General features: G+C 40.2%; 784 protein-coding genes, 16 tRNA genes and 3 rRNA genes (2 of these 803 running past the window's edge). 501 read left to right on the forward strand and 302 right to left on the reverse strand.

Features of this window, described 5'->3' with window-relative positions; translation table 11 throughout:
- On the forward strand, positions 1 to 775 hold the 3' portion of the coding sequence (locus WG954_RS07115) for a UDP-3-O-(3-hydroxymyristoyl)glucosamine N-acyltransferase (RefSeq protein ID WP_340434966.1). 182 nt of this gene lie to the left of the window's left edge; the window shows 775 of its 957 coding nt (coding positions 183–957); its start codon lies off the left edge, out of view; the stop codon is at positions 773 to 775.
- A 35-nt stretch (positions 776 to 810) separates the two neighbouring features.
- On the opposite strand, the gene WG954_RS07120 is transcribed toward WG954_RS07115, so the two are convergent.
- The 6 genes from WG954_RS07120 to radA form a co-directional block, all read right to left on the reverse strand.
- Positions 811 to 1,899: a carboxypeptidase-like regulatory domain-containing protein gene (locus WG954_RS07120; RefSeq protein WP_340434968.1), complete on the reverse strand. Its 1,089-nt coding sequence runs from the start codon at positions 1,897 to 1,899 to the stop codon at positions 811 to 813.
- 86 nt (positions 1,900 to 1,985) lie between these two features.
- The gene (locus tag WG954_RS07125) at positions 1,986 to 3,161 is read right to left on the reverse strand and encodes a DNA polymerase III subunit (protein ID WP_340434970.1); all 1,176 of its coding nucleotides are present in this window, start codon (positions 3,159 to 3,161) and stop codon (positions 1,986 to 1,988) included.
- Positions 3,162 to 3,239: 78 nt separating this feature from the next.
- Positions 3,240 to 3,788, reverse strand: a complete 549-nt coding sequence (locus WG954_RS07130) for a glutathione peroxidase (protein ID WP_340434972.1) — start codon at positions 3,786 to 3,788, stop codon at positions 3,240 to 3,242.
- Positions 3,789 to 3,890: 102 nt separating this feature from the next.
- Entirely contained in the window at positions 3,891 to 5,282 is a 1,392-nt protein-coding gene (locus tag WG954_RS07135; protein ID WP_340434974.1) for a beta-helix domain-containing protein, read from the reverse strand.
- Between the two features lie 66 nt (positions 5,283 to 5,348).
- Positions 5,349 to 6,053, reverse strand: coding sequence for a ComF family protein (locus WG954_RS07140; protein ID WP_340434976.1), 705 nt, complete (start codon positions 6,051 to 6,053; stop codon positions 5,349 to 5,351).
- A 70-nt stretch (positions 6,054 to 6,123) separates the two neighbouring features.
- Positions 6,124 to 7,518, reverse strand: coding sequence for a DNA repair protein RadA (gene radA, locus WG954_RS07145; protein ID WP_340434978.1), 1,395 nt, complete (start codon positions 7,516 to 7,518; stop codon positions 6,124 to 6,126).
- A gap of 509 nt (positions 7,519 to 8,027) precedes the next feature.
- Between radA and WG954_RS07150 the strand changes: the two genes are divergently transcribed.
- From WG954_RS07150 to WG954_RS07165, 4 genes are all read left to right on the forward strand, one after another.
- Entirely contained in the window at positions 8,028 to 8,720 is a 693-nt protein-coding gene (locus tag WG954_RS07150) for a zinc metallopeptidase (protein ID WP_340434980.1), read from the forward strand.
- Positions 8,721 to 8,902: 182 nt separating this feature from the next.
- A complete protein-coding gene (locus WG954_RS07155) occupies positions 8,903 to 11,872 on the forward strand; it encodes a SusC/RagA family TonB-linked outer membrane protein (RefSeq protein ID WP_340434982.1) in 2,970 nt (989 codons plus the stop codon).
- Between the two features lie 21 nt (positions 11,873 to 11,893).
- Positions 11,894 to 13,390 carry a RagB/SusD family nutrient uptake outer membrane protein gene (locus WG954_RS07160; RefSeq protein ID WP_340434983.1) on the forward strand — a complete coding sequence of 499 codons (1,497 nt, stop codon included), beginning with the start codon at positions 11,894 to 11,896 and terminating at the stop codon, positions 13,388 to 13,390.
- A gap of 126 nt (positions 13,391 to 13,516) precedes the next feature.
- Positions 13,517 to 16,876 (forward strand): methylmalonyl-CoA mutase family protein, encoded by a 3,360-nt coding sequence (locus WG954_RS07165; protein ID WP_340434986.1) that lies wholly within the window; start codon positions 13,517 to 13,519, stop codon positions 16,874 to 16,876.
- Positions 16,877 to 16,919: 43 nt separating this feature from the next.
- Here the strand turns inward: WG954_RS07165 and WG954_RS07170 are convergent, their stop codons facing one another.
- Positions 16,920 to 17,507 (reverse strand): WG repeat-containing protein, encoded by a 588-nt coding sequence (locus WG954_RS07170; protein WP_340434987.1) that lies wholly within the window; start codon positions 17,505 to 17,507, stop codon positions 16,920 to 16,922.
- Positions 17,508 to 17,643: 136 nt separating this feature from the next.
- On the opposite strand from WG954_RS07170, the gene WG954_RS07175 reads away from it, so the two are divergent.
- Together WG954_RS07175 and WG954_RS07180 are read left to right on the forward strand one after the other, a co-directional pair.
- A complete protein-coding gene (locus WG954_RS07175; protein ID WP_340434990.1) occupies positions 17,644 to 18,450 on the forward strand; it encodes an N-acetylmuramoyl-L-alanine amidase in 807 nt (268 codons plus the stop codon).
- Between the two features lie 177 nt (positions 18,451 to 18,627).
- The gene (locus WG954_RS07180; RefSeq protein WP_340434992.1) at positions 18,628 to 21,237 is read left to right on the forward strand and encodes an MGH1-like glycoside hydrolase domain-containing protein; all 2,610 of its coding nucleotides are present in this window, start codon (positions 18,628 to 18,630) and stop codon (positions 21,235 to 21,237) included.
- A 15-nt stretch (positions 21,238 to 21,252) separates the two neighbouring features.
- Here the strand turns inward: WG954_RS07180 and WG954_RS07185 are convergent, their stop codons facing one another.
- From WG954_RS07185 to WG954_RS07200, 4 genes are all read right to left on the reverse strand, one after another.
- Positions 21,253 to 22,794, reverse strand: a complete 1,542-nt coding sequence (locus WG954_RS07185; protein ID WP_340434994.1) for a sulfatase family protein — start codon at positions 22,792 to 22,794, stop codon at positions 21,253 to 21,255.
- A 121-nt stretch (positions 22,795 to 22,915) separates the two neighbouring features.
- Entirely contained in the window at positions 22,916 to 24,208 is a 1,293-nt protein-coding gene (locus WG954_RS07190) for a metal-dependent hydrolase family protein (protein ID WP_340434997.1), read from the reverse strand.
- A gap of 72 nt (positions 24,209 to 24,280) precedes the next feature.
- Positions 24,281 to 25,636, reverse strand: coding sequence for a Y-family DNA polymerase (locus tag WG954_RS07195; RefSeq protein ID WP_340434999.1), 1,356 nt, complete (start codon positions 25,634 to 25,636; stop codon positions 24,281 to 24,283).
- A 36-nt stretch (positions 25,637 to 25,672) separates the two neighbouring features.
- Positions 25,673 to 26,116 (reverse strand): LexA family protein, encoded by a 444-nt coding sequence (locus WG954_RS07200; RefSeq protein WP_340435001.1) that lies wholly within the window; start codon positions 26,114 to 26,116, stop codon positions 25,673 to 25,675.
- Between the two features lie 215 nt (positions 26,117 to 26,331).
- Between WG954_RS07200 and WG954_RS07205 the strand changes: the two genes are divergently transcribed.
- The 18 genes from WG954_RS07205 to WG954_RS07290 all read left to right on the forward strand — a co-directional run bounded on the left by WG954_RS07205 (position 26,332) and on the right by WG954_RS07290 (position 36,209).
- Complete coding sequence (locus tag WG954_RS07205) at positions 26,332 to 26,955, forward strand: 2'-5' RNA ligase family protein (protein ID WP_340435002.1); 624 nt, start codon at positions 26,332 to 26,334, stop codon at positions 26,953 to 26,955.
- Positions 26,956 to 27,115: 160 nt separating this feature from the next.
- Positions 27,116 to 28,225 (forward strand): PA0069 family radical SAM protein, encoded by a 1,110-nt coding sequence (locus WG954_RS07210; RefSeq protein WP_340435004.1) that lies wholly within the window; start codon positions 27,116 to 27,118, stop codon positions 28,223 to 28,225.
- A 35-nt stretch (positions 28,226 to 28,260) separates the two neighbouring features.
- Positions 28,261 to 28,671, forward strand: a complete 411-nt coding sequence (locus WG954_RS07215; protein ID WP_340435006.1) for a Dabb family protein — start codon at positions 28,261 to 28,263, stop codon at positions 28,669 to 28,671.
- A gap of 357 nt (positions 28,672 to 29,028) precedes the next feature.
- Entirely contained in the window at positions 29,029 to 29,184 is a 156-nt protein-coding gene (locus WG954_RS07220; protein WP_340435008.1) for a hypothetical protein, read from the forward strand.
- Between the two features lie 79 nt (positions 29,185 to 29,263).
- Positions 29,264 to 29,401 carry a hypothetical protein gene (locus WG954_RS07225; protein ID WP_340435009.1) on the forward strand — a complete coding sequence of 46 codons (138 nt, stop codon included), beginning with the start codon at positions 29,264 to 29,266 and terminating at the stop codon, positions 29,399 to 29,401.
- Between the two features lie 83 nt (positions 29,402 to 29,484).
- A tRNA-Pro gene (locus tag WG954_RS07230) sits at positions 29,485 to 29,556 on the forward strand.
- Positions 29,557 to 29,563: 7 nt separating this feature from the next.
- A tRNA-Asp gene (locus WG954_RS07235) sits at positions 29,564 to 29,635 on the forward strand.
- 6 nt (positions 29,636 to 29,641) lie between these two features.
- A tRNA-Gln gene (locus tag WG954_RS07240) sits at positions 29,642 to 29,713 on the forward strand.
- 13 nt (positions 29,714 to 29,726) lie between these two features.
- Positions 29,727 to 29,799 (forward strand) — tRNA-His (locus tag WG954_RS07245).
- A gap of 197 nt (positions 29,800 to 29,996) precedes the next feature.
- A tRNA-Lys gene (locus tag WG954_RS07250) sits at positions 29,997 to 30,071 on the forward strand.
- 7 nt (positions 30,072 to 30,078) lie between these two features.
- Positions 30,079 to 30,151, forward strand: a tRNA-Arg gene (locus tag WG954_RS07255).
- A 4-nt stretch (positions 30,152 to 30,155) separates the two neighbouring features.
- Positions 30,156 to 30,227 (forward strand) — tRNA-Asn (locus WG954_RS07260).
- Between the two features lie 7 nt (positions 30,228 to 30,234).
- A tRNA-Ser gene (locus tag WG954_RS07265) sits at positions 30,235 to 30,321 on the forward strand.
- Between the two features lie 209 nt (positions 30,322 to 30,530).
- A complete protein-coding gene (locus tag WG954_RS07270) occupies positions 30,531 to 31,013 on the forward strand; it encodes a ribonuclease H-like YkuK family protein (RefSeq protein WP_340435011.1) in 483 nt (160 codons plus the stop codon).
- Positions 31,014 to 31,057: 44 nt separating this feature from the next.
- A complete protein-coding gene (locus WG954_RS07275) occupies positions 31,058 to 32,134 on the forward strand; it encodes an AAA family ATPase (RefSeq protein ID WP_340435013.1) in 1,077 nt (358 codons plus the stop codon).
- Positions 32,135 to 32,899: 765 nt separating this feature from the next.
- Entirely contained in the window at positions 32,900 to 33,997 is a 1,098-nt protein-coding gene (locus WG954_RS07280; protein WP_340435015.1) for a slipin family protein, read from the forward strand.
- Positions 33,998 to 34,200: 203 nt separating this feature from the next.
- The gene (locus tag WG954_RS07285) at positions 34,201 to 34,758 is read left to right on the forward strand and encodes a DinB family protein (protein ID WP_340435018.1); all 558 of its coding nucleotides are present in this window, start codon (positions 34,201 to 34,203) and stop codon (positions 34,756 to 34,758) included.
- 5 nt (positions 34,759 to 34,763) lie between these two features.
- Positions 34,764 to 36,209 (forward strand): RtcB family protein, encoded by a 1,446-nt coding sequence (locus tag WG954_RS07290; RefSeq protein ID WP_340435020.1) that lies wholly within the window; start codon positions 34,764 to 34,766, stop codon positions 36,207 to 36,209.
- A 108-nt stretch (positions 36,210 to 36,317) separates the two neighbouring features.
- Here the strand turns inward: WG954_RS07290 and WG954_RS07295 are convergent, their stop codons facing one another.
- Genes WG954_RS07295 through WG954_RS07305 form a run of 3 tightly spaced genes read right to left on the reverse strand, consistent with a single transcriptional unit; the run spans position 36,318 to position 38,292 of the window.
- Entirely contained in the window at positions 36,318 to 36,929 is a 612-nt protein-coding gene (locus WG954_RS07295; protein WP_340435023.1) for a hypothetical protein, read from the reverse strand.
- Complete coding sequence (locus WG954_RS07300) at positions 36,916 to 37,443, reverse strand: RNA polymerase sigma factor (RefSeq protein WP_340435025.1); 528 nt, start codon at positions 37,441 to 37,443, stop codon at positions 36,916 to 36,918. Before WG954_RS07300 ends, WG954_RS07295 begins: the two co-directional genes overlap by 14 nt.
- 3 nt (positions 37,444 to 37,446) lie before the next feature.
- A complete protein-coding gene (locus WG954_RS07305) occupies positions 37,447 to 38,292 on the reverse strand; it encodes an alpha/beta fold hydrolase (protein WP_340435027.1) in 846 nt (281 codons plus the stop codon).
- Positions 38,293 to 38,517: 225 nt separating this feature from the next.
- On the opposite strand from WG954_RS07305, the gene WG954_RS07310 reads away from it, so the two are divergent.
- Positions 38,518 to 40,458, forward strand: a complete 1,941-nt coding sequence (locus WG954_RS07310; RefSeq protein WP_340435029.1) for a M1 family metallopeptidase — start codon at positions 38,518 to 38,520, stop codon at positions 40,456 to 40,458.
- A 61-nt stretch (positions 40,459 to 40,519) separates the two neighbouring features.
- Here WG954_RS07310 and WG954_RS07315 read toward each other — a convergent pair whose 3' ends face one another.
- The 3 genes from WG954_RS07315 to WG954_RS07325 all read right to left on the reverse strand — a co-directional run bounded on the left by WG954_RS07315 (position 40,520) and on the right by WG954_RS07325 (position 45,277).
- Positions 40,520 to 41,290, reverse strand: coding sequence for a DUF2490 domain-containing protein (locus WG954_RS07315; protein ID WP_340435031.1), 771 nt, complete (start codon positions 41,288 to 41,290; stop codon positions 40,520 to 40,522).
- A gap of 25 nt (positions 41,291 to 41,315) precedes the next feature.
- A complete protein-coding gene (locus WG954_RS07320; RefSeq protein WP_340435033.1) occupies positions 41,316 to 42,404 on the reverse strand; it encodes a metallophosphoesterase in 1,089 nt (362 codons plus the stop codon).
- An 83-nt stretch (positions 42,405 to 42,487) separates the two neighbouring features.
- On the reverse strand, positions 42,488 to 45,277 hold the full coding sequence (locus WG954_RS07325; RefSeq protein WP_340435035.1) for a TonB-dependent receptor: 2,790 nt from the start codon (positions 45,275 to 45,277) through the stop codon (positions 42,488 to 42,490).
- A gap of 161 nt (positions 45,278 to 45,438) precedes the next feature.
- Here WG954_RS07325 and WG954_RS07330 point away from each other — a divergent pair, with 161 nt between their 5' ends.
- From WG954_RS07330 to WG954_RS07340, 3 genes are read left to right on the forward strand one after another with little or no spacing between them, the layout of a single operon-like run.
- Positions 45,439 to 46,893 (forward strand): RapZ C-terminal domain-containing protein, encoded by a 1,455-nt coding sequence (locus tag WG954_RS07330; protein WP_340435037.1) that lies wholly within the window; start codon positions 45,439 to 45,441, stop codon positions 46,891 to 46,893.
- 17 nt (positions 46,894 to 46,910) lie between these two features.
- Positions 46,911 to 47,360: a hypothetical protein gene (locus WG954_RS07335; RefSeq protein WP_340435039.1), complete on the forward strand. Its 450-nt coding sequence runs from the start codon at positions 46,911 to 46,913 to the stop codon at positions 47,358 to 47,360.
- Positions 47,361 to 47,374: 14 nt separating this feature from the next.
- Positions 47,375 to 48,109 (forward strand): sugar phosphate nucleotidyltransferase, encoded by a 735-nt coding sequence (locus tag WG954_RS07340; protein ID WP_340435041.1) that lies wholly within the window; start codon positions 47,375 to 47,377, stop codon positions 48,107 to 48,109.
- Positions 48,110 to 48,303: 194 nt separating this feature from the next.
- Here the strand turns inward: WG954_RS07340 and WG954_RS07345 are convergent, their stop codons facing one another.
- Positions 48,304 to 49,455 (reverse strand): acyltransferase family protein, encoded by a 1,152-nt coding sequence (locus WG954_RS07345; protein ID WP_340435043.1) that lies wholly within the window; start codon positions 49,453 to 49,455, stop codon positions 48,304 to 48,306.
- A gap of 486 nt (positions 49,456 to 49,941) precedes the next feature.
- Between WG954_RS07345 and WG954_RS07350 the strand changes: the two genes are divergently transcribed.
- The 59 genes from WG954_RS07350 to WG954_RS07640 all read left to right on the forward strand — a co-directional run bounded on the left by WG954_RS07350 (position 49,942) and on the right by WG954_RS07640 (position 110,782).
- Positions 49,942 to 50,067 (forward strand): hypothetical protein, encoded by a 126-nt coding sequence (locus tag WG954_RS07350; RefSeq protein WP_340435045.1) that lies wholly within the window; start codon positions 49,942 to 49,944, stop codon positions 50,065 to 50,067.
- 820 nt (positions 50,068 to 50,887) lie between these two features.
- Entirely contained in the window at positions 50,888 to 51,403 is a 516-nt protein-coding gene (gene nusG, locus WG954_RS07355) for a transcription termination/antitermination protein NusG (protein WP_340435046.1), read from the forward strand.
- Between the two features lie 141 nt (positions 51,404 to 51,544).
- Positions 51,545 to 52,369, forward strand: coding sequence for a polysaccharide biosynthesis/export family protein (locus WG954_RS07360; protein ID WP_340435047.1), 825 nt, complete (start codon positions 51,545 to 51,547; stop codon positions 52,367 to 52,369).
- A 12-nt stretch (positions 52,370 to 52,381) separates the two neighbouring features.
- Complete coding sequence (locus WG954_RS07365) at positions 52,382 to 54,769, forward strand: GumC family protein (RefSeq protein ID WP_340435049.1); 2,388 nt, start codon at positions 52,382 to 52,384, stop codon at positions 54,767 to 54,769.
- Positions 54,770 to 54,828: 59 nt separating this feature from the next.
- Positions 54,829 to 56,604 carry an asparagine synthase (glutamine-hydrolyzing) gene (gene asnB, locus WG954_RS07370; RefSeq protein WP_340435050.1) on the forward strand — a complete coding sequence of 592 codons (1,776 nt, stop codon included), beginning with the start codon at positions 54,829 to 54,831 and terminating at the stop codon, positions 56,602 to 56,604.
- Positions 56,605 to 56,878: 274 nt separating this feature from the next.
- Complete coding sequence (locus WG954_RS07375) at positions 56,879 to 57,985, forward strand: glycosyltransferase family 4 protein (protein WP_340435053.1); 1,107 nt, start codon at positions 56,879 to 56,881, stop codon at positions 57,983 to 57,985.
- Positions 57,986 to 58,181: 196 nt separating this feature from the next.
- Positions 58,182 to 59,186: a Gfo/Idh/MocA family protein gene (locus WG954_RS07380; protein ID WP_340435054.1), complete on the forward strand. Its 1,005-nt coding sequence runs from the start codon at positions 58,182 to 58,184 to the stop codon at positions 59,184 to 59,186.
- 88 nt (positions 59,187 to 59,274) lie between these two features.
- On the forward strand, positions 59,275 to 59,574 hold the full coding sequence (locus WG954_RS07385) for a GIY-YIG nuclease family protein (protein ID WP_340435056.1): 300 nt from the start codon (positions 59,275 to 59,277) through the stop codon (positions 59,572 to 59,574).
- A 155-nt stretch (positions 59,575 to 59,729) separates the two neighbouring features.
- Positions 59,730 to 60,197, forward strand: coding sequence for an acyltransferase (locus WG954_RS07390; RefSeq protein WP_340435059.1), 468 nt, complete (start codon positions 59,730 to 59,732; stop codon positions 60,195 to 60,197).
- 51 nt (positions 60,198 to 60,248) lie between these two features.
- On the forward strand, positions 60,249 to 61,115 hold the full coding sequence (locus tag WG954_RS07395) for an ABC transporter permease (protein ID WP_340435061.1): 867 nt from the start codon (positions 60,249 to 60,251) through the stop codon (positions 61,113 to 61,115).
- A gap of 58 nt (positions 61,116 to 61,173) precedes the next feature.
- Positions 61,174 to 62,469 carry an ABC transporter ATP-binding protein gene (locus tag WG954_RS07400; RefSeq protein ID WP_340435063.1) on the forward strand — a complete coding sequence of 432 codons (1,296 nt, stop codon included), beginning with the start codon at positions 61,174 to 61,176 and terminating at the stop codon, positions 62,467 to 62,469.
- Positions 62,469 to 63,401 carry an FkbM family methyltransferase gene (locus tag WG954_RS07405; protein WP_340435065.1) on the forward strand — a complete coding sequence of 311 codons (933 nt, stop codon included), beginning with the start codon at positions 62,469 to 62,471 and terminating at the stop codon, positions 63,399 to 63,401. The genes WG954_RS07400 and WG954_RS07405 overlap by 1 nt, the downstream gene beginning before the upstream one ends.
- The gene (locus WG954_RS07410; RefSeq protein ID WP_340435067.1) at positions 63,367 to 64,506 is read left to right on the forward strand and encodes a glycosyltransferase family 2 protein; all 1,140 of its coding nucleotides are present in this window, start codon (positions 63,367 to 63,369) and stop codon (positions 64,504 to 64,506) included. The genes WG954_RS07405 and WG954_RS07410 overlap by 35 nt, the downstream gene beginning before the upstream one ends.
- Positions 64,507 to 64,540: 34 nt before the next feature.
- Positions 64,541 to 65,518 carry a hypothetical protein gene (locus WG954_RS07415; RefSeq protein ID WP_340435069.1) on the forward strand — a complete coding sequence of 326 codons (978 nt, stop codon included), beginning with the start codon at positions 64,541 to 64,543 and terminating at the stop codon, positions 65,516 to 65,518.
- Between the two features lie 144 nt (positions 65,519 to 65,662).
- Entirely contained in the window at positions 65,663 to 66,748 is a 1,086-nt protein-coding gene (locus WG954_RS07420) for an acyltransferase family protein (RefSeq protein WP_340435071.1), read from the forward strand.
- Between the two features lie 691 nt (positions 66,749 to 67,439).
- On the forward strand, positions 67,440 to 68,267 hold the full coding sequence (locus WG954_RS07425) for a sialate O-acetylesterase (protein WP_340435073.1): 828 nt from the start codon (positions 67,440 to 67,442) through the stop codon (positions 68,265 to 68,267).
- 242 nt (positions 68,268 to 68,509) lie between these two features.
- Entirely contained in the window at positions 68,510 to 69,379 is an 870-nt protein-coding gene (locus tag WG954_RS07430; protein WP_340435075.1) for an FkbM family methyltransferase, read from the forward strand.
- Positions 69,380 to 69,475: 96 nt separating this feature from the next.
- Positions 69,476 to 70,303, forward strand: coding sequence for a sialate O-acetylesterase (locus WG954_RS07435; RefSeq protein WP_340435077.1), 828 nt, complete (start codon positions 69,476 to 69,478; stop codon positions 70,301 to 70,303).
- Between the two features lie 42 nt (positions 70,304 to 70,345).
- Positions 70,346 to 71,335, forward strand: coding sequence for a glycosyltransferase family 2 protein (locus WG954_RS07440; protein ID WP_340435080.1), 990 nt, complete (start codon positions 70,346 to 70,348; stop codon positions 71,333 to 71,335).
- On the forward strand, positions 71,328 to 72,284 hold the full coding sequence (locus WG954_RS07445; RefSeq protein ID WP_340435082.1) for a hypothetical protein: 957 nt from the start codon (positions 71,328 to 71,330) through the stop codon (positions 72,282 to 72,284). The genes WG954_RS07440 and WG954_RS07445 overlap by 8 nt, the downstream gene beginning before the upstream one ends.
- Positions 72,277 to 73,182 (forward strand): hypothetical protein, encoded by a 906-nt coding sequence (locus tag WG954_RS07450; protein WP_340435084.1) that lies wholly within the window; start codon positions 72,277 to 72,279, stop codon positions 73,180 to 73,182. The genes WG954_RS07445 and WG954_RS07450 overlap by 8 nt, the downstream gene beginning before the upstream one ends.
- Positions 73,175 to 74,074: a glycosyltransferase family 2 protein gene (locus WG954_RS07455; RefSeq protein WP_340435086.1), complete on the forward strand. Its 900-nt coding sequence runs from the start codon at positions 73,175 to 73,177 to the stop codon at positions 74,072 to 74,074. The genes WG954_RS07450 and WG954_RS07455 overlap by 8 nt, the downstream gene beginning before the upstream one ends.
- A gap of 3 nt (positions 74,075 to 74,077) precedes the next feature.
- A complete protein-coding gene (locus tag WG954_RS07460) occupies positions 74,078 to 75,178 on the forward strand; it encodes a glycosyltransferase family 4 protein (RefSeq protein WP_340435088.1) in 1,101 nt (366 codons plus the stop codon).
- Entirely contained in the window at positions 75,175 to 76,116 is a 942-nt protein-coding gene (locus tag WG954_RS07465; protein WP_340435090.1) for a glycosyltransferase family 2 protein, read from the forward strand. Before WG954_RS07460 ends, WG954_RS07465 begins: the two co-directional genes overlap by 4 nt.
- Before the next feature lie 6 nt (positions 76,117 to 76,122).
- The gene (locus WG954_RS07470; protein ID WP_340435092.1) at positions 76,123 to 76,695 is read left to right on the forward strand and encodes an acyltransferase; all 573 of its coding nucleotides are present in this window, start codon (positions 76,123 to 76,125) and stop codon (positions 76,693 to 76,695) included.
- A 10-nt stretch (positions 76,696 to 76,705) separates the two neighbouring features.
- Positions 76,706 to 77,446 (forward strand): class I SAM-dependent methyltransferase, encoded by a 741-nt coding sequence (locus tag WG954_RS07475; RefSeq protein WP_340435093.1) that lies wholly within the window; start codon positions 76,706 to 76,708, stop codon positions 77,444 to 77,446.
- Between the two features lie 64 nt (positions 77,447 to 77,510).
- Positions 77,511 to 78,446: a glycosyltransferase family 2 protein gene (locus WG954_RS07480; RefSeq protein ID WP_340435094.1), complete on the forward strand. Its 936-nt coding sequence runs from the start codon at positions 77,511 to 77,513 to the stop codon at positions 78,444 to 78,446.
- The gene (locus tag WG954_RS07485) at positions 78,446 to 79,777 is read left to right on the forward strand and encodes a glycosyltransferase (protein ID WP_340435096.1); all 1,332 of its coding nucleotides are present in this window, start codon (positions 78,446 to 78,448) and stop codon (positions 79,775 to 79,777) included. Before WG954_RS07480 ends, WG954_RS07485 begins: the two co-directional genes overlap by 1 nt.
- Before the next feature lie 116 nt (positions 79,778 to 79,893).
- Positions 79,894 to 80,916 (forward strand): glycosyltransferase, encoded by a 1,023-nt coding sequence (locus WG954_RS07490; protein WP_340435097.1) that lies wholly within the window; start codon positions 79,894 to 79,896, stop codon positions 80,914 to 80,916.
- A gap of 25 nt (positions 80,917 to 80,941) precedes the next feature.
- Positions 80,942 to 81,631: an FkbM family methyltransferase gene (locus WG954_RS07495; protein ID WP_340435099.1), complete on the forward strand. Its 690-nt coding sequence runs from the start codon at positions 80,942 to 80,944 to the stop codon at positions 81,629 to 81,631.
- Complete coding sequence (locus WG954_RS07500) at positions 81,622 to 82,596, forward strand: hypothetical protein (RefSeq protein ID WP_340435100.1); 975 nt, start codon at positions 81,622 to 81,624, stop codon at positions 82,594 to 82,596. The genes WG954_RS07495 and WG954_RS07500 overlap by 10 nt, the downstream gene beginning before the upstream one ends.
- A gap of 65 nt (positions 82,597 to 82,661) precedes the next feature.
- The gene (locus WG954_RS07505; RefSeq protein ID WP_340435101.1) at positions 82,662 to 83,789 is read left to right on the forward strand and encodes a glycosyltransferase; all 1,128 of its coding nucleotides are present in this window, start codon (positions 82,662 to 82,664) and stop codon (positions 83,787 to 83,789) included.
- 6 nt (positions 83,790 to 83,795) lie between these two features.
- The gene (locus WG954_RS07510) at positions 83,796 to 84,575 is read left to right on the forward strand and encodes an FkbM family methyltransferase (RefSeq protein WP_340435103.1); all 780 of its coding nucleotides are present in this window, start codon (positions 83,796 to 83,798) and stop codon (positions 84,573 to 84,575) included.
- A 250-nt stretch (positions 84,576 to 84,825) separates the two neighbouring features.
- Positions 84,826 to 86,079, forward strand: coding sequence for a glycosyltransferase family protein (locus tag WG954_RS07515; protein ID WP_340435104.1), 1,254 nt, complete (start codon positions 84,826 to 84,828; stop codon positions 86,077 to 86,079).
- A 51-nt stretch (positions 86,080 to 86,130) separates the two neighbouring features.
- Entirely contained in the window at positions 86,131 to 86,910 is a 780-nt protein-coding gene (locus tag WG954_RS07520; protein ID WP_340435106.1) for a glycosyltransferase family 25 protein, read from the forward strand.
- Between the two features lie 57 nt (positions 86,911 to 86,967).
- Entirely contained in the window at positions 86,968 to 88,239 is a 1,272-nt protein-coding gene (locus WG954_RS07525) for a glycosyltransferase family protein (protein WP_340435108.1), read from the forward strand.
- Between the two features lie 5 nt (positions 88,240 to 88,244).
- Positions 88,245 to 89,141: an FkbM family methyltransferase gene (locus tag WG954_RS07530; RefSeq protein WP_340435110.1), complete on the forward strand. Its 897-nt coding sequence runs from the start codon at positions 88,245 to 88,247 to the stop codon at positions 89,139 to 89,141.
- 225 nt (positions 89,142 to 89,366) lie between these two features.
- Positions 89,367 to 90,191: a glycosyltransferase family protein gene (locus tag WG954_RS07535; RefSeq protein ID WP_340435112.1), complete on the forward strand. Its 825-nt coding sequence runs from the start codon at positions 89,367 to 89,369 to the stop codon at positions 90,189 to 90,191.
- 9 nt (positions 90,192 to 90,200) lie between these two features.
- Positions 90,201 to 91,358, forward strand: coding sequence for a glycosyltransferase family 4 protein (locus tag WG954_RS07540; RefSeq protein ID WP_340435114.1), 1,158 nt, complete (start codon positions 90,201 to 90,203; stop codon positions 91,356 to 91,358).
- 219 nt (positions 91,359 to 91,577) lie between these two features.
- A complete protein-coding gene (locus WG954_RS07545; protein WP_340435116.1) occupies positions 91,578 to 92,588 on the forward strand; it encodes a glycosyltransferase family 4 protein in 1,011 nt (336 codons plus the stop codon).
- Positions 92,569 to 93,405 carry an FkbM family methyltransferase gene (locus tag WG954_RS07550; protein WP_340435118.1) on the forward strand — a complete coding sequence of 279 codons (837 nt, stop codon included), beginning with the start codon at positions 92,569 to 92,571 and terminating at the stop codon, positions 93,403 to 93,405. The genes WG954_RS07545 and WG954_RS07550 overlap by 20 nt, the downstream gene beginning before the upstream one ends.
- A 16-nt stretch (positions 93,406 to 93,421) precedes the next feature.
- Positions 93,422 to 94,789: a hypothetical protein gene (locus tag WG954_RS07555; protein WP_340435120.1), complete on the forward strand. Its 1,368-nt coding sequence runs from the start codon at positions 93,422 to 93,424 to the stop codon at positions 94,787 to 94,789.
- A gap of 97 nt (positions 94,790 to 94,886) precedes the next feature.
- On the forward strand, positions 94,887 to 96,050 hold the full coding sequence (locus WG954_RS07560; RefSeq protein ID WP_340435122.1) for a glycosyltransferase family 4 protein: 1,164 nt from the start codon (positions 94,887 to 94,889) through the stop codon (positions 96,048 to 96,050).
- Positions 96,050 to 96,604 (forward strand): WcaF family extracellular polysaccharide biosynthesis acetyltransferase, encoded by a 555-nt coding sequence (locus WG954_RS07565; protein WP_340435125.1) that lies wholly within the window; start codon positions 96,050 to 96,052, stop codon positions 96,602 to 96,604. The genes WG954_RS07560 and WG954_RS07565 overlap by 1 nt, the downstream gene beginning before the upstream one ends.
- Positions 96,601 to 97,368: a glycosyltransferase family 2 protein gene (locus WG954_RS07570; protein ID WP_340435127.1), complete on the forward strand. Its 768-nt coding sequence runs from the start codon at positions 96,601 to 96,603 to the stop codon at positions 97,366 to 97,368. The genes WG954_RS07565 and WG954_RS07570 overlap by 4 nt, the downstream gene beginning before the upstream one ends.
- A 172-nt stretch (positions 97,369 to 97,540) precedes the next feature.
- Positions 97,541 to 98,653, forward strand: a complete 1,113-nt coding sequence (gmd, locus tag WG954_RS07575; protein WP_340435129.1) for a GDP-mannose 4,6-dehydratase — start codon at positions 97,541 to 97,543, stop codon at positions 98,651 to 98,653.
- Positions 98,653 to 99,582 (forward strand): GDP-L-fucose synthase, encoded by a 930-nt coding sequence (fcl, locus tag WG954_RS07580; protein ID WP_340435132.1) that lies wholly within the window; start codon positions 98,653 to 98,655, stop codon positions 99,580 to 99,582. The genes gmd and fcl overlap by 1 nt, the downstream gene beginning before the upstream one ends.
- A gap of 83 nt (positions 99,583 to 99,665) precedes the next feature.
- Positions 99,666 to 100,418 carry a tyrosine-protein phosphatase gene (locus WG954_RS07585; protein WP_340435133.1) on the forward strand — a complete coding sequence of 251 codons (753 nt, stop codon included), beginning with the start codon at positions 99,666 to 99,668 and terminating at the stop codon, positions 100,416 to 100,418.
- A 5-nt stretch (positions 100,419 to 100,423) separates the two neighbouring features.
- A complete protein-coding gene (locus tag WG954_RS07590; RefSeq protein ID WP_340435135.1) occupies positions 100,424 to 101,623 on the forward strand; it encodes a glycosyltransferase in 1,200 nt (399 codons plus the stop codon).
- 81 nt (positions 101,624 to 101,704) lie between these two features.
- Complete coding sequence (locus WG954_RS07595; protein ID WP_340435137.1) at positions 101,705 to 102,589, forward strand: MerR family transcriptional regulator; 885 nt, start codon at positions 101,705 to 101,707, stop codon at positions 102,587 to 102,589.
- Positions 102,590 to 102,755: 166 nt separating this feature from the next.
- On the forward strand, positions 102,756 to 103,256 hold the full coding sequence (locus tag WG954_RS07600) for an RNA polymerase sigma factor (protein ID WP_340435139.1): 501 nt from the start codon (positions 102,756 to 102,758) through the stop codon (positions 103,254 to 103,256).
- An 11-nt stretch (positions 103,257 to 103,267) separates the two neighbouring features.
- On the forward strand, positions 103,268 to 104,758 hold the full coding sequence (crtID, locus tag WG954_RS07605; protein WP_340435141.1) for a bifunctional phytoene desaturase/3,4-desaturase: 1,491 nt from the start codon (positions 103,268 to 103,270) through the stop codon (positions 104,756 to 104,758).
- A gap of 4 nt (positions 104,759 to 104,762) precedes the next feature.
- Complete coding sequence (locus WG954_RS07610) at positions 104,763 to 105,599, forward strand: phytoene/squalene synthase family protein (RefSeq protein ID WP_340435143.1); 837 nt, start codon at positions 104,763 to 104,765, stop codon at positions 105,597 to 105,599.
- A gap of 24 nt (positions 105,600 to 105,623) precedes the next feature.
- On the forward strand, positions 105,624 to 106,160 hold the full coding sequence (gene idi, locus WG954_RS07615) for an isopentenyl-diphosphate Delta-isomerase (RefSeq protein ID WP_340435145.1): 537 nt from the start codon (positions 105,624 to 105,626) through the stop codon (positions 106,158 to 106,160).
- On the forward strand, positions 106,147 to 107,640 hold the full coding sequence (gene crtD / locus WG954_RS07620; protein ID WP_340435147.1) for a 1-hydroxycarotenoid 3,4-desaturase CrtD: 1,494 nt from the start codon (positions 106,147 to 106,149) through the stop codon (positions 107,638 to 107,640). Before idi ends, crtD begins: the two co-directional genes overlap by 14 nt.
- Positions 107,640 to 108,329, forward strand: coding sequence for a carotenoid biosynthesis protein (locus tag WG954_RS07625; RefSeq protein WP_340435148.1), 690 nt, complete (start codon positions 107,640 to 107,642; stop codon positions 108,327 to 108,329). Before crtD ends, WG954_RS07625 begins: the two co-directional genes overlap by 1 nt.
- Positions 108,326 to 108,808, forward strand: a complete 483-nt coding sequence (locus WG954_RS07630; RefSeq protein ID WP_340435150.1) for a sterol desaturase family protein — start codon at positions 108,326 to 108,328, stop codon at positions 108,806 to 108,808. Before WG954_RS07625 ends, WG954_RS07630 begins: the two co-directional genes overlap by 4 nt.
- Before the next feature lie 5 nt (positions 108,809 to 108,813).
- Positions 108,814 to 109,527: a lycopene cyclase domain-containing protein gene (locus tag WG954_RS07635; RefSeq protein ID WP_340435152.1), complete on the forward strand. Its 714-nt coding sequence runs from the start codon at positions 108,814 to 108,816 to the stop codon at positions 109,525 to 109,527.
- A 310-nt stretch (positions 109,528 to 109,837) separates the two neighbouring features.
- A complete protein-coding gene (locus WG954_RS07640) occupies positions 109,838 to 110,782 on the forward strand; it encodes an SPFH domain-containing protein (protein ID WP_340435154.1) in 945 nt (314 codons plus the stop codon).
- A 114-nt stretch (positions 110,783 to 110,896) separates the two neighbouring features.
- Here the strand turns inward: WG954_RS07640 and WG954_RS07645 are convergent, their stop codons facing one another.
- Both WG954_RS07645 and WG954_RS07650 read right to left on the reverse strand, forming a co-directional pair.
- Positions 110,897 to 111,748 carry a DUF6089 family protein gene (locus tag WG954_RS07645; RefSeq protein ID WP_340435157.1) on the reverse strand — a complete coding sequence of 284 codons (852 nt, stop codon included), beginning with the start codon at positions 111,746 to 111,748 and terminating at the stop codon, positions 110,897 to 110,899.
- A 101-nt stretch (positions 111,749 to 111,849) separates the two neighbouring features.
- On the reverse strand, positions 111,850 to 112,143 hold the full coding sequence (locus WG954_RS07650; RefSeq protein WP_340435159.1) for an RNA polymerase alpha subunit C-terminal domain-containing protein: 294 nt from the start codon (positions 112,141 to 112,143) through the stop codon (positions 111,850 to 111,852).
- Positions 112,144 to 112,233: 90 nt separating this feature from the next.
- On the opposite strand from WG954_RS07650, the gene serC reads away from it, so the two are divergent.
- The 8 genes from serC (at position 112,234) to pdxH (ending at position 120,690) form a co-directional block, all read left to right on the forward strand.
- Positions 112,234 to 113,307: a 3-phosphoserine/phosphohydroxythreonine transaminase gene (gene serC, locus WG954_RS07655; protein ID WP_340435161.1), complete on the forward strand. Its 1,074-nt coding sequence runs from the start codon at positions 112,234 to 112,236 to the stop codon at positions 113,305 to 113,307.
- A gap of 76 nt (positions 113,308 to 113,383) precedes the next feature.
- Positions 113,384 to 114,625, forward strand: a complete 1,242-nt coding sequence (locus tag WG954_RS07660) for a DUF1015 domain-containing protein (protein WP_340435163.1) — start codon at positions 113,384 to 113,386, stop codon at positions 114,623 to 114,625.
- Positions 114,626 to 114,727: 102 nt separating this feature from the next.
- Entirely contained in the window at positions 114,728 to 115,750 is a 1,023-nt protein-coding gene (locus tag WG954_RS07665) for a tetratricopeptide repeat protein (protein ID WP_340435165.1), read from the forward strand.
- Between the two features lie 123 nt (positions 115,751 to 115,873).
- A complete protein-coding gene (locus tag WG954_RS07670; protein WP_340435169.1) occupies positions 115,874 to 117,664 on the forward strand; it encodes an AMP-dependent synthetase/ligase in 1,791 nt (596 codons plus the stop codon).
- Positions 117,665 to 117,688: 24 nt separating this feature from the next.
- Positions 117,689 to 118,054, forward strand: a complete 366-nt coding sequence (locus WG954_RS07675; protein WP_340435171.1) for a hypothetical protein — start codon at positions 117,689 to 117,691, stop codon at positions 118,052 to 118,054.
- 86 nt (positions 118,055 to 118,140) lie between these two features.
- Complete coding sequence (gene pyrH, locus WG954_RS07680; RefSeq protein WP_340435173.1) at positions 118,141 to 118,857, forward strand: UMP kinase; 717 nt, start codon at positions 118,141 to 118,143, stop codon at positions 118,855 to 118,857.
- A gap of 121 nt (positions 118,858 to 118,978) precedes the next feature.
- Positions 118,979 to 119,989 (forward strand): hypothetical protein, encoded by a 1,011-nt coding sequence (locus WG954_RS07685; protein WP_340435175.1) that lies wholly within the window; start codon positions 118,979 to 118,981, stop codon positions 119,987 to 119,989.
- 59 nt (positions 119,990 to 120,048) lie between these two features.
- Positions 120,049 to 120,690: a pyridoxamine 5'-phosphate oxidase gene (gene pdxH / locus WG954_RS07690; protein WP_340435177.1), complete on the forward strand. Its 642-nt coding sequence runs from the start codon at positions 120,049 to 120,051 to the stop codon at positions 120,688 to 120,690.
- Between the two features lie 157 nt (positions 120,691 to 120,847).
- Here pdxH and WG954_RS07695 read toward each other — a convergent pair whose 3' ends face one another.
- The 5 genes from WG954_RS07695 to WG954_RS07715 form a co-directional block, all read right to left on the reverse strand.
- Positions 120,848 to 120,967: a 30S ribosomal protein THX gene (locus WG954_RS07695; protein WP_129131719.1), complete on the reverse strand. Its 120-nt coding sequence runs from the start codon at positions 120,965 to 120,967 to the stop codon at positions 120,848 to 120,850.
- Positions 120,968 to 121,075: 108 nt separating this feature from the next.
- Positions 121,076 to 121,345, reverse strand: a complete 270-nt coding sequence (locus WG954_RS07700) for an HU family DNA-binding protein (protein ID WP_340435179.1) — start codon at positions 121,343 to 121,345, stop codon at positions 121,076 to 121,078.
- 270 nt (positions 121,346 to 121,615) lie between these two features.
- Positions 121,616 to 121,921 (reverse strand): DUF4286 family protein, encoded by a 306-nt coding sequence (locus WG954_RS07705; RefSeq protein WP_340435181.1) that lies wholly within the window; start codon positions 121,919 to 121,921, stop codon positions 121,616 to 121,618.
- A 1-nt stretch (position 121,922) separates the two neighbouring features.
- The gene (locus WG954_RS07710) at positions 121,923 to 122,693 is read right to left on the reverse strand and encodes an exodeoxyribonuclease III (protein ID WP_340435183.1); all 771 of its coding nucleotides are present in this window, start codon (positions 122,691 to 122,693) and stop codon (positions 121,923 to 121,925) included.
- A 107-nt stretch (positions 122,694 to 122,800) separates the two neighbouring features.
- Positions 122,801 to 123,772 (reverse strand): c-type cytochrome, encoded by a 972-nt coding sequence (locus WG954_RS07715; RefSeq protein ID WP_340435185.1) that lies wholly within the window; start codon positions 123,770 to 123,772, stop codon positions 122,801 to 122,803.
- A gap of 145 nt (positions 123,773 to 123,917) precedes the next feature.
- On the opposite strand from WG954_RS07715, the gene WG954_RS07720 reads away from it, so the two are divergent.
- Positions 123,918 to 124,421 carry an RDD family protein gene (locus WG954_RS07720; protein WP_340435187.1) on the forward strand — a complete coding sequence of 168 codons (504 nt, stop codon included), beginning with the start codon at positions 123,918 to 123,920 and terminating at the stop codon, positions 124,419 to 124,421.
- A gap of 13 nt (positions 124,422 to 124,434) precedes the next feature.
- Here WG954_RS07720 and WG954_RS07725 read toward each other — a convergent pair whose 3' ends face one another.
- The 6 genes from WG954_RS07725 to WG954_RS07750 all read right to left on the reverse strand — a co-directional run bounded on the left by WG954_RS07725 (position 124,435) and on the right by WG954_RS07750 (position 131,725).
- Positions 124,435 to 126,648 carry a TonB-dependent receptor gene (locus WG954_RS07725; protein WP_340435189.1) on the reverse strand — a complete coding sequence of 738 codons (2,214 nt, stop codon included), beginning with the start codon at positions 126,646 to 126,648 and terminating at the stop codon, positions 124,435 to 124,437.
- A 16-nt stretch (positions 126,649 to 126,664) separates the two neighbouring features.
- Positions 126,665 to 127,966, reverse strand: a complete 1,302-nt coding sequence (locus WG954_RS07730; protein ID WP_340435192.1) for a tetratricopeptide repeat protein — start codon at positions 127,964 to 127,966, stop codon at positions 126,665 to 126,667.
- Between the two features lie 89 nt (positions 127,967 to 128,055).
- On the reverse strand, positions 128,056 to 128,577 hold the full coding sequence (locus tag WG954_RS07735; RefSeq protein ID WP_340435194.1) for a DUF4331 family protein: 522 nt from the start codon (positions 128,575 to 128,577) through the stop codon (positions 128,056 to 128,058).
- A gap of 34 nt (positions 128,578 to 128,611) precedes the next feature.
- Positions 128,612 to 129,271 carry a DUF4331 family protein gene (locus WG954_RS07740; RefSeq protein WP_340435196.1) on the reverse strand — a complete coding sequence of 220 codons (660 nt, stop codon included), beginning with the start codon at positions 129,269 to 129,271 and terminating at the stop codon, positions 128,612 to 128,614.
- A gap of 249 nt (positions 129,272 to 129,520) precedes the next feature.
- The gene (locus WG954_RS07745) at positions 129,521 to 130,102 is read right to left on the reverse strand and encodes a fasciclin domain-containing protein (RefSeq protein ID WP_340435198.1); all 582 of its coding nucleotides are present in this window, start codon (positions 130,100 to 130,102) and stop codon (positions 129,521 to 129,523) included.
- A 255-nt stretch (positions 130,103 to 130,357) separates the two neighbouring features.
- Positions 130,358 to 131,725 carry a vanadium-dependent haloperoxidase gene (locus WG954_RS07750; RefSeq protein WP_340435200.1) on the reverse strand — a complete coding sequence of 456 codons (1,368 nt, stop codon included), beginning with the start codon at positions 131,723 to 131,725 and terminating at the stop codon, positions 130,358 to 130,360.
- Between the two features lie 317 nt (positions 131,726 to 132,042).
- Between WG954_RS07750 and WG954_RS07755 the strand changes: the two genes are divergently transcribed.
- Positions 132,043 to 132,810, forward strand: coding sequence for a LuxR C-terminal-related transcriptional regulator (locus tag WG954_RS07755; protein WP_340435202.1), 768 nt, complete (start codon positions 132,043 to 132,045; stop codon positions 132,808 to 132,810).
- Between the two features lie 45 nt (positions 132,811 to 132,855).
- Here the strand turns inward: WG954_RS07755 and metH are convergent, their stop codons facing one another.
- From metH to WG954_RS07790, 7 genes are all read right to left on the reverse strand, one after another.
- Positions 132,856 to 135,579: a methionine synthase gene (gene metH, locus WG954_RS07760; RefSeq protein ID WP_340435204.1), complete on the reverse strand. Its 2,724-nt coding sequence runs from the start codon at positions 135,577 to 135,579 to the stop codon at positions 132,856 to 132,858.
- A gap of 22 nt (positions 135,580 to 135,601) precedes the next feature.
- On the reverse strand, positions 135,602 to 136,597 hold the full coding sequence (locus WG954_RS07765) for a homocysteine S-methyltransferase family protein (protein WP_340435205.1): 996 nt from the start codon (positions 136,595 to 136,597) through the stop codon (positions 135,602 to 135,604).
- Positions 136,598 to 136,869: 272 nt separating this feature from the next.
- Complete coding sequence (locus WG954_RS07770; RefSeq protein ID WP_340435207.1) at positions 136,870 to 137,253, reverse strand: hypothetical protein; 384 nt, start codon at positions 137,251 to 137,253, stop codon at positions 136,870 to 136,872.
- Positions 137,254 to 137,295: 42 nt separating this feature from the next.
- A complete protein-coding gene (locus WG954_RS07775) occupies positions 137,296 to 138,204 on the reverse strand; it encodes a DUF5777 family beta-barrel protein (RefSeq protein ID WP_340435209.1) in 909 nt (302 codons plus the stop codon).
- Positions 138,205 to 138,207: 3 nt separating this feature from the next.
- On the reverse strand, positions 138,208 to 138,774 hold the full coding sequence (locus WG954_RS07780) for a YceI family protein (RefSeq protein WP_340435211.1): 567 nt from the start codon (positions 138,772 to 138,774) through the stop codon (positions 138,208 to 138,210).
- A 10-nt stretch (positions 138,775 to 138,784) separates the two neighbouring features.
- Complete coding sequence (locus WG954_RS07785) at positions 138,785 to 139,141, reverse strand: c-type cytochrome (RefSeq protein WP_340435213.1); 357 nt, start codon at positions 139,139 to 139,141, stop codon at positions 138,785 to 138,787.
- Positions 139,142 to 139,143: 2 nt separating this feature from the next.
- The gene (locus WG954_RS07790) at positions 139,144 to 139,554 is read right to left on the reverse strand and encodes an OB-fold protein (protein ID WP_340435215.1); all 411 of its coding nucleotides are present in this window, start codon (positions 139,552 to 139,554) and stop codon (positions 139,144 to 139,146) included.
- Between the two features lie 367 nt (positions 139,555 to 139,921).
- On the opposite strand from WG954_RS07790, the gene WG954_RS07795 reads away from it, so the two are divergent.
- Together WG954_RS07795 and WG954_RS07800 are read left to right on the forward strand one after the other, a co-directional pair.
- Complete coding sequence (locus WG954_RS07795; protein WP_340435217.1) at positions 139,922 to 140,509, forward strand: RNA polymerase sigma factor; 588 nt, start codon at positions 139,922 to 139,924, stop codon at positions 140,507 to 140,509.
- Positions 140,496 to 141,710 (forward strand): hypothetical protein, encoded by a 1,215-nt coding sequence (locus tag WG954_RS07800; RefSeq protein WP_340435219.1) that lies wholly within the window; start codon positions 140,496 to 140,498, stop codon positions 141,708 to 141,710. Before WG954_RS07795 ends, WG954_RS07800 begins: the two co-directional genes overlap by 14 nt.
- Positions 141,711 to 141,767: 57 nt before the next feature.
- On the opposite strand, the gene recR is transcribed toward WG954_RS07800, so the two are convergent.
- The 4 genes from recR to WG954_RS07820 form a co-directional block, all read right to left on the reverse strand.
- Entirely contained in the window at positions 141,768 to 142,388 is a 621-nt protein-coding gene (recR, locus tag WG954_RS07805) for a recombination mediator RecR (RefSeq protein ID WP_340435221.1), read from the reverse strand.
- 44 nt (positions 142,389 to 142,432) lie between these two features.
- A complete protein-coding gene (locus WG954_RS07810) occupies positions 142,433 to 143,851 on the reverse strand; it encodes an Ig-like domain-containing domain (RefSeq protein WP_340435223.1) in 1,419 nt (472 codons plus the stop codon).
- A gap of 85 nt (positions 143,852 to 143,936) precedes the next feature.
- On the reverse strand, positions 143,937 to 147,095 hold the full coding sequence (locus WG954_RS07815; RefSeq protein ID WP_340435225.1) for an ATP-dependent helicase: 3,159 nt from the start codon (positions 147,093 to 147,095) through the stop codon (positions 143,937 to 143,939).
- 425 nt (positions 147,096 to 147,520) lie between these two features.
- Complete coding sequence (locus WG954_RS07820; RefSeq protein ID WP_340435227.1) at positions 147,521 to 148,180, reverse strand: tetratricopeptide repeat protein; 660 nt, start codon at positions 148,178 to 148,180, stop codon at positions 147,521 to 147,523.
- Positions 148,181 to 148,293: 113 nt separating this feature from the next.
- On the opposite strand from WG954_RS07820, the gene WG954_RS07825 reads away from it, so the two are divergent.
- Positions 148,294 to 148,365 (forward strand) — tRNA-Arg (locus WG954_RS07825).
- Between the two features lie 86 nt (positions 148,366 to 148,451).
- On the opposite strand, the gene WG954_RS07830 is transcribed toward WG954_RS07825, so the two are convergent.
- Positions 148,452 to 148,886: a hypothetical protein gene (locus WG954_RS07830; RefSeq protein ID WP_340435229.1), complete on the reverse strand. Its 435-nt coding sequence runs from the start codon at positions 148,884 to 148,886 to the stop codon at positions 148,452 to 148,454.
- Positions 148,887 to 149,365: 479 nt separating this feature from the next.
- On the opposite strand from WG954_RS07830, the gene WG954_RS07835 reads away from it, so the two are divergent.
- The 4 genes from WG954_RS07835 (at position 149,366) to WG954_RS07850 (ending at position 153,943) form a co-directional block, all read left to right on the forward strand.
- A complete protein-coding gene (locus tag WG954_RS07835) occupies positions 149,366 to 149,944 on the forward strand; it encodes a carbohydrate-binding family 9-like protein (RefSeq protein ID WP_340435232.1) in 579 nt (192 codons plus the stop codon).
- 12 nt (positions 149,945 to 149,956) lie between these two features.
- Positions 149,957 to 150,994, forward strand: a complete 1,038-nt coding sequence (locus WG954_RS07840; RefSeq protein WP_340435234.1) for a LacI family DNA-binding transcriptional regulator — start codon at positions 149,957 to 149,959, stop codon at positions 150,992 to 150,994.
- Positions 150,995 to 151,414: 420 nt separating this feature from the next.
- Positions 151,415 to 152,767, forward strand: a complete 1,353-nt coding sequence (locus WG954_RS07845) for a Gfo/Idh/MocA family protein (RefSeq protein WP_340435236.1) — start codon at positions 151,415 to 151,417, stop codon at positions 152,765 to 152,767.
- A 75-nt stretch (positions 152,768 to 152,842) separates the two neighbouring features.
- The gene (locus WG954_RS07850; protein WP_340435238.1) at positions 152,843 to 153,943 is read left to right on the forward strand and encodes a phosphotransferase enzyme family protein; all 1,101 of its coding nucleotides are present in this window, start codon (positions 152,843 to 152,845) and stop codon (positions 153,941 to 153,943) included.
- A gap of 35 nt (positions 153,944 to 153,978) precedes the next feature.
- Here the strand turns inward: WG954_RS07850 and WG954_RS07855 are convergent, their stop codons facing one another.
- Positions 153,979 to 154,392 carry a DUF4345 domain-containing protein gene (locus WG954_RS07855; protein ID WP_340435239.1) on the reverse strand — a complete coding sequence of 138 codons (414 nt, stop codon included), beginning with the start codon at positions 154,390 to 154,392 and terminating at the stop codon, positions 153,979 to 153,981.
- An 85-nt stretch (positions 154,393 to 154,477) separates the two neighbouring features.
- Entirely contained in the window at positions 154,478 to 154,693 is a 216-nt protein-coding gene (locus WG954_RS07860) for a hypothetical protein (protein ID WP_340435242.1), read from the reverse strand.
- 251 nt (positions 154,694 to 154,944) lie between these two features.
- On the opposite strand from WG954_RS07860, the gene WG954_RS07865 reads away from it, so the two are divergent.
- From WG954_RS07865 to WG954_RS07905, 9 genes are all read left to right on the forward strand, one after another.
- The gene (locus WG954_RS07865; protein ID WP_340435245.1) at positions 154,945 to 155,889 is read left to right on the forward strand and encodes a cytochrome c; all 945 of its coding nucleotides are present in this window, start codon (positions 154,945 to 154,947) and stop codon (positions 155,887 to 155,889) included.
- A gap of 11 nt (positions 155,890 to 155,900) precedes the next feature.
- Entirely contained in the window at positions 155,901 to 157,175 is a 1,275-nt protein-coding gene (locus WG954_RS07870) for an OmpA family protein (protein ID WP_340435247.1), read from the forward strand.
- Between the two features lie 11 nt (positions 157,176 to 157,186).
- Positions 157,187 to 157,651 carry a hypothetical protein gene (locus tag WG954_RS07875; RefSeq protein ID WP_340435249.1) on the forward strand — a complete coding sequence of 155 codons (465 nt, stop codon included), beginning with the start codon at positions 157,187 to 157,189 and terminating at the stop codon, positions 157,649 to 157,651.
- 95 nt (positions 157,652 to 157,746) lie between these two features.
- On the forward strand, positions 157,747 to 158,340 hold the full coding sequence (locus WG954_RS07880; RefSeq protein WP_340435251.1) for a c-type cytochrome: 594 nt from the start codon (positions 157,747 to 157,749) through the stop codon (positions 158,338 to 158,340).
- 221 nt (positions 158,341 to 158,561) lie between these two features.
- The gene (locus WG954_RS07885) at positions 158,562 to 159,980 is read left to right on the forward strand and encodes a S41 family peptidase (RefSeq protein ID WP_340435253.1); all 1,419 of its coding nucleotides are present in this window, start codon (positions 158,562 to 158,564) and stop codon (positions 159,978 to 159,980) included.
- Positions 159,981 to 160,092: 112 nt separating this feature from the next.
- Positions 160,093 to 161,448: a glycosyltransferase gene (locus WG954_RS07890; RefSeq protein ID WP_340435255.1), complete on the forward strand. Its 1,356-nt coding sequence runs from the start codon at positions 160,093 to 160,095 to the stop codon at positions 161,446 to 161,448.
- A 127-nt stretch (positions 161,449 to 161,575) separates the two neighbouring features.
- A complete protein-coding gene (locus WG954_RS07895) occupies positions 161,576 to 162,658 on the forward strand; it encodes a sensor histidine kinase (protein WP_340435257.1) in 1,083 nt (360 codons plus the stop codon).
- A gap of 68 nt (positions 162,659 to 162,726) precedes the next feature.
- Positions 162,727 to 163,746 (forward strand): sensor histidine kinase, encoded by a 1,020-nt coding sequence (locus WG954_RS07900; protein WP_340435259.1) that lies wholly within the window; start codon positions 162,727 to 162,729, stop codon positions 163,744 to 163,746.
- Between the two features lie 70 nt (positions 163,747 to 163,816).
- Positions 163,817 to 164,596 (forward strand): LytR/AlgR family response regulator transcription factor, encoded by a 780-nt coding sequence (locus tag WG954_RS07905; RefSeq protein ID WP_340435261.1) that lies wholly within the window; start codon positions 163,817 to 163,819, stop codon positions 164,594 to 164,596.
- A gap of 73 nt (positions 164,597 to 164,669) precedes the next feature.
- Here the strand turns inward: WG954_RS07905 and WG954_RS07910 are convergent, their stop codons facing one another.
- Entirely contained in the window at positions 164,670 to 165,182 is a 513-nt protein-coding gene (locus WG954_RS07910; RefSeq protein ID WP_340435263.1) for a GIN domain-containing protein, read from the reverse strand.
- A gap of 122 nt (positions 165,183 to 165,304) precedes the next feature.
- On the reverse strand, positions 165,305 to 168,367 hold the full coding sequence (locus WG954_RS07915; RefSeq protein WP_340435266.1) for a ligand-binding sensor domain-containing protein: 3,063 nt from the start codon (positions 168,365 to 168,367) through the stop codon (positions 165,305 to 165,307).
- 260 nt (positions 168,368 to 168,627) lie between these two features.
- Between WG954_RS07915 and WG954_RS07920 the strand changes: the two genes are divergently transcribed.
- The 3 genes from WG954_RS07920 (at position 168,628) to WG954_RS07930 (ending at position 171,182) form a co-directional block, all read left to right on the forward strand.
- Complete coding sequence (locus WG954_RS07920) at positions 168,628 to 169,395, forward strand: hypothetical protein (RefSeq protein WP_340435269.1); 768 nt, start codon at positions 168,628 to 168,630, stop codon at positions 169,393 to 169,395.
- 238 nt (positions 169,396 to 169,633) lie between these two features.
- Positions 169,634 to 170,314, forward strand: a complete 681-nt coding sequence (locus WG954_RS07925) for a hemerythrin domain-containing protein (protein ID WP_340435271.1) — start codon at positions 169,634 to 169,636, stop codon at positions 170,312 to 170,314.
- A 28-nt stretch (positions 170,315 to 170,342) separates the two neighbouring features.
- A complete protein-coding gene (locus tag WG954_RS07930) occupies positions 170,343 to 171,182 on the forward strand; it encodes a hypothetical protein (RefSeq protein WP_340435273.1) in 840 nt (279 codons plus the stop codon).
- A gap of 52 nt (positions 171,183 to 171,234) precedes the next feature.
- Here the strand turns inward: WG954_RS07930 and WG954_RS07935 are convergent, their stop codons facing one another.
- On the reverse strand, positions 171,235 to 172,632 hold the full coding sequence (locus tag WG954_RS07935; protein ID WP_340435274.1) for an MATE family efflux transporter: 1,398 nt from the start codon (positions 172,630 to 172,632) through the stop codon (positions 171,235 to 171,237).
- Between the two features lie 383 nt (positions 172,633 to 173,015).
- On the opposite strand from WG954_RS07935, the gene WG954_RS07940 reads away from it, so the two are divergent.
- Positions 173,016 to 173,630, forward strand: coding sequence for a PsbP-related protein (locus WG954_RS07940; RefSeq protein WP_340435276.1), 615 nt, complete (start codon positions 173,016 to 173,018; stop codon positions 173,628 to 173,630).
- A gap of 61 nt (positions 173,631 to 173,691) precedes the next feature.
- On the opposite strand, the gene WG954_RS07945 is transcribed toward WG954_RS07940, so the two are convergent.
- On the reverse strand, positions 173,692 to 175,203 hold the full coding sequence (locus tag WG954_RS07945; RefSeq protein ID WP_340435278.1) for a peptide MFS transporter: 1,512 nt from the start codon (positions 175,201 to 175,203) through the stop codon (positions 173,692 to 173,694).
- Positions 175,204 to 175,353: 150 nt separating this feature from the next.
- Between WG954_RS07945 and purD the strand changes: the two genes are divergently transcribed.
- The 8 genes from purD (at position 175,354) to WG954_RS07985 (ending at position 183,935) form a co-directional block, all read left to right on the forward strand.
- Positions 175,354 to 176,658: a phosphoribosylamine--glycine ligase gene (gene purD / locus WG954_RS07950; protein ID WP_340435279.1), complete on the forward strand. Its 1,305-nt coding sequence runs from the start codon at positions 175,354 to 175,356 to the stop codon at positions 176,656 to 176,658.
- 192 nt (positions 176,659 to 176,850) lie between these two features.
- Positions 176,851 to 177,879, forward strand: a complete 1,029-nt coding sequence (locus WG954_RS07955; RefSeq protein WP_182803849.1) for a rod shape-determining protein — start codon at positions 176,851 to 176,853, stop codon at positions 177,877 to 177,879.
- Between the two features lie 44 nt (positions 177,880 to 177,923).
- Positions 177,924 to 178,772 (forward strand): rod shape-determining protein MreC, encoded by an 849-nt coding sequence (gene mreC / locus WG954_RS07960; RefSeq protein ID WP_340435281.1) that lies wholly within the window; start codon positions 177,924 to 177,926, stop codon positions 178,770 to 178,772.
- The gene (locus WG954_RS07965) at positions 178,769 to 179,299 is read left to right on the forward strand and encodes a rod shape-determining protein MreD (RefSeq protein ID WP_340435283.1); all 531 of its coding nucleotides are present in this window, start codon (positions 178,769 to 178,771) and stop codon (positions 179,297 to 179,299) included. The genes mreC and WG954_RS07965 overlap by 4 nt, the downstream gene beginning before the upstream one ends.
- A 32-nt stretch (positions 179,300 to 179,331) precedes the next feature.
- Entirely contained in the window at positions 179,332 to 181,422 is a 2,091-nt protein-coding gene (gene mrdA, locus WG954_RS07970; protein ID WP_340435285.1) for a penicillin-binding protein 2, read from the forward strand.
- Entirely contained in the window at positions 181,422 to 182,765 is a 1,344-nt protein-coding gene (rodA, locus tag WG954_RS07975; protein ID WP_340435287.1) for a rod shape-determining protein RodA, read from the forward strand. Before mrdA ends, rodA begins: the two co-directional genes overlap by 1 nt.
- A gap of 55 nt (positions 182,766 to 182,820) precedes the next feature.
- Positions 182,821 to 183,114: a hypothetical protein gene (locus WG954_RS07980; protein ID WP_340435289.1), complete on the forward strand. Its 294-nt coding sequence runs from the start codon at positions 182,821 to 182,823 to the stop codon at positions 183,112 to 183,114.
- A gap of 77 nt (positions 183,115 to 183,191) precedes the next feature.
- Positions 183,192 to 183,935 carry an MBL fold metallo-hydrolase gene (locus WG954_RS07985; RefSeq protein ID WP_182803860.1) on the forward strand — a complete coding sequence of 248 codons (744 nt, stop codon included), beginning with the start codon at positions 183,192 to 183,194 and terminating at the stop codon, positions 183,933 to 183,935.
- Positions 183,936 to 184,205: 270 nt separating this feature from the next.
- Here WG954_RS07985 and WG954_RS07990 read toward each other — a convergent pair whose 3' ends face one another.
- Genes WG954_RS07990 through WG954_RS08000 form a run of 3 tightly spaced genes read right to left on the reverse strand, consistent with a single transcriptional unit; the run spans position 184,206 to position 186,007 of the window.
- The gene (locus tag WG954_RS07990; protein ID WP_340435292.1) at positions 184,206 to 184,631 is read right to left on the reverse strand and encodes a hypothetical protein; all 426 of its coding nucleotides are present in this window, start codon (positions 184,629 to 184,631) and stop codon (positions 184,206 to 184,208) included.
- 20 nt (positions 184,632 to 184,651) lie between these two features.
- Positions 184,652 to 185,422: a hypothetical protein gene (locus WG954_RS07995; protein ID WP_340435295.1), complete on the reverse strand. Its 771-nt coding sequence runs from the start codon at positions 185,420 to 185,422 to the stop codon at positions 184,652 to 184,654.
- A 36-nt stretch (positions 185,423 to 185,458) separates the two neighbouring features.
- Positions 185,459 to 186,007: an RNA polymerase sigma factor gene (locus WG954_RS08000; protein WP_340435297.1), complete on the reverse strand. Its 549-nt coding sequence runs from the start codon at positions 186,005 to 186,007 to the stop codon at positions 185,459 to 185,461.
- A gap of 208 nt (positions 186,008 to 186,215) precedes the next feature.
- On the opposite strand from WG954_RS08000, the gene WG954_RS08005 reads away from it, so the two are divergent.
- Positions 186,216 to 188,129 (forward strand): S9 family peptidase, encoded by a 1,914-nt coding sequence (locus tag WG954_RS08005; RefSeq protein WP_340435298.1) that lies wholly within the window; start codon positions 186,216 to 186,218, stop codon positions 188,127 to 188,129.
- A gap of 14 nt (positions 188,130 to 188,143) precedes the next feature.
- On the opposite strand, the gene WG954_RS08010 is transcribed toward WG954_RS08005, so the two are convergent.
- A complete protein-coding gene (locus WG954_RS08010) occupies positions 188,144 to 189,121 on the reverse strand; it encodes a helix-turn-helix domain-containing protein (RefSeq protein WP_340435299.1) in 978 nt (325 codons plus the stop codon).
- 81 nt (positions 189,122 to 189,202) lie between these two features.
- Here WG954_RS08010 and WG954_RS08015 point away from each other — a divergent pair, with 81 nt between their 5' ends.
- Entirely contained in the window at positions 189,203 to 189,997 is a 795-nt protein-coding gene (locus tag WG954_RS08015) for a cupin domain-containing protein (RefSeq protein ID WP_340435300.1), read from the forward strand.
- Between the two features lie 65 nt (positions 189,998 to 190,062).
- Here the strand turns inward: WG954_RS08015 and WG954_RS08020 are convergent, their stop codons facing one another.
- From WG954_RS08020 to WG954_RS08045, 6 genes are all read right to left on the reverse strand, one after another.
- Positions 190,063 to 191,022 (reverse strand): transketolase family protein, encoded by a 960-nt coding sequence (locus WG954_RS08020; RefSeq protein WP_340435302.1) that lies wholly within the window; start codon positions 191,020 to 191,022, stop codon positions 190,063 to 190,065.
- A gap of 179 nt (positions 191,023 to 191,201) precedes the next feature.
- Entirely contained in the window at positions 191,202 to 192,257 is a 1,056-nt protein-coding gene (gene galE, locus WG954_RS08025) for a UDP-glucose 4-epimerase GalE (protein ID WP_340435303.1), read from the reverse strand.
- A gap of 22 nt (positions 192,258 to 192,279) precedes the next feature.
- Positions 192,280 to 193,143 carry a glucose-1-phosphate thymidylyltransferase RfbA gene (gene rfbA / locus WG954_RS08030; protein WP_340435305.1) on the reverse strand — a complete coding sequence of 288 codons (864 nt, stop codon included), beginning with the start codon at positions 193,141 to 193,143 and terminating at the stop codon, positions 192,280 to 192,282.
- 180 nt (positions 193,144 to 193,323) lie between these two features.
- Entirely contained in the window at positions 193,324 to 194,463 is a 1,140-nt protein-coding gene (locus WG954_RS08035) for an inorganic phosphate transporter (RefSeq protein ID WP_340435308.1), read from the reverse strand.
- 102 nt (positions 194,464 to 194,565) lie between these two features.
- Entirely contained in the window at positions 194,566 to 195,216 is a 651-nt protein-coding gene (locus tag WG954_RS08040; RefSeq protein ID WP_340435310.1) for a DUF47 domain-containing protein, read from the reverse strand.
- 23 nt (positions 195,217 to 195,239) lie between these two features.
- Entirely contained in the window at positions 195,240 to 196,460 is a 1,221-nt protein-coding gene (locus WG954_RS08045; protein ID WP_340435312.1) for a porin, read from the reverse strand.
- A 406-nt stretch (positions 196,461 to 196,866) separates the two neighbouring features.
- Between WG954_RS08045 and WG954_RS08050 the strand changes: the two genes are divergently transcribed.
- Both WG954_RS08050 and WG954_RS08055 read left to right on the forward strand, forming a co-directional pair.
- Complete coding sequence (locus tag WG954_RS08050; RefSeq protein ID WP_340435314.1) at positions 196,867 to 199,650, forward strand: outer membrane beta-barrel protein; 2,784 nt, start codon at positions 196,867 to 196,869, stop codon at positions 199,648 to 199,650.
- A 29-nt stretch (positions 199,651 to 199,679) separates the two neighbouring features.
- Entirely contained in the window at positions 199,680 to 201,053 is a 1,374-nt protein-coding gene (locus WG954_RS08055; RefSeq protein WP_340435315.1) for a beta-helix domain-containing protein, read from the forward strand.
- A gap of 448 nt (positions 201,054 to 201,501) precedes the next feature.
- Here the strand turns inward: WG954_RS08055 and WG954_RS08060 are convergent, their stop codons facing one another.
- Both WG954_RS08060 and WG954_RS08065 read right to left on the reverse strand, forming a co-directional pair.
- Entirely contained in the window at positions 201,502 to 202,563 is a 1,062-nt protein-coding gene (locus WG954_RS08060) for a sensor histidine kinase (RefSeq protein WP_340435317.1), read from the reverse strand.
- A gap of 40 nt (positions 202,564 to 202,603) precedes the next feature.
- Positions 202,604 to 203,290, reverse strand: a complete 687-nt coding sequence (locus tag WG954_RS08065) for a response regulator (protein ID WP_340435319.1) — start codon at positions 203,288 to 203,290, stop codon at positions 202,604 to 202,606.
- A gap of 156 nt (positions 203,291 to 203,446) precedes the next feature.
- Between WG954_RS08065 and WG954_RS08070 the strand changes: the two genes are divergently transcribed.
- From WG954_RS08070 to atpA, 10 genes are all read left to right on the forward strand, one after another.
- A complete protein-coding gene (locus WG954_RS08070; protein ID WP_340435321.1) occupies positions 203,447 to 205,630 on the forward strand; it encodes a hypothetical protein in 2,184 nt (727 codons plus the stop codon).
- A gap of 46 nt (positions 205,631 to 205,676) precedes the next feature.
- Positions 205,677 to 206,948 carry a DUF5690 family protein gene (locus WG954_RS08075; protein ID WP_340435323.1) on the forward strand — a complete coding sequence of 424 codons (1,272 nt, stop codon included), beginning with the start codon at positions 205,677 to 205,679 and terminating at the stop codon, positions 206,946 to 206,948.
- 95 nt (positions 206,949 to 207,043) lie between these two features.
- Positions 207,044 to 208,831 (forward strand): ABC transporter ATP-binding protein, encoded by a 1,788-nt coding sequence (locus WG954_RS08080; RefSeq protein WP_340435325.1) that lies wholly within the window; start codon positions 207,044 to 207,046, stop codon positions 208,829 to 208,831.
- A gap of 46 nt (positions 208,832 to 208,877) precedes the next feature.
- The gene (locus tag WG954_RS08085) at positions 208,878 to 209,090 is read left to right on the forward strand and encodes a hypothetical protein (RefSeq protein ID WP_340435327.1); all 213 of its coding nucleotides are present in this window, start codon (positions 208,878 to 208,880) and stop codon (positions 209,088 to 209,090) included.
- An 11-nt stretch (positions 209,091 to 209,101) separates the two neighbouring features.
- Positions 209,102 to 209,590, forward strand: a complete 489-nt coding sequence (locus WG954_RS08090; protein WP_340435329.1) for a hypothetical protein — start codon at positions 209,102 to 209,104, stop codon at positions 209,588 to 209,590.
- A gap of 87 nt (positions 209,591 to 209,677) precedes the next feature.
- Positions 209,678 to 210,799, forward strand: coding sequence for a F0F1 ATP synthase subunit A (gene atpB / locus WG954_RS08095; protein WP_340435331.1), 1,122 nt, complete (start codon positions 209,678 to 209,680; stop codon positions 210,797 to 210,799).
- Positions 210,800 to 210,833: 34 nt separating this feature from the next.
- Positions 210,834 to 211,070, forward strand: coding sequence for an ATP synthase F0 subunit C (gene atpE, locus WG954_RS08100; protein ID WP_182803889.1), 237 nt, complete (start codon positions 210,834 to 210,836; stop codon positions 211,068 to 211,070).
- A 93-nt stretch (positions 211,071 to 211,163) separates the two neighbouring features.
- Positions 211,164 to 211,658 carry a F0F1 ATP synthase subunit B gene (atpF, locus tag WG954_RS08105; RefSeq protein ID WP_340435334.1) on the forward strand — a complete coding sequence of 165 codons (495 nt, stop codon included), beginning with the start codon at positions 211,164 to 211,166 and terminating at the stop codon, positions 211,656 to 211,658.
- 64 nt (positions 211,659 to 211,722) lie between these two features.
- Complete coding sequence (atpH, locus tag WG954_RS08110; RefSeq protein ID WP_340435336.1) at positions 211,723 to 212,286, forward strand: ATP synthase F1 subunit delta; 564 nt, start codon at positions 211,723 to 211,725, stop codon at positions 212,284 to 212,286.
- A gap of 58 nt (positions 212,287 to 212,344) precedes the next feature.
- On the forward strand, positions 212,345 to 213,925 hold the full coding sequence (atpA, locus tag WG954_RS08115; protein WP_340435338.1) for a F0F1 ATP synthase subunit alpha: 1,581 nt from the start codon (positions 212,345 to 212,347) through the stop codon (positions 213,923 to 213,925).
- Between the two features lie 108 nt (positions 213,926 to 214,033).
- Here the strand turns inward: atpA and WG954_RS08120 are convergent, their stop codons facing one another.
- Positions 214,034 to 215,404: a vanadium-dependent haloperoxidase gene (locus WG954_RS08120; RefSeq protein ID WP_340435340.1), complete on the reverse strand. Its 1,371-nt coding sequence runs from the start codon at positions 215,402 to 215,404 to the stop codon at positions 214,034 to 214,036.
- 407 nt (positions 215,405 to 215,811) lie between these two features.
- On the opposite strand from WG954_RS08120, the gene WG954_RS08125 reads away from it, so the two are divergent.
- Both WG954_RS08125 and WG954_RS08130 read left to right on the forward strand, forming a co-directional pair.
- On the forward strand, positions 215,812 to 216,951 hold the full coding sequence (locus tag WG954_RS08125) for a sensor histidine kinase (RefSeq protein ID WP_340435343.1): 1,140 nt from the start codon (positions 215,812 to 215,814) through the stop codon (positions 216,949 to 216,951).
- A complete protein-coding gene (locus tag WG954_RS08130) occupies positions 216,923 to 217,636 on the forward strand; it encodes a LytR/AlgR family response regulator transcription factor (RefSeq protein ID WP_340435345.1) in 714 nt (237 codons plus the stop codon). The genes WG954_RS08125 and WG954_RS08130 overlap by 29 nt, the downstream gene beginning before the upstream one ends.
- Before the next feature lie 38 nt (positions 217,637 to 217,674).
- Here WG954_RS08130 and WG954_RS08135 read toward each other — a convergent pair whose 3' ends face one another.
- Complete coding sequence (locus WG954_RS08135; protein ID WP_340435347.1) at positions 217,675 to 218,106, reverse strand: GNAT family N-acetyltransferase; 432 nt, start codon at positions 218,104 to 218,106, stop codon at positions 217,675 to 217,677.
- Between the two features lie 229 nt (positions 218,107 to 218,335).
- Here WG954_RS08135 and WG954_RS08140 point away from each other — a divergent pair, with 229 nt between their 5' ends.
- The 4 genes from WG954_RS08140 (at position 218,336) to WG954_RS08155 (ending at position 221,144) form a co-directional block, all read left to right on the forward strand.
- Positions 218,336 to 218,572: an acyl carrier protein gene (locus WG954_RS08140; protein ID WP_129131635.1), complete on the forward strand. Its 237-nt coding sequence runs from the start codon at positions 218,336 to 218,338 to the stop codon at positions 218,570 to 218,572.
- Positions 218,573 to 218,618: 46 nt separating this feature from the next.
- Positions 218,619 to 219,869, forward strand: a complete 1,251-nt coding sequence (gene fabF, locus WG954_RS08145) for a beta-ketoacyl-ACP synthase II (protein WP_340435350.1) — start codon at positions 218,619 to 218,621, stop codon at positions 219,867 to 219,869.
- Between the two features lie 75 nt (positions 219,870 to 219,944).
- Positions 219,945 to 220,655, forward strand: a complete 711-nt coding sequence (gene rnc, locus WG954_RS08150; RefSeq protein WP_182803906.1) for a ribonuclease III — start codon at positions 219,945 to 219,947, stop codon at positions 220,653 to 220,655.
- Between the two features lie 24 nt (positions 220,656 to 220,679).
- Positions 220,680 to 221,144, forward strand: a complete 465-nt coding sequence (locus WG954_RS08155) for a hypothetical protein (protein WP_340435354.1) — start codon at positions 220,680 to 220,682, stop codon at positions 221,142 to 221,144.
- A 53-nt stretch (positions 221,145 to 221,197) separates the two neighbouring features.
- On the opposite strand, the gene WG954_RS08160 is transcribed toward WG954_RS08155, so the two are convergent.
- Positions 221,198 to 221,284 (reverse strand) — tRNA-Ser (locus WG954_RS08160).
- 73 nt (positions 221,285 to 221,357) lie between these two features.
- Positions 221,358 to 222,122 (reverse strand): TatD family hydrolase, encoded by a 765-nt coding sequence (locus WG954_RS08165; RefSeq protein ID WP_340435356.1) that lies wholly within the window; start codon positions 222,120 to 222,122, stop codon positions 221,358 to 221,360.
- A 163-nt stretch (positions 222,123 to 222,285) separates the two neighbouring features.
- Here WG954_RS08165 and WG954_RS08170 point away from each other — a divergent pair, with 163 nt between their 5' ends.
- Entirely contained in the window at positions 222,286 to 223,179 is an 894-nt protein-coding gene (locus tag WG954_RS08170) for a hypothetical protein (protein WP_340435358.1), read from the forward strand.
- 114 nt (positions 223,180 to 223,293) lie between these two features.
- Here WG954_RS08170 and WG954_RS08175 read toward each other — a convergent pair whose 3' ends face one another.
- A complete protein-coding gene (locus tag WG954_RS08175; protein ID WP_340435360.1) occupies positions 223,294 to 223,920 on the reverse strand; it encodes a polysaccharide deacetylase family protein in 627 nt (208 codons plus the stop codon).
- A gap of 8 nt (positions 223,921 to 223,928) precedes the next feature.
- Complete coding sequence (locus WG954_RS08180; RefSeq protein WP_340435362.1) at positions 223,929 to 224,870, reverse strand: ARPP-1 family domain-containing protein; 942 nt, start codon at positions 224,868 to 224,870, stop codon at positions 223,929 to 223,931.
- Between the two features lie 76 nt (positions 224,871 to 224,946).
- On the opposite strand from WG954_RS08180, the gene gltX reads away from it, so the two are divergent.
- Positions 224,947 to 226,461: a glutamate--tRNA ligase gene (gene gltX, locus WG954_RS08185; RefSeq protein ID WP_340435364.1), complete on the forward strand. Its 1,515-nt coding sequence runs from the start codon at positions 224,947 to 224,949 to the stop codon at positions 226,459 to 226,461.
- Between the two features lie 59 nt (positions 226,462 to 226,520).
- Here the strand turns inward: gltX and WG954_RS08190 are convergent, their stop codons facing one another.
- Complete coding sequence (locus WG954_RS08190; RefSeq protein ID WP_340435366.1) at positions 226,521 to 227,510, reverse strand: aldo/keto reductase; 990 nt, start codon at positions 227,508 to 227,510, stop codon at positions 226,521 to 226,523.
- Positions 227,511 to 227,545: 35 nt separating this feature from the next.
- Between WG954_RS08190 and WG954_RS08195 the strand changes: the two genes are divergently transcribed.
- The 4 genes from WG954_RS08195 to WG954_RS08210 all read left to right on the forward strand — a co-directional run bounded on the left by WG954_RS08195 (position 227,546) and on the right by WG954_RS08210 (position 231,118).
- Positions 227,546 to 229,102 carry an ArnT family glycosyltransferase gene (locus tag WG954_RS08195; RefSeq protein ID WP_340435368.1) on the forward strand — a complete coding sequence of 519 codons (1,557 nt, stop codon included), beginning with the start codon at positions 227,546 to 227,548 and terminating at the stop codon, positions 229,100 to 229,102.
- A gap of 71 nt (positions 229,103 to 229,173) precedes the next feature.
- Positions 229,174 to 229,581: a cobalamin B12-binding domain-containing protein gene (locus WG954_RS08200; RefSeq protein WP_340435370.1), complete on the forward strand. Its 408-nt coding sequence runs from the start codon at positions 229,174 to 229,176 to the stop codon at positions 229,579 to 229,581.
- 25 nt (positions 229,582 to 229,606) lie between these two features.
- Positions 229,607 to 230,386, forward strand: a complete 780-nt coding sequence (locus WG954_RS08205) for an enoyl-CoA hydratase/isomerase family protein (RefSeq protein WP_340435372.1) — start codon at positions 229,607 to 229,609, stop codon at positions 230,384 to 230,386.
- Between the two features lie 36 nt (positions 230,387 to 230,422).
- Positions 230,423 to 231,118, forward strand: a complete 696-nt coding sequence (locus WG954_RS08210; RefSeq protein WP_340435374.1) for a hypothetical protein — start codon at positions 230,423 to 230,425, stop codon at positions 231,116 to 231,118.
- On the opposite strand, the gene WG954_RS08215 is transcribed toward WG954_RS08210, so the two are convergent.
- Entirely contained in the window at positions 231,115 to 232,506 is a 1,392-nt protein-coding gene (locus WG954_RS08215) for an alpha-L-fucosidase (protein ID WP_340435376.1), read from the reverse strand. The genes WG954_RS08210 and WG954_RS08215 overlap by 4 nt on opposite strands.
- An 85-nt stretch (positions 232,507 to 232,591) precedes the next feature.
- On the opposite strand from WG954_RS08215, the gene fumC reads away from it, so the two are divergent.
- On the forward strand, positions 232,592 to 233,989 hold the full coding sequence (gene fumC / locus WG954_RS08220; RefSeq protein ID WP_340435378.1) for a class II fumarate hydratase: 1,398 nt from the start codon (positions 232,592 to 232,594) through the stop codon (positions 233,987 to 233,989).
- A gap of 51 nt (positions 233,990 to 234,040) precedes the next feature.
- Here the strand turns inward: fumC and WG954_RS08225 are convergent, their stop codons facing one another.
- Positions 234,041 to 234,262, reverse strand: coding sequence for a hypothetical protein (locus WG954_RS08225; protein WP_340435380.1), 222 nt, complete (start codon positions 234,260 to 234,262; stop codon positions 234,041 to 234,043).
- 69 nt (positions 234,263 to 234,331) lie between these two features.
- On the reverse strand, positions 234,332 to 238,720 hold the full coding sequence (locus tag WG954_RS08230; RefSeq protein WP_340435382.1) for a PQQ-dependent sugar dehydrogenase: 4,389 nt from the start codon (positions 238,718 to 238,720) through the stop codon (positions 234,332 to 234,334).
- A 468-nt stretch (positions 238,721 to 239,188) separates the two neighbouring features.
- Between WG954_RS08230 and WG954_RS08235 the strand changes: the two genes are divergently transcribed.
- The 4 genes from WG954_RS08235 to WG954_RS08250 all read left to right on the forward strand — a co-directional run bounded on the left by WG954_RS08235 (position 239,189) and on the right by WG954_RS08250 (position 249,804).
- Positions 239,189 to 242,782, forward strand: a complete 3,594-nt coding sequence (locus tag WG954_RS08235; protein ID WP_340435384.1) for a T9SS type A sorting domain-containing protein — start codon at positions 239,189 to 239,191, stop codon at positions 242,780 to 242,782.
- A gap of 258 nt (positions 242,783 to 243,040) precedes the next feature.
- Positions 243,041 to 247,075, forward strand: a complete 4,035-nt coding sequence (locus tag WG954_RS08240) for a hypothetical protein (protein ID WP_340435386.1) — start codon at positions 243,041 to 243,043, stop codon at positions 247,073 to 247,075.
- A gap of 654 nt (positions 247,076 to 247,729) precedes the next feature.
- Entirely contained in the window at positions 247,730 to 248,587 is an 858-nt protein-coding gene (locus WG954_RS08245; RefSeq protein ID WP_340435388.1) for a chromate resistance protein ChrB domain-containing protein, read from the forward strand.
- 41 nt (positions 248,588 to 248,628) lie between these two features.
- The gene (locus WG954_RS08250; protein WP_340435390.1) at positions 248,629 to 249,804 is read left to right on the forward strand and encodes a chromate transporter; all 1,176 of its coding nucleotides are present in this window, start codon (positions 248,629 to 248,631) and stop codon (positions 249,802 to 249,804) included.
- A gap of 104 nt (positions 249,805 to 249,908) precedes the next feature.
- Here WG954_RS08250 and WG954_RS08255 read toward each other — a convergent pair whose 3' ends face one another.
- Positions 249,909 to 250,136: a helix-turn-helix domain-containing protein gene (locus tag WG954_RS08255; RefSeq protein ID WP_340435392.1), complete on the reverse strand. Its 228-nt coding sequence runs from the start codon at positions 250,134 to 250,136 to the stop codon at positions 249,909 to 249,911.
- Between the two features lie 123 nt (positions 250,137 to 250,259).
- Positions 250,260 to 250,469, reverse strand: a complete 210-nt coding sequence (locus tag WG954_RS08260; protein ID WP_340435394.1) for a helix-turn-helix transcriptional regulator — start codon at positions 250,467 to 250,469, stop codon at positions 250,260 to 250,262.
- Between the two features lie 147 nt (positions 250,470 to 250,616).
- On the opposite strand from WG954_RS08260, the gene WG954_RS08265 reads away from it, so the two are divergent.
- Both WG954_RS08265 and WG954_RS08270 read left to right on the forward strand, forming a co-directional pair.
- The gene (locus WG954_RS08265) at positions 250,617 to 250,820 is read left to right on the forward strand and encodes a SymE family type I addiction module toxin (RefSeq protein WP_340435396.1); all 204 of its coding nucleotides are present in this window, start codon (positions 250,617 to 250,619) and stop codon (positions 250,818 to 250,820) included.
- Positions 250,821 to 250,853: 33 nt separating this feature from the next.
- Complete coding sequence (locus WG954_RS08270; protein WP_340435398.1) at positions 250,854 to 251,354, forward strand: hypothetical protein; 501 nt, start codon at positions 250,854 to 250,856, stop codon at positions 251,352 to 251,354.
- 320 nt (positions 251,355 to 251,674) lie between these two features.
- Here the strand turns inward: WG954_RS08270 and WG954_RS08275 are convergent, their stop codons facing one another.
- The 5 genes from WG954_RS08275 to gldF are packed head-to-tail and all read right to left on the reverse strand — an operon-like array spanning position 251,675 to position 258,558.
- Positions 251,675 to 252,379 (reverse strand): lipoprotein signal peptidase, encoded by a 705-nt coding sequence (locus tag WG954_RS08275; protein ID WP_340435400.1) that lies wholly within the window; start codon positions 252,377 to 252,379, stop codon positions 251,675 to 251,677.
- A gap of 60 nt (positions 252,380 to 252,439) precedes the next feature.
- On the reverse strand, positions 252,440 to 254,899 hold the full coding sequence (locus WG954_RS08280; RefSeq protein ID WP_340435402.1) for a bifunctional UDP-N-acetylmuramoyl-tripeptide:D-alanyl-D-alanine ligase/alanine racemase: 2,460 nt from the start codon (positions 254,897 to 254,899) through the stop codon (positions 252,440 to 252,442).
- Between the two features lie 17 nt (positions 254,900 to 254,916).
- On the reverse strand, positions 254,917 to 255,888 hold the full coding sequence (locus tag WG954_RS08285; RefSeq protein ID WP_340435404.1) for a TerC/Alx family metal homeostasis membrane protein: 972 nt from the start codon (positions 255,886 to 255,888) through the stop codon (positions 254,917 to 254,919).
- A gap of 27 nt (positions 255,889 to 255,915) precedes the next feature.
- Positions 255,916 to 257,748 (reverse strand): gliding motility-associated ABC transporter substrate-binding protein GldG, encoded by a 1,833-nt coding sequence (gene gldG, locus WG954_RS08290; RefSeq protein WP_340435406.1) that lies wholly within the window; start codon positions 257,746 to 257,748, stop codon positions 255,916 to 255,918.
- Between the two features lie 6 nt (positions 257,749 to 257,754).
- Positions 257,755 to 258,558: a gliding motility-associated ABC transporter permease subunit GldF gene (gene gldF / locus WG954_RS08295; protein ID WP_340435408.1), complete on the reverse strand. Its 804-nt coding sequence runs from the start codon at positions 258,556 to 258,558 to the stop codon at positions 257,755 to 257,757.
- 129 nt (positions 258,559 to 258,687) lie between these two features.
- Here gldF and WG954_RS08300 point away from each other — a divergent pair, with 129 nt between their 5' ends.
- The gene (locus WG954_RS08300; RefSeq protein ID WP_340435410.1) at positions 258,688 to 261,462 is read left to right on the forward strand and encodes a T9SS type A sorting domain-containing protein; all 2,775 of its coding nucleotides are present in this window, start codon (positions 258,688 to 258,690) and stop codon (positions 261,460 to 261,462) included.
- 84 nt (positions 261,463 to 261,546) lie between these two features.
- On the opposite strand, the gene WG954_RS08305 is transcribed toward WG954_RS08300, so the two are convergent.
- Positions 261,547 to 261,879 carry a HesB/IscA family protein gene (locus WG954_RS08305; protein WP_182803953.1) on the reverse strand — a complete coding sequence of 111 codons (333 nt, stop codon included), beginning with the start codon at positions 261,877 to 261,879 and terminating at the stop codon, positions 261,547 to 261,549.
- Between the two features lie 155 nt (positions 261,880 to 262,034).
- Here WG954_RS08305 and mce point away from each other — a divergent pair, with 155 nt between their 5' ends.
- Complete coding sequence (gene mce, locus WG954_RS08310; protein WP_340435414.1) at positions 262,035 to 262,436, forward strand: methylmalonyl-CoA epimerase; 402 nt, start codon at positions 262,035 to 262,037, stop codon at positions 262,434 to 262,436.
- Between the two features lie 40 nt (positions 262,437 to 262,476).
- On the opposite strand, the gene WG954_RS08315 is transcribed toward mce, so the two are convergent.
- From WG954_RS08315 to WG954_RS08325, 3 genes are all read right to left on the reverse strand, one after another.
- Positions 262,477 to 263,454, reverse strand: coding sequence for a T9SS type A sorting domain-containing protein (locus WG954_RS08315; protein ID WP_340435416.1), 978 nt, complete (start codon positions 263,452 to 263,454; stop codon positions 262,477 to 262,479).
- 270 nt (positions 263,455 to 263,724) lie between these two features.
- Positions 263,725 to 265,002: a UDP-N-acetylmuramoyl-tripeptide--D-alanyl-D-alanine ligase gene (locus WG954_RS08320; RefSeq protein ID WP_340435419.1), complete on the reverse strand. Its 1,278-nt coding sequence runs from the start codon at positions 265,000 to 265,002 to the stop codon at positions 263,725 to 263,727.
- Positions 265,003 to 265,118: 116 nt separating this feature from the next.
- Positions 265,119 to 266,666: an SUMF1/EgtB/PvdO family nonheme iron enzyme gene (locus WG954_RS08325; RefSeq protein WP_340435421.1), complete on the reverse strand. Its 1,548-nt coding sequence runs from the start codon at positions 266,664 to 266,666 to the stop codon at positions 265,119 to 265,121.
- A 263-nt stretch (positions 266,667 to 266,929) separates the two neighbouring features.
- On the opposite strand from WG954_RS08325, the gene porU reads away from it, so the two are divergent.
- The 6 genes from porU (at position 266,930) to WG954_RS08355 (ending at position 274,789) form a co-directional block, all read left to right on the forward strand.
- Positions 266,930 to 270,337 (forward strand): type IX secretion system sortase PorU, encoded by a 3,408-nt coding sequence (porU, locus tag WG954_RS08330; protein ID WP_340435423.1) that lies wholly within the window; start codon positions 266,930 to 266,932, stop codon positions 270,335 to 270,337.
- A gap of 69 nt (positions 270,338 to 270,406) precedes the next feature.
- A complete protein-coding gene (porV, locus tag WG954_RS08335) occupies positions 270,407 to 271,564 on the forward strand; it encodes a type IX secretion system outer membrane channel protein PorV (protein ID WP_340435425.1) in 1,158 nt (385 codons plus the stop codon).
- A 64-nt stretch (positions 271,565 to 271,628) separates the two neighbouring features.
- On the forward strand, positions 271,629 to 272,105 hold the full coding sequence (gene ispF, locus WG954_RS08340; protein ID WP_340435428.1) for a 2-C-methyl-D-erythritol 2,4-cyclodiphosphate synthase: 477 nt from the start codon (positions 271,629 to 271,631) through the stop codon (positions 272,103 to 272,105).
- Between the two features lie 9 nt (positions 272,106 to 272,114).
- On the forward strand, positions 272,115 to 272,549 hold the full coding sequence (dut, locus tag WG954_RS08345) for a dUTP diphosphatase (RefSeq protein ID WP_340435430.1): 435 nt from the start codon (positions 272,115 to 272,117) through the stop codon (positions 272,547 to 272,549).
- A 45-nt stretch (positions 272,550 to 272,594) separates the two neighbouring features.
- Positions 272,595 to 273,386, forward strand: a complete 792-nt coding sequence (gene lolB1, locus WG954_RS08350; RefSeq protein ID WP_340435432.1) for a lipoprotein insertase outer membrane protein LolB1 — start codon at positions 272,595 to 272,597, stop codon at positions 273,384 to 273,386.
- A gap of 83 nt (positions 273,387 to 273,469) precedes the next feature.
- The gene (locus tag WG954_RS08355; protein WP_340435434.1) at positions 273,470 to 274,789 is read left to right on the forward strand and encodes a murein hydrolase activator EnvC family protein; all 1,320 of its coding nucleotides are present in this window, start codon (positions 273,470 to 273,472) and stop codon (positions 274,787 to 274,789) included.
- Here WG954_RS08355 and bshA read toward each other — a convergent pair.
- Positions 274,775 to 275,911 carry an N-acetyl-alpha-D-glucosaminyl L-malate synthase BshA gene (gene bshA, locus WG954_RS08360; protein WP_340435436.1) on the reverse strand — a complete coding sequence of 379 codons (1,137 nt, stop codon included), beginning with the start codon at positions 275,909 to 275,911 and terminating at the stop codon, positions 274,775 to 274,777. The two genes, WG954_RS08355 and bshA, sit on opposite strands and share 15 nt — an antisense overlap.
- Positions 275,912 to 276,161: 250 nt before the next feature.
- Here bshA and WG954_RS08365 point away from each other — a divergent pair, with 250 nt between their 5' ends.
- Positions 276,162 to 277,535, forward strand: coding sequence for a M20/M25/M40 family metallo-hydrolase (locus WG954_RS08365; protein WP_340435438.1), 1,374 nt, complete (start codon positions 276,162 to 276,164; stop codon positions 277,533 to 277,535).
- Positions 277,536 to 277,563: 28 nt separating this feature from the next.
- On the opposite strand, the gene WG954_RS08370 is transcribed toward WG954_RS08365, so the two are convergent.
- Positions 277,564 to 279,129 carry a peptide ligase PGM1-related protein gene (locus WG954_RS08370; protein ID WP_340435440.1) on the reverse strand — a complete coding sequence of 522 codons (1,566 nt, stop codon included), beginning with the start codon at positions 279,127 to 279,129 and terminating at the stop codon, positions 277,564 to 277,566.
- A gap of 178 nt (positions 279,130 to 279,307) precedes the next feature.
- On the opposite strand from WG954_RS08370, the gene WG954_RS08375 reads away from it, so the two are divergent.
- The 4 genes from WG954_RS08375 to WG954_RS08390 all read left to right on the forward strand — a co-directional run bounded on the left by WG954_RS08375 (position 279,308) and on the right by WG954_RS08390 (position 282,303).
- On the forward strand, positions 279,308 to 280,063 hold the full coding sequence (locus WG954_RS08375; RefSeq protein ID WP_340435442.1) for a LiaF transmembrane domain-containing protein: 756 nt from the start codon (positions 279,308 to 279,310) through the stop codon (positions 280,061 to 280,063).
- A 51-nt stretch (positions 280,064 to 280,114) separates the two neighbouring features.
- Complete coding sequence (locus WG954_RS08380; protein WP_340435443.1) at positions 280,115 to 280,468, forward strand: DUF4288 domain-containing protein; 354 nt, start codon at positions 280,115 to 280,117, stop codon at positions 280,466 to 280,468.
- 82 nt (positions 280,469 to 280,550) lie between these two features.
- Positions 280,551 to 281,543, forward strand: coding sequence for a sensor histidine kinase (locus WG954_RS08385; RefSeq protein WP_340435445.1), 993 nt, complete (start codon positions 280,551 to 280,553; stop codon positions 281,541 to 281,543).
- 16 nt (positions 281,544 to 281,559) lie between these two features.
- Entirely contained in the window at positions 281,560 to 282,303 is a 744-nt protein-coding gene (locus WG954_RS08390) for a LytR/AlgR family response regulator transcription factor (RefSeq protein ID WP_340435447.1), read from the forward strand.
- A 109-nt stretch (positions 282,304 to 282,412) separates the two neighbouring features.
- On the opposite strand, the gene WG954_RS08395 is transcribed toward WG954_RS08390, so the two are convergent.
- Positions 282,413 to 283,018, reverse strand: a complete 606-nt coding sequence (locus WG954_RS08395) for an anhydro-N-acetylmuramic acid kinase (RefSeq protein WP_340435449.1) — start codon at positions 283,016 to 283,018, stop codon at positions 282,413 to 282,415.
- A gap of 179 nt (positions 283,019 to 283,197) precedes the next feature.
- On the opposite strand from WG954_RS08395, the gene upp reads away from it, so the two are divergent.
- Positions 283,198 to 283,848: a uracil phosphoribosyltransferase gene (gene upp / locus WG954_RS08400; RefSeq protein WP_340435452.1), complete on the forward strand. Its 651-nt coding sequence runs from the start codon at positions 283,198 to 283,200 to the stop codon at positions 283,846 to 283,848.
- 139 nt (positions 283,849 to 283,987) lie between these two features.
- Positions 283,988 to 284,998, forward strand: a complete 1,011-nt coding sequence (locus WG954_RS08405) for a PorP/SprF family type IX secretion system membrane protein (protein WP_340435454.1) — start codon at positions 283,988 to 283,990, stop codon at positions 284,996 to 284,998.
- Positions 284,999 to 285,073: 75 nt separating this feature from the next.
- On the opposite strand, the gene WG954_RS08410 is transcribed toward WG954_RS08405, so the two are convergent.
- The 3 genes from WG954_RS08410 to WG954_RS08420 all read right to left on the reverse strand — a co-directional run bounded on the left by WG954_RS08410 (position 285,074) and on the right by WG954_RS08420 (position 290,514).
- Positions 285,074 to 288,949 carry a zinc-dependent metalloprotease gene (locus WG954_RS08410; RefSeq protein ID WP_340435456.1) on the reverse strand — a complete coding sequence of 1,292 codons (3,876 nt, stop codon included), beginning with the start codon at positions 288,947 to 288,949 and terminating at the stop codon, positions 285,074 to 285,076.
- 417 nt (positions 288,950 to 289,366) lie between these two features.
- Entirely contained in the window at positions 289,367 to 290,218 is an 852-nt protein-coding gene (locus WG954_RS08415) for an SDR family oxidoreductase (protein WP_340435458.1), read from the reverse strand.
- Positions 290,219 to 290,235: 17 nt separating this feature from the next.
- Positions 290,236 to 290,514, reverse strand: coding sequence for a hypothetical protein (locus WG954_RS08420; protein ID WP_340435460.1), 279 nt, complete (start codon positions 290,512 to 290,514; stop codon positions 290,236 to 290,238).
- A 150-nt stretch (positions 290,515 to 290,664) separates the two neighbouring features.
- On the opposite strand from WG954_RS08420, the gene WG954_RS08425 reads away from it, so the two are divergent.
- The 4 genes from WG954_RS08425 (at position 290,665) to WG954_RS08440 (ending at position 293,913) form a co-directional block, all read left to right on the forward strand.
- Positions 290,665 to 291,234: an RNA polymerase sigma factor gene (locus WG954_RS08425; protein ID WP_340435462.1), complete on the forward strand. Its 570-nt coding sequence runs from the start codon at positions 290,665 to 290,667 to the stop codon at positions 291,232 to 291,234.
- The gene (locus WG954_RS08430) at positions 291,231 to 291,947 is read left to right on the forward strand and encodes a hypothetical protein (RefSeq protein WP_340435464.1); all 717 of its coding nucleotides are present in this window, start codon (positions 291,231 to 291,233) and stop codon (positions 291,945 to 291,947) included. Before WG954_RS08425 ends, WG954_RS08430 begins: the two co-directional genes overlap by 4 nt.
- Before the next feature lie 233 nt (positions 291,948 to 292,180).
- Entirely contained in the window at positions 292,181 to 292,720 is a 540-nt protein-coding gene (locus WG954_RS08435) for a hypothetical protein (protein WP_340435466.1), read from the forward strand.
- Between the two features lie 167 nt (positions 292,721 to 292,887).
- Positions 292,888 to 293,913 (forward strand): fasciclin domain-containing protein, encoded by a 1,026-nt coding sequence (locus WG954_RS08440; RefSeq protein WP_340435468.1) that lies wholly within the window; start codon positions 292,888 to 292,890, stop codon positions 293,911 to 293,913.
- Positions 293,914 to 293,984: 71 nt separating this feature from the next.
- Here WG954_RS08440 and WG954_RS08445 read toward each other — a convergent pair whose 3' ends face one another.
- The 4 genes from WG954_RS08445 to ffh form a co-directional block, all read right to left on the reverse strand.
- Complete coding sequence (locus tag WG954_RS08445) at positions 293,985 to 294,815, reverse strand: alpha/beta hydrolase (protein ID WP_340435470.1); 831 nt, start codon at positions 294,813 to 294,815, stop codon at positions 293,985 to 293,987.
- A gap of 66 nt (positions 294,816 to 294,881) precedes the next feature.
- A complete protein-coding gene (rimM, locus tag WG954_RS08450) occupies positions 294,882 to 295,397 on the reverse strand; it encodes a ribosome maturation factor RimM (RefSeq protein WP_340435473.1) in 516 nt (171 codons plus the stop codon).
- A 220-nt stretch (positions 295,398 to 295,617) separates the two neighbouring features.
- Complete coding sequence (gene rpsP, locus WG954_RS08455; RefSeq protein ID WP_324231385.1) at positions 295,618 to 296,079, reverse strand: 30S ribosomal protein S16; 462 nt, start codon at positions 296,077 to 296,079, stop codon at positions 295,618 to 295,620.
- A 98-nt stretch (positions 296,080 to 296,177) separates the two neighbouring features.
- Positions 296,178 to 297,503, reverse strand: coding sequence for a signal recognition particle protein (ffh, locus tag WG954_RS08460; protein ID WP_340435475.1), 1,326 nt, complete (start codon positions 297,501 to 297,503; stop codon positions 296,178 to 296,180).
- 174 nt (positions 297,504 to 297,677) lie between these two features.
- Between ffh and WG954_RS08465 the strand changes: the two genes are divergently transcribed.
- The 3 genes from WG954_RS08465 to WG954_RS08475 all read left to right on the forward strand — a co-directional run bounded on the left by WG954_RS08465 (position 297,678) and on the right by WG954_RS08475 (position 299,455).
- Entirely contained in the window at positions 297,678 to 298,415 is a 738-nt protein-coding gene (locus tag WG954_RS08465; RefSeq protein ID WP_324231383.1) for a glycosyltransferase family 2 protein, read from the forward strand.
- A 58-nt stretch (positions 298,416 to 298,473) separates the two neighbouring features.
- Positions 298,474 to 298,791, forward strand: coding sequence for a hypothetical protein (locus WG954_RS08470; protein ID WP_340435477.1), 318 nt, complete (start codon positions 298,474 to 298,476; stop codon positions 298,789 to 298,791).
- Between the two features lie 112 nt (positions 298,792 to 298,903).
- A complete protein-coding gene (locus tag WG954_RS08475) occupies positions 298,904 to 299,455 on the forward strand; it encodes a TlpA family protein disulfide reductase (protein WP_340435479.1) in 552 nt (183 codons plus the stop codon).
- A 33-nt stretch (positions 299,456 to 299,488) separates the two neighbouring features.
- On the opposite strand, the gene WG954_RS08480 is transcribed toward WG954_RS08475, so the two are convergent.
- The 3 genes from WG954_RS08480 to ade form a co-directional block, all read right to left on the reverse strand.
- Complete coding sequence (locus WG954_RS08480; RefSeq protein WP_340435481.1) at positions 299,489 to 299,860, reverse strand: hypothetical protein; 372 nt, start codon at positions 299,858 to 299,860, stop codon at positions 299,489 to 299,491.
- A 67-nt stretch (positions 299,861 to 299,927) separates the two neighbouring features.
- Positions 299,928 to 300,146, reverse strand: a complete 219-nt coding sequence (locus WG954_RS08485) for a hypothetical protein (RefSeq protein ID WP_340435483.1) — start codon at positions 300,144 to 300,146, stop codon at positions 299,928 to 299,930.
- 122 nt (positions 300,147 to 300,268) lie between these two features.
- Positions 300,269 to 301,930, reverse strand: coding sequence for an adenine deaminase (ade, locus tag WG954_RS08490; RefSeq protein WP_340435485.1), 1,662 nt, complete (start codon positions 301,928 to 301,930; stop codon positions 300,269 to 300,271).
- Positions 301,931 to 302,081: 151 nt separating this feature from the next.
- Here ade and WG954_RS08495 point away from each other — a divergent pair, with 151 nt between their 5' ends.
- Together WG954_RS08495 and WG954_RS08500 are read left to right on the forward strand one after the other, a co-directional pair.
- Positions 302,082 to 302,807, forward strand: coding sequence for a LolA-like protein (locus WG954_RS08495; RefSeq protein ID WP_340435488.1), 726 nt, complete (start codon positions 302,082 to 302,084; stop codon positions 302,805 to 302,807).
- 61 nt (positions 302,808 to 302,868) lie between these two features.
- On the forward strand, positions 302,869 to 305,934 hold the full coding sequence (locus tag WG954_RS08500; protein WP_340435490.1) for a VPS10 domain-containing protein: 3,066 nt from the start codon (positions 302,869 to 302,871) through the stop codon (positions 305,932 to 305,934).
- Positions 305,935 to 305,989: 55 nt separating this feature from the next.
- Here the strand turns inward: WG954_RS08500 and WG954_RS08505 are convergent, their stop codons facing one another.
- On the reverse strand, positions 305,990 to 308,500 hold the full coding sequence (locus WG954_RS08505; RefSeq protein ID WP_340435491.1) for a DUF5916 domain-containing protein: 2,511 nt from the start codon (positions 308,498 to 308,500) through the stop codon (positions 305,990 to 305,992).
- 318 nt (positions 308,501 to 308,818) lie between these two features.
- Here WG954_RS08505 and WG954_RS08510 point away from each other — a divergent pair, with 318 nt between their 5' ends.
- The 3 genes from WG954_RS08510 (at position 308,819) to WG954_RS08520 (ending at position 315,562) form a co-directional block, all read left to right on the forward strand.
- A complete protein-coding gene (locus WG954_RS08510) occupies positions 308,819 to 310,447 on the forward strand; it encodes a glycosyltransferase family protein (RefSeq protein ID WP_340435493.1) in 1,629 nt (542 codons plus the stop codon).
- 84 nt (positions 310,448 to 310,531) lie between these two features.
- A complete protein-coding gene (locus tag WG954_RS08515) occupies positions 310,532 to 313,648 on the forward strand; it encodes a WD40/YVTN/BNR-like repeat-containing protein (RefSeq protein WP_340435495.1) in 3,117 nt (1,038 codons plus the stop codon).
- 129 nt (positions 313,649 to 313,777) lie between these two features.
- Entirely contained in the window at positions 313,778 to 315,562 is a 1,785-nt protein-coding gene (locus tag WG954_RS08520) for a hypothetical protein (protein WP_340435497.1), read from the forward strand.
- Here the strand turns inward: WG954_RS08520 and WG954_RS08525 are convergent.
- Together WG954_RS08525 and trmD are read right to left on the reverse strand one after the other, a co-directional pair.
- The gene (locus WG954_RS08525) at positions 315,556 to 317,067 is read right to left on the reverse strand and encodes an ArnT family glycosyltransferase (RefSeq protein ID WP_340435499.1); all 1,512 of its coding nucleotides are present in this window, start codon (positions 317,065 to 317,067) and stop codon (positions 315,556 to 315,558) included. The genes WG954_RS08520 and WG954_RS08525 overlap by 7 nt on opposite strands.
- Positions 317,068 to 317,091: 24 nt before the next feature.
- Positions 317,092 to 317,772, reverse strand: a complete 681-nt coding sequence (gene trmD / locus WG954_RS08530) for a tRNA (guanosine(37)-N1)-methyltransferase TrmD (protein ID WP_340435501.1) — start codon at positions 317,770 to 317,772, stop codon at positions 317,092 to 317,094.
- A 63-nt stretch (positions 317,773 to 317,835) separates the two neighbouring features.
- On the opposite strand from trmD, the gene WG954_RS08535 reads away from it, so the two are divergent.
- The gene (locus WG954_RS08535) at positions 317,836 to 318,795 is read left to right on the forward strand and encodes a hypothetical protein (protein ID WP_340435503.1); all 960 of its coding nucleotides are present in this window, start codon (positions 317,836 to 317,838) and stop codon (positions 318,793 to 318,795) included.
- Here the strand turns inward: WG954_RS08535 and WG954_RS08540 are convergent.
- Positions 318,792 to 319,178, reverse strand: coding sequence for an Hsp15 family ribosome-associated heat shock protein (locus WG954_RS08540; RefSeq protein ID WP_340435505.1), 387 nt, complete (start codon positions 319,176 to 319,178; stop codon positions 318,792 to 318,794). The two genes, WG954_RS08535 and WG954_RS08540, sit on opposite strands and share 4 nt — an antisense overlap.
- A 57-nt stretch (positions 319,179 to 319,235) precedes the next feature.
- On the opposite strand from WG954_RS08540, the gene WG954_RS08545 reads away from it, so the two are divergent.
- The 3 genes from WG954_RS08545 to WG954_RS08555 all read left to right on the forward strand — a co-directional run bounded on the left by WG954_RS08545 (position 319,236) and on the right by WG954_RS08555 (position 323,777).
- Positions 319,236 to 321,401, forward strand: coding sequence for a S9 family peptidase (locus WG954_RS08545; protein ID WP_340435507.1), 2,166 nt, complete (start codon positions 319,236 to 319,238; stop codon positions 321,399 to 321,401).
- Positions 321,402 to 321,555: 154 nt separating this feature from the next.
- Positions 321,556 to 322,854, forward strand: a complete 1,299-nt coding sequence (locus WG954_RS08550) for a metal-dependent hydrolase family protein (RefSeq protein WP_340435508.1) — start codon at positions 321,556 to 321,558, stop codon at positions 322,852 to 322,854.
- 152 nt (positions 322,855 to 323,006) lie between these two features.
- Positions 323,007 to 323,777 carry a hypothetical protein gene (locus tag WG954_RS08555; protein ID WP_340435511.1) on the forward strand — a complete coding sequence of 257 codons (771 nt, stop codon included), beginning with the start codon at positions 323,007 to 323,009 and terminating at the stop codon, positions 323,775 to 323,777.
- Between the two features lie 11 nt (positions 323,778 to 323,788).
- Here the strand turns inward: WG954_RS08555 and WG954_RS08560 are convergent, their stop codons facing one another.
- Positions 323,789 to 324,277: a hypothetical protein gene (locus WG954_RS08560; RefSeq protein ID WP_340435513.1), complete on the reverse strand. Its 489-nt coding sequence runs from the start codon at positions 324,275 to 324,277 to the stop codon at positions 323,789 to 323,791.
- Positions 324,278 to 324,324: 47 nt separating this feature from the next.
- On the opposite strand from WG954_RS08560, the gene WG954_RS08565 reads away from it, so the two are divergent.
- The gene (locus tag WG954_RS08565) at positions 324,325 to 328,098 is read left to right on the forward strand and encodes a S8 family serine peptidase (RefSeq protein WP_340435515.1); all 3,774 of its coding nucleotides are present in this window, start codon (positions 324,325 to 324,327) and stop codon (positions 328,096 to 328,098) included.
- A gap of 80 nt (positions 328,099 to 328,178) precedes the next feature.
- Here the strand turns inward: WG954_RS08565 and WG954_RS08570 are convergent, their stop codons facing one another.
- From WG954_RS08570 to WG954_RS08585, 4 genes are all read right to left on the reverse strand, one after another.
- A complete protein-coding gene (locus WG954_RS08570; RefSeq protein ID WP_340435518.1) occupies positions 328,179 to 329,543 on the reverse strand; it encodes a dipeptidase in 1,365 nt (454 codons plus the stop codon).
- A gap of 342 nt (positions 329,544 to 329,885) precedes the next feature.
- Positions 329,886 to 330,839 (reverse strand): endonuclease/exonuclease/phosphatase family protein, encoded by a 954-nt coding sequence (locus WG954_RS08575; protein WP_340435520.1) that lies wholly within the window; start codon positions 330,837 to 330,839, stop codon positions 329,886 to 329,888.
- Positions 330,840 to 330,940: 101 nt separating this feature from the next.
- Entirely contained in the window at positions 330,941 to 331,690 is a 750-nt protein-coding gene (locus tag WG954_RS08580; protein ID WP_340435522.1) for a superoxide dismutase, read from the reverse strand.
- A gap of 48 nt (positions 331,691 to 331,738) precedes the next feature.
- Positions 331,739 to 333,166 carry an LptF/LptG family permease gene (locus tag WG954_RS08585; RefSeq protein ID WP_340435524.1) on the reverse strand — a complete coding sequence of 476 codons (1,428 nt, stop codon included), beginning with the start codon at positions 333,164 to 333,166 and terminating at the stop codon, positions 331,739 to 331,741.
- 14 nt (positions 333,167 to 333,180) lie between these two features.
- Between WG954_RS08585 and WG954_RS08590 the strand changes: the two genes are divergently transcribed.
- Positions 333,181 to 333,777, forward strand: coding sequence for a hypothetical protein (locus WG954_RS08590; protein WP_340435526.1), 597 nt, complete (start codon positions 333,181 to 333,183; stop codon positions 333,775 to 333,777).
- Here WG954_RS08590 and WG954_RS08595 read toward each other — a convergent pair.
- A complete protein-coding gene (locus tag WG954_RS08595) occupies positions 333,774 to 334,154 on the reverse strand; it encodes an START-like domain-containing protein (protein ID WP_340435528.1) in 381 nt (126 codons plus the stop codon). The two genes, WG954_RS08590 and WG954_RS08595, sit on opposite strands and share 4 nt — an antisense overlap.
- A 311-nt stretch (positions 334,155 to 334,465) precedes the next feature.
- Between WG954_RS08595 and WG954_RS08600 the strand changes: the two genes are divergently transcribed.
- Both WG954_RS08600 and WG954_RS08605 read left to right on the forward strand, forming a co-directional pair.
- Positions 334,466 to 335,332: a sigma-70 family RNA polymerase sigma factor gene (locus WG954_RS08600; RefSeq protein WP_340435529.1), complete on the forward strand. Its 867-nt coding sequence runs from the start codon at positions 334,466 to 334,468 to the stop codon at positions 335,330 to 335,332.
- 97 nt (positions 335,333 to 335,429) lie between these two features.
- Positions 335,430 to 337,064, forward strand: coding sequence for an ArnT family glycosyltransferase (locus tag WG954_RS08605; RefSeq protein WP_340435532.1), 1,635 nt, complete (start codon positions 335,430 to 335,432; stop codon positions 337,062 to 337,064).
- A gap of 45 nt (positions 337,065 to 337,109) precedes the next feature.
- On the opposite strand, the gene WG954_RS08610 is transcribed toward WG954_RS08605, so the two are convergent.
- A complete protein-coding gene (locus WG954_RS08610; RefSeq protein WP_340435534.1) occupies positions 337,110 to 337,805 on the reverse strand; it encodes an SAM-dependent methyltransferase in 696 nt (231 codons plus the stop codon).
- 39 nt (positions 337,806 to 337,844) lie between these two features.
- Entirely contained in the window at positions 337,845 to 338,606 is a 762-nt protein-coding gene (locus tag WG954_RS08615) for an EI24 domain-containing protein (RefSeq protein ID WP_340435536.1), read from the reverse strand.
- 65 nt (positions 338,607 to 338,671) lie between these two features.
- Here WG954_RS08615 and WG954_RS08620 point away from each other — a divergent pair, with 65 nt between their 5' ends.
- The 11 genes from WG954_RS08620 to WG954_RS08670 all read left to right on the forward strand — a co-directional run bounded on the left by WG954_RS08620 (position 338,672) and on the right by WG954_RS08670 (position 356,915).
- Positions 338,672 to 339,298, forward strand: a complete 627-nt coding sequence (locus WG954_RS08620; protein WP_340435537.1) for a DNA-3-methyladenine glycosylase — start codon at positions 338,672 to 338,674, stop codon at positions 339,296 to 339,298.
- Positions 339,299 to 339,343: 45 nt separating this feature from the next.
- Positions 339,344 to 340,807: an SLC13 family permease gene (locus WG954_RS08625; protein ID WP_340435540.1), complete on the forward strand. Its 1,464-nt coding sequence runs from the start codon at positions 339,344 to 339,346 to the stop codon at positions 340,805 to 340,807.
- A gap of 89 nt (positions 340,808 to 340,896) precedes the next feature.
- Positions 340,897 to 342,519, forward strand: a complete 1,623-nt coding sequence (locus tag WG954_RS08630; protein ID WP_340435542.1) for an amidase — start codon at positions 340,897 to 340,899, stop codon at positions 342,517 to 342,519.
- A 69-nt stretch (positions 342,520 to 342,588) separates the two neighbouring features.
- Complete coding sequence (locus tag WG954_RS08635; RefSeq protein WP_340435544.1) at positions 342,589 to 345,000, forward strand: TonB-dependent receptor; 2,412 nt, start codon at positions 342,589 to 342,591, stop codon at positions 344,998 to 345,000.
- 167 nt (positions 345,001 to 345,167) lie between these two features.
- A complete protein-coding gene (locus WG954_RS08640) occupies positions 345,168 to 345,638 on the forward strand; it encodes an RNA polymerase sigma factor (RefSeq protein WP_340435546.1) in 471 nt (156 codons plus the stop codon).
- A gap of 3 nt (positions 345,639 to 345,641) precedes the next feature.
- Positions 345,642 to 346,193, forward strand: coding sequence for a hypothetical protein (locus WG954_RS08645; protein WP_340435548.1), 552 nt, complete (start codon positions 345,642 to 345,644; stop codon positions 346,191 to 346,193).
- Positions 346,194 to 346,814: 621 nt separating this feature from the next.
- Complete coding sequence (locus WG954_RS08650; protein ID WP_340435550.1) at positions 346,815 to 349,196, forward strand: PQQ-dependent sugar dehydrogenase; 2,382 nt, start codon at positions 346,815 to 346,817, stop codon at positions 349,194 to 349,196.
- 121 nt (positions 349,197 to 349,317) lie between these two features.
- Positions 349,318 to 350,844, forward strand: coding sequence for a DUF4394 domain-containing protein (locus WG954_RS08655; RefSeq protein WP_340435552.1), 1,527 nt, complete (start codon positions 349,318 to 349,320; stop codon positions 350,842 to 350,844).
- 183 nt (positions 350,845 to 351,027) lie between these two features.
- Positions 351,028 to 352,962, forward strand: a complete 1,935-nt coding sequence (locus WG954_RS08660; RefSeq protein ID WP_340435554.1) for a DUF7849 domain-containing protein — start codon at positions 351,028 to 351,030, stop codon at positions 352,960 to 352,962.
- 89 nt (positions 352,963 to 353,051) lie between these two features.
- A complete protein-coding gene (locus WG954_RS08665; RefSeq protein WP_340435555.1) occupies positions 353,052 to 355,556 on the forward strand; it encodes a CHAT domain-containing protein in 2,505 nt (834 codons plus the stop codon).
- Positions 355,557 to 355,847: 291 nt separating this feature from the next.
- Complete coding sequence (locus tag WG954_RS08670) at positions 355,848 to 356,915, forward strand: hypothetical protein (RefSeq protein ID WP_340435557.1); 1,068 nt, start codon at positions 355,848 to 355,850, stop codon at positions 356,913 to 356,915.
- 69 nt (positions 356,916 to 356,984) lie between these two features.
- Here WG954_RS08670 and WG954_RS08675 read toward each other — a convergent pair whose 3' ends face one another.
- The gene (locus tag WG954_RS08675; RefSeq protein WP_340435558.1) at positions 356,985 to 357,461 is read right to left on the reverse strand and encodes a hypothetical protein; all 477 of its coding nucleotides are present in this window, start codon (positions 357,459 to 357,461) and stop codon (positions 356,985 to 356,987) included.
- A gap of 98 nt (positions 357,462 to 357,559) precedes the next feature.
- Complete coding sequence (locus WG954_RS08680; RefSeq protein ID WP_340435560.1) at positions 357,560 to 358,141, reverse strand: hypothetical protein; 582 nt, start codon at positions 358,139 to 358,141, stop codon at positions 357,560 to 357,562.
- Positions 358,142 to 358,209: 68 nt separating this feature from the next.
- On the opposite strand from WG954_RS08680, the gene dinB reads away from it, so the two are divergent.
- Both dinB and WG954_RS08690 read left to right on the forward strand, forming a co-directional pair.
- A complete protein-coding gene (gene dinB, locus WG954_RS08685) occupies positions 358,210 to 359,394 on the forward strand; it encodes a DNA polymerase IV (RefSeq protein ID WP_340435562.1) in 1,185 nt (394 codons plus the stop codon).
- A 106-nt stretch (positions 359,395 to 359,500) separates the two neighbouring features.
- Positions 359,501 to 360,136: a peroxiredoxin gene (locus WG954_RS08690; RefSeq protein ID WP_340435564.1), complete on the forward strand. Its 636-nt coding sequence runs from the start codon at positions 359,501 to 359,503 to the stop codon at positions 360,134 to 360,136.
- A 59-nt stretch (positions 360,137 to 360,195) separates the two neighbouring features.
- On the opposite strand, the gene WG954_RS08695 is transcribed toward WG954_RS08690, so the two are convergent.
- Both WG954_RS08695 and WG954_RS08700 read right to left on the reverse strand, forming a co-directional pair.
- Positions 360,196 to 360,918: an RluA family pseudouridine synthase gene (locus WG954_RS08695; protein WP_340435565.1), complete on the reverse strand. Its 723-nt coding sequence runs from the start codon at positions 360,916 to 360,918 to the stop codon at positions 360,196 to 360,198.
- The gene (locus WG954_RS08700) at positions 360,908 to 361,915 is read right to left on the reverse strand and encodes a pseudouridine synthase (RefSeq protein ID WP_324229250.1); all 1,008 of its coding nucleotides are present in this window, start codon (positions 361,913 to 361,915) and stop codon (positions 360,908 to 360,910) included. The genes WG954_RS08695 and WG954_RS08700 overlap by 11 nt, the downstream gene beginning before the upstream one ends.
- Positions 361,916 to 362,136: 221 nt before the next feature.
- Here WG954_RS08700 and WG954_RS08705 point away from each other — a divergent pair, with 221 nt between their 5' ends.
- Both WG954_RS08705 and WG954_RS08710 read left to right on the forward strand, forming a co-directional pair.
- On the forward strand, positions 362,137 to 363,378 hold the full coding sequence (locus tag WG954_RS08705; protein WP_340435568.1) for a DUF4934 domain-containing protein: 1,242 nt from the start codon (positions 362,137 to 362,139) through the stop codon (positions 363,376 to 363,378).
- Between the two features lie 94 nt (positions 363,379 to 363,472).
- Positions 363,473 to 366,358 carry an outer membrane beta-barrel protein gene (locus tag WG954_RS08710; protein WP_340435570.1) on the forward strand — a complete coding sequence of 962 codons (2,886 nt, stop codon included), beginning with the start codon at positions 363,473 to 363,475 and terminating at the stop codon, positions 366,356 to 366,358.
- Between the two features lie 107 nt (positions 366,359 to 366,465).
- On the opposite strand, the gene rlmN is transcribed toward WG954_RS08710, so the two are convergent.
- Positions 366,466 to 367,521, reverse strand: a complete 1,056-nt coding sequence (gene rlmN, locus WG954_RS08715) for a dual-specificity RNA methyltransferase RlmN (protein ID WP_340435573.1) — start codon at positions 367,519 to 367,521, stop codon at positions 366,466 to 366,468.
- 67 nt (positions 367,522 to 367,588) lie between these two features.
- Between rlmN and WG954_RS08720 the strand changes: the two genes are divergently transcribed.
- On the forward strand, positions 367,589 to 368,782 hold the full coding sequence (locus WG954_RS08720; protein ID WP_340435574.1) for an acetyl-CoA C-acyltransferase: 1,194 nt from the start codon (positions 367,589 to 367,591) through the stop codon (positions 368,780 to 368,782).
- Positions 368,783 to 368,823: 41 nt separating this feature from the next.
- Here the strand turns inward: WG954_RS08720 and WG954_RS08725 are convergent, their stop codons facing one another.
- The 5 genes from WG954_RS08725 to WG954_RS08745 all read right to left on the reverse strand — a co-directional run bounded on the left by WG954_RS08725 (position 368,824) and on the right by WG954_RS08745 (position 375,517).
- Positions 368,824 to 369,345 carry a hypothetical protein gene (locus WG954_RS08725; RefSeq protein WP_340435576.1) on the reverse strand — a complete coding sequence of 174 codons (522 nt, stop codon included), beginning with the start codon at positions 369,343 to 369,345 and terminating at the stop codon, positions 368,824 to 368,826.
- An 88-nt stretch (positions 369,346 to 369,433) separates the two neighbouring features.
- Positions 369,434 to 369,928, reverse strand: a complete 495-nt coding sequence (locus WG954_RS08730) for a hypothetical protein (RefSeq protein WP_340435578.1) — start codon at positions 369,926 to 369,928, stop codon at positions 369,434 to 369,436.
- A gap of 49 nt (positions 369,929 to 369,977) precedes the next feature.
- Positions 369,978 to 372,839, reverse strand: coding sequence for a T9SS type A sorting domain-containing protein (locus WG954_RS08735; RefSeq protein ID WP_340435580.1), 2,862 nt, complete (start codon positions 372,837 to 372,839; stop codon positions 369,978 to 369,980).
- A 118-nt stretch (positions 372,840 to 372,957) separates the two neighbouring features.
- Entirely contained in the window at positions 372,958 to 373,584 is a 627-nt protein-coding gene (locus tag WG954_RS08740) for a response regulator (protein ID WP_340435582.1), read from the reverse strand.
- Between the two features lie 4 nt (positions 373,585 to 373,588).
- On the reverse strand, positions 373,589 to 375,517 hold the full coding sequence (locus WG954_RS08745) for a tetratricopeptide repeat-containing sensor histidine kinase (protein WP_340435584.1): 1,929 nt from the start codon (positions 375,515 to 375,517) through the stop codon (positions 373,589 to 373,591).
- A gap of 161 nt (positions 375,518 to 375,678) precedes the next feature.
- Here WG954_RS08745 and WG954_RS08750 point away from each other — a divergent pair, with 161 nt between their 5' ends.
- The 4 genes from WG954_RS08750 to WG954_RS08765 are packed head-to-tail and all read left to right on the forward strand — an operon-like array spanning position 375,679 to position 382,574.
- The gene (locus WG954_RS08750) at positions 375,679 to 376,194 is read left to right on the forward strand and encodes a hypothetical protein (RefSeq protein ID WP_340435586.1); all 516 of its coding nucleotides are present in this window, start codon (positions 375,679 to 375,681) and stop codon (positions 376,192 to 376,194) included.
- Between the two features lie 50 nt (positions 376,195 to 376,244).
- Positions 376,245 to 378,380 carry a tetratricopeptide repeat protein gene (locus WG954_RS08755; protein WP_340435588.1) on the forward strand — a complete coding sequence of 712 codons (2,136 nt, stop codon included), beginning with the start codon at positions 376,245 to 376,247 and terminating at the stop codon, positions 378,378 to 378,380.
- 14 nt (positions 378,381 to 378,394) lie between these two features.
- A complete protein-coding gene (locus WG954_RS08760) occupies positions 378,395 to 379,759 on the forward strand; it encodes a hypothetical protein (protein WP_340435590.1) in 1,365 nt (454 codons plus the stop codon).
- A 19-nt stretch (positions 379,760 to 379,778) separates the two neighbouring features.
- Positions 379,779 to 382,574 carry a TolB family protein gene (locus WG954_RS08765; protein ID WP_340435592.1) on the forward strand — a complete coding sequence of 932 codons (2,796 nt, stop codon included), beginning with the start codon at positions 379,779 to 379,781 and terminating at the stop codon, positions 382,572 to 382,574.
- 85 nt (positions 382,575 to 382,659) lie between these two features.
- Here the strand turns inward: WG954_RS08765 and WG954_RS08770 are convergent.
- From WG954_RS08770 to WG954_RS08780, 3 genes are all read right to left on the reverse strand, one after another.
- Positions 382,660 to 382,748, reverse strand: a tRNA-Ser gene (locus WG954_RS08770).
- Positions 382,749 to 382,840: 92 nt separating this feature from the next.
- Positions 382,841 to 384,205: a histidine--tRNA ligase gene (gene hisS, locus WG954_RS08775; protein ID WP_340435595.1), complete on the reverse strand. Its 1,365-nt coding sequence runs from the start codon at positions 384,203 to 384,205 to the stop codon at positions 382,841 to 382,843.
- A 57-nt stretch (positions 384,206 to 384,262) separates the two neighbouring features.
- Positions 384,263 to 384,745, reverse strand: a complete 483-nt coding sequence (locus tag WG954_RS08780; protein ID WP_340435597.1) for a low molecular weight protein-tyrosine-phosphatase — start codon at positions 384,743 to 384,745, stop codon at positions 384,263 to 384,265.
- A gap of 336 nt (positions 384,746 to 385,081) precedes the next feature.
- Here WG954_RS08780 and WG954_RS08785 point away from each other — a divergent pair, with 336 nt between their 5' ends.
- The 20 genes from WG954_RS08785 to WG954_RS08880 all read left to right on the forward strand — a co-directional run bounded on the left by WG954_RS08785 (position 385,082) and on the right by WG954_RS08880 (position 404,384).
- A complete protein-coding gene (locus WG954_RS08785; RefSeq protein WP_340435598.1) occupies positions 385,082 to 385,903 on the forward strand; it encodes an energy transducer TonB in 822 nt (273 codons plus the stop codon).
- Positions 385,904 to 385,939: 36 nt separating this feature from the next.
- On the forward strand, positions 385,940 to 386,179 hold the full coding sequence (locus tag WG954_RS08790; protein ID WP_340435599.1) for a hypothetical protein: 240 nt from the start codon (positions 385,940 to 385,942) through the stop codon (positions 386,177 to 386,179).
- Between the two features lie 2 nt (positions 386,180 to 386,181).
- Positions 386,182 to 387,117, forward strand: coding sequence for a PstS family phosphate ABC transporter substrate-binding protein (locus WG954_RS08795; RefSeq protein ID WP_340435600.1), 936 nt, complete (start codon positions 386,182 to 386,184; stop codon positions 387,115 to 387,117).
- A gap of 56 nt (positions 387,118 to 387,173) precedes the next feature.
- The gene (locus WG954_RS08800) at positions 387,174 to 388,940 is read left to right on the forward strand and encodes a tetratricopeptide repeat protein (RefSeq protein ID WP_340435602.1); all 1,767 of its coding nucleotides are present in this window, start codon (positions 387,174 to 387,176) and stop codon (positions 388,938 to 388,940) included.
- Between the two features lie 118 nt (positions 388,941 to 389,058).
- On the forward strand, positions 389,059 to 389,478 hold the full coding sequence (locus WG954_RS08805) for an NADH-quinone oxidoreductase subunit A (RefSeq protein ID WP_340435604.1): 420 nt from the start codon (positions 389,059 to 389,061) through the stop codon (positions 389,476 to 389,478).
- Between the two features lie 117 nt (positions 389,479 to 389,595).
- On the forward strand, positions 389,596 to 390,186 hold the full coding sequence (locus WG954_RS08810; RefSeq protein ID WP_340435606.1) for an NADH-quinone oxidoreductase subunit B: 591 nt from the start codon (positions 389,596 to 389,598) through the stop codon (positions 390,184 to 390,186).
- A gap of 90 nt (positions 390,187 to 390,276) precedes the next feature.
- Positions 390,277 to 390,795: an NADH-quinone oxidoreductase subunit C gene (locus tag WG954_RS08815; protein ID WP_340435608.1), complete on the forward strand. Its 519-nt coding sequence runs from the start codon at positions 390,277 to 390,279 to the stop codon at positions 390,793 to 390,795.
- A gap of 78 nt (positions 390,796 to 390,873) precedes the next feature.
- Positions 390,874 to 392,100 carry an NADH-quinone oxidoreductase subunit D gene (locus tag WG954_RS08820; protein ID WP_340435610.1) on the forward strand — a complete coding sequence of 409 codons (1,227 nt, stop codon included), beginning with the start codon at positions 390,874 to 390,876 and terminating at the stop codon, positions 392,098 to 392,100.
- 44 nt (positions 392,101 to 392,144) lie between these two features.
- On the forward strand, positions 392,145 to 392,633 hold the full coding sequence (gene nuoE / locus WG954_RS08825; protein ID WP_182804118.1) for an NADH-quinone oxidoreductase subunit NuoE: 489 nt from the start codon (positions 392,145 to 392,147) through the stop codon (positions 392,631 to 392,633).
- A complete protein-coding gene (locus WG954_RS08830) occupies positions 392,633 to 392,839 on the forward strand; it encodes a hypothetical protein (RefSeq protein ID WP_340435614.1) in 207 nt (68 codons plus the stop codon). The genes nuoE and WG954_RS08830 overlap by 1 nt, the downstream gene beginning before the upstream one ends.
- A 100-nt stretch (positions 392,840 to 392,939) precedes the next feature.
- Positions 392,940 to 394,301 (forward strand): NADH-quinone oxidoreductase subunit NuoF, encoded by a 1,362-nt coding sequence (nuoF, locus tag WG954_RS08835; protein ID WP_340435615.1) that lies wholly within the window; start codon positions 392,940 to 392,942, stop codon positions 394,299 to 394,301.
- A 27-nt stretch (positions 394,302 to 394,328) separates the two neighbouring features.
- Entirely contained in the window at positions 394,329 to 395,441 is a 1,113-nt protein-coding gene (locus tag WG954_RS08840) for an NADH-quinone oxidoreductase subunit G (RefSeq protein ID WP_340435617.1), read from the forward strand.
- A gap of 5 nt (positions 395,442 to 395,446) precedes the next feature.
- A complete protein-coding gene (nuoH, locus tag WG954_RS08845; RefSeq protein WP_340435620.1) occupies positions 395,447 to 396,499 on the forward strand; it encodes an NADH-quinone oxidoreductase subunit NuoH in 1,053 nt (350 codons plus the stop codon).
- A gap of 104 nt (positions 396,500 to 396,603) precedes the next feature.
- Positions 396,604 to 397,170, forward strand: coding sequence for an NADH-quinone oxidoreductase subunit NuoI (nuoI, locus tag WG954_RS08850; protein ID WP_340435623.1), 567 nt, complete (start codon positions 396,604 to 396,606; stop codon positions 397,168 to 397,170).
- Between the two features lies 1 nt (position 397,171).
- Complete coding sequence (locus tag WG954_RS08855; protein ID WP_340435625.1) at positions 397,172 to 397,675, forward strand: NADH-quinone oxidoreductase subunit J family protein; 504 nt, start codon at positions 397,172 to 397,174, stop codon at positions 397,673 to 397,675.
- Between the two features lie 84 nt (positions 397,676 to 397,759).
- Positions 397,760 to 398,095, forward strand: a complete 336-nt coding sequence (nuoK, locus tag WG954_RS08860) for an NADH-quinone oxidoreductase subunit NuoK (RefSeq protein ID WP_340435627.1) — start codon at positions 397,760 to 397,762, stop codon at positions 398,093 to 398,095.
- A 65-nt stretch (positions 398,096 to 398,160) separates the two neighbouring features.
- The gene (nuoL, locus tag WG954_RS08865) at positions 398,161 to 400,074 is read left to right on the forward strand and encodes an NADH-quinone oxidoreductase subunit L (protein ID WP_340435628.1); all 1,914 of its coding nucleotides are present in this window, start codon (positions 398,161 to 398,163) and stop codon (positions 400,072 to 400,074) included.
- A gap of 17 nt (positions 400,075 to 400,091) precedes the next feature.
- Positions 400,092 to 401,528 carry a complex I subunit 4 family protein gene (locus tag WG954_RS08870; RefSeq protein ID WP_340435630.1) on the forward strand — a complete coding sequence of 479 codons (1,437 nt, stop codon included), beginning with the start codon at positions 400,092 to 400,094 and terminating at the stop codon, positions 401,526 to 401,528.
- A gap of 18 nt (positions 401,529 to 401,546) precedes the next feature.
- Positions 401,547 to 402,950, forward strand: a complete 1,404-nt coding sequence (locus WG954_RS08875) for an NADH-quinone oxidoreductase subunit N (protein WP_340435633.1) — start codon at positions 401,547 to 401,549, stop codon at positions 402,948 to 402,950.
- Between the two features lie 156 nt (positions 402,951 to 403,106).
- Positions 403,107 to 404,384: an ABC transporter permease gene (locus WG954_RS08880; protein ID WP_340435635.1), complete on the forward strand. Its 1,278-nt coding sequence runs from the start codon at positions 403,107 to 403,109 to the stop codon at positions 404,382 to 404,384.
- 76 nt (positions 404,385 to 404,460) lie between these two features.
- On the opposite strand, the gene WG954_RS08885 is transcribed toward WG954_RS08880, so the two are convergent.
- Positions 404,461 to 407,025 carry a zinc-dependent metalloprotease gene (locus tag WG954_RS08885; protein WP_340435636.1) on the reverse strand — a complete coding sequence of 855 codons (2,565 nt, stop codon included), beginning with the start codon at positions 407,023 to 407,025 and terminating at the stop codon, positions 404,461 to 404,463.
- A 300-nt stretch (positions 407,026 to 407,325) separates the two neighbouring features.
- Here WG954_RS08885 and WG954_RS08890 point away from each other — a divergent pair, with 300 nt between their 5' ends.
- From WG954_RS08890 to mnmE, 6 genes are all read left to right on the forward strand, one after another.
- Positions 407,326 to 408,183, forward strand: a complete 858-nt coding sequence (locus tag WG954_RS08890) for a MotA/TolQ/ExbB proton channel family protein (protein WP_340435638.1) — start codon at positions 407,326 to 407,328, stop codon at positions 408,181 to 408,183.
- 62 nt (positions 408,184 to 408,245) lie between these two features.
- Positions 408,246 to 408,914: an ExbD/TolR family protein gene (locus tag WG954_RS08895; protein WP_340435639.1), complete on the forward strand. Its 669-nt coding sequence runs from the start codon at positions 408,246 to 408,248 to the stop codon at positions 408,912 to 408,914.
- 30 nt (positions 408,915 to 408,944) lie between these two features.
- The gene (locus WG954_RS08900) at positions 408,945 to 409,508 is read left to right on the forward strand and encodes an ExbD/TolR family protein (protein ID WP_340435641.1); all 564 of its coding nucleotides are present in this window, start codon (positions 408,945 to 408,947) and stop codon (positions 409,506 to 409,508) included.
- Positions 409,509 to 409,559: 51 nt separating this feature from the next.
- On the forward strand, positions 409,560 to 410,387 hold the full coding sequence (locus WG954_RS08905; protein WP_340435644.1) for an energy transducer TonB: 828 nt from the start codon (positions 409,560 to 409,562) through the stop codon (positions 410,385 to 410,387).
- Between the two features lie 140 nt (positions 410,388 to 410,527).
- Positions 410,528 to 410,998 (forward strand): ExbD/TolR family protein, encoded by a 471-nt coding sequence (locus tag WG954_RS08910; RefSeq protein ID WP_340435647.1) that lies wholly within the window; start codon positions 410,528 to 410,530, stop codon positions 410,996 to 410,998.
- 38 nt (positions 410,999 to 411,036) lie between these two features.
- Positions 411,037 to 412,416: a tRNA uridine-5-carboxymethylaminomethyl(34) synthesis GTPase MnmE gene (mnmE, locus tag WG954_RS08915; protein ID WP_340435649.1), complete on the forward strand. Its 1,380-nt coding sequence runs from the start codon at positions 411,037 to 411,039 to the stop codon at positions 412,414 to 412,416.
- Between the two features lie 55 nt (positions 412,417 to 412,471).
- Here mnmE and WG954_RS08920 read toward each other — a convergent pair whose 3' ends face one another.
- The 4 genes from WG954_RS08920 to WG954_RS08935 form a co-directional block, all read right to left on the reverse strand.
- Positions 412,472 to 412,978: a hypothetical protein gene (locus WG954_RS08920; protein WP_340435651.1), complete on the reverse strand. Its 507-nt coding sequence runs from the start codon at positions 412,976 to 412,978 to the stop codon at positions 412,472 to 412,474.
- A gap of 103 nt (positions 412,979 to 413,081) precedes the next feature.
- A complete protein-coding gene (locus WG954_RS08925) occupies positions 413,082 to 413,591 on the reverse strand; it encodes a response regulator (RefSeq protein ID WP_340435653.1) in 510 nt (169 codons plus the stop codon).
- Positions 413,588 to 414,880 carry a sensor histidine kinase gene (locus WG954_RS08930; protein ID WP_340435655.1) on the reverse strand — a complete coding sequence of 431 codons (1,293 nt, stop codon included), beginning with the start codon at positions 414,878 to 414,880 and terminating at the stop codon, positions 413,588 to 413,590. The genes WG954_RS08925 and WG954_RS08930 overlap by 4 nt, the downstream gene beginning before the upstream one ends.
- Positions 414,864 to 415,733: an ABC transporter substrate-binding protein gene (locus tag WG954_RS08935; protein WP_340435657.1), complete on the reverse strand. Its 870-nt coding sequence runs from the start codon at positions 415,731 to 415,733 to the stop codon at positions 414,864 to 414,866. Before WG954_RS08935 ends, WG954_RS08930 begins: the two co-directional genes overlap by 17 nt.
- Before the next feature lie 434 nt (positions 415,734 to 416,167).
- Between WG954_RS08935 and WG954_RS08940 the strand changes: the two genes are divergently transcribed.
- Complete coding sequence (locus tag WG954_RS08940; RefSeq protein ID WP_340435659.1) at positions 416,168 to 416,920, forward strand: hypothetical protein; 753 nt, start codon at positions 416,168 to 416,170, stop codon at positions 416,918 to 416,920.
- Positions 416,921 to 417,708: 788 nt separating this feature from the next.
- Positions 417,709 to 417,930 (forward strand): LytTR family DNA-binding domain-containing protein, encoded by a 222-nt coding sequence (locus WG954_RS08945; protein ID WP_340435661.1) that lies wholly within the window; start codon positions 417,709 to 417,711, stop codon positions 417,928 to 417,930.
- A gap of 71 nt (positions 417,931 to 418,001) precedes the next feature.
- Here WG954_RS08945 and WG954_RS08950 read toward each other — a convergent pair whose 3' ends face one another.
- Positions 418,002 to 419,408, reverse strand: a complete 1,407-nt coding sequence (locus WG954_RS08950) for a T9SS type A sorting domain-containing protein (RefSeq protein ID WP_340435662.1) — start codon at positions 419,406 to 419,408, stop codon at positions 418,002 to 418,004.
- Positions 419,409 to 419,430: 22 nt separating this feature from the next.
- Positions 419,431 to 421,005 (reverse strand): phage tail-like protein, encoded by a 1,575-nt coding sequence (locus WG954_RS08955; protein WP_340435664.1) that lies wholly within the window; start codon positions 421,003 to 421,005, stop codon positions 419,431 to 419,433.
- 327 nt (positions 421,006 to 421,332) lie between these two features.
- Here WG954_RS08955 and WG954_RS08960 point away from each other — a divergent pair, with 327 nt between their 5' ends.
- The 13 genes from WG954_RS08960 (at position 421,333) to WG954_RS09020 (ending at position 442,376) form a co-directional block, all read left to right on the forward strand.
- Positions 421,333 to 424,353, forward strand: coding sequence for a sensor histidine kinase (locus tag WG954_RS08960; protein WP_340435665.1), 3,021 nt, complete (start codon positions 421,333 to 421,335; stop codon positions 424,351 to 424,353).
- 11 nt (positions 424,354 to 424,364) lie between these two features.
- A complete protein-coding gene (locus WG954_RS08965) occupies positions 424,365 to 425,135 on the forward strand; it encodes a LytR/AlgR family response regulator transcription factor (RefSeq protein WP_340435667.1) in 771 nt (256 codons plus the stop codon).
- A gap of 118 nt (positions 425,136 to 425,253) precedes the next feature.
- Entirely contained in the window at positions 425,254 to 425,565 is a 312-nt protein-coding gene (locus tag WG954_RS08970; RefSeq protein ID WP_340435668.1) for a hypothetical protein, read from the forward strand.
- A gap of 23 nt (positions 425,566 to 425,588) precedes the next feature.
- Positions 425,589 to 426,014, forward strand: a complete 426-nt coding sequence (locus WG954_RS08975) for a globin domain-containing protein (protein WP_340435669.1) — start codon at positions 425,589 to 425,591, stop codon at positions 426,012 to 426,014.
- Positions 426,015 to 426,162: 148 nt separating this feature from the next.
- Positions 426,163 to 426,573 carry a globin domain-containing protein gene (locus tag WG954_RS08980; RefSeq protein ID WP_340435672.1) on the forward strand — a complete coding sequence of 137 codons (411 nt, stop codon included), beginning with the start codon at positions 426,163 to 426,165 and terminating at the stop codon, positions 426,571 to 426,573.
- 512 nt (positions 426,574 to 427,085) lie between these two features.
- A complete protein-coding gene (locus WG954_RS08985) occupies positions 427,086 to 431,609 on the forward strand; it encodes a PAS domain S-box protein (RefSeq protein WP_340435674.1) in 4,524 nt (1,507 codons plus the stop codon).
- Positions 431,610 to 431,619: 10 nt separating this feature from the next.
- Positions 431,620 to 432,054 carry a response regulator gene (locus WG954_RS08990; protein ID WP_340435675.1) on the forward strand — a complete coding sequence of 145 codons (435 nt, stop codon included), beginning with the start codon at positions 431,620 to 431,622 and terminating at the stop codon, positions 432,052 to 432,054.
- Entirely contained in the window at positions 432,044 to 433,870 is a 1,827-nt protein-coding gene (locus WG954_RS08995) for a hybrid sensor histidine kinase/response regulator (protein WP_340435676.1), read from the forward strand. The genes WG954_RS08990 and WG954_RS08995 overlap by 11 nt, the downstream gene beginning before the upstream one ends.
- 659 nt (positions 433,871 to 434,529) lie before the next feature.
- Positions 434,530 to 437,514 (forward strand): PAS domain S-box protein, encoded by a 2,985-nt coding sequence (locus WG954_RS09000; protein ID WP_340435677.1) that lies wholly within the window; start codon positions 434,530 to 434,532, stop codon positions 437,512 to 437,514.
- Positions 437,515 to 437,569: 55 nt separating this feature from the next.
- Positions 437,570 to 440,251 (forward strand): PAS domain-containing sensor histidine kinase, encoded by a 2,682-nt coding sequence (locus WG954_RS09005; protein ID WP_340435678.1) that lies wholly within the window; start codon positions 437,570 to 437,572, stop codon positions 440,249 to 440,251.
- Between the two features lie 29 nt (positions 440,252 to 440,280).
- Positions 440,281 to 440,910 (forward strand): response regulator, encoded by a 630-nt coding sequence (locus tag WG954_RS09010; protein WP_182804201.1) that lies wholly within the window; start codon positions 440,281 to 440,283, stop codon positions 440,908 to 440,910.
- Between the two features lie 115 nt (positions 440,911 to 441,025).
- Positions 441,026 to 441,400 carry a response regulator transcription factor gene (locus tag WG954_RS09015; protein ID WP_340435680.1) on the forward strand — a complete coding sequence of 125 codons (375 nt, stop codon included), beginning with the start codon at positions 441,026 to 441,028 and terminating at the stop codon, positions 441,398 to 441,400.
- Positions 441,401 to 441,455: 55 nt separating this feature from the next.
- Positions 441,456 to 442,376 carry an alpha/beta hydrolase gene (locus tag WG954_RS09020; protein ID WP_340435682.1) on the forward strand — a complete coding sequence of 307 codons (921 nt, stop codon included), beginning with the start codon at positions 441,456 to 441,458 and terminating at the stop codon, positions 442,374 to 442,376.
- Positions 442,377 to 442,382: 6 nt separating this feature from the next.
- Here the strand turns inward: WG954_RS09020 and WG954_RS09025 are convergent, their stop codons facing one another.
- From WG954_RS09025 to WG954_RS09040, 4 genes are all read right to left on the reverse strand, one after another.
- Positions 442,383 to 443,174 carry a hypothetical protein gene (locus WG954_RS09025; protein WP_340435685.1) on the reverse strand — a complete coding sequence of 264 codons (792 nt, stop codon included), beginning with the start codon at positions 443,172 to 443,174 and terminating at the stop codon, positions 442,383 to 442,385.
- A complete protein-coding gene (locus tag WG954_RS09030) occupies positions 443,167 to 444,354 on the reverse strand; it encodes a CHASE2 domain-containing protein (protein ID WP_340435687.1) in 1,188 nt (395 codons plus the stop codon). The genes WG954_RS09025 and WG954_RS09030 overlap by 8 nt, the downstream gene beginning before the upstream one ends.
- Before the next feature lie 76 nt (positions 444,355 to 444,430).
- Positions 444,431 to 444,835, reverse strand: a complete 405-nt coding sequence (locus tag WG954_RS09035) for a hypothetical protein (protein ID WP_340435689.1) — start codon at positions 444,833 to 444,835, stop codon at positions 444,431 to 444,433.
- A 44-nt stretch (positions 444,836 to 444,879) separates the two neighbouring features.
- The gene (locus tag WG954_RS09040; RefSeq protein WP_340435692.1) at positions 444,880 to 446,883 is read right to left on the reverse strand and encodes a caspase family protein; all 2,004 of its coding nucleotides are present in this window, start codon (positions 446,881 to 446,883) and stop codon (positions 444,880 to 444,882) included.
- A gap of 145 nt (positions 446,884 to 447,028) precedes the next feature.
- Between WG954_RS09040 and WG954_RS09045 the strand changes: the two genes are divergently transcribed.
- The 6 genes from WG954_RS09045 to WG954_RS09070 all read left to right on the forward strand — a co-directional run bounded on the left by WG954_RS09045 (position 447,029) and on the right by WG954_RS09070 (position 457,250).
- The gene (locus WG954_RS09045) at positions 447,029 to 448,177 is read left to right on the forward strand and encodes a glycosyltransferase family 2 protein (protein WP_340435694.1); all 1,149 of its coding nucleotides are present in this window, start codon (positions 447,029 to 447,031) and stop codon (positions 448,175 to 448,177) included.
- 67 nt (positions 448,178 to 448,244) lie between these two features.
- Positions 448,245 to 450,335, forward strand: a complete 2,091-nt coding sequence (gene recG, locus WG954_RS09050; protein WP_340438909.1) for an ATP-dependent DNA helicase RecG — start codon at positions 448,245 to 448,247, stop codon at positions 450,333 to 450,335.
- A gap of 73 nt (positions 450,336 to 450,408) precedes the next feature.
- The gene (locus tag WG954_RS09055; RefSeq protein WP_340435696.1) at positions 450,409 to 454,020 is read left to right on the forward strand and encodes a DUF7948 domain-containing protein; all 3,612 of its coding nucleotides are present in this window, start codon (positions 450,409 to 450,411) and stop codon (positions 454,018 to 454,020) included.
- Between the two features lie 86 nt (positions 454,021 to 454,106).
- Positions 454,107 to 455,135, forward strand: a complete 1,029-nt coding sequence (locus WG954_RS09060) for a PorP/SprF family type IX secretion system membrane protein (protein WP_340435698.1) — start codon at positions 454,107 to 454,109, stop codon at positions 455,133 to 455,135.
- 90 nt (positions 455,136 to 455,225) lie between these two features.
- Positions 455,226 to 456,647, forward strand: coding sequence for an FAD-binding oxidoreductase (locus WG954_RS09065; RefSeq protein ID WP_340435700.1), 1,422 nt, complete (start codon positions 455,226 to 455,228; stop codon positions 456,645 to 456,647).
- Between the two features lie 12 nt (positions 456,648 to 456,659).
- Entirely contained in the window at positions 456,660 to 457,250 is a 591-nt protein-coding gene (locus tag WG954_RS09070) for a hypothetical protein (protein WP_340435701.1), read from the forward strand.
- Here the strand turns inward: WG954_RS09070 and WG954_RS09075 are convergent.
- Entirely contained in the window at positions 457,234 to 457,776 is a 543-nt protein-coding gene (locus WG954_RS09075) for an LOG family protein (RefSeq protein WP_340435703.1), read from the reverse strand. The two genes, WG954_RS09070 and WG954_RS09075, sit on opposite strands and share 17 nt — an antisense overlap.
- Positions 457,777 to 457,856: 80 nt before the next feature.
- On the opposite strand from WG954_RS09075, the gene WG954_RS09080 reads away from it, so the two are divergent.
- From WG954_RS09080 to WG954_RS09100, 5 genes are all read left to right on the forward strand, one after another.
- On the forward strand, positions 457,857 to 459,401 hold the full coding sequence (locus tag WG954_RS09080; protein ID WP_340435704.1) for a sodium:solute symporter: 1,545 nt from the start codon (positions 457,857 to 457,859) through the stop codon (positions 459,399 to 459,401).
- 100 nt (positions 459,402 to 459,501) lie between these two features.
- A complete protein-coding gene (locus WG954_RS09085; protein ID WP_340435705.1) occupies positions 459,502 to 460,140 on the forward strand; it encodes an O-methyltransferase in 639 nt (212 codons plus the stop codon).
- Between the two features lie 8 nt (positions 460,141 to 460,148).
- The gene (locus tag WG954_RS09090; RefSeq protein WP_340435706.1) at positions 460,149 to 461,219 is read left to right on the forward strand and encodes a glucosaminidase domain-containing protein; all 1,071 of its coding nucleotides are present in this window, start codon (positions 460,149 to 460,151) and stop codon (positions 461,217 to 461,219) included.
- Between the two features lie 5 nt (positions 461,220 to 461,224).
- On the forward strand, positions 461,225 to 461,770 hold the full coding sequence (hpt, locus tag WG954_RS09095; RefSeq protein WP_340435707.1) for a hypoxanthine phosphoribosyltransferase: 546 nt from the start codon (positions 461,225 to 461,227) through the stop codon (positions 461,768 to 461,770).
- Between the two features lie 38 nt (positions 461,771 to 461,808).
- Positions 461,809 to 463,593 (forward strand): vWA domain-containing protein, encoded by a 1,785-nt coding sequence (locus WG954_RS09100; protein WP_340435708.1) that lies wholly within the window; start codon positions 461,809 to 461,811, stop codon positions 463,591 to 463,593.
- Positions 463,594 to 463,660: 67 nt separating this feature from the next.
- On the opposite strand, the gene WG954_RS09105 is transcribed toward WG954_RS09100, so the two are convergent.
- Both WG954_RS09105 and WG954_RS09110 read right to left on the reverse strand, forming a co-directional pair.
- Positions 463,661 to 466,396: a M14 family metallopeptidase gene (locus WG954_RS09105; RefSeq protein ID WP_340435710.1), complete on the reverse strand. Its 2,736-nt coding sequence runs from the start codon at positions 466,394 to 466,396 to the stop codon at positions 463,661 to 463,663.
- A 272-nt stretch (positions 466,397 to 466,668) separates the two neighbouring features.
- The gene (locus WG954_RS09110) at positions 466,669 to 472,752 is read right to left on the reverse strand and encodes an alpha-2-macroglobulin family protein (RefSeq protein WP_340435711.1); all 6,084 of its coding nucleotides are present in this window, start codon (positions 472,750 to 472,752) and stop codon (positions 466,669 to 466,671) included.
- 294 nt (positions 472,753 to 473,046) lie between these two features.
- Here WG954_RS09110 and WG954_RS09115 point away from each other — a divergent pair, with 294 nt between their 5' ends.
- The gene (locus WG954_RS09115) at positions 473,047 to 473,829 is read left to right on the forward strand and encodes a proline and serine-rich protein 1 family protein (protein ID WP_340435712.1); all 783 of its coding nucleotides are present in this window, start codon (positions 473,047 to 473,049) and stop codon (positions 473,827 to 473,829) included.
- Between the two features lie 70 nt (positions 473,830 to 473,899).
- Here WG954_RS09115 and WG954_RS09120 read toward each other — a convergent pair whose 3' ends face one another.
- The 15 genes from WG954_RS09120 to atpG all read right to left on the reverse strand — a co-directional run bounded on the left by WG954_RS09120 (position 473,900) and on the right by atpG (position 487,687).
- Entirely contained in the window at positions 473,900 to 474,421 is a 522-nt protein-coding gene (locus tag WG954_RS09120) for a hypothetical protein (RefSeq protein ID WP_340435713.1), read from the reverse strand.
- Positions 474,422 to 474,476: 55 nt separating this feature from the next.
- Entirely contained in the window at positions 474,477 to 475,109 is a 633-nt protein-coding gene (locus tag WG954_RS09125) for a class I SAM-dependent DNA methyltransferase (RefSeq protein WP_340435714.1), read from the reverse strand.
- Positions 475,110 to 475,127: 18 nt separating this feature from the next.
- Entirely contained in the window at positions 475,128 to 475,814 is a 687-nt protein-coding gene (locus WG954_RS09130; RefSeq protein ID WP_340435715.1) for a hypothetical protein, read from the reverse strand.
- Positions 475,815 to 475,890: 76 nt separating this feature from the next.
- A complete protein-coding gene (locus tag WG954_RS09135; protein WP_340435716.1) occupies positions 475,891 to 476,463 on the reverse strand; it encodes a pentapeptide repeat-containing protein in 573 nt (190 codons plus the stop codon).
- Between the two features lie 89 nt (positions 476,464 to 476,552).
- Positions 476,553 to 477,056 (reverse strand): DUF2207 domain-containing protein, encoded by a 504-nt coding sequence (locus WG954_RS09140; protein WP_340435717.1) that lies wholly within the window; start codon positions 477,054 to 477,056, stop codon positions 476,553 to 476,555.
- A gap of 29 nt (positions 477,057 to 477,085) precedes the next feature.
- Entirely contained in the window at positions 477,086 to 477,595 is a 510-nt protein-coding gene (locus WG954_RS09145; protein ID WP_340435718.1) for a DUF4190 domain-containing protein, read from the reverse strand.
- A gap of 102 nt (positions 477,596 to 477,697) precedes the next feature.
- Positions 477,698 to 478,570, reverse strand: a complete 873-nt coding sequence (sucD, locus tag WG954_RS09150; protein ID WP_340435719.1) for a succinate--CoA ligase subunit alpha — start codon at positions 478,568 to 478,570, stop codon at positions 477,698 to 477,700.
- Between the two features lie 236 nt (positions 478,571 to 478,806).
- Positions 478,807 to 479,217, reverse strand: a complete 411-nt coding sequence (locus WG954_RS09155) for a hypothetical protein (RefSeq protein ID WP_340435721.1) — start codon at positions 479,215 to 479,217, stop codon at positions 478,807 to 478,809.
- Positions 479,218 to 479,351: 134 nt separating this feature from the next.
- On the reverse strand, positions 479,352 to 480,185 hold the full coding sequence (locus WG954_RS09160) for a DUF4198 domain-containing protein (RefSeq protein WP_340435724.1): 834 nt from the start codon (positions 480,183 to 480,185) through the stop codon (positions 479,352 to 479,354).
- 52 nt (positions 480,186 to 480,237) lie between these two features.
- Positions 480,238 to 481,047, reverse strand: a complete 810-nt coding sequence (locus tag WG954_RS09165) for an ABC transporter ATP-binding protein (protein ID WP_340435726.1) — start codon at positions 481,045 to 481,047, stop codon at positions 480,238 to 480,240.
- Positions 481,048 to 481,050: 3 nt separating this feature from the next.
- Positions 481,051 to 481,788 (reverse strand): MlaE family ABC transporter permease, encoded by a 738-nt coding sequence (locus WG954_RS09170; protein WP_340435729.1) that lies wholly within the window; start codon positions 481,786 to 481,788, stop codon positions 481,051 to 481,053.
- Between the two features lie 170 nt (positions 481,789 to 481,958).
- Positions 481,959 to 484,304, reverse strand: a complete 2,346-nt coding sequence (locus tag WG954_RS09175) for an NADP-dependent malic enzyme (RefSeq protein WP_340435731.1) — start codon at positions 484,302 to 484,304, stop codon at positions 481,959 to 481,961.
- A gap of 130 nt (positions 484,305 to 484,434) precedes the next feature.
- On the reverse strand, positions 484,435 to 485,643 hold the full coding sequence (lysA, locus tag WG954_RS09180) for a diaminopimelate decarboxylase (protein WP_340435732.1): 1,209 nt from the start codon (positions 485,641 to 485,643) through the stop codon (positions 484,435 to 484,437).
- 144 nt (positions 485,644 to 485,787) lie between these two features.
- On the reverse strand, positions 485,788 to 486,705 hold the full coding sequence (scpB, locus tag WG954_RS09185) for an SMC-Scp complex subunit ScpB (RefSeq protein ID WP_340435734.1): 918 nt from the start codon (positions 486,703 to 486,705) through the stop codon (positions 485,788 to 485,790).
- 94 nt (positions 486,706 to 486,799) lie between these two features.
- Positions 486,800 to 487,687, reverse strand: coding sequence for an ATP synthase F1 subunit gamma (atpG, locus tag WG954_RS09190; protein ID WP_340435736.1), 888 nt, complete (start codon positions 487,685 to 487,687; stop codon positions 486,800 to 486,802).
- Between the two features lie 250 nt (positions 487,688 to 487,937).
- Here atpG and WG954_RS09195 point away from each other — a divergent pair, with 250 nt between their 5' ends.
- Positions 487,938 to 488,678 carry a DUF3667 domain-containing protein gene (locus WG954_RS09195; RefSeq protein ID WP_340435738.1) on the forward strand — a complete coding sequence of 247 codons (741 nt, stop codon included), beginning with the start codon at positions 487,938 to 487,940 and terminating at the stop codon, positions 488,676 to 488,678.
- Positions 488,679 to 488,723: 45 nt separating this feature from the next.
- Here WG954_RS09195 and WG954_RS09200 read toward each other — a convergent pair whose 3' ends face one another.
- Complete coding sequence (locus tag WG954_RS09200; RefSeq protein ID WP_340435739.1) at positions 488,724 to 491,564, reverse strand: outer membrane beta-barrel protein; 2,841 nt, start codon at positions 491,562 to 491,564, stop codon at positions 488,724 to 488,726.
- 407 nt (positions 491,565 to 491,971) lie between these two features.
- Between WG954_RS09200 and secA the strand changes: the two genes are divergently transcribed.
- From secA to WG954_RS09220, 4 genes are all read left to right on the forward strand, one after another.
- The gene (gene secA / locus WG954_RS09205; RefSeq protein WP_340435741.1) at positions 491,972 to 495,301 is read left to right on the forward strand and encodes a preprotein translocase subunit SecA; all 3,330 of its coding nucleotides are present in this window, start codon (positions 491,972 to 491,974) and stop codon (positions 495,299 to 495,301) included.
- 78 nt (positions 495,302 to 495,379) lie between these two features.
- Complete coding sequence (deoC, locus tag WG954_RS09210) at positions 495,380 to 496,039, forward strand: deoxyribose-phosphate aldolase (protein ID WP_340435743.1); 660 nt, start codon at positions 495,380 to 495,382, stop codon at positions 496,037 to 496,039.
- Between the two features lies 1 nt (position 496,040).
- Positions 496,041 to 496,487, forward strand: a complete 447-nt coding sequence (locus WG954_RS09215) for an SPOR domain-containing protein (protein ID WP_340435744.1) — start codon at positions 496,041 to 496,043, stop codon at positions 496,485 to 496,487.
- Positions 496,488 to 496,583: 96 nt separating this feature from the next.
- Entirely contained in the window at positions 496,584 to 497,765 is a 1,182-nt protein-coding gene (locus WG954_RS09220) for a M20 metallopeptidase family protein (protein WP_340435746.1), read from the forward strand.
- 17 nt (positions 497,766 to 497,782) lie between these two features.
- Here WG954_RS09220 and WG954_RS09225 read toward each other — a convergent pair whose 3' ends face one another.
- Together WG954_RS09225 and WG954_RS09230 are read right to left on the reverse strand one after the other, a co-directional pair.
- Positions 497,783 to 498,247: a hypothetical protein gene (locus WG954_RS09225; RefSeq protein WP_340435748.1), complete on the reverse strand. Its 465-nt coding sequence runs from the start codon at positions 498,245 to 498,247 to the stop codon at positions 497,783 to 497,785.
- 19 nt (positions 498,248 to 498,266) lie between these two features.
- Positions 498,267 to 498,803: a hypothetical protein gene (locus tag WG954_RS09230; protein ID WP_340435749.1), complete on the reverse strand. Its 537-nt coding sequence runs from the start codon at positions 498,801 to 498,803 to the stop codon at positions 498,267 to 498,269.
- A 96-nt stretch (positions 498,804 to 498,899) separates the two neighbouring features.
- Between WG954_RS09230 and WG954_RS09235 the strand changes: the two genes are divergently transcribed.
- The 3 genes from WG954_RS09235 (at position 498,900) to WG954_RS09245 (ending at position 502,529) form a co-directional block, all read left to right on the forward strand.
- Positions 498,900 to 500,525, forward strand: a complete 1,626-nt coding sequence (locus tag WG954_RS09235) for a C1 family peptidase (RefSeq protein ID WP_340435751.1) — start codon at positions 498,900 to 498,902, stop codon at positions 500,523 to 500,525.
- A 16-nt stretch (positions 500,526 to 500,541) separates the two neighbouring features.
- Positions 500,542 to 501,060, forward strand: a complete 519-nt coding sequence (locus WG954_RS09240; protein WP_340438910.1) for a DUF4442 domain-containing protein — start codon at positions 500,542 to 500,544, stop codon at positions 501,058 to 501,060.
- A 71-nt stretch (positions 501,061 to 501,131) separates the two neighbouring features.
- Complete coding sequence (locus tag WG954_RS09245; protein ID WP_340435753.1) at positions 501,132 to 502,529, forward strand: MBL fold metallo-hydrolase RNA specificity domain-containing protein; 1,398 nt, start codon at positions 501,132 to 501,134, stop codon at positions 502,527 to 502,529.
- A 121-nt stretch (positions 502,530 to 502,650) separates the two neighbouring features.
- On the opposite strand, the gene WG954_RS09250 is transcribed toward WG954_RS09245, so the two are convergent.
- From WG954_RS09250 to WG954_RS09260, 3 genes are all read right to left on the reverse strand, one after another.
- Positions 502,651 to 502,773 carry a hypothetical protein gene (locus WG954_RS09250; RefSeq protein ID WP_340435755.1) on the reverse strand — a complete coding sequence of 41 codons (123 nt, stop codon included), beginning with the start codon at positions 502,771 to 502,773 and terminating at the stop codon, positions 502,651 to 502,653.
- A 174-nt stretch (positions 502,774 to 502,947) separates the two neighbouring features.
- Complete coding sequence (locus tag WG954_RS09255; protein WP_340435757.1) at positions 502,948 to 504,180, reverse strand: T9SS type A sorting domain-containing protein; 1,233 nt, start codon at positions 504,178 to 504,180, stop codon at positions 502,948 to 502,950.
- Positions 504,181 to 504,667: 487 nt separating this feature from the next.
- Positions 504,668 to 504,739: transfer RNA gene (locus WG954_RS09260), tRNA-Glu, on the reverse strand.
- Positions 504,740 to 504,967: 228 nt separating this feature from the next.
- Between WG954_RS09260 and gap the strand changes: the two genes are divergently transcribed.
- From gap to WG954_RS09305, 9 genes are all read left to right on the forward strand, one after another.
- Positions 504,968 to 505,978 (forward strand): type I glyceraldehyde-3-phosphate dehydrogenase, encoded by a 1,011-nt coding sequence (gene gap, locus WG954_RS09265; RefSeq protein WP_340435759.1) that lies wholly within the window; start codon positions 504,968 to 504,970, stop codon positions 505,976 to 505,978.
- Between the two features lie 7 nt (positions 505,979 to 505,985).
- On the forward strand, positions 505,986 to 506,798 hold the full coding sequence (locus WG954_RS09270; RefSeq protein WP_340435762.1) for a hypothetical protein: 813 nt from the start codon (positions 505,986 to 505,988) through the stop codon (positions 506,796 to 506,798).
- Positions 506,799 to 506,876: 78 nt separating this feature from the next.
- A complete protein-coding gene (locus WG954_RS09275; protein WP_340435766.1) occupies positions 506,877 to 508,079 on the forward strand; it encodes a phosphoglycerate kinase in 1,203 nt (400 codons plus the stop codon).
- 212 nt (positions 508,080 to 508,291) lie between these two features.
- Positions 508,292 to 508,882, forward strand: a complete 591-nt coding sequence (locus tag WG954_RS09280) for a LemA family protein (protein WP_340435768.1) — start codon at positions 508,292 to 508,294, stop codon at positions 508,880 to 508,882.
- Positions 508,883 to 508,898: 16 nt separating this feature from the next.
- Positions 508,899 to 509,474 carry a LemA family protein gene (locus WG954_RS09285; RefSeq protein WP_340435770.1) on the forward strand — a complete coding sequence of 192 codons (576 nt, stop codon included), beginning with the start codon at positions 508,899 to 508,901 and terminating at the stop codon, positions 509,472 to 509,474.
- Between the two features lie 10 nt (positions 509,475 to 509,484).
- Positions 509,485 to 509,946, forward strand: coding sequence for a TPM domain-containing protein (locus WG954_RS09290; RefSeq protein ID WP_340435772.1), 462 nt, complete (start codon positions 509,485 to 509,487; stop codon positions 509,944 to 509,946).
- A gap of 8 nt (positions 509,947 to 509,954) precedes the next feature.
- Positions 509,955 to 510,767: a TPM domain-containing protein gene (locus tag WG954_RS09295; protein ID WP_340435774.1), complete on the forward strand. Its 813-nt coding sequence runs from the start codon at positions 509,955 to 509,957 to the stop codon at positions 510,765 to 510,767.
- Between the two features lie 79 nt (positions 510,768 to 510,846).
- Positions 510,847 to 511,059, forward strand: a complete 213-nt coding sequence (locus WG954_RS09300) for a hypothetical protein (RefSeq protein WP_340435776.1) — start codon at positions 510,847 to 510,849, stop codon at positions 511,057 to 511,059.
- A gap of 397 nt (positions 511,060 to 511,456) precedes the next feature.
- Positions 511,457 to 511,936, forward strand: a complete 480-nt coding sequence (locus tag WG954_RS09305) for a CinA family protein (protein WP_340435778.1) — start codon at positions 511,457 to 511,459, stop codon at positions 511,934 to 511,936.
- Between the two features lie 75 nt (positions 511,937 to 512,011).
- On the opposite strand, the gene WG954_RS09310 is transcribed toward WG954_RS09305, so the two are convergent.
- Positions 512,012 to 514,495 (reverse strand): M1 family aminopeptidase, encoded by a 2,484-nt coding sequence (locus WG954_RS09310; protein WP_340435780.1) that lies wholly within the window; start codon positions 514,493 to 514,495, stop codon positions 512,012 to 512,014.
- Positions 514,496 to 514,681: 186 nt separating this feature from the next.
- On the opposite strand from WG954_RS09310, the gene WG954_RS09315 reads away from it, so the two are divergent.
- From WG954_RS09315 to WG954_RS09390, 16 genes are all read left to right on the forward strand, one after another.
- Entirely contained in the window at positions 514,682 to 515,944 is a 1,263-nt protein-coding gene (locus WG954_RS09315; protein WP_340435782.1) for a DUF4476 domain-containing protein, read from the forward strand.
- Between the two features lie 3 nt (positions 515,945 to 515,947).
- Positions 515,948 to 516,697 carry a tRNA pseudouridine(38-40) synthase TruA gene (gene truA, locus WG954_RS09320; RefSeq protein WP_340435784.1) on the forward strand — a complete coding sequence of 250 codons (750 nt, stop codon included), beginning with the start codon at positions 515,948 to 515,950 and terminating at the stop codon, positions 516,695 to 516,697.
- A 711-nt stretch (positions 516,698 to 517,408) separates the two neighbouring features.
- Positions 517,409 to 518,939: ribosomal RNA gene (locus tag WG954_RS09325) — 16S ribosomal RNA — on the forward strand.
- Between the two features lie 116 nt (positions 518,940 to 519,055).
- Positions 519,056 to 519,130, forward strand: a tRNA-Ile gene (locus WG954_RS09330).
- A gap of 11 nt (positions 519,131 to 519,141) precedes the next feature.
- Positions 519,142 to 519,215, forward strand: a tRNA-Ala gene (locus tag WG954_RS09335).
- Positions 519,216 to 519,375: 160 nt separating this feature from the next.
- Positions 519,376 to 522,251: ribosomal RNA gene (locus tag WG954_RS09340) — 23S ribosomal RNA — on the forward strand.
- Positions 522,252 to 522,308: 57 nt separating this feature from the next.
- Positions 522,309 to 522,420: ribosomal RNA gene (gene rrf, locus WG954_RS09345) — 5S ribosomal RNA — on the forward strand.
- Together the 16S, 23S and 5S rRNA genes with 2 tRNA genes alongside form the textbook arrangement of a ribosomal RNA operon.
- A gap of 178 nt (positions 522,421 to 522,598) precedes the next feature.
- Complete coding sequence (locus WG954_RS09350; RefSeq protein WP_340435786.1) at positions 522,599 to 523,264, forward strand: DUF2306 domain-containing protein; 666 nt, start codon at positions 522,599 to 522,601, stop codon at positions 523,262 to 523,264.
- A 69-nt stretch (positions 523,265 to 523,333) separates the two neighbouring features.
- On the forward strand, positions 523,334 to 524,425 hold the full coding sequence (locus WG954_RS09355) for an alpha/beta hydrolase (protein ID WP_340435787.1): 1,092 nt from the start codon (positions 523,334 to 523,336) through the stop codon (positions 524,423 to 524,425).
- A gap of 6 nt (positions 524,426 to 524,431) precedes the next feature.
- Entirely contained in the window at positions 524,432 to 524,695 is a 264-nt protein-coding gene (locus WG954_RS09360) for a hypothetical protein (RefSeq protein WP_340435789.1), read from the forward strand.
- Positions 524,696 to 524,748: 53 nt separating this feature from the next.
- Positions 524,749 to 526,662: an alpha/beta fold hydrolase gene (locus tag WG954_RS09365; protein ID WP_340435792.1), complete on the forward strand. Its 1,914-nt coding sequence runs from the start codon at positions 524,749 to 524,751 to the stop codon at positions 526,660 to 526,662.
- 120 nt (positions 526,663 to 526,782) lie between these two features.
- The gene (locus tag WG954_RS09370) at positions 526,783 to 527,784 is read left to right on the forward strand and encodes an alpha/beta fold hydrolase (protein WP_340435795.1); all 1,002 of its coding nucleotides are present in this window, start codon (positions 526,783 to 526,785) and stop codon (positions 527,782 to 527,784) included.
- Positions 527,785 to 528,020: 236 nt separating this feature from the next.
- Positions 528,021 to 529,028: an FAD:protein FMN transferase gene (locus WG954_RS09375; RefSeq protein ID WP_340435797.1), complete on the forward strand. Its 1,008-nt coding sequence runs from the start codon at positions 528,021 to 528,023 to the stop codon at positions 529,026 to 529,028.
- Positions 529,029 to 529,329: 301 nt separating this feature from the next.
- Positions 529,330 to 530,397 carry an SGBP N-terminal domain-containing protein gene (locus tag WG954_RS09380; protein ID WP_340435800.1) on the forward strand — a complete coding sequence of 356 codons (1,068 nt, stop codon included), beginning with the start codon at positions 529,330 to 529,332 and terminating at the stop codon, positions 530,395 to 530,397.
- Positions 530,398 to 530,637: 240 nt separating this feature from the next.
- Positions 530,638 to 531,846 (forward strand): Gfo/Idh/MocA family protein, encoded by a 1,209-nt coding sequence (locus tag WG954_RS09385; protein WP_340435802.1) that lies wholly within the window; start codon positions 530,638 to 530,640, stop codon positions 531,844 to 531,846.
- Between the two features lie 10 nt (positions 531,847 to 531,856).
- Positions 531,857 to 533,224: a 3-keto-disaccharide hydrolase gene (locus WG954_RS09390; protein ID WP_340435805.1), complete on the forward strand. Its 1,368-nt coding sequence runs from the start codon at positions 531,857 to 531,859 to the stop codon at positions 533,222 to 533,224.
- A 109-nt stretch (positions 533,225 to 533,333) separates the two neighbouring features.
- On the opposite strand, the gene WG954_RS09395 is transcribed toward WG954_RS09390, so the two are convergent.
- Positions 533,334 to 534,746, reverse strand: a complete 1,413-nt coding sequence (locus WG954_RS09395) for a Gfo/Idh/MocA family oxidoreductase (protein WP_340435807.1) — start codon at positions 534,744 to 534,746, stop codon at positions 533,334 to 533,336.
- A 238-nt stretch (positions 534,747 to 534,984) separates the two neighbouring features.
- Between WG954_RS09395 and WG954_RS09400 the strand changes: the two genes are divergently transcribed.
- Positions 534,985 to 536,214, forward strand: a complete 1,230-nt coding sequence (locus WG954_RS09400; protein ID WP_340435809.1) for an MFS transporter — start codon at positions 534,985 to 534,987, stop codon at positions 536,212 to 536,214.
- A gap of 63 nt (positions 536,215 to 536,277) precedes the next feature.
- Positions 536,278 to 537,000: a glycosyltransferase family 2 protein gene (locus WG954_RS09405; protein WP_340435811.1), complete on the forward strand. Its 723-nt coding sequence runs from the start codon at positions 536,278 to 536,280 to the stop codon at positions 536,998 to 537,000.
- 3 nt (positions 537,001 to 537,003) lie between these two features.
- Here WG954_RS09405 and WG954_RS09410 read toward each other — a convergent pair whose 3' ends face one another.
- From WG954_RS09410 to WG954_RS09460, 11 genes are all read right to left on the reverse strand, one after another.
- Positions 537,004 to 538,659: a glycosyltransferase family 39 protein gene (locus WG954_RS09410; RefSeq protein ID WP_340435813.1), complete on the reverse strand. Its 1,656-nt coding sequence runs from the start codon at positions 538,657 to 538,659 to the stop codon at positions 537,004 to 537,006.
- 62 nt (positions 538,660 to 538,721) lie between these two features.
- Positions 538,722 to 539,255, reverse strand: coding sequence for a hypothetical protein (locus tag WG954_RS09415; RefSeq protein WP_340435815.1), 534 nt, complete (start codon positions 539,253 to 539,255; stop codon positions 538,722 to 538,724).
- A gap of 56 nt (positions 539,256 to 539,311) precedes the next feature.
- Positions 539,312 to 540,190 carry an aldo/keto reductase gene (locus WG954_RS09420; RefSeq protein WP_340435817.1) on the reverse strand — a complete coding sequence of 293 codons (879 nt, stop codon included), beginning with the start codon at positions 540,188 to 540,190 and terminating at the stop codon, positions 539,312 to 539,314.
- Entirely contained in the window at positions 540,187 to 541,821 is a 1,635-nt protein-coding gene (locus WG954_RS09425) for a L,D-transpeptidase family protein (RefSeq protein ID WP_340435819.1), read from the reverse strand. The genes WG954_RS09420 and WG954_RS09425 overlap by 4 nt, the downstream gene beginning before the upstream one ends.
- A gap of 75 nt (positions 541,822 to 541,896) precedes the next feature.
- Positions 541,897 to 542,346, reverse strand: coding sequence for a 50S ribosomal protein L9 (rplI, locus tag WG954_RS09430; RefSeq protein ID WP_340435820.1), 450 nt, complete (start codon positions 542,344 to 542,346; stop codon positions 541,897 to 541,899).
- Between the two features lie 86 nt (positions 542,347 to 542,432).
- A complete protein-coding gene (rpsR, locus tag WG954_RS09435) occupies positions 542,433 to 542,696 on the reverse strand; it encodes a 30S ribosomal protein S18 (protein ID WP_182804347.1) in 264 nt (87 codons plus the stop codon).
- Between the two features lie 3 nt (positions 542,697 to 542,699).
- The gene (rpsF, locus tag WG954_RS09440) at positions 542,700 to 543,053 is read right to left on the reverse strand and encodes a 30S ribosomal protein S6 (RefSeq protein ID WP_340435823.1); all 354 of its coding nucleotides are present in this window, start codon (positions 543,051 to 543,053) and stop codon (positions 542,700 to 542,702) included.
- Positions 543,054 to 543,319: 266 nt separating this feature from the next.
- Entirely contained in the window at positions 543,320 to 547,927 is a 4,608-nt protein-coding gene (locus tag WG954_RS09445) for an Ig-like domain-containing protein (RefSeq protein WP_340435825.1), read from the reverse strand.
- A gap of 147 nt (positions 547,928 to 548,074) precedes the next feature.
- Positions 548,075 to 548,758 carry a class I SAM-dependent methyltransferase gene (locus tag WG954_RS09450; protein ID WP_340435827.1) on the reverse strand — a complete coding sequence of 228 codons (684 nt, stop codon included), beginning with the start codon at positions 548,756 to 548,758 and terminating at the stop codon, positions 548,075 to 548,077.
- Positions 548,755 to 550,458 (reverse strand): single-stranded-DNA-specific exonuclease RecJ, encoded by a 1,704-nt coding sequence (recJ, locus tag WG954_RS09455; protein WP_340435829.1) that lies wholly within the window; start codon positions 550,456 to 550,458, stop codon positions 548,755 to 548,757. Before recJ ends, WG954_RS09450 begins: the two co-directional genes overlap by 4 nt.
- 2 nt (positions 550,459 to 550,460) lie before the next feature.
- Entirely contained in the window at positions 550,461 to 551,432 is a 972-nt protein-coding gene (locus WG954_RS09460) for a polyprenyl synthetase family protein (protein WP_340435831.1), read from the reverse strand.
- A 186-nt stretch (positions 551,433 to 551,618) separates the two neighbouring features.
- On the opposite strand from WG954_RS09460, the gene WG954_RS09465 reads away from it, so the two are divergent.
- The 7 genes from WG954_RS09465 to WG954_RS09495 all read left to right on the forward strand — a co-directional run bounded on the left by WG954_RS09465 (position 551,619) and on the right by WG954_RS09495 (position 557,900).
- The gene (locus tag WG954_RS09465) at positions 551,619 to 553,304 is read left to right on the forward strand and encodes an OmpA family protein (RefSeq protein WP_340435833.1); all 1,686 of its coding nucleotides are present in this window, start codon (positions 551,619 to 551,621) and stop codon (positions 553,302 to 553,304) included.
- Between the two features lie 137 nt (positions 553,305 to 553,441).
- Complete coding sequence (locus WG954_RS09470) at positions 553,442 to 554,272, forward strand: outer membrane protein assembly factor BamD (RefSeq protein ID WP_340435835.1); 831 nt, start codon at positions 553,442 to 553,444, stop codon at positions 554,270 to 554,272.
- A complete protein-coding gene (locus tag WG954_RS09475) occupies positions 554,247 to 554,588 on the forward strand; it encodes a DNA-directed RNA polymerase subunit omega (protein ID WP_129130186.1) in 342 nt (113 codons plus the stop codon). Before WG954_RS09470 ends, WG954_RS09475 begins: the two co-directional genes overlap by 26 nt.
- A 38-nt stretch (positions 554,589 to 554,626) precedes the next feature.
- Complete coding sequence (gene coaBC, locus WG954_RS09480) at positions 554,627 to 555,880, forward strand: bifunctional phosphopantothenoylcysteine decarboxylase/phosphopantothenate--cysteine ligase CoaBC (protein WP_340435837.1); 1,254 nt, start codon at positions 554,627 to 554,629, stop codon at positions 555,878 to 555,880.
- Positions 555,873 to 556,793 carry a type IX secretion system protein PorD gene (gene porD, locus WG954_RS09485; RefSeq protein WP_340435840.1) on the forward strand — a complete coding sequence of 307 codons (921 nt, stop codon included), beginning with the start codon at positions 555,873 to 555,875 and terminating at the stop codon, positions 556,791 to 556,793. Before coaBC ends, porD begins: the two co-directional genes overlap by 8 nt.
- Complete coding sequence (locus WG954_RS09490; RefSeq protein WP_340435842.1) at positions 556,790 to 557,200, forward strand: DUF4296 domain-containing protein; 411 nt, start codon at positions 556,790 to 556,792, stop codon at positions 557,198 to 557,200. Before porD ends, WG954_RS09490 begins: the two co-directional genes overlap by 4 nt.
- On the forward strand, positions 557,187 to 557,900 hold the full coding sequence (locus WG954_RS09495; RefSeq protein ID WP_340435843.1) for a hypothetical protein: 714 nt from the start codon (positions 557,187 to 557,189) through the stop codon (positions 557,898 to 557,900). Before WG954_RS09490 ends, WG954_RS09495 begins: the two co-directional genes overlap by 14 nt.
- Here WG954_RS09495 and WG954_RS09500 read toward each other — a convergent pair.
- The 4 genes from WG954_RS09500 to WG954_RS09515 are packed head-to-tail and all read right to left on the reverse strand — an operon-like array spanning position 557,897 to position 560,513.
- Positions 557,897 to 558,547 (reverse strand): response regulator transcription factor, encoded by a 651-nt coding sequence (locus WG954_RS09500; RefSeq protein ID WP_340435845.1) that lies wholly within the window; start codon positions 558,545 to 558,547, stop codon positions 557,897 to 557,899. The two genes, WG954_RS09495 and WG954_RS09500, sit on opposite strands and share 4 nt — an antisense overlap.
- Positions 558,548 to 558,582: 35 nt before the next feature.
- Positions 558,583 to 559,407 (reverse strand): sensor histidine kinase, encoded by an 825-nt coding sequence (locus tag WG954_RS09505; protein ID WP_182804373.1) that lies wholly within the window; start codon positions 559,405 to 559,407, stop codon positions 558,583 to 558,585.
- 33 nt (positions 559,408 to 559,440) lie between these two features.
- Positions 559,441 to 560,106 carry a hypothetical protein gene (locus WG954_RS09510; protein ID WP_340435849.1) on the reverse strand — a complete coding sequence of 222 codons (666 nt, stop codon included), beginning with the start codon at positions 560,104 to 560,106 and terminating at the stop codon, positions 559,441 to 559,443.
- Positions 560,107 to 560,165: 59 nt separating this feature from the next.
- The gene (locus tag WG954_RS09515) at positions 560,166 to 560,513 is read right to left on the reverse strand and encodes a hypothetical protein (protein WP_340435851.1); all 348 of its coding nucleotides are present in this window, start codon (positions 560,511 to 560,513) and stop codon (positions 560,166 to 560,168) included.
- A gap of 595 nt (positions 560,514 to 561,108) precedes the next feature.
- Here WG954_RS09515 and WG954_RS09520 point away from each other — a divergent pair.
- The 4 genes from WG954_RS09520 to WG954_RS09535 all read left to right on the forward strand — a co-directional run bounded on the left by WG954_RS09520 (position 561,109) and on the right by WG954_RS09535 (position 564,834).
- Complete coding sequence (locus tag WG954_RS09520) at positions 561,109 to 561,768, forward strand: response regulator transcription factor (protein WP_182804379.1); 660 nt, start codon at positions 561,109 to 561,111, stop codon at positions 561,766 to 561,768.
- Between the two features lie 109 nt (positions 561,769 to 561,877).
- Positions 561,878 to 562,570 (forward strand): response regulator, encoded by a 693-nt coding sequence (locus tag WG954_RS09525; RefSeq protein WP_340435853.1) that lies wholly within the window; start codon positions 561,878 to 561,880, stop codon positions 562,568 to 562,570.
- 77 nt (positions 562,571 to 562,647) lie between these two features.
- Positions 562,648 to 563,493 (forward strand): aminotransferase class IV, encoded by an 846-nt coding sequence (locus tag WG954_RS09530; protein ID WP_340435855.1) that lies wholly within the window; start codon positions 562,648 to 562,650, stop codon positions 563,491 to 563,493.
- A 30-nt stretch (positions 563,494 to 563,523) separates the two neighbouring features.
- Entirely contained in the window at positions 563,524 to 564,834 is a 1,311-nt protein-coding gene (locus WG954_RS09535) for a cryptochrome/photolyase family protein (protein ID WP_340435856.1), read from the forward strand.
- A gap of 1 nt (position 564,835) precedes the next feature.
- On the opposite strand, the gene WG954_RS09540 is transcribed toward WG954_RS09535, so the two are convergent.
- Positions 564,836 to 565,654, reverse strand: coding sequence for a 1,4-dihydroxy-6-naphtoate synthase (locus WG954_RS09540; protein WP_340435858.1), 819 nt, complete (start codon positions 565,652 to 565,654; stop codon positions 564,836 to 564,838).
- Positions 565,655 to 565,664: 10 nt separating this feature from the next.
- Positions 565,665 to 566,321: a futalosine hydrolase gene (gene mqnB / locus WG954_RS09545; RefSeq protein WP_340435859.1), complete on the reverse strand. Its 657-nt coding sequence runs from the start codon at positions 566,319 to 566,321 to the stop codon at positions 565,665 to 565,667.
- Between the two features lie 97 nt (positions 566,322 to 566,418).
- Between mqnB and WG954_RS09550 the strand changes: the two genes are divergently transcribed.
- From WG954_RS09550 to fabD, 4 genes are all read left to right on the forward strand, one after another.
- Positions 566,419 to 566,829 carry a 6-pyruvoyl trahydropterin synthase family protein gene (locus tag WG954_RS09550; protein ID WP_340435861.1) on the forward strand — a complete coding sequence of 137 codons (411 nt, stop codon included), beginning with the start codon at positions 566,419 to 566,421 and terminating at the stop codon, positions 566,827 to 566,829.
- A gap of 95 nt (positions 566,830 to 566,924) precedes the next feature.
- The gene (locus tag WG954_RS09555) at positions 566,925 to 567,338 is read left to right on the forward strand and encodes a 6-pyruvoyl trahydropterin synthase family protein (protein WP_340435862.1); all 414 of its coding nucleotides are present in this window, start codon (positions 566,925 to 566,927) and stop codon (positions 567,336 to 567,338) included.
- 84 nt (positions 567,339 to 567,422) lie between these two features.
- On the forward strand, positions 567,423 to 568,019 hold the full coding sequence (gene folE, locus WG954_RS09560; protein ID WP_340435864.1) for a GTP cyclohydrolase I FolE: 597 nt from the start codon (positions 567,423 to 567,425) through the stop codon (positions 568,017 to 568,019).
- Positions 568,020 to 568,096: 77 nt separating this feature from the next.
- On the forward strand, positions 568,097 to 568,987 hold the full coding sequence (gene fabD / locus WG954_RS09565; protein ID WP_340429012.1) for an ACP S-malonyltransferase: 891 nt from the start codon (positions 568,097 to 568,099) through the stop codon (positions 568,985 to 568,987).
- Positions 568,988 to 569,062: 75 nt separating this feature from the next.
- On the opposite strand, the gene WG954_RS09570 is transcribed toward fabD, so the two are convergent.
- From WG954_RS09570 to WG954_RS09585, 4 genes are all read right to left on the reverse strand, one after another.
- Complete coding sequence (locus tag WG954_RS09570) at positions 569,063 to 569,512, reverse strand: GNAT family N-acetyltransferase (RefSeq protein WP_340435867.1); 450 nt, start codon at positions 569,510 to 569,512, stop codon at positions 569,063 to 569,065.
- A 58-nt stretch (positions 569,513 to 569,570) separates the two neighbouring features.
- Complete coding sequence (locus tag WG954_RS09575) at positions 569,571 to 570,542, reverse strand: YitT family protein (protein WP_340435869.1); 972 nt, start codon at positions 570,540 to 570,542, stop codon at positions 569,571 to 569,573.
- Positions 570,543 to 570,692: 150 nt separating this feature from the next.
- Positions 570,693 to 572,492, reverse strand: coding sequence for a serine hydrolase (locus WG954_RS09580; RefSeq protein ID WP_340435871.1), 1,800 nt, complete (start codon positions 572,490 to 572,492; stop codon positions 570,693 to 570,695).
- Between the two features lie 53 nt (positions 572,493 to 572,545).
- Positions 572,546 to 573,676 carry a trans-sulfuration enzyme family protein gene (locus WG954_RS09585; RefSeq protein WP_340435873.1) on the reverse strand — a complete coding sequence of 377 codons (1,131 nt, stop codon included), beginning with the start codon at positions 573,674 to 573,676 and terminating at the stop codon, positions 572,546 to 572,548.
- Between the two features lie 106 nt (positions 573,677 to 573,782).
- Here WG954_RS09585 and WG954_RS09590 point away from each other — a divergent pair, with 106 nt between their 5' ends.
- Positions 573,783 to 574,277 (forward strand): DinB family protein, encoded by a 495-nt coding sequence (locus WG954_RS09590; protein ID WP_340435875.1) that lies wholly within the window; start codon positions 573,783 to 573,785, stop codon positions 574,275 to 574,277.
- A gap of 56 nt (positions 574,278 to 574,333) precedes the next feature.
- On the opposite strand, the gene WG954_RS09595 is transcribed toward WG954_RS09590, so the two are convergent.
- Positions 574,334 to 574,843, reverse strand: coding sequence for a GrpB family protein (locus WG954_RS09595; protein WP_340435876.1), 510 nt, complete (start codon positions 574,841 to 574,843; stop codon positions 574,334 to 574,336).
- Positions 574,844 to 575,220: 377 nt separating this feature from the next.
- On the opposite strand from WG954_RS09595, the gene WG954_RS09600 reads away from it, so the two are divergent.
- Positions 575,221 to 577,161, forward strand: coding sequence for a Kelch repeat-containing protein (locus WG954_RS09600; RefSeq protein ID WP_340435877.1), 1,941 nt, complete (start codon positions 575,221 to 575,223; stop codon positions 577,159 to 577,161).
- Between the two features lie 75 nt (positions 577,162 to 577,236).
- Here the strand turns inward: WG954_RS09600 and WG954_RS09605 are convergent, their stop codons facing one another.
- On the reverse strand, positions 577,237 to 578,238 hold the full coding sequence (locus WG954_RS09605; protein ID WP_340435879.1) for a beta-ketoacyl-ACP synthase III: 1,002 nt from the start codon (positions 578,236 to 578,238) through the stop codon (positions 577,237 to 577,239).
- A 189-nt stretch (positions 578,239 to 578,427) separates the two neighbouring features.
- Here WG954_RS09605 and ruvA point away from each other — a divergent pair, with 189 nt between their 5' ends.
- Together ruvA and sov are read left to right on the forward strand one after the other, a co-directional pair.
- Positions 578,428 to 579,012 carry a Holliday junction branch migration protein RuvA gene (gene ruvA / locus WG954_RS09610; RefSeq protein WP_340435881.1) on the forward strand — a complete coding sequence of 195 codons (585 nt, stop codon included), beginning with the start codon at positions 578,428 to 578,430 and terminating at the stop codon, positions 579,010 to 579,012.
- A 38-nt stretch (positions 579,013 to 579,050) separates the two neighbouring features.
- Positions 579,051 to 586,331: a T9SS outer membrane translocon Sov/SprA gene (gene sov / locus WG954_RS09615; RefSeq protein ID WP_340435883.1), complete on the forward strand. Its 7,281-nt coding sequence runs from the start codon at positions 579,051 to 579,053 to the stop codon at positions 586,329 to 586,331.
- Positions 586,332 to 586,425: 94 nt separating this feature from the next.
- Here sov and WG954_RS09620 read toward each other — a convergent pair whose 3' ends face one another.
- Positions 586,426 to 586,704, reverse strand: a complete 279-nt coding sequence (locus WG954_RS09620; protein WP_340435885.1) for a GNAT family N-acetyltransferase — start codon at positions 586,702 to 586,704, stop codon at positions 586,426 to 586,428.
- Between the two features lie 181 nt (positions 586,705 to 586,885).
- Here WG954_RS09620 and WG954_RS09625 point away from each other — a divergent pair, with 181 nt between their 5' ends.
- From WG954_RS09625 to WG954_RS09635, 3 genes are all read left to right on the forward strand, one after another.
- Positions 586,886 to 587,701 carry an enoyl-ACP reductase FabI gene (locus WG954_RS09625; RefSeq protein WP_340435888.1) on the forward strand — a complete coding sequence of 272 codons (816 nt, stop codon included), beginning with the start codon at positions 586,886 to 586,888 and terminating at the stop codon, positions 587,699 to 587,701.
- A 111-nt stretch (positions 587,702 to 587,812) separates the two neighbouring features.
- Positions 587,813 to 588,082, forward strand: coding sequence for an SWEET family sugar transporter (locus WG954_RS09630; RefSeq protein WP_340435890.1), 270 nt, complete (start codon positions 587,813 to 587,815; stop codon positions 588,080 to 588,082).
- Between the two features lie 2 nt (positions 588,083 to 588,084).
- A complete protein-coding gene (locus WG954_RS09635; RefSeq protein ID WP_340435893.1) occupies positions 588,085 to 588,474 on the forward strand; it encodes a VOC family protein in 390 nt (129 codons plus the stop codon).
- A gap of 175 nt (positions 588,475 to 588,649) precedes the next feature.
- Here the strand turns inward: WG954_RS09635 and WG954_RS09640 are convergent, their stop codons facing one another.
- Positions 588,650 to 588,871: a DUF2795 domain-containing protein gene (locus tag WG954_RS09640; protein WP_129130154.1), complete on the reverse strand. Its 222-nt coding sequence runs from the start codon at positions 588,869 to 588,871 to the stop codon at positions 588,650 to 588,652.
- Positions 588,872 to 589,027: 156 nt separating this feature from the next.
- Between WG954_RS09640 and WG954_RS09645 the strand changes: the two genes are divergently transcribed.
- Positions 589,028 to 589,690: an ABC transporter ATP-binding protein gene (locus WG954_RS09645; protein ID WP_340435895.1), complete on the forward strand. Its 663-nt coding sequence runs from the start codon at positions 589,028 to 589,030 to the stop codon at positions 589,688 to 589,690.
- A gap of 66 nt (positions 589,691 to 589,756) precedes the next feature.
- Here WG954_RS09645 and WG954_RS09650 read toward each other — a convergent pair whose 3' ends face one another.
- The 4 genes from WG954_RS09650 to mgtE all read right to left on the reverse strand — a co-directional run bounded on the left by WG954_RS09650 (position 589,757) and on the right by mgtE (position 592,879).
- Positions 589,757 to 590,317: a cob(I)yrinic acid a,c-diamide adenosyltransferase gene (locus WG954_RS09650; protein WP_324228245.1), complete on the reverse strand. Its 561-nt coding sequence runs from the start codon at positions 590,315 to 590,317 to the stop codon at positions 589,757 to 589,759.
- 100 nt (positions 590,318 to 590,417) lie between these two features.
- Positions 590,418 to 591,119, reverse strand: a complete 702-nt coding sequence (locus WG954_RS09655) for an ABC transporter ATP-binding protein (protein WP_340435897.1) — start codon at positions 591,117 to 591,119, stop codon at positions 590,418 to 590,420.
- A 15-nt stretch (positions 591,120 to 591,134) separates the two neighbouring features.
- The gene (gene gatC / locus WG954_RS09660; RefSeq protein WP_340435899.1) at positions 591,135 to 591,425 is read right to left on the reverse strand and encodes an Asp-tRNA(Asn)/Glu-tRNA(Gln) amidotransferase subunit GatC; all 291 of its coding nucleotides are present in this window, start codon (positions 591,423 to 591,425) and stop codon (positions 591,135 to 591,137) included.
- 62 nt (positions 591,426 to 591,487) lie between these two features.
- Positions 591,488 to 592,879 carry a magnesium transporter gene (gene mgtE, locus WG954_RS09665; RefSeq protein ID WP_340435901.1) on the reverse strand — a complete coding sequence of 464 codons (1,392 nt, stop codon included), beginning with the start codon at positions 592,877 to 592,879 and terminating at the stop codon, positions 591,488 to 591,490.
- Positions 592,880 to 592,979: 100 nt separating this feature from the next.
- Here mgtE and WG954_RS09670 point away from each other — a divergent pair, with 100 nt between their 5' ends.
- Positions 592,980 to 593,366, forward strand: a complete 387-nt coding sequence (locus WG954_RS09670; RefSeq protein WP_340435904.1) for an SET domain-containing protein — start codon at positions 592,980 to 592,982, stop codon at positions 593,364 to 593,366.
- 408 nt (positions 593,367 to 593,774) lie between these two features.
- Positions 593,775 to 594,839 carry a T9SS type A sorting domain-containing protein gene (locus WG954_RS09675; RefSeq protein WP_340435906.1) on the forward strand — a complete coding sequence of 355 codons (1,065 nt, stop codon included), beginning with the start codon at positions 593,775 to 593,777 and terminating at the stop codon, positions 594,837 to 594,839.
- 9 nt (positions 594,840 to 594,848) lie between these two features.
- On the opposite strand, the gene WG954_RS09680 is transcribed toward WG954_RS09675, so the two are convergent.
- The 4 genes from WG954_RS09680 to WG954_RS09695 form a co-directional block, all read right to left on the reverse strand.
- Complete coding sequence (locus WG954_RS09680; protein ID WP_340435908.1) at positions 594,849 to 595,517, reverse strand: DNA alkylation repair protein; 669 nt, start codon at positions 595,515 to 595,517, stop codon at positions 594,849 to 594,851.
- Between the two features lie 9 nt (positions 595,518 to 595,526).
- Entirely contained in the window at positions 595,527 to 597,425 is a 1,899-nt protein-coding gene (locus WG954_RS09685; RefSeq protein WP_340435910.1) for a gamma-glutamyltransferase family protein, read from the reverse strand.
- A 90-nt stretch (positions 597,426 to 597,515) separates the two neighbouring features.
- Positions 597,516 to 597,998 (reverse strand): nucleoside deaminase, encoded by a 483-nt coding sequence (locus tag WG954_RS09690; protein ID WP_340435912.1) that lies wholly within the window; start codon positions 597,996 to 597,998, stop codon positions 597,516 to 597,518.
- 102 nt (positions 597,999 to 598,100) lie between these two features.
- A complete protein-coding gene (locus WG954_RS09695) occupies positions 598,101 to 600,371 on the reverse strand; it encodes an aconitate hydratase (RefSeq protein ID WP_340435914.1) in 2,271 nt (756 codons plus the stop codon).
- Between the two features lie 236 nt (positions 600,372 to 600,607).
- Here WG954_RS09695 and WG954_RS09700 point away from each other — a divergent pair, with 236 nt between their 5' ends.
- From WG954_RS09700 to WG954_RS09710, 3 genes are read left to right on the forward strand one after another with little or no spacing between them, the layout of a single operon-like run.
- Positions 600,608 to 600,826 carry a PspC family transcriptional regulator gene (locus tag WG954_RS09700; RefSeq protein ID WP_340435916.1) on the forward strand — a complete coding sequence of 73 codons (219 nt, stop codon included), beginning with the start codon at positions 600,608 to 600,610 and terminating at the stop codon, positions 600,824 to 600,826.
- 59 nt (positions 600,827 to 600,885) lie between these two features.
- Complete coding sequence (locus WG954_RS09705) at positions 600,886 to 601,875, forward strand: helix-turn-helix domain-containing protein (protein ID WP_340435918.1); 990 nt, start codon at positions 600,886 to 600,888, stop codon at positions 601,873 to 601,875.
- 28 nt (positions 601,876 to 601,903) lie between these two features.
- Positions 601,904 to 602,890 carry a helix-turn-helix transcriptional regulator gene (locus tag WG954_RS09710; RefSeq protein ID WP_340435920.1) on the forward strand — a complete coding sequence of 329 codons (987 nt, stop codon included), beginning with the start codon at positions 601,904 to 601,906 and terminating at the stop codon, positions 602,888 to 602,890.
- A gap of 299 nt (positions 602,891 to 603,189) precedes the next feature.
- Here the strand turns inward: WG954_RS09710 and WG954_RS09715 are convergent, their stop codons facing one another.
- Positions 603,190 to 603,978, reverse strand: coding sequence for a hypothetical protein (locus tag WG954_RS09715; protein ID WP_340435922.1), 789 nt, complete (start codon positions 603,976 to 603,978; stop codon positions 603,190 to 603,192).
- Positions 603,979 to 604,057: 79 nt separating this feature from the next.
- Complete coding sequence (gene kdsA, locus WG954_RS09720) at positions 604,058 to 604,876, reverse strand: 3-deoxy-8-phosphooctulonate synthase (protein WP_340435923.1); 819 nt, start codon at positions 604,874 to 604,876, stop codon at positions 604,058 to 604,060.
- Between the two features lie 181 nt (positions 604,877 to 605,057).
- On the opposite strand from kdsA, the gene WG954_RS09725 reads away from it, so the two are divergent.
- The 4 genes from WG954_RS09725 to WG954_RS09740 all read left to right on the forward strand — a co-directional run bounded on the left by WG954_RS09725 (position 605,058) and on the right by WG954_RS09740 (position 609,574).
- Positions 605,058 to 605,996: an L-threonine 3-dehydrogenase gene (locus tag WG954_RS09725; RefSeq protein WP_340435925.1), complete on the forward strand. Its 939-nt coding sequence runs from the start codon at positions 605,058 to 605,060 to the stop codon at positions 605,994 to 605,996.
- Between the two features lie 118 nt (positions 605,997 to 606,114).
- On the forward strand, positions 606,115 to 607,350 hold the full coding sequence (locus tag WG954_RS09730) for a peroxiredoxin family protein (protein ID WP_340435927.1): 1,236 nt from the start codon (positions 606,115 to 606,117) through the stop codon (positions 607,348 to 607,350).
- Between the two features lie 130 nt (positions 607,351 to 607,480).
- A complete protein-coding gene (locus tag WG954_RS09735) occupies positions 607,481 to 608,713 on the forward strand; it encodes an isocitrate dehydrogenase (NADP(+)) (RefSeq protein ID WP_340435928.1) in 1,233 nt (410 codons plus the stop codon).
- Between the two features lie 138 nt (positions 608,714 to 608,851).
- The gene (locus WG954_RS09740; RefSeq protein ID WP_340435930.1) at positions 608,852 to 609,574 is read left to right on the forward strand and encodes a TMEM175 family protein; all 723 of its coding nucleotides are present in this window, start codon (positions 608,852 to 608,854) and stop codon (positions 609,572 to 609,574) included.
- Between the two features lie 14 nt (positions 609,575 to 609,588).
- Here the strand turns inward: WG954_RS09740 and WG954_RS09745 are convergent, their stop codons facing one another.
- The 3 genes from WG954_RS09745 to WG954_RS09755 all read right to left on the reverse strand — a co-directional run bounded on the left by WG954_RS09745 (position 609,589) and on the right by WG954_RS09755 (position 612,471).
- Positions 609,589 to 610,968, reverse strand: a complete 1,380-nt coding sequence (locus tag WG954_RS09745; protein WP_340435932.1) for a serine hydrolase domain-containing protein — start codon at positions 610,966 to 610,968, stop codon at positions 609,589 to 609,591.
- A 97-nt stretch (positions 610,969 to 611,065) separates the two neighbouring features.
- Positions 611,066 to 611,548 (reverse strand): YdeI/OmpD-associated family protein, encoded by a 483-nt coding sequence (locus tag WG954_RS09750; protein WP_340435934.1) that lies wholly within the window; start codon positions 611,546 to 611,548, stop codon positions 611,066 to 611,068.
- Between the two features lie 149 nt (positions 611,549 to 611,697).
- The gene (locus tag WG954_RS09755) at positions 611,698 to 612,471 is read right to left on the reverse strand and encodes a hypothetical protein (RefSeq protein WP_340435936.1); all 774 of its coding nucleotides are present in this window, start codon (positions 612,469 to 612,471) and stop codon (positions 611,698 to 611,700) included.
- Positions 612,472 to 612,871: 400 nt separating this feature from the next.
- Between WG954_RS09755 and WG954_RS09760 the strand changes: the two genes are divergently transcribed.
- Positions 612,872 to 613,330, forward strand: a complete 459-nt coding sequence (locus WG954_RS09760; protein ID WP_340435938.1) for a lipocalin-like domain-containing protein — start codon at positions 612,872 to 612,874, stop codon at positions 613,328 to 613,330.
- 63 nt (positions 613,331 to 613,393) lie between these two features.
- Here the strand turns inward: WG954_RS09760 and WG954_RS09765 are convergent, their stop codons facing one another.
- From WG954_RS09765 to WG954_RS09775, 3 genes are all read right to left on the reverse strand, one after another.
- Positions 613,394 to 613,870 carry a DUF695 domain-containing protein gene (locus WG954_RS09765; protein WP_340435940.1) on the reverse strand — a complete coding sequence of 159 codons (477 nt, stop codon included), beginning with the start codon at positions 613,868 to 613,870 and terminating at the stop codon, positions 613,394 to 613,396.
- A 224-nt stretch (positions 613,871 to 614,094) separates the two neighbouring features.
- Positions 614,095 to 614,367, reverse strand: coding sequence for an acylphosphatase (locus WG954_RS09770; protein WP_340435941.1), 273 nt, complete (start codon positions 614,365 to 614,367; stop codon positions 614,095 to 614,097).
- On the reverse strand, positions 614,367 to 614,771 hold the full coding sequence (locus WG954_RS09775; RefSeq protein ID WP_340435942.1) for an RrF2 family transcriptional regulator: 405 nt from the start codon (positions 614,769 to 614,771) through the stop codon (positions 614,367 to 614,369). Before WG954_RS09775 ends, WG954_RS09770 begins: the two co-directional genes overlap by 1 nt.
- Before the next feature lie 85 nt (positions 614,772 to 614,856).
- On the opposite strand from WG954_RS09775, the gene WG954_RS09780 reads away from it, so the two are divergent.
- Positions 614,857 to 615,363, forward strand: a complete 507-nt coding sequence (locus WG954_RS09780) for a hypothetical protein (protein ID WP_340435943.1) — start codon at positions 614,857 to 614,859, stop codon at positions 615,361 to 615,363.
- Between the two features lie 100 nt (positions 615,364 to 615,463).
- Positions 615,464 to 615,970 (forward strand): hypothetical protein, encoded by a 507-nt coding sequence (locus tag WG954_RS09785; RefSeq protein ID WP_340435945.1) that lies wholly within the window; start codon positions 615,464 to 615,466, stop codon positions 615,968 to 615,970.
- Here WG954_RS09785 and WG954_RS09790 read toward each other — a convergent pair.
- The 10 genes from WG954_RS09790 to WG954_RS09835 form a co-directional block, all read right to left on the reverse strand.
- Positions 615,967 to 616,608 (reverse strand): response regulator, encoded by a 642-nt coding sequence (locus WG954_RS09790; protein ID WP_340435947.1) that lies wholly within the window; start codon positions 616,606 to 616,608, stop codon positions 615,967 to 615,969. The genes WG954_RS09785 and WG954_RS09790 overlap by 4 nt on opposite strands.
- 33 nt (positions 616,609 to 616,641) lie before the next feature.
- The gene (locus WG954_RS09795; protein WP_340435949.1) at positions 616,642 to 618,591 is read right to left on the reverse strand and encodes a tetratricopeptide repeat-containing sensor histidine kinase; all 1,950 of its coding nucleotides are present in this window, start codon (positions 618,589 to 618,591) and stop codon (positions 616,642 to 616,644) included.
- 9 nt (positions 618,592 to 618,600) lie between these two features.
- Complete coding sequence (locus WG954_RS09800) at positions 618,601 to 620,424, reverse strand: tetratricopeptide repeat-containing sensor histidine kinase (RefSeq protein WP_340435952.1); 1,824 nt, start codon at positions 620,422 to 620,424, stop codon at positions 618,601 to 618,603.
- Positions 620,425 to 620,429: 5 nt separating this feature from the next.
- On the reverse strand, positions 620,430 to 621,146 hold the full coding sequence (dapB, locus tag WG954_RS09805) for a 4-hydroxy-tetrahydrodipicolinate reductase (RefSeq protein ID WP_340435954.1): 717 nt from the start codon (positions 621,144 to 621,146) through the stop codon (positions 620,430 to 620,432).
- Positions 621,147 to 621,194: 48 nt separating this feature from the next.
- A complete protein-coding gene (locus tag WG954_RS09810; RefSeq protein WP_340435955.1) occupies positions 621,195 to 621,815 on the reverse strand; it encodes a DUF5683 domain-containing protein in 621 nt (206 codons plus the stop codon).
- Between the two features lie 3 nt (positions 621,816 to 621,818).
- Positions 621,819 to 622,730, reverse strand: coding sequence for a ParB/RepB/Spo0J family partition protein (locus tag WG954_RS09815; RefSeq protein ID WP_340435957.1), 912 nt, complete (start codon positions 622,728 to 622,730; stop codon positions 621,819 to 621,821).
- A gap of 81 nt (positions 622,731 to 622,811) precedes the next feature.
- Positions 622,812 to 623,543: a glycine-rich domain-containing protein gene (locus tag WG954_RS09820; RefSeq protein ID WP_340435959.1), complete on the reverse strand. Its 732-nt coding sequence runs from the start codon at positions 623,541 to 623,543 to the stop codon at positions 622,812 to 622,814.
- Between the two features lie 24 nt (positions 623,544 to 623,567).
- Positions 623,568 to 623,930, reverse strand: a complete 363-nt coding sequence (gene crcB, locus WG954_RS09825; RefSeq protein WP_340435961.1) for a fluoride efflux transporter CrcB — start codon at positions 623,928 to 623,930, stop codon at positions 623,568 to 623,570.
- A gap of 98 nt (positions 623,931 to 624,028) precedes the next feature.
- Positions 624,029 to 624,430, reverse strand: a complete 402-nt coding sequence (locus WG954_RS09830) for a hypothetical protein (protein ID WP_324228210.1) — start codon at positions 624,428 to 624,430, stop codon at positions 624,029 to 624,031.
- A gap of 216 nt (positions 624,431 to 624,646) precedes the next feature.
- Positions 624,647 to 625,636: a PhoH family protein gene (locus tag WG954_RS09835; protein ID WP_182804526.1), complete on the reverse strand. Its 990-nt coding sequence runs from the start codon at positions 625,634 to 625,636 to the stop codon at positions 624,647 to 624,649.
- Between the two features lie 438 nt (positions 625,637 to 626,074).
- On the opposite strand from WG954_RS09835, the gene WG954_RS09840 reads away from it, so the two are divergent.
- The 5 genes from WG954_RS09840 (at position 626,075) to WG954_RS09860 (ending at position 631,237) form a co-directional block, all read left to right on the forward strand.
- Complete coding sequence (locus tag WG954_RS09840) at positions 626,075 to 627,526, forward strand: DUF4403 family protein (protein WP_340435964.1); 1,452 nt, start codon at positions 626,075 to 626,077, stop codon at positions 627,524 to 627,526.
- A 64-nt stretch (positions 627,527 to 627,590) separates the two neighbouring features.
- Positions 627,591 to 628,439 (forward strand): MBL fold metallo-hydrolase, encoded by an 849-nt coding sequence (locus WG954_RS09845; protein WP_340435966.1) that lies wholly within the window; start codon positions 627,591 to 627,593, stop codon positions 628,437 to 628,439.
- A 78-nt stretch (positions 628,440 to 628,517) separates the two neighbouring features.
- Positions 628,518 to 629,834, forward strand: a complete 1,317-nt coding sequence (locus tag WG954_RS09850; protein ID WP_340435968.1) for a hypothetical protein — start codon at positions 628,518 to 628,520, stop codon at positions 629,832 to 629,834.
- 12 nt (positions 629,835 to 629,846) lie between these two features.
- Positions 629,847 to 630,506, forward strand: coding sequence for a TatD family hydrolase (locus tag WG954_RS09855; protein WP_340435970.1), 660 nt, complete (start codon positions 629,847 to 629,849; stop codon positions 630,504 to 630,506).
- A complete protein-coding gene (locus tag WG954_RS09860; protein WP_340435972.1) occupies positions 630,503 to 631,237 on the forward strand; it encodes a tRNA threonylcarbamoyladenosine dehydratase in 735 nt (244 codons plus the stop codon). The genes WG954_RS09855 and WG954_RS09860 overlap by 4 nt, the downstream gene beginning before the upstream one ends.
- A 15-nt stretch (positions 631,238 to 631,252) precedes the next feature.
- On the opposite strand, the gene WG954_RS09865 is transcribed toward WG954_RS09860, so the two are convergent.
- From WG954_RS09865 to WG954_RS09875, 3 genes are read right to left on the reverse strand one after another with little or no spacing between them, the layout of a single operon-like run.
- Positions 631,253 to 631,633, reverse strand: a complete 381-nt coding sequence (locus tag WG954_RS09865) for a hypothetical protein (RefSeq protein WP_340435974.1) — start codon at positions 631,631 to 631,633, stop codon at positions 631,253 to 631,255.
- Positions 631,634 to 631,643: 10 nt separating this feature from the next.
- On the reverse strand, positions 631,644 to 632,360 hold the full coding sequence (locus tag WG954_RS09870; protein ID WP_340435975.1) for a hypothetical protein: 717 nt from the start codon (positions 632,358 to 632,360) through the stop codon (positions 631,644 to 631,646).
- Positions 632,357 to 633,316, reverse strand: coding sequence for a polymorphic toxin type 23 domain-containing protein (locus tag WG954_RS09875; protein ID WP_340435976.1), 960 nt, complete (start codon positions 633,314 to 633,316; stop codon positions 632,357 to 632,359). The genes WG954_RS09870 and WG954_RS09875 overlap by 4 nt, the downstream gene beginning before the upstream one ends.
- Positions 633,317 to 633,537: 221 nt before the next feature.
- On the opposite strand from WG954_RS09875, the gene WG954_RS09880 reads away from it, so the two are divergent.
- Positions 633,538 to 633,966 carry a hypothetical protein gene (locus tag WG954_RS09880; RefSeq protein ID WP_340435978.1) on the forward strand — a complete coding sequence of 143 codons (429 nt, stop codon included), beginning with the start codon at positions 633,538 to 633,540 and terminating at the stop codon, positions 633,964 to 633,966.
- Between the two features lie 3 nt (positions 633,967 to 633,969).
- On the opposite strand, the gene WG954_RS09885 is transcribed toward WG954_RS09880, so the two are convergent.
- From WG954_RS09885 to WG954_RS09915, 7 genes are all read right to left on the reverse strand, one after another.
- The gene (locus WG954_RS09885) at positions 633,970 to 634,605 is read right to left on the reverse strand and encodes a class I SAM-dependent methyltransferase (RefSeq protein WP_340435980.1); all 636 of its coding nucleotides are present in this window, start codon (positions 634,603 to 634,605) and stop codon (positions 633,970 to 633,972) included.
- Between the two features lie 22 nt (positions 634,606 to 634,627).
- Positions 634,628 to 636,271 (reverse strand): AMP-binding protein, encoded by a 1,644-nt coding sequence (locus tag WG954_RS09890; protein WP_340435982.1) that lies wholly within the window; start codon positions 636,269 to 636,271, stop codon positions 634,628 to 634,630.
- A gap of 136 nt (positions 636,272 to 636,407) precedes the next feature.
- Positions 636,408 to 637,040: a T9SS type A sorting domain-containing protein gene (locus WG954_RS09895; RefSeq protein ID WP_340435984.1), complete on the reverse strand. Its 633-nt coding sequence runs from the start codon at positions 637,038 to 637,040 to the stop codon at positions 636,408 to 636,410.
- Positions 637,041 to 637,257: 217 nt separating this feature from the next.
- Complete coding sequence (locus WG954_RS09900; RefSeq protein WP_340435987.1) at positions 637,258 to 639,741, reverse strand: TonB-dependent receptor; 2,484 nt, start codon at positions 639,739 to 639,741, stop codon at positions 637,258 to 637,260.
- Between the two features lie 46 nt (positions 639,742 to 639,787).
- Entirely contained in the window at positions 639,788 to 640,240 is a 453-nt protein-coding gene (locus WG954_RS09905; RefSeq protein WP_340435990.1) for a hypothetical protein, read from the reverse strand.
- Between the two features lie 108 nt (positions 640,241 to 640,348).
- A complete protein-coding gene (gene rpe / locus WG954_RS09910) occupies positions 640,349 to 640,996 on the reverse strand; it encodes a ribulose-phosphate 3-epimerase (RefSeq protein WP_340435992.1) in 648 nt (215 codons plus the stop codon).
- 58 nt (positions 640,997 to 641,054) lie between these two features.
- Positions 641,055 to 641,879 carry a tetratricopeptide repeat protein gene (locus WG954_RS09915; protein WP_340435995.1) on the reverse strand — a complete coding sequence of 275 codons (825 nt, stop codon included), beginning with the start codon at positions 641,877 to 641,879 and terminating at the stop codon, positions 641,055 to 641,057.
- A gap of 92 nt (positions 641,880 to 641,971) precedes the next feature.
- On the opposite strand from WG954_RS09915, the gene WG954_RS09920 reads away from it, so the two are divergent.
- The gene (locus WG954_RS09920; RefSeq protein WP_340435997.1) at positions 641,972 to 643,081 is read left to right on the forward strand and encodes a TolB family protein; all 1,110 of its coding nucleotides are present in this window, start codon (positions 641,972 to 641,974) and stop codon (positions 643,079 to 643,081) included.
- Between the two features lie 103 nt (positions 643,082 to 643,184).
- Here WG954_RS09920 and WG954_RS09925 read toward each other — a convergent pair whose 3' ends face one another.
- Entirely contained in the window at positions 643,185 to 643,550 is a 366-nt protein-coding gene (locus WG954_RS09925) for a hypothetical protein (RefSeq protein ID WP_340435999.1), read from the reverse strand.
- A 123-nt stretch (positions 643,551 to 643,673) separates the two neighbouring features.
- Here WG954_RS09925 and WG954_RS09930 point away from each other — a divergent pair, with 123 nt between their 5' ends.
- Positions 643,674 to 644,114 (forward strand): LTA synthase family protein, encoded by a 441-nt coding sequence (locus WG954_RS09930; protein WP_340436002.1) that lies wholly within the window; start codon positions 643,674 to 643,676, stop codon positions 644,112 to 644,114.
- 39 nt (positions 644,115 to 644,153) lie between these two features.
- Here WG954_RS09930 and WG954_RS09935 read toward each other — a convergent pair whose 3' ends face one another.
- The 5 genes from WG954_RS09935 to WG954_RS09955 all read right to left on the reverse strand — a co-directional run bounded on the left by WG954_RS09935 (position 644,154) and on the right by WG954_RS09955 (position 648,131).
- The gene (locus WG954_RS09935; protein WP_340436005.1) at positions 644,154 to 644,579 is read right to left on the reverse strand and encodes a nuclear transport factor 2 family protein; all 426 of its coding nucleotides are present in this window, start codon (positions 644,577 to 644,579) and stop codon (positions 644,154 to 644,156) included.
- A 166-nt stretch (positions 644,580 to 644,745) separates the two neighbouring features.
- Complete coding sequence (locus WG954_RS09940; protein ID WP_340436007.1) at positions 644,746 to 645,843, reverse strand: pyridoxal phosphate-dependent aminotransferase; 1,098 nt, start codon at positions 645,841 to 645,843, stop codon at positions 644,746 to 644,748.
- 62 nt (positions 645,844 to 645,905) lie between these two features.
- The gene (locus WG954_RS09945) at positions 645,906 to 646,400 is read right to left on the reverse strand and encodes a metallophosphoesterase family protein (RefSeq protein ID WP_340436010.1); all 495 of its coding nucleotides are present in this window, start codon (positions 646,398 to 646,400) and stop codon (positions 645,906 to 645,908) included.
- A gap of 10 nt (positions 646,401 to 646,410) precedes the next feature.
- Positions 646,411 to 647,142, reverse strand: a complete 732-nt coding sequence (locus tag WG954_RS09950; protein WP_340436014.1) for an LCIB family protein — start codon at positions 647,140 to 647,142, stop codon at positions 646,411 to 646,413.
- Positions 647,143 to 647,147: 5 nt separating this feature from the next.
- Positions 647,148 to 648,131 carry a bestrophin family protein gene (locus WG954_RS09955; RefSeq protein ID WP_340436016.1) on the reverse strand — a complete coding sequence of 328 codons (984 nt, stop codon included), beginning with the start codon at positions 648,129 to 648,131 and terminating at the stop codon, positions 647,148 to 647,150.
- 332 nt (positions 648,132 to 648,463) lie between these two features.
- Between WG954_RS09955 and WG954_RS09960 the strand changes: the two genes are divergently transcribed.
- Positions 648,464 to 649,621, forward strand: coding sequence for a homogentisate 1,2-dioxygenase (locus WG954_RS09960; protein ID WP_340436017.1), 1,158 nt, complete (start codon positions 648,464 to 648,466; stop codon positions 649,619 to 649,621).
- Positions 649,622 to 649,685: 64 nt separating this feature from the next.
- On the opposite strand, the gene WG954_RS09965 is transcribed toward WG954_RS09960, so the two are convergent.
- Positions 649,686 to 650,054: an SPOR domain-containing protein gene (locus WG954_RS09965; RefSeq protein WP_340436019.1), complete on the reverse strand. Its 369-nt coding sequence runs from the start codon at positions 650,052 to 650,054 to the stop codon at positions 649,686 to 649,688.
- 145 nt (positions 650,055 to 650,199) lie between these two features.
- Here WG954_RS09965 and WG954_RS09970 point away from each other — a divergent pair, with 145 nt between their 5' ends.
- The 7 genes from WG954_RS09970 to WG954_RS10000 are packed head-to-tail and all read left to right on the forward strand — an operon-like array spanning position 650,200 to position 656,977.
- On the forward strand, positions 650,200 to 650,817 hold the full coding sequence (locus WG954_RS09970; RefSeq protein WP_340436021.1) for a TetR/AcrR family transcriptional regulator: 618 nt from the start codon (positions 650,200 to 650,202) through the stop codon (positions 650,815 to 650,817).
- A 47-nt stretch (positions 650,818 to 650,864) separates the two neighbouring features.
- The gene (locus tag WG954_RS09975) at positions 650,865 to 652,115 is read left to right on the forward strand and encodes a TolC family protein (protein ID WP_340436024.1); all 1,251 of its coding nucleotides are present in this window, start codon (positions 650,865 to 650,867) and stop codon (positions 652,113 to 652,115) included.
- A gap of 5 nt (positions 652,116 to 652,120) precedes the next feature.
- Positions 652,121 to 653,056 (forward strand): HlyD family secretion protein, encoded by a 936-nt coding sequence (locus tag WG954_RS09980; RefSeq protein ID WP_340436027.1) that lies wholly within the window; start codon positions 652,121 to 652,123, stop codon positions 653,054 to 653,056.
- 5 nt (positions 653,057 to 653,061) lie between these two features.
- On the forward strand, positions 653,062 to 653,979 hold the full coding sequence (locus tag WG954_RS09985; RefSeq protein WP_340436029.1) for an ABC transporter ATP-binding protein: 918 nt from the start codon (positions 653,062 to 653,064) through the stop codon (positions 653,977 to 653,979).
- Position 653,980: 1 nt separating this feature from the next.
- The gene (locus tag WG954_RS09990) at positions 653,981 to 654,727 is read left to right on the forward strand and encodes an ABC transporter ATP-binding protein (RefSeq protein ID WP_340436030.1); all 747 of its coding nucleotides are present in this window, start codon (positions 653,981 to 653,983) and stop codon (positions 654,725 to 654,727) included.
- Positions 654,728 to 654,755: 28 nt separating this feature from the next.
- On the forward strand, positions 654,756 to 655,862 hold the full coding sequence (locus WG954_RS09995; protein ID WP_340436032.1) for an ABC transporter permease: 1,107 nt from the start codon (positions 654,756 to 654,758) through the stop codon (positions 655,860 to 655,862).
- On the forward strand, positions 655,859 to 656,977 hold the full coding sequence (locus WG954_RS10000; protein WP_340436033.1) for an ABC transporter permease: 1,119 nt from the start codon (positions 655,859 to 655,861) through the stop codon (positions 656,975 to 656,977). The genes WG954_RS09995 and WG954_RS10000 overlap by 4 nt, the downstream gene beginning before the upstream one ends.
- Before the next feature lie 2 nt (positions 656,978 to 656,979).
- Here WG954_RS10000 and WG954_RS10005 read toward each other — a convergent pair whose 3' ends face one another.
- Positions 656,980 to 657,591 (reverse strand): putative outer membrane beta-barrel protein, encoded by a 612-nt coding sequence (locus tag WG954_RS10005; RefSeq protein ID WP_340436036.1) that lies wholly within the window; start codon positions 657,589 to 657,591, stop codon positions 656,980 to 656,982.
- 23 nt (positions 657,592 to 657,614) lie between these two features.
- Entirely contained in the window at positions 657,615 to 658,244 is a 630-nt protein-coding gene (locus WG954_RS10010) for a DUF4136 domain-containing protein (RefSeq protein ID WP_340436038.1), read from the reverse strand.
- Positions 658,245 to 658,391: 147 nt separating this feature from the next.
- Here WG954_RS10010 and WG954_RS10015 point away from each other — a divergent pair, with 147 nt between their 5' ends.
- From WG954_RS10015 to WG954_RS10065, 11 genes are all read left to right on the forward strand, one after another.
- Positions 658,392 to 658,799 (forward strand): hypothetical protein, encoded by a 408-nt coding sequence (locus tag WG954_RS10015; RefSeq protein WP_340436040.1) that lies wholly within the window; start codon positions 658,392 to 658,394, stop codon positions 658,797 to 658,799.
- Positions 658,800 to 658,918: 119 nt separating this feature from the next.
- The gene (gene infA, locus WG954_RS10020; protein ID WP_129130093.1) at positions 658,919 to 659,137 is read left to right on the forward strand and encodes a translation initiation factor IF-1; all 219 of its coding nucleotides are present in this window, start codon (positions 658,919 to 658,921) and stop codon (positions 659,135 to 659,137) included.
- 73 nt (positions 659,138 to 659,210) lie between these two features.
- Positions 659,211 to 659,327 (forward strand): type B 50S ribosomal protein L36, encoded by a 117-nt coding sequence (ykgO, locus tag WG954_RS10025; protein WP_038084689.1) that lies wholly within the window; start codon positions 659,211 to 659,213, stop codon positions 659,325 to 659,327.
- A 47-nt stretch (positions 659,328 to 659,374) separates the two neighbouring features.
- Entirely contained in the window at positions 659,375 to 659,755 is a 381-nt protein-coding gene (gene rpsM, locus WG954_RS10030) for a 30S ribosomal protein S13 (protein WP_340429155.1), read from the forward strand.
- Between the two features lie 166 nt (positions 659,756 to 659,921).
- Positions 659,922 to 660,326: a 30S ribosomal protein S11 gene (rpsK, locus tag WG954_RS10035; protein WP_182804593.1), complete on the forward strand. Its 405-nt coding sequence runs from the start codon at positions 659,922 to 659,924 to the stop codon at positions 660,324 to 660,326.
- Between the two features lie 143 nt (positions 660,327 to 660,469).
- The gene (rpsD, locus tag WG954_RS10040; protein ID WP_324228173.1) at positions 660,470 to 661,075 is read left to right on the forward strand and encodes a 30S ribosomal protein S4; all 606 of its coding nucleotides are present in this window, start codon (positions 660,470 to 660,472) and stop codon (positions 661,073 to 661,075) included.
- 113 nt (positions 661,076 to 661,188) lie between these two features.
- Positions 661,189 to 662,187 (forward strand): DNA-directed RNA polymerase subunit alpha, encoded by a 999-nt coding sequence (locus WG954_RS10045; RefSeq protein ID WP_324228172.1) that lies wholly within the window; start codon positions 661,189 to 661,191, stop codon positions 662,185 to 662,187.
- Between the two features lie 94 nt (positions 662,188 to 662,281).
- Entirely contained in the window at positions 662,282 to 662,785 is a 504-nt protein-coding gene (gene rplQ / locus WG954_RS10050; protein WP_445298453.1) for a 50S ribosomal protein L17, read from the forward strand.
- Positions 662,786 to 662,856: 71 nt separating this feature from the next.
- The gene (gene carA / locus WG954_RS10055) at positions 662,857 to 663,978 is read left to right on the forward strand and encodes a glutamine-hydrolyzing carbamoyl-phosphate synthase small subunit (RefSeq protein WP_340436056.1); all 1,122 of its coding nucleotides are present in this window, start codon (positions 662,857 to 662,859) and stop codon (positions 663,976 to 663,978) included.
- A gap of 48 nt (positions 663,979 to 664,026) precedes the next feature.
- Positions 664,027 to 664,458 (forward strand): type II 3-dehydroquinate dehydratase, encoded by a 432-nt coding sequence (gene aroQ, locus WG954_RS10060; protein WP_340436059.1) that lies wholly within the window; start codon positions 664,027 to 664,029, stop codon positions 664,456 to 664,458.
- 16 nt (positions 664,459 to 664,474) lie between these two features.
- Positions 664,475 to 665,791, forward strand: coding sequence for an SGNH/GDSL hydrolase family protein (locus WG954_RS10065; protein ID WP_340436060.1), 1,317 nt, complete (start codon positions 664,475 to 664,477; stop codon positions 665,789 to 665,791).
- Positions 665,792 to 665,793: 2 nt separating this feature from the next.
- Here WG954_RS10065 and WG954_RS10070 read toward each other — a convergent pair whose 3' ends face one another.
- The 7 genes from WG954_RS10070 to WG954_RS10100 all read right to left on the reverse strand — a co-directional run bounded on the left by WG954_RS10070 (position 665,794) and on the right by WG954_RS10100 (position 672,985).
- On the reverse strand, positions 665,794 to 666,921 hold the full coding sequence (locus WG954_RS10070; RefSeq protein WP_340436064.1) for a sulfatase-like hydrolase/transferase: 1,128 nt from the start codon (positions 666,919 to 666,921) through the stop codon (positions 665,794 to 665,796).
- Between the two features lie 455 nt (positions 666,922 to 667,376).
- A complete protein-coding gene (locus WG954_RS10075) occupies positions 667,377 to 668,663 on the reverse strand; it encodes a sulfatase-like hydrolase/transferase (RefSeq protein ID WP_340436067.1) in 1,287 nt (428 codons plus the stop codon).
- Between the two features lie 281 nt (positions 668,664 to 668,944).
- Positions 668,945 to 670,318 (reverse strand): hypothetical protein, encoded by a 1,374-nt coding sequence (locus WG954_RS10080; protein WP_340436068.1) that lies wholly within the window; start codon positions 670,316 to 670,318, stop codon positions 668,945 to 668,947.
- Positions 670,302 to 670,475: a hypothetical protein gene (locus WG954_RS10085; RefSeq protein WP_182804612.1), complete on the reverse strand. Its 174-nt coding sequence runs from the start codon at positions 670,473 to 670,475 to the stop codon at positions 670,302 to 670,304. The genes WG954_RS10080 and WG954_RS10085 overlap by 17 nt, the downstream gene beginning before the upstream one ends.
- Entirely contained in the window at positions 670,472 to 671,578 is a 1,107-nt protein-coding gene (locus WG954_RS10090) for a M20/M25/M40 family metallo-hydrolase (RefSeq protein ID WP_182804614.1), read from the reverse strand. Before WG954_RS10090 ends, WG954_RS10085 begins: the two co-directional genes overlap by 4 nt.
- An 87-nt stretch (positions 671,579 to 671,665) precedes the next feature.
- Positions 671,666 to 672,499, reverse strand: a complete 834-nt coding sequence (locus WG954_RS10095; RefSeq protein WP_340436072.1) for a UbiA prenyltransferase family protein — start codon at positions 672,497 to 672,499, stop codon at positions 671,666 to 671,668.
- A 12-nt stretch (positions 672,500 to 672,511) separates the two neighbouring features.
- Positions 672,512 to 672,985: a hypothetical protein gene (locus tag WG954_RS10100; RefSeq protein ID WP_340436074.1), complete on the reverse strand. Its 474-nt coding sequence runs from the start codon at positions 672,983 to 672,985 to the stop codon at positions 672,512 to 672,514.
- Positions 672,986 to 673,034: 49 nt separating this feature from the next.
- On the opposite strand from WG954_RS10100, the gene WG954_RS10105 reads away from it, so the two are divergent.
- The 5 genes from WG954_RS10105 to WG954_RS10125 all read left to right on the forward strand — a co-directional run bounded on the left by WG954_RS10105 (position 673,035) and on the right by WG954_RS10125 (position 678,871).
- Positions 673,035 to 674,015 (forward strand): LuxE/PaaK family acyltransferase, encoded by a 981-nt coding sequence (locus WG954_RS10105; RefSeq protein WP_340436076.1) that lies wholly within the window; start codon positions 673,035 to 673,037, stop codon positions 674,013 to 674,015.
- 56 nt (positions 674,016 to 674,071) lie between these two features.
- Positions 674,072 to 675,019 (forward strand): class I SAM-dependent methyltransferase, encoded by a 948-nt coding sequence (locus WG954_RS10110; RefSeq protein WP_340436078.1) that lies wholly within the window; start codon positions 674,072 to 674,074, stop codon positions 675,017 to 675,019.
- 119 nt (positions 675,020 to 675,138) lie between these two features.
- The gene (locus WG954_RS10115) at positions 675,139 to 677,358 is read left to right on the forward strand and encodes an ATP-binding protein (RefSeq protein WP_340436079.1); all 2,220 of its coding nucleotides are present in this window, start codon (positions 675,139 to 675,141) and stop codon (positions 677,356 to 677,358) included.
- A 53-nt stretch (positions 677,359 to 677,411) separates the two neighbouring features.
- Positions 677,412 to 678,110, forward strand: coding sequence for a CoA transferase subunit A (locus tag WG954_RS10120; protein ID WP_340436081.1), 699 nt, complete (start codon positions 677,412 to 677,414; stop codon positions 678,108 to 678,110).
- A gap of 104 nt (positions 678,111 to 678,214) precedes the next feature.
- The gene (locus WG954_RS10125) at positions 678,215 to 678,871 is read left to right on the forward strand and encodes a CoA transferase subunit B (protein WP_340436082.1); all 657 of its coding nucleotides are present in this window, start codon (positions 678,215 to 678,217) and stop codon (positions 678,869 to 678,871) included.
- A gap of 70 nt (positions 678,872 to 678,941) precedes the next feature.
- On the opposite strand, the gene WG954_RS10130 is transcribed toward WG954_RS10125, so the two are convergent.
- A complete protein-coding gene (locus WG954_RS10130) occupies positions 678,942 to 679,664 on the reverse strand; it encodes a peroxiredoxin (RefSeq protein ID WP_340436084.1) in 723 nt (240 codons plus the stop codon).
- Between the two features lie 339 nt (positions 679,665 to 680,003).
- On the opposite strand from WG954_RS10130, the gene WG954_RS10135 reads away from it, so the two are divergent.
- Complete coding sequence (locus tag WG954_RS10135; protein WP_340436087.1) at positions 680,004 to 680,873, forward strand: OmpA family protein; 870 nt, start codon at positions 680,004 to 680,006, stop codon at positions 680,871 to 680,873.
- Positions 680,874 to 680,943: 70 nt separating this feature from the next.
- On the opposite strand, the gene WG954_RS10140 is transcribed toward WG954_RS10135, so the two are convergent.
- Complete coding sequence (locus tag WG954_RS10140; RefSeq protein WP_340436089.1) at positions 680,944 to 682,485, reverse strand: choice-of-anchor I family protein; 1,542 nt, start codon at positions 682,483 to 682,485, stop codon at positions 680,944 to 680,946.
- Between the two features lie 363 nt (positions 682,486 to 682,848).
- On the opposite strand from WG954_RS10140, the gene sufB reads away from it, so the two are divergent.
- From sufB to WG954_RS10190, 10 genes are all read left to right on the forward strand, one after another.
- The gene (gene sufB, locus WG954_RS10145; RefSeq protein ID WP_340436091.1) at positions 682,849 to 684,294 is read left to right on the forward strand and encodes a Fe-S cluster assembly protein SufB; all 1,446 of its coding nucleotides are present in this window, start codon (positions 682,849 to 682,851) and stop codon (positions 684,292 to 684,294) included.
- A 134-nt stretch (positions 684,295 to 684,428) separates the two neighbouring features.
- Positions 684,429 to 685,193, forward strand: a complete 765-nt coding sequence (gene sufC / locus WG954_RS10150; RefSeq protein ID WP_340436094.1) for a Fe-S cluster assembly ATPase SufC — start codon at positions 684,429 to 684,431, stop codon at positions 685,191 to 685,193.
- Between the two features lie 78 nt (positions 685,194 to 685,271).
- Positions 685,272 to 686,579 (forward strand): Fe-S cluster assembly protein SufD, encoded by a 1,308-nt coding sequence (gene sufD, locus WG954_RS10155; protein ID WP_340436096.1) that lies wholly within the window; start codon positions 685,272 to 685,274, stop codon positions 686,577 to 686,579.
- Positions 686,580 to 686,631: 52 nt separating this feature from the next.
- Positions 686,632 to 686,997 (forward strand): GxxExxY protein, encoded by a 366-nt coding sequence (locus WG954_RS10160; protein WP_340436098.1) that lies wholly within the window; start codon positions 686,632 to 686,634, stop codon positions 686,995 to 686,997.
- 32 nt (positions 686,998 to 687,029) lie between these two features.
- Complete coding sequence (locus WG954_RS10165) at positions 687,030 to 688,271, forward strand: SufS family cysteine desulfurase (protein WP_340436100.1); 1,242 nt, start codon at positions 687,030 to 687,032, stop codon at positions 688,269 to 688,271.
- The gene (locus WG954_RS10170; protein ID WP_340436102.1) at positions 688,268 to 688,711 is read left to right on the forward strand and encodes a SufE family protein; all 444 of its coding nucleotides are present in this window, start codon (positions 688,268 to 688,270) and stop codon (positions 688,709 to 688,711) included. Before WG954_RS10165 ends, WG954_RS10170 begins: the two co-directional genes overlap by 4 nt.
- The gene (locus WG954_RS10175; RefSeq protein ID WP_340436103.1) at positions 688,711 to 689,028 is read left to right on the forward strand and encodes a DUF59 domain-containing protein; all 318 of its coding nucleotides are present in this window, start codon (positions 688,711 to 688,713) and stop codon (positions 689,026 to 689,028) included. The genes WG954_RS10170 and WG954_RS10175 overlap by 1 nt, the downstream gene beginning before the upstream one ends.
- Before the next feature lie 44 nt (positions 689,029 to 689,072).
- Complete coding sequence (locus tag WG954_RS10180) at positions 689,073 to 689,624, forward strand: BrxA/BrxB family bacilliredoxin (protein WP_340436104.1); 552 nt, start codon at positions 689,073 to 689,075, stop codon at positions 689,622 to 689,624.
- A gap of 149 nt (positions 689,625 to 689,773) precedes the next feature.
- Positions 689,774 to 690,250 (forward strand): RrF2 family transcriptional regulator, encoded by a 477-nt coding sequence (locus WG954_RS10185; protein WP_340436106.1) that lies wholly within the window; start codon positions 689,774 to 689,776, stop codon positions 690,248 to 690,250.
- A 50-nt stretch (positions 690,251 to 690,300) separates the two neighbouring features.
- Positions 690,301 to 690,786: a hypothetical protein gene (locus WG954_RS10190; protein WP_340436109.1), complete on the forward strand. Its 486-nt coding sequence runs from the start codon at positions 690,301 to 690,303 to the stop codon at positions 690,784 to 690,786.
- Between the two features lie 22 nt (positions 690,787 to 690,808).
- Here WG954_RS10190 and mtaB read toward each other — a convergent pair whose 3' ends face one another.
- Entirely contained in the window at positions 690,809 to 692,194 is a 1,386-nt protein-coding gene (gene mtaB / locus WG954_RS10195; protein ID WP_340436111.1) for a tRNA (N(6)-L-threonylcarbamoyladenosine(37)-C(2))-methylthiotransferase MtaB, read from the reverse strand.
- Between the two features lie 34 nt (positions 692,195 to 692,228).
- Between mtaB and WG954_RS10200 the strand changes: the two genes are divergently transcribed.
- From WG954_RS10200 to priA, 4 genes are all read left to right on the forward strand, one after another.
- Positions 692,229 to 695,075 (forward strand): DEAD/DEAH box helicase, encoded by a 2,847-nt coding sequence (locus WG954_RS10200; RefSeq protein ID WP_340436113.1) that lies wholly within the window; start codon positions 692,229 to 692,231, stop codon positions 695,073 to 695,075.
- 68 nt (positions 695,076 to 695,143) lie between these two features.
- A complete protein-coding gene (locus tag WG954_RS10205; RefSeq protein WP_340436115.1) occupies positions 695,144 to 695,602 on the forward strand; it encodes a DUF4258 domain-containing protein in 459 nt (152 codons plus the stop codon).
- A 156-nt stretch (positions 695,603 to 695,758) separates the two neighbouring features.
- Positions 695,759 to 696,538: a lysophospholipid acyltransferase family protein gene (locus WG954_RS10210; RefSeq protein WP_340436117.1), complete on the forward strand. Its 780-nt coding sequence runs from the start codon at positions 695,759 to 695,761 to the stop codon at positions 696,536 to 696,538.
- Positions 696,539 to 696,583: 45 nt separating this feature from the next.
- On the forward strand, positions 696,584 to 699,094 hold the full coding sequence (gene priA / locus WG954_RS10215) for a replication restart helicase PriA (protein WP_340436120.1): 2,511 nt from the start codon (positions 696,584 to 696,586) through the stop codon (positions 699,092 to 699,094).
- A 7-nt stretch (positions 699,095 to 699,101) separates the two neighbouring features.
- On the opposite strand, the gene WG954_RS10220 is transcribed toward priA, so the two are convergent.
- The 5 genes from WG954_RS10220 to WG954_RS10240 form a co-directional block, all read right to left on the reverse strand.
- Entirely contained in the window at positions 699,102 to 699,623 is a 522-nt protein-coding gene (locus WG954_RS10220; protein ID WP_340436122.1) for a M23 family metallopeptidase, read from the reverse strand.
- 474 nt (positions 699,624 to 700,097) lie between these two features.
- Positions 700,098 to 700,523, reverse strand: a complete 426-nt coding sequence (locus WG954_RS10225; protein WP_340436124.1) for an RNA recognition motif domain-containing protein — start codon at positions 700,521 to 700,523, stop codon at positions 700,098 to 700,100.
- A gap of 283 nt (positions 700,524 to 700,806) precedes the next feature.
- Entirely contained in the window at positions 700,807 to 701,253 is a 447-nt protein-coding gene (locus tag WG954_RS10230; RefSeq protein WP_340436126.1) for a tail fiber domain-containing protein, read from the reverse strand.
- A gap of 90 nt (positions 701,254 to 701,343) precedes the next feature.
- On the reverse strand, positions 701,344 to 701,640 hold the full coding sequence (locus WG954_RS10235) for a hypothetical protein (RefSeq protein WP_340436128.1): 297 nt from the start codon (positions 701,638 to 701,640) through the stop codon (positions 701,344 to 701,346).
- 117 nt (positions 701,641 to 701,757) lie between these two features.
- A complete protein-coding gene (locus WG954_RS10240; RefSeq protein WP_340436129.1) occupies positions 701,758 to 702,408 on the reverse strand; it encodes an NAD(P)H-binding protein in 651 nt (216 codons plus the stop codon).
- Between the two features lie 22 nt (positions 702,409 to 702,430).
- Between WG954_RS10240 and murB the strand changes: the two genes are divergently transcribed.
- Positions 702,431 to 703,453, forward strand: a complete 1,023-nt coding sequence (gene murB, locus WG954_RS10245) for a UDP-N-acetylmuramate dehydrogenase (protein WP_340436131.1) — start codon at positions 702,431 to 702,433, stop codon at positions 703,451 to 703,453.
- A gap of 96 nt (positions 703,454 to 703,549) precedes the next feature.
- Here the strand turns inward: murB and WG954_RS10250 are convergent, their stop codons facing one another.
- Positions 703,550 to 704,179, reverse strand: a complete 630-nt coding sequence (locus WG954_RS10250; RefSeq protein WP_340436134.1) for a 4'-phosphopantetheinyl transferase family protein — start codon at positions 704,177 to 704,179, stop codon at positions 703,550 to 703,552.
- A 68-nt stretch (positions 704,180 to 704,247) separates the two neighbouring features.
- Between WG954_RS10250 and dcd the strand changes: the two genes are divergently transcribed.
- Positions 704,248 to 704,784, forward strand: a complete 537-nt coding sequence (gene dcd / locus WG954_RS10255; protein ID WP_324228133.1) for a dCTP deaminase — start codon at positions 704,248 to 704,250, stop codon at positions 704,782 to 704,784.
- 53 nt (positions 704,785 to 704,837) lie between these two features.
- On the opposite strand, the gene WG954_RS10260 is transcribed toward dcd, so the two are convergent.
- Positions 704,838 to 705,920 carry a DUF3810 domain-containing protein gene (locus tag WG954_RS10260; protein ID WP_340436137.1) on the reverse strand — a complete coding sequence of 361 codons (1,083 nt, stop codon included), beginning with the start codon at positions 705,918 to 705,920 and terminating at the stop codon, positions 704,838 to 704,840.
- A gap of 383 nt (positions 705,921 to 706,303) precedes the next feature.
- Here WG954_RS10260 and WG954_RS10265 point away from each other — a divergent pair, with 383 nt between their 5' ends.
- The 7 genes from WG954_RS10265 to WG954_RS10295 all read left to right on the forward strand — a co-directional run bounded on the left by WG954_RS10265 (position 706,304) and on the right by WG954_RS10295 (position 713,203).
- Positions 706,304 to 706,840 carry a YceD family protein gene (locus WG954_RS10265; protein ID WP_340436139.1) on the forward strand — a complete coding sequence of 179 codons (537 nt, stop codon included), beginning with the start codon at positions 706,304 to 706,306 and terminating at the stop codon, positions 706,838 to 706,840.
- Between the two features lie 11 nt (positions 706,841 to 706,851).
- Complete coding sequence (gene rpmF, locus WG954_RS10270; protein ID WP_340436141.1) at positions 706,852 to 707,046, forward strand: 50S ribosomal protein L32; 195 nt, start codon at positions 706,852 to 706,854, stop codon at positions 707,044 to 707,046.
- A gap of 24 nt (positions 707,047 to 707,070) precedes the next feature.
- Positions 707,071 to 708,021, forward strand: coding sequence for a phosphate acyltransferase PlsX (gene plsX / locus WG954_RS10275; protein ID WP_340436143.1), 951 nt, complete (start codon positions 707,071 to 707,073; stop codon positions 708,019 to 708,021).
- Between the two features lie 135 nt (positions 708,022 to 708,156).
- Positions 708,157 to 708,229, forward strand: a tRNA-Lys gene (locus tag WG954_RS10280).
- 66 nt (positions 708,230 to 708,295) lie between these two features.
- Positions 708,296 to 709,099, forward strand: a complete 804-nt coding sequence (locus tag WG954_RS10285) for an SDR family oxidoreductase (RefSeq protein WP_340436145.1) — start codon at positions 708,296 to 708,298, stop codon at positions 709,097 to 709,099.
- A gap of 76 nt (positions 709,100 to 709,175) precedes the next feature.
- Positions 709,176 to 709,997, forward strand: coding sequence for an SAM hydrolase/SAM-dependent halogenase family protein (locus WG954_RS10290; protein WP_340436147.1), 822 nt, complete (start codon positions 709,176 to 709,178; stop codon positions 709,995 to 709,997).
- 116 nt (positions 709,998 to 710,113) lie between these two features.
- The gene (locus tag WG954_RS10295; RefSeq protein WP_340436149.1) at positions 710,114 to 713,203 is read left to right on the forward strand and encodes a protein O-mannosyl-transferase family; all 3,090 of its coding nucleotides are present in this window, start codon (positions 710,114 to 710,116) and stop codon (positions 713,201 to 713,203) included.
- Positions 713,204 to 713,241: 38 nt separating this feature from the next.
- Here the strand turns inward: WG954_RS10295 and WG954_RS10300 are convergent, their stop codons facing one another.
- Complete coding sequence (locus WG954_RS10300; protein WP_340436151.1) at positions 713,242 to 713,862, reverse strand: hypothetical protein; 621 nt, start codon at positions 713,860 to 713,862, stop codon at positions 713,242 to 713,244.
- Between the two features lie 141 nt (positions 713,863 to 714,003).
- Between WG954_RS10300 and WG954_RS10305 the strand changes: the two genes are divergently transcribed.
- From WG954_RS10305 to WG954_RS10315, 3 genes are all read left to right on the forward strand, one after another.
- A complete protein-coding gene (locus WG954_RS10305; RefSeq protein ID WP_340436153.1) occupies positions 714,004 to 715,101 on the forward strand; it encodes a vWA domain-containing protein in 1,098 nt (365 codons plus the stop codon).
- Positions 715,102 to 715,193: 92 nt separating this feature from the next.
- The gene (locus tag WG954_RS10310) at positions 715,194 to 715,607 is read left to right on the forward strand and encodes a GxxExxY protein (protein ID WP_340436155.1); all 414 of its coding nucleotides are present in this window, start codon (positions 715,194 to 715,196) and stop codon (positions 715,605 to 715,607) included.
- Between the two features lie 13 nt (positions 715,608 to 715,620).
- Positions 715,621 to 717,132, forward strand: a complete 1,512-nt coding sequence (locus WG954_RS10315; RefSeq protein ID WP_340436156.1) for a magnesium chelatase ATPase subunit I — start codon at positions 715,621 to 715,623, stop codon at positions 717,130 to 717,132.
- A 48-nt stretch (positions 717,133 to 717,180) separates the two neighbouring features.
- Here the strand turns inward: WG954_RS10315 and WG954_RS10320 are convergent, their stop codons facing one another.
- From WG954_RS10320 to WG954_RS10330, 3 genes are all read right to left on the reverse strand, one after another.
- The gene (locus WG954_RS10320) at positions 717,181 to 717,657 is read right to left on the reverse strand and encodes a hypothetical protein (RefSeq protein WP_340436158.1); all 477 of its coding nucleotides are present in this window, start codon (positions 717,655 to 717,657) and stop codon (positions 717,181 to 717,183) included.
- A gap of 232 nt (positions 717,658 to 717,889) precedes the next feature.
- Positions 717,890 to 718,942, reverse strand: coding sequence for a zinc-dependent peptidase (locus WG954_RS10325; RefSeq protein WP_340436159.1), 1,053 nt, complete (start codon positions 718,940 to 718,942; stop codon positions 717,890 to 717,892).
- Between the two features lie 2 nt (positions 718,943 to 718,944).
- Positions 718,945 to 720,141, reverse strand: a complete 1,197-nt coding sequence (locus tag WG954_RS10330) for a DUF2130 domain-containing protein (protein WP_340436161.1) — start codon at positions 720,139 to 720,141, stop codon at positions 718,945 to 718,947.
- Between the two features lie 274 nt (positions 720,142 to 720,415).
- Here WG954_RS10330 and WG954_RS10335 point away from each other — a divergent pair, with 274 nt between their 5' ends.
- Both WG954_RS10335 and WG954_RS10340 read left to right on the forward strand, forming a co-directional pair.
- The gene (locus WG954_RS10335) at positions 720,416 to 721,636 is read left to right on the forward strand and encodes a PAS domain-containing sensor histidine kinase (protein ID WP_340436162.1); all 1,221 of its coding nucleotides are present in this window, start codon (positions 720,416 to 720,418) and stop codon (positions 721,634 to 721,636) included.
- Between the two features lie 45 nt (positions 721,637 to 721,681).
- On the forward strand, positions 721,682 to 722,737 hold the full coding sequence (locus tag WG954_RS10340; RefSeq protein WP_340436164.1) for a response regulator: 1,056 nt from the start codon (positions 721,682 to 721,684) through the stop codon (positions 722,735 to 722,737).
- A gap of 76 nt (positions 722,738 to 722,813) precedes the next feature.
- Here the strand turns inward: WG954_RS10340 and WG954_RS10345 are convergent, their stop codons facing one another.
- The 16 genes from WG954_RS10345 to trxA form a co-directional block, all read right to left on the reverse strand.
- Positions 722,814 to 723,209: a hypothetical protein gene (locus tag WG954_RS10345; protein WP_340436165.1), complete on the reverse strand. Its 396-nt coding sequence runs from the start codon at positions 723,207 to 723,209 to the stop codon at positions 722,814 to 722,816.
- A gap of 114 nt (positions 723,210 to 723,323) precedes the next feature.
- A complete protein-coding gene (locus tag WG954_RS10350; protein ID WP_340436166.1) occupies positions 723,324 to 724,031 on the reverse strand; it encodes a sulfite exporter TauE/SafE family protein in 708 nt (235 codons plus the stop codon).
- The gene (locus WG954_RS10355) at positions 724,028 to 724,471 is read right to left on the reverse strand and encodes a FixH family protein (protein ID WP_340436167.1); all 444 of its coding nucleotides are present in this window, start codon (positions 724,469 to 724,471) and stop codon (positions 724,028 to 724,030) included. Before WG954_RS10355 ends, WG954_RS10350 begins: the two co-directional genes overlap by 4 nt.
- A 10-nt stretch (positions 724,472 to 724,481) precedes the next feature.
- Entirely contained in the window at positions 724,482 to 725,900 is a 1,419-nt protein-coding gene (ccoG, locus tag WG954_RS10360) for a cytochrome c oxidase accessory protein CcoG (protein ID WP_340436169.1), read from the reverse strand.
- Positions 725,901 to 725,912: 12 nt separating this feature from the next.
- On the reverse strand, positions 725,913 to 727,088 hold the full coding sequence (locus WG954_RS10365) for a cbb3-type cytochrome c oxidase N-terminal domain-containing protein (protein WP_340436171.1): 1,176 nt from the start codon (positions 727,086 to 727,088) through the stop codon (positions 725,913 to 725,915).
- 18 nt (positions 727,089 to 727,106) lie between these two features.
- Complete coding sequence (locus WG954_RS10370; protein ID WP_182804710.1) at positions 727,107 to 727,265, reverse strand: CcoQ/FixQ family Cbb3-type cytochrome c oxidase assembly chaperone; 159 nt, start codon at positions 727,263 to 727,265, stop codon at positions 727,107 to 727,109.
- Positions 727,266 to 727,288: 23 nt separating this feature from the next.
- Entirely contained in the window at positions 727,289 to 729,421 is a 2,133-nt protein-coding gene (gene ccoN / locus WG954_RS10375; protein WP_340436176.1) for a cytochrome-c oxidase, cbb3-type subunit I, read from the reverse strand.
- Positions 729,422 to 729,434: 13 nt separating this feature from the next.
- Entirely contained in the window at positions 729,435 to 729,629 is a 195-nt protein-coding gene (gene ccoS / locus WG954_RS10380; RefSeq protein ID WP_340436177.1) for a cbb3-type cytochrome oxidase assembly protein CcoS, read from the reverse strand.
- Positions 729,630 to 729,738: 109 nt separating this feature from the next.
- Entirely contained in the window at positions 729,739 to 732,126 is a 2,388-nt protein-coding gene (locus tag WG954_RS10385; RefSeq protein WP_340436178.1) for a heavy metal translocating P-type ATPase, read from the reverse strand.
- A gap of 141 nt (positions 732,127 to 732,267) precedes the next feature.
- The gene (locus WG954_RS10390) at positions 732,268 to 732,714 is read right to left on the reverse strand and encodes an Hsp20/alpha crystallin family protein (protein ID WP_340436181.1); all 447 of its coding nucleotides are present in this window, start codon (positions 732,712 to 732,714) and stop codon (positions 732,268 to 732,270) included.
- Positions 732,715 to 733,031: 317 nt separating this feature from the next.
- On the reverse strand, positions 733,032 to 733,340 hold the full coding sequence (locus WG954_RS10395) for a hypothetical protein (protein ID WP_340436183.1): 309 nt from the start codon (positions 733,338 to 733,340) through the stop codon (positions 733,032 to 733,034).
- Complete coding sequence (locus WG954_RS10400) at positions 733,315 to 733,680, reverse strand: phage holin family protein (protein ID WP_340436185.1); 366 nt, start codon at positions 733,678 to 733,680, stop codon at positions 733,315 to 733,317. Before WG954_RS10400 ends, WG954_RS10395 begins: the two co-directional genes overlap by 26 nt.
- A gap of 17 nt (positions 733,681 to 733,697) precedes the next feature.
- Positions 733,698 to 733,922 carry a YtxH domain-containing protein gene (locus tag WG954_RS10405; RefSeq protein WP_340436186.1) on the reverse strand — a complete coding sequence of 75 codons (225 nt, stop codon included), beginning with the start codon at positions 733,920 to 733,922 and terminating at the stop codon, positions 733,698 to 733,700.
- Positions 733,923 to 734,025: 103 nt separating this feature from the next.
- On the reverse strand, positions 734,026 to 734,478 hold the full coding sequence (locus WG954_RS10410) for a pyridoxamine 5'-phosphate oxidase family protein (RefSeq protein ID WP_340436187.1): 453 nt from the start codon (positions 734,476 to 734,478) through the stop codon (positions 734,026 to 734,028).
- A gap of 90 nt (positions 734,479 to 734,568) precedes the next feature.
- On the reverse strand, positions 734,569 to 736,227 hold the full coding sequence (locus WG954_RS10415) for a Na/Pi cotransporter family protein (protein ID WP_340436189.1): 1,659 nt from the start codon (positions 736,225 to 736,227) through the stop codon (positions 734,569 to 734,571).
- An 80-nt stretch (positions 736,228 to 736,307) separates the two neighbouring features.
- Positions 736,308 to 736,607 carry a thioredoxin gene (gene trxA / locus WG954_RS10420; RefSeq protein ID WP_340436191.1) on the reverse strand — a complete coding sequence of 100 codons (300 nt, stop codon included), beginning with the start codon at positions 736,605 to 736,607 and terminating at the stop codon, positions 736,308 to 736,310.
- Positions 736,608 to 736,739: 132 nt separating this feature from the next.
- Between trxA and WG954_RS10425 the strand changes: the two genes are divergently transcribed.
- Together WG954_RS10425 and WG954_RS10430 are read left to right on the forward strand one after the other, a co-directional pair.
- Positions 736,740 to 737,189, forward strand: a complete 450-nt coding sequence (locus WG954_RS10425; RefSeq protein WP_340436193.1) for a pyridoxamine 5'-phosphate oxidase family protein — start codon at positions 736,740 to 736,742, stop codon at positions 737,187 to 737,189.
- A gap of 16 nt (positions 737,190 to 737,205) precedes the next feature.
- Positions 737,206 to 738,387, forward strand: a complete 1,182-nt coding sequence (locus WG954_RS10430) for a phospholipase D-like domain-containing protein (RefSeq protein ID WP_340436194.1) — start codon at positions 737,206 to 737,208, stop codon at positions 738,385 to 738,387.
- Here the strand turns inward: WG954_RS10430 and WG954_RS10435 are convergent.
- From WG954_RS10435 to WG954_RS10460, 6 genes are all read right to left on the reverse strand, one after another.
- Positions 738,384 to 739,394, reverse strand: a complete 1,011-nt coding sequence (locus WG954_RS10435; protein WP_340436196.1) for a metal-dependent hydrolase — start codon at positions 739,392 to 739,394, stop codon at positions 738,384 to 738,386. The genes WG954_RS10430 and WG954_RS10435 overlap by 4 nt on opposite strands.
- Positions 739,395 to 739,402: 8 nt before the next feature.
- A complete protein-coding gene (locus tag WG954_RS10440) occupies positions 739,403 to 740,494 on the reverse strand; it encodes a DUF6544 family protein (protein WP_340436197.1) in 1,092 nt (363 codons plus the stop codon).
- Positions 740,491 to 740,661, reverse strand: coding sequence for a hypothetical protein (locus WG954_RS10445; RefSeq protein ID WP_340436199.1), 171 nt, complete (start codon positions 740,659 to 740,661; stop codon positions 740,491 to 740,493). Before WG954_RS10445 ends, WG954_RS10440 begins: the two co-directional genes overlap by 4 nt.
- Before the next feature lie 74 nt (positions 740,662 to 740,735).
- Positions 740,736 to 740,951: a YgaP family membrane protein gene (locus WG954_RS10450; RefSeq protein ID WP_340429264.1), complete on the reverse strand. Its 216-nt coding sequence runs from the start codon at positions 740,949 to 740,951 to the stop codon at positions 740,736 to 740,738.
- Positions 740,952 to 741,207: 256 nt separating this feature from the next.
- Positions 741,208 to 742,029, reverse strand: coding sequence for a universal stress protein (locus WG954_RS10455; RefSeq protein ID WP_340436200.1), 822 nt, complete (start codon positions 742,027 to 742,029; stop codon positions 741,208 to 741,210).
- Between the two features lie 81 nt (positions 742,030 to 742,110).
- The gene (locus WG954_RS10460; RefSeq protein ID WP_340436202.1) at positions 742,111 to 743,145 is read right to left on the reverse strand and encodes a helix-hairpin-helix domain-containing protein; all 1,035 of its coding nucleotides are present in this window, start codon (positions 743,143 to 743,145) and stop codon (positions 742,111 to 742,113) included.
- Between the two features lie 123 nt (positions 743,146 to 743,268).
- Between WG954_RS10460 and WG954_RS10465 the strand changes: the two genes are divergently transcribed.
- The 9 genes from WG954_RS10465 (at position 743,269) to WG954_RS10505 (ending at position 752,475) form a co-directional block, all read left to right on the forward strand.
- Entirely contained in the window at positions 743,269 to 744,366 is a 1,098-nt protein-coding gene (locus tag WG954_RS10465; protein WP_340436204.1) for a baeRF3 domain-containing protein, read from the forward strand.
- Positions 744,366 to 745,136, forward strand: coding sequence for an outer membrane lipoprotein-sorting protein (locus tag WG954_RS10470; protein WP_340436206.1), 771 nt, complete (start codon positions 744,366 to 744,368; stop codon positions 745,134 to 745,136). The genes WG954_RS10465 and WG954_RS10470 overlap by 1 nt, the downstream gene beginning before the upstream one ends.
- A 151-nt stretch (positions 745,137 to 745,287) precedes the next feature.
- Positions 745,288 to 746,502, forward strand: a complete 1,215-nt coding sequence (locus tag WG954_RS10475; RefSeq protein WP_340436208.1) for an ABC transporter permease — start codon at positions 745,288 to 745,290, stop codon at positions 746,500 to 746,502.
- An 85-nt stretch (positions 746,503 to 746,587) separates the two neighbouring features.
- A complete protein-coding gene (locus tag WG954_RS10480) occupies positions 746,588 to 747,115 on the forward strand; it encodes a GyrI-like domain-containing protein (RefSeq protein ID WP_340436210.1) in 528 nt (175 codons plus the stop codon).
- 208 nt (positions 747,116 to 747,323) lie between these two features.
- Entirely contained in the window at positions 747,324 to 747,587 is a 264-nt protein-coding gene (locus tag WG954_RS10485; protein ID WP_340436213.1) for a 2TM domain-containing protein, read from the forward strand.
- A gap of 408 nt (positions 747,588 to 747,995) precedes the next feature.
- Positions 747,996 to 749,174: a hypothetical protein gene (locus WG954_RS10490; protein WP_340436215.1), complete on the forward strand. Its 1,179-nt coding sequence runs from the start codon at positions 747,996 to 747,998 to the stop codon at positions 749,172 to 749,174.
- 19 nt (positions 749,175 to 749,193) lie between these two features.
- Positions 749,194 to 750,414 carry an ABC transporter permease gene (locus WG954_RS10495; RefSeq protein ID WP_340436218.1) on the forward strand — a complete coding sequence of 407 codons (1,221 nt, stop codon included), beginning with the start codon at positions 749,194 to 749,196 and terminating at the stop codon, positions 750,412 to 750,414.
- 129 nt (positions 750,415 to 750,543) lie between these two features.
- Entirely contained in the window at positions 750,544 to 751,323 is a 780-nt protein-coding gene (locus WG954_RS10500) for an ABC transporter ATP-binding protein (protein WP_340436219.1), read from the forward strand.
- A complete protein-coding gene (locus WG954_RS10505) occupies positions 751,324 to 752,475 on the forward strand; it encodes a hypothetical protein (protein ID WP_340436221.1) in 1,152 nt (383 codons plus the stop codon). It begins immediately after the preceding gene.
- A 116-nt stretch (positions 752,476 to 752,591) separates the two neighbouring features.
- Here WG954_RS10505 and WG954_RS10510 read toward each other — a convergent pair whose 3' ends face one another.
- The 5 genes from WG954_RS10510 to WG954_RS10530 all read right to left on the reverse strand — a co-directional run bounded on the left by WG954_RS10510 (position 752,592) and on the right by WG954_RS10530 (position 755,686).
- Entirely contained in the window at positions 752,592 to 753,224 is a 633-nt protein-coding gene (locus tag WG954_RS10510) for a hypothetical protein (RefSeq protein ID WP_340436223.1), read from the reverse strand.
- 53 nt (positions 753,225 to 753,277) lie between these two features.
- Positions 753,278 to 753,724, reverse strand: coding sequence for an Hsp20/alpha crystallin family protein (locus WG954_RS10515; protein ID WP_340436225.1), 447 nt, complete (start codon positions 753,722 to 753,724; stop codon positions 753,278 to 753,280).
- A 116-nt stretch (positions 753,725 to 753,840) separates the two neighbouring features.
- Positions 753,841 to 754,476 carry a phosphoribosyltransferase gene (locus WG954_RS10520; protein WP_340436226.1) on the reverse strand — a complete coding sequence of 212 codons (636 nt, stop codon included), beginning with the start codon at positions 754,474 to 754,476 and terminating at the stop codon, positions 753,841 to 753,843.
- A 19-nt stretch (positions 754,477 to 754,495) separates the two neighbouring features.
- A complete protein-coding gene (locus WG954_RS10525) occupies positions 754,496 to 755,149 on the reverse strand; it encodes a dienelactone hydrolase family protein (protein WP_340436228.1) in 654 nt (217 codons plus the stop codon).
- 15 nt (positions 755,150 to 755,164) lie between these two features.
- Positions 755,165 to 755,686, reverse strand: coding sequence for a YciE/YciF ferroxidase family protein (locus WG954_RS10530; protein WP_340436230.1), 522 nt, complete (start codon positions 755,684 to 755,686; stop codon positions 755,165 to 755,167).
- 191 nt (positions 755,687 to 755,877) lie between these two features.
- On the opposite strand from WG954_RS10530, the gene WG954_RS10535 reads away from it, so the two are divergent.
- Positions 755,878 to 756,264, forward strand: coding sequence for a hypothetical protein (locus WG954_RS10535; RefSeq protein WP_340436232.1), 387 nt, complete (start codon positions 755,878 to 755,880; stop codon positions 756,262 to 756,264).
- 12 nt (positions 756,265 to 756,276) lie between these two features.
- On the opposite strand, the gene WG954_RS10540 is transcribed toward WG954_RS10535, so the two are convergent.
- The 4 genes from WG954_RS10540 to WG954_RS10555 all read right to left on the reverse strand — a co-directional run bounded on the left by WG954_RS10540 (position 756,277) and on the right by WG954_RS10555 (position 761,905).
- Positions 756,277 to 757,269 carry an MlaD family protein gene (locus WG954_RS10540; protein WP_340436234.1) on the reverse strand — a complete coding sequence of 331 codons (993 nt, stop codon included), beginning with the start codon at positions 757,267 to 757,269 and terminating at the stop codon, positions 756,277 to 756,279.
- Complete coding sequence (locus tag WG954_RS10545) at positions 757,251 to 758,045, reverse strand: ABC transporter ATP-binding protein (RefSeq protein WP_340436235.1); 795 nt, start codon at positions 758,043 to 758,045, stop codon at positions 757,251 to 757,253. The genes WG954_RS10540 and WG954_RS10545 overlap by 19 nt, the downstream gene beginning before the upstream one ends.
- A 6-nt stretch (positions 758,046 to 758,051) precedes the next feature.
- The gene (locus tag WG954_RS10550; protein ID WP_340436237.1) at positions 758,052 to 758,804 is read right to left on the reverse strand and encodes an MlaE family ABC transporter permease; all 753 of its coding nucleotides are present in this window, start codon (positions 758,802 to 758,804) and stop codon (positions 758,052 to 758,054) included.
- Between the two features lie 206 nt (positions 758,805 to 759,010).
- The gene (locus WG954_RS10555) at positions 759,011 to 761,905 is read right to left on the reverse strand and encodes a ligand-binding sensor domain-containing protein (RefSeq protein ID WP_340436239.1); all 2,895 of its coding nucleotides are present in this window, start codon (positions 761,903 to 761,905) and stop codon (positions 759,011 to 759,013) included.
- Positions 761,906 to 762,107: 202 nt separating this feature from the next.
- On the opposite strand from WG954_RS10555, the gene WG954_RS10560 reads away from it, so the two are divergent.
- The 7 genes from WG954_RS10560 to WG954_RS10590 all read left to right on the forward strand — a co-directional run bounded on the left by WG954_RS10560 (position 762,108) and on the right by WG954_RS10590 (position 774,006).
- The gene (locus tag WG954_RS10560; protein WP_340436240.1) at positions 762,108 to 765,233 is read left to right on the forward strand and encodes a SusC/RagA family TonB-linked outer membrane protein; all 3,126 of its coding nucleotides are present in this window, start codon (positions 762,108 to 762,110) and stop codon (positions 765,231 to 765,233) included.
- 22 nt (positions 765,234 to 765,255) lie between these two features.
- A complete protein-coding gene (locus WG954_RS10565) occupies positions 765,256 to 766,767 on the forward strand; it encodes a RagB/SusD family nutrient uptake outer membrane protein (protein ID WP_340436242.1) in 1,512 nt (503 codons plus the stop codon).
- 26 nt (positions 766,768 to 766,793) lie between these two features.
- A complete protein-coding gene (locus tag WG954_RS10570; protein ID WP_340436244.1) occupies positions 766,794 to 768,857 on the forward strand; it encodes a PKD domain-containing protein in 2,064 nt (687 codons plus the stop codon).
- Between the two features lie 18 nt (positions 768,858 to 768,875).
- Complete coding sequence (locus WG954_RS10575; RefSeq protein WP_340436246.1) at positions 768,876 to 769,772, forward strand: PKD domain-containing protein; 897 nt, start codon at positions 768,876 to 768,878, stop codon at positions 769,770 to 769,772.
- A gap of 3 nt (positions 769,773 to 769,775) precedes the next feature.
- Entirely contained in the window at positions 769,776 to 770,804 is a 1,029-nt protein-coding gene (locus WG954_RS10580; RefSeq protein WP_340436247.1) for a family 16 glycosylhydrolase, read from the forward strand.
- A 130-nt stretch (positions 770,805 to 770,934) separates the two neighbouring features.
- Positions 770,935 to 771,735 (forward strand): glycoside hydrolase family 16 protein, encoded by an 801-nt coding sequence (locus tag WG954_RS10585; RefSeq protein ID WP_340436249.1) that lies wholly within the window; start codon positions 770,935 to 770,937, stop codon positions 771,733 to 771,735.
- Positions 771,736 to 771,774: 39 nt separating this feature from the next.
- Complete coding sequence (locus WG954_RS10590) at positions 771,775 to 774,006, forward strand: glycoside hydrolase family 3 N-terminal domain-containing protein (protein WP_340436252.1); 2,232 nt, start codon at positions 771,775 to 771,777, stop codon at positions 774,004 to 774,006.
- 63 nt (positions 774,007 to 774,069) lie between these two features.
- On the opposite strand, the gene WG954_RS10595 is transcribed toward WG954_RS10590, so the two are convergent.
- Positions 774,070 to 774,657, reverse strand: a complete 588-nt coding sequence (locus WG954_RS10595; protein WP_340436253.1) for a DUF4136 domain-containing protein — start codon at positions 774,655 to 774,657, stop codon at positions 774,070 to 774,072.
- A gap of 175 nt (positions 774,658 to 774,832) precedes the next feature.
- Positions 774,833 to 775,360, reverse strand: a complete 528-nt coding sequence (locus tag WG954_RS10600) for a GAF domain-containing protein (RefSeq protein WP_340436255.1) — start codon at positions 775,358 to 775,360, stop codon at positions 774,833 to 774,835.
- 306 nt (positions 775,361 to 775,666) lie between these two features.
- On the opposite strand from WG954_RS10600, the gene WG954_RS10605 reads away from it, so the two are divergent.
- Complete coding sequence (locus WG954_RS10605; protein ID WP_340436257.1) at positions 775,667 to 776,749, forward strand: DNA topoisomerase IB; 1,083 nt, start codon at positions 775,667 to 775,669, stop codon at positions 776,747 to 776,749.
- Positions 776,750 to 776,825: 76 nt separating this feature from the next.
- Here the strand turns inward: WG954_RS10605 and WG954_RS10610 are convergent, their stop codons facing one another.
- A complete protein-coding gene (locus tag WG954_RS10610; protein WP_340436260.1) occupies positions 776,826 to 777,239 on the reverse strand; it encodes a winged helix-turn-helix transcriptional regulator in 414 nt (137 codons plus the stop codon).
- A gap of 217 nt (positions 777,240 to 777,456) precedes the next feature.
- On the opposite strand from WG954_RS10610, the gene WG954_RS10615 reads away from it, so the two are divergent.
- On the forward strand, positions 777,457 to 778,332 hold the full coding sequence (locus tag WG954_RS10615; RefSeq protein ID WP_340436262.1) for an alpha/beta fold hydrolase: 876 nt from the start codon (positions 777,457 to 777,459) through the stop codon (positions 778,330 to 778,332).
- Between the two features lie 10 nt (positions 778,333 to 778,342).
- The gene (locus WG954_RS10620) at positions 778,343 to 779,344 is read left to right on the forward strand and encodes an NADP-dependent oxidoreductase (RefSeq protein ID WP_340436265.1); all 1,002 of its coding nucleotides are present in this window, start codon (positions 778,343 to 778,345) and stop codon (positions 779,342 to 779,344) included.
- Between the two features lie 482 nt (positions 779,345 to 779,826).
- Here the strand turns inward: WG954_RS10620 and WG954_RS10625 are convergent, their stop codons facing one another.
- The 4 genes from WG954_RS10625 to WG954_RS10640 form a co-directional block, all read right to left on the reverse strand.
- A complete protein-coding gene (locus WG954_RS10625) occupies positions 779,827 to 780,195 on the reverse strand; it encodes a hypothetical protein (protein WP_340436267.1) in 369 nt (122 codons plus the stop codon).
- Positions 780,196 to 780,487: 292 nt separating this feature from the next.
- Complete coding sequence (locus tag WG954_RS10630; protein WP_340436268.1) at positions 780,488 to 781,519, reverse strand: LLM class flavin-dependent oxidoreductase; 1,032 nt, start codon at positions 781,517 to 781,519, stop codon at positions 780,488 to 780,490.
- 60 nt (positions 781,520 to 781,579) lie between these two features.
- Positions 781,580 to 782,080: a hypothetical protein gene (locus WG954_RS10635; protein ID WP_340436270.1), complete on the reverse strand. Its 501-nt coding sequence runs from the start codon at positions 782,078 to 782,080 to the stop codon at positions 781,580 to 781,582.
- 97 nt (positions 782,081 to 782,177) lie between these two features.
- Positions 782,178 to 784,103 carry a PAS domain-containing protein gene (locus WG954_RS10640; protein WP_340436272.1) on the reverse strand — a complete coding sequence of 642 codons (1,926 nt, stop codon included), beginning with the start codon at positions 784,101 to 784,103 and terminating at the stop codon, positions 782,178 to 782,180.
- 101 nt (positions 784,104 to 784,204) lie between these two features.
- On the opposite strand from WG954_RS10640, the gene WG954_RS10645 reads away from it, so the two are divergent.
- The 4 genes from WG954_RS10645 (at position 784,205) to WG954_RS10660 (ending at position 789,483) form a co-directional block, all read left to right on the forward strand.
- A complete protein-coding gene (locus tag WG954_RS10645) occupies positions 784,205 to 785,542 on the forward strand; it encodes an S-adenosylmethionine:tRNA ribosyltransferase-isomerase (RefSeq protein ID WP_340436273.1) in 1,338 nt (445 codons plus the stop codon).
- A 209-nt stretch (positions 785,543 to 785,751) separates the two neighbouring features.
- Positions 785,752 to 787,740: a KUP/HAK/KT family potassium transporter gene (locus tag WG954_RS10650; protein ID WP_340436276.1), complete on the forward strand. Its 1,989-nt coding sequence runs from the start codon at positions 785,752 to 785,754 to the stop codon at positions 787,738 to 787,740.
- A gap of 133 nt (positions 787,741 to 787,873) precedes the next feature.
- Entirely contained in the window at positions 787,874 to 788,662 is a 789-nt protein-coding gene (locus tag WG954_RS10655) for an alpha/beta hydrolase (protein ID WP_340436277.1), read from the forward strand.
- A gap of 2 nt (positions 788,663 to 788,664) precedes the next feature.
- On the forward strand, positions 788,665 to 789,483 hold the full coding sequence (locus WG954_RS10660; RefSeq protein ID WP_340436278.1) for an alpha/beta hydrolase: 819 nt from the start codon (positions 788,665 to 788,667) through the stop codon (positions 789,481 to 789,483).
- 55 nt (positions 789,484 to 789,538) lie between these two features.
- Here the strand turns inward: WG954_RS10660 and WG954_RS10665 are convergent, their stop codons facing one another.
- The 5 genes from WG954_RS10665 to WG954_RS10685 form a co-directional block, all read right to left on the reverse strand.
- Positions 789,539 to 790,141, reverse strand: coding sequence for a YceI family protein (locus tag WG954_RS10665; protein ID WP_340436279.1), 603 nt, complete (start codon positions 790,139 to 790,141; stop codon positions 789,539 to 789,541).
- A 59-nt stretch (positions 790,142 to 790,200) separates the two neighbouring features.
- Complete coding sequence (locus tag WG954_RS10670; RefSeq protein WP_340436281.1) at positions 790,201 to 791,520, reverse strand: hypothetical protein; 1,320 nt, start codon at positions 791,518 to 791,520, stop codon at positions 790,201 to 790,203.
- A 39-nt stretch (positions 791,521 to 791,559) separates the two neighbouring features.
- A complete protein-coding gene (locus tag WG954_RS10675) occupies positions 791,560 to 792,141 on the reverse strand; it encodes a YceI family protein (RefSeq protein ID WP_340436283.1) in 582 nt (193 codons plus the stop codon).
- 253 nt (positions 792,142 to 792,394) lie between these two features.
- Positions 792,395 to 793,303, reverse strand: a complete 909-nt coding sequence (locus WG954_RS10680; protein WP_340436284.1) for a S66 peptidase family protein — start codon at positions 793,301 to 793,303, stop codon at positions 792,395 to 792,397.
- Entirely contained in the window at positions 793,300 to 794,325 is a 1,026-nt protein-coding gene (locus WG954_RS10685) for a S66 peptidase family protein (protein WP_340436286.1), read from the reverse strand. The genes WG954_RS10680 and WG954_RS10685 overlap by 4 nt, the downstream gene beginning before the upstream one ends.
- 185 nt (positions 794,326 to 794,510) lie before the next feature.
- On the opposite strand from WG954_RS10685, the gene WG954_RS10690 reads away from it, so the two are divergent.
- The 11 genes from WG954_RS10690 (at position 794,511) to WG954_RS10740 (ending at position 807,126) form a co-directional block, all read left to right on the forward strand.
- Complete coding sequence (locus WG954_RS10690; RefSeq protein ID WP_340436288.1) at positions 794,511 to 796,277, forward strand: LTA synthase family protein; 1,767 nt, start codon at positions 794,511 to 794,513, stop codon at positions 796,275 to 796,277.
- Between the two features lie 88 nt (positions 796,278 to 796,365).
- The gene (locus WG954_RS10695; protein WP_340436290.1) at positions 796,366 to 797,148 is read left to right on the forward strand and encodes a carboxylesterase family protein; all 783 of its coding nucleotides are present in this window, start codon (positions 796,366 to 796,368) and stop codon (positions 797,146 to 797,148) included.
- Positions 797,149 to 797,300: 152 nt separating this feature from the next.
- On the forward strand, positions 797,301 to 799,436 hold the full coding sequence (gene metG / locus WG954_RS10700; protein ID WP_340436292.1) for a methionine--tRNA ligase: 2,136 nt from the start codon (positions 797,301 to 797,303) through the stop codon (positions 799,434 to 799,436).
- Between the two features lie 143 nt (positions 799,437 to 799,579).
- Entirely contained in the window at positions 799,580 to 800,131 is a 552-nt protein-coding gene (locus WG954_RS10705) for an RNA polymerase sigma factor (RefSeq protein ID WP_324231110.1), read from the forward strand.
- Between the two features lies 1 nt (position 800,132).
- Complete coding sequence (locus WG954_RS10710) at positions 800,133 to 800,969, forward strand: anti-sigma factor (RefSeq protein WP_340436295.1); 837 nt, start codon at positions 800,133 to 800,135, stop codon at positions 800,967 to 800,969.
- A 119-nt stretch (positions 800,970 to 801,088) separates the two neighbouring features.
- Positions 801,089 to 803,467: a 3-hydroxyacyl-CoA dehydrogenase/enoyl-CoA hydratase family protein gene (locus tag WG954_RS10715; protein ID WP_340436298.1), complete on the forward strand. Its 2,379-nt coding sequence runs from the start codon at positions 801,089 to 801,091 to the stop codon at positions 803,465 to 803,467.
- Positions 803,468 to 803,522: 55 nt separating this feature from the next.
- Entirely contained in the window at positions 803,523 to 804,134 is a 612-nt protein-coding gene (locus tag WG954_RS10720; protein ID WP_340436300.1) for a DJ-1/PfpI family protein, read from the forward strand.
- A gap of 20 nt (positions 804,135 to 804,154) precedes the next feature.
- Entirely contained in the window at positions 804,155 to 804,814 is a 660-nt protein-coding gene (locus tag WG954_RS10725) for a peptidase M10 (RefSeq protein WP_340436302.1), read from the forward strand.
- Positions 804,815 to 804,855: 41 nt separating this feature from the next.
- Entirely contained in the window at positions 804,856 to 805,749 is an 894-nt protein-coding gene (locus WG954_RS10730; RefSeq protein WP_340436304.1) for an ABC transporter ATP-binding protein, read from the forward strand.
- A gap of 22 nt (positions 805,750 to 805,771) precedes the next feature.
- The gene (locus tag WG954_RS10735; protein ID WP_340436306.1) at positions 805,772 to 806,590 is read left to right on the forward strand and encodes a DUF2705 family protein; all 819 of its coding nucleotides are present in this window, start codon (positions 805,772 to 805,774) and stop codon (positions 806,588 to 806,590) included.
- On the forward strand, positions 806,590 to 807,126 hold the full coding sequence (locus tag WG954_RS10740) for a hypothetical protein (RefSeq protein ID WP_340436309.1): 537 nt from the start codon (positions 806,590 to 806,592) through the stop codon (positions 807,124 to 807,126). The genes WG954_RS10735 and WG954_RS10740 overlap by 1 nt, the downstream gene beginning before the upstream one ends.
- On the opposite strand, the gene WG954_RS10745 is transcribed toward WG954_RS10740, so the two are convergent.
- Positions 807,123 to 808,034, reverse strand: a complete 912-nt coding sequence (locus tag WG954_RS10745; protein WP_340436311.1) for a TIGR01777 family oxidoreductase — start codon at positions 808,032 to 808,034, stop codon at positions 807,123 to 807,125. The genes WG954_RS10740 and WG954_RS10745 overlap by 4 nt on opposite strands.
- A gap of 108 nt (positions 808,035 to 808,142) precedes the next feature.
- On the opposite strand from WG954_RS10745, the gene WG954_RS10750 reads away from it, so the two are divergent.
- From WG954_RS10750 to WG954_RS10770, 5 genes are all read left to right on the forward strand, one after another.
- Positions 808,143 to 809,687 (forward strand): hypothetical protein, encoded by a 1,545-nt coding sequence (locus WG954_RS10750; protein ID WP_340436312.1) that lies wholly within the window; start codon positions 808,143 to 808,145, stop codon positions 809,685 to 809,687.
- A gap of 103 nt (positions 809,688 to 809,790) precedes the next feature.
- On the forward strand, positions 809,791 to 810,780 hold the full coding sequence (locus tag WG954_RS10755; protein ID WP_340436314.1) for a hypothetical protein: 990 nt from the start codon (positions 809,791 to 809,793) through the stop codon (positions 810,778 to 810,780).
- Between the two features lie 39 nt (positions 810,781 to 810,819).
- Positions 810,820 to 811,494: a phosphoribosylformylglycinamidine synthase subunit PurQ gene (gene purQ / locus WG954_RS10760; protein ID WP_340436316.1), complete on the forward strand. Its 675-nt coding sequence runs from the start codon at positions 810,820 to 810,822 to the stop codon at positions 811,492 to 811,494.
- A gap of 111 nt (positions 811,495 to 811,605) precedes the next feature.
- Entirely contained in the window at positions 811,606 to 812,064 is a 459-nt protein-coding gene (locus tag WG954_RS10765) for a protein-disulfide reductase DsbD domain-containing protein (RefSeq protein ID WP_340436318.1), read from the forward strand.
- A 48-nt stretch (positions 812,065 to 812,112) separates the two neighbouring features.
- Entirely contained in the window at positions 812,113 to 814,068 is a 1,956-nt protein-coding gene (locus tag WG954_RS10770; RefSeq protein WP_340436320.1) for a protein-disulfide reductase DsbD family protein, read from the forward strand.
- 92 nt (positions 814,069 to 814,160) lie between these two features.
- Here WG954_RS10770 and WG954_RS10775 read toward each other — a convergent pair whose 3' ends face one another.
- On the reverse strand, positions 814,161 to 814,742 hold the full coding sequence (locus tag WG954_RS10775) for an RNA polymerase sigma factor (protein WP_340436322.1): 582 nt from the start codon (positions 814,740 to 814,742) through the stop codon (positions 814,161 to 814,163).
- A gap of 323 nt (positions 814,743 to 815,065) precedes the next feature.
- On the opposite strand from WG954_RS10775, the gene uvrA reads away from it, so the two are divergent.
- Positions 815,066 to 817,924: an excinuclease ABC subunit UvrA gene (uvrA, locus tag WG954_RS10780; protein ID WP_340436324.1), complete on the forward strand. Its 2,859-nt coding sequence runs from the start codon at positions 815,066 to 815,068 to the stop codon at positions 817,922 to 817,924.
- On the opposite strand, the gene WG954_RS10785 is transcribed toward uvrA, so the two are convergent.
- Entirely contained in the window at positions 817,921 to 818,919 is a 999-nt protein-coding gene (locus WG954_RS10785; protein ID WP_340436326.1) for a T9SS type A sorting domain-containing protein, read from the reverse strand. The two genes, uvrA and WG954_RS10785, sit on opposite strands and share 4 nt — an antisense overlap.
- 25 nt (positions 818,920 to 818,944) lie before the next feature.
- Between WG954_RS10785 and WG954_RS21635 the strand changes: the two genes are divergently transcribed.
- Entirely contained in the window at positions 818,945 to 819,016 is a 72-nt protein-coding gene (locus tag WG954_RS21635) for a hypothetical protein (protein ID WP_445298466.1), read from the forward strand.
- Positions 819,017 to 819,110: 94 nt separating this feature from the next.
- Here WG954_RS21635 and WG954_RS10790 read toward each other — a convergent pair whose 3' ends face one another.
- Positions 819,111 to 819,518: a DUF4293 domain-containing protein gene (locus tag WG954_RS10790; RefSeq protein ID WP_340436328.1), complete on the reverse strand. Its 408-nt coding sequence runs from the start codon at positions 819,516 to 819,518 to the stop codon at positions 819,111 to 819,113.
- 23 nt (positions 819,519 to 819,541) lie between these two features.
- On the reverse strand, positions 819,542 to 820,822 hold the full coding sequence (gene glyA / locus WG954_RS10795) for a serine hydroxymethyltransferase (RefSeq protein ID WP_340436330.1): 1,281 nt from the start codon (positions 820,820 to 820,822) through the stop codon (positions 819,542 to 819,544).
- 328 nt (positions 820,823 to 821,150) lie between these two features.
- On the opposite strand from glyA, the gene WG954_RS10800 reads away from it, so the two are divergent.
- Together WG954_RS10800 and WG954_RS10805 are read left to right on the forward strand one after the other, a co-directional pair.
- Complete coding sequence (locus tag WG954_RS10800; RefSeq protein WP_340436332.1) at positions 821,151 to 822,143, forward strand: sugar phosphate nucleotidyltransferase; 993 nt, start codon at positions 821,151 to 821,153, stop codon at positions 822,141 to 822,143.
- Positions 822,144 to 822,183: 40 nt separating this feature from the next.
- Positions 822,184 to 823,131: an NAD(P)H-dependent flavin oxidoreductase gene (locus tag WG954_RS10805; RefSeq protein ID WP_340436334.1), complete on the forward strand. Its 948-nt coding sequence runs from the start codon at positions 822,184 to 822,186 to the stop codon at positions 823,129 to 823,131.
- Here WG954_RS10805 and WG954_RS10810 read toward each other — a convergent pair.
- The gene (locus WG954_RS10810; RefSeq protein WP_340436336.1) at positions 823,128 to 823,430 is read right to left on the reverse strand and encodes a hypothetical protein; all 303 of its coding nucleotides are present in this window, start codon (positions 823,428 to 823,430) and stop codon (positions 823,128 to 823,130) included. The two genes, WG954_RS10805 and WG954_RS10810, sit on opposite strands and share 4 nt — an antisense overlap.
- Positions 823,431 to 823,586: 156 nt before the next feature.
- Here WG954_RS10810 and WG954_RS10815 point away from each other — a divergent pair, with 156 nt between their 5' ends.
- On the forward strand, positions 823,587 to 823,982 hold the full coding sequence (locus WG954_RS10815) for a carboxypeptidase-like regulatory domain-containing protein (protein WP_340436338.1): 396 nt from the start codon (positions 823,587 to 823,589) through the stop codon (positions 823,980 to 823,982).
- A gap of 65 nt (positions 823,983 to 824,047) precedes the next feature.
- Here the strand turns inward: WG954_RS10815 and WG954_RS10820 are convergent, their stop codons facing one another.
- The 3 genes from WG954_RS10820 to WG954_RS10830 form a co-directional block, all read right to left on the reverse strand.
- Positions 824,048 to 825,364 (reverse strand): ABC transporter permease, encoded by a 1,317-nt coding sequence (locus tag WG954_RS10820; protein ID WP_340436340.1) that lies wholly within the window; start codon positions 825,362 to 825,364, stop codon positions 824,048 to 824,050.
- Positions 825,365 to 825,375: 11 nt separating this feature from the next.
- Positions 825,376 to 826,311 carry an ABC transporter ATP-binding protein gene (locus WG954_RS10825; RefSeq protein WP_340436342.1) on the reverse strand — a complete coding sequence of 312 codons (936 nt, stop codon included), beginning with the start codon at positions 826,309 to 826,311 and terminating at the stop codon, positions 825,376 to 825,378.
- Between the two features lie 67 nt (positions 826,312 to 826,378).
- Positions 826,379 to 827,986, reverse strand: coding sequence for an NAD(P)/FAD-dependent oxidoreductase (locus tag WG954_RS10830; protein WP_340436344.1), 1,608 nt, complete (start codon positions 827,984 to 827,986; stop codon positions 826,379 to 826,381).
- Between the two features lie 144 nt (positions 827,987 to 828,130).
- On the opposite strand from WG954_RS10830, the gene WG954_RS10835 reads away from it, so the two are divergent.
- The 4 genes from WG954_RS10835 to WG954_RS10850 all read left to right on the forward strand — a co-directional run bounded on the left by WG954_RS10835 (position 828,131) and on the right by WG954_RS10850 (position 831,577).
- Positions 828,131 to 828,877, forward strand: coding sequence for a 5'-nucleotidase C-terminal domain-containing protein (locus tag WG954_RS10835; RefSeq protein ID WP_340436345.1), 747 nt, complete (start codon positions 828,131 to 828,133; stop codon positions 828,875 to 828,877).
- Positions 828,867 to 829,799: a bifunctional metallophosphatase/5'-nucleotidase gene (locus WG954_RS10840; protein ID WP_340436347.1), complete on the forward strand. Its 933-nt coding sequence runs from the start codon at positions 828,867 to 828,869 to the stop codon at positions 829,797 to 829,799. The genes WG954_RS10835 and WG954_RS10840 overlap by 11 nt, the downstream gene beginning before the upstream one ends.
- 138 nt (positions 829,800 to 829,937) lie before the next feature.
- Complete coding sequence (gene dnaA / locus WG954_RS10845) at positions 829,938 to 831,371, forward strand: chromosomal replication initiator protein DnaA (protein ID WP_324231080.1); 1,434 nt, start codon at positions 829,938 to 829,940, stop codon at positions 831,369 to 831,371.
- A gap of 132 nt (positions 831,372 to 831,503) precedes the next feature.
- A tRNA-Pro gene (locus WG954_RS10850) sits at positions 831,504 to 831,577 on the forward strand.
- Positions 831,578 to 831,625: 48 nt separating this feature from the next.
- On the opposite strand, the gene WG954_RS10855 is transcribed toward WG954_RS10850, so the two are convergent.
- Positions 831,626 to 832,417 carry a response regulator transcription factor gene (locus tag WG954_RS10855; RefSeq protein ID WP_340436350.1) on the reverse strand — a complete coding sequence of 264 codons (792 nt, stop codon included), beginning with the start codon at positions 832,415 to 832,417 and terminating at the stop codon, positions 831,626 to 831,628.
- A gap of 33 nt (positions 832,418 to 832,450) precedes the next feature.
- Positions 832,451 to 835,612, reverse strand: a complete 3,162-nt coding sequence (locus tag WG954_RS10860) for a ligand-binding sensor domain-containing protein (RefSeq protein ID WP_340436351.1) — start codon at positions 835,610 to 835,612, stop codon at positions 832,451 to 832,453.
- A gap of 489 nt (positions 835,613 to 836,101) precedes the next feature.
- Between WG954_RS10860 and WG954_RS10865 the strand changes: the two genes are divergently transcribed.
- The 52 genes from WG954_RS10865 to WG954_RS11120 form a co-directional block, all read left to right on the forward strand.
- Positions 836,102 to 839,290, forward strand: a complete 3,189-nt coding sequence (locus tag WG954_RS10865) for a SusC/RagA family TonB-linked outer membrane protein (RefSeq protein ID WP_340436354.1) — start codon at positions 836,102 to 836,104, stop codon at positions 839,288 to 839,290.
- Positions 839,291 to 839,316: 26 nt separating this feature from the next.
- Entirely contained in the window at positions 839,317 to 841,293 is a 1,977-nt protein-coding gene (locus WG954_RS10870) for a RagB/SusD family nutrient uptake outer membrane protein (RefSeq protein ID WP_340436356.1), read from the forward strand.
- Between the two features lie 31 nt (positions 841,294 to 841,324).
- A complete protein-coding gene (locus tag WG954_RS10875) occupies positions 841,325 to 842,527 on the forward strand; it encodes a DUF4959 domain-containing protein (protein ID WP_340436358.1) in 1,203 nt (400 codons plus the stop codon).
- Positions 842,528 to 842,600: 73 nt separating this feature from the next.
- A complete protein-coding gene (locus WG954_RS10880) occupies positions 842,601 to 843,797 on the forward strand; it encodes a DUF4998 domain-containing protein (RefSeq protein ID WP_340436360.1) in 1,197 nt (398 codons plus the stop codon).
- Between the two features lie 159 nt (positions 843,798 to 843,956).
- Positions 843,957 to 844,946, forward strand: a complete 990-nt coding sequence (locus tag WG954_RS10885) for a glycoside hydrolase family 43 protein (RefSeq protein WP_340436362.1) — start codon at positions 843,957 to 843,959, stop codon at positions 844,944 to 844,946.
- A gap of 114 nt (positions 844,947 to 845,060) precedes the next feature.
- Positions 845,061 to 846,587: a glycoside hydrolase gene (locus WG954_RS10890; protein ID WP_340436365.1), complete on the forward strand. Its 1,527-nt coding sequence runs from the start codon at positions 845,061 to 845,063 to the stop codon at positions 846,585 to 846,587.
- Between the two features lie 172 nt (positions 846,588 to 846,759).
- On the forward strand, positions 846,760 to 847,203 hold the full coding sequence (locus tag WG954_RS10895; RefSeq protein ID WP_340436367.1) for a MaoC family dehydratase: 444 nt from the start codon (positions 846,760 to 846,762) through the stop codon (positions 847,201 to 847,203).
- Between the two features lie 2 nt (positions 847,204 to 847,205).
- Complete coding sequence (locus WG954_RS10900) at positions 847,206 to 848,357, forward strand: extracellular solute-binding protein (protein WP_340436369.1); 1,152 nt, start codon at positions 847,206 to 847,208, stop codon at positions 848,355 to 848,357.
- Positions 848,354 to 849,499, forward strand: coding sequence for a CaiB/BaiF CoA transferase family protein (locus WG954_RS10905; RefSeq protein ID WP_340436371.1), 1,146 nt, complete (start codon positions 848,354 to 848,356; stop codon positions 849,497 to 849,499). Before WG954_RS10900 ends, WG954_RS10905 begins: the two co-directional genes overlap by 4 nt.
- 64 nt (positions 849,500 to 849,563) lie before the next feature.
- Positions 849,564 to 850,733, forward strand: a complete 1,170-nt coding sequence (locus tag WG954_RS10910; protein ID WP_340436373.1) for a CaiB/BaiF CoA transferase family protein — start codon at positions 849,564 to 849,566, stop codon at positions 850,731 to 850,733.
- Between the two features lie 13 nt (positions 850,734 to 850,746).
- The gene (locus WG954_RS10915) at positions 850,747 to 851,595 is read left to right on the forward strand and encodes an amidohydrolase family protein (protein ID WP_340438911.1); all 849 of its coding nucleotides are present in this window, start codon (positions 850,747 to 850,749) and stop codon (positions 851,593 to 851,595) included.
- Positions 851,596 to 851,612: 17 nt separating this feature from the next.
- Positions 851,613 to 852,650, forward strand: coding sequence for an L-rhamnose/proton symporter RhaT (locus WG954_RS10920; protein WP_340436375.1), 1,038 nt, complete (start codon positions 851,613 to 851,615; stop codon positions 852,648 to 852,650).
- A gap of 16 nt (positions 852,651 to 852,666) precedes the next feature.
- Positions 852,667 to 853,737, forward strand: coding sequence for a Gfo/Idh/MocA family protein (locus WG954_RS10925; RefSeq protein ID WP_340436378.1), 1,071 nt, complete (start codon positions 852,667 to 852,669; stop codon positions 853,735 to 853,737).
- Between the two features lie 20 nt (positions 853,738 to 853,757).
- Positions 853,758 to 855,149 carry a pectate lyase gene (locus WG954_RS10930; protein ID WP_340436380.1) on the forward strand — a complete coding sequence of 464 codons (1,392 nt, stop codon included), beginning with the start codon at positions 853,758 to 853,760 and terminating at the stop codon, positions 855,147 to 855,149.
- A 1-nt stretch (position 855,150) separates the two neighbouring features.
- Positions 855,151 to 857,799 (forward strand): alpha-d-galacturonidase, encoded by a 2,649-nt coding sequence (locus WG954_RS10935; protein WP_340436382.1) that lies wholly within the window; start codon positions 855,151 to 855,153, stop codon positions 857,797 to 857,799.
- A gap of 75 nt (positions 857,800 to 857,874) precedes the next feature.
- The gene (locus tag WG954_RS10940; RefSeq protein ID WP_340436384.1) at positions 857,875 to 859,422 is read left to right on the forward strand and encodes a glycoside hydrolase family 28 protein; all 1,548 of its coding nucleotides are present in this window, start codon (positions 857,875 to 857,877) and stop codon (positions 859,420 to 859,422) included.
- A gap of 137 nt (positions 859,423 to 859,559) precedes the next feature.
- A complete protein-coding gene (locus tag WG954_RS10945; RefSeq protein WP_340436387.1) occupies positions 859,560 to 862,355 on the forward strand; it encodes a glycoside hydrolase family 95 protein in 2,796 nt (931 codons plus the stop codon).
- 31 nt (positions 862,356 to 862,386) lie between these two features.
- Complete coding sequence (locus WG954_RS10950; protein ID WP_340436388.1) at positions 862,387 to 865,809, forward strand: malectin domain-containing carbohydrate-binding protein; 3,423 nt, start codon at positions 862,387 to 862,389, stop codon at positions 865,807 to 865,809.
- A gap of 4 nt (positions 865,810 to 865,813) precedes the next feature.
- Complete coding sequence (locus tag WG954_RS10955) at positions 865,814 to 868,558, forward strand: family 78 glycoside hydrolase catalytic domain (RefSeq protein WP_340436390.1); 2,745 nt, start codon at positions 865,814 to 865,816, stop codon at positions 868,556 to 868,558.
- An 11-nt stretch (positions 868,559 to 868,569) separates the two neighbouring features.
- Positions 868,570 to 869,583, forward strand: a complete 1,014-nt coding sequence (locus WG954_RS10960; protein ID WP_340436391.1) for a zinc-binding alcohol dehydrogenase family protein — start codon at positions 868,570 to 868,572, stop codon at positions 869,581 to 869,583.
- A 37-nt stretch (positions 869,584 to 869,620) separates the two neighbouring features.
- Positions 869,621 to 870,607, forward strand: a complete 987-nt coding sequence (locus WG954_RS10965; protein ID WP_340436392.1) for an aldo/keto reductase — start codon at positions 869,621 to 869,623, stop codon at positions 870,605 to 870,607.
- Positions 870,608 to 870,668: 61 nt separating this feature from the next.
- Positions 870,669 to 873,086, forward strand: a complete 2,418-nt coding sequence (locus WG954_RS10970; protein ID WP_340436394.1) for a glycoside hydrolase family 2 TIM barrel-domain containing protein — start codon at positions 870,669 to 870,671, stop codon at positions 873,084 to 873,086.
- A gap of 180 nt (positions 873,087 to 873,266) precedes the next feature.
- Positions 873,267 to 874,007: a DUF3826 domain-containing protein gene (locus WG954_RS10975; RefSeq protein WP_340436395.1), complete on the forward strand. Its 741-nt coding sequence runs from the start codon at positions 873,267 to 873,269 to the stop codon at positions 874,005 to 874,007.
- A 50-nt stretch (positions 874,008 to 874,057) separates the two neighbouring features.
- Positions 874,058 to 877,273 (forward strand): SusC/RagA family TonB-linked outer membrane protein, encoded by a 3,216-nt coding sequence (locus WG954_RS10980; protein ID WP_340436396.1) that lies wholly within the window; start codon positions 874,058 to 874,060, stop codon positions 877,271 to 877,273.
- A 24-nt stretch (positions 877,274 to 877,297) separates the two neighbouring features.
- A complete protein-coding gene (locus tag WG954_RS10985; protein ID WP_340436397.1) occupies positions 877,298 to 879,124 on the forward strand; it encodes a RagB/SusD family nutrient uptake outer membrane protein in 1,827 nt (608 codons plus the stop codon).
- Positions 879,125 to 879,151: 27 nt separating this feature from the next.
- The gene (locus WG954_RS10990) at positions 879,152 to 880,081 is read left to right on the forward strand and encodes a hypothetical protein (RefSeq protein WP_340436398.1); all 930 of its coding nucleotides are present in this window, start codon (positions 879,152 to 879,154) and stop codon (positions 880,079 to 880,081) included.
- Positions 880,082 to 880,188: 107 nt separating this feature from the next.
- A complete protein-coding gene (locus WG954_RS10995) occupies positions 880,189 to 881,838 on the forward strand; it encodes a polysaccharide lyase (protein ID WP_340436400.1) in 1,650 nt (549 codons plus the stop codon).
- A gap of 51 nt (positions 881,839 to 881,889) precedes the next feature.
- The gene (locus WG954_RS11000) at positions 881,890 to 884,865 is read left to right on the forward strand and encodes a DUF6298 domain-containing protein (protein WP_340436401.1); all 2,976 of its coding nucleotides are present in this window, start codon (positions 881,890 to 881,892) and stop codon (positions 884,863 to 884,865) included.
- Between the two features lie 255 nt (positions 884,866 to 885,120).
- Complete coding sequence (locus WG954_RS11005) at positions 885,121 to 886,527, forward strand: glycoside hydrolase family 140 protein (RefSeq protein ID WP_340436402.1); 1,407 nt, start codon at positions 885,121 to 885,123, stop codon at positions 886,525 to 886,527.
- A 4-nt stretch (positions 886,528 to 886,531) separates the two neighbouring features.
- Positions 886,532 to 887,449, forward strand: coding sequence for a glycoside hydrolase family 43 protein (locus WG954_RS11010; protein WP_340436404.1), 918 nt, complete (start codon positions 886,532 to 886,534; stop codon positions 887,447 to 887,449).
- A gap of 2 nt (positions 887,450 to 887,451) precedes the next feature.
- Positions 887,452 to 889,296, forward strand: coding sequence for an exo-alpha-sialidase (locus tag WG954_RS11015; protein WP_340436406.1), 1,845 nt, complete (start codon positions 887,452 to 887,454; stop codon positions 889,294 to 889,296).
- A gap of 5 nt (positions 889,297 to 889,301) precedes the next feature.
- The gene (locus WG954_RS11020) at positions 889,302 to 890,714 is read left to right on the forward strand and encodes an L-fucose/L-arabinose isomerase family protein (protein WP_340436408.1); all 1,413 of its coding nucleotides are present in this window, start codon (positions 889,302 to 889,304) and stop codon (positions 890,712 to 890,714) included.
- 4 nt (positions 890,715 to 890,718) lie between these two features.
- Positions 890,719 to 891,561: a transketolase gene (locus tag WG954_RS11025; RefSeq protein ID WP_340436410.1), complete on the forward strand. Its 843-nt coding sequence runs from the start codon at positions 890,719 to 890,721 to the stop codon at positions 891,559 to 891,561.
- A 24-nt stretch (positions 891,562 to 891,585) separates the two neighbouring features.
- Entirely contained in the window at positions 891,586 to 892,551 is a 966-nt protein-coding gene (locus tag WG954_RS11030) for a transketolase family protein (RefSeq protein ID WP_340436412.1), read from the forward strand.
- 87 nt (positions 892,552 to 892,638) lie between these two features.
- Positions 892,639 to 894,126 carry an FGGY family carbohydrate kinase gene (locus WG954_RS11035; RefSeq protein WP_340436414.1) on the forward strand — a complete coding sequence of 496 codons (1,488 nt, stop codon included), beginning with the start codon at positions 892,639 to 892,641 and terminating at the stop codon, positions 894,124 to 894,126.
- Positions 894,126 to 895,673 carry an MGH1-like glycoside hydrolase domain-containing protein gene (locus WG954_RS11040; RefSeq protein WP_340436417.1) on the forward strand — a complete coding sequence of 516 codons (1,548 nt, stop codon included), beginning with the start codon at positions 894,126 to 894,128 and terminating at the stop codon, positions 895,671 to 895,673. The genes WG954_RS11035 and WG954_RS11040 overlap by 1 nt, the downstream gene beginning before the upstream one ends.
- Positions 895,670 to 898,510, forward strand: coding sequence for a glycoside hydrolase family 2 protein (locus tag WG954_RS11045; RefSeq protein ID WP_340436419.1), 2,841 nt, complete (start codon positions 895,670 to 895,672; stop codon positions 898,508 to 898,510). Before WG954_RS11040 ends, WG954_RS11045 begins: the two co-directional genes overlap by 4 nt.
- 2 nt (positions 898,511 to 898,512) lie before the next feature.
- Complete coding sequence (locus tag WG954_RS11050; RefSeq protein WP_340436420.1) at positions 898,513 to 902,304, forward strand: family 78 glycoside hydrolase catalytic domain; 3,792 nt, start codon at positions 898,513 to 898,515, stop codon at positions 902,302 to 902,304.
- 84 nt (positions 902,305 to 902,388) lie between these two features.
- A complete protein-coding gene (locus tag WG954_RS11055) occupies positions 902,389 to 903,945 on the forward strand; it encodes a sodium:solute symporter family protein (RefSeq protein WP_340436421.1) in 1,557 nt (518 codons plus the stop codon).
- Positions 903,946 to 904,027: 82 nt separating this feature from the next.
- Positions 904,028 to 905,005 carry a dihydrodipicolinate synthase family protein gene (locus tag WG954_RS11060; RefSeq protein WP_340436423.1) on the forward strand — a complete coding sequence of 326 codons (978 nt, stop codon included), beginning with the start codon at positions 904,028 to 904,030 and terminating at the stop codon, positions 905,003 to 905,005.
- A gap of 12 nt (positions 905,006 to 905,017) precedes the next feature.
- Positions 905,018 to 906,169 carry an iron-containing alcohol dehydrogenase gene (locus tag WG954_RS11065; RefSeq protein ID WP_340436424.1) on the forward strand — a complete coding sequence of 384 codons (1,152 nt, stop codon included), beginning with the start codon at positions 905,018 to 905,020 and terminating at the stop codon, positions 906,167 to 906,169.
- Entirely contained in the window at positions 906,169 to 907,071 is a 903-nt protein-coding gene (locus WG954_RS11070; RefSeq protein ID WP_340436425.1) for a dihydrodipicolinate synthase family protein, read from the forward strand. The genes WG954_RS11065 and WG954_RS11070 overlap by 1 nt, the downstream gene beginning before the upstream one ends.
- 6 nt (positions 907,072 to 907,077) lie before the next feature.
- The gene (gene pdxA / locus WG954_RS11075) at positions 907,078 to 908,106 is read left to right on the forward strand and encodes a 4-hydroxythreonine-4-phosphate dehydrogenase PdxA (RefSeq protein WP_340436427.1); all 1,029 of its coding nucleotides are present in this window, start codon (positions 907,078 to 907,080) and stop codon (positions 908,104 to 908,106) included.
- Positions 908,107 to 908,112: 6 nt separating this feature from the next.
- Entirely contained in the window at positions 908,113 to 909,282 is a 1,170-nt protein-coding gene (locus WG954_RS11080; protein ID WP_340436429.1) for a four-carbon acid sugar kinase family protein, read from the forward strand.
- A gap of 62 nt (positions 909,283 to 909,344) precedes the next feature.
- Positions 909,345 to 910,886 carry a sodium:solute symporter family protein gene (locus tag WG954_RS11085; protein ID WP_340436431.1) on the forward strand — a complete coding sequence of 514 codons (1,542 nt, stop codon included), beginning with the start codon at positions 909,345 to 909,347 and terminating at the stop codon, positions 910,884 to 910,886.
- Between the two features lie 10 nt (positions 910,887 to 910,896).
- On the forward strand, positions 910,897 to 913,230 hold the full coding sequence (locus tag WG954_RS11090) for a sugar phosphate isomerase/epimerase family protein (protein ID WP_340436432.1): 2,334 nt from the start codon (positions 910,897 to 910,899) through the stop codon (positions 913,228 to 913,230).
- Between the two features lie 193 nt (positions 913,231 to 913,423).
- Positions 913,424 to 915,928 carry an L-rhamnose mutarotase gene (locus WG954_RS11095; protein ID WP_340436434.1) on the forward strand — a complete coding sequence of 835 codons (2,505 nt, stop codon included), beginning with the start codon at positions 913,424 to 913,426 and terminating at the stop codon, positions 915,926 to 915,928.
- 31 nt (positions 915,929 to 915,959) lie between these two features.
- A complete protein-coding gene (locus WG954_RS11100; RefSeq protein ID WP_340436436.1) occupies positions 915,960 to 917,039 on the forward strand; it encodes a Gfo/Idh/MocA family protein in 1,080 nt (359 codons plus the stop codon).
- A 133-nt stretch (positions 917,040 to 917,172) separates the two neighbouring features.
- A complete protein-coding gene (locus WG954_RS11105; protein ID WP_340436438.1) occupies positions 917,173 to 918,762 on the forward strand; it encodes a sodium:solute symporter family transporter in 1,590 nt (529 codons plus the stop codon).
- Between the two features lies 1 nt (position 918,763).
- Positions 918,764 to 920,131: an MFS transporter gene (locus WG954_RS11110; protein WP_340436441.1), complete on the forward strand. Its 1,368-nt coding sequence runs from the start codon at positions 918,764 to 918,766 to the stop codon at positions 920,129 to 920,131.
- Positions 920,132 to 920,203: 72 nt separating this feature from the next.
- Positions 920,204 to 922,336, forward strand: a complete 2,133-nt coding sequence (locus WG954_RS11115) for an alpha-L-rhamnosidase-related protein (protein ID WP_340436443.1) — start codon at positions 920,204 to 920,206, stop codon at positions 922,334 to 922,336.
- A gap of 1 nt (position 922,337) precedes the next feature.
- A protein-coding gene (locus WG954_RS11120) for an aceric acid hydrolase (RefSeq protein ID WP_340436445.1) crosses the window boundary here: on the forward strand, positions 922,338 to 922,746 show its 5' end (the start). It continues 1,607 nt past the right edge of the window; the window shows 409 of its 2,016 coding nt (coding positions 1–409); it begins with the start codon at positions 922,338 to 922,340; the stop codon falls past the right edge of the window.

Consider the following 922,746-nt stretch of genomic DNA (forward strand, 5'->3'; position numbering starts at 1 on the left):
TATTATCATCAATAAAGAGACTGCAGTGCCTGATGGAAAGGCATTGTTGGTTTGCGAACAGCCGTTTGAAGCTTATTTAAAAATTGTTCGTCATTTTCGTCCTTTTACTCCTTCTAATAAATTGATCAGCGATACAGCTGTTATTGGCGAAGGAACAGTTATTATGCCCGGTGCGTTTGTTGGTAATCATGTAACGATCGGTACGAACTGCGTAATTCATCCCAATGTTTCTATTTATGATCATACAGTAATTGGTAACAACGTAATTCTGCATGCAGGAACAGTGATTGGCAGCGATGCATTTTATTTCAACACCAAAAAGAACCGTGATGTGTGGTATAAAAAAATGGAAAGCTGTGGCAGAGTGATCATTGAAGATGATGTGGAAATGGGGTCGTGCTGCACCATTGATAAAGGCGTAACACATGATACAGTGATTGGCCGTGGTACCAAGTTCGATAACCAGGTGCATATTGGACACGATACTGTGATTGGTAAAAATTGTTTGTTTGCCGCACAAGTAGGTGTGGCCGGTGCGGTTGAAATAAAAGATGGTGTGGTGTTATGGGGACAGGCAGGTGTAAGTAAGACGTTAACCATTGGCGAGAATGCTGTTGTGTTTGCACAAAGTGGTGTGCCTTCTTCTATTGAAGGAAACAAATCATATTTCGGTACACCGGTAGATGATGCCTTGCAAAAAAGAAAGGAACTGGTTTGGGTAAAACGTATTCCTGAATTATGGGAAAAAGTAAAACGCCTTGAAGAGAAGGAATAACTTTTCTAAAGATCTTAAAAAATCAGAACTGGCTGTTACTCCTCCGGCCAATAATCATACGGCAATTGATCAGCTAAATTTTTCCATGCCCAGTAACCACTGTTGATCACTTCGTGTTGTTCGTAAAAGAAACCATTTTCCGTAATCACAAATCCATTGAGCAGTTCAAGTGTTGAGAGTTGTTCTTTCGCACTTAACGGATATTTGTTGGCAACCAGGTATTCTTTTTCCATTGGTTGTAAAGTGTAAACGATCCGGTATTTTCCAAACAGGTTGATTTCTTTGTCTACACTGTCCACTAAAACATATACAGCAGAATCGTATGGATTTTCAACCGAACGGATCTTTGGTTTGGCGTTTATGGTGTCGTTATAAATATGTTCGATCACAAAACCATTGTCAGCTAATGTGCTGTCGTAATAACAACGCATAAAATGTAAGCGTGAACCTAAGTATGCTTTCTCTCTGTTCTTTAGCCAAACGGTTTTTTGATCAGCTGTTGAATCGAGCTCAGTATAAAATGCAACCCCTGCATAAGCACTGAACTTTGTATTGTAATCATAAATAAACGAATCGAGCTGATAGCTTATGCGGTAACCCAATGCATAATTCATTACCACAACAGGTTCTTCAGCTTTTACTTTTAGTACATTCCTTTTGCGGGAGAAATAGAATTTAAGTACATCCGGATTTTCGATAGTACATTGTTTGGCAAAAGGTGTGCTGCCAATAAAATAATCGGAAAGTTGTTTTCCGTATTTCGTCCAGCCATCTTTTACTTCAGTGCTGGCCTGTATCACTACTTCTTCCAATTTCTTTTCTTTCTTCTTTAAGATGATATTAAGTTCGCTGCTGTTGTCTTGTGATGAACTGATACGCACACTCTCACTTTCATAACCGGTGTATGTAATAACAAGGTTATGTCCACCCGCTGGTAACTCCATTCTAAATTCGCCTTCTTTATTGGTGATCGTTCCTTTGGTGGTGTTTTGACAAAGTACGGATGCGCCTTCAAGCGGAAGCCTCGTGCTATCATCCACAACTTTTCCTTTGATATAGAAATAGGATTGTGCTGAAACGTTAAATGAAATAAGGGCAAGGATAATGGAAAGGATTGTTTTCATAAATGATCTTTCATTGAGATGGATAAAAATAAACAATTTTCAGGCCGTAAAGAAGTTTTGGAGAAACGGGCCGCATTAAACAAACATCATCCAACTTCAATCACTGTTTTATTGGCGATTATATGGTAAAGCTTGATCGTAAGTGCCATGAACAACATTTTGGCATTGGCATTACGCTCAATATGATAGGCAGCTTCATCGAGTTGTTTCGTAATGGCTTGTTGCTGACTGATGTCGCAAAGCTTGTTTAAACGGATGGCAAAATCTTTTTCAGCACCGGTGAGTGGCAAATGGTCTTCACCCATTGTACGAAGACGAATGCTTTGCTCAAGTAGGTGAGTAAAATAGCGTAGGAATTGTTTTTGTTTTTCACGACCAACTGCACTGATCACATCAACCCATTTTACCTGTGCAATCGGGCCACTCTTTAACACAGCGTTCAGCCATTCTCTCAACAACGATTGCCAGTCTTCTTCTGCATGTTGAATCAATTGCAATGCTTCCCTATAATTGCCTTCGCTTACACCGGCAATTTGCATGGCTTGCTCTTCGCTGAGTTTACTACGTTGAACCAATGCCGTTGCAGTATCTCTTAGATCAATTGGCGGAATACGAACAGTCTGGCAACGACTGATGATCGTTGGCAACACGAGGCTTTCATTTTCTGCAACTAAGATAAATAAGGTATTAGCAGGAGGCTCTTCAATCAGTTTTAATAATTTATTGCCTTCGTTGCCGAGATATTCAGGCATCCACAACAAGAGTATTTTGTATTCACTTTCAAAACTTTTAAGGTTGAGTTTGCGGATGATATCAGCACATTCAGCAGCAGTGATATTTCCCTGTTTGTTTTCTGCTCCTATGAATTGCAGCCAATCATATACATTGCCGTAAGGATATAGTTTAATGAACTCACGCCATTCCGAAATATAATCGGTACTCACAGGCTTATCGCCACTCTTTCTTGGAATAACGGGGTAACTATAATGTATATCTGGATGAATGTATTGTTCTGCCAACTCTGCGCCATGCGATGAAGCTGAAGCAACTGGCTCATCGCCAAATAAACCGGCAGTTACAGCAACGGGTTTGTTTTTTTCACTTTGTGTTACCACATAAGAACTGAAGGCGAGTGCCAGCGGCAAAGCGCCACTTCCTTCTTTACCAATGAACAGCAATGCATGGCTGAGGCGGTTGTTATCCACCATTTCCTGCAGTTGCTGGATCACATGTTGCTGTCCAATGATGTGGGAGAATTGCATGGGGCGAAGATAGGATTTGCAGAAAATAAAAAAGCAGAAGTAATTACTCCTGCTTTTTTATACTGAAAATTTATTCTTTTACAATTTACTTGTTATCTCTTCGCTCAATGGTAAAACTTTACTTGGGAAATAGGCAATCAGTTCGCCTTTCTCATTCAAAAGAAATTTGTTGAAATTCCATTTTACTTCAGCATCCAGCACGCCATTTTTGTCTTTGCTGGTAAGCCATTGGTAAAGGGGATGAATATCATCGCCTTTCACACTGATCTTTGCTGCCATTGGGAAAGTAACCTTGTATGTACTGCTGCAGAATTCTTTGATCTCGGCATTAGTGCCGGGTTCCTGCCCGCCAAAATTATTTGCAGGGAAACCAATGATCACAAGTTTGCTTTTATACTGTTGGTAAAGTTTCTCCAACGCCTCATACTGGGGGGTGTTACCACACTTCGATGCAGTATTTACAATAAGGATCTTTTTCCCTTTGTACTTGGAAAAATCAATAACACCACCTTCCAAAGCTTCTACTTTAAAACTGTAAACTGTCGGAGGGGCACTAACTGCTTTTTTCTCATTAATCGTAAAAGCAAACGAAACAAATACCACAAGGGCAAGAAGTAAACGTATCATATAATTCAATTGTTTTAATGAATAACAGTAAACCGGTAATTCTGTTCAAAGATCATGCGAATTGGGGGATTTTGATCTTCCTCTCATCAAATTTGTGAAAGGTTATTGTTTTTCGTAACAACCCAGATCGGGCAAACCAACTCTTGCCAACCCGTTAAAGTCAGTAGCAAGCGGGGTAATTATTCCTTTATTAATAGCAGGGGAGCCATTTTTCAGCCTGAAATCGTAAATACGGCGCACCACATCCACGCTGTCGAACTGTGGGTTCATATTCCGCAACACATTATTGAAAGTGGTATTTGATGGATCTGCTTTTGCTCTGAACAGGACATTATTCAACGTAACGTTCGCTGCAGCCGTGCCTTCTTTCTGCACCACAATTTCATTATCAACAAATCCTTCATCGCCCCAAACAATACTATTTGTAAATACTGCAGTAAGTGCTGATGTGTAAATTGTATTGTTCTGTTTTACAAAATTGGTTGCTGTGAGTGCCGGGTTTTTGTGTTGCACAAATGAATTGGATGCAGATACAACCGTGCAATGATTGAACTGGTAACTACCACCATAGATCAATGCAACGTTCGTTCCGCAATTGCTGATAAGACAGTTGTTGGCTACCACACTACTGTTCACAGCAAACAGACCAATGTCATAAATATTATCAAGCACACAATTGTTCAACCTGAGTTTAGGATTTGCATTTGAAGAAGGTTGCTCTACCACAATTCCCTGGTAGGCATTTTTAATATAAGTATAGGTCAATTGATTATCGATGCTGCTTCCACGGAAATAAATGCCGGGCCATGCTCCGGGATAATCACGGTAAGGGTCATCTAAACGGTTACTGCGAAAAACAACACTGTCGGTTTTTGTACCATTAATGATGAGTGTACCATCTACAATAAAAGGTGCATCTGCATTTAAATGAATTCTTGTTCCTTGCTGAATTGTGAGTACTGCATTTGTATCAACAATTATTCCGCCGAGTATCACGTAGGGCTTATCTTTTGTCCAGTTGATATTCCCTTGCAGAATGGTACTACGGATATAATTTGCATTTTGCCCCCACGCTTCCAGTTGTTTAAATGTTGTGTTACCGTTCCATTGCAGTTTAATACTGTCACGCATAACAAAGGGTTGATTATCGGCATTAGGGTTCACATTCACACGCACAAACACATACATACTATCGTTTCCGGCAATTTCAATATTGGTAAACTGTGTTCCCTGGCTTCCGTCAACATTCATTTTAAAGGCTGACGCATTGCCGCCCATGAGCTGCACATTACTGATGTTGATCTTTTGCTTGTTTTCATTTTTGATGAGGAAATATTGTGTAACAGATCCTGCAGTTGTAAACACGGTATCAAAACGCAAACTGTCGTTACCAATGCTCAGTTTTGCTTCGGTACTGTTGGTAAATGATTCCTTTTTGCAGCCAATGGCCATGGCAAGTGAAAGGATAAGCAGTATGGGTAAGTAGTTTCTCACAGTTGTAAAAATAAGCATCCGTATTGGAAAGATGGTATTGTGCAGTTGTTAAACTTGTTTTTTGTTTTAATCGTCACTCGACCAGCCGAGTGTGGCAATGCTGAGTTTCACATTATCTGTTTCTTTTATTACAAGACCACAAGCTTCAAGCGTTGCGCCTGTAGTAACAACATCATCAACCAACAATACATGTTTTTGTTGCAGAGCAGTGGCATCGCTTACTTCAAAGCTGCCATCAACATTTAGCAATCGTTCAGTACGTCCTTTTTTTGTTTGAGTATCGGTGTATCGCTTGCGAAGCACTACATTGTTTAGAACAGGAACATTCAGTATTTCGGCAATACCATTACATAAGATCGTTGCCTGATTATAACCACGCTTTTTTTCTTTTGATGGATAAAGTGGCAGAGGAATCATTGCATCAACAGTGTTAAAGCGATTGCTTTTTTGCAGCTGTAAGCCCAGCCATTGACCAAGTTGATGACCAACGTCGATGTTGCCATTGTATTTAAGTTGATGGATCAATCGCTGCAACACAGAATTTTTGCTGAAATAATAACCGGCAGTCGCCTGCTCAACATCTAATCGGCCATAAAATATCTTTTCAATTGGGTTGCCGGGTAATGCTGCGTAGTTTGTTTCAGGAAGATTGGTGTAACAATGGATGCAGATCGATTGATCGTTTTCCAGCAAATCACTTCCACAACCGGCGCAGTTATGTGGATAGAGCAGATGAATAAAATCGTTGAATAATTTACGGGTGTTTATCATGAAAGTAAGATAAAGCGCTGCCGCAAAATATGCAAGTGATGACGCAGAGTTTTGTATTTACCTACAGCTTTTATTGAAACAAATACTGATACAGTTCTTCCACCTTGCTCATAGTGATCACTTCAATGTTGTACTTCTGCAACAACTTTTTTTCATTCTCCTTCCGCTGACCAAGATTGTATTTGCTGATGATGATCTTTTCGAAACCTAGTTTCTCAGCTTCTGCAATCCGTTGATCGATGCGGTTAACAGCCCTGATCTCTCCACTTAAACCAACTTCACCTGCAAAACAAATGTGCGGGTTCAGCGGCACATCTTCATAACTCGACAGTAGTGAACATAAAACTGCAAGATCGATTGAAGGATCTTCAACTTTCAAACCACCAGCAATATTTAAAAACACATCCTTCATGCCGAAATGAAAGCCGCCACGCTTTTCTAGTACTGCCAATAGTAATTGCAAACGCCTTAAATCAAAACCACTTACTGTTCGTTGCGGAGTACCATATACACTTTGTGTTACTAATGCCTGCACTTCAATTAGCAAAGGCCGCATTCCTTCCATTGTTGCAGCAATAGCAATACCGCTTAGCTGATCTTCTTTTTGCGTGATGAGAATTTCACTGGGGTTAATAACGGGCCGCATACCTGTTTCAGTCATTTCATAAATGCCAAGTTCGGATGTTGAACCAAAACGGTTTTTCATAGTACGGAGAATACGATATGCATAATGACGATCACCTTCAAACTGCAAGACCGTATCAACCATGTGTTCCAAGATTTTTGGTCCGGCAATATTTCCGTCTTTTGTAATATGCCCAATGAGAAATACAGGTGTGTTGGTTTCTTTTGCAAAGCGTTGCAACTCCGCCGCAGTTTCACGAATTTGTGAAATACTGCCGGGTCCGCTTTCTATATAAGGTGTTTGTAACGTTTGAATGGAGTCAATAATAACAACCTGCGGTTTCAGTTTTTTTATTTCCTGGAAGATGGTGTTGGTTGATGTTTCGGTAAGCAAATAAAAATCTTCGTTGCTCATGTGCAAACGATCTGCACGCATTTTAATTTGTTGTTCGCTTTCTTCACCACTTACATATAGCGTTACAATATTTTTTAAATGCAAACCTATTTGTAAGAATAACGTTGATTTTCCAATACCCGGTTCACCAGCAATTAAAACAATACTTCCCGGTACAATGCCACCACCGAGCACACGATTTAATTCTGCATCTTCTGTAACAATTCTTTTTTCTTCACTGCTTTTTACGTTGCTCAAGGAAATTGTTTTCATTTCACCGTTACCGGCACTTTCTTTCCAGCTTTGTTTTTGCGGATTGTTTTTATCTTTTGTAATTAATTCTTCAACAAACGTATTCCATTCATTACACGATGGACATTTACCTATCCACTTTGCTGATTCGTATCCACAATTCTGACAAAAAAAAGATGTTTTGATTTTACTCATGTGTTCAAATATCGATCGTATAAAAGTGCATTAAAAAAAATGATCAGTAAGAAATTATTTTTTTGAATATGCGTGATCAAAAAAGAATGATGAAAAAGAAAAATTCAGCAGAAATGAAATGTAGAAAAGCGAGAAGTTGCTACAAAGTAAAAGGGCTGGAATTTCTTCCAACCCTTTGTACTTACTAACCCATTAAATTCTGTTGCTAAATTACAAATTGCCGCCACATTACAAAATTATTTTTGGCCGATGTGCATAAATTCTAAGCAACTGTGTTACCAAAATAATTCGCCTGACAATGTGCATAAATCCTATTTAATACACTAATAATCAATTTCTTATAGTAATCTGTTTTCAGATAACGTGCTTCTCTTTTGCTTACGGCAACATGTAAACGTAACTCCCTCTGTCAAAACGACTTAGCCCGAACTTTTCTACGTAAAAATTTGGCAAAAAAATATTTTGGAAACTAATTTGAGGGGTACTTGTTATTAAATTTTAAATGGATTATGACACCAGGAATTTTATTGATCTCTCTTCTTTTTATGGGGATAGGTTTTTTAGTGCAAATGAGGTTAAAATCCAAGTTTAAGCACTACAGCCAGCAACCCCTCATGAGCGGTTTAAGTGGTAAAGAAGTAGCCGAAAAAATGTTGAAAGAAAATGGCATTTATGATGTGCAGGTGGTTTCTGTTGATGGCTTCCTCAGCGACCACTATAACCCCATGAATAAAACAGTAAACCTCAGCCCGGACGTATATAATGGACGGTCGATTGCCTCAGCCGCAGTTTCGGCCCACGAAGTAGGCCATGCAGTACAGCACGCCACTGCCTATCAATGGCTTATGCTGCGTTCAAGGTTGGTGCCCATTGTGCAGGTAAGCACCACGCTTTCCCAATGGATATTGGCTATTGGTGTCGGCATCCTGGGCTTTGGAGGTGGTAACCCAACTGTATTATTAATTGGTATTCTGCTATTTGCAGCTACCACAGTGTTCTCACTCATCACCCTTCCTGTAGAGTTTGATGCCAGTAACCGAGCGCTTGCCTGGCTGGAGCGAACCAATGCCACAACTGCCCAAGAACACCCCGGTGCCAAAGATGCGTTGAAGTGGGCAGCCACTACCTATGTTGTTGCAGCCATCGCATCAATTGTAACACTGGTGCAGTACATTTTAATATATATGAGCAGACGGGATTAAGTATCTCCTAAAACAAAATTAAGAGCCGACATTTTGATCATTACGGGCTCTTTTTGTCTTTTTGGAAGAGAATCACTAAATATTGAAATATATGCAGCAGGCCAGGTTTTTTTGATGTCTGTTAAACAGGAAAATTTTTGTTAATTTTTTTCCCATATTTTCGAAACCAAAATAACTATCACATGAGAAAAATGCTAGGATTGGCAATAGTCTTTCTATTGTCTTTGTGTCAGCTTTGGGCACAAACTAAGGAAGTAACAGGTAAAGTGGTTGATAGCAAAGATGGCAATCCTATTGCCGGAGCTACGATCAGTGTAAATGGAAGATCAGTCGGAGTAACATCTGCTACCGGAGAATTTTCAGTAAAAGTTCCCGCAGGTACTCGTAAACTCGAGATTTCTTCAATTGGGTTTAGTGATATCGAAGTAACCATTGGGGATGGCCCAGTTACTGTTTCAATGTCTCAAGGAGAATCAAAAAGTATTTCCGAAGTAGTTGTAACAGGTTATACAACCTTGCAGCGTAAGAAGTTTTCAGGAGCAACTGTAAACATATCTCCTACAGAAGTAAGAAAACAGCCATTCGGTTCTTTTGATCAGGCATTTCAAGGGCAAGCAGCAGGTGTTTCTGTGGCTGCCAATAGCGGTCAGCCAGGTGCAAACGCCGTTGTTCGAATTCGGGGTAATGGTTCAATCACAGGCGGTAACGTCCCACTTTATATTATGGATGGTATCGAGATCAATGCTGCCGATTTTGCATCGTTGAACCAAGGTGATTTTGATCGTGTGGAAATCTTGAAAGATGCGGTGGCAACGGCACAATACGGTTCACGTGGGGCCAATGGCGTTATTGTTATCACAACTCGAAGAGGTCGAGCAGGTCAAATTCAGCTAAATTATGATGCACAGGTCGGATTTAGTGATTTACCTAAAGACAGATTGGTTTTGATGAACAGCAAAGAGAAAATTGATTATGAATTGCAGCGTGGCAATCCTTATGGTTGGACTCCAGCCGAAGCTGACAGCCTTCGTAATGTGAATTTTAGCTGGAGGGATGCATTGTTTCAAACCGGTATTACACACCAGCATCAGCTAAGTGCTTCTGGTGGTTCAGCTGCTTCACGTTTTTTTGCTTCTTTATCATATATGGATCAGGAAGGGATCGTTAAAACAACTGGGTTAAAACGTTATACAGCACGAATTAACGTTGACAATACGATCAAAAACTTCCGTTTCGGAATGAATTTACAGGCTGGTTTTTCAAGGATAACCGGTACATCTGAAGCAAATACATTTCTTAGTACTCCGTTGAATGCAATTCGGTGGTCTAATCCTTATGAAAGAGCGTATGATCCAACAACGGGCGATTTTCAACAATTCGGTGGCCCAGGTTATTTGATCTCGGGGCAACCAAACGGCGCTATGGAATTGTTCCTTGACTATAATTATTCAAATCAAATCAAAGGTGTTGCATCCTCTTATTTGGAGTATCATTTTCCCTTCCTTAAAGGTCTTTCTGCAAGAACCAATTGGGGTGTTGACTATACAAATAATGAGTCAGCAGCTTTTAATGATCCCCGCACTGCAGGAGCTCAGGCGAGAAATGGTTCTCTTGGAAGAGCCTCTGGATACAATTTTCGATATACCGGAACTACATCAGTTAATTATAAACAGACTTTCGGTAAGCACGAAGTAGAGGGAGGGTTATTTACGGAAGTTGTAAAAAACCAATCTCGTAGCTTTGGTTTTACTGCCTACGGATTTACTAACGGCTTCAGAAACGAAGCGGGTATTACGCAAGGTAGTGCAGCGAATCCTCTTTATATTCCTGCAGTTTCGGGCGGTGGTTCTCGGAATGGCCTCTTATCATATTTCGGAATTTTTAACTATGGGTACGATGACAAATACTATGTGACACTCGTTGGCCGTCGTGATGGGTCATCACGTTTTGGTGTAAACAATCGGTTTGCCAATTTTGGGTCTGCAGGTATTACCTGGTCTGTTACAAACGAAGATTTCATGGAAAACGTGAACTTCTTCAATGATTTACGCTTAAGAGCTAGCATTGGTACAAATGGTAATAATCAAACCGCAGCAGGCGATTTTGTTACACCACAATTTGGTGCCATTTCTTATGCAGGTATAGGTGGATGGGCTCCTTCATCTCCAGGCAACCTTGATTATAAATGGGAGACCAACCGCACTATTAATGTAGGGGTCGATTTCGCAATATTGAAGCGTAGGCTTAGTGGGACTGTTGAATTATATGATCGCAAAACAACGGATTTGTTTGCAAACAATTTTATCGACCCACAAAATTCCGGATTTGCTAGTATTCCTAGTAATTTTGGTAGCCTTCGCAACCGTGGTATTGAGGTTACACTCCGTGGTGAAATATTTAATTCCAAAGATTTCAACTGGACAATTACAGGCAACATTACCTATAATCAAAACAGAATTCTTGATTTGATTCAAGACTCAGTAGTTTCAGGTATAACAATTTTGAAAGAGGGTAAACCTTTGAATACTTTATTCCTGGTAGAGTATGCAGGTGTAAATCCTGCCAATGGCAACGCACAATACATCAACAAGTTTGACAAGAGCGTTTCAATGGGTTATAGCACTAGCTGGAAGAATTATTTTGGAACATCAGATGCTCCATGGTTTGGTGGTATTACCAGCAGTTGGTCTTACAAAGGCTTCGATCTGAGTGCTCAAATCAACTTCTTCCTTGATCGTGTTCAATATAATAACGATCAAAATAACCTCACTAACCCACAATATTATTGGGATAATATGCACGTAGAGGTGTTAAAAGAATGGCGTCAACCAGGCGATATAACAGATGTTCCAAGACCATCAGCAGGTGCTACTGCACTCGGTCCTGCAAACCCGTATCGTTCTGAAACGACCCGTTTCTTGGAAGATGCAAGTTTCTGGCGTCTTCGTAACGTAACACTTGGCTACACATTCGATTCTAAACTATTAGCGAAAGCAAAAATGCGTTCTGCAAGAATTTTTATTCAAGGACAGAACTGGTGGACAGCAACTAAATTCCAAAGCTTTGATCCTGAAACAACTGGCGCGTCATTGACAGGTGCTCAATACCCTGCTTTGATACAAACTACAGTTGGCTTGAACATTGGATTTTAATAAACCTGAAAAAGAATAATTATGATTTACAAGAATATAAGAAAAGCATTGATCGTTTTTGCGGCTGTAGCTACGTTGCAGGCTTGCACAAAAAAAGAGGTTATTGACCTGACGCCCGAATTTTCGTTGGATGCTCTGTCAAATCCTTCCAGTATTAAACAGGTAGAAGAAGTGTTAACCGGGGCCTATGCAGGGTTTAGAAATGCGAACTATTATGGTTCAGGAAGTGGAACTGGTGCAGGTTGGTCTTTGATGCCAGATGTATTGAGCGATAATCTTTATGAGACAGCCAATGAAAGTTTGGCGAATTCGAGAGTAATGGCCGACTGGATTTATGATCCTTCAACTGGCCAAACCTTAAGTTTCTATTCTGCACCATATGGTGTTATTGCTGCTGCAAACATTGTGTTGAGAGATATAGATAAGTTTACAACTTCAGCCAATCAACTACAAGCAAACAGGATTAAAGGACAAGCCTACGCTATAAGGGCTCTGGCTCACTTTGATTTAATGCGCTATTTTGCCAACAGTTTTGACCGTAATAGTACAACAGAGTTGGCTTTAGGCTATACAACAGAGTTTACTGTTTCAGCTGAATTAAAACCATCTCGTCTATCGAACAAAGAGTATTACGATAAACTTTTTTCGGATATCAACACAGCTATCACATTGCTTGGAAATATCGATCAGCCTATTAATGCAGCAAGTGGTTTAACAAGACCTTTGATCGATCGTAATGCTGCGTATGCAATTTCTGCCAGAATTAACTTGTATGCTGGTAATTGGGCAGACGCAGCTACTGCAGCTACGAATGCTTTGAGCAACCGACCGTTGGCAACTACACAAGGCGCTTTTTCTGGCATGTATAATCAAACGAGCCGTGGAGAAATTATCTGGAACGTTCAGTTTGAAGCAGGGCAAGGTGGCCCTACTTTTCTTGTTTACTTTGTAACGAGTTCACGTAGTTATTTCAGACCATCTTTTGACATAGCGGTTACTGCTGGTAATAGCGGTTTGCTTCAGAGTAACGATATTAGGTATAATGCTTTCTTCAGTATTGTAAACGGGGGTCTTGCTCTCACTAAGTATCAAGGTAAAGGCACTGCAGCTGATGGATCAGCAAATTTCCCCGCAATTCGTAGTGGCGAAATGTATTTGATCCGTGCAGAAGCAAACGCACGCCTAGGTGGTGCAAATGAAATAGCTGCACTTGCTGACTTAAATGCTTTGCGGGCAGCCCGTATTTCTGGATATGTTCCGGTGGTACTTGCAGGTCAGGCTTTAATAAGTGCTATAGCTGATGAAAGAAGAAGAGAATTAGTTGGTGAAGGTCATCGCTTTTTTGATTTGAAGCGCACAACCAGAACAGTTCAACGTGGGGCTCCTTGCGGTAACACAACTCTTACTCCCGCTGGTGATTGTTCTTTGGCGCCTACAGACAGAGAATGGAACTTGCCAATTCATGATCAGATCCGCAATGCAAATCCTAATCTGAAGCAAAATCCTGGATACAATTAAAAAGTACGGATTCGGTAAATAAAAAAAATGCTCCCTTTCAAAGGAGCATTTTTTTTACCCATTACCTTGCAGGAGAATTAACTATTTTTGCCAACATCTGTTAGTTAAGCGTCGCCAATAAAATTTATGAGTTATTCCCCTTTCAATAAAGTCCGGATCGTTACCGCTGCCAGTTTATTCGACGGTCATGATGCAGCAATCAACATCATGCGCCGCATCATGCAAAGCAAAGGCGCTGAAATTATTCATCTTGGTCACAACCGGAGTGTACATGAAATTGTAGAAGCAGCGATTGAAGAAGATGCACAGGGTATTGCTATTACCTCTTACCAGGGTGGGCATGTGGAGTTTTTCAAATACATGAAAGATCTATTGGTGGAAAACGGTTGCGGTCATATCAAAATTTTTGGTGGTGGTGGAGGAACAATTCTTCCAACAGAAATTGAAGAACTGCACCAATACGGCATCACAAGAATTTATTCGCCTGATGATGGAAGACATATGGGTCTTGAAGGAATGATTGAAGATGTGATCAAACAATGTGATATTTCATTGAATGGAAGTGGTGATTATAAAAATCCGATGACGCTTGGCGAATTGAAAGATGTAAGAACGGTTGCAAGAAAGATCACCAATGCGGAAAACGGTAATGGAAATTCCAAATTCCAAATTCCAAATTCCAATGTTCCCGTTCTCGGAATTACCGGAACAGGTGGTGCAGGAAAATCATCTGTAACAGATGAAATTGTTAGGCGTTATCTCAATGCATTTTCAGATAAAACAATTGCTGTTATCTCTGTTGACCCATCAAAGAAAAAAACCGGCGGAGCATTGCTGGGCGATCGTATTCGGATGAATTCCATCTCCAGTCCACGAGCTTATATGCGTAGCCTGGCAACACGTGAAAGTGATAAAGCATTAAGTGCACATGTGCAGGAAGCGATCGACATTTGTAAAGAAGCAGGCTTTGATTTTATCATTCTCGAAAGCGCAGGTGTTGGACAAAGCGATGCATCGATACTTGATTACTGTAATGTGAGTTTATATGTGATGACACCGGAATATGGTGCAGCATCACAACTTGAAAAGATCAATATGCTTGATTATGCCGATGTAATTGCCATCAACAAATTTGATAAAGCAGGAGCGTTGGATGCATTGGCAGATGTACGTAAACAATACAAACGCAATCATCAACTGTTTATGGCGAAGGATGAAACGTTGCCGATTGTCGGCACTATCGCTTCGCAGTTTAATGATGCAGGAGTTAATGAACTATTTGAAAAAATTATTCATGCAGTTGAAACAAAAGCGAATGTAAAGTTTGGGGGAGTAGAGCATGTAGCACACCGAGATACAGTTAGCAAATCATTGATCATCCCACCTGCTCGTGTGCGTTACCTCAGCGAAATTGCAGATGCTATTAAAGATTATAATCAATTGGTAGAAGAGCAGGCAACAATTGCTTCAAAGATTTACCAACTGCAGGGAGCAAAGCAAACGCTCACGGCAGTTAATGCTTCTTCAACAGTTATTGAAGAAATAGAAAAGCAAATTCATCAACTCGCCGAACAACAAACACCAGTGGCAAAAAAACTTATTGCACACTGGCCCGAGAAAGTAAAAGCTTATCAGCAGGATTTTTACGAGTACAAAGTACGTGATAAAGTCATCAAGCAACCTTTGTTCAGCACCAGTTTAAGTGGTACAAGAATTCCGAAAGTGGTGTTGCCGAAGTATAAAGATTGGGGCGATTTATTAAAATGGCAGGCGCAGGAAAATGTGCCCGGCAGTTTCCCCTTTACATCAGGTGTGTTTCCATTGAAGCGTGAGGGCGAAGATCCAACGAGAATGTTTGCTGGCGAAGGTGGTCCCGAACGTACTAATAAACGTTTTCACTACGTTTCACTTGATCAACCGGCCAAGCGTTTATCAACCGCATTCGACAGTGTTACATTATATGGTGAAGATCCTGCTCATCGTCCCGACATTTATGGTAAAGTAGGAAACAGCGGTGTAAGTATTGCAACGGTGGATGATGCAAAAAAACTCTACAGCGGTTTCGATCTCTGTGATCCAAAGACATCGGTAAGTATGACCATAAACGGTCCGGCTCCGATGTTGCTGGCGTTTTTTATGAACACTGCTATTGATCAACAATGTGAGAAATGGATTGAGGCGAATGGGCAGCAGCACTTAGTTGATGCAGCGTTTGAAAAGAAATTCGGCAATGGAACAAAACCTGTTTATAATAATACCTCTTCACCTAATGAACTGCCTTCAGGTAACAATGGGCTTGGGTTGCGTTTACTCGGCTTAAGTGGCGATGAAGTATTGCCAGCCGATGCATATGAACAATGCAGGCAAACTGCATTACAACAAGTGCGTGGCACAGTACAGGCAGATATTTTAAAAGAAGACCAGGCGCAAAACACCTGTATCTTCTCAACAGAGTTTGCATTGAAGCTGATGGGTGATGTGCAGGAATATTTTATTCAACAGAATGTTCGAAATTTTTATAGCGTAAGCATCAGTGGTTATCACATTGCTGAAGCAGGTGCAAATCCCATCACACAATTAGCATTCACACTAGCTAATGGATTCACGTATGTTGAATACTATTTAAGCCGTGGAATGAACATTGATGATTTTGCACCGAATCTTTCTTTCTTCTTCAGTAATGGAATGGATCCTGAGTATAGTGTGATTGGAAGAGTCTCAAGAAAGATTTGGGCAAAGGCGATGAAGTATAAATACAAAGCTAATAAACGCAGCCAGATGTTGAAGTATCATATTCAAACAAGTGGCCGCAGTTTGCATGCACAGGAAATTGACTTCAACGATATACGTACCACGCTGCAGGCATTATATGCTATTTACGATAACTGTAATTCACTGCACACAAATGCATACGATGAAGCAATTACCACACCGACGGAAGAAAGTGTGCGCAGAGCAATGGCTATTCAGTTGATCATTAATCGGGAACTTGGTACAGCAAAAAATGAAAACCCAAACCAAGGTGCATTCTTAATTGAAGAGTTAACCGATTTAGTTGAAGATGCAGTAATGACAGAGTTCAACCGCATTACTGAACGTGGGGGTGTATTGGGGTCAATGGAGCGGATGTATCAACGTAATAAGATACAGGAAGAAAGTTTGTTTTACGAACATCAGAAACATACGGGCGAATTACCAATTGTGGGCGTAAATACATTCCTCAACAAAAAAGGAAGTCCAACCATTGTTCCCGGTGAAGTAATCCGCAGCACAACAGAAGAAAAAGAACAACAGATCAATAATCTGCATTCTTTCTGGAAGCGGAATGAACAACGCAGCAACGATGAACTGAAAAAGTTAAAACAGGTGGCTGTAAGTAACGGTAATATTTTCGCCCAGCTCATGGAAACGGCGAAATATTGTTCATTGGGACAGATCACTCATGCATTGTATGAAGTAGGAGGTCAATACCGTAGAAATATGTAAAAAGATGCCGCTCATGTGAGCGGCATCTTTTTAAACATCTTCATCATTCGTTCTCTTTTATTTCTTTTCCTTTCTTATCAATCATGATGAGGCTGCCATTTTTCATCACACGTGCTTGTCCATCAACAAAAAAATCAGCAAAGTTGTATTGGTATTCGAAAACCAATTTCCCGCTTTTATTAATGTAACCCCATAAGCCCTTACTGTTTGAAACCGGAGCAAGGCTTTCTGCAAAACCCCTTGCATTTTCAAACTGATACGGAATTATCACTGCGAAATTATGGTCAACAAAACCATATTTTCCATGCATGCGTACTACCGCCAATCCTTCACGGAAACAGCCGGCATCTTCATATTTAAATTCTATCAATTCTTTACCGGTTGAATCAATATAACCCCATTTGTTCTCTTTACGTACAGTTGCTTTGCCTTCACGAAGCGTCATTGCCTCATCATAGATCAGTGGCACTACCAATTCTCCTTTCATATTAACATAGCCATACTTGTTTTCTTTTGAAACTTTTGCAAGACCAAACGCAAACTCATCTACATAATCGTAAAGTTTCACCCAGCTTTGTGCACTTGAATCTAAAGCAATGAACAGCATGATCAGAATGAGATACTTTTTCATTGTTCATATTTTTAGTGTGTTAAAAATCATATGTTAAGTTAGAACCTGATCTTATCTAATTCAATGATGACAGGCATTTGCGGGGATGACGATGAGCAGAAAACGGGCTTTTCTTGTAAATACGTAACTTGCTGCCATGGGAAAACTGTGTTTACTACTAGCTGTTTTGGCGTTGTTGATCAACAGTTGTTCAAACAATCCATACAGGGTTACCAACAAATCGTATAAAAAACAGACTAAGACGTTTGCAAAATTATTAAGTCAGTATCCATTGCAGGATTCAGTAGCCAACGCTCCTTATTTTGCCGGAACGACAAACCTCTCGATGCGCAGGCCAAATTTTGTCATCATTCATCATACAGCACAAAACAGTTGCGAGCAAACATTAAAAACGTTTACGTTACCACGTACCCAGGTAAGTGCGCATTATGTGATCTGTAAAGATGGAACAGTGTATCATATGTTGAATGATTATTTGCGTGCTCATCATGCAGGTGTGAGCAAGTGGGGCAATTCGACTGACATTAATTCAAACAGTATTGGTATTGAGTTAGACAATAATGGATTTGAACCGTTTGATGAAGCACAACTCAATAGTTTGAATTTATTATTAGAGCGGTTAAAAAAATCATTCAACATTCCAACAGCAAACTTCATTGGTCATGGCGATATTGCACCAACACGTAAAAATGATCCTAACTGGCGTTTCCCCTGGCAAAAATTGAGTGAAAAAGGATTTGGCTTATGGTGGAGCGATACCAGCAATGTGCAGGTGCCTGAAAATTTTGATTATCTTACAGCTATCCGCATTGTTGGATACGATGTAAAAGACACATCGGCAGCAATTGTTGGATTTAAACGGCATTTCCTGATGGATACAACAAAAGGAATGACTCCCGAAGCAACGAAAGTGCTGTTTCAGCTGCATAAAAAATACCTGTAACTTTATTCAACGTCTGATTGTTCTAAACAGAATCATCTTTCTGTGATTGCTCCATATTAAAAGATTGCAACAGGAAACGTTTGCGATGTTGCGTCGCAAGGTTAAAACTGTATAAAAACGATATATTGCCTGTTAAAGAATCCGCTACCTTTTGAAGAATCGGTTAAATAAAAAAGTATGACAGCAGAGCAACAACGATTATCAGAAAATGCAAATAAAACTGTTCCGCTCGAACGTTGGGGACCTTACCTCAGCGAGCGGCAATGGGGAACGGTACGTGAAGATTATGGAGAACATGGAGATGCATGGGGTTATTTCCCTTTTGAACATTCTCACTTTCGTTCTTATTTATGGGGTGAAGATGGGTTGGCAGGCATCTCTGATTATTTCCAGAATCTTTGTTTTAGTGTGGCGTTATGGAATGGGAAGGATCCGATCTTAAAAGAACGCTTATTTGGCCTTGGCAACTACAGTGGTAACCATGGCGAAGATGTAAAAGAATTGTACTACTATCTCGACAATGTTCCATCACACTATTACATGGAATATTTATACAAGTATCCGCAGAGTGCATTTCCTTATAAAAAACTGTACGAAGAAAATAAGAAACGTAACAGGCTTGAACCGGAGTATGAAATTTTAGATACGCCTGTATTTCGTAATAATCATTACTTCGATGTAAAGGTGACCTATGCCAAGCAAAGTGGTAACGATGTGTTTATTAAAATTGATATCACCAATCTTTATCATCGTGCAGCCGATCTTACGGTATTACCTACACTTTGGTTTTCGAATAAGTGGAGTACTGACGAGAAGCAGATGAAGCCGTTACTTGAATATGTAAACAAGAACAGTGTGCATGCATGGCATAACCGACTTGGTGATTATTATTTCTATTTTTCTGAAGCAGATGATCTTTGGTTTACAGAGAATGAAACCAACAAGGAGAAATTCAATGGCACTCCAAACAAATCGATTTTTGTAAAGGATGCGTTTCATGATGCGGTAATCAATAAACAAAACAAGAAGAAGCTTCGTGACAAAAAAGCAGGGACCAAGTGTTCACCTGTATATGATCTGCGGCTGAAGGCGCACGAAACAAAAACAATTTATTGCAGGTTGGTAGATGGTTATATGAATCAGCCTTTTTATGAAGGCTTTGAATATTTGTTTCATCAACGTAAACAAGAGGCTGATGATTTTTATGCGTCGGTTATTTCGCCTGCATTAACAGAAGATCAGAAACGTATTTCACGCCAGGCTTATGCCGGCTTATTGTGGAGTAAGCAATTTTATTCCTTTGACGTTGAACAATGGATCAACGATGGAGATGGTATTACTTCTCCAAACAATGGGAAGAAATTTGGTCGTAATAGTGACTGGACGCATCTCAAAAACGCAGATGTTATTTCCATGCCCGATAAATGGGAATACCCCTGGTATGCAGCATGGGATCTGGCTTTTCAATGTATTGCAATGGCGGCAGTTGATCCGGTGTTCGCAAAACATCAGCTGTTGCTTATTATGCGTGAGTGGTATATGAAACCAGATGGGCAATTGCCGGCATACGAATGGAACTTTGGCGATGTAAACCCACCGGTGCATGCAACCGCTGCATGGTATGTATACAATATTGAAAAGCGCCGCACAGGAAAAGGCGATGTTCAGTTTCTTAAACGCATCTTTCAAAAACTCATTATCAACTTTACCTGGTGGATCAACCGTAAAGATGAAAATGGAAATAATTTATTTCAGGGAGGTTTCTTAGGTCTTGATAATATTGGTGTGTTCAATCGATCTCATCATATTCCCGGCAATCATCAATTGGAGCAGGCCGATGGTACTGCATGGATGGGTATGTATGCATTGAACATGATGGATATTGCGTTAGAGATTGCCATGTATGATGATGCATTTGAAGATACAGCTACACGCTTCTTTGAACATTTTGTATTGATCGCCGAAGCATTGAATGAACAACACACCTGGAATGAAGAAGATAAATTCTATTACGATGTATTGGTACTGCACGATGGAAGTCATCTGCCTTTGCGAATAAAATCGGCTGTGGGGTTAACCAGTCTGTTTGCAGTATCAACTATTCATAAAGGTAGTTTGGCAAGGCTGCGTGATTTCAGAAAACGTATTTCATGGTTTGAGAATTACCGAAAATCAAAAGGACGCTTTTGGCCGAACGAAGAAAAGAGTGATAGCGAAGAGATTCTTATTTCTCTTGTGCCGAGAGAACGTTTACTTGCAATTCTTACCCGTCTGTTGGATGAAGCAGAGTTTTTATCAGTTGGTGGCATCAGGGCTTTGTCAAAAGATCATGAAAAAAATCCTTACTCGGTTGAGATCGATGGGCAGGTTTATTCTATTCAATACGATCCGGGTGATAGTACCAGTGATATGTTTGGCGGCAACAGTAACTGGCGTGGACCAGTATGGTTGCCGTTGAATTTTCTTACCATTCAATCGATTAAAAGCTTTGGTGATTTTTATGGCGACAGTGTGAAGGTTGAATACCCGACTGATTCAGGCAACTACCTCAACCTGCGTGATGTGGCAAAACAATTATCGACACGTATTGTAAACATGTTCAGCATAAACGAAAAAGGTGAGCGACGTTGTTATGAAGATTACAATTGGTTTTATAAGCAACCGGGTAATGAACATTTGATTCTCTTCTACGAATATTTTAATGGTGACAGTGGGAAAGGATTAGGCGCAAACCATCAAACAGGATGGACGGCGCTGGTAGCAGAGTTGTTGCATGAATTTGCGTAAGGATAAATAAGCAATCTAATTCAATTCACCCGCAGGTTCATGATCATCATATTGATCTCTCAACTTCAACAATTCAATTTTCAATTGTTTAATGACGGATTGATGTGCGGCAGAATGAATAAGATTTTTTTGTTCTGCCGCATCTTTTTTCAGATCATACAACTGCCATTCATTGGCGGTATAAAAATAAATAAGCTTGTACTGCTCACCACGAACAGCAAGATGCGGAATGACCGTATGATCTTTTACAAACTCGTAGTAATGATAGTACAGATATTTCCGGCTGATCGTTTTTTGTTTACCTGTAAGCAAAGGCTTGAGGCTAACGCCATGCATTGAAGACGGAATCTTTGCGTTGGCAAAATCTAAGATCGTTGGTGCAAAATCAATATTCTGCACCATTGTATTGCTCACGGTATTTGCTTTAATGCGACCGGGCCAGCGAATAAGTAAAGGTGTTTGCATACTCACATCGTATGCAAAACGTTTATCGAACCAACCGTTTTCACCTAAATAAAATCCCTGGTCGCTGGTATAAATAACTGCGGTATTGTTGCTGAGTTTGTTTTCATCGAGATAGTTTAATATTTTTCCCACACTTTCATCAACAGAAGCGATACAGGCAAGATAATCCTGCATGTACCATTGGTATTTATATTTCAACAATTGCTTTCCACGTAATTTTTTTTCCTGTATCAGTTTGCCACGCTCTGCATAAATTTCTTTGTAGCGGTTACGTTGCGCTTCGGGCATGCGCTTGATGGTAGCATTATACACCGCAATATCATCGGCAGTTGGTTTTAATTCAGGAATATCAAGCAGGTAAGCAGGATCAACTTTCAGATCGGGACTCAAACGCATATCCAGCAAAATGCTCATCGTTTGTTTGTACCAGGCCGCTCCTCTTCCTGTAGTATCAGCATACAAAGTTGATGGTTCAGGGTATGTGCGTTTAATAAATTGCTCTAAGTGTTTCAGATCAGGAACAAAATTTCGGTGCGGTGCTTTATGATGAAAGAACAAGGCAAAAGGCTTGTTCTTATCACGATTATTTAACCAGCTCAATGCATCATCCGTAATTACATCAGCAGAATAACCTCTGGTTGTGATGGTGTCGCCGCTCATTAAGATCATTCTTGTATCGTGGTACTGACCCATGCCCGGCAATATTTTCCAGTGATCAAAACCTTGCGGACGGGAAATTAAATGCCATTTGCCGATCAATGCAGTTTGGTAACCAGCATTATTTAAATGATGCGCAATAGTAATTTTTGTTGTATCGAATGCTGTGCTGTTATTCTTAACACCATTTTTATGCGAATGCTGTCCTGTCAGTAATGTAGCACGTGCAGGTGCACAAATAGAGTTTCCTACAAACGCCCTGTTGAAACGAACACCTTCTTTTGCAAGACGATCAATATTGGGCGTTTGAATAAATTGTTTGTTGTATGCACTGATGGCATCGTTATCATGATCATCGCTCATGATATAAATGATGTTTGGCTGTTGTGCAAAAACAGATTGGCAACAAAGCAGGAAAAAGAAGAAAAATCGCATAGCCGAAAGTTACAATAGTTGCAGGATATGTAGATTTGAAAATGGATAGAAGCAAAATGTGTCAACTTTAAACGAACAGGGAGGCTACTAGCCTCCCTGTTCGTTCGAAAATTTTCATTTCTTATTTGCTATGCTTATATACTTTTCCATCTTTCATTACCCACTTTATATCACCTAACACTTTAATATTGGTGATTGGGTTTTCTTTCACCGCAATAATATCGGCAAATGCTCCGGGAATAATTTCACCGATCAAGCCTGTTTGTTCCAGTAACTCTGCTGCATTGATGGTTGCAGTTTGAATAGCCTGCAATGGATGCATCCCATATTGAATGAAGTATTCAAAATCTTTGCTTTGCGGTTCGTTCCAATCGTAACCGCCAATATCAGTGCCATAAGCGATCTTCACACCAAAGCTCATTGCTTTTTTAAAAACTTCAGGTTCCGATTCTGCGAAATATTTATTGATGAGGCTTCCTGCTTTTGCTCTTCCTTCTGCCACAAAATCGTTCACATAAATAGTTGGGCACCAGAATACATTTTTCTTTGCCATCAGTTGCATACATTCTTCATTCATGCCAAAGCCATGTTCAATACTGCTTGCACCTGCATTGATGGAATAAATAATGCCATCAGGAGTAACAGCGTGCGCCGCTAATTTTTTCCTGCTTTTGAGTGTTTCATCAGCAATCGCTTCAATTTCTTCTTTTGTAAAATTGGGAATGCTTTTGTAACCACCATTGGGCAAACGCACATAGCCACGATCGGCATAAATTTTTATCCAATCGGCACCATAGGCAATTTGTGTACGCACCGCTTTGCGTCCTTCATCAGCACCGGTAATTTCCTGTAAACCTTTGGGTAATTTCAATTCCCATGCATAATCTTTCTCCGCAATTAAATAATGCCCCGTTGTGTTGATCGCTAAGGTTGATACAAACATTCTGGGCCCGGGAATTATATTTTTATTGATCGCTTTCTTAATATCAACATCCGCATAACCTGCACCTTCGGTTCCAAGATCACGGATAGTCGTGAAGCCATTCAGTAAAGATTGATAGGCACTTTTCGATGCACGAAGCGTACGGTAAGGAATGGATTCTTTTAACACCTGTACATCATAATCTTCGGTTGTAATATCGCCTTGCAGCAATACATGTGTATGACAGTCGATCAGTCCGGGTAAAATAAAATAGTCTTTCAGATCAATTACCGAATCTGTTTTTTGTTTGAAGTTGGAGGCATCAGTAATTGATTCGATCTTGTTTCCTTTTACGAGAATCACCTGGTTCGCTAAAATTTTACCGCTACGCACATCCAGTATCTTACCACATTGAATGGCGATGGACTTCTGTTGTGCAAACGAAAAGAGGGCAACAGCCTGCAGCAGAAGCAGGAAAATAATTTTTCTCATGTGTTTGGTTTAGGAAAATGAATGTACCGAATTACTGTTATCCATAACAGTAAAAAGGATCAATGGTTCATCTTACCGTACTTCATACAATTCTTCCCATCTTGTCGTATAACGTGGGCTGCGCAGTTCTTGCCGCATCTTCCAGTCTCTGGTAGTGCCACTTGCTGCAAACTTCAACACATCATCCCGTTGACTGAAGTTGATATTGTCGATCATATCCATCAGCAACCGGCCATTGTTTTTTGTTTCAGGAAGAAATAAGTTTCCTTGAATAGAAGCATCGGGAACAAGTCCGCTCAACATCACACCTGCTTTTTTGTACAACGTTCCTTCTTTGAATAAACAATCAACCATTGCAACAGCTGGCTTAATTAATTCATTGGTAAACGAAGTAGCAGTGGGCAAAGTGGTATATGTGCTGTGTGTAATGCCACGGTTGAATGTGGCATTGTGATTTTCTTCTTTCGACACGACGAATATGCTGATGATGTTGGCAGCACTGTGTTGTCGTCTTAATTTTTCGGCAGCCCTTGATGTATAGGTAGCAACGGCCTCTTTGATATCATTGATATCGCCAACCGGGCTGCCGAACATACGAGTGGTAGCGATCATTTTTTTATTCACCAGTTCGTCCTGCATATCTTTTGATGCAATGCCATTCAGTTCACGGATCAAACGTACACCCACCACGCCACCTAAATGCAGCCTGCCAAACTCTTCACTCATTTTACTCAGCTGCAATGCATCATCAATAAACCATTGTTCTTTTAATCTCTTTGCATACTGGCCACCCACTCCCCAGATATCACCAATATGTGTTATTGCTAATGATTTTTTTATTTTCTCCATTGTGTCCAGCACAATTACGCCACCTGATTTTTCTTTATTCTTTTTTGATAAGCGATTCGCCAGCTTGGATAATACTTTGGTTGGCGCAACGCCGATGGATACTTTGATGCCTGTCCATTGTTCAACAGTTGCTTTCATATCACGTGCAATACGATCCAGCTCTTCTGTGGGGAACATACTCAGGTCCACAAACGCTTCATCTACTGAATACACTTCCACATTCTGCTCACCAATAATGGAACGCAATGTATCCATTACCCGCATACTCAAATCGCCGTACAAGTTGTAGTTACTGCTAAACACAGCCACATCATGTTTTTTAATCAATGGCTTCGCCATGAAATAAGGTCCGGCCATATCTACGCCCAACAACTTCGCTTCATCGCTGCGGCTGATAATACAGCCATCGTTATTACTAAGCACCACAACAGGCTTATTATCCAAATGTGGTTTGAATAAGCGTTCGCAGGAGCAATAAAAATTATTGCAATCAACAATGGCATACATGCTATGGTAGTTTCCATTCACAGTGTGTTGTGTGAACAGATCGGGTTGTATGGATTGTAATGTTGCTGGCATACTTTTTTAGTGCGTTGTTCAACGACCCTCTCAGGTTTATATCAATTTTTCAAACGAATGAATACTATGAATCACCACTCCCCAAATCTTAAAATCACTAAACTCCGCAAGGTTCACGGGTTTATATCTTGTATTCTCCGGTATTAAAAACGCTGATGAAAAATTTTTATGAAATCGTCGCACCAGCAATTCACCATTCAGCACCGCAACAATAATTTTTCCATTTACTAACTTCAAAGACCGGTCAACAATTAAAATATCGCCATCAAAAATGCCGGCCTGCTGCATGGCATCACCTTTCATTTTAAAAAAGAACGTAGCCGGTTTGTTTTTAATGAGCTGCTCATTTAAATCAATACCACGTTCAGCATAATCATCGGCGGCTGCACCAAAGCCGGTGGCATTGGCTGTTTTTACCTGCTGTTGCGTAAACTGTTTGCTGCCTTTGTAAGCGGCGCCAAAAAAATCTTCCCCATCCATAAAAAAAAATTTAACTCCCGCAGTGCAAAGAGTGGTGATAAAAAAATATGTCTGGGTTCGTAAGAAAGTTTGGTAAAGCTAAATCTTTTAGTAATTTAGTAATGCGGTTTCAGGAAATATTTTTTTGAAACAGCTACTTCAGCAAACCCCATCACAACAGTTCAATGATGCAACTGTTGCGCAGCATTTTATTAATCACAACTAAATGGTGGGTCATGCAATTACAATCAATCACAACAACAACCATTCCCGGCTACCGTATTTACGAGTACCTGCTTGTATTAAACCCGCATGAAGAATTAAGGAACAGGATCAAGAAAGTGAAACAGGAGTTTTATGATGTGTACAAAGCATCGTCTGCTATTGGAGGTAAGCCACACATTACCCTCGCCAATTTTCTGCAATACGGATTAATGGAAGAACGATTGGTGAATCGTCTTAACATGATTGCCATGGGCTTTCATCCTGTGAAAGTAGAGCTGCGTGATTATGGAAGTTTTCCAAGCCATACCATTTACATCAACGTAGTGAGTAAGTTGCCCATACAATCATTGGTAAAAACAATTCGTACCGAAGCGCAACGACTCATGAAACCTAACGATGAAAACAAGCCACATTTTATGTTGGAACCAACGATTGCTATTGCACGAAAGCTGCAACCCTGGCAATATGAAAAAGGTTGGCTTGAATATTCGCACAAACATTTCACCGGTCGCTTCATTGCCGATGGAATGTTGTTATTGAAACGTCCGTTGGGTGATTTGAGTTATCAAATTGTACGGCGTTTCGAATTTCAAAATCTTGCGATTACAACTAAGCAGGGAGAGTTATTTGGGTAGTCATCAATTGTGCTACTATTAAACTTTTGTTGCGTCGCACTCTTGTGCTGTAACAATGCTATTCATCTTTTTATTAACCACAGAGGCGCAGTGCACACAGAGCATTGTGCTTTCAGAATCTCCGTGTCTTTGTGTCTCCGTGGTTCAAAACAAAAATATCATGTCAGAGAAATTACAACAGGATCATTATAAAGTAAAACCAAAAGATGCCGATGAAACCCAACCGTACCATGCGGGCCGTGGCGCACAGTTCAACACCAAAAACCGCTTTTTAAAAAATGAAGTAACCAAAGAACACATCGAAGGCATTGACGATTGGGAAGAAACCAATCTCAAAACACAATACATTGAAGTGCATCCAAAAACAATTGTCAACAAAGTTGAAAGCCCCGATGTAGGTATGAGCTACAGTATGAATCCATATGCAGGTTGCGAACACGGTTGCATTTACTGTTATGCACGTAATGTGCATGAGTACTGGGGTTACAGTGCAGGAATGGATTTTGAACAAAAGATCCTCATTAAAAAAAATGCACCGGAGTTGCTGCGTAAATTTTTAATGCACCCCAAGTGGGATGCCACACCCATCATGCTCAGTGGTAATACCGATTGTTATCAACCGGCGGAACAAACCTATCGTTTAACCAGAGGATTGCTGGAAGTATGCAACGAATTTAACCAACCTGTTGGCATCCTCACAAAAAATGCATGGATACTGAAAGACAAAGATGTGTTGCAGGAAATGGGAAAGAAGAATATTGTATCGGCCATGGTTTCTATCACATCCTTCAACGAAGATCTGAGAAGAGTAATGGAACCACGTACTGTTACCGCCAAAGCAAAACTGAAAGTGATCAACGAACTCAGTAGTGCAGGTGTACGCATGGGTATTATGATGGGGCCAATGATACCCGGATTGAACGAACACGAAATGCAACGCATCATGAAGGCAGCCAGAGATAACGGTGCAACGTTCACCGCTTACACATTCATTCGTTTGAATGGTGCCATCAAATTTTTATTTCACGACTGGCTCTATAAAAACTTCCCCGACCGTGCCGATAAAGTATGGCACCACATTGAACACAGTCATGACGGGAAAGTAAATGACACACGCTTTGGTGTGCGCATGCGTGGCGAAGGAGCTATTGCACAACTTGTGGCACAGCAGTATAAAAAGTATGGCAAGCTGTATGGCATGAATGCAGAAGAATGGAGTTTGGACAGGACAAAATTCAGAAGACCAGGGATGCAGACGAGTTTGTTTTAGAATTGTGTATTAACTTGAGGCATCAAACAATCGTTATGCAACAAACCCGCAAATCATTCATCGCTAAACTTTCTGCAGCCACGGCTGCCATTGCCGGCTTATCTTCGTTCAAACAAAAACCAATGGACAAAGAATTAAAGAACATCTTCATTCACCATGTGTATTTCTGGTTAAAGAATGCAGACAGTAAAGCCGACAGGGATAAACTCGTGGAAGGTTTAACCAAACTGTCGAAAGTAAAAACGATTCAGAACTTTCACATCGGCAAACCGGCCGACACCAACCGTGAAGTAATTGAGCGTGGCTATGCCGTTTCATGGTTTGTTCAGTTTGCTAACGGTGCCGATCAGGCCAGCTATCAAACCGATCCCATCCATTTGAAATTTGTAGAAGAATGTTCACATGTATGGAGCAAAGTGATCGTGTATGATTCTGTTGATGTTTGATGTTCAAAAAAATATTTTAAAATTTCTTTTAAAAAAGTTGGCAACATCAAAAAAATAAATTCATCTTTGCACTCACAAAAATTAGAAACAAAAAAAATGCTACGCATACAATCACATATCGAACAAGTGAATCAGTTTAGTCCAAAAGGAGACTGTACTGTTTGCGGGGCACATGCTGCTGTTGAATAAAGTTGAAGAAACGAATTCGCTATAACACAGGCCCCGCAAGAGATTGCGGGGTTTTTTGTTTTAACCTCTAACGCTTTGCAGAAGGAGAATTGAAACAAATTGTTACAACTTTTTTTTTGTAAGGCCGTTGCTATGAAATGAAAAACACTATTTAAAAACAATGAATAAATGATCAGAGCAAAACGAGAAGACATACGATTGAGTTTAACACATGCAATGAAATCATCAATGCATAGTTGGTTACTGCAACCAAACAGGAATGGTATGCCCAATAGTTATGTGATTGATTTTATTCATAAGCGACCGGATTGTATCCATACATAAATACTTATGTAGAGGAAGAGCAAAGCCCGGTCGTAAAAAACGACCGGGCTTTTTTGTTCGATGAAAAAAGGAGGATGAAATGCAACTGATTTTAATTGTGTTGATCGTTCGTTTGGTTTTACAAATGATCAGCAACAAAAATGATGAAGAAAATAGCAACAACGAAGTGAGCGTGCAGGAGAATGTATTACACCCTGCAGCACATCAGTTGAGATAATATTATAGTGCAGAGGAGGGAAATAAGCGTACCCCGTGAGATGCAACGGGGCGCTTTTCCAAAACTATTCTTGCATGAAGTATATAGCAGCATTCCAATGGCTGGATACTCCGCCTGGAACGGAGAGGCTACAGGTTCGAGTCCTGTCTGCTATACAAAATTGGTTCGTTGGTGTAACGGCTAACATCACAGATTATCGATCTGTTGCAACGGGTTCGATTCCCGTACGAACCGCTTTATTGCCGGGTAGTGTAATGGTTAACATATCACACTTTGACTGTGATGTTCTCAGTTCGACTCTGAGTCCGGTGACGTAAACTAAAATGTTGGCTTTCGCTTATCTGGTAAAGCATCACACTGTGAATGTGAAGAACAGGGTTCGAGTCCCGGAGTCAACCAATACGGTTTGGTGTAATGGTAACATGATTGTCTCCCTCGCTTTCTGAGAGGTAAGTAGCAGATGATTGTATTCGGTTCAAATCCGGAAGCCGTACAAAAAAAGTCTGAACCATGATTTGGGGAGATTGAACAGATTAGTAGGATTGGTTTCTTCTTAATCATTTAATCCACCCAAATCATGGTTCAGACAACAAATTGGCTCGTAGCTCAACTGGATAGATGTTCCCGGCTTTTAACCGGGAGGTTGTGAGTTCGAATCTCACCGGGCCAACAGAAAATGGTTTATAGTTCAATGGATAAGAATGCTTCACTACGAATGAAGAGATACAGGTTCGAATCCTGTTAAACCAACAATGGATGAATAGCTCAACGGCAGAGCGGCGGTTTGTTAGACCGTTGGTTGAAAGTTCGAATCTTTCTTCATCCGCATAATCGGAGAGTTGACAGAGTGGTAATGTGCCAGCCTGCTAAGCTTGGGCTGTCGTTCATTCGATACAAAGGTTCGATTCCTTTACTCTCCGCAATTGTTTGGAACAGTTTAGTTCGATGATGAGGAAATAAGATATCAGTCAGTAACTGTAACAAACAAATGGTGCTTTGGCAGAATGGATGTATGCACCGGAGTGAAATCCCGGACATCGTGGTTCCCTGCCCGTCCGGTCAGGCGGGAATTCCACGGGGCACCACTTAAAATGAGAATTGAAGAATGAAAAATTAAAAATGTAAAACAATGGAACAGCGGCAATGGAGAAAATTAAACGGAGAAAAAATTCGGCGGCCTATTGAGGACGAAGTAAGAGCTGTATTGGTACGTGAAAAAGAAATGGGACACGAATTGAAAGTGTGCATTGGTACCGATAGCCAGGTGAAAGGAAAGGAAACTGAATTTGGAACCGTGATTGTTTTCATCCGGAAAGGGAAAGGAGGTTTCATGTACATACACAATGAATCAACAAAACAGAAGATGAGCATTAAGCAGCGGATGTTAACTGAAGTTGCCATGAGTATTGATGTGGCGTATGGATTGTGCAGGTTGTTTACGTTGTATGATGTGGACATGGAAGTACATGCTGATATTAACACAAATCCTTCTTTTAAAAGCAATGATGCATTGAAAGAAGCAATGGGTTATATCATGGGGATGGGTTTCGCTTTCAAAGCAAAACCGGAAGCCTTCGCCAGTTCCAGTTGCGCAAATAAAGTGGTGCAGTAAGAGATGAGTGGTAGGAGAGTATAAAAAATTATAAACAAAAGAAAATGGAAAATAATAATGAACAGAAAGTGATAAATGCAAATGGCATTTTTGACAATGGCTTTTTGTGCGGCAAATCACTCTATCTATACCAGTTTAAAAGCATACCAAGTGCAAACTATATTGGTGGTATAGATGGTGAAAAAGCCTTCAATGCAGTTAAGGATAAGTTTGGGCATTTGATCTTATCGACACACACGTACAGACATTACGATGCTAAATTGAAGCGTTACGGGTTTAACGACACATTTATGATCATGAAGAATGGATGCATCATGGAGTTTGATAATAACTATTGCGAGATTTATCATAACGGGTCGCAAGATGATTTTATAAACGAATGCACCCTGTTAATGAAAGTCTTTAAAGAGAAGCAACGCAGAAAGCCTTTAGAAATTAATCTTATAAGTCGTGGACGAAACGGATTTGAGTTTAGTCAGATCGAGGTAAAACGAACCAAGCTGGATCTGGACCTTTTTTATGAAGATGATTTTAAAGAAGTGAATGATGTTATTTGTAAGCGGCTTAGAAATGCTAAGGACAAAGGCATTGTGTTGCTGCATGGTTTGCCAGGTACTGGAAAGACAACTTATCTGCGTTACCTGATCGGGAAGATCAAGAAAAGGGTACTGTTTATTTCTCCCGGGGTAGCAAGCGAAATAATGAACCCGGATTTTGTTCAGTTGCTGATAAATAACCCCAATACCGTGTTGGTTATTGAAGATGCAGAAAATATTATCATGGATCGGAGACACAGCAACAGTTCATCTGTATCGAACCTGTTGAATATTTCAGATGGGTTACTGGCTGATTTTCTGAATGTGCAGTTGATCTGCACTTTCAACAGTTCGCTTACGATGGTTGATAGTGCGTTGATGCGTAAAGGAAGATTGATCGCAAAGTATGAGTTTGGAAAATTGGGTGTGGAGAAAGCCAATCGTTTATCAAATCATTTTGGTTTCGATAAGCAGATCGATCAACCAATGACGATCGCAGAGATTGCCAACCCGCATGAAAAAACACAGCCAGTTGAAAAAGTTGAAGTGATTGGTTTTCGCAGACAGGTGGAATTAATGAATTAAATGTCTGAACGGGGATGAGTATGATTGATGGGATGAATGGGAAATAAGTAAATGATCTTATAAATCCTATACGTCCCAAAAATCACAGTTCAGACAATAAAGAGCTTGCTTAACGGCAAGACAGGTATATGCAGATTGACAGCAAACCGGATCTGTGTTTCAAAGAAGCACGATAGTGCAACGGTAGTAACCTTTTGTATGCTGTTGTTGCAGTTGTGCTATGCCTGCCAATACGCTGAAGGACGAAGGTTCGAATCCTTCTCCCGTAAAAACGGGGTAACTCAAGTGGCTAGAGTGTCAGCTCCCAAGTACAGGTTCGAATCCTGTTTCATCTCAAGGGTGAATAGTTCAATGGTAGAACACTACACGGTTAATGTAGCAGACGAAGTACAGCGCTTCTCAAATGCTGACCAGACAAATAAAGCCGGGTGATTGAGAGCCTCCCCTAAATCCCCTCCCAAAGAGGGGACTTATAAACACTCCGATAATTGGAAACTTCTTTTTAGTCGGAGTGTTACAAAGCCTCCCCTTCGGGGAGGTTTGGAGGGGCTGCTTGTAATTACCCGCAGGTGAAAAAGAAGTTGTGCAAAAGCATTCGCTCCATCACTCAGAATTGATGATACCAATCATCAACAGGCGTTTGATGAACCGCTTGAACTAACGCAATTGAACATTCATCTCCGTAACAACAGGATGATCAACCAACCGGCTTTATTATTTTTTAAAAGTAGTGAGTGTAAGAGTTCGCTAACAAAACAATAAACAATGAAACGTGTAAAAGTAAATGCCTATCAAGTGGCGTTGGTATTTAAAGATGGCGTGTATGAATACATGCTGAAAGAAGGTAAGTATTGGTTGTGGAACAAAGAAGTATATGTGTACGATGTGACCAAACCATTTGTGGCACCAATTGAATTGAATATTCTGTTACAGGATGCTGCCCTGGCAGCTGCGCTGCATGTAGTAGAAGTAAAAGACAATGAAATTGTGTTGATGTACGAAAATGGTTTGTTCAAACAGGTGTTAACTGCAGGCCGTTATACTTACTGGAAAGGAGTGATCAATTATACTTTCGTTCGTGCCGATATTGGCAGCATCGAAATTGAAAAGGAAATTGATCGTGTGGTATTGCAAAATCGTTTGCTGGCAAGCTATGTGCGTAGCTACTCTGTTGAGAGCTATGAAAAAGCGGTACTGTTTGTAGATGGTAAATATGTAGAAACTCTGAACAGCGGTGTGTACTATTGGTGGAAGAATAACATTGCAGTGCATGTAGGTAAAGTAGATATGCGTAAGCAGCAACTGGAGATCAACGGCCAGGAAATTCTTACCAAAGACAAAGCGGCTTTGCGTTTGAATGCATGGGCACAATACCAGATGGCCGATATTGAAAAAGCATTGTTGCAAAACAAAGCCTACGATCAACAATTGTATGTGGCTTTTCAACTGGCCTTGCGTGAGTACATTGCCGGTTATGGTTTCGATGAATTGCTGGAGAAAAAAGAAGCGGTAGCTCCTTTTGTGCTGGCACAGGTAAAAGAGAAAGCGGAAGCGTTGGGTATTGAAGTGATGGGCTTCGGCATCCGTGATATCATTTTGCCGGGCGATGTAAAAGAGATCATGAACCAGGTGTTGATCGCCGAAAAGAAAGCGCAGGCCAACAGCATCATGCGTCGTGAAGAAACTGCCAGCACCCGTAGCTTGCTGAACACTGCCAAGCTGATGGAAGAAAATGCGATGCTGTGGAAACTGAAGGAAATGGAATACGTGGAAAAGATCGCAGACAAGATCAGCAACATCAGTGTAAGTGGTAACGGTGTGTTGATCGAGCAATTGAAGCAGATTTTCGTACCGCAGAAATAAAATGTCTGAATCAGGATTTAGAGGATGAGTGGGATTTATGAGATGGTTTATGTACATCTCTTCCCATTCATCCAACAATCCCATAAATCACAGTTCAGACAATTTTGTTGTCGCCGCCACTGCTGCTATTGAACTTTGGTTGCGTCGCACACTTGTACAGTTGGAAATTCTATTGAATAAACCTATTTAGCTTTAATCAAATTATGATACAAAATGTAATTACTAGGATTAGGGAAGATCTATCAAAAGCATTTGCTGATTTGTTTTTGTGTTTTGAAGCGAATGATGAACTATTAGATTATCGACCTGCTAAAGGTGGATGGACAATCAGAGAAGTATTGGAACATGTTTCTATCACCGATCATTTCTTACTAATTCTTATCAGAAAAGGAACAGCAAAAGCTGTTGAAATAGCAAAAGATAAAAACTATGATGATTTGCTTCTTAACTATGATTTGGATTGGGATAAATTGAAAATGATTGGCGAACACAATTCTTTTAAATGGAACAGGCCTGAGCATATGGAACCAAAAGGGACATTGTCATTAAACGAAATCAAGTCAACTTTGAAAGAACAAATGCTGGAATGTCTGTCATTTCTTGATCAAATGCCTAAGGGAGAAGGAGTGCTTTACAAAACAATGATGAGTGTTAATGATCTCGGAAAGATTGATGTGTATCACTATATCTATTTTTTGGTGCAGCACATAAACAGGCACTTAACCCAAATGGAAAAAGTGCGTGAGGAATTTAAAAAGTAAAAACAATGAGCAAGTTAAAAATATCAGGAAAAGAATTAAGAGCGATTGGCTACCCGGAAGGACCGGTGATCAGCGTCGCCATGAATGTGATGCAAAAAAATTACAAGCATCACACAAAGGAGGAAGTTATGGAACTGTTGAAAGCAGTGTTGGCATCACCTGCAAATTATTTAGATGATGCCGTGCTGGCATTGATCGCAAAACAATTGATGCCGGAAGAAAAAGAAAGTGAGGGAGAGTTGTCGTTGAACCAAAACGGAATTCAATTTAATGTTTTCGGAAGTGAGCATATTGAACAAAGCGCCATGCACCAGATGTACACCGCTGCAAAATTACCTGTGGCAGTTGCAGGAGCATTAATGCCCGATGCACATCATGGGTATGGCTTGCCGATCGGTGGCGTGTTGGCAACTGAGAATGCTGTGATACCTTATGGTGTTGGTGTGGATATTGGTTGCAGAATGTGTTTGAGCATTTTTGATATCGATCCGAAAGAGTTGGTGCAACGTGAAGCATTCTTTGCAAGAGAAATTGGCGAAGCAACCTTATTCGGAAGCGGTGCACAATTCAAGCAAAGCGAAGATCATGAAGTGATGGATAACGAATTGTTCTTTGAATTGCCGTTGCTGAAAAATCTGCACGGACGTGCATGGAAACAATTAGGAAGCAGCGGAAGCGGAAATCACTTTGTTGAATTTGGTGTGGTGGAAATTACCGAGAAAGATGAAGTGCTGGGTGTGGAAGCAGGTAAGTATGTTGGACTGTTGAGTCACTCTGGTTCAAGAGCATTGGGTGCAAATATTGCGAACTATTATACCAAGATCGCTATCAGCAAAAGACGGTTACCACAGGATGCAAAAAATCTTGCCTGGTTAAATCTTGATGAAGAAGAAGGAATAGAATATTGGTTAGCCATGAACTTAGCCGGTGATTATGCAAGCGCCTGTCATCATGTGATTCATCAAAAGATCGCTAAGCAACTTGGGCGAAGACCCTTGAAGATGGTGGAGAATCATCACAACTTTGCGTGGAAAGAAAAGTGGGAAGGAAGAGATGTGATCGTTCACAGGAAAGGTGCAACACCTGCCGGTAAAAATGTACTGGGCATTATTCCGGGTAGCATGACAGCCGCTGGCTTTATTGTAAAAGGTAAAGGAGAAATGGCATCGGTGAATTCTGCTTCACATGGAGCCGGACGTTTAATGAGTCGTTCAAGAGCGATGCAAAGTATTACGCACAATGCATTGAAAGATGAATTGAAAAAGCATGGTGTGAAACTAATGGGCGGCGGATTAGATGAAGCACCGTTTGCTTACAAGGATATTGAACTGGTGATGCAGAGTCAGCAATCGTTGGTTGATGTTGTTGGAAAGTTTACACCGAAGATCGTAAAGATGGACGGGCCGAGTATTAAGCCTTGGCAGAAGACGAGAGAGGTGGAAGGTGAGTGAGGGCGATGCACAATTGGCAATGGTCAATAGGCAAATAGCAAATGTCAAATAGTTCATAAACTCCTGCTACAGTAATGTGGCAGGAGCTTTTTATGTCGCATACCTATTCTACTCCGCTGCCTTTAATTGCTCTTCAATCAACTTCAACTCATCCATAATTCCTTTCAATCGCTTTTCTTCTTTTTCCAAAATGCGTTTGCCGAGAATGAAATACGCATACAGCATCCATCCGCAATACACAACGATCACCAGAATAATATAACCGATCGGTCGGCCATGCACCACTTCAAGAAAATACAAACCCATTCCTAAATTCAAAAAGAAAAAGTACAGTGGTTTATTCCATTGAATTTGTTTTTTACGGAATGCATAATATTCTTCCCATTGCTGCAGGTGTTGTGAAGGCGGTAAGGTATCATCTACCAAACTTACTTTGTAGGCGGTGAAAAGTGTAAGGGCAGATTGTAACAGCACGGTTGTGTTGATGATCCATATGGCAATATGTGTTACGAACCAGGTGAGTTTCATTGTACTGAAATACATCATCCAGGTGATAAACACAACGGTAAGGAATAAGGTGATACCTCCAAACAGCAACTGGCGGAATAATTTCGTCCTGGTATCTTTTGATTGACGGGTGATGGCCTGCATGTCCACTGCTTTTTGTTCAGCCGGTTTCGACTGCTGCCACAAATCTTTTATTGCATCAAAGTCTTTCATAACTGTTGTAAATTTCGCTGAGCTGTTTTTTAATACGGTGAATTTTTACACGCAGGTTATTTTCTGTAATGCCGGTGATCTCGGCAATTTCTTCATAAGGTTTGTCTTCGAGTACCAGTGTAATGATCAGTCTGTCTGTTTCTGCCAGTTTGCTGATGCATTTGTACAACAACTGCACTTCCTGTTCTTTGTTGCGTTCATCATCCGGTATCATCGCCAAGCGTTCTTCATCAGCATCTACAAACTGTTCGTTCTTTTTTCGGAGGTGTGTTAAACAGGTGTTGGCGGCAATACGATAGATCCAGGTACTCCATGCTGCATCGCCTCTGAACTTTTCCATATTCTTCCACACTTTCACAAAGCTCTCCTGCAACAGGTCTTCAGCCAGCATGGCATCGCCGGTATAACCAAGACACAGCTTGCGGATGCCTGAAGCATACTGGTTGTATAACTCTGTAAACTGTTCTTCCTGTCTCATTGCAGCGGTAAGATAATGTTGAATTTGGTTTTGCAAAATTTATTGTAAGAAGGCATCCACTTTTGCATAAAACCATTCAGGCACATCGTACATAATAAAATGTTTGCTGTTAGCTACTTCAATTGTTTTGTTCGGCACTTTTCTAAACTGGTGATTCAACATTACATGACTGTTTGCTTCTGTACCATAAATACTACCGAGTACCAATACCGGTTGTTTGATCTTTGCAATTTCTTCACGCAGATCAGTAGTTGATATTTCAACGATGGTATAACCCAATGTGCGACGATCGCACTGCGAACTCCAGGTGGCAATTTGTATAGCACGTGCTGTATCCTTCACCTGGTACAACATCGCACCCGTCATATTCTTTACATAATTTTCACTGGGGAGCATTTCAAAATTCTTTGCTACAGCTTCCGGATTAAACTGTGGATTCTTTTTCAACACATCTGCATTAGCAGTGGTATCTGAAACAGCCGATACAAACGGTAACCCATCAACACAAATAATTTTCCCAAACAGATCGGGTTCAACGCTGCTCACCCACAAACTCATAAAAGCACCAAGGCTATGACCGATCAACATCGGCTTGTTCAGTTTTTTTGTCTTTACGTAGTTGATGAGTTCGTTGCGAACCGTTTTAAGAATAGGTGTATCCAGCTTAGGCACACCTGCATAGCCCGCAATGGTGATCACATGACATTCGTAACGGTCTTTCAAATGTGTAACGGTTTCTTGCCAAACTTCGCCGCTGCAGCTGTAGCCGGGAATAAGGATGATGGGCTGACCTTTGCCACTTACTTCCACTTTAAACGCATTGGTTTGTGCATTTGCTTGAAAGATGATAAGGCAGATGATCAGGAGGTTGATGATTTTTTTCATGATCTTATAATTTATATATGCTTGTTTTTTGTGGTTTACAGTTATTTGATGCAAGGCCGGAAGGATTATTACAGAAAAAGGAAAATATTTTTTTGGGGAGGGTGATCGATCTGCCAACCACGGCGTTTGAAATGCATAAAGTCTTACTGGGCTTACCTTTTAACAAAATATTCTTTCCCATATAGGCAAAGCTTCGTTTCTTTAGCGCTACTATTAATCACAACTATGAAGAGATTTTTTTCCCTGGCAGTCAGTGTTTGTTTTGCCACAGTATTGCTTGCACAGAGTAAGTACGACCATCGTGAAGCATTTCATCCGTTCTTCTATCCAAATTTTGGTAATGAATACAGGAGTGCCAGCGGTCAGCCCGGGCCAAAGTATTGGCAGAACCAGGCCAATTATAATATACAGGCAACCATCGATCCTGATAAACATACAGTAGGTGGAACCGTTGCGTTGCAATATGTAAACAATAGCCCCGATGCGTTAAGTTTTCTCTGGTTACAACTCGATCAGAATATTTATCGTAAAGATTCACGTGGTTCTGCAACTACTACAACCTTGGGCGGACGTTGGGCCAACGGTGAGTTTACTGATGGTCACATGATTCAATCCGTAAAAATTGAACAGAATGGAAAACTGATTGATGCAAAATACCAGGTAACAGATACACGCATGCAGGTGTGGTTGCCCGAGCTGTTAAAGAATGCAGGTTCATCAGCAAAAGTTGTGATTGAATATAAGTTTACAGTTCCTGAATATGGAACTGATCGTATGGGAAGGTTAAAACAAAAAGATGGTTGGGTGTATGAAGTGGCACAGTGGTTTCCACGTGCATGTGTATATGATGATATCAATGGATGGAATGTAAATCCTTATCTCGGTGCAGGAGAGTTTTATTTGGAATATGGAACGATTGAATACAGCATTACAGCGCCATCGAACATGATTGTAGTTGGTAGTGGTGGTTTGATGAATGCGGAAGAATGTTTTACAGCAGAGCAGATAAAACGTTGGGGCGATGCAATGAAGAGTGATAAAACAGTGGTGATCCGTTCGGCTGATGAAGTAAACAAAGCTTCATCACGTCCTGGTAATGCATTTACAACCTGGAAATTCAAATGCGAAAACACAAGAGATGTGGCATGGGCCGCAAGTACTGCCTTCATCATGGATGCAGCACGCATGAATTTGCCGAGTGGAAAAACAGCAATGGCAGTGAGTGTGTATCCGAAAGAAAGCGCATCAAAAAAAGATGGTAACGATTGGCGTCGTTCAACTGAATACACAAAAGCAAGCATTGAGTTTTACAGTAAATATTTATATGAATTTCCTTACCCGGTTGCAACAAACGTTGCAGGCATTGTGGGTGGAATGGAATATCCCGGTATCGTTTTCTGCAGTGCAGCTTCAACAGATGCAGGCTTGTTTGGTGTAACAGATCATGAATTTGGGCATACCTGGTTTCCGATGATCGTTGGTAGCAATGAACGCAAATTTGCGTGGATGGATGAGGGCTTCAATACATTCATCAACATCCTTTCAGGTGAGGCATTCAACAATGGTGAATACAAAGAAGTACCAAGCGTTAGTGGCATGGCGAATTATATGTTTGGTGAGAAAATGGATGGCATGCTCAATGGAGCAGATGTACTGCAACAACAAAACCTTGGTGTAGCTGCTTATTTTAAACCGGGAATGATGTTGTATGTATTACGGAATGAAGTATTGGGTGCAGAACGTTTCGACAGAGCATTGAAAGAGTATGTTCGTCGTTGGGCATTTAAACATCCAACGCCTTGGGATTTCTTTCATACCATTGAGAATGTTGCCGGAGAAGATCTCAATTGGTTCTGGCGCAGCTGGGTATTAAACACATGGAAGTTTGATGTGGCAGTGAATGAAGTAAAGCCTTTGAATGAAGGCGGCATCAGCGGTGTTACTATTAAATTGCAACTACTTGAAAAAATGCCCATGCCTGTAACAGTAAAAGTGGTTGACGTAAATGGAGTTGAACAACTCATTAAACTGCCGGTTGAAGTTTGGCAGCGTGGTGATACATGGACTTTCCCCGTTGCAACAAAAGCTGCAGTGAAAGAAGTGATCGTTGATCCTGAAATGCGATTACCCGATATGAATCCTGCGAATAATAAATGGCAGAAATAAACTACTCTATAAAAAGAATCCCCGGTCATTGATCGGGGATTCTTTTTATAAACGACAGTCATTAAAGGTTGATATTGAAAAAACTGTTGAGGATAAAACCATTGTTGTGTTGAAATACATTTCTTCCGCTGATTTCTCTTCCTAATTGTAAGATCTGACTAATGTATCCTGCTTCCAGTCTGAACTTTGGTGAGAAACGGTAGCCCAACAGTAAGCCGAAGCGATTCTGATCGAAGATGTTTTCATTTACATTTTTACCAAAGCCAACAAGTATTTCATCGTACGCTGCAACATACGGTTCCTTATCTTCCAATGTTTTTCCTTTTAATGATTGTTGCAAACGCAACATGTAACGGGCCCGGTTCATAAACAACCAGTCATCTGGCTTTATGGACGTTGCGGAATTGTATCGTGGTAGCCAACGTTGCTCCAGCATAATACGATGACTAAGATCCAAGGTGCCGGTTCGTTGTGTAAGTGTTGCCACTTCATAGATACGATGCTCTGTAAAAGTTTTGCCAAATGCGTTGATAGAGTAATCACCATAAGCGTATGTTTCAGCCCATGCATAACCCATTCGTAAAGTGGTGTTGCTGTTTGCGTGAAAGTTAACACCAGTGCGTAATAAACTTTGTTGCCAATTCGTAATATAATTCTCTCGCCGCCATTGATACTCCAAATGCCCACTCCATTTTTTGTTGAAAGCAAAAGTGCCGGTGGCGGAATACCAGCCAATACTGTTGTTGTCTCTTAATCTTGTGTTTTGTGCTGTGCCGGTTATTGCTATAAACAAAAGCAATACTGCTGCAAAAAGATGGATCAATTGTTTCATGGCCCGCAAAGGTAAAGGCAAATGATTAAATGAGCAGATCGCTCAGTTTCATTTCTTCCAACACTTCACGAATAGAACTGTTCTCTTTCTTTTTCCATTTGATAAGGCGGATCATGCCATCAGCTATTTCAATACCTGTAATATCGCCATCACTGTAACAACAACATCCTGTATTAAAATAAAAAGGTTTCATTTTAATATAATTCTTGTTTACATAATCGTATTCTTCCTGGCGGAAGCGGATCTCTTTATTGAGTTTCTCCGTTGTAGGTTCATCAGCTTTTTCTCTTGCATGAATAAGTTGTTTGTACAAACGTTCAAGATGTGTGAGTGATGCAAATACAGGTTGATGTGTGTGCCCTGTTATAAGAACGGGATTTTTTTCCTGTTTGCTCCAATCATACATAAAGCGGTTGTGTACACTTTTTAATGCGTTGTTTGTGGCAGGTGTGTTAGGGTTTAAGTTGAGATAACTCTGCAGTGGTCCCCATATTCTTGAAACAAACCATGCACTGAATGCATTGCCATCACTTTGCCCATCGCCTTGGTGACCGTGTGTGAGAAGGAAATCAAGTTTTGTATTGCTGATGGTTGTTTGCAACACAACTCCTTCATAGATCTTAACGGGTTCTTTATACATACTCAACAGGTGCAGCGGCGCAAACGGATCATTGTTCCAGAATACATCATGGTTGCCGTATACTTTTGTAAAACGTTTTTCACTAAGAAATTTTTTCTCCGCAGATGTTGTGAGTTTGTTCTTTGCTTTCACAGGCCAAACTGTATTCTCCCAAAGCTCTTCGCTGTCGCCCAATGAAATAAAATGAAAACCTGCCAGATAATAATTATCTAAGGCAGCAAGATAGTTGGGCTCAGCCATCATAAAATCATCGCTGCCATTTTTTGCGCCTTTGTGTTGATCGCTGAAAATGATGAACCGGTCTGTATCTGCATTCATAGGTAATAACAAACCTTTCTTCCCCGGATGTTCAAGTGTATGTGCATACAGTTTTGTTAATGCTTCATGCACCCGTTTAAGATTGGGCTTGCTCGAAAAGCGATCAGCAAGCCTTGCAACAGGTTTCGTTAAAACAGATTGTATGAAACGACGCATGATTAAAATTAACGATTCGAGGTATACCAATAAAAAAAGCTGATGCAATACCGCACCAGCTTTTTCTTACTTTAAATAATTTATCAGAGTTGCAAACCGAGACGCAAGAAGAAACGCAAACCGTTGCCACCCATTTGCACTGCATCCCATGGGCCGCCGGTTTCATTATTGAAAGCCCAACCTTTTGCACCAGGTGCAACACCAAGATCAGGATGCACATTCAATAAATTATCAATACCGCCAAACAATGAAATCTTACTGTTGATCTTATAACCAAGATAAAGATCGGTCACCAGTTTTCCATTGTAGATATAGCGATCATCTACATAGATGGAAGAATTTGCATCAGTTGGTACTTGCGGCTTAATGCCTAAGCCATCTTCACCATATCCAAGCAAATCGATTTTTCCGAAGTAAGTTAATCTTGTTCCAACAGTTAAACTTTTGCAACCATATTCAAAATTGAAACCAAATTTTGTTTTTGGTGCTGATGCAAGAATGAATTTTTGTTCACGGTCATTTAAGAATGTTGATTTCAGAAAATCAGAGCCACTCAGTTTAGCAGGAACATTTATTTTGTCGATGGTCATTTCCTGGAAATTACCCGTAAACAAAGCACGGAAACTTTGTGAGCCCCAGCGTTTGTTATAGTCCATTACCACATCTATTCCTTTGTTGGTTGTATTTACAGCATTAGCAAAGAACTGTGCATAGCTAACATTCAATGACTGTAAACGTGCAGCCAATGCCGGATCAAGATTCGAATCAAATGCATCAAACTGCCCGCTTAGTACCACACGGTCTTTTACTTTTACCATGTAACCATCAATGGTAATACTGAAATCACTCACTGGCTTCCAGGTAAAACCTAAACTTACATTGGTACTTTTTTCCTGTGTAAGATCAGGGATGCCGGCGAGCTTTGCCAGTTCACTATAGTTGGGTGCAATTTTTACTTCTGCAATATTACCACCTTGTACGGTTGTGAATGTTGAACTGAAATTGATCTGTTGCAAAGAAGGCGCACGGAAACCCGTGCTGAATGATCCACGCAAATTAAACGTAGGAGCCAGTTTTAAACGTGTTGCTACTTTATAGTTATGCGTAAAACCAAAGTCGCTGTAGTTTTCGAAACGTGCCGCAATGGTTACTAAAAAGTTCCTGGTGATATCAAATTCCATATCACCATATGCCCCAATTACAGAGCGGTTAGCTGTTACTTCATCTGCAGCTTGGTAGCCCGGGAAACCTTGTGCACCACCTGCTACATAAATATCATCACCATTAGAGTCGGTAAAAAATTTATTGGGGCTGAAATTTTTGTATGATGCCTCTTCACCTGCATATAAACTGTAACGCTCATAACGATACTCAGCACCAAAGGCAAGATTTGTTTTTGCATTCAGCTCTTTACTGAAATTAGCATTCACCGTATTTTGTAAGAAGTTAAAACCACCATCATCAAAATGTGTTTGATTAGAACCCAATGAAGCATTGAATGTTTTATCGCCATAGAAATGAAAATTGTTACGGCCTATTGTATTGCTGATATCCCAGTTCAATCCACCATTTGAAATTCCCCTTACACCGGCTGCCATTGAGAAATCGTTTACGTTGGTTTGAATGTGTGGACTGAAAGTTGTGTCATCGGCTGTTACTTTCATCACTGATGGAACAAAGATCAGTTTCCAGTTATTATCAGTGGGGAAACGTTCCGGTCTTGCACTCCAGTTACGTGTAAATGCATAAGCATCTGATTTCTTTCCGTTATATCCACCAAACGCATAAAAACTTGTTTTGCCTGCAATCGGAATTTCTGCATTCAGAAATGCACCACCTGCAGTAAGCGAACCGTCGCCATGTCCACGACGGTAAATGTTGGTGTACATGAAATCAGGACTATTCTGATCGGTCTCCAAAGCCTGGCGATAGGTCTTTCCCTGGCTTAAGAAGTTACCGGTAAGATTGATGAAGCCACGTTCCCCAACTTTAAATCCATAATTCGCATTTACAGAAAACGTATTTCCATCAACGGCACCATCATGAACATAAAGATTTTGTTCTTTCTTAAAATGCGGGTTATATTTTTTATCGTAGTAGCCGCTATAGCCAATATTTGCATTGAACTTATTAACTGTTTCTTTCAATACAATATTGATTACACCTGCAATGGCATCAGAACCATATTGTGCAGAAGCACCATCACGCAACACTTCCACACGATCAATGGCGCCAACAGGAATTGCACTAAGGTCGGTTCCTGAATTACCACGACCTCTGGTACCAAACACAGCAATGAATGCTGTTTGATGACGACGTTTGCCATTGATGAGCACCAGTGTTTGATCTGGACCCAGTCCACGTAATGTTGCAAGATCAATATGATCGGCACCATCGCTACCGCTTTGTTTATTATAGTTGAAAGAGGGAGCTGCATAATTCAGGATAGATGTTACATCCATTCTTGCTGTTGGCAATGCAGCCTGCCCGATGTTCACCACATCAACAGGAACGGGTGTTTCCGTTTTTACTCTTCCTAAACGACGGGTACCTACCAGTACCACTTCGCCAAGATCAGTTGAACCTGATTCAAGACTGATGTTCATAGAAGTGTTTGTTCCAACACGTTCTTCAAGTGTTTTATAACCAACGATACTGAACACCAGTACATCGGTTGCTGCTGCTTCAATACTGAAATTGCCATCTTTATCGGTGGCAGTTCCTGTTCTTGTCGATTTGATGAGTACCGATACATCTTCAAGCGGGTTGCCGCTTTTATCGGTTACTTTACCACGAACTGTTTGTTTTTGTGCAAATACGGGGACGAACAGCAAGAAGAGGGCTGCTGTTAAGAAATGTTTCAGGTTGACCATCTGTAGTTAGTTTGATTGTGTAAGTTGAAATTAAAAAATATACAGCAAGGCCGAAAACTTATTCTGCGAAATGTAGAAAACAGCAATTAAAGCAATGTGTATTTTAATTGAGACGATTGCTGTCTTTTCATTTTCATTTACTTTTACCGCAATCAATTTATATGCAAGAAACAATGGAACAGGTTGCTGCTTTATATACTGCAACGTTTGGGGCTCCGCCCGAAAGCATCGATAAAGTGCCGCAGAGCGGAAGTGATCGTGTTTACTATCGTGTTACAGGATCTGTTGTGTGTATTGCAACAACGAGTAAAAACATAAAGGAGAGTCAAACCTTCCTTCAGTTCAGTAAACATTTTCAACAGAGAGGATGCCCCGTGCCTTCTATTTATGCAGTAAATGAAGATGAAACTATTTACCTGCAGGAAGATTTCGGCGACGTGTCGTTGTTGAACCAACTGGAACAACATGGTTATAATGAGCATGTCTATAATTTGTTTAAACAAAGTCTGCAGCAACTTGCACACATGCAGATCAAGGGGCATAAAGATTTTAACTATGATTGGTGTATTACCTCAAGAGAGTTCGGACGGCAGGCCATTGTTTCAGATCTTCTTTATTTCAGGTATTACTTTTTTGACACGTTAAAAATTCCTTACGATAAAGAAAAACTTATTGAAGATTTTGAAGATCTGAGTATTTATCTTACACGTGTGGATCATAAATATTTTATGTTCCGTGATTTTCAAAGCAGAAATGTAATGGTGAAAGAAGGGAAAGTGCATTTCATCGATTACCAGGGTGGTATGAAAGGAGCTGTGCAGTATGATGTGGCTTCCTTGCTTTGGCAGGCAAAAGCAGAGTTACCTGATGAATGGAAGAACAGTCTGCTGGAATATTATATGGATTGCCTGGAGAATGTGTTGCAAAAAGAAATTGACCGCACAAGGTTTGTAAGTCAGTATAATGGTTATGTATTGATCCGTTTATTGCAGGTTCTGGGCGCTTATGGTTTCCGTGGATTATTTGAACGCAAGGCGCATTTCTTAACGAGCATACCCTTGGCATTAAAAAATCTCAAATGGTTTTTAAGTAATCGTAATGTTGGGATTAAGTTACCCGAATTTGAACGCATACTTGGGTTGATGGTGGAAGATGATGTTATACATCGTTTTGAGCCACCGAAAGCAACGGAAGAAACGCCACTTGTTGTGCGAATCAACAGCTTCTCTTATAAATCAACCGGTATTCCTGTGGATGAAACAGATAATGGCGGTGGATTTGTATTTGATTGCAGAGGCATTTTAAACCCCGGACGAATCGAAGAATTTAAAACACAAACAGGAAGGGATAAAGGCGTGAAAGATTTCCTGGAACAACAAACCAAAATGCCGCAGTTCTTAAACAGCGTTTATAATATCATTGATATTGCTGTGGAAGATTATATGCAACGCAATTTCGCCAACCTGCAGATCAGTTTTGGATGTACTGGCGGACAGCATCGTAGTGTTTATGCTGCTGATGCACTGGCCCGTCATTTAAAAAATAAATACGGAGTGAAGATCGAATTGAAACATGTGGTGCAGGATGCAAAGAACTGGATCAATAAAACGTATTGATGATTAATCGGAATACTATGATAAAGACCTTTTTATTATCTCTCTTTTTATTTTCTGCTGCTAACTCTTTGGTTGCTCAGCAGTTTGACAGCCTTAAATTATCTCAAACTGAAATTCCGGAAGGCTACCTGGAAAGCTCAAAGCGTGAATATAAAACTCCACATGCTGTATCATTTTACGAGCAAGTGGAATTATATGAGTCGTTTGTTGGAAAACTGAAAAAGAAGGATATACAGTCGTTTAATAAGAAGGGCGATAAGGGAACAATTTTTTATTTTGAATTTGAAAGCGATTTTGAAGGTGCTGCTTTTCTCGACGGACTATTGTGGGGACAAGAAGGTAAAGCCACGACAAAAAAACCAGAAGAGTATTTTGCCAAGGGTAAATTCTTAGTTATCTGGAGCTTTGATTTGAAAAGTGAGCTGAAAGAAATCTCCAGAAGAAAAGTCACTTCTGTACTTAAATAAAATGCACAAAGAGTATGAAGGCAATGATTTTTGCAGCAGGCTTAGGTTCACGATTTAAACCTTGGACAGATCATCATCCAAAAGCATTGGCAATAGTAAACGGAAAGAGCTTGTTGCAACGCAATATTGAATACCTGCAACAATATGGCATTACGGATGTAGTGGTGAATGTGCATCACTTCGCTGATCAGATCATTGAAGCAGTAGAAAAAAATAAAGGCTGGGGAAGTCATGTGATCATCAGTGATGAACGTGACGAAGTGTTGGAAACAGGTGGCGGGTTATTGAAGGCGAAACATTTGTTAGAAGGCGAAGAGCCTTTTGTAACCATCAATGTAGATATACTCACAAATTTGAATCTTACTGATCTCCTTGCATTTCATCAACAACATAAACCATTAGTTTCTTTTGCTGTTACTAACCGCAAAACTGCCCGTAATTTTTTGTTTGATGATGCAGATAAATTATGCGGATGGCGTAATGTAACAACCGGAGAAGAGAGAGGTCCGGTGCTGAATTATTCTGAAGAAGAAAAAAAGAAGCTGATTGAGAAAGCATACAGTTGTGTGGTTGTGTTTGAGCAACGTTTTTTTGCATTGGTGAAACAAAGAGGTAAGTTCTCTTTGACAGAACCCTATCTTGATCTAGCAGCGGAGCATACGATTCTTGGTTATGATCATAGTGGTGACAAGCTGGTGGATGTGGGGAGGTTGGAGAGTGTGGTAGTGGCGGAAGCAAATTTCAAATAGCTTATTTGCAGAGTTTATTTCTTGTTACTTTTTGCTTGTCCAAAAAGTAACCAAAAAGGACCCCGAAAACCAATATACAGCCAGGTTTTCGGCAATCGCCTTGATTTAACATTTGTACTACTGTAATGAAATACATGTGTAGTTACATCGTCTTCTTATGTGCATCAACTTGAGCAAACTCTTACATTTTTTGGTTATACTTTAATATAAATCTTCTTCTTATCTAACCAATAACAAATAGCCCAATACATGATGATCATGGAGATGGCATAAACAAGTGAGCCGTTTTCGGGAATGCCAGGGATTTGTTTGCAAATCTTTTCATAGAACCATCCGAATGGAGCAAGGTATTTGGGTAAGCCTTCATCGTTGATGCCATTGGGAATTCTGATCAACCCTAATGCTCTTGGCAAGAAGCCACTTAATACAAAAATGAACAACGGGTTTTTGCCAAACACATCAAAGAATTTTGTCAGCCAGCCCTTTGCTTGCTTCATTTCAATAAAGTAGATCATTGTGGCGATGGTATAAATCGCAAGCCCCGTTGTATAAACAGTATAAGAACTGGTCCATATTTTTTTGTTAATGGGGAATGCCATACCCCAGGCTAAACCTGTTACGGTAAGAATGGTAGCTATCACAAAGAGTGATGCAATCATTTCAAAGTTTTTGCCTTTCTTCTGAATATAATCACCAATTAAGTAACCAAAGATCACTTGTACAACAGCAGCGAAACTGCTCATCAATCCTTCTGGGTCAAATGGTATTCCTTCTCCTTTATATAAATGTGCTTCACCAAGTATGGATTTGTCAATACTGTTGCCAAACCATCCGTTCAGACTAAACGGATCACCAGTAGTTCCCAGGAATAAACAAAGCATCCAATAAAGCAATAGTAAAACAGCAGCCGTTACAAAGGTTCCACGCTGTTTGAAATAATAAACGATCACCGATGCAAAAAAGTAACAGAGCGCAATGCGTTGCAATACGCCCATGATACGTAGATTATCAAGCGGTCTCATTTCTAACAGATCCCCATTCCATTTTACAAACGGGCTCCAGTTCAATAGCAAACCTATCAGAAAAATGAGCAGTGTTCGTTTGATCACTTTTTTCCAGAAAATACCATTACCCGCCTGTTCCAGTTTGGGCATTACAAAAGACATGGCATTCCCAACTGCAAAAAGGAAAAAGGGGAACACCAGATCAGTGGGTGTAACACCGTGCCAGGGTGCATGTTTCAACGGGGCATAGATGTGTGTCCATGAACCGGGGTTGTTCACAAGGATCATGATGGCCACTGTGGCGCCACGAAATACGTCAAGGGAGTGGAAGCGTTGGTTCAAAGCAGAAAGTTTTGTGTACTGAAAATAGGAAGGAATTATGAGCCAGATGCCTGATTTGTGATGTGTGATTTTTGATGGAAGGCGTGGGGTACGATTGTTGTCGATTTTTTAGGTCTGATACGCTTTAAGTACGCTTTATCTACGGAGTATAGTGGGAGTATCCTGCATTAGGAAGCGAAGGATGAGCGAGGGATGAGGCAATAGGCAATGGGATTAGGAATAAGCAATTAGGAATAGGGAATCAGGGATTGTGAATTTGGAATTGGCGTGCGGATTGAGAAAGTGGGGCCCGGAAGATGGGGAGAGGGTGTTGCTCACAGATTACACAGATTGACACTGATGAATACAGGGCTGCAACCTATTTATGGCAGGCCGGGAAGGCGGTGATGCTGACGCTTTGGGTGAGAAGTGGAACCAGAAAAAGGTTTCATTGCTTGAGCAAAGGCATTGAGTAATGTTAATAACACTTTTAATGATCAGGCGGTCATGAATGGCATACTTTACAATCCAACCTTCAACCCATTGAACAACGTTGTAGAGCTTTACGAAAGAATGATTAAAGAGAAGGATGAAAAGATTGCATCACTTGAAAAATTAGCAGAAAAGAAATAAGAATCTATAGTGAATTAATTGGCCATTGCATTACTGCAGTGGCTTTTTTTCGAGGAAGTTTCACTTGCAGGTTTTGCCTTAGTGTGGGATTTGTGTAGAACCAATTACACAGATCTTCGGGAGATAGAGGGGATAAACACAGATTGTTTGTACACTTCAGATACAATAAAGAGCCACAAACTGCATGAATGCTGACGAAAGATTGGTCATAAACGGTTAGTAATAAACGTAAAAAAGTGAAACCTGTATTATTTTTAATTTTTTGGTAAAGGACAGCTGGCATGAAATTTTCAAGCATGGTTTGCCCGGAATTCGCCAGGGATGAACACAGATGAAGCGGATTGCGAAGGCTATTGTATTTATAATAATTTTTTTATGATTGGCCTTCATCCGTTAACTTGCAGCTCTATCAACGGTGAGTAAATAATCAGGAGAAAACAGGAAGCGTGGTGTGCCGTAACTGTCTACAAGACATATATTTGCAACTATGAAAGCGGTGCAAGGGCACTGGGGAAAGTATTGTGAAACCTAACAACCAACATAAGTCTGCTAATTCGAGCAGTATATATAAATAATTGATGGAGGGTAAATGAGCCTGCTTGGCTTGTTTGCCCTTTTATCGTTATACATTTTTAATTTTTTGGAACACTCAGTCTTTTTTTAGTTGGATGTGACTGAGGTGGCGAAGCTTTGTAGTAAATTAGCTGAAAGCGGGTAGTTTATGGTCATAGGCGGATCGTTGAAAGACGGCGGTTGGGAGCGAATAGTTCTAAAGTTTTGACGTTATGGAGTTGTCGTTCTCTGTATTTGTAGTTGAGATATGAGAGAAATTAAAAACTGGTATGCGGTATATACAAAGCCAAGGTGGGAGAAGAAGATCTGTGCCCAACTGGATCGGAAGGGACTTGTGTACTACTGCCCAATGAATAAGGTGCGCAAGAAATGGAGCGACCGGTATAAAGTGATCGAAGAACCGTTGTTTAAGTCGTATGTATTTGTATTTGTGAGCGATGAAGAAAAAACAAGGGTGCGTTTAACAGACGGTGTGGTGAATTTTCTTTACTGGAACGGCAAGCCTGCAATTATCAGGGAACAGGAAATTGACGTTATCCGGAAATTTCTGAACGAATATAGTGAGGTGCAGGCAAGACCCGTGCAATTGGAGAGCGGCCAAAAAGTGCGGGTGAAGACCGGACTTATGATGGATACAGAAGGGATCGTGATCAAGGTAGTGAACAACCGGGCATATGTGCTTTTGGAGAGTCTTGGTTATGAGCTGACGGCGCAGTTTGAGAAGAGTAATTTAGAGCCGGTTATCGGAGCAGGTAATCTTTAGCGGGTAATGGGTAGCCGATAGTTTAAGTTCTATAGTACTGAGTTCTGATAGATCCGGGGCTGCCGGAGTTTACCAATCATTCAATAAATCAATTGTTGCGGCGTTAGTGCCGCAACCGGATTAACTGACCAAATAAATTACATGATACGTTTATTCTCACTTTCAACAGCTGTGTGTTTGCTGTTTCTTTCTTCCTGTGTGTCGCCTGCAAAATTGCGAAAGGAAATGGTTTATTTTAATGAAGGGCTTGATACTGCTAAGCTGAATCAATACCAGTTGGTGGAACCCATTATACAAAAGGGTGATCTGTTGCAGGTGAATATTTCTTCGAGAAGTTCGGCTGCCAACCAGCTGTTCAGCCAGAATTATTCGCAGGGAACAGTGGGTGCCGGGAGTGGCGGGGGAGCGTTAGCTGTTAGTGGAGGTACAGGCGGCGCTTCAAACAGTTACCTGGTTGATATTGTAAGCGGAGAAATTAAATTGCCTTTGCTAGGTGTTATCCACGCTGATGGCATGACCAAACTGGAATTAGAAAAAGAAATCATTAAACGAGCCAGTGAGTATTTAAAAGAAGACCCGATCGTGAACATCCGTTACCAGAATTTCCGTGTAACTTTTCATGGATTGGTTGGTGAACCAGGTGAAGTAAGTTCTACTTCAGAACGTTTAACCTTTCTTGATGCGCTGGCATTAGCCGGAGGTGTTGCACCCGGCGGCAATCTGAAAAATATCCTCATCATCCGAGAGCAAAATGGCAAGCGTACGATGCACACTGTTGATTTGACAAATGGTGATTTTTTTCAATCGCCCAATTATTACCTGAAACAAAATGATATTGTTTACGTTGCGCCGACGGACCGTCAATTAAAAGCGACGGATCAAACTACCCAAAGGACTTTTCAATATGTAAGTTTTGGGTTCAGTATATTAAATATTATTCTCATTATTGCAAATCTGTTCCGTTAATCAGAATACCCAATGGCCAACGAATTTGATCATCTACCACAGGCAGAAACTACGAACAGGCTTTTAACGTTCAAAGAGATCCTGTTCAAGTATATTTCGAACCTACCTTTATTTTTCTTTTCACTAGGTATTGCACTTATTGTGTCGTGGGCCTACCTACGCTGGTCAACACCATTGTATACGGTGAACAGCAGTATGATCGTAAAAATTGAAAATGCCACCAATATAAAGGGAAATGATAAGTTCAGCAGTATTTTCAATCCTGTTGATAAGATCAATACGGAAGATGAAATTGACCTTATGCGTTCAAAGGAATTTCTTAGAAGGGTGGTCGATACGCTAGGATTGAACGGCGTATATATCGAACATGGCAAGGTAAGGAGCAGTGAGATCTATAAGCTTACCCCATTTCTTGTGGAGCCCATTAAACTAGACAGCACAAGAGGGTATTATTTTGATATTCAGCTGGCTGGTGAAAACAGTTTTTTCTTTAATAAAGAAACAAAGCCCCGGCAATTTTACAGTAACCTGGAGATCAAAGGGGCGATTTTCAGAATTATCCCCAATCGTGCATTTGTAGGGTCAGCAGGACGTAAGTTTACCTATACGTGGATGCCTTCAAAATCAATGGCTGGGCAAATTTCAGGCAGACTAGGGATAGCCCCCAAAAGCCGCAGCTCGAGTGTATTAAACTTAAGTTACACCACAGAGAATGTGGACAAGGGTATTGATATTCTCAACCAGGTTATGCGTGAATATGGCCGGTATAATGTGGAAGACAAAAGCCGTATTTCCGAAAATTCACTCCGGTTTATTTCTGACCGACTTGGAGAACTTGAGAATGACCTAGGGACCGTTGAAACGAACCTGCAGGATTTTAAAAAGCGCAACCAGTTCCTTGACCTGGAGAATCAATCGCAAATGTATCTTGATAATATCAATGAATCTGAGAGTGAACTGCGTACCCAGGAGATGCACATCATGGTACTTGACCTGCTGGACAATTATATCAAGGATAAAAAAAATGCCTATAATTTAACGCCAACTACGTTGGGCATTTCAGACCCCACTTTGTCTACACTTGTGACTGAGTACAACCAGCTAATTTTGAAAAGGGAGAATGAACTAAGGTTTAGCCGGGAGGGCAGTCTTGTTATTAATGAAATCGAACAAAGTATAGAGCAGACACGAATCTCAATGATTGAGAATCTCAAAAATATCAGGCAGGCCTATGTTCTATCGAAAAACGAATTAGAACGGAGAGCAAGAACGGTTCGTACAGAAATGTTTGCGCTTCCTGAGAAGGAGAGCCAGATCAGGGAGATCAAACGTCAGCAGTTGATCAAGAATGAGCTTTATACATTTCTTCTTCAAAAGCGTGAAGAAACAGGTATTCAGTTAGCCTCAACGGTTTCGAATGCAAAAATATTTTCTGAGGCAGAAGGCGGCGGGCAGCCTATTTTCCCTAAGCGAAGGGACGCCTATATGCTGGCTGTGTTCTTTGGTTTACTGATACCAGTCCTCATCATTTTGGTACGTGATCTTATGAATGACAGGGTAACCACCAAAGCTGATATTGTGAAGGGGACAAAGATGCCGGTAATTGGTGAATTGGGACATAATGATAAGGGCCAGACTCTCGTTGTTCTTAAAAACAGCCGGACCATTCTTGCTGAGCAATTCCGGATCATCAGGTCGAATCTTCAACCTGTGTTGAAAAAAGACCGGACACCGGTTATTCTTGTTACATCGTCGTTTAGTGGCGAGGGTAAATCATTTGCTGCCACTAACCTTGCAGCTTCTATTGCGTTAACCGGTAAGCGAACCGTATTACTTGAGTTTGATTTACGTAAACCAAAAGTGGTAAGCGGACTCGGTTTGCAACGAGCTTTTGGTATAACGCACTATGTTATTGGCAAGATTGGTCTTGAAGAGTTACCTATTAAGGTTCCTGATATTGATAACTTTTTTGTGATTGCATGCGGACCCACACCACCTAATCCATCCGAAATGCTGCTTGAGCCCAAGGTGAAAGAATTGTTTGAATTCTGCCGGGATAATTTTGATGCGGTGATTATCGATACAGCACCTGTGGGACTTGTGAGTGATGCGATGACGTTGTCTCAGTTTGCAGACGCTACGTTGTTTGTTATCCGCCAACGCTACACGTTCAAGAAACAATTGCAGATGCTGGAAGATCTTTACCAGCAAAAGAAATTCCCTACAGTAAGTATACTGGTGAATGATATTAAAGTAGAAGGTTATAACAGTTACTATGGTTATGGTGGTTATGGTTATGGCTATGGTTATGGTTATGGTTATGGCTACGGTTATTATGATAATGACCCGGCAAAGAACAAGTGGTATAATAAGGTGTTGCAGTTTATTGGGATTAAGTAGACGTAATGTAGGATATAGGATTTGTGATGTTGGATTTATGAGTATACTAAAACTATCATATGTGTCGCATCGCAGGAATTTTTGATCCTTCGATCAAGAACCTGCAGGAGCAGGTTATTAATATGCGTGATGCGATGCATCGGGGCGGTCCCGATGATACGGGTTTGTTTGTGCATTCTTCATTGCCGCTTGCACTTGGTCATCGTCGTTTATCACTTATTGATTTGAGTGAGGCTGGTCATCAACCGATGATCGATGCCGAGTTAACTATAGTGTTCAACGGTGAGATCTACAATTATTTAGAGCTACGTTCTACTCTTCAGCATTACGGTCACCAGTTCAAAACAGAAAGTGATACTGAAGTTATCCTTAAAGCATACCGACAATGGGGTGTGGATGCGTTTGAATATTTCAACGGCATGTTTGCGTTGGCGTTGCTTGATGAAAAAAAGCAGCAGCTGGTATTAGCAAGAGATCATGCGGGCATCAAGCCGTTGTATTATTATCTTGATGAACATTGTCTTTATTTTGCTTCAGAAATCAGGGCGTTTGCAAAGGCAGAAAAAGTATTTGAAGAAAATACCAAATGGCGATCAGCTTTTTTAACTTTCGGTCATTTACCTGAACCTATTACTACACTTAAAAATGTAGTACCACTTGCAAAAGGAACAGCACTGGTGATCGAACTTCCATCGCTTAAAAAGAAAGTACAGCGCTTTTTTAAGTGGAGTTTTACAGGAAAGCTTAAACAGGAAGATGAAGCATTGCAATTAATGCGTGAAACCCTGGAGCAGGCAGTGGAACGTCATCTTATTGCTGATGCGCCTATTGGCTTATTCCTGAGTGGGGGTATTGATTCGAGCCTGCTTACATTAATTGCCAGTCATACCAGAAAAGATAGTCTGCACACTCTTTCCATTGTTTTTAATGAAAAAGCATATTCGGAAGAAAAATACCAACAGCTTATCATTGATAAAACAGGCGCTAAACATCAATCGTTCCTGGTAACTAAAGATATTTTCAACACCCAACTTGAAGATGCTATGCAGGCTATGGATCAACCAACGCTTGATGGTATTAACACATACTTTATTTCAATGTATGCAAAAGCATACGGTTTAAAGGCTGTGCTGTCGGGCCTTGGTGCAGATGAATTATTCGGGGGTTATCCTTCTTTCAGACAGCAGAAAAAAATGAAGATTGTGCAGAGAGCACCAAGCCGGTTTTTAAGAAGCCTGCAAGGATTTCCCGACCATCGCCTCCGGAAACTCAGTTATGCAGGTATGCAAAACACGGCGGCAGAGTACCTGAGTTACCGTGGCATTTTTACACCCGTATCTGTTGCGTCGTTACTTGATACTACAGAAAAAGAAATTGAAGACGACCTGATTGCTTTGAGTGAATTTTATCCTGTGAGCACGCTCAGTAATGGTAACAGGATCAGCTGGCTGGAGACAAATTTCTATATGCAGAACCAGTTATTGAAAGATTCTGATTTTATGAGTATGTGGCATGGTCTTGAAATAAGGGTTCCTTTTCTTGATAAAGAGGTGATGCTGATGGCAGGAGCCATTGACGAAGCCATTAAGTTTAAAAAAGTACCCCCCAAATATTTGTTGGTGAAGGCGTTTGAAGATGAATTACCCGAAGCTATCTGGAAACGAAAGAAACAGGGATTTACGTTCCCGTTTGAAGGGTGGTTAAAAGAGAATGAATTCATTAAGCCTTCAAATACTGATGAGGAACAATTGTATAAGAAATTTCAGCAGAAAAAATTGTCGTGGGGAAGGTATTGGTGTGCGTTGCTGATGAACAGGTTTGTGCGGAATGGATAGAAAGACCCACCCCTCGAACTACGTTCCTTCCCTACGGGAACCTCCCAGGAGGGGATACATTCTAAGAAGCTTTCGAAAAACGAGGAAGATCAATTGTTTAAACACATTGAGCAGGGAAATTATCGTGGGAAGGTATTGGTGTGCGTTGTTGATGAACAGGTTTGAGCGGAATGGATAGGAAGACCCACCCCTCGAACTACGTTCCTTCCCTACGGGAACCTCCCAGGAGGGGATACATTCTACGTGGCTTTTCGATTGAACGACTAAATTCAAGATGCAGGAGAAAAAAATTGGTTTTTTTGTGTTAACAGCCTTCTCGCACATGGGTGGTATTGAAAAGTTTAACCGGGCTTTTATGAAAGCACTGGCCGATCTTTCAGCAACACTTCAATTGAAGACCACACTCGGGGGCATGCATGACCAGCGGTTTGATCAAGATTATACAGCACAACAAACCTATCATACATTCAAGGGAAAGAAACTTTCGTTTGTGTTATGGGCAGTGAAAAAATCGTTACGGCAGGATGTAATTATCCTTGGGCATTTGAATCTTGCACCCATTGCTGTTTTATTAAAACTGATTGCTCCGAAGAAAAAACTGATCATTATCTGTCATGGTATTGAAGTGTTTGAACCTGTGAGCGGACTGAAGAAAAAAGCATTGCAACAGGCCGATCAAGTTCTAACGGTGAGCAGCTTCACCCAACAGCAATTAATTTCGAGGCAGGGCTTGCCTGCTGAAAAGATCACGGTGTTTCCTAATACGATCGATCCCTTTTTTCAATTTCCGGTTGACTTTACAAAACCGGTTTATTTACAGGAACGTTACGGTATTGCTCCGCAGGAAAAAGTGATCTTCACGCTGACAAGGTTGAACAGCAACGAAGGTTACAAAGGTTATGATACATTGGTGAGCATCTTACCAGCGCTATTGAAAAAAAATATTCCATTCAAGTATATTCTTGCAGGGAAAGCTGATGCAACAGAACTGCTGAGGATGAACACCCTGATCAAATCTCTTGGCCTGGAACAGCAAGTGATGATGCCGGGGTTTGTTTCCGATGAAGAAATCACTGATCATTATTTATTAGCTGATGTATTTGTGATGCCGAGCAAAGGCGAAGGGTTTGGTATTGTGTATACGGAAGCTATGGCTTGCGGGTTGCCTGTGATTGCAGGAAATAAAGACGGGAGTACGGAAGCGTTGCAGTTTGGTGAGTTGGGAACTTTGGTTGATCCGGACAATGCCGATGAATTGAAGGAAGCATTGATGAATGTGCTGAATGAGCAACATGATCCGGTGCAGGTGCAGCAAAAAATGCTGAAGTATTTTTCGTTTGAGAAGTTTAAAGAACGCTTGAAGCTTGTGTTGGAATCATGATGTGCTTCGCACACCCATCTTTCTTTTGTCTTGACACAAAAGAAACAAAAAGTCAAGTCGAAACATATTACCCCCATGTTTCGGCAAACGCCCTGATGGTGCCAAAGTACTACTGTGATGAAAAGCTATTGTACTTGCACACTCATCCTTTTTGTAGCATAGTGAAATATAGGAGTCAGTATTAGTGGTTACGGTTATGAAAAAACTTCGTTTTTTATTAGCAGGATGTGGAACAATTGGTGAGCGGCATGCGAGGCTTGCTGCAGAAAATGGCGTGCTGGTTGCGGTGTGTGATATTGATGAAAAAAAGGTGAAGGCCTTTTCTGCGAAGTATGATTGTTATGGTTACACCTCGCTGAAGGATATGCTAAACAATGAAGAAGCGGATGCGTTGGTTGTTTGCACGCCAAACGGGTTACATGCAACACATAGCATCAGCGGATTGAAAGCCAACCTTCATGTGTTGTGTGAAAAACCCATGGCTATTTTATCGGTTGATTGTAAGCGGATGATCAATGCTGCTGCTACAACAAAAAAACATTTGCTGATCGTAAAGCAGAATCGCCTGAACCCGCCTGTGGCCGCCGTAAAAAATCTGCTTGCTAAAAACAAACTCGGAAAAATTTACAGTGTGCAGGTGAATTGCTTTTGGAACCGAGGAGCAAAGTATTACCAGCTATCGAACTGGCGGGGAACAAAAAAACTTGATGGGGGCGTGTTGTTTACACAGTTCAGTCATTTCATTGATCTGCTGTATTGGTTTTTTGGTGAAGTGAAAACTGTAAAAGGGTTTACCGCTAATTTGGCGCACCAGGAATTGATTGAAGTGGAAGACACCGGTGTGTTTTCGTTTGTTACAACAGGTGGTATACCGGGTACACTGCATTACAGCACGAATACAAAGAATAAAAACTACGAAGGTTCTATTAATATTCTTGCAGAAAAAGCAACGATCAAGATTGGCGGACCTTATTTAAATACAATTGAATACCAGGAGCCTGTGTTGATTGATGTGGCTACACTTACTGCCGGTAATGATGCCAATCAATACAAAGGATACCAGGGATCGATGAATAATCATGCGAGGGTGTATGATGAGTTTATTCAGGTAATTGCAGGGAAGCAGAAGAAGTATGTGTCGGGGGAAGAAGGAATTCATAGCGTGAAGATGATTGAGCAGTTTTATAAAGCAGCAAAGTGATTTATGAAAGATTTCGGGGAAACGACATTTCGACAGCAAGGGGCTGCGAAGCAGCGGTTCCTGGAAGGAGAAATCTGATCGTTAAGAAATGGAAAAAGGTGGTGCAGTTTATATTGTCACAAACAAATCGCACTCAGTTTTATATATAGGGGTTGCGTCTGATCTGTTTACCCGCATACAACAGCACCGGGAGCATTTTTATAAAAAGAGTTTTTCTGATCGATACAATACAGAGAAGTTAATTTATTATGAGTTGTCTGGATCAATTGAGGAGGCAATTGTAAGGGAAAAGGAAATAAAAAAATGGAGAAGGGCAAAGAAAGAGGCGTTGATTAATAAAATGAATCCTGAGTGGAAGGATTTGTGGGAGAAAGTAAAAGAGTGGTGATGTTTCGTTTGATAAGGGTCAGATTTCTCACCCTTGGGTCCGCTGCTACGCAGCCCCAAGAGTTCGAAATGACGGGTGGTGAGCAGCAGATTTCTCACTGTTTGATCCGCCACTACGTGGCCCCCAACAGTTCGAAAGACGTTTAATAAATAACGTTGAATAAAAAATTTACTTTAAAAAGAATCTCACTCCGGAATGTAAAAGCGGGAAAGAACGTTGTGATCATGCAGCCATCGAATTTGTATGAATGCAGGTTGGGTGATGATTGTTTTGTGGGGCCTTTTACAGAAATCCAGAAGGGTGTTGTGATTGGCAATAAATGCCGTATCCAAAGCCATAGTTTTATTTGTGAACTGGTGACGATAGGTGATGATTGTTTTATTGGTCATGGCGTGATGTTCATCAACGATACATTCAGCGAAGGGAAACCTGCAGGTGGCGATCATAGTAAATGGAAGAAAACAGACATCGGTAACCATGTATCCATCGGGAGTAATGCAACCATTCTTCCTGTAAGTATATGCGATGATGTGGTAATTGGCGCAGGGGCAGTAGTAACAAAAGATATTAAGAAGAGCGGAACATATGCGGGTAATCCGGCGAAGAGATTGAGGAAGAAGTAAAGCCAGCAGCCGTTGGAAGTTGCAGAGTCGAAAGACAAAAAATAAAAAAGTATGAATCAATTGAACGATACAGTTGAAAATTGGGACCTTGAAATCAAGCCGCAGTCATCTGTCTTTGATCTTAATCTCAAAGAAGTATGGAGGTATAAAGATCTGATGTTGCTGTTTGTAAAACGGGATTTTACAGCACAATTTAAACAAACAGTGTTAGGCCCAGTATGGCACCTTGTGCAACCGGTTTTAACTACCATCATGTTTCTACTGGTATTCGGAAAAATCGCAAACATCCCAACTGATGGGATCAATGCAGTTTTATTCTATATGAGTGGTATTACTATCTGGAATTATTTTGCAAGCTGCCTCACTAATACGTCCAACACATTCGTAGCAAATGCATCCATCTTTGGTAAAGTATATTTTCCACGTTTGATCCTTCCGTTGTCTGTTGTGGTTTCAAACATAGCAAAATTAGGTATCCAGTTTTTGTTATTACTGGGCTGTATGGTTTTTTATGCACTGTTTAAAGACACTCCTATGCATTTTGGTATGAGCTGGTTATTAATTCCAGTGTTGGTATTGATCATGGCGGGCATTGGTTTGGGGTTAGGTATCATCATTTCATCACTCACCACCAAGTACAGAGATTTTACGGTGCTAGTAACGTTTGGTGTACAACTATTAATGTATGCCACCCCTGTTGCCTATCCGGTTTCGTTTTTAAAAAGTAAAAGTTATGCCTCTTTTATTGAGTGGAATCCATTGAGTCCGTTGGTAGAAGGTTTCCGGTATGCACTCTTTCAAACAGGAAGCTTTGATTTCAACACATTAACCTACAGTTTTATATTCATGCTGGTAGTGTTGGTAACTGGTGTCATGATCTTTAGTAAAGTGGAAAAAACATTTATGGATACGGTCTAGGTAATAAGGTGAGCGGTGAGTGGAAAAGCAAAAATAAAAAAAGCGATAACATTGAAAGATGAGTAATACTATCATAAAAGTGGAGGATCTCAGCAAGCAATACCGCCTGGGGCAGGTGAGTACGGGCACAATTAGTCATGATGTGAATCGCTGGTGGCACAAAGTGCGTGGTAAGGAAGATCCATATTTAAAGATTGGTGAAACCAATGATCGCACATCCACCGGAAGTACGGATTATGTATGGGCGTTAAAAGATATCAACTTTGATGTAAAACAGGGCGAAGTGCTCGGCATCATTGGTCGTAACGGCGCCGGCAAAAGTACATTGCTCAAAATCTTAAGCCGCACCACCGCACCAACCACAGGCAGTATAAAAATAAAGGGGAGGGTAGCCAGCCTACTTGAAGTAGGCACTGGCTTTCATCCTGAACTGAGCGGAAGGGATAATATTTTTCTTAACGGCGCCATTCTGGGTATGACCAAAAAAGAGATCACCCGCAAGTTTGATGAGATTGTTGCCTTTGCAGGGGTAGAACGATATATTGATACACCTGTTAAACGTTACAGCAGCGGTATGTATGTGCGGCTGGCATTTGCTGTAGCAGCACATCTCGAGCCCGAGATCTTAATTGTAGATGAAGTGCTGGCCGTAGGTGATGCAGAGTTCCAGAAAAAATGTTTGGGTAAAATGAAAGATGTGAGTGAGAAGGACGGAAGAACAGTGTTGTTTGTGAGTCATAATATGGCAGCAATTAATAACCTGTGTAAGAATGTAACGGTTCTGGCCAATGGAATGGTTCAATTCACCGGTAATGTACATGATGGCATCTCAAACTATATGAATCAGGTTGGAGAAAATAAGGAATGGGAAGAACAAAAAATGATTGTTGATGAGTTAAATGATAATGATACTTTAGAATTAATTGATCTTAAGATATTCCAAAATAGAGACCAGACAAATTTTGAATTTGTTACTGATAAGTCGGTTCAAGTAATGTTTAAGTATAAAGTAAAGAAACGTTCTTATGGGTTAAGAATTGGATTTGATCTGTTTTTGAAAGATCTTGATATAATGATGTTCAGATCATTTCATGATGAAAATGAGGCTTCTTTAGAAGAAATACAAGAAGGTACATACGAAACAACCTTTTTAATACCTGCTCATTTACTTAAAAGCGGTACATATATTTTGAAACCGGCAATCGGAGTACATAATGTTAAATGGATTTTTTATGATTCGGTAAGTGTTCAGTTTAATTTGAATCATGTTGGAGGCATAAACCAAAACTATGCTGATGACAGACCGGGGATAATAATGCCTTATATAGAATCACAAACTTTAAAAGTCGACTAATGGATATAAAAAAAATATTTTCCAAAGAAGCAGGAGTTTATTTATCTGATGTAATTATAAATTCGTTATCTGCCTACAAACAAAATTATTTGAAAAGGAAAGAGGAACAAGCGAGTCTTAAATGGCTTGAAAAATTTTCCAGCAATCAGCTTTCTTTTATACATAAATTGGATGACGAAGTTCAAATTAAACTTTATAAAGACAGTTCATATTCGAGATTTCTATATGAGGGTCTTGAAAAGGAGGAAGTTTTATTTGTCAAACGTTTCCTTATGAAGGGGGATGTTTTTTTTGATGTGGGATCTAATATTGGCGTTTACAGTAATGTAGCTGCTTCTGTTGTAGGACCCGAAGGTGAAGTTTATGCTTTCGAACCAACACCAATTACTTATAAAAGACTTGTTGAAAATATCACTTTAAATAAGTATGGGAATATTGTTAAAGCTGTAAATGCCGGCCTATCGGATAAAAGCGGTAATCTGAAACTGAAGATGTCCAGTAACGGCATGGACGCTTGGAATTCATTTGTTGCAAATCCAAAACTTGAAAACAGCCTTGAAGTTGATGTGGTTGTTTATGCACTGGATGAATTTCTTGAAAGCAATAAGTTTAGTAAACAAATAGCACTCATAAAGATTGATGTTGAAGGATGGGAATTACAAGTGTTTAAGGGTGGTGAACGATTGCTTTCTGCACCTGATGCCCCAACACTTTTAGTAGAATTTACTGACGAAAATACATTTTCGGCGGGCTATTCCTGTAACCAGTTATATGACTTTATTGTGAGTTTAGGATATCGATGGTACAGATATAATGCTGATACGAACAGTTTGATTGAACAACCCAAAAAGATGTATTATCCATATGAAAACCTTATTGCTATAAAAAACCTATCTATTGTCAGCGACAGAATTAAATCAACTATTTATTGATATGACAGGACTGCTTCATTCGTTACCTTCTCATACTTCTGAAAAAACCGGCTGGCCTTGGACAATTGAAACTGATAAATCAATTTTTGACACTAATATAGATTGGCCTGTAATTACTATTGTTATACCTTCTTTTAACCAAGGCCGGTTTATTGAGGAAACAATACGTTCAATTTTACTTCAGAATTATCCAAAGCTTGAATTGATTGTAATGGATGGCGGTAGTACAGACGACACGAAAAAAATTCTGGAACAATATACCTCTTGGATCAAATTCTGGGTAAGTGAAAAGGACGAAGGGCAGAGCGATGCAATTAATAAAGGACTTGACCTTGCAAAGGGAGATATTTTCAATTGGATCAACAGCGACGATTTTCTGACACCTAATGCACTCTTTGAGGTTGGGAAGGCATTTTCGGAGCATTCAATTGATGTGTTTTGCGGCAGGTTGACAATAATTTCTGAAGACAATCAGGTTATCACAACAACTCCCCGATTTAATAGTCTTGAAGCGGCTGAAGCCATTTGTTGTGCTCAAATTTCTCAACCTGCCATGTTTTACAAAACGGAAGTATTAAGAAGAATAGGCAAGATTAATAAGTCAATCCGGTTCAGTATGGATTTCGAATTATGGATTCGCTACCTTCTTTCGGTAGAACAGCGAAACACCCTGGAAACTGATAAAATCCTAGCTAACTTCCGGCATCACTCATCTTCCAAATCGATCAGTGAAGGGTATCATTCTGGATTTACAAAAGATAATGTGTCTATTTTTTATTCACTTGCCGAAATTTATGATCTGCCTGTCGAAAAGAAAGGGTTTGAATTATTTCTTGATGAACAAACTGTTTGGTTAAAAAGAGAGTCTTATAATATGACGCAAAGGCAAGTTTTGAAAAGGACATGTAACCAGGTACTTTTTGGATACTTTCTTAATTTATATGTTCATAATGATAAAAGAATGCTTCAACTGGCTAGGTTGATTGATTTCAGCTTAATAAATCAGAACCAGAAAAAGCAATTAAAAAATATGCCCGCATTGTTTTTATTGCCATTTGTGTATAAGGCAAAGCGAGTTTTAAAACCATCGATATCCCCAAATTAAATATCTGTGAATTTGGGCAGCAAATCAATTATTCATGTATCCGTTATTTATTAAAATACTGCGTTCATTATATTTTCGGCTGATTGCTGATTATACAAAGGAAGTGGGAGAAAAGCAATTTCCTGCAGGAGTGGTTGCCGATATGCCTACAGGTAATAACCTCTTATCATCTTTAATACAAAATGGAAAACCTTTTATGGTTAGCAGGTTTGGTGTCGTTGAACTGGCCACTGTTTATAATTATCTTGAATTGCAGAAATACAGGATGGGAGGGTTGCATGGTTTGGTGGCCGATATCAAAGGCTATAAAAAGGTCTGGAGTGCAGATATTAAAAATATAGCACGGAATCAAGCGGGTGTTTTCCCTGAAACTGATGCAGCATGCGAAGAATTTGCTCGGGTTTTCATAAAGGGAATATCGAATATTGATGTATTGGGAGTATGGTATTTCATTCCCAAGGAATACAAAACGATCCGACAGTACAGCCCTGAAGCCAAGCTTGTTGAAGCTCTTTCCCTGGAACCCTTCAGGTTTCAAACACCTTGGAGCAGTCTGCTTAAAGGAAAAAGGATACTGGTTATTCATCCTTTTTCTGATACAATCCTGAAACAATACAAACAACGTGAAAGGCTTTTTTTGGATAAAACCGTTTTACCTGACTTTGAATTGAAAGTCTTGAAAGCTCCGCAAACTGCAGCGAAAAGTACCGGTGGATATAAATCATGGTTTGATGCTTACGAACATATGTGCAGGGAAATTGAGAAGCAGGATTTTGACCTTGCAATAATTGGTGCTGGTGCTTATGGTTTGCCGCTTGCATCACATGTAAAGAGTATGGGTAAACAGGCTATTCATATGGGTGGAGCCACACAGTTGCTTTTTGGTATTAAAGGTAAACGTTGGGATGAAAATGGGTTTGGTGATGAATTTTATAATGAAGCATGGGTACGGCCATCAGAATCAGAACGGCCTAACGAAGCTGAACTGGTTGAGGGAGCATGTTACTGGTAGAGGAGAACTCTAATTATACATTTAGGGCTTTGTTTGATTGTTGATCTTACATATAAACTGAGAACAACTATAAAAACAGCATTCAATTTTGTTTTACTTCTTCTTTGTATTTGCACCAAAGAATTGAGAATACCCAAGTTTAGTATGATTGAAACTCAGACAGGAGGTCAAAAACAGCTTTATATGTCCCAATTGGATTCTCTTAGGGCTATCGCTGTAATTCTAGTAATTATTTCACATTGGTTTTCCGGTGAACATTTTTTTAATCGTTATACCGCCAATGGTACATTAGGGGTAACATTATTTTTTGTATTAAGTGGATTTTTAATTACGGGAATATTGTTAAAAAGTAAATCCCATATTGAAAAAAGCGGGAACGTTGCAAAAGCATTCATGACGTTTTATATCCGTCGTTCATTACGCATTTTTCCTGTTTATTATCTTTTGTTAATTGTGCTTGTTTTTCTCAATAGTTCAGCAATTCGTGAGAGTTTCTGGTGGCATTTTTTTTATGGGTCTAATTTTTTCTTTTGGTTAAAGGGCGAGTTTGGCGGGCATCTGTCACATTTCTGGAGTTTAGCTGTCGAAGAACAATTTTACCTTGTTTGGCCAGCAGTTATCATTTTTGTAAACCGAAAATATCTACCACTAGCATTGGTGCTTGGAATAGTGGGTGCAATTCTGTTCCGCTATTTTATTACAACGCCACAAAATGAACTTGGCCGTATACTTATGCCCGGTAGCCTAGATTCGTTTTGTTTGGGCGGGTTGCTTGTTTATGGTAAACAATCCGGTGCGTTTTTGTACCAGCGCTATCTAAAAAAAAGAAAGTTATTTCTTACCGGCTCATTTTTATTATTATTTCTAGTTCATACTGTGTATTTCAAATCGCTATCACTGCAATTGCATACAGCTTTATTTTATTTTTTTATTTCAGTTTCATTTGCTGGTATTATCGATAGGGTTGCGGACACTATATATACGCCGGTTATTGCGTGGATTTTAAACAACAGGGCTTTACTTTACATTGGGAAAATCAGCTACGGAATTTACCTGTTTCATAATTTTATCCCGTACTTCTATGGTATGGACTTGCCTGGGATTCCAGCTTCTTTAAGCTTATACACTGTGCAAGTGCTACGTTTTTTATTATTAGTAGGCATATCGTCATTATCTTGGTTCTTATTTGAAAAACCAGTGTTACAGTTAAAAAAGCGCTTTGAATATTGATGACACAGAGAATCAATACTCAACGTTATGCTATTCCCTGTTACTGGACAATCAAAATCATCATGAGTCTGGGTTTGACTTATCTAAGCATTAAACTGTCAGGCAGATTTGGTGGAATTATATGCAGTTAATACCAGCTCTACCATTTGGACTACATTACAAAGGGGTAGAACGCAATGGCTTTTGCTATGACATTTTCTAAACAGCACTTTCAAAAACGTATGAAGGAGCAAGAAGATGTGATTGATATGAGGGTAGTATTGACAAAAATTGGAGTAGTAATCTAGGTGCAATAAAGTAGTTCATGCGAACTGAGTGATGATCTGCGGCAATGAATTGATTGCAGGAAACTATCTTATTATTTCTGTGAATCATGTTTTTAAGGGAGTAGAATTCAAAGGCATTATTAAATTATTGTAAGAGATGAAGTTTGGATTGCTACGAGGTGCCAAAAATAAATTTGTTGAACCACCTACAATTAGTGGTGGTGTCTATTCTAAATTGATCAGGAAACGGACTTGATGAAACACTATTTATGAAAAGAAATAGTATTTTTTAGTTTTTCCGATAAGTAAGAGCATATTTGCGATCTAACAATGTGAAATAATCAGAGGTATAATTTGGTATTTCTTTTGCAAGCTAGAATTTGACATGTCTGTGAATTTTATTCTTGTAAGAAAAACACCTACTTATGCTTTATCGGATATCTTTTATAATCTTAATTGCTTTTTCCTGCATATCGTGTCAAAAGGAGAAGAGTGCTATTGTAGAAAGCGGATTTACGAAGTATGATATTTTCCCAATAATAGGTCAATCGAATGCTTATTTTGGTAGGGAGACCGGTTCGCAGCCTGCCAACACCGACAGTAGGATAAAGCAGCTGGGTCGTTTTGGCGATAATAGTTATAAAATCATTCCGGCTAAAGATCCGCTTGAGCATTTTACAATTGTTCAGGGCCGTATCAGTTTTGCAATGACTTTTGCCCATTATTATCTTCGTGAGTATTTGCAGCCAGAACGAGGAGTTCTTCTGATTCCAGGAGCCCTTGAAGGCAGTTCGTTCACTGGCTCTCAGTGGCGAAAGGGCGATAGCTTATACAACGATATAGTGCGAAGAGTAAAATATGTACTTGAAAAATATCCTGGAAGTGAAGTAAAAGCCTTTTTGTGGCACCAAGGAGAAAGTGATATCATGTGGGGCAGATATTATGCAGAGTTGCTTGATAAAATGATTACTGATATGCGTATGGAAATTGCCGGAACTAAGGGTGATTCCATCCCCTTTATTTTAGGCGGGTTGGTTCCCTATTGGGTAGATCAACAATCAAATCGCAAAACAACCGATTCGGTAATTGCAGAGACTTCCAAACGATTACCTTTTATCGGTTATGCAAACGCAAGAGAACCGTTTATTATCAAGAAAACAGACGATACAGTTGATGAAATTCATTTTAATGCTTCAGGACAAAGAGAATTGGGAAAACGCTATTTTAAAGCGTATAAAGAAACAAGAAAATAGTTCCTTGGGCACGTGAAGCTAACACGTAAAATTGGTCAAATGTTGTCGAGGTTATTGAGGAAATGAAACCAGAAATAAAAAGCGAAAAGAATGTTTCACTGCAAAAGGGGAATAAATTTCCCATTTACTAAATTACTGGTGAACGGCAAACAGTGTTCAAGCCATCTGCCCCTAATAGATAAATCTATTAAACCTTCGACGCTTTTGATGGGTAAGCTCTAAGTTGATCGAAAACCTTTTTAATGAAACAAAGTTTACGTAAAGCAGTAGCTCTATTTAATTTTTCTGATCAGTTGTACATCTATATTGCAGTATTCTGTTTTAAGATAAAACGACAGGCACCTGCGAAGGCAGCTGCACTTTTTCAAAACTGTAACGAATACGTTAGGTTGATTGAACATGGGGTTTCATTTGTCAATTGTAGTAATGATTTAGTAAAGGCGTCATTAACTATCAATCAGCAACATACAACCGTTTTTTTAAGAAAACATTCAAGTGATCTCCAGGTTTTTGAATCTGTGATTCAACATGGAGAATATAAAATCGTGACAGAAAAAGTAAAGAATTGTAATATAATTGTTGATGCGGGTGGAAATATTGGGCTTACTACTGTGTATCTACACGCATATTATCCTAATGCGAGATTTGTCATCATTGAGCCCGATAAAAATAATTTCTCACTGTTGCAAAAGAATTTAGAGCATAACAATATCGGCAATGTCAAGCTGTTTAATAAAGCTTTATGGGTGAGTAATGAAAAGCTGATGATCAGTCATTCATTTCGTGACGGGAAAGAGTGGAGTTTAACTGTTGAAAAAGCAAACGGAGCTCCTCAAAACGGAAATGATTTTTTAGAAGGTATCAGCTTGAAAGAGATATGTGCAACATCTTCAATTGAAATGATTGATTTGCTCAAAATTGATATTGAAGGGGCAGAGCGCTTTCTCTACCAGAGTGATGATTTTCTACAAGCAATTGAGCACTGTTCTAGAAACCTTGTGATAGAAATTCACGATGAATTCAATATTAGAGAAATGATCAATCATACAATGAGGAACATAGGCTTTTCTGCTACTGAAGCAGGTGATATTACTTTATTTGTAAGGAAATAAAGTGGGAATTTGAACGTTTAACAAATATGTTGTCATTTAGCTTTTTGCTCAAAACTGACAACAAAACCTATTCTTTCCCTGTTAAAAACGCTGTTTATGTTTCTTCGATTAGTCATTATTATTCTTGCAGCCTTTTGCTGCTTTTCGTGCCGCCAAGAAAAAAGTTATGTCGAACAAAACAGGGTTATAAAGTACGATATATTTCCCGTAATTGGTCAATCGAACGCTTACTTCGGCATGGGGCTTGACCCGCTTCTTGATAAAACTGATAGCCGTATTAAACAGTTGGGTCGCCATGGAAATCATAACTACCAGATTATACCCGCAAAAGATCCGCTTGAGCACTTTAGTGTTGCTCCGGATCGTAACGGATTTGCAATGACTTTTGCATTTAACTATATTAGAAATTATTGGCGTGCCGACCGAGAGGTGCTTTTAATACCAGCCGCTCTTGATGGCAGCTCATTCAGTGGTTATCAGTGGCGAAAAGGCGATACACTTTATAATGATGTGGTGAGACGGATCAAATATGTACTTGAAAAATTCCCGGGAAGTGAAGTAAAGGCTTTTCTTTGGCATCAGGGGGAAACAGACATCTCTTGGGGTCGATACTATGCCTTTTTACTTGATAAAATGATTACAGATATGCGCAGGGACGTTGCTGGTAATAATGGCGATTCTATTCCCTTTATTTTAGGAGGTTTTGTTCCCTATTGGGCCGATCAACGTGCTGACCGTAAAAAAACAGATTCTGTGATTGCTGAAACGCCCACCCGATTACCATTTATTGGACATGCAAGTGCAAGGGATCCTTTCATAATCGAAAAGCCGGTTAATACAATTGATGATATTCATTTTGATGCAGAAGGGCAACGTGAGTTGGGAGTCCGCTATTTTCGGGAGTTTCAAAAAATTAAAAACTAGGATTATAAGTTAAGTCCGTTGATCTATTGAACAGCACAGTTTATGCCATCTTTTTCCATAGTTATTTGTACCTATAACCCTGATCTAATTATTCTTGCCCGACTATTAAATGCCATTGCAGGATTTAACAGAGAATCACCTGAACATGAAGTGATTATTGTTGATAATAATTCGACTATACAACTGGAACTCGAAGTAGAAATTAAGGACTTTCTAAGTCGCAAATTAAATTCAAAACTCATTCACGAGAACACTCCAGGTTTAACGGCAGCCCGAATAGCTGGTATCAATCAAGCTAAACACGATTGGATTGTTTTTTTTGATGATGATAATGAACCGGTTGCTGATTACCTTGTCGCTGCATCAAGCGCAATAGAAAAATACGCACAGGTAGGAGCATGGGGGCCCGGGAATATAGACGTTGTTTATACTGATAAGGTGAAATCCTGGCTTGAAACAAAAAAGGAACTATTTCAACAAAGAAACGAGGACAAAATAAGATATGCAAATGAAGTGTCATGGCAACCTTTTTATCCTTTTGGAACAGGGCTGATCATTAAAAAAGAGATCGCTCTAGAATATACAAGAAGGGTGCAATCGGGAAGATATACTTTAAGCGATAGAAAAGGCAAAAGTCTAGCAAGCGGTGGAGATGTGCAAATGGTTTTAACCGGCATAGATATGGGTTTTTTTGCAGGGTCAATAGCCGGTTTATATTTAAATCACCTTATAAATTCCTCAAAAACCACACTTGCCTATTTGCAGAAGCAACAATATGGAACAGCATCTGCTTACATTAAAGCATTTAACCAAGTGTTTATCAATCATCAGATCAAAACGGGCGAGGTTTCAAATATTAAGTTATTGAGAACGATTTATAGCTTGTATCGTATTCAAGGTGCCAAGCTTAATCGAAATGACTTTAAATTATTGTTGGCATCTAAACTTGGTGAAGTGAATGCGGCTGTGTGTGCCAATGACAAACCTCAACCTTTTATTTTGAAATTGTACGAAAAACTTATTGATGCCTGACACTCCTGTTCTATTTATCATTTTTAACAGGCCAAACACAACAAAAAAAGTGTTTGAGTGCATCAGAATGGCGCAGCCATCAAAATTATTTATTGCAGCTGACGCTGCAAGAGAGAGTCACCCAACAGATAAAGAAAGATGCGATGCTGCAAGAGCCATTGTTCAAAAAATTGACTGGCCATGTGAGGTGCGTACGCTTTTCAGGGAAAAAAATCTCGGTTGCGGTGAGGCGGTAAGTGAAGCAATTAATTGGTTTTTTTCAGAAAACGAGGAAGGGATTATCCTGGAAGATGATTGTTTGCCGCATCCTGATTTTTTTGTTTTTGCGAATCAGATGCTGCAACACTACCGTAACGATAAACGAATTATTTCCATCAACGGATCAAATCTTGGATACAAACTAGCAGATGGAAATAGTTACACCTATAGCCGGTTTATGAATATGTGGGGGTGGGCCACATGGAAAGACAGGGCGTTGTCAATTGATTACTCAATGAGGAGATGGAAAAAGCAAAAAAAACAAGGCTGGTGGTTGTTCAGAAAACTACGACAATACTTCTTTGATACTGATATTAATTGGTATAGGTTATGGCAAAATAAATTTAACAAAGTTGCAGAGGATAAAGGTTTTACGTGGGACTGGCAATGGATGTTTCATCAAATGGATAAAAATCAATTATCTATTGTTCCTGCAGTAAATCTTGTGAGCAACATTGGTTTTGATGCAGACGGGACACACACGCATGAAGCGGAGAATCCAGCAGCCAATATTCCAACGTATGCACTTGAGCAACCTTTGAAACATCCGTCTTCTATTAAACCCGATTTTATTTACGAGGAAGAATACGTAAAAGGGGTATGGTGTTATCACAAGCGCCTGCCAGCAATCTTTTACCTAAAACAATTTATATCCACCTACCTGTTGCGTAGAAAACCAGCCAATGCCTGAGTCAGTGTCGAAAGTTGTTATTGCCAGTTATAAGTATGATTTCTGGCTGGCAGAGATCTGTATGGCGAGTGTGCGTTATTGGTACCCTGAAATGCCACTGGCGATTGTGTACGATCATTCAAAAGGCGCAGTTGATTTTACGAAAGTAAAAAAGCGATATGGCGCCGAGATCATTGAATTGCCGATCAAACAATTTGGCTGGGGACTATCAAAGATCGAATACCTTTTTCAGCCGGGAAATGAACATGTGCTTGTGCTCGATGCTGATACGGTTTTGCTGGGCCCGGTACTGGAGTATCTTGGTGAATTTGAAGGAGATTTTGTTGTGTCGGCTTCTAAACACGATGAACCTTATGCTTTGTGGATGAAACAATATTATTTTGATTATGAAGCGCTGCAAAAAATGGATCCCTCTTTTGTTTTTCCCGGGTATTCGTTTAATACAGGTCAGTTTATTGCAACAACAGGAATACTTCAACGTAGCGATTTTGAGCAACTCGTAACCTGGAAGGAGTTTCCACAGATAAAACATAAGCATATTTTTTCCTGTGTTGATCAAGGCCTGCTTAACTATCTACTTCCGTTAAAAGAACAACAACGGCAATTGAAAATTGGCAAGGCTGATTTTATGATGGGGATCCGTTATAAAGAAGCAGAAGAAATAACAGTAGCTGGGTTGCGACAAAAAAAAGGAATTCCTTATATATTACATTGGGCAGGAGGTGGCAACACAAAGACATTACAATTGATGAAGCGCAATGATCTGTTGCGGTTTTACAGAAATCAGCAGGAATCTGTTTTGGGTATTTTTATACTAGAACTGGAAGATTGGTGTCGGTATGCGGGTTTTCAATGGCAAAGAGTAATTCGTAAGTACAAACAAAAAATGCATGGCTGAAAAATATCCTAAGATATCTATTGTAACTGCTTCATATAACCAGGGGCAGTTCATTGAGGAAACAATTACCAGTATTCTTGATCAACAGTATCCTAATCTTGAATATATTATTATTGATGGCGGCAGTACAGACAATTCTGTTGAGATCATAAAAAAATACCAACAGCATCTCAAGTTCTGGGTAAGTGAAAAAGATAAAGGACAAGCCAATGCTATTAATAAAGGATTGCAATACTGCACGGGTACAATTTTTAACTGGTTAAACAGTGATGATTATTTAGAGCCACACTCTTTGCAGAAGATAGCGGTGGCATTTGCTGATGATGAGGTGCAGTTGGTGGCAGGAAAAGTGCGGAATTTTTCATCAACCGGTGAAGAAGTGATACAAAATCAAAAGCTGTCGGCAAGGGGATTGATGTGTTGGGAGCAGGGTGTGAAATTTGTACAGCCAGGTGTGTGGATGCGCAGGGAACTGATTGATGTATGCGGAGGTATTGATGAGCAGTTTCATTATGCATTTGATTGGGATCTGTATATACGTTATCTCTACCATTTTCCGGTTGTAAAAGAAATTCCCGAATTGCTGGTGCATTTCCGTTTGCATGACCAATCGAAGACACAATCGTTGAGCGAAAGGTTCTCAATAGAGGAACAAAAGATCATTGAAAAATTATATAGCCTGCCGGGTTACGAAGGGATCAAGGACAGCTGCCTGTACAAAATACAGAAGGCAAAATGGACGGCTTTTTTATCGGATCAATCAAGAGCACGCCGGTCGTTCCTGTTGAAGTGTGTAGCCGTGCTGCAACAATTGCCTTCACACTCAAAAGTTAGCTATTCACGCCAAACCGCAGGAGCAATAAAGGCCTTTTGGCAAAACAGGGAAATTTGAGTGATGAATGTCAATAAACCTTTGATTGTATGGCAGGCCCATGAAGGTAACAGTAGTGGCGCCAATATTGCGCTATTAGAATATATCGATGTGCTTTCTGCTGAGTATCGTTTTCATGTATTGTTGCCACATAATGGCAGCATGGAGGATGCATTGGCAAAACGTTCAATTGCCTGCAGCATTGTTCCTCAATATGGGTGGGCTGGTGAAACCAAAGGATCGTTATTATTGCAATTAAAACGATTTGTACGTACAGCTGTGGCAGTGCAACAGGTTAAAGAACTGTTGAAACATCTTCGGCCGGCCTTTGTTTTTACTAATACATTAATTCCCTTTGCGTCGGCGAAAGCAGCTTATAAAATGAATGTACCCCATGTTTGGTGGATACATGAATTTGGCAAAGAGGATTTTGGGTTCAGAATTGGCTGGGGTAACGATGATGAAGCATATAAGAAAATGACAAATTGGAGTAAACTTGTGATCTGTAATTCAAATGCGGTTATGGACAAATTCAAACCGTTGTTACCAGCTGTACAGGTTGAACGCATTTATCAACCGGTTAGTTGGAAACAAGATGTTTCAATTGTTACAAAAAAAAAGATTGCGACCTACCTTATGTTTGGACAGATCACAGAATCAAAAGGTCACGAAGAAGTACTAGGAGCTATACTTGAAGCAAAGAAAAGGATGGTGCATGTGAGTTTACATATTAAAGGCCCATGTGAGAGCAAAGCATATCTTTTGCGATTACAAAATTTTATTGAAGCAAACAGCTTAGGAAGACAAGTGCAAATAGAAACGGGCTATTTTGTAAAAGAAGAAGTGATGCCTCTGTATGAAGTGCTTATTGTTGCATCGAGGTCAGAAGCTTTTGGACGGGTGATAGTTGAAGCAAATAAAGCAGGGTTAAGTGTACTTGTGAAGAACAGTGGCGGTGCGCCTGAATTGGTTAATAACAGTAATGGCCTTCTTTATAATTCAAAGGAAGAATTGTGCAGCATCTTTATGTCAAAACAGTGGGTTGCCAGGTACCCTATTCAAATAAATTATGCAGAAAGGGAAGAAACAGAAAGACTTAAACAACTTTTAGCTGCTATTGTATGAGCCATCAACCGTTGTTTACTATTGCAACAATTACGTATAACTCAGCGAAGTGGGTTCAGCAAAGTATCGAAAGCATTCTTTCTTCGTCCTACAGCGATTTTGAATTAGTGATCTCTGATGATTGTTCGGTCGATGATACCTGGCAAATAGTTCAACATTACAATGACCCCCGTATAAGAGCCTGGCGTAACGAGCAGAACCTTGGAGAATATCCTAACCGTAACAAAGTATTAAAAGAGGCAAGAGGAAAGTTTATACTCTTTATTGATGGCGATGATATCCTGTATAAGGATTCATTAGCATTTTATGCAAATTACTTAAATGCTTTTCCCGAAGCCAAAGCAGTGTGGGGAGTTTACCCGGTGTATTTTGACTTTGTAGTGTTTCCTTATTTATTTACACCTGAACAATTAACCTCTCTTAACTTCTTAAGCACTTATCCTGTAACTGTAGTAGGTTTTGCAGAGTCGCTTTTTTCAGTAGAAGCATTGCTGAACCTTGGTGGTTTTGATGAACGATATGCCATTGGTGATACTTATATTAAGCGGAAATTCAGTTGCTATTATCCTGTTGTACTGGTGCCTGCCGGCCATGCTTTTTGGCGACAATACCCGGAGCAGGCAAGCAACAGGGTGCGTAGTTTTTACAAGCAATTGATAGAAACATACCAGATAGACAAAGAGATCCTGTCGGATAACTATATTCCTCTGAAAAATGGAGCACTGGATGTTGCAAAAAGAAATTTCAGGATACGCAGTATCAAGTTAATTGTTCATAACACGATACGAAAAGCTAAGTTTATAGATTTTTTCCGGCTGATGCATCTATTACAAATACCCTATTCCGATCTGCTGTTGTTGAAAGAGAAAGGTGACTACAGGTATAAGGCCGGGGCAACTTCTGCCACACCATTAATGAATAATTATCATTTCAACTAAGAATATATGTTGCGTTTGTTTTTTAAGGTAAAACGAAAGCTCAATAAATGGGGGCATGCAGCTGTTATTTCAATTAAACGAACAGAATGGGAAGCATTGCATAGCACCAGGTTCAGGGTGGGTAAAAACCTTTTTTTTGGAAAAAAGTTTTCCTTGTATTTTGACGCATCTTCTTCAAGGGTGCAGTTTGGAAATGATATACAGTTTCGGGATTTCTGCCAGGTACGATCAGGAGCGGATGGAACATTGTCGGTCGGCAACAGGGTTTTCTTTAATAATTTTTGCAGTATTACGTGTTTCCATAATATCAGTATAGGAGACGATTGTCAATTTGGAGAAGGTGTTCGCTTTTATGATCATAATCATCAGCATCGCCTAGCAGATAAACCAATTAATGAGCAAGGATATATTACGGGTGCCATATCTATCGGCAATAATTGTTGGTTTGGCTCGCAAGTGATTATTTTAAAGGATGTGACAATTGGCGATAATGTAATTATTGGTGCAGGTTGCATTATTCATAAATCGATTCCTTCCGGCTCGGTTATCGTAAATAAACAAGAGCTTGTTACATTATAAATGATTAGGCATGACAAATGTTAAACTGACTACCCAGGAATACTGGGAATCAAACAGGCAGGCAATCGAATTTAAACGACAAGAGGCTGGCCACGGCATTGACCAATTTATAAAAACTTATATACCTGCAACAGTAACAGGTTCAGCAATAGAAATCGGGAGTTTCCCCGGTCCCCATCTTGCGACTTTAGGAGACCTTGGATATGAACTAAATGGAATAGATTTTTGTTCCGACAACGCTACCGGATTACCTAAGTGGCTGCAAAATGAAGGGTTTAAAACAGGCGATTTTTGGGTTGCCGATTTTTTTGAGTTTGCAACCCAGAGGCAATTTGATGTAGTGAGTTCATTTGGTTTTATCGAACACTTTACAAATTATAACGAAGTAATTGCCAGACATGCTGCACTAGTAAAAAAGGGAGGCTACCTTGTTATTACAACTCCCAACTTCAGAGGAAGTATACAGTTGTTTTTACATCGGAATTTTGACAAGGACAATCTTGCATTGCATAATATTAAAAGTATGCGGCCAGATCTCTGGGCAAGGCAATTAAAAGAGTTGGGTTTTGAAATAGTTTATAAAGGTTATTTCGGAGGGTTTTGGTTTTGGCGAGGGGATGAGAAACTACCTTTCATAAAAGAAAAACTGCTTTGGCTTGTTGTGCGAATTATTCCACGTTTACGCAGGGTAATAAAATTTGAATCTGCGGCACTTTCGGCTTACTGTGGAGTGGTTGCAAAAAAGTTATAAACTGATGAAGCAAACGGCACATGCAGGAGCAGGAAATTTGACATGAATTATGCAACCAGGATCCATGCCCTTTTTTACAGTTGTTACCATTACTTATAATTCTTCATTATGGGTGAGGGAGGCAATTGAAAGCGTATTAGCTTCATCGTTTGTTGATTTTGAATACCTGATTGCTGATGACTGCTCAACCGATGAAAGCTGGGAAATTATTTCCACGTATACTGACCCACGGATTGTTGCCTGGAAAAACGAAGTAAATCTTGGGGAATATCCAAACCGTAATTCGGTTTTGGAGAGAGCAAGTGGGAAATATATTCTATTTGTAGATGGTGATGATGCTATGTATCATCACACTTTGCGAAATGTATGGGAATATCTTCGTTATTACCCAACGGCCGTGTCCGTATGGGGAGCGTACGTTAAAGAATTGTCTTTTGTTTCATTACCACAACTGTTACCCAGACCTGAAATTATTAACTGGACTTATTTAGCGAATGTGACGCCTGCGCTTAATGGTTTAGCGGAAACTGTTTTCCAAACTGAAGCACTAAAAAAGATCGGGGGATTCCCTTCAAGGTTCATTAGTGGCGATGTATATGCCAAAAAACGGATAGCGTTGGAAGGCGATATTTTGTTGATCCCGATGGGACTTGTGTACTGGCGAAAATCAGCTACCCAGGCCTCGTCGAAACTAAGAAATTCACTTGCCGGATTTGAGAATAATGTTTTGATCGACAATGCCATCATTGAAATGTTGAAGAAAAAATCAACAACAGTAGATATTGTGCAAATAGAAAAGAATGTAAGAATCAGAAATATTAAACTTTTAGTGAAGCATACTATCCTTCAGTTCCGGATTGGTTCTTTTTTCCGGTTATTCAGAGAACTTGAATTTCAACTAGTGGATCTGCTCTATTTATTTCAACAAGGCGACTATTCATACAAACAAACGATACAGGACAGGTTCCCGTTATCAACGTTTCATTTAAAGAACCAGTAATGCGAATTGTTTTTTGTATCAATTATTTTTTGCCTTACCAAGTAGCAGGTACGGAAGTGTATACATTTCAACTGGCGAAATATTTTCAATCAAAGGGCTACATAACAGTTGTGGTATTTCCTAACAGAAATGGCAGCGTGCCGTCTTATTACGAGGTAGAAGGATTGCCAGTTTATACTTATGAAGAAACTGATGTGAACGATAAAGCCCTGATGCGGGGGGAACGACCGCCTGCCGGGCTTCCAAATTTCAGTAAGCTGATCCAACAACTGCAGCCTGATATTGTGCATTTCCAGGAACTTGAAGCCAGCACCAGTATTGGTCTTTATCACGTGAAAGAGGTGGCCCGTTTAGGCTACCGTTCGGTTTTTACTCTTCACCTTTCACACTATACGTGCTTTACCGGTACTTTAATGGAATCGCTTGAAAGAAGTTGTGATGGAGTAATTGATGAGTCGAAATGTACCCACTGTTCATTTCGGACAAAAGGTTTGTCCCCCACTTTTTCCCGTTTGCTCGGAACGGGTGCACGAGTATTAAAATCTTTCCGGATCAATACGGGTAGCGTTAGTCATTCTATGGCAACCGCACTGAGTATGCCCTTTCTTATTGAACAGAAAAAAGTAAACCTGATTACGTTAAGTAAACTCGTTTCGAAACTAGTAGTCATCACGGACTGGTATAAGCGTGTTATGGTGCTCAACCATGTTCCGGAAGAAAGTATAAAGGTTATTAAACAAGGCTTGCCTCATAAAATTGAGGTAGGTATTCCTGAATTGGAGATGCCTGCAAGTCCGTTACGATTGGTTTTTATTGGCAGGATAAGTCAGTTCAAAGGAGTTCATCTTTTACTTGATGCATTGAGCGGACTACCAGCAGACAAAATTATCCTTGACATTTACGGTTCTTCCAATGACGACGATTATACTGAAGCTTGTAAGAAAAAAACTCTTTCAATGAAACATGTGAAATGGAAAGGGACGCTTCAAAAAGAAGAGGTATTGCGTGAGTTGCGAAATTACCATGCGTTGTGTTTGCCATCAACCTTTTCGGAGATGTCGCCGCTTGTTATCCAGGAAGCTTTTGCTGCCGGTATACCAGTAATTGCCAGCAATGTATATGGCAATGCTGAACAGGTCACACATGGGGTAAACGGTCTTTTGTTTCGGTTTAATGACTCTGCATCGTTGCGGGAGCAATTACTTCATTGTATTAACAATCCTGAACTAGTAATGAGATTAAAAAAAGCTGTTCCCTTGCCCAGATCATTTGATGAGGTGGGTGCTGCTTATTATGCTTTATATAAAGAACTGCTTGCATTGAATGCGTGATATGACATTGCTCATTTATTTTCTGCGCTAAACTCAATCGAAAGAGATCCTTACAACAATTTTACCCATTAACCCACATCTGACGGCTACCCGTCGCTAATCGAAAAAGTTATACTATGCGAATCTTACTAGTAATGGACCCCGGTATACTGGTTCCACCCAAAGGCTATGGTGGACATGAACGACTGGTATATATGTTTGCCAAAGAATACGCAAGACTTGGTCATGAAGTGCATCTGCTAGTAACAGAAGGATCGGAAGTGGAAGGATGCACCGTTCATTCATTTGGCAAAGAAGGGTTCCCTCCCACAAAATGGGATGCCCGGATAGCCATTCCAACAGCATGGAAATTTTTATGGAAACACCGGAATCAATATGATTTGCTTCACAACTTTGGACGTTTGGCCTATTTACTACCCATTCTCAATCATCCCATCAAAAAAATCATGACCTATGGAAGGGAGATCAGCAGCCGGAATATTCGACTGATGAATAAACTGCCAAACAAAAATATTGTTTACACCGGATGCAGCAAGGACCTCATCAGTCGTGTTGCTGCAGGAGGAAGATGGGAAACTGTATATAATGCTATTGAGTTTGAAAAATATACGGTACGGGAGAAGGTTGCTCCCGATGCTCCGTTGATGTTTCTTGGACGACTGGAAAAAATCAAAGGTGCACATACGGCTATTAAAGTTGCAAAAGCGACAGGACACAACCTGATTCTGGCTGGCAATGTTTCACCATTAGCTGATGAGCGAGCTTATTTTGAACAAGAGATCAAACCGTTGATTGATGATGTGCAGATCAAGTATGTTGGGGCAGTGAATGATGAACAGAAAAATTTTTATCTCGGTCAGGCAAAAGCATTGCTGTTTCCAATTGAATGGAACGAACCATTTGGAATGGTGATGACAGAGGCGATGGCTTGCGGTACGCCGGTGATCGGTTTCAGCAAAGGTTCGGTACCTGAAGTTGTTGACAGCAATACAGGTAAGGTGGTTACAAACGAGGCCGAGATGATTGCAGCCATCGCAGAGATTTCTTCTATCAACCGCAATGAATGCAGACGCATTGCACAGAGCAAGTTTGACGTGCCTGTTGTGGCTAATCATTATTTATCACTTTTTAATAAGTAACCCTTTCATGCAATTCATTAAAAAAATGATTCCGTCCGGATACAAACGGAATATTAAGGAACAACTTGGTGTTCCTTCTTTGCACTGGAGTTTAAAGAATTTAAAACTTCTTGGGTTTACCCCTTCGTTTGTTGTAGATATTGGTGCGTATGAGGGTTACTGGACAAGAGATTTCCTGGAAGTATATCCTGATGCAAAGATCTTAATGCTGGAAGCACAATCAGCAAAGCTGGAAAAACTAAAGCGGGTTTGCAATGATTTCAGCAATGCACAATATCATATAGCGTTACTTTCGCCGGAAGACGGGAAGGAATTTTCGTTTATTGAAAGTGAAACAGCAAGTCATGTTACCGATGAAATAGTTGAAGGCGCAAAAAAACTCAGAGGAGAAGCATTGGATCAGATACTCGAACGTAAACAATTGCCTTTTCCTGATTTTTTAAAATTGGATGTTCAGGGCTTTGAACTGGAAGTATTAAAAGGTGCAGCTAAGAGTCTTGCACATACACAGTTTTGTATACTCGAAGTTTCTTTGCTGGATCTTGATGGCACTCCAATGATGCTGGAAGTGATGAACTATATGGACAGCAAAGGTTTCCAGGCATATGATATTTGTCAGTTCATGCGCCGTCCGTTAGATAAAGCACTGTACCAGATCGATCTGTTGTTTATTAAAAAGGATTCAAACCTGATCGCCTCAAAAAGATGGATGTAATCAGGGAAACTTTACTGGAAACCATCCGCAAAACGGTCTTTAAATTCCAGGATGGAAAGAAAGGACGATGGTATGCCCAAACCAACGAATACGAATCGAAGGAAGTTGATTGTAATGATTTTCTTTTTTCAGAGATTATGAAAGGAGATCCCTTGATGATCTCGAGGTTGGGAACATCAGAACTGCATACAATATTAAATTCCCTTGCAAGAGAGCAAAGCTTAGTACTTAAGTATAAGCATTATTTCAGAGGCTCTTATCCTGAATTTTGGGTAGGGAATTATGTAAAAGAAGACATTGCTCAGAACAGTGGGTTCTTTCCTACTGATGATCAAAGTTTAGAAAAATTTGTTAGACTCTATTTAAAAGCATTGCCCAACATTGATATTCTGTTGTCATGGCTTACCGGCGAAAAGATACTGGAAGAAAAAGGTTATCTGAAACAAAGCAGAAAGAATCTGTTTATCTATGGATGCGAGCCTTACTTCAGTGAAAAACCATGGACAAAAGCATTGACAGGGAAAAAAGTACTAGTCATCCATCCTTTTGAAGACAGCATCAGGGATCAGTATCAGAAAAGAGAATTGCTTTTTGGAAAAGAAATAATGCCTGCATTTGAACTCATAACATTGAAAGCAGTACAAAGTATAAAAGGGAATCATTCTGGCTATCAGTCATGGTTTGAAGCATTGGAAAAAATGCAGGAACAAATTAATGCAGTTGATTTTGACATAGCGTTAATCGCTGCAGGATCTTATGGTCTGCCATTAGCAGCACATGTTAAAAGTTTAGATAAACAGGGAATTCATCTCGGTGGTTTTCTGCAATTGTTTTTTGGAATAAGAGGAAAACGATGGGAGCTGAGCCCGCATCATAGTCTATTGGTGAATGAGCATTGGAAATTCCCCTATGAACATGAATATCCTTCCAATTATCAAAAACTTGATCACGGTTCTTATTGGTGATAACGTAGGGTACAGGATAGAAAATTGTATAAGATTTAAAAACGAATATGTACTCCTGATATAATATGAAACAGATAGCTCTTTTTTTATCGAATGAAATTTATTTTGATGAAACCAAAAAAGAAGGTGGCGTAAGACTTTGTACACAAGAGTACAGATCCTTGATACAGGAATTATTTGAGGTCGTTGATTTTCCTGTTCGTTATCACCTCAATTTATGGTACCGGATAAAAGTGAAACTGGCAGCAAATGCATACAATGATTATTTACCGGAGACTTATCGTACTGCATTAAAAGAAGTAATCAGTAAACATAAGATCAAATATGTGTTTATCAATTTGTCGAATGCTGCTGTTTTTGCGCCTGTTATCAAACAGCTTTTTGGAAAAGAAGTAAAAGTAATTATATGCTCACATGGAAATGAATCGGGAGATTTTTTGCATGAGGTGACCCGTCACCGTCATGGAGTTCCTTTTCACCAGGAATTACTCTCATCTGTTACGCTTGGTAAAATGTTGAAGAAAGAAGCGATTCTGAGACAGGAATATATTGATGCAGTATTAACCGTTTCGCCTGTTGAAGAAGAAATTGAAAACTGGATCGGAGCAAAAAAAGTGATGATGGTGCCAAGAACAATCAAAAAAGAATTTCTTGACCTGCATCCCGTACCGGCAAGGTTTGGATTTATGGGTGATCTGAGTCACCGCCCTAATTTTTTTGGTATTGATGAGGTATGTAAAGCAATTGCAGGATTGTCTCATGATACAATCGACATACGATTGGTGGGAGCACCTCAATCTGCAGGTGAGCAATTAGCAGCCAATTATCCTTTCGTTACTTACCTCGGTTACCTAGACCGGGAAGAATTATTACATGAGGTCGCCGGATGGTCTTATTTTTTGAACCCTGTTTTTTATTATTCACGAGGAGTAAGTACCAAGTTAGCAAAAGCATGGAGCTGGGGTTTGCCTGTTATTACTACAACAATAGGTTGCAGAGGTTATCAATGGTTGAATGGTAACCCGGTTTTTGCAAATACAGCAATTGAAATGGCCAAAGCCATGATAAACTATTCAACAACAACGGCGCAAATAAACGAGTCAGCAAAGCAAACTCAACTAATTGTTGAATCAGCGCCATCAATAAAAAAAATCAGCGGAGATCTTGGTCATTTACTTCAATCACTGTCCTGATCAATCATGACTATCAACAAGCGCATCAAATACATCACTAAGCATATCAATAAAATTGGTTTGTTTTCGACACTGAGTTATTTCATTCAGCGATTAGCGAAAACAAAAGGGTCCGTCATTGCAGTAAAGATCAAAGGACTGAGATATCCTGTTTACCTGAGAAGTAAAACATACGACAGCAATATATTTTACCAGATTTTTATTGATGAGGAATTAGAGATCAGTTACAATGGCACAATCAAAACCATACTTGATCTTGGCGGTAATATCGGCCTGTCAACTTTATTTTTTCTCCGCAAATTTCCGCAGGCAGAAATTATTACAGTTGAACCTGCATCCAATAACTTTAATTTACTTACGAAGAATACAGAACGTTATTCAAATGTAAAACGCCTGCATGCAGGAGTTTACAGCAAAGATTGTACATTATATCTTGTTGATATTGGAAAAGGCGAAGCGTCTTATAGAGTCGTAGAGGATGCTGGAACCTGTCTTGTTATGGATACAATTAACTGTATGAGCATTGACAGCATCCGTAAAAAATTTCAACTACAACATATTGATCTGTTGAAAATGGATATTGAGGGATCAGAAGAAGCCTGTGTTATAAATGCGCCGATCGACTGGCTGTTTGATACTACTTATTTTATGGTTGAAATTCATGATTCATTGAAAGCAGGGCTTACATCTGCAATCAAAGCAACTATTCCTCCTGCGTTTCAATTTTCACAGCATGGGGAGTACAGCATTTTTCATGCTGCAAACAGCCAGATGAAGGCTGTATAAATTAATTATACAGTGAAAGGCATCCTTATTATTTCGCCCGATTACCCCTTTTAATTTAGCGGGTGTAGATCGTAACAGCATTGATCTTGACGAGATTTAGACGTCTATTTACTTATTTGCATAAGTTTTGACAATAAAAAAAGATTTTTAAATCAATCAAAAAAGAGTAAACTTTTTTTGTTTTCCAAGCCAATTCGATCGGCTTTTTAAATGTTCGGCTAGTTTTTTAAATGTGTATTAAGTTGACATAATGGATAAGAGAATCGTACTTGTTTCATCAGTACAACCAACTGCTAACCCAAGGCTAGTAAAAGAGGCAGTGTTACTTAGAGCTTCAGGTTATGCTGTTACAGTTGTCTATTGTCCTATGTCGCCATGGGCAGATAAATTTGATACTGAATTGTTTGCCAAACATCCTGGAATCAAATGGGTGCGTGCCGGGTATCATCCGATTAAACAAAAGGGCTTATATCAGTGGGCAAGGTTAAGACGCAAACTATACCATTTGATATTTTTCGTTGCTGGAAATAGATTTGATGCAGCCGTCCGTTCGTTTGCGTTTTATAGTCAGGAGCTAACTCACGCAACCGTTTCGCAAAAAGCTGATTTATATATTGGTCATAATCTCGGAGCTTTGCCATCGGTTGTAAAAGCTGCTCATGCAAATGCAGCAAAAGCAGCATTTGATTTCGAAGACTTTCATCGGGGAGAAGGACTAACTAATTCAATGCATTGGAAAAAAGTTAAGGCTACGGAAGATAAGTATATCCCAAGTTTAATTCATGCTACTACAGCTTCGCCTTTGATCACCGAAACTTACAGGAAAATTTATACCACGATCCACTTTTCAACTATTAATAATTGCTTTCCCAGATCATATGGAAAAGAACAGGTTCCAGATTTGCCTGTAAAGCCTTTAAAATTATTTTGGTTTTCACAATTTGTAGGTCCTAACAGGGGACTTGAAACCGTTATTGCTGCAATTGGCAGAACCAATAATCCCTATATTATCTTAAGCTTACTTGGGAACTGTAATGAGGAGCGAAAGCAATATTTGCTCAGGCACGCAAAAGAAAGCGGGCTTGCAATAGAGCAAATACAATTTTTAACAGCTGTTCGTGAAGATGAAATTGTTAAGATTGCAGCACAACATCATATTGGGCTAGCGGCTGAGGTTCCACATATATTGAACCGGGAAATCTGTTTAACCAATAAATTATTCATGTATTTGCTGGCAGGCAATGCGGTGATTTTTTCAAATACACAAGCTCAATCCAGTTTACTCGCTACTTATCCTGAAATTGGCAGCATATACGAGCAAGGTGACATAGATGGTTTGGCAAGTGTTTTAGAGAATTATGTTTCAGACGAAGCTTTGCTGCAAAAACAACGTTTGGCATCTCTACAACTTGGAAAAGAAAAATTGAATTGGGATATTGAGAGTAAATTTTTGATACAGCACGTGCGTAATTGTTTAGCAGATAATACAAGCCAGCCTTCATGATCTTTTACAGTTACAAACAAAGTACAATTTATAAAACAACTAGCTTGAGAGATGCCTGATCACGAAAATTTCAACCAGTTATTTGAACACATATTCGTGATTACGATTGAGCGAAACCGTGCACGCAGGCCATTGATCGATGAGCAACTTAAACAATTCCGATTTACTTATTTTGAAGGTGTAGACGCCGGTAAAGATACTTCGGATTTAACTGATCTTAGGGATCGGTTTTCATGTCTAGTACGGATAAACAGAAATCTCACCAGTAAATGGAGTAGTGGACAAACGGGCTGCTGGCTGTCGCATCTTACGCTGCTTAAGAAAATTGTGGATGAAAAATTAGATCGTGTAGTTGTATTAGAAGATGATATTGTTCTTAAAGAGGATAGATATAATGAAAGCTTCAGATCGTTACGGTCAGTTGACTGGAATAGTATTGATATTCTATACTTAGGTTATACAGGAGTGTGTGCAGTAAATCAAAAAATTAAAAATCACGTACTACGTAATTTGTACCGAATATATTATTGTGTCCGGTATCATCGACGAACGCCTAAATTTTTCTTAGTACGAAAAACATTCAGACATACTTTAAAATGTTTTTCTAAAGCAATTAACCGGGATTTTGATTCGGCAGGGTATTTTTATGGCACTCATGCATATGTTGTTACTTATCAAGGAGCAAAGAAAATTTTAGAATTGTACAAAGAAATTAAAATTCCTGTTGATATGTCATATGCTGAAGCTGTTGTTTCCGGGAGATTACGAGGCATTGCGCTCAACAGGCAACTTTTTTTTCAAAATAAGGAACTCCCAAGTTCTATCATTTAACAGGTACACGAGTTATTTTCTAGACATAAGAAGCAATTAACTGACAAACGAACAAAAGTGAAAAAAATTCTCATAATATCACCTCATTACCCGCCTTCAAATCTGGCAGCTGTGCATCGAAGCCGTTTATTTGCGCAACATTTGCCAACGTTTGGCTGGGAGCCAGTGATCCTTACCGTAGATGAAGAATATTACGAAGAAGCATTGGATTGGAACCTTCATAAACTTTTGCCCCGAGATCAACGGGTTGAAAAAGTAAAAGCATTTCGTATTACAAAGCCAAGATTGATTGGTGATATTGGTTTGCGGGCTTTCATTCAACTCCGGAGAAAAGCATTGCACCTTGTGCAAAACGAGCAGATTGATTTTGTATACATCCCTATTCCTTCGTTTTATATTTCATTGATTGGCCCTTATCTGAACCGGAAAACCGGAGTGCAGTACGGGATCGATTATATTGATCCGTGGGTTCATCAATTTCCGGGATCAGATAAAACGTTTTCACGGCATTGGTGGAGTACCCGCCTTGCAAAATGGCTGGAACCAAAAGCGGTGAAGCATGCAGTATTGATCACTGGTGTGGCCGAAGGTTACTACACGGCTGTACTGGAACGCAACCCTCAATTAAGAGAAAGCTGTGTAGTTGGAGCCATGCCTTATGGCGGTGAAGCATCAGATCATGAAGGATTAAAAGCGTTACTACTGCAGCCTTACCTGTTTCAAAAAAATCGGAAATTTCAATTGGTATATGCGGGTGCAATGCTTCCAAAAGCCTATGCGCCACTTGAAGCTATTTTTCAATCGATTGCAAGCAATAACGAACAGTTTCGTGAAGTGGAGTTTCATTTTATTGGAACAGGAAAAACAACACATGATGAGTCAGGTCACAATATTAAACCATTGGCAGAAAAATATGGGCTGTGGCAGACGGTTGTGTTTGAATACCCCAAAAGGATTCCGTATCTCGATGTATTGATTCACCTCGATGCGACCGATGCTGTATTTATATTGGGGAGCACAGAGCCGCATTACACACCTTCCAAAACCTATCAGGGAGTTTTAAGCAAAAAGCCCATTCTTGCCATATTACATCAACAAAGTACGGCTGTTGATATTGTACGATCAGCTAATGCAGGGAAAGTATTAGCGTTTAATGGTGAACAAGGAGTGGCTGAGATCAACAATCAATTCAATCAGTTATTCAAAGATTTCCTGGCTTTCAGTAGGAGCTATCTGCCAGAACAGGTTAATACGACCGTATTTAATCAGTATTCAGCAAAAGAAGTAACCAGAAAACTTGCTGCGCTTTTAGAAGAGGCAGTAAAATGATTTATATGAAAAACTTAAAGCAAATCATTCGATTTATTGCCAACCATCCGTTGGCGGGCAAGCATAAATTAAAAGCATTTTACCGTTTTATCTCCTGGCAGCTTTCCCAGTTTCTTTTTCGACATGAGAGAATTGTTCCATTTGTAGGGGATACAAAATTGCTGGCAAAAAAAGGATTAACGGGAGCTACCGGAAATATTTATACCGGGCTTGAAGAATTTTCAGATATGGGATTTCTCTTGCATTTTCTGCGAAAGGAGGATTTGTTCGCTGACATTGGTGCCAATGTTGGGAGTTACAGTATTTTGGCAAGCGGTTATGCAGGGGCAAGATCAATTTCTTATGAGCCGGTTCCTTCTACATTTTCCTGGTTAAAAAAGAATATTCAACTGAATGACCTCAATGATTTAATTACAGAAGAGAACATCGCAATCGGGAGTAAAAAAACGGAAGTTTATTTTAGCACTACTCAAGGCACCGTTAATCATGTGCTATCCGAAAGTGAAATAAATCAACAACTTGACCGGGTAGCTGTTCAAGTTTATTCTTTTGATGAAATAATTTCCGGAGGGAAGGCTCCGCAATTAATCAAAATTGATGTTGAAGGATTTGAAACGGAAGTGATAAAAGGGATGAAACAGACATTGCAGCTCGCTGATGTGAAAGCTATTATTATTGAACTAAATGGATCGGGAGGGAGATATGGCTTTGACGAATCCTTGATTCATCAAAATTTAGTTGATTTCCGGTTTCTTCCATATCATTATGATCCCTATACAAGACAATTAAAAAGGTTGGAAAATTATGGCTCTACCAACACAATTTATATAAGAGACCTGGAATTTGTAACGCAACGTGTACAGTCTGCAAAAAAAGTAAACGTTTTTTCAGAAGAATTTTAAAACAAACAGATTGAGGTTAACTGTAAATTTTTTCAAAAAGTGGTTTTGTATGAGCGTGTATATTTTAATTTGCGGTAATGCTGACTGACCCGGTCATGGGTTCACTTCCTGAATTTTCCGATCGAGCAAAACTAAAGTAAGCGACTTTTATCTGTTATTACATTTATCCATGCATTGGTAGTTAACACTACAAACTGTTCATTAGCCATAGAGAAAACAGTATTAATGACTCAATTTGCAATTGTAATTCCTTTTCGTCCAAAAATCGAATCAGCCGATTGGAAAGGAGATATTGTATTGCTCCACAGGACTATTGAATCTGTGTTGCAGCAAACTTATCCGCATTTCAGCATATATGTTATTTACACCGATGCGCCAGAAAACAGACTATATGATCCACGTGTAAAGTATGTTGAATTTCCATATGGATACCAGCCATTGAAAGAGATGAAGAACAGACAAGAATTGGTAGAAAAATTCAAATCTGAAAAGAAAACGGTACGGCGTTGGGACAAAGCCCGGAAGCTTTGTTATGGTTCCAAGCTAGCTAAACAAGACCGATGCAATTATATAATGGCTTTGGATTCTGATGATCTTCTTTCAAAACATTTTCTCGCTTATCTGAATGAAACTTCCAATAACAATAAGTGTAAGGGCTGGTATTTAGATAAAGGTTATCTATATAAACAAGGATCGAACTTTTTAATAAGAGTACCCAAGCATATGTGTGGTTTAAACGGCTCTACTCATATGCTTCACGCAGATTTAGTGGAGATACCAGATTTTCATTCTCTAGAATGGAACGACTATAACTTGTTTACGGACCATGGATGGATAAGAGGTCGGGTAAAAAAATATTATCAGGCGGAGTTACAGCCGGTTCCCGATCCAATGCTGGTATACGTGGTACATAGATCGAATATGTCCAAAGTAAACCATAAAGAATTTGGCTTTCATTTTAAGGCCATCGTAAAGCGGATTATCAGAGGGATTCCACTGACCGAAAAATTGCGAGAAGAATTTAACCTTTCAATTTTTCGGGAAGTGTAAAATTACTTTATGAAAAAACTGGCTATTATCACTACACATCCCATTCAATACAATTCTCCATTGTTCCGATTGCTCTCTGAACGAAAGAGAATAGAGATAAAAGTTTTTTATACATGGGGGCAATCAAAGGGAGAGGTGTTTGATGTAAGGTTTGGTTTGAAAAGAAGTTGGGATGTGCCATTACTTGAGGGATATACTTCTGAATTTGTACGAAATACATCTTGCCGCCCTGATTCAAATCACTTTTGGGGAGTTTTAAATCCTGGCTTGTATAAACAAATCATTAGAGAGGGTTACGATGCGGTGTTAATTTATCGTTGGAGTTTGTTTAGTCATTTTTATCTCATGCAACGACTAGGTAAGAACCCTGCATTATTTTTCCGGGGAGATTCGCATCTTTTACAAACATCCAACGGAGTTAAGCAATATCTTAAATGTTTGTTTTTAAAGTTTGTATACAGAAACGTAGATGGAGCTTTTGTGGTAGGTGCTCTCAATAAAGCATATATGCAGGCAAATGGATTAGAGGAAAAAAAGTTATTCTATGCTCCACATGCGGTAGATAACGAAAGGTTTACAAATGAAGCCATTGCGATGGAAGAACGGGCAATGAAAGAGCGTGATCATGCGGGGATTCCAAGCGATGCTGTTGTGTTTCTTTACGCAGGTAAATTTTATGCGTTAAAACAGTTAGAATTCTTAGTACGTACTTTCCAACAATTGGTGGGTGAGCAGTATCGATTGTTACTAGTTGGTAATGGTGACGAGGAAACGATGTTGAAAAACTTAGCAGGAACTGATAAACGAATCCTTTTTCAATCATTTCGTAATCAGTCTGAGATGCCCTGGGTGTATAGAATTGGAGATATATTTGTTTTGCCCAGTAAGAGCGAAACATGGGGTCTTGGTGTGAATGAGGCAATGGCTTGTGCACGTGCTGCCATTGTGAGCGATCAATGCGGGTGTGCTCCAGACCTGATAAAAGAAAACGAAAATGGGTTTGTTTTCCAATCAGGGAATAAAACAGACCTGCTGCGCTGTCTCAAGGCTGTTCCAGATAAAACAGTGGCACACAAAATGGGGAAAAAGGCCTTCGAAACTATTAAAGATTTTTCGTTGGATAGAATAGCTCAGACAATTGAAGACAAAATACTATCAAATAAGTGAGAAATGATTTTTTGAAACATGCAAAAGCTAGCAATAATTACTTCCCATCCAATTCAATATAATGCACCTTTGTTCAGGCTATTGACAACGAGGAAGCGGATTGGTGTAAAAGTTTTTTATACCTGGGGGCAAACTGAACATGGGGATGTATATGATCCTGATTTTAAAAAGGCATTTAAATGGGATATTCCCTTACTTGATGGATATGATAAAGAATTTGTGGAGAATATTTCCGATAATCCTGGTGCGGGGCACTATAAAGGGATTCAGAACAGCGATCTTATTGAGAGGATAGATTTTTATAAACCTGATGCGTTATTGGTTTTTGGCTGGAGTTTTCAAAGCCATTTGCAGATACTACGTCATTATAAAGGGAAAACCCAAATCCTTTTTCGTGGTGACTCAACTTTGCTTGACGAAAAGCCCGGGTTTTCGATCAAAAAAGTAATGCGTCGTTTGTTTCTCCGTTGGGTATATAAGCATGTCGATATTGCTTTGTTTACGGGGACAGCAAACAAAGCCTATTATCTGCAACATGGATTGAAGGAACATCAATTGCGCTATGCCCCCCACGCTGTGGATAATGATCGATTCTATGATGTTAACGGCTTGTACGAAGAACAGGGAAACAAATGGAGACAAGAGCTTGGTATTTCATGTGATGAGGTTGTTTTTTTATTTGCAGGAAAGTTTGAACCTAAAAAAGATCCTGTTACATTACTGGAAGCCTTTCTGTCGGTCAATGCAAAGAATACCCGCCTTGTTTTAGTAGGCAACGGGGTATTAGAGCCGGTATTGAAAACACTGGCCGCAAGTAGTGAGCGTGTTATTTTTCTTGATTTTCAAAATCAACAACTGATGCCTGTGGTTTACCGTTTAGCAAATGTGTTTGTTCTGCCCTCAAAAGGTCCTGGTGAAACGTGGGGGTTAAGTGTAAATGAGGCAATGGCTTGTGGTCTCCCTGTAATGGTAAGTAACAGATGCGGTTGCGCAGATGATCTTGTTTACGAAAACGGATTTATAATCAAGGCGGGCAAAAAGGAAGAAATCGCACAAATCATCCGGGAGTTATCAGTGAATTCACAGATTCTTGAACAAATGAGTTCAGAAAGTTTAAAGCGTATAATAAAATTTACATTTGTTTCAATTGCTGAGGCAATCGAAATCGCAGTCAGTTTGAAAAAATCACAGGTCTTTAAATATAATAATAATGAATCTATTGAAGCGTGACCGTCCCTTTTTCCAACTTTTACCATTATTCAGGGGTAAGTTAAGGGCAAGTCGTTTTTTTTACCATGGGAAGGAAAGCCTTAGCAAACCATGTTCATTCAAGATTAAAAATGATTTAGAAATTGCAGTGCCAAGCCTTATTGACAGTATTGGGTATGAGCTTTTTATTAATGGTATTTATGAGCATAAAACGATCGATTTCCTTCACAAACATATCCCTAAGGGTGGTGTTTTTGTTGATGTGGGTGCAAATATTGGTGCCATTTCAGTTTTAATTGCAAAGAGGCGACCGGATATAACGATTTATGCTTTTGAAGCATCTCCCTTTATCTTTTCATTTTTAGACGAGAATATTCAAAATAATCGGCTGAAAAATGTTTTTGCATTCAATCATGCTGTTCATGATGAAGATGGCAAAGAGATGAATTTTTATGCACCTGAAGATGAATTTGGGAAAGGGTCATTTTCTCAAACATATAGTAATAAGGCTGAGCTAGTGAGTACTGTGCGACTTGATACTTTTTTTGACAGTCATGCCATTCTGCCGGATATTATCAAGGTTGATGTGCAAGGTTATGAATTTTTTGTATTTAACGGCATGTCAGGATATATTGAACAAAAAAAGAAAAAACCAATTATTCTTTTTGAATTCGAGGGGTGGGCTGAGTCAATTGCCATGGGGAAAGAAAATATCGGCAAGGCGAAAGATTGTCTTCAGTCATATGGGTATCGGTTTGTGCCAGTTGGTTCATCTCTTAAACATGTTCCAGATGGAATTGATTTTAACAACAGTGAGTTAGTAGCTTTGCCTGTTTAGTTTTATTATTAGGAAGATGATTTCAAGAGTATTTATATTTTTAATTTCTTTAGCAGCTGCAATAGTGACTTTTACATGGGAGCTTACTATGTATGAAGTAGCGAGTGTGTTCCTGTTTTTTTATTTTCTCCTGAGTTTAATAGATTCAATTGGCAAATCGTATGACCTATTAACAGTACCAATTCTTCTTTTGATATTCGAGTGTCTAATTATGCCATCTGTTGTTTATAATGTATATAACGACGACTCACTTATCGCTGCATTGCGCTATAATATGGCTGTGCCTAAAGAAGATTATTTTTCTTTTGTTTTTCCCGGAACAGTTGCAATGATACTAGGCATGCGAATTCCACTTTTAACAAGAGAATCACAGACTGCAAAAATTCGTAAAGCTGTCAACGCATGTCGAGAATATCTAAGGGGGAAAGGTAATCTAGGGATTTTGCTAATTATTATTGGAAGCGTCTCGGGTATACTTGAAGTTTTTACTCCCAGTGAGTTGAAGTATGTTTTGTACCTTTTTGGTAGACTCATCATAGTTGGGGTTTTTTATATTTTCTACTCCGATTTTAAGGATCGTAAATTATATGTGATCGGCGCAATTCTTTTCATTTTTGCGCAATCACTGGCGGCCGGGATGTTTGGTGATCTTGTTTATACTTTTTTGCTTGGCGGTATGCTGATTGCGTTAGGTATCAAAATAAAGGGTTACCAAAAATATCTTTTTGCAACAGTCGGATTTGTTTTAATTCTTCTGATACAAAGTGTGAAGTCGGACTACAGGGCGGTTACATGGACCGGAGAGGAAGATCAACAAAATACAAAAGCATTTTTAACACTTATTGCTGATCGATTGGCTACGCCAAGTCGATTCTTTGACTTAGATATGATGTTTCCAATAGTTAACAGATTTAACCAAGGGATGATTGTTGCAAAAGTTATTGATTACGTTCCAAGGTTTGCACCTTTTGCCGATGGGGAAACTATTTATGGTTCAATTGCTTCAACTTTTGTTCCCAGGATATTATGGCCAAATAAGCCTATGGCCGGAGGCCATTATAATATGCGTCGTTTTACAGGATTTGAAATAGTGGGTTATAGTATGAATACTGGGGTTATTGGTGAAGCGTACGGAAATTTTGGCCGAAATGGCGGCATTTTTTTTATGTTTCTTTACGGACTTTTCTTTAATGTTATCTTTTATATTATCGTAACTAAAAGCAACCAAACACCTACCTTAATTCTTTGGATACCTTTTATATATTTAAATGCAATCCAGGCTGAGTCCGATACCCTCATGACTATTAATTCAACCATTAAGAATATTCTTTTTCTTTGGTTCTGTTACTGGGCGGCAGATCGATTCTTACGATTGAAATTGTGATTGAATGAGATTCAAGCAGAAGGTTTATGGGCAAACGAGCGAGACCGATAAACAGCGATTAAAGTAGTAACCGAGCAGTCTTAAAAGAAATTGTCTTTTGAAGCAACGCATCCTCATTTTTTACGACCATTTTTATCCATCTTACAAAGCTGGCGGCCCCACACAATCACTGGTTAATCTTGTAAGGGAGCTGTATGAAGTATATGATTTTTACGTGGTATGCAAACCTCATGAAATGGGTGATGTTGGTTTGCTGAATGGTATTACAGCTGATCATTGGAATGAATGGGAAGGAAGAGCAAAAGTGTTTTACTGGCATTACAGTTGGTCAACAAAAAATACACTGCAAAAACTGATAAAGGATATATCGCCAGATGCAGTTTATGTGAATGGATTGTATTCGCTTTATTTTAATTTCTTGCCCCTTTATTATGCAAAACAATTAAAAAGTGAACTTGGGCAACTTACTATTGTTCTTTCAGCAAGAGGTATGTTGCATCCGGGGGCTCTGTCGCAAAAAGCCATCAAGAAAAAAATTTACCTCCTGTTATTTCGATTGTTAGGTATCCCGGAAATGGTGACATGGCATGCAACAGATGATAATGAGCGAAATTTTATAAAACTGACAATGGGTGATAAGATGCGTATAACTGTTGCTGCAAATTTTCCAAATCTTCAGCCAATCAGTGCACGGCCGCATAAACAACCCGGTAAGTTGTTGTTGGGTACTATTGCTTTGATCAGTCCAATGAAGAATCATCTCGAAGTTTTGCGGTCATTGACAAAGGCGAAAGGATCTATTGAATGGCATATTTTCGGTCCTGTGAAAGATGATACATATTGGAAAAATTGTGAAGCAATGATTCAACAATTACCTTCTAATATTAAAGTGATTTATCATGGCGAACTTCCACCTCATTTACTTACAAAGGCAATGGAGCAATTTCAGGTATTCATCATGCCGAGCAAGAGTGAGAATTTCGGACATGCCATCGTTGAAGCATTGAGTGCAGGTAAGCCCGTAATAACAACCACTACCACACCTTTTGCTGATCTTGAAGTGTTTGGTTGTGGCTTTGCTATAACGCCAGAAAAATTGTCTGAAGGTTTGCAGGAAGCAATTGGTAAGTTTGCCGCCATGGATGAAAGCGAATTCAACAATGTTGCAGCGTCAACTCAAAAATATATAGATCAGAAGATCGAGAAATCAAGTTTGAAAAAAGCGTATTATTCTCTTTTCAATAACAGGGCACATCTGTAATGAATACTCGTCTGGATAAATATGATAACAGCTGGTATAATCCAGGTCGATCGGGAGTCGTTCGATCTATTTGGTTTTTTATGAGTGTGTTATTTGTTCAATGCAGTTGGAATCCTTTGTCATCAATACGGATATTTTTATTGCGTTTGTTTGGTGCAAAAATTGGAAATGGTGTTACCATTAAACCAGGTGTATATATCAAATATCCATGGTTATTATCAGTCGGCAATTCAGTTTGGATCGGTGAGAATGTTTGGATAGATAATCTTGCACAAGTTACAATAGCAGATCATGTTTGTATTTCGCAAGGAGCCTACCTCTTGACCGGCAATCATGATTATACCAAATCGACTTTTGATTTGATGGTGAAACCGATTGATCTGAAAGAGGGAGTTTGGATCGGGGCGAAATCAATTGTATGCCCCGGTGTTACATGTCAATCTCATTCTGTTTTATCAGTTGGTTCAGTTGCACGTTCTGAATTGGCACCCTATAAAATTTACAGCGGTAATCCTGCAGTAGAAGTAAAAGACAGGATCATACACACTTCATGAAAGTCTCCATCATCACAGTAGTTTACAACCGGGCTTCAACAATTGAACGGGCCATCCGTTCGGTGCTCAATCAATCATACAAGAACATTGAGTATGTGATTGTGGATGGAAAATCGAGTGATGGAACAATGGCTGTGGTTGATCAATATAGAGACCGGATTGCAACTGTTATTTGTGAGAAGGATCATGGTATGTATGATGCGCTGAATAAAGGGATCAAAGCAGCAACAGGTGATATTGTTGGCATTCTTCATGCAGATGATGAGTTTACCAATGAAACGATTATTCAGCAGATCGTTGAAAAATTTCAGAGTAACTCAGTGATCGATGCGATCTATGGTGATGTCGGATTTGTGCAACCGGGACAGGAACATAAAATTGTCCGCTATTATTCTTCAGCTATTTTCAAAACCAACCTGTTCAAATTTGGTTTTATGCCGGCGCATCCAACGTTCTTCTGTTACCGCCGCTTTTTTGAACAATTTGGTTACTACCGTACTGATTTGGAAATTGCAGCCGATTTTGATCTGCTCTTACGCTTTTTAAGAAAGCACCAATTATTTACAGTTTATATTCCTGAAATGCTGGTGCGGATGAATATGGGAGGCAAGAGTACAAACGGCATCAGCAGTACCATCAAGATCAATAAAGAATTGAAGCAGATTCTTTCGGAACATAAATTGCCATCGAGTTACATAAGGCTGTACTCCAGGTATTTTATCAAGGTGAGTGAGTTTTTGAGAACGAAGAAAGCTAAGAGTTAAAAGATGGAAGGGAGGAAAAGAGGGTGATTAGGTGTTGGGAATTGGGGATTTGGAATTGGTAGTTAGGAATGGGGGGATCTGGAAGTACAAAAAGAAGATTGTGAGATAAGTATATGGGTATAAAAGTAGATAAGTAAAACATTACGACTAACATAAATCACGAAAAACAATAATGAAAAAAGCATTAATTACAGGTATTACAGGACAGGATGGTGCTTACCTTTCTGATCTTTTGTTGAAGAAAGGATATGAAGTGCATGGTATCAAACGCAGAACATCTTTGTTCAATACTGATCGTATCGATCACCTGTATGAAGATCCGCATATCGACAACCGTCATTTTGTGTTGCATTATGGTGATCTTACCGACAGCACCAATCTCATTCGCATTATACAGGAAGTACAGCCCGATGAAATTTACAACCTCGGTGCGATGAGTCATGTAAAAGTGAGTTTTGATATCCCAGAATACACAGCTAACACCGATGCAGTTGGTACACTACGTATATTAGAAGCAGTACGTTTGCTTGGTCTTACCGAGAAGACAAGAATTTACCAGGCCTCTACTTCTGAGTTATATGGATTGGTACAGGAAGTTCCTCAAACGGAACGAACGCCCTTCTATCCACGTTCTCCCTATGCTGTAGCAAAAATGTATGGCTTCTGGATCACGGTGAACTATCGTGAAGCGTATAACATGTATGCATGTAATGGTATTTTGTTCAATCATGAATCACCATTGCGTGGTGAAACATTTGTCACAAGAAAAATCACCCGTGCAGTTGCAAAAATTGCTTTGGGGATGCAGGATAAGTTATGGTTGGGTAATCTTAATGCTCAGCGTGACTGGGGTCATGCAAAAGATTATGTGGAAGCTATGTGGCTGATGCTTCAGCAGGATGGTCCTGAAGATTTTGTGATTGCAACCGGTGTTACCACTCCTGTTCGTGAGTTTGTACGTCTGGCATTTGCCGAAGTAGGTATCGAAATTGAATTTAAAGGCGAGGGTGTTGATGAAAAGGGAATTGTAAAAAGTTGTTCGAATGCTGCTTATCAACTGAGCATCGGTACAGAAGTAGTAGCTGTTGATCCACGGTATTTCCGTCCAACTGAAGTGGAGTTATTGATTGGCGATCCTACAAAAGCAAATACGAAGTTAGGTTGGAAACCAAAATACGATCTTAACGGTTTGGTGCAGGAAATGGTAGCGGCAGATCTTGATATTTTCAAGCGTGAAAAATTATTGCACGAAAGTGGTTACAAGATCAAAAACCAATTTGAATAATGGAGAAGAAAGATAAAATATATGTGGCGGGTCACCGAGGTATGGTTGGTTCTGCGATTGTGCGTAAGCTGCAGCAGGAAGGGTTTGATAATTTAGTAGTACGCACTTCTGCTGAGCTTGATCTGCGTAACCAGGAATCGGTTGATGTGTTCTTCAAAGAATACAAACCCGATTATGTGTTTATGGCTGCAGCAAAAGTGGGTGGTATTGTGGCGAATAATACTTACCGTGCTGAGTTTTTATATGATAACCTGATGATCCAGAATAATGTGATTCATTCATCTTACAAACACAGCGTATCAAAATTGTTATTCCTTGGTTCATCCTGCATCTATCCAAAATTTGCAGAGCAACCTATCAAAGAAGAATACCTGCTCACGGGAACGTTAGAGCAAACCAACGAGCCTTACGCCATTGCAAAAATTGCAGGCTTAAAATTATGTGAAGCGTACCGCAGCCAGTATGGAAGCAATTTTATTTCGGCCATGCCAACAAATCTGTATGGTCCGAATGATAATTACGATCTGCAGAATTCTCATGTACTGCCGGCATTGCTTCGCAAAATGATCGTAGCGAAACGTACACAGCAAACTGCGGTTGAAATTTGGGGGTCGGGTACACCACGCCGTGAGTTTCTGCATGTGGATGATCTTGCTGATGCCTGTTTCTTTTTAATGCAGGAGTATGACGGAACAGAGTGGATGAATATTGGTGTGGGTGAAGATGTATCCATCAAAGAACTGGCAGAACTTATTAAAGATATTGTTGGTTACGAAGGTGAATTACAATTCAATACTTCAAAACCCGACGGCACACCACGTAAGTTACTCGATGTTTCTAAACTGCAGAACCGTGGCTGGAAAGCGAAGATTGGTTTGAGAGAAGGAATTCAGAATGTATATGAAGAGGTAAAGTCGTTGCCGTTTTAGGGAAGGAAAAGGTGCAAGGCACAAGGCACAAGGAACAAGAGAGAAGGCACAAGGCACAAGGTGCAAGAAGTAAGTATAAAACAATGTTTGGATTATTTAAAAAGAAGAAAGAAGAACAGCCTGCTAACCTGGTGATCGATTACAGCGGGTTAGGTATTGATATGCATTCGCATCTCTTGCCGGGTATTGATGATGGTTCTCCTGATGCTGTAACTTCTGTGCGCTATATTAAAAAAATGATGGGGCTGGGCTATCGTAAATTCATCACTACGCCACATATTTATCCCGACCTGTATCCAAACACCAGGGAAACAATTACAGCAGCACTGCAGGTATTAAAAACAAAACTGCAGGAAGAACAGGTTGATGTAGAAGTGCATGCGGCCGCAGAATATTTTATTGATGATCTGTTTGCAGATCGTTTGAATAATGATGAGCAGCTGTTGACAATCCACAAGAACTTTGTACTGGTTGAAATATCGTTCATGCAGGCACCTTCCGATCTGAAGAATGTATTATTCGACTTAATTGTAAAAGGCTATCAACCTGTGCTTGCACATCCTGAGCGATATAATTATTATCATTCAAGAAAAGAGGCGTATCACCGGTTTAAAGACCAGGGCTGTTTGTTGCAGGTAAATCTACTTTCGTTAAGTGGTTATTATGGTAAGAGTGTGCAGGAAGCAGCCCATTACCTGGTAGATCACAAACTGGTTGATCTTATTGGCACCGATCTTCATCACGAGCGTCATCTTGAAGCTATGCAGCATCCCCAATTAATGGCAGATGTGCAAAGAGCTTTAAACACAAATCATCTTCTCAACGCTACCCTTTAACCTGTTTGAACAAACCACGCTTATTAATTATTCTGAACCGTTTGGCTGTTGGTGGGCCGGCTTTTAATGTAATTAGCGGAGCGGCTGCATTAAGTAATGAGTTTGAAATATTGTTGCTAGCGGGCGAACCTGATGTTGATGAACAACCAGCTGATTATTTACTCGATCAATACAAAGGTTTTCAGTTTCAGAAGATCAACTCTCTAAAACGTTCCGTACTACCAGGTACAGATTTGCGTGCTTACAAAGAAGTAAAACAGGCTATCAGGAAATTTCAACCGCAGATTGTGCATACACACGGTGCAAAGCCAGGTGTACTTGGCAGGCTGGCGGCTTATCGTTCAAACGTGCCCGTTATTGTTCATACGTTTCATGGGCACGTGTTTCATTCCTATTTTTCAGGGTTCGTTTCTAAAAGTATTGTTCGTATAGAGCAATGGCTCGCTGGTTTTTCTTCGGCAATAGTAGCCATCAGCGAAACACTGAAAGAGGAGCTGACGAACAAATACAAGATTGCGTCGGCAAGTAAAATAAAACTCATCAGGCTTGGTATTGATACAACACAGTTTTATGATGAAGACGGAAGCAAGAGAAGTCATTTCCGTAACGAGTTCAATTTGTCAAGTGATACAATCGCCATCGGCATTGTTGGTCGGTTGGTTCCGGTAAAAAATCATCGACTGTTTATTGAAACTGCAGCACAGATATTAAGGAAGAACGGGAATAATAAAAATCTTCAATTTTTTATTGTGGGTGATGGAACAGGCCGTACATCGCTGCAACAACTCATCCATTCAAAGCAATTGACATTTGCAAATGCTGGTTCACCTGATAACAGCAGTGCAAACTTCATCTTCACTTCATGGCGGAAAGATATGGATGCTGTGTATGCCGGTTTAGACATTGTTATGCTGACATCTCTCAATGAAGGGACACCTGTTTCTATCATGGAAGCAATGGCAGCAGGTCGTTCTGTACTATCAACAAATGTTGGCGGTATTTCTGAACTGATCACAACCGGGCAAACAGGATTGCTGGCTTCCAACGAAACTGAATTAGCTGCAGGCTTATCTTCTCTCATTGAAAATGCAAAGCTTCGTGAGCAATTTTCAATTGCAGCAGCAAAGGATGCAGCCCGATTTTCTAAGTCGGCCGAGCTGGAAGCATTGTCCTCACTTTACCATTCCCTGCTTCGTTCTGCCTGATTTTGGGCAGTTTTCAGAACAATATTGTTCTCTCCTGAACTTTTTTGATTTGGATTTGTAATTTCCACGGAGACAGACAAGATGAACAAGTTTACCATTAAAGACCTCGAAAATCTGAGTGGCATTAAGGCCCACACGATCCGCATTTGGGAGCAACGTTATTCGTTCCTGAAGCCGCAACGTACGGCTACGAATATCCGTTATTACAGCAACCATGAGTTAAAAATGTTACTCAACATTTCGCTGCTCAATAAATACGGGTATAAGATCTCACACATCAACCGCATGAGCAATGATGAATTGCGGGACAAAACGCTCACACTCACAAGTGCAGAGGCTCAACAGGAGCGTATTGTAAATGAGCTTATTCAATACATGATTGATGTTGAACTGGATGGCTTCGAAAAGGTTCTTGACCAATACATTCAGTTAAGAGGAGTTGAAAAAGCCATTACATATATCATCTTTCCTTTTTTGGAAAGGATCGGTATACTCTGGTTAACGGATCATATTAACCCGGCACAGGAACATCTTATCACAAATATCATCAGGCAAAAGCTGATCGTTGGTATCGATAACGCTGTTACTCCGTTGTCGCTCAAAACAAAAATGCTTCTTTTTCTCCCCGAGAACGAGCATCATGAAATTGGATTACTGTTTCTGCAATACATGCTGAAGAACCGTGGGGTAAAAGTGATTTACCTGGGGGCGAATGTTCCGGTTAAAGACCTGGAGTATGTGGTGGAGCTGAAAAAACCGGATTATATCTATACTCATCTTACAACCGTTATCAAGGAGTTTAATTTTGATAAGTTCATCAATAATCTGAAACTGAGGTTTCCTCATCAGCAGATTGTCATCTCTGGTTTGATGGCCCAAACCTTTGAGAAAAAGCAAATGCCCTCCAATTTCCGTTTTCTTAAATCATTTGCAGAAGTAAATGAATTCATGGCAAGCCTAACTTAATCTACAAAGCATAATTTATACGTATATCCCTCCGCACAACGGAGGGATTTTTTGTAACTGGCTGAACACAAACTGTTTAATGTTTCGTAAAAAATATTAAACAAAAATTTGGTAAACTCATGGTTGTTTGTTTAACTTTACAGTGTAATCAATTAAACAAAATGTTATGTCAACGGTAGAATTCAATCAAATGCTTTTGAACAACACTGATTTTCTGAAGCCCTTTGCTTTCACGCTCACACGGGATAATGAAACAGCTAAGGATTTGTTGCAGGAAACCATGTACCGGGCTTTATCGAACCGGGAAAAATATAATGTTGGTACAAACATTAAAGCATGGTTGTACACCATTATGCGTAACATTTTCATCAACAACTATCGCAGAAAGGTGAAACAAAACACCATTTTTGATTCTACCCCAAACGATTTTTTTATCGATTACCAGCAGGCAACAGTTTCGAATGATGCGGAGTCTGCTTTAAAGATGAAAGAAATACAGGCCGCTGTTCACCAGCTTCCAGATATTTTCAAGAGTCCTTTCATGCTTTATTTCGAAGGGTTTAAATACCACGAAATAGCACATGTTCTCAATGAGCCCTTAGGTACAATCAAGAGTCGTATTCATTTTGCTCGTAAATTGTTGAAGGAACAGATCAGCAGAAATTAAATCTTCACAACTTGGCTCAACAAGCACTCGTTATTGGCAGCGGCTTTGCCGGCATGTCCGTGGCTACCTTTCTTGCTCATGAAGGATGGGACGTTACGGTTTTAGAAAAACATGATCAACCTGGCGGCAGGGCAAGGCAGCTGAAAGCCGATGGATTTACATTTGATATGGGCCCAAGCTGGTACTGGATGCCTGATGTGTTCGAACACTATTTCAACCAGTTTGGGAAAAAGGTGAGTGATTATTACGAGCTGAAAAGACTCGATCCTTCCTACCGCATTTATTATTCCAACGACGTAGTTGATATTCCCGCTGATTACAATGCCATGAAAACCCTGTTCGAAACAATTGAACCGGGTGCAGGTAAACGGCTCGATCAGTTTATGGATGAAGCGGCATATAAATATGAAGTGGGTATTCAAAAGCTTGTGTACAAACCCGGCTTATCGGTAACGGAGTTTGCAGACATGGATCTCATGAAAGGCATTTTTAAATTAGATGTCTTTGCTTCCATGAAAACACATGTTCGAAAATATTTTTCTGATCCACGCTTGAGGGAACTTATGGAATTTCCTGTTCTTTTTTTAGGAGCATTGCCTGAAAAGATTCCTGCTCTTTATAGTTTGATGAATTATGCCGATGTAAAGCTGGGTACTTGGTATCCCATGGGTGGTATGTACGAGATCGTAAAAGCAATGCACCGATTGGCCGAAGAAAAAGGCGTGAAATTTTTATTCAACCACAATGTTGAAAGCATAACAACATCCGATGAAGTAGCAACAGGAGTTGTAGCAAACGAAACCTACTTTGAAGCTGATGTAGTGATCAGCGGAGCAGATTATCACTTCACCGATACCCATTTATTAAAACATCATTACCAGGGTTATTCAGAAGCATATTGGAACAACCGTGTAATGGCACCTTCCTGTCTGCTCTATTATGTAGGCATCAACAAACGGTTAACCAATTTGCCTCATCACAGTTTATTCTTCGATACCAATTTTGAAAAACATGGCCAGGAAATTTATGATGATCCGAAGTGGCCAACTGAACCGTTGTTTTATGTAAGTGCAACAACTGTTACCGATTCTTCAGGTGCTCCTGAAGGTTGCGAAAATCTTTTCTTCCTTATTCCGGTTGCTTCAGGTTTAAAAGGCGATACGGAAGAAATAAGGGATCAATATTTCCAGCAAATAATTCAGCGTTTTGAGCAACGTATCGGTGAACCAATTCTTGATTCTATTGTTTATAAAAGATCGTATTCAGTTAGCGATTTCGTTTCTGATTACAACGCATTCCGTGGAAATGCGTACGGACTGGCAAATACACTGATGCAGACGGCTATTTTAAAACCATCCTGCCGAAGTAAAAAAGTAACCAACCTGTTTTATACGGGTCAGTTAACAGTTCCTGGTCCGGGAGTGCCGCCAAGTTTGATCAGTGGAGAAGTAGTAGCAAAGCTGGTAAATAAACAATTCGCTAAGAAAAAGCAACACAGTTGAGCTTATGATGAATGTTTTTCATGAAGTATGTCAGTTATGCAGTCGCAACACAACGGAGCGATACAGCACTTCGTTTTCATCAGCCATCCGTTTGCTGCACCAGGATCTGAGGCAGCCCATCTATAATATTTATGGATTGGTACGTTTTGCTGATGAGATCGTTGATACATTTCATGAGTTTGATAAAGCCACGCTCATCAAGGATTTTCGCAAGCAAACCTTCGAGGCAATTGAACGTGGTATCAGCATCAATCCAATTTTGCATAGTTTCCAGATAACAGTCAATCAATACAATATTGATCATCAGTTGATCCATGCATTCTTTAACAGCATGGAAATGGATCTTGAAAGAACACAATACAATCACGAAACATACAATGACTATATCTACGGCAGCGCTGAAGTAGTAGGACTGATGTGCCTGTATGTTTTTCTTGAAGGCGATAGAGCACAGTATGAAAAACTGAAACCATCAGCACGTTCTTTAGGTGCTGCTTTTCAGAAAGTGAATTTCCTGCGTGATGTAAAGGCAGATTACAATCAACTCGACCGCACTTATTTTCCCGGGCTTGATTTTTCCAGTTTTACCGAACGTCAAAAGCGTGAAATTGAAGAAGACATCCAGAAAGATTTTGACGATGCTTACGAAGGCATTATGCAACTGCCTGCCAAAGCCCGCTTCGGTGTGTATGTGGCCTATAAATATTATCTCTCGCTTTTCCGTAAGATCAAACGCCTGCAACCCGCTACCATTATGCATGAGCGGGTTCGTATCCCCGATTATCATAAGGTGATGATCCTGTTAAGAGCCGGTGTTCGCAACCAGCTTAACATTATGTAATTTCTAATCGCTTATTTTTGAACTATGCAGGAAGTAATTCTCGTGAACGAGTTTGATGAAGCTATTGGTTCCATGGAAAAAATGGAAGCACATGAAAAAGCATTACTTCACCGTGCTTTCAGTGTATTCCTGTTCAATAAGCAAGGTGAGATGTTGTTGCAGAAAAGAGCAGCATCAAAATATCACAGTCCTTCATTATGGACTAATGCCTGCTGCAGTCATCCCATGCCTGGAGAAGAAACAAAAGCGGGGGCACTTCGACGACTGGAAGAAGAATTAGGATTCACTACCGCCATCAACAATGCATTTCATTTTACTTATAAAGCTGTTTTTGATAATGGCTTAACAGAACATGAATTTGATCATGTATTTGTTGGAGAATACGAGGGAGTAATGATCCTGAATACGGAAGAAGTGAGTGAAGTGTGTTATAAGCAGATGGCTGATATAAAAGCAGAGATTGAACACAACGCCGGAGATTATACCGAATGGTTCAAGATAGCCTTCCCTTTATTAGAAGAATGGTTACAACAAAACAAAACTATCCATGCAACGGCGTAAAGCAGTTGTGATCGGCAGCGGTGTTGCAGGTTTAGCCGGAGCTATTCGTCTTGCAGTGATGGGTTACGAAGTAGACGTGTTTGAACGCAATGCTTACGCAGGAGGTAAACTTTCTTTTTTTGAAAAAAATGGTTTTTCGTTTGATGCCGGCCCATCTTTATTTACGCAGCCGCAAAATATTGAAGAACTTTTTGCTTTCGCAGGCGAACCGATCGGAGATTATTTTCAATATCGTAAAGTGGATCTTTCCTGCAATTATTTTTTTGAGAATGGAAGGAAAGTAAAAGCGTGGACGGATGCAGAAAGATTAGCTGATGAATTGCATACACAGCTGGGCGAAGACAAAACGTCTGTGTTGAACTATCTCCACAAAAGCGAAACGCTTTACAATAATATCGGCAGTGTTTTTTTAAATCATTCATTGCATAAACGAAGCACCTGGTTTCAAAAATCAATATTGAAAGCATTGCAAACGGTGCGCCCCACTCATTTAATGGGAACCTTGCATGGTTTCAATCAGTCAGCATTTAAAAAACCGGAAACTATTCAGCTGTTCGATCGCTTTGCTACATACAACGGAAGTAATCCGTATCAAACGCCGGGCATGATGAGCTTAATCCCCCATCTCGAATTGAATGAAGGAACATTCTATCCGGAAGGTGGAATGATCAGCATTACAAATGCTTTAATGAAACTCGCAAAAAAGAAAGGCGTTCGTTTTCATTTCAATTCACCTGTGCAACGCATCATTCAAGTGGAGGGCGAAGCAAAAGGTGTGGTGGTGAATGATGAAAATGTTTTTGCGGATGTGGTGTTAAGCAATGCTGATATTTATTTTACGTATCACCATTTGCTCGGCGATCCTGTGCAAACCAAACAGGTATTAAAACAGGAACGCAGTTGCAGTGGTATGATCTTTTACTGGGGTATGAACAGGGAGTTTCCTGAACTTCATTTGCACAATATCTTCTTCAGTAAAAATTATGCAGCTGAATTTCAAGCGATCTTTCAACAGAAACGATTGTACAACGATCCAACAGTGTATGTGAACATCACTTCTAAAATGGAAGAAGGACTTGCGCCCAACGGAAAAGAGAATTGGTTTCTGCTCATCAATGCACCATCAAATATTGGACAGAACTGGGAGCAGATGCGTGTGCAAGTGCGGCAACAGGTGATCGATAAACTCAGTCGTTTGCTGCAAACAGATATTTCTTCGGCAATTGAAGTGGAAGAATATCTAGATCCTATCCGTATTGAGGAACGAACAGGTTCTTATATGGGGTCGTTATATGGCACGAGTAGTAATAGTAAGATGTCTGCGTTTCTGCGTCATCCAAACTTTACCAATAAAATTGAAGGATTGTATTTCTGTGGTGGCAGTGTACATCCCGGTGGTGGTATTCCGCTTTGTTTCAAGAGTGCGAAAATTGCAACTGAACTTATTCAACAGGATCAAACAAAACATGTTCATCATTAATGCTGCAACAATTCAGTAAACAACAGATCGCCACCGCTATTGCTGTGTTATTTCATTGCATTGGATTGGCCGGTATTTTGTTTTACGATGCGGCTTTATTTGCATCACTCACTCCAATGAATTTGTTGCTATCTGCCGGCTTACTCATCTACACACAAAAGGAAAAAAACAGTCACTTCTTTTTATTTGCTGCAGTATGTTATGTGGTTGGTTATACTGTTGAATATCTTGGCGTAAATCATCAATTGTTGTTTGGAGAATATCGTTACCTGTCTGCCATGGGGTGGCAATGGAAAAATATTCCACTGGTGATTGGTGTTAACTGGTTTATCATGATGTACTGCTGCGGAGTATCCATTCAACACTTCCTCAACTTTATGTGGAATAAACTGAAAGATGAAGATGAGCCACGCCGCACTAATGTTGGCTTCTTTGCAATCATCATCGATGGTGCTTTACTCGCTACGTTCTTCGATTGGATCATGGAGCCGATAGCTGTGAAGCTGGGTTACTGGCAATGGCTTGGAGATGGTTCGATTCCTGTATTTAACTACGCCTGCTGGTTCGGTATCAGTGCGTTATTGATGCTTTTGTTCCGGCTTTTATCTTTCCCGAAACAAAACCAATTCGCCGTAAATTTGTTATTGATCCAGTTCATGTTCTTCTTAATCTTACGCACCGTATTATGAGTTTGTTTTTATACATATTGCTGGCATTTGCTGTGTTTTTTACAATGGAAGGAATTACCTGGCTCACTCACCGGTTTGTGATGCATGGCTTCTTGTGGTATCTGCATGAAGATCATCACCAGCCTCGTGGCCGTTTCTTTGAAAAGAACGATGCCTTCTTTCTCATTTTTGCAATACCAAGTTGGTTGTGTATTATGCTGGGGTTAATGTACCAGGTTTATTGGGTGGTGAGTATTGGCGCAGGTATTGCCATGTATGGACTTGCTTACTTTATTGTACACGATATCATTATTCACCAACGCTTTAAAATTTTCAGCAGGTGGAACAATACCTATGTGCGTGCTATTCGCTGGGCTCATAAAATGCATCACAAACATTTAGATAAAGAAGATGGTGAAAGTTTTGGAATGTTGTTCGTGCATAAAAAATATTGGGAGAAGGTGAGGAAAGAAAAGCAACTCAATCCTAATATTAAATAGCACAATTGAACGCTCACTACACTTACTTTTTGATTCTTGGCGCTTCACTGGCAGGACCACTGTTGCTAAGCTTCGATAAAAAAGTAGCTTACTATAAAAAATGGAAATATCTTTTTCCGGCAATGTTGTTGCCGGCTTTATTTTTTTTAGTGTGGGATGAATTGAAGACAAGAGCAGGCGTATGGAGTTTCAGCGAAGAACATATCACCGGCGCTAAATTACTTTCTCTGCCAGTAGAAGAAGTGTTATTCTTTTTTGTTGTTCCTTATTGCTGTGTGTTTATTTATGAATGTATTGTCTGTTATTTCCCTTCAGTAAAACAAAAAAAATGGGGAAGAGCAGTGTTACTAGTGATGGGAGTTTTCTTTTTGATTGCCGCAGTATTCAGTTACGGTAAAGCATACACGTTTTACACTTCTCTTTTTAATGCATCGTTTATTGCATTGCTGTTTCTTTTTCAGAAATGGTTCAGAGGATTCAACGCTTCTGCATTTCTTATTTCATATTTAGTAGTAGTGATCCCGTTCCTGATCGTGAATGGTTTGCTCACCGGTATTCCGGTGGTGTTGTATAACGATGCCGAGAATCTCGGCTTCCGCATTTTTTCGTTTCTTCCCTGGCCAATGAACAATATTCCGTTCGAAGATATTTTTTACGGCATGTTGCTAATCTTAATGAACGTGTCGTTGTTTGAACGGCTGCGTAGTAAAGCTGTATAACTGGATTTGCAGTATTGTTGCTAAAATATTTTCACGTTCAACTCTTCTGCATTTCATAGAACATTGTAATTTTGATGTATAAAATTACTGTGTATACACAGTCAACATGAACAACTCCGCATTTCGGGTTTTAGCTTTACTCTTACACATCTTAGCTTCTCTTCTCATTTTGTTTTATGTGCTCGACTTTGATCTGTCGGGAGGCTGGATCAGGTTTTTCCTGTTCATTGCACTTTGCATGACTATGCTTGTGTTTCTTATTGCCCATATGGTCTCACTCTACCGTTTTCTTAAAACCAAATAGTAATATATGATCTCCTTAATTGTGTTTATCACCGCTGTCTTAGTTGCAGGGTTGTTTTTCGGCATCCTCAAAAAATCTACTTATGTAAATGACGAGGGTCGTTTCAAAGCAGCATCGGTTGTTCGTTTGGCCGCTGTACTGCTGATTGCATTTGTTACTGTTGCTATCAATCCTATTAATGTTGAACGTATTGATGCAGGACATGTAGGTATTAAAGTAAGTAACGTGGGCGATAACCGTGGTGTTGGTCGTACCGAGTATGTAACAGGTTGGGTGTTTTACAATTCATGGATCTCCCGTATCTATGAATTCCCGATTCATCAGCAACACATCGATTACGAAGCAGCCGACATTGTAACCAAAGGTGGTTTCCGTGCTACCATCAAACCGTCCTTCAACTATTCCATCAACGCAGGTAACGTTGCTGATATGTTTCAGAACCTGCGTGTGGGAGTAAATGAAATGGAGCAAGGTTGGTTGAAGAATGCAATTGTTGGTTCGGTGAATGATGTGGCGAACCGTTACACAGTTGATTCTATTTTCAATCATCGTGAAGAATTCGAATCGGATATTGTAAAGGAATGTAATAAACGTGTGGCAAAGTGGTTCAATGTATCACAGCTGCGTACCAACATTGTTCCGCCTGCAGAAATATCTGAATCGATCGTTGCAAAAACAAGAGCTATCCAGGAAGTACAAGTTGCAGAAAACAGAAGACAGGTTGCTGTAGCAGAAGCAGAAAGAAAAATTGCAGAGGCAAGAGGTGATTCAGCACAAGCAGTTATCCAGGCTGCCGGTCGTGCAGAAGCCATTAAGAGAGAACAGTTATCGTTAACATCACTCTACATTGATTATATCAAAGTACAAAAGTGGAGCGGACAAGTGCCAACAACAGTAGCAGGTGGCAACAGCGGATTTTTAATTCAGTTACCAAAAGATGGGAAAGAGTAAAAAGTAAACAAGCAGAAAAGCAAATAGGTATAAAAAATGCGGAGTGATTAGCTCCGCATTTTTGTTTCATGTTCTGATTAATATCATCAATTGAATTCATTTCATCAGCTGTTGTCATCCTTTCTGCCTTACTCCCGGGCAACCTACTTTTTTATCTTTCTTAAACGATGCAATACCTGAAGTGCGTTTGTACCAATCAACAAACGGTCGCCATGTAACAGTAAGTTGCACAAAGTAATAAGCATCTTTATTTTTTTCGCTGCCACGTAAACTACCACCTGCAGGATAAGTGCCATTGCCACGATAAGCCAGATCAACTGCTGTTTGTCCCCTTGCAGCTAATAAAGTTGCTTGATCAACATAACTTGTACTTACATCATCAATATAATCGGTAAATGTTTTGCGATAGCCAAGTTCTAAACCAACACGTAAATCTTCAGTCAACAAATATTCAGCACCGATACCAAATGGAATAGAGAACTGAGTTGATTTATATGCTTTCTTTCCCGGAAGAAAACCTTGCCCTTCTGTACTCAAGGGTTGCAGGAAAACTTTTGTTCCGTTATTATCAGCAGTAAATGGTTTAATGCGATACAACGCACCACCTGCAAACACATAAGGTGTCCACCATTTATAATTCAGATTGAAAATATTGTATTGAGCACCCAATTCCCATTCAAACAAGTTGGTTTGAAAACTAAGGTTACGGCTTTGATGTCCTGCGCTTTTACTTTTTGCATCAGCTGCACGCAGCATACCAAAACTGAGATGTGTACGTGCAAGCAAATGTTCTGTAAGATCATAACGGGCACCAATACTTCCTACAAACTTTGATTGACTGAACGTAAACCGTTTCTGTTGCAGATCGCCCTGGTAATTGGCTAAACCGCCCCGGAAGGATAAGTGAAAATCTTGTGCACACAATACGAATGGAGAAAAGCAAAACAGAAAGATGAGTTTTTTCATAAATCGATCATTGGATTGAGGCCTAAAGATAACATCCTGAACAAAAACGCAAAAAAGAGACGGAAAGTATAAGAGTTAAACGATGAAAGCTGTGGCTAAGGCTAATCTTTAAAAGAAAGACCATTCTTCTCTAATTCAGCAAGCAGCTTTGGAATAGCAGATGGACCAAAACCATGCAGTTTCAACAGGTCTTTCTTGCTCCACTTTGCCAATTGTTTAATGGTATTGATGCCCTGACCTTGCAAGGCTCTTCTTGCAGGCGCACCAATTACTGAAAGAAATCCTTCTGTAGGTTTTTCTTCAGCAGCACAAATAGGGCAAACGGGACAATCACTGCTTTTGTAATACTGATGACCTTTTTTACAGGTGCGAAGCGTTCCTTTTGCTGGGGGCATGACATGATGTGTTTCATTATAAAGATAAAAAAGGAACAAAGGTTCTCAACCCTAACAGCTGTTCCTTTCAAATCAATTAATTTCGCAGCCATGATGATGCATAATTTCAACGCAGGTCCTTCTGTGTTACCAAAAGAAGTTTTTCAGCAAGCAAGTGAAGCCATCCTGAATTTTAATAACAGTGGCTTATCCATTCTTGAAATTGGTCACCGCACCGCTTTGTTTGAAGATGTGATGAATGAAGCCCGTTCGCTGGTAAAAGAATTAATGCAACTGGATGATGATCATGAAGTGCTCTTCCTGCATGGCGGAGCTACCACCCAGTTTATGCAGGTGCCTATGAATTTGCTTAATGAACAGGATGTGGCTGCTTACACTGAAACAGGAACCTGGGCAGGCAAAGCCATTAAAGAAGCAAGATTATTTGGTCATGTTGAAATTGTTGGTTCATCAAAAGACACGAACTACACAACCATGCCGCATGATCTGGCAGTACCTGCTACTGCGGCATACCTTCATATCACTACTAACGAAACCATTGCCGGAACACAATGGCACCAGATGCCTTACGATTGTGGAGTTCCTATTGTGGCTGATATGAGTAGTGACATTTTGAGCCGTGCACTCGATTTCAATAAATTCGATCTTATTTATGCCGGCGCACAAAAGAATATGGGTGCGGCAGGTGTAAATCTTGTGATCGTCAATAAAAACATTCTTGGTAAGGTTAACCGAACCATACCAACCATTCTCGATTACCGCAATCATATCAAGGAAGGCAGTATGCTCAATACACCGCCTGTATTTGCTGTGTATGTAGCCATGCTCACACTCCGTTGGTTAAAAGCACAGGGTGGAGTAACTGGAATTGAATCGCTGAATAACAAAAAGGCAGAGGTGTTGTACAATGCATTGGAAGCAATTCCTTTTATTAAGTTGCCGATTGCAAAAGAAGACAGAAGCAAGATGAATGTGGTGTTTACGATGGATGATCCACAAAAAGAAGCAGTTTTCATGCAATTATGTAAAGAAAACGGCATGTATGGAGTGAAAGGACATCGCAGTGTGGGAGGTTTCCGCATTAGTCTGTACAATGCACTTACCATGAGCAGTGTTGAAGCAATGTTGAGTTTGTTAAATGAGTTTGCGAAGAAGAACGGGTAAGTACAGGTGGCGGATTTATCCGTTAACCACCTAAAAAATCCGTTTCTTTGCAGCCGGTTAGTAAGTATAAAAATCTATGGCAATAATAGTTCCGTTCAAGGCGCTGCGTCCGCAGGCCCAGTTCGCTAAACAGGTGGCAGCACGTCCTTACGATGTGCTCAACAGTAAAGAGGCAAAGGAAGAAGCGCAAGGCAATCCTTATTCATTTTTACATATCACCAAACCGGAGATCGATCTTCCTGAAGAAACAGATCATTATGCTCCGGAAGTATATCTCAAAGCAAAAGATAATCTCGCTGCTTTTATGCAACGTGATGTGTTGTTTCGTGAAAGCAAACCCTGCTATTACATTTATCGTTTGATCATGAATGGTCGCAGCCAAACTGGTTTGGTGTGTGGCAGTGCAGTGGTGGATTATGAAAATAATGTGATCAAGAAACACGAGTTCACCCGTCCTGAAAAAGAGAACGATCGTATCAATCATATCAAGATCAGCGGTGCACAAACAGGTAATGTTTTCTTAGCATATCGTGATGTGCAGGAGTTGAATGATCTTATTGCCAAATGGCAGGAAGATAAAAGTCCTATTTACGATTTCACTGCTGATGATGATATTCAACATACTATTTGGGTAGTGAATGATGATGCCGCTATAAAAACCATCAGCGGAATTTTTGAGCAACAAGTGCCGCAAACTTATATTGCCGATGGTCATCACCGTGCAGCATCAGCAGCAAAAGTGCGTGCAGCATTGTGGGATGCAGCAACAGTAGAAAGCGATTACTTCTTAACCACATTGTTTCCTGCAAGTGAATTACAGATCCTCGATTATAACCGTGTGGTGAAAGATCTCAATGGTTTATCTGCTGAAGAGCTCATTGAAAAAATCAAAGCAGATTTTGAGGTAAAGCTTGTAGGTGCAGAAGCAGTGAAGCCTTCACAACTGCATACATTCGGAATGTATATTGATGGGAAGTGGTATCAGCTCACAGCCAAAGAAGGAACGTATAAAACGGATCCTATTGGAGTGCTTGATGTAACTATTCTTTCAGACAATATTTTAGATAAACATCTTGGCATTAAAGACCAACGCACCGACAAACGTATCGATTTTGTTGGCGGTATCCGAGGTGTAGGTGAATTACAGAAACGTGTTGACAGTGGTGAAATGAAAGTTGCTTTCAGTCTTTACCCCGTTACCATGGATCAGTTATTCGATATTGCCGATAGCGGCAATGTGATGCCCCCAAAGAGCACCTGGTTTGAACCAAAGTTGAGGGACGGACTGCTCACACACCTTATTTACAACGAATCATAATAAAAACCGAATATCAGGGAGGCGATTCAAACAATCGCCTCTTTTGATTTATTTTTGAAGCTGGTACGCTATTTGGCAACCAGATATAGGTAAAAAGAACACATGAAAAAACTTCTGAACTCACTTTTATTTGTATTGATTGGTCTTGCATCTTTCGCCCAGGATCCTGATGCTTCTCAACTCCATGAAACGGCCAAACAATTCATGCGTGGTGGCGATTGGAACAATGCTGTACTTGTTTTGAACAAGGCATTAGCAAAAGAACCACAAAATATTTCGATTCAAAAGGATCTTGCGCTTACTTACTACTATCAACGTGATTTTGCTAAAGCAAGAGAAACTGTAAAACCTTTGGTGGAGCGTGAAGATGCTGATGTGCCCACTTACCAGATAGCCGGTAATATTTACAAAGCATTGGCTGAACGGAAAGATGCTGAGAAGATGTACAAGAAGGCCTTGAAGAAATATCCGAATAGCGGCCCGTTGTATGCAGAGTATGGTGAGTTATTATGGATGATGAATGAAAACTTTACCAGCATTGAGCAATGGGAGCTTGGCATTAAGAACGATCCCGCTTATGCAGGCAACTATTATTTTGCAGCACGTTATTATTATTTCACAACCGATAAAGTGTGGGCATTGGTATACGGTGAAATATTCGTGAACATGGAAAGTTATACGAGCCGCACAGCCGAAGTGAAAAATCTTTTGCTTGATAGTTACAAGAAGTTTTTTGTGGTTGATCCAAAAACAAAATCAACCAAGCCGGAGAAGGAAAGTGAATTTACAAAAGCTTTTACTGCTGTCATGAATCAGAACAGCAGCGTGATCAACAGTGGCATTACTACTGAAACGCTAACCATGCTGCGTACACGTTTTTTGCTCGATTGGAATAAAGATCATGCAGCAAAATTTCCTTTCCGTTTGTTTGAACACCAGAAGCAATTGTTGCAGGAAGGTATGTTTGAAGCATACAACCAATGGATATTTGAAGCAGCAGGCGACTTAGCCAGATACGAAAGCTGGACAAAACTCAACACCGAACAATACAACGAGTTTACCCGTTTCCAGAAATCAAAACTCTTTAAAGTGCCGGCAGGGCAATATTATAAAAGCATAAATTAATTAATAAAAATCCTCCACACAACGGAGGATTTTTTATATGTGTATTGCTTAAATCTGCTTAACTTACTTCAACCAAAAACAGGTGTTGCCTGTTTATATTTCGTACACTTAATTGCATGCTATATGAATCCCACAAGATTATTTGATTGTATTGATGTACAGTTAGCCAGATTTCCACAGGAAGCTATGTTTGCTGCCAAAGAAGAAGGCGGCATCTGGCGTAAATACAGTACAGCAGAAGTAAAAGAATTGGTCGACAGACTGGCAGCCGGTTTACTCCATCTTGGTATTTCCGGGAATGATATGAGTGTAGAGAAACGGGATAAGATCGCAATCATCAGTAACAACCGGCCCGAGTGGATGTTGCTCGACCTGGCTGTGCAGAAAACCGGTGCGGTACTGGTACCCATCTATCCAACATTGGCTGCAAATGAACTGGAATTTGTATTGAATGATGCCGAAGTGAAACTGGTATTTGTGAGTGATGCGGAGCTTTATCATAAAGTACAGAGCGTTCGTGATAAAGTGCCGAGTATTAAAGCTGTTTTCACCTTCGATTATATTCAACCTTCACTGCATTGGAAAGAGATCATGAGTAAAGCAGGCGAAGAGGATTTGAAAAAACTGGCGATCGCTGCAGGCAGTATCCGTTATGAAGACTTGGCGACCATCATTTACACATCGGGCACTACCGGCACACCAAAAGGTGTAATGCTGAGTCATAAAAACATATTGAGTAATGTTATTTCAAGCACAGAAGTGTTTGCTGAGTTTTGTAATGCGGGTGATAAGGCATTGAGTTTTCTTCCGCTCAATCATATTTTCGAACGCATGGTTACTTATATCTATCTCTTCAATGGAGTTTCGGTGTGGTATGCAGAAAGTTTAGAAAAGATCGGTGATAACCTGAAAGAAGTACAGCCGGCCTTGTTTACAACTGTTCCGAGATTGCTTGAGAAAGTGTACGAACGCATTATGGGGCGTGGACAGGAATTAACCGGTCTCAAGAAAAAATTATTTTTCTGGGCGGTTGATGTAGGCAGCAGGTATGAAGTGGGAACAAACCACGGATTCCTGTACAACCTGCAATTGGCGATTGCCAATAAACTCATCTTTAAAAAATGGCGGGAAGGATTGGGAGGAAAAGTAAAAGCTATTGTAACAGGTGCTGCGGCCTGCCAGGTTCGTTTGCTGCGTGTGTTCACTTCCGGTAAAATGGTGATCATGGAAGGTTATGGTTTAACTGAAACATCACCTGTAATTGCAGTAAACCGTTTCAATGAATCCGGAAGACGGTTTGGAACTGTGGGCCCGGTGATTAAAGGAGTGGAAGTGAAACTGGAAGAAGATGGTGAGATCTGTTGCAAAGGTGATAATGTAATGATGGGTTATTACAAACGCCCCGATCTTACAGCTGAAGTAATTGATAAAGATGGTTATTTCCATACCGGTGATATTGGCGTATTGCAGGAAGGTAAATTCTTAAAGATCACCGATCGCAAGAAAGAGATCTTTAAAACAAGCGGTGGTAAATACGTGGCACCTCAGCCTATTGAAAACAAAATGAAGGAAAGCAAGTTTATTGAGCAGATGATCGTTGTTGGTCCTGAGCGGAAATTTGCAGGTGCATTAATCGTCCCTTCGTTTGAAAATTTGAAAGTATGGGCAGCACAAAACAACATCAGCTATGGAACGGTGCATGATCTTATCCGCAACCCGGCTGTGCTGGAATTGTTCAAGAACATTGTAGAAGAATTCAATAAAGATTTCAACCATGTAGAACAGATCAAAAAATTTGAACTCTGTGCCAATGAATGGACGGTTGATGGTGGCGAACTTACTCCAACACTGAAGTTGAAACGCAAAGTGATCATGGAGAAGTATAGAGATGCGATTGAGAGGATTTATTTGTAGGGATTAGTTTCAATGAACTGAAATATGCAATGCCGCTTAATCATTCCCGCCATTATGTTTTCCTTGTTAAGTATCGGATGTGGAAATTCTACAGCGAGGACCGAGCAAAACACTGCCGCTGACAGTGCAAGTTTTGTAATTCGGTTTGATAAAACAATGGGAGATAAAGATGGCTTTTATTTAAATGGATATATCGTTCCAGTTCCTTTTAACATGATTGATAGTCTACATGGGAAGTTAATAGAGGTTTCCGGAGTAATAACAGTGCATAAGGGGGCTGAAGAGTATATGAAAGAGCAAGGAGAAGAAGTTCAAGCGAGAAGCGGTCCTTCTAAACATATCATGAATCCTGTTATTAAGATTGTATCAACTGAATCTAAAGCGAAATAGTTTTTTAGAGTTTATCGCATACCCAGTTTTGTCACCAAAATTGCATTCATTTTTTCCCGTCGCTGCAAATCTTTTATCTTCGCAGCATGCTTCCAAAATACAAACGCATTCTCCTCAAACTTTCCGGCGAGTCATTAATGGGCGATAAAAATTTCGGGATGGATTCAACGGTGATCTCCCAATATGCCCAAAGTATCAAAAGCATTACCGCACTGGGTGTGCAGGTAGCCATCGTGATTGGCGGCGGAAATATTTACAGGGGAATGAACGAAGCTGAAACAGGTATTGAACGTGCCCATGGCGATTATATGGGTATGCTGGCAACAGTGATCAACGGCATGGCGCTTCAGGCTGGTTTGGAAAAAGCAGGTGTGTACACACGATTGCAAAGTGCCATCAAGATGGAACAGATCGCTGAACCATATATCCGTCGTCGTGCTATTCGTCATTTGGAGAAAGGACGTGTGGTGATCTTTGGTGCAGGTACAGGTAATCCCTATTTCACAACCGATACTGCAGGTTCACTCCGTGCGATTGAAATTAATGCCGACGTAATTCTGAAAGGCACAAGGGTAGATGGCATTTACACAGCCGATCCGGAAAAAGATCCTACTGCTACAAAATATGAAACCATCACATTCCAGGAATGTCTCAGTAAAAACCTGCGGGTGATGGATATGACAGCTTTCACACTCTGCATGGAAAATAATCTTCCCATCATTGTATTTGATATGAACAAGCCAAACAACCTGAAGCGTGTTGTTACAGGCGAAAATGTTGGAACTATTGTAAGTAAAGCTTAGCGGTTTTCACAAAAGGAAAGGTTTTGGGGATAAAATTATGCAACGGGCAGTAGCTCCCTTCTCTTAATGCTGTTAACTTTCCTGTGTAATAATTTCCCTGCTGTACCTAAAACAACCACTCATGTTACTTGCTATCCAGATCTCTGTTTTTGAAATTGTGATGTTCCAGATCGGTGCATTAGTGCTTGGCTTTGTGATCCATTACTTCTGGAACATACGCAATGGCAGCCAGTTCGACCAGGATATTGATGTAGAAAAATTTGAAAAAGAGGCACACGACTGGCGCATGAAATATTACAATGTGCTGGAGCAACAGAAAGAATCAGGCGAACATCTCAGCAAAGATCTCTTGCAGGCAAGAGAGAATGAACAACTATTGATTGATGAAATTGAAGAACTGAAAGAACTGATAAAAGAATTAAAGCAACGTCCGCCACAACAGGTGATCGTTGAATCTTCCACTTCTGTTATTGCAACTGAGGTAAGCCCGGCTGAATATCTTGCTCAACTTAAATCGGCACAGGATCATTTATTGCAACACAACCAGAATATTTCCAAACTGTTGAACCAGGTTGATCTGCTGGAGAAAGTAGAACAGAAGCACCAGGATACGCTACAACAGAATCAATACCTCACCGAACAATTACAATTATTACGTCGCTCACTCACAGAGAAGGAAAGCGAACTGAATAACATCCGCCAGCAAACGGTGCTTACACAGGAAATGAAGAACCGTTTAGAAACAGCTTACGATGAGTTCAATGAAATTCAGTCGAAGTTGTTGAAAGTGGAGCAGCAATTAACATCGCCCCAAACACATTCACTGCACAACGATGAATTGGAAGAAGCCAATCACATGTTATCGGTTGAGTTAAATGATATGCGCATCAAACAGCGTGAGCTGGTGGAAGAAAATTCACGTCTATCCCAGCATGTGATTGAAATGGAAAGCAAGTTAAAAGAATCAAATCTGCAGCGCCAGCAATTAAGTAAACGCAACGATTTCCTTGAAGAGTTGAACAAAGATCTGCAGCAGGTATCGGATCATAATAAGAAACTGGAATCGCAACTCTCCCGTCTTTCAGAAATTGAAGCAATGCTGGCAAGAATTTCTGCCGGACAAAATCAGTAAATCAGCGGTTGGTATTTTTTCCTTCATTAGATTTGGCACTTCACTAAAACAATTGTTTTATGTCGTCCATTGCAGACATCCGTCGTGATTATTCCTTAAAAACATTGAGCGAAACTGAAGTAACTGAAAATCCTTTCCAGCAATTTGCTGATTGGTGGCAACAGGCCATAGAATCCGAAATTGATGAAGTAAATGCGATGACGCTTGCAACTGCATCGCTGGAAGGAGTTCCATCGGCACGAATTGTTTTACTGAAAGGATATGATGAAAAAGGGTTTGTGTTTTACACCAACTATGAAAGTGCCAAGGGCCAGGAGTTGGCCGAAAACCCAAGAGCAAGTTTACTGTTCTTCTGGAAAGAGCTGGAGCGCCAGGTACGCATAACAGGGTTGGTTGAAAAAGTGAGTACACAAGAAAATGATGAATATTTTTTATCACGCCCAACTGGTTCACAAATTGGTGCATGGGCATCGCCACAAAGTCATGTTATTGAAAACAGGAGCTGGCTGGAGAATAAAGTGAAAGAGCTGGAAGTAAAATTCAGCACAGAAAAATTAACACGTCCATCTCATTGGGGAGGTTATAGGGTAAAACCTGTGATCATTGAATTCTGGCAAGGAAGAAGCAGCCGATTGCACGATCGTATTCAATATACGTTGCAGGAGAACAATAACTGGAAGATCGAACGGTTAGCGCCTTAAGCAAGATGGGATTTATGATTTACGATGGCTGATGTAGGATGTGAAAAAATCCTCACTCATTAATATTTGCTGTAATTAAATTAAGAACGAACATAAAAAAAGCAGGCGATCACTTACGTAACAACCTGCTTCAGGAATTTTCGCTTATAGCGGAAGCTTATTTTGTTTCAGCCTTCTTCGCAGCTTTTTTTACAACAGCTACTTTAGCCGGACGGCTCTTGCCAAATGAACCTTTAAAGCGTTTCCCTTTTGCTGTTTTTTTATCACCTCTGCCCATAGTAATTTATTTGAATTGTAAAAGTAATGATGATGGAGCAATAGTTGCCCGTTAAAATGAAAAAAGCAAGAAACGATCAGTTTCTTGCTTTTCCAGTAAGGTCAAGCATTAGAGTTTTGCAGCTAATTCTTTACCAGCTTTAAACTTAGCTACTTTTTTCGCTTTGATTTTGATGGTTGCACCAGTTTGTGGGTTACGGCCAGTACGTGCTGCACGCTTTGTAACAGAGAAAGTACCGAAACCAACCAATGTTACTTTACCGCCACCTTTCAATGTTTTGGTAACAGCTTCTACGAAAGAATCCAATACAGCATTTGCCTGTGTCTTTGAAATTTCTGCATCTTCGGAAAGTTTTGCAACTAATTCAGCTTTGTTCATAGTGAGAATTTTTTAAGTGGAGCAAATATAGAGGGTTTTGCTTTCCAACAAAATTTTTTTACGTGTTTCGAAAGGTGTAAGAAATCGCTCAAATCCGCACGGGGAAAGGATTCCGCAGTAGTTAAAAAATCTAACAGATGTATGCAAATAATCACATTGCCCTGAAACTATTGACAGACAAGGGTTTCAGAGATGTTGTTCTGAAAGCCTTGTCAGTTAAGGCTTTCAGCGTGTGGATAAAGAAAAATCAGGAGTTGAGTTTTTGCACAATTACTGCACAACTTCCATAATACTACGGAATGCAATGATACGATTGCCCCATTTATCAAATACTTTTTGACGAAGTGCTCCTGCATGGTGCTGCACATATTCTTCCTGCTGTTGTTTTGTTTCAGCAAAATATTGAGCAGTATAAGTTGGTCCGTCTTCTTCATCAATGTCAAGCAGTTTCAATAATTGCCCGCTTTTGAAATAACCTGTGGCTATCACTTCAGGAATATGTTCTTCGAGCATCCATTTCACCCATGCATCATGAATGCTCCAATCAAGTTTTGAGGTAACATTATATACGATCATGTTATTTTATTTTCAATTCAAGATAAACAGGACAATGATCGCTGTGTTTTACATCAGGATAAATTTCTGCATCCTTTAAATTAGCTTTTAATGGTTCTGTTACACTAATGTAATCAATACGCCATCCTTTGTTCTGCAAACGTACACTGGGGAAACGTTGGCTCCACCAACTATAGCGGTGAGGTTCTGGATGAAATTCACGAAACGTATCAACCCATCCATTCTCATAAAACTTTGTCATCCATTCACGTTCGGCTGGTAAAAATCCACTTGAATTTTTGTTGCCTTTGGGATCATGAATATCTATTTCCTTGTGTGCAATGTTATAATCGCCGCAAAGAATAAGTTTAGGATGTTTCTTCTTTAGCTCGTTCAACCATGTATAATATTCATCGAGCCACTGATATTTAAATTCCTGGCGAACATCACCACTTGTGCCGCTGGGGAAATAAGTATTGATGAGACGAATATCTCCAAACTGTAATTGTATCACACGGCCTTCGTCATCACTAGGCCCATGTCCATTGCCAGTTTCAACAGCATCGGGTTTTATTTTAGTGAACACCGCCACACCACTGTAACCTTTCTTTTGTGCACTGAACCAATAATCGTGGTAGCCAAGGTCATTGAATAAGGTATAGTCAACATCTTCTTTCTGCGCTTTTGTTTCCTGTACACAAATAATGTCAGCTGGATCTGTTTTCAGCCAATCGATAAAACCTTTTTTAATGGCAGCACGAATACCGTTTACGTTATAAGAAATAATACGCATGATAATTTATTCTTTGGCGAAAGTAAGAAAGGCAAGTAATACTCGATATAAAAAGAAAGGCATTCCTTTTTTTGAAATGCCTTTTTATCAAGAAATAAGAATAATAACTATGCTTTTCGCTTATAAAAAGTCTGTTCTATTTTTTTGTCAACCGGTTTTACCGTTTGCAGGAATTTATAGATGGCTTTGATCTCCATATCACTCATGCGACTGAAAGGTCCCCATGCCATGGGACTGTGTTTGTTGAGTTTTCCCTGACGTATACGGGTGCGGAACATCTCCTCACTCCAGCCATAAATACGTCCTGTTCCTTTATGTGGTGTAAGATTTGGACTTTGGCATTCGTAGTTTTTAGGATCAATAACAGATTCCATTTTAAAACCGCCTGCAAAAGGTTCGCCAATAAAAGCACCCGTCATCAGATCCCGATCAGTATGACAACCGTTACAATTTGCAACACTAACAGCAAGGTATCTTCCATATTCAACAGTTGTATCTGCTTTTACTTCTTTAGGAGGAGTAGCAGTTGGGCCAACAGGTTTTAAAACAAACGCTTTAATGACCATGCCTAACAGATTCATTTTATTTTCAGGTACTTTGTTGTTCACTGGTTTTATTGTACGGATATATGAAATAACAGCAGCAAGATCAGCATCACTCATATCATGAAAAGGCATAAAGTCGAATAAAGCTCTTCCATCATGACCTACACCATAACGGAGAGAACGTGCAATTGCCTCATCAGAAATATTGCCAATACCGGTTTCTTTATCAGGAGTGATATTTCTGGAATAGATATGACCTATTGGTAAAGCAAAATCATAACCGCCCGGTAAGTCAACTTCTTCGCCTTTATTCACCAGTTCTTCTGTGCCCTTTTTAGCGTGGCAATCGGCGCAATGTGCAGGTCCGTACACAAGATATTTACCTCTTGCAAGAACAGCGCTGTCGGTTGTTGCTTTAATGTTGGGATAAGGAGCGTCGTACTTTTTGTTTTGGTTGAGTAGTACGATAACTGTAACTCCTGCAATGATGAATAAAAGGATAAGCCCTGTCCATTTAAGGATTTTTTTAAACATGATGGTTGGTTTTGGGTGATGATTGAACAATCTAAGAAAGCACAAAAGATAAAAACAATTTTAAAATAATGCAAGGGGCAGACAAAAAGGTGGTGGCCACTACCGGCACTTTTAAAAAACAGGTATTATTGTATAAACGATCAACATGGAGAATGATCTGAAATATGCCTCTGAGGAAAACACAGCCCAATCATCTGTGTTATCAGATATTGCAACATTGAACTATAATTATGCAAGCGCAGTTCAACGTTTTTTTAATTGGTTGATCGATAATTTAGTTATGCGTTTTGCTGTAAGCTATCTTACTGGCGCTGCAGTGGGCCTTCTTCTGCAGATAGTCTCTCCCGAAATATTATTTGAACTGGCATCGGGAGAACGTGGTTTTGTTTTCTGGGTCGTGAGTTATTTTATCGGCATTTGTAACTATCTCTTTTATTATACGCTATGCGAAAAACTTTTCAGGGGTTACACACTCGGTAAATTAATAACAGGCACAAGAGCCATACGAGACGATGATGCCGAACTAAAATTTAAAGATGCGTTGATGCGTTCACTTTGCCGTATTGTTCCCTTTGAAGTATTGAGTGCCTTAGCCGGTTTTCCCTGGCATGATACATGGACAAAAACAAAAGTGGTGAAAACAAGATAAAAGTTGAATGGTATTAAAAATGAAATGCCAGCTTCAGTTTTATAAAGAACGGATTGCCCGGTGTGTAATGTAACTCTGTAACGGGATCGGTTTCATTTCTTAATCTTGATTCAGTTGCAAACTGCGCTTCATTCCATTGGGTGTTGAATAAATTCTCAACAACTGTTGCCAGCTCAAACTTACTGAACGCATAACTGAGCGAAGCATCAGTTACAAAATATCCTTTTGCTGTAATACTGTAGTCTTCATTAGCAGCACGGTTCGCAAGGTAACGATAGCGTAAACTTGCATTCCAGCTGTTGTACTGGTAATTGATTCCACCGGTACTTGTAACAGTTGGTGCAAGCGGAATATAGTTTTCACCTTTTGCATCTTCAACACTTCTTGCATGCGCAAGATTAATATTGGCATCGGCTGTTAAAGCTTTCAACGGTTGCCAGCGAACAGAAACATCTGCACCATATCTTCTTGTTTTACCGCCCGGCTCAACAATACCTTCATCGCCCACATACACAAACTCCTGTTCAAGAAACAAATGCCAGGCTGCGGCATTAATGAGTAAGCTCTTGAATGGTTTCCAGATAAAACCAAGATCAGAACCGTAAGATGCCGGTAAAACACGTTTACCTGTTTGCGGCAACACCACACGTGTATCATTGCTATGGAAGCCTTTGCCGTTCTTCAGGTATAGCTGCAATGATTTGTTTACTGTGTAGAAAATATTCAGCTTAGGACTTACAATTGCTTTTTGTTGTGATGCTAAAGACGGGTTTAACTTATCGCTGTAATCAAAGTGAAAATAATCAAGTCTTGCCCCAAGGTTTAACAGCCAGTTGCCTTGTTCAATTTTTTCATCGGCATACAGCCATGCATTTGCTTCTCTTACATTTCCCAATGCAACAGCATCGAGAATTTCTGTTTTATTTTTTGTGCGTGAAAGTTCAGAATTGTCTGTAGCATCAACTCTTACTCCGCTGCCGATACTGCTGGTGAAAGTAGTTTTGCCTTTGTATTTTTTCGATTGCCAGTTTGATTGCCATCCATAAATGTCTCTTGCTTCCTGTTGCCTGATCTGATCTCCATTTACAGGATCGTTCAGGAAAAAAGTAAAGTTTGAAATAAGATTGAAATGGTAACGGGAATAAAACAACTGATGCTCCAGCAGATCATCGTTGCGTAAACGTTGCTGCAGTTTTGTGCTGATGTTGATACGGCCGGTGTAACCACCTTCGGTATTATCGATAGCACCGAAACGTGAGATAGTTCCATCTTTCACTGCACGTTCAGGAATTTGTCCGGATGCATCCCAGCGACTGTTGAATACATTGGCTTGCACAAATAATTTGTTGCGTTCATTCAACTGTGCATTATACTTTCCCCAGATATTAAAACGGTTAAAGTTCTGCGGACTTTCAAATGCCCCATCAGAATAAATATATTCAGAAGCGATGTAAGCACTTTGTTTTTGATTGGATGCAGGCAACAGGTTTACCATTGCTAAAGCTCTGTAACTGTTAAATGACCCAACTTCTGTTTGCACAGTGTTTTGCGAAAGACGATTAGCTGTTTGCAGTTCAACATAACCGGCAGTATTGAAGTTGCCTTGCTCTGCATAATAACTTCCTTTACCATAGTCGATCGTTTTTACGAGTTCAGGAATTACAAAATGCAGATCGGCATAGCCTTGCCCGTGTGCATGCGAAGGCATATTCACGGGCATGCCATCAACAGTGATTCTTACATCTGTTCCATGATCAACATCAAAGCCACGTAAAAATATTTGCTCCGCTTTACCACCACCCTGGTGTTGTGCAATAAACAATCCGGGCACATAGCGTAAAAATTCCTGTGCTGAGTTTACAGGCCGTTGATTCAGATCAATCTTGCTGATGGTTGAATACACTTTATTGGCATTGCCCGCAGCGATCACTACCTCTTTCAGGTTGAAAGCAGCACGTGCTAATAATACAGTACTGTTGTTTGATGTATTGATCTCTTGTGTGGCATAGCCAATTGCAGAAACGATAACGATTGTTTCACCATTTTCCAATGCAATGCTGAAGCGACCATCTCTTGCTGCAGTTGTTAGCTTGGTTTTGCTTTGTACCACTGCACCTTCAACAGGTTCGTTTGTAACAGCATCAATAATTCGGCTGCTGTAATTAGTTTGTGCGGCAAGTACAAATACATGAAATGTAAAAATGGAAAGAAATAGAATTGCTTTCATAACAGTTAGTTGATGGTTAAAGCGTTTTTAATTCCGCTTTTATTTCATTAGCAGTTACAGGACCTAACTCAAAGCTGCTTTCCAATGCTTCTGCCAGGTATTGTTTTGCCAGTTTTGGCTTGCCGCTTTTTTTCAGCAGTAATCCTATATGATAAAGGGCATCGGGTTCAAATGTTTTGTTGATGATACGGCTCTCTGCAATTTTCACAGCTTCATCGAGTTGTCCGTTCTTATACAACGACCATGCAAACAATTCATACGATTGTGGAGTAGGTCGGTTACTGATCTCTTTTTGTGCAATAGACATAGCTGATGATTGATTATTCAATTCATCGCTCATAATTGTAAAAAGATATTTGTTGTACATGTCGCCGTAGGCTGGGTTACTCACTTTGTCAACAAATGAAGCGAGGTATTGATTCTTTGCCTGGTTGTTTTGTTCAAATGCAGCGATCTCACTCAGCATCAGATCGTAATCAGGAACAGGATGCTGCTCCTGCAACCAAAGCAATATTTTTTTGGCAAACTCTGTATTCTTATCATGTGAATATGCGATCCATGCAATGCCTTTCCATGCATGATAATAATCGGGATGATCTTTCACCACCTCAGTATACAGTTGATATGATTCACTGATACGGTTGTTATGGCCATACATATCGGCCAGGTTTGTTTTAACCCAAGGCAGCAATTGATCTTTCTTCGATTCCTTTATATCGGCATATGCTTTTTCCATAAAGCTGATACTTGCTTCGCTGTTGCCTTTATGATCTTCGAGTTTTGAAGCTCGGGTGTAATAGTCAAAATTATTTTTGTGGCGGAAGGCGTTGAGAATTGCTTCTGCCCGGTTGTAATTGCCCAGTTCAAGTTTTACATCAAACTGTTGCAAACGGGTCAAATACATATCATCACCCATTGTTGCAGCGGTATCAAGATAGCGTTCGGCTTGTATAAACTGATGCTGGGTAACACAGTTAGATGCCAATGAACGATAAATGCCTGATGAAAAACGCTTTTGCAATCGGTTAGCTACATGATATAAACTATCACTTTTATGTATGTCACTTATCTGGCCGCTGTATTGAAAACGTTGATTGTACAATGATGCCAGTTTGATCTGGCTGCTCATATCATCAGCTGTTATTGCAAGACGATCATTCCAGAACTTCATATCAGCTGCAATTGTTTCCAACGCTTTTGCAGATGTTGTTTGTTCGAGCAATGCCATGATCTTTTCTTCCTGCACAACAGGCTTGCCGTTTTTTGAACAGGCTGCCATCAGAACGGTGCAACAAAGAATGATAAAAGACTTATACATAAAAGATGGTTTGTAGTTTACGGTAGTGGTTTAAAAAAGGCGAAGGCTTTCACCTTCGCCTTTACTTGTTTCTCTTGGTTCGCCTATAATTAATGAGGTGTAGCCAAATAGGGGAATGAAGTGAGGAATGCTTTATCGTTTGCATTTACCTTATCACTTGTAAGACCAGGATTTGCACTGCCATCAGGACCACCGAATAACAGTAACAGTTCCACATCAATTACATCATCACCCAATGCACGGCCTGTTAAAACATTTGTGCCATCAAAGAATGTTGTCTTTTTATTTGTAGCAACATTCAATACATCCGTTACCAGCAGGCCAATCAACTGATCAACATTTTGACCTAATGCATTTGTTGTGTAACCCGGATTTAATGCCAGGAAATTTGCTTTGAACTTTGCGAAGAAAGCGGCATTCATTGCTGATGGAGCTGTTATATTAAAAGCATCTTTATCAGCAGGCGCATTGAATACGGTGTTAATTGCAGGGCGGGCCATTTGATCCTGAATTTCGTAAACCTGTTGTGTAGCAGGAGCATTTTCTTTCTTACAGGCAACAAAGAACATTGTGCCGGCAAGAACTGTGTATAAACCTATTTTGAGTTTCATCTGATTATAATTTTGTTTTTAAAATTTGGTTTGCTTAGTTGATCGCTTTTTTTGATTCAGCCCAAACGTTGATGGTGCCGCTTCCTCCTAATTTTGATTTAGGAACTTCAACAACAATACTCAATACGTTCGTGCCTTTGAAAGCATCGGTACCGGGATTGTTAAAGCCAGCAGCCATACCACCAACTACTTTTTTGAATTGATTCAGATCAAAGAAGAATGGATCATCACGTGGGCCGGCAAAAACTTTAATGCCATTTTCTTCGCCAATGATAGCTGTCTGTCCATACGGAGTAACACTTGCCTGCACACTAAATGCACTTGGACTGATAATGCTTTTTGAACCAGTAGAAGCTGGCTTGTAAGGGCCATAAATTCTCATCTTGTTGTTCATCACAACAGCTTGAATAACGAGATCTTCAACATTATCACCAGTGTTATCAATATTAAATTCTATGAGAGTTTTCTCATCAAATTTTGCAGCGCCGGTGGCTGAAGGTGATAGTAAACCTTGTGTGTTTGCAACAAATACAAGATTGTTTGTGTTTTCACCCTGGAAAACATACACATCAGTGATGTCAGTTGTCTGGTTAGATACAGCAGGTGCATCGAGGTGATCCGCAGCATAAATAATGCCCCCGGTTACAGCTACTGCTGCTGCAAGAACAGTCAGTAAAACTTTTCTCTTTTTCATTGTTTGATTTTTTTTGATTAAAAATTTTTTGATTGATGATTTGTATTCACATTACTCAGGGAGATGAGTTGGTACAGATATGATAGACTTACGTTAAACTGATGTGAATTGGATTTTAAAACAGAGAAAATATTTTAATGCTTTGTTTGCATATATAGAACCGGGCGAAAAAATTATTTAGTGTTTATATAAAAAAGAAAGCGGATGGTGGAAACCATCCGCTTATAAACCAAAACCAGGACTACATATTTAGCCTTTCGGCAAAACAACGGCGTCGATAACATGGATAACGCCATTACTTTGATAAACATCTTTGATTGTTACGGAAGCCATTCCACCTTTCTCATCTTTGATCCAGAGTGTTTTGTCTTTCATCCATAACCATAACTTACCACCTTGCACGGTTGTTAACTCAGCTTTGCCATTACCTTCTTTAATAAGGCGTGCAATTTCTTTTGCATCTAAACGGCCGGCTACAACATGATACGTAAGCACTGCTGTAAGTGTTGCTTTGTTTTCAGGCTTCACCAATGTTTCAACTGTACCTGCAGGTAATTTTTCAAAGGCTGCATTTGTAGGAGCGAATACGGTAAACGGGCCAGCACTCATTAATGTTTCAACAAGACCTCCTGCTTTTACAGCCGCAACCAGTGTTGTATGATCTTTTGAATTAACTGCATTTTCAACAATGTTTTTTGATGGATACATTGGTGCACCACCTACTTCTACTGTTTTTTCATTCATCTTTTTAGATGTTGAGGTTTGTGCGTTTAGTGTACCAACAGCAATAACTGCTGCAATTGACAAGGCTAACAATTTTACTTTTTTCATTTTTCTTAAGTTTATAAATTGATGATTGATATACGGGGTTGCCTGATGTGTAGTTGTTGGTTAATACTGCTTTGTTTCTTCAGGTTCAAGTACAGATACGGAGATGCAGTAATTATGGATTTTAGAACAAAACATTTTTTACAGAAAAAGCCCCCGACAGATCGGAGGCTTGTTTAATTGTACATTTATTCAGGGCTTTTCCTTGCTGCTGTTTAAACAAAGTGGACATGAGCAGAAAAGATGCAAAACATTTCTTTACTCTTTCAAAAATTTTATTGTGCTCAAAATATTCTGCGACACTTTGGTGCCCTGTACGATGCTTCTTTCGCAGGTAAGTCGATAGTGTAAACCGCCATATATCCTGCTGTTGGCAATATCTAAACCCATTTGGGTAAATGAGCTGTAACTGCGTGGTGGATAATTAAGATAATCGTAGGTGTGCAGTGTAATGGGAAATTTTTCTCCAAACACATTACTCATCATGGTTAATGCGCCACCTGTTATTGTAGCATGACCCGAAGGAAACTCGGGATGATTAGGAGTTGGAATATATGTATTCCACACAGGATTGATGTATGACCTTATATATGTTATCGGGCGCATAACATTGAAGATATATTTATTCACAAACAGTACAATCGTAGCATCATGCTGACCTAAACCAACCTTGGCATAGGCAAGAGCTGCCATATCCAGTTTAAATTGTGCAATGTTAAGTGCCTGAACAAATGCAGCCACATAAGTTCCGCCGGCGCCATAGCCGGGATTATCTTTAAAATAATCTGCCGATGCTTTTTGCTCATTTGTTAATGTAAGAGAAATATCATACACCTCCTTCACCATTGCGTAGTAAGCAGAAGTGGGGTCTGTTGAAAAGGTCGGCAACGGCGTAAGAGCAGTGCCGTTTGCTGAACCCGGCACAAGCAGCCTGCGTTGATATGCATAAGGATTTACGGCGGGTGTTGGTGATGTAGGCACCCAAAGTCCAACACCAACAGGTGGTACATATGGCGGGTTTACATTTGCTGAACCATCAGTTGCTGCCCATGCAAAAATTCTTGTTGCCACTTCTTTTCCAAATGCAATGGAACGTTGAAGTGTTGCATCATTTACTTCTGCAGCGTAACTGGCCTGCAAACTGCTTTCAAGATTATTCATCGCAGTTTTGTTGGCTGCTGCTGTAGTGGGGAAAAGCCTGCGGCTCATTTCAGCCAATGCAGCATTGGCACTTGCTGCCCAATGATAAGCTTTGCCGGGTTCTGTTTTTGGCATTGCCGGAAAATCAGTGAGTTGATGTTCGAGCGATTGATAAGCGGGCATGCCATTTACGACTGCTTCATACGCTGCAATACCGCTGTAAGCCATGGCCCGATCAGTAGACTGTGTGCCTGTACCTGCCGGCAGTGGAAGTCGAAACATATCCAGTTGCATGTTTAGCCAACGGATAATTACATCAGAAGAGAATGTTTTGGCTTGCTGCAGATGTCCGTTCACGCCGGCCTTGTTTGCTATTGCAGCATTGTTTTCTTGTGTGAGATCTTCACTTACTTCTTTCTGGCAGGAGAAATTTGCGAAGGAAAGAAACAAGAACAGAAAAAAGGCCCCTTGAAGTTTTTTGCTCATAGATTTAAGTTTAATGGTGATGACGAATGAGTTTCTTCAGGATTACGGGTATAAAATCCAGTTAAGCAGTTTTAGAAAGCAGCTCGTGAAAGTTACTTCAGCATAAAGGAAAGGGATTGCAGATTGGCAGGGAAGTAAGTAAAGTTTTATCGTTAACAGCACATAAATGTAGTGTTGATAAAAGCTATAAAAAATACCGATTTATAGGTAGTTTTGTCTTTTACACCTGTTTACTCCATTCCCCCTGATCACCTCCAATACGCTGTGAAAGAAAAGGATAACCCGACTCGTTTCAATCATACTTCAAAAAGTTACTTATGAAACAGGAGCCTTTTGATCAAGAGTTTAACAGGATATTCAAGTGGCTTGGTAATGATTCATCACCCAGTCAGTTGAAATTTGAACTCGATCTGTATAAAAAGCTTTGGAATTTTTTTCTGATAGGCGATTCGTATTATTTTATTATCAATCATCACACGTTGCAGTTTGAGTTTGTAAGTAACGAAGTAGAAACGGTGATGGGTTATCTGCCTTCTGAATTTGATATTCCATTTATGAACGACAAACTTCATCCCGATGATCGCTCGTGGTTTTTAGCGATTGGAGCATGTATTGTTGATTTCTTTTCACAACTCCCGGTAGATAAAATCACAAAATATAAAGTGAGATATGATATACGCTTCAAAAAAAGGAATGGTGAGTTTGCAAGAATACTTTACCAGGGCATTTTGCTCGAGCATGATGCTTCCGGAAAGTTCTTGAGAACTCTTAGTGTACATAGTGATATCACCTATCTGAAACTGGAAGGACACCCTGTCTTATCATTTATTGGTATAGATGGCGAGCCGTCTTATTTAGATGTTATTTCAAATAATAAATTTGTTGAAAGTAAAGAAGAGTTTACGAAGCGTGAAAAACAGGTGTTAAAATTATTGATCGAAGGGAGACCAAGTAAGGAGATCAGCGGGTTACTGAAGATCAGTAAGCAAACAGTGGATACACATCGGAAAAATATGCTTCACAAAAAGCATTTGAATAATACAGGTGAGTTGATCGGAAAGGCAATCAGAAGTGGTTGGATATGAAAAACCCTCACTTGAAAAGTGAGGGTTGGTACAATTATTTTTTCATCATTCTAAAATCGGTCGTAACCATCTGTTCATTTCTTCCAGACTCATGCCTTTACGTTTTGTATAATCATTCAGCTGATCTTTTTCAATTTTACCTACACCAAAGTATTTCGATTCCGGATGTGCAAAATACCAACCACAAACAGATGAAGCGGGATACATCGCCAATGATTCAGTTAAATGAATACCGGTTGCTTCTTCGCCACCAAGCAGTGAAAATAATTTATACTTCTCTGTATGATCGGGACAGGCCGGATAACCCGGTGCAGGACGAATACCGAGGTATTGTTCTTTGATGAGATCTTCATTGCTCAAAGTTTCATCTTTTGCATAACCCCAGAATTCTTTCCGTGTACGTTGATGCAACACTTCAGCAAATGCTTCAGCCAAACGATCAGCCAATGCCTGCAGCATGATCTTGTTATAATCATCATGTGCTGCTTCAAAACGTTTGATGTGTTCTTCAATACCGTGAATGGTAACTGAAAATGCTCCGATGTGATCCTGAGCTTTTGTTTCAGCAGGCGCAATAAAATCAGCTAAGGAGATATTCGGTTGGCCCTCTGTTTTCTTGATCTGCTGACGAAGGAATTGAAGATGCAGTACTTCATCCGGTCCTGCCTGTTCATGTAATACAGCAACAGAATCTTTTCCATCACTATTTGCCGGCCAGAAACCAATGGTTCCTTTTGCAGTTAACCATTTTTCTGCAACGATCTTATCCAGTAACGCATTTGCATCATTGTAAAGTTTGGTTGCCTCAACACCTACAATGCTGTCGCTTAAGATAGCCGGGAATTTGCCATGCAGTTCCCAGGCAATAAAGAATGGTTGCCAGTCGATATAATTCCTGATCTCTTCAAGATCATATGCATCGAATTGTTTTGCTCCGGTGAATGTTGGTGCAACCGGAGTGAAGCCAGCCCAATCAATTTTTACTTTGTTGTTCTGCGCTTCTTCAAAACGTAAGAATTGTTTTACTACTTTCTTATTATTGAAATCATCACGGAGTTTTTCATACTCAGCTTGTATGCCTTGCAGGAAAGCTGGCTTCTGTTCAGGACTTAATAAGTTGCCTGCAACAGTCACACTACGACTTGCATCCAACACATGAATCACACCTTCTTCGTACTGCGGATTAATTTTTACTGCTGTGTGCATGCGTGAAGTAGTTGCACCACCAATCAACAGTGGTTGCTTCATGCCTCTGCGTTTCATTTCATGTGCCACATGCACCATTTCATCAAGCGAAGGAGTGATCAATCCACTCAAGCCAATAATATCTACATTTTCTTTTTGTGCTGTATCTAAAATTTTATCGGTTGCCACCATTACACCCAGGTCAATTACATCATAACCATTACAACCTAAGACCACACCCACAATGTTCTTTCCAATATCATGTACGTCACCTTTTACGGTAGCCAATAAAATTTTTGCAGCACCTGCACTTTCTTCATTCACTGTACCTGCTGCAAGATGTGCCTGTTTACGATCTTCTTTTTCCTGTTCAATATATGGCGTAAGAATGGCCACGCTCTTCTTCATCACCCTTGCACTCTTTACCACCTGTGGCAAAAACATTTTACCTGCACCAAACAAATCGCCCACTACATCCATACCTGCCATGAGTGGTCCTTCAATCACTTCAAGCGGCGCACTGTATTTCTGTCTTGCTTCTTCCGTATCAATATCAATATAATCGGTGATGCCATTTACCAACGAATGTTTCAAACGTTCTTCAACTGAACTGTTGCGCCATGCTTCATCTTTTACAATTTCTTTTCCTTTTGCTTTTACAGTTTCTGCAAAGTTGATGAGCTTTTCGGTGGCTTCGTTGTTATCGTTGTTGCGGTTGAGAATTACATCTTCACACAGGTTTCGAAGGTTTGGCTCAATTTCATCATACACCACCAACTGACCTGCATTCACAATACCCATATCCATACCTGCTTTGATGGCATAGTAGAGAAACACACTGTGCATGGCTTCACGTACATGTTCATTACCACGGAAGGAGAACGAAAGATTACTTACACCGCCACTTACTTTCGTGAGCGGCATCAGTTCTTTTATTTCTTTTGTTGCTTCAATAAAATCAACACCATAGTTGTTATGTTCTTCCAAACCTGTTGCAATGGCAAAAATGTTTGGATCGAAGATGATATCCTGTGGTGCAAAGCCAACCTGCTCCGTTAATATTTTATAAGCACGATGACAGATCTCTACTTTGCGTTGTTTAGTATCGGCTTGTCCTTTTTCATCAAAGGCCATCACAATAACTGATGCACCATACATGCGACAGATGCGTGCCTGCTCAATAAATTTCTCTTCTCCTTCTTTCATGGAGATAGAGTTCACAATACTTTTTCCCTGCACGCATTTCAAACCTGCTTCAATGATCTCAAATTTTGAGGAGTCGATCATCACCGGAATCTTAGCAATGTCCGGTTCGCTTTGCATGAGGTTGATAAACGTAGTCATGGCTTGTACACCATCCAGCAATGCATCATCCATGTTCACATCAATGATCTGTGCACCGTTCTCTACCTGTTGGCGTGCAATGCTCAATGCTTCTTCGTATTTGTTTTCACGGATCAGGCGTGCAAACTTTTTACTACCGGTTACATTGGTACGTTCACCAACGTTCAAAAAGTTGGTTTCTGGCCGAACGACCAATGGTTCTAATCCTGAAAAACGACTATATGGTTTAATAACGCTCATAATTTCTTTGTTGTTAACTCAATCAAAACGTTTCTTCCACAACCGGCAATTCTCTCGGTTGTAATTTCTTCACATGATCTGCAATATGTTTGATATGATCAGGCGTGGTACCGCAGCATCCGCCAACAATATTCACCCAGCCTTCTTTAGCCCATTCTTCTAAGTAATGACCGGTATCTGAAGGTTCTTCGTCATACTCACCCATAGCATTTGGCAAACCGGCATTAGGATAAGCAGATACATAGCAGGAAGCGATCTGAGAAAGCTCTTCAATATGCGGACGCATTTCATGCGCACCTAATGCACAGTTCAACCCAACACTTAATGGATTTGCATGCATAACTGAAATGTAAAAAGCCTCAAGTGTTTGTCCGCTCAAGGTTCTTCCACTGGCATCAGTGATAGTACCACTGATCATGATCGGCAACTCTGGCTTGTTGGTATCATGAAAATATTTTTTGATAGCGAAGATGGCTGCTTTGGCATTGAGGGTATCGAAAATAGTTTCGATCAACAATACATCTACACCACCATCCACCAAACCTTTGATCTGTTCGTAATAGGCAGCCACCACTTCATCAAATGTAACAGCACGGTAACCCGGGTTGTTTACGTCGGGTGATAGAGATAATGTTTTATTTAAAGGACCGATTGCACCGGCAACAAACGCTGTCTTGCCCGATTGCTGAATTGCTTCTCTTGCACATTTTGCAGAAGCAACATTTAACTCATAAGCCAACGATTGCATATCGTAATCGGCTTGTGCGATACTTGTGCTGCTGAATGTATTGGTTTCAATAATATCGGCACCTGCATCTAAATATTGTTTGTGAATACCGGTAATGATCTGCGGTTGTGTAATGCTCAACAGATCGTTATTGCCTTTTACATCGCAATGCCAATCTTTGAAACGCTCGCCTCTATAATCAGCTTCTTCAAGTTTATGCCGCTGGATCATGGTGCCCATTGCGCCATCAATAACGAGGATTCTTTTTTCGAGTTCTTTTCTGATGTCCATAGTTTATCATTTTAACTGCCCGAACTGAGTGTTCAATAAGGCAGATGAATAATAGCACCAGGCGTACAAGAGTGCGACGCAACAGAAGATGATAGCAGCATAAAAGCTGGCTACATAATTTAAACTATAAACGTTTCGGAAAACCGGGTGAGAGTTTTATTGACGTTTATTAGTTCCGTTTGGCCGAACAATAAACAAATCCGCCTGAATGAAGTGCAAATGTAAATGAAAAACACGCACCAACAAGGGGTTTGGGCTTTTGGGCGAAGAGGTTAGTTTTTTACAAAATAGAGCTGATCGTCTTGTGAAGGGCTGTCGTCTTTGAGTTTGATGCCGGAATTCGTGAATTCGGTTTTGAGCCAGTCGCCATTGAGGTCGCTCATGGCGGGGTTGCTGAAGTTGATATTGATTCTTGTACCTGTTTGACTCCAGGTACCCGTGATGGTGGTTGAACTGCCATGCGCCATCAACGTGCCGCCATCGAGAAACATAAAATAGTAATTGGTATAATTAGATGTTTTATCCTGCTGATCCCAAAAATAACTGATCCGCCAGGTGCCGTCTTTAATGTCAACAGAGGGTTGGTCGGTTGTGCCTGATTTCTTGCAAGAAGTAATGCTGATGAACAGTAAAATGTATAGAAAAGTGTTTCGCATGCGACAATGAAGTTCAGCAATGAGCAGCTACCTGCCAAATGCTTATGCTGTTTTAACCTTTTTTTTCTTTTGTAAGTTGAACATCCTTGAAATGTTGAAACCAAAGAGGATGTTGCCTTTACCCCAACTGCCAGCGGTTTCGCTGATGAATGTTCGCTCCGTCATGCCACGTGAATTGGTGAAATGGAGTTGAAACACATGGCCGGCAGTTTCAATATCGAAACCAATGGAAAAAGAGTTGGTAGTGCCATCGAAACGGGAACCCGGCAACAGGTAATAATATTCAGCATTCACCGATACCATTTTGCTGATACGCTGACGACCGCCAATGCCCAACGCCAGAATATCATTTGGATCGCTGGCCTTGGGTACAAGATTGTAATGCACCATGGTTGGCATCAGTTGAATGGCCGTTCCTTCAGAAAACTTACGGGCAATGATGAGTTGATGGGCATATTGCAGACGTGATGAAAACAGATTCTCTCTTGTTGGGTCCTGCCATTTCAACGTCGTAAGCATAATGGATGATGCGATAGCTGCACTGATCGGCATATTCCGTTCGCCTTTACTTTGCCGGAGAAAGCGATACTTGCCGAATGCATCGTATTGTTTTTGATAGGTGCTTCTTCCAACCCCGAGCATAAGATTGGGTGTTAAACCAAAATCAAAACTCATACGCATGCTGGCGTTATCTAGTCCAAACAATTCATAAAAGCCACCATTGAGTGTACCGAAGCGGTGAGCAATACGAAAATCCATATAACCCTTTGGTGTAATTTCAATGGTATGACTGTTGATGATACGAGTTGATTGAAAGGTATTGGTTATGTATTGCGTTTTAGGTTTTTCTTTTTCTTCTTCGAGTTCTTTGTTGAGATCGATCTCTTGCGCTGTAAGAAAATAACTACTGATAAGCATTATCAACAACAACGTATATTTTTTATCAAGCATGGGTTATTTTTTTTTTGGTTGATAGAGTTGGTAATTGCAATTCACCGTCACTTCCACTTTCTCTGCTATTTTTTTTGAGACAATTGTTGGAACAGAAATTTTATAATCGACAAGCTTAATTTTGAAGACAGCAGTAGCGGTTACAGTACTACCTTTCACAATGATATTTCCTGCGCTTTTGATCTTATTGCTGACACCATGCATGGTGAGTGTGCCTTCAACAGTTACCGGGTAGGTTCCATCTTTTGTAAAATCAACCGTGCTGATGTTGGTGATTATTCCCTTCAGCTCAGCTTTGGGATAGCGATCTGAATCCATGTAATCTTTTCCATTGAAATGATCCTGCATAGCCGCTTTCCTGAATTGGAAACTTTTAATCAGAACAATGAATTGAACGCTGCCGGTCTTACGGTTTAAGACAGATGCCACTTCGTTATTGATCGCTTTAATATCTTCCAATGGCGTGGAGGAGAAAAAACTGATCTGCCCATTGCGGGTCATATAGTTTTCCTGCGCCTGCAATTTCAGAATTAAGAAACAGAGAATAAGTATAAAAGAAATTGTGCGCATGTTTTCAGGTTTAATTATTCAACATGCCATTTCTGATCCATGTTCTGATTTCAGCAATACGGCACTCCGGAAGTTTGGGAGCAAAATCGGGCATGGCACGGTAACCGGGCGAATGGGTGATTGCGCCGAGTAGCCGACCATTCATGGCAACTGTACGCACATCTGTATATGTATCAAGCATGATGCCTCCGGGAGCACTTGCACCGGTGTGACAGCCCAGGCAATTTGCAGCAATTGTGTTTACTATTTGTACACTGTATTTCACATTGCTGGTATCGCAGGTGTTATTGTACAGCAACTCTTCTTTGTTATAGGTACAGGAAACAAGGAGTAATAATGAAAGTGCAACAATAAGAATCGGCTTCATGTTTATTTTTTTATGAGGTAACAGCGAATAAGAATAACATCAGTTGTAAAGCCACTGCAAACGCCTTTTATTGTAACGGTTTCGCCATCATTTATCGTCGTCTCATTTTCCATGGTACAGTTAATGCCAAATAGCGGATCATTGGTTTGCAACTGTACAATTGTTTTTCCTTGCTGGTTTATTGCTGTTGAGCTTACGATGCCTGTTATTTCAAGCACTTTGCCATTGTAGGTTTGTGTTGCCTGGTTCTCATTTTCTGCAAACTCACGGAAAAGATCAGCTGCGTTTATTCGAACCGCCTCAGCATTTTCAATGCTTTCAGGAGCTTTATTCCATTTTGTATAGATAAAGAATATTGCTGCGCCAATCAATACTGCAAACAGAATAAAAACTATGAGCGATCGTTTCTTCATACCAAAAGCCGGTTGAGTTACATATATAAAATGGTTAACGGATAGTTTTTGAAGCAAGCATTTCACCTAAGCAACAGTCGTCTCCATTGCTATGCTTCACAGGCGAAAGTTCATGAGGTTGCAACCACCAGGCAATATAAAAATAACGAAAGGGGTAACTCAACCAGCTTTTAATATCTATCAACCAATTACCAAACTGCTGTATACTAACTATCGTAGCCAGAAGGAATAAGGTTGCCTTTCTACGAATAATTTTGTAACTTTTATAAAGACTTAAGTCAGGAATTTGGTTTCAGCTAAAATCTTAGACTTAAGGCAACTGTTTATTCTGTCTTTTCGTTATTTAGAACAATATCAACCACAGGCTGTGCTGACAAAAGAGGAATTAGTTAATTGCATAGAAGGGTGCAGGCATAATAAGCGTATATATCAAAACAAGATATATGTAGCTTTTTATGATTATGCTATGTCTATATGCTTCAAGTACAGCAACGATAAAGAAGACGCAGTTGAAATCATTAACGATGGGTTCTTAAAGATCTTCAGGGAAATATACAATTACAAACCTCTTTCAGAAGATATTGCTTTTGGCTTCACATCGTGGTTGAGGCGTATCATGATCAATACCGCAATAGACCATTACCGGAAGAACAAGAACAACGCCATTTTCAAAGACCTGAATGAGGAACATACGAATGTAACTGTTGGCGAAGAGAAAGATATGCTGGCAAATATCTCCTACAATGAATTGATCAAAATTGTCCAGGAACTGAGTCCTGCTTACCGCATCGTTTTTAACCTGTATGCCATTGAGGGAATGACCCATAAAGAGGTGGGTAAGCAGTTGAACATAACTGAAGGAACATCTAAATCAAATTTTGCAAAGGCAAGGGCTTTTTTACAGAATAAGCTCCTGCAAAAATCCACTAAAAAAGAAATAAATGCCTATCGATGATCTATATAAAAAATTAAATGATCCTGCTCCTGACGCATTCCCAAAATTTGAAGAGGAATCGTGGAAGAAGATGGAGATATTGCTGGATAAACATTTACCTGAGAACAATGGTAAACCATTCCCGTATATCTTATTGCTGAGTTGTATTATTTTGGCATCGTTAACTACATTCCTTCCTGCAAGGAGGGCTTCGCAAACCGGAGAAGATAGAATAAACAGCACAAACAGCTTAACTGCGAAACCCATTCCTGCAATTGTAAAAACTGACGTACAAAAAACTCCTGTTGTAGTTGAGGAACATATTGATCGCTCAACTGATCTTGACATACAACCAAAGAAAACAAGTACGATTGAAATTGTAAAAACCAAACCGAATCAAAATAAGTTGACTCATTTCCAAACTGGAAAAGAAGAACTTAAGCAAAAAGATTTTACAGACAACAATATACCCGATGCTCCTGCAGAAGTATTGTTAATTACTCCAACTGGCAGGGCTACTTCGATTACGCATAAAAACAATTTCCTGTTGTTGAAAAATGTACAGGAGAGAAGTAATAGTTCATTGGTTGTAACCAAAGAAAAAAATGCAGCGATCAGGAAACCTGCTAAGAACAGTTTTTCCCTGACCTTTAGCACAGGACTTGAAGCGCCAGCCACTTCTTTAAATACATGGGGCAGACTAACCCCGGTAGTTGGGATAGGAGTTATGTATACCATTGGTAAAAAAATAATTCTACGTACCGGTGTTGCCTCAGCTTCTAAAATCTATGCAGCAAATGATAAGGATTACAATCCTGCTAATAATTACTGGGCAAGTTATACTTACTTTAAAAAGATTGATGCTGATTGTAAGGTCATTGAAATTCCTTTGGGTATTGCGTACAGGGTAGTGAACGTTAGAAAAACCAACGTGTATGTTTCTGCAGGATCCTCTTCTATTATTATGCGCAAAGAAGCTTACGAATATTATTATAAAAACCAGGCAGGGAGAGATACCGTAACACACCGTGCCTGGAACAACAACAGCTTCCATTTATTTTCAAGCGTAAATTTTTCTGCGATCGCTGAACGAAAAATATCAGACCGCTTTTCACTGATGGCTGAGCCGGGCATTAAAATACCATCAGGTGGAATTGGTGTTGGTAAGATCCGTTTGTATAATGCAGGATTAACTGTAACAGCAAAGTTTAAACTGAGATAATGAGGGATGAGTAATGAATGATGAGTCGTGAATCAGACTCTAACCATTCACCATCAACTATTTCATGCTCACATAATTCGCTACAGGCTGGCGGTTCTGCAAACTGCGGGCAAGAGTTAATTCATCTGCATACTCCAGTTCGCCACCAAACGCAATGCCACGTGCGATGGTGGTGATCTTAACTGGCAGGTCTTTTATTTTTTTGCTGATATAAAACAAAGTGGTGTCGCCTTGTATGTTAGGGCTGAGTGCAAAGATGAGTTCTTCCACTTCGTCTTCTTTTAATCGGTTAATCAATGGCTCGATCGTTAACTGATCCGGTCCTACACCATCCAATGGTGAAATAACGCCACCAAGCACATGATACAACCCGTTGAACTGTTGTGTGCTTTCAATAGCAATAACATCACGGATATTTTCCACCACACAAATGATCTGTTTTTTTCGGGAGATATTGCTGCAGATATTACAAATTTCTGTATCGGATACATTGCAACATTTGCTGCAGAATTTAATTTCTCTCCGCATACGTGCAATGGTATCAGCAAACAACTGTGTTTCTTCCTGCGGTTGTTTGATGAGATGAAGCACTAAACGCAACGCTGTTTTTTTACCAATGCCGGGTAGTTTGGCAAATTCATTCACGGCCTGTTCCAATAAAGACGAAGAGAAAGACATGCAGCGAAAGTACGAAGGATGCTGAATTAAAAACAGAAAGAGGTTTACTGAAGATCCGGCGTTTTGCTTTGTGCTTTACCCGGTTCTATCACCAGTTCATTATCCCAGTTTTCTTTTACAGTAACTGAATAATTGAGCGGTTGAACTAGTTCCGGCTGACGTTTCGGTTTTGCAAAATAATCGCCTGGATCCCAAACACCGTTCTTATTGGTATCGAACAACAAACCAAGTTTGTAGGAGCCGGGTTTAAATTGAGCACGATAAAATTCTTTGCCGGTTAATGGATAGCGGCCAACAATTTGATCATTGCTGTAAAAAATCAATACCGGGTGAGTGGCGGTATCAATTTCTTTAAAACGAATACGAAGCGTACCATATTCTTTTTCTGTTTTTACACGGAAAGAAAGCGTATCGTTCTTCAATGATTTTAACCCGGAAGTGTCAGCTGCATAATCTTTATCAAGGTAAAGTTTGTAAGTGCCACCGGATTTCCACGCATAATTGAAAAGTAATTGTTTGCGAACACTGTCATTAACTATGGTGAAATCGGTGATGAACTTTGTTGAATCCTGCTGCAAACGGATCTTTGACAAATCGTAACTGCGGATGGGTTTCGTATAGATCAGCCTGAATGTGTCAAGAATATCCAAAGCGTTGCTCTCAAGGTTTGAAGAAACAACAAGTCCACGTTTAGTATCCTGTGTGGCAGTTGATTTTTGTCGTTCCTTCTCAGTTGCAAATGCATACAGCTGAACAGCAGGAGTAGTAGTGGTTACATTAATTGTTGAATCAAGAAATGCAAACTGCTCAATACCTTGTGTATATTTTTTGTTGCCATCTTCATCACGCAAGGCATACACGTAAAACTTACCTGCCGGTAAATTATTGAAACGGAAATTACCTTGCCCATCAACCCTTGCTACATACATGGGCTTTTCTTTGTACACGGTTGAATCTTCTTCTTTGCGATACAACAAAGCAAACATGGTGCTGTCTGTCTTTCCTGTTTCTGCAAGAATAACTTTTCCCGAAAGTTCATTTGAATCAATAGAAGTGCCGGTTGAAAAACTGTATTGAAAATCTTTAAGAATATTTCCTTCGTTCAAGTCAACAATAGCATCACCAAAGTTGATGTTGTAGGTTGTATTGGGTAAGAGTGAATCTTTTAAACGTACAGTAACGGTGCGTAATTTGAATTCGATCACTGGGTCTTTGACAGGATAGGGTGAAATGATCACTTTTTGATTTGGCTCTTTTAATTCAACAAATTCATCAAACGTGATGGTGATCTTTTGCTCCTTCACCATTGTGGCTGAATCTTTTGGTGAAGCTGAAACCGGAACAGGAGGCAAACTGTCTCTTGGTCCACCACTTGGTGGTACGATGTTGGCACAGCCCGTCGTTTGAACCATCATGGCGGGGATGCAAAGGAGTATTAAAATGAATGGAAAAAATCTTTTCATGTAGTAACGCCGCTTCAATTACAAAGTGCAAACATACTTGCTTTCAAATGAATTCTTTTCCTGCAAATCCTAATAATCCGATAAATCATGGTTCAGCCTCGTCTTCTTCCAGCTCATGCAATACCACCGCCATTTCATTGGTCTTTACAAAATTGCACCAGTGGCAATCTTCTTTGCCGCAGCCGATGTAAAACTCACGGTTCTGAATTTTTTCCCAAACCGTAACGATCTGTTGTGTTACCGTTTCAATATCGGCCGGAGTAATAACGATCTTTTCTTTGCGATATTCTTTCTTCTTGTCCGGTTCAATAAAATCAAATTCGGTGCTAACAACTTTCCAGTCTTTTGCTTCGTAATTGTCGACAAGAATTTTATAGAACACCGCTTGTCGCCAGTAATCACCGCCATCCGTTTGTTTATCACTGGGGCCTTGCAGTTTTTCTTTCGCATTATCAACATTGCCGGTTTTATAATCCACCACATTCACCGCTTTGCCGTCGAACTCAAGTTTATCAAGCTTTCCTTTCAACGGAACGCCTTTGATCATCACATTGCGGATGTTGCGTTCAATGGCTACAATAGTGGAGAAGCTGTTGATGTATTTATCATAGTAATTACTCAATACTTCCTGTCCATATTCCATCCTTCGTGCAAACTGTTCTTTGGTAAAACTTTCACGGTGGCGATGCATATACCATTCAAAGTCGGCAATGAACTGTTGCTTTGAATGAAAAGTATCTGTTTTCGTCTCCTGCATCTTGCGAAACAATTGCTCCAATGCATAGTGAACAGATGAACCGAATTCAGTTGCTTCATTTTTAGGTGATGGAATACGAATGAGATTTTTGAAATAAAATTCCAGCGGACATTTTAAATAGTTGTTCAACGCCGTAACATTCATCACAAATTTTTCCAGTATCGGCTGAATAAAACTTTCTTCGATCTTTTCAATTTCCGGTGCCTGTGCTTCACCAAACAACAATGCAGTGAATTCACTCAATGCTTCCGGACTCAGCATTACCGGCACAATATCGATCGGCTGTTCTTCTCTTATTTCTTCGAGGAACATCGATGGTTCCAGTTCTTTCCCATCGTTTTTAAATTGACTAAATGAAAGATTGAGATGTGTTTCTGCTCTTGTGATCGCTACATAAAACAATCGACGTAATTCTTCCGTAGATGTTTCTTTTGTTACAGATGAAGTCGTGAAAATGGTATCCGGTAATTTATACCCATTAGAAGGATTACGTTTCTTTTCCCAATAACCGGAATTGCAACCGGCTACAAACACATGTTCAAATTCCAAACCTTTGGATCCATGTGCAGTTAAAAGATTTACACCGTTGTCGCTGCCGCTTACCTGTACCAATGGTAATTTCAACTCTTCTTTTTCCATCAGTTCAATAATGGATACCAAACCTTGTAATGAGAGTGAAGGATCACGCCTTGTTTCTTCTTTTACAAAATCGAATAAACCTGTGAGTACTTTTAATTGCCAATGTTTATCCGGGCTTTGCATGATGTGTTTGAGAATGCCTGTTTCACGAATGATGTTGTCGAACAAATGCTGCAACGTCACATTCGGCACATCCCCAACCAGTTTTTCAAAAATACCGCTGGCTGCTTTTAAGCCATGATGAATGCCTTGCGAAAAAAGATCTTTGGCTGGTGCATGTGCTTTTTCATACAATAATCTTCTGAGCGATGTTTTGTTATCGCTGAATTGAGTTGAAGAAACTTCAACAGTAAGCTTTGCAATTTCAATGGGTGGAATATGAAACCAACTAAAGTGTAATAATTCAAACAGCATTTCATCGCCACCATATGGAACATCATGCTCGGCAGCTAAATATTTCAGTATAAGAATTATCTTTTGTGCCAATGGCAACTCCAGTATATTCAAATGTCGTTTGCTGTAAAAGGGAATACCAAGGTGATTGAAGTAATGCGTTAACTCTTCGCCATATTTATTTTCTTTATAGATCACCGCAATGCGACCGGGAAGAATGCCTTCTTTCAACAGCTGTTGCACCTGTAAAGTAATGTCGATCATTTCCTCCCGTTGCGTTTGGTAACTTCTGATCGAAGGATTGTGCAGCAGATGATTGATCTTGCTGTTGCTAGCCAAAAGATCCTTTGTTAAGCCCCGTATTTTTTTAATTAACCGTTCTTCATTTCTGCTGATGAGTGATTTTGAAATGTCAAGTATTGGTTGTGTTGAACGATAGTTGTTTGATAGCACAACTGTTACGAGGTCGTTTGCATACAAGCCGGCAAAGCCTTCCATATTCTCCACGTTGGCACCTTGGAAACGGAAGATGCTTTGATCATCATCACCCACCACAAATACATTCGGTTGATCCCAATAGCTGATGAGTAATTCAACGATTTTATTTTGTGTACCGCTTGAATCCTGGAACTCATCCACTAAAATATATTGGAACTGTTCCTGGTAATTGGCCAGCATATTTTTATTTTCTTCAAATGCCTTGATGACCCACGTGATCATATCATCAAAATCGTAGCGGTTGCGTTTGCGCATGAGTTGCTGAAAACGATCGAACTCTTTTACGGCCGCACGGAGTTTTTCCATGCGTTCGGTTTCTTCATCCAGCTTTTCTTTTTTAAGATCACCAGCGTTGAATTGTTTGTACTTGCGTTTGTAAACATAGTCATCACGTGTAGGAAGATCAGCAAGGTATTCATTGATCTTTTGCTCAATGAAAGTAGGTGTCCAGCCTTCTTTCTTCATCGTACTGAACAAGCGATCAAGATTGGTGATCTCAAAATACACATCACCTCTGTATCGTTTCAGCGGATGGTTTTTTGGAAATGAATCAATGAGCTCTTTAAACAACTCGATCTTTTCCAGATCGGATAAAGGATCGAGTGCTGTTTTTTCAAACTGCGAAAGATTCTCCTGTATTACATCATTACAAAAAGCATGATAAGTGTAGATATTTACTTTGTATGCATCGGGGCCAATGAATTTTAATAGACGTTTGCGCATGGCCACTACACCGGCATCAGTATAGGTAAGACATAAAATGTTTTGAGGAAGCGCATCAGTCTCAAGCAAAATTTTTCCAATGCGGCTGGCAAGTATCTGTGTTTTACCTGTACCGGGTCCGGCAATAACCATTACTGGTCCTTCAATATGATCAACCGCCAGCTTCTGTTTTTCATTGAGCCTTTCGTATTCTTCAAGGAAACGTTGTTCCAGGCGTTCTTTGTTAATGGACATGCTTCAAAGTTAATTCTCTGCCCTTGTGCCCGTAAAGATTTTTGAATAGTCAGGAAAATGGCTTCTCACCCGTTTGTGGATAAAGCTTGCAAAAGATAAAGCAGCAAAAAGTTAAACAGAAATGGTTTTAGCCTAATTTTCAAGTACTAACTACGAAGCCCGTTTTTAAAATCCAGCCAGCCGTACAGTATTGACCGTCTTTTTTAGTAAAAAAGGCGGTTTTTTATTTGAGTGAGATGTAGAATATACCCTAAAAGTGGTATTTTTTGGATGAGGTGGTAGGGGTACTTTTACAATGTTGAAGGTTTTAGCCGTTGTTGTCCTACCACACCCGCTGATTATTTATCAGCTTACCTGTAAAAAGATTTAAGAGGCAGAAAAATAGCTATCCATTCATAAAATACCGTTTCTGCCTCTTACTTTGCCTAGCCCGGCATCCGGGAAATATATTTCTCCATTTGTTTTATCTGATCGGCCAATTGTTGAGTAGAAGGTTTCAGCGCCTTTGCCTTGCGGAAAAACTCTTTTGCTGCCCTGAATTCCCTCTTATTCATCATAATACTGCACATCTGAAGATTTGCAGCTGCCTGGTTTTCTTTGTCGGGTAACCCTTTGCGTAAAGCCTGGCGGATATAACTTTCAGCTTGTTTGAAATTGTTCTTTTGCATGGCCAGCATCCCCATTTGCAATAAGCTTGCTCCTTCCGTACCCTGCATGAGTGAAGAGCCTGAGCCGAGATCCATTCCTTTTTTCATCATTTTCTCTGCACCATCAAAATCCTGCTTCATCATAGCGATGTTACCCTTGAGGGTGTAAAACACGGAGCGAATTGGCTTGAAAAGTAAACCAGGAAATGTAACGGAATTCAGGATCTTTTCTGCACCATCCATATCACCGGCTTCCATATACTCCTGAATAAGACGGAGAGGGCCAAAGAAGAAATGACCGACAATGCTCACAATAGCAATAAGGTAAATGATAAACGATGGCCAAAAGCTTGTGTAGTAATGCACCACACCTGCAACCACCAGTAATACAATACCAATAATCAGCCTGTACCGGATATAAACGTTCAATAATTTCATACGAAAAAGAATTGGGCTGCAAAGGTAGGGTTTGAGGTCAGATTTCCCGTTGCAGATTCCTGAATTCTGCTATTTTTGCCGCCCGAAGGAGCCAGTTTTACTGCTGTACTTCCGGTCCCGTAGTTCAATGGATAGAATAGAAGTTTCCTAAACTTTAGATACAGGTTCGATTCCTGTCGGGACTACAAGATGAAAGCGCTTTGCAATTAATTGCAAAGCGCTTTCATCTTTTGCTTGGTCCTGGCAATTTAATTTAAATCAATTTGATTCATTATTCCCGTTTCAGACTAATGCAATGTTCTGTGTACGATCCGGACCCAAGGTCTACACGGGTAATAAGAATAACAGACATAGCCGTTAAATCCCTGATTTCATAAATTCTTCCATCAAATTCTACTATGGAATCGTTTTGAATTGTGTACGGCAATGTTCTAGCGCCCAATTGGTTTATAATTACCAGGTTGCCGTTATCCTGGAAATCCATCAGGGTTCTTTCAAATGGTTCCTTATACGTGTGAATTAAAATGGAGTTGTCATACTCATTGTAAACGGTATTTTCGGCAATCCATTTACCTTTCAATGTCTTGATGCCTTCATCGAAAGACATACCACCTTGTCTGATTGATGTGAAATTGTCTTCATTGTTTTTTTTGCAAGCCGATAATATTAATACTACTACCAGGCTAAGAATTAATGTTCTTTTCATGATGTTTTGTTTTGATTGTGAATGTTGATTTGTTTACTACTAAACCCTGCACAAAGATGATTAGCTCAATTCCCGATTACTAATCGATTGCTGGCTTGAAAGAAGATTTGTTTTGCAGCTTTTCACGAAAAAAACAACAGCTTAGAAAGCGTTAGTAAGAATTAATAACGAACGGAAGCGGACTTGCATTTATCTCAAAAAATCAAAAAATGATCTTTCATTCTATAAATTGAAGGAGGTATTTGTGTGTGTGCAATGTGCTTCAGCAAAAAACATCTTCAGACTTTTTATGCGGTTAGTTTCTTATCTGCGCATACGTTTGTGCACACGCAACCCTTTTATATTTCTTACATTTATCAACTTGAGTATTATTGTGTTTAAACAGGTTTAATAGAGAAGCGATGGTAAACAACATGCGGATACTTCATATTCCATATATCGAGATTACACACGAATTGTCTTTAATAAAACAGCCCATTGTGCTAAAGCAATCTGTTCCTTTACAACAAATAGCAGAACAGCCCTGGCCATCTTATTCCTATAAACCTGATGTAAAATTTTCCATAGCACATACAGGTGAGCATATTGTACTCACGTTTGATGTGGAGGAAGTGGAGGTTCGTCATGAAAATACGGCCATCAACTCATCGGTTTGGGAAGACAGTTGTGTGGAATTCTTCATCAGTTTTGACGACAAAGGCTATTACAATTTTGAATTTAACTGCATCGGCACTGCATTGGTTGGTTTTGGTAAAAATCGAAAGGAAAGAAAACTCTTGCCGGTTACGTTGGTAAAATGCATTCAGTGTTTTGCACAAATGGAAAAAAAAACAAAAACCTTTCAATGGCAAATGCAGGCCATTATTCCGTTGAGTGTGTTTATGTACCATAATGTTTTTAACCTGGAAGGAAAGAAATGCAGGGCAAATTTTTATAAGTGTGGCGATAAGTTGTCACAACCTCATTTTCTCTCATGGAAACGTATAGAAACAGTTGAACCGGATTTTCACCAACCGGCCTTTTTTGGTGATATTGAATTTGAAGCGAAAGTTTCATAATCTTGTATGGGTATGGAGAAATTGCCAACGATAAAAGAAATTGCTAAGCAACTGAAGGTATCAGTATCAACTGTATCGAGAGCATTGAGCGATCATCCTCGTATTGGTCTTGGCACAAAGCTGAAAGTTCAGCAATTGGCAAAAGAGATGGGTTATGAGCCAAATGCACAAGCTATTTTTTTTAAGCAAAAGAAAACATATGTTATTGGCGTGGTGATACCGTATATACGGGAGGAGTTTTTTTCGCAGGCCATCAGTGGTATTGAATCGGCTGCTATGGAACATCAATACACCATCTTATTTGGGCAGAGTTATGATGACCCCGAAAGAGAGAAAGCTGTAGTGGATGCAATGAAAAAACAACGGGTTGATGGTTTGATCATTTCTTTATCGAAGCAAACAAATAAGTACGATCATCTGGAGGCGTTGAATAAGTTTGAAATACCGGTTGTGTATTTTGATCGGGTACCTCCTTTCAAAGAAGCGCACAAAGTATTTTGTAACCTGTACAAAGGAACTGTTGATATGGTTGGATGGCTTTTCAACAAAGGTTACAGACGCATTGCATTTATTAACGGACCCGATAAGTTGAATGCAAGCAAAGAACGCATGAACGGATACATTGAGGGCATCTCCAGACAAAAACTGAAAGTGGATATGCAGATGGTGGAGAAAACAGACCTGTCGAAAGAAAGCACACATCATGCAATGAAGAAACTACTTGCATTAAAGCATCCGCCAACAGCAATTATTACATTTAACGACTATGTGCATATGGATGCTGTGCAATATGCTCAGAAGCATAATATAATGGTGAATAAGGATATTGTGTTTGTGAGTTATGCCAACCTTCCAATTACAAGTTATACAGCTTTTCCTCCTCTTGTTTCAGTTGAGCAGTATCCATATGGTCAAGGTGAACGTGCTATGGAACTGATGATAAAAATCCTGAGCGAAAAAACTGATAATAAGATCACCTCATCATCTTTTTATGTGGAAGAATTGCCTGCAACATTAGTTGCATATCAACAGGCAACAACAGGTGCCTGATAAATTTCTGTTACTTCGGTAGTTTTTTTAATACTTACTGAACAGCCTGCATTAAGTCTGCTGCTTTTCCAGCTTGTGCTCGATTTTGCGCATCCGTTTGCATTAAAAAAAGTCTTCCCGGCACAATAACTTGCTTTCTGTTTATTGAATAAGCATGTAAGCAGTTTTCTCATAATCAATAGTTATAGTTTACAACCGAACCGGCTTTTCAGTCGGTTTTTTTTATAAGGGTTGCACAATGGCAGCTTCAATTTTGCGCACCCGTTTGCATGCTAAAACTGAAAATTTATGTATTATTTTCATTCTTCCAAGGAAGAGTACAAACTTTCGGATACTCCGGTTTACTTCAATGGCCGGCACTAACGGTGTTTTACAACTGCTTGTTATAACAAAGTCATCTCTAATTTTTCAATCAATTGTATGCATAGAAAAGATTTTATAAAGAATACCGGTTTAACCGCCGCCTCATTGGCCATCTTGCCAACGGGTTCGTTATTTGCAAAAGATGCAGATGCTAAAGTGAAAATGGTAATGATCGGCGTGGGTTTACGTGGGCAGAGTCATCTTGATCTTGTGTTGCGTCGCAATGATGTAGACCTTATTGCCATTTGCGATATTGATGATCGTATGCTTACACGCTCAAAAGAGATGATCACAAAGAGTGGAAAGAAAATGCCGCAGATCTTTACCGGCGATCCTTATGCATGGAAGAAGATGCTTGAACTGAAAGGCATTGATGGTATTATTATTTCTACACCGTGGGAGTGGCACAAAGAAATGATCATTGGTTCATTACAGGCAGGTATTAAATACGTGGGTAGTGAAGTAATGATCGGTATTACGTTGCAGGATCATTGGGATGTGGTAAAAGCTGCAGAGCAATACAATGCGCATGTAATGATGCTGGAAAATGTTTGCTACCGCAGAGATGTGATGGCTGCATTGAACATGGTGCGCCAGGGATTGTTTGGTGAACTGGTACACCTGCAAGGCGGTTACCAACACGACCTGCGTGAAGTGAAATTCAACAATGGTGTTGATGCATATGGTAAGGGGTGTGAATTTGGTGATAAGGGATGGAGCGAAGCAAGATGGAGAACACATCACTCCGTATATCGTAATGGCGATTTGTATCCAACACATGGTATCGGACCTGTTGCACACTACATCAACATCAACCGTGGCAACAGGTTTGTCAATATATCTTCCTTCTCATCAAAGGCGAGAGGCCTTCATGAACATATTGTAAAGAAATGCGGACCTGAACATCCCAATGCGAAAATTAATTTCAAATTAGGTGATGTTGTTACTACTTCTATAGGTTGTGCAAATGGAGAAACCATCTTGTTGCAACATGATACCAACTTACCACGACCTTATTCATTAGGTTTCCGTGTGCAAGGCACCAACGGTATCTGGATGGATGTAAATAAAGGGGTACACATCGAGGGCAAATCAAAACCGCATCAATGGGATGCTTCAAAAGATTGGTTCGACAAATATGATCATCCATTGTGGGCACGCTGGAGTAAAGAAACTGAAGGGGCAGGGCACGGTGGTATGGACTTCTTCGTGATCCATTCGTTTGTTGAAAGCATTAAACGTAAAACCGCTACACCGATGGATGTGTATGATGCAGCGGCATGGAGTGCCATTACTCCATTGAGTGAACTCTCTGTTGAAAAAGGAAATGAAACAATTGAGTTCCCTGATTTTACCGGTGGAAAATGGATGTATCGCAAACCTGTGTTTGCATTGAATGATGATTATTAATAAAGAAGTGGCCGTTGCTGAACGAATTATCGATGATGATTGTATAAAAGGAATGGAACTGCCATAAGCGAGAATATGACATATAATATTTTGGAATATCAGCAAATAATGTCGCAATCCGTATTGCCTGTTTTTGGCCTCACGGAAAAGAGAGTGAAACTGGAAGCTTTTGGAAGCGGCCTGATCAACAGTACCTGGAAAGTAACCACCACATCAGATGAATATATTCTGCAACGGTTAAATCATTTGGTGTTTAATGAGCCGGAAGATATTGCATATAACATCAGTTTAATTGCAAACTATCTCAAACAACATTATCCCGGTTACTCATTTGCGGCACCCATTACTTCAGAAGATGGTGCTTCACTTGTTTACTTAGAGAATGAAGGCTTTTTTCGATTATTCCCTTTTGTAAAAGGCTCGTATGCAAAAGAAGTGGTGGAAACTGCAAATGAAGCTTATGAAGCAGCAGTGCAGTTTGGACGATTTACGCATTTGTTAAGCGGACTAGATACAACGCAACTTAAAATTACGATCCCGTCTTTTCATGATCTGTCGTTGCGTTATCGTCAGTTCATGATGGCTTTGGAAAATGGTAATACAGAACGGATTATTGAAGCCGATGCGTTGATAAAGAAAGTGATGGATAACAGATCCATTGCAGAACAATACCAGCAGATCAAAACAAATCCGGATTGCAAGCTGAGGGTTACACATCACGATACAAAGATCAGCAATGTGTTGTTTAATAAAGATGGCAATGGATTGTGTGTAATAGATCTTGATACGGTGATGCCCGGCTATTTCATCAGTGATGTGGGCGATATGATGCGCACTTATTTGTCGCCGGTGAGCGAAGAGGAAAGTGATTTCAGTAAAATTGAAATACGTGCATCAATTTTTGAAGCCATCGTTCAAGGTTATTATAGCGAAATGAAAACCGATCTTACAGAAACAGAGAAGCAGCTGTTCTTTTATGCCGGCAAGTTCATGATCTATATGCAAGCCATTCGCTTCTTAACTGATTACCTGAATGATGATGTGTACTACGGTGCACGTTACGAAAAACATAATTTCATCAGGGCATCAAACCAATTGGTGCTGCTTGAGAAACTCATCGCAAAAGAAAACGAATTAGTTCCTTTGATCAACCGGATTCTTTCAACCAGTGAATAAAATATCCCCCGATACAACGGGGGATATTTTATTACTTAAGCTTTTGCTTCCTGCAATTTTACCCGAATGATCAATAATGTAACTGCAACAATACAAAGTATACTTTCTATCATGAGCCATTGCTGACCAAATGAACCCAGCGGTCCCTCAAGCGAAATGGTCATCAATCTTGACAATGCATAGCTTCCCCAGAGAATGGATGCAAATGCCAATCCTTTGGTATGATCTTTAAATGCCAGATACACTAAGCTGATGAAAATAGTTAGCCCAACGCCACCGTATACTCCACGAATGGAACTAAAGGCATCGTTGTTGGTGAGCTTTACCTGCACCAGGTCCATCACGGCTTGCGGGTTTTGAAAAGCCATGAGGCTTACCATTAAAATAGAAAAAGCTGAAAAGCCGATGAGTGTGGCAGAAGAGATGCGTAAAAGTTTGTGCTGTTTCATATATGTGTTTTTTGTTAACACAAAAATCGAAACAGCACAGAACTTGGTTCTTGGTGTTTGCCAAGATTTTCAGACGATCATGCGATCAGGCTGCAAAAGATTGGTTGTTGCTGTTAAAAATCCTTGCTTTCAATTCTTCACTTGGCTGCAATTGAAACGCAGCTGCATCGCACAATGCCTGCCAGAATGAATAGGGCTGATGCATACAGCCACGGTACGTGTAGCAATTGCTGCAGGTGTTTGTGCTGCACTGATCTTCCGCAACGGCTTCCCCGTTTTTTAAAGGTTGTTTTTCGGCCATGATAAATAAGGTTAGATGATAAGGTTTAAATAACAATACAAACATAAGTTCACTCATCTCCAATACAAACAACTGCTAACATGAACTGGAAAAACAAGCGGATGAATTGGTTTATTCCGCACATGCATAAGAAAGCAGAAGCTGTCAGTTACCGCTTTAGCAGTTCATCAATCAAAAAATACAATTCATGCAAAGCCTTCTTTTGAATGCAGTTGCGCCCAAACATCTTTGCCATTCAAAACCTTATTATCATGAAGCGATTCAAAAAAATTGCGAAGTGGACAGGCTTTATTCTGCTGTTCATTATCGTTGCACTTACAGCCTTAACCGCTACCCGCCAGGATCTTCGTTTTGAAGCACCTTATCCTGCCATTAAAGCATCAACCGACAGTACAGTTATTGCACAGGGAAAACATCTTGTTTACAGTATGGCGCATTGTGCCGATTGTCACAGTAATCAAAACACTGATTCGTTGGCTCAGCTTGGTATTGAACCTACATTAAGTGGGGGCCGCAAATTTGCGTTTGAACTCGGAAATTTTTACAGCAGAAATATTACTTCCGATGAAGAAACAGGTATTGGTAAATTAACTGATGGCGAGATTGCCCGCACGTTATACTATGGCGTTAACTCTAAAGGGCAGGCAATGATCGACTTTATGCCTTTTCATAACGTTAGTGAAGAAGATATGACAGCCATCATTTCTTACCTGCGTACACTTAAACCGGTAAAAAATGTTGTACCTGAAAATGAATACAGCACGCTGGGAAAAGTGTTGAAAGCATTTTTAGTAAAACCTGTTGGACCCAAAGGCACAATTCCAAAAACAGTAACACCAGATACAACGGCTGCATATGGTGACTACATTGTAAATAATGTGGCCAACTGCTCCGGATGTCATACACTGCGTGGTCCAACAGGTGATTATATAGGTGAGCCTCTTGCCGGTGGTAATGCATTTGTTGAACCGGGGTTAGATACATTAACACCTCCTAATCTTACGCCACATCCTGAAAGCCGCATCTACGGTTGGAGTAAACAGAACTTCATTGAGCGTGTTCGTATGGGAAAACTTATTAAGCACAGTCATATGCCGTGGAACTCGTATAAGAAAATGACTGATGATGAATTGACTGCGATCTATAATTACCTGCAATCGGTAAAACCAGCTAAAACATCAGTTGAAGAAAAATAAAATAACTAATCATGAACAAACATCTTCTTATTGCAGCTTTGTTTTTATTGCCGTTGATGACGCAGGCACAGATCGGCAATGTATTGAACCGGGCAAAAGCAAAAGTAAACCAGCGTGTCAATAACAAAATTGATAAAGGCATTGATGAAGCATTAGATGAAGTGGAAGGAAAAGGCAAACCAAAGCCTGCGGTCAACAACACAAATGATGCAGCTGCTCCGTCAACCAAAAAGAATGTTGGGTATGCAAGCACATTCGATTTTATTCCGGGTGAAAAATTATTGTACACCGAAGATTTTTCGCAGGATGCTATTGGTGAATTACCACTTAACTGGAATACAACCGGCAAAGGTGAAGTAGTAACAGTAGATGGGTTGAGCGGTAAGTGGACAAAGATGTATCAGAATTCTTTTTACCTCACCGGTAATAAAACAGAATTTCCAAAAAACTTCACAGTTGAATTTGATCTGTTGCTGGCATTTAACTACAAAAGTTATACGCTTCCATTAGTTACGTTTGGTTTATTGTCAAGTAGTGACTTGGCTACTACAGAGAATGAGCTAATGACCAATCACAGTAAATACCAATCAACAGAAGTAATGCTTCGCCCGGGTTATAAGAGTACACCCAGTTATGCCGGCGTAAAAAGTTTTATTGAGCGAAGAGATTTTTACAAAAGTGCCGACCAGGAGTTGAACAGCTTCGATGATAATTATAATAAGGTAATACACATCGCCATGCAGATGCAGGAAAGCCGCTTACGCATCTGGATAAACAGTGAAAAAGTGTTTGATATACCAAAAGCATTAGCAACGCAATACATGTTTAATCAACTGTTCTTTAAGATCCATAACTCGGGATATAAAGAAAATGAAATTGGTTTTTATCTGGGCAACATCAAAGTGGCCACAGGTATTCCTGATACAAGACATAAGTTGATGGAAGAGGGTAAATTTTCTACCACAGGTATTCTCTTCAATGTAAACGAAGCAACATTGCAACCTGCATCTTATGGCGTGATCCGTGAAATTGCAGCAGTGTTAAAAGCAAACCCATCAGTTCGTATCAGCATTACAGGGCATACAGACAGCGATGGTGCTGATGCAGCCAATCTCACACTCTCACAAAAGCGGGCAGCAACAGTAAAAGATGTATTGGTAAATGAGTTTGCAATTGATGCAGCCAGGATGGAAACCGATGGCAAAGGAGAAAGTAAACCTGTTGCTGATAATAAAACCAAAGAGGGAAAAGCGGCTAACCGAAGAGTAGAATTTACAAAACTGTAAAGCAATTAATTATGGAACTGAAAATTTTAATCTTATTGAATCTTTTTATCTATAGCGTGATTGTAAGCCAATCATTCATGTATATGATTGCTATGCGTAATGTGCAGGAAAGTATGGGCGCAGCATCTTACATTGAATTACGAAAATTATTAGACAGGAATTTCCTGAAAAAATTTAAGCCCGTTGTTTATTCGGCACTGGTACTCGGTCTTGTGTTGGTAGTGGCGGCTGTTTTCCAGTCATCTATAATATTACTTGCCGGCAGCAGTATAGCTTTTGCAGGTTTGCTGACAGATGTTGTACTGATCTTAAAAGGTGATATGCCCATTAACCGTATCATCAACAGCTGGACACTGGAAACATTTCCTGCTAATTGGGTTGAATACCGGAGTAAATGGCTCTACTGGTTTTCGTGGAGGCAGGTTGCAAACATCAGCGGATTTATTGCATTACTGATAGCGGCAGTTTTCGGTTAAACAATTCATCCTTTATTTTTTGCAATTCAGTCATGCTCCACTTGAAATGGCTTTTGTTGTGATCTACATTGCAGTTGAATTAAACCTTATCAGAAATGAAGAATACATTTATTCTTGTTACGATTGTAGCAGCTGGTATCGTAACATTTGTTGCAGCTTGTACCGGCACATCAGCAAACAATGATGCAGTAAAAAAACCTCTCACGAATGCGGAGCTCATAAAACGAGGCGAATACCTCGTGAGTTCTGTTGGTTGTGATGATTGTCATTCGCCAAAAATTATGGGCCCCGGTGAACCACAAATTATTCCCGAGTTGCGATTCTCAGGTTATCCATCAACAAGACCTTTGCAAAAAGCAGATAGTAATGTAGTGAAAAGCGGGTGGGGTTTGTTTGGGAGTGATCTTACTGCATGGGTTGGCCCTTGGGGAATGTCGTTTGCAGCAAACATCAGCAGCGATGCGACCGGTATCGGCAACTGGACCGAAGCACAATTCTTTAAAGCAATACGTGAAGGAAAATATAAAGGGCTTGATAACAGCCGGCCGTTGCTGCCACCTATGCCTTGGTTTGTATATAAGAACTTCAGTGACGAAGACATCAAAGCAATTTTTGCTTTTCTGAAATCAACCAAGCCTGTTGAAAATGTAGTACCGGCACCTGTGCCATTTACAGCTTTAAAAAATTAATACGCATTAGGATTGTTTAGTGTTTAGGTATAATTACCTGCCCGACGGGCTCTCCCGTTGGGCATTACTATTTCAAAAAAAAATTGCCGATTACTTCTTTCAGCAACATCAAATTCTAACTTATGCCATCACCGGTTACATTTCAGAAATACAGATCATGGAGAAGCCACCCGTTTATGTGGTTGTTTCGCTATGCACTGCTTTTATCTTTACCATCGTTTATGAAAAAAATAATACCTGTTGTCTTCTTACTATTTTCATTTGGCACTGTGTATGCACAAGCACAGGGAGCGGACAGCTCGGCTTTATTCAATGCAGAACAATTACGTGCAGATCTTGATACACTTCACCACTGGGTACTTTCTTCTCACCCAAAACTCTACGGCAATGCCGACAGTGTGGAAACAGAAAAAAAATGGCAGCAGGTAAGGAGTGAATTAAACGGAAGTTTGTCCCGGCCGGCATTTATGAAAATACTTGCTCCTTTGCTGGCTCAGTATAACGATGGGCATACGTTTGTTGAAACTGATTTTGAAAGCCAGGAACTAAAAGCGTTTAAAGCCGGTGGTGGGCGTTTTCTTTCGTATGAAATCACCATACAGGAAAACGAAGTGTGGGTTAAACAAGATCATGATACATTAATGCAGGTAAAGCCGGGCAGTCGCATTTTATCCATCAACAATAAACCGATAAACGAAATTATAACAGAGTTGTACAACGCAATGTCTGGTGATCACAAAGCCAATCGGCTCGCAACTGCTTCACGTTTGTTTGGATTTTTATTGTGGAATCAATACGGTTGGTCTGCACCATTCTCCCTGCAAGTGCAGGAACCTGGTGGAACGATACGGAATGTAAAATCGGTTGCAGTTTCGGTTGATGATTACCTGAAGAATTTATTTCCTTCTCCTTTATGGACGATGGATATTTATCCCGAGGAAAATTTAGCTGTAATTGAATGCAGAAGTTATTCGGGGAATATGGAGCGTATCCGAGAAAAACTCGATTCTTTTTTCACCATCATCAAACAAAGAAATATTCAGCATGTGGCGCTTGATCTGCGGAGGAATGGAGGCGGCAACTCAATGATCGGCACGTTGTTTTTATCTTATCTCACGCAAAAGCCGTTGCTGTCGGTCAATTCAAAATCATTTCGTGAATCAAAACGCTTACATGCGTTGCCTGCAGATTTTTGGTTGAAGAAGCAATTTGATAATGCGTTAAAAACCTGGAAAAGAGACGGCGAATTTCTTACCACTTATTTTGAATCAGACAATCCATTGCAACTAACAAAGCCGGAGTTGTTTTTTAAGGGCAATTTTTATTTGCTTACCAGTGCCCGCACTTATTCATCGGCACACATGACGGCCATGCAGGTGAAGTGTTCGAAACTGGGAGTTATCATCGGTCAACCAACCGGAGAGCAAATTGATCTTACAGGTGAAATACTCAACAGTAAATTACCACACTCAAATATTTTCGTGTATATCCCCACAGCTATGTTTACTGCTTCCTGTAAATGGAAAGAGAAGATGGGAGTGCAGCCAGATCATATTACTGCATTTGATCCAAATCATTTAGCGAATGCTGTTGATACTGAGTTGGCTTTCCTGAAACAACTTATCAATGCAAAGAAATGATTTGGCTAGACAGATCATGCAATGAAATAACCAGTTCATGCATGTGTAATTAGTGGAAGCTGTTTGTGTGCGTTAAGTTTGTTCATTATAAACCTTATCAATTTATTCTACCATGAACAAACAACTTGCTGCAGGTAACGGAAAGAAAATTCTGTTTGCCTCAGTTCCTGCTGATGGACATTTCAATCCGCTTACAGGGTTGGCTAAACATCTCCAATCACTCGGTTATGAAGTACGTTGGTACACATCAACTTACTATGCAGCGAAATTGGAGAAACTTGCAATTCCTCATTATCCGTTTGTAAAAGCGCTGGATATTACGGCAACTGAGATCGACGAGATGTTTCCTGAGCGCACAAAGATCAAAAGCAAGGTCCAAAAACTCAATTACGATCTAAAGAACTATTTCATTCTCCGTGCGCCGGAGTATTACAATGATATCAAAGACATTTACAAGGAGTTTAAGTTTGATCTGTTTGTGGCAGATGTTCTGTTTACGGCCATCCCGTTTGTTGCTGACCTTATGGAGATACCTGTTTTTTCAATGGGCATTGTGCCATTGATGCAAACATCAAAAGATCTCCCACCTGCAGGTTTGGGATTAACACCTGGTACTACATGGCTTAGTAAAGTGAGAGACAGTATGCTTCGCTTTATGGCTGAGAATATTTTATTCAGCAAGTCAGATAAGTTGATGAAAAAAATATTGGAAGGTTATTATATTGATCATGATAATAAATTTCTTTTCGACCTTGGTATCAGCAAGGCAACTTATTACCTGCAAAGTGGTACACCCGGTTTTGAGTATAAGCGTAGCGACATGATGGAGAATGTTCGGTTTATCGGCTCAATGCTTCCTTACAGCAGTAATCAAAACAAAGAACAGTGGTTCGATGAACGATTGAATCAATACAAACGAGTGGTGCTTGTAACACAAGGAACTGTAGAAAAAGATGTCAATAAACTACTGGTGCCAACTTTTGAGGCATTTAAACATTCAGATACGCTTGTTGTAGTTACAACCGGCGGTTCGCAAACAAGTGAGTTGCGTGCAAGCTATCCGCAGAACAATATCATAATAGAAGATTTTATTGCCTTTGATGATATTATGCCTTATGCTGATGTATATGTAACCAATGGTGGTTATGGAGGCGTAATGCTTGCAATTGAAAACCGTGTGCCAATGGTAACAGCAGGTGTTCATGAAGGGAAGAATGAAATTTGTGCAAGGGTTGGATATTTCAAAATAGGTGTTGATCTGAAAACCGAATTACCCAAAGTTGAACAGATCAGGAAGGCGGTTGACGAAGTAACCGGAACCGATGAATACAAAATCAATATTCAAAACCTGGCGAATGAATTTCAGCAGTACGATGCTAACAGTCTGTTTGCAAACCTTGTTGCTGAAGTATTGCAACCGGCAAATGATCTTATCATTTCAAACAGATACAGCGAAAAAATATTCTAGGGTTGACGGGTCTGGCCGGATGGTTTTTTAACCCTCCCGCCAGGCCTACAATTCATCCCCGTTTTTACTCAATTCATACAGGATGATCCGTTTTTCCTTTCCGTCATATCAACAAAACCAGCAAAAGATGGTAATTTGTAAAATAGATATGCAGATCAAATTACCATCTTATACCACAAGGGATTATGCGGTTCTTGCGATCATTCTGTTACCCATCAGCATCATCATAAATTCAATTTTGCTGGGGGCTGGCTATTATTCAAGCCTGGGCGTTTTTTTGCTGGCTACGGTTTTAGGTTGCATAGGTTTCGCTATCAATTTCATTTTTTGTGGCGGATGGGCGGTTCTCATGAAAAAACGTTTTCCAGATGAAAACCAGGTAAGTACCCGGCTTACATTTATGATTCTTACGTTTATCGTAATTACCGGTTTGTTTTTATACCTCATGTTCCGGGGTTACGAGCAAATAGCGTTTTTCAATTACAGGTTTAATGAAAATATGTTTCTGTTGGCCTATATCGGCATGAGCATCGTTAATGTATTTATTACGTTAATGATGGAAGGTGTGGACCGTTATGAAAAATGGAAGGACAGTTTAAAAGAAACAGAAGAGTTACAAAAAGTATTCAGGCAAAGTCAGCTGCAGGGTTTAAAAAGTCAACTGAATCCGCATTTTCTTTTTAATAGCTTAAACTCTTTGTCAAGTCTTATTAGTGAAGATGAAGATCAGGCTGAACGTTTTTTGAATGAGATGAGTAAAGTATACCGTTACATGCTGCGGAACGATGAAGACCAGATGGTGTCCTTAGAAACGGAATTGCAGTTTGTAGAATCTTATCTCTATTTGTTGAAAGCAAGATATGGTGATGGGTTGCAGCTGTCGGTAAACGTATCTGAGGCTGCAGCGCAAACGATGTTGCCGCCTTTATCGTTACAGGTACTGATCGAAAATGCGTTTACGCAGAACAGCTTGAGTAAATCAAGCCCGTTGAAAATTCAGATCGATTCAGAAGACGATAAATGGATTGTTGTACGTAACAATCTGCAACCAAAAGTGGTTGCAGAAACCGTTGATGTGGAAGCGGGACTCGATAACCTCATCAATCGCTACCAGTTGATCAATCGCTCAGAAGTAATCATTACCGATCAGCCAGGTGAACGCATCATCCGTTTACCATTGATCTGCAAAACAGCGGAGGTAATGCTATGAGTGTGTGGAATAAACCAACGAAGCTTCAGCTGTATTCTTTTGTAGCATCAATGCCAATCATTGACATAATGCTCAACTTTATTTTGTACGATGAAAAGTTTTTTCATGATATCAATATCTGGCTTGTTTCGTTTCCATTGATCTTTATAATCGGAATAGGTTCATGGCGGGGGCACGTATTTATTGGCAACTACATCAAACATAGGTTTCATGGATTAAAGCAAACAAAGAAGAGAATATTATTGCAGGCATTCTGTCTTATTCCTTTCATGTCGTTCTCTGTTACATTGATCTTCCTGCTGTATGATGCATTGCATATTCTTGGGTACAATTTTTCATGGGAAGATTTTAAACAGGGCCTTATCGTGGGCTTTTGTGTAAACCTCATCTTTGAAACACTGTATGAAGCGGATTATGTGCTGGAGCGTTATAAAGAAAGTGTGGAAGAGAAACAACACATGCAACAGCTTTCTATGTTTCATGAGTTTGATAGTTTAAAGAACCAGGTAAATCCACATTTCCTGTTTAATTGCTTCAACACCCTTTCATCACTTATCAGTGAAGACAAAAAGAAAGCAGAAAAGTTCTTGAATGAGTTGAGTAAAGTATATCGATACTTGTTACGTAATAACGAAGATGGATTGAGCACAGTGGATAATGAAATACGGTTTATCCGTTCGTATTATCAATTATTACAAACAAGGCATGGCGAAGCGGTGCAGTTGAATATTGAAATTGACAAGCGTTACGATTCATACATGTTGCCATCACTTACGTTACAGTTGTTGGTAGAGAATGTTGTGAAGCATAATGTGCTTTCAAAGAATAAACCATTGGTGATCGATATTTTTACTACTGCAGGGAATAAACTGGTGGTGAATAACAACCTGCAACGTCGTACTGTGAAAGCGCCGAGTAATAAGGTGGGGTTAGAGAACATTCGTGCAAAGTATGATCTGTTGAAGCAACCGGGTTTCCAGGTAATGGAAGATGAAAAGAATTATACAGTGGTGCTTCCGCTTATCTGGAATAATAATGGAGAGATGAAACGAGCAATATTAACTGAGGCGAAGAACAGCTTACTGTAATGAGAATAAAAATTTTAAAAGATATAACCCCGAGTTATCGGGAAGGCAATAATCAACAAAAAACAGGCAAATGAGAATACTTATTGTAGAAGATGAAGAACTTGCAGTGAAGAAACTGCAAAAAACATTGGCAGCTGTTGATGCAACAGCATCGGTGATTGGTGTAACAGATAGTATCAAAGCAACCGTCGATTGGTTACAAAGCAATCAACAACCCGATCTTATCCTGATGGATATTGAGCTTGCCGATGGGCAGAGCTTTGAAGTATTTAATTTAGCAGAAGTGAAGAGCCCGGTAATCTTTACTACTTCGTATGACGAATATGCATTGAAAGCTTTTAAAGTGAACAGTGTTGACTATTTGCTGAAACCTATTCAAAAGGAGGAGCTGCAGGCAGCTTTGCAGAAATACCGTCACCTGCATGCAACAGCAAAAGCACCCGATGGAAAATCGGATATGAATCTTGAAAGTCTTGTACGTGAATTGCAACAGAAACTGCAACCTAAGGAATTCAGAAAGCGTTTCCTGGTGAAGCATGCGCAGAAACTGGTATCGGTTGAAATTGACGAGATCGCTTATTTCTACAGCGATGGACGACTCAACTTTTTCAAAACAAGCGATAACAAAAAATATGTAGTTGATTATACAATGGATGAGCTGGAGGATATGCTTGATCCTGAAAAGTATTTCCGCATCAGCCGTTCGTTTTATGTTTCAGTAAGCAGTATCGATAAAATCGACGATTACTTTGGTAACCGTCTGATACTCCAATTAAAGCCAGCGGTTGATAAAGAAGCATTGGTAAGCAGAGAGAAGGTAACCGAGTTTAAAAAGTGGATGGGTAAATAATATTCAACCATTTAAAAAATAAAAAAAGAACAGCAATTGCTGTTCTTTTTTTTATGTTGATAACGGTGTTTCTTTATTGTCCTAAACCACTCCTGTATTCTCTAGGTAGTTTTTTCAGGAAGTTATAACCTATCTCAGCACTGCTTCTGATCTCAATAGTACCTGTTGATTTCAGATTTACCATGCATTCGTCGTACAGGGTGATCACAAGATCTTTCGATTGTAAGGTGTTCATGCCTGTAACAAAAGATTTTGCATAAATATCAACTGCAGCAAGATTTTTAACCGGTAGACCGATGTAAATTTTATTCTTATAACTTCTGTCTTTGCTTGCTTCAATAGTCAATACGCCGTTTTCCTGTTTTACAGAAATTTCATTGAAGTATTGTTTATCGCCTTCAATGTAAAGAATGCCGGGTTCGTTGTCTTCGATCAACAACACATCAATTGAAGCATTGATCACCAGTTTGTGAAAAGGTTGAACAGTTACTTTACTAATGGCTGATTTCTTTTTTTCTGTTGTTTGTGCTGAGGCTGCAGTAGTAACCAGCAAAAGAACTACAGTGAGCAGGTGTTTTACATTCATGATGAAAAGGTTTAATGATGATAAAGTTTAACCATGCAAAGATGCTCAGCTATGAACATAGCGGAAAAACACATCTGTATGAAACGTTACAGCTGCTGTATGAAATGAATATGTAATGAAGGTTATGCTACCGGAACCAGCAACACAAAAATGGAGCTGCTTTTGTGTACCTGCACATCAAGCTGTGCTTTTATGGTTTTGAGCCTGTTTTCCATATCCTGCCGCTGCAGCAGATTGTTGAGCTGTTGCATATCGCAACAATCATTTTTAAACTGCATGGTAAACTGCAGTCGTGGTTTTTCGTAACTGATATGGATATTGCATTTTTGAGCACCTGCATAGATCAGGCTTTTAACTGCTTCTTTAAACAAAAGAAATGATTCGTGGCGAAGCTTCATGTTGAGCGAAAGAGCTTCTACATTCTTATCAACAAGAATGTCGATCTCGGCGCCATTACGATTGTTGAGTGCATCAAGGTATTCCTTCATGCGTTCAACCGTTTTGGTCATATTATCATTATCAGGATCAATGCTCCATAACATATCGTCCATAGCAATCATCATATTATGGCTTTTAGTATGGATCTGCTCAATATATTCTTTCGATTTCTCTGGATCCTTATCTGCTTTCAGTTTTGCCATTTCACTCAGGATATTAATATTGCTGAGAGCAGTATTCACTTCTTTATGCAGATTGTCGGCAATGCCTGAACGCATTTCCTGCATTGCTTCTTTACGTTTCATACGTTCACGGTCGAGCCAAAAAATGATTGCCCCTCCTGCCAATATCAATAAACTGTAGAACCACCATGATTTCCAGAAAGGTGGATTCATTTTTATAACAAGTTTTGTATCCTGCTCTGTAAAGCGTCCTTCTTCGTCCATTACCCGAAGCCTGAATGTATGCGTGCCGATTGGTAAAAATGAATAAACAGCCTGGTTGTTATTGTCGGCCGATTGCCAGTCTTTGTCAATCTTATCCATTTTGTATTGAATAACACTCGATGTATTGTATTGCAGATTCGAAAATTCAATGATTACCGAGTTGTTGCCGGGGGACAGATTTATGAGTTCGAGCTTTAATAATGAATCAACCGGAATTGATTTGTTTCTTACTTTAAAATCTGTAATCGTTACTTTGGGTTTTGCATTATTTAAAACAATTGAAACCGGATCAAATACAACAAAATGATTACTGCTTCCAAAAATTAAACGACCGTCACGAAATCGCCTCGAAGAGGAGAGTGCAAAATCTTCGTTGTCAATTCCGTCTGTCTTACCAAAACGAATAAAGAGATTTTTTTGAATACTGATGCGGTATAAACCACTTGTACTGCTAAGCCATATGTATCCATTACGGTCTTTCTCAAGTGATGCGATGTAGCCGGAAATAGTTTCAGCATTCCCAAGTAGTCTTGTTTTGTTGCTTATCCGGTTAAATAGTAAAATTTGAGAACCTGTTGTAATGATCATGGTGCTGTCGTTATACTCAAGTAATGCCGAAACGCCTTCTTGTGGTAATTTATATGCACCTGATTTGGTATTACTGAAATGGTAGATCACTTTATCTGTTGATGGGTCAATGGCATAAATTCCATCTGTTGCAAAGGCAATCCATACTAAGCCTTTAGAATCAACTATAATCTTATTTACCTGGTTGGTGGGTAACGAAGAGACATGTTTGATGCCTTCAGCATAATCTTTTTTACCTGTGGATGCATTCCATTTAAATAATCCGATTGATTGCATACCAAACCAAAGGTTGCCCAACTTATCTTCTGCAATTTGTCTTACAGTTCTGTTTTGTAATACAGGCGGGTTGTAATATGCGGAAGTGCGGGTTTGTTGATTTATTTTCACAAAACCCGGTTGTGCAGAGAGCCAGATAGTATTACTGTCTTGTGAAGCATACATGCTCCAGATTGAATATGTGAGCCTTTCGTCAAGTCCTTTGATGTTTATTGGGATAGGCTTTAAGTTTTTATCATAATGATAAAGCCCATCACCCCATGCCGATACCAGTATTGTGCCGTCTTTCATCTCGATGGAAGAGAGTACACCTCCCCGTCCTTGCAGTCCGGTTACACGGTTGATATGAGTTACATTCTGAAAAACATGCTCTGCCGGATTAAAACGATATAAGCCATTATTATTTGTAGCAACCCAGAGGTTGTTTTCACGATCTTCTGTTAATCCACGTACATGCTCATACGCTATACTTCGTTCTGACGTATAGCCATTGTTTACAAAATCAAATGTTTTGGTTGTTTCATTGAAGCGTGCAAATATCTGAAGTCCCCTTATCCAAATGCTGCCATCTTTCTGTTCAAGAAATCCATGCACTTCATAATAAGATTTGATATAGCTATGCAACTCTGCCTTTGGAAAATAGAGATCATTCTTCTTCAGGTCATAACAATAGATATATGGAAACCCGTTTCCCCAACTTAAGAACCAAACCCTGTTCTTTGAATCGAAGAAATAGCCGTAAGGGCCGATTACACCTTTATATTGATCGATTATTTTTTCTTTTTCAATATTATTATAAGCAGTGCTTAAGTTCTTTGTTGCGTTATTATAAATGGCAATAGTTCCGTCTTTAGTAGTGAACCAGTATTTGCCGGCATTTGGCTGCTCAGCAAAATCTCCAATATGCCAGCCATCCGGAATTTTGAATCTTTTATGTGCTGAAACAAATGCGTGTTTATTTGCATCGTACACCAATAACTCATGGCCGCCTAATATCATGAATACATCGCCTTTACTGTCGAGTACTACTTTTTTGATCGATGTTTTTAATGCGTCTTTATCCAGCATATGCAAGGGTGTTTCGCTGAATCTGAAATTTTTTGTATTAAAAATTCCGATACGGCCATCTGACATAAGGATCCAGAGATTCTTACTGCTATCGATCAGTAGTTGCGAAATAGGATTGGAGGAAATAGTTGTACTGTCATTTTTACGATGACGAAAGGTTTTGTAACGGATTCCATCGAATCGTTGCAGCCCGTCAACTGAGCCGGTCCAGATATATCCCTGCTCATCCTGTACTACTGTATTTACCTGGTTAGATAAAAGACCAGAGCTTGTATTGTAATGTGTAAATGTATAGTTGAGGGTTTCTTGTGCAGCAGCGCTGTTCAGGAAACAGAAAAATATACAAATGAAGGATAGTTTGTGGGGCATAGTGTTCAGGTACTTCAAATTTAACGATTGCCTGCATAAACTGGGGAAATGACTGTATGAACTGTTGATATCGTTATTGAATTGTGCGATTGTACGGATGAGTTGTAAACGCCAAATGGATGATTAGTTGTTGCTGTAGACATGCAACTACAATTCACTGCTTTAATACTACAATTCATGCACAACAGTATTTCTTTCTGCTGCTGTCCATAACATCTTTGTGTCGTTAATCATTCAATCATTAAACCTCAAACAAAACAATGAAACGGTTTTTTATTTTAACTCTGTTGGCAGGCACCATCTTAACTTCCTGTAAGAAAGAAGACAAACAAAAAGTATTTAACGGTCCGGTAGTTCCATTTCAACACGGAAAAGCCTGGACATGGTACGAAGTAGATGAAAGTGATAAACCACTTCGTTTAGCTGTTGCTATTGATGAAGCTGCAATGAGCAGCCTCGATCGTGGTGGCGATAATACCGGTGGGCACAATCACAGCAACAATGTTACATTGCAGTTGCACCCCAAAGCGAAATCAGTATTCAATCATGTTGGTCTTGGTTGGAATCCACATGGTCATGAACCGGAATTCATTTACGGATTGCCACACTTCGATTTTCATTTCTACACTATTTCACCAGAAGCAGTGGATGCAATTCCTCCTTACGAAGTTGACAGCAGCAAACACAAGAACACGCCTGCACCTGAGTATTTCCCTGCTACTTATTTTAACCCGGGTGGTGGTGTTCCAAAGATGGGTGTTCATTGGCTCGACTTTACTTCTCCTGAATTAAGTGGTGCGCCATTTACACAAACATTTATCTATGGTTCTTATGATGGTAAAGTGACATTTTACGAACCAATGATCACTGAGGCATTTATTTTAGCCAACTCTGGATTCGTGCGTGACATTCCACAGCCCGCAAAGGTTCAGGTAACCGGTTACTATCCAACGAAGATGCGCATTCAAAAAATCGCTGGTATCACCAATATTATACTGGAAGGATTTGTATTAAGACAGGCATCGTAAAAGCGGTTTCACTCCGTAAAGTGACCACTGCTAACACAAGCAAGAAAGATAAGCCGGAAGTGCCGTAACACTTCCGGCTTATGTATTTTATTGCAAGGAATAGTGACCTGTACATTTCTTTTATAGCATCAACATTTCATGCAGTAAAAAAAACAACTCATCACATTATGAGTTTTCAATGGGGCAATTGTGCATCAACTTTACATCATTATCATTATTTCACCATTAAACCTTATTTATGAAACGTTACAATATTTTCAACCAGGTACACAAGGGGCTCCGTGCATTACTTTATGAAACCATCATAAAACTGCAGCAAACAGATTTTACCGACGCAGAAGATGCTGATGAAGCTGTTCAGCAGGTGAAGATCGTTCTTGATCTGTTTGATGAACATGCACACACAGAAGATACGTTTATCCTCCCCGCCATTGTAGAGTATGAACCATCAGTTGTTGATGTGTTTGCTCAGGAGCACGTACAAGATCTTGCACTCAGCAATAAACTCAATGGTTTGTTGCAGGCTTTTTCACTAACAATTTCTCCCGATTCAAAACGTGATATTGGCGCTGCTGTTAGCACTGCTGTGTTTGAATTCATGTTGTTTAACCTTGCGCACATGAAGAAAGAAGAAGATGTGCTGAATAAATTACTATGGCGCTATTATGATGATGAAGTATTGCACGGAATTACCATGAATATTATTGCAAACGTTCCTGCTGATAAAATGCCTTTGTACAATAAATGGATGATGCGTGGACTTTCTAACACCGAGATCATTGGTTGGCTGAAGCAGGTAAAAAACAACGCACCTGAATTTGTCTTTAACGCATATGTTGACCTGGCAGAAAATGAACTGGCAGAATGTCGTTGGCAAAAAATACAGGAACAACTTACAGAAGGCGCAATGCTCGCTTAATCATTTCTAAACAATAATAACCATCACAATGAAAAAAACTAATTATATAGCCAAAGGCATTAAAGTGTTAAGTATTGCTGCTATAATTACAGCAGCAAGTTGTTCACTCATTTCGTTCACCGTTCGTTCGCTGGGCGATGATTTCTTAAAACAACTGGGATTAACAAAGCCCGGTGCTGAAGAAAAGATCAGGCAGGGAATTCTCGGCGGTTCACTTGATATATATGGCATTAAGGGCCTAAAAAGTATCGCAACAGGAAATCGTGCTGCCGTAGCAGGAGATATTCTTTCTTATACAAAAAAGTATGTAGGCACTACCGATTTTATTAAAAACTACAATGAGATGCGGGATTATTATAAACCCAAATTTCAAAAATTACAAACACCGGAAGAAATGCGTTCTGAGATGATCGCTAATCAGAAAAAGGGTATTGCTCAAATTGAAGAAACTATTAAAAAATCAGATGCTGCTAACAAACCCATATTTGAAAAAGTGCTCATCAGCGCAAAAGAAGACTTAAAAAAAGTAGAAGATCCGAACAACAAACATGTAGTTGCCTACGCAAAAAATTACGAGCAGGGTGTTAAACAAAATCAACAGAATTACGATAGGCAGATTGCCGATTGGGAAGCTAAGTATCCATCAAATCATTTACTGTATGTAAAGAAAAGACTCCAGGAGTTTTTAAATGAAACAGCAGATATTGATTTTGAAGCAGAACTTATTGTCAAGAATGGTAAAAAGTATTTTGTAAACCGGGCTTACGAAAGCAAAGGCAATCGTTGGAAAATGGCCTTCCGTGCAGGAAAAGATGTTATTACAACAGCAAGAACATTTGCCGAAAAATGGATGAGCGAGATCAAATAATATTAACAGGCGGTTTTTTGGTTAAAGCCCCCGTTGTAACGGGGGCTTTTTTTTATACCTGTACTGATTTCCATTTGCCTTTCTTGAAATAATACCAGGCCATTAATGCAATTAACGTTTCTGCTACGGGTATGGCAATGAATGCACCGGTTGATTTCAGATCAAGTCCTTTAGCTAATAAATAAGCAAGCGGTATCTGGAACAACCAGAAGCAAATAAAATTGATCACTGTTGGTGTTTTGGTATCACCGGCACCGTTGAGCGCCTGCACCATCACCATGCCAATGCCATAAAAAATATAACCTGCACCAATGATCTGCAATGCTCTTGCACCATAAGCAACAACGGCTTCTTCCTGTGAAAAGATGCGGATGATTGGTGTGGCAAAGAATACAAACAGTACTGTTACAAAACTCATGAAAATGGCATTATACTTTGCTGCGAGCAAAACACTTTGCTCTGCACGTTGTATTTCTTTGGCACCAAGGTTTTGTCCCACCAAAGTTGCTGCTGCGTTACTCAATCCCCATGCAGGTAATATAAAGAACACCACATTACGGATGGCAATCTGGTAACCTGCTGATGCTGTGGTGCCGCCACTTTCCGCAACTAATTTTGCCAATACGATCCAGCTGCCTGTTGCAATAATAAATTGAAAGGTTGCAGGTGATGCAATAGTTGTGAGTGATCGGATCAATGGACCATCGAAATGAAAATGTTTCTTTTTCATTTGCAATAAACCACTGCCTTTAAACAAATGCCAGCATTGATAAGCCACACCTGAACTTCGGCCAAGTACAGTAGCAATAGCAGCACCTTTCAAACCCATAAAATGAATAAGAATGGGGCAGAGGATGATATTCAACAAGCTGGCGATCCATAAACTTTTCATGGCCATAGCAGCATCACCTGCTCCCCTGAAAATACCATTGATCAGAAACAGAAGAAGAATGACAACACTTCCGCCCAACATAATGCGGGTGAAAATTGCACCTTCTTTTACAACATCACTTGCAGCGCCCATTAACTGTAAAATCTCGCTTGCATAAATAACACCAACGATACTGATCACAATAGCAACGCTGATGCCCAGCACCATTGCCTGTGCACCGGCATGTGCCGCAGCATCCGGATTTTTTTCACCAATTCGTCTTGCTACAACAGCTGTGGCAGCGGTACTTAAGCCAATGGCAACAGAGTAAACGATCATGATCACCGATTCTGTTAAGCCAACGGTGGCAATAGCATTCTTACCGAGCTTGCCTACAAAGAACATATCCACTACTGCGAATACGCTTTCAAGACTCAGCTCAAGGATCATGGGAATAGCTAGGAGAAACACAGCTTTGCGGATACTTCCTTGTGTATAATCCTGCTCCTCACCATTAAGTGATTGTTTAAATGTTTGATAGATATATGATAGCCTGTTACGGTTATTAGTCGTCGTCATGAAAAAGGTTTAATAATATATAAAATGGAATAGCTGAAGTGTTACTTCAGGTAATTGGTGTTTCGGCGTGTGTGTCTTTTATAAAAAGACGAAAAGGAGCTTCATATGCGTAGAAATAAGAGTCGCAAAACTAATCTTTTTCTTTTTGAACCAAAAACATGGTTGTTGACCAAAGGAAACTATCCGTGGAAGACGGTATTTTAAGCTGTTGACAGGGTTTTGATTGTGTGTTGTAAAACAAGTTTGTACTTTTATACCACAACCAACACGAACATGAAATGAGCCATGAAATTTTCGGAGCTAAATCTATCAACCCCGATAAAAATTATATGGTGAATAATCCCGAAAGCTTTCGGGAGCTAAAAGCAAAATAAAAACAGCGCATGAAAAAGTTAGTCGTAGCCCTTATCCTTGTTGTGTCTTCAGCTGCTGCATGGGCGCAGCCCGCACGTATTCCGGTGAATGACCTGAATACAGGTACTAACAACAAACCAAATAATAACACAACAAACTCTCCCAATACACCCACTACAACCAGTAGCGAGTTAAAAAAGTATAGCGATCCGAAAGGCCGGTTTACCATTGGCTATCCCGGCGATTGGAACTTTGATGACAAATTGGGAACAGCTGTTTTTAAAATAACCTCGCCGGCAGAGAATGGAGAAGATAAATTTTTCCAGTACCTGAACCTCCAGATCGAAGAATTAAACTCCGGCACTACAGTTGATGATTATGTAAAAACGAATATGGATGCGGTAAAAGATTTTGTGAAAGGTTATCGTGAAGTTTCTTCGATGTTCTTTAACCGGAATGGTTCACGTGCTTACCAGATCATTTACAAAGGCAAGCCTGGCGAAATGACTTATGATGTGCAGATTAAACAATTATTCTGTATAAATAATGGTAAAGGTTATGTGCTTACTTATATAAGTAAAGAAGGAGAACGTGATGCATATGAAACAACTGCTAATAAAATATTCAACTCGTTCAAATTCTAAGAAGCTTTTAATAAATAAAGAGGGCGGTCGCAAAGCGACCGCCCTCTTTATTTTAGTTTGACTATTGCTGATCTGTATGCATCATCGTCTGTAATTTCTTTGTAAGGAGAAAGAGAATGAGCGATGCTACACCTGCCATGACTACAAAAAGCATGAAGAAGTCATAATTATTACTCATTTCATACCCCAGGAATGTCTTAGTCTTTCCATCGGGATATAAAGCACTTAATACTCCAGCGAGTTTATTCGCAAATGCGTTACCTAAAAACCAAACGGCCATCAATAACGATGCATACTTAAATGGAGCCAGTTTGTTAGCTAATGATAAACCGATCGGCGACAAGCAAAGCTCACCCCAGGTGTGCAACGCATACATACCGGTTAACCAGATCATACTTACTTTAATTCCTGTGCCAACATTCTTTACACCAAATGCGATCCACAAATATCCAATGGCAAGTAAGAATAAACCAATGGCCATTTTTGTTGGAGCGGAAGGCTCGTTTTTGCCAAGTTTGATCCATAACCATGCAAAAACCGGGGCAAACGCTACTACAAATATTGAGTTAAGTGATTGGAACCAGCTTGCTGGAACAGTAAAAAAGCCAAGGTCACGTTGGGTTTGCTCTTCGGCAAAGAACGTAAGTGACGCACCGGCCTGTTCAAAGGCACTCCAGAAAAAGATCACAAAAAATACAACTGTGAAAAGAACAATCACCCTGTTCTTTTCAAATTTGTTCAAAGTTTTGTCAGTCATCACCATCACAAAAATCAGGATCGCTGAGCCGGCAAGCAAATAAGTCATGTAGCTTACTACTTTGGCATCAATATAAAGCATGCCGATCGCTAATGCCGAGAAAGCTGCAAGGCCAAGGATAATAGCAATTGGTTTTATCCAGATTGCTGGAGAATTTGCCGGGGTAAGACCAAGCACTTTATTATCGGGACCAAGCACATATTTTTTATGAAACATTAATTGCACCGCCACACTTATCAGCATACCAATACCGCCGGCTAAGAATGCCCACTTGAAATCAGCAGGGTCGCCGGTGTCGCCAACAAGTCCGCAAATAAACGGACCAAGAGCACCACCCACATTAATACCCATATAGAAGATGGTATAAGCAGGGTCAATTCTTTTATCGTTCTTAGGATATAGTTGCCCAACGAGCGACGAAATATTCGGCTTGAAAAAACCATTACCGGCAATCATTAAACCGAGGCCGGAAAAGAATAATAAAGAAGATAATTCAGGTGAAGAAGAGTAAGTTGAACCGCAAAAGAATAATAAAAATTCACCTAAGGCCATTACAATACCACCGGCAATAATCGAACGTTGGTTGCCCCAATAACGATCTGCAATATAACCACCAATCAAAGGAGTGAGGTAAACGAGACTGGTGTAACTGCCATATAAATTAGAGGCAAATGCTTTATCGAACAGCAATGCTTTTGTCATGAATAAAACCAGTACGGCACGCATGCCATAATAGTTGAATCGTTCCCACATTTCTGTGCCGAATAAAACCCAAAGGCCTTTCGGATGCCCTTTTTGTGCGGTTGTTTCGCTCATATAATTGGTTTAAGTTTTTAATTCGTGGAGTGCCGAAAGTAAGGAATAAATGGAAACGGCTAATTACCGTTCGCATTCTTACAGTTTTGACGAAAGGTTTAGGAAGTTGCGGCAGTATGGGCTAATTTCGGGCCTGAAGTAAAATCCGACATGAATATACTACTGCTTGGCTCCGGTGGCCGTGAACATGCCTTGTCCTGGAAATTTGTACAAAGTCCTTTGTGCGACGAATTGTATATCGCACCTGGCAACGCCGGCACTGCTTTGTGCGGCACGAATATCTCTTTACGGGTGGATGGTGATTTTGAAGCGATGGAACAGTTCTGTCGTGACAAACAGATTCACCTGATAGTTGTAGGTCCCGAAGATCCTCTGGTGAAAGGAGTATACGATCATTTTGAAGAAGCACATAAATCCAATCCATTTTCAGAAGGATGGTTGGGTGTCATAGGCCCATCAAAATATGCAGCCCAGCTCGAAGGAAGTAAAGCCTTTGCTAAAGCTTTCATGGAGCGCTATAATATACCCACTGCTTCATACAAAGAATTTACTGACGAGAATTTTGATGAAGGCCGTGAATATCTCATGAGCCATGCATTGCCCGTTGTGTTAAAAGCCGACGGTTTAGCAGCAGGTAAGGGAGTGATCATTTGTACCAATCATCTGGAAGCGGTTGCTGAATTTGATATGATGATCAATCAACACAAATTTGGTGATGCAGGTAAGAAAGTGGTGATCGAAGAATTTCTGAATGGTATCGAAGTGAGCGTATTTGTCTTGACCGATGGCAAAAACTATTGCATTTTACCTGAAGCCAAGGATTACAAACGTATTGGCGAAGGCGACACTGGTCTTAACACGGGCGGTATGGGCGCAGTAAGCCCGGTACCTTTTGCAGATGATGTGTTTATGCAAAAAGTAAAAGAAAGGATCATTGAGCCGACAATTAATGGGTTTAATCAAGAGGGTTTTGTATACAAAGGTTTTGTCTTTATCGGTCTCATTAAAGTGAACAACGAGCCGTATGTAATTGAATATAACTGCCGCATGGGCGACCCCGAAACAGAGGTGGTAATTCCACGACTGAAAAATGATCTTGTTGAAATGCTTGTTTCAACAGCAAAAGGAGAAGTTGATCAAATCAAGATCGAGCAGGACCCACGTTTTGCAGTGACAATGGTAGCTGTAAGCGGCGGGTATCCAGGTGATTATATCAAGGGCTATGAAATTACCGGCCTCGATCAGTCAAATGCTGAAACAGTTATTTTCCATTCAGGAACTTTGGAAGAAGAAGGCAAAATTGTGAGTAATGGTGGCAGGGTTTTAACGGTTACTTCTTTCGGAAAAGATGTAGCTGAATCGGTAGCAAGATCAAAGCAGGTATTGGAAGGAATACGCTTCATGAAAATGTATTACCGCAGTGACATTGGTTATGAGTTTATAACAACTAACTGACAAGTATAAACGAAGTTTTTGAAACCCTTGTTTTGTTTTTCCTGTTATTGATGAAATTCTTTGCAGGCAAGGCTTCAACTAGTTTTGAAAAATTTGGCGGGAAAAACACTTACGGGCACGGTTTTAGCGTTGTTATTCCAAATTTTTCACTCAAATTTGCAACCATCGGAATTATAATTTCCAGTAACCAATATGGGACTCTTCAACTTTTTTATTCAGGAAATAGCAATGGACCTGGGTACCGCTAATACCCTCATTATACATAACGATGAAATTGTGGTGAATGAACCATCCATCGTAGCACTAGATCGTAATAACCCCAAGAATGTGTTGGCAGTGGGTAAGAAGGCATTGATGATGCATGAAAAAACCCATGAAAGTATCCGCACTGTTCGTCCGTTGAAAGATGGCGTAATTGCCGATTTCAATGCGGCTGAGTTAATGATCCGTGAACTCATCAAATTAGTATTGACCAAAAAACCGTTGTTCGCCCCCAAATGGCGAATGATGATCTGTATACCTTCCAGCATTACCGAAGTAGAAAAAAGAGCTGTGCGTGACAGCGCAGAGCAGGCAGGTGCACAGGAAGTATATCTTCTTCATGAACCAATGGCAGCTGCTCTTGGTATTGGCATTGATGTGGAAGAACCGGTTGGTAATATGATCGTTGATATTGGTGGCGGTACTACCGGAATTACGGTAATTGCACTTGCCGGTATTGTTTGCGACCAAAGTATTCGTATTGCAGGTGATGAATTTACGGCTGATATTATGGAAGCCCTCCGTCGCTATCACAGTTTACTTATTGGTGAACGTACAGCCGAACAGATCAAAATACAGATCGGTGCTGCAATGAAAGAACTCGATAGTCCGCCCGATGATATTCCCGTGAATGGTCGTGATCTTGTAACGGGTATTCCTAAGCAGATTATGGTGAGCTACCAGGAAATTGCCGAAGCATTGGATAAGAGCATTTTCAAAATTGAAGAAGCTATCCTGAAAGCACTTGAGATGACTCCTCCTGAGCTGGCTGCTGATATTTACCGTCGTGGTATTTACATCACCGGTGGTGGTGCCTTGCTCCGTGGCTTAGATAAACGTCTCAATCAAAAAATCAAATTACCTGTTCATATTGCTGATGATCCGCTGAAAAGCGTGGTAAGAGGCACAGGTATTGCACTTAAAAATTACAATCGCTATCCGTTTGTGATGCGCAACTGACTGGGACATTCATAAACGGAAGAACCAATTAAAACCCACCTTTCGTGCGGAATCTTTTTGCTTTTATCAGGCGTTTTTCGGTTTTGTTGTTTTTCCTGCTTTTACAGGTAGTGAGTATGTCTCTGCTTTTCAGGTATAATAAATTTCACCAGGCAGCTTATATGGATACTGCTGGCGAAATAACCGGCAGTATAGAAAAACAGTACAGCAAAGTAAGTGGCTACTTCAGTCTTAAAAAAGAAAATGAAGCGCTGCGTAAACGATTGGCTGAAGTGCAAAACAAACTTTCTGAAAATTTTCAAAGTCCAGATACTACACAACGGATTGTTACAGACTCAATTCCTGTAGACACCACAGGTGTTTTGCGTAAGTATTTATATATGGAGGCGGCAGTTGTAAATAATTCTGTTGCTCAGCCAAATAACTATTTCACCATTCATCGGGGTAGTAAACAAGGTGTGCAGCCGGGTATGGTGGTGATCACTGCAAGCGGTGTGGCAGGGGTGGTACTTGATGTGACGGAAAATTTTGCAACTGCAATGAGCATGCTTAATAAGCAAAGCCGCATTAGTGCTCGGTTAAAGAAAACAGGTGAAAGTGGCCGCATTGAATGGGATGGGAAAAATCCAAGAATTGTACAGCTGCGTGATATACCAAAAAGTGTAAAGCTTGGGAAAGGTGATACTGTTATAACGAGTCAGTATTCAGATTTTCCCTCGGGCATTATGATTGGCGTTATTGAAAAAGTGTTGCTCGAAAAGAGCACGAATAATTACCTGTTGTACGTTCGCCCTGCAAACGACTTCAGCAATTTGCAGAATGTATTTGTGGTGGCTAACCTGCAACGAGAAGAACAACTTGAACTTGAAAAACGTATCAAGCAAAAGAAATGAGCAACCTCCTGCGAAATATCATCCGTTTGATCTTATTCACGTTGGTACAAGTATTTGTACTTAACCAGGTGCCGCCTTTACATCAGTACATCACACCCTACATTTATTTCCTGTTTATTCTTTGGTTGCCTTTTAATATCAGCCGTGGCAGTTTGTTGTTAGTGTCGTTTATTTGCGGTATCAGTCTCGATTTATTTACAAAAACTCCTGGTCTGCATGCAGCAGCTTGTGTATTGATCGGTTACCTTCGTCCTTTTCTTATTAATTTATTAGTGCCACAACAAGGAGTTGAATTCAACTATCGTGAACCTTCTGTTGCAAGTCTTGGCTTTACTCAATATATCACATACGTTTCAGCACTCACGCTGTTTCACCATGGTTGGTTGTTTACCATCCAGGCTTTTCAATTTGGCAATATCTTATATCTTTTATTAAAAACTTTAGGCTCTACCGTAGTAAGTTTGTTGTTGATAACAGTAATTGAAATTATCTTTATACGAAAGCAGAAGTTTTTAACCAATACCTGATGCGCAAATTTTGAAAAACCTTATAAAAGGCCATGGCCGAATTTAATCAATCACGACAAACAACCCTCCGTATTATTATAGCAATTGTGTTTGCCATCATTCTTGTACGATTGATGACATTACAACTGTTTACTTCGAAGTATTCAAAACTGGCAAACGACCAGGCTATTCTCCGCAAAATTGTTTATCCAAGCCGTGGCATCATATTCGATCGTAAAGGCAAAGCGATCCTTGATAACACAACCATGTATGATCTGATGGTTACACCATCTCAATTGAAAGGAATAGATACAGCTACGCTTTGCCGCATACTTGGTATTGACACAGCTCAGTTTAAAGAAAGAGTAGTAACAGCTATTATCAAGAACTCACGCAACAGACCGTCGGTGTTTGAACCGTTGCTGTCGCCTGAAAAATATGCACGGGTAAATGAGAATTTGTTTCGCTTTCAGCCCGCTTTCTTTTTACAGGAACGACCAATTCGTACCTATCCGTTCAAAGCTGCTGCTCATATTCTTGGTTATGTAGGTGAAGTTGATTCTCCAATGTTGAAGCGATCAAACTTCTTTTACCAGATGGGAGATTTTGCCGGCCGAAGTGGGTTGGAAAGTTATTATGAAAAAATATTGATGGGTCAACGTGGTATTCAATACATCCTGCGTGATAATTTCAACAGGCCTATTGGTAAATATGAGAATGGTGAATTTGATACGGCTTCTGTTGCAGGTCGTCATCTTAACACTTACATAGATGTGGAAGTGCAACAACTTGCGGAGAAATTAATGAATGGCAAAGTTGGAAGTGTGGTAGCTATTGAACCAAGCACCGGGGGCATCATTGCCATGACATCGGGACCAACTTATGATCCTAATGAGTTAACAGGTTCTGAATCGAGAAAAAATTTCAGCCGGTTGTTTTTAGATCCTGCATCACCATTACTCAATCGAGGCATGCAAGGTGTTTATCCTCCGGGTTCAACCTTTAAACCATTGGGTGCACTGGTTGCTTTAGATGAAGGATTGATCACTCCTGAATTTGGTTACTCCTGTTTTGGACGTTACGGTCCTTGTGGCCGACCAGCCTGTACACACAGTAATGCCGGCCATGCTGCAAATCTTAGTTTATCCATTGCCAATTCCTGCAACTCCTATTATGCACATGTATTACGCATGGCACTCGACAATAAAAAATATGGAAATATTGAAGGTGGTTTAATGAAGTGGAAAGAATACATGTCGGGTTTTGGTTTGGGACATCGTCTTGGTATTGATCTGCCCGGTGAATACGCTGGTTATATTCCTGATACGGCACGTTACAACAAAGTTTTTAGAAAAGGTGGCTGGAGTTCATGTACCATCGCATCGTTAGGAATTGGACAAGGTGAAATACAGGCCACACCTATGCAAATGGCCAATGCCATGTGTTTAATTGCGAACAGAGGTTGGTATTACACGCCGCACTTTGTAAAAGACATTGATGGTGAAACAGCTGAAGACACATTGCTGCGTAAGTATCGTCAAAAGATATCACCGCTTCATATTCCAAACGATTATTACCAGGCGGTAATTGATGGTATGGAAATGGTGGTAACCAATGGTACGGCACGCAATGCTGCTATTGATGGTTTTGCTGTTTGTGCAAAGACCGGAACAGTAGAAAATTATTTTAGAAATAAAAAGCAACAGAACCATTCATTCTTTGTGGCCTTTGCACCAAAGGATAATCCGAGGATCGCTATTTGTGTGGTGGTGGAAAATGCAGGCTTTGGTTCAACGTGGGCTGCACCAATTGCATCTTTGCTGATGGAAAAGTTCCTGACTGATTCTATTGCAGGCGATCATCGCAAGGCTGAGATCGAGCGTATCAGTAATGTTATTATTACCCCGGCAAAGATCAGGTATGAATTACACCGGAGAGATTCGATCAAACAGGTGAGAGATTCTGCACAACGTGTAAAAGAAAGACGCATGCGACTTGATTCAACAGCAGTCGGTCAATTACGTACTACACCTTCGTCTCCTGCGAAGCAACCGGCAAGAAAGGAAAAACAAATAAAGCTCATTGCCATTATACCCACTGAGCGATTACAATCATTTAAAGAAGCGAAGCAACGTAACAGCTGATGGAGAAACAGGCAAGCATAGGAAAAGGAGTTGATGCTACAACGGTATTGTTGTATTACGCCTTGGTGCTGGTGGGTTTTATTGCCATATTCTCAGTTGAGTTTCGAATGGGCGATTCGTTTGTTCAATCATTACTTGAGTTAAAGAAAAACTATTCACGGCAGGTATTGTTCATTGGTATCAGCTCACTGGTGGGTGTGTTTATTCTATTAACTGATAGCAAGTTTTTTACCACCATTGCCAATCTCTTGTATATGGCCGGTATCTTACTGATGTTGTTGACGTTTGTGATCGGGAAAGATATCAGTGGTTCCAAATCATGGATCGCTTTAGGTGGAGGGTTTAATTTGCAACCTGCCGAATTATGTAAAGTATTTACTGCGTTAGCATTGGCAAAATATTTAAGCCGACAGGAAACAGAATTCAATAATCTCCGGTCGCACCTTATTGCATTTGCTTTAACACTCGGTCCCGCACTATTATCTATTGCACAAAAGGAAACCGGTCTTGCGTTGGTTTATTTTTCTTTCTTTTTGGTGATGTACCGTGAGGGGTTACCTGCAATGTATTTGATCGTTGGTTTCTCCTTTGTGGTATTGTTTATCTCGTCAATCGTATTGTCGTTTTTGGTGTATGCAATTGCGCTGGGTATTATTGCCTTGATCATTATTTATTATTTCTGGCGACAGATCAAACGTAACATGTTTTTATTACTCGCTCTGATCATTATTTATCTTGTGTTGCTGGGCTTTCATATGTTTGTGAATATTGTTGTATTTGATAAGATCATGAAACCTTACCAGGCTGCACGTGTTTTAAACATGTTTGGTAAGAGTTATATTCCAAGATCGGCTGAACGTATTGCACAATTTGAAAAGGAGCAGGCAAGTGGTAAGAAAAGAGATTACACGTATAATGTAAAACAATCAAAAATCGCAATTGGTTCCGGCGGATTGGCAGGTAAAGGATTTTTAAAAGGAGTTACCACGCAAGGCGATTTTGTACCTGAGCAACATACCGATTTTATTTTCACAGCTATTGCCGAAAGTTTTGGTTTTTGGGGCAGCGCTTTGCTGCTTGGGTTATATTTCTTTCTCTTATATCGCATTATAACGCTTGCTGAACGACAACGCAGTACATTTTCAAGGGTGTATTGTTATAGTGTAGCTGCTATTCTACTCTTTCATGTCATGATCAATATCAGCATGACAATTGGTTTAATGCCAGTAATCGGGATTACACTACCTTTACTAAGCTATGGTGGATCTTCACTTGTTACATTCACCATCCTGATCTTTATTATGCTGCGCCTCGATGCAGATCGTAGTATGGTGCTTCGGTAAAAAAGATCAACGCTTGTCTGCCGCTCTGTTATTGATCAAGTTAAACCGTTCGTGTATGAAAAAATATCTCTGCACATTTTACCTCCCCGATTTACTGGAAGATGATTTTTGGGCAAGTATTCCAAGCCATCGGCAACATATCAATGATTTGATGCGTGAAGAAGTGATCATTACTTATTCAGTAAATGGGTTGCGTACCAAAGGCTGGGTAGTATTAAACGCTGATTCTGAAATTGAAGCTGCAGAAATGATCGATAAATTTCCCATCCGCAAGTTTATTCAGTACGAGTTGGATGAACTCTTCATTTTTGATACCATGATCGGCGCACCAAAACTGGTGATGAATTGATTAAACTTCCTGCCTGTATCTTTGCAACCTGTTAAATGAATTCAGGCAACAGCAGTTGCACGTAAATAATAAGATACATGAGAATAATTCCACTTTCAGAAGGTAGTTTCACAGTTGATGGTTCCAAGAAATTTGTTCCTTTTGATCCCGAAAAAGATAATATAAAAGATCGCCCGGCAGGTAGTTTACTGGTTGAAGTGCAGCCATTTGTTGTTATTACCGAGAAGGATATTTTGTTACTTGATACAGGCTTAGGTTTTACAATGCCCGATGGCACATTGCAGATACATCATAACCTGATGCAGGCAGGCATCAATCCAATGGAAGTAACAAAAGTGTTGATGAGTCATTTGCATAGAGATCATGCAGGTGGTGTGAGTAAAGAAGATGCCGTATTGCAACAACGCTTTATCAGTTTTCCAAACGCAACATACATCGTCAATAAACAGGAACTTGAAATTGCTGTGAGCAAATTATCAAAGTCGTATGCAATTGATGATGTAAGCATATTGCCAGAATCAGATCATTTGCAGCTTGTAGAAAGCTCAGGCGTGATCGATGATTATATTCATTACGAATGGACAGGTGGGCATAGTCCATGGCACCAGGCATTCTGGATAAAAGAAAATAACGAAACCGTTTTCTTTGGTGGTGATGTTGCACCACAATTGTTCCAGATGAAAACAAAGTTTGTTACGAAATATGATTTTGATGGGAAGCTTGCTGCTGATCTTCGTGTGAAGTGGTGGGCGCAAGGACAGAAAGAAAACTGGAAGTTTTTATTCTACCATGATCTCAAAACACCGGTATTTAGTTTTTAATATGAGCTGTTTTTAAGGACACAACACACTCTATAAGCTTCATATATATTTTTCTTTAAAGTCATCATTAAACCCATTGTTTTTGTAAAGTTGTCTGAAGTAAACTACTAGCTGAAGATGGCTTTCTTGTTTTTATTGGATGGCTGAAATGCAGTGCTGCAGCGGGTTTCAGGGCAAAAAAATAGGCCAACCCTGAAAAGAGTCGGCCGTTGCTAACCTATGAAAAACACCTATTCGCAAATTTATAACATAAGAACCTAAAATTCCAAATTAATTTCTCTTTTGACGTTGCAACATTGGCTTGTTTGGGCGGTTCTTTAACTGATTCAATAACACTCCACGAAACTCACGTTCAGCCTGGAAAAATTTATTCATTCTGGGCTGTCCTATTACACCAACAAAACGATCACGATATTTTTTTCTGATGTCTAATATTCTTTGCTCATCATCAACCACATCTTTATTCGGATTGTTTCGTTGTGTAAGCATTACCTGGTTTACATCACGTTTATACTCGTTATAAATAGGCCAGAATCGTTGCGCTTCATTTTCTGTTAAGTTGAGTTTCCGGCTAATGAATGCAACTTCAAGTGCTTTGATCTTTTCTTGTTGTTTAGGGTCTGGTTGTTCATCCTGTGCAAATGCAAAGCCAGTAATTCCTAATGCAAGAACCAACATCATCATTATCTTTTTCATTATACTATCCTCCGGGTGTTTTAATTTATTTGTGTGTTAGTAGTGGTTGTTGTTTTTTCGAGTTCTTTCATAAATGATTCAAGAAACTCGTCATCCATATAATCTGTTTCTTCAGGCAACTTACTGTGATCAATTGATTCGTTGATCTTCTCTACATCTTTTGTGTCAGCATTCATTTGAAGGTAACTCACAATTGCATCATCACTCAAACCTGCTAATTCGTTGTTGAATTGTTTTTGAGTTTTTATATGCTCAACCTGTGCAATGTCAGAAGCAATTGCACTTGATTGTTGTTTCAGCAAAAGGTTTATTCCAAATGCAATCATGGTAAACACAACTGCAGCGGCTGCATAACGGATGATCAGTTTGCGACTGAAAATAGAAACCACTTTTGTTTCTTCTTTCAACTGCTTGTTTACAGCTTCCTCAAAACCATCGAAGTAGCCAGCTGGCACTTCATATACATTCTGTTTGCTGATGCCAGCAAGTAAAGGAGATAATGAAGCCAACTCTTCCCTTGCTGATTGCTCTGGTTGAGCTTTTACTTTATCAAGAATACTTTCAGACAATGTATCAAAATAACCCGCTGGAACATCCTGTGGCATTTGTTTGCCCGCCACCTGCAAGAGTGAGTTTTCCTCCTGCCCACCAGCTGCAATTCTCGCCATGATCACCGAGCTGAGTGTTTCGAAATAAACCTCCGGCACTTGGTAAGGCACCGTGGGGTTGATCTGCGCCACAACCACACTGATCTGTTCTAATTCATTTAATATGTCTTTATTCCTTGTCATTTTCTGTTTCTATAGATGTTTTTAAGCGCTCTTCGTTTAACGGTTGAGGATAAAATCCTCGATTTTTTTTACTGCGTGATGATAGCTGGCCTTGAGGGCACCTTCGCTTGTTTCCAGCACCCGGCTCATTTCTTCATAAGGCATCTCATCGTAGTACCTGAGAGCGAACACAGCCCGTTGCTTTTCAGGGAGTTGCTGAATAGCCAGTTGCAGTTTCCATTCAAGCCTGTTGGCATCAAAATGCTTGTCGGCTTTAATGGTATTGCTTAAACCCGCTTCAACCTGATCCATCGATACGGCTGTTCTTTTTTTCCGCTGCTCGAGAAAGGTTAAACTTTCGTTGGTGGCAATTCGGTAGAGCCAGGTGTAGAGTTGGGCATCCTCCCGGAAATTTTCCAACCCGTTCCAAACCTTGATGAACATGTTTTGCAGCACATCGTTTGCATCTTCATGCTCTACCACCATGCGGCGGATATGCCAATAAAGCTTTTCCTGGTATTTTTTGATAAGACGGGTAAAAGCCCGCTCCTTTGTGGCAGGGTCATGGAACTGCAGCAGTAATTCCTTGTCGTCTGGTTGCGTCATTGTTGAATAGAGGTTTTCTGGTTTGGATCTTTCTATTAGTTCGTAAAAATAGAAAAAGCCATTGGTAAGATGACTTTTGAAGGGAAAAGTTTAATGCAGGAAGCTAAGAGATTTCGGATTTGGGTTGTCACTACAAGACTCAGGCGCATTACTTCAAAAAACTTACTTTGCAGCCAATATTTTGCCTCAACAGTTTAAAAGTGTAAACATGAAAAAATCAATTGCATTTGTCGCTTTTCTAGCTTTCACACTCAATAGTTTTTCACAAACTCAGATGACACCTGAACTGCTCTGGAGTTTGGGAAGGGTAACCGGTCTTGGTATTTCAAAAGACAAACAATGGGTACTGTATAGTGTGAGCACACCTGATATCAATGAAAATAAAAGCAAACGAAAAGTTTTCGCAGTTCCGATAAATGGAGGCGCAGCGGTTGTAATAGACAAGCCGGACAGTTTGCTTGCCAATGATCGGGTGTCACCAGATGGCAAATACATTATCAGCGCTGTTGATGTAAAACTGAAAAAGGTCGATGGAAAAGAGTTCTACCCCGAACTATCGAAATCAAATGTGCAGATTTACGATCAACTCAATTATCGCCATTGGGACACTTGGGAAGATGGTGCGTTTTCACACGTGTTTGTAGCACCAGTAAAAGATGGCAAAGCTGGTGAAGCAAAAGATATTATGCCGGGCGAATTGTATGATTGTCCGCAAAAACCTTTTGGTGGTGATGAAGATTTTATCTGGAGCCCCGATAGTAAAAAGATCATTTATGTAACCAAAAAGAAATACGGTACCGCTTATGCAGTAAGTACGAATACCGATCTGTATGAATACAACATTGAAACCGGGCAAACAAAAAACCTGACTACTGGAATGATGGGTTATGATATTAATCCTGCCTATAACCAAAAAGGGGATTTGGCCTGGCTTAGTATGAAACGTGATGGTTTCGAATCCGACAAACAAGATATTATTGTAAGCAATGGCATCAGTAAACAGAATCTTACTGCGGCAAGAGACAATATTCATGTGGAAGGTTTTAAATGGAGCGAAGACAATAAAACAATTTTCTTTTGGGCTCCCATTAATGGCACTTTGCAATTGTTTGAAGTAAACTACCCCGGCTTAACAAAAATGGCACCGGTGGTAAGACAAATAACGAAAGGTGATTTTGATATATCAGGAATTGTAGGACAGTCAGGTAATACATTGATCGTTTCACGTACCGATATGAATCATGCAACAGAATTATATAGCGTGAACCGGACCAACGGAGAAATGAAACAACTCACACATGTGAATGATGCCACATATGCCAGTATCGGCATGAGTAAAACAGAACGACGTTTTGTAAAAACGACTGATGGAAAAGATATGTTGGTGTGGGTGATCTATCCTCCCGGGTTTGATCCAAACAAAAAATATCCTGTATTGCTTTATTGCCAGGGTGGACCACAATCGCCACTTACGCAATTTTATTCTTTCCGCTGGAACTTCCAGTTAATGGCAGCGAATGGATATATTATTGTTGCACCAAACCGTAGAGGCATGCCGGGCCATGGTACTAAGTGGAATGAACAGATCAGCAAAGATCATGGTGGGCAGGCAATGAGAGATTATCTATCGGCCATTGACAATGTGAGCAAAGAAAAATTTGCTGACAAAAACAGGTTGGGTTGTGTTGGTCCCAGCTATGGTGGTTATTCAGTGTATATGTTAGCGGGCATGCATAACAATCGATTCAAATCATTTATTTCTCATGATGGGATATTTGATTTCCGAAGTATGTATGGCACCACCGAAGAATTGTGGTTTGTAGATTGGGATTATGGCGGAGCTTATTGGGACACAAAAAATGCTGCCGCACAAAAATCATATCAGCAATTCTCGCCTTCAAATTTTGTAGGCAAATGGAATACGCCAATGCTTATTTTCCAGGGCGGTAAAGATTATCGTGTACCAACAGGCCAGGCTTTGCAGGCTTTCCAGGCATTGCAGTTAAAAGGAATAAAAAGCAGGCTGGTCTATTTGCCAGATGAAAACCATTGGGTGTTGAGTGCACAAAATGCACAGGTTTGGCAACGGGAATTTTTCAAATGGTTGAAAGAGACGTTGTGAAAAACAATCAATGACTATTTACATCCCGGACTATAACCAAACATTTTTTTAAATGCATAAGAAAAACTGCTAAGATTATTGTAACCGATGTGGTAGGCTACATCGGTTACATTCATTGTTCGCTCAGTCAGTAATTGTTTTGCTTCCTGCATACGCAACCGATGAATGTCTCCAAACACAGTGGATTGAAAGAAGTGCTTATATCCTTTCTTAAGTTTATACTCATTCAAACCAAAGCGATGAGTAATAGCTTTCAAACTTAATTCTTCGAGATACGAGCCAGCAATATATTCCTTCACAGCATAGAGCTTTTCTTTATCGGCCGCCGACCAGCATTCTTTTGTATTGTTTCCCTGAAATAAATTCACCTGCTCCATTTGCAGTACGAACAGTTCGAGCAATTTACTTTCAGTAAAAATGTAGCGTGTAATGCCAGTAAAAGGACATTGACGGATGGCTTGTATTATTTCAGCGATACGTTGTTGCCAATAGAAAGCATCCGATGCTCCAAGAAAATTAGTTTTCTTTTCAAGGTGTTTGCAAAAATTGGCGAGTGCGCCACCAGGTTCGTGTTCAACAAGACTGTTTAAATATTCAGGATGATAAGTAATGGTACAGGCATGAAACGTTGGTGAATGAATAATATGCGTACCTGAAAATGTTGTGTTGTACTGAATGTTGTGTTGTTGTTTGCCAAAATACAAAGGTTCACGCATGTTGGTGAAACGTGACTCCACATCCCCCTGTATTACAAATACCGATTCAGTTGATTCTTTCGGCACTGCATCATACAAGCTAAAAGACTGTTCGGCTTCCATATACAATTCTGTGAACAACATGTCTGGCGTATTGATAGCACTCAGCTTACCGTTTGCCAGGCCTTGTTCTTTAAACTGTGCAGTGAAATGTGTATAGCGTTCACTGCTGTAGATCAACTCTTGTTCTGTTGATCCAAAGTACTGGTCCCATTGAGCCAGATCAAGTTTATCCATTTGTCGAAAATTTTAATCCGTTTATCTAAATGATAACGGTCTCTTCATGATTCAACTTTGCTGTATTAAAATAAAAGCAAAATGAAAAACATTTCTAAAACAGCAGTACGTACTGAGGGAAATACTGCATCAATTGTAAAAAAAGGCAAATGGAAACAAACACTGATATACCTGTTTTACCCGGTGGGAGTTGTACGCATCTGGCGTAGTAAAGCAAAAATTTGGGTGAAGCTGATGTACAGCATCTTTGTGTTGCCTGTGTTTCTATTAATTGCTGTATACAGCAGCATTGTATTATTTGGAGCCTTCCTGCCAAAACTTGATCGTACTGTTGGTAATCGCACAGATAAAACCATTGTAAACAAAGAAGGTAATTACTCAGCCACTTTTGTAAAAACGGGAACAGAAACAAACAATGCATACGAACTGGTGCAGGTTGAACTTGAACCAAACGGTGGTAACGACTGGCACTATCACACAAGTTTTGTTGAAGAGTTTACGGTGATAGATGGTAAAATAAGAATTGGCAAAAATGGTGACGAAGTAATGCTTGATAAAGGACAAACAACATCAGCAAATAAAACAGATATGCATTATTTCAAAAATGCATTAGATAAAAAATCTGTGTTGCTGGTAAAAGTTACACCAGCCGCCGGGTTAGAAAAAACATTGCGTGTAGCATACGGATTGATCAATGATGGTTTGCTGAAAAATGATATGACAGAAAATCCCTGGCATATGTGTCTGCTGCTTGGCTATAGCGAATCCTATCTGCAGGGAATGCCCGGCTGGTTCCAGGAACCGTTGATCAGTGCATTAGCGAAAATTGCGCAATGGAAAGGTGAAGACAAAGAGCTGACTAAGTATTACATGTAATTAGTGATAAAAAACAAAACCCCGAGACTGCGGTCGGGGTTCATTATAATAAGCAAGTAGTTCTCTTATTTTCTGCTCAACACTTTTTCTGCAGCAGCAGCAATGTCTGCTACATCCAAACCATATTTTTTCAACAGATCAACCGGTTTGCCACTTTCACCAAATGTATCTTTTGTGCCGATCATTTCAATAGGAATAGGGAAGTGCTTCGCTGCAACCTGTGCAATACTATCGCCTAAACCACCAATGATGTTATGCTCTTCAGCAGTAACAGCGCATTTTGTTTTTTTGATAGAAGCTAATACTGCTTCTTCATCCAAAGGTTTAATGGTGTGTATGTTGATCACTTCAACTGAAATTCCTTTTTCCTGTAATTGTAACCCGGCTTGTATAGCATACCAAACCATATGGCCACAAGCAAAGATGGTAACATCAGTACCGTCGCTGAATTTTTGTGCTTTACCAATCACGAAATCACCTTCTGCAGGTGTGAAAATGGGCCATACCGGACGGCCGAAACGCAGGTAAACTGGTCCGTGGTGTTCAGCCACAGCCATTGTTGCCTGTTTTGTTTGATTATAATCGCATGGAACAATCACCGTCATGCCAGGTAACATTTTCATCATACCAATATCTTCTAAGATCTGGTGTGTGGCACCATCTTCTCCCAGCGTTAAACCGGCATGTGATGCACAGATCTTTACATTCTTATCGCTGTAAGCAACTGATTGACGGATCTGATCGTATACACGACCTGTACTGAAGTTGGCGAAGGTTGTTGTATAAGGAATTTTACCACCAATGGTTAAACCGGCTGCTATGCTGATCATGTTTGCTTCAGCAATACCCACTTGTATAAAACGCTCGGGAAATTCTTTAATAAAGGCCTGAAGTTTCATGGAACCCGCGAGATCGGCGGTTAATGCTACTACGTTTTCGTTCTTGCGTGCTGCTTCTAAAATACCATCGCCAAAACCGCTACGGGTATCTTTATTGCCGCTTACCTGGATATCCTGTAATGCCATTTGCAGAAGTTTAAATAAGACGTTTGTTATGTTTTATATGAGCAGGTGGAGGAAGGCTCCAGCCCCAATTTCGCTGCAAAGAAAAGGGAAAGTTTTGAGTTGAGCAGAAACAAAAAATCGCAGAACGAATGTGTGTCGGTCTGCGATTTTTGTTGCAGCAACAAGCTGCATTTATTGCATTAATTCAGGATGCTGTTTTGACTTCCGTAAAGGCTTTCGTCTTTTTTGAGTTTCAGCTCCCATTGCCAGGCCGTATCCATCATTTGCTCAAGGCTATACTCAGGGTTCCAGCCTAAACGGGTTCTTGCTTTATCATTGTTGGCATAAGTTGCCACCACATCACCTGCACGACGTGGACCTATTTTGTAATTAAGTTTTTGCCCGCTTACTTTTTCAAACATATTAATGGCTTCTAAAACTGTTACTCCATTACCAGTACCGAGATTAAACACCTCGCAACGGGTGAGATTTCTTTTTTCCACGAGGTAATCAATTGCCAGCGTGTGTGCATGTGCCAGATCGCACACGTGAATAAAATCACGTACACAAGAACCATCTCTTGTTGGATAATCGTTGCCAAACACCGTCATTTGCGGGAGTTTGCCAATGGCTGTTTGTGTAATTGCCGGCACAAGGTTCTGTGGCTTGCCCAAAGGTAATTCACCAATTATGCAACTTGGGTGTGCACCAACCGGGTTGAAATAGCGCAGCAAAATAGCATTGGTTGAGAAACTTTTTACCGATTCACTGACGATCTGTTCACCCATTTGTTTGGTATAGCCATATGGACTTTCAGCAGGTTTGGGCGGAGTTTCTTCTGTTACAGGCACCACATCAGGATTACCATATACCGTGCAGGATGATGAGAATACAAAATGCGGAATCTGAAACTCCTGTACACATTTCAACAGGTTGATGAGTGAAAGCAGATTGTTTTCAAAATACATCAGCGGACGTTCAACACTTTCACCTACTGCTTTGTAAGCGGCAAAATGAATAACACCAGTGATGTCTGGGTTTTCCTGCAATACAGCATATGTTTCATCGTAGTTACAGAGGTCAACTTTGTAGCTCTTTACTTTTTTGCCAAGAATTTTTTCGGCACCTTCCAGCAGCTTCGTGTTGGACCGTGAGTTGTTATCAACACAAACAACATCGTATCCGTTTTCAACAAGATCAACAATGGTGTGTGCTCCTATATAACCACATCCGCCTGTAACTAAGATTTTTTCCATATATAATTATTACTATGTTGTTTTATGATTTGATGAGATTCATAATGTACTGTCCGTAACCGCTTTTCAATAAGGGCTTCGCCAGTTCCTGTAATTGCTCTGTTGTTATAAATCCTTTGCGCCATGCAATTTCTTCGATGCAGGCGATCTTAATACCTTGTCGCTGTTCAATCACCTGAACAAACTGCGATGCCTGCATCAAGGAATCGAAAGTGCCAGTATCTAACCAGGCTGTACCACGGTCGAGTATAGACACTTTCAATTTACCAAGTTTCAGGTATTCTTTGTTCACATCCGTAATTTCATATTCACCACGTGGACTTGGTTTCAGTTCTTTTGCGATCCTCACCACATCGTTATCATAGAAATACAAACCTGGAACTGCGTAATTGCTTTTTGGGTTCGATGGCTTTTCTTCAATGCTCAACGCATTCATGTTCTCATCAAAATCAACCACACCGTAACGCTCTGGATCGCTCACATGATAAGCGTAAATGATACCACCATCGGGATCGGTGTTGTTAGCAAGTAATTTGCCCAAACCTGCACCGTAGAAAATATTATCACCGAGTACAAGTGCCACTTTATCGTTGCCGATAAATTCTTCGCCTATTACAAATGCCTGTGCAAGTCCGTTTGGTATAGCTTGTTCAGCATAAGAAAATTCAACGCCTAAATTCTTTCCATCTCCCAGCAGCCTTTTGAAATTGGGAAGATCCTGTGGTGTGGAAATGATCAGGATCTCACGGATACCAGCCATCATTAAAACTGATAACGGGTAATAGATCATTGGCTTGTCATAGATTGGCATGATCTGTTTACTGATGGCAAAGGTGATGGGGTGTAATCTTGTACCTGAACCGCCTGCCAGAATAATTCCTTTCATGTGTTCACTTTTATTGTTTTTAGCCACATAGTATTCGCCTATGAACCTCTCGGTTAGCGTTAACTTTTGGTATGGCTCAATTCATATAGATGTTTATTGAGCCGCAAAGATGCAACTACCTGCCAGAAATAAAAAATCCAACCTTGGGGGTTGGATTCTTCAAAATTATTTCAAAACCAATTAATCAAAACCGGGTATAAAAAAGTGGAACAATGCATAAACCAAAGCTGCCACTAATGCACTAACAGGAATCGTCAATATCCATGCCCACAACAGGTTGATGGTTACACCCCAGCGCACTGCACTTAAACGACGTGTTGCACCCACCCCCACAATTGAACCGGTGATAGTATGTGTTGTACTTACCGGGGCACCTAAGTTAGCTGCAGTAAACAAGGTAATAGCGCCTGCTGTTTCCGCAACAACACCTTCCAATGGAGAAACCTTGGTGATCTTGGTACCCATTGTTTTAATGATCTTCCAACCACCACTCATGGTACCCAGGGCGATAGCCGAGTAACAGGCAATAGGTATCCAATTAGGCATTTCACCTAAATGGAACTGGTTAGGATCGTAGGCAATTAAGGCTGCCATGATGATACCCATTACTTTTTGCGCATCGTTACCACCATGACCAATACTGAAGATAGCTGAAGAAACCAACTGTAGTTTTTTATACATGTTTGCTGTGCGGTAAGCTGTTTCACCACGCCAGTGATTGTAGAGGTATGTGCTTACGAAAATTACACCGAGCACAAGCAAGGCCCATCGTTCAAAATCTTTTTTGAAAGGGATCAAGAATACACTTCCGACAACTAATCCAACTATTATGGCAATCTTAAGCCAGAAGTTTCGCTGGATAGTTACAATGGTAATGAAAACCGAGATCAGCATTCCGATGATGGGAGCTAGTATAATAAAGATGAGTGTTTTGTAAATACTCGTTGGGTCAATACTTTCAAAACCGGCATGCGCAATTGCTGCTCCTGCAAAACCACCGATCAATGTGTGTGATGATGAAGAAGGGATACCATACCACCAGGTAAGAAGGTTCCAGAAAATAGCCGCCACCAATCCTGAAAGAACAAGCGGCATGGTGATGAATTCTTTATGTACTGTTTTTGCAATGGTATTTGCCACGGCATGATCAGTAAAAATAAAGAAGGCAATAAAGTTGAAAAAAGCTGCCCATACAACTGCCTGGAAAGGAGTTAGTACTTTGGTAGAAACAATTGTGGCAATAGAGTTGGCCGCATCATGAAACCCATTGATATAATCAAAGATGAGAGCCAGTGCTATGATGATTACAAGTAAAGTCATAAAATCAATTTGAAAATAAAGGGATTTGAGAATTTGAAAATGATATCAGCATCTGTTCGCTTTGCATTTTCAAATGATTATTTTTCAGGATTTCAAATTGGGTTATGCATATTTAACAATGATGGATTCAATAACATTGGCTGCATCTTCGCACTTATCGGTTGCAATTTCCATCACCTGGTAGATCTCTCTTTTCTTGATCACTTCTTTTGCATCGTTCTCGGTTGCAAACAGGCGCTCAATACTGTAATCAAATACATCATCCGCCTGGTTTTCGATACTGTTGATACGAACAAGTGCATCAGTAATTTGGCGCATGTTCTTCATATCTTTTAATTCAGTTACAGCTATTTTAATGTTTTCGCAACCTTGCACGATCAGTTCAGCCATTTTGCTGAAGCTCTCATGCTGCGGATCTACACGGTAGAAGTTGATCTTTTTTGCAGAAGCGAAAATATAATCGGCCACATCGTCCATTGCAGTGGCGAGGTAGTGAATGTCTTCACGATCAAACGGGGTAATAAAGTTGCGGCTAAGCTCAGTAAAGATCTTATGGGTTAGATCATCGTTTTTATGTTCAAGATCTTCGATCTGGCGGAGAATATCGGCTCTTACATCAAACTCACGTTCATTTACCATTTTCTTTAAAAGCACTGCCATCTCTAATGAGGTTACAGATACTTCCTCAAACAGCTGGTAAAAAACACGGTCTTTGGGTAAGAAGAACTTCATGAATGAACTGATAACTGACATAAGTATTATGATTTATTTAATCCTTAAAAATTTAATTGTGCCTGTATACGCAATAAACGACCCGTCTGAAAATTATCACGCAGTTTCGAATCTTCGAATCTTCTGCTTGAAATAGTATAAGCCGTAGTAAGTTCGAAATTTTTATTCACTTGCCACTCTAGCCCCATTTCAATCTCTTTCACGTTGTAACTCCTTGCGTCCAGCTCGTGTTTTTTCCCACCTTCATAATGCTGAACTCTGGTGTATGGGAAAAAGAACATTTCTTTTTTCTTTTTCGATTGAAACCTGGCATAAACGGTAGCATATCCACCTTTCAGGTTTTTCGTTTCAATAGAATCAGTTAACGGGTTGTATTGCGGACCACGCCCTACATTGTACTCAGTTAACACGCCTATTGGATTCGGGTATAAATGTAAGCTTACAGCTGCACGTTCATCACGAAAAGCAAAATCATTAGCTGCTTTTACCCCTGAAGTTCTGAATTCTGCCGGCAATACATATTCACCTGCATAAGCCTGTATGCCCGGCTCTATGATCTGTTTGTTTATTTTAAAGGGGTAACTGAGTCTCGAAACCACATGTACCTTTTTGTTTTGCTCAGGACGATTTGCAGTTTGCCCGTTATATACACCAAATGCGAACACACCATAATCTCCCGAACCTTTTCGGTTATCATTGATAAAAACCGGGTACTGCTCTCTCACTGTCGAAGGAGCCCAGTAAAAGAAAGCACCAAGGTCACGTTCGTTTGAAACTGCACTGTTCAATCCATCGTTACGGTCAAGCGGTAAACGGTTTTGACTCGATTGCATGTTTTCAAAACCATATGGAACTTTACTTTGGCCAACACGTAATCTGAATTCATTTTTTTTGTCAAATCCAATATCGAGATAAGCGTCCCTTACCTGGAAGATGTTTTGGGTAGTTCCAATAGAACTGCCAAAGTCTGGCTGAATGTAGAAATAAACATTTTTGGTAAGATCACCGCTCAGAATTAAACGGCCTCTTCTGATAGCAAAGCCTCCGCTTTTACCCCATGATCTGTCGCATTGCTCACATTTGAGATTTTCATTTGTTTCTAACAACCTGTTGTAACGAACCTGCATATAACCACGGAGGTTAATAGTTTCGTACCACTTCTTTTTAGGAGTAGATACAACTGTGTCTGTCTGATTTTTTTGGGCCATGAGGTTGTTGGTATGTAATAATAACAATACAATCATAGCCCCTACGATTGTCTTCAATGGTATTACCTTTTAATTGCAGCGCAAAGGTGCTAAATCGATTAACAAGGGCGGCTGTACCTGTATTACCAAATTGTTAACTCTGTAAAAAAGCCCCACCAGAAAAGGCAGGGCGTTGCAATTAAAAGATAATATATGCCTTATCTTGAGGCTGTATTAATACCTGGTAAACAGAATGATAGTTAAGCTCATTCTCAACCGGGAACGCAAATGTTTCAGTTCTTTGTTACGTAAATGTTACGTTCAGGTTAACTGTTTATTAATAATATTTGGCGTGCAGGTAAAAAGTTACCGGGTATTGGCAATGCTGTTAACATTGGCTTAATATGCAGGTAATGTTTCCTTAACATGGTCTTCACTTTGCGATAACATTGCAGGAGTTCCTTTGCGGCATCAACCCGATACTATGCAAAGGAAAAATTTAAGGAAATTAATTACCCTCTTTTCACTCTTATTCATCGCCCTCTCTACATCTGCACAAACCATCCGCTTAAATGGCCGTGTGCTTAACCAAAAGAATGAACCTATTGCAGGAGCATCGATCTCAGTTTCTGAGATTAATCGCTCATTTGCAGCTGATATTGAGGGCCGGTTTGTAATCAGTTTAGAAGCAGGAAAAAAATATACGCTCACTGTTACTGCGGTTGGATACAAAACCAAAGCAGTTGATGAAGTGGAAGTAAGCGCTGCACTGGATAACAACATTACCATCTTACTGGATATTGCAGCAAAAGAAGGAACTGAGATCGTTATCCGCAGTACAGCCCGCAGAGAAAACACTTCCGGTTTATTAAGCTTTCAACGTAACAACACATCTTTATCAAGTGGCTTATCTGCTGATTTTATCCGTCGTACACCCGATAAAAATACAGGCGAGATTTTGAAGCGTGTTAGTGGTGCATCTATCCAGGATAATAAGTTTGTGATCGTTCGTGGTTTGAGCGATCGTTACAACCAGGCGCTCATCAATGGAGCACAGTTGCCATCATCAGAGCCTGATAAAAAAGCGTTTTCATTCGACGTGATTCCTTCGCAGTTGATTGATAATATCATCATCAACAAAACAGCAACACCTGATTTAACAGGTGAGTTTGCCGGTGGGTTGGTGCAAATCCAGACAAAAGATGTTCCTACAAAAGACATTCTCACATTAGGTGTAAATTTTGGCTACAATACACAATCCACATTTAAAGATTTTATTACCAACCAACGTGAAACAAGTGATTGGTTTGGTTTTGATAATGGCCGCAGAGATGTTCCGGAAGGATTTTACGATCGTAATCAATACCAAAAGCTCAGCAGTACGTCGAAAGCTGAACAATCAAAACTTTTCCGTTCTGATGTATTTAATGAAAGGAAGATCACTGCTGCCCCAATTCAGAGTTACAATCTCACATTTGGAAAAGGATACAAGTTGAAAAGCGGAAGTTCCTTTGGTTTTATTACCGGGCTTACTTACCGTAACGCACAAAATCTTTATTCTGTAAACAGGAATATCAATGACTTTTCCGGATTTACCGAGCGAAGCATTACTGATAATCAAAATCGTTTTTCAACAAGTGTAGGTGCAGTTGCAAACGTTGCGTTTACAACCCGTAAACTTAAGATTGCATTTAAAAATCTGTATAATCAATTATACGACGATAATTATTATGTCCGTTCGGGTAATAACCTGTTAGATGGCCAGGAAATTAATTTTCGCAGCAGCTATCTTAATCAACGTTCATTGTTGTCTTCTCAGTTAGAAGCTGAGCAACAATTAAGCAAGTCTGGTATTAAATTAAAGGTTAATGGTAATTTCTCCTATAATCTAAAATCACAACCTGATCTGCGTACAGTTTCCTATTTAAGAGGTAGCGGTACAACCAATCCATTCACATTGGTTACTGATGAAACAGGTCGCTTTTTCAGCAATCTGAAAGACTTTTCTTACGGTGGTGGCGGTTCGTTATCGGTTCCATTTACAATGGCAAATGAAAAACAAACATTCAAAGCCGGTGGTGGAACACTTATCCGTATCCGTGATTTTAAATCAAGAAACCTGCGTTACCGTTTAGAAGATAATACTAACAGCAGTCTTCTCACCCTTCCTTTTGATCAGGTATTTGATCAGCAATACATCGGAGATGGTAAATTCATGTACTTCGATGAAACACAAAACGAAGACAAATATTTTGGTATCAGTATTATCAATAACGCCTATGCTATGTTTGATAATAAGTTCTCAGATAAAGTTCGTTTGGTGTGGGGCTTACGTGTGGAGAATTTTCAACAGTTTCTGACAACGGTACGTTCAGATCTTCAACGTGTAATTGTAAATACAAGTAAATGGGATTACCTGCCTTCAGTTAACCTCAGTTACAGTTTAAAAGATAAGCATCAACTCCGTTTGGCCGGTTATCGCACAGTAGCCCGTCCTGAGTTCAGAGAAATTGCTCCATTCTCTTTCTACGATTTTGAACAGAATTATGCTGTAAGTGGTGATACTTCACTGCGTCGCAGTGATATCTGGAATGCGGACGTACGTTACGAATGGTATCCTAAGGCAAGCGAAGGGGTTTCTGTTGCAGTGTTCTATAAAAATTTTAAAGATCCTATTGAGTTAAGAGCACTAGCGGCAGGTAGTGTAAGGCGTTACCAATTTCAGAATGCGGGTGAAGCGGATACCTACGGTGTTGAATTTGAAGCCAGAAAAGGGTTAGGGTTTATTTCACCTAAGCTTGATGTGTTGAACATTTTCACAAACGTAACTGTCCTTAAGTCTGCTGTAAAATTAGCAGGTGTTACTGCGGGTGGTCAAACACAATCATTCAACCGTCCGTTACAAGGTCAGTCGCCTTATTTAGTAAACGTTGGGTTGCAATACAACTCTAAGAATGGAAAGGTGAATGCATCTCTTCTTTATAATAAAATTGGCCAGCGTTTATCATTGGCAGGTGGTAAAGATCAGTTGATCTATGACATCTACGAACGCCCGAGAGACCTGGTTGATTTACAGGTTTCGCTTAAGGTATTAAAGAACAAAGGTGAATTCAAATTCACAGCATCGGACATTTTCAATCAACCATTTTATTTCTACGAAAACATTGATACCAATACAAAGTTTACCAGTGGTACTGATCGCTTATGGAACAGTTACACACCAGGTACAAACTTTACACTTGGATTCACATACGATTTTATAAAATAAACACTATAAAAATTACAAAGCAACATAGTATGAAAAAGTTAATTCTTGCAGCAATCACAGCCTTAACATTCACAGCATGTGTGAAGGTGGAATTTAATGAAACGGGTGCCGGCACAGGCGGTGGAGATACAACAGCCATTCCAACAACATTAAGTGGAAGAATAGACCGCAACCTGTCTTTACCTAAAGGCAAATACACATTAACCGGATTTGTTTATGTTGGTAAAGGTGCAACATTGGAATTTGCTGCAGGCTCAACTATTGTTGCTGACGCTTCTGTTAAAACAGCTTTGATCATTGAGCAAGGTGGTAAGTTGGTTGCTGATGGTAAAGCAGATGCTCCGATTGTATTTACAAGTAATAAGGCCGCCAATTCAAGAACTAATTCTGATTGGGGTGGCATTTCAATTTGTGGGTATGCTCCTACTAACCGTCCACTTGTACCTGCTCCAATTACTGAAGGTGGTAGTAACCGCCCTTATGGTGGCACTGATGCAGGTGATAACAGTGGTATTCTCCGTTATGTACGTATTGAATTTGCAGGTATTACTGCTGAAAATAACAGTGAGTTGAATGGTCTTACATTGTATGGTGTAGGTGCAGGAACTATTATTGAAAATGTTCAGACTTCTGAATGTGGTGATGATGGTTTTGAATTTTTCGGTGGCACAGTAAACTGTAAGAACCTGATTTCTTATGCAAGCGGTGATGATGATTTTGATTTTGACTTTGGTTATAATGGCCAGATCCAATATGCAGTGTCATTACGTGGTAAATTCCATGATGATGATGATGCAAACCAGATCGAGTGTGATAATGATGCAGGTGGTACAACTGCCTTGCCTTATACACGCCCGGTATTAAGTAACTTTACATTAGTTGGCGTTTACGATACAACTGGTCTAGGTACAACTGCACGTCATCGTTTTGGTAACAGATGGCGTCGTGCTACACGGTTCGAATTCCGTAACTCAATTATTCTCGGTAGCTGGGGTAATGCATTAGCATTGGATGGTGATGCAACGATCAATGGGTTTTTAAATGGTGAAAGTATTTTCAGAAATAATTTGGCGTTCTCGTATAATAAATACAGCGGTTCTGCACAAACGCCTTTTATTTCAACCAACCAGACGTTGTTACCTAATGCAACTTTACTTGCAACATTAACAAATGGCACAAACGTAAATAGTGTGCTTGCAGATCAGAATGCTGCAATGTTGACCGCACCTTTCAACTTTACAGCGCCAAATTTTGTTCCTGCTGCTGGTTCACCTGCTTTAACAGGTGCTAATTATTCAGGGTTGAGCGCATTCTTTACAACAGGTAATTTCCGTGGCGCTTTCGGTACAACCAACTGGATGGCAGGCTGGACAAGCTTTACTCCACAAACAAACGTATACTAAGATATTACTCGCAAGAGTTCAAGGATTTCCTTAAGCAAGTATCCTCTACAGCCTCCTGTTCTCAGGGGGCTTTTTTGTGTTGGAGCTATAAGCCTTTAGCTGTTAGCAGTAAGCAAGAAATGTTCTTAAACGCCAATTGTATTGCTAAAAGTTAGTGGCTAAAGCCTGCAGCTTGTTGTTGAAATAACAATTCCTACATGCTTTGGTAATACTCCGGTAAAACTGCCACAGCATCTTTACAGCATCAGTAAAAAACTTAATCGTTTAGCACAGTTTATAGCAATCAATCGAGGGTTCATTTTTCTCATGACTTGACTGGGAACTACACCGTTCTGATTCTTCAGGACGGTCTTTTTATTTATAAGTTTTTTGCCACGAAGACAGAAAGGAACGGAAAGAATGAGACGTGTTTACTTTCCGCCATTGAGGACTTTGCGTGAAATAGTTTTTAATCACCTTCAACTTCCACACGCCCCTGGAGTGTAAAACCAAATGTTGTACCTACATCCAAACGACTGCGTACATGCATGGTTTGTCCGTGTGCTTCAATAATATGTTTACAGATAGAAAGACCTAATCCGCTGCCGCCTTCTTTCCGGCTGCGTGCAAGATCGGTACGGTAAAAGCGTTCGAAAATACGGGTGAGATGTTCTTCAGCAATACCAAATCCATCATCGCTTATTTCAATCAACACAAGGTTGCCATGTGTTTTATAAGCACTGAAGTTGATACTGCCGTTTTGCTTACCGTACTTAATGGCATTGTCAACAAGGTTGATGAGCACCATGCGAACCTTTTCTTTATCGGCATAAACAGTAATGGGTAACTCGCATCCTTTTTTGATGGATGTTTTAATATTCTTATCGGCTGCTTTAATGGAGAGGCTATCGAAGATCTCGTCAATAAGCTCCTGGATCACAAAATTTTCTTTGTACAATTCCTGTTCACCACTTTCCAGTTTTGAAATTTCATCAAGATCATCAACAAGGTTTACAAGCCGGTCAATATTCTTCGAAGTATTCAGTAGAAATTTCTTTGCTACTTCTTCTTTATGCATTGCACCGCTAAGTAATGTATCAACATAACCCTGCACGGCAAAAATGGGCGTCTTTAATTCGTGGCTGAGGTTCTGTAAAAATTCTTTGCGGTATTGTTCGTTTTGTTTGAGTGTTTCAATTTCTTCTTTCTTTTGTTCGGCCCACTGCTCCACTTCTTCACTTACTTCTTTTAAACTTTTTTCAGGCAATACAGACTTATTGAAGAATTCTTCCCGCTTAGTTGCTTTTGTTTGGGAAATGAATTTATAGATGAGTTTAATATGCCTGTAAATAAACCGTTCCGTAAAATAACGGATGAGCAGGTAGCTGATGATAAACAGCACCACAAAACTCAACAGGGCAATCCACCAACTGCGTATAAAAAAATAATTAGCTAAACCAACGAGCAGTGATATTGCAAATGCGTTGATGGCAGAAACCTGTACCGGACTAAGTTGACTGGAATTAAGCATGTTGTTTGTTCTTGACCTCAAAAACAAAGTTAACAGCTAATTAAGTTGTACCAAGTTCAAACTTATAACCAACACCTTTAACTGTGGTAATACAATCGATGTTGAGTTTTTGCCTGATCTTACGGATATGTACATCAATAGTGCGGTCACCTACAATTACATCAGCACCCCACACCTGGTTCAGTATTTCATGACGCAGAAAAACACGACCGGGTTTTGATGCTAATAATGCCAGCAGTTCAAACTCTTTTTTTGCAAGAACAATATCTTGTCCCAGGTATTTCACCATGAACTGTTCTTTATCGATCTGCAGGTCACCTACTTTAATAATGGTTTCATCGCCTTTGAACGTACGACGGAAGAGCGCATTCACCCGGCTGATGAGTACTTTGGGGCTGATGGGTTTGCTCACATAATCATCGGCGCCCATTTCAAGCCCTTTGATATGATTGGCTTCATCATTTAAGGCGGTAAGCATAATAATGCGTGTGTCGGTAAAATCAGGTTGAGATCGCAAGATCTGGCAAACCTCCATACCTGTTTTGCGGGGCATCATTACATCAAGAATTATAAGATCGGGCTTTTGTTGCTTGGCGGTATGCAGGGCTTCGTCGCCATCTTTTGCCTTCACAACCGTATATCCTTCAACAGTTAGATTGTATTCTAAAATTTCGAGGATATCCGGCTCGTCGTCGGCAATAAGAATTTTTTTTCCTTTGGGCTCCATGACTGTGCTGCAAATTTAGACGCATGCTACTATGCAAAGGCCAAGGTAATATTATAAAATTGTTAACGAGTTTTAGCTGTTTGGGCATGTTTTTGTAAGGATACCTGTTGCACTGCCTCGCTGCTGATTGAAAAATAGAGGCTAATTTTGTACACAATGAGAAAATATACACTCACAGCTTTGCTTACCTGTTCTGTTTTTGGTGCTTTTGCGCAAAACAGAATTACGTTCGATACTTCGAAGATCGATATTCCGATGACCCGTGTGATATGGCATGAGAATATTGATAAAGAACAAAAGCGAACCGACCGTGTTGATGGTAAGATCGATAATTTCCTGAAGCTTACGAATAATGAAGATCTGAATATCCAGATCACAGATGTGGTGTTGCGTCGTGTTGATGAATTGCAGCTCGATATTGAACGGATGGATGGCGATAACAATTTTAAGATCGGACAACTGCGTTCAGTTCGTGAATTATTACAAGCCATTGCTCTTCGTGCAAAAGATAAAGACATCGCTCCGCTTATTCCACAGTTATTCAATAGCTATGAGGAATGTGTGCGCAGGCAATCGACCGGTGAAAGCCTGATGCCCGTTTTTCAAAAGTTGCCATACCAGGGCGCTGAAGTATTGTCAACCATTTTCGTTCAGGCCAAAGAACTTCCTGAGATCAAAAAGATGGTGTTCCTGAAAAAAGCAAGAATCGATCCTTCAAATATTTTATCGGGAATTGCTCCGTTTGAAAACGAACCGTTTGCTGATAGTTTAATTGTGCTTGCTGCTGATAAAATTCCATTGGAGGTTTATACTTATGCACAGGCAACAAAGACAGTTGCAGCAAGAATCATCCGTCGTAACACAAATCCAAAGGTTCAAACCATTGCAAGACTTAGCGGTATCATGAATGGTACTTTGTACCTGCCGTTCTTAGATGAGTTATTGAATAAGCGACTGGAGATCGATGATATAAAGGCAGTTGTTGAAAATGAATTGGCTTATTATAAGTTACTGGTGAAAACACAGGTGAAATATTATGACCGTATTTCAACCGGCGATACACCGGTTTTAGCTTCTGTATTATTCCAGATGCTGGAACGTAAAGCAACAGATGTTTTTGTGAATGTGATGAATGATCTTCATGATTCACCTGATGCGGTGCGTATGCGGGTGAGCGACCCACTTACTTCTGAAGAAATTTATTACCTCATTGTTACAACAGAGGAAGTGATCTATACCAGTACATATACCAAACTGTATGATCGTATGATGACCCGCTTCCCTGGCCGCAGAAGTGATTCGTTGTTGATGACAGTTCATTTCGACCGTTTCAAGAAGTTTATTAAAATGGCGGCGAACTATAATCGTCTTGATGATTTTCTGAAATCGATGCCCGAGTTACGTGGCACACAATTGATGCATGCGTTTGTAAATGGGTTACAGAAAACAAACTCTTTGGAAGATGCAGTGGACGTTGCTGACAGCTACGGAAGTATTACCAATGTTGATCTGCAGAATTTCTTAAAGCAACAGGTGAAAAAGAATTATGAGGAAAGTCTGCAGAATAAAGATCGGAAAGGAGAAGTGATTTATAATATTTTGCAAACCTTGTTTAAATCAGCTTCAGACCCTTCAATGGATCTTTCGGCAATACTTGGCATACCACCGGTATATAAAGTAGATTACAGCAGCATAGCAGATAGTAGTGGCGCAGTGGTGCAGCATGTGTTCTTTTATGGTGATGAAGATGGGATAACTTCTTTCCGCAATTTCATGGGTATGTTCAATGGCAAACCTGAATGGAAAGTTGTAACTGGTAAAGAATGGGTAACGATCACTTCAACAAAAGGAAAGCCTTACACGATCTATGCAAACCTGCCGCTCGATTACAAACAGGACCTTGATGCAAAAGCACAGGAAAGCCTGATCAATTATCTTACAAAGAATAATATCAACCCGTCGATTGTGGTGCACCGTGGGCATAGTTATCACTTGAAATATACTATTCAGCAAATGTTGCCATCGTCAAGAATTGTGATGTTGGGTTCATGTGGTGGTTATCAGAATCTGGCGAAGATTCTTAATGTAAATGAAGATGCACATATCATCTCCACCAAGCAAGTTGGTAGTTATTCTGTAAACGAACCAATACTCCGTGCATTGAATGAAGATATCCGCAACGGAAAAAATATTGAATGGATCCCTATCTGGCAACAGATCACTGCTTCCGTTAAGGGTGATGCAAAAGCAAGCGAACTGATGAAAGATTATGTGCCGCCGCACAAAAATCTCGGCGCCATCTTTATTAAAGCATACCGCAAATCAACCGGTGAAATGTAATTTGGCCGGGTGAGTCACCCGAAAAAACATTTATCTTCCCGTTGCTTTGAGTCAACAAATAAATACCCCTTCAACTTTTACAGCTAAGCAAATTGCAGCAGCAGTTTACTTAGCTGTTGTTGTTTTCTTTACCTACGCTTCCATCTTTGCATTCCGTAAACCATTTACAGTAGCAACGTTTGATGGGTTGAAATTCTGGAATGTATCTTATCAAACCCTGCTCATCATCAGCCAGGTAATTGGTTATATGCTCAGTAAATTTTATGGGATCAAATTCATATCTGAATTACAGCGACAAGGCCGTTGGAAAACAAGTTTACTGATGGTTGGAGTGGCATGGTTAAGTTTATTATTATTTGCTGTTGTTCCTGCGCCATTTGGAATGCTTTGCTTTCTCATCAATGGCTTTACGCTTGGTTTTATGTGGGGTGTTGTGTTCAGTTATGTTGAAGGAAGAAGGGCAACTGATTTTATTGGTGTGGTGCTGGCCGTGAGTTTCATTTTTGCAGGAGGTTTCAGCAGGAGTGTAGGCAAATGGTTATTGCTCGATTGGAATATCAGTGAATACTGGATGCCGTTTGCAACAGCTTCTTTGTTTGCTGTGCCGTTGGTTGTTTTTTATGCGCTGCTTGAAAAAGCTCCTTTCCCGGACACAGATGATGTAGCAGAACGAACAGTGCGTTTGCCAATGAATCAACCCGAACGAAAGAAATTTTTACAACAGTTCAGCGCTGGCGTTGTTGCGTTTGTCATTATTTATTTATTGCTCACCATCATGCGTGATCTCCGTGATAATTATATGGGCAATATGTGGACTGAGCTTGGTTATGGTGGCAATGCATCCGTATTTGCAAAAACAGAAACCATTACTTCGTTGGTGGTGCTTGGATTGATCGGTATGCTTGTGTTTGTGCGAAAGAATATGCGTGCTTTCCGCATTATTCATGTGTTGCTGATCGTTGGATTTTTATTGACGGGCATTGCTTCATTCTTATACAGGCAATCATTGCTCGATGGTGCCTTGTGGATGCAGCTCACCGGGTTGGGTCTTTATATTTCTTATGTATTGTTTAATAGTGTGTTCTTCGAACGGCTGCTTGCATCCTTCAGCATTGCAGGTAATGTTGGCTTCTTAATTTATACCGCCGATGCATGGGGTTATCTCGGCAGTATTTCAGTGATGTTATCAAAAGAATTGCTGAAACTACAATTGAACTGGGTTTCGTTTTATTCGCAGTTGGTGATTGTGTTTGCGGCAGTGGGTGTGCTGGCCAGTTTGTTTTCATTGTTCTACTTCAACCGCAAGTACAAAGTTTAGTCTTTGCCATTCATCCTTTTTAGCTTCCGGTTAATATCCTGTATTGCTGCCGCAAAATGAAAGCGTTTAACTTTGCCCCTAAATTGTAAAAAGGCTTGGCACAGAAAGAAGGGAAAAAACAAGTATTCGATTTCCGTTTACTCGGCAGGATCATCCGCTATGCATCGCCATACAGAAGACGACTGAACAGCTCAATCATCCTGGCGATTGTTTTGGCAGTAATGGCTCCCATTCGTCCATGGTTGATCAACACCACGGTGAACGATTATATTCAGCACAATGTTGCTGAAATGGTGATCCGCATTACCATCTTCCAGATTGCTCTCATCATTCTTGAAACTGTTCTTCGTTTTTTCTTTTCTTATTATACAGCATGGCTTGGACAAACAGTGGTAAGAGACCTGCGTGTCAATGTCTTCAAAAAGATACTTGGTTTAAATCTCCGCCAGTTCGATCAAACGCCTATTGGAACATTAACCACACGTACAGTAAATGATATTGAAACCATCAGTGATGTATTTGCAGAAGGCTTCATACCCATTCTTGCGGATTTTCTAACCATCATCGCTGTATTGTTTACGATGTTTTATATCAACTGGCAGTTGACGCTGGTTTGTTTAATCCCTTTTCCATTTCTTATTCTAGCCACCTATTATTTTAAAGAAAGTGTAAATAAAAGTTTTCATCGTGTGCGAAATGCAGTGGCAGCACTCAATGCTTTTGTACAGGAACATATACAAGGTATGCAGGTTGTGCAGGCATTTGCCGTAGAGCAAAAAGAGCTTAATAAATTTAATAAGATCAACAGAGATCACCGTAATGCAAACATTCATGCCATTTTTGCTTACTCTGTTTTCTTTCCGGTAGTGGAAATTATTTTGGCAATATCATTGGGTTTGTTGGTTTGGTTCGGGGCAGGACAGGCAGTGTCGGCCTCCAATGGTGAAGCAGCGAAAATGGCGGGAGAAATTATGGCCTTCATCATTTTGCTGAATATGTTGTTTCGTCCGCTTCGTTTTATTGCCGATAAATTCAACGTATTGCAGATGGGTATGGTGGCGAGTGAACGTGTATTTAAAGTGATGGATAATACAGATGAGATTGCGCCATCTGCTCATGATGCATTTCAACCCGAAGGTGCTGTGCCCGGTAAAATTGAATTTGATCATGTGTGGTTTGCTTATAACGATGAGAACTGGGTATTGAAAGATCTTTCGTTCACCGTAAATCCGGGTGATACCGTTGCTATTGTTGGGCATACAGGTAGTGGTAAAACATCTATCATAAGTTTGCTCAACCGTCTTTATCATATTCAGAAGGGTGCTATTAAGCTCGATGGCGTTGAATTAGAAGATTATGAATTGGATGCTTTACGCAGTAAGGTTGGTGTGGTATTGCAGGATGTGTTCCTGTTTGCAGGCACCATTAGAGATAATGTAACACTGCGTAATGAAAACATCAGTAAAGAAAGAGTGATAGAAGCAGCCAAACTTATCGGTCTGCACGATTTCATCATGCGTTTGCCGGGCAATTATGATTTTAATGTAATGGAACGTGGTGCCACCATGAGCCAGGGGCAGCGGCAACTGTTGAGCTTCATCCGGGCATTATTATTCAATCCATCTGTGTTGATCTTAGATGAAGCCACTTCATCTGTTGATACCGAAACCGAACAAATGATACAGCATGCCATCGATAAACTGATTGAAGGCCGCACTTCCATTGTGATTGCACATCGACTTTCCACCATCCGGAAAGCCGATAAGATCATTGTATTAGATAAGGGTGAGATCAAAGAAATGGGCACTCACGATGAATTACTTATGCTTGGCGGTTATTATGCCAAGCTGCATGAAATGCAGTTTTCGAAAGCAGCAGTTTAGTCTGTTGAAATAGGTAAAGCGGAGGATATTTTTTAACTTGCAGCAAGTGGAAAGAAAGAAATACGATACAAATTCTGAACTCTCAATTTTGAACGAAACATTCATTCCTTATTCAAGACAGGAAGAATACGAAACAGCCAAAAGGCGGGAAGCTATTCTTATGACTGATGAGGAAAAATTCACGGTATTTTGCCGTCTCATGCGTATTGGCAAAATGCTTTCTACTGCAAAAATCACCCATAAGAAGCTGGATGAATAAACAATCATAATATGGATGTTTACAACGACAGTCTCTTGCTTTTCTGGGAATCATTAAATAAAAATCACGTTGCTTATATCATGGTTGGCGGCTTTGCTGTTAACATGCATGGTTATATGCGGGCAACTAAAGATGCCGATATGTGGATCAAAGATTCTCGTGAAAACCGGCAAAATCTCAGGAAGGCTTTCCTTGAATTGGGTTATGGAGATTATGAATCCCTAGAAAAGATGCAATTCGTGCCCGGGTGGGCAGAGTTTTATATCGGAGATGGTATTGTGTTGGATATTATGACAGAGATGAAAGGTCTCGAAGGCTATTCTTTTGACGATTGTTTGCAAAAGGCTTCGGTTGCAGATTTGAACGGAATCATGGTACCCTTCCTGCACCTCAACCAATTACTCGCCAACAAAAAGGCAGTATCCCGACCAAAAGACCAACTTGATGTAATTGAACTCGAAAAAATTAAAGAAGAGCGCCGCAAAATGGGGCTCGATTAACCTGAACAACTTTTTTCCTTTTTCAGTTTATCATTTCCCCATTTTTCACCTGCCGCCCCTTATCTTTGCGCCAAATTTAGGAAACGTATGGCGTTCAAGAGCATCAAATCCTTATTGGTAGCGGTTTTCAGCGTTTTTTTCATGGGAATATCAGCTCCTGTTTTAGCACAGCACGAACCGGCTGAGCATGAACCGGCTGCGCAGGAAGGCGAGCACGCTCCTAAAAAGGAAGGCTTTGATGCCAAGGAAGTGATTTTCGGTCATATTATGGACGGTCATGATTTCCATTTTTTCGATTGGAAAGGCCATGCAGTAGGTTTTCCTCTTCCCGTTATTATTTATTCTCAGCAGAAAGGGTTGTCTGTGTTCATGTCTTCAAAATTTGAACATGGCCATGCAGAATACAATGGTTATAAGCTTGTAAAACAAGAGATTGGCGAGAAGATCGTATCAAGGGATCCCAACGAACAGTTTTATGATTTATCGCTCACCCGTAACGTTGTGCAGATGTTGCTGGCATTGATCGTTCTTGTTTGGATACTGATCAGCATTGCGAAAGCATACGGCAAAGGACTTGGTGTAACATCGGCGCCAAAAGGCAAGCAAAACTTCTTTGAACCGATCATTACGTTCGTTCGTGATGAGGTAGCGGTTCCAAATCTTGGTGCAAAATCACCCAAGTATCTGCCATTCCTCCTCACAGTTTTCTTCTTTATTCTCATCAATAATATTTTCGGCTTGGTTCCGGGTTCAGCAAACGTAACCGGCAATATTGCTTTCACCGTTGTGTTAGGTATTATTGCTTTCATCGTTATTCTGTTCAGTTCAAACAGGCATTACTGGGGCCACATCTTCAATCCTCCGGGAGTACCATTAGGTGTAAAATTCATTTTGGTACCTGTAGAATTGTTGAGTGCTGTATTAATTAAACCAGGTGCATTGATCATACGTCTTTTCGCCAACATGGTGGCGGGTCACATTATCATTATCTGTTTGATCTCGTTGATCTTTGTATTTACAGAGAAATTAGGACAAGGTTTTGGTATTGGATCAACAGTGATCTCTATCCCATTCACGATCTTCATTTACTTTATTGAAATATTGGTTGCTTTCCTGCAGGCCTTCATCTTCACCATGCTTACAGCTGTATTCATCAGCCAGGCAATGGAAGGTGATCATGGTCACGGCGAAGAAGCAGCTCATCATTAATCGTTTTATTTTTCACAATCATAAATTCAAAACAATGGATTTAATTCTTTTAGATGCGGTAGCAAATGCAGGTGGTGCAATAGGTGCAGGTTTAGCCGCTGTAGGTGCCGGTATCGGTATCGGACAGATTGGTAAAGGTGCATTAGAATCAATTGCCCGTCAGCCAGAAGCTTCTAACGACATCCGTGCAAACATGATCCTTACTGCGGCTCTCGTAGAAGGAGCTGCTCTGTTTGCTATTATCGTAGGCTTCCTTGCAATGGTACTTTAATCATTGCCGCACAAACATTTTACTGCATCCAAAGCACAGGGCGGAGGATGCAGTATTTTAAACTAAAATCGAACGTTTTAAAATAAATAAATCATGGGTTTACTTACTCCCGCTTTAGGTTTACTCTTCTGGACACTGGTTGCTTTCCTTGTTGTGTTTTTCATTTTGAAAAAATACGCATGGCCTGCAATTATTAAAGGGTTGCACGAAAGAGAGCAAGGTATTGCTGAAGCACTGGAAACAGCTGAAAAAGTAAAAGCTGAAATGGCTCAGTTGAAGAATGAAAATGAAGCGTTGCTTGCAAAAGCACGTGAAGAAAGAGCCCAGTTATTGAAGGAAGCTCGTGAAACAAGAGACAAAATTGTAAACGAAGCAAAAGAGCAGGCTAAAGCAGAAGCCAATAAAATTATGGTTGAAGCAACTGCTGCTATCAATCAACAGAAGATGGCTGCTATCACTGATGTAAAAAACCAAGTGGGTAACCTGGTAATTGAAGTAAGTGAAAAAGTATTGCGTCGTGAGTTGGCTAATAAAACAGAACAGGAAGCATACATTGGCAAACTGGCTGAAGAAATTAAATTAAACTAAGTTGAAGATTTGAAAGTTTGCGACTTACCTGAACTTTCGAATTGATAAATTTTCAAATTCAAACATGCAAAATCCCCGTCTCGCAGGTCGTTATGCAAAGTCTCTGGTTGATCTCGCACAAGAGAGAAATGAACTGGAAGCGGTGTATGCCGATATGAAATACTTGCAGGATGTGTGCAAGAAAAGTAAGGAGTTTACAAATGTATTGCGCAGCCCTGTTATTAATGCTGATACCAAAGAGAAGATCGTGAACGAGATCATCATCAAAAACATCAGCAAGCTTTCTTCTGCGTTTGTAAACCTGATCGTAAAGAAAGGTCGTGAAAAAACATTACCTGAAATTGCACATGCTGTTATTGATCAGTACAACGAAATAAAAGGTATTCATAAAGTAAAGCTCATTACTGTTTCTCCTGCAAGTGAAGAATTAAAAACAGCTATTGCAAATAAAGTGAAAACAGATGCAAAGCTTGCACATGTGGAACTGGAGAATGTGGTGAACGAAGCAATTATTGGTGGCTTTCAACTCGAGTATAATGGCAACCTGGTAGATGCAAGCATTGCACGTGATTTGAGAGATATCCAGAAGCAATTCCAGAAAAATACATACATCAGAAACATCAGATAAAATTCAATTGTAAACTTTCCTCACAATTCAAAAGAGCGTGGGGGCTAAATAAAGCGTCATGGCAGATATTAAACCGGATGAGATTTCAGCGATACTTCGCCAGCAGTTAAGCAACTTTAACGTTGGTGCTGATTTGGAAGAAGTAGGTACCGTATTACAAGTGGGTGATGGTATTGCCCGTGTATATGGATTGAACAACGTTCGCTACGGTGAACTGGTAGAGTTCGACAATGGTGTTCGTGCCATTGCCCTCAACCTTGAAGAAGATAACGTTGGTGTGGTATTGATGGGTGAAGGAAAAGGTATCAAAGAAAGTTCTACTGTTCGCCGTACAGGTCAGATCGCCTCTATTAAAGTTGGTGAAGGTATGAGCGGCCGTGTAATTAACGTTTTGGGCGAACCAATTGATGGTAAAGGTCCTCTCGTTGGCGAATTGTATGAAATGCCATTGGAGCGTAAGGCACCTGGTGTAATCTTCCGTGAGCCGGTAAAAGAACCTCTGCAAACAGGTATCAAGGCCATCGATGCGATGATCCCTATCGGTCGTGGTCAGCGTGAGTTGATCATTGGTGACCGTCAGACTGGTAAAACTGCAATTGCAGTTGATACCATCATCAACCAAAAAGAATTCTACGAAGCAGGTAAGCCTGTATATTGTATATATGTTGCGATTGGTCAGAAAGCATCAACTATTGCCGGTGTGATGAAAACATTGGAGGATAATGGTGCAATGAAGTACACAACAATTGTTGCGGCTTCTGCAAGTGATCCGGCTCCTCAGCAGTTCTATGCTCCTTACGCTGGTGCTGCTATTGGTGAATACTTCCGTGATACCGGACGCCCAGCTTTGATCATTTATGATGATCTTTCTAAACAAGCCGTGGCTTATCGTGAAGTATCATTGTTGCTGAAACGTCCTCCGGGTCGTGAAGCATATCCTGGTGACGTATTCTATCTCCACAGTCGTTTGCTTGAGCGTGCTGCGAAAGTGATCAACGATGACAGTGTTGCAAAGAACATGAATGATATACCTGACAGCATTAAACACCTTGTAAAAGGTGGTGGTTCATTAACTGCATTGCCGATCATTGAAACACAAGCGGGTGACGTATCTGCATACATTCCTACAAACGTGATCTCAATTACTGATGGTCAGATATTCCTGGAAGGTAACTTGTTCAACGCAGGTATCCGTCCGGCGATCAACGTAGGTATTTCTGTAAGCCGTGTGGGTGGTAACGCTCAGATCAAATCAATGAAGAAAGTTGCAGGTACCCTGAAACTTGATCAGGCTCTTTACCGTGAGTTGGAAGCCTTCTCTAAGTTTGGTGGTGATATGGATGCTGCTACCAAATCTGTAATTGATAAAGGTGGACGTAACGTGGAAATTCTGAAGCAGGCACAATACACTCCGTACAAAGTAGAAAATCAAATTGCGATCATCTACTTAGGTACAAATGGTTTATTGAATGCCGTTCCGGTACGTAAGATGAAAGAATTTGAAGAACATTTCTTACATGAAATGGAAACCAAATTACCGGATGTATTGGCTGAATTTAAGAAAGGTGCATTACCTGAAGATGGCATTAAGAAAATGGTGGATATGGCAAACAGCCTTATTCCTCAATACAAAGCATAAGTATATAGAATGAAGTGAAATAAGAAAGGGAGTCGAAAGACTCCCTTTTGTTTTATAGTTGTGGCTTTGCAATTTTTCCGTTGTATTTGTTTTGTCGGTAACAGCAGGTTAGTCTTTCAGAAATTTCAAACTCGAGATAATATTATGTGCAACTTTTCTTCCTTGCCAAAATCCTCTCTCAATTGAAATGCGGTAATGAATACCTCCATATAAGCGTGACCAACCTGCTTCTTCTCCAGCTGCACGAAATGAGTTGAAGGAGCGTGGAGGTTGTTTGCTCCCCACAGGATTGGTTGTTTCATAAATATAAAATGTACTGTCAGTAAAAGAATAATTGTCACCAAATATTGCTGTCATTGCTTCTGCGTTGGCAGAAGATAAGGTAGCATGACCGGCAGGATATTCAGGATGTGGTGCACCAAGGAGAGGAAGAAATGGTTGCCCGATCACATCATCGTAATTAAATGGTCGTGCTAAAAGATATTTGTATTTGTCTTGCCAGGTGCTGATTGTAATGTCAACATCAATAATACCACCTAAAGCATAAGCAAGCGCTGCAACATCAAGAGTTGCGTGTTCTTTTTGTAACACTTGTCGTAAGATGCTTACGTAATGACCGGGAGTACTTGTGCCCGGAAAATCTCTCCACCAAAATGCCATTTTGTATTCGTCTTGAGAAGTGGTAGGCTTTGCATTGATCACTTCAATAGTCATTGCTGCGAGCTCATCATATGGTGGAGGAGGTAAAGCAGCGCCATCGCCACTGTTAGCTACTAACCGACGCAAATTTCCAATATATGGTAAACTATGTACGGGCAATGGATTTGGGGCGGTCCAATAGATTCCACCACTTTTACCAATGGGAGCCGTGTAAGGGTTATTTATAGTGTGATGACCATCTGTATCAGCCCAATTAAACACAGCTTTTGCTACTGCCTGTCCAAATTCAACTGAACGATGAATGACTGCAGCATCGGCTTCATTACTGTACTGAGCAAGCAGTTTTGCTTCCAGCTCATCCATGGCTGCTTTGTTTTCTGCTGTTGCTGAAGGAAAAAGTTTTTTGTTCATATATGCCAATGCTGCGTTGGCACTTGCAGCCCAATGATAACCCGCACCCGGTTTTGTTTTGGGCAAACCAGTAAGCCCGTTTAGTTGGGACGCAATTGATTGATAGGCCGGCATACCCGGAACTACTGCTTCATATAAAGCTATACCGCTGTAGGCATAATGACGTGAGTAAGCCACATTACCAATAATGCCCGGGTACTTATACATCTGCCACACCTGCATGTTCATCCATTTAATCGCAACATCGGCGGAAAATGTTTTGGTTTGTTGCAGGTGTCCCTGATCGCTGTTTCTCAAGGTGATTTTGGATGAAGTTTCCTTACCTGAAACAGACGTTTCCTTCTGGCAAGAGTAATGGAAGAACATTAGCGATGAAAACAGAGATGCGTAAAGAATTTTCTTTTTCATAATGAAGTGTTTTGTAATTGGTGATATATAGTTTGATGATGAATATTTTTTACATCGATAACATATAAATAAGGAAGCGTATAATTGTTGTAAAACTTAAGTATGCTGCTGGTGCATAGACTGCACCAGCAATTTTTCTTTGGTTCAATTTTTCCGCTTCCCTTATTTCGGTTGCTGATGTTCTGTTTTTTTCTTCTCTTGAGAAAACAAGATAGAAGCCTCCGTTTTTGTAAGAGATATGCAATCGCTGAACGAACTTATTTTGGAGAAATAAAACATGAGGAAGCGGGCTAAAGGTTTTAAACGAAGAAAAATGTTGTTTGTCGGAAATTCAGGTATTTAGTCTATTTCAGCTTTCCTTATTGAAATGATCCTGCGTAATTGTTTAACTTGTGTAAGACAAGAAAATGAACTCCTTCCTTTATAACGAATTTATTTTTTCTTCCCGCTATCGTATTTGGCGGCACTTATTTTATTGGACATTTCATGTTGCAATATGGGCTGCCTTTTGGATGGTGATGGGTGTTCCACTTTCATATGGCCGGCAACTCCTAAATATGGTCATGTGGGTGCCAGCGTTTATTTTATTTGGTTATCCATTAGTGTATGGCGCTATTCCGCATCTCTTACTAAAGGGGAGAGTGTGGCAGTTTTTTTTGTTCGTATTGTTTTGGGGAGCTGTTGGACTTTATATTGATGCGGGCTACAGAAGTTATGTATTAATTCCTGCGCAGGAAGCAATGGGGTTAGATAATATATTGCCAAGAGGACCACTTGCTTTTTGCTATTTGTGTATGACCACTTCTGCAGCAAGCCCAATGATTATAAAATTTTTTAAGCTGTGGACAATCAAACAAAGAGACTGGATGCGTGCACAGCAGGAAAAAACAACTGTTGAGCTTCAGTTATTGAAAGCACAGGTGCACCCGCATTTCTTATTTAACACGCTCAACAATATCTACTCTTTTTCACTCGAGAATTCACCCAAAACACCCGGGCTTATTTTAAAACTTTCATCGCTGTTAAGTTATATGCTTTACGATTGTAAAACAGATGAGGTGCGACTTGAAAAAGAAATCGACATCATGAAAAATTACATCGACCTTGAGCGGGAACGATATGGTAACAAAATTGAAATCTCATGGAGTGTGGAAGGAGAAATTAAGGATAAATTGATTGCACCGTTGTTGTTACTCCCGTTCCTTGAGAATGCATTTAAACATGGTGTGTCTGAGCAAATAGAAAAACCGTGGCTTGGTGTTGATATATCGGTACAACAAGGAACGCTTCGTTGTAAAATCGCTAATAGCAAAAATGAATATGTGCCGGAAAGTGATAAAGGCATTGGCATCGACAATGTGAAACAGCGACTTTCATTTATTTATCCCGGCAAACACGAATTAAAAATTAATGATGAAGGAAGTTTTTTTGTAGTATCGATGATGGTGATCTTGGTTGATGAACTTCCTGCCGCTAGTTTTACGTCTGCTTCAATGTTCATCCCTCAACCCACACAGCATGAAACTTCGCTGCCTGCTTATAGATGATGAACCGCCGGCATTAAAAGTATTGTCGACCTACATCGCTGCTATCAATGGCCTTGAGACTGTGGGCCAATGCAGAAATGCGATTGAAGCGTTGAGCATATTACAGCAAAAAACCGTTGATGTTATTTTTCTTGATATAAAAATGCCACGCATACTTGGTACAGAGTTTCTGAAAAATCTTTCACATCCACCCAAGGTGATCTTTGTTACTGCATACAGGGAATATGCTGTTGATGGTTTTGAATTAGATGCTGTTGATTACCTTGTTAAACCTGTTTCATTCGAACGTTTTTTTAAAGCCATCACCAAGCTCAATAGAATGATGGGGCAGGAAGTATCCACTGTTACAAAAAACGAAACATCTACTTCAGCTGCTTTTGTGTACCTGAAAGTTGATAAGGATATGAAGAAGATCTTTGTGAATGAGATTGATTATATCGAAAGCTGGAAAGATTATGTAATGGTTTTTCTGAGTGATGGCAAACACTTTCTTGTAAAGCAATCGATCTCTGCCATGGAAAACCTATTATCAGAACATAAGTTTATGCGTGTACATCGTTCTTATATGGTATCGTTAAGTAAAATTGCAGGCTACAATGGATTATCAGTTCAGCTGGCGCAAAAAGAAATTCCTATTGGCCGGCTATATAAACAAACTGTAATGGAACGCTTGCAACTGAAGTAAGTAACAAAAAAATCCTTAAAAATTGGACCACTTCTTTATTACCGCAGTTTCTTCACCATCTTAAAATGGGGAATGGTTAACTGGATAAACTCATCACCTTCTATTTTGTAACCCTGTTTCTCAAAAAAATGACAGGTTGTTTTTCTTGAATGCATCATCATGGTCTTATACCCACGGTCACGTGCAATATTTTCAGCAAAATTCATGAGTGAAGCACCAATGCCTTTCCCCTGCAGATTATTTTCTACCGCCATTTGGCGTAACCGTACAGTGGAATTATCAATATGAGTCAGAAAACAACAGCCCAGCATTTTCTCTTCTTCAAAGGCTGCAATTAAAATGTCGTTTTTTTCTTTATCCAATTCTTCCGGCGTAAAGTTCAGCCCAAGCGGTTTACGTAGTATCTCATACCGCAAGTTGATCATTTGCCGATGCTCAGCCGTTCCAAAGTCAATTTGTTTAAGCGCCATATGTAAGTTTAAGCAGGATGAACAAGTTACATTTTTTTATGTAAAAACAAACAGTTGTAACTTACGTGAACAGAAGCTTCATGAAAGCTTAGCAACTGGGCTTTTTGATATGGTAGTGAAAACCGACTGAAACCTCCTGAAAATGAAGCGTTTCAGACAATTTTACAGGAACGCTTGCTAATTGCTTAAAAACTCTATTTTTGCAACCTGTAACCAAATTATTACGACAATGTCAGACATCGCAGCAAGAGTAAAAAAAATCATCGTTGACAAGTTAGGTGTTGAAGAGTCAGAAGTGAATCCTGAAGCTTCTTTTACCAATGATCTGGGAGCTGATTCTTTAGACACAGTTGAACTGATCATGGAGTTTGAAAAAGAGTTCAACATCTCTATCCCCGATGAGCAAGCTGAAACCATCACGACTGTTGGTCAGGCAGTAACTTATTTAGAAGAACACGCTAAGTAATTTAATATCGCCAAAAGCGGTATAACTAATCTTTCCCAGGCAACTTATGGAGCTCAAACGAGTAGTAGTTACCGGAATTGGTGCCCTTACACCATTGGGCAAAACTCTCGATGAATATTGGGATGGTTTAACCAATGGTGTATCCGGTGCTGATTTCATCAAGCAATTTGATTGTTCGAAGTTCAAAACACGTTTTGCCTGCGAGGTGAAAGATTTTGACCCCACAACTTATCTTGATAAAAAAGAAGCAAGGAAGATCGACCGCTTCACGCAGTTTGCCTTGGTTGTAAGTGATCAGGCAGTACAGGATGCGGGCATAAACAAAGACAATGTTGATGTAGACAGAGTAGGTGTGATCTTTGCCAGCGGTATTGGCGGCCTCATTACTTTCCAGGAAGAGGTGGTAAACTTTGCCAATGGTGATGGAACTCCCCGTTTCAATCCCTTCTTCATCCCTAAGATGATTTTGGATATTGCGGCCGGACAAATTTCGATGCGTCATGGTTTTCGTGGTCCAAATTTCGCTGTTGTATCGGCTTGTGCTTCTTCAACCAACGCCATCATTGATGCTTATGATAATATCCGCCTGGGAAAAGCAGATATTGTTTTAACGGGCGGAAGTGAAGCAGTTGTAAGTGCAGCGGGTGTTGGTGGATTTAATGCCATGAAAGCATTGAGCGAACGGAACGATGACCCCAAAACAGCCAGCCGTCCGTTTGATAAGGATCGTGATGGTTTTGTAATGGGCGAAGGTGCTGGTATGCTTGTGCTTGAAAGTCTTGAACATGCCTTAAAGCGTGGTGCTAAAATTTACTGCGAAATTGCCGGCGGTGGTGCCACTGCCGATGCGCATCATATTACAGCTCCTCACCCCGAGGGACTTGGTGCAAAAAATGTAATGAGTGCTGCATTAAAAGATGCAGGTTTGCAGGCGTCTGATATCGATTATATTAACGTACATGGCACTTCTACACCTCTTGGTGATATTGCTGAAACAAAAGCGATCATGAGTGTATTTGGTGATCATGCTTACAATCTCAACATCAGCTCAACCAAATCAATGACTGGTCACTGCTTGGGTGCGGCAGGTGCTTTAGAAGCAATAGCATGTGTAATGAGTGTGGTGCATGATATTGTGCCTCCAACCATTAATCACTTTACTGATGATCCTGAACTTGATTCTAAACTGAACTTCACGTTTAACAAAGCACAGAAACGTACTGTGCGTGCTGCTTTAAGTAACACGTTTGGCTTTGGTGGACATAATGCTTCAGTGATTGTAAAGAAATATTCCTGAATTACTTTAGATTTGTTAGAACATACATCTGCCGTAAAGCAATTTGTTTTTGGGTGAATGATGTAATAAACCTGTATGGTGCGGAACTTCGTCCGGCAAATATTACCCGCTAAGAATAAGTTTGAGAGTAACCTGCGTAATATACTTGGGTATAGTCCGGGCGACCTTAAACTTTACAAAACTGCACTCAGCCATCGTTCCATTAAAGAAGGTAGTGATCAGAACAATGAACGGCTGGAGTTTTTAGGCGACGCAGTATTGAGTGCTGTGGTTGCCGATTATCTCTTCAAAAAATATCCATACAAAGGCGAAGGTTTTTTAACAGAGATGCGCAGCAAGATGGTGAACCGTGCAACGCTCAATGATATTGCTGTGCGGATGGGGTTGAAGAAGGTAACACTGTATAATAAGGGCGATAACTCACTTAAGATATCACAGATATTCGGCAATACACTTGAAGCGCTGCTGGGTGCTATTTATCTTGATCTTGGTTATAAAAAAACGCAACGGTGGATCGTCAAGAATGTGATTGTCCCGTATTTGTTTATGGAAGATCTTGAAGCACTTGAGATCAATCACAAAAACAAACTCTATGGCTGGGCAAACAAAAATGGCAAGGCACTTGATTTTGAGACATTGGATGAACGATTAGAAAACGGCCGACGTTTGTTTACCATTGGAGCTGTGGTTGATGGCGAAGTAATAGCCGAAGGCAAAGCCTTCAATAAAAAAGATGCCAGCCAGATAGCCGCTCAATCGGCTGTAGAAAAACTGGGTATAATTTGATTCGGTTTTTTATTCTTTCTGCATATGACTCCGCTATTTAAAAAACTCAATTACAAAACGCAGGGTACAATTGTATCCGTTAATCATCCTGACAGTTTTTTGCCCGAACTCAAATCAATTAGTGAAGAAGCAACCATTATTGATTCTCTCAGCAAAGTAAAAAAAATTGATTTTGTAATCGTGTTTGCTACAAAACAAAAGGAAGTTGATAAAGCTGCTGAGCAAATTGCAAAGAAAGCAGCAGACGATGCAGTAATCTGGTTCTGTTATCCAAAAGGAACTTCAAAAAAATATACCTGCGAGTTTAATCGTGATACCGGATGGGCCAAACTTGGTGAACTTGGTTATGAGCCGGTGCGTGCTGTTGCCATTGATGAAGACTGGAGTGCATTACGTTTTCGCAAGGCCGAAAAAATTAAAACCATGACACGCTCTTTTGCCATGACTGAGGTTGGTAAGAAGAAAGTGGCGGCAGCGAAAAAGAAATAATATTGATTTCTGCAAAAAAGCTCGGCAGTAAATCTGCTGAGCTTTTTCTTTTGCAGAGAGGAAGGGATTCGAACCCTCGATGCAGTTTCCCGCATACACACTTTCCAGGCGTGCTCCTTCAACCACTCGGACACCTCTCTTTAAATCCCTGCTTAAAATAATTCAAGCTAAGTTTCATTTTTTGCAGGGCAGCAAAAATACAGTTTCAGTCTCTTAGCTGCCGAATAATTTTTGAGCGTTGCGTGTTGTTTGCGCTGCAATTTCTTCAGCCGGAATATTCATAGCCTCAGACATTTTCGTTATTACATATTTTAAATAAGATGGCTCGTTGCGTTTACCTCTGAATGGAACAGGGGTGAGGTAGGGTGCATCTGTTTCCAGTACGAGATATTCTAATGGGATTGATGTTAGTACTTCTGCCAGTCCTGATTTCTTATAACTTACTACTCCACCAATGCCCATTAAGAAACCCAGATCCATAATTTTTTTTGCCTCATCTACTGAGCCTCCAAAGCAATGAAAAATTCCATGCAACTTCCCGTTCTGTTGTTCCTTCACCAGATCAATACAATCCTGCATCGAATCCCGGCTATGGATCACGATCGGCAAGTTCAGCTCCAGTGCCCAGTTGATCTGTTTGCGAAAGGCTTCTTTTTGTTCAGCTACAAATGTTTTATCCCAGTAATAATCCAACCCAATTTCACCTACGGCTGCAAAAGGTCGTTTTTGTAGCCATTCTTCCACCAGTTTCAGCTCATCGGCTACATTTTCTTTTACAGAACATGGGTGAAGCCCCATCATCGGAATACATTCAGGATGGGTTTTCTCCAGTTTCAACAGGTCGTCGATAGAGCTGCTGTCGATATTAGGAAGGTAGAAACGAGTAACCCTTTCAGCCTTGGCCCGATCTAATACATCTTCAATATCAGCCTGAAAATCTTCGAGATAGAGGTGTGCATGTGTATCAATGATTTCCATAAAACGCAAAAATAAGCTGTTCCGGCTAGGTACTCAACCCGGTTATTTCCCGTTTATTTAAAGTAAGAACCTTTAATTATTTTTAACGCTCTTTAAACCAACTGACAGGTGGTAAGTCTTTGTACTGTTCAGTTTTTAAAATAAACCACCAAAAGCGTATATCATGAAAACAAGTTCAATCTTAACAAAAGGCACATTAGCATTTCTGCTTCTGGGTGCTCTTACATTTACTGCCTGCAAAAAAGAAGCAAGCCAATCGAAGGAAGAAGAGTTAAACACTGTTGAAAGTACCGAAAGCAATAACGAAGCCGAAGCTGCTTACGACGATGTATTTAATAATACCATGGGTATTGGTGCAGAAGCCAATGGCGAATCACTTGGTATTACAGCCGGTGTAGGTATTTTCGGTCGCATGGAGGCAGGTAATATTACAGGAAGGGTAGATAGCATCCGTTGTTTTACAATCACTGTATCACCTCTTACCCCGGGCATTTTCCCAAAAACAGTTACTATAAACTTTGGAGATGGATGTCTTGGCCGTGACGGTAAACTCCGCAAAGGAAAGATCATTACGGTATTCACTGGCCCTATGGGTATTCCGGGCAGTAAAGCAACTACGACCTTCGAAAATCATAAGATCGACAGCGTAAAAGTTCAGGGAAAACATGAAGTAACCAATAACAGCACCAGCAACAACCGCATCTTTACTACAAAAGTTATTGAAGGTAAACTTACCTGGGATAGTGGTCGTTGGGTTGCGTGGAGCAGTGTTCGTACTGTTGCCCAAATCGAAGGAAATGGTACCCCTTTCTGGCCTTTGGATGATATTTTTTCAATCACTGGTGGTGGCCGTGGCGAAAACAGCCGTGGCAAGACATGGGGCCATGAAGTAATTGAACCCCTGATCAAAAAATTCAGCTGCCGCTGGATATCAAAAGGTGTGATGCGGATCAAATTTAACAACACAGGCGGCTTGCTCAACTTTGGAGATGGCCGATGCGATAACAAGGCAGAATTAACCATTAACGGTAACGTAAGAATCATTATTCTGCCCTAAGAAAAAACACTTGCATCTGATAAAAGAAATTGTACCTTAGCAAAAGTTTTCATAGGGTACGGATTAAAAACGGGCCAGGGTTTCCACCCCGGCCCTCCTTTTTTCAGCTCATTACTAGCGTATTACTTCAAAACGGTAACCCTCACCCGAAAATAATTTCAACACTTCAGGCAACGCAAACCGCAGATTAGGAAAGGCTTTTTCACTATCGTGAAATACAATAATGCTACCGGGTTTTGTGTTCTTTGTTACATTATCCAGGCATTTTTGCGGACTGATGTTGGTATCAAAATCAGCACTCAACACACTCCACATGATTATTTTAAATGGCGGGTTCGATTCTTTCAACACTTTTGCAGGAAAGCTTCTGATCTTTCCATAAGGTGGACGAAACAGATCAGAATCAATCCATTTTGCTGCTTCTTTAATATTATTCAACCATAATTCATCTGTTGTATGAAATCCATTTAAATGATCGTGTGTATGATTACCAACACGATGACCTTCTGCAAAAAGACGCTGATATAATTGTGGATGTTGTCGCACATTGTTACCAATGCAAAAAAAAGTTGCTTTAGCGTTGTACTTTTTTAATTCATCCAATACGAACTCAGTTGCAACAGGAGTTGGTCCATCATCAAATGTTAAGTATAAAACCTTTTCTATTGTAGGAAAACTCCATGTTAGATCCGAAGGAAATAATATGCGGAGCCACCATGGTGTTGTTGCAACGTAAAACATAATTGAAGTTAGTACAGATGAGAATACCCGGTTAACTGTATAAGTACGTTTTTATAAAAAAAACGTTTTCCTTTCTTTGAAAGAAAACCGGCTTGTGTTTTTGGCGAGAGCATTTCATTGGCATAAACAGCCTCATGACTGTTATTTGATTTTGCAGTTGTACCTGTAAGCACCGCTTCAGTACAATATTTTTCCAATAGGCCCGGCAGTGTTTGATAAAAAAGCGATGTGCTGATAAGAACATCAGCACCTGATATTTTATGACCTGTAGATGCGATGATGCCGACAATACTGCTGTCTTTAGTTCTTAAAGCTTGTAAGAAATAACGAACGTATTGTTGCGAAGTGTCAGCTACTTTCCGGTTGTTCAACAAAGATGCATATGATGAAGAGCCTGTTTGATTATTTTGTTTGAGTAAACGACGTATCTCATCCCAAACCTTTGTTTGGTTTTGCGCTGTATCAATGATCGCTTGCAACCCACTCCCTGTTGTTCCACGATAAATAAATTTCCTTTCTTTCTCGCTCCATCGGTTTTCTTCAATACAATAAACAGGAACGAGATGTTGTTTGCCTGTTTCAAGAATAGTATCTCTGGCAAAAACACGATCCTGCCGGCCACCCATTACTATTTCGCCACTCTTGATCAGGAGATCTTTGCCGCTATTGTTTTCAATAAACAGAACGTTGATGTTATCGACCATATAATTCCCCCTCTCTTTCAGCTTCACAGTTCCTCTTGCCATACCGGATTTCAATGAAACAGAGTTGGCAGTAACATAGTCGCTGTCTTTTGATTGTTCCATTCGTTTGATGGGGATCAATTTCAGGTTACGGAAAATAATAGCACTGTCATATTCCACAACAAGAGATGGAAAAGTAAAATCAATCTGTGCATTCGTGACAATACAAGTTAAAAGTAAAATGAGCAGGCAGAAATCTTTCTTCATTGATGTGGTGAAGGTATAAAATGAAAACGTTTAAAGCCCTTTAGGGGTTTGAGGTTTTAGACTTTATCTTTGCGACATGAGTGTAAGAGTACGTTTTGCCCCGAGTCCAACGGGTGGTTTGCATTTAGGCGGTGTACGCACCGTGTTGTATAATTATTTATTTGCCAGGCATCATGGCGGCGAGTTTGTATTGCGGATAGAAGATACCGATCAGACACGCTTTGTACCGGGCGCTGAAGAATATATTTTCAATTGTTTGAAATGGTGTGGATTGGAGCCTGATGAAAGTCCGGTGCATAATGGTCCTTATGGTCCTTACCGCCAGAGTGAACGCAAAGAAATGTACCGCAGCTATGCGGAAACGTTAGTTGCACGTGGCTTCGCATATTATGCATTTGATACCAAAGAAGACTTGGAGAAGATGCGTGAAGAATTGAAAACAGAAGAAAATCCTTCACCACAATACGATCATCGTGCCCGGAAAAATATGCGCAACAGTTTGAACTTAACTTATGATCAAGTAAAAGAACTGTTAGAAAAAAATACACCGCATGTGATACGTATTAAAATGCCCGAGAATGATGTGTTGAGCTTTACAGACATGATTCGTGGGGAGGTTAGTTTCCAAACAGGATTGGTTGATGATAAAGTGTTACTGAAAGCAGATGGTATGCCTACTTATCATTTGGCTGTGGTGGTAGATGATTATTTAATGAAGATCACCCATGCATTTCGTGGTGAAGAATGGTTGCCAAGTGCACCTGTGCATTTGTTGTTATGGAAATATTTGGGCTGGGAAGCATCGATGCCGCAATGGGCACACTTGCCATTAATACTTGGGCCCAGTGGCAAATTAAGTAAACGTGACGGTGCAAAATATGGTTTCCCTGTTTTTGCAATGAACTGGACCGATCCCAAAACAAATGAACTAACCGAAGGTTTTTTTGAAAAAGGATTTTTGCCGGAAGCATTCATTAATTTATTGGCCGTGCTTGGCTGGAACGACGGCACAGAAAAAGAACTGTACACAATGGATGAGTTGATCGCCAGCTTTGATATTAAGCGTGTACACAGTGCAGGTGCCAAGTTTGATTATGAAAAGGCAAAGTGGTTCAATCATGAATGGATCAAACGATTACCGGCTGCAGATCTGCGATTGAAGATTGAATCTTACTTTAAAGCAAATGGAATTGATGTAAGCGATACAACTAAACTCGAAAAAGTGATTGAACTGGTGAAAGACCGTTGCACACTGTTGCCTGATTTTGTACAGCAGGGCGGTTTTTTCTTTAAAGCGCCTGAAACATTAGAGCTGGATGCTGTTAAACCAAAGTGGAGTGATGAGAAGAAGCAATTCTTTGTGGAATATGTTGAAGTATTGAAAACGATTAACACATGGGAGTTAATAGCGATTGAGAATGCGTTTAAAGAACTGACTGCTGCAAAAGCAATCAAGCCCGGTGAACTTCAACTGCCCATGCGTATTATGTTGGTAGGTGGTAAGTTTGGCCCGGCTGTATTCCAGATCGCTGAAATGATCGGTAAAGAAGAAACAGTAAAACGTGTGGAGTATGCGTTGAGTTTATTATAAATAGTTTAGTTATACCAAAAATGCCTCTGCAGCTGCAGAGGCATTTTTTTATTGATGTGTTATCCCTGTTTTCGTATCAACTCCATCAACCCAACAAATGAACCCGTGCCCAACTCTTCAATCATTTGTTTATCGGTTTTCTTCAAGGTAAATAAACCATCCGTATTCAACTTCACCTGTTCCGGTGTACGAATACCGGGAATAATTACAGACACTTCATCATAACTTAAAATATAGCTCAACGCCAGTTGTGTTTTTGTGCAATTGTATTTGCTGCACAGCTTCCAAACCGGTTCTGTCGCAAGTAAAGTGGCATCAATCACTTTCTTTGTTAACCGGTTCTTCCGATGATCATTGTCAGTGAAATTCACCTGCTCATCAAACTTGCCGGTAAGTAAACCAAACTGTAACGGCATGCGTGCTATAATGGCATAGCCTTTTGCTGCTGCAGTTTTCATTAACTGTAATGCTTTTTGGTTAATAATATTGAGCACTAACTGGAAACCATTCCCTAAATGCTTGTTTAATAGAAAATCTGCATCATCGTTTGGTTCAAAAGTATTCAACGATAAACCCCAGTAGCGGATCTTACCTTGTTGTTGTAATTGTTGCATGGCTTCAATGCATTCGCCGTTTTGTAAATGTTTTAAACGGGCTGTGTGGAGTTGATAGTAATCAATTACATCTCTGTTCAATCGTTTCAAAGATGCTTCGCATGCAGCAAGGATATAGTCTTTGGAATAGTCGACAGTGAATTGTTCATTGCGTGCAACATTGCCCACTTTCGTTGCAACAACTACATCGCTTTTGTTGCCGATTTCACTACCAATTATTTTTTCTGAATGACCAAGACCATAAATATCAGCGGTATCAAAAAAGTTGATACCTGTATCTAATGCTGCATGAATAGCTTTTATCGACGTGTTATCATCTGCATCACCCCAACCAATAGCTGTGGTACCGATCATGGCACCGCCACCAATGGCCCATGCACCAAAACCAATTTCGCTTACAGCTAATTCCGTGTTGCCAAATTTTCGATAGTTCATGTCGTAATTTACTGAATAGCTATTATCTTAACTTGATGAACTTTACTAAATCGGCGTGGCCAACTATTTTCTTATTGGCTATCATCAAATTTGCATTACCTTTTTTTCTGCAGCATCCCGTTTATGAATTACACAGAGATGAATTTTTATATCTGGAACAAGGACATCATTTAGCATGGGGATATATGGAAGTGCCGCCGATGCTTTCCTGGTTATCATACCTCACACATGTATTTGGCGGAAGCTTTTTCTGGGTAAAATTCTGGCCTTCATTTTTTGGTGCAATCACACTCATCATTACCTGTGCTATGGTTTTGGAAATGGGTGGAAAGTCGTTTGCTGTATTTATCGCCGGCTTGTGCATAATGTTTACGGCTTATCTGCGTTTACATTTTTTATTCCAGGCAAATTTTCTGGAAGTATTCTGGTGGACATTGAGTGCTTACTTTATTGTCAGATATATCAATACGAAACAAGTAAGGTATTTGTATTGGATCGGCTTTGCATTTGGTTGTGCGTGGTTAAGTAAAAATTCGGTTTCATTTTTTATACTAGGTTTTGCAGTGGCCCTGTTGCTTACACAATACCGTTCACTTTTATTAAATAAACATTTATACGGCGGAGGATTGCTTGCGTTATTGATCGCATTGCCCAATTTAATTTGGCAGTACAATCATAACTGGCCGTTGTTACATCACATGGAAGAACTAAGAGAAACGCAGTTGAAGTTTTTAAGTCCGGTTGATTTTTTGATGGGACAGATACTGATGTACTTCACCGCATTTTTTATTTGGGTGATGGGGTTGATCTGGTTGTTTACTGAAAAAGGCAAGCCGTACCGCATGCTGGCTTTGATCTATCTCACAGTAATTGTATTGCTGATTGTAAGCAGCGGAAAAAATTATTATTCGATGGGTTTATATCCTATGTTATTTGCATCAGGTTCAGTGGCTTTGCAACAATGGACAACCGTAAAACTAAAATGGTTACGATGGGTAACTGTTGCAGTCATTCTTTTTCTTGCTGGCTTTACCTTGCCGATGGCTATGCCACTATGGGAACCTGATAAACTGGCCGCTTATTATAAAGAGCGTGATGTGGAAGGAACAGGTATGTTGAAATGGGAAGATCAACAAAATCATTCGTTACCACAAGACTTTGCTGATTATTTGGGTTGGAAAGAAATTACAACTAAAGCTGAGAAACAGTTTTTATCGCTGCTGCAGAGCGAAAGAGACAATACAATTGTGTATTGTCGCCATTACGGACTTGCAGGCGCCTTAAAATATTATGGAAAGAATGAACAATTCAAATCAAAAGTGATCAGCGATAACGGATCATTTATTTATTGGATACCAAGCGAGTTTGGGTTTAAGCATTTAATTTTTGTTGGCAGACGAATGCCAGGTGCAGATGATGAAGTATTTCAACATTTTGAAAAAGTAACACTGATCGATTCTGTTACGTACAAACATTCACGCCAGCTGGGTGATCGGGTGATCTTTTTTGAAAATGTTGATTCAATTGGTTCAAAGCTGGCAGCTGAAGGGTTGAAACAAATGAAGCAGGAGTTCAGCCGAAAGAAATTGTAATCTGTTGTTCTGGCCTTGCTTGTTTACAATCGTTAGCTGAAATGCCTATTTTCGCAGCATAACATTGCTGTATGAAAAGACCCGTACGAGTTCTCGTTGCTAAAGTTGGATTGGATGGCCACGACCGTGGAGCTAAAGTAATTGCTACTGCTTTGCGTGATGCAGGTATGGAAGTTATTTATACCGGTCTTCGCCAAACACCGGAAATGGTGGTGAATGCTGCATTGCAGGAAGATGTGGATGCAATCGGCGTAAGTATTTTAAGCGGTGCTCACATGACTGTTTTTCCCCGCCTCTTGAATTTGATGAAAGAAAAAGAAATGAATGATGTGTTGCTTACAGGAGGCGGTATTATTCCTGATGAAGATGTGGATGCATTAACAAAGATGGGTGTTGGTAAATTATTTCTGCCCGGCACCAATACACAGGATATTGCGGCTTACATAAAAGATTGGGTGTCGAAACATCGTAACTTCTGATTGTACATTCCTTAAACTTACTTATATGAGTTATCAAACATTGCTTACTTCTTTGGAAGATGGAATTTTTGTGATCACCATCAATCGTCCCGAAAAATTAAATGCACTCAACAAAACAGTGATTGAAGAATTGTCAGCTGCTGTTGATGAAGTGTACAGTAATGCTGCCATCAAATGTGCTGTAGTAACCGGTGCTGGTCTAAAAGCATTTGTTGCGGGTGCCGATATTTCTGAATTTCTTTCAATGGGCACAACGGATGGTGAAGAATTAGCAAGAAAAGGGCAGGAAATGGTATTTAATAAAATTGAACGATCGCCCAAACCCATCATTGCCGCAGTAAATGGTTTTGCATTGGGAGGTGGTTGTGAGTTGGCGATGAGTTGTCATTTTCGGTTGGCAAGCGAAAATGCAAAATTTGGTCAGCCGGAAGTAAACCTAGGATTGATACCTGGTTATGGCGGTACTCAACGTTTGGTTCAATTGATCGGCAAAGGCAAAGCAATGGAGTTGATGATGACAGCCGCTATGATTGATGCGAGCGAAGCAAAACAACTGGGGCTGGTAAATTATGTTGTAACGGCAGATGAATTACTTCCGAACACGAAGGAGCTGCTTGCAACCATCATGGGTAAGGGCCCAACTGCAGTTGCGAAAGTAATTGCAGCGGTGAATGCACATTTCGATTCATCACAAAATGGATTTGATGCAGAGATCAAATTGTTTGGTGAATGTTTTGGAACAGAAGAGATGAAAGAAGGAGTTGGGGCGTTTTTAGAAAAGCGGAAGGCGCAGTTTGGTAAGTAGGTTATATTTGAGCAATTTATTATTACCATTTTTAATATGAAAAAGTATATTTTTTTACTTCTGTTTATCGGAATTTATTTTATTTCTTATACACAAGCGCCAAAGAAATATATTATACAACCCGGTGAAACAATTCTCGAAGTTATCCCTAAAAATGAAACCTTTGAGTATTTGAAGTTTGAACAAGGTGTTGTTTATTTTAGAGATGGTAAGCGGTCTTCTGCAAAACTAAATTATAGTTTTGTATATGAAGAAATGCTTTTCATTGCTACAAATGGCGATACTCTTACCATTCTAAATCCAGGTGAAACCAGTTCTGTCGTTATTGGAAAAGATGAATTTTATCACGCTGGTATAAGGTTTGTAAAATTAGATACAGCAATTGGTGATGTTAAATTAGGGGTTTCAAATTTTTTTGCGACATTAAGCAAAAAGAAGGTTGGCGCTTATGGAACAACAACAGAAGGTGGAACAGATTCATATTCTTCATTTATAGTTCCTAATAATACAAAACTTACCCTGACTCCAAGTATTGTCACAACTGTTGCACGTCGAAAAGCTCTTTTCATAGGTAACAAATTCAATCAGTTTATTCCTGTTACAAAAAAGAATATTGTCTCTTTTTACCCCGAAAAAGAAGCGCAGTTGAAAAAGTATTTTCAAGGCAAAGAAGTCAATTTTTCTTCCCGTGAAGATATCATTGCCCTTATTGCATATATGGGTACACTTTAATTTATTTTTTCAATCAGTGTTTCATCAATTAAATAAGCTTCTAACTCACTCACCCTGAAGACAGCTTTGGTTTCTTCAATACTAAGTATAATTGATGTTGCTTCAACCGAAGTAAATGTAAGTATACGTTTTCTGCCGATTGTTGTACCAACTGTTTCATATACTGTTCTTCCATTGGAAGAAACAACAGTTAGTTTGAATTTGCAAATGCCTTGACCGAACCGGATATCTTCTTTCAATACAATGCAATTGATCTTTGTTTTCTTTTTCAATTGCAGTGTAACAGGTTGTTTTAATTGAATTGACGTTGTTATCTTTCCGTCAGTAAGAAGCTTTGTGTTTTCTGTTGGACTAAAAAATAGTTCTTTCTGCTTAAATGATGCTGAACGTAGTTTCTTAAACCCAACCAAAGCCGCTGAATCATTTGCATGAAACTTTCCTCTTCTGTCTGGTGGCACATTCAACAGCAATGTTGCTCCACGACCGACAGATTTCAAATAGAGATCAAATAATTGTTGAGGTGTTTTTACTTTGTTATCTTCTTCTGCATGGTAAAACCAACCCGGCCGAATGCTAACATCACACTCAGCAGGTATCCAATGCTTCCCATATTTATTTCCAACATTTAATGTGTCTGTTGATGGAGCACCGAGCCCGGGAGTAAAACCTTCAATGTTTAACGTGTTCCAGTTTGTTGTCCCTGCAATACCTTTTTCATTTCCTACCCAACGTATATCCGGACCAACATCACTAAACACAACTGTTGCAGGTGAGAGTTTGCGAACAGTTTCTTTAAATCTTTTCCAATCGTACACTTGTTTTTTACCGTTTGGCCCTTCACCATTGGCGCCATCCCACCAGAGTTCGGTAATGGGTCCGTAATTCGTAAAGAGTTCTTTCATCATGCTCACAAATATATCATTGTATTTTTCGGTGCCATAATCGGGGTGGTTTCTATCCCATGGCGAAATATAAACACCAAAGTTTAATCCGTATTCTTTACAGGCTGCTGCTAATTCTTTCAGCACATCGCCTTTGCCATTCTTCCATTTGCTTTCACGAACCGTATGTTTCGAAAACTTACTTGGCCATAAACAAAATCCATCGTGATGTTTAGCTGTGATGATGATACCCGTTGCGCCAGCCTGCTTTGCAATGCGGCACCACTGACGACAATCAAGCTCAGTGGGGTTGAAGATATCTTCCGGTTCATCCCCATGTCCCCATTCTTTATCTGTAAAAGTGTTGGGACCAAAATGGGTAAACAAATAGTACTCTGAATTATGCCATTTCAACTGTTGCGTTGTTGGAACGGGATTGTGGTTTTGTCCAAAGCAAACGATAGTGAGGACAAAGCTGATTGCGGAAGAAAAAATGAATTTCGTCATATGATTTGAGTACTCAAATTAGGAAAATCAACTCAGTTAACACCTACCTTTGCGGCACTTTCCGAACTTACAAAAATCATTTACTATGAGCTTCAGAATTGAAAAAGATACAATGGGAGAAGTAAAAGTTCCCGTTAATGCTTATTACGGCGCACAAACCCAACGAAGCATCGACAATTTCAAAATTGCACAGGATATCAATCGTATGCCGAAAGAAATTATCCGTGCATTTGCTTACCTGAAACATGCTGCTGCTATCACAAACAATGAAGCAGGTGTATTACCGAAAAAGAAAGCTGTATTGATTGGTAAAGTGTGCAAAGAGATCCTTGAAGGGAAGCTGGATGATTTTTTCCCACTTGTTGTTTGGCAAACAGGTAGTGGTACGCAAAGCAATATGAATGTGAACGAAGTAATTGCTTATCGTGGCCACGTACTTAATGGCGGCAAGCTCGACGATAAAGAAAAATATCTACACCCAAATGATGATGTAAACAAAAGTCAAAGCAGTAATGATACATTCCCAACCGCAATGCATATTGCTGCATATAAAATTTTGATTGAAACAACTATTCCCGGAATTGAAAAACTGCGGAATACATTAGACAAGAAAGCAAAAGCTTATAAGAAAGTGGTGAAGATCGGGCGTACGCATTTTATGGATGCAACACCGCTTACCGTAGGACAGGAGTTCAGCGGTTATGTATCCCAATTAGATCATGGATTGAAAGCGATCAAGAATACATTAGCTCATTTGAGTGAATTGGCATTGGGTGGTACTGCAGTTGGCACAGGCATCAACACACCTCCAAATTACGATGTGAATGTGGCGAAACATATTGCTAAACTCACCAAGCTTCCGTTCAAAACTGCTGAGAATAAGTTTGAAGCGTTAGCGGCACACGATGCGATTGTTGAAGCACATGGAGCATTGAAAACAGTTGCAGTGAGTTTGATGAAGATCGCTAACGATATCCGTATGTTGAGCAGCGGGCCACGCAGCGGCATTGGTGAAATTTTTATTCCAGATAACGAACCAGGATCTTCTATCATGCCAGGCAAAGTAAACCCCACACAGTGTGAAGCACTAACAATGATAGCTGCACAGGTAATGGGTAACGATGTGGCAATTAACGTTGGCGGTGCAATGGGGCATTTTGAATTGAACGTGTTTAAGCCGGTAATGATTTACAACTTCCTGCATAGTGCAAGATTAATTGGCGATGGTTGTGTAAGCTTTAATGATAAATGTGCAGTGGGTATTGAGCCAATTGAAGCTAATATCAAAAAGCATGTAGAGAATAGTTTGATGTTGGTTACGTCACTCAACACCAAGATAGGTTATTACAAAGCTGCAGAGATTGCACAAAAAGCACATAAGCAAGGAGCAACACTGAAAGAAATGGCAGTGAAACTTGGTTATGTTACACCAGAGCAATTTGATGAGTGGGTAATACCTGCGAATATGGTTGGTAAAATATAAGCACTTTAACGTAAAATAAAAAAGGGAGAAGCTTAGCTTCTCCCTTTTTTATTATTCATAACTACTGTAATAGTCGGGTTCAGTAACGGTCTCTTCTGTAAAAGCAGGTCGCATTTCTTTTTGCTGTTCATGAAAAAACAAACTGTACAGTCGGGATGCTGTGTCTTTTTCTTCTTCACGAATGACCAGCAATTGGTTGTCTGTTTTCAATAGCTTTCTTTCTGCCGTAAATGCAACAGCAAGAAAAGATGCAGGGATGAGTATATTTTTCATGATGGTTATTTAGTTTGTTAACGCAAAACCCCTGCCGTAGTTCAGCAGGGATTTTGTTTTAACAGTTGTTTATTGTTTGATGAGTTTCACTTTTTCGTTGATTGATTTGCCATTAATATCGAGGTAGTAAACGCCCGTTTTATAATTACTCAGGTCAAGCTGAAGACTGTTTTTGCCTTTTACAAGGTTAACTTCAATTGTTTGGATCGTACGACCTGTATTGTCGATCACATTCAATTGTGCTGTTTCATCAGCAACAGCATTGATGGTAACAGTTGTTTTTTCTACAACCGGATTCGGGAACACATTTACATATACATTTTGCAATGCTCCGAAGCTTACATCAATAATATTGGTGTATTTCTTTGCTCCATTGTTTTCATTTGAATGTACACGGTAGTAAACCTTATTGGCCAGCTTGCCAGCGTTATAGTCAATGAAGTTGTACGTGAGATTTGTTGATGGTATGTTTTTAGCATCAACAGTTCCAATTTTTTCGAAAGTGATATTATCAAGACTGCGTTCAACAGTGTAAGAAATAACATCTACTTCATTATTCACTACCCACTCAAGTTTTGAATTATCAGCAACTGCTTTTCCGCTAAAGCTGAAAAGATCAAATGGAAGTGTTGATGAAGAAGACATAAAATAGAAACTGGAGAATGATGTAACATCAAACTGAATAGCATGTCCGTAAATTGATTGAACATATCTTCCCGTAACTGTTTGTCCTAATGCAGACGAAGCCATTGTTGTGCCGCAGGGATCATTGTTCTTGAAAACAGAGAGATCTGTAATGCTTGTAACATTACTTCCAGTTGTTGCAATCATATCAGCGAGCTCTTGAGCAGTTAAATATAATCTTACCGAAACAGGTGTTGCCGGAGGGTTGTTCTGTACATTAATAGTTACGTTACGGTTTAAATATTTATTGCCAAATCCTGTTCTTACCGGATTTCCTGTTCTGGTGAAGAAGGAAGTAGTAATGTTTCCAAGATCATTACTGTTGGCATCAATTTCTGCAATGATATTTCCATTAGGCCCTGTAATGGGCACCCATAAATTATTATTTCCATTTGCAGCATTAATCGTTACAGCGGTAGCGGTAACACATCCTGCACTGGTACTTGAGTCAATAGGAATACTTGTTGAAATGGTGCTTGGAAAAGGAGCTGTGCCGGTAGGGTTATAACCCAAAAATTCATACCGTATTACACAACCCAAACAATCAGCAACAACATCTGCTGGGTTGCCAACTGTAGCAGCAGATGCAGCCAGTGAACGATCCATTGCAAGGAAAATTTCTTTTCCATCAGGCGAAAATGCCATGTCTCTATAACGGTTATTACTTTGAAAATAAGTAGCAGTATCTGATTGCGGTGATGACAGCGTAGGAATTGTTTTTATCACTGCAGTTCCTGCATCGTTTAGTTTTAAACGAATCATTCTTCCCCATTTTAAACCTGCAGCAAGCAAAGTGTTTTTCCAACCGGGTATATAAGTGCTTGTGTAAAGTCCTAAACCAGACCAACCTTCTGAATGCCATCCGGCATTACCAGGTGTTGTAGGATTACTCCAAATAGATGAAACGGTTCCTGCTCCGGTTCCCGGATAGGCAGAGAATAATGGATCCTTATATGCGCCGTATAAAGTTGCACTCGCATTAATAGTGTTCATGTTTGTTGTTTCATTACCAACGGGTGGTGCGGTTGATGCAGCAGCAGCATCACCATCTGCTGTATATGAACCTCCTGTCCAACCAAAGGGAACACCAACAGAAATGCTTGTACTTAATCCTGGGGTTGTGGTGCCATTATAATTACCATCTGCTGCGTAACCTATTACCAAAGGATGACCATAATTCTTAAAACCTTCAATGATATTAATTTCATCATCACTGAATGGACCGTGTGATGATCCGTAAAGAATATTCAATTCAGGATTATAAGCAAATCCCTGGTTGTTTCTCATGCCAATATTCCAAACAGCACTCTTGCCAACAATCGGACTTACATTATTATATGGGTTGCTATCGGGAATCCATTTTTGATTACCGGTACCTGAACAGGAATCAGACAAAGCAAAGCGTAATATTTTTCCTTCATATGCATTCAGCACTTGCGCCTTCATTGGCCTAGTGATGTTAAGCGCTGGGAATTGTTGACCTGCTCCCATATCACCTGCTGCATAAAATAAATAATAGTCGCTGCCACCTTGTGTCATAGGTGTAATAATCATTCGTTGTGAATTATGATCCTGGCTGCCCGGAATGGTATCGCAAATTGAAACAGGTGATTCTAATTTGTTGGTTGAAGTATTGTAGAAGAACCGTACAATACGATTCACAAAAACTGCAGTTGATGGGTTGCTGTGCACATAAGAAATGTATACATAATTCTGTGGTGAACCGGCATCTAAAAATTTTGGATGCAATGCCATGCCTGCAAAACCACCTTGTGCGCCGGCCCCATTTGCAAACTGGCAGTTGAATGCCTGATCACTTGGTGATGAAAAGAACGTACTTCCTTGAGAAATATCCAAGACAACTTGTTTGGCACCTGTTACAGGATGAATTCTGTTGAGCTTATAACCTTTTGCTTCAGTAACCCATAAATAATTATCAGGGCCATAAGTTATTTCCCAAGGATCGGCTAATACGTTTGCAGCAGATAAAATGGTTTGCCTGTAAACTTCATTCATTTTACCGGCAGTAATGTTTGTGGTTGCAAGTGGTGCTGATACAAAAATACTTACGTTGTTAGCTACAGACCCCGAAGCAGGCGTGGTTGAATAAGCAGAAGATGAATATACTCGTATGAAGTATTGTGTCGATACAGATAATCCGCTGCTTATTGTCACTTCATTCTGTCCGCAAGCAATGCTGGTTAAACTTCCACACGTGCCTGAGTAAACTTGTATCATCGCTCCGTTTGCACTTAAGGTTGAACCTGCAGTGACTGTAATGATCGCAGAAGTTTGTGTGGAAGTAGTGGTGAATTTATACCAGATATCGTCATCAGGGGTACCCGTTGCACAGCCAACTGTAGTTCCGCTAGCAGTTGCATTTAATACAGTACCTGCTGAATTTGTTGTGCCAGGAGTGATTGTAAGAGCACCCGCACAATCGTCGTTCGAAGGCACTGCTGTATATGAAACGCAAATGCTGAAACCCCAATCGGTAGTTGTGCCACCAGTTGCAGTTCCGGTTGTGAAAACCCTGAAATAATATTGCGTTGATGGAGTAAGATTTGTTAGTGAAAGAGTTGACGTTCCACTTGCTGTTGTAGCAATGGAAGTTCCGGTGAAAACACCAGCAGCGCAAGTTGAAGCTGTGAACGCTTCAATAAATGTATTAGATGATGTAAGATTAGTTCCAAAACTCGAAGCAGCAATCTGAACATTTCTAATGTTGGCAGGAGTTGTAAATGTGTACCACACGTCTCTTGTTGTTCCTGCACCATTAGTTGGGCTTCCAGTAGTAGTAGCGTTCAGTAATGTTTGGGTAGTTACGGCCCCACAAGTTGTTACAGGTGTTATGTTAGTTGCGCTTGAGCAGAGATCATTGGCAAGTGGTGCAATATGTGTTACGCAAATATCAAAAGTGCCATTTGATGCAATCGCAGTGTTTCCTGATGAGTATACTCGTATATAATAAGGAGATCCGATTGTAAGAGAACTGCTCAGGCTCAAAGTAGTAGTTGTGCCTGAGTTACATGCAATAGAAGTTAAGCTTCCACAGCTTCCAGAGAATAATTCCAGCACTGTTCCGGAAGCACTCAGGTTACTCGCAATACTGCTTAATGAAATAGTTGTGCTGGACTGCACTGCAGTAAAACTGTACCACACGTCATCATCAGCCGTGCCGCCACAAGAAGGTGCTGCAACTCCAGAGCTTGTACTTGCAATTAAAGTCCCCGAAGTAACTGAGCAAGTGGTGCTTGATGTAAGTGAGGTGGCAGAAGAGCAATTGTCATTTGAAGGTGAAGGAATGGTGGTAATACACACTGTAAAGGTTCCTGCCTTTGATGCATTTCCAAAGCTGTATAATCTAAAAAAATAGGTTCCCCCTATTGTTAAACCACTTAATGTAGTAGTTTCAGCTGTGCCTCCAGTGGTATTGTTCACACATCCGTAAGATAGTAAGCCTCCGCAGCTGCCATCAAATGCTTCGAGAACGATATCTGTAATGGCGCTGCCTCCACCACCTGAAGGAGTTGCAGTGATGACATGAGTATTGCCTGTTGCTACGAATTTATACCAAACATCATCATCAGCATTTCCGGTACATGCTGCCTGAGACTCTGTGGCACTTGCAGATGTTCCACCAGTTGAAGTGGTGCAAGTGGTATTTGAATTGACTGTAAGTGAGGTTGCACCGGCACAATCATTATTAGCCGGCTGTGCATATGAAACAAATGAAATAGCACACAAGAACGAAATGAACAGGATACGTTTCATGATTTTACAAGGATTGATTGGATTGTGTAAAAGTAGGATAACTGTACCTACTCACCTATAGAAGTTTTCCTTTATTAATTGCGGAAAATACTGGAATAGAATTAAAACATAACAGAGGTAATGCTGTTGCGTAACAGGAATTGATGAAAATTATTTCAAAATAAAACGTAAAGATAATTTTGTTTAGTAGGCTTTAAAATTAATCGCTATTAAACATCCTGCATGCAAAGAAGTACGTACGTTACTTGAAAATAAACGCTAAATGAAAATCTGTATCATCGATCATGCAAAAAGAAATTACCCTTAGTGCTAACTAATTAAAATCTATTAGTTAACAATAAGGATGTAATGTATTTAGTAGATAAAAGCAGTGATAATACGTTAACGACGAGTGTTTTTTACTCTTGTTTACTTCTTTTTTAATGATACATTTGTAAAGGTTTTCCATTATCCTAAGTACCAATTGCTATGAAACTGTTTACGTACCCGAAATCAATTCGAGTTTTTATTTCGTTATTCCTTTTTATAACGATTCCATATATTTCATTTGCACAACCTGCAAATGATAATTGTAGTGCTCCATCTCCCATTTCTTCAACAATATCCTGTAGCTACACTACTTATAATATTCGCAGTGCAACTTCTAACTCAAGTTTCCCTGCAGGTGCGTGTGGAAGTGCCACCACTACCACCACATATGACATGTGGTTTACTTTTCAGGCACAGGCAACAAGCACAACAATAGCGTTTAATGCCAGCGGCTTTGGATCAGCCGTACCTGCTGCTTCAGTGTATGTTGAAGTATTGAGTGGAGCTGCATGTGCTGGTTTTACAAGTTTGTTATGTGGTAATGCATCAGCGGCAAGAACTGTAACCGGGTTAACTATTGGAGTGACCTATTATTTGCGAGTTTATACAGTTGCATCTCCCTCAGGGTCTGGAGGTGCTAATAAATGGGATTATGAAATGTGTTTAACACATCCTGCCCCGCCACCAGCTAATGATAATTGTGCATCTGCAGCATCACTTACCTCATATAATAATACATGTACAAGCAGTACTGCTGGTACTGTAGTTGGTGGAACAAGTTCAGGAGTTGCAGTACCTTCGTGCGGTGGCACAGCAGATGATGATGTATGGTATAGTTTTACTGCGGTGCAATCTATTACAACAATTTCATTGAGTAGCATTGGAACAAATCTCGCTGCTTCCGGAACTGTCGTAGAGTTGTTCTCCGGTACTTGTGGAAGTTTAACGTCACTTGGTTGTAATTTTAGTACAGCTTCAACATTGAGTTTAACCGCTTCGCTCACAATTGGTGTCACCTATTATATTCGTGTTTACTCAATGGGTAATACGGCGCTAACATCAACAGCTGGCTACAACATATGTGTCACACATGTTTCCCCCCCGGCCAATGATAATTGCGCAGGAGCAGTTAATCTTACTCCGGGTGTTTCATGTATAAATACAACAGGCACAGTTGTTGGCGCTACTAATTCCGGTATTGCGGCACCTTCTTGCGGAGGCGTTTCTGATGATGATGTATGGTATATGTTTACAGCAACAGTGGCACCTACTACTACTATTACACTCAGTAGTTTAGGAGGTAATTTGAGTGCTTCAGGAGCTTATCTTGAATTGTTTTCAGGAAGCTGTGGAAGTTTAACTTCAATCTTTTGCAGTACCAGTGGAAGCATATCAATGAGCTTAACAAGTGGTACTGTTTATTATGTAAGGGTTTATTCAGCAGGTTCATCTGCTATTACAAGCAATGGCACTTTTAATATTTGCGTAACCACACCAGCTGCTACTGTACCCGCTAACGTATCAACAGGAAAAAGTTTTATCAATATCACACGACCAAATGGTGGTACAATTATTCCGGGTGATGTATTGGAAATTAGGGTTTCAGTGAATGTGGCTAATAATGGATCGAACCGAATATTCAGGGCACGTTATAATGATACAATTCCTTCTAACTTAACATATGTTGCAGGATCATTGAAATTATTGACCAACGAAGGGAAACAATATGCTGCATATACAGATGCCTCAGGTGATGATTTTGCTATGTATGACGGCTCAAACAAAACTGTACGATTTAATCTTGGAAGAGACACAACAAATATGCCTACCAGTTCAGTAACTTCAACCGGGATTGATAGTGCAACCGGAGGATATTACAATTCCGGAACACACAGGCCACGTGGAAACGGAGTGCTTGTGATCGTAACATACCGTGTTACAGTTGATGCATCAATTACATACAACACCATTGTTAATTATGGTTCCGGAGCGGTTCGCTATCGTAACCAGTTATCATCAGTTGGTGCAGTTGATTATACCAATAATCCCAATAGTCTTTCTTTTATCATCTATCCCAACTATGGTTTATGTTCAAACGCAACAGGCGCAAATAATGTAAACGCAGGTAGTGGAGATTTTGGATCGGGAACAAGTCTTAACGGAGCTAATCCAGGAACTGTATCAGGATATAACTTTGTGCCATTGGCGGCAAGCAACCCGCAGGACGGTAACTTTTCCGTTATTAAAAATTTAAGTCCTAACCAATTGACGGATCCAACAGTTGCACGCCCAAATACAACATCTGGCAATCGTATTTTTGGTGTTTGGGATATTATTGGCGATCATACGGGTGCAGCAGATCCTTTAGCAGGTAACCCCGCACCTGCAAATGGTGTAAGCGGTGGTTATATGCTGGCAGTGAATGCAGCTTATCAATTAAGTATTGCCAATAATCAAAATATTACAGGGTTGTGTGAGGATACTTATTATGAATTCTCGGCATGGTTCAGAAATGTATGTAAACGTTGTGGTTCAGATAGTACAGGGACGGGTGCTTCAGGAACTACTGTAAGCGCAAGTTATATACCAACAGCTCCTGGCGATTCTTCAGGTGTAAAGCCAAATCTTACATTCCAGATAAATGGTATTGATTACTATAATACCGGAACCATGGATTATATCGGCACATGGGGTCAATGGGTGAAGAAGGGCTTCGTATTTAAAACAGGAGTTGGACAAACAGCCCTTACTATTTCTATAAAAAATAATGCACCGGGTGGCGGTGGTAATGATTGGGTAATGGATGATATTTCGTTTGCTACCTGTTTACCAACATTAACAATGCGCCCAACAAATTCACCTACTTATTGCAATAATAACCAGGTTGATATTTCAGTGGCAGTATCCACCTTCTTCGATAACTATAATTATTACCAGTGGGAGCGGAGTACTGATAATGGTACAACATGGATATCAGCTCCTGAAAGCCCTGCAGTTCAGAGTTTTGGGTTTACGAATTACAGTGGAGAATACAGGGATACGGCTGCACTGCCTTCGTTTATTGCCTCAAGCACTTACAATGGCTATAAATACCGTATTCGTGTGGGTACATCAAATACTAATCTCTCATCGGGTAGTTGCGCCTTGTATAATGATGTTGATATTATCACCATCAATGTGCAACCTTCCTGTGCAGTTTTGCCTGTTGAAATACTTCAATTCAATGTTCAATTGAAAGATGATCTTTCGTTGTTAACATGGAAAACGAAGCAGGAAATAAATCTTGTTGGTTACAGCATTGAACGAAGCACTGATGGTAAAAACTTTACTGCCATAGGAAAAGTTGCAGCAAAAGGAGCATTGGCAGACGAAGTGCAATACATGTTTACAGATATGACCCCTGTTTACGGAAAGGTTTATTATCGTCTACGTATGACGGCAACGGAAGGTGGCTCAAAATTCAGTAACGTACTTTTTGTTCAACCGGGGCAATTGAAGTCATTTGATGTAAGCAATATCGTTAACCCGATCAGTTCAAAATTATCTTTCCAGGTTACAACTTATCAGAGCGAACAAGTTGACTTGCAGTTAATGGATGGAGCCGGACGTTCGATACTTAACAGAAAACTCAGTATTAATAAAGGGAGCAATGCCATTATGCTTGATGTTCCATCGAATCTGCAGGCCGGCTCTTATTTATTAAGGATCGTTTCAAAAAATGCAGTTGTTAATAAAGTGATTCAAAAGAATTAATCATATTCTTGTACGAACTAGCCTTTACACTTTATCAGGAAGAATTTTCGGATGAACATCTTTCCATTTGGTAGCTATTAAAGCATTCAAAGGTTTACTAAACAAATCTTGTGTATGGTGTTTTATCAGGACAAAGCATTTGTCTGGATAGGCATCTACGTGTTTTTACGGTATTATTAGGAGGTTTTGCTATAGGTGGGGTAATATAAATCAACCATTTTTGTAATGGTTTACCATTATCCTAAGATCCAAATCACCATGAAACCGTCAAAGTACCCAAAGACTATTAGACTGATTATTTTATTCTGTTCACTTCTTTGCGTTCCTTTTGTTCAAACATTTGCGCAAAATGAATGTTCAACCGCAGTTACACTTACCTCTTCAACAGGCTGTAATAACACAAATATTAATCTAAGCAGTGCTACTGAAAGTACAGGCATTCCTTTAGGTTGCGCCGCAGCTGGAACGTACAACGATTTCTGGTATACATTTACTGCTGCTGCCACATCTCAAACAATTACATTAAGTAATATAGGTACAAGAATTACAGCTCCAAGAATTCAACTTTATAGCGGCACCTGCGGTGCATTAACGTCTGTAGCTTGTTCATCATCACCTCATACATCTTTAACACAAACTGGTTTAACTATTGGGGCAGTTTATTATGTAAGAATATCACAGTATGGTGCTTTTGGTGCAAGTGGAAATTATAAAGCAGATCTTTGTATAACTCACCCTGTAGCGCCACCAGCAAATGATGAGTGTGCAAACGCTACCTTATTAACTTCAGGAGTAAACTGCACTAATACTGCAGGTAATCTTTTTTATGCAACAGCCAGTGCCGGTGTTCCTGCGGTTTGCGGATCAGGCACTCTTTATGATGTATGGTATCGTTTCCAGGCAACATCAAGTACACATGCAGTTGCCCTTAGTAGTCTTGGAGGAGATCTTTCTGCCGCAAGCACTTTTATTCAGGTATTAAGCGGAACCTGTGGTACATATACATCGCTTGCTTGTGCAGCATCTACAAATCGTTTAAAAGTTAACGGTCTTACAGCTGGCACATTCTACTACATTAGGGTTTTTGTGAATACAAATCCTACGTTAATACCATCCACTGACTGGAATTTTAATATTTGTGTGCAAAATCCTCCAACCAATGATGATTGTTCCGGAGCAGTAAGTCTTAACGCTGCAAGTACAGCCACTTGCACAAATACAACCGGCAGCCTTGATATGGCAACCGTAAGCACGCCCACAGTTGGTTGTGCAACAGGTACAAACTATGATGTTTGGTATAGTTTTACAGCAACTGCACTCACCCATACGATTTCTCTTAGTAATCTTGGCAGTAGCATAACTGCACCACGTATTCAATTGTATAGTAGTACGTGTGGTGCATTGGTTTCTGTATCCTGTGCAAGCGGAAATTCATTAACGCAAGCAGGACTTGTTATTGGTACAAATTATTACGTCCGTATTTCAAATAATAATGCTGACCCTTCGGCAACTTCAGGTACAGGCACGGGTTTTAGTATTTGTGTAGTAAGTACAACTGCACCACTAAATGATAATTGTTCATCGCCAACATCTATAAGCAGTAGCACGACTTGTAATCCAATTTCCGGCACATTGTTTAATGCTACTTCTTCATCAACTGTGCAAATAACCAATACATGTGGCGCTAATCAGAATGCGGCAGATGTATGGTATAGTTTTGTGGCACAAACAGCCTATCCAAGCATCATTTTTAACAATGGGGGAATTCCTGTAGGCGGTGGGGGCAACAGAGCGGTGTTTCAATTATTATCTGCAAGTTCGCTTTGTACAAATGCCTATACATCATTAGTCTGTAACCTTTATAATAATACAGGCACCAATAATACCATCACCACAACAGGTTTAAATGGAGGTGCTGGGTTAACTATTGGTCAAACCTATTACATTCGTATTTTTTACAACCAAATTGCTACCCCTGCAAGTACATGGACTTTTTCTGTTTGTGTACAGGATCCGGCTCCTGCAACAATAACCTTAGAAACTTCTAAAAGCTATATTAACGTTACAAAAAATAATGGTGGAGGAAGTATTGATGTAGGTGATGTGTTAGAAATCCGTTCAACTTTATATTTAAGTTCCGGAGCAATTGATAGTTTATCATTTCAAGATACTTTAAAAGCAGGTGCCGGTCTTATCTATCAATCAGGCACTGTGGCACTGCGAACAAATGAAGGTAAAATCTATCCCCTAGGCTCATCGGCTTATACTGACGCAACAGGCGATGATGCAGGTCATGCAACAGGAACAGGTGCAGGTGCCGATGCTAATATCAGAATCTTTATGGGCGTCAGTCCTACTTCTGCAAGAGGCGGAACTGCTGTTGCAACAACCACTTTACCAAGAGGCAGTGGCAGGCATCTTGTAATGGCAACTTACCGAGTACAGGTAACTGGTGTTGAAGGAACACGTATCAATTTTGGAGGCGGTTCATTCAGATATAGAAATCAAACTACAGGATTATTTAGCGAAGTAGTTTTTCCAAGAGATAGTTTAATTGTTTATGCAAGCCCAACTGTTTGCCCGAATGCAATATCTGCAACAAATGTAATTGGAGATGAGTTCAACGGAACATTTGGAACAGCAACCGGTACAAACCAAACAAACAGAAATGCATCAGCAAATACCAGTTATACATTTGTGAATTTTAGTACAAATTCACCGGGAGATAACTTTTATGGTATAACTAATAATACTGCTGCTGCAGGAACTTCTGTAACAAATACCTTGGCTAAACCAAACGCAGCACGTGTATTTAACGTTTGGGATATCAGTGGAGACCATACGGGAGCAACAGACGAGAATAAAGGCAACCCTCCTTGTAACAGTTCGTTGCCTGTTAGTCCAACAAACCCGTGTGGTTATATGATGGTGGTGAATTCATCGTACCGAACAAATACAGCATTTCAATTTAACGTTGCCAATGCATGCCCGAATACTTATTACGAAGTTTCTGCTTGGTTTAAAAATGTTTGTTATAAATGCGGAGCTGATTTTGACGGTACAGGTTCCTTCTATGGTGGAGGAGATGGTATCTACGTTCCAACCGGAACAGGCGATTCATCTGGAGTAAAACCAAATATTGCCGTTAAAGTAAATAACCTCGATTATTATTCAACAGGAGATATTCAATACCAGGGTTTGGGTGGTACTCAAACAGGCTCTGATACGCTAAATAATTGGGTGAAACGTGCCTTTGTTTATAAAACAGATGCTACCACTACCAACTTTACTTTAACACTACGTAACAATGCGCCGGGTGCTGGTGGTAACGATTGGGCTATTGATGATATTTCATTTAAAACATGCTCCCCATCATTACAAATGACACCCAATGCAAGTCAGACTTTCTGTGAAAACGGACAGGTTGATATGCGTGTATTTGTTGAATCCTATTACAACATGTATCAATACTATGAGTGGGAAAGAAGTACGGACGGCGGTAATACATGGGGGCCAGCTCCAGATGTAACAGGTGCCCAAACATTCAGTTATACAAATGTTGGAAATGGTTACAGAGATACGGTTACTTATCCATCTTTACTTGCAACAACTTCTACGGCCGGTCATCGTTACAGAATAAGAGTAGCTACTACTGCAAGTGGCTTGTCTAACTCATGTGCTGTGTTTAATACCGATGAAACAATCGTTATTAACCTTGCAAGTTCTGGATGTGCCGTATTGCCGGCTGAGTTGCTTAAGTTCAACGTTGAATTAAATGGCAATAAGAGTGTACTTACATGGAAAACAAAAGATGAAAGTTTGAAGGGATATGAAGTTGAACGCAGCAATGATGGTGTACACTTCAGCTTCATTGGTTTTGTCAATGCAAAAGGAATCAATCGTAGTGAAACATCTTACATATTTAATGATCCTGTTGCTGTATCAGGGAAAGTCTACTATCGTTTGAAAATGGTAAGCTTTGCAACAGAGAGCAACAAATACAGCAATACACTTTCTGTTACAGTAAACCCACAACAAAAATTCGAGATCACGAATCTTGTAAATCCATTTATAAGTACGGTAAGTTTCCAATTGACAGCCTTCCGTAATGAAGAAGTTGAAGTACAGTTGACAGATGCGTTAGGTCACCCACTTGTAAGTAAGAAAATAACAGTGAACAAAGGTGCAAACGGAGTTTCATTCAATGTGCCGCAAACGCTTGCAAGAGGATCATATCTCTTGCGGGTAGTATCTCCATCAGGTTCAATTCACAGAATCATACAGAAACAATAATAGAAAAGCCTCGCAATTGCGAGGCTTTCTTCTTTAATATGATTTAGTTAGAAGTGCCTCTCTTTACTTCTGTCTGCTTGGGATCTCACACAGCCGCACCCCGGGATTTACTAGTCCTATAAGGCACAAGAAACCATGCTCTTTTAAAGCTTCATTCTTACTGCAGCCCTATGTTTATTTGTTTGCGATGGCAGTTGCACAATAGAAGTGCCTCTAACAGCTTCATCAAATAATTTCATCCTCCATCCGTCTTTCAAATTCAACTTCCACAGGTGCGATAGTCCGGTAACATAACCGTTACGGAATCCCTATTGGAAGAGTTATCTTTTGAATAGCTGTCAACAGAAAACCACTCAACTGTAACAAAAAATAAATCACACCATCTCGTTTCAGCATACTGTTTTCATTTGCTTAAAATAAGCATTTCTTCTTTACTTCCGTTTGGTGCGGCGGACGGCTCACACACTGGCTTTGAGATTTTATATTCTTCCAAGATCTGCTGCACCAGACCCCGGGGCCAACGGAAATATTTCTACGAATTAATTTAACATTGCAGCATATGGCAAATATCTGCATGCAGGGGCTGATATCATTAGGTTGTAGCAAGATTGTTTAAATTTCAACGTTTATTTAAAAATAACGAAGCACATAAAAATGAAATGGATAACAAGAGAAAGACCAAAGATTGACAGATTAGCTTGCCCGTGGTTAATTAAAAATTTCGTTGATGAAAAGGCGATCTTTATTTACGTGCCTGCCGATAAAGTAAAAGAAGAGGCAAAGAAGCAAAAAGCTATACCGTTTGATGTGCCGGATGTTGAGTTCTCTCATTATAATGATAAATGCACATTCGATTACATTCTTGAAAAGTATAAACTGGAAGATCCTGCTTTACACACGATGTCTGCAATTGTGAGAGGTGCTGACACCGACCGGCACGATCTTGCAAGCCAGGCAGCCGGGTTATGGGCTATTTCTGCTGGCCTGGCTTACAACATAAAAGACGATCATCAATTACTTGAAAAGGGTATGATGATCTATGATGCATTATACAGCTGGGCAAAACATTTGCAAAAAGAAAAACATACGCAAAACCCCGTTGACCATTTATTTATCGATGTATTCAACAAATTCATCAAACAGAAAGCAGCAAAAAAGAAAACACCTGAATGGGTAAAAGAATTAAAAGAAATTATACAGGACCAGATCGATACTAACTTAAGTTTAACCGATGTTTCTAAAAGTCTGGATATTCATCCGTCATATTTATCCCGTGAGTTTTCACGACACTTCGACAATCTTTCCTTTGGTGAATACATAAGAAAGTTGCGAATTGAAAAAGCAGTTGAGTTGATGGAAACAACCAGGTATAACCTTACGGAAATTGCTTATCTCACAGGCTTTTCTGATCAAAGCCATTTTACAAGGATATTCAAACAGCATTATGGGAAAAGTCCCTCTATATTTAAAAAAGAATTCCTGAAAAGTAAAATATATACAAAAGGTAAATAAACTTCAAGTTTACAAAAGAGAAGAAAGGTAGTTTGCAGCGTATGCAAACAATCAACAATCGGCCCCTTTACACATTAAGACAATTAGTTTTTTACTTTCTCAAACTTGGCAGCATTGGTTTTGGTGGACCTGTTGCATTGGTTGGTTATATGCACAGAGATTTGGTAGAGAATAACAAATGGGTATCAGAAGAGGAGTACAAACAAGGTTTGGCATTGGCACAATTAGCCCCCGGACCATTAGCAGCACAACTTGGCATTTATCTTGGCTTTGTTCATTATCGTGTTTTAGGAGCAACGTTGGCGGGGCTTGCATTTGTATTGCCTTCTTTTATCATGGTTGTTTTGCTGGGCATTGCTTATAAATTATATGGCGGCTTACCATGGATGCAGGCTGTTTTTTATGGAGTAGGTGCGGCTGTTATTGGCATTATAGTTATGAGTTCATACAAGCTAACAACAAAGTCTATTGGAAAATTTAATGCACAGTCGTTTAAAAGTAACTGGTTGCTGTGGTTGTTTTTTATCATGGCAGCCGTTGTAACAATTATCACACACAATGAAGAAGTATTGTTATTTGTGGGAGCAGGACTACTGTATATGTTTATCAAGGCTCCGCCAAAATGGATCAACAATAAAACAGCAAACAGTTTTTTTTTATTGCAAATTGGTTTCTGGAATTATGAATTAAATACATTGGGAAAGATCGCCGTCTTTTTCACAAAAGCAGGTGCATTTGTTTTTGGCAGTGGTCTTGCTATCGTTCCTTTTTTACATGCAGGGGTTGTAACGGAAAACAACTGGCTTACCGAACAACAGTTCATCGATGCTGTAGCTGTTGCAATGATCACTCCAGGCCCGGTGGTGATAACAGTTGGGTTTATTGGTTATTTAGTTGCAGGTTTTCCGGGTGCGGTTGTTGCTGTATTGGCAACTTTTTTACCGTGCTACTTGTTAACAATTCTGCCAGCTCCTTATTTCAAAAAGATAGCAGGAAATAAAAGTATTAAAGCCTTTGTTGATGGAATAACAGCAGCCGTTATTGGTGCATTGGCCGGAGCGGTTATTGTAATTGCCACAAGGAGCATTGTTAATTACATAACATTTGCTATTGCTGCAGCAACAGTATTTACTTTAATTTACATTAAGAAATTGCAGGAGCCGTTCATTATATTAATTGCGGCTTTGCTTGGTATTATTATCAAATTGGTTATATGAACAGAAAATCATTTTTAAAAGGTTCCGTACTTACTTCCGGTTCCATTATACTCGCCTGTGCAAACGGTGTATATTAACTAGTCCTTGCTTTTGTGCTATTTAAGTTAAAGTGCTTCAACCATTTTATGAAACTCAGAAACTTTCACTTTGTAATACTTGCACAAGGCAGATAAACTGCTAACAGATAAATTAGCCTTTGCAGTTTCTATCCTTCCAATATGAATATTGGTATCGTTATAAACGTCCTTCTGGGTAAGACCTTTCTCTTCTCTTTGTTGTTTTGCAACTAAAGCAATTCGCTGTAAAAGTTTAGTATCTCTGATCTGCCCCATTTATAGCTAAGGTGGATGTAAACAATTTTTTGTACAATGACGAATATGTCATTAACTTAATACTCTATCAATGCTTTTGTTTTATAAAGCAGGCGGCAGAGGGTAGGCATGCTCATTCATCGCTTATTTCATGGTAGAAACTAACAGTTCTCTGATATCAACTTTCAAAAATTTGGAAATAGCATAAAGTGTTTCAATGGAAGGCTGCACCTCATTGGTGCACCAACGTGAAACCGTCGATTCAGTTTTGTCCAAGTGAGCTGCTAAGTCCTTGCTGCTTTTATTCTTTTCAGCAAGCGCCGATTTAATTCTGTTCAGGTTAAGTTTTGCCACGGGGTTGATTTATAGGCTTGTAATGTTAATGATGGTAAATCTAATAAATTGAAAATTGCCTTTAGATCTAAGATAATTGTATTTTAATGCGTATTTATTTGCAAATAGTGATATATAATTGTATTATTGTGCAAATAAGTTGCTGTTATGAAGCATGTAAAAAAAATACGCATACTAGGTAAAAAGAAATTAAAAATACAGGCAAGGCATTTTTCACGGGCTTATTATACGTCAGTTGTGTTTCCTGAAATACGGCTTTGCGGCAAATGGTTAACGCATGCAGGTTTTACTGCTGGTGAGTTTGTAACCATTCATTATCAAAAAAATAAGATCATCATCACACAGCTGTAAATATAAAAATGCATCAACTCTAAATACTATGCAATGAACTTTAACGAAGAACAATGGATCAAACTCGTTTTCCTCCTTGCCGATACACAAACATGGATCGATGAAATGAACAAAGAACTGTTCACCAGTCTTCCCGTCACCAATCAGAAAAAATACCTCCGTAAAACCTATTATCTCACACCCGCAGCATTGGCCCACATCATTGAGCGGCATTATTATAAAATCAACCGTCATCCGGCAACAGGTAAGTTTCACATACCAATACACTGCATCCTCCAGCTCATCAGGGATGCTGCTGATAGTCCAACCACACCCGTTAGTGGCAGCCTCAATCAGCAACGCACCCTCTGCAGCAACAGCAACATCGGCTTCAATAAAAACGGCCACCCCGAAAACAAAATAACCATCATCACATGTCCCGGCGGCAAGATCATCACCGCCTTCCCCGGCACACTCGAAAACCATGCACCCAGCAATTCCCTCGTTCCTCGGGAAGACAGCCCTAATGAACTGCATAACATGCCCCACGCATAAGCCATCATCCTTCGCTCATCCTTCGCTGCTTAAGGCACGATACTCCCACCTTACTCCCTATATAGAGCCTATATAGAGCGTATGAGGCGTATAAATCCGACAGTGCGGTTATAGAGCTTCGAGCCACTAAAAACCTGAATAACCCAATACATTCGATGTCCCGAAGTCGCTTTCAAAAGGATCCTGTCTTTTACGGGTGGGTATCGCCAGCGGGTTCTGTTCAAAAGATCATTCAGAAACAATAATAGAAAAGCCTCGCAATTTGCGAGGCTTTCTTTTTTATGTGTTTCAAATACTTATTTAGTAATGGGTTTAAGCGATCACATCACTTGTGCATCATCACTTACTTCGGTATTTGTTTCAACTGTTGTATTTGTTTCTTCGGGTTTGTGATGCTTGAAAAAACGTTTCTGAAAAACCAGAATCGTAATAACACCAGTAGAGATTGAAGCATCAGCAATGTTAAAAATGGCCTGGAAGAATGTAAACGGTTTGCCACCCCAGATCGGAACCCAGCTTGGCATCATCTTATTTTCAATGATGGGGAAGTATAACATATCTACTACATGACCATGAAGAAAAGATGAATATCCTTTGCCTGTTGCTTTTGCTAATCCATCATAACCAAAATAACTATCAGTTGCAGCGTTATAGATCATGCCTTTATCGAAAATAATTCCGTAGAACAAACTGTCGATTAGGTTGCCAAGCGCACCAGCATAGATTAACGCAGCACAAATAATAAAACCTCTGTGGTATTTTTCTTTTACGATTTTCACGAGATACCAGGTGCCAAAAATTACAGCACCTAAACGGAAAAGAGTAAGTGCCATTTTCGCCCATTCACTATTGCCCAGTTTCCAACCATAAGCCATGCCCGCATTTTCAATAAAATACAAACGGAACCAACGACCAAGAATAAACTTTTCATCCTGGTACTCCATGGTTGTTTTGATCCAGATCTTTAAACCCTGGTCAGCAAACAGAATAATGAGAATAATAAATATTACGTAACGAAGTTTCACGAATTCTAAAATTTAGTGGACAAAGATAGGGAGTTGAGGGTAAGCAGTTGAGCCATTAACTTATTCTTCAAAATACACCCTTTTCACCCGTTGACTAATACCCGTCATCAGCTCATATGCAATGGTTTGGCTTTGTTTTGCAACCTCTACAACAGAAAGAGTTGGTCCAAATACAATCACTTCATCTCCTTCACGCACATCAGCAATACCGGTAATATCCAGCATGGTCATATCCATGCAAATAGTGCCAATCACGGGTGCAGGCTTGCCGTTTACCAGCATGTAGCCTTTGCCGTTGCTGAGGTTGCGTGGATATCCATCAGCATAACCAATACGGACAGTCGCAATTGTGGAAGGCTGTGTAATAACACCTCTCCGGTTATATCCAACAGTATCGCCGGGTTGCAGCTGTTTAATCTGTGCGATAGTTGTTTTCAATTGCAATGCTTCTTCTAATTGCAGTTTGCCTTTTGCAGAACTAACGCCGTACATGCCAATGCCCAACCTCACCATATCGTATTGCAGTTGCGGATGACGAATAGTGCCGTGTGAATTATCTAAATGCCGTATGAATGTATAATCGAGTACTGATTGCAAAAATGCACAAGCCTCTTCAAAACGGTTTGCCTGTTCTAATGTAAATTCATCTTCAGCAGGGTCTTCACTTGCTGCAAGATGACTGAAGACCGATTGAATGGTAAAACTGTTTTTCTTCAACACATCAGCAAGTGCAGGTAATTCGGGCTGCATAAAACCTAACCGATGCATACCTGTATCAATTTTTAAATGCACCGGGTAACTGCTGATCCCTTCTTTTTCAAGAAATGACTCAAATGCATGAAGAATAGAAAAAGAAAATAATTCAGGTTCAAGATTATGATCGATCAATGCATCAAACGTAACCGGTTCAGGATTCATGACCATGATGGGCAATGTAATGCCTGCTTTACGTAAGGCCACACCTTCATCAGTAAATGCAACAGCAAGGTAATCTGCTTTCATGAACTGTAAGAGATTCGCAATTTCATAGCTACCACTGCCATACGAAAATGCTTTCACCATCGCCATGATCTTTGTAGTTGGCTTTAGCAATTGCTGATGAGCCCTGATATTTCTTACGATAGCACTTAAGTTGATCTCTAAAACTGTTTGATGTGTTTTCTGTTCCAGCAATTGGGCAATACGATCCAGCTCAAACACACGTGCTCCTTTAATTAGGATCGTTTCATTTTGAAAACCAAGTGCAGGTAACTGTTCAGCAAGTTCTGCAGTTGATGAAAAACTTTGCACTTCAATATCTCTTGCGACAAGTGTGGCAAGCAATTGTTTTGTTTTTTCACCAACAGTGATCAGTCGGTTAATATTGTGGTGTTGCAGCAATGCTGCAATTGATGGATAAGTTTCACCTTCCTGTTCTTCTGTTAATTGAAAATCGGAAAGAATAATGCTTCGTTTTGTATGTTGCCCTTGTTGCTGCAACATATTTAATGCAATGGTAAGCGAACTCAAATCGGCACTATAACTGTCGTTAATGATGGTTGTATTGTGCAAACCACTTTTCAATTCAAGCCTTAAGCTAACTGCACGAAGTTGATGGAATTTTTCTTTTATGTCTGCAAAAGGAACATGCAGGTAAAGACAAACAGTTAAACAAGTGATTGCGTTTTCAACCGATGCATCATCAGTAAAAGGAATGCTGATGCTATCGTTTAATGATTCATTGGTAAAATGAATGGTTGTTTCAGCTAGTTGTTTTGTGATACTGTTGAGCACAACGCTATTGCTTTTTCCCTCTCCCCAGCTGAAAACATGATCTTGCTGAAACGTAAGTGGTTTTAATTTTTCAGGTGAACAGATAACGGCTTTTGTGCGTGCGAATAGTTTTTGTTTTTCAACAAGCTTCTCCTGTGCATCTGCAAAACCATCTGCATGTGCTTCACCGATATTGGTAAGTATGCCAATAGTTGGTTGAATGACCTGCTCCAATGTATCCATTTCACCTTGTTGTGAAATCCCTGCTTCAAAAATTGCTAGTGTATGTTGGGGTTGCAATTGCCATATACTTAAAGGAACACCGACCTGTGAGTTATAACTCTTAGGACTGCGAATGATATTGTAACGATCACTCAACAATTGATAAAGCCATTCTTTTACAATTGTTTTGCCGTTGCTTCCTGTTATTCCAATGACGGGTATAGAAAACTGTTGACGATGATAAGCTGCTAATTGCTGTAATGCTTTTAATGTATCCGGAACCAGCAATACATTCGCACCGGGTAATGCTTTTATATCAACCTGTTGCTGAACAATAAAATGACGAACACCTTTGTTGTAGGTTTCAATGATGTAATCATGTCCATCTCTTCGTGCAGTTTTTAATGCAAAGAAGAAAGCAGTTGTTGGATGAATGATACGCCTGCTATCGATCAGTAAATGCTCAACATAACCTGTCGTATCTGCTTTTTGCAAATAAGAAGCCTGCAGAATTGCTGCAATACGGTCAATGTTGTAATGCGACATATGAACAAAGATGAAATCTAATCTTTCAAATCAGGTGGTGCATTTTTTTTCTTGTGATACATGGAGTAAAGAATAGAACCGCCAATACAAGCGACAATAACAACCAACGAGATGATCACCTGCGAAGGTTTGTCAACTACTGTGCCGATCAATTCTTCTCCCAACATTTTCAAACCAATAAACACAAGTACAATGGCGATGCCCTGTTGCAGGAAATCAAATTTACTGACCGCACCTCTTAACAGGAAGAAAAGCGAACGTAATCCCAACACTGCAAATACATTTGACGTATAAATTACCAGTGAAGCGTGCTCGCTCTTGCGGTCAACAATACCCATTACAGCTGGGATAGAATCCAATGCAAAAACAATATCAGTTGTTGCAAGCATCACCACTACCACAAACAAAGCAGTATAAACAGGTTTGCCATCTTGCTTTACCACATACTTGCCATCTCCATCATCCATCGTGATGGGCAAAAACCTTTTAAGGAAGAGATATACTTTGCTTTCTCTTGGATCATATTCTTCTTCCTGGTTAGTGGTGAACATTTTGAAACCGGTGTAAACGAGAAATACGCCGAAGATGTAAAGTATCCAGTGAAAACGATTTACCAGCTCGACGCCAAGCGTAATAAAAATAACACGGAACACAATAGCCATCAATACACCAACCAACAATACTCGTGGTATAAAAGGCTCTCTTACTTTAAAGAAGCTGAAGATAAGAACAAACACAAAAATATTATCGATACTCAAACTCCACTCCATGAGGTAGGCACTTACATATTCTAATGCTGCCTGTTTTCCATCTTCGTACCACATAAAGATGCCGAAACCAAGACCGAGTATTACCCAGAAAACAGTTTGCTTTAACGCTTGTTTCGTTGTAAGGTGTGCCGATTTTTTACTCAGCAATCCAAGATCGAATACAATCGCAAGAATCAGTACAATGCCAAATACGAGATAAGTAACTTGTGTGGAGGTCATTATTATTAATTCAAAAATTAAAATTGATTAAGCTTTTTTACTGTAAGTCCGTTTGCGCCATTGCATGTAACCAAAACCAATCAGCAACACAAGGAAAACCGGCACTGCAATACTGATGAGCTGCCATTGCAACCGTTGCTCACTCACTTTTTGCGGGTTCAGTAAACGCAATGGTACATCTTTATTACGCAATGCAACAATACCTGCATTGCCTGTCATATATTCTAATGTGTTTTGTAAGAACGTTTTATTGGCAAAGCTGCGTTCCTGCACACGGCTGTAACCCATTGGAAAAGGTTCTTGCTTTGTAAAACTGTTCAACACCACATCGCCATCGCCAATCACCAATTGTTGTGTTGGCTCATCTGTTTTTGTTTTGAAAGAGCCATATTCTTTTGTAAAAAACTGGCGCATTTCAGCAGATGCACGGTTGCCGTAAAAGCTGTTGAATTGTCCTTCGAGTAAAACTGCAACGGGTAGATTCTTTTTATTATAGAGCTTGATGTCTTGTATTGTTTGTAATTCCTGCAAGCTGATAATGGCAGGTGTACTTACAAACTTTGCATTTTCGCTTGAAGTAAGCAGAATGTTTTTTGTAATGCCTTCTGCTTTAACTGTGTCAAGTGTATTTGTAAACAGGCTTAATACAGGTTCAAGATTTTTTGTGATGGGGTGATTACCTGTTGCGTTGAGCAAAGGATAATAATTGAACGGCACATCGGTTAACTGGGGCTGCCCACCTGCGCTACCTACTACCAGTTTGCTGAGATCACATTGCTGATCTTGTAAAAGATCTCGGTTGATGCGAACACCATATTTAAACAACAGATCATCAAGATTCAATCCACGATCATAAGCAAGGGTTTGTGCAACAATTGCAAGACTGTCTTTTTCTGCATGAAGCATATCCAGGAACCACAACACTTTGCCGCCCTGCATTATGTACTGATCGATTTTCATCTTGGTTGAATCAGCAAACCCAATAGATGGTTTTACGATCATCAAAGCTGAAAATTCTTTTGGAATAACATTGGTCTTATTCGGATCAACAATGTTGAAAGCATAATCTGCATCCAGAGTTTGTACAAGATCGAACGTTTCTGGTCCCATTGGTTGACCGTTTCCGGTTAGGTAGCCAATGAGTGGTTTTTGCTTGCGTTGAATTTTTTCAATGGCATCTGCAAACTTAAATTCAAGTAATGCTTCTGCATTGCTGATGCTTTTTGCTTCATCAGTAACCAAGCTGCCGGTGAGTGGATCACGGCTGTATTCTGTTTTTCCACTCAGCAGATCAACTGAAACAACCTTATTACCTTTCTTAACTAATGCTGACGGGTAGATGACACGTTGAGTTGTGGCATCTTCTTTTTCCTGAACTTCTAATGTATAAGGTAAAATGCCGAGGCTCTTTAATGAGTCGCTCATCATTTGCTGTACTACCTCTTCACGGAAATTTGGTTTCGTCTGATTAAGACTGTCAACATTCACCCCATTCATCCGCAGTTCGTTGATCACTTCGCTAAACATAAACTCCTTTGCTTCATCGGTAAACATTTCATCAACCGATTTATAATTGATCTGCAAACGGCTGCCGCTGTATTCTCTCATTTCACTCAACAGATCATTTGTGCTGTTGCGGAGTTTTCGGAACGATGAACGGAAATCGCCTTTCAGAAAAACATCAACTGTAATAGTTGTATCAATATTTTTTAAAAGAGCTTTTGTTTGTGGAGATAGTGAATAACGCTCTTCACTTGTAAGATCCCAACGTAAACGAAGTGAAGTAGATAGTACATTGATGAGCACTAATGCCGCCAGCAATAAGAACCAGCCGTATTTCGTGGAAAAGATTTTCTTCATGGGTGCTTAATTTTTCCGGCCGATGCGTTGGATGGTGATGAATAAAGTAAAGAAAGTGATGCTTAAAAAATAAATCACATCACGACTATCGATCACGCCTTTCGATAAACTGCGGTAATGAAATTCCATGCCCAGCATTTCAACAATGTAGTCGAAACCAGTTCCAACTAGTTTACTTAAAGCTGTAAAGCCGCTATATAACACAAAGCAAAAAAAAGCACTCAACAAAAAAGCGACAACAGGATTGTTAGTGAAACTGCTGCAACAAATACCAATAGCGGTAAAGGCAGAGCATAAAAACAAAATACCAGCATATGAACCAATGATACCACCTAGGTCAAGTGAAGTTCCATCGGCACTCATGGCATTGATGGTGATGAGATAAGTAAGTGTTGGAAGCAATGCAATTAACACTACCAGCAATGATGCAATGTATTTCCCAAGAACTATTTGGCGGGTGGTTAACGGACGTGTAAACAAAATTTCCATTGTGCCTGCTCTCCATTCATCGGGGAAGAGGCGCATGGTAACTGCGGGGATCAACAACAATAAGATGTAAGGAGAAAGGTTGAAGAAGTTTTCCAGTGTGGCATAGCCGTAATCAAGAATGTTGAAACTGGAAAATACAAACAGGAACAACCCGTTCAGCAAAAGAAAAAGAATGATGGTGATGTATCCCGTAAGATTGCTGAAAAACTGACGGAATTCTTTTTTGCAAATGGCCCACATAGAGCAGCAAAAATAAAGGAATAAACAGCTCGTGCCGAATCCTGTTTCAAAAGGCGCAGCAGTTGTAGTTCCAGAACGCACACTTGTAAAATTATTATTGAATCCCTTCTAAAATTGCTGCGTTTTTACAATATGAACTATTATCTTAAAAGTCTCCTTTGAAAGGCCGTTATTACCTACCGTAAGAAGCTAGCTATAAATCACCAAGGTATGACTAAGCCAAATCTATCACTAACACTATTATCCTGTTTCATTTATTTCAGCGCCCAGGCACAGGTTGCCGGCGATTTCCAAAGCAAAAATGCATCAGGTAACTGGAGCGATTTTAACTCATGGAATGTTTATAACGGGACGTCATGGGCCGCAGCAACAACAGGTCAATTACCAACAGCTTCAAAAGCTGTTTTTGTTCAGAACGGGCATACAATTTTCGTTGATAATGCAACTTCTGTATGTGATGACCTGAATATTTCCAGCGGTGGAACCAGTGGAAGACTCGCATTTACTGCGACCGGAATATTGAATGTAAAAGGAACAATCACCATTAACAATTCAGCATCTAATTATTTATCTCCTTGGGCTGCCGGAGGGAAATTGGTTTTTTCAGGCGCAGGTAACCAAGCCGTTTTTGGGTTGACTATAGGGACAATTTTGGAAGATGTGGAAATTAATAAGCCATCCGGAACTGTATCAATGGCTGGTTCCAATGGATCAATAAATGGAACACTTACATTAACAGCAGGAATTCTGAATATTGGAGCTGGCGGATCGTTAACGTTAAATGGCGCATCATTAGTTCGTACCGCCGGCTTTTTAGCAGGAACAAATACAAGCGATCTTATTGTTACCGGCACTACAGGTGGAACAGTAATTATCCCGCAGTCAGGAAATATTTCTTTGCGAAATGTAACAATTGCCGGAACGAGGAAGGTTGCTATGAATGGAGTAAATCATCTTAATTTGAGCGGGGCATTTACCATTGGTTCAACAGCAATTTTTGATAATGGCGGAGAAAGTCAAATACGTCAAAACACAGGCGGCAGTATTGTTATAGATGGGAAATTCATTACAAAGGATATAGATGGTTTTACTGGTACAGGCGCCGCAATACCTGGCATTGCACCGGTGCTCAATTCCGGTTGCACCATAGAGTATGGCTTAACTGGAAATCAAACTTTTAATGCACGTTCTGATTATAAGAACATTACATTTTCGGGAAGCGGAAGTAAATTTTTGAGCAGTGGCTGTATCCCTGAAGGGACAGTTTATATAACAGAGAATGCAGTTTTAGAAACACTCAATTTTACGTTTGGTGATATTACAACCAGTCTCACGATGGATGGCGGCCGTCTCAGGTTGGCTGGTACGGGAACCCACCCAGATATTCAGGGAACTTATAATTTAACAGGCGGAGTGATTGAATTTTTTGGAGGTACGCCGGTAACCAATCAAACTATCAGAGGCTCAGCAAGTATTTTTTATCACAACATTGAAATTAACAGTCCGTATGTTGCTAACTCAAATGCAAACATCAACCTAAGCAACGGCGGATCTTTAACAATTAAAAACGGAGCTGTATTTACAATAAATGACGAATCAATTACGGGTCAAACGGGAACTCAAACAGTAACATTAGAAAGCGGTGCAAGGTTTGTTTGTGGTGATGTTCATGGTTTTACCGGAGGCACGGGAATAAGTTCAACTTCAATTCGTGCTGATGTTGAAAACATCGTTCTGAGTGCAGGAAGTACAGTTGAATATTCAAGGGCTACTGCGCAGGTTTTTTCTGCAAGAACTGATTATAAGGATGTAGTTATAAGTGGAGGAGGAGCAAAAACATTAAATGGTCCATCCGCAATTTCCGGTATCCTAACCTTGAATAATGGAATTGTATCCACAACTTCTGCGAACCTGTTGACTTTAAATGCAACAGCAACTTGCCCTGCAGGAGGAAATTCCTTATCGTTTGTAAACGGTCCGTTGAAAAAAATTGGGAACGGTGCATTTGTATTCCCGGTTGGCAAACCGCAGCAGGCCGGGCCAGCCGGGGGAGGTTATCGTTTCATCGGCATTTCTGCACCTGCACAAATTACAGATGCCTTTACTGTTGAGTTTATTGTAGGCAGTGCTACCGCATTAGGTCCTGTAAGTGCAGCAATGAAAAGTGCAGGTCTCACCAGGGTTAGTAGATGTGAATACTGGAAGCTTGATCGTTCAAATGGCAGTTCTTCAGTAGATGTTACTCTTTCATGGAATGCTAGAAGTAATTGCAATGTTTCTTATGTATCAAGTTTGCCCGATCTTGCAATCGCTCATTTCAATGAAACAGCGAATGAATGGGACAATTTTGGTGCAGACGCACTAACTGGAAATACAACTGAAGGAACGATTACCTGGAACAATGTTTCTGTTTTTAGCCCATTCTCCCTGGCCAGTACAGATTTTCTGGAGAATCTTCTTCCACTTGATGTTTCAGGTTTTAGTGCCATGGCACGCAAAACTGATGTCGCAATTAATTGGATGGTAAGTAACAATAACGAGCAGGATGAATTTATTCTGGAAAGAAGCAGAGACGGTATCCGTTTTGAAACCTTGAAAGTTGTGCCTGCCAAGGTGATTCTGTTTACGGCATCATATGCTGAAGAAGACCGGCAACCATTTAATGGATGGAACTACTACCGCTTGAGGGCTGTTGACAAAATGGGAAGAGAGCGAATATCGAGAGTGGTGAAGATTTGGTTTGGAAGCGAACAACAGATCAGAATCAGCCCTAACCCCGCTTCAGAAAAAATTATGGTCAGCTTTGCCGAGCCAAGCAGCATTTCTCAAATTGAACTTGTCAATATATCCGGTCAGGTGTTGCAATGCATCCAAACCATACAATTCAATAACGAAGTCAATATATCTCACTTGCAAGCGGGAATGTATTATCTCAGGATCTCAGGAAAGAACGGGCTTTCCACAAAAAGCTTTATTAAACAATAAAGACCCGAAACCAACTGCTGAAAAGCCCCTCCAAAAGAGGGGCTTTTATTTTGAATGTTTTTTCGTTCGAAGAATTAGTGGCGATTAAACTGCAAAACTCTCGCCGCAGCCACAAGTTCTGCTGGCGTTCGGGTTGTTGAAATGAAACCCTTTGCCATTAAGGCCATCGCTGAAGTCCAACGTGGTATTATAGAGGTAAAGGAAGCTTTTCATATCGGTCACCACTTTTACCCCGTTATCTTCAAATACCTGATCGTTCGGTTTCGATTCGTTGTCAAAATCTAGCTTGTAGCTAAGGCCGCTGCAGCCGCCGCCAACCACACTTACCCGTAAAAAATAGGAATTGTCGCCCGTTACATTTGCCTGCTGCATCAGGTTCGCCACTTTTTCCTTCGCCTTATCTGTTACAAAAATCATCGTCTTGTTTTTTAAAGATGAGCAATTGACGGGCCAATGCCTGTTGGCTGCCGTCTTGTCTGCAAAGTTAGTCAAATTGCAAAACTAGGTGAGCCGGGTTTCTTCGTGAGGAACAAAGAAGGTTTGTAAATTGCTGCTAATTAATAAACAGCCAAATGAATAAAGTTGAGCATATAGGCATCGCTGTTAAGGACCTGGCAACCTCCGTTCCATTGTTTGAAAAGTTGTTAAACACTAATTGCTACAAAACTGAATTTGTCGAGAGTGAGCAGGTGAAAACAGCTTTCTTTAAACAGGGGGAAGCAAAAATTGAATTATTGGAAAGTGCAACCGCAAATGGGGTGATTGCAAAATTTATTGAGAAGAAAGGAGAGGGGATGCATCACATCGCCTTTGATGTGGATGATATTGTAAGTGAAATGAAGCGTCTGCAAAAGGAAGGGTTTATATTATTGGACGAAATACCGAAACAGGGTGCGGACAATAAACTGGTTTGTTTTCTTCATCCTAAATCAACAAACGGCGTATTGATTGAGTTATGCCAGGAAAAAAAATAGCTGCCTTTCAGCAGCTACTTTTATATTTAGGATGTAAGTTTTACTGTTTAACGACCTGCAGGTTTTCAACCACTTTTCCATTTCCAATCAGCTGTATCAAGTACAACCCGGCTGAATAACCAGAAAGATCAATTTCTAATCGATTGCCACCCGTTGCCGTAATCACTTTTACCCTAGTTCCTTTCGCATCAATGACCTGGACTGTTTGTCCGGATTGAAATGATTCTTTACCGTAAAGTTGGGCAACATCTCCAATGGGATTTGGAAATACAGTAAGATTTTTCTTGATTTGATTATTAAAACGAACAGTTTCTGAGTAGGTAATCTGTCCGTCGTAGTCTACTTGTTTCAGACGATAATAATTATAACCATTTACAGGCTGTAGATCAAGATGGGAATAAGTGCTGCGGCTGTTGCTATTTCCACGTGCGGCGAGAGTACCTATTGCCGTCCATGCTTTTTGGTCGGAACTGCGTTCAATAATAAAGGAAGAGCTGTTATTCTCCACAAGTGTTGCCCATTCTAATCGAACGGTATATGGTTGTTTTTGTTCAGCACGGAAATAGTCAAAGGCAACGGGGAGAACACCTGCACCAATAAATGGCCACGACAAAACGTATGGTCCATTAATATCTCCTTGATTACCGGTACCAGGACCTCCCCAAACAATATTTGAACCTATTTGAATAAGATCACTGCTCCCGTTCGTTGCTGATATCTTACCACCTCCATATACCTGAATAAAGCTGAAACAACTTAGAAACAGTTTGCCTGAAGGATCAAAATCAATCGTGCCACAAACGAAAATTTGAAGTCGTGGTGAGGTGGATGGATTGCTTTGACAGCTTGCTTCGGCTGCATATGTATTACCTGGTTTTACTTTTACTGTTATTCCGGATGGAATGCATACAACATCATTATTTGCGGGAACTGTGCCGCCGTTCCAAGTCGACCCTTGATCCCAATATCCGTTATTTACTACAGGCCATTTTGTACAATTGGTGGTTGCGGGGGCCATTGTTGAACATGTCGGATATGCAAAAGCGTGCGGCCAATATTGTTGAGAAAAAGAAGTAGATGCAGACAGAAATACAAATAGAGAGAATAAAAATTGCTTCATAAAAGTGAACCATTAATAAATAACGTAAACGGAATAAGTTAACGGTTCGTTTCAGGGGGCTGGATCACTTATAAGTGGGTAGAAATAGGTAAGGGGGCTAAGAGATAATTCTTAAGGATTTTGGGGAAAGACCGTAAAAATACTAATGATTTTGACTTATGCAAGTATTCATGAAAGAATTTCTTCCATTTTCATGCTGCGGGAGCCTTTAACGAGTAGATGTGTGTTTGTAAATTGTTGACTTTTAAACCAATCACGGGCTTCGGCCGAGGATTTAAAATTTTCAAAAGAGTGGGGAATTCTATTGAAATCACCACCAACAAGCACCACTTTATACCAATTGAATTTTTGAATAAGATCAATGATATATTGATGCTCGGCAAGACTAGCTTCACCCAATTCAGCCATTCCGCCCAGCATCAGCACCTTTTTTTGGGCCGGTAGTTTGGCAAAGTTTTCAATCGCCAGTTTCATACTGCTGGGGTTGGCATTGTAGGCATCGAGGATGATCTTATTTGTCCCCGATTCGATCATTTGGGATCGGCTATTAGAAGGTTGATAGGATTCAACAGATGTTTTTATCTTTTGTGCAGGTACACCAAAATGAAGACCAACACAAACTGCAGCTAATACATTAGGAAGATTATAATCGCCCACAAGATGGGTATTGATCCGGCCAATTTCAGGCTGGTGGGTAAAATTTACGACAAGAAAAGGTTCGCTGCTGATAAGCTCACCCGTAATGGAAGCATCATAAGTGCCATAACTGATTTTCTGCTCAATTCCTTCGCTCATCTCTTTTAAATAATCAAGGTCATTATTAATAAAAATGGTTCCTTTCGTTTTTCTTAAATAGTCATACAATTCGCCCTTGCCTTTTTTCACCCCTTCAATACCGCCAAATCCTTCAAGGTGTGCCTTGCCAACATTATTAATCAGCCCATGAGTTGGTAATGCATATTCACAATAACCGGCAATTTCTTTTTGATGATTCGCACCCATTTCTATCACAGCTAGTTCTGCATCTGATTTTACTTTCAGAAGCGTAAGCGGAATGCCAATATGATTGTTGAGATTGCCCTCCGTTGTGTATGTCTTGTAATATGAAGAAAGTACCGCATGGATCAATTCTTTAGTAGTTGTTTTTCCATTACTGCCAGTAATTGCCAGAAATGGAATGTTGAATTGCTGACGATGATATTTTGCCAATTGCTGCAATGTGCTCAATACGTCTTCAACAATTATTAAGCGATCATCCGCACCTGTTACCAATTCGTCAACTATCGAATAAGCCGCACCTTTTTCAAGCGCCTGCATTGCAAATTTATTGCCGTTGAAGTTGTCGCCTTTCAATGCAAAGAACAGATCACCTTTTTTTAATTTACGGGTATCTGTTTGTACTGACGGGTGCTGGAGAAATAATTGATAGAGTTCTTCGATACGCATAACTCAAAGATAGCAGTATGATTATTTTCTAAGATTTATCAAACCGGATTTCTTTCGGTAATTACAAAAAGAAACCCCTCCGATTTGGAGGGGTTAAATATCATCAAACGAAAAGATTAATTTCTCTTACGGTTGTTTTGTTTCTTTTTTGCGAACCAGTTACCGGTTTTACGTCCGTTACCTTCCTGGCTGCCGTAGCGTGTCATAGCACAACGGAAACCGATCATTGAACTTCCCTGATCTTCTTCAAGGAAGCGACGTGAACCGGGGCTGAGCCAATAAGCACGGTCATTCCAGCTACCACCTTTGTACACACGACTCTTATCGCTGATCAAGGTTGTTTTGCCGTAACCATAGGTAACATTACTTAATGAATCACCATCAAGGTAGTCGATCGCATATCCTTTTTGATAGTTGCGACGGTTTTTAACTTCATCATCAGTTTCGTCACGGTATTTGATACGACCAAGAGAATCCCTCTCAGCTTTACCAGTGCTCAGATCCACACGTTGAAATTTATTACCACGATAGTAGTTGAAATCATCACCATCACTAGGAGTCATTGGTCTGTACACATCCGCTACCCACTCACTTACGTTACCAGCCATGTTGTATAAACCGAAACCGTTGGGGAAGAAAGAATTGATTGGACCAGGAATTACAGCACGGTCATTCAAACCACCCGCAACCCCCATGTTATCACCAGCACCACGTTTGAAGTTTGCCAGGAACTGACCTTGCCAGCTGCTGCGACGTGAATCACGCAAACCATTTACATTTTGTGCCCAAGGATACACTTGCTTGTTTGCCGTTAACTCCTCACCACGTTTCTTTTCGCTACGACGAGGGTTAGGGTTCTGAGCAATTAGACCATAAGCAGCATATTCCCATTCAGCCTCTGTAGGCAGACGGTAATCTGGCAAAATGATCCCCTCTTCAAAAGTGATATTTGTTGGAACCTGCTTCGTTATGGGATCTTTATAAGTTTTGATATTCTTTCCGGGAGTTGCCTGGTATTCACCTAACAGGTAAGCTTTAGTATTAAAATTATCCTGCCCACCACCCTGCATTTGCTTTTGCAGTTCGGCCTTTTTGTTGGTGATACCTTTTTCGTAGAGGATGTTTTCGTTTACACGATCTCCACGCCATAAACAATAATCATACGCCTGTTTCCAGGTGACACCCACAACAGGGTATAAGTTGTATGACGGATGGCGGAAATAGTAATCTACGTAAGGTTCGTTGTATGCCAATTCGCTTCTCCATACCAACGTATCGGGCAATGCTTTGTTTGTAATTGCAGTATCCTGGAACACACGATCGAGCCAAAAGAGGTATTCACGATAGTGTACGTTGGCAACTTCAGTTTCATCCATGTAGAATGAAGCAACCGTTACACGACGTGGAATATTGTTCCAGTCACGCATAACGTCCTCTTCCACAGCACCCATTGTGAAAGTACCACCTTCCACAAAAACGAGTCCTGGACCGGTTTTTTGCTCTTTTTCTTTTGATACACGGAAACCACTGCCGTTTGGATCATTATATGTCCAGCCAGTTGAAGTCGATTTCGCCGGTTTCTTCTTGAATAAATTACAAGATGTAATAAGTGTAGCCCCAATTAATAGGATACCTAGATTTTTAATGCGGAAAAGGTTTTTCATCTTTTCGTTCGTTTTGATAGTTAACGAGGAAGGTTCAAAAATATTGTATTGGATTATTCAGCCCAAATTTTAAAAAGACCGAATACAAACATAGCTGAATCTTTTTAGATACTGAAGGAATGAACCTTCGTGTTTTCTAATTTCAGTATTTCTGCTTACATGCATGACCGTGAAATTACGTTTCAAAGCAGCATCACTCAGGTTGAGGCAATCTGAGTAAGCTGTTTTCATTTGTCAATCAGGTATCTTTGAATTCTCTGTTTATGCGATACAGCACCCTGTTGATAGCCTGTTTTTTTATTGTTGCCGCTAATGCCCAACGCACTTATCGCAACAATTCTGTATTGGCGACCGGCGATTGGTACAAATTTGCAGTTAAGCAGCCGGGTGTTTACCGGATCAATATTGCTTTTCTGCAATCGTTGGGAATAAATACAGCCAACCTACAAAGCGGCAGTGTTCGTTTGTTTGGCAACGGGGGCGAAATGCTGCCGGAGGATAATGCCGTTATTCCAACTGATGATCTGGTAGAAAATTCAATTACAGTAGTTGATGGAGGAGATGGCGTCTTGAACGGGACTGACTATCTTCTTTTTTATGCAAATGGTCCGCAGCAATGGGTGAAGGATTCTGTAAATAAACGATTCCGGCACAGGAAGAATTTATATGGTAATGAATCTTTTTATTTTTTGAATATTTCCGGCTCAGGCTCTAGAATACAAAACAGGACAATTGCCGGCACACCCAACCAGTCAGTAACTTCTTTTAAAGACCGGATCTTTTATGAACTTGATACCATCAATTTTTTAAAGAGTGGTAAAGAATGGTTTGGTGAAGAATTCAGCAATACACCGGGTGGTACCTTGAACCGAACATTCAACTTTACCATTCCCAACTTTGTTGCAGGCTCCGTTCAAATAGTTTCTAATGTAGCCGCCAGAAGTAACGGTGTTGCAAGTTCATTTCTCATTAGGGCCAATAATAACAATGTAGCACAACATACAGTAAGTTCGGTAGGTACAGGCACATACGATCCTGTTGCAGCAGCACATGAACTAGTCGCATCATTTAATATTTCCCAATCCTCACTCGGGGTGCAATACAGCTATCAACCAACAAGTGTAAATGCTCAGGGTTGGCTTAATTGGTTTGAATTATTTCCACAACGTCAATTAAGTATGAATGCTGTTGATCAACTGTTATTCAGAGATTGGGAAACAGTTGGCGCCGGCAACGTTGCCGAATTTCGGCTACAGGGTGCCGTAAGCAGTACGTTAGTTTGGGATATTACTGATCCGCTTCGCCCACAAAACATAACAGGTACTTTCAGCGGTAATGAATTCAAGTTTGTGAATACAGCTGAACGTTTGCGTGAGTATGTTGCATTCAATCAAAACAATTTTTTACAACCAACAGCAGTTGGTAAGATCAGTAACCAGGATCTGCATGGTTCAGCTGCTCCAAATTATATTATTGTTGCACATCCTTCTTTGCTTAGTGAAGCACAACGATTGGCAGCATGGCATAGACAGAATCAAAATCTTACAACATTAACCGTGAGTACTGAGCAGGTATATAATGAATTTTCCTCAGGAAGTCCGGACCCTACTGCAATTCGCAATTTTGTAAAAATGTTTTACGACAGGGCAGGTGCTGATACAACAAAGCGACCACGTTATCTTTTGTTGTTTGGAGATGCTTCCTATGATTATCTTAATCGGGTAAGTGGTAATACTAATTTTGTTCCGTGTTACGAAAGTGATATTTCGCTTGATCCCTTGGCCACATATACGTCAGATGATTTCTTTGGATTTTTAGATGATAATGATTTTGTTGGCCGGCAGTTTCCTTTAAGTCTGCTTGACATTGGTATTGGTCGAATTCCCGCAAAAAATTTGCAGGAAGCAAAATCCGTTGTTGATAAGATCATCCGTTATCATGCGAAAGAAAGTTTTGGACCGTGGCGCAATGATGTAACGCTGGTAGCAGATGATGAAGACAATAATATTCACCTAGATGATGGCGAGTTTCATGCATCTGTTATTGAACAAAACAAAACCTTCAACCTTTCAAAAATTTATTTAGATGCTTATCGACAGCAAAGTGGTAGCGGAGGTAGTCGCTACCCGGAAGTAAACCAGGCCATCAATAATAAAATTTTTGCAGGAACACTTATATGGAATTACAGCGGTCACGGTGGCTCCAGACGTTTGGCAGGCGAAGCTATTCTTGAGCAGGACATGGTGAACACATGGAGCAACAGCAACAAACTACCGTTGTTCATTACGGCAACTTGCGATTTTGCTCCCTATGATAATCCATCAGTTAATTCTATCGGTGAAAACATTCTCTTACGGGAACGTACAGGCGCAATTGCATTAATGACGACCACAAGAGTAGTTTTTGCTTTCAGCAACCGTATCATGAACAACAATTATTTCCGTATTGCATTGCAGCCCGATGCAAATGGTGTGAAACCATCATTGGGTGATGCCGTAAAACGTGCAAAGAATTTCACTTATCAAACCTTTGGCGATATCATCAACAACAGAAAGTTTACGTTGCTGGGCGATCCTGCAGTTCGTTTGGGCTTCCCAACATTGAAAGTACGTACCACATCCTTCAATAATCAAATTCCATCAACTGATACCTTGAAAGCGTTGGATCGTTACAGTATTAAAGGTGAAGTAACAGATGCCGCAGGTAATAAACTTTCAAATTTCAACGGCAATGTTTATCCAATTATTTATGATAAAGTGCAGCAGGTAAAAACTTTCGGTAACGATGCCGGAAGTGTTGCAATAAATTTTAATCAGCAGTCGAATATTATTTTTAAAGGCAAAGCCAAAGTAACAAACGGCGAATTCAGCTACAGTTTTGTTGTGCCGAAAGACATCAACTATCAATTCGGCAATGGAAAAATAAGTTACTATGCCGAGAACGGCAACGTTGACGGCAACGGTGCCGAAACAACAATAATCGTTGGCGGGGCAGGAAATAATCCTGTTGCAGATGATGATGGACCAACAATAAAAGGGTATCTCAATGATGAGAAATTTGTGACTGGCGGCATTACCAATGAAACGCCTGTTCTATTGGTAAAACTGGCTGATTCAAGCGGCATCAACACAGTAGGGACAGGTATTGGTCATGATCTTACTGCAACATTAGATGATGATAACAGTCAGTTATTTGTATTGAATGATTATTATGAAGCAGATGCAGACAGTTATCAAAAGGGCACAGCACGTTTTCAGTTGCCTGCACTAAAGGAAGGATTACATGTTTTAAAGATAAAGGCATGGGATGTGCAGAACAACAGCAATGAATACAGGCTTGAGTTTCGTGTTATTAAAGATGAAGAATTGAAACTTGCACATGTTTATAATTATCCCAATCCATTTACAACAACTACTAAGTTCATGTTTGAACACAACCGACCCGGTGATCAATTGAAAGTGCTCATTCGTATTTATTCTGTTTCAGGAAAAGTAGTAAAAACAATCACCCGTACAATATTTAATGAAGGAAACCGTTCTTTTGACATTGAGTGGGACGGGAAAGATGATTTCGGCCAAAAAATTGGAAGAGGTGTTTATATCTACCAATTAGAGGTTAAGGATTCATTTGGCAAAAAACAATCTGCTTTGCAAAAACTCGTTCTGCTGTAAAACCAAACTCTGTTTATGAACGCTAATGTTCAATTTTCCTCTATTTTTATGGCTCAAATTTCAACTCTTATGAGAAAGAACGCCGCCTATGCGTTAGGCATATTGCTCTGCTTATCTACTTCACACACTTTTGCACAGGATTCAATTAATGTAGTTACCACTGCTGTACCCATGTTGCGAATTTCACCCGATGCACGTGCAGGAGGTATGGGCGATGTTGGTATTGCAACTTCACCTGATGCAAACTCTTCGTTTTTCAACCAGGCAAAAATTCCATTTGCAAAACAACGTTCAGCAATTGGTTTAACATACACACCATGGTTAAAAGATCTTGGTTTGAATGATGTATTTATTGCAACTGTTGCAGGTTATCACCAAATTGATGAAATAACATCTGTCTCCGGTTCATTGCGTTACTTCAACCTCGGTACAATTCAATTCACCGATTTCTCTGGTAACGATCTTCAACGTTTTGTGCCAAGAGAATTTGCTATTGATGGAGGTTACAGCCGTAAACTCAGTGATAAGATTGGAGTGGGTATTGCTCTTCGCTTTATCTATTCAAACCTTGGTACTGGTACATTTAACGGGGCTACATTAAAGCCAGGTACAGCTGTAGCCGGCGACATTTCGTTTTACTATAATGGTTTGAACGAAGAAGGAACTGGTTTTACTGCAGGTGCTGTAATGAGCAATCTTGGCAGCAAGATCGCATACACAAATGATGCACGTGGTAAAGATTATATTCCTGCCAACTTAGGAATTGGTGGAGTTTATACAAAAGCAATTGATGATGTGAACAAGATCAGCTTTGGGCTAGATATCAATAAACTGATGGTGCCAACACCTCCGGGTTCTGTTCGTACACCGGAAGAAATTGAAGCATACCGCAACAAAGGTGTTGTGGGTAGCTGGTTTTCTTCCTTTGGTGATGCACCGGGTGGCTTTAGTGAAGAACTGAAAGAATTCCAGATATCAACAGGTATGGAATACAGTTATAATGATCAGTTCTTTGCACGTGCAGGTTATTTCTATGAAGCAAAAACAAAAGGCAACCGTCGTTTCTTTAGCGTGGGTGCCGGTGTTAAATATAACAAGCTTGGGTTTAACTTCTCTTATCTTGTACCAACAGGCCAGGGGATTAACCGTAACCCATTGAGCAACACAACTCGTTTCAGTTTGTTGTTTGATTTGAGTGGCGATGATGGTAGCGAAAGCAGCCAATAAGTTAAACAGATAAAAGATTTTGCCAAAAGCGGAGGTAGTTTACCTTCGCTTTTTTATTTACATTATGGGATTGAGAATAGGTTCAGGCGTTGATTACCATCAATTAGCAGAAGGAAGAAAATTGTTTATAGGTGGTGTTGAAATACCACATCATAAAGGCGCATTGGGCCACAGCGATGCCGATGTATTGCTGCATGCTATTTGCGATGCTATGCTTGGTGCACTTGCGCTTGGCGACATTGGCACACATTTTCCTGATACCTCAGCCGCATTTAAAGACATTGACAGTAAAATTTTACTGAAGCAAAGCTTTGATAAGATCAGGGAGAAAGGTTACCGTGTTGTGAATGTTGACAGCACCTTGTGTTTACAGGCCCCAAAGATCAAACCTTATATTGCTCAGATGCAATCAACCATTGCCTCTATTCTTGAACTAGGAATTGATGCTGTTTCGGTGAAAGCAACCACAACCGAAACTATGGGATTTGTAGGAAGAGAAGAAGGCCTTGTGGCTTATGCAACCGTATTGCTTGAAAAATAAAAATGAATCATGACTGTTAAGATCATCAATCAATCAAATAATCCATTACCTGCTTATGCCACTGAAGGTAGCAGCGGCATGGATGTAAGAGCTTTTATTAACGAAACCATTACATTACACCCACTTGAAAGAGCGTTGATACCAACCGGTTTATTTATTGAACTGCCGCAAGGTTTTGAAGCTCAAATACGACCAAGAAGTGGTTTGGCTATTAAACAAGGGATTACCTGTTTAAACACACCGGGCACAGTTGATGCAGATTATCGTGGAGAAATTAAGATTATCTTAATCAACCTTAGTAACGAAATTCAGTCTGTAAGTAATGGAGACCGTATTGCACAAATGGTGATACAGAAAGTAGAAAAGATTGATTGGAGCCTTTCTGTTGAACTGGAAGAAACAGAACGTAACGCGGGTGGCTTTGGCAGCACCGGAAAACATTAATAATTGATGAAGAAGAATTTTCTATCTATACTCGTAACATGTTTAATGCTGCTGGTTTTCGGCGCATGCAGATCAACGAAAAAAATTCAACAGGCAATTGTAAAGAAAGATACTGTTGCAATAGCTACGCCTGTAGAAAAACTCCCAACGCATGAAGACACCGTGCGTATGGTAAACGAAGTATTGGCAAACGTTGAGAAAAAGCACATCGACTTTAAAACATTCTCAGCGAAAATAAAAGTTGATTACAGTAACAGCAAAGGCCGCCAGCCCGATTTTGTTGCCAATGTGCGGATGTTGAAAGATAGCCTCATCTGGATATCACTCAGCAATGATATTGGTATCGAAGGCATTCGTGTTCTGATCTCAAAAGACAGCATTAAGTTGTTAGATAAACTGGCAAACACTTACCAGGTACGTCCGTTGAGCCATATTCAGGAATTGAGCCAGATACCGTTCAGCTTTGCTGATCTGCAGGATCTGTTGGTTGGTAACCCGATCTTTTTTAATAAAGACAGTGTTACATCATACACAAATAACGTAAATGGCTATACGCTGTTGAGTATTGCTCCGTTGTTTAAAAATTTATTATCAGTTGCAAGTGATTATTCGGTACAGAAAAGTAAGCTGGATGATAATGATCCCACGCTTAACCGCACTTGTGATCTTATTTATAACAATTACGAGAATAAGACCGGTGTTTCATTTTCTACACAACGGCAGATCACCATTTCGCAGCAGAATAAGCTGGATGTAGAGCTGAAATTCAAGGATTATAAATTTAATGAGGACCTGAGCTATCCCTTTACAGTTCCTAAAAAATTCAAAAGAATCTGATAAGGCATACGTTTTCCGTTGATGCTGCGTTTACCCTGTTCGGGCATTAGCCTTATTTTTGTAACCAATCAAACCATATACCTATGCTGAAATTCTTGTTGGTAATATGCTGTACCCTTTTGCAGGTGGCCTTGTTTGCACAGGATAAAAATGAATTGGAAAGAAAGCGTAAACAAACGCTGCAGGAAATTGATATGCTTAACAGGCAGTATAATGATATCAAGAAGAACCAGAAGCAGAGTATTGGTCAGCTTACGTTAATACAGAATAAGATCCGTTTACGTAATGAAGTGATTAACACCATCAACAAGCAGGTACGTGCAATAAATGGCGATATAAATACTTCTTACGTTGAAATGAGAAGGTTGAAAAAGGACCTTGATACATTGAAGATGACCTATGCACATAATGTGGTGTATGCTTACAAGAACAGGAGTAGTTACGATTTTCTCAACTTTTTATTTTCGGCTACCAATTTTAACGATGCCATACGCCGTATTGCATACATGAAAGCATACCGCAGTTACAGAGCTGAGCAACTTGAAGTGATCAATAAAACAGAACTGATGTACAGGGACAAGATTACACAATTGACGAATGCACGGAAAGAAAAAAGTGCTGTGTTAAATGATCAGAGCAAAGAGATGGGTGAATTGGTGAAGGATAAAGAAGAACAGGCTTCGGTGGTGAATAATTTAAAGAAGCGTGAGAAAGAGATTAATAAAGATATTGCCACGAAGAAAAAACAGGCACAACAATTACAGGCATCTATTACAGCCGTAATCAATCGGGAAATTGCGGCAGCAAAGAAAGAGGCAAAAGAAAGAGAAGATAAGTTAAGAAAAGATAAAGAAGCAGCAGATCGTATTGCAAAAGAAAATGCAAAAACAAATCCAACGACAACTGCACCTGCCGTTACTGCACCTGCGGTGAAGAAAGACGAGCCAAAGAAAACGGAAAGCTATCTCGAATACAACAAGGAAGATCTTGCATTGGGTAACAATTTTGAAAGTAATAAAGGGAAATTGCCATTCCCTGTTGATAATGGATATGTGTCAATCAATTTTGGATCGTATGTTATTCCTGGTACAACTATTAAAGGGAACCAGGATTTTATTACCATCGCTTCACCCGCAGGTACTTCTGTAAAAGCCTGTTTCGATGGGGAAGTCAGAAGCGTGTTTGATGTAGGTGGTAATACAGCTGTTATCATTCAGCATGGTAAATACTTTACAACTTACAGTAATCTTTCATCTACCAGTGTAAGTAAAGGACAAACAGTGAAAACAGGACAAGTGATCGGTCGTGTTGGAACCAACATCGATGGCGATGGAGAACTTAACTTTGTGCTTGCACGTGAAAATCAAATGATCAATCCAAGTCCCTGGTTAAGGGGTCGCTGATACGTTTACAAAACGTTCGTATAACTCTTCATATAAAGGAACAATGTAGTGAATATCAAATTTTGCTGCTTGTTCCTTTGCTTTTTGTTTAGAGTATTGTAAGAGTTCATCGTTTTTCAGCAATTCAATTCCAAGGCGACTCAGTTCATTAACATCACCAATGTTGGCCATATAACCTGTTTCGCCGTGAATATTTATCTCAGGTATACCACCTGCATTGGTCGACAGAACAGGAACACCTGCTGCCATTGCTTCTAAAGCCGATAAACCAAAGCTTTCATATTCTGATGTAAGAATAAACATATCCGAGATAGCAAGGATCTCTTCCATTTCCTGCTGCTTGCCGAGGAAACGCACATCATCACAAATACCTAACTCACGACAAAGTTCTTCAGCACCGGGTCTGTCGGGCCCATCGCCCACCATCAATAATTTAGAAGGAACAACTTTATTGATATTGGCAAATATGCGGATGATATCATTCACCCGTTTTACTTTACGGAAGTTACTTGCATGCGCAATAATGCGTTCGCCATTTGGTGCAAGCACCTTACGGAAAGCATCCAATGGTTTTTTATCGAAGCGTTGCACATCCACAAAGTTGTGGATCACTTCAATTTCTTTTTCAATGGCGAATGAATGATAGGTTTCTTTACGCAGGTTGTTCGATACTGCTGTAATAGCATCGCTTTCGTTGATCGAAAATGTAACTACAGGTTCAAAGGTTTTATCCTTACCCACCAGTGTAATATCTGTGCCGTGCAGGGTAGTAATAACCGGAATGTCTTTTCCTTTTTTCTTGAGTATCTGTTTGGCCATATAGGCAGCTGATGCATGCGGAATGGCATAGTGTACATGCAACAGATCGAGGTCATTATTCAGCACCACATCCACCATTGTGCTTGCAAGAGTTGTTTCGTAAGGCGGATAATCGAATAAGGGATAATGTGGCACACGCACTTCGTGGTAAAAGATATTGGTAAAAAAACCACTCAGACGAACCGGTTGTTGGTACGTAATAAAGTGAACCATATGCCCTTTTTCTGCCAATGCTTTTCCCAGTTCGGTTGCTAATACACCGCTACCGCCGAAGGTTGGGTAGCATACGATACCTATTTTCATGTAATCCAGTTATTAGTTATTGAAACAAACCCATCGAGGGATTGTTTGATTTATATGGTTGTCATTTTCCGTGCCAGAACATTCTTTCTGATGATTTGACAGGTTACAGAAACGAAGTTAACATTTTCAACTAACTGGCCTTTTTCAGTGCTTGCCGTTCGTAAAAAAGCAGTTGGAAGCCCAATAGCTCTTTTTGCAGGTTAACAGACTTGTTCTATTTTGAGCATTCCAATCAACTCCAAAAATAAGCATGAGAACAATTAAAGTAGCAATGGCCTTCTGTTTACTGGGCCTCGCAGCCGATGCGCAAAACAAAGATTCGGCTATGTTTAAACGCATTGCCGATGATATTTTCACCAACAGCAAAGCATACGACAATCTGCGTTTTCTTTGTAAACAAGTGGGACCGAGATTAAGTGGTTCGCCACAGGCAGAAAAATCAGTGAAAGAAACTTTTCGCATGATGAAAGAACTGGGTGCCGATACTGTTTACCTGCAGGAATGTATAGTGCCGCATTGGGTACGTGGTGCAAAAGAAAGTGCATTATTGGTTGATGATAAAGGCGCAACCTTTTTGTTGAATATTTGCGCATTAGGCAACAGTGTTGGTACGGGTAAAAAAGGAGTGAAGGCAGAAGTGATCGAAGTACGTTCATTCGGCGAGTTAGATGCATTGGGTGAGAAAGGCGTAAAAGGGAAAATTGTATTTTATAATTTCCCGATGAACCCTACCAATGTTGAAACCTTTCGTTCATATGGTGAAGCAGGCCAGTTTCGTGGTCGTGGCCCGTCAATGGCAGCAAAGTATGGTGCTATAGGCGTAATGGTTCGTTCGCTTGCAAGCAATATTGATGATTATCCGCACACAGGTGCAACAACGTATAATGATTCATTTCCAAAAATTCCGGCAATTGCTGTTTCAACCCGTCATGCAGAATATGTAAGTGCTGAGTTGAAAAAGAAAAAAGGCTTGCAAATGTATTTCCGTACGGAGTGTGAAATGTTGCCTGATGTAAAAAGTCATAATGTAATTGGAGAGATAAGAGGAACAGAATTTCCCAATGAAGTGATTACAGTTGGTGGCCATCTTGATTCATGGGATTTGGCAGAGGGTGCCCATGATGATGGTGCAGGCTGCGTACAGAGTATGGAAATTATTCGTGTGTACAAGAAGTTAGGCATTAAGCCCAAGCGTACCATTCGTGTCGTGATGTTTATGAATGAAGAGAATGGATTGCGTGGCGGCCGCAAGTATGCTGAAGTAGCAACTGCAGAAAAAAACAAGAAATTTATTTTTGCTTTAGAAAGTGATGCCGGTGGTTTTACACCAAGAGCATTTGGTTTTACTGCCGAAGAAACAACATTGAATAAACTCCGCAATTGGGTGCCATTATTTAAGCCGTATGGTGTGTATGAATTTTCTGCAGGCGGTGGCGGTGCAGATATTGGTCCGTTACGCCCATTGGGCACCACGCTTGCAGGGTTACGTCCCGATTCGCAGCGTTACTTCGATCATCATCATGCAGCCAACGATACATTTGAAATGGTGAGTAAGCGTGAGCTTGAATTAGGTGCAATCAATATGGTGCTGCTGTTGTACGTAGTTGATCAATACGGCTTGTAAAATAAGAAGAGTGTGAATGAAATTGATCTCATTCACACTCTTTATTTAATACATCCACTACTTTCTTATAGTACTCCACTGCTCTTTCAGGAGTTCGGCCAATAGATACCAAGCCAACTTTTCCAAATTGAGAAAGTGCGCTGATCAAATGAAACATCACACCTTCTTCCTGCGCATTGCTGTAATGAAGATCATTCAGCATAGCAATATCGATCAGGTCGTGTGGGGTTAAGCCTTTGTAACAATCCCGTTGCAGGTTATCAGTTGCAAAATAATATCGCTTCTTTCCATCGGGCATAAAGTATTCTCCTTTTTCAGGATCATAATCGCCTTCAGTCAAAAACTGCAACATTAAGTAGGGGTGTGTGGTGCCACCTTTCCGTAAGTTAATTTCAATTGCATAATGTTTGAATTCATTACCAACTTTTGCACTCATAAAATCAATAGCAAAACGGCCAAGCACGCCTTTATTCTTTAGGCCTTCAGCAATAATAAACCCTAAACGGCCGATCTCTCTTGCATAAATTTTATCGGCCGGAAATGTTGCACCTAAAAATACCTGGCTGTTTTCACCACCCAGCATTTGATCATGTGTTGATAGTACCGATGCATTTCCCAACGGATCAATAAGACATTGTACCGATGGCGACGTAATGATCTCAGCTTCCAGGAATTCTTCCACAATACCTTCCATCTGTTCAAACTTTTTAAAAAACACTTCACTCGTAAGTTTGGCTGCAACAATTTTTAATTGCTGATCGATGTGGTCGGCAATCCAGCTTCGTAATGAATCATCAGCCGTAGCACCTTCATAAGAGAACACAGCATTGCCTTCACCTGAGAAACCATCATTCATTTTCACCACTGCTTTTCTTAATGTGGGTTTTTGTTGTTTAAGTGATACAAGGCAATCGATCACTTCTTCTTTATTTTTTACATCTTCAAACCCATCGGGTGTAAGTATGTTCAATGATTTGAATAATTTTCTACTTGCACTTTTTGTTCCTAAATAATTCAATTCCGGGTCGCAACCATACAAGGGGATTTGCAGTTGCAATGCAAGAGCCTGTTCCTGTTCTGTTACGTTAAAGCAGGTTATATGTGCAGGTGAATTTGGATCGATCAATTGTTTGATGCGTTCAATTAATCGAGGTCGTTGCAGAATTTTTTCTGTGAGTGGTGTGGACGAAGCATCAAAGCAACTCAACAAGATCAGCCGCTGCCTGGCATGATAACCCGTAATGCCCGGAAGCAGATGCAAATAATAATCAATGATCGCCGGATCAATGGGTACACTGGTTACATAAATAACCCTTGTGCGTGGCATACGCAATAACATGAGCAAACAAAGCAAACGCTCTTCATAAAACACATGGCCCTTTACTTTTGAAAGAATGGTATGGTCTAATGTAAGACTTGGAATTACCACAACCGTTCGTGGTGCAAGTTTATCAGGAAAAGTTGTTCTGAACTGTTCGCAGAGTTGTTCTTTTAATTCATTGAACAGTACTTTGTCTTTTGCACTTAATGTTTGAGCTGGAGCAGTTGATGATCCACTTTCAATCGATGGGTGTTGCTGTATGATTTCGGGCATACCACAATATAGAAAATGAAAGGAAGGATGTCAAGTGCATAGTTTCACCCCTCAGACGGTCATTTCGTTCGCAGCTTACCGACACGATCCCGCCATTCACCGACTTTTAATGCTGGCTGCTCTACTAACTGTTGACCGCCATTTGATGAGACGATAGTTTTGTTCTAAATTCATAAAAATGACAAGCAATTGTATGGGATCAACAACAAAAAAATCAAATGAAAAATGGATCGGCCTTATTATACTGGCAGTTGGTGTTATAATCCTGCTCCGCAATCTCGATCTTTCTCTGCCTGATTTTTTATTTTCCTGGCCAATGATCCTGATTGTTGTTGGGTTTATTGTAGCGGTTAAGGAGGAGTTTAAGGGGGTTAACTGGCTGATATTAATGGGACTTGGTGGTTTTTTTCTTGTGTTGAAAATTGTGCCTGATTGGAATTTGCGCAACTTTATTGCACCTGCTATTCTCATTGCAATAGGATTAAGCTTTTTGTTTCGCAGAAGTAAGGTGACTATTGGTAACCAACAGGATGAAAATATAGCAGCTGAGCCTGCTTCTTATTCTCAAGATAGCTTTTCTACATCTTCGGTTCAGGAAGAAGATGTAATTGATGCGACGGCTGTATTTGGTGCAGTGAAAAAGAATGTGTACTCGAAAAATTTTAAAGGAGGAGAATCAGTTGCCATCTTTGGTGGTTCTGAAATTAATCTTACACATGCTGACTTTGCCGGAACGATAAAACTTGAAGTAGTAAATGTGTTTGGAGGCACCACCTTATTTGTACCTGCTCATTGGCAAATACGCAGTGAAGTAGTCGCCATCTTTGGTGCAATTGAAGATAAACGTCAGCGCCCTGCCGGCGTAAGTACAGATAAAATACTGGTGATCGAAGGTTTTGTGATGTTTGGTGGAATTGATATCAAGTCGATCTGATCAAACTGAAATTCATTAACCATAAACCTTTATCACAACTCAACTGCAATCATGAACTGGTATCTTACTAAAATAGTTTTTCAGATCATTTGTGGCGATGGATCACATACGGCACAGTTTGAAGAACAGCTGCGGGTGATACAAGCTGCTGATCCAGCAGCAGCAGTTAAAAAGGCTGAGCATATTGGTAAGCAGGAAGAACAATCGTTTCTCAATTATGTACAACAACCTGTTTGCTGGAAATTAATTGCTGTAACCGATATTTATCCGTTTGCCGCCGAAATAGATGGTGCTGAAATTTTTTCACGCATCAGTGAAGAAGAGCAGGCTGCATCATTTATTCACAGCATGCAGTTGCGTTCTGAAGACGCAGCAAAACGCATAGCAGCAAATTATCAATCCTAAACAACTGTAAGTGGCTATTTCACCTTTTCGTTCACGTCAATTCATGATTCCCTTCTGTGTCAGTTGGTTCATATGGATCAGTATGCATCAACTGGCCTTATACCAAATCGGGTTGAATTGGTTTGAAGCGTTAACGGATAGTCTTGTGAGCAACAGCTTATTGATCTACGTGTCTATGCTGATGTTTACGATCCTTCGGTTTTATTTACCACGCTCAAACAACGTGTTGAATCTTTTTATCTGGATCATACTGCTTACAACAGGATGGTTTTTTGTATCTGATAAATTGTTAGATCTTATTTACAAAAACAATACGCATTACCAGTTGCTGGTTAATAATACATGGCCTATACGTTTTGCTATTGGTTTTTTGATCAATGGGTGTATAAGCCTGGTTGGTTACGCTTATTTTAACTGGCAGGAGCGTGCTGAAACAGAAAAGAAAAAAACAGAAGCAGAACAATTAAGTAAAGAAGCGGAGCTGTATAAACTGCGTCAGCAATTGCAACCACATTTTTTATTCAATGCACTTAATTCAATCAATGCACTTATTGGCTCACGACCTGCAGAAGCAAGAGAAATGGTGCAGCAGTTATCTGATTTTTTACGTACCACCTTGCGTAAAGAAGAGCAACAATGGATAAAACTGGAAGATGAAATTCATTCTCTGCAGTTATATCTTGATATTGAGAAAGTGCGTTTCGGACATCGCTTAAGCACACAACTGGAATTAGATACCGATGCATGGAAAATGCAGTTGCCTGCTTTGCTCTTACAGCCGTTGGTAGAAAACGCCATAAAGTTTGGATTGTATGATACAACAGAAGATTCACGCATTTACCTGCTGGCAAAAGCTGAAGCCGGTCAACTGGTGATTACAGTTGAAAATCCATTCGATCCTTCAACTGCCGCAGCACAAAAGGGAACAGGTTTTGGATTGAGCTCGGTACAACGACGTTTATATTTAATGTTTGGCCGAAATGATCTGCTACAAACAACAGCAAAAGAAAATATCTTTAGTACAACAGTGATCATACCACAACCAATCGTATCTGACGCTTCAAGGAATGTTTGATACATGATGTACAACTATGCAGTATAAAGTTTTAGTCATTGATGATGAGCCATTGGCAAGAAGTATGTTGCTTGAATACCTGCAGGCTTATCCGCAATTGCAGGTAGTGGAAGAATGCAATAATGGTTTTGAAGGAGTGAAAGCCATTCAGCAGCATAACCCCGATCTTATTTTTCTCGATATTCAAATGCCAAAGATCACCGGCTTTGAAATGCTGGAGTTACTGGAAGAACCGCCTGCTGTAATTTTCACTACGGCATTTGATGAATTCGCTGTGGAGGCATTTGAAAAAAATGCAGTGGATTATTTACTGAAACCTTTTTCACAGCAACGCTTTGATAAAGCTATTGCACGCTGGATGGAGCAGGATAAAACATCAGCAGCTGTGACAACAGAACAGGTTTTGAAAGATGCAGCGAAAAATCCATCACAGGCAGAACGCATTGTTGTAAAGAACGGAACCAAGATCACCATCATTCCTATACAGGATATTCATTACCTCGAAGCAGCTGATGATTATGTAAAAATTGTGACAGCAACCGGCAGCTTTCTGAAAAAACAAACCATGAGTTTTTTTGAAGACACACTCAACTCGTCTTCATTTGTTCGCACACATCGGTCATACATGGTGCGGTTGCAGGAGATCACACGTATCGATCCGTATGAAAAAGAAAATCATCTTGCGGTATTACGATCGGGTGCAAAAATTCCGGTGAGTCGTGCAGGTTATCCAAAGTTGAAAGCAATGTTGGGGCTATAACAACACTCAATAAACCAAATTACTAAAGACCTTTAATACGTGTCGGTCAAACGAGGGCTTTAGACGTGGCGTACTTCATATTTCTTACATCGTACCTTGAGCTTCTCTTCTACCATTCCTGTCCCACCCAAACAGCGCCACCAATACTATCACGCAAAGCGCCGGTATCAGCAGCAAGCAGATTGTTTTCTTCACGCCAGCGGAGCAATGCAAAGAAGGCGGCATAAAATGCATCGTGTTGTACAGTTTCAGGCAATGGCAATAATGTTGAAGCCAGTTTAAATACCGGATCAGCTTTACCATTTAACGCAAGATCGATCATACGAAAATCGCTTACCACATTCACACCCGTAATAGCAGCTACTGCCGCAGCATCACCCAGGGCATGACTTAATTTTGTTTCAGTTGAATGAATGGCTGTATGTCCCATCAACCCGATCAATTGTATCTGGTAATCGAGATGATGTTCGTCAATGAATTGTTTTATCTGATTGCCGATCCAATGTCCGTAATCGACATGCAGTTGAAGGTAATCAACAGCGGAACATATGGCTGCTGATTGTAAACGTTGTTGTAGATCGGAGGGGTAAGTAATCGATGCCGTTTGTCTTATCTCAACATCCCATTTTTTCCCGCTTACTTCAAAAGAGGCAAATACAAGTTCTAAAGATTGGATACTGGTATTACTTGAAACGCCTAAAGCCCGGTAGATCATATCAGTTCATTTGTTTGTTTTCCACCCGAAATAATCGGATGCAGATTTTATTCCTCTAACAATGTTCTTCACAATTTTATCTGTTAGATTTGTAAAAATACGGCAGCTGGTTCAGGATTAATGTGTAATGAACGGAAAGCTGGAAAATGAACAGTCCCGACGTATAAATTTTACAGCACATGGTCATCAATTTAAGCGAGCAGCATTCATTGGTAAGTAATTGGGTGGCTGAGTTGAGGGATACCGAAATTCAGACCGACCGTATGCGTTTCCGCCGCAACCTGGAACGTATCGGGGAAATAGCAGCTTACGAGATCAGTAAACTCCTGCCTTGGGAGGAAAAAGAAATTACCACCCCTTTGGGCAGCGCTCCATCTAAAGTATTGAAGGCGCAACCCGTTTTGGCAACAATATTAAGGGCAGGTTTGCCGTTACATCAGGGACTGTTGAACTATTTCGACAAGGCCGATAATGCGTTCATCTCTGCCTATCGCAAACATCATCGTGATGGCAGTTTTGAAATTAGCCTGGATTATATCAGTTGTCCCAGTCTTGAAAACAGGGTAGTGATCATTGCCGATCCAATGCTGGCAACGGGTAGCTCACTGGTAAAAACAGTGCAATACCTGAGGGATGAAGGGCAACCTGCTGAGATACATATCGTTTGTGCCATCGCTTGTACGGTAGGGATTGAATTTGTGCACCGCACTGAGCCAAAAGTAAAGATATGGTGTGGCGCAATAGATGATGAATTAACGGCGAAAGGTTATATTGTGCCCGGATTAGGTGATGCCGGTGATCTTGCGTACGGAACAAAAGTGCAGATGTGAAAGCAACGAAAACCGAAGCTCATCGCTCAACAACAAGAGTATCATGAAAAACTAAAAAGAAAACCCAATTATACCAATAACAAAAACCAAAGCAGCTTAAGATCGTTCAAGGACGTCTTTGCTGTATAACCGCTCTCTGATGAGAAAACTTATACTACTACCATTATTGCTGATCGTGTTGCAATCCTATGCACAGGATCCTAATTTCTCCCAATTCTTTGCCTCGCCTTTAACATTGAATCCTGCCTTAACCGGTAAGTTTAATGGTCTTGTTCGTGTGGCAGGTAACTATCGTAATCAATGGCCAACGATCAATAATGCATTTCGTACAGCCACTCTATCGACCGATTTTGGAATTCTTGGAAATACCATTCCTGAGTTCGATCAGTTTGGTGTGGGTGTAATGGGTATGTATGATATTAATGGCGATGGAGTGATGAAGAACAGTTTTATCTCCGGTTCAGTTGCTTATCATAAAGGTATTGATGAAGATGGTTATCACCAGATTGGTGTTGGTTTCAGCGGAACCTATGCGCAACGCAAACTGGATATTAATAAACTTGATTTCCAGGATGAGTTAACAAGTCTTGGTTTCACAGGTAATACGGCTGAAGTTTTTGGCAGCAGTGGTTTTGTGAATATCAACTATGCTGATGTTAACGCAGGGTTTATTTACAATGGCGCAACGAATGATTACAACAACTTTTATGTGGGTGCTTCAGTGTATCATATAAACCGACCCAAAGTAAGTTTCATGGGAGCAGAATATATTATGAACCCACGCTTTACTCTTCATGGTGGTGGTTATTTTCCAATTGCTGATGCAACTACATTATTTGTAAGTGCCAACCATCAACGCCAGGCAGGTGCTACTGAAACAATTTTTGGTGCTGCTCTTGGTTATACTGTGAATAGTGATTTTGAAAGCCCTACTGATGTATATGCTGGTGCATTTGTTCGTTGGGGCGATGCTGTGATACCTTATATTGGTATTGAATTTGGTAATTACCGTTTTGGTGCTTCTTACGATATCAATACATCACGTTTATCAGCTGCTTCGCAACGCAGAGGTGGTATGGAAGTGTCGCTTATCTGGACGAAGAAACATACTGATCCGAATAAGAAAAAACTAAACTGTCCAAAATTCTAATTTCTGTTCTTCTCTATAAATAACGATGCCCGCTTTAAAGCGGGCATCGTTATTTATTACCATACTGCTGCTACATTAATTAATCTTGATGAGCTTCACTTGTTTGCTTAACTCACCCTGCATTACTTTCACAAAGTAGGTTCCTGCTTTGTAGTTTTCTCCAAAGCGGATATAACTGCCGTTACCTGTTACGTGTGTTTCCATCATGCGTCCATACAGGTCAAAGACTGCTACGGAAATTTTATCTTCATCATTTCCTGTTACATACAATGTAAAATAATTATTGGTTGGGTTCGGCATTGGTTTCGCATCAAGTCTGCCTGCTGCAATTGTTACAGGAATGTCTTCATCTCTTCTGACAGGTTTACCTGGTGCTGCAACAACAACTGTACTGTTGGCGCCAACAGCCATCACTGGTGCATCTGCATCGCTTGCACCCGGTTGATTGTCGTAATATACTTCACCAGTATTCTTGTTGAAGATCTTCATCCTGATCTTGTCTTCACTTGTTGTGCCACCATCAAGCACTGTCATGATAAAGCTGATACCGCTTTGTAATCCTTTAATGCGGCCGTTGCCTTTTATCTGTGCCAATGAATTGTTGATCGATAGATATTCGAAGTTTACCGCATTATATTCGAAGTCGCCCACTTTAAATACAAACTCCGTTTCACCTTTTGGATTGGTTGATTTTTTGAAATAGTTTGCAGCAAATCCAAAGGTTGCTTTACCTGTTGCAGAAGCATCACTCTTTAATGCGCCCGCTGGAGATTGATACCAGCCGCCCCCAAATGTGTGACCACCTTCCGGATCATAAATAACAATGATCTGTTCCTGATCGCCATTAGTTGTTGCGTATGAATTAAATCCATTTTGATCTGTAATGCTCATCTTTACTTTGTACACACCTGCTGCTAAGAATTTGTAACTGCCACTTACCAATCCTTTCCTGCTGCCTGAAGGTTCAGTAACTGTTGCTGCAGCAACTGTACTTTCATCTAATATCCATTTTGCCGTATGTGTTTTTCCAGGCACATCCCAGAACTCACCATTCATTGTAACAGTACTGCCAATTTTAAATGGTTTGCCGGATGAAGGACCTGTGATGTTATGTACTACATATACTTTCGCACTGTCCGTTTTGCTGTTACCGCAATCGTCCGTTGCAGTAATGTAAATGGTATAGACACGGCCATCGCCATTGCCTGCACGTTCAGCACGGAGTCTTACTGTATGCGCATCAGTTCCTACAACTTCATAATCGATCGGTTCTGTATCACCATCACCCAAACCATTGATCGGTTCGTTACTTACGATAGAAAGTTGTTTGGTGATATGCGCCTGATCCGAACAATTATCAGCAACATCATAACTGATCGTTACCTGCACCATCTTATGATTTGGAGGCCATAAATATTCTGGTGATGCACTGATGTTTGAAATTGTCGGGGCTGTAGTATCCTTCACTGTGATGATCTGTACTTTTTCTGTTTTGTTACCACAATCATCTTCTGCTTTCCATGTACGTGTAATAATCACTTCGCCCATACAACTGCCTGGAGCATCTACATCTGAATATGTAACAGCCGGCGTTGGATCGCAATTATCGGCTGCATCTGTTACATTGCCTGTTTCAGACGGATCATCATTGTGTTCACAATTATCATCTTTGTAAATAGTGATGTCTGCAGGAACGGTGAATGTTGGTGCTGTTACATCTTTGATCGTGATGGTTTGTACTTTTTCTGTTTTCAAATTACATCCATCGGTCAAAGTCCATGTACGTTTGATGATCGTTTCTCCAACACATGCACCGGCTTCCACTACATCGGTATATGTTGCGTTAAGAGAAGTGCTGCAGTTATCTGCTTCATTGGTCACATCGCCGGTTACACCAATGGCCGCATTATAATTACAGTTTGCATCTTTTTCAATCGTGATGTCAGCAGGCGCTGTAAATGTTGGCGGTTGATTATCGCCAATTGTAAAGTTGGTATTGCTGATGTCGAAAAAGATATTATCAATTGCTTCTACTTTTATTCTTGCGGTATTGCTGTATGCACAAACAATTGTTACATCAGCCGATCCATCGTTTGCTGTACTGGCAACGAGTGTGCTGAATGTTTGTCCGCCATCGGTTGATAACGAAATTTTTACATTGGCTGCCAATGCATCACTACCGTTCACATCCCACGTTACAGTATGTGTACCGGGGCACCAGGTTACTGCACTGTTAGGTGCTGTAACGGTGAAAGGTCCATATGCATCATCAATTGTAACCACCATATTATCGCTATTGGTTTGCCCTGCACCCGAATGATTATCTCTAACCGTTAAACGGAAGTTGAGCGATCGTGATACAGAAGGAAGTTTTTCCCAACGGTTGGTGTTAGTGCCATCTAAAATATTATCCAGTATTGGAAAGATGCGCAAAGGCGTAGTAACAGGTGGGCGTGAACGGAACTCAGGACCAAATGTGTGCGTAGGATTTGGTTCCCATGGAAAATCATCTTCATCTAATACATTGTCCATTTGTTCCCACCCATAGGTAAGATTATCTTCATCTGCATCCGAACCACTGCCTGTTAATTGAAAGGGAGTTGATTTTGGAATGGTGAAATTATTCCCTGCATTTGCTGTTGGTGCATTGTTACCTGCCGATTGTGTAGTGCCACAAGTAACACCAGCTAAGTAAGCTGTTACCTGCTGAATACTGATGGCATGAAAGTAATGATCCCGAATTGGCACTACATGATACCCTTCTGAATCCTGGTTGCCGCCATAACTCATAATGGTGCTGCCGCTTCCGGGTTCCATTTGTGCGCCATGACTTTCATCTTTATGTGTGAACGTATGATTGGCGCCAAATTGGTGACCAAATTCATGTGTCAACATAATTTCAGAATACACACCTATTTCATTCCAATCGGTACGGCCTGTGTAACCTCTTGCTTTAATATCATCTTGGCAAATACTGCCAATAGCGCCGGCATTTCCACCACTCCCTCCATCATTTCTGCGACGGATAAGATGACCCACATCAAAATTATCTGAACCTATCTCATCGGTAATTGCAGTTTGTGCTTCTGCATTAAAATCATCGGAGTCGGTGGAAGTAAACGGATCGGATGTTGGATCAAGAAAAATAATGTCTTCATTATTATCGATCATCACCATACGGACACCAAAATCTCTTTCAATATGGCCGTTTACAATCGTGATTTGCGCTACTTGTTCTGCTAAAACTTTTTCAATACGTTCTGCATCGTTTGCTTCAGTACCATCGAGGCACCATTGCGAAAATTCACCTTGTGCCGCAAAAGCTAAACGAAATACACGAAGTTCACCAGTGTTTGCATTTAATGTGCTGAATGCAGAACCCGACGCAGGAAGTTTTGATTTAATGCTTATTGCAGCATTGCCTGTTGTAGTACATTCAAAATTCCCCAGATCGGGTAATGCTTTTTGTGATACAACGATGTACAGGTTGTTTCCTTTTTCAAGCTTCTCAATGTACAACGCAGGTTTACTAATAGAAAGGATCACTCCATTAAATCCTTGCGGTGTAAATGAAAAACGAATAGTTGTGCCTGGATCTTTTACGCTGGTGCCAAGATAGGAGCGAAGACGAGTATGCTTGCTTTGAAGACCGGGCTGCATAACCGATGCTTCAACAATTCTGAATTGAACAGGATTGCCCTCTTCATCTGGCACAGTTAAAAAAAAGCCTGAGCGTTTTGCAGAGATCGATTTTTCAGATGGCGCATTACGTAATTGCGCTTCAAATGCTTTTTCCTGCAAACGGAAAACAAGAAAATTTGAAGGACGTTGTTTTTTTGCAAACACATCTTTGCGTAATGCAGTTTCACTTTCCCTGTTCCAGTGATTTTGTTGCGCTGCAGCAAACAGGGAAAACAGTAACACTGCAGACACAAGTAGAAATTTCCTCATAATTGGTTGTGTTTTAAATAAGAAAATGCGGGCGATCGTTTGGAGGAAACGATCACCCATGAAAGAAATATGTTTCAAGAGAGTGGATCAGTTGGAGCTCATAGACATGGAATAGCAATTGTTATCGCATTACATCAACAGCATGGCGGCCATGTTGTGTTGATGAGACACAATACAACTCATGGGTTCAATTAAGTAGTAACGTGGTTTACTTTTTCAGAAATTGGGTTGAAGAAGTACTTGCAGATTATTTCCGGAGTAATGATGATAAAGTTTTTCTTACTCTGAAAACAGCGGGATAAAAATATAAAAACCATAATACGATGCAAGTGTTTTTGAAATTATTTTTCACTTGTACCCTATTTGGGGTAGATATAAAAATTGATTTTCTTTTGAGAGATGATCGGAAGGAATTGATTATCGCTTTCGTTCCACATATTCTTTTAGTCGTAGTTGACCCAGCTTGGGTGCAATTGTATCATGCTGCATTACTTCTACAAAAAAAGCAAGTTTATCAAACAGGTTACGGTTGAATAATTTTGTAACAGGTAACATGGCTTTAACCAAACCCAAAGGAATGGTTCTGATCTTTTTTCCTGGTGCTATTACTTCTTGTATAATTTCATTGATCTGTTTTCGGCTTAATATTTCTGGTCCGCCAATTTCAATTGTACTTACATCTTGTTTAATTGCATTGATACATGCTTCAGCAACATCGCCTTCGTAAACAGGATTGGTAATTTTATCTCCTTTGCCCATGTTTACCAATCTTCCTTTTTCTGCTAATTCAAACAGATCAATAAATGCACTGAAGAGGGCAGGAGGTTTGATGATGGCATAATCAAGACCTGAACGCATTAAACGTTCGGCAAATTGCTGATGAACATGAAAGTAGGTGAGCTGAGGATATCGTTCAGCATGATAAGCAGAAACATAAATAAATTTCTTTACAACTGCTTTTATTGCTTCCGCAAGTATGTAAGTATTAGCAGTAAGATCAACATCCATAAAACCGGGCTTACTGTTATCATTAATGGAAACAGATTTGCCTAATGCAGAGATTACTATGTCAAAGCCCGAACAAATATCATCAAGGGAAGTATGTTGGGTAACATCAGCAATGATTGTATCGCATTGTATAGTTTGATTTAATGTTGTTGCTTTTTGCTGGTTGCGTACAACCGCCGTTAATGCATAACCCTGTTTCAACGCTTCTGCAGCAATGGCTTTGCCAAGATGACCGGTAGCGCCGAAAAGGAGAATCTTCATAAAAAAGTTTTAGTTGGTTACTCTCTCATCCATAAAATGATGAACGTAGCAAAAAGCACAAGCAGGCTTAGCAATGAAAGTGATCGAAAAGATGCTTTCTGTTTTAACCACTGTATAACAGTAATGATAAACAAAACAACGAACAGGAAAAGCATGAATAATGCCAGTAATTCGTAAACTGCGCCGGTAATTTTCCATTGATAAACATCAACCCATTGAACAATCAGCCAGAAAATTGCGTCGATCAAACAGAGGGAAAAAACAATACGTTGGCTTTTGGTACTGCTTAAATTCATACGGTTGTGGTTTACAATGCAACGGATGATTAAAGATAAGACAGTTTTTTTGTTTGTGTTTGTTGATCAAGATTCTTGTTATTGACAGATGGATTAAAAATGTAGATAACCGCTTATTTCTTATTTTTAAGTTCAACCAATACTACTGCTTTGCATGCAGATCAAAAATATATCGAGGCTTTACTAAACCACGACCAGCGACTTATCAGTGAAATATACCAGCGCTTTGCGCCGAACATGAAAGCTTACCTGCTTTCACGTGGCTGTAATGAAGATGATGCGGGTGATGTGTTTCAGGAAGCATTGATCGATATTTATAAACTGGCGAATGATAAACAGTTTGTGCTTACCTGCCCCTTTGAAGCGTTCTTATTATTACTCTGCAAACGCAAATTCATCAACAAAACGAAAAAAACTTCACTTACTGTGGTAACAAATGGCGAGGACGATGCATATACTCATATACCGGGTGATGCCAATGCAGGCGCAGCCGATCATACAGCACAAGTGGAAAAAGAAAAACTGGTGATGCTGGTGTTGGATGAAATGGGCAACTGCAAAGAAGTGATCATGAAAAGCCTGCTGAAAAAACCGCAGGAAGAAATTGCAGAAGAACTGGGTATGACGTATGCGTATTACCGTAAACGTAAAAGCAACTGCATGGGAGAGCTGGCTGAACTGGTACGTAACAAACCTCAATTTAAAGAACTTGTATCATGACCTATACGTACTCTGATATTGACGCATACCTGAACGGTGAACTGAATGCTGAAGACCAGCAACAGTTTGAGCAGGAACTCAGCAGCAACACACAACTGCAGGAGCAGGTGAACGCATATCGTTTATTGAACAGTACGGTGGGCAAACATCAACAGGCCGAACAAACATTACCTGAGCTGAAACAAATACTTGATCCGCTTACACATCAATACTTCAAAAAAGGTAAAGCGAAAGTAGTTACGATGAGGAGCACGATGTATATGCTGGCTGCAGCAGCATCGGTTGTATTGATATTATTACTCGCTTTACCGGGCACATCACCTGATAATTATTCGTTTGATGATATGCCGGGTGCTATTGTTCGTGGTGCCGAAGATGAAAAAGCAAAAGCAGCACAACTCTTCAATAACAAACAATATGCAGACGCTGCAACGGCATTTGCCAAACTACGAACAACTGCTCCTGCTGATGCAACAGTTGACTTTTATCTGGGCCTTAGTCTGTTGAAAACAGAAAAGTATGCTGAGGCATTGCCATTGTTTGAAACATTAGCGAATGGTACTTCTGTATATGCAGAAGATGCGAATTTCTTTGCTGCATTAAGTGCTTATCATTTGCAGCAAAATGATAAGGCAAAACAATATGCAGAAAAGGTGAAGGAAGGAAGCAGGTATAGCAAGAATGCGAAGGCAGTGTTGAAGAAGTTGAAGTAAAAATTTAAGGTGAAGTTTTCTCAAGCTGCCGTCATGCCGACGCAGGAGGCATCTGTAAAATTTCAACGAGTAATTGTTTAATCAGATTAACAACATCAAGCATTTTGTTCAGGTAGAGATTTCTCCTTCGTCGAAATGACGTTTCCGATATTGCTTTCATGTTGATCAAAAATAGCAGCCTTATTTATGCAGTTATTTAACTGCTGCATCTTAGACTCTGGTAAAACTAACTAATGCGGAAATTCGGCGTCTTCTCTTCCTTCATCTTTATCGCAATTCTTATTGCAGGGACCTATGGTATAATCCACAATCAACTCACTTACTCCATCTCTCCTGAATATTTTACAAAATTTAAGTACAGGCAATTTGGTTTTGAACCGGAATGGTTTGGCGGCCATCGGCAGACCGTAGCAGCAATTGGTTTTCTTGCAACCTGGTGGACAGGCTTGTTTATTGGAATTTCAATTGGGTTAGTTTCATTATTTTTTCCTGATCATAAAACTATGATCGCAACTCTTAAAAAAGCGATCAGGCTTATATTAATTACTGCTGTTGTTACGGGAGCTGCGGGGTTTTTATACGGAAAGTTTTATTTAGCAAAGACCAGCGTTGATTGGTGGCTACCGGAAGATCTATCAGACAAATCCTCTTTTATAATTGTCGGTTCCATCCACAACTTCAGTTACCTGGGTGGCCTGTTGGGACTTCTGGTCAGTATTGTTTATATGATCAGGTTATTGTTTCAATTAAAAGCTAAACAAAATCGCAGATGAATGAAATGAAGTAATTTTATTTATTGAAATATAAAATTTGATTTAATCTTCATTGAACCATTTTATTTGTTTGCTGTTATTTTCTTCACTCAATACCCGCATAGAGCAACCTTCAGCCGTATCCCGGAAAACAGTTATTCATCATTTTTAATTAAATCAAAACACGTATGAAAAAAGGACTTTTTTCATGGGGTGCACTCTTGTGTGTATGCCTCATCATTGCCTCAGGATGTCAAAAGCAGAACGATGTTATTGCCGACGTTAACAAATTCGAGAATGAATCGATCGCTTCCATCATTCAAAACCCTAACACAAGCTTCACCGTAAAAGGTGGAACAGGCTCTGGAGTTTCAAGCAGGGCGTCTGCAGGAAGACAAGTGAAGTTCACTTATCTCGCAGTTGCACTGGCACGTACCGGTTTAACAAGTACGTTATCAACGCTCAGCTCAAACTACACGTTGTTTGCACCAACTGATGATGCATTCAGAGCTGCCGGATTTAAAACCATTCAGGATGTTGTAAAAGCTCCGAAAGAAGTATTGACTCCAATATTGTTGTATCATGTACTTGGTGCTAAAGTTTTAGCAGCGCAAGTTCCTGCTGGTCCAAATGCAGCAGTGAAAACATTAAATGGTGCAGATGCATATGTTACATCAAACAGCAATGGTGTTTTCATTAATGGTAATGCTGTAATTGTTGCTGATGTTAAAGCAGCTAATGGAGTAATTCATGTTATTGACAATATATTGATGCCGCCAGTAGGAAATATTGTTGCAACAGCTGTTGCCAATCCAAACTTTACCTATTTGGTTGCTGCAGTATTAAGGGCAAGCCAGGGTTCTACAAATGTTGCAGCACTTTTAAGCGGCGATGGTCCATTAACAGTATTTGCTCCGGTTAACCAGGCATTTATTGATGCAGGATTTGCAACCATTGCTGATATTACTGCTGCTGATCCAAATGCGCTAACGCCCATTCTTGCTTATCACGTAGTTGCGGGAAGAGTATTTTCATCTGACCTCACGAATAATATGAGTGTACCAATGTTTGCCGGAGGTAACACGACAATTACACTAACAGGTGGACCAAAGATCAAGGGTAATGGAAATGCAATGGCAGCGAATATTATCAAAACAGATATTGTAACGACCAATGGAGTGATCCATGTGATCGATGGAGTATTGTTGCCATAATTAAATAATAAAACAGGCCGTTATTAAACGGCCTGTTTTATTATATCAATGTTTCGAGTAAGTCAGTTCATTCATTTCTTCTCTCCAAAAAATTCAAACGCATTAGCAACAGCCTGATGAAAAATATTACCGTGTTCTTTGTTGCTGATGTATTCGAACTGAATTGTTCCGTTTGTCAGTTTCGTTTTAAGAAGATCGCTTAAAGCTTTTGCATCTTCTTCCATGAGCTTTCCTTCTTTGCCAACTGCTATATAAATTCCTATCTTCTTTTTAAATGGTTCAACCTTTGCTTTCAGCAACGATTCATTATCCCACCACAAACTCGGACTTACAATGACGTACTGTGAAAACAATTCCGGTTTTTTGAATAATACTTCTGTTGCCAATAACCCACCCAGCGATTGGCCAATGAGCATATTATTTCCAGTTGTCTTGAATGACTTGTTGATGTAAGGCTGCAGTTCCTTTTCAATAAAGCGGATGAATTTTTCTGAACCGCCTGTTGTAGGAAAATCTTTTTTATCCTTTTCGATTGTTGTATGGAAGGTGAAATCTCTCCGCCGGTCAACATTGGCAATACCCACCACAATTGATTTGGGCAACACATTCACCCATGGGAAATTATAGAACTGAACAAGACCTGCCACATGAATAAAATCTTCATCAGCAGAACCATCGAGTAAATAAATTACGGGATAGCTTGAATCCTTATGAAAACTTTCCGGCAAATAAATATTTAGTGTACGGTTTTCATTTAATTCAACTGAATGCAGCTGCCGTATAATGCCCAATGAGAAAACTTTTTCTTCTTCTTTTGTTTGAGCAACGACTGTTATGGATGAAATTAAAACTGCAATAAAAAACAAAGAGCGATTAAGCATACTGATGATTGTATTAAGCATTATGAGGCAGGTTCGGAACGGTGCTGTAGGTTTGTACTTCCAACTTCGTATCTCGTACTTGATGTATTAACCCAAATAAACTTCCAGCAAACCTTCAGGCAATTCAACCAGCACTTGTTTCTTTTTATGATTGATGCTACGGATAGTTTCTTCATGCAGTGGTATCAATACTTCTTTGCCTTCAATTTCTAACCTGCATAAGATCTGCAGTGGTTGTTCAATTACTTCGAGCACATTGCCTAACTCTTTCTTTCCATCGATCATTAAATAACCAATGAGCGAAATAGGAGCAGACTTGCCGGCTTGTTTATGAAAATCTTCTTCACGCAGCCATACTTTTTTCGGAGATAATTTTTTTGCCTGCTCTTTAGTGGTAATACCATCAATAGCAATGTAAACTTCTTCTTCGTTCTTGATCTTGGTGCCTGTTATGAAGTAAGGAAGAAGTTTGTCTTTCGATTCTTCAATGAACAATACTTCTAATCCTTTCAACGAAGTTTTTTTACCGAGGTTATGTTTCAGTACCACTTCGCCGCTTAATCCGAATGTGCCAAGTATTTGTCCAATGCTGAAGTATTCCATGCGGCAAAGATATTTGTTAAGTGCGATGTTAGATGTAAGAAGTACGATGTAAGAAAATCTCGAATAGAAAACAAAACGTACAAGTGTGCGACGCAACAAAAGTGTTATAGAAGCACTCAGCTGAGTACAATATATTTCTTCTTTCCGCCTTCGTGGCAAACAAAAAAATCCCTCACAATAATGCGAGGGACTTTTATGAAGACAAATGTAAGTAATGGGATTACTCAGCTGCCGGTGCTTCTCCACCTTCCTGGCGTCTTGGAGCCATCGGACGGCGTTGATAGTTACCACCACTGCGCTGTTTGAATCTTGCCTTACGGGCTTCTTCTCTTTTCTTCGCTTCAGTAGCTTCATGCTCGCTGTGCCAAGATTGGAATTTCTCCATTGCAGCAGCCTGATCGAAAAGACCAAGACCAACACCACGTAAGAGGTGTTTCAGATACAATACACCTTTTGTAGAAAGGATCTTGCGAACTGTGTCAGTAGGCTGAGCTCCTTTGTGTAACCACTCCAAAGCTTTCTGACGATCGATCTGGATCACAGCAGGCTCTGTTACAGGGTTGTAAGTACCGATTTTCTGAATGAATTTTCCATCTCTTGGGGCTCTTGCGTCGGCCACTACGATGAAATAGAAGGGTCTCTTTTTTGACCCGTGTCTTTGCAGACGGATTTTAACTGGCATCGTAAATTAAAATTTAAATGCGTGAATAAATAAAGGTTAACTAAGAGAGCAAAAATAAGCGGTGATGCCCATATATCCAACCCCGAAAATATTAAATTTTACCGGCGGCCCATGCCCGGCATCATTTTGCCCATGGGCATTTTGTTCATCATGCTCATCATTTGCTTCATTTGCTCAAACTGTTTCATAAAAGCATTCACCTCAGCAATATCTTTTCCGCTGCCTTTTGCAATGCGCAAACGACGGCTTTGGCTGATAAGGTCAGGGTTTGATCTTTCCTGCGGGGTCATAGAATTGATGATGGCTTCAACACCTTTAAACGAATCGTCACTTATTTCAATATCCTTCATGGCCTTGCCCATTCCGGGGATCATGCCCATCAGGTCTTTCAGGTTACCCATTTTCTTGATCTGCTCCAGTTGCTGCTTGAAATCTTCAAAATCGAACTGGTTTTTGCGGATCTTCTTTTCCAGTTTTTTGGCTTGTTCCTCATCGAACTGGGCCTGCGCTTTCTCTACGAGCGAAGTAATATCACCCATGCCGAGGATACGCTGCGCCATACGATCGGGGTAAAACACATCAAGCGTATCCATCTTTTCGCCACTGCTCACAAATTTGATGGGTTTGTTCACCGTGTATTTGATGGAAAGCGCCGCACCACCTCTTGTATCGCCATCGAGTTTGGTAAGCACAACACCCGTAAAGTTCAATCGGTCGTTGAAGGCTTTGGCCGTGTTCACTGCATCTTGCCCCGTCATACTATCCACCACAAAGAGGATCTCGTTCGGGTTCACAGCGGCTTTTATATCAGCCACTTCCTTCATCAATATTTCATCAATGGCCAAACGACCGGCCGTATCGATGATAACTACGTTCTTATTTTTTGACTTTGCCTCCTTAATAGCATTCTGCACAATAGCAACTGCATCTTTGTTCTCCCGTTCGCTGTAAATATCCACACCAATTTGCCCCGCCAATACGGTCAATTGATCGATCGCCGCCGGGCGATAAATATCTGCCGCCACCAGCAAAGGAGATTTTCCTTTCTGTGTTTTGAGATAATTGGCGAGTTTTCCACTGAAAGTGGTTTTACCGCTACCTTGTAAACCGGCAATCAAAATCACTGCAGGAGCACCTTTCAGTTCAAGTTCACTTTCAGTGCCGCCCATTAATTCTGTGAGCTCGTCCTGCACAATTTTCACCATTTGCTGACCGGGGTTTACCGCCAGCAACACCTTGGAACCTTGCGCCTTATCCTTCACTGTATCAGTAAAGTCTTTGGCAATTTTATAGTTTACGTCGGCATCCACGAGGGCACGACGGATATCTTTCACCGTAGCAGCAATATTGAGCTCGGTAATACGGCCTTCACCTTTTATATTCTTAAACGCACTCTCTAAACGTTCACTTAAATTCTGAAACATAATTCAATTTATTTCGGGTAGCAAATGTACGCCCTATCTGCTAAAGGGGGAAATTGTCTGAACCATGATTTGGGTGGATTTAAACGATTGAAGTGATGAATGTACTCTTTGCCGCACAATCTTCTGAATCCTAAAAATCAGATAAATCATGGTTCAGACATTATCTTTGCCGCCATGTTCAATAACAAGAAAGTCATCGTGGTATTGCCGGCGTACAATGCGGCTAAAACATTAGAGATCACTTACAGCGAGATCCCATTCGAAATTGTGGACGAAGTGGTGCTGGTGGATGATGCCAGTAAAGATGAAACAGTTGCTAAAGCCAAAGAGCTGGGCATTAAACATATTGTGAGCCACGAAAAGAACAAAGGTTACGGCGGTAACCAGAAAAGTTGTTACAACAAGGCGCTGGAGCTTGGTGGCGATATTGTGGTGATGTTGCACCCCGATTATCAGTACACACCAATGTTGTTACATGCCATGATCAGTATTATTGGGAACAATGTTTACCCGGTGGTGTTTGGCAGCCGCATTTTGGGTAACGGTGCCTTGAAAGGCGGCATGCCGATGTATAAATACATTGCCAATCGGTTTTTGACATTCACACAAAACATATTACTGGGTCAGAAGTTATCTGAATATCATACCGGTTATCGTGCTTTCAGCAGGGAAGTGTTACAAAACATCAAGTACCAGGAATGCAATGATGATTTTGTGTTTGATAATGAAATGGCCGCACAGATCTTTTACAAAGGTTACCAGATCGGCGAAGTAACCTGCCCCACAAAATATTTTGAAGAAGCCAGCAGTATCAACTTCAGTCGTAGTATGAAATATGGGTTGGGCTGTTTAAAAACATCACTTGTATATCGATTGTGTAAATGGGGATTAATGAAGAGCAACCTGTACTAAGCTTGCATCTTTCAATTGCCTGTTGTATTTTGATGAGCGAATGAAGCAATTGCTCTCCATGTTTTTTCTCAGCATCTTTTTCCTGTTTCAATACGGGAAGATGATCGATTATATGGAATGTCGCATTACTGCAGCCATTGAATCGACAAAAGATTGTGGTTGCGATGCCAAACTACAATCGACAGCGAGTGATGATGTGCCTTCAAATCCCTATCACCAGCATCATCTTAAAAATTACACTGAAGAGTTTTTTAATCATTCTGTAAAAGAAGAGGAAGAAATTGCTGTTTCTTCAAACTCAACATACAGCAGTATAACCGCACCTCAACAATTAAGCGGTTATCTCCACGAGTTATTACAACCTCCCCGCTGCTGAACGTTTTCATTGAACATTTTTCTATTGCGCCTGCACGGACCTGGAGTGACTGTTGTGTTACAACACTGCTGAGTTCCCTGTGCGCCATTTATTTATTTCAAAAAATCAAATCATGAAACGATCATTGTTTTTCATCATACTCGTATTTGTATTTATGAATGCCTCATCACAACCTTTGAATAAGATCAGTAAAGACCGTAACGGGAATCCAATGCTTGAAGGTTGTTGCACAAGGGAAGCATTGTTGCAGGAACCATTTGCATCATGGTTTATCCCCGGCTATAATGGTTACAAGGTTGATAGTGCAACAGCAGTTCAACTTAAGCCATTTATAGGAAATAAAACCTTTGTCCTGTTCCTTGGCACATGGTGTGGTGATAGTAAGCGTGAAGTACCACGTCTGTACAAAATTTTTGATTATTGTGGTATACAACCTGAACAGGTAAAGTTGGTGATGGTAAGTAATCATGATACAGCGTACAAAAAAAGTCCAACACACGAAGAGCAGGGAAAGAATATTCTGCGTGTACCAACATTGCTGGTGTTGGAAAATGGAAATGAGATTAACCGTTTTGTTGAATATCCTGTTGAAAGTTTAGAAAAAGATCTGCTGCATATGTTATCACGCAACGGGTATAAACATGCTTACGATAAATCGAAGTAGTTAAAATAAGAAAGCCCCGATCCGGGGCTTTCTTTATTCTGCTTTCATATTAATGATCTTATCCACTACATACTTCGAGTGACCACGCCATGGAATTGTGCCGAGATATTCTTTGTAATGCAGTTCAAATACTTTTCCGCTGTTGAGCATAAGTACATTGGCCACGCTGTCGTCAGCAACGCTGAACTCAAATTCATAACTCGCCACAGTGCCGGGTGTTTTCGAACGAAGACCCGATTGAATAAGTTTGCCTTCATAGGTTTTGAACACGTATCCTTTCTTAACCATGTAATTCAATTCGCCTGCTTTTACGCCTTCGCCAAAAACATAATAAAAACGCCAGTAAATAAAAATCACAAGCACCAATACAAGCACAATGGAAAAAATACCGAGGAACTTACGCATACAGGTTGTTTCAGCTAAAATAACAGTTATTACTGGTTTTTTTCAAACTGAAAGCAGTTAAGTCAAATTAATAATATAGTAACTCTTCAAGTTGCGAGTGGGTATTATCCTCATCTTCCTGCTGATTGAGCATACGACTGGAAGAAAAAGAAAATGTTTGCTGTAGCACAACAGGATCAATATCAAAGTGCCTGTCCGTAAAAAGCTTAAAAGCCTGAATAAGATCTTTTGTTTCTGAAGTGGAAAGATCAACTACTTGTTCAATGTCGTGAAGTAATTTTTGCATATTGGTTTTTTTTGGAGGATGAAGGGTACTACAATATGAAAAATTAATTCCGGCAAAAGAAGATTCGGCTCATCTAATAAGCAGAATTGAAGACAACTATCAATTGCTTCTAAGTAGTTTCCTTAAACCAAACTAAAACTGTCACCATCAAACAGCCCCATATCGCTCAACTTCAAATGAGGTATCACCAGCAACCCCATAAATGAAAGTGTCATGAAAGGTGCAGACAGTGTCGAGCCCAATTCTTTTGCAGCTGCATCAATACTGCTGTAAGCTTCCGCAACTTTATAACCATCATCGACACTCATTAATCCTGCAACCGGGAGTGGCAACAGGTGTTCCTCTTTTTCATGCACCACACTTACGCCACCTTTTGCTGAAATAATAAGGTTTACTGCACGGCCTAAACTTTCTGCATCAACACCAACTGCAATAATGTTATGACTGTCGTGTGCAACTGATGAAGCAATGGCACCTTTCTTCAAGCCAAAATTTTTGACGAATGATTTAGCAACCGGTGCATTACTGTAACGGTTCACTACAACCATGTGCAACAAATCTTTTTCTGTGTTGGCTTGAATAATATCGTTTGCAACTTTGAACGAAGTAATGGGCTCAATTAATTTGTTAGTAATGAGCTGACCATCCATTGCTTCAATTACATACACCTGCTCAATATTTTCTTCATCGGCCATACCAAAGCGGTTGAGATGAAATTCAAATTCAGCAATTGGTTTTGCATCGCAGTTAAAATTATTGATGAGGTCCGATTGCTTACTTTCAATAAACGACTTGCCATCTTCTGCAACGAGTTCGCCGTTGATAAATGTTTTTACCGCTTTAAATTCTTTCAGGTCATTCACAACAACAAAATCAGCTGCATCGCCAACACGCAATAAACCCACATCGAGTTTGTAATGTCGAACAGGCGTTACACAAGCAGCTTTTAATACATTGAACACATTCATGCCTTTTGCAACAGCTCTTGCGCAGAGTTGGTTAATGTGCCCTTCCACTAAACTATCGGGATGCTTATCATCGCTGCACAGCATGATCATTTCAGGGTATTCATCGAGTAATGAATACAATGCTTCAAAATTTTTCGCAGCACTCCCTTCACGTATGATGACCTTCATGCCATATTGCAACTTATCCAGTGCTTCTTCTTTGGTGAAACATTCGTGATCGGTCGAAATCCCGGTCCCGATGTATTTCTCTGCATCTTCACCTCTCAAACCAGGTGCATGACCATCAACCGGTTTGCCGAGTTCTTTGGCAGCGTTTATTTTTTTCAACACTTCCTCATCGGCATGCAACACTCCGGGGAAATTCATCATCTCACTCAGGTATTTGATCTCGTCTTTTTGCAACAAGGCCTTTACATCAGCTGCATTCAAAACCGCACCTGCTGTTTCAAATGCTGTTGCAGGAACACAACTGGGAGCACCGAAGTTGAATTTGAACGGAACTGTTTTGCCGTTTTCGATCATAAATTCAACACCGGCCATGCCACACACGTTCGCAATTTCATGTGGATCGCTAACGGTAGCAACGGTGCCATGCACCACCGCAAGTTTGGCAAATTCTGAAGGTACCAGCATGGAACTTTCAATATGAACATGGCTGTCGATAAAGCCGGGCAGAATAAAAGATTCGCCTTCTTTTATTTCAGATGAAAGCTGGCTGATGGCAGTGATGATGCCGTTTTCAGCGGTTACGGAGCCATAAAAAACAGTTTGAGAAAACAAATCAACAATGTTGCTTGTAATAATCAGTGAAGCCATGGATGGTGGTGGTTTGAAATCGTGCCCAAGTTAGTTGATGAACGGGAGAAAGGAGGATCGATGCTATTTTAATTTTGGATCCCATCCACTTTTTTTGGCATCTAACTGTAACAAAATACGTTTCTTTACAACCAATATAAAAAACACAAAAATGAAAGCGTTTAAATTATTCAGCCTGTTTGTGGCAGGTGCCTTAAGTGTAGCCGCAGTAAAAGCACAAACAGCCGATGAGATCATTGGCAAACATATTGATGCCATTGGTGGTGCCGAAAACTGGAAAAAAGTTACAAGTATGGTGCAAACCGGTTCAATGACTGTTCAGGGAGCAAATCTTGATGTGGTGAATACCACGTTGCATATGAAAGGATCACGTCAGGATATTGTGGCAATGGGAATGAAAAATTACCAGATCATCACACCAACAGCAGGATGGAAATTCTTCCCGGTTCAGGGCCAACAATCACCTGAGCCAATTACAGCAGAAGAAGTGAAAGAAGGCCAGGAGAATCTTGATCTTCAGGGTAGCTTTATCGACTATAAAACAAAGGGCCACACTGTTGAAGCATTAGGCAAAGAAGATGTAGACGGCACAGAATGTTTTAAATTGAAGCTCACCACAAAGGGGGGCAAGGCTACAACTTACTTTTTAGATGCCAAAACATATCTCGTAATAAAATCTACTACGGTTATGAAAGCAAATGGACAAGAAGCCGAACTTTCTACTGCCTATAGTAATTATCAAAAATTACCTGAAGGGATTTTAATTCCAATGAGCATGGCTATTCCTTTTGCTCCCGGAATGAATCTTGATTTCAGTATTGCTAAAGTTGAAATCAACAAGCCTGTTGATGAAGCTATCTTTAAACCTTCAAACTAATATTGATTATATAACCTGGAACCCGACCCCAACGAGTCGGGTTTTTTTATAACATTTCAGCATGAAAAAAATTGTAGCAGTCTGCTCATTGGCAGTATACACATGTTTTGCGCAGGCACAAATCAATTCTTCCACATTTGGAATGATGGAAGCCCGCCACCTTGGTCCTGGCACCATGAGCGGACGCATTACTGATATCGCTGGTGTAAACAGCGATGGTAAAACTCTCTACATTGGCACTGCAGGTGGTGGCATCTGGAAAAGTACCAACGCAGGTGCATCGTTCAAACCTATTTTTGACAGGTACATTCAAAGTATCGGAGCAATTGCTATTGATCAAAAAAATCCAAAAGTGATCTACGTAGGCACAGGCGAAAGCAATATGCGCAACTCAGTTTCTATTGGTGATGGCATGTACAAATCAACAGATGGAGGTGATAACTGGACAAAGATCGGCCTCGATAGTACAGAGCATATTTCAAAAGTTATTGTTGATCCTGCGAACTCTTCTGTTATTTATGTTGCTGCACCCGGTCCACTTTGGAGCAGCAGTAAACACCGTGGATTGTATAAATCGATCGATGCAGGTAAAACATGGGAAACAATTTTATACATCAATGAAAACGCAGGCGTTGCCGATGTAGAAATTGACCCTGTTAATCCAAATGTATTGTACGCTACATCATGGGAGTTTCGCCGTTTGCCGTATGCATTTAACAGCGGTGGAAGCGGAAGCGGTATCTATAAATCAACCGATGCAGGAAAAACATGGAAAGAATTAAGTAATGGATTACCAAAGAAACCATTTGGTCGGGTAGCGTTGGCATTGGCACCATCGTCTCCACAAAATCTATGGGCTATTGTTGAAAACGAGAACACTGGATTATACATTTCTGCTGATGCTGGTGAAACATGGAAACAGCAAAGCGCTACCAGCAACATCACACAACGCCCGTTTTATTTTTCTACACTTGAAATTGACCCAAAAGATCCCAAGCGTGTTTATCGTCCTGCATTTTCTTTTTCTTATTCAAGCGATGGGGGATTTTCATTTGCTGATGCAAGTAATGATGGCGGATGGGTGCATAGCGATCATCATGCATTATGGATCAATCCCAACAACACAAATGTGATGTATGTTGGAACCGACGGTGGTGTTTATTTTAGTTTGGATAGAGGAGTAACCTGGAAATTTTGTAACAACTTACCTGTTGGTCAATTTTATCATGTAAGTGTTGATGCACAAGAACCTTATCGGGTGTATGGAGGGTTGCAGGATAATGGAAGCTGGTATGCACCAAGTGTTGCTCCGGGTGGCGTAATGAATGGAGATTGGAAATCGGTTTATGGTGGAGATGGTTTTTGGACACAGCCCGATCCGTTTGATGCAAACATTGCTTATGCTGAAGCGCAGGGTGGCAACATGGCTAGAATCAACATGAAAACGAATACAACAGTAACCATACAACCCCAAGCTGTAGAAGGAGAAGACAAGTTGCGTTACAATTGGAACACGCCCATTGTAATAGGTGCACATAATAAAAAGAATCTGTACGCCGGGGCACAATACCTCTATAAGAGTACAGATAGGGGAAGTAACTGGACACGCATTTCACCTGATCTTACAACCAATGATAATCGAAAGCAGGAACAGGAAAAAAGTGGCGGTGTAACAATGGATGTAACTAGTGCGGAAAATCATTGCACCATTTTTACCATTGCTGAGTCGCCATTAGATGAGAATATTATTTGGGTAGGAACAGATGACGGCAATCTCCAGGTTACAACCAATGCAGGAAAAACATGGACAAATGTTGCAGCGAATTATGCAGCGGCAGGTATTCCAAAACAAACATGGGTGAGTAGTATTGAACCATCGCAGTACGATAAAAACAAAGTGTATGCTACGTTTGATAATCATAGTTACGGCGATCATAAAACATACATAGCTGTGAGCAATGACATGGGTAAAACCTGGAAGAAATTTGAAAGCCTTGAGTTCACCGGTTTTGCACACAAGATCAAAGAAGATATCCTCAACAAAAATTTATTGTTCGCCGGTACAGAAATGGGACTGTTTGCAACTGTGGATGGAGGTAATGAATGGTTCAGAATGAAGAATAATCTTCCATGGTATGCTTTGGTGCGTGACATTAAAATTCAGGAACAAACAAATGATCTTGTATTGGCAACGCATGGTCGTGGCATTATTATTATTCCTGATATTTCTCCGATGCGTACCATTACGGCCGATGTTGCAGCAAAAGATGTAGTAATGCTCAACAACAAACCTATCACATTAACAATGGGCAAGTATGGAGGTGGTTTCGAAAATGCTGCAGGCGATTGGAATGGAGGTATCGGTACAGTTATTCCGCCTATTCAATATTATCTGAAAGAAAGAGCGAATACAATTCAAATGGAAATTTATGATGCCAATGGGAAGCTGGTGCAAAAACTGAATCCAAGCAACAGGAAAGGATACAATAAAGTGATATGGAACCAACGTATGCTTCCTGCTAAAACAGCAAAGGGAGGAAATCAACTGGAGTTTGCTGCATTTACGGCACCACAAGTATTACCAGGTACCTATACCATTAAAATGAAAGTGAATGGTAAAGATTATGATCATGCTATAACAATGGTACATGATGAAAAGAATAAAGACTTTACACTTGAGGATCGTCAGCTGCAACACAAAACAGGAATGGAATTATATGCCATGAATGAACAGCTGGCCCGTTTGGTTGATAGTATTGATGCCAAACAACGATTGTTGAAAAAACATATCGACTCAACTCAAAATAAAAAAACAAAAGCATTGCTTGTATCGTATAACGATCAATTGGAAACATTACGATTAACACTGGTGCCGCCGGTTGTAAAAGGAACTGCCGATCTGAAGCGTTTGCGAACTGATCTAAGTAATGTGTATGGAGCAGTTGTAGCACAGGAAGCAAGACCTAGCAACCTCCATTTGCAAAGAGTTTCATTCCTGAAAACCGAGATCGGAAGGGCAGAACAATCTTTTGAACAATTGAATAAACAGTTTGAACAAAAAGCGATGGAAGCAATAGCGAAAGAGGTATTGAAAAAGCCAACTGTCAAAAAAAGCGATAAGAATTGATAAAGAATTCTACTGGTTTAAAAAAGAAAGCCCCGCCATAGCGGGGCTTTCTTTTTTATTTCTTCTTTCTCCATTTCTTTATGTCGAGATAGTCCAGGAAGTAGATCACTTTCAGTGAAAGATTATTGTTTGCATCGGCATCGATGGTGTTGCCAAAGTTTTTCAAGTAATCGCTTTCAATCGTACGTGTAAAATCCTGGATCGAATTTTTCCATACAATATTTAGGAAGCTACCGGGTGCAAACTGCCAGGTGTACACCATGTCAATATTAAAGAGGTTAAGGTTTTGATTTGCGTTACCAGTAAATGTGCTGTTAGGTAATAATTTCCCATTATGCTGTAGTGTAAAGTACTCCTTATTATCAACTGTACTTACATAATGACGCATACGGTAGGTGACCCACATCATGTTGGTAAAACTATACTTAAGGTTCACAATATTTTCAATGGTATTCACCTTGCGGCGTGCAAAAACCACATCACCGTTATCTGGTTTTGCTGCAAATCCCATGTTGTTAAAGCGTGGGAGATAGCCTATGTTGTGTGAAATGGAGAACTTACTATTGAATCGAAATGTTTGATTAAGGAATGCATCCACGCCAAACTGATCGTAAAAGTTGACATGACGACGTGCAAATATTTCTGATGAGAAAGAATATTTCTTCGCCTGATTACTGTTTACCCAGCCACCCAATGCAAAACTTTGGTTACGTGTAAAGAAAAACCCTGCATTACGTGGCTCATAAAAATCATTTTGCTTTGTAGTGTATCCCAGGAATGTACCTACCCACCATAGTTTTTTTGTTTGTAGCTCTGCATTGAAATTAACATTGCCCGTTTGATAAGTTTCTTTCACGTTTTGTAAAGGCGTAAACAACTTACTCATTCTTCCATTCATGTTTAAGAAAATGCGGTTGTACCAGGTTTTTGGTTCGATCCATTTGTAACCAACCCACGCACCATGATCCAGGAAATTGTTGTTGGTGAAATAGCCAAGATCACGGTGTGTGTATTTTGTATCAGTTAACTCCTGCCATACATTGAAATTGAAACGACCACTTGTTTTACCAAAGTAAATATTATGGCTATAACCATTTACGTTTTTTCCGTCTTTGTCATAACCTAATAATTGGCTTAAGGCAAATTTTCCGCCCACATTCCAGGTATTCTTTTTGTCATTCAGATCAACTAAAGCAGCAGTAACATTTGCATCGTAATCCGCACCACTGCGTGTAACATTGGTATTGATCAATGAAACACTACTGTTGTTCTTCAAACTTTGGTTCAGAACAATAATATTGTAGTTAGTTAAAGGGTCCGTTACGATCTTTCGCTGATCTTTTGTATTGATGTCTTCAATAGTTGCGTATTGAGTTTTGGTAATGGCATTTAAAATACCAATGCCTAAACCTGATTGAGTACGTCCTGATATTTTTGATGCATTGATAAGTTTTGATTCAGATGGATTCTTTAGGAGTTTTTCATTCGCACCAACTTCTCCAGCTGCTTTTCCATAATGTATTGGTGAACCACCAATACGCCTTGAATAAAATAATCCGCCTTTACTGAAGAGTTCTGTTCCTTCAGTAAAGAAATTCCTGTTCTCATTAAACCGTACTTCAAATGGAGAAAGATTTAATACCTGGTTATCGCTTTGCACCTGCCCGAAATCAGGGATCAATGTGGCATCTAACGTAAAGGCCTGGTTCAAACCATACTTCACATCTAACCCTCCATTAACCTGGCTGGTTACATTTTTTGATCCGGGTTGGTTGATAGGATAGTGGTTCGCATAAACTGAAAAGTAGGGAGAGAATTGCAAACGCACCGGTGGTTTAATATTCGTAATACCTGTCCAGAAACCTTCCTGCGTTAAAAAACCGTTGACGTTTGGGTCGATAGGGTTCCATGTAAACTGCTGACCAGTTTTCTGACGACGGCGTGTCATGTTCACGCCCCATTCCTGGACTTCTTTTTTACCAAAACGAATAGCACCATATGGAATAAACATTTCAAAACTCCAGCCATTATCATGCATCACAACTCCACTTTTCCAAACAGCATTCCAGCTGAAATCTTCACTATTTCCGTTGCTATTGGGAGCCATCTTGGCATCCCACTGTTCATTAAGAGGTGTCACAAAGTATTCAAAGCCATTGAGATTGTCTTTATATGTGTCGAAGATGATGCCGATATAATCATTCATTCCAAACCCATCACGGCCTTTTAGCTCTCTTGCAATACTGTCACGGTTGCGTTCGTAACAAAAACCGGCAAAGTAAATACCATCATCAGAATATAGTAAATAGGAGAGTGTTTTAGTTTCTTCTGCTTCCTTAACACCTACTGCCGGTCTGAATTCAACATAATCTGTTGCCAGCGGTGCATTTTTCCATGCGGTGTCATCTAGTAAGCCATCGATCTTGATCGTTGCTGTTGTACGCACGGCAGGTAATAACCTTGGAGGAGCTTTTTCTGTAAACTTTGGTGAGGCTGGTTTTGATGTTTGCGCATGCCCAAACGTGCATAGGACTATTGCAAACGCAATAAGGATTGATCTCAGCATGATGACAAGGTTTGAGTATTATACGGGTGGAAAGATAGATACGTTACAATGCCGAAGTAAAAAAATTAGACGAACGGTAGAATTCTGACAACGATTTTCACTTACTGATTTGACAATAGAAAAAATAGCTGATGAGCGGAAAAAATCAAGGACGGTTATTGGATGAACGGAAAAACAACAGTCGCAATTCGCATGCCGTGCTTTTGCGGACTCAAATAATTCTTTTGTAAAATAGATGAGCGGCCAACATCTGCACTTCATCCTTCACCCTTAAAAATATTATCTTCCACTTTTGAAGTACTTCAAAACAACAGTTCGATGATGAAAAAATGGTCCTACTACCTGCTAGTTTTACTAACAGGAATTTTCTTCCTTTTTTATATCAGCACCCGTGCCCACAAGCTTTCAATAACACACGATGAAAGCAGTACTACTAATGTTGTGGATGGCAGTTATAACGATATTATGTTTTCTTCTTCGATGTTTGGTAGCGCCAATAACCATATTGTAAATTCATTGTTGCTGAAAAAAAGTGTTGCGCTGTTTGGGTGGCACGAATGGAGTATACGTTTACCGAATGTTCTATCCTTCGTAATATACTTTTTGGCGATTGTTTTCCTGGTTGGAAATTTATGCGCAAATAGCTGGATCAGGTTGGCTGCTATTTTTTTTCTTTGTGCATCGCATTTCATATTGGATTATTTTTCGTTGGCAAGAGGATACGGTATAGCAGTGGCATTTGAAATGATGAGCTTATATCTCCTGATTCAATTTTTTTCAATAAGGAAAATAAATTTATTACTGTTTTCCTTTCTCTTCGCAGCTATAGCAGCTTATGCCAACTTTACATGGCTAAACATGTACCTTGCACAATGGCTGGTATTTAATCTTATTCTTTTGCTCGACAGAAAAGAGGAGTCTGCAGGCTTATTTGTTAAGAAAATAGTTCAGCTCAATATTTATCCTCTTGTAGTAATTCTGGTTCTGACAATACTAATTTACAAACCAATCGGCTATCTGAGCGGTAACAATGAATTTAAATGGGGCTCAGATACGTGGCTGGCATCTTTCCATTCATTTGTATCGAATCTACACTATTCCCGTTCTGATTATTTTTTAATGTACGATACAAGAATTTTTCTGCTTAAAATAATTGTAGCATTCATTTTTTTTGCCGGTTGTTTGCTATTGATTCAGCGCTTATTTCGTAACCGCTGGCAGCAGGTTAAAGTATTTCCCTATTATGCTTTACTGATAGGGGCATTGTTGATAGTAGTTTTAATTGTATCAACAATACTGCAACGATATCTTCTTAATACCTTTTTCATTGATGGACGAAAGGCATTGCTGTATGTTCCGGTTTTATTGTTGTTGTTTGCCGGGTTAGTAACATGGGTATTACAATATTATCCTGCTACCGGGAAAACAGTTTGGTTTCTGGCATATGCCACAGGGCTTATTCATTTGATGAGCATTTTCAATTTCTATTCCTGTAATGAGTGGTGGTACGATGCCAGCAGTAAAATGGCTTACCAATATATCACAAGTGATATTAGCAATCAGTCAAAAACAACCGCCGTGAATTGGCTATTTTCACAATCAATGGATTTTTACAATAAGCGGATGTTCAATAATGCAATTCCTGTTTTGAATAAAACAAATGAGCTGAAGAGTTTTGATGAGGTGAATTATGTGTACACTTTGGGTGATGAAATAAGATCGGTTCCGCCGCAGTTCAAACCCGTGAAGCGTTATTTATGGGACCGTTTTGTATTAAAGAGAGATACCATAGCATATGCTGCAGATGTTTATTCGTTCATTCTTCAGCAAAAAATAAATAATCCTGCTGCTATGTTCACTTACAATCAATGGAAACAAAAGGCAGATTCTGCCTTAGTCCAAAAGAGAAGAGAGTTGGACTGGAGCTATCTTTTGTACAGTGAATAACCACCGTTCATCCTTTTCAGATTTCATCTTCAACTTTGCAACTAAAACCTTTGTAATTTCCCTCCTCAACCAATTGTACTGAACATGAGAAAATCAATCCTGCTTGCAGGTACGCTGTTGTGCGTACTTCTTTCGCTTGCACAAAAAAAGCAAACAGTCAGCCCGGCATCAGTAAATGAAGAATCCGTGTATGGTTCTTTAAAGTATCGTTCCATCGGGCCTTACCGTGGAGGACGAAGTGCTGCAGTAGCCGGCAGCTATTCCAACAAAACAACGTTTTACATGGGTGCTACCGGAGGTGGTGTTTGGAAAACTACCGACGGAGGCAACAACTGGAAAAACATCAGCGATAAATATTTCGGATCATCAATTGGTGCTGTTGCTGTGGCACCCAGCGATGAAAGCATTGTATATGTGGGCGAAGGTGAAAACACCATGCGTGGTAATGTGAGTGAAGGTTTGGGTGGTATGTGGCGTAGTGATGATGGCGGACGCAGCTGGAAGAATATTGGTTTGAAAGATGGTCGTCATATCATCCGCATATTAATTCATCCAAAAAATCCCGATATCGTTTGGGCTGCAGTTGTTGGTCATTTGTTTGGACCAAATGAAGAACGTGGTGTGTACAAAACAACCGATGGGGGTAAAACTTGGAAACGTACATTGTTTGTCAACAATCAAACAGGTGCAAGTGATTTGGTAATGGAACCTGAAAATCCACTGGTAATTTATGCAGGTATGTGGCGTGTGATACGCACACCGCATAGTTTAGAAAGTGGTGGCGAAGGAAGTGGTTTGTATAAATCAACTGATGGTGGTGAAACCTGGACGAATGTTTCTTCGAAAAAAGGATTACCAAAAGGAACTTGGGGAATTGTTGGTGTTGCATTTGCACCATCAAATCCTGAACGCATTTATACCATTCTTGAAAATGCAAACGGTGGATTGTTTAGAAGTGATGATGCTGGTGAAACATGGCAACTGATGAGCGGCGATAATAATATCCGCCAGCGTGCATGGTATTACAGCAAAGTATTTGTTGATCCGAAAAATCCTGATCTCGTTTATTGCCCCAATGTAAACTTTATGTATAGCCGTGATGGCGGACGAACATTTCAATCGTACCGAACACCACATGGTGATCATCATGATCTGTGGATCGATCCAACAGATGGTAAACGTATGATCGTTGCGGATGATGGTGGTGCGCAGGTGAGTTATGATGGCGGCAACAATTGGAGCACTTACATGAACCAACCAACAGGACAATTTTATCGTGTATCAACCGATAATAGTTTTCCCTACCGCATACTTGGTGCACAACAGGATAACTCAACCGTTCGTATTAAAAGCAGAACAAGTGGCGCAGGCATTACCGAACAGGATTGGCAGGAAACAGCAGGTAGTGAAAGTGGTTATGTGGTTGCTGATCCAACAAATCCTGATGTTGTGTACGGTGGTAACTATGGTGGTTATCTTTCACGCCTTGATCATAAGACAGGTGAGAACAGAGCCATTAGTGTGTGGCCCGATAATCCAATGGGTGCCGGTGCAGATGTATTGAAGTATCGTTTTCAATGGAACTTCCCCATTTTCTTTTCACCACATAATCCAAAGAAACTTTATACTGCAGGCAATGTGTTGTTTGCTACAGAAGATGAAGGGCAAACATGGACAGCACTTTCGCCAGACTTAACAACAAATGATAAAAGCAAACAGAAATCGAGTGGTGGTCCCATAACACAAGACAATACAAGTGTAGAATATTACTGTACTATTTTCACAGGAACAGAAAGTTTTGTTGAGAAAGATCTGTTATGGACGGGTAGTGATGATGGATTGATCAACGTAAGTAAAGACGGTGGAAAGAATTGGGAGAACGTTACACCAAAAGATGCGCCGAAGTTTATGATGTGGAATTGTGTGGATGTTGATCCGTTTAAAAAAGGCGCTGCTTATTTTGTTGGTACTCGTTATAAGCTGGATGATTATACTCCATACATCTACAAAACAGAAGACTATGGAAAAACATGGAAGCTTATTACCAATGGTATCAACAAAATGCATTTCACAAGAGCCATGCGTGCAGATCACAAACGTGCGGGACTGTTATATGCAGGTACAGAGTTTGGCATGTATGTTTCCTTTGATGATGGTGCAAACTGGAAACCATTTCAATTGAATATGCCCGTTGTTCCAATCACGGATATGACCATCAAAGAAAATGATCTCATCGTTGCTACACAGGGAAGAGGTTTTTATGTGATCGATGATTTGACAGTTGTACAGCAAGTAAAAGCTGATGTTGCCAATAAAAATCTGCATGTGTTTGATGTAAACTCCGGATGGAGAATGCCGATAAACAGATTCGGCCGCCGCTTTGGTGGCACTGCACAAAACATTGGTGAAAATCCTGCAGGCCCGTTGATAATTACTTATTACACAAAAGCTGTAACAGATTCCACAAAGGCATCCATCACCATCATGGACAAAAACAAAAAGACAATTAAAACATTCAGTATAGATGGCAAAGACAAGCTCGATATCAAGAAAGGGTTGAACAGTTTTGCATGGGATCTGCAATATCCACCTGCTGAGCCAAGCGAAGGCATGATACTTTGGAATGGCGCACCCGGCACAATTACAGCTGCACCAGGCAATTATTTTGCCATGGTGAAAGTTGGTACAGATTCAACTGTTGTTCCATTTACGATCAAAGCCGATCCGAATTACAGAATGACACAGGAAGCATACGAAGAACAATTCAATTTCCTGTTAAGTGTGCAGCAAAAGTTCAACGATGTACAGAAAGGTATCAAAGACATCCGTGCATTGCGTACACAGATCAATGAGTTTGTTGGAAGACAAGGTAAAGATGTTCCGAAAGAAATTAAAGACATGGCAGCTGCAATAACCAAAGACTTAACTGCCATTGAAGAAACATTGTATCAAACCAAATCGAAGAGTGGACAGGATCCCTTGAACTATCCCATCCGCATCAACGATAAGCTGAGCGGTGTATTTGATGTTGCCAACAGTGGCGTAAATGCACCGAGCAAACAATCGAAGGAAGTGTTTGCCGAGTTAAGCAAGCAGGCCGATGAGCAATTGAACAAACTGAAGAAAATTATGAGTGAAGATGTACCGAAGTTTAATCAACTGATCCGGGAGAAAAGTTTGCCGGTGATTGGGATTAAGTAAAATAGTTTTCAATAGAATTATTGTTGCGGCGGCCGAAGGCTGCCGCAATTTTTTTAAACCTTTTAAACAGAAATAAGTTGTTTAATTATATAAAATCTAGATGCACATCTTTTACTATTTTAGTTCTTCATGAAACATTCCAGGCTTTCGTTGCTCATTTGTATGCTTGCGATCCTTTATACAGGGTTGATCTATTATCCTAAGTGGGAGAAGCAGGGAACAGAAGCAACTATCAGCTGGGATGTCTCTGGCTATTATATGTATTTGCCGGCTTTATTTATTTATAAGGATGCGAAAAAATGCAGCTTTCAGCACAGTATTATTCAAAAATATTGCCCAACACCCGATTTCCAGCAGGCATTTCAACATGCATCCGGTAATTATGTAATGAAGTATTCATCGGGCCAGGCAATATTGATGATGCCTTTTTTTCTTACAGGTCATTTGTTTGGAAAAATATCATCATACCCTGCGGATGGGTTTTCGTATCCTTACCAATTAGCGATTGGTCTGGGTATGTTAGTTTATGCATTTATTGGGTTATGGTACTTACGAAAAATATTACTCACTTATTTTTCTGATTCTGTAACTGCAATAACAATTGCAGCAATTGTACTTGCCAGCAACTATTTCAACTATGCAGCAATTGATGGTGCCATGACGCACAATACATTGTTCACTATCTACTGTGTCTTGCTTTATACAACAATCAGATTTACACAACAGCCATCTTTTCTTAAAGCAATTGCAATTGGAAGTTTATGCGGATTGGCAGCGCTAATACGACCAACAGAAGTCATTACAGTTTTGATTGCGGTCTTATGGGGCATCCAAAACTTCAAAGAGTTAAAGGAACGACTTGTTGCTAACTGGAGGTATTACACCCTTATGGCTTTTGCATTTTGCGTGGTTATTTCCATTCAACCACTATACTGGAAATGGGCCACAGGAGAGTGGATCGTATATAGTTACCAGGATCAGGGTTTCAATTTTTTAAAACCTCACTTGTGGAAAGGGATCTTTGATTTCAGAAGTGGCTGGCTCATTTACTCACCCATATTCATCCTGGTGATTCCTGGTTTTTATTATTTGTATCAGCAGCAGAAGAAAATATTTCCAGTGGTGCTTTTATTTAGCGTTCTGTTTATTTATATCTGTTTTTCATGGGATCAATGGTGGTATGGTGGCAGCTTAGGTGCCAGGGCAATGATTCAATGTTATCCTGTATTAGCTTTTGCATTAGCGGCATTTGTGCAAAACATTACGGAGAAAAAAGAATGGGTGAAGATCGGTTTCGCTGCTTTTTCTTCACTATGTATGTATTATAATTTCTGGCTTACACACCAGGCGCACAAGGGAGGATTGTATAAAGCCGGGGAAATGACAGGAGCATACTGGAAAGCTGTGTTGTTTAAGCAGGAGGCAAACAGGAAATGGGATTACCTGCTCGATAATAATGAGCTTTACAAAATGTATCCCCAGAATGTAACTACTGTCTATACAAATAATTTTGAAACAGATACATCGGCATTAGTGACAGAAATAGATAGTGTAAACGGAAAAAAACTATTGCTTTCAAAACCGGATCAATACAGCACGGAGTTTAAATTCGCATTAAAGAAGCCTCAACAGAAATGGATCAGAGCCAGTGCAGATTTTACATCGGTACAAAAAGAATGGGAGACCTGGCGAATGGTTCAGTTTTGTATTCGCTTATACAAGAACGGGAAAATGGTAAAACACAACTACCTGCGTGTTCACCGTTTGCTAAACGATAACGAGACGAAGAATATATTTATTGATATGAAGGCTGGTAATATTGATTTCGACGAAGCAAGAATATATTTCTGGAACCCAGCCAGTGATAAACCGCTTATAGTTGACAATCTGCAGGTTGTTACATTCGATTACTGAGCAGATACTATTTGATTCGCTTGTTTTAGTTTAATCAGTTTCACAGTACCTTTTTGAAGAAGAACAGAATCGAATAAATATTGATAACCTGGGTTTTCATCAATTATCCTGCTGTCGCTATATATATAACGTACATTCTTTGTGCGAATCATATCATCTATCCATTCCTTTGGTAATTGATCGTTATTAAAAACATATCCTTTTTTATCAAGCAGATATGGCCAGATATGTAAAGACACATCATTCATGAATATGCAACGTGCTTCTACTGGTATGGCCTGTTTTAATTCCTGCTGATGAATAATTATATTATCATTGATATAAGAGCGTTCAACTGTCCAGTTCTCCTGTACCGTACCATAAGTGAGTACCGGCATTAACACTGCAATAGCAGTAATTATGTAATTGGCTAAACGGGTATAACTAAACAGGAAATTAATTCCGGCAGCAATCAGTAAGTAAAGAAATGGAAGAAAAGGCATCAGGTAGTAATCATGAATAATATCAATTGGAAAGAATTCGTAAACGAAATAGAGAACAACGAGCAGAAAGCCTGAAGCAATTTGCCAAAATAGTTGCTTTTTATAGTAACGCTTCACAACTATTGCAATTACACCGCAAAAGAGTAAGATCAGTCCGGCGTAATTTAACAGCAATTGAGGCAACATGGTTGTATAGTGATATTGGAGTATTTCGCTAATACGGTTTGACTGACCGCTGTAGTTGAAGTTGCCTTTTAATACAGGGTTTTCGCCCCATTCGGGTATAACTGTGTAATACCAGGTTGCTGCTGGTATCATTAAAAGGAGGTAAGGCAAAGCAAATGAAATTTTCTTACTGATGGGTGACGGGTTTTTAGCACGGGTGGCTAAAATTGATGAAAGAAATGCATGCGCATAAATACCGGCGAAGAGAATATATGGCAGTTTAATAAGGGTAGCAAATCCGACACAAGTAGCAGAAAGAATTACAAATAAAAAACGGTTAGAGTTCCGGTATTTTATAAAGTAATACATTGACCAGATTGCAAAACAAAGCGCCAGATTATCCGGTATTGGATTGAGTGTATAATAGTAAAACACAGGAGAGAAACTAAAAGACCATGCTGCAATTGCAGCAACATGAAATTGTTTGAACAGAGCATATACCAATAAGAAGAATCCTGTAATGCTGATGATACCAAGCAGGAACATGCAGATCCTTGTTACAACAATACTTTCGCCAAATACATGATAAAGTTGTGCAACTGTCCATTGCATAAGCGGAAAATCGGTGCGGAGTATTTGTGGCTCACCTGCTGTATCAAGAATGTTTACCCGTGGATGAAGAATGTTATTATCAACTCTGTAAAAGTTTGAGATGTTTAATTGGGTTTGCGACTGCCGCCATACATGTATGCCAATGAGATCTTTTTGGAATACTGACCAATGCATCAATATGCTTACTAATATAATAACGGCGATGGTAAGTGCACTACGATATTTCGAGAACAATGATGTGTTCATTCCGGGTTGTGAATAGTTTGTAAGTTATTCTTCATCCAACAAATCAGGTCTCCGTTCTTTTGTGCGTTGTACTGCCTGCTCATGCCGCCACTCTTCAATTTTTTTCAGATCACCACTCAATAAAATGTCAGGGATCTTCCAGCCGTTGTACTCTGCCGGACGTGTATACACAGGTGGGGCCAATAAATGATCCTGAAACGAATCAGTAAGTGCCGATGTTTCGTCGTTCAGTACACCTGGAATGATTCGACCAATGGCATCAACCAACACAGCAGCTGCTAATTCTCCACCACTCAATACATAATCACCAATGGAAATTTCCATGGTTACATAATGCTGACGGATACGTTCATCAATGCCTTTGTAATGACCGCAGATGAGTAATAAATTTTCTTTTAATGAAAGACGATTAGCGGTTTGTTGTTTCAACGTAACACCGTCCGGTGTGAGATAAATAATTTCATCAAACTTTTTTTCCTGCTGCAATTCAAGTATTGCTTTTTCTAATGGTTCGCACATCATCACCATGCCTGCGCCACCGCCGTATTGGTAATCGTCCACTTGTCCGTATTCATTTACGGCCCACTTGCGCAGGTGATGAACTGTAACGGTCAACAATCCTTTTTCCTTTGCCCGTTTCATGATCGAATGATTTAGCGGGCTATCCAGCAATTCAGGAACAATGGAAATAATGTGAATGTGCATGATGCAAACTTAATTAACAATTCCTTTTTAGAACCCCGAATTATTTTTGAAGAAACCTAGCTTATGCGCCTTTTTTTACTCCTATTCCTTTGTTTTCTTATCTCATGCACTGTTTATACTCCCGGACAATACCTTGCTCCACAAATCAATTCCCTTTCTAGCATTCCATTGCGTCCGCACAAAAACGATGTAGATGTTTATTTCAATACCGACAAACCAACAAAGCCTTATTACCGGGTTAAGATGGTGGAAGTACAAGGTGATCCTTTTCTTAGTTCCGATCAGATGTTATCAAAATTAAAAGAACAGGCAAAAAGAGAAGGCATTGATGGCCTACTTATCAGCGATGTTGGTAAACAAGCAAACAATACAACCACACTTCCATCAGGCGATGGGGTGATTGCTTACCAAAAACTTGTAGCGCTTGGTGTGAAATACAAGGAACGAATTGATTATATGGATCAGATACTGAAGGAGCAGACAGTAAAACTCTGGCCGGATGATAATCCTGAGCCCAAAATATTCACTATTAGTTTTGATTTAAACGGACAGCTTCTCCCGTTTAAAGATGGATTCGAAAAGCAGTTTTTTAATTATGAAATTTATCCGTTTGAAGATGAGAATACGATTTACTTCCCGTTGAAAAACTGGGAGTATAATCTTGATACACTAAACATGTTTTTTTCAAAACGAATGATGCAAAATAATACAGCAGTTATACACTCAAAGTTTAAACTGATTGGAACGACCGCATCAATTAAAACAATGAGCAATGGAAGCGATAACATCTATAAGTTTGAGCTCGAACGTATTTATATAAACCGCAATGCCCTGCCTGCCGAACGAAAACTTCGAAAGGTAAATGCCAAAAATTATGAGTGGGTAGAAGAGATTTTATACCGGGCAAATGGGTTGCCGGATAAAACCAGGCGATACAAGATTGTGAATGGCAAAAAAGTGTTGTATTTCGAAATTGAAAATACTTATCATAGCACAAACGATTTGCCTGCTACAGATAGTTAATCCTCCATAAAATCATCAAGGTCTCTGCGTTCACGTTTTGTTGGTCGTCCCACTTTGCTCAAACGTTTACCCGTATGAAATGAAGATGCAACAGATTTCATGCGTTCCAGTTCTTCAACAGGGGTTATATCAATATAGTATTTGATGGCTTCACTGTATTGTAAACGGTTGTGGAGTAAGCCGGTTACTTTAATTCGCCAGCGTCTTGCTTCGGTCTTCACTTCATATTCGTCACCCGCATTCACTGTTTTTGATGCTTTGCAGGAATCACCGTTATGCTTCACCTTGCCACTTTCACAGGCTGCTGCTGCCTGGCTGCGTGTTTTAAACAGGCGGATAGCCCAGAGATATTTATCAATACGGAGTTTTTCTTTTGCTTCCATAACAGTTGCAAGTTACAATTTGTGTTTTGATTATATTCGGACACTCAAATCAATCGTATGAAGAAAATTTTTCTTGGCTTTTGTTTTTTAGTTCTTACGTTTTTATCATTTGCTCAGTTTAAAGCGGATAAGGTAAAATGGACGCCTGATAACAACGGGGTTTATGAAAACGACAACAATGCCATCGTCAGCACCAATTTTAAAACAGGTCAGCAAAAAGTAATTGTACCTGCTGATGTATTGAAAGCGAATAAGATCAGCATCAAAGATTTCAGCATTACGGCCAGTGAATCGCAGGTGCTCATCTTTACCAATACAGCTAAAGTATGGCGCTACAATACACGTGGTGATTATTGGTTGTACGATGCCGCAACAAAAAAACTGCAGCAGGTAGGGAAAGATAAACCTGCCCAATCATTACTGTATGCGAAGCTTTCACCCGATGGTAAAAAAGTAGCGTATGTTCATGCCAATAATGTATATGTAGAAGATATTGCAACAGGTGTTGCAACTGCACTCACATCCACAAACAATAATAAGAAACTCATAAACGGCACCTTCGATTGGGTGTATGAAGAAGAGTTTGGCTGCAGAGATGGTTTTCGCTGGAGTGCCGATAGTAAGAGCATCGCTTACTGGCAGGTTGATGCCAACCAGATCAAAGATTATTACATGCTGAATACCACTGATGATATTTATTCGAAAGTGATCCCTGTTGAATATCCGAAAGTGGGCGAACAACCATCGCCTGTAAAAATTGCTGTGGTAAATATTGAAACAGCAAAAACAACCTGGATGAATATTCCCGGTGATCCTGCAAACAATTACCTGCCCCGAATGGAATGGAGTGCTGCAAATGAATTAATTGTTCAGCAACTCAACCGAAAACAAAACGAAAGTAAATTGTATTTCTGCAACACTGCGACAGGCGAAGCGAAACAGTTCTATACGGAAACAGACAAAGCTTGGATCGATATTAAAAGCAGATGGAATGATGATGATCCCCGTGGCTGGGAGTTTATTGAAAACGGCAAATCATTTTTATGGGTTAGTGAAAAAGATGGTTGGCGACACATTTACAAAGTAACCCGTGATGGAAAGGAAACATTACTCACCGTTGGCAATTATGATATTGCAACTATCAGTGCCGTTGATGAAGCAAAGAATGAATTATACTTTATTGCATCACCCGATAATCCGATTCAACGTTATCTCTACAAAGTAAAAATGGATGGTAAGAGCAAATCGGTTCGTGTTACACCTGCCGGTTATGATGGTACGAACAGTTATGAGTGCTCACCCAACGGAGCTTTTGCTGTGCATAGTTTTACAAGTCGTGCTGTTGCGCCTGCTACACAATTCCTCAACCTTGCAACACATAAACCTGTTGCAGGTGAAGAATTATTGAAGACGATGAAGCCGGTGAAGAAAGATAATCTGGAATACTTTACCATTACCACCGACGATGGCGTGACCATGGATGGCTGGATGAGTAAGCCAAAGAACTATGATCCATCAAAGAAATATCCTGTTTTACTTTATGTGTATAGCGAACCTGCAGCAACAACTGTAGAAGATGATTTTTATGCAGGTAGTAATTTTATGTTTGGCGGTGATATGAATGCACAGGGTTACTTCTATGTATCGTTCAACAACCGTGGTACGCCAACATTGAAAGGTGCTGAGTGGAGAAAAAGTATTTACAAACAGATCGGCCGCATTAACATCCGTGACCAGGCAATGGGGATGAAAAAATTATTGGCCGATCGTTCTTATCTCGATGCAAGCCGTGTTGCAGTTTGGGGATGGAGCGGTGGTGGCTCAACAACATTACATTTGATGTTCCAGTATCCCGATCTTTTTCAAACAGGTATTGCTGTTGCAGCAGTAGCAAATCAATTGTTCTACGATAATATTTACCAGGAACGTTACATGGGTTTGCCACAGGAGAACAAAGATGATTTCATTAAAGGCTCTCCAATCACTTATGCAAAAAACCTCAAAGGAAATTTATTGTACATCCACGGCACTGGTGATGATAATGTTCATTACAGCAATGCAGAAGTGTTGGTGAATGAATTGATCAAACAGGGTAAACTGTTCCAGTTTATGCCTTATCCTAACCGTACACACAGCATCAGCGAGGGCGCAGGAACGTTTCAACATTTATCAAAACTGTATACGGCTTATTTAAAAGAAAAATGCCCTCCTGGAGCGAGATGATGATTAGCATCATGACTTGCTTCCAACTTTAAGAGGAGGAAAAATAAAAGTATTGGCTTTAGCCTTGAACAGGTTAAAGCCAATTTCTTTTCTGATCTGGTTGGTTATAGTTCTTCACCCAAAAAATCTTATCTTAACCATTCAACTACATTGCATGAGAACAAAACATTTTTTCTTTTCACTTCTTTTGTTATTTGGATTACAGGCTACTGCGCAACGTACACTTATCCATTGTGGCAAACTCATCGATACAAAAGATGGGAAAGTAGTAAGTAACGTAACGATCATAGTACAAGGCAATCTTATTGCTGATGTGGTAAATGGCTTTACCACTGCTGCAGCCAACGATAAAGTGATCGACTTAAAAAATAAAACCGTGATGCCCGGCTTAATGGATATGCATGTGCATGTGGAAAGTGAAACAAAGAAAGGAGCAGTTGCCGATCGCTTCATACTTAATCCACCCGATATTGCATTTCAAAGTACAGTGTATGCACGAACTACATTGATGGCTGGTTTCACAACGGTTCGTGATCTTGGTGGCAGCGGTGTAAATCTTTCGTTACGTAATTCTATTAACAGAGGTATTGTTGTTGGTCCACGTATTTTTTCTGCAGGCAAATCAATTGCAACAACAGGTGGTCATGCCGATCCTACAAATGGTTACAGCAAAGCGCTCATGGGTGATCCCGGACCTGCAGAAGGAGTTATCAACGGACCGGAAGAAGCATATCATGCAGTTCGCCAGCGTTACAAAGATGGAAGTGATTGTATCAAGATCACTGCAACAGGTGGCGTGTTAAGCCAGGCGAAAGATGGATCAAGTCCGCAGTTTACAGTGGAAGAAGTAAGAGCGATTGTCACAGCAGCAAAAGATTATGGATTTATTGTGGCGGCACATGCGCATGGAGCAGAAGGCATCAAGCGTGCAATTAAAGGAGGTGTTACAAGTATTGAACATGGAAGTTATATGGATGATGAAGGTATTGCATTGGCAAAAGAATATGGTACATGGATGGTGCCAACGATCACCGCTGGTAAATCAACGGCCGACAGTGCAAAGATCCCCGGTTACTATACTGATATTGTTACACCAAAAGCATTGGCTGTGGGTCCGCAGATACAAAGCACATTTGCACGTGCATATAAAGCAGGGGTGAAGATTGCTTTTGGTACAGATGCAGGTGTGTTTGCACATGGTAAGAACTGGATGGAGTTTGTGTATATGACAGAAGTGGGTATGCCGCCGATGGAAGCTATTCAAACTGCAACAAAGAACGCAGCAACCATGTTGAATATGTGGGATAAATTCGGCAGTATTGAAAAAGGAAAGATCGCTGATATCATTGCTGTTGATGGTGATCCGTTAACGGATATTAAAGTGATGGGTAAAGTTGTATTTGTGATGAAGGAGGGGAAAGTATATAAAAAGGATGGAGTACAGGTGTTGTAAGATTTTTCTGATGATATCAAGAAAGGCTCGTGTATGCACGAGCCTTTCTTATTTAGTTGGCAACAGTGTTGAAATCAACATTCCAGCACGAACTTCTCCTATTGCATTCTTCTGTTTTACTCTGTACCTTATCGCATCTAAAAACATCTGTCATGATCGATAACTTCTACCTGGCATTAGCTGCTATCCTGTTGTTGCCGTTGATACCTGCCTACATCATTTATAAATTTCTTCCTGAAAGTGAAACCAATGTTGAAGGGCCTTACAAAAAACTTAATCTGAAATTAAAAGGTGCATTCGCCGGTTATTTCCTGTTGGTGTTGCTTAGTCTTGGACTGCAGTATGTAACCATGAGCAGCAGTGATGGAAAAAAGATCGAGCAACTGACAAGATCTATTAACGATAGCACCGTATTACTACAAACCTATCGTTCGCAAATTGAAGCAAGCAAGAATCCTGTGATCGATTGGAAAATAAAAGGCATTGTTGCACCGGGTGAAAAAGAAGGCACACGTTTCTTTTTTGATGATGGCACTACGTTAAAAAATCCTGATGGTAGTTTTGAACTGATCAAACGAAGTATTGCTGCTCATGGAAAAGCGAACCCGCCCAAATGGATCTGCGTGTACAATCCAGTTACAGGATATCAGGTCATTAGTTTAAACAGGGAAATACCTCATCCCGATATTGCAAGCTATAACGTTAGCTTCAATGATGAGCATCATGAAATTCTTATCCGCAAAATAATTGATATTAACAGCGCAGCAAAAGATTCAATTGTTGCTGTTGCCGGTTTCTTAGAAAAAAATCCGGAACTAAAAGCTAAGTTCATTCAGGTGAATCCTGATTTCTTTGATAAAGCAGACAGGGCAAAAATAATACGGGATCGAAACAGATTAGTGCATCTGCCGGTAAAGCAGTAGATGAAAGATAATTAATAGACAGCGTCATAATCTGCTTTAAAGTCCACCTCAGTCCATTCGCCTTTTTTTACTTCAACAGGGAAAATATTGTTATCACTATCGAAAAGATTGGCATAAAACAAGTCCCCCTTTTTTATAAAGAGCGAATATTTTCCCGGTTTAAGTTTTAGTTTAAAAGAACCATCTTCATTTGTTTCTAGCTGCTTTACCAGTTTAGTCGAAACCATGGTATAAAACCCGTTTCGTTCAGTTACCTGGCTGCGGTTTGTTAATTCATACACGTATAAGGTAGTTTTAAAAGCAATCCCTTGCGAAACAGGTAAATCGGGTGAAGGCATTTGATTACCACGAATCCGCAAAACATGTCCTTTTACGCCTTGTTTACGAAAACAGGCAGTAGATGATAAACTGAAAGAAGACAAAACAATAAAACTCAAAACTGCTGCAAATACTGTATAAGCAATGGTGATTTTTTTGCCTGTTAAGCTGTAACGTTTCATCGGTTTGAAGATTATTAACGTAAATTAGTTTTTTTAATAGTAATAGCATGCAGAAATACATTTTTCGTTCAATTCTCTCTTTCTGTTTCCTTCTGATTTTCCAACACTTGTTTGCGCAAGTAACAACCAACAGTGTTCTCCTTCGTAAAGCAGCAGTTGTTCAACAGGAAAAGGAAAAAATCCTGGCAAAACAATTAGCGGAACTGGCAAAGAAAAGAGGATGGGAAACAGTTTTGCAATGGAAAAATGGAGGTATTGCTTTATTAACAGGAGTTGATGGTTTTGGTAACCCCATTTATACGGCCACGGATAATAACACATTGGCTGCTGCCACAATTGGTACAAATGCCCTATGGAACGGTGGTATTCTAGGTTTAAATCTTAGTGGATCATCCAATAATGTAAAGGATAAAATGGCCGTGTGGGATGGTGGCAGAGTACGTAGTACACACGTAGAACTTACCGGGCGGATATTACAGAAAGATGGAGCTGCGGTTAACAGCGATCATGCAACACATGTTTCGGGAACCCTGATAGCCAGTGGTGTAAATCCATATGCAAAAGGAATGAGTTTTGGTTTGCAACGCCTGCTGGCTTACGACTTCAACAGTCATCTTTCCGAAATGCTCAACGAAAGCCCTAACCTCCTTATTTCGAATCACAGTTATGGTACAATTGCAGGGTGGAACTTCAATGCAACACAAAATCGTTGGGAATTTTATGGACGATACGACGCTACCGAAGACTATAAGTTTGGTTATTATTCATCGGATGCGCAACTGTTCGACTCAATTGCATACAATGCTCCTTATTACCTGATTGTAAAATCAGCAGGAAACAATCGGAGTGAGAATGGCCCCGCAGTGGGAGCAACATACTGGCGTTTTGATATTAATGGAAGTATGACAAATGCCGGTGCACGACCGGGAGATATTAGCAGTAACGATGGTTTCGATATTATTTCAACCTATGGAACTTCAAAAAACATTTTAACTGTTGGGGCAGTAAACCCTATTGCTTCCGGATATACTCGACCTACCGATGTAGTGATATCTTCATTCAGTAGTTGGGGGCCTACAGATGATGGTCGTATCAAACCAGATGTAGTAGCAGATGGTGTGGGCCTGCTGTCCAGTGTCGCCACAACTGATAATGCCTATTCGTCTTTAAGCGGCACTTCTATGGCAAGTCCAAATACTTCAGGTTCACTTTTGTTATTGCAGGAATATTATTCGCAATTAAATGGCGGCAACTTTATGCGTGCAGCTACATTAAAAGGGCTGGTAATTCACACAGCAGATGAAGCAGGCTTTAGTCCCGGTCCCGACTACCAGTTCGGGTGGGGGCTAGTTAACATCAAAAAAGCAGCACAAGTGATCGCTTTAAACAACAGTAAACATCTTATTCTGGAACAAAACTTAACTACTTCCACTACTACCTATAGCTTGCCGGTAGTAGCAAGTGGTAATGGTCAGCTATCTGCCACCATTTCGTGGACCGATCCGAAATCAGAAATTGTAGAACCTGTTGCAACAGCTTTAAACAATCAAACTATTAAATTGGTGAACGATCTTGACATAGTGATCAAGAAAGGTTCAACTGTTTATCGTCCCTGGATATTAGATCCAGGCTTCCCAGCCGGAGCCGCTTCCAAGGGAAATAATATTCGTGACAACGTAGAAAAAGTAGAAGTGACGGATGTAGTACCCGGCGAAACCTACACAATTGAAGTGACTTTTAAAGGAACGCTGGCACGGGGGGCGCAGGCCTTTTCGCTTCTTGTAAGTGGGATTGGAGGCACAGCTTATTGCTCATCGGCATCAACCAATACTGCCGGGGCAAGAATCGACAGCGTTTCTTTTTCTAATATTCAAAACAAAAATGTTGCAGGTTGTACCAGCTACTCCAATTTTACAAATTTTGTTGGCAATGTGCAATCAGGTCAAACCATTCCCTTTTTTGCTCGCCTGAATAGTTGTGATGCAAGTAGTACAGATAAGGTTCTGAAAATATTTATCGATGCAAACAATGACGGTGATTTTGCTGATGCCGGTGAATTGCTTGCTACAAGTTCAGTTATTAATGGCAATGGTGATTACACGGGCAACATTGGCATCCCGGCAGGAATAGGCGTTGGTAATTATTGCATTCTTCGGGTTGTAATGGTTGAAACAAATGATGCATCTTCTGTTACATCCTGTAATAGTTACACAAAAGGTGAAACACAAGACTACAGGGTGCTTATAACAACGCCATCAACAGACGTAGGAATCAACCGGCTTGTTAGCCCCCAACCCGGCGATTGCAGCAGTAACGCAAAATACGTTACCGTAAACATCCGGAACTACGGCAATAGCCCTCAAAGTAATATACCGCTTACTGTCACTATTAAACAAGGTGCTACAACTGTTGCTACACTTAGCGCTACCTTTTCAGTCAGCATCCCTGCTTTCGCAGAAAAAAGTTACACTTTTCAAACTCCTTTTGAAGCATTGCCAGGCATTACTTATACTATTACCGCTAATGCGGCGCTGGCAGGAGATCAGGATGCATCGAATAATGAAAATATTACTCAGTTCAATGTTAGTGCCGGCCCTTCAACATTATCAGCAACGGCAGTAATTTGTGAGAACAATGTACTGTTGAACGCAGCTCCAACCAACTATGACCTGTACACCTGGTATACATCGGCCAATGCGACAACCCCGGTGGCCACCGGCTATACAGCAAACATTTCAACAATTGCTTCTACTTATTATCTTGGTATAAATGAGGAAGTAAAGATTGGCCCTGCAACTAAGCAAGTTTTTGCTGATGGAGGGTATAATGTATTTAATGGTAACCTGGTTCGTATTACTGCCGAACAGGCAACGACATTGCAAACTGTCAGACTGTATATTGGCCATCCAGGAAGAATTACTTTCCATCTTAGGGAACTGGCGAGTTATAATGAAACTACCGGAGCCTATTCTTACTTCCCTGTGTCTTCCGTGTCACTTGATGTTACTGCAACTGCATTAACACCTCCTGTTCTCGGAGCGCAAAATAATAGCCTTTCTGATCAGGGTGCTATCTACTATCTAGGACTTACCATTCCCAAAGCAGGAAATTATGCATTAGTGATACAATGCGAAAACGGGGCATCGATCTTCAGGAATAACAATATCACTTCTATGCCTTACCCATACACCATACCCGGCTTACTTTCTATAACAGGCAATTCTGCTATCCAGGCAGGATCGCCCGATTATTTTCAGGGTTTTTATTATTTCCTGTACGACCTAACTGTTAAACCGTTAGGATGTGGTATGCCACGCCGGGCAATAACGCCGACTACCATAAACAAACCAGTAATTTCAGTTTCAGGAAATATACTTACAAGTACAGCTTCACAGAATTATCAATGGTTTAAAGATGGAGTGGGCATCCCCTCTGCCAACAGTCAATCATATTCAGCCACCAGCTCTGGTAGCTATACCGTTCAAACGCTTGAAAGTAACTGTATCCTGGTTTCTACTGCTGTAAACTTTGTAACCACAGCAATAAATAATGTCGATCCATCAACAATCGGATTGCTGGTTACACCTAACCCAACAATCACAGGAAAGTTTACTATACAACTTGTAACAAAAACAAAAGATGACCTTACAATTTCGTTATTAAACACAGTTGGTCAACAGGTGTTTTATTCAAATACTCCTCAATTCATTGGCAGATTAACTAAACAGATCGACCCTGGCAAGTTGCCTGCCGGTATATATTATCTGCAGATCAGGCACGATAAAAAATATTACACAAAGAGAATTATGATTACGCAATAGTTTCATCTTTTCTTATTCTGAAAAAGGGACAAAACAAAGGGCGCAGAAAATGCGCCCTTTGTTTTTTTATGTTCAACAACTTACGCTTCCGCAAAATGCTTATGGAAATACGGAATGGTTTCAATGCCTTTATAGAAATTAAAGATGTCGTACTTCTCGTTCGGGCTGTGTAGGTTGTCGCTGTCTAAACCAAAACCCATGAATACGATCTTAATGCCGAGCTCTTTTTCGAACAACGCACAAATAGGGATACTACCGCCACCACGAACAGGAATAGCATCTTTACCAAACGTATCCTTAATAGCTGCAGCAGCTGCTTTATAAGCTTTGCTGTCAACAGGTGTCATATAAGGTTCGCCACCATGATGTTCAAATGCATTAATGGTAACACCAGGAGGTGCAATGCTTTTAAAATAGTTCAATAATTTTTCTGTGATCTTTTCACTTGATTGATTAGGAACCAAACGTGCAGAAATTTTAGCGAATGCTTTTGAAGGTAATACCGTTTTTGCACCCTCGCCTGTGTAACCACCCCAAATGCCATTCAACTCCAATGTTGGACGGATACCTGTACGTTCATTTGTTGTAAATCCTTTTTCGCCCCAGAGTTTGTCAACTCCAAGATCAGCACTGTATTCTTTTTCGTCGTAAGGAGCAGCAGCCATCAGTTTGCGTTCTTCAGGCGTAGCTTCCACCACATCATCATAAAAACCAGGAATGGTGATATGATTGTTTTCATCATGACAGCTTGCGATCATCTTTGCCAACATGGTGATTGGGTTTGCAACAGCACCACCATACACACCACTGTGCAAATCACGGTTAGGGCCTGTTACTTCCACTTCAATATAACTCAGACCACGCACGCCAATGTCAATGCTTGGGTTTTCCATGCTGATCATGGCAGTATCGCTGATGAGCACCACATCCGCCTTTAGTAGTTCTTTATTTGCTTTTACAAAGGTGCCCAGGTTTGGACTGCCTACTTCTTCTTCACCTTCAATACAGAATTTGATATTCGTTGTGAGTGAATTTGTTTTCACCATTGTTTCCAATGCTTTTACATGCATGTAAAACTGTCCTTTATCATCGCAGGCACCACGGGCAAATATTTTTCCGTCCTTAATGGTTGGGTCAAACGGATCGCTGTGCCAGAGGTTGAGCGGATCAACGGGCTGCACATCGTAATGTCCATACACCAACACGGTTGGCTTTGATGGATCGATCATTTTTTCACCATACACGATCGGGTGACCTGCGGTGGGATAAATTGTAACGGTATCGGCACCTGCTTCAAGCAAGCGTTGTTTCACTGCTTCTGCACAAGCAACCATATCGGCTTTGTTTTCGCTTTTGGCGCTGATGGAGGGGATGCGTAATAGTTCAAGCAATTCATTCAGGAAACGGTCTTTGTTCTGTTCCTGGTAATCTTTCCAAGCCTGCATATAGTAGTTATTTTAGATTTGAAATTCAGAATCTGAAAAGGGAGTACGAAAGTAGGATATAAACCGTTACTGTCATCCCGAGGAACGAGTGATCTGACAGGCTTTATTCCAATTCTCAAAAGATTTATCCTTCGTCGAAAAGACAAGCTAGTTTTCGGGTGAGGTAGTTTTTACCTGCGGGGTTAATGAAATGTGAAGACAAAAAAATGTTTATAAATTTTGCAACATTGTATTTGTTCCGTCGTTAATATTGCACCCATAACGGCCTCTGCAGATGCTACTTCCCGCTTGCTATTGTGAAGATGTTTTCTGCAGGGGCCGTGACTATTTAGTCAACTCCCACTATAATTTTATCGTTACAGCTATCGGGCAATGATCACTTGCACCTTGTTTATCGGTTACATCGGTAAAGCGTGGACCTGTATATTTTGTTGCTTTGGTGATGAGCCCTTTTCGGATAATTTCAGGTACTGCTGTTGGGTTCGTTATTGCTAGTTGTTTCGACAAAAAAATATAATCGATCTGGTTGTATCGCTCATCAATTGGGATTGAAGTTGTGTCCCAGTAATGTGTCCATTGCTCAGCAGGATCGGTAATTCGTGTTTGCACAACATTCTCCATCCATTTGCTGTTGAGCAATTTTTTCAAACTTGTTTTATCATCAGGATAGTCGTTAAGATCACCAACAACTATCCAGTTTTCTTTTTCAGGATTGTTCTTGTATTTCTTTTTGATGATGTCTAACACAGTTTGCGATTGCAATTCTCTTCGTGCTGCTGTCTTTGCCCGTTTTTGTGCTGGTGTAAGATTACCTTTATCGAACATCGATTTAAAATGATTTACAAAAATGGTCAATGGTTTTCCTGCAATTAAAAATTCAACTTCAAGACAGTCTCTGGAAAAGACAGCTGAGCTTCCATTTTTGAGGTATTGATGTGTTTTAATACAGTCGAACGGAAGTTTACTGATGATAGCTACGTCAATGAGACGGGGATCATTTGCATCGATCAATATCCTGTATTTGTAACCTGATGAAGAAAGGTATTCAGACACAAAGTTTTTTAATGTATCGAGATTCTCTACTTCCTGCAGACACACAATATCGGCTTTGGTTGCTTTAATGGCATCAGCAGTAAGTTTACGTTCAGTTTCATTTACGGTTGTAAGCACAGTTTTGTCTATGATAAAACCGTCTTTAAGGCGTTCTTCAACCTGTTCTTTAGTTAGATTTTTATTGAAGCGGTAACGACGAAAAAGGTTTTCGCAGTTAAATGTGGCGATGGTAACTGTAGACATTGTAAAGGTATTTTGTACATCAAGATAATGTTTCAAAATACCAGTTGCAATACCGCAAAGCGGGAACGGATAACAATTGACTTAAAAAATAAGGCAGATGATTACAAAGCTTCAAAGCGTTGTTGTACAAAATCCCAATTCACTACTTTCCACCAGGCAGCAATATAATCAGGGCGTTTGTTTTGATATTTCAGATAATATGCATGTTCCCATACATCCAAACCAAGTAATGGTGTTCCTTTAATATCACTCACATTCATCAGTGGATTATCCTGGTTGGGAGTTGAGCCAATTTTCAATTGTTTATTTCCATCAACATACAGCCAGGCCCATCCACTACCGAAACGGTTTTTACCTGCATCCGTAAACTGAGTTTGTAATGCTTCGAAACTTCCGAATGATTGTTGAATTGAAGTAAGTAGTTTTCCGGTTGGTTGTCCACCAGCATTTGGTTTCATGCAACGCCAGAATAATTCATGATTGTAATGCCCGCCACCGTTATTGCGAACTTTTGCCGAGTAAGCAGATATGTTGCTGAAGATATTTTCAACTGGTTTTGATTGATCGATGTTTTCTGCCTTTGCAGCATCACGCAGGTTTGTGGCATAGGCTGCTGCATGTTTGCTGTAATGGATCTCCATTGTCATGGTATCGATCACAGGTTCAAGATCTTTATAAGCATACGGAAGAGGTGTTTGCTCAAACCCAACAAACGCTGTACCACCGGTTAACACTTTTGCTGACGTACATCCAGCCAACAAATCAACACCTGCAATACTGGCGGCTGCAACAACCATTGTTGTTTTAGCTGATTGATCAAGAAAACTGCGGCGTGAGATATGCTTTGACATAATTGTAAATTTTGAACATTTAAGTTACAACCAAAATGGTTGTACTGTTTATTGATTTCTTTTCAAAAAACGTGCTAAGCCAATTCTACGCATTGTTCGGTAATAAAACTCAGCATTGAAGAGATTTGAATCTTTCATCGCTTTCCACGTAAGAAATATACCAATAGGGATGAGTACAACTGTCGACATCCACATACCTGCACCAGCTTTCATGGTATCTTCCCTTACCATTTTTTCACCGGTGGTATTTACAATATGAAAGACGATGAAGAAGAATACAGATATCACCAATGGCAAACCCAGTCCACCTTTGCGGATGATGGAACCAAGTGGGGCACCGATCAGGAACAATACAACACAGGCAAAAGATAATGTAAACTTGCGATGCTGTTCAATCCTGTGCAGACGAAGTTGTTTTTGCTGGTCAACATATTCATACGATAAAAAGTCGATAGAACTTTTAGCGCCGGATATTTTTGTTACTGCGTTGGTATAAACGTTTCGTTTTATCGAATCAGGAATCAGCTCACTGAAGTTCTTCACTTTTTTAGCAACAGCTTTATTATTTTTCCAAACACTATCAGGCACCGACTGCATAGGAAACATTGGTCTGATATCTCTTCTAGATTTTTGCCCAAGCTTTTTAATTACTCCTTCGAGTGAATCAGCAACGGTAGTGAGTTGTTTAAGACTAAGCATTTTGTAATAGGTCTTAAAGGTAGAGTCTGCTGTTTTCGTGAGTTTAAACGAACTGAGATCGAACACTTTTTTATATTCTTTAAAACCTAAACGATAATATTCTGTTTCAGTAGTACCAGCACTTCCTTTCTCTTGGTAGCGCCATCCGTTTTGTAAGTTGAAGGATAAGAAACGTTGATCACTTGAAATAGTCATTGTTCCTTTCTCTGCGAGAATGATATTATCCTGCAATGAATAGTTATGTTCGTAAATAACAACATTGTGAATGATGGAATCATTTTCTTTGCGTCCAACTTTAATGGTATAGCCATCCAGTTTTTTATAGAATACGCCTTCTTTAATATCGAAAGCTGGCTTTGCTACTCGTATATCATACAACAGTGTACGCATTTTTAATTCAGCAACCGGTATTACATAGTTGGCAAATGCAAAAGCAACAACACCGAGTAACATTGAAACAATCAGTACGGGGCGCATAAACCGAATAAGCGGTATACCTGCACTTTTGATAGCCACCAATTCAAATGATTCACCAAGATTACCAAAAGTCATGATGGATGAAAGCAAGATGCCTAATGGCAAAGCAAGAGGCACCAGCGTTGTACTTACATAGCCAATAAACTGGATGAGGGTGAACGTGTCGATTCCTTTCCCTACAAAATCATCAATGTATAACCAGAAGAATTGAACCACCAGGATAAACACAGCAATAAAGAAGGTTGCCAGGAACGGCCCGATAAATGCTTTTATAATAAGTTTGTCTAACTTTTTAAACACAGATCTTCTTTTTTATGCAGGAATCATCAAAGGTAAGTCTTTCAGCTTTTGAGCAGCAATTGGTAACTGATGCAAATTGGATTTTAACAAAGAACAGGATAATTGAGAAAGTATACCTGCTGTTTGGTAACCTCAGTGAACGATATAAACTGGAACCGTTACTTCAACAATTACCATCTGAAACATTAATCACCTCGCCCAAAATTGCAAAAGGAGAGAATTATGAAGGCCTGCCTTATGTTATGCTCGATTATCCACGTTGTTTTGGAAAAGAAGATACGTTTGCGATAAGAACATTTTTCTGGTGGGGAAATTTTTTCAGCATCACCTTGCAACTAAAAGGGAAATATCTTGAGAAGTATGCTGAAGTTATTCAACAAAACATCAATAAAAATTTTATTGAAAACCTATGGATGAATACTTGTGATGAAGAATGGATTCATCACTTTCGAAATGATAATATGATACGCACAACAGAACAGCAGCAAAGCATCAGTGATAAAAAAATACTGAAACTTGCAGTTCAATGTAAACTTGAAGAATGGGACAAAGCCGAAGCGAAATTATCCGCTTCCTTTCAACAACTGTTAGAGTTAGTGCAACAACATTAACTGCCTATACGGTGAAAAAGATCTTTCACCTGGTATTCCCACAAGCGACTCTGATCTTTGATTTCTTTTTTATCAGCAAAATCTTTTACAATCAATATTGTTTGATTGGAAATTTCAGTGCGTTCAATTCTGAATTCAAAGTATTCTTCTTTCGGAGAATGTGTCCAGCGGTAACGTACAAACTTATCTAACTCACTTTCCAATAATTCAGCTTTTTCATCTGAACCATTCCAGTTAAACGAAAAGATACCATCCCGTTCATCAACTTTATCAGCAAACCATTCCTGGAGACCTGACGGCGTTGCTAAAAATTCGTATAAAATACCTGGCGAGCACCGTACTGGAAACTCCAGTGTGTATAAAACTTTCTTACTCATTTGTTCTTTCGCAGAGCGATTTGATGCAATAATAAAAAAATAATGCAGTAATCAAAATTTTTACTTCTTTATTATTGTTTAATTATTATTTCAATAAAGTTAAACAAAACCGACAAATTTCGCTGAAAAGCAAGCCTGACGGGGCTTTTTTTTGGCTGATTTGGTAAATAAGGTTAAATTAGGATGAAGTTTTAAGACCTAATACTCAGGTAATGTAAAGGTTTTTATTTGTGATTTATTACATTATCAGGGTTTGAGTGTCCTGAACTATGAAACAACATCAGATTAACCTAAAACCAAAGCTTATGAGCATGCGCCAACTCAAAATCACAAAATCTATCACTAACCGTGAATCGCAGAGTCTTGAAAAGTATCTGCAGGAGATCGGTAAAGTGGAATTAATCAGCCCTGAAGAGGAAGTAAAACTTGCTGAACGGATCAAACAAGGTGACCAGCGGGCACTCGACCGTTTAACAAAAGCCAATCTTCGTTTCGTGGTATCTGTAGCTAAACAATACCAAAATCAGGGTCTCTCTCTCCCGGATCTTATCAATGAAGGAAATTTAGGATTGATCAAAGCGGCACAACGTTTTGATGAAACCCGTGGTTTTAAATTTATTTCCTACGCCGTTTGGTGGATCAGGCAAAGTATCCTGCAGGCATTGGCCGAGCAATCAAGAATTGTTCGATTGCCATTGAATAAAGTAGGATTAACCAATCGTATCAACAAAGCCTTCTCACAACTTGAGCAGGAGTATGAACGTGAACCTTCAGCAGAAGAACTGGCAGAACTGCTTGAACTTGAAATTGAAGAAGTATCGTCTACACTAAGTATTTCATCACGCCACGTAAGTATGGATTCTCCAATGAGTGATGGGGAAGACAATACACTGATGGATGTAATGGAAAACCCAAATGCTGTTGCAACAGATGGTGAGCTTGATCACAATGAATCGCTCCGCACAGAAATTACACGTTCTCTTAAAACATTAACGGAACGTCAGCAGGATGTGATCAAGTATTTCTTCGGTATTGGAGTTGATCATCCATTGAGTCTAGAAGATATTGGCGAACGCTTCAATCTTACACGTGAGCGTGTACGCCAGATCAAAGACAAAGCAATCAGCAAATTAAAAACCAACAGCCGTTGCAAACTATTAAAAGGATATTTAGGCTAATGAAATAAATTTTACACTATTGAACGGGAGCCGAAAGCTCCCGTTTTTTTATGCAAGGAGTATTGAACGTTCAGTTTCATTTATCTTCGTAACCATCATGAACCGGATCGTATCTTATTTGCTCATTGCAGTGATCGCTGCATTATTATTTTTCCATTCGCTTGGCCGTGTTCCGTTATTTGATTGGGATGAGATCAATTTTGCGGAGAGCGCAAGGGAAATGATCGAGACAGGCAATTACATGCAGGTACAGATCAACTACGAACCTTTCTGGGAAAAGCCGCCTTTATTCTTTTGGATGCAGGTTGCAGCCATGAAAGTTTTTGGGGTGAATGAGTTTGCAGCACGGCTACCGAATGCGCTTTGTGGTATTGCTACTCTGTTGATCCTTTTTGGAATTGGTAAACGTTTACACAATGAAAGGTTTGCTTTCTGGTGGGTATTGATCTATGCAGGCACATTTTTGCCGCATCTGTATTTCAAAAGCGGCATCATCGATCCCTGGTTTAACCTGTTTATTTTTCTGGGCATCTATTTTCTAAGCCGTTTTCTTTCTGCAAAGGAGGAACGTCAAAAGTTCATGTCGCATTTAGTTTTATCAGGACTATTTACTGGCATTGCTATTTTAACCAAAGGCCCGGTTGCAGGTTTAGTGGTGTTGTTGAGTTATGGGCTATTTATTTTGTTTAACCGTGGGAAAGGATGGGTATCGATCAAATATTATCTTATTTGGGGGTTGATCGTTTTACTGGTGACGATGATCTGGTTTGGCTTAGAGATCGCCCAGCATGGCTGGTGGTTCGTGAATGAATTTATTACTTACCAGATACGTTTGTTCAAAACAAAAGATGCGGGACATGGCGGATTTCTGTTGTATCATTTTGTAGTGGTGCTCATCGGTTGTTTCCCAGCCTCATTGTTGATCTTTCGATACAAAAATCAAATCCATGAGAATAAGCATCAGCAATATTTCCGCATGTTCATGATCGCATCACTGATCGTTATATTAGTGTTGTTTACCATTGTAAAAACAAAGATCGTTCACTACTCATCATTTACTTATTTACCGATTGGCTATTTAGCCGCATCAACCGTATACGGTCTGGTTAACAGGACATCGCAATTAAAAGGCTGGCAAAAGTTTGGATTATTATTCCTGGGCATTATCTGGAGTATTCTCTTTATCGCATTGCCCTTGATCGGCAATAATATTGAGTGGATAAAACCATTGCTCACCAAAGATGCTTTTGCAATGGGTAATGTGGAAGCTGATGTGGATTGGAATTATTTCTTAATGATCCCGGGTGTATTGTTTCTTGCAGCAGTAATTGTGAGCAGCATTTGGTTACACCAAAAGAAATTTCAAAAAGCGATTTTTCTATTATTGATTGCCTGTATTGGCGCAATGCAGGTATTGCTCACATTGTTTACACCACGCATTGAACAATATTCACAACATGCGGCCATTGAATTTTACGAATCATTGCAAGGAAAAGATGTGTACATCAAAACACTTGGCTATAAAAGCTATGCTCAGTATTTCTACACACGCATTAAGCCTGATCTGCGTAAAGAAGCAAAAGATGAGAATTGGTTACTGACCGGCAATGTAGATAAACCCACTTACTTCATCAGCAAGAATACATTTGAAAAAGAAGTAATGACCAAACATGCTGATAAACTGGAGATCGTTGGGCGAAAGAATGGATTTGTGTTTTATAAGCGTAAGTAGTGTCCTTCATTTTTTTCTTTTAACCTTTCATCATTGACTTTATATTTATCCCATCAAACAAAAGATCACCGGTTGCTTATGCAGCTCCGGTATTTGCTTTTTCCATTCAGCCACTGTTTTTGTTTGAATGAATTCGTTTGCAGCAGTAAGATTTGCTGCAATGCAGATGCGTGTTTGCGGTTTGCAGCTTTTCAAAATTGTTTCAAGCAATTGATTGTTGCGGTAAGGTGTTTCAATAAATACCTGTGTACTTTGGAATTTTGCAGATAATTCTTCCAATTGATTCAGCTTTCGTTTACGCTGCGGTTCTTCAATGGGTAAGTAACCAACAAATGAAAACTGCTGACCATTCATACCACTTGCCATTAATGCTAATAAGATAGAACTTGGTCCAACCAATGGTTTTACTGTTGCACCAACCTGATGTGCAGCTTCAACCAACACCTGTCCCGGATCTGCAATGCCCGGACAACCGGCTTCACTGATAATACCAATTGTTTTGCCGGCTTTCAGCTTTTGCATGAACTGGTTCTTTACCTGTGCTTCTGCTTTATGAATAATGAACCATTCGTAATCATCGATTACAATGGCCTTATCTAATTTTTTCAGGTAACGTCTTGCCGTACGTTCGTTTTCTACAAAAAAAACATTGCATTGCTTCACCGCATCCAACACATAAGCAGGAATAGCTTGCAGACTTTCATCTTCTAACGGAGCTGGAATTAAATAAACAACAGACAAGTGAATAGAGTTTTGATCAGTAAACAGCAAATGTAAGCCTTACGGATTATCATCGGGATGATATAAACTCAAGGTAGCAGCAATTACTGCATAAGCAGGTGCTAAAACCCAACCAAGAAATGGTACAAGATGCATCAGGAAGAACACCATGCCATTGCCAATCGCCAATCCTTTGCGGTTGCTGATAAACGCAATGCTTTGCGATGGAGAAAGTTTATGGCGTTCCGTACTGTAATCGAGCATGGAGAAACCATAGTAATAACATTCAACTAAAAATGCAACCAACGGGCTGATCCAACCCACCACCGGTATTAATGAAAGCAACAGGATGCTGATAATATAAACTGTTTGCCACAATGTATTGCGCAATGCTAAACGAATGGCCCGCCAGATATCGCTCAACAATTGTTTCGTACTGAACGGGTAATCATTTCCTTCAATAATGTTTTCTGTTTTTTCGCTGAGGTATGCAAATACCGGCGAACCAACAACAAGGAACAAAAATTTGAATAAAGAGAAATAAAAGAACAGCAGGATCAAACGTACCATAATACTTGCTGTAATAAACAGAAAGTTGAGGAAGCTGTTGTTCATTGAATCGAGCCAGCTTTTGATGCCAACTACATTAAACAACCAATCAAGAAAATCACTGCTCGAACTCCAGAATAGCCACATGCCGCCCATGAACAAAAGCATGTAAACGAAGCCAGGAATGAGGATCCATTTCCATAACTTGTGACGAACAATAAATTGATGCGCCCTGAAATAAGCCTGTATCGATATAACGAGTTCCTTAAGCAAACGATCTGTTTTAAGTTGAATAAATTCCGGTGTGCTTTACAGGCAATGTGGCAAAATACAACAAAATGCAAAAGCTCGGTACAGATTTTTATGAGCGAGATGATGTTGTACAGATCGCAAAGGATCTGTTAGGGAAATATATCATCACCAAATTTGATCAGCAAACTACTGTTGGGCGCATTGTTGAAACAGAAGCTTATGCGGGTATCATTGATAAAGCATCGCATGCATACAATAACCGACGAACTGCAAGAACAGAAGTAATGTTTGGCCCGGCAGGTGTTTCGTATGTATATCTCTGTTATGGTATTCATCATTTATTCAATGTGGTGTGTAATGTAAAAGATAAACCTGATGCTGTTCTCATTCGGGGTATTGAACCTCTTGAGGGTATCGATACTATGTTGCAACGATTCAATAGAGAAAAAGCAGACAGTAGTATTGGTCGTGGCCCCGGTAATGTAAGTAAAGCCTTGGGCATCTCAACAAAACATACAGGATTACAATTGCAAAGTAAACAGATATGGTTGGCAGAAGACAGTGCGTCAACCTCTTTCAATATTCTTACTTCTCCACGTATTGGTGTTGACTATGCAGCCGAGCATGCGCTGTGGTTCTATCGCTTTTTCATTGAAGGGCATCCGCAGGTAAGCAAACATGCACTCAACAATACCGCCGTCTCATTATTCTAACTGGCAGAACTTCTGAACTCAGAACTAAAAAACTATATTTATCTCATGGAGTTCGTTAAAAAAAATCAATACCGTATATCTCTTTTATCCGGCATTGTTTTATCGCTTGCTGCTTATCTGTTTAATCCATTCGGGTTAGATGCAACAGCCAACAAAGCTGTAGCCGTTGCCGTTTTTATGATCACCTGGTGGATAAGTGAAGCATTGCCCATGCCAGCCGTTGCATTGATTCCATTGGTGTTATTGCCATTGTTCAATGTAAGCACTATGGAAGAAACAGCGAAAGCTTACAGCAACCCCGTGATCTTTTTATTCATGGGTGGGTTCATGATCGGACTTGCTATTGAAAAATGGAACCTGCATAAACGTATTGCCTTAAGCATTGTACAAAAAACCGGCACCAGCGGTAACCGTATCATCCTTGGGTTTATTATTGCCACAGCATTTTTAAGTATGTGGCTCAGCAACACGGCTACAACCATGATGATGTTTCCTATTGCATTAAGTGTAATTGCAGTAATGAAGGAACATGAGCAGCAAGGTACAAGTCTGGCTAATTTTTCATTGGTTCTAATGCTTGTGATCGCCTATGCCAGTAACATCGGTGGTATTTCAACCATCATTGGCACACCGCCAAATGTTGCCTTTGTTGCATTTATCGAAAAGAAATACAATTATGATATTCAGTTTATTGATTGGATGTTGGTATGCACGCCGATCGCTATACTCTTACTCATTGCTTTATATTTTGTATTGGTGAAATGGATGTTTCCCAGCCGCATCAGTAACAGTGAGGAAGCAAATCAATACATCAAGGATGAGATCAAAGCATTGGGCCAAATGTCTGTTGCAGAAAAAAGAGTCCTCATCATTTTTGTTGGCACTGCATTGTTGTGGATCACAAAAGACCTGTTGAATCAATTAGGCTGGTTCAAATTGAACGATAGTATGATCGCACTTATTGGTGCGTTGTTTTTATTTGCAACACCTGCAGGCAAACAAAAAGAGGATAAAGTATCCATGTTGCTAACGTGGACCGATACCTCAAAAATGGCTTGGGGTATTTTGTTATTGTTTGGTGGCGGTATAGCTCTGGCCAATTCATTGGAGCAGGTAGGTGTAATGGCGCAGGTAGGGAAATGGCTGGCCGGGTTCAGTAATATGCACGGACTGGTGCTTGTATTGGTGATCGTTGTCATCTGTATTTTCTTAAGCGAAGTAATGAGTAATGTAGCACAGGTAATTGTATTGGCGCCCGTGCTTGGCTCATTGGCTGATGCATTGCATCTTGATCCGCTGTTGCTTGGTATACCTATGACGCTTGCTGCCAGTGCCGCTTCTATGATGCCCATGGGTACACCGCCGAATGCTATTGTGTTCAGTAGCGGCTACATCAAATTAAAAGACATGATCAAAGCGGGTTTTGTAATGAACATTGTAAGCATTATACTTATCAGTTTGTTTTGCTGGTATGTATTACCGTTGGTGATGGCTGTTGTGGCGAAATAGAATGATTCTTGCGTGTTTTGTGATTAATCAAGAATTCACATCAGTACTTTCTTCCCGTATATTTAGCGTACACATTTTAACTACTGCATATGAAACGTAGAGATTTTCTCCGCAACAGTACATTGGCCGGTGCCACCACATTGGTTGCTGCTGCCTGCAATACCAATACAGAAGAAAAGAAAACAACAGCGATAGCTGAAGCCGCTGATGATCTGTTTGAATTGAACGAACTGACGATCGATGAAATGCAACAAAAAATGGTGGCGGGTACTTACTCAAGTGAACAACTCACCAACTTATACCTGCAACGTATTGCGGCCATTGATAAAAGCGGACCAACGCTCAATTCGGTCATTGAACTGAACCCTGATGCAATGTCGATCGCTAAACAAATGGATGCGGAACGTAAAGCCGGCAAACTGCGTGGACCTTTGCACGGCATACCTGTTTTGATCAAGGACAATATTGATACAGCCGATAAAATGATGACAACAGCAGGGTCACTTGCATTGGCCGGACATGTTGCAACGAAGGACGCATTTATTGTGACGAAGTTGCGTGAAGCAGGTGCGGTGTTGTTGGGTAAAACAAATTTATCGGAGTGGGCAAATTTCAGATCAACCAAATCATGTTCGGGTTGGAGTAGTCGAGGTGGGCAAACAAAAAATCCTTACATCCTCGATCATAATCCATGCGGTTCAAGTTCGGGTTCGGGAGTGGCGGTTGCTGCCAATTTATGTGCGGTGGCAGTGGGTACGGAAACGGATGGATCGGTTACATGTCCTGCATCGGTAAACGGAACAGTGGGTATTAAACCAACAGTTGGTTTGCTGAGCCGCAGCGGTATCATTCCCATTTCTGCAACACAGGATACAGCTGGTCCGCTTGCACGTACGGTAAAAGATGCGGCGATTTTATTAGGGGCAATGACGGGTGTTGATGCGAATGATGTCATCACCAAAGAAAGTGAAGGCAAAGCAGTAACTGATTATACAAAGTTTCTTGACGCAAATGCATTAAAAGGAAAACGATTGGGTTTTGAGAAAAAGAAATATGAGAACCAGTTTTTGAATCGGCTACTTGATATAGCCATTGCACTCATGAAACAACAAGGTGCTGAAATAATTGAACTCGAGTACTTAGATAAACTGAATGAATTAGGGAATGCAGAATTTGAATTGATGAAGTTTGAATTTAAAGATGGATTGAATAAGTATTTGTCGACTGCTAATGCCTCTGTAAAAACCATTGCTGATGTAATTGCCTTCAACAAAACAAATGAAGACAAGGTGATGCCCACCTTCAAACAGGAAACAATGGTCATGAGTGAAGCAAAAGCAGGGCTCGACAGTAAGGAATACAAAGAAGCGTTTGAGAAAAGTCATGTTGGTTCGAAAAAGATCATTGATGCGTTGTTGCAGGAACATAAACTCGATGCATTGTTTGGTTTAACAATGGGGCCTGCCTGCAGCATCGATACGATATATGGAGATCGTTGGGGTGATGTGTTTCTTACATCGCCTGCAGCAATGAGTGGTTACCCACACATCAGCGTACCATGCGGCATGGTCTATGCATTGCCGGTTGGTCTTTCGTTTTTCAGCACGGCTTATAAAGAAGGCGAACTGATCGCTCTTGCATATGCGTTTGAACAGGCGGGAAAACACAGGCAAAAGCCGGAGTTTAAGAAAGCGTTTCTGGACAAGGCATAACAAAGTATTGGATGTATGGTTGAATGGATGACTGCACGCTACAGTAACTTCGCCACTCAAAAAAGATCGATGCAAAAATTTCTTTCCCTGCTTTTATTGCTCATGCTCCGTGTTACTCTTTTACCTGCACAGGTAAGCAAGGTAACCTTATCGGGCATGGTGAAAGAAAGTAACAGTAAAACAGGGTTGTCGTTTGTAAATATTACATTGAAGAAAAGCAGCGACAGCAGTTTTATTGCAGGCACTATTACCAATGAAGAAGGCCGTTTCAGTTTTACAGATATTAAAACAGGCGAATACATTTTACAAAGTTCTTATACCGGTTTTCTCACGAAGTATCAACCGGTGTTGATCGGTACACTCAGCCCATTCCTTGATCTTGGTGCTATTGAATTACAACGAGACAGCAAACAACTACAGGAGGTGATTGTAGATGCCAGGCCCGATGAAGTTGGGAACAAGATGGATAAGAAAAGTTATTCTGTTGCTTCAAACATCAGCCAAAGTGGAGGTTCAGTATTACAGGCATTGAAAAATTTACCAGGCGTTACAACCAACCAGGATGGAAAAGTTGAATTGCGTGGAAGTGATAAAGTAGTGGTGTTGATAGATGGTAAGCAAACTGCATTAACCGGCTTCGGGAGTCAAACCGGTTTGGATAATCTTCCTGCTTCCGCTATTGAACGCATTGAGATCATCAATAACCCATCTGCTAAGTATGATGCGAATGGTAATGCAGGCATCATCAATATCATCTATAAGAAAAATAAGCAGGAAGGCTTTAATGGAAAGCTTGCTCTTACAACCGGCTTAGGTGCTTTGTGGCAAAAGAAAGAAAATCTTCCAACGGTACGTCCGCAATACCAGGCAACACCCAAGATCAATCCATCGCTTTCATTGAACTATCGTAAAAATAAAGTGAATACTTTTTTACAGGCTGATTGGTTGTATACTGAAACACTGAATAAAAATGAATTTACTACACGTGCGTATGAAAACGGCAGCATTATTCATCAACAACTTAAACGAAACAGGAACACCCATTTTTTAACAACAAAGGCAGGTGTGGATTGGAATATCAACAGCACCAATATGCTTACTGTGTCGGGATTGTTTGGAATTGAAAAAATTATTGATCGTGGTGATCAGCCTTTTTTTAACGGCGATTATTCCAAACGTGAGCGTATGTGGCAATTTCTGGAAGATGAGTTGAAAACAACTGCTGTTGCGTCAGCAGCATATCAACATAAATTTAAACAGGCAGGTCATTTGCTGAACATCAGTTTTAATTATACGTTTCACCGGGAGGATGAGAAGTATAATTTTGTAAACATCATGCCTTCTTACACAGGTCTTGATTCATTTAAATTGCTTTCGGATGAACATGTTGCTGATTTGATGCTCGATTACGTAAAACCGTTGAAGCACGGTCGTATTGAAGGAGGCATTAAATTCCGCTATCGTGATATTCCCACCAACATGCACTTTAAACCCGGGGTTAATTCTCCGCTTGATATAAATGCCGGTGGTGCTGCAACCTATACTGAAATAATTCCGGCGCTGTACAGCAACTATGTTTTTGAAACAAAAAAACTGGAAGCAGAAGTTGGTTTGCGTGTTGAGTATGTAGATCTGCAATACAAAGTAAATCCTAATCACAATACGTATAAAAGTGATGGCTATGATTACACACAGCCTTTTCCGAATGTACGACTGGCGTGGAAACTTAATGAGCAGAATAAACTATCGCTTTTTTATAACAGGCGTGTTGACAGGCCAAATGAAGTAGATATTCGCATTTTTCCAAAATATGATGATGCGGAAATTATTAAAGTTGGTAACCCTGCTGTTAAACCACAGTTTACCAATACCTACGAACTGGGCTATAAAACCAATCTGAAGAAAGGTTATTTCTATGCCGCACTGTATCACCGCAGTACCAATGGAACCATTCTGCGTATTGCAACACAGGCGCCGCCGTCTACATTGATCTATACCGTTTTTCAAAATGCAGGACGCAGCAGCAACACAGGTACTGAAGTTATTCTGCAACAGGATTTTTCTACTGTCTTTTCGTTGAATACAAATGCAACTGTGTACCGTAATATAATTGAAGCGTTTACCGTGCAGAATAAATATCCTGTTGCTTCAACCTATTCAGCCGAAAGGCAAACATATACCTCGGGTAATATAAAACTGAACGGGCTTTTTCATTTTGTAAAGCAAACTGATCTGCAGCTTACGGCTATTTACCAGGCTCCTGATATTTTCCCGCAGGGAAAGATCGGCACACGTTTTTCCGTTGATGTGGGTGTGAAAAAAATTATCCAGAAAGGAAAAGGCGAACTGCTGCTGAATGTTAGTGACCTTTTCAATACCCTTCAGATTGAACGGGAAACTTATGGCAACGGCTTTACCTTTAAAAGTATTGATTATTACGAAACGCAGGTGTTTCGTATTGGTTACAGTTACAAGTTTTAAGCACCTTCTTTTATTTGCTTCAATTTTCACTCAGCAAGAGTTCCTCAAACGTTGAAACGGAAAAATATTTTCAGCTGCTGTAAGTTTTTGTTCCCATATCGCAACCTATGGTTTATAAGGTCTACCTTAAGCCGGTTAGCAAACAGCTGAGGAGGAACAATAACAGGATGGAGCAAGCATTTTTAATAGACATACAGAATAATCAAAACATCATTTACAAGGTTTGCAACTTGTATCGTGACAGAAGGGAAGATCAGGAAGATCTGTTCCAGGAGATCGTGTATCAACTCTGGAAAGCCTACCCGGGTTTTAAAGGCGAAGCAAAACTTAGTACCTGGATGTATAGAATTGCATTGAACACAGCTATTGCGGCTTATCGCAAACCAAAGGTTGATATTACATACCCCGAAGAAATTCCGGATCATGTGCATTATGCAGCAGAGCTAAACAGTTCAGAAAACGAAGAACGGCTGTTTCGTGCCCTGCGCATATTAACCGATGCAGAGAAAGCTGTGATCTCACTTTACCTCGAAGATTACAGTTACCAGGAAATTGCCGGCATTACCGGGTTAACTGAAAGCAACGTTGGCGTAAGATTGAACCGCATTAAATCAAAATTAAAAGAACGATTAAATTAATTTATGGAACTGAATGAATTAAAATCGGGCTGGCAAAATGCCGGCGGTAATTACAGAACCGAGGCCGACCTGGAACGTATGACCAAACTCAATCATCATCCTACCTTAAAACGGATACGCATCAAAATGATTATTGAAACTGTTGTGCTTTCCTTTTTCATGTTTGTGTATTACGATTGGTTTGATGGCGATAAAAAACCTCTGTACGCAAACCTGCTGCTGTTTGCCGGAGTGCTGCTTTATATTTTCAATGATCTGATTGGTTATATCTCATTAGCAAAACCAGTAATGAAAGAGAATCTGCGATCATCTGTTCAGCACTTGTTAAATAAGGTAAAGCGATTATCAATCCTGTCACTTGTTATATCATTCTTCTACAGCGTTTGTTTGCTTGCTTTTTTTCTATCAGTCATTACATTCACAAAAGAAAAAAGTTTTATTCTGCTGGGGATGATCCTGGTGCTGGTGCAGCTCACACATATCTCTTATAAAGTGTGGCGTAACTGGATATTGAAACTGGAGCTGCAGGTTAAAGACTTTGCAGAGCAGAACTAAGTTGATGGAATAACTACTTACTATCCCTAAAGAATAAAGCCCCCGATCTCTCGGGGGCTTTCTAAATGACTTCAATGCTTTTGGGTTTTCTTGTCCGTATTATCCTTTTTCGCAGGGTACAGAAGTCATTTGGTTTTCATAGAGCCGTAATTCAAAACGGGCGGCTTTTGGATACTTGGTTTTCAATACTGCTTTGCAGCAGGGTTTGGATTTGGATCTTGGTTCTTGGGTTTGGATTGGATTTTTTCGGTCTTTCTATTGGATATTGTTTTCTTCTTCGATGAAGTAAAACTACAACCTTCAAACACCCATAACAACTATTTTGACATTGTATTTTCAAAAACATACAGCAGTATGCACTGCAGCTAAGTGGCTGTACTTAGTACACTTTTAAAGAAAGTACACGTGTTGAAATGAACGACAGCTGTTATGAGAGTAAGTACTACAAGCAATGACAGAAGTAAACGACAACAATTGTTTATGCAACAAAACAATCATGTTGCATAAATGTTTCGGGATGCGTTGAAAATGTAAAAACTACTTAGTAAGAACACGTTTATTTTGTTTGCTAAAAAAATCTTTAATTTGATCATCAAACCAGAACTCCCAAAAACCACTTACATGAAACGAATACTACTTTCTTTTCTCACCCTCGTGTTATTCCACCAACTTTCAGCCCAATGCGTAGGCATGGGAAGCATCAATTACCAGCAATGGAACAACGTAACGGGTGGCAACATCATTAATCTTACGTCTATTATTGGTTATCCGAACAATCCTTCTGTAACAGACATTCGCAGTTCTTTTGAAAACACTGCCAATGTTGGTAACAATCTTGGTGTAAGGATGTATGGTTATCTCTGTGTGCCAACAACCGGCACTTATACTTTCTGGATCGCTGCAGACAATGCAGGTGAATTATGGTTAAGCAGTACAGCTCTGCCGCTGAATAAAACAAGAATTGCTTACACGTCTAAAGCGTGTAAGTATCGTCAATGGAATGCTTCAACGTCACAAAAATCGGTGGGCATTTTATTAGTTGCAGGCGTAAAATATTATGTTGAAGCATTAATGAAAGAAACAACCGGCAGCGACAATCTTTCGGTTGGTTGGTCTAAACCGGGACAAAGCACATCTGCCCCAAGCGAAATTATTCCGGGTAGTAATCTTTCTACTGATCTTCTTTTTGATTCAGAGCCTCCATCTGCTCCTGCCGGCCTTGCAGCAGATTTCATCACAACATCTTCTTTTGTATTGAAGTGGAATGCCTCAACCGACAATGTTGGCGTTACAGGTTATGATATCTATCGCAATGGTGTTAAGATCAACAGCAGCACGCTTACATATACTTCTTATAGTGTAACGGGTCTTTCCGCTAATACGATGTACAACATGACGGTTCGGGCAAAAGATGCAGCAGGTAACGAATCAACAAGTGCAGTATTCCCGGTTACAACAATTTCATCTGTTGCGGCATCTGAATCGTTCAGTGTACGTACCGTAATTGACCGTCAGCGAATGCCACATGATCTGGTGTATGGTCCTGATAATAATATCTGGTATACCGAGCGTTTTGGAGGTACCGTTAGTTTTGTTAACCCTGCAACCGGGGCTAAACGTATTGTTTTAACCCTTGGATCAAAAATGGTGCGTGTTGGCGGACAAGATGGTTTGATGGGTCTTGCATTACACCCAGCATTCAGTACAGGAAAACCATTTGTATATATTGCTTATACTTATCAATCGCTCAGTGCTACTGTTCGCAGAATGCGGATTGAACGTTACAGCTATGATGCATTTTCACAAACGTTAATTGATCCGGTTACAATACTTGAAAATATTCCCGGCAGTAACGATCATAATTCTGCACGTTTGGCAGTTGGTCCCGATGAGAAATTGTATTTCAGTGTAGGTGATATGGGTGCAGGGCAGTATGATAATATCAGTCGTGCAAACAATGCACAAAATCTTTCAATCCTTGAAGGTAAAATCCTTCGTTTGAATACAGAATTAATAAGCGGTTCCTGGATACCTGCTGATAATCCATTCACAAGCGGTGGTCAGCCAACTGCTGTTTATTCACTTGGTCATCGTAACCCGCAAGGTTTGGTTTGGGGCAATGTAAATGGAACAAATATTTTATACAGCACAGAGCATGGTCCGTTTAGTGATGATGAAGTGAATGTGGTTGAAAGCGGAAGAAATTTTGGTTGGCCGCAAGTGGCAGGTTATTGCGATGGTAACTACAATGGACGCAATATTGGTGGCTTTAACGTAGTGAGTGAACAAGTGAATTGCGCAACCTTAAATGCAAAAGAACCATTACGTTCAATTTATCCGGCAGTAAATCCTCCATCCGGTGGCGATAATATGCTGTGGCCTTCTATGGCTCCATCAGGTACAGAATTTTATGGCAGCACGGCAATTCCCGGCTGGCAGAATTCAGTTTTGGTAGCGATGTTGAAAGCGGGCACCATTACCCGTTACCAGTTAAGTAATAATGGTTTGCAGATCATTTCTGATACCATTAATTATTTCCGTGGTATGGGTCGCTTCCGTGATGTGGTGGTGAGTACTGATGGAACAAAAATTTATGTAGCCACCGATTCAAGCGGTTCAACATCGGGCCCGACAGGTAATGTAACTACAACACCTGCAAACCCTGGTTGTATTCTTGAGTTTACTTTTAATGGCGGTGCATTCCGTCAGTTTGTGCAAACAACTCCTGTTGATAACAGGGTGAAAGAAGAGAAGAAGGATAAAACAATTGATATTTATCCGAACCCTGCCACCAACTTTATTGTTGTATATAATTACAGCACAGAAGCAGGACGCCTAATTGAACTCTTTGATGTGAAGGGACGCAGAGTGAAGCAACAGGCTGCTAATGGCTTGGCAACACGTATGGAAACAAGCGAATTGCCTGCAGGTATGTATGTACTTCGTGTTACTGCTTCAAGTGGTACAGTGTTACGTACAGAAAAGTTAATCATTAACCGATAGTTCTTTCCTGATGTATCATACAGGCTGGCTCAATTCTGAGCCGGCCTTTTTTTATGATAAAATGTGAGTGGTGAAATCCAATGCTTCCCCGTCTTCGTAGCTAAGTCCTAAACTCACACGTATGAAGAAGACAACTCAACTCGTTGGCCTCATTGTAATGTTATGCTCTGTTCTTGTCATGAGCTGTAGCAAGATCAACGATGGCAATAAAAACGGCAAAGGACCTAAACTCGAATTTTTTGCCTTGATCAACAGCAATACACTTGCTAAATACGATGCATCAAAACCGGAGAATGCAATTTCAAGTGTATCGATCACAGGTATGCAATCAGCAGAAACAATGCTTGCCATTGATTTTCGCCCTGCAACCGGACAATTATATGGTGTTGGCAGCAGCAGCCGCATTTATGTAATTAATACAACAACAGGCGAAGCAAGAGCAATTGGAACTACTTCATTTTCTCCTGCTCTGGCTGGCGATGTAGCAGCTTTTGATTTTAATCCAACAGTTGATCGTATTCGTTTGATTTCAACCGGGGGACAAAACCTTCGCCTTAATCCTGAAACAGGAGCTGTTGCGGCAACTGATGGTGCAATCAATATTGGCGGAACAGCAAATGCAAATATTTCTGCTGCTGCTTATATTGAAAACAAAGCCGGTGCTTCTACAACTGTTTTGTTTGATATTGATGTAAATAATGATATTCTATATAAACAAGATCCACCCAATGCAGGTGGATTAGTGGCCGTTGGTAACCTTGGAATTGACTTATCAGGAACAGGGGAATTCGATATTGCTGCTTCAAACAATATTGCACTGGCTGTTTACAATAGCGGAAGCACCCCGTCTGTTTTTACCATTGATCTTACAACCGGTAAAGCAGAAAATGTGGGTATGCTTGGTGGTGCAGCAAGTGTAAGAGGTATTGCTATTCCAACATTAACTGTTGCATACGCAGTACAGAACGGAACAACTTTGCTTATCATGAATCCTGATGAACCCGTTGTAGTGAGTAAACCGATTACGGGAACTGCAACAGGCGAAACAATTGTGGGGTTAGATTTTCGCCCTGCTAACGGTCAGCTTTATGCGCTGGGCAGCCAAAGCAATCTTTATACAATTAATACATCAAGTGGAGCTGCCGCAAAAGTAGGCGTTCAATTTACAACCTTACTTACAGGAACTGATTTTGGGTTTGATTTTAACCCTACAGTTGATCGCATACGTGTTGTGAGTAATAGTGGTTTAAATCTTCGGTTACATCCTGTTACTGGTTTAGTGGCAGCAGTTGATCTTAATTTAACTGAAGGTTCATCAGTAGGTGCTGCTGCATACACAAACAATTTTGCAGGTGCAACAACTACTGTTTTATTTGATATTGATGTAACAGTAGATAAACTATACAAACAAGACCCGCCCAATAATGGTACGCTTGTCGCCATTGGTGATCTTGGCCTTAACGCAACATCAATAGGCGGGTTTGATATTGGAGGCACAAGTGGAAATGCCTGGGCTGTTTTAACTGTAGATGGAAAAACACGTATACACAAGATCAATTTAAGCAACGGATCGGCTTCTCCTTCACCTGCTAACTTCGAATTCAGTGGCGGTGCAATTACTGCATTTACAATCGGTTTAGGATTTTAATGCTGATGGTGAGTAGTTTTTAGTGTAAGCAGGACGAAAGTCCTGCTTTTTTGTTTGCTGATTGTTCAGGTATTTAAAACGGATAGTTATTGACTCCAGGTAGTGAATAAGAGGGAATGACAAAAAAAAATTACTTTAGGGGTAACAAATAACTGCTTGTCTTTATCTACCCTTAACAACTGCATGAAACTCTTAATTGCACATATCGCCCTGTTGCTTTATAGTTCGGTCGTGTTTGCACAAGCAGATACAGCCGTACTTGTTTCGCAAAAAGAAAACAAAGTTTCTTTTAAGGCAAGCCTGCCTCCGCTTACGCAAATACCCGGCGCACCCAAACCGTTCTATACCTATTTATGGGATTTTGGTGATGGTCATTTCAGCACCGAAGAAAATCCTGAACATGTGTATGCAAAAGAAGGAGATTACGAAGCTGTGTTGTATGCGGTGAACAATTATGATGATGGCAAGAAACCCGGCCGCAAACCAAAGAAAGTGGGTGTGAAGCAGGTGAATAAATCTTATCTCGCTTCAGTATCACCATCTGAACAAAATTTCTTTAAGGCAAATGGCTTTTTTGAATTGAAGTATAACTGCATGGCTAAACCCGGCGACACCATGGTATTGATGGCCGGCTGGAAAAATGATGTGGCAGTAAATGGCAAAGTGTATCTCTTCATCAACGAAAAACAATTCGGGCAAAATAGTTTTGATACAGCAGGTTTTCGTTTGTACAACGATGCTGCTTTGATCAATGATAAGAATGCAATTGCATCTGTTCGTCCGTTCGACAATATGTTGCTAACAAGCAGTGGAAGTCCTGCATCTAATTTTAAAGAAGAGAAAAAATTCACTGGCGTTGAAAGCAAAACGTTTTTGATGAATACATTGAAAGGTTACAGCAATGTATTTGCAGTTGATATTAAACAGGCAACCACCGATGCACAGTTTATGTTCACCAATCTCTTCGTTACTCCGGGCATGATAAAGGATACCAATGCAACCATCATCATTACAGGTTTGTTTGTGCCGGACACAGGTGGAGTGTACATGCATCAGCTCAATATCCCGATCGTTACGTCGCATGATCCTAATAAGATGAACCTGAATCATGGACGATTGAATTACCGCACGCTCAAGAAAAGTAAATCACTCAGTTATAAGATCCGTTTTCAGAATGATGGTGAAGGCCCGGCACGAAAAATTAAGTTAGCGATTACACTTCCTTCGGCAATGGATCCGCAAACGATCAGTATCAAAGACATGTCGCCTTACTGTTTGCCTTGCGATAGTGTGCCGACACGAACAGGTTGCTGGGAGTTGGTCACCAATAAAGACAGTGCAGCATTTATTTTCAACGGCATTTATTTGCCCGGTACGAACCAGAAAGGTGTGAATGATAAAGATAGCACCAAAGGTTTTGTTGAGTTTGATGTGAAAACAAAAAAGAAATTAGATAACCTTCCGTTCAAAGGGAGAACAGCTATTTATTTTGATAAGAATGAACCAGTGATCACCAACTTTGCTACAGGAAAATTTAAACCTGCACTTTCACCAATTGTAATGGCGGGTTATGAAATGAATCTTGGTGAAAATGGGTTGAGTGACGGTGTGAATATTGGTGTTGGTATTGCAAGACTTGCACCTTACAAACCATATTTTCAATTTGAATTGTTTAGTAAGTATTATCAAACTACCACTGCCCAACAAACATTTCAAAGACAAGGTGTGGTAGTAATTGATGGCAAGAACTATGATTACCGAGGTTACAGGGAGCAATTACGAAGCCGCATTACACGTATTGGTTTAGTGCCCTTGCATTTACGCTATAATTTCAACGATCTGTTATCGGCAGGTACCGGTGTGCGTGTTGATGCAGACTTTGCAGGTTCAATTGATACAAGCCGCACCTATCTGTTGAGCAATTTCAATGGACAGGTGAATTTTCCATATGATTTGAAAAGAAACAGTTCTATAAAAACATTCTCCAATGCACAGTTTCTTCCGTTTGTTGATCTGCAGTTTGGAAAGGTTCGTCTTGGTCCGCAGGTAGGCACCCGTTTTTATTATGGCGGAACAAACCGATCTTATCTCTATTTTTATGCTTCCTGGCGACTGTAAGAAAATCATATCAACGATCCATTAACCGACTGCTCGTTCCGTGCAGTTTAGTATTTCTTTTTTTATTTTTTTCGGGTGATGAAAAGCCTTTGCAAAAAGCAACATGGATAGAAGTTTATCAGCCTAAAGATCAATTGCATGCTTACCTGGAGAAGTTGTATGATCTTACTGATGAGCAACCTTTCTATTTTTCCAACAAAGCCGATTCGTTAGAACAAAGCTTGTGGCGAAAGCCAACATCAAAAGAAGAGCAAACAGCTTATCTCGACTTTGTACTCAACATCGGTTATCATTTATTACAGCAGGGACAGATACAAGCCAGCACACGTTGGTATGAAAAAGGGTTGAACTATCAGCAACTACAGAAAGTTGTTTATGAAGCTGAAGAGTTTATTATAAAACCACTCGGAAATAATTATGTGCGGTTGGGTGATTATGATAAGGCAGTGGCATTGCAGCAATCAGCGATAGAACAGGCAAGTGCTGAACAGAAATTGAATTTGCTTCCGTCGCTTTACAGTAACCAGGCCATTACGTATTACTGGTTGGGGAACTATGATGCAACCCAAACAAGCTGCAACAAAGGTTTGCAGTTTATAACGAAGCAGCCAACTGTTGCCGGTTTGCTGTACAATGTAAAAGCCGATGCGTTTTATGCAGCAGCAAAAATGGATAGTGCTGGTTTCTATAACCAGAAAGCATTGCAATTCTTTCGCTCTGCCGATGCGGTTGATGCAGATGCTTCGTGGATGGTGAGCGCCTTGCAGCTCTCTGCTAAAATTTTGTACGATCAAAAGCAATGGAACAAAGCCTTACAGAAATTACAGAACGCAGAAAGGATACTCGAACAGACCTACTCCGACAGCAGGCAGCGTGATAAAGCAAAACTGAAAGCAGAAAAGGGTAATCTGTTCATTCAGTTACAACAAAGTGATAGCAGTATTCAAAATCTTAAAGACGGCCTGCAGTATTTCAAGATCAGCAGCAGTGGTTATTTCCCCGATCATACCGTTACAACATTATATGCAGGTTTGGCGAAAACATTTGCAACACAACAGCCAGACAGTGCAGGATATTACTATCTGCTTGCAGTTGCCAATGATTATTATTGCAACCAGTTGATCACAACTTCTTCAAATGCTTTGCAAAGCAGCAACAGTAATACCATGAGCGAAGAAGCTATTGTATTTTTCGAAGAGCGATACAGTCAAACAGGGAAACAGGAATCAGCTCAACAGTTACTTTGGCTTATTGAATTATCAAAGGGCCGTAAACTATTGAATGAACAAAGCCGAAGCAGACAATGGCAAACTGACAGCACCTCTTTATTGCAACAGCAGTTATTTGCTGAGCTGCGAAACGATTATCTCTTATTAGCTGAAACAAATGATGCTGCAAAGAAGACACTCATCAGCGAACGAATCCGCAAACAGGAACTTCAACTCGGCTTGCAGGAAAACCGTTTTGCTCAATTGCTGGAGCAGCCTTCGCTGCAACAGTTTCAGCAGAAGTTAAAGGAAGTAACGGCAAAGGCCGATTTTATCAGCTATAGTATCGTCAATAATCAGGTTTATTTATTGCATGCAACACATGGAACTATTAATTGTAAACGTCTGCCTGCTGCTGTAAAACAACAAACAGATTTATTGCTCCAAACTTACTTCTCTCCATCATCATCAGCTTACAATAATAACCCGGCCGCTTATTTTCAATCAGCAAATGAACTGCGAAAGCAAGTACTTCCTGTTGAACTAAAAACTAAATCACTCGTCATTTCTGCTGATGCCTGGTTGCATCATCTTCCCTTTGAAGCGTTGAGTACGGATAACAAAGAGCAGTTTCTTGCTGAACAAACTGCAGTAAGTTATGTGTACTCGTTTCTGCAATATGTGCAGGAAATAAAACAGTCAGCCCAAAAATTACCATTCACTGTTTATACATTTAGTCAACCACAGAATGGATTCGCAGCGTTGCCTAATTCACTTGTTGAAGCAAATCAGCTGAATAAACAATTCAAAGCAAACTTGTACGAGGCAACAGCAACCGATGCCAATGTGTTTGTTGCATCCATGCAATCATCTACTGTTTTACATATTGCATCACATGCGGTTGCCGACAGTACACGGCAACCTTATCTTTTATTGCAAGAGAAATTTTATCTAGGTCAACTACAATACATTACTACAGCATCCCCTTTGGTGGTACTAACCGCCTGCGAAACAGCCGCCGGTTCCTTACAGGGTGGAGAAGGTGTTGCAAGTATCGGACGAGCTTTTATCAGCAAAGGCGTGAAAGGAGTAGTTGCCAGCAGATGGAAAGTGGACGATGCTGTTGCTCCGGTCTTTATACAATCGTTTTATTCTTCTTTGGAAAAACAACATTCACCTGTAACTGCTTTGTATGAAGCCAGAAAATTATACTTCCAAAACACAAACAATCCTGCACAAAAAAATCCATTGCTTTGGAGCGGCTTCAGTTATTTAGGAATTGATCAGCAGATCGAATTACAAACATCTTCTTTCAATTGGTATTGGGTATTGCTCATTCTTTTTATACCGATTGGATTTTATTTCCTGCGTAAGTCCAAGCGTTAATTTTTTATCATAAAGAACTCAGAGGGTTGCACTAAGAGCACAAAGCTTCGTGTTTGCTGTGTACACTTTGTAATTACATGATGAGTAGAGAAATAGACCACGAAGTATGCGACGCAACCACAGCTTCATAGAAATTCAACTGCCTGTTACCCAAAAATATTCCTCCTCAATCTTCTTAAAATCAGCGAGTTAGAAATAATCTGAAAAATTCTTCCCCAAACAGGGTAACAATCTTTTGCTGCTGCGGATATACCTGCAAACAACAAACAAAAACAATTAAAACTTCTTATTATGAAACAGTCAATCTTCTCAACCGTAGCAATTGCAGCAGCCATCAGTTTTACTGCTTGTAAAAAAGAAAATAAAACAATGGTGCTGCCACATGTGTTCGAACAAAAAGTAAAAACCTTCTTCGATGCAAACGCACCAAAGTATGAAGCGTTTACCATCGATGCATCAACTGGTGGTATGCTGTTAACAAGCAAAGGCACAAAAATCAACTTCCCGGCCAATGCATTTAAAAAATCAAACGGACAACTTGTAACAGGAAGTGTAACTGTTCAGGTAAAAGATATTCACCAGGCAAGTGATATGCTGTTAGGTAACAGACCAACTGAAGCCGGTGGACAGATGCTGGTCTCTTATGGAGAGATGACAGTAAAAGCAAATCAAGGTGCTGATGAATTACAACTGAATGTACCTGCACAGGTAGTAGTGCCTGCTGCGCCAAAAGCCGGAGCTAACGGACAGTTCTTACGTGAAATACCAATGTGGGCCGGTGATAGTGCAGTTACCTATACCATCAATGGTAACGATCATGAAAACCTTCCTGTAACACTTTCACAAACCGGTTATATGCCACGTGGCGTAAACTGGGTACAGAACGGAAACTTTGCTGTGAACAATAACAATGGTACTTCAACTTTTAATCTTGATAGTCTTGGCGTATGGCGTAACTGTGATGCGTTAATGGGTGACCCACGTCCGAAAACAACAGTGTTGGGTTACTTCAGCAACCAGTGGAACTCTGCAACAAGTACAAGTTATATGGGTGGTGAACCAAGTATGCTCTTCTTTAAAGTGAAACAACAAAACACACTGGTGAAATTGTATAACAAAATTGTGAATGCACCTGCAGGTAAAGAAGGTTTGTTAAGCTACCAGAACAGTTTCCCGATTGGTATTGAAGGTACATTTCTTGCCATCACCTTTAAAGACAATAAAATTTATGCGGAAATGAAAGATATAACAGTAGGTGCACCTGTAAGTGGTAAAACGTACTACGGTGTAACGTTTAACCTCGCAGAAGTAACCGAAGCCCAGTTGCTTTCTCTGATACAACAATTGAATACCAAGTAAGGTCCGTTGTTCATCCGTCGAAAACATCAGTACTATGAAACAAAAATCCCCCGGCAACGGGGGATTTATTTATTTAAAATCACTTTGAATAAAATCTGCCAGCAGTTTCATACGGTAATAGAGATTGCTGATCATGAGTTGTACGTTGTTCTTTACATCCGCAACAGAACCATTGCTCATCTTCTTAAGCGTTTTCATTTCTACAATTTTTTCATCGATCTTATCGATCAGTCGTTCCGCATTCCATCCAATGTATCGTTTGTTACGATCGTCGTAAACATGATAGGGTTCAATAGCTCCTGCTTTAAGTTTCTTAAATGCAAAGTTTTGTTTGATGGCTTCCTGGATGGCATCGTTGCTGAGCAGGTCAATAATTTTGTCGGCCGATACTTCGTTCAGAAAGCCATTCTTGAAAATGTTGAGGTTGTTGCGGAGTTCCATGAGTACCTGTTTCTTGAGTACATCACTTGTTTTGCTTTGCTTGTGCAAGAATGAGATAAGGTTGTCTAATGGTGCAATGCCGCTTTTAAGCCAATCGAGGTTCATGAAATAAATTTAGTGTTCATTTCTCAAATGCAAAAACATCTGAAAACGAAAAAGCCGCTCAAACTGAACGGCTCTTAAAAATAGACAGGAAAAATCTATTATTGTTTCTGGAGTACCACGGTAAGAACAGTGCTGACCTTATTTGTAATACTAAAACCGCTCTGCGATGCAGTGGCGGTTGACGAGCTATTGATAAAGAGTGATAATTTAGTTCCTTCCAGTTTATACTTGCAACCACCCGGCTCTGGTGTTGCGTTACCCACTGCATTATTCGCAAAATAAATGGAATCATTTCCAATTAATTTATATTGGCTTGTGCCGTTTGTTGGAGCAATAGTTGCACTTGTTGGCGCAGTATCCTCACTTTGTAATACACCATTGTCATAATCTTTCACCGTTACAGTACCCGTATAGTCATAACCAATGCCTTCTGCATCGAATGCATTTGAGGTTATTTTGTATTGGCCCTTGGGATTTGAAGAAGTGAAGGCTGTAATAGTCTCAGTTTTTTGATTATCGCTGCCGAATGTAACGTCACGGGTTACTAAAGAGTTTCCTGCAATAGAAACGAGTTTCCAGTTTCCGGCGATGGGAGATGGGGTTTCATTTTTTTCTTTTTTACAAGAGGTTGCTGCAAGAATAATTACAGCGAGTAAGAGGGTGAGATTTTTGAGTTTCATAAGAATATTTTTGCAAGAATAGGTATTTTTTGCAATGTTGTACCTTGCCTCTTTATAACCGTGTTGATTTGTCACATAAGCGTATTATAGCCCACTTTGATCTTGATACATTCTTCGTATCTGTTGAGCGGTTGAACGATCCTTCACTCATTGGCAAACCTGTGATCGTTGGTGGCACAAAAGAAAGAGGTGTGGTGAGTACCTGCAGTTATGAAACACGTGCATTTGGTGTGCATAGCGGCATGCCAATGGCACAGGCGATGAAACTTTGTCCACATGCAATTGTAATGCAGGGAACACGTGGCGATTACAGTCGTTATTCAAGATGGGTCACCGATATTATCGCAGCAAAAGCACCGCTGTTTCAAAAAGCATCGATCGATGAATTTTATATTGATCTGACTGGAATGGATCGCTTTTTTGATCCGGTGAAATGGACGGTTGATTTACGCCAGGAAATCATTGATGCCACACAGCTGCCAATTTCATTTGCAATGGCGTCGAATAAACTGGTTGCTAAAATTGGTACCGATTTAGCAAAACCCAACAACTATATTGTTATTGAACATGGAAAGGAAAAAGAGTTTCTTGCTCCGTTACGTGTAAACAAAATTCCGGGAATAGGAGAGAAGGCTTATCATACTTTACTTGATCTGGGTATTGAAACGATCGGTGATCTGCAAAATGTAAATCCAGTTATGTTGGAGCAACAATTGGGTAAGCATGGACGGGATCTGTGGATGCGATCACAAGGCATCAGCAGCAGCGAAGTAAATGCTTATCATGAATCAAAATCAATTTCAAGCGAGAATACATTTCACGAAAACCGCAGCGATATTGCTTTTCTGGAAGAAGAGATCGTTCGCTTAACAGAAAAAATTGCACATGAACTCCGGCAGGAAAACAAAATGGCGGGTTGCGTATCGGTAAAGATCCGTTACCCAAATTTTGAAACGCAACAGCGACAGGCATCTATCCCCTATACATTTTATGATGATGAACTTATTTACAATGCGAAACAATTATTTCATCAACTGTATAAAAAAGGCCAGCCGGTTCGTTTGCTCGGCGTTAAGTTGAGTGAATTAACCGATGAAGCTTCACAAACAAATCTCTTCCAGGATGTGCAGAAGAAGAACGAACTGTACAAGGCCATCGATAACGTGAAAGAACGTTTTGGTAAAGCATTACTCACAAAAGGCCGAAATGCAAAGCGAAAAGAGGAAGACAATGAATTGCCCGATGTTTCCTAACTGATGTTCGTGGGGTAAATTTTTTAGTTGTAAAGTCTATCTGATAAGTAGGGAAATGCTATATTTGCTCTCTCAAATTCTATTGTTCACTTTTTAATTCTGTTTTATGAGTTTACGTTTAGGTGATGTAGCGCCAAATTTCCAAGCCAAAACAAGCATTGGTGATATTGATTTTTATGAATACCTCGGTGACGGTTGGGGTGTCTTGTTTTCGCATCCTGCCGATTATACGCCGGTATGTACAACTGAGCTCGGTAAAACAGCTTTATTAAAACATGAGTTTGAAAAGCGTAATGTAAAAGTGCTGGCGCTAAGTGTGGATGGTGTTGCAAACCACAAAGGCTGGATCAGCGATATCAATGAAACGCAAAATACAAGTGTTGAGTTCCCCATAATTGCAGATGAAGACAGAAAGGTGGCAACTCTTTATGATATGATCCATCCCAATGCATCTGAAACAGCAACAGTACGTTCTTTGTTTATAATCGGCCCTGATAAAAAAGTAAAATTATTTATTACTTACCCTGCATCAACTGGTCGTAATTTTCATGAAGTATTACGTGTGATCGATTCACTTCAATTAACAGCTAATTACAGTGTGGCTACTCCTGCTGATTGGAAAGAAGGAGAAGATGTAATTGTGGCGCTCTCAGTTAGTACTGAAGCAGCAGTTGAGAAATTTCCAAAAGGCGTAAAAATTGTGAAACCTTATTTACGATATACTCCGCAACCCAATAAGTGAGTTTTCTATTGATGAAATGATCTGGTTATGCAAAGCCCCCAAGAGATTGGGGGCTTTAATTATTTGATCCATTTTTCAAACTGTTGCAGCAATGCCCTCAGATCTTTTGATAAGGTTGCTTCCAATTCAACCTTTTTACCATCAACATCAGTGAATGTAAGCTTCCATGCATGCAGTGCCAAACGGTTAAGTAATGGCCGTTCTTCCTCTTCTGATTTTGCAAGTTTGAATTTTTTTCGCTTCATGGATGAGAGAAGAATGGGGGTGGCAGTACCATATACTTCATCGCAAACTATTGGATGACCAATATGTTTCATGTGCACACGTATCTGATGCGTACGTCCTGTATGTATCTGGAATTGCATCCACGAATAAAGCCCATGTTCTTCCAGCACTTTGTAATCAGTTAAAGAAGCTCTTCCTTTTGCATGTGTAATATAAGTTGCATTTTTTGCAGGGTGCTCCATGATCGGTGCATCAACACTTCCATCTTTATTCGCCAAGGTGCCGTGTACAAGACCGAGATAAAATTTCTCTACTGTCCGGTCTTCAAACTGTTTTGATAGCAGCTTGTGTGTTTCTTCATCTTTTGCAAATACAATAAGACCGCTTGTGAATTTATCTAAACGATGAACGATCCACACCTTGCCATACTTTTCATTCAACCAATCTTTTAAAGATGGTTCGGTTTGTTTACGGTCAGGAATAGATAATAAACCAGATGGCTTGTTGAGTGCGATCCAGTGTTCCGTTTCGGCAATAATTTCGAGTTTATTCTTCATCTCTGTTCTTGCCTTTGGTTTCTTCTTTCTTTTTTACAAACGACTTGTTGAGGAATTTCAAGAGACGAACTTCTTTTTCGTTGAGGTAACGCCATTTGCCACGATCAACATTTTTCTTGGTGAGGTTGGCAAAGAGTACACGATCCAAGCCTTTCACATCATAACCAAGCGATTCAAACATACGGCGCACAATGCGGTTACGCCCACTATGAATTTCTATACCAACGATCTTTTTATTTTTAGGATCAGCATAACCTAATGCATCAGGTGCAATAAAACCATCTTCTAGTGTAACACCGTTCAGTAGTTTTTCGAAATCTTTTTTCTCCAAAGGTTTATCGAGTGTTACTTCATACACTTTCTTTACCTGGAAACTGGGGTGCGATAATTTTTGTGTGAGTTCGCCATCATTCGTCAACAACAAAACACCGGTTGTGTTTCTGTCTAAACGACCAACAGGATAAATACGATTGGTTGATACGCCTCTCATCAGATCCATAATGGTTCTTCTTCCCTGCGGATCTTCTGAAGTAGTGATATAATCTTTTGGTTTGTTTAGCAGGATGTACACCAGTTCTTTCTGTATGCTGATCTTTTTGCCGTTTACTTTTACTTCGTCTTTGTCGGTTACTTTATGTCCCGGCTCTGTAATTGCTTTACCGTTTACCAATACAGTTCCGGTTTTAATTACTTCAGCAGCTTCTCTGCGACTGCATACGCCGCAATGTGCCAAGTATTTATTCAATGGCATTTCGCCATTTGTATTTTCACGTTTGAAAGTAATGGGTTCAGCAGGTGTTTGCGCTTTAGCTACATAAGCATCGCCCTTTTTCGTCGGTCTGGTAGCTTGTGGTCTTAAACTTCTTTCTTCTGCTTTCTTTTTGGCGAAGTATTCGTTCTTATCGGCTCTTGCCTTTTTCTTTTCCTGGCGGAATTCTTCTTTCTTTTGAGCGTTTGTTTTTTGGCTTTGAAAATTGCCAAAACTCTTTTTTGTCATAATGCTTGTATTTGCTGTTTTGCAACAGGATGAGCGGCAAAGGTAACTCAATTGGTTTATGGGAAGAAATAAGATATCGCTCGTTAGTTATTCGTTGTCAAAAACTCTTGATTAAGTACTGACCAAACGATTACGTAACCGTTCATCCAATGATTGGCACATGCTTAACATTTCAGAAATTATTTTGCAAGAATTTTCCCAACAAACCGTCAAACTAATCTATGAGAAATTTTTTCTTTGCCCTTTTTTTGTTGATGACCTATGTAGCCGGCGGGCAATCTCCCCAAACTCTTTATTTCGATCCTGCTTCAACTATTGGCGCACCTGCATCAAGAATTTTTGAAAGCATTACCTACATTCCTCTTGAAACAACAAAACAAAGCTTGTTTGGACAAATCAGCCGCTTAGTAGTAACGCCGCAGTATTTTATTATTTTCGATTACGATACCCAGGGCCTTTATTTTTTCGATAAGTCAGGAAAATTTATAAAAAAATACAAAGACGACAAGTATCTTATTGGTAGTATGCAGTTTTTTGAAAAAGAGAATGCGCTCTACATCCTGCAGTCAAACAAAAACTTTAAACCAACACAGCAATTTGTAGATGAACTCGTTCGTAACCCCTTTTCACAGAGTAATAGAAAATATGCAAGGGCTGTTTTATATGATCTTTCTGATATTACAAAAGAGCAGATAAAGGAAATACCTGAGTTTACAATTTACATGGCTAACCCTTATTGCTTGGCCCCCAAACAGTGGGCTTACAGTATTATTTTGGAAGATAAAGATGCAAAAGATTCTGTTGATTATGAACTGAAAGTATCTGATGGAAATAAAGCCATCCGAGCTTATTTTCCCTACGCTAAGCGGAATTCATCTTACTTGTCTGACGTACAGAATATTGATTTTTTTTCAACAAGTAATTCAAACACTTTACTCTTTAGCCGGCCGTATATTTATACCATTTACCAATTAACAGCAGATAGTATTACACCTCTTTATAATTTTGTACTTCCTTTTGAAAACACAATACCTAAATCTTTTTTCAGCAAACAGTTTAGCTCAAGAAACGAATTGCGGGAATACAAACAAATGAACCCAAGCTATGTCTGGGAAATAAATGGATTGGTTCCATTCAATAATTACTTATTCTTCTCTCTCGATTATCAAAAACGTGATCGCAGGTTTTTGTTTGAAAGAAATGGCAACCGGTTTTATAATGTCAACAGAATAACACCCGACAGCAGCAATGCTTTCCTGCCAATCATGGGTTGGAACATCCAGTATTATGACAACACAGCGTTGTACAGCAGTATATCTTCCGATGCCATGTTCCGTTCTAAAGAAACAGAACAAAATAAAAAGCCTGTCTATTCTGAATTAGTGAAAACGTATTTCGATAAGAGTAAATCCTCAGCAAACCCCGTTATCATCATCTTGAAACCATTGACAAAAACCAAATGAAATGACCATACAAATTAGCAAGCTGGCTTTTAACAAGGGCGAAGATAATTTGTATGGTTATACTATGTGGCCGAAAGACAACAACAATTAACACATGAAATTAATTACCATTCTACTGCTCCTTCTCCCATGCATTATTTTGTCGCAAGAGAAAACAGTAGGCCCTGCTGGTACTGTTACCGGACTTGTAAAAGATTCAGCAAACGATTATGCACTGGAGTCTGTAACTGTACTTGTATACAAAAAAAGTGATTCTACCTTATTAAACTATCAACTCACAAACACATCCGGCGAGTTTACTTTTGATAAGCTGCCTTTGAATGTTTCATTGTTGATCAGTCTTACATCATCAGGATACAAATCGTTTTCAAAAACCATCAAGCTCGACAGTGCCAATTCATCTTACAGCTTTGGCACCATACAACTCGGCACTAACTTTAAGAGTCTGGATGAAGTGGTGGTTCAAGCCGTATTGCCTATTCGTATGAATGGCGATACGTTAGAAATAAACCCTGCAGCATTCAAGCTCGATTCAAATGCAGTGGTTGAAGATATGTTGCGCAAAGTACCCGGTGTTACTCTTTGGGGAGATGGTACTGTTACTGTTAATGGCAAAAAAGTAACCAATGTGTATGTTGATGGGAAACCTTTCTTTGGTAATGATCCTGCTATTGCAACTCAGAACTTACCAAAGAATGCAATTGAAAAAATACAGGTGTACACGGAAGAAGACCGTACAAAAACTGCAGCTGAACGAACTGCTTCTGATTCATTGCTTACGATGAATATTAAACTGAAAGCCGATAAAAAGAACGGCTACTTTGGTAAAGGTGGTGTTGGTATTGGAACTGACAATCGCTTTGAAGGTGATCTCGGTTTACAGGCTTACAATAAAAAAACAAGACTAGGTATTGGTGCGGCCATCAACAATATTAATAAAGGTGTTGAGGATTTGCAATCGTTGCTGGGCGAAACAACTTACAGAAGTTTTAACCCACGCAACCGGTATGTGGCCAATTTCGGCGGACAAGGCATTAACAAAATATACTTCTTTGGTGCTAACCTGCAGCATAGCTTTATTGAAACAACAAACAACCAACGTACAAACGAGTTATCACTTGACTTAACCGGTCGTGGTAATGTGAACAATGTAAGTTCCAGTTCAACGGGCGTTTCAACAACCGGTGCCGGCGCTTTGTATACATCATCAACACGAAAGTCAACACAGGATAACGATACAAAAAGCATAGGGCTAAATTATAATAAACGAGACAGGGATAAGGACCTGGGCGTTCGTGTTTCGATGAGTGAGACAAAGGGTTTTGGTAATTCATCGTCAACTTCACAAAGTGAAAGAGACAGTGTGGGTATCGTAAGCGAAAATGTGGAGTCGTCTCAATCGCAAACAACAAACCGTAACATCAACCTGAGTGGAAATTTTCAAAACAAGGATAGTGATGAACGAAACCTGAAAAGTTTTTCTTTAAGGATCAACTCAGGGTATAGCGAAAATCAAAGTATACGTAACACGCTTACAGATTTTGATTCGTATGAAAACCCGGTACGAAATACATCACTAAACCGCCTTTATAATTCAAACTCAAACAACTGGAATGGCGGTGTGAATTTTACTTATAATGCATTGAAGCGTTTATTATTTGGTAGTAATAATCTTTGGAACATTAATGTAAGAGTTACCAATAACTTCCAGGTTAGTAAATCGGACGTTACTTATAATGTAAGTGATTTCGATTCTACAGGAAAGGTTTATGTCATCAACAATAAGATCACTAACCTTCATCATAATAATCGTATAAGTGAAGAGCCTGCTTTGAATTTATCGAAAGCATTTACTAAAAATCTATCGAACCGATACTTTCGTTCCATTACATTTTCAACAAATCTTGGCGGACAGCTCTTATGGGAAAAGGATCGTTCAAATTTCAGCAACCGTAACCTGAACAGGGACTTTGCGTTCTTTACGCCCAACTCAAATATTGCGTACTTCTATCAAAAAACAAATGGATACAACGTTAATTTTAACGTTAATTACTCGAAAAACTTCGCCATTCCCGGACTTGATCAATTGTATCCCATCATCGATAGCACAAACCGATACTATTTCAATTACGGGGGCGCATTTTTGAAACCTTCAGCTACTAATAGCGTTGGCTTTAATTTCAATTATAACAGGGGTAACAATAGAAATAAAAAAGCGGATATTAACTTCAACCTTAGTGGTAACATTGGAAGAGTGAAAAATGCGATCGTTGACAGCAGTAATATTTACAATGATGGTAGCCGGGACGTTTACCTTATTAATTTAGATGGCAGAAAAACCTGGAGCTTGTTTGGAAACGTTAATACATCGATCAAACTGAAAAAAAATGTATTGCAGTTCACTTACAGCGGATCCGTATTTAATAGCCAATCACCAAATTACATCGATAAGATATTTTCTGTTTCACGTACCCAAAATATCAACAATTCATTGCGTGTGTATTTTGCAGTAGCCGATATTATCAACTTCTCCTTATCGCAGGGAGTGAATATGAGTAACAGCAAACAAACAGGTGGCAAGTTGCAGTCGTTTAATAATAAAAACTATGTAACGTCTGCAAGTATGAATCTTCAATACCCGAAAGATCTTACACTAAGCAGTACATTTAACTATGTGCGGAATGAAGCGAGTAAACAAACATCAATGCTTTGGAATGCATTTATCAGTTACCGCTTGTTGAAGAGTAAACAAATCGAAGCCAAGTTTTCTGCAATGGACATCCTGCGGCAGAACAATAATATCTTTATCAATGCCGGCAGTAATGGCATCAATACAACCGTCACCAATGGACTGGAACAATTCTACATGCTGACGATCTCTTATTTTCCACGCAAGTTTGGCGTGGGCCAGGGTGGTGGAGGTCGTCGTGGGCCCGGTGGAGGAAATGGACCAGGTGTGAGAATGGGTGGAAGACAATAGCAGAAAAAGATATTGTTATTCACATAAATAAATAGCGGCTATGTTTTTTACATAGCCGCTTTTTTATGAATCTGAATTTGTTTGAAATAATAAGAATAAAAAAGGTATCAATTCATTCCTTCTTTATTCGCTAATTGTCCGCAGGCTGCATCAATATCTTTACCACGGCTTCTTCTTAAGCGTGCATTCACTTTATGTTTTTCTAAATAAGCCATGAATTTATTCGTTACTTCTTCATCAGGCTTTTGAAACTTCGCCATATCAATGGGATTGTATTCAATAATGTTGATGAGATCAGCAGGAACCTGTCGGTAAATTTTGATCAACTCATCTGCATCCTTCAACGAATCATTAAAATCTTTGAAGAGGATATATTCAAAGGTGATTTCATTGCCCGTCTTTTTGTAAAAATGATTCAGCGCTTCGATCAACGATTTGATATTGTTGGTATCGTTGATTGGCATGATCTCATGACGCTTCTCATCAGTCGCTGCATGTAAACTCAACGCCAGTTTAAAACGCACTTCATCATCACCCAGTTGCCTGATCTGTTTTGCAACGCCTGCTGTTGAAACTGTGATGCGGCGTGGACTCATGCCCAGCCCATCGGGCGAAGTAATTTTTTCAATCGCCTTCAACACATTTTTATAGTTAAGCAACGGCTCGCCCATACCCATAAAAACAATATTGGTCAACTTTTTTTCATACACCCGTTCACTTTGTTGATTGATGAGTACCACTTCATCATAGATCTCATCGTAATTGAGATTACGCTTGCGATCAATATAACCGGTTGCGCAAAATTTACAACTGAGTGAACAACCTATTTGCGACGAAACACAAGCGGTTTTTCTTTCATCGGTTGGTATCAACACACCTTCCACCAAATGACCTTCATGTGTGCGGAATCTTGACTTCACTGTTCCATCGGCTGAATACTGTGTTGCATCAACGGCCAAAGCCGGAAGTGTAAATGTGTCACCAAGTTTCTGACGGAGTTCTTTGCTGAGATTGGTCATGTCGGCAAAGCTGTGGGCATGTTTCTGCCAAAGCCATTCATACACCTGTTTTGCCCTGAATTTCTTTTCCCCCATGCTTTCGAAGAAATCGGTGATTTCTTCAAGACTTAAGTGGCGGATATTTCGCTCGTTCGCTACTTGCATAGCGGCAAAGGTACAAAGCAAAAATGGATTGAATTGAGTTCTTTACATTTGACTTTTATAATTACATATGAACCCAGTTTACATTATCGATTGCATCCGCACACCCATCGGCAGATACGGAGGCGCATTAGCTACTGTTCGCCCCGACGATTTGCTTGCTCATGTTATTAAAACATTGCTGCATCGTAATTCATCCATCGATGTAAATGCGATTGAAGAAGTGATCGCTGGCGCTGCTAATCAAAGCGGTGAGGATAATCGCAATGTGGCCCGGATGGCCGCTCTTCTTGCCGGCTTGCCTGTAACAGTTGCTGGCAATACTGTAAACCGTTTATGTGCAAGCGGCTTGCAGGCCATCATGGATAGCGCAAGAGCAATTGCCAATGGCGACGCTGAATTGATGATTGCTGGCGGCGTTGAAAGTATGAGCCGGGCGCCTTTTGTAATGCCGAAACAAACTGATGCATTTGGCCGCAAAACGGAACTGTACGATACAACACTTGGCTGGCGTTTTATCAACTCCCGTCTTTCCGAATTATATCATCCGTACAGCATGGGTGAAACGGCTGAGAATGTAGCTAAGCAATGGAATATTTCCCGCCATGCACAAGATGAATTTGCATTAGAAAGCCAGGCAAAATATGCTGCTGCAAAAACTGCTGGTAAATGGGTTGATGAAATAATTCCTGTTGAAGCCGTGCAAGGAAAGCAGGTGATAGTTGTACAAGGCGACGAACATCCAAGAGAGACAACAATAGAACAGTTAGCTAAACTGAAACCTGCTTTTGCAAACGACGGAACGGTTACAGCAGGTAATTCAAGTGGTATTAATGATGGTGCTGCTGCCATGTTATTGGCGAGTGAAGAGGCCGTAAAGAAATATAATCTTAAGCCAATCGCTAAAATTAGATCAATGGCAGTGGCGGGAGTTGATCCGTCTATTATGGGAGTGGGGCCTGTTCCTGCAACACAGAAAGCATTACTACGGGCAGGGCTTACCGTTAGTGATCTTGATTTGATAGAACTTAATGAAGCCTTCGCCTCACAAAGCATAGCCTGCATTCATGATCTTGGTCTTGATATACAAAAAGTAAATGTAAACGGTGGAGCCATTGCAATTGGTCATCCGTTGGGTTGCAGCGGTGTACGTATCTCCACCACCTTGTTGCACGAAATGAAAAGAAGAAAGAGCAGGTATGGTTTAGCAACGATGTGTGTAGGGGTGGGACAAGGTGCAGCGGTAATTTACGAAGCGATCTAATTTGTCAAAACAATAAAGCCGCCTGTAAGGCGGCTTTTGCATTATAGAATACTTGCTTTTACTTTAAATTTAATATCGGTGCGGATATCTACTGCCTGCGTGAGTGTTTCTTTCGTAACAACCTTTGTACGCAGTTTGTAGCTGCTTGCTTTCACATATTTATCTAAATTCTGAGTGGTGCAGTTAAGCGAAATAGTTTGTGCAGTTGAAACAATGTTATCAAGGCTTGCCAACTCAACTTCATCGCTGCTGCTGGTAGAAATAAATATCTGAATTGATTTCAGGAAGCTGAATGTTTTATTGCTTGGATTGGTAATGGTCAGTTTCAGTTCTTCCAATTTGATCTCTTTTATAAGATTTGCTGCCGTATTGTTGTTTTCAAATTGCTGCGAAGAGTTGGTGGTAACATCCGGTGTTCCTACTTCAAACGGAAGATTTAAAGGTGAAGCAGCTTCTACCCGAAAGTTGGCCTGGTGATTAATGCCGAAATTGACGCCCAGTTTTTTACAACTTGAAAGTATAACAACGAACAGCATGGCTGTAAGGGAGAGTTTTGTTTTCATGTGATATAGATTGAATTGTAAAAATAGCAAAAAGCTGCTACGCAGAATATTTACGTAACTGCTTTTTGTATGGTTTTAGTGGAAACTCCTATTGGTTCACTTTCGGACTTAACATTGTCCAGATTTTGGCGCCAAGAAAATAAGTTTTACCATTTTCAGAATACTTTATCAGCAAAGGATAATTTTTATAACGTGATGGTGAACCGGTTTTTTCGGAAGAGGCTTCAGAAGTAAAAACGATCTGCCTCACAGTATGAGTTGTTTCCGGAACAAGCGTTTCTACGTCAGAATCACTTCCGAGCTTGATCGATTTTTCCATCGTCACCGGAGACTTCACTTCTTCAGTTGTAAATGCTACGCTTCGTCCATCTATCCATACTTCATCAATTGTAATACTTCTTGCATTACGGATAAGCAGGTAAACATATTGCTGAAGCTTTGCACTTCTTTTTTCTTTGGAAGAGAAATTAGCACCTCCGCTTACTTTTTGTTGGTAGGCATACAATTTCACAACAGGATATTTTCCTGTATGCAGAAACGATGTGCAACAAATAAAAAACAAACCTGTTAAAATTGTTTTCATCTTTTTTATTTAGCCAGTTGATGCCGTAAAGAACAGCATTACACAAGCGTTAATTCGTTTTCACAAATTGTTGTACATGTTTGTATCTGCGGTTATCACTAATGATCTCAAGCAGATAACTACCTGTTGATAACGGACCAAGTGGTATTTTGCCATTTTGGTAACCTTGTGTGCGTTGTATCAATACCTGGCCACTTAAATTCATTATACGAATATGTAGAGTCTTAATGCCCGTTGCTCCGCCAGTCCTGAAATTAATATCTCCGGGTGTAATGGTTGGGAATACTGCATTAATGAATCGTTTATCGTTTACAACAACGTCAGGAACTGAAGTTGGCACATTGCCAATAACGGCATAGAACATACCATTACCATGTGTGCCTACAAGCAATGTATTATCTGCAGTTCGTAAAACAAGATCATTTACAATTGCACCTTGCATCATTGCTGGTCCTTCAAGTTGCCAGGTTGTAGACGCATTATTAATGGTTGTCGTACTGAATAAACCAATGGAAGTACCAACATAATACTCAACACCAGTTGTGGTAGCAACAATGGCGCATGATCTGAAAGATGCCTGATTGATTTTCGTTCCTTCAACTGCTTGCCAGGTTGGAGAAGCAGAAAGGGCATTGCCAGTCCAGAAAGCACTTACCGCTCCATAGTTTGAAATTACAGCTAACACTGTGTCCGGGTTACGGGGGTTTACGGCAATTTCACGAACCAATGAATTTGCTGTTATACCTGAAGGTGTAATATTTACCGGCGTTGTTGATGCAGCTGCATTCTTTGGATCTTGTATCCGGTATATTTTCGCATCGGCTGTGCCGATGAATAGATAGCTGTTAGAGTTATTATATGTGCCTCTTGAAGTTGCAAGAGAGAAAATACTTTCAGTTAGAGCTGCTCCTACTCCAGTCATTTCAGTCCATCCTGTTGTTGGAGTTACGGTAGAGGCAGTGGAAGTTCTCCATAAACGATCGTCGGCTGCATAGTACATTAGTTCTGTGTTATCGGGATCAAGGTGGTAATAGGTAACGAATTCGCCTTCCGGAGCGCTACTGGGATCGATTTGAATATCAGCCGTTGGCCCCCCTACATCAAAACGGGCCATGATTCCATTTTGTGCGGATGCATATAAAAATTGTTGATTGTTTGTACTTGCTGAAAGAGCAGTCATTCCTCCATCGCCGCCCAGAATACCAACATAGTGATCATTGGGGTCTGGTAAAGCAGGCCCAAACAGTGCTTTCGAATCTCGATAAGAGGTCGAGTTGTCTTGCGCTCCACCTGCAAATGTAAGTGAGCCTGCAGCAGGATCAATGGCAACATGATAATATTGGAAGGTTTGATATTGACTGTTTAAATTATCCCAACTCACGGGAGAAGATGTAATGTTATTAGAAACTTGTAGACCACCATCGTTACCCACAACAAACCGATTTGCATTTGTAGGGTCAAATGCAAACGAATGAAAATCTACGTGGCTAAATTGATTTGGATCCGTATAGGTTGTAGATACTAAGCCGCCGATAAATGTGGCAGTTTGAGTGGAGAATCCATCATTTGATTTAAAAAGATTTACACCTCCCGCAAGAACAATATTTTGATTGGAGGGATGGACTGCCAGAAGCATATTATAACCACCCTGAGTTTCCATATACTTTGTTGTACTGCCGTTTTGAAGTGCCCGTAAATTTGCCGAACGATTGCTGCTCCATGTTATCGCATTGAAATTAGTAAGGTTTGCCTGGAACAGATCTGCTTCTGATTGTCCTGATGAAGCACTCAGTGAGTTTTCGTACATCACATACAAAATATTTGCATTGTTGGGGGCAACTGCTAAAACAGTTCTTCCCCATCCCGTACCGTTTGTCATTGAAGGATTATATGCTTTCCAACCGGCAACCGAGTCTGGTTGCCCGTTTCCGCCGCCTGCGATTCGTTTCCAATCGCTTATTCCATTAGTTGACGCCCATACACCAACAGTATCCCTGTTATTATTTCTTCCCGAGAAACATGCATAATAACGGGAGCCGTCTTTTGAAATGACAATATCTGTTGCCATATCTTCAAGTTGTTGGTTCAAATCGAATACTCGTAATACATAACCGAATGTTGAATTGCTTGGCGCCACAAACCCATCGGTTGATACATAGATGTTATTAAAAGTGGCAACGTAAACGTAGCCACGATTGTCAACCTGTATATTAAAAATCATGTCAAAGACATTGTCAAGAATTTCTTTATAAGTGGTTCCGGTTGTAAAATTTATTCTGGTCCATGTTACTCCATTATTTGTGGATTTTAGAATTCCATTTCCGGAGGAGACGCCAAAGGGAGGTGCAGCATATGCAGCAGAGGCCCCTAACAACTCTCCCGTACCTGCATACCATGTATCCTGGAAACCGGGGCGGGGATCTTGTGCAAAACAATTCACGTTGCGAAGAACCGAAGTGTCAGGATGTACAAAAGTCCATGTACTGCCTCCGTTTGTTGAACGAAAAATACCCCCGGAAATCCCGGCTGCCAGAACAACCTGGTTGCCACGCATGTCAAAAGCAACCGCCCTGGTTCTTCCGCCATTTTGAGTAGGCCCAGCAGCGGTGTATGTATTAAGGATTGATGGACGAAAATTGATATCACTTTGCCTTTTTATAACTGAAGCAAGTATTTCTCTTTCTTTTTGGTAAATGCCCTTGGGTATTTGACCTGTAGCAGGATCATGCAACATCTTCCATTCATACTCCCGGCGTTTATATCCACCTTCTTCTTTTTCTTCTTCATCTTGTGTCAATAGAGTCAATGAATGATTCTTTTTTACTGACTTTTTTTGAGCGATCTGGAAAATAACCACACTTGTAATGAGTACGATTGCTGCAGTTAGAGCGATGTAAGCTGTTTTGCGCATATGATAGATGTTGTAATAATTAGTACAGTAAGTTAAGATTTTTCGACGGATATATAGTTGCTTTAAGAATAAGCAAGCTGTTGATTGAATAGTGGTTTGGAGTGCGTTTGAAGTTGAATCAGATCAGGTTTAGCTTTGCGGCGATCTTTACCATAGCAGCTACATTTTTCGCTTCAAGTTTCAGCAGAAGGTTTTTTCGGTGTGTTTCAACGGTAGTGCCACTTATAAAAAGTTTATTGGCTATTTCCTGGGTGGTTAATCCATCGGCAATCAGTTCCAGAATTTGTTTTTCACGACGGGTGAGTACGGGAGCATCATCACCTTCTTTTTTCTCCGTGATCATAGCTGCTTCATGACTCAAAAAAATACGGCCACGAACTACTGTTTGAATAGCAAACAACAATTCTTCTTTTGTAGCATTTTTTAAAACATAGCCCGACGCACCATTCTCAATCATCTTAGTAATAAAACTTTGTTGATTATATGTGCTGAGACCAATAATGGAAATGGAAGGATATTTTTCATTCACTTCTTTACAAAGGTCAATGCCGCTTTTATCGGGAAGGTTAATGTCCATAAAAATTACATCGGGCTGACGACCATTTAAAAAAGCAATACAGCTTTCAGCGTTCATGGCATGGCCCATCCACTCGAGGCCTTTTTCATGTTGCAAAAGCGAACGAATGCCTTCAATCACCATGTAGTGATCATCAACAATAAATACTTTTATACCGAGGTTCATCATTAGTTTATGCTGTCATTTCAATGTTTACCGATGTACCCTTGCCTGGTTGGGAATCAACATCCCATTTACCCTTTAAAAATTCAACACGGTTTTTAATATTACTCCAACCAATTCCTTTCGATTGTTTCAATACCGATGGATCAAATCCTTTTCCATCATCTTCGACCGTAATAGTTAATACATTTTCATTATAACTCAACTGCGTCAATGCATTTTTTGCAGCCGCATGTTTCATGATGTTGTTTAAAAGTTCCTGTACTATACGGTAAATGGTAACACTTTTTATTTGGTCGATCTCTTTGCCCTCTAAACCAATAGATTGATATTGTAGTTGCAAAGCACCACTTTTATTAATATCGTTACAAAAATCTCTTAAAGCGCTATCAAGTCCAAATTTCACTAATGCTTCCGGCATCATGCTATGAGCCACTCTGCGCATTTCACTAATGCTGCTGTCGAGCATATCAATACTTCGTCCAAACGCCTGCGCATTTTCGGGGGTCATAATTAAGTTTCCTTTCATATTGTTAAGCGTAAATTTTATGCCCGATAACATACCACCCAATCCATCATGAAGATCTTTTGCCATTCGTGTACGTTCCTGTTCTTCACCTTTTAATACGGCTTCGGTGGCAGCCAGTTGTTTTTCGGTTTCAAGTTCGGCAATGCGTTGCTGCTGTAAGTTTTGCTTTTGGCGGTAGTTGCGGTAAGATAAGATGGAAATAAACAACAACGTGAGGGCACTACCGATCAATAAATAGTTCAGAGTATTTTTTTGCTTTAATTCTGAGCGCTGTAGCCTGATCTGGTTATCCTTTCTTTCAGATTCATATTTTTTTTCGATGTCAATAATATTTTTCCGGATGTTGTTGTTATTAATGCTGTCGAGAATTAATTCTGATTGCAGCGCATACTGCTGGCCGGTAGCAACTTCCTGCAATGAAAAATGTATGCGGGCAAGTAAATCAAGTATCTTGGCTTTTTCCGTTAAAAGTTGCTCTTCACTTGCAATATTCAGTGCCGTTAATGCCATTGTTCGTGCAGTCTTGAAATCTTTTTGAAAGAAATAATAATTGGCTAAACCCCGGTAGCTTACGGCATTTGTTTCTTTACTATCCATATGTTTGGATAGTTCAAGCGCTTTTTCATAGTAGCCTTTTAACTGATCATATTCTCCTTTGTTATAACTCAGGTCGCCAAGGTTAAGCATTTGAGCAGCTTGCATTTCAATATGCCCTATATTTTTAGCGATAGTATAAACTTCCTGCCAGGCGCTCTCTGCCTTTGCATAGTTTTTCCGCTTTGAATAACTCATGCCAAGATTATTAAGGGCATTACCCAACCATATTGAATCGTCGGTTGCACGGAAGTATTTTACCGCCGCTTCTCCATAAATAATGGATCTATCATAATCTCTGAGATCATAATATAGTAATTGCAGGATGTCGTGAGCTTTCGCTTCCATCAAGCTGTCGTTGTTCCCTGTAAATACTTTTTTGCCTTCCTCGTAAAATGTAGCTGCTGTTTCATATTGGGATAGTAAACGGTAGGAGGTGCCGGTATTAAAAAGCGCTTTACCTAACATAACCGGGTCATTCAGTTTTCTTGCAATATCAACTGATCGTAAATTCAATAGCAAACTTGAATCAAACCTGCTTTGCAGGTTTAGTACATAGGTGTAGTTGAAAATATAACGGGCCTCTCCTTCAGGAAACTTTATTTTTTTACTCAGCGCACCTGCTTTGTTGTAATAAAATTTTGCAAGCTCCGGTATACTGTTTTCATACTGTTGTCCGAGGTTAATATACAGGTCCACAGCTTCCTTATTTTCCTTTGCAAGTGGTAATAAGTTCAACAGGCTGTCCTTATTCATGAATACCTGAGCGTGAGCAGTCGAAATCAGAAAAGCAGTAAAGAATAGTAGTTTTTTCATTCGAATTAAAGTAAACTAAAATTACTTTATCACAAATAAAAAAGACTATTGCCGTAATTGTTCTCCCCAATTTCCATGATTTAGGGATGAAAAAATCCTGTTTTTCCATGAAGTGCTGAACTCATTTGCAGTACTACGTTTACATTGTAAATCACTCTTACATGAAACCATTATTTCAAATTTTAATGCTTGGCCTATTAATAACAGGCAGGGGTTCTGCAACCGCACAAACAAAACAGCAAACCTTTCTTCAGATCACAGATGCGAGTGGCCAGCTTATTCGTGGCACGAGTTTGCAAAAGTTTTACGAAAGGCAGATCATCGTTACAAGTTTTTCAGGAATTACTGCCGGCAATGCACAGGTGCAATTTACAATGCCATCAGGTGGAGCATCGGCTACTTTGGCAACTCTCAGAGGTGGCAAGGAAACCATTCCTTATGCCGTGTTTACTGTCACTCAACCTGCCGAAGCAGGCCTCAATGTGTTATCAACCGTTCGTCTTGAAGTTATACGTGTAATGTCTGTAACAGATGCAAATGGCAGCACGAGTGTAACCCTGCAAGCCAGCAGAATAGGCACTACATATTTTCAAAATAATCTTAAAACGGGCATTCGCACAGTAAGTGGTAAAACAGGGTTCGACTATACAACCGGGCAAGCTTGGAATGCATTTTAAATTAACGGTTTATTACACTGACCATATTTCTTTCAGCAATAATTATCGACATGAAATACATTCTGCAGTTTTTCTTATTGTTTTCACTTTCCGTTTCAGCACAAAAGAAACCCGTTAAAAAAGACCCGCCTCCTTCTCAAAAAGAAATGAATGAAATGATGAAGGAAATGGAGGATGCGTTTAACAACATGAGCCCTGAAGAAAAACGATTCATGGATAGCATGGGCATTAAAATACCGAATGTAAAACAGATGAAAAAAACGGCTGATTTTGCAATGGCAAATTCTAACATGCAGCCCGACGTGCTGGTGCCAAAACGTGATGCAGTAAGAATTGTATCTATCTCAAAACTGCCATTAACGAAAACAGCTTTGCCAATTTACCTGCAGTCGGTTTATCAAAAATTGCAAAGCAGGTTTCCATCGTCAATGATTGCAAAAGCAGATGAACTGTATAACTCCATTAAAGCGAAATATGGTACATCAACGGCCGTTGCTAACGCTGCTGTGGGTTGCTGGGCCTTTGGCAAGGCAGCCCCGGCATTGCTTTTATTAAGTCGTGCCTGTGCCGATGATCCAACTAACAGCAATTGCCTCAACAATTTTGCTGCTATGTTGAGTATGTGTGGTGCAGAACAACTTTCACTTCCAATACTTAACTACCTCAATAAAGAGCATCCGCAAAACAGTACCATACTCAATAACATTGCTCATGCATGGTTTGGATTGGGTGATGTAACAATGGCGTCAAAGTATATCGATAGCACCATTCGCTTATGCGCATGGCATCCGCAGGCCAACCAGATAAAAGCTGCAATTGAAGAAAGCAAAGGCAACCATGGTGCAGCTATCAAATCAATGAAGCAGGCAATAAGCCGTATGCATACAAGTGATAAAGAGAGAAAGTTAAATGATCTCGGCTATGAATTAAAACCTGATGATATTTTTTTCAATCCTCCAAGAAAGAAAGATGAGTTGGGTTTATCGAAATTTAAATGGCCGTCTTTTCCAAAGAATGTGGAGGAAAGCAGGGTGACCCAGGTAGAGTGGGAGCAATTCCGGAAAGAATGCAACAGGATCGCCAGTGAACTTTCAGAAGAAGGAGTAGTGCTTGGTGCCGCTTTTCAACAGGGTTACCAGGAAAGGTTGAAGCATGATGCTAATGCGCCAAAAACAGGAGCCAGAACTTCAGCGGTATTTGTCAATCTTTCACCAAAGGCAGAAAAAAAATTGAGGCCACGTATTGATGAATTGCTGGCAATTGATCTGCATGATCCATTTGGTATTGCCGTAATTAAAATGCAGAGATATGTTGATAGTGTGAAAGAAATTGCTGGAAAAGAAATGCGGGAGCTGGATGAACAATTCAGAGGAAAGATGGGGGAAGGGTTGGGAATACCTGAGGCCTATTGCAGTGCATATGATGCAATAAACAACAGGTTGCTGATGTCTGCCAACAGTGTTATCGAATCTTTTTTTAAGAAACATCTTGATCGGGTTTACGCACGCATAAATGAAGTAGCTCACTATAATTTATACCGTGCGTTTCCGGAAGAGCTTGCATTAAACATCAACCTGGCCAAACAGGAATGGATAGCAATGTTGCGTGGTCCCATTGATAATATTGTGTTCAGAGATCCCACAACGCTCTGCAAAAAAGGCAATGAAAAACCAACTTCAAAGTTTGGAACGCTTCCCGATTACGATGAAGTGAATTGCCGCTATAAAAGTGAAATGAATTTTGGATATGCTTCCATTAAAACAGAATGTGGACGCATGATTGCCGAAATAGAAATTGATTTTGTAAAACTCGGCTGGGAAACCAAATCGGCCGACATGGAAGCGAACCGCAATTTCTTTGATGAATTTCAACGCTGCACAATAGAAGTATCTGCAGGTGAAGGCAAAAAATTTGGAGAAGGACCGTTGCAATTACAAACATCTGCAGAGGTTACTGGCTTTTTAGAATTTGATCGCACAGGATTGAAAGATGCTGGTGTAAAACTCACTGCAAATGTTGGTGTAAAAACCAATACACTCAATACAAAAGTGGAAACAGATATTGGTGAAGTAAATGTTGGACCAAAAGAACCTTCGGTATCACTTGGCGGAGTAAATGCAACCATTTCCATTAATAGCGGATTTACTGCAACAGGCAGCGGAATATTAAAGGGAGTTAAACTTTAATCAAAAACATCATCATGAAAACAACTTGTATTTTATTTTTTTTATTGTTTCACCTGGCAGCGTGCGCTCAACAACAAAGCTTTGACATTTTTACTTTTACGCCACCTAAAAAATGGACCAAAGCGGCAAAAGAAAATAGCCTCCTCTTTTCAACAACGGATAATAGTAAACGCACATGGGCACAAATTGATTTTGTAAAAAGTACTGCAAGCAAAGGAACCATTGACGCCGATTTTCAAAATGAATGGAAAGAACTTGTAATGAACCGTTACGGCGTGCAAGGCGAGCCGTTAGCAACAGACACACAAACCTTCAATGGATGGAAACTTTACACAGGGCTTGGAAAATTTCTTTTCAATAACGATACGTCAACTGTCCTGTTGAATACGTTCAGTGATGGCGTCAATTGCGCCAGTTTTCTTTTGTTGAGTAATACAACAACGTATGGACAAGTCTTGGATGAGTTTATTGCATCATTAAATGTTTCGTTACCCAATACAAATAAACCTCAGGAAAAACCGGTTGAGGAAATTAAAACTACTCCAACAAACGATGGCTTTACTTTCAACAGCACCAATTTCGATGATGGCTGGACGAGTGTGGTAAAAGAAGATTGGGTAGAAGCAACAAAGGGAAATATAAAAGTGTTGCTGCATTATCCCCGTGCAGAAGACAGTAAATATTATTCGCAATACGATGAACATGTGAATGTCTTCTGGAATTTATTGGTAGCACCACGTTATACCAATTTGCGGCAGTACCAAACACCGGGATATAATCATGCGTCGGAACCGGGACTTTTTGCAGCAGGTCTTTTAAACGACAATGCTACTAAAAGAGATGTTTGGGTAGCACTCTTCAGCAAAGGAAGAAGTGGATGGATAGAAGTGATTGCCCCTGACAAGAACAGCTTTGTACAGGCATTTGGTATTGATAACCCAGACAGGTATTTCAGCAACTGGGATCCGTTGTTGCGGTTAACAAGCATGAATCGTTTTGCTGTTGGTGAAAACGATCTGGTTGGTAAATGGTCGAATGAATTCTCTGGCTCCACTTCGTACTACAGTGTTTACACAGGATTATATACCGGCTCCACCACTTATGCATCAAGAGTGAATTATGTGTTTCAAAAAAACAAAACATACACATGGGATCTTGCTATGGGAAGCGGTGCAACAGGCACTACGATGAAAGTTGACCAGGCAAAAGCAAATGGCACATGGAAACTATTAAGCAACTGGCAGGTATGGTGCTCCGATATTGAGCGCAGACCCATTACTTACAACGCTTATTTTTCTTGTATAAAAGGAGCACGCATTCTTTGGTTGCAGGATGTGAGTTATGGCAGTTATACAGCTTATGGAAAAGTTTCGAATTAATTCTATCAAACCTTATACGATGAAGAAAATCTTATCAGCTCTGTTCTTAATAACCTGCTCGTGTATTGCTGCACAAGACAATGATTGTTTGAATCGTCAGTTGGCAAAGGCTGGCAAATGGACAAAACTATCTGAAACCGTTAAGTCCAATGCTTCAGACCTCGCCGTTCAACGCAGGTTTTACAATGCTGTGCACAATCCTTTGCAGGCGGCTTATCAGCCCAAAGGTTTGGATGCTGCGTATTCAGGCTCTTTTCAACCGGTGATGTACAGCCAACCAGTAGCCCATTATTGGTACACTCTGTTTGCAGAGCGCTATTTATGCGAAGGAGATGCACTGGTATTAAATAAATTCGACATCAGCAGCATCTTCACTACGGCATTCAATTACGTAAGCTTTCTTGAAATTTATGATACCACCGCTGCAGACAATAGTCTTGGCTTTCGTCCGCTGCGTGAAGGCTTTCCTGTTGAAATTCGTCCGGGTATCTGGCAGTTTAATGATGTGAAAACTTCATTGGGTGCCGGTAATGAGGGACTCACCAAACTTTGGTTAATTACTTATGATGGACAACTGCCCTGGAGCTTTGTAACACGCCGTGAATTTTTGTTGAAGCGGAAACGTTTTGTGCAAAAAGAGATGGCAGCAGAAGCACCACGTTTGAAAGATCAATTGGCAGGTTGGGAGCAGCAAAAAAAATACAAAGAGCAGGAATACAAGTCGGACCCTGCAAGGTTGGCCACTTACATTTCCGGTACCCATAACCCGGCCATTGAACGGGTGCAGGCATCTTATAAAAAATTAATACAAGGCTATGAAAACGCTTTGGCAAGATTGGACGAACAACTCTCAGCACCATCAGATGAATTAAACAAATGGGCCATCGTGATCAAAAGCACTAAGAATAATTTCGACTACGATTTTACCGACAAGATGGAACCATTTGCAGAATTGCTCACAAAACCCAATCCTACTTATTTCAAAAAATGGAGTTCAGCAGCTGTGCCGCAAATGATAACAGTAAGCATCAGGTACGATCCAAAAAATCCTGTGATGGTTGAGTTTGCAAAAGAAATGGAGAAAAACGTAAGCCTTGATTATCTTAAATCTTTCATCGGCAAAACAGCACCACCTTCATCTACGGTATCATCATCTGCACAAAATCAAGTTGGCGTTACTACCAATAAAGTGAGTACACCTGCATCTCCCAATCAAACTACATCTTCATCAAAAACCAATAAGGAAACAACATCGAAACCATTAACTCCGCAAGGTCCTTTAGCCAGTAATGGAATGTTTCTTACAGGTACATTAAGTGCACCGGCAGGGGTACCTGTTACTCTTGCTTACAATAATGGTAATGATCTCACCATCACGCCACCAAAAGGCAACGGAAATTTGTATACTACATCGCCCATACGATTTTCAAAATCTTTGAAAGAAGAGGAAGCGTATAATGTGATGCTGAAAAAAATTGCTTCCAACATGAAAGGCGTTGTGTATTATGGAAAAGGGAAAGCGCCGGGTGATGTAAATAAAATAAAAGTGGGTGTTGACTTCACCTATGAATTGCTCACACGCAGTTCAGATGATAAAATGATGAGTAGCTTTTATGAATCATTTGCACCTGCTATTGGCGGATTTCAAGGTGAAGAAGGCAGGTATGTTGTATTTGTATCAGGCACAAAAGATTTTGCAGGATCAAACGGCAAGTTCCGGCAAGTGTTTTGGCGTGACAGAAATACAGGTGTTACAAAAATGATTTCTGTTAGTGCAAGCGGTGAGCAAGGCAATGCTGATTGTGCAGAGCCTTCTGTTTCTGCCGATGGACAAATCGTTGTGTTTGAATCAAAGGCTACGAATCTTGTATCGGGCGATAATAACAATGTAAAAGATATTTTTCTTTGGAGAAAGAGTACAAACAGCATCGAGCTCATCAGCAAAGCAACAAACGGTGCTGCGGCTGATGCAGAAAGTTTTGATGCATCCATATCGGGCAATGGTAATTTTGTTGTGTTTACTTCACCCGCAACCAATTTAGCATCAGTACCCAAAGGCCGGTCGCTGGCCAATATCTTTTTGCGTGATATTCAAAAAGGAAAAACAGAAATGATCAGTGTTGATCCTGTTGCGAAAACAGGTGGCAATGGCTATAAAGGAAGTATTTCATTCGACGGGGCTCGCATTAGTTTTTGTTCTCCCTCCGGTACTTTGGTGACGAATGACAATAATAATTTGTGGGATATTTTCCTGTGGCAACGTGGACAGTCAGGATTAAAACGAATCAGTATGACTCATGATGGCAAAGAAAAAAATGGCGGCACTGAATCAGCTTCACGCCAGGTAGCTTCTTCCATCTCCGGCAATGGACGCTTTGTAGCGTTTGCCACCACTGCCAGCAATATGGTGCCCAACGACAATAATAAATTCCAGGATGTATTTGTGGTTGATGTAGAAACAGGGAAAGTAAATGTTGCCAGTTTTACCGATGATGGACAAGCTTCCAACAACGATAGCCCCATTGAACAAGGCGAGCGGGTTGCAATCAGTTACGATGGTACCTGGGTTGCTTTTCCAACAAAAGCAACCAATCTTGGTGCAGCAGCTTCCAACATAATTTTGCACAATACGGTTAGTGGTAAAAAAACGGCAGTGAGCAATGTTACGGGTAGTTATGTCGGGCGACCTTCCATTTCTTACAGCGGCAGTTATGTCATATTCGGTAAATCCGTCAATCTTGACAATCGCTTTTCCGATTCAGGCATTTTCGCACATTTTACAGGTAATGGTCCATGTCGGGACTGTAAAGAATGATTTTACGACTGATAATTTGGAAAGCAGTAGAAGGATTAGAATCGATTAAAAACAAAAAAGCCATGCGACTTGCATGGCTTTTGAGCGGTGAGGGCGGGATTCGAACCCGCGGTACAGAGTTACCCGTACGGCAGTTTAGCAAACTACTGATTTCAGCCACTCATCCACCTCACCGACTGAAATTTTAAGGGTGGCAAAAATAAAGATTCGCACCCATACAACCCAAAAAAAGAAAAGAGGTTTTCTGTTTAGCTGATTCAGCCGTATTAAACCGAAAATTTTTGGAACAAAGCATCGAAGCTGAGCGATTCCTGTACACCTGTTGCCAATTCTTTTACATTACAGGTGCCGTTCTCTAATTCTTTTGTGCCAAGAATGGCGATAAAAGGAATTTGTTTTTTTTCAGCGTATTTAAATTGTTTGTCGAATTTGCTGTTTTCATGATACAATTCGCAGGCAACCCCTTTGCTGCGTAATTGCTGCATCAGCTCAAATGCTTTTTTGCTTTCTGCTTCACCAAGATTGAAAAACAAAACTTTTGTACCTGTATGAACACTTGCAGGGAATAGTTTTAATTCTTCCATCACATCATAAATACGATCAACCCCAAACGAAATACCAACACCGGGAATATTTGGCACACCAAACAAACCGGTAAGATCGTCGTAACGACCGCCACCGCCAATACTGCCCATCTGCACATTCTTCGCTTTTACTTCGAATATGATACCGGTATAATAGTTTAAACCACGAGCCAGGGTAAAGTCGAATTGCAGATTTGGGATTTGCGATTGCAGACTGACTGTTTCAAGTTCCTCTATTCCTTGCTTACCTGTTTCGGTTTCGCCGAGTAATGATTTTATCTGTTGCAGTTTTTCTTCATTATTACCGGTAATGAGTAAATATTTTTCGATGATGGAAATTTGCTCAGTAGATAATCCACGTTGAGCTAATTCCTCTTTTACTTTTTCTAACCCTATCTTATCAAGCTTATCAATAGCAACCGTAATATCAACCATTTTATCGCTACCACCACACAACTCAGCTAATGCAGCAAGTATTTTTCTACTGTTGATTTTAATGTCAACATCCACACCGAGTTTTTGAAAAACAGTAGCATAGATATTTGTCAGCTCAACTTCGTTCAATAATGATTTGCTGCCCACCACATCTGCATCGCATTGATAAAACTCACGGTAACGTCCTTTCTGCGGACGATCAGCTCTCCACACAGGCTGCACCTGGTAGCGTTTGAACGGCATGGTAAGTTGATTATGATTCATGGCTACATAACGTGCAAACGGAATGGTGAGATCATACTTTAATGCACGTTCAGTAATTGCACTTGTATTTTTTCCTGCGAGTACTTTTTCAAATTCATCTTTGATCGTTTGTTGTTTGGCAGGATTATCTAAACCGTTGTTCAGAATTTTGAAGATCAATTTATCGCCTTCCTCACCATACTTGCCCATCAACGTATCAAGATTTTCCATGGCTGGTGTTTCCAATGGTTCAAACCCATATAATTCAAAAACCGATTTAATGGTATTGAAAATATAATTGCGTTTGCGAACAACATCTGCTCCAAAATCTCTTGTGCCTTGCGGTAATGATACATTAACCTTCGCCATTCTTCAATTTGTAGTTTATAGTTTTAATGCCTGCTATTCCAAGTCATAAATCCGAAATCATACATCAGACATTTTCGTACTTCTCACAATATACTTCTCGATTATCTTATCACATGCTTTATCGATCATTTCATACACAGTATGGTATCCATCTTCTTTTCCATACCATGGATCAGGAACAGCCCTGTTCTCACCTGGATATAATTCATTCAACAGCAGATCAACTTTTTCTTCTTTCCAAAACTTACCACTCATTTGTTTTACATCAATGTAATTGCTGCTGTCCATTACATATATGAAATCATAATTGAGAAAATCTTCTTTCACAAATTGTCTTGCCCGTTGTTTGCTGATGTCAACGCCGTTATGCTTCGCCACTTTAATGCTTAAATGATGCGGAGGTTCGCCTGTATGCCACGCACCTGTACCTGCACTCTCAACACTCCATTGCAAACCGGCATTCCATGCCTTGTGCTGCAGCACACCTTCAGCCAAAGGACTTCTGCAAATATTTCCCAAACAAACCATTAAGATGCGCATGAGCGCAAAGATAAGGTGTAAGGTAAAAGGCACAAGACGCAAGAATGAAAATCCAATAACCAAAAAACAAGGTACAAGAAGTAAAACCCGATGTCCAATATTCAAACATCATAAAGCAAAGTGAACGCAACCTTGAAGTTGAAGGTTTTTATTTCGTACCTCGTACTTCTCACTTCGTACATGTGTTTGTGGATTTCTTTCAGCAGCGCATCTAATTACCGAAATCATTTCATCAACAGCCGGCCGGCGAGTGTGTAATGAAGATTTGTTTGAGTGTATGATCTGTCATATGCAAACAGATGCATCAATTTTTTCACCTCACCAAAACGTTGTCACATGAATACCGAACAAATTCTTAAGGCCGACCTGCTTGATATCATATTTGATAATCGCAACAAAGCATATGGTGCGTATTCCATACGAAGAGCATATCCTTCACACCTCAAAAAAGCAATGGGAATAATGTTGTTATTAGTAACAGCTGTTTCATTGTACGTAATGAGTAAACCAAAAAAGACAGGTACATATATTCCACTCGATAAGGATACTGTGGTTGTAATTCTTGAAGAAGTTATTGATACTAAGAAGCAGAAAGTGCCCGAACAGCAACAAAGAACTGTTGCTGAACAGCCTCCCACAAAGCCGGACTTTGTTCCGAAAATAGTGGATGATCATTTGGTAAAAAACGAAGTGCCTGACAGAACCGATACTGCCAAATACAACCCCGGGCCAATTGAAGATCCAGGTACACCGGGTGGAGAAGGATTTGTTCAAGCCGATAAAGGTTCAGTAACAAGCTTTCCTGCTGATCCTCCTAAAGAAGCCACACCTTTAGATCCTCCAATTCTGGAATCACCCGATGAAAAGCCAGAATTCCCCGGAGGCATGGAAGCATGGTCACGTTACCTGCAACGCATGTTGCGTGTGCCAGATGAATTAGAATCGGGTGATCGTAAAACGGTCAGAGTAAAATTTGTTGTGAACGCCAATGGAGAAGTAACAGATGCCGTGATTACCATGAGCGGAGGCAAAGAGTTCGATAAGGAAGTAATGCGTGTAATTGGCCGCATGCCAAAGTGGAAACCGGGGAAACAGAGAGGAAAACCGGTGGCATCTTATTTTACACAACCGGTAACCTTTACCGTTCCCGAAGAGTAAAAATTAGTTAACTTGCCCGCTCCCTAAAAAGCTTACATGTCAATCCAGGAAGATTTCAGGAAAAAGAATAAACCCGTTAATGTAAAGGCAGTGTTCGACATTGTTATGGGCATTATTTACCTGGTTATGGGAGCGGTTCTTGCTTTATCAAAATACTTTGGACTTGAAATTACATTTCCACCGCCCGATGTAGTGATCGTATTTGGAATTGCCGCATTTGTATATGGGGCATTCCGCATTTTCAGGGGGGTAAAAACTTACAACAATCCATCATAGACATGAAGAAGTGGAGTATGGTACTGTATGGCTGTTTAAGCCTGTGTATTTTTTCCTGTAAAGAGAAGAAGGCGCAGCCTGAAGATACCGGTTCAAGCGGCACCATCCATATTAGTGTAGACGAGTCGTTCAAGCCTATTATTGAAGAACAGATAGAGGTCTTTCAATCGGCCTTCCCCAAGGCTAAGATTATCGCTCATTATAAACCGGAGGCTGATTGCTGGAACGATCTGATGAACGACAGCACCCGAATGGTGATCGTTACCAAAAAGATCACAACCGAAGAGTCTAGTTACTATGCTGATTCTCTCGGTTTATATCCCCAGGGTGATCTGCTTGCCAGTGATGCCGTGGCATTGGTGGTGAACAGAAATGATCCTGATTCTGTTTTTACTAAAGAAGAAGTGGCAGGGATGTTGTTGGGTACAGGGAAGCTGCCGTATAAACTTGTTTTTGATGGGGTAAAAGCAACCAGTACGGTACGTTATGCCATCGATAGTATATTGAAGGGAAAACTGTTTAATACGTCAGTCATTACCGCTGCAAAAAGCAGCAGCGAGGTGGTAGAATATATTGCAGAAACCCCGGGTTATATAGGCTTTGTTGGTGTAAGCTGGATCGGTAACCCCGAAGAAAGTAAACAGCTTGAGCTGCTCAAGAAAGTACGGATTGCCTGGCTTCCATGCGATAGTTGTGATGAAGCAAACACTTATACAAAACCATGGCAGGAAGACATTTTAACAAAACGTTATCCTTACACAAGGGAGATCTATTACGTCTTGAAAGAAAATCACGTGGGCTTGGGAAAAGCATTTGTAAATTTTATGAACAGCGACAGAGGGCAACTGATCTTTAGAAGAGGTTATCTTGTTCCGGCAAGAAGGATTTTTATCATGAGAGAAACTCAACTGAAATTAGTGAAGCCTGTAAAGCAATAATTTTAATATTTTTACCGACCCTGAGCAACCGATTACTTAAACCAAAGAAAGAAAAAATGAAACGATCACTCAGTTTAGCATTTGTGGCAGTTTTTTTCGTGCAGCAGTTGTTGGCACAATCCATTGATGATGGAAAGAAGTTCATGTACTATGAGCGGTTCAAAAGCGCAAAGGATGTTTTTGAGAAACTCGTAGCTGCAAACCCCAAGAATGAGGAAGCAGCCTATTGGTTGGGTCAGGCATACATTGGTTTGGAAGATGTAGCCAAAGCAAAACAAACCTACCAGGCAGCTTTGCAGGCCAGTTCTACTTCTCCTATCCTCCTCGCAGGTATGGGACATGTTGAGTTGCTTGAAAATAAAGCAACCGATGCCCGTAATCATTTTGATATGGCTATCAACACCAGCAAATCAAAAGATAATGAAGTATTGCATGCAGTAGGCCGTGCAAATGCCTACACAAAAGCTGGTGATGCCAATTATGGTATCGTCCATTTGCAAAAGATCACCACTACAAAGAAATTCAACGACCCTTCAGTTTTTGTAACCATTGGTGATGCTTACAGGAAGTTGGTGGATGGCGGTAATGCAGTGCTTGCATTCAAAAACGCCCTCACCCTTAACCCTAAATATGCAGCAGCTAAACACAAAGAAGGCTTGATCTATGAAAGCCAGAAGAATAGAGAATTCTTTCTGCCTGCATTTGAAGAAGCGGTAAATATGGACCCTGCTTACGGGCCTGCTTATTATTCATTATATTTTTACTGGTACTTCAGGGACGTTGCCAAGGCTGAAGATTATTTGAACAAATACATTACATCGATTGATAGTGATCCACAAAACGATTACTATCGCATTGATCTGAAATACGCTTCAGGCCAATTTAAAGAGGCTATTACGCAAAGTGATGCTCTCATTAACAAGGTGGGTGCCGATGTGATCCGACCACGTATCTACCGTTTAAAGGCTTATAGCTATAAGTCTTTGGCGGAAAAAGCAGCAAAAGAAAAAGACTCTGTTACAGCAGTTACGGAATACGCTAATGCAAAAAAGAACATTGATATATTTCTCGCAAAATCAAAACCGGAAGAGATTGTTCCAAAAGATTACCAGTTATTCGGTGATATCTTATCTGGAACACCTGGTAGTCAATCGCAGGCATATGCTTATTATGAAAAAGCAATGAATGCTGATACTTCCCAGGAAAACAAGGCTTCCTATTTAGATCAGGCAATTGTTCTTGCAAATAAACTGAATGACAAGGTTGCAAAGGCTTATTGGCAAGAGAAGCAATACAATGCTAAGAAAACGCCTAGTAATGTGGATATGTATAATTTAGGTCGCACATTTTTCGATGCAGGTGCTGCTTCAGGCGACTTTAATTTTTACCGCAAAGCAGACAGTGTATTTGCTATTTACACAACCCAATATCCTGATCAGGCTTACGGTTACTACTGGCGTGCCCGCTCAAACTGGAGTATTGACACCAGCATGGTAAACAGCATGGCAAACCCACATTTTGAAAAATTTGTGCAGGTTGCGTCTGCCAGCAAGGATTCAGCTTCATTCCGTCCGCAGATCAAATTGGCCTACAAATATTTCATTGGCTACAACATTTTTGTAAAGAAGGATTATAAAGTAGCAATTGAGTTTTGCGATAGAATATTGGCCATCGATCCAAATGATGCTGAGGCAAAAGAATACAAGCGTCAGCTCACCGGTGGTAAAGCACAGGCAACCGGTAGCACCAGCAAAGCAACGAGTGGAGTAAACAGTAATTCTGTTACGGGGCGTAATGAACGAAAGTCTGTCATCTACAGTTAACGGAACACGATTTCATTTTATTTATAGATCCCTCCGCAATAGCGGGGGGATTTTTTTTTATTACAGGGAATTTCCAATACCCTGCCTTATTTTTGCGGCATTCAAAACCTGCATTTACATGAAATGGTTTTTCTTTTTACAGTCCAGTCCCGCAGCACCCGTTGTTCAATCGGTGAATGATTCAGGTAATTATTTCCCCATCGGTATCCAGATATTGTTTGCATTTGGTTTTGTGGCAGTTATGATGGTGCTTACGCATTTGCTAGGACCTAAGCGTCCAACTGCTCAAAAGCTGGAAAACTTTGAGAGTGGTATTGAAATTCATGGCAATGCCCGTCAGCCAATGGCGGTGAAATACTTCCTCGTAGCAATTTTGTTTGTGTTGTTTGATGTTGAGGTGATCTTTTTCTATCCGTATGCCGTTAATTTTCGTGAGCTGGGGTGGGGCGGATTCATGGCTGTGTTGATGTTTGTAGGGTTTTTCCTGTGTGGATTCTATTATATAATTAAGAAAGGTGCGCTTAATTGGGAAGATTAAGCCGAAACAATCACAGATTTGAAAAGTGAAACTTGCTGCTAAGCAAACTTTGTGGTGCAGTAGTTGTTGTGAAACTGACAGCAAGCTTATAATTTCAAATCTTCAACTAAAAATATTATGTCACGTCCGGTACAATTTAATATCAATCCTAAATCAATCGATCATAAAGGTCATATCAGCATGGTTGATATGCCTGAAGGTCATATGGGTGAAGGATTCTTTGCTACCAAACTCAGCGAAGTAGTTGGGCTGGCCCGTAAGAATTCTATCTGGCCTTTGCCTTTTGCAACTTCCTGCTGCGGTATCGAGTTCATGGCAACAGCAGCGGCTCACTACGATCTTGGTCGATTTGGTTCTGAGCGTATGGCTTTTACTCCACGCCAGTGCGATCTGATGATGGTAATGGGAACGATCTCTAAAAAAATGGGTCCTGTTGTAAAACAAGTTTACCTGCAAATGGCCGAACCCCGTTGGGTAATGGCTGTTGGTGCATGTGCCAGCAGTGGTGGTATTTTCGATACATACAGTGTATTGCAGGGAATTGACCAGGTGGTGCCGGTAGATGTGTATGTGCCCGGTTGTCCTCCCAGACCTGAAGCGATTCTTGACGGGTTGATGCGCATACAGGATCTGGTGGGCCAGGAAAGTCTTCGCCGCCGAAACAGCGAGCATTATCAAAAATTATTGGACAGTTACGGAATACAATAAATAACTAATCAATTTGAAAATTTGAAAATGTTCTAATGACTGAGGCGATAGAATTTTCAAATTTTCAAATCCTCAAATTTTCAAATTGAGATGGCTTTGACCAACGAACAGATTCAAAACAAGCTGATAGAGAAATTTGGAGAGCAGGTATATGCTTTCTCCGAGCCCTATGGTATGCTCACATTTGAAGCACCCAAGGATCTTAATTTGAAAGTACTCCAGTTTTTATTTGATGATGAAACATTGCGTTTCCAGTTTTTAACTGATCTGCAGGCCGTCCATTATCCAACAGACAAAGGTCGTGAGTTAGCGGTGGTCTATCACTTACACAACCTGGTTGATAATGTGCGTATCCGTTTTAAAGTATTTACTGATATCAATACTCCTGATGTGTTTACCGCAACACAGTTATATGCAACAGCAAACTGGATGGAGCGGGAGACATACGATTTCTTCGGTGTGAATTTCGTTGGGCACCCAAATCTTAAACGCATTTTAAATGTGGATGAGATGGATTATTTCCCGATGCGTAAAGAATTTCCATTGGAAGATCAGACACGTATTGATAAAGATGATGAGATGTTTGGAAGAGGAGGGAGTATTAAATAACCGATTTGAATATTTGAAGATTTGAAATTGATTAAACCCATTTTCAAATTTCCAAATTGATAAATTTTCAAATTTACCATGAGCGACGTTCAAAATATATTATTACCTGAAGGTTCCATTGAGAAGAAAACGATCACTCTCAATGTTGGTCCAACGCATCCGGCAACGCATGGTGTGTTTCAAAACATCATGGAAATGGATGGTGAGCGTGTGATGTCTTCTGAATCAACAGTAGGCTATATTCACCGTGCATTTGAAAAGTTGGCGGAACGTCGTCCGCTTTACCAGATCACACCCATTACTGATCGTTTGAATTATTGCAGCAGCCCCATCAATAATATTGGCTGGCATCTTACCTGCGAAAAACTGTTGGGCGTTCAAACTCCAAAGCGTGTTGATTACCTGCGTGTGATTTTAATGGAGCTTGCACGTATCAGCGATCACCTGATCTGTAATTCAATTTTGGGTGTTGATACGGGAGCCTTTTCAGGTTTCGTTTACCTGATGGAATACCGTGAATTGATTTATGAAATTTATGAGGAGATCTGTGGTAGCCGTTTAACAACCAACATCGGTCGCATTGGTGGTTTCGAACGAAACTTTACACCGGCAGCTTGGGAAAAATTAGAAAAGTTCCTGAAAGAATATCCAAAAGCATTAAAAGAATTTGAGAACCTGTTTACTCGTAACAGAATATTTATCGATCGTACAGTTGGTTGTGGACCTATCTCTGCAGAACGTGCATTGAATTATGCTTTCACCGGCCCTAACTTACGTGCAGCCGGTGTAGATTATGATGTTCGTGTTCACACGCCTTACTCATCTTACGAAGATTTTAATTTTATTGTTCCTGTTGGAACTACCGGCGATACTTACGACAGATATCTTGTTCGTAATGTTGAAATGTGGGAGAGCTTAAGCATTATTGAACAGGCTTATCAAAAAATACAGGATTTCAAAGGAGCCGATGCAGAAGTGTATCATGCACATGTGCCGGAATATTATTTACCTGAGAAGAAAGAAGTGTACACGAGTATGGAGGCACTTATCTGGCACTTCAAGATCATCATGGGTGAAATTGAAATGCCGAAGGGTGAAGTGTATCATAGTGTAGAAGGTGCAAATGGTGAGTTAGGTTATTATTTCATCAGCGATGGTGGACGTACACCTTACCGCTTGCATTTCCGCAGGCCGTGCTTTATTTATTACCAGGCATTTGAAGAACTGGTAAAAGGAAGTATGTTGAGCGATGCAATTGTGGTGATGAGTAGTTTGAATTTGATTGCAGGAGAATTAGATGCTTAAGTGCATTTGAAAATTAATTGATTTGAAAATTTGAAAATAGCAGAATGAAGTTTTCAGAAGAACAGTTGAAGAAAGTAGATGAGATGATCTCTCATTACCCCGAAGGCAAGCAGAAAAGCGCATTGCTGCCATTGCTGCATTTTGTGCAGAAAGAAAATGGTGGATGGCTGAGCTCGGAAGCAATGGATTATGCTGCGGAGTTATTGAAGATCGCTCCTATTGAAGTGTACGAAGTAGCTACGTTCTACAGCATGTATAATTTACAGCCGGTTGGTAAAACAATATTTGAAGTTTGTCAAACAGGCCCTTGCATGTTAAGAGGCAGTGATGGTATTGTTGATTATATCTACGAGAAGCTGGGCATCAAACCCGGACAAACAACTGCAGATGGATTGTTTACATTGAAGACGGTGGAATGTTTGGGAGCCTGTGGTTATGCGCCTATGATGCAGTTGGGTCCTGATTACCGTGAACACCTGACCAAAGAAAAAATTGATGCATTGATTGCAGAAGGAAAAGCTAAAGCCAATTAATGATGACAAAGAAAACCGCCATGTTTATTGGGTTTTTGCTTTCAACATCAGCGATGATCGTTATCATCGTTTTCCTTGTGATGAAAGATAAAAGCAACATGAAGCCGATGTTGTTCATTGGAATTGGTTTAGCACTTGGATCATTAGTATTAAGAAATCTGTTACGTTTTAAACCTGATTGGTTTAAAGATAATAATGTTGAATAGAATTAAGAACGTACAAGAGTGCGACGCAACAGAAGTTCAATAGTAGTAAAATCGGTGACTACATAAAATATTAAGTCGAGAAAAACAGACGACGAAAACAATGGGTAGAAAATTACTTTTAGACAAAGCACATATTGAAGGCATCAGGCATTATGATGTGTATCGCCGTGAAGGTGGTTACCGCAGTGTGGAGAAAGCATTGAAAACAATGGCTCCCGAAGCAGTAACGGAAGAAGTAAAGAAAAGTGGACTGCGTGGTCGTGGTGGTGCGGGTTTCCCAACAGGTATGAAATGGAGCTTCCTTGCTAAGCCTGAAGGTGTTCCCCGTTATTTGGTGGTAAATGCAGATGAGAGTGAGCCGGGTACTTTCAAAGATCGTTACCTGATGGAATTTATTCCCCATCTGTTGATTGAAGGAATGATCACTGCATCGTACGCATTGGGCAGCAATACTTCTTATATCTATATCCGTGGTGAATATTGGTGGGTGAAAGAAATTTTGGAAGTTGCTGTGCAGGAAGCACGCAATGCAGGTTGGTTAGGAAAAAATATTTTAGGCAGTGGTTTCGATTGCGACATATTTGTGCAGCCGGGTGGTGGTGCTTATATCTGTGGCGAAGAAACAGCATTGCTTGAATCATTAGAAGGTAAGCGTGGTAACCCACGTATCAAACCTCCATTCCCTGCGGTAAAAGGTTTGTGGGGTTGTCCGACAGTGGTAAACAATGTTGAGACCATTGCAGCTGTTGTACCAATTGTAAATGACGGAGGTGATGAGTATGCGAAGATTGGTATTGGTAAATCAACTGGTACAAAACTCATTTCTGCATGCGGTAACTTAAACAAGCCCGGTGTGTATGAAATTGAAATGAATATTTCGGTTGAAGAATTTCTTTATAGTGATGAATATTGCGGAGGTATTGCCAATGGTAAAAAATTGAAAGCATGTATCCCCGGTGGTTCATCGGTTCCTATTCTTCCTGCAAATCTTTTGTTGAAAACAGCAAAGGGTGAAACAAGAATGATGACCTATGAAAGTTTGAGTGATGGTGGTTTTGCAACCGGTAGTATGATGGGTAGTGGTGGTTTTATTGTAATGGATGAAGATCAGTGCGTGGTGAAGCACACATACACGTTGGCCCGTTTCTATCGTCATGAAAGTTGCGGACAATGTTCCCCTTGCAGAGAAGGAACAGGTTGGATGGAAAAAATTCTGCTCAACATCGAAAACGGAAAAGGCAAGATGAGTGACATTGATCTGTTGTGGGATATCCAACGCAAGATCGAAGGAAATACCATTTGTCCGTTGGGTGATGCAGCAGCATGGCCGGTGGCAGCAGCCATCCGTCATTTCCGTGATGAGTTTGAATGGCATGTTACTAATCCGTCAGATGCATTGAAGAGGAACTATGGTTTGGCTAATTATGCGAAGCCATTAGAGATTGCAGCACCAACTGCATAACAAATTTGAAAGAACGTATTTATTAATATGGCAGACGAAAAGAAATTATTTACAGTAACCATCGACAACATCACTGTAGAAGTTGAGCCGGGAACAAGCATTCTGCAGGCTGCACGTAAAATTGGTGGTGATGTGGCGCCGCCTGCGATGTGTTATTACACAAAGCTGAAAGATAGTGGTGGTAAATGCCGCACTTGTTTAGTGGAAGTTGCTGCAGGTTCTGCTGCCGATCCACGACCAATGCCAAAGTTGGTGGCAAGTTGCCGTACCAACGTCATGGACGGAATGGTGGTGAAAAATATTACCAGCGATCGTGTAATTGATGCAAGAAATGGTGTGGTTGAATTTTTATTAATCAATCATCCGTTGGATTGCCCTATCTGCGACCAGGCAGGTGAATGTCATTTGCAGGACCTTAGTTATGATCATGGTAAAGGTGCAAGCCGTTATGAGTTCAAACGCAGAACATTTGATAAGCATGATCTTGGTCCATACATTCAGTTGCACATGACACGTTGCATTCTTTGCTATCGTTGTGTGTACACTGCCGACCAAGTGACGAATGAACGCAAACATGGTATTTTAATGCGTGGCGATCATTCTGAAATTGCAACGTATATCGAGAAGAGTTTAGATAATGATTTTATTGGCAATGTGATTGATGTTTGTCCTGTAGGTGCATTAACCGACCGGACATTCCGTTTCAAAAATCGTGTATGGTTTACCAAGCCGGTTGATGCACATTGCAATTGTGATAAGTGTAGTGGTGAAGTGCAACTGTGGATGCGTGGCGATGAAGTGCTTCGTGTAACTGCACGTAAAGATGAGTGGGGCGAAGTAAAAGACACCACGAAAGGTGAGACCGGTTGGATCTGCAATAACTGTCGTTTTGAACGGAAGAAAGCAAGCGACTGGATCATTGAAGGACCTTCACATGTTAATCGTCATTCAGTGATTTCACAAGGACATTATGAGAATGGAGTGAAACCAAATGAAACAATTAAAAAAGTAATGGGTGGAAGGGATCCAAAGTTACTGATGAACATTAAAGATGTAACTGAAGTGAACCAGGTTGAGTTGAGTGAAATAAAAGGCCCGGCAACATCGGAGTCATTTAAACAAATAGAGAAAGGAAATTAATGGATATGATTTTATTAGCAGTCGATTGGGCATTGGTGCTGGAGAAATTCATCTTCATCGCATTTATCATTACCGTTTCATTGGTGGTTGCGCTGTACATGACGTTTGGCGAACGCAAAGTAGCGGCATGGATACAGGACCGTGTTGGTCCTAACCGTGCGGGTCCTTTTGGTATTCTACAACCTTTGGCCGATGGTGTGAAGATGTTTTTCAAAGAAGAGATCATTCCCACTTCTTCCAATAAGATTTTATTTATTCTCGGCCCGTCGCTGGCTATGATCACAGCCATGTTAACCAGCGCTGTTATTCCATGGGGCGATAAAGTTGAACTATTCGGACGAACTATCTCTCTGCAAATTGCTGATGTAAATATTGGTATCCTGTATGTGTTTGGTATTTTAAGTTTAGGTGTATATGGTATCATGATCGGTTCATGGGCGAGTAACAACAAGTTCTCGTTAATGGGTGGTTTGCGGGCAGCCTCACAGATCATTTCATATGAACTGGCGATGGGTATTGCGTTGATCGCTTTGATCATGATCACCGGAACATTAAGTCTTGGTGAAATGGTGAAGCAACAGCAGGAAGGCTGGTGGAACTTTTTTGTTCAGCCACTCGGCTTCTTTATTTTCTTAGTATGTGCGTTTGCAGAGTGTAACCGTACACCGTTCGATCTGGCCGAAGCAGAGAATGAATTAATTGGTGGTTACCACTCTGAGTATTCAAGTTTAAAATTGGGTTTCTATTTGTTTGCTGAATACATCAATATGTTCATCAGCAGTGCAGTGATGGCGACTTTGTATTTTGGTGGTTATGATATCATTCCTTTCTATGATGAGAGTGCATGGGGTTTCTCTGCCAACATCATGGCCCTGTTAGGTGCGGCGGCATTATTTATTAAAATTCTTGTTTTCATTTTCATATTCATGTGGGTACGTTGGACGATTCCAAGGTTCCGTTACGATCAGTTGATGAACCTCGGTTGGAAAGGATTGATTCCGCTGTCTTTGTTCAATATGTTGGTTACTGCAGCGGTGATTTTGTTTTTGAAGAAATGATGAATAGAATTGTTGCAGTACAAAAGTGCGACGCAACAGCAGAAGAAGAGAGAGTTGAAGTGGGAGACAAAAAATATATTTGCAAACTTTTATAAAAAACGTTGATGCAATTAACAAACAAAGCAAAACTGGTAGACCGTAAGCCGTTGAGTATTGCAGAAAAGATTTATCTGCCTGCAATTCTTAAAGGAATGGGAATCACGTTTTCGCATATTTTTAAAAAGAAGGTAACGATTCAATACCCCGAACAAACAAGACCATTCAGTCCTGTGTTTCGTGGGTTACATATTCTGAACCGTGATGAAGAGGGACGTGAAAATTGTACGGCTTGTGGCTTGTGTGCAGTAGCATGTCCTGCTGAAGCTATTACGATGGATGCAGCAGAACGTTTACCGGGCGAAGAACATTTATATCGTGAAGAAAAATATGCAGCAAAGTATGAGATCAATATGCTGCGTTGCATTTTCTGTGGTTTGTGTGAAGAGGCTTGTCCGAAAGATGCGATTTATTTAACTGAAACATTTGCACCTGCGAATTACAGCCGGCAAAGTTTTATATATGGTAAAGACAACCTCGTAATTCCTCATCCAAAGGAAAACCCGGAAGCATTTGCCAAAGCAAAAGGATTAATTGACGAACGAAAGGCGAAAGCCAATCAACAGACTGCATAACATGAGCATTACTGAAATTCTATTCTGGTTCCTCAGTGCATTGGCACTTGGCGGAGCATTGATGATGGTTACCAGCAAAAACCCGGTGTACAGTGTACTGTGGTTGGTTGTTGTATTCTTTGCTATTTCCGGACACTATATTTTATTGAACGCACAGTTTCTTGCAGTGGTGAACATCATTGTGTATGCAGGTGCCATCATGGTATTGTTCCTCTTTGTGATCATGCTCATGAACATGAATGCAGATAACGAGCCACAAAAAAACAAATGGTTGAAAATAGCAGGGGCTGTTGCAGGCGGTAGTTTGATGTTGGTGTTTGTAGCTGCATTGCGTCAAACAGAAACCTTGCAGGCGCAACTGGTTAATATGGGTGGTGAAGCTGGGTTGATTAAAACATTAGGTAAGACGTTGTTCACAGATTACGTATTACCATTTGAAATAAGCAGTGTGTTGTTCTTAAGCGCCATGGTAGGTGCAGTGGTAATAGGAAAGAAAGGAGATTAAGAAATTAGTAATTAGAATATTTGAAAATGATGAACTGATTGACAATTTTCAAATTTTCAAATTGAGAAATTTTCAAATTGAGTTATGCCGATCAATTATTATATCATTCTTGCAGTAGCGTTGTTCAGTATTGGAGTGGCGGGTGTGTTAACACGCCGCAATGCCATTATTATTTTTATGTGTGTGGAACTGATGTTGAATGCGGTGAATCTATTGCTCGTAGCATTTTCAAAAATGCATGCTGCAAATGCAATGGCAGTAAACCCTTCTGCAATTGTTGGAACAGAAGCGCAGTTGTTTGTATTCTTTATTATGGTGGTGGCAGCCGCGGAGGTAAGTGTGGGGTTGGCCATTATTGTAATGATGTACAGGAATATTCATAGTGTGGATGTAAACTTTTTGAACAGACTTAAACATTAAACTAATGTATGATGTTGGATGTACGACATCTTACATTTAACATCGTACATCGTACATAGGAAATTATGAAGAGTATTATCGACCTGGTTTATTTGGTTCCGTTGTTTCCGTTGATCGGTTTCCTGATCAATGGATTGGGAAGAAAAAATTTAAGCAAATCGCTCAGCGGCATTATTGGCAGCGGAGTAATTCTTGCGTCGTTTATTGTGAGCCTGCTGATCTTTAACGAAACAAGGGCTGAAGGTTTTATTGCAACAACTGTAAACCTGTTTGAGTTTATCAATGTGGCGGGGTTGAATATTCCTTTTGCTTTCCAGGTTGACCAGTTATCAGCTTTATTTCTGCTGATCATCACCGGTGTTGGTTTTCTCATCCATGTTTATTCAACATCCTACATGCATGAAGAAGCGAGTCATCATTTTGCACGTTACTTCGCTTACCTGAATTTGTTTGTGTTCAGCATGTTGTTGCTGGTGTTGGGTGCTAACTATCTCATCATGTTTATTGGATGGGAAGGTGTTGGTCTTTGTTCTTACTTACTCATTGGTTATTGGTTTAAGAATACAGAATATGGCAATGCAGCACGCAAAGCCTTTGTGATGAATAGGATTGGTGATCTTGGATTTTTATTAGGCTTGTTCTTCATCATTCAACAGTTCGGATCATTAACATACACTGAAGTTTTTTCACAGGCAGAAGGTATGTTTAAAGGCGACACAAATATTGTAGTGATCACCTTGTTGCTTTTTGTTGGTGCTACCGGTAAGAGTGCACAGATTCCATTGTACACCTGGTTGCCCGATGCGATGGCCGGTCCAACACCCGTATCTGCACTCATCCACGCTGCAACGATGGTTACCGCAGGTATCTACATGATTGCACGTAGTAACATTTTATATACGTTGGCGCCAGTTTCGCAAACAGTAGTAGCAGTAGTTGGTTTGGCAACAGCTATTCTTGCTGCAACCATTGCCCTCAAACAAAACGATATTAAAAAAGTATTGGCTTACTCAACGGTTAGTCAGTTAGGTTATATGTTCCTTGGTTTAGGCGTTGGTGCTTATACCGGTGCAGTGTTTCATGTAATGACACATGCATTCTTCAAAGCATTATTATTCTTAGGTGCAGGTTCTGTTATTCATGCGATGCACCATGAACAAGACATTCGTAAGATGGGTGGACTGGCGAAAAAACTTCCCACAACACATTGGACATTCTTAGCAGGTTGTATTGCAATCGCCGGTATTCCTCCTTTCAGTGGTTTCTTTTCAAAGGATGAAATTTTGGTGCATGCATTTGCTGCGAATCCTGTGTACTATGTAATTGGTTTGGCTGGTGCGTTAATGACAGCTTTCTATATGTTCCGTTTATATGCAATGACGTTCAGAGGAACATTCCGTGGCACACACGAACAGGAACATCATTTACATGAAAGTCCCTGGCAAATGACCATGCCATTGGTTGTGTTAGCTGTATTGGCGATCGTTGCAGGGTTTGTTGGTATTCCTGAATTGTTTGCAGCAGATGCACATAAGTTGGAGCATTATTTAGCGCCTGTATTTAAAGCATCATCTGAAATTGCAGAAGCACATCACGTTGATCATAAAACTGAATATATTTTATTAGCTGTAAGCATAACGCTCATTGTTCTTTCCATTTTTTATGCGTTAAACCGCTTCAGCAAAAAACCTGAGACCGGCGAAGAAGAAGGTTTTGGAAAAGTATTGGCCAACAAATGGTATGTGGATGAACTATACAACAGCATCATCACAAAACCATTGAATGGTTTGGGTGTATTCACCAATCGTTTTATTGAGAAGAGTGGGATTGATGGAATTGTAAACGGTGTGGGTAAGAGTGTACAGTGGGGTGGTCGTCAGTTGCGTTTATTGCAAAGTGGACAGGTAGGTTCTTATGTACTGTGGATGGTACTGGGCATCCTTATTTTATTTGTAATTACAATTACTATACTTAATTAAACCGGGCATAGCTGTTTATGACTGCATTATTGTTGATATTGATTCCGTTGATTGGTGGTCTTGTTACATTTTTTGTGAAACAGGAAAGCCAGGCAAAGCTGTGGAGCTTTGCGGTATCGTTGGTTACGTTGGCAGCTATGAGTGTTAACCTGTTGATGCATGATGAAGCGGGTAGAAGCTTTACTGCTGAATGGTTACCAATGCTCGGCTCGTCATTTGCCTTGCAGATGGATGGTGCAAGCACATTACTTTGTTTCCTCACTGCACTTTGTTATCCCATCATATTTGCTTCTACATGGAAAAGCAGTTACTCATCACCCAATAGTTTTTATGGGTTGATGTTGCTGGCACAAGCCGGCATCACTGGCGTATTTCTTGCAGCTGATGGATTGTTGTTCTACTTCTTCTGGGAGTTGGCATTAATACCTGTTTACTTCCTCTGCAGCAAATGGGGCGGTGAAAAACGAATTGCAGTTACATTTAAATTCTTCATTTATACATTCATCGGTTCATTGTTGATGCTGGTTGGTTTGTTGTACATGTACTATCAAACTGCTGATGCATCATTCTCCATGCAATCATTGTATGCAGTTAAATTGAGTGGCGATCAACAGTCGTGGTTGTTCTGGCTATTCTTTATTGCATTTGCGGTGAAGATGCCGGTGTTTCCTTTTCATACATGGCAACCCGATACATACGAGCAATCACCAACAGCCGTGACAATGGTGTTGAGTGCATTGATGGTGAAGATGGGTTTGTTTGCCGTGATCCGTTGGTTGTTGCCTTTGTTCCCCGATGCTGCTGTGCAATACGATAATGTAGTGATTGGTTTAAGTGTGATCGGTATGATCTACGCCAGCATTCTTGCCATGCAGCAAGACGATATTAAACGTTTGATCGCTTATTCTTCTATTGCACATATTGGTTTGATGGCCGCTGCATTGTTTGTAAACAACGAAAGTGGATTGCAAGGTGCAATGATCCAATTGTTCAGTCATGGTGTGAATGTGTTGGGTATGTGGATAGTAATTGAGTTGATCGAACGCAGATTCGGCACACGTAAGATGAGTGAGTTGGGTGGACTGGCGCAGAAAGCTCCGGGCTTAACCATTCTATTGGTGATTGTTGCATTAGCAAACGTGGCATTACCATTGACCAATGCATTCATAGGTGAATTTCTAATGTTCAACGGCTTGTTCAAATTCAATGTTTGGTATGCAGCAGTTGGCGGATTGAGCATTATCCTGAGTGCGATCTATACATTGCGTATGATCCAGAAAGTATTCTACGGCCACGAAAATACATTAACAGCAAAGGGAGAAGATATTACATGGTTTGAAAAAGCAAGTCTTGCTGTAATTGTTGTGGCCATTTTTGTAATGGGAGTTTATCCCAAACCGGTATTTGAATTAACAACAGATACTGTAACCTTGATACTTGGTGTGTTTAAATAATTTATTCAACGAAGAACGATGAACCTGATTTTAATTTCGGCGATTTGGGGTATTGTGATGATGTTCAGCGGTTTGTTTTTAAAAGACAAATCGTCTGCAAAAACTGTTGCATTGATTGGATCGATCGCTTTACTGATTGGTAATATTTTTGATCTCTCCGGCAAAATGATCATCAACAGCAACTTTAACGGTATGCTGCAATACGAACGTTTTGGTTTGCTGTTCTTAACTATTCTTGTCCTTGCTCTTATCATGTACATTCTGCTCAGTGGAAAAGAAGTGGAAGCAGTGGGCAATCATCCGTTTGAATATTTTGCGTTGATCTTTTTTGTCATGAGTGGTGCAGGCTTAGTGGCTTTGTTCAACAACCTGCTTATTCTCTTCATTGGTATTGAGATCATTTCTATTCCACTATACATTCTTACCGGTTCCGATAAACGAAACCTCAAGGGTAATGAAGCTGCACTGAAGTATTTCCTGATGGGATCTTTCTCAACCGGTATCATGCTCATGGGTATTGCATTTCTTTATGGAGCAACAGGTTCGTTCCAACTGGAACAATTAGATTCTTTCCAAATGAAGCAATTAATAGTAACCCCGCAGGATGATTACAAGATATTCATGTTGATCGGAATTGTGATGATCATGGTGGCGCTGGCCTTTAAAGTGTCGGCAGCACCGTTTCATTTCTGGACACCTGATGTGTACGATGGTGCACCAACCGTGTTCACTTCATTCATGGCAACCATTGTAAAGGCAGCTGTGTTCATTGGTTTTCTGAATCTCTTTACAAATGCTTTTGGCAATAAAACAGGTAACTGGCAAATGACCGTTGCTATTATTACCGCTCTTACATTGTTCATAGGAAATATTACCGCTGTTTACCAGCAAAGTGTAAAGCGTATGCTGGCTTATTCAAGCATTGCACAGGCAGGCTTTATGATGTTTGCAGTTTTTGCCATCAATGATATGGCGAAGCAAGGTTTGCTGTTGTATGCTGCCGCTTATTGTTTCGCTACTATCGGCATATTTGCTGTGTTGGTGAAAATGAAAGATTATACGTTCGATGGTTTCAATGGCCTTGCTAAAAAGCAACCATTGGTGGCGATGGTATTAACCATATGTTTAGTCTCCCTGGCTGGTATTCCTTTAACAGCCGGGTTCTTCGCTAAATATTTTGTATTGGCAGCAGCGGTTAAAACAGGTACTTACCTGTGGCTGGTGATCTTTGCGGTTGTTATGGCAGCCGTGAGTGTGTACTATTATTTCCGTGTTATCCAGGCTATGTATTTCAAAGAAGGTGAGGGTCAGGAAATAGCTATCACTGCTCCGTTTAAGGCATTATTGGTTACAGTGGCTGCCGTGGTGATCCTGCTGGGGGTTTACCCAAGCTTGCTGCTGAACTGGCTTACATTTTTCTAGTCGTTCACTTAGTGCGATTTTTTTTGATTGTTGATCTCCGTGGTGTGGGTGGCTATGCCATTCATGGAAACAGCTTGCAATTCCCATCAGCTTTCTTAACTTCACAATTGAATAAAGCGGAAATCAAACGGAAGCTGCTTTGTTTACCTTTCAACAATGACATTCTCCGACATCTTATCATTGGCGTGGCGCACCATACGTTCCAATAAATTACGTACCGGCATTACTGTATCCATCATTGCATTCGGTATTATGGCGCTTATTGGCATTATTACGGCCATTGAAGCAATGAACCAGAGTTTGTATGAGAACTTCTCTATACTTGGTGCTAATTCGTTCAGCATACGTTTTAAAGAGCGGAATATTCGTTTTGGCGGTGGGCCAAGAAGCGATCTTACCAAAACCAAGAAAGGCGGCAACAAACAACGCAACTCAAACCTCGACCGGTTTATAACTTTTGAAGAAGCACGCCGATTTAAAGATCAGTTTACATTTCCTGCAACAGTCAGTATTTCAAAGTTCGCCAGTGGCAATGCAACTGTTTTGTACGAAAACGAGAAAACTAATCCGAATGTTAGAGTTATAGGTGGCGATGAAAACTATTTACTCAATAGTGGTTACACATTAGAACATGGTCGTGATTTTAATAAACTGGATGTAGAAACAGGGAGAAACGTAGTGATCATAGGTAGTGATCTTGTGCGTAAGCTTTTTAAAGGAAAAGGCTCTTATGCTGTTGGTAAACTTATCCGCATTGGTTCTAACCGTTATCGCATTATTGGTGTAATGAAAGAACGGGGTGCAAGTTCGTTTTTATCTCTTGATAATCTGGCGTTGGTTTCCTACAACAATGTGCGCCGTGTTTTTAATAGCGGCGGTAGTTACAATATCACTATAAGGGCAAATGATTTTAAACAGATGGATGCAGCTGTTGGTGAAGCAACCGGTGTATTTCGCCAGGCTCGTAAATTAAACATCAAAGAAGCTGATAATTTTTATATCGACCGAAGTGATAGTATTGTTGAAACACTCAAGAATACACTTCGGTTTGTTAAATATGCAGCATACATCATTGGAGCTATCACTTTGCTTGGTGCTGCCATTGGTTTAACCAATATCATGTTGGTGGCGGTGAGCGAACGCACAAGAGAAATAGGGTTAGCTAAATCAATTGGTGCAAAAGGTGCAAGCATCCGCACACAATTTTTATGGGAAAGTATTCTTATCAGTTTACTCGGTGCTTTCTTTGGTATTGTATTAGGAATTCTTGTTGGTAATCTTGCTGCCATCTTCTTTAAAACAGGTTTTATTGTTCCCTGGGGATGGGCTGCACTTGGCGCCATCATTTGTTTCTTTACAGGATTGCTTGCAGGTTTATACCCCGCCAGCAAAGCATCAAAGCTCGATCCGATTACAGCTTTACGTTACGAGTAATTTATTCATCGTATAACAAAATGAAGAGAGCCGCTTCAATTGAAGCGGCTCTCGTGTTATAAGAAGTTGATAGATCTTATTTATTTTCCAATACATCAGTGATACGATCACTCAGATCCTGCAAGTGCAGTTTCGTCATATTATCCGTGGTTAAAGGCAAGGCCAGTTTAATATCGTTGCGCAGTGTGCGTAATGTTCCTTTCAGAATTGAATACGCATCTGTGTTTTTGATATTAAGTGATGGTGAAATCTGTAACGTAATACCAAGACCACCAATTGAAAGCGGTGAAGCACCACCTGGCAATAATGTAATGATACGCTCAACAAACATTTTCTGCAGGTTGCGGCGATATACATCTGTTGCTTTACGGTTATATACTTCGCTGAAGATTGCACGACGCAGATCGTCCATAACTTCTGTTGCTTTGTAAGCATTGTTGCCAATGGCAGCTTCTGCTTCAAACAATTTTGTCATGGTTGAAGAACTGATAATGCGATTCAAAACAGATTCCTGTCTGTTTGCAATTACAACCTGTGGATTAATACCGGTACGACTAAAGATATCGTTGTTGATTAACCATGTTGGAGTTGTAAACAACTGCTGATTTAAGAAACTCATTGCTTCTTTCTGTGTTGACTTTGGTGTGTACTCGTATACAGCACCTTCCTGTTCGCTCATCTTTGGTGTTTCATAAATACCACCAATATTTTTTGCAACATGGCCCATGTAACGTCCAAACTGTGTTTGTACCTGGTTGTACATTTCATCTAAACCTTCATAACTTTCATTTGCCTGCTTGGTCCAGTTGATCAGGTTCGGAACAATACGTTGAAGGTTTTTAATACCATAACCACTTGCTTTCATGGCATCGTTACCTAAGTCTTCGTTTTGTGAACGTGGATCATCTGGATTTGTTTCAGTACCAAACCAGTTACGTTTGTTCTTTAAACGTTCAGTGGTGAGTTTTTGCAACACTGGTACTTCTGCTTCTGCAGTTTTGTACTCAGGCATCCAACGATAACCCCACTCAATTGCCCACTTGTCATAATCACCAATGCGTGGGAACAAACCAATGCGTGTAATATTATCCTCCGGTTGTGCCACATAGTTAAAACGTGCATAGTCCATAATAGATGGTGTGTGGCCATTCGCTTCAACCCATTTTTTATTACGTAAACTATCAACAGGAACTGTAGAAGACGAACCGTAGTTATGACGAAGCCCTAAAGTATGTCCAACTTCATGTGATGAAACAAAGCGAATCAGTTCGCCCATCAATGCATCTTCAAATACCATTGTACGTGAACCCGGATCAACGGCAGCTGTTTGGATGAAATACCAGTTGCGTAAAAGGCTCATTACATTATGATACCAGTTGATATGGCTTTCCAGGATTTGTCCGCTGCGTGGATCATGTACGTTAGGCCCACTTGCGTTTGCTACTTCACTTGGCTTGTAAACAATAGCACTGAAACGGGCATCTTCCAAACTCCACGTACTATCTTCCTGTGGAGTAGGAGCCATCTTTCCCATGATAGCATTTTTAAAACCTGCTTTTTCAAAGGCAGCCTGCCAATCATTTACACCTTGAATAAGATAGTTCACCCATTTCTTTGGTGTAGCAGGATCGATGTAATAAATGATGGGGTTCTTTGGTTCTACCAATTCACCACGCTTGTATTTTTCAATATCCTCCTCTTTTGGTTCAAGCTTCCAGCGTACGGCCATTTCAATTTCTTTTACACCCTGTGGGTTTGCATCAAAATCGGTATAGCGACGTGTAAAGAAGCCAACACGTGGATCGAAGTAACGGGGCTTTGCAGGAACTTTTGGTAACAACAACATAGAGCTGTTCAGTTCTAATGTAAAGTTGCCACTTCTGGCTTGCGCTGAAAAAGGATTTGTTTGTGCACCCGGGGCAGCAGCACCACGGGAATATGTCTTAACCGTTTTTACTTCAATATTGATAGGGTAAGATTTGATGGTGTTGATATACGATTTATCTGCCTGCACCGCACCCAACTGCAAACTTGATTTTGAACCGGTGCTGAAAAATAATACATCATTGTCACCTGCAACGAACTCAGTCATATCAATTACGGTAGAACGTGTATTGCTGATAGAATCTCTGCCAAATGCAGCAACATTAAAGGTTTGCATAATGGGTTGAATGTTTGAATTCACCACTGCTTTATACATTCCATTTTCATCTGAACCACGTTGGTCAAATGATACTCTTCTTAAAAACACTCTGTTGTTTGGTCCTTTCTCAAAACGGATCACATTGTTATTTACAATATCACCTGCATAACCTGAAAAACCATTGCTGAGACCTGCAGCCGATTTAGAAATGCGGGTTACAACAAGGATGTCTCTGTTTAACAATGAATCAGGTAATTCAAAATACCATTTGTCATCAACCATGTGTACTTTAAATAAGCCTTCATCAGTTTTGGCTTTATCGGTTATGACCTCTTTATAAGGTTTGGGCATTGAGGCACGTTGTGCCGTTGGTGGGGCACCTGTTGGTAATGGTGTTGGAGCACCTCCCGATGTGGGTACTGTGGGACGGTTTTGCGCCAGCCCTGCCGTTAAGCTACCTGCCAGCAGCAGCGATGCTAATGTTACATTTTTCATCATACTTTGATTGGTTTAAAAAATCGATTGAAATTAAATGGAATGCCCGAAACCACAGATATACAAAATGGGAGTGGAAAATGTTAGGTGTGAACGGACAAATATGATAAACGGCACAATCGTTTGCTGAAATAAACTAAAAAATTAAAATGGCGGGAAGTTGGTAAAAATAAATATTTCCCTAACTTGTGCCACCCGTACAGAGGGAATGGTTTGATTTTTTGAAAACGAAAATTTCATAGAATTGTACCACCATTTAAGAATAAAAAACTTACTTAATTAAAAACCAAAAAATCAATTGTCATGGCTGAAACTAAACCAACGGCAGCAAAGGCTGCAACTTCAGGTCAAGCAAAGCAGAGCAGCAACGTTATCTCTTGGGTAGCGCCAATCGTTTGTATCATTGCCGGTTATTTAATCTGGCGTTTCATCTTAGGTAACGCAAGCGGGTTTAAAGAGCCTGATACTTCAGGTGCTTGGTTCTGGCCAAAACATCACACACCAATTGGCGAGATGAACAAGATCTATGAAGGTGGTATCATCGTTCCTTTTCTGATTGGCTTGTTTTTAATGGTAATTGTATTCTCTATTGAGCGTTACCTCACAATCCGCAAAGCAATGGGTGCTGGAAATGCAACTGATTTTATCCGTAAAGTTCAGTATCACCTCGCAAACAAGAATATTGACGCTGCAATTGCAGAGTGCGATAAGCAAAAAGGTTCTGTTGGTAATGTTATGAAAGCGGGTTTGAAAAAATACCGTGAAATGACAGGGGAGACAGTAATGGATCATGAACAGAAAATCCAGGCTATTCAAAAAGAAGTAGAAGAAGCAACTGCGTTAGAATTACCGATGCTTTCTAAAAACCTCGTATTCTTATCAACTATTACTTCACTGGGTACATTGATCGCCCTGTTAGGTACTGTATTAGGTATGATCCGCTCATTCAGTGCCTTAGGTGCTGCTGGTGGTGGCGGCGATGCAACTGCCTTGGCGATTGGTATCTCTGAAGCCTTGTATAACACAGCTTTGGGTATTGCTACATCATCATTTGCATTGATCATGTACAACGTATTTACAACAAAGATCGATGCTATCACTTATGGCATCGATGAAACTAGCTTTACATTAACTCAAAGTTTTGCAACTCAGTACAAGTAATTGATTGAATGTTTATGGATTTTTTGAATTATTGAATCTTTCATTACAAAACTGGTAAGTAAATGTCTAAACTTAATAAAATTGCCAAAAAAAGTACTTGGGTGGATATGACAGCCTTCGTGGATCTGTCGTTTCTGATCCTTACTTTCTTTATGCTGGCAACAAAATTTAAGCCACCTGAGGTGCTGAAAATTCAAAACCCTCACTCAGTATCTTCGATTAATCAACCGGAGAAAGATGTGTTTAAGGTTTCGTTTGATAAAGACGGCAAAGTGTTTATCAGCTTCAGTCCTGATAAGGAAGGCAAGGAAAAAGCGCAGCTCACTGCGGAAGTGTTAAACCGCCAGAAAGGGTTAGGTCTCACTCCTGCGGAAATTTCAAACTTTGTAAATTTCTCAGTTGGCGGTATTGGAGTGCCTGTAACACAATTGAAAAGTTTCCTGGCGCTTAATGATGCTCAGTATAAAGAGTTTTCTCAACCTGGTATTCCTGTTAAAGACACGTTGAACAATCAGTTAAATGATTATTTAAACGCTTTAATTACAGGTACAGGTGGACGCAAGCCAGAAAACGTGATGTTGAATGGAGATAATGGAACAGAGTATCCTTATTTTAAGAATGTACTTGCTGCATTTAAAAAGAACGGTATTTTTTCCTTTAAGCTTATTACAGCATTAGAAGGTGTGCCAAGCGGAACGCCTCTTTATAAAAAGCAGAGAGAAGGTAAGTAAACAACATTTTTAACTTTAATAACAAACGCTATGGGAGCAGATGTATCAGCACCGGATAGTGGGGGGCATAAGAAAGGCCCCGGGGTCAAGAAACAAGCCCGTAAAGATACCAAGGTGGATATGACGCCGATGGTGGATCTGGGGTTCCTGTTAATTACCTTTTTTATCTTTACTACAACAATGAGCACGCCTAAGGCCTTTAAGCTCAATGTTCCGGATGATAGTGCTAAAGAGGAGGAACAAAATCAGGCGAAAGCGTCAGGTGCGTTTACTGTGTTGTTAGGTAAGGAGAATCACATTTATTATTATGAAGGACAATTGGCCGAGGACGGATCCAATTTCAAGTCTTCTAATTTTAAAGATATTAGAGCCGAATTACTCAGGAAAAAGGCAAATACGCCTGAAAAAGATCTTGTAATCATTATTAAGCCAAACGACAATTCTGTTTATAAGAATGTAGTGGATATGCTTGATGAAATGCAGATCACTGACATTAAGCGATATGCGATTGTTGACATTTTTCCAGTTGAAGTAGACTTAATCAACCTTACAGAAGGAACTGCTCCTGCTGCTCCTCCTGCCGGTGGAAAATAGTTTATGGAAAAAAAGCAAACAAGCATCTAATTCTAAACACAACTGTTAATTATGGAAGTAAATAAAATATTAAGTGCCGATTTTCTTGATATCCTTTTCGACGAAAGGAACAAGGAATATGGTGCTTATGAACTCCGCAAAAACTACCAGAAGAGGTTAACTACCGCTCTGTTAGTAACAGCTGGCGCAGCTTTGCTGATTTTCCTGATGGTAATCGTAGGTCGTAGCGTTGGCGACAGTGAAAAGAGCAAAGTAAAAGTGCAGGACGTTACACTTGCGGAAATTAAGCCGGAAGAGCAGCAAAAAATTGAGCCGCCTCCACCGCCTCCTCCAAAACAGGAGCCACCAAAAATTGAGATCACTAAGTTTACGCCTCCTAAAATTGTAGAAGACGAAAAATTTGATGAGAAGCAAGAAGTGAAAGAAGTGGAAGAAATTACCAACGTAGGTAAAATTGACCAGGAAGGTATCAAGGATCCAGAAATTGTGAATCCTCCAAAAGTGGAAGAAGAAACAAAAGTAGTGGAAGCTCCAAAAGAAGATCCTAACCAGGTATTTACTAAAGTGGAAGTTGAAGCCCAGTTCCCCGGTGGTGAAGGAAAATGGAATCAATATGTACAACGTGAAGTAGAAAAAAACATCGACGATTTGGTTGATGATGGTCAAGCTGGTACATGTGAAGTTCAGTTCATCGTGGATAAAGAAGGTAACGTAAGTAACGTGGAAGCATTATCAATGAAAGGTTCTAAATTAGCAGAAGTAGCGGTAAACGCTATCAAGCGTGGACCTAAATGGATACCAGCTATTCAAAACGGCCGCCAGGTAAAAGCATGGCGTCGTCAAAAGATTACGTTCCGTCTTCCAGACGAACAACCTTAAGACCTTTTCAAGAAGGAATATACAAGCAAGTTCCCCATCGGATTTCCGATGGGGATTTTTGTTTCTGTGTGAGATGTGGTGAAGATATTTTCTTCTTATGGAATCATCTTCTTTTCACATCTCAATTGAAAACAAAGCTTATGGATGCAATTAATCAAGCCAACAAAAGATCACTCAACATTGATTTCGCTCCAATGGTTGATCTAGGATTTCTGCTCATCACCTTTTTTATATTTACGACAAAACTTACAGAAGCAAAAGCATTTCAATTGCATGTACCAGACGACACACCGGTTAAAACCCCTGTGAACACGCCAGAATCTTCAACTATCACTTTGCAACTGAAGGGAAATGGTGTGGTTGACTATTATGAAGGGTTCGAGCAAACGCCCTTACAAAAAGGAACACTTACTCTGTATGCACAAAATTCTTTACGAACTCATTTAATTGACAAACGCAACCGTATTTTTCAAAAACTTGGCACGGATTCAAACTATGTTGTTCTTATTGAGCCAACCACGAAAACCTCCTACAAGGAAGTGATTGATGTGCTGGATGAAATGCAAATCCTTGCTATTGGCAAATACGTTTTGCTCGACAGCAAGCAGTAAAAGTAGTGCAGCTTGTCTGCAACCGTTAAATTTGCAGCATGCTCGGAAAATTATCTGGTTGGGACGATACAATTGTTGCGCTTGCAACACCAAATGGTGTAGGTGCCATTGGGGTTATCCGTTTAAGCGGACCAAAGACGATTGATATCGTTAATCAATTGTTTCCTTCAAAAGATCTTTCAAAACAATCTTCACATACCATTCATGTAGGTTTTTTGAAAGATGGAGAAAAAGTACTCGATGAGGTAGTTGTTTCGCTGTTTAAAAATCCTAAGAGTTACACAGGTGAAGATGTGATTGAAATTTCCTGTCATGGTTCTCCGTATATCCAGGAGCAGGTGATCAATACAATTATAAAGCATGGTGCTCGTTTAGCAAAGCCCGGTGAATTTACACAGCGTGCTTTCTTAAAAGGCAAACTTGATCTTACACAAGCAGAAGCAGTAGCCGATCTAATTGCCAGCAATACTGAAGCATCACAAAAAACAGCTCTGCATAATATACGTGGTGGGTTTTCAACTGTATTAAAAGAGTTGAGAGAGCAACTGATCACTTTTTCCGCATTGATTGAGCTGGAACTTGATTTTTCGCAGGAAGATGTTGAGTTTGCCGATCGTACAAAATTTTATGAACTCATTTATCGCTCACAGAAAGTAACAACTGATCTGTTACAATCTTTTCAATTAGGTAATGTGATCAAGAATGGGGTAAGTGTTGCGATTGTAGGCAAACCCAATGCAGGCAAATCAACATTGCTAAATACATTGTTGAATGAAAACCGTGCAATTGTGAGTGAGATTGCAGGGACTACCCGAGATACAATTGAGGAAGTGATCAACATAAATGGTATTCTTTTTCGTTTGATCGATACAGCAGGTATACGCAAGAGTAATGATGCCATTGAAGTGATAGGTGTAGAAAAAAGCATGGAAAAAATGCAGCAGGCTGATCTTGTGCTTTATCTCTTCGATGTAAATACAGAATCAAAAGCCGACCTGGAAACTGCTTTGCTGCAAGTTCAGGAACAAAACAAAAGCTATTTACTCATCGGTAATAAGGTTGATATACTTGGTGAAGATGCAGCACAACAAAAATATCCTGGTGATGGTGTTTACTTTATTGCCGCTAAATCAAACAAACATATTGATGTATTGAAAGAGCGCCTGGTTGATAAAGTGGTGCAGGGAACCATACAAACCGAAAGCACCATTGTTACCAATGCACGGCATTATACAGCTTTGCAGGAAGTAGAAAAATCATTGAACGATATTAAAGCAGGATTAGATAATCAATTACCAGGTGATCTGCTGGCATTGGATATTCGACGTTGTCTGCATTTTCTTGGTGAGATTACAGGTGAGATCACAAATGAAGACCGGTTGGATTATATCTTTAGTAAGTTTTGTATCGGCAAATAAAAAGAGCGTCGCCTGAAAAAAGCAACGCCGAAACCAAAACAACTGCATGAGAAAATTAGGGAATGTCGATACTCCTTATCGTACATTCATTGATGATTTTACCTGTGCCGTATTTATCCCAAAACACCACTTGTATGTTGTAATTCTTTTCCCATTCCATCGGCTTGCCGGTATTAATGGTGCATTTTAATCTTGTTGCTGACTCTCTTTTAAAAACATCTTTGTCTGCAAAAAGATCTTTTTCCTCCAACAGAGTTTTTCCATTTTCATCGGTGATGCGTAACGAACAACCTGCTGATACGTTACCGTTCTTTTCAATCATCCCGTCAATTTCATCATTCACCAGCACAAAACTTTCACCAAGCGGAATATCTGTATGCCCCAGCACTTCGTTGTTCATTACCAGGAAAACCGACTTAGGTTGCATGTTGGTATACTGTGCAGTTAAACCCGTGTTGAAATCTTTTGTAATACCTGCTATCTTTTTAGCGCCACAAGAAACAAAGACGATTGAAAGAAAGAGGCAGGATGCCGCCGGTAAAAATTTTACCGGCCAGTTCATCGTGCATGATAAGATATTAAGGGTGTTTTTCAGCAGCATATGGCCGTTAAGCCACTCGTATTTATTGTTTCTGTCCTGCAAATACATAAGGTGTTTTTCTTTGTTAAATCAACAATGTAAAAGTGCAACAAACAAAAAAGAAGTAAAAACTTATGAATGCGAATGGCTGTTTTTGACAGGCGAAGTGTAGAAAAAGAAGATTGAAGCGAAAGGTTAATCGGCCAGCATTTCCTGGATGGCTTCTTTTGTGAGAGGTTTGAGAAATTCTTTTTTCACAATAGGAAAGCTTTTTAGCTTTCAGCCGGTCCTCATGATAAACGGAGGAAGTATAGAGATAAACATTTGTATGAAAATGATTGCGCTGCTCCAGCTGATCGATCTTTTTCAGAAACTCCCAGCCATCCATCAAAGGCATATTAATATCCAATAGAATAATATCAGGCAACGATTGTTTTTGATTCAATTTGTTTTCGATATAACGCAGGGCTTCATATGGATTTGTAAACGCATCAATGATTGCATTCGGCAAATACATCGATATAATTTCCCTGCTGAGAAAATTATTGATAACATCGTCATCGATCAGCAAAATATGTTTCACCTGGTCATTCATGTCTGTAATTCTTTTTTAGGAATATGAACCGTAAAGATTGTGCCGCTATTCACTTTACTGCTCAAGGTGATTTTTCCGTTGAGTGTTTCAAGTTGTGTTTTAATGATATACAACCCCATACCTTTTCCTTCAACACCTGTATGAAAGCGTTGGAATAATGCAAACACTTTGTCGCCATATTGTTCAAGGTCAATTCCCAGGCCATTGTCTTCAACCGTAATTCTGTAGTAATCTTTCTCTTCGGCTGAACTGATATGAATAACAGCATTCACATCTTTGCGGCGATATTTAATTGCATTGGTGATTAGGTTTTGAAAAATGCTGCGAATTATTCTTTTTGAAAACCATATTTCTTTCACAGCAAAATCGTATGTAATAATTACATCGGTTGATTTGATCTGCTCACTGATAGATGCAATAACGGTTTGGAGTTCGCTTTCCAAAGGCACATCACCCATTTTTTCAGCGGTTACTGTTCTGAAAGAAAGAATTTCATTTACATTGTTTAGCGTTTCGTTGAGTATGGCAATGCAGTCCTGAATTTTTTCAAAATAAATTTTATTATGATCGCTCAGTTCTTTTTTTTTGAATAAATGTGAAAGACTCAGCAGGTTTGCCACTGGTGAACGAAGGTTATGTGACGTTATATAGGCAAACTGCTGCAGTTCTTTATTTCTTTTCAGCAATGTGGAGGAAAGATCACTCAATTCAACTTCTTTCTTTTTGAGTTCATTTACATTCAGAAAAATACCTGACAGATGCCTGGCTTTGTTATTGTGATCACGTTTAACAGCTTTGCTGATAAGGAGGCACCATTTCCATTCGCCCGATTTTGTTTTCAAACGAATAATAACTCCAGGTTCATCTGATTCAGCATTAATCTGTGAGTGAACATATTTAATGAGCGCTTGTAAATCATCTGGATGAACTTTTGAACGGAGATAGTTTCGATTGGTCAAGAACTCAACGGGATCGTAACCGAGGTTTGTGGCTGCCGAATCACCTAAAAAAACAGAATCATTTTCAACATCCCAATCCCATATGCCAATACCCGCTGCCCGTATAGCAAGTTTCAGCCTTTCTTTGTTAACCTCAAGTTGTTCCTGCGTTTTTGTTCTTGCTTTTACTTCAGCCTCCAGTTCACGTGTACGTTTACGAACAGCTCTGCGGAGCGAAAGATTATATATCAGAAAAACAGCAATAATGATTGCTGCAATAATACCACTATACAAAATAATATTCAGTAACCTGTTTGATTCAGTTTTTTCCGGGTCATACAAAAAACCCATCTAGCGTAACTGACCGGTCAATGAGCCCAAGCGTTTGATGTATATCAAGTATGTGCTTCCATCTTCCTTCGTTCATGTGTCCGATCTCAACAAGACCAGGTAATATTAACTGTTGCATTTGATCCGCTTCATACAACAATTGTTCTTTGGTAACATTGCGTTCTTTCACTCCCGGCAGTGTAAGAATATAGTCCGCTAATTCATCCGGTTTTTTTAAAGCATATTCCCAACCTTTAAAACTGGCACGTTTGAATTTTTCAACGAGTTCCGGATTATTTTTTACAACAGATGTTGTTGTAAATAACAAGTCTCCATAAAAATCAATACCATAACTAACGGGTAAAATTGTATGAGCATGAGCGCCCAAATTTTCTAATTGTTTTGGCTCAACAGAAATGTAACCTGTCATAGCATCAGCATTGCCGTTTATCAGATCCAAATTATTCCAGCTGTGAGGAATTACTTTTAATGAATCGAGCGGAATACCTTCTTTCAAAAATAAAGCCTGCAACTGCACCCATCCCTGGTCTTCAGATGCCATGATTCGTTTGCCCACAAGATCAGCAGGCGTATTAATGTTACTTGAACTAAGTGCAATGACAGTATAGGCGGAGTGTTGAAAAATTGGAGCGATCACCATTACCTTGTCGCCCTTTGCATGATTTAAAATAATATCGGAAGCAGTTACGCCAAAATCTGCGTCTAAATTCAACACTGCTTTAACTGGAGGATGACTTTTATTGGCAGGTATAATTTTTACGTTTAATCCCTCGGCTTCATAAAACCCCTTGAGTTGGGCAGCATAATAACCGGCGAATTGAAACTGGTGCCACCATTTTAAATGTAGACGCACGGAATTATTTTGCGCCGCGGCACTAAAAAATACGATGCAGGATGTTGCATATAGCAATACCTGAGTAAGCGGTGATATTGGTTTTTGTTAGTACAGTCGTTTTGGTTTTTGGGTGTAGTACCCAATTTATGACTAAGTTACGGATATAAATTTTATTTAAACTGTATGGACTTATCGATTTTTTGGACTGGTACGACTTTAAACTACTTACAAAAAACAATTCCAGAATAGTATGTGCATTTACAAAACGAATCAGTGAAAAGCTCTTTCTCGTGAAACAGGTTTAACAATAGAATCACAACTCACGGCTCCAAATAATCGTAGCACTCTGTTTGGCTTTTGCCACCATTGAATAAGCAAAACTGACCTTTGACTCAGTTCTATTTTTATTTGTACAGCTTGGGAGACATTTTTACAGTCCAAAAACAGAATCTATGAAATTGGTTATTGTTTCTCTGGCAGCGGCAATGCTGCTTTTGAACTGCAGAAAAAGCAGAATAACACCGAATGCAGATGTACGAACTGCGGTTGTAAAGCAACCGGCAACGATACTTGCAGAAAATGGCGAAAGCTTCCATTTGCTTTATGATGAACTAGGGCATTTACTTGTACATACAGCTGCTGATGCTGTACATTATTATAAACCAGGTAATGATCATTTTCTTACTAATTTATTGAAAGAAAGTAACGAAAAGATTTCTTACAAGAATGCACAACGTGATGTTTATAACAGAATAATTAAACTGGAGAAATTCAACCGGGATATTCCTGAAAGCCTGATAGATTTCACGTACAATAGTAGCGGATATTTGAGCAATAGAAAAGTAAACGCTCAAGGTTTGGTTCAGGAATTTGTCTACACTTATGATGCGGGTAACTTGGTGACGATACAGGAGTATATAAATACTGCTTTAACATCAACTATGTTGTTATCATACCACGATAATCGATTTAATACTTTATCTATTGATCTCTTTGATTTTAAACAAATAGGTTTTATAACTGATGCACAGTTTGGCAATCAATCGAAGGACCTGGTAAAGAGATTAACAGCAATGGACGCAAATGGAGAAACAGTGTTTTCATTTCAATATATCTACAAGACAGATGCAAATAACTATGTTAAATCAATAGAGATTGGAACAAATAACGAAACTTTAAAAAAATATAATTTCATTTATCAATAGTGCAGTTCTCTTGGTTCAGCAGCCCGGATTTAACCGGGCTTTTTTATTTGCTATTGCCCCTAAATAGTCATTGTTGATTTGCGAAATCGTGACCCTAACATATCTACCGTCTGATTCGGCACTTTAACTATAATTCTACCGGATTACCAGCATGCTATTTTTACTGGTTTTTTTCTGTTACACTTCTAAACAAAAAATAATGAAAGCGTTATTTGTGTTTTCTATATTCCTAGTTGCTTACTTTATCAGTAAAAGAGCAGATTCCCCGATGCAACAGATTTAATTATAAGATTGAATGCCAATATATGAATTCAGCATTCGCATTCCTTTGATCTGGTCACATTAAAACAGTTATTCTTCAAGACAAAGATATCATTGCACATATATTTCAAGACGAGGTCAAAAATGTCCATCCTTTAATTGATGTAGTTAAAATGATCTCCAGCCTGAAAGTGGCTAAGAGACGCTTTTTCAATTATGCCAAAGCAGAGATTTCATTTATGATATTTAATAAAGCGATATTGTGAGCTTTGAACTGCCGGAACATTATAAACTTAATTATCCCATCGATTTTTTTACAGCCTGAATGATGCTTCTGTGCATGTAAATAAATGGAGTTGATCTTTTACTAAAACCAGTTGCCGAAGCGGAGTTATCAAGTGCAGTAAGTACAAAGTATGCTTCCGGTTAAACATCCGAAGCCAATGGATGTTCATTATAACAAATGATGTTGCGTGCTTTGCAAAAAAAACGCTAAACTACATCTACCTCTATAATGAGGGCGATATATGCTCGATTTTTCTACACTCGATGATGTGGAAGAATTGCTCAATCCCAATCAATTTTACCGTGCCAACCGCCAATACATTATTAATATTGATGCTATACAAACGGTAAAGCCTGTTGAGAATTCAAAACTCACCATTCGTTTGAAAGACCCCAACCATAAATTTGAAATTGACATGAGCAGGGAAAAAGCACCGGTATTTAAAAAATGGATCGACCAATAAAAAAATACTCATCAATAAAAAAGCACTCAAATTAATGAGTGCTTTTTTATTGAGAGGATGTTGGGTAATGTTTACTGTACAATAATTTTTACTGTTTCCATTCCTTGTACTTTCAGCATATATACGCCGGTGCGTAATCCATTTATTTTTTCCTGCTGCATATTGAAGACCTTGAACTGTTTCACTACTTTGCCATCAATTGTAAAGAGAGTAGCGGCTGTTTCTTTTTCAATACCGCTTACTGTGAACCAGAAGTTGCCATTGTTAGGATTAGGCCCAACTGTAACTTTTACTTCTGCAATGTCCGTCATTTCACGATTATTACCTTGGCCACCACCTCCATTACCACCACCTGTTGCTTTTGTTTTGCCAGCTACAATGATAGTGGGTGAATATGTAACGTTATTGGCTTTGTCAATAATCTTTAATCTGTAAGATGACGATCCAGTATGTGCATTTGCATCAACCAGTTGATATGAAAGTGTTGTTGTACTGTTACCTCCTGATGCCATTGAATTAACAAATGAACGATCGGTAAAATCTGCTTCCGTATCAAGTTTCCGTTGAACCTGGAAGCCACTCATGTTTGTTTCAGTTTGTGTGCTCCATTTCAACTGCACCTCTGTTGCTTTCTTTCTGCTGCCTGTAAATGTGAGACCGGTAACGGCTCCCGCAATAATATTGTTGTTGCTTACGGTATGCAGAGCAAAACTTGCAACAGCAGTTTTTTCAACATAATTGGCATTTATATCGTTACTTGTTTTTGAAAGGTTAGTCCATGTGGAGCCTGCATCCGTGCTTTTATAAACTACCAGATTGTTTTCATTCTGTCCATTAAGCTCAGCATCAAAATATTTCAATCTCAATGTCGCATTTAAGTTGCTGTTATTAGTTGGAACAATGGCGTAATTGCGATTGATGCTGTTGGTTAGTCCTGTGCCTGTTTGTGGCAAATGACTTCTACGTATTGTAACAGATCCAAGATTTGCAGAACTGCTGATGAATGCACCGAGATTGCCAGGATTAGCCAGGTTAGGTATATTCATGTTTTGAACGATCTGGATATAACCTCCCCCTGCACCTGTTACTCTGTTCAATTCCGTTTCATTGTTAAGGTAAGCAGATGTTGCAAGAAAAATATTTCTTCCATTCATATCTAATTGACCCGAAATAAAATTGATGGAGTGATTTACATTGATATTATTTCCGAGCAAAACTTTTGCACTGTTTGTTTTTGCTATCTCCAATAAATAAAATCCCGGAATGTTGCCACCACTGATAGTGGAGTTTTGAACCCCGGCAAACCTGAACGTTCCAATATCACTTGAAATGATTCCATTGTTTACCAGGTCTATATCCTGCAGTACAATGGATGGGATTCCGCTAACAATCCAGTTGGCACCCGGCTCTATTTTTAGCTGTGCACTTGTTCGCCCAAAAATGACAAACAAGAATAGCACTGTGATGTAATGTTTCATAAAATGTAATTAGGTGCTGTGATTAGTTACCGAAAGGAAATACCAGATGTCCGCTGAAGAAGTTTGAATAAATCGAACTTACAAACGGTGAAGGCAGCGAACTTAAATTATATTGACGGGCTGCTACATATACCCTGTCACCTGCAAGTAAAGTCAGATCGGTACTAACGCTAGCCAGTGTATTATCAACACTATTGATATAACCCCCACCTCTTGCCATTTCGAAAGTTTCTGAACCACGCTGAACCATAAGTGATATTTCAATTTCCTTGAAATCAAGTACAGTAGCAAACATGAATTCAAATTGCGCATCAAAATGATAGAGACCTGTCATTGGTACTGTAAACTTACTGGCCGTATTTTCATTACTTCCATTATATAAAGTATAAACGTTGCCAAAATCATAACCAATTGCTGCGAAATCTACTTTTTTTCTGATGGCTAATTCTCCAGGCAAAGATGATGGGATCATATTGTCTACACCAGTAGGATCCGCCATGCCTGCTGCTCTGAATGCAATTTTAGGAGTTCCTGCAGGAAGCGTTTGCCAGGTAGCGTTACCAGATGCATCGCTTGTTAATACAGCTCCGGCACTTGGATTAGTATTGCCGCCTGCGATCTTTATTTTTCCGTTTGTTTCAAGTGCATATCCTGTTGAGCTGTTACCGTATAATGCAGTACCAGAACTAGAAAGACCTCTTACGCCAATTCCACTGTTTGAATATCCATACACCCCTTGTGTATTTGGTGCATGGGATACACCTATAACACCACTGCCGCCAGTTCCGTTATTTGATCCGTGAACTCCCGCAAAACCTGTTGCTGTATTGGTAACACCTTTAACAGCATAGCCTGTTGTTGATATTACTTCTATACCTGTACCCGATCCTGAGTTCTCTATTGAAACGGCTGCGGATGTATTTGCAGCATTTGTTTGATATATTTTTAATTGCTCGCCCAAGTGATTTCCTGCGATCTGCACATTAGCAGAAGTGCTGCCGGTGTTCACAAGTTGAAAGCTGCCTGTTTTTCCTGCACCTTTATTTATAAGATTCATCAACGTGTTTGTATTTGCAGGGTTATTATTTTCACCATGAAATGCTATACCATTATCGGCATAAGAATAAATTGATTTTGCCCCAGCTCCGTTTGAAAAAGCGTAAAGTCCCCAGCCACCGTCGCCTGTTGTTTTAGCAGTCATGCCGATACCAAATTGTGCGGTGGAAGAACCTTCAATAGCTGCGCCGGTTCCCTGGTTAGTTATCTGGAAGGATGAAGTTGCCATGTTCGCTGATTGTGAAAAAGGCAGCGTTAAACTACCACCACCTGCTGAAGTAAGGTTTGACCATACTATACCATTAAAAGCCCAAATCGTTTTTGTATCTGTATCAAACACTAATAATCCCAGCGCCGGAGCTGCAATGGCAGAACGTTGTGCTGAAGTCATTCGTGGTATAAGAAAGCCCTTGTTAATACTTTTGGCTTCGAATATTGAGCTGCTATGAGCGGTTGTGCCATCGGTGTTTACAGCAACACTTTGTGCCTTGGTAAAAAGTGTAAAAATAATCATTGAACTAAGTAGTAATAACTTTTTCATTTGTGTTTGTTTTAGCATTGGTTAATTTTTTGAATTTGTTTTATTGACGGATCAAAAATGAAAAATTAAAAAGCCAGGCTAAAGTTTTTGACGCTGACTGAGCAAATTTGCTAGCTCATGTGTTGAGCTTTTAAAACGAAATGTAAAATGATTAACGGGAGTAAAAAATGTGATCAGATCCTGTGCACATGAATTCGTTTTATTGTATACACATCTCGTTTGAAGTTTTGTGCATTTCAATTCAATTTTGGGCATATCGTAATCCTAAACTTGTATAGCCCGGTTGTTTTAATTAGCTTTCCGTTAACCAAATAATTTATGCTGCACTTGAGAAAGTATTTTTTAATAGTATTCTGCCTGCTCACATTTTTTAAGTTGTACTCCCAATCGTCGGAGTTTATATTTCACAATATTGGTGAACGGCAGGGGCTAAGCTTTAATTACAGCTATCGTATTTTCAAAGATAGCCATGGTCTTATGTGGATAGGAACGGTTAACGGCCTCAGTAGGTTTGATGGCAATCATTTTTACAATTTCAAATCGGGAAGCGACACCAATTCATTTATCAATAATGAAATAATTGATTTGTGTGAGGATAAAGACGGTAATATCTGGGGCAGCGCAGCCAGCGGTATTTTTTGCTACCAGTCTAAAAAAAATAAGTTTATTAATTACATACCACCCACTTTTGATTTTGCAAGAAGAGTGCAAAATATCTTGTGCGACAGGCGGGGAGATATTTGGGCCACTACCGAGTGGAATATTGTGAAGTTTAACAAAAAGAAAAAGGCGTTTGAAGAAATAGGACCACTTACACGTAATACAGATTCACTTGGAAATTATTCAGTGCGACAAAACGGGATGTTAGAAGATCCGTCGGGCAAAGGACTTTGGTTTGCCACACGCCGAGGCTTGCATTTCTATAACACAGCAGAGAATAAATTTTACAGTTATAAAAATCAACCCGGTGACTCACTATTTACAAATCATAGTGTGGCAGCACTTTCATTAGCTCCGGGCGGTTACTTCTGGTTCTTCGATAATGTTACAAAGAAGATTATAGCCTTTGATCCCGCTACACATAAAATTCTTCACCAGGTATATGTGGGATCGGAAATGCCTGACACAAACGGCCAAACAGTCTTTGAAGACAGTAATCACCGGCTTTGGGTAAGTACCTGGAATAACAGAATGGCAGTAATTGATTACAGAAAAAATAATTTCACAACGATTGCTTATAAAAGCGACAATCTATTATCCATTGCTGGCGATGGATTTTGGGATGCTTGGGAAGACGAGGATAACAACATTTGGCTTGCAACTGCCGGTGGTATTTCAAAATGCAATTATTCGAAAAATGTCTATAGCATCATACCGATAATTGAAAATGTTCCGGAAATTAAGAATGGCTGGCTCGGTGGATTCTCAATTGACCCAAGGGACCAAAGTTGGTGGTTAGCATCAGAAGGACATGTTGCCGTTATTCATTATTATCCCGGTTCAGGTAAGTACCAGTTTTTTGATTTTGATAAGTCGAAAAAAAACATAGCCGGGCAGTTGGCTGGTCCTGTGTTCAGGGTTGGTTTTATGGATGGTCAGCCATACGCATTCACACATACAGGCATCTGGCAAATCAATGAAAAAACAAAGCAGCTAATACCTTCAGAGAAAAGATTTGAGGACTGGCCATACATACACTACACTTATTTTGTTGAACATGGCGATGACGTTTGGTTTTCAACAAAGGAAGGGTACATAAAGTGGAACAAGGTGTCGAACCATGCAATAAAAATAAAATCTTCAGTTGATTCATTGCCAGATGGTCAACGTCCTGTTTATGGAACCGTATTCTTTGACAAAAAAGAAAGGCCTTGGTTTGTTCCTGCTTTTGGGTGGCTAGGTTATATAAATGAAAAGAATGAAGTAGTACTTAAATACTATATTAAGGACAAAGCAAAGGAGTTGTCGGGATATTTGACTTCAATGGCCGACGATAAACAAGGAAATCTATGGATGGCTGCTGCAGGCGTTGGTTTGTATAGATATGATACACGTAAAGAAGAAATGCATTTGTATAGCCACTCAAACGAAATAACAAGTTTTGCCCGACAAGCAATGGCTGATAGGGATGGCCGTATATGGATCGTTGCGATGAATAAGTTTTCGGTTTTCAATCCAACTACAAACAGCATCAGTCATTATAATCTTCCTGTTTATGAAAATACACTTAGCTACGGAAATTCATTGCTGCAGGACAGCGAAGGAGCAATGCTCGCAACGGTATATAAAGATGTAGTAAAGTTTATGCCCGAGCGGCTTCATTTGAAACCCGCAATAAAAGAACCGCTGCTGAGCATGATAAAAATTTCCGGAAAGGATAAATTGATTGTGGATGAAACGAAGTTGAACCTAGACCCAGATCAAAATTCGCTTGAGTTTAATTTCGGTTCATTGATCAATGCTCAAATTTTTCCTTATTCATTTGAATATAAACTGGATGGGTTTGATAAAAAATGGATCACTGCAAATACCAGTGCTGCGGCTTTGTATAACAATCTCAATCCCGGAAAATATACGTTCAGGGTGAAAGCTGTTGCAAAAGATCGGTCGTGGCAAACTCCGGAGCGAGTGATAGCACTTTACATTCACACACCTTTTTATAGAGCATGGTGGTTTTGGTTGATCATTGGAGCTTTACTGGCAGGAGCGTTGGTGTTTTTCTATCGCTTCCGCATGCAAAAGCAAAAGCAAATTCTCACACTTAAAACTAAAGCACAGGAGCTGGAGAAAGAAAAAACAATGGTGATGTATGAAAGCCTGAAACAACAACTCAATCCGCATTTTTTATTTAACTCACTTACTTCTTTATCCGGTCTTATTGAAACTGATCAGCAGGTGGCGGGTGATTTTCTTGAGCAGATGTCTGGCATCTACAGGTATATTTTAAAGAATGGTGATCATGAAACGGTATCGTTAAAAGACGAAATTGAATTCGTACAACTTTATATAAACTTGCAACAAACAAGATTTAAAAAAGGTCTACAGGTAAATGTTAATGTGCCGGATGAATACCTGCATTATAAAATACCACCTGTTACGCTGCAGAACCTCATTGAAAATGCCATTAAGCATAACATTATTGATACAGCTTCTCCGCTGGTGATCGACATTTTTGTTGAGGGCGATTACCTGGCAGTAAGAAATAATTTGCAGAAGAAGAATGTAGTTGAAACATCTAATAAAAAAGGACTAATTCAATTTATTTCTCTTTATCGCTACCTCAGCGATTTGCCGGTTATAATTGAAGAAACAGAAAAAGAATTCCTGATTAAAATTCCACTCATATAAAACAACAAAATATGAAAGCAGTTATAATAGAAGACGAAGAAATCATTGCCAAAGTATTGGAGAACAAAATAGCGAAAGCGGCTCCTGATGTGGATGTGATACAGGTATTACCCAGTTTAAAAACTGCACGTAAATGGTTTGGAGAAAATGCTGAGCCGGATCTGTTGTTCATGGACATTCAACTGAGTGATGGAGTAAGCTTTGATATCTTCAACGATTTCAGTTTGAAATGCCCCATCATATTTACAACAGCGTACGATGAGTATGCCATTCGTGCATTCAAAGTAAATGGAGTAGATTACCTGTTGAAACCTGTAAAGGAAAATGAACTTATAGCTGCAATTGATAAGTGCCGGAAATTGGTGGAAAAAAATGAAAAGCCACCAGCCGATATTGCTGAGTTATTAAAGTCATTATCAAATCCTTCAGCATCATCTAAATACAAAGAGAAGTTTATTGTAAACATCCGCAACCAATGGATGCCCATTAATACAAAAGATATTGCCTGTTTCAGCAAAGAGGTGCTCAACTATATTTACCTGCATAATGGTGATAAGTATATGATCGACTATGTAACACTTGAAGAAGTGGAAGAGTTGCTTGATCCCCGTCAGTTCTATCGTGCGAACCGTCAGTTCATCATTAATATTGAAGCAATCCAATCTGTGAAGCCGGTTGAAAATTCAAAACTCATCATTAAACTGAAGGAGCCGAATCATAAACTGGAAGTTGATATGAGCCGGTTGAAAAGTCCTGAGTTTAAAAAATGGATGGACAGGTGATGTAATTTTCTTTCTTCTTCAATAACCCAACACTTCAGTTTAATTTCTATACGCTTCAACAGGATAAATTTTTAATCACCCCACTTCTGATTGAATATTTGTAAGCAAAACAAAGGATATGTTGCTACAATGGTTCAATCGTTTACTTCAGAAAAAAAGCAGACGCTTAATTTATGAGCAACTGCAATGGCAGCGCTTTCTGTTGAGAACCGGTGTTCCTGCAACTGTACACATCCTGGATATGGTAGAAGAGAATGATCAGTTACTTGGTTATGTGCAATTACGTTTGTGGGTAATGTTTAAGATAAAAGGCGTGGTTACGTACAGGCACATGCAAACACTTTTGAACAGGGAGCAGAAACCACTTGTTGGCGACATGGTACATATCAGGTATTGCCCCGATGATCTCTCAAGAATCATAATTGTTTAATTATCACTTTAAAATAAATAAAAATGACAGCTAACGAAATTCACCTCGTAAAGTATTCCTGGTCGGTTGTTGAAGGTATTGATCCTGTAGTTGCAGGAGGTATTTTTTACAAACGCCTTTTTGAGTCGGCTCCTTATTTAAAGCCGATGTTCAGTGAATCAATACCTGTGCAATCAAAAAAATTAATGACAATGATCGGTTATGTGATCAACAGGCTTGATAAGCTGGATACTATCCTTGACGACATTAAAAATTTGGCAAGACGTCATGTGAAATATGGCGTGCAGGAAGAGCACTACGAATTGGTTGGTGCAGCATTGTTATGGACTTTAGAGCAGGCACTTGCAGCTATGTGGACAAATGAAGTGAAACAGGCATGGGCAAACTGTTATGGGCTTCTTTCTTCTGCAATGCTTCAAGCTACTGCTGAAGCACATGAACGTGCATAATTGGTTATTTTGATATAAGGTTTAATAATACCTCCGGATACAAACCGGGGGTTTCTACACTTCAGTTGGTTTTTACTACACTTCGGCCAGTTATTTTTTGTCAGCTTTTGGCTTTCCTGCAATTTTACACTTGAGAAAATGAACAGAGATGACAAAGGAAGAGATCATATTAATCAAACGTACGTGGAAACTTTTCAGGGAAATAAATCCCACTGTAGTGGGTGATACATTCTACTCAAAATTATTCCTCGACAACCCATCGGTACGTAAAATGTTTCCAAAGGAAATGAACCAGCAATATCAAAAGTTGATTGATATGCTGAGTACTGTTGTTGGAAGGCTCGATCATCTCGAAGATATGTCTGACGAAATTGCCGCTATGGGCAGACGTCATGTGTCGTACGGTGTCAAACCGGCTCAGTATAAAAAAGTAGGTGAAGCGCTTTTGTGGACATTGGAACAAGGTCTTGGTAAAGACTATACGCCAGAGGTAAAAGAAGCCTGGACAAAATGTTATAACGCACTAGCCGATGCTATGATAAATGCATCAACCACCTGAAATGTAAAACATGTTTCTCTTGCTAATTGTTATTAATTGTAATCTCTTAGTGTAGAATCTATACTACAAGTAATCGAACAACAAGACTATAGCATCGCTTAGTCTTTTTAGTGATATTTGTTGACTCATTGTATCTGGTGTAGCCGAAGGCTCATCAAGTACAAAATCACGTTATGTACGGCATAAATTCTTGCCGGAATAATGAGAACCCAAAAGCTACATTTTTGCAATAGAATACGTCCTATGGAAAAACTGATGCCACTTTTTTTTTACTTCATCATTTTCCATCCATTTAAAGATCGTTGCTGCCTGCTCATGTTGCTGGGAAATAAAGTCTATTTCTATCAACGAGTTGAAGTTATTGATATGTCTTTCGGTTTGTCGCTAAGCGCAAAACAATTATTTCTGTCCCTCAAATCTTGTAAAGAACTTACCATAGGCTGTGGATGTTTGGACTGTACGCAGCATGTATGAAAACCGCTATGAATAATTATAAGAACTGAAAGCCATTAATGAATCCCCAACCCAATAACAATCTTTTTTTCAAATCGGTGTTTAATACCACACCCGTGGCTTTAGCTGTTATTGGTGAAGACGGTTTGTTTGTTGAAGTAAACGAAGGATTTTGCGGCATGTTTGGTTATAATGCATCCGAACTGAAAGGTCTTAGTTCTGTATTTATTTTCCCGGAATCAATTCAAAAAGACGTAACTATTGTTCAGCAATCTGTGTTGCAAAACGGTCAGGCAATACAACAGGCATTGTGGCAAGGAAAAACAAAGCAAGGTTTGTTGATCGATCTGGCGGTGAACTTCGATTTGTTTGCTGACGAACAGAGTGGTCGGTTTATTGTAGCATCGTACAGCGATATTTCTGACCAGAAACGTAAGCATGAAGTTGCTGAAAGTACACTCATTCGATATCGCTCCATTGTTGAAAATTCAGTGCATGCTTTTTTTCTTACCGGACCCGATGGAACAATACTTGATGCAAACAAGGCAGCCGAAATAATGTTTGGCTACACTGTTGAAGAGTTACGCAAAGTAGGATTGCAGGCGATTATTGATTATGCCGACCCACGTGTGAAGCAAAAATTACTGAAACCTGATTCAAAAGGATTTGCTGCCGGTGAAGTAACCGGGATACGTAAAAGCGGAGAAAAGTTTCCGCTTGAATTTTCCTCTAATGCTTTTAAGGGAATGAATGGTGAAGACAACACCAGCACATTTATTTACGATATTTCTGTTCGTAAAGAACAGGAGCAAAAGTTTCAGCAGTGGCAGGAAGAAATGGCATCTATTCTTAATAACACAGAAGAGATGTTCATGATTATTGATAAGGAATACAAAGTTGTTAACTATAATAAAGCCACTAAGGAAAGAGCTAAGTCGATACTTGGGAAAGAATTGAACATGGGCGATAGCCTGCTGTCATTGGCTGAACCGGAAAGGTATGGCTACTTAACAACTATCTACAATAAAGTATTGGCTGGCGAAAAGATCCGTTACAAACATATTGTTGATAGAGGTTTTGGTATAGAGAATTACCAGCTCACTTATTCCCCATTGTTGGATGCCGATGGCGATTGCAGCAGCTTTATGGTAACCGTAAGAGATATTACGGTAGAGGAAAAAATACTTGATGAAATCACCCACAAACAAGAGTTGTTACAACAGGCAGAATCAATTGCACATGTTGGCAGTTGGGAAATAGATCTTGTTACAAATAAACTGTATTGGTCAGAAGAAGTATTTCGGATTTGTGGATATGAACCCAATGCGTTTGAAGTAACTCCTGAACATGGATTCAATGTTGTTCATCCTGAAGACCGGGCATCTTCTATTGCGGCAATGCGTAACGCTGTTGTCAATAAAAGTGATTTCGTTGCCGATAACAGGTTTGTACGCCCCGACGGAAGTATTCGCTATATAAAATCAAAGGCAAAAGTAGTTTCAGACAAAGAAGGGAAAGCAGTTCGTTTAATTGGTGTGTTTCATGATGTAACCGATCAACGGGCTATGGAGCGTGAGCTTGCCATCAGTCAACAGGAATACAGATCGTTATTCGATCAAAACCCTGATGCCGTGGTTTCGTTTGATCTCATGGGCAATTTCGTTAGTGTAAACGATGCAGGTATGTTGATTGCAGAAACAACACGTGAGAAATTACTTAGCGAAAAATTCGAAAGTTATTTCGATGAAATTGAAGTGGAGGTTATCCGCAATTACTTTAAGGAAGCAAGGAATGGACATGCCCAACGTTTCCAAACAGAAATTTTAACCAGCACCGGCAAGAAAAAAACAGTTGCTGTTAGCCTGATGCCGATTATTATAGCAGGTGAGATCACCGGAGTATTTGGTATTTTAAAAGATGTTACAATAGAAAAACTGTATGAGAATGAACTGGAGTTTCAATCGAACCTGTTAAGTACAATTCAGCAATCGGTTATTGTAACTACGGTTGAAGGAGCCATTATCTATTGGAACAATTTTGCTGAGCAGCTGTATGGCTGGCAAGGGAAAGAGGTAATTGGAAAAAATATAATGGAAGTAGTGCCCGCTGAAATGTCGTTTGAGCAGGCAACAACACTAATGGAAAAATTATCAGCCGGTGAAAGTTGGAGAGGTGAATTTTTGGTAAATCACAAGAGCAGCGGACCATTTAAAATACAAGTACAGAATTCTCCATTGCGTGATGTAAATGGTAAGTTGATCGGCATTATAGGAATAAGCTGGGACATTACTAAAGAAGTTGAAGCAAACGAGGTTATAAAATTCCAGGCAAACCTGCTTGATAATGTTGAGCAGGCAGTAATAGCGGCTGATCTTAAAGGCTCCATTACTTATTGGAACCATTTTGCTGAAAAACTTTATGGGTATACTAAGGAGGAAGCCATCGGCAACGATTTTTCAATCATTGCTACAAGCGATCCTTTTTATACTGCACAAGCAGCTGAAGTATTTCAACTTGTTGCTGCTGGTAAAAGTTGGTCGGGCGACTTCCTTGTGAGAAACAAACAGAATGCAGAATTTCTTGCATTCTCAATTAACTCGCCGGTATTTGGAACTGATGGAAATGTTCAAGGAATAATCGGGGTATCATATGATATTACAGAAGCAAAAAAAGCTGCACATACCCTTAAGGTAAACGAAGAGCAGCTCAATCTTATTTATAACTCAACAGCAGGGATTATTTTCCTGCTTGGTGTAGAAGGTAATGGAGAAGCTTTTCACTTTATTTCGATGAACAATGCGGGGCTGTCCGCAATTGGTATGAGGCAGGAAGATCTGTTCAATAAACCTGTTCAGCAAGTTATTCCCGAACCATCTTTTTCATTGGCATTCTCCAAATACAATGAAGCAGTACGATCTGGCAAACCTGTTGTTTGGCAGGAAGAAGCAACATATCCCACGGGTGTCAAAACCGGTATAGTTACTGTAACACCTATCTATGATAATGAAGGAAATTGTGTGAGACTTGTTGGATCTGTTAATGATATTACCGAGCTAAAAGAAACAGAAAGATCGCTTGCCATCAGCCGTCAACAATACAAATCATTGTTCGATCAAAATCCCGACGCTGTTTATTCTCTTGACCTGGAAGGTAACTTTACAAGCTTCAATCCAGGAACTGAAAAATTACTTGAATGTACAAGACAGGATATTATTGAAGCCGGATCATGTGTGCCTTTCTGCCATCCGGATGACCTGGAAAAGATAAAGCAGCATTTCCTGAAAGTAAAAACAGGCGAGCCGCAAACCTTCGATGTGCGTGCAATTACCGTGAAAGGCAATCAGAAATATTTAAATATCATCAACATACCAATTGTTGTTGATGGTAACATAACCGGTGTGTATGGCATTGCAAAAGATGTAACAAGTGAGCAACTTGCATTGTTTCAGCTTGAGCTGAGTAATGAACGTTATGAATATGCAACAAACGCTACAAACGATGTTATATGGGATTGGGATATAAAGACCAATAAAGTAGTGAGAGCCGGTACAGGGTTCAACATCATGTTTGGATATGATGCACAGAATGCAAACAGCGATGATTTGTTCTGGATGAAAAAAGTACATCCGGCAGATGTCGATATAGTGGTAGAAAAGAGGAAAAAGGTTTTTGATGATGTCAAACAGGATTTCTGGGAGGATGAGTATCGTTTCCTCCGTTCTAACGAAGAGTATGCGTTTGTGTACGACCGAGGATATATTTTCAGAGATGAAGAAGGAAAACCTCTTCGAATGATTGGTGCAACAAAAGACATTACAGAACAAAAGTTATCTGAGTTGCGGTTAAAGGAACTCAATGGTCAGCTTGAGCGGCGTGCGGAACAATTACAAATTTCAAATACCGAACTTGAAAGGTTTGCTTACATCGCCTCGCATGATCTGCAGGAACCATTGCGGATGATCAGCAGCTTCCTGCAATTATTAGAAAAGAAATACCATGACTCAATCGATGAAAAGGGACGTGAGTATATCCGTTTTGCAGTTGAAGGTTCGTTGCGTATGAAATACCTGATCAATGATCTGCTTGACTATTCCCGTATAAGTACACGCAGGCAGAATTTGGAGCAGGTTCATATTGATCTGGTGATAAAAGATGTATTGCAGAATCTCAGTTTGCGCATTGAAGAAAAACAAGCTGTTATAAAAACATCCGCATTGCCATTGCTTCCAATAGCCGATAAAACACAAATGACCCAGTTGTTTCAGAATCTGTTGAGTAACGCTTTGAAATATTCGGGGGATAAACAGCCACACATTGAAATAAATGTGGAGGAGAGGGAAGATGAATGGTTGTTTTCGGTTAAGGATAATGGAATTGGTTTCGATGAAAAATTTGCTGACAAGATATTTGTGATCTTTCAGCGTTTGCATAATAAAAGCGAGTATTCCGGAACAGGTATTGGCTTAGCCATTTGTAAAAAGATCATCGACAGGCATGGTGGTAGAATTTATGCAGATTCGGTTCCCGGTGAAGGAAGTACTTTTTGGTTTACAATTAAAAGACATCTCATTTCCGGGCAATAAATAAATACTTATGAAAGAAGTGGAAGTTTTGTTGGTCGAAGATAACCAGGGAGATGATCTTCTCACGAGAGAAGCATTTTTTAGCTGGGAGCTAAAGAATAGAATAGTGACATTGAAAGATGGCGAAGAGGCATTGCGTTATCTTAACCGTGAGCAACCATACAGCGATGTTTCGAAACCAGATCTGGTGATACTTGATATCAATCTGCCAAAAATTGACGGGAAACAGGTGCTCAGATTTATCAAAACATGTGATAAGTTGAAGCATGTGCCTGTTGTTATTTTTTCTTCGTCGGGTATGGAAAGTGACCTGGAGGAAATAAACGAATTAAATGCAGACTACTATTTGCAGAAGCCGGTTGATCTTGGTGGATATTTTGAAGCGATACAAACTATTCAGAATTTCTGGATGAACAATTTTAACGAGGGTTCCCATGAAGTATAATGATTTACATATTTTGATTGTGGATGATAATCCGGGAGATCAGTTTCTTATTGCAGAGCTTCTGATGGATACATCTTTGCAGATATCTGCAATTGAAAAAGCATTGTCGGTGGAAGATGCCGCGGCATTGCTGCAACAGAAACATGTGGACATTGTATTGCTTGATCTTTCTTTGCCCGACTCAGACGGTATTGATACTTTTTTGCACGTAAACAAATATGCTGAAAACATTCCTGTTGTTATTCTTTCGGGTTTAAATGATACCAATACAGCAACTGATGCCATTGCTTTAGGTGCCCAGGATTTTTTGATGAAAGGCGAGTTCAATGAAAAGCTGCTGGAGAAAACAATTCTTTACAGTATTGAACGGAAGAAGACATTACTTGAATTACGGTTTAGCAATGAACGTTATCAATTTGTAAGTAAGGCAACGAATGATCTTGTTTGGGATTGGGATGTGCTTAATAATAAAGTATATCGCAATGAAGAACAGTTTGTGAAGATCCTGAAACTTCCCGCTGAGCTTAGGAATGAAGGGAATGAATTCTGGATTTCACGTATCCATCCCGATGAAGGTGATCTGAAAGGAAAGATCCTTGGCGGTCTTGAACGAAACAGAGCCGCAACCCATTTTGAGGAACAGTATCGTTTTTTAAGGGGCGATGGTGTATACATTCATGTGCTGGATAAAGGATTTGCCGTGAGGGATGAGCAGGGAAAAGTAACCCGTATTATCGGCTCGTTGCAGGATATTACCGAAAGTAAAAAATCTGAAGTACAATTAAGAGAGTCAGAAGAGAAATATAGATTATTCTTTAACAGTATACCCGCCAGTATATTTATCTGGAACCTTGATAACTTAAGTATTCTTGAAGTAAACCAGGTAGCAAGTGAAAATTATGGTTACAGCAGGAAGGAGTTTTTAAGTATGAATATGCAGGATTTGAGAAAGCAGGAAGATTGGGTAAGCTTTACAAGTTTTGTTAGCGAAGCAAAAAAAGATTCATTTACATCAGCAAGTCGCCTCTGGAAACACATCAATAAGCAGGGCGACGAAATGTATATGCAGATCGTTTCAAATAAAATTCAGTACAATAACCGCTCTGCTATAATGGCCATTGCTTCAAACGTAACAGAGAAAATAAAACTGGAACGAAAGCTGGAGGAGGAACGACAAAAAATGGAGCAGGAAATTACAAGAGCTGTTATTGTTGCCCAGGAAAAGGAACGGGAAGAAATTGGACGAGAACTGCATGATAATGTAAACCAGATATTGGCGAGCTCAAGATTATACCTGGGCCTGGTAAAAGAAAAAGGGGACGAGTATATATCCTACATTGACGAATCAGATGTGCTTATTCGAAATGCTATCCAGGAGATCCGTCATTTGTCGCATGCTTTAATACCGCCAGCCATGCAGGATGCCGATTTAGAAAAATCCATCAACTCACTTATCAATGTTGTGCAGGAAGGAAGCGGAATAATTGTTTCGAAAGAAGTTTCAATTGTTGACAAAAGTATTATGTCAGAACAACTGAAGCTGACTATCTATCGAATATTACAGGAACAGGTAAATAATATTCTCAAGTATTCAAAGGCATCTACTTTAGAAATTCAGTTGCTGCAGGCAGATTATAAGATCGTATTAAGAGTAAAAGATAATGGTGTTGGTTTCGATCCGGCACAAAAAACGGCCGGGGTTGGTTTGATGAATATCCGCACAAGAGCAGCATTACAGGGTGGAGAAGTAATAATGATCACATCTCCCGGTAATGGTTGCGAACTGCATGTTGAATTTAAACTGTTGTGCCAATAAAAAACCCGGCTGCCATTAAAGCGGTGCCGGGCTTAACGTTTCCTTGCAACAGGAATTCTAGTTTTCAGGGGTAGGATCATCAATCATCATTCTTATCATCATCAAAACTTTTTTTGTCGTCACAGGTTGGATAGTTGTGGTTTCAAAGGCCTTAGGAAAATAAGATTTCTTTTTGCCATCTTTTATAGTTCAGGTATTTCAGTAATCGTATTATTCGTTTTATAGTACAAAGAGACAAATTTTGAAGGCCACATGAAATAGAATGTAAGCCTATCTTATGGTCAGTAATAGTGCGGAAAGTTTGTAGTTAAAAGTCTACATAGATAATTTTTTCGCTAAGTGTTTGAGGTCATTTCAGAATAGCTTTAATAGTTATTGGTGTAAACCATTAGCAGATGAGAAACTTTCGCTTCGTTTCTCCTAATTTTAAGACTAAAAAAGAGAGAACGGGAAGAAAATTGCTATTTTGTACAAAGAAGCATAAACAGGAAAAACTGAAAAAAGAGCAGCCTCGCTAAGCATAATCCATCCTCCTATGAATAAATCTAAAAGCTCTTACAGCAAATCTAAACGTTTCAAAAAGCCTTGAATAACTAAATTAAACGCACCAAACTTATTGTTTAACTACAATGCCCGGAGTTGCCAAGAATGTTGATGTTATGCAAATGGTTCAATCCATATTAGTCATAGAAGATAATGAAGGCGACTTCTTTTTAATTAAAGAAGCGCTCGAGTCGGGAGGTATAAAAACCGGTGAAATCATTAACGTGTCAAACTTCAAGCATGTTCGTGAAAAGGCGACTACCATTTCTCCTTCACTTATTTTTCTTGATCTTGTAATGCCCGACAGTTATGGCTTGCCTGCGTTGGCAGAGATCAATCAACTTTTTCCAACTGCACCCATTATTATCATAAGTGGTATTAATGATCTGCAGCTGGCGCTCGATGCTTTGCAAAGGGGTGCCCAGGATTATTTGGTGAAAGGCGAGTTTGATGATACAATACTTTCCCGCAGCATCCAGTATAGTATCGAACGTAAGAAAAATGAACTGGCACTAATCGAAAGCGAAAACCGCTTACGCACCATCCTTAATACCGATCCTGAATGTATTAAACTCATGGGCCGTAATTGTGAGTTGTTTGAAATTAATAAGGCAGGCATGGAGATGGTTGAGATCGATGATTTTGAAACTGTAAGAGGTAAGTCAATACTTGCAGTTGTGGCGCCTGTATTTCAGGAGCAGGCTGCCAAAATGGTGGCAGAAGCATTTGAAGGCAAGTCTGGTTTAATGGAATTTGAGATGCATACGTTAAAAGGGAAAAAACGTTGGTGCGAGATCAATATTGTTCCCTACCTGAATGCAGAAGGTAAGATCGTGCATGCGTTAGGTGTAACACGAGATGTAACGGTAAGAAAAAAGAAGGAAGAAGAATTACGCAGCAGTGAAGATATCCGCAAGCTTATAATGGACTCAGCTCTTGATGCCATTATTTGTATAGATAAGGATGAAGTGATCTTTACCTGGAATCCCCAGGCTGAGGAGATTTTTGGATGGAAAGAGCAAGAAGCTATTGGCAAAAAACTTTCATCGTTGGTTATCCACAAACGTTATCATTCCAAACATCGTAATGGGTTTGCCAATTACCATGCAACTGGTAACAGCCCTGTACTTAATAAAGTAATGGTATTGCCAGCTGTGCGTTCAGATGGCAGAGAGTTTATGGCAGAGCTGCTTATAAGAGAAATTAAAAATGGTGATGATTTCTTTTTATGCACTTACGTACGTGATGTTACAGAACGTATTAATTCAGAAAAAGAATTAAAGCAGTCAAACAGTCGTTTTCAGCGTATCACCAGCACCACTAATGATGCTGTTTGGGAGTGGGACCTGCAAGCCAATAGTCTTTGGTGTAATGAAATGCATCAACAGTTATATGGATTAACTATGGAAGACCCTGTGCCTGTTAAAGCTGAATGGGTAGCCCGTATTCATCCAGAAGACCGTTATCCCATTCTTAAAATGCAGGACGATGCATTGGCATCAGATACCAATGTGTTCATATCTGAATATCGTTTTCGTGCTGGCAAAGGAAGTGACTATAAATATATTTTCGACAGATGTTATATTACCCGTAATGAAAATAACGAACCCATACTCATGACAGGTAGTATGATGGATATAACAGAACGCAAACTGGCGGAAGAAAATATCATTCATTCTAATCAACGGTTCGAACTTATTGCCAAAACCACGAACGATGCTGTTTGGGAAACGAATCTGGAAACAGGTGTGTCGTGGGGAAATGAAATGCACCAGAAGCTGTATGGGTTAACACTGGAAAATGAAATACCCGATTTTGAAGCATGGAAAATGCATTTACATCCCGATGACAGGGGCTGGGTGATTAAGAGCTTAGATGATGCACTGGCTTCAACAGAGAATACCTGGATCACCGAGTACCGGTTTATAAAATCATCAGGCGAAATTGTTACGGTTTACGATCGTACCTATATCGTTCGTAATGCAGATGGTAAACCTGTTCGTATGATGGGTAGTATGATGGATATTACCGAGCGTAAAAAAGCTGAGGACGCTTTATTACAAAGTGAAGAAAAATACCGCACTTTGGTTGAGCAGGCAACAGATGGAATTTTTATTGCCGACCAAACTGGCAAGTTCGTGATCGTTAACTCGGCGGGTTTAAAACTATCTCAATATACCGAAGAGGAACTTTCAACACTCACCATCTACGACCTTTCAGATCCCGAAGAACTCAAAACAAATCCGTTCAGGTTCGAAGAAATGAAAAGTGAGCAGGGAGCAAGGAGCGAACGGAGGTTAAAACGAAAAGATGGATCCATTGTAGATATTGAGATCAACGCAAAGTTTTTATCAGACGGAAGGTTTCTTGCATTTATCAGGAATATTACAGAACGTAAGAAAGCCGAGAATGAACTAAACAGTTCGTACAGGGCCATCAGGAAACTTACTTCCCACTTGCAGAATGCAAGGGAAGAAGAGCGTACACACATAGCCCGTGAAATTCACGATGAGTTAGGGCAACAGCTAACCGTATTAAAAATGGATATGTCGTGGTTAACTAAAAAAATAAAACAACTTGAAAGCCAGCAGTTGAATGATAAGGCTGCTGAAATTGTGCAGATGCTGAACGATACAGTAAATACGGTGCGTCGCATCTCATCTGATCTGCGACCGGTTTTGCTCGATGATCTCGGGTTGGCAGCGGCAGTTGAATGGCATCTGATGGAGTTTGGGAAACGTTCAGGAATAAAAACGGAATTTTTTACGATTGAATCTGCTATAGAAATTCCAAGACCAATTGCAACTGGTCTTTTCAGAATCTACCAGGAGAGTATTACAAACATTGCCAGGCATTCAGAAGCAACAGAAGTGATGGTGGAATTGTTTGTAGAAGATAAAGAGGTTACAATGGCCATTTCAGATAACGGTAAAGGATTCGATGTAACCAGTATTGGCAAAAAGAAAACATTAGGCGTATTGGGTATGCAGGAACGCACGGTTATGATGGGAGGCACGTTCAGAATAAAACGCAACCCTGTGAAGGGTATGAAAGTAGAGGTGCATGTGCCGGTTTTACATGATGAAGTACTTGATTATTGAAGAACCCTCTCTAAATAATACGAATGGAGATAATTAAACGAAAACAGAAAGATAAATGAGTCGATTTGCGCCCGATCCTGACTTGCAGCAACGGCTGGTCAAAAGATCGCTTATCATGTTAACGGTAATATTTGTCATTAGCCTGCTTTCTTTTGCCGGCTGGGTATTCTCTGTTGAATGGCTCAAGCATCCCATTAGTGGATTGGTAGCTATGAATCCTCTTACATCTCTCTGTTTTGTAACCTTGGTTATTGCGCTTCGGTTTAAGTTGAAACATAAAGACAACCGACGCAAGCTATTGATCGCCCATGGTATTACCTCAATAGTTTTTGTAATTACTTTTTCGAAAATTTTAGCAAGTGCGATGGGATGGGAATACCCTCTCGATCAATTGATGTTTGCAGACAAAGTAAACACGGATGCTGTTGGTGGATTTACAAACAGAATGGCGCCAAACACAGCATTTTGTTTTAGTTTATTAGCTGTTGTTGCTTTATTCTTTCATAAAAATGATCGTTTTTTTCTGATAATAACGCAGGCCGCAAATGTTATTGCGTTAATGGTTGCTGTGTTTTCAATACTTGGTTACATATTCGGTGCGCAGGAGTTTTATGAAGTGCAGAACTATATACCCATGGCACTTAGTTCCGGCATCTGCTTTTTTTTGCTTTCTCTTGCAACATTATTTGCATCACCTGGCAATGGAATTATGCAACAATTAACAAGTAAATTTAGTGGCAGTTACATTGCGTGGAGACTGTTTGTTCCTGCATTTATTTTACCAGTATTAATTGGGTTATTCCGTGTATGGGGGCAACGTTCTGGTTTATATAACCTTGAATTTGGTTCTGCTTTATTTGTCACCAGCATGATCTTCTTTTTTCTTTCGCTTATTTGGGTAAATACGTTGCTGCTTAATCGTCGTGAACAAAGCCAGGAGGAAATTATTGCGGAAAAAAATTACCTGGCCAATCTTGTTGAACAAACCAGCGATGCAATTTTGTCAACAGATTCTTTCCTGAACATTGTGAGCTGGAACAAAGGGGCAGAAGAGATCTACGGATATAAAAAAGAAGATGTACTGGGTAAACCCATGGGCTCATTTCTGAAAAGCACACTCGACCCGGAAACGTCTCAAAAACTTCTTGCTGACCTGAATAAGAGAGGTTATTATAATGCTGAGTATGTTTTTTTCAATAAACAGCAGCAACCAGTTAATGTACAGGCCTCTGTTACAGTATTAAAAAACCAGGAACAGGAAATCACTGGCTATGTTGCCGTTCATCGTGATATTTCGGAACGAAAGCTGCTTGAAAAGCAACTTCAGGAATTTAATCAGCAACTGGAAATACAGGTTCAGGAAAAAACAGCAGAGCTTCGTAATGTGTTCGAGCGTATATCTGATGCGTTTATTGGCATCGATAATGACTACAAGGTTGTGTACGTGAATAAAAAAGCAGAGATGCTTTTCAATATCAATTCAACTAGCCTAACCAACACTTCTGTTTACGAACTCTTTTCAACCAGTGAAGGCGAAGTTGAAAATGCTATTAGTGAAACGTTCAAATCACGTGAATATATTTATCTCGACACTTGGCTTGCACGTTTTCAAAAGTGGTTTGAAATAAATATTTATCCATCGCCATCGGGACTCTCCATTTATATCAGGGATATAACAATTCGGAAAAAGGCATTGCTGGAGTTAAATGCAAGCGAGGAGAAGTATCGTCTATTTTTTGAAAACAGCATGGATGGTATTTTACTTACCGATGGTAAGGGCAATATTTTTTCGGCCAATAAAGCAGCCACAGAAATTTTTGGGATGTCAGAAGAGGAAATATGCCGAGGCGGACGAACAGCTATACTTGACGAAACTGATCCTAACTGGCCTGAATTTTTTAATGCAAGGAACAAATGGGGCAAAGCACAAGGTGAGTTGCGGCATTTCAGGAAAGATGGCTCCACGTTTTTAGCTGAGATCACATCAGTAAAGTTCAAAACTGCGGCGGGTGATGAGCAAACAAATACCATCATTCGTGACATTACAGAACGAAAGCGGGCTGAAGAAGAACTGAACGAATCGTACCAGCAAATACGTCGGTTAACTGCCTATCTGCAGAAAGTACGGGAAGATGAACGGGCTAACATTGCCCGTGAGATTCATGACGAGCTGGGTCAACAGCTAACGGTTATGAAGATGGATATTTCATGGACGAAGAAAAAATTAAAATCTGGTGATGTAGAACCGTTACCTGCTAAAATGGATGAGATACAGGAAATTATTGATGGAACGGTTGCTACGGTGCGGCGAATTGCAACAGATCTGCGGCCAAGTTTGCTCGATGATATCGGCCTTATTGCGGCAATTGAGTGGGAGGTTGACATGTTTGCCAAACGTACCGGCATAAAAGTGAACATGCAAAAACCTGATGCTTTGGTTGAGATACCAACTGAATATGTTACGGGGTTGTTCCGTATATTACAGGAGTCACTAACTAATATTATTCGTCATTCTTCTGCCACTCAAGTAGATATACATTTGATAAATCAGAACAATGAATTTATTTTGTACATTGAGGATAATGGCACAGGTTTCGACATGAATACTTTAGCGGGAAAGAAAACACTGGGTTTGCTGGGGATGAAAGAACGAACTGCTATGATGCAGGGTTTTTTTGTCATTAAAAGCGAACCTTCTAAAGGAACAAAATTGGAAGTCCGGGTACCATTAATTTAATTGCAACCTAATTATCCAGAAACGTCGTTATGAAAAAAATTCTTATTGCAGATGATCATGCCATAGTAAGACGGGGACTCAGGCTTTTGTTGCTTGAAGAGTATCCTTCAGCAGAGATTGGAGAAGCGGGCGATGCCGAAACACTGGTGAATAAGATCATTCAACAGGAATGGGATGTTGTGATATGCGACATCAGCATGCCTGGCCGTAGTGGGCTCGATGCACTTTCGCAAATCAAACAAATCGCTCCCAAATTGCCCGTGCTCATTATGAGTATGTATCCTGAAGATCAGTATGCACTGCGTGTGTTAAAAGCCGGTGCGGCTGGTTACCTGGGAAAAGAAACCATCCATGATGATATTGTAAAAGCCATCCAAACAGTTCAATTGGGTAAAAAATTTATTACTCCCACCATAGCTGAAAAACTGGCGAAGGCTTTTGAAGTTGATACGACGGATCAACTTCACGAAAAATTATCTGATCGTGAATTTGATGTGTTTAAAATGTTGGCCAGTGGTAAGGCCGTAAGTGAAATTGCAAACCAGTTTGCTTTAAGCGTTACAACTGTAAGCACCTATCGGTCAAGAGTACTCGAAAAAATGGGTATGAAATCGAATGCCGATCTTACAAGGTATGCGCTTGAGAAAAAACTGATCTAAAGAGAGTGTAGTTATTATACTACCGGTTGTAGTTAAAAATTCTACAGTCGGACGGTGAAATCTCCTATAGTTCCCTCATTTTATCCTCGTTAAATTGCCGTTTAATTAATAGGCGTTGAAACCATTGATACTCATTGTTGATGATAATGTTAGCTATGTAGAAAGGATGCTCACCATCCTTTCGGAGGATTTCAATGCGGCATCGTTTCATACCGCTACTAACTATGAAGATGCCACGGCGCTTATTAATGATTTGCACCCACAGATTGCGATGCTTGATATTAATCTACCTGGCAAAAGCGGTATCGATCTTCTCAATTATATCAAACAAAATAACAGCGAATGCCGGGTGATCATGATTACCAATCATGCGTTTGAAAGCTACCGCAAAAAATGCATGGAGCTTGGAGCTGAACACTTTCTTGATAAAAGTTCCGATTTTGAGAAAATTTCTACTATTCTGAGCGAAATGCTTGCACCTTCTAACTAGCCACTTTTAGCTCCCTTCGATAGCTGTATTTGCATCGAAATATTTACATTTATTCATGACTCGGGCAATATTTCTTTTTCTGATATTAGTCATGCATATTTGTTTATATGCGCAACAGCCTGTTGTTAGCAACGGAGAGTTGAAGCGATTTCCTGCATTTACTTCTTCTTTTGTTGGAGCAAGAAATGTGGATGTTTGGTTGCCGCCCGGTTATTCCTCTCAAAACAAATATGCTGTTCTGTATATGCACGATGGGCAAATGCTCTACGACTCAACTGTCACATGGAACAAACAGGAATGGGGGGTAGATGAGACCATGACCGATTTGCTCAAACAGCAAAAAATCAAAAACTGTATTGTTGTGGGAGTTTGGAATACAGGTGTTATGCGCCATGCCGATTATTTTCCGCAAAAACCTTTTTTGTCATTAGCAACAGCTCAACGGGATTCGATTTACAAAGCAACCCGTGGAACTGATTATGCTTTGTTTGCAGCACCCGTGCAATCGGATGCTTATCTTAAATTTCTTATTACAGAACTGAAGCCGTTCATTGATAAAAATTTTTCTGTAAAAACTGATCGTGCAAATACGTTCATTGCCGGTTCCAGTATGGGTGGATTGATTTCAATGTATGCTATCTGCGAATATCCCGATGTATTTGGCGGAGCTGCTTGTTTAAGTACACATTGGCCGGGAATATTTGCAACAGCGAATAACCCGATACCTGCTGCTTTCATCAGCTATCTTCAAAAACATTTACCTCACCCATCTTCACACAAAATTTACTTTGACTACGGAACTGCTGGGCTTGATTCATTGTACAAACCATTTCAACTGCAAGCCGATGCTGTTATGCAAGCGAAGGGATACACAGCTACAAATTGGCAAAGCAAAGAATTTATCGGGGAAGATCATTCTGAAAATGCATGGAGCCGGCGTTTGAGTATTCCATTACTTTTTTTACTGAAAAAATAAAACTGTTCAACGTAGCTGATACACTTCCATCCATCGCTCAAAAAGATCTTTTTCCAATAAACGAAGCATTGAAGGGTCTTTACTGTAAGCAGTTCGTAATTGTTTCAACTGCTGTTCAATTATTTCTTTATCATTTGCTGCAGGAAGTATGGCAAGAAAAGGACGTATAGTTGATTTGCTATCTGATGGAACAGCATTCCATGCAAGCAAAGCAGCGCTACTGTCAGTCTTAAACAGCTGCTCCGTCAACAAAAAGGAGTTTTGATTATGGATGATAGTATCAATACTATCTCTGTTAATACGGATTTGCAATTTGTAAGGAATGTTTTTTTGTTCGGGTTTCCATTGCAGCGTAACAGGAAATGAAAAGATAAAGCTGCTGTCAACAGGTAACTGCATTGCCTTTTTTCCTCTGAAAACGACGGCTGTCACTTTCTGCTGTTCATCAGCATTTTCGTTCTGTAAAAACTTTTCAAACACATAACTGAAAAAGCCTGAGGAAAGCGAACTGATGTTTACGCTATTGAATAGCTGACTGAGGCGGTTGAATGTATAGGTACCGGGCTTATTCAGTAATAATGACTTGCCGTCGTTTTGCACCAACATTACATCGGCTTGAGGCTGTAAAATAATCGTATGCGGTGCCATTAAAAACATACCACGTCTGGCTATTTCTTTTTTTCCATTTTCAACCCGCTGTACATTTTTGTTTACGTGGTACAACAGGTATTTCTGGCCGGCACCAGCTTGTGCAAATGATTGTTGCAGCAGAAGCAGTATGAAAATTAATTTACGCATGTTTATTTGTTCCTAAAAAAGCCGAATGAAAAGGTATTTTCAATTTATGTCTCAGAAAGTTAAGTAAAGCTTCGTATAAATTTATAAAAGTTGGAAGTAAAACAAGACATGCCAGCAATAAACCAGGGTCGAATTTTATGTTGAAATAAGTGTAGGTAAGTAAGGTGAGAAAAACTACAAGCACGCTGCCAGTAAGCTGCAGCAATGTGCCAACAGAATTAAACCAGAGATCACCTTTAAAGAACAGGCCGCAAATAATGGGTAAAGTGAGCCAGATGAGAAGAAACGACAGAACGGCTGTTACCCACTTTGGTATTACCCGTATATGATCATTTTCCAGAATCATTCGAAGGATATTTGCATGTATCAGGGAGCCGTACATATCAGGATAACTGCGGCCCGATAGTCTTGCATTAAGAGGCGTAAATAATTTGTCTTCGTCAAGCATAGCGGTGCCCCGCTGAGAAGGGATGCCTAAAAACCCGAGTAAAATAATTTTATTTTTTAGTTGAGTAACATCAAAGTCGTCATCCATCACCTCATCAAAATCGAAATAGTTGAAGTTGGACATATTGCCATAGTAATGAATTTCTGTTTGATTGTTGCGTTTGTTTTTCAGCTGCTGATAAATGATGGGGTTAAATTTTTTAAGAATGCTGCTGGTAAATGCTTCCTGTTTTTGATAAAAGGGATAGTAATAACGGATGGTTGAAAATTCAGCATGTTCACCTGCTACATTGATATAGCCGTCCCTGGCTTTTATAAAAAAGCTGTCGGTATAAATTGATTCCAGTTGGTTTTCAAAATTAGCAGAGTAACCAAGAACATAATTATCATGTGAGTTGAATGCTGTTTGTAACAAACTGTCATCCTCATTTTTTCTTTGTGCAAAAATGATATCCAGTGCTACAACTTTGGGATTGCCTTCCTGTATTTGCTGCAATAAAAAGGCGATTTCTTTCCGGCTTTTATTTTCAACATTTATGAGTACAAGGTTTTTGTTGTATATCTTGTTTTTATCCTGTACTTTATTGTAATACAGATCAGTTAATGTGAAATCACGAAACGCTTCCGTAAACGGATCGAAGATGGAAAAATTAATGATCACCAACGATAGTAATGATACACAACCAAAAATGAACAGGTTGAGCAGCAGATATTCACCAAAGAATTTTCTCATGAGTGGAATCGTGTTGGCTTAAACAAAGAAGGGTATAAACAATCTGTTTATACCCTTTCAATTCAAACGGATTTACTTAGCGTTTCAGGTTTAATGTAAACACACGGCTATCGTTGCAATAGCTGCTGTTACTCCAATACAAAGATTTGTCAGTTGTTTCTGCATACCATTTTGTCCAGTTGCCAGGCACCCATACATCAATACGAACTGAAGTTGCATAAGGAGAGAGACGACCCTGGTAAATGCCTTCTACCCAAATGTCAACATAGTGACCGGTAAAATTATCGAAGTAGGCATAGCAATAACCACGGGTTTTCTTTTCACGTGGACCACCTTCCGGGCCAGGGAGATCTTTCTTTTCTTTTACTTCCTGTGCTATAACAGCCACTTTCTTTTTAGGAGCAGCTTGTGCAGTTGCTTTGTTGCTAAATGCAACGGTTAAACCGATAATAGCGATCGTGAGGAACACTAACTTTTTCATACTGTTTGATTTTGTTGATTTGTGATAAATGATGGTTTAAAGATTTATTGTTTTTTAGGAACGATCTTAAAGGGTATCGAATGAATATTCACGGCATCGGGCTGAATGGTTTCTTCGCCACTTCCACGTGTTTGCACAGCTTCTGTCTTATTGATGCTCTGCATTAATTTTTCAAATGGATTGTTGGGCTTGGGCGTCTCGCCGCGGTTGAGCCCCGGTGCTGCAAATACCTGGCGGAGATTCAACGCCGATTTTGCTGCGATCAGTTTCAACACATTCATTCCATCGGGCGGACCAATGCGGAAAATCCTTGTTAGGCGAACTGTATCACCCGGATTAATAAAACAATCCATTGGCTGTTGATTCGCTGCAGGCAATAATACATTCACAATATTGTCGGGCTGTATTTCAAGAATGTTATAATAAAGTCGCTCCTGACCATTGTTAATGATGCGTAAATTGTACCTGTCATCGTGCTGAAATACAATATTGCCTGATGCATCTTTAATGGTTTTCTCAGGAAGATCTTTGATGATGGCGTTATTATTTCCTTCGGCTTTTTTATATTCAATTGGAACAAATTCAAACACAACATTCAACTCTTCATTTTTCATATTGAGGTTGCGCAGGTAAGCTGCACGGCCAAAGGCAGCAATCTTTGAACTGATAAATGTTGCGAGTTGTTCATCAGATAATGTTTTACTACAAACGCCTAACCTGTAATCGCCGGAAGTAGAAATGTAAATTGAATCGGTGCTGAAACCTTCAATACCATGTTCAATAAACACATCGCCTTGTGCTTCGGTAAGTTTTGCCTGTTTAATCTGTGAAATAATTTTTTTAACCGATGATGCAAGTGCTGCATCAGTAAGCTTAACGGTAACCGGAACTGTTAAATCACCAAAGCTTACTTCATCTAAAAATGTCCATGCAGTTTTTAAAACATCTTCGCTTAATTCGGTATCAAGTTCCACTTCGCTGCTGTAATCACCAGCTGTAATAATGGTACCCTTTGCAATTGGTTTGGCTGATTCCCTGTTATACGTGTTTGATGGATAAAGCGAAATGGTTGTACCGGCAAACACACTATAAATTTTACCGCAGGCAATAGTTATTTTTTTCTTGTTGATGATCTGTTCAGTTGCGTAGTAATTGGGTTTGCCCAACGCTTTACCGCCAAATATCTCTTTATCAAGATCACCTTCGGCATTTGGTGTTTGTCCGGGCACCATCTTACTCATCTCTAAACGCACATTGTCGAACAAACCACGATAGCTGGTTTTGCTGTCGCTTTTTGCTAATGCTTTGGAGAAAGCAAGTGACAGACTTCCACAATGTTCATCGCCACATTCCTGGTTAAGTTCTGATGCTGCTGATGCAAAAAACGCACTCATGGGCGCAAGCCCCGGTTTTGATTCACCAAGACTAAATAAACCTTCATTAACTACTTTAGTATTTGCTACGGGTTTGTATCCTTTGGGTGCATATTTTGTTGTGGTGCCACGATAATTGCCAAGTCCTGATCTTGTACTTGTTCCGCTGTGGCAGGCATCAACGATCACCAACAAGTTGCCGTTATTGCCGAGATGCTTTCGAATTTCTTCGAGTTTCAACCCAAACACATCGTCTCTTAAATGTTTTTCAACACCGGCCTCATACTCCATAGGTGAATCGTAGGTAACTAATGCTTCATCATATCCATCAGCTTCATCGCCATTGTCATCCATCACTTGCTGACCATGACCACTGAAATGAAATACACAGATATCACCCGGTTTGGGTTTAGCGATCAACTGTTGCTGCATGGCTGTGAGGATGCCTGTTTTAGTAGCTTCTTTATCTTTAATAATGCGGATGTTTTCTTCTTTAAAACCCTGTCGCTTCAATGATTCTTTGATGAGGGGGATATCGTTATCTGCGTTCAGTTTGTTCCAGCCAGTTGAAGGGGCATAATTTGAAACCGCCACGATCAACGCATATTTCTCTGTTGTTTGGGCAGATGCATGCAACAACAAGGTGGAAAGGGTTAAAAGCAAAAAAAGTTTCATTTGATGGCCGGGGATTGGTTATCCCGATTGCTTGCACAATTTTAATAATGAGGTATTGCTCTTTCTATACCCTCCGCATGGTATTTTCAGTTTTATACGCTCTTCTTAATTCGGCCAATTGCTTCAATCTTTCTATTTTTAACCCATGTGGGCCGTTCTATTTTACTGTTGTGCCGGAGTGATCTTGTATTCTTATGTCGGTTACCCTTTTCTTTTATATTTTTTCTCATTCGGGCGAAAAGGAAGATATGGTTTCAGCCAGGGAGACGAACCTGCAGTGTCCATCATCATTGCAGCTTATAATGAAGAGAAAGTGATAGGTTTGAAACTACAGAACACACTTGCGCTCGATTATCCTTCTTCTAAATTTCAGGTTATTGTTGCAGCTTATGGATCAACCGATGCCACTTCAACAATTGCTGCATCGTTTGAACGTGTACTTGTATTACATGAAGATGAACGAAGAGGAAAAGCCGCTGCAATAAACAAAGCGATCAGGCAGGCAGCTCACCCAATTGTTGTTTTAACTGATGCTAATACAGTACTCTCAACTCAAACCTTAAAACAGTTGATTGCTCCGTTTGCTGATGAACAAACAGGCGCAGTGGCAGGAGAAAAGAACGTGATCAGTGCTGATGGTGCAGCTGTTTCTGGTGAAGGATTGTATTGGCAATACGAATCGTGGCTCAAAAAACAAGAGACAAAATTTTATACGGTTGTTGGTGCAGCAGGCGAATTGTTTGCATTGCGAAAGGAATTATTTGTGCCTGTTCCTGAACAAACCATAACAGATGACTTTTTTATTTCGATCAACGTAAATTTTCAACATAAGAAAGTACAATATGCTGCAAATGCTGTAAGTACAGAAACTGCTTCAGCATCTTTAACAGATGAATGGAAACGAAAAGTTAGAATTGCTGCGGGGGGCATTCAGTCACTTTCATTTCTAAGCAAGGCTCTTAACCCGTTTCTTTATCCGCTGCTGGCATTCCAGTTTTTTTCACACCGTGTATTACGTTGGGTATTCTGTGCACCAGCGTTCTTTTTTCTTTTTTTGAGTAATGTAATGTTGGCTCTTAATAATGCCGGCGAAGTGTTTGAATGGTTGTTGGTGCTGCAGGTATTGTTTTACATATTCGCATTTATCGGTTGGCAGTTAGCAAGAAGTAGCCGTTCATTCTTTTTGTTCAATATTCCATTCTACATTGTGTTTATGCATGCAGCCATGCTGGCAGGTATTGTACGTTACGCTAACGGTCAGCAATCGGTGCTTTGGGAAAAAGCAGAGCGTTAACAGTTACTAATTATTTCTTCAATAATTTCAAGTTTCAATTAAAGTTATCAGCACAACTACTTCAATACTGAGCAGTCCCATCGAATACCTAAAGGGTGTTGGCCCTTTGCGTGGAGATCTGTTGAAAAAAGAACTCAGCATTTTCACTTTTGGTGACCTGCTGGAACATTTTCCTTACCGCCATTTAGATAAAACAAAGATCACACCCATTGCACAAGTGAACATGGGTATGGATTATGTGCAGGTGGCCGGTCGCTTAACAGACTTTGAGATCATTGGGGAGCGAAAAGGAAAAAGGCTGGTGGCACATATCAGGGATAGCAGTGGCTCCATGGAACTTACCTGGTTCCAGGGAATTAACTGGGTGCAGAAACTGATGGCTATAGGCGAAGAGTTTTTAGTTTTTGGAAAGCTTGGGTTCTTTATGGGTAAGCCGCAGATCGTTCATCCCGAACTGGAAGTGCGAACGCAAGCGAATGCAGTCGGCAAATCGGTGCTGGAGCCAATTTATCCCACAACTGAAAAATTAAAAGTACGTGGGTTGAATGGACGCAGTATTGCCAAACTTACAGCTGTGTTGTTGCCACAGATCCATGTAAAAGATCTGCCCGAAAATTTACCGGATAGTATTATCAGGGAATTAAAATTTCCTTCACGTTACGAAGCATATTGTCATATTCATTTTCCTGCTGATCAATCGCAATACGAACATGCATTGCGACGGTTAAAATTTGAAGAACTCTTTTTTGCGCAGCTTCGTATGGGCATGATCAAGGGAAACCGTCATCGTTTTTCTAAAGGAATCGTGTTTGATAAGGTAGGTGATATCTTCAATGACTTCTACAATCATCATCTTCCTTTTCAATTAACCGGTGCACAAAAAAGAGTATTGAAAGAAATACGACAAGATACTGCACGTGGACACCAGATGAATCGGTTACTGCAAGGCGATGTTGGCAGTGGGAAAACCATTGTTGCTTTATTAACCATGTTGCTCGCAGCAGATAATGGTTACCAGAGTTGCATGATGGCACCAACGGAAATATTGGCGCAACAGCATTTCAATAGTCTTTCAAATTTGTTGCGGGAAATGAATGTGAGCATCCGCTTGCTTACAGGATCAACCAAAAAAGCAGAACGGGAAAAGATATTGAATGGTCTGCAATCTGGCGATATACAACTGCTCGTAGGTACTCATGCACTTATTGAAGGAGTGGTACAATTTAAAAACCTTGGCTTGGCAATAGTTGATGAGCAGCATCGCTTTGGTGTGGCTCAACGTGCCGAACTGCAAACAAAAGGCACTATTCCGCCACATGTGTTGGTCATGACCGCTACACCAATTCCACGCACAATGGCTATGACGGCATACGGTGATCTTGATTATAGTGTAATGGATGAATTGCCACCGGGACGTAAACCCATCACCACTGTTCATCGTTACGAAACGGCCCGGCCTTCAATCATGGATTTCGTAAAACAGGAGATAGCAAAAGGAAGGCAGGCTTATTTTATTTATCCGTTGATCGAGGAAAGTTCGACGCTTGATTTTGAAAACCTGATGAAAGGCTACGAAGAAGTAAAAGCATTTTTCCCGGAGCCAAACTACTACATCAGCATGGTGCATGGTAAACAAAAGCCTGAAGTAAAAGATACCAACATGATGCGTTTTAAAACAAATGATACGCAGATCATGGTGGCAACAACAGTTATAGAAGTGGGGGTTGATGTGCCCAATGCAAGTGTAATGGTGATGGAAAGTGCTGAACGTTTTGGTTTATCACAGCTTCATCAACTTCGGGGAAGGGTGGGAAGAGGAAGTGAACAGAGTTTTTGCATTCTTTTAACAGGACAGAAGTTAACGAATGATGCCCGGGAACGGTTAAAGATAATGTGCGCAACAAATGATGGATTCCTGATTGCAGAAAAAGATCTTGAGCTGCGTGGACCTGGTGATATTGCAGGCACAAGACAGAGTGGTATGCTCAATTTTAAACTGGCGAGTATAGTACAGGACAAAGACCTGTTGGAAATCGCAAAGAATTTGAGTGACCGTCTGCTGCAAGACGATCCGGATTTGTCTTCGGCCGAAAATTTGCTGTTGAAATCATACCTGTTGTTAAAAAAGGGAAAAACGGAATGGAGTAGAGTGGCTTAGTGTAAAATAAGCGATAGTTATTTCCGTTTTAAAGTTTTAAATTCAAAGTCCCGTAGCATAAGAAAATATTTACATGAAAGTACTCCGACTCCTCATTGCACCTTGCCTCTTTTTGGCTGCACCTCTGCTCAGCTTTTCACAACTTTATTTTGTTGAAAACAAAGGTCAGTGGGATCAACAGGTGCATTTTAAAACAGAGGCGGGTAACAGTGCTTTCTTTCTCACCAAAGATGGTTACAGCATCCTGATCAATCACCCGGATGATTATCAGCGTTTGGCTGAATTCAATCATGGTCACGGGTTCGATTCATTAGTGAAATACAATGCGAGAGCTACAGCGCCTGAAAAAATGCGTGCACATGCGTTTCGGGTAAAATTCCTGGGTGGAAATTTCAATTCAAAGCCCATCATGGAAAAACCCTTGCCCGGAGTGGAGAACTATTTTATTGGAAACGATCCTTCAAAATGGGCAAGTGATTGTAAACTATACCAGGCAATAACTTATAAGAATGTTTATCCAAATATTGATGTACGTTATTATGTGCAGGATGATCAATTAAAATATGATGTAGTTGTTTATCCGGGAGCTGATGTTTCGAAGATACAGATGCGTTATGAAGGTGCAGATAAGCTGAGCATTCGTGATAACGAATTAGTGGTAGGAACTTCGGTTGGTGAAGCACGTGAGTTGAAGCCTTACACTTATCAATTTGTAAATGGCAAACGTGAAGTGGTTGGTAACAAATACAAAATAACAGGTAATACAGTAAGTTTTGATGTAAAGGCCTATAACAAATCAACTACGTTAATTATTGATCCTTCGCTGGTGTTCTCTTCTTTCAGCAGAAGTACGGCTGACAACTGGGGCTTCACAGCAACGCCGGGAGCTGATGGTAGTTTTTTTGGTGGAGGTATTGCGCAACCATCAGGATTTCCTACAACACCAGGAGCTATACAAGGAACTGGCGGTGGTCCCTCAAGTGGCGGTTCGCCTCCTGATATCGCTATCATCAAATTATCGCCTGATGGAAGAAACAGGATCTATGCAACTTACCTCGGAGGTAATGGCTTAGATCAACCCCATAGTCTAATTGCCGATGCTGCAGGCAATCTTGTAATAGCAGGTCGTACAAATTCAGGCGCAAACTTCCCCGGAACACTGGTGGGTGGAGGAGGCGGTTACGACATTTTCGTTACAAAGATCAACGCAACCGGAACGGCGATCATTGGTTCATTACGTATTGGAGGTAGTGGTGATGATGGTGTAAATATCACAGCAACACGTGGTGGTGCTAATTCACTTCAACGTTTTTATGGTGATGATGGAAGAAGCGAAGTAATACTTGATCCGGGTGGAAATATATTGCTTGCTTCGTCTACAAGATCAACAAATTTCCCAACTCAAAATGGTTTTCAAACAGGTTTGCGTGGAAACCAGGACGCTGTAGTATTAAAATTAAATTCTAATGCCACGGGAGTTATTTGGAGTACCGTGATGGGTGGTGATGCTGATGATGCAGGGTTTGTATTGTCAGTAAATCCTTTAAGCCCGTCGAATATTTATGTTGGTGGGGGCACCAGCAGTAACGCCAATTTTTCAGGTATTGGTGGTGGTGCTGTGCAAGGAACTTACAACGGAGGTCTCACAGATGGCTATGTAGCACAATTGCAGGATAATGGAGGAAGCGTAGGCATTACTCGTGCTACTTATCTCGGCACAAATAATATCGATATTGTTTATGGTGTTCAATTTGATGCTAAAGGATTTCCTTATGTAATGGGTATTACAACAGGCAATTGGCCTGTGATAAATGCTGCTTACTCGGTCGGCAATTCCAGGCAGTTCATAGCAAAACTGCAACCTAATCTTAATGCATTTGTTTATTCAACCACATTTGGTACAAGTGGTGCAATCAATCCTAATATTTCACCGGTAGCCTTTCTTGTTGATAATTGTGAGAATGTGTATGTGTCCGGCTGGGGTGGTGGTGCAAACAGTTTTGGTGGCACAACGGGTTATCCAACATCGGGCACAACTGGTTTGCCGGTAACTGCCGATGCGTTTCAACGAAATACTGATGGAAGTGATTTTTACTTTTTTGTTTTGCAAAAAAATGCTGCCTCTCAGTTATACGGAAGTTTCTTTGGCCAACTCGGTGGCGGCGGAGGATTGGAACACGTAGATGGCGGTACCAGCCGGTTCGATGCCAATGGTGTTATTTACCAGGCTATGTGTGCCAATTGTAAGAATGTTCAGTCAGGCGTTCCACTCACGGCACCCTTCCCAATTACTGCCGGTGTTTATGGAAACACAAATCCTGCCGGTGGCAGCGGTTGTAATCTTGGCATGGTGAAAATCAGGTTTGATCTGTCCGGTATCGATGTAGCGCTAAGAGCTGTTGGTGCAAAGCAATTAAATTTCTGTTTACCTGCTACCATCCAGTTTACAGATACCATTCGTGAAGCAAAGCAATATATCTGGATATGGGGTGACGGTACACCGAATGATACAACAACTATAAATCCTTTTACACATACATACACAAGCACCGGATTTTTTGATGTGAAAGTAATTGGTATCGACAGCAACTCCTGTAACGTCAAGGATTCGGCCAACATGCGTATACGTGTTACAACCGATTCTGTTGATGTTGATTTTAGTTTTGCAAGGCAGAATTGTAACAGTCTTACATTCCAGTTTACTAATACAAGTAATATACGAACAGCTACTACACCGTTTGGCCCGAGGTCATTTATGTGGGTTTGGGGTGATGGGTCGAAGAATGATACCATACCCGGATTCTCTCCGCCGGTATCACATACATTCCCAGGTATTGGTTCTTATGATGTTCGTTTGGTATTAATCGATTCAAATTATTGTAACCTGGGTGATGCCGATAGTATTGTGAACTTCCAGGTAATTGATAATATACGGGCAGGATTTAGCATCAGTTCTGTTTGTGTACCTGATACGATCAATGTGATTGATACGTCTTTGGGCGCATTAACTTATCTCTGGGTAAGCAGCGATGGTCAGCAGTCAACTGATCCTCTACCGGCATTCGTTTACAACACACCCGGTACTTACAGCATTACACAATACATCTATAATCCAAACAGCTGTAATCTGGTAGACTCAACAACAAGAAGTTTCCTTGCCGTTGGTCCGCCAACAGCAGGATTTATCTTTAATCCGAACCCATCACAGGAAAATACACCGACCCGGTTTACAAGCACGGCATCGGATGATGTGGTGTCGTGGCTATGGGATTTTGGTGATGGCAGCACTTCCACACAACGTGATCCGATTTATCAATACACTACTCCCGGTATTAATACGGTTTGTCAAACGGTAACAAATGCTGCGGGTTGTGTTGACTCTGTATGTATTCCGGTTGAATCAATCATCAATGTAGTAAATGATCTGCCATCAGCCTTTACACCAAATGGTGATGGTGTGAATGATATCTTTTTTGTTCGTGGATTCGGTATCACTAAAATGACTTTGCGAGTGTATAACCGCCAGGGATTGATGGTATTTGAAAGCCGCACCCAAAATATTGGATGGGATGGCACTTACAAAGGAACGCCACAACCAATGGACGCATATGCATGGACATTGGAAGTAGAATATTTCACCGGCGAAAAATTCCGAAAGAAAGGTGATGTAACACTCATCAGGTAGCGAGTATAAAAAAACCTGCAGTACCCTATATCCAGATTTGACAGAACCAGAACCATCAGCTTGTGTAAACGTTTAAAAGAAGAGCTATGAACTGTAACCGTATCGTTGGGGCTGTACTGATATTGCTGTTGTTGCAAACAAATGTAACAGCACAGGATCTGCATTTCTCTCAATTCATGAACTCGCCGCTTACAACTAATCCGGCGAACACGGGATTTATTCCAGAAGCTGATTACCGTATAGGTGGCAACTTCCGCAGTCAGTGGACATCTGTTCCTGTGCCTTACAAAACCGCTAGTGTTTGGGGCGATGTACAGGTGTTTCGTAACAGTATTGAAAATGGTTGGGTAGGTGTTGGTGGATTATTATTGACTGATGTTGCCGGTCGTGGCAACCTGCGTTCCAATAAAGTATACGGATCAGTTGCTTATCACCAGATGATCGGTTTAAGCAGTTTGCTGAGTGCCGGTTTTAATGCCGGTTATGCAAGCAAACGTATTGATATAACCAAGTTCACGTTCGATAATCAATGGAACGGAAAATTTTTTGATGCAGGAGCGCCTAATGGCGAAGCATTATTGACCAATGCCAACACTGCATATTTTGATCTACAGGTGGGAATGAACTATGCTTACTTTCCAACAGAGAATACTTATATCAATGCAGGTGTGTCAGTGCATCACATCAATAAGCCAAAAGAAACTTTCTTCAGTAACGGCACCAATGAAGTGCCCCGCCGTTATATTGGTTTTCTCAATGGAAGCTTTAAGGTAAATGATGATTGGATCGTTAACCCCAATGCTTATTTCTCATCACAAGCTGGTGCGAATGAAACGGTATTTGGCGGCAACCTCGCATACAACGTAATGGGTGATGGTAGCGTGGTGGTGTTTGGTGGTGCATATTATCGCTGGGCCGATGCAGCGGTTGCAATGGTGGGCCTTGAATGGAAAGATATCAGGTTCACATTTACATACGATGCTACTACCAGTAACCTTGGTCGTTTCAATAGTGCGAATGGAGCATATGAATTCTCACTGATTAAAAACGGTTACTATAACGAATACTTTGGTGATAAGAGTCAAAGGAGACAGAGTTTGTGTCCGAGATTTTAAATCTGATTTGAATGATTGCAAGAACAATTACTTGCTGATTAGATTTTGCTGCCTGCCCTTCCTTTCCGAATTTCGCCCAAAATTCAGCACATGATCTCTGTTGAGAATTACGCAAAAGTGGATATGGAAATTGTTCAGCAATTGAAGGCCATTGTAGGTGAACAATATGTTTTTGTTGATGAGGAATCGCTTAGCAATTATGCGCATGATGAAACAGAGAATCTTCATTTTCCTCCCGAAGTTGTGGTGAAGCCACGTACAACAGAAGAGATCAGCCAGATCATGAAGCTTTGTAATGAAGCAATTATTCCGGTTACTCCACGTGGGGCGGGCACCGGGTTGGCAGGTGCTGCATTGGCAGACAAAGGAGGTGTGTTACTTTCGACCGAGCGCTTGAATTCCATTTTAAAAATAGATGAACGTAATCACCAGGTTATTACTGAACCGGGTGTTATTACCGAAGTGCTGATGGATGAAGTAAAGAAAGTAGGGTTATTTTATCCACCTGATCCCAGTAGCAGAGGGAGTTGTTTTATTGGTGGAAATATTTCTGCAAACAGTGGAGGTCCAAAAGCAGTGAAGTATGGCGTGGTGAGAGATTATGTGTTGAACCTTGAAGTGGTGTTACCAAGCGGCGAAATAATATGGACAGGCGCAAACGTGTTGAAAAATTCTACCGGCTATAATCTTACACATTTAATTGTTGGCAGCGAAGGAACGCTGGGTATAGTAACCAAAATTGTTTTGCGTTTAATTCCATTGCCTAAATATGATCTGCTCATGCTTGTGCCTTTCAAAAATTTAGAGCAGGCAGGTGAGGCAGTAAGTGAAATTTTCCGTGCGGGCTTTGTACCAAGTGGATTGGAGTTAGTAGAGATCGATGCATTACGGATTGTAAGCACTATGGTTGAGAGTTCTGCCGTTCCTCTTACAGAAGATACAGAAGCACATCTTATAATTGAAGTGGATGGAAACGATGTGGATGTGCTGATGAAAGAGATGGAAGCAATTAGCGAACTCTTAACGAAATATGATATTGGTGAATTGTACTTTGCAGATGATGCACAGCAGAAAGCCGAATTGTGGAAACTGCGACGTAGAGTTGCAGAAGCAGTGAAGCTGGTTGGTTATACTATCGAAGAAGATACTGTTGTGCCAAGAGCAGAATTACCGGCGTTGATCCGTGGTGTAAAAGCGTTAGGAAAACAGTATGATTTTAATGTGGTGTGCTATGGTCATGCAGGCGATGGTAATTTGCACATTCGTATTCATAAAGAAGGAACGCCAAACAGCTATGGAGATGCAGAAATGAACAAATGCCTGCGTGCTATGTTTGAATTAGTTTATAAATTAGGCGGAACCATCAGTGGTGAACATGGAGTTGGGTTGATACAAAAGGGATACATGAATATTGTGATGAAAGAAGCCAACCTTCGCCTCATGCGTGATATAAAAAGAGCATTCGATCCTAACAATATATTGAACCCCGGTAAAATTTTCGATCTGCAATAAAACCTTTTATACATGAAAAAATCACTCTTCCTTTCTTTGATGTTGATGACTTCAGGTCTTTTGTTTGCACAGAATACTGAAGAGGATGAAAAAGAAAAAGGTTTCAAACGTGATCAGTTATTTATTGGCACAGGTGTTAACCTAGGTTTCTTCAACGGATTTATCCTTGGCTTAAACCCTGAAATTGGTTACAGCTTAAATCGCTTCGTTGATGTGGGAATAGGAACTAATGTAAACCTCATCACACAAAACGACCCCAATTCTCCAACAACATACCGGCAATGGACATTTGGTGGTGGACCATTTGTACGTGTATGGCCAGTGAATATGCTGTTTATTGGCGGACAATTTGAATACAATAGTATTGCATACAGTGTCAAGTCAGGGGGAGATATTGTGTACAAGGAAAATCGCAATGCGCCAAGTATATTAGTTGGTGCGGGATATGGAAACCGCACCATTGGTGGCAACCAATTCTACACAAGTATTATGGTAGATGTGCTGCGCAATCCTAATTCACCTTACATTGATAGCTATAGAAGGCTACAACCGGTATTCCGCACAACATTCCTGTTTTATTTTAAACCTAAGCGGGAACGGTAGAAAAAATTTCAGCGGGTTCGTTTACAATTACAATACGTTCTTCAGGCAGCTCATAAAGAAAATCTTCATGGAACATCTGGCGCATATGCTCAATTAAGTGAGTGTAAAAGCCATTGCTGTTAACAATGAATATTTTTTTGTTGTGGATCTTCAATGTGTTCCAGGTGAGCATTTCAAATAATTCATCCAACGTACCATAACCACCTGCGAGTACTACCGCTGCATCACACAATTCATACATCATCTTTTTCCGCACATGCATATCTGTAACCACATGCAACTCTGTAATGCCTTTGTGTTGTGCTTCCCATTCTAATAATACTTCCGGAATTACACCTACTACACTTCCATGTGCGTCCATTACTGAATCTGCAACAGCGCCCATGATACCTTTGCCACCACCACCGTACACAAGCTTGATGTTTTTCTCTGCCATCAACCGGCCCAGTTCTTTTGCATGCGTAATGTAGAGAGGATCGGCTCCTGATTTTGAGCCACAAAAAACTGCAAGTGAAGTGAATTGCATGTGATGAAAATATGCTGCAAAATAGGCAAACTGTTTGACCGTTGGATTAATTCTTTATCTTCATTTTTAAACAAGTCCTTATGTCACCAGTCTTGCTGTTCTCCTTCGTTTTTGGTTATTTTTTATTGCTGTTGGTAGTGGCATGGTACACTTCCAAAAACTCAAATAACGATTCATTTTTTATTGGTAACCGCAGCAGTAACTGGATGTTGGTGGCATTTGGTATGATCGGTACTTCGCTGAGCGGCGTTACGTTTGTGAGTGTGCCCGGAACAGTTGGTGCAGCGGGTTTTGCGTATTTCCAGGTGGTAATCGGTTATTTTCTTGGTTACCTCGTGATAGCTTATGTGTTGCTGCCGCTTTATTATAAAATGAATCTCACTTCTATTTATAATTATCTCGAACATCGGTTTGGTACAACGAGTTATAAAACAGGTGCTTCATATTTTATTTTGTCACGAACATTGGGTGCTACAGCAAGAATGTATTTGGTTGTGAATATTCTGCAGATATTTATTCTGGATGCAATGGGGGTTCCGTTCTGGTTAACTGCATTGGTGATACTGATTCTGATTTTACTCTACACCTTTGAGGGTGGTGTAAAAACAATAGTGTATACCGATACGTTACAAACAAGTTGTATGTTGATCGGTTTGGTTGTATGCATCATTGCTATTATGAATAAAATGGATTTCAGTTTTTCACAAACTATGGGACAGTTGAGTGAAAAAGGAATGTTGAAGATTTTTAATACAGATGTAAAAGCATCGGGCTTTTTTGTGAAGCAGATATTGGGTGGTGCATTTATCACAATTGCAATGACCGGTCTTGACCAGGAAATGATGCAAAAAAATATAAGTGTCCGCACACTTAAAGATTCGCAAAAAAATGTAATGACGCTCAGCTTTGTGCTGTTGTTTGTAAACTTCCTTTTCCTGCTCATGGGAGGATTGTTATATCTCTATGCCGGGGCGAATGGATTAGAAGTAAAAGGCGATGACCTGTTTCCTGCTATTGCGTTAGGAAATTATCTGTCCGTGGCTATCGGCGTTATTTTTATTATCGGATTAATCTCGGCTTTGTTTCCCAGTGCCGACGGGGCATTAACGGCACTTACTTCATCATTTTGCATCGATATATTAGGATTAAAACGCCGTGATGATCTGGATGAAAAAGGTAAACGGAAAACACGCTTAACGGTTCATCTTACGTTCACTGTCATCTTCTTTTTATGCGTAATGTTATTCAAATGGATCGATGATAAATCGATTATTGATGTAATTCTGAAAGTAGCGGGTTACACATATGGACCGTTGCTGGGTTTGTTTGCATTTGGTATTTTAACCAAGCGGCAAATCAACGACAAGAAAAGCCTGCTTGTTTGTATTGCCGCACCACTGTTGGTAATAGGCGTTGACTTGATCAATAATGCGGAATGGTTCGTAAACAAACTGCAAATGACAGGCGATACCGGAACTGCACTCAAAAATTTTTCTCAGTCAATGTTTGGAGGGTTTAAAATCGGTATAGAACTGCTCATCATCAATGGGCTTTTTACCTTTATCGGGCTTTGGATGATTTCAAATAAACAAGACAATCAACAGGCAACAGCCAATAGGCAATAAGCAGTTTTCAAGGAGCAACAGGCAAGTAGATTGCTTATTAAAGCTTTGCCAATTGCCCATTTTCCAGCTATCTGTTTTATCTTTGCCGAAACGTTTTTACTTGGAGTTGATCAACCCGAAGGCCGAACTATATGCAGCACAGTTTTCTTCAGCAGAAGATACACTGTTGAAATTGATCTCAGCCGAAACGGAAAAATCACACGCACAGCCCCACATGATGAGTGGGCATCTCCAGGGACAGTTCCTTGAAATCATCAGCAAACTTGTTCAGCCAAAACGTATTTTAGAGATCGGTACCATGATCGGTTACAGCACAATTTGTCTTGCAAAAGGACTTGCTGCCGGCGGAGTGCTACACACGATCGAGATGCGGGAACAGGATGCAGCCCTGGCCAAAAATAATTTTATCAGGGCAGGATTGAACGATCGTATTCAATTGCATGTGGGTAATGCACTCGATATCATTCCTCAACTGCAGGAAGAGTGGGATCTTGTATTTATTGATGCCGATAAACCCGGCTATGAAAAATACTATCAGCTGCTAAAACCACGTTTAAGGAGCGGCGCCCTCATTTTGGCCGATAATGTGCTCTTTCATGGCGATGTGCTGGACGAGGAGATCAAAGGAAAGAACGGGAAAGCCATTCATGCATTTAATGAAATGGTGAGTGCTGATGATGAGGTTGAAAAAGTAATGTTAACTCTGAGAGATGGATTGTTTCTCATTCGTAAAAAATAAAATATACTATGCAAAGACTGGTTTATTTATTCATTGCTCTTTTGTCTGTAACAGCGTTAAATGCGCAGACTATTTCCATTGAAGAGTATGTAAATACCTTCAAAGAAATTGCCATCAAGGAAATGATACGCACTGGTGTACCTGCTTCTATTACACTGGCACAAGGCATTGTGGAAACTGAAAGTGGAAACAGTAAACTGGTAAAAAAATCAAACAATCATTTTGGTATTAAGTGTAAAGAAACATGGACAGGTCCATCGGTAAGTCATGATGATGATGCGCCGGGTGAATGTTTCCGCAAGTATGAAAATGCAGAACAATCCTATGTTGATCATTCTGATTTTCTACGTACACGCAAGCACTATAATTTTCTCTTTGGTCTCGATCCTGCTGATTACAAAGCATGGGCACATGGTTTGAAAAAAGCCGGCTATGCTACTAATCCTGCTTACCCAAATATGCTCATTAAATACATTGAAAAATATAATCTTAATGATTATTCATTGATCGCTCTTGGCAGGAAAAAAGCTGGTGAACCGATTTATGCAAAGGCAGATCAATCGACAGTGAAAGAGAATGTTGTTAATACTGTTGTTCAACAACCTATTAGTGCTCCTCAGCAAGCATCTGATGATGTAAAAGAGACAATCAAAAGACCTGTTGTGAATTATCCGGCTGGAGAATTCAAGATCAATGAAACGAAAGTGGTTTATGCAACAAAAGGAACATCCTTTCTTGCAATCGCTAAACAACACAATGTGCCTTTGAAATGGTTATTTGATTTTAATGATCTGAAAGAAGCAGAGGTTCTTGAAAGAGATCAGCTTATTTATCTGCAACGTAAACGTCGTATAGGGGCTAATCCATTCCATGTGGTGGCAGCCGGCGAAACGTTATATGATGTTGCACAGGCACAGGGTATTCGTTTAGATGCATTGATGGAATTGAACCAAATCCCTTCTAACAAACAGCCGGTGCCCGGTCAGCAATTGTATTTGCAATCACCTGCACCAACAGCGCCAAAACTTCTTACAGTTGTAAATACGAAGGAAGGATCGGAACTCATCATTACTAAATAAACTGCATGTCAACCATCAAAGTCCACGATAAATATTTTACTCCTTACATGACAGAGGCAACAGTGCTTGCCCGTATTGCTGAAATAGGAAAGGACATTGATCGTGATTATACAGGTAAGAAGCCGCTTTTTATTGCTATTCTGAATGGCTCATTCATGTTTGCTTCCGATCTTTTTAAATGTGTGACTATTGATGCAGAGATCTGTTTCATCAAACTTGCTTCGTACAAAGGAACAAAGTCTACGGGACAGGTGATCACAGCAATTGGTCTTGATACTGATATTGTCGATCGTCATGTGATCATCGTGGAAGACATTATTGATACCGGCAAAACCATGAATGAGTTTTTGCCTCAGTTGCATAATCAGCAACCTGCTTCATTAAAAATTGCGGCTTTGTTGCATAAACCCGAAGCAACAAAGTATCCTATCACCATTGATTATTTGGGCTTTTCAGTTCCCAATAAATTCTTGCTTGGTTACGGTTTGGATTATGACGGCCTTGGCCGTAACTTGAAAGAGATATACCAGCTGACCGAAAACCCCTCCTGATTTACCATTTACTAACCCGGTGAAGCAGGAATTGAACTATGAACCTAAGGTGCATTGCTTTGGTATGCTTGCTTCTCATCGCCGCAAAAGCGGATGCACAATTTTATTTTCGAGGTGAAGTGAAAGATGCTGGTGGTAATGGATTAGCATTGGTGCAGATACGCCTTCACTCTTCCAATTCATTTTATTCTTCAGGATCAACCGGCGCCTTTGGTATCCCATCTTCAAAAACAAAAGATACCGTCAGTTTTTTTCTGCATGGTTATGAAGAGAAAACAGTTGTGCTCAATAGCAATGAATTCAATACTGTTTTGTTGAAGCCCAGTGCGGCAATCAGTAATCCCAAGCGGAAACTATTATCTGTTACAAGAGACAAGAAAGAAGATACAAAGGAACATTATTTTGCTTCGGGTGAAACCTATTCATCACAAGTTGAAAACAGTTTTAACCAGGCTGCAGAGTATGCTTCAGTTGGTTTTGCTATGAATGTCGACAAAGCATCGTACAGCAATATCCGTCGTTTCATCAATATGAATTCTCGTGTGCCGACCGATGCAGTGCGTATTGAAGAGATGTTGAATTATTTTCCGCAACCATATAAAGAACCGCAGCCGGGCAAAGATTTTCATGTACAATCACAGCTTACTGATTGCCCGTGGAATCCGTCAAACCGATTATTGTTTTTACAACTGCAGGCAAGAAAGATCAACTACGATTCATTACCTCCCAGCAATTTTGTTTTCCTGATCGATGTGAGTGGTTCGATGGATCTGCCTAATCGTTTGCCATTATTGAAAACGGCGTTTCGTATGATGGTGCAGAACCTGCGGAGTATTGATACGTTGTCGATCATGCTGTATGGTGGCACAGTTGGAATTGTATTGCAGCCAACAGGTGGTAATGAAAAAGATAAGATCATGTCGGTGATTGATTCGCTGGCTGCCGGTGGTGATACTCCTGGTGAGTCAGCCATCAGGCAAGCATATCGTTTGGCGCAAAGCCAGTTCATACAAGGTGGTAACAACCGTGTGATCCTTGCAACTGATGGTGATTTTAATGTAGGTGAATCAAGTGAAGAAGCATTGATGCAACTCATCACACAAAAACAACAGACAGGTATTTATTTAACTTGTCTTGGTGTTGGTATGGGTAACTATAAAGATTCAAAGCTTGAAGCATTGGCAAAGAAGGGCAATGGAAATTTTGCTTACCTCGATAATGTGATGGAAGCAGAGAAAGTATTGGTGAAAGAATTAATGCAGACTTTGTATGTGGTGGTGGATGATGCTTATCTCAACACGGTGTTTCAATCATCGCAGGTAAAACGCTATCGTTTGATCGGGTTCGATAACCGCAAAGATGTGCTCGCCGACAGCAACAGTATTCTTGAAGGGGGTGAAATTGGAACCGGACATACAGTAACAGCTGTGTTTGAAGTGGAACTCAACGAACGATACAATACCGAGGCACCGGTTGCTGAAGCAGAGTTGAGTTATCAATCGGTTGAAACAAAAAGCAGGGTAGAAGAAAAATTTCAACTTCCGTTTAATTATCAATCATTGTATCTTGTTGATAGTAGTTATCGTTTTGCAGCAGCGGTTGCTATGTTTGGTTTGCTGCTGAAACAATCGCCATATATAAAAAATCAAAATTGGGATGCATTGGTCAACTTACTAACTACTTGTGTAAATCCAAGCGATTATTGGCAAAACGAAATGCTGATGCTCGTGAGGAAAGCAAAAGAATTGTATAAGCCGGTAAAAGAAAGGAAACGCTGGTTCAGGAAGAAAGAGAGAAAGAAAGATGAGATCATTTTATTTTAACGTCATGCGAATAAATAAAAAAGAGGGCAGTGATATCTGCCCTCTTTTTATTTGTATCAATGATTTATTATTTAGTTCCCGTCAATTGATTAAACAGAAATTTGAATGTGCCATGCGTTTGCGAACGGAATGCTATCTCCGGTCCAAATACATATAAATTTCCTTTGCCCACTTTGGCAGAAAAAGCTGCAACTCCATCTTGAAGATATTCCTGTCCCCATGCCCAACCACTGCGTAGTGGTTTTAGTGAAGCATACCATGCAATAGGAGTTACTACGCCTTTTGCAATAGCATCCGGTGATAGTTTAAATACCGGGCTGCTCGATACAAATACATCTGCTTCACTGTTCATGCCCCATGCACTTTGCTGTGTTGAATCAACTTTTACACGCAATACACTGCCGGGGATATAATATTTTTCACCCGGAAGCGTACGTTCAACACCGTTATTCATTTCCACCAATGCATTTTTCACAGGTAGTTTGAAATGGTAAGCAAGATTTGCACTGTTGCCGATCGTAACAATATTCCCACCTGCTTCAACAAATTGTTTTAATTGAACAACGGAAGTATCAGGTGTAATTCTTCCCAATGTTTTGTGGTATTCAGCAGGCACTTCATCAGCTCTTGGTCCACGCCCGCCAAAACCACCACGACCGCCACCACCAGTTGCCGGAATAGCATCACTTACAAAAACGATCACGTCGTATTGATCAATGAGTTTGCCTGCGTCAATATCTTTTGCATAAATAACTGTGTAAGGGAAATGATGTTGTTCAAATATCCAACGCATCCAACCTGATGCCATAGAGCCACCATATGTATCCCACAAACCAATACGTAATGATTTTATTTTCTTTGCGGAACCCGCAGGTTGTTTGCTTACAGCAATTGCCTGCACACCATATTCTTTCGCCGCTTTTTCAAGTATCGATTTTGATTTCGCATTTGCTTTCACAAAGAATGAACCTTGTGCTGCTCCACTTGCTGTCACATCAGTAATACGCATCACTTCAACACCAGCCTGCAACAGATCATTTACCGCAATGAATGATGCATTACCTGCTGCATTCAATACATAACCATTTGCGCTGTTGCTGAACTTACCGGGTGTCATTTGTTCTGCACCATAAGCAATGCTTTCAAATGGTCCATCAAATGCATTGAGGATTCGGTCGAAACGAAAACCCATAGTGAAGGCGGGCGTCCAACCAGCCGCATCATACGGACGAACAGGAGGGCCACCGGGATATAAGAAGTCATTCGGGTGATCCTGCGGATCAAACATATCAATTACATGTGGACGGAAAGCCTGGTTTGTTTTCACCACATAAGAACCTGCAGGATATTCTTTGCCGGCAACTGTAAAGTTTGCTGTTGCTTTTTCAACTTTGATACCCGAAAGAATCAATGCATTCACAAACTTCACTGCTGAACTAAGATCAGGTTGATCAGCCGAAATGATAAAACCTCTTGGGTCACGTTTTGCAGGATCTTTAAAAACTGCATCATAATATTTCACCGGAATAGTATCAACAAAGTTCTGATTGTTGTTTTGTGTAGATGGACGTTGATCTTTTTGGAATGCTTCTTTAATTGCTTCCACTTTGTTAGGTGATAAAGACCAATGATCTTTGTTTCCCTTATCGATCGAATTTTTTCCCATCTTGTAAATGTTATACAACAAGGGTTCACGGTTGCGTACTGCATAATCAAGTACAGCGTAGTTCAATGAAACAGAATAATCGATTGACTGACGAAACAACCATTGTTGCGGCGTTACAGGATAGGGTGTTGCTGCATTTGGAATAAGTCGAGCCGTAACCAATGGAACTCTTGCAGGAGTTGGATTGCCGATGATCTCTGTAAGCAAACCAATAATGTTATGAAAATAAGCTGTGGTACGTAAGCCACCGTTCCACCAAGTTGAAAAAACAGAACCTCCACGTTGAGTATAGCCTGGTTTATCTTCCGCATTTAAACGATTGATCATTGCAGCACCAACGCCATCAATGCCTGTTACCAATAACGGATCAAACGCAAAATTGAATGGGTCACGATAAGGTGGACCTGCCACAACAGAACCTGCCGGACCAGCCTGGTGGTGATTGTATAATATCTGCGGCATCCATTCAATGTATTGCTGACGGCTCATGTTCCTTGTTTCGCTCATGTTGTTCATGAAGAAATCACGGTTGTTATCATGACCAATATATTTCTGATACAAACGGGGAAGATTGTTGAGTGTACGTTTCAATGTATCTGCATGACGCATATACCAGTTTGAAACAAGTTCCTGCCCATCAGGATTTGCATGTACAAACAGAATGATAGCATCATTGAGAATGCGTTGTGTTTCTTCATCGTTGCGACTAACAAACTGCCACATCGTTTCAATCAGCTGATGTGCGCCAACTGTTTCAGTTGCATGCAAGCCACCATCAACCCACACAATTGCTTTTCCTTCTTTTGCTAATTCACGTGCCTGTGTATTGGTCAAATTTTCTGCACGTGCAAGTCGCTGCGAAATACTCTTGTATTTTTCAAGTTGTTTGATGTTAGCAGGGCTCGAAACAATCACCATGTATTGTGTTCTGCCTTCTTCTGTTTTGCCAATATCAACCAACTTTACCCTGTCGGATGCAGCCGCAAGCTTTTTGAAATAGGCTTCCGTTTGCGTGTAAGTTGCCAAACGATAATTATCACCAATGTTGAAACCGAAATGTTCTTTTGGTGAAGGAACATTCTGTGCATAAAGGACAGTGCCGATAAGCAGCAAAAGAGTAATGAAAACGGATCTCATGCAGGAGGTTTTGAAAAGTAAATAATGGAGAAGAAAGCAGTAGTGCCCGGCTTCTCATGCTGATGCTTTAAAGATAAGAAGCATCCTTGGCCAACCGCAGGCGATTGGATGAGCGGTTAAAGCTTGGTTTAGTGGAGGAGGTTCCTGCCGCAGAGAAAGGAGAGCGCAAAGAAAAACGCAGAGGATTTCCTCTGCGCCTAACTCATTTTCTCTGTTCTCTGCGGTAAAGAATAATTCTTAACCACTCATCACTGATCATTCATCACTCATTTTCATTCGCTCACCTTTACCCGAACCCCTTCGCTATGACTTGTAAATTCAGGGGCATACATACATTGTATAGTTGTAATACCGCTGCTGTAATTACCTGCATGTGTAATAAATAGCGGATACTCAAAAACGTAAGTGCCTTTGCTTAACCAGCCAAAGAAGAAATTGGTGCTGGCATCTTTCGTGCTTTCGTAATAACCTAAACCTCCCTGCCATTTATACTGACTGATGACATTAACAGGTTCCATACAACTTGGGCGCATATCTTTCATGTGTACATACTCCATGTTGCGGTCAACACGTAATTCAATACGCACTTTTATTTTGTCACCCACTTTCAATTCATCGCCTTCGTTCACCGGTGTAAGCACAGGTCCATTCGCTGTATTACGTTCAACAAAATATTTCTTCTGCAATTTCAAAGGCGTTTCCGCTGAAGTGATCTTGTCTAAGTTTTCGAAATACTGCCAGTAAGCAGCACCCCAGCTTGGTTGATCATTTGATTTGCTCACTGTCACATTAATATTTCCAAACGATGGTTTTACAAAATTGCCATCAATGCTGCGTTTAAAATAACCCGTACCTGCTTCTGTTTTTTCAGTTGATGAACTGAAAGTTTGATCGCCTGCTTTAACAACGGCAACAGGTTCAGTTGCGATCCATTCGCCACCTTGCAGCAACAATGCATAACATGCCTCAGCAGTGGCAATGGTTGTTTTCCAGTTCTGTGTTTGTTTTTGTTTCAGCAACCAAGTCTTAAGATCGTTTACTGCTTTGGTATCTTTTGAAACATCATGAAACACTTCGATCATTAATGCCTGTGCTTCAACCGGTGCCTGGTACCAGTAATAACCTGCATTAAACTCTTTAAAGTACATGCCCATTTCTTCACTGAAGAGTGCATTCTCTTTTAGTGATTTTACAATAGCAGTTGGCGTTTTTGCATCTTTTGTGCGATGCAGTGCCAATGCGATCATGCCCTGCATGTAACGGCTTTGTTGCAACCAATAAGTGCGAGCCTGTGTTGTATAATAGTTGGAAGCAGTTTCCGTTCCTTTTATTTGTGCAACAGCAGGGAAGAAACTACGCATGTATAGGTATTGTATTTGCGTAGAGCCGATATTATTATTCTTCAACGGCGTTTTATACTTCAACAGGTTATCGTAATCTTCTTTGAGTTTACTATCGAGATAAGGAATTGCTTTTGCAACAATGGCATTCAAAGCTGCTTGCTGTTCTTTCGGAATTGCATTTAATTTTTGCAAATGACCAATACCTGTAATGATGTATTGGGTGATGTACCGATCATCGGGCCCGCCTTTGAACCATACAAATCCTCCGTTGGGCGATTGCATTTGTTGCAGTTGCGAAAGATTCTTGCTCAACTCACTGTTCATACGGATCATATCGAACAGCAATGCAATATTTTTCTTTTGTTGTTCTTCACTCTTGGCCTGTAATACCCAAGGTGTTTCCTGCAGAAGTGCCGATTTTAATTCTTCGTTCTTCTGCAAATTACTCATTAATGCAGCGGTGTCTTTTATTTTCCATTGCTGCATTACCTGCTGAATGCGTGGCAGCTTTTGTGTGATATGTGAAGCCAATGCATTTGCATAAAAACGATTCCATGTTTGTTCCGCACATTCGTATGGGTATTCCATTAAGTAAGGCAATGCCTGCACTGCATACCAAACAGGATTACTGGTAAACTCAACGGTAAAACGATGATGTGTTAAACTCTCAGATTTATCAGCATTCAACAGTTTGGTGAAGTTGAATGTCTTTGTGCCATCACCACGCATGTTCAGTGGTAACGATTCTGTTACCAGCATACGATTCGTTAACACAGGTAATGTTGCTTCTTCACCATCGGTTTGGTTACCGGCTTTAGCACTAATACGATAGGTGAGTGCTTCATTAAAATTGTAAGGCACTTCCGTACGGAACTTCACCACGGTACTTTGTTTTGGCCCAACGGTGAAATGCTGCACAGGGAATGTATTCTGGAACCAGCCATCAACAGGTTGCATGGTTGCAGTGTTCAGCAATTCAAGATTACTTGTGCCGGTAATCTCTTTATCGGTCATGTTGCTGATCTTGGCCGTAAATTCAAAACGATCGCCTTCACGCAAGAAACGTGGAGCAAATGGTTGCACCATCAGGTCTTTTTGTGTGATGATGCTTTGTTCACTCAAACCAAGTGACAGATCTTTTGTATGTGCCAGCAATTGTGCTTTCCATTTCGTTAAAGCTTCCGGAATGGTAAAGCTGAAGCTGATATTTCCCTCAGCATCTGTTTTCAGGTCAGGGAAGAAGAAAGCGGTTTCGGAAAAGTTGGTGCGGATTGAAGATGTTTCGTTTGGATTTTTAGTTTCTCCTTTTTGAGTTTGGAAGTTGTATCTAATCGAATCGGCTTCAAATAATTTTTCTTCTCTCTCTTTACGCTTCATAACTTTTGCCTCACCAGGTGCAGCCGCAGCAACCATTTGTTGATCAGCAAGAATGGTAGGTTTGGAAGATCTTGAAACCCTTGCAGCACTAACTATTATAGTATTGGTTGATATAGATTTGAGAAAATCATACTCTTTAAGAAATTGATTTTCTTGATCTGATTCCCATTCTCTCACTTCCGAATTAATAGACATAAAGCCACCGGCACTCCAATTATTCCGTAAATAATTCACCGGAAATAAATCAGGTTTATTCCATTGGTGTGGCTTAAACTGATCCAATGATGCATCGTACATACTCGCCAGCATTTCTGCTGCAACCTTATCACCTTTGTAACCGCTGATTTTTATCTTCCATTGTTCTTCACTGCCCGGCAATGTTTTATCACGGAAGGTTTCATAAGTGATCTTTAGTTCTTTGTTTGTCCACGGTACATTTACAAATCGGGTAAAGTTGTAAAAGCGATTGTGCTTTACAAAGCTATAAGCATAACCAAAACCACCACGCTGTTCTTCTGTAACAGGAATATCCAGTTGTTTCTTTTCATTGTTGAGTTGATAGTAACGTTGCTTTTCTTTTTCATTGGTTCCGTTCATTTGTATGAGATGAACACTATCGGCACTTGAACCAAAACTGATATTTGCAACAGTACCCGGTTCAACTGTAACAGTTGTTGGCAATTGCCAAACATATTCAGGGGAAGAAAGTTTACCTGCTGCATCAGTCAGTTGCACATAGGTTTGGTTCTTTACTTCCTTTCCATCTTTATCAGTTGCTGTTACTTCCACGATATACCAACCAGGCTGTAATTGCTTATTGTCTATTGCCCATTGCCCATTCTCCTTCAAGCTGTCTTTCTTCTCATAAACCTTTTCGCCCTTCGCCCAATTTTCTTTTTCTGTTTCATTACTGTATTCATCGTTGGGGAAATCAGTACGATAATCTTTTTCATTCATAATAAACTGATCGGGCTGTTCCCAATAACGATCACGTATCAATCTGTCAGGAGCATTGATTTTATACATACGCACAGTTACCATCGTCTTCACAAATTCGCCCATCATATTTTTTGTACTGATGTTGATGCTGTTGAATTGTGAAGCAGTCTGCAGTTCGCCTTTTGGTAAACTGAGTTGTAATTGCAAAGCACTATAACCAACGCTGATTGTTGTTTCGCCTGTTCTTGTTTCGCCATTCAGATCAGTTACGTCAGCAATCACATTATAATCGAACACAGGTTCCAGTTCTTTACGCACCTTTTTATCGGGAATAGCTGTAAACGAAATATCGAAACCGCCATCGGCTTTTGTTGTTGCTTCGCCATGTGCAATTTCCTGTTCCTGCATCAACGGCCAGCCCCATTTCCAACTCAGCCATGGATAAAGCAATCTTGGTTGACGAACCACACGGTATTTCACTTTTGCGCCATCAACATTATTTCCTGCATAAGCTTTCGCACTACCGGTAATAGTGATCTTATCGTTTACACGAAAACTTTCTTTGACAGGTTGATACTCTACAAAGAATTTCGGACGCTTGTATTCTTCAACTGAAAAGGAGACGTTGCCATTTGTAACAGACTCCTGCAACTGATATTGTCCGCTGATACGGCCAACAGGTAGCGTAAACTTTCCGCTGTAAGAACCATATTCGTTACTGGTTACTTCAACAGAATCTGCTTTCTGGTAATTGGCATCGTAGAGATAAATTTTTGTTTTAAGACCTGCAACTACTTTCGGCTTCCCTGTTGCTGCATCTTTTGTTGTAACAATACCTTTGAAGTATAGTAGCTGACCCGGGCGATAAATGGAACGATCAGTAAAGAAAAAAGTACGGCGGCTTTTTGTTTCATCAACCGTTTCTTTTTGTTCATTGTATACATGGCCATAGGCACGGTCGTCTAAATACAGGTGATCATTTTGATAACTGACTTCCAGCGTACGGTTATAGGCATTGTTACCTGCCGGTTTGTTTACAAGAAAATAGCCGTTGGCATCACTTGTATAGTTGCCGGCTTTTACAGAAATGTTTTTCCGCTGATCATAGTTGTATGACTGTTCCCACAAGGTGATATTTGCTTTTTGCAGCGGCTGGCCGCTTTCTCGGTTCACCACGAAGAAATCATTACCGTAATGCATCCATGCAATATTGCTCACATGAAAGAACTGAACAGCCAATACGTTTTCTCCAAGACTGAATTGCTCATCGGCACTTGCCAGTAAAAGATAGGTGCCTGCAGGTAATGCATTCACTTTTATTTCTGTGCTGTGTTGCTGATGATCTTCTGTAGCAGGAAGAGCGTAAGAAAAATTGCTGATTTGCTTTAAGGCAATGAGTTTTTTCCAATAGGCATCTTCCCAACTGTTCTCATTCAGGTCGTCAAAGGTCTTTTGATCGATTTTCACAATTCTGAACCATGCCTTTGCAGTATTGCGGTATTGTAAATAAGAACGGAAAGGTTTGTTGGGCACATTCACTTTCTCAGAAGTGATGGATAATTTTTTTGATTGAATTTGCTGTAACAGCATACTGCAGTTTGCCTTACCTTCTGTCAATTGTGTTTGTGTGATTACTTTTTTGCAAAGCTCAACCGCTTTCTGGTAATAGTATTGTGGATTCAGTTCGTCATTTACTTTATGCTTTTTGAAATCGTAAGTAGCTGCATAGTCAGCATAATCCTTTGCCAATAAATAGGCCGCCTGAGAGACAATTGGTTGCTGATTATATTGCCGTAGCAAATGGTTCAACGACATCCTGTACAACTCTGTTTTGTTTTCAAGCGTAGCATAACGATGAACAAATTGTAAACGTAAAAGATCAACATCTACCAATGCATCTGCTTTTTTATCTGTAAGATGGAAGTCGATCAGCTCCTGGAACAACAGCAATGCTTTATGTGTAAGCGAAAGTGAATCGTTTGTTTTGAATTTACGTGTTACAAAATCAGCAGCAGGATCGTAAGCAGCAGCAAAATTAATTTCAAATACATCAGCCGGTTTGGTAACGCTTCGTTCATCGTTTTCGAAATAATCAATAGCACGGTGTACTAACAGATCGTATAAGGTTGGACGCAGATGGCGCACATTTCCCTTATTGATCACAGGCTCGAATGCATCAAGTCTTGTTTGCTGTAGTACTTTTTTATTTTGAATTGAAGCAAGATACAGCGTGCTGATTTTTTTATGTAAGTCGTCGATAGTCCAGGTGCTGATATCATTATTATTGAACCCGGTTGTGTTGGTACGTTGATAAAATTTCCAGCGGTTATGCTGTAAATACTGCCAGTAGGCTTCAGCGGCATAATTAGTAAGAACCGATTTCAATGTTTCTGATGCAGTGCTGATCTCTTTCTCAACTTCTTTAATTGTCTTTTCATCTGCATCTTCTTCTTTTTGTTGCTGAAGACTTAAGCGAAACAAAACGGCTTTTAATAGCTGGCCGTTATTCTTTTCTTTTTTTGCCGCATCATAGATCAGCTTCACTTCTTTCAATGCCGATTCGGTAAGGCCTTTCTTTTCAATAAGGTCGTCCACTTTTTTCCAGGCAGAAGTATAATTGAATTTGTTTTGTGCAAAAAGCGACATGCTGAACAAAAGGATAAAAAGGTTAACAAAAGAAATACGTTTCAAAAACATAGAAAACATTTTATGTAAGGTAATCAATACTGTGCTGATGAGATGCAAAGAAACAGCGAATTGCATAAATGTAATTGCTCGTACGGTGCAGAACAAATTTTCTGCCATATCATGTTTTAGACTGCAAATCCTTTAACGAATCTTTATCAGCTTTTGCTTTGCCTTTCAATTTGAACACACGTCTGAATTAAAAACAAGGAGGTGAAATGCAGCAAGTATCCACAAAAGAATCCTGAACAAACAACGATGTTGCAAGGCAATATCCAATATTGAAAACAATTAAAACGATTTTACATGAAAAAGATTTTTACCCTTTTTACTTTTCTCTTAATGGTGGTGGCAACTTTTGCTGCCTGGGACGAGGCCAGATTAAGTATTACGAACATTGGTAACGAACCCATTCGGGTGTTGATCGATGGTCGCCAGGTTCAGCAAGGTAATAACAAAGAGATCCGTATCAACAACCTCAATGCCGGTAATCACCGTATCCAGATCTACAGCGTCAACAATAACAATAATAACAGACGCAGAGGCGGCTTGTTTGGAAACAGCAACCGGGAGAACCTGATCTATAGCAGTAACATTAATGTACGCAGAGGGATGCATACTGATATTGTGATCAACCGTTTTGGAAAGGTGTTTGTTGATGAAGAACGTATCGATCAGAATTATGACAATGGCTGGAACAATAACGACCGTAATAATGGAGGTTGGGACAATGGCTATGGCAATGACGATCGTTGGGGTAACGACAACAGGAATGATAATGGCTACGGCAATGGTAACGTAATGAGCTACGAACGGTTTCAGCAACTCAAACAATCAGTTGAGCGTGAAAACTTCGACAAGAACAAAATGGACCTGCTCCGTTCAACCCTGCCTTACAATCGTGTAAGCTCACAGCAGGTAAGAGAGCTTGCTCAACTAATCCAGTTTGAACAGACAAAACTGGAGCTTGCAAAATTTGCTTACCGCTATACAACTGACCGAGGAAACTATTTCGTGGTAAATGATGTCTTTAACTTTGGAAGCAGTAAGACAGAGCTTACAAGATATATTTCAAGCTACAGAGATTAAGACCGTTCGATCATATTAAGCAGAAACATCTATTGAAAGAAGCCACCGATTTATCGGTGGCTTTATTATTTTAAAGACCTCCCATCTGATAACTAATACTTAATGCTGCAATAATAGCAGCCACTAAAAGTGATATAACAGCAATGACACCAGTACGCTTATGTACAGAATTTTTATTCTCAATTTTCTTTCGCCGGGCAAAAAACTGCGTACTTGAAATTATGCCAACTATTAATGATACTAACAACAAAACCAAAAGAAGTCCAAGCGTTTCCCAGGTTGTGACTGTAAATATCAATACAGCCATAAGAATTGCCACGAACCCCGCTATCATTGCAACGTACCCATTCTTTCTCACCTTTTTTTCATCGATCTTTTTAAACAAGGATTTTACTAGCTTTCTCTCCAGGAAACTGAAGAGTATCTTTTTTTTTGCAGAAAGCTTTTTTTGTTTAGACAAATGCTGTTCTGCAACATCATTGGGTATAGACAGTGAGACAATGAGAAAACTGGTGGATGGGTTTACTGAAAAGCGTGCATTTGCAGGGTAGTAAAAGTAAATACCCAGCAGGAGTAAAATGATTTTTCGCATAACAGTGTTTTTAATTAAGATAAAAACTGTTTCTGTCAAATGCAATAGGGTTTGGTCATTCTTGTTTTTGAAAAAGTATAGTCAGAAGTCTTGGAATATTGTTGCGGTCATCGTCATCAAAATACTCAGAAAGAATTAGCAACGATAAACCAGCCACCTTTGCTGCATCTGTAAAATCGGTGATGTGATGATTAAAGCAGGTTACCACCTGCGTTCCTTCTGCTGTATCAAATCTTGCTTTGCTGCCATTGTATTGTTTAAAGGGATGCAATTCACTGATGTATAAATAACCGCCGGGCTTAAGTACTGCTGCAGCTTTTTCAAACACTGGTTGCAGCAGTTCAATATGTTCAAGGACAAGGCTAAAGCCAACAAGATCAAATTGCTTCGTGGCAAAACTCCATGGCTGTGTAATATCCGCCTGCACACATGTTACGTTAGGGGAAGTGATCTTCTCCTTAGCTTTTGCCAGCATTTCTTCACTAAGGTCAACGGCAGTAACAGTAGTTGCTTTCCCCATCAGCCACACAGTGTTTTTTCCTGTGCCGCAACCAATTTCCAGGCAATGTTCAAATGTGAGTGGTGCTATTGTTTCTCTTAATGATCGTGCTTCAAGATCACGGGTTTTATTTTCGTTACTGTCGTATTGTTGTGCCCAACTGTTATAGGCCTGTTTTACATCGTTCATACAATGTTAAGAGCTTGATTAAAGCTTCTCATTTAAAGTTACATAAATTGAAGAGAGGGTTCCAGAGATGAAATTAAGCTGTACAATATAGAATCTTTTTTCGTTCACAGTGGAACTGAAATGCCACTGTGGAGATTTACTCATTTGAGCATCGAAGTTTTTATTGATGTCTTTAAAAAAAAGGGAAACACGTTCAAACATTTTATTGTAAGCCTCCATTTGTTTAATATTAGTCAGCTTAGCATGAATTTTTTCGATAGTGTCATTCTTTGCTATTGTAGAAGCTACGCTGGTATTGGATGGCCATTTGTGTAATTGGATTCCACCATTTGTCCAAATTGAACTTACCTTACTGGAAGCAAAGTAAATTTGTATGCCATTATTTGAACCATCCTTCTGGTCTAAAAAAATGGATTTGTACAGTGGAATACTGCTTTCCAGGTCTTCAATTTTTGTGTACGTATTTCCAACAATGCCAAGATAGTTGATCTGTTTTTCAGTCTGAATGTCTTGGATAATTCTGTAAATATCAGTTGAGTTGCCACCTATGTTTAGTCCCCACCATTGCCCGGTTATCAATGTATCAAATGAAATTATTTTTGATGATTCGGAGGTCTGGAAAGGCAAAGTTTCGGGAATACCGTTATCCTTTTTGCATGATGCTAAAAACAATATGCCTAAGAAAAGAGGTGCCAAATACTTCATATGAGTTAATTTAATAATGCTGACATGTGTTAAAACAGAAACGTTGCAGGCATTGTTTAAAAAAAATGCCGCACACTTACTCGATGACGAGATCATATTTGTGCAACAGTCCGCTTAAAGCTGTAGCAGAAAACTTTGCCTTTTTTAATTTGTTTCGTTCAGGATCTATGGAAAAGTTGATGGCTGTACGAAGGTCTGCTTTTTCAAGAATACTGTTATCAAACACTGCATGTAACAGGTTGCAGTTCTCAAACTCGGCGGATGTGAGATCCGCCTCTGTAAAATCAACTTCCTGCAAACTGCAATTGATGAAACGGGTCGTTTTTATTTTCATTTTGTAAAAAGTACACAGGTTTAATAAGCAACCTGTAAAGCTTACAGTAAATAAAAATTGATTGCAGTCTTCAAAACGTAGCCCCATCATTTTACAATTGATGAAACTTGTTTCCTGGAAAGATGTGCCATTGATATTGGCAGCACTTAGGTTGCAGGTGTCGAATACACAATCGATGAACGTGATCTTTGAAAGATTGGCCTCGGCAAAATTGCAGTTGATGAAGCGGCAGTTTTCATAGTCACCAGCTGGGAATTTATTGATTGTAAAATCAATGCCTTCAAACTTTTCATCTTCTTTATAAACTCTTTCCATAGAACTAATATAAATACAATTCGGCGTTCGAATGAAGACTCTTAATAGCCACACCAAAGAAAAAAAATCTGAATCGAAACGAGAACCATTTATCCGACCAAGAAAAGGGCCAGTAGAATACCAAGCAATATTGTGAGGATAATTCCGGTGACGGCCGGCCATGCTTTTGCACCACTCTGATCTTTTATCTTTGATCTTTTTGCAAGTGAAATGATACCCAGGATTAACGCCAACAATCCAGCTATAAAGCCAATTGCAAGAAGACCTAACAAGGCTTCCATATCTGTGATTATTAGAATTAATATTGAAGCAACTGCAATAACAGCCAGTATTAGTGAAGCAATTCCTAACTTTTTGGCTGAATTCTTATCAATTCCATGCTTATTAAATTTCTTGTCAAGCCACTTCCATATTAATCTCTCTTTAAACGAAAGTTTTTTAAGATTCAGTTCTTTTTGAATTGAAGAAATTTCTTTGTTTCCAATGAAACCGGGAAGGGTATTGGCAGGCGTAATGTTTACAGGCAACAACCTTTCACCAAAGCTGCATATTGTTACTAGTGTGCATAACACAACTATAAAAACCTGCTTCATGATTTTGGGTTTTACTAATGAAGAAATTATTAGCTCCAACTAGATAGTTCTACTATTGTCCAGACTATAAATGCCGCTAATCCAAGACTGCCTAATATTATCCCCGCAATTGCTTCTTTTCTTCCCGAATTTGTTTTGTCGGAAAATTTTTTACTCCTTCTTAGGGCTATCATTCCTAAAATAATGCCGACGATTGGAAGGGCAAACCATGAGACCATTGTAAATCCTGTTTCGAAAATGAAAGTGAGGATCATAAATACCAATGATAAGCCACCAAAAGCAACAGAGACTTTGCCGAGTAGTCTGTTCTGTCTTTTTTCAGTGTCTTCGTTGTCCTTCTTTTTTAGTTTCAACAGAAAAGAGAGCACCTTGTTTTTTTTAAAAGCCGGTTTGCTTTTTAGGGTTGAAATGACAAGGGGACTAACCTTGGCAGGCAGTAGAATTGGAGTTGCCTGCGCTGTAACGATTGAGTAGCTGTGTTTAGCTTCTGATTTTTGTACTATGCATAAAAAAACCAGCAATGTGATTATGGGCTTCATGTTGCATGTTTCTATACAAATTAACAATCAGCCGGAACAAATGCAATAGACGGCATAAAAAAAGGGAAGCAATTGCTTCCCTTTACTATAAAATGTAATATATTATTTCTTCAACACCTCTGCCATTGTTTTACCAATATCAGCAGGGCTTGCTACTACATGTATACCACACTCAGTCATGATCTGCATTTTTGCAGCAGCAGTATCTTCTGCACCACCAATGATAGCACCAGCATGTCCCATACGACGACCGGGAGGCGCAGTTTGTCCGGCAATAAAACCAACCACAGGCTTCTTTGCATTTTCTTTATACCAACGTGCAGCCTCAGCTTCCATGCCACCACCAATTTCACCAATCATAACTACTGCATCTGTATTATCATCGTTCATAAATAATTCCAATGCTTCTTTGGTAGTAGTGCCAATGATAGGATCACCACCAATACCCACCGCCGTACTAACACCCAAGCCGGCTTTTGCTACCTGGTCAGCTGCTTCGTAAGTAAGCGTTCCACTTTTCGATACAATACCAATACGACCGGGAATAAATACAAAGCCTGGCATGATACCTACTTTACATTCGCAAGCTGTAATTACGCCGGGACAATTTGGCCCGATCAAACGAGTATTTGTTCCAACTAAATAGTTTTTTGCTTTCACCATATCCTGCACCGGAATACCTTCGGTGATACACACCACCAGTTCAATTCCTGCATTCGCAGCTTCCATAATTGCATCAGCAGCAAATGCCGGTGGTACAAAAATGATACTCACATTCGCACCAGCTTTTTGTACAGCTTCTTCAACCGTGTTAAACACAGGACGATCGAGATGTGTTGTGCCACCTTTACCAGGTGTAACGCCACCAACCAGATTAGTACCGTATTCAATCATTTGCGTTGCATGGAAAGTACCTTCTGTTCCGGTAAAACCCTGCACAATTACTTTCGAGTTTTTATTAACGAGGATGCTCATGTGAAAACTTTATTAGGCCGCAAAGATAGGGGATGATGCTTTAGGATTTTGGAATTAACCGCTAAGAATTGGGGCTTTTTACAGCTGACAAAAACGAACAATTGTTCCGATACCGACGATGAATGTCTGCATCGAGACCGCAAGTGTCTCGACTTTACGCTGTACCTCCTTTTCACTACGATGCCGCTTCAATCCGGCAGCCCGTCCACTTATTCAACATCAGCAACACTCTTCAATTATTTACCGCTTTTATATTTCAGGAAAAAAATAGTAAAGCCATATGTAGTTGTTGGGCCAATCGTTACTTGGTTGGTTGATAAACTACCATTCAGTATCGAATCAGTTCTTGTTATAGTATTGATTGTTTGGGGCTGCTGTTGGACTGCAAAGTCAAGAAACAAAACAGCATCAGCTCCAACTTCTTTGGCTTTTTTTAGTGATTTACGCTGCATTGCTTCTTCATAGCGGCGATTGAACTGGCTTGGTTTTACAAAACCACGGCCAATTACATCGTATGACTTGTGAATACTTTTCTCACTTACATATACATCGGTTGTTGTTACCGGTGTTCCTTTGTTTCCGATATAACTGATCTTTGTTGCACATGAAGTAAAAAGTAATAGGATTGCTGAGTATAGTTTTAGCATAAGCAAAGTGTTTCCTTTTTCACTTCATACATTATGCCATTGGTTTATATGCTAGCGTAAATGCTTGTTAAAATAAATCTGACGGGATGTTTTAGATACTTGATCATTGGGATTTGGACGTTGGATTTTCAATTTTATCTTGCCATAATCGTACTCTTATTCTTTCCTGTATAACCCCAGGTTAAACTTCCCCAATAGCTTTGCCATTGAGCTTTTGGATCATTGAGAAGGCGAATCATTACAACACAGCTCAGCATCCATTCACCGGTTGTGCTAACAGGAAAACTGATCTCTCCTTTTGCATTACTCATAAATGATGTGTCTCTTACTTTGCCCAACAGTTTATGCCATGTACGGATCTTGGTGTTTGCTAATGCCTCACCTCTAAACAAAACTTTTACTTTTAATGTGTCGCCATTGTTTAGTTTGTATGGGTGGGAGAGAGGAATTATATCAACAGGTAATGCTGTTTGTTTTTTATACACTTCGGTCTTAAGCGCACCTATCTGCATAATAGTTTTTACAGAACGTTGATAAAAGTCACGACCCAGAGAATCTGTTTCATTGTTTTGCTTGCGATAATCAATAGCCGATTGTAAACCATCGTCTGATAAGTATACATTAAATCTTTCTGCTTCCAGTTCAATAAATGAGTTGATGTTATTGAAAGTAACTACTGCGGTTCCTTCTTCGTGTATAGAAAATTGCAGTGAATCGCCTTCCTCATCACTTACCGCATCGCTCATATCATCAACAATGTCGGCGTAGTATAATTTCAGCTCACTTATTTTTTCATGGCTGCCTTTCCAGTTCTCACCGGTAAACGATTCACCTACTCTGAAACGGATATTGATCTCATCGGTTCGTGAAAAAATATATTGCTGGGGTTCCAGCCAAAATTCGTGGGCAAGTGCGGGAAGTATAAGAAGTAAAATAAGTAAATAAGTAAGCTTGTATTTTAACCTCATATTATTCAATTAAAAAAGCTGTATTATTTCTCTGCTGCCGTGAGCTGCCTGTTTACTTCAACAGGTTGTCCATATTCCTGTCGTCACTGATCTTTCCTTTTGCTTCAAGCATACGCATGTCTTTGGCATCCTGCAAAAAGTCGGAAGCAAAAATGAATTGATTCAGTTCTTCATTCTTACTGAAGATGATGTCTTTATTTGTGCCTTCCCATTCTTTATGACCCTGGTGCATGAAAATGATCTTATCGCCAATTTCCATTACACTGTTCATGTCGTGTGTATTCACCACCGTGGTCATTCCATATTCGGTGGTGATTTCTTTGATCAACTTATCAATCACTAAGGATGTTTTGGGATCAAGACCTGAGTTCGGTTCATCACAAAACAAAAACTTTGGATTTAATACAATGGCTCGTGCAATACCTACCCGTTTTTTCATACCACCGCTTATCTCTGCCGGGAATTTATTATTGGCGCCCTCAAGGTTTACCCTTGCCAGCACTTCATTTACTTTATCGTGTTTTTGTTTGAGGTTTAGTTTGGTAAACATGTCTAAGGGGAAACGCACATTCTGTTCTACCGTCATTGAATCAAATAAGGCAGAACCCTGGAAGAGCATACCAATCTGCTGACGCAACATTTTTCTTCCTTCTTCATTCATGCTGGTAATGCTTTCACCATCATACAATACTTCGCCGCTGTCAGGTTCAAACAAACCAACCAGGCATTTCATCAACACCGTTTTTCCACTACCACTTGCACCAATAATGAGATTACATTTACCTGTTTCTAAAGAAGCAGATACATTATCGATCACCGTGCGGCCATCGAATCCTTTATGTATGTTCTTGATCTCAATCATGTGTTATAATAATAATGCAGCGAGTGCATAGTCGGCCAATAAAATTAAAATACAACTTACAATCACTGATTTGGTACTTGCACGACCAATCTCCAATGAACCTCCCTGCACATGGTAACCATAATAAGCAGGAATACTTGAAATAATGAACGCATAAGTATAAGTTTTACTCATCGCAAATATGACGTTGTAGGGAATAAAATCTTCAAGCAAACCATCATTGTAAATTTCCGGAGGAAGAATACCTGATAAAGAGCCCGCCATTTTACCGCCCCAGATACCTAACACTGCAGCAAGCACAACCAAACATGGAACAACAATTAACGCTGCAACAATTTTTGGTAAGATGAGATAGGTTTTTGTATTGATGCCCATGATCTCCAGCGCATCGATCTGTTCGCTGATGCGCATATTACCCAACTCTGATGCAATGCGTGAACCAACCACACCTGCCAGCACCACACAAATAAGCGTTGGCGCCAATTCAAGAATGATATTGTCACGCACAATAATGGCGATCACTGTTTTTGGAATAAGAGGAGTGATGAGCTGGTAAGCTGTTTGCACGGTTGTTACCGCACCAAGAAAAATGGAGATGATGACAACAATCCCAACAGAACGTATACCGATCTCATTGCATTGGTGCATCAATTCTTTCCAGTAAAGACGCATATTCTCCGGCCTGGAAAACATGCCCTTGATCATTAACAGGTAGCGGCCGAAGTGTGTGAAGAAATCCATAGTTTAATATCAATGTTCAAGAGGACTAATTATAAGCATTGAAGATACAATTCAAAATGCAAATCTCAAGTTCAGGCCTGTAAAGTAACCTAAACTTGAGATTTGACAATTATTATCAGCAATAATTGGCTAATTCTTATATCACTCACTATTCATACTCAGCTTCACATTTAAATCTCATGGCTCACTTTGCGAAACCTCTTCCACCAAGTTGATTTTTTTACCGCTTCCTCTGTATTGCTTTTGGTTTTCATTTGCGCATCAACCACAGAGATCAACACCATGTTGAAAATAGAACGTACGGAACTACCCAGTTGCAAAATGTGTACAGGCTTTTTCAAACCAAGTAATATTGGCCCGATGGCATCCGCTTCGCCCACTTCCTGTAAAAGGTTGTAAGCAATGTTGCCACTTGCAAGGTTAGGGAAGATCAACACATTCGGTTCGCCATTCACCAATTCGCTGAATGGGTAATTTTCTTTCAATATCTCTTTGTTGAACGCAACAAGCGGTTGCACTTCACCATCGCACACCAGGTTTGGTTCACGCTCTTTCACAATTTCTCTTGCTCTTGCCACGATCTTTGCTTCATTACTTTCACTGCTGCCAAAGTTTGAATAGCTGAGCATGGCGACACGTGGCGTAATACCAAACGATCTTACTTCTTTTGCAACAAGTTGGGTAATGTCGGCCAGTTCATCGGCACGTGGATTAAAATTCACCGTAGCATCTGCAAGGAACAATGGTCCACGTTTGGTGAGCATGATATACATACCGGCGATCTTGCGAACATCTTCATCTTTACCAATGATCTGCAATGCAGGACGAATAGTGTCAGAATATTTACGACTCAATCCGCTGATCATTGCATCGGCTTCACCGGTTTCCACCATCATACAACCAAAGTGTGTACGTTCTTTCATTGCTTTGGCAGCTTCGTAACGGTTCAATCCTTTGCGTTGACGCTTCTTGAAAAACTGGTCGCCAAATTTCGAGCGGAATTCTTCCATCTCCTTGCTCTTTGGATCAAGTACAGGAATACCTTCCAGTTCAATTCCATTTATTTCAGCGATGTCGTTGATGTTTTTTACATCACCCAATAAGATGGGGTAAGCCACACCTTCTTCATAAGCAAGTTGTGCAGCTTTCAACACTTTTACATTTTCTGCATCAGCAAACACCACACGCTTCGGATCTTTTCTTGCTTTGCTGCCAATCGCACGCATCAACTGGTTATCGATACCCAAACGGTGATTCAATATGTTCTCGTACTCATCCCAATTGGTAATAGGATGTTGTGCAACGCCACTTTCCATTGCTGCTTTTGCAACAGCAGGTGCCACGTAACTTAATAAACGTGGATCGAGTGGTTTAGGAATAATATAGCTGGGACCAAACGAAATGTTGGTTTCGTTATAAGCCATATTTACAATATCAGGAACCGGCGTTTTTGCTAACTCAGCTAATGCTTTAACCGCCGCCAGTTTCATTTCTTCATTGATGGTTGTTGCACGAACATCCAATGCACCACGGAAAATATAAGGGAAGCCCAATACATTGTTGATCTGGTTAGGATAATCGCTTCGTCCTGTTCCCATGATCACATCTTTTCTCGTTTCAGTTGCATCTTCGTATGTGATCTCCGGATCAGGGTTGGCCATGGCAAAAACGATGGGGTTCTTCGCCATGCTTTTTACCATCTCTTTCGATACGGTATTCCCTTTACTTAAACCAATGAACACATCTGCATTCTTCATGCCTTCATCAAGCGTCATTGGTTTGCTTTTGATCACAAACAATTGCTTCTGTTCATCAAGATCAGTTCTTCCATCATGGATCAAACCTTTACTATCGAACACTTTGATGTTTTCTTTCTTTGCACCAAGTGCAACATATAATTTGATACAGGAAATAGCGGCTGCACCTGCGCCGTTTACAACGATCTGTACTTTATCGATTTTCTTTTTCTGTAATTCCAATGCATTCAACAATGCAGCAGCGCTGATGATGGCTGTACCATGTTGATCGTCGTGCATCAACGGAATTTTCATTTCCTCTTTCAAACGCTGTTCAATATAAAAGCATTCTGGAGATTTGATGTCCTCGAGGTTGATACCACCAAAGGTTGGTTCAAGTGCTTTTACAATTTGTACAAACTTCTCCGGATCTTTTTCGTTGATCTCAATATCGAAAACATCAATATCAGCAAAGATCTTGAAGAGTACTCCTTTTCCTTCCATCACCGGTTTGCCTGCTTCGGGACCAATATCACCAAGGCCAAGTACTGCAGTACCATTACTAATCACTGCCACCAAGTTTCCTTTGGCGGTGTATTTGTAAACATCCTCAGGATTATTAAAAATTTCCATGCAGGGCACCGCAACACCAGGCGAGTATGCTAATGATAAGTCACGCTGTGTTTTGGCTTCTTTTGTAGGAATTACTTCGATTTTTCCCGGTCTTCCTTTAGCATGATATTCCAATGCCTGTTGCCGGCGTAGTTCTTCTTTGTTCATACGTATTAATTAATCAAACAATCGGTTTAGCCTCGCTAAGGGCGGCAAGGTACGAAAAGAATGAAAAGTGGATTTTCTGCTTGAAAACTCACACTTTGATTAGAAAATTGTGGATGAGGATATAAATAAATTAAGCAGGAATATTCTTCAACAGATCTTCAAAGCTTTCCCGCTTACGGATCAATATTGCTTCATCATCTTTCACCATTACTTCTGCCGGGCGATAACGTGAATTATAATTACTGCTCATTTCATACCCATACGCACCAGCATTATGGAAACAAAGCAGATCTCCTTCTTTTATTTCAGGTAATAAACGATCACTCGCAAACGTATCTGTTTCGCAGATATAACCGGTTATCATGTATTTTTTTTCTTCGCCTGTTGGGTTTGATAAATTTGTTACGTGATGATAAGCATCATACATCATTGGCCGAATCAAATGGTTTAATCCCGTGTTCACGCCTGCAATGATGGTATCGCCATTTTGTTTCAGCACATTTACTTTAGCTAATAAATAACCACATTCACTCACTAAAAATTTCCCCGGCTCAAACCAAATCTGTAATTTTTTATTATTCGCTAGAGGATGTGCATCAAATGCCTGTTTTAATTTTTGCCCGATCGATTCAACATCTGCTGTTTTTTCTCCGGGTATGTAAGGCACTTTAAAACCACCACCAAGATCAATTACCTCCAGTTCAGGAAAATGAGGAATGAGATCGAACAACACTTCAATCCCTTTTACAAATACATCAGCATCTTTTATTTCACTTCCTGTGTGGATGTGTAATGTGCGGATGAAAATATTATTTGCTTTTACAATGGCTTCCAGTTCGCCTATCTGCTCAACCGGAATACCAAACTTGCTTTTATTATGGCCTGTTGAAATTTTTATATTCCCACCCGCCATAATATTTGGACGAAGCCTTACACCAACTGGATAACTATGTCCGTACTTCTTGCCGAATTTTTCAAGGTTCGATAAGCTATCAATGTTCACATGCACACCTGCTTCTACAGCTTCTTCAATTTCTGCAAAAGAAATGCCGTTGCTGGTGTACAATACATTTTCAGGCGCCACGCCTGCGTGTAACGCCAACTTTACTTCGTTGATGCTGCTGCAATCGATATTACAACCAAGGCTGTTGAGGTAACGGACAATATGAATATTCGTTAACGCCTTTGACGCATAAAAGATGCGTGTATCTAAAACAGAAAAAGCCTGTACCAATGTTTCGTATTGCTGTTTTATTTTTTCTGCATGGTAAACATAAACGGGCGTACCATATGTAGATGCGATCTGTTGTAACAGTTGAGTTGGGATAGAAGGAGTCATGTGTCGATGTTGCTGAGCTGCGAATTTAGTTGAAAAACCAATCGTTCATTACGAATCATGAGTAAAGTCCCGGGATGTTATGAACGACTAGTTGTAAGTTATTTGTAAATGAAAAACCCCCGTTTTAGCGGGGGCTTTCTATAGTTAGTCTTTTTTCTCTTCTTCATCTTGTTCTTCTTCCACATCACTTTCTTCAGTTTCTTCGTCTTCCTGCTGATCTGCTTCATCTGCCTCTTCTATAGCTTCTATAGCTTCTACATCTGTTTGTTCTTCCTCTTCTTCCTGTTGAGCAGATTCTTCTTCAACAATTTCTTCTTCGGTCACTTCTTCTGTAACAGTAAGCTCTTCAACAACGTCTTCTTCCTGTAGTTCTTCTTCAACACTGTTGAGAGGTTGTTCCAACAACTCACCATCTTCTGTTACAACGAGTGCTTCATTTGAAGATAGTTCCTGTTCTTCTTCACCGGCAACATTCAATGTATCGCTTTGTACTCCTGTTGGATCAATAATATCCGTTGAGATAACTTCTTTGATCTTTGGAAGATCTTCAGGTGAGTTAATACCAAAATAATCCATGAAGGAACGTGATGTACCGTATACCAAGGGATGGCCCGGCATTTTTTCATTACGTCCAAGTATAACGATCAATTCTTTTTCTAATAATTTCTGAACAGCATAATCGCAGCTCACACCACGAATGGCTTCCATTTCACCTTTGGTGATGGGTTGTTTGTACGCAATAATGGAAAGTGTTTCCAATGCTGCAGTACTCAAACGCTTCAGGAATTTATCACCATTGATCTGCGCAACAGTTTTGTGATATTCTCTTTTGGTGAGGAACTGCCAGCCACCACCACTCTCTCTCACTTCAAACGGATAAAACTCAGCGGTATATTTTTCTTTGATGGCTGCAATCGCTGCTTCAGTCTGGTCGAGATTTGCACGGTCTTCAATAAAACCCAATGCACTATTCACAAGGTCGCAAAGCTCCAATGTGGTAAGCGGACGTTCAGCTGCAAAGATCAGCGCTTCAATATGCGGGATGATAACACTAAGTTCCATTCGTAATTTGAAAAATTTGAAGATTTGAGAATTTGAAAATTAAACAAAAACTCAAATCTGTGAGTGCCTTTGTTCCCTTTCAGGGGTCAAGGGCTTAACTATTCAATGCTGCTGCACCACTTACGATCTCTGTCAATTCAGTTGTAATGGCCGCCTGGCGTGCACGGTTATAGCTGATGCGGAGTGAGCGCAATAATTCGTTAGCGTTGTCACTTGCCTTATCCATCGCCGTCATACGTGCACCATGCTCCGATGCATTTGCATCAAGCACTGCTTTGAATAATTGTGTATTGAGGATCTTCGGCATTAACTCTGTAACGAGTTCTTCTTTGCCTGGTTCGAAGATGAAATCAGATTTTGTTTTAGCAGCACCTTCTTTGTTCACTACTTTAGGAATAGGGAGGAAGCGCTCCAGTTTAAACTGCTGTGTAGCTGCGTTTTTAAACTGACTGTACACCAGTTCTACCACATCAAACTCACCTTTTACAAACGCATCCATTGCAGAAGCAGAAGCCTGCTGTACATTTTCGAAAGTAAGGTGGAGAAAAATATCTTTATAGGTGTCGCTGGTTTTGTAACCGTTACGCAACATCGCTTCGAAACCTTTTTTACCTATGCCCCAAACTTGTACATTTCCTTTTTGCTGTTGATCGGCATATTGCTCAGCAATTGTTTGGCGTGCAAGTTTTACCAGGTTGGCATTGTAACCACCGCACAAACCACGATCGCTGGTGATAAGGATAATCAGCACTTTATTTACCGGACGCTCGGCTGCCAGTTTCATGTTTACACTACCATCGCTGTTGCTCACAATATTGCTCAGCATATCCTGCAGTTTCTGTGCGTAAGGGCGCATCTGGATGATGGCATCCTGTGCTTTACGGAGTTTGGCTGCACTAACCATTTTCATGGCTTTGGTGATCTGCTGGGTGCTTTGTACACTTTTGATCCTGTTACGTACCTCTTTTAATTGTCCGGGCATGTGGTTGAACGTTTAACGTTTAAAAGTTGAATGTTAAGGTTACATCGCATCAGAACAGTAGCTTTTTCACTAGAAACCTTAAACTTTGAACTGAAATTTCAGGCCGCAAAGGTAATGGAAACAGGGTTACAAGTGCAAGCCCACACCGAAATTGTGGAAAAGCTGAACTTGTTTTTTCGAGGCGGGTCCTGTGGGCGTTTTTCAGGGCGAATGAAGCTATTTTATTATTTTCACCACAGCCAAACCAACTATGCAATCAACCAACTGCTTAAACTGCGGTTCTGCATTAGAACCATCGCAACGTTTCTGTCCTCAATGCGGACAAAAAGCCGACACGCACAGGCTCAACTTCAACCATATCTGGCACGACCTGGTGCATGCATTTACACATGCTGATAAGGGGATTTTTTCGCTTATCTGGCAGTTGACTTTCAAGCCTGGTATCGTTGCAAGGGAATTTGTAGAAGGTAAGCGAAAGAAATATTTCAATCCGTTTACGTTTGTGATCCTGGTGGTGGGTTTTGCTTCGGTGGTGCTGATCAGCTCAGGGTTTACCAATTTCGGCGCTAATGCAAGGATGCCTCCAAACCCTATTTCTCCATTTCTTAATAAACACGTGAACCTCATCATCTTTCTGAATATACCATTGCTGGCTTTGTTTAACCGTTTGCTCTTCCGCAGGGCTAACACAAATTATTCGGAGAACCTGGTATTGGCAGCATTTACATCGGGCGAACGTTCGATCTTTTTCAGTTTACTCATTGCACCTGTGTGGGTACTTTTTCACCCGCCGTTTTATGCTTTCCTGGTTTTTTATCTCTTTTGCTGGAGTTGTTATTATGGCTGGGCCTGTTCACAATTTTATACGGGGAAGAAAGCGGTTTCTTTTTTTAAGGGTTTGCTTTCAACTTTACTTACCCAGGTTGTGACCACGATGATAGTAACCGGACTTTACGCTATCTACTTTTATTTTTTTTATAAAAGGCATTAAAAAAGCAGCTCAACGGAGCTGCTTTTGTGCTTATTGCTGAATTACTTATAAGTTGTCGTTATTCATCATCATGGTTCTTTCTCCGCCCATACGACGCATATTGTTTTGTTGTTGCGGCTGTTGGGTTCCTTTAAATTTATTGAGGCGATAAGTAAAGCTCAACATGAAATACTGTGTAAGTCTGTTTGTTCTTGTATCAGTGATATAGTTGCTGTTGATACTTCGGTTAACGTTGGTATTCTGTTTCAGAACATCAAAACCTGCCAGGCGTATAACACCATTCTTGTTTTTAAATATTTCCTTTTCCAATGATGCATTCAACAAAGCAATATTTTGCTGAACACCAGCAGACAATCCCTGGTTCAACAGGTAATCGAAGTCCCAACGGAAAATAAAGCCTGCACCCAAATCAAAACGGGCATCACTGCTAAGTGTCCATGTACTTTGACGTGTAATTGACTGACCTGCATCTCTGAAGTCTGCATAGTTCAGGTTATACCTTACACCTGTAACTAACTCCAGCCATGGAATGTTGAATTCGAAATTTGCACCTTGGGTATATAACCAGTTTTTACCAATACTACGCTCACCATCAACAAGACTGATGTTGTTATTATAATTCACCATTGTATTGGTGCTGATCACATACTTCCTGTTATTAAAAGGCTTGGCATAAGTAGTAAACATGTTTACATTGTAATAACCATTTACGTTTTCAGGTCTTGTTAACTGTGCGCCGGTTAATTTACCATTGGGGTCTTTGAAACGGATCACATTGTTTACGATCTGATCTTCAACAAAGTTGAATCCTAAGTTCACTAAGAATATGCGACCTGAACTGAAGTTGAAATTATTAAAGTTGGTATTGAAGTTATGACTGTTAGATGGGCGGAGCAAAGGATTACCTTCTGTGAGATATTGTGGATTGCTCTGATCTCTTACAGGTTGTAACTGTTCGAAATTTGGTTGCCTTGCACTACCGTTATAATTAAAGTTGAGCGATTTTGTACGGGTGAAATTATACGTAAAACGTGCAACAGGAAACCAGTTGAAATTTGTGATTGGCTTGTATGCACTGTCCTTGCTGATGCTGTAACCTTTTAATACAACCGGTTGTAAAATAACACCGATCGCATAGTTATATTTCTTCTTAACGGTACGCACGCTGGCGCCAATGCGATTGTAATCAAAATTGTTTTCGTAAGCGTTACTTAAGGAATCTATGAGCGTATAATTGGTGTTACCGGGAAGCTGAATATAATTCTGACGGTCATTACTTCCGAAGTTTTTGTTATAGTTATAACTCAGGTCAAGGAAACGATCAACAGCAATGGGCTCGGTGTAAGTTGCACGCAGGTTGATGTTTTGTGTGCGGTTATCCTGCAGAATATTTTGCTTGAGCGTTGAATCTTTCGTTCCGTTCGTTAAATAAAATACCGACTCATTGTTTGTAAACTGATCGCTTTCGTTTGATGAGAAATTCAAATCACTATTAAACGAGAAGTTGCGGCCACGTTTTTTAAAGCGGTGGTTGTATAATAAATTACTTCTGAAGTTAGGACGATCACTTAATGAAGTGTTGAGGTTAGTACCATCTTGCAAAGGCGAGCCGTCGTTATTAATATCAAAAATACTTTCAGAGCGGTTATTCGATTCCGTGAGCGTAAAGCTTGGACTGAATTTTATATAATTAAACGAATCGATCCACAGTTCAAGGTTACCGAACGCACGGTGAGTACCATTCTTATTTAAGGAACCCTGGTCTGTATTTGTAAAGATCGATCCAGACCCTGATCTGCCGATATTTTGTTGGGCTGTAAATTGTTCAATGGTTGTAGCTCTGTGCGAATAGGTATAGCTACCATAAAATGAATTGCGTTTTCCAAAATCGTTACGATAGTTCAGGCCAATTGAATTCAACTTGGTAATACCGTTTTGATTTCCACCACCACTATTACCACCGCCTCCGCCTCCAAAAGTCATACCGCCACGGCCACCGCCTCCTCCGCCCCCCATGTTTCCGCCACCACTGTTTCCATCCTGTTGAAAAGTAGAAGTGTTTACGTTGTTGCTATTGGCAATAAGGGAAAGCTGCTTGCTGTTGTTGAACCTGTTTACGGTAATGGCACCCGTATACCGGTCGTTTGTTCCGTAACCAGCTTGTGCCCGGCCAAACATTCCTTTGTTCTTATCTTTTTTCAGTTGAAGGTTAATTACTTTTTCAGGCTCGCCATCTCGAATACCTGATACGGTTGATTGATCACCATAATCATCAATTACCTGCACTTTATCGATCATGTCAGCAGGTATTTCTTTAGTGGCTGTTTTTGGATCTCCTGAAAAGAAGTCCTTGCCATTTACTTTTACACGTGTTACTTGTTTGCCTTGTGCGGTTACATTGCCTTCTCTGTCTACCTGCACACCAGGCAACTTCTTCAACAACTCTTCAGTAGTTGCGTTTGGCTTGGTTTGAAACGCACCTGCACGGTACTCAACCGTATCCTCTTTCATAGTCACCGCCGGAGCTTCAATCACAATTTCTTTCAGATCGAGGTAAGAATTTACCAGCACCAGTTCGCCCAGGTCAATATTCGATACGCCGGCAGAGGGTTTAAAGAATTCTTTGATCATTGGTTTATAGCCCGTATAGCTAATAACAATGGAATAAGCTGAAGTAGGAATTTTGGTGAAGCTGAATTCACCCTTAGCATTGGTGGAGGTTCTTGATGTATCGTAAGGGAAACTTTTTTCAACCAGCTTAACAGTGGCCTTGTCGAGGCCTCTTGAACCCGTTGAATCGGTTACTTTTCCGGTGATACCGGTTGTTTGAGATTTTACAGATACGGATGTTGAGATGATAAGGAGAATGAGTAATAATTTCTTCATAAACGTGTTTAAGATGCGAAATACGAAAATTTTCGTCAATAATTTATTTTTCAAACTGTTAAATAATAGACGTCAATGCCTGAAAAAGTTTGCTCTTGGTTGAGTAATCAGTATAAAAGGCAAATCTACAGTTTCGGTGGAGGCGGCTATCCGTGCTGGTGGGTAAACTGATTTTTGCAGGGTTTATTGTGAATTGCTTAACCCTTGTTCAGGTTTGTAAACAGATGGTTTCTATTGCTTTCAGCCTTATTCAAAATTTAACCGGGCCCATCGCACTCAACAGTTAATCATTACCTTTGTCGCCCTGTAAAAGGATGCTTCTGTCAAATTGGCTTTGTTTCAAACTTTGCATTGTATTTGACACAAGGAAGCTTTAATCAAAATAATTGACTTATTAATCTATACATATGTTAGGATTCCTATCGAAACTGTTTGGTGGCAGCAAGAGCGAGAAAGATGTACAAAAGCTTTCGCCTATCGTTGAAAAAATCAACCAGTACTTCCAGCAATATCAAAGCTTAACCAATGATGAACTCCGTAATAAAACACAGGAATTCAGACAGCGTATTAAATCGCATCTTCAAAGCATTGATGACGAGATCGCTTCACTAACTGTAAAAGCGGATGCTTTTACCGAAGATCAGATCCAGGAAAAAGATGCTACTTACCAGGAAATAGATAAACTGCGGAAGGAAAGAGATAAAAAAATCGAAGAAGTTCTTGAAGAAATTCATCCGGAAGCTTTTGCGGTAGTGAAAGAAGCAGCTCGCCGTTTCACGAATAATGAAGAATTAAAGGCCACAGCTACACAACTAGATAAAGATCTTGTTGTGAAACGTCCTCACATGCGTATTGAAGGCGACCAGGTGTTTTACAAAAAATCATGGTTGGCCGGTGGATCGGAAGTAACCTGGAACATGGTGCATTACGATGTACAGTTAATAGGCGGTAGCGTGTTGCACCAGGGAAAAATTGCCGAGATGGCTACCGGTGAGGGTAAAACGCTTGTATCAACCTTACCTGCTTACTTAAATGCATTGCCCGGTGAAGGTGTGCATCTCGTAACGGTGAACGATTACCTGGCCCGCAGGGATAGTGAGTGGAACGGAACTTTGTTTGAATTTTTGGGATTAACTGTTGATTGTATTGATAAACATCAACCCAATAGTGAAGACCGTCGCAAGGCTTACATGGCCGATATCGTATACGGAACCAATAATGAATTTGGTTTCGATTATCTACGTGATAACATGGTGGTGAATACTACAGAGAAAGTACAACGCAAGTTGCATTTTGCGATGGTGGATGAGGTGGATAGTATCTTGATTGATGAAGCCCGTACACCATTGATCATTGCAGGTCCTGTTGGAACCGGCAGCAACGAACAGCAGTTCCACAATATGAAACCACGTATTGAAAAACTGGTGGACGCACAAAAACGTTTGGTGCAACAATATTTAAATGAAGCAAAAAAATCCATATCAGAAGGTGATGATGATCCAAAGAGTGGTGGTCTTGCATTGATGCGTGCATGGAGAGGTTTGCCTAAGTATGGTCCGTTGATCAAATACTTAAGTGAGCCCGGTATTAAAGTAAAACTGCAGAAAGCAGAAAACTATTACCTCGCTGATCAGCAAAAAGAAATGCCGAAGGTGGATGAAGGTTTGCTGTTTCATATTGATGAGAAAAGTAACTCCGTTGATTTGACTGATAAGGGTTTGAGCATGATCACCAAAGACAATGAAGATCCTAACTTCTTTGTATTGCCCGATATCAGTACTTCACTTGCAACGTTAGATAGAAGTGATCTTGTTGCCGAAGAGAAGTTACGTCAGAAAGAAGTTTTCTTAAATGAATATTCAGCAAAAGCAGATCGTATTCATACAATCCTGCAAATGTTGAAAGCATATAGCTTGTTTGAAAAAGATGTGGAGTATGTTGTGTTGGATGGACAAGTGAAGATCGTAGATGAACAAACAGGTCGTATTCTTGATGGCCGTCGTTACAGCGATGGTTTACACCAGGCGATTGAAGCGAAAGAGAATGTACACATCGAAGCTGCTACACAAACCTATGCTACCATCACACTGCAGAACTACTTCCGTATGTATCACAAACTTTGTGGTATGACAGGTACTGCGGAAACAGAAGCAGGTGAGTTCTGGGATATTTATAAATTGGATGTTGTAAAAATTCCTACCAACCTCAATATGATCCGTGATGACAAGCAGGATCTCGTTTACAAAACCAAGCGTGAAAAATACAAAGCAGTTATTGAAGAAATTGAAGCGATTCGTGCAGTTGGTCGTCCCGTACTGGTTGGTACAACATCGGTTGAGGTAAGTGAATTGTTGAGCAAGATGCTGCAGGTGAAAAAAATTCCGCACAATGTATTGAACGCAAAACAACATGCCCGTGAAGCGCAGGTTGTTGCTGAAGCTGGTTTGCCAAGTGCAGTAACAATTGCGACAAACATGGCCGGTCGTGGTACCGATATTAAACTCGGAGCTGGTGTGAAAGAAGCAGGTGGTTTAGCTATTCTTGGTACAGAACGTCATGATAGCCGTCGTGTCGATCGCCAGTTACGTGGTCGTGCCGGTCGCCAGGGCGATCCGGGTTCATCACAGTTTTATGTGTCGCTTGAAGATGATTTGATGCGTATGTTCGGTAGTGATCGTATTGCCGGCATGATGGATAAACTTGGTTATAAAGAAGGTGAAGTGATCCAGCACAGCATGATCACCAAATCAATTGAACGTGCACAAAAGAAAGTAGAAGAAAACAACTTTGGTATACGTAAGCGTTTGCTTGAATATGATGATGTGATGAACAAACAACGTGGTGCAGTGTACACCCGTCGTAACCATGCATTGAGTGGCGAACGTTTAACACTTGATACCGATAACGCATTTTATTCTGTTGCTGATGGATTGATCGCTTCGTTCAAAGAACAAAATGATCATGAAGGATTCAAGACGGCTTGTATCATCAACTTTGGTATCGATACGCAGATCACAGCAGAACAACTTGATAAAGCAGACAGCAACACTTTGGCAGAAGCATTGTATGTGGAAGCAAAGACAGCTTACCTGCGTAAGAGTGATCTGTTGAAGAAAGATGCATTGCCGGTGTTCCAGAATATTAAAGCAACACAAGGTTCGCATATTGAAAATGTATTTGTTCCGTTCAGTGACGGTAAACGTGGTTTGCAGGTGTTAACGCCAATGAACAAAACCATCGAATCACAGGGTGCTGAATTAGTAAGTGCTTTGGAACGTACCGCAACCCTCGCTTTCATTGATGAAGCATGGAAAGAACATCTTCGTGCAATGGATGATCTGCGAACTTCAGTTCAAAACGCAACTTACGAGCAGAAAGATCCGTTAGTGATCTATAAGGTGGAAGCATATACCTTGTTTGAGCAATTGAACAGTGAGATCAATAAGAATATCGTTTCCTTCCTTGCACATGCAGGTTTACCAGTTGAAGAAAATACAGCCGGACAAATTCGTGAAGGCCGTCAACAGAAAACTGATATGAGCAAGATGCGCCAACGCAAAGAAGATATGGTAGCTGCAGGCGGCGGTTCTGAACTGATGGAAACACCGGATTATTATGATCCATCAGAAAATGTAAAACAGGAACCAATTATTGCCGGACCGAAAATCGGACGTAACGATCCTTGTCCTTGCGGCAGCGGTAAGAAATACAAACAATGTCACGGTAAAGATTTATAAGAGAAAACCTCCTTCGGGAGGTTTTTTTTGCTGATCGCTGTTTCCTTTTTTCTACTCATAAAAAAATACATTTGCGCCATGAACATTGCTTCATATATCGACCATACAGTTCTAAAACCAACAACACTCATCAGTGATATTGAACAACTCTGCACCGAAGCAACCCTGTATAATTTTGCAGCGGTTTGCGTGCCTCCGCCTTTTTCTCGTTTTGCAAAAGGACTGGTTGGCGGCTCAAGTGTAAAGACAGCAACGGTCATTGGTTTTCCATTTGGTTATTCGGCCATTGAAGCAAAGGTGACTGAAACCCTGTTGTCGATCGTTGATGGGGTTGACGAAATTGATATGGTGGCAAATATCTCTGCTATTAAAAACGGCGACTGGAACTTTGTAAAACATGAAGGGGAAACCATCATCCCCATGGCACATAAAAAAGAAAAGCACATCAAGATCATTATTGAAAGTGGAGTGTTGACTGATGATGAGATCATACGCTGCTGCGAAATTTATGCAGAACTTGGCGCAGATTTTGTAAAAACCTCTACCGGTTACGCAGAAAATGGCGCTACATTGGAAGCCGTGCAACTGATGCGGAAGCATTTACCGTCTAACATTAAAATAAAGGCTTCAGGTGGTATTCGTAATTATGTTTTTGCCAAACAATTGATCGAAGCAGGTGCCGACAGATTGGGTTGCAGTGCCAGCGTTGCCATCGTAAAAGAAAGTTTGAACCAGTAATATGAAAAAGATCATCCTGTTTTGTTTCGTTATAAGTTTTGTTTCAATCAGCAAGGCGCAGACTGTTGTTGATACGGTTGGAAGTAATGTATTTGTCGTGAAAGACAGTCGTTTGGATCTGTTAGTGAAAAAGAAAGCTGAGATCAACAAAAAAGCGGCCGATGCCAAAAAGCCCAGCAAAGGTTATCGGATCCAGGTGTTGAACACTACCGACCGTAACCAGGCTTTAGCAACAAAATCAAGATTATTGACGCTCTACCCTGAACAGAAAACATACCTCATGTACCAGGCACCATATTTCAAAATACGCATTGGCAACTTTGTTGAAAAGAGTGAAGCCGATGATCTGAAAAAAGAACTGGCCCGTATGTTTCCTACCGGTGTATTTGTAATTCCCAGCGAAATTGAATACAAAGCTCCTCCTGAAAAAGAAGAAAATAGCAAGTAATTCCTTTCGGTTTGTAGGAAGTGAATCTTTCAAATAACCTTAAGCTGTCATCAATAAAGCCTGCAACGTTGCAGGTTTTTGTACTTTTGCGCATCTATGTTAAAAGATCAGATACAAGCCCTCGCCAAACAGTATAAAGATGAGTTTATTGCGGTGCGTCATCATCTGCATGCAAATCCTGAACTCAGTTACAAAGAATTTGAAACATCAAAGTTCGTACAAGCAAAACTCAAAGAGCTTGGTATTCCGTTTACAGTAATGGCCGAAACAGGCGTAGTTGGTTTGATCGAAGGGAAAAATCCTTCAGCAAAAGTGATTGCATTGCGTGCTGATATGGATGCATTGCCGATACTGGAAGAGAATGATGTGCCATATAAATCAAAAGTTGCGGGTGTTATGCATGCTTGCGGACATGATGTGCATACAACCTGTTTACTCGGCGCTGCAAAAATTCTTAATGAATTAAAAGCCGAGTGGGAAGGAACCGTAAAACTCATCTTTCAACCCGGTGAAGAAAAAAATCCTGGTGGTGCAAGTATCATGATCAAAGAAGGTGTATTAGAAAATCCAAAACCACAATGCATTTTTGGTTTGCATGTGCATCCGGGTTTGCAATTAGGTCAACTTAGTTTCCGTGGCGGTAAAGTAATGGCAAGTGCTGATGAATTGTATATGACAGTAAAAGGGAAAGGTGGTCATGCCGCTTCGCCGCATTTATCTGTTGATCCGATTTTAATTGCTTCACATTTGGTAGTGAGTTTGCAGCAGATCATCAGCCGTAACCGAAATCCGCACAATCCATCTGTGTTGTCGATCACAGCGTTCAATGCAGGTACAACCACTAACGTTATTCCTAACGAAGTAAAGTTGATGGGTACATTCCGTGCGATGGATGAAGCCTGGCGTTTTGAAGCACATGAGTTGATTCGTCGTAATGCAACACAATTGGTACAGAGCATGGGCGGTGAACTTGATCTGCATATTGATGTTGGTTATCCAACTGTTTATAATAATGAAGCACTCAACGAAAAAGCAAAAGCAAAAGCTGCCGAATTATTAGGAGCTGCACATGTGGAAGAAACGGAATTACGCATGGGTGCAGAAGATTTTGGTTATTACTCGCAGGTAATTCCTGGTTGTTTCTTTCGACTTGGTGTTATGAATAAAGAAAGAGGAATCAGTAGCGGTGTGCATACTCCAACTTTTAATATTGATGAAAATGCAATTGAAATTGGCATGGCGATGATGGCTTGGCTGGGAAGTACAATAGAATTGTAGAAGGAAATTACAATATTTCAACTCTTTGGGATAGGCTCCAAAAGAATTGATTCAATGTTATCCTTGAAAGTAAAATCAATAAATGTGATTTTGTTATCAGAAATGTTGTTTAAAAGAGTGAATTTTAAGATAAGCTCATTTTTTTCATGTTCCGTTGAGTCAAGGATGTAGTAATTTATTATAAACTCGGTAGTTTGATTGCCTGAATCGAAAATAGAGCGCATCTCTTTTAAAGATCGCTGTTCATTAACCGCATTCTTAATTTGTTTCGATGCTAAAGAGATTTTGTAAATAAAATCTTCTTTTCCATAAATCAAAAAGCAATAGTTGGTATCAATCAATCGAAATACATTCCCTGTGTCATTGCTCTTAATGGCATTGATAGCTTGCTTTACAAATGCTTTTTTAGAATTAGAGGTTTTTTGCTCATTGCAGCCTATAATCAAAAATGCTGATACGAAAATTAGAAGAAGTAGCTTCATAAGTTGCAAATTCTGTAAATTAATTTGGTATATACTCCTTCGGTATCAACAGATCTTTGTTTTCTGTTTGCCAGAACACAGTCAGTATCCACCAACGTTTCCCGTCATTGTATAATTGAATGCTGTTAATGCCACGCATAAATGGTTCAACATCTGTTGCTGTTCTTCTTGCTTCATAGGTACTGAAGCAATGTGCAATATGTCCGTACACTTCCTGTTTACGATTGATTTCTTTTTCAAAGAACCCATTTTTTTCAATTACTGGTCCGCTTTGTGTTATATAGTCTTCAACAGTTAGCACCCGCTTTACCACTTCGCCTGTTGGGCGTACAGCGGTTGCTACTAATTTTCCTTCTGGCAAAAACAAACTGCGCATGCGGTTCCAGTTTCGAGGTTCGCCGGCCGGCCCGCTGATAACATTGTATAATGAGGCAATAATTGCATCAATCGTTTCTACATCTTTTGTTTGAGCAATAACTGTATCGGCTTTTGTTTGTGCATTTAATGAGAAAGTCATCAATAGCAGGCAAGAAACGAGTACAATAAATTTCGGCATGATTATTTTCTTGTAAGATAAGATGCATTGCTTGCAGATGCATTTCCGTTCTTCAAAAATTGCATTACATTTAATCAACATTAAAAACACTTAGCGATGCCCATAAGAATGACAGATGACCCGCAGGATCAAAGCAATAATAGTGGTGGAGGTGGATTTCCCGGTGGCGGAGGAAGAGGTGGTGGCGGCGGAGGTTTACTCAGCTTGTTGCCATTGCTTTTAAGTTTGTTTGGCCGTGGTGGCGGTGGCGGTAAAGGAAAAGGATTATTGTTGCTTCTTGCCATTGGTATAGGTGCATACTTTTTATTAGGTCGTGGTGGCTGCAACCTAAGCAGCATAAGCGATATTGCCGGAGGTCTTACAACAGGTGGCTTTTTAGATCCGCAACAATTTGAAAAAGCAGAGATCTACGAACCCCTGGCTGATGATGATACAAAAAATCCTTTGCCGGAATCTGCCAATCTCCAAAAATTTTGTCCCACACCCCAGAACCAGGGTTCCCAAGGTAGTTGTGTTGCCTGGAGCAGTGCATTTGCAGCGCATACCATCTTAGAATCATCACGTACAGGTAAACAACCAAACGAAGTGGTGTTCTCTCCTTCGTTCATGTATAATCAAATTGGTTTGGAAGGTTGCCAGGGTTCATACATCATCCGTGCAATGGAGTTTATGACAAAACGTGGCGATGTGCCGTACGATCAGTTTCCTTATACCGATCAGGATTGCCAACGTCAACCCGATAATAGTTTGCAGCAACAGGCAGCTCAGTATCGTATGCGTGGTTTCAACCGTTTGAGTTTAGGCGATCGTAATGATGCTGTTGATTTGCGTGCAATCCGGGAAAATCTTTCACAAGGTGCACCTGTTGTTATTGGTATGATGGTGGGACAAAGTTTTATGCAGCCCATGATGGGAAAAGATGTGTGGATACCTGAGTCAGGAGATAGAAGTATGATGGGCTTTGGTGGTCATGCAATGTGTGTGGTTGGGTATGATGATAAGAAATACGGCGGTTCTTTTTTGATCATGAACAGTTGGGGACAAGAGTGGGGCACCAATGGTTTTGCATGGGTACGGTATGGAGATTTTCAAACCTATGTTCGTGAAGCGTATGGGGTAAATCCAATGCACGCAGGGAATGAAAACGTGCAAAAGTTTGCGTGTGAGGTAGGATTGGTTAGTGTGAAGTACGAAGGACAGAAAACAGTTGCTGGTGATTATATTGCTTTACGAAATATTGGAGGCAACCGTTTCGAAACAACAGCACCTGTTCGCCCCGGTGATAAATTTAAAATGGAGTTGAAGAATACAACTGAATGTTATGTGTATGTATTCGGTAAAGAAGTAGATGGCACAAGCTATACCTTGTTTCCTTATCCAAGAGCTGACGATGCAACAAAAACGAAATATTCTCCTTTCTGCGGCATCACAGGTGTGCGCTTATTTCCAAAAGATAAAAGTATGACACCTGATAGTATTGGCGTGGGCGGCAGAGATGTAATTGCGGTAGTGATAAGTAAAAAAGAATTGGATTGGTATCAGTTAAATCAACAGCTCAGTGCCAATCCTTCAAGTGATTTTGGCAGCAGGTTGAACAGTGCATTAAGATCATCACTCATTCGTAATGTGCGTTATTCAGCAACAGGTAATGGAACCATGCGTTTTGATGTAACGGGAGATGCCAATAACGTAGTAGCTTGTATTGTTGAAATAACAAAATAAAAATGCAGTGAGTCATATGCTATCGGTGTTTGACTCACTGCAATTACATATGAAAGAATCAGCCACCCAGTTTATAAAGCAAATAACACATCCCATCAAAGGAAAGTTGTTTCTGTTGCTGAAGCTGCCTTCTGCTTTTTTCAGCGGCGTAAGAATTCAATCAGTTACAGAAGAAAGGTGTGTGGTAACGGTGCCGTACAAGTGGTTTTCACAAAATCCATTTCGCTCAACTTACTTTGCGTGTTTGGCAATGGCTGCAGAAATGACAACCGGTGTGTTGGGATTAATGCAGATCACCGGTAGAAAGCCAGAAGTGTCAATGCTGGTTGTTAATATTGAAGGAAATTTTTTCAAGAAGGCAACTGATGTTACAAGTTTTGTATGTGAAGACGGAAAGCAGATGGAGCAATTAGTTGATGAGGCCATTGCTACAGGTGAAGGAAAAAGTATGAAGGCAAAATCAACCGGACGTAACAAAGCTGGTGAGATTGTTGCAGAGTTCTATATTACATGGTCCTTTAAAGCAAAGGCATAAAAAATAATGGAGAACTTTTGAGAATGAAACAATTTTCAAATTCTTCAATTTTCAAATTTTCAAATTGATTCATGAAACTTTCATTTCACGGAGCTGCACGTTGTGTTACAGGCAGCAAACATATACTTACAGTAAACGGTAAACGATTATTGCTCGACTGTGGTTTGTTTCAAGGTATGGGTAAAGATACCGATGCCTTGAATCGGCATTGGGGTTTTGATCCGGCCCAGATCGATTATATGATCCTGAGTCATGCACATATTGATCATAGTGGTTTGATTCCGAAGTTATGTAAAGATGGGTACAGAGGCGATATTCATTGTACAGATGCTACTGCATCACTTACCACCGTTTTATTAGAAGATAGCGCAGAGATACAGGAAGATGAAGTGAAATATGAGAACAAGCGCCGGGCCGCAACCAATATGCCTTACCTGCAACCATTGTACACCATTGAAGATGCAAAGGCTGCACTTGACCGTTTTGTTCAACATGAGTATGGCCAATGGTTTAAAGTAGCCGATGGCATTGAAGCAATGTTCACCGATGCCGGTCATATTATCGGCAGTGCATGCGTGCATTTACGGGTTACAGAAAACGGCAAAACAAAGACACTTACTTTTTCGGGTGATATTGGCCGTTACCGTGATGTGATCTTAAAATCTCCACAAGAGTTTCCACAGGCTGATATCATTATTATGGAATCAACTTATGGGAACAGTTTACATGATAATGCTGTTTCAACTCCTGATCAGTTATTGCAATGGATAGAAAAAGCATGTTTGCAAAAAAGAGGAAAGCTTATTGTTCCTGCATTTAGCGTGGGGCGCACACAGGAGCTGCTGTACGATCTTAATCAGCTGGAACTTGAACGCCGCTTGCCCGAGCTTGAGTATTTTGTAGATAGTCCATTGAGTATGGAAGCTACACAGATCGTAAAAAGCTATCCGGAATATTTTAATAAACGCATTCAAAAAGTATTGCAAACCGATAATGATCCGTTTGGTTTTAAAGGATTGAAGTTTGTAAAGACAGTAGATGAATCAAAATTATTAAACTTCAAAAGCGGTCCATATGTAGTCATCAGCGCAAGTGGCATGGCTGATGCTGGGAGAGTAAAACACCATATCAACAATGCAATTGAGAACAGCCGCAATACCATTCTGCTTACCGGTTATTGCGAACCACGTTCTTTAGGTGGAAAGCTTCTCGAAGGTCGCAAAGAGGTAAAAATATTTGGGGTAGAAAAGGAAGTGCATGCGGAGATAGGTCAAATCCGCAGCATGAGTGCGCATGGCGATTATGAAGATATGAGTCAGTGGCTCGCTTGCCAGGATCCAAAGTTGGTAGATAAGTTATTTATTGTTCATGGTGAGTTTGAAGTGCAACAGGCGTTTCAACAACGGTTGATGCGAAAAGGATTTACAGATGTTGTAATTCCGGAATTGCATTTTGAAATAGGGATATAAAAAAGCCCTCCGTTTTCCGGAGGGCACCGTCAGGAAAAACCCGATGCGGATTTGGGTTTGGGTAAACTTCACTTCTAATGTGGATGGGTTAGCAACAATTCTTTCCGTACCAAGAGACCAGCTAATATTTTTTATCGAATGATTCTTTTTGATTCTTTACGTAAACAGGCTGCAGTTGTGTAAAACCAAATGAAGGGAATTTCACTTTAATAGGTTTGAAAAGATCTGTAAGTATTTTGATCATGTATTCCATTTGTGGTTCTTTTAAGTTTGTTTAAGGTGCAGTTGGTTAGCAACTTGCTTTGTCCGTAAAAATAATCAGGTTAATATGTCAGTTATCAAATGTGGATTGAGTAATGTGTAAAGGTTAGCAACAGTGTTTGTCAGGCCAGCAACATATAGTCTTTACCGGAACCGGTTATTGTTTAATAAATTTCGAAGTGCTGACGATTGTACCGTTATTTACTTTCAGGATGTAGTTGCCGGTATTTAATCGTTGCACATTCAATTGTTGTACTTGTGCCGCTTCTTTGTTTTGATAACGTTGCACCAAAACTCCTGTGCTGTTATAAATTTCATAAGTTACCATTTTCTCCTGCCAGTCATTCGGGATCATTACACGCACTTCATTTGTTGCAGGGTTAGGGAAGGTGCTGATCTTAACTTTATGTCCTTCTGTTAAACGCACCATTCGTGTTTCTGAATAAGATGACTTGCCATCTACATCCACCATTTTCAATCGATAGTAGACTGCTTTGTCAGTGCTGTTCTGCAGGTCGTCTTTGTATTTGAAATTGTTTTCTGATGATGTTGTTTCAGGAGCAAATACAATGGCTGCTTCTTTAAAACTTCTTGCATCAACACTCTTTTCAACTACAAAGTGACTGAAGTTGTAGTGATTGGTTGTTGACCAGCTCAACAATGCATTCCTATCCTGAAGATTAGCCTGGAAACTAAGTAATGAAACGGGCAATGTAGAAGGCAGTGTAAAGTTGTTGAAATATAAACTGTATTGTCTTGAAGCATGTGAACCCGTTTCTGAATTTGCACCGAACTTTACTTCAAATGTAGATATGTTTAAGCCGGCAACCTGGAACATTACCTCTGTAGCACTTGTGCTGATTCCGCCAATCTCAACACCGGCAGTATTGTGAGCAATTACCCGGTTGATGTTGTTTTGAAGGGCAATATGCGGAGTTGCATTCATCAAAGCAGATACGCCACCGTTCATATTCAATTCGGCAAATTCTTTCATTTGATTGCTGCCGTCAATATCAAGTATCATGGCGTTCATGGTTGGGAATAAAAAGGGCTGGCCGGTTATTGAATGAACAAACTGAAAGGTGAATGTTACATAAGATTCGTTTTTGCCACCCGACTTGATCAGTGGCTGAAAACCTCCATCATACCCAAATCCGTTCTCGTCCATGTGTAGAATTGTACTGCCGTTTTCAATGTGGCTAATTGTAACAAATGCATTCGCAAACGGAGCCACGTTGTCATAACGGTAAACAGCACCCTGCTGTAAATCAGTACCACTAACGAGTTGAGGATTATTAAAATAAATCTGGGAAAAACCTGCTTGTGAGTTTAAAAGCAGGACAAGTACAAGCACGAAGGCTCTTTTTGATGTTGGGTAGAGGTACGTCATTGTTGTTCTTTTTATAGGGTCGGAATCTGCTTGGCTAAAGAATCTTGCTATTCGTCTTTCGGTAAACTATCAATTCGTCTAAGGGTATCTTCTTATCTGGAACAAAGTTGCACCGAGTTTTTAACATCAACAATAGTAGAACTACGAAGTAATTTTCGCAGTACTGGGAAATAGTAAAATTCGCAACAGAAAGGTATTGAAAATCAATACTTCGTTTAAAAAAACGAAACTCAGAAACACTGAAATATTTTTTTGAATTGGTTGAAATTGTACTCATTCAAACCCAAAACGCCGGTGTTAACCGGCATTTTCACGTCGTAAAAACAAAAATGGGGAGGTAAATATGCGGTTGAATTTTCAGTTGATGCAGTAAAATTGCAGGTTGTTTTTATGAGTTGACCGAGTACATGGTAAACCAGTTTAGTGAAGCTGATGTTGATGGCAAGCCATTGCGGGAAACAAAAAACCCCGCAAAAAGCGGGGCTTGTACCACGTACGGGATTCGAACCCGTGATTCCTCCGTGAAAGGGAGGCGTCTTAACCCCTTGACCAACGCGGCGTTTATTTTTGGGAGTGCAAAGATAGGTTTGGGCTTATTACCTCCCAAACAATTTTCAAGAATTTATTCAAAACAAGGATACAAATCAGGAAAATAGAGCAAGGTGCTTTTCATCAGCCTGTATTTTACTGACAAGAATTATCTGTTGCGCAAGTAAAAACTAACAGGCTTTAATGGTTAATCTCATTAACTTCGCAGCGCATTTTTAACTACTAAACTATATTTCTCATGAGCACAGTAAAAGTTGCGATTAATGGCTTCGGACGTATCGGCAGGTTGGTTTATCGCCAAATCTATAAAATGGAAGGAATTGATGTGGTGGCGATCAATGATCTTACTTCTCCAAAGGTATTAGGTCACTTATTAAAGTATGATACAGCACAGGGCCGTTTTGATGCTGAAGTAAAGAGCACCGATAATTCGATTATTGTTAATGGCGACGAGATCAAGATTTATGCTCAGAAAGATCCTGCACAAATTCCCTGGGGATCACATAATGTAGACGTTGTGCTTGAGTGTACAGGTTTCTTTGCTGATAAAGCAAAAGCTGAAGGTCACATTACAGCAGGTGCTAAGAAAGTGGTGATTAGTGCACCGGCAACTGGCGATCTTAAAACAATTGTATTTAATGTTAACCATAATATCCTCGATGGCAGCGAAACAGTGATCAGCTGTGCAAGCTGTACAACAAACTGTTTGGCTCCAATGGCACAGGTGCTTGAAGAGAAATACAATATTGTGAATGGCTTAATGACAACTGTACACGCATACACAAACGATCAGAACACACAAGATGCTCCTCATCCAAAAGGTGACTTGCGTCGTGCACGTGCAGCGGCTCAGAACATTGTTCCTAACAGCACAGGTGCTGCAAAGGCAATTGGCCTGGTATTACCAAGCTTAAAAGGAAAGCTCGATGGTAGTGCACAACGTGTACCAACACTCACCGGTTCATTAACAGAAGTGACTGCTATCTTAAGCAAGAAAGTAACTGTTGAAGAAGTAAATGCCGCTATGAAAGCCGCATCAAACGAAAGCTTCGGTTATACAGAAGATGAAATTGTGAGCAGCGATATTATTGGTATCAGCTACGGTTCTTTGTTTGATGCAACGCAAACAAGAGTTCAGAATGTAGGTGATTCTCAATTGGTACGTGTAGTTAGCTGGTATGACAACGAAATGAGTTATGTGAGCCAGTTGGTGCGTACACTTCACTATTTTGCTAAACTTATCAAGTAAGATTTTTGTGAATACAAAACTGTTAAAGGGATATTTCGTTTGGAGTATCCCTTTTTTATTCCTTGCCTGCAACAGCGGTAACGGCACTGCAAAGTTGCTGCCTCCTGACCCGAAGAACAGCGAGTGGTATGTGCAAAAAGAAAAAGATGAAGATGACAGTGGCAACAAACTTGGTTTGTATGCCCTTCGTTTTTATCCCAATGGCAACTACACACTTTGTGCAGATCTTTTGTTTGAACAAGGTAAGTGGTCATTTGATGCACAGAAAAAATTATTGGTGCTTGATCCTGAAATTGGCGACACAACAATTAAGGAGCGATACCTTATTGATCAATCTCTACCAAAAGGAAAAGCACAATTCAGTTTTTACAGCGCATACCCGGTTGATAAAGCCAATCCTGATGAATTGGTAAAAGTTTTGGCCGTAACAAACAGCTCCAAAAACGATCCATTCAACAAGGAAATGCATAGTTGGCGGAACAGACCAACTCAGCAAGAAAATGATGTGCAGCTAAAACAACGTGTTGTTGCTTACCTGCAATTTTTATTGGCATTTTATCAGCATGCAAAAGATAATAACCTGGAAAATCCGGGAGGTACCTGGTATCCGCAGCCCATTAAATTCTACAGCAATAAAGTGAGCATGGCTTACGAGAATGAACTGGGCGATTGGTACACTTGTTTTTTCAGCAAAGAAGATGCTGTGAAAGGTTATCAACTCATCAGCGGTGCATTGATGAAAGCAAAGATCGAAGGAGAAAATGATGTGAGCCGTAACATTCATTGCGTTGAACAACTATTGGCAGCAGTGCAGAAATAATCATGAACTGAATTATTTTTCTGCGCCAGCCTGTAACTTCGTTTTACACTTAAACTATTGAACCAAACCATAATAATTATGAGCAAATTTTCAAACCATAATTTCAGCGGAGAGAAAGCATTGATCCGTGTTGATTTTAATGTGCCGCTTGATAAACAGACACAAGCCATTACTGATGATACAAGAATGACTGCAGCTATCCCAACCATCAAAAAAATATTGAATGATGGTGGTAGTGTAATTTTAATGAGTCATCTCGGTCGCCCTAAAGATGGTCCCGAAGAAAAATCATCACTCAAACATCTCATACCACATCTTGCTGAATTACTTGGCGGTAACACAACTGTTTTATTTGCCAATGATTGCATTGGCGAGCAGGCATACCTCACAGCAGGTATGATGAAACCTGGTGAAGTGTTGCTTCTTGAGAATTTACGTTTTTATAAAGAAGAAGAAAAGGGTGATGCAGCTTTTGCAGAAAAACTCAGCAAGCTGGGTGATGTGTATGTGAATGATGCCTTCGGCACAGCGCACCGAGCACACGCTTCAACAGCAGTGATCGCACAATTTTTTCCATCAGAAAAAAGAATGTTCGGTTTATTAATGGAAGGCGAAGTGGCAGCAGGAGAAAAAGTATTATTGCAGGCGGAGAAACCTTTCACAGCGATTATCGGCGGTGCCAAGGTGAGCGATAAAATTCTCATCATCGAAAACTTACTGGAACGTGCAACCGATATTATTATTGGTGGCGGTATGGCATACACATTCATGAAAGCAATGGGCGGCACAATCGGTAATTCATTGTGTGAGGAAGACCGTCTCGATACAGCTAAAGAAATTCTTGAAAAAGCAGCTGCTAAAGGAGTGTCTATTCATTTGCCGAGTGACTCGGTGATTGCCGACAAGTTTGCAGCCGATGCCAATACTTCAACCGCACCAAGCAATCATATCCCTGAAGGCTGGATGGGTTTGGATATTGGAGTAAATGCCTGTGAACAATTCAGGAATGTATTGTTGCATTCAAAAACCATTTTATGGAACGGCCCGATGGGTGTGTTTGAAATGACAAAATTCCAGCACGGAACAAAAACCGTTGCGCAAGCCGTGGCTGATGCTACCGGTAAAGGTGCTTTCTCTTTAGTGGGAGGAGGTGACAGTGTTGCGGCTGTGAACGATTTTGGATTTACTGATAAGGTGAGTTATATCTCAACCGGCGGAGGAGCAATGCTTGAATTTTTCGAAGGAAAAACATTGCCAGGAATTGCTGCAATTAAAGAATAATCATCTCAACCGATAAAAAAAAGAACGTCAGGGTGTCAGCTTTACAAGCTCGGCACCCTTTGTGTTATGTAAAAATCATCTTGACAAGTAAAATGTTTCGTTTAAATTTAATGAGAAATGCATTGTCGATCCCGCCAGTATTTTATCTGCTATCTGTAACAAACAGAAAAAGTAACACACTTATTAGTCAATTAAAACAAAAATAAACACACATGAAACCCGGACGCATCATTACCATTGTTGTAGCTGTTCTTTTAGCCTTTATACTTTTTAGAGGTTGCAGCGGTTATAATGGCTTGGTAAAGCAGGATGAAGTTGTAAAAAATGCGTGGAATAATGTTCAGACAGAATATCAAAATCGAGCTGATCTTGTTCCAAATCTTGTTAATACAGTAAAAGGAGCCGCTAATTTTGAACAGGAGACTCTGACAAAAGTAATTGAGGCGAGATCAAAAGCGACGTCTATCCAATTAAAAGCGGAAGATTTAACTCCAGAAAACTTGGCAAAGTTTGAACAAGCCCAATCTGAGCTGTCAGGTGCTTTAAGCAGGCTGCTTGTTACCGTAGAAAAATATCCTGATTTGAAAGCTGTGGCTGGATTCCAGCAATTGCAAGGTCAATTGGAGCAAATTGAAAATAACATTAAAAACTCTCGCAAAACATTCAATGAGGCAATTAACGGCTACAATGTTATGGTACGTTCTTTTCCAATGAATCTTTTTGCGGGGATGTTTGGGTTCAAAGCCAAAGAAGGATTCAAGGCTGCTGAAGGAACAGATAAAGCACCTGAGGTAAAATTCTAACTATATATTTAGAATAATGTCTAAAAAATATATTGTTGCGCTTATTGCTGTTATCGCTATTGTTATTTATTTTATTATTACTTATAACAATTTGGTAAGAAGAGATGAAGGTGTTAAGCTGATGTGGAATGAGATGCAAAATAATTATCAACGAAGGGCTGACCTTGTACCATCTTTAGTTGCAGTTGTCCAAGGTTCTGCTGCGTTTGAAAAAAAAATACTTGAAGAGATAGCGCAGAAAAGATCCGCAGCGGTTTCAAATCTTAACAAAGGCCTGAGTTATTCAAATTATAATTCTCAGGAGAAAACGCAGGCTGAGTTAGCAAATTCAATGAACCGATTAATTGCAGTAGTCGAAGATTATCCTGATTTAAAGTCTACAGAAGCATTCGTAGGTTTGCAAACCCAACTTGAAGGCACAGAGAGAAGAATAAAAATTGCAAGAAAAGATTTTAATGAAACGATTAATCTATATAATCAATCAGTAAGGCAATTTCCTTCGAGTCTTGTCGCAAATCTCTTTGGCTTTAAGGCAAAAGAAGGTTTTGCAGCAGAACCTGGCAGCGATAACGCACCCGAAGTAAAATTCTGACAAACAACAAATGGGTATCTTTTCATTCCTTACCAAACAGAAAGACTGGTTTACGCCGGACGAGCATGAAGCGGTTGTTAATGCAATCCGTGCATCGGAGAAGCGTACATCAGGTGAGATACGTGTGTTCATTGAAAGCCGTTGCAGTTATGTTGATCCGGTTGATCGTGCAGTGGAAGTTTTCTTTGGTTTGAAAATGGAGCAAACAGAAGACCGCAACGGTGTGTTGCTGTACATTGCCATGAAAGATCATCAGCTGGCTGTGTTTGGCGATAAAGGCATTCACGAAAAAGTTGGCACTTCTTTCTGGAACAATGAAGTAAAGCAAATGCTTTCTTCATTTGGTAAACAGAATTATGCGGAAGGAATTGTAAAGATCATTACTGATATAGGTGATGCACTGGTTACACATTTTCCTTATGAAAACGAAGACAGGAACGAATTACCCGACGACATCGTTTTTGGACGATGATAAATTACATGAAATCTATTCAATCAACCATACTTTCTTTTTTATTCCTTGTGCTGGCCTTAGCAGGTCGTACACAGGGAATTGAAAAGTATATTCCGCCTGTTCCAAACCCGGCCCGGCTGGTGAATGATTACCTGGATAAACTTACCCCCGAACAGGAAGAAGCGCTTGAACGCAAGCTTGTTGCTTACGACGACAGTACATCAAACCAGATCGTTATTGTAACGATTGGTGACATTGGTGACTATGACATTGGAGATTTTGCGGTTGCACTTGGCCGTAAGTGGGGCGTGGGAGGTAAAGAGTTTAACAATGGTTTGATCATTGTAGTGCTGGAAGATAAAGAACGTGGTAAACGAAAAGTATGGATTGCTACTGGCTACGGCCTTGAAGGAGCTATACCTGATATAACAACAAAGAAGATCATTGAAGCTGATATTGTTCCCAACTTTAAAGCCAATGATATTTATCGTGGATTAGATGAAGGTACCAGCGACCTTATGCGTGCAGCAGCAGGAGAATACAAAGCACCAGCCGGTTACAGTAACCGGAAAAAAGGAAAAGGTGGTGGCAGTATTCCTGTTGCAGCTATCATTTTCATTGTTATCATGATCATTATTTCCAACATCAATAAAAGAGGTGGCGGTGGTATGATGAGCCGCAGAGGTTACCGTAAGTTTGACAATACGCCACCCATCTGGTGGTTACCTTCAGGCGGATCCGGTGGAGGCGGCTGGGGCGGTGGTGGCAGCAGCGGAGGAGGCTTTGGTGGTTTTGGCGGAGGTAGTTTTGGTGGCGGTGGAGCAGGGGGTGATTGGTAAATGGTTACGCTATTAAATGATAGATGGGCCGCCTTAACTGGCGGCTTTTTTATGGCTTAAAAATTGAGTGTATGAAAGCATGGGAACAACGTTAAACATAAACCTTCCATGGGAAGAAGTAAAAGAGAAATTGCTTGAAGCCGAACCTTACTTAACCGAAGCAGATCTTGCATACGAAAAAGGAAAAGAGGAGGAATTACTTGAGCGGCTTGGCAAAAAAATGGGCAGAACATCCGATCAAATAAAAGGCTGGATTGAAAGTGTTGCATATACCGATGGCCTGGCAGGATAATTTTAGTGGTCAATAGTTTTTTCAAAAAACTAGTTCGCTGTTTCGGCTATACGATTTCCAATGGTGATTTCCACCCTTGCGCCAACTATGCTGCCATGAGACAGATTGCCGTTATGAAAACCGGATCCTTTTCTTACACAATTAATGAGAGGTACAGCGCCCGTAATATTGATCGATCGAATTCGGGCAGTTTTAAAATTTCGTCAGGGCTATCCAATCTTAACTCAAGTCTTTCCGGTTCGATCCTTTAACGTTTATCATCGTCAGGAAAACATCAGCAAAATCTTGCAATATATATTCATAACACAGCCAGTTATACCACTTCTCTCCCCATAGCTCCTTTATTCTCAGGAACAGAATTTGATTAGTTCCTGTTTTATAAAACAATACAGGTTGCATGTTCAACAAAACTATTTTACAGGAGATCGCCAATATTTTATTCCGGGAACAATACACGATTGCTGTAGCAGAGAGCGTAACAGCGGGTTTGTTGCAGGCCGCCTTGGCATCTGCTGAAAATGCAACTATTTTTTTTCAGGGCGGAATCACAGCCTACAATGCCAGGCAGAAATACCAGCATCTGCATGTTGATGTTTTGCATGCGGTTAGTTGTAACTGCGTGTCAGCATTTGTTGCGTCGGAAATGGCAGTGGCCGTGAGCAAGTCGTTCACCAGTGATTTGGGTATTGGCATTACGGGCTATGCATCTCCATTGCCCGGGCATTCAATGAATCCTTTATATGCTTTCTATGCAATAAGTTTTAAGTACGAGATTGTAAAGGCTGGTGAAATTTTGGCGGAACCTGATGAGCCATCCCAGGTGCAATTAAAGTATGTTAATTCGATACTGCTTGCGTTACGGGATACATTGAAATAAAAATCGGGCTTAGTTAACACAAACAAAAATGCGGTTCAACAGAACCGCATTTTTGTTTCATCACTTGTTCTCTCATCACTTCATCTTGCTCTTAATATAATCGATCTGTTCCTGTAGTGCGTTCACATCTTCCCCTGCTTTCTTCAAAGTTTCTTTTTTACCAATGATGGTTTTGAGGAAATTCTCAAACACCGGACCTAAACCATATTGTTCGGGTATTGCTTCACGGAATTTTACAATTTCATCAATACCTCGTTTTACTTTTTCTGTATTCTTAATAGTGCCGAGCATGTTGGCATAAGTAGCAGTTAAATTGAATTTTGCCTGTGATAAGCCCATGCTGCTGTATGCTTTGGTGATCTCATCAAACGAATTTTCATCGCCACTTTTGATCAATGTATTCGCCACCGCTTCAAGGAGATTTCCTTTCATAGTCTGTTTTGACAAACGCTTTGCTTCGGTTAATGCAGCAGGCGGATCAAGTTTCTCCAATGCTGTTAATGCAGCAGCACTTAAAGTATAAGATGAATCATTGATCATAGAAGTAAACATTGTTTTGTAAACAGGTTTCTTCAAGTTGCCTAAGAACGTAACTGCTGCACTGCGTACAATACGGCTTGGGTCTTTTTTTGCAATGGCTTCAATAGAACTTTCTGTTGCATCAACAATGGCTGTTTTCTTTACATCTAATTTGCCAATGGCAAAATTGCGCAGACCGCTGTATTTGTCATTGATCGCTTCTTTCATAAATGCAACAGCTTTTGCATCGTCTTGTTTCTTCGAAATAAAATCGATTGCTTCTCTTCTGTCTAAATACAAACCTGCATACTTGTATTGATGAATGTATTCTTCAAGTGTTTTGTTTTCTTTCTTTACTGCCAGCAGCACTTTGTCGCCATCAAAATTCACAAGATCAGGTTTTGCAGATACAGCAAATGAAAATGTATCAACTGCATTTTTAACCCAAACCTGCTCACGTTTTTTGCTACTGCCATTGTAAATGTCAATTGCAACGGGAAGTTGAAACAATTTTTCTTTTTGTGTTTGTTTTACGATCACATTCACTTTCTTTCCGCTTTCATCATAACTGTAAGTAATATCTAATACAGGATGCCCTGCACCAAAATACCATTGGTTAAAGAACCAGTTAAGATCCTTGCCGGTTATTTCTTCAAAGGCAATACGTAATTGATGCGCTTCAGCTGATTTGTATTTGTTTGTACTTAAATAAAGATTCAGTGATTTGAAGAAAGCACTGTCACCAACGTAGTTACGGAGCATGTGCAAGATGCGGCCTCCTTTACTGTAACTCACTGCATCAAACATATCTTCCTTATCACGGTAGTAATATCGTACAAGATGTTTGTTTTCGCTGCCGCTGCCTAAATATCCCTGCATGGCACTGTAATGTGTTGCATCTGCTTTGTCTTTGCTGAATTTGTATTCATCCCAGAGGTATTCACTGTAATCAGCAAATGATTCATTGAGTGTAAGGTTGCTCCAGCTTTCAGAAGTTACATAATCGCCAAACCAGTGATGAAATAATTCATGAGCAATCGTGCCTTCCCATCTGTTGCCATCCACTAATTCACGTGCATCCTGCTGTGCACTTTCCTGGTGAAGCGTGGCAGTGGTATTTTCCATAGCGCCACTTACATAATCACGACCCACCATTTGCGCATATTTCACCCAAGGGTAGTCAACACCAGTAATCTTTGAAAAATAAGTCATCATCTCGGGTGTATTGCCAAAGATTTTCTTTGCAACAGAAGCATATTCTTTATCAACATAATAACTTACTTCTTTTCCTCGCCAGCTTTCTTTCACCACTGCAAAATCGCCTGCCCCCATAAAGAAGAGATATGGAGAGTGTGGTTGATCCATCTTCCAGTAATCAGTGCGTGTGCCATTGCTGTTTGGTTTTTGGCTCATCAGTTTGCCATTGCTTAGTGTTACCCATTTTGCCGGCACAGTTAAATAAAAATCCTGTGTTGTTTTCTGATTTGTTTTGTCGATTGTAGGAATCCAAACGCTGGTAGCTTCGGTCTCACCTTGCGTCCAGAACTGCGTTGGTTTGTCCTTCTCTTCGCCTTTGGGGTTGATAAAGTACAAACCTTTTGCATCGGTAATAGCAGCACTGCCTTCTGTTTTAAAATCGTTTGGCTTTGCTACATAGTTGATGTATACGGTATACGCCTCGCCACCTTTGTAGGTTTTGTCGAGAGTTACTTTCAACAGCAATCCATCATATTCATGCTTTAGTTTAGTGCGTGCTGTTCCATTCTGAATAGCCACTTCTTTAATCTCCATTCCTTTTGCATCAAGGATTAGTGTATTACTTGGATAGAAGTAAGGCTTCAGAGTAAGCCATGCGTTCCCTTTTAACTGTGCATTTGGTATATCAAAACTGGCTTCAAGTTTTGTGTTTACAAGTGCGTGTGTCTTTTCAGGCGTTGCACGATAGATCTTTTTCCAGCTTGTATCAGCCGGTTCCTGCTCCTGGGCAAATACGGCGTTAACGCTAAGCACCAACAGGCCGATGATGAGATTTCTTTTCATGATTTCTTTTAATTGTTTGTTTGGGAGTACCTGTTTACAAATAAGTGTATGACGGCAAGCATTTGTTACGGGTTTCCTGTTTTCTTGATTTTTAGCGTGTAAAGATAAAGTGGCTCGTGATTTGGACAGTAGATTTTGACAAATGGTTTGTGATTCGGATAAACAAAAAAAATTAGCTTTGTTGCTATGCGAACATCAGTGATCAAAAGACTTGCATTAGTTATGGTGGTTTCAGCCTTTTTCAGCCTGCAGGCAAAAAGCCAGTTAAATCATTTCATTTATCTCCAAACAGACAACCAGCAACCTTTTTATATCAAGTATAATAACAGGATCATTAGTTCATCTTCTTCGGGCTACCTGATTCTTCCGAAGCTGAAGGATGGAGTGGTAGATTTTGCAGTAGGTTTCCCAAAAAGCGATCAGCAGGAACAGCAATTCAGATATACAATTGATAAAGCAGATAAAGGGTTTCTGTTAAAAAACTTTAGTGATAAAGGCTGGGGGCTGTATGATCTTCAAACATCTGCGATAGTTTACGCTGCGGTTAAAACTGCGGCAACCAATACCAGCACAAGCAGCACAGTTGCACCTGCAAATGATCCTTTCAGCAACATGCTTTCGAAAGTAACTCAGGATAGTACCGTGAAAACAGTAACGGTGGTTAAGGAGCCTAAACCTGTAGTTGTGGATACAGCAAAACCCACAAAGGTTGAAGTTGTAGCTACTACACCTGCAAAAGATACAATAACCGCCAAACCCGAAGTAAAGCCTGAAAAAGTTATTGAACTACCTGTGGTAACGGAGCCAGATTGGGTTGCTCCTGCAAAATCATCCATCAAACAGGTTCGAAGATTTGAAAGCAGGGAAGGAGCTGATTTTGTGTTTGAAGTTGGTGAAAGCAATGGATTGAAAGATACGGTTCGCCTGTTTATTGAACGGGATACAGTAGCAAATCCTATTGTACCTCCTGCAATAATCGAAACACCAAAAGCAGAGAGTATAAAGAAAGACACCGTGTTAGTGGTTGAACAGCCCAAAAAAGAAGAGCCTGTTGTGAAGAAAGAAGAAGTAGTTGAAAAGAAAGAACCTGTTGCCCCTCCGGCAGTTACAGAACCAGTTCAGAAAAAAGAAACAGCAGCATTACCAAATAGTAACTGTAAAGATTTTGCTACCGAAGACGATTTGATAAAGCTTCGCCGCCGCATGGCTTCACAAAGGAGGGATGAGCAGTTGGTAGATGAAGCAAAGAAAGCTTTCCGCACAAAATGTTTTACCACAAGTCAGTTGAGAAACCTGTCGGCATTATTCCTTACAGATGAAGGACGTTATCGTTTTTTTGATACAGCCTTGCCATTCGTAACAGACTACAGCAACTTTAAGTCTTTGGGTGAAACCATTCAGGACGAGTATTATAAAAAGCGGTTCATTGCCCTTCTCCCTAATCAATAAGCTATGCCACGTTACTTTCTGGAGCTTAGTTACAAAGGGGAAGGGTACAGTGGTTTCCAGGTGCAGCAGAATGCTGTTACCATTCAGGCTGAAGTAGAGAAAGCTTTCCGGATCTTTTTCAGAAAAGAGGTGGAGCTTACCGGTTCATCAAGAACAGATGCAGGTGTACATGCGCTCCAGAACTATTTTCATTTCGATTTGGAAGATGAATTTCCACAGGCTTCTGTTTATAATCTCAATGCTATTTTGCCTCCGGCCATCGTAATTAAGTCTGTAAAGGAAGTTAAGCCCGATGCGCACAGCCGTTTTCACGCAACAGCCAGGGTATACAAGTACTTTATTTACGATAAAAAAAATCCCTTTATCGACGATCGTGCCTGGTACCTGCCATACACACTTGACGAATCGTTATTAGACGAATGTGCTCAATTGGTAAAGAATAACCTTGATTTTTCTGCCTTTTCAAAACGTAATACCCAGGTTAAAACATTTCAATGCAACATTACCGTAAGTGAATGGATAAAAGAGGATGGATGTCTTGTTTATCATGTTCAGGCAAACCGTTTTTTAAGGGGAATGGTGCGTGGGCTTGTTGGAACAATGGTGAGAGTGGCCAGAGGAACCATGACATTTGAAGCTTTTGAAACACTTCTTACTCAAAAAGCACTGGCTGCTGCAGATTTTTCGGCACCTGCAAAAGGCCTGTTTTTAGTTCGGGTGAACTATCCTGAGCAACTCTTCCTTAAACCATAGAAAATTATTTTACGCTGAAACGCTTTGCCACAAAGCATTTCAGCTTTTGCCCTGAAAAAAGATTCAAAAAGGTTTGGTTTGTAACCCATTACACCGTTACCTTTGCAGCCCGCTTTGAAAAAAACGGGTAGTTCTTCAAAAGGTTATTTTCTCCTCTCAACTCTATCGATTCCTTTTTATTTGTTTCTAAAAAAGTTGAAATAAAACGAAGAAAAATTTGGCAGATTAAAATTGCCGCTTACCTTTGCAACCCGCTTTGAAAAAAGCGAAAGTTCTTCAAAGGTTGGCAGTGAAAATCAGCAATAAAACAGATTCTTTCCCACGTTCAAATCGATAAAAAAAGTTGAAATAAAACGAAGAAAAATTTGGCAGATTAAAATTGCCGCTTACCTTTGCAACCCGCTTTGAAAAAAGCGAAAGTTCTTCAAAAGGTTTACAGCGAAAGTTCACATCAAAACAAGTTTATTCTTCGAATGAAATCAGCAAAAAAAGTTGAGAGAAAACAAAGAAAAATTTGGTGAATTAAAAAAGCCACTTACCTTTGCACTCCGTTTAAAAAACGGGGACACGAAAACAAACAAAGTTCTTTGAAAGTTTGAAAGCAACAGCAACGTTTTAATTTAATTAGAACGGGTAAATTTTAAGCGTAAAATAATTCGATTTTTGAACTGTTAATTCTTGAGAATTAATAGTCAGTATCAAACAACATTTACAATGGAGAGTTTGATCCTGGCTCAGGATGAACGCTAGCGGCAGGCTTAATACATGCAAGTCGAGGGGCAGCAGGTTTGTAGCAATACAGATGCTGGCGACCGGCAAACGGGTGCGGAACACGTACGCAACCTTCCTTTAACTGGAAGATAGCCCACCGAAAGGTGGATTAATACTCCATAATATAACTGAATGGCATCATTTAGATATTAAAGCTCCGGCGGTTAAAGATGGGCGTGCGTCTGATTAGGTAGTTGGCGGGGTAACGGCCCACCAAGCCTACGATCAGTAGCTGATGTGAGAGCATGATCAGCCACACGGGCACTGAGACACGGGCCCGACTCCTACGGGAGGCAGCAGTAAGGAATATTGGTCAATGGACGCAAGTCTGAACCAGCCATGCCGCGTGGAGGATGAAGGCCCTCTGGGTTGTAAACTTCTTTTCTTTGGGACGAAACCCCTATTTCTATGGGGACTGACGGTACCAGAGGAATAAGCACCGGCTAACTCCGTGCCAGCAGCCGCGGTAATACGGAGGGTGCAAGCGTTATCCGGATTCACTGGGTTTAAAGGGAGCGTAGGTGGACTTTTAAGTCAGTGGTGAAATCTCTGGGCTTAACCCGGAAACTGCCATTGATACTATTAGTCTTGAATTCTCTGGAGGTAAGCGGAATATGTCATGTAGCGGTGAAATGCTTAGATATGACATAGAACACCCATTGCGAAGGCAGCTTACTACGGAGACATTGACACTGAGGCTCGAAAGCGTGGGGATCAAACAGGATTAGATACCCTGGTAGTCCACGCCCTAAACGATGATTACTCGACATTAGCGATATTACTGTTAGTGTCTAAGCGAAAGCATTAAGTAATCCACCTGGGAAGTACGACCGCAAGGTTGAAACTCAAAGGAATTGGCGGGGGTCCGCACAAGTGGTGGAGCATGTGGTTTAATTCGATGATACGCGAGGAACCTTACCTGGGCTAGAATGCATTTTGACCGCAGGTGAAAGCCTGTTTTGTAGCAATACACAATTTGTAAGGTGCTGCATGGCTGTCGTCAGCTCGTGCCGTGAGGTGTTGGGTTAAGTCCCGCAACGAGCGCAACCCCTATCTTTAGTTGCCATCAGGTAATGCTGGGAACTCTAAAGAAACTGCCGTCGTAAGACGTGAGGAAGGAGGGGATGATGTCAAGTCATCATGGCCTTTATGCCCAGGGCTACACACGTGCTACAATGGGGGGGACAAAGGGCTGCCACTTAGCGATAAGGAGCTAATCCCAAAAACCCTCTCTCAGTTCAGATTGGAGTCTGCAACTCGACTCCATGAAGCTGGAATCACTAGTAATCGTATATCAGCAATGATACGGTGAATACGTTCCCGGACCTTGCACACACCGCCCGTCAAGCCATGGAAGCTGGGTGTACCTAAAGTCGGTAACCGCAAGGAGCCGCCTAGGGTAAAACTAGTGACTGGGGCTAAGTCGTAACAAGGTAGCCGTACCGGAAGGTGCGGCTGGAATACCTCCTTTTTAGAGTACGCATTTTTACTGCTGTTGCTTTTTTCTTTCAAAATTTTAAGTTCTTATAAAGTATCATTCGGCCAGTTGCTATGGATTTGTAGGGGCCACTTGGCTAAAGATTAGATAGATCCGTAGCTCAGCCTGGTTAGAGCACTACACTGATAATGTAGGGGTCCCCAGTTCAAATCTGGGCGGGTCTACAAATAACCTCGGGGGGTTAGCTCAGTTGGCTAGAGCATCTGCCTTGCACGCAGAGGGTCATCGGTTCGACTCCGATATCCTCCACGAAAATTAGTTCTTTATTGATGTTGACTTTCAGGTCTGATGATTCGTAATCATAACATCAGCTTTTCATCTGAACGCAAGTTTATTTGATTAAGTTCTTTGACATATTGGGATAAAACAAGTTGTAATTGTTTAGTAAGGCGATTTTAGTAATAACTCTTTTAAAGCGAATAAGGGCGTATGGTGGATGCCTTGGGTCTGAGAGGCGATGAAGGACGTGGTAAGCTGCGATAAGCTTCGGGGAGCTGCACACAAGCATTATATCCGAAGATTTCCGAATGGGACAACCCAGCACACTGAAGGTGTGTTATCCGAAAGGAAGCCAACCTCCTGAACTGAAACATCTAAGTAGGGAGAGGAAAAGAAAATAACAATGATTCCCTGAGTAGTGGCGAGCGAAACGGGAAGAGCCCAAACTTAGGCGGCGTGCCGCTTAGGGGTTGTAGGACTGCATTTAGAAATTCTCATCAAATTGAATCTTCTGGAAAGTTGAGCCATAGCAGGTGATAGCCCTGTAGATAGAAATTGAGAAGGACGAGCAGTATCCTGAGTAAGGCGGGACCGGAGGAATCCTGCCTGAATCTGCCGGCACCATCCGGTAAGGCTAAATACTCCTCAGACACCGATAGTGAACCAGTACCGTAAGGGAAAGGTGAAAAGTACCCCGAAACAGGGGAGTGAAATAGTACCTGAAACCGTACGCCTACAAGCGGTCGGAGTCCAGCAATGGATGACGGCGTGCCTTTTGCATAATGATCCTACGAGTTACTCCTCACTGGCGAGGTTAAGTTCTTAAGTAACGGAGCCGAAGCGAAAGCGAGTCCGAACAGGGCGCTTAGTCAGTGGGGGTAGACGCGAAACTTTGTGATCTATCCATGGGCAGGTTGAAGTTCTGGTAACACAGAATGGAGGACCGAACTCATGAGCGTTGAAAAGCTCTGGGATGACCTGTGGATAGGGGTGAAAGGCCAATCAAACTGAGAGATAGCTCGTTCTCCCCGAAATGTTTTTAGGAACAGCCTCGGATTTAAGAAGTGTATAAGAGGTAGAGCTACTGATTGGGCTAGGGGGCTTCACCGCCTACCAAACCCTGACAAACTCCGAATGCTTATACATATCTCCGGGAGTGAGGCTGCGGGCGCTAAGGTCCGTGGCCGAGAGGGAAATAACCCAGATTAGCAACTAAGGTCCCTAATACGTAGTTAAGTTGAACAAACGAGGTGAGACTTCTATAACAGCCAGGATGTTTGCTTGGAAGCAGCAATTCATTTAAAGAGTGCGTAACAGCTCACTGGTCGAGAGGTCTTGCACGGAAAATGATCGGGCATCAAACTACGAACCGAAGTTCTAAAATTGTACTTGTACAATTGGTAGGGGAGCATTGAAATCTGCTGCGAAGGTGTCTGGTGATGGATGCTGGAGCGATTTCAAAAGAAAATGTAGGAATGAGTAGCGATAAAAGTAGTGAAAAACTACTTCGCCGAAAGTCCAAGGTTTCCTGATCAATGTTAATCAGATCAGGGTTAGTCGGGTCCTTAGGGAAAGCCGAAAGGCGCACCTGATGGAAAGTTGGTTAATATTCCAACACTTGCTTTTGTTTCGATGGGGTGACGGGGTAGTGAAAGATCCGCCTGGTTACGGAATACCAGGTTAAAGCGTGTAGATATATTTTTTGCAGGTAAATCCGCAGAGAATGTCGAACGTGATAGTACCACAATGCTTCGGCGGCGTGGATAGTGATCCTAATCAGACCTCCGAGAAAAACCTCTAAGGCTAGGCTTAAGCAACCCGTACCGTAATCCGACACAGGTGGACGAGATGAATATTCTAAGGCGCTCGGGTGAGCCGTGGAGAAGGAACTAGGCAAATTGACGCTGTAACTTCGGGATAAAGCGTACCATCTTCGGATGGTCTCAGTAAAATGGTTCAACCAACTGTTTAGCAAAAACACAGGGCCCTGCAAAATCGAAAGATGACGTATAGAGCCTGATACCTGCCCGGTGCTGGAAGGTTAAGGAAGGATGTTCGGCGCAAGCCAAAGCTTCTGACTGAAGCCCCAGTAAACGGCGGCCGTAACTATAACGGTCCTAAGGTAGCGAAATTCCTTGTCGGGTAAGTTCCGACCTGCACGAATGGTCTAATGAGTTGAACACTGTCTCCTCCACGAGCCCGGTGAAATTGTAGTATCGGTGAAGATGCCGGTTACCCGCCACGGGACGGAAAGACCCCGTGAACCTTCACTACAACTTTGCATTGATTTTGAATTACGGATGTGTAGAATAGTTGGGACGCTTTGAAGCAGCTGCGCCAGCAGTTGTGGAGCGGTCGTTGAAATACCAACCTTCTTTGATTTAGAATCTAAACCCTGACGGGTGACAGTGCATGGTGGGTAGTTTGACTGGGGTGGTCGCCTCCTAAAAAGTAACGGAGGCTCGCAAAGGTACCCTCAGTACGGTTGGTAATCGTACGAAGAGCGCATTAGTATAAGGGTGCTTGACTGTGAGGCATACAGGCCGAGCAGGAGCGAAAGCTGGCTAAAGTGATCCGGCGGTTCTGCATGGAAGGGCCGTCGCTCAAAGGATAAAAGGTACTCCGGGGATAACAGGCTGATCTCCCCCAAGAGCTCATATCGACGGGGAGGTTTGGCACCTCGATGTCGGTTCGTCACATCCTGGGGCTGGAGAAGGTCCCAAGGGTTCGGCTGTTCGCCGATTAAAGTGGCACGTGAACTGGGTTCAGAACGTCGCAAGACAGTTCGGTCCCTATCTGTGGTGGGCGTTAGTAAATTGAAAGGACATGACCTTAGTACGAGAGGACCGGGTCGTACACACCGCTGGTGTATCTGTTGTGCCGCCAGGTGCAGTGCAGAGTAGCTACGTGTGGCCAGGATAAACGCTGAAAGCATCTAAGCGTGAAACCTTCCTTAAGATGAGTTTACTTTTAAGGGCCGTCAAAGACGATGACGTTGATAGGCTACAGATGTAAAACTGGTAACAGTAAAGTCGAGTAGTACTAATTACCCGTAAGCTTTAATTTTTTTTAAATTGCTTCTAGCAATTACAACTTCCCAATATGTTATATTATTTAAGAGTTTATGGTGGTTTTGCCGAGGGTGTTCACCTCTTCCCATACCGAACAGAGAAGTTAAGCCCCTCATGGCCGATGGTACTGCACTACAATGCGGGAGAGTAGGTAGCTGCCATATTTATTTTAAGCCCTTCAGTTTACTGAAGGGCTTTTTTGTTTCCACTACTTCCCGTTACTTTTTCACTTGTAATGCCTTGTGTATGTAGCCCCTATTTGGGGTTTTTATGTTTGCGTAATTAGTGGAGTTTTGCAACTGCCGGAAATCTGCTGTATATTCAGAAGACCAACCACTGCTTATGCATACACTCCGCTCTATTTTCTGGATTGTTTTATGGTCGTTCATACTCCTTCTTTCTATTTATTTTTTTCTCGACAATGTGATTGCCTATTTCTATGGCTATCGCAGCCGCATGTTTGGCGAAACTTTGTTTAATAATCAACTCTGGGTAGTGATGCATATGGTTGGTGGCAGTATGGCGTTGCTATTAGGCCCCACGCAGTTCTGGCCATTTATCCGTAAACGATTTGTTTCCTTTCATCGATTGTCTGGCAAAATTTACATGGCTGGAATTGCCTTGATTGGTATTTCAGCAGGAAGACTGTCATTAATCAGCACTTGTGTACCCTGTCGCATCTCTCTTTTTTTACTAACAGTTTTTGCTGTGTTCAGCACCTGGTTTGCATGGCGGGCAATTAAAACAAGAAATACGAAAACACATCGCCAGATGATGGTGCGTAGTTATGTGTGTGTGCTCGCTTTTGTTGCTGTGAGAATTGATGATGTGTTCTCGCTTAATTTTTTGTTTGGTGAAATAACAGATCCAACTTTCAGAAGAGTTGTGAATGAATATTTCTTTTCGTTTGTGCCGTTGATTATTGCCGAGATCATGATGACATGGTGGCCATCTGTTGCCTATACATTTAAAAGCAAGAAGGAACATTCCAAAGCAAACCATACATGAATCAATCAACTGCATTGGCACAACAACAAGCATAAAATGATGAGGATAGGTCGTCAATAAAACAACAACATGAGAAAAATTTTATTTGGCTTGCTGTTGATGAGCTTTTCAGTAGCAGCCATTGCTCAGGGAAAATTGGTAAGGCGTGAGTTCATGGCCGCTTCTTTACAAAACAATAAGGCTGGCGAAGATCCTTTGCGTCAGTTAACGGTATACCTGCCTCCCGATTATGATCAAGGAATACAACGCTATCCGGTTATTTATGTGTTGCATGGCTATGGTGGTACTGATAGTGTAATGATGAGCGTATGGATCAATTTTAAAAAGTTACTTGATGAAGCCATTAAAACTGGAAAGATGCGTCCCATGATAGTAGTGGCACCAAACAGCAATACAAGACTGCAGGGTAGTTTTTATACCAACTCTTCTGTTACAGGTAACTGGGCCGATTATATTGCAAAAGATGTGGTGCAATACATGGATAAAAATTTCAGAACAATACCTGATCGGAAAAGCCGGGGACTTTGCGGACATTCAATGGGAGGTAATGGCGCATTAAAGCTAGGAATGCAATTTGCAGATACATTCAGTGCGGTGTATGCCCTCAGTCCGGCAGTGCTTGATTGGTATGGTGATTTTTCTCTTTCCAGCCGTGGATTCAAACGCATCAGCAAATTGCATAACGAAAAAGCAATTTTGAAAGCGTTGGATGAATCGGATAAGACGGGTGATTTCGATGCATTTTTTGCTGCAGCGCTTACAGCGATGGCAAGGGTGTATTCGCCCAATGTTTCAAACAAAGAGCTGCTCGCTGATTTTCCAGTTACATATGTTGGCGATAGTGCTGTTTACCATCCGGCGGTGATCAATGAGTGGGAAGCACAATTTCCATTCCACATGATCGATCATTATCTGCCACAGTTACGCAGCCTTACTGCTTTGAAATTGGATTGGGGACGTAATGAAGATTTTTCACATATCCCTTTCACAAGTCTGCAATTCAGCAAGAAGCTGGAAGCGTACCGCATTAAACACTTTGCCGAAGAATATATTGGCGATCATGGAAACATGCTTGGTGGTTTTGACGGACGGATTTTTAATGAGTTATTGCCGTTTTTTGATAAATATCTTTCAGTTGGTCAAAGTCAGATAAATAAATAATCTGTTATGAATCGAACATTTCTGTTATCAGCCTTTGTATTTTTTTCAATTCAAGTACAGGCGCAATCATTGCCGGAAAGGCAAATGCTGGAACAAAAAATAGATTCATTATTTCAACGAATCAATATCGATAAGTCACCCGGCGTAGCCGTTACCGTTATTCATGATGGTAGAATCATAGCCAGTAAGGATTTTGGCATAGCAAATCTTGAGCACAAGGTGCCGTTTACACATCAAACACCGGTAAGGCTTACAGATCGAGTTAATTGAACAGTAAATCGTCCTTTTGAAACAAAATTAATTTTTCATTTCAAAGCTTGAGTATGAGCAAGTCTGATTCTTTGTTTTTCATAAGTATATTGCTTGCATGTGTTTCAAATGCGCAACAAATTGATACCATCAAAGTAAACGTGCATGGTCATGTCATGACGCTTTATGCATCAGGACAAGGAAAGCCAACGGTGATATTGGAAGCCGGAGGTGGATCTAATCATAGGACCTGGCAATTGGTGCAACCCAAATTGGCAAACTCTGCCAGAGTTGTTTCATACGATCGTCCCGGTTATTTAAATTCAGATACATGCACATCCCCAAGAGATGCGATAACAATTGCAAAAGAATTAAAAGAAGCACTGGAAAAAGTAAACATTCGTCCACCATATATATTCGCCGGATGGTCCTATGGTGGTTCATTAGTAAGGGTTTTCGCAGGTCTTTATCCAAAAGATGTCATTGGAATGGTGCTGGTTGATCCTGCGCCTGAGGAAGTCTATGCAAGGCTTGAAAAAGAATTTCCTGAGATGATGAAAGAAGATGAAAAATATATCCGGGAATTATTGAATAGTAAAACCCGTCCGGGTGAAAGGGAAGAAATGCGGATGTATGATTCAAGTATGAACCAGGGAAGAAGATCAGATAAACTTCATTCAACACCAACAACATTATTAATAGCTGCAGGCAAAGCAGAAGGCGGACAGGATAGAGCCCCTTCTAATCCTATGAATAAAGCATGGATCGAGGAATTAGAAAAATGGGGAAGGAAAAGACCGAATCTTCATTATCGAATTATCACAAACAGTGGTCATCATATTGCGAGGTTTCAGCCGGATACAGTTGTCCATGCTATACGTTATCATATTGATCAATACCAATCAAAGGCATTAAAACAATCTGCCACTCAATATAAAAAACCAGATCAGCTGAATGACGGCATTCAAACAGCAACATTAAAAGATGTTGGCCTGAATGAAAAAATCATCCAACAAATGACAGATTCCATCATCAATGGTAATTACACAAACGTTCACAGCGTTCTTATATTTCGACATAACAAACTGGTTTATGAAAATTATTTTCCAGGGAAAGATGAAGTAAGAATGAAGGGCTTTGTTGGCTTTGTGGACCATCACCGTGATAGTCTTCATGATATCAGAAGTGTTACCAAAAGTGTTGTCAGTGCTTTAGTCATGATTGCTATTGAGCAGGGAAAGCTAACTTTGGAAGAAAGGCTGTTTGATTACTTTCCCGAGTATTCGAGACTTGATACCGGTATGAAACGGGAGATCAGGATCAAGCACCTGTTGAATATGAGCAGTGGTTTATACTGGCCGGAAAAGAATGAATTAATGATGAAAGACTCAAAACACCAGGTTATTGATTTCATTTTGAAACAACCTCTTACGGCCGCACCAGGTAGAAATTTTGAGTACAATAGCAGCAGCACGCAACTTCTTGCTTTTATTTTAGAAAAAGCGACCGGAACAGATCTGATTTCTTTTGCAGATAAACACCTTTTTCAGCCTGCAGGAATTAAAAATTATAACTGGGTAATTGAAAAGAATGGAGTGATTGGAGCATGGGTGGGGTTGCGTATGCGCTCTAGAGACCTGCTGAAATTTGGCATCCTTTATTTAAATGATGGAAAATGGAACGGTAAGCAACTCATTTCTTCCCGCCTTGCAGCAGCATCGTTGAAACAACAAATTGAAACCCCATTTAGTGATTCACTTGTACGTATTGGATATGGATACCAATTCTGGACTTATGCTGAAACAATAGCAGGTAAGCCGTTGAAGTATGCGCAGGCGCAGGGCAACGGCGGTCAATTTGTCGTTATCGATAAACAGTCAGGACTTGTAGTTGTTCTTACTTCCGGAAATTATAACCTCAATTATCAACTTAGAAAAACTTCTGAGAGTATTTATATAGATTTTATTCTTCCTGCAATAAATAAGTAATTTAATGGACTCAAGCCTTCCTGCAGTAATATAGTGCTATGGAATCAAGTTGTTTCTAACCCCGTACTTTATGCGAGCCAGTGCCTTGTGAAAATATTATTCACCATAAATAATATTAACATGAAGAGCTCTCAAATTGTCTGCGTAGCAGTGCTGGTTTTTTTCACTGTTACATTAAATGCACAGCAAAAAGATACAACACTCTACAAAGAAAAGTTTGCACAGCTTGATGGAATTAGTCTGCACTATCTCGATTTTGGAGGCAGTGGTTTGCCGCTCATCTTTCTTCAATCCTTTCATGGAGATGCCGGTGAGTGGGTTGATTATGACTTCAAAGGATTCGCTCCAAAGTTTACCGGCACAAATCATGTGTATGCCATTACCCGCAGAGGTTGGGGCAAATCAACCGATCCCGGTTGGGGTTATGATGTTGCTACGAATGGTGAAGATGTAGTGGCTTTTATGGATGCATTGAAAATTGAAAAGGTAATTTTTGCAGGCCGGATACCAGCTTCAATGGATATGACATGGATCGCCGAACATCACCCAAGCCGGGTAGCAGGGCTGGTTTATTTTGATTTCGTCTATGCATACATTGATATACAAGACTCCCTGGTAAGACAATATGTGGAAATGCTGGCTACACTCGCCTGTGACCTTAGCCCTGATGCGATTCGGAAATCAATGCCTCGTTCCTCATGGCGGCCCCATTTTCTAGGCAAACAAGAACCTTCGATCAATGTACCGGCACTTTGGTTTTCACAAGAAGGCCTTTACCCAAAGATGTCCAGGGAGTTGCTAACTTTTGATATGTTGGTTACTGAAGCAGGTACAGATAAATTTGAAACATGTGATCCTGCAGCATTAACGTATTTTAAAAAGCTTGCAAAAGACGAAGCATTACAAAAGAAAGTAAAGGAAGCATTGCAGAAAACCAATAATATTCCTTCGCTGATGGCCGCCTTTGAAAAAGCTTTTGATCCAAAATTGAAGATTGTGACGGTTGGCAAGCCAACCCAAGAGTTCGATTCACCGGAAGCATACTACAAATACTGGCAAGAGGTAGAAGCTGCTTTTTATTTTAAGCACATGAGTGAGTTTATTAAGGACTTAGAAAAATAAATTTTGTATATCAGGTTGTAAGGGTGGTTATGAAATCGAATGGTTTAAAGCTGGAGATTTTATGAAGCACCCGGATAAAAGAACGCATCAGTAGCAAAAAATGAAAACAAAGTAGTATTGCTAAGAAAGAAATACTTTTCTGTGTAAACGTTTGCGCAGCAAAGTTTGATAGTGGCGATGCAAATTCTTGCTATCTTTTCACAATTACCAGGCAACCTGGTTGGTACATTTGATCTATGCGGTTGATTCTTCTTTTGTTTATTGTGGTCTTTGGTTCGCATCGTACTGTTGAATGGAAACGCTTTGCCATTGCGGGTACTGCACAAGGCACTACTTATTCCATTATTTATTATAACAACGATAGTGTGGTAACCAAAGCACTGATCGACCTGGAGTTAATGAAACTTGACAGTTCACTTTCATTGTATAAACCTTATTCACACATCAATCAATTCAACAATTCTGTAAAGGGAATTCGCCTTGACAAGCATCTGTTGCAGGTTGTTGAAAAATCAATTGCTACTTATAACGAAACAAACGGTTTGTTTGACATTACGGTGCAGCCATTGGTTCATGCCTGGGGTTTTGGTGTTACAAAAACAACTACAGTTCCTGATGAGGCAACGATTAAAACCATTCTTCCCTGCGTTAATACAAAGTTGTTGCAGTTGAAAGGAAGCAAGTTGAGTAAGGCTAAGCCTTGTGTGAAAATAGACCTCAACGGAATTGCACAAGGTTATTCAGTGGATATGTTGGCTGCATTGCTGGAAAAATATGGAGTGAAAAATTATGTTGTTGAGTTGGGTGGAGAAATAAGAGTGAAAGGAAGGAAACAACCTTCAGGTGAAAAAATGAAGATTGGTATTGAGTCTCCCAATGAAGATGCGTTTGAAAATCATCCCTTGCAAAAAGTCATTGAACTGGATGCAGGCGCTATCACCACTTCGGGGAGTTACCGCAAGTATTATGAAAGTAAAGGACAAAAGATCACCCACCTCATTAACCCCAAAACAGGATATCCGCAAAAGAATGAACTCATTAGTGTAACGGTGTTTGCAAAAAACGCAATAACAGCCGATGCTTTTGATAATGCACTTATGCTGATGGGTTTAACACAAGCCTTAGAATTTGTTGAGAGGCGGAAAGACCTTGCCGCATATTTTGTTTATAAGAATGCCGATGGAAATATTGCAGATACTGCAAGTTCTGCTTTTTTAAAACTGATGATGAAATGTGAAAAGTAATTTCAGACTCAGAATAATGATACCTATAAAAGCAAATAAGGAACGTTTTAGCACGTTAAACCCCGCCATTTGTTAAAAGCGGCGAAACGCTTGCAACTGAGGCCAACTATAATTATTTTTAACCATTAAATTAAATACAGCTTCCTCTGCTCAACTGCTCCTGTTTACCCTGCCAAACCTCGTGAAAGCTTCCTTAGTAAATTGGCGACTCTATGAATTGTTTACTGGTGCAGTATTTACGTCATTCATCTTATTATGCGCAGCATTTGGTTTATAATAATATTAATCTAAAACATCTATTATGAATAACATTGCTATTTTTAATAAAGTCATGAAAAACTTCACATGGTTTATCATCACACTGTTAGGCTTATCATGCAAGCGTGATGCAGCACCCGTTATTGAATCATCCGGAAAAATGGATATTCTTTCGTTTACTACAAATGGTCAAACCTTATCCACGTTTATTCATCCATCAACAAAGAAGGTCCGGTTAGAAGTTGGTCATGACGTGGATATTAAACACCTGGTTCCGAATTTTAGAATACCCGATGGCGCTATTGTGAAAGTAAATGGAGTTATCCAAACCTCCGGCGCTTCAGTTGTTGACTTTTCAGGACCTGTTATTTATCAAGTATTAAGTCAAAATAGTGATTCAGCAAGTTGGGAGGTATCGGTTAGTCCGGTGAGTTGTAAAATTTTGATTGATGCTTCTCATGATGGCGGTGTGTGGTGGTTTCCACAATATGAAGCAACCGGATTTGATCCCGGTAAACCTCACCAGGGAAAAGCTTTTGCCGATGTGCTCAGGGGCAAGGGCTTTGAGGTAACAGAATTGGGAAGAGGAAAAGAGCTTACTGAAGAAATGTTTTTTGGACATTACATTGTCATCAGGGTAGCTGGATTCCAGCCATACAGCAAGAATGAACTTGAAGTTTACAAGAAGCTCCTTGATCGTGGTATGAACCTGGCGTTCTTTACCGATCACAAAAAAAATGATCGTGTGGACGAGTTGGGTGATCTGTTGAATATAAAATTTGAAGGTAATGCCAATGGCCATGTCACTACATTTATGCCGCACCAAATAACAACCAACCTTACATCTCTTAACTATATTGCGGGCGCTGTTATTACAAATGCAGATCAGAATACCAGTATCCAGGTATTAGGCCGACTAGGTAAAAATGATTATGCTGACCTGAATATGAACGGAGTTAAAGATCCCGGCGAGGTTGAGGCACCACCCGTGATGGGAATATTGAATTATCCGAAAAGCCGAGTGTTTTTTATAGGTGATACAAATGGTCTTGAAGTTCAGCCCCAACCTTTTATTAATAACTTAATTCAATGGATGGGAGAATGTTTTTAGAAAAAGCACATTTTTTTTCAATTCATTTAAGTAAATATTTCGGATGAGTATGCTCTATAAAAGAAGATATACAGCTGTACTCACAAAATATAGAGGCGGCATTAGTAAAACATTCGTTAGCATTAATTAAGAGGCAAAGACCTTGCTGCATAAATTATTTATAAGAATGCCAATGGAAGTATAGCAATTACCACAAGTTCAACATTTTTAAAACTCATGAATCCGTAACTTAGCTCACTCATGCAACGAAGAAATTTTATCCGTCAATCAGGATTGCTTACCGCTGGCTTATTATTGCATCAGCAAATGCTGCAGGCTTATGGTTCAGTTGATGCTGCTAAAACAATTTCCATAGGTATTATTGGTTGTGGCGACAGAGGTAACGGACTTGGCTTTGTACTAAACAGCATGCCGGAACAGTTTCAATTAAAAGCTGTTTGCGATGTGTTAGCATTTCGTCTTGACCAGTCAAAGAAACTTGATAAGAAGAACAATCTCCGTTACGAAAAAGATTACCGTAAGATTCTCGATGATAAAACGATTGATGCGGTGATCATTGCTACACCACTGCATAATCATTATGAAATTGCAGCAGCAGCCATCAAGGCGGGCAAACATGTGTATCTCGAAAAAACAATGACCTATGATGCAGATCAATCATTGGCTTTGGTTAAATTATCACAGGAATATCCCAAACAAACTTTACAGGTTGGGCATCAATATCGTTACACTCCACTTTATTTTAAAGTAAAAGAGTTGATCGATAAAGGTTATCTCGGTAAAGTAACACAGATCGATTGCCGTTGGGATCGTAACTGGAACTGGCGCAGAGCTGTGCCGCAAGGTTATACCGACAGGCAAGTGAACTGGCGCATGTACAAAGAATACTCAGGAGGATTACCCGCTGAATTATTATCGCACCAGGTTGATTTCATTAACTGGGCGTTCAATACCCATCCCGATGAAATACTTGGTACTGGCGGTATTGATTATTATAAAGATGGAAGGGAAACGTTTGATAATGTGCAAACCATTCTGCGTTATAATAAAGAAGGAATGATCGGCAATTTTGGCGCAACATGCGGCAATGAAAAAGATGGCTACCTCTTTAAGTTGAAAGGAACAAAAGGAACCATCCAGTTGCTGATGAACGACGGAATATTTTTTCCGGAGAAACAAACAAAGAAAGAGCTGGAAACAGTAGATGGTGTTACGGGTGCTACAAAAATTGAATGGAACAAAGAAGGTGGCATTCCTATTCTGAAAGAAAAATCAAAAGACGGCAGTTGGTATGCGTTAAGCGAATTTCATAAAATGGTTACAGAATATTCAAAACCTGTATCAAACGTGATCACTGGTGCAACTACAGCTTTTTGTGTGCACCTGATGAATCAATCTATTTATAAACATTCCATTGAAAAATGGAAACCGGAATTTAACCTCGTATAAAAAAATCAGTATGCAAAAATTGATGACGATTGCTTTGTTATTCATTGCCATGAATGGCTTGGCGCAGAAAGGAGAATGGCAATCTTTGTTTGATGGAAAGACATTGAACGGTTGGAAACAAATGACCGGCTCTGCACCTTACACTGTTGAAAAAGGTGAACTTGTTGGTACAACAGTTCCTAATTCACCTAATTCATTCCTGGTATTGGAACAACGTTTTACAGGCGATTTTGTATTGGAACTTGAGTCAATGATGACAGATACTACCACAAACTCAGGTGTGCAGTTCAGAAGTAATTTCGACCCCAAAGCAAACAATGGTAAAGGAAGAGTGTACGGTTATCAATATGATTTTGATCCCAGCTCACGTAAATGGAGCGGCGGTATTTATGATGAAGGAAGAAGAGAATGGTTATACCCTGTGTCGCATAATCCGAAGGGACAGATATTCTTTTCACCCAATGTGTATCATAAAATAAGAATTGAATGTATTGGCAATTCTATAAAAACATGGTTGGATGGAAAGGCCGTTTCTTATGTGGTTGACACATTAACTTCAAATGAAGGATTGATTGCATTACAGGTTCACTCAATTGGCAAGCCGGAACATGCAGGTGTAAAAGTTCATTGGAAAAACATCCGCATCAAAACAAAAAATATTCAACCACTTGCTTTTCCTGCAGGTGTTTATGTAGCCAATCTGCAACCCAACCAACTTACAGCTTACGAAAAACAAAACGGGTGGAAGCTGTTATTTGATGGAAAGACAACCAATGGCTGGTTTGGAGCATACAAAAAAACTTTTCCTGAAAAAGGTTGGGAAGTAAAAGATGGGGTATTGAAAGTGCTTGCTTCTACAGGAGGCGAATCAACCAACGGTGGTGATATTGTTACAAAGGATCAATACAGTGCATTTGAAATGTCTTTTGATTTTAAATTGACCAAAGGTGCAAACAGTGGTGTGAAATATTTTGTAACGCTTAATGAAAATAATAGTGGTTCAGCAATCGGATTAGAATATCAATTGCTTGATGATACACTGCACCCCGATGCAAAAGCTGGTCGTGAAGGCAACCGCACATTAGCTTCATTATACGATCTTATTAAAGCACAGAAAACAACACGGTTTATTCGCCAGCCCGGCAACTGGAACACAGCACGCATTATTGTTTATCCGAACAATCATGTAGAACACTACCTGAATGGAGTTAAAGTGCTGGAATATGATCGTGGGTCGCAGGCATTCCGTGATCTGGTAGCTATCAGCAAATACAAAGTATGGCCAAATTTCGGTGAAGCAAAGAAAGGCCATATCCTGTTGCAGGATCATGGCAATGAAGTTTGGTTTAAGAGTATTAAGATAAGAGAGTTGAAATGATGAGTAACTCGTCAGTTAAATCATATCTTAAAAGAAGAAGCCAACTGTAATCAGTTGGCTTCTTCTTTTTATAGCTACTAACGAATTGCTTTTGATCGTCTGACTAAACTTATACTTTATAATACTGCTCCCAACCTTTCCGTGGCGGTGGACCAATCAATAATTCATTTGCTCTTTTACTGCTGGTGATTATTTTCTTGCTTCTGTCGAACACAATTTTTTCACCCGTCCATTGTGCCAATACACCTAAACAGAATACCTGGCTTAACGGACCTGCAATTGCAAATGATGATCTTGTTTTTTCTTCACCTTTACATGCCTTTAAAAAGTTTGCAAAGTGATTCGATGGCGTTGTTGGAACAGTTGGCAACTTCGAAGCCATTTCTTTTGCTTTCTCTTCCGGAATGATCGATAAGGTACTTGCATGTGATCCACCTTTGAATGTAAGATCCTTGCTGTAAATAATTTTACCAGGATTTAATTTAGCCGGTTGCATTGCACCCGTACTTGGTGGGGGAATACTTGGATCAAGACCTTGCACACCATAACCAGCAGGTATTGGCGGAAGATTATCTAAACCATCATACCATTTTATTTCAACAGGTGGCATTGCGCCACGCTTTGGAAATTTGAATGAGAGCGTGGTTGACATTGGATAAAAGAAATTATTATGTCCATCTAATCTCAACGGATCAACTTCATACGGAAGACCAAGATCAAGAAACTCATGTGCAGTATCAAGAATATGTGCACCCCAATCGCCCAGTGCACCCATACCAAAGTCGAACCAACAACGCCATTGTCCATTTACAAAATCTTTGTTATACGAATGCCCCTGCGTGTGCATCTGCCAAACATCCCAATCAAGTGTTGATGGAATGGGTTCTGCTGCAGGGAACGAACTGATCTTCGGATTCCATCCATGCCAACGGCGTGCAGAGTTCATATGTGCTGTAATGGCAGTTACATCTTTAATGATGCCCGCTTCTTTCCACGCTTTGAATTGAAAATAATTTGCTTCCGAATGTCCCTGGTTGCCCATCTGTGTAACAACTTTCGGATGTTTTGCTGCGGCCTTCATCATCAACTCTACTTCCTGGAAAGTTCTGGCCATTGGTTTCTCAACATACACATGTTTGCCTAAACCAATCGCCATCATCGTAATCGGGAAGTGAGAAAAATCTGGAGTGCCGATTGAAACAGCTTCGATCTGGTTGCCCATTTTATCGAACATCTGGCGGAAGTCTTTAAAGCGTGGCACATTCGGAAACTGTTTTAAGATATCCAATGTGTGCGGCGCTTCCATATCTACATCGCACAGTGCAACGATATTTGCCAAACCGGTTTTGTACAGTTCTTTAATGATCTCTGCTCCACGGTTGCCAATACCAATACAGGCGAGGTTTACTTTGTCAGCACTTCCAAAGCCCCTGCCCATTAATAAACCGGGTGTGGCGGCTGCAGCCGATGCTAACAGTGCGTCTCTTAAAAATTTTCTTCTTGAATAATTGTTACCAGACATGATTCAATCGATTTGTTTTTATGACAGGAATTGTTGTGCTTAAAGATAGGTAATAATGAAATTGGGAAAAGCGAACGCTCAATCGTTTGCATACTGCATTTTCCGCTCGTGTAAAGGTTAAGCTGCCGTTGGTTCGTCTTTACCTAAATTTGCTGCTTCTTCGGGAAAAATCTGCTCTGCGCCTGATCCCGTGAAAGCCTTCCCCTGCTGCAAACCGGAAATAAAAGTTGGAACAATTATGAGTAAAAACGAACGGCTGATCATTGTTTTGCTGGCATCGATCAATTTCACCCACATCCTTGATTTTATGATCATGATGCCATTGGGAAATTACCTGATGCCTTATTTTAAACTCTCACCACAGCAATTCACATTCCTTGTTGGCGCATATACATTAACAGCAGGTCTCTCAGGATTTGCCGCTGCCTTTTTTGTAAATCGATACGATCGCAAAAAAGTGCTGTTGTATGGCTATACCGGCTTCTTACTTGGAACAATTGCTTGCGGCATAGCACCGAGCTATGAATTGCTGTTGGCAGCTCGTGTGTTAGCAGGGTTGTTTGGCGGTTTAATTGGTGCTCAGGTATTATCAATAGTTGCTGATCTTATTCCGTATGAAAGGAGAGGAGCGGCCATGGGTGCTATTATGAGTGCATTTGCAATGGCTTCTACATTTGGGGTTCCGTTTTCTTTATACCTCGCAAATATTTTCAGCTGGCATGCGCCATTTCTGTTAGTTGGTTTTCTAGGAATAGTGATCATTCCATTGGTGTGGAAACTTGTGCCGCCAATGAGTGGACATATACAGGAAGAACATGGCAAACGAATTGATGTGTTGATGTCGGTTGTAAAAAATCCTACGCAGCGATTGGCATTGCTGTTTTCGTGTTTGATCATGATGGGACATTTTCTCATCATCCCGTTTATTAATCCATACATGGAATTTAATAACGGCTATCCAAAGTCCATTACACCAATGATCTATCTCGTTGGTGGGATATCTTCATTTTTTGCTGCAAATATTCTTGGCCGCTTTGCTGATAAATATGGAAAGCTACAGGTGTTTTCTGTGTCGGTATTAGTGTCGTTGTTTTTTGTTTGGTTAATCACGAATCTTCCGCCTGTTCATTTTGTTGTTGCATTGGCGATGTTTGGAATATGGTTTATACTGGCAACGGGTCGTGGTGTATCGGCTCAGGCGATGATCAGTAATGTGGTTGATCCAAAACAACGTGGAAGTTTTATGAGTTTTAACAGCAGTGTGCAGCAATTAGGAACTGCCGCTGCATCTTTTATTTCGGGGATCATTGTGGTGCAAGGCCAGGGAGGAAAGATATTACGTTATGAATGGCTGGGCTACCTGAGTATTGTGATCTTGTTGATTTGCTTTTTCCTGGCCAGAAGACTGTTTCGTAAAATGCAGAACCAGCCTCTTGTAGAAACGGCAATGCCTTTACAGGAAGCCTAGATTTTTCTTTTAGCAGCCAAGGAATTCTGTAATCTTGCAGCTTAATTGGAACAGACCAACTACATGACAGCAACCATTCATAAACTTTCGATTGTAATCCCTGCTTATAACGAAGCAAGAACCATTCACCTGATCCTTGATAAGATCAATGCAGTGCAATTGCTCAACAATATTGAAAAGGAAGTGATCATTGTAAATGATTGCAGCAGTGATGATACAAAGGGTGCTATTGACCGCTATATGCAGCAATCAACCTTGCCGATCGTGTTGTACAATCATGAAGTGAACAAAGGCAAAGGTGCTGCTCTTCATACGGGTATTAAACAAGCCACTGGTGAATTGGTGGTGATACAGGATGCCGATCTCGAATACGATCCGCAGGAATTTAATGTGTTGCTGAAACCGGTGCTTGATGGTTTTGCTGATGTTGTGTATGGCTCACGTTTTATGGGTGGTAATCCTCATCGTATTTTATTCTTCTGGCACAGCATCGGAAACAAAGTGCTTACAACATTATCAAACATGTTTACCAATCTGAACTTAACAGATATGGAAACCTGTTATAAATTATTCCGTCGTGAAATCATTCAAAAAATTGATCTGAAAGAAGCACGTTTTGGTTTTGAACCGGAAGTGACAGCAAAAATTTCACGTCAACCTGATATACGTATTTACGAAGTTGGTATTTCCTATTATGGCCGTACGTATGCTGAAGGGAAGAAGATCAACTGGAAAGATGGTTTCAGAGCTATCTGGTGTATTTTGAAATACAATTTGTTCCGATAAACATCACAGCATCTTCACCACATAATATTTTCCGCATTGCTCATCTCTTGTATTCTTGTTGAGGAATTTTCCTGATAATGATGTTACATGGTAATCCAGTCCTTCTTTTTCTATCACATGAAGCTTTCCGCTTTGTTGAATTTCTTTCAATCCCTCATCTGATGTATAAAGGTAAGTGCCTGTTGTTGCTGCATCAAGTGAATCAACTGTTCCGATGATATGCTTTGCATAAAAATGAATGGCTTTGCCACTCCCTTTGAATTTATAAAAGAAAAACTTATCAGCAGAAATTTTCTGATCTACAATGTAACGACCTACTACATTACCCGATTGATATTGCAGCAGCTGCGGATAAAACCAGGAACTGAGAAAAATATTTAATCCAACGATCAATGAAAGTGATACAGCGATGAGTTTTTTAATCACCTGTTTATTCAACATTAAACCAATTGCTCCAATGAGACTGATAACCGGAATGACCCAGGGCCATACAGATGTTGTTGGAAAACTATACAAAAGAATCATTGCAGGAGCAACTACTAAGGCTGCACATACGATCCATTGAATAGGAGTTAGAATGTTACGCAACAACGGAAGTTTCTTCTCCCAAAATAGTCGGTACACCATTTTAGCAGTAATGATGGCAATGAATGGCAGCACTACATAGATATAATGTGGCAGTTGATATTTTGAAATACCCAACGAACAATAGCTAAGAAGAAAACCACCTGTTGTTAAGAACTCTTCATTTCTGCCAACAAATAAACGATTGCCTATGATTCTGATGATCTCATACACAAGTCCTGCAACAAAGAACAGAGTCCAGGGCAACATGCCCCACAATAAATTTTCAAATAAGAAGCTGAATGGAGCATTGTTGTTCCAAACGTTTTCACCGGTGATGCGGCCAAAGCTTTGTGTCCAGTAAAAGAATTTTAAACCTGATACATTTTTTAATCCGTTTACTGTTTTTTCGGGATGCAGATCGAACTGTTGGTACAATCCAATGCTCATGGGCAGCAACACAAGTGCAATCACTAGAATGCCCAGCAGATAAACAGGTTGAAAAATTTGTTTCCATTCACGCTTCAACACAAAATGACTGCCGAATGCAAAGATGGGAACGAACAATGCAATGGGGCCTTTTGTAACCATGCCGGCACCAATAGCAGCCGCACCTAAAATGAAATGAAATGTTTTCTTTGACTTATACCATTCAGCTAATTGCCACATGGCAATAATTACCCAGCTCATTAAAATGGTATCGGTACGAATATCACTGGTAATGAGGAACACTGCCTGGCAGGTTGCAAGTACAGCAGCAGATAGCAAGGCAATTGTTCTGTCGTAAAACAGTTTTGCAAAACGAAATGTTGCAAACACAGCAAAGATGGCAAATAGGATGGATGGAAATTTATAACCAAGATTATTGTCTCCAAATACTTTCATGGACAAAGCAGAAACCCAGAAGAGAAAAGGAGGTTTGTCTAAATATTCTTTTCCCTGCTCATACACCTGCAGGTAACTGCCACTCTCTTTCATTTCACGACTGATGCCAGCGTATTGAGATGCATCTACATCCATTGTATCTACACCGATACCAATAAAATAAACAGTACAGATGAGTATGAAAAGAATAGTGATTATTTTATTGTTCATGCGGGTCAATTACTTGTTAAGTCACGAAACTACGTTTTTCGTTCCGGATAGTTTTTCAGCTTCTATTTAAGTGCTTTCCATTTTCCCTTCTTGAAATAAAGGTTATTAAATAAAGGGGAATTAAATACCAGATAAAAATTCCACGCACTTCGATATGTTGTTGGGTTGCTTGTCATAATGTGGTGTGTCGGTTGCTCCATCTTTATTATCAATCGTTTTGAGCTGTATTGTTCAGTTGTTGTAACTGTGCCACGATAAGTTTTTAATACTTGCTCCTTATTTGTTACATAGAAATATATTGAATCGTTTTCCCTAATCTCAAACCTGAAATTTTCGTATTGCCAATCTGCTTGTTTGCCTGGGTAATAACTGCGGTTAACAACATATTGCCCGTAGTAATCTCTTTTCTTCATTTCTTTTTTTGACGTCAACCAATGGCCTATTCCTAAAAGCAATATAAATCCAATAATGGCAAACCAAATCAACCCGAGTATTTTCCCAAAGACTTTCTTTCTTGTTATCAACCAAGTCAATAACAGTATTCCTGTAAGCGGAAGGATGATTAAAATGAAAATTAAACTAAAGCCAAATCCCATTTAGCGCCTTGTCTTTTAAAATACAAGGTATTGTTGTTTAGTAAAAGAGCGAAACTTTATGCAACTTCTCTTCCGGTACTTGCCCGCCATAACATAAACCATTCTTCACGTTCAAGCTTAAGAAGCGTTGCAGCTACTGCTGCATGAACACGTTCAATTTTTGAAGTGCCTAATACAGGTAGTATGTTTGCAGGATGAGTCATTAACCAGCTTAACAAAATCACATCAGCACCTGTTGCATATTTTTCTGCAAGAATGTTGGCAACTGCGATGATGCGTTTATTACGTTCATCTTCATCGTCTATAACAAATATATTACCACCACCCATCGGGCTCCATGCCATTGGTATCATACCATGTTGCTGACATTGATCTAATGTGCCATCTCCAAACGGTTCAAGGTGAAGCAGCGAACATTCAACCTGGTTAACAGAAACAGGAAAGCGGCTTCTTAGCAGATCAACCTGCCATTTCCTGAAATTTGAAACACCAAACTCCAACACTTTACCTTGTTGTTTCAATTGTTCAAATGCTTTTGCCACTTCATCTGCATGAAATAAAGGATCAGGACGATGAATAAGCAAACAATCAATGTAATCAGTAGCTAAATTTGAAAGCGATCGGTCAACCGATTCAATAATATGTTCATACGATGTATCGTATGATTTTATTTTATGATGAGGCCGATTGACCGATACCATTTGAATACCGCATTTGGTAATGAGCTGCATCTGTTGCCGTAACGCCGGTTGTTCTTGTAATACTTTTCCAAAGTCTTCTTCAGTTGTGTAGTCTCCATAAATATCAGCATGATCAAATGTGGTTACACCTGCTGCAATACAATCGTTAATCATTTGTTCGTACTCATTTGTAGTAAACTTTGCTCCCCATGCACCCCATTTCATGGTGCCGGCAATTATGTTTGAATAAATCATTTCAGTTTCGAATTTTCGATGATCATTTCTGCTAAGCGTCCATCACGTTTGTAAATATCGTTACGTAGGTTCAATCTTCCATCACGATCAACCCACGATGTGAAATAAGCAATATATACAGGAATGGGCTTCTTAATCTTAACATACATTTCTTTTTCTGCATTCATTGCTGAATCAATACGTTCTTCTGTCCATTCGGGTTGATGACGTAATACATAGTTGGCCAAACGTCTTGGATCTTCCACACGAATACATCCATGACTGAAAGCACGCTTATCCTGGCTGAATAATGATTTTGATGGCGTATCGTGCAGGTAAATGCTGTGACTGTTGGGAAATAAAAATTTCACTTTGCCCAATGCATTCCATGGGCCGGGCTTTTGCCGAACTGCATTGCCATTCCATTCCATATGGTTACGTTCAAGGTAGTTACTGTTTCTGCGAATGGCTGGAAGGATTTCTTTTTTCATAATGCCCGGCGGCACATTCCAGTAAGGACTGAACACCACATTGTTCATCATGCCATTGAAAATAGCTGTTTTGTTTAATGCAGTACCAACAACAACGTTCATACTCCATACTAATGAATCGTTTTCATACGCATGAAATTTATACTCGGGTATGTTGATCACAATGTAATCGGTTTTTAAAGCAACCGGCAGCCAACGGCAACGCTCCATGTTCACGATGATCTGCTCAACCCGCTTGGTAATTGGATAGTTCAGTTCTGCAAGCATGCTTGTGCCAACAATGCCATCGTCTTTAATACCATAACGCTGTTGAAAATTTTTAACTGCACTTTCCAATTCAAGATCAAACACAGTTGATTGATTATTGCTTTTAAGATCACCCAATAAGTAAAGATGTTCTCTTATTTCAGGAATGATCTTGCTGCTGTCGTTAAGACGATATGATTTCTTATCTGCCTTGATCGGCTTCCATTTCCCACTTTCTGCAAGCGTTCTGTATTGCTTCAAAAATGTTTTTAATAAACCATACTGTCGGTAAACTGGTTCTGTTTGCATGAATGCCGATGACGGTACTTCGAGCAGCGAATCGAGAAAAGCTTCGTAAGATAATTTCTTGCGGGGCAGATCCCAGTTGGTTGCACGCATGGCTTTTGCATCAAGTCCGCTCCATATTTTCTTTGCATAAAAAAAATACTGTGCAGTGAGCATTAGTTCAGCGGTGCTGTTGGCTTTCTCTGTAAAATTTTCTGTTGAATCATTGTCCATCAGCTTGTGAAACTCTTCTTCATACAATATTTGTACAGGCACACCTTCATCAGAAATATTTTCGATCTTGTTAAACAGGTTACCTGCCTGTTCAATCATTCCATTCGAATCAAACCAGGCGTAAGCAAATTTGCGATGACTATAAAACACTAACAGGTCCTTTTCGTATGGTTTTAGTTTTGGGTACTTGCTGAAGAAGGCAGGAATAGCGCTACTGTCGAATTTCAATTTTGTTTGAGTGCTGAAATTACCCGGCAAAGTAATGTCGGGTTGTGTTTTTGGGATCGTATCTGTCGTAACGGCTTTGTCTTTCCCGTTAGATGATTTACAACCGGTAAAGCCAGCTATTACAATAGTGAGAAGCAGAGAAGCTGAACAAAGTGTTTTGAGGAGCATTCGATGAGATTGATGCATGAAAATAAAAAAGTCCTGCTTAAAAAAGCAGGACTCATTATTTCGATCAAAAAGAAATTAAGCTTCAGCTACAACTTCAATTTCAATTTCAGCTTCGTTACCGTTAGCAAAATCAACTTTTGCTTTGTGAGTTCCGAGTTCTTTCACTTCATCCAACAGGTGGATCTTGCGGCGATCGATCTCGTAACCTTTTTGCTCACGGATTGCACGTGCGATCATAACGGTTGTAACGCTACCGAAGATCTTACCACTTGTACCTGTTTTAGCTGTAAGCTTAACAGGAGCTTCAGTAAGTTTTGCAATTACCGACTTGATTTCAGCCAACATTGCATCTTCTTTCTTCTTCTGCACTTTTAAACGCTCAGCTAATTGCTTTACGTTTGAAGGAGAAGCTTCAACAGCGAATTTCTGAGGGATCAAAAAGTTACGAGCGTAACCGTTCTTAACTTTAACTACCTCGTTCTTACCGCCGAGTGTGTTTACATCCTGAATTAAAATAACTTCCATTGTTTTGTTTTTTAGTTTCCGAAACCCAGTTTTTCAACTGTCTTCTCCGCCTTGGCTGAGAGTTAGGGAAAGGTTCACTAATTGTTTTATTTCAAAAGATCAGTTACATAAGGAAGCAATGCCATTTGACGTGCTTTCTTAATTGCATCTGATAATTTACGTTGGTACTTAAGAGAGTTACCAGTTAAACGACGGGGAAGGATCTTACCCTGTTCGTTCAAAAACTTTTTCAGGAACTCAACATCTTTGTAATCGATGTAACGGATACCATACTTTTTGAAGCGGCAATATTTTTTGCGTGGCTTCTCGGTCTTAATCGCCGTCAGGTATTTAATTTCATTCTTTGCCATGACTTATGCCTCCGCTTTTAAGTTACCAGTAGGAACGCCATTCTTCTTTTTGTAGTTGTACTCAACGGCGTATTTGTCGAGTGCAGTGTACATGTGACGGAGCACTTGCTCATCACGGTGGAGTTGTACATTCAGCTTAGCATTGAAATCTGAAGCTGCTTTGTACTCAATTACCCAGTAAATACCGGTTGTTTTTTTCTCGATTGGATAGGCGAGAGATTTTAAACCCCAAGGATTGCTGTTCACCACTTCTCCGCCATTTGCTGCGAGTAGATCGGTGTAGCGTTTTTGTGCTGCCTTGAATTCTTCTTCAGACAGAACCGGGGTAAAAATCACCATCATTTCGTAATTGTTCATTACTGTTTGTGATTTAAAATTAATAATTGGGTTTGCCCATTGGACTCCGACCGTTAAGTCGAAGAATCTGCCAATACAGATTTGGGGCTGCAAAGGTAGGGGAAAGAGGCCGAAAATGGCGCAGTGGAAGCGGATTATTTTAGCCTGAAATCCTTTGCTGGCAAAGATCGGCTGAAAGAATTGGTTTTGAATGTGTTTGCAGGTAATCCCTAATAAAAAAGCGCCCCACCTAAAGCGGGGCGCTTTTTTATTTATCTATTCAAAGATCAGAGTTTCAGGAGTTTGATCACTTTTCGATCAGTTCCCTGGGTTATTTCGGCAAAGTAGATACCGGAATGGAACCCTTCACCGATGGTCAGTTTCTGGGTAGGGCTGATGTTGGTACGTTGTTCCAGCACTCGGCCCTGAATATCGAGCACCCTCAAATTAATGTTCCCGGTCTGTTCAGCTTTAATGACAAGAGTAAACTCAACTGTTGATGGGTTTGGTAATACCTGAATAGAAAGCTTACCAGCTGCTGTGCCCACCAATCTTGTTGAAGTCGTTGGAGTTGTTACCGTGCAACTAGCCAACATGTCACCATGTGCTAAATGATTCACTACATCACTTTGGCTTATGCTGATATTGTGTGATCCGCTGCCTGTTTTGTGGCAGATGGTTACTTTATCAAGTTTCTTTCCGCTTCTGATATCCAAAACATCGATAGCCTTTTTAGCACTTGCCTGGCAACCATTTGCATCCGTTACAGTAACTGTGTAAGTTGTTTCGGTTGTTGGACTTACTATCGCTGTTGATGTGGTTGCTCCACTTGACCAGCTGTAATTATAAGATGGCGTGCCGCCACTTGCATTTGCTGTTAATGTAAGTGATGAAGCAGGTGAATAGCCAATGTAAACTGTGTTTGCCAATGTTCCTGTTGGTAATGCATATCCATCAGGAATAGTAACAGTTGGATTTGTATTGATGATTACTGATGTACTGCATGTTGCTGAATTACCCCAACTATCAGTTGCTGTCCATACAATAACACTTGTGCCGATGTTGAATGTGCCGCTTGCATCATTGCCAGTACCGTTACGTTCAGTTGCGCCGGTAATCGTGTAACTATAAGTGAGTGCATCACCGCAATCATCGGTTGCAACAAAAGCAGGAACAGAATAGCTGTTTGGAGATGCAGCACAGAATTTCACTTCAGCAGCGCAGGTGGTTACTGCAGGCGCTGTTGTGTTGTTGAAACGGTAACGGCTGAATACAGGATAGTGATCTGATGTTGTAGAACCGTAATTGCTAACAAGTGATGTAACATCGGTGAGAATTTTTGCACTTGACGGAAGATAGTTGGTAACCAACTCATTTGAAATGGTTACATGATCGATCACATCGTCATAACTCACCGTTGATTTCTTACCTGCCAGGCTTAATGGCAATGTTACAGGTGTGAAGTTTTCTGTATCGTTGGTGAAGATGGAATATGATGTGATCGTAAATCCATCTGTGATCGATTCATCCAGGTCATCGTTATAATCTCCAAGCATAATGATGTTATCATTTGCATAGTTCTGTTGCAAAGTGTAATGCAATGTATCAGCACCACGTTTTCTCCTGTTGTAAGATGTTGCTGTAGGCGCTGTGTTTGCTTTTGCATGAGCCAATACAAATTTCACAGGCTTAGTTACACAATTGAGCGTAACATCTGCACTCATCATAAATGGAAAACGACCGCTTGCCCAATAGTCGTAAGCAGGATTTGCGACATCTGCTGCTGAGTTAATGCCTGCCGAAAGCAATGCATTTGTTGTTACATTACTCAACACCGATGGTTTGTAAATGAATGCCAGTTTTTGTGCAGTTGCCAATGCTGATGGAGGATTAATACTTGTATTTGTATGTGAACCATAATTGCTGATCACATAAGTATAACCGGGCATCTGATCTACTACCGCTTTTAATCTTTCTTCGCTTACTATTTCTGTAACTGCATACACATCTGCATTAAGATTGCTGAGAATAGTTTTTACATTCTGTTCCTGTTGTGCATCATTGGTTGGGCCATTACCTGTGCTGCCAAACCATTCAATGTTCCAGTTCACTACTTCAAGAGTGGTAACCGGATCAATACTTGTTCCGCCCAGATTAATGGTTTGAGAAATATCGCCGGTTGTAATTGCAATGTTGCCTGCAAAATCCTGGTTGTTTTGCGTGGGCGCAAAACGAACATAAACTGTTTTCGAAAGATTGTTTGCTTCTGCGACAGTATATGAAATAGATGAACTGAAACTACTGCCATCTTTTGACAATGCAAATGCACCTGTTGATGTTAACATTACATCATTCGTCAGATCATTCCCAATAAAGCTGAATGTTTTAGTTGCAGTTGTTCCACTTGCTGCAAATGCGAACTGAACATCAGTAGTACTTACAGTTAAACTTGGTGGCGGTGGCACAGGTGAATTGCCGAGGCTGATATCATCCAATGTCCAACGGGCACCTTCATCTTCATCAGAATAATACACAAAAGCAAAATGCACATTACTTCCTTTGAATGCAGAAAGGTTGATATTTTCTGACAAGGTCCACACGTTTGAAGTTTGTGATGGGAACTTGCCGTTAATATCAGTCCATGTTGCCAAAGAAGGATCGCCATTTACATAGTCAGTTGATACTTTTAATTGTAGTGGTTGACCATTGAATGCAGTGCGACTCCAGAATGAAAGCAATGGATAATTGGTTGCTGTTAAATTGAACGAAGGAGAGATCAGCCAATCAGTATTCAGCACATTTGTACCTCCGGAAAAACCATTGATCTGTACACCGCTTGGGAAAGCAGTTGTGCCTGCCGGAGCATTTGGATCACGACCGAATGTAGTACATGCCCAAACTATACTTCCAACCTGGCTGTATTGTGTAAAGCCATCACTCAAACCTGAAGTACAGTTCTGGAAATTTGCAACATAAATATTGATGCCTGTTGTAAATGCCCAGGTACTGTTGCCGGTGATACCAGCAAAAGGATTGCCTTCAAGATCAGCAATAGCACCTGCAGAAATTTCAAGGTAATATTGCGTGTTCACTTGAAGATTGTTGAGTGTAACGCTTAATGTGCGTGCTGCAAGTATTGCATCGGCAATATTAATTGTACGGACAATACTGTTATCACTTGTTTTCTTCAACACAATCGTTCCGTTTCCTTTCATCACATCTTCATTGAATGTAACAGATGCAGAAAGATTGACAGGCGTATTGGTTGTTCCATTTGCAGGAACCAATGTTGTTACTGTAGGAGGAATAAGATCAACAGGGTTGGCTTCAATGCTGAAATCATCAACTGCTAATCCATCATCAGAACCGCTTGCATTAAAGTCATTCCAGCGAATAAGAAAAACAGCTCCCGCAGGAATAGATAAACCACGAATGGTGTAAACAACCTCTGTTTTATTTTCAATTGCGTTACCATCTTTAGCACCGATTACAGAGCTGATATTGGGCGTGGAAAAATCAAGAGCTGTTGCGTCTGTCCATGTACCGTTAGCAAGACTGGTTGCATTAAGACTATATTGGAAAGACAGTTTGTCTGCTCTTAATGTTGTACCCAACCGCCATTCTTCACCGGTATAACTGATCTTTAATTTTGTAATAACAGTTCCGGAATTGTTCTGAATCTGTGCACCGATAACTGAAATGAGACTTCCTGATTGCACTGTGCCCAATGCTCTGTCGCTACTTCCGCTTGCTCCAAAACTGTAAGTATCACCTGAAGTTGACGAACCTGTACCTGCGCTGTATAATCCATTTGCATTAGTTAATGTCTCTGAAAATAACCAACCTGTGGGGAGAGCTGATGATGTGCCTGTGCTGGCCAAGGAATTAAAATCCTGCGTGTAGCTCGTTACGAGAGAAATATATGGGCTTGCAAGTACATCATTGTCTGTAAGATTAATACTTGCGTTGCCTGTTGCAATAATTGCAGGACTTGTAACAGAATTAATAGTAATATCAATTGTTTCAGTTCCTTCAATAAGAATATCATCAACAGTATTAAGTGTAACAATTGCGGATGTGTTACCTGCTGCAATGGTTACTGATCCGGCTTGCGGATTTGTGTAATCGCTTACAATAGTTGCCGAACCTGTTAACGAATATGTAACGGTAATCCCTCCTGCAGGAGCAGGCGCAGATGAGCTAATCGTAAATGTTCCATTGGTAGCGGGCTCAGCTGCATTTGTTCCGGCAGCTGCCGAAACAGATATTACAGAACCTGAACATGGATTTAGGGTTGAAGCCGTATTTCTCGGAGTGGGGGCTCCTGCAGCAAAATCAGCAGCGTTATTATTGTTATCTGTACAACCGTTTAAAGCTCTTTTCACAGCATTTGTATTGGATGGGGCAGGAGTTGCGCCGGCGCCTTCAAAACAATTTGCTGTTGTACCAAATCCAACAAAGTCAACAACTGTTGGCCCTGTTGGGCAACTTGTTCCGGCAGTAATTAATGTATTTACATTTAGCAATGCTACTTTGCCTGCTGTTCCGCCCATTGCAATTGTACCTGTTACATCGGGAGTTGGTAAAGGGGTCGTGCCTCCAGCGCCTTGTGCCTGCTGAATAAGATAATACTGGCCAGGCGCAATGGTTATGTTTGTAAGATCCGTCTTTGCCCAAGAGGTGCCTGTTGCTGATGCGTATTGTACTGACCAGCCGTTGAGGCTAACGGAATTTGTTCCCCTGTTAAACAATTCAATAAAATCATGCGTGTAAGTTGCACCGGTATTTCCACCGCCACCATACACCTGACTAATTACTACTTGCGAAGAACTGGTTAAGATAAATGCTGTTACAAATAGTAGCGACAGCAACAACCGTAGTTGAAGTTTTCTCATTGCTTTAGTTTACGTTACTTAAAAAATGTGGAAGATTACAGGAAAAGGATCGGATTAATCGGCAGGATTTGGAAGATTAAATGTAAGGCCTATCAATGGCTTCGCACCAAAAATCGGGATGAAATATTTATTAACAATGAAACATCCTCAAACCTTGGGCTTACTTTTCGAAAGAATGATTCCTTCAAGGAAATTGTATTTTTTGATTCGGTATAAAACGTCATAACCGTCCGCAAAAAACAATTCTTCGTGCCTTGGGCTGCAATAAATTACATACAGGTCACGTGGGTATTGCTGTAAAGAATTATTGATTTTTTGGATGATCTTCTTCATTAGCACTTCATCAAACGGATTAAACAAAAACACTGTGCTTACGTCTTTACTGATTTCCAGCGTTGTAATGTCGCTCCATGATAATTCATATTGAATGGATGGGAAACGTTCTTTTGTAAGAGAAAGATTTTGTTCTGCCTGTTCGATCAATTGTTTTGCAAAATCAATTCCATATAATTTTGTAAATCCATAAGCAGCAGCCACACATAATGCTCTTCCTTTGCCGCAACCAATATCTAAAAATATTCCTCTCTTTGCGTTCGCTGGAAGATGTTCAAGCACATGTTCAATGGTGAAATAATTCACCGGCATGTATTCAGTAGCATGTGATAATTGATTTCCTTTTATTTGAAATTCTGCAAGATCGTTAGCTGAAGTACTGTTGATGCCATATTTTTTCTCACCTCTTAGTTCTTGTTTTAAGGTAAAGAAACCTAGCCTGATGCCCCAGTTTGAAGCGATGTATAAGAAGTAGTTTATGTGTTGCAGTAGTTTCAATCAGTAGATGGTCTGATGTCAATGACTTTTAATTGCAGGCTTACAGTTCCGTTCCAATCGTTTTCATCAATGGTATAAACGACGTCGAAAGCGCCTTGTTGTAGAACAGGAAATAAATGAGCTGCACGAAAGAAGATACCTGTTAAAACAGTATCATTTTGTTTTACAACTAAACGCAGATGCTGATCTTTTACAATTTTGCTGTAACCGTTATCACGCACTTTTTTGGAAACAAAAACAGGTCGCATATTTTCCGGTCCGAAGGGTTCCATTTGTTTGATGATGTTATAAAGTCCGGGTTTAATATCTGCCAGTTGCAACTCTTCATCAATAATAATTTCGGGAATAAGCTGCTCATCTTTAATAGTGCGGCTTACTTCTTTTTCAAACGCAGCTGTAAACGCATCGATATTCTCAGGCATTAAAGTAAGACCTGCTGCCGCAAAGTGGCCGCCATATCCAAGAAGATGTTCACGGCAGGCATGAATAGCTTCATATAAATTAAATCCATTTACACTTCTTGCACTGCCGGCAGCATAATCGCCACTTTGTGTGAGTACAATTGTTGGACGATAGTAATGTTCTGTTAATCGTGAAGCGACAATGCCTACGACGCCTTTGTGCCAATGTGATTGATACAGTACAGTTGATTTTCTTGTTTTCAGTTGTTCGTTACCGTTAATGATCGCAAGAGCTTCTTCTGTGATGGACATATCTGCTTCTTTACGTTCATCATTATCCGCATGCAACATTTCTGCGAAGCTTAATGCTTCTTCATAGGTTGAAGCAATGAACATCTGTACAGCTTTACGTGCATCATCCATTCGTCCGGCAGCGTTCACTCTTGGTGCAATCAAAAAAACTAAGTTGGTGATATGCATGGTAGTCTTTACATCGCTTAAAAACATTAATGCTTTTATACCGTTTGATGGTTGTTCATTCACCCGTTTCAATCCATGCAAAGCAAGGATTCTGTTTTCTCCCGTCATCGGAACGATGTCTGCTGCAATAGCTGTTGCAACAAGATCAAGATAGCGATGCACGTGTTCATCCTCAAGGTTCAGCGTTTGTGCAAGTGCTGTAATGAGTTTAAATCCCACACCACAACCACATAGTTCTTTGTATGGGTAATAGCAGTCTTTTTGTTTAGGATTGAGAATAGCAACCGCAATCGGCACTTCAGCGTCGGGTAAGTGGTGATCGCAAACGATAAAATCAATGCCTAACTCTTTTGCATAAGCGATTAGTTCAATTGATTTAATCCCACAGTCGAGGGAGATGATGAGATTAAACCCGTTTGCCTTTGCAAAATCAATTCCTTGTTTTGATACACCATACCCTTCACGATAACGATGGGGAATATAAAAATCTAAACGTGCAGGATCGTAAACAGAACAAAGAAATTGATACATGCAGGCAACACTTGTTGTACCATCAACATCATAATCGCCGAATACAAGAATTTTTTCGTTTTTGTTAAATGCATGCAATAGTCTGTCAACTGCTTTCTGCATGTCTTTCATTAACCATGGATCATGCAGATCGCTCAATTGCGGGCGGAAGTATTGTTTTGCTTTTTCAAATGTATCAAATCCTCTTTGCACAAGAATGCTGCAGAGTACAGGATGGATCTTGAGCTCATGTGCAAGTGCATCAATCCGTTGAGTGTCTTTTTTTAAAAAGGTCCATCGTTTCTGCATGCTTAATATTTTCTATCGGTGGTATATCTTACCAATGCTTCAAGTCCGTCTCTTATTTCATTTTGTGGAAATTGGTGAAGAATGGTGATCGCCTCATCACGATAACGGTTCATGGTATCAGCAGCATAAGTAATTCCCCCAGCTTTAATTACTTCATCAATGATATATTGTACATTTTTTTTCTGCCTGTTCTCGTTTTTGAGAAGATAGATCAATTCTTTTTTCTTGGCAGCATCTGCATTATTCAACGTATAAATGAGTGGCAGTGTCAGTTTTTTTTCTTTAATATCGTTCCCTGTTGGTTTGCCAATAGAAGCGCTGCCATAATCAAAAAGATCATCTTTGATCTGGAAAGCTATTCCTGCTTTTTCTCCAAACAATTTCATCTGTTCTGTTTTTTCAACATCCATTGTCGTGGACCAGGTACCTGCAGCACATGCAGATGATAATAGGGAAGCTGTTTTATTTTTGATGATCTCGAAGTAAACTTCTTCACTCAGGTTGAGTTTTCTTGTCTTTTCTATTTGCAGCAGTTCTCCTTCGCTCATTTTCTCAACTGCCTCAGATAATATCTTTAAAGTGGTGAAATCGTCATTTTTCAGCGAAAGTAACAAGCCCTTCGACAACAAATAATCGCCAACTAACACAGCGATCTTGTTTTTCCACAACGCATTAATGGAGAAAAAGCCCCTTCTCTCCATCGATTCATCCACCACATCGTCATGAACAAGCGTAGCCGTATGAAGTAGTTCAACCAAAGCCGCAGCACGGTGAGTACTTTCGGTAATAGGACCAAACAATTTTGCACTCAGGAACACAAACATGGGCCTTACCTGCTTTCCTTTTCGCTTGATGATATATTGCATAATCCGATCGAGCAGGGACACCCTACTTTTAACAGCCTGGCGGAATTTTTCTTCAAAAGCCAGTAATTCGTCTTTAACCAATAATTGAATGGAGGAGGAAGCGCTCATGGGTTGGCAAATTACATTAATTGAAGATCTTTCCTATAATTTGGATAGAATGCAGCTATATTTGTGCGAAATAGGTCTTATATGACTATCTGATTGTAAATAAATTGCAAAAAATTTGCTTTTTAAACTGTGATCTCTATTTTTGCATTAATCATCAGGAATTTTCGAAACTTAATTACAACAACTATGGCAAGCAAAAAGTACACCCTTCTTATAGGGGCCCTATGTTTTATTTTAACAAATCTTACCGCTCAGAGCTACGATTGGAAAGACTCCTCTCTGATTCCTAAAAAGTCTCAAGCTCAACACAACGAATTTTTACAAAACCAACAACCTTTTCCGGCAAAACCACGTAACCAGTGGGAAATTGGCTTAAGCGTTGGTAATGTTTTGGTAGCTGGTGACGTTACACCTGTTATTCCTCAAATCGGGTGGGGTGCCCATGTACGTAAAGCCTTCGGTTATATTTTTTCTGCAAGATTGCAATATGCAGGCGGTATCGCAAAAGGATTAAACTGGACTCCTGCATTTAATTACGGAAAAAATCCTGCTTGGAAATCTAACTATGCAGCACCGGTCAATATGCGGTATCCAGGCATTCCTGCAGGTGGGCAAAGCGGTCAATTGTATCAATTTTCTTCAAAGGACTTGAGCACTACTGGTGCATATGTACCGATTACTGATGCACTTATGGATCCCGTATATTATAATTTCAGAACAATTTCGCACCAATTGTCTTTGCAGGGTATCATTACTTTAAACAATATTCGTTTCCATAAATCAAAAACCAGCTTTATTATCTATGGTCTGGGTGGTATTGGTGGTATGGTTTACGAAACCAAAGTGGATGCCCTTAATGCAAATGATGGAACTTATGCTGCAGACTTTAGGTCTATTTATGCAAAATACGAGGTTGCAAATAAGAACAAGCGTGATATTCGTCGTGACTTGAAAGCGGCCATGGATAAAAAATATGAAAGTACGGCTGATGGTCACCAACTGCGTCGTCCTAAGTTATTTGATATGACTTTCCGCCCAATGGTACAGGTTGGTGCTGGTGTTGCATTCAAAGTGGGTAAGCGTTTCAGCATTGGTATTGAAGAAGTATTAACTGTTGTTAAAGACGATCTTCTTGATGGACAACGTTGGCAGGAGCATTCAATGGGCGATGCTTCTTTAACTCGTGATTTTGATAATTGGCATTATACAAACATTAATTTCAACTATAGCCTTGGTGCTAAATCTGTTGAGCCTCTCTGGTGGTTAAATCCATTGGATTATGCTTACAACGAGTTAAATGCTCCCCGTCACATGAAGCTTCCAAAACCAGTTTTGGATGATGCTGATGGTGATGGTGTAACTGATCAGTTCGATAACGAACCTAATACGCCAGCTGGTTGCCCGGTTGATACACATGGTGTTGCTCGTGATACTGATGGTGATGGTGTTCCGGATTGTAAGGATAAGGAATTGATCACTCCAACTCAGTGCCAGCCAGTAGATGCTGACGGTGTTGGTAAGTGTCCAGATCCTGAGTGCTGTAAGAACTTAGCTGCTGCTCCTCCAGCTTGTAACTTGGTTGATCTTCCAAGCATTAATTTCGGTGGCAACTCCAGCTCATTAAGTGCAGAAGGTAAAGCACTGGTTGGTAGCGTAGCTACTTCACTCCGTGGCAACCCAGAATGTAAATTGATCGTTTGCGGTAGCGCTGCTAAGAGCAAATCAGGTCAGGCATTAGGTCAGAAGCGTGTTGACGCTATCGTTAAATACCTGGTAGAAGTACAAGGTATCAGCGCTGATCGTGTGGTTGCTCAGTACGACTGTCATGAAGGCGATCCTTCAGTAGTTGAGCTCCGTGCAGAAAAGAAATAAGTTAATATAGACTAATTGCTTATAAAGCCCTCCGGTCATCCGGGGGGCTTTTCTTTAGGAAAAGATTAACCGGTGTTTTCCTGTTCAGAAAAAGGATAGCCCTAATTTGCCCGAAAATCTTAACTTTGCTGGCTTTTATGAATTTGATTATCCGTCTAGTATTTTTCGTGGTTGTTATCGGTTCACTCGCAGGGTGTAATAAAAAGACTATTACAAATATCCTCAAGAGTAAAGACGTTGAGTATAAACTTGGTATGGCAGAGCAATACTATGCCAACAAGAAATACAGTAAGGCACAGATTCTTTACGAAGATCTGTTCCCCTTATTAAGGAACGATCCACGCTTTGAAGATCTTTATTATAAGTACGCTTACTGTGGCTTCTATCAGAAGGATTACCTGAGTGCAGAAAATCTTTTTAAAGGGTTCCTGGAAGTATTTCCCAAAAGCCAAAAAGCTGCTGAGGTTGATTATATGAGAGCGTATTGTTATTATAAACAATCGCCCGGTGTAGATCTGGATCAAACAACGACCCAGAAAGCAATAGGTTCAATGCAGGCTCATCTTAATAACTATCCTGAGTCTTCAAAAGCCGAAGATGCCAAGAAAATTATTGACGAATGTTATGCAAAGCTTGAAGAGAAGGAATATAAAAGCGCCGAACTTTATTATAACGTAGGTTCACATAGAGCAGCAGCAATTACCTTCACAAACTTACTGAATAGCTATCCTGAGTCGAAAAGAGCAGACGAGTATAAGCTGATGATCATAAAATCTTATTATCAGTACGCTCAAATGAGTATTGAGGAAAAGCAGAAGGAACGTTTTCAAAAGGTGGTAGAAGAGTACTATGATTTTGTTGATCGTTTCCCTGAGAGCAAGCTTTTAAAAGACGCAGAAAAATATTTTAATCTTTCTTCAAATAATTTAAAACCAAATAAAAATGAGCAGACTGATACGAAAAGTTAGCGCCAACACCAGCAATGTTGTTGAAACAAAAAATGTGGCTGACTTGAAGGCGAAAACAGGTAATTTATATGAATCAATTGCTGTGATTGCTAAACGTGCCAACCAGATCAATATTTCCTTAAAGGAAGAATTGCATAATAAACTGGAAGAGTTTGCAAGTCATACCGATAGTCTTGAAGAAATTCACGAGAATAAAGAACAGATTGAAATCTCAAAGGCTTACGAAAGAATGCCGAACCCTGCTTTGCTTGCAACACAGGAATTTGTAGATGATAAAGTATATCATCGCAGAGCTGAGAATGATCTGTTCTCTTAATTCATACTTGAATAAATGATTTAAATGGCGGTCAATGCATGACCGCCATTCCTGTTTTTTTATTGAATATTTTACTCTATTTTCATTTTCAGATGAAGCTACAGGGAAAGAAAATTGTTTTAGGAATTACGGGCAGTATTGCTGCCTATAAATCCATTTTGCTGGTGCGTTTGCTGGTTAAGGAAGGTGCTGAAGTAAAAGTAATACTCACTCCTTCTGCAAAAGATTTTGTATCGCCACTTGTGCTATCAACACTATCAAAGAACAATGTACTTGTCGATCTGTTTGACGAGAACAGTTGGGCTAACCATGTTGAACTTGGACGCTGGGCCGATCTGATGTTAATTGCTCCATTAAGCTGCAACACGTTGGCTAAAATGGCAAATGGAATGTGCGATAATCTTTTACTGGCGGTTTATCTTTCAGCAACATGTCAGGTGATGATTGCCCCGGCTATGGACGAAGACATGTGGAAACACCCGGCAACAAAAAGGAATATCAGCACACTTCAGTCTTATGGCAATCATCTCATCCCTGTTGAAGCTGGGGAGCTTGCAAGCGGGCTTGTTGGCGAGGGGCGAATGGCCGAGCCTGAAAGTATCATGCACACAGTAGAAGGTTTTTTTTTGACCGGCTCTGAATTTAAAGACCATAAAGTTTTGGTAACAGCTGGCCCAACTTACGAAGCAATTGATCCGGTAAGATTTATTGGCAATCATTCAAGTGGGAAAATGGGTATTGCAATAGCAGAAGAACTGGCAATGCGTGGTGCAAATGTGGTTTTGGTCTTGGGGCCATCATCTCAACAAATAACAAGTACTTCTATCAACCTAATACGGGTAAATAATGCGGAAGAGATGTATCAAAAAAGTATAGAGCATTTCCCCGATTCTCAGCTGGCAATCATGTCTGCGGCAGTTGCTGATTATACTCCTGTACAAATTGCAGCTGAAAAGATAAAGAAGAACGAGGGCAACATGCAGATTGAATTGAAAAAGACAAAGGACATACTTGCATCTTTGGGCGATATGAAAAAGCCTGATCAGTATTTGGTGGGCTTTGCTCTTGAAACAACTAATGAAAAGGAATATGCTATAGGAAAGCTAAGCTCAAAGAATGCAGATATGATCGTGCTGAACTCACTGAACGACGCAGGTGCCGGGTTTGGTGGTGATACAAATAAAATCACCATATTCGACAAGAACCAAAAGGAATATTCGTTTACTGTAAAGACAAAGAAAGAAGTTGCAAAGGATATTGTGGACACCATAAAAAAAATGATGCATGCATAAAAGCTTATTCCTTTTTCTATTTTGCTTTTTATCATGGTTCAGTAATGCGCAGGAGCTGAATGCAAGAGTTCGTGTGGTAGATAATCAAATCCCTACAACGATCGACAGAAAGATATTTCGTACGCTTGAAGCGTCTCTCACAACATTTTTAAACAACCGTCGATGGTCTGCAGATAATTTCAAACAGAATGAAAAGATCAATTGCCAGATACTCATTAATCTTGAGGGGATGGGGGAGCCAAATGTTTTTTCGGCAAGTATAACCATCCAGGCTGCACGTCCGGTTTATTCAAGTTCATATGTATCTCCTATCATTAACTTTAAAGATCCCAACTTCGATTTTAAATACATAGAGTCGCAACCGATGGAGTTTAATGAAAATCGTATATCAGGCTCTGATCCATTGGTTTCAAATCTAACAGCTGTTATGGCTTATTATGCTTACATCATTGTTGGATTTGATTATGAATCGTTCTCATTGCGTGGTGGTAATCCTTATTTTCAAAAAGCACTTAACATTGTAAACAATGCTCCTGATGCCAGTAAGATTTCAGGATGGAAATCGTTTGAAAATAATAATCGAAACAGGTATTGGCTTACTGAAAACCTGATCAATAACCGTTATACTGTAATCCATGATGTGTATTACAATTACTACAGAAAGGGCATGGATTATTTATACGAAAACGAAGCAGGCGCAAGAACAGAAGTGATGAACTCGTTGGTATATCTAGATAACCTGAACAGGGAAACGCCAAACTTAATGATCGTGCAATTTTTTATGCTAGGGAAGGCTGATGAATTGATCAATCTTTTTAAAAAAGCACCCCCGCAGGAGAAAACAAAAGTGGTTGATATATTAAGCCGATTAGATGTTACCAATTCGAATAAATATAAACAGGAACTTCGATGAGAGAAATACTGTTACTTCTTTGTTTATTTGGTATCGTAGCCTGTTCTGAAACCAAAAAGCCGCCAGCAAATATTCTTGGTCCGGAGAAATTTCAAAAGATACTAACTGATGTAATACTGGCAGATGCATTGTCTACTGAAAGGTCATTTAAAGACACATCATTGAAAATTAAAGATGCAAATGCTTCATACTTCTTAAAAATATTCGAGATTCACGGAGTTACGAAGAATGAATTTATGCGGAGCTATAATTTTTATCTGAGTCGCCCTGATCTTCTTCGGGTTATTTCCGATTCCGTTTCCGCAGTACTTAACAGAGAAAATCTTAAATTAACGACCGATACCGTTAAACCTAAGCCGAATGGTAATAACAGCCCGAAAATTAGAATCAGAGATGGGAATAAATAGTGAGATTGCTCACTATTTTGCCAACGAACGAAAAGTACCAGCTGATAATGCTTACTGGAAAAACAAACGTATCTATATTTCATTTGGTTTTGGCTTTCAGGCAATCCCGTTCATGTTTGATCTTGTACATAAATGCGGCGTTTCAACCGATGTTTTGCTGCAAGACGATCATGTAACATTAATGGAGCAAGGTTTCGATAAAGTGGGCCGTTACGAAAGCAATGAAATTTCATTTTCAGAATTTCTTACAGAGTGTAAAGTTTTGTTGCACGGGAAAGTAAAGCAGCAACATCTTGCGGCAGATCTCTTTTCTTTATTTTCAGGAAAGGAAACTTCTTATTTTGAATTTGAGACCAAGCATAAAGCACTTGCAAGGTCAGACAGTTTTCTTTTTACATTGGTTGATCTTGATGTTTCTGATGAATGGGTAAGGTCGTTTTTGCCAATCTGGTATTCTTTAGCAAGGCCCGTTTTACTACTCGATGATTTCAAGGATCTCGAAGATGATCGAAAAAATGGCGATGAGAATATGATCATTGAGCTTGGAGACAACGGCGAGGCGGTAAAAAAAGCTTACGACTTCGGTATAAAAGATTTAGAAATACTTAGTAAAGTGAACCCTAAACTGTCGAAGTATATTGAAGAGTTTTTTCAGAAATCACTTTTGCAGGAACATATACGGTCAATGCTCGTCGCTTAATCAATCAGTGAATTTTTCATTGCAAAGAAAACAAGCCCAACAGAATTCTTCACTCCAAAGCGTTCCATTAAACGGTCTTTAATTGCTTCAACCGTTCTTGCGCTGATCTCCATTTCTTTGGCTATTTCCTGTGCTGTATATTCCATACATAACAGGCGGATAACCTGTTTTTCTTTATCCGAAATCTGAATTTCGCTATTAAGTGTTGGAATGGATTTAACCTTGTTATGAGATTTTTTGAGAAGGATCCTGTTCACAAAGTTATTAAGGTAATATCCTTTGGTAAATACTTCAAGAATAGCCTTTTTTATTTCGGAAGGATCAGAACTTTTTAAGAGATATCCATTTGCACCATTTTCCATAAGATGAGTTACAAAACGCTCATCTTCATACATGGTTAGAACCAAGACATGGATGTTGGGATAAAGCTTATTAACAGCCTTGGTTGTTTCAATACCATCTTTCCCTGGCATACGTAAATCCATTAGAATTACATCTGGCTGAGCTTCCGCCAAACCAGCTAAGAGTTCTTCGCCATTTTCAGCCTCAAGGACGAATCTGATATTTGTGTACGATCTTAAAGAAAGGATTACTCCTTTTCGAAAAATCTGGTGGTCGTCTGCTATTGCAACTTTAATTTGGTTCATAAGATCAAGGGTTGTAAAGTTAGTGTTTTCAGTTGTTATAACATCGCCTCAATCGGAATCTCAATGGTTACTTTAAAGTATGTGTTTGATGGGTCTTTTTCAAATAGAATTTTTGAATTCAATATCTTAACACGGCTATAGATGTTTTTCAAACCCATACCCTGTGGGGTATCTCTCAGTTTTTCATATTCTGTCTGTGTTAATCCTTCTCCATCGTGATGCATACGGATATAAATATATTGATCCGTCTTATTTTGAGTAAGATGAATAAAACTTGAATGGCTGTGTTTGATCGTATTATTCACCAGTTCCTGCAATACACGAAAGATGGATAATTCGTATTCAAGCTTCAAACGCCTTTTATAGTCATGAAACCTCGCACTTGCGCTGATTGATCCGCTTCCGTTGATCTTTTGAAACATGTCATTTACTGCACTCTCCAACCCAAAATTTTTCAATGTGGGGGGAATAAGGCTATGCGACATATTCCTGATCAATTGAATGGTATCATCAATGATTTGTTTTGCATTGTAGATACTCTGTAGCTGTGTTCCCTGATCTTGGTGAATAAGATTTTCATTAAGATATAAGCGAACTGTAGCTAAAAGCGGGCCAGCATCATCGTGCAGATCAGCGGCAATTCGTTGTCGTTCTTCTTCCTGGCTTTGTATAGAGGCTTGCAGCATCATCTGTTGTTGCTCTTCCTGCATTTTTTTCATACGTAATTGGAAATAGATCACTTTACGCTGATGAAAAACAATAAATACAATTAAGCCGATAGCCAGCAACAACATCCCGAATGTACCGAAGTACACAACATAGGTTACGTTGGTCGAATTTGTGGCTTGTAAAAAAAACATTTGTAGTGGCAGTGGTTTTGGTTAGTGTTTCGTTTAGGTTAGGGATAACTGACTGTCTGTTAAAGGCTGCTTATCCTGTTTTATGACAAAGGCAATTGAAAATAACAAATTCCTGATGATAAAAATCAAAGCATGTATAATGATATACTGGTTTTCAAAAACTTCCGACTGCTTAATGATGTTGTTATACCAAAATATAAAAAATGTACCTGCGGTAAACACCAGAAATCCTACAATTGACCAAAACGAACTTTGAGTATAGATGAACATCGTTTTTGGGAAACGTATTTGTTCAAAAAAATACAACAAACAAAAAAGGAGAATGAAGACTGTATTGACGGTTGTGACAATGGAAGTGATTGTCGATGTTGTTTCAAAAACGAAAGGAATGAACTGAAACGCAGCGTAAGCAATCGTACAAATCAACGTCAGCTTTTTATTCATGGGTCCAATCAATACTTGTTGGAAAAAGAAATAAATAAAAAGTAGGTAGGTTAAAGGATTAAAAAAACTGATTAATTGAACAACTTCAGGATGATTGGTTTTTGCGCCAATGACAAAAGTAGCCTGTTGTAAAATGGAGAATATAACGAATAAAAAAACTACCCAATTTTCTCTGCTTTGGCTTCGCTTACGAAGAAAAAAGAGAAAACAGGGTAGTAATAAAGAAAGTCTTGCTATAGTTTCTAAAAACTCCAAATACCAGTTTTGGAGTCAAATATAATGAAGTTTAAAGACTTGTTTAAACTCACTATAAATTACCAGCCAGCTGTTTTAAAAGTTTGATCACTCACCAATCCTTCCTCAGATTCCAATTCGCCGGTAACTTTTACAACATCGTAATTTAAGATTGGGTTCATGTTGCTGTCAACACCAACCAAAATAGCTTGACGGATACCTTGATCGTTGTAACCAGGAACAATTGTGATACCTGCACAACCAGGCTGAGCAAGGATCTTTTCGATCATTTCTCTTCCCATTGTGTTTGCATAATGCTGTTCAGGGTGTTTGTCGAAAAAACGTTTAGCCATTTCCTCGCCAGCCTCGAATCCGATGTGGCGTCCGATGGTTTCTACTTGTGGTTTTTGAAGTAATTCTTTTTGCATAGTTGTAGGTTTAAGAAGTGAAGTTTAAGACTCTAAATTTTCAAAATTTGAACGTCTATGCAAGTGCCTTCTATGTGAATAACTAGTAGAAAGTTTCATAAAATAAATTAAATCAATGATTTATATCTGATAATTCAGAAAATAAGTAAATAGACTGACGCAATATTACGATAGTTTTTGCGTAAAATTACTATTTAAAAAATGGGAAATTAACGTGATTTAAAAGAGTGGAAAGCGCAAGTAGTAGTACGGTGTGAAAAAAATGTGTATAAGTGAAAACACTTAGTAGTCGAACAATTTGCGGATTTTAAAAAAGGGGCTCGCCTTATAATACGGAACAAACAACGAATAACTGATTTTGGCAATGCAAATTCGTATATCTGAAACAAATGTACATTCTCTTAAATTAGCGTGCAAGCGTACTAGTAACCGTTCTTATTTAGTGGAGAATACCAACGGGAAAGCAAATTCACTACTTCCTTTTGCGTATCTTAATTGAAAATTTCGATGTTTAAACCCATTTTTGAATATAGTATTCTTTGAAGTATGAAAACTCTGGAGTATTTTGCAGAAACCTCAAAAACCACAATATCCCATGTCTGTCGATTCTAACATTAAGTTCGCCATAGCCGACGATCATAAAATTTTTCGTGATGGTATTAAAATGGCTCTTGGCGGCAGACCCCACCTCAAATTAATTTGGGAAGCTGAAGATGGCAAAGACATGATGCATAAGCTTACAATCAAAAAACCTGACATACTTTTAATGGACATCCGGATGCCTGAGCTAGATGGCATTAATGCCTTACAGCTGATCCGTAAGGAATATGAAGAGGTGAAAATTGTTGTACTTAGCATGTATGATGATCAGCAAATGGTGAGCAAAATGATGGAGATGGGGGCTAATGCATATCTTACTAAAACAACCGATCCCAATGAAATTTACGATGCTATCCTCACTTGCATGAACGAGGATTTTTATTTTAATGAGCTCGTTAATCAGGCTGTGTTACTGAAACTGAACTACAAAAAAACTGTAAAACAGTTTTATCCTAACTCAACCAAATTCTCCGAAAAGGAATTACAGATATTAAAATTGTTGTCAGAAGATAAAACTACAGAAGAGATATCGAAGATTGTTTTTCTCAGTCCACGTACGATTGAAACGATCAGGCAGAACATGAAAAACAGGGTAGGAGCCAAAACAATTGCTGGGCTCATTGTTTACGGAATGCGAAATCGATTGATCGAGTAATACCGTAAAAACCACAAATCTAAAGTCAGGTACTACTACCTGTAAAAATGACCAAAAAAAGTTTCAATTTGCACTCTGAACATGTATTCTGTCTTTTAACGTATATCCTATGTACACAATGAAAACCGTAAAACCAGCCGACTCAACAACTGACTTAATTAAAGTAGCTATCACAGACGATCACGTGCTGTACCGTGCCGGCGTTAAAACCGCATTGGGCATGAAAAAGGATATTCAGGTGATCTTTGAAGCCGATAACGGCATGCATCTGTTGAATATGCTTAAGTCTATTCAGCCAGACGTTATATTGCTCGACGTGCAAATGCCTATTATGGATGGCATTGCCACTCTCCCCGAAGTAAAAAAGTTGTATCCTGATATTAAGATCATTATGCTCACGATGCACGATGAGCATACCATGATCACACGTTTGATGGAGCTTGGGGCAAACTCGTATCTCACTAAGAATTCAGATAGTGAAGTGATCTATGAAGCGATCAAGACCTGTCATGAACAGGAATATTTCTTCAACACACTTACCAACAAAGCATTGATTGACGGTCTGAAAATGAAACGTCAGGGAGATGCCATGATGGGCCATGATGTGAAATTGAACGATAAGGAAATCAATATCCTACGTTTGATGTGTGAAGAAAAGAGCACGAAGGAAATTGCTGATATCGTTGATCTGAGTCCACGTACGGTAGAAGCCATTCGTGATAAACTCAAATCAAAAATTGGCGCAAGATCTACAGCCGGATTGATTCTCTATGCTGTAAAACATAATATTATCGAAGGATAAGATATTTTCAACCAAAACCAACCGCACAGGCGACACTGAAAAGTGTCGCCTCTTTTTTTATTCTACTTTCGCCGTGTATGTCACTTTATTATAGTCTTGATAAGAAGATTTTTGCCGATGGTGATTTGCGGATTCATCCCGATAACCGTTCCTTTCGTTATGGAGAAGGATTGTTTGAGACGATTCGTTTACACAAAGCAGAGATGCCTTTATGGGATTTGCATTGGAAACGCCTGATTGAATCGTTGCCTGAATTGTATTTTGAATTACCTCCGCATTTTAACGAAGCAGAGTTGAAGGAAGAGATTTTTCGTGTGGCAAAACGAAATAGCTGCTTGGATGCTGCGAGAGTGCGGATTACATTTTTTAAAGGTGAGGGGGGGATTTGGGAACGACCAACTTCTCCGTTTCATTTTTTAGTACAATGTTGGCCACTGGAGAAAAAGGAATTTAGCATGAATGAAAATGGATTGGACATTGGTTTGTTTGAAGGCGGAAGAAAATCATGCGATATCTTTTCCAATCTTAAAACTAATAACTACCTGCTGTATGCGTTGGCTGCACAATATGCAAAAGCTGAAAAGCTAAATGAATGTTTGGTGCTCAACCAGCATGGCCGGGTATGCGATGCTACTATAGCTAATGTTTTTTTCAGTAAAAATGGTATCATTTATACTCCACAACTAGAAGAAGGGTGTATCAATGGTGTGATGCGTCGTCACCTGCTTGAACAACTTCGTAAAGCAGGATTCCAGGTAAAAGAAGGTGCTTATTTGCCCGATGAAATTGCAACCGCCGATGAAATTTTTCTTACGAATGCTATGTACGGTTTGCGATGGGTAAAACTATGGGGCGATAGAACCTACCAATTTCAGCAATCAGCAACTATTTTCAATCGATTCATTTCTCCTTTATTCCCGTAAACATTCTGCGGGCGCAATCGTTATACAGACATGGCAAAACAGAAAGTGAATATCTGCTGGTTCAGGAGGGATCTTCGGTTACATGATAATGCAGCTTTGTATCATGCATTAAAAGACGGCTTGCCTGTGGTACCTGTATTTGTTTTCGATAAATCTATCCTTGATCAGCTGGAGGATAAAAACGACCGACGTGTTGAGTTTATTCATCATGTTATTTCTGATATGCAACAGCAATTGCAAAGCATGGGCAGCAGCATGGATGTGTATTATGGTTTTCCTGCAGAGATCTTTCAAAAGTTGCTGGAGAAATATTCAATCAATAAAGTATTCACCAATCACGATTATGAGCCGTATGCTCAAAAAAGAGATGCTGTTGTTCAGCATCAATTAAATAATGCAGATGTTTCGTTTCATACATTCAAAGACCAGGTGATTTTTGAAAAAAATGAAGTGCTAAAAGATGACGGCAAACCCTATACTGTCTTTACTCCTTACAGCCGCAAATGGAAAGCAAAACTCAATGACTTTTATTTGAAGAGTTATCCTGTAGAGAAATATGCAACTAACTTTTTCAAACAAACGCCAGTAACCATTCCTTCATTAAAACAAATGGGTTTTTTAGCAGTTGACTTGCCATTTCCATCTGCAGAAACAAGAAAAGAAATCATTAAAAAATATAAAGAGCAAAGAGATTTTCCTGCTATCGATGGAACGAGCAGGTTGAGTGTGCATTTACGTTTTGGAACAATCAGCATTCGTGAACTTGCAAGAGAAACAAAAGAATTAAGCGAAGGGTTTCTAAATGAACTGATCTGGCGTGATTTCTATCATATGATCCTTTGGCATTTTCCACAAGTGGGAGAAGGTAAGTCATTCAAGAAAGAGTATGATTTTATTGAATGGCGTCACGATGAAAAAGATTTTCAGAAGTGGTGCGATGGGCAAACAGGTTATCCTATTGTTGATGCAGGGATGCGTGAACTCAACGCTACCGGTTTCATGCATAATCGTGTAAGGATGATCGTTGCATCATTTCTCACCAAGCATTTACTACTCGATTGGCGATGGGGTGAAGCTTATTTCGCAAAAAAGTTATTGGACTTTGATATGGCTGCCAACAACGGTGGTTGGCAATGGGCCGCAGGAAGTGGTTGCGATGCAGCTCCTTATTTCCGCATCTTCAATCCGTATTTGCAAACACAAAAATTCGATCCTAAACTGGAGTATATACGAAAGTGGGTACCTGAGTTTGAAGGTTTTGATTATGTTAAACCGATCGTACAGCATGAACTTGCACGTAAACGTTGCCTGGAGGTTTACAGTAAAGCTTTGAAGAAATAGATCATGAATGTTGTGTGGCCGTTTGCAGCATTTGCTCAACTGCCTGCATACCATCTTCACCCAAATCAAGCGAGTAATTATTTACATACAGATCAATGTGCTGGCGCATCACCTCTTCACTCATCTCCTGTGAATGTTGTTTTACGTAATCTGTTATGAGCGGATAATTGCTGAAAGCATACTCCAAACTTTTACGGATCAATCGATCAACTTTATTTTGCAGATGAGCATCAATTCGTGGATGTGCTACAATACCACCTAAGGGGATAGGATAGCCGGTTGTTGTTTCCCAATATTCACCAAGATCCGTCAGTTTATGCAATCCTTTCTGCTGATAAGTGAAACGGTTTTCATGAATGATCACACCCATATCAACTCTACCACTCAAAACAGCTTCTTCAATTTCATGAAACACCATGAACTGTTTTTGTTTTGCATTGGGAAATGCTTGTGAAAACAGAAAATGAGCTGTGGTATTTGTGCCGGGTATTGCAATGGTTGAATCATTCACCAATTGCTGAAGCTCTTCAATCTTCGTACTTGGTACTTCGTGTTTCGTAATTAAAAGAGGTCCTACACCTTTGCCCAATGCACCGCCGCTTTTTAATAAATTATACTGATGACGAATAAGTGGATAAACACCGTAGCTGATCTTTGAAAAATCAAGTTTGCCTTGCTTTGCCCATTCATTCAACGTTTGCACATCTTCCAACTGCACATCGAACGATAATCCTTCCGTATCAATTTTTCCATTCACCAACGCATCAAAGATAAACGTGTCGTTGGGACAGGGCGAAAAGCCAAGTGTATAAGTGGTCATGAATTACTTTTTATAAACTTTCAACCAATCGTATCAATTCTTTGTTCAAATTTTGCACCGCTTCTTTCAACTTCCACTTCTGTTTGTTGCGTTCGCCCACATAATTTGAAATACTTCTGATCTGCACAAACGGAATATTTTCTTTCATACAAACGAGATGGAGTGCAGCACCTTCCATGTTCTCGATCTTTGCTTTGTATTTTGTTTGATAAAGTTCAGCTGTTTTTTTGGCAGATGTAATTTGATTCACCGTAACACTTCCAACCAACGGCAGTTTTGTTCGTTCCATCAACACTGTAAACGGGTTCACCAATCTTTTCTGTTTGAAAGGAAATTCATTTGCAGCCAGCAGTTTCAGATCAAACACATCTTTATACCCATCTTTTTCCTGCACACCTAAATCGGCTAAGGCTTCTTGCTTTACTGCAATTACATCGCCCAAATTCAATGATCGGTCAAACGCTCCTGAAATACCGGCCATGATAACGATATCGGGCTTTTTTACTTGTAAATGCTTCATCAACGCATAGGTAGTATTGATGGAGCCAACTCCGGTAACAAGAAAATCGAGCTGTAAATCGATATAGTCCAGCTTGTTGGTGGTGCGGCAATGTTGAATAAAGGGCTTGATTTCCAATACGGTGGCTGAAACAACTAAACAATTCATGCAGCAAATTTCGGGAAGAATAAAACAAATGAGGGAATAACATCAAAATGCAGCATTCTTATTACCTTTGCCGCCCAACAATTTGAAGGGTTCGGTAATGGTTTACTTAACAAGATTAGAACATTTTAATGCGGCGCATAAACTCTACAATCCTAATTGGAGCCAGGAGAAAAATGAAGCCATGTTTGGTAAATGTGCCAACGAGAACTGGCATGGGCATAACTATGATCTGTTTGTTACTATTAAAGGCCAGGTAAATGAAGACACAGGTTTTTTGTTTGATGTAAAGAAACTTAGTGAGCTTATTAAAATTCATGTGCTTGAAAAACTCGATCACAAAAACCTTAACATGGATGTAGATTTCATGCAGGGAAAAATGTGTTCTACCGAAAACCTGGCAAAAGCCATCTGGCAACAACTGCACCCACACCTGCCTGCTGAAGTATTGCTCCACTGTATTAAACTCTACGAAACGCCCCGCATTTACGTTGAATATTTTGGAGAATAAACCTTTTGCGGCGTACCTTGTTATAGTTCTTCACTCGCCTGCAAGGTGCTTTTATGAAAGTTCATGGCAGGTAAAATGTAATCAGGTTTTCCGTCATGCAAAAAAAAGTATCCGTCTTTCGTCACGAACATTTTAACGCTGCCCATCGTTTATACAATCCGGAATGGACAAACGAACGGAACGATTCAGTGTTTGGCAAATGCAACAATCCTTCTTTTCATGGCCATAACTACGAACTTGTAGTGAAAATTACAGGTGTGCCAGATAAAGACACCGGTTATGTGATGGATCTGAAAGTATTGAGTGACTTGATAAGAAATGAAATTATTGAACGTTTCGATCATAAAAATCTGAACCTCGATACTGTTGAATTTAAAAACCTGAATCCAACAGCAGAGAACATAGCAGTCGTAATTTATGATTTGTTGCGACCACTTATTGATGAAGACAAGGAATTGCAGATTCGTTTGTACGAAACACCAAGAAATTTTGTAGAATATCCGGCATAATTGATCATATATAAATGTTAAGTGAAAATAGAAGAAGAGTATTCAACTTCAGATTTTCAGATTTTCAAATTTTCAAATTGAATCATGGCTTATAAAAAGACAGAACAATACGAAGAAAAGGTTACTTCAGGATTGATAGAAAGCTACAGGAATGCTTTGGATCTATTAGGTGAAGATCCTGAAAGGGAAGGGTTACTAAAAACACCGGAACGTGTTGCGAAAGCAATGCAGTACATGACACAGGGCTACCAAATGGATGCAAAAGCAATTCTTGAAAGCGCCAAATTTCATGAAGAGGTGAGTGAGATGGTGATTGTAAAAGATATTGAGTTGTACAGCATGTGCGAACATCATATGTTGCCCTTCTTTGGGAAGGCACATATTGCTTATATCCCGAATGGCTATATTACTGGGTTGAGCAAACTCGCAAGAGTGGTGGATGTATATAGCCGCCGTTTGCAGGTGCAGGAGCGATTGACCACACAGATACTTGAAGCAATTAAAGAATCGTTGAATCCAATGGGCGTGGCCGTGGTAGTTGAAGCGCAACATTTATGTATGATGATGCGTGGTGTGCAGAAGCAGAACTCTGTTACGACAACTTCTGCTTTTTCAGGCGAATTTCAAAAACAGGCAACAAGAAGTGAGTTCCTGAAACTGATCTCAGGTAAGTTCAATTAATTTTCTTTTTTTGATAGTGGAAGTCTGTTGTAATTATTGCAACAGACTTCTTTATTTTTGGCCATTAAATTATTTATATGAAGCATGCGTTTGTATTTCCGGGCCAGGGTTCTCAGTTTAGTGGAATGGGAAAGAATTTGTATGATGCGGGAGTATCGGCCCAAAGATTGTTTGAATTAGCCAATGAAATTTTAGGTTTCCGTATTTCTGATATCATGTTCAATGGAACAGATGAAGATCTGAAGCAAACGAACGTAACACAGCCAGCTGTTTTTTTGCATTCAGCGATTGCTTATAAAACCATTGAATCAGCAAAGCCGGATATGGTTGCAGGACATTCATTAGGTGAGTTCAGTGCATTAGTAGCGAACGGTGTATTGAGTTTTGAAGATGCGTTACAATTGGTGAGCGTTCGTGCAACTGCTATGCAGAAAGCCTGTGAGTTGAACCCCTCAACCATGGCTGCAGTGCTTGCGTTGGCTGACGAAAAAGTAGAAGAAGTGTGTAAGCAAGTGCAGGAAGAAACAGGAGAAGTTGTTGTGCCAGCGAATTACAACTGTCCCGGACAGTTAGTGATTAGCGGTTCATTAAAAGGAATTGACATTGCCTGTGAACGAATGAAAGCAGCCGGTGCAAAACGTGCATTGGTATTACCGGTTGGTGGTGCGTTTCATAGCCCGCTGATGGAGCCTGCACGTGAAGAATTAAAAGCAAAAATTGAAAGCACCAATTTTTATACACCGCAATGCGCCATTTACCAAAACGTAGTTGCAAAAGCTGTGCTGGATAAAGATGAGATCAAACAAAATTTAATTGATCAATTGACTGGTGCTGTACGTTGGACACAAAGCGTGCAATCAATGATCGCCGATGGTGCAAGTAAGTTTACAGAAGTTGGTCCGGGTAAAGTATTACAAGGCTTGGTGCAAAAGATCAATAAGGAAATGGTTGTGGAAGGAGTGAATTAAGTCAATGTACGAGGTAAGAAGTACGATGTACGATAAAAGAAAGAGGCCGCAACTTGTTGCGGCCTCTTTCTTTGGCTAAACGGGTATGCTGCAATTGATCCACTCCGGATCAAAGTTGCTGTTATACTTTTTATAGAAATTAATCGCAGGCTCATTCCATTCCAATACTTGCCACACAATGCCGCTGAACTTTTTCTCTTTTGCTTCAACAATGAGTTGATCGAATAATAATTTGCCAATGCCTTTTCCTCTTGCCTGTTCGGTTACAAGAATATCTTCTAAATACATGCGTTGACCTTTCCATGTAGAGTAGCGGATATAGTACAACGCAAAGCCAAGCACAAGATCATTTTCTTCTGCTACAAATGCCCACCAAACAGGATTGGGTCCAAAACCGCTGTCAACAAAATGTTCTAACGTAACGGTTACTTCTTCCGGCGCTTTTTCATAAAGCGCTAGCTCGTTCACGAGTTCTAATAAACGTGGACAATCTTCTTTTACTGCTCGGCGGATAATGATCGGCATGACTATTATAAAAAATTAGAAAACAAATGTAAGAATTGATTGTTGAGTAAAGCCTTCATCAATGTTTCAATGGCCTTTTTTTGATCATACCACCTTTAGTATCTTTAACACTACTCATCACTACAAAAGCAAAAGGGTCGATTTTCTGAATTTCGGTATTGAGCTTATTTAATTCCAATCGAGTAACAACAGTGTAAATAATATCAATATCTCTTGTTTCACCTTTTTTGCCAAAGCCACGTTTGCCATTGTAAACAGTTACACCCCGGCCAAGCATATTAATGATCATCTCCCTTATTTCGTCATTATGCGATGAGATGATGCTTACGCCTGTATATTCTTCAATACCTTCTACAATAAAATCAAGTGTTTTGGATGCAGCGAGATAAGTAACGAGTGAGTACATCGCAATATCAATCGAAAGGAAATAAGCTGCAGTAGAAAAGATGAGCACATTAATGAGGATAATAATATCGCCAATGGTTGTACCAAGTTTTCTGCTGAGAAAAATCGCCAATACTTCAGTACCGTCAATAACAGCACCACCTCTTATTGACAAGCCAATGCCTGCACCTAAAAAGAATCCCCCGAAACCCGCAACCAATATATTATCGTTAGTTACGTTTGGGAAATGAACAGTTGCAACCACCAGTGCAAGTCCTGAAATGGCCATGGCTGTCTTAATGGCAAAATTCCTGTTCATCACAATGTAAGCAAGAATGATAAATGGAATGTTTACTGCAATGAGTAAAATATATAGTGGAACCTGGGTTAGTGCTGATATCAGCAATGAAATACCTGTGGCACCTCCATCAATAAACTGATTGGTTAACAAAAAACCTTTGAAGCCAAATGCTGCAGAAAAAATACCAGCTATGATCAGCATAGCATCTTTCATTTGCCTGAATGTGTTGATCTTTAGTTCACGATAACCGGAGGCCAATTGAAACTTGCTGAAATCCTGCCCTCCTTCTTTTTGTTTTTTTCTCAGCGTGGTGCTGATAACGATCCTTTTTAGAATTTTGTTCATGTGCCAGTTTTAAAGAATGAGCCGGGTGAATGCTAAAATAACCCAGCTGTAGCAGGAATCCAAAACAATAAGGTCACTCGGATGATTGCATGAATAAAAAAAACCGGATGCAGTTGCATTATCCGGTTTAATGATACAATTAAAGGGTTGTTATTTTTTTCTGGTTGCTTTAAATGTTCCGTTCGGTTGAATGAAATATAATGCTGTTACTTCACCTGCATCATTCTTTTCAAACCTAACACTGAACCCGCTGATAGCTTTAAAATTGAACAGATCTTTTTTTACAGGGATCATTTCATAATCTGGTTGACCGGGTACCAACACCATCAACGTTTTGTCACCTTTGAGATATGCTTTCACAATCGTTGGCCCGGGTAATTCATATTCGCCAACATACTTCTCCAGGTCTGCTTTGCTTACGTCAATTGTTTCTACTTTCTTTCTAAATTCAATTTCCTTTACACCAGTTTGCAATGGTAACGAAAGCGATTCAATCTCACCTTTTATATTAATATTGAATTGCCCCTTCAGTGCATCATCTTCATCGGCATCAGCACCATCAGCAACCGGAATAAAATTAAAATAGTTGTAATGATAATGCTTCACCTTAAATGTTAAGGCATTGAATTTCGCAACAAGTGAATCTTTTTGCTGCTCAATTGTTAAGCTGCCATAACCTTCATTCGTAAAAGTGCCTGTATAATCTGTGATAGCATGTGTAGGTCTTGTGCCCATTTTGCGTTGCGTGCTGTCTGCTTTCAGTTTTTCTTTTGCAGCGGCTTTTGCTTTATCTGCAGCCACTTTTTGCGTACGATGCCAGTCTTTGTATTTTAAACCTAATAAACGATCAGCAATCGTATTGCGGATAATACCCGGGATCGGAGATCCGTTTTGATTAACTGAAACAAAAATGCCAATGCTATCGGTTGGGTAGAAGGATGTGCTGCTGCTGAAACCATCAATATTACCACCATGATCAACACGATAATGACCACGATAGTTTGCAAGAAACCATGCAAAACCATAATTGCTGAAGAATACATCAGGTTGTTCTTTACTTGGTAAACCTGCACCAATCACCATTTGAGAACTGATGGCCTGGTTATAATAAGCTGCAGGTAAAATTTCTTTTCCATTGAACTTTCCGCCGTTCACCCACATCATTACCCAATTCGCCATATCTTTTGCATTGGAGTTGATTGCGCCGGCAGGACCAATGCCATCAATGTTCATGAATTTCATTCTTGTCACTACTCCATCTTTCTCATTGTAACCAAATGAATAATCGGGTGCTTTTACGTGATCATTCATTGATGTATTTGAGGACATCATGTTCAGCGGTGTAAAGAGGTGTTCTCTTACCAATGCATCCCAACTCTTTCCACTTAATTTTTCTGCCAATACACCTTGGGTTACGAACATAAAGTTGTTGTATTGCCATGCTCTGCGCAGCGGCGCAGTTTTTTCAAAATAGCGAATGATGTAGACCAAACTATCTCTCTTTGTACTTGAACCATACCATGCAAGATCATGCCGTGGTAAACCTGTACGATGACTCATCATATCTCTTGCAGTAACGTTGTTGTTTAACTCATCATCGATAAAACGCAACTCAGGGAGGTATTGCGTCACTGGTTTATCAAGATCAAGCTTTCCATCTTTCATCGGGAATGCAAGAAGTGAGGATGTGAATGCTTTTGTACAGCTACCAATGGCGAATAATGTGTTTTCAGTAACGGGTACTTTGTTTTCGTAATCTTTATAACCAAAACCTTTTGCAAGGATCACTTTGTTCTTTTCAACCACAGCAACAGTTACACCTGCAGCACTCCATTCTTTTAAAATACGATTGATAAATGTGTCAAGACCAGCTAAGCGTTTGTCAGTTGTTTGTGCACTTGCCGATTGCAGCATTAATACTGCAATGCAGAGAAAGAACATTTTTTTCATTTGAGATGTTTTGGTTTTGTGTTTCGTTTGCACGGTTTATAACCGCCAGTCGATTATGATAAAGAATTTAAAGCCTGTTCAAAATCATTGATCAGATCCTTCACATCTTCAATGCCAACAGAAATACGCAGTAAGTTATCAGATGTCGGTGAAAGATCACCTTCAATTGATTTGCGGTGCTCAATTAAACTTTCTACACCACCCAGACTTGTTGCATGGGTAAACAGTTGTAATTTATCTGCTAGTTTCAACGCTGCTGAACGATCACCTTTTACAAGAATTGAAAGCATACCACCAAAACCATTCTGCATTTGCTTTGCTGCAACGGCATGTTGAGGATGTGATGGAAGACCTGGGTACAACACACGTTCAATTTTTGGATGTACTTCTAAGTATTGTGCCAGTTGCATTGCATTGTTCGAATGAATAGGCATACGTGCAACAAAAGTTGTCAGACTTCTGCACAGTAACCAGCAATCGTAAGGCGATGGAACTGCACCGCCAAGTTTCTGAAATGCACGGATGCGTTCATAGCGTTCATTTGTTTCTTTAAAGATCAACGCACCGCCAAGAATATCACTATGTCCGCCTAAATATTTTGTAGTGGAATGTAAAGAAATGTCAACGCCAAGATCAGTTGGTCTTGTATAAAATGGAGTAGCCCATGTATTATCGGCAACAGTAAAGCAATTATGTTTTTTTGCAATGGCAACAACAACGGCAATATCTGTTATTTTCAATGAAGGGTTTGATGGTGATTCCATCCAGATAAGTTTCGTGCTTGGTTTTATCGCTTGCTCAATAGCTGCATGATCAGTCATATCCACCAGCGTGTAGGATAAACCGAAGCCTCCAAACATTGCATCAAGAATAGTTCGGATTGAGAAATAGGTATCATCTGGCAAAATAATATGATCACCTGTTTTCAAACTCTGAAATACGTTTGTCGCTGCTGCAAGCCCCGATGCGAAACTTACACACGCTGCAGCATTCTCCATCTTCGCCAGTTTCTGTTCCAGCGAATGGCGGTTAGGGTTGTCATACCTTGAATAAAAGAAACCACCTGGGTAACTGATGCCATCTTCTCCACGTTCGAATGTGGTTGACAAAATAATTGGCGACATGACAGCTCCGCTTCCATCTTTAATATTGTCTTCGTGTATAATGCGTGTTGAAAATTCCATATGCCTCTATATTGTGTATGCGTGGATAAATGTACGTAATCTGTGCTTTGCGATTTGACATGCAGATGATATATTCATTAATTTGAGGAGTAAAATCAATACTGATATGAAAGAATTACTATCAGCTTATGCTGCATATAACCGTTGGGCTTATCAAACGCTTACAGATGCGATCCTTAAAATGGATGAGCATCTGCATCAGCAGATCGTTAAAAGCAGTTTCCCGAATTTGTATGCAACTGTTCTTCATCTGTGGGATGCGGAAAGTATTTGGTGGCAACGCATGGAAGGGCATCAGCAAATGGTGATACCCAGCAAACAATTCAATCCAACAATGAAAGAAGCGATAAACGGTTTGTTGCAACAAGCAGGAGAATGGGAACGGTTTGTCAGCACCACCACAGATGAAAATCTGCAGCGGGAGTTTTATTATAAGAACATGAAAGGCGAATCATTTCGTTCAGCAGTTTGGCAGATCACTCATCATTTGTTTAATCATGGCACTTACCATCGTGGTCAATTAGTGACGATGATGCGGGAGTTGGGGGTTACAGAAATTCCTGCAACCGATTTTATACATTGGTATCGCACAAGAGTTTGATGAACTTCTGAGCAAACTAAGGTTTATACTACAAGGCAGCTTTTGTAAGAACCTGTTCAATCCTGTTCAATAAATGGTCGTGCTTTTTCTTCTTTCAACTGTGCATAGAGTTTTTGATTGTGATCGACCTCTTGTGCAAGGCTCAACTTCAGTTGCTGGTACTCGTTTCTTGCATCTTCATTCGTACGCAAATAATTTCTGAATAGAAGATGTCGTTTTAATTCTTCGCTGTGAGCCGGGCAAACGTAAAGGTGGTGTGTAACGCTGTCTAATACAGTATGCTTGGTTGATTCGTTAGCTCGTTTAAAAACATCTCTGTTCATTATGCCTTGGTTGCCGTTGTGATAATAACCGATACTTTCTAACCTGTTTTTGATTGTATTAAAATCGGTATTATTTTCGAAAATGATGTCAATATCTATAATTGGTTTTGCTGCAAGGCCGGGAACAGCTGTGCTGCCGATGTGTTCAATTAAAACCAGGACATCCGACAAAGCTTCAGCAAGTATTGTTTTGATTGCCTGAAAATTGAAAGCCCAGGTTGCTATATAGTCCTGTATGAGCATAGATTAATTAGTATGATACAAAGATACTTTTGCCCCGAATTGCCATAAAAGGTGATCGGCATGTTTAAAAGCAATCAATCCTACTAGGTCTTTTGTCATTGGGCCAAAGAAAAGAGGGATAAAGTTGGCATTATTGTAAACAGCAAATTGTTCAATATTATTGATCTGTTTTTGTATGCAGGTTCAAATCTAAATTTAGCTCAGTGGTTTTCAGCAACTGACTTTTTGGTAACAACGTTTCCGGGATCTGCTAATCTAAAACTTAATTTTAAAGAAAGATAATGATTTGACCGCCTCGGTGTGCACTTGCTTCCTTGCTCTTAAAATTGTATGTTTATTCGATGAAGGGCGGGTTCTTTTTCTCAATCATTGTAATTATGTGGGTTTTGGTATTGCCGGTTGCCTGCAAGCCGGAATATTCCTGCGAAAATTGCAAAGGAGAGAATCAGCCGCCAATCGCTAAAGCCGGCTCTGATAAAACGATCAAATTGCCAAACGACAGTACCTTGCTCGATGGAAGTGCTTCTACTGATCCTGATGGTAGAATAACAGAATGGTTATGGAAAAAAATTGCAGGCCCGTCTTCGTTTTCAATAAAAGACACAACAGCAAGTAAAACCCTCGTAAATAAATTAGTTCCCGGTGTATATAGTTTTGAATTGAAAGTGGTGGATAATGAAGGACTGTTTGCCAAAGACACTGTGAAAATTCTTGTTGACAGTGCGACAGCACCTAACAGACCTCCTGTTGCAAGAGCAGGACAAGATCAAACCATTACATTGCCTGTAAATAAGACATTGCTTGATGGAAGTGGTTCAACTGATCCTGACAATAATATTATTGGCTACGCCTGGAGAAAAATTGCCGGTCCGCCGAATTCTGTTTTTTCAGATCCTGTTGCAATTAAAGCGGAAGCATTAGATCTTACCAATGGCGTTTACCAGTTTGAGTTAACGGTTACTGATGCTGACGGATTATTTTCTACAGATACGATTCAAGTGACTGTAAACATCTCACCAAATAAATCTCCCATCTCAGAAGCAGGCAATGATTTCACAATCACTTATAATCTGCAAACCTGCAGTATGGAACCATCTTCAATTACATTAGATGGAAAATTATCGAGAGACCCGGATGGAACGATAGTATCCTATCAATGGTCTGTAGTATTTGCAGAAAGCTCTACTGCATCAATCACTAATCCTGCTGCATCAACCACAACCGTTACCGGTCTCGTGCCGGGTTCGTATGGATTTCGATTAAGAGTTGCTGATAATGATGGTGCGTTTGATGATGATACGATTGTTGTGAATACTGTGTACAGCAACAGGCCGTTGATCAACGCCCGTCTTATTCCAATTGGAACGTTGAATGATCCCAGAAAAATAAGTGTAGTAGCTGCAGTTGGTAATAAAATAATTTTTGCTGGCGGCTCATCTGTTCCTTCTGGTCCGGGACCTAGCTTTTCTTCATCAGTTGATATTTATGATATAACCACAAATTCATGGAGTAGAGAAAATTTAAGCCAGGCAAGATCAGGTATGACGGTTGCTACTATGGGGACTAAAGTTTTTTTTGCAGGAGGCACTGGCATGCTTCCATCCGGTAGCGTCGGATTAACATCACGTGTTGATATTTACGATGCAGCAGCAGGCACTTGGGCTACCATGGAAATGCCTCATGCAGATGGCTTATTGTCTTCGTTAGCTTCAGGAAATAAACTAGTAATAGTTGGAGGTAATTTTGCTGATATATATGATACCCGAAGTAGAACATGGAAAACAATAAACTTCGGCCAGCCACGCTATTTAATTACTGCAACCAATGTAAAAGGTAAATTTTATTTTGCCGGAGGTGTTACCAATAAATCAACACTAACGCCAACTTCAAGAATTGATATTTATGATCCGGTTACTGATTCATGGTCTGTTTCTCAACTAAGTAAGCCTAAGTATGGTATGTCTGGGTTACTTGCAAGAAATTTGATTTGGGCGGGAGGTATGGTTTCAGGAAACACATCAAACGAAGTTGAGATGCTTGATGCGTTTTCAAATGCAATTTCGTTTTCCTGTTTGTTTCAACCTAATTCTTTTTCAGCATTTAGTTCTGGTTCGTTAAATGGTAAAGCTGTGTTTTTTGTAGCGAATGGCAAAGCAAAAAACAAGTTCGATATCTATGATCCGCTTACGAATATTTGGTCAATCGGTGTTTTGGATCAACCCATAACAGCGCCAATTATTATTTCAGCTAATGGTAGTATTTATGTTGCCGGTAGTAGTGATGCTTATCAAAGGCAGGTATGGAAATTGGAGTTTTAATTGATAGAATTAATAGGCACAAACAAAAAAGCGGTTGCTTTCACAACCGCTTCTAATATGTTTTCAGTTCTTGTATTATTTGCCATCGTACGCCCACTTGATCCACGTAGCACCCCATGTAAAACCACCGCCAAATGCAGCAAGCACAATATTATCACCTTTCTTTAATTGACTTTCCCACTCCCACAAACAGAGAGGAATAGTGCCGGCAGTGGTGTTGCCAAATTTTTGAATATTGATCATCACTTTTTCTTTTGCCAAACCCATTCGTTCTGCAGTAGCATCAATAATACGCAGGTTGGCTTGGTGTGGCACCAGCCATGCAATGTCATCGCCTGTTAAATTATTACGCTCCAACAAATCTGCACTAACATCGGCCATGCCTTTTACGGCAAACTTAAACACGGTTTTTCCTTCCTGGTAAGCAAAGTGTTCACGGTTGGCAACAGTTTCCATCGTTGCCGGACGAAGACTGCCGCCAGCTTTCATGTTCAGAAAATTTCTGCCTGCACCATCACTTTTTAAAATACTATCCAGTACACCGTAACCATCTTCATTTGGTTCAAGCAACACACAAGCTGCACCATCACCAAATATTACACAGGTGTTACGGTCTGTATAATCAATTATAGCACTCATCTTATCTGCACCCACAACAACAACTTTCTTATAACGGCCGCTTTCGATATATGAGGCGCCGGTAGTAAGTGAGAAAAGAAATCCGCTGCAAGCTGCACTCAAATCAAAGCCCCATGCATTTACAGCGCCAATCTTATCGCATACCACATTAGCAGTTGAAGGGAATACCATATCAGGAGTAACTGTACCCACGATCATACAATCGATTTCTGAGGGGTCAATGCCACGCTTTTTGCAAAGGTCTAGTACAGCAGGAACGATCATATCGGAAGTAGCAAGTCCTTCGCCTTTCAAAATCCGGCGTTCAGAAATGCCGGTACGGGTGCGGATCCATTCGTCGTTGGTATCAACCATTTTCTCTAAATCAAAATTGGTAAGCCGGTCTTCAGGAACCCAGCCGGCAACAGCTGTAATCGCCGCAGTGATTTTTTTGCTCATTTATGGTTTGTATTTAAGGAGATGCGGGCATAGGCCCGCTTAACAGGGTGCAAATATAAGACTTGGTTGGCAAGCAGTTGTTTGGGAACAGAAAGGGTGAACGGCCGGCGACCTTCGGCAGGTAAAGCGAAATCAATCTTTATCTTACCAAGGTTGACAACCCTTTCCAAAAAACTCTATTTTCGTTTCATGTTTGCATACCTCAAAGGAGCGTTTACCCTCAAAACCCCAACTGTTGTTCACATTGATGTTCATGGTGTTGGCTATGAAGTACAAGTGAGCCTGAACACTTATTCCAAAATTCAATCGTTGAATGAAGGCACTTTATTCACTCACTTGCTTGTGAGAGAAGACGCCCATATTCTGTACGGCTTCTACGACAGGCATGAAAAAGACGTTTTTTTGCACCTCCTTAGCGTGAGTGGGGTTGGAGCATCCACAGCCCGCATGATGCTGTCTTCGCTCCAGGCCGATGAAGTAGTGAGGGCTATTCTTTCCGGTAATGAAGGACTTTTAGAAAGCGTAAAAGGCATCGGAAAAAAGACTGCTCAGCGCATTGTTTTGGAACTGCGGGATAAATTAGCCAAGAGCCCCGTGGAAGCGAATATTTCTACGCTGAATCACAATAGTTTAGAGCTTGATGCGTTAACTGCTATGACCGCTTTAGGCATAGCCCGAAATGCAGCAGAGTCAGCCATCAAAAAAGCCCGGCAAAACAGTACGGAGTTTACCGAGGTTCAGGAACTGATAAAAGCAGCGTTGAAGTGCCTTTAGCCAATACAAAACTTATTTGCTTATAGACCTTGACCCTGATGCAACGCACCATATCTGGAATTGCCCTCCTGACCATTGTACTGACCTGCTTCACATTGGTGAGTTACAGCGGTATTCCTTTGCCACAAACACCGTTAAGAGATACAACTCCTGAATTACGTTTTCCATTAACCGATCGAAGAGGTGATGCTTTTACAGAACCAAACCGCAATACATTTGATCTGCAACGTCCATCAAATATTAAAGATTCGATTGCTTACGATCCGGTAACGAAAAGATATTTCATCTATGAAAAGGTAGGGCGCAGCTGGTATCGTAAACCAAGCTATCTCACTTTCGAAGAAATGCTGGCTTATAAAAGCAGGCAGGATGAACGTGATTATTTTCAACGCAGGCTCAATACTACACTAAACCTCAACCGTAAAATACTTGATCCCAAACTACAGGTAAGACCGGGTTTCTTTAATCGTTTATTCAGTAATACAGGTATTCCAAAAGTTGAGATCCGTCCGCAGGGTGATGTAACATTAACTGCCGGTTATATCGGTCAGAACATCAAAAACCCAACCTTGCCTGAACGTGCCAGAAAGAATGGTGGTTTTGATTTTGATATGAATGCCAATTTCGGTTTGAATGCCAAGATCGGCGATAAACTTAATTTCCCAGTTACCTACAATACACTCGCCAATTTCCAATTCGAAAATCAATTGAAGCTGGATTATGTTGGCAACACCGACGCCATCATCAAACGTATTGAAGCCGGTAATATCCAGTTTCCCGCACGTGGTTCATTAATGCCGGGTGCATCTGCATTGTTTGGTTTGAAAACAGAATTGCAGTTTGGCAAGTTGTATGTTACAGCTGTACTCGCCAATCAAAATTCAAACCGTCAACAGGTGCAGTTGGCTGGTGGTACAGGTTTGCAACAGTTCCAGGTAAAGGCTGATGAATACGAAGAGAACCGTCACTTCTTACTCGCACAATATTTTAAGAACAACTATAACAAGAACATGAAGAATATTCCGGCTGTTACAACACCGGTTCAAATTCTTCGTATGGAAGTATGGGTAACCAACCGCACAGGTTCAACAACAGAAAACAGGAACGTTGTTGCGTTGATGGATCTTGGTGAATCAAAGCCATTCAACCCGAATATTTTTTCACTCACTTCGTCTGAGCTTCCGCAAAATGGAGCGAACGATCTTTACCAACGTATGGTGAATGATCCCGCAACAAGAGATGCGGCTTTGATCACAAACCGTTTGCAAAGTTTTGGTTTAACTGCGGTGCAGGATTTCGAACGCACATTTGCACGTAAGCTTCGTCCGGAAGAATATTACTTCAACCCACAGATAGGGTTTATTTCACTCAACACCATTCTGCAACCCGATGAAGTGTTGGGTGTGGCTTTTCAATACACCGTGAATGGTAAAGTATACCAGGTGGGTGAATTCTCGAATGATGTTACGCCCGATACAACTGCGAATAACAGTGGTACACAAAAAGTGCTTTTTCTGAAAATGTTGAAGGCAACATCACAACGTCCGTTGTTGCCGATCTGGGATTTGATGATGAAGAACGTTTACTCAGTTGGCTACGGACAACTTGAACGTAGAGATTTTAAACTCAACATTCTTTACCAGGAACCGGGCGGTGGAGAAAAAAGATATATTCCTGAAGGCGAAGAAAAAGGAAGACCAATCATTGAATTAGTAAATCTTGATCGACTAAATAATCAAAACGATCCGCAGCCGGATGGTGTGTTCGATTATATTGAAGGCTTTACCGTTAACTCGCAATTAAGTCGTGTTATCTTTCCTTTACTTGAACCGTTTGGCAAAGACCTTGAATACATTTTCCGTGGAGTTGATTCAAACGAACTGCGGCAGAAATATTTATTCTATCCTTTGTACGATTCAATTAAATGGGTTGCGCAGCAATCGCCACAATTGAATCGTTATATATTCCGTGGTGCATCACGCAGTGCAGGTGGCGGTGGCGATATTCCGTTGGGTGCATTTAATGTGCCGCAAGGATCGGTTACTGTTTCTGCAGGTGGACAAACCTTGAGAGAAAATGTTGATTACACAGTTGATTATAATCTCGGTACTGTAAAGATCATCAACCAGGCAATTGTAAACTCAGGTGTGCCTATTAATGTTGGGTTTGAAAACAACGCTACGTTCGGTATGCAGAACCGAAACTTCATGGCGCTGCGTTTAGATTACAAAGCCATCGAACGTCAAAACAAACAACTGAATATCGGCGCAGCAGTAATGCGTTTGGGCGAGCGACCTTTCTTCACTAAAATGAATTATGGCGATGATCCAATCCGCAATACCATGATCGGTGCTGATGTAAACTATCGCAGCGACTGGAAACGAATGACAAAGTGGTTGGATGGATTGCCGTTCTATTCTACACGACAATTATCAAACATTAATGTATACGGTGAAGCAGCACAGATTATTCCAAGTACAGCAAAACAAATACGTCCGGAGAAAGGTGGTGGAGGTTTAATTTATATTGATGACTTTGAAGGAACACGCAACGGTATTGATCTTCGTTTTCCATTTATAGCCTGGTCACTTGCATCAACACCATTTAAAGCTCAAGATCGTTTTGGTGTGGAATTATTTCCTGAAGCATCATTGAATGATGATCTGCAATATGGTTATAACAGAGCAAAACTTGCATGGTATAATATTGAACCGGTATTGCAACAACGTCGTGATCCTAACAATCCGATTGGTGGTAACCTTACTGAACTATCTGATCCACGTGTGCGTTTTGTAAACCGCCAGGAAATATTTCCGCAGGTAACACCTGATCTTGGTCAAAACCAATTGATCACGTTTGATATGGCCTTTTATCCAACACAAAGAGGTCCATATAATTTTGATGCACGAAGCGGAAGTGTCAATCCTTCAAATGGTAAATTATTAAATCCAAGAAACAGGTGGGGTGGTATCATGCGTGCCATTGATCAAATTGATTTCGAAACAAACAATATTGAGTTTATTGAAATGTGGGTACAGGATCCGTTTATCCTTAATCCTACAAGTACCGGTGGACAGATGTATTTCAACCTCGGTAACATTTCAGAAGATATCTTAAAGGATGGACGCCGTTTTTATGAAAATGGTTTGAGCACAACACAAACACCGGCACGTGAAGATTTCAGTAACTGGGCAAGAGTACCACGCAACCCTATCCAGATTGCACAGGCCTTCAGCAATATTGTTGAAGAACGTCCGCAACAGGATGTTGGTTTAGATGGAAGAGCAGACAGTGCAGAGGTTCGTGTATTCAGCAGTTTCTTAAGTCAATATCAAACAAATATTGGTGGCGGCGCTGCATACCAGGCTTTACTTGCTGATCCGAGTACAGATAATTACAAACACTTCCGTGTTGATCAACCGGATAATGCCACCATCCTCAACCGTTATAAAGATTATAATAATCCGCAAGGAAACAGTCCGGTTGCAAACAACGATATTCAGTACACGTCAGCTTCTACTTTGTATCCAGACAATGAAGATCTCAACCGTGATAATACATTGAATGAAGTGGAAGAATATTTCCAGTATCATTTAGAGTTACGTCCGAAAGATGATCCGTTAATGCAAGTTGGTCAGAATTATATTGCTGATAGAAGAGAAGTAGATATTAAACTGGCTGATGGTAATTCACGTAAAGAAACATGGTTCCTCTTCCGAATACCAGTTAAAGAATATGAGCAGAAGGTGGGCAATATTCCCGACTTCAAATCGATCCGTTTTATGCGTATGTTCATGACGGGTTTTGATGATTCTCTTGTTGTACGTTTTGGTAAACTGGAACTGGTGCGTAACATGTGGCGTTCTTATCAATTTGATCTTGATACAACAGGGCAATACAAACCATTACAAAACCAAGGTCTCACTTCATTTAATGTTACAGCTGTTAACGTTGAAGAAAATGACAACCGTGTTCCGGTGAATTATGTAATACCTCCTGGAATTGAACGTGTACAGCAATTAAGTAATAATGGCGTAAACCTCTTGCAAAATGAATCATCACTCAGTATGCAGGTATGCGATCTGCAGGATGGCGACAGCCGTGCTGTATTTAAAACACTCAATCATGATCTGCGTCAATACAAACGTGTGCGTATGTTTATGCACGCAGAATCAAGAGGCAAAACGGATAACCTGAAAGATGGTGAAGCAATTGCTGTGATCCGTTTTGGTACCGACTTCATCAATAACTATTATGAAGTGCGCATGCCATTGAAAGTAACAAAATGGGGAACATACCCTCGTCCGGGTAATGGGCCAAACGATACAAGTGCAGTATGGCCGGGAGCAAATCAATTTGATCTGAGCCTGGAAGAATTGGTTCGTTTCAAATTGCGCCGAACAGGAGGTGTGAATTCAGTTTATTCTGAAGACAGGGGTAATGGTGTTCGTTGGGCAGTAATGGGGAATCCGAATCTTGGTGAAGTAAAAGGATTCTTAGTTGGTGTGGAGAATAACCGCAACGATGCTAATTCAACTGTATGTGCCGAAGTGTGGGTGAATGAATTACGTTTAAGTGGTTTGGATGAAAAAGGTGGTTGGGCGGGGACAGGACGAGTGGATATTCAGCTCGCTGATCTTGGAACAGTTTCTATTTCCGGTTCTGCACGCAGTGCAGGATTTGGTACCATTGAACAAAGAGTGAATGAACGCAGCCGTGAATTCTTCTACCAGTTTGATGTGGCCACACAATTGCAACTTGGAAAATTATTACCTAAAAAAACAGGTCTTGAAATTCCGTTCTATGCCAGCTATTCGCAAACGGTAATGAATCCTGAATACGATCCATATGATCAGGATATAAAATTCAAAGACAAACTGAAAACAGTAACGAATAAAGATTCGGTTAAAAATATTGCACAGGATTTTTCTGCGATCACAACGGTGAACGTGAGCAATATGCGGAAAAATAAAACCAATGGTAAGCCTGCGAAAATTTATGATGTTTCGAATTTTGATGTGAGCTATTCTTACACCAAAACTGAAAAGCGAAATCCGCTTATTGAAAATGATGTGATCGAAAAGCATTATGGTGGCCTGGGTTATAATTATGCACCACAGCCGAAGTTTATTGAGCCATTTAAAAAGCTCATCAAGTATCGTAGTCCATGGTGGAATATCGTTAAGGATTTTAACTTTAATTACAGGCCAAGCCTGTTGAGTTTCCGTGCAGATATCAATCGCCAATTTGGTGCAGTGCGTGCAAGAGAAGTAACGATTCCGGGTGTGGCACCAAGTCCGTTTAAAATTCCCGAGACCTACGATAAATATTTCGTGTTTGATCGTGTGTACAATATGCGTTGGGATATTACCAGATCGATCAATATTGATTTCAGTGCAACAAACAATGCACGTGTGGATGAACCATTTGGCCGCATCAATACAAAAGAGAAGAAAGACAGTATTCGTAAGAACCTGCTGAAAGGTGGACGTAACACAATCTATCGTCAAACAGCAAATGCATCTTATAATTTGCCATTAGCAAAAATTCCAGCGTTGGATTGGACAACTGCACGATTCAATTATAACACTACTTACAACTGGATCGGTGCCTCACGTTTGGCAGTGAATCTTGGTAACACCATTGAGAACTCGCAAACAAGAGTATTTACAGGTCAGCTTGATTTTGTAAGGTTATACCAGAAATCAAAATTCCTGCGATCACTTGAAACAGAGAAAGATCCAAATGCAAAACCAACACTTACTTCACCAAATATTAAATTCAATCCAAAAGATACCGTTGGTAAGAGTAAAAAATATGTGGCAAAATTATTCCGCCGCTTAAACAGGTTGGAAGCGAAGAAAGATAAGAGTCTCAATTTTGAGCCAAGCGGAGCTGCAAGATTCTTTGGCCAGATACTAACTTCAGTAAAAAGTATCAATCTTAATTACAACGAATCATTTAACTCACGTTTACCGGGTTATACCGACAGTACACAAATCCTTGGTCAGAACTGGGGTACACGTGCACCAAGTCTTGCTTATGTTTTCGGTAAACAACCTGATGACCGCTGGCTCGATGAGGCTGCAAGAAAAGGATGGGTTACACGTGATACCAATTTCAACTTCCTCTTCCAGCAGAGCTACAGGCAGGAGTTGAAAGCTGAAGCAACAGTTGAACCATTCCGTGATTTCACGATTGACTTTAATCTTACACGTTCGTTCAGTAAAAACTATTCGCAACTGTTTAAGGATACAACAGGTAACGGCACTTTCGGTCATTTAAGTCCGCTAGCAAGCGGTGGTTTTGATATCAGTTTTATTTCTTATCAAACCATGTTCAGGAAATTCTCGGCAACAACACCGGGTCAATCTTTCCTGCAGTTTGAACAGAACAGGCAGATATTATCCGAACGTTTGGGTAAGGCAAATCCTTATAATGGTGGCCAGGTTAATCCTGATGGTTATTACAAAGGTTATGGCCGTTACGCACAGGATGTATTGGTGCCGGCGTTTATTGCAGCGTATACCGACCAGGATCCGTTGAAAGTTGGTTTGCTTGATCAGAAGAACCGTCGTGTGAGTGATAATCCGTTCAAACGTTATTTGCCAAAACCTAACTGGCGTTTAACGTATAATGGTTTGTCGAGAATTCCCGGGCTTGATCAGATATTTACCAACTTCAGTATTACACATGGCTATACCAGTAACCTGAGCATGAACAATTTTACATCTGCTCTTTTATATGCTGATGATTTTGGATTAGGTTATCCATCGTTCATCGATACTATTTCAAACAACTTTGTTCCATTCTTCATTGTACCTAACCTTACCATCAGTGAACGTTTTTCTCCATTGATCGGTATTGATGTGCAGATGACGAATCAATTAAACTTTAAAGTTGATTATGGCCGCAGTCGTACCATCAGTTTAAGTTTGATCGATTTCCAGGTGAGTGAAGTTAGGAGTGTTGAAATTACAGTTGGTGCAGGCTGGCGTAAACGTGGACTGAAGTTGCCGTTTAAAGTTCCGTTTACAAAGAACGATTCAAAAACATTATCAAACGATCTCAGTTTCCGTTTTGATATGACCTATCGTGATAACGCAACATCAAATAATATTCTTGATCAGCGTAACACCATCCCAACTGGTGGACAAAAAATTCTATCAATCAATCCATCGATTGATTATGTACTCAACAACCGTGTAAGGTTACGTTTGTTCTTTGAACAAACAAGGGTGATAGGTTATATAGCTACACCGCCACCGGTTGTAAATACGAGAGCTGGCTTGCAAATCAATATTAGTTTAGCACAGTAATTAAAAAATTTTTTAGTCAAAAAATGCCGTTGCAAACGCAACGGCATTTTTGTTTTCTGACAGAATACTTTATTTCTGTTGTTGACGATAAAGATCAAAGCACATCATTGTATTCAGGTGTTTTTTTGAATACGCTGCTTGCAAAAGGACACAGCGGCATAATTTTAAGACCTTTCGCTCTTGCAAATTCCACTGCTTTTGCTACTAATTGTTTGCCTGCACCTTTGCCGGCAAGTTTATCGCTCACTTCGGTATGATCAATAATGAACTTGCTCTCGCCTGCCCATACATAAGTCATTTCGGCAAGGCGTTCGCCATCCTGTTCAATATAAAATGCGCCTTTCTTACCATCGTCTGTTTGTTGAATTTCCATAAGGCGATAAAATTAAGTAAAGTTGTTATCAGAAATCACATCTGCATTTATGAAGTTGCTCTACTTGTGTCTTTCTCCGTGTACCTTGTTTCTTGTGCCTTGAGGAGGTGCTTGGTACTTCTAACTTTGTACATCCTACAATTGCCTCATCTTCCTTACTTTTGACCCCAAATCAATAGTTATGAGTCATCAATTACTGAAAGGGAAAAAGGGCATCATCTTCGGTGCTTTGGATGAAAAGTCGATTGCCTGGAAAACGGCGTTGAAATGTTATGAAGAAGGAGCACAGATCGTTTTGACCAATGCGCCTGTTGCGTTGCGGATGGGCGAGATCAATAAACTGGCTGAAGCCTGTGGTAATGCACCGGTGATTGGAGCTGATGTAACAAATATGGATGACCTGAAGAATCTCTTTGAAAAATCAATGGAGTATTTCGGTGGCAAGGTTGATTTTGTGCTGCATTCAATTGGTATGAGCCTGAACGTTCGCAAGGGTAAACATTATACAGAACTCAATTACGAGTGGAATACAAAAACACTTGATATTTCTGCAATGAGTCTGCACCGTGTGTTACGCACAGCTTGGGATATGGACGCCATCAACGAATGGGGTAGTGTAGTTGCTCTCACTTATATTGCTGCACAACGTGTGTTTCCTGATTATAATGAAATGGCTGATGCAAAATCATTGCTTGAAAGTATTACCCGCAGCTTTGGCTATCATTATGCTGTTAAGAACAAGGTGCGTGTGAACACTATTTCACAATCGCCTACAAAAACAACTGCAGGTAGTGGCGTAAAAGGATTTGATGGGTTCATTAACTATGCAGAAAAAATGAGTCCGCTGGGTAATGCCACTGCAGAAGATTGTGCAAATTATATTGCTGTGATGTTCAGCGATCTTACCCGTTATGTAACGATGCAGAATCTTTTCCATGATGGTGGTTTCAGCTTTACCGGCGTAACGGCTGAAGTTATTGAGCAGATGGAAAAATAATCTTAGATACGAAGTACATGGTTCGAATGTGCTTCTTACTTAGATATTGGAAATTGTCAGGAAGTTGACAGGTAATTACCTGTCAACTTTTTAAGTTTAAAAACAGATACAATGGATCCTTTTTTGGTTAAGGCTGTTGGCCTCGTTGCATCTATTCTCAGCAGCGCCACATTTGTACCGCAGGTATATAAAGCATGGCGAACAAAAAGTGTGGGCGATCTGAGTATTTACACCATCCTCATTGTAACCACCAGTACGGTGGTGTGGCTCGTATATGGAATCTTTAATGATCCGCTGCTGGTGCCTGTGGTATTATGTAACGGGTTTATTTTTTTACTCTCGTTAGTTTTGTTGTATTTCAAATTTACGTTTAAAAAATAGTCATGTATATCGAGCATCTTGCTATCTGGGTAAAGGATCTTGAGTTGATGAAAGAGTTCTATTGCCGTTACTTTCATGCAACATCGAATAACAAATACATTAATGAGAAAAAACAATTTCAATCGTATTTTCTTTCATTTGATGGCGGGCCAAGATTAGAATTAATGCAGATGCCAACTGTTCCTGATTCAAAGGATAATGTGTACGATCAGTTTACAGGCTTTATTCATTTTGCTGTTTCGCTTGGAAGTAAAGAGAAGGTTGATGCAATGACTGAGCGTTTCCGTGCAGATGGATATGAAGTAATTGATGAACCACGCACCACAGGGGATGGTTATTATGAAAGTGTAATTCTTGACCCGGAGAAAAACAGGATTGAGTTGACTGTTTGATGCATGTTCACCAGCAAGGTGACGGACATCATCATTTACAAATATTGCTATGCTTGTACTGTCTCCCTTTAGGTGATCGAATAAAATTTGCTCAAGGTAAAAAAACAAACCCCGCCGTTGAGGCAGGGTTCAATGTTTTTAGCTAGTAGCTTTTAATGTGCAGCTTACAGCTTACTTAGTATTCATCTTCATTAAAGAAGAAGTCTTCCTGGCTTGGATAATCAGGCCAGATGTCGTCAATGCTTTCGTAAATTTCGCCCTCGTCGTCTAACTCCTGCAAATTCTCTACTACTTCAATGGGTGCCCCACTGCGGATCGAATAATCAATCAATTCATCCTTGGTAGCAGGCCAGGGAGCGTCTTCGAGGTACGAGGCTAATTCAAGTGTCCAGAACATAAGGAAAACCCTTTAATTTTCCGCAAAAGTAACTTTCCTGCTGAAATAACCAAATCTGCTTTGTTAAGTGTGTGTATAAACCTGGCCGATGAATTTTTAGCAGCAGTTTGGCACAACGGTTCAATACCTTAGGTTTGTAAAACGGAGAAGAAACAAATGCTTACTTGTAAACAGATAACCAAACGATACGGCAGCCTGGAAGTGTTGAAGGGCGTGGATTTGCAGATCAGCAAAGGCGAAATTGTGAGCCTGGTTGGGAGCAGTGGTGCGGGCAAAAGCACGTTGCTGCACATACTCGGCACACTGGATGAAGCCGATGGCGGGCAGGTTTGGCTGAATAATGTACAGGTGAATCAGTTAAAAGGAGATGAGCTGGCTGGTTTCCGCAACCGGCATATTGGTTTTGTATTCCAGTTCCATCATTTGTTGCCTGAGTTTACCGCTTTGGAAAATGTTTGCATTCCCGGATGGCTGGGTGCGAAAAAGAAAAAAGAAGTGGAAACAAGGGCCATTGAATTGTTGAAGATGCTCGGTCTTTCAGATCGTATGCAGAACAAACCTTCTGAATTAAGCGGTGGTGAACAGCAACGTGTGGCGGTTGCACGTGCCTTGATCAATAATCCCGATATTATTATGGCTGATGAGCCAACCGGTAACTTAGACAGTACACATGCCCGTGAGTTGCATCAATTATTCTTTGATCTGCGGAAGCAGTTCAATCAAACATTCCTGATCGTTACACATAACGAAGAGTTAGCAGCGCAATGCGACAGAACGGTGCATATGAAGGATGGAAGAATTATTTCTAGTACGAATTGAAAAACTATTGAATAGTTGTAGTGTTGTTGAGTTTCTGACTTCTAACCTCGTATTTCGTACTTGTCTTCAAACTCTCGGCTTCCACGGAATTTCTTCAACTCCTAACTGATGACCGGTGTAACGGGCCAATACAAACAAATAATCACTGAGGCGGTTGATGTATTTAATCACAAGGGGTTCAACAAACATTTCTTCCTGCTGCATGTGAACGCATAAACGTTCGCAACGGCGGCATACACAACGGGCAACATGCATGGTGCTTACAGATACATGTCCGCCGGGTAAAACAAAAAACTTCATCGGCGGAATGGCATCATTCATCTTATCCATTTCTTTTTCCAGTAAGACAACATCTTTTTCCTTCAGATCAGGAATTTTCATTTTGGGTTCTTTCTCCGGATCACAAGCCAATGAAGAACCAATGGTAAACAAACGATCCTGTATTTCTTTCAGCACTGCTTTTGTATGTACATCGGCTACATGATCAGTAACCAAACCGATATAGGAGTTCAATTCATCAACAGTGCCATAGGTTTCAATGCGTATATGGCTTTTCGGCACTTTAGTACCACCAATTAAACTTGTTTTACCGAGGTCGCCTGTTTTGGTATAGATCTTATGTGCCATAATTCATCAAATTGAAGTGCTAACAAAAGTAGAACGCAAAAGGTTGTAAATAAAAATGGAGAGTTACAAAACTCTCCACATTTCTATATCGTTGAACAACTCATTTTAAAAGTAACTCTTCCCGTTTTTTATCGCTTTCAATTAATCCATCACGCAAACGCACAACACGTTTAGCATAGCTTGCAATATCTTCTTCATGCGTTACCAGTACAACTGTATTACCGAGTTTATGAATATCAGTGATCAAACCCATGATCTCAACCGATGTTTTTGAATCGAGGTTACCTGTAGGTTCATCCGCCAGAATAATGGATGGTCTGTTCACCAGTGCACGTGCAATGGCAACACGTTGTATCTGTCCACCGCTTAATTCATTTGGTTTGTGATGCGATCTGTCGGCCAGGCTTACTTTTTCCAGCATTTCCAATGCACGCTCTGTTCGTTCCTTTTTTGATACACCTGCATAAATAAGCGGCAACGCTACATTTTCCAAAGCGCTTAAACGTGGTAAGAGGTTAAACTGTTGAAATACGAAACCAATTTCCTGGTTACGTATTTCGGCCAATTCATTATCATTCATCTTGCTCACATCATTGCCATTCAAAACATATTTACCATCGGTTAGGGTATCAAGGCAACCAAGAATATTCATCAAGGTACTTTTACCGGAACCTGATGGCCCCATCAAGGCTACAAATTCATTTTTATTAATGTCAAGATCAATACCTTTTAAAACGGGAAGTTCCTGTTTGCCGAGGTAATAACTTTTACGGAGTTGCTCCAGGTGAATAACAGATTGCATGCGATGAATATAAAATTATTTTTTGATGACTTTCGGAACCATGAAAAAATGTTCGTTCCGTAGAGCTGCATTTTCGAGACCTGTTTCCCGTTCAACAGAACCCTTCACTTCATCTTCACGCAACACATTGATCTCTTCGGTAAGGTGCATCAATGGTTCAATGCCTGTTGTATCAAGCTCCTGCAGTTTCTCAATAAAACCAATCATCTGCTGCAGATCTTCCCGTAGCTTTTCTTTTTCCTCGGGTTTGATCTCCAGCCTGGCGAGCAGGCTCAATTTATCGATAAGTGCATGGTTTACTTCCATCTGTCAAAAATAAGCAAATTGACCGGTGCAGGCTCTGTTTTGGATGAACGGAGAACTTTTCTTTACAGCAATACTCCGCTAAGGAACAAATAGGCCATTGAAAAATAAATGAGCAACCCGGTTACATCTACAAGTGTTGCTACAAATGGGGTGGATGATGCAGCAGGATCTGCCCCTAATCTTTTTAAGATCAACGGAAGCATAGAGCCCATAAGCGTACCCCAAAGAACAATGCCAATTAGCGAACAGCCTACCGTTAATCCAATAAGCATGGCATGATCGCCAAACGTTGTGGTGAATGAACTCCAAACAAAGATCACTGAAAGTGCAATGATGCAAAGCGACGACCCGAGCAATAGCCCGGATACGATCTCTCTCCGCATAATACGCCACCAATCGTTGATACTTATTTCGCCCAATGCCATTGCCTGTATAATAAGTGTAGATGCCTGTGAGCCGCTGTTCCCACCGCTTGAAATAATCAGTGGAATGAAGGTGGCAAGCACCACCACTTTGGCAATTTCATCCTGGTATCCTTGCATGGCTGAAATAGTAAGCAGCTCGCCAAAAAATAAAATGATGAGCCAAACTACCCGTTTTTTGAATAGTTTGAAAATAGGAGTTTCAATATACGGTTCGTCCAATGCTTCTGTACCACCCATTTTCTGCATGTCTTCACTAAACTCCTCATTAGCCACCCACAACACATCATCAATGGTCACAATACCCAGAAGTTTGTTGGTGTTGCTTACAACAGGAAGTGCCACCCGGTTATTCATTTTAAATGCTTCATTGGCAGTTTCCTGATCGTCGTACACGTTCAAGGCAATAAAACGGCCGTCAATAATTTCTTCCACTTTCTTATCAGGCGCAGCAAGAATAATGTCCCTGATACGGATATCATCAACCAGTTCCCCTTTTTCATTGATGATGTAAAGCACGTTGATGGTTTCGCTGTCCTTTCCGTATTTACGGATGGTATCAAATACTTCAGCAACGGTATTGTAGGGATAAATGTAAACGTAGTCAGGCGTCATCAATCGGCCAATGCTGTTTTCCGGATAGCCCAGCAACGATAGTGTGATTTTTCTTTCCTCCGGGTTCAGTAATTTGATCAGTTCCCTTACTACGCTGCCAGGTAATTCTTCAAGAAAAGAAGTCCGGTCGTCGGCAGGAAGCTCATTTAGTAATTCTGCTGTTTTAAAGGGGGGAAGTTCTTTAATGATCTGTTTTTGGGTAGGCAGATCAAGGATTTTAAACACACTAGCAGCCCTGTGAACACTCATATTGGCCAGCATCTGGCTTTCATAGTCGGGGAATTCGTACACAAGTTCGGCCACATCGCTGATGTTCTGGTTATTGAGGAATTCTTGTATTTCCAGCTTGTCCTCACGTATCATCAGAGCTTCAAACTGCTCTTTTAATGATACTTCCTGTTCCAGTTCAAGACTCATAATTCAACTGTTTTTAGATAAGTTTTGCTGTTGATTTCTGCATTTTGGCTAAAGTTAGTTTCTTTGATTGAAAGACTAGTTCAAGCTACAAAAGTTCATTATGCGTTTAAGCTGTTTGTTTATTGCCGATACCGAAGAAAAAGGCAGGGCTGTATTCACCAATGAGTCAATTGCGGCTGGTACCATCATTGAGTTTTCGCCAGTCATCGTCATGAGGGCAGATGAACGAAAGCTGCTTGATCAAACCCTTTTACACGATTATATTTTTGAATGGGGGCCCAAACATGATGAATGCGCATTGGCACTTGGCTGGATATCGATCTACAATCATTCTTACAGCAGCAATGCAGAATATTTTATGGACTTCGACAGCAGGCAAATGATGATTAAAACGGTGCGTGAGATTCCTGCGGGTGAGGAAGTAACGATTAATTATAATGGTGAGTGGAATGATGGAAAAAAAATATGGTTTGATGTAAAGGGCTGAATTGCACGGTATAGTATTTTTACTACAAAATTGTTTAAAAATAATCTACATTTTTATTGCATTCCTGCGTTTGGCAAGTTACTTTTGCATTAACACCATCTTCCTGGAAAAAGCCTTCCTTTAATCTTCCTACCTACGGAAACCAGTTAACAATTTAAACTCTTCTACATGATTAGAAAGTTACTCTTGTTGCTGGTTGTAATTACAATCTTGCAAAACACATCTTACTCACAGGGGGCCGCCTATTACGGTAATTGCTTTTACAGAAATACTAATGGAGAAGTAGTTATTCGCCTTGCTTTAAGTAATCCCACGGGCTCTAATCAAGGGCAATTAAAATTTGCTGGCATGCGTTTTGGCTTTCAGTATAATCCAGCCGCTGTTCAGTTTGTGAGATATCAGAGTTATATGAATTTTGGGACCCCAAATTCAGGTCTTGATGATGGCTCATATCTTGGCTTTATTGGTGCTGACTCTGATCCCACACCAAATTTTGAGTCACCTTCGACTCGCATTGCTTCAATAACCGGAGTGTCGCAGACTAAGACAATGGAGAGGCGGTACATAAACAGATCCACTACTCTTTGTAATAATTTAATGCCGATAAATCCGGGCGAGTCGATGATTCTCCTTGATCTTGTTTTTACATTAGTAAATAACAATCCGGAATATTATAACCTTAATCAGGTTGATTACGGGTTTTATTGGGGAGGTAAATTTATTGCCCAATTCCTTACAAAACAGGATGGGCATTTCGGGGCATTAAAGGATATTTATAAAGAAATTGCAATTATTATCTTTAGAGAGCAGGGTACTCAAAATCCTTATCAACCATTTGATGTAAGCAATTGTAATAATAATAATTTTGCTCCTGTTACCGTAAAGGGAGATGATATTGCTTTTATCTATCCTGTGCATGGCATATTAGCAGGTAAAGCGGTTGATGCCAATTTGCAGGATAAAGACAATCACGTGCTCATACAATGGAAATCTGAATACAATCAATTGGTTGATTTCTTTGAAGTACAACGCAAGGATGACGACGGTGAATTCAAAACGATTGGGTTGGTAATGGGCAAAGAAGGTAATGAGAATTTTCAATACGAGTTTAAGGATAAAATTACGGCACGTGATATAGAACCCTCCTATCGTATTAAAGTAATTAATAACGATGAGGTCATTACGTACAGTGATGTGAAGAAAATAAGATTGGGAAGTGAACAAAGTATAAGCGTGAAAGTATTTCCGAATCCAAGTTCAGATAATATACGAATTAATCTTCCCGCTGTGGAAAATGGTAGCTTGTTTGTATGCCGCATGTACAGCACAGAAGGCCGTATCGTGAAGGTTACAAATGTATCGGCAGCTAATCCTTCTGTTGATATTAAATCGTTGAGTGTTGGTTCTTATTTTATGGAATTATATAATCCTAAATCTGGTAAACGTTTCTATACACAGTTCAGCAAACAATAATTGAAATATTTACTTGCTGACTCTTTTTAAAGCTTCCCTTTCGCTTAACGGTGAAAGGGAATGTTTTTTTACAAAAGCACGAACCCATTTTGCATCTGTTTTTGAATACTCCCGTAAGGCCCAACCAATTGCTTTTTGTATAAAGAATTCTTTTGAATGTCTGAGAGACAGGATGTTTTTACTTAATAGATCTGTATCTGTTTCTTTCTTGTACATTTTCTGAAACATGATGCTGCTGCGTTGCAACCAAATACTGCTGCTCTTATTCCATTTTGTTGTGATCTTTCGTTGTTGTTCAGGATATTTTTTAAAGTAAGGTCCGGTTAATGAAGTGGCTGCATGATCAACTGTCTCCCACCAGCTTTTATGTGTGAGTATGTATTCAATGATACTGATGGTTTCTTCCTTCCAGTGTTTTTGATAACTGGCTAACAGTTCAATTGCTACGTATTGCAGTTCTCTCTTCGGATGTTGCCAGCAGTCTTTAATGATGCCTTCAACTTCTCCAAAGGGAGGTAACGCTTCCTTAAAATATTCTTTGCTGAGTTTGCGCCAAACGGGAGCTTTTAAACCATAGAAATCAAACTGGTTTAACATATAAGCTTTCATGCCTTCTGCATTACCAGCATTGGCATGTTGCTCAAATAATTTTATAAGAGGAATAAGATAAGAATGCATGTTTATCTTTTACCAGGCAATACCATAATCTTCGCCATGATTACTGCTGCCGCCCCAGAAACTTTTGTGTTTCCAATCGAACCAGATGGCATTGATTGGGCCGCTTGTTCTATCTTCAAAAAAGAGTGTATAACCCATTTTTCGTAGTTCTTTTCTCACCCATTCGGAAGTATTGGTATGTAATAACAAATGGCCGGGTTTTGGTTGTCGATCTTCTGTTTTACTACCGCCCAACGATAACCATAGTTGATTGGTATTGATGTTTGCAGCTTCACATGCTTCCTGAACTGTCATGCCAAATTCAACAATGTTTAAAAAGAACTGCAATAGATTTTGATCCTGTGTATCGCCGCCTTGTACAGCAAATGACAAAAATGGTTTCCCGTCTTTCAATGCCATGGTTGGAGTTAATGTTACTCTTGGGCGTTTCCCCGGTTCAATTACGTTAAATGGATTGAGAGTTGCATCCAATACAAAACTTTGTCCACGTTGACTCATGCCAATTCCTGTGTTCCCGGCTATTGTTGCCGGCAACCATCCACCCGATGGAGTAATCGAAACAACCCAACCTTCAGCATCTGCAGCTTCAACCGATGTGGTGCCGGCCCACAAGTGTTCCATATATTCCGCATCAACAGAAGCAACAGCTTCATTGCGCACATCATGCGTAGGAGCGAAATTTCTGTTTTGAGTAGAAGTGGTATCTAAACTAAAGCCTCTCTTTTTCAACACATCAACAAATGGATTTATTTTTCCTTCAAACGGATACGGATCACCAGGTCCAATGTTTGCCATGTTGCGTTCCATCGAGATCATTCTCGCACGCTGTCTTGCATATTCTTTAGTTAACAAACCTTTTATTGGCTCTGCGGGTGGAAACGCAGGATCACCATAATAAAAATCACGATCGGCAAAAGTCATATTCATGGTTTGATAAAGCGTATGAATATACCTGCTGCTGTTATAACCCATATTCTTCAAGTCAAAATTTTCAAGAATGTTGAGACTTTGTAACAACATCGGTCCCTGAGTCCATTGCTGCAGTTTATAGACTTCAATTCCTTTATAATTTACATGCATGGGTTCTTCTTCAATTGGCTTCCAGTTGGCAAGGTCATTCATTGTAATTAGCCCTCCTTGTTCCTGGCAACCACGTACAAACTCTTTTGCAATATCACCTTTGTAAAAACGATCATAAGCAGCCATGATGGCTTCTTTGCGACTCTTGCCTTTTTTCAAAGCGTCCTGTTCAGCTTCCACCATTTTGGTGAGTGTTTCCAATAAATCTTTTTGTACAAAAATTTCACCTGCTTCAGGTGCCTCTCTTTTTTCTCCAAGATGAGGAAGGAAAACTTTTTTACTGTAAGGCCATTCTTTGATACGTTGTTTACCACGCTCCATACTATTAGCTGTTTGTGCATCAATAGGATAACCTGCTGCTAATTGCATAGATGGTGCAAGCACTTCTTTCAAACTCATGGTGCCATAGTTGGCTAACATCAAACACAACCCACCAACAGTACCAGGCGTAACAGCTGCAAGCGGGCCGTACTCCGGAGGAAAATTATATCCTTTGCTTTTATAGTATTCAGCTGTAGCACCTGTTGGTGCAACACCTAATGCATTAATGCCAATTACTTTTCCCGTCTTAGGATTGTAAATGAGCGCCTGTGTTTCACCGCCCCAGCTCAATACATCCCACATAGTGCAGGTTGCTCCCAACATGGCGCATGCTGCATCAACTGCATTGCCGCCTTTCTGAAAAATCATAGAGCCGGCTGTTGCTGCCAATGGCTTACCGGTAATGGCCATCCATTGTTTACCATGTAAAGGGGGCTTTTGTGTTTGTTGTGCGAATATTGATAAAGAAAACAGGAAGGCTGTAGCCACGCTGAATAATTTTCTCATGCTGTTGAATTTGTAGCTTAAAGTTAGGCAGAGAACGATTCTGTTGCAGCTTATTGGATAAATGGACAATAAAAAGTGTGGGAAGGGTTTCTAGTATTTTGTCTTAAGCGGACTCGTTTTCCATTTCTCAAATGCAACCAATGCTTCTTCACGGAGTAATTGTTGCGTTGTGAGTTTTCTTCCGGTATGTGATAGATCAATTTCGTCATAAATAAATTTATCATCGAAGTCAACAGCAGCAGCATCTTCTTTGGTATTAGCGAAATAGATCTTTGCTGCCCTTGCCCAATAAATTGCACCGAGACACATGGGACAAGGTTCGCAACTGCAATAAATTTCACAGCCCTCCAATTGAAATGAATTTAAAGTTGAACATGCTTTACGAATTGCTACAACCTCCGCATGTGCAGTAGGATCATTCGATAAGGTTACTTCATTCACTCCGCTTGCAATGATCTTCCCATCTTTAACGATCACTGCTGCAAACGGACCGCCTTTTCCACTCTCTACATTTTCAATTGAAAGACGAATGGCTTCACGCATGAAATCTTCTGTGGTAAGTTGTTTCTCCATAGTTATTCAATTTAAATTATCAGGAAGATAAAAAATCCCCCGACGTAGCGGGGGATTTTTTATTAATTGTTCAGCACGCTTAAAGCGTTCCAACTAATGTTATTATGCTTTAGCAAATTCAGAGCGTATCACATTCAATGCTCCACCTGCTTTAAACCATTCGATCTGTTGTGCATTGTAGCTATGGTTAACAGTGATAGTTTCACTGCTTCCATCGGCATGATTCAATACCAACTCTAATGGTACGCCAGGTGTGAATGATGTTAAACCAATCACGTCAATGGTATCATCTTCAAGAATCTTATCGTAATCTTCTTTGTTAGCAAAAGTCAACGCTAACATACCTTGCTTCTTCAGGTTTGTTTCGTGGATACGTGCAAATGATTTCACCAGTACAACACGAACTCCAAGGTGACGTGGTTCCATCGCCGCATGTTCACGACTTGAACCCTCACCATAGTTTTCATCACCCACTACAATTGATCCAACACCTGCTGCTTTGTAAGCACGCTGTGTATTTGGTACTGTACCGTATTCACCAGTCAATTGATTTTTTACAGTATCAGTTTTTTCGTTGAAGAAGTTTGTTGCACCAATTAACAGGTTGTTACTGATATTATCTAAGTGACCACGGAATTTTAACCATGGACCCGCCATTGAGATATGATCAGTTGTACATTTTCCTTTTGCTTTGATGAGGAGTTTCAATCCTTTAATGTCAATACCTTCCCAAGCAGAGAATGGATATAACAATTGCAGACGCTTGCTATCTGGTTTCACATCTAACTGCACTTTGCTTCCATCTTCAGCAGGTGCCTGGTAACCGGCATCTTCAACTGCAAATCCTTTGATCGGCAATTCATCCCCACTTGGAGGATCAAGTTTTACCTGCTCACCTTTATCATTAGTTAAGGTATCTGTAAGCGGATTGAATGTAAGATCACCGGCAATTGCCAATGCAGTTACTAATTCAGGACTTGCAACAAACGCCAAGGTGTTTGGATTACCATCGGCACGTTTTGCAAAGTTTCTGTTGAACGAGTGAACGATGGTGTTACGTTCTGCTTTTTCAGCGCCAACCCTGTCCCACATACCAATACACGGTCCGCATGCATTTGCAAATACAGTGGCACCAATTTTTTCAAATACACCTAAATATCCATCACGCTCAATTGTATAACGAACAAGTTCGCTACCTGGAGTAATGGTGAATTCAGATTTTAATGTCAATCCTTTATCACTAACCTGTCCAGCAAGACTTACTGCACGACTGATATCTTCATAAGAAGAGTTGGTACAGCTACCAATTAAGCCCACTTCGATTTTTGTAGGCCATCCGTTTTTGGCTGCTGCTTCTTTCATTTGAGAAATTGGTGTAGCTAAATCTGGAGTAAATGGTCCGTTCAGGTGTGGTTCCAGTTCACTGAGGTTGATCTCAATTACTTTATCGAAATATTTTTCAGGGTTTGCATATACATCTGCATCGCCTGTTAAATAATCTTTGATTTTATCTGCAGCGTCAGCAACTTCTGCACGACCGGTTGCTTTCAGGTAACGGCTCATGCTTTCATCGTAACCAAAGGTTGAAGTGGTAGCACCAATTTCAGCACCCATGTTACAAATAGTTCCTTTACCTGTACAGCTCATGCTTGTTGCGCCTTCGCCAAAATATTCAACAATTGCGTTGGTACCACCTTTTACAGTTAAGATACCAGCCACTTTCAGAATTACATCTTTAGGAGCAGTCCAGCCATTGAGTTTACCGGTCAATTTCACACCAATTAATTTTGGCATCAATAATTCCCAGCTAAGACCAGCCATTACATCGCAGGCATCAGCACCGCCAACTCCAATTGCGATCATACCCAAGCCACCGGCATTTACCGTGTGGCTATCGGTACCAATCATCATACCACCGGGGAATGCATAGTTTTCCAACACTACCTGGTGAATGATACCAGCACCAGGTTTCCAGAAACCAATGCCATATTTATTTGAGATAGAAGAAAGGAAGTTATAAACCTCTTCGTTGTCAGTAACAGCTTTTACCAGATCCTGCTTGCCTTCTGTCTTTGCAACAATCAGGTGATCGCAATGCACGGTTGAAGGAACCGCAACCTTTTTACGACCGGTCGTGTCAAACTGCAGCAACGCCATTTGAGCTGTTGCATCCTGCATCGCTACACGGTCTGGTGCAAAATCAACATATGCTTTTCCTCTTTCGAAGTCTACAGGATCAACTCCTGTCCAAAGGTGTGAGAATAATATTTTTTCTGCCAATGTTAAAGGGCGACCCAATGCTTTGCGGGCGGCATCCACTTTGGCAGGCATTTCGCTGTACAATTTTTTGATGAGGTCGAGATCGAATACCATGAAGAAGAATTTGATAATGTTGAAAATCAGCTCATCTGAAAATTCGAAAACTGGCTTGGTAGATTGGCTCAAAGAGGAGTGCCGGGTTGAAAAAACCCTCCATTCGCACATTTTCAAACTCTCAAATTTGCAATTTGCTTGTTGAGGTTGCGAATTTACCGATTTACAAGAACTTTTTAAACCATCTGTCCGAAAGAATTGTTGAATAAAGTACTTTTACATTACAACTGAACACTATGAACCGTTTGCGGCACATTATTGAATGGAACGTATTTGGCGTTTGTACCTGGTTAGGGGAGAAAATGGGTATTGCCACAAGCACTATCCGCAAGTATTTTATATATATATCCTTTCTTACCATGGGTTCGCCATTGATAATCTACTTCTTTATTGCCTTCTGGATGAACGTTCGTCAGTACATCTGGTTCAGAAAACGGAACCCTCTGCGCTACTAATGAGATTCGTCATTGCATTTTGGTAATTGATTGTTTAAATTGACCAAACAATCAGGGTTATGTTTTCGTTTGAGTACACACATTCCAGTTATAAAGATATGATCAGCGATCTTGCGGCGAGGCTGCAAGTGAAACTGAAAGATAACTGGTTATTCTTCCCTGAGGAAATTGCCAGCGGTTACTACCGTGTACTTCAACTTTCGAACGGGCTTGATGTGAACATCATCAATTGCCGCATCAACAAAGATTGGCTCATTAGTAGAAAAAGAGATACAGAAGAATATTATACACTTCGTTTCGATGAACTCATTGTAGAAAAGGAAATCCGTATTGGTATTGACAATGATGTGGTAGACAGAAAAAAAGAAACTATTGCTGTTGCATATCTTACCAGTTCTCTATTCGATTGGTTCTATCATGGTACTAAGGGCACCACATTCAAAGGTGTGAATATTCTGATACCCAAAGATTGGTTAGGAAAATTAATGGGGATTGAAACGTTTGATGATATACTGCCGGCGTACATTGCTTTGAAAAGCCGCAGCTTTACAATGGAGCCATTGGATGCTGTGTATTTTCAGTTGATTAATGAAATTATGGAAGAGGATCCTGATACGCCTTTTCCCCGTTTATATATTGAGAACAGGGTACAGTTGTTGATGGAACGTTTCTTTACACGCATTCATTCAAGAGTTTCGCTGGCCGATGTGCAGAGTAATATAAAACCGGATGATATCTATACCGTTTTGAAAATTGAAAAAATATTGGTCGAAAATTTTTCAAATAAACCAAAATCCATTGAAGAACTCTCTCGTAAGGCAACGATGAGTTCTACAAAATTAAAGAAGATATTTAAATCGGTATTTGGTATGCCCATTTATGAGTATTACCAACAAAAGCGAATGCTAAAGGCAGGCGAATTATTATCGACAGGAAAATATTCAGTTAAACAAGTAGCTGTAACAATTGGGTATACCAACGTGAGTAATTTTGTAACTGCATTCAAAAAGTATATGAAGGAAGAGCCTTCAAAGTTTATAGAAACGTAGTTAGATAAACAAAGTAAAACCAGGTGCCATGATAGTTGTGCACTTAAAACATACGAACTACAAAGAAGTACTTGCAAGTATTTCAGAACAAATGCATTTGCATTTGACAGATGATTTTCTTCAGCTGTCGCCCGATATTGCTGATGGCTATTTTAGAGTAGTAGAACTACCAAATGGATTGCAGGCGATGCTTTCAGATATACACTATCATGTTGATGTAACATTCAAGCGTGAAAAGAGTGATGAATATTTTTGCATTCTTCATTTTAATGATGCTGAGTTAGGCGATTCCCTTCACTTTCTCCACAACGGGAAACAGATATTTGATAAAAGCACAAGAAGGGCAGGGGTTACACTAAGTTCAAGTGCAAATGACATGAGTTTTACTGTTAAAGCCAATACCAAAGCAAGAAGCATTAATATACTCCTTCCCGGCCGCTGGATAAATGATAATCTTAATCGTTATAACGAGTTGCAGGTTTTGTCCCGCTACAATGCTATGCGCAACACACTTGTGCATCCTGAACCATTTGATGCGCAAAACAGAATTTTGTTTGATGAAGTATTTCAAACTGATGAAGCTAATCCTTTGCAGAGTATGATTGTGAAGAATCGTATTATGTTATTGCTTGAACATTTTCTTTCGAAGATCTATCGTAAGATGCAGGAAGAGCCAACCCAGCCTCCACGTAAGATCAAAGCATCAGATATGAGCAAGCTGATGGAAATCGAATCGCTGCTTGTACGAGATTTTGGCCAGCCTCCCCCAACCATTGCTTTGCTGGCAGAGAAAAGCGGAATGAGTGTATCGAAATTAAAATCTGCTTTTAAAAGGGTGTACGGCACCGGCATATATGAATACTACCAGAAAAACAGGATGCAAAAAGCAAGATCTATGCTGCTTACCGGCCAATACAACGTAAAAGAAGTGGGAACACAATTAGGCTATAGTAATCTCAGTAACTTTTCTCTTGCTTTCAAAAAAGAGTTTAATGTACTGCCAAGCCAGGTATAGAAATATTTATTTTCCATATATTTTAATTTGCCTAACTTTAGAAGACTGATTTCACTCGTCTTTTAACCTCTTGAAGCGACATCGCTCCGTTTTTAATTCATGCATCCTTTGAGCCTCCCATCTCACACGTTGTAATTCACATGCTACCTCTTACTGGTATTTCTGCGTGCGCTTAACAGTTCCCTGTTTAGCAGCAAGTCTGTCGTTGCATCCTAGTGAAGACGTATGTTTATCCAACGCCCCCACAAAAAGAGGCTCTTAACTAAGAGCCTCAATTTTTTATAGCTGGTATATACTGGTTATCTCAAATCAAACAACAAACCAAGTTTCACCTGCAGTTGTTGCAGAGGACTATTGTACAATTGTGCCACGGTATGGTTATGAATATGATTAGTGTTAAGGTTTACAAACCGCATGGTGAGTGGCTTGCTATCATCAGGTGTTGGCTGCGAAGGACCCGGTTGCTCCAATTGTTTTACGTTTACATAATCAATGCGATTTCCATGAATACGACTTACTGAAAGATTAATGGAAGTGCCGTTAAGTGGATTGCATGCTGATTTTGACCGAAGCTTCATCAACAAACCTGCACCATACCCCCATGTCATTGAACCTTTGCGGAAAGTGACTTCATTTTCTAGTGGTTTACAATCGTCACGATCATTTTCATCATACACATTAATACGAACTCTTGTGCCTAATGATTGATGACCACCAAGTACTTGTACATATGGTGTAATTGCTTTGTTCTTTACTACTTCATACCGAAGGTTAAGATGATTGAAGTTGGCGAAGTTGATATAGTTCACCGGGTATTCAGCAGCGGTACTCATATCTTCATTTTGGAAACTTTGAGTTACTTTCTTTTTACCGAAGCGACCGGTTCCTGTTTCGAATGATACAACAAACTGCTTACCTGCAAATGGTAAACGATAGCCAGCCTGAAAGTTAAATCCATGTGCTGCATTAATGTTGCTGGCCATATCGCCAAGGGGCGATTGGTTACTGTAACCAAAACCAAATTCAAATTGTGCAAAGGAGGTGAGATACAGGCAAACGCCTGCAATGATGAGTAAAGTTTTTTTCATATAAAGAGCTTTTGATGCTCTTTAAAGTTCGTGAAACTTATTGTTAAATAAAAGCTGAAAATGACAACAGCATCGAATATTAAATTGCTTTTCTGAGCTTCACTAATTGCTCCAGCAATCCTTTCAGTTTATCTAACTGCAACATATTTGCGCCATCACTTTTTGCAACGGCAGGGTTTGGGTGCGTTTCAATAAATAATCCATCAACACCCGTGGCAATAGCCGCTTTTGCAATTGTGCCGATGAGTTGCGGATTACCACCCGTAACACCCGTTGTTTGATTGGGCTGTTGCAATGAATGCGTACAATCCATAATTACGGGAACATTCAATTCTTTCATCCAGGTAATGTTGCGGTAATCAACAACAAGATCAGTATAACCAAAAGTGTTTCCCCGTTCGGTAAGCATGATATTGTTATTGCCGGCTTTGCGGATCTTTTCGACAGCAAACTTCATCGAAGGTCCGCTGAGGAACTGACCTTTTTTTACGTTCACTATTTTTCCTGTTTCTGCAGCCGCTTCCAACAGATCGGTTTGGCGACAGAGAAATGCTGGTATCTGTAAAATATCAATATAAGGAGAGGCCATTCCCGCTTCTTCATGTGCATGAATATCTGATGTTGCAGGAAGGTTATAATGCTTTCTGACTTTGTCGATCAAACTCAAACCTGTATCATCACCTAAGCCCGTAAATGAAGCAGCACTTGTTCTGTTGGCTTTGCGGTAAGATGCTTTGAACACATAGGGAATACCTAACTCTTTGCAAATAGTTGAAACTTTATCGGCTACTTCCATTACCAGTTCTTCACTTTCAACTACACATGGTCCGGCAATGAGGAAAAAGTTTTTTTCGTCGTAAGATTGATTGGCAAACAGGTCTTTCAGAAATTGTTCCATGCGGCAAAGATAAAGGAAGTCTGATGTCTGATTCCGGATGTGTGATTTTGGGGAAACAGCCCTGGTTTTAATCAGGCAAATCATTAAATCCATCCAAATCATGGATCAGACTTTTGCGCAAACGAATGAATGTTCGCCTCGTTGATTTTCCGCTTATTTTTGCCGCCACATTCATTGTACTATGGTAAAAGAAAAAATATTAGTGATTGGCGCTTCCGGTCAGATTGGTGTTGAGTTAACCTTGGCGTTGCGTAAACTGTATGGGAATGCAAATGTGATCGCTTCTGATCTGCGTGAACAAAATCCGCTGCTTGAAGGAACTGGTCCTTACGTGAGTCTTGATGTAATGAATAAAGAGATGCTGCATGTGCAGGTCATCCGTCAGAACATCACACAGATTTATTTACTCGCTGCCATTCTTTCGGCAACAGGTGAAAAAAATCCAAACCTTGCATGGAATCTTAACATGACAGGTTTATTAAATGTGCTGGACATTGCCCGTGAAGAAAAATTACACAAGGTTTATTGGCCAAGTTCCATTGCGGTATTCGGTCCAACATCGCCCAAGCAAAATTGTCCGCAGCAAACCATTATTGAGCCAACTACTGTATATGGCATCAGCAAATATGCAGGTGAGTTTTGGTGCAACTATTATTTTCAACGTTACGGGGTTGATGTAAGAAGCCTGCGTTATCCTGGTTTGATCTCCTATAAATCTGCACCCGGTGGCGGTACAACCGATTATGCAGTAGAAATTTTTCATGAAGCATTGGAAGAAAATAAATATGAATGCTTTTTGCAGGAAGACACCTACCTGCCCATGATGTATATGCCCGACGCCATCCGAGCAACCATTGAATTAATGGAAGCACCGGCCGATAAAATTTCGATCCGTCATTCTTACAATATTTCTTCGATGAGTTTTTCGCCAAAGGAAATTGCAGCGGAAGTGGCGAAACATCGGCCAGGATTTGAAATGACCTACAAACCCGATTACCGTCAGCAAATCGCCAACAGCTGGCCGCAAAGCATTGATGACAGTGTTGCAAGAAGGGACTGGGGTTGGAAACATGACTATGAATTACCTGAGATGACGAAGGATATGTTTGAAAATTTATAAGAACCTTCACAGTTCTGCAATGAACCTGTCAGAGCCATGACCATATTAGAAAGCTGCAAGCCTTACCTTGCAGCTTCGTTTTTTAGTATTAAGCATGATCGAAAAATCTGGTATTTGCATGAAGCAATTTTTATATTTGACGGTAATCGTTTTTCTTTTCAATACAACAGCATTTACACAATCAGTGAACAAACTCCGCACAGGTTGGTATCGTGCATCTATCTTTCGTGAAGATGGAGCAGAAATTATTTTCAATGCCGAAGTGCAATTGAAGAATGGAAAGCAGGTAATGTATATCCGCAATGCAGCAGAACGTTTATTAGTTGATGATATTAAAATCAAAGGCGATTCAGTAAATATTGAAATGCCGTTCTTCGAATCCTTCTTTCGTTTGCAAATACAGAAGGATGGAAAGCTGGTTGGCAAATGGTTTAAAGCAGGCAGTTTAAAGTTGCTGGAGTTCCCCGTTGAGTTTGTGTATGGAAACAAAGAGCGGTTTGCTGTAACTGAATCTGCAACAGAAAACAGCACCGGTCGCTGGCAGGTTTCTTTTACGAGGCCCAATGGAACTGATCGTCCTGCTATTGCAGAATTTCAACAAAAAGGTTCAGCGTTAACCGGAACATTTTTAACACCCAGCGGAGATTATCGATTTTTAGAAGGCGTTGTAAATGGCGATAGTTTATTGCTGAGTTGTTTTGATGGAAGTCATGCCTATTTATTTACTGCAACAATCAGTGGCAACGAGATAAAGAACGGAATGTATTACAGCAGTGCGGTACCTGCTGAAAAATGGCGTGCAACAAAAAATGATAAGGCAGCCTTGCCTGATACTACTCAAATCACACAATTAAAACCCGGAGAAAGCAAATTGAATTTTGCTTTCAAAGATGTGAATGGTAAAATCGTTTCGATCAATGATGCACGGTTTAAGAATAAAGTAGTGGTGATACAGATCATGGGCAGCTGGTGCCCTAACTGTATGGACGAAAGTAAATTCCTCAGTGGCTTTTACAAGGAATATAAAAACAAAGGAGTTGAAGTGATAGCGTTGGCCTATGAATACAGTACCGATTTCAATCGTTCCAAAGCAAGTGTACAAAAGTTTATCAAACGCTTCGGTATACAATATCCAGTGTTGATTACTCCCACAACAACGAGTGATGAACAACGTACAGAAAAAACATTACCGCAGCTAACTCCTATTCGTTCGTTTCCAACAACCATCTTTCTTTCTAAGGCCGGGAACGTTGCCAAAATTCACCAAGGCTTCTATGGCCCGGGCACAGGCGAGTTCTATACAGAGTTTAAAGCCGAGTTCTACCGAACCATCCGTTCACTACTGGCAGAATAACTGCTTATTTTTTGGTGCTACACAACTATCTTTGTGACCCTTGAAAAAACAGGGCATCAACCAACTGCATGTAACGGTTGCTGCAAACAATCATATTGTTTGAATTACTTAACAATTAAAGACTAAACTGATGGCAGCGAAAATTAAAGTAGCCAACCCGGTTGTTGAACTGGATGGTGATGAGATGACAAGGATCATCTGGAAATTCATTAAAGAGAAATTAATTCTTCCTTATCTCGAACTGGATATTAAATACTACGACCTTGGTGTTGAGTACAGAGATGAAACCAACGACCAGGTAACGATAGATGCTGCCAATGCAATTAAACAATATGGTGTAGGTATTAAATGTGCAACCATTACTCCCGATGAACAACGTGTAGAAGAGTTCAAACTCAAACAAATGTGGAAGAGCCCGAACGGAACTATCCGCAATATCTTAGATGGTACTGTATTCCGTGAGCCGATCGTGATCAATAATATTCCACGTTTGGTTACAAACTGGACGGCGCCAATCATTGTTGGTCGTCATGCGTTTGGTGATCAATACCGTGCAACTGATACGGTGATCAAAGGCAAAGGAAAGTTGACTATGACCTTTACTCCGGAAGGTGGTGGCGAGCCACAAACTTTTGAAGTATATAATTTCAAAGGCGATGGCGTTGCAATGAGCATGTACAATACCGATGAAAGCATCATGGGTTTTGCACGCAGCTGTTTCAATATGGCGTTGAGCAAAAAATGGCCGTTGTATCTTTCTACAAAAAATACTATTCTTAAAAAATACGACGGTCGTTTCAAAGATATTTTTGAAGAGATCTATCAAAACGAATTCAAAGCGCAGTTTGTTGAAGCAGGCATCGTGTACGAACATCGTTTGATCGATGACATGGTGGCGAGTGCATTGAAATGGAACGGCAACTTTGTATGGGCTTGTAAAAACTATGATGGTGATGTACAAAGCGATACTGTTGCACAAGGTTTCGGTTCACTTGGTTTAATGACTTCTGTATTGGTTACACCTGATGGTAAAACAATGGAAGCAGAAGCAGCACACGGAACAGTAACACGTCACTACCGTGAGCATCAGAAAGGTCGTCCAACTTCTACAAATCCAATCGCATCGATATTTGCATGGACACGTGGTTTGGCTTTCCGTGGTAAATTAGATGGCAACCAACCGTTGATCGATTTTGCAAATGCACTGGAAGCAGTTTGTATTGAAACAGTTGAAAGCGGTAAGATGACAAAAGATCTGGCTGTATGTGTGCATGGCAACAAAGTAAATCATGGCGATCATTATTTGTATACAGAAGAATTCCTGGATGCAATTGATGCAAACCTGAAAGCAAAACTTGGATAATTTGAAAGATGAAGTTTAAAATAGAAATCCCTCAGCAATTGTTGAGGGATTTTTTTATGCCCGTCATCAACCAATTCGCCAACCACCATCATTGATGAGAGCGGCATCGCTTTCTATTTTGGATTCTAAAAATCAACGATGCTCCGCAAAAAGATCTTTCAGCAATATGAACGTAAAACCACCCGTGGTACAGAACTGTACCGCATTGAAGCTCTAAGCGATGCCGTGTTTGCATTTTCTGTTTCCTTGCTTATTATGTCACTTGAAGTGCCAAAAACATTTGAAGAACTAGAATTTTCAATTCATCATTTTCTTCCTTTTGCAGCTACAGTAAGTCTTGTTTTCTTTTTCTGGTATTTGCAGAATGAATACTTCCGGAATTACGGGTTGAATGATGGCTTTGTAATTTTCTTAAACCTGTCGCTGCTTGTGTTGATCCTGTTCTATGCTTTCCCGTTAAAGTTTTTATTCTCAGTTTTGTTGTCGTGGTTAACCGGTTTTGATTATTTCCATGAAGTAACAGTGCTGGGCAAAACAGTATTAACGCAGGAAGAGTTTCCGCAGCTCATCCTTTTCTTCAGCATTGGTTATGCTGTTATCTGGTTCATCTTTTATTTATTATACAGGCATGCCTATAAGAATAGAACCAAGTTGACTTTCAGTATGTATGAAACACACTATGTGCGTTCACAAAAGCAGGACGCAATGGTGCAGATGGGAATCGGATTGTTAAGCATCCTGTTTGCATGGATGGATCTTCCTGTGTGGAGTGGTCTCTGTTTCTTACTCATTCCGCTTTGGCTGATACTTCATCGCTATTTGTTTAAACGCACAGTGAAAAAGATAGCTTGGCTTAAATAATCTTCTACAGAACTTTAATGTTGTATTGATGCAATTACTTCCTTCAAAAACTTATTTTCATCAATCACATGTAAACCCAGCCGTACAACTACCAGTTTCTTTGATGGAATGATGTAGATATCCTGTCCGCCGTAACCATCAGCAAAAAACATATCAGCAGGAACATCAGGATACCAACGTTTACCTACATCTTCTTTGCTAAAACCATTTAGCCAGAACTGAAAGCCATAATGTTTTTGTTTATCAGCTGCAGACGGTTGTATTGATTGCGGCACCCAATCTGCAGGTAATAACTGTTCTCCATTCCACACGCCGTTGTTATAATACAATAAACCAAATCTGGCAAAGTCTCGTGCTGTTGCATAGCTGTAAGAAGAGCCAACATAAGTACCCGATGCATCAGGCTCCAAAACTATTGAATACATATTCAGCTTATGAAAAAGTGAACGGTAAGGAAAATCAGCATATGCTTCTTCACCAACGGCATGACGAACAATTCGGCTAAGAATATTTGTGTTGCCGCTTGAATAGTTAAATACAGTACCCGGTTCGTGCTTTAATGGAAGCTTTGCGGTAAAAGCAGCCATATCGCCCTTCCTGAATAGCATATTAGTTACTTCGCTTGGTTTTGTATAATCTTCTTCAAATGCAAGACCTGTAGTTTGCTGTAACAACTGTCGTAACGTAATTTTTTCTTTTGCTGTATTTTTCCATTCGGGCACAGGGGCAGGTGCATCAATCTTCAGGTTTCCTTCCTTTACTAAAAGACCGATCATAGCCGACGTTAAACTTTTTGCAACCGACCAACCTGTCATCACTGTGTTTTTATCAAAGCCCGGCGCATACTGTTCTGCAACAAGTTGACCATTGTATAAAACAACAACAGCTCTTGTTTGCGAGGACTTACCGTTAAAGTTTGATTGCATCACATTTGCAACAGCCTGCTTCAATAACTGCTGATCTATTTCAGTTGGTATTGTATCTGCAAGTTTATCTCCATTTGGCCAGGCGATACTGTCAGGGTTCATACGTTTGATCATAGCTCGGTTGAACACCTGCTTTCTGATTTCTTCTTCGCTCAGTTCATTGATGAGTGTGCATCCGATGCCATCTCTGTAGATTGCTTTCTTTTTTGCAAAACCCCAAACGGAAACTGTTACTGATCGATCGCTGTCGTTAACTGAGTAATTGCATATTGAAAATGGGAACTCTGCCAGGTCTTCTGTTACAACATCAGCAGCGTTGCGGTTTTGTAAATAAACACCGGATGCAAGATTCTTGGCGAAATAGCCGGTGATGACAGGGAATGCTTTGGTTGCATACCAAACTCCCGCAACAAGTAGCAACATTATCAAAGCAAAAAACGATCGTAGAAAAAACTTGCGTGTACGCATAGTTGATGGTTTAGAAATCACTGATGCAGTATTCAGTGTTGTTATTAAAGTTAGGAAAGTATAGATGATTACTGTTTGGATAAACTGCGGGTCGATTTCAAAGCGATTGCCTGCCCACAAAACTTCCGTTGCCGCTTAAAAAGTTGATGGCCTTTGTAATGTTCCGCTCAACACTTTCTACTGTTTTTAAATTACTGATGTAGCGGATAATCTCCTGTTGACGGGATGAAGGAAGCTTTTTAAAATTTTCTTTTGCTGTTTTATTCTTCGCCAAAGCTTTTTCAAGTTCAGGATGCATCTTCAGTTTTCTGTCTTCAGGATCAAATTCAATGCTGATGGTAATAGTTTCCCCGATTCGTTTAGGCGAATCTTTCAGCATGATGGTGTTGATGTACAATCGCCAATGCCCGGCATATTTTACCAATGTTTGCCGGTAAGGATTTTTATTGATCACACCTCTTATCGGTATGGGCCCTTTCTCTTTGCCGGACGCTTGTAAAACTGTTGCAAGTATTTTTTCCGGAACAAATACAAAAGGGTTTATGCCGATGATCTCAATTGATGCTTTAAATCTTGCCATTTATCCATTCGGGAATTTTACAAAGAAATAATCGTCCTGAAAGTTAAGTATAAGTTTGGTGTAAAATTGTAGGCAGGGTTCTCTGCGATCGACAGAATATACTACTGTGAGCCCCACATAGACAGGGCTGAGTCATTGGCGTTTTGTAATTACGGTACGCTTGTGAGACAAAATACAAATATGAATGATGTTAGGATTATACTCTCTTCCTCATTTAAGTCTCTGCGAATATAGGCAGTATTGTTTGCCATATACCCGTCAATTGCTGCAATAATTGTATCGCCTTTTTTCAATACCCAGCTGAACATTCCGTGAGGAAATGACTTTTTAATTTTTCCCTTCCGGTTTTTATAAGTGGTAATTGGTTTTATTGTTATAGTATCATTATTCAAAATAAGCCAACCCTTATTTATCAAATCCAATTTGTTTTTATTGATCAAAAGAAATTGCGATGTCTTGCCTCTGTAATTTATTGTTCCCCACGCTTTGTTAAGCTCATTTGCATAGTAGGGTTCTTCCTGCGGGGAACGTTCCCCGGGCTTTGAGAATAAATTGATTATTCCAAAAAGTAACGATTTTCCATGCCGCACAACATTTATATCATGGTTATAAATAACGATGCAAGAATCAACATCATTATCAATTTTCAACCTGGTTTCATAGGTTGTTTTTTCAGTACTCTTCGAAGGCAGAATGACGCCCAGCCTGTTTTGTTTCTCGGATGTTGCGATGGCCGTATTATACAAAACAGTTAACCGACTGTCAAATAAAAATGAAATGGCAGAATCCCAACTTCTTACTTTAATGATATCTGAGCGAAATGTACGCATCATATCTTCTCCCAGAAATATTGTTCTGTCGTGTTGAGCTGCTGTTGTTAGTATTAACTGCAGAAAGAGTATTAAAAATGAGAAGTGTTTCATAATGATTTTTTCGAACATGAACCTACGCATATTCTTATTGGAGAACAATAGCAATAATTACTGATGGCTTGAAATGTTTTGCAAATATTACCGGGCCTGATTTTTTTATAACAAGCTTTTTTTATTTAACCTGAACTCCTGCTTTTGCTTTTGCAGGAATCAATTATCGAATACAAAAATTCAGAGAATGATCTGTCTTGGTTTTTGGGAGCATCCTTCTTAACGGCATTACGAAACGAATTCTATCTGATAGTTGGTATCTGAAAACAGCATTCGTGGCAATTCTGAAATTTCCCATTGTTCATGTGCCCAATAAGGGCGTAGGTTTACAATGGATAGATTTAAAGTTTCTCTAACGTATATGGGTACTGTATTTGTGGCTTTTTATAAAACTTTATCTATGCAATCAAAACTCTACCCATTTCCTTTTATCGCTCTTCTCTTTCTTTCACTCAGCTCCTGTAAAAAATGGTTACCCGAAAACCGCATTGAAGGTTCGTGGCGTTTAACCGAAGTAGAAAAGCGCCGGGCTTTTAGTAATGAACGCATCAACTCGGGCTACGGATCCGGCTTGTTCCGGTTTAATGAGAACGGCACAGCTTCTTATACCAATGCAACTGATACCATGCAAGGCAACTGGCAGATGCGTACACAAAACGGCCCCGGTTATTATGATAATGATGGAAATTGGCAAACAGACAGCAGGCAGGTGCTGATTCTAAAACTATACGACTTTAATAATAACCGTGTGATCGATTGGTATTTCGATCATTTTGATTTCCGTTCTTCCGGTCGGAGGTTATATGCGTTTATTGAAAGCCCGAGTTATAACTACCGGTATTGTTTTAGTAAACAGTGATCGTAAAATATTTATGAGCTAGGGGCACAAGCGAGACGCTTTCGCCATTGGGGGGTATTCAAATCATTTGATAAGTCCGCTACCTCTCATGGCATCAAGATATTCTGACCAATCCGGTTCATGAATTCGTTTAATAGTTATTGGTAATTTGTCAAAGCCAGAAAGTGCTAAATTCAACCTTTTGTTGAAGTCCTGAAATGACCTTGTATACCAATGCCAGATTCTTTTACCATTTCCTGTATAAACAAATGATAATATAGAATGTAAGTCACCCTCAAGTTTATTCACTAATGAATCTTCAAATAGGGCCATTAATTTTGATTCGTTGTCATCAGGATAAAATAAACCATTTAATGAACTATAAGGCCAAATAATTTCTACTCTATCATTATAAAGTGAAGATTTAATGAAGTTGGTTAGACTGTCCCTGCCCCGAAGAAAGAAATAATTATCTTTTGATTCGCTTTCCGCATTAAACCATGAATCAGTTAATTTCAATTTCATGTTATCTTTTCCTTGTTTACCCTTTGCAGGAGTCATCTTGTTTTTTGAACTCGAGGTCTGACATGAAAGAATTAGCCCAATGAAAACTGAAAAATAAACCCGTAGCAAATATTTCATGTACTAGTTAAAAAGGATGATTAAGAATGGCTGCTAATATATATATCGGAGATGCGATTCTAAAAAATAGTGATAAGTGAAAATTAGTATTTGTTTGTTCAAATTTGGGTATTGTTGTCAGTATAATCCAATCTGGAAAAGATTCACCTCACCACCTCAAACCCTTCAAACTTCATCAATTCTTTATCTTCAACGGTAACAGAAGTAACCTTGCTCTTGGGTGAGCCCATCCAGCACCATTCAATAAAATCAGCTAACTGATCTTCGGTGCCTGTGGCAACAACAGCCACATCACCATCTGGGGTATTGCGTACAGTGCCGGTAAGTAATAGTTGTTGGGCTTTCTCAAGTGTATAGCTGCGAAACCACACACCCTGCACTTTACCTCTAACGGTTATGGCTACAGTTTTTTGCATCAGGTAATATCGGCAACGGTTTTACTCTCGAGGATTTTAAGATTGGCATCACGCACTTTTATCATCATGTCGTGCAGGCCGCAATGTTTTTCATCGCAGTTTTTGCAACGTTCATAAAAGTGAAGACTTACGCAGGAGAGGGGAGCAATAGGCCCATCGAGTAAACGGATGACCCTTGCAAGTGGTATTTGCGAAGGTTTCAGTTTGAAATAATAACCACCACCTTTTCCTTTCTTGCTCTCAAGAATACCATCTTTGCGCATCAGCAATAAGATATTCTCCAAAAATTTCAGCGGGATTTTTTTCTTTTTGGCAATATCGGCTATGAGAAGCGGCTCGTTATTTTTTTGCTGGGCCATATAGCTCAGCGCCTGGAATGCGTACTGTGTTTTTTTTGAAAGCATCTTTGTGTGTTTCGTTTAAACTAAGTGGCAGTGGGTATTTGCTCTGCAAACAAAGGTGCTACATTTATCGCAAAAAAAAGATACTATGCGCACAACCTTATTTTCTCTCTTTTTACTGGCTCAATTTGTTATAGCAGAAAAGGCTACTGCACAAAAACTAAACACGTTTGTAGGCGGCAATCTTATACTTGGGTTTCCAACCGGCGATTTTAAGGATGGCTATAAACGAGCAACAGGCATTGATGTATCACTTGGTTTTGGCGGGAAGCATTTATATGGATTGGGCACCATTGGTTATTTTTCTTATAAAGAACAGTCGGGCAATCCTTACGGAAAAATAACAGTAGTGCCGATAAAAGCAGGTTTACGTGTATACCCAAAAAATAGTTTGTTTTTAAGTGGAAATGCAGGCGTTGGTTTTTTGAAGGATGAAGCAATGAGCAAGAGGGAATCGAGATTTATGTTTGATGCGGGTATTGGTCTGCATTTGCTCGTTGGACAAATAAGTTTGAATTACGATGGCTGGAAACGACAGAATACAGATGGCTTTTCAGGAACAATACAGTTAAAACTTGGTCTTGCGTTAAAATGATCTCAGCATAAAATGCAGCACCGGCTTGTTAAAATATATACAAGAACAGCCGCTTTTTATTTTTGGTACAATATTGGAAAATGAACTGTAAACAGATGTTATGAAGAGCAAATTTTTATCCATTATTGTAGCAATTATTGGTTTAACAAGTGCTTCCTACGCACAAAAAGGCAATACCATTTTTGGTGGTAACGTTATTGTTGGCGCACCACTTGGCGATTTACGGAACGATTACAGAAGCGTATTTGGCATTGAAGGTTTTGGTGGTTTTGGGTTAGGGCAGAGTGCATATATTACCGGAACCATCGGGTTTCAATCGTATGCACCGGAAACTTATAATCCTTATGGCAAGATCAGCATGATACCGTTAAAAGCTGGAATCCGTTATTACCCAGTAAAGAATTTATTCCTTACGGGCAATGCGGGTGTTGGATTAATAAAAGATGAAACCATTGATGCAAGGGAAAGCCGCTTTGCCTATGATATTGGCGCCGGTTTAAACTTTAATATTTTTAATGCCAGTGTACATTACGATGGCTGGCAAAAGAAAAATACTGATGGCGGATCGCACTCGGTATTGCTGAAATTGGGTATTGCAATTCGTTAAACGAGTTTGTGCTCGTAAGCATATTTAATTAACCCGATCACTGAATTGGTTTTCGTTTTGCGGAAGATGTTTTTCCTGTGTGTTTCAACAGTACGTTCGCTCAGGAATAATTCTTCCGCAATTTTTTTATTGCTGTATTCCTGTTCAATAAGCCGCACAATTTCTACTTCACGGTTGGTGAGTTTGTTCTCATCGCTCACTTGTTTTCGTTCGCTTGCTTTCAGCATTTCCTGCAGCACTTCATCACTGAAATAAATACCACCTTCGGCAATTTTATTGAGTGCGTTAATAAATTCTGTTTGACCGATGTTCTTCAACAGGTAACCGCTGATATCACTTTCTTCGATCATCTGGTTTACCAAACTGCCTTCGCCATTCATTGATAATGCAATGATTTTAATAGAAGGGAATTCCTTTTTCACCTGCTTTGCCAGTTCAACTCCAGTTAACACAGGCATCATTACATCCGTAAGTAAAATATCAATTTCTTGTTTTTTTAATAAAGGCAGAATAGTTTCCGGGTGGTTCGATTCAATTACGATCTCAAACTGATTGTATCCTTTTAACAAGGAATGTAAACCGTCAATAACGATCTGGTGATCATCAACAATCGCAATTTTATAATGATGCAAGGACATAATGTGGAGAGGTTAAATCGAAGATATTGAAAATTAGAGTTCAACAATTCTGGTTTGCGTTAGCGGAAGATGAATAGCAACTAACGTTCCTTTGCCTGCCGCAGTGTCAAAGTCAATAGTGCCATTGAGATAGTCGATCCTTGCTTTCATGTTCTTTAAACCAATGCCGCCTTCGTCGCCAATTTGTTGTACATCGAAACCTTTACCATTATCTTCAATGGTGGCGCTGATGCCATCCTTATCTTTAATAAGTGCAATATCTAACTGCGATGCACCTGAATGTTTAATCACATTGTTCACACACTCCTGCAATACACGGAACAAAACGATCTCTACATCTTCATTCAACCGTTCCTGCAAACCTTCTACATGCAGGTTCACTTTGATTATTTTCTGATCGATCTTATCAAGAAACTCAGCAACAGCTTTGCCCAATCCTGATTTCAATAACATATTCGGCATCATCTGGTGGCTAACCGTTCTTACTTCTTTACAGCTTTCATCAACCAAACCAATGATGCGTTCAAACGAAAGTTTCTGATCAACGCTTGTGAACTGGAGTTCATTCTCAAATGCGGAGAGATTCATTTTAGCTGCACTCATCATTTGTCCAACACCATCGTGCAGGTCTTTGGCAATGCGTTGCCGCTCTTTTTCTTCAGCTTTTAATACCGCAGATGCAGCCAGTTGTTGCTGCTCAAGGACAGCTTGTTTCATGGTTGCTTCCTGTTTTAATTTATAACGACGGTAGTAAGAAACAGCAAGAAGCGAAAGCAATACAATTGACAAAGCAATTCCAATGATCCAGTAATTTTTCTTTTCAATGATGTATTGCTGCCGTTGAATTTCTTTTTCTTTTTCAAGTGTTTCATATTTAGTTTCAAGCTCAGCAAATTTTTGTGAAAGGTTGTCTGTAAACAATGAATCTTTTGTTGATGCATAGAATTTGAACATCGCTAAAGCTTCGTCGTTCTTATTCAATGATTCGTATGAATGTGAAAGTGCAAGGTAGGTTTGGTTTACTTCGGGTAAACAGTTTACTGCGTCTTTACCAATATTCAACGCTGCCTGCAATATGGCAATAGATGAATCGTATTGTTTCTGGTCGTGAAAAACCAAGCCAAGATTATTCATGCAACTAACCTGTCCCTTGGTGTCGCCCAGGTCTTTTCTTAATTGTAGTGATTCATTGATGGCGGCTAAAGCCTCCTTGTAATTTTGCTTTTTGATGTAAAGTGCGCCAATGTTGTTTAATGCGTTGGCGAGATATTCTTTATCCTGAATTGATCGGCTGATCGTGATTGCCTTGTTGTAGTAAGTGGTTGCTTTATTATCATCGCCTTTTATTTTATAAACGTTCGCAATATTTACAAATGACCCTGCTAATCCATAATTATCTTTTAGTTTTTCTTTTATTTCGATGGATTGAAGCTGGTATTTGATGGCATCGTCATAACGTCCAAGATTCTGGTTAAGGATACCGATATTATTGAGCGAATATGAAATGCCGATATCGTTCTTGTGTTTTGTAAAGAGTGATAAGGCCTGTAACTGGTTTTCCAATGCTTTATCAAATGCTCCTTTCTTCTGGTAAACGATCCCGATCTTATTATACACTTTTGCAATACCCAGGCCATCATTCAACTGTTCTCTTATTTTTCCTGAAAGCTGATAGAAGGCAATAGCACTATCATATTTTTCCTGGTCGAATAACAAAATACCAAGATCGTTGTATGCCTGCGCCATTCCTTTTGGATAATTTACTTTTCGGGCCTGTTCAATTGCCTTAAAACCATATTGCATTGCTTTATCCCGGTTTACCAAACGGTATTCCCATGTAAGGTCATTGTAAATTTTCACCAGCTGGCTGTCTTTACTGTTAACGACAAGTTTTTCTAAACTGTCAATCACTGATTTGTTTTTTTGCGCTTTCAGTGACATACTAAAAGCCAATAGCAAACCTGCAAAAAGTATTTTCTTCATTTTATTTTTTTATAGCTTCTTTGTTTGTGGTACATGAATGGCAATTAATGTTCCATTGCCGGGTGAGCTGTCAATGTCAACAGTGCCTTTTAAGAATTGAATACGACTTCGGATATTTGAAAGACCCATTCCATCCTCGTTTTGTTGGAGATCGTTTAAAAAACCTTTGCCATTATCTTCAATGGTTACGCTGATGCCATCATTATCATGAATTAGTGAAATATCCAACGTGCTTGCTTCTGCATGTTTAATGCTGTTGTTGATACATTCCTGTATCACACGGAATAAAATAGTTTCTGTGGTTGTGTTCAAACGTTCATTAAAACCCTCGCTGTGAAAGCTTACCTGTAGTTCTTTATTGCTGATCTTACTTGCTAATTCTTCCACGGCATTGGGCAATCCTTTGTTGAGCAGGGCAGAAGGCATCATGCTATGGCTCACTGCTCTTACTTCTTTACAACTGTCGTCCACTAGCTGAATAATATTCGCCAGTGATTTGCTTTGATCACCATCCTGAATGTTTACTGAATTGTAAAACGAGGAAAGATTCATGCGTGCCGCACTCATCATTTGCCCCACTCCATCGTGAAGATCTTTTGCAATACGGGTGCGTTCTTTTTCTTCAGCTTCAAGAATTGATTGTGCAGCAAGTTCCTGTTGCTTTAAAATTTCTGTTTGGTGTTTTACCTGGTGTTTCCAACGGTAACGGTAATAAAGTAAGTAACTGATAACGGCTGCAAATGCAACAAAGCCAAGGATCAGAAAGATCTGTGTATTTTGTTTTTTGATAGTGAATTGCTGAACCTGTATCTGCTGTTCTTTTTTATTGGTTTCGTATAACGTACTCAGTTCTTCTATCTGTCTTGTCTTCTGTGCATTGAACAATGAATCTTTTAGTTGTGTGTACCAGGTATAATAGTCCAATGCTTTTTTATACTCACCGGTTACATTGGCTATGCGGCTTAACTCAGCATAGTTGTTTGAAAGCAGCTCACGGTACTGCATCCGTTCGGCAAGTTTAGTACTTGCTTCAAGATAATAAACTGCACGCTCAAACTTGCCCCAACTGCCATACATTACACCCATATCTGCGTAGCTGAGAGTTAGGGCAAATGTATCTTTCAACTTTTGCCTGATGGCAAGTGCACGCAGATTATAATCTTCTGCCTGATCAAATTTGCTTTGCAAACCATACACGCCAGCTAAAAAATTATAACACCAACCTTTACCTCCTTCGTCTTTTAACTTTGTAGCTATCTGCAGCGCTGCATTATAATGACGGATGGCTTCTTCATAGTTTCCCTGGTATTCATAAACAACACCGCTTTCATTCATAATCATTTGTATGCCACTCGAATCTTTTAGTTTGGTAAACAGCTCAAGTGCAGTATTATAAAAGCTGAGTGCCCGTTTCAGATCCCTTGTTTTACGGTAAAGCTTTGCAAGATCGTTCATTATATAAGCCTGCTTCTGCCATAGGCTGCGACGTTCATAAATTCCTTGTGCAAAAAAGTAATAAGCTGCTGCTTTTTCATAGTCGCCTTTAAAATAAGTTGCCACCCCAAGTGAGTGATTAAGTTCAGCTAATGCCAGTGAATCGTTGAGTTTAGTTGCAAGTGATATACCCTCTTCACCAACTTTAATGGTCTCATTAAAACTGATCAGGCTAAGTCTTCCGGTGAGTAGTATATATGCTTTTAGTTTTGCGTTGTAATTGGTTGTACTGCCAATGGTAGCACGCAGGCTGTCAATTGTTGTGTCTTGTGCAAACACAGCAAGTTGAAGTAAAAGAAATAGTAATGTGGGTAATGCGGTTTTGGGTTTGGGCCACATGGTGCTTACAAGTTAAGCACTTCTTTCATTCCGAAGAAACCGGTTTTATCTTTTAAAAATTCGGCAGCGAGTACGGCACCTAAAGCAAAGCCAGTGCGGTTATGAGCCGTGTGTATGATCTCGATATCATCAATAGCCGAACTGTATTTTACGTGATGCGTGCCGGGGGCTGGATCGATCCTTTCGCTGATGATCGAAAGATCGCCGGGATGTGCAGACACTTCGTTCACCCATTTTTCTTTACGACCCAACTGTTCCAACACCTGTTCAGCCAATGAAATGGCGGTGCCGCTTGGCGCATCTTTTTTTGCAGTGTGATGGATCTCTTTCAGTGTTACTTCGTAATTGCTTTGTGGCGCCATCAATTGTGCCAGGCGCTTATTCACTTCAAAGAAAATATTTACTCCCACGCTGAAGTTGCTCGCTACAATTAATCCTGTGCGGCTTGCTTCTGCAATGGCCTTTGCTTCATCAAGTTTTTCCAACCAACCGGTAGAACCACAAACCACTGGTACACTCTGCTGTAAACAAAAAGTTACATTCTTGAAAGCAGTATGCGGACTGGTAAATTCAATGACCACATCTGCTTTCTTTATATTCTCAGGAGTAAGATCATGAAGGTTATCTGCATCAATGATTAATACAGCTTCGTGGCCACGTTCTTTCGCAATTTCATGGATGGCTTTGCCCATTTTGCCATAACCGATCAGCGCTATGTTCATCTAAATAGTTGGTTTGATTTTTTATAACGATGACCGTTGTGCAAACAATCATCTTGCTGAATTATTCTTTCCAAAGGTAAAGACTAATCCAACTGACGCCTGTTTGGTTACAGGATTTATAGTAGGGTTCACCCGCATCGACAGATCATCTGAAACTTCAAACGCTTTCAAATGACCATCAACTGTTGCATCTACCACATTTAATCCCCACAAAAGAAGAAAGATCAATACTGAATAATCAACGTACTGTCTTACACCAATACGATACTGCCGCACAGCTTCTGCATCAACCGGTTGAAATTTTGGTTTGATGAGATAATCATTCGACGGGAAAGTGTCAACCTTATAACGGTAAGCATCTCTTGCGTCAATATATTCTTTGCGGTTGTAAATAAAGAAACCTGCAGCAGTGCCCAACGCACCATAAACAATGGGAATCTTCCAGTATTTTTTATTGTAGGCTTGTCCCCAACCCGGAATAATTGCAGAACGGATGGTTGCTTTGCGTGGCGAATGTTCTGCTTTCTTTTTGGTTGTGTCGATTGCCTGTTTTTTTGTTGTGTCTGTTTGTACAGACGGAACAACGGGTTTCACTGCAGCAGTATCCTGTGCAGCAACAGCATGCAGTAAACCAAATGAGATGAGTATAAGAAAAAAGAATTGCCTCATGTGTTATTCAACATCGGTGCCCAGTGTTTTCAGTATCTGGTTGAATTGTTCAAGCGAATAATATTCGATCAAAATACTGCCATTGCCTTTTTTGCTATGGTTCACTTTTACTTTGGTACCAAATTGTGACGCTAAGTTATCTTCAATTCGCTGAAAGGCCTGCGGCAAACCGCCTTTTACAGCAGGTTTAACAGGTGCAGATTTATACAATTGACGAACCAAAGCTTCCGTTTGACGAACAGATAATTCTTTTTGCTTTACCTGATGATAAACGTATAACTGCTTATCAATTGTATCAACATTAATCAATGCTCGTGCATGACCCATGCTTAATGCTCCAGTGCGGACAGCCAATTGAATATCGGGCGGAAGTTTCAGCAGACGGATATAGTTGGTAACAGTTGTACGATCTTTTCCCATGCGTTCTGCTACTTGCTCCTGTGTGTAATCCAGCTCTTCCATCAATCGTTTGTAGCTGAGGGCAATTTCCACTGCATTCAGGTTTTCACGCTGCAGGTTTTCAAGCAACGCAAGTTCCAGGAGTTCCTGATCGTTTGCCTGGCGGATGTATGCCGGAATATCTTTCAGGCCAGCAAGTTTGGAAGCACGCCAACGGCGCTCACCCGAAATAAGGCGGTATTTGCCTGAAGGAAGTTTTGAAACAGTAACCGGTTGAATGATATCGTGCATTTTAATGCTGTCGGCCAGTTCTTTCAGCGCTGTTTCATCAAAATCACGGCGGGGCTGTTTTGGGTTTACCTCAATATCTCCTACAGGCACCCGCAGCATGGATGTAACTGCTTCGGCCACAGTTGGTTTCAACTGACCGGCTGTGGTTTTCAGATCTTCATCAATACTTTGCAGCAGGGAACGTATTCCCTTTCCTAACGCATCTTTTTTTCCGGGTGTAGACATACTTTTTCTTTATTACAGTCTGCGAAGTACCTGAAAAAAAACCAAAAAACAAGGATAGATGATGAGGGTATGTTGAACTAACTAATCTCCTCCACCGCATCCGCTGCTGCAGCTTGAACCGCAACTTGAGCTTCCACTATCTGCCCCATCGCTTGCACTACCAAAGTCGCCACCTGCACCCCCGCCACCAAAGTCGCCGCCATTAAAATCAGAAAAGCCCGGATCGTCAAAATAACTTGAAAGAGGTGCGTCAGTTGAATAACTTGAATATCCGCCGTCGCTGTAAACAGTGGTTAATTGTGGTTGGTAAGCTTTTTTAGCAGCAGTAAGCTGAGCATCACTGAATTTTGGTAAATCCCAGATTTCTACAGGAGCATCAAATCCAAATTCAGTACGGTAGAGCAGAAGTGTTTTTACGTATTGTTCAGCAAATGCTTCCGTTTGGTCATTAAACGGTATAAGTTCAGGATGATGATCGAAGTTGTATTGAATCACCTCGTCACAAAATTGACGATAGGGTTTTGTGAAAAGTAAATGCTCATGCCAAACAATATCTATGATTTTGGAAGGAGTTACCTGGAAATTGCTGATAATACCTAAGTAAACAAATTTCTTGTATTCGTGAATTGCATGTAATGCAAAATTGGTATTCCAGTTATGTTTCCTTTTGATTTTATCGGCAAAGGCTCTTGTCGAAGCATCTTCTCCACCAAACAATTCTGTTATTCGATTCCAGACGTTCGGCGGTACAATATGATTGAACTTATACGAATCAAGGCTTAACCATAATTCCTTTTTGTTGATTTCAGGCATTTCAATGTTATTATGAGTGACGATTTATTTCATCAAACTATACCCCAACCACGTAGCAGCCAAACCCAGCAACAAACTTCCAATCACATATAAAAAAAACATGCCGATGCGTTGCTGTTGTAACATGATGAGGCTTTCGAGTGAGAATGCAGAAAATGTTGTAAACCCACCGCAGATGCCTGCAGCAAGAAACAAGCGCCAATTGGTTGCAAAATGTTCGCTTCGTAATGCATAGGCAAACACCAGCCCGATAATAAAACTGCCAATGATATTCACCAGGAAAGTGGCAAGAGGAAATGAAGCATGCTTAAACCAAACTGCAAATGCATAACGCAACATGCTGCCCGCAGCACCACCAAGACCAACGAGGAGAATATTTTTAAGCATAAGCAAGAAGTTGGGAGTTAGAATACAGAATTTAGAATAAAACAACATATACTCGGTATGTTTTTCTTCTCTCTACTATCTTCTGTATTCTAAATTCTTTACAGGTTCCCCGTAAACGTATAATTGAAATCAACCTGCCACAAACCGTTACGCTTGATCACCTTCACAGGCATTTGTTTCTTTTTGTAAGAGTTGGAATAATTAACGATCACCACCGTGTCGCTTACATTATCAACCGAATGAATAATAATAGAAGACCCTTTGTAGCCTTCTTTATCTTTTTTGCTCATTTCATCTTTGTATTTTTTTTCGATGAGATCGAGCTCATACAAATTCAAACTGTCTTTGATCATCAGTTCTCTTGCCCAATCATAATCACCATCCAGCGAGCTACGGATAAATTCACGGGCTGTGTCCAATGCTTCAGTTGGGCGCTCACGTTCCTGTTTACAGGAAGCAACGGCCACGATAACAGCAAGCAATAAAAGAATTCTTTTCATGATGGGTCAAATGTACAAAAGGGAATGATTTGAGGAACAGTTTTAACAGGCTGATAGAAACACCGATGACACAGATTGGAAAGATTTTCACAGATCAGATTTTAAATCTGCGTTTTTCTGCTCCATCAGTTTCATCTGTGACTCTATAAAAGAAAGATCCCGTCTCATTGCTGAAACGGGATGCGGTTGTATATGCTGCGGTGTAAGTACGCTCATTTAACGACGGTGGTAGCTGTTAGGCTGCTCCTGGTCTATCTTATGGTCTTTGTCGTAAGCCCTGATGATGGCCTTCACCAAACGGTGACGAACCACATCTTCTTCATCAAGTTCAATATGACTGATACCATCGATGTTCTTTAGAATGCGGATACCTTTTTCCAGACCACTGCGTTGGTTCTTTGGCAGATCCACCTGTGTCATATCACCTGTAATGATAGCTTTTGCATTTGCACCAATACGGGTGAGGAACATTTTCAACTGCAGATCGGTTGTGTTTTGCGCTTCATCCAAAATGATGAATGCATTGTCCAACGTACGGCCACGCATATAAGCCAACGGTGCAATTTCAATTACACGTGTGCTCATGTAATAACCGAGTTTATCTGCAGGGATCATATCATCCAATGCATCGTATAACGGACGCAGATATGGATCGATCTTTTCTTTGAGATCACCTGGAAGAAAACCAAGACTTTCGCCGGCTTCAACAGCAGGACGTGTAAGAATGATCTTCTTTACCAGCTTATTCTTTAATGCACGTACTGCAAGAGCAACAGCGGTATAGGTTTTACCGGTACCCGCCGGCCCGATTGCAAATACGATATCGTTTTTATCAATTGCACCCACCATCCGTTTCTGGTTTTGTGTGCGTGCACGAACAGTTTTACCATTGGGGCCAAACACCAGAACTTCGCTTGGGTTTCGTTCCACAAAGGCATCAACTGTTTCCTGGTCGTCGCCGCCGAGGATTTGTTCAAGATAATTTTCGCTGAGTTGTCCGTTACGTTCTAAGTAAGCAATGAGCAGATCAATTTTTTCTTTTGCCTGATCTACCTGTTCGGGGCTGCCACTTAATTTGATTTGTGTGCCCCTTGATAAAATTTTTAAGAGTGGAAACTTTTTCTTGAGGATGTCTAATTTACCGTTGTTAACACCAAAAAATTCAATCGGGTTAACGGTTTCGAGGTTAATGATCGTTTCAGTCAAAGTTTTTTCAGTTTAGCGGCCGGTACCGGAATTAGTGTACTACGTTGCGCAGGCGTAGTAAAGATTTCAGCACCAAACCAAGTTCACAATAAGTATCATTCGGGCAACGATACTTCTAACCCTTCCATCTGTTACCAATATTAATCATTGACAACAGATTTTCATAAAGGTACTTATTCACAGGATGTGGAAACGTTAACGCAGGGTGAAGAATATTTTTCGGTAGTTGTTATATCCAAAGAAGGTTAGCCTCATAACTCAACAATCTTATTTTTAACAAATGGTAAGATCAGTTGTCATTAGGTAATAAAGATTATAAATGCCCGTCTTTGATAGTTAATTGGCACAGTAATCGTAACAGTTAAGTGACTCTCAATATAAAAACAGAAGATGCAGCCAGAAAGAGTTAAATTGTAGAGGTACGTTGCTTAAACCTATATGAAGTTATCACCTGTTATACTATTTGCTCTCTTTTTTGCACTTGCATTGGCAGGATGTGGCGGTTGTTTTCAAAACAATACTGTTGTGAAACCGAAAGCTGTTACAGACAGTATTACTATCGACTTGCCATTGTCTACATTTAATATTCCTGTGCGGTACGACCTGCACAATTTTGAAGTATGGATCAACCAGGTGATCAAAGGAAAATTTCTTGAAACTGTTATTAATCCATTAAATGATAAACGTGATGAAGCACGATTGATCTTAACCAAGACCGGTACGATCCAGATTAGTTCAAATGGTGAAAAACTCATTTGTTTAGTTCCATTACAGTTAGAAGGTGTGCTGGTGAAAAGCAGGATGGGGAAGGGGCTCACCAGTTCTGCCGACACAGTGTTTACAACGGTGAACATTGAACTGTCTACTCCTGTTTCATTAGATAAAAACTGGAATCTTGTAACTGCATTTGAAATTGAAAAGTTGCAATGGATTAAGGAACCTGTTTTTCAAATAGGGCCATTTAAAAAGAATCTCACAAAAAAAATCAATGAATGGGTGGAGGAAAATGAAGGAATGCTTACCAAGATCATGGACAGGGAGATCAACAAAACAGTTTCTATGGAACCACCTTTGGCAAAAGTGTGGAAGGATTTGCAAAAGCCAATTATCATTCACAAAAAACAGCCGAATGTTTGGCTCACGTTCAACTGTGAATCGATTGAAGGAAAAATAGTATTGGGCCAGTCAACCATTACATGTGAAACAAGGGTACTTGCAAAAACAAAAATCATCACCGATACCACTACAATGTCAGCGGCAAGCCCACTGCCGGCTTACCGCTTACTCAAAGACGCATCAGCAGAATCAGATATTCATTTGTATGCATACACCTCTTTTGCTGAAATAAATGAAGAACTGAATAACCAGTTAAAAGAAAAAACATTTAATGCTGAAGGCTATTCATTGAGCATTAAAGGCATCAATGCATATGCTTCGGAAGCAGGAATTTCTATTGAGATACTTACAAGCAGAGATGTGAAAGGAAAATTAATAGCAAGCGGAAAATTGGAATTTGATCCGGGCACGCAGTCACTGATGATCCGGAATTTTGATTATTCTGTAAGCAGTAACAGCACACTAGTAAATGCCGGTGATATGCTGTTGCATCAACAGGTAAAAGATACAATTGCTTCCAAGTTGATTGTGAAAATGCGAAACTTGATCGATACTGTTCCGCAACTGGTCGAAAGTGCAATAGCAAAAGGAAAGTCGAGCGATAAAATTGATCTGGAGTTTGAGCACCTTGAAGTGAATCGATGTGAAATTTCAATGGGAGCTGAAGGCATTCATTTTGTGATCCATGCAGAAGCTACCGCCGGTATTCTGTTGAAGAAATTAAAACCGGGCAAACGGTTACGGATAAAGAAAGCGCAGAAAAAAAATACCTGAGCTGAATAGAATACTGTTTCCATTGTATTGAAGCTGCCTGTTGATCCCTTATTTTTACACAATCATGGCGGTTTATTTCTCTTCATTAAATTCAGGTAGTAATGCCAATTGCTATTACGTTAGTAATGGTGAGGCAGCTATATTGGTTGATGCCGGATTATCCTGCAGAGAAACGGAAAAGCGCATGACCCGGCTTGGTTTAAAGATGGAACAGGTGAAGGCGATTTTTATTTCGCATGAACACAGCGATCATATCAACGGTCTGGAAGTATTGAGCCGCAAACACAAACTGCCTGTTTACATTTCACAGAAGACGTTAGCAAACAGCAATCTTTCAATTGATCAATCACTTACACGTTATTTCAAAAAAGATGATACAGTGTCAATTGATCAGCTGCAAATAAAATGTTTCAGTAAATCACATGATGCAGCCGACCCGTTTAGTTTTATGATCAGCTCACAAAACATTAATGTGGCGGTGATCACAGATATTGGGTACACATGTAAACAGGTACTACATTACTTTCAGCAAAGCCATGTTGTTTTTCTGGAAAGTAATTATTGCGAAACGATGTTAGCCAATGGCGATTATCCTTATCATCTCAAACGCCGCATCAGCAGCGATGAAGGACATCTTTCAAATAAGCAGGCACTGGAGTTATTTCTCAATTACAGAACGCCGCAGTTAAGTCATCTAATTTTGTCACATCTTTCAAAGAACAACAACACTCCGGAAACAGTCGAAGAGTTATTTAAACCACATGCCGGTAACACGAACATAATTGTTGCATCACGTTATGAAGAATCTGCTTTGTTTTCAATTGATGCGGTAAGCGTGCCAGGTGCGGCGAGACCATTATTGAGGTCAGTGAAAAGGAAGCCCAGCAACGAATCACAGTTGTCTTTATTCTGACAACAACAGCGATTTTCTATATACCATAGATTAATCACTATTTGAAAAGTAATATCTTCCATTACCAAAATCATGTTTATGTACCAGATCATGTGGCCGGGAAAACCAGACTGGCCTTTATGGCAACGTTTACTGTTTCGTTTTTTCTTTGTCTATTTCGTGTTGTATGTAAGTCCGTGGCAATGGCTTGAAATTATTCCAGGTGTAAACTATATAACGGATTATTATTCGAAGTTTATTGATTGGCTGGTGAATGCTGCCAACAAAAAACTGTTTCATGTTTACAAAAACCTGGTGCCTTTAAATGGAAGTGGCGATACTTCATGGGCATTCATACAGTTGCGATTATTTTTATTGATCGCTGCTGTTACCATGATCGTTTGGTCGTTATTCGATCGTAAACGCCAACAGTATAATCGTCTTGCATATTGGTTCAGGATCATGTTGCGGTATTTTATTATCATCAATTGTTTTGGTTATGGTTTTGCAAAAGTGTTTCTATCGCAAATGCCATTTCCCAACAACAGTTTAATGGCTACTTCATTGGGCGATCTGTTGCCGATGCGTTTATCGTGGGCATTTATGGGAGCATCTCCAACCTATGAATTCTTTTCAGGACTAATGGAAGTGATCGCAGGTGTTCTCTTGCTTTTCCGACGAACAGCAACATTTGGTACATTACTGGCAGCGGGTGTTTTTGCCAATGTATTGCTGATGAATCTTGGTTATGATATTCCGGTGAAACTTTTTTCTAAACACTTGCTGATTGCATGTCTTGTGTTGTTATCATTTGAATACAGACGCATCCTGAATTTTCTTGTATCCAACAGGTATGCTGAACAAGGTAATCTCTATTACATACGATATCCCAAAAAATGGATGCGTATTGCAGCTGTAACAGTGAAGCTGCTATTCATTGTGTTTTTTGTGATCTTGGGAGGAGTTGACTCATATAAGGGATATGCACAAAGAAGCAATACGCCTGAATCGAAACCCATTCGCTCAGGTTTGTATGATGTAACAGTGTTTGTAAAGAACGGCGACACGATCGCTCCATTGCTATACGACACCCTTCGCTGGCGAGATATTGTGTTTGAAAAAAATGGTTCTGGCAGTGTAGGTACAACGGATACATTGTTCTGGCAACGTTACAGGCGTGGGTATTTCCGCAGCAAGGTTGACACTGTCAAAAAGCAAATTGAGTTCAGCAAATCAAATCCTGCATTTGACATATTTAATCTGTTTACCTTACAGTATGAAATACCTGACAGTAATCGTATTGTTCTGAAAGGAAAGATAAGGAGCGATTCTGTGTATGCAGTTTTACAACGAAGCAAACGGCATTTCCAGCTGGCAGAAAAACAGTTTCATTGGTTAAGTGAATACAACAGGTAAATAATTTCAACTTTGTACATCAATATTCATACACATCATACCAGGCCTGTTGAAGGTATCATCAGCATTGGTAACCTGTACAAAGATTTTGATTCCATTGAAGCTGACAGCTTTTATTCTGTCGGACTACATCCCTGGTATCTTACCACAGAAACATGGGAAGAACAATTTAAAGTAGTAAAAGAAAAAAGCCGTTTAAAGAATGTTGTAGCTATTGGTGAAGCAGGGTTAGATAAAGTAACTGAAACTGATTTCGAATTACAACAAGCTGTTTTTTCAAAACATGTTCAACTGGCCAATGAAGTACAAAAACCGTTGATCGTTCATTGTGTGCGGGCACATGCGGAAGTAATTGCTTTGCTGAAGCAAACTACTGCGCAGGTGCCGGTTATCTTTCATGGGTTTAATAAAAGTATAGAACTGGCAAGGCAACTTATCGCCTTAGGTTATTATCTCTCTTTTGGAAAAGGATTGGAAAAGCATGGTGTGCAGGAAGTATTGGCCGCTTTACCTCATGCTAAGATCTTCCTTGAAACAGATAACAGCACAGCCTCAATCGCAGAAATTTATACGCATGCAGCGTCAGCTTTTCAAATTGACGAAGAATCGCTTAGTTTGCAGCTCCAAAAAAATGCAGCAACTGTTTTTGGCGCTGCTCTTACAAGATTATGATGAATGATATTTCATGGCTTTCACGCACCAGTTTGTTGATAGGTGAGGAAACCGTTCGTGCATTTACAAAAAAACATGTGATGATCGTGGGTATGGGCGGTGTTGGCTCTTTTGCTGCTGAATTTATTGCACGTAGCGGTATTGGTAAAATGACGATCATTGATGGCGATGTGGTTGATCCCAGCAATCGCAATCGGCAGTTGCCTGCATTGGCAACCAATCATGGTGAATCAAAAGCATTGATCATGGCTGAACGTTTAAAAGCCATTAATCCGGAACTGGAATTGAATGTGGTGAAAGAATTCATCAATCCTGAAACAGTATTGCAGCAGTTTGCTTACAAACCCGATTATTTAATTGATGCTATCGATAGTATCACACCAAAGATCACCTTCATCCGAATGGCATATGAAAGTGGTTTACCATTGGTGAGCAGTATGGGTGCAGGCGCTAAACTCGATCCCACTCAATTAAAGGTTGTTGATATTTCTAAAACATACAATTGCCCGTTTGCACAACAGATACGGAAGAATTTGAAAGGTTATGGTATCCGCCGTGGAGTGAAAGTTGTTTTCTCACCCGAACAACCCATTAAAGAAAGTTTGATGCTGACAGATGGAAGAAACTATAAGAAGTCAGCATATGGAACCATCTCTTATTTACCTGCTGTGTTTGGTGCAGTAACAGCTTCGGTGGTGATAAGAGATTTGATCAAAGAAATAAAAGGCTGATGCAAAAGACTGCCGTTATTCATTGGTGCAATTTGCTTCGCATTCCGCCAATGTTTCAAACGGAGAATGAAATGGCGACTCCTTATACTTGCCATTTTTTTGTTTGACAAGCAAAAAGAATACTCCGTTTTTTTCTTTGCATTTGCATTTTGGTTCTTCCGGAATAATTTCTACTGATTCGGGTTCTGTTCCCGCATCAACCGATATTGGACGTGATGCCGTTCTTCTCAATGATTTTCTCGGCGGTATTTTTTTTACAGCCTTCTTCGACGCTTTTTTCTTTGCCTGCTTTTTTTTAGGCGCAACCTTCTTTACAGTTTTTTTTGCAGCCACGTTCTTTTTCTTTGGTGATTTAGTAGCTGCTTTCTTCTTTGATGGTTTTACTGCTTTTGCCATAATTCAGTATTTAAAATGGTCTTAAGAGTTTAAAGTATAAGGCATGATCGTCTTCAAAAATATTTGCGATATTAAAAACAAGTGGTTTATTTCCTCCAAACCTATTGGGGCTGATATTGTAAATATTGATGATCCTGAAATCAGCAAGTGAAGAGATGTTCTTTTTGGTATCAGTCTCGAATTTGATTTCGAGTTTTGTAATGGTCTTATCCTTCGGGTCCCGGGTACTCCCCGTTCTACCAAACTCATTTTCTTTAACCGGGTATTTCCAAATGGCTTCGTGTGTTTTCCTGTTTGGTTTACATCGCAAGCGTTTGGTATATTTTAGTTGGCCGGCACCCCAATCTCCCACCAGTGCGGGCCCGAGACCTATGCATTCTTCCTCAGAGTTAAATATGGCCGGAAGGAAAATACTTCGTCTTGCCGAGTTGTTAATAGTTATAATGAAAAGTTTATATGAATTCCCATCAATTGTAATTCCTGACACAGGGTTTTTGCTTTCAGAATTTATGATGGTTTCTTCTGCAATTCCATCCCGATTGACTAAGTCTTCATTCAATTCAGCAACAAAGATGTTGCCACTGGTAAACGAAGTGTCTTTTTCTTTTGCTGTCACTAACAACCTCCTTACATAGTCGACATTGATATCAGCATCAGAAAAACTCACCTGTGTTGGTTTGCATCCAACTAAAATCAACAGTAATATTGCGAATAAAATATTTCTCACCACTTAATGTTTTGCAGGTTATTGTATGATCCGCCAATAAAGAAGCGTGTATAATCTTTATTCGGATGGAAAGGATAGTTGCCTTTCAAATGAATCCAGTCTTGCACACCCCAGAAGCGGCCTTTACGATCGATCATTGAACCGGCAAAGCCAACATCGAAACTTGTGTAAGGTCCCGTACCGATCTTTAACTGGTAAACTGATGTGTTGTAATTATTGGGTGTTTCTTTTTTCTTCTGTGCAGAATCCCCATACAACGGCACATTGATACCAATGATGTTTGCCAATTCATAAAGCAACGGTTTGTAACCGGTGTATTGATCATACCCAAATTCAACACGATTGAAACGTAACGGGTGATGAACAAACATGGTACCACCTCCTGTCCAGTAACGATCGAATCCATCAGACAATCCTAACAGATTAAACGGAACAGCATCGTTGTTATAAGTAACACTTACATCGCCAATAGTTGCAGTGGCCGCACCAAACACCTGGTGCCGACGGTGATTGTTCAACAAATAATTGGTGCTTAAGAAAAGCGCATAACGTTGGTTGGTGATGAGGTTATAAAAATCGCCATTGTGCAAAGTGCGTAATTGTTTTACATATTGCATGGGTTTGTCAAAACCATAACCAATGGAAAACGTATTCGTGAAATCGATCTGGTAATCGCCCACCAAAGGATTAAGACTTGCGGCTATCGTTTTCGTGTAAATACTTAGCGATGGCCCATAGTGGATCATGTAATGTTTATCATATGTACCCATGATGCTCATGGAACCGTAAATACGGAGACCGGGAAATTTTTGTTGCTTGCTGCGGTAGAGCCAGATATTGCAGCCAACATTACCATACACATCTGTAACCCATTTTGATTGGCCGATAACATTGCTTGTTACCACAAGAACAAGCAAACATGCAAGTAGATAGTTAAGGTTCTTTTTTGAAGGCATGAGGTGTAGGTTGCAGTGTTTAGTATACACAAGTAAAAACATTTTATTGAAAAATGAAAGGGTTAAAACACGCAAGTTTTACACAGTCATTTTACTAATCAAAAAGTCAATCGTAAAAATACTGCTGTGATTTATTAAAGAATGCATGCATTGATGAGTTGTATAAATCAAAAAGGAAACGTCGTATTTATTTAACCATCCTGTTTTCTTACTTTCACAAAATGCAACGGAAAAAAGCAGATGTAGATGTGGTGAGGGATGTGTTACAACAAATGGTTTTAGCACGACCTGATTCAACATTTATCAAAAGTCTCGCCTTTCAATACGAGGAACGGGGTGGACTGAGCAAAAAGCAGCTCGAAGGTTTGTTACAAAAAGCAATGAAAGTTGCTGAAATACCTGAACATAAATTGGCCACACTTGAAGCGATCATTTTAAAGAAACCTACACGTGAACGGGCAGCAGCATCGGCACCAACAGCTTTTTTTACAAAAGATGAAACGATCGGAGCGATTATTAATGCTATTCTGGAAAAATATCCCCAACACAAACAGGTATTGTTCTTAAAAGCTAAATATGAGAACAACGAAATTTTATCTCCCGCTGAGATCACTGATCTGAAACGATTGGAAAAAGTGTTAAAGAAATAATCACTATTGCTTCAATACATAAACGGAACAGGTAACATAGGGAGTTACAGCTGTTATCGTTTTCTCTTCCCATAATTTACAGTAGGGCAGTAACCTGTCAATAAATGGTTTTGCCATCAGCCGTTGTGGCGTGGAAAGAATGATGGTTGTTCCTTTTTCTAAAAAAGAAATGATGACGTAGAATAGAGTTTCGAATGCCTGAGGTTCGTAATTAATATCGCTCAACAGCAATATATCAACAGAAAGATCAGCGGGGATATGATTCCAATCGATCACCACTGCATCAATATTCTCCAGTTTATTTTCCTGAATCGATTGTTGCATTAACTGTACAGCTTCCCGCACATAATCGGTGCAGGTAACTTTTGTCGCAAGTTGTGCAGCAAGAAACGATGGTAATCCTAAACCAGCTGCCAATTCAAGTACAGTTTTGTTTTGCAACCAATGAGGTTGCGTTGCTATGAATTCGCAGAGTGCATAGGCAGATGGCCACGCCTGTGCCCAATAGGGAGCGGGAGTTGATGGATCTTTTTGAAGTTGTTTGCTGAATGCCTGCTGAAGTGCCAATGAGTCTGGTACAAACGCATTGAACCGGTAATCACCAAAATGAAATGTTTCAAGAGTTGTTTGCAAATCCATTGCGGCAAAGTAACGGTAACATTTATTCCCAGATTACTTTTCCTTTTTGCTGAAACCAGTGCGGGTAAAACTGCTGGTGAATTTTTTCTACCTGGTTTCGTTTCACTTTCAACGTAGGTGTAAGCAATCCGTTTTCAATGGTCCAGTTTTCTTTCATCACAACTGCTTTTCCCAGTTGCTCGTATTTTTCTAAAGATGGATTAATGGCACCGAGTGAACCTTCCAGACTTTCCTCTACTTCTTCTTTTGTTTTCTGCTTACCAATATCTGATAAAGTGATCAATGCAATAGGCTGCGGGATACCCATGCCCACGACACAACATTGTTCAATATCGGCGTTGGCCAGCAGTTTTGTTTCAATGGGTGATGGTGAAATGTATTTGCCTTTATCTGTTTTGAACTGATCTTTTAATCGTCCGGTTACAAACAAATAACCGTCATGATCATATTCGCAGATATCGCCTGTTTTTAAATAACCATCTTCATCAAACAATTCAGCAGTGAGCTCGGGTTCCTTATAATAACCTTTGGTATTGCTTACACTCTTCACTCGTAGCTCACCTTCTTCTGTGATCTTCACCTGCAAGCCTTTGAACGGTTTACCCACTGAACCATGCCTGTAATCATAAGGCCGTTCGAAATGTGCATACACACAATCTTCACTCATGCCCAATGCCTGTGTAATTTTTACATCAAGTCTCGCAAACCATTTGAGCAGGTCCACAGAAATAGGAGCAGAAGCACTGTAAATATGGGTAGCTCTTGACAGACCTAATTTTTGTTTGATACTTTTCTTTACAATACCACTGATGATTGGGATCGATAAAAGCAGGTTGAGTTTTTTCTGTGGAATTTTTTTGAGAATGCCTTCCCTGAATTTGCCCCACAGTCTTGGCACGGCAAAGAAAATGTGCGGCTGCACTTCAGCTACATTCTTTGCAAATGTTTCAACCGATTCAGCAAATGAAACCACACACGCATTATAGATCGAATTCATTTCAATAGCGATCCGTTCTGCAATATGACTGAGCGGTAAATAAGAAAGTAAAGCCGTGTGTTTGTTTAAACGTAATTCTTCAATTGCAGCCAACATCACTCTGTTGAAATTCCCTGCTGTATGCATTACACCTTTAGGCCTTCCTGTTGTGCCCGACGTATAAATGATGGTCATCAATTCGTCTTCGTGCCATTGATGTGTGTGTTGAAGTGGTTGATGTTCTTTTATCAGTTCACTCCAGTTGTAACGTTCATTGCGTTCGTAGGCATCAAAACCAATGCGGATCAGTTCGGGTGGAATCCCATGTTCCTGCGACCTGAAATCATCCAGTTTGCCAATGAAAACTGCTTTTGCATCACTGTGTTCAAGAATGGGTTTAATGGAAGAGGCTGTTAAAGTAGGATAGATAGGAATAGAAATACATCCTGCCATCATGATCGCTATATCAGCCATCAACCAATGTGCACAGTTCTTTGAAAGAATGGCAATATGTGATCCTTTTGGAAGTTGAAGCGAATGCAATGCAGCTGCAATACGCCTGCTTTCATCTGCTGCCTGTTGCCATGTCCACGTTGTCCATTCGCCACGAAAAGGCTGTCGTAAAAAAATATCGTTGGGATGGTTTTCTACATTTAGCAGAAACTGTTGCAGAGGGGTGGAAACCGGCATAACAATCGTTTTGAGTGATCTAAATCTACTGAAAATAATTCAGCAGTATACAGAACGATGGTTATTAAACAGGCTGACTTGCGTAATTTATTTCACCCCAAGTGCTTTATGAAAATAAGGCCCAAATGATTCCCTTTTATTGTTTGAGGAAACGTAGTTGTTGCTGTTCGCCTTTGCTGTTGCTTGCCTGTAATACATATTGACCGGAAGGCAAACTTTCCAGATTCAACTGCACTTGGTTGGTACCCGCCTGCAATTGTTCCTGCCGAACCGTATAACGTTTTCCGCTGATATCAGTAACTGTAAGTTGTAACCTGTCTGTTTCTGCTGATGAAATACTGAGCACAGCAGTTGACCGAACAAGCGATGGTAACAATGCATTCAATGCAAATCCTTTGCTGCCGTTGAGGACAGCAACAATGAACGAGTTAACAGATGTATTAGCGGGAGTGGTAAGTTTAATGCGATAGTAATTAGTTCCTTCACGGCGTTGCAGATCTGTGTAATCAAAAGGTTCTGCACAGCGGATCTGGTCGGCAGTGAAGCTATGCAGTACGTTAAAGGTTTTGTTATCAGTTGAATGTTGCACTTCAAAGGCTGCAAAATCGGATGTGCAGGGAGCCAGCCAACGCAACACATTGTATTGAGTCGTTTTTTGCGCCTGGAAAAATTTCAGTTCAATTGGGAAAGTAAGAAACGGATCATTCGCCTGCGCAAAGCCGGTTATTGCTGTAAAAAAGAATGCGAGGGTGGTGATTGATGCTTTCATACCTGTTTATTTACGGTATAAAGATAGGTAAGGATTGGAGAGATTGGAAGTCAGGGTGATGACACTAGTGATTTTAAAACCCACCCCTTTCGGTCATTCTTTTGTTTAACATCTTGACACCCCTCCGAGGAGGGGATAAACCTAATGAAACCTGATAGTTAAAACTTATTGCTGAAATTACAAGAAACTCATTATTCATCACTCCCCACTCACCCTCTTACCACCTCGCCACGATCTTAAAATTGATCAGCCTTGGCGTTAACCTATTTGGAATAGAAAAGATCGTGTTGCTGAAATCTTTGATTAGCAAATAAGAAATGGTGTTAGGTCGGTCGATGACATTAAAAATTTCTAAGCTGGCCCAGATATTATTGAACTCACGGAAAGGATTGCGGCTGCGGCGTTTACTTTTTTCACCATCGAGCAACAATGCACTGAAACCAAAATCAACACGTATGTATGGATCGATCGTCAATGCATTTCTGTACTTCGCACTGTTGGGAATATTGTAGGGAAGATTGGTTCCGTACAAAAAGTTCATGGAGAACTTAAAATTCTTATTGGTAGAAAGATAATCCTGGTAAAACATACCGAAGGTTAAAAAGCGATCAGTAGGTCTCCTGATCCAGCCACCTTGTACCAACGTACTGTCAACAGGTTTGTTGGTTGAATCCAATGTGTAATTATACCACTGATCATTATCTAAATTTTCACGTGTACGCATAATGCCAAGGCTCACCCAGCTTTCTGCATCTTTCACCAACTCGCCAAACAAACGTGCTTCAATACCCGTTGCATATGCTTTGGCACTGTTGCTGCCAAAATAACGGATACGCACATTGTCTACATCATACGGCACAATATCATACATGTGTTTGTAGTAGGCTTCGGCCTGTAATTTAAACGGACGATTGCCCCAGCCTTTGAAATTATAATCGATGCCTGCAACAACCTGCCAGCTCTTTTGTGCTTTCACTGATTCGTTTACTGAACCATCATAACGACGTAGCTCCCTATAGAACGGCGGTTGATGGTAAGCACCTGCTGCTGCACGAAACACAATATCTTTTTTGCCAAGCGGCTGCATGGCAAATTGTACACGTGGTTGAATCAACACTTCATTGTTGAGTGTATTGTAATTGTAACGTACACCCACTTGTAAGGTCATGTTCAAAGAATCATTGAGAATAATATTATCCTGCACATACCCCGTTGTGCGGAAGAATACAAGATCAGATTTTGATTTAATGACTTTCGTTAACTGCAATTGATTTGGATTGAACGGCAACGTATAACCGGCACTATCCGTCAATTCCCACTCATTCAATTTATCATTGATGCTTTGACGTTCGAGACTGTGACCCCACTGGATAAAATGTTTTCCTTTTTCCAGACTGCCTTTGTGTGTGGCATTTTGAATTTGTATGTCGAGTTGATTGCGTGCAAAATTCTGGAACACACCTGCACCCAACGGATTTACAATTAATCCAAACGTGGTGCGGCTGCGATCGAAATCACGTTCGCCAAATAAATACGCACCTTGTATATCAAACGACTCTTCTTCCTTATTGTTGAAATGACTGAGCATCCATTTCAACTTTAAATTCTTATGCGGCTGAAAGGTTGTAGCAATACCAGCCATAGCCGTGCTGTAACGGTCACGCTCGCCACCTGCGAAATAAATATCTAAACCCAGATTGGCAGTGAAGAAAGGAGAGAATACCGATGCCGTTTGACTGCTGAATTCAGGATTTAGTTTGAATTGTGTGCGGGAATAATTACCCATTGCTTCAAACATCCATTTCACATTTGGTTGCCAGGTAACATAACCCTGCAGATCGTTGCTGGAAGGAACATAGTTACCTTTCGTTTGCTGACTGCTCAATAGATTTTGATTACTTCTGTTGCGTGCACCAACAGTGAAACTTACTTTCTCATCTTTTGAACCGCCTTCAAAATGCAGGCCTTGTTCCAATAATGAAACATAAGCAGAACCGCCGAATTTCTTTGCACGCTTGTATTGGATATCCAGCACACTGCTCATCTTATCGCCATAGCGTGATTGAAAGCCGCCATTATAAAAGGTAAGATTGCGAACCATCTCCGGGTTAATAAAACTCAAGCCTTCCTGTTGCCCTTGCCGAACGAGGTATGGACGAAACACTTCAAAGTCGTTTACATAAATGAGGTTCTCATCGTAGTTGCCGCCACGTACAGAATATTGTGAAGTAAGTTCGTTATTGCTGCCAACAAATATTTTCAGCAAACCTTCCACGCCACCTACAGCTGATGGAAGTAACAATGCATTTTTAGGATTGATGCGGATGGCCGAAGCTTCTGCCCTTATACGGTTGTCGGTTACCGTTACCTCCTGCAGTTCTTTTCCGCCCCGTTCAAGACGGAGGACGATGCGTTCCTGTTCATCATCATTCAAAAAGAAATTACGCTGTTCGTCACGATAGGAGGTATAGCTGAACACAAGCGCAAATGCTTTGCCTGCCGGTACTTTGATGCTGAAATATCCTGAATCGTTGGTGGTAACGCCGTTGCTGCGGCCAAGAATGATCACTGATACATTGCCGAGCGGGTTTTCATTTTCGTCCAATACCTTACCGCTAACTGTTGCCGATTTCTTTTGGGCGTAGGAAACAGAGGTTGCAAGGAGGAGCAGAAGCAGGAAGCAGGTTTTGGTTGCCTTCATGGAAGATAAAACTAAGCCTTTCTGCTAAAACGCAAAGCGAAGCAAGTTATTTTTTCAGGAAGAGGTCTTCGTAAGAAATTGTTACTGCTGTTCCGTTAACCTTGCAGGCAACGATCTGGTTCACGCAATAAACTTTCTGTCCATTTTTAATTCCCGTTTCCTGGGGTTCTTTCAGATCGGTAATGTTGTAGGTTGTATTTGTTGCGGGAATGAAAACTTTAAAATCGAAGTTGGAGGGGAGCAATGCCTCATCGCTGAAATAGGCATACCTGATGGTATCACCTCTTTGGTGCAGACCAACAAGCGAAGTATCAAAGCTGGCTGAACTGATGAGATTGCTGAAGTTGCTTCCTTTTTCGTAACGGCTGATGCTGAAACCATTGATCTCCGCTTTTGTATATGAAACGAAATTGAGGTGCAACCCGGATGATTTACCGCACGGATAACTGCAACTTATAAGCAGCAGAAGGGGAAGTGAAATAAAGATGAGTTGCTTCATGTTTGTTTGACCACAGTTTCTTCAAAATCGTTGCATGAAAAATGCCACAGAAAACACACAGATGTATTTTCAGTGTTCTCTGTGGCAAAAGTTGGTTTTCGGAACAACTTATATCTTCTTCAACAATGAGATCATTTCTGTTGGGCTGGGTGCCTTAAACACTGTGTTACCGGCAACAAGAACTGTTGCGCCTGCATCCACAATGCTTTTTGCATTATCTAACGTTACCCCGCCATCAATTTCAATATCAACAGTCAAACCTTTTTCATTGATCATGTTGCGGAGTTCTTTGATCTTGTTGAGTGTTTGGGGAATAAATGCCTGTCCGCCAAAACCCGGGTTCACACTCATCAAACATACCATATCAATATCGGCCAATACATCTTTCAATAATGAAACAGGTGTATGCGGATTTAACGCAATTCCTGCTTTCATACCAAGTCCTTTGATCTGTTGAATATTGCGGTGGAGATGCGTGCATGCTTCGTAATGCACCGTGAGAATATCGGCACCGGCTTTCTTGAATGCTTCGGCATATTTCTCCGGCTCTTCGATCATCAGATGCACGTCACACACTTTGGTGGTGGCCTTGCGGAAAAACTCAATGATCATGGGACCAAAACTGATGTTGGGTACAAAACGGCCATCCATAACATCGAGGTGATACCAATCGGCTTCACTGGCGTTGAGCATATCACAATCGGCCTGGAGATTAATATAGTTGGCACTTAATAAAGAAGGAGCTACGATCGGCATAGAAAAGTTTATAGTTTAATGTTTGTTGTTTTTGGTTTTACTCATCAATCATCACACATTATTTCATTGCTCCCAATCTCTTCAACGCATCTTTTGCTTCTGTAATACTTTGATCGAGTGCAAGGGAACGTTTATAATTATCAATGGCTTCAGTTGTGCGGTTCAGTTTTTCTTCTGCCTTCGCCATCCAGAAATAGCCATCGGCAAATTTGTTACTCACATCGGTACTTTGTGCAAATACTTTGTGTGCTTCTTCAAATTTTTTCTGATCGTAATAGATCAACCCCTTTTCAATGTATGCGTCAAGATAAGTGTAATCTTCACGGATGATCTGGTTATACACTGCCAATGCTTTTGATGCTTGTTTGATCTTATTGTAATAAGCAGCTTTCACAAAAAGAATATCACTACGGAATTGAACGGCAGTAGCATCTTTCAACAGCGCATCACACAAAACTTCTGCTTTTTTATTTCCGGTTTCGGCATACAGTGATGCCAGTCTTAACTCAGCTTCGGTAAATAAACCTGCAGCTGCAATGGATTGCTCGTAAGATGTAATGGCATTGGCTGTATCACCTTTACGTTCCAATGCATCAGCTTTCATAAAAAGATAGGCCGGGTTATTGGGTTGTTTTTGTAAAAGCTTTTCAACCTGCGTTAATGCCTTATCGTATTGATTATTTTGTACTAGCTGTTCTACAAATTGTTCACGGATACTGTCAACCTGTGGTTCCTGTTGCAGTTTATTTTCGAGTTCAGCAATTTTGGAATTGGCAGGAGGGGTGGTAGCAGCGCCCTCACCATGATCGGCAGGCTTATCGTTGGTACAGGCAAACAGGCAAAGGCTGGTAAATCCAGTGATCAAAAAGGCTTTCAACTGCATGGCGCAAAGCTAAATTATTTTAGGCTGCTGGTTCTTACATTTTCCTGACATTTGCGGGCATTCCAAAAACTACATTTGTAAAAATCAGATTCATGAAGAAGTACGCTCTCTTGCTTGTTCTGCCTGTGGCTGTCGTCTTGGTTCTTTCATTTAAAGCCGGTAAAAAGGAAATCAATGTTGACCATCCAGCAATGAACGATACCATTCTTTACCCCGACGAAAAGCATTTTAAAAATATTCAGCAGCTCACATTTGGTGGCGATAATGCAGAAGCATATTTCAGTTTCGATGGTAAATGGCTCATCTTTCAGAAAACATATGCCAAAGAAGGCATTCCCTGCGATCAGATGTATATTGGAAAAATCCCAACGAAACCCGGCGAAAAGTTTACGCCAAAGCTGGTGAGCACTGGTAAAGGAAGAACAACCTGCGGTGCTTTTATGAAAGATGGTAAACACATCATTTATGCGTCTACACATTTAGGAAGTGGCGATTGCCCTCCAATTCCTGATCGAAGTAAATACGGCAACAAATACATCTGGCCTTTGTACGACAGCTATGATATTTTCATGGCCGATCTCAATGGAAAAATTGTAAAGCAACTTACCAACAGCAAAGGTTATGATGCTGAAGCAACGCTTTCACCTGATGGAAGGAAAATGTTGTACACCAGTACCAAAGATGGTGATATTGATATGTATGTGATGGATCTGAAAACAGGAAAAGAAATTAAAGTAACCAACCTGTTGGGTTATGATGGTGGTGGTTGGTTTAGTCCTGATGGAAAAAAACTCATCTGGCGTGCAAGCCGACCCAAGACTGAAGCAGAGATCAAAGAATATAAAGAGTTTTTGACACAGGGATTAGTTGCTCCTACCAATATGGAAGTATGGGTGGCAAATGCTGATGGAACAAATGCTAAACAGGTTTCTTCATTTGGACAAGCCAACTGGGCGCCTGCATATATGCCCGATAACAAACGCATCATCTTCGCCAGCAATCATGAGTACAAGCGTGGCTTTCCGTTCAATTTATATACGATGAATGAAGATGGAAGCAATCTTACAAAGATCAGCCGTGATAAAGGCTTTGATGCATTCCCTATGTTCAGCCCCAATGGAAAGAAAATCGTTTTCTGCAGCAACCGTAATAACGGCGGTACAAGAGATACCAATATTTTTATTGCTGATTGGGAGGAATGAGAAGGTGAGTGGTGAGCAGTGAATGGTGAGTGAGTAGCCCTGAGCGAAGTCGAAGGGCGGTGCAGTCAATCGAGCGATAGTCGAGATTGACGGTAAGAAAAAATTACTCAATTTTCTTTTTTATATCAGATCTTGGTTTGTACTGATACATTTTAGTCGATGGCGGAAGGCTCTTCAACTCTGGCTTGCCGGGATAATAAGGATTCGGCATTTGCAAACCCGGTGTTTCAGTTTTCAACCTGTTGGGCATGTTCGATGTAACCGAACTGTCAGGCACCAGCACAGGCATATTATCCTGCGGCAATGCATAAACAGTTCCCTTTTCAGTTTTTCCGATGATCCTGTTTTGAAATAATAATTGTTGTTGAATGATGGGCTTGCTTGAATCACTTACAAATACTTTTGGAGATTGTGCAAGCAGTGATTGTATGCTGCAAAAAGCGACAACTATAAAAAACAATTTCTTCATAGCAGGTGTTGATAATAATCTAAGATAAGTTTTTTTCCGAAAACAGTTTTTGAATAATCCTTTTCTGCACCTTACTTTGTGGCGGAATTTCACATTATATCATCCTCAAATTTCCAAATCATTATGTACACCGGACTGCTTCATTTACACAATGTACTTCGCTGGGTAATTCTTATCCTGTTGATCATTGCTTTGTTCCAGGCATTTACCAAGAAAGGCGGCTTGCAGAAAACAAGTTTGTTCCTGCTCATTGCTGCGCACATTACGTTGTTGCTTGGGTTGTTTCAATACTTCAATAACGAAGCGGTAGGCTATCATATGATTGAACGTCTTGGTGGCTTTGGAAATGTAATGAAAGACAGTTTCGCCCGTTTCTGGGTGGTTGAACATATCTCTGCTATGATCCTTGCAATTGTTATGATCACAATGGCAAGAGGCAGAGCAAAGAAGCAAAATTACAGCGCTGCTTCGTGGATGTATGTAATAGCACTCATCTTAATTCTTGCTGCTGTGCCTTGGCCTTTCCGTGAAGGAATTGCAAGGCCGTGGTTTCCCGGGATGTAAAAAATAAATTGAAACGCCCCGATTAATTCGGGGCGTTTTTTATTTCTTCTTGTCTTCCCTGTAAAATATTTTGCTTACGATCTTCCAGCCATCTTTTGTTTTAATAAGACTCATCATGTCGTGAAAATAAAACGTGGGATACTCAATCGTGAGTTTGGCAGTAGCTGCATTCCCAAATACTTCTATTCTGTCGATCTTTGTTGTGCGGTTTTGTTTCACACCAGTATTTCTTGTGCGTGCCATAAAATCTTTCAATGATACATTCATCAACGTATCATTCCGCATATAACGCATTTGCCCTGCCGGATCAAAGGCTTTCGAGAACATCACACTATCACCATTGGTGCCGCCAATGAGATAATAATTACAAACAGTTTCAATGTCTTTAATGGTTTGTGCATCGGCCTGAGCTCTTACAAGCGAATGCATAAAGAAAATACCAATGATGAGAAGGATCGGTTTCATAATTTTTTATTTGCCGGAAAATAGAAAGTTCAATTGCAATTGATTCGTTAAAAATCAATGAAAGGTCAAAGGAAGAAGGTAAAAGGTACAAGAAGAATGGTACAGAGACAAGGCTCAAGGCACAAATGTTGGGTCAACAACAAACTACAAATCACAAACTATAAACTTAACTTAACAAAGCCGCCGCCGCTTTTTTCATTTCATCCTGTGTGCCCACACTTATGCGTAACCATTTTGTGCCTTCTTCAAATGTGCGTGCACCAACAATTCCTTTTGCTTCAAGCATTGCTTTTACGTCTTTTCCAAAGTTCGTTGTGTCGAAATAGATAAAACTTGTTTCTGATGGGATATAAGGAATGCCTGCTTTATCCAACGCTTTGCAGAAAATTGAACGGGCCAATGCATTTTCTTTTTTGCAGAAGTCGATAAAGTTTTTGTCTTTCAAAGCTGCTAATGCTCCGGCTAATGAAACAGCACTTGCTCCGGCATTTGCCCAAGGTTGTAATTCATTTAATTGTTTGATGGTAGTTGGGTGCGCCAACGCATAACCAACACGTGCACCTGCCATACCATAAATTTTTGAAAATGTTTTAGCGATCACAAGGTTGGGATAATCATTCACTAAATGGGCCATGCTCGGTTCGCTGCTGAATTCGGTATAGGCTTCATCCAGTAAAATAATTGCTTTGGGTGCAATGTCTTTAATAAAAGCTTCAAGTTCTTTTGCCGGCAATACAGTACCTGTTGGGTTATTAGGATTGCAGATGTAAACGAGTTTTGTTTGATCGTTCATTGCTTCTTTCATCCGCTGCAAGTCAGTTATCTTTTTTTCAGTAAGCGGAACAAGTTTTATATCAAGACCTGTTTTGCGTGCAGCAGGCATCCACAAACGGAACGTAGGATCAGGCGCAACGGCATTGCCTTTTTTCAACGCAGCCCAAACTGCAACAAGACCTAACAACTCAGATGAACCGGCACCCATCACAATATGTTCTTTTGTATGGCCTGTCAATGCGCCAATTTCTTCTCTTAGTTTAGTGGTAACATCCCATGGATATCGGTTGCTGCCATTCACTGCTTCCATCATTTGTTTTCGTGCTATGGGAGACGGGCCATGTGGATTTTCGTTTGAACTTAGTTTGATGATCTTTTCAACATCAGGTAGCTGAACAAATTTTTCTGCTTCGGCTGCAAAAAGATCCCTGCTCAATGTAAATGCAGCAAGAGTAAGAGCGGTTTGCTTCAGTAGGTCACGACGTTGCATAACAGTTAATTTAGTTCCTGTAAGTTAATTCAAAAAAAGGATTTGTTATGGCTGCAATTCTGTCAACGTGGGCCAAGTTCAATCACTTCGCAATCCTTCATATTGGCTCCTTCAATTACAAAACGGATGAGCGTGCGTACTTTATGCCAGCCTTGTTTACCAGCAGCACCGGGGTTCATGTGCAGACAACTGATTTTATCATCATACATCACTTTCAAAATATGTGAATGACCTGCAATAAACAGGTTGGGTTGATACAGCTGTAATTCTTTTCTTGTCTCAGGATTGTACTTGGGCGGCGCACCACCAATATGCCGCATCATCACTTTTACATCTTCGCAATGGAACACAAGTTGTTCAGGATAAACAGTGCGGATCTTATTATCATCAATATTGCCATAAACTCCTTTCAACTCTTTCCATTCCCTTAGTCGCTTGGCAATGTCTTCATCACCAAAATCACCTGCATGCCATATTTCATCACAGTTCTTAAAATGATCAAAAACTGTTTCATCTAAAAATCCATGTGTATCTGAGATAAGTCCTATTCGTGTCAAACCGGTTTGTTTAGAGGTAAGAAGTTCGTTGATCAGTTGCAAGATCGATCACATCAAAACGACGGGAGCAGTTGAATGAACCAACATCACTATCGCTGTTGATGAGAATAGCACCCATTAATATTACATACTTGCAATTGTATTTGGTTGCTGCCACCAGTTCGTTGATGCGTTTATCAATGGCTTCGTAAATTACTTCCGTTGCTTCTTTTAATGGAATAGAGGCACTTGCAATTCTGTTTCTTTCTTTTAGTAAGATCTGTTCAATGGTATTCATCTGGTAATCCAGTTCGGTAATTTTTCCTTCTTCGATCGTGTTTGTTAAAAGTTTATTCAGCGCTCCTTTTGCTGCACCACAACAACCTGAATGATTATGCTGACCAATACGATGTATTTCACCAACAGTACCATTTTTTGAAATACCGATGTGTGGCCCATAGTAGACAATTACAGCTCCTTCATCTGGTACATGACTTGCAAAAGCACTCATACCCGTTAAGCCGGTGAAGGGATAGCCATCAAGTCCACCCATTTTGAAAGGCCCAAGAAATTCATGAGCCCTTGCCGGGTATTGAATACTGTTTACATCATCACTGCAAATACTATCTGCCAGCATGATCTGTGCAGGTTCAAGATCAAGCCGGCTTTCAACAAAGTCAATTAGCCTGTTTACACTATCGATAGTGGTAATGGCAGTGGGATAATGTTGCCGTACAATAGCAAGTTTTTCTCTCTTCTTCATGGTGATTACATTAAAATATTATTGATTGGTTGCAGTGCTGGTGGTATGTCTGTTTCATCGAGCATTTCAAGCATGTCAATTTCTATTGTTCTGCTTAATGCGGTAATGGGCACATCGTTGGCGCTACCTTCAAATGGGTTTTCAGTTGCTTCGCCTACACGTTCCAGTGAGGAGAACACCCAGTTAACGATCATACTGAATGGAATATTGAGCCATACAAAGTGTTCTCCCATTTTTTGGAATTCGTTGAGCAAACCAAATGGTACCACCATAATAAACAGAACGATAAAAAATTTGTTGATGGATGCAAACTGCCGGGGATAAGGGAAGTTTTTTATTCGCTCACAACGTCCCTGGTGTTCAAATAATAATACCAGTTGATTTTCCAGTTCAATATAGTTGAGCGGCTCAACAGATCCCGCTGCTTTTACTTCTTTTAACTGTCTCGATTGCAGAGCAATTAATTGGGTTGCACGGTTCTTTTTTTCAAGAATATATTTCAACTCATTTTCAGGGAGCAATGGTTTCAATTCATCTTCTAGTTTTCCATGACGCTCGGGGATGCTGTAAAAACGCTGGTATTCCTGGTTATATTTTCTTTCTGTTGTTTCCCATTTGCGAGGTTCTCTTAACTGAAATCGTAAAGCAGTCAGCCAGGCTATATGGCGGTAAATGAGTTGTTGTTGAACAGTTTTATCTGTTACAAAATCCCTTGCCATCATTCCAAAAGAACGACTTGTATTTACAATTGATCCATAGATTTGTCTTGCTTCCCAAAGCCGGTTATAGGTTTGTGTGTTTTTAAACCCTGCAATAAAAGCAGCGGCCGTACCAATCATAGCAATTGGCACCCAAGGAATAACCAGCCAATGCCATTCTAAAATGGCAAACAATACGGTAGGTATAGCCGATAATAAAAAGATAAAATAAATGTCTCTGCGGGTCCATACCAAAAATTCTTTTAGTGTGTATTGATTACCGGCGTGCATATTGGTTGGTTGATGGTTGAAGATAAGTCTGGAACGATAAAAAGGGAAGATAAATCTATTTGTAAATTTTTCAAACAAGCGTTGAATGGTCACGATTTACCCGAACAGATTTCTTAGCTTTGAATATGCCATTTTTCAGAAATTTCACTTACTGGATCGATAAACGGAAGTGGAAGTATATCTTTTTGCTTGCCACGCTGGAACTTTCACGGAGCTGAGATTATATTACTTTTCGCTGTTCATCAATGCGATCGGCGAATACGTACCTATCTGCTGAATAAGGAAGTACTGTTGAACGAAAATTTTCAAATCATCAAATTTTTAAATTAGCCATGTCACACTATTATACATTGGGAAAAATCCCTCATAAACGTCATACACAGTTTCGCAAGCCCGATGGTGGTTTGTATAGTGAACAATTATTTTCAACGGAAGGTTTCAGTGATGATTACTCGTTGCTCTATCATTGTCACCCACCTACACAGATTATAAAGACAGAGCCGCAGATCGATGTCTCGCCCATTATTGCGGAAGAAAAAATGTTGCAGCATCGTTGTTTTGAAGGATTCAATCTTAAACCCGGCGGAGAATTTTTAGAAAGTCGTGTACCTGTGTTGGTAAACAGCGATTGTCATATTGTATTGGCTGCACCAACAAGTGGAACAAAAGATTATTTCTACAAGAATACCGACGCAGATGAAATGATCTTTGTGCATGAGGGAAGTGGTACCGTTAAAACACAATATGGGCAATTGCCCTTTGGTTACGGCGATTATATTGTATTGCCCAGGGGAACCATTTATCAAATTGAATTTAACGATGATAAGAATCGTTTGTTCATTGTTGAATCGTTTACGCCACTTCGTTACCCCAAACGTTACATGAGTAAGTATGGCCAGTTGATGGAGCATGCACCGTATTGCGAAAGGGATATCCGTAAACCGCAGGATCTGAAGACACATGATGAAGCAGGAGATTTCCTCATCAGGGCAAAGAAGAAGGGAATGTTATATGGTTTGCATTACGGTACACATCCGTTTGACGTTATAGGTTGGGATGGTTGCTGTTATCCATATATTTTTTCAATCCATGATTTTGAACCCATCACTGGCCGTGTGCATCAGCCACCACCTGTGCATCAAACTTTTGAAACGAATGCATTTGTGGTTTGTTCATTTGTGCCGAGGTTGTACGATTATCATCCCAATGCCATTCCTGCGCCATACAATCACAGTAATATTGATAGCGATGAAGTGATCTATTATGTGGATGGTGATTTTATGAGCCGCAAAAATGTAACAAGAGGCATGATTACACTGCATCCTGCCGGTATACCACACGGGCCACATCCAGGTGCAGTTGAAAAAAGTATTGGCGCCAAAGAAACCAAAGAGCTGGCGGTGATGGTGGATACGTTTCGTCCATTGATGCTGACCAGGCAGGCGTTGGATATTGAAAACGGTAATTATGTAATGAGCTGGGCTGAGTAGCTGATAGATAAACGAGAGTAAAGAGTTAGAAAAAGCTCTTTACTTTTTCTTATGAAGGGTATGGTTACTCCACCACCTTTATCTCAAACTTCGCAGGTATTACAAACACATTGATAAAGTGCGATTTGATTTTTTTCTGATAACTCAGCGCTTCTGTCTTAGTCAAAAAATTCCCGAACCTTATTTTATAGTACGGACTTTGAAACATTAGAAATGTTTTCTGTTGTGGGTATTTGGTGAGCAGCAATGATTTTGCGTTAATGGCTTCCTTCCTGTCAATAGTATTCAATACCTGAAGTTGGTAGCCATTCACCATTTTTTTTGTGATAGTTTTTTCCTTGGCTGGAGCTGGAGTACTGGTTGTTTTTGGTCCTGTGCAGGCCGCCAGAACAACAGTAGTTAAAATGCTATAAATGATTGTTTTGATTTGCATTACTTCGGGATACACTGAACAGGCAAAATGCAAGCCAGAATTATATTTCACGCTTCGCTTTAGTGAATCAATAGCAAAAGTTTGAAAAATAAATTTGCCGGAAAGAAACATTCTTTTACTTTTGTTAACCATTTGGTTAAAAATTATGGCAAAGCGGATAAAAGATCAAAGTACAGAAGAAGTGATTCTGCAGGCGGCAAGAAAGGTCTTTATTAAGAAGGGGATGTATGGTGCACGTATGCAGGATATTGCTGATGAAGCGGGGATGAACAAAGCCTTGTTACATTACTACTTTGAGAGCAAGGATAAGCTATTTGAAAAGGTGTTTATGGAGGCAGCAGGCCACTTATTCCCGAAAGTAAATGAGGTGTTTAATTCGGATTCCAGCTTGTTTGAAAAGATCGAAAAGTTTTGCGATGAATATATTACCGTGGTGATGGAAAACCCCTATCTGCCTTTGTTTGTAATGAATGAGGTGACGCAGGACCCGGAGTATTTTATGAAGAAGGTGTGGGGTGGAAAAAGCAAACCAGACCCATCAAAATTTCTAGAGCAAATTGAAGTTGAGGTGAAAAAAGGAACCATCAAACCCATCAGCCCGTTGCAATTAATGATGAACCTTCTTTCGATGACCATTTTCCCGTTTATTGCCAAACCCATCATACAGATGAACCTTGGATTGGATGAATTCCAGTTCAGGCATGCGATGGAACAGAGGAAAAAAGACATCCCGAAGTTTATCATTGATTCCATCAGGAAATAATTTTTTTTGAACAGAAGTTAACTACTTGGTTAAATAAATAGAATGTTATGAAGAAACTGCTTTTTTTGTTTGTTGTTTTATCCCAGGCGTCGTTTTCGCAAACGGTAACGCTGGAGCAGGTACATGCAAAGGCGAGGCAACAATACCCGCTCATCAAACAAAAAGATCTTATTCGCCAAACAAAGGATATCACGATTGAAAATCTTAACAAAGGATTTCTGCCACAGCTTTCAGTGAGCGGACAAGCCACTTATCAATCGGAAGTAACAACAGTGAAGATCCCGGTGCCGGGTGTAACCATTGATCCGTTAAGTAAGGATCAGTATAAAATTGTGGCTGATATCAACCAAATGATCTACGATGGTGGAATGCTCAAACAGCAACGCAGCATTCAGCAATTAAATGCAGATGTGGAAGAACAGAAAGTTGAAGTGGAACTGTATAAACTGGAGGAACGTATCAGTCAGATATACCTCAGCGTTCTTTACATTGATGAACAACTGAAGCAAACGCAGTTGATCCGTGATGACTTAGCAACAGGCACAAAGAAAATTGAAGCACAGGTTACAAACGGCGTTGCCTTCAAATCAAATCTCAATTTATTAAAAGCAGAAATACTTAAAGTTGATCAACGTGTAATTGAACTCACCGCAACAAAAACAGGATTGCTGGATGTGTTAAGTTTATTTACCGGTGAATACTATGCTATAAATATGCTGTTTGCAAAACCGGTTGTTGCAACGACGAACGATCAGAACATACTTCGTCCCGAACTGAACCTGTTTCAGAAGCAACAACAGCTGCTCGGAGGACAAAGCAATATGATCAAGGCAAAGAATCTTCCGAAAACCAGTTTCTTTTTTCAGGGCGGTTATGGAAGACCGGGTTTGAATTTTCTCGAAAACAAGTTCGCCACTTATTATGTAACAGGTATCCGTTTCAACTGGGCCTTTGGTGCATTATACACTGCAAAAAAAGAGCGGGAGCTGATTGGCATCAATCAACAGATTGTTGCTGTGCAAAAAGATGTGTTTCTGCTCAACACCAATACACAATTAAAACAACAGCAGGCAGAGATCGATAAGATCAATCAACTGATTGCGAAAGATCATGAGATCGTGGAGCTGCGTTTAAAAGTAAAAGATGCGGCAAAAGCACAACTGGAGAACGGCGTGATCACTGCTAACGATTACCTGCGTGAAGTAAATGCAGAAGACCAAGCAAGACAAATGCTGATCGTACATCAGCTGCAATTAATACAGGCACAAATTAATTATCAAACCACCAAGGGAAAATAAAGACTATGCGTAACATTTTTATAGGCATGCTGGCAGTTGTTTTTGTAACAGCCTGCAGCAGTAACGGGAACAAATTTGATGCGTCAGGAACTTTTGAAGCAACGGAAGTGATCGTATCATCCGAATTAAGCGGAAAAATATTAACACTTACCGTGAATGAAGGCGATACTGTTTCTGCAAATCGTGTAGTGGGCACTGTAGATGCAGAGGGAATTGAATTGCAGAAGGAACAGGTAGAGGCAAGCATCAGTTCATTAAGCGATAAAACGGCAGATGTTGGACCGCAGGTGGCTTTGTTGCAAAATCAGTTAGCTGTTCAGCAATCGCAACTCAATAACCTGTTGCATGAAAAACAACGTATTGAAAATCTCATAAAGCAAGATGCAGCAACAGGAAAACAACTGGATGATATGAATGCACAGATCGATGTAGTAAGAAAACAGATGGTTGTTACGCAACAGCAGATTAATGTGCAAAGGAACAATACTTCCACACAAAACAAAAGTATTCTCAGCGAATCGAAGCCATTGCAAAAAAGAGTGGAGCAATTGAATGACCAGTTGAAACGTGCTGATATTGTAAACCCCATCAACGGAACAGTATTAACCAAGTATGCGGAAGCAGGTGAGTTAACATCAACCGGAAAAGCTTTGTATAAAATTGCTGATCTCGGTGAAATGAAATTGCGGGCATATGTAACAGGCGATCAGCTTTCGCAAATAAAACTTGGGCAGCAAGTGAAAGTATTGGTTGATGAAGGGAAAGATAAATACAAAGAACTCACAGGAACAATCAGCTGGATCTCCGATAAAGCAGAGTTCACACCAAAAACAATTCAAACAAAAGAAGAGCGGGCCAATCTTGTTTATGCCACCAAGATCAATGTAAAGAATGATGGTTATCTCAAGATCGGTATGTATGGCGAGGTCGTATTCAAATAAAGAGCATGCAGTCGGTATCAGTACAACATATCATTAAAACTTACGGCGATAAAAAGCAAAATACCACTGCATTGAATGATCTTTCATTTGATGTAGCAAAGGGAGAGTTGTTTGGTATCATTGGCCCGGATGGAGCAGGTAAGACCTCACTCTTCCGCATACTCACAACCTTATTACTTGCTGATAGCGGAAGCGCAACAGTTGAAGGGTTAGATGTTGTGAAAGATTATAAGGCCATCAGGAAACAGGTAGGTTATATGCCCGGTCGTTTTTCGTTGTACCAGGATCTTACAGTAAAAGAAAATCTTGATTTTTTTGCAACCATTTTCAATACATCCGTTGAAGAGAACTACGATCTCATTAAAGATATTTATTCACAGATAGAACCATTCAAAGATCGTAAAGCCGGTAAGCTATCCGGTGGTATGAAGCAAAAGCTGGCGTTGAGTTGTGCATTGATCCATCGCCCCACTGTTTTGTTTTTAGATGAACCAACAACCGGTGTTGATGCTGTTTCAAGAAAAGAATTTTGGGAAATGTTGAAGCGATTGAAAGAGCAAGGCATCACCATTCTCGTTTCAACACCTTATATGGATGAAGCAAGTATGTGTGACAGGGTTGCGTTGATACAAACAGGTTCTATCCTCAGCATTGATACACCACAACAGATCGTTACATCATTCAGTCAAACAATGTTTGCAGTTAGAGCGAAGAATATGTTGCATTTGCTAAATGACCTAAAAACATTTGATGCTGTTGCCAATGCGTATCCCTCAGGCATCTATCATCATGTGGTAATGAAGAATGGCGGCGGTGCTGATCTGCTACAACAGTTTTTGTCAAACAGACAACATGCTGAACTGGAAATAGTGCAAGGCAAACCAACCATTGAAGATTGTTTCATGCAATTGATGCGTAATTAATATGACAAACGATAAGATCATAACAGCACATGAACTCAGTAAACACTTTGGTCATTTTACTGCGGTAGATGCTATTACGTTTGAAGTGAACAAAGGAGAAATATTTGGTTTTCTTGGTGCGAACGGTGCTGGCAAAACAACAGCCATGCGTATGTTATGCGGTTTGTCGAAGCCAACAGGAGGTAAAGCAACAGTCGCAGGCTTTGATGTGTACACACAGAATGAACAGATCAAAAAGAATATTGGCTATATGAGTCAGAAGTTTTCGTTGTACGAAGACCTGACGGTGAAAGAAAATATGCAATTGTACGGAGGTATTTATGGGAAGAGCAATGCCTTTATTAAAGAGAAAACTGCTTTTATTCTTGATCATTTGCATCTGGAAAAAGAAGCAAACAAACTCGTTGGTGCGTTGCCACTTGGATGGAAACAGAAGCTGGCATTTTCAGTAGCCATTTTTCACGAACCTGAAATTGTTTTCCTAGATGAACCCACAGGTGGTGTTGACCCTGTCACACGTCGGGAGTTCTGGAACATGATCTACCAGGCAGCAGATAATGGCATCACCATTTTTGTTACCACACATTATATGGATGAAGCAGAATACTGCAATCGTGTAAGTATTATGGTGGATGGAAAAATTGAAGCACTCGATACTCCGGCAGAATTAAAAAAAATATATCATTCAGATTCAATGGATGATGTGTTTCTGAAACTGGCACGTAAAGCAGTAAGGCCAGGTGATTGAGTAACAAACAAATTTTTGTGAGCACAACATGAAACAATTTTTGGCATTTGTAAAAAAGGAATTCTTCCATATCTGGCGGGACAAACGTACCATGTTTATCCTGTTGGGAATGCCTGTGATACAGATCGTGATTTTTGGTTTTGCATTAACGAATGAAGTGAAGAATTCGAAGATCGCCGTGCTTGATCAATCGAAAGATGCTGCAACAGCTTCACTCATAAGTGAAATAAATTCAAGCCGCTATTTTGATGTAGAAGAAAATCTTCAATCGTACAATGAAATTGAAACGGCATTTCGCAAAGGGAAGATCAAACTGGCCATTGTGTTGCCCAACCAGTTTGGTGAAGATCTGCAACACATGAACAAAGCAAGTGTGCAGTTAATAGCAGATGCATCCGACCCCAACGTTGCAAATACACTAACCAATTATGCAACAGCGGTGATCATCGATTACCAGAACCGTGTTACAAATAATCTGAAACTTCCCTACACTATCAATATAAAAACAAGAATGCTTTATAACCCACAGTTGAAAGGTGCTTACAATTTTGTACCGGGTGTAATGGCGATGGTTTTGTTACTCGTTTGCACCATGATGACAGCAATTACCATTGTTCGTGAAAAAGAAATGGGTACCATGGAGATCATGCTCGTGTCTCCTATGAAACCACAGTTGGTGGTGTTTGCGAAAGCAGTTCCGTATTTGTTATTGTCAAGTATCAATATTACCAGCATTCTTTTGTTGAGCGTATATGTGTTGGAAGTGCCGATTAACGGAAGCCTTGCATTGTTGGTTGCAGAAAGTATCCTGTTCACACTGGTATCACTATCGCTTGGGTTGTTGATTTCTTCTGCTGCGGAATCTCAACAGACGGCCATGTTTATTTCATTGGTTGCGTTGTTTTTACCAACTGTTATGTTGAGCGGGTTCATGTTCCCAATTGAAAACATGCCATTCCCACTTCGTACTGTTTCCAATATTGTACCGGCCAAATGGTATTATATCATTGTAAAATCAGTAATGATAAAAGGAGTTGGGCTTGCAGCGGTTTGGAAAGAAACCCTCATACTGCTGGGCATGATGCTGTTCTTTTTAACCGTGGCGGTGAAACGTTTTAAAATCAGGTTACAATGAGGACATTAAAATTTTTACTGCAGAAGGAATTCAGGCAGATTTTTCGTGATCCTGCCATCCTGCGTATCATTTTTATCATGCCTGTCATTCAACTGATGATCTTGCCCTGGGCTGCCGATTACGAGATCAAAAACATTAAATTATCTGTAACCGATCTTGATCGTTCATCTTATTCACGTCAATTGATCTCTAAGATCACTTCAAGTGGATATTTTCAACTCACTCATTATTCCGGTTCGTTTGAAGAATCGTTTGAAGAAATTGAAAAAGATAATACTGACCTGGTGTTAGAAATACCTGCATCTTTTGAAAAACAACTGGTAAAAGAAAGCGAAGCGCAACTTTTTATTGCAAGCAATGCTATTAATGGTGTAAAAGGAAATCTTGGTAGTGCCTACTTGCGTACAATACTCCAGGATTTTAACCGTGAAGTAAGATTGGAGTGGATTCAAATGCCGAGGTTTAGTCCGCAAACACAAATCGAAGTCACTGCATCGAATTGGTTTAATCCATTGCTGAACTATAAATATTTCATGGTGCCAGGAATACTAGTGCTGCTCCTCACAATGGTAGGAGCAAATCTTACGGCCATCAATATTGTAAAAGAAAAGGAGATCGGTACAATTGAGCAGATCAATGTAACACCGGTTAAGAAGTATCATTTCATTTTAGGAAAACTGATTCCATTCTGGATACTGGGTATGATTGTATTAACATTGGGATTACTGATCTCACGGTTGTTGTATGGTATTATTCCTCTTGGTGGTTTCTTTACCATTTATGTTTTTGCAGCTATTTATTTACTGGCAGTGTTGGGACTTGGTTTATTGATCTCTACCTATGCCACAACGCAACAGCAGGCCATGCTCATATCTTTTTTCCTGATGATGATCTTTGTTTTGTTAGGAGGACTTTATACTTCTATTGACAGTATGCCGGAATGGGCACAATGGATTACAAGGTTCAATCCTGTTTCTTATTTTATTGATGTAATGCGCATGGTTGTATTGAAAGGAAGCGGGCTGGGTGATATAAAAAGTCACTTACTAAGTATCACCGCTTTTGCTGTTGTATTGAATGGCTGGGCTATTTTCAACTACCGCAAACGCACCTAACATTAATTTCGGTTAAAGAAAAACAACCCAAGGTTAAGTGAAACAGTTTGCAGATTTTTTACATCATTATACTTGAATGCTGTGTAGTGATAACGCAAGCTAAGGTCAATGCCACCTAATGAGTATTTATTAAATGAAATGCGTGTGCCTATTTCAGGTGCAACTGTAAATCGGAATCCACTTTTCTCATCTACCAATGTGCCGAACCATTCTTCATAGTTAACCAGGCTGCCACCTGCTGAAATTCCCACATAAGGTTGAAACAAAGATCCTTCATTGATTTTGCTGTAACTTCCTTTCAGCATTAAAGGTATTGTCTGCAATGAATGTGATTTCACGGCTGAGATATCCGTTTCTGAGAAAGTATAAGTCTGACGGTCTTTCTTTTGGTAGAGATCATTGCAACCTCCGGCAAATCCAATTGAAAAATTATTGTTGATGTAGTAGCTGTAATCGGCAGAAAATCCTCTTGGAGAAATGGTTTCTACAAAACCACGCACACTGCCCACAGGTAAATGAGTAGAGTGCTGGATGCTGATCTTCGATAATCCTTGTTGTGCTGTTACAACATTGGCTGAACTAATAGCTATTATTAATATGATTAGTTGTTTCATCTGCTTATGTTTTGTTCGATCAATTAATTTCTTTTGATGTATGGCGCAACGTCAAAAAGACCTTTTACGATCAAAGGCACCGCCTGTGGGTTAAAAATTTCTTCACCACGAATGGTGCCGCTCCACAAGATCTTCAACGAATTTCCACTTGTATTCTTCAGGTCGATGATGTCAATGGCCCAAGCTGATTCGTTAGTGTTATAAAAGACAAACTGTGTTGGCGCCCAACTATAGCCTGAATAGCCCCAGAACGTTGGGTCCCAATATCCATAATACGGATCCCACCAACCATTAACCGCAGCTACATTAGTATAACTGTTATCGATCCTGGCGATACTTATGCCCAGATCGGGATTGTTGTTCTTACTTGTAAGGCTGTATCCCCGTGACTGCATTGTTGCTTTCACTTCAGCGATCATTGACTGTGCAAGAGCATTGGTTTCATAATTATTACTCCCTTGCCTGTTACTGATGAGAATAATAGAATCAGGAATGGTTACATTCGAAAAATTAGAAAAGTTAATTCCGTTGTTACCGCTGCTGATGTACACCCAGCTTTCCTCTACACTCAGATTTTTGATGGGATTTTTCTTACAGGAAGTCGCAAGAAAGATGAACAGTAATGGTAAGAAAGCAACGCTCAATCGTTTCATATCCTTTTAGTTTATTCATAATAGAAACAAAAAGGAGGCCAGTTGAGTTTTAAACAGCCTGTTAAGAATCATTTAAGGCCATGTTTCAGGTAAGCTGCTTTTTTGTCATTATTTGTTTAAATTAGAGCAAACAAAAGCGCTTGCGTTATGATTAAAATCTCTGATCTCAAAGAAGGTGATCTCGTAATGGTCGATTTCGAAGGCACACTCATGGAAGGAGAGGTGCTTGAAGTAAACAACGGTCAAAAACTGGCAAAGGTTCTTACCAACGGCCAGAATGAATTTTGGTATGCCGGGGAAGTGCTGAAACCAATACCCCTCAGCGATGCCGCTCTCAAAAAAATTAATTTTACCCGGGAAGACCAGCCCGATGGGTCAGTAAAATATCTGAAAGGAGCTTTTAGGGTTCATTTAGATAAGCCCGATGATTTCAGTAATATCAGCTTCTGGTATAGAGAAGATAAACGTCATGTAAATCAATCAATTGCATTGCATCAACTGCAGAATTATTATCTTGATATGACCAAGGTGCATCTTACTGCAGAAGCAATTTAAATAGCAGAAAATTTTATATTTGGCCCCGGCTTGGGAATTTTTTTTTGAAAATGCCCGCCGGGGCTGATTTTTTTGTATTCTTTTCCAGAAATCCTCCTATCTTTGCGACCCCAAAAAGTATGGCGAAACAAGCACTTATTAAACAGGACGGCAAAATTTTAGAAGCATTAAGTAATGCAATGTTTCGGGTACAGCTTGAAAACGGGCATGAAATTTTGGCCACCATCTCAGGAAAAATGAGGATGCACTACATCCGTATTCTCCCTGGAGATAAAGTTGGGGTTGAAATGAGTCCCTACGATTTGAGCAGGGGACGTATTATTTTCAGATATAAGTAAGCCGTGGCTTATTAATAGAAATAAAGTAAACAATAGCTCGCAGCGAACAGCTTGCAGCACAAAGCTTAAGAAAATGAAAGTAAGAGCATCCATTAAGAAGCGTAGCGCCGACTGCAAGATCGTTCGCAGAAAAGGTAAGCTTTATGTGATCAACAAAAAGAACCCTCGCTTTAAGCAGCGTCAAGGGTAATTGTTGCTGATTCAAACCAAACAAGAACAATAAAAGTAAAATAAGTTATGGCTCGTATTGCCGGTGTTGATTTACCAAAGAACAAAAGAGGAGAAATAGGCCTTACCTATATCTATGGTATTGGTCCTTCTACTGCAAAATACATCCTTGAGAAATCAGGTATTGATGTAAATAAAAAAGTGAACCAATGGAACGATGACGAATTGAATGCAATTCGTAACGTTATTACCAACGAGTTCAAAGTAGAAGGTCAGTTGCGTAGTGAAGTGCAAATGAGCATTAAGCGTCTGCTTGATATTGCTTGCTACCGTGGCTTACGTCACCGTAAAGGATTACCTGTTCGTGGACAGCGTACTAAGACAAACAGTCGCACACGTAAAGGTAAACGTAAGACAGTTGCAGGTAAGAAGAAAGCAGCTAAGAAGTAATAAGAATTAAGTTGAAAGCTGGTAGCAAACGCTAACAGCTTTCGGCTTTTCTATATACACCAGTTCTTACAGGTTAACAGCAGATATCACGGTGTAGATGGAGCGTTGATCTGGTCCACCTCAGGTGGATTATTTTAAAACAAATAGATTACCTCGGTTTTCAATTATGGCAAAAGCACAACAGGTGAGCGCTAAGGCAGCCGCCAAGAAAAGAGTTGTAAAGATTGATTCGCATGGCGACGCACATATCAGCGCCACTTTCAACAACATCATCATCAGCTTAACAAACAAACAAGGACAGGTTATTTCCTGGAGCAGCGCCGGTAAAATGGGCTTCAAAGGGTCTAAGAAAAACACTCCTTATGCTGCACAGGTAGCATCTGCAGAAGCTGCGAAAGTAGCTTTCGATGCTGGTGTTAAGCGTGTAGATGTATATGTAAAAGGACCCGGTTCTGGTCGTGAAAGCGCTATCCGTGCTTTATCACAATCAGGTATTGAAGTAGCAATGATCAAAGACGTTACTCCTTTACCACACAACGGTTGTCGTCCTCCTAAAAAGAGAAGAGTTTAATTGATTGGTGCGTTTTACGCATCTGTCCAGACATATTTGAATCGCCAAGATTCATTCATTTTATTAAAAGGGTGGCTGATTAATTTTTAACGCTTTTACGGATCAGTTCACCGGTTTCTAAAAAGCGTAAATGAATAAAAACTATGGCACGTTACACTGGTCCTAAGACCAAGATCTCCCGTATTTTCGGTGAGCCAATCCTCGGCAATGGCAAATGGTTGGGTAAAAACAGCAACCCTCCGGGTCAACATGGCGCACAACGTAAGCGTAAAACTTTAGGTGAATACGCTTTACAGTTGCGTGAAAAACAAAAAGCCAAATACACTTATGGTGTATTAGAGAAACAATTCCGCAAAACATTTGAAGAAGCTGCACGCTTGAAAGGTGTAACCGGTGAAAACCTGATCCGCCTCCTCGAAGCACGTTTGGATAACACGATCTACCGTTTAGGTATTGCTCCAAGCCGCCCTGCTGCACGCCAGCTGGTGAGCCACAAGCACGTTACTGTAAATGGTATTGTTGTAAATGTTCCTTCTTACCAACTGAAACCGGGTGATATCGTTAGCTTGAAAGATAAGAGCAAGGATAACACTTCTGTTACAGGCCAGGCAAAAGGAAAGAATCCTAAGTTTAACTGGATCGATTACAACGAAGCTGAAATGAAGGGTACGTTCATTGCTTACCCTGAACGTGAAAGTGTTCCTGAAAATATTAAGGAGCAGTTGATCGTGGAATTGTACAGCAAGTAATAAGCTTTGAGCCGATAGCTCAATCCAGTTACAGAACGTACAAGAGTGCGACGCAACAGCAGATGAATAAAGGCATAACAGCCGATTACAAAATGTAAAACAGAAACTTCAATATGGCTATTTTGAATTTCGTAAAACCCGACAAAATTGTTCTTCAGAAGGCAAATGACTTTGAAGCACAGTTTGAATTCCGTCCGCTTGAACCCGGTTATGGTGTTACCATTGGTAATGCGTTGCGCCGTGTGTTGCTGAATTCGTTGGAAGGTTACGCTATTACCGGTATTAAAATCGAAGGCGCCGACCATGAATTCGCTACTGTAAAAGGTATCAGCGAAGACGTTGTGGAAATCATCCTCAATTTAAAACAGGTTCGTTTTAAAAAGAAAGTTGATCATGACATTGCTCATGAGAAAGTTACTTTGAGCCTGAAAAACAAAACAGAATTTACTGCTGCAAATATTGGTGAAGCTACTCAGAGCTTTGAAGTAATGAACCCTGAATTGCTCATCTGCACAATGGATCCAAGTGCAAAGCTTGATATTGAGATCAACATTGCAAAGGGCCGTGGTTATGTTCCTGCAGAGGATAACAAACCCAAAGATGCTCCATTTGGTTACATTGCTACTGATTCGATCTTTACGCCAATTAAAAACGTAAAGTACCTGATTGAAAATACACGTGTGGAACAACGTACTGATTTCGAAAAATTAGTAATGGACGTTGTTACTGACGGTACTATTCATCCGGAAGAAGCAGTAAAACAAGCAAGCCGCATTCTCATTCAGCACCTTATGATCATTACTGATGAAAACATCACGTTTGATAACAAGGAAGAGAAGAAAGAAGATGTGGTTGATGAGCAAATGCTGCAACTGCGTAAGGTATTGAAAACACCATTGGAAGATCTTGATCTTTCAGTACGTGCCTTCAATTGCCTGAAAGCTGCGAAGATCAACTCATTGAGTGAGTTGGTTCAGTACGAGCAGGAAGATTTGATGAAGTTCCGCAACTTCGGTCAGAAATCTCTGGCAGAAATTGAGCAGGTGTTAGGCGAAAGAGGCTTACACTTCGGTATGGATCTTCACAAAATGGGATTAGATAATATCGATTAATATTTTTACTCAGCTGCAGTATTGCAGCTGAGTATTTTTTTAAACATAGTCTTGTAATTCCTGACACGGTACAAGACTCTAAAATTTAAACGTCATGCGTCACGGAGACAAAATCAAAAACTTGGGACGTACCGCTTCTCACAGAAAAGCGTTACTGACCAACCTCGCAATTGAGCTGATTCAGCACAAGCGTATTGTTACAACCTTAACCAAGGCGAAGGCTTTACGTACATGGATCGAGCCATTGATCACTAAGGCAAAAGATAACTCAACTCACAGCCGTCGTGTTGTGTTCAGTTACTTACAAAACAAAGAAGCTGTTACTGAACTGTTTAGCACGGTAGCAGAAAAAATTGCAAGTCGCCCGGGTGGTTACACACGTGTACTGAAATTGGGAATTCGTGTAGGTGATAACGCAGAAAAAGCCATGATTGAACTGGTAGATTTCAACGAGATCTACGGTAAAGGAAAAGGTGAAGCTGCTGCTCCTGCTAAGAAAACCCGTCGTGCCGGTGGTGCGAAGAAGAAAGCTGAAGCAACAGCAGAAGCTGCTGCGCCTGCTGCTGAAGAAAAAACAGAAGAAAAATCAGCTGAGTAAATTAAATGTTGAAAATTTTCTGATACAGAGGCAGGCCGTTTGGTTCTGCCTCTTTTATTTTGCACTTAATTATGACACAACCACATAAGCCAACAGGAACTCAAACCGCTATCTTGATGTTGGAAGATGGCAATGTATTTTACGGTAAAGCATTTGGAAAGATTGGTACTACAACCGGCGAAATCTGTTTCAACACAGGTATGACAGGTTACCAGGAAGTATTTACTGATCCCAGTTACTCTGGCCAAATCATTATCATGAACAATGTGCACACAGGAAACTATGGCACATTTGAAAAAGATGTAGAGAGCAATAGTGTAAAAATTAAAGGTTTGATTGGCCGCAATCTTGAGGATCGTTTCTCAAGATATTCTGCCGACAAATCGTTGCAGCAATACCTTGAAGAACAGAATATTGTTTCTATTGAAGATATAGATACAAGAGCAATTGTAGCCCATGTGCGCACAAAAGGTGCCATGAACTGCATTATCTCTTCTGAAATATTGGATGAAGCAAAACTGAAAGAAGAGTTAGCAAAAGTTCCTTCGATGGAAGGACTTGAACTTGCGAGTACTGTAAGCACAACTGAAGCTTATAATATGGGTGATGAAAAATCACCGATCCGTATTGCTGTAATGGACTTTGGTACTAAGCTGAACATTTTACAGTGCATGGTTGATCGTGGCGCTTACCTGAAAGTATTCCCTGCAAAAACAAAGATCGAAGAGCTAAAAGCGTTTAACCCTGCAGGTTACTTTATATCAAATGGTCCCGGCGATCCTGCAAGTATGGATTATGCAATTGAAACAGTGAAGGCGATCATCAACGAAAAGAAACCAACTTTTGGTATCTGTCTTGGTCATCAGTTGCTGGCATTGGCAAATGATATTTCCACATTCAAAATGCATCACGGTCATCGTGGATTAAATCACCCGGTGAAAAACCTGGTAACAGGTTTGTGTGAGATCACTACACAGAACCATGGTTTTGGTGTTGATCCTGAAACGGTGCGTAAAGCAGCCAATGTTGAGATCACGCATGTGAACCTGAATGATGAATCGATTGAAGGTATTCGTTTGAAAGACCGTCCTGCATTCTCTGTGCAGTATCATCCGGAAAGCACGCCTGGTCCGCACGACAGCCGTTACCTGTTTGATGATTTCATCAACATGATCAAAAGCAGTTTAAATTAATAAGAAGCCCTGACTAATGAGTCGGGGCTTTTATTTTATATTTACGATATGAAGAAGATCGCCATCATTAATGGACCTAACCTTAATCTGCTCGGCAAACGTGAGCCGGGTGTATATGGCAACCAGTCGTTTGAAGAATATTTCGAAGAACTGAAAGCAAAATTTCCAACAATTGAGTTTCATTATTATCAAAGCAATGTAGAAGGTGAGTTGATCAACGAATTACAACGTGTTGGGTTTTCATACGATGGCATTGTAATGAACCCCGGTGGTTACACGCATACTTCTGTTGCCCTTGGTGATGCGATAGCTGCCATTACAACACCTGTTGTGGAAGTACATATCTCTAATGTACATGCAAGAGAAGAATTTCGCAAGTTGTCTCATGTTAGTGCAAAAGCTGCGGGCAGTATTATTGGTTTGGGGTTGAGGGGGTATGAGTTGGCGATCACATGGCTTTTAAAGGAAGGTAATAGTTAACGAGTAGTAAATTGGCATGAAAAAAATTGTAATTGACGCACTAGTAACAATTTTTATTTGTGCAGGGTTGTTTTTTTTACTTCAGTACTTTGCTGAAAAAACTGGTTTGTTTCTTCCATTGGGTACCAGGCATATTTATCAATTACTGCAGGCATTCATTATTCTTTTTTGTCTTTATGCTTTTTTCTACAAAAGACTTTGGAATTCGGGATTATTTCGAAGCCCATTAAAAGGTTCACTTTTCCTTTTTTCAATTGTCACTCTGCTTTTTATTATCTATCACTCTCTTTCCTTAAATAAAAATATTCTGGCATACTATAGATATTTTTCTTCTGATAATTTTATATCATGGAAGGGCAGGATGTACGAGCGGGATAGTTTATTAGGTTACAGGATGCGTCCGGATAATTTCAGTTCTCTTGTTTACGATCTGAAGCAACCTGTTCCTGTTAAAACTGACCGTAATGGTTTTAGAGTGGCACACACCGGAGAACAATTCAGTGATGTAAATAAACCTGTTGATCTCTTATTTCTTGGTTGCTCATTTACCTTTGGATCTGCATGCAAGGCTGAAGAAACATTTCCATACATAGTGGCCCGGGAATCGGGAATGAATTATATCAATGCTGCTGTTGGGGGCTATGGCTTGGCACAGATGATGTTACTGGCAAACCAACTTATTCCAAAATATAAACCTCGTTACATTATTATTCAACGGAGTCCATGGCTCATCGAGCGATCGCTTTCAGAATTTGCTCCAAGCAGGGGCGGTTACGTACTCCCTACACCTTACTTTATTGAGAAGGGAAATGAATTTGCTATTGATCCGCCGGTTTATCAATCACCGATAAATGAATTATTACCCGAGGAAGATCGGAAAATTTATAAGGGTAATTTTTTGCGTTATTATTTCAAGAAGGGGATCAGTTATTTTGGGAATCAACAAATACAAATCATCAAAACAAGAATTGGAAATATTCTTGGTCATAAAAAAAGACCAACAGATCGGGAGCAGGAGGCGGAGCTTTTTGCCTATTCCGAAATAATTAAACTGGCCAGAGAGCATGGTGTAGAGGTGATCTTATTGCATCTCAATAACGGACCTATTACCTTTAAGGCAAATCTTCCAATCAGCAATTACTCATATCGAATTGCAAATGCTGATTCTGCTTTGCGCCAGAGATTGAGCAGCGCTGATGAGCAGGAGTATGTGAGAATGTTTGGGCATTGGGGAACGAAGGGAAGTGATTCGGTGTTTATTGATGGTCACCCAAATCCACTTGCTCATAAGTTGATCGCAACATCAATTCTTGAGCAACTGCCTGGGAAATAATTTCAGTTGGAATGTATTTTTTCTTTTTTTCTGATTGTTTCTTTTTGCACCGTGACGAGAATGCTACTGTCTTTTAAGATTGGCAAATTACTTCCGAATGATTTATTAAGTATGATGCGAAATGTATTGACAGGCGAAACAGAATCATATAGTTTCGCATAATCTTTATCAGGAAAATAGAAGGCGTTGAAGTTCTCAAAGTTGTAACCGGCTTTTTCTGATTCGCTGCTGCGGTAACCATGATCACCAGCTACGATGATTATAGTATTCTTTTTATTGTTTGTTTGTATATAAGCAACCAGTTCCTTGATAACAGTTCCTGCATAAACAAGCTGACTATAGTATGCATCAGCATCATCTTCTTTACGTTTTATTATTGTTTGCTCAGGGTTTTTTACTTTCCCTGTGCTATCGAATGTATAAGGATCATGTGGTATCATAAAATGACCATAAATAAACTTCTGCTTGCCAGAACTTGTGCAGCTTTGCTTTATTAAGGCTATTGTAGCATCCAAATAGGCCTTCTTCTCTTTGTTACGATTTGCGATGATTCTAAATTGTCTTTCTTTTACAAAATCAACATCAATTCGGTTGTAATTCCAAAATACATCACGGTAAATGCGGCCAGGTAGTGTTTTAAAACTATAGTGATACTTTTTAAAGCTTGAAAAATATGAATTGCCCGGCCAATCTTTGTTATCAAAAGATATAGGCTGGTAACTATTAATAGTATATCCCTCCTGTTTAAGAATGCGGAATAATGAATTATTTAAGATTGATGCCGAACCCCAGAAATAGGCTTTCCCGTCATTCATTACAGGAGCGATCCATGGTGGGAGATACTGCATATTAAAGGTTGTGCTTAGTGAATGAATGGTCCAATTGTAATTTGCCTTTCCCTTCGGGATCACATAAAATCCTTTTTGATTTAAAAACGTATCCAGCTGATAATTGTTTCTGCCAAAGTTTTGCAGTATACTTTTTGATGAAGCCATAGCATCAAACACAAGAAAGTAAATATCAGGCTTTAGAGAATCAGGAAGAGCTTTTGCCGGCTGGTAGTCATTGTATGCATTAAAACGAAAGTCAATAAGGTTGTCAACACTTTTATCGAGTTGATAACGCTTCACACTGTTTGGTATTTCTGAGAGAAGCAAAATGGTGAACAGAAGATTAAGGAATAGATACAACTCGGAAAATGCGTTCTTTCCTTTCCTTAAAGCCAGGAATACTATTAGAAACAAAACAAAAATTGCCGGGATAAGAAAGCTGTACTTAACCAGAAAGCTTTGTGGAAGAAGGCTTTTTAAACTATCATGTAGGAAACCAAACACCAGGCAAAATAAACTGACAATAAAAGTAAATATGGCGGCTTTGGTTCCATTTCCGAACAACAGATAAGAAACTAAAAGACAAACAAACATACAGCCAAGAATGACGCCCAGATTAGTGAACACAAATTTGAAGGAAAGAAACCCAAATAATTCATTGTAGCCACTATAGATAAAAAACAGAGGCAACAACAAAAGAAAAAGTGGTTGCTTACCAAGAAATAGCTTTGATTTTTGAAAAAGTTTCTGCATGGTTATTTTCTTGCTCCGGGTAAGGTATAGGGAATGAAAATACTGCTATCTTTTAAAAGTGGCAGGTTTGCGTCAAAAAAATTATTCAATACAACTCTGAAACTGTTGACAGGACTAATAGTTGGATATAGATCCTTGTAATTCCCATCAGGAAAATAGAATGAGGAAAAATTCTCGTAGATCATGTACCCCTTTTTCCCGTATATATTCCTGAAGCCATGATCGCCTTCAATTATGATAACAGTATTTGGCTTGTTTGTTTGCTTGATATGGGTTACAAGTTGCTGAATTATTTTATTGGCAAATTTCACTTGCTCAATAAAGGCTGCTGGCTGTTCCTCTTCGGTATAGGTAACAGTTTTATCTACCTGTTTCAAATTGCCCAAACTATCATAGATGTACGGATCATGTGGTAATTGATAATGTGCATAAACAAACTGCGGCTTTGGTTTTTTCATTGCGCAAGAGTTTTTTATCAACAAAGTTGTTTGATGCAAATCATCCCTATGATTATTGTTTCGTTTTTCATAGTAGGCGTAGTCTTGTTTTTGATTTAACTTGGTTTTTAGCTGGGCAAAATTCCAAGCAAGATCCCTGTAAATTCTGCCAGGCAATGTCTGGTAGAAATAGTTCATGTACAACATATCAGGGAAGAACAAACCGCCACTCCAGTCGTTGTTTCTAAATGAAACAGGTTGATATTGTTTGATGTCGTAACCAGCACCATTCAAGTAACGTACTAATGAGTTGTCGAGAAGTGAAGCAGATGCTTTAAAATACATTTTAGTTTCATCCTGGTAAAGATCCACAGGAGGAGTATAATCCATATTAAGCGTGCTGCTGACAGATAATACCGTGAGATTATAATTACTTTTTGAACTGGGAACAACGTAAAAGTTCTCCTTCTGAAGAAAACTGTCTAATGTATTGTTGTTGAAATTCCAGGTATCCTGCATTGCTGTTGTAGAAGGCAGTGCGTCAAATACAAGAAAATAAATATCTGGTTTTGATGTGTCCGGCAGTTTGAGTTTTTTTTCAGCCAGATGGAAAGCATTGAAACGATCGTCAATTAAGTTCTTGTTTTTCTTGTAGGCAAGAAAATTGGTTAGACTATTAAACAACTCATACCCAATGAACAAACACAGCAAGATATTAAAGAATAAAAAAAGGCGTTTAAATGTGCCAATGCTTTTCTTGATAAATAACCATATGGCAATGAAGAGAGCAAAAATCAGCGGTATAATAACCTTATAGCTGCTGAAAAAATTAGCGCCGACAATTTTCTTCAAGGAGTCATGCAAAAAGCCAAAAGATAAAATGAATAGTAATATCCAAAAAGAAAAGATGGCCGCCTTTCTTTTATTTTTTAGTAACCAAAAATTTAATAAATAAAGCAGTGCGGTTGCAAGCAAAGTGATTGTCAGGTTCAGCAAAACAAAACGAAGAGGAAAGAAGCTAAAAAAAGCGTTGTAGCCATGAAAAATAAAGAATAGCGGCAGCAGCAAAAGGAAGTATGGTTTCTCCCGAAGGAGTGCATTCAACTTTTCTTTCATGGTAGTTATGAAGAGAGTTACTTTTTCCTGTAAACATACATTGTCCGTTCGCTTCCCTGCACAATCATTTTCCTTTCCAATACAAACAGCGGCGCAAATGCATGTTCAAATGTTTCCTGATCATACTCGTCAAATATATCCTTCCGCCACTTCAACATCCCTAAAACTTTTGGATCACTTTTCGGCACAAATTCAATTATGAGAACTTTGCAAACAGAAGCAAAAAAAGCAGCCAGTTGTTCAAATGTAATATTCTTCGCAATTGCCAAGTGATGCATCAACGCCAATGCCATGCATACATCAACTTTTGTGCGTTTAAAGAAAGCTTGACGTTCTTCGTTCCTCCAACCCAGCGAAGGAGAAGGATAAGTGAGATCAATGACGGCCGGATAAATATTCGTTCTCTTTTCCTCTTTGATTCGCTTGTACAACCTGTTGATGCAGTCACTATCGAAATCAGTTGAGATCACCATCGCATCATTTTTGCACAGCAATGAAAATTCACCTTCATTAGCCCCGAGGTCAAGAACTGAGCTGTATTCTGTACTTTCCAAAAGTGAACTAACCAGTTTCTTCTTCTCCGAAAAATAAGTTTCGCTCAGTATTGTTTCTGAATAATAATTATTCCAAGTGGTGGTTTGTACCGGCAGCGAAAGGTTACTGATTAAGCTATGCAGGTTTTGTAATATTTGATCAATATTCTTTTGCGTGATCTTCCTGGTTGTTTGCTTTTGCCCAGTTGAATGTTTACCTGCCATCTTCGCTTGTAAATGCACATGCAGGTAAACCGATGCATTCAATTTTGTTTTGAAAGGAAGTAAGCTTGAGGTAACTGTAGCAGGCACTCCATCAGGATAGCTGAGCATGAGTCTATGTACTTCCATTCCTGTATGAAAAGCTATGAGCAATGGATTCAAAAAACATTCACAAAACTGCCGGTAAGCGATCCAGGATTCGCCTTCTTTGTATGTTTCAAATGAAAGTGTGTCGATCAGCTTAAACCTGCCATCAACAAATTGAATATTGGTTGGCGATGCATCTTTCAGGATCATGCCTTTTTGTAAAGCTTGTTTGCAGATATCAAGCGTTGTTAATGCAGCACCTTTTAATTGCTCAAAACTCCATTCCCATGCATAAGAAAGAAATGGAAGTTGTTGGGGCTGCAGTGTTTTATACCAATCTGCTCTTCCTGTATGATTTTCTGAAAACTCAGTAAACGGGAGTAGTAATTTCTTTTTGAGAAGTTCATCTGCAAGACCACTCTTCATCAACAGATCATAATCCTCACTATAACCAGCTGCAACGAAACGAAAGATCGTTCCATCCTTTTCATAAATAAAACCGGAAGGATCACGAAAAGAAGCAGGATGATGATTAATCGGTTGATTCATTCTTTTCCTCTTCTGTTTTGGGTGGTGTTTTTACAAAGAAGCTTTTGATCCAGTTCCAACCGCTTTTAAAATAAAAGATCACACCCAACACAGCAGCTATAATTACCTGTATCAGGTAACTGCCACTTCCCGGATCAAGGTATAACAACTGCATCATAAATAACGGAGATTGGTTTTTGGAGTTAACGCAAGTAGTGTTTCGTACATCAGGTGAATTGTATTTTCAATATCACTCTTGTGCAACATTTCAACTGTTGTATGCATATAACGTAATGGAATACTTATGAGTACTGAAGGACAACCGTCATTGGCATAAGCAAATGAATCAGTATCTGTTCCTGTGCTACGGCTTAATGAACGCCATTGCACCGGAATTTTTTTCTTATCAGCAACATCCGTAACAAAATCGAGTAGTTTATTGTGAATAGCTGGTCCGGTTGCTAATGAAGGTCCCTTACTGCAGCTGATATCACCTTCAACAATCTTACTGATCATGGGCGTGGTAGTATCATGTGTTACATCTGTAACAATAGCGATATCCGGTTTAATGCGGCGTGCGATCATTTCAGCACCACGCAAACCAATTTCTTCCTGCACTGCATTTACAATGTATAAACCATAAGGAAGTTTCTTTTTGTTTTCTTTCAGCAAACGTGCAACTTCAGCAATCATGAAGCCACCAATACGGTTATCAAATGCACGGGCTATATAATAATCATGGGCCAGTTCATCAAAACCTTCTTCATATGTAACCACACAACCTACTTTCACACCGAGAGCCTCAACTTCTTTTCTGTTACGTGCGCCGCAATCGAGCCAGAGATTGTCAACACGTGGTTGTGGTTCTTTTGCTTCTGGATTACCAAGACGTGTATGAATAGCCGGCCATCCAAACACAGCTTTTACAATTCCTTTTTTTCCATGGATCAACACACGTTTGGCAGGAGCGATTTGGTGATCAACACCACCATTACGTTTCAGATAGATCAATCCTTCCGGTGTAATGTAATTCACAAACCAACTGATCTCATCAGCATGTGCTTCTATCACTACTTTGAAGGAATGTTCAGGATTGAGCACACCAACAACGGTACCATATGAATCGCTGAAATGCGTATCGATATATGGTTTCAGATATTCTAACCACACTTTCTGTCCGCTGGTTTCAAAACCAACAGGCGAATGTGTATTATGATAGTTCTTCAAAAACTCAAGAGATGTGTTTGTAAGAATTGATTTTTTCTTTGCTGCTTTTGCCATCGTTTTAGTGCTTTCAGCAAATGTACGGGTTCGCTTCTTTTAAAAAGCGGGGTATCAGCACTTTTTACTAACGTGGGAATGAGATGTTTAGAGTAGCAGGAATAGGCTTAGTAGTGAGGAAAGAATCAAAAGTCCATCAACCCAACCAAGATAAAAGTAATCACTGTTTTGTCTTTTTGAAACACGTAACAGGTAAATGGCAACAATACCAGGTATTAACTGGAGCAAATGAAGATAAGAGTCGAAACGGACGGCTAAGAATACAACCGAGAACGAATAAAGAACAACATTAATAATAAAAAAGAACTGGAACTGTTGCTCGTTCATGATGTTGGCTGGCGTATGTACTCCCATTTCAAAATCCCGAAGCCTGTCACGGTAATCGAAGATCATGGTTGCAAGCGCTACTAATAGAAGCCGGCTGATAAAAAGAAAGACCTCATTTACATTAGGCTCCACTTCAAAAAAAGCAAGCGGCAATACAACTGTTGCATAGGCCCACACAAAACCAATAAAATAACTCTTAATAAAGGTAAGGATGGAGGGCAGCTTAATTGGTTCCTTCAATAAAAGCGGAGCCGTGTAAGCCGAATTAAAAACTATAGCCAGTATAATATGTGTATTGATGCTTCGGATCTTCCACCAAAACCACAACGTGGCAATCATTGATAAAATGTTTAAGATTGCTGTAGCTGTCTTTGCTTCCCGAAACCATTCCAGTTGTTCCGATGAAGTGCTCTTTTTTGCGGCGAAACTGAAATGAAGATTGTAGCTAAGAAGCGTTGCAAAAAATATAAATGCAATAAGTGTTAACGGGTAATCAAAAAGCGAGTAGAATAGTTTGGTTTGCACACAAAGTGCCGCTGCACTTACAGCAATAACAATATGATAAAAAAGAAGGAACCGGGTGAGCCGTGGCATTACAACAAACACTTAAAAAGGCAGTGTAATGGGGTCGGACTGCACTGCATTGCTTGTATCACCTGTTTTGTCAACAATTCTGAATCTGAAGATGGCTATATGCGGCTGAGAATTACAATTATTTCCGGATAATGTACCGTAACCGATAATACTTCCACTGGCATACTTTACCTTAACGTTCACTTTCTGATTAGGTTCGCCCGGGAAGTTTGGGATCGTGTATACTTCATCTGTAAAGCTATTTAATTGGCAGGCAGGCGATGGTGCATCCAGTTTATCGATAATAATTTCACCTTGGGCATCACCTTCTTTATCTGTAACTGTTAAATCAAACTCAATGAAATTAGCGTTGCCACCTGCGGGATTGAAAACTTCGCCCTGTTTTATGGATTTTATTTCAACCTGCGGCTTGGTCGTATATTTATCTTTTCCGCAGCCTGCCAGCAGGGAAGCGAATACAAAAAGAAACAATAGTTTTGCCTTCATAAGAAAAAGTTCTTAGTTCAAATTTAAGCATTAATACCCCACTAAAAAATTGATTCCTCCTTTTGTTAACAATCTTTTTGAGTTAAGCGAAACCCGGCTCAGTGAGCTGGTGCAGCAGTCGTTTCACTTTCAGTACAACAGTAACCCTGTTTACAGATCTTTTTGCGACGCATTGCGTATAGAAACGACGGAAGAATCGACAATGGAGGATATCCCTTTTTTACCTATCAGCTTTTTTAAAACCCATCGTATCGAAAGCACAGAATTTATTCCGGAAACATTGTTTGAAAGCAGTGGCACTTCGCAAACCATACAAAGCAAGCATTATGTAAAGAGCCTTACTTTGTATGAAGAAGCTTTTACAAAGGCGTTTGTGCGGCAATATGGTTTGCCGGAGAACTATTGCTTTCTTGGTTTGTTACCATCTTACCTTGAGCGTAGCCATTCATCGCTGGTGTATATGGTGCAAAAGTTGATGGAGAAAAGTAACCATCCAATGAATGGTTTCTATCTCAATAATTTCCAGGAGTTATTTGATAGATTAAAGCTGCTGGAAAAAGGAGGTCAGCCAACTATTCTCATTGGTGTTACATTCGGTTTGCTCGATTTTGCTGAGCAATACCAGTTACCATTGACGAATACTATCATCATGGAAACTGGAGGCATGAAGGGCAGGAGGGAAGAGATGACAAGAGAACAGGTGCACCTTCAACTAAAAAGAAGTTTTTCTGTTGAAACAATTCATTCAGAATATGGGATGACAGAATTGCTTAGCCAGGCTTATTCAAAAGGGAATGGTATTTTTCAATGTCCGCCGTGGATGAAAGTTTTGGTGAGGGATGAAGATGATCCCTTGCACATCAGCACCGTTGGAAAAGGTGCTATCAACATTGTCGACCTTGCCAATGTATATTCCGTCAGTTTTATTGCAACTGATGATGTGGGCGAAGTATTTGACGATGGTAGTTTTCGTGTATTGGGCCGCATGGATAATAGTGATATTCGTGGATGCAGCTTGCTTGCCTTGTAGTTTATTAAACTTGTCAGATACCCTTTAAATTAGAACTTACAACACAGAACTTTCTTATGCTTTCCGATAAATTACAAATGTTTCAAAACCGGCTTACGAAAGTGTATAAACACCGCAGCAAGCAAGCTAAAAGAATGGGCATCAGCTGCTATCGTTTGTATGACAAAGATTTGCCGGAATTCCCCGTAAGCATTGATGTGTATGATACAAGAGTTTGTGTGAGTGAATACAAAGCCAAACATAATTTAACTGAAGAAGAGCATCTTGATTGGCTGGAAGGAACCGTTGATGTGATTGCAGATGTATTAGAGATGGATGAAGAACGTATTTACACCAAAGAACGCAGAAGAAAAAGTAACCGCCAGGCACAATACCAAAAGACGGCCGAAGAAAAAGAGTTTTTTGAAGTACAGGAAAATGGATTGAAATTCTTAGTGAATCTTTCAGACTATTTGGATACAGGTTTGTTTCTCGATCATCGCACAACACGAAAGATGGTGATGGAAGAAGCAAACGGTAAAAAAGTATTGAACCTGTTTGCATATACCGGTTCATTCAGCGTGTACGCTGCTGCCGGTGGTGCTGAAGAAGTGGTTACAGTTGATTTATCGAATACTTATATCGATTGGGCGAAAAAGAATTTTGAAGCAAACTTTTTCATTGATCATAAGAAATACAAGTTTGTTGTGGCAGATGTGAAACAATATCTGGAGACGCTTACGCCCAACACATTTGATATTGTGGTGATGGACCCGCCTACGTTCAGCAACAGTAAAAAAATGAAAGACTTTCTGGATATTCAGCTCGATCACGTGGAGCTCATCAACCAAACATTAAAAGCAATGAAGCCCGGCGGCATTTTATATTTCAGTAATAATGCAAGGAAGTTTGAATTATATGAAAGTGAAATACAGGCATCTGCTATAAAAGATATTACCAAAGCCACTACTCCGTTTGATTTTGAAGGTAAACTACAACGTTGGTGCTGGCGAATGATACGATAATCGTATTTACACTCGTAGTTTTACTTGTTCTCGTATAGGGATAAAACATTGGCCCATGATTGGATTTGATGTAGAATAGAAGTAATTTTTCATTCTGTTAGTGCTCAAAATCCAGAACTATGAAACCAAATCTTCTCCTGCTACAGGAACATCCCCGTTTAAAAAAGGTTCTCGCATTCACTTTTGTAGCTCTCATATTGCTTATTGGCATTGGCACAAACTATGCAATAGAATCAAGTGTGTTACAATCTGCCCAGGAACATTCTGCACAAAACGATTCTGTTATTAAGCATCAACAATATCAGCAAGTAGTTGAAAAAACGATGTTTCTCATTACACAAAGTGATCACAACCTCGAAGATTATGTGCAGGCAGGCGATCTTCATAAGAAAGAAGCATTTGTAAAAAACAGTATCGCAATAGATAAAAATCTTCAGGAAGTAAAGAGTACATATGCAGGTTATATCCCTAAATATTTAGTGAACGTATTTGTACATAAATCTGCTAACCGCATTCAATTGAACAGGAACATCCTTTCTGTTTATGATTCAGCAGGACAGGCAGCTGCACTGGAAATGATCAATAGTGTTGCTTACAGATCATCATTTAAAGAAATTACGTTTGGAGAACAGGAACTCATTAGTGCATTGGGAATAAAAATCGAACAACTTAATAATAAGATCACCATTGAGAAAGCAGAGATGGTAAGTCTCGATCGTAAATGGAATATGGTTTCACTCATTTTTATGTCACTTATAGCCTTGCTGGTAGTATATAAAATGATTGAAACAAACCGACTGAATAATACTTTGTCAATTGCAATTCTAAAAGGGCAGCAGGCACAATTGGTCAAAGATCAATTTATTTCAAACGTTACACACGAGTTACGTACACCCTTGAATTCTATCATTGGTTATACTAATTTGCTATTGAAAAAAGAACATGCGCCGGAAACAAAGCAATGGATCCAGTCGATGAAAATATCGGGTAATTTGTTGATGGAAGTGATCAATGATGTACTTGATTATTCTAAACTCGAATCGGGTCATTTTCAATTTTCCAACGAAGCATTTGATGTAAAACAAGTGATCAGTAATCTCAACAACGTATTACAAAACCGGGCAGAAGCAAAAAACATTTCATTACATGTTCAGATGGATGAAAAACTGCCCGATTGTGTTTCAGGCGATGCAAAGAAACTGATGCAGATATTGGTGAATCTTACCGGCAACTCCATTAAGTTTACTGAGCAAGGCTCTGTTTCAGTTGCAGCAAAAGTACTGAAGCAGTCGGGTGAGAAAGCGTGGATACAATTCATAGTTTCAGATACGGGCATTGGTATCGAAAAAGATAAACTTCCGTATGTATTTGAACGCTTTTACCAGATCGAAAGCAAAACATCTAAAAAATATTACGGAACAGGATTGGGTCTGCCTATTGTTAAGCAACTGGTTGAAATGCAAGGAGGTGAAATTGACGTGTTCTCTACACCCGGAGAAGGAACTCAATTTGTATTGCTGTTACCTTTCACAATTGCCACAGCTGTAGAAAAGGAAAATGAAACAGAGCTTGTAATTAATAAAGAAAAACTTATTAAGAAGCGTATCTTAATTGTGGATGATAACGAAATGAACCGTGACCTGATGGGTTATCTTCTTGCAGAACATCAATTCTTATTCGATAAGGCAGAAAGTGGTATGACGGCTCTTCAACTATTGAAACAAAAGAATTACGATTTTATTTTAATGGATATTCAAATGCCTGGCCTAAGTGGCATTGATACCACTAAAAAAATCAGGGCTGAGTTGAATATGCAAACGCCAATCATTGGGTTGAGCGCATTTTGTCAAAGTTTGGAACAGCAGAATGCAATCAACGCTGGCATGAACGCCTACCTCACCAAACCTGTTGATGAACGCAAGTTGCTTGAACTACTCAATCATTATAGCGATTGGGATGCAGAACCTGCTACGCCTCAACATTCGCAATTAAAATTGGTGAATATCGATTACCTGCATCGTTTAACAGGAGGAAACAAAGAAAACATCCAGGATTTGCTGAACAAGGCATTCGACTTTTTGCCAAGCGAAGTAAAACGTTTGCAGGAATCTTTTGCAGCAGAAGATCAACAATTGATCAAGGAAACTGCACACAATATGAAATCAACATTACGCATATTAGGTGTTGATGAACATGTTTCCAGCAAAGTGATACAGATTGAAAAGGCGAACATCTCTGAGAATAATGAAAAAGAGCGTATAAAACATCTTATTGATGAGCTGGATTCTTCTGTACAAGTAGTGCTGCAGGAATTGCGTGAGTATCTTGAAGCTGCCTGATTCATTCTTTTGATATTTTTTCTTCGCTTATCTTGCAATCAAATACGATTGCAATGAACAAAGTTGTTTCAAATGCCGATGAAGCAATCAACGACATCCCCGATGGGGCCATTCTTATGCTTGGTGGCTTTGGTTTGTGCGGTATTCCCGAAAACTGTATTTCCGCTTTAGTTAAAAAAGGAACAAAGCAACTCACTTGCATTTCAAACAATGCAGGCGTAGATGATTTTGGTATTGGGTTAATGCTCAAACAAAAGCAAGTGAAGAAAATGATCTCTTCTTACGTGGGTGAGAATGCAGAATTTGAACGCCAATTGTTGAGTGGCGAACTGGAAGTGGAATTAATTCCCCAAGGAACATTGGCCACACGTTGCATGGCTGCCGGTTACGGAATGCCCGCCATATATACACCGGCAGGTGTGGGAACGGAGGTAGCTGAAGGAAAAGAAGTCCGCAATTTTAATGGTAAAGATTATTTACTCGAATATGCATTTGATGCCGACTATGCCATTGTAAAAGCGTGGAAAGGAGATACAATGGGTAATCTTATTTTCAAAGACACCGCAAGAAATTTCAATCCATTAATGGCAATGGCAGGTAAAATAACTATTGCGGAAGTGGAAGAACTTGTAGAACCGGGAATCTTACATCCCAACGCTATCCAGACACCAGGAATTTATGTGCATCGCATTTTCCAGGGGACTGGTTATGAAAAACGGATCGAACAACGGACAGTAAGAAAGCGAATTTGAGAATGTGGCAATTTGAAAATGTTATTTCGTGTTTTCAGGTTGCTTAAATAATCGGTCTATTTTATTTTCAAATTTTCGAATCAACGAATTTTCAAATTGCTTTTATGGCTTTAACAAAAGAACAAATAGCGCAACGCATTGCCAAAGAATTAAAAGATGGATACTATGTAAACCTCGGTATTGGTATTCCAACTTTGGTTGCGAATTATATTCCTGCAGGTATTCATGTAGAATTGCAAAGCGAAAATGGATTACTCGGCATGGGCCCTTTTCCTTTTGAAGGAGAGGAAGATCCTGATCTCATCAACGCAGGTAAGCAAACCATCACAACGTTACCAGGCTCTGCATTTTTCGATAGTGCCATGAGCTTTGGAATGATCCGTGCGGGGAAAGTTGATCTTACTGTACTTGGTGCAATGGAAGTAAGTGAGCAAGGTGATATTGCCAATTGGAAAATTCCCGGCAAGATGGTGAAAGGAATGGGTGGTGCTATGGATCTTGTTGCCAGCGCAAAAAATATTATTGTGGCCATGATGCATACCAATCCAAAAGGCGAAAGCAAATTGTTACCGCAATGTGCGTTACCGCTAACGGGAATTAAATGTGTGAAAAAAATCGTCAGCGATTTGGCTGTTCTTGACGTTACTCCTGATGGATTTAAATTACTGGAACGTGCTCCCGGAGTTTCAGTAGAAGAAATTATTTCAAAAACTGCAGGAAAATTAATTGTTGAAGGAGAAATTCATGAGATGACATTTTAAAAAATAAAAATACAAGAGCAATAATAAAAATCCCGGTTGTTACAACCGGGATTTTTATTTGAGTGTACAGTTAAACCAATTCGGCTTCCATTGCCAATTCTTCTTTTGGCAATGGTTTCATGCAGAAGAACCAATCCTTGCAATACACATCTTTTTCTTTGCCCGCCATTCGTTCCGATGCAACACCGCAACTGTTTGCAGGCGGAACAATCACATCCTCACCCGGAATCCAATCGGCAGGAAGTGCGACCGCATGTTTATCTGCAGTTTGCAGACCCATCAGTACTCGTTTCAATTCTTTAAAGTTGCGACCTAATGAAAGCGGATAATAGATAATGGCTCTTATGATGCCCTTTGGATCAATGAAGAACACAGCCCTCACAGCTTTAGTAGAACTTTCTCCGGGTTGTATCATGCCATACATTTTGGCAATTTTCATTGTAATATCTTCTATAAGAGGAAATTTTACTTCCACATTTTTCCAACCACGAAAATCAATTTTATCCTTGATTGTGCGTAACCATGCAATGTGGCTGTATAGTCCATCCACACTTAATCCTACTAATTGTGTATTCAGTTTTGCAAACTCAGGCTCCATCTTAGCAAAGGTCATAAATTCTGATGTACATACGGGCGTGAAGTCGGCGGGATGGCTAAACAGAACGATCCATTTACCCTGATAATCGTTTGGGAAATGGATATTGCCTTGTGTGGTTACTGCAGTAAACGACGGAGCAGGGTCGCCGATGCGTGGCATACTGATTGAAGTTGGGTTTTCTATTTCGTTGAGCATAAAAAAGAGTTTTAAGTGAATAAACGGTTAACTATTGAAGGTACTGTTATAGCACCCTGTTTTCCAGTGAGCGAAGTCATGAACAGTTGTGATTGTGGGAAGTAAATTCAAAATAGTAAATCTGATTCCTGGAATTTGAGGTTTTTGCCAGGCCCCATTTAAAGTTTGGCAAGGTTTTTACCCTCCATTGAACAGCATCGTTGAGGAATAGCTTGATCGACCATGCTGTTTGTATATGAAGTAACTGAAAAGGATCAACCTTTTTGGAACAGTCATTTCTATGCAACACTTTAACCATTGTTAGGACACCTTTATTATTCATGTTCAAAAAAGAATGTTATGAAACTCAGTTACGTTGTTACGATAGCCTTCTCGTTAGTCCTGTTTACTTCTTGTGTAAGCAGTAAGAAATTTAAAAAGGCACAAGATGATTATGCTCAACTGCAAAATCGTTACACAACAATTGAAGGAAGTCTTGCCGATTGTAATAATCAAAAATCCGTTTTGGAAAGAGAAAAAGCTGATCTCAACAAACGTGTAACAGACCTCAACCAGGAGATGGAACGCATCAAACAGAATTACACCCAAGCGATCATGCAATTGGAAAATCTATCGGTAATTTCCAAACAGCAGGCAGAAAGCATCAAACAATCATTGCAGAATATTGGCGCTAAGGACGCTTATATACAAACCTTGCAACAACAGATGGCCTATAAAGATTCACTCAACATGGTATTGGTGATGAATTTGAAAGGCGCAATAGGCAACATCAATGACGAAGACATTAATATTAAAGTGGATAAAGGGGTGGTGTATATTGATATTTCTGATAAATTATTGTTCAAGAGCGGCAGTTATACAATAACTGATCGTGCAAAAGAAGTATTAGGTAAAGTGGCATTGGTGTTGAAGAATCAACCTGATATTGAGTTTATGGTTGAAGGTCATACAGATAATGTGCCTTTCCGTGGTAATGCATCATTAGTTGATAACTGGGATCTTAGTGTAAAACGTGCCACTACGGTTGTTCGTTTATTGCAAAAAGAATATGGAATGGATCCTGCTAAGATGGCCGCTGCTGGTCGTGGTGAATACCATCCGGTAGGTACAAATGATTCAAACGATGGAAAAGCGTTGAATAGAAGAACAAGAATTGTTATCCTTCCACAGTTGGATCAGTTCTTCAAACTCCTCGAACCACAGAAATAATATTCAATCAGCATAAATCAGAAAAGGCCACAGTAATGTGGCCTTTTTGTATCGAAAGCAAATGCTTCTATCAGTTTGTTGTATACACTTTAATGAAGCCATCAGTTTCGCTGCTGGCAATAAATAAACTTTTGCCATTCGGGCTTTTATCAGCAGAAACAAATAACACACCTTCGGGGCCAATACCTGTATTAAGCCATTGACTGAATACTGGTTTAGTTGGATTTGTAATATCATAGATCGCTACTGCATTTGCTCTTTCCAAACCAACAAACAACAAGTTGTTATTACCAACACGACCAATGGTGATACCTTCCGGCTCGCAACCTTTATCATCACTTCTTCCATCAGGGTATTTTCCAAGTTCATTTGCTTTCAGATCGATTTGGTTTTTGCTGTCGTAAACCAATTGACCAGTTAACCCATTCCAGATACTGAATGAACGTGCACCGTATGAATACAATTCATCGTAGTCACCATCACCGTCATTATCACCAAGTGTTGTTGTAATATTTAAGCGACCCAACTGTGCATTTGTTTTTAATGCTGCTGCATTTGGGAAAGCAACAGGATCAAGTATTACAGACGAATGATTTACTCTTCTTATTTCAACAGGTGTTAAACCTGCATATTCTCTTGCATCACCTTCATTGGCAGAATAAATAAACGGCACACCATTGTGACTGTTTACAGCAATTGCATCTGGCAAATACATTCCTTTTACCGGCCATGCGCCAAAGTTGATACCGCCATCCTGATCACTTGGATCAATTGTATTCATCGGGTTATTATAATCTTTAAAACCTAAAGGAAAAATATCAGTAATGTTTTTTGTTGAGAGATCAATTTTGGCAATGCCATTGTTCTCCTGCAATGTAACCCATGCAGTATTACTGTTGGTTGATACTGCAATGTATTCAGGTTCTACATCCTGCTCAAAACTTGCATTTTTGCCAAACAAACGAAAGCCTTTTGTTTTTAATTCAGCTGCTCTTGAAGCAAAACTGCTGAAGTCAAGCGTTGTAACAGCATAATTATCGTTCACATCAATAATAGAAACAGTTCCAAGCGGATCAATCGTGTAAGGCTCATTCGGTTCGCCTTCATTTGCTGTAAGAATAAAATTTCCATCAGGTGTAAAAGTGATCATATCGGGTAATGCCCCAACAGTTACAATGGCAATAGCATCATGTGTTGCTGTATTAAACACAACCACTTTACCATTATTTGTTTTAGGAACAGCTTCAATTGCTGCTGCAAGTTTACCATTGTATACACTTACACTATTTACCAACCCGCCATAGATCGCAATATTGATATTGCCTGTAATTACTGGTGATGCAGGATTACTCAGATCAACAACTTCAATACGGTTATTACCTGCGCTGTTGTTTACTACAAACAGTTTTTTTGTTTCAGGATCGTAAGTGCTGATCTCAGCAGCGCCTGTTCCGCCACCAATAGCAAGACTGCTTATTTCAGAAAATGTAGTTGATTCCTGGCGTGCGGCAAAACCAGGTGAAGTCTGTTTCGAATTTTCCTGCTCCGTATTGAGTTTTGTACAGGCATTCAATAATACAATGCAGCTGATGAGTAAAAAGGATTTTCTCATTATGTAAGTTTATTAGTTGAGCGGCAATGGTAGACGTAGAAAGTTAAGAAAATATGACGGGAAGGTTATGAAAAGATGAAGTGAACTGATTCAAAAGTGATTTTTTGCAAATAATTATATCGCTCACTGGCTGCCGGATTGCAGCGGCACCGCAGCGTAGCGGAGGTACAGCGAAAAGCCGGAACTGCTGCTGCCAAAAGCACTAAAGCCGACAGCCCCAACTCCTAATATTCCCCACAAATCCTCCCCAAAACGTCATTTTTTCCGCATCTCGAACACTGTTTGTACTTTTTCGTATAGATTAATCTGTACTTTTGTGTATAGATTGAAATTCATTAGAAATACGACTAAATAGAACGAATTATGAGTGAGATGCTCAATACACTGGAGCAAACGGCCCTGAGTGAGTACAAATATGGTTGGGTAACCGACATTGAAGCCGACGAGGCGCCTCCCGGACTTAGCGAAGACATTGTGCGTTTCATCAGCGCCAAAAAGAAAGAACCCGAGTGGATGCTCGAATGGCGACTCAAAGCCTACCGCCATTGGTTAAAAATGACCGAGCCGGAATGGGCGAATGTGAAATACCCAAAGGTTGATTACAATTCCATTAAATATTACAGCGCTCCCAAGCAAAAGAAAACACTCAACAGTTTAGATGAGGTAGACCCTGAATTGCGGGCTACGTTTGAAAAGCTGGGTATTTCGCTCGATGAACAAAAGCGTTTGAGCAATGTGGCGGTGGATGCGGTGATCGATTCGGTTTCCATTGCAACAACATTTAAAAAAGAACTTGCTGAGCTCGGTATCATTTTCTGCAGCATGAGCGAAGCGGTGCAGGAACATCCCGAACTGATCAAAAAATGGTTGGGCTCGGTTGTGCCGATGACTGATAATTATTTTTCTGCTTTAAATAGCGCTGTGTTCAGCGATGGTAGTTTTTGCTACATTCCAAAAGGTGTAAAAAGTCCAATGGAGCTAAGCACTTACTTCCGCATCAACGCAGAAAACACCGGACAGTTTGAACGTACATTGATCGTTGCCGAAGAAGGCAGTTATGTAAGTTATCTCGAAGGTTGTACAGCGCCTATGCGTGATGAAAATCAATTGCATGCTGCGGTGGTTGAAATTGTAGCACTTGATAATGCTGAAGTAAAATATTCAACAGTACAGAACTGGTACCCCGGCGATAAAGATGGGAAAGGCGGTATCTACAACTTTGTTACGAAGCGTGGTATTTGCGCAGGTGTAAATTCAAAGATCAGCTGGACCCAGGTTGAAACCGGATCTGCTGTTACATGGAAATATCCTTCAGTAATATTAAAAGGTGATAACAGCCAGGGTGAATTTTATTCGGTTGCTGTTACCAACAATCATCAGCAAGCCGATACAGGAACGAAGATGATGCACATTGGTAAGAACACAAGAAGCCGAATTGTATCGAAAGGTATTTCTGCAGGTTTCAGTCAAAACTCTTATCGTGGTTTGGTGCAGGTGGGTAAGAACGCTGTTAACGCAAGAAACTTTTCACAGTGTGATAGTTTGTTGCTTGGCGATAAATGCGGTGCACACACCTTCCCTTACATTGAAGTAAAGAACAGCACTGCTCAGGTAGAGCATGAAGCCACCACTTCTAAAATTGGTGAAGACCAGATTTTCTATTGCAATCAACGTGGTCTCGATACTGAAACGGCAGTTGCATTGATCATTAATGGTTTTGCCAAAGAAGTGATGAATCAATTGCCGATGGAGTTTGCTGTGGAAGCACAGAAACTATTGGCGATCTCATTAGAAGGAAGTGTGGGGTAACCACAGAGACACGGAGGCACAGAGAAAAAAATGTTGCTTCCATTATAAACTAAAGCACATTAAAAACGAATAAATCACATAGGTCAGAAAAAAGCTCTGCGTCTCTGAGCCTCTGTGGTGAAAAATCAAAGTATATGTTATCAATCAAAAATTTACAGGCAAGGATTGAAGAGAAGGAAATCTTAAAAGGTATCAATCTTGATATTAAACCAGGTGAAGTACATGCGATCATGGGTCCAAACGGTAGTGGTAAATCAACCTTGGCTTCTGTGTTAGCTGGTCGTGCTGATTACGAAGTAACCGGCGGTAGTGTTGAGTTCTTGGGAAAAGATTTGTTAGAACTTTCTCCTGAAGATCGTGCACGTGAAGGTGTATTTCTTGCATTTCAATACCCGATTGAAATTCCCGGTGTAAGCACTACCAACTTTGTAAAAACAGCCGTGAATGAAATACGCAAGTATCGTGGTGAAGAACCAATGGATGCAGTTGCTTTCCTAAAGTTGATGAAAGAAAGAATGAAACTTGTGAATATTGACCAGGCATTGTTAAGCCGTTCATTGAACGAAGGTTTCAGTGGTGGTGAAAAGAAACGTAACGAAATTTTCCAGATGGCAATGCTTGAACCTAAGCTTGCGATCCTTGATGAAACAGATAGTGGTTTGGATATTGATGCTCTCCGCATTGTTGCAGAAGGTGTAAACAAACTCAAATCAAAAGACAACGCTACATTGGTGATTACGCACTACCAACGCTTGCTCGATTATATCGTTCCTGATTATGTACACATTCTCTACAAAGGACGTATTGTAAAAACAGGTGGTAAAGAATTAGCTTTGGAACTGGAAGAAAAAGGATACGATTTTATTAAGGAAGAATTGGGAGAAGAAGTAGAAGCGTAAGTTAACCACAGAGACACAGAGGCACAGAGCAAATTCTCTGCGAACTCCATTCCTCCGTGGTAAAAAACAAAAATCAAGATGTCAGAATTAAAAGAATTAATACAGGATAAGCTCAGCAAAGAATCATTCAGCGGTAATGGTTCATTAAAGGCGTTGAGTCAAAAAGGATTGGAACTGTTCAATGAACAAGGTATTCCAACGGTGAAGCACGAAGAGTGGAAGTACACACGTATTAGCGCTGTACTCAACAAGGATTTTTCTTATGCAGAAGGTGCAACAGCAATCACTGCAAAAGATGTGGAAGAGTTTCGTTTGCCGGGTCATGAAGCAGCCAATGAACTGGTATTTGTAAACGGCATTTATCATGCAGAACTTTCTAATATCCAATCATCTGTTGATGAGTTGGTGATTCTTCCGTTGAGTGAAGCAGTGAAAGGTGAATACAAAACAATCGTTGATGCAAATCTTGGTCATAGTGCCAGCTATCATAAAGATGGCATCAATGCATTGAACAATGCATTTGCTTACCAGGGCTTATTTATTTCGGTAAGGAAAAATAAATCAGTAGAGCATCCATTGTATTGCTATTACATCAACGATGCAAGAACAGTGAATGTATTATCGCAACCACGCACGTTGATTCATGTGGCGGTGAATGCAGAGGTAACGATCGTGGAAGAAGAAGTAACTATTGGTACAAGTGATTCATTCATTAACAAGATCTCTGAGATTGTTGTAGAAGAAAATGCACAGGTGCATTTATATAAAATTCAGAACGAAGACAGTCACAGCAGTTGTGTAAAAACAACACATGTGCGTCAGGTAGGAGTGAGCAAGGTAAACTCAGTAACCATTACACTCAATGGTGGTGTTATCCGTAACAACCTCAATTTTATTTTAGAAGCACCGGGTTGTGAAAGCAATATGTATGGTTTGTATTGCGTGAAGGGTGATACCCATGTCGACAATCATACCATCGTTGATAACAAAATGCCTAACAGTTTAAGCAATGAGCTGTACAAAGGCATTATTGATGAAAATGCAACGGCGGTATTCAATGGTAAGATTTTTGTTCGCCAGGATGCACAAAAGACAAACGCATATCAAAGCAATAAGAATATTTTATTGAGTGATACTGCAACAGTGAACACCAAACCACAGCTGGAAATTTTTGCAGATGATGTAAAGTGCTCACACGGTTGTACCATTGGCCGACTGGATGATGAAGCATTGTTTTATCTGCAATCAAGAGGTATTGGTGATAAAGCTGCAAAGGCTTTACTACTGCATGCATTCGCCATTGAGGTTTTGGAGAAGATTGAACTGGAGCCGATCCGTCAGTACGTCGATCAGATCATTTCTGAGCGTTTGGATTTTGAAATATAGTTACTAACCACAGAGACACCAAGACACGGAGATGAATACAAACTAATACAGTTTGAATAGTATTTCCGGAGCGATTGTAGATTGCTCAATTCGGGTTCATAGAGAATTAGGTCCTGGGTTGCTTGAAAGTGTTTATGAGGTTTGTTTGATGAAGGAATTAATAAGCGAAGGATTGACAGTAAGAAGGCAGGTGGCGTTACCTGTTTTCTACAAAGGCGAGAATATTGGACTGGATTTTAAAATTGATTTATTGGTAGAAGAGGAGGTGATTGTTGAGTTGAAAACAGTTGATAATATTCTTCCGGTTCATGAAGCACAATTACTGACTTATTTGAAATTGTCTGAAAAGCGTTTAGGTCTTTTAATAAATTTTAATGTTAAACTTTTAAAGGATGGCATCAAGAGAATGGTTTTCTGACTCTGTGTCTCTGCGCCTCCGTGGTAAAATATATGTCAACAACAGCTTTACATATTGCGTTTGATGTAGACCAGGTAAGAAGGCACTTCCCGATATTGAAGCGTGAGGTAAAAGGAAAGCCCTTGGTTTATTTTGATAATGCAGCCACTACACAGAAACCTGTTGAAGTGATCGATGCATTAACAAGCTACTATCAATATTTTAATGCAAATATCCACCGTGGTATTCACTCACTAGCTGAAGAAGCAACTGCAGCTTACGAAGCAACAAGAGATACGGTGCAACAATTCATTAATGCCAGGCAACGTGAAGAAATTATTTTCACCAGAGGTGTAACTGAAAGCATTAACCTCGTTGCATACACGTGGGCACGTACAAATCTGAAAGCTGGTGATGAGATTATGATCAGTGGTATGGAGCATCACAGCAATATTGTTCCCTGGCAGTTGATTGCTGAAATGACGGGTGCAACGTTGAAAGTAATTCCTGTTGACGATAATGGTGAATTGATGATGGATGAATTTCACAAACTGCTGAGCGAAAAAGTGAAGCTGGTTTCTGTGGTGCATGCATCCAATTCATTAGGAACAATCAATCCTGTAAAAGAAATTATTGATGCAGCACATAAGGTTGGTGCAATTGTGATGCTGGATGGTGCACAGTCAACCGTGCATTTGGATATTGATGTGCAGGAACTCGATTGCGATTTCTTTGCCATCAGTTCACACAAAGTATATGGTCCCACTGGAATTGGTGTGTTGTATGGTAAAAGAGCATTGCTGGAAGCCATGCCGCCGTTCATGGGTGGTGGTGAAATGATCAAAGATGTAACGTTTGAAAAAACAACCTGGAACGAATTGCCTTATAAGTTCGAAGCAGGTACACCCAATATTGCAGATACTGTTGCATTGAAAGCTGCGATTGATTTTGTTCAACGCATCGGCAAGAAACAGATCCGGTTGCACGAAGAAGAACTGTTACGATATGCAACGGAAGAATTGCAAAGTATAGATGGTATCCGTTTAATTGGACAGGCAAAGCAAAAAGTAAGTGTTGCGTCATTTGTAGTGGAAGGTGTTCATCCGCAGGATTTAGGTATTCTGTTGGATAATCAAGGTGTAGCAGTGCGCACCGGTCACCATTGTACACAGCCATTAATGAACCGCTTTGGTATTCCCGGCACTACAAGAGCAAGTTTTGCGATGTATAATACCAAAGATGAAATTGATGTAATGATTGCAGGTTTACATAAAGCAATTAAGTTATTAAGATGAGTGAAGTGAAATCAATAGCAGAAATAGAAGAAGAAATAGTTGATGATTTTTCCCTGTTTGACACATGGGATGAGAAGTATGAATACATCATCGATATGGGCAAGAAGTTGAAACCATTGGAAGACGAGCATAAGAAAGACGAGAACAAAATAAAAGGTTGTCAGAGCACAGTATGGATGGTGAGTGAGTTCAAAGATGGCAAAGTGGTTTACCGTGCAGAAAGTGATGCGGTGATTGTAAAAGGTTTGGTGAGTTTGCTCATTCGTGTATTGAGCGGACATGCCCCGAAAGAGATCATTGATGCAAAACTTGATTTTATTGATAAGATCGGTATGAAGCAACACCTGGCGCAGACAAGAAGTAATGGTTTGCTGAGCATGGTGAAACAAATGAAATTAGATGCAACAGTTTATTTAGCACAACAAGCAAGTAAGAACTGATGAGTTTAAACAAAGAAGATATCAAAGAAAAGATCATCGAGAAACTGCAAACTGTATTTGATCCCGAGTTGCCGGTGAATATTTATGATCTTGGACTGATCTATAATATCGACATCAATGATAAGGGTTATGCGCAGATCACAATGACATTGACAGCTCCGAGTTGTCCTGCTGCACAATCATTACCTGTTGAAGTTGATCAGAAAGTAAGAGAAGTAGAAGGTGTAACAGATGCAAATGTGATGATCACCTGGACACCGAAGTGGGAGAAGAGTATGATGAGCGAAGTGGCAGCATTGGAATTAGGATTTATGTAATGACTTGCTCCTGTCTGAAGACAGGAGAATAAAAAAATATTATTATGGCAATGATTTCATTAGATAGTTTAATGGGCAATGAAGGCCCCAGCTATCCCGAACAAATAGCAGCACCTTACCGCAAGGAATTGGTGGATGCAGGTTTTGAACAAATGATGACCGTGGAAGATGTAGAGAAAGTACTGTCAGGTAATCCCGGCAAAAGTATTCTTGTAGTATTGAACAGTGTATGTGGTTGCAGTGCAAGAGTGAGCCGACCCGGTGCGTTACTCAGCTTTTTTAATCATGTTGTGCCAGATGTAAAAGCAACCTTGTTTGCAGGCATGGAAAAAGAAGCGGTTGTGCATTTCCGTGAGAAATACCTTAACAGTGTTACACCTTCTTCGCCCAATGTCCTGTTGTTGAAAGACGGAAAGGTATTGTTGCACCTGCAACGTCACCAGATCGAAACAACAGATGCAGGAACAATTGCTGATGCATTGATCACTGCTTACAACGAGCATTGCACAAAGCAATCAACCGAAACAGAGCGTGAAGAGTTAAGAACCTATTTCAAAAATTTATACCAGGTAGATCCATTAGCAACACAAGCATAAGAATAACCACAGAGACGCAGGGACACAGGGAAGTGGTTATTATTCGAAGGTTTTATAAATAATAAACAGAGCAAATTCATCTTTAAAAACCAAACATAAAGACATTAGAAACTCCGTGTTCTCTGTGTCTCCGTGGTAAAATCAAAAGCATGAAAATTACTTCATCAGAAGAGTACGGTATCAGGATCCTCATCCGCATTGCATCGGCTAATCCCGTTGAAGGGCTGAGTATTCCGCAGTTGAGTGAAGCAGAGAAGCTGACAGAACCACATGTGGCAAAGATCTGCCGCACGCTGCGAATGGAAGGCTTCATCAACAGTACGCCCGGTTACAAAGGTGGTTATGTGTTGGCGAAACCTGCTGAGCAGATCGTCATCAACGATGTGTTGAAAGCATTGGGTGGTATGTTGTTCGATCAACAGTTTTGTGATACACATACAGGCCTCGGACGTTTGTGTACCAACTCGGTTGACTGCAGCACACGTTCCTTATGGAAAATGATTCAGTACACGCTCGATAATCTTCTCAATAAATTAACGCTGAAAGATTTGATGGTAAATGAAAAGGAAGTGGAGTTGAAACTAGAAGCAATACTGCAGCGTAATGTTGAAGAGTTGTTGAAGTAAAGGGAATTACTTTTTGTACACCTAATCTGTCTTTTGGCTATCTTAATTGAATGAAGAAAAACATCTATACTAATTGTTTGCTGCTTGTTAGTTTCCTGGTTTTTATTTCTTGTGGGAAAGAGAAAGCTTGTTATACCTCTCCTTTGAACCTTGCTTTTGTCAAATACAAAATGGATGAGGTTGATTCGATTTATGTTTTGAAAATAAAAAAGAACTCAAGCCCAGTTGAGTTGCTCGACTCTTTTCTGATAACATCAAATAATGCATACTATTCAAGTAACTTGGATACAATTTTTATCAATAATTACAACCACACTATTTTAACCAGCGATTTCGATTGGGAACTTAGACTTGGTGCAAACCAGCAAACTATTAATTTGGAAGATATTATTACAGAGGGACGAAAACAGAAATGCGGGGGATTATTATCACTTGATTGTCTTCCCTGCAATGATCCCGTAAAATCAGTTTCGGTGAACGGCCAAGCTGTGGTTTTTGCAAATGAGAATCTTGCTCAGGTTGTAATCAGGAAGTAAAAAATGTTGGATTTTGAGTCTTTTATATCCTCCAATCCACAATCTCATTCACCCATTCTTTCTTCTCAGGCGTTGTGATCTTAATATAATTATCGGTATAACCTTCCATCATTCCGTTCTTGCTATGTCCTTCAAACAACACCGGTCTTGTTTCACCTGCATGTTGCTCGGTAAAGTATTGCATCTTCATGTAAGAAAGATTACGGAGTGCTTTGTTACGTTCATAGCGTGTGGTCATGGGTACAACAGGACCGAGCGTTAATGCATGTGTGTTATCACGTTCAGAATAAGTGAACACATGTAAATACGATATATCGAGCGAGTGCAGGAATTCAAATGTTTCATTGAAGAGTTCATCTGTTTCGCCGGGGAAACCAACGATCACATCAACTCCAATACAACAATGCGGCATCAGTTCTTTAATGAGTGCAACACGTTCGGCGTACAATTCACGCTTGTAACGGCGGCGCATCATTCCTAACACTGTATTGCTTCCGCTTTGCAAGGGAATATGAAAATGCGGCATAAACTTTTTGCTCCTGCTTACAAATTCAATGATCTCGTTGGTAAGCAGGTTGGGTTCAATTGAAGAGATGCGGTAACGTTCAATACCATCCACTTCATCTAACTGCTGAATGAGGTCGTAGAAATTTTCTTCACGGTTATAAATCGAAAGTGAACCATCACCATCGGCACCTTTACCAAAATCACCAAGGTTCACACCCGTCAACACAATTTCTTTACTGCCGCCTGCTGCAATTTCTTTTGCGTTGGCAATTACATTCGCCACATTATCACTTCTGCTTTTGCCACGTGCCTGGGGAATGGTGCAGAACGAACAGGTATAATCGCAACCGTCCTGTACTTTTAAAAACGTACGTGTACGGTCGTTAATGGAATAAGAAGCATTGAAGCCACTTACATCTTCAATTTCACAACTGCTGATCTTTGCACTATCGCCTTTGGCCAGTTCTTTAATGTGCGAAACAATATTGAATTTTTCTGCAGCACCCAACACCAGATCAACACCGGGTATCTCTGCAATTTCTTTTGGCTTCAGTTGTGCATAACACCCGGTGATTACCACCAAACTTTCAGGTGACTTGCGTTGAATTCGACGCACAAGCTGACGACATTCTTTATCGGCATTATCGGTTACAGAGCAGGTGTTGATGACATACACATCGGCCAGGTCGTCAAACTCTTTCTTCTCAAAACCTTCACTCTCCATCTGCCGACTGAGTGTGGATGTTTCGGAGTAGTTGAGTTTACAACCGAGTGTGTGAAATGCGACTGATTTTGCTGCTGCCATGAGGGCTGCAAAGATAACGAAGAATGGAGAAAGGAGCGCAAGGAAGAGTGTGGATAGATTTACCTGCTTGTCAGCTTTTAAAAGGTTGGCAACCATAATGTAACCCCTTATTTTTGCCCCCTTCTTTTCTATGGACAACCGCAATACCAAAACGTATTTACTCTTTCAGCCGAAACATCTGTTTACCAAGCGACCGATGCTGGAGATCAGGCAATTGATCAAAACTCCCTCTGGTGTTACTCCCGGCGAACAACCGCTGAACCGTGCACAGTTAAAAGTTTTCTTTCCCAACTTAACCGATGAAGGAATGAAAACGTTGCTGAGTTTTTCCAAATGGGAATGGCAGAAAACAGAAGCCGATATCGTTGGTCAATCGCAATACATCAAAGATGAAAAGGAGCGATCGTTGATGCAGAAAAAAGCCATGACCCGCAAACTGCAGTCAATGATGAGTGCAGTACGACAATTGAACGGCGTTGAATTTTATCATCCCGCAGCACAAACGGTGAAATGTGTTTTTTATAACTATCCTGTTGAATTGGCTTTTCATGCAACAACAAACGAAGAGCGATACGAGCTTGAAGTATATGTGGTGAAAGGAAAAGAGCGCATGCCGTTAGGTGCCTTCAAGCGTTATCATTTTTTAGTGGAAACAGAATCCTGTTATTATCAACTCACTTCAAAAAGTCATGATGCCATTGAATGGCTGCAACAACAGGATGCAACAACTTGGACAACCAACGATCCTGCTGCATTTGAACAGGTGTTGAATAAATTAAGAGAGTGGGAGTTGAAAGTAGATGCATCCATCATTGCAAAAGGCGAAGAGCTGATTGCAGAACCTCAGCCGCAGGTAATGCTCAGTGAACTCAATAATACATTCTTAAAACTCGAACCTCGATTTGTGTACGATGGATATGTGGTGGATGGTCCGTTTGAAGAAGTAACAAAACAACAATCAGCTGATAAAATAATTTCGATCGTTCGTCATAAACAGAAAGAAGAAGAGTTGGTGGAGTTTCTTCGTTCGCTGCACGAAAAGTTTACCAATCAAAGCAATGGATTTTTCTATCTCAATTTTGCTGAAGCCCAAAAGAAAGGCTGGTTTTTAAAAGTATATCACAAACTGCTTGAGCTGAATATCGACTTGCTCGGTATTGACTTGATGAAGCATTTCCGTTACTCACCACATATTGCAGAAACAATCATCAGCAAGCAGGAAGTAGAAGGCAACTGGATCTGTGTAGCAATGACGGTGAAGTTTGGAAAAGAAGCCATACCGTTAAACTACTTACATAAAAGTTTAATGAACGGACAGAAAGCTGTGATGTTGAAAGATGGAAGTTTGGGTGTGTTGGGTGAAGAATGGTTGAAGCAATACGGGATGATGATCCGTCATGGTAAAGTGCGCAAAGAAGAATTGCTTGTGCCGAAGTGGTTGTTGATGAGTGAAGCAACAGGTGAAGCATCTGCAGATGCATCAATCAAAACAGACATCAGTGCAACATGGTACAGCAAATGGAAGCAATGGGAAAAACAGGAAGAGGCATTGTATGCATTGCCAAAAGGATTAACTGTTGAGCAGTTGCGTCCTTATCAACAGAAAGGATATGAGTGGTTGCGTTTGTTATCAGAGATCGGCGGCAGCGGTTGTTTAGCCGATGATATGGGGTTGGGTAAAACATTACAAACAATCACCTTCCTCTTGCATAAAATTGAAGAGCAACCAATGGATCAACACCTTGTTGTTGCGCCTGCAAGTTTGTTGTACAACTGGCAGAAGGAGTTGGAGAAATTTGCACCCGATGTAAAGGCGGTTGTGTTTCATGGTGCAGGCAGAGACGAAGAAGAATTGAAAGATGAAACAAACCGCATCATTATTACCAGTTATGGAACTTTAAGGCAGGATGTTGAATTGCTGCAAACTATTCCGTGGAATACGGTGGTGGTGGATGAAAGTCAGAATATAAAAAATCCATCTGCGCAAATAACAAAAGCAACCTGGCAACTCGTTGCGAAAATAAAAATTGCATTGAGTGGTACACCGGTGATGAATGGCACAGGCGATCTCTTCAGCCAGATGCATTTTCTGTTGCCCGGTTTGCTGGGCAGCAACGAATTTTTCAGAAAAGAATACGCTATACCGATTGAACAAAAAGGCGATGCTGAAAAAGCGGCTGCATTGCAGAAGTTGATTCGTCCGTTTGTATTGCGCAGAACCAAAGAACAGGCAGCACCTGATCTTCCTGCAAAAACAGAATCGATTCTCTGGTGCGAAATGGAATCCGATCAACGTGCAGCTTACGAAAGCATCAAAGAAAATGTGCGTGGCAATATTTTAATGGACATTAGTGAAAACGGATTGAGTAAAGGCAAAATGAGTGTGCTGGCAGGGTTGACAAAGCTCCGTCAGATTTGTAACAGCTGCGAACTGGTGAATGATGAAGATGTGTTTGCGTACGACAGTATTAAAACAAAAGTGTTGATCGATGAATTAAAGACCATCATACCGCAACACCGTGCATTGGTGTTCAGTCAATTTACTTCGATGCTTGATCTTCTGGAACGTGACTTGCAGAAAGAAGGCATCAAATATATCCGCCTCGACGGACAAACAAAAATTTCTGAACGACAGGAATTGGTTTCAGAATTTCAAAATGAAGAGAGTGATGTAGCTGTGTTCCTGTTGAGTTTAAAAGCGGGTAATGCCGGTCTTACATTAACAGCTGCTGATTATGTATTCCTCTTTGATCCATGGTGGAATACAGCAGTCGAAAATCAGGCTATTGATCGTACACATCGCATCGGCCAGCAATCGCAGGTGTTTGCGTATCGTATGATATGCAAAGACAGTATTGAAGAAAAAATCATGAAGATGGCGGCAGGTAAAAAGAAATTAGCGGAAGATCTGATCACTGCTGAAGAAGGATTTGTAAAGAGTTTAACGCTGGATGATATTAAGTATTTGTTAGAGTAAGGGGGGAGGCGTGTGAGCTATCCGCTCATTTCGCCGAAAAGCGATATTATTGTAAGGCAAATACAACAATGAAAAAAGCACTTCCTTATCTATTACTCATTTTATTGCTGCTTGCTGCATTGATGCTCCGTCGTTGCAACAACACGGATAATGCAAGCGATAATCAAAAAACCAAAGACCGTACAGACGATACAAAACGTGAAGAAGCAAAAACGGACAACCATAAATCAAATCTTGATGTCTTTCGTGATCCGTCGTCGGAATTTTATTTCACCAAGCATGCACGCTGCAGAATGAAGTGTCGTCACATCACACAGGAAGAAGTAAAAGAAATTGTGCAGAAAGCTGAGGTTAATTATAAGAAAAGTGAACTGGATGCAGCACAAGGTCCGAAGTATGCGTTGGAAGGATACACGTCGAGAGACAATCAACATGTACGTATCATTGTGGCACCGAAGCAACGGCATTTAACAATTGTAACGGTGATTGACCTGGATGAAGAGTGGGCATGTCCGAGTTGTAAGTAGAAGCCCACTTCGTAGCGGAACTAAAGTCAAAATGAAAGTGTTACTGACGAATAAAAACAAACAGCTCGTCACCTCGACGCAGGAGAGGTCTCATAAATTGGAAACTATTTCAAACTTTTGAGATGTCTCCTGCGTCGACATGAGGGGCTTCGGATTATGAAAATTTTACTCAAACCACTGCAAATCCTTTACGTCATCTACGCCATGATCCTTTTTCTGATCATGATGTTGATCGTAATCCCGTTTGTACTAATTGCATCTTTTTTCGGAAAAATAAAAGGCGGAAATGCTGTAATGCGTATTGTACATTGGTGGGCCGATGTGTGGTTATTTATGATCGGCATTTTTCATATTCGCATTGTTGAGCAGGAGATACGTGAACATCAACCCTACATTTTTGTGAGCAATCATAATTCTTACATGGATATACCGCAGATGCTGAAAGCTATCCGCAGTCCATTACGTATTTTGGGCAAAGCAGAAACAGGTAAAATACCCCTCTTCGGAATTATTTATAATGCAGCCGTTGTGCCGGTGTTGAGAGGAAGTGCTCAGAACAGGGCAAAAAGTGTAAAGACATTGAAGAGTGTGTTGAGCAAAGAGATCTCCATTTATATTGCTCCAGAAGGCACATTTAATATGACCGATAAGCCATTGATCGATTTTTATGATGGTGCTTTTCGTCTTGCCATTGAAACGGAAACACCCATTAAGCCGATGTTGTTTCTCGATTCGGTTGATCGTTTACACTGGAGCAGCGTTTTTGCAATGACTCCCGGCAAACTAAGAACTGTTTATCTCGAAGAAATTTCTCCTGAAGGTTATAGTCCCTTTGATGCAGATCAATTGAAAAAGAAAGTATATGATTTGATGGAGAAAAAGCTAATTGAGTATAATGTGAGCTGGATAAAACCCTCATCCCCTGAAGGGGAGTAAATACACACTCCGAGTGTTCTCCATCTTCCCTAATTTTATTGGTTCATGCAATTGTTTGATGAAAATATTAATGAAGCAGTTAAATCTGCGGAGATTCACACCCCTTTAGGGGATAGGGGTTATGCTGAAGTTATCATACCACTTGCTCTACCTAAAAACTATACCTGGAGCATTCCTGAACGTTTACAAGAACAGGTGCGTGTAGGTGTGCGTGTAGAAGTGGAGCTAAGAAAAAAACGTTATGCAGGTGTGATCAAAACATTGCACAATAACAAACCGGCAGCTTTTGATCCCAAGTATATTTTGAACGTGCTGGATGTTGAACCCATTATTCACGACGAACAATTAAAGTTGTGGCAATGGATAGCAGATTATTATTTGTGTACGGAAGGCGAAGTGATGGCGGCTGCATTGCCTGCACATTTTAAACTCAGCAGCGAAACTATTTTAGTTTATAACGAAGAGATCGGCGAAGATTTTACTACACTCGATCATGATGAATATTTAGTTGCAGAAGCATTACTGATTCGTAAAGAATTGAAGTTGCCCGAAGTACAGCAGATACTTGATACATCACATGTATATCCTGTAGTGAAACGGCTGATTGAAAAGCGTGTTTGTTTTGTATGGGAATCGCTGAAAGAAACGTACTCAGCTAAGAAGGAAACATTCGTCTTGCTGAACCCGCAATATGATAATGAAGATCAGTTAAGTGATTTGCTTAACAACTGGAGTCGTGCACCCAAACAAATGGAATTACTGTTAAGCTATCTGCACCTTATAAAAACAGAAGGTGAAGTAAGTAAAACAGCTTTATTGAAAAAGAGTGGTGCAAGTGATGCACAGTTGAAAGGATTGGTTGAGAAGAGTATTTTGTTTTTAGAAAAACGTTCGGTCGATCGTTTACAGAACCTGCCGAGAAATGTATCGATCGATTTTGAGTTAACGGTTGCACAGCAAACATCATTGGATGAAATACGTCAATCGTTTAAAGCAAAATCGGTTTGTTTGTTGCACGGTGTTACAGGCAGTGGTAAAACACAACTCTATATTAAACTTATTGAAGAGTATATCAAAAAAGGTAAACAGGTTTTGTACCTGTTACCTGAGATTGCATTAACGGCACAGATCATTCGTCGACTGCAAAAACATTTTGGCGGTTACATTGGTATTTATCACAGTAAGTTCAACCAGAATGAACGCATTGAAATATGGAACAAGATCAAGAGTGGCGAAATGAAAGTAGTACTGGGTGCAAGAAGTTCATTGTTTCTTCCCTTTGCAGATCTTGGTTTGATTGTTTGTGATGAAGAACACGACAGCAGTTACAAACAACAACAACCTGCTCCACGTTATAATTCACGTGATGCAGCAGTTTATTATGCAACTGTGTTTGGTGCGAAAGTATTATTGGGAAGTGGCACTCCTTCCATTGAAACCTATTACAACTCACAAACGGAAAAGTATAGCCTGGTTGAATTGAATGAACGTTATGGTGAAGGTGAATTGCCTGCTATTGAATTGATCGATACAAAACCACTCTTCAAACAAACGAAACAAAAAGTAATGATTGCACCGGCTTTGCAAAAAGCGATTGAAGAATCATTGCTGCAAAAGAAACAGGTGATCTTATTTCAGAACCGGAGAGGTTATACGCCTCACCAGGTATGTAAGGCTTGTGGCTGGATTCCTAATTGCAGATATTGCGATGTGAGTTTAACTTATCACAAGTTCAAGAATAAATTACAGTGCCATTACTGCGGAACAATTTATCCAACCGTTACAACCTGTGAAGCCTGCGGCAGTCACGATTTTATGCAGCAGAATTTTGGTACCGAAAAAGTGGAAGAGCAATTGCAGGAATTAATTCCGCATGCAAAAATTGCACGGATGGATTATGACACCGTGAGTGGTAAAACAGCGCATGATCAGTTGATACAAAATTTTGAGCAGCATCGCATTGATGTATTAGTGGGTACACAAATGGTGGTGAAGGGTTTGGATTTTGAACATGTGAATCTTGTTGGCATACTCGACGCCGATAGTCTGTTAAGCTTTGCTGATTTTCGTGTGAATGAACGTGGTTTCCAATTGATGGAGCAGGTGAGTGGTCGTGCCGGTCGAAAAGACGCACATGGCAAAGTAATGATACAGGTCGCCAATACAAATCATCCTGTGTTGAAGTACGTGGTAGCGCATGATTACAAATCGTTCTATGCAGAAGAGATACAAAGCAGGCGGCAGTTTTTTTATCCGCCGTTTTCACGCATCATTCAACTTACATTCAGGCATAAACACAAAGAAATAGTTGAAGCTGCTGCGCAACTGGTAGCAGAAAATATGAAACCACTATTTGCGAATTATATGGTTGGCCCGGCAGAGCCGGTGGTGAACCGAATCCGCAATCAATACATCATGGAGCTGTTGTTTAAATTGCCGAAAGATGCACAGTTGATTCATCAATGCAAGGAGATGATCCTTGCACAGGAAATACATTTACATAATCATCCGAATTTGAAAAGTGTAGTGATAATACCGGATGTAGATAAAGTATAACAACCGATCAATTCTGAGCTGTATTCAAATAATCAATCGGGTTCAAGTAAAACATCTTTTTCCATCCCTGAATGGAATCATCTTTTCTCCAGGGCAATGGTATAATTGATCGGATCGTATAATGCAAATGAGGCGCCTTGCCTTTTGCATTACCTGTTGTGCCAACCGTTCCAATTACTTCTTTACGATTAGTCCATGCAAATGCTGAAGTTTTGATTTCTTTCAGATGAGCATAATAATGCAATCTCCATTTTGGTCCAAGTATCAATACGATATTTCCGCCTTTTTTAATTTCACCTGTGTAAAGAACAAAACCTCCGGTAGATGAAACTATATCGGTTCCTTCTTTCGAAAATATATCAACACCTTTATGTGTAACCGATGTTCCCCATGGATAAGCCCAAAATGATTGTTGGTTAAAACTGCTTTTGCCAGCACCAGAAACAGGCATTGTAAAACGTTCAGGAAGAAGAAACCCAGCAAAAAGGATAAGAAATATTAATAGCAGAATTCGTTTGAATCTTTTCATGGAGTTAGGAAACGAAGAGCAGCGATGGATATTTTTATAAGAATCTGTTTTGGCAATTACTTTGCAATTGCTCTTCAAAATGCAAATCCCCCCGCTGGAGCGGAGGGATTTGACTTGTGTAAATTTGTTCCATCAAATTAGATAAATGTGTCTCTTGTTTTGTTTTTAATAGGGTTGATGGACTGTCAAGGTTTACATGGATACAGATTTCATTTCGGTTTTCAAAGGATTTAAATTTCTGTTAGTTCGAATAGAGTACGGATTTTTCTATCAGGTATTGGATTCTTAATTACTAATGTAAATCTCTGAATACTTTTGAATAGTTGCTAGGGTACATTTGACCAATTTTATTGCGGAAAATCACATCGTGGTTTTACGACATATTATTTTTATTGATAAAGCCTTCGTCAAGTATGTACAATAAAAAATCCCTCATATAAAGAGGGATTGAAATATTATTGATGTGAGTGTTAATTAATAACGTCGGCCACCGCCTCCGCCACCACTATAACCACCACCGCCGCCGCTTCCGCCGCCATAGCCACCGCCACCACCTGGGCGACCGCCACCACCATAACCTCCGCCGCCGCCGGGACGACCACCGCCACCGCCGTAGCCTCCACCGCCGCCTCTATTACCACCACCGCCACCTGGACGATCTTCGGCCTGCTTCACTACCAATGGTTTTCTACTGCGTCCGAGAGTAATATCATTGAGCAATTCAATTGCATCTTTTCCATCTTGATCTTCTTGCATGGTTACAAAACCAAAGCCACGGCTTTTTCCGGTTTCACGGTCGATCGATACTTTTGCAGAAACTACTTTGCCAAATTTTTCGAAAATTTCTTCTAATTCGGCATCATCTACATCATAGGGTAAACCGGCTACAAATAAATTCATTGTTTTAATTTTTGTAAAGCTAATTAATCTGTTGATTCCGTCCTCAAGATAGTCAGTTTAAGTCATATTTCAGCCCGATTCCGTTGTTTTCAGTCATGGCATTGTCGATTTTCAGCGTCAGTTACCGGATTCATAACGAACAATTCATATCAACAGAAAAATGCAATTCGGAATTTACGATATAGAGTTATGATGTTTTTTTAGAACGGTCGTTTGCAAGTAGATAAACAAGGCAAAAAAAAAGCGCAGGTTGTCATCCTGCGCTTCTCACGAATTATCATCGTTATTGCATTGCCGTAACTTCTTTCTTCCTTTTCAATACTTCAATTTCTGATTTTAATTGATCGATCTGTTTTTGTTGTTCAACAATTGAAGCAACCAATACAGGAATCAAACTCGTTTCATTGATGTTTGCAATACTTGCACTTTTATAATTGTTCTTCCCCTGCATGTATGATACACGCTTTTCTTTCACCAGTTCTGGAAAAACGGCTTGTATGTTATCTGATAAGAAACCGTACTGCTTACCACTTTGCAGGTTCAGGAATTTGTATTGTTTGGTGTTATATTCAAAACTGATCGGTTTCAGTTGCGACAGTCTTTCAACCGGGTTGCTGATGCTTGCAACATTCAGTTTTGTTTGCTCATCGTTAATGGTTTGTGCAATTGTTGCAGTAGAAATAAATAATCCTAATGTAATAAGACCGATATTTTTAATAGAAGTGAACATGCGAATATTAATTAAATGATTTTTAATAAGATCACTGTGCAATATCCAAAAGGATAATACATGAGATCATGAAACTATAAAACGGGATAACTATGCCTGTTCGGGCGGAGGAGTAGGATTCTTAATATTCACCTCATCTATAAAAGCAGAGTTGGAGAATGCTGTTTTATTTTTTCGTCCGTTTGTATCTAAGACGATATCGTTCATTAAAATGGAATAGGGCTGAAATTTTTCCTTCGATTCTGGATCTGTCTTTTCTTCTTTTTGTTCCTGTTCCGGATTGATAGAGACTTCAATATCAGAGTATAAATCGGTATAGGGAAGAATAATGGAAACGCTGTTTAAAGCAAAAAGCAGAATGAAAAATATGGAAAGAAAATACTTCATCAATCGTTAACGATTTTCAATGTGCAAATGTAAGCATATGCTGGCGTTTATCGTTTGTTTCGGTAGTTGTATTTAGAAAGTTTTATAAAATTTAACGCTTGTTTTTCTATCAGCAGTCTAATTCATCATTTCGTTATAATAGTATACACTTAGTCCTTCTTTTCCCTCTTTTGCAGCCTTCCTCATGGCCTTGGCAACTGTCGCCCCATTAATTGCCTTATAGTTTGATGGAATTAAAAATGAAAGGAGCCGGAACATTGTTGTAAGTATTTTTTCACCTGTACGTTCGTTTTGTTTCCTACCTGCTAAAAATGACGGGCGAAACACATGAAAACTTTTGAATTTGTAACTCGCAATCATTTCTTCCACTTCGCCTTTTAACCGGGTATAAAAAATGCGTGAACGGGCATCTGCACCAATAGCCGATACAAGTAAAAATTGGCTGAACCCGGCTTCCTTGCCAAAACGGGCTGCATTAACAGGAATATCAAAATCGATAGAGCGGTATAACAATTTATCGCCTTTTACATTTGCATTAGTTGTGCCAATGCAGGAGAAAATACAATCGCCTGTACCAAGAATTTTCCTGTAGACATCGTAATCCGAAAAGTCTGTGATAAACACCTCAAGTTTGGGATGCTGAATTGAAATTGGTTTGCGCACCAACACTCTCACTCTTAAGAAAGCCTCATCAGCAAGTAGCTGTTCAACGAGTGATGATCCAATTAATCCGGTCGCACCTAATACAACTGCTGTTTGTCCGTTCATAAATTCTTTATTTTGCACCTGCATGCAAATTCACGAAAATCTTTCACTCCGGCAATACAATACATTTGGTATTGATGTAAAAGCAAAACATTTTGCTGATTTTTCATCAGCAGCACAGTTACAGGAAATTTTGATGTACATGCATCAGCTTTCGCCCCGTATCAACAAACTCATACTAGGCGGGGGCAGTAATCTGCTTTTTACAGGCGATGTAAATGCATTGGTGTTGAAGAATGAAGTTTCGGGCATCCATGTTATAAAGCAGGACGATGAGTTTGTGTATGTGCAGGTGGGGGCTGGAGTTAACTGGCACAGCTTCGTGCAAAATTGCGTGCAGCAGAGTTGGGGTGGAGTTGAGAATTTAAGTTTGATACCGGGGAATGCAGGTGCAAGTCCAATGCAGAATATTGGTGCTTACGGTGTGGAGATCAAAGATGTGTTTGAAGAACTGGAAGCCTATCATCTGCACGATAAAACTGTTGTGAAATTTTCTGCTGCTGATTGTGCGTTTGGTTACCGTGAAAGTGTGTTCAAACGAAAGTATAAAGATCAATTTGTTATTATATCGGTTACCTATAAACTCAGAAAAAAACCAATATTCAATACAAGTTACGGAGCCATTAACCAGGAGTTGGAGAAGATGGGTGTAAAGGAATTGAGTATTGCTGCTATATCACAAGCAGTGATTAATATCCGTTCATCGAAGTTGCCTGATCCGAAAGAGATTGGTAATGCAGGAAGTTTTTTCAAGAATCCATCGATCAGCAAAGAGCAATACGATCAGTTGAAGAATGAGTTTCCTTCAATGGTTGCATTTACAAATCCTGACGGAACAATGAAGCTTGCTGCCGGTTGGTTAATTGAACAATGCGGTTGGAAGGGTTTTCGAAAAGGCGATGCCGGTTGCCATGCAAAACAGGCATTGGTATTGGTAAATTATGGTACAGCAACCGGCAAAGAAATTTATGAGTTGAGCGAAGAGATCATGCAAAGTGTGAAGCAGAAATTTGGAGTGGAGTTGGAGAGAGAAGTGAATATTATTTAGACGATAGCCATTAGTCTGTAGCCGATAGTTTTTGAAGAAGCAGGTGAATAACTGACTACTAACAACTATCGGCTAACGGCTTTCTTCGGGCTTTCATCAACTAACCACCCAACTCATCACCAAATCTTTCATAAAACGATATTGCACTGTTAACGGCAGCGGATCAAATTTTTGGAAACTGCAAATGAGTTTACCTTCCTCATCGTTGCCTTCAATGTTTTCAATGTGCATATGCTCACGAAAATCAACACCGCCATCACCAAACCATTTAAACATCGATTCTTTGGTGCTCCAGAGCAAAGTCGCTAGTTGCAGAAGTTGGGCAGCACTCATCTGCTCATCAAGAAACATTTTTTCCTGTAGTGTTAAAAATTTATGACTGATGCGTAATATCTTATCGCTGGGTTGTTCAATATCAACACCCACCCGTTGTTTACTGCTCACAATTGCCGCTGCATAATTACCACAATGCGAAATAGAGAAATGGTACTTTTCATCAGGCAGGAATGGCTTGCGGGTATCGGCTATTAAAATTTCTTCGAGAGGAAAATCTTCAAACAATGTTGGCAGCAAATAGCGACCGGCCAGGTGTTGTAACCGTTTATGCGGGTGTGATACATCCCGTTTTAAAGGAACCTTTTCAAGGAAAAAATCTTCCGGTTCCTCAATGAGCCAAAGCCCCGCTTTTGTGTTGCTGTTGATAGTATGTTGATAAACGAGCGGCAAATTAAGATTTAAGATTTTAGATTGCAGGTTTCAGAGTTATACTTTCGCACAAAGCTAAAGAGAACAAAATGATTTTAAGTGACAAGCGTATTTTAGAGGAAATAGAAAAAGGAACAATTAAAGTTGAACCATACGATCGTGAGTGCTTGGGCAGCAACAGCTACGATGTACATCTCGGAGGTACACTCGCTATTTACAAAGATCATATGATCGATGCAAAAAAGCATAACGAGATCGAGTACATTGAAATTCCTGATGAAGGGTTTGTATTATATCCGCATATTTTTTATCTAGGTGTAACACTTGAGTATACCGAGACACATGCGCATGTTCCTTTCCTTGAAGGTAAATCATCAACCGGTCGTTTGGGTATCGACATTCATGCAACTGCTGGTAAAGGTGATGTTGGCTTTTGTGGCAACTGGACATTGGAAATATCAGTAAAGCAACCCGTGAAGATTTACAAAGGCATGCCTATTGGTCAGCTGATTTATTTCCCTGTAGATGGAGAGATTGAAGTGAAGTACAATCAAAAGAAAAATGCAAAATACAGTGGCCAGCACAACAAGCCGGTTGAAAGCATGATGTGGAAGAATAAGTTTTGATAAAAGCTATCAGTAAATAAGTAAAAAGTTGATAGGGGATACCTATCAACTTTTTACTTATTATACTTCTTCCTGTACGCAATCAACCAACCCGTTACCTCACCATAACTTTCAATCCCTTTCCGCTGGCGGTTTTGTTTGAGATAGTAATCGTATAAAAAATCGGTCCAGTCGCTGATAAACGTACGATGCTCTTCCACATACTTACGATATGTTTTCAAATCTCTTTTTACACCATCATGCAATTTTGTGCCAAACTCTTTTGCTGCTGTTGAATCAACTGCTCTTAAGTTTCCCCATGCATACAAGAACATATCGAGATAAGAAGAGTATTGCATGAGTGTATCGCTTGAATGTGTAGCCGCCAGGAAACCTACAAAGTTTGCTTCGCTTTCGCTGGCGTAACCAACCTGGTGCGCCATTTCATGACAGGTAACATAAGGCTGCAGAAAATTTGGGATAGCGGTGTTTACCTGACCTTCACCAGTGAAAGGATTATAATATCCCTGGAAGCCGATATAGTTACCAACTCGTCCAAACATCGAGGGCTTTAAGGAAGAATAACGGTAACGCATATAAGGAAACTGCTGTTCCAGTTGACTGTAACCTTCCCTTGCCGATTGAAACATACGTTCACGGCTCATGACGGTATCTTTTTTCTGCAGGCAAATCGCTTTGCGGCTATTCAGTTCCGTGAGCAGAAAAGTATTCAGCTCAATTAATTCCTCTTTTATAAACTTGGCATTCTTTAACCCAAGTTGATGTTCAATGCCTTTCCGGTAGTAATTCAAGCCCCAGAACAGGTAGAAATAAACGTATACCGCAAGTATAATAATGCCTGCCGTCACCAGCGGGTTCAGCTTTTTACGCCAGCTATCGGTTTTATGAAATAGCCGCACTACAAATTTGCCGATCTGCCAAAGCACACTGATTGTAACAATGGAATAAATAATATCGCCAAGGCTGAACGGGAACCAGCCAAAGAGTAAACGCAGCGTCGACGCAAGCTTTGGGTAAAAACTGGTGGCATAGTTCTTCTCGATCCATTCATGATTGCCTGCAATGAAGAAGATAAACAGGGCAAAGATGGATAGTGTGCTGATGATTGCTATGCGTATGATTCTTCCGTAAGTCATTCGGTTCAAATTTACGGGAGGAAGGTGAATGGTCAATTGGCAATGGAGGAAGGTTGGAATTTGGGTTTTGGAGTTTGTGAATTGGGTTGTGCCAATTGCCTGTTGCTCTTGTGCCGTGTATCTTGACTCTTATTCCTTTGCTCAACCTAGCCCCGACCGCCGTGGATGCCCCGAAGGCTTTGCAAATCAGCAGACTAATGTCACTTAAGCTTAGCTTTGCAGTACCGAACGCAGTCATTCAGCGGCGGAGCAGGAACAAAGGGCGGGAAACCGCAGCCCAACAAGGAACGGAACGCTGCCGCTCCTGAAAATAAACCTGCTTTTCCTTTTGGCTTGAAACTGTATTTCGGTTACCTTTGCAAACTCTTTAAAATAGGGGTGATATGGCAAGCCGCCGGGAATACGAAATAGCATTTGTGGGTTTAAAGCCCGGCATTCATCAATTTGATTATGAAATTGATGACAGGTTCTTTGAGGAATTCGAAAAACAGGACTTTAAAAACTGTAAGGCCAACGTAAAACTGCAACTCGAAAAGAATACCGGGTTTATGTTGCTGAAGTTTGAGGTGGTTGGTACCGTTGGCGTTCTTTGCGACCGTTGTGGTAACGATCTTCCTTTAGAACTGTGGGACGAATTTGAGATGCTGGTTAAAATGACCGATGAACCTGAGAAGATGAATGATGAAGAAGAAAGTCCGGATGTGTTTTACATATCCCGAACAGAAAGTCATCTGCATGTGAAGAGCTGGATCTACGAGTTCATAGTACTAAGCATCCCTATGCAAAAGATGTGTAAGGAAAGTGAAATGGGTGGACCGCATTGCAACAAAGAAGTGCTTGCACGCCTTGCTCAACTTAACCCGCAAACAAACGAAAACAAATCAATCTGGAAAGGATTGGATAAATTCAGAAACGACTAAAATTTAAAGATATGCCAAATCCAAAGCGCAGACATTCACAGCAACGCAGCGCAAAGCGTCGTACACACTACACAGCAGTGAGTGTTACTTTAACAAAGGATAGCACAACGGGTGAAATTCATCCACGTCACCGTGCACATGTGAGTGAAGGTAAACTGTACTACAAAGGAAAATTAGTAGCTGAAAAAGCTCCTTTAAAAGCGTAAGCTTTTTATAATTAACTTACCTGCATGGTCATAGGTATTGACATGATGGGTGGCGACTACGCCCCTCAGCAGCCGCTGTTGGGCGTAGATTTGTTTTTAGCCGATGCTGCCCCGGGAATAGAATTGCTGTTGCTTGGTGATGAAACCATCATGCGCAGGCATTTTGTTACTGTACCTCCATCTGTTTCTTTTGTGCACACTACCGAAGTGGTGGATATGCACGAACCTCCCACCAAAGCTTTACGGGATAAGCCCAACTCATCCATGAACAAAGGATTACAGTTGCTGGCAGAAGGAAAAATTGATGCGTTCATCAGTGCAGGTAACACCGGTGCAATGATGGTGGGTGTATTTTATACCATCCGTGCTATTGAAGGTGTGCAGCGACCAACCATTTCAACCGTTATCCCAAAAGTGGAAGGTGGTTACGGATTGATTCTCGATGTGGGTATGCAGGCCGATTGTAAACCGGAAAATCTGTTGCAGAATGCTATTCTCGGCAGCATCTACGCACAAAATATTCTTGAGATTGAAAATCCGGCTGTGGCGTTGATCAATATTGGTGAAGAAGAAGGGAAAGGTAACCTGTTGGCTCAGGCAGCTTATCCTTTGTTGAAAGAAAGTAAGCTTATCAACTTTATTGGTAATATAGAAGGCCGTGAAGTATTGACCGGCAGAGCTGATGTGATGGTATGTGATGGGTTCACCGGGAATGTTATTCTGAAATTAGGTGAATCGATCTTTGATATTGCGAAATCACGCAGCCTTGATGAAGACGATTACTTCAAGCGTTTCAATTTTGAAACCTACGGTGGCACACCCATTCTTGGTATTGATAAGCCTGTTATCGTTGGTCATGGTATTTCAACCTCAAAGGCATTTTTGAATATGATCCATCTTGCCAGCAAGATGATTGAAACTAAACTGCTGGAGAAGATGAAGGCCAAGTTTGTGAGCGAAGAAGAAGTAGAATAAAACTGTAATAAGATGAACAAACTGTTTAAACAGAATTGTTTATTTCAGGGAAAATAAAAACATTTTGTTTGAAAAGTTGGGAGCGAATTCTAATTCTCCTATTTTTGCACTCCCAAAAAAACGGAAACGTTTTGAGATTCCGTAGCTCAGTTGGTAGAGCACGACACTTTTAATGTTGGGGTCCTGGGTTCGAGTCCCAGCGGGATCACAGAAACAAAAGCCTCCACACGGAGGCTTTTCTGTTTATATTACTTTTGCAAATAAATCAACAGGCATGGATTTTCAGAATAAGGTTGTTGTTATCACCGGCGGAAGCGATGGCATTGGAAAAGCATTGGTTCAACTTTTTTTAAGCAAAGGCGCAAAGGTTGCTACCTGCGGCAGAAATGCTGACAGGTTGTATTCATTGCAACAGGAGTTTGCAGGCAGAGCTTTGCATACGTTTGTTGCTGATGTTAGTAATGAAGATGATTGTAACCGGTTTATTGAAACAACGGTAAAAGCATTTGGAGGCATTGATGTGCTCATCAACAATGCAGGCCTATCCATGCGTGCATTGATCATTGAATCGGAAACAAGTGCTTATAAACGATTGATGGATGTAAATTTCTGGGGCACTGTGTATACAACCAAAGCTGCACTTCCATACATTATTCAACGTAAAGGAACTGTTGCCGGTATTTCTTCTATTGTTGGCAACCGAGGTATACCGGGCAGAAGTGCTTACTCAGCTTCAAAATTTGCTATGCAAGGTTGGCTGGAAGCGTTGCGTGTTGAAATGTTTGATCATGGCGTAAATGTATTGTGGGTGTCGCCGGGCTTTATTGCTACCAATATCCGTTCAGTTGCATTGAATGGAGAAGGCAACCCAATTGGCGAAACTCCAATGGATGAATCGAAATTGATGAGTGCCGAAGAATGTGCCCAACATATTTTTAATTCGATTGCAAAACGCAAACGTGCAGTAGTGCTTACAGCAACAGGCAAAGCAACAGTGTGGATTGGTAAATTGTTGCCACGTGTTGCTGATAAGTATATCCACAAGTTTTTCTTTAAGGATGGGAAGCTCATTAAATAATGCAACTGCTCTTTAACAGGGCTTGTTTCTTCCACTGATTATTCTTTATCTTTCCTTCCAATTTTTCTACGCATCAATGGCTTTACTAACCCTCACATCAGACATCGGAGAACAGGATTACCTGGCCGGAGCCGTGAAAGCCGTGTTGTTACGACAAAATCCATCGTTTCAATTAGTTGATATTACACATCAGTTATCACCGTTTAATGATCCGCAGGCAGCTTATATTATCCGGAATGCGACCAAACAATTTCCGGCAGGCACTTTTCATATCATTCTTGTAAATCTTTTTCAATACAAGCCCGATCATTTATTGCTGGTGAAACACAATGAGCAGTATTACCTCTTGGCCGATAATGGTCTTATCACCATGATACTTGAAGAAACACCGCAAGAGCTGGTGGCCTTGCCGATGGATAAATCCATTGCCCGAAATACACTTGCATGTGCTGATGTATTTGCAAAGGCGATTGATGATCTGGCAAATGGAAAATCTTTAGTTGAACTCGGTGATGCGACAGTTTCCATACAGGTGAGAAACCCGTTGCGACCAATCACTACCAGTCAGTACATTGAAGGGCAGATCATTTCTATTGATCATTTTGAGAATGTGATCGTGAATATTACGCATGAAGAATTTGAAGCACAACGCAAGGGCCGCCGCTTTAAAATTGTATTTAAACGTGATGAAATGATCGACCGTATCAGCGAAACCTATGCTGATGTGAACGAAGGTGAAAAGTTGGCCTTGTTCAATGCGGCAGGTTATCTTGAAATTGCCATCAATAAAGGCAATGCAGCCGGGTTGTTTGGATTGCAGGGCTTTTCTGAAAAGAGCACCAGCCAATACACACAAAGCCGTTTATTTTACCAAACGGTAAGGGTTTATTTTGAATAAATACAGCCCGTCAAATTATCCTGTTAAAAGAAAGTTGAAATACTTGTTTATACCCTCATCTCCTTATTTTTGCCTGCCTCCCGTTAGGGCGGGCTATTTCTAAACCAAAGCTTCATATGAATTTTCAAAAGCTCAACAACATTACAGGCTGGATCATTGGTCTTGTATCCTGCGCTGTGTACGTGTTAACGATGGAACCAACCGGTAGTTTGTGGGACACAGGCGAATTTATTTCCTGTGCCTATAAGTTAGGTATTCCTCACCCTCCGGGCGCACCTTTGTTTATTATGCTGGGTCGTTTGTTTACACTCTTTACACCCGGCGATGCCGCTATTGGTGTAAACCTGCTGTCAGCATTATCAAGTGGTTTCACAATCATGTTCCTGTTCTGGACCATTACACACTTTGGTCGCAGATTGGTGCAAAAAAATAATGAAGAGTTACAGGGCAACCAGTTGTTTACTGTAATGGCTGCAGGTGTTATCGGCTCGTTGGCCTACACATTCAGTGATTCTTTCTGGTATAGTGCTGTTGAAGGTGAAGTATATGCGTTATCATCTTTTTTTACGGCTGTTGTATTCTGGATGATCCTGAAATGGGAGCATGAAGATGCAAAAGCAGGTGACGATGACCGTAAGCGTACGTTTGCTGAACGTTGGATCGTACTTATCTTCTTCATCATGGGATTGAGTATTGGTGTTCACTTATTGAACCTTCTTACACTTCCTGCCATTGTGATGGTGTATTATTTCCGCAGGTATAAACCAACATGGACCGGTGGTACAGTAGCCTTCCTGATTGGTTGCGTTATTACAGGTGTTGTGCAGAAAGCGGTGATCCAGTGGAGTATTTCAAGTGCAGGCTGGTTCGATCGTTTATTTGTAAACAGTTTTGGTTTGCCTTTCTTTTCCGGATTTATTTTCTTTTTTGCTTTGGTAGCAGTGCTTATATGGCTTGGTTTGCGTTATGCCAAACAAAATCAGTGGCGCTTTTTGCGTTTAGGTTTGTGGAGCTTTGCATTTATGCTCATTGGTTTTTCTACTTATGTAACAACCATGATCCGTGCAAATGCCAACCCCGGCATTGATATGAACGATGTAAACAACCCGATGGCTTTGGTAAGTTACCTGAGCCGAGAGCAATATGGTGATGTGCCATTGCTGAAAGGACAAAAGTTTACAGCAGAAGCAGAAGAGTATGCTGATGAAGGGGATGCTTACCAACGTGTGGGTGATCGTTATGAAGTAACCGGACAAAAAAGAAAACCTGTTTACCCTGCTGAACAAACAATGATATTTCCACGTGTATGGGATGCCAGTAACGACCAGGGACATGCCGATTATTATGCACAGTTCCTTGGCATTGGAAAATACCAGGATCGACAAACTGGAAAAATTTCTTACGAACGTGATCCTGATATGGCCGATAACTTTAAATTCTTCTTCGGCTACCAGGTAAACATTATGTACTTCCGTTACTTCATGTGGAATTTTGCAGGAAGACAAAATGATGTACAGGGTTTAGGTGAAAGAAGAAATAGTAATTGGGTGAGTGGAATTTCTCCGCTTGATAATGCAAGATTGGGTAACCAGAAATTAATGCCCGACAGTTTGAAGAATAACAAGGCACATAACAAATACTATTTGCTTCCTTTCATTCTTGGATTGCTGGGAATTCTTTATCAATTTAATAAGAATAAAAAAGACGGACTGATTGTTGGCTTGTTATTCTTCTTTACAGGCTTAGCAATTGTGTTGTATCTCAACCAGGCAGGTCCTCAACCACGTGAGCGTGACTATGCCTATGTAGGAAGTTTCTATGCATTTGCTATCTGGATCGGTCTTGGATTTTTCCAGGTAAAAGAATGGTTAGAGAAATTAATAAAAGGTGCTGTTGGTTCTTATGTGGCTGCTGCACTTTGTTTTGTTGCTGTTCCTGTTCTAATGGCTTCTCAAAACTGGGATGATCATGATCGCAGCAAAAAAACAATTGCTCCTGATCTTGCTACAAATTATCTCGAAAGCTGTGCACCAAATGCCATCCTGTTTACCGTTGGTGATAACGATACCTATCCATTATGGTATGCACAGGAAGTGAAAGGGATCCGTCCAGATATTCGTGTCATCAACACAAGCTTGCTTGGTACCGATTGGTATATTAACCAGCTTCGTTATAAAGTAAACAACAGTGATCCGATCGATGTAATTTGGAGTGAAGAACAAATAGCCGGTGATAAACGTAACGTAGCTTATCACATTCCGCTTTCACAAACTGATACTGCTTTTTACGATCTCTATACCATGATGAAAGATCAGGTTGGTAGTGATGCCGATAATAAAATGTATCGTTCACAAGGTGGTGAAATGCTTAACTACTTCTACAGCCAGCGTTTTAAAGTACCGGTTGATGGAAACGTTGTTCGCCAGAACGGAACGGTTACAGCAAAAGACAGTGTGCTGAATGAACTTCGTTTCCAGGTAGGCAAAAGTTACTTGTTTAAAAATGATGCAGCTATTCTCAACATCATTGCTGCTAATAACTGGAAACGTCCGATCTATTTCACGCAACCTTATCAATTAGGCTTTGATGATTATCTCCGCCAGGATGGGTTAACCTATCGCCTTGTTCCTGTTGCAAATGCAAGAGGAACAGCCAATATGGATTGGATGTTTGATAAGATCATGAACAAATTCAAATATGGCGGTGCAGATAAGAATGAAGTTTATTTTGATGAAGAAAACCGCAGGCACATGGTGAACATCCGTAATGCACATACCATGCTTGCAATGAATCTTATCGCTGCAGGACGTAAAGATGATGCGAAGAAAGTGTTACAACGTGCAGACCAGATGATCAAAGACAAGAACGTGCCATATGCACTTGCATCACGTTATGGTAATGATCATAATGAAAAGAGTTTCTATTTTGCAATGACAGCTTTCCAGGCAGGTGATATTGAATTAGGCAAACGTATCATGGAAAGTGTAAAGAAAGATTTGCAGCAGCAAATGGCATTTTATGAATCATATGTTGGTGGTGAAGGCACAACACCTTCAGAATATGAATACCAGGTTGCAAAACAATTAGTACAGGGTATCGACAATGCACTGAAAGAATTTGTGCAGGGGATAAAACCTGGCTCTGATACATTACAGAGTAAGGAAGTTCCTCAGACAATCAAAAACACAACAGATACGCAGAAATAATAAAAAACTAACCCCGGCAATTAGCCGGGGTTAGTTTTTTATTTAGTCTTGGCTGGTTCTGGTAAATTTTTATTCTTCCGGTATTCTTTCTCCACACTTTGCACAACTGACACAACATACTTTACAACCTTTGTGCTTTGACGGTCGATCTGTTTGTCTAATGAGCGATACATGCCTGTTGAATTAATTGAAACACGTTGAAAGGTTGAGAGATCGCTGATGTCTTTACTTAATCCCGGCTGTACACTTGTTTTTGCACTCGGTATATGAACCCAGCCAACAGGCACCGGAAATCCTGTTGCAATTAATGTAGCGGCAGTACCAAGCCCCACTACACTAATAGCCGTGCCAATAATATTTTCTTTACGACCAATAAATTTCACCCGCACAATTTTTATGTTGCAGTTACTAGTTGTTGAGCCACTATTAAGCGCCAGTTTAAATGGATGGTCTTCGGTGTTATATACCTCGGTGAACTTTTTCATTTTTTGCAGCAAAGCCTGTTTGTATTCGTATTGCTGAACAATGTTTAAGTCAAGTTCAAGATGCAGCGTGTCGAACGTTGCTGCAGGTTTCAACAGCAATTTTGGCTGACTACAGGAGCTGGTTAGAAACAAAATGAGGCAGAAAAAGATGACAAAATTGGTAAGCCTTTGCATGAATCGTGTGTTTTCAGACGGTAAAATAAGAAAACAGCGGAAAAACTGTCAAGAACTTTTCAGGTTCAGTTTTTGTTATCTTTTTGTCTTCCGTCTCCGGTTCAAAAAGTAGTATTGGATTTTGAAGTAAATTGTATAGTTATGATTGGACACTTTTTCTCGAAATATGATCCGTCGCAAAATAGTAAGTCGAAGTTTGAGCAGTTGCTTGATCTGTTCACGCAACTGTTGACTTATACCAGTGGCGATGTAACGGAAGCAATGGATTGGTTAAACCAACTCGATCGCAAATTTCAACTCACGAATGATGAGTATGGTATGGGTGATTTTATTGAAGAACTGAAAGAGAAAGGCTATCTCGAAGAGAACCAGATCACCGGTCAGTTTAATATTACAGCAAAAACAGAACAGACCATACGTAAACAGTCGCTTGAAGAAATATTCGGTAAACTGAAGAAAACCAAGCAAGGGAATCATCAAACATTTAAACCGGGTATGGGAGATGAGATCAATCCTGAAACAAGACCGTTTCAGTTTGGTGACACATTAGAGCAGATCGATTTCACCAACTCCATCCGTAATGCACAGATCAATCATGGCATTGACAGTTTTATGATGCGTGAAGATGACCTGGAGATTCGTGAAACGGATTTCAAAACACAAACATCAACAGTGTTGATGATTGATATATCACACTCGATGATCCTGTATGGTGAAGACCGTATTACACCTGCAAAGAAAGTGGCGATGGCTTTGAGTGAACTCATTCAAACAAAATATCCGAAGGATACACTGGATATTGTAGTATTTGGTAATGATGCATGGACGATTGAAGTGAAAGATCTTCCGTATTTACAAGTAGGCCCATATCATACCAACACTGTTGCGGGTTTGGAACTGGCGATGGAAATTCTTCGTCGAAGAAAAAATCCCAACAAGCAGATATTCATGATCACTGATGGGAAACCAACCTGTTTGAAGATCGGTAAGAAATATTATAAGAACAGTTTTGGCTTAGATCGGAAAGTAGTGAACCGTTGTATCAACCTTGCAGCACAATGTAAAAAATTGAAAATACCTATCACAACATTTATGATAGCAACCGATCCTTATCTGCAAAAGTTTGTACAGGAGTTTACTGAAACCAATCATGGTAAAGCTTTCTTTGCATCATTGGATAAACTAGGTGCATTTATTTTTAAGGATTTTGAAAGCGGCAAGCGAAAGACGGTGTATTAGTCTGAACCATGATTTGGGTAGATTTTCTGATTTAGCAGAAATGGGATGGAGTTGAATATTGACTTAATGTTTCATATACAACAAAGCAGCTTATGGAAAAACCTGATTATAAGTTTAAAGAAATAACTGAGAAAATCATAGGTGCTTCAATGAAAGTACATGCTGCACTTGGCAACGGTTTTCAAGAATTGATTTATCAACGAGCAATGGAAATTGAAATGGAAGAAATGGGCGTTCATTTTAAACGTGAATTTGAAATGCCTATTTATTATAAGGGAAGAGAAATCGGGCTACGAAGAGTTGATTTTTTTGTAGAAGAGAAAATAATGGTAGAGTTAAAAGCAATGATACAATTGGAAAATGTTCACTTGGCACAAGCAAAGAATTATCTGGAAGCATATAATATGCAAGTTGGCCTGCTGATAAATTTCGGAAGTGCGAGCCTTCAATTTAAGCGGCTTGAGAACAATAAGTTTAGATCAAACAATAATCTATTAAATCAATAAATCCACCCAAATCATGGTTCAGACTTTAGGCGAATTAAAAAAAAGTGGTTACAAATCGAAAAGCATCAAAGAGGAAGTACGTCAAAATTTAATTGCAAAACTTCAGCAAAACGAAAATGTATTTCACGGCATATTGGGTTATGAAGACTCCGTAATTCCTGATGTAGAGCGTGCGCTACTCAGCCGGCATAACATTTTGTTTCTTGGTTTACGCGGCCAGGCAAAAACAAGAATGGCAAGATTGATGACGGAGTTGCTCGATGAACATATTCCGGTAGTGGCAGGCAGTGAAGTAAATGATGATCCGTTCAATCCTATTTCTCATTATGCAAAAGAATTGATTGCTGAGAAAGGCGATGCTACTCCCATCGCTTGGATTCATCGTTCGCAACGCTATGGTGAAAAACTGGCTACACCAGATGTAAGTGTAGCCGATCTCATTGGTGATATTGATCCTATTAAAGCAGCAAACCTGAAATTAAGTTTTGCCGATGAACGTGTGATACACTACGGCATCATCCCACGCAGCAATCGCTCTGTATTTGTGATCAATGAAATTCCTGATCTGCAGGCCCGCATCCAGGTGTCATTGTTCAATATTTTAGAAGAAGGTGATGTGCAGATACGTGGTTTTAAATTACGTTTGCCGCTTGATATTCTATTTGTGTTTACAGCAAACCCTGAAGATTATACCAATCGTGGTTCGATTGTAACTCCTTTAAAAGATCGTATCGAAAGCCAGATACTCACGCACTATCCTAAAACAATTGAAACGGCATTAGCTATTACTGAACAGGAAGCTGCAGTGCATCCTGATCAGGCAAAGAGAGTGGATATAAGTGATTTGATGAAACGCATTATTGAGCAAGTTGCGTTTGAAGCACGAGGTAGCGAGTATGTTGATAAAAAGAGTGGTGTAAGTGCAAGGCTTACTATTTCTGCTTATGAAAATGCAGTGAGTACAGCAGAACTTCGTGCCATTCAGAATAAAGAAAAAAGCACACAGGTGTGGATGAGTGATCTCATTGGTGTTATTCCATCTATCACCGGTAAGATTGAATTGGTATATGAAGGAGAGCAGGAAGGTCCTTACCAGGTAGCGTTTCATTTATTGGATAAAGCAATCCGCACACAGTTTCTTCAATATTTTCCTAATCCTGAACAATTGAAAAAACGAAAACAGGAAACATCGGCTGATAATCCTTATAAATCTATCAGCAATTGGTTTGATAAAGGCAACCAGTTAACGCTGTTGATGAACACTAAAGACGAAGAAAAGATCCAGCAATTGTACAGTGTTGATGGTTTGTATCCATTGGTGAAAAAATATTTCAAAGGGGCCAATGAAAAACAAACAGCCTTACTGATGGAGTTCGTTTTGCATGGATTGTCTGCTTATTCAGTGATCAGCAAAAAAGTGGTGGAAGGAAAAATCGAATTCAGTGATCTCATGGGCAGCATCATCAATCTTAATACAAACAGGGGAGATGAAGAGGAAGATTTCGATGGAGAAGATTTTAATTAACAAAAAGCCGCAGTAATTACTGCGGCTTTTTGTTTTATTTCAATGGTGTTATTTGAATTTATAACCTATCGAAACACCTCCGTACAATGGCCAGAATGCACCTTCTTCAAAGAAGATAAGCGGATTAATAGCAACTCTGAATGTTACCCCGTTGCCTACTGGTTGATAACGGTAGCCAAGATTAAGATGTCCAAACGCATTACTGAAATTGTTATCAGTATCAACATCGCTTGTTCCGTTCACATAAGTAACACCGGCCCCTAATTCAAAAAAGTTTTTAGAACCTTCTTTACCAAACAGGTAGTTAACAGCAGCTGGCACAAAAAGTATTCCGGTACCATCAATACTGAATCCACCGAAACCAATGCGACCTCCGATTCCCGTTTCTTTTTTAGTAAAACGACTGTCAAAGTTTATGGAGGCAAGACCTGGTCCGCCTAATTCAGCATAAAGTTGCGGAGCCTGTGCAATAGCGGATGATGAGACTAAAACAATAAACAATGTAGCAAATGCTAGTTTTTTCATTTTTGTAATGGTTTAATTGATGACAAGATAAAAAGATTATTGATAATTAAAAATCACATATTGATGTCTGAAACTCATTCTTACAGACAGGGATCTGTAAACGTGAAGAGAGGGAACAAAGCAGGCGCTGTTCGAAATTCATTGATAAGGTTTATGTCGTTAAATAAAGTTGCAAAGATGCAGTAACAATGACGAACAGTATTTGAAAATTATGTTAAAGCAAAAATAAAGCTCACATAGCAGCTGTATCCTGGTTTAATACTATGCGGAGACTTTCGTACAGATCAGGGTATTGTGTTTTTAATTCAACTGGTTTTTCAAAAAAAAGTTCAACAGATGTTGCCCAGAATTCATTCTTATTGCGCAATGCATTTTCATCGAACATCCGCCTGTCATTAGTTTTTTCTGCATTCAATACGTCATCATCAATACGATCGTAATGTTCAAAATCTTCTTTGAACGTATTGCTGCGTTTTGGATTACGGAATAAGTACTGCACCTGCAGGGCATGTGCCATTTCATGTAGACCAACATTTTTTCCGTCGGTGGGGTTCTGGTAATCCTGCAGGAAATGTTTCCATGAAAGCGAAATTGAATGTCCCTGTACATTACCAACCAGTATGCGGAAAGGGTCGTAGGCAAAATATTCTTCAGGATGAATAATGATGTTAGAGAAATGCGGAAGCAGGAAATCTTTTAACCCAAATGTGATCTGCACAGCTGATGCAGATATAAGAATCGGCATTTCTTTGTATCCTTTTGCTGAGCAGATATAAAAATCTTTGCTGTGAATAAATTCCTGAACACGCTCAATAAAAGCGGGCTGTTTGTCTGCGTTTAATTTTTGGTAATAGGGATTGTATTTCCTGCACACCGTATGTAGCTCCTCATCCGTAAATTTTAACTCACTTCCCTTGTAAATGAGATATCTTACGGTAGGTTCTGGTTCAACTTCATCATTTTCATCGGCATCAATCGAGGCTGCATTGACAGGACTGTTTTGTTCTTTGATGAGCTGACGTATTAAGCGATAAATATTAAATGCAATGATGCTGAAAACAACCATTATCACAATTGAAAACCCCCATTCTCCCGAACTGTCTTCTTCTGCAGATACTTTAGGCGCATTAATATATTGTAAGGCGTTGTAAACGGAATCAACATAGTTTTGCTGCTCAACACTACCTTTCAATGAATCGGGCAATTGATTGTATTCTTCCAACGAATAAACAGTGAAAGCGGAATCTTTATAGTGTAATATGGTTGGTACGGTATCCCGAGGCATAATTATTCGTCAGTTAATAAATCAGGTGAATCTTCGAGCAATGCAATGTTTACATCGGTTCCTGCAATACCTTCTACTGACCCTCTTATGTGCGCTGCATTCAGCAATACTTTCTCTAGTTGTTTCTCCCGTTGCTTCCATAATTTTTCCATTGCATCACGTTCTTTTTGAATAGAAATTTTCATACTCATAAAACCTTCACGAATGGCTTTCCATTGTTCGGCAAATTCATTTCCAGTGAGATAGTCATACAGCATGTGCATTTTTTCTCCTTTGTTTTCCTGGCCTGTTGTAGCCTGCGCAATACGAACAATGCTATCACGCAACACATGTGTTAACGCTTTTACTTCTGCAAAGCTGCACACCCACACTCCATCTTTTTCTCCAAACCGGTCAAGTCCTTTCGGCATAGCCTGTGTAACAATGACAGCAATATCGGCCGCTTGGCTGCGCATATCGGCTTTTAATTTCTCGATCCATTGCTCCGAAAAATCTTTGGTACGTTTACTTTCAAAAATGATCTTACCACATTCCTGTCCGAACCTGTTGCGTACCAATAGCATACAATCAGCGCCCTTTACTCCTTTGCCCACTTCTTCAATGGAATCGTAAGGAAATGATTGACGAAGTAAATCTTCCAGTTCCAGCTCCTGCGCCTCGCCTTGCAATTGCATAGAGCCTTGTTCCGATTTACGTTTCATCTCATCCACGAGTCGTTTCTGTGCTTCTAATTTTTCTTCCAGCTCTCTGTTTTTGAGTTGATATTCTGTTTCACGCAACGAAATTTTTTCTGCTTCTTCTTTTCGAATTATGTCAGCCAGTTTGTTGCGTTCTTCTAATAACATCTTTTGCAGTTGCAGATCAAGTTCCTGTTCTTTTGAAAGTAGCGCTTGTTCTTTTTTCAGGAATTCAATTTCTTTTGCCCGTGCCAGCTTTAGTTTTTCCTGGTTGTTTTTGTCATTTTCTTCCAGTAAACGGAGTTTGTTTTCAAAATCCGATACAATGCTTTTGCGTAACGATTCTTCTGTTTCTTTTTGTGTTCTCTTTTTTTCTTCAAGCAACTGCGCATCAAATTTTTGCTGTTGCTGTTTTTGCCACTCGCTCATTTTGGCACGCAGTTCTTTCTGCACCTCTTCACGGATGCTGTCGGTTGGTTCAAATTCGTGACCACAATTGGGGCATTTTATTTCGGTTGACATACTTTCACTTCTTTTTGCAAGTTTACGTTAATCGTACTAAGCTTTATGACTATAAGTGCCCTTTTCGTGATTTCAACCGACGGCAATAAATGCTTTGTGGGCAGCGGCCCGGGATTTGATATATCGGGCGGTACAATTTCACCCAAATTACTCATCTCCCGGTAGAAAGAAAATAGGAATATCCCTTATTTTACCGAAGCAGAAATCGTAACTTTACCGCTGTGAGGAGCAATTACTTAGAGATTGGCCAAAGTTTATTTATTTTCTTTAACCCATGCAGTCTACAGCAGATTCCAAACTATTTCAAACGCTTTTTGATCATGCCAGTATTGGGATCATTGTAGTGAACTCTTCAGCTGAAATAATTACCATCAATAAATTTGCCCTGCAACAGTTTGGTTATAGTGAAGGGGATGATGTATTAGGAAAAAAAATAGAGTTGTTCATTCCCTCCCGCTTCCATCACCGCCACGAAAAACATCGGGATGGCTATATGCACGATCCCAAAAGCAGACCAATGGGTATCGGACTTGATCTGTATGCAATAAAAAAAGACGGTTCAGAATTTCCGGTGGAGATCAGCCTCGGCAACTACCATGTTGATGAGAGCAAGTTTGTAGTGGCATTTGTGAATGACATTACGCTACGCAAGCAAGCCGAGCAAGCATTGGTGAAGCTGAATGAAGAACTGGAAAAAAAAGTGGAAGACCGGACTGTTACATTGAGGGAAACTGTAGAAAAGCTGAATGAGCAGATACAGGAAACGGAGGAAAAAGACAGGGAGCTGATGGCTGCACTAAGTAAAGAGAAAGAATTGGGTGAACTGAAGTCAAGATTTGTTTCGGTGGCATCACATGAGTTTCGTACTCCTCTCAGCACAGTTTTATCGTCGGTTTATCTTTTACAGAAGTACACTAATACAGAAGAGCAGCCCAAACGTGAGAAGCATATTCAACGCATCATCTCATCGGTAAACCTGCTTACTGATATTTTGAACGACTTTTTGAATGTAGGAAAGATCGAAGAAGGAAAAATTCAGGCACGTTTCAGCATTTTTGACATAGAAAAGAATACATCAGAAACGATAGCCGAAATGCAGAACGTTTGTAAAAAGGGGCAGGAGATAGCCTACAAACATTCCGGAGAATCGCAAGTTGAACTAGACCCTGGGATGTTTAAACATATCAGTTTAAATTTGTTATCAAATGCGATTAAGTTCTCTCCGGAAAACTCTGTCATTGAACTCAATACCAACGTAACTGACAATGAAATCGAGTTCAGGATAAAAGACAGTGGCATCGGCATTTCGAAAGATGACCAGGAGCATTTGTTTGAACGTTTTTTTCGAGCCGCAAATGCCATTAATATACAAGGTACAGGTTTAGGTTTGCACATTGTATCGAAATACGCTGAGTTGATGAACGGTAACATTTCATGCAAAAGCGAAACTGATAAAGGCACTGAATTTACCGTAACCTTTAAAAAACAACATTAACTTCATACCACCACATCAAGTTTAACCTTTAATAAAAGCGATCAGATGAAAAAAATTCTGCTAATAGAAGATAATGATGATATACGGGAGAATACCGCCGAAATACTGGAGCTGGCGAACTACAAAGTGGTAACTGCCGCTAATGGTAAACTAGGCATTGAAACAGCATTAGCTGAACAACCTGACCTGATCGTTTGTGATATTATGATGCCTGTTCTTGATGGCTATGGTGTGTTACATACATTGCATAAGAATGAAACTGTAAAAAATATTCCTTTTATATTTCTAACGGCAAAGACTGAACGAAGTGACCTTCGCCGGGGAATGGAACTTGGAGCAGATGATTATATCACCAAGCCATTCAGTGGTACTGAATTGCTGAATGCTATTGAGGGGCGGTTGAAAAAAGCTGATCTATTGAAAGAAGAATACAGCTCCGGACTTGACGGTGTAAATAAACTGCTTGCTGCTACTGGTTCAAAAGATGCATTGGAATCACTCACTGCCGACAGGGACATTAACAAATACAAAAAGAAGCAAACTGTATACAATGAAGGCAACCGGGCAGCACGTTTGTTTTATATCGTAAAAGGTAAAGTGAAAACATTTAAAACCAACGACGATGGTAAGGAGCTGGTGGTTGGTTTGTATAATGAAGGCGATTTTCTTGGGTATGTTGCATTGCTCGAAGGTGGATCTTACAAAGAAACGGCCGAAGCCATGGAAGACAGCGAACTGGCTATAATCCCGAAAGCAGATTTTGACGAACTGATGAACAGCAACAGCCAGGTCGCACAAAAATTTATTCAACTTCTTGCTAAAAATGTTGCTGAAAAAGAAGAGCATTTACTTGGTCTTGCGTATAATTCATTACGGAAAAAAGTAGCAGATGCATTAATAAGTCTGCAGAAAAAATATCAAACCGGCGAAGGTCATTTTTCAATTAACATCAGCAGGGAAAATCTGGCCAGTATAGCCGGTACAGCAACCGAATCACTCATCCGAACTTTAGGTGATTTCCGTTCAGAAAAACTAATTGAGATCAAAGAAGGAAATATTGTGATTCTTAACGAGAAGAAATTAGAAAACCTGATCAATTAAGATTCAGGCTTAGTATAAAAAGAAACAGCATCTGTTTGCATAATGCAGCAGATGCTGTTTTGTTTTTTGTTGCCTGCTATAAACTTTCAGTAAGGTAAAGATTGAAATCTGATTTCAGTTTGTTGAACTGACGCTCAACAATTTCCATATCCTTGTGCATCTTCTTTAATCTCTTCTGCAATTCTTTAATTGTATTTGTATCTTCAACCATTTCTTTTGTGAGCAAATTATCCAGTTCATGAATATCCTGGCGCAGCATATTCACTGTATCATCTTCGGCAATGAACTTACTCTGGAAATATTCAGCACGTTCCAGGAACTGTTCATCCGTATCATGTTGAAGTACCTGCGAAAGACGGGTCTTTAAATGATTATTTTCCTGCTGTATAAATTGCAGGTACCGTTTCCACGTATCACTCTCGTGCCGGAATTGTGTAAATTTTTTATTATGCGTCATAACGATTGTGATCATTGTATTTCAAAGTGAACAATATAGTTACACTGTTTAGCAAAGCTAAATTTTGCCGCTGCCCTTGTAAATAACTGCTATCAATAGCCCTGCTGATACTAATCATACGGTTTGGCATTAGTGACAAGGTATTGCTGTAGCCGGTTCGCTTGCCATTACAGGGCTTATGAACGGAATTCCAAGGTTCATACCACGCAGTATTAACAATACGGCCGTCACGGTCATTAAATAAGGAACAACTTTTTTAATACGTCCACGTATTGAAAAAGAAAAACTGCTCCCTGCTATGCTTAACAAAAACATTAACGGAATAGTGCCGGTACCAAAGGCACTCATGAACAATACACTCTGTTGCAATTCACGAAAATTTAACGCTGCTGCAAGCGCCACATACACCATACCGCAAGGCAACAGTCCATTCATTATACCAAGCAACAGGTATCCTCCTTTGCGATCTGTACGTAGCGTTTTGATCATGAGTTGTTGTACAGCTCCATGCAACTTCAATGTCCATTTTGGTTGCCAGGCTTTTTTCAGGAAATAATAATTAATGATGAAAGCAAGTATAACTGCTCCGCTGATGATGGATAACCATTGCTGAAAACCTGCCAGGTATAAGCCACGACCTACAATGCCGAACAACAAACCCAACAATGCATATGTAACAATGCGGCCTGCATTGTACATGAGTGCTGCAGCACGTTGCTGCCACACAGGTAAATGCTGTACAGGCATTGCCAATGCCAACGGACCGCACATTCCTATGCAGTGCAGACTGCTGAATGCACCCAGGACCAATCCACCTGTAATTGCTTCTGTTATCATTTCAATTCCAAACGTTGTTCATTATAATAATTCAATTCTTCTGCCTTCCAGGTAACCTTCAATAAATAATTTGCAGGCATCATGTTTTTACTATCGATCACCTGTTTGCCATTTTCATCAACCGTCAATTCAAGTCGGCGATCCTTCTTGTCATCAGAAGAGCAATACAGCCAGATGTTGCCACTTATTGTTTTGCCTTTCATCTCTGCCGGCAGTTGAATAATAAGCTCATTATTCAACTGTGTAACCTCTACACTGCTGCTTAACTTATTTGCACGGTTAGTGCCGTCGATCACCTGCTGGTAGGCCAGCTCATCTTTATAATATTCTTTGGTCACCAACTGGAAATCTGTTTTCATGCTTTTGTAAACCATTACAAACATAAACACAACAAAAGCAGAAAATGCCAGTGTTATCTTATGTCCCCAATTCAGTGTCATTGTTTTTAGTTTAATTGTTTGAATAGAGTGGCCCGAGAAAACTTGTTTTCACAACCACAATGCGTTTATCTCCCTGGTATAGTCCAACTTTCAATTCCGTTTTACGTTGCTGAATTCGTTTCTTTGGAATAGTGATAAAGAATGATCCTGATCCCTGACCTTCTTTTTGTACGTTAATATTCTTACCTACAAGTTGCACAATCCCATCTCCATCTTCCAATTTTACTGTAAGCGGAATATCATTCATTGTTTTGTTCACCACTTTAATGTTGTACAGGTTCGATACACTGTCTTGTCCTTTTTCCTGGTATAATAATCCCGGTGTGCGCATCACAGTTGCCTTCACATCTTTTTGTGAAACCAGCAATGTAGTGAGCAGAATGAGCAACACAGCAAGCAAACCCGTATACATTTTCATTCGGCGTGTGTAATGCAGCTTTTCATGTTTAGCAATGCCGTTCTCACTTGCATAACGGATCAACCCTCTTTTGAAACCCACACTTTCCATCATATGATCGCATGCATCAATACAGGCAGTGCAACCCACGCATTCCATTTGTGTGCCGTTGCGAATGTCAATACCTGTAGGACATACCTTCACACATTGAAAACAATCGATACAATCACCGGCAGTACGTTCTTCTTTTTTATCGATCTTTTTACGTTCTTCCCCACGCTTGTAATCATATGCTACAACCATTGAGTTTTTATCAAGTAATACACCTTGTAAGCGTCCGTAAGGACAAACAACAGTGCAGGCCTGCTCACGGAAAAATGCATACACTGCATAGAACACTGATGAAAAAACCAGAAGTGCCGCAATGGTGCCAACGTTAGCATCAGGATGTTTCATCATAGCCCATAATTCCTCCACACCAATGATATAGGCAAGGAATAAATTTGCAATAATGAACGCCAGCAAATAGAATACTACATGTTTGCTTGTTTTGCGAACGATCTTTTCGGTTGTCCATGGGCCGGCAGCCATTATTTTTTGTTTGGCTGCACTACCTTCGATTGCATACTCCAGTTTACGGAAAAGCATTTCCATGAAAATGGTTTGCGGACAAACCCAGCCGCAGAACAAACGACCGAACGCAGAAGTAAACAATACAATGAACACAATGAATGTGATCATGATAATACCGAAGATGAAAAAATCCTGTGGCCAGAAAACCTTTCCAAACAGAATAAACTTCGCCTGCGGAATATTGAACAGGAACAATGGTCGTCCATTCATTTGAATAAACGGAAGTGATACAAACAGCAGAAAGAAAACGAAACTTACATAAGTACGTATACTGTAAAATTTTCCTTTTGGTTTTTGTGCAAAGATCCATTTCCGTTTCCCCTGTGCATCTATTGTCGCAAGCGTGTCACGGAAAGATTCTTTGTTTGTTTGTGTTTGTATGTTGCCTTCGGTATTCATGTATGTCATTCATCAGTTACTAGCCACGTCTTTCTTTGCTGTTGCTGAATCCTGTGCGGGAGCAGCGTCTTCTTTGTACAAATCACCTTGTTTGTCTTTTGCGTTTGGCGGATTCGTGCCATGTAGTGATTTAATAAAACTTGCCAGTTGTGCAATTTGCACAGGCGAATAATCATCCTGCCAGCTCTTCATTCCCTTTTCAGGACGACCGTATTTAATGGTTTTGAAAATATCTTTTATGCTGCCACCATTCAACCAGTAATCATCAGTTAAGTTTGGTCCCACAATTCCTTCGCCCGATTTGCCGTGACATGCAGCACACATCTGAACGAAATTATTTTTACCTGCATCAATGGCTGCTTTGTCGGTAATGAGTGTAACAGTGTTCTCGTCAATATTATTTGCCGCTTTTGCCAGGTAAGCTGCTTTCTCTTCTTCAGCATGTTTCATGGCAATTTCAAATTCCTGCTTGCTGAGCGGAGCTGTTTCAGCAATATGATAACGCCATAAGTAAATACCTGCAACAATAATGGTTACATAAAAACCATAGATCCACCAAGGTGGCATTCGATTGTCAAGCTCACGTATACCATCATAGTCATGCCCAAGATCAATATCAGCTTCCTGTTCCATTGGTTTAAAGCTGTTGAGCTTATCCCACCATACTTTAAATGAAGAAGGTTTTGCAATAGCATTCTCCTCAGTGATAGCAAGCGTAACCTTTTCTTTAGCAAGGAAACTTTTTACAAACAATCCCATTACAATTATTACCAGGAACTCTATTGCAATAACTGTAGAGAGCAACCAGAATGTTGTAGCTGATAAACCGCCAATAGAAGTTGGACCTGCAGGTGCAGCAGCTTCTGCAGTTTCCTGTGCTGATGCCATCATTGGTAAAAGAAATAACGCTATAGCTGTTATGGTTTGTGCAGCATTATTTTTTTTCTTTTGTTTATCGAAATGAAGACGGGCAGTTCCCAACACCACATTTGCCAATAATGCGATCACCAGTAGTAAAACAAGGATGATAGCCAGCATTGTTAATGCAAGTGGGTTGTCCCAAATAGAAGGGGCAGGAGCGCTTGATGTTGTTTGAGCAGTAACTACAACGCCAGCCGTTAACAGCGGCAGCATAAGCAACAGCTTCCGTAAAAATGGTTTCAGATAAGTTGATCTGTATGTGAACATGGCTTTAAGTTTAGTTTATTAGTCTAATGGAATACGGCTGCATTCATTCATTTCTTTTTTGCTTGCACGCAATACATAAATGAACACGGCGCAGAAAAAAATGAAGAAGATGAGAAAAGAAGTCAATCCGTAAAAACTTACGTTGCTGATCTTTTCGAGATAGTTGATAAATTTCATATTACTGTTTTTACGTGTTTGAATCAATCAGCTAATGCTGTTTCTGTTTTCTTCTCGGCCTTAATGTCTTTACCTAATCGTTGCAAATAAGCGATCAATGCAACGATCTCTTTGTTTGCAGGTGTTTCAATCTTATCCATTTTTAAACTGATGCGGATGCTGTTGGCCTGTGTCATCAGATCTTTATTTGCCTGCTGATCATAACCTTTTGCATAAGGAACACCAAGTGTTTGCATGGCTCTTATTTTGGCAGGTGTTGAAGCTGTATCGACATTATTATCGAGTAACCAGCCATAGCGTGGCATAATAGAACCGGGCGACATTAATGATGGCTCCATCATGTGATTGTAATGCCAGCTGTCAGGATATTTTCCACCAACACGTGCAAGATCCGGTCCTGTACGTTTGCTTCCCCACTGGAACGGATGATCATACACAAACTCTCCTGCTTTGGAGTATTCGCCATAACGGGCCACTTCATCACGGAACGGACGGATCATTTGTGAGTGACAGGTATAACAACCCTCACGTATATAAATATCACGACCCTGTAATTCTAAAGCTGTGTATGGTTTTACACTTGTAATAGTTGGTACGTTTGATTTTATGAGGAAGGTTGGAACAATTTCAAGAATACCACCAATAGCCACCACGATCAAACTGAAGACTAATAATGTTGCCGGTCTTCTTTCGATCCAGCGATGCCAATGTTCTTTTACATGCGATTCAGGTTTTACTAACGGAGCAGCTTCTGCTTCTTCATTGGCAATGAATGAACCTTGCTTCGCTGTTTTATATAAGTTGTACACCATCATGAACGCACCAATGAGATAAAGCGTGCCGCCTACACTACGTGTAATGTACATGGGGATGATGTTGGTAACCGTTTCTAAGAACTGGAATTTCAATTGACCTGATTCTGTAAACGTCTTCCACATTTCTGCCTGGGCAAAACCTGCCCAGTATAAAGGCACTGCGTAGATAACAATACCAATTGTTCCTAACCAGAAATGGTTGTTGGCAAGTTTTTTTGAATAAAGACTTGTGCCCCACATTTTTGGTACAAGCCAGTACAACATACCAAACGCCATAAAGCCATTCCATCCTAAACCACCAATGTGTACGTGGCCAACGATCCAGTCAGTAAAGTGTGCAATAGCGTTCACACTTTTTAAACTGAGCATTGGTCCTTCGAACGTTGCCATACCATAACAGGTAACAGCAACAACAAAGAATTTCAACACCGGTTCTTCACGAACTTTATCCCATGCACCACGCAGTGTAAATAAACCATTGAGCATACCGCCCCAACTGGGAGCAATCAGCATTACGCTGAAAACAACGCCAAGTGATTGTGCCCAGTCAGGCAGGGCGGTATACAGCAAATGGTGAGGGCCTGCCCATATATATATAAATATGAGCGCCCAGAAGTGGATGATGGATAAACGATACGAGTAAACAGGTCTGTTAGCAGCTTTTGGTAAGAAATAATACATCAAACCAAGAATGGGCGTTGTTAAAAAGAAAGCAACGGCATTGTGGCCATACCACCATTGTACCAAAGCATCCTGCACACCTGCATACCAGCTGTAGCTTTTGAAAAGTGAAACAGGAATTTCAAATGAGTTCACAATGTGGAGCATTGCAACAGTGATCCAGGTAGCGATGTAGAACCAGATGGCTACATATAAATGACTTTCTCTTCTCTTGAAAATAGTGCCGAACATATTTATACCAAACACAACCCACACCAACGTGATCATAATGTCAACAGGCCATTCAAGCTCTGCATATTCTTTACCTGTTGTGTAACCAAGGAATAAGGTAATAGCGGCAACAACAATAATTGATTGCCATCCCCAGAAATGGATCCAGCTTAATTTATCGCTGAACATTCTTGCTTTACACAAGCGTTGAAGTGAATAGTAGATTCCGGTAAACATACAGTTACCAACAAAGGCAAAAATGACAGCGTTGGTATGAATGGGGCGAAGACGGCCAAACGTAGTGCCTGCATAATCGAGCGATGCTGCCGGCATATAGATCTGGATAGCTGCCCATAAACCTGCAAGCATACCTACCAATCCCCAGATGGCTGTTGCATTGGCAAAGTATTTTACGATCTTGTTGTCGTAGTAAAATTTTTCTAGTTGCATAATTTCAGTTTATCTATGGTTTTGAGTTGTTCGTTGTTTCTGTTTTGGACGCTCCTGTTTTTACAGGCGAGTTGCCATCGAATAAAATGCGCATTGGTGGTGAAGTTTCATCATCGTACTGCCCGTTTTTTACACTCCATAAAAAAGCGCCGAGAAAAATAGCGGCTACCGATATACTGGCGATCAATAATAAAATGATGACACTCATATGCTCTTATTTCGGCTGTAAAACTATTTTGAGTGGGAAGCACAGGAGCTGATAATGGTCAGACAAATGGTTGACTTTCATCAAATCGACCCTGATCTCTGTCAGTTTTTCAATCCAGTTTCAGCGAACGGGCATAAAGAGATGATGCGCCGAAGGTTAAGAGGATAATACTGATAGAGCTGGAGGGCATGAGGATGGCAGCAACAAGAGGAGATAAAATTCCCTGCAAAGCAAAGCTGAGACCGATGATATTATAAACGATCGATAGTATAAAGCTGGCGAGCACTACCTGTTTGTTGGCCTTGGTAAAACGCAGGTACGATGAAAGCCGTTTCAAACGGTCAGCTTCAAGAATACCATCACTGGCAGGAGTAAAGTTGTTGGTACTTTCAGTTACGGCAATACCTGCATCGCTTTGTTTTAATGCACCGGCATCGTTCAACCCATCGCCGATCATAATTACTTTCTGGCCTTTCTGTTGCAGTTCTTTGATGTAATTGAGCTTGTCGTGTGGATGTTGGTTGAAGAATAATTTTACATCCATGCCAAGTTCCTGCTGCAGGTTCAATCGTTCGCTTTCGTTATCGCCTGAGAGAATAGAGATACGGTATTGTTTCCGCAGTTCGCTGATCTGTTTAAAAATGGAAGGACGGTAATGATTACGTATACTGAAATGGCCGAGCAGTATTCCATCAACAGAAACATACACAGAACTTCCATTGAACACCGTTACTTCTTCACCTGTTACAAATTCAGCAGAGCCAAGTGTAATGATGCGGTGATTAACAATGCCACTGATACCTCTTCCCGTTGTTTCACTAAACTGTCTTACTTCATAGGTTTCGTTGTTGCGTAATTCTTTTGCCAGCAACTTACTCAATGGGTGTGTGCTTTGTGCTGCTACTGCGGCAATACTTCCTGCAATTTCATCACTGAAAGGTTCGCCGATGTACTGAATGTCTTGTTCTTCTGTTGTAGTGAGTGTGCCTGTTTTATCGAACACCAAATGTGTAGCCTTCGCCATTTCTTCAATAGTTTGTGCATTACGCAGATACAGTTTGTTTTTGCTGAGGATGCGTAACACATTTCCATTGGTAAAACTGTTGCTGAGTAACAAAGCACAAGGACATGCCACAATTAAAATAGTAGTTACAACATTCCATGCTTTACCAGCGTCCTGAAAACTCCAATATAAAGCGCCTGCGGCGGCCAACGCAAAAACGATCCAGGTAAAATAGCGGCTCAGTCCATCAACAAAAGAAGTTTTCTCCGGTTTTGTTTTTTCACCATTGTTCCATAAACGTGTAAGATAACTCTGCGATACTTCTTTCATCACCAGCAATTCAATGTTACTGCCGGTTTGTTTGCCACCTGCATATAACAATTCACCCATGTCTTTTAATACAGGCAACGATTCACCGGTAACAAAACTATAATCAATAAATGCTTTGCCTTTAGTGAGTAAGCCATCAACTGGAATTAATTCTTCATTGTGAATAAGAATAGTATCACCTGCTTTTATTTCAGGCAATGCAGTGGGAATTTCTTTTTTATCTTTTAAAATAGTAACAGCAATCGGGAAGTAAGAAGTATAATCACGTTCGAACGATAATTGCTGATAAGTTTTTTCCTGTAATACACGACCAACAAGCATAAAGAAAACAATACCGCTCATTGAATCGAAATAACCACCACCTGTATTGCTCAATACTTCGTATAAACTTCTGCCAAAGGTCATAATGATGGCTAATGCAATAGGTGCATCAATGTTGAGGTATTTGTGTTTTAAACTTCCCCAAGCACTTTTATAGAACGGGAGAGAGCTGTAAAGAAAGACGGGGATCGCTAAAATGAGATTGAAATACCTGAACAGCGATTGCATACTCTTCTCTGCTTCCTCCAAACCCAGGTATTCAGGAAAACTCATTAGCATGATGTTGGCAAAACAAAAACCCGCCACACCCAATTGGTAGATGAGGCTGCGTTGAATTCTTGGTTTTGCTTGTTGCAGGTTTTGCAGGCTGATGTAGGGTTCGTAACCAATACTTGTCAATAATTCTGCAACGCTGCGTAAAGATGTGCTGCGGTGATCAAACACTATTGCTACTTCTTTACGGGTGAAATTTACACGTGAAGAAATAACAGCTGCATTTAACCTGTGCAGATTTTCCAACAGCCATAAGCAGGAGCTGCAATGGATCTGTGGTAAATAAAAGGTTACATGCGTTTGCTCAGTATTGCGGAAGGAGATGAGTTGCTGCTCGATCTTTTCATCATCTAAAAAAGAGAATTTGTCTTTACGTACTGTTATGCGTTGGCTGGTGCCGGGGTTTTGATTCAGTTCATAATAATCGCAGAGATCACTCTGGTTGAGCACCTGGTACACGGTTTTACAACCCTGGCAACAAAAATTTTTGTCGGCGAGTTGAATGGTTTCGTTGATGCATTCATCACCACAATGATAGCATTTCACCGTTGGCTTTACAGACGTGTTCATAACAGGCTGCAAATTAAAACGGGGCTCTTTGCTGCTATCTGACCAATATCAGAAAACGAACTGATGGTGCTCATCTGCAAAAAAGCCCTGCCACAAATCTATTGCGACAGGGCCCGGGTTACAATCCCACCATCGGTGAGACTATTTTACAGCGATATGTTTGCCCGCTGCGAGCTTTTTGGCTTCCTCTTTTTTTGGAAGCATGAGTTTCAACACACCTTCTTCATATTTAGCTTCAATTTTTTCTTTGTTTACCTCTTCAGGTAAAGTAAAGCTGCGGCTGAAAGAAGAATAGTTGTATTCTTTGCGAGTATACTGATGTTCTTTTTCCTCTCTGTTTTCTTCCCTTTCACAGCTGATGGTTAGCATATTGCCTTCCACATCAATATTGAAGTCTTCTTTTTTCATACCAGGTACAGCTAAAGACACTTTGTAGTCTTCTTTGCTTTCAACAATGTTAACGGCAGGCATGGTCATTGTTTGGCCAGTGAATGCACCTCCATTATCAAACCATTCATTCCATGGTTTGAAGAAATCATTAAATACTGTTGGCAGCATGCCGGGTTTTGAAATCGCTCTTGTTGACATATACACCTCCTTGTTTTATGATGAGTGAATAATTTTAACTTGTTTAAAGATAGTTTTCTGAGTAGCAGAATTCAAGAATCTGCGTCAAACGCTGTGGTGAGAGTTGTCAGTAAAAAATGAGTTGTATCCTTTCATTTTAACAAGAATAAATTACTCAGCAATTCACTGTAAGTAGAAATGATCTGATGATACGTTCTGAAGAGTTAACGATTAATAGAAACAAATGATCCTTGCAGTAAAATAAATCCCGATCTTTTTCTACCAAGCGCTGCTCACCAAAGAATCACTTTTTTTTGAAGAGAACCACAATTTTTGTGCTACTTTTTTTTGTGCGACATCCATTCTGCCATTTTTTCTTCTGCTTTTTCCACCGCAATTTTCGTGAGTACTGCAGCCAATTGAGATATTGTATTGGCTAAAGAGGAATCTTCATTTTTTTGCTCCTTATCAAAGATGTGTGCAAACACCTGGCCTGCAACATTTTTTGGTTTTATACTGTTTTTCACATCCAGCCAATCGTAACGGATAGCTTTTTCCAATTCTGTTTTTCGCTGCTCCAGTTTTTTTTGCCGGGCTTTTAATTGTTTTATGGATCTGATCTTATTCATCATCGTCTTCTTCATCATCAGTAAATAGTTGCTGCAGCAATGCATTCATTATAGGCAGTTGAAGAATACGATCTCTCAAGAGCCAGACAACTGCGCCGAGCAACAAGTAAATACCGGCAACAATTAAAAATCCCAACCATAGTTCACCGGTGAGTCGTGAAAAAACAAATGCCAAAGCAGTACTGGCGAAAAACATAAAAGTGATAAAGAACATTGCTACAACAACAGACGCAATCACAGTTGCTGCAAGTTTTGAACTTTTTTCTGCTGTACTCAACTTCACCGCATCCATGCGGTTATTGATATACTCTTTTACATGTTCGGCCAGGTCTTCTGCTTTGGCAAATGTATCTTCCATGCTCTGCCGTTTCGGGGTTATGCAAATTCTTCCATTCCTTCTTTCACAGATTCAGTTTTGCCCTTGATGTTAACTTTCAGGTTACCCATTTTTTCTTTTACAGTGTCTGTGAGTTTTTTCCCACCGTCAGCAATTTTTTTGCGGGTGTTCTCACCTTTATCAGGTGCAAACAAAACTCCCAATACGCCTCCGGCAACTAAACCTGCCCCGGCTGCAATAGCAATCTTAGCTAAAGTGTTCATGTGAAAAATTTATAGGTGAACAATAATTGATCTAACGTTTCTAAGATAGTATTTCCACAAGGCCGTTACAATGATGGTCATCATGGTTCCTGATGAGAGTGGGCTATTCTTTTTCGTAGCGACCGGTTTTTTCTGTAAGTATAATTCGATAGATCACCGGTTTTACACTTCCATGTGTACCGTGTAAACGTTCTGGTTGTAATTCAGGCGGGTGTGCAGTTGTGCTCACTTTTAGTTTGAGCATTTTGTCAACAAATAATTTCATGGCATCATAGCGTTCACGCTCACCAATTATTTCCTGGTAAACGCCCTGGGCTATTACACTCCTCCAGCTTTTATTATTCTGCACTTCATCCACTTCAAAGCAAACAGAAGGGTTGCTCCGCATAATGCGGATCTTCAACCCTTCAACTGAATGTGCGATTACAGACCTGCCATCATAGATGTAATTAACCGGCACTACATATATTTTTCCATTGTGGCTGCAGCCAATGCGGCCCAGGTTGCATTGGTAAAGCAGGTCTTCAATTTCAGATGTACTTAATGAACCAAGCATGGCAAACTCATTAACGGCGCATCAAATGTATTTGATGAGCTTGAGAAGAACGATGATGTTTGTCAGCACTTGTTTTGATGCTGCTCACATCTAACGGATGAAGCCGGGCAACTCTTCAAAAGCCGCCGCTTCTTTTTCTGGAAGTAGGAGATCTTTCACTGCAATGATCAACGATTTATAGGCGGTATACAATTCACGGTTGTAATTTATGATGGTGGAGATCTCTGTTTCATTCAGGTGATCGATGGTACCCTGTTTGTACAGATGACTCAGTTCCTCAGTATAACCTTTGATGATCTCACGATAGAGGGTAATCAATGCCTCTGCATTTGATTGCCCCGGCTCTTTTGCCGCAAGTACCTGGCCAATGGTTGAAATGAAATGATCAGTGCGTTTGCGGCTTTCTTCGTAGTAAGCAAATTTTTTATCGTTCGATGAATTTTTGAGAATGAGCATATCATGCCAGGCATCTTTCAAACTTTTGGCTGCATACATTCCATTGCGTACCGAAGAAATAAGCAATTCAAATCTTGCAGCTTCTTCCGGCTGCGCATGATCTGATTGCATCTTTACATAAAATTCAAGTATTTCACCATGCAGGTGCTTGATGAACTCGTATTTCTCTTCCGGCTTTTTCTTATAAAAATCGTTACCGTTCTTTTGCTCTGGCACCAGTTCAAAGATATGTTTGCTATAGGCAATAATGAGTTGCAGGAAATGTGCAGTTTCTTTTTGCATGGCCTGTAATGCAAGTTCTGTTTCTGCGGGTTTTATTTTGTGGATGAATAACGTTTCATCACTGTCTTTGGTAAACCGGGCGGCTAAGAATTTACCGAACGGATTCAGGAATGGGTAAAAGAGAAGAATGCTGATGATGTTCACCAGTGTTTGAAACACCACCAAGGCAACTACATGATTTTTAACACCAAGGGTTTCATTGATAAATAATGAAATTGGCCCCAGGAAAAATACAAGCAACAGCGAAATGATCGTGTTCATTAAAAAGTTTCCCAACGCTACCTGCTTTTTTGCGGGTATACCCTTTGCAGAAGCAAGTAACAGTTTAATAGTAGTACCAACTTCTGCACCCAATACAATCGCCATTGCAGGTTCAAGTTCAATTGCATGGGCGTGCAATGCAGCCAATGCCAGTGCGATAGTGGCTGAGCTTGCCTGTATTAGTGCAGTGATCAAAATACCGATCAATAAAAACAGTAACACCGGGTAATCATTAAACCTACTGAGATCGGTTTGTTGCACCATGGCTTCAACAGCCGTTTTCATAAAATTCAACCCAACAAATAAAAAGCTGAAACCCAAAAAGAATTTACTCAGCTGAAACCATTTGCTGTGTTTGTTCAGCAGGATCATTAAAATACCGGCAACACCGGTTACCGGCAACGCAAAATTTTCGATGTTGAATTCAAAACCAATTGTTGCAACGATCCAGCTCGTGAACGTAGTGCCAATGTTACTTCCCAACACCATGGCAAGGCCATTTTGCATTTGAATAATTCCACTGCCTACAAATGCAAGTAACATCAGGTTTACAATACTGCTGCTTTGCAGCAATGCAGTAACAACAGCACCTGCACCAATTGCTTTTAATTTATGCTGGGTATGTTTTCGCAGAAATAATTTAAACGGCCGGCCCGCCAGTTGTTGCAATGCTTCTTCCAGCATATTCATTCCTAAAAGAAAAATGGCGACGCCTGCAAGTATTTTCCATATATCGAACGATCCGTCCATGAACAATCAAGTTAATAAATATTTGCTGCAAAAAAAGCCGGGCACGAGGCCCGGCAAGCACAACTTGGTTCGAAAGTAATTCAGCTCATCACCGTATTCAGGTACTGTAGAATTTCATGGGCAGGAACCACGCCGCTTTTCCGCCAGATGATCTGGCCATCTTTAAAGATGATAAGTGTTGGCACTGCCTGTACACCGTAGCGATGAGTAAAACCCGGATTCTTGTCGATATCCATCTTAAGAACCGTCACACGGTCGCCCGCAGCTTGTTTTACCTGCTGCAGCACCGGTGTCATTAATTTGCATGGTCCACACCATTCTGCAAAAAAATCAACAACCACCGGCTTACTTCCGTATATATGTGACTCAAAGTTGCTCATGTAACCAAAGCTACTTTTTTATAATAATGATTACTATGAGAACAGTCAACAATGTGGTTGATGCATATCATCAACCTTGCCTATGTGTATCTGTAGTTTTAAATTACAATTTCACTTTTTCATAGATCTGCCATGCTTGGACAATTGAATGAACAACAAATGAACAACCTGCTTGGAAGCCAGGTTGTGGGGCGGCTTGCCTGCACAGATTCAGTTCAGCCATATCTTGTTCCTGTTACATATGCGTTTGACGGTAATTATATTTACGGTCAAACGAATGAAGGTATGAAGTTGAGTTTGTTGCGCAGTAATCCTAATGTCTGTTTTGAAGTGGATACCATGACCAACATGGCCAATTGGCAAAGTGTGATTGTGAGAGGAACTTTTGAAGAGCTAAAAGACAACGAAGCAGAAAATGCCCGTGCTATTCTGAAAAACCGTGTATTCCCAATGATGACGAGTGCAACGATTGATGGTGAGCAGCATGAAGTTGTAACGGAGCTTGATGACAGTAACCGTATTAAGCGGGTGATGTATAGAATTACAATTGCTGAAAAAACAGGAAGGTTTGAAAAAAGATAATAGTAATTTGCCATGAATGTCGACAGGCAAACAATTTCCCGTTTCATCTGCTTATAGCACACATAACCAGGTACAACTGGTTAGAGGTGGGCGAGATTTTTTTTCTATCCTCTTCCGTTTATTAGAAGATGCAAAGCACAGTGTTCATTTACAGATCTATATTTTTGGAGATGATGAAACAGGTACCCAGGTTGCGGCAGCTTTAATGAAAGCTGCAGAAAGAGGGGTGAAGGTTTACCTTTTACTGGATGGATATGCATCTCAAAATTTACCCGACGAGTTTATTGCGCAGCTAAAGGCGAGTGGTGTTGAGTTCCGTTGGTTTGAACCGGTTATAAGAAGCCGGTATTTTTATTTTGGGCGGAGGATGCATCATAAAATTGTGGTGGTTGATGCTGTGCATAGCCTGGTGGGTGGTGTAAATATTTCAAACCGGTATAATGATATGCCCGATAAGCCGGCTTGGCTCGATTGGGCATTATACAGCCATGGCGAAGTGAGTGCAGAGCTTTACAATCTTTGTGTGGAAGTGTGGAATAAATCGGGTTGGGGAAAAAAGAAAGATCAGCTGCTGAAAACTGAAGCATCGTTCCATTTACGTGGCGAAGAATGTTTGGTAAGGGTGAGGCGTAATGATTGGGTGCGCCGCAAGAACCAGATCAGCCGAACTTATCTTGAAATGTTTCGGAAAGCAAGTTCGCACATCTGCATCATGTCGAGTTACTTTTTACCTGGCCGTGCATTCCGTCGTAACATGACGTTGACTGCAAGACGTGGAATAAAAATTAAAGTGATAGCAGCCGGCATCAGCGATATATCTATGGTGAAGCATGCGGAACGCTATCTCTATCGCTGGATGTTTAAAAATGGTATTGAGTTATACGAATATCAACCCAATGTATTGCATGGAAAACTAAGTACCTACGATTCAAAGTTTGTAACTGTTGGTTCTTACAACGTAAATAACATCAGCGCCTATGCCAGTATTGAGTTGAATATTGATATTCAGAACAACCGGTTTGCTGAAAATGTGGAACGAACCCTTGAAGAGATCATGCAAAACGATTGTATCCGTATAACGGAAAAGGAATTTGAGCGCCATAACACATTTATCAAAAGGTTATGGCAACGGATTTGTTACGAAATAATTAGGCTTATCTTTTTCCTCTTTACGTTTTATTTTAAACAACGGGATTAATTTCCCCGCATTCGCCTCAGAAGAATATTTATTTCCTGTTTATTCCAGCCGGTGAAACGGCCACGCTGCACCACTAATTTATTTTCATTTGGATATTGCAGAAAATAGTGAAACACAAATTTTTCTTTTGGATTGTGCCAGCCAAGTATTTGTCCAAAACGAAGATCATTGAACACCAGGGTATCGCCCCATTTTTCTAACGTGTAGAATTGCTGTGAGAAGCGAACGAGTTTTTGCATATCCTCAAATTGATCAACAGGATTTAATAACGAATCGTTGCGGGGGAAGAAATTAAAATCCATTCCGGGGTTTTGATCAAATACGGAACGATAGCCGATGTAATAACCACTGTCGTTACCCGCCACCACATACCAAAGCCAGTTGTTAAGTGGTGTTGGGGTGGTGAAATATCGTTGATGCGGGATATTCTGGGCCACCATTATTTTTTTCACTTCCCTGTCAATGCTGAATTTGTTATAGCTGCAATAAGTGAGATAGAGAAATGGTATAAAAATGCCGATCCTCCACCATAATGTACGCAGCGGATGAAAACGATTCAGGATCAGTAACACAACAAATGCAATACCCGGCCATATAGAAAAGAAAATATCGGCTACATACAACGTATTAAATGAAAACCGGTGATCGTTAAAAGGAACCAGCCAGCCAATACCATAATTATTGAAAGCATCGAGGAAGAGGTGCATTAATACCTCTACCAAAAAAAACAAGGCCCATTTTTTATAGGAGATATCATGCGGACGGTGAACCCTTTCAGCAATGAGTGCCATAATGGGCACAATGAGTATAGCAAACAAAAGTGAATGTGTAAATCCCCGATGTGCCAACAGGTCATCAGCAGTACCCATCCAGAAAGATGCAACAAAATCTATATCAGGAATACTTTGTGCCAAGGCACCCCAAAGCATCGCCTTTTTACCAAAGCCTTTTTCAAAAAATGCTTCGCCAATGCAGGCACCCAAGGCAATGTGCGTAATTGAATCCATACAGCTGATTATGCTGTGAAAGTAAACTGAATGTTGGTAATTTCAAGTTCAAGCCATTTGAAATCTCCTTCTTTCAATTTCCAGGTCACATTATTTTTTACCGGTATCCTTATCCCGTTCATGGTTTTGTGATCAATGCAAGTAACCTGCCATTTTTCGATTGATGAATGATTGTTGTTGATATAATAACGGTCGGCCTCAAATTCTTCCACGTCGCCATTTGAGTTGAAACGGAATACACCCGATGCTGTTATGCCTCCATAACTCATCGTTGCTTTTGCAGTATTATCATCAATCGTTTCCCATTTTATATACTCACTGAGTGCTGCAGTAGGGAACCAACAGGTTTCGGCAAGATAGCGTATCAAAGCTCCCTGGTCTGTTTCCGAACCTTTGCTGTCTGCAATGGTAAAAAGCCCGTAAGCTTTAATGAGCATGTTCCCTTTGCCTTGTTCATACTTGTCTCTGCCGGTTATGAATAAAAAAACCGAAGGACGAATTGTTGTTTTCCATGAAAAAGAGGGAGGATCAATTGTGAAATATTGTTCCGCTTCAAATGGTATCCATTTTCCATCGGGTGTATTTTTCATTTCACCTCGTTGTTGCAGATACACCTGTTTAATTGCCGGTCGGCCAACTACGCCGCTGGCCCGTAACCATTTTTGAACTACAGGTGGTAGCGATTGAAGCTGTTGATTTGTAATTGCACTTGCTGATTTGTTTATTGGTTGTGAAAGTAATTGCTGTACTTCTTTTTTGTACATGCGGTTGAATTGCCATTCGCCCAATGCAGGAACAGTAACCAGTAAGATGATGAAGTTGGCTGCTGTTCCCATCTTCGCATCTTTCCAGTACCACACAATGAGCAATTGAGAAACGATAACAGCAGCAACAGCAATCAGAGCCCAGTTTTCTTTTTTCAGAAAATAATAAACAGCAGTTGTTGATAAAAGGATGGTTGTAAAAAGCCATAACAGCGCTGTTGGTTTAGAAATAAATTTTGTAAGTGCAGGCAGTTTACTGAAGCCAAATCCATTGGTAAAACCCATCAGGTGAATAAGGCCATGCACAAACAGGAGTAGGGGAAAAAGGTATTTCATGCTGAAGTTGTTTTGTTCTTTCGCTTCTTTATTTCTTCTTTTATCTTATCGGGCATTTCTCTGCAGCTGCAATGTTTTGCGTGTTCAATATGCCATGCAATGCGCTCCTCTAATGTTGGGTTTTTTGGCATTAGATGATGAATATGCCATTCTTTATTAAGCTTCATAGAAATAAGTATAACATCCAGTTCAATTGAATTGGATGTGTGATGAATAGAATATCGGTGATTTCTCGTTTTTGTTAGGCGCTTGTTTTCTTTGCCGGGCAACTGCTGATGCCAAATATTGCGTACAATGGACAAAAGCTTACAAGACTTGTAAGTACAAATACAGCCGCAACAACCAGTGCCACAATGCCCCAAGTGCCGGTTACAATATTCTGAAACCAAAGCAAAGCAAGTATACCTGCTATACAAAGACGAATGATACGATCGGCATTTCCCATGTTCTTTTTCATATGATGTGTTTTATGATTGAAAAAATTCTATCAGCAAGGCAATTGCAACAGCAAATCCTACGCATAATAAACACATGAGCAGCAGTTTTGCGATAGTCTTTTTGTTAATTGCCATACTGCTGTAAACCTACTTATTGGCTATGTGGTACTGTATGATGCTGATTGCAGCAATCAATGATCGTGATCATGATCGGTATAATAAAAGAGAGGGGCCGATGGATATCGGCCCCGAAACAATCACCAACCAAATTGCTATCTATCTGTGTGCGATAAATACGGGTAACTTATGTTCTGCAATCACCTCCCGCACTAAACTTTTGCGGATGAGTTGTGAAATAGCAGAACGTCCAAATGCACCGGATACCACCAAAGCACTTTCACGGTTATTTATCCATGTGCTGAAATACTTCTCAGGCCTCATATCAAGCTTCATTAATGTGAGATCGCTGAAATGTCTGGTAACGAGTTCTTCAATATTTACCTGCTGTGGAAATTCATTCTTCCCGTCTTCATGGACATATACCAGTAAAGTGGGATGTTTTGTTAATTCAGGAAACAGGTATGCAAATTGTTTAATGGCATAAACTGATGATTCACTGCCATCGTAACAAAGAATGTTTGTTTTCGGAAAATCATATTTCTCCGGCACTACTACAACAGGGCATTCTGAACGATGCAACACATCCTGTAGATACTCATTCAATTTCCCACCAAGATTTTCATAAAACACTTCACTGCCTATCACCAATACATCAGCAAATCTTGTTTCAGCCTTCAGTTCAGGCAGCGCAAAATCATACAGGTCTTCATGCACACGGTATTCCATCCCGTTTTTACGGCAGAGTGTTTCAAACTTTTCCATGTTTGCTTTCATCACTTCCGTATTACGTTCTTCTACTAAAGGAACAAACATAGGGCCGCTCATGCCATCGGCATAGCTCCATAAGTTGGCGGCTTGTGCCTGTGGCAAAAAGGCGCCGGTTACTAAAGCAGGTTCCAACTCATTCAGTTGACGGGCAAATTGAAATGCACCGTTTGAAAAATGAGTTCCGTCGAATGCCAGCAGAATCTTTTTCATGATGAATGATTTTGAAGGTTAAAGATCAATTACAAGCGAACTATAAAGAATGACACGCAATAGCCGGGGGGCTGATTCGGATCATAAATGTTTTTTATTTAATATTTCGTCCCTTTTTTTACTCATGGCCTGTTCAATCTCGCCTTTGTTGAGCCGCTTTTCCGGCGGGATATAGTTCATCCCCAAAAACCTGTACATCTCTTCTTCTGTTTCTCCGGCCAGCCACTCATCCTGTTCATTGAAAATGCCGTATTCATTTATTTTGAAGCCACGCTCTTTTGCAATGCTGCGGAGTTTAATGTTGTGTTCTTTTGAACCGGTGAAATACAGCATGGCCGCTCCAAATTCATGATTACTGACTATACGCACATCCACCTGTACCTGCTGCTCTTTTAATACGATGCTTGCTTTGGTGCGCCCTGCTGCTATTATTTTTTCAATTCCAGGGATACTTGTGAATTTGCTGATGATCTTTTTCCGGTCTTTTTCGTTGGCTGTAATGATCAGGTCAATATCGCCAATCGTTTCTTTTCTTCTCCTCAAACTGCCTGCCAGTTCTGCATGTTGTACACCGGGGAATGTTTTCACCAAAGCCAGTAGTTTGTTGCCAATCTTTTCTGCATCAGCAAGTGCCAGCCGTTGTTTATTTTCTTTCTCCAGTTTCAGCGCCTGCATCATATTGCTGATCTTTTTAGGTCCAAAGCCTTTCAGTTTGCTCAGGCGGTTATGCAGCAATGCATCTATCAGGTCTTCTTTCGTATTTATATGCAGTTGCTTATGCAAAGTTCGCAAAGTGGCCGGACCAAAACCAGTGATATTCATCAGCTCCAGTAATTCAAACGGTACTTTCTTTTTGAGTTGTTCATAAGTTTTTATTTTTCCGGTATGCAAGTACTCCAGAATTTTTGTAGCAATACTTTCGCCAATGCCTCCCAGTTCATCAAGCGTCTTCACATCTTTATACAACGAAATGTCTTCACTCATGTTAAACAGCATTTTCGCAGCGTTTTCATAGGCAATCGCACGAAAGCGCTCAGTTGCTCCCAGATAACTGTAGCAATCGGCCATGCTGTGAAAAATTTTTGAAAGACTGATATTATTTGCCGGATGTTTCATGTGCTGTGTAAAGGACCGCCATCTTTTATTAGTCTTTTATGAGTAGCATCAAAGAAAGATGTGATGGAAGTCATTTATTTTCATGATGAAATGAAATAGCTTACATCTCTAAAATCAAGCGATATGAATGCAAACATTGCACTTGAAATACGAGAGGTAATGGGAGCACTGCATTACAGACCTTCCATTTCAATCATTCTCCCGTTTGAGCCGAAAATGAGTTTGAAAACCGAGTTAATGTATTTGCTGAAAACAGCAGTAAAGAAAGTGGAGGATGAGTTGCAGGCCGAATATCCTGGTGAAATGTCGTCGCTTGTTCTGGCAAAGCTCAATACCCTTATTAAAAATTTAAATTTCAATACGCATAAGAAAAGTATTGCTTTGTTTGTTTCACCTGTTTTTGAAAAAGTATTGTACCTGGATGTGCCAGTTGAAGAAAAGATCATTATTGATGAATCATTTGAGATAAGAGATCTTGTGTTCAGCAAAAAACAATTACACAAATATCTTTTGTTATTGCTGAGTGGAAAGGAAAGCAGGATGTACTTAGGTAACAGTGGTGACCTTGTACGCATCATTTCGGACAGACCTGAACATATTGATGCTTATGTAAATGAAGCACCTGAAAGAGTTGCTAATTTCTCCGATGTCTCAGACCGCCGAGAGATCATGATGAAGAAATTTCTTTATCACATTGATCATTCACTTGATATTGTTTTGAATGCTTATCAGCTGCCTTTGTTTGTAATGGGTACCGATCGAATACTGGGGCATTTCAAACAGATCACACGACATGAAAAAGCTATTGTGGAAATCATACATGGTAATTATGAGGAGAGTTCGCCTGCGCAGCTGAAGGAAATATTGCAGCCATATATCAACGATTGGAAGAAAGTGAAAGAAAAAGATCTGCTCAACCACATCGAGGAGGCCGCAGGCAAAAAGAAACTGGCTATCGGCATGAAAGCTGTTTGGCACGATACTTCACATAAGAAGGGACAGTTGCTGGTGGTAGAGAAAAATTACATGTTTCCTGCACAACGAAGTTCAACTGCTGATGTAATTGAAAAACTCGAGGAGCCGTACAACCGGTTCTCCTATATTAAAGATGCAGTGGATGATGTAATAGAACGTGTGCTGGATAATGGTGGTGATGTTGAATTTGTAGATGAAGGATTATTACAGCAGTATGAGCATATTGTGCTGATCAATTATTACTGATGAACAATATTGTACATCGAAAATTTATATGGAAGCAGTTGCCGTTATTATTATGGTTTCTGCTTCCATTTTTCCTTTTTGGGCAAACCGCAAAGGAAATTGTACAAAAGGCTGATTCCAGGATGAGAGGCAATACTTCAATTGTAGAGATCACCATAAAAACAGTGCGCCCTTCCTGGAGCAGAACCATGGATGTAAAAGCATGGACAAAAGGAACAGATTATTCGCTGATTCTTGTTCAATCGCCTGCAAAAGATAAAGGCATTGTATTTCTGAAACGCAAAAAGGAAGTGTGGAACTGGATGCCTTCGCTTGAACGCATTATTAAACTTCCACCTTCTATGATGAGCCAAAGTTGGATGGGCACTGATTTTACCAACGATGACCTGGTAAAAGAATCTTCTGTATTAAAGGATTATGATCACTCACTTATTGGTGATACAGTCATTGGCAGCCGCAATTGTTATATTATTCAAATGATTCCGAAAGCAGAAGCGGCTGTGGTATGGGGCAAGCTGATTGTATGTATTGACAAAACAGATTTTATTGAACTTCATACCCGCTTTTATGACGAAGAGGGAGTACTCATTAATAGTATGAATGGTTATGATGTAAAACTGATGGATGGACGACTGATTCCTACACGGTTTGAAATGATTCCTGCAGATAAACGAAATCATAAAACCGAAATGATCTATCGTTCGGTACAGTATGACCGTCCAATCAACGATGGATTTTTTACAACAGAAAAAATGAAAGTTGTTTCATAATACGTTTTTGCGAATTAATAAATGCAGCCAACAGAACAAGCGACTTTTCAGGATTATAATAACTGGCGACCTTATGCAAAACAGCAGAAGAACAGAGTCAACTGAATATGCTCTATCCGTTTATTGGACGTGGTTAGAAAAATAGATGCTTATGCTGTTAAAGCTCGCCTGGAAAAATATGTGGCGTAACCGCAACCGCACCATTATTACAATGGCGTCGATCTTCTTTGCTGTAATATTATCGGTTAGTACCAGCAGCCTTCGGGATGGTATTTTTGATAATCTTGTAAAAAATGTAGTAAGTTTTTATACAGGTTATGTGCAGGTACATAAAGCTGGTTACAACGATGAACAAATATTGGATAATAGTTTTGCGGCATCTCCTGAAACAGAACAAACCATTTTACAGGACAAAAATGTAAAAGGCATAACAGCCCGGTTAGAATCTTTTGCTCTGGCATCATCTGAGAGCATTACCAAAGGCTGTATGGTAGTGGGTATTGAACCTGAAAAAGAAAATCAAATCACTTTACTTAAAGATAAAGTCACTGCCGGTACTTATTTAAACAAAAATGATAACAGTATACTGTTGGCAGAAGGGCTGGCGAAACGCCTGCAATTAAAATTGCATGATACGCTTGTACTTATTGGCCAGGGTTATCATGGTAGTACTGCTGCAGGTAAATTTCATATTAAGGGTTTATTACACTTCGGTTCGCCCGACTTGAATGATAAAGTATTGTTTATGCCGTTGTCAACCGCACAGGAATTTTACAGTGCATACGGTATGCTCACATCTTATATTCTTTTGCTGCATAATACAAAATCAGCAGAATCAACTGCAGTAGATGTAAACCAACTGCTCGGGAATAACTATGAAGTGCTCAGCTGGGGAGAGCTTATTCCCGACATTAAACAACATATTGAAACCGATACCAACAATGCCAAATATGTACAAGGTGTATTGTATATGCTCATCTGCTTTGGCATTTTTGGTACACTGCTGGTGATGATGGTGGAACGAAAATTTGAAATGGGTATGCTGGTTGCGATTGGTATGAAAAAGATAAGACTCATGCTGTTGTTGTTAATGGAATCTGTATTTACGGTTCTCGGTGGCTGTATGCTGGGCATTATTGCCAGTATTCCGCTGCTGTATTATTTCAACCGGAACCCAATAACGATTGGCGGAGAAACTGCAGCTACCTATGAGCGCTTTGGGTTTGAACCCATATTTCCAACATCGCTTGATGCATCCAATTTTATAAGGCAGGGAATTATTGTTCTCGTCATTGGTTTGGTTTTATCGTTGTACCCGATGTATAAAGCAATGCGTATAAATCCGGTTACTGCTATGAAGAAATGATTATATGAAATAAACGGAGGAGGAAATAAGTGCCAATGTAAGTAGCCTTCGGGTATTGTATGATAGAAATTAAAGACAACTAATCATGAAAAAGAAAATTAAAAATGGTATGCTCTTATTCACTGTTTTATCAGTAGCAGGCAGCATTGTAAATGCACAGGGAATTTCAAGAGTTACCCTGCAACCCATGAAAGTGGTTTACATTATTGATTCGGTTGTAACAGCCGACAGCTTTCCGGTAAAGATGGGGAAAGACTATGGATTATTGTTTTCATTGATCGGGCAGCAGCAATTAAAACCAGGCAGAATAATGGGTATCTATCATACAGCTGCTCCACCTTTTATTTTTGATGTGGCAGTAGAAGTTGATCGGGAACCTGATCAATTAACCGGTGCAGTACAATTTAAAACCATTGAAGGCGGCGATGCTGTTGTTGTGCATTTCAAAGGACCGTATGAACAAATTGAAAAAGCTTATCTGCAAATAGAAGAATGGCTAAAGAAGAATAATAAACAAAGGGCCGGACCACCAATGGAAGTGTATTTAAATGACCCTGCAACAGTAAAAGACAAATATGAATTGCTGACGGATGTTTATCAATTGATCAAGTAGGCAAGAGTAAAGAGAGCGACATCAGTTTAAATGTACAGTTCAAAAATGAAAGTGCATCAATTAAGCGAAAACGGTTCACACGAAAATTTGATATGATGTAAATGATCAGAATCACAGCTGGGCTTGATACAAAGCATTACAAACTCTTACTAAATGTGGTTGTTTTGAAACCGAAAAATAAATTTATTAATTCAAGAAAATGTCAGTCATGAAAGAAGAAAGAGATGCCGAATTATGGCAGCAGGCAAAAGCAAGGGCTGATTTTAAAACACACCTGATCAGCTTTGTAATCATAAATGGTATGCTGTGGATTATATGGCTGGTTACAGCAGGTATTGGCACGCATCCATGGCCCATATGGCCAACAATGGGCTGGGGAGTTGGGGTAGTGTTTAATTATTTAGCCGTTTATAAATTTAATGATACAGCAAAGAAGGAATATGAGAAGTTAAAAAAGCATCATGTACAATAACAAACGGAAGTAAATCAGATATTTTTTTCACCATTCCACTGAAGTACGGGAAAGTAGTTAGTTGTTTACTAGCTGTTCGATGTAGTTGAACCGCTCAGGAAAATAGATTTCGATGTAGGGTTTCAGATTTATTTACTACCAGACTGCAATTGCCCCTGATCATGTTATCGTATCATAAACATTGCAATTGCATGATACCTGCCTTGATGTTTGTGATAGTAGCCCGACTGCAGACTATCGCACTCCTATAACGGAAAAAGTATGAAGTCCTTCTCATGAAAATGATTACTGATAAATCCAAGTCGGATAGTAATGAAGAATCGCAGAATTCCAGGCACAAACCTTCAGGCTCTCTATCATTTATTAGTAAACAGACACAGATGAATTTTATGATTAAAATGATTCATTATGAAAAAGACTTTTCTTTTAACAGTAGTGTTGGGTTGCTTTATTGCAGCCTCAGCTCAGCAAATTGTGTATGGCAATAATGTCTCCATCAGTAAGCCGGTTTATGAAGATGTATACATTGCGGGAGGCACCGTCAATATTAATGCTCCGGTACATGGTGATTTGGTAATTGCAGGGGGCACCATTATTATCAATGATACGGTTACAAACGATATACTGCTTATCGGCGGAGAAGTTACGTTTAATGGTTATGCAGGAGATGATCTTCGTTGTGCAGGTGGAAACCTGCGTATCAGCAAAAATGTAGCTGGTGATGTGGTGATAACCGGTGGTACGGTTATTATTGATAGAGCTGTCAGCATAGGCGGTTTATTGGCAAGCGGAGGTAAAATGACTATAGACGGAATTGTAAATGGTATGGTGAAAGGTGCTTTCGGGGAACTATATTTAAATGGCACCCTGTTAAAAGATATTGATTGTCGTGGCGGAAAAATTACAGTGAACGGAACTGTTAACGGCAAATCAACTTTGGCTGCGCCGAATATTAAGATCGGTAATGATGCAGTATTCACCAATGATGTTCGTTACTGGAATAAACAAGGTTCAATTGATTTTAAACAGTCACTTAAGAACAGTAAGGCTACTTACGATCCTTCACTTCGTATCCGTACCGGCGAATGGTATTACCTGGGTGCAGCAACAATTTTGGCTTTGCTGTGGTGGCTGAGTATGGCTTTGCTGATGATTGTAATTGTTCAGTATTTATTTTCTGCTCTTATGAAAAAAGCTGCTGATACTTTTTTCAACAACACATTAAAATCATTGGGTATTGGGTTCCTGTATTTTATTGCAGTTCCGGTTCTTGCAATAATTGCTTTTGTAACAGTGGTAGGCCTTCCGGTAGGATTTTTATTGATCGTTGGTTATTTCATTTTGTTACTACTGGCTTCAGTAATTACATCGGTACTGCTTGCAAACTGGATGAATAACCGGAATAATTACAACTGGAATTTCTGGAGAATGGTATTTGCAGCGTGGGGCATCTTCATTCTGCTAAAATTAGTAACCCTTGTGCCGTTTGCAGGATGGTTGATTATGCTCTTCCTGGTGTGTGCAACGTTTGGAAGTATCCTCTTGAATATATCATGGCGAAAAAAGGCAGCCATAATTGTTAGATAAATAGGTATAAAACAAACGTATGATTTTGATTATGGCATGGCGAAACATCTGGCGCAATAAAATGCGGAGCATTGTCATTATGCTCTCCATTGCATTGGGCTTATTTGCAGGAATCGGTGTGCTGTCGTTGTACAAAGGCATGATGCGGAGCCGTGTGCGTACGGTAATTGATGCCGAAGTTGGCCATTTGCAAGTACACGATTCCAATTTTAAAAAAGATTACGAACCTGCATTTGTTATCAGCAATGGTTTGGGGATTTTAAAAAAAATCCGCAGCATGCCAGGTGTAAAATTTGCAGCGCCCAGAAGCATAACCAACGGAATGCTGGCCACTGCAACAGGAAGCGCAGGTGTACAGATTAACGGTGTAGAGCCACAGGATGAATACAATGCATCTCAACTGAAAGCTAAAATAATGGATGGGAAATTATTTGACAGTACAAAGAAGAGTGAGGTGATGATTGGGAAAAAGCTGGCGAAGAAAATGAAACTGAAAACAGGATCGAAGTTGGTGCTTACGTTTACAGACTCATCCGGCACGATCGTTTCCGCCGCTTTTCGTGTAGTTGCTGTGTATGAAAGCAACAATGCACCGCTGGATGAACGGAATGTATATATCAACATTCATTCGATGAACGAACTGCTCACTACAGGTAATACCTTTCATGAAATTGTTGTATTGCTTAACAGGGATGAGGATGTTCCATTGCTGCAGCAACAAATGCAGCAACAGTTCAGTAATTATAAAATTGAATCATGGAAAGAAATTTCACCTGAAACAGATTTAATGGTACAAACTACCGATCAGCTTTCATACATACTTATGACCATCATCATGTTTGCGTTGGCATTTGGCATTATTAATACCATGCTGATGGCAATACTGGAACGCACCAAAGAAATTGGAATGATGGTAGCGCTGGGAACCAGTAAGATTAAAATGTTTCTGCTGGTGTTATCAGAAACCGTTTTTCTTACACTGGCAGGAGCACCTGTTGGTGTTTTAATTGGCTGGCTAGTTATCAACTATTTCAATAAACATGGGTTGGATATGAGCGGTATGGGAAGGGAAATGATGAGCAGTTTTGGTTACAGCACATTGATTTTTCCGGAGTTCCCATCGGATAAGCTTGCGGGTGTATTATTGATTGTTTGCTGCACCGCACTGCTATCTTGTTTGTTCCCGGCAATAAAAGCTTTGAAGCTGCAGCCGGTGGAAGCATTGAGAGGCATGCGCTGAATTCCCTTCAAGGGAAGAGAATTACTAAGCACATAAAAAAGTTGTTCGAATGATTAAGTGATGATAAAATAAATTTTGTTGAAATGCCCATACGGATGAACTCGTTCTGCACGGGCCTAATTACAAAACATGAAAAACGAACGAAACACCAGTACTGTACACCTAATAACAGGTAACGATGGTAAGATGGAAACCGTAATTGATGCGCATAACATCAGTAAGGTGTATAATCCTGAAACCATACCGGTGTATGCTGTCAACAATGTGCATCTGCATTTGGAGCGTGGTGAGTTTACTGCATTGGTTGGTCCGTCAGGTTCGGGTAAAACAACATTGCTCAACATGATCGGTGGATTGGATAAACCCGACCAGGGAAATATCATGATCAATGGTGTGGATATAACCAGGCTTTCTGCAAGACAGCTGATTGATTTTCGTTTACAGAATATCGGTTTCGTTTTTCAATCGTACAATTTAATCCCGGTATTAACGGCAAAAGAAAATGTTGAATTTATTATGCTGTTGCAGGGAGTGAAGAAAAAAGAACGGGATGAACGGGTGAAGCAATTATTCAAACAGATCTCGATGGAAGAAAAAATGGATACACGTCCGGCGCAATTATCCGGCGGGCAACAGCAACGGGTAGCTGTTGCACGAGCACTTGCATCAAAACCACAATTTATTTTGGCAGATGAGCCGACAGCTAATCTTGATTCAAAGTCGGCAGCGAATCTGCTCGATATTATGGCCGATCTGAACAAGGAAGAAAACATTACGTTTCTTTTTTCTACGCATGATCAACGTGTCATCAGCAGAGCAAGAAGGGTCATCACATTGGTTGATGGAAAGATCGCATCAGATACTGCTGCTGTTGACATCACGCAGGCTCACACACTTGAAACAACCTGAATGAAAGCCTCTCTATTGATAGTATCGGTTCTGTGTTGCCAATTTGCCTGGGCACAGGATAGCGTTGAATCAAAAGAAAAATGGGAGGTAAAAGGTTATCTCAAAAACATGGAGAACCTTACGTTTGATCATTTGAGCAAGCAGGTTACGTCCGGTAATTTGTTGCATAACCGTATTAATATAAAATGGATGCCCTCTTCAACGTTTACGGCTGTGGCACAAATACGCAACCGTTTATTCTGGGGCGAGGAAATAAAACAGACAGCTTCTTTTTCATCACTTCTGAGAAATGAAAATGAAAAAATAAATCTGCAGGTACAATGGGTCAACTCTTCATCTGTCGTCCTGCATACAAATACTGAGCGCTTGTATATTGATTACCGAACGGAAAAATGGACTGTAAGAGTTGGACGGCAACGCATCAATTGGGGTGTAACAACTACCTGGAATCCCAACGATGTATTTAACTCTTATAATTTTCTTGATTTTGATTATGAAGAACGTGCAGGGGTAGATGCGGCCAAACTGCAATACCAGTTTAATGATTTCGGAAATATTGAACTTGCGTATGCATCTATCGGTAATAACAAAGGCGATATTGCCGCTGCCCGTTTCTCCTTCAATAAATGGAATTATGATTTTCATGTACTAACCGGTTGGGTGTATAAACAGGCTTCAGCAGGAGCAGCATGGGCCGGCAGTATCAACGAGAGTGGAATAAAAGGAGAGCTGCAATATTATTTCAATAGTAAGGATAAGGATGATCGTTTGAATGTTGTACTGGAATGGGATCATATGTTTAAGAAAGGCTGGTATGCAAATTTCAGTACGCTTTATAACAGCAGAGGTATTGATACGGTGGTGAATAACTTTGGCACTATTAATCTGAAACTGTCGCCACAAAACCTGATGCCCACCAAATGGAATTTAATTGCAACGGCATCAAAGGAAATTACTCCCTTATTGTCGGCTAATGTGAGTGTGCTTTATACACCAGGTACCAACCTTTTGATATTGCTTCCTGCTGTTCGTTATAATCTTGCAACTAATCTTGATGCGGATCTTGTTGGGCAGAGTTTCTTTTCTGAACTCAATAGCTCATTTCGTGCAGTGAGTACACGAGCCATTTTACGAATGAAGTGGAGTTTTTGAAGTGTGAGTACAGAACTTGTTTCAGGCAGTATACTTATTGAAAAGACCGGTAACATTTTCATGAGTTAAATTGAAAATACTACCGGCCTGTCATTACACGAAGAGTTCCCGTAAGACTATTTCTGCTGCAGGATATTATTTTTCACCATTTCATTAATGATCAGCTTTCCGTACTCATGTCCTAAGCTTTCTGAGTTAGCAGGATCAAATGATTTTGTTTGTACAGAATAGATCAAGGATTGTGTACTCATGTCATACACATTACTTTCCCAAAAATATTCAGTGTCGGTAACATAATATCCTTGTTCATAAATCCTGTAATTAAGCGTTCCATAATACCCCCAGAAGCGATTGTAATAGATGCCATAGGGTGAGTAGTAAAGGCGGCCCGGTACATAGCTGCGTTCTTTTTGTTTATCGAGCAGCACAATAGTGATCACCGCATCGACAGCACTCGCTTTTAATTTGCTAACCGCTTCAGCTTCGGTCATATTGCTGAAAGCTTTTGGTCCGTATTCACTTAATGAGCCTACTGCATTGTAGCCTTTCTCTTTCAGGTCACCCACCAGGTGTGCTTCCATTTTCTCCTGCAGGCTCCTGTCTGTATCACGGATCAACCCGAGTACCAGTATTTTACTGTATTGCTTTGCTTCAATGTTTTGTGCCTTCCAACTGCTTGTAATTTTTGTAGAGGTACATCCTGTGAGCAAAAAAACAAGAAGTACTGCCAGCCATTTTATCTTTTTCATATTTACCTGTTTTATTTTTTCACAGATAATGATAGCAGGCGGTGAAAAAGAGATCAGTAAACAACAATTCGTAATGCTTCTGTTTTTACAGGGGCTGATTCTTTAGGAATATAAATATGCAGAAGACCTTCTTTGTAAGATGCTGATGCTAATTCAGGGTTTACATTGTCAGGCAAAAGTATATGCCGGTCGAAGCAATCATAATTGAACTCATGCAAATGAAAGTTTTCAGTAACACAATCAATACTGCTCTTCACAAACAGCGCAATTGATAAAATATGATCTTTCACTGCAAGTAGAAAATTCTCCCGTTTTACGCCGGGTATGGCTACTTCAATAGTAAAACTCTCTGCTCTGTCACGCACATTCACCAATGGCTGCACAACTGTACCTTCCCTGTGTAACTTCAGTTCTTCAGCCAAACGTTCAAGTTCAGGTAAAGGAGTATATTCTCCGGGATAGATATAGTGCACGCTGCTTTTTGAAGTATAATGTTCCATATTTAAGATTTACAAGTTTGGCAATCGGTTTTTTCGCACCACCTTGTTTTCATAAGCAGGTACATACTTTCAACAGGGACTAGGTTAATGTTTAATTTCAGGAATACATACTTAGTTTAATAGAATTTTTCTTTTTGTTGCAGGTTATTGATATAGGTTTTCACGTCTTCATCCGTTACCTGTTTAAAATCGTCGTAAAAAGCACCAACGCCATAGAACTCTTCTGCTATCAGCAAACAAATGAACTCATCTGTTTCTTTTGCTAATTTTTTGTATGCTTCTGCAGAAGTAACCGGAACAGCTATAATTATTTTTTCGGGTTCTTCTTTGCGTATCACTTTCAACGTGGCCAGCATGGTGTTACCTGTGGCAATACCATCATCCACAATAATGACTGTTTTACCTTTCAATGGAAGAATTGTGCGATCACCCATAAATTTCTGCTGCATGTCTTTTAATTTATCCTGCACTCTCTTTACTTCCTGTTGAATATATACTTCCGTTACATCATCATGTGGTATTACAAAGTAATCACTAAGGCTGGCAGCACCAATGGCATATTCTTTATTGATAGGATGACCAATCTTTTTCGTGAGCACCAGTTGCATGGGGAAATTTAATTCACTTGCAACTGTATATGCAACAGGCACACCCCCTCTGGGAACGGCCAATACAACACATGGGTCTATCACATACTTCTTCAGTTTAAATGCTAACTGTAAACCCGCATCCATTCTGTCATTGAATGTCATGGTTTTTTCGTTTAACTGTTTATGCATTCACTGGCTGCAGATATTTCAGAAACCATTTTGCTGCAAGCTTTTCTACAATTTCCATTTTGCCTTCTTCTTCAAACAAATGCGTGGCACCCTCTACAATATCAAGGCGTTTAACACAGGTAAGCTGTTCGTATGCCTGGCGGTTCAGCTCAAGTACAACAGCATCTTCTCCTCCCACAATCAGTAAAGTGGGAGCAGTTACTTTATATAATTCATCTGCTGCCAAATCTGGCCTGCCACCTCTCGATACCACTGCTGCTATTTCCGGTAAGCGTGCCGCAGCCTGCAATGCAGATGCAGCACCTGTACTGGCACCAAAATAGCCAATGCTGCAACCTGCTGCAGCCGGATGTTTTTCCAGCCATTTGGTAACATTATACAGGCGCTGTGTGAGCAGGCGTATATCGAAACGATTTTGGTAACGCCTATCTTCTTCAAGTGTGAGCAGGTCGAACAGCAAGGTTCCGAAATTCTGTTCGTGCAGGTAAGCAGCAACCATGCGGTTGCGTGGACTGTGTCGGCTGCTTCCGCTTCCATGTGAAAAAATTACAATACCCTCTGCATTTAAAGGAATAATCAATTCACCCTCCAGTACAACAGTACCGAGCGGAATATCGATTTCACTATTAAACCGGAAATTCATCATTGCTTCTGGTTTTTCTTATGGTAAAACAATCGGCGACTTTGCTCTTATGTTTATTTCGTACTGTGCGAGTTGTGTTAAACGGTCGTCAATTTGTTTTTCCTGCACTTCTGCCTTATGGAAAAAATTAGCAGCTTTCTCCATACCCAATGTGTTGGCAAAAGCGGCAGATGTTCCATAAGCACTGATCTTAAAATGATTGATCATTTGCACGCTTGCCAACAGGCAGGCGTCTGTCACTTCAGCGTCGGCACACATAACCAGTTTTTCATTTGTATCCTGAATATAAGCGCTCATGATGCGGTTCATAAGACTTAATGAAGTAAGCCGTTCCGCATTTACAAATTCTTCCAGGTTGGTCAAATGTTCGCCAATGTCATCTTTGTACCTCTGCAAAACCGTTTTCAGTTTCAATGAACTGGCTTTGCTGATCCATTGAGGTAATGCATTGCTCAATTGCATTTCTGCACTGGAGAATTTACTTGCTTCATGATCGAGCAGGTTGTGGAGCGTTGTAATAGTTGTGAGTTCCTGTTTCATATGCATGCATTTTATCGTGACCGAATATATTTCATTGAATAACTTTTTCCAATGATGACTATCATGCGATTTCTGACTATACTCATTGCTTTTTGTGTTAAAAAGAATGTGTTTTGGAATGATGATTGTGGCTCTCTTTTTCGCAATAAAAAATGTTCCCCCGGAACTACTATTAAAATAAAAATGAAGACATGAAACTGTTTTTATTTCTGCTTACGGCATTTGTGGCTCTTACAGCTATTGTATCAGGGGCATTACTTATGAGTTACCCCGAAGGTTCTTTGTTCGGCATGACAACTGCGTTACTTAAAGCAACACCGTTCGGTAATTTTTTTGTGCCTGGTTTAATACTTTGCATTGTGGTGGGCGGAACAAATCTCATAGCTGTACTGCTTAATATGCAGAACCACCCGATGCGTTACAATTGGAGCATTGGCGGCGCCGTAATGCTTATAGGTTGGGTGGTAGTGCAAATGCTGCTCATTGCTGTGCTGCATTGGTTACAGTTTGTATATCTCGGTATTGGATTAATGATGTTGTTGCTGAGCTGGCAATTGAAAGGTAAATGGGCGGTGTGAAAAATTGACGTATCATTTCTTCTTTTCCGCTTCTTTCTTCTGCTTTTCCAATCGCCTGAAATAACCCCTGAACAAAAAATTAGTTTTCAACGCTTCCATGTTCTGGTTAAAACCATCGGTTCCTTTTTCAATATTCTGCAAACTGTTATTCAGCTTTTGCACAAGAATAGAATCTTTCAGTAAACTATGAACAGGGCCTTTGCCATAGTTCAGATCGTTTTTAACAGAAAGAGTAAAAGCATGTAAATCGGTTGCCAGCGAGTCGGCATTGCTGCCCACCAGTTTTATTTTTTCAATGGCTTCATTCAGGTTGTAAGCAATGGCTGTATCAGTAATAATTTTTCCCAGCGATCCTTTGCCTTGTTTTACATCACCAATAATGGTTTGCAAATCTTTCACCATCAAATCTGCTTTTACTGTTGCTGAGCGAATGTTATTGACTGATGCAAGAATATTTTTAGGTAATGCTTTGTTGTCGAGCACTTCCCACAAAGCTGAGCTGTTGTTAATGCGGTGAACAGTTGTTTTCAGATCTTCTGAAATAACAGCTACGTTCTGGTTGGTGCGGTTCAAAAGCTCCAGCATCTCATCGGTGCTGATGATTTTCTTGGTGCGTAATACATCGCCGCTCACTGCAAATGCTGATCCGTCTTTTGCGGGTGTGATCTGCAGTAATTTATTTCCCATCAAGCCATCGGTTGAAATGCTTACCACATCATTCACACGGATATATTGTTTCATGTCTTCTTCAATCAACATCGTTACTTCTATGGATGTATCGTTAATGATGGAAACTTTTTTTACTGTGCCCACCTGTATACCTGCATAACGGATATTGTTGCCTGGTGTTAAACCCTGCACATGTTCAAACCTTGCTTTCAAAACATAATTACGGCTGAAGAGATTGCTGTCTTTGCCAATCATATACAAACCTAAAATGAGCAGGAACAACCCGGCAAACATGAAAATGCCCAGTTTGATGTTATTTATTGTTTGCTTTGCCATTGTTCAAAAAATTGTTTTACGAGCGGATCATTATTTTGTTCCAGTTCCTGATAGCTTCCTTGCGTATAACATTTCCCATCGATCAGCATTACAATTCGGTCGGCTGTCATGCGTATGCAATTCATATCGTGTGAAATAATGATCGATGATGTGTTGTATTTCTCACCCATTTCCAGCATCAGTTCACTGATCTCTTTAGCAGTGATGGGGTCAAGCCCTGTTGTAGGTTCATCATACAACATGATCTCCGGATCTAGAATCAATGTTCTTGCCAATGCAATGCGTTTACGCATACCACCAGAAAGTTCAGCTGGCATCATATCAACGGTGTGTGCCAGGCCAACATTGGTTAGCACTTCCATCACTTTATCATTGGTTTCTGCTGCTGTTACTTTTATCCAATGACGACGCAACGGGAATTCAAGATTCTCACGCACCGTCATTGAATCATACAAGGCATTACTTTGAAACAGGAATCCCACTTTTGCACGAAGTATGTCTAGTTCTTTTATGTTGAGCTTTATCACATCTTCATTTAAAACCATTATGTCGCCTGCATCCTGTTCCAGTAAACCGATAATGCATTTAATGAGTACAGATTTTCCTGAACCTGATTTGCCCAGTACAACAACATTTTCTCCTCTTAATACATCGAGATTAAAATCTTTCAGCACATGATTGTTTCCAAATGATTTATACAAATGCCTGATTGAAATAACCGGCTCACGGTTTTCTTCAGTTATAGTTTTATGTTGTATTGTTTTCTCCTCAAACATTATTCATCAGTTTAAACCAAGCAGGTCAGTGATCTGGACAGCCAGCAGATCAATTATAAATACTGCAACGGAACTTACCACTACGGCTGAGTTAGCTGCACGTCCAACACCTTCTGTTCCTTTTTGTGCATGGTAACCTTTATAGCAACCGATCATACCAATAGCAAACCCAAAGAAAAATGATTTGATAAAAGCGGGCATCACATCGCTGAATGCCAAACCATCAAACACCATTTTAAAAAACAATTGAAAACTGGTAACACCTCTTATGTTTACACCAATATAGGAGCCGTATAACGCAATGGCATCACCTGCAATGACCAGCAGCGGCAACATGCATGTTGATGCAAGGACTCTTGTAACCACTAAATATTTGTAAGGATTGGTGCCGCTGACTTCCATAGCATCGATCTGTTCAGTTACTTTCATGCTGCCCAGTTCTGCACCAATGCTGCTGCCAATCTTACCGGCAAAGATCAAGGCCGTTATAACAGGCCCTATTTCCCGTACAATTGCTATGCCTACCATTTCCGGTAGTTCAGTTGCAACGCCGTAATCGAGCAGGGCAGGACGAAGTTGCATGGTGAGTACAAGCCCCATAATAAAACCCGTAAGCCCCACAAGAGGAAATGATTTGTAACCGATCATGAAACATTGTCGAACAAACTCAGTGAATTCAAAACGAGCCTGCATAGTTTGTCCAATGAACCTGAGGGAAAAACGACCAAGAAGGCCGGTTTCAACGAGCATCTTTTTCATTGTGGCAAACATGACTGATTTATATCAATACCAAATGTTGACAATAATCAGTTGCTGCCAAATGAAGACCGTCAGCCTTGCTTGTGACGCATATCAGAAGCAAGACTGATTTTAAAACTAACCAGCATCTGCAAGGCCTTAAATTTTAGATGGGTATAATAATGGCAGGTGCATATTTATTAATGAGGTGTCTGATAGGTAGAATGCTAATCCTCTTTATGCAATTGAATCAAATAATCAAACAGGTTTGTTTCGGTACCTATGCCTAGTTTCTTGCGTAAACGGTAACGGCTGATCTCTACACCACGTACAGAAATATTCATCAGCTGTGCAATTTCTTTGGTGCTTAAATTCATGCGCAGGTAAGCGCATAGTTTTATTTCATTGCTGGTAATGGATGGATGTGTTTCTTTTAAGCTTACAATAAAATCACTGTGTACTTTATCAAAGTGCTTGGTGAAGTTTTCCCATTCTTTATCCATGTTATCATCTTCACCTAATGATTTCATCATCTTCTTCAATTCACTAACAGCTTGTGGGTTGTCTGATACTTTCATCACATGCGCCAACTCTGCTTTTATCTTAGTGAGTAGTTCACCTTTCTTTACAAGGTGCATGGCAGAAGAGGCAAGCTCAGAGTTTTTAAAGTTGATCTCTACTTCCAGTTTTTCATTGCGCAACGTTACTAATTCACTTTCTGTTTTACTCCGCTCCAGTTCGTAGATATATTGTAAACGTTTTTGTTCTTCATCATGTTTGGCTTGTTGTTCCTTAAACTTTTTCTGTTGCCATTTAAACAATGCATACACACCTGCACCAAATAAAAGCAAGTAAAAAAGATAGGCCCACACTGTTTGATACCAGGGCGGCAGCATCTCAAACGCATATACAGCGGCTTCCGATTCGTTGCCAAGATTATTCCGCACTTTTACTTCAAAGCTATAGCTGCCTGCAGGCAGGTTGGTGTATTCTTTTTCTGTACGCTTACTCCATTCGCTCCAGTTGTTATCAAAACCATTCAAGCGAAAACTGTATTCTAGATTTGATTGCAAACCAAACAATGGTGAAGCAAAATCGAAACGGATCGTTTTCCAACTGTTGGCTACGCTATGCACATCAGTTTTTTCCTGCAACTGTTTTTCATTTATAGCTTTGAAGTAGCCGCCAAACAAAAGACTATCGGTTTGGTTGATAATCCTTACAGCACGTATCTGCACTTGCAGGTTGGTGGCTGTTTGTTTATACTTCTCATAATTGATATGATAAAATCCTTTTTCACCACCAAGAAAAATATTTTGTTCATTCACTGCATACAAAAATTCAAAGCCACTTAACATTTTTGTGTTCAGCTCAGGTAAATAAATTACAGCAGGTTCTTTTCCGGACAAATCAATTACGCCTAACGTTTTTTCGTGTATGAACCAAACATTGCCGGTAGCATCTTCTTTCAGGTAACGCACACTTTGATTACCGATTATCTTTTGATAAAAAGCAGAAGGCGCAAACTTTTTTGATTTTTGATCAAACACATATACACCCTTCTCAGTTGCAACAACAACTTCATTCTTTACTTTATAAACATGATTATTCAGAATAGAAGGCAGACCATGTTGATTGGTATAAGTGGTTATGCTATACTTCCCATCTCCTGATTGAACAAGCTCATACACACCATGGTAAGGATGCGATATCCAGATATGATCATTTTCATCGATTGTCACAAACCTTGACGATTCGGTAAAACTTGGTACTGCTCCCGCTGAAGTAAACTGACCGTTGTTGAAATTGAAGAACTGAAGATTCTTATATGTACCTGAAACAATTTTCTGCGCCGGAAAAGTGGAAGAAAGCGGAACGAAATTCCAAAACCCTGCATCGTTTGAAAAAGGAACGGCTGTATTATCCTTGATGAGGAATGCACCTTCATGATGACCGAGCAAGAGTCGGTTGTTAATCTCTGCCATACCCCAGGTTTGCCCCTTAGTATTATTTACCGGTTGAAAACTTCCTTTACTGAAACTGAGATCACTCATTTGTTGCAGACCAACACTAAATAATCCATTTGATGTGCCAGTGTAAAGCCTGTTATTATAAATGATAGCGGTATAGCCCGAGCCATCCTGTCCGAATGGAGTAATATGTTTAATGGCGCTGTTGTACGCAATAAAATCCACACCATTATCAAGCCCCAGCCAGAGATTGCGTTGGTTGTCGAGAAATATGCTGAGGACATTGTTATTCTGTAATCCTTCGGTTTTCGAAAAGGTTTGAATAATGTTCCCTTTCAGATCAATGATGTAAACGCCACTGTTGTTTGTAGCCAATGCCATCCACTCCTTATTAATAGGAGTAGTTGAATAGATCCGTTCACTTTGAAACAGGCTGTTATTAGGCGAAACAAGTTTAGAGAGAGTATTGCCGGTAAAATGAAAGATGCCATTCTTAAGAGTGGTGATCAAAATGCTGTCTTTACCGGCAGGAAGAATACCTGTAACGGGATCATTCGGCAACGGGCCACCGGTTACTGGTATGGTTGACATTACATTATTCTCAAACTGGAGCAAACCATTTACAAAATCGTGTGCAAAGAGCCGGTCGTTGCAAACACCCATATACGACCATTCAGAAACAGCCCTAAATGTTGCGACGGCCTGGTTGCTGAACTTGAAGATTTTGGTAGATGTACGGAAGAACACATCCTTTTTGTAAGCAACAATATCCCACACATCGCCAAAGGATTTGTCTCTTTCGGGGATAAACTCATTTAGCGGATAATAGATCAACCGTCCATTGGCTGCGGGGGCAAAATACCCAAGCTCGTCTTGCCCGCCTACGTATATTTTATTATCGGTACCGATCTCTACTGACCGTACTATGGTGCGATTGGGTAGTGGGAAAAGCGTCCAATACCTGCCATCAAAACTTAATAAACCTTCATTGTTGGCTATATAGATGATGCCATTCTTGTCCTGCTTAATATCCCAGTTCTGCAACCCTGCAGCATACGATTGTTTGGAGTAATTGATTACATCAGGCAGGCCAATTGTGTTTTGGCCCAAGCTTGTTAAAGGAAAAAGAAAGAAGAGAAGCAAATTCTTCATCAGCAGGCATCGTAATTAGAAAGTGAATGTAAAGAAATTTTGCTGATGTAGTATTGATGTAGTATAAATCAATTGATAATCAATTTATTGAATTTTCTGATGTAGTAATGATGAGGCATATTATTTCATTGCTGTAGAGGTTGAGAATAACTTTAGCTTCTCAATTCCCCATCGATTATTTAATAACTAAAACGATTGCTTTATGAAATGTAAGTACACAATTCTGTGTCTTGTAGTTTTCCTCGGCATTTTTTTGCAGCAGTCTTTCGCACAGAGTTTATCTGTTTCCGGAAGCGTAAAAAACAAAGCAACGGGTGAGCCATTAGTTGGCGCAACCGTGCAGGTAGTTGGTTCATCAAATTCCACGTTTACCGATGCCACTGGCCGTTTCACAATTTCTGCTTCCCGTGGTGCTGTACTGCTGATTACCTACACCGGGCTGGCCGATTTCCGTTACACTGTAACTGGTTCCGGCACTGCCGATATCCAACTTGAAGAAAGTTCCTCTGCCAGCCTTGGCGAGGTAGTGGTAGTGGGTTACGGTACTCAGCGGGTAACAAAAGTTTCAGGTGCCATCTCTACTGTGAAGGCTGCTGATATCGAAAAATTGAAACCAGTGCGTACTGAAGAAGCCTTACAAGGTCGTGCTTCGGGCGTAAGTGTTATTCAAAGTGGTTCCCCAGGTTCGAAGCCAACGGTGCTTATCCGTGGTATTCCTTCGTTCTCCGGTGTTGACCCCACTGTTATTATTGACGGTGTTCCCCAAACATTAACCGATTTTAATTCCATTAACCCGGCCGATATTGAATCAATCAATGTATTGAAGGATGCATCGGCAACGGCTATTTATGGTGTAAAAGGTGGTAACGGTGTTATCGTTGTTACAACCAAAGGTGGTCGCAAAAACCAAAAGGCAGATATCACTTTAAGCACCAACTATGGCGTGCAGCAGGTAATGAATACCATTGGTGTATTAAACGCCACAGAATATGGCGCCATGCTGAATGAGGGTAGTGTAACAGCAGGTGGCAGCCCCATCTTCCCCAACCTTTCAACGCTTGGTGTTGGCACCAACTGGCAAAACGAAGTATTTAAAAATGCTACTTTCCAAACGCACAACATTGCTGCAAGAGGTGGAAGCGATAAAATGACTTACTTCTTGTCTGCTGCGTTCCTGAACCAGGGTGGTATTGTTGGTGGAAATGACAAATCGAGATTTAACCGTGGCAACTTTACCGCCAATCTTAGTTTTGATCTCACCAAAAAATTAAAATTCTTTTTAAATACAACAGCAGTTCTGCTCGACAGCAGAGGTGTGCAGGAAAATTCATTCAACAGCGTGTTAGGCAGTGCGTTGAATTTTGATCCAACTGTTCCGGTCTTAAACACTGTACCAAATACAGTTGGTAAATATGGTTTCAGTAACCTGTTGTTGTCGGAAATATTTAACCCACTTACAAAACTGGATAATACGTATAACAAGAACATAGGTACAAAACTGTACGGCAAGTTTGAGATGCAATATACCATCATCAAAGGGCTTTCTGTAAGCAGCCGTTTTGGTTATACAAAGTACGACGGTAATGCAAAAAGCTTTAATCCATTAGTGTTTTATGGCCCATTGAATGTGGAGAACAGTATGGATGCCAGCGGTGCAAAAATAGCCGGACGTTTCAACAGTGTCTCACACGAAAAATCGAGCAACTTTAATTACACCTGGGAAACCTATGGTAATTATAATTTCGAAATTAATAACAAACATAATTTTGAAACAGTAGCAGGTTTTTCACTCGCAAAAATTTCAGGTAATGCAGCAGGTGCAAGCCGCCAGGACGTACCATTTAACTCATGGGACTTTGCTGACTTCACCGCAGCTACAGGAAATAATAACGCAACAAACAGCAATGCACTCAGTGGTTACTATTACCAGTATTTCAGAAAGAATATTTCTTATTTTACCCGTTTGAATTATGATTATGAGAACAAATATTTAGCATCGTTTACTGCACGAAGAGATGGTTCGTATGCTTTTGGTACAGATAATAAGTTTGCTAATTTCTTATCAGGCTCTCTCGGCTGGGTTGTAACAAATGAAGACTTCTTTAAATCTTCTTTTATTGATTATCTGAAAGTGCGTGGAAGTTATGGTTCAGTAGGTAATGAAAATGTAAACCCACAAGCAGTACGTATTGTTACCGGCGGCGTAAACACCGGTTATGGACCAACAGCAAACAGCAATGGTTACACATTTGGTGACGTGCCTTATAATGGCTCTACTGTTGGTACCGCTGCTAACCCCGGCTTGCGTTGGGAAAATCAATTACAGATGAATGTTGGATTTGATCTTACGTTCTACAAAAAGAAATTCTCTATTACTGCTGATTATTTTGAGAAGAAAGTGGATGGTTTATTATTTACACCCTCTATTTCTTTATACCTCGGCACACTTGAAGCGCCGGTTGCGAATATTGGTTCAACTTCAAGCAAAGGTGTAGATCTTACATTGGGTTATAATGAAACGATCGGTAAAGATTTCAGACTCACTACTTCGTTAAATTTTACTACATCACGTAACGTTGTAACTGCAACCAATGATGATGGTACCGCAAGAATTCCCGGAGGATTTTATTTCAACGGTCAATCACAATCGGTAACTGTTTTTGAAAAAGGACAAACCCCCGGTTATTTCTATGGTTACAAAACCAATGGATTGTTCCAAACCTTTGATGAAATTTCGAAAGCTCCAACACAGGCAGGTGCACAACCGGGTGATATCCGTTTTGTAGATGTAAATGGTGATGGCAAAATCAACGCCGATGATCAAACCAAGATTGGTGATCCGTTCCCCGAATTTACAATGGGTTGGAACCTTGGTCTTGAATACAAAAATTTCGACTTTAATATGTTTACCTATGCTTCGGTTGGTAACGAGGTGTACAGGGCTTATGAGCGTAATGCAAACTTCAGTAACAAATCAAGAGATGTATTAGGCCGCTGGACAGGTGCAGGCACTACAAATGATGTGCGTACCCCACGTTACTCATTTACTGATGCCAACAGCAACATCCGTGTATCAGAACGTTATGTAGAAGACGGATCGTTTGTAAAAATCAAAAACCTGTTATTAGGTTATACATTCCCTGAAGCAGCTACCAGGAAAGTGTTCAGCCGTGTGCGTATTTATGTGCAGGTGCGTAATGCATTCACCTTTACCAAGTACACCGGTTTCGATCCTGAGATAGCAGGTGGTATTCTTGATACAGGTGTTGATCGTGGGGCATATCCACAGGCAAGAACCTATTCAGTTGGTCTTGATATCAAATTATAAGTATTCATAAAAAATAGTTGAAATGAAAAAAATTACAATAAAAATTGCAAGCTTATTTCTGCTGATTGCATTGCTTGCCTCCTGTAAAAAATGGGTTGATTATGATCCGAAGGATGACTTCCTTGTAACTGAGGGAGCCTACCTGGCATCAGAAACCGATTACCGTACAATGGCGGTGAGTGTGTATTCTCCTTTGCAATGGATTAACCAGGTAGTACCCATCGGCGATATTGCTTCTGATAATGCAGTGAGCGGTGGCGAAAATGCATCCGATGTATTATCGCTTCAGCAAATTGATGATTATACGCATACACCTGTTAATTCAACATTGACAGACATCTGGCAATCGGCTTATGAAGGTATTAACCGAGCCAATTACATGACGCAGTACAAAGCAAAAAATATAGCCGGCAATACAATTGACTTTCCGGGTAAAGAAGCCCTTTACGGTGAAGTACTTTTTTGCCGAGCCTACTATTACTTCACCTTAGTGAAAATGTTTGGTGATGTTCCTTTGTTCGTTCAGAAACGTTTAACGCTTGCTGAAAGTAAAACATTACAACGCTCACCCAAGGCAGATGTTTACAAACAAATTGAAGCCGACCTTACTGCCGCTGTTGCCGTATTACCTGCAATACAGGCGCAAAAGGGTCGCATTACAAAATATGCGGCACAGGCGTTACTTGGTAAAGTTTTTATCTATCAAAACAAGTTTGATGCAGCAGCACCAATACTCGAAAGTATTATTACTGCTAATGCTTTTTCTCTTGTTCCAAACTTTGCATCAATGTATCTGGCAAGTGGTGAGAACGGTCCTGAATCTGTATTTGAAATTCAGTACTCAAACACATCACCTTATTACAACTGGGGCGGTGCAACAAGAGGCCAGGGTAACTATGCCGTGCAACAAAATGGTGTGCGTGGTTTAAATGGCTCAAGCGCTATGCCCTATGCTGCCGGCTGGAGTACCAATCTTCCAACCCAAAATTTAGCGAATGCTTATGCAGCAGGCGATCAACGTAAAGCAGCAACAGTGTTGGATATTGAAGCTTATAAAAATGCCAACCCCGCTTTTAATATTACTTACCAGGTTGCACCTTACAAGAATACGGGTTTATACAACCAGAAGTATTTACCACGTAAAGGTGAAACAAGTGGTCAGTTGGAATTAAACTACACCAACAATTTCCGCATCATCAGGTATGCAGAAGTATTGTTACTGGCTGCTGAAGCTTTCAACCGCTCTTCAACTCCAAATGATACAAAAGCACAAACTTATCTTAACCTTGTTCGCCGTCGTGCATTTAATGATAACCTGCATGATGTAACAGCAACGGGCACTGCATTGCGCCAGGCAATCTGGGATGAACGCAGATTGGAGCTGGGTATGGAAGGCGATCGCTTTTTTGATCTTGTACGCACAGGACAAGCCGCAACAAAGCTCACCGGGTTTGTTACGGGTAAACATGAAGTATTTCCTATTCCGCAAAGAGAAAGGGATATATCAGGTATCACCCAAAATAATAATTACTAATTCCAACACATTAAAAACTGAAAATCATGCGTACAATAAAAAATATCATTCAGTTTGTGGTTTTACTGCTCGTTGTTTCGGGTTGTAAGCAGGAATTGAATGATGATATTTCATTTCTTAATAGTGCAGCTACGGCAGGAAAGTTGTCGGCACTGTTTGAAATTACACAGGATAATACCGGTAATGTAACCATTACACCAAACGGCGAAGGCGCTGTTTCCTTTGATGTATATTATGGTGATGCAACAACTGCACCTGCTAAAGTGCAGGCAGGGAAAAATACCACTCATAAATATGCAGAAGGCGTGTATAACGTAAAAATCGTGGGCTACAATATCACAGGTAAAGCAACGGAAGCAACACAGCAACTTACTGTTTCGTTCCGTGCACCGGAAAATTTAGAAGTAATTGCAGATGTGGATGTAGCGAATAACTTTAAAGTAAACGTTAGTGCAAAGGCACAATACGAAACCATGTTCCGTGTGTATTTTGGTGATGTGCCAAATGAGGTTCCGGTTTCTTTTTTGGAAGGCGAAACCATCAGTCACACTTACGCAGCTGTTGGAACTTACACTGTAAGAGTGGTGGCGTTAAGTGGTGGTGCTGCTACAACACAGTTTACAAAGACCATAACAATAGTTGATCCAGTATTGCTGCCTTTGACATTTGAATCTGCAACGTTGCAATACAATTTCATCAATTTCGGTGGGGGTAATGTTACTGTCATCAACAACCCTAATAAAAGCGGTATTAACACAACTAACAAAGTTGGACGCATGGTAAAGAGTGCGCCGGAAGTATGGGGTGGCAGTGTAATAACATTAGGAGCGCCCATTGATTTTTCTGCCAACAAAGTATTTCGCATGAAAGTGTATTCACCAAGAGTGGGAGCTAAAGTGTTGTTGAAAGTAGAGAATGCAACTAATGGCGGTATCAGTTTTGAAAAAGAAACCGCAACTACAGTTGCTAACGCATGGGAAGATCTTGTGTTTGATTACAATGCGATCAATACAGGAAATTCATACCAGAAAATTGTACTCATCTTTGAATTGGGTACAGTAGGTGATGGTTCTGCCAACTTTACATTTCTGTTTGATGATATCCGTTTAACCAATCAAATTCCTACAGTACCATTAACACTGCCTGTAACATTTGATAATGCCGCTTTGAATTATGCAGTAACTGATTTTGGAGGCGCAACAACTGTAAATGATGTTGACCCGACAAATGCAGCGAATAAAGTAAAGAAAACAACCAAACCAACAGGTGCGGCTTCATGGGCCGGAACAACAATTGGCGCATACTTTACATCGAAAGTTCCTTTTACTGCAAGTCAAACACAAATGAGTGTAAGAGTATATTCTCCGGCAGCGGGCCTTCGTGTTCGTTTAAAATTGGAAGACCATAATGATAATACCAAATCGGTTGAAACCGAAGCAATAACAGAAGCCGCTAATACATGGGAAACACTGGTATTTGATTTTGCCAATCCATCTGCAGGAACAGCTTCACTCAATCTTGCTAATAATTACGATATGGCTTCTATCTTTTTTAATTTCGGGAAGGATGGTGATGATAAAGTTTTCTATTGGGATGATGTAATGTTTCTTTCTGCGAATGTGGTTCCAAATTATATCAATCTTCCAATAGATTTTCAGTCAACTTCTTACAGTTATTACATCACTAATTTTGATGGAGGAAATTTATCTATAGTGAATAATCCTTCTGCTACGGGAATTAATACAAGCACAAAAGTGGCACGTATGATAAAAAACCCAGGTCAGGTATGGGGAGGAAGTTTGATGGAGTTGGTGAACCCAATCAATTTTACAGGAAAAACAAATTTTAAAATGAAAGTGTTTTCACCAAGAGCAGGTGCAAAAGTTTTATTTAAAGTTGAAGGTCCGGGTGTGGCATTTGAAAAAGAAGTTGCAACTACTGCGGCTAATGCGTGGGAAGAATTAACGTTTGATTATTCTACTTTACCATTCGGGTTCTACACAAAAATTGTATTAATTTTTGATTTGGGAACAGCAGGTGATGGCTCTGCAAACTATACGTTTTACGTTGATGATATTTCACTTAATTAATTTCATAAATCATACATCATGATAAAGAAAATAAAATCTTTCGCACTTGTGTTCCTTGCAATTGCTTTCCTGGCGGGTTGCGAAAAAAAGGAATACAACTTTGGCGATTTTAAAACGCCATCGGATCTTACACTTACGGCTGCGGTTGCAGGTGTGGATGGAAACAATCCAAACGGAAATGGAACAGGAAATGTAGTGATTACAACAACTGCAAAAAATGCACTCACTTACAATATTGATTTTGGTGATGGCAAATCGCAAATAGTGCCATCCGGTACCATCAATTATAAATATAATTCACCCGGTACTGCTGATTATGTTATTACAGTAAAAGCTGTAGGAACAGGTGGCGTTGTGTCTACCATCAGCAAAAAGATAAGAGTATTTGTGGCATTTGAAATTCCGGCAACCATCTTACAGAATATAACTGGCGGCACTTCCAAAATATGGGTTTCAGATAAAGAGGCTCCGGGACATTTTGGTGTTGGACCAAACGATCAGTTTTCTCCTATTTGGTATGAAGCAGGACCTAATTCAAGAGATGCCTGCTCGTATGACGATGAGATCACTTTTTCAAAAGATGCGAATAATAATATCCTGATGAGCATCGATAATAAAGGACAATCATTTTCTATTGGCGCCTCAACAGCATTTTATGGATTCGGTGGTGGCGATGCATGTCTTGGAGTAACAGCATCCGGTACAAAAAAGTTAGCGTTCATGGATGCAACCTCTACATCAACACCAGCTGTCTCAACAAGGATACAGTTTGATGTACCAGGTAATGGATTGATCATTTTTGGTACAGGCGGAAGAACCTACGAGATATTATCTCTTACCGCAACAACAATGCACATTCGAAACATTGGAATAGATGGTAATGCATGGTATCAGAAATTAAAAGTGAAATCATAATACATGACAAGAATCTGTTCAATAGTGTTGTTATCTGCGCTGTCTTTTTTCTCTTGTAAGAAAAAAGGCAGCCCGGGTAACACCGATACGGCACCAACAAACCTTACGCTCAATGCAGTGGTAAGTACTGATAATAGCGGCAACGTAGAGTTCACGGCTGCTGCAACAAACGCTGCAACTTACGAGTATGGTTATGGTAATGGTGTGTTTGCATTAGTGCCATCCGGTAAAGTGACGTACAAATATCCTGCATCAGGAACCTACAGCGTAACAGTTACTGCAAAAAGTGCAGGTGGAAAAACTGTATCAAAAACAATCCAGATCACTGTAGCAGTTGGTTTGTCATTGATCTTTAGTGATGAGTTTACAACAAGCGGTGCACCTGATCCTGCTAAGTGGGGTTATGATATTGGTAACGGTACCGATGGCTGGGGCAACCAGGAGAAACAGTATTATACCAATCGTTCAGATAATGTAATTGTAGAAAATGGGTTACTGCGTATCATGTTAAAGAAAGAAAACTACAGTGGGTTTAATTACACATCAACACGGATGTTAACCGCCAATAAATTTTCCTTCAAGTATGGTATTGTTGAAGTGCGTGCAAAACTTCCATCTGGCGGTGGCACATGGCCAGCTATCTGGATGTTAGGTGCAAATATCGCCACAGCAGGTTGGCCTGCATGTGGAGAGATAGATATTATGGAACACAAGGGTAATGATCTTAACCGCATTTTCGGAACGTTGCATTATCCCGGCCGTTCAGGTGGTAATGCTGATGGGAGTTCACGCATTATCAGCAATGCATCAACTGAGTTTCATATTTATAAGGTTGAGTGGACCGCTGCAGCAATTAAAATTTATGTGGATGACGTGTTGTTTCATACGGTTGCTAATTCAACAGCTATTCCATTCAATCATAATTTTTTCATCATCATGAACCTGGCAATGGGAGGAACATTCGGCGGTGCTGTTGATCCAAATGTTACAGCAGCAACACTGGAGGTCGATTACATACGGGTTTATCAATAAAATGATCATATAGCAGAAGGGGAGTTGAGAGTATTCCCCGTAATCAATAGCAAAAGTGAATCATGTTTTTTTATTGAATCAAATATCTTTCACTTTTCTTCTCTTTATCCTTACACATTAATAAGTTATTATGAAAACATACATAGTACGGCTTGCTGCATTGTTGTTGTTTGTGGGGCTCACAACTACACAGGCACAAAAAAAGAAATTAGTCTGGGCAGATGAGTTTAATACAAACGGTTTGCCTGACTCCGCAAAATGGAGTTATGATCTTGGTCGTGGTTGCCCGAATAATTGCGGATGGGGTAATAATGAGCTGCAGTATTATACAGCGAAGCGAAAAGAAAATGCACGTGTAGAAAATGGCAAACTCATTATAGAAGCACATAAAGAAAAAATGGAAGATGCGAATTATACATCTGCACGGCTAGTATCTAAAAACAAAGGCGATTGGAAATACGGACGTATTGAAGTAAAAGCAAAACTTCCTGCAGGTCGTGGTATGTGGCCTGCTATTTGGATGCTACCTACCAATTGGGAATATGGGGGCTGGCCACATAGTGGTGAAATTGATATTATGGAAAATGTTGGTTATTGGCCCGATTCATTATTTGCCACAGTGCACACAGGAGCATACAATCACGGACAGGGCACACAGGTTGGTACGGCAATTTCCGTGAAAGATCTTTCTACTGCATTTCATGTGTATGCAATCGAATGGATGGCTGATAAAATCATTTTCATGCTCGACGGAAAGGAATATCATCGGTTCAATAATAAGAAATCAGGAAGTGCTGCGTGGCCGTTCGACAAACAATTTCATTTACTGATGAATATTGCTGTGGGCGGTAATTGGGGAGGAAAATTTGGTGTTGATGACAGCATCTTCTCCCAACGCATGGAAATAGATTACGTTCGGGTGTATCAGTAATAGTAAACGATAGTCTTAACTCTTAATCAACACAAGATCATGAAACGTGTTGCACTCTTACTCTGCTTTTCTTTCAGCTCAGCAGTTTTATTGGCACAAGCAACAAATGAAGTAAAGATGAATCGCTTTCTCGATTCATTGATACGCTTAATGACGCTTGAAGAAAAGATCGGGCAAATGAATCAATACAGCAGCGACTTTGCTGCAACCGGCCCTATTACAAAAGATGGCGATAAGCAAACGCAGGTACGTAAGGGAATGATCGGTTCTTACCTCAACGTAACAGGTGCAGAACGTACACGTTCGTTGCAGGAAATTGCCATGCAATCACGTTTGAAAATTCCGTTACTGTTTGGACAGGATGTAATTCATGGTTACCGAACAATTTTTCCATTGCCATTGGCAGAAGCCGCAAGCTGGGATATGGAAGCCATTGAACTCAGTGCACGCATTGCAGCTATTGAAGCAAGTGCAGCAGGTATTCATTGGACGTTTGCTCCAATGGTTGATATTGGTCGTGACCCACGTTGGGGTCGTGTAATGGAAGGTGCAGGTGAAGATCCTCTTCTTGGTTCGCTCATTGCAAAAGCAAGGGTGAACGGTTTCCAGGGGAAAGGTTTTGGGAATACAGATGCCGTGCTGGCTTGTGTAAAACATTTTGCCGCTTATGGCGCAGCTGTTGGCGGTCGTGATTATAATTCAGTTGATATGAGTCCACGCATGTTGTATGAAACTTATCTGCCACCGTTTAAGGCAGCAGCAGATGCAGGTGCTGCAACATTCATGAATTCGTTTAATGATCTGAATGGTATACCGGCAACGGGTAATCGTTTTTTGCAGCGTGACATTTTAAAAGGACAATGGAAGTTCAAAGGATTTGTAGTGAGCGATTGGGGTAGTGTGGGTGAAATGGTGAACCATGGTTTTGCAAAAGATAATTATGAAGCAGCAATGCTTGCAGCAAATGCAGGCAGTGATATGGATATGGAAAGCCGTGCATACATTCAGCATCTTTCCCGCTTGGTAAAAGAAGGAAAAGTAAAGATGGCTGTGATCGATGATGCAGTGCGCCGCATTCTTCGTAAAAAATATGAACTGGGTTTGTTTGCTGATCCATACAAATTCAGCAATGTGCAAAGAGAGAAAGAGCAATGGAATAATCCACAGCATCTTGCTGCATCAAAAGATATAGCTGCAAAAAGTATTGTATTGCTGAAAAATAACAACCAAACCTTGCCACTTTCAAAGCAAACAAAAAAGATCGCTCTTATTGGTCCGTTGGTGAAGGCAATAAAAGAACATCTTGGTTTCTGGAGTTATGATTGGGATGATGATTCTGCACGTGTGCCGAGTCTTTATCAATCTATTCAAAATAAAGTTGGCAGCAACACCCAGTTGCTTTATGCAAAAGGTTGTGAGTTGACAGATAGCAGCCGTGCTGGTTTTGCAGCAGCTGTTGATGCAGCCAATCAAAGCGATGTAGTTGTGATCTATGTGGGTGAAACAAGAAATATGAGTGGCGAGGCAAAGAGCCGCAGTAATATTCATTTGCCTGGTGTGCAGGAAGACTTAATAAAAGCAGTTGCAGCAACTGGTAAACCTGTTATCGTTTTAATTGCAGCTGGTCGTCCATTGGTGTTTAACTGGACGGCGGAGCATGTGCCAGCAATCTTATATACCTGGTGGCTGGGAACAAAAGGTGCTGATGCAATTAGTGATGTATTGTTTGGTGACTATAATCCTTCGGGCAAATTACCAATGACCTTTCCACGCAGCGAAGGACAAATTCCAATTTACTATAACTATTACAACACGGGTCGTCCTGCTAAAACAGAAACCGATATAAACTATGTATCGGCTTATACTGATCTGCTCAACAGTCCGCAATACCCATTTGGTTTTGGATTGAGTTATACGAAGTTTCAGTACAGCGATATTCAATTGAACAGATCATCTTTTAAACCCGGTGAAACATTAACCGCAACTGTTACTGTAACCAACAATGGTAATTATGATGGAGAGGAAGTAGTACAGTTGTACATCCGTGATATTACAGGTTCGGTTGTTCGTCCGGTGAAAGAATTAAAAGGCTTCAAGAAAATAAAGATCAATAAAGGCGAAAGTAAACAAGTGCAGTTTACACTGACTGCAAACGATCTTCGTTTCTATAATGACAAACTACAGTACATCTATGAGCCGGGTGATTTTAAATTGTTCATTGGCGGTAATAGCCGTGATGTGAAGGAAGCTAAGTTCGAATTGAAAAAGTAGTAAAGCAATCAGTATCATAGCAGCAAAACAAAACCCTTTCAATGTTGAAAGGGTTTGTTGTTTTTAGCGCTTCGCTAAGTCGGCTTTTTTAAAGATGGATCTTACTGCGGCTTCAATTTCTTTCGAACTGATGTTACGGTTGCTCACCTCATCTGTAGCCCAACCTTGCCATACTGTTTTACCACTGCTGGCATCGATCATGTTAACAGTTATAGTTCCTTCCTTAACTGTTCGTTCGCTACGGTCGTAGCCAACAAACTGAGAAGGATAGTTTACAATAAAGTAACGCCTGTAATAGGGGCTATAGAATGTTCTGTAGAAAGGCTGCGAATAAACCGGATCGTTATTTTGTATGGTAGAACGTTCTACCAACAGATCATAACTCAATAAAATATCCGGACGACGTTTCGTTTCGCTCCATCCTGCTTTTGTTAATTCCTTACTTACGGCTGCACGGATATTAGCTTCTGCAATATCGTTGTTGTTGTTACGATCATTGCGTCCTTCACCATCTTTGTCAACCCATGCAAACGTTTTGTAATTGGAAAAATTAAATGCCTGATCTTTTTCAATGTGGGCTGCAGGTCCGCAACCAACAATAAACAAGAGCAAGGCCGGTAAAAACATCCATCCGCTCAGGTTCTTTTTCATAATGCCTCCTTTGTTTTAATAGTATGTTCAATTAACATACCACAGACGATAGCTGATAGCTGCAAGTTTATTAAAGCATTGTGAAAGTCTGTAATGGTAATTTTTTGTGAAAGACCTAATTGCTTCTTATTGCTTAGTCTTGAAAACAATAGTCCTTGGAGTCAAAACTACCCTGTCAATACCCGCTGGGTTCATTTAACATGTTTTCGATAGGAGCGAGTATATGAGCTGCAGCTTTTGTAAGAAGTTCAATGCCACTAACATCATTCGCATGAGGGAGTTTAGCACTTCTTTCATACACTCCCATCGTTCCTAAAACAAGATTATGATTATTTTTTATCGGCACACTCCATGCTCCTGCATAACCTATTGAAAGCGGGAGATGTTTTAATTCTGACCATTTATCATCTGCAAGAAAACTTTCAGTGATAACGATTTTACCTGTTGCTGCGGCTGCAGCACACGTGCCAACCGAAGGGTGAGGCTGAATTCCATCAATTGCATTTAAATAATCCAAGGGTAAATTTGGGGACGCTCCATTTCGGAGTAAACCATTATGATCAATTAATAAAATGGAGACAACGCAACCAGACCCAAGTAGTTTCTCTGATTCGATTGCCAGATACGTTAAAATATTCGCCTTCTTTTCGCCATTTGAAGCCATTAATAAAGAATTCTCAAAAATTTCCTGGTAATTTTTCATTGGTCAATAAATGTATAATTAGTTCATAATAAGGGTCCGAAATACTGCTAAAATTTCGGGGAAATCCTGCGAGTTTGCTAATAATACAAATGCTGTACCGATTTTTTTTAAACTGAAAATCAATGATCTGCTCTCCAATATAATGCTGTTGGCACAGGCATACCTTCAATATTGGTAGCCTCGCCAATATTTTTTAAAGCTAGTTGAATATACTACGCCTTAAATAGCAAACTGAATATGGGGCATTGAACTTGCAGTATTGAAAGGATGTGCAAAAATATCCACGCAAGATAAACGCAACTTTATATGATCAGTGATCCCGTGTTAAAAATAGGCCCTGCAAAAATTGAGCAGATCATTGATGATCCTGAAGCAACTGCCAGGGCGGTTAAACTGGTATATGTAAATTCCAGTGATGATGGGATAGAACGAGTACGGGCCGGCAAAGGTTTTTCTTACAAATTCAAAAACAAAAGACTGAATGACAAGAAACACCTTGAGCGCATAAAGTCATTGGTGATACCACCGGCCTGGGAAAACGTATGGATCTGTTATTTAGAAAACGGTCACTTGCAGGTGGTGGGTCTTGATGCCAATAAACGGAAACAATACAAGTATCATCCGTTGTGGAATGAGCTACGCAATCATACGAAGTTTTACCGCATGTATCAGTTTGGGAAACTGCTGCCTAAAATGCGCCTGCAAATGGAAAAGGATCTTGCACTACCCGGGTTGCCATTGAGAAAAGTATTGGCATTAGTCGTGAGTTTGTTGGAACGTACGCATATCAGAGTAGGAAATTATGAGTATGAAAAATTATACGGGTCATTTGGTCTCACCACTTTCAAGGATAAACATATTGAAGTGAAAGACAGCAGAATCAAATTTTCGTTCAAAGGCAAAAAAGGAATTCATCACAACCTTGACCTGCGCAGTAAAAAACTTTCAAAGCTCGTGCAGCAATGCAAAGACATACCGGGAAAAGAACTATTTCAGTATTACAATGAGAACGGTGATCGCAAGCCAGTTGATTCAGGCATGGTGAATGATTATATACGGGAGATCAGCGGCCAGGATTTTACGGCAAAAGATTTTCGTACATGGGCAGGCACCCTGCATGCTTTTCTTGCTCTTTCTGATATGGGAATGGAAGAAGAAGAAAGCAACATTAAAAAAAATATCGTCAGTGCATTGGATATAGTAGCGGAGAAATTAGGTAATACAAGAACCGTCTGTAGAAAATATTATGTGCACCCCAAACTCCTCACCTGGTATGAAAATAAAACTATACAAGGATATTTTAGCGGGTTGAATAAAATTGAAAAGAACGACAATGCAACCGGCCTCTCGACGGTTGAAAAAGAGTTGATGAAAATCTTGAAGCAGTAGGGATAAGATTTTATTTGGTTGAAGTTATGCTTGCAAAGTGCCGCTGACGCCAGCCCCTGACTAACACATGATCAGATTATATCAATTTCTCCAATTCTTTCATGGACGCCTTTATAAATCCCTCTTTATCTTTTTTCACTTCTTTCAACATTGCTTTTCTGTCGGCCGGTATGGTAAAATATTTTTCAGCCCATAAGTTTATTTCAATCATTAAAGGAAGCAGGTCAATTCCTTTTTTGGTTAACCTATATAACACTTTTGCTTTACTCTCTGGGTGTTCTAACTTTTCAATGATCTTGCTTTCTTCAAGTATCTGTAATCTTGAAGCCAGAATATTTGTGGCTATATGTTCCGGGGCTTTTAGAAAATCACCATAAGTACACTCTTTTGCAATCATAAGGTCTCTGATAATCAACAGCGACCACTTATCTCCCCATATATCAAGTGAACTACTAACAGGGCAATCTGATCTTTTTTTGAGTTGAGTCATAAAAATATTTTTTAAAATAACTTGCAATTTGCAAGTGATTTGTATCTTGCACTTGCAAATTGCAAGTAAAAATACAACGCAATCAGAAATGAAACAAACAATTTTAGTAACCGGTGCTTCCTCAGGCTTTGGGTGACTCATCGCCAACAAGCTCCACGAAACTCACAGGCTTTAGTAACAGCTTATTTACACAACAACCAATCAAACTATTTCAATCATGACAACAACAACTAAACAAAGTGGAAACGCAACGAATGCCGGTTACACTTACGCAACAGTTCCCACAAAGTTTGTGGAGGCTAACGGAATAAAAATCGCCTATCGTTCTTACGGTAAAAAAGGCGACATACCTGTTATTTATCTCAATCACTTAACGGCAAACCTTGACAATTGCGATCCAAGAATTATGGATGCAATTGCAGCACACCGTCATATTATTTCCTTTGATTACAGGGGCGTTGGTGCAACAACCGGCGAGCAGGGAACAAGTATTGCCGATATGGCAAAAGATGCAATTGCTTTTATTCATGCCTTGGGATACAAGCAAGTTGATATCGTGGCTTTTTCCATGGGTGGTTTTATTACCCAGGAATTACTTTTAGTGGAACCACAGTTGGTACGTAAAATAATACTTGCAGGTACGGGCCCAAGAGGTGGAGAGGGCGTTAGCGATGTGGTTGGTTTAACGTATAAGGATGTTTTTAAAGGCATCCTCACTTTCAGAGACCCCAAGTTTTATTTATTCTTTACACAAAACAAAGTGGGTAAAGAAGCAGCCCGTGATTTTCTGAAACGTTTAAACGAAAGAACAGAAAACCGGGATAAGAAAGTAAAACTGAGTGTATTGAAAAAACAGCTGCAAGCCATTGCAGCCTGGGGGCATGAAACCCCTGCCGATCTGAGCATTTTTAATCATCCTGTATTAGTAGCAAATGGTGATCATGACAGAATGGTTCCAACACCCAATTCGTATGATCTGGCAAAGCGTTTTCCAAATGCTGAAATTATCATTTATCCCAATTCAGGCCATGGTGGCATCTTTCAATATCACAAAGAATTTATCACACAGGCATTAAGGTTTTTATTAAACTAAAAATATAAACATGAAAGCATTCATAGTAAAGCGCTATGGCAAAAATGAAAAATTACAGCTCACTCAATTGGCCGAACCGCTTGTAAAAGAAACGGACATATTGGTTCAAGTACATGCAGCAGGTGTAAACCTGTTAGATTCAAAAATCAGGGATGGCGAATTCAAAATGATCTTGCCTTATAAAACTCCATTTACGTTGGGGCACGATGTGGCAGGTGTAGTAACAAAAGTTGGTGCAAAAGTTAAGAAATTCAAAATTGGTGATGAAGTATATGCAAGACCTGCCGATCATCGCATTGGTACCTTTGCAGAATTTATTGCAATGAATGAAAACGATGTGGCACTTAAACCAAAAAATCTTTCGATGGAAGAAGCTGCTTCTATTCCATTGGTTGGATTAACAGCATGGCAGACACTTGTTGAAAAAGCAAACCTGAAAAAAGGGCAAAAGGTTTTTATCCAGGCAGGCTCTGGTGGTGTAGGCACATTCGCCATTCAGTTAGCAAAACATTTGGGTGCAACTGTGGCTACAACAACAAGTGCGGCAAATTTTGATTTGGTAAAATGCCTGGGAGCAGATGTTGTGATTGATTACAGAAAGGAGGATTTTGAAACCGTACTAAAAGGTTACGATGTAGTGTTGAACAGCCAGGATAAAAAGTCGCTTGAAAAATCGTTGCGGGTATTAAAACCAGGCGGAAAAGTTATTTCAATTTCTGGTCCGCCTGATGTGGACTTTGCAAAACAAATTAATTCCACCTGGTTTTTGAAAACAGTGACGAAATTTTTGAGTGCAGGCATTAAGAAAAAAGCAAAACGTCTTGACCTAAACTATTCTTTTCTTTTTATGCGGGCACAGGGCGAACAATTAAGTGAACTTACAAAACTGATAGAGCAAGGCATAATAAAACCTGTAATGGATAAAGTGTTTCAGTTTGAACAAACAAATGAAGCGATAGCCTATGTGGAAACAGGTCGTACAAAGGGCAAAGTTGTTGTGAAGGTGAACTAACATCCATTGCACAGGGTTGAAGTGCTTTGGTTGAATGATGTTAATATGTTGATTGTGCAAAAATGAGGCGATTGCTGTGGATGGTAAACAAAAACTATCACAGACCTTCTTGTGTGTACTGAGCGTTTTGGAACGTATCACCAACAAAGAATTTATATTCTGCAGCAATGCATGTGCCGATGGTGATAACACAAAACGGCGGCGAACATTAGAATTATAATTGGGCAAAGAATACCAACAACGGCAATAATGCAGTCCTAAGTTCTTAATTCTTTAGCAGAAAATAAACTTTAAAAAAAGTCCGCCGTTACCAATGGCGGACGTTCAATCTTTTTTTCTAATTCCATGGCAAGTGCATCCTGCTTAATACCAAGTATCTCACGGATACGTTTTACATTTCTTCCTTCGTGTATGGTCTTTTCTGTTATAATGCTAAAGTAATTACTTCTACCTTTTTAATAATGGTTTTCTTTCATGAACTATTATCCATCAACTTTCTTGTTCTTTAAAAATTCCTGAATCGCATATTGAAACACTGACTTTCCCTTCTTTACTTTTTTTGCATACTTCGCTTTTAATATGGGATCGTTATTGATAGATTGTGCGTAAGCAACCGCTTCAGCAAAACCGCTTCTTTGTTGTTTTTGTAGTGGACTTGGTAACACCTTGCTCATATCAGGGTAACGGGTCACCACTGTTTTCTTCCCATATTGCTTAAATACAAGTTGTTTGCCGATCTGGCCTCTCAATCCTTTTGTAACAATGTTATTGCTTGTTCTTGCCATAAATACAGGCATTTGAATAAACAAGATAAACAATATAACACGCAAATGCAAGCATCCTTCGCTCATCTTTCGCTTTTTAAGCCACTTTTCACCCTGTAAGCAGACAGGTTAATGCCGGTTTAAAGGCATAGAACAACTCAATAGTTATAATTCTAACCGGGAATTGTTATTAGAAATTACTGCCTCAGGTATCTATCTACTAAACGCTATAGAACAATTAAAATAAGAGCGCATCCAGGCAATTTGAATAGTTATTTCTTTTTAGGATTTGCTGCATCTTGTTTTTGTATAAATATAGCAGGATAAAATAAGGCAGCTATTCCATCAGGTAGTGGGCTTAAGTAAATAAACACTTGGTTTATTTCTTCAAGGCTTCCCGCACCTTCGGAGCGATCTTCGTTCCAAATAACTCAATTGACTTCATTAACGATGCATGCGATGGGCCACCAACATCCATATGTGCTGAGAAACGTGTTAAGCCAAACATCTCCTGCATCTGTAAAATTTTATCAATTGCTTCATTGGCATCTCCAATGATCAATGCTCCCTCTTTGCCTCTTCCAAAATCAAATTGATTACGCTGATAGGCGGGCCATCCACGACTGCTGCCCACTCGGGTCATTTGTGCAGCGTATAAAGGATAATATTCATCCGCAACCTGTTTACTGTTTTCTCCAAAGAAACAATGCATGTGCACACCCACTTCAAACTTATTCATATCGTGCTCAAAATGCTGGTACACTTTTTTATAATAATCGAACAGCGGTTGAAATTGTACCGGGCTTCCCCCAATAATAGCAAAGATCACAGGCAAGCCGGCCTTACCAGCACGCAATACAGATTCCGGTGTGCCACCAACAGCCACCCAAATGTTGAGATGATCATTCACCGCACGTGGCAGTATTTGCTGGTTATTTAATGCAGCTCGGTATTTTCCTTTCCAGGTAATCGGGTTTTGATTATTTATTTTTTGCAACAGGTCTAACTTTTCGTCGAACAATCCATCATAATCGCTCAGGTTGTAACCATACAATGGAAACGATTCAATAAAACTGCCACGACCTGCAACGAGCTCAGCACGGCCGTTACTCAATTGATCAATGGTTGCAAAACTTTGGTACACACGAACAGGATCGGCTGAACTTAATACTGTTACGGCACTGCCCAGTTTAATATTCTTTGTAACAGTTGCTGCTGCGGCTAAAATAATTTCAGGTGTTGATACAGCATAATCAGGACGATGATGTTCACCTATGCCGTAAAAGTCGAGACCAACTTCATCCATCAATTTTATCTCTTCAATTAATTCACGCAACCGTTCACCGGCAGATAACGGGTTACCTGCCGCATCGTAATGATTATCGCCGAACATGCCCACGCCTAATTCCATAGAAATTTATTTTGAATGCAAAGATAGGCGAGAGAAGAGTTTGGAGAATGGGCTGAGATGCTAAGCAGCAGTTGTTTTCTTTTTCTTCTTTCCTTTCTTCAGAGGTTCTTCTTTTGTACTTGGGTCGGCAGGTTCAGTAATTTTGTATTCTGCAACATCAACCTGTATCTTGTTGCTTGTGTCGGACGCCAAAGCCAATGATATTTTTATGTTTCCATTTTCACTCACAACGTCTATTACAGATTCTTGTGGCTGATCATTCGCTTTTTTGAGGAGAGCTTTGTATTGAGCTTTCCCATTTACAAGAAATTCTTTCCAATCGCAAACAGATATTTCAGTGATCTCCCCTTCAACCGTTTCTGTTTCACCATTCATTGTAGCTGTTAAAGTGATTTTGCTGCTGTCGATTGTAATGGTTGACTCCATTGGCATTTCTGTATTGAGAACGCCATTCTTAAAATCTCTTGCTTTGTCACATTTAAAGGTTACTGTTCTGTCGCATTGGGCATAGGTAAAATTATATGAAACAAGTAATGCGGTCAGCAGAAATAATTTTTTCATAATAGTTGTTAAGTGAAGTAATTAAATGGGCATGAACGAATTTAATTCATCGCTAAACATGCTCCGTTAATCAAACGTTAACGCAGGTAATCAGTTGTCAATTAGGGATAGACACCTCTAATGTGCAGCCTTCGCCAGGTGCTGAGGCAAGTTGCATTTTACCTGAATAGAAATTAACACGACTGTTGATATTTTTTAAACCGATTCCGTTGCCTTGTTGCTGAACATCAAAACCCACTCCGTTATCATGAATAAAAAGAATGAGATGATTGTCTGTTTCTTGTAATCGAATTGTTACCTCAGTTGCCTTTGCATACTTAAGAATATTGTTCAGCTGTTCCTGCACAATGCGGTAGATCATCAGTTCTTTATTTTTATCAACCTGCAATGCATCATAATTTTTATCAACCAATAATTGCACGCTTAGCTTATTTGGTTCCTGCACACTTTCAACCAGATCTTCCAGTGCTTCTGTCAATCCGTTATGACCGAGTGAAGGCGCCACAAGCGAATGGGATAATTTCCGGATATCCTGCATTGCTTCTTCAAGATGCAGGTAACACCGTTCAATGATCTCTTCATTAAATGTTTTTTCTGTTTTAGCCACACCCAGGTAAAGTTTCACTACGCTCAGTAACTGATTAATATTATCGTGTAGCTCAAGCCCAAGTTCATTACGTTCTTTTTCCTGCGCCAATATGGTTATTTCGGTAATAAGTTTTTGTTGCGAAAGTTCCTTTTCCTGGAGATTTTTCTCCAGTTGCCGTTGCTCAGTAATATCAACCATGATACCACTCAGTTTTGAAGGCTTCCCATCCTCCACACTTACCGCCACTATATCACGCAGCCAAAGAATGCGACCGTCAGCTGCGATCATCCTGTATTCGAACTGATGCGATTTTCCTTCAGATGTTGATTGTGCACAGTAGTTAACTGCCCATGTGCGGTCTTCTTCATAAATATGGTGAGCCCAGAAGTTTGGTTCATTGATCCATCTTTCAACAGGATAACCCAACATCCTTTCTGCTTGCTTGCTCACAAATGTGAATTCCATTGTTAGTGCATCTGCTTCCCACACTATACCATCTACACTATTCATTAAAGTATAATAACGTTCCTGCGACTGTTTAAATTTATATTCCACCAATTGGCGCCGCTGTTCTTCAGCAATCCTCTTCTCCTGTAATCGTTTTATTTCAGACTTGTTGATGATGTAGGCAGTTGCCCAAATCAATACGCCAAACATAAAAATTACGGCACATACAAAGAGGGATACCCATACCACAACCGAAAAACGCTCTCTTAACATACCCGTTAAAACATAATAACCCAGCACAACCGGAATGATAACCAGAGCAGGTAATAATAAACGTGCCGCTTTACCGCCGGCATGCATATTGGTTATTTCAGCTACAAAACCACGCCTGCTTTTTGCTAACAATAACGCCATTGAAAATAGCATGAAGCAGATGCCGGTATGAAAGGCCATGGGCGTAAAAGAAGTGATCAAATAATTTGAACTGAGGTGATAGATATAGCCAATCACAGAAAGAATACCCAACCCGTTTACTGGCAGAGCAATCCATTGCGATGCTTCGATGCGATTGCTAAGTAATAAAAGAAGTGAAGTACCTACCAGCAAAAAACCAGCTGCGGCATGCGCTACCATATAATTAGCTTCACCTTTGTATAAAGTGGATTGTACTTCATTTGTGAAGAGCAAACGATCGATACCTAAATCATACAAGTCAATAACAGCAAGAAGACGTAAAACTGCAATGATGATAACGAGTATTGCAAGACTTTTTGCAACAACAAGTTTGTAGCCTTTTTCCTGCGAAAGCAAAAAAGAGAAGCTGCTAAAAAGAAAAGCGATGGCTGTCATGGGGTTCATGGCAACCATTTCCGGCATGATCTGTTTCAGGAAAAGATTGTCTTGCTGCCAGCCCCACAACACTAATAAAACTATTGCAATCACAATAATTGCAGAGGCTCTTGTCAGATAAAATGAAATACGGTTCAAAGGAAGGATGCGAGTTTTTTGGGATAAAAGGACAAGCAATATTAACGAGTTTGGACGATTTTCCGGGTTGATTTTTTTTGCTGATCAATCCAGAGCTATAAATGTTGCATGAACAACAACTTTATTCAAATGATTTTTCCTCTGGTGCAGTTTGTGTGCACGCCTTCAAAATGACCGGTTCGCACAATTTCTTTTTCTTTGCACTTATGCATCCCTCGCAGCTACAAATAAAAGATTTTACATATGAATTGCCTGATGAACGTATTGCCCGTTACCCGTTAGCTGAACGTGACCTCAGCAAATTGCTCATTTATAAAGAAGGTAACATCTGCGAAGATGTGTACCGTAACCTGCCTTCATATTTACCTGCCCACAGTTTACTGGTGTTCAACAATACCAAGGTAATTGAAGCACGCATTCTCTTTCATAAATCAACCGGCAGCATTATTGAAATATTCTGTTTAGAGCCTGCTGCAGGTGTTGAACTTACACAGGCTATGATGAGCCAGGGATCTGTACGCTGGACTTGTCTTGTTGGTGGTGCAGGCAAATGGAAACAACAGTTCCTTGAGAAACAACTCAACACACCAAAAGGGAATGTGTTACTAAAAGCTGAAAAACTAAAACAGGAGCAAGGTTCTTTTGAAATTGAGTTTAGCTGGGACAATACACATTTCACGTTTGCTGAGTTGTTACACTTTGCCGGTGTACTGCCTTTGCCCCCATACCTGCAACGGCAAACAGAAGCAGCTGACTATGATCGCTATCAAACCGTTTATGCAAGACAGGAGGGTAGCGTAGCCGCACCAACAGCAGGGTTGCATTTTACTCCTTTATTATTTCAGCAGTTGCAGGAGCATGGTATCAAAAAACAATTTGTTACACTGCATGTGGGAGCGGGTACGTTTCAACCGGTGAAGAGTGAAACCATGCTGCAACACAATATGCACCGTGAGTGGATAGAAGTAACTGCTGATACGATTGAATATCTGTTGAAACAATTACCCGGCAACATTATTGCTGTGGGCACCACTTCACTTCGAAGTATTGAAAGTTTGTACTGGATGGGTGTTAAAGCCATCATCAACCCCCATGCAAGTATTGAAGAATTGGAAGTGCAGCAATGGGACGCATACGATCTGCCGAAACAGCAAATCGCAGCAACAGAAGCTCTGCAGGCATTGCTTGATTGGATGAAACAACATCGACTCAACCAACTTATCTGTCATACACAAATATTAATAGCACCTGGTTACAAGGCACGTATTGCTTCAGCCATCATCACCAATTTTCATCAACCCAATTCCACTTTATTATTATTAGTGGCTGCTTTAATTGGCAGCGATTGGAAGAAGGTATATGACCATGCTATGGCCAATAACTTCCGTTTTTTGAGTTATGGCGATGGGAGTTTGTTGTGGGTGGCGGAAAGGGAATAGTCTTCATCCGATAGTAGTTAGTGAATAGGAATTCTGACTAAAGACTAAAGATTGCCGACAATCGGCTGGCATCTTACTAACGTCTACTAGCTAGCCGCCGCAGCTTTCACCGATTTTTCTTGCACATATGTATCCTTCTATTACCTTTGATTTCAGTTCGGGAAAACCAATCAACCAAATTGGTTCGTATCCTCACTTAAATATTATTTGTGGGAAAGCACACATCAAAAGTAACAGCGGCCGGCTTGTTAATTGCGTTAGGCATTATTTATGGCGACATCGGAACTTCTCCCCTGTACGTTTACAATGCTATCATTGGTAACCGGGTCATCTCAGAAACACTCATCGTTGGCACATTGTCCTGTATTATCTGGACACTGACTTTACAAACCACTATCAAGTATGTGATCATGATCCTGCGGGCCGATAACCGTGGGGAAGGAGGCACATTTGCGTTGTATGCGTTGGTGCGGCGCAGGCGAAAATGGCTGGTAATTCCGGCTATGATCGGTGGGGCATCGCTGCTGGCTGATGGTATTATTACTCCCCCTATTTCTATTACTTCTGCTATTGAAGGTTTGAAAGTGCTGCCCCAATTGCGTGATATGCCTGTGAACACGGTTGTAACTATAGTATTGATCATTCTATCGCTGTTCTTTTTTATGCAGCAGTTTGGTACCGGTTCTATTGGTAAACTGTTTGGCCCGGTAATGACGGTTTGGTTTACCATGCTGGCCATACTTGGTGCTGCGCATGTGTTTGATGATCTCTCCATTTTCAAAGCATTGAACCCATATTATGCGTACGATTTTCTTGCCACTTATCCCGAAGGTTTCTGGTTGTTAGGTGCCGTGTTTCTTTGTACCACCGGCGCCGAAGCTTTGTATAGCGATTTGGGCCATTGCGGAAAAGAGAATATCCGTATCTCCTGGGTATATGTAAAGATTTGTTTGCTCATTAACTACTTTGGACAAGGCGCATCCCTTCTTGCAAACTATAATGGTAAACTTATAGACAGCACGTTTAAAGCAGAATCCGGCATTCACGCATTCTACGATCTTATGCCGCATTGGTTTATTATCATTGGTGTTGCCATTGCTACTTCGGCTGCAATTATTGCCAGCCAGGCCATGATCTCAGGAGCGTTTACGCTCATTAGTGAAGCCATGCGTTTGAACCTGTGGCCCCGTTTGAAAATTGTTTACCCAAGTGAAGAAAGAGGACAGCTGTTCATTCCGGGCATGAATCTTTTCATGTTCCTCGGTTGTACGTTCGTGGTGTTGTATTTCCAGGAATCATCAAAAATGGAAGCGGCGTATGGCCTGGCCATCATTGTTACCATGATCATGACCACGATGCTGTTTGCTAACTTCCTGGTGTTGCATCGGGTTAAACCTATTTACATCTGGATATTCCTGGTTGGGTATCTCACGATAGAAGCTGCTTACCTGGTGGCATTAATGGATAAGTTTTTACATGGCGGTTATATTACACTTATTATCGGGTTCGTGATGTTTATGGTGATGTATGTATGGTACCGTGCACGTAAAATTAAAAACCGTTACGTGGAGTTTGTGCGGTTAGATCATTACCTGCCTATGTTGCAGGAATTAAGTAATGATATGACGGTAACCAAACATGCAACGCATCTTGTTTACCTCACCAGTGCAAACAATCCAAAAGAAATAGAACATAAAATCATTTATTCCATCCTTAACCGCAAGCCAAAACGTGCCGATATTTACTGGTTCGTACATGTTGATACATTGGATGATCCTTATACCTGCGAGTATGAAGTAAGCACCATTATTCCCAATGAAGTGATAAGGGTTGAATTCCGTTTGGGTTTCCGTATGCAACCTCGCATTAACCTTATGTTCCGCAAAGTGGTGGAAGACATGGTGAGCAACAAAGAAGTGAACATTACCAGCCGTTACGAAAGTTTGCAACGTAATAATGTGGTGGGCGATTTTCAATTTGTGGTAATGGAGAAATTCCTGAGCCAGGATAACGAATTGCCTTTCTTTGAACGCATCATTATGCGTTTCTACTTTATGGTGAAGAAGCTTGGACTGAGCGAAGAGAAAGGCTTTGGTCTTGATCAGAGTAATGTTGCCGTTGAGAAATTCCCATTGATCGTGGCACCAATCAGCAGTTTGAAGTTGAAACGTATTTACAACGAAGAGGATGAAGAATAGGTTTATAGTTTATTGTTTATAGTTTGTGGTTTATTGTTCATCAATATTAATATTCTGATTAATTTCAGTTTTGCTTTTGAAGATACCAGTACCTGCCAACTAAAAACCAGAAACCAAAAACTATAACCATCTTTTGTCTTCAACCATTCTCTATATCATTATCGGTTATGTCCTGTTGATGGTGATCGCATATTTCATCCAGGAGAAATTTATTTTTAAGCCGGAGAAACTGGCAGCCGATTTTGAATTTAAGTACGATGCTCCGTTTAAAGAGGTAAGTTTTAACCCCGAGCCAGGTGTTACCATCAGTGGTATTCATTTCAACGTAAAAAAACCTCACGGACTAATCATTTACTTTCATGGCAACACCCGCAGTATTAAAGGCTGGGGTAAATATGCACGTGATTTTTTTCGGTTTGGGTACGATGTATTGCTGGTTGATTACCGTGGTTTCGGAAAAAGTATTGGCAAACGAAGTGAAGTTGCCATGTTGCGTGACATGCAGTTCGTCTATGATCAGTTGTGCCTGCAGTTTCCGGAAGATCATATTTTGGTTTACGGACGAAGCATGGGCAGTGGTTTTGCAAGTAAACTGGCAGCAGATAATCATCCACGTTATTTAATTCTTGATGCACCGTATTACAGTTTCCGAAAAGTGGTGGAACGTTTTCTTCCATTTTTACCCATACGTTTTGTATTGCGTTATCATTTGCGCACAGATAAATGGATACAGCAGGTAAAATGTCATACTTATATCCTGCATGGCACCAAGGATTGGTTGATACCTCTCAGGCATAGCGAACGGCTGCAGCAGATCAATCCACGACGTATTACTCTTATCCGTATTCATGGTGGCGGACATAATAATCTGCCTTCTTTTCCCGAGTATCATAATTTTATCCGTGATATATTGAAAGTATAAGTATGCAGTTAAAAACAAAGCGAAGATTAAAGAATATATTCAAGATAATCGTTGCGCTTTACCTCATTGGTGGAGTTGCACTGTGGTACCTGCAGGAAACCATCTTCTTTCATCCAAAAAAAATTCGTGCGGGAGAGCCTTTTCGTTTTGAAGGACCACACGAAGAAGTGAATATTCCTGTTGATGAGTCATCTACTCTCAACTTTGTAAAATTCTTTCCGGCAGACACAGCATCCTCTAAAGGAATTGTGTTGTACTTCCATGGCAACAGGGAAAATATTAACCGCTATGCGAAGGCTTCTGTATGTTTTACAAAACATGGCTATGAAGTATGGATGCCGGATTATCCCGGCTTTGGAAAAACAACAGGTAAGTTCAATGAAGAACGCATGTATGATGATGCACATACCATTTATAAACTTGCGGGCAAACGATTTACTCCTGAGCAAATGATCATCTATGGACGATCGTTGGGAACAGGTGTGGCAACAGAACTGGCAAGTAACCAAACCTGCAAGAGGTTGATCCTTGAAACACCTTACTACAGTTTACCCGAACTGGCAGGTGCACATTTCCCGATGTATCCGGTACAGTTTCTTGTGCGATATCAATTTCCTTTGTACGAATATTTACAAACTGTGAGAGTACCTGTTACAATTTTTCATGGTACAAAGGATGGGGTGATACCTTACAAACACAGCAGCCGCTTAAAACCTTTGATGAAAAAAGGCGATGAGTTTATCACCATTGAAAAAGGTGGTCATAATAACCTGGCAAAGTATAAAATGTTTCAGCAGAAGCTGGATAGTTTGCTGAGATGATTTTTGATCGTCTACTCAAGGAGACATCTTTACGAAAAAGAGAGTGGGAGGTGAATTACTTTCCTGCAGTTACCAGCAATTCAAAATGGATCGTAATAATATCATCGATCTTGATGATGTTGAAGGGAGTGCGTGGATGGATATTGTAATCACTCATAAGAATATCTTTACTTGCAGTGAGTTTGTAAAGATTGTCTTTGGTGCGTAAAAACTTTACCTGCATTAATTGTGGTTTGCTGATACCGGCAATATGCATAACGGTGTTAACATTGTAACTGTACACTTTGCCGGGCTGCATTTCTTTTTCGTTATGCAGTGGCTGTGCGTTTAACAGATCAACAGTAATAAAGGGAAACTCTTCTGCCTTTAATGCTTTGTGCATATCCCTGTTCATCACATTATTTCTGCAGCTCAGTAATTTTGTTTTGATGTGGAGTTTTGCATTCCTGAATTGAATCAGCCTTGTTGACGGATTGATCTCACCTTCCAGAATTGAAGGTTGAAACTTGTCTTTACAATCGCACTTGAATGTGTTCACATTAGTTGAACCGAGGAGATAGAGTTGGCTTTTTTCATCAATATGATACGCCAGCCTGATGGGAGTAAGCTTATCAGCTGAGAGCATGAAGAGAGCTAATATGAGAAACAGACGTAACATGGTTGGTTTAGAATGAACAAAGCCCCGTTTGTTCAACAGGGCTTTGTTAGTTTGTGCAATTAGAATCCTACTACTGCTTCAACAACCACTCCTTTAAAGTTGCCTCCGTTCAGTATATTTCCTGTTGCATATCCTTTGTAGTTCTGATTAACGTATTCGCCTTTCAGAAGAACGTTTTTAGTTAAGAACCAGCCTGCGCCAAATGCTACACGATCAACAGTTTGCTCAGTGGTTTTATTGATCAATTCGCCTTTTACCTGGTTGTAGCGTACACCAAGGAATACATTTTCTTTAGCACCAATTCTATAAATACCGTCTACGGCGAACTGGTTTACTTTACGTTTTGCTGTACCAGCTACTTTTTCATTGATAGTGCGGCCTTGTGCATTTTCAAATGTGCCAAAGAACTCAAAACCGTAAGCTCTTACCAAAGCATTGAATTGTAATGCAGTGATCTGGTTAGTAAAGTTGGGGCTGATACGTCCTGAAGTAAAGTTGTCTTTTGCAGTTGCATTTGCTGCTTCCATTGCAAACCAATAGTTACTACCGGTACGGTCGCCTGCATACAATGTGCTGCGGCCAGAGCTGCTGTTATGAAATACTGAACCTGCTACTCTTAATCTGAAGTTCTCATCAAACTTTTTGTCATAAGCAAGTTTTGCAATGAGAGATGGATTGCGTTTGTAAGTTTCAGTAGTGCTGCCTGGTTCCAATGGAGCCTGTACACCACCATTGATCAATCCGTTAGAAGCACTTACCACGCCGGTAATATCGCCTTTACGTAAGATGACTTCAGCACCTACTTCTGTTGCAAAAGCATCCATGATATAGTTTTCAATGAAGGGATTGTAGAGAGTTTGTCCACCATCTGAACGACGGAAGTGTTGATCGCCATAGTTTAATTCATAGTGACCGATTTTGAGCGTTACAACTTTCATGATATCGTCCCAAACTTTTCCTTTGAATGGAACTTTATCGAACTGGATGTAACCACCTTTTACCCACGCTTCATTGTGGTGACGTGCAGAAAGATAAGTAACCAGGTTCAATGCGATACCATCAGCCAATTGCACATCAATATTTAAGTTTGCTTGTGCCAGGTTGAAACCGGATTTTAAACGGGGATATAATGCTGGACTTCCAGATGTGTTTTTATGTTTCAAGCTTTGAAACTGTTGTGTAAATCCTGCACCAATGCGAACTTTTAAACCATCAAAAGTAGTTGCGCTGTCTTTTGGAGATTCGAATACATTGATACCACTTTGATCATAAGGACGCCAGTTTTGAATTTTTGCCTGCTGACCTTGCATTGCTAAAGGTGATAGAAGAAGTGCTATTGCAGCACATTTTCTCAGACAGTTTGTAAGGAAAGGTTTCATATTTGTTTGTTTAATTGTTATTGTAATAAAATTGTTTGATTATGCTTTTTTAAGAATTACATCGTAAGTAAGTGTTACTTCATCACCCACTTTCATAGCACCCAGCATAAAGCTTGGGGGTTTAATACCGTGGTTGCTCATGAGTATCTTCCTGGTACCTTTTACTTCAAGGTCTCCACCGGGTAATGTTTTAATGCGCAGTGTGAGATCAGTTGGTTTGGTAACACCACCTAAGGTTAAGTTGCCGGTAATGTTCATGATGGTTTCAGCACCACTTTGCTGTACGCTTAAAACTTTTGTAAATACATAAGTGATCTCGGGATATTTATCAGCTTTTAATGTGCTGTGTGTACGTCCATCCATCAGATCAGAATCTTTTGTACTTTTCAACGATGTTGTTTTTACTTTAACAGAGGCAGCATTTATTTTTTCAAGACTTGTACTGTTTAAACCAAAATCACCGGTTACAATAACGTTGGTTGCTTTTGAACTCCAGTCGTGAACATTTGAAGTTCCATTAATGATTAACTGAAAAGATTTAGTGCTGAATTTGCTTTGCGCACTTATAGTTCCTGCTAAAAGCAGTATAGTGAAAAACAGAAGGATTGATTGGCGTATCATAATTTGTTGTTTAGTTGTTTCGTGTTCAAATTGACTCCACAAATATTGCTCAGGCTCGCTCGCTCGGGAATGATCTAATGCAGTGTTTTGAGTGACTTGTGTCACAAGTTTCAGTGACGGGGGTCAGGCAGGAGGTGACGAAATCGCTAAAATGCCTGGCAGTAAAGGGTTTCAGAGAGGGAGAGCCAGGCTTATATAAAATAAAAAAAGCCTGTAGAAGATTTTCTACAGGCTTTTTTTGAGGAGAAATGAATTATTGTTCTTTTAATTGAACTGTTTTTTTGCTTACAGTTAATTGATAAGAAGCACCCACTTTTAATGCAAGGTTTTCTTTATCGTGACTGATAGGAAAATCAAAACAAACAGGATACTTATATTCATTAATGAGATCATGAATAATGTTGTACACTTTTCTTCCGAAAGGTCGTTCTGTATCTTGCATGTCAGTAAATCTACCGATGATGAGCCCTGCAAGATTATTTAATTTACCACTTCGTTTCAACTGGTGCATCATACGGTCAATGTTATAATGCTGTTCACCTATATCTTCTAAGAACAAAATTTTTCCTTTTGTTTGATAATCGCTTTTTGTACCGATAAGATGAGCGATCAATGCAAGATTGCCACCAACAAGTTCGGCTGTTGCTTTTCCTGTTTGGTTGAGGCGATGTGTTTTGTAATTGTATATGGCTTTCTTTCCTTCTAATGCAGCTTTGATGGATTGTACATATTTGTTTTTATAACCACCATCGTTAAACGCAGATGCCATGGATGAATGCAGGGTAGCAATTTTAAAATTGCGGTTGATGTGTGCATGAAAGATGGTAATGTCACTAAAGCCTATGATCCACTTTGGATTTTTTTTGAACGCCGTAAAATCCAATTGATCAATAATGCGGCCAACACCATAGCCACCACGTCCGCAAAGAATAGCTTTTACTTCAGGTGCATCAAGCATTGCCTGGAATTCATTCAGGCGTTCTTCATCTGTTCCACTGAAATAAGTTTTTGATTTACTGCCGAGCGTTTTACCCACCAACACTTCATAACCCCACTGTTGAAGAACTGTGATACATGTTTGTGCTTTTTCAAGCTTCATATATCCTGCAGGACAGGTAATGGCAATCGTGTCGCCTTTTTTTAAGTAGGAAGGAATCTTCATCGTATATCAGTTAATGTGCTGCCGTTTGTTGTTACCTGCAATTTATGTTTCACTCCGCATTTCAACGCATAATTATTTTTCTGGTGTCCAACGGGAAAGTCGAAGCAAACAGGATATGTGCAATCAGGAATTTTTTCCATCACAATTTCGTACAGGTTTTTACCAAACTCTTCAGATGCATCTTCACTTGCTTTGATCTTAAAACCACCAACTATCAGTCCTGCTAAATGATCGAGCTTGTCGCTGCGTTTTAAATTCCAAAACATACGATCAATGCTGTAGAGGTATTCGCCTGTATCTTCCACAAACAATATCTTATTGGTTGTACGCAAGTCACTTTTGCTGCCTGCGAGTGATTCAAGTGTTTTTAAGTTGCCACCCACCAATATTCCTGTTGCCACACCCAGTCGGTTCTTTTCATGTGCGGGGGCTGTGTATTTCATCTCTACACCTTTTAATGCATCACGGATGGAAAGAATAGTTTCAACTTGTATTGGTTCTGCTCTGCTCCAATCTTCAGGAAAGCTGTTGCACATTTTAGAATGAATGGATGCAATACCAAAGTTGCGGTTGAGATGGCTATGCAAAACAGTAATATCGCTGAAACCGATCATCCACTTGGGATGAACTTTCATTTTTGAGAAATCAAGCTGGTCAACAATACGCACAAAGCCGTAACCACCTCGTGCGCAAAGAATGGCTTTCACAGTTGGGTCATCAATGAGTTGTTGAAAATCGGCTCTGCGTTCCTCGTCAGTACCGCCAAATGTGAAATCACGTTTGCCAATGCTGCTGCCGATCTTCACCTTCAATCCCCAGCTTTCAATTTGCTGAATGGCTGGTTGAATTTCCTTTTCGGTGATATATCCTGCCGGTGAAGTAATACCTATTGTGTCGCCGTCTTTTAAATAGGGAGGGTGATATGGCTCATCGGCCCATTTTTCTTCAGTATTTACATGCAGTCCATCTGTGAACAAAAGACCTGCCGGCAAAATTGACTGTAAGAAATGCTTACGCTTCATAGGTTCAAATTATTTAAAAAAAGCCAAACGGCGTTTCCTTTAGTCTTGAGTGTCTCGATTTTAATGGCATCTTTGCACGAGGTATTGCTTAAGTTATGCGGAAACTATTTTACTCTTTTTTATTTTTTGTCGGTTTTTGGATATTGTATTTTTCTCTCTGCAGATTGGTCTTTATCCTTTTCTTCATGTCAAAAGTGCGGGATGGCGATGGGGCAGAAGTCTTGAAATCGTTCCTATTTGGGTTACCGATGGATATTGCCACCACAGCTTATATTGCCACATTACCAATGTTGGCCTGGGCTTTTTTGTTTTTCGCAGGAAAAGTACCGGTTCGCTCAAATTTATACCGCTGGTATATGATTGTCATGATCGTGTTGATCGGGTTTCTTACCATAGTTGATGTTAACACCTACCGTGAATGGGGGACAAAACTGAATTACCGTGCTTTCCAGGTATTTTTTACAACCCCATCGCTTGCGCTGGCCAGCTCAATGATTCCACCGGTTTTCATTTCGTTGATCGTTGGTGTGGTACTGATCGTTATTGGTTTGCTTTTCTATTTTCGATCAAAACCCGTTGTGCAAATCCACGAATATCCTCACATGGTTAAACGCATCGGTATTGTATTTGCCATATTTGCTCTTTACGTAGTTGCATTACGTGGTGGTATTTCTACATCGCCTTTGTCCATTTCATCAGCTTATTATTCAAACAATCAATCGCTGAATCATGCAGCAGTTAATACCGAATGGAACTTAGTGAGAGATATCATCGATCATCAATCTGCCACCAACAATCCATATATGTTTATGGATATGAAAGAAGCAAACGCTGTGTGCGATAGTTTGCTTACCACAAAAGATTCAACCGTACTCTTCTTAGATACAAGCAAACCGAACGTTGTTTTAATTATCCTTGAAAGTTTTACAGCTGACCTGATGGCATCTCTTGATGGTGAAAAAAATGTAACACCATTTCTCGATAGCCTAGCTGCAAAGAACTTATTGTTTACAAATGTTTATGCATCTGGTTCACGTACCGATATTGGTTTCTTAACCATTCATAGCGGATTTCCTTCGCAGGCTATCAGCAGTCTGTTGACAATTCCTGAAAAAGCGAAGAAGATGCCTTCTATTTCTTCTTCCTTTTATCAAAATGGTTATCATACTTCCTTTTACTATGGAGGTGAATCTGATTTCTATAATTTCCGTTCTTTCATTTTAAACAAAGACTATAAGCGACTTGTCGACATTCGTGATTTTGGAAAGAAAGATATTAATTCAAAATGGGGTGCACATGATGATGTGGTGTTGAAGCGCTTACTCAACGATTTGAAACAAGAACCGCAGCCATTCTTTTCAACTGTGTTAACATTGAGCAATCATGAACCATTTGAGATACCGGTTAAAGCCCGGTTCCCGGGTAATGATATAACGGATAAATTCAGAAGTACGGCTTATTACACCGATCAGAGTTTAAAAGAATTTTTTACTGCAGCTTCAAAAGAAAATTGGTATAAGAACACACTGTTTGTCTTGGTAGCTGACCATGGCCATAGGTTGCCAACCAACAAACACGAAATTTATATGGCCAGACGTTCGCAGGTTCCATTGTTGTTTGCAGGTGATGTACTGAAACAGGAGTATAAAGGCAAAAGAATAAATGTGTTAGGCTCACAAGGCGATATTCCTGCTACATTACTTGCTCAAATGGGATTAGATCATAAAACATTTTACTGGAGTAAGAATTTAATGAATCCCAATATCAGGCAGTTTGCGTTTAATTCGTTTGACAATGGTTTTCTCTGGATTGAGAAAGATGGGCAGGTTGCATTTGATAATAACAACCGGAAAGTGATCAATAGGGAGGCAGCGCCTGCATCAGAAAAGTTGATGGTGAGAAGAGGCCAGGCTGTTTTGCAGAAAGTATACCAGGAGTTTATCTCTTATTAAGATAGTTGATGCTTCCGAACCGGTTCTATTAAAATAAGAAATACCTGAAGACAGAAAGGTTATAAATTCATAGTGTAAAAATTATACCATGCGTTTATTGCTTGTGTTCATTGCGTTCCTGTTTGCCGGAATAGTTTCTGCACAAACTCCTGTTTTCGAAAAGAAACAATACAATTATGCCGAAGGGAAAGTGCTTCCTTATCGGATACTTTATCCCGATAATTATGATAAGGCAAAAAAGTATCCGCTTGTTTTGTTTCTGCATGGTGCTGGAGAAAGAGGCGACGATAACGAAAAGCAATTAGTACATGGTTCGAAGCTGTTTCTTGATGCGGTCAACAGGAAGAAGTTTCCTGCAATTGTCATCTTCCCGCAGTGTCCCCTCAATTCATTCTGGGCAGTCAGAAAAGTTGACACGACTGTAAAACCACGAGCAATATTGTTTGATTACAAAGGAGAAGCCAATTGGCCACTTATTGCTGCGAATGAATTAGTGCAAAAAGTAACTAGTGAAGAAGCAGTTGACCGGAAACGTATTTACGTTGCAGGTTTATCAATGGGTGGTATGGGCACCTTTGAAACTGTTTATCGTTATCCCAAATTATATGCTGCAGCATTACCCATTTGTGGAGGTGCGGATCTGGATAGTTATAGTAACTGGACAGGCAAAACTCCTTTCTGGATATTTCATGGCGATGCCGATCCTGTTGTGAATGTAAAGTTATCGAGAGATGCAAATGAAAAACTCAAATCGATCAAAGCAAAAGTGAAATACACAGAATACCCCGGAGTGAATCATGACAGTTGGGATAATGCATTTGCGGAACCAACTTTTCTGAAATGGATGTTTCAGCAAAAACGTAAAAAATGATTGATTTCATCTCATAAGCGAAGCCAACCCTTGGGTTGGCTTCGCCGTTTCAACATGTTTGGGTAATGAGGCTGTTTATGGTACTTTTGCAATCCCCTGCTGCATAGAATTGCTATCTGCACAAGAGTGCGACGCAACAGGCGATGAACAGAATGACTAAAGACGATTACAAAATGAGTTTACCGAAAAGATATTTAATTACAAGTGCGCTTCCTTATGCAAATGGGTTAAAGCATGTGGGCCATTTGGCCGGTGCCTATATTCCGGCAGATATTTATGCCCGTTACCTGCGTGCGCAGAAAAGAGATGTGGTGTTTGTTTGCGGAAGTGATGAACATGGAACTGCCATTCCCATCCAGGCAACAAAGGAACGAACTACGCCGAGAGCAATTATCGATAAGTATCACGAAGCAATGAAGCAGGATTTTGAAGACCTGAACATGAGCTTTGATATTTATCACCGCACCAGCGAGCCCATTCATCATGAAACAGCGCAGGAGTTTTTTACTTACCTGCACGAACGTGGTGAACTGGAAACAAAAGAAACCGAACAGTATTTTGATGAAGAGGCAAAAACTTTCTTAGCTGATCGTTATATAAAAGGTACCTGCCCTAACTGCGGCAGCAACCGTGCATTTGGTGATCAGTGTGAAAACTGCGGACGTACATTAAGTCCGGATGAATTGATCAACCCCGTTAGCACACTCAGCGGTAAAGCGCCCATCAAAAAGAAAACATCACATTGGTATTTGCCATTAGGCAAACACGAGGAGTTTTTGCGTGAATGGATCTTAAAAGAACACAAAGATGATTGGCGTGCAACGGTAGTAGGCCAGTGTAAAAGCTGGATCGAAGGTGGTTTGCAATCAAGAGCTGTTACGAGAGATCTTGGTTGGGGAATTAAAGTGCCGTTGAAAGATGCGGAAGGAAAAGTGTTGTATGTGTGGTTTGATGCACCCATTGGTTATGTAAGTGCAACCAAACAATGGGCGCTTGATAATAACAAGCAATGGGAGCCTTATTGGTACGATCAAGACACAAAGCTTGTGCATTTCATCGGGAAAGATAATATCGTTTTCCATTGTATCATTTTCCCGATCATGTTGAAGTTGCATGGAAATATTCTGCCAACAAATGTTCCTGCCAACGAGTTTTTAAATCTTGAAGGCGATAAAATGAGTACCAGCCGCAACTGGAAACTCGATATGCGTGATTACATCAACGATTTCGTGAAGAAAGAAAATGGTGGTGGACAGGCCGTTGATATGCTGCGTTATTATTTAACTCAGATAGCTCCAGAAACAAAAGACAGTGAGTTTATGTGGAAGGGTTTCCAGGATGCTGTGAACAGTGAACTTGGAAACATCTTCGGCAATTTTGTGAACCGTACATGGGTGTTGATGCATAAACTCTGTGGCGGTAAAGTGCCGAAGCTTCACGAAGATGTGTTGGTTGAAGAAGACAAATGGATCATCAGTGAAATTGAAAATGCAAAATCGAAAGTTGAAAATCTGTTGGAGGAATATAAATTCCGTGAAGCGTTGTTTGAAGTGATCGATCTCAGCCGCAAAGGCAATCAATACATGCAGAAGAAAGAACCGTGGATCGTCGCAAAGAAGCTGGCAGGAGATCCTGAAGCGCAAAAGAGCATTGATAATACTATGCACTTGTGTTTACAGTTAAGTGCAAATCTTGCCATCCTCATCAATCCATTCTTGCCAAACACAGCTAAAAAAATGTTGGGTATGATGAAAGTGGTGGAGAAAATGCTTGATTGGGAAAATGCTGGCAAATTAAAATTGCTGAGTGTTGGTTATACCATGCGTGCACCTGAATTGCTGTTCAGGAAAATTGAGGACGACGAGATCAAGTATCAAATAGAAAAATTAAAATCAGGACTTGTAAAACCAGAAACAACTACAAAAGTGGACGACATAAAAGCTGAAACCGCCAATCTGAAACCTGAAATTCAATTCGATGATTTCGCTAAGATCGATCTGAAGGTAGGAACGATTGTAACTGCTGAAAAAGTAGAAAAGGCTGACAAGCTGTTGAAGCTTTCTGTTGATCTTGGTTTTGAAACCAGAACTATCGTAAGCGGTATTGCATTGCATTTTGCGCCGGAAGATATTGTTGGGAAACAAGTGGTGGTTGTGGCCAATCTTGCCCCACGTAAAATGCGTGGTATTGAAAGCAACGGTATGATACTGATGGCAGAAGATAATGAAGGGAAACTGCATTTTGTAAAACCGGAAGCGGTGATCAATCCGGGTGCAGGCGTGAGTTAAGTTTGATTAATTCAAAAAAAAGTTCCATTATTGTTACCGATTAGAAAAAGGTGCTGAACTTTTTTGGTTTAATAATCGTTTAGTTGTGCACATGCATCATCATTGTTTAGTCCTTTTTTAAATCTGTTAAACAACAACATTCTTTGTTCACTGCCGCTACATACAATGAAACAGATCTGGTAGCCCGTTTAAACAACGGTGATCAGCAGGCAATGTCCGAACTCTATGATCGTTTTTCTGGTGCCATACTCGGTGTCATCATGAAAATCATCACAGATCAGGCTACTGCAGAGGACGTATTGCAGGAAACCATGTTGAAGATCTGGAACAATATCGGCAGCTTCGATACATCAAAAGGCAGGCTCTTCACGTGGATGATCAATATTGCACGTAATCAGTCCATTGATAAAACACGCTCCAAAAACTTTAAGAACAGTTCGCAAAACTCTTCGTTAGAAGATTCCGTATATGTTAGCGAAACCGTTCCTTCAGCAGGAGCAAGTATTGATACAATGGATGTTCAAAACTGGCTATTACATCTGCCCGAAGAAAACCGACAGTTAATGCGTTTGGCTTATTTCATGGGTTATACCCAGGAAGAAATAAGCAAAGAATTAAATATGCCGTTGGGGACAGTCAAAACCAAAATCAGGAATAGTTTAATTGTATTACGTAAAAAACTAAATGTAACCTGACGTGGATTTAAGTTGTATCATACAATCCGGTGACCTGGAACTTTATGTTCTTGGTATGCTTCCTCCCGAAGAGGCGAGCAAAGTGGAAACACTTGCCCAATTGTTCCCCGAAATTCAGCAAGAACTTGATGCTATCGCTTCAACTTTTGAAGCAGGCGCTATGCAAATGGCCGTTACCCCATCTTCTTCTGTTAAAGACAAATTAATGGCTTCACTTCCTGCAAAAACAGGAGCTGTTGCTGCACCTGAAGCAAATGGTTCGCCTGCCAAAGTGGTAGAGATGAAACCTGTTGCCGAACAAAAATCATCTTTCAGCAAGTTGGCAATTGCCGCTTCATGGGGTTTGTTCCTGCTGGCCGGTGCGTTTGCTCTGTATTTGTATAATGGTAACCAGCAATTGAAAAGCGATGTGGCTACGTTGCAACAAAACGCAACCACTTCTGAACAACAGGTTGCTGAACTCAATAAGAAAGTTTCTTCTTACGAATTATACCGCCGTTTAAAATCTGATCCTTCGTTGACTTCTGTAGCATTGGCTTCAGTGAAGCCAGATGTAAAACAGCAGGCCGAAGTATTCTGGAATAAAACAACCGGAGAGTTATTTATTGATCCTTCTTCGTTACCACCTGCCCCAAAAGGTAAACAGTACCAGCTTTGGTTCCTTATTGATGGACAACCAACCGATGCCGGTATGATCAGTTTAACTGATGTGGCTTCTATTCAAAAAATGAAGCAAGCAAAGCCCGGTGCACAGATGTTCGCCATTACGCTTGAAGACGAAGGTGGTAAACCTACTCCTGATTTAAATGCTTTGGTTGTAGCCGGAAAAGTGAGCTGATCTTTCCCTTCAAAAATTTAGCTGTTAATTTCATTTCAAGTCTTTTGTGAAATAGCTTTTAATGCTATCTTCGATGTAAATAGTTGCATAGCTAACTAATTTTCTAAAGCTTGAGACATATGAAAAGAACGATCAAAAAAGTAGCTGTTTTAGGCAGCGGTGTAATGGGCAGCCGCATTGCCTGTCACTTTGCAGGTGTTGGGTTGCAAACAATTTTACTGGATATGGTGCCGAAGGGTTTTGAAGAAAGCACCAAACCTGCCGAGCGTAATAAACTGGTGAACGATGCATTGGCTGCAGCAATCAAAAGTAATCCATCACCTGTTTATACAAAAGATGTGGTGAAGAAAATTACCACAGGCAACTTCACTGATAACATGAAAGATATTGCTTCCTGCGATTGGGTGATTGAAGTGGTGGTTGAACGTCTCGACATCAAGCAACTCATTTTTGAACAGGTAGAGAAATTCCGCAAGCCCGGTACATTGATCACTTCCAATACATCCGGTATTCCCATCAGCATGATGGCTGAAGGAAGAAGCGATGATTTCAAAAAACATTTCTGCGGTACTCACTTCTTTAATCCGCCACGCTATTTACGTTTGCTCGAAATTATTCCTACAAAATATACTGATCCATCCGTAGTTGATTTCTTGATGAACTATGGTGATCTCTATCTTGGTAAAACAACAGTGTTGTGTAAAGACACGCCTGCATTCATTGCAAATCGTGTTGGTGTGTTTGGCATGATGTCCATTATGAATTTGATGGATAAGATGAAGTTGACCATTGATGAGATCGAAGCATTAACAGGTCCAATCATCGGCCGACCAAAATCTGCTACTTTCCGTACAGGAGATGTAGTTGGTTTAGATACACTGGTGAAAGTAGCAAAGGGTGTTGCAGAGAATTGCCCGGATGATGAAGCGAAAGAAATTTTTGCCATTCCATCCTGGCTCAATAAAATGCTCGAGAATAATTGGCTCGGAGATAAAACAGGTCAGGGTTTCTTTAAGAAGAATAAGGGCTCAGGGGGTGAGAAAGAAATTCTTACACTCAACCTGCAAACCATGGAATACGGTCCACGTGTGAAACCAAAGTTTGCAAGTGTGGAAGCTGCAAAACCAATTGATGATCTCAAGACGAGATTAAAAATGTTGTGCAGCAGTACGGATAAAGCCGGAGAGTTTTACAAACAGTTTCATTATAGTTTGTTCTCTTATATCTCGCATCGTATTCCGGAGATCAGTGATGAGTTGTATCGTGTGGATGATGCAATGATGGCCGGCTTTGGTTGGGAAATCGGTGCGTTTGAAAGCTGGGATGTTTTGGGCGTTGCAAAAACAGTGGATGCCATGAAGGCTGCGGGTTATAAAGTAGCAGCATGGGTAGATGAGATGATTGCAAATGGTGCAACCTCTTTTTACAAAGTAGAAAATAACAAACGTGTATGCTACGACCCTGCAAGTAAATCATATAAAGTAATTCCTGGTGGCGATGCATTTATTGTGATGAAGAATTTCGAGAACCAGACTGTTTGGAAAAATGCAAGTTGCAGAACGTATCATTTAGGTGATGATGTATTAGGATTAGAGTGGAATACAAAAATGGGTAGCATTGGTGGCGAAGTGTTGGAAGGTATTCAAAAGTCCATTGCATTAGCAGAAGAAAAGTATAAAGGTGTAGTGATTGCAAACGATGCTGCACAATTCAGCGCAGGAGCAAACGTGGGTATGATCTTTATGCTGGCCATTGAACAGGAATACGATGAACTCGATATGGCCATCCGTATGTTCCAGAATACGATGATGCGTGCACGCTATTCATCGATCCCTGTAGTTGTTGCGCCACATGGTTTAACATTGGGTGGTGCATGTGAGTTGAGTTTGCATAGCGATAAAGTTTGTGCAGCTGCTGAAACCTATATCGGGCTTGTTGAATTAGGTGTTGGTTTAATTCCAGGTGGTGGCGGTACAAAAGAATTTGTCTTGCGTGCTGCCGATGAAATGCATGAAGATGAACCCGAAACCATCACACTCAAAAACCGTTTCTTATCCATCGCTACAGCAAAAGTGGCAACATCAGCCAAAGAAGGATTTGAAATGGGGGTGTTCCGTAAAGGATTGGATGAAGTGGTAATGAACCAGGGCCGACGAATTGCAGAAGGTAAAAAATCAGTGATTGAAATTTTTGATAGTGGTTATGTTGCTCCAACTCAACGTAATGATGTAAAAGTATTAGGTCGCTCTGCTCTTGGGGCTTTGCTTGCAGGTATCAACGGAATGAAAACTGCAGGTTACGCAACAGAACATGATTCTGTTGTTGCAAAGAAACTGGCTTATGTGATGTGCGGTGGTGATTTGAGCGAACCAACTTTGGTAACTGAACAATACTTACTCGATTTAGAAAGAGAAGCATTCTTATCACTTTGTGGTGAAAAGAAATCGCTGGAACGTATACAGAGTGTGTTGAAGGGTGGGAAGCCGGTGAGGAATTAAATAATTATTCATTCGAAATAAAAAGCGTTGGTTAATTTTAATCAACGCTTTTTTTATGCAATACAAAGTCGCTGTTTTTATTTTTAATGAAGTTGAGGTGCTGGATTTTGCCGGACCGTTTGAAGTATTCAGTGTCGCAGGCTTGCGAACATTGCCTGAAGCACCTTTTGATGTATTCACAGTCGCACAGTTTGAAACCATAGAAGCGAGAAATCATTTGACCATCAAGCCAACTTATACGTTTGCAACTTCACCTAAAGCTGATATCATTCTTATTCCTGGTGGCGGCGGACGACACGCAGATGGAACAGCATTCGGTAGTCGGAGAGAAATGAACAACCCCATTGTGCTCAACTGGGTAAAAGAACAAGCGGCCGAAGCGAAGTTGGTATTGAGTGTTTGCACAGGTTCACTTATTTTGGGTAAGGCCGGATTATTAGAAGGCTTGCAAGCAACCACACATTTCAAAGCAATCGATGGATTAAAAGAGATCTCCGATCAAATTCATGTAAAAGAAAATGTGCGGTTTATTGATAATGGAACTGTTATTACTTCAGCAGGAATTTCTGCCGGCATTGATATGAGTTTGTATACCGTTGGCAAACTGTTTGGTAAAGAAGTAGCAGATGAAACAGCTGCATACATGCAATATGATTATTGGAAATGATTCTGTCAAATTACTTTCCTATGGCACTTGCTCAACTTATACAATCCTCCAATCAACTTACCATCCATTCGCATTTCTATATATATGGGGATGCGGCTACTGAACTTTTAGCAAAACAGATCAGCAATGATATTTCGCAGCACTGGAATGAACCGCAGGCAAGTGTTCACTACCAACATAATTGGTATAAATTGATCTTTGATATAAAAGCTGTGTATGAACCGTTATTAAAACCGGAAGATGTATGGTACAACACCGATCCTAAACTGTTCTTCTTCCGCATCGAAGAATATTCGCCATTAGATATTTCATTTGTAGATGGAGTTGGCAGCAACACAGGGTACTTCAAACTTGCTAATCTCTTGCAAACATCAACTACTGCGGCACATGAATACGGGCACATGATCGGTTTGCACCATCCCAAAGAATTGGATGTTCGTGGGCATGCAGCACCGGGGATCATGTATCCACGTGGTACGTTATGCGATCCGCATTTTCAATACGATCCTGCAGCAGAGCCGGGACAAAAAGGCGGCACCTTAGATCCAAAGCATCGGAAAGTATTAGCAGAAGATATTCAACAACTCAAGCTCCACAAACTTGATTTTGATGAAGCCGGCTTTGCCGTTCTTGGAGATTTTACCAGTATTTATCACGCACATTACCTGCCAAAAGAATAATCAATTACATTTAGCTTTCTTTTATCATCACAAACAAATCTATGAGCGTATTACAGGTTCAGGATCTCAAAAAAACTTACGGAAAAATTCAGGCATTGAAAGGCGTTTCTTTTGAAATACCACAAGGTGCAGTGTTTGGTATTCTCGGCCCCAACGGAAGTGGCAAAACAACCATGCTTAGTATCATCCTCGATGTGCTGAATGCAGACAGTGGTACTTATTCCTGGTTTGGTAAACCCGCTTCACCTGATTTGCGGAAACACATTGGTTCGTTACTTGAAACGCCGAATTTTTATCATTACTTATCGGCTGTAAATAATTTAAAGATTACCAACAGTATAAGTGGCCGTGGTGATTCGGCTGCAATTGATGCGGTGTTGCAGAAAGTGAAATTGTATGAACGTCGCAACAGCAAATTCAGCAGTTATAGCTTGGGAATGAAACAACGGTTAGCCATAGCCGCAGCATTACTGGGCGACCCAAAAATATTGGTACTCGACGAACCAACTAACGGACTTGATCCTGTTGGTATCATGGAAATTCGTGAACTGATCATTGAACTAAGTAAGAAAGGTCATACCATCATTATGGCAAGTCATCTTCTTGATGAAGTGGAAAAAGTTTGCACGCATGTTGCTATTTTAAAAACAGGTACATTGATTACATCCGGTTCAGTGGATGATGTATTGGTTGATGAGGATGTGGTGGAGGTGGGTGCAGCAGATATGGAGCAATTGAAAACGGTGCTCAGCAATTATCCCGGTAAAACATCAACCACAGTTAACGCACAAACCATGCAATTGCATTTTCCAAAGGGTACAGCCAGTGCTGAAGAAGTGAATCGTTATTGTTTCAACCATGGTATTGCATTGCAATATCTTTCCATCAAGAAAAAGCGGTTAGAAGAAAGATTTTTTGAGCTTACTAATAACTAACCTTATCAATTTAATTATCTGTATGTCTAATTTATTAAGAACAGAATGGCTTAAACTAAAGAACTATCCCGGTTTTTGGTGGCTCATGGGGATGACTGTTTTATCGTACCCTGGCATCAATGGTATGTTTTATTTTGTCTACAAAGATCAAACAGCGAATGCTAAACAGGCCGCACAAATGTTGAAAATGCTGTTGGGCAATCCCTTTGCATTTCCTGAAGTGTTCAGAACTGCGGCATTTTTATCTTCATGTTTTGTTACGGTTCCTGCTCTCCTGGTGATCATGCTTATTACCAATGAATATACCTACAAAACAAACCGCCAGAATGTGATTGATGGCTGGAGCAGGAATGAATTTCTTCTTGCCAAGTTTTTTAATGTAGTTATTATTTCTCTGATAGTAGTAACGCTTTACAGCATTGTAGCATTAACCATCGGGTTTATTAATACAGGAGCCGATGTGAAAGATAAATTCCAACTGATAAATTATATTGGCTTGTTTGCTTTGCAGACTTTTGCTCAGCTGTCATTTGCATTTCTATTAGGTCTACTTATAAAAAGAGCATTCATTGCGTTGGGCGTTTTTATTTTTTATAAAATTCCTGTCGAAAATATTTCGGCGGAGTTGCTGAAAAAATATGTGCACCCGGAAGCTGGTCGTTTCTTGCCCACAGAATCATCTGATTTGTTAACACCAGTGCCCGCTTTTCTCGGCAGGCTCGATCCGAAAGTATACGATCATTCGCTTAGTATTATCAATCAGCAGGTATTTATTACAATTGGCTACTTGTTAATTTTTTGGGGAATGGTTTTCTGGATCTATAAAAAGCGTGACCTTTAATGCAGATGAAAAAAATTACAACCATATTTGTCGTATTACTTATTTGTGCTGCATCAGTTCGGGCCCAGAATGTGAGCACTGTTATTAAAACGGAAGCATTGAAAATGGCAAAAGCGCTTGGTTCCCTGGATATGGAAACCTATGCTACGTTTATGTATCCTACACTTGTAGGCGATAATGCTTCAAAGGAAAAAATAAAGCAGGGTATAGATTCGGTGAATAAATACCGTGAGCAGTTTGGCCTTAAAGTAAAACAGATATTGATCGGCAACCCATCTGCTGTGCAAACACATAAAGGCATCATGCAGTGCACTCTGCCGCAAACAACAACTGTTGAAGCATTGATGGGAACGCTGAGTCTTGAAACAACATTGATCGGGTTATCAAACAATGGAACCAAATGGTACTTTGTTGATGCAATGATGTACAAGCAAAAAGATTCAAAAGAAAAATTACCTGAGCTGAGTCCTGCCATTGTTATTCCGCCCATGAAGCCACCGGTGATGACAGGTGCAGATGGCAAGAAAATTAATTAAGCGATCAATTCGTTTAATGCAGAATTGAGCGTTGGATACAGGAATTGAAAACCACTGTTCCTGATCTTTGCTGCACTTACTGTTGCACTTTTCAATACTTCAATACTCATCTCGCCCAACATTACTTTCAATGCAACAGATGGAACAGGCATTGTAATAAATGCACGGCCTTTCATTTTTGTTGCAAGTGCCAACGTTAGATCTTTATTTGAAACAGGATTTGGGGATACAGCATTAAATACACCATTCAACTGATCATTCTCCAATGCATATTCATACATGCGTACAAGATCATTGATGTGTATCCAGCTCACAATCTGTTTGCCACTGCCCAGTACTGCAGCTAAACCAAACCGGAGCGGTTTCTTAAATTCAACTAATGCACCACCATCATTACTCAATACAATTCCCGTGCGGAGTTTTACTAAACGTTTGCCAAGTTTTTTAACGGGTTCAATGCTTTGTTCCCATTCTTCACAGGTAATACCAAGAAAATCCTGATAAGCAGGATCGGTTTCAACAAAAGCATTTTTTTTATCTGGGCCATACCAGCCAATACCCGATGCACTTACCACAGCCTTTACCTTATTGGGAATTTCATTCACAGCTTTTACAATGAGGGCGCTGCCATCTACCCGACTTTTCCTTATCTCTTCTTTTCGTTTGGTTGTCCAGCGTTTATCAGCCACACCTGCACCCGCCAGATGAATGATGTAATCTGTTTCTGAAATAGCTTTTTGATCAATGGTTCCGTTTTCGGGGCTCCATTGCCGATAGGTGACAGATGGCTGATTACTGTTTTTTGCGGAACGGCTAAGGACAATAATGGCATGACCTTTGGCCGATAAATATTTTGTTAGTGCATTGCCAATTAAACCTGTTCCGCCAGTTATACAAATTGTTGCCATGAAAAGTTTATTGTTTTTTGTTAATCGTATGTAATTTAATTTTTAACGGCATCTTTATACGAAATGTTCGCTTTCAACGTAATTTTAAGAAGTAATATAATGAGAGATATGAAGATCTTAAAGACGATAGTACCAGCCATAATACTTTTGCTTGCTGTTTTTTCTGCAAAAGCGCAACGTATCTATTACTCCGAACCTGATCGTGACGATCTGCGTCAGCTCAAGTTTGAAGTTATGGGTAAATATGGCAGCAATTATCTTGTTTATAAGAGTATACGCAGCCGCCACTTTATTGCCGTTTATGATGCAGAGATGAAACAGAAGGACAAAGTTGAGCTTGATTTTATTCCAGACAGGGCCATTAATGTTGATGTTTTTTCGAATCCTGAACATTCGATGGTGATCTATCAATACCAGAAGAAAAACATTGTTTACTGTATGGGTGTGATGATAGATGGTAGCGGGAAGAAAATTGGTGAACCGCTTGAACTTGACACAACGCAACTGAGCATTTTCAGTGATAACAAGATCTACAGCACTATCATGAGTGATGATAAACAAAAGCTCATGGTATTTAAAATGAAGAACAGGCAACGGGATGATTTCAGTATTCAAACATTGTTGCTTAGTCATAACCTGATGCCGTTGCGCAAGTCATCATTCAACTATCATCTTGAAAATTCAAGAGAAGCCATTGCAGATTTTTATCTTGACAACGATGGTAATTTTCTTTTCAGCCATGTTACTCGCCCCGCTTCGAGAGATTATATCAATGAAGCAAAGCTGGTGGTATTGCCTGTGTATGCCGATTCAATTAAATCATTTAAACTCACACTAGATAAAGTATTGCTTGATGAGTTAAGAATTAAAGTTGATAACCTGAATGGCCGCTATATACTTACGTCACTTTATTCAAAATCAAAGCGAGGAAATATTGATGGCTTATTCACCGCCATCATCAATAAAGATCTTTCAGGAACTGATATTGAAAGGACAGTTGAGTTCAGTGATGAGTTCCGTGCATTGGCGAAGGGTGACAATTCAGCAAAACTTGCCTTTAATGACTATTTCCTGAAACATCTTGTGGTGAAAAAAGATGGCGGTTTACTCATCACGGGTGAAAATACATATGGTAATGCAAGAGGCGGAGGGTTTAACCGTTGGGATAATCCTTGGATGTGGGGCAACAGTTTTTATCCCGGCAATTATTGGGGTTGGAACCCCTACAACAACTGGGGCTGGGGTGGTTATGGCGGTTGGAATTCTCCTTATGGTTGGAATAACAGTCAGCAAACGAGGTATTATGCCGATAATATCATGGTGATCTCTCTTGATAAAGATGCCAATATGCAATGGAACAACGTGATCGCTAAATCGCAATTTGATGATAATACAGATAATATGATCAGCTACCAAGTGATGAACAGTGGTGCCGAGTTATTGTTTCTGTATAATGAGTGGAGCAGGCGTTCTCCGCTGCTTAATGCACAATCACTCGATCCTAACGGAAGGGTAAATAAAGAACCGCCATTAAAAAGTCTTGACAAAGGGTATGAATTTATGATCCGCTTCGGTAAACAGGTTAGCGCAAGAGAAATGATCGTTCCTTGTCTGTATCGTAACTCATTCAGCTTTGCCCGTATTGAATTTTAAGCTTTGATTTTTCTAAAAGAGTACCGTAAGTAACTGCTTGCGGTATTTTTTTTGGTGATATGAATTTCTTTCGGAATGTTTGTGCCGCAAATCAATTAGCACTGTGATTCGTTTTTTCTCCGGCAATAATCCGCTGAATGTTATTATTCTGTTTTTCTTAGGGCTTCTTATTAAGTTGCCTTACTTCATTACGCCGGTTATTCCAAAGCCGCAAGTAACGGATGGCTTTCTCTATATTGAATTACTGAAAACATTACAGCAAAGTGGTGCGGTGTTTCCTGTGCTCTACAGCATCATTGCATTTGTGTTGTTGTTTACTCAAGCTATTACATTCAATGGTTTAGTAAACGATCAGAAATTGTTTGCAACACCCAACTACCTGCTGGCACTATCCTATCTCGTCATTACCAGTGTAGTGCCTGAGTGGAATGTATTATCACCGGCACTCATCATCAATACTATTCTTGTTTGGGCATGGCCACGAATGGTGGGGTTGTATAATCATCCCAAACCAAAAACCGTATTGTTCAACATTGGGTTTGGTTTTGGTCTTTGTTCGTTCTTTTATTTCCCTTCAGCTTACCTGTTGCTGCTCTTGATTGTGGCGCTCATTCTTTTCCGTCCGTTTTATTTAACTGAGTGGTTGATTGCCATTCTCGGCATTCTTACCCCATTTTATTTTTTACTCGTTTACTTTTTTGTGTGGGATAAGTGGGAAATGGTGAAAGGAGTAGTGCCCGCTCAATACCTGCGTTTACCCGATGTGTCATTTAACTGGGAGTTTTGGGTGAAATTCTGTCTCGTGGTATTTCCACTGGTGGTAGGCTTGTTGATGAGCCGTACTTATTCCACCCGCTTGTTGGTGCAAACCCGCAAGAGCTGGAATTTCATGATCTTTTACCTCATTATTTCCCTGTTCATTCCGTTTGTGAATAGTTTCCAGGGGCTTACCCATTGGGTGCTGGCAGTAGTACCCATCAGCCTTTTTCATGCGGCTTTTTATTTCTACCCCAAAAAGAAAACTTTTCCAGAGCTTGTTTTTTGGCTTAGTCTTGTTTGGATCATAGCAAATTATGCAATCCTGAACAGCTAAATCGGCCTCAATCCTTACCTTTGCGTTTTCCTTTTAATTATGAAATTTGGTATCGTAGTTTTCCCCGGCAGTAATTGCGACAGAGACATGCAGGACTCCCTGCAAAATGATATGAACCAGGAAGTGGTGATGCTCTGGCATAAAGACAAAGACCTCAGCATGTTTTCAACCGACGACTGTATTGTATTGCCCGGCGGATTTTCCTACGGCGATTACCTACGGTGTGGCGCCATTGCACGTTTCAGCCCCATGATGGAAAGTGTGATTGCTTTTGCCAACAAAGGCGGAAAGGTGCTGGGTGTTTGTAACGGTTTCCAGATCTTGTGCGAAAGCCATTTGCTCCCTGGTGCTTTATTGCGCAATGCCAATCAGAAATTTATTTGTAAGAATATTTATTTAACAGGCGAAGGTGGTTCGGGTTTAAAAATTCCGATCGCACATGGCGAGGGCCGCTATTTTGCCGACGAAAAAACGCTGGATGAATTAGAAGCTAACGACCAGGTGATCTATCGATATTGCGATGAGAGCGGACTTATCACAGCTGAGGCCAATCCAAACGGTGCTATTCGCAATATTGCGGGTATTTCCAATAAAGAAGGGAATGTGTTTGGTATGATGCCTCACCCTGAACGTGCTACAAGCGCTATTTTGGGCAATACCGATGGACGTAAAATTCTCAATGCTTTGTTAATCAATGCTGCAGTTGCAATCTGATAGAACGGTTAAATCGTAAATGATTTGGTAAAGTTTTTATTTGTGACAAAGCTGACATTTCCGTAAACGATTTGGTGGCATCTTTGTAATTGAAACAGAAAGTACAGATCCATGGAAAAATTTATTACAACTATTGGTTTACTATTCATTTCAGTTGCTTTGTTTGCGCAAAGCGGCAGCAAGGTGAAATGGGACTACACCGTAAAGAAACTGGCGGATAAGAAATACGAGGTGCGTATGGTGGCGAACATTCAGCCAGGCTGGCACTTATACAGTCAAACACAAGGAACTGATGCTATTGCATTACCAACCACAATTACATTCGCTAAGAATCCACTCCTTGTGGTGAGCGGAAAACCAAAAGAAGTGGGTAAAGTAACTGATGCATTCGATAAAGCCACACAATCACGTTCACGTTTTTATTCTAATAAAGTAGAATTTGTTCAGGTTGTTATTGTGAAATCAAATGTAAAAACTTCGCTTACAGGCGATGTAGAATTTATGGTTTGTGATGATAAGCAATGCCTGCCTCCAGATAAATCAAAATTCAGCGTTAAGTTAGAAGGATAAAAATTGATCCCGTCTTATACAAGACGGGATTTTTAAACTCTGTTTGTCATGAGGTTATTTTTACGCACTGCTTACTTTGTAATCATTTCTTTATTGTACAGCAACTTATCAACTGCACAGGATTCAAGTTTCGTGCAGTGGGAGGTAAGCAGTAAAAAACTAAGCGATACTGAATACGAATTAGTGTTCAAGGGTAAAGTAAAGCCCGGTAAATTTTTATACCTGTTTACAAAAGATGCTGAAGGACTAGATTCAATTGCAGTTAAGTTTACTGATAGTGCAATTTTGAATAATGGCTCCATGCAACTGCTGCAAGGCGGCAGTTCATTTACTGATCCTGTTTTTGATAACAAGAATGTGCTGATTGCAAAACAGGAAGTAACACTTTCACAAAAAATAAGAATTGATGGTACAGTTCCGGCATTATTAAAAGGAACGCTTGTTTATGCAACAGGTGCTGTGGAAGAATTTTTGCCGGCACAGGAATTTGCATTTGATGTAAAGCTGGAAGGAGGTGTTGCTCAAACTGCACGTATCAAGATCAATTCAATTGATTTAAATAACACCGCCAGTGATTGTGGCGATGAAGGAACAGAAGGTAAAAGTTTGTGGGGCATTTTTCTGTTGGGTTTAGTGGGAGGTTTCATCGCATTACTTACACCCTGTGTGTTCCCATTAATTCCATTAACTGTATCCTTCTTTACGAAACGTAGTGGAAGCAGGGCAAAGGGTATTCGTAATGCATTGCTGTACGGCTTCTTTATTTTCATTATTTATATTTTATTAAGTCTGCCGTTTCATTTGCTCGATCAAACAGATCCGGAGATACTGAATAATATTTCAACCAACGTTTGGCTCAACATCATCTTCTTTGTCATTTTTGTAGTGTTTGCCATTTCGTTCTTTGGTTATTTTGAAATTACATTGCCAGGCAATTTTGCCAATAAAGCTGATTCAAAAGCCAGTGTTGGAAGTACTTTCGGGATCTTCTTCATGGCATTAACGCTGGCCATTGTGTCGTTCTCCTGTACAGGCCCAATACTTGGTTCGTTGTTGGCAGGAGCGTTAACAAAAGATGGCGGGGCCATTCAATTAAGTTTTGGAATGGGCGGATTTGGGTTAGGATTGGCTTTACCATTCGCTTTGTTTGCGATGTTCCCTAACTGGTTACAATCATTACCAAAGAGCGGAGGTTGGTTAAATACCGTGAAAGTAGTGTTGGGCTTTTTAGAACTGGCGATGGCGGTGAAATTCCTGAGCAACGCTGATTTGGTAAAACAATGGCACCTCTTACCACGTGAAGTGTTCATTGGTATTTGGGTGATCATTGGTATTTTACTGGTGATGTATCTGTTGGGACTTATCCGCTTTCCGCATGATGATAAGAAGATCAAGATTGGCGGTATCCGCTGGACGCTCATTGCTTTGTTTGCAGCTGCAACTATTTACTTGATTCCTGGTGTTACGAATACAAAATGGGCAAACCTGAAACTGATCAGTGGATTTCCTCCACCATTATGTTACAGTGTGTATTCGCACCCGGTGAATTGTGAAACTTCGTTGGAACCATTGCGTGATTATGAAGAAGCATTAGCCCTGGCCAAACAGCAGAACAAACCATTGCTCATTGATTTTACCGGCTGGGCATGTGTGAACTGCAGGCGGATGGAAGAAAATGTATGGACGAATCCTGATGTGCTGGAGCTGATGAAGAATAAGTTTGTGGTAGTGTCATTGTATGTTGATGAACGTAAAGTGTTGCCTGCTGCGCAACAGCAAACCTTTACCACAAAAACAGGAGGAAAGAAAGAAATTGTAACAGTGGGCGATAAGTGGGCAACTTTCCAGAGTGAAAACTTTAATGCAGTAGCTCAACCTCAATATGCAATTATCGGTTTAGATGAAACAGCGCTGACAAGGACAAAAGCTTATACACCAAGTGCGGAAGAGTTTAAGTTGTGGTTGGAATGTGGGTTGGAAGCATTTGCTAAAAAGGCTAAATAGTTTTCCGAACGATGAAAGGATTATAAAAATAAAACCCTCCGCATAACGGAGGGTTTTCTGGTTTTGTCAGGTTCTCTTAAAGGAAATGATTTTTACAGAGCGATTTGTTTTTCTGTCATCATCTTACGCATATTGATGAGCCCGTAACGCATACGACCTAATGCAGTGTTGATGCTGCAGTTGGTGAGCGAAGCAATTTCTTTAAAGCTCAGATCAGCGTAGTGACGTAGAATGATCACTTCACGTTGTTCTTCAGGTAACAGATCCAGCATCCGGCGGATACGGTCATAACTCTGGTTTTTCATCATCTTTTCCTCAGCATTTTCATTACTGAAATTGAGTACTTCGAAAATATCATGGTTATCACTTGTCTTAATTGTTGGTGTTCGCTTTACCCTGCGGAAATGATCCACGCAAAGATTGTGTGCAATTCGCATGGCCCATGGAAGGAATTTTCCTTCTTCGGTATACCGGTTGCCACGTATGGTATCAATTACTTTAATGAACATATCCTGGAAAAGATCTTCGGCCAGGTATTTGTCCTTCACAAGTAAGAATATGGAAGTGTAGAGCTTGTCTTTATGACGCAGCACTAATGTTTCCATGGCTTCAGCCTCACCGTCTTTAAACAGGTGGACGAGTTGTTGATCGGTAAATTGTTGATACAGATGCATACACTTCTACGGTTGATGGTTTTCAATAAAGGGTTTCAGCTAATAAGCAATACTGAAATAATTGTGTAGAAGTTTGATGCTATAGGCGAAGAAATTTGGGTTTCTGATTTGAATATTGAATTTCAGAATAAAAATAACAGAAATACTTCAACTTTCCAACATTCAGAATTATTTAACGTATTACCCCGCAGCGTGCTAATAGTATTTTTCCGAAGCTGTCAAAGAATCTCGGACAGCCTTTTTCAAGAATGTGCAGAACCTTTTCCGTTTCTGTACTACATCTTTTAGTTTTCAAATTGTTAATCAGCTAAATTTGTTTCTCTATGGGTACAGCGGTAAAAAAGAAACAGATCGATCTTTCGGGTCCAATAAAGAAAGATGATATTTATATAAAGGGCGCAAGGGTACATAACCTTCGGAACGTATCGGTACATATTCCTCGTAACAAGCTTATTGTGGTAACAGGAGTATCGGGCAGCGGCAAATCTTCCCTAACTATTGATACGCTATATGCTGAAGGTCAGCGACGTTATGCCGAAAGCTTAAGTGCTTATGCCCGTCAATTTCTCAACCGGATGAACAAACCTGATGTGGATTACATCAAAGGATTGTGCCCTGCCATTGCCATTGAACAAAAAGTGATCACCCGCACTCCAAGAAGTACGGTGGGGAGCATGACGGAGATCTATGATTATCTCCGCCTGTTGTTTGCAAGGGCTGGTAAAACAATTTCACCTGTAAGTGGCAGAGAGGTAAAGAAAGATGATGTTGCTGATGTGGTAAAGGCTGTTCAGAATTGTAAAGAAGGTGCAAAGATCCTGCTACTGGTAAAATTTCCCATGCATGCAAAACGAAGCATAAAGGAAGAATTGAACATTCTCCTGCAAAAAGGCTTTACCCGAGTATATAAGAAAAACGAAACAGGTAAAGCTAAATCTGAAACAGGCGAAACGCTAAGCATTGAAGATCTGCTGGAGCAATCGGAAAAAGATTTGAATGCACAATTTGTAACAACAAAGGCCAAGACTGTTATTTATGTTTTGGTTGATCGTTTGATTGCAAAAGAGTTTGATGAAGATGAAATACATCGTATTGGTGACAGTGCCAATACTGCTTTTTTTGAAGGCGAAGGAGAAGTGTATGTTGAAATAGATGGAAAAGAGTTGTTGCATTTTTCAAACAGGTTTGAATTGGATGGGATCAAGTTTGAAGAACCTGTTCCGAATTTATTCTCCTTTAACAATCCATACGGTGCCTGTCCGGTGTGCGAAGGTTTCAGCCAGGTGTTGGGTATTGATGAAGACCTTGTGATACCTGATAAGAGTTTAAGTGTGTACGAAGGTGCCATTGCTCCTTGGAAAGGAGAGAAGCTGGGTTGGTGGAGAGAGCAGTTCATTAAAGCCACAGCTAAAACAGGATTCCCTGTTCATAAACCAATTATAGACTTAACAAAACAGCAATACGATCAACTCTGGAAAGGTGTTGGTACTGCATTGGGTATTGACGATTTCTTTAAAGAAGTTGAACAGAATTTATACAAGGTACAATACCGTGTATTGTTGAGTCGCTATCGTGGACGAACACAATGCACTGATTGCGGTGGCTACCGTTTACGCAAAGAAGCATTGTATATTAAAGTAGGGGGAAAACATATTGGTGAGTTGTGCGAAATGCCAACAAAAGAATTGAAAGTTTGGTTTGATGAATTGCAGTTAAGTGAGTATGATCAAAGCGTTGCAAAGCGAATTCTTATTGAAGTCAAAAATCGAATACAAACCTTATTGCAGGTTGGACTTGGTTATCTTACATTAAATCGTTTAGCAAACAGTTTAAGTGGTGGCGAAAGTCAACGTATTCAATTGACCCGATCATTAGGAAGTAACCTCACTGATTCTTTATACATTCTCGACGAACCATCTATTGGATTGCATCCAAGAGATACTGCTAAGCTTATTACGGTATTAAAAGAGTTACGCAACTTAGGTAATACTGTTGTAGTGGTGGAGCATGATGAAATGATGATGCGTGAAGCAGATCATATTATTGATATGGGTCCGTTTGCAAGTCATTTAGGTGGCGAAGTAATTGCGGAAGGCGATTATGATGCTGTCATCAGCAATAAAAAAAGCTTAACAGGTAAATACCTGAGCGGTGCATTGGAAATTCAGGATTTTGGTAAGCCACGCAAATGGAACCGCAGCATTAAAGTGGAAGGTGCACGGCAACACAATTTAAAAAATATTACTGTTGAATTTCCATTGAATGTTTTGTGTGTTGTAAGTGGTGTAAGTGGTAGTGGTAAAACAACGTTAGTGAAAAATATTCTCTATCCTGCATTGAGTAAACTGAAAGGTGAATTTGGCGACAGACCGGGTATGCACAAACAATTGAGCGGTGACATTGATTCTATTGCACAGATTGAAATGGTTGATCAGAACCCGATTGGTAAAAGCAGCCGTAGTAATCCTGTTACGTACATAAAAGCATATGATGAAATAAGAGACTTGTATTCAAGTCAGCCTTTGAGTAAGATCCGTGGGTTTCAGCCAAAGCATTTCTCGTTTAACGTTGATGGTGGGCGATGCGATGCCTGTAAAGGTGAAGGCGAACAGGTTGTTGAAATGCAATTCCTGGCCGATGTGCATCTAACCTGTGAAGTATGCGGCGGCAAACGTTTTAAAGATGAAGTGCTTGATGTAAAGTATAACGACAAAAGTATTTATGATGTATTAGAGATGAGTGTGGATGAAGCCATTGATTTCTTCCGTGCAGAAAAAGACCTGGTAAGAAAATTAATGCCGTTGAGTGATGTGGGATTGGGTTATGTAAAGCTCGGCCAGAGTAGTGATACATTGAGTGGCGGTGAAGCGCAACGTGTAAAACTTGCTTCGTTCTTAGGTCGTGGTAACGGGCAGGGAAATATTCTTTTCATCTTTGATGAGCCAACTACAGGTTTGCATTTTCATGATATCAATAAACTACTGAAGAGTTTTCATGCATTGATCGAGAAAGGACATTCGGTACTGGTGATCGAACACAATACCGATGTGATCAAACGTGCAGATTGGGTAATTGATCTTGGTCCAGAAGCAGGCGATGGTGGCGGCGAAGTAGTTTACACCGGTTTGCCATCAGGAATGAGCAAAGCAAAAAACAGCAGAACAGCAAAGTATATTGCTTAGTAAATAATCACTGTTTGATCTTGTCTTGTTCCTTTTTCATCTGTAAGTACAACCCTGTATGTTCCTTTTGCTAGGTGACTGATATTCATTTCAAGATTACCTGATGAGGTTTTTTCAAAATGAAATTGCTCAGAGCGGATTGCATTTGAATTGTATAAAGTCACTGTAACAGCTCTGTGCATTTGGGTTGGGTCTACCTGCAAACGCAATTGGGAAGAAACAGGGTTGGGATAAATCGTAAATCCTTTTGTTGAATGGTCTTCAATCTTTTCAGTATTCGAGTAGAAGAGTTCTCCATTATTACCCTCTGCTTTTACACGATAATATGAAATGCCGTAGGTTAAAAAGCTATCTGTCTCGTAATAAGTATTCACCTGCTGTTGGGCAATTGCAGCAGGTTGCTTTCTGACTGCTTTCCAGCTGCGGTTGTCTGTACTTTTCTCTAACGTATATGATGCTATCTGGCTCTCATCACTTACAGTCCAGTTGAATCTTGCTTGTTTCTGATTGTTTGTTTTTGCGGTGAATGATTGAAATTTTACCGGCAGAATACTTAAGGAGAATCCGGCTGGTGATGCTCCTGAATGTCTATCGGAATAAGCAGGACCCACAATTGTTCCATCGGTATTGCCTTTGTACTTCGATACTCCATTTATTTTTATTATTTCAGAGGGGCCCGAACCCGAAATGGAACCTCCGATGTAGACAATGACTTTTGCCGCAATGCCTAATTCAAGTTTACCACCCGAGTTAAAGTCAAGAGTGCCATAAATCTTAATAATAATATCAGGCAGTGAGTTATAGATATTTGTTTTTACTGAAATTGTTACGCCAGCCGGAATAACGACGGTGTCACCATTTTGAGGAACACCTGTAGGTGACCAGTTGCCGGCAACGTTCCATCCCTGACCGCTGTTGTGAATGGCTGTTTTAGTTGTTGCATTTGCCTGAAGAAGGCATGCAAAAAACAGAAGAGTTATGAAAATGGGTTTCATAAGGATGTGGATTTGAAGAATCAAAATTAAGGGTAAGCACTTATTTAAACAACAGGATATACCCTCTGTTTTAATTAAGGGTAATAGTGCTTTTTAATTAGTATAAATACGGTTTTTTTAGAGGAATAGGCACTAAAAAAGGCCAACGTACTAAACGATTGGCCTTTCTTTATAAATAAGAAGTTGTTATCCTACCGTAGCCGATCCATACTCTTTATAAGCTTTTCGTCTTTACGAATACCTAGCAACGCAAGAATGAAAAATAAAGGTATTATAAAACTGAGGGCTGATGTTAAGGTGAAACTACCCTGTACGTAAGTTTTGGTTTGCTGAAAATAAACTGCTAGTACTACCAGTTGCAATGTAACCCCAAGAAGACTTAATCTTATTTGGAGTTTACGATTTTTATACAGGAAAATAGTGATCAATGCCAGTAAACCTACAGCTACACTCATGATCAGCAGCAAGAAGTGTGAACTGCCCGTTAACTCTTCAAAAAGATTATTGTCTTTATTACCGCTGTAAAACGAAAGTTTCAATGTTGCAAACGATGCTGCTGCTGCAAGTAATAACCAGATTGTTTGTATGCGTTGTATCATAGCAACTGTTTCAATTGTTTAAATTAGCCCAATTCAGGATATAACGGGAATTGTTCCATAAATGCATTGACTTCTTTACGGATGTCGGCAAGTATTGCTTCGTCGTCTGCATTCATCAAGCTACGATCAATTACATCAACCACAAAATCCATGTGTTCTTCTTTCATACCTCGTGATGTTATTGCAGCAACACCCGTGCGGATACCGCTTGTTACAAACGCACTCTTATCATCAAACGGAACCATGTTTTTGTTAGTTGTGATCTCAGCTTTACCTAAAACAGCTTCTGCCTTTTTACCGCTGATATTTTTATTACGCAGATCGATCAACATTAAATGGTTATCTGTGCCATTTGAGATCAATTGGTATTCTCTTTTCACAAACGATGCAGCCATCGCTTGTGCATTTACCTGCACCTGCTTTGCATATACTGTAAACTCATCGCTTAAAATTTCACCGAAGGCAACTGCTTTTGCAGCGATCACATGTTCCAATGGTCCGCCTTGCTGACCAGGGAATACGGCCATATCAAGCAGGTTACTCATCATGCGCACATTACCTTTCACATCCTTCATTCCAAATGGATTTTCAAAATCCTTGTGCATGAGAATGATACCACCACGGGGACCACGTAATGTTTTATGAGTAGTGGAAGTTACAAAGTGACAATGTTCAAACGGCGAGCTCAACAATCCTTTGGCGATTAAACCGGCAGGGTGTGCCATATCGCACAGAACAAATGCGCCAACTTCATCGGCTACTTTGCGGATGCGTGCATAATCCCAATCACGGCTGTAAGCACTGGCGCCGCAATAAATTAATTTTGGTTTGAGGGTGCGTGCTTTTTGTTCGAGTGTTTCATAATCAACCAAACCTGTTTCTTTCACTACACCATAAGAATGTGCTTCGTATAATTTACCGCTGTAGTTTACAGGTGAACCGTGGGTAAGGTGTCCGCCCATGCTTAGATCAAGCCCTAGCGTAATATCGCCGGGTTTTAAAATTGCACTTGTAACAGCAGCGTTTGCCTGTGCACCACTATGCGGTTGCACGTTGGCATATTCGCAATTGAAAATTTCTTTTAAACGATCGATGGCTAATTGCTCTGTTTGATCTACAATTTCACAACCACCATAGTAACGGCGGCCAGGGTAACCTTCTGCATATTTATTGGTGAGCACGCTACCCATGGCCTGCATTACCTGTAAAGAGGTAAAGTTTTCGGAAGCAATAAGTTCGATACCGTGACGCTGACGTTGTAATTCCTGGTTGATGAGATTGAAGATGGTTGTGTCCCTTTGCATGAGTCGTTTTGTTCGTTTTATTGAAGGATTGCTGCTACATGAACAGAACGTAGAAGCGAGCGTGGCAACAAATGCTGCAAAAAGTTACAGTTGCCGGTAACATAACACTCAACTAGTTCTGTTTGGCGGGGCAAAAATAAGCCCGTTGTAGTTGTATAAAGAACTTTACCATTGTTTTTTATGAACAGAATTTAAAGATGAGCTGGCAACGATTAATTCAAAATGTGCTACTTTAGCCGCTTCGATTTGAGACCAGGCTTACGACAGTTTGCTTTCTCCAATTAGAAATGCAGACTTACTTGGCAAATGAGACAATAGAAACGAACAAATGAAAGCAATTATTCCGGTGGCAGGTGCAGGTACAAAGCTGCGGCCACATACATATACGCAACCCAAAGCGCTCATACCCATTGCCGGCAAAACCGTTTTGAGCATTATTGTGGAGCAATTACAGGACGCTGGGGTAAACGAATTCATTTTTATTACCGGCTATCTTGGTGAAAAGATCCAGGATTATGTAAAAGAAACTTTTCCAACTATCAGCAGCACATTTGTAAATCAAAGCGAAAGGCAGGGCCTCGGTCATGCTATTATGCTCACAAAAGAAGCAGTGCAAAATGATGAGGTCATCATTGTTTTGGGCGATACGATCTGCGAATACAATATTAAAGATGTGTTGAGCAGCGACCGATCAATGCTGGCGGTGAAGAAAGTGGATGATCCCCGCAATTTTGGTGTGGCAGAGGTTGACGAAGAAGCTAAGATCATGAAAGTGGTAGAAAAACCGCAGATACCCAAAAGTAATATGGCGCTGGTTGGAATTTACAAGATCAGCAACTCAGCGATGATGTATGATTGCCTTGAAGTAAACTTTCGTGAAGGTGTGAAGAACAGGGATGAATATAGTTTAACTGATGCATTGCAATGCATGATTGAAAAAGGAGAGCCTTTTCAATCGTTCAAAGTATTGAACTGGTTCGATTGTGGTAATAAAGATTCATTACTTGAGTCGAACGCTACGTTGCTGAAGAAATTCGGCACATCTATTTCACCCGATCATCGTTTTGAAAATGTGATCCTGGTAGAACCGGTGAGCATTGGTAAAAACTGTGAAGTGCGCAATTCTATTATTGGTCCAAATGTTTCTGTTGGCGATAATACAACCATCAACTATTCCATTATCAAAGAATCGATCATTGGTTCTTATGCCGACTTGTTTGATATTGTGCTGGAAGAAAGCCTCATTGGCAGCGATACAGAAGTGAAAGGCGAAACAAGAAGTTTAAATATTGGTGATAATACAGAGATCGATCTGGGATAAATGCAATTAGCTGACTGGCTAATGTGCAAATTTTCTGATTATGTTTTCCAACCGCATCACACAACTCTTCAATATTGAAAAGCCAATCATACAAGCAGGTATGATCTGGGCAAGCGGCTGGCGTTTAGCCAGTGCAGTAAGTAATGCCGGCGGTTTGGGTATTATTGGCAGCGGCAGTATGTATCCTGATGTATTGCGTGAACATATTCAAAAATGCAAAGCAGCAACAGAAAAACCTTTTGCAGTAAATGTGCCTTTGCTTTATCCCGATATTGATCAACTCATCAATATTATAATTGAAGAAGGCGTAAAGATCGTTTTCACAAGTGCAGGTAATCCTAAATCCTGGACATCAATGTTAAAAGAAAAAGGAATTACAGTTGTACATGTGGTGAGCAGCAGCAAGTTTGCATTAAAAGCACAGGAGGCAGGATGTGATGCTGTGGTAGCTGAAGGTTTTGAAGCAGGCGGACATAACGGTCGTGAAGAAACAACAAGCATGGTGTTGATACCTGCAGTGAAGAAAGCTGTGCATATTCCGGTTATTGCTGCAGGTGGTATTGCAACTGGCCGGCAAATGCTGGCGGCAATGGTGCTTGGAGCCGAAGCGGTGCAGATTGGCAGTCGTTTTGTGGCGAGTGAAGAAGCTAGCAGTCATCTCAATTTTAAACAAGCGGTTATTAATAGCAATGAAGGCGATACCGTTCTCACATTGAAACAACTGGCACCTGTTCGACTGATCAAAAATGATTTTTACAAACAAGTACAGGAAGCAGAGCAAAGAGGCGCATCAAAAGAAGAACTCATTCAACTGCTTGGCCGTGCAAGAGCGAAGCGAGGCATGTTTGAAGGTAACCTTAATGAAGGCGAGCTTGAGATTGGACAGGTGAGTGCTTTGCTTGATGATATTTTGCCTGCCGCTGTAATTACCGAAAACATCTGGAAGGAATTCAACGAAGCGTTGGCCAATCCATTGGGTTCAGCTTAATCTATCTTGATCCTGTCTGTTTTTTCCTGCAATTCTTTCATTATCTTTTTCCGTAGTTCAAGATGTTGCTCCATCAATTCCTGCTGTTGCGGTAAGAGCAATTCTTCTTCCTGAAGAAAATCAGGAATCTCCGGAACCTCTGGTATCATTGGCAATGGACCAAATTCAACCATAGCATCAGCGTTTGTGAAATTTGATGACCATGAATGTAACAGTAAGTCTTTTTTCGCCCAGAAAAAACAAGCGCCAAGGAAAAGCACAAGTGCAAATTTTTTGAAAGTGGAATGATGATAAGGCATAAGAAATATTTTTAGCTAAATTACGATTGAATTCGTAGATTTGAAATTGAAGGAAGATTTTCAGAACAATTTAACAGACCTGATTGTCATAAAATAGATAAAAGAAATGTTATAAGTTCTGTAACTTTAAACTCTTATCATCGTAAAACTATTGTTATGAAGAAACTACTCCTCGCATCTATTCTCATGACAGGCGTTTCAATTAGTGCACAAGCAGCTGAAGATAAAGGAAATGAAACCGGCTCTGTACAAGGTGTTGTAATCGATGCCGAAACTAAAAAACCAGTAGCGAATGCTTCGTTTACTGCTTCCATTCGTAAAGCTTCTTTCCAGAAAGAAGTTACAACAGATGCAAACGGCAAGTTTAATTTAAATAATGTACCTGTTGGTGAGCATACCATTGTCATTGATAAGGTTGGCTATCGTGCTACCAAGAAAGAAACAATTCTTGTGAAGGAGGGATTGTTATTGAAAATTGAATTTGAAGTGATACCGGCAGAAGAAGAAATACATCAGCCATTCATGGCACCCATTACCATTCATTCTTTGTAAGTTTAAATAAAAAAATCCCCCGATAAACATCGGGGGATTTTTATGTCCTGTCGTTTCTGATTTTATTAAGCTTTGCGGAAAGCCCACTTGGCCATTTCTTTCAGTGTTACTTTCTTTCCATACAACAAGATACCTGTACGATAGATTTTTGCACTTAACCATGTTGTGAATAAAAAGCCGAGTATAAGCGAACCCATTGATATAGCCAATTGCCACCACGGAACTCCAAATGGAATACGTGCCATCATTACAATTGGCGAAGTAAATGGAATTATGCTTCCCCATACTGCAAGTGAGCCGGAAGGATTCTGAATGGCATTTACCATGATAAAGATGCCCAGCACAATAGGCAACGTAATAGGCAACATCAACGATTGTGCTTCCTGAGGATCTTCATTCACCACACTACCAACCGCAGCAAACAATGAAGCATAGAACAAATAACCAAACAGGAAAAAGAAGATAAAGCAAGGAATGATGAGAGCCCAGTTAGCGCTTAGTACTGTTGTTTTAGCTTCCAGTATTTTTAATGCCATGGTATTATTCTGCGCCATGGATGGCATTGATTCATTCATCTGCTTTGCCTGATCTAACACTTCAGGTGAAATAAACAAACTGCTGAGCGATGAGAGGACAAAGACAAGGATGATCCAAAGGAATAACTGTGTTAAACCAACCGCTGCAATACCTATTATCTTTCCAAGCATTAATTGAAATGGTTTTACGCTGCTCACCATTACCTCTGCAATACGGTTTGTTTTCTCCTCCATTACGCCACGCATAACAGCTGTACCATAAATAAACAATACAATATAAATGATGAAACCGCTTGCATAACCAATAGCAAGTGCAAGCATTTTGTTATCTTCTTTTATTTCTTCGCCTTTTACCTGGTAGGAGCGATAGTTGAGTGACGATGCGCTTTCACTTTGTTGTTTAATAGAATCGAGAATGCTGCGTGTTACACCACGCTCCATCAACATCCTGTTCTCATTTATTTTCTGCAGCTGATTCTTGATGGCTTCATCAGTTGCAAGCCCCAATTGTTTTTCTGTATACAAACGAACAGAATCAGCTTTTTGCGGAGTTGATGAATAAACGATCAGCAAACCTTCATAGCCTTTGTCTTGGTAATTGCTTTTTGTAACGTCAGCAGGATAGCCGTATGAAGCTGCGGAGCCATCTTTAAAATTATTCTTATATATGCCGCTTTGGTCGTCCACAGCTATTTTACGTTGTTCAGTGCTGTTTGCACCAATAAAAGCACCACCGAAGATAAGTGCAAACATCAGCAAGGGAAACAGGAAAGTAGAGAGCAGGAATGTTTTGTTACGTACCCTTGTAATGTACTCACGTTTTATAATGATCCAGATCTTATTCATATAATAGTTTATTAAGCAGTAACAGTTTCAAATTGTCTTGCAGTTGGCGTGCCTTCAATCAGCCTGATGAAAATTTCATTCAGTGAAGGAAGTATTTCATGATAAGCGACGATCATACTTTTCTGATTAATGAAATGGAGCAGAATGTCGTTTGCCTGGTAACCCTCATTGATTTTGAGCGTAAGATTATTCCCATTCTGTTTCACAATGCTGAATGATGGATGTTGCAATGTTGCAGGCAACTGATCAACTTCTGTATTAAAGATGTGTTGTTTGAACTGTTGTTTAATTTGCTTTACACTTCCATCAAGAATTTTTTGCCCTTTATTCACCAGCACAATATGATCGCAGATCTCTTCTACCTGTTCCATTCGGTGTGTACTGAAGATGATGGTTGTTCCTTTTTTTGCAAGGTTAAAGATCTCGTCTTTAATAAGGTTGCTGTTTACAGGATCCAAACCACTGAACGGTTCATCAAGGATCACCAGTTTCGGTTCGTGAAGAACTGTGGTAACAAATTGCAATTTTTGGCCCATCCCTTTTGAAAGGTCTTCCACTTTTTTATTCCACCAGCTTTCCATTTCAAACTTTTCAAACCATTGTTTAACGTTTGCAAACGCCTCCTGCTTACTCATACCTTTCAGTTGTGCGAGGTACATGGCTTGTTCGCCCACTTTCATTTTCTTATAGAGACCTCGCTCCTCGGGCATGTAGCCAATATTGATCACATCATTAACGGGATCAAATTTTTTACCGTTGAGCAGGATGTTGCCGGCGTCAGGATAAAAAATTCCTGTGATCATGCGGATAAGCGTTGTTTTACCGGCGCCGTTTGGTCCGAGCAAACCAAAAATTGATCCTTGACTGATGGTGAAGCTGATATCGTCCACCGCCTTTTGAGAAGAAAAGTATTTCTTCAGGTTTTGAACTTCTAAGATGGTACTCATATTGCAGTATTAGAGTGCAGGTTGCACAATTTGTTACAAGGTAGTATAGAAAATTTGCAGAAACTTCTTAATAAGATAAGTGGTTAACCTGCAAAGCGATCATATTAGCAATACGCTCACCATCCATGGCCGCACTCACAATTCCGCCTGCATAACCAGCTCCTTCACCACAGGGATAAAGTCCTTTTATTTGCGGATGTTGTAATGTTTCATTGTCTCTTGGAATACGAACGGGTGAAGATGTTCTCGATTCAGTAGCTACTACCACAGCTTCGTTGGTAAAATAACCACGCATTTTCTGACCGAAAGCTTTAAAGCCAAGACGGAGATCATCAAAAACAAAAGGAGGAAGAACCTGACGAAGATCAGTACTATTCAAACCGGGTAAATAAGAACAGTCGGGGAGTGAAGAGGAAGTTTTCTGATCAAACATATCAGCCATGCGCTGTGCAGGTGCCACAAACTTACCGCCACCTGCAACAAATGCTTTTTGTTCGATGGCATGTTGAAATTTCATCAGCAACAACGGATCATCCTCACTTATCTGGATTTTGTTTTTTGTTTTTTGGGTTTTGAAGTATTCCACAGCATCTTTCACTTCAATTGTTACAACCATGCCGCTGTTGGCAAATGCATTGTTTCGTTTTGACGGGCTCCATCCATTCACCACCAATTCGCCGGCCGAAGTTGCTGCCGGTGCAATAATACCACCGGGGCACATGCAAAAACTAAAAACGCCTTTCCCCTGCACCTGTTCAACCAAACTGTAAGAAGCTGGTGGAAGAAATTCATCACGAACAGGACAACGGTATTGAATAGAATCGATCAATGATTGCGGATGTTCTACCCGTACACCAAGTGCAAATGGTTTCGCTTCAATAAGAATGTTGTTTTGGTGTAAAAGTTCGAAAATATCTCTTGCACTGTGACCTGTGGCAAGGATCACTGCGTCTGCATGTATGGTTGAGCTATGGTTGATCTCAACACCTCTTATCGCATCACGTTCAAGTATAAAATTGGTAAGCTTGGTTTCAAAATGAATTTCACCACCACAACTCAGAATGAATTCCCGCATGGCCGTAATAATATGCGGCAGTTTATTGGTACCAATATGTGGGTGGCTTTGGTAGAGAATTTTTTCTTCGGCGCCAAAGCGAACAAATAGTTGAAGAATACGATCAATACTACCACGTTTGCTGCTTCGGGTGTAAAGCTTACCATCGCTGTAAGTGCCTGCACCACCTTCACCAAAGCAATAATTGCTTTCGGGGTTTACTTCTCCTTGCTTATTTAAAGCAGCAAGATCTCTTCTTCTTGCTCTAACATCTTTCCCTCTTTCAATTACAATCGGTCTAATACCCAGCTCAATTAAACGTAATGCAGCGAATAAACCCGCAGGTCCTGCTCCAACAACAATTACCTGTTTGGCTGAATTTTGTACATCCTTGAAATTAAATTCAAAAACGTCTCTCTGCTGCACAGGTTCATTCACAAAAGCCTTGACTGTGAGATTTACCCATGCTTGTTTACTTCTTGCATCGATTGATTGTTTGAGAATATAAAATCCATTTACGGAAGCCATTGGAACATTTGCAGAAAGCGCAATTTGTTCTTTTATAGAAGAAATATCAGCAGCCTGTGAAGGCAGTAAACGAAGCGAAATTTGTTGTTGCATGTGTGTCAGGCAGTTAACCTAAAAACAATAATTACCGCAAAGATAGTTGTATTTACAAAGCGTATAAATTATGCATTTCATCAATAAAAAACATTTTTTTTGTGGCTTTAAAAACAGTTATCTTTCATTAGTTACAGCAAGTACATGAGAAAGCTTACCACCCATTATATTCTTATTGTCTTATTGATTATTTCTTACTCCTGCAACCCGGTTTACAGGGCATCTTCTGTTCAGTATAAAGATTACCCAGTACAGAATCAACGGAAAGATTCTTCAGTACAAAAATTTCTTCAACCTTACGCTGATAGTGTGAACAGCAGTATGAATTTGATCATTGGTCAATTGGCTGTAGATCTTGATAAGAGACAACCGGAAGGTACTCTTGGAAATTTTATGGCCGATGCTATGAAAGTGATGGCTGAAAAATATTATAAAACAAATGTTGATGGTGCTTTCATTAATTACGGAGGTATCCGTTTAACTGGTATAAAGGCCGGAGCAATTACAAGAGGCAAGATTTTTGAATTGATGCCGTTTGATAATATTATTATACTGCAAAAATTAAAAGGAACAGTATTGCAGGAATTTCTTGATCATATTGTTGGCAGAGGAGGGTGGCCCGTAGCCGGCATAACAATGCAAATGAAAGATAAGAAGGCAGTAAATGTGATAGTTGGAGGAAAACCCCTTGATCCAAGCATGATTTACACAATAGCAAACTCTGATTATGTGGCAAATGGCGGTGATAATTGTGAAATGCTTAAAGGTATACCACAGATCAATAACGGATCACTTTTGAGAGATGGTTTGATTGAGTATGTTCAATCGCTTACGCAAAAAGGGCAAGCTGTTACTGCAACTATTCAAAACAGAGTTACCAATGCTCAGTAGAAGAAAATTTATACAACAAACATCCTTTACCACGGCTGCGTTGCTGGCAGGCAAGTTTGCAGGTGCCGAAGAAGTTACTTCACAGCGCCTGGTTATTCTTCACACAAACGATGTGCACAGCAGACTTGATCCTTTTCCTATGGATGGCAGTCGTAACGAAGGCTTGGGTGGTGTAGCAGCTAGGGCAAACCTGATCAATGAGATCAGGGCAAAAGAAGAACATGTGCTGTTGCTTGACGCAGGTGATATTTTTCAAGGCACACCTTATTTCAATTTATACAAAGGCGAACCTGAAATAATAGCTATGCAGAAGATGGGTTATGATGCCTGCACAATGGGTAATCACGATTTTGATGCAGGGCTCGAAAATTTTGCATTGCAACTTCAGCATGCAAAATTTCCTGTTTTGTTATGCAACTATGATTTTACTGCAACGCCCATGGAAAATAAATCGCTACCTTATAAAATATTTAAGAAAGGCAAATTGAAAATCGGCGTTACTGGCGTGGGAATTGAAATGAAAGGGTTGGTTCCGGATAATTTGATCGGCAACACAAAGTATCTCGATCCTGTGCAAAAGTTAAATGAAACAGCATCCATGCTCAAGCGTGAGAAAGATTGTGATATGGTGATCTGTTTGTCGCATTTAGGATATCAGTACCGTGAAAATGCAAACAAGATCTGTGATATGATTCTTGCAAAAGAAACTGAACATGTTGATCTCATCATTGGTGGTCATACACATACGTTCTTAAATGAACCTGTGTTAGTAAAGAATAAAAAAGCAGAAGATGTTTTGGTGAACCAGGTAGGTTGGGCGGGTATTCAGTTAGGCAGATTAGATTATGAATTTTTAAAATATAAAAAGAAAAATATGACAGCAGCAAAATCATTGTTGATAGGTAAAAAAACAGGTGAATAAAAAATTTTTTTTTCCACAAAAAGTGTTGATATTCGCCTTCCCCCTCAAGTTTTTTCATAATGTATTCCATTATGAAAAATTGCCAAAGAGAATAAACAGGAACATTATTAACTCATTATATAAACTGCTTTTGGAACAATGACGAAAACGGCTGATCAAGTTTGGAAAAGTTGTTTAACCATTATTAAGGATATAGTAGAGTGGCAACATTTCAAAACATGGTTTGAACCAATCAAACCGGTTGAATTAAAAAATAAGATCCTTACCATTCAAGTACCCAGCCAGTTCTTTTTTGAATACCTGGAAGAACATTATGTTACTTTACTTGCCAAAACATTGAAACGTGAATTAGGTAAAGATGCTAATCTTGAATATCGCATCATGATGGATAGTGGTAATAATAATAACCAACCCATCACAATGGATGTTCCCGGTCATGGTTATAAAACATATACAAATAACGAAATGGATTTTCCGCTAGTGATAAGTAACCCCGTCAAGAACCCGTTTGTAATACCGGGCTTGAAAAAGGTGCAGATTGATCCGCAGCTAAATCCTAACTATACGTTTGATTCATTTATTGAAGGCGATTGTAACCGTGTTGCCCGCAGAGCCGGTAAAACAGTTGCAGATAAACCCGGCGCTACTTCATTTAATCCTTTAGTGATTTATGGTGGTGTAGGTTTAGGTAAAACTCACCTTGCTCAAGCTGTAGGTAATGAAGTGAAACGTCAGCACCCCAATAAAGTGGTGTTGTATGTAAGCTCGGAGAAATTCATCAACCAGTTTGTTGATCACAGCCGCAACAATGCTATTAACGATTTCATCCATTTTTATCAATTGGTTGATGTGTTGATCATTGATGACGTGCAGTTCTTCAACCGTGCAGAAAAATCACAGGATGCTTTCTTTGCCATTTTCAATCATCTTCATCAAAGTGGTAAGCAGCTGATCCTGTCATCAGACAAACCACCAAAAGATCTCGAAGGTGTGCAGGAGCGTTTACTTAGCCGTTTCCGTTGGGGTTTGAGTGCCGATCTTCAAATGCCCGACTACGAAACACGTATCGAGATACTGGAGAAGAAAATGAAGAATGATGGATTGGATATGCATAAAGATGTGGTAAAGTATATCGCTTATAACATCAATACCAATATTCGTGAGCTCGAAGGAGCACTTATTTCATTATTGGCACAATCCTCGCTGAATAAAAAGGAGATCGATCTTGATCTTGCTAAAAAAGTGCTGAAAAACTTCGTTAAAACATCATCTAAGGAAATTACTATCGACGCCATTCAGAAAATGGTGTGCGATTACTTTGATGTGCCTTATGAAAAACTGTTACAAAAAACACGCAAGCGTGAAATTGTACAGGCCCGTCAGATTACGATGTACCTGGCAAAGACATTTACAAAGAATTCTCTTAAAACTATTGGTGAACATTTTGGAGGAAGAGACCATACAACGGTTATCCACTCCTGCCAAACAGTAAAAGACCTGATGGATACAGACAGTATGTTTAAAGAAAGTGTACTTGAGCTGCAGCAGAAAGTTCAACTGGCTGCGATGTAATTAAAACCCAAAACCAAACCCAACTCATTTGATCCCGGATTTCTTTAAGAATCCGGGATTTCTTTTGGCACTTTAGCAGAGGACAACTATTTTTGCAACCCCTTAGGGGAGTTCATCCTCCGATGAACACGGCGGGAGGTAGTTCAGCCCGGTAGAATACCTGGTTTGGGACCAGGGGGTCGCAGGTTCGAATCCTGTCCTCCCGACTTAAGAAAAAGGCAATCAAGAAATTGATTGCCTTTTTTGTTTACGCCTCATTTTGATTTATCGTCACCTTCAGATCCTTTTGGATGCTTATTTTTCTGGTATTCAGTTGGTGTCATTCCGAATTGCTTTAAAAAGATCCTGCCAAAATTTGTTTGTGAGCCAAACCCAACCATATCAGATACTTCATAGATCTTGTATTCACCAACCGACAGCAGTTCGGCAGCCTTTTTTAATCTTGTAATATTGATCAGTTCATTTGGTGTAAGATCGGTTACAGACTTGATCTTACGGAACAAACTGGTGCGTCCCATATTCATGAGCTTCGCAAGTTTGTCAACATCCAAGGCATGATCTTCAATATTGGTTTGAATAAGATGATTGAGTTTTTCAAAAAACAACTCATCAGATTTATTATGCGCAACTGATTTGAGATGAGCAAACGGAGTATTTACAAAATAGTCTCTTAACTTTTTCCGGTTGTTGAGTAAGCTTGCAACATGCGCCTGCAGATATTCCGTTTCAAACGGTTTTTCAATATAGGCATCTGCACCCAGGCTCAAGCCTTCTATTTTTGCCTGCAGTGTATTTTTTGCAGTAAGTAAAATAACCGGGATATGACTGTACTCAAAGTTTGATTTGATCTCTTTACATAATTCAAATCCATCCATTACCGGCATCATTACATCACTTATCACTAATTGAACTGCTTCAGTTGACAGAAGTTTTAACGCCTGCACACCATCCGTTGCTTTCAGCACTTCATAATGATCATGTAGTTCTTCAGCAATTACTTCCAGTAGCTCTTTGTTATCTTCCACTAAAAGAATTCTTGGTTTCATTGTTTTTGATTTGGTGATAGATTTATGAACTGTTTACGCTGAAATTTCCGAAGAGTTTATTTCATTATTGAGCGGTAATGTGAGCAAAAAACAATTCATATTCTCTGTTTGTTCATCAAGGATAAGTGAGCCACCATGCAGCTGTGTAAGCGACAGAGCCAAAGCTAAACCTATTCCGGAACCTGTTTGTGCTTCTGTTTCACTGATGCGGTAAAAAGGCTCAAATATTTTTTCTTTTAGTTCAACAGGGATCAAATAGCCATCGTTTTTAACCCTGATGCTGAATGACTGTTCATCCTTATGAAAAGGAAGTAATTCGATCATCACTTTTTTATCTGCAAATTTTAAAGCATTGCCAATAAGATTGTTGATGATCTTATTAAACGCATCCACATCAATGTTCGCAAACAATGCTTCTCCTGGTATTTGGGTTGAAAATGAAAGACCGTATTCTTCTGCGAGATCAGAAAAGTCATTACAGGCATCTTCAACAAGCTGCGTAACATTTGTGTGTACAAAGGAAAGATGGAATTTGTCAATTTCAGTTTGTCTGAAATCCAACAACTGATTAGTGAGTTCAATCAATCGATTGGTATTCCGGTTCATTATTTTCAGACTTCTTTCCAGCTCAGGAAGTGCTTCCGCTTTCCGTGTAATTCTTGAAAGGGGTACTTTAATAAGTGTAAGCGGCGTTTTAATTTCATGCGCCACGTTGGTGAAGAAATCAACTTTTGCGTCGAGCAGTTCTTTGTTCTTTATCAATCTCATTTCTAATACTTCTCGTTCTTTAGCAACTTCGAGCTTTTCAAATTTCTGTTTGTTCTTTTCTTCCATCCGTTGATGATAATAACGAATGATGAAATAAATAAGTAGCATTAGAAGAATGAAATAAGCGACGTAAGCGTAGGTACTCAACCACCATGGTGGTAATATGCGGATGATCAGATTTTTTTCAATGGGGCTTGCAATGCCATAGCTGTTCATTGCTTTTAATCTGAAATGATAGGTTCCCGTAGGTAGTTCAGCAAAATCAACTCTTCTGTTTTTTTTCAGATTCACCCAGTTGTTCGATAATTCTTCCATCTGGTAAGCATACTGGATCGTTTCTGTTGCTGTATATCCAAGTGCCGCAAAGTCAATACTGAATGTTGATTGATCATGTGTAAGTACGATCGTATCGGTATAAGTGATAGATGCTTTCAGCGGAGACCCTTTCTTACCAATACCTGTTTCCTGATTTGCAATTTCAAAATTTGTAATATAGACAGGAGGGACGAACGCCGATTGCCTGAATTCTTTCGGATGAAAACTGATAAGCCCTTTAGTGCTGCCAAAATACATGCGACCATCTTCATCTTTAAATGCAGAACTGTAATTAAACTGATCACTGATCAATCCGTTAGCTGTGGTAAAAACATCTGCTTTCCCAAGAGTTGGAACAAAACGCACAAGTCCTTTTGTAGTGCTGATCCAAAGTTCACCAGCTGTTGATTCCAGAATGGAAAACATAAAATTGCTGGGAAATCCATTGGCGGTTCCATAGCGTGTGAAATTGTTGCTTTGCTCATTCCATTTGCACAACCCCTCTTCTGTTGTAAACCACAAGTTGTTCCGGCTGTCTTTGAACACAGAATTTACACGGTCGCTGCTTAAACTGTTTGGGTCATTTTCATTGTGAAGAATAGTTCCCCTTTTACCAGTAGCCGGATTGTAAAAATGAATACCTCGTCCAAACGTTGTTGCCCAGATAGTTCCATTATCATCTTTTAGTATTCCGGTGTACCAATCCCATTCAGGGAATCCTTCAACACGTTCCAGTCGATCATTTTTTCGATCGTATCTGTAAATGCCAAGTGTTGCTCCAATTAAAATATTTTCGTGATCAATGGCATTAATACAATAAATAAAGTTGCTTGCCAAAACGCTGCCGGTACCAACCTGAAAATGTTTGAAAATTTTCCCTGTTCGCATATCCATTACATCTAAGCCATGCTCAAATGTGCCTATCCATACTTCGTTGCGTGAAACTTCCAGTCCATGCAAATTAAAAAATGAAAGACTGCCCGGTTTGCCTGTTGCTTCATAATGTGTAAACGTTCCAGTGGTAGGATTGTATTTGTTGAGTCCAGCATCTTCAGTACCTATCCAGAAGTTACCAGCACTATCTTTTTTTATTTCTCTTACAACATTTCCGCTGAGCGAATTTTCATTCTTTGCAGGGATGAATTTTGTAAAAGCTGTAACCTGTTTCGGAAAATAATTGACACCGCCAAAATAAGTTCCCACCCAAATACCCCCTTCATTATCGCTGCACATTGTTTCAACGGCATTATCAGAAAGTGAGAAGGGGTTACTGTAGTTTTTTTCTAACTGAGTACCTTTGCCTGTTTGCAGGTTGTAAACAAAAATGCCGGCTGCAGTACCAAGCCAGAATTCATTTGGTGAAACCTGCAGGATCCGTTTTACATAAAAATTAGTTTCACGTTTTAGGGTTAGTGGTAGGTCAACGTACGTTTCTTTTATCGGATCAATTAATTTAACATCAGCATTGTTCGTACCTGCCAATAATTGTCCGGTATTTGTTTGCACGATGGTTTCAATGTATTTGTATTTGGTATCGTCAGTATTTTTAAATAGTGGAATGCTGGTAAATGAACGGTTGGCGGCCTGGTATTTTTTTAATTCACCTGTAGCAGTACCAACCCATACGTTTCCATCAGCTGTAGTACATAATGCGCTTGCAATAAAGAAAGTTGGATGATCGAAATAATCAAGTGTTTTATTTGCCAATGAATACTTGCAAGCCGCAAAACCTGAGATAAACCACAAGTTACCTTTTGTATCACCGGTAAGTTTAAAAATGCTGTGTTCTTTCGTTGAGGGTAAAAGTCTGAACTCTTCTGTTTTATCAATGTATTGATACAAACCTTTGTCAGTACCTACATACATCCTTCCTTGTTTATCCTCGTATAATGATTGAATAAAGTTGTTGCCAATGCTGGTACTGTCTGCAGCATCTTTTCTGAATGTTTTAAACGAATAACCATCGAATCGGTTTAAACCATCTTTTGTTCCAAACCACATAAAGCCTCTCTTATCCTGCATGGCACAGATCACACTATTGTGCGAAAGGCCATTTTCAACCTGATAGCGTCTGAAATAATAGGATTGTCCTAGTAAAGAACAATGAAGCATTAACAGCACGCTTAAAACGCATATGGCTCTTGAAAAACGCAATTGTTTGGTTTGTTGAATGTTATCGTTGTATCAATCTGGCACCAGAGGGCCTGTGTGAAAATTGGTACTTTTTGTTGAAATATCGGAATTTTTAGTCGAACTGAATAAATTAATATTTGTCAAATTTACACTTATTATTTCTTAACGACTAAAACGACTTGCTATGACCCCTACTAATCTCTCTTTTATTTCAAGCTGATGTTCTGAACTGCATGTATTATTTCCTTCTGAAAAGTTTGCAAGAATGACATTTTCTGAATCAGCTTCTTTTCGTTGAACTAATACTTCGTTCAAAGCTTCCTGTAACAATCTGTATGCTGCACAAAAACATGTGAAGTAACCGGATTATTGTCTAACTGTGGTCATACATGTGATGTGATACACCTGCTTATTAACCAAAACGTACAAGGTTCATTTATTTTTTAATTAAACAAGTATTGATTGCTTATGAAAGAATTAGTAACCATTAAAGCCGGCAAGAGAGCCATCGCTTTATTAGCAATGTTGCTCTGCCTTTCTGTTACACTCTTTGCGCAGGATAATGAGATTACTGTAAAAGGTAATGTAAGTTCAGATTCTGCGGTGCTGCAAGGTGTAACTGTTCAGCTAAAAGCTGATGTCAAAAGAGCTACACAAACAGATGAGAAAGGAAATTTCTCCATCCGTGTTCCTGCAAAAGGAACCCTCGTTATTTCAAGTGTTGGTTTTGAAACGCAGGAAATTGCGATCAACGGTAAAACAACAATTAATGTAGTGTTGAAAAATGCAAGTGGCAATCTTGGCGATGTGGTCATTATTGGTTTTGGTGGTACACAGAAAAAAGCAAGTATGGTTAGTTCCATTACAACTGTGGATGTGAAAACATTAAAAGGACCAACAGGTAATCTTACCAATACACTTGCTGGCCGTATTCCGGGTGTTATCTCTTTTCAGCGAAGTGGTGAACCTGGCTTAGGTACTGATAACTCTGCATTTTACATCAGGGGGCTTTCAACATTCGGTACAGGTAAACAAGATCCACTCATCTTAATTGATGGTGTTGAATCTTCGCCTACCGATCTTGCACGTTTACAGCCCGATGATATTTCTGATTTCTCTGTGTTGAAAGATGCGGCTGCTGCTTCTGTATATGGGGCACGTGGTGCAAACGGCGTAGTGTTGGTTAACACACGCACAGGTAAGGAAGGTGTTGCAAAGTTTTCATTCCGTGCAGAAAATCGTGTGTCATCCAACACAAAGAATTTTAACATGGCTGATAATATTACGTATATGCAATTGGCAAACGAAGCAGCGCTTACACGTTCACCACTTGCGGTTCAGCCATATTCACAAAACAAAATTGAGCATACAAAAGCCGGAGATGATCCTTATCTCTATCCCAACAATAACTGGATCGAACAACTGATCAAAAAATATACAGTTAACCAAAGTTATAATCTCAACGTAAGTGGTGGAACCAACAGAACACGTTACTATGTTGCCGGCACTTACAATCAAGATAACGGCTTATTGAAACTTGACCCTATCAATAATTTCAACAGTAACATTAAACTGAAAAACTATTCGATCCGTTCAAATATCAATCTCAATCTTTCTGCAAATACGGAGTTAATCATTCGCATGTATGGCCAGTTTGATGATTATAACGGACCGATCGGTGGTGGTTCTGCCACATTCAACAATGCACTCTGGTCGAACCAGGTGATGTTTCCTGCAGTGTATCCGCAATCGAAACTACCATACATCACGCATCCATTATTTGGTTCTGCAAGAACAGTTGATGCAAATGGATTGACGTCTACATTATATGTAAATCCATATGCACAAATGGTGCGTGGGTATTCGGTTTATAAAACATCGAATCTGCAACCGCAGGTTGAGTTGAAACAAGATCTTGGTTTTGTTACACCAGGGTTAAGCTTCCGTACAATGGGTTATCTGAGAAGATATTCTTTTTATTCTGTTGACAGAAGTTATAATCCTTTCTATTATTCAGCGATTGTTGACCCAACAACGCAAGACTATAATCTTACAGTGTTAAACGATGGTAGTGCAACTTCTATCGGAACTGTTGGTACAGAATACTTAGGCTATGCAGAAGGTAATAAAGTAGTGGACTCACGTTTTTGGCTTGAAGGATCAGTTACATACAACCGTACATTTAAGAAGCATACAGTTGGCGGTAATGTAATTGCCGTGATCTCCAACTACGAAACCGGTAATGCAGGTAGTGTTACTGCATCGTTGCCGCAACGTAACCAAACACTTTCAGGACGTTTTACTTATGGATTTGATAACCGTTATCTTGCCGAATTCAACTTTGGTTATAATGGTTCTGAACGTTTTGCAAAGAACAATCGTTTTGGTTTCTTCCCGTCTGCAGGTGTTGCTTACCGTATTTCAAATGAGAAGTTTTTTAACCCACTGAAAAAGGTAATTACTGATCTTAAATTCCGTGCCACATATGGACTGGTGGGTAACGATCAGATTGGCAATATCAACGATCGTTTCTTTTACTTATCTAATGTAAACCTTAACGATGGAGGCTTTGGCGCATCATTTGGTCGTAACGATGGTGCAGGAACATACGGCCGTCCCGGTGTTTCTATTTCAAGATATGCCAATGAAGGAATCACCTGGGAACAATCACGTTCCATGAATCTTGGTATGGACATGAAGTTGTTTTATGATCTCACACTTACTGTTGATGTGTACAAACAATGGCGTTCACAGATCTTACAAGCGAAATCTACTGTAGAATCTGCTGCAGGTTTCTCTGCTATTCCTTCTTCTAACTATGGTAAAGCCGAAACACAGGGTATTGATGTTGCATTAAACTATCAACGTTCCTTGAATAAAAATATGTGGATCAATGTTAGAGGTACGTTTACTTATGCAACAAGCAAAGTGAAAGTAACAGATGAAATTGTTTTCCCATCTAATATAGCTTACCTCTCAAGAGCAAATCATTCTATCAGTCAAACATGGGGTTTGATTGCTGAGCGCTTGTTCATCGATCAGAAAGAAGTAGCCAACTCACCTGTTCAGTATGGTGATATTGGTTTACTGGCGGGTGATATTAAATACAAAGATGTAAATGGTGATGGCGTTATTAATAATGATGACATGGTGCCTATCGGTTTCCCGCAACAACCGGAAATTATTTATGGCTTTGGCGCATCGTTTGGTTATAAGCGTTTCGACTTTAGTTTTTATTTCCAGGGTGCAGCACGCAGTTCATTCTTTATTAATCCATGGAACATCCAGCCGTTCTATTTGAATGGTGGTTATCAAAACAACCTGTTGAAAGTAATTGCAGATAATCATTGGTCAGAAGACAATCAGAATCCTTACGCATTCTGGCCACGTCTCAGCACATGGAGAGTGAATTCAAATAATCAAACTTCTACATGGTGGTTACGTAATGGTGCTTTCTTACGCTTAAAAAGTGTAGACATGGGCTATACGTTACCTGATTTCAAAGCTTTGAGATTAAAAGGCACACGTGTTTATTTCTCTGCAACCAATCTCTTTATCCTCAGCGGCTTTAAGCTATGGGATGTGGAAATGGGTGGCAACGGATTAAATTATCCAATTCAATCTGTTTACAGCATGGGTGTGCAGCTGAACTTTTAATTTAAAACATTCAACAGTTTTTAAACATGAATACAAGAATCAATTATAAAGTTGCAAACAAAAGCCTGCTCTTTGCAGTAGTGCTCTTCGTGTTTACAACTACGTTAAATTCCTGCCGCAAGTATCTTGATGTGGTGCCGGATAATATTTCTACCATCGACAATGCATTTAAACTGCGTGTTGAAGCAGAGAAATTTTTGTTCACCTGTTATTCTTATTTGCCAAAGAATGGCGATGGCTGGTACAATGCGGCAATGGCCTCGGCTGATGAGATATGGTTACCGCAGGATGATCAAACACATTGGCATGCCGCTTTCCGTATTGCGCAGGGCCAGCAAAATGCGGCTGATCCTTATTTTAATGAATGGGCAGGATGGAGAAAAGGTGGTACCGGCAATACACGTTACGATCACCAGAAAATATGGAACGGCATCCGTAACTGTAACATCTTTTTAGAGAATATGGCAGATATGACGAAGGTGCCTGATATTAATCCGGCAGAACGTTCACGCTGGATCGGTGAAGTATTGTTTTTGAAAGCGTACTATCACTATTACATGTTACGCATGTATGGTCCTATTCCACTCATTAAAGAAAATGTTGCAGTAGAAGCAGATCCTGCAAGTTCTTATGTAAAACGTGCACCTGTTGATGAGTGTGTAGAGACAATTGCTTCATGGCTCGACAGTTCAATTACATTATTACCTGAACGTATTCAAAATGAGAATACCGAGTTAGGAAGAATTACACAACCTATTGCATTAGCAGTAAAAGCAAAGTTGTTGGTAATGGCTGCAAGTCCGCTGTTTAATGGCAATCCTGATTTTGCAAATTTCAAAGACAAGGATGGAGTTGCTTTGTTCAATCCAACTCCTGATCCTGATAAATGGGAAGCAGCAAGAGATGCAGCAAAGGAGGCTATTGATGCGGCCGAAGCAAACGGGTTTACACTTTACTATTATAAGAATGATATTCATAATCTTAGTACAGCAACAAAGACACAATTAAACATCCGCAATGCAGTTACAGAGCGGTGGGGGCCTGAAACAGTGTGGGGCAATTCGCTGATGTATTTCCCGAATGAAGCATTATGTATGCCACCCATGACAAGGGGAAGCAATACAAACAGGTTTCAATTGCAGGGTGTATGGGCACCGCCAATAAAAATTGCAAAAATGTTTTACACGTCTAATGGTGTAACTATTGAAGAAGATAAAACATTCAACTTTGCAAACTATGATCAATTGCGTACAGCAACGGCTGCAGAGAAATATTACATTGAACCTGGTTTTGCTACTGCCCGGTTGAACTTCGACAGAGAACCACGTTTCTATGCCAACTTAGGTTTTGATGGTGGTATCTGGTATATGAAAGATGGAAATGCAACAGGAAGTGATAACGGTACTTATTATGTAAAAGCAAAAAATGTTGAAAGCGCAGGCTTCGGTCATTTTACGAACTGGAGTGAAACAGGTTACTTCGTTAAGAAACTTGTTAGCTGGCAATCTACAACAGCAGGTACTGCAGCACCGGTATGGCGTTCATATCCCTGGCCTGAAATAAGACTTGCTGATCTGTACCTCCTTTATGCAGAGGCAGAAAATGAAGTTAATCCGGGATCGGCTACAGCAATTTTATATGTTGATAAAATACGTGAACGTGCCGGATTGAAAGGTGTTGTTGAATCATGGACGAACTTCTCAAGTACACCAAACAAATATGCCTCACAAGCAGGTTTGCGTTCCATCATTCATCGTGAACGTACTTTAGAATTGATGTTTGAAGGTCAACGTTTCTGGGATCTGCGTCGTTGGAAAGAAGCGCCTGATGAATTGAACAAAGACATTACCGGCTGGAGCGTGCAGGGTAAAACAGACGGTACTTACTACAAAGAGAAATTTATTTTCAGTCAACGTTTTGTTGCACCACGTGATTATTTCTGGCCTATCGGAAATTATGATACACGTCGTAACCCATACCTGGTAGAAAACCCGGGCTGGTAATCTGATTCTAAAAATTCTGAAAAAATTTAAAATGAAACTGATTAAAATAATAGTTCCTTCTTTGCTTCTCACAGCATTCATAGTTGCATCGTGCAGCAAAGAATTGGAAACACACACGCCAATAAGTAACGACCCAACCGTACCTGCACAGATCACTGGTGTGACTGTTTTGAACGGCGCCGGTAAGGCAACGATCTCTTATAAGTTACCAAACGATCCTAATCTGCTTTATGTGAAAGCAGTATATACTATCACAACGGGAAAGCAATACGAAACAACAGCATCGTATTACAACAATTCATTGGTGGTGGAAGGTTTTGCAGATACACTTGAACATGAAGTAAAGTTGTATTCAGTAAGCCGTTCTGAAGTACAATCACCGGCTGTGACTGTAAAAATAAAACCGCTGACTGCGCCTATTTGGGATGTATTCCGCAGCCTGAAAATTGAAGATGCATTTGGTGGTTACAACCTTACAGGTGTAAATGCATCAAAAGCGAATATCTCTATTATTGTTACCAAGCCAAACGTATTCAAGGAATATGAAATTGATAACAATAAAACTGTGTACACAAATGTAGACAGTATACTATCAAAAATTCGTGGGCTGGATACAGGCAATTATCGTTTTGGATTTTTAGTTGTTGACAGATGGGGCAATAAAACCGATACAATGTACAAGATTGTCAACCCGATTTTTGAAACCCAACTCGATCCATCTAAATTCTCAAGTCTTGTATTACCCGGCGATGCCCCACAGGTTACTAATGGTGCCGCATTGCAATATGCATGGGATGGGAAGCTGGGATGGCCGTTCACAAGTTTTACCAACCAGGTGCCCGGTGGAAGTGGTCCGCACATGATCACGTTTAATACGGGTGCATTGGCTAAGCTCAGCCGTATCTGGATTCGTCCTTTTCCGGAGGGAACACGCTTCTATTATCTCACCACCATGAAACGTTTTGAAATATATGGTTCAGATAATCCGAATCTTAATGGTGCGTTAGATAATTCATGGAAATTACTGGGTTCCTATACAGTTAAAAAACCTTCGGGTTTACCCTATGGTACAGATGATGCCAACGATCAAACCACTGCAGCTGCCGGGTTTAGTTGGGAAATTGATCTGTCTGCACCGAAAGTAAAATACATCCGTATCCGCTGCCTTGAAAATTTCGCAGGTGGTACGGCACAAAGTATTAATGAACTGAAGGTATATGGAGATCCCAGATAATAACTAAAGGTAATGTTTGATCAAAGCCACGCTTGCATTAAAAAAAGATGAAGTGCGGATAAAACTTAAACAAATGAAAAAAAATACAACTAAACTTTCGTTGATCATCATGCTGATGTTTGTATTGGCAGCCTGCTCTAAGTGGGATGATTACAAAAAATATACAGAGGCCGGAGAAACAATCTATAGCGGCAGAATAGATTCCGTAAAGACATATCCCGGCAATCAACGTATAAAAATAACAGGCTTGTTGCCCGCTGATCCGAAAATTGCAAAAGCTAAAATTACCTGGAACGATGGAAAGGATTCCATTATTTATGCAATTACAAAAGGACCGGGCATTGATAGCTTTAGCAGAATTGTTTCTGTGCCCGAAGGCATTTACAATTTCACCATTCAAACATTTGATGCTGTTGGTAACAGTTCCATGAAAGTAAATGTTTCCGGTACTGCTTACGGACCTAAATATGAAAGTGGTTTAACTAACAGGGCAATTAACCGTGCAGAGTTAATGACCACAGGCAAAGCAGAATTGGCTTGGGATAACCTCGATGCTGCTTCTGGTGCATTAGGTACATGGGTTCGCTACACAAAAGTGGGTGATGCTGTTGACTCGGTTTTTGTTCCTCTTACACAAAGTTTAACATCACTCGATAATTTCAAACCGGGAACATCAGTAAAACTTCGTACACAATATCTGCCGAAACCAAATTCGATTGATACATTCAGCAGTGCATCGCAAACTGTTGGTGTAATGTATGATGTTACAGCACAGTATATTTTAAATGCGGGCATCAACTTTGCCAACTCCGATGGTGGCACAGGCAGATGGCAAACACCTGCACAATGGATCACTACTGCAGATGTAAGAAATGGCGGTGGCGATGTTGGAGGTTTAGACAATGGAGGATGGTTGCCATCGAAAGCACTTTCTCTTGAAGCATGGTGGGGTATGCCGGAAATACCAAACGGTAAGATCTATCAAAGCTTTACTTTACCTGCAGGTAAGTACACATTGGTAGTAACAGCCGGCGATTGTTCAGATGGTGGCACAAAATACATTACCGTTGCAGCAGGTACTACATTACCTGATATTGGTAATGTGCAAACCAGTTCAATTGTGTTCAAGAACATTACAAAGTGGGCCGATAATAAACTCAACTTCACACTTGCAAGTGCTACACAGGTGGCATTAGGCTTACAGGCAGGTATGAAAGCTGAAGGAAACTTTATGAAAGTGTTTAAAGTGAGATTGTATCTCACTCCATAGTTGTATTTCTTATTTGAACAAAAATGGGATAAATAAAAAATGCACCCGTTAACTATTGTTAGGGTCATAATCGACAGAAAGGCTCCGTTGTTTCCACAAGGGGCCTTCTTTATTCAAAACAAAAACGAATTAACAAAAAGCTGAAGTAAATCAAAAAGAATGAAGTTGAAGAAAGTATATTGTTTGGTAGTGGCAACAATTCTTGCCAATGTTATGAGTGAAGATGTGCTTGCTCAACACATAAAAGCGCAACACAGCGATTCTCTTCCCTTCAATCCAATCATACGTGATAAGTTTACAGCTGATCCTGCGGCATTGGTGCATAACGAAACGGTATACTTGTACACTGGTCGTGATGAAGCACCAAAAGGACAAGCACGCTATGTAATGAATGAATGGCTTTGTTATTCTTCAACTGATATGCTGAATTGGAAAGAACATCCATCACCGCTCAATGTAAAATCATTTGAATGGGCAAAGGCAGATGCCTGGGCCTCGCAGGTCATTCATCGTAACGGAAAATTTTATTGGTATGTAGCAGTTGAACATAAGACGATCGGCGGCAAAGCAATTGGCATTGCTGTATCAGATAAACCAACCGGACCGTTTAGTGATGCTTTAGGTAAAGCACTAGTAACAAACGATATGACCAAAGCAACAGGTATATCGTGGGATGATATTGATCCATCGGTGATCATTGATGACGATGGACAAGCCTACTTATTTTGGGGGAACACCAAATGCTACTATGCCAAGCTGAAAGAAAATATGATTGAATTCGATGGTCCTATCCAGGTTGTAGAGGGGTTGCAGAAATTTACAGAAGCACCGTGGGTACATAAACGAAAGGATTGGTATTACCTTTCGTATGCTTACCAGTTTCCGGAGAAGATCGCTTATGCTATGAGTAAAAGCATCAACGGCCCCTGGCAATACAAAGGCATTTTAAATGAAGTTGCCGGTAATAGTAACACCAATCACCAGGCTATTATTGAGTTTAAAGGCAAGTGGTATTTTATTTATCACACTGGTGTGTTGGCCGATCATGGCGGATTTCATCGTTCTGTTTGCATTGATCGTTTGTATTACAACAAAGATGGAACGATGAAAAGAATTGTGATGACGAGTGAAGGTTTGCTGAATAAGTAATTACTTTCAATTATCTTATTTGTATGCTGATAAGTTGATGGTTATCCAGCATTTTCACCACTTAAATTTTAGAGTAGAAAAATGCGGTTTCGATTTGCTACTATATTTTTTATTTTGATAGCAATTGTCTTTTTTGCACAAAGTCAAACTATCACGTTTACCATTGATCTGAAACGCAAAGCACAAACAATTGAGAATATTGGCGCATCAGGTGCGTGGTATACCGAAGGAATCGGCAAGTATTGGCCTGCAGAAAAGAAAGAACGAATGGCAGAATTGTTATTCAGCAAATCATTCGATTCATCTGGTAATCCGTTGGGCATTGGTCTTTCTGCATGGCGTTTTAATATCGGCGGAGGAACATTTGAACAAGGCGACAGCAGCGGTATCCGCAATGCTTTTCGAAGAGTGGAAAGTTTTCTTTCACCTGATGGCACATACGATTGGACGAAACAACAAGGTTATCTATGGTTTACAAAGAAAGCTGTTTTGTATGGCGTAAAAGATCTCATCGCTTTTTCTAACACAGCACCGATTCAATTCAATAAAAACGGATTGGGATTTAAAACAGCGAAAGATTTTGTTACCAATTTAAGAGACGATAAGTACAGCGACTATGCCGGTTTCTTAGCAACAGTAATCAAGCATTTTGATGAAGAAGGAATTCATTTCAACTACATCAGCCCGGTAAATGAACCGCAGTGGGATTGGTCGGCGAAGTTTGGCAGTATGAACCAGGAAGGCTCGCCCTGGCATAATAAAGACATTTACAACATTGCTGTAAAACTCGATAGTGCATTAACAGCTCAACGACTCAACACAAAAATTCTTGTTACAGAAGCTGGTGATCTTACATACCTGTACAGCCGTAATAATCATGCATCAAAACAACTCCAACAGTTTTATGCAAAAGACAGTAAGTCCTATCTCGGTAATCTGTCGCATTTGCATAAAGTAATAGAGGGGCACAGTTACTTTACTGATCATGGCGACAGCATGATCATCAATGTGCGAAAGAGATTGAATGATACTGCAACGAAATACAATGTTCCTTTCTGGCAATCGGAGTACAGTATGCTGGGCGATGGTTACAAAGAAGGGTCGAAGGAACGACGGTCAACAATGGATTGTGCCTTGTTTCTTGCAAAAATGATCCATCACGATTTTACAGTAGCCAATGCAACTGCCTGGCATTTCTGGAACGCATGGGAGCCGGGTCGTGCTGATGCCGAAACACGCTACAACCTTATTGCCTTAAGAAATATTGCAGATCCCCGCAACGCTGATTATACTGTTACAAAAAATTTGTGGGCACTTGGGCATTACACCAGGTTTGTGCAGCCCGGTATGCAACGCATCATAACAGAGCGGAACGATGGATCAAGCTTGATGCAACAGGCGCAGGATGTGATGCTGTCTGCATTTGCAAGCGAAAGTAAATTGACAGTGGTGATCATCAACTATACTAACGCAGTAACAACAATTGGTTTGAATATTCCGGGTGTTAAGAATATAAAGCCGGCAAAACGATATAATACCTCTGCTGAAAAGGGAGAGGATATGAAACCTTCTTCAATCAACTCGATCAATAAAATTGTTTTGTTGCCCCGCTCAATCACTACGCTGGTAATTGATCTTTAACGATCAACGCAAAGAGGCTCATTTCCCGGCCGGTGGGAAAATAATCCATCAAATCAGTAAAACCTTCCATTGAACGCCCCGACAGGCTGTTATACCTTGAACTTCAGTTTGAACAGGTTGTTTTGGCTCTAAAAGAACTCCTGTTCTGCGTAAAAACTGATTGCAGCCAGCTATGTTTATACAGAAGTATTTCGAGGAATTTAAACTCAATGATATTCGCCAAACAAAAGGCAGAACTATCACCGAAACGGACATTGTGATCCATGCCGGTCAGTCAGGCGATTTTTTCCCCCATCATATGGACGAAGAGTGGTGCAAAAGCCAGCCGTTTAAAAAACGCATTGCACATGGTACACTCATCTTTACCGTGGCCATTGGCCTCACTGCCGATTTTGTAAACGAAGTAAGCATGACATATGGTTATGAACGTCTCCGTTTTATTAAACCGGTATTTATTAACGATACGATCAAAGTAACAGTAACCATAAAAGAGTTGAAAGATCATAGGAAACCCGAATACGGTTTAGTAACTGAATTGGTAGAATGTTTCAACCAGCAAAACGAATTGGTGATGCTGTGCGAACATATTCTCATGGTTAAAAAAGCAAACAGTTAAGCATGCAAAAGATTGTATTGAATGGTGTAACGTGGGGGCATAGCCGTGGCATAACTCCTTTGCTTGCAGTTTCACAACGTTATTCTGAATTACATCCCGATGTGGAAATCCGTTGGAAGAAAAGAACACTCCAGGAGTTTGCTGATTTTCCTATTGAAGAACTAACAAAAGAATATGATCTGCTCATCATCGATCATCCGTGGGTGGGTTGTGCAGATGCAACCAATTGTGTGTTGCCATTGAACGAATATTTATCTGCTGATTATTTAAGGGATCAGCAAACCAACTCGGTTGGGCTTTCGCATATCAGCTATAACTATAACAACAAACAATGGGCGTTGGCGATTGATGCGGCAACACCTGCAGCCAGCTATCGTAAAGATTTACTCAGCAACGTGCCGCAAACATGGAACGATGTATTGGATCTTGCAAAAGAGGGAAAAGTTGCCGTGCCTGCTATTCCTATTGATCTGTTGATGAACTTTTATACATTCTGTATTGCAAATGGTGTTGAGCCTTTTCAAAGCGAGGAAGAAGTAATTGACGAAGCAACAGGCATCAAAGCAATTGAAACCATGAAGCAGTTGTATAGTGTGGTTGATAAAAAAATGTTCAGCCGTAATCCTATTGCCGTAGCAGAGTTAATGAGTACAACAAACGATTATCTCTATTGCCCGTTTGCATATGGTTATTCAAACTATGCACGCAAAGGATATGCACAGCATTTATTACACTATACCGATGTGGTTTCTTTCAACGGAAAGAAATTAAGAACAACCATTGGCGGAACAGGAATTTCTGTTTCTGCTTTCAGCAAACATAAAGAAGTGGCAGTTGATTTTGCAGCATGGATTACATCAGCTGAATGTCAGAGTACCATGTATGTACAACACGGTGGACAACCCGGTCATCGAAGTGCGTGGACCGATACTTCAGCCAATCATTTAACCAATTACTTTTTTACGCAGGTTTTACCGGTAATGGAGAATGGATATATGCGTCCACGTTACAATGGTTATCTGCATTTCCAGGATCATGCTGGCGATCCGTTGCAGGACTGTCTTAAAAATGATGGTGATCCTTCAAAAGCATTACGTGAAATGAACAAACTATATCAGCAGAGTATTTCAAAACAAATTGCGGTTACAGCATGAGTGCATTGCCATTAAATGGAGTTGTGGTGCTGGAGTTCAGCCAGTATTTGTCCGGCCCGTCGGCGGCATTGCGTTTGGCCGATCTTGGGGCAAGGGTGATAAAAATTGAACGACCAAAAACGGGCGATGCAGGACGTAAGCTTGCTATTAAAGATCTGTGGGTTGATGATAACTCGTTGTTGTTTCATACCATCAACCGCAACAAAGAAAGTTTTACCGCTGATCTGAAGAACCCCGAAGATATAGCGATCATTAAACAACTCATTGCAAAGAGCGATGTGTTGATCCATAATTTTCGTCCCGATGTAATGGGTAAGAACGGACTTGATTACAACACAGTACAACAGATCAATCCACGATTGATCTATGCAGAAATTTCAGGTTACGGAAAGAAGGGTCCATGGAAAAATAAACCCGGACAAGATCTGTTATTGCAATCCATAACAGGCTTGGCATATACCACAGGTAACGGAACAAACGGTCCTGTACCTTTTGGAATTTCGATTGCTGATATTCTTGCAGGCTCTCAATTGGTACAAGGAATATTAGGTGGATTGATCCGTCGTTCAAAAACCGGAAAAGGAGCATTGATCGAAGTGAGTTTGATGGAATCACTACTCGATTTTCAATTTGAATTACTCACTACCTATTTTACAAATAAAGAACAACCGCAACGGAGCAAGGTTGCAAACGGTCAACCGTTGTTGAGTGCGCCGTATGGAATTTATCAAACAAAAGACAGTTATATCGCTTTAGCGATGATCGATATTCATGTGCTGGCCGATACGATTCATTGCGGTGCATTGATGCATTTTTCGAAAGAAGATGCTTTTGTATTACGTGATGAAATAAAAACTGTGTTGGTTGAACATCTGCAAACGCAAACAACTGCTTACTGGTTGACTGCTTTGCAGGAAGCCGGGCTGTGGGCAATGGAAGTATTGAATTGGGACGAGATGACAGACCATCCTGCATACAATGCATTGCAGATGGAACAAAGCATTCATGTAGCTGATAAAACAATTGTTACTACGAGATGCCCCATCCGCATCAACGGCAAACGATTAACGGCTGATAAACCCGCGCCGCAGTTGGGTGAGCAGAATGAGAAGATAAGAAAAGAGTTACAAGTTATAAGTTAAGTGTTATGTGTTACGGGTGACATTAGGATTCACCATTGACCATTCACTATTCACAATTGACCAAATGAAACTTTTAGAAGACATATTAGTGATCGATTTCAGCCAGTTTTTGTCGGGGCCATCTGCGGCTTTGCGATTGGCAGATATGGGTGCACAGGTGATCAAGATCGAACGACCGGGCAGCGGCGATATTTGCCGTGAGCTCTATGTAAGTGATGTGATGATCGAAGGTGAGTCAACGATCTTTCATGCCATCAACCGCAACAAACAAAGCTATGCGGCCGATTTAAAGAACCCCAACGATCTCGAAAAAGTAAAACAACTCATTGCAAAGGCCGATGTGGTGATGCATAATTTCCGCCCTGGGGTAATGGAACGAATTGGTTTAGATTATGAAGCGGTAAAGCAGATCAAACCCGATGTGGTGTATGCAGAGATCAGTGGTTATGGTGTAGAAGGTCCGTGGAAAGATTTGCCGGGACAAGATCTTTTGCTGCAATCCGTTTCAGGGTTAACATGGCTCAGCAATAATATTGATGAAAGTCCAACACCGATGGGTGTTGCTGTGGTGGATATCATGGCGGGCACACATATTGCACAAGGAATATTGGCGGCACTTTATCAAAAAGCAGTAACAGGCGAAGGTTCGCTGGTGCAGGTGAGTATGCTGGAAAGTATTCTTGATTTTCAGTTTGAGGTATTGACCTGTTATTACAACGACGGGAGACAATTGCCGGTGCGTGGAGCAGTGAACAGTGCACATGCATACATTGCTGCGCCGTATGGTATTTATAAAACAAATGATGATTACATTGCATTAGCAATGACCAATATTCCAACCCTGGCAACGCTGCTGGAATGTGAGCCGTTGAAAGATTTCATTAACAGCAACGATTGGTTTGCAAAACGTGATGAAATAAAATTGATACTGGCGGGTCATTTAACAACAAGACCATCAGCAGAGTGGCTCAGTATTTTGGAGAAGGCAGATATCTGGTGTGCACCGGTAATGGATTATGATGGTTTGGTGAAACAGGAAGGTTACCGTTCACTCGAAATGGAAGTAACGGTGAAAACAAGTAACGGACTATCGGTAACCACTACACGCTGTCCAATAAAAGTGGATGGTGAAATACTGGGAGCAGGCAAAGGTGCACCATTGTTGGGTGAGCACAATAAGGAAATTGACTATCGATTCGGCATAACAGAACAATTGCAGACCGTTATTAAATGATCATTTGAAAAGAATGAGGCTTGCTGATACACATGTACATATCTGGGATTTTAACCGTGCAGAATACGCATGGTTAGAAGGGAACACATCCATACTCAATCGTACGTATAGCATTGAAGAACTGGAAACCGAGCGGTTTGAAATAGGTATTAAGAAAGGTATTCTCGTACAGGCTGCTAATAATTTTGAAGATACAGATTGGATGTTGCATGTGGCGGTAAACACAGATTGGATCGCCGGTATTGTTGGATGGTTACCCTTGATCAATCCTGATGCAACAGTAAAAGCACTGCAAAAGAAATACGGCAAAGAAAATTATTTCAAAGGTGTTCGTCATTTGATACATGATGAGCGTGATCCGGAGTGGTTGTTGCAACCGGAAGTGATCAACAGCCTGCAGATATTGGCCGATCACAATATTCCCTACGATGTAGTAGGTGTTTTACCCGAACATATTGAAACTGCATTACAGGTGGCAGCAAAAGTTCCGGAGTTAAGAATGGTGTTCGATCATTTGAATCAACCGCCAATTGCTACGAAAGAAAAATTCGGCAGATGGGGTAAGTTGATGAAAGAAGCCGCACAGCATAAAAATTTTTATGCAAAAATTTCAGGACTTGGATTAACTGCACAAAAAAATGATCAATGGACAGCCGATGATATTAAACCTTATGTTGGCTTTGCAATAGAACAGTTTGGAACCGACCGTTGTTTCATGGGCGGCGATTGGCCCGTTTCATTATTGGCCGGTTCTTACAGCAACACCTGGAAAAACTTCAAAGAAGTAATTCACGATTTGGTTGATGATAAAGCAGCAGATAAAATATTTTATTCCAACGCTGCAAACTTTTATTCCTTTTAACCCATCTGCAAAAGAATATGGAAGTAATTAACGGAGTTTTATTTCATGCTGTCGGCGCTTCAAGCGCATCGCTCTGTTATACACCACAGCGAAAAGTGAAAGGATGGAGCTGGCAAACGTATTGGCTGGCACAGGCAGCAGTATGTTGGTTGCTATTACCCTTGCTCGTTGCATACATTACCATTCCTGAAATTGTTACCGTATTAAAAGAAGCACCTGCTTCTGCCATGCAACGTTCGTTCCTGTTGGGCATTGCTTATGGTGTTGGTGGAACTGCATTTGGTATTGCCATCCGTTATGTTGGTTTTTCATTGACCTATGCAATTTCTGTTGGTATCAGTTGTGTGTTGGGTACGTTGTTACCACCATTGGTAGCCGGAACATTAGGGACTATACTTTCAGGAACAGGTGCAGGTTATCTCATTAGTGGAGTTAGCATGGGTGCAATTGGTATTGCAGTGTGTGGTTTGGCAGGGAGAAGTAAAGAAAAAGACATTGAAAAGCAGTTGAAGACAGAATCTGCTTTCTCCTTAGCGAAAGGATTACCACTTTGTTTATTGGCGGGTGTGTTATCTGCATTGTATGGTTTCTCGTTAAATCAGGGTCAACCCATTGCAGATGTGGCTGCTAAATATGGAGCAGGGAATTTCCAGGGAAATGTGATCTATATTTTTTCTAATTCAGGTGCATTCATCAGTACCTTGTTATATTGTTTGTATCTGCATCGAAAAGAAAAAACATTTGGCGAGTATAAAACAACAGGCGAGAGTGGATTGGGAATGAATTATCTCATGTCGATCTTAACAGGCATGCTATGGTACGGACAATTTTTCTTTTATGGACTTGGTCATGTACGCATGGGCAAATATGAGTTCAGTAGTTGGGCCATTCATATGATCTTACTGGTGTTGTTAAGTGCAGTTACAGGCTTGATGTTGAAAGAATGGAAAAGCAGTAGCGGCAAAACAATTCGTTTATTGGTAATAGCCATTGTTATATTGATTGTTGCCGTTTTATTATTAACACAAGGAAACAAACTGGGAGCAGTCGAGTAAAAATTGAGAAGTTGAAATGACGAATCATCAAAGAGATATCGCTTCTGCACAATTACCAATTTATATTATTGGTGCAGGCGGCATTGTCAATACGGCACACCTGCCTGCTTATATGCTGGGTGGTTTTCATGTGCAGGGTATTTGTGATATTGATCCGGATAAAGCAAAAACAACCGCTGAACGTTTTGGTATAAAAGAAGTATTTGAAAGTCCGGAAGAGTTGTTGAAGCAATTACCGGCAAATGCGATCATTGATATTGCAGTGCCCGGTCCTGCATTGATTCCTTTGTTGGAACAAATACCGAATGGCTCTGCTGTATTGTTGCAAAAGCCGATGGGTGAAGATCTGGATGCAGCGAAGAAAATTTTAGCGATCTGCAAGGAGAAGAAGTTGAATGCGGCTGTTAATTTTCAATTACGTTACGCACCGTACATTCTTGAAGTGAAACAAATGATCAGTGATGGGTTGCTTGGTGAGATCAACGATATTGAAGTAAACGTCAACGTTTACACACCATGGCATTTGTGGGATTTCTTAATGACATCACCAAGAGTAGAGATTCTCTATCACAGTATTCATTACATTGATCTTGTTCGTCATATACTTGGTAATCCGGTATCCGTGTACGCCAAATCAACAAAGCATCCGAGTATGCCTGCGCTTGCATCGGTACGCAGCAATATCATTATGGATTATGGTGATATGACAAGAGCAAATATTCTCACCAATCATTGTCATAATTACGGTACACCCAAACAACAATCCTATATCAAATTCGAAGGAACGAAAGGTGCAGTGCTCATCAACTTTGGTGCACTCATCAATTATCCACGTGGCGAAGCAGATAATTTTGAATATGTGTTTTTAGAGGAAGGCAAAGAACCACAATGGCAGGAAAAGAAAATTGAAGGCAGTTGGTTTCCACATGCATTTATTGGCAGTATGGAACAGTTAATGCTGGCGGCTGCAGGAAAAATTGAAAAACCTGATAATGCTGTGGAAGATTGCATTCATACCATGGCATGTACGGAAGCAGCATATATCAGTTGTGAAAAAGGTGGCATCAAGCCAAATGAATTGCTTTAATTTTTTAAGAACGAATCGTGATGAAGAAACAATCAGTGATCATAATTGCATGTTTATTTTTTGCTCAATATGTAGTGTCGCAGCAAATAGCTTTTCCCGGTGCAGAAGGTTTCGGCAAATATGCAACAGGTGGAAGAGGAGGAAAAGTTGTTGCAGTAACCAATCTCAACGATAGTGGCGAAGGAAGTTTCCGCTGGGCATTGGAACAATTTCCCGGCGAAGCATTAACGGTGATCTTCCGTGTATCCGGTATTATCGAACTGAAATCGAAGATCCAGATCAAACGTTCCAATTTAACCATTGCCGGACAAACAGCTCCCGGTGATGGTATCTGTTTAAAAAATCAGTCACTCATTTTAAATGGTGCTTCTTCAAAAGGCAATCATGGTAATATCATTATCCGTTATATCCGTTCACGCCCAGGTGGTACATTGAAAACAGGATTGTATGGCTTTGATATGGAGAACTGTCATGATGTAATTGTTGATCATTGTAGTTTCAGTTGGGCCAACGAAGAATGTGCAGCTATGTACGATACAAAAAATGTTACTGTACAATGGTGTATCGTAAGTGAAGGTTTGTATGAAGCAGGTCATCAGAAAGGGCATCGTTCATATGGTGGTGTGTGGGGCGGACAATACGCAAGCTATCATCATAATTTATTGGCGCATCTCAACAGTCGTGCAGTACGGTTCAATGGTGCACGGGCACATGATACAGTTGCATTGATCGATTACCGCAACAATGTTATTTACAATTGGGGCAATGCCAATGCTGCTTATGGCGGCGAAGTAAATATTGCAGGTGGCGTATCACAAGTGAACATTGTGAACAATTATTACAAGCCAGGTCCGGCAACTGCTGCTGAATTGAAATTTGTCAATGCTTCTTATCAGAAAGAAGTCAGCAAAGGAACAGGGCAGTGGTTTGTTGATGGCAACATCATGGAAGGCGATAAAGCATTGACCAAAAAGAATAAGAACGGTGTTGATCTGCAAGCACAAGGCTATCCTTCAGGTGCAATTTCTGAAAAAGCATTTCCAGTTTCTGTTGCACTACCTGTTGAAACAGCAAAAGAATCATACGAGAAGGTTTTGAAATATGCAGGCGCCATTTTTCCAAAACGTGATGCAACTGATGAACGTGTATTGAACGAAACAAGAACAGGTACAGCAACCGGCAAAGGAGTATTTGGTAAGCCGGGAATTATTGATAGTCCGTTTGCAGTTGGTGGTTGGGCCGAATATAAATCTGCTTCTGCACCTATTGATACAGATAATGATGGTATGCCTGATGCATGGGAAACAAAAAAAGGATTGAACCCAAATGATGCGAACGACTGCAACAAAGTAGATGCAAGTGGTTATACCATGCTGGAAATTTATTTAAACGAATTAGTGCAAGTGAATTAACATGAAGCAGATTTTAGCGATACTATTTATATTATGTTGTACGACATTGTCGGCACAGATTGGTTGGGGTGATCGGGTAAAAACTCCCCGTGAACTTTTTGCCACACAAAAGATTTGGGATGCAGAAAAAGTACTGGGATTGAAACGGGGCAATCATCGTTTTTCATTTGGATATAAACAAGGCCCTAAAGAAGGTTTTACTATCACTACAAAAAATAATCAAACACGAATTGAAGGGAGCGATGAGACAGGCTTGCTGTACGGCTGTTTGGAATTCGTTTCGCAATTAAAGAAGTTAAAAGCTTATCCTAAAAATCTGAACATAACCGATGCACCTGAAATGGTACTACGTGGCGCATGCATCGGTGTACAGAAACCGTACTATCTGCCCGGCAGGAATGTGTATGAGTATCCTTACACACCTGAAACCTTTCCCTGGTTCTACGATAAAAAATTATGGATACAGTATCTCGATTCGATGGTGGCAAACCGTATGAATTCGTTGTATCTCTGGAATGGTCATCCGTTTGCTTCATTGGTGAAGCTGAAAGATTATCCGTATGCAGTTGAAGTGGATGATGCAACATTTAAAAAGAACGAAGATATCTATCGCTTCTTAACTACTGAAGCTGATAAACGTGGCATCTGGGTGATACAGATGTTTTATAATATCATCGTCTCCAAACCATTTGCTGAACATCACAAGATCAAAACACAGGAACGTGAACGACCGATCATTCCGCTCATCGCTGATTATACACGTAAATCCATTGCAGCCTTTGTTGAAAAATATCCCAACGTTGGTTTAATGGTTTGTCTCGGTGAAGCAATGGAAGGTGTTGGTAAGGATGATATTGAATGGTTCACACAAACAATTATTCCCGGTGTGAAAGATGGTTTGAAAGCACTGAACAAGACAGAAGAGCCGCCGATTGTTTTGCGTGCACATGATACTGATGCACCCGGAGTAATGAGGGCAGCATTGCGACTCTACAAAAATTTATATACCGAAGCAAAGTTCAACGGTGAAGCATTAACCTATGCACGACCAAGAGGAAGCTGGGCTGAGTTACATCAAACATTAAGCAAACTCGGTAGTGTGCAGATTGAGAACGTACATATTCTTGCCAACCTCGAACCATTCCGTTATGGCTCACCCGATTTTATACAGCAAAGTGTAATTGGTATGCACGAAGTAATGGGTGGCAACGGTTTGCATTTATATCCGCAGGCTTCTTATTGGGACTGGCCTTACAGTGCAGACAGTGTAAAAGGAAAACGTTTATTACAAATTGAGCGTGACTGGATATGGTATAGTGCATGGAGTCGCTATGCATGGAAAGCAAAACGCAACCGGAATGAAGAGATCGTTTACTGGAGTAAACAATTGGCGGCGAAGTTTGGTTGCAGTGAAGCAGATGGAAGAAGAATATTAACAGCGTATGAAGAAAGCGGAGAGATAGCTCCGAAACTGTTGAGACGTTTTGGTATTACAGATGGTAACCGACAGACATTAACATTGGGCATGCTGATGACACAACTCATCAACCCCTTCCGTTATGGTTTGTTTACACTGCTGTACGATGCTGAAGCGCCTGAAGGTGAAATGATCCTTGACTATGCCGATAAGCAACAGAAGAGAATTAAGCATATTGGCGAAACACCACCACAGGTTGCATCAGAAGTGGTGTCGCATGGAAATAAAGCGGTGGTTGCAATAATGGAAGTGTCAAGAAGAGTGACTAAGAACAAAGACGAATTCAACCGTATCGTAAATGATATGTATTGCTATAAAGCAATGGCTGATCATTTCAGCAGTAAAGTGATGGCAGCAGTACAATTACTAAAATACAAGTACAGTGGCAATATTGCTGATCTTGAACTGGCAGTGCCAATGTTGGAGAAAAGTGTAAGTGATTACAAAGAGCTGGCAGCTTTCACAGCAGATACTTATCTCTACGCTAACAGTATGCAAACACAGCAACGCAAAATTCCGATGCGTGGTGTAAATGCAACTTATAAACATTGGGTAGAGATGGTGCCTGTGTTTGAAACAGAACTAAAAACCTTTAAGTATAAAATCGATTCACTCAAAAACAATTCTAACTCAAAGGCGCAGGAGCGTAAGCCTTTTCTACAGGTAGATGTAAAGTTGAATCATGTTCCTGTTGTGTTGAATGAAGACGCATTACTCTTTAGTGATACAAGCATCCGCATCAAACAGCTGGCGCCAGAGTTAAAAGTATTAAAAGCTGTTCAACTTCCTTTTCAGCAACAATTGCGTCAAGCAACAGAGATCAATTTCTATACCGATAAACCTGTTAAAATATTAGTGGGCTATTTCAAAACACAACGTGCTGCCTTTACCACAGATACAGTTTTTGCAAAAGCACCCGAACTGGAAACTAATGCAAGTGCTGATGACTACGGCCAGGCAGAAATAAAAATTTCCAATGCTATCGCTATTGAAGGTATGCCGCCGGTGAACATTCACAGTTATACATTCAAAGCAGGAGCACATACATTGAAACTGCCGAAAGGTGTTTGTTTAGTGTTGGGTTTTGTTGATGGAACACAGATTATTCCTGTATACGATGCGATGTTGATGAGTGATGCGAAAAATAAAAATATTGATTGGTTATTTGAATAGCCTCTCACAGATTTCGCAGATTAACACAGAAAAATCTGTGAACATCAGTGCCATCTGTGAGCAAAAAATAAATAAATGAAAAAACTGATTCTCTTTGCTTTTGTTACAGCCGTTTGCTTTACTGCAACGGCTCAGCGCTTTTATGATGTAACTAAATACGGTGCAAAGAACGATAGCAGCAAAATAGCGACAAAACCAATTGCTGATGCAATTGCAGCTGCATCAAAAGCAGGAGGTGGTACAGTTTATTTTCCTGCGGGGAAATATTTAACCGGCCCTATTCATCTCAAGAGCAATATAACCATCCTCATCGATGCAGGTGCAGAGCTTCACTTCTCAGATAATTTTGATGATTACCTGCCAATGGTGCAAAGCCGTTACGAGGGTGTAGATGTCATGAGTTTTTCACCATTGTTCTATGCATACAAAGCAGAGAATATTGCAATCACCGGAAGAGGTACGATCAACGGACATGGACAGAAGTGGTGGAATTATGCATTGACGTTTTATAAAAATCAAACTGAACGAAATAAATATCAACTGTTGTTCGACAGCTTGAATAAAGATATTCTGTTGCCCGATGATCCCACACAAATGAAACGTGGGTTTCTGCGTCCACCATTTATACAGCCGTTGTATTGCAAGAATGTATTGATCGAAGGCATTACCATCACCAACTCACCTTTCTGGACGGTAACACCTGAGTTCTGCGAAAACGTAACCATCAAAGCTGTAACAATTAACAATCCGCCTTCGCCAAACACAGATGGCATCAATCCATCGAGTTGCAGGTATGTACATATTTCCGATTGTCATATCAGTGTGGGTGACGATTGCATCACTATCAAATCGGGAAAAGATATTCCGGGCAGAGCAAAAGCGACGCCTGCCGAAAATTATACCATCACCAACTGTACAATGTTAAGTGGACATGGCGGCGTGGTGATCGGCAGTGAAATGAGTGGTGATGTAAAGAAGATCACCATCAGCAATTGCGTGTTTGATGGAACTGATCGTGGTATACGTATTAAGACAGCAAGAGGAAGAGGTGGAGTAGTGGAAGATATTCGTGTAGATAATATCATCATGAAGAATATCAAAGCACAGGCGATCGTGTTGGATATGGAGTATTCAAAAGTGCCACCTGAACCGGTGAGCGAACGGACTCCACAGTTCAGGAATATCCGCTTTAGCAATATAACGGCTTATACGAAGCAGGCCATGTATATTAACGGACTGGATGAAATGCCGGTGAGTGAGATCAGTTTGAATGATTGTGTATTTGAAGCTGAAACAGGCATCACTATCCGCAATGGAAAAGATATTGAACTACACAATGTACGGGTGAATACAAAAACAGGAGCATCCTTATCAGTTGAGAAAACAGAGCGGTTAACGGTGAATGGATTTGTAACGGCAAAGCCATTGGAAACAACTGCCGTGATACGCTTAACAAACGTAAAAGATGTATTGCTTCAAAACAACTGGCCTTTCAACGGAACAAAAACATTTGCTGAGATCAAAGGTGCAAACACAAAAAACATTCTGTTTAAAAATAATACACTTGGCGAAGCAGTGATTGTAGTGGCAGATGATGTGAAGAAGGAAGAAGTGATTAGGTGAGTAGTGAGTCTTGAGTAGTGAGTGGTAAGTGAGGCTAACCGTCAGACGTCCTCGTTGGAAGTGGTTAATATAAAGAAGATGAATAGAATTGTTGTTGTACAAGTGAGTGACACAACAAGCGCTTAATAGAAATTCAAATGATGACTTACAAAAAAATATTTCTCGTTTACGCATTGCTCTTAACGTGTAATGCATTTGTTCGTGCGCAGGATTTAAAACTATGGTACAAACAACCGGCTGTTAAATGGACAGAAGCATTGCCGGTTGGTAACGGCCGTATTGGCGCCATGATATTTGGTGGGGTTGAGAACGACCGAATACAGTTCAATGAAGAAACATTGTGGAGCGGTGCGCCAAGAAATTACAGCAGGCCAGGTGCATACAAATATTTAGATACGATCAGGCAGTTATTGTTTGCAGGCAAACAAAAGGAAGCGGAAGCATTGGCCGAAAAAGAATTCATGGGTTTAAAAAGTTTTGAAGCAGAACGCAGTGGATGGATAGCAACTGTTACTGCAGATAAAAAATATGCAGCTGCGAATTTCGACGACAGCCAATGGAAAACAATGACGGTTCCGCATTGGGATGGTTGGGAAACGGTTGGCTTTGAAGCCTTGGATGGTGCTGTGTGGTTACGCACCAGTTTTGTGTTGCCCGACAATTGGAAAGAAGAGGATATGGTATTTGATTTCAACCGCATCCGTGATTGGGATTATACATATGTGAACGGGCAATTGGTAGGCACACAACAAAATACGGAAGGAAGAAAATATATTGTTGCAAAAAATCTCCTGCATAAAGGCAAGAATACAATTGCAATTCTTGTTTTGAACTTTTCAAATAAAGGTGGTGTGTATGGTTATAAGGATACGGTTATTCATACGGGTGTTTATCCTGTGAATAAGGAAACAGAAAAAATATCATTGAATGGTCAATGGAAATATTTAGTGCTGAATGATAATCCCCCGCCTGTTGGTACTTACCAGGCCGATTATCAACCTTTCGGTGATTTGAATTTGCAGTTTGCCAGTACAACAGGATTTACCAATTATAAACGTGAACTGGATATTGCCAATTCTGTTGCTGCAACTTCTTATTCGCTTGGCGGTGTAGATTACAAACGTGAATATTTTGTATCGGCACCGAACCAGACATTGATAACAAGACTAACTGCCAGTAAAAAAACAAGCATCAGTTTTAGTGCAGTACTCACAAGTCCGCACAGAAGTTATACTGTTGAAAAATTAAATGCCAACACAGTTGTGCTTTCTGTAAAAGTGAGGGTGGGTGAGTTGAAAGGTAAAAGTTATTTGCAGATAAAAACGGTTGGAGGAGCTGTTTTAATTGTTAACGGGAAATTGATCATTACTAATGCTGATGAAGCAACGATCTTTTTAACAGCAGGAACTAATTATAAAAACTATAAAGATATTTCGGCTGATCCATCGCAACCATGTGTGGCTGCATTGAAATCGTTGGAAGGGAAAACCTATCAACAGATCAAGACAGCACATATTGCTGAGTATAAAAAATGGTTCAACACATTTTCGATTGTAATGGGCGATAATAAAAAAGCTTCATTACCAACCGATGAACGATTAAGCAATTTTGCAAACGGTGATGACCCTTCGTTTGCAGCATTGTACACACAATATGGACGGTATTTATTGATCTCATCTTCACGTCCCGGTACAAGACCTGCAAATCTGCAAGGTATTTGGAACGATCTCACGAATCCACCTTGGGGAAGTAAGTACACTACGAACATTAATGCAGAAATGAATTACTGGCCTGCAGAGTTGCTGAACTTATCCCCCATGCATGAGCCGTTGTTTGATATGATAAGTGAACTGACTGTAACAGGAAAGCAAACAGCAAAAGATCATTACAACGCACCCGGTTGGGTATTGCATCATAACACCGATCTGTGGCGTGGTACTGCACCGATCAATGCAGCGAATCATGGTATATGGGTAACAGGTGGTGCATGGTTGTGCCAGCATTTGTGGGAACGTTATCTGTTTACACAGGATAAAAACTTTTTGAAGAACAAAGCATATCCCATTATGAAAGATGCGGCGTTGTTCTTTAACAGCTTTCTAATAAAAGATCCGAAGACAGGTTATCTCATCAGCACACCATCCAACTCGCCGGAGCAAGGTGGATTGGTGGCGGGCCCGACAATGGATCATCAAATTATCAGAACTCTTTTTAAAAATGTAATTGACGCAAGTGAAATTCTAAATGTGGATGCTGCAATACGAATTACGCTAAAAGAAAAATACAAACAGATCGCACCGAACGTGATCGGTAAACATGGACAGTTGCAGGAGTGGATGCACGATAAAGATGATCCCAACAACAAGCATCGTCATATTTCGCATTTGTGGGGCATGTATCCGGGTAGTGAAATTAATTATGATGAATCACCTGCGTTGATGAATGCAGCAAAACAATCATTATTATTTCGTGGGGATGAAGCGACTGGTTGGAGTCTTGGATGGAAGATCAATTGCTGGGCACGTTTTAAAGATGGAGAACATGCATTCACCATGGTGAAGATGTTGCTGAGTCCGGTGAAAGGCGGCGCAGGTAGTTATCCAAATTTGTTTGATGCACATCCACCATTCCAGATCGATGGAAATTTTGGTGGTGCTGCAGGTATTGGTGAAATGCTGGTGCAAAGTCATACAAAGTATGTTGACTTGTTGCCTGCTTTACCAACTGCGTTTGCTGATGGTGAAGTAAAAGGTATTTGTGTGAGAGGTGGTTTTGTGATGGATATGAAATGGAATGCAGGTAAGTTGGTGAAACTGGCAGTGCGATCAAAAACAGGAAATGATCTGCTTCTTCGCTATAATGGGAAGATCGTTACAGTAAAAACAAAAGCAAATTCAGTTTATAATTTTGATGGAGCGCTTAAGCAATTATAGAAGTTTAACCTTTGCGGTTTTGTTGATGGTCATGTCTTTGAGTTCTTTTTCTCAGCGACAGGATATTTCGCTCAACAATAACTGGCTGACCATTGCTACATCAAATGACCAGGTACTTCCTGCAAATTCTTATCAAACAACCATCACCAATAGCTGGAAGAAAGTAAATGTACCGCACAACTGGGATCAGTACGAAGGTTACAGGAGATTATTGCATGGCAACCGTCATGGCGATTCATGGTATCGCAAAACATTTATCAGCAAGCAAAGCAAAATAGGCAAACGTTTCTTTTTGTTTTTTGAAGGAGTAGGATCGTATGCCACGGTTTATCTCAACAATAAAAAAGTTGGTGAGCATATTGGCGGACGAACAACTTTTACATTGGATGTAACAGATGTGATCAAAACAGATGGTAGCGTAAATCAGTTGGCAGTAAGAGCTTATCATCCATCCAATATTCAAAACCTGCCTTGGGTTTGTGGTGGCTGCAGCGATGAACGTGGCTTTAGTGAAGGTTCACAGCCGATGGGTATTTTTCGACCGGTGCATTTGATTGTGACGAATGATGTATGCATTGAACCGTTTGGTGTACATGCATGGGCAGATATTTCAGCAGATGAGATTCAATTGAATATTGCGGCTACATTGAAAAACTATTCGCAGAAGAAAAGAAATATAATTGTTGAGCACAGATTGGTTGATGCTGGCGGTAAAGAAATTAATAGGATGATAGAAAAAGTTTCATCAGTTGATAGAGGTGAAGCAGCAGAACATAAATCCGACATCATAAATCCGACATCATCCATCAACCTCTGGTCTGTTGAAAATCCCTATTTGTACAAGATTATTTCAATCGTTAAAGAAAACAATGTTGTTCTTGATAAAGTTGAAACGGAGTTTGGTTTCCGCACTATCAATTGGGAAAATCCAACCAATCAATTTTTCCTGAACGGCAAACCTGTTTTCATAAACGGTATTGCAGAGTATGAACATTTGCTTGGGCAAAGTCATGCATTCAGTAAGGAACAAATTGTTTCCCGTTTCAAATGGATTCAGTCAGCAGGTTTCAATGCTTTTCGTGATGGTCATCAACCGCATCATTTATTATACGGACAGTTGTGCGATGAAAAGGGAATTTTATGGTGGACACAGTTGAGTGCACATGTGTGGTATGATTCGCCTGAGTTCAGAAATAATTTCAAACAACTGTTGAAAGAGTGGGTGATCGAACGGCGCAATAGTCCATCAATTATTTTGTGGGGATTGCAGAACGAAAGTAAACTGCCGGAAGATTTTGCAAGAGAATGTACAGAGCTGATTCGTTCATTAGATCCAACTGCATCAACACAGCGTTTGGTAACAACATGCAATGGCGGAACCGGCACTGATTGGGATGTACCGCAAAACTGGACAGGTACGTATGGTGGTAATCCTGCAACATATGGAGATGATGTGAAGAAGCAGGTGTTGATCGGTGAATATGGGGCATGGCGTACAATAGACTTACATACCGAAGGTGGGTTTGTGCAGAACGGGATATTAAGTGAAGACCGCATGGTGCAGTTGATGGAACAGAAAGTTCGTTTGGCAGAATCAGTAAAAGACAGCAGTGCAGGACAATTCTTTTGGTTATTAACATCGCATGATAATCCCGGTCGTGTACAGGGTGGTGAAGGTTTGCGTGAACTCGATCGTATTGGTCCGGTGAATTATAAAGGCTTGCTTACACCTTGGGAAGAGCCAACGGATGCGTATTATATGTTCCGCAGTAATTATGCACCAAAAGAAACTGAACCGATGGTTTACATTGTTTCGCATACATGGCCGAACAGATGGATGAAGCCTGGCATCAAGGACAGTATTTATGTGTACAGCAATTGTGATGAAGTGGAATTGTTTAATGATATCAATGGTTCATCACTTGGGAGAAAAAAGAAGAACGGCATCGGCGCACATTTTCAATGGGATAAGGTAAACATACAATACAATGTGTTGTATGCAGTGGGTTATGTAAATGGCAAAGCAGTTGCTAGAGATACGATTGTGTTAAATCATCTGGCACAATCACCCAACTTCAAACAGCTTTATGCAAATGCAAAAGCGTTGACTAAGCCAACAGCAGGTTATCAGTATTTCTATCGCATCAATTGTGGTGGACCTGATTATACAGATGAGAATGGAAATCTTTGGAAGGGCGATAGGCAACTGGAAAAAGGGGTAAGCGGTCATGGTTCGTTATCGTGGTCTGATGATTTTGAAGGAATGCCATCTTTTTTCGCAAGTCAGCGAAGAACATTCTCACCAATAAAAAACTCAAAGGATTGGAAGTTGTTTCAAAGCTTTCGCTATGGAAAAGATAAACTGAAATTTGAATTTGATCTAGAAGACGGTGAATACTTAGTTGAACTGTATTTCATTGAACCGTGGTTAGGAATTGGAGGCGGCATCAATGCAAAGGATATGCGTTTGTTTGATATAGCCATCAACGGCAAAATAGTATTGACTGATTTGGATATCTGGAGCGAAGTTGGAATCAATGCAGCCATAAAAAAAACAGTAGAAGCAAAAGTTAGTGGCGGCAAGATGATTATCTCGTTTCCTCAAAGTAAATCTGGTCAGGCGGTTATTTCTGCAATTGCAATTGCCAAAAAAGCAGGAGTGAATAGGAGTGAAAGCGGAATGAGGAGAAGTACGAAATACCGATTTAATTCATGGTTGGATATTGGAGACAAGCTTTATGAGAAAGAGAGTATTGTTTTTCATTCCTTACCGCCTGAGCTTTTCGGTTCTGAATGGCTTCAATTAAAATCAAGTCAGGAGAATAAGCAGTTCAATTATACATTTTTTGCCCCAACTGATTTATTTATTGGGACTAAGAATGACTCAGCAGTTAGCGGTTTTGAAAATCTTGGTACACAAATAACAACCGATGAGAACGGTGGGGCATCTTACAAAGTTTTCCGAAAAAGATTTAATAGAGGAGACTCTGTTTCGGTTTTAATTGATTCAAGCAAAATTGTTTGCAGGAAACCTGCTAATAAAATGCAACCAGCTTATGATCTAAAACCTATCACTCCATACCGCACCAATGTTGCGGTCACTGGTGAAGGCGTGGTAAAAGATTCGGTCAACGGAAGATGGTGTACGGTCATCAAATCAAACACTACAACAACTATTCAATGGCCGGTGCAAACAGGTGTGGGTGATATTTATTCCATCACTGTAAAATATTATTACCCCAAAGAACAAATAGTAAAAGCGAAATTGCAATTGTTTGATGCAGGTGGCAACAGGATGATGGATGAAGCTGTTCAGTTTACATTTACACGGATAGGCAAATGGAACCAGTTTACCGTCAATACCGGTTCGCAGATCAATGCTGGAAATTATGTGGTGAAACTGGTAACAGAAAACGGAACTGAACTGGCTATATCAGGTATCGAAATACAATAGATGAATGATGAAGAAAACGATTCTCATTAATGCTTGCTTTTTGCTTTGTACAATTTTTGTGCACGCTCAGCAATTAACTGTTACCAATCTTCATTGCGAAAATCGCAACAATCCATTAGGCGTTGATGTAAAACAGCCCAAACTCAGCTGGCAATTACAATCATCTCAACAAAATATATTACAAACTGCATTTCGCATTCTTGTTGCAGATGATGAAGCGATATTGAAAAAGAACATCGGGAATGTATGGGATTCGAAACAGATCAAATCTTCAGCTTCAATTCAAGTTGCTTATTCTGGGAAAGCATTGCTGTCCGCTAAAAAATATTTCTGGAAAATACAAGTATGGGATAATAAAGGAAATTTTTCTGCATGGAGCAGTGCAGCTTATTGGCAAATGGGTTTATTGCAAACAAAAGATTGGAGTAACGCTAAATGGATCGGTTATGAAGAGATCAACGATACGGCCATTATTGCTCCACATGTGCATCAGAGCGGCAAAAAAGCATGGGGTCCACGCAAAGATATTCTGCCTGTTCTACGGAAAGAATTTGCTGTTGCAAAAAAAATAAAACAGGCAACTGTGTTCATCTGCGGTCTTGGTCATTTTGAAGTAAGCATCAACGGAAAAAAGATCGGCGATCATTTTCTTGCACCCGGCTGGACGAATTACAGCAAACATGCTCAATATGTAACCTTTGATGTAACGAAGAGTATACAAGAGGGAAAGAATGCTATTGGTGTAATGCTCGGCAATGGGTTTTATTATATCCCTTCTGAACGTTATCGTAAAATGACCGGTGCTTATGGTTATCCCAAACTGATTACAAAAACGGTGATCGAGTTTACTGATGGAACGAAACAGCAGATCATCAGCGATGAAAGCTGGAAGACCGACAAATCGCCCATCATCTACTCAAGCATATTTGGAGGCGAAGATTATGATGCTAATCTTTTTCAACAAGGTTGGAATGAACCGGGCTTTAATGATGCGAAGTGGAAAAAAGTGATCATCACCAAAGGCCCTGCATTACTTGAATCGCAAATGAATGAACCTGTGAAAGTGATGCAACATCTGCCCACTAAAACAAAACGTGAGTTAAAAACAGGCGTCACGTTGTATGATCTTGGACAAAATTTCTCCGGTGTTCCTTCCATTACAGTAAAAGGAAGCAAAGGTGATACGGTTAAATTAATTTGTGGTGAATTGATCAATGCAGACGGAACGGCTAATCAAACAGCAACAGGCAGTCCGTCTTTCTTTAGTTATATCTTAAAAGGCGATGGCGAAGAAAGCTGGCATCCGTTGTTTACATACACCGGCTTCCGTTATGTGGAAGTGCATTGCAAGCCGAAAGAAAATAATCAATTACTTCCGCAAATAATAAAACTGGAAGGATTACATATACGTAATGCAGCGAACACAGTTGGTTCATTCAGTTGTTCAAACGATCTGTTTAACCGCACACATACATTGATCGACTGGGCCATTAAAAGTAATATGGTGAGCGTGTTTACTGATTGTCCGCATAGGGAGAAACTTGGCTGGCTGGAAGAAACACATTTGGTGGGCGCTTCTGTTCATTACAATTATGATGTGGCAGCGTTGAATAAGAAAGTGATCAACGACATGAAGAACGCACAGTATCCAAATGGAAAAATTCCGGAGATCGCTCCTGAGTTTACTGTTTTTACGCCACCGTTTGATGAATCGCCGGAGTGGGGAAGCGCAGCGATCATTTATTCCTGGTATAATTATCAATGGTATGGCGACAAAGAAACGTTGTTGCAATCGTATGATATGATGAAGGCATATGTGCTGTATCTGAAAAGCAAAGCGAATAACAATATTCTTTCGCATGGATTGGGCGATTGGTTTGATATTGGTCCGAAGAAATCAGGTTTTGCACAAATGACAAAGATGGGCATAACAGCGACTGCTACGTTTTATTATGATCTCAACATCATGATCAAAATAGCCACCATGTTGAAGAAGAATGATGATGTGAAATTCTATCAACAATTGGCAGCAGATATAAAAGCAGCTTTCAATAAAACTTTTTTTGATCCAATCAAATTGCAATACGATTCTTCAAGTCAAACCGCCAATGCAATGGCATTGTATATGGGTTTGGTAGAAGAAAAAAACAGTCAGGCTGTTGTTGATGCGTTGATCCGTGAAATTAAAGGCAGGAACAATGCATTAACAGCAGGCGATATCGGTTACCGTTATGTGTTGAAAGCTTTGGAACAAGCCGGAAGAAGTGATGTGATCTTTGATATGAATTATCGTGATGATGTGCCGGGTTATGGCTATCAACTCAAACATGGTGCTACTGCTCTTACCGAAAGCTGGCAGGCGTATGAATCAGTTTCAAATAATCATTTTATGTTGGGACATTTAATGGAATGGTTCTATGCCGGTCTTTCCGGTATCAAACAAACAGAACAGTCTGTAGCTTATAAAGAAATTATGATCAAACCTGAAGTAGTGGGTGATGTAACAAATGCAAAAGCATCATTTGAATCGCCTTATGGTTTAATCAAAAGTGAATGGGTAAAAACAACTTCATCATTTAACTTGCAGCTGCAAATACCTGCCAACAGCACAGCCGTTGTGTATGTTCCTGCAAAGCCAGGACAAACAGTTTTGCAGAATGGAAAGAAAGCAACGGCTGTTTATGCAAATGGAAGAGCAGTCGTGAAGATTGGTTCAGGTAATTATCAATTTAGTGTAGCAAATAACTAATAAAGGATTTTATGAAAGCATTAGTGTGTCAGCAGCCGGGTTCGTTTGAATATGTAGAAAAGGAAAGGCCAGAGATTCAACCCGGTCGTGCTATTTTAAAAGTAAAACGCATTGGTATCTGCGGAACCGATCTGCATGCCTTCGAAGGAACACAACCTTACTTTGCTTATCCACGCATACTCGGTCATGAGTTGGGCTGTGAAATTGTACAGGTTGATGCAGATGCAGGTTTTGAAGTAGGCGAGCATGTAACACTCATCCCATATTTTCATTGCGGCGAATGTATTGCCTGCAGGAATGGTTTGCCTAACTGTTGTGCGGCCATCAATGTATTTGGTGTGCATGTAGATGGCGGTATGATGGAATATATTTCTGTTCCCACATCGGCATTGCTGCATGGCGGCGATATGAGTTTTGATGAACTCGCATTGGTTGAGCCTTTGGCGATCGGTGCACATGGCATTCGCAGGGCAAATGTTCGTGCAGGTGAATTTGTATTGGTGATTGGTGCAGGCCCTATCGGTTTGGGCATTATGGAATTTGGCCGCATAGCAGGTGGACAAGTAATTGCGATGGATGTAAACGATACCCGTTTAAATTTCTGTAAGGATAAATTAAAAGTACAACATACCATCAACCCATTAAATGAAGATATACTGCAACGATTAAAAGAAATTACCAATGGAGATATGCCAACAGTGGTGATTGATGCAACAGGAAATCAAAAAGCGATCAACAGTGCATTTCTATATATGGCGCATGGCGCAAGATATGTGTTGGTGGGTTTGCAGAAGGGAGAATTGATTGTTAGTCATCCTGAATTTCACAAACGGGAGGCAACACTCATGAGCAGCCGCAATGCAACGCAGGAAGATTTTGATCATGTAATGATGTGTATGCGCAATAAACTGGTTGATCCGGCGACTTATATTACACATCGTGTAAAGTTTGATGAAGTGAAAGATAATTTCAAAAGCTGGTTGGATCCAAAGAATGGTGTGATCAAAGCAATGGTGGAACTGTAACTTCGCATAAATTTTCAACAATTAAAAGAAAGGATATATGCAATACAGAACACTCGGTAAAACAGGAATGGATGTATCAGCCATCAGTCTCGGTACATGGCAGGTAGGTGGTAAATGGGGCAGCGCATTTGATGAAAAAAATGCAGATGCCATATTAAATGTAGCAGTCGATAACGGCGTCAATTTTATTGACACGGCCGATGTATACAGCGATGGAGAAAGCGAAAAAGCCATTGGCCATTTTCTCAAAACAAGAAAAGAAAAACTATTTGTTGCAACGAAATGTGGCCGGCAAATTCAGCCGCACGTGAACGAAGGTTATACGCCTGCTGTGTTACGCAAGTATGTGGAAGATAGTTTGAAACGTTTGCAGATTGAAACAATTGATCTGATTCAGTTGCATTGTCCGCCGACAGCAGTCTATTATCGTCCGGAAATTTTTGGCATGTTTGATGAACTTAAGAAAGAAGGAAAGATCCAACATCTTGGTGTGAGTGTGGAGAAAATAGAAGAAGCATTAAAGGCCATTGAGTTCGATAATGTAACAACGGTGCAGATCATCTTCAATATGTTTCGTCAGCGGCCTGCAGAATTATTTTTTGAACAGGCGAAGAAGAAAAACATTGGTGTGATTGTACGGGTGCCATTAGCAAGCGGCCTATTAACGGGAAATTATACTGCACAAACCATATTTGAGAGCGGCGATCATCGACAGTTCAACCGCAACGGTGAAGCGTTTGATAAAGGCGAAACATTTTCAGGTATCGATTATGCAACAGGTTTGCAGGCTGTGGAAGAGTTAAAACAAATTGTTCCTGCAGGTAAATCATTAGCTGCATTGGCGTTGAAATGGATACTGGATTTTGATGCAGTAAGCACAGTTATCCCCGGCGCTTCAAAACCAGAGCAGGTAACACGTAATCTTGAAGCATTGAATGAACCATCGCTCAGCAGCGAGCAGTTGCAACAGGTGCAGGCTGTGTATGAAAAATATATCAAAGCATCTGTGCATCATTTGTGGTAGGATGATGATATCGTCTGACGGATAAAATAAATTGGCACGGATGCACAGAAATCATGGAATAATGAAGTTGAATAAAAATATAGTAATCGTTGTTGCTTTTCTGTTGTTGAGTTTAATTTCATCAGCACAGGTTCGTTCAGTTGTTGATTTCAATATTGGCTGGAAATTCTTTTTAGGTAATGATAGTCTTGCAAGCGAAACAAACTACAACGATGCAAAATGGCGGAGTTTAAACCTGCCGCACGACTGGAGTATTGAAAGCAACTTCTCTTCTTCCTTTCCTGCAACCAACCAGGGCGGTGCATTACCGGGTGGTGTTGGTTGGTATCGTAGAACATTTACCGTTCCTCTTACATCAAAAAACAAAGTAACACGTATTGAATTTGATGGCGTATATAAGAATAGTGAAGTATGGATCAACGGACATTATCTCGGTAAGCGTCCTTACGGTTATATCAACTTCTCTTATAATCTAACTCCTTATTTGATTTACGGTAAGTCAAATGTAATTGTAGTTAAAGTAGATAATAGTTTACAACCCGATTCAAGATGGTATAGCGGCAGTGGTATTTACAGAGATGTGAAATTGGTTACAACAAACAATATATCTATAGCAGAAGCCGGCGTATTTATCACAACACCCGTCATCAATAAAAACAAAGCAACTGTTGCTGTTCAATACAAGGTTTCAAACTCAGGTAATCAAAAAGAAATTGTAAACCTGTACACCGATGTGTATGATGCAGCAGGGAAGAAGATAGCTACATCAAAACATATTGTGCTACGTGCAATACCTGCCGGTGGTTATTCATATGCTGACCAATTGCAAATCAACACGCCCATTCTTTGGTCAACTGCGAAACCTTATTTGTACAAAGCAATTACACGAATTGAAAGCAATGGTCAATTGATCGATGAAGTAAAAACAAACTTTGGTATCCGTTCTTTCCGTTTCGATGCAGCCAACGGTTTCTTCCTCAACGATGAACCACTAAAAATTCAAGGCGTTTGTATGCATCACGATCTTGGTGCATTGGGTGCAGCTTACAATCATGCTGCAGCAAAACGACAGTTGAAGATATTAAAAGAGATGGGTGTGAATGCCATCCGTTTCTCACACAATCCACCGGCAGCAGCTATTCTTGATCTCTGCGATGAAATGGGTTTTTTTGTGCAGGTGGAAGCATTCGATATGTGGAAGAAAAGAAAAAACAGATTCGATTACAATCTCTACTTCGATGAATGGCATGCACGTGATATACAGGCAATGGTGTTGCGTGATCGGAATCATCCTTCTGTTTTTATGTGGAGCATCGGTAACGAAATAAGAGAACAGTTCGACAGCACTGGTACAACCATTGCCAAGCGATTAGTTGATCTTGTAAAAGCGATCGATACAACACGACCCGTTACCTGCGCATTAACCGAAAACTTTCCTGAGAAAAACTTCATCTGGAAATCGGGAGCACTTGATGTGCTCGGATTCAATTATAAGTTGTACGATTATGCAGAATTGCCCAAACGTTTCCCCGGTCAATCATTTGTTGCAACAGAAACAGCATCAGCTTTATCTTCAAGAGGTTCGTACGACATGCCCAGCGATAGTAATCGTCTTTGGCCACCTGATGGTAAAACGCCAACAGTAAAAGGCAATGCAGATATGAGCGTATCGGCATACGATCATGTATATGCCTATTGGGGTTCTTCGCATGAAGCTGCATTATTGGCGGTGAACAAATACAAATTCATGTCGGGCATGTTTGTATGGAGTGGTTTTGATTTTCTTGGCGAACCTGTTCCGTATGCATGGCCTGCACGTAGTTCATATTATGGTATAGTTGATCTGGCTGGTTTTCCAAAAGATGTGTACTATCTCTATCAAAGTGAATGGACTAAAAAACCTGTTCTTCATTTATTCCCGCATTGGAACTGGAACAAAGCTGATACCGTTGATGTATGGGCTTATTATAACAATGCCGATGAAGTGGAATTATTTCTCAACGGTAAATCATTAGGCAGCAAAAGCAAGACAACCGATGTCTTACATATTAAGTGGCGTGTGCCTTATCAACCGGGCGTGTTAAAAGCTATATCAAAGAAGAACGGAAAAGCAATACTTACTAAAGAGATCAGAACTGCTGGCGCACCTGCTAAAATTCAACTTATTGCAGATCGAACTAACTTAAAGGCCAATGGAAAAGATCTCTCTTTTATTACTGCAAGGCTGTTAGATAAAGATGGAAATATTGTTCCCGGTGCTGATCAACTTATTGAATTTTCTGTTAGCGGTCCGGCTTTTGTAGCTGGCACAGATAACGGCTACCCGGCCGATAGCAGCTCTCTCAAAAACCACAAACGTACAACCTGGAAAGGTATGGCATTGGCGATCATACAATCGCAAGGAAAAAAGGGAAATATTACAGTTACTGCAAAATCAGCTGGATTAAAGTTGTCTGTTATTTCAATAAAAAGCGAGTAATAACAACAGCATATGGGTTACGGGAACGATTGCGTAATTTTTGGGTGAATAGTAAAATGTTCCATCTTAATAGCAAAACCTTACATTTTTAAGGCTGGTAGCAAATGTACCTTTAGTTCGTGAATGACATGATTGGATCTGGTCCAAAAACATTCATCTAAAACGATTAAATGCTGTAGAATGAAAAGAAACTTGCTTGCATATAATAATTATTATAAACTGATCGGTAGCATTTCTCCATCGCTCCGTTTATTTTCTGCAAACAAAATCCTCATTCTTTTTATTTCTTTTTTAATAGCAGCAGTTGTAAATGCACAGGAAAATAAAACACCTGACCCTGCTTATATTAAAGTGATCACAGAACGTTCTGCCAAGATCGTTAACACACTTTCCATTAAAGATTCTGTACAGTATAAAAATGCATTAGCTGTACTTGTAAATCAGTATAACAGTATTAATAATATACACGAAGAAACTAAACTCGCTTTAGCAGCAATTAAACAGCAATCGATCACCGCTCAGGAATCTGCTCTTCAGGTACAAAAGCAGGAAGAGAAAAAAGTAGCGCAGCTTCAGCAACTGCACAACTCTTTTCTTGCCGGGTTACAAAAGGTTATTTCTGAAGAGCAGATTGAGCTGGTGAAAAATGCTATGACTTACAATGTGCTGCATGTTACTTACACTGCATACCTCGACATGATCCCCACCCTGAAAGAAGACCAAAAAAAGAAAATCTATGATTGGCTGATAGAGGCAAGAGAACTGGCCATGGACGGAGAATCATCAGATAAAAAACACGCCATCTTTGGTAAGTACAAAGGCCGCATCAATAATTATCTTTCTGCTGCAGGTTACGATCTTACTAAAGAAAGAGAAGAATGGCAGAAAAGAATAAAAGCAAAAAACGAGTCTTCTAAATAAACAACTACTGATCATTATCATTCAACCCCAAAAGCAAAATGCCATATAACATGAAGTATTTGCGACAACCAAAACTGATGTTGCTGACTGTCTTTTCATTTCTGACAGTTGCCCTGTTTGCGCAGGAAGTTACCGTAAGCGGAACAGTAACAAATAAAGAAAACAATCAACCCTTAGAAGGTGTATCTGTGAGAGTGAAGAATTCTACTGCAGGTACAACTACAAACAGTCTTGGCCAGTTTACAATTAAAGCCCCGTCTTCAGAATCCATCCTTACGTTTTCATATGTAGGTTTTGGCATTTTTGAACGCAAAGCCGGAACGTCTGGTTCAATTACAATTGAACTCGAAAGAAAGGAAGACCGCATGGAAGAAGTGGTTGTTATTGGTTACGGAACCAAAAAAAGAGTAAATGTTCAAGGAGCTGTTTCTACAATTAAAGCAGCGGAAATAGAAGATATACCTGTTGCAAATTTGCCATCGGCTTTGGTTAACAGGGTACCTGGTGTTGGAGTGAATTTTAGTTCGGGCAAGCCTGGCTCTACAACAACGCTTAATCTCCGTAACTCAACAACTGCTCCTGCCAGTTTCCCTGGGGGAGCAGGTGGTGTAACCAGTCAACCTTTAATTGTTATTGATGGAATCATTTCCAACCCTGCGCAATGGTCTCAATCAAGTAATGCCGATTTCTTCGAGAACCTGGATGCAAGCCAGATCGAGGATATCACATTTCTGAAAGATGCGTCAGCAGCAATTTATGGTGCAGCGGGTGCTAAAGGTGTGGTGTTGATTACGACAAAAAGAGGTAAAGCAGGAAAACCTAAAATTTCTTATTCAGGCTATTTCGGCGTATCAACCCCAGCTACAAATCCCCAAACGCTTACGGCTTATGAGCATGCTAAATTTTTAAATGATGGATTTATCTTAACAGGTGCTCCGTTAAATCAGCGCTTTTCTCAGGCAGATCTGGATTCATTAAAAGGTCTTGAGGATAAATCGTGGTTCGATTATTTCTGGAAAAATGGTAAAGTGCAGAGACATACTATGACGGTTTCCGGCGGTACTGATAAGATTACATTTTTTGCAGGTGGAAGTTATTATAACGAGAAAGGTAACTATGGCACTGTTGCAACTAACAAATACAGTCTTCGTGCAGGAATGAATGCAAAGATCATTGACGGGCTTACTGCCGACGTTACATTTGCTACCGATTTTAACCGTGAACAAAGTAATAATCACTCAAGTGGAAGTTCCGAAACGGATGATCAAACTATACGCCCTTTATACTTAACTCCGAAATGGGTGCCGGTAATTTTAGGCGACAAATTAGTTGGATTTCAGGGTGCCAATAATACATCTCCTCAAAATCAGAATTGGAGTTTCTTAGGAGTGCATAGGTCTGGGTCTTACAGGGACAACAGATCTCAGGGGCTTGCGGTAAATGCCTCCTTAGAATACAAGCCAAAATTTTTAAAGGGTTTAACTGCAAGGGTACAATTTGGCCAAAATAACAGGAATGCACTCGCTAAAGGATATTTCGCATCTTATCAGGTAGCGAATCTTCAGCGAAGAGGTCAAAATAGTTTATTTTACTCCGATCAGTTGGTTGTTGGCGCAAATCCTACGGTGCGTATTGCCAACAACGACCAAATCCAGGAAGGAACTACCATCTCAAACAGCAATCAATTTTTTACAACACTTTCGTACGGTAAAAAAATCAAGGATCATGATTTTGATGTGATGGTTGGTTTTGACCAAAGTCAATCGGAAGGGCGTAACGTTCTTTTAAACAAAGTGACACAAATTGTTGCCGGAGTAGATGAGTTTTGGGCATTCAGCAATGATCCTACTGCGCTTGGCAGTATAAATGAAGTAGTAAGGCCTACTCAGGCTTTTATCACGGCAAAACGTTCTTATATCAGCCGTGCAAATTATTCTTTTCAAAACAAATATTTCTTTGAATTTGTAGGCCGTGCTGATGCATCGGTAAACTTTTTGCCCGACACCCGTTGGGGCTTCTTTCCTTCAATAGGATTGGGGTGGAAAATAAGTGATGAGAGTTTTTTCAGAAATATTGAGTTTATAAATAACCTCAAAATTAGAGCAACTTATGGATTAGTAGGTGAAGACAGGATTGGTGCCCGTTTATATGAATCACGTTTTTCACAAACTACAGGTATACTGTTTGGTAATACTGCGACAAGCGGACTTGATCCAAGTATTTATCCTAATCCGTTACTTACATGGGAGAAAGCAAGAACACTCAATGTGGGTTTTGATGCTGCTATTCTTAATAACAAAGTCACTATTACCGCAGAATTTTATCAGCGTTATACTTATGATGGTTATGATACTTATTCAGCCAGCGTATTTCCTCCAACTGCCGGCATACCTCCACCAGTTGTTAACTATTATAAACAATTAAGCTGGGGTTCTGAATTTGCAGTTGGTTACCGTACAAAATTTGGAAAAGATTGGGGCTTTAACCTGGATGCGAACTTTGGCTTTAGTAATAGCCAGTTAATGCAATCATTTTATAACGAAAGCCTTCTTGGACAGTTTGGTAACGATCAGTTAGGTATCTTGGTTGGCCGTGACCCACGCAGATACAACGGCAGTAACATTGGCTACATCGCAAAGGGTATTTTAAGAACACAGGCCGATGTTGATGCTATTCTTTCAAAGAATCCGAATTACCTTATTGGCGGAGTTAAGCCACAAGTTGGTTTTATGGATTTTGAAGACATTAACGGCGACGGTCAAATTACAGAAGCAGGGGATGCTACCTTGATGTTCGACAGAACTACACCAATTATCGGCTTCGGTATTACATTCGGATTTACATACAAAACTTTCAGGTTATCGACCAATATGAATCTTTCTATCGGTGGTAAACGTTTCTATGATTCCGACGCAAGACTTGCACCAACTACCGTGCGTAATGCACCTAAATTCTGGGCAGATCATTGGACACCGGAAAACCCAAATGGGAAATTCCCGAGAGCAGATGCGCCACTTGCAACTGCAAACTCAACTTTCTGGGCAGTAAGTGGTACACAAAGCCGGATAAATAACATGGTTTTGTCTTACCAGTTACCTAAAAACATTTCTGGCAAAATAGGTATACCTGACGTGAGAGTTATGCTTACAGGTACTAATCTTTGGAACATAATAAACCCATTAAAATATAAAGATCCGTATACATCCAACTTTGGTACTTATCCAACATTGAGAACAATTTCTCTTGGTATCAATGCAAGTTTATAAGTCGAAATTTCTAAAAAAAATATTATGCGATATATACATAATACAGGGAAAAAAATTGTTATCTCAGCTTTGGCTTTATTGACTTTCTTTTCTGCCTGTAAAAAAAATTCAGAATTTTTTGATATAAAAGACCCGCAAGGAATTGACTCCAGAATTTGGAGCGACGAAGGTGCTGTGGGGTTGTTTCTAAACAGAACATATGGTTTAGTGATGCCGCAATGGCCTACGGGCGGCATTCACGTTACTTCCGATGAATCGAACAACGCTACGACAACGTTTTTATATGGTACCCTGGTAGAAAACTCCGTTCAGGATATAGGAACAGGGAACACTATTACTACCAACCGCTATTTTGATATCCGGCGTTGTAATATTGCTATCGAAGGTCTTAACTCTACCAGTACTTTACCTGAAGCCACAAGGAAAACGTTAAAAGGCCAGTTTTTCTTTTTACGTGCGTTCGTTTACTTCAGGTTAGTTAGCTTGTATGGCGGTGTACCATTGGTGTTGAAATCACAAACACTTGAAGATGAACTAAACGTTCCCCGTGCTAAAACCAGTGAATGTATTGCTGCCATTGTAAAAGATCTTGATTCTGCGACAGCATATCTTCCAGCTGCTTGGGGCACAGCCGAAAAAGGAAGGATAACCAGGGCTGCTTCGTCAGCTATGAAAGGAAAGGTGTTGATGTATTGGGCAAGCCCGCAGTTTAACCCTACAAATATTGTATCACGTTGGGAAGATGCATACCAGGCAAATCTTGCGGCATATAACCAATGCATTGCAGACGGTATTTCGTTGTTTCCAACCTATGCAAATATTTTTACTGTAGAAGACAATGTTGAGGTGCTATTGGTAAGAAAGTACAGTGCGGCGAGAGACGTAGGCACCAACACGGAAGCAATAACAAGACCCGATTCTGAAACAGATGGCCCAAGCGGATCAAATCAACCCACATGGAACTTGGTACAAGCTTATGGAATGAGAGATGGTTTGCCAACTGGTCATGCTTCTTCAGGCTACAATAATATTATGTTCTGGCAAAACCGGGATCCCCGCTTTGAAGCTTCAATTGCATATAACGGTGGCGCCTGGGCTTTAAGTGGGAAAGCTACACGCAAACAATGGTCTCACACAGGTGTTCCTGATGAAGCTGCCGGAACAATTGTTACAGGCTTTTATCTGAAACGATTTACGAACCCAACATTAACTCCTGCTCAATCGGTTTACAATTCTAATAGCGGTGGTGGTAGCGGTATGGATTGGATAGAAATGCGTTTTGCTGAAGTTGTTTTAAATCTTGCAGAATGTGCTAACGAAACAAACAGGTTAGCAGAAGCAAAAGATAATGTACGCCGCATTCGCCAAAGGGCAGGAATCGTTGCCGGTTCGTTTGATTATGGATTAGACGTTGCTACTGACATAGTATCAATGAGAAACTTGATATTAAATGAACGCATGGTTGAATTTGCTTTGGAAGGGAAACGTCATATGGATCTGAGAAGAACCAGGAACTATGGACTTATTTCTGCTCGTCAATCATACAAGTTGTCAGCAAAACCTCCGTATTACCCAGGTACCACACGCTCGGGTGCGTTGCCAACCGATATTTTTCTGGATAAACCCGATGCGTTTGGAGTAAGACCAAGAGATACTGCGAATCTCAATAATCAATCAGTTTATACAACTATTTATGTAACGCCAGGCAATATCGCATCGCTGGAAGGTTCAAATTCAATTAGCATACCGGCGAAATATTATTTCTATGCATTGCCTAATTTCTTCAGTCAAAACTTTTTCCTTGAACAAACTTCAGGGTGGATAAACGGAACCTTTGACCCATTACAATAATTAACTACAATTAAATTGACCTTGTATATGAAAAAAATAATTTTTGGATCACTGGTGTTCGGGTTATTCCTTTCTGCCTGCGTAAAGAAAGTTGAACCCGTAGACTCTTTTGATGTTAAAGTTGAGTTTCGCAATACCGGAAGCAAGTTTGTTACTGGGGATGTTACACTTAATCCAAAAGACAGCATTTATTTCGATTTTACAATTACTTCTCCTAAGGATATGTCGTATATCGAAATTCAAAAAAATGGAACAAGGATAGATACATTCAGATTAAACAGTACCAATAACCGGTCTTTTTCTTTTGTAAAAGGATACCGGCTTGATAGTATTCCCGGCGATTATTCTTACCGAGTATTAGCAAGGGATGCACGGGCGGTTTTTATGGGCGATGGAGGGAAAATGTTTACAGTTACGATTGCACCCGATTTTCATTTCTGGAGTTACCGGATTTTACAGGTCCCTGATAGTACTGCTAAAACCAATAAAACTTACTATTCATCAAAAGACGGAAAAACTTACAGTTATACAGATGGTGCTGCTAATTCTGCTTCTATTGATTTTGGTTACTATTGGGATACAACAGGAAGAGGAACTACAAGCACTTCTGATGATTTAAAACATACGATCTATTCACTGAGTGCGGCACAACCACAATTGGCTTATTATGATATCTCCTCATGGACAAAAAATGTGACCTTGTTGAAGAAGATGCCTACGTCAGTAAATTTTGTAACGGGTTTAACTTCGGGAGGTGCAATTCAAACGTTGATTGGTGGTAATATGAATTCGGGTGCTTCATCCAAAGTAACTACGGTAAGTACAACCGCCGGCAGCAATGTCATTGGATTTAAAACAGCAGCAGGCAAGTTTGGTGCAATTTTAATTCGCTTTGTAAATGGTGATTCACCAAATAAGGAAACGCAAATGGAGATAGATGTTAAAGTACAGAAATAGTAATTTGTATAACACAAATATGAAAAGAGAAAGTGTTATCACTTTCTCTTTTCATTAGAACAAGATTAGGTGTAAGAAACCGTCTTAATAGTACATAAATCAGAATCATGAATTTCATTCGTAAAAGAATTTACACAGTAGCAGTTTGTTTAGCAGTAACAGGAAGTGTAGTTGCACAATATCCTGACATTCCAAAAGATGTTCAACAGGCATCTGATTCGTTGATGCGTGCTGCCAACAAACATTCCGATTCAGCATGGCAAGTGGCTTGGCCTATTATTCAGAAAGAAGCAAGAGAAGGAAGGCCATATATTCCATGGGCTTCACGTGTGGATGAATTGCCGCAATCAGATATCCTCGCATTTCCAGGCGCAGAAGGTGGTGGACGGTTCAGTTTTGGCGGACGTGGTGGTAAAGTGTATGTTGTTACGAATTTAAATGATGATGGTCCCGGTAGTTTACGTTGGGCTTGCGAACAAGGTGGTGCAAGAACAGTTGTGTTTAATGTAGCAGGTATCATACGATTAAAATCTCCGTTGATGATTCGTGCACCGTATATCACTATTGCAGGACAAACTGCTCCCGGTGATGGTGTATGTATTGCTGGTGAAAGTGTTTGGATCAATACGCATGATGTGATCATCCGCTACATGCGTTTCCGTCGTGGTGAAACATGGGTAGGAAGAAGAGATGATGCTATTGGTGGTAATCCCATTGGTAATATTATTATCGATCATGTAAGTGCAACATGGGGGCTTGACGAGAACATGAGTATGTATCGCCACATGTATAACGACAGCACTGGAAAAATTGAAGATAAATTCGGTACTGTAAATATCACCATTCAGAATTCAATTTTTGGTGAAGCACTTGATACATGGAATCATGCATTCGGTAGTACGCTTGGTGGTGAGAATTGTACGTTCATGCGCAATCTTTGGGCCAACAATGCAGGTCGTAATCCATCTGTAGGTTGGAACGGCATCTTCAATTTTGCGAACAATGTTATATTCAACTGGGTGCACAGAAGTATCGATGGTGGTGATTACCGTGCGCAGTATAATATCATCAATAATTATTTCAAACCAGGTCCTGCTACACCAAAAACAGCAATTGCTTATCGCATTCTGAAACCGGAAAGCGGACGAAGCAAACTGAAAGAAAAATATTATGGCCGTGCTTATGTAAATGGGAATATCGTTGAAGGCTATCCGGCAGTTACGAAAGATAACTGGAATGGAGGTGTACAAACAGAAGGCGAAAATGATAAAGTTGAATTTGATGCGAGTATGAAATGGCCTAAGCCTTTACCAATGGCGCCAATCACTATCCTATCTGCTGAAGAAGCAAAAAAATATGTATTGGCAAATGCAGGTGCAACATTGCCTAAGCGTGATGCTGTTGATGCAAGAATTGTGAAGCAAGTTGCAACAGGAAAAATTGAAGTTGCTCAGAATGTTAAGTTGCCTGAATCGCAATTCAAGCATCGTCGTATGCCAATTGATTCATACAAGATCGGAATCATTACTGATCCTTCACAGGTTGGTGGTTATCCTGAATATAAAGGAACTCCTTATGTAGATAGTGATAATGACGGTATTCCTGATGCCTATGAATTGAAGAATGGTTTAAATCCAAAAGATGCTGCTGATGCAGGTAAAATTGCAAAGAACGGTTACAGCAATATTGAGAATTACCTGAACAGTGTAGTGGATGTTAAGAACGTAAAACCAATCCCTTCCGTTGTAAAGAAATAAAGATTCGACAGTACATACTGTTTTTGTATCTTATAATCAGTTTTGAAAGGAATGAATAAAAGAACAGTATATCGTTATTTATTTTTAATAAGTCTTATTACAGGTCAACAGGCTTTACTTGCGCAAAAGCAGGTAAAGCCTGTTCCTCCTTTATATAGTGAGAAAGGAAAATTGGTGTACACCGCAGATGCGCAGGGAAATCGCATTCCTGATTTTTCTTACTGTGGTTACAAAGCATCTGAACAACCGATACCGAATGTTGATGTGAAAGTTGTGGTTCCTGTAAAACCAGGTGATGCAACCTTGCGTATTCAATCGGCATTGGATTATGTGGCTTCATTACCTGTTGATGCAAATGGTTTTCGTGGAGCAGTGTTACTACAAAAAGGAACGTATGAAGTGTTGGGTCAGTTACGTATTACTGCATCAGGTGTGGTATTGCGTGGTAGCGGCATCAATGCAACAAACATTGTTGGTGCAGGAACTGGAAGGTTAGCATTGATCAAGATCGTTGGAAAGAATACGATTTCAAAAGAACTAACCGGGTTGAAAATTACCGATCCGTATGTGCCGGTAAACGCTATGAGTTTTCTTGTTGATCAGATAGATATTAAAGATCATTCAAATAAAATTATTATCTGTCGTCCATCAACAGCCAACTGGATCAACTTATTGGGTGCCGATCATTTTGGTGGTGGTATTACAGCAATAGGATGGAAACCAGGAGAACGGGATCTGTTCTTTGATCGTACTATTACAAAGATCGAAGGCAATACTGTTTACATTGATGCGCCGATTACCACTTCACTCGATACAACGTATGGTGGAGCAACAATGTATTTTTATAACAATGATGGCCGTATTAATAATTGTGCTGTTGAAAACCTCAAACTGATTTCTACTTACGACAAAGCAAATCCGAAAGATGAAGATCATCGCTGGAATGCCATTAATATCGAAAACGCAGAAGATTGTTGGGTGAGGCAAATTGCCTTTCATCATTTTGCAGGAAGTGCAGTAAGCGTTTTGGAAACTTCAAAGCGTGTTACTGTTGAAGATTGTATTTCATTGGCACCGGTTTCTGAAATTGGTGGCCAACGTCGTTATACTTTTTTAACAACCGGCCAGCAAACTTTGTTTCAACGTTGTTATGCTGAGTATGGTTATCATGATTTTGCCGTTGGCTTTTGCGCACCCGGTCCAAATGCATTTGTACAATGCGAATCAGTTTTGCCTTATAGTTTCAGCGGAACAATTGACAGCTGGGCAAGCGGTGTTTTGTTTGATGTTGTGAATGTAGATGGTAATGCATTGCGTTTTGGTAACCGTTGGCAGGATGCTAATGGTGCAGGGTGGAGTGCGGCGAACAGTGTATTCTGGAATTGCAGTGCGGCACGCATCGATTGTTACAAACCACCAACTGCACAAAACTGGGCCTTAGGAAGCTGGAGCCAATTTGCTGGCGATGGTTATTGGAATGAGTCGAATAATACGATCACCCCAAGAAGTTTGTACTACGCACAGTTGGGTGAACGGCTGAATAAAAATATTGATCAACAGGCGCAGATCATGGAAGTGCCAACAGAAGCAAGCAGCAGTCCATCTGTTGAAGTTGCGCAGGCGCTTACAAAAGAAGCATCAAAGCCGAGATTACAATTAAAAGAATTTATTGCACAGGCATCAGTTCGCAATAAAATTCCTGTTGATGCAGGAAGCAATAAAACAATCGATCAGATCGGTATAAAGAAAATAGTTTCTCCAATACTTGCGCCTGCGTTACAAATCAAAAACGGCGTATTGGTAAGAGGCGATGAACTGATAACCGGGAAGCGTTCAAATGTGCAATGGTGGAGTGGTGGAGTACAGGGTAGAGATATTCAACAGTCCAAATGGCATATCACCCGTTTTGTTCCCGGTCGTACAGGTAAAGGTTTAACAGATGATTTGAACGAAGTGGTGAGTGAAATGAAAACTTCAAACACAATTGCTATTGAACATAACTATGGTTTATGGTACGACAGAAGAAGAGATGATCATCAACGTGTCCGCAGAATGGATGGCGAGGTATGGCCGCCGTTTTATGAATTGCCTTATGCACGAAGTGGAAAGGAAACAGCATGGGATGGGTTGAGTAAATATGATCTTACAAAATTCAATTTATTTTATTGGAGTAGGTTGAAACAGTTTGCTGATCTCGCTGATCAGAATGGATTGTTATTGGTACATCAGAATTATTTTCAGCACAACATTATTGAAGCAGGTGCACATTATGCCGATTTTCCATGGCGCACTGCAAACAATATCAACAACACAGGGTTTGTAGAACCTGTGAATTATGCTGGTGATAAACGCATTTTTTATGCAGAGCAGTTTTATGATATCTCCGATCCTGTTCGCAGAGAATTGCATAAAAAATATATCCGCCAATGCCTGAATAATTTCAAAGACAACAATGGAGTAATACAATTGATTGGCGAAGAGTTTACGGGTCCAACTCATTTTGTAAAATTCTGGTTGGATGTAATTCGTGAGTGGGAAAAAGAAACAGGCAAGCATCCCATCATTGGATTAAGTGTAACCAAAGATGTTCAGGATTCGATTTTAGCAATATCTGCTTATGCAGCAGTTGTTGATCTCATTGATATCCGTTACTGGCATTACCAGGCCGATGGCACAACATATGCGCCAAACGGTGGAGAGAATTTAGCACCACGTCAACATGCACGATTGTTGAAGCCGAAGAAAACAAGTTTTGAACAGGTATATCGTGCAGTGAAAGAATACCGGACAAAATACCCAACGAAAGCAGTTATGTATAGCGGCGATAATTATTCTGAGTTCGGTATAGCGGCATTCATGGCAGGTGGCAGTTTGCCGGTGTTGCCTGAAAATATTGATGCAGCAATTTTAAAAGCTGCTGTTGGAATGAAACCTGTTACATCGGCCAATGCGAATGAGTATGTATTGAGCGATGGTAAGAACACTATTATTTATAACACAGTTACAAGAAAACTCGAAAGACGATAAATGCTTCCTTAGTGGAGAGGCGATATGATTCCATGGTGTGATTAGCGGCAGTGATGGAATAAATTACTGACTTGATGGAAATATTTCTTCTAAACTGGCTTTTTCGCTATGTAAAGCTACCTTTAAGAGTTGCCGGTTACAGTGCTGTAATGGTTGTTTCAAGAGCTGTATGAAAATGTAGAGGCCCGTTCCGGTTTTAAAGGATTCCTGATTTTTTTATGCTGATTTTTCAAGTCAGACAGATTTTATTTAAAGATGAAGACTCTCTTACAACGATATGCTTGGGCTCCACGAATGGTAATTCTTACCATTATCAATTTCTTATTTTGTATTCAGGCTCAGGCACAAGTACAGCAATTAAAAGTTTCCGCCAATAAACGTTTCTTTCAAACAATAGATGGTAAACCTTTTTTCTGGATCGGAGATACAGGCTGGCTACTGTTTGTAAAGTGCAGTCGTGAAGATGCCATCCATTATCTCGAAACAAGAAAACAGCAAGGCTTTAATGTCGTACAGGTAATGGTGCTGCATGACATGAACAATACAAAGAATGTATACGGTGATTATGCGTTGATCAATGAAGATGCATCGAAGCCTAATGTTACACGAGGAAATAATTTTGCGGATACAACAGCTTACGATTATTGGGATCATGTTGATTTTATAGTGAGTGAAGCTGCGAAGCGAGGCATTTATATGGCAATGGTTCCTGTGTGGGGCAGTAATGTAAAAGGCGGAAAAGTAAATGCACAACAAGGAGACGCTTATGCAAAATTCTTATCCAATCGTTATAAAAACAAAACAAACATCATCTGGCTCAATGGTGGTGATGTAAAGGGAACAGAAGGAATGGATGTTTGGAAAGTGATTGGTCCAACCTTAAAAAAATTAGATCCAAAACATTTACTCACTTATCATCCACGTGGCAGAACATCTTCAAGTGATTGGTTTCATAACGAAGCATGGTTAGATTTCAATATGTTTCAAAGTGGACATAAAGATTACGCACAGGATACCAGTAGTAACGAGACCAATCATTATGGGGAAGACAACTGGAAGTTCGTTGATATAGATTATAAATTGAAACCGGTGAAGCCAACATTGGATGGTGAGCCTTCTTATGAAAATATTCCACATGGTTTGCACGATAGTTTGCAACCACGCTGGACAGATGCAGACTTGCGTCGTTATGCATACTGGAGTGTGTTTGCCGGTGGTGCAGGTTTTACCTATGGCGAAAATGCAACCATGCAATTCAATAAAATGGGCGACTGGACAGCTAATTATGGTGTAACCATGAACTGGAAGCAGGCATTGTTATCACCTGGTGCAACACAAATGGTTCATTTGAAAAAACTCATGTTGAGTAAATCGTATTTCGATCGGGTGCCTGCACAGGAATTAGTTGTTGATAGTGGCGAACGTTACAACCGTGTTGCTGCAACGAAAGGAACAAACTATGCGATGTTCTATGTTTATAATGGAAGAGATTTTAAAATAGATGCATCGAATCTGAAGTTTGTGGCGACAAAAGCAATCTGGTTTAATCCGTCTACAGGTAAGCAGCAGCCGGTTCAAGGGTATAAAAAAGGCACAACAAATTTTGATCCTCCCGGTGAACAGAAAGATGGTAACGATTGGATATTGATTTTGGAAAAATAGAAGTATGCGTTTAAAAGTATTCATCATTTATTGTTCAATACTCATTCTGCTTGTTTCCTGTTCAAGCAAGGCCTATCTGTTCACATCCTTTCATGAACCTGCCGACGCAGGTTTACGGATGTTGTACAGTTATGATGGAAAAAACTGGACGGATCTTGATACAGTTCTTTTACAACCGAAAGTGGGTAATCAGAAAGTGATGCGTGACCCAAGCATGCTGCAGGGGCCGGATGGTGTATTTCATTTGGTGTGGACGAGCAGCTGGCGTGGCGATCCTGGTTTTGGTTATGCTTCATCGAAAGATCTGTTGCATTGGAGCGATCAGCAATTCATCAACGTGATGAAGAACGAGCCAACAACGGTGAATGTATGGGCGCCTGAATTATTTTATGATGATGAAGCAAGGCAATACATTATCATCTGGGCCAGCTGTATTCCAGGAAGATTTGAACAAGGCATTGAAGAAGATAGTAACAATCACCGCATGTATGTAACTACAACGCCTGATTTTAAAACGTTTAGTGATACAAAACTATTTATCGATCCAAAGTTCAGCGTTATTGATGCTGTGATCGTGAAACGAAAGAAAGATGATTATGTGCTGGTGCTGAAAGATAATACAAGACCTGAGCGGAATCTTAAAGTGGCATTCGGCACTTCAGCGCTTGGTCCATGGAAAAATATTTCAAAACCATTTTCCGACAATTTCACCGAAGGTCCATCGGTGGTAAAGTTGAAAGATGAGTGGCTGATCTATTTCGATTCGTACCGAAAGAAAATTTATGAAGCGGTTGCAACGAAAGACTTTGTAAAGTTTGAAAATGTAACGACGAAAGTAAAAGTACCGGAAGGGCATAAGCATGGAACGATTGTACCGGTGAAGAAGAGAGTGATAAAAAAGTTACTAAAGAATAAGCAGTGAACATGAAATTGATTGTAAAGAACATTTTGGTTAGTAGTGTTATTTTCTTCACTCCTTTAGGGGATGGGGACTTGCTTGCGCAAGATACCGTTCGCTATACTGGTACAACTTTGTCTAACGTCGATTATCATCACGGGCAATTATCGCCTGTAGTAGGTGTGCATAATATTCAAACGATGAGAGCCAACCGTGCAGATACAGCAGCCACTTCATGGACATATAATCATGCACCTATGCTGGCTTACTGGAATAACACTTTCTATTTGGAATATCTAAGCGATCCTGTTGGCGAACATATCCCTCCGGGTCAAACATTATTGCAAACATCAAAAGATGGTTACAACTGGACTTATCCTGTAGTAATTTTTCCTCCATATAAAATACCGGATGGTTTTGTAAAAGAAGGCAAGACGGATACTGCAAAGAATAGCTATGCTGTGATGCATCAACGCTTTGGTTTTTACACATCTAAGTCAAAACGATTATTTGCATTGGCGTTTTATGGAATTGCATTGGGACAAAAAGATGATCCCAATGATGGCAATGGAATTGGTCGTGTGATCAGGGAAATAAAGGCAGATGGTTCATTCGGGCCGATCTATTTTTTACGATATAATCATTCCTTCAACGAAAAGAATACAAATTATCCGTTTTATAAATCATCAAAAGACATGGGCTTTGTTGCAGCATGTGATGAAATTCTGAACACGCCTTTGCTGATGATGCAGACGGTAGAGGAAGGCGACCGTAACGATCCTTTGATTCCTTTGCAGAAAGATTTCAAGGCGTTCAATTATTATCATTTGCCAAATGGAAATGTAGTAGGACTCTGGAAGTCGGCATTAACAAGCATTTCGAAAGACGAAGGAAAAACCTGGCAATACAATCCAACAAGAGCACCGGGTTTTGTAAACTCCAATGCGAAAATATGGGGACAGCGTACCAGCGATGGGAAATATGCAACAGTTTACAACCCTTCTGAATTTCGCTGGCCTTTGGCCGTTAGTGTGAGTGATGACGGCTTGAAGTATGAGAATCTTCTGTTGGTAAATGGCGAGATCACTTACATGCGTTACGGAGGTGCATACAAGAGTTACGGTCCGCAGTATGTACGTGGTATTCAGGAAATGGATGGAAAACCTGCCGATAACAATATGTGGGTGACTTATAGCATGAACAAAGAAGATATGTGGGTGAGTCGTGTTCCTGTTCCTGTAAAAAACAAAGTAGCAGCACATGTAAATGATGTATTCAACAACATGACTGAAGGCAAAGAACTGAATGAATGGAATATTTATAGCCCACTTTGGTGCAGGGTGAATGTAGAAACTATCAACAATCAGAAAGTAATTGCCTTGCACGACAGCGATCCGTTCGATTATGCAAAACTTGAACGCATTTTTCCTGAATCGAAGAACCTGGTAGTTGAATTTTCGGTAACAGCACAACAATCCAACACTGGGAATTTAGAAATTGAATTGCTTGATAAAAAAGGAACTGCTACTCTTCGCTTAATGCTTGATTCAACAGGCAGTATTTTAACCAAGCAGGGTTATCGTAATAAGAGTCTGGGTAAATACACTGCAGGCGAGCAACTCAACATCAAAATTGACTTAAATACAACAACACGTTTCTATACTGTCACGATCAATAATGGTAAACCTAATCTGAATCTCTTTTTCCAACCGGTTGAATCAGTAGAACGTTTGTTGTTCAGAACAGGTGCGGTACGTCGTTTCCCAAATGCTGATACACCAACAGACCAGGATTATGATCTGCCGGGTGCAAACGGAAAAGATAAAGAAGCGCTTTATCAAATTCATTACTTAAAAACAAAATCACTCTAAATATTATGTCACTAAAAACAAACACTACACTCGGCATTATCATTGGGAACCGTGATTTCTTCCCGGATAAATTGGTAGCCGAAGCAAGAACAGAAATACTTGACCTGTTTAAGCTACTAAACATCACGCCCGTTTTGTTAAGCGATGCTGATTCAAAACTTGGTGGCGTAGAAACATTTGCGGAAGCACAAAAATGTGCAGCCTTATTTAAAAAGCATGCTGATGATATTGATGGCATTCTGGTAGTGTTGCCAAACTTCGGCGACGAAAAAGGTGTGGCGGAAACGATCAAGCTGTCAGGATTGAATGTGCCGGTATTAATACAAGGCTATCCTGATGATCTTGGAAAAATGGATGTAGTAAATCGTCGTGATGCATGGTGCGGAAAGATTTCTGTGTGCAATAACTTATACCAGTATGGGATAAAATATTCGCTTACAACAAAACATGTGGTAAGTCCCAAAGACGATTCGTTTATCACTGATCTGAAAAACTTCACTGCTACATGCCGTGTGGTAAATGGTTTGCGCAAAGTTCGCATTGGTGCAGTAGGTGCAAGACCTACCGCATTTAATACGGTTCGTTACAGCGAAAAATTATTGCAGCGCAATGGTATTTCAGTTACAACTGTTGATCTCTCTGAAATTTTAGGCAATGCCAATAAATTAACGGCTGATGATAAATCAGTAAAAGAAAAGCTGGAGAAAATTCATGCTTACACCAACACAGGGTTAACGCCACCTGATAAATTAGTACAGATCGCAAAGCTTGATGTGGTACTTGCAGATTTTATGGAAGAGAACAGCCTGGATGCTACTGCTATTCAGTGCTGGACATCTATTCAGAAAAACTACGGTTGTAATGTGTGTACCAGTATGAGTATGATGAGTGAAAACATGTTGCCTTCTGCCTGCGAGGTGGATGTAACAGGAACACTCAGCATGTACGCCATGCAATTAGCAAGCGGTTCGCCATCTGCATTGGTTGACTGGAATAACAACTATGCTGATGATGATACCAAATGTGTGTTGTTCCATTGCGGTAACTGGGCTAAGTCATTTTTGCCCGACATCAGCATCAGCACGGCACCCATCTTAGGTACAAGTGTTGGTACTGAAAATACGTATGGCGCATTGGATGGCCGCACACCGGCAATGCCATTAACCTATGGTCGCATAAGTACAGATGATTGCAAAGGCGTCATCAAGGCTTATGTTGGGGAAGGGGAATTAACAAACGATGCACTTAATACATTCGGTAATCGTGCCGTTGCCCAGATCAACAACCTGCAAGAGTTAATGAACTATGTATGCCGCAATGGTTTCGAACATCATGTGGTGATGAATGCCAGCAAAACTGCAGGCATCTTAAAAGAATCGTTTGAAAATTATTTGGGTTGGGAAACTTATGTGCATTAATTGAATGAATAACAGAATGACAACAGAAGAATTAAAAATTAAATCCATCAACTACAGGAAAAAAATTCTGAAGTATATCGTTGGTGCCAATGCCGGCCATACCGGCGGCAGTTTATCCTGCACGGATATTTTGAATGTGTTGTACAATCATGTGTTGAATGTGTCGCCACAAAACTTTTCTTCGCCCGATCGTGACCGTTATGTACAAAGTAAAGGTCATTGTGTGGAAGCATTGTTTGTTGTGTTGGCTGACCAGGGTTTCTTTCCTGAGGAAGATCTGAACACCCTGTGTAAATATAAATCACATTATATCGGTCATCCAACCAAAAAAGTAAAAGGTGTTGAACAGAACACCGGTGCGTTGGGTCATGGTTTGCCGATTTGTGTGGGAACAGCCATTGCAGCAAAATTGGATAATAAAGATTTTCGTGTATTCACGTTGATGGGCGATGGTGAATTACCCGAGGGTAGCAACTGGGAAGCTGCATTAAGTGCATCGCATTACAAGCTTGATAATTTATGTGCCATTGTAGATAAAAACAGTTTGCAGATCACTGCAGCAACAGCTGATGTGATGAATACTGATCCGCTGGATAAAAAATGGGAAGCATTTGGATGGTCAGTAAAAATCGTGAACGGCAATGATATTGACGAACTGAAAGCTGTGTTTGATTCATTGCCTTTTGAAAAAGGAAAGCCATCCGTAATTATTGCGAACACCACCAAAGGGAAAGGGGTAAGCTTTATGGAGAATGAATTGAAGTGGCACCATGGCGTACCTAACAAAGAACAATACGAACAGGCAATGAACGAATTAGATAAAAGTCTTGCAGAAGTCACAGCTTAATAAAAAGCGAAAGAAAAATAGAATATGGCTGAACAAATCATTATACCGGCAGGAGGAGATAAACCAAACCAGGATGTTTTTTCTGAAACCTTGCAACGACTGGCTGCAACAGATAAGAACATCATTGCAGTAACAAGTGATTCAAGAGGTTCAGGTAAACTCGTGCCGTTTGGAAAAAGTTTTCCAAAGCAAATTGTAGAAGTAGGTATTGCTGAACAAAACCTGGTAGGTGTAGCAGCCGGGCTTGCATCATGCGATAAAAAAGTATTTGCCGTATCACCTGCTTGTTTCTTAACAGCACGTGCATTGGAGCAGATCAAGAATGATATCTGCTACAGTGATAACCCTGCAACAGTAGTTGGGATCAGCGCAGGAGTAAGTTATGGCGCATTGGGAAGCACACATCATAGCCTTCACGATTTTGCAGTATTACGTGCCATCAACAATATCATCATTGTTGCACCTGCCGATAATTTCGAAACACAGAAAGCTACTGAGTTGGCGGCAGAAAGCAAACATCCTGTTTACCTGCGTTTCGGCAAACGTGTAATGCCATCATTGAAAGAAGATAACAGCGATGGTTTTGTTTTTGGTAAAGGTCGTGTAATAACAGAAGGAACCGATGTAGCCATCATTGCCAATGGTGAAACCGTTTACCCTGCTGTAAAAGCAGCGGGCAAATTAAAAGCAAATGGAATTGCAGCAACTGTAGTAAGCATGCATACCATCAAACCATTAGATACAGAGTTGTTATCGAAACTGGCTGACACATGCAATGCAATTGTTACAGTAGAAGAACATAGTGTATATGGTGGATTAGGTGAAGCCTGTGCTTCGTACATGTTGCAGAAAGGATATGCAAAACCATTTAAGATCATGGGCATACCGGATGAGTACACAGTTACAGGTCCGCAGTTGGATATATTTAAACATTACGGAATAAGTGAAGATGGAATTGCTGATGAAGTAACGAACTTGTTGAAAGTTTAACCACAGAGAACACAAAGGCACAGAGTTTCTTTTTGATATCAGTGAAAAAAACTGTGGGATCTCCGTGTTAAAATGTCGAACAAAGAGATGAGTAGTCAGAAATTTATATTGGCAGTTGATCAGGGCACAAGCTCTACCAAATCATTGGTATTTGATGGGAAAGGGCAGGCTATTGCCAAAGGCTCAGAGAATTTGTATACACATTATTCAGACAATGGCTTTGTAGAACAGGAACCCGAAGTGATCTATCAGAATGTATTGGCATCTGTAAAAAAATGTTTGGATCAGTTTGCAGAAAAAGGATTTGATCAAAATGAGATAGCTGCTGTTGGAATCTCTAATCAACGGGAAACATTTGTTATATGGGATAAGAACGGAAAGCCGTTGCACCATGCTGTGGTCTGGCAATGCAAACGCTCTGTTCAGATCTGCGAAGAGTTAAAACAAAGCGGGCTATCAAAATCTGTCAATGAGAAAACAGGATTGGTGATCGATCCTTATTTCTCTGCTACAAAACTGATATGGCTGTTTCAAAATAATACTGCTGTTAGAGAAGCCATTCAAAAAGGTGAAGCTTATTTTGGTACGATTGATACATGGTTGCTGTATAAATTAACCAATGGACAATCTTATGCCACAGATTATACCAACGCTTCCCGTACATTATTATTTAATCTGCACAGTTTGCAATGGGATGCAGAGTTGATAAATAAATTTGGTCTGACAGGTATTCATCTGCCCGAAATAAAATCATCGTCTGCATTATTTGCTGAAACGGATCTTGCCGGGCTATTGGAGAAAAATATTCCAGTTACTGCAATGATCGGCGATTCACATGCAGCAGCATTTGGTGAAGGCTGTTTTGAAAAAGGAACCGCTAAAGCAACACTGGGAACAGGTTGCAGTATTTTAATGAATATCGGCGACAAACCTGTGCAATCGAATAATGGAATGGTTACGACTGTTTGCTGGAGCGCAAATGGCAGAATTGATTATGCCTTCGAAGGTGTAATTGTCAGCTGTGGTGCTACCATAGAATGGCTGAAAAATGAAATGAATTTATTTACTGATAGCAAAGAGACGGAGGCAATGGCAACTTCGGTTGCTGATAATGGCGGCGTTTATTTGATACCCGCTTTCAGTGGATTAGGTTCGCCTCATTGGGATATGGAACGCAGGGCATCTCTTACAGGCATTAGCTTTGGCACAACAAAGAATCATATCGTGAGAGCTGCGCTCGAATCAATTCCTTACCAGATCAAGGATGTAATTGTTGCAATGGAAAAAGATGCAGGCGTTTCATTACAGGAACTGAATGCTGATGGCGGTATTACTTCCAATACTTTTGTTATTCAGTTTTTAACTGATCTGTTAAACAAAAATGTTGCAACTATTGGAATGCCGGATGTGTCTGCATTGGGAGCAGCATACCTCGCAGGCTTGCAAACAGGTGTTTATAAAAGTATTGAAGCGCTGAAAAAATTAAATGCAAACAAAAAGAATAATCTGCCACAAGCTGATCTTTCAAATGTAAATAAAGGCTATGCAGGTTGGCAAAATGAAATAAACAACTAATGAAGAAGGCCATAAAATATATTGTAGTTCTCTGTGTTCTTTGTGCCTCTTTGGTTCAGCCTTCATTTGCACAACTGAAACCACTTGTATTAAAACAGGATCAGTTCAAACATTATGTTGATTATTTCAACAAAATGGAAGAACCGAATATTGAACAAGCCATTCCCAACGCAAAAAGCTGGGAGTGGATGAAAAAAAATATCCCATTGTTTGAATGTCCGCAGCAGAATTTTGAAGAGATCTTTTACTATCGATGGTGGACATTACGCAAACACATTAAGAAAACAGAAAAGGGATTTGTGTTTACGGAGTTTTTGATCCAACGTAGTTATGCCGATAAATACAATCTCATCTCCAGCGGACTTGGTCATCATATTTACGAATCAAGATGGCTGCACGATAAAACCTACATGGATAACAACCTGCATGTATGGTATCGGGCAAATGATGGAAAGCCGTTGAAGCGTTTGCGTTTTTACAGCAGTTGGAATATTGATGCGATCTATAATCGCTATCTCGTAAATGCTGATAAACAGTTTTTGCTGAATATGCTTCCCGATCTGAAAGAAGATTATGCAGCATGGGAGCAGGAAAAGAAAGCGGCGAATGGTTTGTTCTGGCAGTTTGATGTACGTGATGCCATGGAAGAAACGATCAGTGGTGGAAGAACAGAAAAGAATCCACGACCATCTATTAATGGATATATGTTTGGTAATGCAAAAGCATTATCTGCAATTGCACAATTAAGCGGCGATCAAACAAACGCACAGGTTTATAATCGTAAAGCTGATTCTATCAAACAGCTTACCCAACAATTGCTCTGGCATCCGCAGCATCAGTTTTTTGAAGTGAAGAAAGAGAAAGGAGATACTCTGTCGAATGTGAAAGAAGAGATCGGTTTTATTCCATGGTATTTCAATATGCCTGATAATACGTACAACGTTGCATGGAGAAGTTTGATGGATACAAAAACTTTCTGTGCACCTTTCGGTATTACAACTGCCGATCGCAGTCATCCGGAGTTCCGTACACACGGTTGTTGCAAGTGCGAATGGGATGGTGCAGTGTGGCCTTTTGCAACAGCACAAACATTAACAGGCATGGCCAACCTGTTGAATAATTACAAACAGGACTATGTGGCCGATAGTAACTACTTCAGCTTGTTGAATACTTATGTTGAATCGCAATACTATCGTGGCCGTCCATACATTGGTGAATATCTTGATGAGAAAACCGGTTATTGGTTAAAGGGTGACGAAGAGCGTAGCCGTTATTACAATCATTCCACATTCAATGATCTCATCATCAGCGGGCTGGTTGGTCTTCGCCCAAGAGCTGATAATACGATTGAAGTAAATCCATTGCTGCCCGATAACAAATGGAATTGGTTTTGCCTTGACAATGTGTTGTATCACGGCAAGATCGTTACCATTATTTGGGATAAGGATGGAACAAAATATAAAAAAGGAACAGGATTGAGTGTGTGGGTGAATGGAAAGAAAGTGGCTTCATCATTGAAGCTGGAAAAAATTACAGGAAAATTATGATTGGTTTATTTGCCACAAAGACACAAAGACAGAAAGCAGCACAAAGAAAGTCCTTTGTGCATCTCTGTGTTCTTTGTGTCTTAGTGGTTCTCTTCGTTCCATTGTTTTCTTTTTCACAGGCAACAGAAAAAGTCTATCTCTCCGGAACAGGTAGTGATCAAACTGTACAATGGGATTTCTTCTGCACCGGTGGTATGAATGCCAATAAGTGGACAAAGATTGCCGTGCCAAGCTGCTGGGAATTGCAGGGTTTTGGTAAATACGATTATGGTTTTGCAAAAGACAGTGTACGTGGAAAAGAAAAGGGTTTGTACAAACATCGTTTCAATGCGCCTGCTAACTGGAAAGGTAAAGTCATCAACATCGTATTTGAAGGTGTGATGACCGATGCAGAAGTAAAAGTAAACGGTAAATCTGCAGGTGAGGTACATCAAGGTGCTTTCTATGCATTCAAGTATGATATTTCAAAACTGCTCAATTATGGAAAAGAAAATCTGTTGGAAGTAACTGTCGCCAAACATTCTTCCAATCAATCAGTGAATGAAGCAGAACGTAAAGCAGACTTCTGGATTTTCGGTGGCATCTTTCGTCCGGTGTGGTTGGAGGTGTTACCTGCTGTGCATATTGAGAAGGTTGCTATTGACGCAAAAGCAAATGGAATGTTTCATGCAAGCCTGAATGTAAATAGTGATGATGTTTTATTTAAGCTTGCAGTATCTATTTTTAATGGACAGGGACAATTAGTCAGTAAATCAATTATTAATAATCCAACAATTGACAATTGGAAATTATGGAAGATCAATTTAAAAATTGCTAATCCACAATTATGGAGTCCTGAAAAACCGAATTTGTATAAAGCTGTTTTTACAACCTATCATAGGGATTTGTCAATTCATACTGTTTCACAAAAATTTGGTTTCCGCACCGTAGAAGTAAAACAGCGTGATGGTATTTATGTAAACGGTGTGAAGGTGAAAATGAAAGGCGTGAACCGTCATGCATTTCGTCCAGAAACAGGAAGAACTATCAGCAAACAGATCAGTATTGAAGATGTGTTGCTGATAAAAGAAATGAACATGAATGCCGTGCGGATGAGTCATTATCCACCTGATGATCATTTCTTGGATGTGTGTGATTCACTTGGTTTGTTTGTGATGGATGAACTGGCTGGCTGGCATGGTAATTACGATTTAAAAACAGGGACGAAGCTGTTGAAAGAAATGATTGACCATGATGTCAATCATCCTTCGGTGATAATGTGGAGTAATGGAAATGAAGGCGGGCATAATTTGGAACTGGATAAATATTTCAAAATACTGGATTTACAAAAAAGACCCGTTGTACATCCCTGGCAATTATTTAATGGTGTGGAAACACAACATTACCGTGAATATAATTATGGTATTGGCAATTACGAATACGGAAGGGAAATTGTAATGCCCACTGAATTTTTGCACGGCTGGTTTGATGGCGGCCATGGTGCAGGGCTGGAAGATTACTGGGAAAAAATGTGGCGTAATCCATTAAGTGCAGGTGGCTTTTTATGGGACTTAGCAGATAATGCAGTTGTGCGTAAAGATTTAAACGATTCACTCGATACAGATAAGCATAGGGCAGCGGATGGCATCGTTGGCCCACATCACGAAAAAGAAGGAAGTTATTTTACTATTAAAGAAATTTGGAGCCCGGTACATTTTGAACGAAAAGAAATTACCGATGCATTTGATGGAAAATTCAATATTGAAAACAGGTATAGTTATACCAATATCAACACCTGCAGTTTTAGCTGGAAGCTAAAACGGTTTGGGGTTACCAGTGTGCAGGACAAAAGCGGCACTGCTGTTGCGCCAAACATTGCACCATCAGCCAAAGGTGTATTGCAAATTGACCTGCCTTTAAACTGGGAAAATTATGATGTGCTTTACATTACTGTAAAAGATAAATTCCAGAGAGAATTGTTTACATGGAGCTTTGCACTTAGCACGCCGATGGACGTTTGCGAAAGAATAATTGCAAAAAATGGTGATGCAGTAATCAATGTACCGGTTACTGATACTAGTATGATTTTGGTGAATGTGAAAGATGTGTCTTTAATGTTTAACGAATCAAATGGAATACTCACCTCTGTTAGAAATAAAAATGGAATTATTCCATTTAACAACGGCCCGATAGTTCAGGAAGGAGAAAACAATTTTAAAGGATTAAAGAAATATAATGACGGCGATAAATTTATCATCGAATCTACTTACGATAAAAAAGAAAGTTACAACACGCTCAAGTGGACGATCTATCCTTCGGGTTGGGTGCAGTTGCAGGTGAATTATTTTCCTGCTGCTTACTTCACCAATTTTGCAGGTATTAATTTTTCTTTTCCTGAAAAAGAAATTCAATCGGTAACGTATATGGGCGATGGTCCTTACCGTGTCTGGAAAAACCGTTTGAAAGGAAATCAATTCGGAGTGTGGAGCAAAACTTACAACAATACCGAAACAGGTGAAGCACCATGGATCTATCCGGAGTTCAAAGGTTATCATTCTAATTTTTACGAAGGTTACTTCTTCACAAAGTCAAATCGTTTTACTGTTGTAACAGAAAATGAAGGGTTATTCCTTCGACTCTTTACACCTGCATGGAAAACTGACCAGTGGCATAATTATGAACCGCTGTTCCCATCAGGTGATATTTCATTCATGCAGGGCATCAGCAGCATCGGCAGTAAAACACAAAGTAACGAAACGACAGGGCCCATGGGTAGTAAGAATATTTTTTACGATTACGAAAAAGATCCGTCGAGGGCTTTGCACATCAACTTATACTTTAACTTCTCAGCACAATAACAATGAAAAGAATTATAACCTTACTTGTTCTGTTTATTTCTGTTCAGCAATTAACTGCACAGGTAACAGTGAGTAATCTTCGCTGCGAAATGCTGCTGAACCCATTGGGTATTGATGTAAAAAAACCAAGATTAAGCTGGCAATTGCAAAGCAACCAACGTAATGTTGTGCAAACAAGCTATCAGATACTGGTGAGCAGCTCTGCTCAAAACCTGCAACTGAATAAAGGCGATGTATGGAACTCCGGCAACATCAACAGCAATCAATCATTGCATGTGCAATACAATGGTGCAGAATTGAAGCCGGGTAAAACTTATTACTGGAAAGTGTTTGTGCAAACGAATAAAGGGAAAGCTGTTGCTACACAAACAGCGTTCTTTTCAACCGGACTTACAACAGAATTATGGAAAGCAAAATGGATCGGTTATGATAAAGGTTCTGCATGGGATAGTATTACACAATGGAGCAGGTTAAGTGCAAGATACCTGCGCAAAGAATTTAGCAGTAAGCCTGCAGTAAAAAGGGCAACTGTTTATCTCTCCGGTTTGGGTATGTACGAACTCTACATCAATGGAAAAAAGATCGGTGACCAGGTATTAGCGCCTAATCCAACTGATTATCGCAAGACTTATTTCTACAATACACATGATGTAACGGCACTGATCAAAGCAGGAAGTAATGCAATTGCAACAGTATTAGGCAACGGTCGTTTCTTCACGATGCGTCAGAATTACAAAACGCAAAAGCATAATACATTCGGTTTTCCCAAACTCCTATTGCAGTTAGAAATTGAATATGCAGATGGAACAAAGAAAACGGTGGTAAGTGATGAAAGCTGGAAATTAAATGTGGATGGCCCTATCCGCACCAACAATGAATATGATGGCGAAGAATATGATGCAACAAAAGAATTCAATGGCTGGACGAATGCTGGCTTTAATGATAGCAAATGGATGCAACCGGAATTAGTGGAAGCAACCACAGGAAAAATGGTAGCGCAAATGAGCGAACCCATGAAAGTGATGAAAACCATCAAGCCCGTTTCAATTAAAAAAACTGCCAGTGGAAAATACATCCTTGATATGGGACAGAATTTTGCAGGATGGATCAAGTTGCAAAATATCAATGGTAAGAAAGGAGAAAAGGTTACACTACGTTTTGCAGAAAGCTTACAATCAAATGGTGAAGTGTTTGTAGCAAACCTGAGAGATGCAAAGGTGACAAATATTTATACGTTGAAAGGAACAGGCAATGAGATTTGGCAGCCTTCTTTTGTGTACAATGGTTTCCGTTATGTGGAGGTATCAACATTTCCAGGCACACCAACTATTAATCAGTTTGAAGGAAACTTAGTGTATGATGCCATTGAAACAACAGGATCATTTCAAACATCTAATGCAACGATCAATACAATTTATAAAAATGCATGGTGGGGCATCGCATCAAATTACAAAGGCATGCCCGTTGATTGTCCGCAGCGTAACGAACGTCAACCTTGGTTAGGCGATCGTACTGTTGGATCACAAGGTGAAAGTTATGTATTCAACAATGCAAATCTTTATGCCAAGTGGATGCAGGATATTGAAGACAGTCAAACAGAAGAAGGAAGTATTCCCGATGTGGCACCTGCTTTCTGGAATTATTATAGTGATGATGTGACTTGGCCAGCAGCCTATATTTTCATCAGCAATAATTTATACAATCAGTTTGGTGATATTACTCCGATTCAAAAACATTATCCATCCATGAAGAAATGGATGATGTACATGAAGAGTAAGTACATGAAGGATTATATTATTACCCGTGATAAATATGGTGACTGGTGTGTGCCACCTGAAAGCCTGAATCTCATTCATGCAAAAGATACCAATCGTTTAACGGATGGCAAGTTGATTGCAACGGCTTACTATTACAAGTTGCTGTCATACATGCAGCGCTTTGCCAATATTACCAACAACAAAGAAGATGCAACCTATTATGGTTCGCTAAGCGATAGTATCCGTACCGCATTTCAAGAAACATTTTACAATCCAAAACTGAAACAATACAGCAACAATACGGTTACTGCAAACTTGTTACCGTTGTATTTTGGTATTTGTCCTGATTCGTTACGAACAGCAGTATTTGAAAAAATCAGGATCAAAACGCATGTGGAAAATCATGGACATATCAGTACGGGGCTAATTGGTTCACAATGGATCATGCGTGGATTAACGGAGTATGGTTATCCTGATCTGGCTTATATCATGGCATCAAACAAAACTTATCCCAGTTGGGGTTATATGGCGGAGAATGGTGCAACTACTATTTGGGAATTGTGGAATGGTAACACCGCCGATCCCAATATGAACAGCCAGAATCATGTAATGCTTCTCGGTGATCTGCTCACCTGGTTCTATGAAAATCTTGCGGGTATCAGAACAAACAAAACAGATGTGGCGTTCAAGAAGATCATCATGAAACCAACTATGCCTGCAGGTTTGGATTTTGTAAAAGCATCGTACAATAGTTTCCATGGTTTGATCAAAAGCGAATGGAATAATTCAGTAGATAAATTTGAATGGAAGATCAGCATACCGGCCAACACGTCAGCTACTGTTTATATTCCTGCAAACAGTGTAGATCAAATTACAGAAAGCGGAGCAGCTATTGTAAACAGCAAAGACATTAAATTCATTAAAGAAGATGATGGGGCAGTGGTGCTTGAAATTGCATCGGGCAATTACACGTTCATCCGCAGCAAAAAATACAGAAAAGGAATTGTAAAAGATGAATTCATTTTTGATCGGGCATCTTTTCCTGAAAGTCATGCTGCTACTATTGCAGAAACACCGGAAGGTTTAATTGCTTCATGGTTTGGCGGTACAAAAGAAGGCTACAAAGATGTGTGCATCTGGACAAGTCATTTCAAGAACGGCCAATGGACAGCACCTGCAAAAGTTGCTGACGGTGTAATGAATGATACATTGCGCTATCCTACTTACAATCCTGTTTTGTTTTATGCACCAAATGGTGAACTGTTGTTATTTTATAAAATAGGACCTAATGTAGCAGGCTGGACGGGCTGGATGAAACGCAGCAAAGACAACGGTCACACATGGAGCGAACGGGAGGCTTTGCCCGAAGGATTTCTTGGCCCTATCAAAAACAAACCTGAATTAATCAATGGAGTTTTGCTTTGCCCAAGCAGTACAGAAAAAACAGGCTGGAAAGCACATGTTGAATTCACAAAAGATTTCGGCAAAACATGGACGAAGACAGAAGCCATCAACGATCCGAAAATATTACAAGCCATTCAACCAAGTATTTTAAAATATTCTGATGGTCGTTTGCAGATCCTTTGTCGCAGCCGCAACACCACGCTCAACGAAAGCTGGAGTAGTGACGGTGGCAAAACATGGAGCGAAATGAAAGCATCTGCATTGCCGAATAACAATTCAGGAACAGATGCTGTAACATTGAAAGATGGAAGACAATTGTTGGTGTACAACCATAATCTTCCAAATGCATCATGGGTAAATGGCAAAGGTCCACGGACACCATTGAATGTTGCTATCACAAAAGATGGTAAAGTGTGGAGTGCTGCGTTGATACTGGAAGATTCTCCTATCAGTCAGTATTCGTATCCATCGGTGATACAAACAAAAGATGGAATGGTGCATATTGTTTATACATGGAGAAGAGAAAAGATCAAACATGTGGTGCTTGATCCGAGCAAACTGGAATTGAAAGAAATTGTGAACAAGAAATGGCCGGGAGCGAAAGAGACTGTTGGAAAAACAACGGATGATTAATTGAACCACAGAGACACGGAGACACAAAGAGATCACTAAGATTTTTTCTCTGTGCCTTTGTGTCTCTGCGGTAAAAAAATAGCGATGCACAATTTGCCATTTATTGATCTTGCAGTGATTGCCGTATACATGCTTGCCATGATCGGCATTGGCATGTATTTTTCACGCAAGAATAAAAACAGCGATCAGTTTACCAAAGCATCGGGAAAAATTCCGGGCTGGGCCATTGGTCTTTCTATCTACGCCACGTTTTTAAGCAGCAATACTTTTTTAGGAGTACCAGGCAAAGCATTCGGTAGTAACTGGAATGCGTTTGTGTTCAGTATTTCCATGCCATTGGCTGCATGGCTTGCATCAAAATATTTTGTGCCGTTCTATCGCAACACCGGAGAGATATCAGCTTATACGCATTTAGAAAAGCGATTCGGTCCATGGGCAAGAACCTATACTGTGATTTGTTTTTTGCTCACACAGTTTGCAAGAATGGGTTCTATCTTTTTCGGTATTGCATTAAGTCTGCAGGCACTCACCGGTTTCAGTATGCAATCGATCATGATCGTGATGGGCATCTGTATTATTATTTACACCGTGCTTGGCGGTATTGAAGCAGTGATCTGGACAGAAGTAGCGCAAGGCATCATTAAAACATTAGGCGCTTTATTGATTTTGTTTTTAGTGGTGAAAGAAATTCCCGGTGGGTTCTCCACGATTATTGATGTGGCAACAACTGATCACAAAACAAGCTTGGGAAGTTTCTCGCCTAATTTTACTGAATCAACTTTTTGGGTGGTATTGTTTTATGGCTTCTTCATCAACCTGAATAATTTCGGGATGGATCAAAATTATATTCAACGTTATCATACTGCACAAACATCCAAACAGGCAAGTAAATCAGTTTGGCTTTGTGTATGGATCTATGTACCTGCTTCGTTTTTATTTTTTGTGATCGGCACAGCCTTGTATGCATTTTATCAAACACAACCGGGATTAATTGATCCTGTGAAATTGCAGGTAGCGGCTGAACGTTTAGGTGTGGCTGCTACATCAGCGGAGGTAAAACAACTCGCCGCATCTTTAACGGCTGCTGATTATGGCGATAAAGTATTACCGTTTTTTATGGTGAATAATATTCCAACAGGTTTGGTTGGGTTGATCGTATCGGCATTGTTATCTGCTGCCATGAGTACTATCAGCAGCAATATGAATGCATCGGCCACGGTATTCACTGTTGATATTTATCAGAAATATATTAAACCGGATATTACGGATAAACGAAAGTTGTACTTGCTGCATGTTTCAACAATCGCTTTTGGTGTAGTTGGCTTGTGTACAGGTTTAGCAATGATCGGCGCAAAAAGCTTACTCGACATTTGGTGGGAATTGAGTGGCATTTTCGCTGGTGGTATGCTGGGTTTGTTTTTGCTGGGGCTTATCAGTCGCCAAGCAAAAAACGTCGCAGCAATAACGGCCGTTATTATTGGTATAATTGTGATCTTATGGATGACATTCTCCGGCAGATTGGAAGGAGATTATGCATTTCTCCGCAATCCGTTACATAAGAACATGATCATTGTGGTAGGAACGCTGAGCATTTTCCTAACGGGTTTGCTCGTAACCAAACTCCGGCCCTCAAAACAGTAAAATTGTACAGCAGAATAGTTAAATGCAGCATTTTATAAAGGTTTGAATGATTGCACATTTATGCACTTAAAAAATGGTTGTTATGCCTGATAAAAAGTTTGTCCCGGTTATGATCACTCCATACGATCTCAAAGCAGAGGTTGACCTGGATGTGGTAACTACATTGATCGAATTTTATTTAGCTGCCGGTGTTAAAGGTTTCTTCGCCAACTGTCTCAGCAGCGAAATGTTCAGCATCACTGAAAATGAGCGTTTGAATTTAACTGCACATATTGTAAAACAGGTGAGAGGGCGTGTGCCTGTTGTTGCAACAGGTTCATTTGGACTCACCATTGCAGACAAAGCGCTTTTCATTCGTAAAATTTATGATACCGGTATTGATGCTGCCATCATGATCACGGGCCATTTTGCAAAAGAAGAGGATAGTGATGATGTGTTGTTGCGAAATTTTGAGCAACTGTTCCAGGCAACAGGTAATATTCCATTGGGCATGTATGAATGCCCGGCACCATACAAGCGCATTATCAGTCCAGATGTGTTCAGGCAATTACTTTCAGCAAATCGCTTGACTTATCATAAGGATACATCTATTACACATGAAAATGTGCAAGCAAAGCTTTCGATATTGAAAGAGACAAATAACAGTATGGAGTTTTATGATGCACATACACCGAATGCATCATTCAGTCTGCAACAGGGAGCGAAAGGGATGTCATCCATCTCAGGTAATTTTTATCCGGAAGTAATGGTGTGGATGGTGAACAATGCAACAAATCCTGAAAAACAGGAAGAAGTGAAATGGTTGCAGGAAGAGTTGACAAAAGTTGATCCGCTCATTCATATTGCTTATCCCATGAGTGCAAAATATTTTTTACAAAAGCGGGGCTTGCCCGTAAGAACCATCAGTCGTGCCGTTGCAGCCAAGTTAACACCCGAACAACGCAATGCACTCGATGATATTCATAACCGCTTTGAACATTGGTGCGAACGTTTACAGATTCAGAAAGTGGATGTGCAATCCTTTGCCGGTTCAGGTTTTAATGAAGAAAGTGTGTTTTAATAAAAATCGTTTATGTCTGTTCCTGCATTTAAAATTATTTTTCCAGGAAAGCTTGTAGTTGGTAATGGAACGTTGCGTCAGCTTGCTGCTGATGTGCTCGAGATGAAACCAACGAAAGTTTTTATTGCTACGATTACTCCGTTGTTAAATACGATCGATCCGTTTGTATTATCATTTAAACAGGAGTCAATTGAAGTAATGGTTGATACATCCATTGTTGCCGAACCTTCATTCGGTGATTTTGAAACGTTGATGAAGAAAGTGTCACCATTCAATCCGGATGTGGTGATTGGTATTGGCGGAGGCAGTGTGTTGGATATAGCCAAGCTTGTTGCTGCGCAATTAGAGAATAAACAACAGTTAAGAGATTATGTGGGCATTGGTTTGTTGAAGGGAAGAAAAAAGAAACTCATCTGTGTGCCTGCGACTTCGGGAACTGGTAGCGAAGTTTCGCCTAATGCAATATTGGTTGATGATGCAGATAACCAGAAGAAAGGAATTATCAGTCCGTTTCTTGTTCCTGATATTGTGTATGTAGATCCGTTATTGACTGTTTCTGTTCCGCCTGCAATTACTGCAGCAACAGGCATGGATGCATTAACTCATTGTCTCGAAGCATATACCAACAAGTTTGCACAACCGTTTATTGATCTCTTTGCATACGAAGGCATGCGATTGATCGCAGCTAATATTGTTACTGCTGTGAAAGATGGAAGCAATGTTGAAGCAAGAGAGAAAGTAGCAATGGGCAGTTTGTATGGCGGCTTTTGTTTAGGCCCGGTGAATACAGCAGGGGTGCATGCATTATCGTATCCATTGGGAAGTATGTATCATTTGGCTCATGGTTTATCCAATGCGGTATTGTTGCCTTATGTGATGGAGTACAATATTGTTTCTTCGGCAGATCGTTATGCTGATGTGGCTGTTGCATTAGGATGTACTCGTGAAGATGATGTTTGGACGACCGCCAAAGCAGGAGTAGAGAAGATAAAAGAACTCAACAAGGCCTGCGGCATACCAACAACGTTAAGAGAAGTGGGAGTGAAAGAAGAAACGATTCCGCAAATGGCGATGGAAGCGATGAAAATCCAGCGCCTGCTGAAAAATAATCCAAGAGAAATTACAGAACAGGATGCGGTGAGCATTTTTAAATCTGCATTTTGATGAAGAAGAATAAAAAATTTAGTGGTGTGATTGTTCCGGTGATAACACCGTTAACTAAATCGTTGCAGATCGATGATGCAGCAGTAGAAAAAATATTCGGACAATTTTATACGCATAACATTTCTCCATTTATACTTGGTACAACAGGAGAGTCAGCCTCCTTATCTGCTGATATAAAGGAGCAGTATTTAAAATCAGCAGCAAAGCATAAGAAAGCCGGAACTGTTTTATACGCAGGTATTTCATCGAACGTAGTTAGTGAGTCAATTGAGTTTGCAAAGTTCTGTGCCGACAATGGAGTAGATGCTGTTGCTACAACTTTACCTTCTTATTATGCGTTAACCGAAACGCAGATGAAGAATTATTTTGAAGCATTGGCAGATGCGGTTCCATTACCATTGATCATTTATAATATTCCTGCAACTACGCATATGAGTATTCCGTTGCAGTTGATCGATGAACTTAGTCATCATCCAAACATCATTGCTACCAAAGATTCAGAACGCAGTGATGAACGTTTGGCGCAATCATTAGCCTTGTGGAAAGACAGAGAAGACTTTGGTCATTTCCTTGGTTGGGCAGCAAAATCTGCAGAAGCATTGATTGGTGGTAGTGATGGATTGATACCGAGCACAGGGAATTTAATGCCGGAGATCTATGATGAAATGGAAAAGGCTGTTGATGCAGGTGATCATACAAGAGCATTTGAAATGCAAAAGCTCAGTGATGTGTACGGCAACTTATACCAAAGCGGAAAGACATTAGGTGAAAGTTTGTGGGCATTGAAAGTATTGATGCAGCATAAAGGTTTGTGTGAAGATGTGGTGATGCCGCCCTTGCAATCATTAGGAGAAGAAGAGAAACAAAAATTAATTCAATCGTACGTAGAAATAAGAGGATAAGTAGTTATGAGTTCATTACCAATTTTAGCCGTTACCATGGGCGATCCTGCAAGCATCGGTCCCGAGATTGCAGTAAAAGCATTATTGCAAAAAGAGATTCACGCCATCTGCAAGCCAATTCTTGTTGGTGATGCAGTAGTATTTCAACAGATCATTGATTTGTTGAAATTGGATGCAAAAGTGAATGCTGTTTCAAAATGTGCCGATGCAAAATTTGAATTGGGAACAATTGATGTATACGATCTTGGCATCGCCGATATAACAAAGCTTGAATTTGGAAAGATCAACGCCATGTGTGGCGAAGCATCATTCCAGGCTGTTAAGAAAGCAATTGAATTAGCATTGGCAAAAGAAGTTGATGGAACAGTAACAGGTCCCATCAACAAAAAATCCATCAACGAAGCCGGTCATCATTATGCAGGTCATACAGAAATCTATGCGCATTATACTGGCACAAAGAAATATGCAATGTTGCTCGTGGAAGATAACATCAATGTGATTCATGTAAGTACGCATGTATCACTCAGACAAGCTTGTGATCTTGTAAAGAAAGAACGCATTGTGCAGGTGATCGAATTGATCGTCGATGGATTGAAACGTTTAGGCAAAACAAATTTGAAAATAGGAGTAGCGGGATTAAATCCGCATGCAGGTGATAGTGGTTTGTTTGGAACTGAAGATGATGAAGAAATTTTACCGGCAGTACTCGAAGCAAGAAACTTAGGTTATGATGTCGAAGGACCTGTTCCGCCCGATACCATGTTTGCAAAAGCAGCAATGGGTGCGTATGGTGGAGTTGTAGCGATGTATCATGACCAGGGACATATTCCTTTCAAACTCGCAGGTTTCAAATGGAATGCAGAAAAACAACAGATGGATAGTGTGAAAGGTGTGAACATTACTTTGGGCTTGCCAATCATCCGTACATCAGTTGATCATGGTACTGCATTTGAAATTGCAGGGAAAGGCATTGCCAGCGCCGATGCAATGATATTGGCAATTGAAAGTGCGGTGCAACTAAGTAAACACAAATAATGAGTGATGAGTAATGAGTGGCTCACTCATCACTCATCACTGTTCACTCATCATATGATTGCAGTTATAGCCGATGATTTTACAGGGGCAGCTGAATTAGCCGGCATCAGTCTGCGTTACGGACTGAAAGTAGAATTATGTACCGGTGATGTTGCTTTAACAGATGCCGATGTGTTGATTGTATCAACAGATAGTCGCTCTTTGAATAAAACTGCTGCATTAGCAAAGACAGCAGCAGCCATTGAGCGAGTGTTGCAGCTAAATCCAACACTTGTTTATAAAAAGATCGATTCGGTTTTACGTGGCTATGTATTGGATGAACTGAAACTGCAGATGCAGTTGATGCTGAAAACAAAAGCGTTTATACTTCCTGCAAATCCAACATTGGGAAGAACCATCAGTAACGGAAAATATTATGTACAGGGAAAACTCATCAGCGAAACAGGTTTTGCAGCTGATCCAGAGTTTCCCATCAGTCATTCGTCGGTGAAATCGATCTTGAAAAATGAAACGATAAATGTGTTGAGGCATACTGATGTATTGCCAGCAAACGGAATCGTTGTTAGTGAAGCAGAAAACGAAACAGATGTGCAGGCATGGGCTGGCAAACTGGATGAAAGTTTTGTTTTAGCAGGTGCAGGAGATTTTTATACAGCATTGCTCAATATACAATTCAAAGAAGTAAAACAGCAACAACCGGATTTGCAGCTTCCTTTTTTATATGTGTGCGGTACAGCTTACGATCAATCGGTGAATTACATCAAAAAGGTTGATGAAAAGAACAAGACTGTTTTATATATCACGAAGCAGATGATTGAAAGTGGAGTTGATGATCCTGCGTGGTTGCAGCGATGCAAAGATGTACTTGAACAAAAACAAAAAGCCATCATTGCATTGAACAGTGATACAATTCCGTCAGATACATCGGCTGCCGATCTGCGAAGCATCATGGCAAAAGCAGTGAAAGCAGTTGTTGAACAATGCAAGATCAGCGAATTGTTTATCGAAGGTGGATCAACAGCAACAGCCATTTTACAGGAGCTGGGTATCAAGAAACTTTCACCGGTAAATGAATTAGCAAGAGGAGTTGTGCGGATGAAAGCAGGAGAATTATACATAACGGTTAAACCCGGTAGTTACGAATTAAGCAACGAGATAAAACAACTATTCAAATAAAACTCACGAAGAATGATCTGTGTAAATCAGAGCAATCTGTGAGCAACCCAACGAACTTGCCAATGGACCATTTACATTTTATTGATTATTTCATCATCCTTGTTGTACTGGGAGTCACACTTTATCTCGGCTTCCGGTTTGCAAACAGGCAAAACACAACCGAGAAATTTTTTCTTTCAAAAGGAAACTTTCCTTCATGGGCATTGGGTCTTTCATTACTTTCTACACTCATCAGCAGTGTAACCTTTCTTGGGTACCCTGCACAAGGTTATGCAAGCAACTGGATCTTATTGGTACAAGGGTTAATGGTGCCCATCGTTTTGCTGGGAACCATCTGGTTTATTGTGCCACTCTTTCGCAAAGTAATTGGTCTTAGTACTTACGAATATTTTGAAAAACGTTTTGGCGGCTTTGCACGTTATTATAGTTCCTCTTCTTTTATTATTCGCCAGTTTGCTGGCATGGGCACAGTATTGTTTTTAATTGCAGTGGCCATTCATGAAATGACAAACATCAGTCCGTTCATTATTCTTGCAGTAGTTGGGTTCGTATTGGTGATGGTGAATTTAAAAGGGGGGATGCAGGCCGTTATCTGGCTCGATGTGTTCCAGGGGTTCATGTTATTCGCCAGTGGTATCATTTGCTTGGTGGTAATTTTATTATCTATCAAAGGCGGCATACCAGAAGCAATAAAGGTTGCAACAGAAAATAACCGCACAGGTTTTGGTCCATACGATTTTAAGTTTACAGAACTTACATTGGTTGTGATGATCATCAACGGATCGTTTTATGCTATTCAGAAATACGGAACCGATCAAACAGTTGTGCAACGTTATCTCACTGCAAAAACAGATAAGGCTGCAGAGAAAGCATCGTTGCTTGGCATCTCACTCACAGTTCCTATCTGGACCATCTTTATGTTTATCGGTACAGCGTTGTTTGTTTTTTATAAACAGAATCCATTACCTGATGGTATGAAAGCAGAAGCAGTGTTCCCGCATTTTATTATGACACAGTTGCCAACAGGTGTCATTGGTTTTATTGTGGCTGCATTGATATCGGCGGCTATCTGTAGTCTTAGTGCCGATCTTAATTCGCTTGCTGCTGTTGGCATGGAAGATTATTATAAGAAGCTTCGTCCGGGTAAAACAGATCAGCAATATCTCTACACCAGTAAGGCCTTTGTTGTGTTTTCGGGTTTGTTATCCATTGCCATCGGTGCATTTTATTTGCTGGCAGGTAACGAAGGTGTGCTTGGTGTTATCTTCACCATCTATGCAATTTTTTCCGGTGGCATCGTTGGTATTTTTCTTTTGGGTTTGTTTAGTGCAAGAGCCAATCGCCAAGGTGTCAACATTGGTATCATCACCTGTATTTTGTTTACGGCATGGGCCTTTCTCACAAGCACTCCCGTTGGTGTAAAGAATCCCAAATTCTTACTCGATTTAGGTAATTTTAATTTCACACATCACAAACTCATGTTGGGTGTTTACAGTCATCTCGTCGTGATTGTGGTGGGATATATCGCCAGTTTATTTTTCCCGAAACCTGTACTCGAACCAAATTTGTTGTACAGTAGTTGGAAAGCAAACAGGCATCTTTAAATGGATAATTATGAAAATGATAGTTGATAATGTTACCAACAAGAGTACTTCTATGATACTTTTGTTGCGTCGCACTCTTGTACATTCTGTTCAGCATTCAGCAGTGAAAGCACAACCTGCCTTTGCACCTTTGCGCCTTTGCGTGAAACCCTTCGTGCTTCTCTGTGCCTTCGTGTCTCTGTGGGTCAACTCAACTGCACAACTTAATACAGACAATCAATACAGCAAACCGTTAAAGGAAGTATTAAACGATGTGCAAAAGAAATACGGTGTTACCATCAAGTTTGTTGACAGCATGGTGAAAGGTAAAACCGTTACCTATGCAGAATGGAAGTATCGTCCCGATGTAGAAGTAACGCTTGATAACATTCTGAAGCCACTCGAATTAAAAGTAAAGAAAGAAAAAGACAAGCAATACAAACTGAGTGCATACGAATATTACCGCTGGCCTGTAGAAGAAGGTTGGGCAGAAATGGATCGTATCGCTGCGCAATACAAAACAGTGGAAGAGTGGGAGAAACGAAAAGCAGAGTTAAAACCCTGTTTAAAAGAAGCATTGCAGTTAGATCATTTACCTGCTGCACCAAATAGTAAGCCGATCATCAATGCTAAACGCATCTTCGATGGTTACACTGTAGAAAATATCGCTATCGAAATTTTACCCGGTGTGTGGATCAACGGATCGTTGTACAAACCATTAAAGTACAAAGGTAAAATTCCTGTCATCTTAAATCCCGATGGACATTGGGAAAAACAACGTTACCGTGCCGATTGTCAATACCGTTGTGCAGCAATGGCAAAGATGGGCGCCATGGCATTCAGTTACGATCTGTTTGCATGGGGCGAATCGTTACTGCAATTCAAAATCGAAGATCACCGCAGGAGTTTGGCTATGACCATACAGGCATTGGGTGCTATCCGCATTCTTGATTATTTACTGGCGCAGAAAGATGCCGACACAAATCGTGTAGCCATCACCGGTGGCTCAGGTGGCGGCAGTCATACTGTGCTGATGACGGCATTGGATGATCGTATTAAAGTATCTGCACCTGTTGTTTCCTTGTCATCTTATTTCTATGGTGGTTGTCCTTGTGAAAGCGGAATGAATATTCATGCTTGCGGGGGACGCACAAACAATGTAGAGATCGCTGCAATGGCAGCGCCTCGTCCGCAGTTGGTTGTAAGTGATGGCGGCGACTGGACAGATAAAATGCCTGAACATGATTTTCCTTATCTGCAAACAATGTATAGCTGGTACAACAAAAAGGAAAATGTAACCAATGTACATCTTCCACAAGACAAACATGATTTCGGAATTACCAAACGTACACCGGTATATGAGTTCATGGCAAAACATCTTGGTTTAAATATTAAAGCCATCCAGGATGCAAATGGAAAAATAGATGAATCAAAAATTACCATCGAGCCGGAGAAGAGTTTGTATGTGTTTGGTGATAATGGAGAGAAACTACCTGCACATGCAGTAAAAGGGTTTGAAAATTTAGAAAGAGTATTTGCAGAAGAAATTGAAAAGGCGAGAACCAATCAACGCTATAAAATCGGTTTGATCGATTTGATGTTGCTCAAACGCCAGAAGCTTGGTGCTATCACGCTTACAGCTGAATTAAAAGCTGATGGAGTCGAAGTGGATATGGGTGGATTGGGCAATCGTCCCACATTCGATAATCAATTGCTCATCGACAGTGTGCGTAATCAGTTCATCCAAACAGCCAAAGAAAACAACGTTGAGATATTCTGTTTGGCAATGACGGGTTACTATGCACAATCTTTTTGCGGACGAGCAGAATACATCCGCAGCATTGAAGACTGTATCAAAACCATGAGTTTGATGAAGGTAAAACATGCATTCCTGCCATTGGGAGTACAATGCGATATCAAGAAGAATCCTGCCATTCGTGATTCGGTGATTGCACGTTTAAGAGTTGCAGGTAAGTTGGCTGAAGAAGCTGGTGTCATCATCGGTATTGAAACCTCACTCACTGCAAAGGAAGAAGTGGAGTTGCTGAAACAGATCGGCTCACCTGCCATCAAAATCTATTTCAACTTCTCCAATCCGCTCAAAGAAGGAAGAGACCTCATCAGCGAAATAAAAATTCTCGGCAAAGACCGCATCAGCATAATCCATGCTACCAACAAAGACAGTGTGTGGTTAGAGAACGATCCGCAAATAGACATGTACAAAGTGAAAAGTACATTAGATGAAATTGGCTGGAGCGGTTGGTTGGTGATTGAACGTAGTCGTGATGCAAAGAAACCTTCCGATACTAAGTTTAATTACGGAGCAAATACGGCTTATTTGAAGAAGGTTTTCCAAGGCGAGTAATACATTTAGCAGGGCGCTACCGGGCTGAATTGTTTTCTTCCAGCCTTGCCAACTTCCCGGCGAGCCCCAAAACAGGAAAATCGTCCATCATTATAGCAAATACACACATTTTTAAGGGGCGCAAACAAGGGTACATTTATCAGCGTAAAAGCCTGCTTTTGAGGCAGGTTAGAAAGCGCCAACTGTATTTGGAATGAAACGATTGCACTCCTGCCTGTTTATCTGTTTTTTACTGGTTGCCCAATTTGTGGCAGCTGCAGAAATTTATGTTTCCCCCAATGGTTCAGATCGCAACGATGGTTCAAAAGAAAAACCTTTTGCAACGCTCAACATGGCTTTGCGTAAAGCAAGAGAATTACGCCGTTTAAATGATGCAACGATCAGAGATGGTATTCATATTATTTTGCGTGGCGGCAATTACCAGGTATTGGAAACCATTGTCATCAGGCCGGAAGATAGCGGCACCCGTGAAAGCACCACGTTTATTGAAGCAGCTCCAAATGAAAACCCTGTTTTAAATGCTGGCGTACAAATCAGTAATTGGAAGAAAGTAACTGCTTCTGTCAATGGCTTGCAGGCGAAGTATCAAAATAAAATTTGGATGGCGGATGTACCACAGTTAAACGGAAGCGATTTTAATTTTCGTCAGCTGTGGGTGAACGATGCTAAAGCGGTACGAGCTAAATCTTCCAATGGAGAAGTGATGCTGCGTATTTTAAACTGGAACAAAGCAGAAGCAGCTTGTGTAATACCAGCACTTCCATTTATCAACTTAGAAAAAGCAAACGGTCTTGAATTATTTATTCATCAGTGGTGGGAGATCGCTAACCTGCGGGTGAAGAAAGTGCAGGTGATGGGCGACAGTACAAAGTTGTTTTTTCATCAACCGGAAAGCAACATACAAAACGAACATCCCTGGCCTGCACCCTGGCTGAGTAAAGAAACCGGTAACTCTGCTTTTTATTTAACCAATGCAATTCAGTTTTTAGATGAACCCGGCGAATGGTATTTAGACGTAGCGAATAAGAAAATTTATTACTGGCCACGCAGCAATGAAAATTTAGCAACAGCAAAAGTGGTAGCGCCGTTTACAGAAACATTGATCAGCGTAGAAGGAACAATTGATAACCCGGTTAAGAATTTAGTGATTGATGGAATTTCATTTCAGCATACGGGTTGGCTGCGACCATCATTACAAGGACATGTGCCGCACCAGGTTGGTTTGTTTATGACAGAAGCATACCGATTAAAACCTGCAGGCACGAAAGAGAAACCGGGATTAGATAACCAGGCATGGGTTGGTCGACAAGCGGCAGCATTTGAATTGAGTTATGCCATTCGTACACGAATTAAAAATTGTTCTTTTCTTCATTTGGCAGCAACAGGTATTGATTTGAAAAAGGGGGTGCAGGATAACATGACGAAAGATAATTTGTTCAGCGATATTGGCGGTACGGCTATCCTCGCCGGTAATTATGGTGATGAAGGAAGAGAAATTCATTTGCCCTTTGATCCCAAAGATAACAGAGAGAAATGCGATGTGATTTTTATTGAAAATAATTTTATTACAAATGCTACCAACGAAGATTGGGGCACTGTGGGTATTGGTTGTGGTTTTGTGAGCAGAACAAGTATCCGTCATAATGAAATTGAAAACGTATCGTACAGTGGTATCAGTTTAGGTTGGGGATGGTCATCTGAACAAAATATGATGAAGGACAACAGGATCGTTGCTAACAAGATTCATCATTACGGTAGATGGAATTACGATTGTGCAGGCATTTATACTTTAAGTGCACAACCTGGTTCTGTTATCGAAGACAATTACATCGATAGTATTTATAAGTCACCTCTTGCTCACTTGCCATCGCACTGGTTTTATATTTATACAGATGAAGGTTCATCGCATTTCACAGTAAAAAATAACTGGACACCCTCACAGAAATATTTACAGAATGCCAACGGTCCGGGCAATGTGTGGAGCAATAATGGTCCACAAGTGCATGACAGTGTAAAACAAAATGCCGGACTGGAAAAACGCTTTCAATATTTAACCGCTCACAAAACTGCAAAGACAGGGGTTATCAACGAAGAGCATAACGAGGTGATTGAACTGGTTGTGAAAGAGGGCATGCAGTTGAATTTACTGAAGCTGAAAGAGCTGCTGGCAAAGAATAATATGGACAGCAATGCTATTTATCATTGGCAGAATCATTATGTCATCTTCGATAAAGTGCAGGACATCGGCGTGATGCAGGGAAGGATCGCCAATAATTTTCCGGAAGTAGAAGTAAGAGTGTACCATGACATGTTTTACGAATACAGCAAGAAAAAACATTGCATTGATAAAACAGTTGCGAAAGAATGGGAACATATCATCCTCACAGCAAATCTTGTGGCAGATGAAAAGTTACAGAAGGAATACCTGAACTATCACGCCACACAATTTGAAAAATGGCCGGAGATATCCAAAGGATTTTGCAATGCCGACTTTCAGCAGTTGTTGTTGTTCAGGAATGGACGACAGTTGATGTTGGTGATCAGTATTCCAAAAGGAGAGAGTTTAGATAAGCTCAATCCAAGAACAACAGCCAATAATCCACGGGTGGATGACTGGAATAAGATCATGAAGAAATACCAGGAAGGAATTAAAGGAACGAAGCAGGGCGAGACGTGGGTGTTCCTGGGAAAGTTATAAGTATTAAGTCATAAGTAAAATAGAAGTAAGAATGTTGACTATCGGAATTTTAGGCGTTGGTGAAGGCCGCAGTACCATGAGTGCAGCTTTGCAAAGCAAAAAACTGCATCTCAAAATCATTTGCGATCGTAACGAAGAGTTATGCAAACAACGTTGCAAGGAATTTGATTTTAATAGTTATACAATCAACTACGAAGATCTGCTTAACGATGCAGAGATCGACATCATTGCCATTTATACACCTGATCATTTGCATGCCGATCATATTAAACAGGCATTACTGCATGGTAAACATGTAGTATGCACCAAACCGTTTATTGATGATCTGAGTCGTGCAAAAGAATTACTGGAACTGCAACAGCAAACAGGTAAAAAAGTATTTGTGGGACAAAGCTCACGCTTCTTCGAACCATATAAACGTCAACGCAAAGATTTTGAAGCAGGAGAGATTGGTGAACTCATCACTATCGAAAGTCATTACAATGCAGATCATCGCTGGTTCCTCGAAAAGAAATGGGCGTTAGAAGATTCATTCAAATGGTTGTATGGTGGTTTAAGTCATCCTGTAGATTTTATTCGTTGGTATTTACCAAACATTGAAGAAGTGATGGGTTATGGTATGATCAGCAGCAATGGAAAAACTGCAGGATTGAAAAATGAAGATACCATGCACTTCATCTTCAAATCAACTGATGGACGAATTGCAAGAGTGAGCGGAAGTTACACAGGCCCAACGCAACCGACAAAACGTGACAGTGGGATGAGTTGTGTGCTGCGTGGTACATTAGGTGCTTCACAGGCCGATTATCATGAGCTGCGTTATTCCATCACCGACAAAACAGGCGAAGAAAAAATTATTCATTGGGGCGACAGCACATTAAAATATTATTTCCGTTTCGAAGGGCAAAGTCATCATGCAGGTGAGTATCAAAACTATTTGGAATACTTCGCTGATTCTATTGAACAAAACTTTACAGCTTATCCCAACATGCAGGAAGGAATTGGGACAGTGGCATTGTTGCAGGCAATGGATAAGAGTTTGAAAACAGGTATGCCGGTGAAGATCAAAGACATTTATCAGAACCATGATTTATTGGATTTGTGGGATTAAAAGGAATTAAATCCTATAAATCAAAATCATCCCATGAATCCCGGTTCAGATAATTGATGAATAGATAACAAGACGATGAAGTGAGTGAGACAACAAAGATGCTATAAGCACTAAAGCAGGTAACAAAAAATAAATGAACGAAATTTATAATAAACTCACAACGCTTGATTTTGCCATTGTAGCAATTTATCTCATTGCCTTGCTGGCTATTGGTTATATCGCCAGTTTCCGCAACAAGAAAAAAGATGAAACGCTGTTCATGGCTGGCAATTCGCTCAACTGGTACAACATTGGTTTCAACATGTGGGGAACAAATGTTGGTCCTTCATCATTACTTGCATTTGCAAGCATTGGTTTTTCGGCAGGTATTGTGGGTGGAAATTTTGAATGGTATGCATTTGTGTTTTTAACGCTGCTGGCAATGGTGTTTGCACCACGTTACATTGCAAGTAAAGTAAGTACTATGCCCGAGTTCATGGGCAAACGTTACGGCAAAAGCACGCAGGATATTTTAGCAGGTTATGCGTTGATAAAAATTCTCATCAGTTGGTTGAGTCTTGGTTTATTCAGCGGAGGAATCTTGGTTCGACAAATTTTAGGCATCCCCATGTGGCAATCAACAATAGTGCTCGTTGCATTCTCCGGTTTGTTTACCTACATGGGCGGTTTAAAAGCCATTGCAAAAGTGAATGTGTTTCAAATGATCTTATTGATCATTGTGTCACTGGCATTAACGTTTATCGGTTTGCAAAAGCTTGGTGGCATTACTGCTTTGATTGATAAAACGCCGAGTCATTTCTGGAATTTAATTCATCCTGCATCCGATCCCGGTTATCCATGGCATGCATTGTTACTGGGGTATCCTGTATCGGCAGTTGCATTTTTCTGTACCGATCAAAGTATGGTGCAAAGTGTATTGGGCGCAAAGAATTTAAAACAGGGACAGTTGGGTGTAAACTTTATCGGCTGGTTAAAAGTATTGGCATTGCCGATGTTTATTTTGCCCGGCATTTTGTGTTTTGCTTTATACCCCGATCTAACCGATGATAAATTAGCCTACATGACAATGGTCACCAATTTATTTCCTTCTGGCTTAAATGGTTTGGTGATTTGCGTGTTGATCGCTGTGTTGGTTGCAACCATTGGTTCATCATTAAATGCATTGAGCACTGTGTTTACAAAAGATATTTATGTAAACAACATGAATAAAAATGCCACAGTAAAGCAACAGATTAACGTTGGACGTATTGTGGTCATCGTCGGATGTGTGTTAGCTGTGTTAATGGCTATTGCGTTGGATAATGTAAAAGGTAAAACGCTGTTCGATATTTTTCAATCGATACTGGGTTACCTTGCTCCGCCACTGGCAGTTACTTTTTTATTGAGCGTATTCTGGAAACGCACAACCAGGCTCGCTGTGAATTTAATTTTATCAGTCGGATCTGCATTCAGCTTGTTTGTTGGTATGCTCAACTTGTGGATCTTACCTCCCGATGAAGCAACAGGAACAAATACATGGTGGCCGCATTATTTTCTCATCTCGTTTTATATATTCCTTGTTTTGTTTGTCGCAGCCATCATCATTTCATTGGTAGATAGAAACAAAGTAACTGCAGCGATAGAAACAGCGCCTTTACCAAAAACAGATAAGCAGGTAAAAATTTTGTTTGTTTTATTAGGGCTTGTCATACTAACCCTCTACATCATTTTTAACGGACATTAATATGGAACATAAAAAAGGAAGTTTAAAAAGTACGATCGCAGTATCGCTCACAAACTATCTTGATGCTGGCGCCATTGTGGCTGGCGCAAGCGGGTTGACTCTTTGGCAAAATTATCTCGGGCTTAACGAAGGGCATCTTGGTTGGCTGAATGCAATCAGCGCAAACGCCTTTGGTGCGGCTATTGGTGCTATTTTCGGAGGTTTCTTAGCCGACAAGTACGGACGAAAAACCATTTATACATACAATATGCTTGTGTATATGCTGGGGATTGTCATTATTATGTTCACCGTTAATTTTCCCATGCTGTTGACAGGTTTCCTGGTTACAGGTATTTCAGTGGGAGTGGGTGTTCCTGCCTCATGGACATATATTTCCGAAAATTCAGAAGTGGGTAATCGTGGAAAGAATATGGGTATTTCACAGTTTGCCTGGGGGGTGGGGCCAATGATCATTTTAATGTTGGGAATGCTGCTTGCTCCTGGCAAAGCCGATGCATCAGCCGGTATCTTATTTGATTACGTACAAAAAATCGCTGCGTTCTTTATTGGTAACGATGCAAGCGTTGAAGCAATCAATGTATTTAGCAGCCGTATTATTTTTGGTTCTTTGTTGGTTGTGGCTTTCATCGCATGGACTTTGCAACGGAAACTAAATGAATCGAAAGACTGGGAAGAAGCAAAAAAATTGCAAACCAAAGAAAAGCAACCCGGCGTTTTCGCATCGTTTGGTACCCTTTTTACAAATAAAGTGAATATCCGAACCATGCTTTTCCTGGCTGGCATTTACATTAGCTGGAATATGGTGGCATCGGTAATGGGTTTCTTTCAACAACATATTTATGAAACCGCAGGCGGCCTTTCCAACGGGGAGGCCAATATGATCACGGCAGTACAATGGATCGTGATTATTGCAGTAACGTATTTTGGCTTTGCATTGCTCGTTGACAAAGTCAATCAACGCTGGCTCTATGTTTTCGGTACAACGATTGGTATAGTGGCCTGGTGCATTCTTATTTTTATAGGAATAAAAAATCATCTTGCGCTTTGGACGTTCACTATTCTTTGGGGCATACATGCCGGAATAAGTGTACAGGCATTTTATGCGCTTTGGGCTTCGGAACTTTTTCCTGCCAAATACCGGGCAGCCGCTCAGGGCATTATGTTCTTTGCGGTTAGAAGCATTGCAGCGGTTTGGGGATTTGGTTTTGTAAATATTTATGGCGAAAACGGAGAAGGATTTTACACTGCAGCCTACATTATGATCGGGTTGCTGCTTGTGGCACTGATCATAGGAACGATTTGGACACCAAAAACCCAAGGCAAATCATTACAACAAATAACGAAAGAAAGATACGGTGAGGATATTTAATGAATAAGGCTTTGCCTGAATAACGCAAACAAATAAACGAAGTAATAACAGCGAAGCAATTAACGTGAAGCAATGAACAACTCTTTTTTATTGAATACTTCTTCTGCTCCAACATGGATATGGTATCCCGGTGATTTTGAAATTGTACTGGCCAATAAAGTACAAAACCGTCGTACCGAACGTGGCACATTTTTTCCAGTTTTTTGGAAAATTGACAACCACTATGTGCTTATGGATTTTCATAAAGTGTTTGATGTGCCTTCGCCTGAAACGGTTGACATTTATGTAGAAGGCGAATACAATGTAAAGCTCGATGGCAAAGCATTTGAAGGAAGTCCGAAACAAATTGTTGTACCTGCAGGTAAACACAAGATCAATATAAAAGTATTAAACCAGGCCAATGTGCCGGCTATTTATGTAAAAGGAAAAACAATAGTATCGGATGCAAGCTGGCTTGTAACTTTTGAAGATAAAGAGTGGATTGATGAAACAGGCAAAGCCTCCGACATCTCCGCTACCAAATGGGTAAATGCAGGAAGTTCGAATTTTAATTCCCCAACGCAATTGCCTTCGCAATTTATGTTGCCCACAAAAAAGCAAGAGGCAGTATCTGTTACCAAAGGCAAGCAATCGATGCTGGTAGATTTTGGTAAGGAAACATTTGGTTTTATTCAATTGCATGGCCTTGCCGGGAAAGGTAAAGTATCGGTGTATTATGGCGAATCAGAAGAAGAAGCATTATCTACAGAGCATTGCGAAACGCTGGATAGAGTGGAAGTAAACGATCAGTTGAAGAAAGATCAGGTAATTAAGTTGTCAAAAGCCTATCGTTTTGTGAATGTGCAATACGATGAAGGCGTAACGCTTGATTCGGTTTCGATGCTTTATGAATATGCTGATGTAAAAGAACGTGGAAGCTTCACCTGTAACGATGAAGAGATCAATCGAATTTATGATGTAGCGAAATATACATTTGAATTAAATACAAGAGAATTTTTCATTGATGGCATCAAACGTGACCGTTGGATTTGGAGTGGTGATGCGTATCAAAGTTATTTGATGAACTACTATCTGTACTTCGATAACGAAACAGTAAAACGTACAAGCTATGCCTTGCGTGGTAAAGATCCGGTAACTGGTCATATCAACACCATCATGGATTATACCTTTTACTGGTTCCTCGGCATTTATGACTATTATCTCTACACAGGTGATGAAAAATTTATTGCACAGAACTATGATCGTATGAAAACGATGATGGATTATGTTTTGGCAAGAAGAAATAAAGATGGCTTGATGGAATGGATGAATGGCGACTGGATCTTTATTGATTGGGCTGAAGGTCTCAGCAAAAAAGGTGAAGTAAGTTTTGAGCAATTGTTATTGACCCGCAGTCTTGAAACAATGGCTCTTTGTGCCAACATTGCCAACGATAAAGATGCAGTAACAGAATACAATGCGTTGGCTGCTGATATGCGTAAAAAACTTTTTGATATTTATTGGAACGAACAGAAACAGGCCTTGGTGCACAGTCGCATTGACGGAAAGCAAACAGAAAATGTAACACGTTATGCAAACATGTTTTCCATCTTCTTCGATTATTTTAATCAGCAACAAAAACAAGCGGTAAAAAATTCGGTGCTGCTGAATAATAATATTCAGAAGATCACCACACCGTACATGCGTTTCTATGAACTGGAAGCATTGTGTGCATTGGGTGAACAGAATTATGTACTGAAAGAAATGAAAGACTATTGGGGAGGAATGTTGAAGCTTGGTGCAACAAGTTTCTGGGAAGAATACAATCCAGCCAAACAAGGAGCAGAACATTATGCGATGTATGGCAGGGAGTTTGGAAAAAGTTTATGTCATGCGTGGGGTGCAAGTCCGTTGTATTTGCTCGGAAAATATTATCTCGGCGTAAAGCCAACTGCGCCCGGTTATGCGGCGTACCTTGTTGAACCAAATCTCGGCGGACTTGAATGGATGCAAGGCAAAGTGCCAACACCAAACGGAGACATTGAATTGTATGTAAGCAAAGAGCAGGTGAAGATCAAAGCTGCAACAGGTGAAGGAACCATCCGTTTGAAAAGTAAAACACAACCTTCCGGCAACAATGTGACAGCAGTAGTAAAAGGAAATGATATGTACGAGATCACAGTGAAACCCGAAACAGAATATACAATCAACTATAAAGCGCAGTAAGATGAAAAGACTAAGTGCAATTTTGTTACTGACAGTTTTAGTGCTGAATCAAACTTCAGCACAAACAAGTTTGGTCAATACGCAAGGCAGCAGTTACGCTAAACTTACTGGCGTCGGCATGAGCGATGTGCAGTGGACAAAAGGTTTTTGGGCCGAACGTTTTGCTGTTTGTCGTGATGCGATGTTGCCGCAGCTTTGGCAAACCTATACCAGCAAAGACATCTGTTATTCATTTCAGAATTTCAGAGTTGCTGCCGGTTTAGATACCGGTCGTTTCCGTGGTCCATCTTTTCATGATGGCGATTTTTATAAAACACTGGAAGCAGTGGCAGCGATGTATGCAACAACCAAAGATCCGCAATTGGAGAAATGGATGGATGAAGCGATTGATGTAATTGGCAAAGCACAAA

The organism is Lacibacter sp. H375 (assembly GCF_037892425.1).
GTDB lineage: Bacteria > Bacteroidota > Bacteroidia > Chitinophagales > Chitinophagaceae > Lacibacter.

Bases quoted from the DNA above. Each gene is read 5' to 3' on its own strand.
- WG954_RS07120 (WP_340434968.1), bottom strand. From the start codon at position 1,899: ATGAAAACAATCCTTTCCATTATCCTTGCCCTTATTTCATTTAACGTT.
- WG954_RS07125 (WP_340434970.1), bottom strand. From the start codon at position 3,161: ATGCAATTCTCCCACATCATTGGACAGCAACATGTGATCCAGCAACTG.
- WG954_RS07130 (WP_340434972.1), bottom strand. From the start codon at position 3,788: ATGATACGTTTACTTCTTGCCCTTGTGGTATTTGTTTCGTTTGCTTTT.
- WG954_RS07140 (WP_340434976.1), bottom strand. From the start codon at position 6,053: ATGATAAACACCCGTAAATTATTCAACGATTTTATTCATCTGCTCTAT.
- radA (WP_340434978.1), bottom strand. From the start codon at position 7,518: ATGAGTAAAATCAAAACATCTTTTTTTTGTCAGAATTGTGGATACGAA.
- WG954_RS07150 (WP_340434980.1), top strand. From the start codon at position 8,028: ATGACACCAGGAATTTTATTGATCTCTCTTCTTTTTATGGGGATAGGT.
- WG954_RS07155 (WP_340434982.1), top strand. From the start codon at position 8,903: ATGAGAAAAATGCTAGGATTGGCAATAGTCTTTCTATTGTCTTTGTGT.
- WG954_RS07160 (WP_340434983.1), top strand. From the start codon at position 11,894: ATGATTTACAAGAATATAAGAAAAGCATTGATCGTTTTTGCGGCTGTA.
- WG954_RS07165 (WP_340434986.1), top strand. From the start codon at position 13,517: ATGAGTTATTCCCCTTTCAATAAAGTCCGGATCGTTACCGCTGCCAGT.
- WG954_RS07170 (WP_340434987.1), bottom strand. From the start codon at position 17,507: ATGAAAAAGTATCTCATTCTGATCATGCTGTTCATTGCTTTAGATTCA.
- WG954_RS07175 (WP_340434990.1), top strand. From the start codon at position 17,644: ATGGGAAAACTGTGTTTACTACTAGCTGTTTTGGCGTTGTTGATCAAC.
- WG954_RS07180 (WP_340434992.1), top strand. From the start codon at position 18,628: ATGACAGCAGAGCAACAACGATTATCAGAAAATGCAAATAAAACTGTT.
- WG954_RS07185 (WP_340434994.1), bottom strand. From the start codon at position 22,794: ATGCGATTTTTCTTCTTTTTCCTGCTTTGTTGCCAATCTGTTTTTGCA.
- WG954_RS07190 (WP_340434997.1), bottom strand. From the start codon at position 24,208: ATGAGAAAAATTATTTTCCTGCTTCTGCTGCAGGCTGTTGCCCTCTTT.
- WG954_RS07195 (WP_340434999.1), bottom strand. From the start codon at position 25,636: ATGCCAGCAACATTACAATCCATACAACCCGATCTGTTCACACAACAC.
- WG954_RS07200 (WP_340435001.1), bottom strand. From the start codon at position 26,116: ATGGATGGGGAAGATTTTTTTGGCGCCGCTTACAAAGGCAGCAAACAG.
- WG954_RS07205 (WP_340435002.1), top strand. From the start codon at position 26,332: ATGCAATTACAATCAATCACAACAACAACCATTCCCGGCTACCGTATT.
- WG954_RS07210 (WP_340435004.1), top strand. From the start codon at position 27,116: ATGTCAGAGAAATTACAACAGGATCATTATAAAGTAAAACCAAAAGAT.
- WG954_RS07215 (WP_340435006.1), top strand. From the start codon at position 28,261: ATGCAACAAACCCGCAAATCATTCATCGCTAAACTTTCTGCAGCCACG.
- WG954_RS07220 (WP_340435008.1), top strand. From the start codon at position 29,029: ATGATCAGAGCAAAACGAGAAGACATACGATTGAGTTTAACACATGCA.
- WG954_RS07225 (WP_340435009.1), top strand. From the start codon at position 29,264: ATGCAACTGATTTTAATTGTGTTGATCGTTCGTTTGGTTTTACAAATG.
- WG954_RS07270 (WP_340435011.1), top strand. From the start codon at position 30,531: ATGGAACAGCGGCAATGGAGAAAATTAAACGGAGAAAAAATTCGGCGG.
- WG954_RS07275 (WP_340435013.1), top strand. From the start codon at position 31,058: ATGGAAAATAATAATGAACAGAAAGTGATAAATGCAAATGGCATTTTT.
- WG954_RS07280 (WP_340435015.1), top strand. From the start codon at position 32,900: ATGAAACGTGTAAAAGTAAATGCCTATCAAGTGGCGTTGGTATTTAAA.
- WG954_RS07285 (WP_340435018.1), top strand. From the start codon at position 34,201: ATGATACAAAATGTAATTACTAGGATTAGGGAAGATCTATCAAAAGCA.
- WG954_RS07290 (WP_340435020.1), top strand. From the start codon at position 34,764: ATGAGCAAGTTAAAAATATCAGGAAAAGAATTAAGAGCGATTGGCTAC.
- WG954_RS07295 (WP_340435023.1), bottom strand. From the start codon at position 36,929: ATGAAAGACTTTGATGCAATAAAAGATTTGTGGCAGCAGTCGAAACCG.
- WG954_RS07305 (WP_340435027.1), bottom strand. From the start codon at position 38,292: ATGAAAAAAATCATCAACCTCCTGATCATCTGCCTTATCATCTTTCAA.
- WG954_RS07310 (WP_340435029.1), top strand. From the start codon at position 38,518: ATGAAGAGATTTTTTTCCCTGGCAGTCAGTGTTTGTTTTGCCACAGTA.
- WG954_RS07315 (WP_340435031.1), bottom strand. From the start codon at position 41,290: ATGAAACAATTGATCCATCTTTTTGCAGCAGTATTGCTTTTGTTTATA.
- WG954_RS07320 (WP_340435033.1), bottom strand. From the start codon at position 42,404: ATGCGTCGTTTCATACAATCTGTTTTAACGAAACCTGTTGCAAGGCTT.
- WG954_RS07325 (WP_340435035.1), bottom strand. From the start codon at position 45,277: ATGGTCAACCTGAAACATTTCTTAACAGCAGCCCTCTTCTTGCTGTTC.
- WG954_RS07330 (WP_340435037.1), top strand. From the start codon at position 45,439: ATGCAAGAAACAATGGAACAGGTTGCTGCTTTATATACTGCAACGTTT.
- WG954_RS07335 (WP_340435039.1), top strand. From the start codon at position 46,911: ATGATAAAGACCTTTTTATTATCTCTCTTTTTATTTTCTGCTGCTAAC.
- WG954_RS07340 (WP_340435041.1), top strand. From the start codon at position 47,375: ATGAAGGCAATGATTTTTGCAGCAGGCTTAGGTTCACGATTTAAACCT.
- WG954_RS07350 (WP_340435045.1), top strand. From the start codon at position 49,942: ATGAATGGCATACTTTACAATCCAACCTTCAACCCATTGAACAACGTT.
- nusG (WP_340435046.1), top strand. From the start codon at position 50,888: ATGAGAGAAATTAAAAACTGGTATGCGGTATATACAAAGCCAAGGTGG.
- WG954_RS07360 (WP_340435047.1), top strand. From the start codon at position 51,545: ATGATACGTTTATTCTCACTTTCAACAGCTGTGTGTTTGCTGTTTCTT.
- WG954_RS07365 (WP_340435049.1), top strand. From the start codon at position 52,382: ATGGCCAACGAATTTGATCATCTACCACAGGCAGAAACTACGAACAGG.
- asnB (WP_340435050.1), top strand. From the start codon at position 54,829: ATGTGTCGCATCGCAGGAATTTTTGATCCTTCGATCAAGAACCTGCAG.
- WG954_RS07375 (WP_340435053.1), top strand. From the start codon at position 56,879: ATGCAGGAGAAAAAAATTGGTTTTTTTGTGTTAACAGCCTTCTCGCAC.
- WG954_RS07380 (WP_340435054.1), top strand. From the start codon at position 58,182: ATGAAAAAACTTCGTTTTTTATTAGCAGGATGTGGAACAATTGGTGAG.
- WG954_RS07385 (WP_340435056.1), top strand. From the start codon at position 59,275: ATGGAAAAAGGTGGTGCAGTTTATATTGTCACAAACAAATCGCACTCA.
- WG954_RS07395 (WP_340435061.1), top strand. From the start codon at position 60,249: ATGAATCAATTGAACGATACAGTTGAAAATTGGGACCTTGAAATCAAG.
- WG954_RS07400 (WP_340435063.1), top strand. From the start codon at position 61,174: ATGAGTAATACTATCATAAAAGTGGAGGATCTCAGCAAGCAATACCGC.
- WG954_RS07405 (WP_340435065.1), top strand. From the start codon at position 62,469: ATGGATATAAAAAAAATATTTTCCAAAGAAGCAGGAGTTTATTTATCT.
- WG954_RS07415 (WP_340435069.1), top strand. From the start codon at position 64,541: ATGTATCCGTTATTTATTAAAATACTGCGTTCATTATATTTTCGGCTG.
- WG954_RS07420 (WP_340435071.1), top strand. From the start codon at position 65,663: ATGATTGAAACTCAGACAGGAGGTCAAAAACAGCTTTATATGTCCCAA.
- WG954_RS07425 (WP_340435073.1), top strand. From the start codon at position 67,440: ATGCTTTATCGGATATCTTTTATAATCTTAATTGCTTTTTCCTGCATA.
- WG954_RS07430 (WP_340435075.1), top strand. From the start codon at position 68,510: ATGAAACAAAGTTTACGTAAAGCAGTAGCTCTATTTAATTTTTCTGAT.
- WG954_RS07435 (WP_340435077.1), top strand. From the start codon at position 69,476: ATGTTTCTTCGATTAGTCATTATTATTCTTGCAGCCTTTTGCTGCTTT.
- WG954_RS07440 (WP_340435080.1), top strand. From the start codon at position 70,346: ATGCCATCTTTTTCCATAGTTATTTGTACCTATAACCCTGATCTAATT.
- WG954_RS07445 (WP_340435082.1), top strand. From the start codon at position 71,328: ATGCCTGACACTCCTGTTCTATTTATCATTTTTAACAGGCCAAACACA.
- WG954_RS07450 (WP_340435084.1), top strand. From the start codon at position 72,277: ATGCCTGAGTCAGTGTCGAAAGTTGTTATTGCCAGTTATAAGTATGAT.
- WG954_RS07455 (WP_340435086.1), top strand. From the start codon at position 73,175: ATGGCTGAAAAATATCCTAAGATATCTATTGTAACTGCTTCATATAAC.
- WG954_RS07460 (WP_340435088.1), top strand. From the start codon at position 74,078: ATGAATGTCAATAAACCTTTGATTGTATGGCAGGCCCATGAAGGTAAC.
- WG954_RS07465 (WP_340435090.1), top strand. From the start codon at position 75,175: ATGAGCCATCAACCGTTGTTTACTATTGCAACAATTACGTATAACTCA.
- WG954_RS07470 (WP_340435092.1), top strand. From the start codon at position 76,123: ATGTTGCGTTTGTTTTTTAAGGTAAAACGAAAGCTCAATAAATGGGGG.
- WG954_RS07475 (WP_340435093.1), top strand. From the start codon at position 76,706: ATGACAAATGTTAAACTGACTACCCAGGAATACTGGGAATCAAACAGG.
- WG954_RS07480 (WP_340435094.1), top strand. From the start codon at position 77,511: ATGCCCTTTTTTACAGTTGTTACCATTACTTATAATTCTTCATTATGG.
- WG954_RS07485 (WP_340435096.1), top strand. From the start codon at position 78,446: ATGCGAATTGTTTTTTGTATCAATTATTTTTTGCCTTACCAAGTAGCA.
- WG954_RS07490 (WP_340435097.1), top strand. From the start codon at position 79,894: ATGCGAATCTTACTAGTAATGGACCCCGGTATACTGGTTCCACCCAAA.
- WG954_RS07495 (WP_340435099.1), top strand. From the start codon at position 80,942: ATGATTCCGTCCGGATACAAACGGAATATTAAGGAACAACTTGGTGTT.
- WG954_RS07500 (WP_340435100.1), top strand. From the start codon at position 81,622: ATGGATGTAATCAGGGAAACTTTACTGGAAACCATCCGCAAAACGGTC.
- WG954_RS07505 (WP_340435101.1), top strand. From the start codon at position 82,662: ATGAAACAGATAGCTCTTTTTTTATCGAATGAAATTTATTTTGATGAA.
- WG954_RS07510 (WP_340435103.1), top strand. From the start codon at position 83,796: ATGACTATCAACAAGCGCATCAAATACATCACTAAGCATATCAATAAA.
- WG954_RS07515 (WP_340435104.1), top strand. From the start codon at position 84,826: ATGGATAAGAGAATCGTACTTGTTTCATCAGTACAACCAACTGCTAAC.
- WG954_RS07520 (WP_340435106.1), top strand. From the start codon at position 86,131: ATGCCTGATCACGAAAATTTCAACCAGTTATTTGAACACATATTCGTG.
- WG954_RS07530 (WP_340435110.1), top strand. From the start codon at position 88,245: ATGAAAAACTTAAAGCAAATCATTCGATTTATTGCCAACCATCCGTTG.
- WG954_RS07535 (WP_340435112.1), top strand. From the start codon at position 89,367: ATGACTCAATTTGCAATTGTAATTCCTTTTCGTCCAAAAATCGAATCA.
- WG954_RS07540 (WP_340435114.1), top strand. From the start codon at position 90,201: ATGAAAAAACTGGCTATTATCACTACACATCCCATTCAATACAATTCT.
- WG954_RS07550 (WP_340435118.1), top strand. From the start codon at position 92,569: ATGAATCTATTGAAGCGTGACCGTCCCTTTTTCCAACTTTTACCATTA.
- WG954_RS07555 (WP_340435120.1), top strand. From the start codon at position 93,422: ATGATTTCAAGAGTATTTATATTTTTAATTTCTTTAGCAGCTGCAATA.
- WG954_RS07565 (WP_340435125.1), top strand. From the start codon at position 96,050: ATGAATACTCGTCTGGATAAATATGATAACAGCTGGTATAATCCAGGT.
- WG954_RS07570 (WP_340435127.1), top strand. From the start codon at position 96,601: ATGAAAGTCTCCATCATCACAGTAGTTTACAACCGGGCTTCAACAATT.
- gmd (WP_340435129.1), top strand. From the start codon at position 97,541: ATGAAAAAAGCATTAATTACAGGTATTACAGGACAGGATGGTGCTTAC.
- fcl (WP_340435132.1), top strand. From the start codon at position 98,653: ATGGAGAAGAAAGATAAAATATATGTGGCGGGTCACCGAGGTATGGTT.
- WG954_RS07585 (WP_340435133.1), top strand. From the start codon at position 99,666: ATGTTTGGATTATTTAAAAAGAAGAAAGAAGAACAGCCTGCTAACCTG.
- WG954_RS07595 (WP_340435137.1), top strand. From the start codon at position 101,705: ATGAACAAGTTTACCATTAAAGACCTCGAAAATCTGAGTGGCATTAAG.
- WG954_RS07600 (WP_340435139.1), top strand. From the start codon at position 102,756: ATGTCAACGGTAGAATTCAATCAAATGCTTTTGAACAACACTGATTTT.
- WG954_RS07610 (WP_340435143.1), top strand. From the start codon at position 104,763: ATGATGAATGTTTTTCATGAAGTATGTCAGTTATGCAGTCGCAACACA.
- idi (WP_340435145.1), top strand. From the start codon at position 105,624: ATGCAGGAAGTAATTCTCGTGAACGAGTTTGATGAAGCTATTGGTTCC.
- crtD (WP_340435147.1), top strand. From the start codon at position 106,147: ATGCAACGGCGTAAAGCAGTTGTGATCGGCAGCGGTGTTGCAGGTTTA.
- WG954_RS07625 (WP_340435148.1), top strand. From the start codon at position 107,640: ATGCTGCAACAATTCAGTAAACAACAGATCGCCACCGCTATTGCTGTG.
- WG954_RS07630 (WP_340435150.1), top strand. From the start codon at position 108,326: ATGAGTTTGTTTTTATACATATTGCTGGCATTTGCTGTGTTTTTTACA.
- WG954_RS07640 (WP_340435154.1), top strand. From the start codon at position 109,838: ATGATCTCCTTAATTGTGTTTATCACCGCTGTCTTAGTTGCAGGGTTG.
- WG954_RS07645 (WP_340435157.1), bottom strand. From the start codon at position 111,748: ATGAAAAAACTCATCTTTCTGTTTTGCTTTTCTCCATTCGTATTGTGT.
- WG954_RS07650 (WP_340435159.1), bottom strand. From the start codon at position 112,143: ATGCCCCCAGCAAAAGGAACGCTTCGCACCTGTAAAAAAGGTCATCAG.
- serC (WP_340435161.1), top strand. From the start codon at position 112,234: ATGATGATGCATAATTTCAACGCAGGTCCTTCTGTGTTACCAAAAGAA.
- WG954_RS07660 (WP_340435163.1), top strand. From the start codon at position 113,384: ATGGCAATAATAGTTCCGTTCAAGGCGCTGCGTCCGCAGGCCCAGTTC.
- WG954_RS07665 (WP_340435165.1), top strand. From the start codon at position 114,728: ATGAAAAAACTTCTGAACTCACTTTTATTTGTATTGATTGGTCTTGCA.
- WG954_RS07670 (WP_340435169.1), top strand. From the start codon at position 115,874: ATGAATCCCACAAGATTATTTGATTGTATTGATGTACAGTTAGCCAGA.
- WG954_RS07675 (WP_340435171.1), top strand. From the start codon at position 117,689: ATGCAATGCCGCTTAATCATTCCCGCCATTATGTTTTCCTTGTTAAGT.
- pyrH (WP_340435173.1), top strand. From the start codon at position 118,141: ATGCTTCCAAAATACAAACGCATTCTCCTCAAACTTTCCGGCGAGTCA.
- WG954_RS07685 (WP_340435175.1), top strand. From the start codon at position 118,979: ATGTTACTTGCTATCCAGATCTCTGTTTTTGAAATTGTGATGTTCCAG.
- pdxH (WP_340435177.1), top strand. From the start codon at position 120,049: ATGTCGTCCATTGCAGACATCCGTCGTGATTATTCCTTAAAAACATTG.
- WG954_RS07695 (WP_129131719.1), bottom strand. From the start codon at position 120,967: ATGGGCAGAGGTGATAAAAAAACAGCAAAAGGGAAACGCTTTAAAGGT.
- WG954_RS07700 (WP_340435179.1), bottom strand. From the start codon at position 121,345: ATGAACAAAGCTGAATTAGTTGCAAAACTTTCCGAAGATGCAGAAATT.
- WG954_RS07705 (WP_340435181.1), bottom strand. From the start codon at position 121,921: ATGATCGTATATAATGTTACCTCAAAACTTGATTGGAGCATTCATGAT.
- WG954_RS07710 (WP_340435183.1), bottom strand. From the start codon at position 122,693: ATGCGTATTATTTCTTATAACGTAAACGGTATTCGTGCTGCCATTAAA.
- WG954_RS07715 (WP_340435185.1), bottom strand. From the start codon at position 123,772: ATGTTTAAAAAAATCCTTAAATGGACAGGGCTTATCCTTTTATTCATC.
- WG954_RS07720 (WP_340435187.1), top strand. From the start codon at position 123,918: ATGGAGAATGATCTGAAATATGCCTCTGAGGAAAACACAGCCCAATCA.
- WG954_RS07725 (WP_340435189.1), bottom strand. From the start codon at position 126,648: ATGAAAGCAATTCTATTTCTTTCCATTTTTACATTTCATGTATTTGTA.
- WG954_RS07730 (WP_340435192.1), bottom strand. From the start codon at position 127,966: ATGTATAAGTCTTTTATCATTCTTTGTTGCACCGTTCTGATGGCAGCC.
- WG954_RS07735 (WP_340435194.1), bottom strand. From the start codon at position 128,577: ATGAAACTCAAAATAGGTTTATACACAGTTCTTGCCGGCACAATGTTC.
- WG954_RS07740 (WP_340435196.1), bottom strand. From the start codon at position 129,271: ATGAAAAAGAGAAAAGTTTTACTGACTGTTCTTGCAGCAGCAGTAGCT.
- WG954_RS07745 (WP_340435198.1), bottom strand. From the start codon at position 130,102: ATGAAAAAAGTAAAATTGTTAGCCTTGTCAATTGCAGCAGTTATTGCT.
- WG954_RS07750 (WP_340435200.1), bottom strand. From the start codon at position 131,725: ATGAGCAAAAAACTTCAAGGGGCCTTTTTTCTGTTCTTGTTTCTTTCC.
- WG954_RS07755 (WP_340435202.1), top strand. From the start codon at position 132,043: ATGAAACAGGAGCCTTTTGATCAAGAGTTTAACAGGATATTCAAGTGG.
- metH (WP_340435204.1), bottom strand. From the start codon at position 135,579: ATGAGCGTTATTAAACCATATAGTCGTTTTTCAGGATTAGAACCATTG.
- WG954_RS07765 (WP_340435205.1), bottom strand. From the start codon at position 136,597: ATGGACATCAGAAAAGAACTCGAAAAAAGAATCCTCGTTATTGATGGC.
- WG954_RS07770 (WP_340435207.1), bottom strand. From the start codon at position 137,253: ATGCGAAACACTTTTCTATACATTTTACTGTTCATCAGCATTACTTCT.
- WG954_RS07775 (WP_340435209.1), bottom strand. From the start codon at position 138,204: ATGCTTGATAAAAAATATACGTTGTTGTTGATAATGCTTATCAGTAGT.
- WG954_RS07780 (WP_340435211.1), bottom strand. From the start codon at position 138,774: ATGCGCACAATTTCTTTTATACTTATTCTCTGTTTCTTAATTCTGAAA.
- WG954_RS07785 (WP_340435213.1), bottom strand. From the start codon at position 139,141: ATGAAGCCGATTCTTATTGTTGCACTTTCATTATTACTCCTTGTTTCC.
- WG954_RS07790 (WP_340435215.1), bottom strand. From the start codon at position 139,554: ATGAAGAAACGATCGCTCATAGTTTTTATTCTGTTTGCAGTATTGATT.
- WG954_RS07800 (WP_340435219.1), top strand. From the start codon at position 140,496: ATGCCTATCGATGATCTATATAAAAAATTAAATGATCCTGCTCCTGAC.
- recR (WP_340435221.1), bottom strand. From the start codon at position 142,388: ATGTCTTTCTCTTCGTCTTTATTGGAACAGGCCGTGAATGAATTTGCC.
- WG954_RS07810 (WP_340435223.1), bottom strand. From the start codon at position 143,851: ATGAAAAGATTTTTTCCATTCATTTTAATACTCCTTTGCATCCCCGCC.
- WG954_RS07815 (WP_340435225.1), bottom strand. From the start codon at position 147,095: ATGTCCATTAACAAAGAACGCCTGGAACAACGTTTCCTTGAAGAATAC.
- WG954_RS07820 (WP_340435227.1), bottom strand. From the start codon at position 148,180: ATGAAATTATTGAACGTTTATATCCGGTACAGGCTGATTATTGGTATT.
- WG954_RS07830 (WP_340435229.1), bottom strand. From the start codon at position 148,886: ATGAAAAGAACATTAATTCTTAGCCTGGTAGTAGTATTAATATTATCG.
- WG954_RS07840 (WP_340435234.1), top strand. From the start codon at position 149,957: ATGGAGAAATTGCCAACGATAAAAGAAATTGCTAAGCAACTGAAGGTA.
- WG954_RS07845 (WP_340435236.1), top strand. From the start codon at position 151,415: ATGCATAGAAAAGATTTTATAAAGAATACCGGTTTAACCGCCGCCTCA.
- WG954_RS07850 (WP_340435238.1), top strand. From the start codon at position 152,843: ATGACATATAATATTTTGGAATATCAGCAAATAATGTCGCAATCCGTA.
- WG954_RS07855 (WP_340435239.1), bottom strand. From the start codon at position 154,392: ATGAAACAGCACAAACTTTTACGCATCTCTTCTGCCACACTCATCGGC.
- WG954_RS07860 (WP_340435242.1), bottom strand. From the start codon at position 154,693: ATGGCCGAAAAACAACCTTTAAAAAACGGGGAAGCCGTTGCGGAAGAT.
- WG954_RS07865 (WP_340435245.1), top strand. From the start codon at position 154,945: ATGAAGCGATTCAAAAAAATTGCGAAGTGGACAGGCTTTATTCTGCTG.
- WG954_RS07870 (WP_340435247.1), top strand. From the start codon at position 155,901: ATGAACAAACATCTTCTTATTGCAGCTTTGTTTTTATTGCCGTTGATG.
- WG954_RS07875 (WP_340435249.1), top strand. From the start codon at position 157,187: ATGGAACTGAAAATTTTAATCTTATTGAATCTTTTTATCTATAGCGTG.
- WG954_RS07880 (WP_340435251.1), top strand. From the start codon at position 157,747: ATGAAGAATACATTTATTCTTGTTACGATTGTAGCAGCTGGTATCGTA.
- WG954_RS07885 (WP_340435253.1), top strand. From the start codon at position 158,562: ATGAAAAAAATAATACCTGTTGTCTTCTTACTATTTTCATTTGGCACT.
- WG954_RS07890 (WP_340435255.1), top strand. From the start codon at position 160,093: ATGAACAAACAACTTGCTGCAGGTAACGGAAAGAAAATTCTGTTTGCC.
- WG954_RS07895 (WP_340435257.1), top strand. From the start codon at position 161,576: ATGGTAATTTGTAAAATAGATATGCAGATCAAATTACCATCTTATACC.
- WG954_RS07900 (WP_340435259.1), top strand. From the start codon at position 162,727: ATGCTCAACTTTATTTTGTACGATGAAAAGTTTTTTCATGATATCAAT.
- WG954_RS07905 (WP_340435261.1), top strand. From the start codon at position 163,817: ATGAGAATACTTATTGTAGAAGATGAAGAACTTGCAGTGAAGAAACTG.
- WG954_RS07910 (WP_340435263.1), bottom strand. From the start codon at position 165,182: ATGAATGTAAAACACCTGCTCACTGTAGTTCTTTTGCTGGTTACTACT.
- WG954_RS07915 (WP_340435266.1), bottom strand. From the start codon at position 168,367: ATGCCCCACAAACTATCCTTCATTTGTATATTTTTCTGTTTCCTGAAC.
- WG954_RS07920 (WP_340435269.1), top strand. From the start codon at position 168,628: ATGAAACGGTTTTTTATTTTAACTCTGTTGGCAGGCACCATCTTAACT.
- WG954_RS07925 (WP_340435271.1), top strand. From the start codon at position 169,634: ATGAAACGTTACAATATTTTCAACCAGGTACACAAGGGGCTCCGTGCA.
- WG954_RS07930 (WP_340435273.1), top strand. From the start codon at position 170,343: ATGAAAAAAACTAATTATATAGCCAAAGGCATTAAAGTGTTAAGTATT.
- WG954_RS07935 (WP_340435274.1), bottom strand. From the start codon at position 172,632: ATGACGACGACTAATAACCGTAACAGGCTATCATATATCTATCAAACA.
- WG954_RS07940 (WP_340435276.1), top strand. From the start codon at position 173,016: ATGAAAAAGTTAGTCGTAGCCCTTATCCTTGTTGTGTCTTCAGCTGCT.
- WG954_RS07945 (WP_340435278.1), bottom strand. From the start codon at position 175,203: ATGAGCGAAACAACCGCACAAAAAGGGCATCCGAAAGGCCTTTGGGTT.
- purD (WP_340435279.1), top strand. From the start codon at position 175,354: ATGAATATACTACTGCTTGGCTCCGGTGGCCGTGAACATGCCTTGTCC.
- WG954_RS07955 (WP_182803849.1), top strand. From the start codon at position 176,851: ATGGGACTCTTCAACTTTTTTATTCAGGAAATAGCAATGGACCTGGGT.
- WG954_RS07965 (WP_340435283.1), top strand. From the start codon at position 178,769: ATGAGCAACCTCCTGCGAAATATCATCCGTTTGATCTTATTCACGTTG.
- mrdA (WP_340435285.1), top strand. From the start codon at position 179,332: ATGGCCGAATTTAATCAATCACGACAAACAACCCTCCGTATTATTATA.
- rodA (WP_340435287.1), top strand. From the start codon at position 181,422: ATGGAGAAACAGGCAAGCATAGGAAAAGGAGTTGATGCTACAACGGTA.
- WG954_RS07980 (WP_340435289.1), top strand. From the start codon at position 182,821: ATGAAAAAATATCTCTGCACATTTTACCTCCCCGATTTACTGGAAGAT.
- WG954_RS07985 (WP_182803860.1), top strand. From the start codon at position 183,192: ATGAGAATAATTCCACTTTCAGAAGGTAGTTTCACAGTTGATGGTTCC.
- WG954_RS07990 (WP_340435292.1), bottom strand. From the start codon at position 184,631: ATGAAAAAGATAATGATGATGTTGGTTCTTGCATTAGGAATTACTGGC.
- WG954_RS07995 (WP_340435295.1), bottom strand. From the start codon at position 185,422: ATGACAAGGAATAAAGACATATTAAATGAATTAGAACAGATCAGTGTG.
- WG954_RS08000 (WP_340435297.1), bottom strand. From the start codon at position 186,007: ATGACGCAACCAGACGACAAGGAATTACTGCTGCAGTTCCATGACCCT.
- WG954_RS08005 (WP_340435298.1), top strand. From the start codon at position 186,216: ATGAAAAAATCAATTGCATTTGTCGCTTTTCTAGCTTTCACACTCAAT.
- WG954_RS08010 (WP_340435299.1), bottom strand. From the start codon at position 189,121: ATGGATAAACTTGATCTGGCTCAATGGGACCAGTACTTTGGATCAACA.
- WG954_RS08015 (WP_340435300.1), top strand. From the start codon at position 189,203: ATGAAAAACATTTCTAAAACAGCAGTACGTACTGAGGGAAATACTGCA.
- WG954_RS08020 (WP_340435302.1), bottom strand. From the start codon at position 191,022: ATGGCATTACAGGATATCCAGGTAAGCGGCAATAAAGATACCCGTAGC.
- galE (WP_340435303.1), bottom strand. From the start codon at position 192,257: ATGGAAAAAATCTTAGTTACAGGCGGATGTGGTTATATAGGAGCACAC.
- rfbA (WP_340435305.1), bottom strand. From the start codon at position 193,143: ATGAAAGGAATTATTCTGGCAGGCGGTTCAGGTACAAGATTACACCCC.
- WG954_RS08035 (WP_340435308.1), bottom strand. From the start codon at position 194,463: ATGACTTTACTTGTAATCATCATAGCACTGGCTCTCATCTTTGATTAT.
- WG954_RS08040 (WP_340435310.1), bottom strand. From the start codon at position 195,216: ATGTCAGTTATCAGTTCATTCATGAAGTTCTTCTTACCCAAAGACCGT.
- WG954_RS08050 (WP_340435314.1), top strand. From the start codon at position 196,867: ATGCAAAGGAAAAATTTAAGGAAATTAATTACCCTCTTTTCACTCTTA.
- WG954_RS08055 (WP_340435315.1), top strand. From the start codon at position 199,680: ATGAAAAAGTTAATTCTTGCAGCAATCACAGCCTTAACATTCACAGCA.
- WG954_RS08060 (WP_340435317.1), bottom strand. From the start codon at position 202,563: ATGCTTAATTCCAGTCAACTTAGTCCGGTACAGGTTTCTGCCATCAAC.
- WG954_RS08065 (WP_340435319.1), bottom strand. From the start codon at position 203,290: ATGGAGCCCAAAGGAAAAAAAATTCTTATTGCCGACGACGAGCCGGAT.
- WG954_RS08070 (WP_340435321.1), top strand. From the start codon at position 203,447: ATGAGAAAATATACACTCACAGCTTTGCTTACCTGTTCTGTTTTTGGT.
- WG954_RS08090 (WP_340435329.1), top strand. From the start codon at position 209,102: ATGGATGTTTACAACGACAGTCTCTTGCTTTTCTGGGAATCATTAAAT.
- atpB (WP_340435331.1), top strand. From the start codon at position 209,678: ATGGCGTTCAAGAGCATCAAATCCTTATTGGTAGCGGTTTTCAGCGTT.
- atpE (WP_182803889.1), top strand. From the start codon at position 210,834: ATGGATTTAATTCTTTTAGATGCGGTAGCAAATGCAGGTGGTGCAATA.
- atpF (WP_340435334.1), top strand. From the start codon at position 211,164: ATGGGTTTACTTACTCCCGCTTTAGGTTTACTCTTCTGGACACTGGTT.
- atpH (WP_340435336.1), top strand. From the start codon at position 211,723: ATGCAAAATCCCCGTCTCGCAGGTCGTTATGCAAAGTCTCTGGTTGAT.
- atpA (WP_340435338.1), top strand. From the start codon at position 212,345: ATGGCAGATATTAAACCGGATGAGATTTCAGCGATACTTCGCCAGCAG.
- WG954_RS08120 (WP_340435340.1), bottom strand. From the start codon at position 215,404: ATGAAAAAGAAAATTCTTTACGCATCTCTGTTTTCATCGCTAATGTTC.
- WG954_RS08125 (WP_340435343.1), top strand. From the start codon at position 215,812: ATGAACTCCTTCCTTTATAACGAATTTATTTTTTCTTCCCGCTATCGT.
- WG954_RS08130 (WP_340435345.1), top strand. From the start codon at position 216,923: ATGAAACTTCGCTGCCTGCTTATAGATGATGAACCGCCGGCATTAAAA.
- WG954_RS08135 (WP_340435347.1), bottom strand. From the start codon at position 218,106: ATGGCGCTTAAACAAATTGACTTTGGAACGGCTGAGCATCGGCAAATG.
- WG954_RS08140 (WP_129131635.1), top strand. From the start codon at position 218,336: ATGTCAGACATCGCAGCAAGAGTAAAAAAAATCATCGTTGACAAGTTA.
- fabF (WP_340435350.1), top strand. From the start codon at position 218,619: ATGGAGCTCAAACGAGTAGTAGTTACCGGAATTGGTGCCCTTACACCA.
- rnc (WP_182803906.1), top strand. From the start codon at position 219,945: ATGGTGCGGAACTTCGTCCGGCAAATATTACCCGCTAAGAATAAGTTT.
- WG954_RS08155 (WP_340435354.1), top strand. From the start codon at position 220,680: ATGACTCCGCTATTTAAAAAACTCAATTACAAAACGCAGGGTACAATT.
- WG954_RS08165 (WP_340435356.1), bottom strand. From the start codon at position 222,122: ATGGAAATCATTGATACACATGCACACCTCTATCTCGAAGATTTTCAG.
- WG954_RS08170 (WP_340435358.1), top strand. From the start codon at position 222,286: ATGAAAACAAGTTCAATCTTAACAAAAGGCACATTAGCATTTCTGCTT.
- WG954_RS08175 (WP_340435360.1), bottom strand. From the start codon at position 223,920: ATGTTTTACGTTGCAACAACACCATGGTGGCTCCGCATATTATTTCCT.
- WG954_RS08180 (WP_340435362.1), bottom strand. From the start codon at position 224,870: ATGAAGAAAGATTTCTGCCTGCTCATTTTACTTTTAACTTGTATTGTC.
- gltX (WP_340435364.1), top strand. From the start codon at position 224,947: ATGAGTGTAAGAGTACGTTTTGCCCCGAGTCCAACGGGTGGTTTGCAT.
- WG954_RS08190 (WP_340435366.1), bottom strand. From the start codon at position 227,510: ATGAACTATCGAAAATTTGGCAACACGGAATTAGCTGTAAGCGAAATT.
- WG954_RS08195 (WP_340435368.1), top strand. From the start codon at position 227,546: ATGAACTTTACTAAATCGGCGTGGCCAACTATTTTCTTATTGGCTATC.
- WG954_RS08200 (WP_340435370.1), top strand. From the start codon at position 229,174: ATGAAAAGACCCGTACGAGTTCTCGTTGCTAAAGTTGGATTGGATGGC.
- WG954_RS08205 (WP_340435372.1), top strand. From the start codon at position 229,607: ATGAGTTATCAAACATTGCTTACTTCTTTGGAAGATGGAATTTTTGTG.
- WG954_RS08210 (WP_340435374.1), top strand. From the start codon at position 230,423: ATGAAAAAGTATATTTTTTTACTTCTGTTTATCGGAATTTATTTTATT.
- WG954_RS08215 (WP_340435376.1), bottom strand. From the start codon at position 232,506: ATGACGAAATTCATTTTTTCTTCCGCAATCAGCTTTGTCCTCACTATC.
- fumC (WP_340435378.1), top strand. From the start codon at position 232,592: ATGAGCTTCAGAATTGAAAAAGATACAATGGGAGAAGTAAAAGTTCCC.
- WG954_RS08225 (WP_340435380.1), bottom strand. From the start codon at position 234,262: ATGAAAAATATACTCATCCCTGCATCTTTTCTTGCTGTTGCATTTACG.
- WG954_RS08230 (WP_340435382.1), bottom strand. From the start codon at position 238,720: ATGAAACGTATCCTGTTCATTTCGTTCTTGTGTGCTATTTCATTTGTT.
- WG954_RS08235 (WP_340435384.1), top strand. From the start codon at position 239,189: ATGAAACTGTTTACGTACCCGAAATCAATTCGAGTTTTTATTTCGTTA.
- WG954_RS08240 (WP_340435386.1), top strand. From the start codon at position 243,041: ATGAAACCGTCAAAGTACCCAAAGACTATTAGACTGATTATTTTATTC.
- WG954_RS08245 (WP_340435388.1), top strand. From the start codon at position 247,730: ATGAAATGGATAACAAGAGAAAGACCAAAGATTGACAGATTAGCTTGC.
- WG954_RS08250 (WP_340435390.1), top strand. From the start codon at position 248,629: ATGCAAACAATCAACAATCGGCCCCTTTACACATTAAGACAATTAGTT.
- WG954_RS08255 (WP_340435392.1), bottom strand. From the start codon at position 250,136: ATGGGGCAGATCAGAGATACTAAACTTTTACAGCGAATTGCTTTAGTT.
- WG954_RS08265 (WP_340435396.1), top strand. From the start codon at position 250,617: ATGAAGCATGTAAAAAAAATACGCATACTAGGTAAAAAGAAATTAAAA.
- WG954_RS08270 (WP_340435398.1), top strand. From the start codon at position 250,854: ATGAACTTTAACGAAGAACAATGGATCAAACTCGTTTTCCTCCTTGCC.
- WG954_RS08280 (WP_340435402.1), bottom strand. From the start codon at position 254,899: ATGTCGCATTACAACATTGACCGTATTGCAGCAATTCTGCAGGCTTCT.
- WG954_RS08285 (WP_340435404.1), bottom strand. From the start codon at position 255,888: ATGACCTCCACACAAGTTACTTATCTCGTATTTGGCATTGTACTGATT.
- gldG (WP_340435406.1), bottom strand. From the start codon at position 257,748: ATGAAGAAAATCTTTTCCACGAAATACGGCTGGTTCTTATTGCTGGCG.
- WG954_RS08300 (WP_340435410.1), top strand. From the start codon at position 258,688: ATGACTAAGCCAAATCTATCACTAACACTATTATCCTGTTTCATTTAT.
- WG954_RS08305 (WP_182803953.1), bottom strand. From the start codon at position 261,879: ATGATTTTTGTAACAGATAAGGCGAAGGAAAAAGTGGCGAACCTGATG.
- mce (WP_340435414.1), top strand. From the start codon at position 262,035: ATGAATAAAGTTGAGCATATAGGCATCGCTGTTAAGGACCTGGCAACC.
- WG954_RS08315 (WP_340435416.1), bottom strand. From the start codon at position 263,454: ATGGCCCCCGCAACCACCAATTGTACAAAATGGCCTGTAGTAAATAAC.
- WG954_RS08320 (WP_340435419.1), bottom strand. From the start codon at position 265,002: ATGCGTATCGAAGAACTCTATCAATTATTTCTCCAGCACCCGTCAGTA.
- WG954_RS08325 (WP_340435421.1), bottom strand. From the start codon at position 266,666: ATGAAAAACCTTTTCCGCATTAAAAATCTAGGTATCCTATTAATTGGG.
- porU (WP_340435423.1), top strand. From the start codon at position 266,930: ATGCGATACAGCACCCTGTTGATAGCCTGTTTTTTTATTGTTGCCGCT.
- porV (WP_340435425.1), top strand. From the start codon at position 270,407: ATGAGAAAGAACGCCGCCTATGCGTTAGGCATATTGCTCTGCTTATCT.
- ispF (WP_340435428.1), top strand. From the start codon at position 271,629: ATGGGATTGAGAATAGGTTCAGGCGTTGATTACCATCAATTAGCAGAA.
- dut (WP_340435430.1), top strand. From the start codon at position 272,115: ATGACTGTTAAGATCATCAATCAATCAAATAATCCATTACCTGCTTAT.
- lolB1 (WP_340435432.1), top strand. From the start codon at position 272,595: ATGCTGCTGGTTTTCGGCGCATGCAGATCAACGAAAAAAATTCAACAG.
- WG954_RS08355 (WP_340435434.1), top strand. From the start codon at position 273,470: ATGCTGAAATTCTTGTTGGTAATATGCTGTACCCTTTTGCAGGTGGCC.
- bshA (WP_340435436.1), bottom strand. From the start codon at position 275,911: ATGAAAATAGGTATCGTATGCTACCCAACCTTCGGCGGTAGCGGTGTA.
- WG954_RS08365 (WP_340435438.1), top strand. From the start codon at position 276,162: ATGAGAACAATTAAAGTAGCAATGGCCTTCTGTTTACTGGGCCTCGCA.
- WG954_RS08370 (WP_340435440.1), bottom strand. From the start codon at position 279,129: ATGCCCGAAATCATACAGCAACACCCATCGATTGAAAGTGGATCATCA.
- WG954_RS08375 (WP_340435442.1), top strand. From the start codon at position 279,308: ATGACAAGCAATTGTATGGGATCAACAACAAAAAAATCAAATGAAAAA.
- WG954_RS08380 (WP_340435443.1), top strand. From the start codon at position 280,115: ATGAACTGGTATCTTACTAAAATAGTTTTTCAGATCATTTGTGGCGAT.
- WG954_RS08385 (WP_340435445.1), top strand. From the start codon at position 280,551: ATGCATCAACTGGCCTTATACCAAATCGGGTTGAATTGGTTTGAAGCG.
- WG954_RS08390 (WP_340435447.1), top strand. From the start codon at position 281,560: ATGCAGTATAAAGTTTTAGTCATTGATGATGAGCCATTGGCAAGAAGT.
- WG954_RS08395 (WP_340435449.1), bottom strand. From the start codon at position 283,018: ATGATCTACCGGGCTTTAGGCGTTTCAAGTAATACCAGTATCCAATCT.
- upp (WP_340435452.1), top strand. From the start codon at position 283,198: ATGGTCATCAATTTAAGCGAGCAGCATTCATTGGTAAGTAATTGGGTG.
- WG954_RS08405 (WP_340435454.1), top strand. From the start codon at position 283,988: ATGAGAAAACTTATACTACTACCATTATTGCTGATCGTGTTGCAATCC.
- WG954_RS08410 (WP_340435456.1), bottom strand. From the start codon at position 288,949: ATGAGGAAATTTCTACTTGTGTCTGCAGTGTTACTGTTTTCCCTGTTT.
- WG954_RS08415 (WP_340435458.1), bottom strand. From the start codon at position 290,218: ATGAAGATTCTCCTTTTCGGCGCTACCGGTCATCTTGGCAAAGCCATT.
- WG954_RS08420 (WP_340435460.1), bottom strand. From the start codon at position 290,514: ATGAATTTAAGCAGTACCAAAAGCCAACGTATTGTTTTTTCCCTCTGT.
- WG954_RS08430 (WP_340435464.1), top strand. From the start codon at position 291,231: ATGACCTATACGTACTCTGATATTGACGCATACCTGAACGGTGAACTG.
- WG954_RS08435 (WP_340435466.1), top strand. From the start codon at position 292,181: ATGCGGAAATTCGGCGTCTTCTCTTCCTTCATCTTTATCGCAATTCTT.
- WG954_RS08440 (WP_340435468.1), top strand. From the start codon at position 292,888: ATGAAAAAAGGACTTTTTTCATGGGGTGCACTCTTGTGTGTATGCCTC.
- WG954_RS08445 (WP_340435470.1), bottom strand. From the start codon at position 294,815: ATGCTTAATACAATCATCAGTATGCTTAATCGCTCTTTGTTTTTTATT.
- rimM (WP_340435473.1), bottom strand. From the start codon at position 295,397: ATGGAATACTTCAGCATTGGACAAATACTTGGCACATTCGGATTAAGC.
- rpsP (WP_324231385.1), bottom strand. From the start codon at position 296,079: ATGCCAGTTAAAATCCGTCTGCAAAGACACGGGTCAAAAAAGAGACCC.
- ffh (WP_340435475.1), bottom strand. From the start codon at position 297,503: ATGTTTCAGAATTTAAGTGAACGTTTAGAGAGTGCGTTTAAGAATATA.
- WG954_RS08465 (WP_324231383.1), top strand. From the start codon at position 297,678: ATGTTCAATAACAAGAAAGTCATCGTGGTATTGCCGGCGTACAATGCG.
- WG954_RS08470 (WP_340435477.1), top strand. From the start codon at position 298,474: ATGTTTTTTCTCAGCATCTTTTTCCTGTTTCAATACGGGAAGATGATC.
- WG954_RS08475 (WP_340435479.1), top strand. From the start codon at position 298,904: ATGAAACGATCATTGTTTTTCATCATACTCGTATTTGTATTTATGAAT.
- WG954_RS08480 (WP_340435481.1), bottom strand. From the start codon at position 299,860: ATGCGTAAGTTCCTCGGTATTTTTTCCATTGTGCTTGTATTGGTGCTT.
- WG954_RS08485 (WP_340435483.1), bottom strand. From the start codon at position 300,146: ATGCAAAAATTACTTCACGACATTGAACAAGTAGTTGATCTTTCCACT.
- ade (WP_340435485.1), bottom strand. From the start codon at position 301,930: ATGGCTTCACTGATTATTACAAGCAACATTGTTGATTTGTTTTCTCAA.
- WG954_RS08495 (WP_340435488.1), top strand. From the start codon at position 302,082: ATGAAAGCGTTTAAATTATTCAGCCTGTTTGTGGCAGGTGCCTTAAGT.
- WG954_RS08500 (WP_340435490.1), top strand. From the start codon at position 302,869: ATGAAAAAAATTGTAGCAGTCTGCTCATTGGCAGTATACACATGTTTT.
- WG954_RS08505 (WP_340435491.1), bottom strand. From the start codon at position 308,500: ATGCTGAGATCAATCCTTATTGCGTTTGCAATAGTCCTATGCACGTTT.
- WG954_RS08510 (WP_340435493.1), top strand. From the start codon at position 308,819: ATGATGAAAAAATGGTCCTACTACCTGCTAGTTTTACTAACAGGAATT.
- WG954_RS08515 (WP_340435495.1), top strand. From the start codon at position 310,532: ATGAGAAAATCAATCCTGCTTGCAGGTACGCTGTTGTGCGTACTTCTT.
- WG954_RS08520 (WP_340435497.1), top strand. From the start codon at position 313,778: ATGAAACATTCCAGGCTTTCGTTGCTCATTTGTATGCTTGCGATCCTT.
- WG954_RS08525 (WP_340435499.1), bottom strand. From the start codon at position 317,067: ATGAACACATCATTGTTCTCGAAATATCGTAGTGCACTTACCATCGCC.
- trmD (WP_340435501.1), bottom strand. From the start codon at position 317,772: ATGCACATTCACATTATTTCCATTGTTCCTGAATTGCTGGATAGCCCG.
- WG954_RS08535 (WP_340435503.1), top strand. From the start codon at position 317,836: ATGCGCCTTTTTTTACTCCTATTCCTTTGTTTTCTTATCTCATGCACT.
- WG954_RS08540 (WP_340435505.1), bottom strand. From the start codon at position 319,178: ATGGAAGCAAAAGAAAAACTCCGTATTGATAAATATCTCTGGGCTATC.
- WG954_RS08545 (WP_340435507.1), top strand. From the start codon at position 319,236: ATGAAGAAAATTTTTCTTGGCTTTTGTTTTTTAGTTCTTACGTTTTTA.
- WG954_RS08550 (WP_340435508.1), top strand. From the start codon at position 321,556: ATGAGAACAAAACATTTTTTCTTTTCACTTCTTTTGTTATTTGGATTA.
- WG954_RS08555 (WP_340435511.1), top strand. From the start codon at position 323,007: ATGATCGATAACTTCTACCTGGCATTAGCTGCTATCCTGTTGTTGCCG.
- WG954_RS08560 (WP_340435513.1), bottom strand. From the start codon at position 324,277: ATGAAACGTTACAGCTTAACAGGCAAAAAAATCACCATTGCTTATACA.
- WG954_RS08565 (WP_340435515.1), top strand. From the start codon at position 324,325: ATGCAGAAATACATTTTTCGTTCAATTCTCTCTTTCTGTTTCCTTCTG.
- WG954_RS08570 (WP_340435518.1), bottom strand. From the start codon at position 329,543: ATGCAGGCTTGGAAAGATTACCAGGAACAGAACAAAGACCGTTTCCTG.
- WG954_RS08575 (WP_340435520.1), bottom strand. From the start codon at position 330,839: ATGTCTACAGTTACCATCGCCACATTTAACTGCGAAAACCTTTTTCGT.
- WG954_RS08580 (WP_340435522.1), bottom strand. From the start codon at position 331,690: ATGTCAAAGCATATCTCACGCCGCAGTTTTCTTGATCAATCAGCTAAA.
- WG954_RS08590 (WP_340435526.1), top strand. From the start codon at position 333,181: ATGCAGGAATCATCAAAGGTAAGTCTTTCAGCTTTTGAGCAGCAATTG.
- WG954_RS08595 (WP_340435528.1), bottom strand. From the start codon at position 334,154: ATGAGTAAGAAAGTTTTATACACACTGGAGTTTCCAGTACGGTGCTCG.
- WG954_RS08600 (WP_340435529.1), top strand. From the start codon at position 334,466: ATGCGCCAACTCAAAATCACAAAATCTATCACTAACCGTGAATCGCAG.
- WG954_RS08605 (WP_340435532.1), top strand. From the start codon at position 335,430: ATGAACCGGATCGTATCTTATTTGCTCATTGCAGTGATCGCTGCATTA.
- WG954_RS08620 (WP_340435537.1), top strand. From the start codon at position 338,672: ATGCAAAAGCTCGGTACAGATTTTTATGAGCGAGATGATGTTGTACAG.
- WG954_RS08625 (WP_340435540.1), top strand. From the start codon at position 339,344: ATGGAGTTCGTTAAAAAAAATCAATACCGTATATCTCTTTTATCCGGC.
- WG954_RS08630 (WP_340435542.1), top strand. From the start codon at position 340,897: ATGAAACGTAGAGATTTTCTCCGCAACAGTACATTGGCCGGTGCCACC.
- WG954_RS08635 (WP_340435544.1), top strand. From the start codon at position 342,589: ATGCAAAAATTTCTTTCCCTGCTTTTATTGCTCATGCTCCGTGTTACT.
- WG954_RS08640 (WP_340435546.1), top strand. From the start codon at position 345,168: ATGGAGCAAGCATTTTTAATAGACATACAGAATAATCAAAACATCATT.
- WG954_RS08645 (WP_340435548.1), top strand. From the start codon at position 345,642: ATGGAACTGAATGAATTAAAATCGGGCTGGCAAAATGCCGGCGGTAAT.
- WG954_RS08650 (WP_340435550.1), top strand. From the start codon at position 346,815: ATGAAACGAATACTACTTTCTTTTCTCACCCTCGTGTTATTCCACCAA.
- WG954_RS08655 (WP_340435552.1), top strand. From the start codon at position 349,318: ATGAAGAAGACAACTCAACTCGTTGGCCTCATTGTAATGTTATGCTCT.
- WG954_RS08660 (WP_340435554.1), top strand. From the start codon at position 351,028: ATGAAACTCTTAATTGCACATATCGCCCTGTTGCTTTATAGTTCGGTC.
- WG954_RS08670 (WP_340435557.1), top strand. From the start codon at position 355,848: ATGAAACAGTCAATCTTCTCAACCGTAGCAATTGCAGCAGCCATCAGT.
- WG954_RS08675 (WP_340435558.1), bottom strand. From the start codon at position 357,461: ATGAACCTCGATTGGCTTAAAAGCGGCATTGCACCATTAGACAACCTT.
- WG954_RS08680 (WP_340435560.1), bottom strand. From the start codon at position 358,141: ATGAAACTCAAAAATCTCACCCTCTTACTCGCTGTAATTATTCTTGCA.
- WG954_RS08690 (WP_340435564.1), top strand. From the start codon at position 359,501: ATGAGTTTACGTTTAGGTGATGTAGCGCCAAATTTCCAAGCCAAAACA.
- WG954_RS08695 (WP_340435565.1), bottom strand. From the start codon at position 360,918: ATGAAGAATAAACTCGAAATTATTGCCGAAACGGAACACTGGATCGCA.
- WG954_RS08700 (WP_324229250.1), bottom strand. From the start codon at position 361,915: ATGACAAAAAAGAGTTTTGGCAATTTTCAAAGCCAAAAAACAAACGCT.
- WG954_RS08705 (WP_340435568.1), top strand. From the start codon at position 362,137: ATGAGAAATTTTTTCTTTGCCCTTTTTTTGTTGATGACCTATGTAGCC.
- WG954_RS08710 (WP_340435570.1), top strand. From the start codon at position 363,473: ATGAAATTAATTACCATTCTACTGCTCCTTCTCCCATGCATTATTTTG.
- rlmN (WP_340435573.1), bottom strand. From the start codon at position 367,521: ATGCAAGTAGCGAACGAGCGAAATATCCGCCACTTAAGTCTTGAAGAA.
- WG954_RS08720 (WP_340435574.1), top strand. From the start codon at position 367,589: ATGAACCCAGTTTACATTATCGATTGCATCCGCACACCCATCGGCAGA.
- WG954_RS08725 (WP_340435576.1), bottom strand. From the start codon at position 369,345: ATGAAAACAAAACTCTCCCTTACAGCCATGCTGTTCGTTGTTATACTT.
- WG954_RS08730 (WP_340435578.1), bottom strand. From the start codon at position 369,928: ATGAAAACAATTTTAACAGGTTTGTTTTTTATTTGTTGCACATCGTTT.
- WG954_RS08735 (WP_340435580.1), bottom strand. From the start codon at position 372,839: ATGCGCAAAACAGCTTACATCGCTCTAACTGCAGCAATCGTACTCATT.
- WG954_RS08740 (WP_340435582.1), bottom strand. From the start codon at position 373,584: ATGATGAACCTCGGTATAAAAGTATTTATTGTTGATGATCACTACATG.
- WG954_RS08745 (WP_340435584.1), bottom strand. From the start codon at position 375,517: ATGAAAAAACTACTATTCTTTACTGCTTTTCTGATTTCGACTGCTCAC.
- WG954_RS08750 (WP_340435586.1), top strand. From the start codon at position 375,679: ATGAAACCATTATTTCAAATTTTAATGCTTGGCCTATTAATAACAGGC.
- WG954_RS08755 (WP_340435588.1), top strand. From the start codon at position 376,245: ATGAAATACATTCTGCAGTTTTTCTTATTGTTTTCACTTTCCGTTTCA.
- WG954_RS08760 (WP_340435590.1), top strand. From the start codon at position 378,395: ATGAAAACAACTTGTATTTTATTTTTTTTATTGTTTCACCTGGCAGCG.
- WG954_RS08765 (WP_340435592.1), top strand. From the start codon at position 379,779: ATGAAGAAAATCTTATCAGCTCTGTTCTTAATAACCTGCTCGTGTATT.
- hisS (WP_340435595.1), bottom strand. From the start codon at position 384,205: ATGGCGAAGGTTAATGTATCATTACCGCAAGGCACAAGAGATTTTGGA.
- WG954_RS08780 (WP_340435597.1), bottom strand. From the start codon at position 384,745: ATGCGCATCTTAATGGTTTGTTTGGGAAATATTTGCAGAAGTCCTTTG.
- WG954_RS08785 (WP_340435598.1), top strand. From the start codon at position 385,082: ATGAATACCGAACAAATTCTTAAGGCCGACCTGCTTGATATCATATTT.
- WG954_RS08790 (WP_340435599.1), top strand. From the start codon at position 385,940: ATGTCAATCCAGGAAGATTTCAGGAAAAAGAATAAACCCGTTAATGTA.
- WG954_RS08795 (WP_340435600.1), top strand. From the start codon at position 386,182: ATGAAGAAGTGGAGTATGGTACTGTATGGCTGTTTAAGCCTGTGTATT.
- WG954_RS08800 (WP_340435602.1), top strand. From the start codon at position 387,174: ATGAAACGATCACTCAGTTTAGCATTTGTGGCAGTTTTTTTCGTGCAG.
- WG954_RS08805 (WP_340435604.1), top strand. From the start codon at position 389,059: ATGAAATGGTTTTTCTTTTTACAGTCCAGTCCCGCAGCACCCGTTGTT.
- WG954_RS08810 (WP_340435606.1), top strand. From the start codon at position 389,596: ATGTCACGTCCGGTACAATTTAATATCAATCCTAAATCAATCGATCAT.
- WG954_RS08815 (WP_340435608.1), top strand. From the start codon at position 390,277: ATGGCTTTGACCAACGAACAGATTCAAAACAAGCTGATAGAGAAATTT.
- WG954_RS08820 (WP_340435610.1), top strand. From the start codon at position 390,874: ATGAGCGACGTTCAAAATATATTATTACCTGAAGGTTCCATTGAGAAG.
- nuoE (WP_182804118.1), top strand. From the start codon at position 392,145: ATGAAGTTTTCAGAAGAACAGTTGAAGAAAGTAGATGAGATGATCTCT.
- WG954_RS08830 (WP_340435614.1), top strand. From the start codon at position 392,633: ATGATGACAAAGAAAACCGCCATGTTTATTGGGTTTTTGCTTTCAACA.
- nuoF (WP_340435615.1), top strand. From the start codon at position 392,940: ATGGGTAGAAAATTACTTTTAGACAAAGCACATATTGAAGGCATCAGG.
- WG954_RS08840 (WP_340435617.1), top strand. From the start codon at position 394,329: ATGGCAGACGAAAAGAAATTATTTACAGTAACCATCGACAACATCACT.
- nuoH (WP_340435620.1), top strand. From the start codon at position 395,447: ATGATTTTATTAGCAGTCGATTGGGCATTGGTGCTGGAGAAATTCATC.
- nuoI (WP_340435623.1), top strand. From the start codon at position 396,604: ATGCAATTAACAAACAAAGCAAAACTGGTAGACCGTAAGCCGTTGAGT.
- WG954_RS08855 (WP_340435625.1), top strand. From the start codon at position 397,172: ATGAGCATTACTGAAATTCTATTCTGGTTCCTCAGTGCATTGGCACTT.
- nuoK (WP_340435627.1), top strand. From the start codon at position 397,760: ATGCCGATCAATTATTATATCATTCTTGCAGTAGCGTTGTTCAGTATT.
- nuoL (WP_340435628.1), top strand. From the start codon at position 398,161: ATGAAGAGTATTATCGACCTGGTTTATTTGGTTCCGTTGTTTCCGTTG.
- WG954_RS08870 (WP_340435630.1), top strand. From the start codon at position 400,092: ATGACTGCATTATTGTTGATATTGATTCCGTTGATTGGTGGTCTTGTT.
- WG954_RS08875 (WP_340435633.1), top strand. From the start codon at position 401,547: ATGAACCTGATTTTAATTTCGGCGATTTGGGGTATTGTGATGATGTTC.
- WG954_RS08880 (WP_340435635.1), top strand. From the start codon at position 403,107: ATGACATTCTCCGACATCTTATCATTGGCGTGGCGCACCATACGTTCC.
- WG954_RS08885 (WP_340435636.1), bottom strand. From the start codon at position 407,025: ATGATGAAAAATGTAACATTAGCATCGCTGCTGCTGGCAGGTAGCTTA.
- WG954_RS08890 (WP_340435638.1), top strand. From the start codon at position 407,326: ATGGCTGAAACTAAACCAACGGCAGCAAAGGCTGCAACTTCAGGTCAA.
- WG954_RS08895 (WP_340435639.1), top strand. From the start codon at position 408,246: ATGTCTAAACTTAATAAAATTGCCAAAAAAAGTACTTGGGTGGATATG.
- WG954_RS08900 (WP_340435641.1), top strand. From the start codon at position 408,945: ATGGGAGCAGATGTATCAGCACCGGATAGTGGGGGGCATAAGAAAGGC.
- WG954_RS08905 (WP_340435644.1), top strand. From the start codon at position 409,560: ATGGAAGTAAATAAAATATTAAGTGCCGATTTTCTTGATATCCTTTTC.
- WG954_RS08910 (WP_340435647.1), top strand. From the start codon at position 410,528: ATGGATGCAATTAATCAAGCCAACAAAAGATCACTCAACATTGATTTC.
- mnmE (WP_340435649.1), top strand. From the start codon at position 411,037: ATGCTCGGAAAATTATCTGGTTGGGACGATACAATTGTTGCGCTTGCA.
- WG954_RS08920 (WP_340435651.1), bottom strand. From the start codon at position 412,978: ATGAACTGGCCGGTAAAATTTTTACCGGCGGCATCCTGCCTCTTTCTT.
- WG954_RS08925 (WP_340435653.1), bottom strand. From the start codon at position 413,591: ATGAATGACCAGGTGAAACATATTTTGCTGATCGATGACGATGTTATC.
- WG954_RS08930 (WP_340435655.1), bottom strand. From the start codon at position 414,880: ATGGGTTTTTTGTATGACCCGGAAAAAACTGAATCAAACAGGTTACTG.
- WG954_RS08940 (WP_340435659.1), top strand. From the start codon at position 416,168: ATGAAATTGGTTATTGTTTCTCTGGCAGCGGCAATGCTGCTTTTGAAC.
- WG954_RS08945 (WP_340435661.1), top strand. From the start codon at position 417,709: ATGCTCGATTTTTCTACACTCGATGATGTGGAAGAATTGCTCAATCCC.
- WG954_RS08950 (WP_340435662.1), bottom strand. From the start codon at position 419,408: ATGAAACATTACATCACAGTGCTATTCTTGTTTGTCATTTTTGGGCGA.
- WG954_RS08955 (WP_340435664.1), bottom strand. From the start codon at position 421,005: ATGAAAAAGTTATTACTACTTAGTTCAATGATTATTTTTACACTTTTT.
- WG954_RS08965 (WP_340435667.1), top strand. From the start codon at position 424,365: ATGAAAGCAGTTATAATAGAAGACGAAGAAATCATTGCCAAAGTATTG.
- WG954_RS08970 (WP_340435668.1), top strand. From the start codon at position 425,254: ATGTTGCTACAATGGTTCAATCGTTTACTTCAGAAAAAAAGCAGACGC.
- WG954_RS08975 (WP_340435669.1), top strand. From the start codon at position 425,589: ATGACAGCTAACGAAATTCACCTCGTAAAGTATTCCTGGTCGGTTGTT.
- WG954_RS08980 (WP_340435672.1), top strand. From the start codon at position 426,163: ATGACAAAGGAAGAGATCATATTAATCAAACGTACGTGGAAACTTTTC.
- WG954_RS08985 (WP_340435674.1), top strand. From the start codon at position 427,086: ATGAATCCCCAACCCAATAACAATCTTTTTTTCAAATCGGTGTTTAAT.
- WG954_RS08990 (WP_340435675.1), top strand. From the start codon at position 431,620: ATGAAAGAAGTGGAAGTTTTGTTGGTCGAAGATAACCAGGGAGATGAT.
- WG954_RS08995 (WP_340435676.1), top strand. From the start codon at position 432,044: ATGAAGTATAATGATTTACATATTTTGATTGTGGATGATAATCCGGGA.
- WG954_RS09000 (WP_340435677.1), top strand. From the start codon at position 434,530: ATGCAAATGGTTCAATCCATATTAGTCATAGAAGATAATGAAGGCGAC.
- WG954_RS09005 (WP_340435678.1), top strand. From the start codon at position 437,570: ATGAGTCGATTTGCGCCCGATCCTGACTTGCAGCAACGGCTGGTCAAA.
- WG954_RS09010 (WP_182804201.1), top strand. From the start codon at position 440,281: ATGAAAAAAATTCTTATTGCAGATGATCATGCCATAGTAAGACGGGGA.
- WG954_RS09020 (WP_340435682.1), top strand. From the start codon at position 441,456: ATGACTCGGGCAATATTTCTTTTTCTGATATTAGTCATGCATATTTGT.
- WG954_RS09025 (WP_340435685.1), bottom strand. From the start codon at position 443,174: ATGCGTAAATTAATTTTCATACTGCTTCTGCTGCAACAATCATTTGCA.
- WG954_RS09030 (WP_340435687.1), bottom strand. From the start codon at position 444,354: ATGAGAAAATTCTTTGGTGAATATCTGCTGCTCAACCTGTTCATTTTT.
- WG954_RS09035 (WP_340435689.1), bottom strand. From the start codon at position 444,835: ATGAAAAAGTTAGTGTTCCTCACGATCGCTATTATCGGTTTAACCGTT.
- WG954_RS09040 (WP_340435692.1), bottom strand. From the start codon at position 446,883: ATGAAACTTTTTTTGCTTTTAACCCTTTCCACCTTGTTGTTGCATGCA.
- WG954_RS09045 (WP_340435694.1), top strand. From the start codon at position 447,029: ATGTGGGCCGTTCTATTTTACTGTTGTGCCGGAGTGATCTTGTATTCT.
- WG954_RS09055 (WP_340435696.1), top strand. From the start codon at position 450,409: ATGAAAGTACTCCGACTCCTCATTGCACCTTGCCTCTTTTTGGCTGCA.
- WG954_RS09060 (WP_340435698.1), top strand. From the start codon at position 454,107: ATGAACTGTAACCGTATCGTTGGGGCTGTACTGATATTGCTGTTGTTG.
- WG954_RS09065 (WP_340435700.1), top strand. From the start codon at position 455,226: ATGATCTCTGTTGAGAATTACGCAAAAGTGGATATGGAAATTGTTCAG.
- WG954_RS09070 (WP_340435701.1), top strand. From the start codon at position 456,660: ATGAAAAAATCACTCTTCCTTTCTTTGATGTTGATGACTTCAGGTCTT.
- WG954_RS09075 (WP_340435703.1), bottom strand. From the start codon at position 457,776: ATGCAATTCACTTCACTTGCAGTTTTTTGTGGCTCAAAATCAGGAGCC.
- WG954_RS09080 (WP_340435704.1), top strand. From the start codon at position 457,857: ATGTCACCAGTCTTGCTGTTCTCCTTCGTTTTTGGTTATTTTTTATTG.
- WG954_RS09090 (WP_340435706.1), top strand. From the start codon at position 460,149: ATGCAAAGACTGGTTTATTTATTCATTGCTCTTTTGTCTGTAACAGCG.
- hpt (WP_340435707.1), top strand. From the start codon at position 461,225: ATGTCAACCATCAAAGTCCACGATAAATATTTTACTCCTTACATGACA.
- WG954_RS09100 (WP_340435708.1), top strand. From the start codon at position 461,809: ATGAACCTAAGGTGCATTGCTTTGGTATGCTTGCTTCTCATCGCCGCA.
- WG954_RS09105 (WP_340435710.1), bottom strand. From the start codon at position 466,396: ATGAGATCCGTTTTCATTACTCTTTTGCTGCTTATCGGCACTGTCCTT.
- WG954_RS09110 (WP_340435711.1), bottom strand. From the start codon at position 472,752: ATGTTTTTGAAACGTATTTCTTTTGTTAACCTTTTTATCCTTTTGTTC.
- WG954_RS09115 (WP_340435712.1), top strand. From the start codon at position 473,047: ATGAAAAAGATTTTTACCCTTTTTACTTTTCTCTTAATGGTGGTGGCA.
- WG954_RS09120 (WP_340435713.1), bottom strand. From the start codon at position 474,421: ATGCGAAAAATCATTTTACTCCTGCTGGGTATTTACTTTTACTACCCT.
- WG954_RS09125 (WP_340435714.1), bottom strand. From the start codon at position 475,109: ATGAACGATGTAAAACAGGCCTATAACAGTTGGGCACAACAATACGAC.
- WG954_RS09130 (WP_340435715.1), bottom strand. From the start codon at position 475,814: ATGAAGTATTTGGCACCTCTTTTCTTAGGCATATTGTTTTTAGCATCA.
- WG954_RS09135 (WP_340435716.1), bottom strand. From the start codon at position 476,463: ATGGAAAGAGTTTATAAAGAAGATGAAAAGTTTGAAGGCATTGATTTT.
- WG954_RS09140 (WP_340435717.1), bottom strand. From the start codon at position 477,056: ATGAAGCAGGTTTTTATAGTTGTGTTATGCACACTAGTAACAATATGC.
- WG954_RS09145 (WP_340435718.1), bottom strand. From the start codon at position 477,595: ATGAAGCCCATAATCACATTGCTGGTTTTTTTATGCATAGTACAAAAA.
- sucD (WP_340435719.1), bottom strand. From the start codon at position 478,570: ATGAGCATCCTCGTTAATAAAAACTCGAAAGTAATTGTGCAGGGTTTT.
- WG954_RS09155 (WP_340435721.1), bottom strand. From the start codon at position 479,217: ATGCTAAAACTATACTCAGCAATCCTATTACTTTTTACTTCATGTGCA.
- WG954_RS09160 (WP_340435724.1), bottom strand. From the start codon at position 480,185: ATGAGGTTAAAATACAAGCTTACTTATTTACTTATTTTACTTCTTATA.
- WG954_RS09165 (WP_340435726.1), bottom strand. From the start codon at position 481,047: ATGATTGAGATCAAGAACATACATAAAGGATTCGATGGCCGCACGGTG.
- WG954_RS09170 (WP_340435729.1), bottom strand. From the start codon at position 481,788: ATGGATTTCTTCACACACTTCGGCCGCTACCTGTTAATGATCAAGGGC.
- WG954_RS09175 (WP_340435731.1), bottom strand. From the start codon at position 484,304: ATGAACAAAGAAGAACTACGCCGGCAACAGGCATTGGAATATCATGCT.
- lysA (WP_340435732.1), bottom strand. From the start codon at position 485,643: ATGACTCCTTCTATCCCAACTCAACTGTTACAACAGATCGCATCTACA.
- scpB (WP_340435734.1), bottom strand. From the start codon at position 486,705: ATGGAACTTAGTGTTATCATCCCGCATATTGAAGCGCTGATCTTTGCA.
- atpG (WP_340435736.1), bottom strand. From the start codon at position 487,687: ATGCCCGGACAATTAAAAGAGGTACGTAACAGGATCAAAAGTGTACAA.
- WG954_RS09195 (WP_340435738.1), top strand. From the start codon at position 487,938: ATGCAATCAACCAACTGCTTAAACTGCGGTTCTGCATTAGAACCATCG.
- WG954_RS09200 (WP_340435739.1), bottom strand. From the start codon at position 491,564: ATGAAGAAATTATTACTCATTCTCCTTATCATCTCAACATCCGTATCT.
- secA (WP_340435741.1), top strand. From the start codon at position 491,972: ATGTTAGGATTCCTATCGAAACTGTTTGGTGGCAGCAAGAGCGAGAAA.
- deoC (WP_340435743.1), top strand. From the start codon at position 495,380: ATGAACATTGCTTCATATATCGACCATACAGTTCTAAAACCAACAACA.
- WG954_RS09215 (WP_340435744.1), top strand. From the start codon at position 496,041: ATGAAAAAGATCATCCTGTTTTGTTTCGTTATAAGTTTTGTTTCAATC.
- WG954_RS09220 (WP_340435746.1), top strand. From the start codon at position 496,584: ATGTTAAAAGATCAGATACAAGCCCTCGCCAAACAGTATAAAGATGAG.
- WG954_RS09225 (WP_340435748.1), bottom strand. From the start codon at position 498,247: ATGAAGCTACTTCTTCTAATTTTCGTATCAGCATTTTTGATTATAGGC.
- WG954_RS09230 (WP_340435749.1), bottom strand. From the start codon at position 498,803: ATGCCGAAATTTATTGTACTCGTTTCTTGCCTGCTATTGATGACTTTC.
- WG954_RS09235 (WP_340435751.1), top strand. From the start codon at position 498,900: ATGCCCATAAGAATGACAGATGACCCGCAGGATCAAAGCAATAATAGT.
- WG954_RS09240 (WP_340438910.1), top strand. From the start codon at position 500,542: ATGCTATCGGTGTTTGACTCACTGCAATTACATATGAAAGAATCAGCC.
- WG954_RS09245 (WP_340435753.1), top strand. From the start codon at position 501,132: ATGAAACTTTCATTTCACGGAGCTGCACGTTGTGTTACAGGCAGCAAA.
- WG954_RS09250 (WP_340435755.1), bottom strand. From the start codon at position 502,773: ATGATCAAAATACTTACAGATCTTTTCAAACCTATTAAAGTGAAATTC.
- WG954_RS09255 (WP_340435757.1), bottom strand. From the start codon at position 504,180: ATGACGTACCTCTACCCAACATCAAAAAGAGCCTTCGTGCTTGTACTT.
- gap (WP_340435759.1), top strand. From the start codon at position 504,968: ATGAGCACAGTAAAAGTTGCGATTAATGGCTTCGGACGTATCGGCAGG.
- WG954_RS09275 (WP_340435766.1), top strand. From the start codon at position 506,877: ATGAGCAAATTTTCAAACCATAATTTCAGCGGAGAGAAAGCATTGATC.
- WG954_RS09280 (WP_340435768.1), top strand. From the start codon at position 508,292: ATGAAACCCGGACGCATCATTACCATTGTTGTAGCTGTTCTTTTAGCC.
- WG954_RS09285 (WP_340435770.1), top strand. From the start codon at position 508,899: ATGTCTAAAAAATATATTGTTGCGCTTATTGCTGTTATCGCTATTGTT.
- WG954_RS09290 (WP_340435772.1), top strand. From the start codon at position 509,485: ATGGGTATCTTTTCATTCCTTACCAAACAGAAAGACTGGTTTACGCCG.
- WG954_RS09295 (WP_340435774.1), top strand. From the start codon at position 509,955: ATGAAATCTATTCAATCAACCATACTTTCTTTTTTATTCCTTGTGCTG.
- WG954_RS09300 (WP_340435776.1), top strand. From the start codon at position 510,847: ATGGGAACAACGTTAAACATAAACCTTCCATGGGAAGAAGTAAAAGAG.
- WG954_RS09305 (WP_340435778.1), top strand. From the start codon at position 511,457: ATGTTCAACAAAACTATTTTACAGGAGATCGCCAATATTTTATTCCGG.
- WG954_RS09310 (WP_340435780.1), bottom strand. From the start codon at position 514,495: ATGAAAAGAAATCTCATCATCGGCCTGTTGGTGCTTAGCGTTAACGCC.
- WG954_RS09315 (WP_340435782.1), top strand. From the start codon at position 514,682: ATGCGAACATCAGTGATCAAAAGACTTGCATTAGTTATGGTGGTTTCA.
- truA (WP_340435784.1), top strand. From the start codon at position 515,948: ATGCCACGTTACTTTCTGGAGCTTAGTTACAAAGGGGAAGGGTACAGT.
- WG954_RS09350 (WP_340435786.1), top strand. From the start codon at position 522,599: ATGCATACACTCCGCTCTATTTTCTGGATTGTTTTATGGTCGTTCATA.
- WG954_RS09355 (WP_340435787.1), top strand. From the start codon at position 523,334: ATGAGAAAAATTTTATTTGGCTTGCTGTTGATGAGCTTTTCAGTAGCA.
- WG954_RS09360 (WP_340435789.1), top strand. From the start codon at position 524,432: ATGAATCGAACATTTCTGTTATCAGCCTTTGTATTTTTTTCAATTCAA.
- WG954_RS09365 (WP_340435792.1), top strand. From the start codon at position 524,749: ATGAGCAAGTCTGATTCTTTGTTTTTCATAAGTATATTGCTTGCATGT.
- WG954_RS09370 (WP_340435795.1), top strand. From the start codon at position 526,783: ATGAAGAGCTCTCAAATTGTCTGCGTAGCAGTGCTGGTTTTTTTCACT.
- WG954_RS09375 (WP_340435797.1), top strand. From the start codon at position 528,021: ATGCGGTTGATTCTTCTTTTGTTTATTGTGGTCTTTGGTTCGCATCGT.
- WG954_RS09380 (WP_340435800.1), top strand. From the start codon at position 529,330: ATGAATAACATTGCTATTTTTAATAAAGTCATGAAAAACTTCACATGG.
- WG954_RS09385 (WP_340435802.1), top strand. From the start codon at position 530,638: ATGCAACGAAGAAATTTTATCCGTCAATCAGGATTGCTTACCGCTGGC.
- WG954_RS09390 (WP_340435805.1), top strand. From the start codon at position 531,857: ATGCAAAAATTGATGACGATTGCTTTGTTATTCATTGCCATGAATGGC.
- WG954_RS09395 (WP_340435807.1), bottom strand. From the start codon at position 534,746: ATGTCTGGTAACAATTATTCAAGAAGAAAATTTTTAAGAGACGCACTG.
- WG954_RS09400 (WP_340435809.1), top strand. From the start codon at position 534,985: ATGAGTAAAAACGAACGGCTGATCATTGTTTTGCTGGCATCGATCAAT.
- WG954_RS09405 (WP_340435811.1), top strand. From the start codon at position 536,278: ATGACAGCAACCATTCATAAACTTTCGATTGTAATCCCTGCTTATAAC.
- WG954_RS09410 (WP_340435813.1), bottom strand. From the start codon at position 538,659: ATGAACAATAAAATAATCACTATTCTTTTCATACTCATCTGTACTGTT.
- WG954_RS09415 (WP_340435815.1), bottom strand. From the start codon at position 539,255: ATGGGATTTGGCTTTAGTTTAATTTTCATTTTAATCATCCTTCCGCTT.
- WG954_RS09420 (WP_340435817.1), bottom strand. From the start codon at position 540,190: ATGATTTATTCAAACATAATTGCCGGCACCATGAAATGGGGTGCATGG.
- WG954_RS09425 (WP_340435819.1), bottom strand. From the start codon at position 541,821: ATGCTCCTCAAAACACTTTGTTCAGCTTCTCTGCTTCTCACTATTGTA.
- rplI (WP_340435820.1), bottom strand. From the start codon at position 542,346: ATGGAAGTTATTTTAATTCAGGATGTAAACACACTCGGCGGTAAGAAC.
- rpsR (WP_182804347.1), bottom strand. From the start codon at position 542,696: ATGGCAAAGAATGAAATTAAATACCTGACGGCGATTAAGACCGAGAAG.
- rpsF (WP_340435823.1), bottom strand. From the start codon at position 543,053: ATGAACAATTACGAAATGATGGTGATTTTTACCCCGGTTCTGTCTGAA.
- WG954_RS09445 (WP_340435825.1), bottom strand. From the start codon at position 547,927: ATGAGAAAACTTCAACTACGGTTGTTGCTGTCGCTACTATTTGTAACA.
- recJ (WP_340435829.1), bottom strand. From the start codon at position 550,458: ATGCAGAAACGATGGACCTTTTTAAAAAAAGACACTCAACGGATTGAT.
- WG954_RS09460 (WP_340435831.1), bottom strand. From the start codon at position 551,432: ATGAGCGCTTCCTCCTCCATTCAATTATTGGTTAAAGACGAATTACTG.
- WG954_RS09465 (WP_340435833.1), top strand. From the start codon at position 551,619: ATGGCAAGCAAAAAGTACACCCTTCTTATAGGGGCCCTATGTTTTATT.
- WG954_RS09470 (WP_340435835.1), top strand. From the start codon at position 553,442: ATGAATTTGATTATCCGTCTAGTATTTTTCGTGGTTGTTATCGGTTCA.
- WG954_RS09475 (WP_129130186.1), top strand. From the start codon at position 554,247: ATGAGCAGACTGATACGAAAAGTTAGCGCCAACACCAGCAATGTTGTT.
- coaBC (WP_340435837.1), top strand. From the start codon at position 554,627: ATGACCGCCATTCCTGTTTTTTTATTGAATATTTTACTCTATTTTCAT.
- porD (WP_340435840.1), top strand. From the start codon at position 555,873: ATGCATAAAAGCTTATTCCTTTTTCTATTTTGCTTTTTATCATGGTTC.
- WG954_RS09490 (WP_340435842.1), top strand. From the start codon at position 556,790: ATGAGAGAAATACTGTTACTTCTTTGTTTATTTGGTATCGTAGCCTGT.
- WG954_RS09495 (WP_340435843.1), top strand. From the start codon at position 557,187: ATGGGAATAAATAGTGAGATTGCTCACTATTTTGCCAACGAACGAAAA.
- WG954_RS09500 (WP_340435845.1), bottom strand. From the start codon at position 558,547: ATGAACCAAATTAAAGTTGCAATAGCAGACGACCACCAGATTTTTCGA.
- WG954_RS09505 (WP_182804373.1), bottom strand. From the start codon at position 559,407: ATGTTTTTTTTACAAGCCACAAATTCGACCAACGTAACCTATGTTGTG.
- WG954_RS09515 (WP_340435851.1), bottom strand. From the start codon at position 560,513: ATGCAAAAAGAATTACTTCAAAAACCACAAGTAGAAACCATCGGACGC.
- WG954_RS09520 (WP_182804379.1), top strand. From the start codon at position 561,109: ATGTCTGTCGATTCTAACATTAAGTTCGCCATAGCCGACGATCATAAA.
- WG954_RS09525 (WP_340435853.1), top strand. From the start codon at position 561,878: ATGTACACAATGAAAACCGTAAAACCAGCCGACTCAACAACTGACTTA.
- WG954_RS09530 (WP_340435855.1), top strand. From the start codon at position 562,648: ATGTCACTTTATTATAGTCTTGATAAGAAGATTTTTGCCGATGGTGAT.
- WG954_RS09535 (WP_340435856.1), top strand. From the start codon at position 563,524: ATGGCAAAACAGAAAGTGAATATCTGCTGGTTCAGGAGGGATCTTCGG.
- WG954_RS09540 (WP_340435858.1), bottom strand. From the start codon at position 565,654: ATGACCACTTATACACTTGGCTTTTCGCCCTGTCCCAACGACACGTTT.
- mqnB (WP_340435859.1), bottom strand. From the start codon at position 566,321: ATGAATTGTTTAGTTGTTTCAGCCACCGTATTGGAAATCAAGCCCTTT.
- WG954_RS09550 (WP_340435861.1), top strand. From the start codon at position 566,419: ATGGTTTACTTAACAAGATTAGAACATTTTAATGCGGCGCATAAACTC.
- WG954_RS09555 (WP_340435862.1), top strand. From the start codon at position 566,925: ATGCAAAAAAAAGTATCCGTCTTTCGTCACGAACATTTTAACGCTGCC.
- folE (WP_340435864.1), top strand. From the start codon at position 567,423: ATGGCTTATAAAAAGACAGAACAATACGAAGAAAAGGTTACTTCAGGA.
- fabD (WP_340429012.1), top strand. From the start codon at position 568,097: ATGAAGCATGCGTTTGTATTTCCGGGCCAGGGTTCTCAGTTTAGTGGA.
- WG954_RS09570 (WP_340435867.1), bottom strand. From the start codon at position 569,512: ATGCCGATCATTATCCGCCGAGCAGTAAAAGAAGATTGTCCACGTTTA.
- WG954_RS09575 (WP_340435869.1), bottom strand. From the start codon at position 570,542: ATGAACAAAATTCTAAAAAGGATCGTTATCAGCACCACGCTGAGAAAA.
- WG954_RS09580 (WP_340435871.1), bottom strand. From the start codon at position 572,492: ATGAAAAAAATGTTCTTTCTCTGCATTGCAGTATTAATGCTGCAATCG.
- WG954_RS09585 (WP_340435873.1), bottom strand. From the start codon at position 573,676: ATGGAATTTTCAACACGCATTATACACGAAGACAATATTAAAGATGGA.
- WG954_RS09590 (WP_340435875.1), top strand. From the start codon at position 573,783: ATGAAAGAATTACTATCAGCTTATGCTGCATATAACCGTTGGGCTTAT.
- WG954_RS09595 (WP_340435876.1), bottom strand. From the start codon at position 574,843: ATGCTCATACAGGACTATATAGCAACCTGGGCTTTCAATTTTCAGGCA.
- WG954_RS09600 (WP_340435877.1), top strand. From the start codon at position 575,221: ATGTGGGTTTTGGTATTGCCGGTTGCCTGCAAGCCGGAATATTCCTGC.
- WG954_RS09605 (WP_340435879.1), bottom strand. From the start codon at position 578,238: ATGAGCAAAAAAATCACTGCGGCGATTACAGCTGTTGCCGGCTGGGTT.
- ruvA (WP_340435881.1), top strand. From the start codon at position 578,428: ATGTTTGCATACCTCAAAGGAGCGTTTACCCTCAAAACCCCAACTGTT.
- sov (WP_340435883.1), top strand. From the start codon at position 579,051: ATGCAACGCACCATATCTGGAATTGCCCTCCTGACCATTGTACTGACC.
- WG954_RS09620 (WP_340435885.1), bottom strand. From the start codon at position 586,704: ATGGAAATTCAACAAACAGACGATGGTAAGAAAGGCGCATTTTATATT.
- WG954_RS09625 (WP_340435888.1), top strand. From the start codon at position 586,886: ATGAGTCATCAATTACTGAAAGGGAAAAAGGGCATCATCTTCGGTGCT.
- WG954_RS09630 (WP_340435890.1), top strand. From the start codon at position 587,813: ATGGATCCTTTTTTGGTTAAGGCTGTTGGCCTCGTTGCATCTATTCTC.
- WG954_RS09635 (WP_340435893.1), top strand. From the start codon at position 588,085: ATGTATATCGAGCATCTTGCTATCTGGGTAAAGGATCTTGAGTTGATG.
- WG954_RS09640 (WP_129130154.1), bottom strand. From the start codon at position 588,871: ATGTTCTGGACACTTGAATTAGCCTCGTACCTCGAAGACGCTCCCTGG.
- WG954_RS09645 (WP_340435895.1), top strand. From the start codon at position 589,028: ATGCTTACTTGTAAACAGATAACCAAACGATACGGCAGCCTGGAAGTG.
- WG954_RS09650 (WP_324228245.1), bottom strand. From the start codon at position 590,317: ATGGCACATAAGATCTATACCAAAACAGGCGACCTCGGTAAAACAAGT.
- WG954_RS09655 (WP_340435897.1), bottom strand. From the start codon at position 591,119: ATGCAATCTGTTATTCACCTGGAGCAACTCCGTAAAAGTTATTACCTC.
- gatC (WP_340435899.1), bottom strand. From the start codon at position 591,425: ATGGAAGTAAACCATGCACTTATCGATAAATTGAGCCTGCTCGCCAGG.
- mgtE (WP_340435901.1), bottom strand. From the start codon at position 592,879: ATGAGTCTTGAACTGGAACAGGAAGTATCATTAAAAGAGCAGTTTGAA.
- WG954_RS09670 (WP_340435904.1), top strand. From the start codon at position 592,980: ATGCGTTTAAGCTGTTTGTTTATTGCCGATACCGAAGAAAAAGGCAGG.
- WG954_RS09675 (WP_340435906.1), top strand. From the start codon at position 593,775: ATGAATTTTGGGACCCCAAATTCAGGTCTTGATGATGGCTCATATCTT.
- WG954_RS09680 (WP_340435908.1), bottom strand. From the start codon at position 595,517: ATGCATTCTTATCTTATTCCTCTTATAAAATTATTTGAGCAACATGCC.
- WG954_RS09685 (WP_340435910.1), bottom strand. From the start codon at position 597,425: ATGAGAAAATTATTCAGCGTGGCTACAGCCTTCCTGTTTTCTTTATCA.
- WG954_RS09690 (WP_340435912.1), bottom strand. From the start codon at position 597,998: ATGGAGAAACAACTTACCACAGAAGATTTCATGCGTGAAGCCATTCGT.
- WG954_RS09695 (WP_340435914.1), bottom strand. From the start codon at position 600,371: ATGGTATTCGATCTCGACCTCATCAAAAAATTGTACAGCGAAATGCCT.
- WG954_RS09700 (WP_340435916.1), top strand. From the start codon at position 600,608: ATGAACCGTTTGCGGCACATTATTGAATGGAACGTATTTGGCGTTTGT.
- WG954_RS09705 (WP_340435918.1), top strand. From the start codon at position 600,886: ATGTTTTCGTTTGAGTACACACATTCCAGTTATAAAGATATGATCAGC.
- WG954_RS09710 (WP_340435920.1), top strand. From the start codon at position 601,904: ATGATAGTTGTGCACTTAAAACATACGAACTACAAAGAAGTACTTGCA.
- WG954_RS09715 (WP_340435922.1), bottom strand. From the start codon at position 603,978: ATGAAAAAAACTTTACTCATCATTGCAGGCGTTTGCCTGTATCTCACC.
- kdsA (WP_340435923.1), bottom strand. From the start codon at position 604,876: ATGGAACAATTTCTGAAAGACCTGTTTGCCAATCAATCTTACGACGAA.
- WG954_RS09725 (WP_340435925.1), top strand. From the start codon at position 605,058: ATGGTAAAAGAAAAAATATTAGTGATTGGCGCTTCCGGTCAGATTGGT.
- WG954_RS09730 (WP_340435927.1), top strand. From the start codon at position 606,115: ATGAAGCAATTTTTATATTTGACGGTAATCGTTTTTCTTTTCAATACA.
- WG954_RS09735 (WP_340435928.1), top strand. From the start codon at position 607,481: ATGGCAGCGAAAATTAAAGTAGCCAACCCGGTTGTTGAACTGGATGGT.
- WG954_RS09740 (WP_340435930.1), top strand. From the start codon at position 608,852: ATGCTCCGCAAAAAGATCTTTCAGCAATATGAACGTAAAACCACCCGT.
- WG954_RS09745 (WP_340435932.1), bottom strand. From the start codon at position 610,968: ATGCGTACACGCAAGTTTTTTCTACGATCGTTTTTTGCTTTGATAATG.
- WG954_RS09750 (WP_340435934.1), bottom strand. From the start codon at position 611,548: ATGGCAAGATTTAAAGCATCAATTGAGATCATCGGCATAAACCCTTTT.
- WG954_RS09755 (WP_340435936.1), bottom strand. From the start codon at position 612,471: ATGAAACACTTCTCATTTTTAATACTCTTTCTGCAGTTAATACTAACA.
- WG954_RS09760 (WP_340435938.1), top strand. From the start codon at position 612,872: ATGCAATCAAAACTCTACCCATTTCCTTTTATCGCTCTTCTCTTTCTT.
- WG954_RS09765 (WP_340435940.1), bottom strand. From the start codon at position 613,870: ATGACTCCTGCAAAGGGTAAACAAGGAAAAGATAACATGAAATTGAAA.
- WG954_RS09770 (WP_340435941.1), bottom strand. From the start codon at position 614,367: ATGCAAAAAACTGTAGCCATAACCGTTAGAGGTAAAGTGCAGGGTGTG.
- WG954_RS09775 (WP_340435942.1), bottom strand. From the start codon at position 614,771: ATGCTTTCAAAAAAAACACAGTACGCATTCCAGGCGCTGAGCTATATG.
- WG954_RS09780 (WP_340435943.1), top strand. From the start codon at position 614,857: ATGCGCACAACCTTATTTTCTCTCTTTTTACTGGCTCAATTTGTTATA.
- WG954_RS09785 (WP_340435945.1), top strand. From the start codon at position 615,464: ATGAAGAGCAAATTTTTATCCATTATTGTAGCAATTATTGGTTTAACA.
- WG954_RS09790 (WP_340435947.1), bottom strand. From the start codon at position 616,608: ATGTCCTTGCATCATTATAAAATTGCGATTGTTGATGATCACCAGATC.
- WG954_RS09795 (WP_340435949.1), bottom strand. From the start codon at position 618,591: ATGAAGAAAATACTTTTTGCAGGTTTGCTATTGGCTTTTAGTATGTCA.
- WG954_RS09800 (WP_340435952.1), bottom strand. From the start codon at position 620,424: ATGTGGCCCAAACCCAAAACCGCATTACCCACATTACTATTTCTTTTA.
- dapB (WP_340435954.1), bottom strand. From the start codon at position 621,146: ATGAACATAGCGCTGATCGGTTATGGCAAAATGGGCAAAGCCATCCAT.
- WG954_RS09810 (WP_340435955.1), bottom strand. From the start codon at position 621,815: ATGAGGCAATTCTTTTTTCTTATACTCATCTCATTTGGTTTACTGCAT.
- WG954_RS09815 (WP_340435957.1), bottom strand. From the start codon at position 622,730: ATGTCTACACCCGGAAAAAAAGATGCGTTAGGAAAGGGAATACGTTCC.
- WG954_RS09820 (WP_340435959.1), bottom strand. From the start codon at position 623,543: ATGCCTGAAATCAACAAAAAGGAATTATGGTTAAGCCTTGATTCGTAT.
- crcB (WP_340435961.1), bottom strand. From the start codon at position 623,930: ATGCTTAAAAATATTCTCCTCGTTGGTCTTGGTGGTGCTGCGGGCAGC.
- WG954_RS09830 (WP_324228210.1), bottom strand. From the start codon at position 624,430: ATGAAAAGAATTCTTTTATTGCTTGCTGTTATCGTGGCCGTTGCTTCC.
- WG954_RS09840 (WP_340435964.1), top strand. From the start codon at position 626,075: ATGAAGTTATCACCTGTTATACTATTTGCTCTCTTTTTTGCACTTGCA.
- WG954_RS09845 (WP_340435966.1), top strand. From the start codon at position 627,591: ATGGCGGTTTATTTCTCTTCATTAAATTCAGGTAGTAATGCCAATTGC.
- WG954_RS09850 (WP_340435968.1), top strand. From the start codon at position 628,518: ATGTACCAGATCATGTGGCCGGGAAAACCAGACTGGCCTTTATGGCAA.
- WG954_RS09860 (WP_340435972.1), top strand. From the start codon at position 630,503: ATGATGAATGATATTTCATGGCTTTCACGCACCAGTTTGTTGATAGGT.
- WG954_RS09865 (WP_340435974.1), bottom strand. From the start codon at position 631,633: ATGGCAAAAGCAGTAAAACCATCAAAGAAGAAAGCAGCTACTAAATCA.
- WG954_RS09875 (WP_340435976.1), bottom strand. From the start codon at position 633,316: ATGCCTTCAAAAAAGAACCTTAACTATCTACTTGCATGTTTGCTTGTT.
- WG954_RS09880 (WP_340435978.1), top strand. From the start codon at position 633,538: ATGCAACGGAAAAAAGCAGATGTAGATGTGGTGAGGGATGTGTTACAA.
- WG954_RS09885 (WP_340435980.1), bottom strand. From the start codon at position 634,605: ATGGATTTGCAAACAACTCTTGAAACATTTCATTTTGGTGATTACCGG.
- WG954_RS09890 (WP_340435982.1), bottom strand. From the start codon at position 636,271: ATGCCGGTTTCCACCCCTCTGCAACAGTTTCTGCTAAATGTAGAAAAC.
- WG954_RS09895 (WP_340435984.1), bottom strand. From the start codon at position 637,040: ATGAAAGCATCAATCACCACCCTCGCATTCTTTTTTACAGCAATAACC.
- WG954_RS09900 (WP_340435987.1), bottom strand. From the start codon at position 639,741: ATGAAGGCAACCAAAACCTGCTTCCTGCTTCTGCTCCTCCTTGCAACC.
- WG954_RS09905 (WP_340435990.1), bottom strand. From the start codon at position 640,240: ATGAAGCAACTCATCTTTATTTCACTTCCCCTTCTGCTGCTTATAAGT.
- rpe (WP_340435992.1), bottom strand. From the start codon at position 640,996: ATGCCGATCGTAGCTCCTTCTTTATTAAGTGCCAACTATATTAATCTC.
- WG954_RS09915 (WP_340435995.1), bottom strand. From the start codon at position 641,879: ATGCAGTTGAAAGCCTTTTTGATCACTGGATTTACCAGCCTTTGCCTG.
- WG954_RS09920 (WP_340435997.1), top strand. From the start codon at position 641,972: ATGAAGAAGTACGCTCTCTTGCTTGTTCTGCCTGTGGCTGTCGTCTTG.
- WG954_RS09925 (WP_340435999.1), bottom strand. From the start codon at position 643,550: ATGAAGAAATTGTTTTTTATAGTTGTCGCTTTTTGCAGCATACAATCA.
- WG954_RS09930 (WP_340436002.1), top strand. From the start codon at position 643,674: ATGTACACCGGACTGCTTCATTTACACAATGTACTTCGCTGGGTAATT.
- WG954_RS09935 (WP_340436005.1), bottom strand. From the start codon at position 644,579: ATGAAACCGATCCTTCTCATCATTGGTATTTTCTTTATGCATTCGCTT.
- WG954_RS09940 (WP_340436007.1), bottom strand. From the start codon at position 645,843: ATGCAACGTCGTGACCTACTGAAGCAAACCGCTCTTACTCTTGCTGCA.
- WG954_RS09950 (WP_340436014.1), bottom strand. From the start codon at position 647,142: ATGAAGAAGAGAGAAAAACTTGCTATTGTACGGCAACATTATCCCACT.
- WG954_RS09955 (WP_340436016.1), bottom strand. From the start codon at position 648,131: ATGCACGCCGGTAATCAATACACACTAAAAGAATTTTTGGTATGGACC.
- WG954_RS09960 (WP_340436017.1), top strand. From the start codon at position 648,464: ATGTCACACTATTATACATTGGGAAAAATCCCTCATAAACGTCATACA.
- WG954_RS09965 (WP_340436019.1), bottom strand. From the start codon at position 650,054: ATGCAAATCAAAACAATCATTTATAGCATTTTAACTACTGTTGTTCTG.
- WG954_RS09970 (WP_340436021.1), top strand. From the start codon at position 650,200: ATGGCAAAGCGGATAAAAGATCAAAGTACAGAAGAAGTGATTCTGCAG.
- WG954_RS09975 (WP_340436024.1), top strand. From the start codon at position 650,865: ATGAAGAAACTGCTTTTTTTGTTTGTTGTTTTATCCCAGGCGTCGTTT.
- WG954_RS09980 (WP_340436027.1), top strand. From the start codon at position 652,121: ATGCGTAACATTTTTATAGGCATGCTGGCAGTTGTTTTTGTAACAGCC.
- WG954_RS09985 (WP_340436029.1), top strand. From the start codon at position 653,062: ATGCAGTCGGTATCAGTACAACATATCATTAAAACTTACGGCGATAAA.
- WG954_RS09990 (WP_340436030.1), top strand. From the start codon at position 653,981: ATGACAAACGATAAGATCATAACAGCACATGAACTCAGTAAACACTTT.
- WG954_RS09995 (WP_340436032.1), top strand. From the start codon at position 654,756: ATGAAACAATTTTTGGCATTTGTAAAAAAGGAATTCTTCCATATCTGG.
- WG954_RS10000 (WP_340436033.1), top strand. From the start codon at position 655,859: ATGAGGACATTAAAATTTTTACTGCAGAAGGAATTCAGGCAGATTTTT.
- WG954_RS10005 (WP_340436036.1), bottom strand. From the start codon at position 657,591: ATGAAACAACTAATCATATTAATAATAGCTATTAGTTCAGCCAATGTT.
- WG954_RS10010 (WP_340436038.1), bottom strand. From the start codon at position 658,244: ATGAAACGATTGAGCGTTGCTTTCTTACCATTACTGTTCATCTTTCTT.
- WG954_RS10015 (WP_340436040.1), top strand. From the start codon at position 658,392: ATGATTAAAATCTCTGATCTCAAAGAAGGTGATCTCGTAATGGTCGAT.
- infA (WP_129130093.1), top strand. From the start codon at position 658,919: ATGGCGAAACAAGCACTTATTAAACAGGACGGCAAAATTTTAGAAGCA.
- ykgO (WP_038084689.1), top strand. From the start codon at position 659,211: ATGAAAGTAAGAGCATCCATTAAGAAGCGTAGCGCCGACTGCAAGATC.
- rpsM (WP_340429155.1), top strand. From the start codon at position 659,375: ATGGCTCGTATTGCCGGTGTTGATTTACCAAAGAACAAAAGAGGAGAA.
- rpsK (WP_182804593.1), top strand. From the start codon at position 659,922: ATGGCAAAAGCACAACAGGTGAGCGCTAAGGCAGCCGCCAAGAAAAGA.
- rpsD (WP_324228173.1), top strand. From the start codon at position 660,470: ATGGCACGTTACACTGGTCCTAAGACCAAGATCTCCCGTATTTTCGGT.
- WG954_RS10045 (WP_324228172.1), top strand. From the start codon at position 661,189: ATGGCTATTTTGAATTTCGTAAAACCCGACAAAATTGTTCTTCAGAAG.
- rplQ (WP_445298453.1), top strand. From the start codon at position 662,282: ATGCGTCACGGAGACAAAATCAAAAACTTGGGACGTACCGCTTCTCAC.
- carA (WP_340436056.1), top strand. From the start codon at position 662,857: ATGACACAACCACATAAGCCAACAGGAACTCAAACCGCTATCTTGATG.
- aroQ (WP_340436059.1), top strand. From the start codon at position 664,027: ATGAAGAAGATCGCCATCATTAATGGACCTAACCTTAATCTGCTCGGC.
- WG954_RS10065 (WP_340436060.1), top strand. From the start codon at position 664,475: ATGAAAAAAATTGTAATTGACGCACTAGTAACAATTTTTATTTGTGCA.
- WG954_RS10080 (WP_340436068.1), bottom strand. From the start codon at position 670,318: ATGAATCAACCGATTAATCATCATCCTGCTTCTTTTCGTGATCCTTCC.
- WG954_RS10085 (WP_182804612.1), bottom strand. From the start codon at position 670,475: ATGATGCAGTTGTTATACCTTGATCCGGGAAGTGGCAGTTACCTGATA.
- WG954_RS10090 (WP_182804614.1), bottom strand. From the start codon at position 671,578: ATGGCAAAAGCAGCAAAGAAAAAATCAATTCTTACAAACACATCTCTT.
- WG954_RS10095 (WP_340436072.1), bottom strand. From the start codon at position 672,499: ATGCCACGGCTCACCCGGTTCCTTCTTTTTTATCATATTGTTATTGCT.
- WG954_RS10100 (WP_340436074.1), bottom strand. From the start codon at position 672,985: ATGAAGGCAAAACTATTGTTTCTTTTTGTATTCGCTTCCCTGCTGGCA.
- WG954_RS10110 (WP_340436078.1), top strand. From the start codon at position 674,072: ATGCTTTCCGATAAATTACAAATGTTTCAAAACCGGCTTACGAAAGTG.
- WG954_RS10115 (WP_340436079.1), top strand. From the start codon at position 675,139: ATGAAACCAAATCTTCTCCTGCTACAGGAACATCCCCGTTTAAAAAAG.
- WG954_RS10120 (WP_340436081.1), top strand. From the start codon at position 677,412: ATGAACAAAGTTGTTTCAAATGCCGATGAAGCAATCAACGACATCCCC.
- WG954_RS10125 (WP_340436082.1), top strand. From the start codon at position 678,215: ATGGCTTTAACAAAAGAACAAATAGCGCAACGCATTGCCAAAGAATTA.
- WG954_RS10130 (WP_340436084.1), bottom strand. From the start codon at position 679,664: ATGCTCAACGAAATAGAAAACCCAACTTCAATCAGTATGCCACGCATC.
- WG954_RS10135 (WP_340436087.1), top strand. From the start codon at position 680,004: ATGAAACTCAGTTACGTTGTTACGATAGCCTTCTCGTTAGTCCTGTTT.
- WG954_RS10140 (WP_340436089.1), bottom strand. From the start codon at position 682,485: ATGAGAAAATCCTTTTTACTCATCAGCTGCATTGTATTATTGAATGCC.
- sufB (WP_340436091.1), top strand. From the start codon at position 682,849: ATGAGTGAGATGCTCAATACACTGGAGCAAACGGCCCTGAGTGAGTAC.
- sufC (WP_340436094.1), top strand. From the start codon at position 684,429: ATGTTATCAATCAAAAATTTACAGGCAAGGATTGAAGAGAAGGAAATC.
- sufD (WP_340436096.1), top strand. From the start codon at position 685,272: ATGTCAGAATTAAAAGAATTAATACAGGATAAGCTCAGCAAAGAATCA.
- WG954_RS10165 (WP_340436100.1), top strand. From the start codon at position 687,030: ATGTCAACAACAGCTTTACATATTGCGTTTGATGTAGACCAGGTAAGA.
- WG954_RS10170 (WP_340436102.1), top strand. From the start codon at position 688,268: ATGAGTGAAGTGAAATCAATAGCAGAAATAGAAGAAGAAATAGTTGAT.
- WG954_RS10175 (WP_340436103.1), top strand. From the start codon at position 688,711: ATGAGTTTAAACAAAGAAGATATCAAAGAAAAGATCATCGAGAAACTG.
- WG954_RS10180 (WP_340436104.1), top strand. From the start codon at position 689,073: ATGGCAATGATTTCATTAGATAGTTTAATGGGCAATGAAGGCCCCAGC.
- WG954_RS10185 (WP_340436106.1), top strand. From the start codon at position 689,774: ATGAAAATTACTTCATCAGAAGAGTACGGTATCAGGATCCTCATCCGC.
- WG954_RS10190 (WP_340436109.1), top strand. From the start codon at position 690,301: ATGAAGAAAAACATCTATACTAATTGTTTGCTGCTTGTTAGTTTCCTG.
- mtaB (WP_340436111.1), bottom strand. From the start codon at position 692,194: ATGGTTGCCAACCTTTTAAAAGCTGACAAGCAGGTAAATCTATCCACA.
- WG954_RS10200 (WP_340436113.1), top strand. From the start codon at position 692,229: ATGGACAACCGCAATACCAAAACGTATTTACTCTTTCAGCCGAAACAT.
- WG954_RS10205 (WP_340436115.1), top strand. From the start codon at position 695,144: ATGAAAAAAGCACTTCCTTATCTATTACTCATTTTATTGCTGCTTGCT.
- WG954_RS10210 (WP_340436117.1), top strand. From the start codon at position 695,759: ATGAAAATTTTACTCAAACCACTGCAAATCCTTTACGTCATCTACGCC.
- priA (WP_340436120.1), top strand. From the start codon at position 696,584: ATGCAATTGTTTGATGAAAATATTAATGAAGCAGTTAAATCTGCGGAG.
- WG954_RS10220 (WP_340436122.1), bottom strand. From the start codon at position 699,623: ATGAAAAGATTCAAACGAATTCTGCTATTAATATTTCTTATCCTTTTT.
- WG954_RS10225 (WP_340436124.1), bottom strand. From the start codon at position 700,523: ATGAATTTATTTGTAGCCGGTTTACCCTATGATGTAGATGATGCCGAA.
- WG954_RS10230 (WP_340436126.1), bottom strand. From the start codon at position 701,253: ATGTTCACTTCTATTAAAAATATCGGTCTTATTACATTAGGATTATTT.
- WG954_RS10235 (WP_340436128.1), bottom strand. From the start codon at position 701,640: ATGAAGTATTTTCTTTCCATATTTTTCATTCTGCTTTTTGCTTTAAAC.
- WG954_RS10240 (WP_340436129.1), bottom strand. From the start codon at position 702,408: ATGAACGGACAAACAGCAGTTGTATTAGGTGCGACCGGATTAATTGGA.
- murB (WP_340436131.1), top strand. From the start codon at position 702,431: ATGCAAATTCACGAAAATCTTTCACTCCGGCAATACAATACATTTGGT.
- dcd (WP_324228133.1), top strand. From the start codon at position 704,248: ATGATTTTAAGTGACAAGCGTATTTTAGAGGAAATAGAAAAAGGAACA.
- WG954_RS10260 (WP_340436137.1), bottom strand. From the start codon at position 705,920: ATGACTTACGGAAGAATCATACGCATAGCAATCATCAGCACACTATCC.
- WG954_RS10265 (WP_340436139.1), top strand. From the start codon at position 706,304: ATGGCAAGCCGCCGGGAATACGAAATAGCATTTGTGGGTTTAAAGCCC.
- rpmF (WP_340436141.1), top strand. From the start codon at position 706,852: ATGCCAAATCCAAAGCGCAGACATTCACAGCAACGCAGCGCAAAGCGT.
- plsX (WP_340436143.1), top strand. From the start codon at position 707,071: ATGGTCATAGGTATTGACATGATGGGTGGCGACTACGCCCCTCAGCAG.
- WG954_RS10285 (WP_340436145.1), top strand. From the start codon at position 708,296: ATGGATTTTCAGAATAAGGTTGTTGTTATCACCGGCGGAAGCGATGGC.
- WG954_RS10290 (WP_340436147.1), top strand. From the start codon at position 709,176: ATGGCTTTACTAACCCTCACATCAGACATCGGAGAACAGGATTACCTG.
- WG954_RS10295 (WP_340436149.1), top strand. From the start codon at position 710,114: ATGAATTTTCAAAAGCTCAACAACATTACAGGCTGGATCATTGGTCTT.
- WG954_RS10300 (WP_340436151.1), bottom strand. From the start codon at position 713,862: ATGCAAAGGCTTACCAATTTTGTCATCTTTTTCTGCCTCATTTTGTTT.
- WG954_RS10305 (WP_340436153.1), top strand. From the start codon at position 714,004: ATGATTGGACACTTTTTCTCGAAATATGATCCGTCGCAAAATAGTAAG.
- WG954_RS10310 (WP_340436155.1), top strand. From the start codon at position 715,194: ATGGAAAAACCTGATTATAAGTTTAAAGAAATAACTGAGAAAATCATA.
- WG954_RS10315 (WP_340436156.1), top strand. From the start codon at position 715,621: ATGGTTCAGACTTTAGGCGAATTAAAAAAAAGTGGTTACAAATCGAAA.
- WG954_RS10320 (WP_340436158.1), bottom strand. From the start codon at position 717,657: ATGAAAAAACTAGCATTTGCTACATTGTTTATTGTTTTAGTCTCATCA.
- WG954_RS10325 (WP_340436159.1), bottom strand. From the start codon at position 718,942: ATGCCTCGGGATACCGTACCAACCATATTACACTATAAAGATTCCGCT.
- WG954_RS10330 (WP_340436161.1), bottom strand. From the start codon at position 720,141: ATGTCAACCGAAATAAAATGCCCCAATTGTGGTCACGAATTTGAACCA.
- WG954_RS10335 (WP_340436162.1), top strand. From the start codon at position 720,416: ATGCAGTCTACAGCAGATTCCAAACTATTTCAAACGCTTTTTGATCAT.
- WG954_RS10340 (WP_340436164.1), top strand. From the start codon at position 721,682: ATGAAAAAAATTCTGCTAATAGAAGATAATGATGATATACGGGAGAAT.
- WG954_RS10345 (WP_340436165.1), bottom strand. From the start codon at position 723,209: ATGATCACAATCGTTATGACGCATAATAAAAAATTTACACAATTCCGG.
- WG954_RS10350 (WP_340436166.1), bottom strand. From the start codon at position 724,031: ATGATAACAGAAGCAATTACAGGTGGATTGGTCCTGGGTGCATTCAGC.
- WG954_RS10355 (WP_340436167.1), bottom strand. From the start codon at position 724,471: ATGACACTGAATTGGGGACATAAGATAACACTGGCATTTTCTGCTTTT.
- ccoG (WP_340436169.1), bottom strand. From the start codon at position 725,900: ATGAATACCGAAGGCAACATACAAACACAAACAAACAAAGAATCTTTC.
- WG954_RS10365 (WP_340436171.1), bottom strand. From the start codon at position 727,088: ATGTTCACATACAGATCAACTTATCTGAAACCATTTTTACGGAAGCTG.
- WG954_RS10370 (WP_182804710.1), bottom strand. From the start codon at position 727,265: ATGAAATTTATCAACTATCTCGAAAAGATCAGCAACGTAAGTTTTTAC.
- ccoN (WP_340436176.1), bottom strand. From the start codon at position 729,421: ATGCAACTAGAAAAATTTTACTACGACAACAAGATCGTAAAATACTTT.
- ccoS (WP_340436177.1), bottom strand. From the start codon at position 729,629: ATGAGTGTCATCATTTTATTATTGATCGCCAGTATATCGGTAGCCGCT.
- WG954_RS10385 (WP_340436178.1), bottom strand. From the start codon at position 732,126: ATGAACACGTCTGTAAAGCCAACGGTGAAATGCTATCATTGTGGTGAT.
- WG954_RS10390 (WP_340436181.1), bottom strand. From the start codon at position 732,714: ATGTCAACAAGAGCGATTTCAAAACCCGGCATGCTGCCAACAGTATTT.
- WG954_RS10395 (WP_340436183.1), bottom strand. From the start codon at position 733,340: ATGATGAAGAAGACGATGATGAATAAGATCAGATCCATAAAACAATTA.
- WG954_RS10400 (WP_340436185.1), bottom strand. From the start codon at position 733,680: ATGGAAGATACATTTGCCAAAGCAGAAGACCTGGCCGAACATGTAAAA.
- WG954_RS10405 (WP_340436186.1), bottom strand. From the start codon at position 733,922: ATGAACACTTTAGCTAAGATTGCTATTGCAGCCGGGGCAGGTTTAGTT.
- WG954_RS10410 (WP_340436187.1), bottom strand. From the start codon at position 734,478: ATGCTTGGTTCATTAAGTACATCTGAAATTGAAGACCTGCTTTACCAA.
- WG954_RS10415 (WP_340436189.1), bottom strand. From the start codon at position 736,227: ATGGACGGATCGTTCGATATATGGAAAATACTTGCAGGCGTCGCCATT.
- trxA (WP_340436191.1), bottom strand. From the start codon at position 736,607: ATGAGCAACTTTGAGTCACATATATACGGAAGTAAGCCGGTGGTTGTT.
- WG954_RS10425 (WP_340436193.1), top strand. From the start codon at position 736,740: ATGCTTGGACAATTGAATGAACAACAAATGAACAACCTGCTTGGAAGC.
- WG954_RS10430 (WP_340436194.1), top strand. From the start codon at position 737,206: ATGTCGACAGGCAAACAATTTCCCGTTTCATCTGCTTATAGCACACAT.
- WG954_RS10435 (WP_340436196.1), bottom strand. From the start codon at position 739,394: ATGGATTCAATTACGCACATTGCCTTGGGTGCCTGCATTGGCGAAGCA.
- WG954_RS10440 (WP_340436197.1), bottom strand. From the start codon at position 740,494: ATGAAATACCTTTTTCCCCTACTCCTGTTTGTGCATGGCCTTATTCAC.
- WG954_RS10445 (WP_340436199.1), bottom strand. From the start codon at position 740,661: ATGAAGCTTAATAAAGAATGGCATATTCATCATCTAATGCCAAAAAAC.
- WG954_RS10450 (WP_340429264.1), bottom strand. From the start codon at position 740,951: ATGAAAAAGAACATGGGAAATGCCGATCGTATCATTCGTCTTTGTATA.
- WG954_RS10455 (WP_340436200.1), bottom strand. From the start codon at position 742,029: ATGAAAAAGATTCTGCTGGCATTCGACGGAACTCATTTTTCAAACGGT.
- WG954_RS10460 (WP_340436202.1), bottom strand. From the start codon at position 743,145: ATGAAACATCCGGCAAATAATATCAGTCTTTCAAAAATTTTTCACAGC.
- WG954_RS10465 (WP_340436204.1), top strand. From the start codon at position 743,269: ATGAATGCAAACATTGCACTTGAAATACGAGAGGTAATGGGAGCACTG.
- WG954_RS10470 (WP_340436206.1), top strand. From the start codon at position 744,366: ATGAACAATATTGTACATCGAAAATTTATATGGAAGCAGTTGCCGTTA.
- WG954_RS10475 (WP_340436208.1), top strand. From the start codon at position 745,288: ATGCTGTTAAAGCTCGCCTGGAAAAATATGTGGCGTAACCGCAACCGC.
- WG954_RS10480 (WP_340436210.1), top strand. From the start codon at position 746,588: ATGAAAAAGAAAATTAAAAATGGTATGCTCTTATTCACTGTTTTATCA.
- WG954_RS10485 (WP_340436213.1), top strand. From the start codon at position 747,324: ATGAAAGAAGAAAGAGATGCCGAATTATGGCAGCAGGCAAAAGCAAGG.
- WG954_RS10490 (WP_340436215.1), top strand. From the start codon at position 747,996: ATGAAAAAGACTTTTCTTTTAACAGTAGTGTTGGGTTGCTTTATTGCA.
- WG954_RS10495 (WP_340436218.1), top strand. From the start codon at position 749,194: ATGATTTTGATTATGGCATGGCGAAACATCTGGCGCAATAAAATGCGG.
- WG954_RS10500 (WP_340436219.1), top strand. From the start codon at position 750,544: ATGAAAAACGAACGAAACACCAGTACTGTACACCTAATAACAGGTAAC.
- WG954_RS10505 (WP_340436221.1), top strand. From the start codon at position 751,324: ATGAAAGCCTCTCTATTGATAGTATCGGTTCTGTGTTGCCAATTTGCC.
- WG954_RS10510 (WP_340436223.1), bottom strand. From the start codon at position 753,224: ATGAAAAAGATAAAATGGCTGGCAGTACTTCTTGTTTTTTTGCTCACA.
- WG954_RS10515 (WP_340436225.1), bottom strand. From the start codon at position 753,724: ATGGAACATTATACTTCAAAAAGCAGCGTGCACTATATCTATCCCGGA.
- WG954_RS10520 (WP_340436226.1), bottom strand. From the start codon at position 754,476: ATGACATTCAATGACAGAATGGATGCGGGTTTACAGTTAGCATTTAAA.
- WG954_RS10525 (WP_340436228.1), bottom strand. From the start codon at position 755,149: ATGATGAATTTCCGGTTTAATAGTGAAATCGATATTCCGCTCGGTACT.
- WG954_RS10530 (WP_340436230.1), bottom strand. From the start codon at position 755,686: ATGAAACAGGAACTCACAACTATTACAACGCTCCACAACCTGCTCGAT.
- WG954_RS10535 (WP_340436232.1), top strand. From the start codon at position 755,878: ATGAAACTGTTTTTATTTCTGCTTACGGCATTTGTGGCTCTTACAGCT.
- WG954_RS10540 (WP_340436234.1), bottom strand. From the start codon at position 757,269: ATGGCAAAGCAAACAATAAATAACATCAAACTGGGCATTTTCATGTTT.
- WG954_RS10545 (WP_340436235.1), bottom strand. From the start codon at position 758,045: ATGTTTGAGGAGAAAACAATACAACATAAAACTATAACTGAAGAAAAC.
- WG954_RS10550 (WP_340436237.1), bottom strand. From the start codon at position 758,804: ATGAAAAAGATGCTCGTTGAAACCGGCCTTCTTGGTCGTTTTTCCCTC.
- WG954_RS10555 (WP_340436239.1), bottom strand. From the start codon at position 761,905: ATGAAGAATTTGCTTCTCTTCTTTCTTTTTCCTTTAACAAGCTTGGGC.
- WG954_RS10560 (WP_340436240.1), top strand. From the start codon at position 762,108: ATGAAATGTAAGTACACAATTCTGTGTCTTGTAGTTTTCCTCGGCATT.
- WG954_RS10565 (WP_340436242.1), top strand. From the start codon at position 765,256: ATGAAAAAAATTACAATAAAAATTGCAAGCTTATTTCTGCTGATTGCA.
- WG954_RS10570 (WP_340436244.1), top strand. From the start codon at position 766,794: ATGCGTACAATAAAAAATATCATTCAGTTTGTGGTTTTACTGCTCGTT.
- WG954_RS10575 (WP_340436246.1), top strand. From the start codon at position 768,876: ATGATAAAGAAAATAAAATCTTTCGCACTTGTGTTCCTTGCAATTGCT.
- WG954_RS10580 (WP_340436247.1), top strand. From the start codon at position 769,776: ATGACAAGAATCTGTTCAATAGTGTTGTTATCTGCGCTGTCTTTTTTC.
- WG954_RS10585 (WP_340436249.1), top strand. From the start codon at position 770,935: ATGAAAACATACATAGTACGGCTTGCTGCATTGTTGTTGTTTGTGGGG.
- WG954_RS10590 (WP_340436252.1), top strand. From the start codon at position 771,775: ATGAAACGTGTTGCACTCTTACTCTGCTTTTCTTTCAGCTCAGCAGTT.
- WG954_RS10595 (WP_340436253.1), bottom strand. From the start codon at position 774,657: ATGAAAAAGAACCTGAGCGGATGGATGTTTTTACCGGCCTTGCTCTTG.
- WG954_RS10600 (WP_340436255.1), bottom strand. From the start codon at position 775,360: ATGAAAAATTACCAGGAAATTTTTGAGAATTCTTTATTAATGGCTTCA.
- WG954_RS10605 (WP_340436257.1), top strand. From the start codon at position 775,667: ATGATCAGTGATCCCGTGTTAAAAATAGGCCCTGCAAAAATTGAGCAG.
- WG954_RS10610 (WP_340436260.1), bottom strand. From the start codon at position 777,239: ATGACTCAACTCAAAAAAAGATCAGATTGCCCTGTTAGTAGTTCACTT.
- WG954_RS10615 (WP_340436262.1), top strand. From the start codon at position 777,457: ATGACAACAACAACTAAACAAAGTGGAAACGCAACGAATGCCGGTTAC.
- WG954_RS10620 (WP_340436265.1), top strand. From the start codon at position 778,343: ATGAAAGCATTCATAGTAAAGCGCTATGGCAAAAATGAAAAATTACAG.
- WG954_RS10625 (WP_340436267.1), bottom strand. From the start codon at position 780,195: ATGAGCGAAGGATGCTTGCATTTGCGTGTTATATTGTTTATCTTGTTT.
- WG954_RS10630 (WP_340436268.1), bottom strand. From the start codon at position 781,519: ATGGAATTAGGCGTGGGCATGTTCGGCGATAATCATTACGATGCGGCA.
- WG954_RS10635 (WP_340436270.1), bottom strand. From the start codon at position 782,080: ATGAAAAAATTATTTCTGCTGACCGCATTACTTGTTTCATATAATTTT.
- WG954_RS10645 (WP_340436273.1), top strand. From the start codon at position 784,205: ATGTTGCATGAACAACAACTTTATTCAAATGATTTTTCCTCTGGTGCA.
- WG954_RS10660 (WP_340436278.1), top strand. From the start codon at position 788,665: ATGCAGTTAAAAACAAAGCGAAGATTAAAGAATATATTCAAGATAATC.
- WG954_RS10665 (WP_340436279.1), bottom strand. From the start codon at position 790,141: ATGTTACGTCTGTTTCTCATATTAGCTCTCTTCATGCTCTCAGCTGAT.
- WG954_RS10670 (WP_340436281.1), bottom strand. From the start codon at position 791,520: ATGAAACCTTTCCTTACAAACTGTCTGAGAAAATGTGCTGCAATAGCA.
- WG954_RS10675 (WP_340436283.1), bottom strand. From the start codon at position 792,141: ATGATACGCCAATCAATCCTTCTGTTTTTCACTATACTGCTTTTAGCA.
- WG954_RS10680 (WP_340436284.1), bottom strand. From the start codon at position 793,303: ATGAAGATTCCTTCCTACTTAAAAAAAGGCGACACGATTGCCATTACC.
- WG954_RS10685 (WP_340436286.1), bottom strand. From the start codon at position 794,325: ATGAAGCGTAAGCATTTCTTACAGTCAATTTTGCCGGCAGGTCTTTTG.
- WG954_RS10690 (WP_340436288.1), top strand. From the start codon at position 794,511: ATGTCAAAAGTGCGGGATGGCGATGGGGCAGAAGTCTTGAAATCGTTC.
- WG954_RS10695 (WP_340436290.1), top strand. From the start codon at position 796,366: ATGCGTTTATTGCTTGTGTTCATTGCGTTCCTGTTTGCCGGAATAGTT.
- metG (WP_340436292.1), top strand. From the start codon at position 797,301: ATGACTAAAGACGATTACAAAATGAGTTTACCGAAAAGATATTTAATT.
- WG954_RS10715 (WP_340436298.1), top strand. From the start codon at position 801,089: ATGAAAAGAACGATCAAAAAAGTAGCTGTTTTAGGCAGCGGTGTAATG.
- WG954_RS10720 (WP_340436300.1), top strand. From the start codon at position 803,523: ATGCAATACAAAGTCGCTGTTTTTATTTTTAATGAAGTTGAGGTGCTG.
- WG954_RS10725 (WP_340436302.1), top strand. From the start codon at position 804,155: ATGGCACTTGCTCAACTTATACAATCCTCCAATCAACTTACCATCCAT.
- WG954_RS10730 (WP_340436304.1), top strand. From the start codon at position 804,856: ATGAGCGTATTACAGGTTCAGGATCTCAAAAAAACTTACGGAAAAATT.
- WG954_RS10735 (WP_340436306.1), top strand. From the start codon at position 805,772: ATGTCTAATTTATTAAGAACAGAATGGCTTAAACTAAAGAACTATCCC.
- WG954_RS10740 (WP_340436309.1), top strand. From the start codon at position 806,590: ATGCAGATGAAAAAAATTACAACCATATTTGTCGTATTACTTATTTGT.
- WG954_RS10745 (WP_340436311.1), bottom strand. From the start codon at position 808,034: ATGGCAACAATTTGTATAACTGGCGGAACAGGTTTAATTGGCAATGCA.
- WG954_RS10750 (WP_340436312.1), top strand. From the start codon at position 808,143: ATGAAGATCTTAAAGACGATAGTACCAGCCATAATACTTTTGCTTGCT.
- purQ (WP_340436316.1), top strand. From the start codon at position 810,820: ATGAAATTTGGTATCGTAGTTTTCCCCGGCAGTAATTGCGACAGAGAC.
- WG954_RS10765 (WP_340436318.1), top strand. From the start codon at position 811,606: ATGGAAAAATTTATTACAACTATTGGTTTACTATTCATTTCAGTTGCT.
- WG954_RS10770 (WP_340436320.1), top strand. From the start codon at position 812,113: ATGAGGTTATTTTTACGCACTGCTTACTTTGTAATCATTTCTTTATTG.
- WG954_RS10775 (WP_340436322.1), bottom strand. From the start codon at position 814,742: ATGCATCTGTATCAACAATTTACCGATCAACAACTCGTCCACCTGTTT.
- uvrA (WP_340436324.1), top strand. From the start codon at position 815,066: ATGGGTACAGCGGTAAAAAAGAAACAGATCGATCTTTCGGGTCCAATA.
- WG954_RS10785 (WP_340436326.1), bottom strand. From the start codon at position 818,919: ATGAAACCCATTTTCATAACTCTTCTGTTTTTTGCATGCCTTCTTCAG.
- WG954_RS10790 (WP_340436328.1), bottom strand. From the start codon at position 819,518: ATGATACAACGCATACAAACAATCTGGTTATTACTTGCAGCAGCAGCA.
- glyA (WP_340436330.1), bottom strand. From the start codon at position 820,822: ATGCAAAGGGACACAACCATCTTCAATCTCATCAACCAGGAATTACAA.
- WG954_RS10800 (WP_340436332.1), top strand. From the start codon at position 821,151: ATGAAAGCAATTATTCCGGTGGCAGGTGCAGGTACAAAGCTGCGGCCA.
- WG954_RS10805 (WP_340436334.1), top strand. From the start codon at position 822,184: ATGTTTTCCAACCGCATCACACAACTCTTCAATATTGAAAAGCCAATC.
- WG954_RS10810 (WP_340436336.1), bottom strand. From the start codon at position 823,430: ATGCCTTATCATCATTCCACTTTCAAAAAATTTGCACTTGTGCTTTTC.
- WG954_RS10815 (WP_340436338.1), top strand. From the start codon at position 823,587: ATGAAGAAACTACTCCTCGCATCTATTCTCATGACAGGCGTTTCAATT.
- WG954_RS10820 (WP_340436340.1), bottom strand. From the start codon at position 825,364: ATGAATAAGATCTGGATCATTATAAAACGTGAGTACATTACAAGGGTA.
- WG954_RS10825 (WP_340436342.1), bottom strand. From the start codon at position 826,311: ATGAGTACCATCTTAGAAGTTCAAAACCTGAAGAAATACTTTTCTTCT.
- WG954_RS10830 (WP_340436344.1), bottom strand. From the start codon at position 827,986: ATGCAACAACAAATTTCGCTTCGTTTACTGCCTTCACAGGCTGCTGAT.
- WG954_RS10835 (WP_340436345.1), top strand. From the start codon at position 828,131: ATGAGAAAGCTTACCACCCATTATATTCTTATTGTCTTATTGATTATT.
- WG954_RS10840 (WP_340436347.1), top strand. From the start codon at position 828,867: ATGCTCAGTAGAAGAAAATTTATACAACAAACATCCTTTACCACGGCT.
- dnaA (WP_324231080.1), top strand. From the start codon at position 829,938: ATGACGAAAACGGCTGATCAAGTTTGGAAAAGTTGTTTAACCATTATT.
- WG954_RS10855 (WP_340436350.1), bottom strand. From the start codon at position 832,417: ATGAAACCAAGAATTCTTTTAGTGGAAGATAACAAAGAGCTACTGGAA.
- WG954_RS10860 (WP_340436351.1), bottom strand. From the start codon at position 835,612: ATGCTTCATTGTTCTTTACTAGGACAATCCTATTATTTCAGACGCTAT.
- WG954_RS10865 (WP_340436354.1), top strand. From the start codon at position 836,102: ATGAAAGAATTAGTAACCATTAAAGCCGGCAAGAGAGCCATCGCTTTA.
- WG954_RS10870 (WP_340436356.1), top strand. From the start codon at position 839,317: ATGAATACAAGAATCAATTATAAAGTTGCAAACAAAAGCCTGCTCTTT.
- WG954_RS10875 (WP_340436358.1), top strand. From the start codon at position 841,325: ATGAAACTGATTAAAATAATAGTTCCTTCTTTGCTTCTCACAGCATTC.
- WG954_RS10880 (WP_340436360.1), top strand. From the start codon at position 842,601: ATGAAAAAAAATACAACTAAACTTTCGTTGATCATCATGCTGATGTTT.
- WG954_RS10885 (WP_340436362.1), top strand. From the start codon at position 843,957: ATGAAGTTGAAGAAAGTATATTGTTTGGTAGTGGCAACAATTCTTGCC.
- WG954_RS10895 (WP_340436367.1), top strand. From the start codon at position 846,760: ATGTTTATACAGAAGTATTTCGAGGAATTTAAACTCAATGATATTCGC.
- WG954_RS10900 (WP_340436369.1), top strand. From the start codon at position 847,206: ATGCAAAAGATTGTATTGAATGGTGTAACGTGGGGGCATAGCCGTGGC.
- WG954_RS10905 (WP_340436371.1), top strand. From the start codon at position 848,354: ATGAGTGCATTGCCATTAAATGGAGTTGTGGTGCTGGAGTTCAGCCAG.
- WG954_RS10910 (WP_340436373.1), top strand. From the start codon at position 849,564: ATGAAACTTTTAGAAGACATATTAGTGATCGATTTCAGCCAGTTTTTG.
- WG954_RS10915 (WP_340438911.1), top strand. From the start codon at position 850,747: ATGAGGCTTGCTGATACACATGTACATATCTGGGATTTTAACCGTGCA.
- WG954_RS10920 (WP_340436375.1), top strand. From the start codon at position 851,613: ATGGAAGTAATTAACGGAGTTTTATTTCATGCTGTCGGCGCTTCAAGC.
- WG954_RS10925 (WP_340436378.1), top strand. From the start codon at position 852,667: ATGACGAATCATCAAAGAGATATCGCTTCTGCACAATTACCAATTTAT.
- WG954_RS10930 (WP_340436380.1), top strand. From the start codon at position 853,758: ATGAAGAAACAATCAGTGATCATAATTGCATGTTTATTTTTTGCTCAA.
- WG954_RS10935 (WP_340436382.1), top strand. From the start codon at position 855,151: ATGAAGCAGATTTTAGCGATACTATTTATATTATGTTGTACGACATTG.
- WG954_RS10940 (WP_340436384.1), top strand. From the start codon at position 857,875: ATGAAAAAACTGATTCTCTTTGCTTTTGTTACAGCCGTTTGCTTTACT.
- WG954_RS10945 (WP_340436387.1), top strand. From the start codon at position 859,560: ATGATGACTTACAAAAAAATATTTCTCGTTTACGCATTGCTCTTAACG.
- WG954_RS10950 (WP_340436388.1), top strand. From the start codon at position 862,387: ATGTCTTTGAGTTCTTTTTCTCAGCGACAGGATATTTCGCTCAACAAT.
- WG954_RS10955 (WP_340436390.1), top strand. From the start codon at position 865,814: ATGATGAAGAAAACGATTCTCATTAATGCTTGCTTTTTGCTTTGTACA.
- WG954_RS10960 (WP_340436391.1), top strand. From the start codon at position 868,570: ATGAAAGCATTAGTGTGTCAGCAGCCGGGTTCGTTTGAATATGTAGAA.
- WG954_RS10965 (WP_340436392.1), top strand. From the start codon at position 869,621: ATGCAATACAGAACACTCGGTAAAACAGGAATGGATGTATCAGCCATC.
- WG954_RS10970 (WP_340436394.1), top strand. From the start codon at position 870,669: ATGAAGTTGAATAAAAATATAGTAATCGTTGTTGCTTTTCTGTTGTTG.
- WG954_RS10975 (WP_340436395.1), top strand. From the start codon at position 873,267: ATGAAAAGAAACTTGCTTGCATATAATAATTATTATAAACTGATCGGT.
- WG954_RS10980 (WP_340436396.1), top strand. From the start codon at position 874,058: ATGAAGTATTTGCGACAACCAAAACTGATGTTGCTGACTGTCTTTTCA.
- WG954_RS10985 (WP_340436397.1), top strand. From the start codon at position 877,298: ATGCGATATATACATAATACAGGGAAAAAAATTGTTATCTCAGCTTTG.
- WG954_RS10990 (WP_340436398.1), top strand. From the start codon at position 879,152: ATGAAAAAAATAATTTTTGGATCACTGGTGTTCGGGTTATTCCTTTCT.
- WG954_RS10995 (WP_340436400.1), top strand. From the start codon at position 880,189: ATGAATTTCATTCGTAAAAGAATTTACACAGTAGCAGTTTGTTTAGCA.
- WG954_RS11000 (WP_340436401.1), top strand. From the start codon at position 881,890: ATGAATAAAAGAACAGTATATCGTTATTTATTTTTAATAAGTCTTATT.
- WG954_RS11005 (WP_340436402.1), top strand. From the start codon at position 885,121: ATGAAGACTCTCTTACAACGATATGCTTGGGCTCCACGAATGGTAATT.
- WG954_RS11010 (WP_340436404.1), top strand. From the start codon at position 886,532: ATGCGTTTAAAAGTATTCATCATTTATTGTTCAATACTCATTCTGCTT.
- WG954_RS11015 (WP_340436406.1), top strand. From the start codon at position 887,452: ATGAAATTGATTGTAAAGAACATTTTGGTTAGTAGTGTTATTTTCTTC.
- WG954_RS11020 (WP_340436408.1), top strand. From the start codon at position 889,302: ATGTCACTAAAAACAAACACTACACTCGGCATTATCATTGGGAACCGT.
- WG954_RS11025 (WP_340436410.1), top strand. From the start codon at position 890,719: ATGAATAACAGAATGACAACAGAAGAATTAAAAATTAAATCCATCAAC.
- WG954_RS11030 (WP_340436412.1), top strand. From the start codon at position 891,586: ATGGCTGAACAAATCATTATACCGGCAGGAGGAGATAAACCAAACCAG.
- WG954_RS11035 (WP_340436414.1), top strand. From the start codon at position 892,639: ATGAGTAGTCAGAAATTTATATTGGCAGTTGATCAGGGCACAAGCTCT.
- WG954_RS11040 (WP_340436417.1), top strand. From the start codon at position 894,126: ATGAAGAAGGCCATAAAATATATTGTAGTTCTCTGTGTTCTTTGTGCC.
- WG954_RS11045 (WP_340436419.1), top strand. From the start codon at position 895,670: ATGATTGGTTTATTTGCCACAAAGACACAAAGACAGAAAGCAGCACAA.
- WG954_RS11050 (WP_340436420.1), top strand. From the start codon at position 898,513: ATGAAAAGAATTATAACCTTACTTGTTCTGTTTATTTCTGTTCAGCAA.
- WG954_RS11055 (WP_340436421.1), top strand. From the start codon at position 902,389: ATGCACAATTTGCCATTTATTGATCTTGCAGTGATTGCCGTATACATG.
- WG954_RS11060 (WP_340436423.1), top strand. From the start codon at position 904,028: ATGCCTGATAAAAAGTTTGTCCCGGTTATGATCACTCCATACGATCTC.
- WG954_RS11065 (WP_340436424.1), top strand. From the start codon at position 905,018: ATGTCTGTTCCTGCATTTAAAATTATTTTTCCAGGAAAGCTTGTAGTT.
- WG954_RS11070 (WP_340436425.1), top strand. From the start codon at position 906,169: ATGAAGAAGAATAAAAAATTTAGTGGTGTGATTGTTCCGGTGATAACA.
- pdxA (WP_340436427.1), top strand. From the start codon at position 907,078: ATGAGTTCATTACCAATTTTAGCCGTTACCATGGGCGATCCTGCAAGC.
- WG954_RS11080 (WP_340436429.1), top strand. From the start codon at position 908,113: ATGAGTAATGAGTGGCTCACTCATCACTCATCACTGTTCACTCATCAT.
- WG954_RS11085 (WP_340436431.1), top strand. From the start codon at position 909,345: ATGGACCATTTACATTTTATTGATTATTTCATCATCCTTGTTGTACTG.
- WG954_RS11090 (WP_340436432.1), top strand. From the start codon at position 910,897: ATGAAAATGATAGTTGATAATGTTACCAACAAGAGTACTTCTATGATA.
- WG954_RS11095 (WP_340436434.1), top strand. From the start codon at position 913,424: ATGAAACGATTGCACTCCTGCCTGTTTATCTGTTTTTTACTGGTTGCC.
- WG954_RS11100 (WP_340436436.1), top strand. From the start codon at position 915,960: ATGTTGACTATCGGAATTTTAGGCGTTGGTGAAGGCCGCAGTACCATG.
- WG954_RS11105 (WP_340436438.1), top strand. From the start codon at position 917,173: ATGAACGAAATTTATAATAAACTCACAACGCTTGATTTTGCCATTGTA.
- WG954_RS11110 (WP_340436441.1), top strand. From the start codon at position 918,764: ATGGAACATAAAAAAGGAAGTTTAAAAAGTACGATCGCAGTATCGCTC.
- WG954_RS11115 (WP_340436443.1), top strand. From the start codon at position 920,204: ATGAACAACTCTTTTTTATTGAATACTTCTTCTGCTCCAACATGGATA.